The sequence below is a fragment of the Moritella sp. 36 genome (assembly GCF_018219415.1).
GTDB lineage: Bacteria > Pseudomonadota > Gammaproteobacteria > Enterobacterales > Moritellaceae > Moritella.
The window spans coordinates 2,768,228-3,690,973 of the sequence record NZ_CP056120.1 but is presented as its reverse complement, the minus strand read 5'-3'; the positions used below and the strand labels follow the sequence as shown (position 1 = coordinate 3,690,973).

795 protein-coding genes, 12 tRNA genes, 9 pseudogenes and 4 riboswitches (2 of these 820 only partly in view) are annotated in these 922,746 nt (G+C 39.5%); of the genes and pseudogenes, 491 read left to right on the top strand and 325 right to left on the bottom strand.

Going from position 1 to position 922,746, the window contains the following annotated elements:
* Nucleotides 1–466, top strand: the 3' portion of a protein-coding gene (locus HWV03_RS16265; protein WP_211676848.1) for a TetR family transcriptional regulator C-terminal domain-containing protein. It extends 155 nt beyond the left edge of the window; only the last 466 of its 621 coding nucleotides appear in the window; its start codon lies beyond the left edge, outside the window; it ends in the stop codon at nucleotides 464–466.
* A 37-nt stretch (nucleotides 467–503) separates the two neighbouring features.
* Here the strand turns inward: HWV03_RS16265 and HWV03_RS16260 are convergent, their stop codons facing one another.
* From HWV03_RS16260 to dapE, 3 genes are all read right to left on the bottom strand, one after another.
* The gene (locus HWV03_RS16260; protein WP_211676847.1) at nucleotides 504–1,355 is read right to left on the bottom strand and encodes a dimethylarginine dimethylaminohydrolase family protein; all 852 of its coding nucleotides are present in this window, start codon (nucleotides 1,353–1,355) and stop codon (nucleotides 504–506) included.
* Nucleotides 1,356–1,413: 58 nt separating this feature from the next.
* Complete coding sequence (gene ctlX / locus HWV03_RS16255) at nucleotides 1,414–2,358, bottom strand: citrulline utilization hydrolase CtlX (protein ID WP_211672552.1); 945 nt, start codon at nucleotides 2,356–2,358, stop codon at nucleotides 1,414–1,416.
* A 395-nt stretch (nucleotides 2,359–2,753) separates the two neighbouring features.
* Nucleotides 2,754–3,890 (bottom strand): succinyl-diaminopimelate desuccinylase, encoded by a 1,137-nt coding sequence (dapE, locus tag HWV03_RS16250; RefSeq protein ID WP_211676846.1) that lies wholly within the window; start codon nucleotides 3,888–3,890, stop codon nucleotides 2,754–2,756.
* A 347-nt stretch (nucleotides 3,891–4,237) separates the two neighbouring features.
* Between dapE and HWV03_RS16245 the strand changes: the two genes are divergently transcribed.
* Together HWV03_RS16245 and HWV03_RS16240 are read left to right on the top strand one after the other, a co-directional pair.
* Nucleotides 4,238–4,627, top strand: a complete 390-nt coding sequence (locus tag HWV03_RS16245; protein ID WP_211676845.1) for a diacylglycerol kinase — start codon at nucleotides 4,238–4,240, stop codon at nucleotides 4,625–4,627.
* Between the two features lie 156 nt (nucleotides 4,628–4,783).
* Complete coding sequence (locus HWV03_RS16240; RefSeq protein ID WP_211676844.1) at nucleotides 4,784–6,634, top strand: LTA synthase family protein; 1,851 nt, start codon at nucleotides 4,784–4,786, stop codon at nucleotides 6,632–6,634.
* 81 nt (nucleotides 6,635–6,715) lie between these two features.
* Here the strand turns inward: HWV03_RS16240 and HWV03_RS16235 are convergent, their stop codons facing one another.
* Nucleotides 6,716–7,072 carry an ArsC family reductase gene (locus HWV03_RS16235; protein WP_211676843.1) on the bottom strand — a complete coding sequence of 119 codons (357 nt, stop codon included), beginning with the start codon at nucleotides 7,070–7,072 and terminating at the stop codon, nucleotides 6,716–6,718.
* Nucleotides 7,073–7,327: 255 nt separating this feature from the next.
* Here HWV03_RS16235 and HWV03_RS16230 point away from each other — a divergent pair, with 255 nt between their 5' ends.
* The 5 genes from HWV03_RS16230 (at nucleotide 7,328) to HWV03_RS16210 (ending at nucleotide 14,700) form a co-directional block, all read left to right on the top strand.
* A complete protein-coding gene (locus HWV03_RS16230) occupies nucleotides 7,328–8,677 on the top strand; it encodes a sigma-54-dependent transcriptional regulator (protein ID WP_211676842.1) in 1,350 nt (449 codons plus the stop codon).
* 403 nt (nucleotides 8,678–9,080) lie between these two features.
* Nucleotides 9,081–10,103 carry a TAXI family TRAP transporter solute-binding subunit gene (locus HWV03_RS16225; protein WP_211676841.1) on the top strand — a complete coding sequence of 341 codons (1,023 nt, stop codon included), beginning with the start codon at nucleotides 9,081–9,083 and terminating at the stop codon, nucleotides 10,101–10,103.
* A gap of 64 nt (nucleotides 10,104–10,167) precedes the next feature.
* On the top strand, nucleotides 10,168–12,303 hold the full coding sequence (locus HWV03_RS16220) for a TRAP transporter permease (RefSeq protein WP_211676840.1): 2,136 nt from the start codon (nucleotides 10,168–10,170) through the stop codon (nucleotides 12,301–12,303).
* Nucleotides 12,304–12,341: 38 nt separating this feature from the next.
* Nucleotides 12,342–13,622 (top strand): L-2-hydroxyglutarate oxidase, encoded by a 1,281-nt coding sequence (gene lhgO / locus HWV03_RS16215; RefSeq protein WP_211676839.1) that lies wholly within the window; start codon nucleotides 12,342–12,344, stop codon nucleotides 13,620–13,622.
* A 40-nt stretch (nucleotides 13,623–13,662) separates the two neighbouring features.
* Complete coding sequence (locus tag HWV03_RS16210) at nucleotides 13,663–14,700, top strand: phospholipase A (protein ID WP_211676838.1); 1,038 nt, start codon at nucleotides 13,663–13,665, stop codon at nucleotides 14,698–14,700.
* A 35-nt stretch (nucleotides 14,701–14,735) separates the two neighbouring features.
* Here the strand turns inward: HWV03_RS16210 and HWV03_RS16205 are convergent, their stop codons facing one another.
* The 5 genes from HWV03_RS16205 to HWV03_RS16180 form a co-directional block, all read right to left on the bottom strand.
* Entirely contained in the window at nucleotides 14,736–16,769 is a 2,034-nt protein-coding gene (locus HWV03_RS16205; RefSeq protein WP_211676837.1) for a sensor histidine kinase, read from the bottom strand.
* A gap of 292 nt (nucleotides 16,770–17,061) precedes the next feature.
* Nucleotides 17,062–18,330 (bottom strand): lipase family protein, encoded by a 1,269-nt coding sequence (locus HWV03_RS16195; protein WP_211676836.1) that lies wholly within the window; start codon nucleotides 18,328–18,330, stop codon nucleotides 17,062–17,064.
* Between the two features lie 363 nt (nucleotides 18,331–18,693).
* Complete coding sequence (locus HWV03_RS16190) at nucleotides 18,694–21,111, bottom strand: bifunctional diguanylate cyclase/phosphodiesterase (protein ID WP_255546878.1); 2,418 nt, start codon at nucleotides 21,109–21,111, stop codon at nucleotides 18,694–18,696.
* 348 nt (nucleotides 21,112–21,459) lie between these two features.
* On the bottom strand, nucleotides 21,460–21,876 hold the full coding sequence (locus tag HWV03_RS16185) for a VOC family protein (RefSeq protein ID WP_211676834.1): 417 nt from the start codon (nucleotides 21,874–21,876) through the stop codon (nucleotides 21,460–21,462).
* A gap of 52 nt (nucleotides 21,877–21,928) precedes the next feature.
* Nucleotides 21,929–22,546, bottom strand: coding sequence for an NADPH-dependent FMN reductase (locus HWV03_RS16180; RefSeq protein WP_211676833.1), 618 nt, complete (start codon nucleotides 22,544–22,546; stop codon nucleotides 21,929–21,931).
* Between the two features lie 197 nt (nucleotides 22,547–22,743).
* Here HWV03_RS16180 and HWV03_RS16175 point away from each other — a divergent pair, with 197 nt between their 5' ends.
* Nucleotides 22,744–23,394 carry a helix-turn-helix transcriptional regulator gene (locus HWV03_RS16175; RefSeq protein WP_211676832.1) on the top strand — a complete coding sequence of 217 codons (651 nt, stop codon included), beginning with the start codon at nucleotides 22,744–22,746 and terminating at the stop codon, nucleotides 23,392–23,394.
* Between the two features lie 74 nt (nucleotides 23,395–23,468).
* Here the strand turns inward: HWV03_RS16175 and rsuA are convergent, their stop codons facing one another.
* Together rsuA and HWV03_RS16165 are read right to left on the bottom strand one after the other, a co-directional pair.
* On the bottom strand, nucleotides 23,469–24,158 hold the full coding sequence (rsuA, locus tag HWV03_RS16170) for a 16S rRNA pseudouridine(516) synthase RsuA (RefSeq protein WP_211672537.1): 690 nt from the start codon (nucleotides 24,156–24,158) through the stop codon (nucleotides 23,469–23,471).
* A 300-nt stretch (nucleotides 24,159–24,458) separates the two neighbouring features.
* Entirely contained in the window at nucleotides 24,459–25,058 is a 600-nt protein-coding gene (locus tag HWV03_RS16165; RefSeq protein WP_211676831.1) for an FMN-dependent NADH-azoreductase, read from the bottom strand.
* Nucleotides 25,059–25,193: 135 nt separating this feature from the next.
* Between HWV03_RS16165 and HWV03_RS16160 the strand changes: the two genes are divergently transcribed.
* Nucleotides 25,194–26,096 carry a LysR family transcriptional regulator gene (locus tag HWV03_RS16160; RefSeq protein WP_211676830.1) on the top strand — a complete coding sequence of 301 codons (903 nt, stop codon included), beginning with the start codon at nucleotides 25,194–25,196 and terminating at the stop codon, nucleotides 26,094–26,096.
* Between the two features lies 1 nt (nucleotide 26,097).
* On the opposite strand, the gene lysE is transcribed toward HWV03_RS16160, so the two are convergent.
* A complete protein-coding gene (gene lysE, locus HWV03_RS16155) occupies nucleotides 26,098–26,709 on the bottom strand; it encodes an L-lysine exporter (protein WP_211676829.1) in 612 nt (203 codons plus the stop codon).
* A gap of 164 nt (nucleotides 26,710–26,873) precedes the next feature.
* Between lysE and HWV03_RS16150 the strand changes: the two genes are divergently transcribed.
* On the top strand, nucleotides 26,874–27,758 hold the full coding sequence (locus tag HWV03_RS16150; protein WP_211676828.1) for a LysR family transcriptional regulator ArgP: 885 nt from the start codon (nucleotides 26,874–26,876) through the stop codon (nucleotides 27,756–27,758).
* Nucleotides 27,759–27,907: 149 nt separating this feature from the next.
* Entirely contained in the window at nucleotides 27,908–28,120 is a 213-nt protein-coding gene (locus tag HWV03_RS16145; protein WP_255546877.1) for a hypothetical protein, read from the top strand.
* Nucleotides 28,121–28,146: 26 nt separating this feature from the next.
* Here the strand turns inward: HWV03_RS16145 and HWV03_RS16140 are convergent, their stop codons facing one another.
* A complete protein-coding gene (locus tag HWV03_RS16140) occupies nucleotides 28,147–29,598 on the bottom strand; it encodes a dihydrolipoyl dehydrogenase (RefSeq protein WP_211676826.1) in 1,452 nt (483 codons plus the stop codon).
* Nucleotides 29,599–30,110: 512 nt separating this feature from the next.
* On the opposite strand from HWV03_RS16140, the gene HWV03_RS16135 reads away from it, so the two are divergent.
* Nucleotides 30,111–32,090, top strand: coding sequence for a methyl-accepting chemotaxis protein (locus HWV03_RS16135; RefSeq protein ID WP_211676825.1), 1,980 nt, complete (start codon nucleotides 30,111–30,113; stop codon nucleotides 32,088–32,090).
* On the top strand, nucleotides 32,068–32,373 hold the full coding sequence (locus tag HWV03_RS16130) for a hypothetical protein (RefSeq protein ID WP_211680391.1): 306 nt from the start codon (nucleotides 32,068–32,070) through the stop codon (nucleotides 32,371–32,373). The genes HWV03_RS16135 and HWV03_RS16130 overlap by 23 nt, the downstream gene beginning before the upstream one ends.
* Nucleotides 32,374–32,407: 34 nt before the next feature.
* Here the strand turns inward: HWV03_RS16130 and HWV03_RS16125 are convergent, their stop codons facing one another.
* The gene (locus HWV03_RS16125; protein WP_211676824.1) at nucleotides 32,408–33,142 is read right to left on the bottom strand and encodes a glutathione peroxidase; all 735 of its coding nucleotides are present in this window, start codon (nucleotides 33,140–33,142) and stop codon (nucleotides 32,408–32,410) included.
* A 372-nt stretch (nucleotides 33,143–33,514) separates the two neighbouring features.
* Here HWV03_RS16125 and HWV03_RS16120 point away from each other — a divergent pair, with 372 nt between their 5' ends.
* Nucleotides 33,515–34,687, top strand: coding sequence for a GGDEF domain-containing protein (locus HWV03_RS16120; protein ID WP_211676823.1), 1,173 nt, complete (start codon nucleotides 33,515–33,517; stop codon nucleotides 34,685–34,687).
* Between the two features lie 146 nt (nucleotides 34,688–34,833).
* Here the strand turns inward: HWV03_RS16120 and crr are convergent, their stop codons facing one another.
* The 4 genes from crr to cysK all read right to left on the bottom strand — a co-directional run bounded on the left by crr (nucleotide 34,834) and on the right by cysK (nucleotide 38,812).
* A complete protein-coding gene (crr, locus tag HWV03_RS16115) occupies nucleotides 34,834–35,346 on the bottom strand; it encodes a PTS glucose transporter subunit IIA (RefSeq protein ID WP_211672527.1) in 513 nt (170 codons plus the stop codon).
* 120 nt (nucleotides 35,347–35,466) lie between these two features.
* On the bottom strand, nucleotides 35,467–37,194 hold the full coding sequence (gene ptsI, locus HWV03_RS16110; protein WP_211676822.1) for a phosphoenolpyruvate-protein phosphotransferase PtsI: 1,728 nt from the start codon (nucleotides 37,192–37,194) through the stop codon (nucleotides 35,467–35,469).
* A gap of 48 nt (nucleotides 37,195–37,242) precedes the next feature.
* A complete protein-coding gene (locus tag HWV03_RS16105; RefSeq protein ID WP_211676821.1) occupies nucleotides 37,243–37,500 on the bottom strand; it encodes an HPr family phosphocarrier protein in 258 nt (85 codons plus the stop codon).
* A 343-nt stretch (nucleotides 37,501–37,843) separates the two neighbouring features.
* Nucleotides 37,844–38,812 carry a cysteine synthase A gene (gene cysK, locus HWV03_RS16100; RefSeq protein WP_211676820.1) on the bottom strand — a complete coding sequence of 323 codons (969 nt, stop codon included), beginning with the start codon at nucleotides 38,810–38,812 and terminating at the stop codon, nucleotides 37,844–37,846.
* A gap of 477 nt (nucleotides 38,813–39,289) precedes the next feature.
* Between cysK and HWV03_RS16095 the strand changes: the two genes are divergently transcribed.
* Nucleotides 39,290–40,411 (top strand): beta-ketoacyl-ACP synthase III, encoded by a 1,122-nt coding sequence (locus tag HWV03_RS16095; protein ID WP_211676819.1) that lies wholly within the window; start codon nucleotides 39,290–39,292, stop codon nucleotides 40,409–40,411.
* 128 nt (nucleotides 40,412–40,539) lie between these two features.
* On the opposite strand, the gene cysZ is transcribed toward HWV03_RS16095, so the two are convergent.
* Nucleotides 40,540–41,274: a sulfate transporter CysZ gene (cysZ, locus tag HWV03_RS16090; RefSeq protein WP_211676818.1), complete on the bottom strand. Its 735-nt coding sequence runs from the start codon at nucleotides 41,272–41,274 to the stop codon at nucleotides 40,540–40,542.
* Nucleotides 41,275–41,479: 205 nt separating this feature from the next.
* Between cysZ and smc the strand changes: the two genes are divergently transcribed.
* From smc to HWV03_RS16020, 14 genes are all read left to right on the top strand, one after another.
* On the top strand, nucleotides 41,480–44,962 hold the full coding sequence (smc, locus tag HWV03_RS16085; protein ID WP_211676817.1) for a chromosome segregation protein SMC: 3,483 nt from the start codon (nucleotides 41,480–41,482) through the stop codon (nucleotides 44,960–44,962).
* A 19-nt stretch (nucleotides 44,963–44,981) separates the two neighbouring features.
* Entirely contained in the window at nucleotides 44,982–45,986 is a 1,005-nt protein-coding gene (gene zipA / locus HWV03_RS16080) for a cell division protein ZipA (RefSeq protein ID WP_211676816.1), read from the top strand.
* Between the two features lie 78 nt (nucleotides 45,987–46,064).
* On the top strand, nucleotides 46,065–48,092 hold the full coding sequence (ligA, locus tag HWV03_RS16075; RefSeq protein ID WP_211676815.1) for an NAD-dependent DNA ligase LigA: 2,028 nt from the start codon (nucleotides 46,065–46,067) through the stop codon (nucleotides 48,090–48,092).
* A gap of 137 nt (nucleotides 48,093–48,229) precedes the next feature.
* Nucleotides 48,230–49,642, top strand: a complete 1,413-nt coding sequence (gltX, locus tag HWV03_RS16070; RefSeq protein ID WP_075473592.1) for a glutamate--tRNA ligase — start codon at nucleotides 48,230–48,232, stop codon at nucleotides 49,640–49,642.
* Between the two features lie 116 nt (nucleotides 49,643–49,758).
* Nucleotides 49,759–49,834: transfer RNA gene (locus tag HWV03_RS16065), tRNA-Ala, on the top strand.
* 273 nt (nucleotides 49,835–50,107) lie between these two features.
* Entirely contained in the window at nucleotides 50,108–51,148 is a 1,041-nt protein-coding gene (locus tag HWV03_RS16060; protein ID WP_211676814.1) for an AI-2E family transporter, read from the top strand.
* A gap of 116 nt (nucleotides 51,149–51,264) precedes the next feature.
* Nucleotides 51,265–52,203 (top strand): class I SAM-dependent methyltransferase, encoded by a 939-nt coding sequence (locus HWV03_RS16055; RefSeq protein ID WP_211672516.1) that lies wholly within the window; start codon nucleotides 51,265–51,267, stop codon nucleotides 52,201–52,203.
* A gap of 2,114 nt (nucleotides 52,204–54,317) precedes the next feature.
* The gene (locus tag HWV03_RS16050) at nucleotides 54,318–54,626 is read left to right on the top strand and encodes a hypothetical protein (protein WP_211676813.1); all 309 of its coding nucleotides are present in this window, start codon (nucleotides 54,318–54,320) and stop codon (nucleotides 54,624–54,626) included.
* Between the two features lie 416 nt (nucleotides 54,627–55,042).
* Complete coding sequence (locus tag HWV03_RS16045; protein ID WP_211676812.1) at nucleotides 55,043–55,225, top strand: hypothetical protein; 183 nt, start codon at nucleotides 55,043–55,045, stop codon at nucleotides 55,223–55,225.
* Nucleotides 55,226–56,115: 890 nt separating this feature from the next.
* Entirely contained in the window at nucleotides 56,116–56,637 is a 522-nt protein-coding gene (locus HWV03_RS16040; RefSeq protein WP_211676811.1) for a YfbU family protein, read from the top strand.
* Nucleotides 56,637–57,113, top strand: a complete 477-nt coding sequence (locus HWV03_RS16035; RefSeq protein WP_211676810.1) for a hypothetical protein — start codon at nucleotides 56,637–56,639, stop codon at nucleotides 57,111–57,113. The genes HWV03_RS16040 and HWV03_RS16035 overlap by 1 nt, the downstream gene beginning before the upstream one ends.
* A gap of 152 nt (nucleotides 57,114–57,265) precedes the next feature.
* Nucleotides 57,266–59,194: an ATP-dependent nuclease gene (locus tag HWV03_RS16030; protein WP_211676809.1), complete on the top strand. Its 1,929-nt coding sequence runs from the start codon at nucleotides 57,266–57,268 to the stop codon at nucleotides 59,192–59,194.
* Nucleotides 59,195–60,198: 1,004 nt separating this feature from the next.
* Nucleotides 60,199–61,647 carry an AAA family ATPase gene (locus tag HWV03_RS16025; protein WP_211676808.1) on the top strand — a complete coding sequence of 483 codons (1,449 nt, stop codon included), beginning with the start codon at nucleotides 60,199–60,201 and terminating at the stop codon, nucleotides 61,645–61,647.
* Entirely contained in the window at nucleotides 61,634–62,287 is a 654-nt protein-coding gene (locus tag HWV03_RS16020; protein ID WP_211676807.1) for an HNH endonuclease, read from the top strand. The genes HWV03_RS16025 and HWV03_RS16020 overlap by 14 nt, the downstream gene beginning before the upstream one ends.
* A gap of 116 nt (nucleotides 62,288–62,403) precedes the next feature.
* Here the strand turns inward: HWV03_RS16020 and HWV03_RS16015 are convergent, their stop codons facing one another.
* The 3 genes from HWV03_RS16015 to HWV03_RS16005 all read right to left on the bottom strand — a co-directional run bounded on the left by HWV03_RS16015 (nucleotide 62,404) and on the right by HWV03_RS16005 (nucleotide 66,116).
* A complete protein-coding gene (locus HWV03_RS16015; protein WP_255546876.1) occupies nucleotides 62,404–62,577 on the bottom strand; it encodes a S24 family peptidase in 174 nt (57 codons plus the stop codon).
* A 108-nt stretch (nucleotides 62,578–62,685) separates the two neighbouring features.
* Complete coding sequence (pta, locus tag HWV03_RS16010) at nucleotides 62,686–64,815, bottom strand: phosphate acetyltransferase (RefSeq protein ID WP_211680270.1); 2,130 nt, start codon at nucleotides 64,813–64,815, stop codon at nucleotides 62,686–62,688.
* Nucleotides 64,816–64,922: 107 nt separating this feature from the next.
* Nucleotides 64,923–66,116, bottom strand: coding sequence for an acetate kinase (locus HWV03_RS16005; RefSeq protein ID WP_211676806.1), 1,194 nt, complete (start codon nucleotides 66,114–66,116; stop codon nucleotides 64,923–64,925).
* A 411-nt stretch (nucleotides 66,117–66,527) separates the two neighbouring features.
* Between HWV03_RS16005 and yfbV the strand changes: the two genes are divergently transcribed.
* Nucleotides 66,528–66,965: a terminus macrodomain insulation protein YfbV gene (gene yfbV / locus HWV03_RS16000; RefSeq protein WP_211672466.1), complete on the top strand. Its 438-nt coding sequence runs from the start codon at nucleotides 66,528–66,530 to the stop codon at nucleotides 66,963–66,965.
* A gap of 96 nt (nucleotides 66,966–67,061) precedes the next feature.
* On the opposite strand, the gene rlmA is transcribed toward yfbV, so the two are convergent.
* From rlmA to focA, 4 genes are all read right to left on the bottom strand, one after another.
* A complete protein-coding gene (gene rlmA / locus HWV03_RS15995) occupies nucleotides 67,062–67,895 on the bottom strand; it encodes a 23S rRNA (guanine(745)-N(1))-methyltransferase (RefSeq protein ID WP_211676805.1) in 834 nt (277 codons plus the stop codon).
* A gap of 103 nt (nucleotides 67,896–67,998) precedes the next feature.
* Nucleotides 67,999–68,775 carry a pyruvate formate lyase 1-activating protein gene (gene pflA, locus HWV03_RS15990; protein WP_211676804.1) on the bottom strand — a complete coding sequence of 259 codons (777 nt, stop codon included), beginning with the start codon at nucleotides 68,773–68,775 and terminating at the stop codon, nucleotides 67,999–68,001.
* Nucleotides 68,776–68,902: 127 nt separating this feature from the next.
* Complete coding sequence (pflB, locus tag HWV03_RS15985; RefSeq protein WP_211676803.1) at nucleotides 68,903–71,182, bottom strand: formate C-acetyltransferase; 2,280 nt, start codon at nucleotides 71,180–71,182, stop codon at nucleotides 68,903–68,905.
* A 73-nt stretch (nucleotides 71,183–71,255) separates the two neighbouring features.
* Nucleotides 71,256–72,107, bottom strand: a complete 852-nt coding sequence (gene focA / locus HWV03_RS15980; protein WP_211676802.1) for a formate transporter FocA — start codon at nucleotides 72,105–72,107, stop codon at nucleotides 71,256–71,258.
* A 490-nt stretch (nucleotides 72,108–72,597) separates the two neighbouring features.
* On the opposite strand from focA, the gene HWV03_RS15975 reads away from it, so the two are divergent.
* The 4 genes from HWV03_RS15975 to HWV03_RS15960 all read left to right on the top strand — a co-directional run bounded on the left by HWV03_RS15975 (nucleotide 72,598) and on the right by HWV03_RS15960 (nucleotide 75,846).
* Nucleotides 72,598–73,368, top strand: a complete 771-nt coding sequence (locus HWV03_RS15975; protein WP_211676801.1) for an ABC transporter ATP-binding protein — start codon at nucleotides 72,598–72,600, stop codon at nucleotides 73,366–73,368.
* A gap of 133 nt (nucleotides 73,369–73,501) precedes the next feature.
* On the top strand, nucleotides 73,502–74,263 hold the full coding sequence (locus HWV03_RS15970; protein ID WP_211676800.1) for a transporter substrate-binding domain-containing protein: 762 nt from the start codon (nucleotides 73,502–73,504) through the stop codon (nucleotides 74,261–74,263).
* Nucleotides 74,264–74,369: 106 nt separating this feature from the next.
* Nucleotides 74,370–75,134: an ABC transporter permease gene (locus HWV03_RS15965; protein ID WP_211676799.1), complete on the top strand. Its 765-nt coding sequence runs from the start codon at nucleotides 74,370–74,372 to the stop codon at nucleotides 75,132–75,134.
* Between the two features lies 1 nt (nucleotide 75,135).
* Nucleotides 75,136–75,846, top strand: coding sequence for an ABC transporter permease (locus tag HWV03_RS15960; RefSeq protein ID WP_211676798.1), 711 nt, complete (start codon nucleotides 75,136–75,138; stop codon nucleotides 75,844–75,846).
* An 88-nt stretch (nucleotides 75,847–75,934) separates the two neighbouring features.
* Here HWV03_RS15960 and HWV03_RS15955 read toward each other — a convergent pair whose 3' ends face one another.
* From HWV03_RS15955 to HWV03_RS15940, 4 genes are all read right to left on the bottom strand, one after another.
* Entirely contained in the window at nucleotides 75,935–77,455 is a 1,521-nt protein-coding gene (locus tag HWV03_RS15955) for a transglycosylase SLT domain-containing protein (RefSeq protein ID WP_255546875.1), read from the bottom strand.
* A gap of 130 nt (nucleotides 77,456–77,585) precedes the next feature.
* Nucleotides 77,586–78,413, bottom strand: coding sequence for an exodeoxyribonuclease III (gene xthA / locus HWV03_RS15950; RefSeq protein ID WP_211676796.1), 828 nt, complete (start codon nucleotides 78,411–78,413; stop codon nucleotides 77,586–77,588).
* Between the two features lie 390 nt (nucleotides 78,414–78,803).
* Complete coding sequence (locus tag HWV03_RS15945; protein WP_211676795.1) at nucleotides 78,804–79,049, bottom strand: hypothetical protein; 246 nt, start codon at nucleotides 79,047–79,049, stop codon at nucleotides 78,804–78,806.
* Between the two features lie 808 nt (nucleotides 79,050–79,857).
* A complete protein-coding gene (locus tag HWV03_RS15940) occupies nucleotides 79,858–80,574 on the bottom strand; it encodes a sugar isomerase domain-containing protein (protein WP_211676794.1) in 717 nt (238 codons plus the stop codon).
* A gap of 165 nt (nucleotides 80,575–80,739) precedes the next feature.
* On the opposite strand from HWV03_RS15940, the gene HWV03_RS15935 reads away from it, so the two are divergent.
* The gene (locus HWV03_RS15935) at nucleotides 80,740–81,597 is read left to right on the top strand and encodes an AraC family transcriptional regulator (protein ID WP_211676793.1); all 858 of its coding nucleotides are present in this window, start codon (nucleotides 80,740–80,742) and stop codon (nucleotides 81,595–81,597) included.
* A 23-nt stretch (nucleotides 81,598–81,620) separates the two neighbouring features.
* Here HWV03_RS15935 and HWV03_RS15930 read toward each other — a convergent pair whose 3' ends face one another.
* The gene (locus tag HWV03_RS15930) at nucleotides 81,621–82,631 is read right to left on the bottom strand and encodes an SDR family oxidoreductase (RefSeq protein WP_211676792.1); all 1,011 of its coding nucleotides are present in this window, start codon (nucleotides 82,629–82,631) and stop codon (nucleotides 81,621–81,623) included.
* Between the two features lie 176 nt (nucleotides 82,632–82,807).
* Nucleotides 82,808–83,179, bottom strand: coding sequence for a hypothetical protein (locus tag HWV03_RS15925; protein ID WP_211676791.1), 372 nt, complete (start codon nucleotides 83,177–83,179; stop codon nucleotides 82,808–82,810).
* A gap of 339 nt (nucleotides 83,180–83,518) precedes the next feature.
* Between HWV03_RS15925 and HWV03_RS15920 the strand changes: the two genes are divergently transcribed.
* Entirely contained in the window at nucleotides 83,519–84,721 is a 1,203-nt protein-coding gene (locus HWV03_RS15920) for an EAL and HDOD domain-containing protein (RefSeq protein WP_211676790.1), read from the top strand.
* Nucleotides 84,722–85,349: 628 nt separating this feature from the next.
* On the top strand, nucleotides 85,350–86,966 hold the full coding sequence (locus tag HWV03_RS15915) for an ABC transporter transmembrane domain-containing protein (RefSeq protein ID WP_211676789.1): 1,617 nt from the start codon (nucleotides 85,350–85,352) through the stop codon (nucleotides 86,964–86,966).
* Nucleotides 86,967–87,078: 112 nt separating this feature from the next.
* Here the strand turns inward: HWV03_RS15915 and HWV03_RS15910 are convergent, their stop codons facing one another.
* Together HWV03_RS15910 and HWV03_RS15905 are read right to left on the bottom strand one after the other, a co-directional pair.
* Nucleotides 87,079–88,254, bottom strand: a complete 1,176-nt coding sequence (locus HWV03_RS15910; RefSeq protein ID WP_211676788.1) for an MFS transporter — start codon at nucleotides 88,252–88,254, stop codon at nucleotides 87,079–87,081.
* Between the two features lie 329 nt (nucleotides 88,255–88,583).
* The gene (locus HWV03_RS15905) at nucleotides 88,584–89,756 is read right to left on the bottom strand and encodes an MFS transporter (protein WP_211676787.1); all 1,173 of its coding nucleotides are present in this window, start codon (nucleotides 89,754–89,756) and stop codon (nucleotides 88,584–88,586) included.
* 174 nt (nucleotides 89,757–89,930) lie between these two features.
* Here HWV03_RS15905 and HWV03_RS15900 point away from each other — a divergent pair, with 174 nt between their 5' ends.
* On the top strand, nucleotides 89,931–90,713 hold the full coding sequence (locus HWV03_RS15900; RefSeq protein WP_211676786.1) for an AraC family transcriptional regulator: 783 nt from the start codon (nucleotides 89,931–89,933) through the stop codon (nucleotides 90,711–90,713).
* A gap of 56 nt (nucleotides 90,714–90,769) precedes the next feature.
* On the opposite strand, the gene HWV03_RS22630 is transcribed toward HWV03_RS15900, so the two are convergent.
* Nucleotides 90,770–91,033, bottom strand: a complete 264-nt coding sequence (locus HWV03_RS22630; protein WP_255546873.1) for a hypothetical protein — start codon at nucleotides 91,031–91,033, stop codon at nucleotides 90,770–90,772.
* Between the two features lie 103 nt (nucleotides 91,034–91,136).
* Between HWV03_RS22630 and HWV03_RS15895 the strand changes: the two genes are divergently transcribed.
* Entirely contained in the window at nucleotides 91,137–91,829 is a 693-nt protein-coding gene (locus tag HWV03_RS15895; RefSeq protein ID WP_255547184.1) for a helix-turn-helix domain-containing protein, read from the top strand.
* A gap of 81 nt (nucleotides 91,830–91,910) precedes the next feature.
* Here the strand turns inward: HWV03_RS15895 and HWV03_RS15890 are convergent, their stop codons facing one another.
* A complete protein-coding gene (locus HWV03_RS15890) occupies nucleotides 91,911–92,930 on the bottom strand; it encodes an alpha/beta hydrolase family protein (protein WP_211676784.1) in 1,020 nt (339 codons plus the stop codon).
* 164 nt (nucleotides 92,931–93,094) lie between these two features.
* On the opposite strand from HWV03_RS15890, the gene HWV03_RS15885 reads away from it, so the two are divergent.
* Entirely contained in the window at nucleotides 93,095–93,514 is a 420-nt protein-coding gene (locus HWV03_RS15885) for a hypothetical protein (RefSeq protein WP_211676783.1), read from the top strand.
* 85 nt (nucleotides 93,515–93,599) lie between these two features.
* Here the strand turns inward: HWV03_RS15885 and HWV03_RS15880 are convergent, their stop codons facing one another.
* From HWV03_RS15880 to HWV03_RS15845, 8 genes are all read right to left on the bottom strand, one after another.
* Nucleotides 93,600–94,841: an SGNH/GDSL hydrolase family protein gene (locus HWV03_RS15880; RefSeq protein ID WP_211676782.1), complete on the bottom strand. Its 1,242-nt coding sequence runs from the start codon at nucleotides 94,839–94,841 to the stop codon at nucleotides 93,600–93,602.
* Nucleotides 94,842–95,273: 432 nt separating this feature from the next.
* On the bottom strand, nucleotides 95,274–96,926 hold the full coding sequence (locus HWV03_RS15875) for a response regulator (RefSeq protein WP_211676781.1): 1,653 nt from the start codon (nucleotides 96,924–96,926) through the stop codon (nucleotides 95,274–95,276).
* Between the two features lie 298 nt (nucleotides 96,927–97,224).
* A tRNA-Tyr gene (locus HWV03_RS15870) sits at nucleotides 97,225–97,309 on the bottom strand.
* A 99-nt stretch (nucleotides 97,310–97,408) separates the two neighbouring features.
* Nucleotides 97,409–97,493 (bottom strand) — tRNA-Tyr (locus HWV03_RS15865).
* Nucleotides 97,494–97,640: 147 nt separating this feature from the next.
* Nucleotides 97,641–97,725 (bottom strand) — tRNA-Tyr (locus tag HWV03_RS15860).
* A gap of 148 nt (nucleotides 97,726–97,873) precedes the next feature.
* A tRNA-Tyr gene (locus tag HWV03_RS15855) sits at nucleotides 97,874–97,958 on the bottom strand.
* 148 nt (nucleotides 97,959–98,106) lie between these two features.
* Nucleotides 98,107–98,191: transfer RNA gene (locus HWV03_RS15850), tRNA-Tyr, on the bottom strand.
* Between the two features lie 103 nt (nucleotides 98,192–98,294).
* Nucleotides 98,295–98,379: transfer RNA gene (locus HWV03_RS15845), tRNA-Tyr, on the bottom strand.
* 159 nt (nucleotides 98,380–98,538) lie between these two features.
* Here HWV03_RS15845 and HWV03_RS15840 point away from each other — a divergent pair.
* The 8 genes from HWV03_RS15840 (at nucleotide 98,539) to guaD (ending at nucleotide 108,394) form a co-directional block, all read left to right on the top strand.
* Nucleotides 98,539–99,054 carry a VC2046/SO_2500 family protein gene (locus HWV03_RS15840; RefSeq protein WP_342357637.1) on the top strand — a complete coding sequence of 172 codons (516 nt, stop codon included), beginning with the start codon at nucleotides 98,539–98,541 and terminating at the stop codon, nucleotides 99,052–99,054.
* 56 nt (nucleotides 99,055–99,110) lie between these two features.
* Nucleotides 99,111–99,177, top strand: a riboswitch (Fluoride riboswitch).
* A 133-nt stretch (nucleotides 99,178–99,310) separates the two neighbouring features.
* Nucleotides 99,311–100,003, top strand: a complete 693-nt coding sequence (locus HWV03_RS15835) for an iron-sulfur cluster assembly scaffold protein (RefSeq protein WP_211676780.1) — start codon at nucleotides 99,311–99,313, stop codon at nucleotides 100,001–100,003.
* Between the two features lie 15 nt (nucleotides 100,004–100,018).
* Nucleotides 100,019–101,008, top strand: coding sequence for a GGGtGRT protein (locus HWV03_RS15830; RefSeq protein ID WP_211676779.1), 990 nt, complete (start codon nucleotides 100,019–100,021; stop codon nucleotides 101,006–101,008).
* A gap of 210 nt (nucleotides 101,009–101,218) precedes the next feature.
* A complete protein-coding gene (locus HWV03_RS15825; protein WP_211676778.1) occupies nucleotides 101,219–101,944 on the top strand; it encodes a GntR family transcriptional regulator in 726 nt (241 codons plus the stop codon).
* A gap of 302 nt (nucleotides 101,945–102,246) precedes the next feature.
* Nucleotides 102,247–103,692 carry a xanthine dehydrogenase small subunit gene (gene xdhA, locus HWV03_RS15820; protein WP_255546869.1) on the top strand — a complete coding sequence of 482 codons (1,446 nt, stop codon included), beginning with the start codon at nucleotides 102,247–102,249 and terminating at the stop codon, nucleotides 103,690–103,692.
* A complete protein-coding gene (xdhB, locus tag HWV03_RS15815) occupies nucleotides 103,685–106,099 on the top strand; it encodes a xanthine dehydrogenase molybdopterin binding subunit (RefSeq protein WP_211676777.1) in 2,415 nt (804 codons plus the stop codon). Before xdhA ends, xdhB begins: the two co-directional genes overlap by 8 nt.
* A gap of 58 nt (nucleotides 106,100–106,157) precedes the next feature.
* A complete protein-coding gene (gene xdhC / locus HWV03_RS15810) occupies nucleotides 106,158–106,994 on the top strand; it encodes a xanthine dehydrogenase accessory protein XdhC (protein WP_211676776.1) in 837 nt (278 codons plus the stop codon).
* A 92-nt stretch (nucleotides 106,995–107,086) separates the two neighbouring features.
* On the top strand, nucleotides 107,087–108,394 hold the full coding sequence (guaD, locus tag HWV03_RS15805) for a guanine deaminase (protein WP_211676775.1): 1,308 nt from the start codon (nucleotides 107,087–107,089) through the stop codon (nucleotides 108,392–108,394).
* Nucleotides 108,395–108,469: 75 nt separating this feature from the next.
* On the opposite strand, the gene HWV03_RS15800 is transcribed toward guaD, so the two are convergent.
* Entirely contained in the window at nucleotides 108,470–109,633 is a 1,164-nt protein-coding gene (locus HWV03_RS15800) for a glycosyltransferase (RefSeq protein ID WP_211676774.1), read from the bottom strand.
* A 210-nt stretch (nucleotides 109,634–109,843) separates the two neighbouring features.
* Between HWV03_RS15800 and HWV03_RS15795 the strand changes: the two genes are divergently transcribed.
* Entirely contained in the window at nucleotides 109,844–110,776 is a 933-nt protein-coding gene (locus HWV03_RS15795; RefSeq protein WP_211676773.1) for a glycosyltransferase family 2 protein, read from the top strand.
* A gap of 2 nt (nucleotides 110,777–110,778) precedes the next feature.
* Here the strand turns inward: HWV03_RS15795 and HWV03_RS15790 are convergent, their stop codons facing one another.
* On the bottom strand, nucleotides 110,779–111,414 hold the full coding sequence (locus HWV03_RS15790; protein WP_211676772.1) for a TetR/AcrR family transcriptional regulator: 636 nt from the start codon (nucleotides 111,412–111,414) through the stop codon (nucleotides 110,779–110,781).
* A gap of 311 nt (nucleotides 111,415–111,725) precedes the next feature.
* Complete coding sequence (locus HWV03_RS15785; protein ID WP_211676771.1) at nucleotides 111,726–112,628, bottom strand: LysR substrate-binding domain-containing protein; 903 nt, start codon at nucleotides 112,626–112,628, stop codon at nucleotides 111,726–111,728.
* Between the two features lie 97 nt (nucleotides 112,629–112,725).
* Between HWV03_RS15785 and HWV03_RS15780 the strand changes: the two genes are divergently transcribed.
* Together HWV03_RS15780 and HWV03_RS15775 are read left to right on the top strand one after the other, a co-directional pair.
* Nucleotides 112,726–113,721, top strand: a complete 996-nt coding sequence (locus HWV03_RS15780) for a TDT family transporter (protein WP_211676770.1) — start codon at nucleotides 112,726–112,728, stop codon at nucleotides 113,719–113,721.
* A gap of 89 nt (nucleotides 113,722–113,810) precedes the next feature.
* Nucleotides 113,811–114,989 carry an HD-GYP domain-containing protein gene (locus HWV03_RS15775; protein ID WP_211676769.1) on the top strand — a complete coding sequence of 393 codons (1,179 nt, stop codon included), beginning with the start codon at nucleotides 113,811–113,813 and terminating at the stop codon, nucleotides 114,987–114,989.
* 47 nt (nucleotides 114,990–115,036) lie between these two features.
* On the opposite strand, the gene HWV03_RS15770 is transcribed toward HWV03_RS15775, so the two are convergent.
* From HWV03_RS15770 to puuE, 6 genes are all read right to left on the bottom strand, one after another.
* Entirely contained in the window at nucleotides 115,037–115,609 is a 573-nt protein-coding gene (locus tag HWV03_RS15770; RefSeq protein WP_211676768.1) for an undecaprenyl-diphosphatase, read from the bottom strand.
* A gap of 142 nt (nucleotides 115,610–115,751) precedes the next feature.
* Complete coding sequence (locus tag HWV03_RS15765; RefSeq protein WP_211676767.1) at nucleotides 115,752–116,903, bottom strand: urate hydroxylase PuuD; 1,152 nt, start codon at nucleotides 116,901–116,903, stop codon at nucleotides 115,752–115,754.
* A 15-nt stretch (nucleotides 116,904–116,918) separates the two neighbouring features.
* Nucleotides 116,919–117,455 carry an ureidoglycolate lyase gene (locus HWV03_RS15760; protein ID WP_211676766.1) on the bottom strand — a complete coding sequence of 179 codons (537 nt, stop codon included), beginning with the start codon at nucleotides 117,453–117,455 and terminating at the stop codon, nucleotides 116,919–116,921.
* A 34-nt stretch (nucleotides 117,456–117,489) separates the two neighbouring features.
* Nucleotides 117,490–118,485 carry an allantoicase gene (gene alc, locus HWV03_RS15755; RefSeq protein ID WP_211676765.1) on the bottom strand — a complete coding sequence of 332 codons (996 nt, stop codon included), beginning with the start codon at nucleotides 118,483–118,485 and terminating at the stop codon, nucleotides 117,490–117,492.
* Between the two features lie 14 nt (nucleotides 118,486–118,499).
* Complete coding sequence (gene uraD / locus HWV03_RS15750; protein WP_211676764.1) at nucleotides 118,500–119,027, bottom strand: 2-oxo-4-hydroxy-4-carboxy-5-ureidoimidazoline decarboxylase; 528 nt, start codon at nucleotides 119,025–119,027, stop codon at nucleotides 118,500–118,502.
* Nucleotide 119,028: 1 nt separating this feature from the next.
* Nucleotides 119,029–119,943 carry an allantoinase PuuE gene (puuE, locus tag HWV03_RS15745; protein ID WP_211680264.1) on the bottom strand — a complete coding sequence of 305 codons (915 nt, stop codon included), beginning with the start codon at nucleotides 119,941–119,943 and terminating at the stop codon, nucleotides 119,029–119,031.
* 389 nt (nucleotides 119,944–120,332) lie between these two features.
* Between puuE and uraH the strand changes: the two genes are divergently transcribed.
* Both uraH and HWV03_RS15735 read left to right on the top strand, forming a co-directional pair.
* A complete protein-coding gene (uraH, locus tag HWV03_RS15740; protein WP_211676763.1) occupies nucleotides 120,333–120,686 on the top strand; it encodes a hydroxyisourate hydrolase in 354 nt (117 codons plus the stop codon).
* A gap of 64 nt (nucleotides 120,687–120,750) precedes the next feature.
* Nucleotides 120,751–122,115, top strand: a complete 1,365-nt coding sequence (locus HWV03_RS15735; RefSeq protein WP_211680262.1) for an NCS2 family permease — start codon at nucleotides 120,751–120,753, stop codon at nucleotides 122,113–122,115.
* Between the two features lie 116 nt (nucleotides 122,116–122,231).
* On the opposite strand, the gene HWV03_RS15730 is transcribed toward HWV03_RS15735, so the two are convergent.
* Together HWV03_RS15730 and HWV03_RS15725 are read right to left on the bottom strand one after the other, a co-directional pair.
* The gene (locus HWV03_RS15730) at nucleotides 122,232–123,491 is read right to left on the bottom strand and encodes a dicarboxylate/amino acid:cation symporter (protein ID WP_211676762.1); all 1,260 of its coding nucleotides are present in this window, start codon (nucleotides 123,489–123,491) and stop codon (nucleotides 122,232–122,234) included.
* Nucleotides 123,492–123,734: 243 nt separating this feature from the next.
* A complete protein-coding gene (locus HWV03_RS15725) occupies nucleotides 123,735–123,881 on the bottom strand; it encodes a hypothetical protein (RefSeq protein WP_211676761.1) in 147 nt (48 codons plus the stop codon).
* 104 nt (nucleotides 123,882–123,985) lie between these two features.
* Here HWV03_RS15725 and HWV03_RS15720 point away from each other — a divergent pair, with 104 nt between their 5' ends.
* Complete coding sequence (locus HWV03_RS15720) at nucleotides 123,986–126,205, top strand: transporter substrate-binding domain-containing protein (protein WP_211676760.1); 2,220 nt, start codon at nucleotides 123,986–123,988, stop codon at nucleotides 126,203–126,205.
* A 135-nt stretch (nucleotides 126,206–126,340) separates the two neighbouring features.
* The gene (menA, locus tag HWV03_RS15715; protein ID WP_211676759.1) at nucleotides 126,341–127,207 is read left to right on the top strand and encodes a 1,4-dihydroxy-2-naphthoate octaprenyltransferase; all 867 of its coding nucleotides are present in this window, start codon (nucleotides 126,341–126,343) and stop codon (nucleotides 127,205–127,207) included.
* A gap of 94 nt (nucleotides 127,208–127,301) precedes the next feature.
* Here the strand turns inward: menA and HWV03_RS15710 are convergent, their stop codons facing one another.
* Genes HWV03_RS15710 through HWV03_RS15700 form a run of 3 tightly spaced genes read right to left on the bottom strand, consistent with a single transcriptional unit; the run spans nucleotide 127,302 to nucleotide 128,757 of the window.
* Nucleotides 127,302–127,760 (bottom strand): LPP20 family lipoprotein, encoded by a 459-nt coding sequence (locus HWV03_RS15710; RefSeq protein ID WP_211676758.1) that lies wholly within the window; start codon nucleotides 127,758–127,760, stop codon nucleotides 127,302–127,304.
* Nucleotides 127,761–127,769: 9 nt separating this feature from the next.
* Nucleotides 127,770–128,456 (bottom strand): FlgO family outer membrane protein, encoded by a 687-nt coding sequence (locus HWV03_RS15705; RefSeq protein ID WP_211672415.1) that lies wholly within the window; start codon nucleotides 128,454–128,456, stop codon nucleotides 127,770–127,772.
* 40 nt (nucleotides 128,457–128,496) lie between these two features.
* The gene (locus HWV03_RS15700; protein WP_211676757.1) at nucleotides 128,497–128,757 is read right to left on the bottom strand and encodes a hypothetical protein; all 261 of its coding nucleotides are present in this window, start codon (nucleotides 128,755–128,757) and stop codon (nucleotides 128,497–128,499) included.
* A gap of 207 nt (nucleotides 128,758–128,964) precedes the next feature.
* Here HWV03_RS15700 and HWV03_RS15695 point away from each other — a divergent pair, with 207 nt between their 5' ends.
* From HWV03_RS15695 to HWV03_RS15635, 13 genes are all read left to right on the top strand, one after another.
* Complete coding sequence (locus tag HWV03_RS15695) at nucleotides 128,965–130,128, top strand: flagella assembly protein FlgT (RefSeq protein WP_211676756.1); 1,164 nt, start codon at nucleotides 128,965–128,967, stop codon at nucleotides 130,126–130,128.
* Between the two features lie 244 nt (nucleotides 130,129–130,372).
* Nucleotides 130,373–131,455, top strand: coding sequence for an alpha/beta hydrolase (locus HWV03_RS15690; RefSeq protein WP_211676755.1), 1,083 nt, complete (start codon nucleotides 130,373–130,375; stop codon nucleotides 131,453–131,455).
* 92 nt (nucleotides 131,456–131,547) lie between these two features.
* On the top strand, nucleotides 131,548–133,887 hold the full coding sequence (locus tag HWV03_RS15685; RefSeq protein WP_211676754.1) for an amidohydrolase family protein: 2,340 nt from the start codon (nucleotides 131,548–131,550) through the stop codon (nucleotides 133,885–133,887).
* 49 nt (nucleotides 133,888–133,936) lie between these two features.
* Complete coding sequence (locus HWV03_RS15680) at nucleotides 133,937–134,773, top strand: YbaY family lipoprotein (RefSeq protein ID WP_211676753.1); 837 nt, start codon at nucleotides 133,937–133,939, stop codon at nucleotides 134,771–134,773.
* A gap of 261 nt (nucleotides 134,774–135,034) precedes the next feature.
* Complete coding sequence (locus HWV03_RS15675) at nucleotides 135,035–135,454, top strand: organic hydroperoxide resistance protein (protein ID WP_211680260.1); 420 nt, start codon at nucleotides 135,035–135,037, stop codon at nucleotides 135,452–135,454.
* A gap of 1 nt (nucleotide 135,455) precedes the next feature.
* Nucleotides 135,456–135,860, top strand: a complete 405-nt coding sequence (locus HWV03_RS15670) for a DoxX family protein (protein ID WP_211676752.1) — start codon at nucleotides 135,456–135,458, stop codon at nucleotides 135,858–135,860.
* Between the two features lie 324 nt (nucleotides 135,861–136,184).
* Nucleotides 136,185–137,972 carry a fumarate reductase (quinol) flavoprotein subunit gene (gene frdA / locus HWV03_RS15665; RefSeq protein ID WP_211676751.1) on the top strand — a complete coding sequence of 596 codons (1,788 nt, stop codon included), beginning with the start codon at nucleotides 136,185–136,187 and terminating at the stop codon, nucleotides 137,970–137,972.
* Nucleotides 137,972–138,727: a succinate dehydrogenase/fumarate reductase iron-sulfur subunit gene (locus HWV03_RS15660; RefSeq protein WP_274609795.1), complete on the top strand. Its 756-nt coding sequence runs from the start codon at nucleotides 137,972–137,974 to the stop codon at nucleotides 138,725–138,727. Before frdA ends, HWV03_RS15660 begins: the two co-directional genes overlap by 1 nt.
* A 24-nt stretch (nucleotides 138,728–138,751) precedes the next feature.
* On the top strand, nucleotides 138,752–139,141 hold the full coding sequence (locus HWV03_RS15655; protein WP_211676750.1) for a fumarate reductase subunit C: 390 nt from the start codon (nucleotides 138,752–138,754) through the stop codon (nucleotides 139,139–139,141).
* 9 nt (nucleotides 139,142–139,150) lie between these two features.
* The gene (gene frdD, locus HWV03_RS15650) at nucleotides 139,151–139,528 is read left to right on the top strand and encodes a fumarate reductase subunit FrdD (protein ID WP_211676749.1); all 378 of its coding nucleotides are present in this window, start codon (nucleotides 139,151–139,153) and stop codon (nucleotides 139,526–139,528) included.
* Between the two features lie 207 nt (nucleotides 139,529–139,735).
* Nucleotides 139,736–139,826 (top strand) — tRNA-Ser (locus tag HWV03_RS15645).
* Between the two features lie 322 nt (nucleotides 139,827–140,148).
* The gene (locus tag HWV03_RS15640; protein WP_211676748.1) at nucleotides 140,149–141,999 is read left to right on the top strand and encodes a ricin-type beta-trefoil lectin domain protein; all 1,851 of its coding nucleotides are present in this window, start codon (nucleotides 140,149–140,151) and stop codon (nucleotides 141,997–141,999) included.
* Between the two features lie 126 nt (nucleotides 142,000–142,125).
* Nucleotides 142,126–142,216 (top strand) — tRNA-Ser (locus HWV03_RS15635).
* 94 nt (nucleotides 142,217–142,310) lie between these two features.
* On the opposite strand, the gene HWV03_RS15630 is transcribed toward HWV03_RS15635, so the two are convergent.
* On the bottom strand, nucleotides 142,311–143,198 hold the full coding sequence (locus tag HWV03_RS15630) for an AraC family transcriptional regulator (protein WP_211676747.1): 888 nt from the start codon (nucleotides 143,196–143,198) through the stop codon (nucleotides 142,311–142,313).
* Nucleotides 143,199–143,406: 208 nt separating this feature from the next.
* Here HWV03_RS15630 and HWV03_RS15625 point away from each other — a divergent pair, with 208 nt between their 5' ends.
* Complete coding sequence (locus HWV03_RS15625; protein WP_211676746.1) at nucleotides 143,407–144,558, top strand: aminotransferase-like domain-containing protein; 1,152 nt, start codon at nucleotides 143,407–143,409, stop codon at nucleotides 144,556–144,558.
* A gap of 88 nt (nucleotides 144,559–144,646) precedes the next feature.
* Here HWV03_RS15625 and yegD read toward each other — a convergent pair whose 3' ends face one another.
* On the bottom strand, nucleotides 144,647–145,999 hold the full coding sequence (yegD, locus tag HWV03_RS15620; RefSeq protein WP_211676745.1) for a molecular chaperone: 1,353 nt from the start codon (nucleotides 145,997–145,999) through the stop codon (nucleotides 144,647–144,649).
* A gap of 248 nt (nucleotides 146,000–146,247) precedes the next feature.
* Here yegD and HWV03_RS15615 point away from each other — a divergent pair, with 248 nt between their 5' ends.
* From HWV03_RS15615 to HWV03_RS15595, 5 genes are all read left to right on the top strand, one after another.
* Complete coding sequence (locus tag HWV03_RS15615) at nucleotides 146,248–147,099, top strand: alpha/beta hydrolase family protein (RefSeq protein WP_211676744.1); 852 nt, start codon at nucleotides 146,248–146,250, stop codon at nucleotides 147,097–147,099.
* A 63-nt stretch (nucleotides 147,100–147,162) separates the two neighbouring features.
* A complete protein-coding gene (locus tag HWV03_RS15610; protein ID WP_211676743.1) occupies nucleotides 147,163–148,059 on the top strand; it encodes a DMT family transporter in 897 nt (298 codons plus the stop codon).
* Between the two features lie 80 nt (nucleotides 148,060–148,139).
* Nucleotides 148,140–149,378 (top strand): PGAP1-like alpha/beta domain-containing protein, encoded by a 1,239-nt coding sequence (locus HWV03_RS15605; protein WP_211676742.1) that lies wholly within the window; start codon nucleotides 148,140–148,142, stop codon nucleotides 149,376–149,378.
* A gap of 176 nt (nucleotides 149,379–149,554) precedes the next feature.
* Nucleotides 149,555–150,022 carry a DUF1456 family protein gene (locus HWV03_RS15600; RefSeq protein WP_211672395.1) on the top strand — a complete coding sequence of 156 codons (468 nt, stop codon included), beginning with the start codon at nucleotides 149,555–149,557 and terminating at the stop codon, nucleotides 150,020–150,022.
* 12 nt (nucleotides 150,023–150,034) lie between these two features.
* Nucleotides 150,035–150,238 carry a DUF2986 domain-containing protein gene (locus HWV03_RS15595; protein ID WP_211676741.1) on the top strand — a complete coding sequence of 68 codons (204 nt, stop codon included), beginning with the start codon at nucleotides 150,035–150,037 and terminating at the stop codon, nucleotides 150,236–150,238.
* Nucleotides 150,239–150,312: 74 nt separating this feature from the next.
* On the opposite strand, the gene HWV03_RS15590 is transcribed toward HWV03_RS15595, so the two are convergent.
* From HWV03_RS15590 to HWV03_RS15550, 9 genes are all read right to left on the bottom strand, one after another.
* Nucleotides 150,313–151,269 (bottom strand): GGDEF domain-containing protein, encoded by a 957-nt coding sequence (locus HWV03_RS15590; protein ID WP_211676740.1) that lies wholly within the window; start codon nucleotides 151,267–151,269, stop codon nucleotides 150,313–150,315.
* Nucleotides 151,270–151,341: 72 nt separating this feature from the next.
* Complete coding sequence (locus tag HWV03_RS15585; RefSeq protein WP_211676739.1) at nucleotides 151,342–152,421, bottom strand: response regulator; 1,080 nt, start codon at nucleotides 152,419–152,421, stop codon at nucleotides 151,342–151,344.
* 165 nt (nucleotides 152,422–152,586) lie between these two features.
* Nucleotides 152,587–153,021 (bottom strand): universal stress protein, encoded by a 435-nt coding sequence (locus HWV03_RS15580; RefSeq protein ID WP_211676738.1) that lies wholly within the window; start codon nucleotides 153,019–153,021, stop codon nucleotides 152,587–152,589.
* An 83-nt stretch (nucleotides 153,022–153,104) separates the two neighbouring features.
* Nucleotides 153,105–155,687: a TRAP transporter permease gene (locus HWV03_RS15575; protein ID WP_211676737.1), complete on the bottom strand. Its 2,583-nt coding sequence runs from the start codon at nucleotides 155,685–155,687 to the stop codon at nucleotides 153,105–153,107.
* 253 nt (nucleotides 155,688–155,940) lie between these two features.
* A complete protein-coding gene (locus HWV03_RS15570; protein ID WP_211676736.1) occupies nucleotides 155,941–156,924 on the bottom strand; it encodes a TAXI family TRAP transporter solute-binding subunit in 984 nt (327 codons plus the stop codon).
* A gap of 452 nt (nucleotides 156,925–157,376) precedes the next feature.
* Nucleotides 157,377–158,312, bottom strand: a complete 936-nt coding sequence (locus HWV03_RS15565; protein WP_211676735.1) for a 5-oxoprolinase subunit C family protein — start codon at nucleotides 158,310–158,312, stop codon at nucleotides 157,377–157,379.
* Nucleotides 158,312–159,007 carry a 5-oxoprolinase subunit B family protein gene (locus HWV03_RS15560; protein WP_211676734.1) on the bottom strand — a complete coding sequence of 232 codons (696 nt, stop codon included), beginning with the start codon at nucleotides 159,005–159,007 and terminating at the stop codon, nucleotides 158,312–158,314. Before HWV03_RS15560 ends, HWV03_RS15565 begins: the two co-directional genes overlap by 1 nt.
* 3 nt (nucleotides 159,008–159,010) lie before the next feature.
* Nucleotides 159,011–159,751, bottom strand: a complete 741-nt coding sequence (locus tag HWV03_RS15555; protein WP_211676733.1) for a 5-oxoprolinase subunit PxpA — start codon at nucleotides 159,749–159,751, stop codon at nucleotides 159,011–159,013.
* A gap of 446 nt (nucleotides 159,752–160,197) precedes the next feature.
* Nucleotides 160,198–160,941 (bottom strand): YciK family oxidoreductase, encoded by a 744-nt coding sequence (locus HWV03_RS15550; RefSeq protein WP_211672385.1) that lies wholly within the window; start codon nucleotides 160,939–160,941, stop codon nucleotides 160,198–160,200.
* Between the two features lie 113 nt (nucleotides 160,942–161,054).
* Here HWV03_RS15550 and sohB point away from each other — a divergent pair, with 113 nt between their 5' ends.
* From sohB to HWV03_RS15505, 9 genes are all read left to right on the top strand, one after another.
* On the top strand, nucleotides 161,055–162,134 hold the full coding sequence (gene sohB / locus HWV03_RS15545; protein ID WP_211676732.1) for a protease SohB: 1,080 nt from the start codon (nucleotides 161,055–161,057) through the stop codon (nucleotides 162,132–162,134).
* 320 nt (nucleotides 162,135–162,454) lie between these two features.
* Nucleotides 162,455–165,139 carry a type I DNA topoisomerase gene (gene topA / locus HWV03_RS15540; RefSeq protein ID WP_211676731.1) on the top strand — a complete coding sequence of 895 codons (2,685 nt, stop codon included), beginning with the start codon at nucleotides 162,455–162,457 and terminating at the stop codon, nucleotides 165,137–165,139.
* Between the two features lie 645 nt (nucleotides 165,140–165,784).
* Entirely contained in the window at nucleotides 165,785–166,774 is a 990-nt protein-coding gene (locus HWV03_RS15535) for a porin (protein WP_211676730.1), read from the top strand.
* A 365-nt stretch (nucleotides 166,775–167,139) separates the two neighbouring features.
* On the top strand, nucleotides 167,140–169,434 hold the full coding sequence (locus tag HWV03_RS15530) for a mechanosensitive ion channel family protein (RefSeq protein WP_255546862.1): 2,295 nt from the start codon (nucleotides 167,140–167,142) through the stop codon (nucleotides 169,432–169,434).
* A gap of 117 nt (nucleotides 169,435–169,551) precedes the next feature.
* A complete protein-coding gene (locus HWV03_RS15525) occupies nucleotides 169,552–170,730 on the top strand; it encodes a glycosyltransferase family protein (protein WP_211676728.1) in 1,179 nt (392 codons plus the stop codon).
* A gap of 49 nt (nucleotides 170,731–170,779) precedes the next feature.
* Nucleotides 170,780–171,931, top strand: a complete 1,152-nt coding sequence (locus HWV03_RS15520) for a glycosyltransferase family protein (protein ID WP_211676727.1) — start codon at nucleotides 170,780–170,782, stop codon at nucleotides 171,929–171,931.
* A gap of 85 nt (nucleotides 171,932–172,016) precedes the next feature.
* Nucleotides 172,017–173,246, top strand: a complete 1,230-nt coding sequence (locus tag HWV03_RS15515; protein WP_211676726.1) for a glycosyltransferase family 4 protein — start codon at nucleotides 172,017–172,019, stop codon at nucleotides 173,244–173,246.
* A complete protein-coding gene (locus tag HWV03_RS15510; protein WP_211676725.1) occupies nucleotides 173,239–174,468 on the top strand; it encodes a glycosyltransferase family 4 protein in 1,230 nt (409 codons plus the stop codon). The genes HWV03_RS15515 and HWV03_RS15510 overlap by 8 nt, the downstream gene beginning before the upstream one ends.
* Complete coding sequence (locus HWV03_RS15505; protein ID WP_211676724.1) at nucleotides 174,465–175,046, top strand: histidine phosphatase family protein; 582 nt, start codon at nucleotides 174,465–174,467, stop codon at nucleotides 175,044–175,046. The genes HWV03_RS15510 and HWV03_RS15505 overlap by 4 nt, the downstream gene beginning before the upstream one ends.
* Before the next feature lie 40 nt (nucleotides 175,047–175,086).
* Here HWV03_RS15505 and HWV03_RS15500 read toward each other — a convergent pair whose 3' ends face one another.
* The 9 genes from HWV03_RS15500 to HWV03_RS15460 all read right to left on the bottom strand — a co-directional run bounded on the left by HWV03_RS15500 (nucleotide 175,087) and on the right by HWV03_RS15460 (nucleotide 186,774).
* Nucleotides 175,087–176,379 carry an OmpP1/FadL family transporter gene (locus tag HWV03_RS15500; RefSeq protein ID WP_211676723.1) on the bottom strand — a complete coding sequence of 431 codons (1,293 nt, stop codon included), beginning with the start codon at nucleotides 176,377–176,379 and terminating at the stop codon, nucleotides 175,087–175,089.
* Between the two features lie 114 nt (nucleotides 176,380–176,493).
* Nucleotides 176,494–177,732, bottom strand: a complete 1,239-nt coding sequence (locus tag HWV03_RS15495; RefSeq protein WP_211676722.1) for an outer membrane protein transport protein — start codon at nucleotides 177,730–177,732, stop codon at nucleotides 176,494–176,496.
* Nucleotides 177,733–178,302: 570 nt separating this feature from the next.
* Nucleotides 178,303–179,319: a class 1 fructose-bisphosphatase gene (gene fbp, locus HWV03_RS15490; RefSeq protein ID WP_211676721.1), complete on the bottom strand. Its 1,017-nt coding sequence runs from the start codon at nucleotides 179,317–179,319 to the stop codon at nucleotides 178,303–178,305.
* 331 nt (nucleotides 179,320–179,650) lie between these two features.
* Nucleotides 179,651–181,372 (bottom strand): BatD family protein, encoded by a 1,722-nt coding sequence (locus HWV03_RS15485; protein ID WP_211676720.1) that lies wholly within the window; start codon nucleotides 181,370–181,372, stop codon nucleotides 179,651–179,653.
* Entirely contained in the window at nucleotides 181,366–183,405 is a 2,040-nt protein-coding gene (locus HWV03_RS15480) for a vWA domain-containing protein (protein WP_211676719.1), read from the bottom strand. Before HWV03_RS15480 ends, HWV03_RS15485 begins: the two co-directional genes overlap by 7 nt.
* A complete protein-coding gene (locus HWV03_RS15475) occupies nucleotides 183,398–184,372 on the bottom strand; it encodes a vWA domain-containing protein (RefSeq protein ID WP_211676718.1) in 975 nt (324 codons plus the stop codon). The genes HWV03_RS15480 and HWV03_RS15475 overlap by 8 nt, the downstream gene beginning before the upstream one ends.
* Nucleotides 184,372–184,851, bottom strand: a complete 480-nt coding sequence (locus HWV03_RS15470; RefSeq protein WP_211676717.1) for a DUF4381 domain-containing protein — start codon at nucleotides 184,849–184,851, stop codon at nucleotides 184,372–184,374. Before HWV03_RS15470 ends, HWV03_RS15475 begins: the two co-directional genes overlap by 1 nt.
* Before the next feature lie 5 nt (nucleotides 184,852–184,856).
* Nucleotides 184,857–185,804, bottom strand: a complete 948-nt coding sequence (locus HWV03_RS15465; RefSeq protein WP_211676716.1) for a DUF58 domain-containing protein — start codon at nucleotides 185,802–185,804, stop codon at nucleotides 184,857–184,859.
* A 13-nt stretch (nucleotides 185,805–185,817) separates the two neighbouring features.
* On the bottom strand, nucleotides 185,818–186,774 hold the full coding sequence (locus tag HWV03_RS15460) for an AAA family ATPase (protein WP_211676715.1): 957 nt from the start codon (nucleotides 186,772–186,774) through the stop codon (nucleotides 185,818–185,820).
* Between the two features lie 354 nt (nucleotides 186,775–187,128).
* Here HWV03_RS15460 and fadI point away from each other — a divergent pair, with 354 nt between their 5' ends.
* Both fadI and fadJ read left to right on the top strand, forming a co-directional pair.
* Entirely contained in the window at nucleotides 187,129–188,439 is a 1,311-nt protein-coding gene (gene fadI / locus HWV03_RS15455; protein WP_211676714.1) for an acetyl-CoA C-acyltransferase FadI, read from the top strand.
* On the top strand, nucleotides 188,439–190,571 hold the full coding sequence (gene fadJ / locus HWV03_RS15450; RefSeq protein WP_211676713.1) for a fatty acid oxidation complex subunit alpha FadJ: 2,133 nt from the start codon (nucleotides 188,439–188,441) through the stop codon (nucleotides 190,569–190,571). The genes fadI and fadJ overlap by 1 nt, the downstream gene beginning before the upstream one ends.
* Nucleotides 190,572–190,665: 94 nt before the next feature.
* Here the strand turns inward: fadJ and HWV03_RS15445 are convergent, their stop codons facing one another.
* The 4 genes from HWV03_RS15445 to nrdD form a co-directional block, all read right to left on the bottom strand.
* A complete protein-coding gene (locus HWV03_RS15445) occupies nucleotides 190,666–191,112 on the bottom strand; it encodes a GspH/FimT family pseudopilin (protein WP_211676712.1) in 447 nt (148 codons plus the stop codon).
* Between the two features lie 126 nt (nucleotides 191,113–191,238).
* Entirely contained in the window at nucleotides 191,239–193,236 is a 1,998-nt protein-coding gene (locus HWV03_RS15440) for an SDR family oxidoreductase (protein ID WP_211676711.1), read from the bottom strand.
* Between the two features lie 832 nt (nucleotides 193,237–194,068).
* Complete coding sequence (gene nrdG / locus HWV03_RS15435) at nucleotides 194,069–194,584, bottom strand: anaerobic ribonucleoside-triphosphate reductase-activating protein (RefSeq protein WP_211676710.1); 516 nt, start codon at nucleotides 194,582–194,584, stop codon at nucleotides 194,069–194,071.
* Between the two features lie 95 nt (nucleotides 194,585–194,679).
* Nucleotides 194,680–196,815 carry an anaerobic ribonucleoside-triphosphate reductase gene (gene nrdD / locus HWV03_RS15430; RefSeq protein WP_211676709.1) on the bottom strand — a complete coding sequence of 712 codons (2,136 nt, stop codon included), beginning with the start codon at nucleotides 196,813–196,815 and terminating at the stop codon, nucleotides 194,680–194,682.
* A gap of 305 nt (nucleotides 196,816–197,120) precedes the next feature.
* Between nrdD and HWV03_RS15425 the strand changes: the two genes are divergently transcribed.
* From HWV03_RS15425 to HWV03_RS15405, 5 genes are all read left to right on the top strand, one after another.
* Nucleotides 197,121–197,211, top strand: a tRNA-Ser gene (locus tag HWV03_RS15425).
* A 148-nt stretch (nucleotides 197,212–197,359) separates the two neighbouring features.
* Nucleotides 197,360–197,896 carry a TlpA family protein disulfide reductase gene (locus tag HWV03_RS15420; protein WP_211676708.1) on the top strand — a complete coding sequence of 179 codons (537 nt, stop codon included), beginning with the start codon at nucleotides 197,360–197,362 and terminating at the stop codon, nucleotides 197,894–197,896.
* Nucleotides 197,897–197,937: 41 nt separating this feature from the next.
* Nucleotides 197,938–198,150: a DUF4266 domain-containing protein gene (locus HWV03_RS15415; protein ID WP_067044798.1), complete on the top strand. Its 213-nt coding sequence runs from the start codon at nucleotides 197,938–197,940 to the stop codon at nucleotides 198,148–198,150.
* Nucleotides 198,141–199,403: a DUF3570 domain-containing protein gene (locus HWV03_RS15410; RefSeq protein WP_211676707.1), complete on the top strand. Its 1,263-nt coding sequence runs from the start codon at nucleotides 198,141–198,143 to the stop codon at nucleotides 199,401–199,403. Before HWV03_RS15415 ends, HWV03_RS15410 begins: the two co-directional genes overlap by 10 nt.
* 36 nt (nucleotides 199,404–199,439) lie before the next feature.
* Nucleotides 199,440–200,384: an FAD:protein FMN transferase gene (locus HWV03_RS15405; protein WP_211676706.1), complete on the top strand. Its 945-nt coding sequence runs from the start codon at nucleotides 199,440–199,442 to the stop codon at nucleotides 200,382–200,384.
* Here HWV03_RS15405 and HWV03_RS15400 read toward each other — a convergent pair.
* A complete protein-coding gene (locus HWV03_RS15400) occupies nucleotides 200,381–201,337 on the bottom strand; it encodes a D-2-hydroxyacid dehydrogenase (RefSeq protein ID WP_211676705.1) in 957 nt (318 codons plus the stop codon). The two genes, HWV03_RS15405 and HWV03_RS15400, sit on opposite strands and share 4 nt — an antisense overlap.
* Nucleotides 201,338–201,628: 291 nt before the next feature.
* On the opposite strand from HWV03_RS15400, the gene trpS reads away from it, so the two are divergent.
* Genes trpS through HWV03_RS15380 form a run of 4 tightly spaced genes read left to right on the top strand, consistent with a single transcriptional unit; the run spans nucleotide 201,629 to nucleotide 204,128 of the window.
* Entirely contained in the window at nucleotides 201,629–202,687 is a 1,059-nt protein-coding gene (gene trpS, locus HWV03_RS15395) for a tryptophan--tRNA ligase (RefSeq protein ID WP_211676704.1), read from the top strand.
* A gap of 13 nt (nucleotides 202,688–202,700) precedes the next feature.
* The gene (locus tag HWV03_RS15390; RefSeq protein WP_211676703.1) at nucleotides 202,701–203,012 is read left to right on the top strand and encodes a cupin domain-containing protein; all 312 of its coding nucleotides are present in this window, start codon (nucleotides 202,701–202,703) and stop codon (nucleotides 203,010–203,012) included.
* A gap of 13 nt (nucleotides 203,013–203,025) precedes the next feature.
* Complete coding sequence (locus HWV03_RS15385; RefSeq protein ID WP_211676702.1) at nucleotides 203,026–203,610, top strand: dienelactone hydrolase family protein; 585 nt, start codon at nucleotides 203,026–203,028, stop codon at nucleotides 203,608–203,610.
* A gap of 59 nt (nucleotides 203,611–203,669) precedes the next feature.
* Nucleotides 203,670–204,128 carry a GNAT family N-acetyltransferase gene (locus HWV03_RS15380; protein WP_211676701.1) on the top strand — a complete coding sequence of 153 codons (459 nt, stop codon included), beginning with the start codon at nucleotides 203,670–203,672 and terminating at the stop codon, nucleotides 204,126–204,128.
* 64 nt (nucleotides 204,129–204,192) lie between these two features.
* On the opposite strand, the gene HWV03_RS15375 is transcribed toward HWV03_RS15380, so the two are convergent.
* Nucleotides 204,193–204,864 (bottom strand): LysE family translocator, encoded by a 672-nt coding sequence (locus HWV03_RS15375; protein WP_211676700.1) that lies wholly within the window; start codon nucleotides 204,862–204,864, stop codon nucleotides 204,193–204,195.
* Nucleotides 204,865–205,104: 240 nt separating this feature from the next.
* On the opposite strand from HWV03_RS15375, the gene HWV03_RS15370 reads away from it, so the two are divergent.
* A complete protein-coding gene (locus HWV03_RS15370; protein ID WP_211676699.1) occupies nucleotides 205,105–205,449 on the top strand; it encodes a hypothetical protein in 345 nt (114 codons plus the stop codon).
* Here HWV03_RS15370 and HWV03_RS15365 read toward each other — a convergent pair whose 3' ends face one another.
* Nucleotides 205,450–206,277, bottom strand: a complete 828-nt coding sequence (locus HWV03_RS15365) for an AraC family transcriptional regulator (protein ID WP_211676698.1) — start codon at nucleotides 206,275–206,277, stop codon at nucleotides 205,450–205,452. It lies immediately after the preceding gene.
* 255 nt (nucleotides 206,278–206,532) lie between these two features.
* Here HWV03_RS15365 and HWV03_RS15360 point away from each other — a divergent pair, with 255 nt between their 5' ends.
* Nucleotides 206,533–208,230, top strand: coding sequence for an acyl-CoA synthetase (locus tag HWV03_RS15360; RefSeq protein WP_255546860.1), 1,698 nt, complete (start codon nucleotides 206,533–206,535; stop codon nucleotides 208,228–208,230).
* A 298-nt stretch (nucleotides 208,231–208,528) separates the two neighbouring features.
* Entirely contained in the window at nucleotides 208,529–209,821 is a 1,293-nt protein-coding gene (locus tag HWV03_RS15355; protein ID WP_211676697.1) for an HAAAP family serine/threonine permease, read from the top strand.
* A gap of 110 nt (nucleotides 209,822–209,931) precedes the next feature.
* Here the strand turns inward: HWV03_RS15355 and queC are convergent, their stop codons facing one another.
* Entirely contained in the window at nucleotides 209,932–210,660 is a 729-nt protein-coding gene (gene queC / locus HWV03_RS15350; RefSeq protein WP_211676696.1) for a 7-cyano-7-deazaguanine synthase QueC, read from the bottom strand.
* Between the two features lie 259 nt (nucleotides 210,661–210,919).
* Between queC and HWV03_RS15345 the strand changes: the two genes are divergently transcribed.
* Nucleotides 210,920–211,537, top strand: coding sequence for a tetratricopeptide repeat protein (locus tag HWV03_RS15345; protein ID WP_211676695.1), 618 nt, complete (start codon nucleotides 210,920–210,922; stop codon nucleotides 211,535–211,537).
* Between the two features lie 76 nt (nucleotides 211,538–211,613).
* Here the strand turns inward: HWV03_RS15345 and HWV03_RS15340 are convergent, their stop codons facing one another.
* A complete protein-coding gene (locus HWV03_RS15340) occupies nucleotides 211,614–212,495 on the bottom strand; it encodes a LysR family transcriptional regulator (protein WP_211676694.1) in 882 nt (293 codons plus the stop codon).
* Nucleotides 212,496–212,605: 110 nt separating this feature from the next.
* Between HWV03_RS15340 and HWV03_RS15335 the strand changes: the two genes are divergently transcribed.
* The 4 genes from HWV03_RS15335 to HWV03_RS15320 all read left to right on the top strand — a co-directional run bounded on the left by HWV03_RS15335 (nucleotide 212,606) and on the right by HWV03_RS15320 (nucleotide 215,532).
* On the top strand, nucleotides 212,606–213,979 hold the full coding sequence (locus tag HWV03_RS15335; RefSeq protein ID WP_211676693.1) for an MFS transporter: 1,374 nt from the start codon (nucleotides 212,606–212,608) through the stop codon (nucleotides 213,977–213,979).
* 10 nt (nucleotides 213,980–213,989) lie between these two features.
* The gene (locus tag HWV03_RS15330; protein ID WP_211676692.1) at nucleotides 213,990–214,373 is read left to right on the top strand and encodes a hypothetical protein; all 384 of its coding nucleotides are present in this window, start codon (nucleotides 213,990–213,992) and stop codon (nucleotides 214,371–214,373) included.
* A gap of 84 nt (nucleotides 214,374–214,457) precedes the next feature.
* Nucleotides 214,458–214,652, top strand: a complete 195-nt coding sequence (locus tag HWV03_RS15325) for a DUF4250 domain-containing protein (RefSeq protein WP_211676691.1) — start codon at nucleotides 214,458–214,460, stop codon at nucleotides 214,650–214,652.
* Nucleotides 214,653–214,755: 103 nt separating this feature from the next.
* On the top strand, nucleotides 214,756–215,532 hold the full coding sequence (locus tag HWV03_RS15320; protein ID WP_211676690.1) for a M48 family metallopeptidase: 777 nt from the start codon (nucleotides 214,756–214,758) through the stop codon (nucleotides 215,530–215,532).
* Between the two features lie 35 nt (nucleotides 215,533–215,567).
* Here the strand turns inward: HWV03_RS15320 and HWV03_RS15315 are convergent, their stop codons facing one another.
* Nucleotides 215,568–216,323: an MBL fold metallo-hydrolase gene (locus HWV03_RS15315; protein ID WP_211676689.1), complete on the bottom strand. Its 756-nt coding sequence runs from the start codon at nucleotides 216,321–216,323 to the stop codon at nucleotides 215,568–215,570.
* Between the two features lie 168 nt (nucleotides 216,324–216,491).
* Here HWV03_RS15315 and sbcD point away from each other — a divergent pair, with 168 nt between their 5' ends.
* The 15 genes from sbcD to HWV03_RS15240 all read left to right on the top strand — a co-directional run bounded on the left by sbcD (nucleotide 216,492) and on the right by HWV03_RS15240 (nucleotide 229,610).
* Nucleotides 216,492–217,730 (top strand): exonuclease subunit SbcD, encoded by a 1,239-nt coding sequence (gene sbcD / locus HWV03_RS15310; protein WP_211676688.1) that lies wholly within the window; start codon nucleotides 216,492–216,494, stop codon nucleotides 217,728–217,730.
* Nucleotides 217,730–221,401, top strand: coding sequence for an AAA family ATPase (locus HWV03_RS15305; RefSeq protein ID WP_211676687.1), 3,672 nt, complete (start codon nucleotides 217,730–217,732; stop codon nucleotides 221,399–221,401). Before sbcD ends, HWV03_RS15305 begins: the two co-directional genes overlap by 1 nt.
* A 146-nt stretch (nucleotides 221,402–221,547) precedes the next feature.
* On the top strand, nucleotides 221,548–221,988 hold the full coding sequence (locus HWV03_RS15300; protein WP_067044734.1) for a YtoQ family protein: 441 nt from the start codon (nucleotides 221,548–221,550) through the stop codon (nucleotides 221,986–221,988).
* 102 nt (nucleotides 221,989–222,090) lie between these two features.
* Complete coding sequence (locus tag HWV03_RS15295; protein WP_045109745.1) at nucleotides 222,091–222,459, top strand: VOC family protein; 369 nt, start codon at nucleotides 222,091–222,093, stop codon at nucleotides 222,457–222,459.
* Between the two features lie 35 nt (nucleotides 222,460–222,494).
* The gene (locus HWV03_RS22625) at nucleotides 222,495–222,692 is read left to right on the top strand and encodes an NUDIX domain-containing protein (protein WP_255546858.1); all 198 of its coding nucleotides are present in this window, start codon (nucleotides 222,495–222,497) and stop codon (nucleotides 222,690–222,692) included.
* 187 nt (nucleotides 222,693–222,879) lie between these two features.
* On the top strand, nucleotides 222,880–223,473 hold the full coding sequence (locus HWV03_RS15285) for an HAD-IB family phosphatase (RefSeq protein WP_211672337.1): 594 nt from the start codon (nucleotides 222,880–222,882) through the stop codon (nucleotides 223,471–223,473).
* Between the two features lie 108 nt (nucleotides 223,474–223,581).
* A complete protein-coding gene (locus HWV03_RS15280; protein WP_211676686.1) occupies nucleotides 223,582–223,887 on the top strand; it encodes an NIPSNAP family protein in 306 nt (101 codons plus the stop codon).
* Between the two features lie 91 nt (nucleotides 223,888–223,978).
* Nucleotides 223,979–224,383 (top strand): bleomycin resistance protein, encoded by a 405-nt coding sequence (locus HWV03_RS15275; RefSeq protein ID WP_211676685.1) that lies wholly within the window; start codon nucleotides 223,979–223,981, stop codon nucleotides 224,381–224,383.
* Between the two features lie 28 nt (nucleotides 224,384–224,411).
* A complete protein-coding gene (locus HWV03_RS15270) occupies nucleotides 224,412–224,903 on the top strand; it encodes a GNAT family N-acetyltransferase (protein ID WP_211676684.1) in 492 nt (163 codons plus the stop codon).
* 104 nt (nucleotides 224,904–225,007) lie between these two features.
* Complete coding sequence (locus tag HWV03_RS15265; RefSeq protein WP_211676683.1) at nucleotides 225,008–225,601, top strand: DUF1287 domain-containing protein; 594 nt, start codon at nucleotides 225,008–225,010, stop codon at nucleotides 225,599–225,601.
* Between the two features lie 25 nt (nucleotides 225,602–225,626).
* Nucleotides 225,627–225,986 (top strand): hypothetical protein, encoded by a 360-nt coding sequence (locus HWV03_RS15260; protein ID WP_211676682.1) that lies wholly within the window; start codon nucleotides 225,627–225,629, stop codon nucleotides 225,984–225,986.
* Nucleotides 225,987–226,117: 131 nt separating this feature from the next.
* Nucleotides 226,118–227,467 carry an SPFH domain-containing protein gene (locus HWV03_RS15255; RefSeq protein ID WP_211676681.1) on the top strand — a complete coding sequence of 450 codons (1,350 nt, stop codon included), beginning with the start codon at nucleotides 226,118–226,120 and terminating at the stop codon, nucleotides 227,465–227,467.
* 92 nt (nucleotides 227,468–227,559) lie between these two features.
* On the top strand, nucleotides 227,560–227,838 hold the full coding sequence (locus HWV03_RS15250; RefSeq protein WP_211672334.1) for a peptidylprolyl isomerase: 279 nt from the start codon (nucleotides 227,560–227,562) through the stop codon (nucleotides 227,836–227,838).
* A 188-nt stretch (nucleotides 227,839–228,026) separates the two neighbouring features.
* Nucleotides 228,027–228,941: an aromatic amino acid DMT transporter YddG gene (gene yddG, locus HWV03_RS15245; protein WP_211676680.1), complete on the top strand. Its 915-nt coding sequence runs from the start codon at nucleotides 228,027–228,029 to the stop codon at nucleotides 228,939–228,941.
* Nucleotides 228,942–229,169: 228 nt separating this feature from the next.
* Nucleotides 229,170–229,610 carry a YccF domain-containing protein gene (locus tag HWV03_RS15240; RefSeq protein WP_211676679.1) on the top strand — a complete coding sequence of 147 codons (441 nt, stop codon included), beginning with the start codon at nucleotides 229,170–229,172 and terminating at the stop codon, nucleotides 229,608–229,610.
* Between the two features lie 78 nt (nucleotides 229,611–229,688).
* On the opposite strand, the gene HWV03_RS15235 is transcribed toward HWV03_RS15240, so the two are convergent.
* The 6 genes from HWV03_RS15235 to HWV03_RS15210 form a co-directional block, all read right to left on the bottom strand.
* Nucleotides 229,689–230,927 carry a leucine-rich repeat-containing protein kinase family protein gene (locus tag HWV03_RS15235; RefSeq protein ID WP_211676678.1) on the bottom strand — a complete coding sequence of 413 codons (1,239 nt, stop codon included), beginning with the start codon at nucleotides 230,925–230,927 and terminating at the stop codon, nucleotides 229,689–229,691.
* A gap of 109 nt (nucleotides 230,928–231,036) precedes the next feature.
* Complete coding sequence (locus tag HWV03_RS15230) at nucleotides 231,037–231,891, bottom strand: siderophore-interacting protein (RefSeq protein ID WP_211676677.1); 855 nt, start codon at nucleotides 231,889–231,891, stop codon at nucleotides 231,037–231,039.
* 22 nt (nucleotides 231,892–231,913) lie between these two features.
* Entirely contained in the window at nucleotides 231,914–232,675 is a 762-nt protein-coding gene (locus HWV03_RS15225; RefSeq protein WP_211676676.1) for an iron ABC transporter ATP-binding protein, read from the bottom strand.
* A 24-nt stretch (nucleotides 232,676–232,699) separates the two neighbouring features.
* Nucleotides 232,700–233,653: an iron chelate uptake ABC transporter family permease subunit gene (locus HWV03_RS15220; RefSeq protein WP_211676675.1), complete on the bottom strand. Its 954-nt coding sequence runs from the start codon at nucleotides 233,651–233,653 to the stop codon at nucleotides 232,700–232,702.
* Complete coding sequence (gene vctD / locus HWV03_RS15215) at nucleotides 233,646–234,581, bottom strand: ABC transporter permease (RefSeq protein ID WP_211676674.1); 936 nt, start codon at nucleotides 234,579–234,581, stop codon at nucleotides 233,646–233,648. The genes HWV03_RS15220 and vctD overlap by 8 nt, the downstream gene beginning before the upstream one ends.
* A gap of 12 nt (nucleotides 234,582–234,593) precedes the next feature.
* Entirely contained in the window at nucleotides 234,594–235,499 is a 906-nt protein-coding gene (locus HWV03_RS15210) for a siderophore ABC transporter substrate-binding protein (RefSeq protein WP_211676673.1), read from the bottom strand.
* 274 nt (nucleotides 235,500–235,773) lie between these two features.
* Between HWV03_RS15210 and HWV03_RS15205 the strand changes: the two genes are divergently transcribed.
* Nucleotides 235,774–236,112: a DOPA 4,5-dioxygenase family protein gene (locus tag HWV03_RS15205; RefSeq protein ID WP_211676672.1), complete on the top strand. Its 339-nt coding sequence runs from the start codon at nucleotides 235,774–235,776 to the stop codon at nucleotides 236,110–236,112.
* A gap of 132 nt (nucleotides 236,113–236,244) precedes the next feature.
* On the opposite strand, the gene HWV03_RS15200 is transcribed toward HWV03_RS15205, so the two are convergent.
* From HWV03_RS15200 to HWV03_RS15185, 4 genes are all read right to left on the bottom strand, one after another.
* Nucleotides 236,245–236,817 (bottom strand): hypothetical protein, encoded by a 573-nt coding sequence (locus tag HWV03_RS15200; protein ID WP_211676671.1) that lies wholly within the window; start codon nucleotides 236,815–236,817, stop codon nucleotides 236,245–236,247.
* 177 nt (nucleotides 236,818–236,994) lie between these two features.
* Entirely contained in the window at nucleotides 236,995–237,531 is a 537-nt protein-coding gene (locus tag HWV03_RS15195; RefSeq protein ID WP_067044657.1) for a hypothetical protein, read from the bottom strand.
* 218 nt (nucleotides 237,532–237,749) lie between these two features.
* On the bottom strand, nucleotides 237,750–238,355 hold the full coding sequence (locus HWV03_RS15190) for a LysE family translocator (protein WP_211676670.1): 606 nt from the start codon (nucleotides 238,353–238,355) through the stop codon (nucleotides 237,750–237,752).
* A 46-nt stretch (nucleotides 238,356–238,401) separates the two neighbouring features.
* Complete coding sequence (locus tag HWV03_RS15185; RefSeq protein ID WP_211676669.1) at nucleotides 238,402–239,253, bottom strand: AraC family transcriptional regulator; 852 nt, start codon at nucleotides 239,251–239,253, stop codon at nucleotides 238,402–238,404.
* 268 nt (nucleotides 239,254–239,521) lie between these two features.
* On the opposite strand from HWV03_RS15185, the gene HWV03_RS15180 reads away from it, so the two are divergent.
* Nucleotides 239,522–243,130 (top strand): hypothetical protein, encoded by a 3,609-nt coding sequence (locus HWV03_RS15180; RefSeq protein ID WP_211676668.1) that lies wholly within the window; start codon nucleotides 239,522–239,524, stop codon nucleotides 243,128–243,130.
* Nucleotides 243,131–243,309: 179 nt separating this feature from the next.
* Here HWV03_RS15180 and HWV03_RS15175 read toward each other — a convergent pair whose 3' ends face one another.
* Entirely contained in the window at nucleotides 243,310–244,479 is a 1,170-nt protein-coding gene (locus HWV03_RS15175) for an FAD-dependent monooxygenase (RefSeq protein WP_211676667.1), read from the bottom strand.
* A 178-nt stretch (nucleotides 244,480–244,657) separates the two neighbouring features.
* Between HWV03_RS15175 and HWV03_RS15170 the strand changes: the two genes are divergently transcribed.
* Nucleotides 244,658–245,608, top strand: a complete 951-nt coding sequence (locus tag HWV03_RS15170; RefSeq protein WP_211676666.1) for a LysR family transcriptional regulator — start codon at nucleotides 244,658–244,660, stop codon at nucleotides 245,606–245,608.
* A 57-nt stretch (nucleotides 245,609–245,665) separates the two neighbouring features.
* A complete protein-coding gene (locus tag HWV03_RS15165; protein WP_211676665.1) occupies nucleotides 245,666–246,670 on the top strand; it encodes an RNA-guided endonuclease TnpB family protein in 1,005 nt (334 codons plus the stop codon).
* Nucleotides 246,671–246,882: 212 nt separating this feature from the next.
* Here the strand turns inward: HWV03_RS15165 and HWV03_RS15160 are convergent, their stop codons facing one another.
* From HWV03_RS15160 to HWV03_RS15145, 4 genes are all read right to left on the bottom strand, one after another.
* Nucleotides 246,883–249,972 (bottom strand): Ig-like domain-containing protein, encoded by a 3,090-nt coding sequence (locus HWV03_RS15160; protein WP_211676664.1) that lies wholly within the window; start codon nucleotides 249,970–249,972, stop codon nucleotides 246,883–246,885.
* Between the two features lie 519 nt (nucleotides 249,973–250,491).
* Nucleotides 250,492–253,497 carry an Ig-like domain-containing protein gene (locus HWV03_RS15155; protein ID WP_211676663.1) on the bottom strand — a complete coding sequence of 1,002 codons (3,006 nt, stop codon included), beginning with the start codon at nucleotides 253,495–253,497 and terminating at the stop codon, nucleotides 250,492–250,494.
* 520 nt (nucleotides 253,498–254,017) lie between these two features.
* Nucleotides 254,018–256,525 carry an Ig-like domain-containing protein gene (locus tag HWV03_RS15150; protein WP_211676662.1) on the bottom strand — a complete coding sequence of 836 codons (2,508 nt, stop codon included), beginning with the start codon at nucleotides 256,523–256,525 and terminating at the stop codon, nucleotides 254,018–254,020.
* Nucleotides 256,526–257,115: 590 nt separating this feature from the next.
* The gene (locus HWV03_RS15145) at nucleotides 257,116–258,024 is read right to left on the bottom strand and encodes a LysR family transcriptional regulator (RefSeq protein ID WP_211676661.1); all 909 of its coding nucleotides are present in this window, start codon (nucleotides 258,022–258,024) and stop codon (nucleotides 257,116–257,118) included.
* A 309-nt stretch (nucleotides 258,025–258,333) separates the two neighbouring features.
* On the opposite strand from HWV03_RS15145, the gene HWV03_RS15140 reads away from it, so the two are divergent.
* The gene (locus HWV03_RS15140; protein ID WP_211676660.1) at nucleotides 258,334–259,536 is read left to right on the top strand and encodes an MFS transporter; all 1,203 of its coding nucleotides are present in this window, start codon (nucleotides 258,334–258,336) and stop codon (nucleotides 259,534–259,536) included.
* Nucleotides 259,533–260,003, top strand: a complete 471-nt coding sequence (locus HWV03_RS15135; RefSeq protein WP_211676659.1) for a chorismate--pyruvate lyase family protein — start codon at nucleotides 259,533–259,535, stop codon at nucleotides 260,001–260,003. Before HWV03_RS15140 ends, HWV03_RS15135 begins: the two co-directional genes overlap by 4 nt.
* Before the next feature lie 60 nt (nucleotides 260,004–260,063).
* On the opposite strand, the gene HWV03_RS15130 is transcribed toward HWV03_RS15135, so the two are convergent.
* Nucleotides 260,064–260,351 (bottom strand): DUF3622 domain-containing protein, encoded by a 288-nt coding sequence (locus tag HWV03_RS15130; protein ID WP_211672317.1) that lies wholly within the window; start codon nucleotides 260,349–260,351, stop codon nucleotides 260,064–260,066.
* Nucleotides 260,352–260,700: 349 nt separating this feature from the next.
* Between HWV03_RS15130 and HWV03_RS15125 the strand changes: the two genes are divergently transcribed.
* The 4 genes from HWV03_RS15125 (at nucleotide 260,701) to HWV03_RS15110 (ending at nucleotide 264,762) form a co-directional block, all read left to right on the top strand.
* Nucleotides 260,701–261,135, top strand: a complete 435-nt coding sequence (locus tag HWV03_RS15125) for a hypothetical protein (protein WP_211676658.1) — start codon at nucleotides 260,701–260,703, stop codon at nucleotides 261,133–261,135.
* A gap of 189 nt (nucleotides 261,136–261,324) precedes the next feature.
* The gene (locus HWV03_RS15120; RefSeq protein WP_211676657.1) at nucleotides 261,325–263,379 is read left to right on the top strand and encodes a protein-disulfide reductase DsbD family protein; all 2,055 of its coding nucleotides are present in this window, start codon (nucleotides 261,325–261,327) and stop codon (nucleotides 263,377–263,379) included.
* 86 nt (nucleotides 263,380–263,465) lie between these two features.
* Nucleotides 263,466–264,227: a DsbA family protein gene (locus HWV03_RS15115; RefSeq protein ID WP_211676656.1), complete on the top strand. Its 762-nt coding sequence runs from the start codon at nucleotides 263,466–263,468 to the stop codon at nucleotides 264,225–264,227.
* A 37-nt stretch (nucleotides 264,228–264,264) separates the two neighbouring features.
* Nucleotides 264,265–264,762: a protein disulfide oxidoreductase gene (locus tag HWV03_RS15110; RefSeq protein WP_211676655.1), complete on the top strand. Its 498-nt coding sequence runs from the start codon at nucleotides 264,265–264,267 to the stop codon at nucleotides 264,760–264,762.
* On the opposite strand, the gene HWV03_RS15105 is transcribed toward HWV03_RS15110, so the two are convergent.
* Together HWV03_RS15105 and HWV03_RS15100 are read right to left on the bottom strand one after the other, a co-directional pair.
* Nucleotides 264,759–267,599 carry a methyl-accepting chemotaxis protein gene (locus HWV03_RS15105; RefSeq protein WP_211676654.1) on the bottom strand — a complete coding sequence of 947 codons (2,841 nt, stop codon included), beginning with the start codon at nucleotides 267,597–267,599 and terminating at the stop codon, nucleotides 264,759–264,761. The genes HWV03_RS15110 and HWV03_RS15105 overlap by 4 nt on opposite strands.
* Nucleotides 267,600–267,764: 165 nt before the next feature.
* Entirely contained in the window at nucleotides 267,765–268,940 is a 1,176-nt protein-coding gene (locus tag HWV03_RS15100; protein WP_211676653.1) for a hypothetical protein, read from the bottom strand.
* A 17-nt stretch (nucleotides 268,941–268,957) separates the two neighbouring features.
* On the opposite strand from HWV03_RS15100, the gene HWV03_RS15095 reads away from it, so the two are divergent.
* From HWV03_RS15095 to HWV03_RS15080, 4 genes are all read left to right on the top strand, one after another.
* Nucleotides 268,958–270,382 carry a hypothetical protein gene (locus HWV03_RS15095; RefSeq protein ID WP_255546854.1) on the top strand — a complete coding sequence of 475 codons (1,425 nt, stop codon included), beginning with the start codon at nucleotides 268,958–268,960 and terminating at the stop codon, nucleotides 270,380–270,382.
* 63 nt (nucleotides 270,383–270,445) lie between these two features.
* Nucleotides 270,446–270,967 carry a hypothetical protein gene (locus HWV03_RS15090; RefSeq protein ID WP_211676652.1) on the top strand — a complete coding sequence of 174 codons (522 nt, stop codon included), beginning with the start codon at nucleotides 270,446–270,448 and terminating at the stop codon, nucleotides 270,965–270,967.
* A gap of 355 nt (nucleotides 270,968–271,322) precedes the next feature.
* Nucleotides 271,323–271,715, top strand: a complete 393-nt coding sequence (locus tag HWV03_RS15085; protein WP_211676651.1) for a diacylglycerol kinase — start codon at nucleotides 271,323–271,325, stop codon at nucleotides 271,713–271,715.
* A gap of 61 nt (nucleotides 271,716–271,776) precedes the next feature.
* The gene (locus HWV03_RS15080) at nucleotides 271,777–272,856 is read left to right on the top strand and encodes an acyltransferase family protein (protein ID WP_255546852.1); all 1,080 of its coding nucleotides are present in this window, start codon (nucleotides 271,777–271,779) and stop codon (nucleotides 272,854–272,856) included.
* A 79-nt stretch (nucleotides 272,857–272,935) separates the two neighbouring features.
* On the opposite strand, the gene HWV03_RS15075 is transcribed toward HWV03_RS15080, so the two are convergent.
* Complete coding sequence (locus HWV03_RS15075; protein WP_211676649.1) at nucleotides 272,936–274,558, bottom strand: phosphoethanolamine transferase; 1,623 nt, start codon at nucleotides 274,556–274,558, stop codon at nucleotides 272,936–272,938.
* 207 nt (nucleotides 274,559–274,765) lie between these two features.
* On the opposite strand from HWV03_RS15075, the gene HWV03_RS15070 reads away from it, so the two are divergent.
* Both HWV03_RS15070 and HWV03_RS15065 read left to right on the top strand, forming a co-directional pair.
* The gene (locus tag HWV03_RS15070) at nucleotides 274,766–276,157 is read left to right on the top strand and encodes an O-antigen ligase family protein (RefSeq protein ID WP_211676648.1); all 1,392 of its coding nucleotides are present in this window, start codon (nucleotides 274,766–274,768) and stop codon (nucleotides 276,155–276,157) included.
* Between the two features lie 50 nt (nucleotides 276,158–276,207).
* Nucleotides 276,208–278,379: a UvrD-helicase domain-containing protein gene (locus tag HWV03_RS15065; protein ID WP_211676647.1), complete on the top strand. Its 2,172-nt coding sequence runs from the start codon at nucleotides 276,208–276,210 to the stop codon at nucleotides 278,377–278,379.
* A 58-nt stretch (nucleotides 278,380–278,437) separates the two neighbouring features.
* On the opposite strand, the gene rsmS is transcribed toward HWV03_RS15065, so the two are convergent.
* From rsmS to dinG, 4 genes are all read right to left on the bottom strand, one after another.
* Nucleotides 278,438–278,602, bottom strand: a complete 165-nt coding sequence (gene rsmS, locus HWV03_RS15060) for a pleiotropic regulatory protein RsmS (protein WP_211672305.1) — start codon at nucleotides 278,600–278,602, stop codon at nucleotides 278,438–278,440.
* Between the two features lie 71 nt (nucleotides 278,603–278,673).
* A complete protein-coding gene (gene priC, locus HWV03_RS15055) occupies nucleotides 278,674–279,300 on the bottom strand; it encodes a primosomal replication protein PriC (RefSeq protein ID WP_211676646.1) in 627 nt (208 codons plus the stop codon).
* Nucleotides 279,288–280,067 (bottom strand): sulfite exporter TauE/SafE family protein, encoded by a 780-nt coding sequence (locus HWV03_RS15050; RefSeq protein WP_211676645.1) that lies wholly within the window; start codon nucleotides 280,065–280,067, stop codon nucleotides 279,288–279,290. Before HWV03_RS15050 ends, priC begins: the two co-directional genes overlap by 13 nt.
* The gene (gene dinG, locus HWV03_RS15045; protein ID WP_211676644.1) at nucleotides 280,067–282,130 is read right to left on the bottom strand and encodes an ATP-dependent DNA helicase DinG; all 2,064 of its coding nucleotides are present in this window, start codon (nucleotides 282,128–282,130) and stop codon (nucleotides 280,067–280,069) included. Before dinG ends, HWV03_RS15050 begins: the two co-directional genes overlap by 1 nt.
* A 458-nt stretch (nucleotides 282,131–282,588) precedes the next feature.
* Between dinG and HWV03_RS15040 the strand changes: the two genes are divergently transcribed.
* The 6 genes from HWV03_RS15040 to HWV03_RS15020 all read left to right on the top strand — a co-directional run bounded on the left by HWV03_RS15040 (nucleotide 282,589) and on the right by HWV03_RS15020 (nucleotide 289,038).
* Nucleotides 282,589–283,287 carry a response regulator transcription factor gene (locus tag HWV03_RS15040; protein WP_211676643.1) on the top strand — a complete coding sequence of 233 codons (699 nt, stop codon included), beginning with the start codon at nucleotides 282,589–282,591 and terminating at the stop codon, nucleotides 283,285–283,287.
* A complete protein-coding gene (locus tag HWV03_RS15035; RefSeq protein ID WP_211676642.1) occupies nucleotides 283,274–284,680 on the top strand; it encodes an ATP-binding protein in 1,407 nt (468 codons plus the stop codon). Before HWV03_RS15040 ends, HWV03_RS15035 begins: the two co-directional genes overlap by 14 nt.
* Nucleotides 284,681–284,750: 70 nt before the next feature.
* A complete protein-coding gene (locus HWV03_RS15030) occupies nucleotides 284,751–286,163 on the top strand; it encodes an ATP-binding protein (protein ID WP_255546850.1) in 1,413 nt (470 codons plus the stop codon).
* A 166-nt stretch (nucleotides 286,164–286,329) separates the two neighbouring features.
* Nucleotides 286,330–286,569, top strand: a complete 240-nt coding sequence (locus HWV03_RS22620; protein ID WP_255546848.1) for a hypothetical protein — start codon at nucleotides 286,330–286,332, stop codon at nucleotides 286,567–286,569.
* Nucleotides 286,559–287,683 (top strand): ATP-binding protein, encoded by a 1,125-nt coding sequence (locus HWV03_RS15025; RefSeq protein WP_255546847.1) that lies wholly within the window; start codon nucleotides 286,559–286,561, stop codon nucleotides 287,681–287,683. The genes HWV03_RS22620 and HWV03_RS15025 overlap by 11 nt, the downstream gene beginning before the upstream one ends.
* A 116-nt stretch (nucleotides 287,684–287,799) precedes the next feature.
* Nucleotides 287,800–289,038: an SDR family oxidoreductase gene (locus HWV03_RS15020; protein ID WP_211676641.1), complete on the top strand. Its 1,239-nt coding sequence runs from the start codon at nucleotides 287,800–287,802 to the stop codon at nucleotides 289,036–289,038.
* 94 nt (nucleotides 289,039–289,132) lie between these two features.
* Here HWV03_RS15020 and HWV03_RS15015 read toward each other — a convergent pair whose 3' ends face one another.
* The 3 genes from HWV03_RS15015 to HWV03_RS15005 form a co-directional block, all read right to left on the bottom strand.
* The gene (locus HWV03_RS15015) at nucleotides 289,133–290,731 is read right to left on the bottom strand and encodes an AMP-binding protein (protein ID WP_211676640.1); all 1,599 of its coding nucleotides are present in this window, start codon (nucleotides 290,729–290,731) and stop codon (nucleotides 289,133–289,135) included.
* A gap of 321 nt (nucleotides 290,732–291,052) precedes the next feature.
* Nucleotides 291,053–291,391: a universal stress protein UspB gene (locus tag HWV03_RS15010; protein ID WP_211676639.1), complete on the bottom strand. Its 339-nt coding sequence runs from the start codon at nucleotides 291,389–291,391 to the stop codon at nucleotides 291,053–291,055.
* A 115-nt stretch (nucleotides 291,392–291,506) separates the two neighbouring features.
* Nucleotides 291,507–293,600 (bottom strand): neutral/alkaline non-lysosomal ceramidase N-terminal domain-containing protein, encoded by a 2,094-nt coding sequence (locus tag HWV03_RS15005; RefSeq protein ID WP_211676638.1) that lies wholly within the window; start codon nucleotides 293,598–293,600, stop codon nucleotides 291,507–291,509.
* Between the two features lie 396 nt (nucleotides 293,601–293,996).
* Here HWV03_RS15005 and emrD point away from each other — a divergent pair, with 396 nt between their 5' ends.
* On the top strand, nucleotides 293,997–295,217 hold the full coding sequence (gene emrD, locus HWV03_RS15000; protein ID WP_211676637.1) for a multidrug efflux MFS transporter EmrD: 1,221 nt from the start codon (nucleotides 293,997–293,999) through the stop codon (nucleotides 295,215–295,217).
* Between the two features lie 36 nt (nucleotides 295,218–295,253).
* Here the strand turns inward: emrD and HWV03_RS14995 are convergent, their stop codons facing one another.
* The gene (locus HWV03_RS14995; protein ID WP_211676636.1) at nucleotides 295,254–295,469 is read right to left on the bottom strand and encodes an acetyltransferase; all 216 of its coding nucleotides are present in this window, start codon (nucleotides 295,467–295,469) and stop codon (nucleotides 295,254–295,256) included.
* Between the two features lie 113 nt (nucleotides 295,470–295,582).
* Here HWV03_RS14995 and HWV03_RS14990 point away from each other — a divergent pair, with 113 nt between their 5' ends.
* The 9 genes from HWV03_RS14990 to HWV03_RS14945 all read left to right on the top strand — a co-directional run bounded on the left by HWV03_RS14990 (nucleotide 295,583) and on the right by HWV03_RS14945 (nucleotide 302,024).
* Complete coding sequence (locus HWV03_RS14990; RefSeq protein ID WP_211676635.1) at nucleotides 295,583–296,173, top strand: DUF938 domain-containing protein; 591 nt, start codon at nucleotides 295,583–295,585, stop codon at nucleotides 296,171–296,173.
* Between the two features lie 130 nt (nucleotides 296,174–296,303).
* Nucleotides 296,304–296,909 (top strand): DedA family protein, encoded by a 606-nt coding sequence (locus HWV03_RS14985; protein WP_211676634.1) that lies wholly within the window; start codon nucleotides 296,304–296,306, stop codon nucleotides 296,907–296,909.
* 483 nt (nucleotides 296,910–297,392) lie between these two features.
* A complete protein-coding gene (locus HWV03_RS14975; RefSeq protein WP_211680389.1) occupies nucleotides 297,393–297,602 on the top strand; it encodes a hypothetical protein in 210 nt (69 codons plus the stop codon).
* A gap of 11 nt (nucleotides 297,603–297,613) precedes the next feature.
* Complete coding sequence (gene sodN / locus HWV03_RS14970; RefSeq protein WP_211676633.1) at nucleotides 297,614–298,117, top strand: superoxide dismutase, Ni; 504 nt, start codon at nucleotides 297,614–297,616, stop codon at nucleotides 298,115–298,117.
* Nucleotides 298,118–298,149: 32 nt separating this feature from the next.
* On the top strand, nucleotides 298,150–298,419 hold the full coding sequence (locus tag HWV03_RS14965; RefSeq protein ID WP_255546846.1) for a S24/S26 family peptidase: 270 nt from the start codon (nucleotides 298,150–298,152) through the stop codon (nucleotides 298,417–298,419).
* A gap of 83 nt (nucleotides 298,420–298,502) precedes the next feature.
* On the top strand, nucleotides 298,503–299,417 hold the full coding sequence (locus tag HWV03_RS14960) for a metal ABC transporter substrate-binding protein (protein ID WP_211676631.1): 915 nt from the start codon (nucleotides 298,503–298,505) through the stop codon (nucleotides 299,415–299,417).
* Nucleotides 299,417–300,271 (top strand): manganese/iron ABC transporter ATP-binding protein, encoded by an 855-nt coding sequence (locus HWV03_RS14955; protein WP_211676630.1) that lies wholly within the window; start codon nucleotides 299,417–299,419, stop codon nucleotides 300,269–300,271. Before HWV03_RS14960 ends, HWV03_RS14955 begins: the two co-directional genes overlap by 1 nt.
* Nucleotides 300,265–301,122, top strand: a complete 858-nt coding sequence (locus HWV03_RS14950; RefSeq protein WP_211676629.1) for a metal ABC transporter permease — start codon at nucleotides 300,265–300,267, stop codon at nucleotides 301,120–301,122. Before HWV03_RS14955 ends, HWV03_RS14950 begins: the two co-directional genes overlap by 7 nt.
* Nucleotides 301,119–302,024 (top strand): metal ABC transporter permease, encoded by a 906-nt coding sequence (locus tag HWV03_RS14945; RefSeq protein WP_211676628.1) that lies wholly within the window; start codon nucleotides 301,119–301,121, stop codon nucleotides 302,022–302,024. The genes HWV03_RS14950 and HWV03_RS14945 overlap by 4 nt, the downstream gene beginning before the upstream one ends.
* On the opposite strand, the gene HWV03_RS14940 is transcribed toward HWV03_RS14945, so the two are convergent.
* The gene (locus HWV03_RS14940; RefSeq protein WP_211676627.1) at nucleotides 302,010–302,813 is read right to left on the bottom strand and encodes a class I SAM-dependent methyltransferase; all 804 of its coding nucleotides are present in this window, start codon (nucleotides 302,811–302,813) and stop codon (nucleotides 302,010–302,012) included. The two genes, HWV03_RS14945 and HWV03_RS14940, sit on opposite strands and share 15 nt — an antisense overlap.
* 129 nt (nucleotides 302,814–302,942) lie before the next feature.
* On the opposite strand from HWV03_RS14940, the gene HWV03_RS14935 reads away from it, so the two are divergent.
* From HWV03_RS14935 to HWV03_RS14920, 4 genes are all read left to right on the top strand, one after another.
* Entirely contained in the window at nucleotides 302,943–304,106 is a 1,164-nt protein-coding gene (locus HWV03_RS14935; RefSeq protein WP_211676626.1) for a glycosyltransferase, read from the top strand.
* Nucleotides 304,103–305,485 (top strand): lipopolysaccharide biosynthesis protein, encoded by a 1,383-nt coding sequence (locus HWV03_RS14930; protein WP_211676625.1) that lies wholly within the window; start codon nucleotides 304,103–304,105, stop codon nucleotides 305,483–305,485. Before HWV03_RS14935 ends, HWV03_RS14930 begins: the two co-directional genes overlap by 4 nt.
* Before the next feature lie 90 nt (nucleotides 305,486–305,575).
* Entirely contained in the window at nucleotides 305,576–307,066 is a 1,491-nt protein-coding gene (locus HWV03_RS14925; protein ID WP_211676624.1) for a sigma-54-dependent transcriptional regulator, read from the top strand.
* 97 nt (nucleotides 307,067–307,163) lie between these two features.
* Nucleotides 307,164–307,592, top strand: a complete 429-nt coding sequence (locus HWV03_RS14920; RefSeq protein WP_211676623.1) for a tetratricopeptide repeat protein — start codon at nucleotides 307,164–307,166, stop codon at nucleotides 307,590–307,592.
* Nucleotides 307,593–307,802: 210 nt separating this feature from the next.
* Here HWV03_RS14920 and gltS read toward each other — a convergent pair whose 3' ends face one another.
* A complete protein-coding gene (gene gltS / locus HWV03_RS14915) occupies nucleotides 307,803–309,026 on the bottom strand; it encodes a sodium/glutamate symporter (RefSeq protein ID WP_211676622.1) in 1,224 nt (407 codons plus the stop codon).
* Between the two features lie 595 nt (nucleotides 309,027–309,621).
* Between gltS and HWV03_RS14910 the strand changes: the two genes are divergently transcribed.
* Nucleotides 309,622–311,787, top strand: coding sequence for a TonB-dependent hemoglobin/transferrin/lactoferrin family receptor (locus HWV03_RS14910; RefSeq protein WP_211676621.1), 2,166 nt, complete (start codon nucleotides 309,622–309,624; stop codon nucleotides 311,785–311,787).
* A gap of 69 nt (nucleotides 311,788–311,856) precedes the next feature.
* Here the strand turns inward: HWV03_RS14910 and HWV03_RS14905 are convergent, their stop codons facing one another.
* Complete coding sequence (locus HWV03_RS14905) at nucleotides 311,857–312,636, bottom strand: hypothetical protein (RefSeq protein ID WP_211676620.1); 780 nt, start codon at nucleotides 312,634–312,636, stop codon at nucleotides 311,857–311,859.
* Between the two features lie 353 nt (nucleotides 312,637–312,989).
* On the opposite strand from HWV03_RS14905, the gene HWV03_RS14900 reads away from it, so the two are divergent.
* The 23 genes from HWV03_RS14900 (at nucleotide 312,990) to HWV03_RS14795 (ending at nucleotide 331,272) form a co-directional block, all read left to right on the top strand.
* Nucleotides 312,990–313,065: transfer RNA gene (locus tag HWV03_RS14900), tRNA-His, on the top strand.
* Nucleotides 313,066–313,236: 171 nt separating this feature from the next.
* On the top strand, nucleotides 313,237–313,371 hold the full coding sequence (locus HWV03_RS22615; RefSeq protein WP_255547193.1) for a hypothetical protein: 135 nt from the start codon (nucleotides 313,237–313,239) through the stop codon (nucleotides 313,369–313,371).
* A gap of 189 nt (nucleotides 313,372–313,560) precedes the next feature.
* Nucleotides 313,561–314,346 carry a beta-ketoacyl synthase chain length factor gene (locus HWV03_RS14895; protein ID WP_211676619.1) on the top strand — a complete coding sequence of 262 codons (786 nt, stop codon included), beginning with the start codon at nucleotides 313,561–313,563 and terminating at the stop codon, nucleotides 314,344–314,346.
* The gene (locus HWV03_RS14890) at nucleotides 314,339–315,112 is read left to right on the top strand and encodes a lysophospholipid acyltransferase family protein (protein ID WP_255546845.1); all 774 of its coding nucleotides are present in this window, start codon (nucleotides 314,339–314,341) and stop codon (nucleotides 315,110–315,112) included. Before HWV03_RS14895 ends, HWV03_RS14890 begins: the two co-directional genes overlap by 8 nt.
* Complete coding sequence (locus HWV03_RS14885) at nucleotides 315,105–315,368, top strand: phosphopantetheine-binding protein (protein ID WP_211676618.1); 264 nt, start codon at nucleotides 315,105–315,107, stop codon at nucleotides 315,366–315,368. The genes HWV03_RS14890 and HWV03_RS14885 overlap by 8 nt, the downstream gene beginning before the upstream one ends.
* Before the next feature lie 13 nt (nucleotides 315,369–315,381).
* Entirely contained in the window at nucleotides 315,382–315,633 is a 252-nt protein-coding gene (locus tag HWV03_RS14880) for an acyl carrier protein (protein WP_211676617.1), read from the top strand.
* 110 nt (nucleotides 315,634–315,743) lie between these two features.
* A complete protein-coding gene (locus HWV03_RS14875) occupies nucleotides 315,744–316,283 on the top strand; it encodes a COG4648 family protein (protein ID WP_255546844.1) in 540 nt (179 codons plus the stop codon).
* A gap of 3 nt (nucleotides 316,284–316,286) precedes the next feature.
* Complete coding sequence (locus HWV03_RS14870) at nucleotides 316,287–317,705, top strand: AMP-binding protein (protein ID WP_211676615.1); 1,419 nt, start codon at nucleotides 316,287–316,289, stop codon at nucleotides 317,703–317,705.
* Nucleotides 317,698–318,141 (top strand): ApeI family dehydratase, encoded by a 444-nt coding sequence (locus HWV03_RS14865; RefSeq protein ID WP_211676614.1) that lies wholly within the window; start codon nucleotides 317,698–317,700, stop codon nucleotides 318,139–318,141. Before HWV03_RS14870 ends, HWV03_RS14865 begins: the two co-directional genes overlap by 8 nt.
* A complete protein-coding gene (locus HWV03_RS14860; RefSeq protein WP_211676613.1) occupies nucleotides 318,138–318,875 on the top strand; it encodes a glycosyltransferase family 2 protein in 738 nt (245 codons plus the stop codon). Before HWV03_RS14865 ends, HWV03_RS14860 begins: the two co-directional genes overlap by 4 nt.
* A 19-nt stretch (nucleotides 318,876–318,894) precedes the next feature.
* Nucleotides 318,895–319,839: an LpxL/LpxP family acyltransferase gene (locus tag HWV03_RS14855; RefSeq protein WP_211676612.1), complete on the top strand. Its 945-nt coding sequence runs from the start codon at nucleotides 318,895–318,897 to the stop codon at nucleotides 319,837–319,839.
* Nucleotides 319,840–319,852: 13 nt separating this feature from the next.
* Complete coding sequence (locus tag HWV03_RS14850) at nucleotides 319,853–321,400, top strand: HAL/PAL/TAL family ammonia-lyase (RefSeq protein WP_211676611.1); 1,548 nt, start codon at nucleotides 319,853–319,855, stop codon at nucleotides 321,398–321,400.
* A 48-nt stretch (nucleotides 321,401–321,448) separates the two neighbouring features.
* On the top strand, nucleotides 321,449–321,877 hold the full coding sequence (locus HWV03_RS14845; RefSeq protein WP_211676610.1) for an acyl-CoA thioesterase: 429 nt from the start codon (nucleotides 321,449–321,451) through the stop codon (nucleotides 321,875–321,877).
* Nucleotides 321,870–322,508, top strand: a complete 639-nt coding sequence (locus HWV03_RS14840) for an outer membrane lipoprotein carrier protein LolA (protein ID WP_211676609.1) — start codon at nucleotides 321,870–321,872, stop codon at nucleotides 322,506–322,508. Before HWV03_RS14845 ends, HWV03_RS14840 begins: the two co-directional genes overlap by 8 nt.
* Entirely contained in the window at nucleotides 322,495–324,936 is a 2,442-nt protein-coding gene (locus HWV03_RS14835) for an MMPL family transporter (protein ID WP_255546843.1), read from the top strand. Before HWV03_RS14840 ends, HWV03_RS14835 begins: the two co-directional genes overlap by 14 nt.
* A complete protein-coding gene (locus HWV03_RS14830) occupies nucleotides 324,933–325,541 on the top strand; it encodes a DUF3261 domain-containing protein (protein WP_211676607.1) in 609 nt (202 codons plus the stop codon). Before HWV03_RS14835 ends, HWV03_RS14830 begins: the two co-directional genes overlap by 4 nt.
* A complete protein-coding gene (locus tag HWV03_RS14825) occupies nucleotides 325,538–326,719 on the top strand; it encodes a beta-ketoacyl-ACP synthase (RefSeq protein ID WP_211676606.1) in 1,182 nt (393 codons plus the stop codon). Before HWV03_RS14830 ends, HWV03_RS14825 begins: the two co-directional genes overlap by 4 nt.
* 14 nt (nucleotides 326,720–326,733) lie before the next feature.
* Nucleotides 326,734–327,195, top strand: a complete 462-nt coding sequence (locus HWV03_RS14820; protein WP_211680247.1) for an ApeP family dehydratase — start codon at nucleotides 326,734–326,736, stop codon at nucleotides 327,193–327,195.
* Nucleotides 327,188–327,913: a 3-oxoacyl-ACP reductase FabG gene (gene fabG / locus HWV03_RS14815; protein ID WP_211672260.1), complete on the top strand. Its 726-nt coding sequence runs from the start codon at nucleotides 327,188–327,190 to the stop codon at nucleotides 327,911–327,913. The genes HWV03_RS14820 and fabG overlap by 8 nt, the downstream gene beginning before the upstream one ends.
* A complete protein-coding gene (locus HWV03_RS14810; RefSeq protein ID WP_211676605.1) occupies nucleotides 327,913–329,139 on the top strand; it encodes a beta-ketoacyl-ACP synthase in 1,227 nt (408 codons plus the stop codon). Before fabG ends, HWV03_RS14810 begins: the two co-directional genes overlap by 1 nt.
* A 126-nt stretch (nucleotides 329,140–329,265) precedes the next feature.
* Nucleotides 329,266–329,901, top strand: a complete 636-nt coding sequence (locus tag HWV03_RS14805) for an outer membrane beta-barrel protein (protein ID WP_211676604.1) — start codon at nucleotides 329,266–329,268, stop codon at nucleotides 329,899–329,901.
* A gap of 94 nt (nucleotides 329,902–329,995) precedes the next feature.
* Nucleotides 329,996–330,742, top strand: coding sequence for a DNA-3-methyladenine glycosylase I (locus HWV03_RS14800; RefSeq protein ID WP_211676603.1), 747 nt, complete (start codon nucleotides 329,996–329,998; stop codon nucleotides 330,740–330,742).
* An 11-nt stretch (nucleotides 330,743–330,753) separates the two neighbouring features.
* Nucleotides 330,754–331,272 carry a DUF1439 domain-containing protein gene (locus HWV03_RS14795; RefSeq protein WP_255546842.1) on the top strand — a complete coding sequence of 173 codons (519 nt, stop codon included), beginning with the start codon at nucleotides 330,754–330,756 and terminating at the stop codon, nucleotides 331,270–331,272.
* 65 nt (nucleotides 331,273–331,337) lie between these two features.
* On the opposite strand, the gene HWV03_RS14790 is transcribed toward HWV03_RS14795, so the two are convergent.
* Nucleotides 331,338–333,254 (bottom strand): methyl-accepting chemotaxis protein, encoded by a 1,917-nt coding sequence (locus HWV03_RS14790; protein ID WP_211676601.1) that lies wholly within the window; start codon nucleotides 333,252–333,254, stop codon nucleotides 331,338–331,340.
* Nucleotides 333,255–333,518: 264 nt separating this feature from the next.
* On the opposite strand from HWV03_RS14790, the gene HWV03_RS14785 reads away from it, so the two are divergent.
* Nucleotides 333,519–333,851: a PBPRA1643 family SWIM/SEC-C metal-binding motif protein gene (locus tag HWV03_RS14785; RefSeq protein WP_211676600.1), complete on the top strand. Its 333-nt coding sequence runs from the start codon at nucleotides 333,519–333,521 to the stop codon at nucleotides 333,849–333,851.
* Nucleotides 333,852–334,323: 472 nt separating this feature from the next.
* Here the strand turns inward: HWV03_RS14785 and btsR are convergent, their stop codons facing one another.
* The 3 genes from btsR to HWV03_RS14770 all read right to left on the bottom strand — a co-directional run bounded on the left by btsR (nucleotide 334,324) and on the right by HWV03_RS14770 (nucleotide 337,659).
* Nucleotides 334,324–335,037 carry a two-component system response regulator BtsR gene (gene btsR, locus HWV03_RS14780; RefSeq protein ID WP_211676599.1) on the bottom strand — a complete coding sequence of 238 codons (714 nt, stop codon included), beginning with the start codon at nucleotides 335,035–335,037 and terminating at the stop codon, nucleotides 334,324–334,326.
* A gap of 3 nt (nucleotides 335,038–335,040) precedes the next feature.
* Nucleotides 335,041–336,732 carry a sensor histidine kinase gene (locus HWV03_RS14775; protein ID WP_211676598.1) on the bottom strand — a complete coding sequence of 564 codons (1,692 nt, stop codon included), beginning with the start codon at nucleotides 336,730–336,732 and terminating at the stop codon, nucleotides 335,041–335,043.
* Nucleotides 336,733–337,203: 471 nt separating this feature from the next.
* Entirely contained in the window at nucleotides 337,204–337,659 is a 456-nt protein-coding gene (locus HWV03_RS14770; protein ID WP_211676597.1) for a GAF domain-containing protein, read from the bottom strand.
* A gap of 230 nt (nucleotides 337,660–337,889) precedes the next feature.
* Here HWV03_RS14770 and HWV03_RS14765 point away from each other — a divergent pair, with 230 nt between their 5' ends.
* From HWV03_RS14765 to HWV03_RS14735, 7 genes are all read left to right on the top strand, one after another.
* The gene (locus HWV03_RS14765) at nucleotides 337,890–339,284 is read left to right on the top strand and encodes a TolC family protein (protein ID WP_211676596.1); all 1,395 of its coding nucleotides are present in this window, start codon (nucleotides 337,890–337,892) and stop codon (nucleotides 339,282–339,284) included.
* A complete protein-coding gene (locus HWV03_RS14760) occupies nucleotides 339,281–340,513 on the top strand; it encodes an efflux RND transporter periplasmic adaptor subunit (RefSeq protein WP_211676595.1) in 1,233 nt (410 codons plus the stop codon). Before HWV03_RS14765 ends, HWV03_RS14760 begins: the two co-directional genes overlap by 4 nt.
* On the top strand, nucleotides 340,510–343,716 hold the full coding sequence (locus HWV03_RS14755) for an efflux RND transporter permease subunit (RefSeq protein WP_255546841.1): 3,207 nt from the start codon (nucleotides 340,510–340,512) through the stop codon (nucleotides 343,714–343,716). The genes HWV03_RS14760 and HWV03_RS14755 overlap by 4 nt, the downstream gene beginning before the upstream one ends.
* Nucleotides 343,717–343,846: 130 nt before the next feature.
* Entirely contained in the window at nucleotides 343,847–344,521 is a 675-nt protein-coding gene (locus tag HWV03_RS14750; protein ID WP_211672247.1) for a response regulator transcription factor, read from the top strand.
* A gap of 9 nt (nucleotides 344,522–344,530) precedes the next feature.
* Nucleotides 344,531–345,811, top strand: a complete 1,281-nt coding sequence (locus HWV03_RS14745; RefSeq protein ID WP_211676594.1) for a sensor histidine kinase — start codon at nucleotides 344,531–344,533, stop codon at nucleotides 345,809–345,811.
* A 36-nt stretch (nucleotides 345,812–345,847) separates the two neighbouring features.
* Nucleotides 345,848–346,228 carry a hypothetical protein gene (locus HWV03_RS14740; protein ID WP_211676593.1) on the top strand — a complete coding sequence of 127 codons (381 nt, stop codon included), beginning with the start codon at nucleotides 345,848–345,850 and terminating at the stop codon, nucleotides 346,226–346,228.
* The gene (locus HWV03_RS14735) at nucleotides 346,206–346,679 is read left to right on the top strand and encodes a hypothetical protein (RefSeq protein ID WP_211676592.1); all 474 of its coding nucleotides are present in this window, start codon (nucleotides 346,206–346,208) and stop codon (nucleotides 346,677–346,679) included. Before HWV03_RS14740 ends, HWV03_RS14735 begins: the two co-directional genes overlap by 23 nt.
* A gap of 59 nt (nucleotides 346,680–346,738) precedes the next feature.
* On the opposite strand, the gene HWV03_RS14730 is transcribed toward HWV03_RS14735, so the two are convergent.
* Nucleotides 346,739–347,791: an aldo/keto reductase gene (locus tag HWV03_RS14730; protein ID WP_211676591.1), complete on the bottom strand. Its 1,053-nt coding sequence runs from the start codon at nucleotides 347,789–347,791 to the stop codon at nucleotides 346,739–346,741.
* 418 nt (nucleotides 347,792–348,209) lie between these two features.
* On the opposite strand from HWV03_RS14730, the gene HWV03_RS14725 reads away from it, so the two are divergent.
* On the top strand, nucleotides 348,210–349,064 hold the full coding sequence (locus HWV03_RS14725) for a sigma-70 family RNA polymerase sigma factor (protein WP_211676590.1): 855 nt from the start codon (nucleotides 348,210–348,212) through the stop codon (nucleotides 349,062–349,064).
* A gap of 75 nt (nucleotides 349,065–349,139) precedes the next feature.
* On the opposite strand, the gene HWV03_RS14720 is transcribed toward HWV03_RS14725, so the two are convergent.
* A complete protein-coding gene (locus HWV03_RS14720; RefSeq protein WP_211676589.1) occupies nucleotides 349,140–349,634 on the bottom strand; it encodes a methylated-DNA--[protein]-cysteine S-methyltransferase in 495 nt (164 codons plus the stop codon).
* A 446-nt stretch (nucleotides 349,635–350,080) separates the two neighbouring features.
* On the opposite strand from HWV03_RS14720, the gene HWV03_RS14715 reads away from it, so the two are divergent.
* Nucleotides 350,081–351,964, top strand: a complete 1,884-nt coding sequence (locus HWV03_RS14715; RefSeq protein ID WP_211676588.1) for a methyl-accepting chemotaxis protein — start codon at nucleotides 350,081–350,083, stop codon at nucleotides 351,962–351,964.
* Here HWV03_RS14715 and HWV03_RS14710 read toward each other — a convergent pair.
* The 9 genes from HWV03_RS14710 to HWV03_RS14670 all read right to left on the bottom strand — a co-directional run bounded on the left by HWV03_RS14710 (nucleotide 351,961) and on the right by HWV03_RS14670 (nucleotide 362,067).
* A complete protein-coding gene (locus tag HWV03_RS14710) occupies nucleotides 351,961–353,472 on the bottom strand; it encodes a methyl-accepting chemotaxis protein (protein WP_211676587.1) in 1,512 nt (503 codons plus the stop codon). The two genes, HWV03_RS14715 and HWV03_RS14710, sit on opposite strands and share 4 nt — an antisense overlap.
* A gap of 182 nt (nucleotides 353,473–353,654) precedes the next feature.
* On the bottom strand, nucleotides 353,655–355,382 hold the full coding sequence (locus tag HWV03_RS14705) for an LruC domain-containing protein (protein WP_211676586.1): 1,728 nt from the start codon (nucleotides 355,380–355,382) through the stop codon (nucleotides 353,655–353,657).
* A 14-nt stretch (nucleotides 355,383–355,396) separates the two neighbouring features.
* Nucleotides 355,397–355,903, bottom strand: coding sequence for a hypothetical protein (locus tag HWV03_RS14700; RefSeq protein WP_211676585.1), 507 nt, complete (start codon nucleotides 355,901–355,903; stop codon nucleotides 355,397–355,399).
* 273 nt (nucleotides 355,904–356,176) lie between these two features.
* Nucleotides 356,177–357,898, bottom strand: a complete 1,722-nt coding sequence (locus HWV03_RS14695; protein ID WP_211676584.1) for an LruC domain-containing protein — start codon at nucleotides 357,896–357,898, stop codon at nucleotides 356,177–356,179.
* Between the two features lie 14 nt (nucleotides 357,899–357,912).
* Nucleotides 357,913–358,419, bottom strand: coding sequence for a hypothetical protein (locus tag HWV03_RS14690; RefSeq protein WP_211676583.1), 507 nt, complete (start codon nucleotides 358,417–358,419; stop codon nucleotides 357,913–357,915).
* A 282-nt stretch (nucleotides 358,420–358,701) separates the two neighbouring features.
* Nucleotides 358,702–360,423: an LruC domain-containing protein gene (locus HWV03_RS14685; protein ID WP_211676582.1), complete on the bottom strand. Its 1,722-nt coding sequence runs from the start codon at nucleotides 360,421–360,423 to the stop codon at nucleotides 358,702–358,704.
* A gap of 14 nt (nucleotides 360,424–360,437) precedes the next feature.
* Complete coding sequence (locus HWV03_RS14680; protein WP_211676581.1) at nucleotides 360,438–360,944, bottom strand: hypothetical protein; 507 nt, start codon at nucleotides 360,942–360,944, stop codon at nucleotides 360,438–360,440.
* Between the two features lie 336 nt (nucleotides 360,945–361,280).
* Entirely contained in the window at nucleotides 361,281–361,655 is a 375-nt protein-coding gene (locus tag HWV03_RS14675) for a hypothetical protein (RefSeq protein WP_211676580.1), read from the bottom strand.
* Between the two features lie 16 nt (nucleotides 361,656–361,671).
* Nucleotides 361,672–362,067, bottom strand: a complete 396-nt coding sequence (locus HWV03_RS14670; RefSeq protein WP_211676579.1) for a hypothetical protein — start codon at nucleotides 362,065–362,067, stop codon at nucleotides 361,672–361,674.
* 284 nt (nucleotides 362,068–362,351) lie between these two features.
* Here HWV03_RS14670 and HWV03_RS14665 point away from each other — a divergent pair, with 284 nt between their 5' ends.
* Entirely contained in the window at nucleotides 362,352–362,927 is a 576-nt protein-coding gene (locus HWV03_RS14665; protein ID WP_211676578.1) for a hypothetical protein, read from the top strand.
* Between the two features lie 55 nt (nucleotides 362,928–362,982).
* Here the strand turns inward: HWV03_RS14665 and dcm are convergent, their stop codons facing one another.
* A complete protein-coding gene (gene dcm, locus HWV03_RS14660) occupies nucleotides 362,983–364,383 on the bottom strand; it encodes a DNA (cytosine-5-)-methyltransferase (protein ID WP_274609793.1) in 1,401 nt (466 codons plus the stop codon).
* Nucleotides 364,384–364,518: 135 nt separating this feature from the next.
* Here dcm and HWV03_RS14655 point away from each other — a divergent pair, with 135 nt between their 5' ends.
* Entirely contained in the window at nucleotides 364,519–365,724 is a 1,206-nt protein-coding gene (locus HWV03_RS14655; RefSeq protein ID WP_211676577.1) for a type II restriction endonuclease, read from the top strand.
* Between the two features lie 31 nt (nucleotides 365,725–365,755).
* Here HWV03_RS14655 and HWV03_RS14650 read toward each other — a convergent pair whose 3' ends face one another.
* The 4 genes from HWV03_RS14650 to HWV03_RS14635 all read right to left on the bottom strand — a co-directional run bounded on the left by HWV03_RS14650 (nucleotide 365,756) and on the right by HWV03_RS14635 (nucleotide 369,821).
* Nucleotides 365,756–366,223 (bottom strand): very short patch repair endonuclease, encoded by a 468-nt coding sequence (locus tag HWV03_RS14650; protein ID WP_211676576.1) that lies wholly within the window; start codon nucleotides 366,221–366,223, stop codon nucleotides 365,756–365,758.
* Between the two features lie 37 nt (nucleotides 366,224–366,260).
* Nucleotides 366,261–366,815 (bottom strand): hypothetical protein, encoded by a 555-nt coding sequence (locus HWV03_RS14645; RefSeq protein ID WP_211676575.1) that lies wholly within the window; start codon nucleotides 366,813–366,815, stop codon nucleotides 366,261–366,263.
* Between the two features lie 58 nt (nucleotides 366,816–366,873).
* Nucleotides 366,874–368,169 carry a YHYH protein gene (locus HWV03_RS14640; protein ID WP_211676574.1) on the bottom strand — a complete coding sequence of 432 codons (1,296 nt, stop codon included), beginning with the start codon at nucleotides 368,167–368,169 and terminating at the stop codon, nucleotides 366,874–366,876.
* A gap of 146 nt (nucleotides 368,170–368,315) precedes the next feature.
* A complete protein-coding gene (locus HWV03_RS14635) occupies nucleotides 368,316–369,821 on the bottom strand; it encodes an Lcl domain-containing protein (RefSeq protein ID WP_211676573.1) in 1,506 nt (501 codons plus the stop codon).
* Between the two features lie 210 nt (nucleotides 369,822–370,031).
* Here HWV03_RS14635 and HWV03_RS14630 point away from each other — a divergent pair, with 210 nt between their 5' ends.
* The 3 genes from HWV03_RS14630 to HWV03_RS14620 all read left to right on the top strand — a co-directional run bounded on the left by HWV03_RS14630 (nucleotide 370,032) and on the right by HWV03_RS14620 (nucleotide 372,288).
* Nucleotides 370,032–370,709 (top strand): response regulator transcription factor, encoded by a 678-nt coding sequence (locus HWV03_RS14630; protein WP_211676572.1) that lies wholly within the window; start codon nucleotides 370,032–370,034, stop codon nucleotides 370,707–370,709.
* On the top strand, nucleotides 370,699–372,024 hold the full coding sequence (locus tag HWV03_RS14625) for a sensor histidine kinase (RefSeq protein WP_211676571.1): 1,326 nt from the start codon (nucleotides 370,699–370,701) through the stop codon (nucleotides 372,022–372,024). The genes HWV03_RS14630 and HWV03_RS14625 overlap by 11 nt, the downstream gene beginning before the upstream one ends.
* 69 nt (nucleotides 372,025–372,093) lie before the next feature.
* A complete protein-coding gene (locus HWV03_RS14620; RefSeq protein ID WP_006030573.1) occupies nucleotides 372,094–372,288 on the top strand; it encodes a YwbE family protein in 195 nt (64 codons plus the stop codon).
* A 256-nt stretch (nucleotides 372,289–372,544) separates the two neighbouring features.
* Here the strand turns inward: HWV03_RS14620 and HWV03_RS14615 are convergent, their stop codons facing one another.
* Nucleotides 372,545–372,871 carry a hypothetical protein gene (locus HWV03_RS14615; RefSeq protein ID WP_211676570.1) on the bottom strand — a complete coding sequence of 109 codons (327 nt, stop codon included), beginning with the start codon at nucleotides 372,869–372,871 and terminating at the stop codon, nucleotides 372,545–372,547.
* Nucleotides 372,868–373,377, bottom strand: coding sequence for a hypothetical protein (locus HWV03_RS14610; protein WP_211676569.1), 510 nt, complete (start codon nucleotides 373,375–373,377; stop codon nucleotides 372,868–372,870). The genes HWV03_RS14615 and HWV03_RS14610 overlap by 4 nt, the downstream gene beginning before the upstream one ends.
* 188 nt (nucleotides 373,378–373,565) lie before the next feature.
* Here HWV03_RS14610 and HWV03_RS22695 point away from each other — a divergent pair, with 188 nt between their 5' ends.
* The 6 genes from HWV03_RS22695 to HWV03_RS14580 all read left to right on the top strand — a co-directional run bounded on the left by HWV03_RS22695 (nucleotide 373,566) and on the right by HWV03_RS14580 (nucleotide 385,100).
* Entirely contained in the window at nucleotides 373,566–373,616 is a 51-nt protein-coding gene (locus HWV03_RS22695; RefSeq protein WP_342357636.1) for a hypothetical protein, read from the top strand.
* Between the two features lie 304 nt (nucleotides 373,617–373,920).
* Complete coding sequence (gene dptF, locus HWV03_RS14600) at nucleotides 373,921–375,570, top strand: DNA phosphorothioation-dependent restriction protein DptF (RefSeq protein ID WP_255546840.1); 1,650 nt, start codon at nucleotides 373,921–373,923, stop codon at nucleotides 375,568–375,570.
* Complete coding sequence (gene dptG, locus HWV03_RS14595; protein ID WP_211676568.1) at nucleotides 375,567–376,898, top strand: DNA phosphorothioation-dependent restriction protein DptG; 1,332 nt, start codon at nucleotides 375,567–375,569, stop codon at nucleotides 376,896–376,898. Before dptF ends, dptG begins: the two co-directional genes overlap by 4 nt.
* Complete coding sequence (gene dptH / locus HWV03_RS14590; RefSeq protein WP_255546839.1) at nucleotides 376,879–381,885, top strand: DNA phosphorothioation-dependent restriction protein DptH; 5,007 nt, start codon at nucleotides 376,879–376,881, stop codon at nucleotides 381,883–381,885. Before dptG ends, dptH begins: the two co-directional genes overlap by 20 nt.
* 177 nt (nucleotides 381,886–382,062) lie before the next feature.
* The gene (locus HWV03_RS14585; protein WP_211676566.1) at nucleotides 382,063–384,045 is read left to right on the top strand and encodes a DNA sulfur modification protein DndB; all 1,983 of its coding nucleotides are present in this window, start codon (nucleotides 382,063–382,065) and stop codon (nucleotides 384,043–384,045) included.
* Nucleotides 384,045–385,100: a hypothetical protein gene (locus tag HWV03_RS14580; RefSeq protein ID WP_211676565.1), complete on the top strand. Its 1,056-nt coding sequence runs from the start codon at nucleotides 384,045–384,047 to the stop codon at nucleotides 385,098–385,100. The genes HWV03_RS14585 and HWV03_RS14580 overlap by 1 nt, the downstream gene beginning before the upstream one ends.
* Here the strand turns inward: HWV03_RS14580 and dndE are convergent.
* The 4 genes from dndE to dndB are packed head-to-tail and all read right to left on the bottom strand — an operon-like array spanning nucleotide 385,081 to nucleotide 390,130.
* A complete protein-coding gene (gene dndE / locus HWV03_RS14575) occupies nucleotides 385,081–385,428 on the bottom strand; it encodes a DNA sulfur modification protein DndE (RefSeq protein WP_211676564.1) in 348 nt (115 codons plus the stop codon). The genes HWV03_RS14580 and dndE overlap by 20 nt on opposite strands.
* Nucleotides 385,428–387,389 (bottom strand): DNA sulfur modification protein DndD, encoded by a 1,962-nt coding sequence (gene dndD / locus HWV03_RS14570; protein WP_211676563.1) that lies wholly within the window; start codon nucleotides 387,387–387,389, stop codon nucleotides 385,428–385,430. The genes dndE and dndD overlap by 1 nt, the downstream gene beginning before the upstream one ends.
* On the bottom strand, nucleotides 387,379–389,046 hold the full coding sequence (gene dndC / locus HWV03_RS14565) for a DNA phosphorothioation system sulfurtransferase DndC (RefSeq protein ID WP_211676562.1): 1,668 nt from the start codon (nucleotides 389,044–389,046) through the stop codon (nucleotides 387,379–387,381). The genes dndD and dndC overlap by 11 nt, the downstream gene beginning before the upstream one ends.
* Nucleotides 389,036–390,130, bottom strand: a complete 1,095-nt coding sequence (gene dndB / locus HWV03_RS14560) for a DNA sulfur modification protein DndB (protein WP_211676561.1) — start codon at nucleotides 390,128–390,130, stop codon at nucleotides 389,036–389,038. Before dndB ends, dndC begins: the two co-directional genes overlap by 11 nt.
* A 138-nt stretch (nucleotides 390,131–390,268) precedes the next feature.
* Between dndB and dndA the strand changes: the two genes are divergently transcribed.
* Both dndA and HWV03_RS14550 read left to right on the top strand, forming a co-directional pair.
* On the top strand, nucleotides 390,269–391,393 hold the full coding sequence (gene dndA / locus HWV03_RS14555; protein ID WP_211676560.1) for a cysteine desulfurase DndA: 1,125 nt from the start codon (nucleotides 390,269–390,271) through the stop codon (nucleotides 391,391–391,393).
* Nucleotides 391,393–392,172 carry a restriction endonuclease gene (locus HWV03_RS14550; RefSeq protein WP_255546838.1) on the top strand — a complete coding sequence of 260 codons (780 nt, stop codon included), beginning with the start codon at nucleotides 391,393–391,395 and terminating at the stop codon, nucleotides 392,170–392,172. The genes dndA and HWV03_RS14550 overlap by 1 nt, the downstream gene beginning before the upstream one ends.
* Here HWV03_RS14550 and HWV03_RS14545 read toward each other — a convergent pair.
* Nucleotides 392,164–394,230, bottom strand: coding sequence for a DNA phosphorothioation-associated putative methyltransferase (locus HWV03_RS14545; RefSeq protein WP_255546837.1), 2,067 nt, complete (start codon nucleotides 394,228–394,230; stop codon nucleotides 392,164–392,166). The genes HWV03_RS14550 and HWV03_RS14545 overlap by 9 nt on opposite strands.
* Before the next feature lie 213 nt (nucleotides 394,231–394,443).
* On the opposite strand from HWV03_RS14545, the gene HWV03_RS14540 reads away from it, so the two are divergent.
* The 3 genes and pseudogenes from HWV03_RS14540 (at nucleotide 394,444) to HWV03_RS14530 (ending at nucleotide 396,636) form a co-directional block, all read left to right on the top strand.
* The gene (locus HWV03_RS14540; protein ID WP_211676558.1) at nucleotides 394,444–395,622 is read left to right on the top strand and encodes a PDDEXK-like family protein; all 1,179 of its coding nucleotides are present in this window, start codon (nucleotides 394,444–394,446) and stop codon (nucleotides 395,620–395,622) included.
* Nucleotides 395,623–395,684: 62 nt separating this feature from the next.
* Nucleotides 395,685–395,882, top strand: a pseudogene (locus tag HWV03_RS14535) (SAM-dependent methyltransferase); the annotation flags it as partial.
* 253 nt (nucleotides 395,883–396,135) lie between these two features.
* The gene (locus tag HWV03_RS14530) at nucleotides 396,136–396,636 is read left to right on the top strand and encodes a hypothetical protein (RefSeq protein ID WP_211676557.1); all 501 of its coding nucleotides are present in this window, start codon (nucleotides 396,136–396,138) and stop codon (nucleotides 396,634–396,636) included.
* Between the two features lie 205 nt (nucleotides 396,637–396,841).
* Here the strand turns inward: HWV03_RS14530 and HWV03_RS14525 are convergent, their stop codons facing one another.
* The 4 genes from HWV03_RS14525 to HWV03_RS14510 form a co-directional block, all read right to left on the bottom strand.
* On the bottom strand, nucleotides 396,842–397,222 hold the full coding sequence (locus HWV03_RS14525; protein ID WP_211676556.1) for a DUF2195 family protein: 381 nt from the start codon (nucleotides 397,220–397,222) through the stop codon (nucleotides 396,842–396,844).
* 364 nt (nucleotides 397,223–397,586) lie between these two features.
* A complete protein-coding gene (locus HWV03_RS14520; RefSeq protein WP_211676555.1) occupies nucleotides 397,587–397,943 on the bottom strand; it encodes a hypothetical protein in 357 nt (118 codons plus the stop codon).
* Nucleotides 397,944–397,955: 12 nt separating this feature from the next.
* Nucleotides 397,956–398,588 carry a hypothetical protein gene (locus HWV03_RS14515; RefSeq protein WP_211676554.1) on the bottom strand — a complete coding sequence of 211 codons (633 nt, stop codon included), beginning with the start codon at nucleotides 398,586–398,588 and terminating at the stop codon, nucleotides 397,956–397,958.
* Between the two features lie 138 nt (nucleotides 398,589–398,726).
* Nucleotides 398,727–398,990, bottom strand: coding sequence for a hypothetical protein (locus HWV03_RS14510; protein ID WP_211676553.1), 264 nt, complete (start codon nucleotides 398,988–398,990; stop codon nucleotides 398,727–398,729).
* Nucleotides 398,991–399,218: 228 nt separating this feature from the next.
* On the opposite strand from HWV03_RS14510, the gene HWV03_RS14505 reads away from it, so the two are divergent.
* A complete protein-coding gene (locus HWV03_RS14505) occupies nucleotides 399,219–400,139 on the top strand; it encodes a DUF726 domain-containing protein (RefSeq protein WP_211676552.1) in 921 nt (306 codons plus the stop codon).
* Between the two features lie 150 nt (nucleotides 400,140–400,289).
* On the opposite strand, the gene HWV03_RS14500 is transcribed toward HWV03_RS14505, so the two are convergent.
* From HWV03_RS14500 to HWV03_RS14480, 5 genes are all read right to left on the bottom strand, one after another.
* Nucleotides 400,290–401,108: an alpha/beta fold hydrolase gene (locus HWV03_RS14500; protein ID WP_211676551.1), complete on the bottom strand. Its 819-nt coding sequence runs from the start codon at nucleotides 401,106–401,108 to the stop codon at nucleotides 400,290–400,292.
* 115 nt (nucleotides 401,109–401,223) lie between these two features.
* Complete coding sequence (locus HWV03_RS14495; protein WP_211676550.1) at nucleotides 401,224–401,679, bottom strand: MarR family winged helix-turn-helix transcriptional regulator; 456 nt, start codon at nucleotides 401,677–401,679, stop codon at nucleotides 401,224–401,226.
* A complete protein-coding gene (locus HWV03_RS14490) occupies nucleotides 401,651–402,670 on the bottom strand; it encodes a DUF2955 domain-containing protein (RefSeq protein WP_211676549.1) in 1,020 nt (339 codons plus the stop codon). The genes HWV03_RS14495 and HWV03_RS14490 overlap by 29 nt, the downstream gene beginning before the upstream one ends.
* Nucleotides 402,670–403,719, bottom strand: coding sequence for an HlyD family secretion protein (locus tag HWV03_RS14485; protein WP_211676548.1), 1,050 nt, complete (start codon nucleotides 403,717–403,719; stop codon nucleotides 402,670–402,672). The genes HWV03_RS14490 and HWV03_RS14485 overlap by 1 nt, the downstream gene beginning before the upstream one ends.
* Nucleotides 403,720–403,908: 189 nt before the next feature.
* A complete protein-coding gene (locus HWV03_RS14480; protein WP_211676547.1) occupies nucleotides 403,909–404,514 on the bottom strand; it encodes a TetR/AcrR family transcriptional regulator in 606 nt (201 codons plus the stop codon).
* Nucleotides 404,515–404,790: 276 nt separating this feature from the next.
* On the opposite strand from HWV03_RS14480, the gene HWV03_RS14475 reads away from it, so the two are divergent.
* From HWV03_RS14475 to HWV03_RS14460, 4 genes are all read left to right on the top strand, one after another.
* Entirely contained in the window at nucleotides 404,791–406,020 is a 1,230-nt protein-coding gene (locus tag HWV03_RS14475; protein WP_211676546.1) for an efflux RND transporter periplasmic adaptor subunit, read from the top strand.
* 2 nt (nucleotides 406,021–406,022) lie between these two features.
* The gene (locus tag HWV03_RS14470; protein WP_211676545.1) at nucleotides 406,023–409,181 is read left to right on the top strand and encodes an efflux RND transporter permease subunit; all 3,159 of its coding nucleotides are present in this window, start codon (nucleotides 406,023–406,025) and stop codon (nucleotides 409,179–409,181) included.
* A 368-nt stretch (nucleotides 409,182–409,549) separates the two neighbouring features.
* Nucleotides 409,550–411,097 carry a hypothetical protein gene (locus tag HWV03_RS14465; RefSeq protein ID WP_211676544.1) on the top strand — a complete coding sequence of 516 codons (1,548 nt, stop codon included), beginning with the start codon at nucleotides 409,550–409,552 and terminating at the stop codon, nucleotides 411,095–411,097.
* Between the two features lie 56 nt (nucleotides 411,098–411,153).
* Nucleotides 411,154–411,528, top strand: a complete 375-nt coding sequence (locus HWV03_RS14460; RefSeq protein ID WP_211676543.1) for a hypothetical protein — start codon at nucleotides 411,154–411,156, stop codon at nucleotides 411,526–411,528.
* A 100-nt stretch (nucleotides 411,529–411,628) separates the two neighbouring features.
* On the opposite strand, the gene HWV03_RS14455 is transcribed toward HWV03_RS14460, so the two are convergent.
* Entirely contained in the window at nucleotides 411,629–412,891 is a 1,263-nt protein-coding gene (locus HWV03_RS14455; RefSeq protein ID WP_211676542.1) for an NRAMP family divalent metal transporter, read from the bottom strand.
* Nucleotides 412,892–413,568: 677 nt separating this feature from the next.
* On the opposite strand from HWV03_RS14455, the gene HWV03_RS14450 reads away from it, so the two are divergent.
* The gene (locus tag HWV03_RS14450) at nucleotides 413,569–415,023 is read left to right on the top strand and encodes a hypothetical protein (RefSeq protein ID WP_211676541.1); all 1,455 of its coding nucleotides are present in this window, start codon (nucleotides 413,569–413,571) and stop codon (nucleotides 415,021–415,023) included.
* A gap of 287 nt (nucleotides 415,024–415,310) precedes the next feature.
* On the top strand, nucleotides 415,311–415,958 hold the full coding sequence (locus tag HWV03_RS14445; RefSeq protein ID WP_211676540.1) for a hypothetical protein: 648 nt from the start codon (nucleotides 415,311–415,313) through the stop codon (nucleotides 415,956–415,958).
* 81 nt (nucleotides 415,959–416,039) lie between these two features.
* Here HWV03_RS14445 and HWV03_RS14440 read toward each other — a convergent pair whose 3' ends face one another.
* The 8 genes from HWV03_RS14440 to maoP form a co-directional block, all read right to left on the bottom strand.
* Nucleotides 416,040–418,763: a cytochrome c peroxidase gene (locus HWV03_RS14440; protein ID WP_255546836.1), complete on the bottom strand. Its 2,724-nt coding sequence runs from the start codon at nucleotides 418,761–418,763 to the stop codon at nucleotides 416,040–416,042.
* Nucleotides 418,763–420,514, bottom strand: a complete 1,752-nt coding sequence (locus HWV03_RS14435) for an Lcl domain-containing protein (protein ID WP_255546835.1) — start codon at nucleotides 420,512–420,514, stop codon at nucleotides 418,763–418,765. The genes HWV03_RS14440 and HWV03_RS14435 overlap by 1 nt, the downstream gene beginning before the upstream one ends.
* 127 nt (nucleotides 420,515–420,641) lie before the next feature.
* Nucleotides 420,642–421,496, bottom strand: a complete 855-nt coding sequence (locus tag HWV03_RS14430) for a PfkB family carbohydrate kinase (protein WP_211676539.1) — start codon at nucleotides 421,494–421,496, stop codon at nucleotides 420,642–420,644.
* Between the two features lie 143 nt (nucleotides 421,497–421,639).
* Nucleotides 421,640–422,461, bottom strand: coding sequence for an alpha/beta fold hydrolase (locus HWV03_RS14425; RefSeq protein WP_211676538.1), 822 nt, complete (start codon nucleotides 422,459–422,461; stop codon nucleotides 421,640–421,642).
* A gap of 158 nt (nucleotides 422,462–422,619) precedes the next feature.
* Nucleotides 422,620–424,587: a bifunctional 2',3'-cyclic-nucleotide 2'-phosphodiesterase/3'-nucleotidase gene (locus HWV03_RS14420; RefSeq protein WP_211676537.1), complete on the bottom strand. Its 1,968-nt coding sequence runs from the start codon at nucleotides 424,585–424,587 to the stop codon at nucleotides 422,620–422,622.
* Between the two features lie 176 nt (nucleotides 424,588–424,763).
* On the bottom strand, nucleotides 424,764–425,153 hold the full coding sequence (gene pspC, locus HWV03_RS14415) for an envelope stress response membrane protein PspC (RefSeq protein ID WP_211672190.1): 390 nt from the start codon (nucleotides 425,151–425,153) through the stop codon (nucleotides 424,764–424,766).
* Entirely contained in the window at nucleotides 425,150–425,371 is a 222-nt protein-coding gene (gene pspB, locus HWV03_RS14410; protein WP_211676536.1) for an envelope stress response membrane protein PspB, read from the bottom strand. Before pspB ends, pspC begins: the two co-directional genes overlap by 4 nt.
* Before the next feature lie 194 nt (nucleotides 425,372–425,565).
* Nucleotides 425,566–425,943: a DUF413 domain-containing protein gene (gene maoP / locus HWV03_RS14405; protein WP_211676535.1), complete on the bottom strand. Its 378-nt coding sequence runs from the start codon at nucleotides 425,941–425,943 to the stop codon at nucleotides 425,566–425,568.
* 245 nt (nucleotides 425,944–426,188) lie between these two features.
* Here maoP and HWV03_RS14400 point away from each other — a divergent pair, with 245 nt between their 5' ends.
* The 3 genes from HWV03_RS14400 to HWV03_RS14390 all read left to right on the top strand — a co-directional run bounded on the left by HWV03_RS14400 (nucleotide 426,189) and on the right by HWV03_RS14390 (nucleotide 427,745).
* Nucleotides 426,189–426,380, top strand: coding sequence for a hypothetical protein (locus tag HWV03_RS14400; RefSeq protein WP_211672188.1), 192 nt, complete (start codon nucleotides 426,189–426,191; stop codon nucleotides 426,378–426,380).
* Nucleotides 426,381–426,676: 296 nt separating this feature from the next.
* Complete coding sequence (locus tag HWV03_RS14395; protein WP_211672187.1) at nucleotides 426,677–427,129, top strand: Hsp20 family protein; 453 nt, start codon at nucleotides 426,677–426,679, stop codon at nucleotides 427,127–427,129.
* Nucleotides 427,130–427,298: 169 nt separating this feature from the next.
* Nucleotides 427,299–427,745 (top strand): Hsp20 family protein, encoded by a 447-nt coding sequence (locus tag HWV03_RS14390; RefSeq protein WP_211676534.1) that lies wholly within the window; start codon nucleotides 427,299–427,301, stop codon nucleotides 427,743–427,745.
* A gap of 100 nt (nucleotides 427,746–427,845) precedes the next feature.
* Here the strand turns inward: HWV03_RS14390 and HWV03_RS14385 are convergent, their stop codons facing one another.
* Nucleotides 427,846–428,691 carry an alpha/beta fold hydrolase gene (locus HWV03_RS14385; RefSeq protein ID WP_211676533.1) on the bottom strand — a complete coding sequence of 282 codons (846 nt, stop codon included), beginning with the start codon at nucleotides 428,689–428,691 and terminating at the stop codon, nucleotides 427,846–427,848.
* 391 nt (nucleotides 428,692–429,082) lie between these two features.
* Here HWV03_RS14385 and HWV03_RS14380 point away from each other — a divergent pair, with 391 nt between their 5' ends.
* From HWV03_RS14380 to HWV03_RS14370, 3 genes are all read left to right on the top strand, one after another.
* A complete protein-coding gene (locus HWV03_RS14380) occupies nucleotides 429,083–430,210 on the top strand; it encodes a M14 family metallopeptidase (protein WP_211676532.1) in 1,128 nt (375 codons plus the stop codon).
* A 211-nt stretch (nucleotides 430,211–430,421) separates the two neighbouring features.
* Entirely contained in the window at nucleotides 430,422–430,694 is a 273-nt protein-coding gene (locus tag HWV03_RS14375; protein ID WP_211672183.1) for an acylphosphatase, read from the top strand.
* Between the two features lie 175 nt (nucleotides 430,695–430,869).
* The gene (locus HWV03_RS14370; RefSeq protein WP_255546834.1) at nucleotides 430,870–432,600 is read left to right on the top strand and encodes a phosphoethanolamine transferase; all 1,731 of its coding nucleotides are present in this window, start codon (nucleotides 430,870–430,872) and stop codon (nucleotides 432,598–432,600) included.
* An 18-nt stretch (nucleotides 432,601–432,618) separates the two neighbouring features.
* Here the strand turns inward: HWV03_RS14370 and HWV03_RS14365 are convergent, their stop codons facing one another.
* Entirely contained in the window at nucleotides 432,619–432,918 is a 300-nt protein-coding gene (locus tag HWV03_RS14365) for an MGMT family protein (protein ID WP_211676531.1), read from the bottom strand.
* Nucleotides 432,919–432,923: 5 nt separating this feature from the next.
* A complete protein-coding gene (locus HWV03_RS14360) occupies nucleotides 432,924–433,595 on the bottom strand; it encodes a methyl-accepting chemotaxis protein (RefSeq protein WP_370629433.1) in 672 nt (223 codons plus the stop codon).
* Nucleotides 433,596–434,125: 530 nt separating this feature from the next.
* On the opposite strand from HWV03_RS14360, the gene HWV03_RS14355 reads away from it, so the two are divergent.
* Nucleotides 434,126–434,569 (top strand): MarR family winged helix-turn-helix transcriptional regulator, encoded by a 444-nt coding sequence (locus tag HWV03_RS14355; RefSeq protein WP_211676529.1) that lies wholly within the window; start codon nucleotides 434,126–434,128, stop codon nucleotides 434,567–434,569.
* On the opposite strand, the gene HWV03_RS14350 is transcribed toward HWV03_RS14355, so the two are convergent.
* On the bottom strand, nucleotides 434,566–435,666 hold the full coding sequence (locus tag HWV03_RS14350) for a transporter substrate-binding domain-containing protein (RefSeq protein ID WP_211676528.1): 1,101 nt from the start codon (nucleotides 435,664–435,666) through the stop codon (nucleotides 434,566–434,568). The genes HWV03_RS14355 and HWV03_RS14350 overlap by 4 nt on opposite strands.
* Before the next feature lie 87 nt (nucleotides 435,667–435,753).
* Between HWV03_RS14350 and HWV03_RS14345 the strand changes: the two genes are divergently transcribed.
* On the top strand, nucleotides 435,754–436,521 hold the full coding sequence (locus HWV03_RS14345) for a DUF4377 domain-containing protein (RefSeq protein WP_211676527.1): 768 nt from the start codon (nucleotides 435,754–435,756) through the stop codon (nucleotides 436,519–436,521).
* A 72-nt stretch (nucleotides 436,522–436,593) separates the two neighbouring features.
* Here HWV03_RS14345 and HWV03_RS14340 read toward each other — a convergent pair whose 3' ends face one another.
* On the bottom strand, nucleotides 436,594–436,938 hold the full coding sequence (locus HWV03_RS14340) for a PilZ domain-containing protein (protein WP_211676526.1): 345 nt from the start codon (nucleotides 436,936–436,938) through the stop codon (nucleotides 436,594–436,596).
* A 229-nt stretch (nucleotides 436,939–437,167) separates the two neighbouring features.
* On the opposite strand from HWV03_RS14340, the gene HWV03_RS14335 reads away from it, so the two are divergent.
* The 11 genes from HWV03_RS14335 to HWV03_RS14285 all read left to right on the top strand — a co-directional run bounded on the left by HWV03_RS14335 (nucleotide 437,168) and on the right by HWV03_RS14285 (nucleotide 448,838).
* Nucleotides 437,168–437,839 (top strand): response regulator transcription factor, encoded by a 672-nt coding sequence (locus tag HWV03_RS14335; RefSeq protein ID WP_211672176.1) that lies wholly within the window; start codon nucleotides 437,168–437,170, stop codon nucleotides 437,837–437,839.
* 56 nt (nucleotides 437,840–437,895) lie between these two features.
* On the top strand, nucleotides 437,896–439,233 hold the full coding sequence (locus HWV03_RS14330; RefSeq protein ID WP_255546833.1) for a HAMP domain-containing sensor histidine kinase: 1,338 nt from the start codon (nucleotides 437,896–437,898) through the stop codon (nucleotides 439,231–439,233).
* Nucleotides 439,234–439,485: 252 nt separating this feature from the next.
* A complete protein-coding gene (locus HWV03_RS14325; protein WP_211676524.1) occupies nucleotides 439,486–441,564 on the top strand; it encodes a TonB-dependent siderophore receptor in 2,079 nt (692 codons plus the stop codon).
* 114 nt (nucleotides 441,565–441,678) lie between these two features.
* Entirely contained in the window at nucleotides 441,679–442,485 is an 807-nt protein-coding gene (locus tag HWV03_RS14320) for a DUF3450 domain-containing protein (RefSeq protein WP_211676523.1), read from the top strand.
* A complete protein-coding gene (locus tag HWV03_RS14315) occupies nucleotides 442,482–443,951 on the top strand; it encodes a MotA/TolQ/ExbB proton channel family protein (protein WP_211676522.1) in 1,470 nt (489 codons plus the stop codon). The genes HWV03_RS14320 and HWV03_RS14315 overlap by 4 nt, the downstream gene beginning before the upstream one ends.
* Before the next feature lie 3 nt (nucleotides 443,952–443,954).
* Complete coding sequence (locus HWV03_RS14310; RefSeq protein WP_211676521.1) at nucleotides 443,955–444,497, top strand: MotA/TolQ/ExbB proton channel family protein; 543 nt, start codon at nucleotides 443,955–443,957, stop codon at nucleotides 444,495–444,497.
* Nucleotides 444,498–444,499: 2 nt separating this feature from the next.
* Nucleotides 444,500–444,904, top strand: coding sequence for an ExbD/TolR family protein (locus HWV03_RS14305; protein ID WP_211676520.1), 405 nt, complete (start codon nucleotides 444,500–444,502; stop codon nucleotides 444,902–444,904).
* On the top strand, nucleotides 444,904–445,518 hold the full coding sequence (locus HWV03_RS14300) for an energy transducer TonB (RefSeq protein WP_211676519.1): 615 nt from the start codon (nucleotides 444,904–444,906) through the stop codon (nucleotides 445,516–445,518). Before HWV03_RS14305 ends, HWV03_RS14300 begins: the two co-directional genes overlap by 1 nt.
* A gap of 44 nt (nucleotides 445,519–445,562) precedes the next feature.
* Complete coding sequence (locus HWV03_RS14295; RefSeq protein WP_255546832.1) at nucleotides 445,563–446,807, top strand: tetratricopeptide repeat protein; 1,245 nt, start codon at nucleotides 445,563–445,565, stop codon at nucleotides 446,805–446,807.
* Between the two features lie 373 nt (nucleotides 446,808–447,180).
* Nucleotides 447,181–447,480 (top strand): hypothetical protein, encoded by a 300-nt coding sequence (locus HWV03_RS14290; RefSeq protein WP_211676517.1) that lies wholly within the window; start codon nucleotides 447,181–447,183, stop codon nucleotides 447,478–447,480.
* Nucleotides 447,480–448,838 carry a PKD domain-containing protein gene (locus tag HWV03_RS14285; RefSeq protein ID WP_211676516.1) on the top strand — a complete coding sequence of 453 codons (1,359 nt, stop codon included), beginning with the start codon at nucleotides 447,480–447,482 and terminating at the stop codon, nucleotides 448,836–448,838. The genes HWV03_RS14290 and HWV03_RS14285 overlap by 1 nt, the downstream gene beginning before the upstream one ends.
* Nucleotides 448,839–448,897: 59 nt before the next feature.
* Here HWV03_RS14285 and HWV03_RS14280 read toward each other — a convergent pair whose 3' ends face one another.
* The 4 genes from HWV03_RS14280 to HWV03_RS14265 form a co-directional block, all read right to left on the bottom strand.
* Nucleotides 448,898–449,305, bottom strand: coding sequence for a hypothetical protein (locus HWV03_RS14280; protein WP_255546831.1), 408 nt, complete (start codon nucleotides 449,303–449,305; stop codon nucleotides 448,898–448,900).
* A 46-nt stretch (nucleotides 449,306–449,351) separates the two neighbouring features.
* The gene (locus tag HWV03_RS14275; protein WP_211676515.1) at nucleotides 449,352–450,167 is read right to left on the bottom strand and encodes a sterol desaturase family protein; all 816 of its coding nucleotides are present in this window, start codon (nucleotides 450,165–450,167) and stop codon (nucleotides 449,352–449,354) included.
* A 140-nt stretch (nucleotides 450,168–450,307) separates the two neighbouring features.
* Nucleotides 450,308–451,330, bottom strand: coding sequence for a calcium/sodium antiporter (locus HWV03_RS14270; protein WP_211676514.1), 1,023 nt, complete (start codon nucleotides 451,328–451,330; stop codon nucleotides 450,308–450,310).
* Nucleotides 451,331–451,343: 13 nt separating this feature from the next.
* Nucleotides 451,344–451,517, bottom strand: a riboswitch (yybP-ykoY riboswitch).
* 95 nt (nucleotides 451,518–451,612) lie between these two features.
* Entirely contained in the window at nucleotides 451,613–452,641 is a 1,029-nt protein-coding gene (locus HWV03_RS14265; RefSeq protein ID WP_211676513.1) for an endonuclease/exonuclease/phosphatase family protein, read from the bottom strand.
* A 297-nt stretch (nucleotides 452,642–452,938) separates the two neighbouring features.
* Here HWV03_RS14265 and udp point away from each other — a divergent pair, with 297 nt between their 5' ends.
* Nucleotides 452,939–453,709: a uridine phosphorylase gene (gene udp, locus HWV03_RS14260; RefSeq protein WP_211676512.1), complete on the top strand. Its 771-nt coding sequence runs from the start codon at nucleotides 452,939–452,941 to the stop codon at nucleotides 453,707–453,709.
* A 126-nt stretch (nucleotides 453,710–453,835) separates the two neighbouring features.
* Here the strand turns inward: udp and HWV03_RS14255 are convergent, their stop codons facing one another.
* Nucleotides 453,836–454,501 carry a glutathione S-transferase gene (locus HWV03_RS14255; RefSeq protein WP_211676511.1) on the bottom strand — a complete coding sequence of 222 codons (666 nt, stop codon included), beginning with the start codon at nucleotides 454,499–454,501 and terminating at the stop codon, nucleotides 453,836–453,838.
* Between the two features lie 188 nt (nucleotides 454,502–454,689).
* Between HWV03_RS14255 and HWV03_RS14250 the strand changes: the two genes are divergently transcribed.
* The 5 genes from HWV03_RS14250 to can all read left to right on the top strand — a co-directional run bounded on the left by HWV03_RS14250 (nucleotide 454,690) and on the right by can (nucleotide 460,308).
* Complete coding sequence (locus HWV03_RS14250; RefSeq protein WP_211676510.1) at nucleotides 454,690–455,196, top strand: type II secretion system protein; 507 nt, start codon at nucleotides 454,690–454,692, stop codon at nucleotides 455,194–455,196.
* Nucleotides 455,197–455,494: 298 nt separating this feature from the next.
* Nucleotides 455,495–456,976, top strand: a complete 1,482-nt coding sequence (gene zwf, locus HWV03_RS14245; protein ID WP_211676509.1) for a glucose-6-phosphate dehydrogenase — start codon at nucleotides 455,495–455,497, stop codon at nucleotides 456,974–456,976.
* A 22-nt stretch (nucleotides 456,977–456,998) separates the two neighbouring features.
* Nucleotides 456,999–457,718 carry a 6-phosphogluconolactonase gene (pgl, locus tag HWV03_RS14240; protein ID WP_255546830.1) on the top strand — a complete coding sequence of 240 codons (720 nt, stop codon included), beginning with the start codon at nucleotides 456,999–457,001 and terminating at the stop codon, nucleotides 457,716–457,718.
* Nucleotides 457,719–458,285: 567 nt separating this feature from the next.
* Complete coding sequence (nhaA, locus tag HWV03_RS14235; RefSeq protein WP_211676508.1) at nucleotides 458,286–459,479, top strand: Na+/H+ antiporter NhaA; 1,194 nt, start codon at nucleotides 458,286–458,288, stop codon at nucleotides 459,477–459,479.
* Between the two features lie 205 nt (nucleotides 459,480–459,684).
* Nucleotides 459,685–460,308 (top strand): carbonate dehydratase, encoded by a 624-nt coding sequence (can, locus tag HWV03_RS14230; RefSeq protein ID WP_211676507.1) that lies wholly within the window; start codon nucleotides 459,685–459,687, stop codon nucleotides 460,306–460,308.
* Between the two features lie 172 nt (nucleotides 460,309–460,480).
* Here can and HWV03_RS14225 read toward each other — a convergent pair whose 3' ends face one another.
* Both HWV03_RS14225 and HWV03_RS14220 read right to left on the bottom strand, forming a co-directional pair.
* On the bottom strand, nucleotides 460,481–460,693 hold the full coding sequence (locus tag HWV03_RS14225; RefSeq protein WP_211676506.1) for a cold-shock protein: 213 nt from the start codon (nucleotides 460,691–460,693) through the stop codon (nucleotides 460,481–460,483).
* Nucleotides 460,694–461,370: 677 nt separating this feature from the next.
* Complete coding sequence (locus tag HWV03_RS14220; protein WP_211676505.1) at nucleotides 461,371–461,637, bottom strand: acyl-CoA-binding protein; 267 nt, start codon at nucleotides 461,635–461,637, stop codon at nucleotides 461,371–461,373.
* A 454-nt stretch (nucleotides 461,638–462,091) separates the two neighbouring features.
* On the opposite strand from HWV03_RS14220, the gene HWV03_RS14215 reads away from it, so the two are divergent.
* Nucleotides 462,092–462,907: a hypothetical protein gene (locus HWV03_RS14215; RefSeq protein ID WP_211676504.1), complete on the top strand. Its 816-nt coding sequence runs from the start codon at nucleotides 462,092–462,094 to the stop codon at nucleotides 462,905–462,907.
* Between the two features lie 48 nt (nucleotides 462,908–462,955).
* Here HWV03_RS14215 and moeB read toward each other — a convergent pair whose 3' ends face one another.
* The gene (gene moeB / locus HWV03_RS14210; RefSeq protein ID WP_211676503.1) at nucleotides 462,956–463,753 is read right to left on the bottom strand and encodes a molybdopterin-synthase adenylyltransferase MoeB; all 798 of its coding nucleotides are present in this window, start codon (nucleotides 463,751–463,753) and stop codon (nucleotides 462,956–462,958) included.
* Nucleotides 463,753–464,985 carry a molybdopterin molybdotransferase MoeA gene (gene moeA, locus HWV03_RS14205; protein ID WP_211672152.1) on the bottom strand — a complete coding sequence of 411 codons (1,233 nt, stop codon included), beginning with the start codon at nucleotides 464,983–464,985 and terminating at the stop codon, nucleotides 463,753–463,755. Before moeA ends, moeB begins: the two co-directional genes overlap by 1 nt.
* Before the next feature lie 185 nt (nucleotides 464,986–465,170).
* On the opposite strand from moeA, the gene folE reads away from it, so the two are divergent.
* Both folE and HWV03_RS14195 read left to right on the top strand, forming a co-directional pair.
* Nucleotides 465,171–465,821 carry a GTP cyclohydrolase I FolE gene (gene folE, locus HWV03_RS14200; RefSeq protein WP_211672151.1) on the top strand — a complete coding sequence of 217 codons (651 nt, stop codon included), beginning with the start codon at nucleotides 465,171–465,173 and terminating at the stop codon, nucleotides 465,819–465,821.
* Nucleotides 465,822–466,037: 216 nt separating this feature from the next.
* Nucleotides 466,038–466,595 carry a GTP cyclohydrolase gene (locus HWV03_RS14195; protein WP_211676502.1) on the top strand — a complete coding sequence of 186 codons (558 nt, stop codon included), beginning with the start codon at nucleotides 466,038–466,040 and terminating at the stop codon, nucleotides 466,593–466,595.
* Nucleotides 466,596–466,692: 97 nt separating this feature from the next.
* Here the strand turns inward: HWV03_RS14195 and HWV03_RS14190 are convergent, their stop codons facing one another.
* Together HWV03_RS14190 and HWV03_RS14185 are read right to left on the bottom strand one after the other, a co-directional pair.
* Entirely contained in the window at nucleotides 466,693–468,636 is a 1,944-nt protein-coding gene (locus HWV03_RS14190) for an exoribonuclease II (protein ID WP_211676501.1), read from the bottom strand.
* Between the two features lie 181 nt (nucleotides 468,637–468,817).
* Nucleotides 468,818–469,297 (bottom strand): glutathione peroxidase, encoded by a 480-nt coding sequence (locus tag HWV03_RS14185; RefSeq protein ID WP_211676500.1) that lies wholly within the window; start codon nucleotides 469,295–469,297, stop codon nucleotides 468,818–468,820.
* Between the two features lie 274 nt (nucleotides 469,298–469,571).
* Here HWV03_RS14185 and htpG point away from each other — a divergent pair, with 274 nt between their 5' ends.
* The 5 genes from htpG to HWV03_RS14160 all read left to right on the top strand — a co-directional run bounded on the left by htpG (nucleotide 469,572) and on the right by HWV03_RS14160 (nucleotide 474,698).
* Nucleotides 469,572–471,482: a molecular chaperone HtpG gene (gene htpG, locus HWV03_RS14180; protein WP_211676499.1), complete on the top strand. Its 1,911-nt coding sequence runs from the start codon at nucleotides 469,572–469,574 to the stop codon at nucleotides 471,480–471,482.
* 167 nt (nucleotides 471,483–471,649) lie between these two features.
* Nucleotides 471,650–472,297: an adenylate kinase gene (gene adk, locus HWV03_RS14175; protein WP_211676498.1), complete on the top strand. Its 648-nt coding sequence runs from the start codon at nucleotides 471,650–471,652 to the stop codon at nucleotides 472,295–472,297.
* Between the two features lie 150 nt (nucleotides 472,298–472,447).
* Entirely contained in the window at nucleotides 472,448–473,428 is a 981-nt protein-coding gene (gene hemH, locus HWV03_RS14170; RefSeq protein WP_211676497.1) for a ferrochelatase, read from the top strand.
* A 439-nt stretch (nucleotides 473,429–473,867) separates the two neighbouring features.
* Nucleotides 473,868–474,344, top strand: a complete 477-nt coding sequence (locus HWV03_RS14165) for a type VI secretion system amidase effector protein Tae4 (protein WP_211676496.1) — start codon at nucleotides 473,868–473,870, stop codon at nucleotides 474,342–474,344.
* Nucleotides 474,345–474,356: 12 nt separating this feature from the next.
* Nucleotides 474,357–474,698 carry a hypothetical protein gene (locus tag HWV03_RS14160; RefSeq protein ID WP_211676495.1) on the top strand — a complete coding sequence of 114 codons (342 nt, stop codon included), beginning with the start codon at nucleotides 474,357–474,359 and terminating at the stop codon, nucleotides 474,696–474,698.
* Between the two features lie 82 nt (nucleotides 474,699–474,780).
* On the opposite strand, the gene argA is transcribed toward HWV03_RS14160, so the two are convergent.
* Together argA and HWV03_RS14150 are read right to left on the bottom strand one after the other, a co-directional pair.
* Nucleotides 474,781–476,109, bottom strand: coding sequence for an amino-acid N-acetyltransferase (argA, locus tag HWV03_RS14155; RefSeq protein WP_211676494.1), 1,329 nt, complete (start codon nucleotides 476,107–476,109; stop codon nucleotides 474,781–474,783).
* 76 nt (nucleotides 476,110–476,185) lie between these two features.
* Nucleotides 476,186–476,500 (bottom strand): HI1450 family dsDNA-mimic protein, encoded by a 315-nt coding sequence (locus tag HWV03_RS14150; RefSeq protein WP_211676493.1) that lies wholly within the window; start codon nucleotides 476,498–476,500, stop codon nucleotides 476,186–476,188.
* Between the two features lie 194 nt (nucleotides 476,501–476,694).
* Between HWV03_RS14150 and aroG the strand changes: the two genes are divergently transcribed.
* Both aroG and HWV03_RS14140 read left to right on the top strand, forming a co-directional pair.
* Complete coding sequence (gene aroG / locus HWV03_RS14145; RefSeq protein WP_211672142.1) at nucleotides 476,695–477,753, top strand: 3-deoxy-7-phosphoheptulonate synthase AroG; 1,059 nt, start codon at nucleotides 476,695–476,697, stop codon at nucleotides 477,751–477,753.
* Nucleotides 477,754–477,864: 111 nt separating this feature from the next.
* Nucleotides 477,865–478,359, top strand: coding sequence for a DUF3085 domain-containing protein (locus HWV03_RS14140; RefSeq protein WP_211676492.1), 495 nt, complete (start codon nucleotides 477,865–477,867; stop codon nucleotides 478,357–478,359).
* A gap of 130 nt (nucleotides 478,360–478,489) precedes the next feature.
* Here HWV03_RS14140 and ylqF read toward each other — a convergent pair whose 3' ends face one another.
* A complete protein-coding gene (ylqF, locus tag HWV03_RS14135; RefSeq protein ID WP_211676491.1) occupies nucleotides 478,490–479,416 on the bottom strand; it encodes a ribosome biogenesis GTPase YlqF in 927 nt (308 codons plus the stop codon).
* A 249-nt stretch (nucleotides 479,417–479,665) separates the two neighbouring features.
* Nucleotides 479,666–480,592: an LpxL/LpxP family Kdo(2)-lipid IV(A) lauroyl/palmitoleoyl acyltransferase gene (lpxL, locus tag HWV03_RS14130; protein WP_211676490.1), complete on the bottom strand. Its 927-nt coding sequence runs from the start codon at nucleotides 480,590–480,592 to the stop codon at nucleotides 479,666–479,668.
* A 332-nt stretch (nucleotides 480,593–480,924) separates the two neighbouring features.
* On the opposite strand from lpxL, the gene HWV03_RS14125 reads away from it, so the two are divergent.
* The 3 genes from HWV03_RS14125 (at nucleotide 480,925) to HWV03_RS14115 (ending at nucleotide 483,938) form a co-directional block, all read left to right on the top strand.
* Nucleotides 480,925–482,067, top strand: a complete 1,143-nt coding sequence (locus tag HWV03_RS14125; protein WP_211676489.1) for a fatty acid desaturase — start codon at nucleotides 480,925–480,927, stop codon at nucleotides 482,065–482,067.
* Between the two features lie 68 nt (nucleotides 482,068–482,135).
* Complete coding sequence (locus HWV03_RS14120) at nucleotides 482,136–482,492, top strand: hypothetical protein (RefSeq protein ID WP_255546829.1); 357 nt, start codon at nucleotides 482,136–482,138, stop codon at nucleotides 482,490–482,492.
* Nucleotides 482,493–482,636: 144 nt separating this feature from the next.
* The gene (locus HWV03_RS14115; RefSeq protein ID WP_211676488.1) at nucleotides 482,637–483,938 is read left to right on the top strand and encodes an inosine/guanosine kinase; all 1,302 of its coding nucleotides are present in this window, start codon (nucleotides 482,637–482,639) and stop codon (nucleotides 483,936–483,938) included.
* A 132-nt stretch (nucleotides 483,939–484,070) separates the two neighbouring features.
* Here the strand turns inward: HWV03_RS14115 and dacB are convergent, their stop codons facing one another.
* Nucleotides 484,071–485,525 carry a D-alanyl-D-alanine carboxypeptidase/D-alanyl-D-alanine endopeptidase gene (gene dacB / locus HWV03_RS14110; RefSeq protein WP_255546828.1) on the bottom strand — a complete coding sequence of 485 codons (1,455 nt, stop codon included), beginning with the start codon at nucleotides 485,523–485,525 and terminating at the stop codon, nucleotides 484,071–484,073.
* Between the two features lie 184 nt (nucleotides 485,526–485,709).
* Here dacB and HWV03_RS14105 point away from each other — a divergent pair, with 184 nt between their 5' ends.
* The gene (locus tag HWV03_RS14105) at nucleotides 485,710–485,982 is read left to right on the top strand and encodes a GIY-YIG nuclease family protein (RefSeq protein ID WP_211676487.1); all 273 of its coding nucleotides are present in this window, start codon (nucleotides 485,710–485,712) and stop codon (nucleotides 485,980–485,982) included.
* Here HWV03_RS14105 and HWV03_RS14100 read toward each other — a convergent pair.
* Nucleotides 485,979–487,766 carry a GMC oxidoreductase gene (locus HWV03_RS14100; RefSeq protein WP_211676486.1) on the bottom strand — a complete coding sequence of 596 codons (1,788 nt, stop codon included), beginning with the start codon at nucleotides 487,764–487,766 and terminating at the stop codon, nucleotides 485,979–485,981. The genes HWV03_RS14105 and HWV03_RS14100 overlap by 4 nt on opposite strands.
* A 359-nt stretch (nucleotides 487,767–488,125) precedes the next feature.
* On the opposite strand from HWV03_RS14100, the gene HWV03_RS14095 reads away from it, so the two are divergent.
* The gene (locus tag HWV03_RS14095) at nucleotides 488,126–488,803 is read left to right on the top strand and encodes a metallophosphoesterase (RefSeq protein WP_211676485.1); all 678 of its coding nucleotides are present in this window, start codon (nucleotides 488,126–488,128) and stop codon (nucleotides 488,801–488,803) included.
* 3 nt (nucleotides 488,804–488,806) lie between these two features.
* On the opposite strand, the gene HWV03_RS14090 is transcribed toward HWV03_RS14095, so the two are convergent.
* Both HWV03_RS14090 and HWV03_RS14085 read right to left on the bottom strand, forming a co-directional pair.
* On the bottom strand, nucleotides 488,807–490,693 hold the full coding sequence (locus tag HWV03_RS14090; RefSeq protein WP_211676484.1) for a DUF3413 domain-containing protein: 1,887 nt from the start codon (nucleotides 490,691–490,693) through the stop codon (nucleotides 488,807–488,809).
* Between the two features lie 83 nt (nucleotides 490,694–490,776).
* On the bottom strand, nucleotides 490,777–491,007 hold the full coding sequence (locus tag HWV03_RS14085; RefSeq protein WP_019442879.1) for a DUF1414 domain-containing protein: 231 nt from the start codon (nucleotides 491,005–491,007) through the stop codon (nucleotides 490,777–490,779).
* A gap of 80 nt (nucleotides 491,008–491,087) precedes the next feature.
* Between HWV03_RS14085 and yejK the strand changes: the two genes are divergently transcribed.
* Nucleotides 491,088–492,122: a nucleoid-associated protein YejK gene (gene yejK / locus HWV03_RS14080; RefSeq protein ID WP_211676483.1), complete on the top strand. Its 1,035-nt coding sequence runs from the start codon at nucleotides 491,088–491,090 to the stop codon at nucleotides 492,120–492,122.
* A 67-nt stretch (nucleotides 492,123–492,189) separates the two neighbouring features.
* On the opposite strand, the gene HWV03_RS14075 is transcribed toward yejK, so the two are convergent.
* From HWV03_RS14075 to HWV03_RS14065, 3 genes are all read right to left on the bottom strand, one after another.
* Nucleotides 492,190–492,687 (bottom strand): hypothetical protein, encoded by a 498-nt coding sequence (locus tag HWV03_RS14075; protein ID WP_067044041.1) that lies wholly within the window; start codon nucleotides 492,685–492,687, stop codon nucleotides 492,190–492,192.
* Nucleotides 492,688–492,977: 290 nt separating this feature from the next.
* The gene (locus HWV03_RS14070; RefSeq protein ID WP_211676482.1) at nucleotides 492,978–493,391 is read right to left on the bottom strand and encodes a hypothetical protein; all 414 of its coding nucleotides are present in this window, start codon (nucleotides 493,389–493,391) and stop codon (nucleotides 492,978–492,980) included.
* 209 nt (nucleotides 493,392–493,600) lie between these two features.
* Complete coding sequence (locus HWV03_RS14065; protein WP_211676481.1) at nucleotides 493,601–495,328, bottom strand: choice-of-anchor I family protein; 1,728 nt, start codon at nucleotides 495,326–495,328, stop codon at nucleotides 493,601–493,603.
* Between the two features lie 216 nt (nucleotides 495,329–495,544).
* Between HWV03_RS14065 and HWV03_RS14060 the strand changes: the two genes are divergently transcribed.
* A complete protein-coding gene (locus HWV03_RS14060; RefSeq protein ID WP_017219590.1) occupies nucleotides 495,545–495,844 on the top strand; it encodes a Dabb family protein in 300 nt (99 codons plus the stop codon).
* Nucleotides 495,845–495,918: 74 nt separating this feature from the next.
* Here HWV03_RS14060 and metE read toward each other — a convergent pair whose 3' ends face one another.
* Complete coding sequence (gene metE, locus HWV03_RS14055) at nucleotides 495,919–498,201, bottom strand: 5-methyltetrahydropteroyltriglutamate--homocysteine S-methyltransferase (protein ID WP_211676480.1); 2,283 nt, start codon at nucleotides 498,199–498,201, stop codon at nucleotides 495,919–495,921.
* 215 nt (nucleotides 498,202–498,416) lie between these two features.
* On the opposite strand from metE, the gene HWV03_RS14050 reads away from it, so the two are divergent.
* Nucleotides 498,417–499,337 carry a LysR family transcriptional regulator gene (locus HWV03_RS14050; protein ID WP_211676479.1) on the top strand — a complete coding sequence of 307 codons (921 nt, stop codon included), beginning with the start codon at nucleotides 498,417–498,419 and terminating at the stop codon, nucleotides 499,335–499,337.
* A 102-nt stretch (nucleotides 499,338–499,439) separates the two neighbouring features.
* On the opposite strand, the gene HWV03_RS14045 is transcribed toward HWV03_RS14050, so the two are convergent.
* The 7 genes and pseudogenes from HWV03_RS14045 to HWV03_RS14020 all read right to left on the bottom strand — a co-directional run bounded on the left by HWV03_RS14045 (nucleotide 499,440) and on the right by HWV03_RS14020 (nucleotide 507,819).
* Entirely contained in the window at nucleotides 499,440–500,237 is a 798-nt protein-coding gene (locus HWV03_RS14045; RefSeq protein WP_211676478.1) for a response regulator, read from the bottom strand.
* Between the two features lie 227 nt (nucleotides 500,238–500,464).
* A pseudogene (locus HWV03_RS22805) lies at nucleotides 500,465–500,548 on the bottom strand (tyrosine-type recombinase/integrase); the annotation flags it as partial.
* Between the two features lie 125 nt (nucleotides 500,549–500,673).
* Nucleotides 500,674–503,517 (bottom strand): TRAP transporter permease, encoded by a 2,844-nt coding sequence (locus HWV03_RS14040; RefSeq protein WP_211676477.1) that lies wholly within the window; start codon nucleotides 503,515–503,517, stop codon nucleotides 500,674–500,676.
* Nucleotides 503,518–503,707: 190 nt separating this feature from the next.
* Complete coding sequence (locus HWV03_RS14035; protein ID WP_211676476.1) at nucleotides 503,708–504,676, bottom strand: TAXI family TRAP transporter solute-binding subunit; 969 nt, start codon at nucleotides 504,674–504,676, stop codon at nucleotides 503,708–503,710.
* Between the two features lie 65 nt (nucleotides 504,677–504,741).
* Nucleotides 504,742–505,797 (bottom strand): N-acetyl-D-Glu racemase DgcA, encoded by a 1,056-nt coding sequence (gene dgcA / locus HWV03_RS14030; protein ID WP_211676475.1) that lies wholly within the window; start codon nucleotides 505,795–505,797, stop codon nucleotides 504,742–504,744.
* Between the two features lies 1 nt (nucleotide 505,798).
* Nucleotides 505,799–506,806, bottom strand: coding sequence for an N-acetyltransferase DgcN (gene dgcN, locus HWV03_RS14025; RefSeq protein ID WP_211676474.1), 1,008 nt, complete (start codon nucleotides 506,804–506,806; stop codon nucleotides 505,799–505,801).
* Nucleotides 506,807–506,904: 98 nt separating this feature from the next.
* Complete coding sequence (locus HWV03_RS14020; RefSeq protein ID WP_211676473.1) at nucleotides 506,905–507,819, bottom strand: LysR family transcriptional regulator; 915 nt, start codon at nucleotides 507,817–507,819, stop codon at nucleotides 506,905–506,907.
* Nucleotides 507,820–508,224: 405 nt separating this feature from the next.
* Between HWV03_RS14020 and HWV03_RS14015 the strand changes: the two genes are divergently transcribed.
* Nucleotides 508,225–508,473 carry a DUF3297 family protein gene (locus HWV03_RS14015; protein ID WP_211676472.1) on the top strand — a complete coding sequence of 83 codons (249 nt, stop codon included), beginning with the start codon at nucleotides 508,225–508,227 and terminating at the stop codon, nucleotides 508,471–508,473.
* Nucleotides 508,474–508,616: 143 nt separating this feature from the next.
* On the opposite strand, the gene HWV03_RS14010 is transcribed toward HWV03_RS14015, so the two are convergent.
* The 3 genes from HWV03_RS14010 to HWV03_RS14000 form a co-directional block, all read right to left on the bottom strand.
* The gene (locus tag HWV03_RS14010) at nucleotides 508,617–509,639 is read right to left on the bottom strand and encodes a hypothetical protein (protein WP_211676471.1); all 1,023 of its coding nucleotides are present in this window, start codon (nucleotides 509,637–509,639) and stop codon (nucleotides 508,617–508,619) included.
* Between the two features lie 237 nt (nucleotides 509,640–509,876).
* A complete protein-coding gene (locus HWV03_RS14005; protein WP_255546827.1) occupies nucleotides 509,877–511,343 on the bottom strand; it encodes a sensor histidine kinase in 1,467 nt (488 codons plus the stop codon).
* On the bottom strand, nucleotides 511,333–512,037 hold the full coding sequence (locus tag HWV03_RS14000) for a response regulator transcription factor (protein WP_211676470.1): 705 nt from the start codon (nucleotides 512,035–512,037) through the stop codon (nucleotides 511,333–511,335). Before HWV03_RS14000 ends, HWV03_RS14005 begins: the two co-directional genes overlap by 11 nt.
* Nucleotides 512,038–512,269: 232 nt before the next feature.
* On the opposite strand from HWV03_RS14000, the gene HWV03_RS13995 reads away from it, so the two are divergent.
* The 3 genes from HWV03_RS13995 to pntB all read left to right on the top strand — a co-directional run bounded on the left by HWV03_RS13995 (nucleotide 512,270) and on the right by pntB (nucleotide 516,433).
* Nucleotides 512,270–512,725: a hypothetical protein gene (locus HWV03_RS13995; protein WP_211676469.1), complete on the top strand. Its 456-nt coding sequence runs from the start codon at nucleotides 512,270–512,272 to the stop codon at nucleotides 512,723–512,725.
* A 628-nt stretch (nucleotides 512,726–513,353) separates the two neighbouring features.
* Nucleotides 513,354–514,895 (top strand): Re/Si-specific NAD(P)(+) transhydrogenase subunit alpha, encoded by a 1,542-nt coding sequence (locus HWV03_RS13990; protein ID WP_211676468.1) that lies wholly within the window; start codon nucleotides 513,354–513,356, stop codon nucleotides 514,893–514,895.
* 11 nt (nucleotides 514,896–514,906) lie between these two features.
* Nucleotides 514,907–516,433 carry a Re/Si-specific NAD(P)(+) transhydrogenase subunit beta gene (gene pntB / locus HWV03_RS13985; RefSeq protein WP_255546826.1) on the top strand — a complete coding sequence of 509 codons (1,527 nt, stop codon included), beginning with the start codon at nucleotides 514,907–514,909 and terminating at the stop codon, nucleotides 516,431–516,433.
* A gap of 128 nt (nucleotides 516,434–516,561) precedes the next feature.
* Here the strand turns inward: pntB and HWV03_RS13980 are convergent, their stop codons facing one another.
* Nucleotides 516,562–516,768: a hypothetical protein gene (locus HWV03_RS13980; RefSeq protein WP_211676467.1), complete on the bottom strand. Its 207-nt coding sequence runs from the start codon at nucleotides 516,766–516,768 to the stop codon at nucleotides 516,562–516,564.
* 438 nt (nucleotides 516,769–517,206) lie between these two features.
* On the opposite strand from HWV03_RS13980, the gene HWV03_RS13975 reads away from it, so the two are divergent.
* Complete coding sequence (locus HWV03_RS13975) at nucleotides 517,207–518,397, top strand: amino acid aminotransferase (RefSeq protein WP_211676466.1); 1,191 nt, start codon at nucleotides 517,207–517,209, stop codon at nucleotides 518,395–518,397.
* A 351-nt stretch (nucleotides 518,398–518,748) separates the two neighbouring features.
* Nucleotides 518,749–519,975, top strand: a complete 1,227-nt coding sequence (locus tag HWV03_RS13970) for an L-lactate MFS transporter (protein ID WP_211676465.1) — start codon at nucleotides 518,749–518,751, stop codon at nucleotides 519,973–519,975.
* A 61-nt stretch (nucleotides 519,976–520,036) separates the two neighbouring features.
* On the opposite strand, the gene HWV03_RS13965 is transcribed toward HWV03_RS13970, so the two are convergent.
* Nucleotides 520,037–520,525 carry a hypothetical protein gene (locus HWV03_RS13965; protein ID WP_211676464.1) on the bottom strand — a complete coding sequence of 163 codons (489 nt, stop codon included), beginning with the start codon at nucleotides 520,523–520,525 and terminating at the stop codon, nucleotides 520,037–520,039.
* 438 nt (nucleotides 520,526–520,963) lie between these two features.
* Here HWV03_RS13965 and mrcB point away from each other — a divergent pair, with 438 nt between their 5' ends.
* The 13 genes from mrcB (at nucleotide 520,964) to HWV03_RS13900 (ending at nucleotide 542,553) form a co-directional block, all read left to right on the top strand.
* The gene (gene mrcB, locus HWV03_RS13960; RefSeq protein WP_255546825.1) at nucleotides 520,964–523,225 is read left to right on the top strand and encodes a penicillin-binding protein 1B; all 2,262 of its coding nucleotides are present in this window, start codon (nucleotides 520,964–520,966) and stop codon (nucleotides 523,223–523,225) included.
* Nucleotides 523,226–523,261: 36 nt separating this feature from the next.
* The gene (locus HWV03_RS13955) at nucleotides 523,262–523,723 is read left to right on the top strand and encodes a tetratricopeptide repeat protein (RefSeq protein ID WP_211676462.1); all 462 of its coding nucleotides are present in this window, start codon (nucleotides 523,262–523,264) and stop codon (nucleotides 523,721–523,723) included.
* A gap of 19 nt (nucleotides 523,724–523,742) precedes the next feature.
* A complete protein-coding gene (locus HWV03_RS13950; RefSeq protein WP_211676461.1) occupies nucleotides 523,743–525,620 on the top strand; it encodes a DUF294 nucleotidyltransferase-like domain-containing protein in 1,878 nt (625 codons plus the stop codon).
* A gap of 9 nt (nucleotides 525,621–525,629) precedes the next feature.
* Nucleotides 525,630–526,346 (top strand): 3'-5' exonuclease, encoded by a 717-nt coding sequence (locus tag HWV03_RS13945; RefSeq protein WP_211676460.1) that lies wholly within the window; start codon nucleotides 525,630–525,632, stop codon nucleotides 526,344–526,346.
* Nucleotides 526,347–526,992: 646 nt separating this feature from the next.
* Nucleotides 526,993–527,793 carry an outer membrane lipoprotein-sorting protein gene (locus HWV03_RS13940; protein ID WP_255546824.1) on the top strand — a complete coding sequence of 267 codons (801 nt, stop codon included), beginning with the start codon at nucleotides 526,993–526,995 and terminating at the stop codon, nucleotides 527,791–527,793.
* A 30-nt stretch (nucleotides 527,794–527,823) separates the two neighbouring features.
* The gene (locus tag HWV03_RS13935; protein ID WP_211676459.1) at nucleotides 527,824–529,158 is read left to right on the top strand and encodes a hypothetical protein; all 1,335 of its coding nucleotides are present in this window, start codon (nucleotides 527,824–527,826) and stop codon (nucleotides 529,156–529,158) included.
* Between the two features lie 683 nt (nucleotides 529,159–529,841).
* Nucleotides 529,842–532,136: an efflux RND transporter permease subunit gene (locus HWV03_RS13930; RefSeq protein ID WP_211676458.1), complete on the top strand. Its 2,295-nt coding sequence runs from the start codon at nucleotides 529,842–529,844 to the stop codon at nucleotides 532,134–532,136.
* Nucleotides 532,137–532,193: 57 nt separating this feature from the next.
* A complete protein-coding gene (locus tag HWV03_RS13925) occupies nucleotides 532,194–533,126 on the top strand; it encodes a UbiA family prenyltransferase (RefSeq protein ID WP_211676457.1) in 933 nt (310 codons plus the stop codon).
* A 21-nt stretch (nucleotides 533,127–533,147) separates the two neighbouring features.
* Nucleotides 533,148–535,883, top strand: a complete 2,736-nt coding sequence (locus HWV03_RS13920) for a phosphotransferase (protein WP_211676456.1) — start codon at nucleotides 533,148–533,150, stop codon at nucleotides 535,881–535,883.
* A 1-nt stretch (nucleotide 535,884) separates the two neighbouring features.
* Nucleotides 535,885–538,611 carry a phosphoenolpyruvate synthase gene (locus HWV03_RS13915; protein WP_211676455.1) on the top strand — a complete coding sequence of 909 codons (2,727 nt, stop codon included), beginning with the start codon at nucleotides 535,885–535,887 and terminating at the stop codon, nucleotides 538,609–538,611.
* A complete protein-coding gene (locus tag HWV03_RS13910; RefSeq protein WP_211676454.1) occupies nucleotides 538,604–539,716 on the top strand; it encodes a hypothetical protein in 1,113 nt (370 codons plus the stop codon). Before HWV03_RS13915 ends, HWV03_RS13910 begins: the two co-directional genes overlap by 8 nt.
* Before the next feature lie 19 nt (nucleotides 539,717–539,735).
* Nucleotides 539,736–541,370, top strand: a complete 1,635-nt coding sequence (locus HWV03_RS13905; RefSeq protein WP_211676453.1) for an AMP-binding protein — start codon at nucleotides 539,736–539,738, stop codon at nucleotides 541,368–541,370.
* Between the two features lies 1 nt (nucleotide 541,371).
* Nucleotides 541,372–542,553 (top strand): CDP-archaeol synthase, encoded by a 1,182-nt coding sequence (locus HWV03_RS13900; RefSeq protein ID WP_211676452.1) that lies wholly within the window; start codon nucleotides 541,372–541,374, stop codon nucleotides 542,551–542,553.
* A 146-nt stretch (nucleotides 542,554–542,699) separates the two neighbouring features.
* Here HWV03_RS13900 and HWV03_RS13895 read toward each other — a convergent pair whose 3' ends face one another.
* Nucleotides 542,700–544,277, bottom strand: a complete 1,578-nt coding sequence (locus HWV03_RS13895; protein ID WP_211676451.1) for a BCCT family transporter — start codon at nucleotides 544,275–544,277, stop codon at nucleotides 542,700–542,702.
* Between the two features lie 410 nt (nucleotides 544,278–544,687).
* On the opposite strand from HWV03_RS13895, the gene HWV03_RS13890 reads away from it, so the two are divergent.
* The 7 genes from HWV03_RS13890 to HWV03_RS13860 all read left to right on the top strand — a co-directional run bounded on the left by HWV03_RS13890 (nucleotide 544,688) and on the right by HWV03_RS13860 (nucleotide 552,821).
* Nucleotides 544,688–545,143 (top strand): methyltransferase family protein, encoded by a 456-nt coding sequence (locus tag HWV03_RS13890; RefSeq protein ID WP_211680218.1) that lies wholly within the window; start codon nucleotides 544,688–544,690, stop codon nucleotides 545,141–545,143.
* Nucleotides 545,144–545,235: 92 nt separating this feature from the next.
* Nucleotides 545,236–545,961 (top strand): GntR family transcriptional regulator, encoded by a 726-nt coding sequence (locus tag HWV03_RS13885; RefSeq protein WP_211680216.1) that lies wholly within the window; start codon nucleotides 545,236–545,238, stop codon nucleotides 545,959–545,961.
* A 1-nt stretch (nucleotide 545,962) separates the two neighbouring features.
* Nucleotides 545,963–546,871, top strand: coding sequence for a methylisocitrate lyase (gene prpB / locus HWV03_RS13880; RefSeq protein ID WP_211676450.1), 909 nt, complete (start codon nucleotides 545,963–545,965; stop codon nucleotides 546,869–546,871).
* A 268-nt stretch (nucleotides 546,872–547,139) separates the two neighbouring features.
* Complete coding sequence (gene prpC, locus HWV03_RS13875; protein ID WP_211676449.1) at nucleotides 547,140–548,264, top strand: bifunctional 2-methylcitrate synthase/citrate synthase; 1,125 nt, start codon at nucleotides 547,140–547,142, stop codon at nucleotides 548,262–548,264.
* A 192-nt stretch (nucleotides 548,265–548,456) separates the two neighbouring features.
* Complete coding sequence (acnD, locus tag HWV03_RS13870) at nucleotides 548,457–551,060, top strand: Fe/S-dependent 2-methylisocitrate dehydratase AcnD (protein ID WP_211676448.1); 2,604 nt, start codon at nucleotides 548,457–548,459, stop codon at nucleotides 551,058–551,060.
* Nucleotides 551,061–551,066: 6 nt separating this feature from the next.
* Nucleotides 551,067–552,272 (top strand): 2-methylaconitate cis-trans isomerase PrpF, encoded by a 1,206-nt coding sequence (gene prpF, locus HWV03_RS13865; RefSeq protein WP_211676447.1) that lies wholly within the window; start codon nucleotides 551,067–551,069, stop codon nucleotides 552,270–552,272.
* Nucleotides 552,273–552,398: 126 nt separating this feature from the next.
* A complete protein-coding gene (locus tag HWV03_RS13860) occupies nucleotides 552,399–552,821 on the top strand; it encodes a lysozyme inhibitor LprI family protein (RefSeq protein WP_211672101.1) in 423 nt (140 codons plus the stop codon).
* On the opposite strand, the gene HWV03_RS13855 is transcribed toward HWV03_RS13860, so the two are convergent.
* Nucleotides 552,818–554,032: an NAD(P)/FAD-dependent oxidoreductase gene (locus tag HWV03_RS13855; protein WP_211676446.1), complete on the bottom strand. Its 1,215-nt coding sequence runs from the start codon at nucleotides 554,030–554,032 to the stop codon at nucleotides 552,818–552,820. The two genes, HWV03_RS13860 and HWV03_RS13855, sit on opposite strands and share 4 nt — an antisense overlap.
* A 251-nt stretch (nucleotides 554,033–554,283) precedes the next feature.
* Between HWV03_RS13855 and HWV03_RS13850 the strand changes: the two genes are divergently transcribed.
* From HWV03_RS13850 to HWV03_RS13780, 15 genes are all read left to right on the top strand, one after another.
* Nucleotides 554,284–554,826: a YqhA family protein gene (locus HWV03_RS13850; protein ID WP_211676445.1), complete on the top strand. Its 543-nt coding sequence runs from the start codon at nucleotides 554,284–554,286 to the stop codon at nucleotides 554,824–554,826.
* Between the two features lie 37 nt (nucleotides 554,827–554,863).
* Nucleotides 554,864–555,298, top strand: a complete 435-nt coding sequence (locus tag HWV03_RS13845; protein ID WP_255546823.1) for a GNAT family N-acetyltransferase — start codon at nucleotides 554,864–554,866, stop codon at nucleotides 555,296–555,298.
* 4 nt (nucleotides 555,299–555,302) lie between these two features.
* Complete coding sequence (locus HWV03_RS13840) at nucleotides 555,303–555,806, top strand: GNAT family N-acetyltransferase (RefSeq protein ID WP_211676443.1); 504 nt, start codon at nucleotides 555,303–555,305, stop codon at nucleotides 555,804–555,806.
* A 285-nt stretch (nucleotides 555,807–556,091) separates the two neighbouring features.
* Nucleotides 556,092–556,637: an undecaprenyl-diphosphatase gene (locus HWV03_RS13835; RefSeq protein WP_211676442.1), complete on the top strand. Its 546-nt coding sequence runs from the start codon at nucleotides 556,092–556,094 to the stop codon at nucleotides 556,635–556,637.
* Between the two features lie 52 nt (nucleotides 556,638–556,689).
* Nucleotides 556,690–557,490 (top strand): class I SAM-dependent methyltransferase, encoded by an 801-nt coding sequence (locus HWV03_RS13830; protein ID WP_211676441.1) that lies wholly within the window; start codon nucleotides 556,690–556,692, stop codon nucleotides 557,488–557,490.
* Nucleotides 557,483–557,887: a VOC family protein gene (locus tag HWV03_RS13825; protein ID WP_211676440.1), complete on the top strand. Its 405-nt coding sequence runs from the start codon at nucleotides 557,483–557,485 to the stop codon at nucleotides 557,885–557,887. Before HWV03_RS13830 ends, HWV03_RS13825 begins: the two co-directional genes overlap by 8 nt.
* 145 nt (nucleotides 557,888–558,032) lie before the next feature.
* A complete protein-coding gene (locus HWV03_RS13820; protein WP_211676439.1) occupies nucleotides 558,033–559,196 on the top strand; it encodes an ABC transporter substrate-binding protein in 1,164 nt (387 codons plus the stop codon).
* Between the two features lie 83 nt (nucleotides 559,197–559,279).
* Complete coding sequence (locus HWV03_RS13815; RefSeq protein ID WP_211676438.1) at nucleotides 559,280–560,206, top strand: branched-chain amino acid ABC transporter permease; 927 nt, start codon at nucleotides 559,280–559,282, stop codon at nucleotides 560,204–560,206.
* Nucleotides 560,206–561,198, top strand: a complete 993-nt coding sequence (locus tag HWV03_RS13810; RefSeq protein ID WP_211676437.1) for a branched-chain amino acid ABC transporter permease — start codon at nucleotides 560,206–560,208, stop codon at nucleotides 561,196–561,198. The genes HWV03_RS13815 and HWV03_RS13810 overlap by 1 nt, the downstream gene beginning before the upstream one ends.
* The gene (locus tag HWV03_RS13805) at nucleotides 561,188–561,958 is read left to right on the top strand and encodes an ABC transporter ATP-binding protein (RefSeq protein ID WP_211676436.1); all 771 of its coding nucleotides are present in this window, start codon (nucleotides 561,188–561,190) and stop codon (nucleotides 561,956–561,958) included. The genes HWV03_RS13810 and HWV03_RS13805 overlap by 11 nt, the downstream gene beginning before the upstream one ends.
* On the top strand, nucleotides 561,945–562,646 hold the full coding sequence (locus HWV03_RS13800) for an ABC transporter ATP-binding protein (protein ID WP_211676435.1): 702 nt from the start codon (nucleotides 561,945–561,947) through the stop codon (nucleotides 562,644–562,646). The genes HWV03_RS13805 and HWV03_RS13800 overlap by 14 nt, the downstream gene beginning before the upstream one ends.
* Nucleotides 562,647–562,764: 118 nt before the next feature.
* Nucleotides 562,765–563,151: a nuclear transport factor 2 family protein gene (locus HWV03_RS13795; RefSeq protein WP_211676434.1), complete on the top strand. Its 387-nt coding sequence runs from the start codon at nucleotides 562,765–562,767 to the stop codon at nucleotides 563,149–563,151.
* A gap of 264 nt (nucleotides 563,152–563,415) precedes the next feature.
* On the top strand, nucleotides 563,416–563,742 hold the full coding sequence (trxA, locus tag HWV03_RS13790; RefSeq protein ID WP_255546822.1) for a thioredoxin: 327 nt from the start codon (nucleotides 563,416–563,418) through the stop codon (nucleotides 563,740–563,742).
* Between the two features lie 114 nt (nucleotides 563,743–563,856).
* Nucleotides 563,857–564,225, top strand: coding sequence for a hypothetical protein (locus tag HWV03_RS13785; protein WP_211676432.1), 369 nt, complete (start codon nucleotides 563,857–563,859; stop codon nucleotides 564,223–564,225).
* A gap of 73 nt (nucleotides 564,226–564,298) precedes the next feature.
* Nucleotides 564,299–564,778, top strand: coding sequence for a GNAT family N-acetyltransferase (locus HWV03_RS13780; protein ID WP_211676431.1), 480 nt, complete (start codon nucleotides 564,299–564,301; stop codon nucleotides 564,776–564,778).
* 49 nt (nucleotides 564,779–564,827) lie between these two features.
* Here the strand turns inward: HWV03_RS13780 and HWV03_RS13775 are convergent, their stop codons facing one another.
* The 3 genes from HWV03_RS13775 to HWV03_RS13765 all read right to left on the bottom strand — a co-directional run bounded on the left by HWV03_RS13775 (nucleotide 564,828) and on the right by HWV03_RS13765 (nucleotide 567,824).
* On the bottom strand, nucleotides 564,828–565,919 hold the full coding sequence (locus tag HWV03_RS13775; protein WP_211676430.1) for a DSD1 family PLP-dependent enzyme: 1,092 nt from the start codon (nucleotides 565,917–565,919) through the stop codon (nucleotides 564,828–564,830).
* 190 nt (nucleotides 565,920–566,109) lie between these two features.
* Nucleotides 566,110–566,523 carry a DUF1805 domain-containing protein gene (locus HWV03_RS13770; protein ID WP_211676429.1) on the bottom strand — a complete coding sequence of 138 codons (414 nt, stop codon included), beginning with the start codon at nucleotides 566,521–566,523 and terminating at the stop codon, nucleotides 566,110–566,112.
* A gap of 728 nt (nucleotides 566,524–567,251) precedes the next feature.
* On the bottom strand, nucleotides 567,252–567,824 hold the full coding sequence (locus HWV03_RS13765; protein WP_211676428.1) for a TetR/AcrR family transcriptional regulator: 573 nt from the start codon (nucleotides 567,822–567,824) through the stop codon (nucleotides 567,252–567,254).
* Between the two features lie 93 nt (nucleotides 567,825–567,917).
* Here HWV03_RS13765 and HWV03_RS13760 point away from each other — a divergent pair, with 93 nt between their 5' ends.
* Together HWV03_RS13760 and HWV03_RS13755 are read left to right on the top strand one after the other, a co-directional pair.
* Nucleotides 567,918–568,376: an HPP family protein gene (locus HWV03_RS13760; protein ID WP_211676427.1), complete on the top strand. Its 459-nt coding sequence runs from the start codon at nucleotides 567,918–567,920 to the stop codon at nucleotides 568,374–568,376.
* Between the two features lie 9 nt (nucleotides 568,377–568,385).
* Complete coding sequence (locus HWV03_RS13755) at nucleotides 568,386–569,018, top strand: HAD-IA family hydrolase (protein ID WP_211676426.1); 633 nt, start codon at nucleotides 568,386–568,388, stop codon at nucleotides 569,016–569,018.
* Here the strand turns inward: HWV03_RS13755 and HWV03_RS13750 are convergent.
* Nucleotides 569,011–569,730: a sulfite exporter TauE/SafE family protein gene (locus HWV03_RS13750; protein WP_211676425.1), complete on the bottom strand. Its 720-nt coding sequence runs from the start codon at nucleotides 569,728–569,730 to the stop codon at nucleotides 569,011–569,013. The genes HWV03_RS13755 and HWV03_RS13750 overlap by 8 nt on opposite strands.
* Nucleotides 569,731–569,945: 215 nt before the next feature.
* On the opposite strand from HWV03_RS13750, the gene HWV03_RS13745 reads away from it, so the two are divergent.
* From HWV03_RS13745 to efpL, 3 genes are all read left to right on the top strand, one after another.
* Nucleotides 569,946–570,569, top strand: a complete 624-nt coding sequence (locus HWV03_RS13745; protein ID WP_211676424.1) for a glutathione S-transferase family protein — start codon at nucleotides 569,946–569,948, stop codon at nucleotides 570,567–570,569.
* Nucleotides 570,570–570,669: 100 nt separating this feature from the next.
* On the top strand, nucleotides 570,670–571,248 hold the full coding sequence (locus tag HWV03_RS13740; protein ID WP_211676423.1) for an HD domain-containing protein: 579 nt from the start codon (nucleotides 570,670–570,672) through the stop codon (nucleotides 571,246–571,248).
* Nucleotides 571,249–571,379: 131 nt separating this feature from the next.
* Nucleotides 571,380–571,952 carry an elongation factor P-like protein EfpL gene (efpL, locus tag HWV03_RS13735; protein ID WP_211672077.1) on the top strand — a complete coding sequence of 191 codons (573 nt, stop codon included), beginning with the start codon at nucleotides 571,380–571,382 and terminating at the stop codon, nucleotides 571,950–571,952.
* A gap of 189 nt (nucleotides 571,953–572,141) precedes the next feature.
* Here efpL and HWV03_RS13730 read toward each other — a convergent pair whose 3' ends face one another.
* Nucleotides 572,142–572,891: a hypothetical protein gene (locus tag HWV03_RS13730; RefSeq protein ID WP_211680214.1), complete on the bottom strand. Its 750-nt coding sequence runs from the start codon at nucleotides 572,889–572,891 to the stop codon at nucleotides 572,142–572,144.
* Nucleotides 572,892–573,367: 476 nt separating this feature from the next.
* On the opposite strand from HWV03_RS13730, the gene HWV03_RS13725 reads away from it, so the two are divergent.
* The 6 genes from HWV03_RS13725 to HWV03_RS13700 all read left to right on the top strand — a co-directional run bounded on the left by HWV03_RS13725 (nucleotide 573,368) and on the right by HWV03_RS13700 (nucleotide 582,747).
* Nucleotides 573,368–574,756, top strand: coding sequence for an SLC13 family permease (locus HWV03_RS13725; RefSeq protein ID WP_211676422.1), 1,389 nt, complete (start codon nucleotides 573,368–573,370; stop codon nucleotides 574,754–574,756).
* Between the two features lie 281 nt (nucleotides 574,757–575,037).
* Nucleotides 575,038–576,513: a sensor domain-containing diguanylate cyclase gene (locus HWV03_RS13720; RefSeq protein ID WP_211676421.1), complete on the top strand. Its 1,476-nt coding sequence runs from the start codon at nucleotides 575,038–575,040 to the stop codon at nucleotides 576,511–576,513.
* A gap of 513 nt (nucleotides 576,514–577,026) precedes the next feature.
* Nucleotides 577,027–577,884, top strand: coding sequence for an MIP/aquaporin family protein (locus tag HWV03_RS13715; protein ID WP_211676420.1), 858 nt, complete (start codon nucleotides 577,027–577,029; stop codon nucleotides 577,882–577,884).
* A gap of 123 nt (nucleotides 577,885–578,007) precedes the next feature.
* Nucleotides 578,008–579,540, top strand: coding sequence for a glycerol kinase GlpK (glpK, locus tag HWV03_RS13710; RefSeq protein WP_211676419.1), 1,533 nt, complete (start codon nucleotides 578,008–578,010; stop codon nucleotides 579,538–579,540).
* 326 nt (nucleotides 579,541–579,866) lie between these two features.
* Entirely contained in the window at nucleotides 579,867–581,414 is a 1,548-nt protein-coding gene (glpD, locus tag HWV03_RS13705) for a glycerol-3-phosphate dehydrogenase (protein WP_211676418.1), read from the top strand.
* A gap of 235 nt (nucleotides 581,415–581,649) precedes the next feature.
* Nucleotides 581,650–582,747 carry an RNA-guided endonuclease TnpB family protein gene (locus tag HWV03_RS13700; RefSeq protein ID WP_211676417.1) on the top strand — a complete coding sequence of 366 codons (1,098 nt, stop codon included), beginning with the start codon at nucleotides 581,650–581,652 and terminating at the stop codon, nucleotides 582,745–582,747.
* A 173-nt stretch (nucleotides 582,748–582,920) separates the two neighbouring features.
* Here HWV03_RS13700 and HWV03_RS13695 read toward each other — a convergent pair whose 3' ends face one another.
* Nucleotides 582,921–584,558 carry an electron transfer flavoprotein-ubiquinone oxidoreductase gene (locus tag HWV03_RS13695; RefSeq protein WP_211676416.1) on the bottom strand — a complete coding sequence of 546 codons (1,638 nt, stop codon included), beginning with the start codon at nucleotides 584,556–584,558 and terminating at the stop codon, nucleotides 582,921–582,923.
* A 205-nt stretch (nucleotides 584,559–584,763) separates the two neighbouring features.
* Here HWV03_RS13695 and HWV03_RS13690 point away from each other — a divergent pair, with 205 nt between their 5' ends.
* The gene (locus tag HWV03_RS13690; RefSeq protein WP_211676415.1) at nucleotides 584,764–585,762 is read left to right on the top strand and encodes an ABC transporter substrate-binding protein; all 999 of its coding nucleotides are present in this window, start codon (nucleotides 584,764–584,766) and stop codon (nucleotides 585,760–585,762) included.
* Nucleotides 585,763–585,962: 200 nt separating this feature from the next.
* Here HWV03_RS13690 and pulA read toward each other — a convergent pair whose 3' ends face one another.
* From pulA to HWV03_RS22800, 5 genes and pseudogenes are all read right to left on the bottom strand, one after another.
* Nucleotides 585,963–589,811, bottom strand: a complete 3,849-nt coding sequence (gene pulA, locus HWV03_RS13685) for a pullulanase-type alpha-1,6-glucosidase (RefSeq protein ID WP_211676414.1) — start codon at nucleotides 589,809–589,811, stop codon at nucleotides 585,963–585,965.
* A gap of 512 nt (nucleotides 589,812–590,323) precedes the next feature.
* The gene (gene ygjK, locus HWV03_RS13680) at nucleotides 590,324–592,705 is read right to left on the bottom strand and encodes an alpha-glucosidase (protein WP_211676413.1); all 2,382 of its coding nucleotides are present in this window, start codon (nucleotides 592,703–592,705) and stop codon (nucleotides 590,324–590,326) included.
* Nucleotides 592,706–593,416: 711 nt separating this feature from the next.
* On the bottom strand, nucleotides 593,417–594,148 hold the full coding sequence (locus HWV03_RS13675; protein ID WP_211676412.1) for a hypothetical protein: 732 nt from the start codon (nucleotides 594,146–594,148) through the stop codon (nucleotides 593,417–593,419).
* Between the two features lie 747 nt (nucleotides 594,149–594,895).
* Nucleotides 594,896–595,243: a hypothetical protein gene (locus HWV03_RS13670; protein ID WP_211676411.1), complete on the bottom strand. Its 348-nt coding sequence runs from the start codon at nucleotides 595,241–595,243 to the stop codon at nucleotides 594,896–594,898.
* Nucleotides 595,240–595,554 (bottom strand): annotated as a pseudogene (locus HWV03_RS22800) (DUF6973 domain-containing protein). The gene HWV03_RS13670 and the pseudogene HWV03_RS22800 overlap by 4 nt, the downstream one beginning before the upstream one ends.
* 218 nt (nucleotides 595,555–595,772) lie before the next feature.
* Here HWV03_RS22800 and HWV03_RS13660 point away from each other — a divergent pair.
* Nucleotides 595,773–596,927, top strand: a complete 1,155-nt coding sequence (locus HWV03_RS13660) for an IS110 family transposase (RefSeq protein WP_211675068.1) — start codon at nucleotides 595,773–595,775, stop codon at nucleotides 596,925–596,927.
* A gap of 393 nt (nucleotides 596,928–597,320) precedes the next feature.
* Here HWV03_RS13660 and HWV03_RS13655 read toward each other — a convergent pair whose 3' ends face one another.
* A complete protein-coding gene (locus HWV03_RS13655; RefSeq protein ID WP_045110772.1) occupies nucleotides 597,321–597,635 on the bottom strand; it encodes a DUF2834 domain-containing protein in 315 nt (104 codons plus the stop codon).
* 510 nt (nucleotides 597,636–598,145) lie between these two features.
* On the opposite strand from HWV03_RS13655, the gene HWV03_RS13650 reads away from it, so the two are divergent.
* A complete protein-coding gene (locus tag HWV03_RS13650; RefSeq protein WP_211676409.1) occupies nucleotides 598,146–598,598 on the top strand; it encodes a hypothetical protein in 453 nt (150 codons plus the stop codon).
* Nucleotides 598,599–598,919: 321 nt separating this feature from the next.
* On the opposite strand, the gene HWV03_RS13645 is transcribed toward HWV03_RS13650, so the two are convergent.
* Nucleotides 598,920–599,114, bottom strand: a complete 195-nt coding sequence (locus tag HWV03_RS13645) for a hypothetical protein (protein WP_211676408.1) — start codon at nucleotides 599,112–599,114, stop codon at nucleotides 598,920–598,922.
* A gap of 534 nt (nucleotides 599,115–599,648) precedes the next feature.
* Here HWV03_RS13645 and HWV03_RS13640 point away from each other — a divergent pair.
* The gene (locus HWV03_RS13640; RefSeq protein ID WP_211676407.1) at nucleotides 599,649–601,073 is read left to right on the top strand and encodes an alpha-amylase family protein; all 1,425 of its coding nucleotides are present in this window, start codon (nucleotides 599,649–599,651) and stop codon (nucleotides 601,071–601,073) included.
* A gap of 195 nt (nucleotides 601,074–601,268) precedes the next feature.
* On the opposite strand, the gene HWV03_RS13635 is transcribed toward HWV03_RS13640, so the two are convergent.
* Entirely contained in the window at nucleotides 601,269–601,637 is a 369-nt protein-coding gene (locus tag HWV03_RS13635; protein ID WP_211676406.1) for a hypothetical protein, read from the bottom strand.
* 746 nt (nucleotides 601,638–602,383) lie between these two features.
* Between HWV03_RS13635 and HWV03_RS13630 the strand changes: the two genes are divergently transcribed.
* From HWV03_RS13630 to HWV03_RS13605, 6 genes are all read left to right on the top strand, one after another.
* A complete protein-coding gene (locus HWV03_RS13630) occupies nucleotides 602,384–602,590 on the top strand; it encodes a cold-shock protein (RefSeq protein ID WP_045110007.1) in 207 nt (68 codons plus the stop codon).
* Nucleotides 602,591–602,935: 345 nt separating this feature from the next.
* The gene (locus HWV03_RS13625; RefSeq protein WP_255546816.1) at nucleotides 602,936–603,886 is read left to right on the top strand and encodes an RDD family protein; all 951 of its coding nucleotides are present in this window, start codon (nucleotides 602,936–602,938) and stop codon (nucleotides 603,884–603,886) included.
* Nucleotides 603,887–604,042: 156 nt separating this feature from the next.
* Nucleotides 604,043–605,413 (top strand): glutamine synthetase family protein, encoded by a 1,371-nt coding sequence (locus tag HWV03_RS13620; protein WP_211676405.1) that lies wholly within the window; start codon nucleotides 604,043–604,045, stop codon nucleotides 605,411–605,413.
* Nucleotides 605,414–605,427: 14 nt separating this feature from the next.
* Nucleotides 605,428–606,822 (top strand): aldehyde dehydrogenase family protein, encoded by a 1,395-nt coding sequence (locus HWV03_RS13615; RefSeq protein ID WP_211676404.1) that lies wholly within the window; start codon nucleotides 605,428–605,430, stop codon nucleotides 606,820–606,822.
* A gap of 15 nt (nucleotides 606,823–606,837) precedes the next feature.
* Nucleotides 606,838–608,013, top strand: coding sequence for an iron-containing alcohol dehydrogenase (locus HWV03_RS13610; protein ID WP_211676403.1), 1,176 nt, complete (start codon nucleotides 606,838–606,840; stop codon nucleotides 608,011–608,013).
* A 19-nt stretch (nucleotides 608,014–608,032) separates the two neighbouring features.
* The gene (locus HWV03_RS13605) at nucleotides 608,033–608,791 is read left to right on the top strand and encodes a glutamine amidotransferase-related protein (protein WP_211676402.1); all 759 of its coding nucleotides are present in this window, start codon (nucleotides 608,033–608,035) and stop codon (nucleotides 608,789–608,791) included.
* Here the strand turns inward: HWV03_RS13605 and HWV03_RS13600 are convergent.
* The 4 genes from HWV03_RS13600 to HWV03_RS13585 all read right to left on the bottom strand — a co-directional run bounded on the left by HWV03_RS13600 (nucleotide 608,738) and on the right by HWV03_RS13585 (nucleotide 610,692).
* Nucleotides 608,738–609,070 (bottom strand): YnfA family protein, encoded by a 333-nt coding sequence (locus HWV03_RS13600; protein WP_211672055.1) that lies wholly within the window; start codon nucleotides 609,068–609,070, stop codon nucleotides 608,738–608,740. The two genes, HWV03_RS13605 and HWV03_RS13600, sit on opposite strands and share 54 nt — an antisense overlap.
* Nucleotides 609,071–609,362: 292 nt before the next feature.
* Complete coding sequence (locus HWV03_RS13595; protein WP_211672054.1) at nucleotides 609,363–609,770, bottom strand: GFA family protein; 408 nt, start codon at nucleotides 609,768–609,770, stop codon at nucleotides 609,363–609,365.
* Nucleotides 609,771–609,797: 27 nt separating this feature from the next.
* Nucleotides 609,798–610,274, bottom strand: coding sequence for a GNAT family N-acetyltransferase (locus HWV03_RS13590; RefSeq protein ID WP_211676401.1), 477 nt, complete (start codon nucleotides 610,272–610,274; stop codon nucleotides 609,798–609,800).
* Nucleotides 610,275–610,398: 124 nt separating this feature from the next.
* Entirely contained in the window at nucleotides 610,399–610,692 is a 294-nt protein-coding gene (locus HWV03_RS13585; protein WP_211672052.1) for a YciI family protein, read from the bottom strand.
* 286 nt (nucleotides 610,693–610,978) lie between these two features.
* Between HWV03_RS13585 and HWV03_RS13580 the strand changes: the two genes are divergently transcribed.
* Nucleotides 610,979–611,584: a uracil-DNA glycosylase family protein gene (locus tag HWV03_RS13580; protein WP_211676400.1), complete on the top strand. Its 606-nt coding sequence runs from the start codon at nucleotides 610,979–610,981 to the stop codon at nucleotides 611,582–611,584.
* Between the two features lie 5 nt (nucleotides 611,585–611,589).
* On the opposite strand, the gene HWV03_RS13575 is transcribed toward HWV03_RS13580, so the two are convergent.
* Nucleotides 611,590–612,102 (bottom strand): methylated-DNA--[protein]-cysteine S-methyltransferase, encoded by a 513-nt coding sequence (locus HWV03_RS13575; RefSeq protein WP_211676399.1) that lies wholly within the window; start codon nucleotides 612,100–612,102, stop codon nucleotides 611,590–611,592.
* Nucleotides 612,103–612,349: 247 nt separating this feature from the next.
* Between HWV03_RS13575 and HWV03_RS13570 the strand changes: the two genes are divergently transcribed.
* The 4 genes from HWV03_RS13570 to HWV03_RS13555 all read left to right on the top strand — a co-directional run bounded on the left by HWV03_RS13570 (nucleotide 612,350) and on the right by HWV03_RS13555 (nucleotide 615,324).
* The gene (locus HWV03_RS13570; RefSeq protein WP_211676398.1) at nucleotides 612,350–612,790 is read left to right on the top strand and encodes a pseudoazurin; all 441 of its coding nucleotides are present in this window, start codon (nucleotides 612,350–612,352) and stop codon (nucleotides 612,788–612,790) included.
* A gap of 144 nt (nucleotides 612,791–612,934) precedes the next feature.
* Nucleotides 612,935–613,615 carry a DUF4336 domain-containing protein gene (locus HWV03_RS13565; RefSeq protein WP_211676397.1) on the top strand — a complete coding sequence of 227 codons (681 nt, stop codon included), beginning with the start codon at nucleotides 612,935–612,937 and terminating at the stop codon, nucleotides 613,613–613,615.
* A gap of 71 nt (nucleotides 613,616–613,686) precedes the next feature.
* Nucleotides 613,687–614,187 carry a DUF2867 domain-containing protein gene (locus HWV03_RS13560; protein WP_211676396.1) on the top strand — a complete coding sequence of 167 codons (501 nt, stop codon included), beginning with the start codon at nucleotides 613,687–613,689 and terminating at the stop codon, nucleotides 614,185–614,187.
* A gap of 108 nt (nucleotides 614,188–614,295) precedes the next feature.
* Nucleotides 614,296–615,324, top strand: coding sequence for a S66 family peptidase (locus tag HWV03_RS13555; protein ID WP_211676395.1), 1,029 nt, complete (start codon nucleotides 614,296–614,298; stop codon nucleotides 615,322–615,324).
* Nucleotides 615,325–615,592: 268 nt separating this feature from the next.
* Here HWV03_RS13555 and HWV03_RS13550 read toward each other — a convergent pair whose 3' ends face one another.
* On the bottom strand, nucleotides 615,593–615,841 hold the full coding sequence (locus HWV03_RS13550) for a hypothetical protein (protein ID WP_211672042.1): 249 nt from the start codon (nucleotides 615,839–615,841) through the stop codon (nucleotides 615,593–615,595).
* Nucleotides 615,842–616,081: 240 nt separating this feature from the next.
* On the opposite strand from HWV03_RS13550, the gene HWV03_RS13545 reads away from it, so the two are divergent.
* Both HWV03_RS13545 and HWV03_RS13540 read left to right on the top strand, forming a co-directional pair.
* Nucleotides 616,082–616,834, top strand: coding sequence for an electron transfer flavoprotein subunit beta/FixA family protein (locus tag HWV03_RS13545; protein ID WP_211676394.1), 753 nt, complete (start codon nucleotides 616,082–616,084; stop codon nucleotides 616,832–616,834).
* Nucleotides 616,835–617,854: an electron transfer flavoprotein subunit alpha/FixB family protein gene (locus tag HWV03_RS13540; protein WP_211676393.1), complete on the top strand. Its 1,020-nt coding sequence runs from the start codon at nucleotides 616,835–616,837 to the stop codon at nucleotides 617,852–617,854.
* A 20-nt stretch (nucleotides 617,855–617,874) separates the two neighbouring features.
* Here the strand turns inward: HWV03_RS13540 and HWV03_RS13535 are convergent, their stop codons facing one another.
* The 10 genes from HWV03_RS13535 to glgC form a co-directional block, all read right to left on the bottom strand.
* Nucleotides 617,875–618,738 (bottom strand): LysR family transcriptional regulator, encoded by an 864-nt coding sequence (locus HWV03_RS13535; protein WP_211676392.1) that lies wholly within the window; start codon nucleotides 618,736–618,738, stop codon nucleotides 617,875–617,877.
* Between the two features lie 117 nt (nucleotides 618,739–618,855).
* Nucleotides 618,856–618,981 carry a cytochrome bd-I oxidase subunit CydX gene (cydX, locus tag HWV03_RS13530; protein WP_211676391.1) on the bottom strand — a complete coding sequence of 42 codons (126 nt, stop codon included), beginning with the start codon at nucleotides 618,979–618,981 and terminating at the stop codon, nucleotides 618,856–618,858.
* Between the two features lie 157 nt (nucleotides 618,982–619,138).
* Nucleotides 619,139–620,278, bottom strand: a complete 1,140-nt coding sequence (gene cydB / locus HWV03_RS13525; protein WP_211676390.1) for a cytochrome d ubiquinol oxidase subunit II — start codon at nucleotides 620,276–620,278, stop codon at nucleotides 619,139–619,141.
* Between the two features lies 1 nt (nucleotide 620,279).
* Nucleotides 620,280–621,872, bottom strand: a complete 1,593-nt coding sequence (locus HWV03_RS13520) for a cytochrome ubiquinol oxidase subunit I (RefSeq protein ID WP_211676389.1) — start codon at nucleotides 621,870–621,872, stop codon at nucleotides 620,280–620,282.
* A gap of 20 nt (nucleotides 621,873–621,892) precedes the next feature.
* Nucleotides 621,893–622,492, bottom strand: coding sequence for an HvfX family Cu-binding RiPP maturation protein (locus tag HWV03_RS13515; protein ID WP_211676388.1), 600 nt, complete (start codon nucleotides 622,490–622,492; stop codon nucleotides 621,893–621,895).
* The gene (locus HWV03_RS13510; RefSeq protein ID WP_211676387.1) at nucleotides 622,485–623,222 is read right to left on the bottom strand and encodes an HvfC/BufC family peptide modification chaperone; all 738 of its coding nucleotides are present in this window, start codon (nucleotides 623,220–623,222) and stop codon (nucleotides 622,485–622,487) included. Before HWV03_RS13510 ends, HWV03_RS13515 begins: the two co-directional genes overlap by 8 nt.
* Nucleotides 623,215–624,066, bottom strand: a complete 852-nt coding sequence (locus tag HWV03_RS13505; RefSeq protein WP_211676386.1) for a DUF692 domain-containing protein — start codon at nucleotides 624,064–624,066, stop codon at nucleotides 623,215–623,217. The genes HWV03_RS13510 and HWV03_RS13505 overlap by 8 nt, the downstream gene beginning before the upstream one ends.
* Nucleotides 624,054–624,389: a hypothetical protein gene (locus tag HWV03_RS13500; protein ID WP_211676385.1), complete on the bottom strand. Its 336-nt coding sequence runs from the start codon at nucleotides 624,387–624,389 to the stop codon at nucleotides 624,054–624,056. The genes HWV03_RS13505 and HWV03_RS13500 overlap by 13 nt, the downstream gene beginning before the upstream one ends.
* Before the next feature lie 14 nt (nucleotides 624,390–624,403).
* The gene (locus HWV03_RS13495) at nucleotides 624,404–625,330 is read right to left on the bottom strand and encodes an MBL fold metallo-hydrolase (protein ID WP_211676384.1); all 927 of its coding nucleotides are present in this window, start codon (nucleotides 625,328–625,330) and stop codon (nucleotides 624,404–624,406) included.
* 513 nt (nucleotides 625,331–625,843) lie between these two features.
* A complete protein-coding gene (gene glgC, locus HWV03_RS13490) occupies nucleotides 625,844–627,061 on the bottom strand; it encodes a glucose-1-phosphate adenylyltransferase (RefSeq protein WP_211676383.1) in 1,218 nt (405 codons plus the stop codon).
* 289 nt (nucleotides 627,062–627,350) lie between these two features.
* Here glgC and HWV03_RS13485 point away from each other — a divergent pair, with 289 nt between their 5' ends.
* Together HWV03_RS13485 and HWV03_RS13480 are read left to right on the top strand one after the other, a co-directional pair.
* Nucleotides 627,351–627,797 carry a DUF6363 domain-containing protein gene (locus HWV03_RS13485; protein ID WP_255546813.1) on the top strand — a complete coding sequence of 149 codons (447 nt, stop codon included), beginning with the start codon at nucleotides 627,351–627,353 and terminating at the stop codon, nucleotides 627,795–627,797.
* 74 nt (nucleotides 627,798–627,871) lie between these two features.
* Nucleotides 627,872–629,323 (top strand): catalase, encoded by a 1,452-nt coding sequence (locus HWV03_RS13480; protein WP_211676382.1) that lies wholly within the window; start codon nucleotides 627,872–627,874, stop codon nucleotides 629,321–629,323.
* Nucleotides 629,324–629,427: 104 nt separating this feature from the next.
* Here HWV03_RS13480 and HWV03_RS13475 read toward each other — a convergent pair whose 3' ends face one another.
* The 8 genes from HWV03_RS13475 to HWV03_RS13440 form a co-directional block, all read right to left on the bottom strand.
* Nucleotides 629,428–630,303: an MBL fold metallo-hydrolase gene (locus tag HWV03_RS13475; RefSeq protein ID WP_211676381.1), complete on the bottom strand. Its 876-nt coding sequence runs from the start codon at nucleotides 630,301–630,303 to the stop codon at nucleotides 629,428–629,430.
* A 98-nt stretch (nucleotides 630,304–630,401) separates the two neighbouring features.
* Nucleotides 630,402–632,498: an acetoacetate--CoA ligase gene (locus HWV03_RS13470; protein WP_211676380.1), complete on the bottom strand. Its 2,097-nt coding sequence runs from the start codon at nucleotides 632,496–632,498 to the stop codon at nucleotides 630,402–630,404.
* 7 nt (nucleotides 632,499–632,505) lie between these two features.
* Nucleotides 632,506–633,474 (bottom strand): hydroxymethylglutaryl-CoA lyase, encoded by a 969-nt coding sequence (locus HWV03_RS13465; RefSeq protein WP_211676379.1) that lies wholly within the window; start codon nucleotides 633,472–633,474, stop codon nucleotides 632,506–632,508.
* A complete protein-coding gene (locus HWV03_RS13460; protein WP_211676378.1) occupies nucleotides 633,474–635,633 on the bottom strand; it encodes an acetyl/propionyl/methylcrotonyl-CoA carboxylase subunit alpha in 2,160 nt (719 codons plus the stop codon). The genes HWV03_RS13465 and HWV03_RS13460 overlap by 1 nt, the downstream gene beginning before the upstream one ends.
* Before the next feature lie 5 nt (nucleotides 635,634–635,638).
* On the bottom strand, nucleotides 635,639–636,454 hold the full coding sequence (locus tag HWV03_RS13455; protein ID WP_211676377.1) for an enoyl-CoA hydratase-related protein: 816 nt from the start codon (nucleotides 636,452–636,454) through the stop codon (nucleotides 635,639–635,641).
* 86 nt (nucleotides 636,455–636,540) lie between these two features.
* Nucleotides 636,541–638,148 (bottom strand): carboxyl transferase domain-containing protein, encoded by a 1,608-nt coding sequence (locus HWV03_RS13450; protein ID WP_211676376.1) that lies wholly within the window; start codon nucleotides 638,146–638,148, stop codon nucleotides 636,541–636,543.
* 5 nt (nucleotides 638,149–638,153) lie between these two features.
* On the bottom strand, nucleotides 638,154–639,326 hold the full coding sequence (locus HWV03_RS13445; RefSeq protein ID WP_211676375.1) for an isovaleryl-CoA dehydrogenase: 1,173 nt from the start codon (nucleotides 639,324–639,326) through the stop codon (nucleotides 638,154–638,156).
* Between the two features lie 257 nt (nucleotides 639,327–639,583).
* Nucleotides 639,584–640,996 (bottom strand): amidohydrolase, encoded by a 1,413-nt coding sequence (locus tag HWV03_RS13440; RefSeq protein ID WP_211672029.1) that lies wholly within the window; start codon nucleotides 640,994–640,996, stop codon nucleotides 639,584–639,586.
* A gap of 636 nt (nucleotides 640,997–641,632) precedes the next feature.
* Here HWV03_RS13440 and HWV03_RS13435 point away from each other — a divergent pair.
* Complete coding sequence (locus HWV03_RS13435; protein WP_211676374.1) at nucleotides 641,633–642,841, top strand: NupC/NupG family nucleoside CNT transporter; 1,209 nt, start codon at nucleotides 641,633–641,635, stop codon at nucleotides 642,839–642,841.
* A gap of 110 nt (nucleotides 642,842–642,951) precedes the next feature.
* Here HWV03_RS13435 and ugpC read toward each other — a convergent pair whose 3' ends face one another.
* The 4 genes from ugpC to HWV03_RS13415 all read right to left on the bottom strand — a co-directional run bounded on the left by ugpC (nucleotide 642,952) and on the right by HWV03_RS13415 (nucleotide 647,216).
* Nucleotides 642,952–644,043 (bottom strand): sn-glycerol-3-phosphate ABC transporter ATP-binding protein UgpC, encoded by a 1,092-nt coding sequence (gene ugpC / locus HWV03_RS13430; RefSeq protein ID WP_211676373.1) that lies wholly within the window; start codon nucleotides 644,041–644,043, stop codon nucleotides 642,952–642,954.
* Nucleotides 644,044–644,091: 48 nt separating this feature from the next.
* Nucleotides 644,092–644,934, bottom strand: coding sequence for a sn-glycerol-3-phosphate ABC transporter permease UgpE (gene ugpE, locus HWV03_RS13425; protein ID WP_249185308.1), 843 nt, complete (start codon nucleotides 644,932–644,934; stop codon nucleotides 644,092–644,094).
* A gap of 34 nt (nucleotides 644,935–644,968) precedes the next feature.
* A complete protein-coding gene (locus HWV03_RS13420) occupies nucleotides 644,969–645,850 on the bottom strand; it encodes an ABC transporter permease subunit (protein ID WP_211672026.1) in 882 nt (293 codons plus the stop codon).
* A gap of 73 nt (nucleotides 645,851–645,923) precedes the next feature.
* The gene (locus tag HWV03_RS13415; RefSeq protein ID WP_211672025.1) at nucleotides 645,924–647,216 is read right to left on the bottom strand and encodes an extracellular solute-binding protein; all 1,293 of its coding nucleotides are present in this window, start codon (nucleotides 647,214–647,216) and stop codon (nucleotides 645,924–645,926) included.
* Between the two features lie 434 nt (nucleotides 647,217–647,650).
* On the opposite strand from HWV03_RS13415, the gene HWV03_RS13410 reads away from it, so the two are divergent.
* The 5 genes from HWV03_RS13410 (at nucleotide 647,651) to HWV03_RS13390 (ending at nucleotide 652,703) form a co-directional block, all read left to right on the top strand.
* The gene (locus HWV03_RS13410) at nucleotides 647,651–648,583 is read left to right on the top strand and encodes a porin (protein ID WP_211676372.1); all 933 of its coding nucleotides are present in this window, start codon (nucleotides 647,651–647,653) and stop codon (nucleotides 648,581–648,583) included.
* Nucleotides 648,584–648,729: 146 nt separating this feature from the next.
* The gene (locus HWV03_RS13405; RefSeq protein ID WP_211676371.1) at nucleotides 648,730–649,134 is read left to right on the top strand and encodes a DUF3568 domain-containing protein; all 405 of its coding nucleotides are present in this window, start codon (nucleotides 648,730–648,732) and stop codon (nucleotides 649,132–649,134) included.
* 92 nt (nucleotides 649,135–649,226) lie between these two features.
* Nucleotides 649,227–649,883, top strand: a complete 657-nt coding sequence (locus tag HWV03_RS13400) for a LysE family translocator (RefSeq protein WP_211676370.1) — start codon at nucleotides 649,227–649,229, stop codon at nucleotides 649,881–649,883.
* 93 nt (nucleotides 649,884–649,976) lie between these two features.
* Nucleotides 649,977–650,960: an acyltransferase family protein gene (locus HWV03_RS13395; RefSeq protein ID WP_211676369.1), complete on the top strand. Its 984-nt coding sequence runs from the start codon at nucleotides 649,977–649,979 to the stop codon at nucleotides 650,958–650,960.
* A gap of 69 nt (nucleotides 650,961–651,029) precedes the next feature.
* On the top strand, nucleotides 651,030–652,703 hold the full coding sequence (locus tag HWV03_RS13390; protein ID WP_211676368.1) for an AMP-binding protein: 1,674 nt from the start codon (nucleotides 651,030–651,032) through the stop codon (nucleotides 652,701–652,703).
* A gap of 87 nt (nucleotides 652,704–652,790) precedes the next feature.
* Here the strand turns inward: HWV03_RS13390 and HWV03_RS13385 are convergent, their stop codons facing one another.
* The gene (locus tag HWV03_RS13385) at nucleotides 652,791–654,125 is read right to left on the bottom strand and encodes a sodium-dependent transporter (RefSeq protein ID WP_211676367.1); all 1,335 of its coding nucleotides are present in this window, start codon (nucleotides 654,123–654,125) and stop codon (nucleotides 652,791–652,793) included.
* Nucleotides 654,126–654,531: 406 nt separating this feature from the next.
* On the opposite strand from HWV03_RS13385, the gene rarD reads away from it, so the two are divergent.
* Nucleotides 654,532–655,383 carry an EamA family transporter RarD gene (rarD, locus tag HWV03_RS13380; RefSeq protein ID WP_255546811.1) on the top strand — a complete coding sequence of 284 codons (852 nt, stop codon included), beginning with the start codon at nucleotides 654,532–654,534 and terminating at the stop codon, nucleotides 655,381–655,383.
* A gap of 309 nt (nucleotides 655,384–655,692) precedes the next feature.
* Here the strand turns inward: rarD and HWV03_RS13375 are convergent, their stop codons facing one another.
* Nucleotides 655,693–656,058: a hypothetical protein gene (locus tag HWV03_RS13375; RefSeq protein WP_211676365.1), complete on the bottom strand. Its 366-nt coding sequence runs from the start codon at nucleotides 656,056–656,058 to the stop codon at nucleotides 655,693–655,695.
* 794 nt (nucleotides 656,059–656,852) lie between these two features.
* Between HWV03_RS13375 and HWV03_RS13370 the strand changes: the two genes are divergently transcribed.
* From HWV03_RS13370 to HWV03_RS13330, 9 genes are all read left to right on the top strand, one after another.
* Nucleotides 656,853–657,944: a Leu/Phe/Val dehydrogenase gene (locus HWV03_RS13370; RefSeq protein WP_211676364.1), complete on the top strand. Its 1,092-nt coding sequence runs from the start codon at nucleotides 656,853–656,855 to the stop codon at nucleotides 657,942–657,944.
* Nucleotides 657,937–659,043, top strand: a complete 1,107-nt coding sequence (gene pdhA, locus HWV03_RS13365; RefSeq protein ID WP_211676363.1) for a pyruvate dehydrogenase (acetyl-transferring) E1 component subunit alpha — start codon at nucleotides 657,937–657,939, stop codon at nucleotides 659,041–659,043. The genes HWV03_RS13370 and pdhA overlap by 8 nt, the downstream gene beginning before the upstream one ends.
* Nucleotides 659,040–660,017: an alpha-ketoacid dehydrogenase subunit beta gene (locus HWV03_RS13360; RefSeq protein WP_211676362.1), complete on the top strand. Its 978-nt coding sequence runs from the start codon at nucleotides 659,040–659,042 to the stop codon at nucleotides 660,015–660,017. Before pdhA ends, HWV03_RS13360 begins: the two co-directional genes overlap by 4 nt.
* Nucleotides 660,017–661,171, top strand: coding sequence for a dihydrolipoamide acetyltransferase family protein (locus tag HWV03_RS13355; RefSeq protein ID WP_211676361.1), 1,155 nt, complete (start codon nucleotides 660,017–660,019; stop codon nucleotides 661,169–661,171). Before HWV03_RS13360 ends, HWV03_RS13355 begins: the two co-directional genes overlap by 1 nt.
* Before the next feature lie 56 nt (nucleotides 661,172–661,227).
* Nucleotides 661,228–664,746, top strand: coding sequence for a methylmalonyl-CoA mutase family protein (locus HWV03_RS13350; protein ID WP_211676360.1), 3,519 nt, complete (start codon nucleotides 661,228–661,230; stop codon nucleotides 664,744–664,746).
* Between the two features lie 560 nt (nucleotides 664,747–665,306).
* Nucleotides 665,307–666,065, top strand: coding sequence for a phosphoribosylformimino-5-aminoimidazole carboxamide ribotide isomerase (hisA, locus tag HWV03_RS13345; protein ID WP_211676359.1), 759 nt, complete (start codon nucleotides 665,307–665,309; stop codon nucleotides 666,063–666,065).
* A 198-nt stretch (nucleotides 666,066–666,263) separates the two neighbouring features.
* On the top strand, nucleotides 666,264–667,538 hold the full coding sequence (locus HWV03_RS13340; protein ID WP_211676358.1) for an HD-GYP domain-containing protein: 1,275 nt from the start codon (nucleotides 666,264–666,266) through the stop codon (nucleotides 667,536–667,538).
* A gap of 68 nt (nucleotides 667,539–667,606) precedes the next feature.
* Complete coding sequence (locus HWV03_RS13335) at nucleotides 667,607–668,131, top strand: pilin (protein ID WP_211676357.1); 525 nt, start codon at nucleotides 667,607–667,609, stop codon at nucleotides 668,129–668,131.
* Nucleotides 668,132–668,618: 487 nt separating this feature from the next.
* The gene (locus HWV03_RS13330) at nucleotides 668,619–669,905 is read left to right on the top strand and encodes a hypothetical protein (protein ID WP_211676356.1); all 1,287 of its coding nucleotides are present in this window, start codon (nucleotides 668,619–668,621) and stop codon (nucleotides 669,903–669,905) included.
* 31 nt (nucleotides 669,906–669,936) lie between these two features.
* Here the strand turns inward: HWV03_RS13330 and HWV03_RS13325 are convergent, their stop codons facing one another.
* Entirely contained in the window at nucleotides 669,937–670,788 is an 852-nt protein-coding gene (locus HWV03_RS13325) for a DUF547 domain-containing protein (protein ID WP_255546808.1), read from the bottom strand.
* 163 nt (nucleotides 670,789–670,951) lie between these two features.
* On the opposite strand from HWV03_RS13325, the gene HWV03_RS13320 reads away from it, so the two are divergent.
* Nucleotides 670,952–672,193: a hypothetical protein gene (locus HWV03_RS13320; protein WP_211676355.1), complete on the top strand. Its 1,242-nt coding sequence runs from the start codon at nucleotides 670,952–670,954 to the stop codon at nucleotides 672,191–672,193.
* Between the two features lie 77 nt (nucleotides 672,194–672,270).
* On the opposite strand, the gene HWV03_RS13315 is transcribed toward HWV03_RS13320, so the two are convergent.
* Complete coding sequence (locus HWV03_RS13315; RefSeq protein ID WP_045110065.1) at nucleotides 672,271–672,615, bottom strand: YajD family HNH nuclease; 345 nt, start codon at nucleotides 672,613–672,615, stop codon at nucleotides 672,271–672,273.
* 147 nt (nucleotides 672,616–672,762) lie between these two features.
* On the opposite strand from HWV03_RS13315, the gene HWV03_RS13310 reads away from it, so the two are divergent.
* Nucleotides 672,763–673,287: a M48 metallopeptidase family protein gene (locus HWV03_RS13310; RefSeq protein WP_211680208.1), complete on the top strand. Its 525-nt coding sequence runs from the start codon at nucleotides 672,763–672,765 to the stop codon at nucleotides 673,285–673,287.
* A 58-nt stretch (nucleotides 673,288–673,345) separates the two neighbouring features.
* Here HWV03_RS13310 and HWV03_RS13305 read toward each other — a convergent pair whose 3' ends face one another.
* A complete protein-coding gene (locus HWV03_RS13305; RefSeq protein WP_211676354.1) occupies nucleotides 673,346–673,597 on the bottom strand; it encodes a hypothetical protein in 252 nt (83 codons plus the stop codon).
* Between the two features lie 301 nt (nucleotides 673,598–673,898).
* On the opposite strand from HWV03_RS13305, the gene HWV03_RS13300 reads away from it, so the two are divergent.
* From HWV03_RS13300 to HWV03_RS13285, 4 genes are all read left to right on the top strand, one after another.
* Complete coding sequence (locus tag HWV03_RS13300; RefSeq protein WP_255546807.1) at nucleotides 673,899–676,373, top strand: intermembrane phospholipid transport protein YdbH family protein; 2,475 nt, start codon at nucleotides 673,899–673,901, stop codon at nucleotides 676,371–676,373.
* Nucleotides 676,374–676,382: 9 nt separating this feature from the next.
* Nucleotides 676,383–676,565 (top strand): YnbE family lipoprotein, encoded by a 183-nt coding sequence (locus tag HWV03_RS13295; RefSeq protein ID WP_017219822.1) that lies wholly within the window; start codon nucleotides 676,383–676,385, stop codon nucleotides 676,563–676,565.
* Between the two features lie 16 nt (nucleotides 676,566–676,581).
* Nucleotides 676,582–676,902: a YdbL family protein gene (locus tag HWV03_RS13290; RefSeq protein ID WP_211676352.1), complete on the top strand. Its 321-nt coding sequence runs from the start codon at nucleotides 676,582–676,584 to the stop codon at nucleotides 676,900–676,902.
* A gap of 342 nt (nucleotides 676,903–677,244) precedes the next feature.
* Nucleotides 677,245–679,131, top strand: a complete 1,887-nt coding sequence (locus HWV03_RS13285; RefSeq protein ID WP_211676351.1) for a putative glycoside hydrolase — start codon at nucleotides 677,245–677,247, stop codon at nucleotides 679,129–679,131.
* A 154-nt stretch (nucleotides 679,132–679,285) separates the two neighbouring features.
* On the opposite strand, the gene HWV03_RS13280 is transcribed toward HWV03_RS13285, so the two are convergent.
* Together HWV03_RS13280 and HWV03_RS13275 are read right to left on the bottom strand one after the other, a co-directional pair.
* The gene (locus HWV03_RS13280) at nucleotides 679,286–681,061 is read right to left on the bottom strand and encodes a bifunctional metallophosphatase/5'-nucleotidase (protein ID WP_211676350.1); all 1,776 of its coding nucleotides are present in this window, start codon (nucleotides 681,059–681,061) and stop codon (nucleotides 679,286–679,288) included.
* A gap of 363 nt (nucleotides 681,062–681,424) precedes the next feature.
* Complete coding sequence (locus tag HWV03_RS13275) at nucleotides 681,425–682,669, bottom strand: aromatic amino acid transport family protein (protein WP_211680207.1); 1,245 nt, start codon at nucleotides 682,667–682,669, stop codon at nucleotides 681,425–681,427.
* 319 nt (nucleotides 682,670–682,988) lie between these two features.
* Between HWV03_RS13275 and HWV03_RS13270 the strand changes: the two genes are divergently transcribed.
* The 7 genes from HWV03_RS13270 (at nucleotide 682,989) to HWV03_RS13240 (ending at nucleotide 690,632) form a co-directional block, all read left to right on the top strand.
* A complete protein-coding gene (locus HWV03_RS13270; RefSeq protein WP_211676349.1) occupies nucleotides 682,989–684,821 on the top strand; it encodes an ABC transporter ATP-binding protein in 1,833 nt (610 codons plus the stop codon).
* A 242-nt stretch (nucleotides 684,822–685,063) separates the two neighbouring features.
* The gene (locus tag HWV03_RS13265; RefSeq protein ID WP_211671999.1) at nucleotides 685,064–685,291 is read left to right on the top strand and encodes a FeoA family protein; all 228 of its coding nucleotides are present in this window, start codon (nucleotides 685,064–685,066) and stop codon (nucleotides 685,289–685,291) included.
* Nucleotides 685,291–687,603, top strand: a complete 2,313-nt coding sequence (feoB, locus tag HWV03_RS13260) for a Fe(2+) transporter permease subunit FeoB (protein ID WP_211676348.1) — start codon at nucleotides 685,291–685,293, stop codon at nucleotides 687,601–687,603. The genes HWV03_RS13265 and feoB overlap by 1 nt, the downstream gene beginning before the upstream one ends.
* Complete coding sequence (locus tag HWV03_RS13255; RefSeq protein ID WP_211676347.1) at nucleotides 687,566–687,802, top strand: FeoC-like transcriptional regulator; 237 nt, start codon at nucleotides 687,566–687,568, stop codon at nucleotides 687,800–687,802. The genes feoB and HWV03_RS13255 overlap by 38 nt, the downstream gene beginning before the upstream one ends.
* A gap of 163 nt (nucleotides 687,803–687,965) precedes the next feature.
* Nucleotides 687,966–689,168: an NnrS family protein gene (locus HWV03_RS13250; RefSeq protein WP_211676346.1), complete on the top strand. Its 1,203-nt coding sequence runs from the start codon at nucleotides 687,966–687,968 to the stop codon at nucleotides 689,166–689,168.
* Between the two features lie 67 nt (nucleotides 689,169–689,235).
* The gene (locus tag HWV03_RS13245) at nucleotides 689,236–689,580 is read left to right on the top strand and encodes a metalloregulator ArsR/SmtB family transcription factor (RefSeq protein WP_211676345.1); all 345 of its coding nucleotides are present in this window, start codon (nucleotides 689,236–689,238) and stop codon (nucleotides 689,578–689,580) included.
* Nucleotides 689,581–689,750: 170 nt separating this feature from the next.
* Nucleotides 689,751–690,632, top strand: a complete 882-nt coding sequence (locus tag HWV03_RS13240) for a sigma-70 family RNA polymerase sigma factor (RefSeq protein ID WP_211676344.1) — start codon at nucleotides 689,751–689,753, stop codon at nucleotides 690,630–690,632.
* Between the two features lie 66 nt (nucleotides 690,633–690,698).
* Here HWV03_RS13240 and HWV03_RS13235 read toward each other — a convergent pair whose 3' ends face one another.
* The gene (locus tag HWV03_RS13235; protein WP_211676343.1) at nucleotides 690,699–691,598 is read right to left on the bottom strand and encodes a hypothetical protein; all 900 of its coding nucleotides are present in this window, start codon (nucleotides 691,596–691,598) and stop codon (nucleotides 690,699–690,701) included.
* 187 nt (nucleotides 691,599–691,785) lie between these two features.
* A complete protein-coding gene (locus HWV03_RS13230) occupies nucleotides 691,786–694,221 on the bottom strand; it encodes a VolA/Pla-1 family phospholipase (RefSeq protein ID WP_211676342.1) in 2,436 nt (811 codons plus the stop codon).
* A 625-nt stretch (nucleotides 694,222–694,846) separates the two neighbouring features.
* Between HWV03_RS13230 and HWV03_RS13225 the strand changes: the two genes are divergently transcribed.
* The 5 genes from HWV03_RS13225 (at nucleotide 694,847) to HWV03_RS13205 (ending at nucleotide 698,747) form a co-directional block, all read left to right on the top strand.
* Nucleotides 694,847–695,353 (top strand): AAA family ATPase, encoded by a 507-nt coding sequence (locus HWV03_RS13225; protein WP_255546805.1) that lies wholly within the window; start codon nucleotides 694,847–694,849, stop codon nucleotides 695,351–695,353.
* Between the two features lie 138 nt (nucleotides 695,354–695,491).
* Entirely contained in the window at nucleotides 695,492–696,643 is a 1,152-nt protein-coding gene (gene chrA, locus HWV03_RS13220; protein ID WP_211676341.1) for a chromate efflux transporter, read from the top strand.
* Between the two features lie 124 nt (nucleotides 696,644–696,767).
* Nucleotides 696,768–697,589, top strand: coding sequence for a cobalamin-binding protein (locus tag HWV03_RS13215; RefSeq protein ID WP_211676340.1), 822 nt, complete (start codon nucleotides 696,768–696,770; stop codon nucleotides 697,587–697,589).
* Nucleotides 697,590–697,605: 16 nt separating this feature from the next.
* Nucleotides 697,606–698,034: a DUF5522 domain-containing protein gene (locus HWV03_RS13210; RefSeq protein ID WP_255546804.1), complete on the top strand. Its 429-nt coding sequence runs from the start codon at nucleotides 697,606–697,608 to the stop codon at nucleotides 698,032–698,034.
* A gap of 44 nt (nucleotides 698,035–698,078) precedes the next feature.
* Nucleotides 698,079–698,747 (top strand): Dph6-related ATP pyrophosphatase, encoded by a 669-nt coding sequence (locus tag HWV03_RS13205; RefSeq protein ID WP_211676336.1) that lies wholly within the window; start codon nucleotides 698,079–698,081, stop codon nucleotides 698,745–698,747.
* Between the two features lie 69 nt (nucleotides 698,748–698,816).
* On the opposite strand, the gene HWV03_RS13200 is transcribed toward HWV03_RS13205, so the two are convergent.
* Nucleotides 698,817–699,668 (bottom strand): phage integrase, encoded by an 852-nt coding sequence (locus HWV03_RS13200; protein WP_211676335.1) that lies wholly within the window; start codon nucleotides 699,666–699,668, stop codon nucleotides 698,817–698,819.
* Between the two features lie 490 nt (nucleotides 699,669–700,158).
* Here HWV03_RS13200 and HWV03_RS13195 point away from each other — a divergent pair, with 490 nt between their 5' ends.
* The 5 genes from HWV03_RS13195 (at nucleotide 700,159) to HWV03_RS13170 (ending at nucleotide 706,951) form a co-directional block, all read left to right on the top strand.
* Entirely contained in the window at nucleotides 700,159–700,569 is a 411-nt protein-coding gene (locus HWV03_RS13195) for a hypothetical protein (RefSeq protein ID WP_211676333.1), read from the top strand.
* A gap of 5 nt (nucleotides 700,570–700,574) precedes the next feature.
* Nucleotides 700,575–701,177: a toll/interleukin-1 receptor domain-containing protein gene (locus HWV03_RS13190; protein WP_211676331.1), complete on the top strand. Its 603-nt coding sequence runs from the start codon at nucleotides 700,575–700,577 to the stop codon at nucleotides 701,175–701,177.
* A 312-nt stretch (nucleotides 701,178–701,489) separates the two neighbouring features.
* Entirely contained in the window at nucleotides 701,490–702,272 is a 783-nt protein-coding gene (locus tag HWV03_RS13185) for a hypothetical protein (RefSeq protein ID WP_211676330.1), read from the top strand.
* Between the two features lie 376 nt (nucleotides 702,273–702,648).
* Nucleotides 702,649–703,422 carry a Hachiman antiphage defense system protein HamA gene (locus HWV03_RS13175; RefSeq protein ID WP_211676328.1) on the top strand — a complete coding sequence of 258 codons (774 nt, stop codon included), beginning with the start codon at nucleotides 702,649–702,651 and terminating at the stop codon, nucleotides 703,420–703,422.
* Nucleotides 703,406–706,951: a DEAD/DEAH box helicase gene (locus HWV03_RS13170; RefSeq protein WP_211676326.1), complete on the top strand. Its 3,546-nt coding sequence runs from the start codon at nucleotides 703,406–703,408 to the stop codon at nucleotides 706,949–706,951. The genes HWV03_RS13175 and HWV03_RS13170 overlap by 17 nt, the downstream gene beginning before the upstream one ends.
* Before the next feature lie 217 nt (nucleotides 706,952–707,168).
* Here the strand turns inward: HWV03_RS13170 and HWV03_RS13165 are convergent, their stop codons facing one another.
* Complete coding sequence (locus HWV03_RS13165) at nucleotides 707,169–708,236, bottom strand: hypothetical protein (RefSeq protein WP_211676325.1); 1,068 nt, start codon at nucleotides 708,234–708,236, stop codon at nucleotides 707,169–707,171.
* Nucleotides 708,237–708,277: 41 nt separating this feature from the next.
* Entirely contained in the window at nucleotides 708,278–708,844 is a 567-nt protein-coding gene (locus tag HWV03_RS13160; RefSeq protein WP_211676323.1) for a helix-turn-helix domain-containing protein, read from the bottom strand.
* A gap of 141 nt (nucleotides 708,845–708,985) precedes the next feature.
* Between HWV03_RS13160 and HWV03_RS13155 the strand changes: the two genes are divergently transcribed.
* The 10 genes from HWV03_RS13155 to HWV03_RS13110 all read left to right on the top strand — a co-directional run bounded on the left by HWV03_RS13155 (nucleotide 708,986) and on the right by HWV03_RS13110 (nucleotide 714,748).
* The gene (locus HWV03_RS13155) at nucleotides 708,986–709,189 is read left to right on the top strand and encodes a Rha family transcriptional regulator (RefSeq protein ID WP_075473515.1); all 204 of its coding nucleotides are present in this window, start codon (nucleotides 708,986–708,988) and stop codon (nucleotides 709,187–709,189) included.
* 197 nt (nucleotides 709,190–709,386) lie between these two features.
* Nucleotides 709,387–709,905 (top strand): phage regulatory CII family protein, encoded by a 519-nt coding sequence (locus HWV03_RS13150; RefSeq protein WP_211676322.1) that lies wholly within the window; start codon nucleotides 709,387–709,389, stop codon nucleotides 709,903–709,905.
* Nucleotides 709,906–709,917: 12 nt separating this feature from the next.
* Nucleotides 709,918–710,208 (top strand): hypothetical protein, encoded by a 291-nt coding sequence (locus HWV03_RS13145; RefSeq protein ID WP_211676321.1) that lies wholly within the window; start codon nucleotides 709,918–709,920, stop codon nucleotides 710,206–710,208.
* Between the two features lie 9 nt (nucleotides 710,209–710,217).
* Nucleotides 710,218–710,508, top strand: a complete 291-nt coding sequence (locus HWV03_RS13140; RefSeq protein WP_211676319.1) for a hypothetical protein — start codon at nucleotides 710,218–710,220, stop codon at nucleotides 710,506–710,508.
* Nucleotides 710,505–710,891, top strand: coding sequence for a hypothetical protein (locus HWV03_RS13135; protein WP_211676318.1), 387 nt, complete (start codon nucleotides 710,505–710,507; stop codon nucleotides 710,889–710,891). Before HWV03_RS13140 ends, HWV03_RS13135 begins: the two co-directional genes overlap by 4 nt.
* Entirely contained in the window at nucleotides 710,888–711,115 is a 228-nt protein-coding gene (locus HWV03_RS13130) for a hypothetical protein (protein WP_075478402.1), read from the top strand. Before HWV03_RS13135 ends, HWV03_RS13130 begins: the two co-directional genes overlap by 4 nt.
* Nucleotides 711,116–711,132: 17 nt before the next feature.
* On the top strand, nucleotides 711,133–711,429 hold the full coding sequence (locus tag HWV03_RS13125; RefSeq protein ID WP_211676316.1) for a hypothetical protein: 297 nt from the start codon (nucleotides 711,133–711,135) through the stop codon (nucleotides 711,427–711,429).
* A gap of 55 nt (nucleotides 711,430–711,484) precedes the next feature.
* Complete coding sequence (locus tag HWV03_RS13120) at nucleotides 711,485–713,917, top strand: replication endonuclease (protein WP_211676315.1); 2,433 nt, start codon at nucleotides 711,485–711,487, stop codon at nucleotides 713,915–713,917.
* 124 nt (nucleotides 713,918–714,041) lie between these two features.
* Nucleotides 714,042–714,179, top strand: coding sequence for a hypothetical protein (locus HWV03_RS13115; protein WP_175545872.1), 138 nt, complete (start codon nucleotides 714,042–714,044; stop codon nucleotides 714,177–714,179).
* Nucleotides 714,180–714,415: 236 nt separating this feature from the next.
* Nucleotides 714,416–714,748 (top strand): hypothetical protein, encoded by a 333-nt coding sequence (locus HWV03_RS13110; RefSeq protein ID WP_211676314.1) that lies wholly within the window; start codon nucleotides 714,416–714,418, stop codon nucleotides 714,746–714,748.
* A 56-nt stretch (nucleotides 714,749–714,804) separates the two neighbouring features.
* Here the strand turns inward: HWV03_RS13110 and HWV03_RS13105 are convergent, their stop codons facing one another.
* The 4 genes from HWV03_RS13105 to HWV03_RS13090 all read right to left on the bottom strand — a co-directional run bounded on the left by HWV03_RS13105 (nucleotide 714,805) and on the right by HWV03_RS13090 (nucleotide 723,097).
* Nucleotides 714,805–715,056, bottom strand: coding sequence for an ogr/Delta-like zinc finger family protein (locus HWV03_RS13105; RefSeq protein WP_211671963.1), 252 nt, complete (start codon nucleotides 715,054–715,056; stop codon nucleotides 714,805–714,807).
* A gap of 360 nt (nucleotides 715,057–715,416) precedes the next feature.
* Nucleotides 715,417–716,685 carry an immunity 49 family protein gene (locus HWV03_RS13100; protein WP_211676312.1) on the bottom strand — a complete coding sequence of 423 codons (1,269 nt, stop codon included), beginning with the start codon at nucleotides 716,683–716,685 and terminating at the stop codon, nucleotides 715,417–715,419.
* A gap of 10 nt (nucleotides 716,686–716,695) precedes the next feature.
* On the bottom strand, nucleotides 716,696–720,685 hold the full coding sequence (locus HWV03_RS13095) for a DUF637 domain-containing protein (RefSeq protein ID WP_211676311.1): 3,990 nt from the start codon (nucleotides 720,683–720,685) through the stop codon (nucleotides 716,696–716,698).
* 66 nt (nucleotides 720,686–720,751) lie between these two features.
* On the bottom strand, nucleotides 720,752–723,097 hold the full coding sequence (locus HWV03_RS13090; protein WP_211676309.1) for a two-partner secretion domain-containing protein: 2,346 nt from the start codon (nucleotides 723,095–723,097) through the stop codon (nucleotides 720,752–720,754).
* Nucleotides 723,098–723,795: 698 nt separating this feature from the next.
* On the opposite strand from HWV03_RS13090, the gene HWV03_RS13085 reads away from it, so the two are divergent.
* Complete coding sequence (locus HWV03_RS13085) at nucleotides 723,796–724,128, top strand: hypothetical protein (RefSeq protein ID WP_211676308.1); 333 nt, start codon at nucleotides 723,796–723,798, stop codon at nucleotides 724,126–724,128.
* A gap of 179 nt (nucleotides 724,129–724,307) precedes the next feature.
* Nucleotides 724,308–724,550, top strand: coding sequence for a hypothetical protein (locus HWV03_RS13080; protein ID WP_211676307.1), 243 nt, complete (start codon nucleotides 724,308–724,310; stop codon nucleotides 724,548–724,550).
* A 256-nt stretch (nucleotides 724,551–724,806) separates the two neighbouring features.
* On the opposite strand, the pseudogene HWV03_RS13075 reads toward HWV03_RS13080, so the two are convergent.
* Nucleotides 724,807–725,295: pseudogene (locus tag HWV03_RS13075) on the bottom strand (transposase); the annotation flags it as partial.
* Between the two features lie 108 nt (nucleotides 725,296–725,403).
* Nucleotides 725,404–725,985: a type II secretion system protein gene (locus tag HWV03_RS13070; protein WP_211676305.1), complete on the bottom strand. Its 582-nt coding sequence runs from the start codon at nucleotides 725,983–725,985 to the stop codon at nucleotides 725,404–725,406.
* Nucleotides 725,986–726,445: 460 nt separating this feature from the next.
* Nucleotides 726,446–726,546, top strand: a riboswitch (TPP riboswitch).
* 74 nt (nucleotides 726,547–726,620) lie between these two features.
* Between HWV03_RS13070 and thiD the strand changes: the two genes are divergently transcribed.
* From thiD to thiE, 7 genes are read left to right on the top strand one after another with little or no spacing between them, the layout of a single operon-like run.
* A complete protein-coding gene (gene thiD, locus HWV03_RS13065; protein ID WP_211676302.1) occupies nucleotides 726,621–727,472 on the top strand; it encodes a bifunctional hydroxymethylpyrimidine kinase/phosphomethylpyrimidine kinase in 852 nt (283 codons plus the stop codon).
* Nucleotides 727,462–728,256 carry an ABC transporter ATP-binding protein gene (locus HWV03_RS13060; RefSeq protein WP_211676301.1) on the top strand — a complete coding sequence of 265 codons (795 nt, stop codon included), beginning with the start codon at nucleotides 727,462–727,464 and terminating at the stop codon, nucleotides 728,254–728,256. Before thiD ends, HWV03_RS13060 begins: the two co-directional genes overlap by 11 nt.
* Complete coding sequence (locus HWV03_RS13055) at nucleotides 728,249–729,076, top strand: ABC transporter permease (RefSeq protein ID WP_211676299.1); 828 nt, start codon at nucleotides 728,249–728,251, stop codon at nucleotides 729,074–729,076. The genes HWV03_RS13060 and HWV03_RS13055 overlap by 8 nt, the downstream gene beginning before the upstream one ends.
* A gap of 20 nt (nucleotides 729,077–729,096) precedes the next feature.
* Nucleotides 729,097–730,044, top strand: coding sequence for an ABC transporter substrate-binding protein (locus HWV03_RS13050; protein WP_211676298.1), 948 nt, complete (start codon nucleotides 729,097–729,099; stop codon nucleotides 730,042–730,044).
* Nucleotides 730,045–730,096: 52 nt separating this feature from the next.
* Nucleotides 730,097–730,774, top strand: a complete 678-nt coding sequence (gene tenA / locus HWV03_RS13045) for a thiaminase II (protein ID WP_211676297.1) — start codon at nucleotides 730,097–730,099, stop codon at nucleotides 730,772–730,774.
* Nucleotides 730,771–731,574: a hydroxyethylthiazole kinase gene (gene thiM, locus HWV03_RS13040; protein ID WP_211676295.1), complete on the top strand. Its 804-nt coding sequence runs from the start codon at nucleotides 730,771–730,773 to the stop codon at nucleotides 731,572–731,574. Before tenA ends, thiM begins: the two co-directional genes overlap by 4 nt.
* 6 nt (nucleotides 731,575–731,580) lie before the next feature.
* Nucleotides 731,581–732,204, top strand: a complete 624-nt coding sequence (thiE, locus tag HWV03_RS13035) for a thiamine phosphate synthase (protein WP_211676294.1) — start codon at nucleotides 731,581–731,583, stop codon at nucleotides 732,202–732,204.
* A 115-nt stretch (nucleotides 732,205–732,319) separates the two neighbouring features.
* Here the strand turns inward: thiE and HWV03_RS13030 are convergent, their stop codons facing one another.
* A complete protein-coding gene (locus tag HWV03_RS13030; RefSeq protein ID WP_211676293.1) occupies nucleotides 732,320–733,039 on the bottom strand; it encodes a hypothetical protein in 720 nt (239 codons plus the stop codon).
* A 629-nt stretch (nucleotides 733,040–733,668) separates the two neighbouring features.
* Here HWV03_RS13030 and HWV03_RS13025 point away from each other — a divergent pair.
* Genes HWV03_RS13025 through HWV03_RS13015 form a run of 3 tightly spaced genes read left to right on the top strand, consistent with a single transcriptional unit; the run spans nucleotide 733,669 to nucleotide 741,948 of the window.
* Nucleotides 733,669–734,037, top strand: coding sequence for a hypothetical protein (locus HWV03_RS13025; protein ID WP_211676291.1), 369 nt, complete (start codon nucleotides 733,669–733,671; stop codon nucleotides 734,035–734,037).
* A gap of 55 nt (nucleotides 734,038–734,092) precedes the next feature.
* On the top strand, nucleotides 734,093–741,595 hold the full coding sequence (locus HWV03_RS13020) for a polymorphic toxin-type HINT domain-containing protein (RefSeq protein WP_211676290.1): 7,503 nt from the start codon (nucleotides 734,093–734,095) through the stop codon (nucleotides 741,593–741,595).
* A gap of 14 nt (nucleotides 741,596–741,609) precedes the next feature.
* Nucleotides 741,610–741,948, top strand: coding sequence for a hypothetical protein (locus tag HWV03_RS13015; protein ID WP_211676289.1), 339 nt, complete (start codon nucleotides 741,610–741,612; stop codon nucleotides 741,946–741,948).
* A 203-nt stretch (nucleotides 741,949–742,151) separates the two neighbouring features.
* Here HWV03_RS13015 and HWV03_RS13010 read toward each other — a convergent pair whose 3' ends face one another.
* Nucleotides 742,152–742,334, bottom strand: coding sequence for a TOBE domain-containing protein (locus tag HWV03_RS13010; protein ID WP_255547181.1), 183 nt, complete (start codon nucleotides 742,332–742,334; stop codon nucleotides 742,152–742,154).
* Between the two features lie 258 nt (nucleotides 742,335–742,592).
* Here HWV03_RS13010 and HWV03_RS13005 point away from each other — a divergent pair, with 258 nt between their 5' ends.
* Nucleotides 742,593–742,865, top strand: coding sequence for a helix-turn-helix domain-containing protein (locus HWV03_RS13005; protein ID WP_211676288.1), 273 nt, complete (start codon nucleotides 742,593–742,595; stop codon nucleotides 742,863–742,865).
* A gap of 26 nt (nucleotides 742,866–742,891) precedes the next feature.
* A pseudogene (locus tag HWV03_RS22795) lies at nucleotides 742,892–742,984 on the top strand (HipA domain-containing protein); the annotation flags it as partial.
* Between the two features lie 10 nt (nucleotides 742,985–742,994).
* Here the strand turns inward: HWV03_RS22795 and HWV03_RS13000 are convergent.
* Nucleotides 742,995–743,282 (bottom strand): TOBE domain-containing protein, encoded by a 288-nt coding sequence (locus HWV03_RS13000; protein ID WP_255546802.1) that lies wholly within the window; start codon nucleotides 743,280–743,282, stop codon nucleotides 742,995–742,997.
* A gap of 696 nt (nucleotides 743,283–743,978) precedes the next feature.
* Between HWV03_RS13000 and HWV03_RS12995 the strand changes: the two genes are divergently transcribed.
* On the top strand, nucleotides 743,979–744,293 hold the full coding sequence (locus HWV03_RS12995) for a hypothetical protein (protein WP_211676287.1): 315 nt from the start codon (nucleotides 743,979–743,981) through the stop codon (nucleotides 744,291–744,293).
* Nucleotides 744,294–744,548: 255 nt separating this feature from the next.
* Here HWV03_RS12995 and HWV03_RS22790 read toward each other — a convergent pair.
* A pseudogene (locus HWV03_RS22790) lies at nucleotides 744,549–744,749 on the bottom strand (IS91 family transposase); the annotation flags it as partial.
* Nucleotides 744,750–745,008: 259 nt separating this feature from the next.
* On the opposite strand from HWV03_RS22790, the gene HWV03_RS12990 reads away from it, so the two are divergent.
* Nucleotides 745,009–746,151 (top strand): tetratricopeptide repeat protein, encoded by a 1,143-nt coding sequence (locus HWV03_RS12990; RefSeq protein WP_211676286.1) that lies wholly within the window; start codon nucleotides 745,009–745,011, stop codon nucleotides 746,149–746,151.
* 96 nt (nucleotides 746,152–746,247) lie between these two features.
* Here the strand turns inward: HWV03_RS12990 and HWV03_RS12985 are convergent, their stop codons facing one another.
* Nucleotides 746,248–749,343 (bottom strand): ABC transporter transmembrane domain-containing protein, encoded by a 3,096-nt coding sequence (locus HWV03_RS12985; RefSeq protein WP_211676285.1) that lies wholly within the window; start codon nucleotides 749,341–749,343, stop codon nucleotides 746,248–746,250.
* 399 nt (nucleotides 749,344–749,742) lie between these two features.
* Between HWV03_RS12985 and HWV03_RS12980 the strand changes: the two genes are divergently transcribed.
* The 4 genes from HWV03_RS12980 (at nucleotide 749,743) to yidA (ending at nucleotide 752,433) form a co-directional block, all read left to right on the top strand.
* Nucleotides 749,743–749,946 carry a cold-shock protein gene (locus HWV03_RS12980; RefSeq protein ID WP_006033612.1) on the top strand — a complete coding sequence of 68 codons (204 nt, stop codon included), beginning with the start codon at nucleotides 749,743–749,745 and terminating at the stop codon, nucleotides 749,944–749,946.
* A 238-nt stretch (nucleotides 749,947–750,184) separates the two neighbouring features.
* Nucleotides 750,185–750,688, top strand: coding sequence for a peptide deformylase (gene def / locus HWV03_RS12975; protein ID WP_211676284.1), 504 nt, complete (start codon nucleotides 750,185–750,187; stop codon nucleotides 750,686–750,688).
* Between the two features lie 35 nt (nucleotides 750,689–750,723).
* Nucleotides 750,724–751,386, top strand: coding sequence for a cold-shock protein (locus tag HWV03_RS12970; protein ID WP_211676283.1), 663 nt, complete (start codon nucleotides 750,724–750,726; stop codon nucleotides 751,384–751,386).
* Nucleotides 751,387–751,620: 234 nt separating this feature from the next.
* Nucleotides 751,621–752,433, top strand: a complete 813-nt coding sequence (gene yidA, locus HWV03_RS12965) for a sugar-phosphatase (RefSeq protein WP_211676282.1) — start codon at nucleotides 751,621–751,623, stop codon at nucleotides 752,431–752,433.
* 127 nt (nucleotides 752,434–752,560) lie between these two features.
* Here yidA and HWV03_RS12960 read toward each other — a convergent pair whose 3' ends face one another.
* Nucleotides 752,561–753,424: a bile acid:sodium symporter family protein gene (locus HWV03_RS12960; protein ID WP_211676281.1), complete on the bottom strand. Its 864-nt coding sequence runs from the start codon at nucleotides 753,422–753,424 to the stop codon at nucleotides 752,561–752,563.
* A 293-nt stretch (nucleotides 753,425–753,717) separates the two neighbouring features.
* Here HWV03_RS12960 and HWV03_RS12955 point away from each other — a divergent pair, with 293 nt between their 5' ends.
* Complete coding sequence (locus tag HWV03_RS12955) at nucleotides 753,718–754,416, top strand: metal-dependent hydrolase (RefSeq protein WP_211676280.1); 699 nt, start codon at nucleotides 753,718–753,720, stop codon at nucleotides 754,414–754,416.
* Between the two features lie 86 nt (nucleotides 754,417–754,502).
* Here the strand turns inward: HWV03_RS12955 and HWV03_RS12950 are convergent, their stop codons facing one another.
* Nucleotides 754,503–754,862 (bottom strand): DUF2750 domain-containing protein, encoded by a 360-nt coding sequence (locus HWV03_RS12950; protein WP_211676279.1) that lies wholly within the window; start codon nucleotides 754,860–754,862, stop codon nucleotides 754,503–754,505.
* 237 nt (nucleotides 754,863–755,099) lie between these two features.
* Here HWV03_RS12950 and HWV03_RS12945 point away from each other — a divergent pair.
* Nucleotides 755,100–755,190 (top strand) — tRNA-Ser (locus tag HWV03_RS12945).
* Between the two features lie 92 nt (nucleotides 755,191–755,282).
* On the opposite strand, the gene HWV03_RS12940 is transcribed toward HWV03_RS12945, so the two are convergent.
* The 4 genes from HWV03_RS12940 to HWV03_RS12925 all read right to left on the bottom strand — a co-directional run bounded on the left by HWV03_RS12940 (nucleotide 755,283) and on the right by HWV03_RS12925 (nucleotide 760,049).
* The gene (locus HWV03_RS12940; RefSeq protein WP_211676278.1) at nucleotides 755,283–755,669 is read right to left on the bottom strand and encodes a hypothetical protein; all 387 of its coding nucleotides are present in this window, start codon (nucleotides 755,667–755,669) and stop codon (nucleotides 755,283–755,285) included.
* Nucleotides 755,670–755,684: 15 nt separating this feature from the next.
* Nucleotides 755,685–755,996, bottom strand: a complete 312-nt coding sequence (locus HWV03_RS12935) for a hypothetical protein (protein WP_211676277.1) — start codon at nucleotides 755,994–755,996, stop codon at nucleotides 755,685–755,687.
* A gap of 337 nt (nucleotides 755,997–756,333) precedes the next feature.
* Nucleotides 756,334–758,703, bottom strand: a complete 2,370-nt coding sequence (locus HWV03_RS12930) for a hypothetical protein (protein WP_211676276.1) — start codon at nucleotides 758,701–758,703, stop codon at nucleotides 756,334–756,336.
* 125 nt (nucleotides 758,704–758,828) lie between these two features.
* Nucleotides 758,829–760,049 carry an alpha-xenorhabdolysin family binary toxin subunit A gene (locus tag HWV03_RS12925; RefSeq protein ID WP_211676275.1) on the bottom strand — a complete coding sequence of 407 codons (1,221 nt, stop codon included), beginning with the start codon at nucleotides 760,047–760,049 and terminating at the stop codon, nucleotides 758,829–758,831.
* 523 nt (nucleotides 760,050–760,572) lie between these two features.
* Here HWV03_RS12925 and HWV03_RS12920 point away from each other — a divergent pair.
* The 3 genes from HWV03_RS12920 to HWV03_RS12910 all read left to right on the top strand — a co-directional run bounded on the left by HWV03_RS12920 (nucleotide 760,573) and on the right by HWV03_RS12910 (nucleotide 764,755).
* On the top strand, nucleotides 760,573–761,781 hold the full coding sequence (locus HWV03_RS12920; protein WP_211676274.1) for a winged helix-turn-helix domain-containing protein: 1,209 nt from the start codon (nucleotides 760,573–760,575) through the stop codon (nucleotides 761,779–761,781).
* A gap of 82 nt (nucleotides 761,782–761,863) precedes the next feature.
* Nucleotides 761,864–763,348: an MATE family efflux transporter gene (locus HWV03_RS12915; protein ID WP_211676273.1), complete on the top strand. Its 1,485-nt coding sequence runs from the start codon at nucleotides 761,864–761,866 to the stop codon at nucleotides 763,346–763,348.
* Between the two features lie 213 nt (nucleotides 763,349–763,561).
* Nucleotides 763,562–764,755 carry an iron-containing alcohol dehydrogenase gene (locus tag HWV03_RS12910; protein ID WP_211676272.1) on the top strand — a complete coding sequence of 398 codons (1,194 nt, stop codon included), beginning with the start codon at nucleotides 763,562–763,564 and terminating at the stop codon, nucleotides 764,753–764,755.
* Nucleotides 764,756–764,881: 126 nt separating this feature from the next.
* Here the strand turns inward: HWV03_RS12910 and HWV03_RS12905 are convergent, their stop codons facing one another.
* Nucleotides 764,882–765,220, bottom strand: a complete 339-nt coding sequence (locus HWV03_RS12905) for an FKBP-type peptidyl-prolyl cis-trans isomerase (RefSeq protein ID WP_211675848.1) — start codon at nucleotides 765,218–765,220, stop codon at nucleotides 764,882–764,884.
* A gap of 200 nt (nucleotides 765,221–765,420) precedes the next feature.
* On the opposite strand from HWV03_RS12905, the gene thpR reads away from it, so the two are divergent.
* A complete protein-coding gene (thpR, locus tag HWV03_RS12900; RefSeq protein ID WP_211676271.1) occupies nucleotides 765,421–765,957 on the top strand; it encodes an RNA 2',3'-cyclic phosphodiesterase in 537 nt (178 codons plus the stop codon).
* Between the two features lie 13 nt (nucleotides 765,958–765,970).
* On the opposite strand, the gene murQ is transcribed toward thpR, so the two are convergent.
* On the bottom strand, nucleotides 765,971–766,864 hold the full coding sequence (murQ, locus tag HWV03_RS12895) for an N-acetylmuramic acid 6-phosphate etherase (RefSeq protein ID WP_211676270.1): 894 nt from the start codon (nucleotides 766,862–766,864) through the stop codon (nucleotides 765,971–765,973).
* 104 nt (nucleotides 766,865–766,968) lie between these two features.
* On the opposite strand from murQ, the gene HWV03_RS12890 reads away from it, so the two are divergent.
* Complete coding sequence (locus tag HWV03_RS12890) at nucleotides 766,969–768,936, top strand: ExeM/NucH family extracellular endonuclease (RefSeq protein WP_255546801.1); 1,968 nt, start codon at nucleotides 766,969–766,971, stop codon at nucleotides 768,934–768,936.
* Nucleotides 768,937–769,085: 149 nt separating this feature from the next.
* Nucleotides 769,086–770,126, top strand: coding sequence for a GGDEF domain-containing protein (locus tag HWV03_RS12885; protein ID WP_211676269.1), 1,041 nt, complete (start codon nucleotides 769,086–769,088; stop codon nucleotides 770,124–770,126).
* Between the two features lie 69 nt (nucleotides 770,127–770,195).
* Here HWV03_RS12885 and HWV03_RS12880 read toward each other — a convergent pair whose 3' ends face one another.
* The 3 genes from HWV03_RS12880 to HWV03_RS12870 all read right to left on the bottom strand — a co-directional run bounded on the left by HWV03_RS12880 (nucleotide 770,196) and on the right by HWV03_RS12870 (nucleotide 779,370).
* A complete protein-coding gene (locus HWV03_RS12880; protein ID WP_211676268.1) occupies nucleotides 770,196–771,827 on the bottom strand; it encodes an alkaline phosphatase in 1,632 nt (543 codons plus the stop codon).
* A gap of 232 nt (nucleotides 771,828–772,059) precedes the next feature.
* Nucleotides 772,060–773,730 (bottom strand): AMP-binding protein, encoded by a 1,671-nt coding sequence (locus tag HWV03_RS12875; RefSeq protein ID WP_211676267.1) that lies wholly within the window; start codon nucleotides 773,728–773,730, stop codon nucleotides 772,060–772,062.
* A 246-nt stretch (nucleotides 773,731–773,976) separates the two neighbouring features.
* Nucleotides 773,977–779,370 carry a M4 family metallopeptidase gene (locus HWV03_RS12870; RefSeq protein WP_211676266.1) on the bottom strand — a complete coding sequence of 1,798 codons (5,394 nt, stop codon included), beginning with the start codon at nucleotides 779,368–779,370 and terminating at the stop codon, nucleotides 773,977–773,979.
* Nucleotides 779,371–779,969: 599 nt separating this feature from the next.
* Between HWV03_RS12870 and HWV03_RS12865 the strand changes: the two genes are divergently transcribed.
* Together HWV03_RS12865 and HWV03_RS12860 are read left to right on the top strand one after the other, a co-directional pair.
* Entirely contained in the window at nucleotides 779,970–780,413 is a 444-nt protein-coding gene (locus HWV03_RS12865) for an HIT family protein (protein WP_211676265.1), read from the top strand.
* A 293-nt stretch (nucleotides 780,414–780,706) separates the two neighbouring features.
* Nucleotides 780,707–782,212, top strand: coding sequence for an FAD-dependent oxidoreductase (locus HWV03_RS12860; RefSeq protein ID WP_211676264.1), 1,506 nt, complete (start codon nucleotides 780,707–780,709; stop codon nucleotides 782,210–782,212).
* A gap of 78 nt (nucleotides 782,213–782,290) precedes the next feature.
* On the opposite strand, the gene HWV03_RS12855 is transcribed toward HWV03_RS12860, so the two are convergent.
* On the bottom strand, nucleotides 782,291–782,722 hold the full coding sequence (locus tag HWV03_RS12855; RefSeq protein ID WP_211676263.1) for a septal ring lytic transglycosylase RlpA family protein: 432 nt from the start codon (nucleotides 782,720–782,722) through the stop codon (nucleotides 782,291–782,293).
* Between the two features lie 155 nt (nucleotides 782,723–782,877).
* Between HWV03_RS12855 and HWV03_RS12850 the strand changes: the two are divergent.
* The 6 genes and pseudogenes from HWV03_RS12850 to HWV03_RS12825 all read left to right on the top strand — a co-directional run bounded on the left by HWV03_RS12850 (nucleotide 782,878) and on the right by HWV03_RS12825 (nucleotide 788,657).
* Nucleotides 782,878–783,196: pseudogene (locus HWV03_RS12850) on the top strand (heavy metal-binding domain-containing protein).
* A gap of 188 nt (nucleotides 783,197–783,384) precedes the next feature.
* Nucleotides 783,385–783,786, top strand: a complete 402-nt coding sequence (locus tag HWV03_RS12845) for a YkgJ family cysteine cluster protein (RefSeq protein ID WP_211676262.1) — start codon at nucleotides 783,385–783,387, stop codon at nucleotides 783,784–783,786.
* A 151-nt stretch (nucleotides 783,787–783,937) separates the two neighbouring features.
* Nucleotides 783,938–784,744, top strand: a complete 807-nt coding sequence (locus HWV03_RS12840) for a phytanoyl-CoA dioxygenase family protein (RefSeq protein WP_255546800.1) — start codon at nucleotides 783,938–783,940, stop codon at nucleotides 784,742–784,744.
* Between the two features lie 42 nt (nucleotides 784,745–784,786).
* Nucleotides 784,787–786,142 carry a hypothetical protein gene (locus tag HWV03_RS12835; RefSeq protein WP_211676261.1) on the top strand — a complete coding sequence of 452 codons (1,356 nt, stop codon included), beginning with the start codon at nucleotides 784,787–784,789 and terminating at the stop codon, nucleotides 786,140–786,142.
* A gap of 158 nt (nucleotides 786,143–786,300) precedes the next feature.
* Complete coding sequence (locus tag HWV03_RS12830) at nucleotides 786,301–787,239, top strand: LysR family transcriptional regulator (RefSeq protein WP_211676260.1); 939 nt, start codon at nucleotides 786,301–786,303, stop codon at nucleotides 787,237–787,239.
* 218 nt (nucleotides 787,240–787,457) lie between these two features.
* Nucleotides 787,458–788,657 (top strand): NupC/NupG family nucleoside CNT transporter, encoded by a 1,200-nt coding sequence (locus HWV03_RS12825; protein WP_211676259.1) that lies wholly within the window; start codon nucleotides 787,458–787,460, stop codon nucleotides 788,655–788,657.
* 92 nt (nucleotides 788,658–788,749) lie between these two features.
* Here HWV03_RS12825 and purT read toward each other — a convergent pair whose 3' ends face one another.
* Both purT and HWV03_RS12815 read right to left on the bottom strand, forming a co-directional pair.
* Nucleotides 788,750–789,931: a formate-dependent phosphoribosylglycinamide formyltransferase gene (gene purT / locus HWV03_RS12820; protein ID WP_211676258.1), complete on the bottom strand. Its 1,182-nt coding sequence runs from the start codon at nucleotides 789,929–789,931 to the stop codon at nucleotides 788,750–788,752.
* A 217-nt stretch (nucleotides 789,932–790,148) separates the two neighbouring features.
* Nucleotides 790,149–790,481: a hypothetical protein gene (locus HWV03_RS12815; protein WP_211676257.1), complete on the bottom strand. Its 333-nt coding sequence runs from the start codon at nucleotides 790,479–790,481 to the stop codon at nucleotides 790,149–790,151.
* 318 nt (nucleotides 790,482–790,799) lie between these two features.
* Between HWV03_RS12815 and HWV03_RS12810 the strand changes: the two genes are divergently transcribed.
* The gene (locus HWV03_RS12810; protein WP_211676256.1) at nucleotides 790,800–791,291 is read left to right on the top strand and encodes a group I truncated hemoglobin; all 492 of its coding nucleotides are present in this window, start codon (nucleotides 790,800–790,802) and stop codon (nucleotides 791,289–791,291) included.
* A gap of 72 nt (nucleotides 791,292–791,363) precedes the next feature.
* Here HWV03_RS12810 and HWV03_RS12805 read toward each other — a convergent pair whose 3' ends face one another.
* Nucleotides 791,364–794,459 (bottom strand): DUF748 domain-containing protein, encoded by a 3,096-nt coding sequence (locus HWV03_RS12805; protein ID WP_211676255.1) that lies wholly within the window; start codon nucleotides 794,457–794,459, stop codon nucleotides 791,364–791,366.
* A 72-nt stretch (nucleotides 794,460–794,531) separates the two neighbouring features.
* The gene (gene punR / locus HWV03_RS12800) at nucleotides 794,532–795,434 is read right to left on the bottom strand and encodes a DNA-binding transcriptional activator PunR (RefSeq protein WP_211676254.1); all 903 of its coding nucleotides are present in this window, start codon (nucleotides 795,432–795,434) and stop codon (nucleotides 794,532–794,534) included.
* Between the two features lie 104 nt (nucleotides 795,435–795,538).
* Between punR and punC the strand changes: the two genes are divergently transcribed.
* On the top strand, nucleotides 795,539–796,771 hold the full coding sequence (gene punC, locus HWV03_RS12795; protein WP_211676253.1) for a purine nucleoside transporter PunC: 1,233 nt from the start codon (nucleotides 795,539–795,541) through the stop codon (nucleotides 796,769–796,771).
* A 127-nt stretch (nucleotides 796,772–796,898) separates the two neighbouring features.
* Here the strand turns inward: punC and ansA are convergent, their stop codons facing one another.
* Together ansA and sppA are read right to left on the bottom strand one after the other, a co-directional pair.
* Nucleotides 796,899–797,909 carry an asparaginase gene (gene ansA, locus HWV03_RS12790; protein WP_211676252.1) on the bottom strand — a complete coding sequence of 337 codons (1,011 nt, stop codon included), beginning with the start codon at nucleotides 797,907–797,909 and terminating at the stop codon, nucleotides 796,899–796,901.
* A gap of 190 nt (nucleotides 797,910–798,099) precedes the next feature.
* Nucleotides 798,100–799,962, bottom strand: coding sequence for a signal peptide peptidase SppA (gene sppA, locus HWV03_RS12785; RefSeq protein WP_211676251.1), 1,863 nt, complete (start codon nucleotides 799,960–799,962; stop codon nucleotides 798,100–798,102).
* Between the two features lie 332 nt (nucleotides 799,963–800,294).
* On the opposite strand from sppA, the gene HWV03_RS12780 reads away from it, so the two are divergent.
* The 6 genes from HWV03_RS12780 (at nucleotide 800,295) to HWV03_RS12755 (ending at nucleotide 806,589) form a co-directional block, all read left to right on the top strand.
* On the top strand, nucleotides 800,295–802,325 hold the full coding sequence (locus HWV03_RS12780) for an NADPH-dependent 2,4-dienoyl-CoA reductase (RefSeq protein ID WP_211676250.1): 2,031 nt from the start codon (nucleotides 800,295–800,297) through the stop codon (nucleotides 802,323–802,325).
* A gap of 173 nt (nucleotides 802,326–802,498) precedes the next feature.
* Nucleotides 802,499–803,053 (top strand): NAD(P)H nitroreductase, encoded by a 555-nt coding sequence (locus HWV03_RS12775; protein WP_211676249.1) that lies wholly within the window; start codon nucleotides 802,499–802,501, stop codon nucleotides 803,051–803,053.
* 48 nt (nucleotides 803,054–803,101) lie between these two features.
* Nucleotides 803,102–803,635: a lecithin retinol acyltransferase family protein gene (locus HWV03_RS12770; RefSeq protein ID WP_211676248.1), complete on the top strand. Its 534-nt coding sequence runs from the start codon at nucleotides 803,102–803,104 to the stop codon at nucleotides 803,633–803,635.
* 137 nt (nucleotides 803,636–803,772) lie between these two features.
* The gene (locus HWV03_RS12765) at nucleotides 803,773–804,069 is read left to right on the top strand and encodes a polyhydroxyalkanoic acid system family protein (RefSeq protein WP_045110180.1); all 297 of its coding nucleotides are present in this window, start codon (nucleotides 803,773–803,775) and stop codon (nucleotides 804,067–804,069) included.
* Between the two features lie 22 nt (nucleotides 804,070–804,091).
* Nucleotides 804,092–805,486, top strand: coding sequence for a wax ester/triacylglycerol synthase family O-acyltransferase (locus HWV03_RS12760; protein WP_211676247.1), 1,395 nt, complete (start codon nucleotides 804,092–804,094; stop codon nucleotides 805,484–805,486).
* A 233-nt stretch (nucleotides 805,487–805,719) separates the two neighbouring features.
* Nucleotides 805,720–806,589 (top strand): alpha/beta hydrolase, encoded by an 870-nt coding sequence (locus HWV03_RS12755; RefSeq protein ID WP_255546799.1) that lies wholly within the window; start codon nucleotides 805,720–805,722, stop codon nucleotides 806,587–806,589.
* Between the two features lie 165 nt (nucleotides 806,590–806,754).
* On the opposite strand, the gene asnS is transcribed toward HWV03_RS12755, so the two are convergent.
* From asnS to bioA, 3 genes are all read right to left on the bottom strand, one after another.
* A complete protein-coding gene (gene asnS, locus HWV03_RS12750) occupies nucleotides 806,755–808,155 on the bottom strand; it encodes an asparagine--tRNA ligase (RefSeq protein ID WP_045112504.1) in 1,401 nt (466 codons plus the stop codon).
* A gap of 168 nt (nucleotides 808,156–808,323) precedes the next feature.
* Nucleotides 808,324–808,686, bottom strand: a complete 363-nt coding sequence (locus tag HWV03_RS12745) for a hypothetical protein (RefSeq protein ID WP_211676245.1) — start codon at nucleotides 808,684–808,686, stop codon at nucleotides 808,324–808,326.
* A 180-nt stretch (nucleotides 808,687–808,866) separates the two neighbouring features.
* Nucleotides 808,867–810,165, bottom strand: coding sequence for an adenosylmethionine--8-amino-7-oxononanoate transaminase (gene bioA, locus HWV03_RS12740; protein ID WP_211676244.1), 1,299 nt, complete (start codon nucleotides 810,163–810,165; stop codon nucleotides 808,867–808,869).
* Between the two features lie 91 nt (nucleotides 810,166–810,256).
* Between bioA and bioB the strand changes: the two genes are divergently transcribed.
* The 12 genes from bioB (at nucleotide 810,257) to kdsB (ending at nucleotide 824,316) form a co-directional block, all read left to right on the top strand.
* Nucleotides 810,257–811,339, top strand: a complete 1,083-nt coding sequence (bioB, locus tag HWV03_RS12735; RefSeq protein ID WP_211676243.1) for a biotin synthase BioB — start codon at nucleotides 810,257–810,259, stop codon at nucleotides 811,337–811,339.
* Nucleotides 811,339–812,484 carry an 8-amino-7-oxononanoate synthase gene (gene bioF, locus HWV03_RS12730; protein ID WP_211676242.1) on the top strand — a complete coding sequence of 382 codons (1,146 nt, stop codon included), beginning with the start codon at nucleotides 811,339–811,341 and terminating at the stop codon, nucleotides 812,482–812,484. Before bioB ends, bioF begins: the two co-directional genes overlap by 1 nt.
* On the top strand, nucleotides 812,481–813,269 hold the full coding sequence (gene bioC, locus HWV03_RS12725) for a malonyl-ACP O-methyltransferase BioC (protein ID WP_211676241.1): 789 nt from the start codon (nucleotides 812,481–812,483) through the stop codon (nucleotides 813,267–813,269). The genes bioF and bioC overlap by 4 nt, the downstream gene beginning before the upstream one ends.
* 62 nt (nucleotides 813,270–813,331) lie before the next feature.
* Nucleotides 813,332–814,030 carry a dethiobiotin synthase gene (gene bioD, locus HWV03_RS12720; protein ID WP_211676240.1) on the top strand — a complete coding sequence of 233 codons (699 nt, stop codon included), beginning with the start codon at nucleotides 813,332–813,334 and terminating at the stop codon, nucleotides 814,028–814,030.
* Between the two features lie 125 nt (nucleotides 814,031–814,155).
* Nucleotides 814,156–815,532: a hypothetical protein gene (locus tag HWV03_RS12715; protein WP_211676239.1), complete on the top strand. Its 1,377-nt coding sequence runs from the start codon at nucleotides 814,156–814,158 to the stop codon at nucleotides 815,530–815,532.
* A 242-nt stretch (nucleotides 815,533–815,774) separates the two neighbouring features.
* Nucleotides 815,775–816,794 (top strand): AraC family transcriptional regulator, encoded by a 1,020-nt coding sequence (locus HWV03_RS12710; protein WP_211676238.1) that lies wholly within the window; start codon nucleotides 815,775–815,777, stop codon nucleotides 816,792–816,794.
* A 124-nt stretch (nucleotides 816,795–816,918) separates the two neighbouring features.
* A complete protein-coding gene (locus tag HWV03_RS12705; protein ID WP_211676237.1) occupies nucleotides 816,919–818,094 on the top strand; it encodes a YCF48-related protein in 1,176 nt (391 codons plus the stop codon).
* Between the two features lies 1 nt (nucleotide 818,095).
* Complete coding sequence (locus tag HWV03_RS12700; RefSeq protein WP_211676236.1) at nucleotides 818,096–820,462, top strand: efflux RND transporter permease subunit; 2,367 nt, start codon at nucleotides 818,096–818,098, stop codon at nucleotides 820,460–820,462.
* A gap of 149 nt (nucleotides 820,463–820,611) precedes the next feature.
* Nucleotides 820,612–822,387: a lipid A export permease/ATP-binding protein MsbA gene (msbA, locus tag HWV03_RS12695; RefSeq protein WP_211676235.1), complete on the top strand. Its 1,776-nt coding sequence runs from the start codon at nucleotides 820,612–820,614 to the stop codon at nucleotides 822,385–822,387.
* A gap of 12 nt (nucleotides 822,388–822,399) precedes the next feature.
* The gene (gene lpxK, locus HWV03_RS12690) at nucleotides 822,400–823,392 is read left to right on the top strand and encodes a tetraacyldisaccharide 4'-kinase (protein ID WP_211676234.1); all 993 of its coding nucleotides are present in this window, start codon (nucleotides 822,400–822,402) and stop codon (nucleotides 823,390–823,392) included.
* Nucleotides 823,376–823,564, top strand: coding sequence for a Trm112 family protein (locus HWV03_RS12685; protein WP_083543910.1), 189 nt, complete (start codon nucleotides 823,376–823,378; stop codon nucleotides 823,562–823,564). Before lpxK ends, HWV03_RS12685 begins: the two co-directional genes overlap by 17 nt.
* A complete protein-coding gene (kdsB, locus tag HWV03_RS12680; RefSeq protein WP_211676233.1) occupies nucleotides 823,561–824,316 on the top strand; it encodes a 3-deoxy-manno-octulosonate cytidylyltransferase in 756 nt (251 codons plus the stop codon). Before HWV03_RS12685 ends, kdsB begins: the two co-directional genes overlap by 4 nt.
* Nucleotides 824,317–824,483: 167 nt before the next feature.
* On the opposite strand, the gene HWV03_RS12675 is transcribed toward kdsB, so the two are convergent.
* The 12 genes from HWV03_RS12675 to HWV03_RS12620 all read right to left on the bottom strand — a co-directional run bounded on the left by HWV03_RS12675 (nucleotide 824,484) and on the right by HWV03_RS12620 (nucleotide 840,500).
* A complete protein-coding gene (locus tag HWV03_RS12675; RefSeq protein ID WP_211676232.1) occupies nucleotides 824,484–825,533 on the bottom strand; it encodes a hypothetical protein in 1,050 nt (349 codons plus the stop codon).
* Between the two features lie 69 nt (nucleotides 825,534–825,602).
* Nucleotides 825,603–826,172, bottom strand: a complete 570-nt coding sequence (locus HWV03_RS12670; RefSeq protein WP_211676231.1) for a hypothetical protein — start codon at nucleotides 826,170–826,172, stop codon at nucleotides 825,603–825,605.
* Between the two features lie 130 nt (nucleotides 826,173–826,302).
* Complete coding sequence (locus tag HWV03_RS12665) at nucleotides 826,303–828,945, bottom strand: tetratricopeptide repeat protein (RefSeq protein WP_211676230.1); 2,643 nt, start codon at nucleotides 828,943–828,945, stop codon at nucleotides 826,303–826,305.
* A 60-nt stretch (nucleotides 828,946–829,005) separates the two neighbouring features.
* A complete protein-coding gene (gene prsR, locus HWV03_RS12660) occupies nucleotides 829,006–830,376 on the bottom strand; it encodes a PEP-CTERM-box response regulator transcription factor (protein ID WP_211671879.1) in 1,371 nt (456 codons plus the stop codon).
* A gap of 26 nt (nucleotides 830,377–830,402) precedes the next feature.
* Entirely contained in the window at nucleotides 830,403–831,689 is a 1,287-nt protein-coding gene (locus HWV03_RS12655) for a TonB-dependent receptor (protein WP_211676229.1), read from the bottom strand.
* A gap of 7 nt (nucleotides 831,690–831,696) precedes the next feature.
* On the bottom strand, nucleotides 831,697–832,458 hold the full coding sequence (locus HWV03_RS12650; RefSeq protein WP_211676228.1) for an AAA family ATPase: 762 nt from the start codon (nucleotides 832,456–832,458) through the stop codon (nucleotides 831,697–831,699).
* Nucleotides 832,455–834,020 carry an XrtA system polysaccharide chain length determinant gene (locus HWV03_RS12645; protein ID WP_211676227.1) on the bottom strand — a complete coding sequence of 522 codons (1,566 nt, stop codon included), beginning with the start codon at nucleotides 834,018–834,020 and terminating at the stop codon, nucleotides 832,455–832,457. The genes HWV03_RS12650 and HWV03_RS12645 overlap by 4 nt, the downstream gene beginning before the upstream one ends.
* A gap of 26 nt (nucleotides 834,021–834,046) precedes the next feature.
* The gene (locus HWV03_RS12640) at nucleotides 834,047–834,655 is read right to left on the bottom strand and encodes an XrtA/PEP-CTERM system exopolysaccharide export protein (RefSeq protein WP_211676226.1); all 609 of its coding nucleotides are present in this window, start codon (nucleotides 834,653–834,655) and stop codon (nucleotides 834,047–834,049) included.
* 66 nt (nucleotides 834,656–834,721) lie between these two features.
* Complete coding sequence (prsK, locus tag HWV03_RS12635; protein WP_211676225.1) at nucleotides 834,722–836,782, bottom strand: XrtA/PEP-CTERM system histidine kinase PrsK; 2,061 nt, start codon at nucleotides 836,780–836,782, stop codon at nucleotides 834,722–834,724.
* 62 nt (nucleotides 836,783–836,844) lie between these two features.
* Nucleotides 836,845–838,095: a UDP-N-acetyl-D-mannosamine dehydrogenase gene (gene wecC, locus HWV03_RS12630; protein WP_211676224.1), complete on the bottom strand. Its 1,251-nt coding sequence runs from the start codon at nucleotides 838,093–838,095 to the stop codon at nucleotides 836,845–836,847.
* Nucleotides 838,096–838,199: 104 nt separating this feature from the next.
* Complete coding sequence (wecB, locus tag HWV03_RS12625) at nucleotides 838,200–839,336, bottom strand: non-hydrolyzing UDP-N-acetylglucosamine 2-epimerase (protein WP_211676223.1); 1,137 nt, start codon at nucleotides 839,334–839,336, stop codon at nucleotides 838,200–838,202.
* Between the two features lie 513 nt (nucleotides 839,337–839,849).
* Entirely contained in the window at nucleotides 839,850–840,500 is a 651-nt protein-coding gene (locus tag HWV03_RS12620) for a fibronectin type III domain-containing protein (protein WP_211676222.1), read from the bottom strand.
* A gap of 269 nt (nucleotides 840,501–840,769) precedes the next feature.
* On the opposite strand from HWV03_RS12620, the gene HWV03_RS12615 reads away from it, so the two are divergent.
* On the top strand, nucleotides 840,770–841,894 hold the full coding sequence (locus HWV03_RS12615) for a GNAT family N-acetyltransferase (RefSeq protein WP_211676221.1): 1,125 nt from the start codon (nucleotides 840,770–840,772) through the stop codon (nucleotides 841,892–841,894).
* Nucleotides 841,895–841,901: 7 nt separating this feature from the next.
* On the opposite strand, the gene HWV03_RS12610 is transcribed toward HWV03_RS12615, so the two are convergent.
* Both HWV03_RS12610 and HWV03_RS12605 read right to left on the bottom strand, forming a co-directional pair.
* Complete coding sequence (locus tag HWV03_RS12610) at nucleotides 841,902–843,905, bottom strand: alginate lyase family protein (RefSeq protein WP_211676220.1); 2,004 nt, start codon at nucleotides 843,903–843,905, stop codon at nucleotides 841,902–841,904.
* Nucleotides 843,906–843,914: 9 nt separating this feature from the next.
* Nucleotides 843,915–845,402 carry an exosortase C-terminal domain/associated protein EpsI gene (locus HWV03_RS12605; protein ID WP_211676219.1) on the bottom strand — a complete coding sequence of 496 codons (1,488 nt, stop codon included), beginning with the start codon at nucleotides 845,400–845,402 and terminating at the stop codon, nucleotides 843,915–843,917.
* 438 nt (nucleotides 845,403–845,840) lie between these two features.
* Between HWV03_RS12605 and HWV03_RS12600 the strand changes: the two genes are divergently transcribed.
* The 10 genes from HWV03_RS12600 to HWV03_RS12555 are packed head-to-tail and all read left to right on the top strand — an operon-like array spanning nucleotide 845,841 to nucleotide 858,378.
* On the top strand, nucleotides 845,841–846,644 hold the full coding sequence (locus HWV03_RS12600) for a WecB/TagA/CpsF family glycosyltransferase (protein ID WP_211676218.1): 804 nt from the start codon (nucleotides 845,841–845,843) through the stop codon (nucleotides 846,642–846,644).
* A 38-nt stretch (nucleotides 846,645–846,682) separates the two neighbouring features.
* Nucleotides 846,683–847,666, top strand: coding sequence for a sulfotransferase (locus tag HWV03_RS12595; RefSeq protein ID WP_211676217.1), 984 nt, complete (start codon nucleotides 846,683–846,685; stop codon nucleotides 847,664–847,666).
* A gap of 3 nt (nucleotides 847,667–847,669) precedes the next feature.
* Nucleotides 847,670–849,220, top strand: a complete 1,551-nt coding sequence (locus tag HWV03_RS12590) for an MATE family efflux transporter (RefSeq protein WP_211676216.1) — start codon at nucleotides 847,670–847,672, stop codon at nucleotides 849,218–849,220.
* A gap of 37 nt (nucleotides 849,221–849,257) precedes the next feature.
* On the top strand, nucleotides 849,258–850,481 hold the full coding sequence (locus HWV03_RS12585; RefSeq protein ID WP_211676215.1) for a hypothetical protein: 1,224 nt from the start codon (nucleotides 849,258–849,260) through the stop codon (nucleotides 850,479–850,481).
* Nucleotides 850,478–851,746 carry a glycosyltransferase family 4 protein gene (locus HWV03_RS12580; RefSeq protein ID WP_211676214.1) on the top strand — a complete coding sequence of 423 codons (1,269 nt, stop codon included), beginning with the start codon at nucleotides 850,478–850,480 and terminating at the stop codon, nucleotides 851,744–851,746. The genes HWV03_RS12585 and HWV03_RS12580 overlap by 4 nt, the downstream gene beginning before the upstream one ends.
* On the top strand, nucleotides 851,743–853,182 hold the full coding sequence (locus HWV03_RS12575; protein ID WP_211676213.1) for an O-antigen ligase family protein: 1,440 nt from the start codon (nucleotides 851,743–851,745) through the stop codon (nucleotides 853,180–853,182). The genes HWV03_RS12580 and HWV03_RS12575 overlap by 4 nt, the downstream gene beginning before the upstream one ends.
* Complete coding sequence (locus HWV03_RS12570; protein WP_211676212.1) at nucleotides 853,163–853,867, top strand: SGNH/GDSL hydrolase family protein; 705 nt, start codon at nucleotides 853,163–853,165, stop codon at nucleotides 853,865–853,867. The genes HWV03_RS12575 and HWV03_RS12570 overlap by 20 nt, the downstream gene beginning before the upstream one ends.
* A 12-nt stretch (nucleotides 853,868–853,879) precedes the next feature.
* Nucleotides 853,880–855,496 carry an MBOAT family O-acyltransferase gene (locus tag HWV03_RS12565; protein WP_211676211.1) on the top strand — a complete coding sequence of 539 codons (1,617 nt, stop codon included), beginning with the start codon at nucleotides 853,880–853,882 and terminating at the stop codon, nucleotides 855,494–855,496.
* A 33-nt stretch (nucleotides 855,497–855,529) separates the two neighbouring features.
* Nucleotides 855,530–856,552, top strand: a complete 1,023-nt coding sequence (locus HWV03_RS12560) for an SGNH/GDSL hydrolase family protein (protein ID WP_211676210.1) — start codon at nucleotides 855,530–855,532, stop codon at nucleotides 856,550–856,552.
* Between the two features lie 32 nt (nucleotides 856,553–856,584).
* Nucleotides 856,585–858,378, top strand: coding sequence for a right-handed parallel beta-helix repeat-containing protein (locus tag HWV03_RS12555; protein WP_211676209.1), 1,794 nt, complete (start codon nucleotides 856,585–856,587; stop codon nucleotides 858,376–858,378).
* Between the two features lies 1 nt (nucleotide 858,379).
* Here HWV03_RS12555 and HWV03_RS12550 read toward each other — a convergent pair whose 3' ends face one another.
* The 5 genes from HWV03_RS12550 to HWV03_RS12530 all read right to left on the bottom strand — a co-directional run bounded on the left by HWV03_RS12550 (nucleotide 858,380) and on the right by HWV03_RS12530 (nucleotide 864,656).
* Nucleotides 858,380–859,510, bottom strand: a complete 1,131-nt coding sequence (locus HWV03_RS12550) for a glycosyltransferase (RefSeq protein WP_211676208.1) — start codon at nucleotides 859,508–859,510, stop codon at nucleotides 858,380–858,382.
* Nucleotides 859,507–861,411, bottom strand: a complete 1,905-nt coding sequence (locus HWV03_RS12545) for a methyltransferase domain-containing protein (RefSeq protein ID WP_211676207.1) — start codon at nucleotides 861,409–861,411, stop codon at nucleotides 859,507–859,509. The genes HWV03_RS12550 and HWV03_RS12545 overlap by 4 nt, the downstream gene beginning before the upstream one ends.
* 5 nt (nucleotides 861,412–861,416) lie before the next feature.
* The gene (locus tag HWV03_RS12540; protein ID WP_211676206.1) at nucleotides 861,417–862,472 is read right to left on the bottom strand and encodes a polysaccharide deacetylase family protein; all 1,056 of its coding nucleotides are present in this window, start codon (nucleotides 862,470–862,472) and stop codon (nucleotides 861,417–861,419) included.
* A 195-nt stretch (nucleotides 862,473–862,667) separates the two neighbouring features.
* A complete protein-coding gene (locus HWV03_RS12535; protein WP_211676205.1) occupies nucleotides 862,668–864,404 on the bottom strand; it encodes a sodium:solute symporter family protein in 1,737 nt (578 codons plus the stop codon).
* Nucleotides 864,405–864,656, bottom strand: coding sequence for a DUF4212 domain-containing protein (locus HWV03_RS12530; protein WP_045110219.1), 252 nt, complete (start codon nucleotides 864,654–864,656; stop codon nucleotides 864,405–864,407).
* Nucleotides 864,657–864,936: 280 nt separating this feature from the next.
* Between HWV03_RS12530 and HWV03_RS12525 the strand changes: the two genes are divergently transcribed.
* From HWV03_RS12525 to HWV03_RS12505, 5 genes are all read left to right on the top strand, one after another.
* The gene (locus HWV03_RS12525) at nucleotides 864,937–866,781 is read left to right on the top strand and encodes a DUF294 nucleotidyltransferase-like domain-containing protein (protein ID WP_211676204.1); all 1,845 of its coding nucleotides are present in this window, start codon (nucleotides 864,937–864,939) and stop codon (nucleotides 866,779–866,781) included.
* A 27-nt stretch (nucleotides 866,782–866,808) separates the two neighbouring features.
* Nucleotides 866,809–867,513 (top strand): exonuclease domain-containing protein, encoded by a 705-nt coding sequence (locus HWV03_RS12520; RefSeq protein WP_211676203.1) that lies wholly within the window; start codon nucleotides 866,809–866,811, stop codon nucleotides 867,511–867,513.
* Between the two features lie 107 nt (nucleotides 867,514–867,620).
* Nucleotides 867,621–868,283 carry a response regulator gene (locus HWV03_RS12515; RefSeq protein WP_211675843.1) on the top strand — a complete coding sequence of 221 codons (663 nt, stop codon included), beginning with the start codon at nucleotides 867,621–867,623 and terminating at the stop codon, nucleotides 868,281–868,283.
* A 4-nt stretch (nucleotides 868,284–868,287) separates the two neighbouring features.
* A complete protein-coding gene (locus HWV03_RS12510; RefSeq protein ID WP_211676202.1) occupies nucleotides 868,288–868,719 on the top strand; it encodes a hypothetical protein in 432 nt (143 codons plus the stop codon).
* A gap of 170 nt (nucleotides 868,720–868,889) precedes the next feature.
* Nucleotides 868,890–872,333, top strand: coding sequence for a hybrid sensor histidine kinase/response regulator (locus HWV03_RS12505; RefSeq protein ID WP_211676201.1), 3,444 nt, complete (start codon nucleotides 868,890–868,892; stop codon nucleotides 872,331–872,333).
* 118 nt (nucleotides 872,334–872,451) lie between these two features.
* Here the strand turns inward: HWV03_RS12505 and HWV03_RS12500 are convergent, their stop codons facing one another.
* Entirely contained in the window at nucleotides 872,452–873,741 is a 1,290-nt protein-coding gene (locus HWV03_RS12500) for a citrate synthase (RefSeq protein ID WP_211676200.1), read from the bottom strand.
* 386 nt (nucleotides 873,742–874,127) lie between these two features.
* Between HWV03_RS12500 and sdhC the strand changes: the two genes are divergently transcribed.
* The 8 genes from sdhC (at nucleotide 874,128) to sucD (ending at nucleotide 883,630) form a co-directional block, all read left to right on the top strand.
* Nucleotides 874,128–874,514 (top strand): succinate dehydrogenase cytochrome b556 subunit, encoded by a 387-nt coding sequence (gene sdhC, locus HWV03_RS12495; protein ID WP_211671850.1) that lies wholly within the window; start codon nucleotides 874,128–874,130, stop codon nucleotides 874,512–874,514.
* Nucleotides 874,508–874,852 (top strand): succinate dehydrogenase, hydrophobic membrane anchor protein, encoded by a 345-nt coding sequence (gene sdhD / locus HWV03_RS12490; RefSeq protein ID WP_211676199.1) that lies wholly within the window; start codon nucleotides 874,508–874,510, stop codon nucleotides 874,850–874,852. The genes sdhC and sdhD overlap by 7 nt, the downstream gene beginning before the upstream one ends.
* Nucleotides 874,853–876,634 (top strand): succinate dehydrogenase flavoprotein subunit, encoded by a 1,782-nt coding sequence (gene sdhA, locus HWV03_RS12485; protein WP_211676198.1) that lies wholly within the window; start codon nucleotides 874,853–874,855, stop codon nucleotides 876,632–876,634.
* A gap of 15 nt (nucleotides 876,635–876,649) precedes the next feature.
* Nucleotides 876,650–877,366 carry a succinate dehydrogenase iron-sulfur subunit gene (locus HWV03_RS12480; RefSeq protein WP_211676197.1) on the top strand — a complete coding sequence of 239 codons (717 nt, stop codon included), beginning with the start codon at nucleotides 876,650–876,652 and terminating at the stop codon, nucleotides 877,364–877,366.
* Between the two features lie 117 nt (nucleotides 877,367–877,483).
* Nucleotides 877,484–880,297, top strand: coding sequence for a 2-oxoglutarate dehydrogenase E1 component (sucA, locus tag HWV03_RS12475; protein WP_211676196.1), 2,814 nt, complete (start codon nucleotides 877,484–877,486; stop codon nucleotides 880,295–880,297).
* A gap of 21 nt (nucleotides 880,298–880,318) precedes the next feature.
* Complete coding sequence (gene odhB, locus HWV03_RS12470) at nucleotides 880,319–881,488, top strand: 2-oxoglutarate dehydrogenase complex dihydrolipoyllysine-residue succinyltransferase (protein WP_211676195.1); 1,170 nt, start codon at nucleotides 880,319–880,321, stop codon at nucleotides 881,486–881,488.
* A 105-nt stretch (nucleotides 881,489–881,593) separates the two neighbouring features.
* Complete coding sequence (gene sucC, locus HWV03_RS12465; RefSeq protein ID WP_211671844.1) at nucleotides 881,594–882,760, top strand: ADP-forming succinate--CoA ligase subunit beta; 1,167 nt, start codon at nucleotides 881,594–881,596, stop codon at nucleotides 882,758–882,760.
* Nucleotides 882,761–883,630, top strand: a complete 870-nt coding sequence (gene sucD, locus HWV03_RS12460; RefSeq protein WP_211671843.1) for a succinate--CoA ligase subunit alpha — start codon at nucleotides 882,761–882,763, stop codon at nucleotides 883,628–883,630.
* A gap of 134 nt (nucleotides 883,631–883,764) precedes the next feature.
* On the opposite strand, the gene HWV03_RS12455 is transcribed toward sucD, so the two are convergent.
* Both HWV03_RS12455 and HWV03_RS12450 read right to left on the bottom strand, forming a co-directional pair.
* Nucleotides 883,765–884,733 carry a phage integrase gene (locus tag HWV03_RS12455; protein WP_211676194.1) on the bottom strand — a complete coding sequence of 323 codons (969 nt, stop codon included), beginning with the start codon at nucleotides 884,731–884,733 and terminating at the stop codon, nucleotides 883,765–883,767.
* Nucleotides 884,734–884,804: 71 nt separating this feature from the next.
* Nucleotides 884,805–885,065 (bottom strand): hypothetical protein, encoded by a 261-nt coding sequence (locus HWV03_RS12450; RefSeq protein WP_211676193.1) that lies wholly within the window; start codon nucleotides 885,063–885,065, stop codon nucleotides 884,805–884,807.
* Between the two features lie 1,170 nt (nucleotides 885,066–886,235).
* Here HWV03_RS12450 and HWV03_RS12445 point away from each other — a divergent pair.
* Both HWV03_RS12445 and HWV03_RS12440 read left to right on the top strand, forming a co-directional pair.
* On the top strand, nucleotides 886,236–886,760 hold the full coding sequence (locus HWV03_RS12445) for a hypothetical protein (protein ID WP_211676192.1): 525 nt from the start codon (nucleotides 886,236–886,238) through the stop codon (nucleotides 886,758–886,760).
* 262 nt (nucleotides 886,761–887,022) lie between these two features.
* Nucleotides 887,023–888,222 (top strand): hypothetical protein, encoded by a 1,200-nt coding sequence (locus HWV03_RS12440; RefSeq protein WP_211676191.1) that lies wholly within the window; start codon nucleotides 887,023–887,025, stop codon nucleotides 888,220–888,222.
* A 426-nt stretch (nucleotides 888,223–888,648) separates the two neighbouring features.
* On the opposite strand, the pseudogene HWV03_RS12435 reads toward HWV03_RS12440, so the two are convergent.
* From HWV03_RS12435 to HWV03_RS12420, 4 genes and pseudogenes are all read right to left on the bottom strand, one after another.
* Nucleotides 888,649–889,244 (bottom strand): annotated as a pseudogene (locus HWV03_RS12435) (tyrosine-type recombinase/integrase).
* A 172-nt stretch (nucleotides 889,245–889,416) separates the two neighbouring features.
* Nucleotides 889,417–889,860: a hypothetical protein gene (locus HWV03_RS12430; RefSeq protein WP_211676190.1), complete on the bottom strand. Its 444-nt coding sequence runs from the start codon at nucleotides 889,858–889,860 to the stop codon at nucleotides 889,417–889,419.
* A gap of 521 nt (nucleotides 889,861–890,381) precedes the next feature.
* Complete coding sequence (locus HWV03_RS12425; RefSeq protein ID WP_211676189.1) at nucleotides 890,382–890,702, bottom strand: hypothetical protein; 321 nt, start codon at nucleotides 890,700–890,702, stop codon at nucleotides 890,382–890,384.
* The gene (locus HWV03_RS12420; protein WP_211676188.1) at nucleotides 890,680–890,970 is read right to left on the bottom strand and encodes a helix-turn-helix domain-containing protein; all 291 of its coding nucleotides are present in this window, start codon (nucleotides 890,968–890,970) and stop codon (nucleotides 890,680–890,682) included. The genes HWV03_RS12425 and HWV03_RS12420 overlap by 23 nt, the downstream gene beginning before the upstream one ends.
* Before the next feature lie 100 nt (nucleotides 890,971–891,070).
* On the opposite strand from HWV03_RS12420, the gene HWV03_RS12415 reads away from it, so the two are divergent.
* The 11 genes and pseudogenes from HWV03_RS12415 (at nucleotide 891,071) to HWV03_RS12365 (ending at nucleotide 897,377) form a co-directional block, all read left to right on the top strand.
* Complete coding sequence (locus HWV03_RS12415) at nucleotides 891,071–891,331, top strand: hypothetical protein (protein WP_075476776.1); 261 nt, start codon at nucleotides 891,071–891,073, stop codon at nucleotides 891,329–891,331.
* Between the two features lie 175 nt (nucleotides 891,332–891,506).
* Nucleotides 891,507–892,025 (top strand): phage regulatory CII family protein, encoded by a 519-nt coding sequence (locus HWV03_RS12410; protein ID WP_211676187.1) that lies wholly within the window; start codon nucleotides 891,507–891,509, stop codon nucleotides 892,023–892,025.
* Between the two features lie 14 nt (nucleotides 892,026–892,039).
* Nucleotides 892,040–892,315 carry a hypothetical protein gene (locus HWV03_RS12405; protein ID WP_211676186.1) on the top strand — a complete coding sequence of 92 codons (276 nt, stop codon included), beginning with the start codon at nucleotides 892,040–892,042 and terminating at the stop codon, nucleotides 892,313–892,315.
* A gap of 9 nt (nucleotides 892,316–892,324) precedes the next feature.
* On the top strand, nucleotides 892,325–892,615 hold the full coding sequence (locus tag HWV03_RS12400; protein WP_211676185.1) for a hypothetical protein: 291 nt from the start codon (nucleotides 892,325–892,327) through the stop codon (nucleotides 892,613–892,615).
* Complete coding sequence (locus HWV03_RS12395) at nucleotides 892,612–892,998, top strand: hypothetical protein (RefSeq protein ID WP_211676184.1); 387 nt, start codon at nucleotides 892,612–892,614, stop codon at nucleotides 892,996–892,998. The genes HWV03_RS12400 and HWV03_RS12395 overlap by 4 nt, the downstream gene beginning before the upstream one ends.
* On the top strand, nucleotides 892,995–893,222 hold the full coding sequence (locus HWV03_RS12390) for a hypothetical protein (RefSeq protein WP_211676183.1): 228 nt from the start codon (nucleotides 892,995–892,997) through the stop codon (nucleotides 893,220–893,222). Before HWV03_RS12395 ends, HWV03_RS12390 begins: the two co-directional genes overlap by 4 nt.
* Nucleotides 893,219–894,856, top strand: a pseudogene (locus tag HWV03_RS22610) (replication endonuclease). The gene HWV03_RS12390 and the pseudogene HWV03_RS22610 overlap by 4 nt, the downstream one beginning before the upstream one ends.
* A gap of 59 nt (nucleotides 894,857–894,915) precedes the next feature.
* The gene (locus tag HWV03_RS12375) at nucleotides 894,916–895,671 is read left to right on the top strand and encodes a hypothetical protein (RefSeq protein WP_211676180.1); all 756 of its coding nucleotides are present in this window, start codon (nucleotides 894,916–894,918) and stop codon (nucleotides 895,669–895,671) included.
* Between the two features lie 2 nt (nucleotides 895,672–895,673).
* Nucleotides 895,674–895,808, top strand: a complete 135-nt coding sequence (locus HWV03_RS22605) for a hypothetical protein (protein ID WP_255546798.1) — start codon at nucleotides 895,674–895,676, stop codon at nucleotides 895,806–895,808.
* A gap of 562 nt (nucleotides 895,809–896,370) precedes the next feature.
* Nucleotides 896,371–896,841 carry a hypothetical protein gene (locus HWV03_RS12370; RefSeq protein ID WP_211676179.1) on the top strand — a complete coding sequence of 157 codons (471 nt, stop codon included), beginning with the start codon at nucleotides 896,371–896,373 and terminating at the stop codon, nucleotides 896,839–896,841.
* 221 nt (nucleotides 896,842–897,062) lie between these two features.
* Entirely contained in the window at nucleotides 897,063–897,377 is a 315-nt protein-coding gene (locus HWV03_RS12365) for a hypothetical protein (RefSeq protein WP_211676178.1), read from the top strand.
* A 38-nt stretch (nucleotides 897,378–897,415) separates the two neighbouring features.
* On the opposite strand, the gene HWV03_RS12360 is transcribed toward HWV03_RS12365, so the two are convergent.
* Nucleotides 897,416–897,667, bottom strand: coding sequence for an ogr/Delta-like zinc finger family protein (locus HWV03_RS12360; protein WP_211676177.1), 252 nt, complete (start codon nucleotides 897,665–897,667; stop codon nucleotides 897,416–897,418).
* A 623-nt stretch (nucleotides 897,668–898,290) separates the two neighbouring features.
* Here HWV03_RS12360 and HWV03_RS12355 point away from each other — a divergent pair.
* From HWV03_RS12355 to HWV03_RS12340, 4 genes are all read left to right on the top strand, one after another.
* Entirely contained in the window at nucleotides 898,291–898,902 is a 612-nt protein-coding gene (locus tag HWV03_RS12355) for a hypothetical protein (protein ID WP_211676176.1), read from the top strand.
* Entirely contained in the window at nucleotides 898,892–899,704 is an 813-nt protein-coding gene (locus HWV03_RS12350) for a hypothetical protein (protein WP_211676175.1), read from the top strand. The genes HWV03_RS12355 and HWV03_RS12350 overlap by 11 nt, the downstream gene beginning before the upstream one ends.
* A 137-nt stretch (nucleotides 899,705–899,841) precedes the next feature.
* Nucleotides 899,842–900,279, top strand: coding sequence for a hypothetical protein (locus HWV03_RS12345; RefSeq protein WP_211676174.1), 438 nt, complete (start codon nucleotides 899,842–899,844; stop codon nucleotides 900,277–900,279).
* A 109-nt stretch (nucleotides 900,280–900,388) separates the two neighbouring features.
* Nucleotides 900,389–901,009, top strand: a complete 621-nt coding sequence (locus HWV03_RS12340) for a hypothetical protein (RefSeq protein WP_211676173.1) — start codon at nucleotides 900,389–900,391, stop codon at nucleotides 901,007–901,009.
* A 140-nt stretch (nucleotides 901,010–901,149) separates the two neighbouring features.
* Here HWV03_RS12340 and HWV03_RS12335 read toward each other — a convergent pair whose 3' ends face one another.
* Nucleotides 901,150–901,599 (bottom strand): hypothetical protein, encoded by a 450-nt coding sequence (locus HWV03_RS12335; protein ID WP_075532289.1) that lies wholly within the window; start codon nucleotides 901,597–901,599, stop codon nucleotides 901,150–901,152.
* Nucleotides 901,596–901,877, bottom strand: coding sequence for a hypothetical protein (locus tag HWV03_RS12330; RefSeq protein WP_255546797.1), 282 nt, complete (start codon nucleotides 901,875–901,877; stop codon nucleotides 901,596–901,598). The genes HWV03_RS12335 and HWV03_RS12330 overlap by 4 nt, the downstream gene beginning before the upstream one ends.
* 54 nt (nucleotides 901,878–901,931) lie before the next feature.
* Between HWV03_RS12330 and HWV03_RS12325 the strand changes: the two genes are divergently transcribed.
* From HWV03_RS12325 to HWV03_RS12290, 8 genes are all read left to right on the top strand, one after another.
* Nucleotides 901,932–902,114 carry a hypothetical protein gene (locus HWV03_RS12325; protein WP_211680387.1) on the top strand — a complete coding sequence of 61 codons (183 nt, stop codon included), beginning with the start codon at nucleotides 901,932–901,934 and terminating at the stop codon, nucleotides 902,112–902,114.
* The gene (locus tag HWV03_RS12320; RefSeq protein WP_255546796.1) at nucleotides 902,108–902,866 is read left to right on the top strand and encodes a hypothetical protein; all 759 of its coding nucleotides are present in this window, start codon (nucleotides 902,108–902,110) and stop codon (nucleotides 902,864–902,866) included. Before HWV03_RS12325 ends, HWV03_RS12320 begins: the two co-directional genes overlap by 7 nt.
* Nucleotides 902,867–903,288: 422 nt before the next feature.
* Nucleotides 903,289–903,624: an STAS domain-containing protein gene (locus tag HWV03_RS12315; protein ID WP_211676172.1), complete on the top strand. Its 336-nt coding sequence runs from the start codon at nucleotides 903,289–903,291 to the stop codon at nucleotides 903,622–903,624.
* A 22-nt stretch (nucleotides 903,625–903,646) separates the two neighbouring features.
* Nucleotides 903,647–904,780: a hypothetical protein gene (locus HWV03_RS12310; RefSeq protein ID WP_211676171.1), complete on the top strand. Its 1,134-nt coding sequence runs from the start codon at nucleotides 903,647–903,649 to the stop codon at nucleotides 904,778–904,780.
* The gene (locus HWV03_RS12305) at nucleotides 904,777–906,873 is read left to right on the top strand and encodes an SLBB domain-containing protein (protein WP_211676170.1); all 2,097 of its coding nucleotides are present in this window, start codon (nucleotides 904,777–904,779) and stop codon (nucleotides 906,871–906,873) included. Before HWV03_RS12310 ends, HWV03_RS12305 begins: the two co-directional genes overlap by 4 nt.
* Nucleotides 906,870–907,589 carry a tyrosine-protein kinase family protein gene (locus HWV03_RS12300; protein WP_211676169.1) on the top strand — a complete coding sequence of 240 codons (720 nt, stop codon included), beginning with the start codon at nucleotides 906,870–906,872 and terminating at the stop codon, nucleotides 907,587–907,589. The genes HWV03_RS12305 and HWV03_RS12300 overlap by 4 nt, the downstream gene beginning before the upstream one ends.
* Nucleotides 907,589–909,079 (top strand): SpoIIE family protein phosphatase, encoded by a 1,491-nt coding sequence (locus tag HWV03_RS12295; RefSeq protein ID WP_211676168.1) that lies wholly within the window; start codon nucleotides 907,589–907,591, stop codon nucleotides 909,077–909,079. The genes HWV03_RS12300 and HWV03_RS12295 overlap by 1 nt, the downstream gene beginning before the upstream one ends.
* A gap of 35 nt (nucleotides 909,080–909,114) precedes the next feature.
* Nucleotides 909,115–909,459 (top strand): Hpt domain-containing protein, encoded by a 345-nt coding sequence (locus tag HWV03_RS12290; RefSeq protein ID WP_211676167.1) that lies wholly within the window; start codon nucleotides 909,115–909,117, stop codon nucleotides 909,457–909,459.
* On the opposite strand, the gene HWV03_RS12285 is transcribed toward HWV03_RS12290, so the two are convergent.
* From HWV03_RS12285 to narQ, 4 genes are all read right to left on the bottom strand, one after another.
* A complete protein-coding gene (locus tag HWV03_RS12285; protein ID WP_211676166.1) occupies nucleotides 909,431–910,342 on the bottom strand; it encodes a gluconeogenesis factor YvcK family protein in 912 nt (303 codons plus the stop codon). The two genes, HWV03_RS12290 and HWV03_RS12285, sit on opposite strands and share 29 nt — an antisense overlap.
* A 157-nt stretch (nucleotides 910,343–910,499) precedes the next feature.
* On the bottom strand, nucleotides 910,500–911,075 hold the full coding sequence (locus HWV03_RS12280) for an LON peptidase substrate-binding domain-containing protein (RefSeq protein ID WP_211676165.1): 576 nt from the start codon (nucleotides 911,073–911,075) through the stop codon (nucleotides 910,500–910,502).
* A 124-nt stretch (nucleotides 911,076–911,199) separates the two neighbouring features.
* Nucleotides 911,200–911,847, bottom strand: coding sequence for a two-component system response regulator NarL (narL, locus tag HWV03_RS12275; RefSeq protein ID WP_045110267.1), 648 nt, complete (start codon nucleotides 911,845–911,847; stop codon nucleotides 911,200–911,202).
* Complete coding sequence (gene narQ, locus HWV03_RS12270; RefSeq protein WP_211676164.1) at nucleotides 911,840–913,558, bottom strand: nitrate/nitrite two-component system sensor histidine kinase NarQ; 1,719 nt, start codon at nucleotides 913,556–913,558, stop codon at nucleotides 911,840–911,842. The genes narL and narQ overlap by 8 nt, the downstream gene beginning before the upstream one ends.
* 156 nt (nucleotides 913,559–913,714) lie before the next feature.
* A riboswitch (molybdenum cofactor riboswitch) is annotated at nucleotides 913,715–913,861 on the top strand.
* Here narQ and moaA point away from each other — a divergent pair.
* The 12 genes from moaA to moaE all read left to right on the top strand — a co-directional run bounded on the left by moaA (nucleotide 913,849) and on the right by moaE (nucleotide 922,364).
* Nucleotides 913,849–914,826 carry a GTP 3',8-cyclase MoaA gene (gene moaA, locus HWV03_RS12265; protein WP_211676163.1) on the top strand — a complete coding sequence of 326 codons (978 nt, stop codon included), beginning with the start codon at nucleotides 913,849–913,851 and terminating at the stop codon, nucleotides 914,824–914,826. (Overlaps the previous riboswitch by 13 nt.)
* Nucleotides 914,827–915,175: 349 nt before the next feature.
* A complete protein-coding gene (gene napF / locus HWV03_RS12260) occupies nucleotides 915,176–915,658 on the top strand; it encodes a ferredoxin-type protein NapF (RefSeq protein WP_211676162.1) in 483 nt (160 codons plus the stop codon).
* Between the two features lie 46 nt (nucleotides 915,659–915,704).
* On the top strand, nucleotides 915,705–915,977 hold the full coding sequence (locus tag HWV03_RS12255) for a chaperone NapD (RefSeq protein WP_211676161.1): 273 nt from the start codon (nucleotides 915,705–915,707) through the stop codon (nucleotides 915,975–915,977).
* Entirely contained in the window at nucleotides 915,974–918,460 is a 2,487-nt protein-coding gene (gene napA / locus HWV03_RS12250; RefSeq protein ID WP_211676160.1) for a periplasmic nitrate reductase subunit alpha, read from the top strand. The genes HWV03_RS12255 and napA overlap by 4 nt, the downstream gene beginning before the upstream one ends.
* Nucleotides 918,461–918,549: 89 nt before the next feature.
* Nucleotides 918,550–919,017: a nitrate reductase cytochrome c-type subunit gene (locus HWV03_RS12245; protein WP_211676159.1), complete on the top strand. Its 468-nt coding sequence runs from the start codon at nucleotides 918,550–918,552 to the stop codon at nucleotides 919,015–919,017.
* 43 nt (nucleotides 919,018–919,060) lie between these two features.
* Entirely contained in the window at nucleotides 919,061–919,633 is a 573-nt protein-coding gene (locus HWV03_RS12240) for a NapC/NirT family cytochrome c (RefSeq protein ID WP_211671821.1), read from the top strand.
* Between the two features lie 22 nt (nucleotides 919,634–919,655).
* Nucleotides 919,656–919,790, top strand: a complete 135-nt coding sequence (locus HWV03_RS12235; protein ID WP_211676158.1) for a TIGR02808 family protein — start codon at nucleotides 919,656–919,658, stop codon at nucleotides 919,788–919,790.
* Nucleotides 919,791–919,939: 149 nt separating this feature from the next.
* Nucleotides 919,940–920,458, top strand: a complete 519-nt coding sequence (locus HWV03_RS12230; protein ID WP_211676157.1) for an RNA methyltransferase — start codon at nucleotides 919,940–919,942, stop codon at nucleotides 920,456–920,458.
* 159 nt (nucleotides 920,459–920,617) lie between these two features.
* Nucleotides 920,618–921,124: a molybdenum cofactor biosynthesis protein B gene (gene moaB, locus HWV03_RS12225; protein WP_211676156.1), complete on the top strand. Its 507-nt coding sequence runs from the start codon at nucleotides 920,618–920,620 to the stop codon at nucleotides 921,122–921,124.
* Nucleotides 921,125–921,168: 44 nt separating this feature from the next.
* The gene (gene moaC, locus HWV03_RS12220; RefSeq protein ID WP_211676155.1) at nucleotides 921,169–921,645 is read left to right on the top strand and encodes a cyclic pyranopterin monophosphate synthase MoaC; all 477 of its coding nucleotides are present in this window, start codon (nucleotides 921,169–921,171) and stop codon (nucleotides 921,643–921,645) included.
* A 17-nt stretch (nucleotides 921,646–921,662) separates the two neighbouring features.
* The gene (gene moaD / locus HWV03_RS12215) at nucleotides 921,663–921,908 is read left to right on the top strand and encodes a molybdopterin synthase sulfur carrier subunit (RefSeq protein ID WP_043994418.1); all 246 of its coding nucleotides are present in this window, start codon (nucleotides 921,663–921,665) and stop codon (nucleotides 921,906–921,908) included.
* A complete protein-coding gene (gene moaE / locus HWV03_RS12210) occupies nucleotides 921,909–922,364 on the top strand; it encodes a molybdopterin synthase catalytic subunit MoaE (protein ID WP_211671816.1) in 456 nt (151 codons plus the stop codon). It abuts the gene before it with no gap.
* Between the two features lie 109 nt (nucleotides 922,365–922,473).
* On the opposite strand, the gene HWV03_RS12205 is transcribed toward moaE, so the two are convergent.
* Nucleotides 922,474–922,746 carry the 3' portion of a DEAD/DEAH box helicase gene (locus HWV03_RS12205; protein ID WP_211671815.1) on the bottom strand. 1,068 nt of this gene lie beyond the right edge of the window, so 273 of the gene's 1,341 nt are visible here — the last part of the coding sequence; its start codon lies off the right edge, out of view — the gene reads right to left on this strand; it ends in the stop codon at nucleotides 922,474–922,476.

Below are 922,746 nucleotides of genomic sequence, written 5' to 3'. Positions count from 1 at the left end.
CGGTAAAGACGAACTGATCCGTGCGGCGTATTCGGCATTACTCGAGATTATGTACGTCAATGCTAGGTGCGACATTAACGACCAAGACGTTTGCGCCAAAACTCGATTACAGCATTTTATTCAAGCGACTCTATCAGAGCCTATCGTGTCACCACGTACCGTATTGTTATGGGCCAATTTCTTGCCGATGACGTACATCGACCCTGAAATGGCTGCCATTCGTACTAATGAATATGCTAAAACAACCAAAATTTTAGAACCGTTAATTCGTGCTGCATTAGCCACCGAAGACATTTCAGTTGATCATCATGAATGTGAAGTACTAGCCATAAAAATCAATGCATTAATTGATGGTTTATGGTTAGAAGGCAGCATGGCCTCGTACAAATTCAAAGATAATGAACTGGTCAATATCGGTATCGACAGTGCGTCTTCGATCTTGTCAATTTCGTTAGAAAAAATTTAACGCAGATCTTATAGAATACACACTGCCGTCTTAATTTTTAGTGACGTTCTAATGGGAACGTCATGCAGTGTGGACCACCGCCGGTTTTCAAAATCTCGGTAGAGTGCAGTTCAAATACAGTGAAACCACGTTCGCGTAATTGCGCGTTTACAGCTGTATTTGCACTTAACGAAATAATGCGCTTGTTACCCAATGCTTGTAGATTACAGAAGTGCTTAAACACCCCTTCTTCTTCAATTTTAATCAGGTCATAGCCCGTTTCATCAAGGTAGTTTTTGAATTCTTGTGGTAAACCGTCGTAATAAGTCACGGCAGTCTTTTCACCGACAATATTAAAGATCATGTCGAGATGTAGGTATTCTGGTTTCGAGTTAACCGAAATAATCGTATAACCTAATGGTTCAAGCTGTTCACGAATACTTTGGATGCCTTTTTCATCAGAACGCTGTAACGTACCAATGGCTAAGGTCTTTTCATCCAGCTGCCAGAAGTCACCGCCTTCTAATACACCTTCATGACAAGTGGCAATGATTGGTACACCAAGCTCGGCGAGTTTTTCTGCATACAGTAGGCTTTCTGCGTGGCGAATTTCTTCTTTAAAACGGCCTAGTACATAACCTTCTTTGATGTTGAAACCAAAGTCACGGGCAAATACTTGACTTGATAAATTTTCAGTCGGCGTAAGTACTTCGACATTAATGCCGTTTTTCTCGTAGATATCAATCAACTGTTGGTGTTCTCTTAGGCATTTTTGTTGATCAATCTGTTCGCCTTTCTCTAACCAATCTTCAGCAATTTTGTTGATTGGTGAGAGATTCAGGTAAGTAGGAGAGCAAAGTAATACTTGCTTCAATTCACCTGTCGCTGATTTTACATAACTGGTTTCCATAACCTTTTCCTTTTCCATAAGCCATATCTTCTATATTTTGTTACTGCTAAATGTGTTTTTACGTTCGTGGGCTTAAGTGGATCCCTGCGATCATGCAGCGGATCGAACCACCTGCTAACTCAATAGTTGGCACGCTAAAACTGAGTATCTTTGAATGTTGTTCGATGCGTGAAATTTGCTCGGTTGTTAAAGCATCTCTCGCTCGTTGTGACATAACCAAGTGGCTACTGCCATTGCCTGTGAGTTCGATAGCATTACCAGCAAAGTTATCAACTTGGTCAAAGCTCAGTTCAATTACTGCAATGCCTGATTCTTCTAAACGCTGTCTAACCGCTTCGCGACGTGCTTCATTTGGGATCATGTCCAAACAAATAAGGGCGTATTTAGAGCCAACACACATCATCACATTGGTATGATAAATCGCAGTGCCTGTAGCATCAGCCGTTTCAAACGCCATTGGCTCGTATTGGAACGTGGTACAGAAGCGTTCAAGGATCACTTCGTTAGAACGGTTTGATTTAGCTGTGTAGGCGATCCGATTAACGTTATCTAATACCATCGCGCCAGTGCCTTCAAGAAACAGGTTATCCCACTCTAAACCAGAGAAGTCGATAACATCTTGTACGCGGTAATTGGCTTTTAACATTTCAATAATGTCACTGCGACGTTCACGTCGGCGGTTTTGTGAAAACATTGGGTACAATGCAACATGACCACCACTGTGGGTCGAGAACCAGTTATTCGGGAATACTGAATCTGGGGTTTCTTTTTCCCCAAAGTCATCAAATACGTGGACGTTGATGCCATTTTCGTTTAATCCTGCTACGACGATATCAAATTCGTTTTTTGCTTGTAGTGATATGCCAGTGCGATCTAACTCAAGTGAGTCTTGCTCATCGAGTCCGGTTTTTTGAAATGCATTATCAACTGCGGTTTCTGGATTCGAGAAAAATTTCCACGGTCGAACCATTACAACTGAATTTGGCGCTTGGATTAAAGCCATACAACTTCCTTTTATTAAAACAATATCATTAACAAATTATTCATTCTGCAAAACTATGCAACTGCATAAACAATATGCCAGAGATTGATTAAAGTCAATTAACGGAGAGTATGAGAACACCATTTCACTGCACTGAAAAATGCCTCTATGAGTATATGAAATGTGTTAATGTATTGTAAATACTGAGTTTTACTGTTTGTTAATAAATTATAAAATTTGTTATGGAATGTGATGGGGTTATCGGTTTTTTATATGGTTACTAGCGGATGATATGAGGGTATTTAGGTGATAACTGGGTAGAATACAGGTTATTATTTCATAAAAAATTCATGTTGACGGAATAAATGATGGCTTATTAGGGTGATAACAAGCCATCATTTTGCTAGCGTTAATTGTTATTGTGCGAGTAGCTTAACCAGCGTTTGCTCGTATATTTCCGCTAATTGCTCAATATCTGTAATCTTCACACATTCATTCACTTTGTGAATGGTCGCGTTTACAGGGCCTAATTCGACAACTTGTGCACCCGTTGGTGCGATGAAGCGACCATCTGATGTACCACCTGATGTCGACAGCTCTGACGCATAGCCACATACATCCTGGATTGAATCAGTAATAGCATTTAGCAAGTTGCCTGGTTCTGTTAAGAAAGGCTGGCCACTGTGGATCCAGCTGATCTCGTAATTTAAACCGTGTTTTTCGAAAATGCCTTCAATGCGGTATTTGATTAGATCCGCAGTCAGCTCGGTAGAATAACGCAGGTTAAACTGACAAGTTGCTTCACCTGGTACGATATTACTTGCACCTGCACCACTACGGATGTCGGTGATTTGTAAGGTTGTAGCAGGGAAGTAGTCATTACCTTGATCCCAAACCACTTGGCTTAGTTCAGATAATGCAGGCGCGAGTTTATGAATTGGATTTTCGGCAAGGTGTGGGTAAGCCACGTGACCTTGAATACCTTTCACGACGATGTCGCCAGTTAAAGAACCGCGACGACCATTTTTAACAATGTCACCGACTTTGTTGGTGCTTGATGGTTCACCCACAATACACCAGTCAATTTTTTCGTTACGCGCTTCTAAAGTATCAATCACACGCGTTGTGCCATTGATGAACGGGCCTTCTTCATCACTGGTGATCAATAATGCAATTGAACCTTGGTGATCTGGGTGTTCGTTCACGAAGTCTTCGACAGCGACTAAGAATGATGCGATAGAACCTTTCATGTCTGCTGCGCCACGACCGTGTAAATAGCCATCAATAATAGTGGGTACGAACGGGTCGGTATCCCAATCTTCGATTTTACCTACTGGTACAACGTCGGTATGACCGGCGAAGCAAAATACCGGAGCTGTGGTACCGCGACGAGCCCAAAGGTTAGTCGTGTCTTCAAATACCATGGTTTCGATAGTGAATCCGAGGTTTTCAAGGCGTTCGATGATCATTTGCTGACAACCGGCATCTTCGGGTGTCACTGATTTACGACTAAGTAGATCTTTGGCAAGTTGTAATACTAAACTGTCTGACATGAGTAATTCCTTTTTACAGCATATTTTGAGCACAGGCTTACTGTTGAGGCCAGCGCTGGAAATTCTTTGATGTTTGCCCTTGGAGGTTGAAATCCTCTAGTATTGTGAACATAAATAGAGATCATAATTATTGACCAAGAGTTATTAGATTGAGTATTAGTTTACTTAATATTTAACCGAAAACAACCTAAAGATACACTTGAAATTACCAGTTAACCAATCAAAATTACACGCTATTTCAACGCTATATATCACAGCATCCTTACTGTAAATTCTTGCAATATATAATAGTATCGTAGTATTCTAATTTAGATTACTATTTCAAATAAATTAGGGTATGAGAATCAATGAATAAGACCGAAGTGGGTAAGAACGCAGGTAAACCTGGGTTTACAGGATTGACGCGTATTATTAAAGCAACCGGGTATTCATTTCAAGGATTACGAGATGCATTTAAATACGAATCGGCAATAAGACAAGAGTTACTATTACTGATTATTTTAACTCCCGTTGCCCTGTTATTAAATGTAAGTAATGTTGAAAAAATATTATTGATTGCCCCTTTAGTTTTAGTGTTTATTGTTGAATTATTAAATTCAGCTATTGAAGCCGTTGTTGATCGTATTGGCTCAGAACATCACATATTAAGCGGTCGTGCTAAAGATATTGGATCTGCAGCCGTATTTGTTAGCTTGTGCCTAACGGCATTTATTTGGTTTATGATTGTATTTCTATAATAATTAGCTGACGTTATAATTACCATTGATTGTCACATCTTTAATTTTAAATAGTGCAATTATCTATTATTTCATGATAATGTTCTGAAAATTAATTAAATATAAGTGTATATGTTCAAGGTAAAGAAGTCGATTTCAGTGGCGGTATTATTGTACGTGGGTCAATTACTGGCTTTAGTTATGGTCGCCTATAGCACATCCCGACTGTGTTTTTATTTGTATAATCAAAGTGGGTGGGATGGACAAAGTTCAGCCGATATATTTAAAGCTTTTATTCATGGTTTAAGATTTGATTTATCAGCTTTAATGGCGATCAACGCATTATTAATTATAGTTTTATTGTTGACATCTTTTTGGTTTGAATTTAAATCACGTCATATGAATATTATTCGTGGATTGTTTTGGATTTTCAATCTACCTATGTTGCTAATTAATTTTGCTGATATCATTTACTACCCTTTTAGCGGGCGGAGAAGTGGTGTAGAAGTTTTTGATTATATGAACGATTTTTCAGAACAGTCGGGGCAGATTATTCAGCAGTATAGCGGTATGGTAGCCGCTTTAATCATATCATGCGTTCTGGTTATACGATTTTTCAAACCTAAATATATACAAATATCGCTTACGCGTATCAAGTACCTCTTTGTTATTTTAGTTTCTTTTATCATTATCATCGTTAGTATTCGTGGTGGTTTGCAGCGTAAACCGTTGTCGCTATATCACTCGATGGGCTGGTCGTCATCAGAATTATCAGATCTTGTATTGAATACGCCTTTTACCTTGATAAGGAAAAAGCCCTCTAATATTCAGCGCAAAGACTGGTTTGTCAGCAAACAAGAAGCCTTTAATATTGCACAACCGGAATCATTTCAGCTGACTCAAGATTTACGCAGGCAGCAAAATGTTGTCGTGATTATTTTAGAAAGTTTTGGCTTGGAATATGTTAAAGATTTACCTGGAAGGAAAAGCTATACTCCTTTTTTAAGATCATTGGCTGAAAAGGGCTTATATTTTGAAAATGGTTTTGCTAACGGACGGATCTCTATTGACTCGATTCCTTCAATTCTAGCTGGTTTGCCTGCACTAATGGATCGAACTTTTGTTCGCTCACCATATAATTCAAATAAGTTATATCCATTACCAAAAATATTACATAATTATGGCTATACGAATATGTTTTTCCATGGTGGAAATAATGGATCTATGTATTTTGATGTCATGGCCAGTCAATTTGGTTTTGATGAATATTATGGTCGTAATGAATATAATGATGACAGTGACTTTGATGGCAAATGGGGTATTTTTGATGAACCATTTTTACAATTTACTGCACAGAAACTAAATCAAGCCGTTCAACCTTTCTTTTCTACCATTTTTACCATTAGTTCACATAATCCTTATACATTACCAAAAAAGTATGAAAGCATTATTCAACCGGGTCAAATACCGATGCACCGTGTTGTGCGATATAGTGATTTAGCGTTAGAGAAGTTTTTTTCACAAGCACAAAAAATGCCTTGGTTTGAAAATACTTTATTCGTGATAACAGCGGATCATACGTCAGATAATTATGAAAAGGCATTCTCGTCAAAAATAGGAAAACATCGTATTCCTATTATTTTGTATAGCCCATCAGGCTTGGTTCCGCAGAAAAAATCGAAAAAAATAGTTCAACAATTAGATATACCGGTAACGGTATTGGATTATTTAGGTATTGCAGCACAAGAGACTAATAAACTTTCACCTTTTGGGCGCAGTATGTTGAATGACGATGCGCCAGGTAAGGCTTTATTTTATGAAGATAGTTTATATTGGTTAATCAGCGGAAATTCTTATACGACGTTAGATCAACGAGGATTACATTCTGTGACAAAGGTTTTAGATGAGCCTTTCCTTAACGTGCCTGATAGTAACAATTCATCACAATCCGATTTACAACAGCTAAAAGCAAATTTACAGATGTATAATAATGGATTGATCGATGATAAGTTTTATCTAAATATGTAAGGTTGTACTCAGAGGATATCTTAACGGTATATAAAACACTGAACGTAAAAACGTTCAGTGTTTTCTTTTAATGGTTTCAGATTAAGTATTGATACCATAAATAGCAGCATACTCATCAGCTTTAAAACCCAGCGTTAATGCACCATCGACATCTAGGATTGGACGTTTGATCATGGCAGGTTGTTCAATTAACAGTTCGATAGCGGTGGCTTCTGTTAGATCTGCTTTTTGCTCATCGGTTAATTTACGGTAAGTTGTGCCACGTTTATTCAGTACTTGTTCCCAGCCAAGTGTTTCACACCAACTGATCAGTTGTGCTTTATCTAAGCCATTAACGCGGTGATCGTGAAATGTGAATTCCAGTTCGTTTGCTTCTAACCATTTTTTGGCTTTCTTAATGGTGTCGCAGTTTTTAATTCCGTACATCACAGTCGTCATTTCAATTCCTATTTTCGTGGTTTTTTTCTTTAAACATTATATCGCCAGTATATACCTAAGTTACTTCAAGATGCTATATCACAGATAAGCAGGAATATCAGAATAAGGCGCAATATGTAGATAATTGGTCGTATAAAACGAAATTAGGTCTGTGGATCCGCTATGTCTGGAATTTGCGAGCTAGCTCCTTTTCAATCGACACTGTTTTTCTTACCCTGTCTGCATTGTTTATTTATACAAGGACGTAGATTATTTATGTCACAACAATCAGTTATTCAAGTCGCTTTAATTGAAGATGATGAGATTGTTCGTTTGGCGATTAGTCAACGACTACAGCTAGCTGGCTATGATGTTATTGAATGTGCAGATGGCGAGTCGGCATTAAGCCTTATACCAACAGCCTTTCCAGGTATCGTGATTTCTGATGTGCGTTTACCTGATATTTCTGGCTTAGCGTTGTTACCGAAATTATTGGCTAACAACCCTGAAATGCCGATTATTTTGATGACGGGTCATGGCGATATCAATATGGCTGTGAATGCATTACGTGATGGTGCCTTTGATTTCTTGGAAAAGCCTTTCGATCCCGATAAATTAATTGAAACTGTCGGTTGTGCAATTGAAAAACGCCAGTTACAACTTGGTGCGAATAAGCGTGAGGAATACTTACAGCAGGCACAAGGTTTAGATCAGATCCTGATTGGATCTAGTCCGGCTATGGTGGAGTTACGCCAACAACTGGTTAAAATTGCCAAGATAGATACCAACGTCATTATCTATGGTGATACCGGTTGTGGTAAAGAACTGGTCGCCGATTGCTTACATAAAGTGAGTGCACGCTTGAAAGGAGACTTTGTTGCTTTAAATTGTGCCGCTATTCCTGAAGCATTATTTGAAAGTGAGCTATTCGGTCATGAAGCGGGTGCCTTTACTGGCGCAATAAAAAAGCGAGTGGGTAAGCTAGAATATGCTGATAAAGGTACACTATTCTTAGATGAAGTAGAAAGTATGCCTATTAACATGCAGATCAAGATGCTACGTATTTTACAAGAACAGGTTATAGAGCGTGTCGGTGGGAATAAATCGATTGCGATTGATATACGTGTGATTGCCGCAGCCAAAGAAAGCTTGAAAGACAATCAAGCATTTCGCCAAGATCTTTTCTATCGCTTGAACGTTGCCCAGTTATATTTACCCCCATTGCGTGAACGCGGTGAGGATATTTTGTTGTTATTTGAGCACTACATTAATCTAGCCTGCATTAATGCTAAACCGTTATCTGGTATGGATGAAAAAACCTTATTGGCGTATGGCTGGCCTGGTAATGTGCGTGAGTTGATTAATGTAGCGACCCGTTTCGCGTTAGATGAGTCGTTAACCGTAGCTGATATTTTAGTGACTAAACCGCTTTCAGTTATTGATACTAGCGCTAGCGAGTTGTCACTCGCAATGCAAACTCAAAACTTTGAGAGGAAGGTCATTGCTGAAGCGTTGAGGTTACATAAAGGCAGTATCATCGAGGTAATGGATATACTTGATTTACCACGCCGTACTTTAAATCAGAAAATGCAAAAGTATGACCTGCATCGAGCGGACTATATTTAATCAAAGTGGCAATATCTTGCTTATTGCCATTTATTTATCCTACCTATCTCATTTCACATAACTCATTACGGCTTTTCCATTACCTCTTTAGTATGTGTTTGTTGCCTGCTTATATTATATTTTAAACTCGTATTATAAATGGAACATGTTTTTATATTGTTAATGTGATGTTTATCTCCTTACTGTGGCTATGCGCTATTTCTTGCTTATCAAAAATCGCCATATAGGCATGATCTTGCTTATCTATCGTCATATTTAATATTTTAATTATAGTTAACAATAGCTTAACTTTGTGGCATTGTTGTTGCTACATGTCATTCATAAAGGAAGTGATGACATTGCCTTGTGCTGATAAACGATATGCAATGCAATTTTTATAACAATAAAACAACAAGGAAAGACCATGTTTAAAGGAATGTTAAAAAAATCATTATTAGTAAGTAGTGTACTGCTTAGTTTGGCAGCGACCTCTGCAATTGCAGAAGAGAAGCGCAGTTATATTTTAGCGACTGCATCGACGGGAGGCACTTATTATCCAGTGGGTGTCGCACTCGCGACGTTGAGCAAGATTAAACTTGAGCCTAAATACGGCTTCTCATTAGCAGCTATTAGCTCTGCGGGTTCGGGGGAAAATATAAAATTGCTGAGTGATGATGAAGCGCAATTTGCCATTCTACAAGGTTTGTATGGTGCATGGGCTTGGCAGGGGGAAGGGCAATTCAAACAAACTGGTCCACAAAAAGACTTACGCTCAGTCAGCATGCTATGGCAAAACGTGGAGCATTTTGTTGTGCGTAGCGCGTTAGTTGAAACGGGTACAATGAGTGATCTTCGCAATTTAAAAGGTAAAAAATTCTCAATTGGTAAGAAAAATTCGGGTACTGAGCACTCGGGCCGTCAGATCATGAATGGCGTTAAGGTAGATGTAAATAGCTTTAACCTTGCGTATTTAGGCTATAGCTCAAGCACCGATGCCATGCAAAATGGTGCGATTGATGGCATGAATATTCCAGCGGGTATGCCAGTAGGTGCGATTACGCGTGCATTTGCTGCGATGGGTGATGATATCTCATTATTGCAATTTACTGACGAACAAATTAAACAAGCAAACAGCGAGTATCCGCTGTGGACTAAATTTACGATCCCTGCAAATACTTACCCAAGTCAAAGCAAAGCCGTGACGACGATTGCTCAGCCTAATTTCTTAGCAGTACGTGATGATGTATCTGAAGAAGATGTGTATCTATTAACCAAAAATATCTATGAAAACCTACCTTTCTTAAACAGTATCCACAAAGCAACGAAAGCGATGGCTGTCGATAAAGCCATTAAAGGCTTGCCAGTACCATTACATCCTGGTGCTGTGCGTTATTACCAAGAAATCGGCTTAACAATTCCTGCAGAATTGCTACCAGCTGCACTGTAACAAACAACATTAAATATTGATAAGGACTGCTGTCGTGATGGCAGCAGTCAACAAGGAGTTTGTTATGGACAAGCAGGTCGAAGAAAAATTAGAACAATTTGAGTCAGTTACCCGCACTGATTTTCCCTGGGTAACCGCGTTTATATCAGGGTGTGGTGTCGTGTTGTCGATATTACACATCTGGTTTAATACGTTTGCAACGATCCCTGAATTATGGGCTTCAGCGACTCACTTTGCTGGGTTTTCCGTTATTTGTGCACTTTGGTATCCAGCACATAAAAATTTAAAAAGCAGTAAGTTGGCACTTGGTGTTGATATCATTATTGCGCTTGCGGCACTTGCTTGTTTAGCATATATCCCCTTTGCTGAGGATGCGTTGTATGCACGTGGCGTGCGCTTTGTTACCAGTGATTGGGTATTTTCAATCATGGCTATTATCATTGTATTGGAATTGATCCGCCGTACTATTGGTTGGTTTATTCCAATGCTAATTATGATTTCATTGACCTATGTGGTGTGGTGGGGTCAGTTAGTACCAGGTATGTTCCATTTTCCTGGTTTAAGTGTCGAAACATTATTGTATCGTAGCTTTTATAGCTCAGAGGGTATGTTTGGAGCAATCTCGCGTATCAGCTGGAGCTTTGTATTCATGTTCATTTTGTTTGGTGCTTTTTTAGTGCGTTCGGGTGTGGGTGATTATATTATTAACCTTTCTCGTGCGGCGGCAAACAAGGTGATTGGTGGACCTGGTTTTATTGCCGTATTGGCCTCTGGACTAATGGGATCTGTATCTGGATCAAGTGTGGCGAATACGGTCTCGACAGGTGTTATTACCATACCACTTATGCGTAAAGCTGGTTTCCCTGCTCGATTTGCTGCTGGTGTTGAAGCCGCTGCATCAACGGGTGGGCAAATCATGCCGCCAGTGATGGGGGCGGGTGCGTTTATTATGGCCTCTTATACGCAAGTTCCTTATGTAAATATTATCGCGGTATCGGTTGTACCTGCGCTAATATATTTTCTTTCTGTTGCATTTTTTGTTCGAATCGAAGCGAAGCGCAGCAACATCCAACAAGTCACCGCCTCTGACGATTCATTCTCAAAAGTGTTTTTAGCGGGTTGGTATAACTTAATTCCACTCGGTGTATTGGTTTTTTTATTAGTCTCTGGATTTACCCCAACTTATTCTGCGGGTTTATCCATTATTTCAGTGGTTGTTGCATCTTGGTTTTCACCCAACAAAATGGGGGTTAAAGCGGTATTCGAAGCCTTAGAACAAGGAGCTCGTAATATGGCGACGACAGCGGTATTACTGGTTGGTATCGGCCTTGTCGTTAATGTCATTAGTACGACAGGCGTTGGAAATACTTTTTCGTTAATGATCAACGAATGGGCGGGTGGTAGCTTGATGCTGATGCTAGCCTTGATTGCGTTGGCGTCATTAATCCTTGGCATGGGCTTACCTGTGACAGCGGCTTATATTGTGTTAGGGACACTATCGGCACCTGCACTCTATACGCTATTAGCAGAAAGCCAATTAATTCAAATGTTAATGGATGGGCAACTACCAGTACAGGCACAAGGCATATTCATGCTCGCTGCACCGGACCAAATGGCAGCATTAACGCAGCCTATGTCGCAGGTTCAAGCTGAAACCTTATTAAGCTTAGTACCAGTTGATTTTATGGGCACCTTGTTAGAGCAAGGGTTAGGGCTAGAACAAGTAGCGTTAGCCTTGTTATCTGCTCACTTAATTATCTTCTGGTTATCACAAGACAGTAACGTCACGCCGCCTGTTTGTTTAACTGCATTTGCCGCGGCGACAATTGCAGGTACACCGCCAATGCGTACAGGTTTAACAGCATGGAAGATCGCGAAGGGACTTTATCTAGTACCGATTTTGATGGCTTATACCTCACTCGTGAGCTGGGATGTGATGACGGTTATCACAGTAGGTTTTTTTGCCATCATAGGTACTTATGCCTTTATAGCTGGTATCGAAGGTTATTTAGAAAGTGAACTGAATATTTTCTTACGTGGTTTGTCCTTATTACTGGGCTTAGCAATGACATGGCCTGATTTACCGTTAGTAGTGAGAATTGTTGCAATACTGACTTTTGTTGGTTTATTTATTTACACTAATCGCCGTTATAAACCTGTTGTGACGACTCCTGCAGTCGCTGCTGTTGCTGTTTATTAAGGTAAAGATAGGGTAAAGATAAGGTAAGGACAATGAAAATGACTTTTACTACACGGGGTTCTGATAATAGCGTTTATGATTATATTATTATCGGTGGCGGTATTGTGGGTGTATCAACTGCGTGGCAATTACAGCAGCGAGAGCCTGAAAAACGGATATTATTAATCGAAAAGGAAGGCAAGTTATCACAACATCAAACGGGGCATAATAGCGGTGTGATCCATGCTGGGGTTTATTATGAGCCGGGGAGTATGAAAGCTAATTTTTGTAAGGAGGGCGTTGCTGCTACGAAAGCATTTTGTAATAAGCATGCTATTCCCGTTGAAAATTGCGGCAAACTTTTAGTCGCAACCAATGCATTGGAATCACTACGAATGGAAACGCTTTATAAACGCTGCCGTGATAATGGCATCGACGTTGAATTATTAGATGCAGCGGGACTCGCTGAAAAAGAGCCTAATATTACAGGGTTCGGCGCTATCTTTGTCCCTTCAACCAGTATCGTTAATTACCGCTTAGTGACGGAGAAAATGGCGGAAGAGTTCTGTGTGCTCGGTGGTGAGATAGTTATGGATACTGAGGTGACTCACTTAATCGAAAAAAGTGATCACATTGACGTACAGTGCCACCAACAAATTGCATTGGGGAGCTCACTCGAGAACCGTGATTATGTCGCCAAATTTTTAATTACCTGTTCTGGCTTAATGGCGGATAGGGTGACTAAGATGCTGAATATTGATACCGAATTTCAAATCATTCCATACCGGGGTGAATACTACCGTTTACAGTCTCAGCATAACAATATTGTGAATCATTTGATTTACCCCATTCCTGATCCTGAATTGCCATTTTTGGGGGTACATTTAACCCGCATGATTGATGGTTCGGTGACGGTAGGTCCGAATGCGGTACAAGGATGGAAGCGAGAAGGTTATGGTAAAGTAAATATAGATTTACGTGATATTTGTGACATGATTAGGTTTCCTGGATTTTGGCGAGTGAGTGCAAAAAATTTAAAAACAGGGTTAATTGAAACCAAAAATTCGTGGTGGAAGCCGGGTTACTTAAAACTCGTCAATAAGTACTGCCCGATATTGAAGGTGAAGGATTTGGAAGACTATCCTGCGGGTATTCGTGCACAAGCGGTATTGAAAGATGGCAGCCTAGTGCATGACTTCTTATTCGCAGAAAGTCCACGCAGTTTACACGTTTGTAATGCACCATCGCCTGCAGCAACGTCTGCGATCCCAATTGGTGATTATATTTGTAATAAAGTACGTGATAAGTCCCTAACGCTGGTATCAGATGCATATTATTAAGTATATTATATGTCTAACTGGATATTCGAACTAATCAAAAATGGAATCAATTTTGCAACGATTAAACTATAAAAACCTCTGTTTAATGTCTCTCATTCTTTCTTTTAGTTATCAAGCAGAAGCTGCAACAGAAAGTGAGTGTATTGAAAAGCAAGTCGCTAATAGTGCTGCAGAAGTTACATTAGGAGAGATAAGAACGATATGTAAAGCGCAACATAGCCTCGAAGAAGACGGTTCAGTCATTATCCGCGGTAAAAAAGTGAAAGCAGGGCTACTGACAAAGCGAAATATTGAAGAGCGTCAAAATGACACATCTGAATTTGTACTCACTCCACACAGAATGAACTATATTCTACCTGTTTATAGTACTAATCAAATGAACCCTGAAGCCTATCGTACTCTAAATTCCCTTGGCGACGGCTATAAAAAAGTCGAATCTAAATTTCAATTAAGTCTGAAACTGCCGTTAAGCTATAGTTCATTATTCGTTGAGGGTGATCGCATTTATGCTGGTTTTACCCTCGAGGCTTGGTGGCAAGTTTATGCGAAGGAAATTTCAAGTCCCTTTAGAGAAACGAATTATAGACCTGAAATATTTTATGTCGCGCCATTAGATTGGCACCCTAATGATGCTAATACGACAGTCACGGTTGGGTTTGAGCATCAATCCAATGGCCGTGCTGGATCATGGTCTCGTTCATGGAATCGTGTTTATACCGAGTTTATTTATGAGCAGGGTAACTTAGTGTGGGGTGTTAGGCCTTGGTATCGTTTACCTGAAGATGCTAAAACGGATCCGACTAGCCCTAATGGTGATGATAATCCGGATATTACAGACTATATGGGACATGTTGAGTACAGTATCGGTTATGCTTTTGGGAAATATGAATTGAGTGCCGAAATGCGCCAGAATTTTTCAACGAATAAAGGCTCTGTAAAGTTAAACTTAACAACGCCTTTATATGGCAAGCTGAAAGGCTATTTCACTATATTTAATGGGTATGGTGAAAGCTTGATTGATTATAATCACAGTCAAACTCGTTTCGGTATCGGGGTCGCGCTTAATAATTTGTTTTAAGGGGAGATCCCCCTAATCTCGGAAGTTGTTACCGATTAATAGCTACTACTGGCCTGAAGCGAGAGTGTAAAGGTCATTCCTGCTTGATGCAGGTTGTTATGAGTCGTGATTTCACCTTGCATATCGCGCATGATATTGGCGGTTATTGCGAGGCCGAGCCCAAGCCCTTCGCCGATTTTTTTGCTGGTATAAAAAGGTTCGAATAAATGTGCTAACGCGTCATCATCCACGCCTGAGCCATTATCAGTGACCTTGATGTAAATAATGCCTTTAATTAAACTTGCGTTAATGAATAATTGTGGCTGTGAAGTATGTTGCATCGCTGCGGCTGCATTACTGATTAAGTTTGCAAATACTTGATGTAATCGATGCGGCTCAGCTAAGACTTGTGGCAGAGAGTCAGGCACATCAACCTTAATATCAATACTGGCTAGTTTAGACTCTTGGAGCGTGAATACCTCTGTTAATATGTCGGTTATTGACGTTGCAATTAAGCGCTCAGGACGATTGAAGGCAAATACTTTAAGCTGTGCCGTCATCGATAACATACGTGTAACGAGCTTATCGATTAAAGCCATGTTGGAACGCAGTACCTTGGTATTCCCTTGCTCCAAAAATAACATATTACTTGATAGTAAGGTTCTGATGCCAGTGAGTGGTTGATTTAACTCGTGGTTGATTGCGCTGGACATACGACCGAGAGCAGCCATCTTACTGCTTAGCAATAATTCTTCTTGGGCAGTGTAAAGTTTTGCAGTTGTCTCTTGTACTCGCGTTTCCAGTTGTGCATTGGCTTGTGAAAGTGCGTGTTCTGCGCGTTTACGTTTGCTGATATCAACAAATGTCATTAGCGAACCACGCTGTTGTGACCAAGCTAGTGGGGTGATAGACAGTAACGCGGGAAAGCTATGTCCCTGATGATTATGCGCGAAAACTTCAATGCCGGTCAGGGTTGGAATCACTGATAGATCATTTAATTGTTCGATGATTTTTTTATTATCATGTTGTTGGCTGAGTAGCTGGCTCGCATATAAGCTTTTGTCATCATCATTGTTCAACCCAAAATAATGCATTGCGGTTGGATTAATATAACTGATACTGCGATCGTCATTCAGTAAGACTAACCCGACATTCGTCCCTGTAATCATCTGTTTTAATGCGGCTTTCGAATAGAGTTTTTGCCTACGTTCATGGCGGTATAGTAGAATTGACAGTAATAGTGACATTAAAATAGCGGTAATAAATCCGGCTATATCAACGGTTTTATATAGATTACTTAAGGGTGTTAGGTAATAAATATGCCACTTTAGATCGTCCAGTTGAACTTGCTGCACTTGATAATCGTTATTATTAATTTTCCAGTGAAAGATATTCGCGTCATTGCTGAGTTGGCGAGCTTTAATACCGTTCGTTCCTCGCTTATTCATTTCTGTCGCCGAAATCTGTGGATGACTAGACAAAAAGAACTGGTCTTTAGTATTACTAATGAGAATAAATTCATTGGCGGCAAGCCAAGGTTCACTTAATGCGGTTAAGTCGACTTCAATAACTGCAATTCCAATCAGTTTGCCGTTGTGGTTGATCGGTAAACTTAAATAATAATTAGCCGTGCCATTGGCAATATAGCTGGATGTTAATACGCCTTTGTCATTATCTAATTCACCGTTTTTATTACGTAGATTAGCGGTAATGTTTGCCGCTTTATGCGCATCCCAATTGGCATTATGGCGGCTCGATATTAATAGCGAACCATCCGGTTTAAGTAAATACCAGCCCTTGGTATTGGCCGCTTTATCAAACTGCGTTAATGTGCGTTTCAGCGGTGTCATTGACGCTTGGGCGTTAGTGAGCACTGCAGTGACACTTTCTTGTTCTGTTATAAGGTAGGGAAGGTATTTGTAGCTAGCGAGTACTCGTCGAATATCCACTACGTAGGTGAGTAATTGGTTTTCCGCTTGTTCACGAGCGGAGTCTAAAAGCCAATCTCGACATATTTCACGTACTGTGAATGTTGTTGCTATCACGCAGCCTAAAATGACACTGGCTATAATTTTAAACTTATTTGACACTCGACATTCACCACAACAGAAAACACAGTTAAGTTAACAATTTATCGTCCATAAAACTGGACCTGTAATCACATTTAACCTTATTAACACGCTCCTTCTCCATATTAATGTTCTTCAATTAAGTGGGGGTTTGTAGGTTTAAGTATAATAGTGGGGCTAATACAGCAGGCATATCTAGTCTTACCGCAAAAATGGCGACCAAAGACGATGTGATTACAGCGTCTGTGGTTGCTGATTTAAGCCGTGAGTTTGATGTTATGCCAAGCTATTATATTGATTGGTTTCAAGTCAATTAATTTGTATGATCCCAAATATTAACTGATTCTGTTAAGCCTGCGCCAAGTGTGGCGTCAGGAGTGATATAAACATGACTGTCCTTGTTGGCTGCGGTTACTTGACCGTTTGCCAGTGGCATTAAGATGTCGTTAATAAATGGCGTTAAGTAATGGCTGTCGGCTGGGTTTAAACCTGCGGCTTTCGGGAAATAAATCATGTTTTCGTTATGACGGCCCGACATAGTCGCGACTGGATCTTTTTCTCGTACCATATTAATCACGTTGTTGTAACGCATTTTATTGGCAAACGCATGAATGTATTTTTCAATGATACGCGTTGCTGGAGATGAGAACACCCGTGTTAAAACGCCAGTTCTCACGCCTGCATCAATCGCGGTATACGCACCAAGTGAGTGACCTGTGAGTACAATGTTATAGGTCTTTGCTGCTGACGATGCTTTATAACCACGGGTTAACGACGCTGTGTTAGCGGGGTATTGCGCTAGGATCTGTTGAGTAAACTGATATGCTTCAGCCTGCCAGTCTTCATCCGTTTCAGAGAGGTTAGCAAGCATGAGCTCGGCATCTTGCATCACATCATTACCACTGCTAGTACCTTTAAAGGAAATAATGATTTCTTCTTTTAGGTTTTTACTTGGCACTGCAGGTACTTTAATCGCCACACCGTGAACACCGCTATCACCCGCATAAGTTGCAATAATATTCAGCTCGGCGCTGTTGGAATCGACCATTAATTGCTGGAATGTTGCGTTGTCAGTAAATGAGAAAGGATCTGCCCCTTGCTCTGTGCTGTAGACATAACTTGATGCAAACGCATAACGCAGCATGTTGTTATACGCGACGGGTAATTCGGTATTGTTGATTGCTAGCGCATCAGCTTCGGTTATGACTGGGTATTCAAAACCGTAAGAATTGTTTGAAGCAAAATAAGTGATATTGCTAATAAATTCGTCGGAATACTTGTTGACTAGCGTATTACTACACATGCTGGTTAATACACTGTGTACTTGCTCAGAAGTGACTGGTACTGAATCAATGGCTTTCACGATAAAGTAGTTTTCGGTATCGGCATTATAACTATTGTCTTTCCAGTAACCGTCAAGTTTCAAGTATTGGTTGTTAGGGTTGACTGCCCATGATTTCTTAATTAAATCTGAGCGTGACGCGAAACTGTCTTTCACACCATAGCATTGTAAATAAGTGCTATCGAGGGCAAAACAGTTAAAACTAAGTGCAGATATTAGTAGTGTAAAAATAGTGCGCATTTGTAGCTCCAAGCATTATATATCGTAATCGAACAACTGTTATTGACGATTTCGAATGTTAATTAATTGTTATTGGATTTGAAGGCTATCGCATTTGTTTAATGTTTTTTTCAGCGTAGATCACGTTATCACTTAATATCACGTCATTTCGTGACACATGGTCCCATATGTGATCACTTTGTGATCTTGGTGTGTGGTTGAGCTTACAGGTGTGACTCATGCTGGTGTTGGTTTTATATGTCGTGAATAAGGTAATTCTGGTGAATTGCTCTATTGGTGTGTTTTGGATGAATAAGACTAATTACAAGGAGGTAACATAAAGGGGTTTTGTTGCTTATGGTGTTTTCTTTCTGTTAGTCACTGCTACGAATCGGTAGAAGTATTCTCTGTATCCCACTCAGCTAATGGTTTCGGGCGAGAATAATAAAAACCTTGTGCATAACGACAGCCCAGTTGTTTTAAATGTTGAGCTTGTTCGGCGGTTTCGACACCTTCGGCAACAATTTCAGCATTGAACTTACTTGTCATCGTTGTAATAGCGGCCACGATAGCCGCGTGGCTTTCACTATTTAGCATTTGGCTGACAAAGGAACGATCAATTTTTAATGCATCAAACTGCAATTGAGTGAGGTAGGCAAGGGAGGAATAACCCGTACCAAAATCATCAATCGCAATCTGTATGCCTAAACTGCGTAATTGGCCAAGCAGTTGATTGGTGAGTAATGGTTGACTGACTAACCGCGATTCGGTTATTTCGAGTGTTAAATTGGCGGCGGGCAGTTGAGTGTTCGCCAAGATCTTTTTTACTGTTGAGATATAATCAGGGTGCAGTAATTCACGTACAGACATATTCACGTGTAACGCAAAGTTTACTGGCCACTGACCACGCTCTATTTGTGATTTAGTATCTGAACATGCCTGTAATAAGATCTGTTTGCCTATGTCGACAATCATCCCCGTGTCTTCTGCTACTGGGATGAAATCTAGCGGTGATACGATGCCACGAATTGGACTGTGCCATCGAACCAAGGCTTCTGCACCTGCAATTGTGTTGTTTGTTAGATCAATCACTGGCTGGTAGTACACGGCAAATTCATTGTTGGTGATCGCACGTTGTAAATCTGTGGTTAATCGGGTTTGCTCTTGCGAGGCTGTTATCATGTATTCTTGATAGTGACAACGCTGTATTTGTTCTTGTTTTACCGCGTAGGTTAATGCGAGACTTGAGTTACGTAGCCATTCATCCATGTCTATGTCGTGGAACTTACCACTCATTATGCCTGCGTTAGCGCCCACTAATACTTCTGTATCATTAATCGTGAAGGGGCGATTAAAGTCGGTTAATAGGTTTTCGGCAAACGCATGGCTGTGCTCTAGATCTTGGAAGTTCGGGGTGAATACGGCAAAAGTATCTTTATCAATACGGCTAATGGTTACGTTGTCTGCCACGTTTTTTTGTAAACGTGAGGCTATAGTAATAAGTAACTGATCACTCTTGTTTTGACCTAAGCTGTTATTGGTGTGACGAAATGAACGTAGTCCTAGCAAGACAAGGATACCTTGTTGTTGCGAAATCGGATTATTCAACTTTTCAACAAAGCCATCACGACTTAATAAGCCAGTAAGACTGTCAAACAGTAGTTGTTTATGTAATGTAGTAAATGAGCTTTCTAAACGGGATGACATCGATTTGAAGGTAGAAATAAGTTGGGTCGTCTCATGGAGTTTGATGTCTTCTCTAATCGTTACATCCCAGTTATTATGATCAAGTTGCTGTGATATTGCGGCAATATCCATAATGGGTTGGGTAATAATACGCAGTAAATATAAACCCATTAATAGGCCAAAAAAGGCCAGTGTCAGTGCGGCTACTAAACCTAAGCGTTGTTGATTCGGTAGCCCATCGAGTAATACATTTTCTGGTAAAGTAACGATAATAAACCATTGTAAATTATTGTTGCTGTAAGCGGTAATACGGCTAAAGTAACGAATACCATTTTGGTCAAATTCAAACGTCGCTGGCGCATGTTTATTCTGCAATTGTCTATTGGCAATATATAGACCATTAGCAGCAATAACAGCATTGTGACTTTCTTTTGCTTGGATGCGGTTATTATCATTATCTGTTAACGATGCTTTGAGTGAGCTCGCAATGAGTTTATTTTGATTATCAGTGATGTAAGTAATGCCTTTGAAATGGTGGTTTTCAGGTTCTATAAAATGAGACAAATGGCGAAGATTGATGTCAGTAGCAACGATGCCAACTAATGTGTCGTCATTTATTACTGGTGAAATACTGGAAATGGTAAAGGTATTTTTTTCATCGGCATTACTGTATATCTTCGCCCATCCTGCGGCTTTTTCTTTTGCGAAGGGGGCGTACCATGGTCGAATTGTTGGGTCGTAATTACTGATACTATAATCGACAATATCATCACTGCTCTCCCCATGATAAAACTCTAGCTCATAGTTAGTACGCTTATCTTGTAAAATCAACGAAACATCTTGATCTTCGTTTTTACGAAACCCGACATAATCTTTATTTTCACTACCAAATGAGATGGTACTGATTTGTTTTTGTTGATAGTAGATATCGCTGATAGCAGAGTGTAGATAATCTTCTACTTTGGTTAGATCTGATGCCTGGTAGAGTTGATTACGTTGAATATTGTCTGCGATAGCGAGCGTTGTGTCGAAAGGCTGCTCTAAAAAATGATCGAGATTAGTTTTAATATTTTCTGAGTATGAAGTTAGCAATTTAGCGCTAATCTTTGACTGCATTCTTTCGTAACTGTTATTTTGAACTAGCGTTATGATGCCAACTGTAAGTAAAAGCAATAATGTGAACGGTAGCATGACCGCACTACGGAGAGTGTGAAGTTTTGGTTTCATCATGACTGTATTGTGAGATCATTATGCCGCTTAATATTAGGCTCATAGTTACTTATTTTTTGATGTTATGCAAAGTTTCAGATTTATATTTAGAGGCTCATCACAAAACTGATAGTTAACATCACGAAACTATAATGGGTTTAACTTACCGTTATTAAACCGATTTAATAATTATGTATGCTTTTGTTTTGACTTAAGTGCGCTTATTACGCGTTAAATGAGCGCACTTAGTAGAGGTTAATAGCGATTTCTTAAATTGGGTACATCAGTATTATATTGTACAAACTCAACTTCGTACCCATTGGGGTCTAGGAAGTAAATATTTTGGCGATATTCATCGTCCATTCCATCTTTTGCAATGCTAAAACCGGCATCGGCTAGACGTTTTATAACGCCTGTAATATCGTCGGTAACATAGGCGAAATGAGCAAGACCTACTTGGTGCCCAGCTAAGTCGCGATTTTCACCGACACCGTTATCACCAAAAGCTAAATATTGATAATCATCACCAAAATGGATCCAGTTTCTTGGTTTTCCTGACCATTCTCCTTTGTCACCCCCACGCACTGACCAATGCGGAAATGCGGCACGATAAAAAGTGAGTGTTTCTTCGATGTCGCGTACGATTAAATTCACATGCTCAAGATGTATCATAATAATATCCTTTTATTGTTGTTATAAATATTGTTGTTATAAATATTTGTGCTTACATTGCGTAACTGTATTTTTCTTGCTGGGAATAAGGTTGCTGTTGTTGTAACTGACGAACTTGTCCTAATGCATGGCCGTATTGATGTAATGTATGCAGGCTGTAACCAATACGATGTCTAATACTGTCGTCACGTTCGCTGATTGGCATATTATCCGTACCTGCATTTAATACATCGCCTACGTTACGAATGATTAAGTGATCTGGTATCGCCACTAACTTATTATTTTTACAGCCATTCATTCTTAATTCGGCGATGGGATTCGCACCATTAATGCCACTGACAACAGAAACAAGTAGTGCCGGTTTATGTGCTGTTTCTTTATGCTCACACATCATTAAAAAGTTCTTCAAAATGGGTGTTGCCATCCCATCCCACTCTGGAGTGATTAGCACCAATGCATCTGCTTGCATTATTGCTTCACTGATCAGTGGCCAATCACAGCCTGGCGCTGATTTACTTTCATTATCACCATCCCAAAAGGGTAGTTGGTATTTACACAGCTCGATATGTTGAACTGTTTTAAATTGGTTTGCTGCGCTGGCGATGTAAGCCGCTACTTTTGCACTTTCAGAATGATGTCGCTGACTACCACTAATAATAACTAATTCCATGTTAAGTAAACCTTTTTATTTATTAATTATTTAATAAAGTAAACCCTTTACTTAAGATTGTAAAGGTCAAAGCTAAAATAAAGTAAATAAAAAAGTTTACTTAATATTTGTATCGGTAATAATACTCAGTATGAAAGCATCTGAAAGCATCTGAAGGCACGTCGAATGTGCCTGTCGTCAGGTAACGCGGAGTCAAAATGAAAGAAAAAACCAGTGAGAAAATTCTTAGCCTGTTAAAAGTTGAGGGTGCGTTGACCGCTAAAGTACTTGCTAGTGAATTAGGTTTAACGACCATGGGAGTACGCCAACATTTGCAAGCGTTGGAAGATGGCGGTGACATCAGCTTTGAAGATAAAAAGGCCGTGCGAGGTCGTCCAACCAGATATTGGTCACTGACAACGCAGAGTAATAGTCACTTTTCAGACCGTCACGAGGAACTCTCGGTACAGCTGATCGATTCAGTCAAAGTAATTTTTGGTGATGAAGGGCTTGAGCAACTTATCGCGCATCGAGAACAAATGTCATTGGCGCTTTATAGCGACAGGCTGGCGAGTAAACCCGATTTATTGGGTAAACTTGAAGCGCTAGCTGAGTTGCGCAGTGAAGAGGGCTACATGGCGACAGTGGTTGTTGATAGCGACATCGATGATAAAAATACTGTGTATTGGTTAATGGAAAACCATTGCCCCATTTGTGCAGCTGCATCGAGATGTCTTAATTTTTGCCGTTCAGAATTGAATTTATTTCAAACCTTGTTGGTCGGCATTGCGACAGTTGAGCGAGAAGAGCATATTGTCGAAGGAGCAAGGCGTTGTGCGTATAAAGTGACGGCGCTAGATAGTGAATAGATAAGTGTTCACGTCAATAAGTAAGCCCACATTAAGATGATGAATGTGGGCTTTTTCATTGTGTAACTAAACGATTAGATGCTTGCAGCTTCTTCATCTGTTAAGAAACGCCATTCACCTAGCTCTAGTGCAGGGTCTAGTACAATCGCACCAATCTGTTCACGGTGTAAACCTACAACGCGATTACCTTGGCTAGCAAACATACGTTTAACTTGGTGGTATTTGCCTTCTTGGATGGTAAGCAGTACTTCTTTTTCGCTTAAGATCTCTAATTTAGCAGGTAGGCAAGGTTTGTCTTCGCTACGCAGCTGGATACCGGCTTCGAAATCAGCTACTGCTGTTGGTGCAATTGGATCGGCAAGTTGAACACGGTAGCGCTTGTTGCACTCACGCTTAGGTGATGTAACGCGGTGTGACCATTGGCCATCATCGGTGATCAATACTAAACCAGTGGTATCAACATCAAGGCGACCAGCGATATGCAATTCGTCACGCTTGTCTGCTTCGATCAGGCTGATCACTGATTGGTGTTCTTCATCTACGGTTGAGCAAATTACATCTAATGGTTTATGCATCATGATATAACGCGGTGGGCGTTGGCTTAATGATTTACCACCAAACCAAACATCCATGTCTGCTGTTACTTTATGGTCTGCTTTACGTACAACTTCGCCATCAATTTTCACGTTGCTGCGTGCAATCTCACGCTTGGCAAGGGTACGGGTCAGGTTAGTACTTTGGCAAATAAACTTATCTAAACGCATTTATGTTCAACTTTTGTCATGGTGTTATAGGAATATATCCAAACGAGTCGGTAACCCGTTTGGATAGGTGGGCTGATTATCTGCCTTTTTCGCTATAAGCGCAAAGTATAGTGAACAATTAATACCCAAGCTACTTCAAAATGCACAATCATAAAACAGAAAAGTTAGTATATTCAATGTATTAAGTCAAAGATTTAGTTGTTCTAAATCAAGGCTTAATAACGCCGAAGATACCTTCTTTCGGCTTGTCCTACAGGAGGCTCGCTGATATAGCATTTTGAAGTAGTTTGGGTATACCCGTTAAGCACTCAGTAATTCGCTAATTCGTGTATCTGCGTTGTTTAATACATCATCTGCCGAGTTCATCGCTAGGCCTTCTGCAAAGATAAACTCGACTTCTGGTATACCGATAAACTTAAGTACTTGTTCTAACCAAGGCGCTTGAGTATCTGCTGGTGTGTTGGCATACATACCACCGCGGGTTGCTATCACATAAGTTTTTGGCATTTTCAGTAATGGTTTTGGGCCTTCTGATGTGTAGGCAAATGTCTTACCTGCACGTGCGATGTGGTCAATCCAAGCTTTCAGGGTTGAGGGTACACCAAAGTTATACATAGGAACGGCGATAATTAAGATATCACTGTTACTTACTTCATCAATTAATTGGTCTGATATTGCAGCCGCTGCTTGTTGTTCTATTGTACGCTCTGCTTCGGGTGTGTGGAACGCACTAAAAATAGCGTCGGTTAAGTGTGGAACTTGCGATACATTGAGATCTCGATAGGTGATTTGTTGCTGTTGAGCATTGTTCACATCTAATTCGTCGATTAGTTTTTTTGCAATCTTTGATGATGTTGAATTGCTGCCTTGCAGGCTACTGTCTATGTGTAATATTTTCATTTTTCGATTCCTCGTTTATGTTGTAGAGTAAGCTTACGGGAATTTAAAAATTAATTAACCGGGTAAATAAAATCTATATCATCGAAATTTTAGATGAATTAAAACAGCTATTTTATATACGTGTTAAGGATCATGATGAAAGTGCCAACGGTGAGTTTAGAACAATGGTATATCTTTAAGGTCGTAGTCGATCAGGGCAGTTTTCAGGGGGCGGCTGATTACTTAATTAAAAGTCAAAGTTCGATTAGTTATGCTATCCAAAAGCTGCAAGAGAATCTGGGTGTGCGTTTATTTGAACAACAGGGTCGTCGCGCAGTCGTCACAGATATGGGTAAGAAGATGTTGATCCAAGCGGATGAGTTATTAATGCAAGCGGCAAGTATCGAGCAATTGGCGGGGGAGTATAGTGCAGGTTGGGAACCGTTGCTAAAAGTGATGACGACGCAACTTTTTCCACCGCAATTGTTAACTGAGGTTCTGGCCTTATTTGCTCAGCAATGCACGGTGACCAGCATTGATTTTCAGCAAGGTACGTTATCAGGGGTGACGGACGCTGCGACCTATGGCACGGCAGACCTGATTATTAGCAGTCGAATTCCCACTGGATTTACGGGAGAAAAATTGTGTCATGGGCAGTTATCACGTTTTGTACATCACCAGCATCCGTTAGCCTTGTTAAATCGACCATTAACGCTTGCAGAATTAAAACCCCATGCCCAAATTGTGATGAGTGATTCGAGTACGTATCGTAGTGTTGATGCAGGTTGGTTAGGCTCGCAGCAGCGTTGGACGGTGAATAATTTTCATGAATCACTTAGTTTGATTAAACTGGGGGTTGGACATGCGACTTTACCCATTAGCCGCATCCAAGATGAATTAGCGAATGGTGAGCTGGTGGAACTTATCATTGAAGATCATGTGCGCTTTGATTTGTCGTTATACTTGGTATACGCCAATAAAAAAACCTTAGGCCCTGCTGGCTTGCTGTTTTCAAAACTATTAAAACAACAAGCCAAACAATACGTAATCGATGCTTAGATCATGCGAGGTTGCGATACAGACTACTGGCGATTAACCACATAATACAGCCGACCGTGATGTCGATAACACGTTGTATTTTGGGGTGGTTGAGCCAGTTCGAAAACTTAGCTGCGCTAAAGGCTAGGCCATAAAACCACAAGATTGAGGCTAAAATCGTCCCCGCGGCAAAAGCTAATCGGTTATCGCCACTAAATTGATTACCGACACTCCCTAACACAACCACAGTATCTAAATACACATGCGGGTTAAGTAAGGTGACCGCTAGCGTTGCCATTACCACCATTTTACGGGATTTATGGATGCCATCTAACTCGGTTTTTCCGTATTGATATTGCCATGCACTGCGAAATGACATTGCGCCATAAGTCGATAAAAACGCTATGCCACCCCAAGTTATTATTTGTAGTAAATCGGGATTTAATGCCAACAAACTACCCGCACCAAACACACCAGCACTGATTAGTAAGGCATCACAAATAATGCAGATACTAGCGGTTAAAAAATGATGGTTACGTTTGATCCCCTGATTTAAAATATACGCATTTTGCGCGCCGATAGGGATGATCATACTACCGCCAAGCAGTAGCCCTTGAATTGTTGCTGTTAACATAATGAACCTCTAGAAAATAGGCTGTCGAGATTACAAAAAATTAAGTTATAAGTATAATTAATGTTTTTTATACTTGATTAGTTAAACTTATATGGCGTGTTGAGCGTTCAGAATTGTCATGATGAATGCTCAATATTGGAATCATAAAGAAGGGATAGTGCGCAGTGGATTATAAATTATTACATGCTTTGCAAGTGGTGATAGAGCAGCAAAGCTTTGAACGAGCAGCCAATGTTTTGTGTATTTCACAGCCAGCAGTATCACAGCGTATCAAGTCGTTAGAAGAATATGTGGCACAGCCAGTGTTGATCCGTAGCCAACCGATTGTGGCGACCGATATTGGCCAGCGCTTATTAAAACATTATAAACAAGTGCAGCACCTAGAAGCTGAATTATTACCGAGTATCAGTGCGGCATCGACTGATAAGGCTGTGGTGATGGCCATTGCAGTGAATGCTGATAGTTTAGCTACCTGGTTTATTCCTGCCTTGGCACCGTTGTTAAAGCAATATCCGATTGAACTGAATTTACAGATAATGGATGAGGCTAGAACGCTTGAAAAAGTGAAAGCTGGAGAGGCGTTTGGTGCGCTGAGTTTACAAAAGAAGCCATTGCCGGGTTGTGAATCAACGTTATTGGGTGAGCTGAACTATGCCTTAGTGGCAACGCCAGCGTTTGTGCGACAGTATTTACCTGAAGGTATAACTCAGAAAGCCCTGCGTAAAGCACCAGCGGTGTCATTTGATCATAAAGATGACATGCACATTAAGTTTATTCAACAACATTTTAGTTTGGCTGGTGGCAGTTACCCTTGTCATATTGTGCGCTCGTCAGAAGCTTTTGTCGCAATGGCTAATGCAGGTGTGGCATATTGTTTGATCCCAGAGTTACAAATCAAAGATGAACTCGCATCGGGTCAATTAGTTAAGTTGACTGATATACAACTCACCATTCCTTTGTATTGGCATCGTTGGATATTGCTAAAAGGTTTGTATAAGCAAGTATCAGAACAGGTTATTCTCGCTGGAAAGCGAGATATCCCTTGTTAATTGGATGGTGAGATATAAACATATTGATAAATTGTATTTAATATAATACTTTGCTATTAACCTTCGATTTTGAATGAGATAACTTAGATATTAAAGTTAGTGGTAACTGTTCAGGAATGGTTAAATTAACAAGGATGGAGACAGTAGCTATGGATAGTAAAGAAAGACAACACTTAGATGAGACGTGTTCGGAACAAGAAAAAACACAGTTGATCATTAGAGAGTTAAATGAACAAATTAAACGTATGACTGACTATGTTGAGCAACATAGTCAGTCATATACTACTGCGCTGTATAACACGCTAAAAGCGACTATACGTTATCGTGACAGTTTAGTTGCAAGCCTTGCACGCCAAACTTAGTATTTGCTTAAGCGCTTAAGTTTTAACTAGCAACCTGGACCACAATCCATACAATGCTTAATCATATCTGGGCCTAAATGCAGTTTTGCATTGAGGTCTCGTAGCGCTGTTCTTACACCTTCTTCAATAACGGGGTGATAAAATGGCATATCTAGCATTTCTGATACGGTCATTTTTTGTTGATGTGCCCATGCTAATAAGTGCGCTAGATGTTCGGCATCAGGACCAATCATTTCAGCCCCTAAGAAAAGACCTGTTCCGTGTTCTGCATATACATGTAACAAACCTTTATTACGTAGCATTACACGTGATCGGCCTTGGTTTTCGAATGATACAGTCCCCGTTTCAAAACAACCACAGTTACCTAGTCGTTCGATGATCTGTTTATATGTTTCACCTACCATAGCAATCTGCGGGTCTGTAAATACCGCTGATATAACGGAGCGACGTAATCCGGCTCTGATTTGTGGGAAACGTCCTGCGTTATCACCGGCAATACGGGCTTGGTCGGCTGCTTCGTGCAATAGCGGGATTTGATTACTTGCATCACCCGAAATAAAGATACTTTCTACGGATGTTTGCATGGTGTAATAATCTGCCGTTGGTACTCCGCGTTCATCCAGTTCAAGGGTGGTATTTTGTAGGCCAATTTTATCCACATTTGGACGACGTCCAGTGGCTGCTAGAACGTATTCAACATTAACCGTTTGTAGTGCTTGCTGATGATCTAAATACTTAATTTCAACATGGTCACCTTGACGTTTCATGCTTTCAACTTTTACATCGGCATCGAGGTAGAATTCCTCATTAAATGATTTATTCGCATATGCCATGACTGATGGGTCTGTTAATGGACCGACTTGGCCACCAAGACCAAACATGATCACTTCAACACCAAGGCGCTTTAATGACTGACCTAGTTCCAGGCCTATGACTCCAGGGCCAAACACCGCGATTGATTTTGGTAAATCATCCCATTCAAATACATCATCGTTGATAACAAGGCGGTCGCCTAATTCGTTCCATATAGCTGGATAAGCAGGACGTGAACCTGTTGCTATCACAATACGTTTAGCATTTATCTGTGTATGGTCATCAACAAGTAATGTCGTATTGTTTAAGAATTTTGCATAACCAGACACTTTGTCTTGAGCTGGAATTTCATCAACACCCTCGACGACAAAACCAACAAAACGGTCGCGCTCACTTTTAACTCGTGCCATTACTTCTACACCGTTAATGACGGTTTCGCCTTGTGGGTGAATCCCAAATCCTGGCGCCTTTTGAATGTGGTGTACACTTTCGGCTGCAGCAATCAGTAGTTTTGATGGCATGCAGCCAACACGCGCACAAGTTGTTCCATAAGGGCCACCTTCGATAATCACGACACTATCTGAATGAGCCTTTGCTGCACGGTATGCGCCTAGCCCTGCTGTACCACCGCCAATTACTGCTACATCTACATTTATCATATTCATAATTCAGCCTTAAAAAATGTTATGGCGAAAACGAAGTTTGTTTGTCGCACTTATTTTATATTCAAATTTGGGGGGACGAAGTGTCTGCCTCGTCTTGATGTAGCTATTATGCAAAACCCCAATGGATAGCGCTAATCGATTGATTGTTTTGATTTGATAGTTTTAACTTATCAATATTGATGTTGACACTGTATTTTTAATCCATAATGGGCGTTGTCTTTGCTGTGGTTAAGGTATGAAATAGAGCGCTATGACAGGGATGTCGTAATGGTTTTTCTATTAATAAAACAGTCAGTTACTTTTATATATAAAACTTGTATTTAAATAGCGTATTATTCAATCGTTCGCCCAAATTTCATTGCGCCAGAACAAGTAAAGGTGATCTTTATCACTGTGTTACGTAAACATTAATACAATGTATGATATATGTGGGTATTATTTGTTGGCATAGTTATAGTATTTACTCTAATTCTATATATTTTAGTACTTTATTTACGTATTCAGGGATGGTTATGAAATTTTCAGATGTATCGTTTAAGCATAAAATTCTTATGTTATTGGCTTTGCCTATGTTAGGTTTTTTATGGTTGAGTTTTTCTTCTATCTCCCAAAGCATTGAAACTCGTAAAGAGATGTCTACGTTAACAGAATTAACGCACCTATCTGTGCAGTACAGCGAATTAGTGCATGAATTACAAAAAGAACGGGGTATGACTGTAGGGTTTATTGGCTCTAACGGCAGCAAATTTAGCGCTAAATTACGTAAACAACGTGCAGATACGGACGCGAAGCAAGCTAAAATGATGCGTTTTTGGCAACAAAATGAATTTTCAGACAGTCATATACAGCAACTCTACGTAAGAATTAAACAAGATTTATCTATGCTTACGGGTATTCGTAACAAAGTGGATGCTCAAAATATTGAGTTAGCATCGGCGTTACGTTATTACACACAATTGAATGCCAAGTTGTTAAGTGTCTCTGGTTTAATCGTCGATATCAGTAGCGATGCTAGTATCACCGCAGAAACAATTGCATATTATAATTTTTTACAAGGTAAAGAGCGTGCTGGAATAGAGCGTGCAGTGCTAAGCAATGTGTTTTCTAAAGATCATTTTTCGACGGATAATTTTGTTAAATTTATTTCATTAGTGGTTGAGCAAGAAACCTATTTTTCAAATTTTAAGACATTTTCTACAAGCAGTAATAACAAATTTTTTGCTCAGCAGTTAAATACCCCTGCAGTGAAAGAAGTCATGAAGCTAAGACATATCGCCCAGACTAAATCGACAGGGCTTAATGTTGATGCCGAATATTGGTTTAGCCAAGCCAGTGCGCGTATTAGCCAACTGAAAAGCATTCAAGACGAACTTGAGCGCTCGTTATTAACTCTCGCTGATAGTCATCGTAATAGTGCTGTTACAATATTGATGATGAATATCGCGTTCAGTGTCCTGATTATTGTTATTGTTGCTGTGATTAGTTTTATTACTATTCGAGATTTAATGTCGAGAGTAAATGAGCTAATGGATGTGATGACCGAGGTGCGTGACAATAATGACTTAACAGTGCAAACAAAGCTTGCTGGTGAAAGTGAATTGGGACAAATAGCAACAGCTCTGAACCTTACGTTATCGCAATTTGCGGGGGCGATGGATAACATCTCAACATCAAGTATTACGCTTGCTTCTGCGGCAGAAGAAACGGCGCAAACTTGTGACTACAGCTCCAAATCATTGGCTGAACAGCAAAATGGTATTAGTTTGATTGCCACTGCAATTGAGGAATTGTCTGTAACGGTCAAAGAAGTGGCTGAGAATACGCAACTGACAGCGGATTCAGCAAAAGAAGTCGATCTACAAGCGGTGAGTGGTTTTGACATTGTACAGCAATCATCATTGTCTATTGAAGATTTAGCGAGTGAAATTGATGGATTAGCGCAGCGTATTAATAATCTACATACGAGTAGCAATAACATTACTAATATGGTCGATGTTATTAAATCTGTTGCGGACCAAACTAACTTATTAGCGTTGAATGCAGCGATTGAAGCGGCTCGAGCCGGGGAGCAAGGACGTGGTTTTGCTGTCGTAGCAGATGAAGTGAGAACATTAGCTAAGCGCACTCAAGAGTCAACAGCAGAAATAGAAAGCTTTATTAGTGCGCTACAAGCCGATGCAGATGCAGCGTTTAATGTGATTGAAGTTAGCCAGACAAAAGCATCTGAAGCAGTGAGTAATTCTCAAGCTGTAGCCAAAACATTGCAGGATATAACCGTTTCCATCAATCAAATATTCTCAATGACTGAACAAGTGGCAACCGCGATCGAAGAGCAATCTGTAGTGACACAAGATGTTGCTCAGAATGTTGTAACGATAAAACAAAAATCGTTGGAGTCAGCAACGGGGGCCACTCAAATAGCGATGACAGCAAAAGAGCAAGCTCAGTTAGCTACGTCGTTACAAGATATTGCTAAAGTATTTAAAATCTAAAAAGGGTAAACATGAAAATAATAAACAAAGTAAAAGTAATTGGATTTTAGCATTAATCGCTTTAGTTATTAGTGGTTGTACATCCGAAAAAACGGCGATAGAGAAAGGGGATGTCGTTCTTGGTATGAGTAAAGATGCCGTTATCACCAGTCGTGGTTTTCCGCCTGCACATAAAACCGCAAGTCTAAAATTAGATAGCTGGATATTTTGTTTAACAGAGCTTAAAACGAAAAAGGAAGCATCGCTGCTTCCTTTTTTATTGCCCACGAATAACGGCATGTGAGACACGCTATCCGGTAATATAATTGTAGCTGATATTAAGCGAAGTGTGCTTCTAACGCTTCACTTCCACCTATATGTTTACCACCAATATAGATTTGCGGCACTGTGCTGCTACCTGTTACTGCACGTAGGCTGACTGTTGTTGCGTCTTTACCTAATACCACTTCTTCGTAGTTTAGGCCTTGGTCGATCAAGGTTTGTTTTGCTTTTGTACAGAACGGGCAACCCGGTTTAGTAAATACGGTGATTGACTCTTGTACTTTGTACTCAGGGGCCACATAACCTAGCATAGTATCTGCATCAGAAACCTTGAACGGGTCGCCTGGTTCGTCAGCTTCGATAAACATTTTTTCTACCACGCCATTTTTAACCAGCATGCTGTAACGCCATGAACGTTTGCCAAAACCGATGTCAGATTTGTCGACCAACATGCCCATGCCTGCAGAGAACTCACCATTACCATCTGGAATGAAAGTGATGTTTTCTGCTTCTTGGTCATCTTTCCATGCGTTCATTACAAAGGTATCGTTTACTGATACACATAATATGTCATCAACGCCATGTGCTGAAAATACGCTAGCTAATTCGTTGTAACGTGGTAGATGGCTTGAAGAACACGTTGGTGTGAATGCGCCTGGCAGGCTGAATACAATCACAGTTTTGTTAGCAAAAAGTTCTTCTGTTGTACGGTTAACCCATGCGTCACCTTGACGGATTGGGAATGTAACTTGTGGAACCGCTTGGCCTTCTTTCGATACTAATGTTGTCATAATATATTCCTTAACGTCGCTATTAATTAAGCTAACTTATGTTTGTTATAAAGAGGTTTGATATAAATTGTTCTATAAAAATAAATAGGGTGAAGACGTTGTGTCTGTGTCGTCTTGATGTAGCTATTATGCAATAAACATGGTTGTAGGTATAATCGATTGAACTTTACATTTTGATAGGTTTTGATTATCGTAATTTCTGGTGTATGGATTTTGCGTATATGATTTCCGTAGGCTATTGAGCTGTAGTAAAGATAATAGTTCGGGTTGTCATTATTCAGTTAATCTACTTGATTAACATGCGGTTATACGGTAAATTCTCTGCGTTGAATCGTTAATGAAGTATCACTTTTTTAGAGTTTAATGAATCCCATGCCCTTATCCATACTAGACTTATTTTCCATCGCAATATTCACCGCTTTTGGATTATTATTTCTGGCGATTATTATGGTGTGTATTTGGATTGGTAATCGACGTTATGTGGGCGTAAGTAATTGGCTCGTCGCGACCTCCATTATATTAGTTTTTGCGTTTATTATCGCTGAAGAACTTTGGTACTTGAAACTGGATGGTTATAGCAATAATGCATGGTTAAATATCATGTTCCCCAATATTCTATTGTGTTTTGGTGTATGTCAAATTAGTCATGGTTTCCATCGCTTTCTTCAGATAAAACAATCTTTATTTTGGCTCTATGCTTGCCAGCTCCTGATTATTGGTCCCTTGTATGCGTATGGATTATCAGTCGAAGCACCGATTTTATTCAGTATTATAGTACTCACGTTATCAGTAACAATAAGCCTGTGTTTTAACTGTTATTATTTATTTAGCGATCAAGGTAAGCAGTATGGTCGCACAAGGTATATTTGTATTCTGGCGTGCGTATTGGCAATGTCTCTAAACGTGACACGTATACTGCTGTTATATCGTGAGCCTGATTTAATGTGCACTATTGAATTCTCTACTGCGCTAGCTTGTATCAATCTATTAATGAGTCAGTGTTTTCTTACATTTTGTTATTTAATGTTCTGTACTCAGCGTAATGCATTTTCATTACAACATATGTCTTTTATTGATCCGTTAGCGAATATTTATAATCGTCGTGGCTACCAGCATGCGATCGCAGCCTTGGCACCGCATAAAGAAGCAGCTGTTATGATCCTTGATATCGACAACTTTAAACGTGTGAATGATGAGTATGGTCATGCGACAGGCGATTTAGTCATTAAAAATATTGCGATGATTATTGCTAAAGAGTGTGGTAGTACCTGTATATATGCGCGTACAGGTGGCGAAGAGTTTAGTATCTATTCTCCATTAACTTCAGCCAAAGCAGCTGAAAGTATTGCTGAAAGCGTCCGTCTTAGAATCATGAAGCATGCTGTTAAAAAACAAAATTTATCCATTAATGTGACAGTCAGCATTGGCATCAGTATTGGTAAAAGCGTTAATATATTTGCGTTGGAAGAAGAGGCTGATAAAGCGCTTTATCAAGCAAAAAGAGATGGCCGAAATTGCACTGTGATGCAATTGTTTGTAGCCTAAAGTAGACAGCCTAAAGAATAGGAGCAGTGTGATTTGTGAATTCACGTTAGTCGTAAGAAAATACGGGCGAAAAAAAAGAGCTATCAATAGCTCTTTTTTGAATACTTAATGCGTAGTTAAAAACGAATCTCTAACTATTTTAAGTACTAGTCCTTAATAACTTTAAGAACAATAGTTTCACCTAGTGCAACTGAACCAGAGAATTTCTCCATGCTCTTAATTTCATCCATATTTGAGATGATGCAAGGTGTGATTACTGATTTCGCTTTTTCAGTTAGTAGTGCTAGATCGAATTCAATGATAGTTTCACCAGCATTGATATGTTGACCTTCTTCAGCAATACGTGTGAAGCCTTCACCGCGTAATTCAACTGTATCTAAACCGAAGTGAACTAGCACTTCTAGGCCTTCGTCTGAGCGAATTGCGAATGCGTGGTTAGTTTCGTAAATTTTTACGATCTCACCTGTTACTGGAGCAACTAGTTTGTTACCTGTTGGGTTGATAGCGATACCGTCACCAACAATTTTTTCAGCAAAGATAACATCTGGCACATCTTCGATAGCAACGATTTCACCGGCAAGTGGAGAAACAATGTGTAACGTATTGCTGTCTTTACTGTCGTCTGAAACCAGTTTTTTTAATTTATCGAATAATCCCATTTTTAACTCCTAGAATTTGGTAGACATAGTCATTGGTGATGAACAAGTGTATAACCAATGACTTTACATTGTTATCATAACATTATCTTACAAGATTAGATGCTATGACAACTGAATTAATTAGCAAGCAGCGCGCTGTTTAGTGAACTGAGCCACTAACTCCGCTATTTCGCCAGCTGTTGCACAGCTTAATGCTTGGTCTGCTAACTGTTTAACGTCAGTGAAATTAGCATTACGAATCGTTTTCTTCACTTTAGGAATTGAGATCCCGCTCATAGAGAACTCATCTAAACCCATGCCGAGTAGTAGCAGTGTTGCAGTTTCGTCACCCGCAAGTTCACCACACATACCTGTCCACTTGCCTGCAGCATGTGAAGCATCGATAACCTGCTTAATCAGCGTTAGTACCGCTGGCGTCATTGGGTTATACAGATCTGAAATCATTTCGTTACCACGGTCTACCGCAAGTGTGTACTGCGTTAAATCGTTAGTACCAATACTAAAGAAGTCTACTTCTTTAATAAGGTGATGTGCAATTGCAGCAGCTGCTGGTGTTTCAACCATGACACCTGTTTCAATTGCGTTATCAAAAGCGTGACCTTCAGAGGTTAATTCGGCTTTCAGAGTCTCAAGAATATCCTTAAGGCGACGTACTTCTTCTACAGAAATAATCATCGGGAACATAATGCGAACTTTACCAAATGCAGATGCACGTAAAATAGCGCGTAGCTGTGCGTTCATGATTTCTGGACGGTCGAAACAGATTCGGATCGCGCGCCAACCCAAGAATGGGTTCATTTCTTTTGGTAAGTTTAGGTATGGTAGATCTTTGTCGCCACCAATATCCATAGTACGAATGATCACACCTTGACCATTCATGCTTTCTGCAACCGCTTTGTATGCTTCGAACTGTTCATCTTCAGTTGGTAAGCTATCGCGATCCATAAATAGGAATTCGGTACGGTAAAGACCAACGCCTTCGCCGCCATTACGAATTACACCAGCACAATCTTTTACTGTACCAACATTACCACACACTTCTACGTGATGACCGTCAAGCGTGATTGCAGGTAAGTCTTTCATTTTAAGCAGCTCAGCTTTGTCAGCAAGATACTGTGCTTGAGTTACTTTGTATTCTTTGATTACGTCTTCTGATGGGTTAACAATAACGTTATTGTTAATGGCATCAAGAATAACGAAGTCACCTGATTTGATTATTTCAGTTACGTTGCCTGTACCAACAACCGCTGGTAGCTCTAATGAGCGCGCCATGATTGATGTATGTGCAGTACGGCCACCTAAGTCAGTCACGAAACCTAAGATTTTATCTAGGTTAATCTGTGCTGTTTCTGACGGTGTTAAATCGCTTGCGATTAGAATCACTTGCTCTTCGATTGCGCTTAATGACACGATTTCCATGCCTAGCGCATTTTTTACGATACGGTTACCGATATCACGGAAATCCGCAGCGCGTTCTCTTAAATAAGGGTCATCTAATGCAGCCATCATTTCAGCATTTTCTTCAATGATGCTGTGAATTGCAAAATCTGCCGATACTTTATTTTTTTTAATAAAGGTTACGATATCTTCTTCAAGCTCTTCGTCTTCAAGTAACATCATGTGTCCCTCGAAGATTTCAGCTTTCTCGTCGCCAAATGTTTGGCGTGCCATTTCCGTAATAGCTTCAAGCTGTATAGCAGACTTATCCCTAGCAGCTAAAAAGATAGCTATTTGTTCATCGATCTGTGCCGTTTCAATAGTTTGTTGGTTAAGAACAATTTCTTCGTTAATGAATAGTTGTGCTTTACCAAAAGCAATACCTGGTGAGGCGAGAATGCCTGATATCATAACCTTTCCTTACTTCAATACAAAAAATACATTAATAACGGATGGGATTTATTCTAAAACATCCATAAGCGCTACTAGCGCTTCAACAGCCGCTTGCTCGTCAGTACCTTCAGCAGAAATAGTCATTGTTACACCTTTAGAAAGGCCTAACGTTTGTAGTTTAAATAAGCTTGTAGCACTTGCAGATTTACCGCCAGCTTCAACAGAGATTTTTGATTCGAATTCTTTTGCTTTTTTTACGAAAAGAGCAGCAGGACGAGTGTGAAGACCGTTTGGTGCGATAATTACAACTGATTTTTGATACATAACTTTTCCTTAAAATAACGATTCTAAAAGAGTGTTTACTATAACCATAAGTGTAATTGTAATCTAATTTTACAGTGTAAAATAACTTTTTTTCATACAAAAAATGGGTATAGATCATGTTTTTGTAAGTTTTACGACAAAACAATGCGATGTCAGTATATTACCCCTAATTTAGCCCTGTGTTGTAGTTTAATTACAACAAAAGGAGCAAAGTGTGACCGCTATCAATAGGAATAAAAAAAGTGGCTTGTACAAAAAAAAGCCGCTAGTGCGGCTTTTGTTAATCTTGTTAATTTGATGTAACTACAAGATTACGGTTGTAACTATAACAACACGGTTGTAACTATTGTTGGAGTTCTTGCTCAGTAAATACACCATCAAATAATGCAGTACTTAAATAACGTTCGCCTGACGATGGCAGGATGACGACAATGTTCTTATCTGCAAATTCAGGTAACGCAGCTAAACGGGCTGCAACAACAACAGCTGCACCTGAAGAAATACCGGCTAAGATACCTTCTTCTTTCATTAGACGTTGTGCCATTTCGATAGATTCTTCATTAGACACGGCTTCTACACGGTCGACCATTTCTAGATCAAGGTTACCTGGGATGAAACCTGCGCCAATACCTTGAATTTTATGTGGACCTGGCGTTAATGCTTCACCGGCTTTCGCTTGACTGATAACAGGTGAATTAGTTGGTTCAACAGCAACAGATAAAAGTTCTTTACCTTTATTTAATTTAATATAGCGGCTTGTACCTGTAATCGTACCGCCCGTACCTACACCTGATACTAAAATATCGACTTTACCGTCGGTTGCTTCCCAGATTTCTGGACCCGTTGTTTGTTCATGGATTGCTGGGTTAGCTGGATTTTCAAATTGTTGTAATAAAATCGTAGTTTCAGGATTTGCGTCACGGATCTCAGTCGCTTTATCAATCGCGCCTTTCATACCCTTAGCACCATCCGTTAGAACGAGGTTTGCGCCCAATGCTTTAAGCAATTTGCGACGTTCAAGGCTCATTGTATTTGGCATTGTTAATGTGAGCTTATAACCACGAGCCGCAGCTACAAATGCTAATGCAATACCGGTATTACCACTTGTTGGCTCAACGATATCAATTCCTTCTTTTAAGAGACCGTCTTTTTCTGCTTGCCAGATCATGTTAGCACCGATACGGCACTTAACACTTGCACTTGGGTTGCGGCTTTCTATTTTTGCAAAGACGTTACCTGTTGTTACACGGTTTAAACGAACTAAAGGTGTGTCACCGATAGACAATGAATTGTCTTGTAAAATTTGGCTCATGAGATTTCCCTATATAAATGAATACTCGTAACTTATAACTAACTAATTTATAGCTTAAGCATACTGATTAGTTTGAAAATTGAAAATTCTGTTTTGTTATATCGTTAGGTTCTAAAATGATAAGCACTTATAACTATTGGTTATGCGTGATGCTTAACAACATAGTGTCTAAATTTGGTTTAATCAACAAATTAATTCTATTTAATAATTTATTAATTTTATTTAATGATTTATTAATTTATCGCGTTGAGTCCACTCTATATATAGACCAAATACGATAGGTTAGTTCCTTGTTACTTATGTAATTTAGTGTTTGCTTCGCAATTTTAACCCATGTTATTTGATAACAGGGTGTTATTTTTTCATTTTGTCGGATAGGTAACTAGATCTAGCTAACTGTTTGCTTTATTTTAGTGGTCACTGTATCCAACTTAGTTGATAGTAGCTAAAGCTAATTAGTCGATAAAGGACAATGTAATGAGTAATGTAGTAATTAGTGGTAGCGGTTTATTCACCCCTCCTGATGTAATTAGTAATGATGAATTAGTAACGAGCTTTAATTGCTACGTTGATAATTTTAATACAGACAATGCCGTTGCGATTGAAGCTGGCGAATTAACTGCCAAAGCGCATTCAAGCAGTGAGTTTATTGAGAAAGCATCAGGCATTAAAAGTCGTTTTGTGATGAGCAAAGCGGGTATTTTAGATCCAGCTATCATGCGTCCGGTATTTCAACCTATTGCTGACGATGAACCTAGTATTACGGTACAAATGGCGTTAGTTGCCGCCAAACAAGCATTAGCTGCAGCCAATAAAGAAGCACAAGATATCGATTTAATTATTTTTGCAGCGTCTGGTTTCCAACGCGCGTATCCGGCAATGGCTGTTGAGCTGCAACACTTCCTTGGCGCTAACGGTTTTGCTTATGATATGAGTGTGGCGTGTTCATCGGCTACATTTGCTATTGCTAGTGCCATGGACGCGGTTAAGTCAGGACGTAGTAAAGCAGCGTTAGTGGTTAACCCTGAAATTTGTTCTGCGCATTTAAACTTTAAAGATCGTGACAGCCACTTTATTTTTGGTGACGTGTGTACAGCTGTCGTGATTGAAGATAAAGCCACAGCAACGAGTGAACATTGCTACGAGATCATTGATAGTAAGTTGTTTACCCAGTACTCAAATAATATCCGTAATAACCTTGGGTATTTAAGCCGCAGTGAAGGCGTTGATATCAATGCTGACTCAAGTTTCTTTATGCAAAATGGGCGCAAGGTATTTAAAGAAGTATTACCTACTGTTTATAACTTGATCACAGAACAGTTAAACGGTTTAGAGTTGCAAGCAGGTGACTTTAAACGTTTATGGTTACATCAAGCGAATATCAACATGAATAATTATTTAGCAAAGAAGCTATTGGGTCGTGATCCATCGGCTGCAGAAGCGCCTATTATTCTAGATGAGTATGCGAATACTGCATCGGCCGGCTCAATTATTGCCTTCCATTTACATCAAGACGGTGTGGAAAGTGGAGATCTCGCGTTAATCTGTTCGTTTGGTGCTGGTTACTCTGTGGGTTCTTTAGTACTAAAGCGCTGTTAATTCGTTACGAGTGATCGAGTAAACGATATAGTTGTCGTTATTAAAGAATATATGAAACAAAAAGACCCCGTTAATGCGTTAACGGGGTCTTTTATTTTAACGAACATCATCTCTATGCGTTGCAGTGTCTACTTATCGCTGCTATCAACCCACATTGCTGTTGCGCCACATACGGCAACAGGCATAACGATGAAATTAACCACGGGAATAGACTGACACAGTGCCACCATAGAGCCAAAACTTAACGACTGCATACGGTTTGATGATAGTTCGCTGCGCATCTCGTCAAAGCCAACTTTATTGTTATCAAAGGTGTAATCGGCATATTGAATGGCCAACATCCACGCGGTAAAGATAAACCACAATACTGGCGCCACGGTCTGACCGACAACTGGAATGAAAAATAACAGCAGTAAACCAATGGCACGGGGAATGTAGTATTTTATCTTTTTAAGCTCGCGCGTCAGTACTCGGGGAATATCTAATATAATATCTTTAATGCTACTTTCTGGCATCGGCTTATTACTTAATAGCAGTTCGGTTTGTTCTGCTAATAGGCCATTAAACGGCGCGGCAATAATATTGGCAATAGCACCAAAAAAGAACCCGAATAATAGCAGTATAAGGATAAAGGCGAGGGGTTTGATGATATAAACTAACCAGCTTAACCAGTCTAGGCTTGCTTCGAGTTGCATTAGCCACACATCGATTTGTTGAAATAAGAAATAAAAGCTAACCGAAAACAACATGAGGTTAACTAATAGCGGGATCAATACAAAAGGTCTTAGCTTAGGTTGACGAATTAAGTCAAAACCTTGCAAGAAATATTGAAATCCCGATAACGATGGTTTTATTGAAAGCATATTCTATGGCGCCTTATGGGTGGTTTATGTAGCACAGCTTATCATGTGGTTACTGTGGTGCATCTATCATTGCACTAAAAGAGACCCCGATTGAGGTAAAAAGTGCAGTAAAAAGCAGCAGCTTTTCCATTCTGTTCAGACGAATCTTTAATATTGCAGATACATCTGCTAAAGTTTTCTGGTTATTCTATATGCGTTGTTTGATATGTACCTTAAAAAGATCAAAATATCTGGCTTTAAGTCATTTGTTGATACTACAGAATTGCTTTTTCCGCACGATATGACCGCTGTTGTAGGCCCTAATGGTTGTGGTAAATCAAATATTATTGATGCCGTACGCTGGGTGCTGGGCGAAAGCTCGGCGAAGCACTTGCGTGGTGATGCAATGTCTGACGTTATTTTTAACGGTTCAGTGGCGCGTTCTCCTGTCTCAAGAGCCAGTGTTGAACTGCTATTTGATAATGCTCAGCAACGTATTGATCATGCTTTATTACAATATAATGAAGTGTCTATTCGTCGTGAATTATACCGTGATGGTACTAATCAATATTACCTCAACGGTAAAAAGTGCCGTCGTAAAGATGTGACCGAACTGTTTTTAGGCACAGGCTTAGGCCCACGCAGTTATGCGATTATCGAACAAGGCATGATCTCACGTTTAATCGAGTCCAAACCTCATGAACTGCGCCACTTTATTGAAGAAGCCGCGGGCATTTCTAAATATAAAGAAAAACGTCGCGAAACTGAATTACGTATTAATCAAACGAAAGATAACCTAAATCGACTTACTGACATTCGTATTGAATTGGGTGCGCAAATCGATAAGTTGAAGGTGCAGTCGGTTGTCGCGCAACAATTTAGATCGTTAAAACAGCAGCAGCGAGAAGCGAAAAGCCGTCTTGGTTTAGTGCAAATATATGATGTAGAGCGCTCGATTAACCAACTGACTCAGCAAAAATTAGTGTTAATGAGTGAGCAGGAAAAATTTACAGCAACCGCCACTAAACTTCAGACTCAAATAACAGATTCTGATGTGCAGCTAAATGAATTAACGATACTTATTGAAAATCAGCAACAAGCGTTTTATTTACAAGGTACAGAGCTAACCAAGATAGAACAGAAAATACTGCATCACAAAGCGCGTAAGCAAGAGTCCGCAGGTAAGCAACAAGAATATCAGCAGCAAAGTGAAAAGTTACAAATCTTACTGAAAGAAGAGCAAACCCAATTACAAGTGCATCAGCAGCAGGCGTCATTGACTGAGACTGACTATAATCGCATGACGGCCGAATTATTAGTGATTGAACAATCATTAGCATCTGCCACCATCAGTAGTGACCAAGCTATGGCACAGCATGCGGTATACCTTGATAAGGTACAACGTTTTAGTAGTAAACTTGATGTATTGACCAATGCATTACAAAGTGCAGAATCAGTACTTAATAAAAGTAAGCTGCAACGCATTGATCTAAAAGAAGAACAGCAGCAGCTCGAGCTGCACAGCAAGCAAGCACTTATCACGGATAAAACTACAGAGCAGCAACAGTTACAGTCTCAAGAAACGCGCTTAGCCCACGAACTCGCTGGGTTGAATAATGGTTTTCAAGGGATCAACAAACAAGTTTCAGAACTTGAGATTTATATTCAGAAAAACGTGACTGAACAAACTGAAATAAAAGCATCATTGAGTGTTATCACGGAGTTATTACGTAAAGCGGAACATGCAGACCACGCGCATACTTGGTTAGAATGTAATTTCGAGTCAATACCGTTAAAATTATTACAACAGTTAGATGTAGAATCCGGTTGGGAAGCTGCAGTAGAGAAAGTGCTCGCAAATTGGCTTGATGCTTACTGCATTAGTGACGAGCAACTTGCACAATTTGATCTGGCTGAGTTACCTGCTTTGCAATGGTTCAAACCTAGCCATTGTGTTGCACGCGCTGGTTCGTTAGCAAGTAAGGTTAAAAATAACTTATTTAATCGACAGCTAAATCAAGTGACTTGTGTGGCAACGATTAATGATGCGCAAGTGGGTGCTAATAGCCATGGAGAGTACAGTTATATCACTGCCCATGGAGATTGGTTTACCGATGAAGGTGTATGGTTATCACAGCATGCGAAAGCCAATGTGTCTTCTGCGCAAGGCCGGATTGAAATGCAATTGCAAGCATCGCAGCAACAGGCGCGTTTACTTGTGATTGAAACAATGATTGCTACGCAGCATAATCAATTAACGGCGTTGTCGGTGACACAGGGTGATTACCAAGATCAAATCGATAAGGTTCAAGCTAATCTTACTTTAAAACAAAGTGAAGTATCACAATTAACGATAGAATTGGACTTATTACAGCAACAGCAAGCCCAATGGCAGCTTAATCACGACCAGTTAAATACACGTTTATCCACACTTGATAATTTATTGGCGATTGAAGCAGAAGAAGTACAGCGTTTTAATGAACAGATAATCTCGACTCAGGTGACGATTGGACAGCTTGCTAATGATGATGGTTTGATTCAAAAATCAGAAGCGGCAAAAGCAGATAAAGCGCGATTTTTACAAGAACAGAAAGTACTTGAAAAACAAGTACAGCAATTGCTTTTAGTTAAAACCAAGTTTGCGGTCGAAATTGAGAAACAGCAGCAATTAATTGCTAAAACAGATTCTCAATACCAAACTATTTTACAAGATATTGCTGCATTAGGTGACAACTCATTATATGCTGAAAACTTGCAACAGTTAGAAACGGCGCGTGCGATTGCTGCAGAAAAACAAATTGCGATTGAAAATGATAATAGCCAAAAGAAAACAACACGCGCTAAACTACTTAATGACAAGCGTGATGTTGAAGAAAAACGTGCTAGGATAATGGCAAGTTGCTTAAAAGTTAAAGACAAAATACAGCAGCTTGATTTAAAACAAGCGAACAATAAAGCAAAAGAACAACTATTATATCAACAGATTGCGGATGATAATGTGGATGTAGACACATTAAAACGTGAGTGTGTTAACATATTAACACTAAAAGAATATCAGCAGCAGCTAAAACAGTTTGAAGTACAGTTACAGAAGATTGGTGCTGTCAACCTTGCTGCAGTCGAAGAATATGAACAACAATCGCAGCGTAAGCAGTATTTAGACGAGCAAACCGATGACTTAGAAAAAGCCATTGCTACGTTAGAAGCCGCGATTGTTAAAATAGATAAGCAAACTCGGGCGCGTTTTGCGACTACGTTTGAAAAAATTAATGATGATTTTAAAATGTTATTTCCTAAAGTGTTTGGCGGTGGTGCAGCTTGGTTAGAGCTAACATCGAGCAACTTATTAGACACGGGAGTAACCATTATGGCGCGACCGCCAGGGAAAAAGAATGCACGAATTTCTTTACTTTCCGGTGGTGAAAAAGCATTAACGGCACTGTCGTTAGTCTTTGCTATATTTAGATTAAATCCAGCGCCATTTTGTATGCTAGATGAAGTTGATGCACCACTCGATGAATTAAATGTCGGGCGTTTTTGTAAACTGGTTCAGGAGATGTCAGAAACAGTACAATTTATTTATATTAGTCATAATAAGTTAGCCATGGAAATGGCTCAGCAATTAATAGGGGTGACCATGCATGAACCAGGGGTCTCTCGAATAGTCGCCGTAGATATTTCGACTGCGATTGAACTTACAGACAATTAACATTAAGAGATAGGCTGTTATGCAAGATTTGCGACTTGTTCTCATCATTTTAGGGTTTATTGCAATTGTTGCTTTAATTACCCATGGCCTTTGGTCAAATAAAAAGAACCAAGTAAAACCATTAAAAGACAAACCATTAAGTAAAGTTGACGCTAACGTTAAAGATAAGCAAGGGTTTGACCTTGATGGTATTGGCGAAAAACGTGTTGTTAGTCAGCCTGGAGAAGAGAACATCAGTGTGCCTAAAGCGCCAGTTGAACCAACGCCGATAACCGTTGAGAAAATTGAGCCTCAGTTTGGTGCATCGAAAGCAACGGAAGACACTACAGTGCTAAGCGGAACGTTTACTGCCATGGATGTAGACACTCCTTCATCAAGGGATGATACAGCGATGAATGATGTCAGTTATGATGTTGTTGATACGCTAGAAACGTCAGCGGCTGAAGTTAAATCAGAACCTGGGCGACAAGAGCAAGTGGTTGTTGAAAGTCAGACGCAAGACGAACAGAACAATCTTGATCATAGCGGTGACGATATCGCCGACAATACAAATGCTAGCGCAGCAAGGGTACAAGAAAAACCAATTGATGATACTGCGGATGAAGCGGTATTTGTGATTAATATTATGGCTCGTGAAGGCAAGCGTATTGCCGGTGCTGAATTGCTACAAGAATTATCAGCGCTTGGCTTTAAATTTGGCGCGATGAATATTTTTCACCGTCATGTTGATGCCGCAGGTAAAGGACCCGTTATCTTTAGTTTAGCTAACATGGTTAAACCGGGTGTTTTTGATATTGATATAATGGAGCAATTTGAATCACCAGGTGTATCATTATTCATGATGTTCCCGTGTGCAGGTCAAGCATCTCACAATTACAACCTAATGCTAAATGCTGCAGAGCGTATTGCTGAAGGTGTTGATGGTCTATTAATGGATGCATCACGTAACCCATTTACAGAAGAAGCCATTGAGCAAGAACAAGCGTTCATTCGCAAGTTAGAACATAAAGCATTAGCGAAATAAATAATGTTATCCAGATAAATGCCTCACTTCGGTGGGGCTTTTTTTGATCTTCGGAATTTTTTATCTTTGGAAGTAAAGATGACAGAACAAGTAAAACAAATTCAAACCTTAACACTGCAACTTGAAGAATATAATCACCAATATTACGTATTAGACAATCCCACCGTACCGGATGCGGAATATGACCGTTTATTACGTGAGCTAAAACAGCTCGAAATCGAGTTTCCTGAGCTTGCATTAGCCACATCTCCAACTCAAAAAGTGGGGGGGGAAGCTTTAACTGGCTTTAGCCAGATTCAGCATGAAATGCCAATGTTGTCATTGGATAATGTGTTTTCTGAAGAAGAGTTGTTAGCGTTCGAAAAGCGTTTACAAGATCGTTTATTAACGAAAGCAGAGATTAAGTTTAGCTGTGAACCAAAGCTCGATGGTCTTGCAGTGAGTATCCTGTATGAGAATGGTGACTTTGTTCGTGCTGCCACCCGTGGTGATGGTCAAATCGGTGAAGACATTTCTGAAAATGTAAAAACCATCAAATCAATCCCATTACGCTTACGTGGTGATGACTTTCCTGAACGTTTAGAAGTACGTGGTGAAGTCTTTATGCCAAAAGCGGGTTTTGAGCAATTGAATATCAATGCCAAAAAGAAAGGTGAAAAGACCTTTGTCAATCCGCGCAATGCCGCCGCTGGTAGCTTACGTCAGCTTGACCCTAAAATTGCCGCAAGTCGTCCGTTAGCCTTTAATGCCTATTCATTAGGTGTCGTGGAAGGTGAGGTTGAAGGTAAAGGCTTATCAAATTCGCATGCCGAAAATTTACAAAAATTGAAGCAATGGGGTTTACCTGTTTGTGCAGATGTAACGGTTGCTATGGGTTATCAAGGCTGCTTAGACTTCTATGAACAGATTGGTAAGCGCCGTGATTCACTGTCGTATGACATTGATGGTGTCGTGTATAAAGTCGATGATTTAGCCCTACAGAAAACATTGGGTTTTGTTGCGCGAGCACCACGTTGGGCCACGTCACATAAGTTTCCTGCGCAAGAAGAGATAACGACATTATTGGATGTTGAATTCCAAGTTGGCCGTACTGGCGCAATCACACCGGTCGCACGTCTAGAACCTGTGTTTGTTGGTGGTGTGACAGTAAGTAATGCCACACTACATAACTCTGATGAAATTGCCCGTTTAGGCATTAAAATTAAAGATCAGGTGATCATTCGCCGTGCGGGTGATGTTATTCCGCAGGTTGCGCGTGTGATGCTAGAGCGCCGCCCTGATGATGCCCAAGATATCGTATTCCCGGCAAAGTGCCCAGTGTGTGATTCAGAAGTAGAGCGTATCGAAGGTGAAGCAACAGTGCGTTGTACCGCTGGTCTGTATTGTGGTGCACAACGTAAAGAAGCGATTAAACATTTTGCATCGCGTAAAGCGCTAAACGTTGATGGTTTGGGTGACAAGCTTGTTGAGCAATTGGTTGATGCTGATTTAATTAAAACCCCAGCCGACCTATTTACCGTGACTTTTGGGAAGTTAACCCTGTTAGATCGCATGGGGCCAAAGAAAGCCACTAACTTATTAGAAGCATTAAAAGTAGCAAAACACACCACGTTAGCCAAGTTCTTATATTCACTGGGTATTCGTGAAGTAGGGGAAGCGACAGCGGCTAACTTAGCCAATGATTTGTTAACTTTAGACGCAATCAAAAAAGCCTCTGTAGAACGCTTAATTCTGATTTCGGATGTCGGTGATATTGTTGCTAAACACATTTACTACTTCTTCCGTGAAGCGCATAACCTTGAAGTGATTGACCAGCTAATTGAAGCGGGCATGAGCTGGGATGATGTTGCGGTTAAAGAAGAAAGTCAGCAACCCTTGTTAGGCACTATTTATGTGATCACCGGAACGTTAGTGAATATCTCTCGTGCCGAGGCTAAAACACGGTTACAAGATTTAGGCGCAAAAGTGGCTGGTAGTGTGTCGAAGAAAACGACGGCGTTAGTGGCAGGTCCTGCAGCAGGTTCTAAGCTCACTAAAGCGCAAGAGTTAGACATAGATATTCTGACTGAAGATGATTTACTGGCACTCTTAGCTACACATAGTTAATTAATAGTGGTACATCGTTCGTTAATGATAGTTCGCTGTTGTTAGTTTTATCTTTAGTGGTAAAATGCGCAGCATCATGTGCTTAACCTGCTAGTAGGTTAAGCGAATCAAATAATGTAAAAGGTATTGTGAGACTTATGACTGTTAAGACTCGTTTTGCACCTAGCCCAACTGGCTACTTGCACGTAGGCGGCGCACGTACAGCGCTTTATTCTTGGTTACATGCAAAAAGCCAAGGTGGTGAATTTGTATTACGTATCGAAGATACTGATATAGAGCGTTCTACTCAAGAAGCGGTTGACGCGATCTTAGAAGGCATGAAATGGGCTGGTCTGGATTGGGATGAAGGTCCTTATTTCCAAACGCAACGTTTCGATCGTTACAATGAGTTAGTTGATCAACTAGTTTCTGAAGACAAAGCATACAAATGTTATTGTTCACGTGAACGTCTTGATGAATTACGTGAAAAGCAAATGGCTGCCAAAGAAAACCCACGTTACGATGGTAAATGTAGCCATGGTGACATTGAAGACACCGGTGCTGATTACGTTGTACGTTTCCGCAATCCGAAAGAAGGTTCTGTTATCGTTGATGACAAGATCCGTGGCAAAGTTGAATTTGCTAACACTGAGCTAGATGATCTGATCATCCGCCGTACTGATGGTTCACCAACTTACAACTTCTGTGTTGTTGTTGATGACTGGGATATGGGCATTACTAATGTTGTTCGTGGTGAAGATCACCTAAACAATACGCCACGTCAAATTAACATCTTAAAAGCACTTGGCGCACCAGTACCTGAGTACGCACACGTTGCAATGATTTTAGGTGATGACGGCGCTAAACTGTCTAAGCGTCATGGCGCTGTTGGCGTTATGCAATATCGTGATGATGGTTACCTGCCTGAAGCACTACTAAACTACTTAGTTCGTCTGGGCTGGTCACATGGCGATCAAGAAATCTTCAGTACTGAAGAAATGATCAAATTGTTTAGCCTAGATGCAGTAAACAAAGCGCCATCAGCGTTTAATACTGAGAAGCTACAATGGGTAAATCAGCATTACATTAAGACACTAGCACCTGAATATGTTGCATCTCACCTTGAGTGGCACATGGCAGATCAAGGCATTGATACAACTAATGGCCCTGAGCTAGCTGAGATTGTTAAAGTACTTTCTGAACGTGCTAAAACGTTAAAAGAACTTGCTGCATCTAGCCGTTACTTCTTTGAAGACTATGCTGAATTTGATGCAACTGCGGCGAAGAAACATTTACGTCCAGTAGCGAAAGAAGCATTAGTTAAAGTGCAAGAGAAGTTAGCTGCGATTACAGATTGGAGCGATGCTGAAGTTCTACACGCTGCTATTAACGAAACAGCGACTGAACTTGAAGTTGGCATGGGTAAAGTAGGTATGCCACTACGTGTTGCTATCACTGGTGCCGGTCAATCTCCGTCATTAGATGTAACGCTAAAGCTTATCGGTAAAGAACGCAGCCTTGCTGGTATCGACAAAGCGTTAGCATTTATTGCTGCACGTGAAAACGCCTAAGGGTGTGTAAATAATATACTTTCTGTCGTTTGATGTTGATTTTTAAATTATAGATATTGACAGTTAAACGGCAGATGCATATTATTCTCTGCAGTAGCGAACGCTGCTGTAGAAATGGGGCCATAGCTCAGTTGGGAGAGCGCGACACTGGCAGTGTCGAGGTCATCGGTTCGATCCCGTTTGGCTCCACCATTTCTGCTTCAAACATTATTTTCAAAATAACATTTTCAAAATAACATCTTCAAAATAACATCTTCAAAATAACATCTTCAAAATAACATCTTCAAAATATCTTATTTCAAATCATAGTTATATTCACTGCATTTAATTCCTTGTTTAGCATGCGATTGCAAATATTCACAATCTAATATTATTAGTGTTTTAACCTTGTTAAGGTTATATTCATCAATCACGTCGTAGAATACTGGCGACTATTAGCGCCCAGTAGCACCTTAATGAGTAACTATGAAACTAATTTTAAACGAAAATAGCCAGATGCGTAATGTGGGGATGATAGCCGCTGTGATCATTATCCTCGGTGGTATCAAAATAGCCACGCCGATTATAATTCCATTTTTGCTTGCTGTGTTTATTGCTATTATTTGTAATCCGTTGGTCAATGTGATCACTCGTTGCCGTATCCCTCGTGCAATAGCCATTTTTATGGTGTTGATTGTAGCTATCTTGATTGGCTTGACGATCACCAGTGTCATTGGTTCGAGTGTACAACAACTAACGAGTAATATTGGTGATTATCAAAGCCAAATTAGAGGACATTATGGCGAGCTAGTCATATTCTTAAATAAATACAATATTCAAATATCATCAGACACTTTATTGGAATACTTCAATCCAGGCACCGCTGTTACTATGGTATCTAGCATGGTGAGTAGTTTGTCTGGGGTGATGGCCAATATCTTCCTGATCTTATTAACTGTCGTCTTTATGTTGTTTGAAGGTGATGTATTACCGAAGAAACTACATTTAATGTTTAAAGACCCTGACTTCAAATTAGCACAGCTAGACAAGTTCTTAGATTCAGTGAACAAGTACGTAGCGATCAAAACGCTAGTTAGCATGGCGACGGGTATATCTGTTGGTTTAATGTTGTTTATAATGGATGTGGATTTCTATCTTCTGTGGGGATTGATTGCATTCCTACTCAACTACGTACCTAATATCGGTTCTTTAATTGCCGCAGTACCGGCAGTGATTCTAACGACTTTACAGCTGGGTCTACCACAAGCTGGTGCAGTCGCTGCTGGCTATGTCACAATTAATTTGATCATGGGTAACGTTGTAGAGCCACGCTTCATGGGTAAAGGACTGGGATTATCAACTTTGATTGTATTCTTATCATTAATCTTCTGGGGTTGGTTACTTGGCCTTGTTGGTATGCTACTCGCTGTACCGCTAACCATGATTGTTAAAATTGGCTTAGAAACCATTAATGATCAGAACTGGATGTCGATACTGATCAGTAGTGATGTTGATGTGAAAAAATAACCGATCCGCTTGATCGCATTTTAGTGCTAATCAAGTATAATGCGGTGAATTGAATAAAGGGATGTACAGTGTGCATCCCTTTTTATTTTGTAAAATTAATTAAGGTGAACAAGATTGTGACTGTTGCTATGTCTGAGGCTGATGTGAAATTGCCGCTTGAATTTATTGATTTTTCTGCTGCAGCAGAAGATGCTTGTCGCTTGTTCCATGGTCGTGGCCATACGTATGCTGGTTTTGAACACATGAACATTGATTGGTTACCACCAGTTGCACTTATTACGCTATACAAAGAAGAAGAAAACGATTACTTATTATTGTTAGCTGAATCGCTTCAAGCACAACTTGGTGAGCAATGTAAAACTGTACTCGTGCAATTCCGCTGTCGTGAACGTGCGCCTACAGCATTGTTCCTTGGCGAAGAGTGTCACCGTACCGAAATCACTGAAAATGGTATGACTTTCAATTTAGAATTTGGTCGTGCGCAAAATACAGGGTTATTCCTAGATATGGCGAATGGCCGTCAGTGGGTGAAAGAGCATGCAGAAAATGCCAATGTATTAAATTTGTTCTCATATACATGTGCTTTCTCTGTTGCCGCTTTAGCGGGTGGTGCAGACAAGGTGATGAACGTTGATCTTAGCCGTACCTCATTAACCATGGGTCGTGATAATCACCGCAGTAATGGTCATGATCTTAAGCGGGTTAAATTTGAAGGCGTTGATATCTTTAAATCATATGGTCGCTTGCGTAAGCACGGTCCTTATGACCTGTTGATCTCGGATCCACCGTCATTCCAAAAAGGCAGTGTTGATATTAAACGTGACTACAGCAAGATCATTAAGCGTATCCCACAGTTGATGAAACCGGGTGGTAAAGTGATGTTATGTTTAAATGCTCCTGAGCTTGGTGAACAGTTCTTATTTGATAATGTAGCAGAGCATTGCCCTGATTGTGTGTTTCAAGAACAACTTGCGCCGCCAGCTGTATTTAAAGAAGCAGAAGTGGGTAAAGGTCTTAAAGTACTAATCTTTATTTACTCGCCTAAAGCAGAATAGTTGCAATGATGGAGTGATTGTTAAAGTCACTCCTATCACTGTATAAACAGAGTCTGTTACGTCATTTCCTAGCCAACTCCTTTTCTTGTCAATTCATTGATGTGCTGATATTAGCGTCAAAAACCTTCCATATTACTTTTTGATATAACTTATATTAAGTTGTTCTATTTTGTTTATTTTTGTTCAGTTTTAGTCACCTCCTTGTATTTGAGGTAATGGTTCCTTTGTTATTTCGTTAGTTTACTTTCATATGAAGAGCTGATAATCAAAATGTTGATAAATAATTACAAAATAGATTTATTGACCATGATCAAACTTTTCATCCAGATCAACAAATATTGCAGACTGAAAATGCTGTGTTACGATTAATACATGAGCTGAGCAAAGGGTTGTTCGGAGAAGTGTGATAAGCAGGTTATCGATTATCGACATATTTAACGATGTACTATTTGGTACAAGTAAGGTGGTTATGATGGACTATAATGAAAACGATTTATCGTATTATCAACTTCAAGACGAATTACAACAAGAATTAGAAGCGGAATTACGCAAACAACTTGAAGATGAGTCAGGCGTAAACTAATCAGCTCAGACTGAATAGTTAACGACATATACTGATGATAAAGAAGCCTCGATTGAGGCTTTTTTTATGCCTCACACGTTATACACAAATATATCCGCATTGTGTATATATCTCCTTAGCATTACTCCTGTTGTGCATAACTTTAAGCATAAAAACGCGGTTGTGGACTAAATTAGGCATATGATTGGATTATCCTACCAATAATAGGTATTTTAATCAGGTTATCCACAGATTCTGTGGATAACCATGTGTGTTAACTGGGGTTTACATTTTAAGTGGTTGTATTTAAAGAGTTTTGACTCTGATTTTTAATGTATATTCAAAAATCAAGGAAAAATTAGAAATTAAATACAACTAAGGACTGACGGTTTTAGTTGTTTTTGTTATATAAAATAACGTCCTCAGAAGCGCTGAGCACGTTATTTTTTATTTGAGACTAAGACGTTAATTACTTAATTTTAATCGCTGTAATCGCGATTTTGTAGATATGTCGATACACAAGCTTAAAAGAGGATTTTGATGAGCTAAAACCTCACTTTGCATAACCATAAGTTAACGATTGCTTAACTATTGTGTGATTGTTATTTACAATAGTTGTGCGAAGTTTATTGGATTTCGTATGCGGTATTGATGTTGACCACTTAATGGCAAAAGCGTATCTGCAGGCGTTAGAGAGGCACAGAATTTACCGTCAGCGTTAATTGATAAGTTGAAAAATCAGATCTAAGATAAGTGATGTAGCGGGAAGAGGTGTATAAATACCATTCTAGATATTAACCTTGCCAGTATAAATTTGGGAAATTGACCAGTATTGATATACCAAACACCAGTAAAGTGTAAATGATGAACCGAGCTTTAATTGCAAGGACTTGCTCGAGGGTGAGCGGTTTCCCTATTGTGATAGGGTGTTGCTGGTGTACACGATAAAATATACCGATATAGGTGACTAATAATAAGAGTAAATGGGTAACAATGCTCACTGATGACATAGGCGTTTCTTTTACTGTTAAATACGTATTAAAAATAGCAATAAAGTGAATTTAGGCATTTTTCTGAGAGGATGGGGCTGGAAACTGTGAGCGAGCTTGTTGTTATGGAGATTAAGGCGTGATGTATATATCATTTCGTCGCTATTATTTGATAACGATAGCGACGTTTATTTTTCTATCAGCTTCTTGCCTATATTTTAGAGTCGGCAGCTGACTCAGATGGAGTACAGGTGCCACCTGGAGAGATATAACATGTTTTGGTTGTTGTCGTGCAACCTTGGAGTGCAATACTTACTAATATCGTTATGATCAGTTTATTCATGTTTACCTCATATCTATATGCTATTAATATAAAACAAAAGTTAGGTTATCATGCTGCCATTTTTTTGTGTATGAAATTCAGTGTCATTACTTAATTAATCGTTTTAAACGTATTATCTACTTAAATATTGGTATATATTGCTATTTTTAATTGCATTCAGTCATTTAAATTTAGTTTACGGAATTCCGTAAATACACCGTTATAAGGAGTATTGCTTTAAATGGATTCACCAGAATTATCTATTCTATTATTAAACCTAATTATTATTTTAGTGGCGTACCTTTCTATCTATCCGAAGTTAGCTGGTGACAGCTTGAACAAAATTTCAGTTTATGACCTTTTTGTTTCAGCTTTTTCTTTGCTAGTCGTTGGCCTGCATTATTGGGGTAGTGGTCATGAATTCAATTTGTTCATTATGAATGTTAATTGGGTTTGGTTTACGCTCATTACTTATGGCTTAATCGAAATACCTATTTTAATTTGGTACATCAAAAAGCAGAAAGTTGAAGCTAATAAACAGGGCTCGTAACGCTAGCGATCATCACAATCGGCTTTTCCTCCTATAGTGACTTACATCACATATCTCAAAAGTATTAGACATAAGTATTTAAATTAGAATCTCGCGAAAGAGGGATGACTAAGACAGTGCAAGATTATCCATCTATAATTACTGAGTAAAATCGCTATAAAAGGCTAAAATGAGGTTTAGGGGGCATTTTGAGCTGAGTGGTATTACACATTGTCACCTTTGTGTTCAATCGGTCGTATATGGACGATTTAGTCGATAGATCAAAAAGTTCTTACTAAAAAATATTATCAACCGATAGACACCGAGCAACTAATTAGATGTTTTTCAAAACTTTAAATAGGTGTATTGTTAACTGCCCACACGTTAAAAATAAAGAATGTAACTGTATAAACAAAACTACAACTTAAGGATGTCTTATGAAAGTAATAGTAGAGTTTCTAGAAACAGGTCAATATAAAGATAGAGTATGGGAGCCTTCATTCCATGGAGAGAAAGGGAATGTTCGCGCGCTATCACCGTCTTATGCTGCACGGTTAATAAATGAATCTAAAGCAAAACTTTATATCAACGAAGAAGGTAAACCTGAAGTCGAGCAATAATCTAGACAATAACTCTAATAAGGTGTTGTCCAAAAATAAGATAGAACAGACTAACTTAAGCAGCCAAATTAGTCTGTTTCACATCTAGCTCAAATCCAAACGTCACATCTTCTGTCCAGTCCAAACCACACGCCCTATAAGCGTAAGTCAAACTCTTGTTCCTTCAGTACACTGTAAAATGTAACGTAAGACCCCTTGAATAGCCGACTACTTAGCCCTTTAAGTGGGGGCTGATTCTGAAATTCTTCAGCTTTAATCAAGGCGGTAAGCACACTGCTTAACCGCGTTTGGTTACGGTTGATTCTGAGTCGACAACAGCCCGCGTTCGTACTTCTGCGCTTCACCTTTGGTTGTAAACTTATTTCTGTAGCGCTTACCGTTTCGATCCTGTGGGCGACAATCGACGTCATAGCCGTGGGTAATAGATTAAATAGACATGAATTCGCCCCTAAGGTTACTGGTTTTTACACAGTGTAATTGCTAGATGATAGGGCTTAAATTAGATGTGTTCAATGTTTGTTTGTACTTGTTAGATACACTTTGTAAGACAATGTAAGTGATTGAATATATTGAAATAGATTCACTGTATTGAATTTATAGCCTATAAGTTGTTTGTTTTTCACTCCCGTCACAGTTTGTCATTAAATAGTCTTACTTTTCCTTGCTATAAAATTAAATGCCAATAAAATCAGCCGCATATTGGTCCTTGTTAATAGTTAACAGGACTTAAAAAATAAATAACAGGACTGCACGCTTTCTCAGAATCGGATTTAATGTCAGATTGCTATTTTATCTTATTTTTCATCTGATTAGTGACGATCTACTCGGGTGAATAGATTTGGGTAATCGAGAGTCCTGTTATACAAATGTTAAATTGCAAGGAGGCATTGGTGCCAAATTCAAATATCGAAATGACTGATATAGAACGATTGAGCTTGATAAATCAATTCTTAATTTTGGAGAAGTTATATCCAGAAGAAGCCGATTATTATGAAAAAAATAGGATAGCGTTAGAACAAGGGTATAAAGCACATTATAAAACTATTTTTGAACACCTTTGGGAAGAAATGTCTGAAGAAAGCACTAAAGAAGTCTTAGATATTCTAGAGATGCACAGAGCAATCACTTGGAGTGTTTCCGACTTAGACAAAACGAATAAGTTAAAATCAAAATACTTTTTTAGAGGCTTTGATGGTAATGAAGAATCAGAGCAATTATCTTACTGCCATTACTTTATTGTTAATTTAGAGCGATATCAGGAGTTAGTTCAAAACCAAGAGTACCCTGATTTCAATAGTCATTGTAATATGTTGCAGAAATATCGTCGAATGTTGTCAGTTTGGAAAGAAGAAAAAGAACAATATGAACTTAGGCTTACTTTAGATCAAATAAAAATGATTTGGAGTGCTTAATGGATACTTTATCTATTGTTGGCTCTTTAGCTTCTTTGTGGGGAGCTTGGTATGCATGGAATCAAGCAAAAAAATCAGAATTAGCAGCCAAGCTTGCTGAAAAAATTAAATCTCAGTTAATTCACCATAGAGATATTGAAAATCTTTCACAACTTGAACCCCTATCTAAAACATCAATTACTAAAATGCGTAAATACGCTGTTCAATCAATAAATGAACTTTCAGGATTAAGCCCTCAAGTCGACGCTGATTACGTCCAAGAATATATCAATGAGGTTTATGCCTTATCGGATTTTTTTCCTGATAACAAATCTGAAAAATTATATAAAAAGGTAAATTCTTTAATTCAGAACTTTGTTAATACCAACCAAGATCAGGAGCGTAAGAAGCTTGGTAATGAGATACATAATGAGTTAGTAGCATTTTCATTAGTATTCAATAAGATCAGAAAAACATATCAAAGCAAAACGGAGTAGTTGCAATTTAACAAGTTGCTTAAACGGACAAAAAAAGCTGGCTTTACTCGTTCCTCGCTAATTTTAGCCAGCTATTTTATTGCCGCTAGCAAAGCGTTATAAACTAGAGCAAATATCATGCTCTATACAATGAATAATCTTAGGGAATATATATGATCGCAGGAGTTTTTCTTCGCTATTACAAAACTTACCAAGGGATAAACTATGTCCCAATAACTGATGAAGATAAGTTCTGTGGGTTGGTTGGAGATAATGGAATAGGCAAAAGCTCGGTTCTAGAGTCTCTAGATACATTTTTTAATGGAAAACCGTGGAATTTCAACACCGCCACAAAAAAGAGCGGAAAAAAAAATACTAAGCCACAAATCGTACCTGTTTTTCTATTAAATAAATCTATGTTTACAGGTGATATTTTAGAAAAAGCAGAAATATTAAATTCATTAGCGTTAAACCTTCAAGATTCAGTAGTTTCATCAACTCTAAAAGCGCATGCAAGATCTTTTATTTCACATAGAGACCAATTAGCAGAAAGAGTTTGTTTAGATGAAATGCTGGTACTCCCCATTGGTTTTGATTATAGGGGGTGTGTTTCTATCTCACTCTTTAATAACCGAACAGCAGTGGAAGCATTACTAGGAGAGGAAGCTGACACAAGTAAGACTAATTTAGAAGATGATGAATTAGCTGTTTTCTTACCTTTGTTAGAAAAAATTCAAGAATTAATTGACTACATCTATATTCCAAGAGAAATAGAACCTGAATTATTTACTAAATTAGAGACAAGTGAAATCCAAGTATTGATGGGTGAAACATTAAACCAAATTCTTAGCCAACGGGTTCCACAAAGACAAATCAATGAGATCAATAGTAGCTTAAATGCCTTTATAGATACGTTAAGTGAAGAGTTAGAAATTTATTCATATAGAACTCCTACGGATAGACAACAGCACCTTAAAAAAAATGATGTGTACAATTTAATAATTCAGTCATTCTTCAGCACAAGGAAACTGCATAAAAAGCAAGGGAATAACTGGCTTGAAATCAGTTCACTAAGTTCTGGAGAAAAGCAAAAAGCTATAATTGATGTAGCTCATAGCCTATTAAATAAACATAGAGATAGTGGTTCTAACTTAATAATTGGAATTGATGAACCTGAATCATCTTTACATATGTCAGCATGTTTTGATCAATTTGATGCTCTTTATCAAATTAGTCGAGATGCCATGCAAGTTGTTTTCTCTTCTCATTGGTATGGATTTCTTCCTACTATTGAATCTGGAAGCGCTACAGTTATAACAAAACAAGATTCATCTCATGTTTTCGATATGATTAATTTAGCGAATTATAGGGAGCAAATTAAACAACTAAGATCTAGCTCTAGAGGACGATTACCGTTTGATATTCGTCTTAAAAGTGTTAATGATTTTGTTCAATCAGTAATAACAAGCACCATAGGTGATACTCCCTTTAATTGGATTATTTGTGAGGGGTCTTCTGAAAAAATATATTTGAGTGCTTACTTTAGAGACCTTATTGATACAAAACGTTTAAGGATCGTTCCTGTCGGTGGCGCAGGAGAAATCAAACGCTTATATAATCACCTATCAACATCTTACGAAGACTTTCAAGCAGAGATATCTGGAAAAATCATATTACTTTCAGATACCGACGCAGAATTAGTAAATTATGATGTAAAGGATTACCCTAATTTAATCTGTAAAAGGATGGTTAACTGCAATCGTTCAAGAACTACAAAATTAGTTAAAATTCAGTCAAATCCAGTATCCCCAGCGACTGAAATTGAAGATGCATTAAATGGACGGCTGTTTTATCAAACTCTGAGTACATTTTCTAGTGAATATCCAGAACAGCTAGGCTTCTTGTCTGAAATAATTGAAGAGGTTACTCAAGAGTCTTCTAAAATATCCTTGGATTTAAGGTCTAGCGAATGGGAATTAATAGATCAGTTCTTTAACCTTGATAATAATAAATTTAAGTTTTCTCAAAAGTACATTGAGAATATAGGTGAAGAATTCGAAGAACCGTCTTGGATACAAGAAATTAGAGGGTGGCTGAACTAGCTTATAACATATAAGAATAGGTGTCGCGCAGCCGACACCTTATTCGAGTATTGAGCAAGCCCAAGCCCTTCTTCATATAGTAAATAACGTGTTTGATCTTGGTGGATACCTTGTCTTTGGGTTAAATCTAAGACGAGCGAAATTGAGATAAATAACCAGTGTTCACCATAAATTGAATCTCTCCAAGTTCTAATGTTAACGGCATTATCCTTATTATGTTCGATTTCGGCTAGGTCGTTCATTAGTCTATTTTATACCTAAGCTAAACCCCAAAATAAACCTCTCTCAACAAAATAGGCATAGTGATAAGATAAAATATTCCTACTATCATCGAAGTAGAAAAAGCCCAGCGCATATAAAACAGTTTCAATCGAGTCTTATCAATTTTCATACTCAGTTCTATTCGTTCAAAGCCATAAGTAACAAAATAAATACCTACATGCGTAATAAATAATGTTGCCATAAGTCCGTTCATCATTAGTTCAGTCATACTTTCATTTTTAGTAGTGGGGGATGCTATAAAGTTAGCCTTAGAATTATACTTGGCAAAAATATGAAGTACTTTGCTTTTAAGTTGTGAGTTAGTTTACGGCCATTAACATTCGGGCGTGATGCTTGTCTTTATTCTGAAGGAAACACCTAAATAGGCGTTCTAGATACATTAGTGTGAATCTCGTATTTCCAATAATCCCAGCATTCACTTAAATGAATGCTTAATAACCTTTTATAGTATTGTCAATTAGTTGTTTTATATAATGAAAATTAGATTTAAGATATGCATAGCAATTACAATTTAGGAAAATACAATGTTGTTGAACAATGTTACGTTACTAGGTAAATCGATAGATCTCGCCGATGCTAGAACTCATGATGGGTCGAATGTTGTAACTATAGTAATGGGGAACAATGGTTCAGGGAAAAGTAGGCTTTTCCAGACCATATGCTCAGCGTTTATACAAGCTCCTAGACAGAACTCGATAGATCGCAACAGGATGTTGCGCGACGTGAAGGATATAGTTAATTTAGAACAGCTAGATAGCTTATCATATATTCAAGGTGGCAATTTCAATTCAATCTCTTGTTTTAAAAGACCGTTCGTTGGAAGACGTCCTGTAGGTAATGATGATGCATTTATAGACCTAATTTCCATTCATCCATATGAACAGGTTACTATAAATCATGTGCACGGTTTAGATGATGATAATTTAATTAATTCAGTAGCTCGTCACTTTCTTGAAATGGCAAAAGCTCATAGTGAAGGTCTCATATTTAAAAAAAATGGAATAAGCGATTCAGAATTAAATATACCGAACAAAGTTTTAGCGGTGACAGGTAGTCCATACGATAAGTTTCCATTTAGAGGTTCAATTTCAGCGCGGCTTTCTTTAGAACCTTATGTTTATTTGGGAACTAGAGAAAAAAGACTCGCTGGAGCTAGGTTTAATAGGGGTTATCTTAGCCATAAGTTTGACCAACTGGGTGCATCTTTTATCAAATTGCTTTTAAAGCCAAGGCAAGAGTATTTCGACTTTTCAAAGATGCTAGACTTTTTGAATATATCTCCTTCTTTTATACTTAAGCTCTCTCTTAGTGAGAGAATAAGGAAGGAGGAACTAAATCAAGAAAGTATTCTTAACCTAGTTAGTAGTGTTAGGTTTCATAAAGCCAAAGGTCATAAAGAGATAGATGAGGAAGGTGACCTATCAATACGGTTATTAGATGCACTGCATTATGTTGCTGGTGAAAGGTTAGATAAGGATGACCACTTCTTTGAACCACTTGAAATATTATGCGATATAGACTTATCTAAAGAACCTAAAGATAAAAAGTACTTAAGCTCATTAGAGCTTTTATCTGAGTATGATTTAATAGAGTTAGAAGATGTTATTTTCTCTAAATCTAAGCATGATTTTTTGCTTTCTCAAGCAAGTTCTGGAGAACTTAGCTTACTATTTACAATGTCTTCGATTGCTGGTGAGATTGAAAATGATTCACTGATATTGATTGATGAACCTGAGCTGAGTTTGCATCCAGAGTGGCAATTGAATTTCTTGTCTTTACTCACCGATATTTTTTCTAATTATAAAAACTGTCATTTCATAATAGCCACACACTCTCCAAATATAGTATCTTCCATCCCAGAAGATAACGCATATATTGTCAGTATCGATGCTGAAGGGGCAAACTTAATGCCTTCAAAAATGTACCACAATAGATCTGCTGACTTTCAATTAGCCAGAGTTTTTAATACTCCAGGAAATAGTAATGAATACCTCATTAAAACAGCTATAAATATTTTTTCTAAAGTGAAAAGAGATAAGGTTTTTGATGAAGATGATTTGGAAAACCTTAATTTTCTAAATAACATTAAGAACAGCATTCCTAAAGAAGATTCTGTCATTGAGTTAATTGAAATGCTTAACGAGGTTTACCAAAAATATGGCAGAAATTAACGCGGCAGTCTTATTCAGTACGGAGCAGGCAAAGCTTATTAATGATGTGATATCAGATCCTTTATTCAAACATTCTGATTGGAACAAAGAAGAGTTAACAAAAGAGTTACAGGATCTGCGTTCGTACATCAGAGGTCACTATAGAAAAGAACAAAAAGAAAAATGTGCTTATTGTCAAAAGGATTTAAGCACCGTTTCAGCCCTCAACTGCCATGTAGAGCATATTGTCCCTAAGTCACGATATGACAGTTTTATGTTTGAGACTAAGAACCTATGTGTTGCTTGCGCTGACTGCAATCAAATAAAAAATGAAAAAGATACTTTAACTCTTCTATCGGGTAATAAGGTTAGGAAAAAGTATCCAAGATCATCATCTGGTTTTAGCATAATCCATCCGCACTTTGATGATTACGAAGAGCATATAGAGATATACTATCGTAAATGGTACATCGACCTTACTCCTAAAGGACATTTCACGATAGGAGCCTGTAAGCTAAATCAAAGAGGTGGTAGGTATGGTATCGAGGAACCAGATGAAATGATTCAAATGGCGATTGAGTTGCAAGAAGCTAAGCAGTCTAAAAAGAATATCTTAGTAGAGTTGATAAAAAATCGGATACGCGACCTCTGTGATGAATAATGCTTTGAAACGTTGCATGCTTAATGTGAATTGGGTCATAAAGAAGCTTGTTCCTGTCCAAAAATAAGATAGAACAGACTAACTTAAGTATCAAGCTAGTCTGTTTTACCCACAAATCACATCTTCTTCCCAGTCCAAACAACACGCCCAATAAGCGCTAGTTCTTCACCGTCCAATTGCGACTTAGTGATCTCCCAAGGGTCATACATGGAATTATCAGACTTAACGCGAATAATGCCGCCTGGTAACATCTGTAATCGCTTCACCAACAAGTTATTGCCATAACGCATGACATAAATCCCATCAGTCGGACATACGCTAACTTCACTACGTAACCAATTAAGAGATCAAAAAAGGCTCCCGAGGGAGCCTTAATACACGTTTATCAGGTTTTCAGACTAAGACGTTAATTGCTTAGATTGAATCGCTGTAAGTGCGATTGTGTAAACGATATCGTCTACTAATGCGCCACGTGATAAATCATTTACTGGTTTACGCATGCCTTGCAGCATTGGACCAATAGAGATTAGGTTTGCAGAACGCTGTACCGCTTTGTAAGTTGTGTTACCAGTATTAAGATCTGGGAATACAAATACAGTCGCTTTACCAGCAACAGGGCTGTTTGGCGCTTTGCTTTTCGCAACATTTTCCATGATAGCAGCATCGTACTGTAATGGACCGTCGATGATTAGATCAGGACGACGTTCTTGTGCGATTTTAGTTGCTTCACGTACTTTCTCTACATCACTACCTTGGCCAGATGAACCAGTTGAGTAAGAGATCATAGCAACGCGAGGATCAATACCGAATGCTTTAGCAGAATCAGCAGATTGAATCGCGATGTCAGCCAGTTGAGAAGCATTTGGATCTGGGTTAATTGCACAATCACCGTACACTAACACTTGATCAGGTAGCAACATGAAGAAGATCGAAGACACTAGGTTTGAACCCGGTGCAGTTTTGATCAACTGTAGTGCTGGACGGATTGTGTTTGCTGTCGTATGAACGGCACCAGATACAAGACCATCAACTTCGTTTTGTTCTAGCATCATAGTTGCTAGTACAACGTTGTCTTGTAACTGTTCACGTGCAACTACTTCTGTAAGGCCTTTCGCTTTACGTAGTTCAACCATAGGAGCAACAAATTTTTCAACACATGTTACTGGATCTACGATTTCAACGCCGTCAGAAAGTACGATACCTTGGCTTTCAGCAACACGTTTAATTTCAGCTGGGTTACCAACAAGTACTGGAATCGCGATACCGCGTTCAGCACAGATGTTAGCTGCTTCAATTGTACGTGGCTCTTCACCTTCAGGTAGTACAACACGTTTCTTCGCTTGACGCGCTAATTCAGTTAACTGGTAACGGAATGCAGGCGGTGATAAACGACGAGTACGTTTAGTACCAAGTGTTAACGTTTCAATCCATTGCTTGTCGATGTGACTTGCGATGTAATCTTGAACTGCTTCGATGCGTTGTTTGTCATCTGCAGGGATATCAAGATTGAAGTTTTGAAGCGTTAATGCAGTCTGCCAAGTATTCGTTGTAGTCAACATGATCGGTAGACCAGTTGCCATCGCTTGTTGACAAAGTTTTAATACGCTTTCGTCTGGACGAGCATCACCAGTTAATAGTAATGCGCCAATTTTAACGCCGTTCATTGCAGCAAGACATGCAGCAACGATAACGTCTGCACGATCGCCAGAAGTAACTAATAAGCCACCTGGACGGAAGTGCTCAAGCATGTTTGGAATCGAGCGTGCACAGAAAGTGATACCTAGTAGACGACGTTCTTCTAGTTCGCCTTTATTTAAGATTTCAGCTTTTAAGTGGTTAGCAAGATCTTTTGCACGTGGTGCAATTAGCTCTGCGCTCCAAGGGATACAACCAAGGATTGGCATTGGGCTTTTGCCAAATACTTGTAGCACTTCTAGGTTATGGCTAGCATTACCTGAGTTTGCTTCAAACATTTCTGCAAGATCTGGACGGCTACGACCAGCTTCATCAAGTGGTGCGCCAACTTTGTTGATCACACAACCAATGATACGTTTGTTTTTGCTGCCACCGAAGTTCGAGCAAGCGATTTCTAAACGATCTTTAAGCTGTTCTGAAGAATCTGTGCCTGGGTTAGCCACAAATACCATTTCAGCATCAAGTGCTTTCGCGATGTTGTAGTTTACGCTGTTAGCAAATGGTTGTTTTGATGTTGGTACTAGACCTTCAACAACAACGATTTCAGCATCAACCATGTGTGATTCGAAACGCTCAACGATATCTTCAAGAAGTACGTCCGTTTTACCAGCACCGATTAATTTTTCAGCGTGTGATAAAGTGAACGGCGTTGCAGGTGATGCATTCGTTCCTTGACGGATAATTTCAGTTGATAACTCTGGACCTTTTTCGCCTTGGCGAGGTTGAGCTACAGGTTTGAAAAAGTTAACGTTTAGGCCGTTGCGTTCAAACGCACGAACCATACCTAGACTAACAGAAGTTACGCCTACGCCTACGCCAACTGGGATAAGCATTATAGTGCGAGCCACTAGCGTCCCCTTATATTGGGATTGAGAAGAAAGAAAGGTGCGGTTACACCTTTCTTATTTAAAAATGAAACTTATTTAGCGAACAGTCTTAATTAGATTAAGTTTACTGCATCTTGTGCAATAACAAGTTCTTCATTAGTCGAAATAACCATAGCTTTAATTTTACTATTTGCTGTAGTAATTGTACCTTCAGAACCAAAACGTGCTGCTGTATTCGCTGCATCGTCAACTTCGATACCGAAGATAGAAAGTTGGTTTAATACTAATGCACGGATAACGTCAGAGTTTTCACCGATACCACCAGTAAATACGATAGCGTCAATACGGCCTAAAGCAGCTGCGTATGAAGCGATGTATTTAGCTAGACGGTAGCAAGAAAGTTCCATTGCTCGAACTGCGCCAGCTTGTTTTTCTGCATAACCATCTTCGATAGCACGGCAATCGCTAGAAATTTCAGACACACCTAGTAAACCACTTTCGTTGTTTAGCATGCTGTTCACTTCTGCAAGTGTGTAGTTACACTGTGTAACAAGGTGGTTGATGATGCTTGGGTCAAGATCACCACTACGTGTACCCATTACTAGACCTTCAAGTGGAGTCATACCCATGCTTGTGTCTACTGATTTACCATCTTTAATTGCACAGATTGATGCGCCGTTACCTAGGTGACAGTTGATGATGTTAGTTTCTTCAACTTTTTGACCTAGAAGAGCAGCTGCTTCACGACCGATGAATAGGTGACTAGTACCGTGCATGCCGTAACGACGGATGCCATTTTCGCGGTATAGTTTGTACGGTAGTGCGTATAGGTATGCTTTTTCAGGCATAGTCTGGTGGAACGCAGTATCAAATACAGCAACTTGTGGAAGCGCTGGGAATGCAGCTTGTGCAGCACGGATACCGATTAGGTGAGCTGGGTTATGAAGCGGTGCTAATGTTGCACAGTCTTCGATACCTTGCATTACAGCGTCATCAATGATTACTGATGAAGTGAATTTTTCGCCGCCGTGTACAACACGATGACCGATCGCAACGATTGCGTCGCTCATTTCTTTTTGGTCTTTAAGAATGTTATTTACGATGTATGCTACAGCTTCTTTATGTGAAGCGCCTGCGCCTAGATCGGCTGTGCCTTTATTGCCGTCAAGTTTCCACTTGATGCGTGCGTTGTCTAAATTAAAGCATTCAGCAAGACCTGATAATTTTTCATCACCAGATACTGAATCAAGAACTGCAAATTTAAGAGAAGAGCTACCACAGTTCAGAACTAGAACGAGTTTATTCATGCGTAAAAACCTATTATGAAATAATCAATAAAATAACTGATAACAATCCTAGCGATATTGGCTTAGGTATCGTATCTTTATTAAAGCAAAGAAATATATCTGTGCTTACTAAATTGGCTGACACTGTCATTTTTACGTACGATGTCGTCGTTGATACGACTAATGTTCGTTACTAAATATCCATCTTAAAGAAATGACGACTTTTTAAAACTGTGAGTCATGTCACTCACATTTTCCCTTAAAGTGTTAACTGCCTCATAGTTTACTTGCAATGAGACGATATCTCAAAGTATATTTATAATAATGTTGATCTAGAGCATTAGCTTAACATCTATATAGTATTTTACCTGCACTATGACATGGTGTATGGTTGGGGATATAGAAAATTTCAATCTATTAGGGAGGATGCTGATGAGTGTATTTACAGATACGCTTTATAAAGGTCAACATTATATGCAGCGCTGGCCGATGAAAAAAGAACTGGCCGCACTTTTTCCTGAGAATAGAGTTATTGCCGCCACGAAACTTGGCTTTAAGACTATGCCGCCATTAGCGATTTTAACTGTGATGATGCAGTATCTCTATGGTGATATACAGCAGCTACCAGCGAGTATTGCGGTTGCATTATTACTTATTACGCTACCGATGCAAGGTGTGTTCTGGTTAGGTAAACGTTCGAGCGAGTTATTACCCGTGTCACTAGCAAATTGGTATCATGAACTTTATCAAGGGCTAGTTACGCAAGGTTGTGATCTTGAGCCCGCAGTGAAAAAGCCACATTACAGTGAATTGGCTGATATTTTAGAAAATGCATTTAAGCGAATGGATAAAGCATTTATGGTTAAGTAATACACGATCACACTTTATTCCGATAATCATTAATACCGATATTAAAGCTAATATCGGTATTTTTTTGTCTTTTAAACGGCGAGGGCGTTAGAAAAACTACGCAGTACGTTTATAAAGCGTGATATTAAAGTCGAGCGTTAGGGTTAAATCTGCCGCATATATCTCTGCTTTTTGTTCGTCGCTCATCTTCCACGCTAATGGTGTCATTTCTAATAAGTTCTTGCTGTCTTTAGCTTGCGTCAGGGTGATCTGGTCGGTTAAACGTTGCTGTTCAATCAGTTCAAACCCGGCAATATCTTCAATCTTCATGTCGTGTTTTTCAGGGGTTTGGTAAATCTTTTGCTTTAGCTCGAATAAATGCTCGGCAGCGGGAGTCACTGTGAGTAAGTAACCCTCGGTTTTGATTATACGGGCCAGTTCAGCATCTTGAGATGGTGCATAAATACGGGTCACCAAGTCTTGGCTCGCATCCGCGAATGGAGTGTTGTAAGCACTTGCCACACAAAAACTGATCGTTTTATAACGTTTTGCTGCATAACGGATCGCTGATTTAGAAATATCGAGTCCTGCGATTTGTGGCGTTGTATTAGCATCATTAAGAGCCGCCAAAGCCAGTGCTAAGCGGTGGGTGTAATACCCTTCGCCACAGCCTAAGTCGAGGATGTTTGGTGCGTTGACAGCCGTTAGCGCTTGCTGAGCAATGTTATTTACCGTGTCAGATAGTGATTGATAGAAGCCTTGGTCAAGAAACTCTCGACGGGCTTGCATCATTTCTTTGTTGTCGCCAGGATTTTTTGATTTTTTGTTTTGCACTGGGAGTAAGTTGACGTAACCCTCTTTTGCTAGATCAAATTGATGGCGTTGATCGCAAGTGAGGCTTTTGTCTTGTGCGGATAAAGGGCGTGCGCAGATAGGGCAAAGGTAGTTCATGTGATCTCGTTATTCTTATATGAAGGTTAGCAAAAGGCTAAAACAAAAAACCGATCATAGCATAGAGCTAGGATCGGTTTGCAATAGAATGCTGTTTGGGCGATTAATACATCACATTATCTTTATATTCTAATAAGATATTTTTAATGCGGTCCATGGTGTCTTTACTTGGTGGGGCAACACCATCAAGAGGGTAATCAAAGCCCATTGTTTTCCATTTATGCAAGCCTAATTCGTGATATGCCAGCAATTCTACTTTTTCAATATTATCCATATGTTGAATAAACTGACCAAGTTGATGCGCTGATGCATCATCATCGGTATAACCGGGTACCACAACATAACGTATCCATGTTTTTTGATTACGTTTTGCTAAATATTCGGCAAACTCGAGGGTACGTTTATTGCTAACACCAACTAACTTCTGATGGATCTTGTCGTTCATGTGCTTTAGATCTAGCATGACTAAATCAGAGACATCGAGTACTTCATCAATGACATCTGTGTATTTACGAATATAGCCATTGGTATCTAAGCAGGTGTTAACGTCTTGGGCTTGGGCCGCAGTGAAAAAATCACGCACAAATTCAGGTTGTAGCATCGCTTCGCCACCGGATGCAGTGACACCACCCCCCGTCGCTTGCATAAAGGCCTTGTATGAAACTAGCTCACGAATTAATTCATCAACGGTGGTTTCTGTACCAGCATGTAGGTCCCATGAATCACGGTTATGGCAATATTGGCAACGCATTAAACAGCCTTGCATGAAGACGATGAAACGGATGCCAGGGCCATCAACTGTGCCACAAGATTCGGTAGAATGAATGCGTCCTACTGTGCTACACAACTCGGTAGAATCAATAGGTTTAATAAGCGGCATAATATCTCCAAAAAATAGGGCTATACGATCATTATAAATACAAAAGCCTTACAGGCGTAAGGCTTTTGTGTCTTGCTACTATAAAAACAAACAATTGTTATATTTTATAGTGTAATTCTCGTCAGTCTTAGAATGACTGTTGGAATGTACGTGTGATTACATCTTGCTGCTGTTCAGGTGTTAGCGAGTTGAAACGTACCGCGTAACCAGACACACGAATGGTCAGTTGTGGGTATTTTTCAGGGTGCTTAACAGCGTCTAACAACATTGAACGGTCCATCACATTTACGTTTAAGTGCTGACCACCTTCAATTACACTGCTGTGCTTGAAGTAACCATCCATTAAACCAGCGAGGTTAGTACGACGAGTATCGTCTGTTTTACCCAGTGCGTTTGGTACGATAGAGAAGGTGTAAGAGATACCATCTTTTGCGTATTCAAACGGTAGTTTTGCAACTGAAGTCAGGGCTGCGATTGCGCCTTTCTCATCACGACCATGCATTGGGTTTGCACCTGGTGCGAATGGTGCGCCAGCAGGACGACCGTCTGGTGTAGTACCCGTTTTCTTACCGTATACAACGTTTGAAGTAATTGTTAGCACTGACTGTGTTGGTTTCGCATCACGGTACATTTTGTGACTAGACACTTTCTTCATGAAGGTTTCAACTAGGTCACAAGCGATTTCATCAACACGTGAATCGTTGTTACCAAATTTAGGGTAATCACCTTCGATTTCAAAGTCGATTGCAATACCATCTTCGTCACGAATTGGTTTCACTTTTGCAAATTTGATTGCAGAAAGTGAATCAGCAGTAACAGATAGACCCGCGATACCACATGCCATTGTACGTTCAACGTCGCGGTCATGCAGTGCCATTAGTGATGCTTCATACGAGTATTTGTCGTGTGAATAGTGAATTGAGTTAAGCGCAGTAACATAAGTTGTTGCTAACCAATCCATCATCTTATCTAAACGTGCTGCGATATCTTCGTAGTTAAGTACTTCATCAGTGATCTTGTCTGATTTAGGACCAACTTGGATTTTCAGTTTTTCATCTACGCCGCCATTGATTGTATATAACAATGCTTTAGCAAGGTTACTACGTGCGCCGAAGAACTGCATTTGTTTACCAACAATCATTGGTGATACACAACAAGCAATTGCATAGTCATCATTGTCGAAGTCGGTACGCATTAAATCATCATTTTCGTACTGGATTGATGAAGTATCAATTGATACTTTCGCACAGTAGCGTTTGAAGTTTAATGGTAGGTTTTCAGCCCACAATACAGTGATGTTTGGCTCTGGTGAAGGACCCATAGTGTATTGTGTATGTAGTACACGGAATGATGATTTAGTTACTAATGAACGACCGTCTGTACCCATACCTGCGATTGTTTCAGTTGCCCAGATTGGGTCACCAGAGAATAATTCATCGTATTCAGGTGTACGTAGGAAACGCACCATACGTAGTTTCATTACGAGGTGATCAATCATTTCTTGAGCGTCAGTCTCAGTAATGAGACCAGCTTGTAAATCACGTTCAATGTAGATATCTAGGAAGGTTGTTACACGACCAAAGCTCATTGCTGCGCCATTTTGTGATTTAACAGCAGCGAGGTAGCCGAAGTAAGTCCACTGGATCGCTTCTTTCGCGTTTGTTGCTGGGCCTGAAATATCGAAACCGTAAGTTGCCGCCATCGTTTTGATGTCGTTTAGTGCACGGTACTGTTCTGAAATTTCTTCACGTAAACGCATTGTTGCTTCTAGGTCTTCACCTGAGTAGAACTTCGCTTCCAATGATTGTTGTTGTGCAAGTTTATCTTTCATTAGGAAGTCGATGCCGTATACAGCAACACGACGGTAATCACCAATGATACGACCACGGCCATATGCATCTGGTAAACCTGTTAGGATACCTGACTTACGACATTTCATGATGTCACTTGTGTAAACGTCAAATACACCTTGGTTGTGTGTTTTACGGTATTCAGAGAAGATTTTGTTTGTTACTGGATCAAGCTCTTTACCATATGCTTTACAAGAACCTGCAACCATACGGATACCGCCATTAGCGATGATTGCACGTTTTAATGGTTTTTCAGTTTGTAGACCAACAATTGTTTCCAAACCTTGGTCAATGTAACCAGCGGCATGTGATGTAATTGTTGATGGCAAAGATGTATCAAAATCAAGCGGCGCGTGCGTGCTGTTTTCGATTTTAATGCCTTCCATCACATTGCTCCAAAGCGTATCTGTCGCTTCAGTTGCATCGGCTAGGAAAGACTCATCGCCTGTAAACTCCGTGTAGTTCTTCTGGATAAAATCACGTAGGTTAACGTCGTTAGTCCATTCGCCAGTTGTAAAACCTTGCCACGCTTGATCAAATATTGTTTGTTCAGTCATAAGTACACCTAATCTATTAATATTCTAAAAATGTAATTTCAAAGTTTGTTATCTGCTGTGTTTACAACAGATATTAAGATTCTTTTTTGCAGTAAATAATCCAGTACGTCATACCAACCAGTAATCCGCCACCAATTATATTGCCGATGGTGACAGGGATAAGATTGTTAAATACAAAATTAGTTAACGTTAAATCGGTAAAGTCAGCAGGGTTCGCACCGGTTGCTAGCCAAAATTCAGGGCCTGAAAAGTTCGCAATAACATACCCGAGTGGGATCATAAACATGTTAGCGATACTGTGCTCGTAACCTGATGCGACAAACATACTCACAGGTAATGCCACCGCAACAAATTTATCGGTAATAGAGCGCGCGGCAAAACTCATCCAGACACCAAGACAAACAAGTAGGTTGGCTAGGGTGCCAAGCGTGACCGCTTGAATAAAAGTATGATGCAGTTTGTGTTGGGCAATCTTCATGGCATTTAGACCCCAAGCGCCATCGGCGGCGAGGTGCTGCTTAGCTAATATCATTAACGCCACAAAGAAGAGACAGCCGATAAAGTTACCGACGTAGACCACTGCCCAGTTTTTAGCGAGTTGTGCGGTTGTTATCTTGTTATTTGCACGGGCAATAATGGTTAAGATTGAGCTAGTAAATAGCTCGCCGCCACAAACAACAACAAGTAGTAGGCCAAGACTAAACGCAAACCCCCCAATGAATTTTTTTAAACCATAAGCAACATCCGTTGTTCCTGTTGTTACCGTGGTATAGAAAGCAAATGCAATGGAGATGAATACACCTGCAGTAATCGCAAGCATGAACGCTTGTTTAGGGGCCTTAGTTGCTTTTGCGACACCGATAGATTCTGCTTTTTTTAGCAATTCTGGTGGTAGGATTGCATCAAATTGGTTTGCTGTTTTCATTACTTAGTCTCAATAAATCACTTATGCTTATTATTAACCCACTAGTGGTACTTGTAACGTGATCTAGATCAATTTCATGCTGCTTTTTGTTTTTTTATTACGAAATTTGATACTTTAAACTCGAATACCCCTAACTAGGTGTAACTAAATTACAGTAACCGCGTATTTACATGTACTTTATTTTAAATATAAAACAAAAGTTCAATTAACTATTTAAAGTAAAGTAAGCAATCATAAATACCAATATAGCGGTAGTGTCCTATACTGTCTTTTGAGATCTTTTGGCACTGCGATATTTGCTTTTGCAGTATATAAAACTGTCGTTTATTTATCTTGGAGTCTTTTAGTCTAAATATTGGTGGTTTTATGTTATCCGAATGACTAATTTGTTATGTTTAATGTTGTATTTATGTTGCAATATTTAGGGTTGATTTGAATTTAAATATTGCGCATGTCTTAATTGTTATAAATCGAATTTAGGATGAATAGAATGAGTAGCAGTCCCACATTAGACATCAAAAATTTGCATAAATCATTTGGTGACAATGAAGTCTTGAAAGGTATCGATCTGACTGCAAATAAAGGTGATGTAATCTCTATTATTGGTTCATCTGGATCTGGTAAAAGTACCTTTTTACGTTGTATTAATTTATTGGAAATGCCTACTTTAGGTGACATCTCCGTAAATGGCGAATTAATCGAAATGATTGATGGTCGCGACGGCAATAGACTAATCGCGAATAAAAAACAAGTTCAACGTATTCGTTCACGTCTCGCTATGGTGTTTCAAGGCTTTAATTTATGGTCGCATATGACGGTCATTGAAAATGTGATCGAAGCACCAATTCATGTTTTAGGACTCTCTCGTCGCGACGCGAGGGCGAGTGCAGAACAATATCTGAAAAAAGTCGGTTTATGGGAAAGAAAAGACTATTACCCAAGTCAGCTATCTGGTGGTCAAAAGCAGCGTGTGGCAATCGCCCGTGCATTAGCTGTAGAGCCGGAAGTATTACTATTTGATGAACCAACATCCGCATTGGACCCTGAATTGGTAGGTGAAGTTTTACGCGTAATGCAAAGCCTAGCGGAAGAGGGTCGAACCATGCTGGTTGTTACTCACGAAATGGCGTTTGCACGCGATGTATCGACCAAAGTTATATTCTTACACCAAGGTCAAATCGAAGAGCAGGGCGATCCGAAAGAATTATTTGATAACCCGAAATCAGAGCGTGTGCAGCAGTTTTTAGCACCAAAATATTAGCGTCTAGTAGATTCATTCGCGTAATGATAAAACCAGAATTATAAAAATATAACTATAACTATAACTATAAAAATAAAACGACTACAAACACAAGATCATTGATTGATCTCATTATAATAATAGGGAAATACTTATGAAAAAATTAGCCTGCGTAATTGCAACAAGCTTATTGCTTTCTTCAGCCGTAATAGCAAAAGAATGGACTGATGTTCGTTTAGGTGTTGATTCACCTTACAAGCCATTTGAATATAAAACCCCTGATGGCGAGCTAACAGGTTTTGAAATCGATTTAGGTAACGAAGTGTGTAAACGCGCTAATTGGAATTGTACTTGGGTTGTACAATCTTGGGACGGTATTATTCCTGGTTTATTATCACGTAAATACGATGCTATTTTCTCTTCAATGTCGATCACAGATGCGCGTAAGAAGAAGGTTCTTTTCTCTGAACCTTACTACAATACACCAAGCGCTTGGTTTGCAGCAGCAGACTTTAAACTTGATGTAGCAGATAAAACAGCATTCAAGAAATTACGTATCGGTGTACAGCGCGGTACAGTTCAAGATACACACGTCACCGATAATTATGCAAGCAAGAATACAATTAAGCGTTATAACACCAGTGGTGACTTATTGCTTGATCTTGAAGGCGGTCGTTTAGACATGGTATTACTGGATTTCCCTGTCGGTGATAGCACGTTACTTATCCCTGAGAAAAAAGGCGCTTATGCAGCTGTTGGCGATACATTCCAACTGGGTGAGGGCATGGGTGTTGCACTGCGTAAACGTGATAAATCACTTGCAGCAACGTTCAATAAAATATTGGCAGAAATTAAAGCGGATGGTACATACGAAATTATCCAAGCTAAATACTTTAGCTACAGTATTAAAATGTAGTCTCTTTATCTATGATAAAAATGGGCGCTTAGTTAAGGCTATTAGTTAGGACTATTAGTTAGGACTATTAGTTAGGGCTAGGTGCTCACTGCTTTCTGGGAATGTTATGTTAGATCTCCAAGGTTATGGGCCAGGTATCTTTAATGGCGCTATATTGACCGTTAAACTCGCCATTTTTTCATTAATCATCGCAGTGCTGCTCGGTCTGATTACCGCGGTTGCACGTTATTCCGGTGGTAAAGTTGCTTCTGTATTAGCTGTGTCTTATACCAGCTTAGTCCGTGGTGTGCCGGATTTGGTCTTAATGATGCTGATTTATTTTGGCTTACAAGTCGGATTCAATAATTTTTCGGAGTGGTTGTACGAATTACATGAAACCTATGCCATCAATGAATTTTATATCGAACAAGGATGGTTAACATTATCTGCGTTTTATGAAGATGGTATGTATTTCAATATCGATGAATTCGGTGCTGGTGTGGTGACGATTGGTTTCATTTTTGGCGCTTATATGGGCGAGACGTTCCGTGGTGCGTTATTGTCTGTGGATAAAGGCCAATTGGAAGCTGCAACCGCTTATGGCATGTCAGATTGGCAAGTATTCCACCGTGTCATGTTTCCACAGATGATGCGTTTTGCGCTACCGGGTATTGGTAACAACTGGTTAGTACTGGTGAAAACAACCGCGCTCGTGTCGATTATCGGCTTATCAGATATGGTTAAATTAGCGAAAGAAGCGGCAATGACAACATATGAACCGTTTCTGTTTTTCATTCCTGTTGCGTTTGTGTATTTGGCAATTACAACCGTGAGTGAAATTGCACTGAAATATTTAGAGCGTCATTTTAGCAAAGGTATAGAAGGTCATTAATATGTTAGATCAACTGATTGCTTTGCTTGAGCAAAATGAAATGTTTACTCCGAGTACCTTAAATGAGTATTGGGATGGTGCGGTATTGACGGTACAGCTGACGTTCTTGTCTGTTGTCATCGGTTTCTTTTTGGCCGTGCCGTTGGCGATCATGCGTACGAGTCAGTATGTATGGTTATCACGTGGTATTTGGGTATTTACTTATGTGTTTCGTGGTACACCGTTATTGATCCAGTTGTATCTGATTTATTATGGTGTGACCATGATTGATGGTATTCAAGACAGTTCAATATGGTTTTTACTCGAAGATGCATTTTACCCTTGCTTGTTAGCGTTTGTATTAAATACGGCAGCATACAGCACCGAGATTATTCGTGGTTCATTGGTGACAACCGATAAAGGTGAAATTGAAGCGGCACAAGCATATGGCATGAGCTATTGGCAGATTCTGCGTCGTATCATTTTACCGTCGGCGTTCCGTCGTGCGTTGCCAGCTTACAGTAATGAAGTTATTTTTATGCTGCATGCAACGTCAATCGCCAGTGTCGTGACCTTGGTTGATATCACAGGGGCTGGCTACAATGTGTATTCACGTTTCTATGCTCCCTTTGAAGCATTTATTTTTGCGGGTGCTATCTATCTGTGTTTATGCTTTACTATTTTCGCCGTATTCAAAAGGTTAGAAAAACGCGCATTTAGGCATCTTGCTTAACGATTTACATCGCTACAGTTAATAAATTAAATAGGAGGTCGCTTTGTATCAACATAGCGGCCTTTGATTAATGACTGCTTCTCTTTGCTTACTGAGTATTGCTAGCAATTTTCTGTTGCGCTATCTGTGTATCGTTGATTGTATAACGTGAGGCTAGCAAATAAGTGATGTAAAACTTATAAATGTTGTTTACGTAATTCACCGTTTCTTTACCTATGGTCTCTGCGGCTATTTTCTCGACATGATTAAACCAAATGTTGGGGTTTAATCCTTCTTTTAAAGCCCGTTTCCTTAATTGTATTAACTTCGCTGGTCCAGCGTTATAGGCGGCAGAACTCAATAATAGCGAGTCTAACTTGGCAATATCCTTATGGCTAAAGTAACGCTGTTTCATAAAATGTAAGTACTTAACTCCTGCATGGATATTACTGTCTACGTCGTTGATGTTTTTAATATTGACGTAAGGTTCATTCGCCGTCGATGGTAATATTTGCATCACGCCGACCGCACCTCGATGGCTAATGGCCTTTTGATTAAGCCGAGACTCCTGATAGGCTTGCGCAAGAATAAACTGCCAATCGAATTCATACTGTTCGGCGTATTTTTTAATGATTGTTTCAGTTTCTAAATAGCGTTTTTCAAACTGCTGATGGATGACTTTATTCAGCCAACGATGGCTAACTAAATAGCGACGGTGCAGAATGTTGCCTATTTTAGTGCCTTTTTTATGCTTATGGATAAACTGATTTAAACTGCGCGTTAATTGTGGCGTGTGATTACGTACCGCCCAGGTACTTGGAATATTATTACCGATGACTAATCGTGAGTGTAGTTTTATGTTTTTATATAATTTTTGCCATAATCGTAAACCATGGTTAGAGATCATCGTCATGAAAATTTGATTGTTGTCGACCATATCTAATAGTTCGTAATCTTCGAGTTCATCAGCCACGATATTGATGTAAATAGGTTGTTTATTGAGTCGGAATAATTGCTGGTTGATGATGTCTAATTGCTGATGATAAATACTATTACGACGTATCCAAATTTCCTTGCCTGATAACTGATTTATATTCTTATACTCATCCATAGAGTCATGGCTGACGAGCAATAATTGATTGTTGGTGTATATGGGCTCTGTATGGGTTACTTGGTTTTGTTGGCGTAAAGGCGTCATTAATGGGCCAATTGCAATATCACCATAACCCTGCGCGAGTAAGTTGATTATTTGGCTACTAGGCACCGGAATAAACAAAATATTGAGTTTCAACTTGGTGTTTTTGAAGTATTTACGGTTTAGGTGTTTTTCGTATTCACGCATCATGTCATAAGCAAAACCACGCGGACGACTTTGATAAATGAAATAATAAGCGGGGTGATTAACGACTAAGACTTTGATAGTACGTTTTTTTAATAGCAGGGGGAGGTCTTCAAAGCTGGGCTGGCTGTGAATATTCATTTGTTGTTGCGCGACAGAGTTTGAAAATGTTGAGCTTGCCAAATTAGAGTCAGTATTAGCGGAGTATTGAGCATTACTGGGTGATATGTTTACGACGATACTGAGAAGTAAGCTATTTGTTGCTGTTACGCATATCTTAGTCCACTGCATAGCCATCATCGCTTTTGGTATGTGAATGTCGAGGTAACACTAAGATTAGACACATATTTCTAAAATGCGGTTTTGAGACTTTAAATAGCTTAGGGATATGCTCCTAAGCTATTGTTATCGGGTAACAATTTTATTCGCTAAATGTTGTCCAGATTGGCGCGTGGTCTGATGGCTTTTCAATGCCACGCAGTTCGTAATCTACATCACTCTCAACTACTTTTGCGTTCAATGTTGCCGTCGCTAAGATCACGTCAATACGCAGTCCACGGTTGTCTGGGAAACCTTTTGAGCGGTAATCAAACCAGCTATAACGATCTGTTACTTCCGGCTTAATGGTGCGGAATGTATCGTGTAAGCCAAACCCTTGTAGTTTTGCTAACCATTCACGTTCTTCTGGCTGGAAGCTACATTTACCTGTTTTTAACCAACGTTTTGCATTTGGTTCACCGATGCCGATGTCTTTATCTGCTGGAGAAATGTTGATGTCGCCCATTACGATCACATCGTCTTCTGCCGTGTGGTTGTCGTTAAGGTATACGTTTAGGTCTTGATAGAATTTACGCTTGTTCGGGTATTTCGTCTCATGGCTAATGTTTTCGCCTTGTGGGAAGTAACCGTTTAACACAGTGATCGGTTTGCCTGATGTTTGGTCAAACGTCACCATTATCATACGTTTTTGCGCTTCTTCGTCATCGGTAGGGAAGCCATATTGCACTTTAATTGCTTCTACGTCTGCCACTGTGCTTTTCTTCACCATCATAGCAACACCGTAATGTGCTTTTTGACCGTGGAAAAATACGTGATAACCCATGTCTTCAACCGCTGCTACAGGGAACATTTCGTTGTGAACTTTAATTTCTTGTAGGCCAATTACGTCAGGCGAATGCTTGTCTATGATAGCTTGTAGCTGATGCAATCGAGCGCGAAGGCCGTTAATGTTAAATGAGATTATTTTCATTGGTTTTTTAACCCTTTGTTATTTGCAAACCTTTATACCTATAGCTTCTATTATTCGCGCGCCAGTTGCGAGGCAAATTTTAATAATTTGTGTCACTTGTGCAGAAATGGGGCTGTTTTGAACGAATGTTAATAGTTCTGCTACTTGGTCATGGCTATGGCATTGTGACAGAGTCAAATAGCGAGGCGGTGAGCTGGTATCGCAAGGCCGCTGAGGGCATAAAATACTTGGTTTTATGTATGATGAAGGAAATGAGTTGCTCTGGATAAGGGAGACGCATTGAATTGGTATCATGGTAGTACCAATATTGGACTCGATCAATCGTTAAAATACGTTTGTTTTTGACGTGAATGTAGATCAGCATGTAAATCGAATATTCTACATAGTCAGCTATAGTTTGTCATTTCCATGTCTAATATTTAGTGTACTTATAATGTGAGCTATTCGACGTTTATCTATATCATTTAATAATGAAAATTTTGTAATTATAGATTCTATATCTTCGTTTATGCTTTCGTTCATATTCTGAATATCGTATTCGATTACTTCTAGTTCATGATTCCGCTCCTCGCATGCATCTCCATATGCCTCATGTAATGCAATCATCTCTTCATCATTTATTATATTTTCTATCATGAAATCACCTCATAAATGGACAGCCTGAATTAATAGTACACCTTTGATTTTATTTAAGATATCGGACAAGATGGGTAAATAATACCTCAATCTTGATAGATGGTAGGTATTAAATAAACCCTTATGTCCTCGACTAAAAAGTAGCGCTAATTGACATTAGATTATTTCATTTAGTCTAAAAGTTAAAAGCGCCTTATTGGAGACTTTTGATGTGATTGAATGATTCTCGTATCTAATTGATGCTGGTTGTGCAGCACTACGATTATAGTAATCAAAGGAAAGGGCTTTGACTTTTTATATGCGCTAAATTAGCGATACGATTTAAAGTATTTATCACATTGACCTTGGGCTGGACTTTGTTGCTCACGGTTAGAATCAAGAACAGAAAGTATGGTGTTATCTCTGTTCTCAGGTCCACACCAATATTTAGCATGCTCATTAAAGTCAAACCTAAATAAATTCACAAATTACAGTGTTGCATTAATTTTACAGCTTCATTTAAAATTGTAAATAAAGTGAGTGTAAGTGAGTGTAAGTGAGTGTAAGTGTAAGTGTAAGTGAGTGTAAGTGTAAGAGAGTGTAAGAGAGTGTAAGAAAAGCTGGATACAAAGGTGTTACGGATCGAGCGTTCAGAGGAATTAGCAAAAACACCATAATGAAAATGACAAAGCCCAACGGTAATTACTCCGTCACACTCCCTCGTAATCACAGTAATAACGCTCGCCGAATTTGCCCCAAAGTGTATATGGAATCCACTTACCAATTACATTACAACTTTAGAGAGAAGGTATTGCTCGTAAATGGCTAACTACATTGATTTTAATCTTGAGCCAAAATGTTTGTAGACATGATCATTGTTGAAACCGTCAACATTTTGACTAGAGAAGACCAAGGGTGTGACACCTTGCTTTATAGCTTCTTTTTGAGCCTCGACGGTAAGAATATTCATAATTAACATACCAGCAATGCTAGAAAATGCGCCAGTAATATTCCCGTTGATATTACACAGACCATCTCCTGTAGGTACACAATTATCAATAACAATATCAGCAATATCCATTAGCTTCAAACCAGAACTATGACGACTCTCGTATTTTGATGATTGCTCTACTGACGTTATTGCTATTACAGAATGGCCTTTGCTTTTAGCTATTTTAGCAAATTCAATAGGAAGTGCATTTCGACCTGAATTTGAAATAATCATAATAACGTCCCCCGACGATATATTTTGGTCATTCCACACTACCTCAGCCAACCCTGATAATTTTTCCATTGCAGAGCCTCTTAAGGCACCATCATTGGTCAGTAATACTGAATCCAAAATAGCATTTATATTACCAAGCCCCCCGGCTCGAATAAATCCCTCTAGCCCAATCATATGAGAGTGCCCAGTTCCAAGAACTTGCACCATTTTGTCATCAACAATAGCTTTAGTGAAAAGCTCGGTCGCTTTAGATAAAGTATCTTTATTCGCTTCAACGAGTGAAGTAAGCCTTGGCTGTAAGTGATTAAAATATTCAAACATATACAATGCTCTCTGTATGTTATAGATATAACTATCTTACAGTTCCACGATTCAAGATATAATACTATTCCATTAACAAGTAATACTTATCTTGATATATTACTGCATGTACTAGGCTGTTCCCAATTTTCATATTTCTAACCCAAAGGTTGTAGACGAGTAATAATGAAAACCACAATACAAAAAGTACCCCAAAGACAAGGCTGGTCTTGGCGTTACAAAATGTTGGAAGAAATGTATAAATCCGAAAATTGGCATGCTCACAAAGAATTTGAGCTTGTTTTACATAGAAACTTTAAAGGAAAAGCAGTCATAGGTTCTTACGAAGGTCAGATAGAACATAATGACCTTATACTGATAGGACCAGATGTCGTCCATAGCTTTGAATCCATAGATACAAATGAAAATAATCTTTGTGAGACCCATATTATATGGTTTAGTGAAGAGTGGATAGCCAAAGCTATGTACAGTTGTGTTGAGTTGAGGCAGTTAGCACCTTTACTTCAACGCGCAAATAAAGGGCTTAGTTTTTCGCCTAAAACAGCAGAGATGGTTTATAAGCACCTAAACAGCTTTGAAAGCCTTTCTTCCATAGGACAACTTGCTGTATTGATTCAAGTACTGGCTGAATTATATGCAGACCAATCAAGTTTAACCTTACTTTCACGTCCAGCAGATGTAAAGAAAAACACAACACACCATAACAACAATAAAATTGACCGAGTTTGTCAGTACATTGATAACCATTTTGCATCGGATATAACATTAAAAAAGTTAGCAAATTATATGTATGTTAGTGAAAATACTATTCATCGTTGGTTTATACAGAATTTCAATGAAAGTTTTAGTCAGTACCTAAAGAAGCTTAGGCTGAATTATTCAGCTCAATTGCTGACGACAACGAATTTATCAATTAGCTTAATCGCAGAAAAAGCAGGCTATAGAAACCAAGCGAACTTTAATCGGTTGTTCAAAGAATATAAGCACCTAACCCCCTCTAAATACAGATTAAAATTTAAGTAGCTGATAAGTTACGTAATCATTAACTAATCAGACTTCATAACGCTGAAGGAGCTTTCATTTGGTTTGCCATGGATGTCATCATCCAAAAATAAATCTCGTTGTAACGGTTTCCCTGGATGGCAACTGTATGCATCGAAGTCTTTAACACCTTGTGCACGTAACACATCTTCATCAAGATAAAAGCCATTTTGATGCTCTGAAGGTAACTGGCTAATCAAAGCGAGACACGCATCCGCCATGATACTTGGTTTGCGGCAGCCCCCTTCAATCAATTTTCCCGCCATCATGTTTTCGACCGCGGATGTTGCGATCGCTGTTTTCGGCCACAAAGAACTCACGGCAATATCATCGGCTGCGAACTCTTCGGAAAATGACTGACTCAATAATGACATCGCATATTTCGATGTCGTGTATGTTCCGTATTGTTTAAACCATTTTGGGTCGAGATTGATCGGTGGAGACAAAGTCACTACGTGGGAATGTTGGCTACGGCGCAAGTGCGGTAAACAGGCCTGTGTCAGTAAAAATGTCCCTCTGACATTAATACAAAACATCAAATCAAACTTTTTCACGGGCGTATGTTCAATCTGATCCAGATGGATCGCACTGGCATTGTTGATTAAAATATCGATACCACCGAACTCAGCAACAGCTTCATCCACCGCGTGTTGCACCGCTATTTCATCACGTACATCAAGCTGAATAGCCATGGCTCGCCCAGTACAAGACTGATTAATCGCCTCCGCTGCGGTATAAATAGTGCCCGGTAATTTAGGGTGTGGGATCGTGGTTTTTGCAGCTATCACCACATTCGCGCCAGCCTTAGCACACGCGGTCGCAATGGCTAAACCAATTCCCCGCGACCCACCGCTGATCAACACCGTTTTTCCAACAAGCGTATCTACATCCGATAAAGGCGAGGGCGAGGGCGAATAACTCGCTTCCTCCCCGCGTACTTTACGTAGACTGAGGGTTTGACTCACAATTTCAAGTCGAGTGATCACTCGGCGAGCAACATCAAATAAAGAGGCCATTGTCTTCCTTATATCAGCATCTTACGGTTAAAAGTACTGTATTTAGTATAGGGAAAATAAAAGGCTTTGCGCTTAGATTCATGTTTTTCTCGACCAAGCTGCAGCTCCACGAGTCTTTTTCTTTCATCTCATCTAAATGTAGTGATACAGTCAATTTGTCTGCATGCTATATTCGATTATGACTGCGTATTAGTAAGCCAGTCCAATGCTAAACGACGGTCACTGAAGATTTTGATATTCCAGGGCATTGGCCTAGGAACGTCCACAAGACTTTCTGTACATTTTTTTGTGACTGAGCTATAAGCAACTACAGCCATTGAACCTATTTGAACTAGTGTGGCTAAATGTTGCTGAGCTTCAAAGGTATAGGTGTATTGATGGACTTTATTGATTAACAGATTAAAAGGGTGTTCAAGTTTGGAGAGTAAAAATTCATGGTATTCTCCAACCATTTCTAAATCCATTTCGATATTATTGTCGACTATCACTTCAGCTAAATTTGGCTTCAGTATAATTATTTCACCAAACGATAATTTATATTTAGACATTGGGATCCGTCCCTGTTAATTATTAACAAAAAAAACATACAATTGATTCTATTATCATTTTTGTTTACAGCAAGGAAAAGCAAGAATATTTTTTTACAAATTGTGACTCAACTGATAAATAAAAATAATACAGTATAAAATAATCGTTCTTGATTAAAACTGCGGCAGATATAGTCGCGTTGAAGTGCTCGAACAGGCCACATATTGACGGTTCCGCCAAGATACGTATACTGAAAATAGGTATTTTTATAGTTATATCAAGTAAGATTTAGCTTGTTTTTGATAACAACCCTACAATATTCATCATATTCTAGGGTTTTGTATAAAAGGTAATAACGCATGTATTCGTACGTAGCTAGACAACCGATCTTAGATACAGATAAAAATACAATTGGTTATGAATTGTTATTTCGGGATGGTCCAAAAAATTCATTTCCCGATATAGATGCAGAGCAAGCAACCAGTCGCCTGCTATCAGATCAGTTCATGAATTCATGTTGGAATACGACAGGGAATAAACTTGCTTTTATCAATTTTCCATACAGTAGCTTAATTAGGTTAATACCGACCTTACTCCCCAAAGATAAACTGATTATTGAGATTCTGGAAGATTGCGAGCCGACAGATGAACTATTACAAGCGGTCGTTATTTTTTATAAAAAAGGCTACAAGATGGCCCTTGATGATTTTATCCCAGATGCTCGCTGGGACAGATTCTTACCTTACATCGCCTTTATTAAGTTTGATATCCAACTTTACCCACTCTCTGAGGCAAAGTCTTTTATTCATAATAATCGCAATTATAAGATAAAATTCTTAGCGGAAAAAGTAGAAACCTACGAAGAGTTTCAGCAAGCAAAAAAAATTGGATTTAATTACTTCCAAGGCTATTTCTTTAGTAAACCAGAAATGGTGCAGCAACGGACTATTGAACCATCAGAACTGGTCACATTGCAATTGTGCACTGAAATTGCCACTCCAGAACTGGACTATGATGCGATAGGGAAGTTGATAGCCAGCGATGTTACCCTATCTTATAAACTCCTGAAATATGTAAATGCATCGTCTGCTATTAGCAAAACCATCACTTCATTTAAGCATGCTCTGATTTATCTAGGGCAGGACAAGCTGCGCCGATTTATTTCTTTAATGACAGCCGCTCATGCCAATCAGCATAAACCTCAGTCTCTCTATGTTCTGTCTATCCAACGGGCGCGAATTTGTGAACAGCTCGTTACTAAAGGGTCATTTAAAGTAGAGCCAAACCAAGCCTTTTTAATGGGGATGTTTTCTTTGCTGGATGCTTTATTGGATAAACCTCTGTCTCAGCTTTTAACTAATTTACCCCTCAGTGAGGAACTTAAATTGGCATTGAACGAAGGTAAAGGAGAGCTTGGGCACCTGCTTAATGCAGTAAAAGCCTATGAGAACGCTGATTGGGAACAAGTCAATAATCATTGTCACGTACTTGGTATTTCGGAAGAACTTTTTGCCAGTCAGTATGCTGATTCGATCAAATGGGGCGATGACTTCACTATCTAAGTTTTACCATCTAAATCTAATAAATAACAGTTTGATGTAGGTTCCGCTTCTTCTTGAACGGAACTAACTACCTAGTGTTGAGTAAATCACCAATGGTAGGTATCTAATTTGTATTAGTTTTTTTAAAAGTCATTTGTAAATCCATCCTATCTATATGATAAATAGAGTTAAGTTTACATACGTGTAGTAATTATTGTATGTCTGAAAAATATAAATTAATGAATACACCAAACAACCTAAAACTACTTAAGTCAGTCATAAAAGCCATTGATTATTCTAAAATATATAATTCAGATGGGGCGTTCACCATCATTCGATCGAAATTACATTTAAACATGCTATATCAACAGGTGATGCTCATCATGTAGCAATAGCCTATATTTGTGATAAGTGTGTAAAAAATAAGTTAATTATCAATATTTTGGTGCTCATAGTGATGGCTACACCACTGGGGACGATCTTGCAGCTTCTCATGTCGCACAATTTACAAATCAGTTAAAGCGGCGATTTCAAATGGACTAAAGTTAGAGTGTGCCTGATTCATAAATATTAATGCTATCTATTTAAAACATTAAATGGCCTGTAAATGTGTGGCATATCTACTAATCCTGCAAGAGGAGAGCGAAAAATGGAAAAGAGCATTTTTCAATTTATCTGGAAGTATTCAAAAAGAAATCAGCTGGCTCTAACAGCGACCACGCTCCTGACTTTTCCTATTTTGTACGCTTCACTGGAGTTACCTAAGCGCATTATTAACGATGCCATTGGTGGAACAGGGGAAGACGTTTTATTGCTGGGCATGAACCTAAGTCAGACCCAGTTTTTGATGCTTCTTTGTGTCGGTTTTCTATTATCTGTATTAGCCAACGGGTTATTGAAAATGCACTTAAACACCATGAAAGGTGTGTTGTCGGAACGTTTATTACGACGATTTCGCTTTAAACTTCTCACCCGGATGTTGAAGTTTCCACGTTCATATTTTCGCACCACAAGTCAAGGTGAGTTGGTCTCTATGGTGACATCTGAAGCGGAACCCATGGGGTCATTTATGGGAAATATGCTATCGCAACCTGTCTTTCAGGCTGGGCAGATGCTGACAATTCTTGTGTTTCTATTTGCCCAGAGTTTCTGGTTTGGGGTAGCGTCCATAGCGCTTATTCCATTGCAAGCATGGATTATTCCTAAATTACAGCGCCAGATTAATGTGTTGAATAAAGAGAGGATAAAAGAGGTTAGAAAATTTGCTGCTGATATTGGTGAAACTGCTGCAGGTGTGAGTGATATTCGTATGAACGGCAGGGCACGTCATAGATTGTCATTGTTTTCTAATCGTTTGGGGAACTTGTTCAGTCTTCGTTTTAAGATTTATCAAAAGAAGTTCTTTATGAAGTTTTTGAACAACTTTATCAATCAATTGACCCCCTTCTTTTTCTATTCTGTTGGTGGTTACTTAGCGATTAAAGGCGACGTAACAGTAGGTGCTTTGATTGCTGCGCTCGCAGCTTACAAAGATCTGTCGTCGCCTTGGAAAGAGCTGCTAGCTTATTACAACCAGACCCAAGATATGGCACTGCGTTGGGAGCTCGTAATCGAACGTTTCGCACCAAAAAATTTGGTGACAGAGACTTTGTTTGATGGCGAATCTACTACGTTGACTAGCCTTAGTAGAGGCATCGATCTTGTGAATGATAAAGATAGGCATTCGATATTGGAAGGTATTAGCTCGACCATGCCAAAAGGTGCGTTTTCTGATGTATTAACGCGTGAGGTTACGCCACAGAAGGGAACCGTGAAGATTGCTGGGCATGAGATGAATGATTTACATCAAACCCTTGTTTCTAATCGCATCGGCGATGCCAGTTCCAAGCCTTATGCAGTCGGTGAAAACCTATTCATGCCATTTAATGATGAGCCAGCCTTTGGTGAGGATATATCGGTTGATGTGGCTGACTGGGTTGCTCCTCAAATGGCGTGGGCTCAATCATGTGATGAGAGCCAGGGCTGGTTGCTCCCGTTGGATAAAGCAACGGGTACCGACAATACCATGGTGCGTAGAGGTCGACGGACACGTCTTGCTCCAGATACTCAGCAAGTGAATAACTTCGTTCAGATGTTGCAGGGCGAAGCGCTTTATCATCGGTTTAGAGTAATCGCGCCACTTCTGTATAATGTAGTGACGACTCAGGGAGGTGAACATCTTTTCGCTGTTTTCAGGGATCGCAGGTGCCCGTGCTTTAACTCGTGAATGAACTCGTAAATTGATGACTGATACCATCCTAGTTTTCATTGAAAACCTTGCTAGGATAAGTACCCTAACAAGGTTTAATCTAAACTGAACAGGGATTTTTGGTGTTGTGTTAAGAGCTTGAGCCTTGACCAAGGTCACTGTTTATTCCACTGCGTGTCAATTTTAGCCCTACAAGCATGCAGGCGACTAGCCCACATATAAGTAAAGTGATGGCGAGGCTACCAAAGTCACTGGCAGCATGTAAACCGAAACCAATGAGGAGATAGTAGAATAGGCCAAGTAGCGCCCCGGCACTGCCCAAGTGATCATGGTAATTCGTTAATGCACCACTTAGAAGGTTGGGTATTGCTAGCCCAAAAGATAAATAAACCATTACCATTGGAATGAAAAACCATACTGAATCCTGCAGAAGGTACACACATATAGCACTGAGTAAAAGTAAAGCGCTCGCAAGACTAATTATACGATCATGGCTTAAGTGGTTGCGGATTAATTTCATGTTGATAATTGACCCTACAATGGAACCTGCAGCAAGTAACAAACCAGTATAACCAAAATACTCAATACTGACTCCAAGCTTTTCAAACATAAATGGCGCAATACTGTAATATGAAAACAATGCAATATTAAAAACAGCGACCATAAGTGAGATATACCAAATATGGCCATCTTTTAACATTTTCAGAGCGACAGCTAATAAGCTATCGCGATGGTTGTTCGCTGGCTTAGTTTCAGGCAGTCGAATAAATGACCATATTAAGAGCGGTGCGACAAATACGACCATGGCAGCAAAAATCCAAGTATAACCACCATGTATTGTTAGCCAGCTGCCTGTTAACATGCCAATAACAGGACTCAAACCAACTGAAGTCCCAACGATAGAGAAAACATGTGAAAGCTCCATACCTTGGTAGCCATCACGAATAATGGTTTGGATACAAATTGAACATACCGCTGCTCCAAAAGCGCAACAAGCAAACCCCAGTAGTAGCATATTGAAGCTTGGCGATATCAAGGTAAACACGGCTGATACAATGAATACAATTAAGCCTGCTAATGTTGAGGTACGCCGGCCAATAACATCACACATACGACCCCAAAAAATAACCCCAGCAGCAAAAGCAATAAAAAAAATCGATAATGCTTGTGCGGCTGCGGCAGCTGATACACCAAAATGATTTTTAATGGATGTCAGTGCAGGACTGTACATGGTTTCTATAATTTGCGGCAACATCAGTAATATGACTGCTAAAGGAATTGAAATCTTTTTTACGTTTGTATTCATTATTACTCCTACTTTTTATGTGTCATAAAGCACATAGTTATGACAATGGAAGCATATAATATGTAGGCTACAGGTAATGTTAATATTGAGACAATAAACATCGATTTAAGGACAGGGTGAGAAAATGGCTTTTATTTTAAAGCCATACATTCTAGAAATAGCATCGCTCCGAGTACAAACAATAGGTCTGAGAATAAGAATAAGAATAAGAATAAGAATAAGAATAAGAATAAGAATAGGAATAAGGATGAATATACCTATTCAGCTGTTATGGTTAAGTTAAACGAAAAGTACCGTAATATTTGCGGCACTTTTCGTTTTATAGTGAGTTATAAATCGATATCCTTAAGGTCAATGTTTATTAAATTGCGTGCTAATTTTAACCCTACAAGTATACAGGCGAGTAGCCCACATATAAGTAAAGTGATGGCGAGGCTGCCAAAGTCACTGGCGGCATGTAAACCAAAGCCAATCATGAGGTAGTAGAACAGGCCAAGTAATGCACCTGCACTGCCTAAGTGATCACGGTAATCCGTTAATGCGCCACTTAGTAGGTTGGGTAACGCGAGTCCAAAAGACAAATAAACCAACATCATTGGGACAAAGAACCATACTGAGTCTTGTAGAAGATAGACACAGATACCACTGAGTAAAAGTAAGGCTGTCGCAAGACTAACTATACGATCATGGCTTAAGTGGCGGCGTATTAATCTCATGTTGATCATTGACCCCACAATAGAGCCTGCAGCAAGTAAAAAACCTGTATAACCAAAGTATTCAACACTGACACCAAGCTTTTCAAACATAAATGGCGCAATACTGTAGTATGAAAATAGCGAAATATTAAAAATCGCGACCATAAGCGAGATATACCAAATATGGCCATCTTTAAGCATTTTAAGACCAACAGCTAATAAGCTATCACGGTGGTTGTTCGCTGGTTTCGTTTCTGGCAGTTGAATAAACGACCATACTAAAAGCGCAGCGACAAATATTACCATAGCGGAAAAGACCCAAGTGTATCCACCGTGTGTGGTCAGCCAGCTACCTGTTAGCATACCTATTACAGGACTCAAGCCAATAGAAGTTCCCACGATTGAGAAAACGTGTGAAAGTTCCATACCATGGTAGCCATCACGAATAATGGTTTGGATACAAATTGAACCTACTGCTGCACCAAAAGCGCAACAAGCGAAACCTGTTAACATCATATCAAAAGTTGGCGCCATTAACGTAAAAATGGCCGCTACAATAAAAACCATTAAGCCTGCTAATGTTGAGGTACGTCGACCAATGACATCACACATACGACCCCAAACAACAACCCCGACAGCAAAAGCAATAAAGAAAATAGATAGTGCTTGTGCAGCAGCTGCAGCCGAAACACCAAAATGATTTTTAATGGATGTCAGTGCTGGACTGTACATGGTTTCGATAATTTGCGGAAACATCAGTAATATGACCGCTAAAGGAATTGAAATCTTTTTTACTTCGGTATTCATTATTTTTTCCTACTTTTTATTGCCTCTTTAGTGCTAGTGCAAACTAACGTTAGAGAATTTACTTTATGAGTCAGAAATCACATTCGTTATGATAATGAGAATTATATAGTACGTAGAATGGTATTAATGTTAATATTGGAACAATAAACATCGATTTAAGGACAAGGTGAGGAAATGGCTTTTATTTCGCAAACATCTGACTTCAATGTCGACGAACATTCAGGTTTAGTCGTTGGTGTTGCATCGGTCTTGGGTGATCATGACTCGGGGCGACATACACATACAAAAGATCAATTACTGTTCTCTCAGCACGGTTGCATGGTGATAACAATGGCTGGGATGAAGTGTGTTCTTCCTCCTATGCGTGCCGCTTGGATCCCTGCGGGTATTGAGCATAGTGCTCAAATGACGAACGTGAACCATTATCGATCACTGTTTTTTAATGAATCGTTACAACCTAAATTATCACGTGAAATGAGGATATTGGATGTTAACCCGTTATTTATCGCCTTAATTGAGAGAATGGCAATGTGGCCATTTGATAAGTCAGAAGATGAAATGATTAATTATCTGAACCTATTTATTGAAGAGCTGAACGCCGCTAAAGATACACATTTGAATTTACCCTTACCTCATGATTATCGATTAAAAGATTGGCTACTTAAGGTGAATAACGACGACTTTCTCGCCCCTACGTTGACACAGTTAAGCACAGAAGTAGGAGCCAGTGCTAAGACGATCACGCGTATTTTTACCAAAGAGACTGGGATGCCCTATCAAAGTTGGCGTCAACAATGGCGGTTACTAGGGGCAATAGAGTTATTATCAAAGCAGTTACGTGTTACTGATATTGCTTATCGTCTCGGTTTCTCGAGCGATAGTGCTTTTATTAGTTTTTTTCGTCAGAAAACAGGGTTTACGCCGCTTCATTTTATCGCGAAATCGACAAAAGATTAACGCTAGCATCAAACATCCCATTTTTACAATCGGTGACTTTGTTAACTTGCCTATCTTTAATATCTAAACGGAGTTTTAATGATTGCTATTCCACTGCCTTTTATCATGTCGCTGTTGCTGGTGATCATTGCAATTACTTTATTTGCTAAGAAACCAGTTGAGGGAAAAAGGGCTTCTTTATTTATCACTTTATGTGCGATAAGTACGGCTGTAGTTGGGCTTCGCTGGACTTTTGACATCGCCATTTTCAGGTGCTTACAGCCTATTTTTGCATCGTTTTTACCTGTGATGGCTTGGTGTTGTTTTTCTAAAACATACAATGCGGGACGCCTTTCATGGTTACATCTTTCTGGTCCCCTTGTGATTATTGTATGTTCGTGGTGGCCCGAATTATGGTTAAACGCGATAGATGTTATTTTGACTATGCTCTATCTTAGCTATGGCACTTTACTCATACGTTCATCATTCGTGATGCCGGAAGATGTTCGGCTTTCTCATGTTGAGCGGGTGCTCTTTGCCCAGCGTGTTGCAGGTATCACCTTACTTGTATCTGCCTGCATTGATGGCGTACTGTCTTTTGATTTTATGGTGTATGGTGGAGAGCATGCGCTATATATTTTATCGCTCAGCTATCTAATCCTTATTCCGAGCGTCGTTGTTGCTGTGATTATTGTTGGCTTTAGTACATTAAGTACGGAGTCAGAGGTATTGTCAGATGTAGAGGAAAAGTCGTTGCGAGAGGCTAGCATCGCCCCCCCTTCGAAAAGTGTTCGATTATCTGAACAGGATGCTAAGGACATAGTGAGTAAAATTGATACCTTGATGAAGGATAAAGAAGCGTTCCGCGATATGAATTTAACCTTGGGTCGTTTGTCGCGAAAAGTCGGCATTCCTACGCGGCAAGTTTCTATGGCTGTAAATCAGATATGCGGAATGAATATTTCGAAAGTACTGAATGAATACCGAATTATTTATGCGAAAAAGCGGCTTGTAGACAGTGAAGATAGTATCACTGATATCTATCTTAGCGCTGGCTTTCAGACCAAGTCTAACTTTAACCGTGAGTTTACGCGCATCACAGGTCAAACACCCAGCACATATAGAAATGACGCTTAGTACTTTGCGAAAAATAATAGTATAAGGTCAATGCAGGGCACTATCCGGTGAAGAGAGTGCCTTGTATATTAGATTATTTTACTATGCACGAGTGAGGAAGTTAAAAATATCCTTAAACATTTGCTGATGGAGCATGAGTCGACTTGTACCAGAAGCGTCCTTACATATAATACCATCCCCGGGTACTTCTTCCTCTAAAAGAGCGATAGCGCCTGGCTTACACACTTGTAAAAAACTGAAATGCATTGCTTGTTCATACACCTTATAATGACGATTAAATAATGGCAGATGTTCGGCCAGATAACCAGATTCCATTGCTTGAGGCAAGTCTCCAATATCGATCCCTGCACCTAATATCAGCACGGGTGTCTCCACTTTTTCCATACTTTTTAAAGAGAAGCTACGTGCACCACCGAGATCTAAAATCACCGCTTTTTTGATTCGTGGATCATAGAAATCAAAGGATTTTGGTTCTCCTGGTTGTGATGATGTGAGTCCCAGTTCGTCTGCTAGGCCACATGTTTTGGGATTGGGGTACAGTTGGCACTGCGTTTTAAATGCGTCGCGGTCAAGTTGCGCGCCGACTAATTGCATCACACTCCAGCCTCCTAAAGAGTGACCGATAGCAGATACGTTTTCTGCATCAATTGAGGTGCGCCAAATTTCATCTTTTAGTAGGTAATCTAATACGCGCACCAAATCGTGTGGGCGTTTCCACCACTGCGATGCCTGTAGTCTAGAATGATTAAATGTTGTGGTTCCAGGATGGTTGAGAGCTGCGACCACATAACCTTTTAGTGCCAACGAGTTTGCAAGCCAGCTTTGATTTTTCCAGTTTCCGCGATATCCATGTGAGAGTAATACAAGAGGGTGCTTTGTGGGGAAAACCGAAGCATCTTTTATCACCTCAGATCCAATAAACGCTATATTTTCGGCAACTGATTCTGAGGGTGTATTTTGAGAGGTGGGATACCAGAGGCTGACTTTTAATGGGCGGCTAGTATCACTAGCTAACTGAAACTGTTGAAATCCAACAGACTCTGCGAAGGCTAGCTTACTAATACATAGAAATAAAACACTAAGGACGATAGGTAACTTCATTTAACGATTCCTGATTTAGGCTAAAAGTGACGCTAGTATGTCAATAAGCATGGTTGTAGACGCCCTAGAATATGATTTAGGACGACCTAAAACAGGTTTTAGTACCTATTTTCTTGCGTTTAATGTACAGAACCATAGAATCAGTCTGATATTTAGGTTCGTTGATGAATGCAACAGACTTAAATCGTGTTTACTTTAATTTATGGTATATCAGAATGAAAAGTTTAGTTTTAGCAATGATGGTTTTATTGTCTTTCGGGAAGGTAAGTGCAAGCGAAGTTTCCGATGCTGCTGCATTTAAGGATCTAAAAAAAGAAGTGCGGATGCTTAGAAAAGACATTCGAAGATTAGAAACGTTAATTATAAGGTTATCAGATAAAATTGATGACGATGAAGATGACACTGTTCCTACTCCTACGAAGAAAGATGTATGGGGATGCTATATCAAGGATATTACTGCAGGAGCAGTATATGGTACAGGGCGTACAGAAGCAGAAGCTAAAGGTAAGGCATTGGAGAAATGTGAGTTAAAAGGTGGAGCGTGTTGGGAGAGCAATTTAAAATGCTCTTCTGATAACTCGTAAAATTGAGACAAGCGCTATATAACTATTTTGGCGCTTGTCTATTATTATTTTAATAAGTGCTGACGATCATGTTCACTGGCGCCTATTAGAACTTAAATTGTTTCAGTTTAGAGCCTGATATTTGTTCGGCAATTACCTTATGAGTTTTTGTTGTCGGGTGAGTCACCCCCCAGAAAACATAATTATCAGAGCCATCCGAATTGCACTCACTTGTTAATGCATGACTTGTAAAGTAATCGACAGTTGATGACCTGTTGATGTTTAAGCAGGCATCTTTAGCATTACTAAAGCCATATTTTTCAGGTGTATTAATTATGTTTTTAATTAATGTATTTGTATCAAATAGGACTATATTTACACCTTTATTTTGATATTCATTAATTAATTTTTTAATAAATAGGTTAAAACTTGTGATCTTTTGTTTTACTATTTTTGCATGTTCCTCAGTACTGTATTTAAATTGAGGAGATTTTGTCGCGTCAGGTAAGTTGAGAATAAGAATGTTCTGTGCACCATTATCCGTTAGTACCTTCAATGCGTAACTAAAGTCATTACTTACATCGATGACTGAACGGTCATAGTTTACAAAATCATTAAGCCCGAACTCGAGTGTAAATAGGCTATTTTCCGGCTGATAATTTTTTGCCATCGCTACATAGTTAAGATATGAGTCTATTTGGTCATGGATACCTGACAGTACTTTTTTTTGTGTATTTCCTGCAGCCCCACCAACAGCCCATGTGTATAGAGGTAGCGCCTTTTCTTTTGCAAGGTACTCTGTCCATACAAAACCGTTAGTGAAGTGACCTAAAAACCATGAATTTATATTTGGAGCTTGCCATTGTGCGCCATTAAAGAAATTCCCTGTATCTGAGATACTATCGCCAAAGCTCACAATTTTATTGATCGCATCTGGTTGTGCATTGCTGTCATTTACCCAAATTGAGTGATTATAAGAGTACTTATTATCAGCAGCGAAATACGTAATATCTGCGGTGTCGTGAGTAACATCTAAAGTTTCTGCGCATCTCTCCATAATTTGTTTTTGAGGTGATGTGGTATAGAACATATTCATAAATGAAGTTGACGAGTACCAGTAACCAGATATGGTGTAATAGCTGCCATTTTCATTTAATGCCCATTTCCAATCTGTTGCTGGATCGTCATGATTATAATGAGGACGATACCAGCACCTCACATAAGTATAAGACTCAGAGGATTGAACATATTTAATGTCTTCAGGGGTTATGCTTTTAATTAGTTCATCGCCAGATGCAAAAGCAGCAACGGGTAAAAGTAATAATGTGGCAAGTATTATTTTTTTCATATTGGTATTTCTCATATTATATTTGTGGTTAAGCATATACGGAAATCTAAAGATTTTTTGTAATGCTCAATTATTGGTAAATATGTTCGCTAAGAATAAAGTATCTTGTAAACATGCCTATGTTAATACAGTAATTAGCATGCCCATTAAAATCAAAGTTAATTAATGATTAAAAATCAAATAGTTAGGTGTTCTTAACAGAGTGGGAGGACGTGAGGTGATACGGGTCACGTAATGTAGTGTTTATAATTGATTAAGGATGTAATTGAATTCTATATCACTAGCTTAAAGGTTATATATAGTGGTAACGCGTGGCCTTCTAATTAAACATTAGATTATATGTATTTTGCCTCAGTGCGGGAGTGCCTATGGCAGGTGTTCCCGCCTGAAATAGACTGTAGTAGATGCATTGTGGTTAGATAAGTCTCAGGCTTAGATTTTGTTTGCTCTTTTCTTCTCTTGCATACGCTGGATGTTGAACTCTTTTCTCAATTCTGTTTTACGCTCTGCTTGTTGTTCAGATAGTGGGAAGTTTTCTAGCTCGGTAAAAGTATCGGCTATTTTTTTGGTTACTTCTGGCCATGGTCGCTCGACTTTGACGAGTAGCGCGATACACACTTGCACTTTATTCAGCGCTGCACCAGTATTGAGTGGCGCGATAGAAAGTGCGGTTTCAAAGTGTTGTAATGCAAGGTCAAGTTTACCTTCAGTAAATGCTTCAATACCCAGTTTGTTGTGGTGCTGAAATTGAACCTCTTTACTGTCTTCTTCACCACTGATACTAGCAAGTAACTTTTCGCTGTGTACGTTAGAGTGTTGAATATAAGGCTGCAGCTTTTCAGCAAATTCAAATTCTTCTAACTCGACAAGTAGATTAACCAGCTGTGGCCCTAACCATTCAGGTGTGCCTTCGGGTTCGGTTAAATACGCTTCATTACTTTTTAGCAGGGTGTGTTTCGCTTTAACTTGGTTGCCTTTCACATTATGAATAGACGCTAAACTGTAACCTTCCAATGCCAATAATTCATCTTCTTCTACATAGGGGTGTTGTTGCGAAGAACGGTGAAACAAACCGCTAATCTCTTGTAACAAGCGGCCTTGTTTAAATTTGTCTTCTTCATTTTTCGCGACAAGAATAATAGCTTGAACATAATTAATCAGATGTTGGGGAGCTTGATGTATGGTGTTTTTGGTCTGCATTAAAATAGCGAAAAAGGCTTCTTTGGCTATCGTATTCATATTTGTATCAAGTGCCAATTCTGCGAGTAGTCCTTGACGCTCTAATGACAAGTGGGAGTGTTTGATCGCGCGTTGCACAATTTGCAGTGCTTTTTCACTGTCGCCACCATCCCTAAAGCAATGCGCTAACCAATCATAACCATCTAGCAGCATCGGATTATATTTAATGATGTCTGATAGTAGTGGGATCGCTTGCTGGTAGTTTTTCTCTAGATAATATACTCGACCTAACAGCAATTGTGCTTGGGTATGCGGGTGGTCCTCTATAAACTCTTCTAAGATAGTACGCGCTTCAGCGTACTTTTCCTTTTCAATTAATAGCTCTGCTTTAAACAAACGACAGAAATTACGATAGCGTGCAGAGTAGATTATTGCGTTATCACATTCTTCCATTGCCTGAGCAAAATCGTCATCCTTAATTGCTTGGTAGATCGGCAGCAGAGCCTCTTTTTTATTGAATGCTTTTTGAATACGTAAATTAAGTTCGTTTTGTGAAAACGGCTTCATTAAATAATCATCGGGTGTCATTTGAATTGCGCTTAATACAATCGCTTTCGAATTATCACCTGTGACTAAGAAAAATACGGTATGGATAGGTAATAAGTTATCCATTTTTAATGTTTCAAATAGCTGACGTCCATTAAGGCCAGAGCCAAGATTGTAATCAACTAACAGTAAATCATAGGTATTGTGACGGCATAATTTTAATGCGTCTTCGGCACTTCCCACATGTGTGACATCTTTTGCCCCGAAGTTAAGCAACATGGTTTTGAGCATGATCTGAAAAGCACGTTGGTCATCAACAATGAGTACGTGTTTGTTTCGATAGTCAAAATTTTGATTCATGTTTATTTAAAACTCAAGGGTTATGGGTAAATTTAGACGTGAATGATTAGCATTCACCACAATAACAGGTATGCATAATACTGTCTTGAGAGGAGCGCTATTTTGTTAATCAGAACTGTCAACTGGGTGTTTTTTGTGCGAAGGAATTATCACAAAACCATATTGTTAATTGCCTTATTAAGCAAATAGTATTGAGAAAATCATTGTGTTATATAGTGGTTTTATTGATGTTTTAGAAGGTATATTACAAAGATAAGATGTGCTAATTAGCATTGGTGGGAATAAGTCGTATAGAGAGTGGTGGAGGGAGAAGGATTCGAACCTTCGAAGGCTGAGCCGTCAGATTTACAGTCTGATCCCTTTGGCCACTCGGGAACCCCTCCACATTATTCTCTATTTTTGTCATCTATTACTAGATGGATATTTTACGATGATGACTGCTTTTACATTGACCAGAATGTAAAATCATCAAAGTAGAATGATGGTGGAGGGAGAAGGATTCGAACCTTCGAAGGCTGAGCCGTCAGATTTACAGTCTGATCCCTTTGGCCACTCGGGAACCCCTCCACAAGTAATGCTTTTTCATCTACTCGCATTGGTAGATGTTGTATTCACTTTGTTGATAACTTTAAGACCTATTTTAAGGCATATTTAAGATATAGTACATTGGCCACAACGTACTTCTTATTTCAAGTTATCAGCAAAGCTAAATGATGGTGGAGGGAGAAGGATTCGAACCTTCGAAGGCTGAGCCGTCAGATTTACAGTCTGATCCCTTTGGCCACTCGGGAACCCCTCCACAAGTAATGCTTTTTTCATCTACTCGCATTGGTAGATGTTGTATTCACTTTGTCGATGACTTTAAGACCTATTTTAAGGCATATTTAAGATATAGTACATTGGCCACAACGTACTTCTTATTTCAAGTTATCAGCAAAGCTAAATGATGGTGGAGGGAGAAGGATTCGAACCTTCGAAGGCTGAGCCGTCAGATTTACAGTCTGATCCCTTTGGCCACTCGGGAACCCCTCCACAAGTAATGCTTTTTTCATCTACTCGCATTGGTAGATGTTGTATTCACTTTGTCGATGACTTTAAGACCTATTTTAAGGCATATTTAAGATATAGTACATTGGCCACAACGTACTTCTTATTTCAAGTCATCAGCAAAGCTAAATGATGGTGGAGGGAGAAGGATTCGAACCTTCGAAGGCTGAGCCGTCAGATTTACAGTCTGATCCCTTTGGCCACTCGGGAACCCCTCCACGAGTAATTCTTTTTTCATCTAAAGGTTAGATGTTATTATTATGTCGACTTTTATATCATTTTAAAAATGAGTTTTATGTAATCAGCATAACGTAAATATTGTGGTGGAGGGAGAAGGATTCGAACCTTCGAAGGCTGAGCCGTCAGATTTACAGTCTGATCCCTTTGGCCACTCGGGAACCCCTCCACAAGTACGAAACGGATAGTATCAGAAAATGTCTGTATGTGAATAAAAAAATCGAATAAATAGCTAAATATTTATAAAAACAGGTCGATAACTTACTAGTTGATTATTTCGTGGCAAAATTTGGTTGTTCTGCGCGCAATATTGTTCAAGAGGTAACTTATTTACGTTCAATCGATACGACAACATGCCTTAATTGATGAGCTGCAACTTGGCCAGCAGTTAAACAAATGTACTTTAAATGGTGATAGAGCGAAGTTTTCTCTGTTATTAAGTATGTTGTCATCTGATATTACAGATCAGAAACAAATCGAAGTTAAGCATACTGCCGTTGATACGTCAGCGTATGATGCTGCGCGAATCGCAAGGTTAAATGAATACGCTGCAAACAGTAATATGGCCGCATTGCGTTTAGAGATCTGCTTTTCACCTGAAGTCGGTGCAGGGGTGGGTGATGTTAAATATGTGGCAGAGTCTGTACTACAAAACAGTTCTCACTTATTACAGCAAAAATTAGCGCACGATTCGCTAATTAAACCAAAGGCGAACGAGCGGGCTCAAGCAGCGCAATCTACCACTTCCACTCAAGATCTTGTATTACCACTGGAGAACCAATCGAGTATGGCAAGCTTGTTAGATGTATTAAATAGTTATGATGCTTATATAAGAAAGGTTTAATATAAAAAACGAGTCTAAAGCAAGACTTGCTTAACATTATGATTAAGATTTATTATGGTCACCAAGGTGATGGGGTGCCACCTACTTAACCGCCAATTGTTGGCTGATGACTCCTATTAAATTTGAAAACAAGTGAATCTGTAAAATAGCATTAACTGAATAGTGACTACATTTATTTGTTGGTACTATTATTTGTTGGTACTGTTATTTACACCACGATGACACCTTGTTTTCCTAAATCTAATAGGAAAATTGTATGCACTACTCTTCTGACATTCAATCAATGTGCCCGATTCAACGCGGCGATCTCCATGCATCTGCTCCCATCCCAATTGAAGGCCGAATGGTCAATCCTAAAGAAGTTATTGCGATTTCAGGCTTAAGTCACGGTGTCGGAACTTGTGCGCCTCAGCAAGGTGCTGCCAAACTCACTCTCAATGTTAAAGAAGGCATTATTGAAGAAGCCTTAATTGAAACAATTGGTTGTTCTGGCATGACTCAATCAGCTGCGATGGCTGCGGAAATTATAACTGGCAAGACGATTCTTGAAGCAATGAATACTGATTTGGTGTGCGATGCTATCAATGTTGCAATGCGTGAGATCTTCCTCCAGTTTGCTTATGGTCGTAGTCAATCCGCGTTTTCTGAAGGTGGACTAGAAATCGGTGCGGCTTTAGAAGATCTGGGCCAAACTCAACGCAGTCAAGTTGGTACTAGTTATGCGACAAGCGCAAAAGGCGTTCGTTACATGGAAATTGCAGAAGGTTACGTTACTAAGTTAGGGTTGGATGAAAATAATGAAGTGATTGGTTATGAATATGTAAACCTTGGGAAAATGATGAAATCCGTCAACAAAGGTGTCCAAGCAGATGATGCCATGAAATCTGCTGCAGGTACATATGGTCGTTTTGACGACGCCGTTAAAACGATCAATCCACGTGAAGCTTAATCTAAGGATACTATTATGACTAATCGCACTATTACAAACCCAATTACAGCACTACTAAACGAAATGAACTTGTCTTCAATTGAAGATGCTTATCAATATTGCCTCGCTAAAGGAATTGACTCTAAAGTTTTAGTGATGGAAACGCAGCCTATCGCATTTGATAGTGCCGCTGATGCTTATACCGTTGGCACTGCATTGGCATTATATCGTCAAGCAAGTTCAGCTGAAGAGGCTGCCAATATTATTGGTGAAGGACTGCAATCATTCACAAAAGAGGGGAGTGTTGCTCGACAACGTCAAGTCGGTATTGGGCATGGTGCACTTGCTGCTCGATTATTGAATGAAGAAAGCCAATGTTTTGCATTTCTTGCTGGTCATGAGTCTTTCGCTGCAGCAGAGGGGGCGATCAAAATTGCGCTGAATGTGAATAAATCTCGTCAATCACCCCTTAAAGTTATTTTAAATGGTTTGGGTAAAGATGCCGCATATCTGATCTCTCGTATCAATGGTTTTACGTATGTCAGAACTCAATTTGATTATCAAACGGGTGAGTTAAAAGAAGTTCGCCGTCGTTCATTTTCAACTGGTCCTCGCGGTGACATTCTTTGTTATGGTGCTGATGATGTACGTGAAGGTGTTGCTATTATGCATGCCGCTGGTGTTGATGTGAGTATTACGGGTAACTCCACAAATCCCACTCGATTCCAACACCCTGTCGCGGGTATTTATAAATCAGAGTGTATCCGAGCGGGTCATCCTTACTTCTCGGTAGCCTCGGGTGGTGGCACGGGTCGTACTTTACATCCTGATAATGTTGCTGCAGGCCCTGCGTCATATGGTATGACTGATACAATGGGACGTATGCATGCTGATGCACAATTTGCTGGTAGTTCGTCGGTGCCATCTCATGTTGCTATGATGGGGTTTATTGGCATGGGTAACAACCCAATGGTTGGTGCAACGGTAGCATTAGGCGTTGAGGTTGATCAGTTACTAAACCGATAAAAATAGATAACGGTAAACGTAAATCGCTCTCTCCTCAAAAACGGAATTTCAGGTTAAAAATTGTTTTCAATTTTTTTAAGATAGTATACAAAATAAGGCTAGATTGTTACACAGCGTTAACATATTATGACTTTATATCAATAAATGTCAGGTTATAGCGGTACTTAGTTGTATTGAGATAACTAAATTGGATTAACAATGGTGAAAATAATGTCTGAGCTAAGTAGTTCTGTAGAAACAGAAGGCAAGTCAGGCTCAATGGCTCAAGATGATATCGTCTATGCACATATCTTTGATGCCATTCTTGAACGTCGTCTTCCGCCTGGAACAAAATTAAATGAAGAAGCATTGGGTGATATTTTTAGTGTAAGTCGCACTATTATACGTCGTGCATTATTACGCTTGTCACACGAACAAGTGGTGGTGATCCGTCCTAACCGCGGTGCTATTGTTGCATCGCCTTCTGTCGAAGAAGCAAAACAAGTCTTTATTGCTCGGCATACACTCGAAGATGCTATTACTAAGCTTGCTATTGAGAATGCATCAAATAAGCAGATCACGCATTTACGTCAATTAATAGTGGAAGAAAATGAAGCCACCAAACAAGGTGATTTAGGTAAAGCGATCCGTTTATCGGGTGAATTTCATCTAAAGCTGGCTGAAATGTCTGGTAATGTGCCTTTATTTAATTTCCAGCGTAGCTTGGTATCGTTAAGCTCGCTGATTATTGCGCAATACGAAGTCGCGACGAGTACGCATTGTGTATTGGATGAGCACAGTGAGTTACTCGATGCGATTGAAGAAAAAGATGCTGAAAAAGCCTGCTTATTAATGCGTGAACATTTAAAACATATCGAGTCTAAACTGAATTTAGATGGCGAGACCGTTTCCAGCGATCTACATGTTGTCTTTTCTAATGTGCTAAATAAAAAATAAAATAACGCTAATTTTTATAATATTGTATACAAACAATGCCAAGTTCGATGTAACTTGGCATTGTTATTTCTGCCTGCCATACCTATAGCCTTATCTAATCTTCACTATAATTGTATATATAACCCTTAAATTATTTTATTAAATTGTTTCTCAATTGTTATTTTTATGTGACAATAAGTTGACTTTAGAGTCAGGTTTCTAATTTAATAGGCTCAATTAGTCAGTCAAAACACAGCTAGAAATAAAAAATAATAGCAATTAATGTGAATGTCAATGTTACGGAATAACGCAGGAGGTACGATTTGATTAAGTTCCTACTTAACCAAAAGATGTGTCAGGTATCTGACCTTTCACCTAACACCACGGTACTCAACTTCTTACGTCAGGAAGAAGCGAAGAAAGGTACTAAAGAAGGTTGTGCATCAGGAGACTGCGGTGCATGTACCGTTGTACTTGGTGATGTTGTCGATGGGCGGATCCGCTATACATCAGTAAATGCGTGTATTACGTTTATATCCGCATTGCATGGTAAGCAATTGATCACGGTCGAAGATCTTAAATCAAAAGACGGTGCCTTACATCAGGTGCAACAAGCACTTGTTGATTTTAACGGTACCCAATGTGGTTATTGTACCCCTGGATTTGTAATGTCGATGTTTGCATTAAGCAAGAATACCCCGTCAGCCGACAAGCATGCTATTTTTGAAGCATTAGCAGGTAACCTATGTCGTTGTACTGGTTATCGTTCAATTATTGATTCGGCAATAGCGTTAGCAGAGCAAGAGCATATTGTTGATGCGTTTGAATGCCTAGAAAGTGAAACGGTTGCGAAACTTAGTACCATTGAGCGCAACGGGACACAAGAATTAACGGGTAACGGCCAATCATCTTACTCGCCTGATAATGTGGCTGAGTTGGCGGCGTTATTAGTGAAACACCCTGATGCTAGTATTGTTGCCGGCGGTACAGATTTAGCCTTGGAAGTGACCCAATTCCATCGTCCTATTAATACCTTGATTTCGGTTGGCAACGTGGCAGAGATGAAAGATATCAGTGTGACTGATACCCATATCGAAATTGGTGCTGCACGCAGCTTAACGGATAGTTACAGTACTTTGGCATTATACTTCCCAGATTTTGGTGAATTATTACATCGCTTTGCTTCGCTGCAAGTCCGTAACCAAGGAACGCTCGGTGGCAACATAGGTAACGCATCGCCAATTGGTGATACACCGCCAGCATTAATCGCGCTGAATGCACAAGTTGAATTACGTTGCGGTGATGATGTGCGCTTAATAGATTTAGAAGATTACTTCATTGGTTATAAGATAACAGCGCAAAAAGCAGCGGAATTTATTACCAAAATTGTCATTCCATTACCGACGTCAGAACAAGTATTCGGTATTTATAAACTATCAAAACGTATTGATGATGACATTTCAGCTGTGTTAGCTGCATTTAATATAACCTTGAAAAATAATGTTATTACGGATGTGCGCTTAGCATTTGGGGGGATGGCTGCGACGCCGATGCGTGCGCAACATGCTGAGAAGGTATTACTGGGTGCAGTGTGGGAATACGACAGTATTTATACGGCGATGCAAGCGTTAGATGAAGACTTTTCACCCTTATCTGATTTTCGTGCAAGTAAAGAATATCGTTCACTAGCAGCTAAGAATCTACTGAAGAAATTTTATTTAGAACAGCAAAGTACAACAATTGAAACGCGGGTAACGTCTTATGTCTAATCACAATAAAGTGCAACCATCACAGCAGCAATTGTTAGTGCAAGCGAATCGTTCAATCAAGACTGGTGTGGGTAAAAATGTAAAACATGAAAGTGCCGGTATTCAGGTGACGGGCGAAGCGGTTTATGTCGATGATCGTCTTGAATACCCTAATCAGTTACATGTGTATGTACGCATGAGTGATGTGGCACATGCCAATATTACGAAAATTGATTTAACACCGTGTTATGAATTTGACGGTGTGGAATTAGCGATTGAAGCCAAAGATGTTCCGGGCGAGCTCGATATCGGTGCTATTTTACCGGGCGATCCATTATTAGCCGACGGTAAAGTGGAGTACCTTGGTCAGGCTGTGATTGCTGTCGCGGCCAATTCGATGGAGATTGCCCGTCAAGCGGCACAAGCGGCAATTATTGAATACGAAGAGCTACCTGCGATTTTAGATGTGGAAGAAGCATTAGCCAAAAAGAGCTTTGTGACTGAATCGCATCAACAAAAACGCGGTGATTCGGCTGCGGCATTGTCAGCAGCTAAGCATATTTTAGAAGGTAGTATTCATATTGGTGGCCAAGAGCATTTCTATTTAGAAACGCAAGCTGCGTCAGTGATGCCAACAGAAGATGGTGGTATGATCGTTTATGCGTCTACGCAAAATCCAACTGAAGTACAAAAATTGGTTGCCGAAGTAATTGGTGTACCTATGCATAAAGTCGTGATTGATATGCGCCGTATGGGCGGTGGTTTTGGTGGTAAAGAGACCCAAGCAGCAGGTCCTGCGTGTTTATGTGCGGTGTTTGCTAAGTTAACGGGGCGGCCAACTAAGATCCGTTTACCGCGTGTTGAAGACATGATGATGACAGGTAAACGTCATCCTTTCTTTAATCAATACAAAGTTGGTTTTAATGATGATGGTCAAATAAATGGTATTGAAATCATCGTGGCGAGTAACTGTGGTTATTCACCGGATCTATCAAGTTCGATCACTGACCGTGCGATGTTCCACTCAGATAATGCCTACTATTTAGGTGACGCGACAATCACTGGTCACCGTTGCAAAACTAATACCGCATCAAATACTGCATTCCGTGGCTTTGGTGGCCCTCAAGGTATGATAACGATTGAACACATTATGGATGAAATTGCCGGTAAGTTAGGTAAAGATCCATTGGATGTACGTAAAGTGAATTTTTATGGCACCGAAGACAGAAACGTTACGCATTACTATCAAAAAGTAGAAGACAATTTTATTCATGATTTGGTTGCAGACCTTGAAGCAACAAGTGAGTATGCCGCGCGTCGTGAAGCGATTGACGAATACAATAAAAATAGCCCGATTTTGAAAAAAGGTATCTCGTTAACACCTGTTAAATTTGGTATTTCGTTTACTGCTACCTTCTTGAACCAAGCGGGCGCATTACTGCATGTTTATACTGACGGCAGTATGCAGTTAAGCCATGGTGGTACCGAAATGGGCCAAGGGCTTAATACTAAAGTGGCGCAAATTGTCGCGCAAGAATTCCAAGTAGATATTGAGCATATTCAAATTACCTCGGCGAATACCAGTAAAGTACCGAATACTTCACCGACAGCTGCATCGTCAGGTACGGATTTAAATGGTAAAGCGGCACAAAATGCGGCTCGTACTATTAAGCAACGTTTGATTGATTTTTGTGTAGCGCACTTTAGTGTGACAGACGAAGAGATTATCTTTAGTAATAATACGGTGACGATCCGTGAACAGGTCATGACATTTGCTGACTTAATCCAACTCGCTTATTTTAACCAGATTTCGCTATCGAGTACTGGCTTCTATAAAACGCCTAAAATCTATTATGATCACGGGACAGCGAAAGGGCGCCCATTTTATTACTTCGCCTATGGTGCATCGTGTTCAGAAGTGCTGGTGGATACCTTAACGGGTGAATATAAAACGCTGCGTGTAGATATTCTGCATGATGTTGGCGCGTCACTGAATCCAGACATTGATATAGGCCAAATTGAAGGTGGCTTTATTCAAGGCATGGGTTGGTTAACCACCGAAGAGTTGGTATGGAATGACAAAGGTAAGTTAGCGACCAATGGCCCTATGGGTTATAAGATCCCGGCGATTGCAGATACGCCAATTGATTTTAGAACACACTTGGTTGAAAACCGCAGCAATCCAGAACAGACAGTTTACAACTCAAAAGCAGTGGGTGAGCCGCCATTTATGCTAAGCATGTCAGTGTGGAGTGCATTGCGTGATGCGGTGGCGAGTGTGACTGACCATCAGTATGTACCGCACCTAGATACGCCAGCAACACCAGAGCGTGTGTTATGGGCCGTACAGGATGCAGAGCATTATAAGCTTGATGAGGCTAAGCGCACTCAGGTTGTTGAGTCCGAAGTAGTAGGTGTTATTGCGTAGCTTTTAATCGCGTAGCCTGTTAATCATGTAAGAGTACTGTTTAACAAGGAGATTGGTGATGTTTAAAGACAATTGGATTGATCCACTTGCAGAATTAAAGCAACGTGGTGAAGTGTGTATCATGATCACAGTACTTGAACATCACGGTTCAACCCCCCGTGATTCCGGTACGAAAATGCTGATCACGCCGGACCAACAGTATGCCACCATTGGCGGTGGTCATTTAGAGCATCTCGCGACTAAAATGGCGCGTGAGATGCTAGCTGAAGGCAAAGATGCACTGGCCGTGGAGCGTTTTGATTTAGGTGCACGCTTAGGACAATGCTGTGGTGGTAGTGCGACCTTGATGTTTGAACCGATTGGGCAGTCACTACATCATTTAGTGGTGTTTGGTGCAGGACATGTGGCTAAAGCCTTGCTGCATGTTGTCGCGACACTGCCATTTAGGGTCACTTGGATCGACCAACGCGAAGAACAATTTCCGGCGCAGTTACCTGATAATGTCACTAAGTTAGTCAGTGATGATCCTGCAGGCGATGTTCTCGATATGGCAAAAGACAGTTACTATCTAGTGATGACGCATAATCATCAACTTGATTTTGACTTAGCCAAGGCAATTTTGAAGCGTGGTGATGCGAAATATTTTGGCATGATTGGTTCGCAAACAAAGAAAAAACGTTTCCAATATCGACTACGGGCACGTGATTTTACTGATACCCAAATAAATCAAATGATCTGCCCGATTGGGATTAGTGCGGTGGTGGGTAAACATCCCGCTGAGATCGCGATTTCGGTTGCCGGTGAATTAATTGCAACCTATCAAGGCAGAGCGTTAGAAAACAAACAAAAACCTAATCTAGTGCAAATCAACAGTGAGATTGCTAAGTTAGCCTAAGTATATACAGTGTATTATTATAGACACGCTATCATCAGAGTATTAGGATAGCGTGAGATATAATGCAGAAGCATAATGAAGGAAATTTTTAAATGAGTACAATTCGAACAGCATACCGGTCAGCAATATTACATAGTATTGGCGATCCTGATAAAATCGGTATGGAAAATTCGTACGAATATTTTGCTGACGGTGCCATGATTATTGAAAATGGTGTCGTACAAGCAATCGGTAACGCAGATGAAATTCTAGCGAATGAAAACAGTGATATTGATGTTAAAGTGTATGAAAATAAGATCATCACATCGGGCTTCATCGATACCCATGTGCATTACCCACAAACGGGCATGATCGCGTCGTATGGTGAACAATTACTGGATTGGTTAAATAATTATACTTTTCCTGCTGAGGGGAAGTTTGATGATCCCGAGCATGCGACTAAAGTTGCTGAAATCTTCTTACAAGAGTTAATGAGTAACGGTACAACGACCGCGTTAGTATTCGGTACTGTACACAAACAATCGGTTGATAGCTTCTTCACCCAAGCACAGTTGCGTAATCTACGTATTATCTGCGGTAAGGTCATGATGGATCGTAATGCGCCTGATTTCTTAACTGATACCCTTGAAAGTTGCTATGAAGACAGTAAAGAGCTCATCGAGCGCTGGCATCAAAAAGGGCGTTTACACTATGCGGTTACGCCTCGGTTTGCACCGACAAGTACCCCTGAGCAGCTTGATGTAGCGGCGCGTTTGTTAAGTGAATATCCAGACCTGTATATGCACACGCACTTATCAGAAAACTTAAAAGAGATTGAGTGGGTTAAAGAGTTATTCCCTGAACGCGCTAATTATTTAGACGTTTACGACCATCATGGCCTGCTAAGTGAACGTTCGGTATTTGCCCACAGTATTCATTTGTGTGACAGCGAATGTCAGCGTTTAGCGGATACGGGATCTGCGGTTGCATTTTGTCCAACGTCAAACTTATTCTTGGGTTCAGGTTTATTAGATTTACCACGTCTAGAAGCGTTTGGTATTAATGTGGGCGTGGGTACGGATGTAGGCGCGGGTACGTGTTTCTCATTATTATCAACAATGAACGAAGCGTATAAAGTATTACAGCTGCAGGGCAAGGCGTTAAGTCCGTTTAAATCATTATATTTAGCGACATTAGGCGGTGCGAAGGCATTACGCTTAGAAGATAAAATTGGTAACTTGGCAGTCGGTAAAGAAGCTGATTTTGTGGTATTAGACTTGGCGGCTACGCCGTTACTTAAGTTCCGTATGGAAAACTCGACGTCATTAGAAGAAACCTTGTTTGCATTAATGCTAATGGGTGATGATCGTGTTGTGTGCGAAACTTATGTGTATGGTGAGAATCGTTATAGCAGCCTTTAGTCGCTAAGCATTCATATTTAAAAATGAAGGTACAAGCGTATACTGGAAGGTGTTCGCTTGTATCTTATCTTCAGGTTATCTTACACAGTTTTCAATCCAATGTGACAGGCTTTTTGCTTGATTCAATGCATCAAAATTATTTTCTATATTTAATCGTGCCAGGCGTCCCATATCTTGACGTTTTTCTGCTGGGTAGTTGATAAATTCGGTGATCGCTTTACTCAGCGCTTGGGGATTTTTTTGTTTTACGATTATCCCTGTACCTGGTGCGACAATTTCTTTGCAGCCCATTAGGTCTGTTGTTATTACTGGAATACCAACTGCCATCGCTTCTTTAAGCACGAGAGGTCCTGTATCGACACAACCAGATCGTGAAATACAAAATGGCGCAACTAAACAATCAAACCTAGAGAGATTATGACTAACCCAGCGCGGTGATTTAGAACCAAGGAAATGTACAAATTTTGATAAGCCTAAGTGTTCGACTTGTTGTTTTAAATTTGATAATTGATCCCCATCACCAATAATATCCAATGTGACTAAGTAATTATGATGTAATTCGTGCAGGCTTTGAATCAGGTAATTAATCCCTTTTTGCTCTACCAATCGGCCTAGAAAAACCAGTCGTAGTGGTACTGGTTTATGCTGTTTTTCTGGGGTTAATAAGGACGGTTTAAATTCATTTATTTTTACGCCGCAATGCAATAGCTTTATTTTATCGTGGTTGATTTTTTTTAGATCTTCTTCCATGTCTTTGCAAACGGCTACGACAAAGTTACTGTTATGTATTTTTAAATTTACATCATAAGGCGTTTCGTAAATATCGTGACCATGGGCAACAAAAGAGCAGGTGATATTCATCATTTTTGCTGCCACTATTGCGTGGGCGCAGGTGTGCTGAGCAAAGTGTGCATGAGCATGACTGACGCCTTCTTTACGCATTTGGAGCGCGAGTCTTAAGCTGTATCGAAATAAGGATAATTTGGGCATTGCACGTTGCTTTGCAATAAAGTGTAGGGCTCTCATTATACCGATTGGACTGAGTGTGGAGATTAATGAGAAATAAGCTTTTGCACCGATAACATGAATATCATATCCAAACTCGCCGCAGTCGTGGTATTTGGTAAATGTCATGACGCAAACTTCATGGCCATATGCACTTACCGAGTCAACTTCGGTACGAATAAATGTTTCTGTGAGCACTGGGTATGAAGGGGCTAAAAATGCCACTTTTTTCATTCTAATACCCCTACCTTTTGCATTTAAACGTCCTTACTTTTATTCCAATGAATGTAATACTGCTGTTTTGCATTCAAAAATAAATTTCTTAACTACTCTTAATTTGATCGTCAAAGTAAAGCCTATACCGAATGATAGTCTATATAAATGCGATTGTTTCTTTAGTGAACTGAAAATAGGGTGTTGGTAAATAGCATAAGGAGTGGTGTTATGGTTTATACAGTCTCTGTAATTATTCCTAGCTATAACTGTTTGGAATACTTGCCGAAAGCGATAAGTAGTATTTTTCAGCAAAATAGAACCGATATTGAAATTATCATTGTTAATGATAATAGTAGCGATGGTAGCGCAGAATATCTTGCTGCGTTAAGTCAGAAGGAGCCTTGCGTTAATGTTATTACGGCTCACGGTGTGGGTGCGGCTGGGGCGCGTAATCTTGCAATAGAAGAAGCGAGTGGTGAGTACATCGCTTTTTTAGATGCTGATGATTATTGGTACCCTAATAAGCTATTAGCCCAGCTGGCACTGCATGCGGAAAATCCGAACGTTGCGATGTCGTTTACTAACTATGATCATGTTAATGAGCAATATCAATATACTGTTGATTGTTTTGGTTATTGGAGTCAATTCACTAACATTAGCACGCCGACTCATCATATCAATCAACCGTTAGCGCAAGTATTAGGCCATAATGTCGTAGGTACATCGACTGTGATGGTTAAAGCTTCTGTATTTGAGACTGTTGGTTTGTTTGATACCAGCATGAGTTATTGTGAAGATTGGCAATTGTGGCTAAAAATATGTGAGAACTTTGAAGTCGCGGTATTAACGAAAAGCTACACTGGTTATCTTGTGCGTAGAAACTCTATTACTCAGACAGATAGTAAACGTTTACAGCACCTTGAATGTATTGAGCATATTATTACAGGCTATAAGCAACGTGATGTCGGGTTAAGTCGACATACATTTGCATTGGCCGATGCAAAATTAAAAGAAGGTTATGCCGACTATTATCGTACGCAAAATAAATTCATTAATGCGCTGTGTTATGAGGGTTATGCTTTTTTGCTTAACCCTCAAATTAGACGCTTTAAAAATGGTTTGGGAGACATTAAAAAACTAATTCTGAGCCCAATTACTTAGTGTTACTCAGTCTGTGCCGTTACTTCGTCACAAGACTTCACATTGCAGCCTTTTAGGACAAGTTGACTAATCAGCTGTGCAGCGTCGTCATAGTCACTTGCTGCCAGTGATGTTTTTCCCATTACAGCATTGATCTGCCAACTAAAGTCAGCATAAGTTTGGGTCGAAGACCAGATCATGAATAACAGATGATGCGGTGATACATTGTCCATTTGACCAGCTTCAATCCACTGCGTAAATTTATCAAGTAAAAACGTACTTTGATTCATTAAACGCTGCCTTATTTCAGGAGAAAGTAATGGCGAACCACGCATGATTTCATTCGCGAATACTTTGGAAGCATAAGGATAATCTCGAGAGATGATTAGCTTTGTTTTAATATATTCGGTTAATGCGACTGCGGGGTTATTGATGGTTTCGATAGGGTGGGTTGCACTGAGTAATGGTTCGATGATTGTTTCCAGCACTGCTGAGTATAAAGTCTCTTTATTCCCAAAATAATAATAGACGTTGGCCTTAGGCACACCGGCAAGTTTCGCGATATCAATGGTTTTTGTTGCTGCATAACCTTCACTGGCAAACACTTGACTGGCAGCCTTTAAAATCTTTCCTTCGTTTTTCTTCCGTATGGTAGACATTCTTATATTCATCCCTTCGCAGTTATTTTATAGAAAGTTATAAAAATTAACGTCACAAACAACTTGACCCTGGGGTCGCTTTTTGTTTAATAGTTTTGGCTCTAATACTCAAGCTTTACATGGGCTTTGAGTATTATATTTACTTATTTGGCAACGATATTTCATTCCTTTCTACCTATTGCCTAGCTATCGCTCTTTGAATTTTTTATCAAAGAAGTAAGTATACTTTATCCTGTAATTTCCAGCTAGCTTGGATATATAGCGGGCGTAATATTAGAGGGGTAAAGTATATCTATTGATTTTATCGTATTTTATTTACCGATTAATTGGCTACTATCCCACTGCTGGCTGAACTCGATAAACGCTGTAATTAATTCGCTTTTGAATTTTTGTTTATGCATAATGATTTTGTATTGGCGTTCTAGTTTCGTATCAAGTGGTAATATTTGCACCCGGTTGTTTGCTAAAGCGTGCGTCGCACTGAATTTAGATACACAGGCAAGCCCGAGTCCTGCTGCGACAAAGTTGAGTTGTGCTTCGATTGAATTTAACTGGTACGCGAGTTGCCACTGTTGAATCTCGGAGACGATATTATTATCGAAAAATGCACGACTGCCTGAGCCTGGTTCACGCAATACCCAAGTATTATCGGCTAAGTCTGTTAACTGTAATGCTGATTTTTTTAGTAGTGGATGATTAGCTGCCACAATTATACACATTTCGTCTTTTAACCAAGGGGTAGTTTCGATGTCATTATGCCTAACATCACCCTCGATAAGTCCTATATCTAATTGATAACTTAATATCATTTCCGCAATTTTTTCACTGTTACGGATATGTAACGTTTGCTGAGTGTGTTCTGTTTGTTGTCTAAATTGTGCGATCAACCAAGGACATATTTGGTTGCCAATCGTCTCGCTTGCACCAATGGCGAGATCGCCAATTAGCTGTCCTGATTGCTGAAACAAGGTATCAATACTGGCCGCGCGGTGCAGTAACTCATCGGCGATAGGTAATAAACGTTGACCATATGGATTGAGGTGTAAGCGGTTATTAGTACGATCAAATAACTGCTGATCTAATTGATTTTCAAGCTCGCTTAATGCCATGCTTACGGCGGCTTTGGTTAAGAATAAGCTTTTTGCAGCGTGGGTGATACTTTGCTGCTGGCTGACAGCAACAAATACACGTAATTGTTTTAATGATAAATTCATATGCGTTCAACTTTTATTAACTATAGGTTAAAAATATACAGGTTTAATTAACGAATGGCTATGTTTATAATGTCTGCATCAACGAGAGAGGTGCATTATGTTAAATCAAATTAGAATTAACTTTAAGTTATTACCAACGCCAGCAGCAGGTCTTGCCCTAGGAATATCATCATTGGGTGCATTGTGGGAGTCGGTTTATGATTTTAATGGTTATATTCAGACTGCTACGGCGGTGGTTGCAGCTGCGATCCTATTTTCCTTGTTGTTGCGTTTTATTATCTATCCAAAAACGTTGTTGAATGATCTTTCTCATCATGTTGTAGGGAGTGTTGTTCCAACATTTGCAATGGCGACTATGGTGGTATCAAATTCGTTAATTACCTCATCACCAGCGCTATCTACAACTATATGGCTGGCTGCTATCGTGGCACATTTGGTATTTTTAGTCGTGTTTCTTTATCATCGTGTTAAAGATATGCAATTACAACATATGGTTCCGAGTTGGTTTGTGCCACCAATTGGTTTGATTGTTGCTGTATTTACCTGTCCTCAACCAGAAAAATTTGAATCTCTTTGTTATGCAATTTTGGTTTTTGGTATAGTTAATTATGCACTGTTATTGCCAGTGATGCTTAATCGCCTTATTTTTGGTGAAAAAATTCAGGCTGGTGCAAAACCGTCAATTGCCATATTAGCGGCGCCAGCGAGTTTATGTCTAACTGGATATTTAGCCTTTGTTTCTGAGCCATCACCAATTATTGTTGCTGTTTTATTAGGTATAGCAGTGTTGATGACTATGGTTATCTATATGGCGCTTCTACATTTATCTCGCTTAACTTTTCACCCTGGTTTTGCAGCCTTTACATTTCCGTTAGTGATTAGTGCTAAGGCTTTATATAGCATTGGTGATTGGCTTGAAAAAGTCGGTATTTCTGAGCATTACATCTCTCAATTACATGTTGTTGCTTTATTTGAATTAGGGGGAGCAACCGTAGTCGTTGCTTGGGTTAGTGCATGCTACATAAAATGTTTAGTCGTTAAATTGCAAAATATGTATATCGCGCATAAAACGCAGATAGCAGTAACTGTATAAAGTCAGTGGTTTGTTATTTGGTATATTTACACGTTATATGGTGATAGAGTAGCTTTTGCTAAAACGTTCCCTTTCTTGAGTTACATATAATGCTTATAGAACAAGACATTACCTGTATTACTATTGGTGCTTACATCGAAAAAATAACCCTTCAAACAGGTAGTTTCAGACTTACTCAACCTGAATGGGTGAAAAACGAGGTAGTGCTTAATAAGCTTATTGAGCTGGGAATCAAGCGCGTATTAGTTAATACTGACAAATTTGATGCGAAAATGGCGGCTACAGCTGCCTCTGAGACGTCAATCACGACAAAGCGAAAGCAAGCGTTTAATGTAAAAATGATGCACGCTAAGGCGCTAGTTTTAACGTCTAAAGATATACAGAGAAAGATATTTCAGCATATTGAAGAGGGGTCTCAAATTGACCTTTGTTCAGTAAGAAACCTCACAACAGAACTAATCGACACCCTATTTACCAATTCTGATGCGCTAATGTGCGCGATAAACATTCGTAATAAAGATGAATATTTATTAGAACACTCCTTTGCTGTTTCTATGTTAATGGCGCTATTTTCTCGTTATCTTGGTATTGAAAAAACAGTGATCAGAGAGTTGGCTATCGGTGCTTTTTTACATGATATTGGTAAGATCCGAACGCCTGATTATATTCTTAATAAACCGGGTAAATTGACACCCGATGAGTTTGGAATTATGAAATTACATGTAAATCATTCCATCGATATTATTAAATCAATTCCTGGTATTTCTAAAATCAGCTTGGATGTTGCGGCCATACACCATGAAAAGTTAAATGGTGAAGGCTATCCATATGGTTTGATGGGACAACAAGTATCTCGATTTGGTCGTATGCTTTCTATCTGTGATATCTATGATGCACTAACTGCAAACCGCTGTTATAAAAAAGGTTTAACCCAGCTAAAATCATTCGGTATTCTGCGTAGTCTGGCTCAGGACGGGCAATTGGATTTGGACTTAGTTCATGCTTTTATTAAATGCATGGGAATCTATCCTGTTGGCTCACTGGTCAAGCTAAATTCTAATCGTTTAGCGATTGTCGAAGGTTATAACAAAGCAGATCCGATTAGACCTAAAGTAAATTCGTTTTATAGCTTAGATAAACGGGATTTTGAGCTAACGAATCAGATTGATTTGTCTATGGTTGATGATGAAATTTCAGCGTCGGTGAGAGCAGATGATTTTGATTTAGATATGGAAGAGATCATGCGATTTTTAGTCAGCGAAGCGTAATAACCAGCAACCGCAACGTGCTGCTGGTTTCATTATTCGCTTCTTATTTATAGAATTCGCCCTGCTAAACGATCACTAATGGAAATAATAACGTTATAACAGCTGGCTAATTTATGTCGAATAGAATGTACCATCATTGCTGAGAGTGCACCGATAATAGCTGCCCCAGCAATGTCGAAAGGGAAATGAACGCCAATATACACACGAGATAGCCCACCAACAACGGCCAGTGCTGTTAACCCGAATGCCAATTTTCTTGTTGCCCGATGAAACAATAAACTAAATGCAATGCAAAACATAAATGTGGTGTGATCAGAGGGAAACGACGAATTTGCAGCGTGTTCAACAAGTGTTGTCCCCAAATTATCCATAAAAGGGCGAGGGTGGAAATAAACCTGAGCAATAAGTGTATTAATCGTGATGCCAACAACAGAAGTCAGCGTCGCCCCAATAAGATAACGCTTCGATTGCTCTTTACTGCGAAACCATAAGATCACGACCAATGCGATAAAGACATAAGGCATTGCTTCTGCGAATAAAATGAAAAGGTAGTCCAAGAGTTGGTTTTGGCCTGCAAATTGATTAATTGCGGAAAAGAGTAAATTGTTTAATTGTTGCATGAAATGGTCTTACCTAAATGAATATCAACGATAAGACCATTATTCTGAAGTAATGTTCATTCTAAACATAAATATCTATATGAAAGGGAGTTCTCAGTTCATTCATCATCAACTGAGCACTCATCCTATTATTGGTTTGTGCTTATATTTTTGCGCCTTGGTTTATCCAGTTAATCACGACGGTACGTTCATCATCGGTCATTTTGGTTATATTACCTTGGGGCATAACGCGGTTACGCACTGCAGATAACACTCTGTCTGAATTAAGTTTTATGTTTTCAGCTGTATCAAGGTGTACGCCAGCCATAGGCGCAACACCTGCGGTCGCGTGACATACAGCGCAACGTTCTGCGACAATACTTTGCACTTCACTAAACGCGACTTGTGGTGCGCTGTTATCTACTGTTGGCTTAGTGATAAACGCTAAGGTGATCATCGCAAAAGCGGCAAACGGTAATGTCCATGCGTATTTCTGATGCTGGTGACGCGTATTGAAATAATGGCGCACTAACACACTGATAATTGACACTGCGGCTAATATTAACCAATTGTACTCACTCCCATAGGTACTTGGGAAGTGATTACTGATCATGATAAATAACACTGGTAATGTCAGGTAGTTATTATGCCGCGAGCGTAGTAGTGCTTTTGCAGGATCTTTCGGATCGGGTTGTTCACCTTTCGATACTGCCGCAACCATTTTTCGTTGACCCGGCATAATCACAAAAAACACGTTGCCAACCATGATCGAACCGATCATAGCGCCAACATGGATATAGGCTGCACGGCCTGTGAATACCAGTGATAGACCATATGCCACGGCAATGATCATGAGCATCAGTACTGCGCCCATTAATGCGGGTCTCTGCGCTAATGGTGACTCACATAATAAATGATAAACAATCCAACCAACCACAATTGTCGCGATTCCAATCGCAATACCTTGCCATTCAGTTAAGCCTGAACCGGGTGCGATAAGCATCGATTGCGCATTAAAGTAATATACGACGGTTAACAGTGAGATACCGCTAAGGAAAGTTGTGTACGCTTCCCATTTAAACCAATGTAGTGTTTCAGGCATTTTTTCTGGTGCAAGTTTGTACTTTTCTAAGTGATAAATACCACCGCCATGAATAGCCCAAAGGTCACCAGCTAAACCCGTTTTTGGGTTGGTGCGATTAAGATGGTTTTCTAGCCATACAAAATAGAATGAGGCACCGATCCAAGCGATACCAAAAATCATATGCATCCATCGAATCGCAAGATTCAGCCATTCCGTAATATGCGGATCCATAAATACTCCCTGTTATTATAGTTGCGTACTGAGTACGTCTTTATTAAATATACGTGTTTCAGCATCGGTAAAATGTACTTCTTCGCAGTTATTACCCGGTCCAGCGCGATCGACGATCAAAAACTTATCTTGGTTTGTTAACGCGAGGATAGGGTGGTGCCAAACACCTTTGTGATAATTAATACCCTGTGAACCATCGCTGATAAAGCCACGAATGGTTTGGCTATCTAACCGTTCTTGCTTTAAATCACCAGTTGGTGCGGCGACTAAAATTAAATACGCATTGCCAAATAAAGGAATAAACGCCTGTGAACCTAGCGGGTGACGCTCCATCATGCTTACCGATAATGGATAAGTTAATGGTGTTGCCTGAAAGATACTGATGATCGTACGGCCACCCTCCATTTCGGTGTCGACATCGGCAAGCTGATGGTAGCGACGCGTAGAACCATTGTTGATCATGAAATAATCACGATCCGTCGTTGCGATCACATCCCCGTAAGGCTTAAACGCTTCAGCAGTTAATGGTTCAAGTGTAATAATGTTAGTCATCAGCAAGTCCTTTATATTGATAATATAGTCGTGATTATTTAGATACACTACCGAACAGTCGTACCCGGCTAATACCACCGTCTGGATAAATATTTACACGAATGTGAGTAATATCACCAAGCGAGTTCACTTGTTTTTCAAAGTGATGAATATTATCTGCAGATAGTTTTTGTGCTGGTAACAGCTCGCGCCAGAATAAGCTTTGTGCTTGGATTTGTTCTTCGGTACCGCCTGTCACACAAGCTGCTTGAATGTTGACTGAATCTGGAAAATTACCTTTAAAGTGCGCAGTATCGATTTCGATACGATTAATAGTGCCTTTATTACCTAATGCGATAATTACCCAATCATTACCGGGTGTACGACGACGTGCAGTTTCCCAGCCATCACCCATGTTTACACCACGACCTGGATTCAATAAATTACCCATCACACCAAAGTGTTCATCGTTACAAGCAATCGCACGACCGCCGTTTACGGTTGCGGCTAAATCAATTTCTTGATCGGCGCTGATACTATCCCAGTTAATACTTGGCTTTCCGTAAACACGTAAACGTGCAACACCTCCGTCAGGATAAATGTTAAGACGTACGTGGGTATAAGCAGCATCGCTTGTTAGGCTAAAGAAATGCTCACTATCACCTTGTAATGATTCTGAACCGAGAATTTCTGTCCATACTGTTTCTGCTTGTGGATCTTGACCATCAGCGACAAAGCAGGCGTCAACAGAGGCTGAAGGTGCATAGTTACCAGTAAAGTTTGATGTATCAATGTTCAAACCTTCAATTGAACCGGGTAAACCCAAACGGACGATACAGTAATCATAACCTTCATGGCGCTTACGGCGAGACTCCCAACCGTCCATCCATTTACCATTTTCATCATATAAGTCGGGTATAAATACCGCGGCTTCTGTTTTTAGCATTCGTTGCTTATCAGCAAAAAAATCATCTGTCGCAAAAATAGCTTCTGCACCGAGCTTTTCATCTGCAAGGTTAATATGGCGGTCAAAGCTTAATTCAGTAGTCATTGTAGTCGTCCTTGTTATAAATCGTTTAAACGAAATGCGGCTATTTTGTTTATTTCTAATAATGCTTGTTTAAACTCGGTGTCGATATTATTTTGAATTCGACGTTTAAAGTCGGCTAGGATTAAAAAACGGTTAGCACCGCGCACAGCTTTGATGAAAGGGAAATTAAATTTCGCTTTATAGGCATCATTGAGTTGTGTGAAATGGGTAAACTCTTCGGCTGTACATTGATCTATTCCTGCACCAGCTTGTTCAGAGGTTGATGCGGAAGTAAGTTCCCCATTAACTGCTGCGCTGCCTGCTAAATCAGGGTGGGCATTGATTAATGCAAGTTGTTGATCAGGAGCCGCCGCAAGTAAAATGTCCGCCATGCATTGCTGTAATGTGGCAATGTTATTGATATCGCCATCAATACCTTGCTGTTGGTATTGTTGATAGGCTTCTTCTGCTACCCAAGGGCTGTGTTCATAGATATCAGCAAACACCGCCACAAAATCGGATTGCGATAGTTGACTTGGGATGCAGGTATTAAAACGTGTCATGTTACGCGTCCTCATATGGGTGATGTTTGATCCAGTGATTTGCTATTTGCTCTCGGGTACATAGCCATACATCATCATGCTGTTGTACGTAATCTAAGAAGCGCTTCAGTGATGCCACGCGACCTGGACGGCCGATTAAGCGGCAATGCAGTCCCACTGACATCATTTTTGGTGATGTTTCGCCTTCAGCATAGAGGGTATCGAAGCTGTCTTTTAAGTATTGAAAGAATTGCTCGCCACTATTAAAACCTTGCGGAGTTGCAAAGCGCATATCATTCACATCTAGGGTATAAGGGATCACTAAGTGCGGTTGATTACTGGCTTTAACCCAATACGGTAGATCATCATCATAGGCGTCCGAGTCATACAAAAAACCACCTTCTTCAGCGACTAAACGTCGGGTGTTAGGACCCAATCTGCCTGTATACCAACCCGTCGGACGTTTCCCTGTTAGCGTTTTGATAATGTCGATAGCTTTATGTAAGTGTTCGCGCTCTTCGGTTTCATCGGTATATTGATAATCAAGCCAGCGATAACCATGGCTGCAAATCTCGTGGTTCGCGGCAACAAATGCTTTGGCGACATCAGGGTGTCTTTCTAATGCCATTGCGACGGCAAATATAGTGAGCGGTATTTGGTAGTCTGAGAATAAGCTTAATAAGCGCCAAACACCCGCACGGCTGCCATACTCATAGCAAGACTCCATACTGAGATTACGCACACCTTGTAGGGGCACTGCGCCGGGCATTTCGGATAGAAAAGCTTCTGATTCACTATCGCCATGTAATACGCAACGCTCGCCACCCTCTTCATAGTTAAGCACAAATGAGATCGCTAAGCGTGCTTTGTTAGGCCAGTTGGCATTTGGCACATTTTGGCCATAACCAATAAGATCTCTGGGATAGGCAACAGTCATCATGACTCCTTATTATGCGTATATTTCGCTAATCACTCTTTAAATTATAGATAAGTAATCACGTTGTTATACAATTATTACAAGTATTGTATACAAGATCTACATAAATGTGTAACAAGTTTGTAAAGGTTGTTCTTGTACCTAAAACGGGGTGGGGTGTTAGTGTATTCTTGGTTTTTTCTATTTATTAATGATTGTTATGGGGTTAATTAGGTATTTTTTTTGTGTTTTTAAAACAAAAACCAGATTAATAATTTAACTTTCGAGTGTTTTTCTGTAATCATGTGAAACATAAATTTAACATATTGTATTAATCTATGTATTGAATTTGTAGTTTAGACGATATTTAAGCTGTGATAGTTAATGGCGACAGTAAGGTATTTTTGATTATGAGTGGACTCAGTACACATGTACTTGATACAGCCAATGGTGTTCCAGGTGTTGGTATCAGTATTAAATTATTTAAGGTAGAAGCAGATCAATTAGAGTTAGTCGCTTCAGCTGTTACTAACAGTGATGGGCGAACGGATTCTTTATTATTAACCTGTGATGAACTGCGTGTTGGTAAGTATCAACTACAATTTGATACGGCTGATTATTTCCGTGCTCGTGGAGCGATTGTACCAGAGACTGCTTTCTTAGATGACATTGTGATCCGCTTTGGTATTAGCGATACACAAGCGCATTACCATGTCCCCTTGTTGGTGTCCCCATTCAGCTATTCGACTTATCGTGGTAGCTAGCTGTTAAATCTAAATATTATAAAAACGTAAAATCGGTAAAACCGAATACAATAAGGGAAGTATGATGGATAAAACACAACAAGGATCTGAGTTGCAAGGATCACCTAAAGATGGCTTATTGGAGCGGTTATTTAAACTCTCTAAGCATGGCACTACGGTGAAAACTGAACTTATGGCAGGTTTAACAACCTTCGTTACTATGGCTTACATTATTTTTGTAAACCCAGACATTATGGCCAAGACCGGTATGGATAAGGATGCATTGGTTGTTGCTACCTGTATTGGTGCTGCAATTGGCTGTATGTTGATGGGTCTATATGCAAACTGGCCAGTGGGACTTGCGCCGGGTATGGGGCTTAATGCTTTCTTTACTTATACTGTCGTATTTGACATGGGTTACACTTGGCAGGTTGCGATGGCGGCTGTATTTGTTTCGGGTGTACTCTTTGCGTTAATGAGTTTTTACAAGATCCGAGAATGGATATTGGACAGCATACCGCAGAGTTTGCGCTATGCGATGACAGCTGGTGTAGGTCTCTTTTTAGGTATCATTGGTTTTAAAAATGCGGGAATCGTTGTTGCTTTTGAACCGACTCTGACTACATTAGGTAATTTTAAAGAGCCGAGTGTATTACTTGCCGCATTAACTTTCCTCATTATAGGTTCATTATTCCGTCGAAATCTATTTGGTGCGGTATTAATCGGTATGTTAGTGACAACGCTTGCAGGTATTCCTCTGGGGCTAGTTTCTGCTCCCGCGTCAATTATTTCTACACCACCAAGCATTGCGCCATTATTCATGGCAATGGATTTTGAACACTTGTTTTATAGTGCTGAAGGGCTGTTTAATGTTGGTATGGTAAGTGTCATTATTTCGTTTCTATTTGTGAATATGTTTGATACGGCTGGCACACTAATGGGGGTCGCGGATAAAGCGAATTTAGTTAATGAAAAAGGTGAAATTGAGAACCTGAAAAAATCACTGAAAGCGGATTCTGTATCAAGCGTATTGGGTGCATGTGTGGGTTGTCCGCCAGTAACGTCTTATGTTGAAAGTGCGTCTGGTGTTGCAGCTGGTGGTCGAACGGGTTTAACAGCTGTGACGGTCGGTGTGTTATTCTTAGCGGCGACCTTCTTTACTGATATTGCGTTAATTATTCCAAGTTATGCGACTGCGGGCGCTCTTATTTTCGTTTCTTTCTTGATGATGAGTGGTCTGAGTAAAGTGAATTGGGATGAGTTTACCGATTATGTACCAGCATGTATTACTGCAATTATGATGGCATTTACATTTTCTATTGCTAACGGTATTGCACTTGGTTTTATTGCTTATACTTTCTTGAAATTAGGATCGGGTAAAGCGAGCGAAATTTCAATTAGTATCTGGGTACTAACTGCAGTGTTTGTAGCTAAGTTAGCATTTATGTAAACACGGATTTAAACTAAATAAGAAAGCCACTGATGTTGTCCAATAAATAGGAAACTTATCAGTGGCTTCTTTGTTTGTACGGTTTAGGTATACCGTACAGCTATATCACGTTATCACTATTTTGCGTTGTAAATCGTGGTATCTAATTCTTTTTCTGATTTAGCAATGATCACCGAAGCTGCGATGTCACCAGAAATATTAACGGTAGTACGTGCCATATCCAGGATACGGTCGATACCGGCAATCAGTGCGACACCTTCAACAGGTAGACCAACAGTAGTAAGTACTAACGTTAGCATGATAAGACCCGCACCTGGTACACCGGCAGTACCAATCGATGCTAATGTCGCTGTTAAGATAATTGTGATGTATTCAGGCATGCCTAAATCAATACCAAATGCTTGTGCAACAAATAATGTAGTTACACCTTGATAAAGCGCCGTGCCATCCATGTTGATTGTGGTACCCAGTGGTAATACAAAGCTTGATACGCCTTTTGATACACCGAGCTTCTCACGTGCACACTTCATTGATACTGGTAATGTTCCTGCACTTGATGTCGTGGTGAAAGCAACAATTTGCGCATCAACAATACCGCGAAAATATTGTACTGGACTTAGTTTTGCAATGAATACAATCAGTGCGCTATAAACACCTAACACATGCAAGATGCTACCAAGGTAAACCGCGCCAATGACTTTCATTAGTGGTAATAGTAGCGCTAAACCAAATTTACCAGCCACCCATGCCATTAACGCAAATACACCGTACGGTGCGAGTTTCATCACGAGATCCGTTAGCTTGTACATTGCTTCTGCAAGGCTTTCGAAAACCGCGATCGCTGGTTTTCCTTTTTCACCAATCAGGGTCAGTGATATACCAAGTGCCACGGCAAACACGATGATTTGTAGGATATGACCTTGAGCTAGTGCACCTACTGGGTTAGTAGGTACTAGTGCGACCAGTGTATCAGCTAATGACGTTGTTTCTTTTACTGTTTCAACTTGTTGAGCGACTAAGCCTAGACCTGTGCCAGGTTGTAACACATTACCCAATAATAGGCCGATGGAGATCGCAACAGCAGTAGAAAGGAGATAGAACATCACAGCTTTAAAACCAATGCGTCCCATTTTACTGGTATCTTGCATTGAAGTTATACCAACAATGATCGAGCAGAAAACCAGTGGCACGATTAGCATCTTAATGGTGTTAACAAATAATGACCCGATTGGTTTTAGAATGACAGCATCTTCACCAAAGGTAATACCCACGGTAATACCGAGGATCATACCGATAACAATTTTCTGCCAAAGGGGTAAGTTAAACCATAATTTTTGGCTTAAAGTTGGGGTACCTACTGATTCAGTATTACTCAAAATTGACGTCCTCTACTTTTTCTATCGTAATGTGGAGCATAACCTGCTGTGAATTCATTCAGCACAGTTGAGAGCGGTCAGTTTATCGGTCATGTTGTAAATGTAAAGCCATTCATGCTTTCCCTTTGGTAATATTTAGTTATGTGTGCTGTATCATGCATTTTTATTGGTTTTCTTGTTGCTAAAGTGAACTTTACATAACCAAAATGAGTTACTGTTGACGATTCTATTGTTACTGTGTAATTATTTCATTATCTTTTTAACATCAGTAATCAGTGATTTATAACCATCGGTAATTAACATAACTATCGTATCTTTTGAGTTTGGCTTGAGTGCTTTTTGCTTAATGTAAACAACCAAGGTAACACCAATAAAGAAAGAAATAAGCATAATTAGAAAGCCCTATATAGAGTGTGAGTTAGGTTATTGATAATAACATAATCAGATAACCACGAAATACTCGAGTGGTACTATAAACATTATAAAGGAATGTAATGTATAAATTTTTAATAACTAAGACAGCCCAAAAGATTTACTTTGTGCTGGCTACCATGCTGATTATTGGTACGTTCATCGTATCTTTACAGCCAAATACAGTGGTAAGTTCAAATCCTACGATCAGTATCGAACCTGCTATTCAGTCTATTGTCACTAACAATTCTTCTATAGTGGCAACCAACGATGTGATTCCTGATGTCGATATTGTACCCATTCCACCAGTCGCTGTGTCAATTCAGAAGGTATTACGTGTGTTAACGTGGGCGGGCGGTGAAATTATTTTCCCTCGTCGCGGGCACCCACAAAATATTGAATTAGAGTATCTGCAACGATTTGCTGACGAAAACAATTTAAAGATTGAAAAAATTCGTGTTAAAAAGTTTGTTGATCTTATTCCTATGCTGCTAGGAGGCAAAGGCGATCTTATTGCTGCAAATCTAACGAAGACACGTGGTCGAGCTAAATTGGTTAATTTTACAGAACCTTATTTACTTACTAAAGAATATTTGGTGATGGGTAGCCAAAGTAAAAGTTTAAACTCAGCTAAAGACTTGAATGGTCGTGAAATCGTTATTCAAAAGGGGAAGAGTTACGAGTCGACAGCGTTAGGATTACAAAAAATATATCCTAAGCTTAAAGTTCGTTTAGTTGATAGCGCTATTAGCCACGAAGCCTTATACGATAAGCTAGCCAGTGGTGAGTACGATATTACCATCCAAGATAAAAACTTAATTAAGTCAGCAATTGCTTATCGTGATGACATTAAAATGAGCTTGCAGGCAAGTGTGACGCGTCAACTTGGTTGGGGCGTTGATCCAAATAACAAGACGTTGTTAAAACAACTAAATCAATTTTTAAAAGAACAAAATTTGATTGCTAACGTTAAGCGAAAATCAAAACATAGTAATAAAACCCAATGGCAAAAAATTCAAGAGTCTAGAACAGTCCGCTTTGTATTACGTAATAACCTTTCTTCTTATTATATTTGGCGTGGTGAGTTACTTGGTTTCCATTATGAATTAGCAAAACGCTTTGCTAAAGAGCATAAGCTGCGCTATGAAATTATTGTCGCACCGAACAATGTCGCTTTACTTGATTATTTGCTTGAGGATAAAGCAGATATCGCATTGGGATTTTTAACTCCGACGGTACAGCGACGAGATAAGGGGATCGCTTTCTCTCGCCCGTATCATTACGCTTCTGAGTTAGTAGTCGCCCATAAAGATCATCCTGAAATTAGTTCTACCGTCGAACTCGCTAATAGTAATATTTATATTAGACCATCGAGCTCGTATTGGGAGAGTGCTGTGGAATTGAAAAAAACGGTCAAAAATATTAATTTGATTGGCGTACCAGAAAGTCAGGAAACAGAATCAATCATTGAAAAAGTGGGGGATAAAGAATACGAGATGACGATCGCAGATAGTCATATTGTTGATATTGAAATGACATTTCGTGATGATATTCAGTCGTTAATGGCATTAGGTGCACCTAAATCCCAAAGCTGGGCGGTTACATCGGGAAATAATAAGCTATTAGAAAAATCGAATGCCTTTATTAAGAAGCATTACAAGGGGCTATTTTATAACGTTATTTACAATAAATACTTTAAGAATCAAAGACGTTTAGATACCCACTATAAAGATTACGTTCGTCAAAATAATTCCGGCGTATTATCACCTTATGATGACATTGTGAAAGAATACGCGAGCCAATATGATTTTGATTGGCGTTTGTTAGTATCACAAATGCATCAAGAAAGTCGTTTCAATCCTAACGCTAAATCAATGGCGGGCGCGAAAGGTTTGTTCCAATTAATGCCGCGTACAGCGAAAGAATTAGGGATCAGTAATGTGCATGTTCCTAAGCAGGGTATTAAAGCCGGTGTTTTGTATATGAATTGGGTGCGTGAACGTATGCGTAAAGATGAGGTTAAAGATAATCAGTTAATCTGGTTCACGTTAGCGTCATATAATGCCGGGGCTGGGCATGTTCGAGATGCAATGCGTTTAGCTAAACAAAAAGGATGGCGTGATGATGTCTGGTTTGGCCATGTAGAGAAAGCCATGTTATTGCTGTCTCAATCTAAATATGCAGCTAAAGCGCGTTATGGGTATGTGCGTGGACAAGAGCCTGTGCATTACATTCGTGAGATTAAGCGACGTTTTGAAACATATGATAATATTTTGAGAAAAGAGCGGTTTACGAGTAAATAATCGTTGGTTATTACACTAAATATTGCGTAAGGTCATTCTATTTGGGATGACCTTTTTTATCCCCTTAATAAAAGTGGACATCACTAAAGGGGTATTTTATGCTGGTTTCATTCTCTTTTTACGCCGTTAAATACTATGAATTCATTATCCTCTTGGTTTCTTGTTACACGTCCAAAAACGTTACTGGTCGCACTGGCGGTTATTTTACTTGGGCAAACGCTAGCTTGGGTCGACTCCCCACATAATTTCAGTTTTTATATCGCCATTCTTTGCATGATTTGCTGCATGACATTACAAATTGCGGTTAACCTTTCTAATGATTATTTCGATGGTAAAAATGGTGTCGACGGTGATGATAGACTCGGTCCTGCTCGTGCGTTGCAAAAAGGGCTCATATCGGCTGAAGATTTGCGCGCTGGTATCATTACCATGTGTATTCTGGCTATTGTCAGTGGTTGTTATCTTATCTATGTGGGTGGCTGGATTTATGTTTTGTTAGGGTTGCTATCACTAGTTGGTGTGTATATTTATAGCGGTGGCCCTCGACCACTGGCTTCACATGGACTTGGTGAGGTGGCTGTTTTTCTTTATTTTGGTTGGCTTGCCGTTGTCGGAAGTTACTATCTGCAGGTACAAGTGCTGACTATCGATGTCTTTATTCCGGCTAGTCAGGTAGGCTTTCTCGTTGTCGCAATTATGCTGGTGAATAACATTCGTGATATTACTTCCGATCGTCGCGCGAAAAAATTTACCTTAGCAACCCGCTTGGGCGTGAAAGCAAGTAAGCACCTTTATTGTATAACTATGCTATTACCTTCGTTATTAATGACTGTGGACAGTTACCCTGTACTCATTATGATTTTAGTATTGCCAGTGCAACTCGCATTGTGTATCGCTATTTATCAACGTAATGGCAAACAATTAAATTTGCAGTTAGCGCAAACCTCGATGACGGTATTATTGTGGGGGGTATTGTATTCGGCGGATTTAGTCATTGGTTAATGTAGAATAGATAGGTTATTAATGAGTGAAAAAATACCGAGTTGGGATGTAACTCGGTATTTCTATTTTAGGTTATCTTCAAATACGGATGTACTTAATAGCGTGTTTTTTGGACGCGAGTTGGCATTGACGATGTATTCTTATATAACTCAAAAACGCGTTTAAAATCGAGCTCTAGCTCTGTTGCGTATACATCTTCATTAATAGGGTAAGTTTGCACCACTCGTGCACCACGGATGATACCGGATACTGATGCCTCCATTTTCTCGCCTTGCAGCGTTCGCGATCTATAGTTGGTATCACTATAAATCTCTTGGCCACTGACTTGCTCTGCTAACTCTCGATAAGCATCTAATTTAGATGCACGCATTGCATTAAGCATGCGTTCACTTTCACTATTGCCTGGCTGAGAACTCAACGCAGCATAGCCAACTGCTTTGAGTACAGGGAAGGACTTTGGTTCTTTGATATCATAAACCGTATTTTTTTCTAATAGTGTACAACCTGTTAAACTAACCAGAGTTACAAGCATAAGCAAACGCAGATATTTCATTGATAAACCTTAATTAGTAATACGAACAGAAGGCGCTGAACCAGTACGATAAATATAACGACCACGGCCTTCGAGTGGCCCCATACTATTTGAACCACCAATCACCAAATGGTTAGGGATAATGCCTTGCGCTGTTGACTCAACAAAACCTGATTCCATATTAATGACCCGCATATTAACGATCACACCTTCACTGTTACGTGACATGGTGCCCGTTAGGATGCGTGATACAGGTAATTGACCGCGTAATTTTTTCCAATCACGGGTGAATACAAAATCACCCTGACCAGTCACACTGATAGTACCTGTGGTTTTATAGTCAATCACTGGAATACGGCGAATGGTTAATTCGTGAATAAAGGATTCCGATAGCGATTGGCCGAGCCAATTTGTTGTCGACAGATCGTCAAGGTTGACGAAAGAAGTGACGGCAATCGGTTCATTATTGGGAATAATAGACAAATCATTGACGATCAATTGATCCGCTAAACCACGGATGATAAAACTTAATTCTTGGGTGTAGTTTATCGGCTGGTTTGGTAATAAACTTCTTGGATATTTTGGCTCATAAGAATTACCACCCCAAGTTGAATGAGGCGGTGTTTCTTTATCCTCGTCAGGGGTACTAGGTGGCTGTTTTAATGCACAACCGTTGAGTAAGGTAATTAGGCTGATAGCTATGACTGCCTTTTTCATATTACTTCCTTAAGTGCTTTTAATTATTGTCGTTAAACCGTTATTTTCCGCTGGTTGAGGTGTCTCGGCGGTAAGGATAGGTATAAGGACTTCTGAATATATTATTGTATTGTTCTTTAGTAAGCACACTTTGTGCCATATTGGCATTTGGCTGGTAAACAGGTTGAACAATAATCTGTTTAATAACGACAGGCTGTACTTTGGTATTTGCGCCCGTTAATAAAACATGTCCAGGTTCTTCTATCACTGTGCATGCTGAAGTCAACACAACCGCTAATGACGGTAGTAAAAAACGCTTCATATTTGTTCCTAAAGTTGCGCGATACGTGATTATAGATAAATACAAGCAAATTACTTGCCAATAAGCTAGGTTCGGTATTATTTATTATTATAATAGCGTTTTATCTATATAACTTAACCTCGATACTGTTTTATTTTTATAAAAATTTGATCTGGTACAAATTTTGCTTTTAAAATAGACATATTCAGAATTCATATGCGATTAAAAATGAAAAACGTTCTCCTACTATTATTAGTTTGTTGTTCTTTCACTCTACATGCGGAATGGTATGAGGTTGAGGGTGAGGCTATTATTATTGATGGTGATGTTGATATTGCTCGCGAGTTAGCAGTACGTAATGCATTGAAACAAGCACTGTTATATGCTGGCGCGTCGGTTTCAAGCTTACAAAGCTTTAATGGTGGGAAAATATTATCTGATCGATTTCAGGTCCGTATGGATGGCGAAGTGAGAGATATTCGCTTAAAAAGTGAGTCGGTAAAGCTGGATAAAATCAGCGTTCAAATTGTCACTGATATTGTTGCAGACCGTAATAAATGCTTGAGTGCAGGGTATCAAAAATCTGTGTCTTTATTGCGTTTTGGTATTAGACATCGTGAACAAGCCAGTTATGGTGGTATCTATAACATAAACGAATCTTTCAGTCGTTTGTTGTACCAAAGTTTACGTAAAAATAGTCAAACATTTGATGCGCGTGAATTTATTAATCAAAACATTGGTTTTAGCGGCAGCTCTTTGCCGCTGCGAGGTAATTTAACAGCACAAGAAATTAAGCAAATTAGTAAGTCAGCAGATAGCCAATATATTATTTTGGGCTCGATTACCGACTTATCGACATTTAAACCAGTTGTGAATGGTATCGCGAAGATATTTGCCGGTGACTTACCAGATCGTAATTTCCGGCTGAATATACAAGTTTTTGATGGCTTTAATGGCAATTTATTGTTTGATCGTAACTACAGTAAAGTGGCAAAGTGGGAGTTTGCTAAGCACCGTATTGTGGATACGAATACGTTAAAATTTTGGCGCTCTGAGTTTGGTGCATCTTTACAACTAATTATTGACGATGTATTGTTTGATTTAGATGCAAGTTTGCAATGTAAATTGGTGGAAGCGCGTGTTATTGCTGTTGATGGTAATGAAGTGAACATTAATATCGGTCGTAATAATGGCTTAAAATTAGGCGATCAATTTATGATAAAACACACGGGTAGTTATGTTGATCAGTTTGGTATCAGCCGTAAAAAAGAAACCAATAGTAGTAGCCAGGTTGAAGTAACCAAACTGTATGATCAGCAAGCAAGTTTGATGACGGTTGATAGACAACCGACTGCCAATGTACAAATAGATGATTTGGTGATTTTAAACTAGTTAATTTAGTGGTTGTGACTGTTTATCTATAACCACTTTAGGTAAATACTATTGGCTTGCTTGACTGTAGCTGATCGTAGGGTTTGTGATATAGCGCTATATTAGCGTTAATATTTTTAGGCTAATCTTGTGTTATTGTTATATTTTTTACACGGCCTGATTACTTTTTTAAATAAAACTGCTATTGCTTTTATTCCAGTTTATTGCTTGATTAGTGGTTGTTCAAACACGGGATACTATCATTATGTGGTTTTTGATTATTGCTATTACTATTTTAGTTTTTTTTCTTTTTATTCGTAATTTGTATGGCGAAGATCTTCGTCAATACGATAGTGCGGATTTAAATGCGACGTTTTATCGTCCGACACCTTCGTATAAATACCCTCAAGCGCTAGAGTTGCTCGCAAGTATTCAAGAGCCAATCGATTTTATTAAACCGAGTAAATATCTTTATGCATTGCGAAAAAATATTGATCGTTTAGGTGATGTTGAATTGGATTGTCAGATTATCCCTGTATCGACCAGTTTTCAAGGCCATAACATTATGGGTGAGTGGATTATAAATAAAAAAAGTGATGTAAATAAGCGCTTACTTTATATTCATGGTGGTGGTTTTGCGGTGGGCAGTGCGAAGAGTCACCGGGTGGTTACAGAGCGTTTAGCACGTGAACTTGGTGTTGCAGTGTTTGCTGTGAATTATGCAATGATCCCTGATGGTAAGCGTGAGCAGGGGATCTATGATTGCCGTTATGCGTATCAATGGCTACTCGCCAATAACCTAAATAATGAACAGGCATGTCATCGTATCTATGCGGCTGGAGATTCTGCTGGGGGGAATTTAACATTATCCTTAATTGGCTGGCTAAAGCATCAAAAAATTCGTCAGGTTGATGCTGCCATTGCTATATGTCCTTGTATTGATAGTACCTTTAGTTATGACAGCTTGAGCTATAATGCTAAAACTGACTTTTTACTTAACCCATTCATGGGTAAGTTTCACCATTTTCCTCAATTTATATTACTTATCTGGGTAACCATTCTTTTCCGGATGAATCCTAGCGATCCGAGAGTATCGCCAATTTTTGGTGACTTATCTGGTTTACCGCCAATTTTGATTCATGCAAGTGATACCGAAATGATGGTGGATGACTCGCGACGTTATATGAATAAGGCGTGCTCGCAAGGTTCTGATGTGCGCTTGCAAACATGGTCTAATATGTTGCATGTGTGGCATTTATTTGATTTAGAAGAGGCCGATGAAGCGTACGCTGAAATCCGTCAATTTGTGCAACAATGTGATGATGGGTTGGAAATGATTGCAAGTTAGCTATCCGGTTAGCGCAACGTGATTTTATGGTTTTATAGCGCTTGTTATGCTATTTTATTTATAATTTCACTGACTTATAAAGGAGTGGCTGAATGTCAACTCAAGGCTTAGCTAGCCCTATCCAATTGTTTTCTGTTTCGGTGCAGTGGTTTATACAAATTATATTATTGTTCAGCCTATTGTTCTGTATGCACGTTAATGCCACAGTGGCGGTCGAGGGATCTGCGATCACTGTGTCGGATGAGTTGATAGCAACTCAATTAGCAGACAAACAATCACAGCCCGTAGGTATAGCAAATGCTACTGACAACGCCGCGTTGAAAGCACCTGTTTCTAGTGATTTATCAATACAGAATCCCACTACTTTACTTGTAAAGACATTACCTATCATTGCTGACTCCATTTATTTTGGTGGTGATATTTTGACGATGGAAGGGTTTGAGCCGACTTATACTGAATCAGTTGCAACGAAAGATAAAAAAATAATTTTTGTTGGTTCTAAAATAGAAGCAATGAAGTTCAGTGGGGATAATACCAAGCTAATTAATATTAGCGGGAAAACTATGTTACCCGGTTTTATCGAGCCGCACGTACACCCTTCAATCGCGGCTGTTATTTTGCCTAATGAGATTATTGCTCCTTATGATTGGGTGTTACCTAACGTAGTTAAGAAAGGGGTATCTGGTCATTTCGCTTATCTTGAGCGTTTAAAGCAATCAATTGATGATAATGCCGAAAAAGATAGCGTCTTTTTTGTGTGGGGTTATCATCAACACTGGCACGGTGAATTAACACGTGAAATATTAAATGAACTGTCGCCAGATAAACCTGTTGCTGTTATTCACCGTTCTTTTCACGAAATATTCTTGAACGATGCTGCGATTAACAAATTAGGTCTTAAGCAAGATGACTTTGCTAACAATCCGCAAGTTGATTGGGACAAAGGTCATTTTTATGAAGGTGGCTGGTTAGCATTATTACCTAAGATTACGGCTGATTTAATTAATCCTGAAAGTTATAAATTAGGGTTAAATATCATGTCTAAATTAGTGCTTAAAAATGGTATTACAACGATAGCCGAACCGGGATTTCCTAGCTCTAATTTTGATTTGGAATATCAATTATTAAAATCAGAAATGGATCAAAAACCACCTTATGATGTCTTTCTCATCCCGAGTGGTACGTATTTATATAATGCAAATGGGCAGAGTAATCAGAAAGCATTAGATTTCATCGAAACTTTAGAAGATGAATATAATACCGAGAATATTAAATTTTTACCTAAGCAAATTAAGCTGTTTGCGGATGGTGCTATTTACTCTCAGTTGATGCAAATGCAAGATGGTTATTTAGACGGTCATGAAGGTGAGTGGGTGACGCCATTGGATTTATTCCAGCAACAACTCAGTTTTTATTGGAAAAATGGTTATCAGATCCATGTGCATGCTAATGGTGATTTAGGTATTCAGAAAGTATTGGATTTTAATCAAGCTGATCAAGTTCAATTAGCGCGAAAGGACCATCGATTTACTTTGCACCATATGGGTTATTTCACCAAAAAACAAGTTAAACAGATGGCTGAATTAGACATCGAAGCATCTGTGAATCCGTATTATTTATGGGCCTTAGCGGATAAATATTCGGAAGTTGGGTTGGGCAGTGATCGTGCCGAAAACTTGGTGCGTGTTAATAGTTTGATGAAGAAAAATATTCCCGTTTCATTTCATTCTGATTTTGCTATGGCACCTATGGAACCGCTAACACTTGCTTGGACTGCGGTTAACCGAGAAACATCTGAGCTTAACAAAGTATCGCAAAAAGAACGTATTACTGCCTATCAGGCGATGCAGGCTATTACCATTAATGCAGCCCATACGTTAAGATTGGAAGATAAAATTGGTTCTATCGTTGTGGGTAAAGCAGCTAATTTCACCTTGCTTGAGCAAAACCCGTTAAAAGTAACGCCCATGCAGATTAAAGATATTCCAGTGTGGGGCGTCATTTTTGAAGATCAGGTAAATACAGTCGTGGTTGCGCCTAAAATGAAGCATTTAGAAACGCGTGTTATCTATTTAGAGCGTCAGAGCTTACCGCCGTCTTCAACCGTTACTATTACATTGGAAGATATCTCTAAAACCGATATAAGCAGTTCAATACTAGGCCAAAAAACGATCGAAGCCCATACATCACCCCCTTATAATATTTCGTTACAATACGATCCCGCATTATTTGATAACAATGGTCAGTATGTTGTTCGCGCGAGAATTGAACATGATGGTAAACCACTGTACTCAGCTACTCTAGATTTACCTGAGTTGAATAAGCTGTCAGGACAGTTATTTGAATTGGTGCTTAAGCCTATTTCTATTCCACAGCAACCTGACACCGTCAGTGACACTGTACAGACTCCTCAATCAACGCCTGCGCAGTAAGTTTGTAAGCTGTTGATTAGTCTTAAATTATATTAAGGTAGTTATTTGCATGAAAAAAAATAGACGTCTGCTAAATCGTAAAACGCTTTTAACGACTGCGGTTATTACTAGCTTGTTAATAGGCTTGAGTGGCTGTGCAACTACCGAGCAGGGAAGTGCTAGAGTTGGGGACGCGGCAACTACCCAGCAACACAGTATTACAGCGAATGTGTTTTACCTACAGCGTATTGCTTTACCACCGGGTGCACAAGTGAGCTTGGTATTGGAAGATATTTCGAAAATGGATGTGGCCGCAGAAATTATTGCTCAGCAAACGATCACTGCTGTCGGGTCTCCACCCTATAAAATGGATTTACGCTATAACGCTGCGAAAATAAAGCCGCAGCATCGTTATGCGTTACGGGCGCAGATTGAGCTTGATGGCCAGTTGCTATTTACTAATACTGAGCAAGTTGATGCGTTTACTAACCAGAGCGCGAAACCAACCGAAATTTTGGTTTCTCAAGTACGTCCTGGAATCAATGGTTATGGGCAAGTACGTTTAACGGGAACGCACTGGCAGTTATCTATGCTAGGTACAGAGGCAGTTACTGCAGGTGTGACTCTACACACACCCTATATTACATTCAGTCAAGATGATAATAAAGTGATGGGATTTGCGGGCTGCAACCGTTTTAGTGGTAATTATGACAGACAGGCGAATAACGTTAATCTGACGCAATTATTAACAACTAAAAAGCTATGTTTTCAACAAATGAATGTAGAAGCGCAATTTTTAACGGCTTTATCAGAAACTGATAATTATAACGTAATTGATAATACTTTAACGTTATACAGTAATAGCGGTCTTGCGTTAGGGAAATTTACAGCCCAAAAAAAGAAGTAGTAATGTAGCTCTCTATAACGAAGGTCGTTGAGTTGCTGTTGCCGATAACCAGCTGTTATTAGATCATCTAGCCTTTATTTTCTTTCTGATTATATAAGCACTGTCATGTTTTTCATGATGGTGCTTTTTTCTATTTATGACTCATTAAATATAAATTGCGCGCAATCTAGTTGTAATTTATCGTCTTCAGGAATATAGTAGATGCAATTGAGTTGTGCGCAATGTAATGTAATTTAATCTAATCTAATTAAGGAATTTATGATGACAACACTTTATACAACAACTGCAACAGCATCTGCGGGTCGTAACGGTCAAGTTGCGACTGATGATGGCATGTTATCGCTAGAACTAAGCTATCCAAAAGAAATGGGTGGCACTGGTGCTGCAACCAATCCGGAGCAGTTATTTGCTGCTGGTTATGCAGCTTGTTTTTCTAATGCCATCTTGCATGTTGCGCGCGAAATGAAAATTAAAATTACAGCTGCGCCTGTAGCTGCAGAGGTTGGTATTAGTCCTAACGCGACGGGTGGTTTTGCGTTAACAGTAAGCCTTGCTATTGAGTTAGCATTACTGCAAGCGGAAGCAGAGACGTTGGTGGCTACGGCACATCAGGTTTGCCCTTACTCAAACGCGATACGTGGTAATATAGATGTTCAACTTAGCGTAAAGGGTCAAGCATAAAATGAATACTGTATTACTTACCGTTGGCCGCATCATGTTGGCGCTGTACTTCTTAATTCCAGGCATCATGAAGTTTGTGTCTTGGGACATGCACATTGGTTTAATGGAAAAGCATAACATGCCATTTGTGCCTGTATTACTCGCTGCGGCAGGCATATTTCAGGTTGTTGCTGCGCTTTTACTGATTGCTAATCGTTATACCGCTATTGTTGCTTTACTGCTGGCAGGACTTGTGTTGGTTATTAATGTTAACTTGCATGATTTTTGGAACCTAACTGGTCTTGAAGGGGCGCATGAAATGCAAAACTTCATTAAAAACCTCGGTATTTTTGCTGGGTTATTGGTGTTATCAGGCCATTATTGGTCATCACTTAAAGTGGCTAACACCGATAGTATTGAAAAGTAACGTCGCTAATCTTTGATAAGTAATTTTGTTGAGAGATGACAGTCCCGTTATTTCTTATTTTGAAAGCACTAAAGCTGAAATCACAGCTTTAGTGCTTTCTGTTTTGTGGCTGCCGTACTATGGTTGCTTTGGTATATTTTATGCCTGCCATATGCGCGTTGTTAGTAGATGTGTATCCATAAAATAGACCTGTTTTTAATCAATCTATCCAGTTGAATATTTAGATATTGTTATTGATTCACATCAAGATCTACAGCTACAACCCATATTAAAATACCCCTTATTGGTTACTTGTTTTTAAGCTGACTTTTGATGTGGGTGAAAATGCATAAATTTAAAATAATTAAAACAGATGTCGCCATTATTGGTGCCGGGGGCTCGGGATTACGAGCTGCAATTGAAATCGCGGAAAATCATCCAGATCTTGATATTGCACTTATTTCCAAGGTCTATCCGATGCGCAGCCATACCGTCGCAGCAGAAGGCGGTGCCGCAGGTGTAGCACAAGATCATGATTCTTTAGAAAACCATTTTAACGATACGGTTTCCGGTGGTGATTGGTTATGTGAACAAGATGTGGTCGAGTACTTCGTCGAGAATGCTGCGAAACAACTCACGCAATTAGAGCATTGGGGCTGTCCGTGGAGTCGTAAACCAGACGGTTCAATTAATGTTCGAGCCTTTGGCGGCATGAAAATTGAACGCACTTGGTTTGCAGCCGATAAAAGTGGCTTTCATATTTTACATACGCTGTTTCAAACTTCGATACAGCACCCTAAGATCACTCGATTCGATGAGCATTTTTGTTTAGACCTAATTGTTGAAGATAACAAGATCCAAGGTGTTGTTATTCTTGATATCGCTGAAGGTGAAATCAAACTGATCCAAGCAAAATCGGTGATCATGGCTACAGGTGGTGCAGGGCGTGTGTACAGCTATAATACCAACGGTGGCATTGTTACTGGTGATGGTATGTCACTGGCTTATCGTCATGGTATTGCACTGCGCGATATGGAATTTGTACAGTATCACCCAACAGGCTTACCGGGCAGCGGCATTTTAATGACCGAAGGTTGCCGTGGTGAAGGTGGTATCTTAGTGAACAAAGATGGCTACCGATATTTGCAAGATTACGGTTTGGGACCTGAAGTACCTGTAGGGCAAACTAAGAATAAATACATGGAACTCGGCCCCCGTGACAAACTCAGTCAATGTTTCTGGCAAGAACAGCAAAAAGGCAGGGTAGTCGAAGGTGAACGTGGTGATTATATTTATTTAGACCTGCGTCATCTCGGCGAAGATAAAATTAATGAGCGCCTGCCATTTATCCGTGAACTCGCAAAAGCGTATGTCGGTGTTGACCCAGTATATGATCCAATTCCAGTGCGCCCAACAGTACATTATACGATGGGTGGTATTGCCACTGATGCTAAAACAGCAACCTCGCTTTCTGGTCTGTATGCTATTGGTGAGTGTGCATCTGTTGGTTTACATGGCGCTAACCGACTTGGTTCGAACTCGCTGACAGAACTTGCTGTATTTGGTCAACTTGCAGGTCAAGAAGCAGCTAATTATGCGAGTAATCATCAGCATAAAGATATTGCACCACTGAAAGCACAAGCTGAAGCGGTAATTAAACGCATGAATGACCTTCTGCACAGCGATGGTTCTGAAAAACCTGCTGATATTCGTCAAGAAATGGGCGACTGCATGGAAGAGGGCGTTGGTATCTACCGTACTCAAGCATCGATGCAAAAGACGATTGATAAATTAGCCGAGCTTAAGCAGCGTTATAAACATATTAAGGTCGAAGATAAATCGAGCGTCTTTAACACTGACTTCTTATACACAATTGAACTGGGCTATTTACTCGATACGGCAGAAGCAATGGCACACAGTGCGATTTTACGTGAAGAATCTCGAGGTTCTCATCAACGTATTGATGGCTTTGAAGCGCGTGATGATGTGAAATTCTTAAAACATTCACTTGCGTACTACCAAGCAGACAAAGCACCAAAAATTGATTATAGCGATGTAAAGATCACCAAGAGTCAGCCCGCAGTCCGTGCTTATGGTGCTGCTGGTGAAAAATTAGCGCAGGAGGCAAAATAATGACTCATCAAAGTATTAAAATCGATATTCTTCGTTACCGCCCCGAAATGGATGATAAGCCTTTTACCCAAACGTTTGAACTGCCCTACAAAGCCGATATGTCTATTTTAGAGGCTCTGCAATATATTAAAGACAATCTGGATAGTACTATTAGCTTCCGTTGGTCTTGTCGTATGGCGATCTGTGGCAGTTGTGGTTTGATGGTTGATGGTGTACCAAAGCTAGGTTGTAAAGCGTTCCTGCGTGATTACTACCCTAATAATGTCAAACTTGAACCATTGGCTAATTTCCCTATTGAGCGTGACTTAGTGGTGGTAATGGATGACTTTATTCAAAAATTAGAAGGCATAAAGCCTTATATCATTCCTGAAAAAACAGGTTCACAAGAGAAGAAATGTTTATCTGACGGCGCTTATAAGCAAACACCTGAACAAATGGATAAATACAAAAAATTCTCAATGTGCATTAACTGCGGCCTTTGTTATGCAGCCTGCCCACAATATGCGTTAGACACTAAATTTACCGGGCCTGCAGCTCTTGCATTACTCGCGCGTTATAACCGCGACAGTCGCGATGCTGGTACAGCTGAACGCATGAAAATAGTCAATCAAGAAGAGGGCGTTTGGGGTTGTACGTTTGTTGGTTATTGTTCCGTGGTTTGCCCAAAAGGGGTTGATCCAGCGGGGGCTATTCAATTGCTAAAAGTTGAAAGCAGTAAAGACTATTTAATAGGTATGTTTCAGCCTGATCAATAAACACTGAATAGTGAGGAATTAGCAATGAGTAAACGTAAACCTTATACAAGAGAATTACCCACTGATTGGTGGATGAAGCAACTTTTTTATACCAAATACATGATCCGAGAAGGCAGCAGTGTATTCATTACTATTTATAGTTTGATACTTGCTAGGGGTGTATTAAGACTTAGCCAGGGTGAAGTTGCATTTAATGCTTGGTTGGAATCACTACAAAATCCAGTGGCGATTATTTTTCATTTTATCGCATTGGCGTTTGCGCTGTACCACACTGTAACATGGTTTTCATTAGCGCCTAAAGCTGTTGATTTATGGATACAAGGCAAACGCCTTGATGACAAAGTAATTGTCTCTGGGCATTATGTTGCTTTTGCGGTTGCAACGGTTTTTTGTCTATTTGTTATTATGCTGTAAGGAGCCGTTATGTCTGAGATGAACAAGAAAACCTACATACGATCTCACGAACCTGTTTTTTGGGGATTATTCGGTGCTGGTGGAATGTTAACGGGTTTTTTGACTCCTGTGATGATTTTAATTACTGGGTTATTAATTCCGTTGGGGATTATAGAACAAGGCCGTTTTAACTATCAAACTTTGTATGGTTTTGCGACGACTTGGTATGGCGCGGCAATTATTCTCGTGTTAATTGCACTACCACTATGGCACACCTTACACCGCATCTTTCATGCATTACATGATTTAGGCATTAAACGTGGCCGAGATTGGCAGCAAGTACTAAGCTATGGCTTTGCCTTTGCGGTAAGTGTGTTTGTATTTACCTTGTTACTACAAATGGCTTAGTTAGATTTTAAGTCTAAGAATTAAAGGTGTTGCTTCTAGATTAAACATGAAGTGATGCCTTTGCTCTTTTACTTGTTGTTTTCGTTGAAGCGTTATATTTATATACAGAATGTTTGTTATTTAATACATTTTGAATGCTTGTTGGTTTATTTACAAAACAGCATTTACATCTTATCTAAGTTGTTCTAATATTCGCTCCATTGCTGCGGAGGGGTGGCAGAGTGGCCGAATGCACTGGTCTTGAAAACCAGCAGGGGTTAATAGCTCCTCGAGAGTTCAAATCTCTCCTCCTCCGCCATCTATTAGAGAAGCCGGAACTTATTCATTTAAGTTCCGGCTTTTTGCTTTCTGTATCATTTCTAATTTAAATTCACTTCTTTAAGTCGCTTTACATTTGGTTGAGTTCGCTCACATTATCTTTGCATTTCTTTACATTTTATTGCGTTCGTTCACATAAAATGGGGACCTACAATGAGTTACTCAATATACCCTGTTAAAATTTCATGATGATTAACCTTTGTGTAACAGGTAATTAGCGTGTTTCATTTGCTCACAAGCTCAGTAATGGTTAATCATTCCGAACCCCCAGTATTATCCAATATAATTGTATAGAGGTTATTGTGAAAAAAAACGTTATTTTATTATCATTACTTTCTAGTGCTTGCTTACCTGCTTTTGCTGCTGAAGATAAAGACACTATTCAGGCTGGATTGATGTCTAGCCAATTTTATAAAGAATCGTGTTACATAGAGCCTGATGATATTAACGCAGATCTTGATATTACAGCGTGTGAAAAGTACGTTTTTATCAATCTATCCAAAGCAAAGGAACAAATTCGAAGTATTGCTACAACTCAGCTATTGAATATTGGCGTGATGAGCCCATACGTTTTAGTGAGTAATCCTAATGTTGAATCTGAAAGAGTAATTACCACACTCGATACCTATGAAGAAGATGTAATTATCGATCTCATTAATAGTGTGGAATCAGACTGGGTGTCTAACCCTACGCAATTATCTATTGTTGACAGTTTCCCAAGGGCGGAAAGTTTGGTTAGTCACGCAGGGGAAACTTTTAGTGACTCAAGTAATGCATCATCAAATTATAGCTGGCGATTTAGACAGGTGGTTAAACTAAATCAAGGTTTTTATCCAACAAAGAATGATGTTGCCATCTTAAATTATGAAGTGGAAACAATCGCATCTAAGCCTACTTATTATCAAAATAGCGATAATGCGAAATATGTTCGCGTTACGCTGGTTGGCGGTAGTGGGATTAATTTTAATCCAACGGAGGGGAGGGGGAGAGATTACAAGACGATCCGAACAAACTCTGCACCTCATCAGTTACTCAAGTATTCCTATAGAGAATATTTAGATAAAGTAAAAATATCAACAAGTTGGAACGATGGTAAAGCTGAGTTATATGACTCATTTCCGCGTAACAATGATCAGGATAGATCAGGTTACACTTATAACTCCAACATCAGTTTTAGTTTAGGTGTTAGTATTCCGAAAGTACCGATTAATGAAATTGGTTTTGAATCATCAAAATCAATGACGTTTCAAAATGGTAATTATTTTGATTACTACGCCAATTCTGCACGAACCGCACACAGCGTAGAATATAAAAATAAAGAGTATGGTTCTGATAATCATAGATACTACGGTCTTGTGAATAATTCGCGGGACCGATGGGACTATTTAGATGGTATAGAGCCGCCTTTTAAAACATTCCACAACTTGAATTCAACGCCATATAGCAATGGTTTTTTACCAAAATATTCCGTTACTTACTCTGCTAATAACAGTGCAAGTGGCCAGTCAGTTTTGACTGTTCTGACGGATATACGTGGTATGTCATTACAAGGATTCGCAAAGTGGTGGATTGGCAATTTATATTGGGGTGGGGTGAATAGCCGCAAGGGTTATGGCAATGACTATATTCAGAAAGCTTATACATTATCGCTTAAGTTAAACGTTAACTGGGATAGTCCTATATTCGCAGGTACTGAGCCAAGTGTCATAACTTACCCATATTTATCTGTCAATACAGCGCATTGCTTTACCGTTAATGGTAGCCAGGATGTTACAGCAGAACCTTGTGACCCATCGAATACCAATCAGCTATTTGTTTATACACCGGAAAGGAAGTATGTGTATGTTAATAATAAAGCCCTGTGTTTAGACAGTTCAGAAGGACAATTGAAAGTCGCACAATGTAAAACGTACGGCAGTAACAATCAAACGTGGATGTGGTATACCGCACCATTGAGTAATAACATCTATGACAATACCTTGTTATATACAACGACGTCATCTGGTGACTTTAAAGTGGTTAAGGGCAGGGGGGTGAATGAAGCAATGTCTATTGAAAAGGCTGATGCATTAGATGCTGCCTTCCAAATGTGGCCTAAAGCAAAACTAAATTCGCAAAATGGTCGGTATAGATCCGCGGTCACAGTACAATAGTGTTATCCGGCAGTGTTGTTTTTATACAATTGGTTGTTTATTTAACTCGTTGAAATAAATTTATAATTTATTCTGTGATGTGTATTTACAAATAACGGCGTTTACCCTATTATTCGGACCTGCTGCGGAGGGGTGGCAGAGTGGCCGAATGCACTGGTCTTGAAAACCAGCAGGGGTTAATAGCTCCTCGAGAGTTCAAATCTCTCCTCCTCCGCCATCTATTAGAGAAGCCGGAACTTATTCATTTAAGTTCCGGTTTTTTGCTATCTGACCTAAATAACATCCACATCTAGCCCCCGAATGATAAAGCATTAAAAGAAGGTTGATACGGGTAAGCAAAACTGTAATTCAAACTGCTCATCATCGTCTAAAAAATGATTCTTTTGGTAATGCACGTAAGCTGGAGTCGATTGCATTTTAAATCCAGATGATGGTAGCCACTGTTCAATAATCTTACTTAAATACGGCAGTAATTCACCATACTTACCTGTTAATTTAAATACTGCGTGTAAACCACCAGGGATCACCATGCTGTTCACCATGCCACGGCGTAGCAAAGGTTTATCTATTGCTAGACATGCCACATAGCGGCATTGTTCTAAGCCGACAAAAGTAGGGTTAGAGTGGTGTAAGCCAAACTGTTGTTGATCACTTCTGCCTTCCACATTTGCCCACGCCACCAGAGTTTGCCAAGCGAGACGAATGGATCGACCATAACCTTGATGGCGGACATAAGCCACATGCCTTTCGGGTAATTCAATAATTTGGACTCGGGGCAATATGCGGTTTTGAATTCGAGCGTAAGCTGCTGCAATCTCTGGATCGCGCAAATAAGGCGGGGTGCTGGTGGCTAAGTCTTTACTGCGCCACTCTCCCGGTGACATGGCGAAGGTGGCTTTAAATGCACGGCTAAAAGAAGATACTGAGGCAAAACCTGACTTTGTCGCGACAGTGACGACTGAGCTGCTGATATCAAACATTAACTGGTTAGCTGCAAACTCTAAGCGGTTACGGCGAATGTATTGGTGGACGGATTCACCAACAACATTTTTGAATACGCGGTGAAAGTGTTGTTCAGAATAAGCGGCGATCTCAGCCAACTGTCTCGCTGGCAGTTCAGCACTAATATCACTATGGATAAAATAGAGTACATCGTTTATTCGTGATGTTTGATGATTTAAAGATGGACTTGTCGGCATTGAGATCTTATAAAAGCATAAATGGACATCTATAAGCGCATAAATGGACATGCCATGTCAAATTTATCTGCGTACTATAATGGATAGCTATTTCGTTATTAATCTCTTTTTTATCCGTTTTTAAAGTTAATTTAACTAAAAAACTATATAGCATGTGATTAGTTAGCGATTAAAACCAATAAAAACAAAATAACCAGAGAGATACATTATGCAGTTAGCGAAATCATTACAAGCCATTAAACCGTCTTACATAAGAGAAATTTTGAGTGTCGCTAACTCTGCTGAAGTTATCTCATTAGCGGGGGGACTACCTGATGGTGATCATTTTCCTTTGGCGCTAATGGAGAAGAGTATCCAACAATTGAGTACGCGTGCAGAATTATTCCAGTATGGCAGTACTGCAGGTTATGGGCCGTTATTAACTTATTTCCGAGAATGTTATCAATTATCTGATCAGCAAGATGCGTTGGTTTGTACGGGATCGCAGCAAGGACTTGATTTGATTGCGCGTGCATTTTTAGACGCTGGCGATAAAGTGGTCATGGAAGCGCCAAGCTACCTAGGCGCTCTGCAAGTATTTGGATTGGCGCAGGCAAGTATTGAGAGTATTCAGCAAGGTGCTGATGGCCCTGATTTACAAGAGTTAGAGCAATGCTTTGCGGATAAGGCAATCAAGATGTTTTATGCAGTACCTGATTTTCATAATCCAACGGGTGTATGTTGGTCACTTGAGGTGCGTAAAAAAGTCGCGCAACTGTGTCAGGAATATAATGTTGCACTGATTGAAGATGCCCCTTATCGTGAGTTACGTTTTGCAGGGACTGAATTACCTTTGGTATCAAGTTTTTGTCCTGAACAGGCAATCGTATTACGTTCATATTCTAAGATAGCAACGCCTGGCATTCGTTTAGGTTTAGTGAGTGGTCCTAAAGCGTGGATCTCGGCACTTGAACGTGTAAAACAAGGTGCAGATTTACATTCAAGCCAGCCAATGCAAGCGGTATTATTAGATCTGTTACAACATGAAGACTTTCCTAAGCATTTAGATGGGCTACGTCAGTTATACCGTCAACGTTATCAATACCTAGCGGATCTATTAACCGCGCAATTACCTGATGATTGTCAGTTTGAACAAGTTGAAGGTGGTATGTTTATTTGGTTACGTTTGCCTGAATGTAATGTTGATAAACTTGCCAAAGACATGCTCGATGTGGGGGTTGCTGTTGTACCTAGTTCTGTATTCTATCAATCAGAGGCAGGGAAGGCCGCTGCATTTAGATTAAACTTTACCAATGCTTGTCATTCAGATTTAGCATTGGCAGTTAATCGACTGGTACAAGTACTAGAAACAGTTGTGTAGTTTAGCGAGAATAAACGAAGGGCTGTATCACACAGCCCTTTTTGTGATTTAATCTATATCATTCCGAATTTGTAATTACCGTTATTCATTAAGCAAAAATCTTCTCGGCCCAACGAGTTAACCCTTTAGTTACACTACCGAAATGATCACCAATAATGATTTCACAGTTTGGATAGTGCTGTTGGATATATTGGAAGATGATCGGTGATTTGGCTGTACCACCCGTCACAAAGATAACATCCGGTATTGTTTGTGCTTGGGTAATCGTCTCATCCATTAATGCTTTTATTTTTGTTAACTGTGGCGCATTGGCGAGTTCCAGCGCTTGACGTTCTAGCGCTAAAGTTAATCCGTTTTCAACAAAGCCTAAATCTGCGATTGTGCTAGACGCTTCAGATAGTTGCTTTTTCATTTGTTCTGCAAGATTCACCACTTGATACGTCTGTTTTTGTTGTTGTACCTTGAGTAAACGGGTGATCAACTGTTTTTGTTCCGCATTTTTATACAGTTCTTTTAAGCCGATAAGGCTACGCTGACTATAAAAGTCGGTTTGACTGCCGATGTCATTAATCGCAACCGCATCCCAGAAAGGTTTAACAGGCATAGGCAGGCCACTTATTAGGTGCGAGCCTAGACCGAAAAGTGGCATTAATGATTTTTGTGCAAAATGAATATCAAAATCATTACCACCAATACGTTCACCTGAGTAACCTAAAACATGTTTAAAGCGATCACTCAGACCGCAATTATCGGGTCCCATTTTAAGTAATGAACAGTCAGTTGTACCACCACCGATATCGACTACAAGCACAGTTTTTTCTGTTGTTAGACTTTGTTCATAATCAAAACCTGCAGCAAGCGGCTCATACAGAAACTCAATATCTCGAAAGCCTGCACGTTGCGCTGCTGTTGTTAATAGCGATAACGCTTGTTGGTTACTCTCTTCGCCTCTAAGGCCTTGGAAGTTAACTGGCTTACCCATCACAACTTGGGTTATTTGCTTATCTAACTGTGTTTCAGCTTTATGCTTGATATTGCAAATCATCGCGGTGACAACATCTTCCATTAAAGCAAGTTGTAGCGGGCTTAAACTGGTCGCACCTAAGAATGATTTTGGCGATTTTATGTAATAACCTTCTTCGGGATCTTCTAGGTAGGTATCAAGCGCTTCTTGGCCAAAGAATAATTGGTCTTCATAGCCATCATTAATCAAGTTACGGCCAGCTTGGATAGGACCGCGGCGTAATTGCAGATAATTTGGTTTTGCTACTGAGTCAGGTAAGTGACGCGCGACCCAGTTAGGGATCATATTTCGATGCGAAGCATATAGCGTAGATGCTAGATAAGAACTGTTCTGGCCAAGAGAAACAAGTTCTGGGTTGGCATTATTAACATACCCAACAGCACAGTTAGAAGTACCGTAGTCAAAACCGACAAACATAAATCTTTCCAATTAAATCACTCAGCCGCGCATTGTACACTGCCGTGATAAGCGAAACCAGATTGAAATCGGATCTTACTTAATCGGAGGCAGATTAGCCATTTTGCATCAATATAAGGCAATGATGTTTAGACGTTACGTTGTTATTTAGACGTTATGTTGTCATTTAGGTGAATGTAAAAAGCGAGTAAATATGGTTGAATTAAAATCCGATTAGTTTATTTTTGTTTGTTTAATGGATTAAGATCATGATAAATACAGTTGAAATTAACACTGCTGATGGTTATCAGCTTGTTGCTAGCGAATACAAACCGAATAGCAATAATGGACGCGTTGTTATTATTAATGGTGCAACAGGGGTGCTACGTAAATATTACCAAGCATATGCAGAATTTTTATGTGCACGGGGTTTTACGGTTATTACTTACGATTACCGAGGTATTGGAGATAGTAAACAAGCGAGCGTAAATGCTAAGCCGGCAAGTATGATGCATTGGGGACAACTTGATATGGATGCAGTGTTAACTTGGACGCAAGCTTGCTATCCCGCAATGAAAATTTTAGGTGTTGGTCATTCTATCGGCGGACAACTACTTGGCATTACTCCCAATAATAATCGCTATGAATCTTTTTTAAATATTGCAGCACAACAAATCCACTGGAAAAACTGGAAACGTAAAGATCAACCACTATCTGTGTTGTTCTTTTATTGTGTTTTACCTTTGTTTTATAGTGCGAACAAAGGGTTACCAAAATGGGTGCTTGGCGCTGAATATCTACCGCAACAAGTTATTCGAGATTGGAGTCGTTTTGGGCGTAAACCATTTTATACTGATGAACAAGGTAACGAGTTGCATGATGGTTATCATCAGTATAAGGGTAAGATGCGATTCTATGCCATGGCAGATGACAATCGGTTTGCCCCTCCAAGCTGTGTTAAAGCGCTGCAACGTCATTTTAAAAATGCAGCATCGGATATGGTGGTTATTGACCCTAAACAGGTCGGCATGAAATCGATTGATCACTTTGGTTTTTTTAAACGTTCGATGAAAGAATCAGTATGGCAAGATACATCAGATTGGCTACTCATATCTTCATAGTATTGGAGTTAGTATTACTTGCGTGCTAACCTTGCCGAAAATACCATTCATTAAGGTTTAGGCTTGGCACAATCCAATATAAAATTTCACCTCCTTGTCATGCTTGCTACTACATTGGTAGCAGGATCATTTCTGGCATCGGCAAATCTTGCTGGTCTTGTAAATCCATTTTCTCTCACCTTATTACGATTTACTGGCGCGGTTAGCCTATTGTTACCATTTATTCTGGTGACTAAAAAATGGCGTAATAAGGTATTGCGGACTTTACCGCGATCGATGGTGATTAGTTTATTTTATTCCGTGTTCTTTATTTTCCAGTTTGAAGCATTAAAAATAACGACAGCGTTAAATACGGGGACTTTATATACTTTAGTGCCATTTATAACTGCGATGCTGTGTGTGCTGGTATTTAAAGATAAAATCAAAGTTAAGCAGTTGATGATTTATTTACTTGGCGCCTTGGGGACTTGCTGGGTTATTTTTGGCGGTGACTTGTCTCGATTGGTCGAGTTCTCTTTAAACAGTGGTGATCTGTTATTTATTGCGGGTTGTTTTTCCATGTGTTGTTACTCTATTTCGATGAAACGTCTTTATCGAGGTGATGAACTAATTGTTATGATATTCAGTACGTTACTTGGTGGTTGTATCTGGATGGGGCTGGCTCTGTGGTTATCTGGACTACCATTAGAATGGCATTTGATCCAAGGTGAATCTGTATTTTACATGGCATATTTGGTTGTGGGTGCCACACTCATGACAGTATACTTATATCAGAAAACAACGGTCGCATTGGGGCCTGCACGAGTAATGGCATACATCTATATGAACCCTGCCGTTGTTGCTTTGTTATCGCTATTGGTGAACGGACAAAGCATTAGTTTACAAGTTATTCCCGGCATTTTGTTGTCAGCCTCTGCGACCTTATTATTGCAACGTCAAGCGAGCGCCAGCAAAACCTAGATTGTGTATTCAAGTATTTAGCGTTAAAACAGAGTCAAGATCTTAATTCGTCCCTAACGAAAAATAGAAAAAGGTACTGTATGTTTAACACACGCATAAAAACAAAAAAGTTAGAAATCAAAGCGTCGCCCTCGGATCGCGCAAATGATATGCGCGGTATTAATCAGCTTGCGGTTGATGCAGTAACAGGTTTAACTGATATCGTGGAAGCGCTCCATTACACAATTTTAAGTTTGGGCCTTAATAAGCAAGATACACAGCCAAGAACGCGGGGGGTTACGGGATTTGTTTATCGTAACATTCGAACGGTAACCGCATTCGTCGGTGACAAAATAGATTTTTCTTTATCTCAATTAGGCTCGGCACTTGGACAGCATGAATCGTCGCTAAACCGTGAAGTTGCGATTTCTATGCTTAATGGTGTATTGGGGGATTATTTACTCGAACGTGAAAATCCTTTGGCTGTGATTATGCAATTTAGGCGTGACGGTAAACCATTATCTGATGTGGCTTTACGCAATTTGATTGAGAAATCTAACGGCAAGATATTGTTGATGGTACATGGGCTGTGTATGAACGATTTACAGTGGCAAGTTGATGAGCATGATCATGGTGTTGAATTAGCCCGAGATCTTGGTTACGAGCCTATTTATTTACATTATAATACAGGTCGACATATCTCGGAAAATGGTCGTGATTTATCCTCGCTGTTGGAATATTTAGTTGGTTTATCTCCACAACCTTTATCATTATCTATTCTTGCTCATAGTATGGGTGGCTTAGTGTCTCGCAGTGCTTTTTACTATGGCGAAAAAGCAAAACATACTTGGTTAGAACAAGTGAATAAAATGGTGTTTTTAGGTACACCGCATCATGGTGCTGCGCTTGAAAAGGGCGGTAATTTGATTGATGTATTACTTGGCTCAAATCCGTACAGCAAGCCATTTGCTAAGTTAGGGAAAATCCGTAGCGCAGGGATCACTGACTTACGTTATGGTTCGATTATTGATGAAGATTGGCAAGGTAAAGATCGCTTTAGCTATACAATGGATAATAGAGGCTCCTTAGCCCTACCTAATGGTGTGCATTGCTATACGCTTGCCGCTGTAAAAAGCAAAGAGTCAACTGTTGTTGGTGATGGTTTAATTGGTGATGGTTTAGTTAATGTTGATAGTGCGTTAGGTCGACATAATGATGATTTACTTCATCTTACGTTTCCTGAACACCATCAGTGGATTGGACGCGATATGAATCACATGGATTTGCTATATCATCCAGATGTTTATAGAAAAATTAGACAGTGGTTACTGGATCCTTAAAAAGGTTAGTTGTAACGCAGTTGGTATAGAATAATGTTATTGATGTCGAGATATAATGTTATTGGTCCCGAGGATAAACTTGCATGTTATCAATCCTCGGTTATCTGCTATACTGTGCGCCATAACTAAAATTGTGAGTCATAACGACATCACGCTAGCCTTATTAGGACTAATTAATGACCAATAACGATATTTTACGCCGTATTCGCTACACTTTTAATTTCAGTGACGACAAAATGATTGCTTTGTTTAAACAAGCTGAAGCTGATGTTACACGTGGTGAAATCAGTGATTGGTTAAAAAAAGATGACGATCCTGCATATGTGCGTTGTAATGACACACAGATGGCGACTTTTTTGAATGGTTTAATTAATGCTAAACGCGGTAAAAAAGACGGCCCACAACCTGAGCCTGAACACGCGATTAATAACAACATTATTTTACGTAAGTTAAAAATTGCTTTAGATCTTAAGAATGAAGATGTTCTTGAATTATTAGAACTTGCTGAATTCCGTTTAGGTAAACACGAACTAAGTGCATTTTTCCGTAAACCTGATCACAAACACTTCCGTGAATGTAAAGATCAAGTATTACGTAACTTCCTTGCAGGTATGCAAGTAAAATATCGAGCTGAAGACAAGTAATAAGATTAAATCATGAATAGAAAGAAAAAAGTTGTTTCGACATTAAAGAAAAAAGCTAAAAAAGCGAATGCTAAATTGGCTCCTCATTCTAATAAACCTCGTTATATTTCTAAAGCCGAACGTGAAAAAATGGCTTTAGAAGCAGAGGTTATTCAGAAGGAAGAGAGTAATCAGCAAGCAGGAAAGGCTCAGGAAGAGCAAGTTTCGGCAGAATAAATGGCCTTAGCTGAAATGTAAGAATGATAAATATAAAAGGTATAGCATTGCGCTGTACCTTTTTCGTTTTTAGCTTAAAGTTTAAATATAGAGTACTGGTTTCGTCCATTTTCTTTACTTTGATACAATGCGCTGTCGGCATTCTTCGTCCATGTATCAACAGCGTCTGTAGTAGCGGTAAATTCAGCCATACCAATCGAAATGGTTACTTTAATCGTGTTACCATCATCTATGATGGAAATTTCCTCAATCGCTTTACGAAGGCGATCTGCTAATATCACAGCATTTATTGCGGATGTGTTAGTCAAACAAATTGCAAATTCTTCACCGCCATATCGAGCAGCAAAATCAGTTTCTCTAACATTATCTCGCATCACTTTAGACACGGCTGCAATAACCTTATCACCAGCAACATGGCCATAGGTATCATTCACATTTTTAAAATGATCAATGTCTAACATCATTAATGTTGATACTTGTTCGTAGCGTTTAACACGCTTAAATTCGTGATCAATCAGGCTGTTCCAATGATGACGATTATTTAACAGGGTTAGGGCATCAGTTTGACTTAGGTGTGCCAGCTTTTCATTTGCTTTATCGAGTTGTAAACGGTTAATCGCAATATCGGTTACATCATAAATAATCAAGCTTACGTGTGTCACTTCACCTGTGAGGGATGCTAGCGGTATGATTGTCATATTCTGAAACATAAATTCAGAAATACCAGTCACTGGGCGATAGTTATTAAAACGGAAAATATAAGGGCGTTGTTCCCAACTGGTGAATGCGTTGTTTTTTAATAAAAATACGGATTCAATTTTACTCCGTAACCATGATTCAGGTAACTCGGGAAAATGCGAGAATAGGTTTGAGTCTTGTACAGTCCTTGAGCTTAACCCGCTGTGATTACTCATAAAGCCATTCCAAAGTTGAACTTTAAAGTCTTTATCTAGTACTACAAGACCAGCATCAATGGTTTGTACCATATCCATGATCCAATGAAACTCATGCAATGAATGTTGATTATCCATGTTAACAATTCCTTGTAACTGTCTTGTTATTTGATTGGTCTGTAGTTTGATAAATCATCAAAACACAATAAATTAATCGATGAGGTAAGAAAGACTATTAAGTAAACTTGGTAGTGACTTTTCAGTAAAGAGTAATAACAGATCACATTGCACATTATGGTGCTCAATTTGATAATTGATTTCAATAGCGACCGTCTTTTGTTTACGGAAGTTATTGGCGTTAATCATCTCTTGTACTGTGCTGTGCTGACCCAGAACAGAAGGGTGGCCCTGACTAAAGCTAACATTCAATTGTTGGCTAAACCCTTGCAAAAATGCACCGATAAGGATATTTGCTGTATCCATGAGAATTTCTTTCTCTTGGAAGTTTGAATTTTCGTGCTCAATACCCATTAATTTAGCCATGTCATCGAAGCTTGAATCATGGAATAGCAGTAGTGCTTCACCAGAAATACCTGAACAAATGAAGCCTTGGCACACTGTTGAAATAGATGCCTGTTCGGATGCGGCTGATAATGCCATGGTTAATTCACTGGCTTCAAAGACATTTACATTCGGCACGGGTAATAGCACAAATACATCAAGTAAACGCGCTAACAAATCGGCTGCTTGGCCCATTGCTACATTGGCGACTTCTTGCAGTGCATCACGGAATTCAGCGGGTAACTCTAGCTCATTACTTAATGTAGGTAAGGTGTCCGGAATTGATTGTATTAAATCTTGCTGTCTTTTTTCAGCTAATTGTTGGGCAATTAATCGTGCTTCAGTTTGAGATAATTCATCTTTTTCGACAATACCATAATTAATAAGGATTGTTTCTATTTGCTGACTTGTTACCGGTTTTTTGATAAAAGCAAGTGCACCTAATGCCATTACGCGTTGGTGTGCTTCAGCTTGAATATCACCCGATACTACAATCACAAGCGCATTAAGTTGCTCTTTTTGAATGGCTTCTAAAACTTGATAACCATCCATCACTGGCATATTAAGATCGAGAAATACGATGCTACCTTTACCAGCCTTGATTGCATCAATACCTTCGGCACCGTTAGATGAAAAACTCACATCCACATCCCAATAAGGAGGCAGTGTTCTGGCCATTTGTTTACGTGCTAGGTTTGAATCATCACAGATTAGTACGGAGACTGACATGAATATCCTTTTTCATCTTCAGTGAAATAGCAAAGATTTATTACGCAATAATAACGAAAAAAGAGGGGAAGTTAAAGAATTAGAAGGCATATTATCAAAAATAATGACAGATAAACATATCGATTTTTGATATTTGAACAGTGAATAACACTGTTCAAAAACATCTTATTGTGGTTTAACAACCATTACACTCATTGATGCTGAACTTACAACTCTTGCTGCTACTGAACCAATAACGGCAAGCTCTAATTTAGCGCGTTTGTGGCTTGGCATCACGATTAAATCAGCGTCGTATTTATTTGCTGCCTTGATAATCTCTTTGGAAGGTTTGCCTTCCATCATATGTATTTGTGTTGGAATACCACTATCAATATGCTTTTTTGCAAAATCTTGTAATGCAGAATGTGCAGATTTACGGATCTCTTGTAAAACCGACGCAGGGAAGTGCGCCGAGACCATAGGTAGTTGAGACGTTGGTAATACATTTAATAAATGGATTGTTGCGCCAGAAATTTTTGCAAGTGTGCAGGCGTGTTCAGCAGCAACGTGACTAAAACCTTCTTCGTTAAGGTCCACGGGTAGTAAGATTACTTTATACATAATAAATTACTTATTTAAAGTGATTTGGATATATGCAGTGTACTTAAGTACACTGCATATATATGTTTCGAGGCCGATAATGCTTATTTGCTGTTAGCAATACGGCGACGTTGACCAACAGCAATACCTGCAAGTAGCAGTAATGCTGGGATAAACAGGAACTCTTTTGCAGGGCGTTCTAACGGACGTTCCACTGCTAGGATATTCCAGTCAAAATCAATACCTGATTTTTCGGCTGGAGAACCAAAACCGACCATATCAACAATCGTTTTTTCGTCTTCAAAGCGTAATTCTAAACCTGTACTCAATAGGCGTTCAGCACCAGTGATAGCATCTTCAGCAAAAGGTAGCTGTACAATCTTAGTTTGGAATGCGCCGTCCAAGGTTTCACCTTCAACACGTAAGCGTATATCACCACCGTTTGGTAAATCAGCAAGCACTTGCTCAATGTGCTGTGGACTTACTTCTTCAATTGGTGGATATACCATATCCCACCAGAAGCCTGGGCGGAACAGTGTAAACGTGATTAATAATAACCCGATTGTTTCATACCATTTCGACTTTGTTAACCAGTAACCTTGGGTTGCCGCAGAGAATACCAACATTGCCGTCGTGGCCGAGAAAATTGTCAGTAGTAAGTGAGGCACAGAATCCACACCAATCAATAATAACTGGGTATTAAAGATAAACATAAAAGGTAAGATCGCGGTACGGATATCGTACATGAAACCTTGGATACCGGTTTTAATCGGATCTGCTTTTGCAATGGCTGCAGCTGCGAAAGCCGCGAGGCCTACTGGCGGAGTATCATCGGCCAGAATACCAAAGTAGAACACAAATAAATGCACTGCGATTAACGGTACGATCAAGCCATTTTGAGCACCTAGTTCAACAATAACAGGTGCCATCAATGTTGAAACAACGATGTAGTTTGCTGTTGTCGGTAAACCCATACCTAAGATTAAACTAATGAGTGCAGTAAAGCCCAGCATCAGCATGATGTTACCACCTGAGATGAACTCAACAAACTCAGTCATCACTAGACCAATACCGGTTAGCGTTACTGTCCCAACAACAATACCTGCTGCAGCTGTCGCTACACCGATACCGATCATGTTACGAGAACCTGTTACCATGCCATCAAACAGTTCAACAAAACCTGTTTTAACTGCATCTGATATTGGTTGGCTTTGTTTAAAGTAAGCCTGTAATGGGCGCTGTGTGATCACAATGAAGATCATAAATATCGTTGCCCAAAATGCCGATAGGCCTGGAGAGAAACGTTCAACGGTTAAACACCAAACTAATACAACAATTGGTAGTAGGAAGTATAAACCTGCTTTTGCTGTTGGTCCTGGTTCTGGTAACTCGAGTAGCTCACTGTCTGGATCATCAATGCTTAGCTCAGGGAATTTTGTTGAGTATTTAATTAACGCGACATAAATCGCAACAGTCGCGATACCTACAATCCAAGTTGCGCCTGCACCAAATACATCTTTAGTCCAACCTATACCATAATAAACAGCAAAGCTAAGGACTAGAATTAGCACCAAGACAGACATAAACGAGAATAAACTTTGTGCTAATGTCGGCTTGTGTCGACGTGGTAAACCTTCCATTCCCGCTTTACACGCTTCTAAATGCACGATGTAGATTAATGCAACGTAAGAAATAAGCGCGGGTAAAATAGCAGCCTTAATTACTTCAATATAAGGAATACCAACGTACTCAACCATCAAGAATGCAGCTGCACCCATAATCGGTGGTGTTAGCTGACCATTTGTTGATGCTGCTACTTCTACTGCACCAGCTTTGGTTGCAGGGAAGCCAACGCGTTTCATTAGCGGGATCGTGAATGTACCTGTTGTCACCACGTTCGCAATGGATGAACCAGACACTAAGCCACTTAAACCAGATGCAACCACGGCTGCTTTTGCTGGACCGCCACGCATATGACCAAGCAGCGAGAATGCAACTTTAATAAAATAGTTACCGGCACCCGCTTTATCTAATAGTGAACCGAATAGCACAAATAAGAATACAAATGATGTTGATACACCAACCGCAACACCAAATACACCTTCGGTTGTTAGCCACTGATGAGACATTGTTTTTGTTAAGCTCGCCCCTTTGTGGGCAATAATGTCTGGCATATAAGGACCGGCAAAGGTATAAGTCAAAAATACTATTGCCACGATCATCAGTGGTGGACCTAATGAACGACGTGTAGCTTCAAGCAGTAATAACATACCTGTTACTGCAACTGCAGTATCAAAGGTAGTGGGTGCACCAGCACGATCGGCTAATTCATTATAAAATAGGAATAAATAACCAGCACTGAAAGCGCCAGCGAATGCAAAAATCCAATCGGTCAACGGCACATGGTCACGCGGTGACGATTTCATTGCAGGGTAAGCAGTAAATGCTAGAAATATAGCAAAAGCTAAATGAATAGAACGAGCTTCAGTATCGTTAATAATACCAAAATTTAAAACGAACGGCAGAGGAGAGGCATACCATAATTGAAATAGCGCCCAAATAAATGGCACAATTAACAATATTTTTTTAGCAATACCTTTGGGATCGCGCGCACCAGTATCTGATTGTGCAAGCATTTCCTGCAGTTCAGCATCCATGCTAGTGGTTTGATTTTCTGTTTTAGACATTTGTCCTCCATCATTCTGCGATATTTTTATCACAAGAAGTGGCTCGGTTATTCGTTAGTAGAGTAATTAATAATTACTGAACTCTTAATTTCAGAAAGGTTGTACTGCTTATTGCTTCACTAATCCGTAGTGTAAGAATAGTCAGTAACTTGAGTAAGAGTAGTAAAAATTAAATAATGATATATAGGTAATGTAATTTTCTTGAAAAATTAAGGGGACAATGTCCCCTTAATTTTTATAATGAAAAGTCGACTTATTTTAGGCCAACTTCTTTGTAGTATTTTAATGCGCCAGGGTGAATCGGTGCACTAAGTGCTGCATTCGCCATATCTTCTTTTGTTAGCGATGCAAATGATGGGTGTAGACGCTTAAATGTATTGAAGTTTTCGAATACAGCTTTCGTTACTTCATATACGATCTTGTCAGACATTGATTTTGGGGTAACGATTGTTGCACGCGCACCAAATGTTACAGTGTCTTTTGGTGTACCAGTGTAAGTGCCACCAGGGATCACAACTTGGCTGTAGTAAGGGTTATCAGCAACGAGTTTTTCTACTGTTGCATCGTTAACCGTTACAATCACAGCGTCACACGTTGTTGTTGCTTCTTTAATTGAACCGTTAGGGAAACCTGCGAAGAATACAAAAGCGTCGATTTTGTTATCACAAAGTGCTTGAGATTGTTCGTTCGCTTTTAGTTCAGATGTTAGTGAGAACGCACTGTTATCCCAGTTGTAAGCTTTCATTACAACGTCCATTGTGCTGCGTTGACCTGAACCAGGGTTACCCACGTTTACACGCTTACCTTTAAGGTCTTTAAAGTTTTTAATGCCTGAATCTTTACGAGCTACAATTGTTAGTGCTTCAGCGTGTAGTGAGAATACTGAGCGTAGGTCAGTGTAAGCACCTTGATTTTTGTATTGGTTTAAGCCTTTGTAAGCATAATATTGTTGATCAGACTGTGCTACACCGAAATCAAGTTCACCTGCACGCATCGTGTTGATGTTATAAGCTGAACCACCAGTACTTTCTACTGAGCAACGAATGTTGTGCTCTTTACGGTTGCGGTTTACAAATTTACAAATTGCACCACCGGCAGGGTAGTAAACACCTGTAACACCACCAGTACCGATTGTAATAAAGTCACTTGTTTTCGCTGTTGCGATACTTGGCGCAGCAGCTGCCAGTGTTAAACTTGCTACAGCAAGTGATTTTGCAATTGTTTTTGTAATAGACATGTTGTGTTCCTTTTTATTAGTCATTAGTCGCTTGTTTACTTCAGGGCATTTCATAACCATGAAATTAAATCCGTAAATTCAAGTGGGTGTATTTAATCAGCAAAAATAAATAATGCAATACTTATGATACAGCAAAATAACCCATCATTATCTGTTTGAACCATACTTTGTGACACGGGGTTAACAAAAAGTAAACATCCACTTGTTTTGTGCGAATTTAAGCTAAATTCTAGTACACACTGGGCTTTAAGATGGGTTTATTTTTATAAAAATACGTATTTGTAAATTTGAAAAGTACATTTTTTGACTGATATTATATTTTGTTAAATCTTCATAACATAACGCAATTATTTTTACTTATGGTGAAATACGTGAAGTTCATCACTGAATAGATTGTCTGTTTTATGTTCACTTTATAGACTTTTTTATTATTAAAATGGTTTTATCCATAATTAAAAGTCGAAAAAATGTTTGAAAGCTTGCATTTTATAGCGTGAAATAAGAGGGTTTTCGAGTTTGAAAGATATTTCATCCCCCTGTTGGCGTTGCGATAACTGACTGCAATCTAAAGCCGAAATAATACCTGCTTTCGGGTATCCACCAATCGTTTGCCTGTCTTGAAGTAGAACAATTGGCTGTCCATCAGCAGGGAGTTGTACACTGCCTAATGCGATGCCTTCTGACGTCAATGTTGCTGGTAAATCGGCAATCATGTTACCTATTAGTTGATAGCCCATACGATTGGCTTGCGGACTTATTTGATATTTATTGGTGAGTAGTTGCTGTTGTTGTTTTGAAGTGAGTAGCGGCCATTGATAACAAGGTAATAACCCGAGGGTTAATGGCGCAGAGTAATTTGGAATATAATGTCGAGGAACCGCGCGTTGTTCTTGTGATTGTGCTGGGGTTTGGGCTGTTACAGGTAAGCGCTGTCCCTCATATAATGATGAACTCGTTATTTCACTTAGTTCATCACGTATGACGGTACTTCGACTATGGTGACTCATCTCTGTTTGCAGACCACCGACAATAGCCAGATAGCCACATTTCCCCGTTCTTGCTCCACCATACTGAATAATGTCACCTGTTTTAACGTTATGTGTTTGCCAATTAAAAGCGGGTTTATCATTAATATTCACCCCAAACTCGGCACCGCAAATCGCAATTTTTGTATCCGTTAATACACGTAATATCATTAATCCATAATGTATTTCAAGAATGGCCATATTACTATCATTGCCGAGTATCTTATTTGCCCATAGATAAGCATGAAGATCGGCTGGACCACCGGGCGTGATACCTAAATGTTGATATCCAAAACGCCCAAGATCTTGAATTAAAGTATGAACGCCTGGTTTGATAACGTCGAATGCAGGAGTAATATTCATTATGCGTCAGCCTTTTGGTCGTAACGATTAAATTCATCCAGTGAGATCGCACTAAACTTGACTTGGCAGCCAACAGATAATGTATTCACTGCTGCAGGGCTCTGACCTATAATTTGCCAACCACCAGGACTCGATTTAGGATAAATAGCAGTTTGGTTATCTGCAATACCTAGACTACCCGCAGCGACTTGGCCTTTTGGCTTGGCATGCCTTGGTATCTGTATTCGTTTATCAACATCACCCAAATAGGCAAAGTTAGGCATAAAACCAATTGCATAGCAGCTATATATAGTAGAAGAATGGATCTGAATAATGTCATTGATACTCAGTGCTGAGTATTGCGATAAGGATTCAAGATCTGGCGCAAGACTTTCGTGGTAACAAACAGGGATCGTGATTAAATTAACGGTACTGGGAGAGGCATGATTAGATTTTGGTGATGCTGTATTTAATAGTCGCTTAACATAAGCGTGAAGTTTATCTGCCAGCTGATGCTGTTCCATATTGAGTATATTAAAGCTGACAAGTAATGTTTGATATGAAGGGATAATATCAATAATCACTGTGCTTAAATCTGGGGCACTTTTTAGTTGTTGATTTAGAGTGTAGATCACAGGTAATAGTTGAGTATTATCTGCATCGGTAAAGTGAATAAGAATTGCATCATAACCGATCATATCGAGCTGATATTGCATACCTCACTCCTTGTTTTCTGTAAGTGCTAACTTTATTTGTGCGATGGCTTCGATGGATTGGGCGTTATCGCCATGTACACAAAGCGTATCAACTTTTAACTTAATTAGATTGCCGTTATTACTTGTCACATGACCGTGTTGCACGAGCTGTATTACTTGGTTAATAATTTGGCTGTGTTCGGTAAATACCGCCCCAGGTAGATTTCTCGGCTGTAATAATCCGTCATCGGTATAACAACGATCTGCAAATGCTTCAAACAGTAGTGGTACATTAAATTGTGCAGCAAGGGTTTCACTGCGACTGTTGTCTGCTTGTGCCATTAGCATCAGGGGTAAATCGGGACTAAAAGCAGCCACTCCTTTTAAAATAGCAATGAGAATGACTTCATCTTGCATCATGTCGTTATAGAGTGCACCGTGAGGTTTAACATAAGTTAAGGGGATATGTTGCTGATTGCAGAAAGCGGCGAGGGCACCAACTTGATACAATATAAAGGCTTGGATTTCATCAGAAGTACAGCGCATATGACGACGACCAAAACCAACCAGATCAGGATAACTAGGATGAGCGCCGACGGCTACATTATAGTGTTTAGCCAGTGCCACTGTTTGCTGCATGATGAGGGGATCGGAAGCATGGAAACCGCAAGCGATGTTAGCCATATCAATATGTGGCATCACCGCTTCATCCATACCTAGTTGCCAAAGGCCGAAACTTTCACCCATATCACAATTCAATTTCACTGGTTAATATCCTTATTAACAAAGTCTTTCAATTATATCGAGAAGTATATACCCAAGCTACTTCAAGATGCGCAATCAGCAAACCGAAAGGAGAGGATATTCAAGGCATGGAGTCGAGGATTTAGTTATTCTAAATCAAGACTTCATAACGCCGAAGATTCCTTCGTTCGGCTTGCCCTACGGGAGGCGAGCAGGAATAGCAGCACAGCGTTACAATATTTGAAAATGGAATAACCATTCTCTACATATTGCGCCTTGTTCTGTTATCCCTGCACGTCTCTGATATAGCATCTTGAAGTAACTTGGGTATAGGTATTAGTTATTGCAGTAATTATTTGCGATAGCAAGTTTTTTGTAGGATAGGACGCTAATCAAAGGTATAAATAGGATCACAATGCCCAAATAATGAAAAACAGCATTATTTGGGCATTTATGCAGCTAACCGATTATCTGTTTGGTTGTGCTTTAAAGGTCTGACCTGTTTCAGCGACGCTGTCATTACCCATCAAATAAAGGTAAAGCGGCATAATATCTTCTGCTGTAACAAGCGTATTTGAATTTTCACCTGGGAAGGCTTTTGCACGCATACCAGTACGTGTTGCACCCGGGTTAATGCAGTTAGCGCGGATGCTGGTATTTTCAAACTCGTCTGCAAGGGTTTGCATCATGCCTTCGGTCGCAAATTTTGAAATTGCATATTCAGCCCAGTAAGCACGCCCTTTGACTCCCACACTTGATGAGGTGAAAATAATAGATGCTTTGTCCGCTTTTTTCAGTACAGGTAATAACGCACTTGTCATGAACAATTGTGCTTTAACATTGACCTGCATGACTTCGTCATAGCTCTTTTCATCGATTTGATGAAATGGACCTAACACACCTAATTGACCCGCATTGTTCAATAAACCGTCTAGTTTACCGAATTGTGTATCTATGGTGTCTGCCATGTCTTTATAGTTTTCAACTGTAGCACCTTTCATATCAAGCGGAATAATCGCAGGCGTTGGTGCTCCAAGTGCTTCAATTTCGTCATAAACAGCTTCAAGTTTAGCGACTGTTTTACCAAGTAATATCACTGTCGCGCCATGTGCTGCATAGGTTAGAGCTGCTTGACGACCAATACCGTCACCGGCACCTGTTACTAAAATAGTTTTGTTTTCTAATAGGTTTTTTTCTGCTTGATAATCCATTTTCTGGTTCCATATCGATTTATCTGGCAATATTGTAACCTGCAAAGCTTGTAGATGCGATGTTGTAAATGATATAAAGAGCAAAATCGATATAACCGACCGAGGATTAGGATTTGGAATTTTTAAGTGAATACGGTATTTTTTTAGCAAAAACGGTAACATTCGTTTTAGCGTTATTATTTGTAGTGGTCAGTATAATCAATCTTACGTCTAAGCAAAAAAAGAGTAATGGACGTTTGGAGATCACCAATTTATCAGAGCAATTTAAAGACGTAGAAGATGAACTTCAGTTACATCTTGTGCCTGAAGATGAAGCTAAAATTTTAGAAAAAGAACAGCACAAAGCAGAAAAGAAAAAACACAAAGCAGAATTAAAAGCATTTAAAAAGGCCCATAAAAACAAAGCCAATGATAAAGATGCAGTTACAAAAGAAAACATTGAACCACGTCTTTTTGTACTTGATTTTACCGCCGGTATTGATGCTAAAGAAGTCGCATCATTACGTGAAGAAATTACTGCTATCTTGTTTGTTGCTAATGAGCATGACGAAGTCTTAGTGCGCTTAGAAAGTGGTGGTGGTGTTGTGCATGGTTATGGACTTGCAAGCTCACAGCTAGAACGTTTAAAACAAGCTAATATTAAGCTAACTATCGCGGTTGATAAAGTGGCGGCAAGTGGTGGTTATATGATGGCATGTATCGCTGATCATATTATTGCAGCACCATTTGCAATCGTTGGTTCTATTGGTGTCGTTGCACAAATACCGAACTTTAACCGTCTATTGAAAAAGAACAAAATTGATGTCGAACAACTGACAGCGGGTGAGTTCAAGCGTACATTAACGATGTTTGGCGAGAATGATGACGCTGGACGTGAAAAATTCCAACAAGAGCTTGAAGAAACGCATGTGTTATTTAAAGACTTTGTGAGCGCTCACCGACCGGACATGGATATTGAAAAAATAGCCACAGGTGAGCATTGGTTCGGTACACATGCACACGAACGTGGGTTAGTGGATACCTTACAAACCAGTGATGATTACTTATTAAAAGCGAATAAATCGAAAACAATTTACATCGTTAAATATGTCGTGCGTAAAAAACTGGCTGAAAAATTAGCCCAAGCGGCATCATTGGCTATTTCGACAAGCCTAAATAAATTTTTACAGCAAAGTAAGTACCCACAATTATAGAATTGTAGGTTCATAACTGTAAATGTGCATTGAAACATAAACCACATATTTCAAGTGTATGTGGTTTATTAGTTTGATTTTTATGTTTTTTGTGAATTATTACGTCAAGTAGTTATTGCTATGCTTATGTAATGTTTTAGTATGAAATATAGACATAAAAAAAATAATTAAAAAATTATTGACTACTATAAGTGTATTCAATGTATATATATAAATAGAGTACAAATATAAGATGATGCTTTTTGACTATCCTTAATCGATAAATTATCAATTGTATTCATCAATTTCATATTATTCATAAATTAAAAGAATCCGTCTGTATGGGAAGATCTCTGGTAATTGTGGAATCGCCAGCAAAAGCGAAGACCATTAATAAATATCTCGGTAAAGACTACATTGTTAAATCAAGTGTGGGACACGTACGTGATTTACCGACAAGTGGTGGAGCAGCCAAAAAACGAGCTGGTGCACCGACGCTTGCGCAACAAACTAAAGGCATGACGCCAGAAGCAAAAGCTGCATTTAAAGAAAAACGTGATAAAAAATCGTTATATTCGCGTATGGGAATAGACCCAGAAAATGACTGGGCAGCAACGTATCAGATTTTACCTGGTAAAGAAAAAGTCGTTGCTGAATTACAACAACTTGCTGAAAAAGCAGATATTGTCTATCTCGCAACCGATTTGGACCGCGAAGGGGAAGCTATTGCATGGCACCTGCGGGAAATTATTGGTGGTGATGATTCACGTTTCCAACGTGTAACGTTTAACGAAATTACGAAAACAGCGATCCAAGAAGCATTTGAACAACCGTCAGAATTGAACATTGATTGTGTGAATGCACAACAAGCGCGTCGTTTCTTAGATCGTGTTGTTGGCTATATGGTATCGCCGTTACTTTGGCAAAAAATAGCGCGTGGTTTATCTGCTGGACGTGTTCAGTCGGTAGCGGTACGTTTAATCGTAGACAAAGAGCGTGACATTAAAGCATTCATTCCAGAAGAATTTTGGGATGTCCATACAGATTTAGTGACGTCACTGGGTGAGCCATTACGTGTTGAAGCGGTTAAATATGCCGGTGAAGCGTTTAAACCTGTTAATGAAGCACAAGCGACCAAAGCGGTTACTGACTTACAAAACGCAAGTTACTCGTTATTAAAACGCGATGACAGAGCGACAAGCAGTAAGCCTAAAGCCCCTTTTATTACGTCAACACTACAGCAGGCGGCAAGTACGCGTCATAGCTATGGCGTTAAACGTACAATGGGTCTGGCACAGCGCTTATATGAAGGCGGTTACATTACTTATATGCGTACTGACTCAACAAATTTGAGTAAAGACGCTGTAGAAAGTGCTCGTGGTTTCATTGAAACAAAATACGGTAAAGATTACTTACCTGCAGAACCGAATCTATACGGCTCTAAAAAAGGCGCGCAAGAAGCCCATGAAGCGATCCGACCTTCTGATGTAAATGTTATGTCAGGCGATTTGAAAGGCATGGATGATGACGCGAAAAAATTATACGAACTAATTTGGCGTCAGTTTGTTGCTTGTCAGATGATGCCTGCACAATACGATTCAACAAAATTGACGATTGCTGCTGGCGAGTATCAGCTTACCGCGAAGGGACGTACTATGCGTTTCCCTGGTTGGACTAAAGCGTTACCACCAATGAGCAAGAAGTCTGAAGACGAAAGCAATTTACCTGTACTTGAAGTGGGTGAAGCGCTAGACCTGATTACTGTCGATCCTCTGCAACACTTCACTAAGCCACCTGCGCGTTTTAATGAAGCGTCATTGGTTAAAGAATTAGAGAAACGTGGTATTGGTCGTCCATCGACATATGCTTCGATTATCTCGACAATTCAAGATCGTGGTTATGTAAAAGTGGAAAACCGTCGTTTCTTCGCTGAAAAAATGGGTGAGATTGTTACTGAACGTCTGACTGAAAGTTTTGAAGAGTTAATGAACTTCGATTTCACAGCAAGCATGGAGTCTCAACTTGATGGTGTTGCTGAAGGCAAGCTGAATTGGATTGATGTACTTAATGAATTCTTTGGTGACTTTAAGAAACAGCTGCTCACAGCTGGTGCTGAAGTGGCTGAAGGCGGTATGCGCTCGAACGAAATGGTTATCACGGATATCGAATGTCCAACATGCCAACGTGAGATGGGTATCCGTACTGCCACGACAGGTGTATTTCTCGGTTGTGCGGGTTATAACTTGCCACCAAAAGAACGCTGTAAGAAAACCATTAACCTTGTATCAGGCGAAGAAGCGATTGATTTACTCAATGAAGACGCTGAAACTGAAGCATTAATGGCAAAACGTCGTTGTCCCAAATGCAGTACTGCAATGGATAGCTACCTGATCGACGAAACTCGTAAACTACACGTTTGTGGTAATAACCCAGAATGTACGGGCTACGAAGTCGAAAAAGGTGAATTCAAGCTAAAAGGCTATGATGGCCCAGTGGTTGAGTGTGACCGTTGTATGTCTGATATGCAGCTTAAAAATGGCCGTTTTGGCAAATACATGGGCTGTACTAACGAAGAATGCAAAAATACCCGTAAGATCCTGAAAAGTGGTGAAGTTGCGCCGCCAAAAGAAGATCCTGTTTTCCTTCCTGAATTGGAATGTGAAAAATCGGATGCTTACTTTGTGCTACGTGACGGTGCTGCGGGAATCTTCTTAGCGGCGAATACTTTCCCTAAATCTCGTGAGACACGTGCTCCGCTGATTGAAGAGTTAGTTCGCTTCAGAGACCGTATCTCATCGAAATTTTATTACTTAGCAGATGCGCCTGCACAAGACCCTGCAGGTAATAAAGCGATAGTACGCTTTAGCCGTAAGACCAAAGAACAATATGTAATGACCGAGGTAGAAAAGAAAGCTACTGGTTGGACTGCGCATTATATTGATGGTAAATGGGTTGAAGAAGAGAAGAAGAAAGCGGTGAAGAAGAAGCCTGCTGCAGAGAAGAAGAAGCCTACTGCTGAAAAGTAGTTAGCGGTTCTTTTTAGCGCTCAATCTATACCTTGCATAGGTCATTATGCGTTTATAAGATACCTCAGCATTGCTGGGGTATTTTTTTATGTACTTTTAGATTTCAATTTTTCTGCCTATATATAGATAAAAATAAATTAACCTTGCCGAAATTTTATTTTATCCTATTCTAGAAACTAACCCTAAATCATTATCTGCATATTAAGTTGAACTTTCGAGCGTTTTATCGTTCTGAATAGTTAGCAGATTGAATAGAATATAATAGTTAGAATAGTAAACTCAGCGATACGTATTCTTTTTAACCATTTAGCTTGAAAACGGCTCTCCTTTGAGGTGGCTGTAATTCCTGCTGTCAAGAAATTTCTAGAAGTCATACCTTTTTCTGTGTCCGTGATCTTGTTTTTGATCTCCGGTTGATTTTCCTTATAGTTTTCAAAAATATATTGTGAGTATAATCCATATCAAGTTTTAAGCGTAGTTGTTAAATCTTATTCAAATGGCTTAATCAGATGAATTGTTGGTTTAACTCGCTACTTGTTAGAGTATATTAACTCTTGGTTTAACCGATCATTACCAGATAAAATCATCTCAGAGAGAGATTTAAGTAATGAGTGAGTTAACTTATAAATCATAAAGGATTTCAAAATGAAAAAGACTATTCTTGCTACTGCAATTTTATTAGCTGGCGCTGCAAACGCTGCTGAAGTTTATAACAACGAAGGTACTTCAGTTTCTCTAGGCGGTTCTTTCCGTGGTAACACTGTAATTCAAGATTCTGACAACGTTAAATTTCAAGATGCTGGCTCACGTTTCGATATTAAAGCATCTAAAGACGTAGCCGAAGGTGTTAAAGCATTCGGTCAGATGGAAGTTAAATACAACGGTAAATCTGGTGATACACTATATATCAACAATGCTTTCGTTGGTCTATCGCATGATGTATACGGTACAGTTGCACTTGGTAAGCAAATGGGTCTGAATGATGATTTAGTTATGAACGATTTCTCTTATGAGAATGGTGTTTATAATGAAGACAATGCTCTTTTCGGTTCTGATTCAGAAGATCAGCTTAAATATACTAAAGCATTCGCTGGCGCTACAGTTGTTGTTTCATTAATGGACCAAGATACTTATGCTATCGGTGGTACATATGAAGTTGCTGGCTTAACGCTTGGTGCTTCTTACAATATCGCAAATGACCGTGTTGTTACTACAGAAAAAGAAGTATTAACAGTTGTAGGTACTAACGTTGTTAAAACTAAAGTTGGCACCTCAGTTAAAACTGATAACTCTACTTATATCGTAGGTGCTAAATATTCACTTGATGCATTAACGTTAGGTGTTCAATATCAAGCAAGCGAAGTTGGCAAAGAAGATTTCTCTGCATACGGTCTTGGTGCTCATTACCAATTAGGTCAAGCTGGCGTATACGCTATGTATGATGTGCTAGATGGTAAATATGATGACGCAGTAATTAAAGGTGATGGTTCTATCATCGTTGTTGGTGCTGATTATGAACTTGTTAAAGATGTTAAAGCATACATTGAATTCGATTCAAGTGACTTTGATGTAGATGGTAAAGCTTCATCTAAGTCTGACGAAAAAGTAACAATCGGTGGTCGTGTATACTTCTAATCAACCCTGTTGATTCGTTGCTATAAACAACACTGACTAATGAAACCGTTCACTGCTAAAGTGGACGGTTTTTTTATAAGTATTCGATTACTTAATGCTTAAAGTCCATCATTTCTCATGTTTAGTTCGCAACCCAGTTCACTTCCTTTTACTTTTATATTATCTCATTTTTATCTGTCTATTCACCCAAGTTGTATTTTAACTCATTAATAATATGTGCTATTTACCATATCATTCGTTTATAAAGTTTTGATACTATAGTTATTCTTATCAATCAATATTTGGTCATCACTATGCCTCTGCGTATTACCTTAAGCGTCTTTAATCGTACTATAGCTACTACAATTTTTATCTATATGTTTTTGATGCTGAGTAATACAAGCGTGGCTTATGCGCAGGGATCTGAGTTATCACTGACAAAAGAAACGGTTGATTTAGTAAAGACCAGCCCAGTAAGTAATGAGAGTGATAACCTGTCGGGTGACTACCAATCTGTAAATAATGACAATGACCCATTCGTTGCAGATAGAAAAAACGCGCGTAAGGCGAAAAACTGGCGTGCTACAGATGCGTCGGCACAACGTGGCAGTAATAAAGAATACGGTTATCGCAATGATGAGATGGCCCGTTTTATTTTTTTAATGGATGCCAGAGATCGTAAAGAAAAATTATTAGCCAGTTTAGCCTTGTGGCCTCAACACCAAGCGCAATTGATTAATAACCTGACGAATGAAGAAGGTGTAGGGCATTTCACCTCTTTGTTTACTATTTTTGTGTTGATGCTTGTTGCTGGTTTTATTGTAGAGCGTGTTGTTAGTCTGAAAATGGATTCTTTTTCTGAGAGTGTTGTGAAAGAAAAAGGTTCGAGTTTTAAAGATAATCTTGATTACATACTCATGCGTGGATTTTTTCAATATGTAGGCATTGCTATTTTCGCCTTAACTGCCGCGCTTATCGCTATTTATAATTATAGCGAAACCGACCCCTTTCGTGTATTAAGCCTGCATGGACTCGGCCTTGTCGTTAAAATACGTGCATTAGCGATTATATTACGACTTATCTTTGCTCCCTATGCTAAAGGTAATCGGCTGTTTAAAATTGATTGCTTATCGGCAACCCGACTATATTGGTCAATACTTATTTTTATGGCTATATACCTTACTATTACAACACTTTGGTATATCCTCATATTATTCTCGTTAGATAGAATTCTTTTCGCTCTGATTATTCCTTCGACCGGTATGATAATGAATATTTTATCGATTTATTTTATTTGGTTTAACCGTAAAACCATTGAAGCAATGTTTACGGATTCGAAAGAAGCGAGCTCGGCATTAACTCGATTTTTGCGTCAAACGTGGACTACAATCCTTACTATATGGTTATTTATTGCTTGGGTTTTCTGGGCTATGTATGAGTTTTTAGGCTATTACGAACAAGCTGATAACTTTACGCCAATCTGGTGGCTAACGTTTAGTTATCCTATATTGGATCGTCTGATTTTTGTCATAATGAGCCAACTAAAACGTATAACGTGGTTACAGAGCCATTCTTTTGAAATGCGTTGCGATAAATTTATTCGTAGGGTCATTATTGCACTTCGCATTATATTCGTCGCTGTTATCTTCTATCATATTGATGCTAGCTTTGATCATAATGCTTGGGAAAAATTAGCGAATAGCTTTGGCGGTTTTATCCAAATGTTTGTTGATATTATTATCGTTATTATTTTGGCTTATGCTATTTGGGAGGTTATTCAATCTGCTATCGAACGCCATTTACCTTATGAGATGATTTGCGAAGATAACAATGGTAGCTCCACATTAGAGGGGGAAGGTGGTGGTACGGGGGCTTCTCGTTCTGAAACCTTGTTGCCTTTAGTGCGTTCATTCTTATTAGTATTCTTATTTTCTTGTGTACTACTGATGATATTGAGTATCGTTGGTGTTGAAATTGCTCCTTTACTCGCTGGTGCGGGTATCGTCGGTATCGCCGTTGGTTTTGGTGCTCAGAAACTCGTACAGGATGTAATCTCTGGTATCTTCTTTTTGCTTGATGATGCATTTCGCCGTGGTGAATATATTGAGGCTGCTGGTTTACGTGGTACTGTTGAACGCATTTCTATTCGTTCAATTACATTACGTCATCACCTTGGCGCAATACAAACGATCCCTTTTAGCGAAATGGCAACCGTCAGTAACTTATCCCGTGATTGGATCACTAAGAAATTAGAGTTTCGATTAGATTACAGAACGGATGTTGAAAAGGTACGTAAGGTGATCAAAAAAGTGGGACAAAAAATGCTGTTACACCCTGAATATGGGCAACATTTTTTACTTCCATTGAAATCGCAAGGGGTGACGAGGGTTGAAGAGTCCGCGCTTATCTTCCGGATGAAGTTTACGTGTGTGCCTGGAGAGCAATGGGTCATTCGCCGTGAAGCATTTAGACTTGTACAAGAGTCATTAAAAGCCAATGGTATTGAGTTTGCTCATCGCTCTGTGCATGTGTTAACTCAGCATGCGGGTAAAGACAAAGAAGACCTGAAGGATATCATTGAAAAAAATGATGAACTTGCTGAAACTGTGGGTGCTGCCGCCGCATTAAGCGTCTCTACAGAGATAAAAAAGAACGACAAAATAGACTCTGATTATAATTAATCGAGTGTTTATTTTTAATAAAATGAATGGTTTATTAAGTGAGTAGTGCGCTATCTTAGGCAACTATTTTTTGATAACCTTATCCATCTTAATAATATTTAGTTAAAGAGAATTCAAGTGCGCAGTAAATTAAATAATAGCCGTTTGCTTATTTATAGTCATGACTCTTTTGGTCTTGGGCATTTGCGACGCTGTAGAACCATCGCGCATGAGCTTGTTGACCGATACAAGGGCTTATCTGTTTTAATTATTACTGGATCACCGATTATTGGTCGCTTTGATTTTAAAGCCCGTGTTGATTTTATTCGTATTCCAGGCGTTATTAAGCTTCACAATGGTGAATACACCTCACTTGGCTTACTTATCGATCTTGCTGATACTCTGGCATTACGTGAAGCCATCATTTTGAATACGTCTAAAGTCTTCAAACCGGATATTTTCCTTGTCGATAAAGAGCCGGGTGGATTGAAAGATGAAGTCGTCAGTACGCTCGCCTATTTTAAAGATACGAATACCAAATGTATTCTCGGTTTACGTGATGTGATGGACTCTCCCGAGCTTTTAAAAAAAGAATGGCAGAAGAAAAATGTGATGCCATTGCTTGAAAATCTTTATGATGAGCTTTGGGTTTATGGTCCCGCAGAGGTATCTAATCCATTAAAGGGGCTAGATATAAAGCAAATCGTCACAGATAAAACCTTATTTACAGGTTATTTGCCAAGGCAGCTACCACAAAAAGTCGATACCGATACCATTAATTTTCCTGAGCAGCCTTATATTTTGGTCACCCCAGGTGGTGGCGGTGATGGTGTTGAAATGGTTGACTGGGTATTACGTGCTTATGAGAGTTGCGCAACACTGATGCCTGCTTTGTTTGTCCTTGGCCCTTTTATGCCCGCTGCGGATCGTAATGCGTTTTTGCATCGTGCAGAGTTGTTACCGCATGTCGATGCGATCACATTCAGTAATCACCTCGAGCATTTGATGGTCGAAGCTGAGGCGGTTATTGCGATGGGGGGTTACAATACGTTTTGTGAAATACTGTCGTTTGATAAGCGTGCATTAATTTTACCTCGTAGCCACCCACGTAAAGAGCAGCTAATTCGAGCGAGTAATGCAGCAGGCGTTGGCCTGTTATCTATGCTTGATTTGGCGTCTGAGCGTTCAACTGAGCTGATGCACGACAGTATTATTAAATTATTGCAACAAGATAAACCGAGTACACATAAACTTGATAACTTGCTGAATGGTTTAGACTTTGTTGCCGATCGATTTGGTGAGTTAGTATCAGAATAATCTAATCTAGTTCTTCTTAAGTTATTTTTTTTAGTAAGGAATCAGGTATATGTCAGCGCCGCGTATTATGTATTATGTGCAATATTTATTAGGTATTGGCCACGTTCGTCGCTCTTCTCTTATTGTTCAAGCATTGTGTGAGCAAGGTGCACATGTAGATGTTATTTTTGGTGGCATGCCTGTTCCGAGTATGTCTTTTGGTGACGCGACGATGCACCAGTTAATGGCGGTTAAGAGTGCTGATTCAGGTTTTAGTGGTTTAGTTAAAGCAGATAGCACTCCTGTTAGTGATGATGATAAGAAAGAGCGTACACAGGCCCTATTAGCTCTTTGTGAGACCTTACAGCCTGATTTAATTGTGACTGAAACGTATCCTTTTGGCCGTAGACAGATGCGTTTTGAGTTGTTACCACTCCTTAATTGGGTTAAGTCACAAAGTAATCCCCCTGTACTTGTTTCTTCAATACGAGATATTTTACAGCGTCGTTCAGCAGTGAGGGAACAAGAGTACGTTAACCTTGTACAAACGTATTACCAGCATGTATTAGTGCATGGTGACAAAAATTTCTACCCACTAGAAAAAAGCTTTCCAGTTGCCGATATGATTGCCGATAAAATCAGTTATTCCGGATATGTTTGTCCGACCATGGAAAATGGTGGTTCGTCGCAGAAAACACGGGATACGATAGTTGTGTCTGTCGGAGGCGGCAGCATAGGTAAAGATATTTTGGTTGCAGTGATGGCGTTATTTAAGAGTGGGTTTGCCGCGGATAAAAAGTGGTTATTGATTACAGGTCCAAACATGGACAGTGCCGACAAAGCCTATTTTAAAACGCAGGAGCAGTCTAACTTACAAGTTGTAGATCTTGCGGATGATTTTCTAAAAGAATTAAACAATGCTTATGTGTCCATTTCAAGAGCAGGGTATAATACTGTGATGGATTTGTTATTGACTGGCGTACCTGCGGTGGTAATACCGTTTGAAGGGGAAGGCGAAACAGAGCAGTTAGCGCGAAGTGAAATATTGGTCGAAGGTCGAGTATTACAATCTGTAAAAAATGATGAGTTGAGTGTCGAGACATTAAAATCTGCGATTAATACTGCAGTTGGAAGTACCGCAAAGAAGGTTAACATCGACAATCAGGGCGCCCATAAAAGTGCGAAATTGCTTATTGAATGGGCTAGCTCAAGGTATTCGTAAGTTATTAAAGTAATGCTCAAGCTCGATATATGTTTTTATGACGTCTCATCACGTTTTAATTATCAAAGTTTAAGGTAAGTCAGTAGTGAAAAAAATTGCATTAGTACTTAAAGGTTATCCACGCCTCTCTGAAACATTTATCGCTCAAGAAATTCGCGCATTAGAGTTACGTGGGTTTGATATTACATTAGTTTCATTACGTCATCCGACAGATACCAGCACGCATCCTATTCACCAACAGATTGAAGCGGATGTATTATATTTACCTGAATACTTACATGTTGAACCATTACGGGTACTAAAAGCGTTTTTTCATGTCGTCAAACGCTATTCATTAACCAAAGTTGTTAAGCAGTTTATTCAAGATATTAAGCGTGATACTAGCCGTGGACGGGTTCGTCGCTTTGGTCAAGGCATCGTACTTGCAGCCGAAATGCCAGACGGTATCGAGCAAATGTATGCGCATTTTTTACATACGCCAGCATCGGTAACACGCTATGCCGCATTAATTAATGATCTGCCTTGGTCGTGCTCTGCACATGCCAAAGATATTTGGACATCAGAAGAGTGGGATCTTGCCGAAAAGCTGACAGAGTTACAATGGTTGTCTACGTGTACCGCCGCAAACCATCAGTACTTACAATCCCTTGCTCAAGATCCAAGTAAGGTTCATTTGGTTTATCACGGTTTAGACTTTACCCGTTTTCAACATGTAGAGCGTCTATCTCGCGCCAATGTTAACGGTAGTTCGGCTGACAACCCGGTTAAAATTATCAGTGTTGGTCGAGCGGTTCCGAAGAAGGGTTACGATGATTTACTTAATGCGTTAGCTAAGTTGCCAAAGGATTTACATTGGCAGTTAACGCATATTGGCGGAGGCGGTATTTTAAAGAGTCTGCGACAGCAGGCTAAAGCGTTAGGTATTGATAAACATATTGAGTGGCAAGGCGCACAGCCACAATTAACGGTACTTGAAGCTTACCGTAAAAGTGACTTATTTGTATTGGCGAGTAAGATTGTTGCCGATGGTGACAGAGATGGGATGCCGAATGTGTTGATGGAAGCACAAAGCCAGTCTGTATGTTGTCTGGCGACGGATATTTCAGGTATCCCTGAGCTGATTGATAGCGGTGAAAATGGCGTACTCGTTGAGTCGAATAATGTTGATCAGTTAGCATCTGCATTAGATGATTTATTACGAGATGGTGAAAAACGAGAACGTCTAGGGTTAGAGGGACAGAAGCAACTTCACCGACGCTTTGATGTTAAAATTGGTATTGACCAATTAGAAAAGCTTTTTGATAGCCGTGACTGATACAAGTGTAAAAACAGGCATCGCATTTTATGCGCCGCTTAAATCGCCTTTACATCCGATACCCTCGGGTGACCGCGAAATAGCGCGTTTATTTATACGTGCATTGGAGCAGGGCGGTTATCATGTTGAACTTGCGAGTCAGTTGCGTACCTTTGATAAGCGAGGTGACAGTTATCGTCAGCAACGCTTGATTATGATAGCTAAAAAAGAAGCGACTAGAATTATGCGGCGCTGGAACAAGCAAGGTTTTAGACCGCACGCTTGGTTTAGTTATCACCTCTATTACAAAGCACCAGACTTAATTGGCCCAATCATTTGTCAGGCGCTTGATATCCCTTATATTGTGGCTGAAGCTTCATGGGCAGAGAAACGTGCCAAAGGGGGCTGGGCTTTGTATCACCAGCAAGTGGCTACAGGATTAAAACTAGCGAGCAAAGTCATCTGTATTAACCCAAGAGATAAAATCGCACTTGTTGAATTTTATTCTCTGCGACAGAAAAAATGTCATTCTCCACTTGTGTCACTTAATGCTTTTATCGATGATTTTCCTGTTCATCATGACGGTTCTTATGTAAATAATGAGCATTCTCGGATAAATAAAGATAGCGGAAAATTAACTGCGACTTTAACGCGAGAAGGCATCGCTGTTAAATACGGTTTAGATAGTCACTTACCTTGGCTTATCACAATCGCGATGATGCGCAGTGGTGATAAGTACCATTCTTATCAGCAGTTAAGTTCAGTGGTCAATTTATTACAACAGCCTTACCAGTTATTGATTATTGGTGATGGAATGATGGAAGAAGAAATTCGAACTCTTTTTGTTCGGCACAGGCAAGTCAAGTTTTCAGGTGCACTTGAAAACAGCCAAATACGACAATTATTACCGCATTTCGAATTACTCGTTTGGCCTGCGATAAATGAAGCGCTTGGCATGATCTTCTTAGAAGCTCAGCAAGCGGGTGTTGCAGTTGTTGCAGGTGATCAGGGGGGCGTGAGCTCAATTGTGAATAATAAGGTCACAGGCATTTTGGTAGATGCGTATAATGCGCAAGAAATGTCAGTAACAATTGACTGTTTACTGAAAAATAATGAAAAATTGGAAACCATGAAACACGCGGCGAAGCAATACGTTACTCAGCATCATTCTATTGAGGCCAGTGCCCGGCAGCTTAATTGTGTTATCCAAGGTGCGATATCAAATCCGTTGGATAATATATGATCCACGTTTATTTTATCCGTCATGGGCAAACGCAATGGAACTGTGAACGGCGTTTACAGGGGCGTACAGATATTCCGTTGAATGAAGCGGGGAAGCAACAAATTAGCGCTTATCAGTTACCGTCAAATTTTTCATCGTTGCGGTGGTTTCATAGCCCGCTGTTAAGAGCCCAGCAAACGGCCGAATTGCTCTGCATTGAAGCACAGACGGAAATGGCTTTGATCGAAATGAGTTGGGGTGAGTGGGAAGGTAAAACCTTACAACAACTAAGATCCCAAGATCCAAGTTATTTTGCGAAACAAGAAGCGCTAGGGTTAGATCTACAGCCGCAGAATGCAGAGTCGCCAAGGTTGGTTGCTGCGCGAGTAAGTACTTGGGTTGAGTCACTGGCTATTGATAACGAAGAACACTATATAGGCTGCGTCAGTCATAAAGGTGTTATCCGTGCGATATATGCGCTCGCGACGAATTGGAACATGTTAGGAAAAGCACCGCATAAAATGGATTACCACTGCGCTCAACACTTTTGCTTTGATCGCGGGCGTTGGTCTATTGTTGAGCTTAATATTCCGTTATAACCTTCTTTACGTGGTGTGAAGTAGTAGGGAATTCATAGTATTAATCTATTAATTGGTAATTTAGTTGAAAGCCAAACATAGTACTATTGCCTTCTGTACTTACATCGAAGCTATCTTGGCCAACAGTATCTTTAATTCGCGTGGATTCATATTTTGCATACGTAAGGCCGATATCGAAACTTAACGAGCGACTTGCATAATAGGATAGCCCAAAGCTGAAGTTTGTTTTTTTATCAAAAGGTATCGAGAAGGTTGCGCTTTCTGTTGACTTTTCAGTTGACATCCCACTTCGTAACCAGACAACATCATTTAATTTATAGTTAATGGCGAATGCAACTTTCCAACCATCTTTTGCGTTAACAGACTCTATCAAGCATTGACCTTGTGGTCGATTAAACCCCGAGTTAGCAGGACAATTTGGATGTGATACTGAAATGGAATCTAGGCTTTCCCATCCATACCAAGCTAATGAATACTGTACTGACAGTCGCGGATCAAGTAGGTGAAATCCTGAAAATGTTAGCTCACTCGGAATTGCCATCGTTAGCGTTGTCGTATCTTGAAATACTAAATCATTATTACCCGCCAATGTGGTAAATGTACCTTCTGTTTCAATGTCACTTTCAGAGCGATAGGATAGTCCAAACTTGTGGTGTGTGTTTAGTTGATAAAGTATGCCGATATTAAACCTAAAACCGATACCCGTACCATTATAATCTTGATAAATCTGACTTGGATTATTGGTATTTTGTGAGCCATAGTTTGTTGTTAATTGATAGTTACCATAAATAGCGCTTACACCCGCACCTACATAAAAATAATCAGTTAATTTGAGGGCTATATTTGGGCTGATTTCATAGGTGAATAAAGAGCGCCGCCCAGCAAGAAGACCTACGGGATATTCAGTATCATAGTTGTTACGGACGTTATAATTAGAAAAAGTAGCAAACCCAAATGACCATTTATCATTAATGGGAAAGGCAAAGTAGCCAGAAGGGGCGATATAATTATCACTGATTCCAGCGTTATCCAATGCTTCAGGATCACCATTGGAATAGTATTCACCAGTAATGTCTTTTTTAGATTGAACTAAGATACCAGCGATAGCCATACTCGGAGATGAAAATGCAGCGATGATCGCGGGGTTAACGGCTATATTTGCTAGGTTAGTAGAGTCTGCTGCAGTGCCTGCGCCTGCATTGCTGAGTTCGATGGCTGAGGTTGTTGAAGATTGATATGATGCAGCATAAGTCGAAGGGCTGTAATAAGATATGAAGCTAAGGAGAGCACTTAGGTAGGCGATAGATGCATCACGGCTACAACGTTTTATCATATTTATACCCTTAAAATGATGTTTTATTTTAAGGTTAGTCGAAAATAAAAATAGCGCCATAAGACGCTATTTTTATTACTATATTTAAGTATTAAGTTACTTATCTAAATACGCTTAGAAACGGTAGTTTGCTTGTGCTGAAGCAATGATTGCATCACCTTGACCTTCGAAAGTATAACCGTATTCAGAGAATTCAATTTCTTTCGTATAGATATAAGCTAGTGCGAAGTCAAAACTTAAGTCTTGTTCTAGTTCGTAAGTTGCACCGATAGTGTACCAGTAACGATCTGTATCTGGGATACTCAGCGTCGTTTCACCCGCTTGCTCATCAAATGCGAAACCTGCACGTAACGTTGTGTTACCAACATAATATTCAGTACCGACAGCGTAACGCATGTTGTCATCGTAATGCTCTTCTTTTTTGAAACATTCACCAGCAACACATTGGTTACTTAATGCTTCAAGTTCAGTGAATTTGCTCCATTGCGTCCAAAGTGCGCTATAAGTGACGGCAATTTTTGGTGTTAGCTTGTGGTAACCAGATATTTCAGCTGTGGCAGGTAACGGGATTTCTAAAGTCGTTTGAATTTTTTTACCACCACTTGTTGCGCCTGTGAAGTCGCCTTCGAATTCAATATCAACTTGTGAGCGGTACGCTAAACCAATGCGATTATTTTCGTTAAGCTCATATAGTGCACCAGCGTTCCAGCCATAGCCCCATGCATCGCCTTCAAGCAGGAAAAGTTGTGAATTTGCTGAAGTATCAGAGCCATAACGTGGGTTATATTGAAGGTCACCGTAGTTACGTTCTAGAGTCGCTTTTGCATATACAGCGCTAACACCTAAACCTAAGCTTAATTCATCAGTGGCCTTAAAAGATACATTTGGGTTGATACTGAACGTAAGGAGATCCGTAGTACCAGCGCCAGCGCCTACCGCGTAGTCATCTTCATGCTCCGAGACCATGCCATAGCCAGAAAACATAGCTAGACCGACAGCCACTGTGTCATTGATTGGTTGAACGTAATACATTGCAGGAACAAAAGCATCATTAATGATGTCGTTTGAATCTAGGCGTGATGGATTGCTTGCAACAGGGTCATTAGTCCCAGTAATATCCGCGTTTGGCACGATGTAAGAACCAACAACTGAAATTTCAGCTTTATCGAAAAGTGACATTGCAGCGGGGTTACGTGCAATTACTGATGCGTTATCAGCAACGGCTGCTTCACCAGCAAAAGCTCGTCCAAGACCAGATGCTGAATGTTCGCTTACTTGGAAGCCTGCCGCAGAAGATTGTGCAGTGACAAGCAGTAGGGCTGTAGCAAGCGTTGTTTTTTTAAATTTAGACATAGTTAATTACTCATCTTTATAAGTTTTATTTTGTTTAACTCGTGACTGGTTTAGATCTTTGAATAGAAAAACAAAGTTCCTTTTGTTTATCCTTTAAGTATCAAGGTCCGACCAGCTGTCGATAGTATGAATAAATAGTAACTGCTTGTTCATGCTTTGTAATTAAGAATAATCACAGTGTGTAATGTTTGGTTATTAAGGCTTGACGTTTAATTGAAAAAATAGTGGTGGGTCGGCATTTGTTTAAGTTGTTGATAAATATGGACTTATTTTTACATGTGCATATTGTTATTAAATTGTTATCGCTACCAAATTATTTAGAGTAGTTGTTCTTATAGTGATCAAGTCAAAATGAATGTTTAAAACTGTGATCTACATCAAATAACGGTGTCAATCTTTTTTGAGACAATTCTTTTGTAAGTGTCACGTCTGTCACATTTTATTATGTTGTTGTTTATAATACAGCCAAGTTATTTGGGTATACATCAAAGCCTTATAACAAAAAAAAGCCACGTCACCTTCTCGAATAGAAGATAACGTGGCTTAAAGCAGTAGTTAAAGAGGCTTAAATTACGCTTCTTCTTTATGCTCTTGCATGAACTGGTGTGCTGTATCCATCATGTCCACAGAACCTGTAAAGAAAGGCACACGTTGGTGTAACTCTGTAGGCTTAAGATCTAGGATTGGTGTATAACCATCTGTCGCTAGTGCACCCGCTTGTTCAGCAAGAAAAGCCATTGGATTGCACTCGTATAATAAGCGTAGTTTACCTGTTGGTGCTTGTGCTGTTTGTGGGTAAATGTAGATACCACCCTTAAGCAGGTTACGGTGGAAATCAGATACGAGAGAACCAATGTAACGTGAAGTATAAGGACGGTTTGTTGCGTCGTCTTCTTCTTGGCAATATTTAATGTATTTCTTTACACCAAGTGGGAATTTGCTGTAGTTACCTTCATTGATCGAATAGATTTTACCAGATTTAGGGAAGGTTAATGATTCGTGAGATAAACAGAATACGCCAATTGATGGATCATAAGTGAAGCCATGAACACCGTTACCGGTTGTAAATACCAGCATAGTTGATGAACCATATACCACATAACCCGCTGCAACTTGTTTACGGCCAACTTGTAAGAAGTCATCCATTGAAACTGGACCACCAACAGGTGATACACGACGGTAAATAGAGAAAATAGTACCAACTGATACATTAACATCGATGTTTGATGAACCGTCTAGTGGGTCCATTAATACTACATAGTTAGCGTTACGGCTGTTTTGGTTGTCGAAAAATACATAATGATCTTCTTCTTCAGAAGCAATACCACAAACTTCACCACGTGCAATCAAAGCATTTTTAAATACTTCGTTCGCATACATGTCTAATTTTTGTTGCTCTTCGCCTTGGATATTTTCAATGCCACTTGCACCTGTTATGTCAACTAGGCCTGCTTTATTGATCTCGCGGTTTACAATTTTAGCAGCAAGTTTAATTGCACTTAATAATGCTGTTAATTCACCTTTTGCATGTGGAAAATCAGATTGATTTTCAATGATGAATTCACCAAGTGTTTTATGTATTGACATTCCAATTCCTTAATAAAGCAATAATTAAATCCGATAGCTACTGCTATTTTGCGCTTTTTTAAGGTGGAGATCTAGTGTGGACAGTAGATAAATGTATGTAATTTGTAAATTCACTTGTTAACTTTCAGTTAATACTGGCATGCTTTCATTTGAAAGGGCTAAATGCTCATATGAATCTTTAATTTTCATACTTGAGATATATTGCTTAATGTTCGAGCATTAGTTGGCGGGTTTTATATGTTCGAAAACGAACTTTATGGGCGTGTTGTTATTTTCTTAAACGAAGTTGGCGCTATGTTTAAGCGCCAAACTTGTCTTTTTTCAGTGAAACCTATGGATTAAGCTGGGTTTTTATCTCGGGTTGTTGTTTTTTTGTTATGGTGTTTTTCGAGCCTTTAAGTTTGGTTAATTGTGCTAATAATACTTGTCCATTCCAATTCGTTATTTCAGCGTTGTTACCGTAAGTAAACGTAAATAGATCTTGGCAAGCTTGCAGGCATTCTTTATTCATCGGCAGTGAGGTTAGCTGTGGGTCCTTGATTTCAGGCCAACGTTGTTTGAACCACTGATGCAATAAGTGACTACTTTGGTTAGCATCATTATTCTTTAGTGCGGTTTGTAATTGCGGCCAAATATTATCTGTTTTAGTTGCAATGGTTATTTCGGGGCTAGGCGCTTTTTGGTTGCGCTTACGTAAGAGTAACCAAGCGACACAGGTTAATATCCACAACCCTGCAAAAATAAAGGTTAACCAACGCCATACTGGTGATGTCGATAGGCTTTGTATATTTTCCTGATTATTACTGTTAGGTGCCACAAGTGGAGCTTGGTCGTTTTGATTCGCTACATTATTCTCACTCGGTAGTATGGTCACTGTTTTAGCGGGTAGCGTCGCCCATTCTTGTTGCTGTGTTTTACTATTAAACCAAGGCACTGATATTTCTGGTAATGTTAGTTCACCAAGTTGATTGGGAATAATGGCAAAACTTAATACCTGTTGCGCGAAGTAACTGTTTTGTTGTGCAAAGCTCGTCAACTGTGGTTTATCCGGGTAGACCTTGACGGTTTGTGGCCAATTAACTGTTAAGACGGGTAGCGCTGACTTATCTACATTCGCAACAGTTAGTGTGACCGTTCGGGTTATTGGTTCACCTTGTTGATAGTTCTCTTGCGATGGTTGTAGCTCTTCGTCGAGTTGAACAAAGTCACTGACTAGCCATTCGCCTTTATAGTCTTTTGGTTGTGCCTGTATATTTACATCTAGAGTGTCAGCCTGGATAATTACTGGCGTTACAGATCCAAACCGGTAGCCACGCTTTGAGGTACTCACTTGTCCTTCAAATCGAGCTGGAGTAATCGTGCTTGCTCCTGCTGTATTGATGGTAATGGCATATTGACGTGTAATTGTTTCAAAGCGTTTGCCATTAATTATTTGACTGGCATTTTCATCTTTACCTATTTGTTTTACTACGCCGTCTGCCACTGTTGGTTCGATGAGGTTGCCAGATTGCATCTTGGTATTTTGGGCAATATATAAGGTTGCGGTATAGATAAACTGCTGACTAACATAAATGTTTTTCTCCGAGATATTTACTTTTAATTCGATATTACGGTTATTGATACCACGGCTATTTGCAGTCGCCGATGAGATGACATTTACTTTAATTGGTTTTGTTGTAGCGCCATCAATCGTAAAGGCTGGAATGGTATAAGCACCAATATTTCGAGCCATTAATACGGTTGTCAGAGTTGTTACATGTGTTGTCTTGCCATTGAAATAACTGCTTTGACTATTGATCGATGTTCTACCCACGACAAAATTAGCCAATAATGCAGAATTATCCCAGTCACTGGCGCTAATACTTTCATTGGCACGGATTTCAAGGATAAAACTGCTCCCTTGTACAATTGGGTTCTGATTGACGGATGCTGTTATTTTTAGTGCTGCATTAGCCTGAAAGCTAAATGTAAATAACAAGCCTGCAAGAATGAGAAAATTTGCCATTAGTGAGAATGTTGAAAAACGGCGATGTGTCTGAATTGCCTTTACCATATTTGCTCCGAACTATTTTGCTGATTTGATTCAGCTTTACGTTGCTGACTTTCTATATACATTTTATTTCTTAATAACAAAGAAGGATCATCGGGAATATTCCGTAGCCATTTTTGTAGGCGCTTTTGTTGTTCTTTTTCTAATGGCGTCTGTTGTGCTGCCGACAGTCCTTGGGCATTACCTTCATCCGAATTCTCGTCGGTTTCATCTTGTCCAACTACACCCGCTTTATCTTGGCTGTCTTGCTGGCTTTGGCTGTCTTGCTGGCTTTGACTGTCTTGCTGGCTTTGACTGTCTTGCTGGCTTTGACTGTCTTGCTGGCTTTGACTGTCTTGCTGGCTTTGACTGTCTTGCTGGCTTTGACTGTCTTGCTGGCTTTGACTGTCTTGTTGGCTTTGACTGTCTTGTTGGCTTTGACTGTCTTGTTGGCTTTGACTGTCTTGCTGGCTTTGACTGTCTTGTTGGCTTTGACTGTCTTGTTGGCTTTGACTGTCTTGTTGGCTTTGACTGTCTTGTTGGCTTTGACTGTCTTGCTGTCTTTGACTGTCTTGCTGGCTTTGACTGTCTTGTTGGCTCTGACTGTCTTGCTGGCTCTGACTGTCTTGCTGGCTCTGACTGTCTTGCTGGCTCTGACTGTCTTGCTGGCTTTGACTGTCTTTGCCTTTATCACCTTGCTGTTGTTTCTGTTGTTGTTTTATTTGCTTAGCAAGTGCTAAGTTACTTTTTGCATCGTTATTTTCAGGATCCAATTTTAGCGCTTGTTCGTAGGCTTTAGTAGCGTCATCAATATTACCGAGCTTCATTAAGGCATTACCTTGATTATAATAGGAATCACTGCTTGGATTATTCGACCACAGATCGATAGCTTGTTGGTATTCTCCCGCTTCATATAATGCGCTGGCCTGCCATTTCTCGTCAGAGAAAGTATCTGCAGCTTGCTGGTATTGCTTATCTTGATACAGCAATGCACCATTTTCGTTGCTGTTGTTCCATATCGAGGTCTCGGCCGCGTAGCTCGATTCAGGCTGTAGCAAGAAAACCAAGAAGAAACTGAAAAATAACTGCTTACGAAAACTGAATGCCGCTAATAAGGCGATTAAAGGCAGTAGCCAAATACCATCATCATTACGCTGTTCTGTCGTTAACTCCGTCTTTTGGTTATTTTGAAAATTGAGCGGATGATTAAATAAGTCCGTTAGCTGTTGGCTTCCGTGGGTTATCACTTGCACTTGCCCTGAATTCGATTGTGCCGTGTCTTTCAATAAACGGGCATTCAGCTGAGGTACGACGATTGTGCCTTGGTTGTTTTTAAGTAACTGACCATTCAGCATTTTAATCGGAGCACCTTGAGCGGTACCGATACCAAGAATCGATAAACTGTAATCCGTGTTTGTTAATAATGCATTGATACTATCTGCTTGCGTTGGACTAATACCGTCGGTCACCAGTAATATTTGTCCTTGCTGATAACCTGCGTTGGTGAGTAACTCGATTGCCTGACGAATACCAGCTTCTGGCTTAGAGCCTTTTACAGGCATAATTTCAGGAGATAAATTTGGTAATAAGTTCAATAAGGTGCTTGTGTCCGTCGTTAATGGTGAGATAACAAATGCATCACCTGCATAAGCAACCAAACCTATTTCCCCTTCTTTAATGCTATTAATAATGTCTGTGCTTTTAAAGCGAAGTTGCGCTAGGCGATTTGGCTTAAGGTCTGTGGCACGCATTGATAGTGACATATCTAATATCATGACTTTGGCTTGAGAAATACTTGCCACAGGACGCTCTGTATAGCTAAAGCTTGGGCCTGATAATGCAATTGTGGCGAGTACCCAAATACTGGCTAATGGTATAAAGAAATGCTTGGATTTTGTTGTTGGTTGATGCTGCGCTAATAAGAACTGTGCGATCTCAGGTGAAAGCATTGTATGCCAGCCTTTAGTTTGGCTGTTTTTACGGAAGTACCAAGCAAGGACTATGAGCGGTAATAACGCCAGTAACCATAATGGGCGTAATAACATAAAATCAGTCATGACTAGCTCCTTGACGTAGATAGCAGGCGAAAATGGACAATAATAATGCGATTGCTAATGGCCAATGAAATAGATCTGTTTGCGGTCTAAATTGTTGTTGTGCTTGTTCTACCGGTTCAAGTTTATCAAGTTCGGCATAGATAGCGGTTAAGCTACTTGCATCGCGCGCTCGAAAGTATTGGCCACCAGTTTGTGCTGCAATTGTCTTTAAGGTGGCTTCATCGAGATCGTGTGAAGGATCTACTTTTCGATTACCGAATAAGGTGCGTTGATAATAGGCATCAGCGCCGACGCCAATCGTATAAATTTTAACACCTTGATCTTGCGCGAATTTAGCGGCTTCAAGGGGTTTTACTTCACCGGCGGTATTCTGACCATCGGTGAGTAATATCAATACTTTTTGGGGGTTATCAGCCGCATCAAAACGTTTTAGCGCTAAGCCAATCCCTTCACCAATCGCAGTTTGTTCACCAACAAGGCCGAGTACGGCTTGCTGCATATAGTCACTCACTGTTTTCAAATCGAAAGTGAGTGGCGCTTGTAAATAGGCATTATCGGCGAAGAAGATAAGACCGACGCGGTCGCCTTTACGTTGTTGAATAAAGTCAGCTACAACTGTTTTCACCAGCGATAAACGATCAACCATGCGGTTATTAATTTGCATATCTTCAATCTGCATAGAGCCTGATAGATCAACGGCAAGCATCATTTCACGACCTTGCTGTGGAATTGACTGTGGTTCACCAATCCACATCGGACGTGCAGAGGCGATCACTAAACATAGCCACATTAAGACTAATGGCCAGATTGCACGGGGATTTTTTGTTGCCGTGCCTGTTGCTGTTTCAATGTAAGGTAAATTAGGTAGCACTAATGGCGTTTGTGCTTGACCCGCGTGGCTAAAAAAGCGAATAAGCAGAGGTAGTGGCAATAATAATAAAAGCCATGGCCAATTAAATTCAAACATTACTGTTTCTCCACTGGCATAAGTGGGGTTCTCTTGATCCAGTCTTGGCAAGTTTTAAAGTGTAAGGATTCGGCGATTGCATTAGGTTTAGCGCTATATAAATCGAGTGTCCATGCGGTGCTATTATTTGAGAACGCAGTGAAGGGTCGCTTGTTTGAGCTCGCTTGTTGGTCGAGAAAACTTAACCATGCTTCACCGTGTAACGAGGCCGTTGTTTCACGTGGGAAACTGGCTAACACAATACGCTTAAGCAGGTGGTGTAAGTCGTTTACCTCACAGCCTTGCTGTTGTAATTTTGTTAGTTCAGCTAGGGCTAACCGGGTTAATTTGGTTTTTTCGATGTAGCGTAATACACCGTAAATAGCCAATCCAATGATCAACAATACAGCGATAATAGCTAGCCACCAATACAGTGACAGTGGCCACGTCGATACTGGCGCTGGTAAATGAATATCTTTTAATTGTGCTAACGGATCCATGCGCTTTATTTACCCTTACCTTTAATTTGACTCAATAATGACTCGCCACTGCTGATCCTATGGTGACGAATTCCGTATCGATTCATTATTTGTCTTAATGCTTGTTGTTTAATGTCTGCATGTTGTTGATATTTTTGACGACTCTTCGCGTTACTCGGGTTAACAAAACCATGTTGTTGGCCATTTGATACAGCGAGTCGGACATTACCTGAGATGCTAGGAAGAGCGAGTTCTAAAGGATCATAAATTTGCCAAGCTTCAACTTCATTATGGCGTTTTAATAATGCTAATTGCTTTTGTGCTTTGTCATCAAGATGAAGAAAATCGCTGATGACCATAATATGGCTACCAGTTTTACACAGTAAGCGTAAGCGAGTGAGAGCGCTGGCAAGAGACTCTTTCGGTTCGGTATTTGTATTATTGACATTAGCCGTAACAACACGCTCGGTTTGAGACATAGTCAGTTGTGAATTATGTAAGCTCACCGTTTCACTGAGTAATTGCATAATACCGCGTTGTTGACGCTGTGGTTTTAGTTCTTTATGACCAAATGCCCCAATAATAATACCGCCTACACGATCACTTTTATGCTTTGTTGCCCACGCCAATAATGCAGTCAGATGACAGGCCTGCACTGACTTTAGTCTATATTGACTGCCAAAATACATACTTGATGACAGGTCAAGTAAGACATAAACAGGTCGTTCTTTTTCTTCACTGAATAACTTGCTGTAGGTTTTACCTGTACGTGCGGTAATACGCCAATCAATACTACGAATATCATCACCGGGTTGGTATTGACGACATTCACTAAATTCCATACCGCGGCCTTTGATTGGCGAAAGGTGACCACCAGCAAGTTGTGCTTTGGCTAAAGTTTTGTTCGCTAACAGGCTATTGGTTTGGTAGCTGTATTGTTGCAGCTCTTTTATCGTAACGTCGATCGCTGACATAGACTAACTCTGTTTACGAAAATGCAATTAATGACAAGATACGGTCAATAACTTGGTTTGCAGTAATGCCGTCCGCTTCCGCTTCAAAGCTCAGTAGTAAGCGATGACGTAGGATAGGGTAGAGGCAGGTTTGGATATCTTCGGGTAATACATGATCACGGCCGTGTAACCAAGCGCGAGCACGTACACAACGGGCAAGAGAGATCGTCGCACGTGGACTTGCACCAAAGTTGATCCAACTGGCGAGTTGAGAATCTAAGGTATCAGGATTTCGTGTGGCCATAATCAAATCGACAAGGTAATGCTCGAGGGCTGGTGCAAGGTGAATATTAAGTACTTCTTCTCGCGCTTGCATGATCGCTTGTTGACTGATTTTTGTAATTGGTGTGGGCGCGTCTTGCTGTGCTTCTTGTGTGGTTAAACGCAAAATTTGTAATTCAGTGTCTTTATCTGGGTAGTCAATTTCTAGATGTAGCATGAAACGGTCGAGCTGTGCTTCGGGTAATGGGTACGTACCTTCTTGCTCAATTGGGTTCTGCGTTGCCATTACCATAAATAGCTTTGGTAATAACATGGTTTTGTTGCCAACTGTTATCTGCTGCTCGGCCATAGCTTCTAGCAGCGCAGACTGTACCTTAGCAGGTGCACGGTTAATCTCGTCCGCAAGCACAATATTGTGGAACAGAGGACCGGGTTGAAAATCAAAGGTGCCGGTTTCGGCGCGATAGATATCAGTCCCTGTTAAATCTGCAGGCAGTAAGTCGGGTGTAAACTGAATACGATGGAAGTTGGCTTCTAAACTATCGGCAAGTGCTTTAACTGCACGAGTCTTGGCCAATCCGGGTGGACCTTCTACTAAGATGTGACCATCTGCTAGAAGCGCGATTAATAAATTGTCGACAAGTTTTGCTTGCCCAAGAATTTGGCTGTTAAGATAGCCTCTTAATTGATTAAAGTTTGATTTTGGCATAATTATCTATCGTATAAAGTTAATATAAACACTACTTTACCGACAATACGTTGACTGTAAAAGTTCAAACTTATTTTATATAAAGATTTTATAAAATGTTTTTACAGAACTTTACTGGTAATGACTATTTTATAGTGCGGATGGTGAGTAATATATCTACAGATGTTTTGTCTTTAGGTTGATATGACTACTATTTAGCATTATTTTTTCACACGATATTTTCTTTTGGATCACATATCTAAGATGAAAGACTCAATTTTCAAACTAATGTTTGAATATTGTGACCAAAAGGTTAATATTGACTTAATTTTATGAGGTCTGACCTCTTTTTACTTAACGGAATGAGGATAAGTGATGGCTAAACCACAAAGCCTAACCACCCGCAACGGCGATCGTATCGCGGTGGTCACTGGATTACGTACCCCGTTTGCTAAACAAGCAACAGCGTTTCATGGGGTTCCAGCATTAGATTTAGGCAAAATGGTTGTTAATGAGATGCTTACTCGTAACGACATTGACCCTAAAATTATTCAGCAAGTTGTATTTGGACAAGTTGTTCAAATGCCTGAAGCGCCAAACATTGCGCGTGAAATCGTATTAGGCACTGGCATGGACATCGGCACCGATGCATACAGTGTATCACGTGCATGTGCGACAAGTTTCCAAGCTATTTCAAATGTTACCGAGTCTATCATGGCTGGTTCGATTGACTGTGGTGTTGCTGGTGGTGCAGATTCATCTTCAGTAGTGCCAATTGGCGTATCTAAAAAGCTTGCTCATCAGTTAATTAACTTAAGCAAAGCAAAAACGACTAGCGATAAATTAAAAATTGCGCGTCAACTAAGCTTGAAAGATTTACTGCCTGTTGCACCTGCGGTTGCTGAGTACAGTACGGGTTTGACTATGGGGCAGACAGCAGAACAAATGGCTAAGTCTTATAACATCTCGCGTCAAGCGCAGGATGAACTTGCTCATCGTTCTCACTCTCTCGCCGCTAAAGCTTGGGAAGAAGGTAAGTTAAAAGATGAAGTCATGACGGCTTATCCTGAGCCGATGAAGTCATTTATTTCTGAAGATAACAACATTCGTAAAAATTCAACAGTTGAAGGTTACGCGAAACTACGTCCTGCATTTGACCGTAAACACGGTACTGTAACTGCGGCAACAAGTACGCCACTAACAGATGGTGCTGCTGCGGTACTATTAATGAGTGAAAGCCGCGCGAAAGAACTTGGTCTAGAAGTACTCGGTTATATTCGCAGTTATGCTTATGCTGCAGTGCCTGCTGATGTTGATGGTCTAATTGGTCCATCATATGCGATACCTGAAGCGTTAGACCGTGCAGGTATTAAATTTGACGACTTAGCGCTATTTGATATGCATGAAGCATTTGCCGCACAGACATTAGCAAACCTAAAATGTTTAGAGTCAGATACGTTTGCACAGGAAAAATTAGGTCGTCCAGAGCGCGTTGCTAATATCGATGAGAGTAAGTTTAACGTACTGGGTGGTTCACTTGCATATGGTCACCCATTTGCAGCGACTGGCGCACGTATGATCACGCAAACATTGCATGAATTGAAACGTCGTGGTGGTGGTCTAGGGTTAACGGCGGCATGTGCTGCTGGTGGTCTAGGTGTAGCAATGATTGTGGAGAGTGCGTAATGAGTCAGCAAGATAAAACATTTTCACTTGAGATCCGTGAAGATAAGATTGGCGTTCTAACAATGGACGTACCCGGCGAAACGATGAACACTTTACGTGCAGAGTTCGCTGATGAAATTTCTGATTTGATGAAAGAGATTAAATCAAATTCAGATCTACAAGGTCTAGTACTGATCAGTGGCAAGAAAGACAGCTTTGTTGCTGGTGCTGACGTGACTATGATTGATGCGTGTGAAACGGCTGCAGATGCAGAGCTGTTATCACTTGAAGGCCACCGTGTTATGGGGGAACTGGAATCATTAAATATTCCTGTTGTTGCAGCTATTCACGGCCCTTGTTTGGGTGGTGGTTTAGAACTTGCTCTTGCTTGTCATATCCGTGTTTGTACAGAAAGTACAAAGACAGTATTAGGTGTACCTGAAGTGATGCTAGGTCTATTACCTGGTAGTGGTGGTACACAACGTCTACCACGTCTAATTGGTGTGGCTAAGTCTCTTGATTTGATGTTAACAGGTAAACAAGTACGTGGTAAACAAGCGCTTAAAATGGGTCTTGTTGACGATGTAGTGCCTGAAACAGTACTTCTTGAAGTGGCTGTTAAGCTAGCGAAAAAAGGTAAGATCCAGCGTAAACTAACACTAGATCTGACTGGTAAGCTATTAGAAACAAACAAAGTTGGTCGTAACATCATGTTCGATCAAGCTAAAAAACAAACGCTTTCTAAAACCCGTGGCAACTATCCTGCACCAGAAGCAATTCTAGAAGTGGTTAAAGTTGGTCAAGAAAAAGGTTTTGAAGCAGGTTTAAAACTTGAAGCAAAACGTTTTGCAGAGCTTGCAATGACATCTGAATCAGCATCACTGCGTGGCATTTTCTTTGCTACAACAGAGATGAAGAAAGAAGATGGTGTTGAAGGTGTTGCACCGAAGAAAGTGAAAAAAGCAATCGTACTTGGTGGCGGCTTAATGGGTGGCGGTATCGCTAACGTTACTGCAACAAAAGCGAAAGTACCTGTACGTATTAAAGATATCGCACCACAAGGTCTGCTTAACGCACAAAAATATACGTATGACATTCTAAACAAGAAAGTTAAACGTCGCTTTATGTCAAAAGCCGACATGCAAAGTCAACTGGCTATGATCACAGGTACAACTGAGTACACAGGTGTGAAGAGCGCTGATATTGTTGTTGAAGCTGTATTTGAAGATCTTAAATTGAAGCACCAAATGGTGGCAGATATTGAAGCTAATTGTAACGAAAATACTATTTTCGCATCAAACACGTCTTCTTTGCCTATTACTCAGATTGCTTCTGAAGCTAAGCGTCCTGAAAACGTAATTGGTCTGCATTACTTCAGCCCTGTGGACAAAATGCCACTTGCAGAGATCATTACGCATGAAGGTACGTCGGATCAAACTATTTCTACAACAGTTGAATTTGCCCGTAAACAAGGCAAAACACCTATCGTAGTTAAAGATGGAGCAGGTTTTTATGTAAACCGTATTCTTGCGCCTTACATGAATGAAGCTGCACGAATCATTTTAGAACAAGAACCTATTGAAGCCGTTGATAAAGCATTAGTTAACTTTGGTTTCCCAGTTGGTCCTGTAACACTTCTTGATGAAGTTGGTATCGATGTTGGTGCTAAGATCGGTCCAATCTTAACGAAAGAGCTAGGTAGCCGTTTTGAAGCGCCTGCTGCGTTCGATAAGCTATTGGCTGATGATCGTAAAGGTCGTAAGAACGAGAAAGGCTTCTATCTATACGGTAAAAAAGCGAAAAAAGGTAAGAAGCAAGTTGATGAATCAATCTACAAGCTATTCAACCTGAAACCTGAAGCTACAATGGATCCGAAAGCACTTGCTGAACGTGCTGTATTGTTAATGCTAAACGAAGCGGCACGTTGTCTTGATGAAGGTATCTTACGTAGTGCGCGTGATGGTGACATCGGTGCAATCTTCGGTATCGGCTTTCCTCCTTTCTTAGGCGGCCCATTCCATTATATGGATTCAATCGGTATTGCTGAACTTGTTGACAAGCTAGAGCGTCATCAAGATAAATACGGTGAGCGTTTTGCACCGTGTGAATCGCTTATAGCAATGGCAAAAGAAGATAAAAAATTCTATAACTAATTGCGTGATGCATTAGCTTATTAAATTTAAAAGCGGCGTTAGATGCAAATCTAACGCCGCTTTTTTGTTTTAAGTACACCCATTTAATACAAGATTAATGACTATCACCAGTTATTGGATTAACAGTCGTATCACCAGTAGCACTGACCGTAATATTAATACCTTTACCACCGGGATTGTAACGAATCGTATTATCTGCCGTGATAGTGCCGTTAGCGCGAAAGATAATGACAGAGGTGAGACCTGTAACTGATAAGTTTGAATCACTGCCAGTATCTATCGTTGTTCTATTAACGATTTCAGCTGTACTCGTTGCTAGGGTAAGAACATTATCTGCAGCTGTCATATACAGAGGACGGTTATGCGCAATTGCGGTGTTTTTAGCATAGCTAAGTGCGCTATTAATTAATGTGGTCGCGTCGTCTATACGGCTTTGTTGTATGGTGTTTTGGTAACTGGGAACGCCAATGCCAATGAGTATGGCAAAGATAGCGATTGTGATCATTAATTCGATGAGTGTGAAACCCAATGATTTTTTCATTCTTACACATCCTTGTTAAAGAAAACAATAGATTAACATGATAACAAGGATCAAAAAAGGGACCACTTTTAGTATATAGTGGTCCCTTTACATTATCTTATTAGAGTCTGTTTATGGCAGGTTAGATTACCAATGCACACCGCGCATGATAGCTGCAAATGCAACTTGCTCGGTACTTGCTTGTGTCGGTTTATCTTTGTCTTCTTCTTTGCCCTTCGCAGCAGCAGAATCATTAAACATACGGTAGCCGGTGTTCATGATGATCTCACTTACTTTAGGGAACAGTGAGTAAAGTACTTCAGACATAATACCGACTTTCGTTGCGATGCGTTTAGGCTTACGAATAATTGCTTGAGCAATTAAATCAGCCGCTTCTGACGGTGCAAGTGTAGGTACATTGTCATATACTTTTGTTGGACCAATCATAGGTGTACGCACTAACGGCATATTAATCGTCGTCATGTTTACGTTACGGTCAGAGAACTCTGATGCGGCACAGCGCGTAAAGGCATCAAGTGCTGCTTTTGATGCAACATAAGCAGAGAAACGCGGCGCATTTGTTAACACACCAATTGAAGATATGTTAATTACATGCCCTTGTTTACGTTCTAACATGCTAGGCGAGAAGCCCATGATTAAACGAATTGAGCCAAAGTAGTTTAACTGCATCGTTCTTTCGTAATCGTGGAAACGGTCAAATGATAAATCAATTGAACGACGGATTGAGCGACCTGCGTTATTGATTAATACATCAACACATTTATGTTCATCAAGCACTGACTTAACTAATTCATCACATGATTCCATGTTTGAAATATCACATGAATAGATGTGTGCTTCGCCACCAAGCTCTTGGATTTGCGCCTGTGTTGCTTCTAGTTTTGTGACATCACGTGCGACAAGGATTAATTTAGCGCCTGTTGGTGCGAGTTTTAATGCCGTTGCTTCACCAATACCAGAGCTTGCACCTGTGATGACAATTGTTTTACCACTCACATTACCTTTCAGGGTCATGTCATTGACTAGGTCATCATTTAGGTTACGCTCCCAATAATCCCATACCGCAGGTGCGTATGCGTCTAAGCGAGGCACTTTGATATTAGAACCTTCTAGAGCACGTGCTGTTTCACGGTCATCGAAGCTTGTTGGGTAGTTAAGGAAGTTCAATACGTCTTTTGGAATGCCAAGGTCATTTAATACCCCTTCAGTAAGCTGTTTTACTGCTGGTAAATGGGTGATTGCTTGACGAACTGAAGCCGGTAAGAAATTAGCGATTCTAGAATCAATTCGGAATGCCGTTTTTGGTGCGTTACCTGCTGTAGCGAAGATATTAAGTACTTCACCCACTTTAAATGGTTTTGGATCTACAAGGTGGAAGCAGTTACTGTGCACTTCTTCCTTGTGACTAATGTAGTCAATTGCATCTGCAACATAGTCGACAGGGACAATGTTCAGACGACGGCCTTCAACACCGATCATTGGCATCCATGTTGGAATTGTCTCACGGATCTTTTTCAATAGTTTGAAGAAATAGTATGGGCCATCTACTTTATCGATTTCACCTGTTTTAGAGTGACCAACAACCATTCCTGGACGATAAATACGGAAAGGAATTGAACATTCATCACGAACTACTTTTTCAGAAACATGTTTGGTGCGAAGATACGGATTCTCCATATTTTCAGCTTCTTCAAACATATCTTCGTAGAAAGTACCATTGAACAAGCCCGCTGCAGCAATAGAACTTACATGATGAAAGCTTTTTGCCTTCATATTTACAGATGCTTCAACAGCGTTGCGTGTACCTACAACATTCGCAGTTTCTTGTGATTCGGCATCGGCCTTCATGTCGTAGATTGCAGCAAGGTGGTAAACATTATCAATTTGGTCTGTGTGCTCTGCTAACCATTGCTCATCAATCCCTAAATTCGCTTTAGTGATATCACCAGTAACCATTTTGATACGACTTTTAACACTTTTATGCACTCGATCCTTTAATGCATTGAACTTGTGCTCTGAGCCTTGGCGAGTTAATACATAAACTAACGCATCTTCTCTTTCTACTAGACGTTCAATTAAGAATCGACCAATAAATCCTGTACCACCGGTAACTAAGTATTTCATTCCATTATCCTCAATTAAACTGTGTTTGCTTTTTGTTAAATAAAAACGACTTTTCGGTTTTATAGCAATGAGTGTGTATCACTTATGTAGTAGTAATATCATCGATTTGAAAATAAATGTCAATGATGTGCCCTTAACGTAACTGGATATTTAACTTTTCTAACAACAACTTGTCAGTATTTTATGACGCATTGTTAGGTTTTCGTGTTGGTAAGTTCTGTTAACTAAATATTAACGTTTAGTGTAAATGCTCTTTTTTTTCAATCGTAATTATGATTCGTTTTTACAACGTAAAAGTTTACTTTCTTAGATGTTATTGACAAGTATTGACGTGTAAAATTAAAAATGATGATTGTTTTGGATGGTATATTCTAAATATTATTGCTAGCTATTATTTGGTGGTGGAGTATTAGCGTAAATTTGAACGTGATTATTTAAAGTCGTTAACTATCAGTGTATTAGGTGGGAGGTGTTGTGGTGTGTTCATTTGTAGGTAGATTGGTTTACTTTGACACTAATACTTTTGTGCTAAATGTTATAAAAGTTAACTGTTTCCGACCTAATTATTAATGATTTTAATGTGACTTAAGTCAAATAAAAATAGTTTTAGGTGACTTGTTTTGGTGAGGGATTTTGACCTTTCAATAGATATTACTAATTAAGTAATATCGTATAGTATGACTTTAGTATTAGAATATTTATTCCATAGTCCATATCTATCTCAAAAGTATTAAATTCTGAATTTAACCTTTTTACAATTTATAATTTTAAAATAGCAACTTTGGTGTTGATAGCGGTATCATCTTGGCGTGATTGATTTAATCATAGTCAATTAATCTTGGGGTTCGGCGATAGAGTATTCAAACTCACCAATTTTCTCACTTTTACTGATCGCGATAATGCGTTGATTTCGGCTACCTCGAAACTTTAATGCCGGATCGATTTGTTGTTGTTCGAATTTACCATCGATAAGGTAATCAATATAATGAACGACGGCCTTTTGTTGTGCAGTTAATTGCTCGATCGTGTAACCAGTCCATAGCCATATATCTTTCCCAACACATTCTCTTTTAACCCTTTTTACAAGTTTCAATATAGTTTCTAAGTTTGCTGGATAGAGGGGATCACCACCGCTTAAGCTTAATCCTCGACGGCGTATTCGTGTATCATTCAAATCATTAATTATCTTGTCTTCTATCTCTTGGTCGAATGGGGAACCATTGCGTGGAGACCAGGTCGATTGGTTATAGCAGCCTTTGCATTGGTGTTCACAACCACTGACAAATAAGGAGACCCTTGTACCTGGGCCATTGATGACATCAAGGTCAAAATATTGAGAGTAGTGCATCTTTACTCCTTAAACGCTAGCCAATAAGCAATTGGCTAGCTAGTTAATTAATCTGAATATGGTTTTATATAAATGTGTTATAAAAATTGAATGATTTATAAATGTTTAACGCGGCGTTTTACTTCTTCCTGTTTACCTTCATTAAAAGGACGTGCATCTGGACTGCCTAAATAACCACATACGCGACGGGTAACAGATACCTTTGCAATATCGTTATTTCCGCATTTAGGGCAGGTGAACCCTCTACTGGTACATTCGAACTCACCGGTATAGTCACACTCGTAACATTCATCAATAGGTGTATTAGTACCGTAATAAGGAACGCGTGAATAGCTGTAATCCCAAACGTTTTCTAATGCCTCAATGTTGTGCTGCATATTTGGATATTCACCGTAGCAGATAAAACCACCGCTACTAATAGTAGGATAGGGCATCTCAAAATCAATTTTGTCATATGGATTCGCTTGCTTCTCAACATCTAGGTGGAAGCTGTTGGTGTAATACCCCTTATCTGTCACATCCGTGATATCACCAAAGGTGATTTTGTCTAATTTAGCAAAACGACTACACAGATTTTCACTCGGTGTTGCATATAAACTAAATGCGTAACCCGTTTCAGTAGTCCACAGCTCTGTAATAGATTTTATATGGGTAAGCATCGCAATGGCTTTTTGTTGCAATGTTTTACTATTAAAAGGGTGTGTTTTATTGCCAAATAGTGCATTGATTGCTTCGTGTAAACCTATGTAGCCTAGAGAAATAGATGCACGACCATGTTTGAAAATTTCTAATACGTCATCATCTTCTTGCAGACGAACACCGCAAGCACCTTCCATATACAAGATTGGCGCAACACGCGCTTTGACACCTTTAAGGCGAGAGATGCGAGTTTCCAGCGCGCGTTTACACAGGATTAAGCGTTCATCGAGTAATTGATAGAATCGCGATTCATCACCGTTTGCTTGAATAGCGATACGCGGTAAATTAAGGCTGACGACACCTAAGTTATTACGGCCTTCATGTACTAATTCACCTTGCTCTTCATAGTTTCCTAAGAAACTACGGCAACCCATGGGTGTTTTAAATGACCCCGTAACTTTTACTACTTGGTCGTAATTTAAAATATCTGGATACATACGTTTACTTGCACACTCAAGCGCAAGCTGCTTAATATCGTAGTTTGCATCGGCAGATTTATGGTTTAAACCATCTTTGATCGCAAAGACCAGTTTTGGAAAAACAGCGGTTTTATGATTCTTACCTAAACCCGCAATACGGTTTTTAAGGATTGACTGTTGGATCAAGCGAGCTTCCCAACTTGTACCTAAACCAAAACCAAAAGTCACAAAAGGTGTTTGCCCGTTAGCTGTATGTAAGGTATTTACTTCGTATTCTAACGACTGGAATGCATCGTAACATTCTTTTTCAGTGCGTGAACGAGCAAACTCTTCTTTATTAGGGATCGCCCACTCTTCAGCTAAAATTGTGTTTTTGTTAAAACTTGCGGTGACATATGGCGCTAAAATCTCATCAATACGGTTGATTGTGGTACCACCATAAATATGACTAGCCACTTGTGCAATAATCTGTGCGGTGACTGCCGTTGCCGTAGTAATGGATTTAGGTGTTTCAATCTCAGCGTTACCCATTTTAAAACCATGCGTTAACATGCCATCAAGGTCGATCAGCATACAGTTAAACATTGGGAAAAAAGGGGCGTAATCAAGATCATGATAATGAATATCGCCAGACTCATGCGCATGGACAATATCGCGTGGTAAGATATGCTGCTTGGCATAATGTTTCGCGACAATTCCCGCCAGTAAATCGCGCTGAGTAGGGATCACTTTGCTATCTTTATTGGCATTTTCATTAAGCAGTGATTCGTTACTTTGTTCAATAAGCCCTTTGATCTCATTGGTCAGAATGCTTTGCGTTTCACGGGCAATATCGCGCTGATGACGATACTCGATATAAGCGCGGGCAATGAGTTTGTTGCTTTCTTGCATCAACACATCTTCAACGGTGTTTTGAATCGTATGGATTTCGATTGCATGTTCACTGGATACATCTTGTTGGATCAGTATTTGATGAACCTTATTCGCCATTTCTGCCGCATAATGACGACTTTCTTGTTGCACTGATTTAGCCGCTGCGAAAATGGCGTTTTGTATGCATTGAATGTTAAACGGCACACGACAACCATCTCGTTTAATGACAAATAGATCCACAAAATACTCCTTAAATAAACAATGACATTATACACCCACACTATATGTGGGTTAATTTTAAACATTAGACACAATATGTAGTGCATTAGGCTTTAAGTTTACTTTTTTTGTATTGATTTAGATCAAAAATTATTAAGGCTTCACTTGGATTTATCAGGACTGTATTGTCGATCAATAAACAAACTGGTTTTACTTGTAAGTTGCTTTTTAAGCGATATTTAAACGTAAAGTGAGCAGTGATATAGTGACGAGATAAAAAGCTTTACAAGTCCGGGAGCTTATTCTAATATCTGCTCCATTGCTGCGGAGGGGTGGCAGAGTGGCCGAATGCACTGGTCTTGAAAACCAGCAGGGGTTAATAGCTCCTCGAGAGTTCAAATCTCTCCTCCTCCGCCATCCATTCAAGAGAACGCTAATCGATTACTCGTTAAAAGTAGTCGGTTAGCGTTTTTTTATATCCCATTTTCGACATTCTTTTCACTAATCCTCTGCAAACTTCATTACTATAGCCGCACACTTACTCATCTTTTTGGGATCTAAGCTTATGAATCCATGTATCTATAACCGAATTCGTTCTTTTTTTATTGCCGTCTCTGTTGTTACCAGTTTATTTTTTTCGACGACCATTTTTGCTGAAAATACCGCTAGTGTTACTGAAAGTAAAGAGACCCAAGCGCCGACATTTGTATTACCTGGTATCGATAATACCCAAGTGAACCTTGAAGACTACCGCGGAAAGGTAGTATTAGTTGATTTTTGGGCATCCTGGTGTACGCCCTGTATTCGTTCATTTCCGTGGATGGATGAAATGGTTGAAAAGTACGGTGAAAAAGGCTTTGTAGTGATTGCGATTAATATGGATCAAGAATCTATTTTAGCGACCAAATTTTTGCAACGTTATCCAAACAAATTAACTATCGCATTTGATCCGCAAGGTGTTGTCGCTGAACAGTATGAAATAATGGGATTGCCTAATTCGTTTATACTTAATAAGAAGGGCGAAATTGTGTATAAGCATATCGGCTTTAGATTGGCGGAGCTAGATAAATACGAAGCTGAGATCTTGTCGCTATTACCTTAGACCTAGCTGTTACTGGAGTTAATTAGTTGTGGAGATGCCTTATGAGACGGATTTTATTATTGGCTAGTGTATTGAGTTTAACTGCTTGCTCCTCACTCGGCGTTACACCTTGGGAACGAGACTTGTTAGCGAAACCAGAAATGCAGCTTGCAGATAACCCGATGGAAATAGGGTTTGACGACCACACTTATTTTAGTAAAGAAGGCTCTAGCGGTGGCGGTAATTTTGCTGGTGGGGGCTGTGGATGCAACTAAAAGGAAAAACCTTCACCAATATTTCGATAACGTTAGCAGCTGCCAGCTGTGCACTTGCTGCGCCTGTGACAGCTCAGCCGTCAGAATTAGGCAGTTGGGATGTTGATGCAGGTCTGTTGATTTATGCTGAGAGTGATCATCAAGTGCAAGCCTATGAGGGAGCACTTTCCCTCACTAAGCAAATTGATGACGAGCGCAGTATTAATCTTAAAGGCATTATTGATGTACTTACTGGTGCTTCACCTAATGGCGCGGTTGCACAAAATAAAGCGCAAACATTTACCCGTCCGTCAGGTAATGGCAGTTATATTACGGCTGCAAGTGATACTCCGCTGGATGATACTTTTCATGATACGCGGGTTGCACTGAGTACCCAATACCAACAACAGTTAAGTCGCCTTTGGTTGTATTCTGGCGGAGCATATCTGTCTAAAGAATATGATTACCTTGCCTTGTCGATCAATAGTGCGCTGGCGCGTGATTTTAATAAGCGTAATACCACTGCATCTCTCGGCTTTGCTTATGCCTACGATACTATTGACCCTGAAGGTAGCATCCCAAACCCTGGTGTTTCGGTTGATGATCCTAACAACCGTTTAACGGACTCTGATACCAAGCAAACCCTTGATTTGCTCTTTGGTTTAACGCAAGTGATTGACCGTCAAACATTGATGCAATTAAACTATTCGATTAGTGATGTGAATGGTTATCAAACTGACCCCTTTAAAATCTTGTCGGTGGTTGATAGTAATGGGTGGGCGAATAATTATGTTTATGAAAATCGCCCCGATCAGCGCACTAAGCAGAGTTTATTTTGGCGTACTAAATACAATATACAGCCATCTGGCCAAGTGCTTGATGTTAGTTATCGTTATTTTTGGGATGACTGGGGAATAGCCTCACATACGATTGACAGTAAATGGCGAGTTCAACTTTCAAACCAACATTTTATTGAACCGCATCTCCGTTATTATTGCCAGCAAGCAGCTAATTTTTATCGTGTCTATCTTGATAAAGGTCAGCCAATACCGGAATATATGACTGCCGATTATCGTTTGGGTGAGTTACAAACTTATACTATCGGGCTTAAATATGGTTTCCCGATCGCGGGTAATGAATTCAGTGTACGGCTTGAATACTACCTTACTCAGGTATCGGGTGATGATGGGTTAGCGAAAGGAGATGGTATGGCGGGATTAGATATTTATCCAGATAAAAGCGCCATCATGATACAGAGCTTCTATCGTTTTTAATACCGTTTTTAATGTTTATATGAGCAGGTATAAAGTTTGAAAAAAGACGATCTATTAAACAAAGACAACCTTTTACAGCAAGGCGATACTTCAAAAAAAGCCTTTACCTTAAAACGAAAATCAGGCTATTGGCTCGGTGAGTTTACCGTCATGGCCAGTCCTTGTCAGATCTTATTAGATAACCTAGATGAAGCTAAAGCGTATAGCCTTACTGCGCAAGCATATGCAGAAGCAAAACGCATTGAACTAAAATACAGTCGTTTTCGTGATGATAATATTATTGCCCGCCTTAATAGCTCTGCTGATGAAACCATCTCGGTAGATGAAGAAACGACACGGCTTATTAATTTAGCTGATTTATGTTTTCAACTCAGTGATGGTTTATTTGATATCAGCTCTGGTGTATTAGGTAAACTCTGGCATTTTAAGCAACAAACTCAACTTCCCAGTGACGCAGGTATTAAAGCGCTGTTACCGAATATTGGTTGGCAAAAAGCAAACTGGAATGAACCGTTATTACATTTACCCAAAGACATGAAAATTGACTTGGGTGGTATTGGTAAAGAATACGCGGTCGATAAAGTCGCTCGGCTATTGCAGCAACAAACCGATAACGCATTTTTGGTTAACTTTGGTGGTGATATTTATGTCAATAAATCACGCTGTAATGGTGACGCTTGGCAAGTCGCGATAGAAAATCCACAGCATCTTGGCGAAAGTAAGCTTATGGTTAGCTTAGTCCAAGGAGGCCTTGCAAGTAGTGGTAATAGTCAGCGCTATATTGAAGTCGATGGTCAACGTTATAGTCATATCCTGAACCCCAAGACTGGCTACCCTATTACTGGTGGTCCTGCTCAAGTGACTGTCTATGCCCAAAACTGTGTGCAAGCGGGGATGCTGGCAACCATTGCGTTATTACAAGGTGAGTTTGCTGAAGACTTCTTGAAAGCGCAAGATTGCCGATATTGGCTGTCTAACTAACGACACTGGTTTTGTGGTGTTCCTGCAATAAAGGCATTTATATTGGCAATAAGCTGGTTGGATAATGTCTGAATAGCAGAATCCGATCCCCAAGCGACATGCGGCGTTAATATAAGATTAGGCAGATGTGCATTAGCGATTAGGGGATTATTATCATCAGCAGGCTCTTGGGTAAATACATCAACACCTGCGCCAGCAATTTGTTGGCTATATAATGCCTCCACTAACGCCACCTCATCAACCAGACCACCACGTCCGGCGTTAATCAAAATGCTCGTACTCTTCATTAGCTTAAATTCGTCACTGCCGATGATATTGTGCGTTTGTTCTGCAAGTGGGCAATGCAGTGTCAGTACATCCGCTTGTTGTAAGACAAGTTCAAATGGGCTGTAGCCTTTACGACACTCATTCGCACCTTTACGCTCAGCAAAAAGTACCGTCATGCCGACTGCTTTGGCCAACGCTGCAACAGCATTACCGAGGCTGCCTTTACCAATAATACCAATCGTAGCGCCCGCAATATCAGAAATGGGGTGGCTAAAAAAGCAGAACTGCTTTTGCTGCTGCCAAACACCGGCTTGAATATCTTGATGGTAACCGACAAGATTTCGTTTTAGTGCAAACATCATGGCTAATACATGTTCAGGTACGGAGTTGGTGGCATAACCTTGGATGTTACTGACGGTGATGTTGTGCTGACGACAATAATCTAAGTCAATGTTGTTGGTGCCAGTCGCCGCTACGGCAATCATTTTTAATTGTGGGCACTGACTTAATACCTGCATATTTAAAATGACTTTATTAGTAATGACAATGCTTGCATTTTGCAGCCGTTCAATCACTTGCTCCGATGTTGTTGTCGCATACTCATGCCATTGGCAATCAACATCAGGTTTAGGGATCGTAATGTGTTCTGGGATCGTAGAGCGGTCGAGAAAGACAATAGTATCCATGTAAACAAGTCCAATTTGATAGTTAAGATTAATAGTTAAGATTAATGGTTAAGATTGATAGTTAAGGTTGAAAGTTAAGGTTGAAAGTAGATTGAAATATCGCTTGCGCTAATTTTCGCAGGCTGATACTTTTAATACATGAAATTAAAACCTATTTTTACACATATCACAACATCTTGGTGGCACTCTCTTTTATAAGAGCGGTGTTGAATACTTTTGTTCACAGATCGCCGGATGGCAACTGATGAATAAAGTATGTATGTCTCCGGTAATCTATTTTGGAGATATACAATGGAAAATAACCTATCACTAGACTTAGACCAAACACCTAATTCAAGTCAAAATAACGCGACTAGAGAAAAGATCCTCACGGGTGATCGTGCAACGGGTTCTTTGCATCTCGGGCACTTTGTCGGTTCATTGCAGCAGCGTGTAAAGTTACAGTATCAATATGAGCAAACTATTTTAGTTGCTGACATGCAGGGGCTCACTGATAATGGTCATAATCCACAAAAAGTCTCGTCGAATATTTTAAATGTTGTCGCGGACTATCTTGCTGTCGGTATCGATCCATTAACAACCACTATTTGTTTACAGTCCGCCATTCCAGCCTTGGCTGAACTCACAATGTATTACTCAAACTTAGTGTCTATTGCTCGTTTGGAGCGTAATCCGACGGTTAAAAATGAGATCAACAGTAAATCATTTGGCCGCTCTATTCCTGCTGGTTTCTTAACATACCCGATAAGTCAGGCCGCTGACATCACTGCATTTAAAGCCACATTAATACCAGTGGGGGAAGATCAATTACCAATGATCGAACAGACCAATGAAATCGTAAGAAAGCTAAATAACATTGCCCAACAAGAGATTTTGGTTGAGTGTAAGCCATTGTTAAGTAAAGTTTCACGTTTGCCTAGTGTCGATGGTAAAAGTAAAATGTCTAAATCCATGGGTAACACCATTATGCTAAGTTCGAGTGAAAAGGAGATCTCCAAAGCGGTTAAAGCCATGTATACCGATCCGAATCATTTACGCGTGATCGATCCGGGACAAGTTGAAGGGAATGTGGTATTTACTTATTTGGATGCATTCCATCAAGATCAGGTGTATGTTGCTAATTTAAAAGAACAATATATAGCTGGTGGATTAGGTGATGGCACCGTGAAGAAGATTCTGGAAGAATGCTTACAGGATTTATTAAAACCAATCCGACAGCGTAGAGCTGAGTTTGTCGCTGATCGTTCGCAGCTTATTTCTATTTTGAAAGCAGGAACAGAACGTTCTCAAGATGAATCTAATGATGTATTACAGCAGGTGAAAAGTGCATTTGGCTTAAACCTATTTTAAAAGGATTGTTAAAATGAATAATATTTTTGATTCGATACCCGCAGACCTCAGCAGTGAAGTATTTGAAGATTTGGTCACGAGTGACAAGGTTAAAATTGAGCGAATTATCTCAAAAGGGCACTCGTCACCTGATGTCGGTTGGTATGACCAAGAGCAGAGTGAATGGGTGATCGTTATTGTAGGTCGTGCCATTATCGGCTTTGATGACAAGCCCTCTGTTACGCTGAAGGCGGGTGATTATCTGAATATTCCAGCGCATCAAAAACATAAAGTTGCGTGGACGGACCCTGATGTGGAAACTGTTTGGTTGGCTGTATTTTATTGATGGACGATAGCGCATGCAAATAATTATAATGACAGATATTTTTGGCCTGACAACGGATATCGATTTACTTGCTGTGTCACTCTCAACCGAGTTGACAAGGGTAACGGTAATTGATCCTTACGATGGGCATAAGCAAACATTCATTAATGAGCAAGCAGCTTATGATGCATTCATGACTCTATGCGGTCATGAACAGTATATTTCAGCTGTAGCATCAGCGATTGCACTATCAGAAGATGAGGTGGTATTACTAGGTTTTAGTGCTGGCGCATCTGCCGCTTGGAAAGCCATCGACCGACACTCAAATCCATTAATCAAACATTGCATTGGTTTCTATCCGAGTCAGATCAGAAACCATCTGGATGTAATCCCTTGCTGCCCTGTGACATTAGTATTTCCTTGTGAAGAGAAGCACTTTGAGGTTGATAATATACTCTCAGCCCTAGCATCTCTAAAACAAGTCCACTGTATTAAAACCAGTTTTTATCATGGTTTTATGAATTCATTATCAGAGAATTATTCATTAAGCGCGGCTACATTTTTTACTGACAAAATACGTAATAAAATTAAATTGGATAACATAGGTATACTAAATTAAGTTGTTGATGTTAAGGTACTTATTACTTTGTTGTTAGTTAATTATAAAGGATAGTCGAAATGGAAATTCGTATAGATGATTTAAAAGGTAAAGAAGTAGCCCTTTTATTACAAGCGCATCATGAAGACATGCTGGAGCATACCCCTGCTGAAAGTGTACACGCGTTAGATTTAACTGGGTTAAAAGCGCCAGAAGTGACTTTTTGGAGTGCGTGGATTGATGGTGATCTTGCTGGCTGTGGTGCGATAAAAGTAATCGCAGCGGGTCATGCTGAGATCAAATCAATGCGTACAGATCGCTCTTATCTTCGACAAGGGGTTGCTCGGAAATTATTAACCCATATTTTGGCTACAGCAAAAAATCAAGGTATTACTACTGTTAGCTTAGAAACGGGTACACCTGATTCGTTTATACCTGCTCAAAAATTATATCGAGATTTTGGCTTTAATGAATGTGCCCCTTTTGCTGATTATCGTGAAGATCCGTACAGCTTATATATGACTAAAGAACTCGGTTGATGATTTAGCAGCCTTGAGCATATCCCGGTATGCCCAAGTTACGGTCAAGGCGCTAAGTTTCAATCTAAATAGCGCTTTCACTAAGTACCATAACGCCTTCAAGCAAGTTATACATAATTGCACTTGATACAGCCATAAACAGCAGCCCGGTAAACAAGTTGATTGCTGGCGCTGCCTTTTGTACACGTTGCTGGATCATCGGTTTTGATAAAATCAATGCGATAAGGATAAACCAAATCAAGGATAATCCTAACATGATGACTGTTGCTGATAGCTTAGTGAGAAAGCTAACATCAGGGGTGATCATGGCTGAGAATAAAATAATAAAAAACACCATCGCTTTGGGGTTTAACAGGTTAGTCCAAAGCCCTTGCATGAAGCCTTGTTTTGGCGTTAATTGATTTAATTTAAATGGGCTATTATCCACTGATACTTTTGCTTTCCAATGTTGCAGCGATCCTTTTACCGCACTAAATCCCATCCATGCTAAATAACCTGCGCCAACCATTTGCACAATGGTATACAGAGTTTGTGAGCTTTTAATAATCAGACTAACCCCAGTTAAACTTAAGATTGTATGAATTAAAATAGCCATTGAAATACCAACCGCAGAGGCAATGGCAGTACTTCTTGATTCTTGACTTGCAAGCCTGACAACTAAAGCAAAATCAGGACCTGGGCTAGCTAAGGCGACAGCGTGAATAATAGCGAGTGATAACAACAATTCGATGTTCATTGATAAATCCTTAAACGTAAATTATGTCGCTATTTTGCTAGTTGAAGAGCGAGGATTATAGGAAAAAATTGCAGAGCCGGTACCTGTCTTGCTTAATCAACATAATAATCGCTTGTTAATACATCTAAATTAGTTATGTCTATTTGTGATGATGATCAAGTTAATCAATCAATATTGTATTAAATGATAATGAATCTCATTATCATTGGTGTCTATTAGGGAAAATAATGGATATCAGTAATGACTAATACGACAAGATGTAAATTAGACAAAGAGGAATTGGAAACCAACACAAGTATTTGTGAGGGATGTAATAATGACAGTGCAAATGAACCCTCTCGTGAAGACCGTCGACAATTAATGCTTCAATATTCTTTTATTATTTTTGGCTTATTATCTATACCTCTCATGTTAATTAATGATTGGCTAGGCTGGATTGATATTAAGAGAGAATGGTCAACATACTTTTTTGGTTATATTGTGCTGTCTTCATCGGTCATATTTATCTCATTGATCACCTTCTTATGTTGGAATAAATTTGTGAACACTGAAAAATGTGAGGGCGGTACTCGTGCAGTCAAATAACTAAAGTACACGACGTTGAAAGTGGGATGGGGTAATAAGGTAAGCATTCTTGAACGCTTTATTAAAATGGCTTTGATCGAAAAAACCAACCTGATAAGCAACATCAGACAAGTTACCGCCTTTCATTAACGCCTTTTTCGCATACTCTAATCGTACTCTTTTTAAATATGCATGCGGTGTTATTCCCATCGACTGTTTAAACTGACGTAGAAATTGAAATTTACTTAAATCAAGTTGCTGTGCTAACTCATCTAACTGAAATGACTGTCCGGGTTCATCGTGGAATAGCGTTTTAATATAATCTAGCTGTTGCCTTGATAGCTGCTTGATTGATACGTGCTGCTGTGTCGGGATCCCACCATTGTGAATAAACAATTCTGTGATGAACGCCATCATAGTTGTTTCTATCTGTAGCTGAACAGAAGCATCTTGCTCTGTGGTTAAGAGCTTATGTAAGTGTAAGAAGGCATGCGATAGCGTCGGATTGTTGATCAGTGGTGCATTAAAAAAGGTTTCAGCCTGATTCATTTCTCGGCTAATTTCGTTAACATAATTAACTGGTAATGCCATGACATGTGATTGATAACCACCAAGCGTAATGTTCTCGCCATTGTGTGCTTCGTCTGGGTTTAGCGTAGATAGAAAACCAGGTGCAAGGTGATATTCTTTACCCTTATGCAGATATTGTTGGCAACCACTCGTTACGATACCAATGTGATAATCAAGATGAATGTGCGGTTCGAAAGAAAAGTTTTCAACATTCGCTGAGCTTAGTTCTATATTGGGTAATACAGGGTTATGCCAGTATTCAATTTTTTCTTGTCCCATCGTGTTTACCTATATTACCAAGCTACATCACCTTAATCTGCATATTAACAGTGCGGTGTTGGCGGTGATAGTAAATAATTGCATAAATATTATTTTTGTATAGACCAAGATTTATCTATGTTTAAACGTTGAATATCACAGATATAACCTTTGCTTTAAAATTGCAGTGTAACTGTCTTGTTTTGGTGTCATGGTCCTTATTAAGTAGCTGTAGGTATTACAGCCTCATCATAAATAATAGAAGGGACGCTATTTATGTCAACATCTGAAGTTACGCGTAATCAACTGCAACGGAATATGCAATCAAATAATATTTTCGAACAAAACCTACCTATTACCAATGCGAATTATGCAGCATTAACCCCCATTTCTTTTTTAGAACGTTCTGCATTTGTCTATCCCAACCATACTGCGACGGTGAATGGTGACATTCGTCATACTTGGTCAGATGTATACCAACGCTGCTGTCGTTTTGCCAGCGCGTTGAGCAAACGTGGGTTCGGTAAAGGGGATACAGTGTCGATCATCGCCCCAAACATTAATGAGCACTTTGAAGCGCATTTTTCTGTACCTATGTCAGGTGCGGTATTGAACTCGATTAACACCCGTTTAGACGCTGAATCGATAGCATTTATTCTTACACATGCGGAAACCAAGGTGTTGATCACTGACCGTGAGTTCAGCGCTGTTGTCCAGCAAGCAATAAATAAGTTGGTTAATAAACCCTTGGTGATTGATATTGATGATCCGGCATTTGATGGCGGTGAATTTATCGGTGACTTAACTTATGAGCAATTCTTAGCGGAAGGCAATGACGACTTTGCTTGGGTAAGACCTGATGATGAATGGGATGCTATTTCACTTAATTATACCTCGGGCACAACGGGTGACCCAAAAGGCGTTGTTTATCATTATCGCGGAGTATATTTAAATGCGGTCAGTAATATCTTATCGTGGGAAATGGGCGCACATCCTGTGTATTTATGGACGCTACCCATGTTTCATTGTAATGGTTGGTGTTTTCCATGGGCGATTGCTGCCACAGCTGGCGTAAGTGTCAGTGTCCGCCATGTTCGTGCAGATGCTATTTATGATTTAATTAGAACTGAAACAGTGACACATTTTTGTGGTGCTCCGATTGTATTAAATATGCTTAATGGCGCGGACGAATCACTTAAAATGGGTATTGAACACGAAGTAAAAGTGATGACCGCAGGGGCGCCACCACCTGCGTCTGTGATCGAGGGGATGGAAGCGTCAGGCTTTAAAGTGACCCATGTTTATGGACTAACAGAAACGTATGGTCCTTCTGTTGTTTGTGCATGGCACGATGAATGGAATGATAAAACCAGTGAACAACAAGCACGTTTAAAAGCGCGCCAAGGTGTTCGCTCACCTTTGCTTGATGAACTAATGGTCGCCGATCCCATTACGCTAGAGCCAGTAGCAAAAGATGGCAAAGCAATAGGCGAGATTTTTATGCGAGGTAATTTGGTAATGAAAGGTTACCTGAAAAACCCAGCGACAACACAAGCGGCTTTTGCTGGAGACTGGTTCCACTCGGGTGATTTAGCGGTATGGCACGAAGATGGTTATGTCGAGATTAAAGATCGATCCAAAGATGTAATTATTTCTGGCGGCGAAAACATTTCGAGTATTGAAGTTGAAGATATTCTTTATCGCCATCCCAAAATACAAGATGTCGCCGTTGTGGCAAAAAAAGATGAGAAGTGGGGGGAAACACCTTGTGCTTTTATTAGCCCAATGCCAGATGCTGATATCACATCGCAAGAAATTATCCTTTTTTGTCGTGATAATATGGCGCATTTTAAAACGCCAAAAACCATTGTATTTGGGGAGTTACCAAAAACATCGACAGGTAAGATCCAAAAATTCCTATTACGAGAACGAGCAAATAATTTGATTATGGAAAATGAGAATAGCCTAGCATAAAAGTCTATTGTGTCATCACCAGTCCCGCCATGATCGATATCGGAACCATTTTCCCCAAATGTTGCGCACGATAGAAAGTGGGACACTTGCTCATAGGATATCCCTATGTGTGTTTATACCCATAAATGTGTAAATTTGGTGTGACCTATGTTGTATTATGGTTAACAATACTTTACATCGTTATGAAGCCTATGTATTGTCCATAACACTGATTTTCAAGGTCTAAGCAGTTGAGTTACCTATGTTCTAGTTATAGCTTGGGTAAATTAACTGTTTTCGATATATCAAGGATTAATGCGTGTTAAATATTAAGAGTAGTCAATCTCAATCTCAATCTCATTCTCAATCTTATTCTCATTCTCAAGTTGATTCAGATACTGGCAGTTGGAGTGCCCATGATACCAAGTGGACAATTAGCTTATTTGGTACTGCTGTAGGGGCAGGCATATTGTTTTTACCTATCAATATAGGTGCTGGTGGATTCTGGCCGCTTATCATAATGGCACTGCTCGCGGGCCCGATGACTTTTTTAGCGCATAGGGGGTTATCTCGATTTGTTCTTTCATCGAAGAATCCCGAGGCTGATTTTACCGATGTTGTTGAAGAACATTTTGGTCACAATGCTGGTCGTATTATCTCTATTCTGTATTTCTTATCTATTTATCCTATCTTACTTATTTATGGTGTAGGGTTAACTAATACAGTCGATAGCTTTATCGTAAATCAGCTTGGTTTAGCATCTCCTTCACGTGTGTTGTTATCCGGTATATTGGTTGCTGGCATGGTGAGTGTGATGATGGGGGGAGAGAAGTTAGTACTCAAAGCGTTTGAGATCATCGTTTATCCATTGGTGCTTATTCTCGCTGGACTGTCAATTTACATGATCCAAGATTGGCAAGTGCCTGACATATCAATGGTGACGGCTATGGGTGAGTTCTCGCGTACATTGTGGTTAGCTGTGCCTGTTACTGTATTTGCGTTTAGTCATGCCGCAGCTATCTCTAGCTTTTCTACGGCACAAAAGCGCCATTATGGTAAACAAGCTGGGGAGAAATCAGAACAGATCCTTAAACGTACGTCAATCATGCTTATTTCGTTCGTCGTATTTTTTGTTTTCTCCTGTGTGTTCAGCCTTACACCGGCGCAGTTGTTGGAAGCTAAAGTACAAAACATATCTGTTTTATCGTATCTTGCAAATGTGAAAGACAATGCTTTAATTGCTTCTTTAGGTCCGTTAATTGCTTTCATTGCTATTACATCTTCATTTTTTGGGCATTTCTTAGGCGCTCGTGAAGGCTTAAATGGTTTGATACGTAAGCAAGTAGACATGACGCCTGCAGCGACTAACAAGCTGACTATTTTTATATTGTTTATTAGTATCTGGATTGTGTCAGTAATGAACCCAAGTATTTTAAATATGATGGAAATATTTTCGGGACCAGTTATTGCTATGATCTTGTTTGTGATGCCTATGTACGCGGTATCTAAAGTTGAAGCATTGGCGAAATACCGTGGTGCCTTAAGTAATATTTTCGTTACCATCATGGGATTGATTGCCATCTCAGCACTGATTTTTAACGTATTCTTATAAATACGGCGGAATAATAAAGGAAGGAACGTTCAGTTTATTGAAGAGGGGCTCAATTGTATGTGCTGAAATGGAACATACAATTGAGTTCTGGCTTACTTATTAAAGCGCTATTATGACTTGGTTTGAGTACCCGCTAAACGTGGTAACTTGCCTTTTAGCGCTGTAATGTGCACAGTTTTATTGGTGAGATAATCATTTAAACCATTATTACGTAATAGACAGGCTGGGCAGTCGCCACAACCTTTACCCACAACACCGTTATAACAAGTCAGTGATTGGTGAGTAACGAAATCAAGTTCATCATGCAAATCTGCAAGCGCCCATGTTTCCGCTTTGTTCAACCACATTAATGGCGTCTCAAATTTAAAATCTTTAGCCATACCTAGGTTACAAGCTTGATTAATTGACTTGATAAACTCGTCTCGGCAATCAGGGTAACCAGAAAAATCAGTTTCACATACACCGGTAATAACTGTGTTAGCACCGACTTGGTAAGCATAAATACTCGCCAGCGTCATGAATAAGATATTGCGACCTGGTACAAACGAATTTGGTAAACCGTTATCCATCAGTTCGTGAGATACCGCTATATCGTCACGAGTTAGTGAACTAATCGCCAGTTCACTAAGCAGATCAACATTGATGATTTTATGATTTTTCACACCGAAATAAGCCGCTGTTTTTTTCGCTACCTCGATCTCTTGGCTATGGCGTTGACCATAATCAAAGGTAATACAATCGACGCTATCATAACGTTGTAAGGCATCAACTAAACAGGTAGTACTATCCTGACCACCACTGAATACTAATACCGCTTTGTTTGCTGTCTGCTGTGACATTTTTTGTCCTTTATCTATTTTAATGAGGCGATAATAGCACAAGTATATTCAAACAAGGTTAAATCGGTTGTTAAAATCGCTTAAACAATTACCTGCCACTGGTTAAAAAACAACGGTGTAATAGCACCTATGCAGGAGGATGTTGTTTCGGTAGAATGTAATAACTGCTGTATAAAAATATAGTGATATTTATACAGCATTCAATTTTATGTATAAGTCGGTTGTTGCTGGCTTTTTGTTTTTATTGGTAAGTACAAGCATGTCAGACAATATTGAAAACGCGCGAGTAGAACCGCGAGATCCTCGTTTACAAATCGTTTCAGAAGCCGAACAAGGCAGCCCTTTCTCTCAGTTGGCTGCTGCGGATATGTTTTATGCGCGAGGTACTTATGAAGATGCTTTTTACTGGTACAGTATCGCAGTGCGGTCGTTTACCAGTAATCCAAATGCTTTTTCTGCCGAAGTGATTAAATACGAAGTGTCAGCAGCAGAGTATAATCTCGCTACTATGTTCTTTAATGGCTTAGGCACTGATTCAGATAAAAAACAAGCATTTAAATTATATGCAGAAGCGGGACGTAAGCGATATTTAGCTGCGCAAGTACAATTGGGTATGATGTATGTTTATGCCGAAGGTATTCAGCAACATTATGGTTTAGGTTATGCGTGGCTTTATGCTGCAGAATTAAATGGTGAAAACAGCAAAGACGTGAAAAAAGTGCTAAAAATGATCGAAGGTAAAATGGATCGTAAATCACTTGATAACGCACGTAAAATGTCGGAACAATGGGTCGATGAAGCTGTTTTAGAAAAATTAGCGCAACGTAAGAAAACCCGTTTTTCTTTTATTAGTAATTGGTTTAAGAAATCAGCCTAGCCTCTGCTTACGCCGACTAAAATGACTTGAGATTTTCTTAATTTCCCGTCCCATGGTCGATAGCATACTTTGGTACCTACCACTCTCGTAAAAAATCAATAAAAGCTCTCACTTTTTCAGGAACGTAACGAGTATTTGGATAGATTGCATAAATATTTTGTAATGGAAAAATATACTCAGGAAGTAAGTGAATGAGTTGGCCTTGCTCTAATGCTGGATGTACAAGCCATTCGGGTATTAGTGCGATGCCCGTCCCGTTTAATGTAAAGGCTAACAGTGCGCTAGCGCTATCAGCAGTGATGGTTGAAGGACTTTCGACATTGAGTAATACAGTTTCTTTTTGCGGTGTTATTACTTGCCAACTCAGTGGCGATTTTAAGCGACTGTTAGTGATCCAATTAGCTTGTGCTAAGTCAGATAACGTATTTATGTTATTCGTTGCTAGATAACTTGGAGAGCTGACAGGGAAAATAGCAAAATGATCAATATATGCTGCGTGATAATTTGAATCGGCCAATTCACCCAATCGAATAGCGATGTCAAAATATTCGGCAATTAAATCAGCATGCTTAGATGATGAAATGTAATTAATATGTAACTGAGGGTGTTTTTTTGCGAATGCTGCCAGCGCTGGTACAACTTTGTGTGCACCATACTCAGGAGTACTTGTAACACGTAGCACACCACTTAAACCATGATGATCGTGACGCACATCGTTCAACATGTGCTCAGCATCCGCTAATAAGCGTAGGCTATTTTGATAGAAATGTTTACCGGGTTCTGTGAGTGAAATTTTTCGCGTACTACGCCTTAATAAAGAAACCCCCAGTTCAGCTTCTAGTTGTTTGACATTGAAGCTAACGACAGCCTTGCTCTGATCCAACACCTCTGCCGCTGCAGTAAAACTTCCGGCTTCGACCACTGCAGTGAAGATCTTCATCCTTTGTAAATTAAGCATGTTCCTCTCGTTAACTGTCAAATTATTTTTGACAGTGTAAGTGACTATACCCTATTTATCCACTGTGATTTTAGATTTAGACTGCGTATCTTTCGTCTGTAGGAGGTTTTATGCAATATCGAACTAAAGTTGCAATTGTTTATTTACTGGGTTTTTTTATCGATCTCATTAATATGTTTATTACTAATGTAGCTTACCCCGCGATAGGCCTGGCACTGAATGCGAGCGTTGATCAATTGACTTGGGTAAGTACGAGTTACATTTTGGGATTGATATTAATTACACCAATTAGTGCTTGGTTAGCATTACGTATTGGTGGGCGTCGAGTATTTTTGTTATCGCTCACTTTATTTATTGTGACGACAGCACTGGCTGGTTTTGCTAACTCTATCGAACTGCTGATTGGATTACGTTTACTTCAAGGTTTAAGTGGTGGCTTGTTAATTCCGATAGGGCAGACTCTCACCTACCAACTATATGCGAGTCATGAACGCGCACGTCTTTCTTCTATTATTATGTTAGTTGGTTTATTAGCACCTGCACTTTCTCCGGCTCTCGGCGGCCTTATTGTTGATCAGCTAAATTGGCGATGGGTATTTTTTGTTAATTTACCGCTGACATTGATTGCTTTAGTGCTTGCTTTTGTGTGGCTGCGTAGCGATAAAGTGTCATTTCCGAAAGATAGTCACTTCCTAGATGTTCGGGGGCTCGCTATTGCAAGTGTGGGCTTAACGCTGTTACTACTCGGTTTAGACTGGTTAGCCGTCCCCAACAAACTATTCGGTGCTCTTATATTACTAATTACAGCGGTTGCGGTATTGGTTTATTACGTGCGTCATAGTTTCCGTCATCCTAAGCCATTACTTGATTTGGGCTTAATTCGTAATCCATTACTTCGTATTTCGATGATGGTTTATTTGTTTATTCCAGGTGTATTTATGGGCGTTAATTTAATCGCAATGATGTACCTTCAAATGCAGTTGGGTATGTCAGCATCATCGGTTGGTGTACTGATGATACCGTGGTCATTGTCAGCATTTTTAGCCATTATGCTTGTGGGCAAATTATTTAATTATTATGGTCCTAAGCCTTTATTTATGCTGGGGTGTTTGATCCAAGGTATTGGTATTTTATGCTTATCTCAAATAACTATGGTTGATCAACCGCTGCTATTGCTGATTTCTTTTTCATTAATGGGTTTTGGTGGTTCTTTATGTAGTAGTGCAGCCCAGAGTTCAGCTTTTTTAACCATTGATTGTGTATCGTTGGCTGATGCGAGTGCAATTTGGAATATCAATCGCCAGTTTAGTTTTTGTGTTGGTGTTGCTGTAATGAGTTTGATACTGCAGCTACTACAAATGACTGTTGATAGCTTGAGTGCTTATCAAATCAGTTTTTATCTCGCGGCGGCTGTGACTGCCGTGCCATTTTTGCTTTGTTTATATATTGATAACAAAGCTGTCTTGAAAAAAATAAACGCTTAAAGGAAATAGTATGAACCGTTTTTTTAATGAACTTGTCGATACACATGTAAAAATTGAGAATTGGCTTGGGCAAGGTAAAGGTGATCTTGAAGTGTTACTTTCACGTTTTGATAGGAACTTTTCGATGATAAGTATCAATGGTACTAAGTTAGATTTTCTTACTTTGGAAGCATTTTTCCAGAATAATTGCGGTACAAAGGATGGGCTTAAAATTATTATGGATAAAATGGAGATATTAGCTGAGTGGTCACAAGGGGCTTTGGTGAGTTATGTTGAACGTCAAGTTTTGCCTAACCACATAGAGTCATTGAGACATTCAACTGTTTTATTGACGCTTGAAGGAGATGAAGTGTTATGGCGTCACCTTCATGAGACACCTGCGTCTGAATCATAGTTACAGCGATTGAGGCCACGCCTGTTAAAATGACTTAAGTCTTCTAAACTTAACTTATCAGTACTTACATGACGGGTGATGAAGATGGACTTAAGTAATTTTGAACAAATGGATACTGCTATCTTACTCGGTATTGTTAATGAAAAACTACGATTAGAATGTACCGATCTACATGATCTTTCTGCATCTTATGAAATGCCTACCGAAGCGCTCGCCAATAAATTAGATACGCTTGGTTATCATTACGATACAAAAACCAATCAGTTTAAAAGTTTTTAGCCAAGAGACGATTGTTAGCATTTTACTATTTGTAAGCTGCTCCTTATACTGGTTTGATGATAACTAGTTTGTTATCAAATCAAAGAGCCAATTAGGAGGGCGCATGTTTAAACAAATCTTACCTTTAGTCGTACTATCATCTTTAGTTGTGGGCTGCACTGCATCGCCAACGGGTCGTAATCAGGTGCTATTGTATTCATCTGGTGATATGACGCAGCTTGGCGCACAATCATTCGATCAAATTAAACAGCAAGAAAAAATCAATACCGACCCTAAACTGAACAATTATGTACAATGTATTGCTGATACTTTGACGCATTATGTTGACCAGCCAACCAATTGGGATGTGGTTATTTTTGATAGCCCACAAGTGAATGCTTTTGCCTTACCGGGTGGTCATATTGGTGTGTATACCGGCTTATTAAAAGTAGCGAAAACACCGTCACAATTAGCGGCTGTAATGGGGCATGAAATTGTTCACGTAACAGCAAAGCACAGTAACGAACGTCTATCACAATCAAAGATCACCAACCTTGGCTTACAGGTCACGGATTATGCATTGCAAAATCAAGCGTATAAAGAGACTGCAATGCAAGCGTTAGGATTAGGTCTGCAATATGGCGTGGTGTTACCGTACGGACGAACCCAAGAATCGGAAGCCGATATTGTTGGGTTAGAATTAATGGCGAAAGCGGGATTTGATCCAGAAGAAAGCGTGGCATTGTGGCAAAATATGGCTGCTGCATCAAACGGTAAGCAACCGCCTGAGCTATTGTCAACGCATCCATCACACGATACGCGTATCAAAGATTTACGTAAAGCAATCGCAAAATTACCCGCTGAATACCGCCAGCATAAAGAATTGAGCTGTCAATATTGATAGGCAAATAAGTCACGCTTCTAATGCAATAATATTTACGTCTTTTTATTGAAAATGAAGCTTTTAAATTTGTGCTTAATTACTTTTTCTACAGTTAATGGTCGGTTGGTACTTTTTGTAATTAATTGCTGAATGTCTGTAGGCGTGATTTCAGAGAAACCATCATGTGCCATTAATATTTTACTGATGTTAAGTTGCAATAGTTTGTTGAGTGATTGCTTGTAAGCCTTAGGCTGATAGATAGGGAAGGGTGAGGTGAACTTGTTTTTGAGTTTTAAAATCATATCCCCCACATACATTTGTTGTGTTGGCTGATGTAAAAACGACAGATCCCGGTCGGTATGCCCAGGAGTAAAATGTACTATCCAGTCGTTAAAACCAGGCACACAGGTTTCGTGTTGTAAAATAATATCGGGCTTAAGGTCGGGGGGATAATAAATGTTACGGATATTTTTACCTTTACGATGTGCGACATATAAAGACAGAATGAGATCAATAGCATGCGCGACTCGACCATTAAACCCTTGATACCACTGACGTTCAAATCCAACTGACGCAATTTTACAACCAAATTTTTTACGTAATAAGTGTGCACCGCCAGCATGGTCGGGGTGCATATGTGATACCAACACTAATTTTAAGTCAGATATATCACGTTGCAATGTTTCGGTAATGAAGGTTTTGATAACGGGCACATCACATCGACAGCCGCCATCAAGTAATAATAACTTGTCTGGATACTCGACTAACAGAATAGTTTGAATATAACCTTCAATGTGATGTATTTGCATAAACAATACTTCTTTTTAAGTGTTTAGTTATTTGGCTATTCTCGCATAAATCCACTGTTATGTTAATTTTTGCAACTTAAGTGATTAGGGCTAAAACAACTGGAAGTAAAACCAGTATTTATCTACACTAGCGGTAGCTTACATTTACCGCTAGGAAACAAACGTTTCATGAAAATACTGCACACTTCAGATTGGCATCTTGGCCAGCATTTCATCACAAAAAGTCGCGCTAATGAACACAGCTGTTTTATGGCTTGGTTACTCGAACAGGTAGAGCAGCATCAAGTAGATGCCGTTATTGTCGCTGGTGATATTTTTGATACTGGCACTCCGCCAAGTTATGCGCGCGAACTTTACAATAGTTTTGTTGTTGCCATGAGTAAAATACAGTGTCAGTTAATTATTCTAGCGGGTAATCACGATTCTGTGGCGACATTAAATGAATCAAAGCAATTATTGTCGCAGCTTAATACCCGCGTTATCTCGAGTGTGTCACTGGATTTAGAGCAACAGGTGCTAGAGTTAAAGGATCGCCAAGGTGAAGTGGGGGCATTGCTTTGCGCAGTGCCGTTTATTCGCCCCCGTGACGTGATGCAAAGTGAAGCGTGGCAATCTGGTACTGAAAAACAGCAACGTTTAGGCTCGGCAATTACCGAGCATTACAGTAATCTGTATCAACTTGCTAAGCAAAAGCGTGAACAACTTGGGTTCGCAGTGCCGATTATTGCCACGGGTCATTTAACTGCGCTGGGTGTATCGGTCACAGAGTCGGTACGCGATATCTACATTGGCACGCTTGAAGCATTCCCTGCCAATCAATTTCCGGCTGCAGATTATATTGCCCTTGGTCATATTCATCGCGCGCAGAAGGTCGCAAAGTCAGAGCATATCCGTTATAGCGGTTCACCAATACCCCTTAGCTTTGATGAAGTAAAAAAACAGAAGAGCGTAAACTTAGTGAGTTTTGATAAAGGGGCGTTAGAGGATGTTACCGAACTGACCATCCCACAATTCCAACCAATGCAGGTACTGAAAGGTAACCTTGATAGTATCGAAGCGCAATTAGCCGAATTTAAAACACACGATGATGAGCTACCGGTATGGTTGAGCATTGAAGTGCAAGAGCAAGATTATTTAACCGATTTACAAACCCGCATTGAAATGATGACCACAGACTTGCCTGTTGAAGTCTTACAAGTGCGCCGAGCCCGTAAAGACAGAGAGCAGCATTTGCATAGCCAAGTTAAAGAAACCTTATCAGAATTGTCTGTGAATGATGTTTTCCAACGTTGTTTAGAAGGCGTTGAGTTTACGACTGATGTGGAAATTGCCCGTAAATCACGAATTGAACTTGCCTTTAGCCAAATCGTTGAGCAAGTAGAGCATGCGACACAGGAGGACAAATAATGAAGATCAAACGTCTTTCCTTTAAAAATATTAACTCGTTAAAAGGCGAGTGGCAGCTTAATTTTGACCAAGAACCGTTTTTAAGTAATGGTCTATTTGCTATCACTGGTCCTACAGGTGCTGGTAAAACCACCATCCTCGATGCGATCTGTTTGGCCTTGTATCACGAGACGCCACGCTTAGCGATATCGAAATCGCAAAATGAGGTGATGACGCGTAATACCGCAGAGTGTGCCGCAGAAGTTGAATTTGAAGTGCAAGGTAAAGGTTACCGCGCCAGCTGGAGTCAGCGCCGAGCTAAAAACAGTCCGCAGGGCAATTTACAAGAGATGAAGGTAGAGCTGGCTGAAGTTGTATCGGGTAATATTCTGGCAAGCCAAGTGAAATTGAAAAAGCAGTTGGTGGCTGATATTACTGGACTCGATTTTTCACGTTTCCGTAAATCTATGCTGTTGTCACAAGGTGAGTTTGCCGCGTTTTTGAATGCGCCCGCTAACGATCGTGCCGAGTTATTAGAAGAACTGACAGGTACAGAAATTTACGGTCAGATCTCACAAGCGGTATTTGAAAGCCATAACCTAGCCAAAGCGGAATTAGATAAACTCCGTGCTAAAGCAGACGGGGTTAACTTACTCAGTGACGAGCAACGTACTGAGATCGTCAGTGAGCAAACGACAGTAGGAAGTTTAGTTACTGACCTTAGCCAACAGCAAACCAGTTTACAGCAACAAAAACAGTGGCGAGAACAGCTTGAAAAAGCACAAGTCAGTGCTACAGAAGCACAAATCAGCTTAGCGAATGCAGAGCAAGAAACTGTAAGCCAACAGCCTGAATTAGAACAACTAGAAAAGGCGGAACCAGCGGAAGCGTTGCGTTTACCTTTCACGCATTTAAGCCAAGCTAATACTAAGCTCGCGGAATTAGAGAAAAAGCAACACGCATTGCAAGCGTCAGTGGTTTCTGCTCAAACAGCTGTCGCGGATAACCAGCTGAAACTGCAGTCTAGCCAAGCACAACTTGATGCCAGTAAACAGCAAAACCAAGCGCAAGAAACATTAATCAATGAGCAGATCATACCATTGGATAATGAGTGTGCGCAGTTGACCAAAGAACAACTGCAATTTAAGTCGCAACAGCAACAACAAAATAGCGAACAGCAGATCACGCAACAGAGTCTAGCCGGATTAACGCAAACAGCCGAAACCGCTAAAACGACAGTCAACGCATGCCAAGCGTATCAGCAACAACATGCACAAGATGCGCAGTTAAGTACCCGATTACCGTTATGGCAGAGCCAGATACAGCAATGTAATCAACAACAAGCTAATGTCGAGACACTGCAGCAGCAAGTGATTACTAACCAGCAGTCATTACAGCAAAGTTTAACAGCGCAACAGCAGCTAGCGAATAACGTGACGGCCAATATTGAACGTGAGCAGTCGGTGAAAGAGGCAGTTAATCAAGCGCTGCAGCAAGTCTCTAATTTACTCGCGGGTGATGATTTAGCTGATCTTGAACAGGCATTTAGTCAGCAATCACGCTTACAGGGTATTGTTGAGCAGCTACCCAGTTTACAACAGCGTTACCTGACTGAGTCGCAAGAATTTGAGACCAATCAAGCAAGTATGGCTGTATTAACGCAACAACTTGTCGATATTAATGTTGAGATAACAGCTAAGCGCGATCTGTTTAAAACCAAAAAGAATGAGTTAAACGATGTTCAGCGTTTATTAGAACAAGAACAGAAGATTGCGAGCCTAGAACAATTGCGTAGCCAGTTAGAACCGGGGCAAGCGTGTCAGTTATGTGGTTCGACAGCGCATCCACTAATAGAAGAATACCAACATATTGCCGACTCACTGACAGCGCAGCGTAAAGCACAATTAGAGCTGGATCTAAAACAGATTGAGACCGATGGCGGAGAGCTTAAAAACCGCTTGGTCGAAGCGAATACCAAGCTTGATAACTTTAATCGCCGTAATGCGACACTGCAGCCACAGTTAACGTCTTTAATAGAACAATGGCAGGATTATACCCAACAACTGAATGCTAACCTTATGATTGAGGATAGCGCCAATTCGCAAGCATTTATCCAGCAGCGAGGCCTGCAATTAACACAGTTGTCACAACGCATTCAAGCGTTGAAAACAGTGAACACGCAATTACAAAGTGCGCAGCAGGCATTGACTGAATTTGATAAAAACAGTGCACAGCTACAACATCAAATTGAATTGGTAAACCGTGATGTAAAAGCAACACAAGACGCTGAGCAGAAACTAACACAAGAAGTGCAGCAACAAGCGCAGGTATTAACCGAGTTACAACAATCGTTGACCAATAGCGTGACAGAGCTCGGACTTACATTACCGGAATGGAGCCAACTCGATCACTGGTTAGTTCAGTGTCAGCAAGCACTACAAACCTGGGAACAGCAAGCGCAGTTGTTACAGTCAGCTAATGAGCACTATGTCGCGGCAGAAAGTCAGTTAACGCCATTACGTGAACAGCTGGCGAAATTGGAATTAGCGATAACGCAGACCTTAGAAACCTTGTCTAGCTTGTCTGAGAACCTCATGGCGAAACAGCAGCAACGTCAGCAGTTATTTGGTCAGCGTAGCGTAGCAGATGCACGACAAACGATGCAGCAACAATTAACTGCCGTAGAACAAGCACATCATGCATGTTCAACGCAAGATCATGCGTTATCGAATCAGTTGCATGCACAGCAAGGTGAGTTAACTACATTGCAACAAGGTTTGACGCAGCAACAGCAAGAATCGAGTGATTGTTTAGCGACATGGCAGCAAGCGTTAGCGACGAGTCCTTTTGCCACTGAAGCTGAGTTTAATCAGGCGTTACTTCCTTCAGAAGAAAAGCAGCGTTTATTGGCGCTTAAATCACAACTGACTGCGAACTTAACACGCTGCCAGGCGTTGTTTGAGCAAGCCAGTGAGCGTTTGCTAACACTGCAACAGACACAATTAACTGAATTGGATATTGCCACTATTGTTACTCAGTTAGACGAGATCACGACACAGTTAAATCAAGGTTTACAGCGCCAAGGTGAGTTGAAGCAACGCCTTGCCGATGATGCCGCTCGTAGCGCAGATTTAGCTGACTTTTATCAGCAGATCAAAACCTGTGAAGCAGACTACGATGACAAGGCTTACTTACATAGCTTGATTGGCTCGAAAGATGGCAGTAAGTTCCGCCGCTTTGCGCAAGGGTTAACCTTGGATCATTTAGTGACTTTAGCCAACCAACAATTAAACCGTTTACACAGCCGTTACCAGTTGCAGCGTAAGCTCGCATCAGGCAGCGAAGCCTTGGCTTTACAGGTGGTGGATACTTGGTTAGCCGATGCGGTGCGTGATACCAAAACCTTATCCGGGGGGGAAAGCTTCTTAGTGAGTTTAGCATTAGCACTTGGTTTATCTGACTTGGTCAGCCACAAGACCAGTATTGATTCGCTATTCCTTGATGAAGGCTTTGGGACCTTGGATGCAGAGACTTTAGACATCGCCTTAGATGCGCTGGATAACTTGAATGCGTCAGGAAAAATGATTGGTGTTATTAGTCACGTTGAAGCTTTGAAAGAACGTATTCCAGTACAAGTTAAAGTGAACAAGGGCAGTGGCTTAGGATTGAGTTCGTTTACTGTGGTGAGCTAGTTTAAGTTGTTTGATAGATGAAAATGAATGGCGACGGGCTTTGTACTGTCGCTATAATCCCCTTCATTATCAATAGGGCCGTTTACCTTATTGTTTTAAATTGTTAGGGTATTGTTACGAGATTTTCAATGGAATAGGTAAAGTTAATGAAATACGTGGTTTATTTATCGGGTGAAATTCACAGTGATTGGCGCGAACAAATTATCAGTGGCTGCGAACAGAAAGGTCTCGATATTCAATTTACGTCAGCGATTACGAATCATGAAGCAAGTGATGCAGCTGGTGATTGTTTAGGTGAAGAAAGTACGTCATTTTGGCGAGATCATAAATCATCAAAAGTGAATGCTATCCGTATTCAAACAGCGATTAAAAATTGTGATCTTGCGGTCATACGTTTCGGTGAGAAATATAAGCAATGGAATGCTGCCTTCGATGCAGGCTACTGCGCTGCTTTAGGTAAACCTTATATTACCTTACATGACGAAAGCTTGATCCATGCTTTGAAAGAAGTTGATGGTTCCGCGCAATCTTGGGCAACGACACCAAATCAAATTGTGGAAATATTGACATACTTGGTCGCTAAGTAACAAGTTTAATAAGTATTAAATAGAATCGGTCACAACAGCGATTGCCTCCAACACTGTTTACTGCAAAATAAGGTTAATTTAATTCCGTATAGGAGAATATGAATGATTGGATATGTAATGTTAGGGTCACAAAATATCGACGTTTCGCGTTATTTTTACAGCGCTTTAATGGACATGATGGGCGCAAAAAAAGTAGCTGATTCAAAAAAATTCTTAGCGTGGAGTTTTGGTGAAGACAAACCTATGCTCGCAATCGGTAACCCCTTTGATGGTGAAGATGCGAGTTATGGCAATGGCACCATGGTTGCTTTAAGTGTTTCTTCGACAGAAGAGGTCGATAAGCTGCATAAAAAAGCATTAGCCTTAGGCGGGCAAAATGAAGGTGACCCTGGTGTGCGTTCTGGTGGCTTCTATTGCGCTTACTTTAGAGACCTGGATGGTAATAAACTTAACTTTCATTGCAAGCCGTAAGCTTTACACAAAAGCTCACGATTTAAGGATAAGTTATGTATCAGGATGTAGTCCAAATTGTTTTCATCAAAGGTTATCAAGTACTGCTTAGCTTTCGTCAAAACACTGAATTTCTTGATCAGCAGTGGAGTCTTCCTGGTGGTCGAATTGAACTTGGCGAAGCCCCGCAAGTAAGTGCCATTCGCGAATCATTAGAAGAAGTGGGGGTTGATCCTATCAATCTCACTTTTTAATTCAGTTATCTGATCCTAATGTCGATTGTCAGCATTACGTTTATGTGTGTGATGATTGGCAAGGTGAAATCATTAACGCCGAACCGCATTTATGCCGAGAAGTGACTTGGTTCGATATTGAAGCAATACCTCGTGTTTACGCACCGACAATACCGCCGATAATAGCTGCCTTAAAAAGGTATTTAGTATGAATATCGCTTTCTTTGATTTTGATGGCACCATCACCAATGAAGATGCATTTACCAAGTTCATCTTCTACGCGACCCCAAAGTATCGCTTAATTGCGGGTATGATACTGCTATCACCCGTTATTTTGTTACACAAAATAGGCTTGTTTCCTGCTGCTAAAATTAGACCAATCTTAGCTAAATTCGCATTTTGGAATCGCAGTGAAAAACGGGTATTCGAGCTGGGAGAAAAGTTTGCTTTGGAGTATTTGCCTTCGATATTAAGACAAACTGCAATGGAGCAGATTAACTGGCACAAAGCCCGAGGTGATAAAATTGTTGTTGTCTCTGCGTCGTTAAACCCATACCTTTATTTCTGGTGTCTACAACACAATATAGAATTGATATGTAGTGAATTGGAATCAAAAGGTGCAGTACTTACCGGTAATTACGTACACGGTGATTGTGGTGGTGATAACAAAGTTACTTTAATCAACCATCGTATTGATCTATTAAAGTTTGATTCAGTGTTTGCATATGGAGATACCAAAGAGGACTTACCTATGTTGGAATTAGCTCAAACAAAGTTTTATCAATGGCGTGAAGTTGCTTAGCTGTTTACTCATCGAGTGATCTTGAGCGTGTATGTTGAATCAATTTGATTTGGTATCCTAAAGATTAAACGGAAAACATAAACATTACTAAAAGGGAGTTTGATATAAATGGTTACTTGTTATGTGAGATATGTGATTAACGCTTCAAAGGTTAAAGAGTTCGAAACCTACGCTAAAATGTGGATCCCTCTGGTTGAGAAATTTGGTGGTCAGCACAATGGCTATTTTTTACCATCGGAAGGTGCGAGCAATATTGCATTAGCATTATTTACGTTCCCAAGTTTGGCTGCTTACGAGGAATATCGAATTAAATCGCTTGATGATCAAGAGTGCATAGAAGCTTTTAAGTTCGCAGAAGAGATAAATTGTATCGTAAGTTATGAACGTAGCTTTTTTAGGCCCGTATTTTCTTAGATAATTGTAGTGAGATCTCTTGGGGGCTGATTATTCAGCCCCCCATTTTTAAATTAGTGTCTTATTTGTATTTATAATCAGTGGCTTATTGATGAATTTAAGAGTTGTACCAGAGCTTTATTGTGTTGATATTGATGTAAGTAAACACTTTTATGTCGATATTCTTGGCTTCAGTATTAAGTATCAACGTCCAGAAGAACAGTTTCTATTTCTAACGTTAGGTGGCGTTGATTTGATGTTAGAAGGGTTAAATAGCGAAGGAAGAAAATGGCTAACGGGTGATATGAATGTACCATTTGGCCGTGGTGTTAATTTTCAGTGGGATACAAACGATATTGATAATATCTATGTTCGTATTCAGTCATTATCACCAAGCTCTATCTATATGGAACTGGAAACGAAAACCTACGGATGTAATGACCAGCTCGTCACTCAAAAACAATTCATTGTGCAAGACCCTAATGGATACCTGTTTCGGTTTTGTGAAGACAGTTAATTCGACGTCAAACACAGGGATGATATAGATGCTACTCACAGAACGACTCATATTACGAAAGTTTGTAGAAGGTGATAAAGAGACTGTTGTTACGCTATTAAAAAATGCTGATTTCATGGCGTACTCTCCGACAGGTACAATGAGTCAATCGCAAGCTGAATCCCGTTTTGAATTACTCTTAAACGCCTTTAAAACTCACGGCATTGGTAAGCTTGCGGTGATCGAACAATCTACCAATGATTTAATTGGATACTGCGGTATTGAGTCATTCGAATATCACAATAATGCAGCTGCCGAATTAGGTTATCGCTTAAAACTGTCTGCTAGAGGTAAAGGCTACGCGTTTGAAGCCAGTCAAGCAGTGCTAGAGTTCGCAAGGCAGCTTGGCTACCAGAGGATCTTAGCGTTAACGGAACCTGAGAATGCGGCATCTCAGCATATACTTTTCAAACTCGGCTTCGAATCTCGTGAACAAGGAGTGTATCAAGGAATGCTAATTCAGTATTTCGAGAAAGGTTGATGTATTAAAAAAGTATGGTTTTGTTCTTAAATTTTGTTATTGCGTATAAGTCTTGGTAAGTTGATAGTTATTATTTTAGCATTCCATTTTTTATAGGATAAGCTATGAAACGTTTCACTCTGCTTTTGGTTTTACTGTGTACTCCTGTTGCTTATGGAAGTACCTTCACATCAAATTTGGTTGCTGCGGCTTTAGAAAGGACTGAACATAGTGTTCGATATGATGGTTCTTATTATCGAATCGCTTATCCTAATGGTGACGTACCCTCTAATATCGGTGTTTGTACCGACGTGCTAATTCGTAGTTACCGTCAGTTGGGTGTTGATCTTCAGTCATTGGTGCATGAGGATATGCGAACTAATTTCTCAAAATACCCTTCAAAGAGAATATGGGGATTATCTCGCCCAGATAGCAACATCGATCATCGGCGAGTCCCTAATTTGCAAGTTTTCTTTACGCGTCATGGTGAAGTGCTACCAATTAAACAGGACGGGGAATTATATCAAGCTGGGGATATTGTCACTTGGATGCTACCTGGAAATTTTCCTCACATTGGCATAATTTTGAATCAATGGTCAGATGATTCTGCAAGACCATTAGTTGTTCATAATATTGGTGGTGGCCCAGTACTGGAAGACATGCTGTTTAATTATAAGATCACAGGCCATTATCGCTATGAGCCGAAAAGGATTATGTAGCCAAAAATATAAAAGGAAGGAACACGTGCCACCATGGTTTTGGATAATTGTAGTGATATCAACCTGCAGTTTGTTTTGCTGGTATATATCACCAGAACGACAAAATAAGCCCTCAAAAGTGCAAATTGTGATTGCTAAAACGTGGATTATACTTCGACGGTTGATTTGCTTTAGCGGGTCTGCGTTCGGTCTGTTTACCCTATATATTTTATGGGAAATGGCTGAATCAATAGAATATAAACTAACGGGCAGTATCATTATCATTTTCTTATCAATATTCTTTGCTTACGTTGGTATTGTTGGTCAAGGTTGGTATCAATACAGTATTAGTGACGATTTTAGATTATATAAGAAAATCAAAGACAAATATGGAATACGCTGGTAAATGGGGGGCGCGAAGAAGGGTGACAGCTCAAAAAAGTATGGTTTTATCGCTATTCAATTGTGATTTCTACGTTGTGCTGATAGTTTCGTTTAGAATTTTTACTCAAATAAACGGACAAAGGATACTTCGCAATGGATGCAGAAATAAGGTCAAAAATAGCTAAAGGTACACTGGGTGGGGTGATTTTATCAATCATGCTATATGTCGTTTCACAATCATTTTTTTATGCCGAACCGGGATACATCTATCATGTACGAACGGTAACGGGTAACGAAGCTGTAGTGACTGAAATTGGTTATAAATTTTATCCATTTGGCCGCTATAATGCTTGGAAACGTGCGATGACAGTTCAGGCGGCTTCGGGGGCAATTAAACATGCCATTACGGCTGAAAAAGACCAAGATTCAGCGTCTGCAAGTTTACCGCCAATGAGTATCATGTTTTTAGATCAAGTGGATGCCAAAGCGGAAGCCACTGTGCGATTTTCTATACCTTCTGATGAAGAAGGGTTCCTTAAGTTAGCCCATGAGTATCGTTCTCCTGAAAACTTACTACGAACTGCCTTACTGCCGGCTTTTAAGGAAACATTACAAGCTAATGCCTCATTAATGACTGCCGAAGAATACTATGCTGGTGGACGTACTGAGTTTAATTCTGAATTCGAACATCAAATGAATAATGGTATTTATTTAGTAAAACGTGAAGAAGTGGTTGTTAGATCGATGAAAACAGCGTCTGCGTCTGCGAACGCTGCATTAGGTAGTGAGCAGGAAGAGTATGGTGAAGATACAAAAACGATATTTGTGGTTCGTAAGGTACTTGATTCTGATGGCTTACCACAGCGTAAAACCCAACGATTTACCGATTTTGGTATCACGGTAGTATCCGCATTAATTACTGATATGAATCCAAACCAGAAATTTATCGAGCGAATGCAATTGAAACAAAAAGCATCGGCTGATAGAGCGATTGCACGCGAACAACGTGTGCAAGAAGAAGAGCAGCGCTTACTGGTTATCGCACGTGGTGAGCGTGAAGTAGCTGAAAGACAAGCGCAATCAAAAGTGGACCAAATCCAAAAAACCACAGAAGCTGAAACGGATAAACAACTGGCTATTACGAGTGCTGAGAAGTTAAAAGCAGAAGCGGAAATTCACCGTGAAACAGCACAAATTAATTTCGAAAAAGCTATTATCGAAGCTAAAACTCAGCGCACACTGGCTGACGCAGAGGCGTATCAAAAAGAAGTGATTTTACAGGCTGATAATGCGTTAGCGCAAAAGTTAGACGCAGAAATCAAAATCCAACAGTTATGGGCTCAGGCTTATGCTAAACGCCAAGTGCCGACGAATGTTTTTGGTAGCGGTGGTGGTGCAGGCGGTGCTCCCGTCGGTAACGATTATGAGACCAAAGCCTTCATGCAAATGCTTACTCTAGATGCAGCTAAAAGGTTAAGTTATGACCGTGATTTAGTTAAATAGTAGAGGATGCTATTAACCATTTCTCGCCTTTTTTATTTTTTTGTCTTACACTGATTTTAATTTATCCCCCTAGTAAAACAAAGGAAAAAAACATGGCTCTAGCAACTGCACGACACATTTTAGTAGACGACGAAGCAAAGTGTAATGAACTAAAGGCTCAAATTGAAGCTGGTGCTGATTTTGCTGATGTTGCAAAGCAAAATTCAAACTGTCCTTCAAGCGCTAACGGCGGTGATTTAGGTCAGTTTGGTCCTGGTATGATGGTTCCTGAGTTCGATAAAGTTGTATTTTCAGCGCCTGTAAATACAGTTCAAGGTCCAGTGAAAACACAATTCGGTTATCATTTATTAGAAGTTACTAGCCGTAGCTAATAATAAATTATGTTTCTCGCATCTTTCGTGATGCGAGGAATATCCCTGCTATTCAAGCCAAGCTTAAATTCCACCCGATATTTTATTACCCCTGTACCAAGACAAGTAGCTTAGATTCAAATAATAAGTGCATGCTCGTCATTGTTTGACTGTACTATCCACGACTGAAATATTTTAAAGGTATTCACTTGATTAATTCCCATAAGTTCACCCTTGCTGGTTGTCTCGCTATTTTACTTTGGAGCACTATTGTTGGGCTAATCCGTAATGTTGCCGAGCAGTTAGGGCCCATTGGCGGTGCTGCGATGATTTACACTGTCAGCTCTGTATTTTTGCTGATTGTTTTAGGCGCTCCTAAGCTTAAAAGCTTTCCTCCTCGCTATTTACTCATTGGCGGTGGACTGTTTGTTAGTTATGAAATTTGCTTATCTTTGGCATTAGGAATGGCAAATAACCGCACCCAAGCGGTAGAAATGGGCGTAATTAACTACTTGTGGCCCTCGTTAACGGTCTTGCTCGCGGTATTTATCAGCGATAAACCCGTTAACAAGCTACTTTACCCTGCTATTGCCCTGTCATTTTTCGGTGTAGCATGGACCGTGGGTGGTGATGATGGTATTTCGATTAGTCAATTAAGCAGTAATATAGCGACCAATCCCGCGAGTTATTCAATGGCGTTCTTTGGTGCGTTCATTTGGGCGTTGTATTGCAACATAACGAAGACGCTCGCCAATGGTATGAATGGTATTACTTGGTTCTTCATTGGTACTGCGATTGCACTTTGGATTAAATATTTGATAAGCAATGAACCTACCATGGTATTTACGACTGAAGCTACGTTTGACTTGTTACTTGCGGGTATCGTGATGGGCAGTGGTTATGCGCTGTGGAATATCGGTATTATCGGCGGCAACATGGTATTTTTAGCTACGCTCTCTTATTTCACGCCAATTTTATCGACCTTCTTTTCTGCAATGATATTAGATATAGAGTTGACGACTAAATTCTGGGAGGGGGTGGTAATGGTGACAATCGCCTCGTTAATTTGCTGGTGGTTGACGCGTGAAAAGCCTGTTATGAAGACGCAAATTGAATCTAATTAATCGTTATCTTAACTAAATATAAGAATTTAGGTGCGGTAAGTTGCTATCAAAAATCGGGTTTATAAGTTACTGGAGCCTTATACCTTGGTGGTATTTCAGGCCTTAATTATATAATGAAAGCTGAAATTATCTAGGTTAGGTCATAAATCTTGAATTTAAATGTTTTTTTGTAGTCCAATGCTTGATGTACTGTGATTAATTTAGATTAAGCGGATGTAGGGCGATAACATGAGAACAATTGGTAACATAATCTGGTTTCTGTTTGGTGGCGCTGTCATGGGACTTGCATGGGTTTTATTTGGTCTATTAGCGTTTATCAGTATTGTTGGCATCCCTTGGGGGCGCTCTTGCTTTGTTATCGCGGGTTTCTCATTTTTTCCATTTGGTAAAGAAGCCATATTCCGCGATGAATTAACGCGCGCTGAAGATATCGGTACCGGTAGATTTGGTTTTATCGGTAATGCGTTGTGGTTCATCTTTGCGGGTGTTTGGCTGGCAATCGGCCATGTAATGTCTGCGGCCGCATGCTTCGTTACTATTATTGGTATTCCATTTGCCCTACAGCATTTGAAATTAGCGGTTATCTCACTTGCACCAATAGGGCAAACAATTGTAGATAAAGACGTGGCGGCAATGGCGCGTTATAAGAACGCTAAGTTTAAGCTATAAATAATCGTTATTATCATGATAGCCCGTTTAACATCAGCCAATTTGTTATCTTGATACTGGAAACGGGCATAATAATCTTTAATTAGTGCGCTGCTTAAGGCGTTTAAACTCGTCACTTTCTTGGTCTTCTTGAATACAAACACTTAATAAATCATCAACAAAATGCAGTAGTGCACGGTGTTCAATTTGTTTCACTTGCGCTTGTTGTGTGTCTGTTAGCATGTGATACATAGTCGCGGCACCAAAATCACCAAAGATGATATTAGCATCCACATCAAACAGTGTATTGTGGGCGTACAGATCGCCGTGACAAACTTGGTTGTCGTGTAAATGGGTAAACACGTCTTCCATCTGTGCGACTATCTTGCTAATTTGCACAATAGACAAGCTAAAGTCTGTTGGGAAGGTATCACGTGTACAGCTGTTAAAGCATGGTGGTAGACCTAAGTTTGCATAGTGCGCAGGAATCAAGTTCATGATCAGGGCTAAGTAACCGTCTTCTTTTACCTGTGCAAGCGATTGCACTAGGCTAGGATGGTTACCTACTTTCAAACAAGCTTGTAACTCATCTTCAGGGTAACCGTCACTGGTGACTTCACCTTTGAACACTTTAACTGCAATTTCATCAGGGAATTGCGTTTGTTGTTCATTCCAAATGGCTTTTGAGATCACGCCAGATGCGCCTTGTCCCAGTACGTTTTGTAATGTGTAGCTTGATGATGCTAATTGCGGCACGTTATCAATCGATACATCAGACTGGCTAAACGGGTTGCCCGAGAACGCAAACCAAGCTAGCTTCGGCAGGCCAAACAACTGTTCGGGACATGCTGTTAGGCGGTTCGCTGAAATACGTACCAGTTCAAGGTTATGACACTGAGACATAGTCTGAGGTAATTCTGTCAAGCAGTTACCAGCAAGCGCTAACTTTTGTAAGCGTGGACGTTCGCCTAATGAATCTGGTAATACTTCAATTCGGTTATCCGTTAAGATCAACCAACGTAATTTTGTTGGTAGAGAGGCTTCTGGTACTTGGTTAATTTGGTTTGATTTAAAGCCGACCATTTCTAAGTTCGGGCATTGGCCAAGTACTTCAGGTAGCGTTACAAATTGATTGTTTGATGCAAACAAGATCTTCAACTTGGTTAATTGGATAATCTCTGCTGGTAAGCTCGTTAGCTGGTTATTTGATAAATCGAGAATCTCTAAGCTGTCAGCCAATGACAAGATCTCAAGTGGGAAAACAGTCAGGTTTTCTGATAATGATAAACGCTTAATACCTGTTAATTCACCAGATTTTAGCTGAGATAGAGTATGCAAAATAATTTAGCCCGTGTTAGAAATATACAAACCGGGCTAGTTTACTCGAAAATAACTGAAAGGGGAATTCTCAGCGATATTTAGGCAAAGATAGTATGGGGAAACCGGACTATGACTGTACACGTTCTTTAGCTAAAGAGTCTTCAGCCTCGTTGTCATCACGTTTGGCAATTTTATGGCCATCTTCAGTGCAACCTGTTTTCCAATAACTACTGATATAAATATTATCTTTATCGACGGATTTGTCATTTCTAAAGTACACACGTAGCGCACGCATATCTGAAAACTCACAAGCGCACCAAACCGACACCTCACCTTGCTGCCACGTTAACGCTTTCACTTGAGCCAGTAAGTTTGTCTTAGCTTTATTGGCGACAACCCAAATAACGTTGATACCCTCGGGTTTGACTAAGGTTTGCTTGTCATCTTGATGGTTAATTTCGATAACCGCATAACCACTGGCTGTTGTTGGTAGCTTAGTGAGTTGTGCAGACAAGGCTGGGAGACCTGTCATGTCTGCGACTAAGAAGTACCAATCTGTATCAACATTGACTGGTTTAATCATCCCTGGTCCAGCTATTGAGATCATATCACCGATATTCACAGACTGTGACCACGCTGCGGCAAAGCCACCAATGCTGCTGTTACAATCCTTGTTATTATTGGCACTGTTATTATCACTCATGTTTAAGTGTTCATGATGCACAAAATCAACATCTAATTGATTGAGGGCTTGACGTAAATGACGGATGGTATAAGTGCGCATTTTTGGACGTTCATCTGTCGCTAGTTGTGAAATGTCAGTGTTACCTTGCTCGGTAAAAAGTAGCTTAATGTAGCCACCTGCTGCATCAGAGGGGAAGTCAGACAGGTCGTCAGCCTGAAAGCTAATGCGCTGCATGTTAGATGTTAATTGCTGGCTGTCTATTACGGTTAATACTCTGGTGCTTGGTTTTTTACTCATTTTTATATCCTTAATAATTCGGTTATTGCCCGTAGTACATACAAATACGCTTACCGTTGATTTCGTGAATATCAAAATCAGTGTCGTAAATCGCTGACAATGTTTTTTGGTTAATGATCTCTGCGACTGACCCGTTCGCGACAACTTTGCCTTGCTTAAGTGCCACGATATTGTCTGAATAACAAGATGCGAAGTTGATATCATGGATCACAATAACAACTGCTTTACCTAATTTATGAGCCAAGGTTTTGATGTTTTTCATGATCTGTAATGAATGTTTGATGTCGAGATTGTTCAATGGTTCATCCAAAAATACATAATCGGTATCTTGAGCCACGACCATCGCGATAAAGGCGAGTTGACGTTGACCACCACTGAGCTGATCAAGGTACTTGTTTTCGATTAGTGTTAAATCTAAATAGCCAATCGCTTTATCAATCACGTCATTGTCGTTACTTGTTAGCTTGCCCTGACTATAAGGGTAGCGCCCAAAAGCCACTAGTTCTCGGACTGTAAAGCGCATATTGAGATTGTTAGACTGGCGTAATACTGCGAGCTTTTTCGCCAGTGCTTTAGTATCCCAATCTAATATGTCTTGATTGTCGATAATGACACTACCACTGTCTTTATTTAATAAGCGACTTGCCATCGACAATACGGTACTTTTCCCCGCGCCGTTCGGGCCAATGATTGCCGTGACTTCACCTTTAATGAAAGAGGCGGAAGCTTGATCGACAACTTTGTGTTGGCCAAAGGCTTTAGATAAATGAGTTAATGAAATCACGTTTTATGTGTCCTACTTACTTTATTAAATTTTTTGTCGAATAAGCAATGATAAAAAGTACACACCACCAACGAAATTGATCACCACACTGAGCGTGGTTGAAAAGCTAAAGACGTTTTCGACAATCCATTGTCCCGATAACAATATCGACATCGCCATTAAACTGCTGGCAATAAGCAGCGTATGATGGCGGTAGGTATGGAAGAATTCTTTAGTTAAATTTGCCACGAGCAAGCCAAAGAACATCACGGGACCGACTAAGGCGGTGGATAACGAGATCATGATTGCCACCAGTATTAACACTTGCTTGGTGACTCGACGAGTATCAACGCCTAAGCTAATTGCATTGTCATTGTCTAGCCAAAATACATCTAACACAGGGGCTAATTTGAATAGCAAAGCACTGACCGCAAACAATGGCACAACACATAAATAAACCAGTTCTTGGTTCACATTGTTAAAACTTGCAAACATGCTTGATTGAATCGTTAAGAAGTCATTGGGATCAACCAACATCATGAAAAATGATGAAACATTGCTAAACAGCTGGCCGAAGATAACCCCGAGCAGCAATAACGTGATGACGTTGCCCTCGCCATTATTGTTGCGAAAATAAAAGCCAAACAGTAATAACGAAAACCCCACCATGATTGCGACTGATAAGGCAAAGTTAACAAAGGGGTTTAATAGCAATACACTAAAACCACCAAAGATAACCACAACCAGAACTTGGGTGAGTAAATATAAGGCATCAAAACCCATAATACTTGGGGTCAAAATACGATTATGGGTAATGGTTTGAAACACCAGTGATGACTGAGCGATGGCAATACTGGCGATGATCATGGCGAATACTTTCGGCACGCGTCGTGATAAAAAGTATTCATAATTCGAGGCATCTAAACCAACACCGATGAATAAAAAGGTAAAGACAAGGGTGATAACAGCCAGTCCGGCTAGCTTCATTGAATCAGACATTTTGCTTCCCCTTTACAATAAAGAAGATAAATACTACGCCACCAAGCATGCTGATGATCATCGAAATTGGGATCTCGTAAGGGAAGATGATCACGCGACCTATCACATCACAAAGTAAAATTAAAATCGCGCCGATAATAGCCGTCAGTGGAATATTTTTACGTAAATTATCACCGTAGAATTGCGCCACTAAATTCGGGACGATCAGACCTAAGAAAGGCAGTTGACCGACAATCATGACCACCGAGGCTGACATCACAGACACAAGTAGAATACCGATGAAGAGTACGTGTTTGTAATTCAAACCAATATTGGTGGCGAAGTCTTTACCCATGCCAACCGCAGATAAACGGGTTGCATACCAATAGCTAATAATGGAGATAGGTAGGGCGATATAAAGCAGTTCATAATTACCCTGCAGGATGCTGGCAAAGTTAGCCACCGTCCAGGCTGACAGATTTTGCACTGCATCATATTTATAGGCGATAAAGGTAGCAGCAGAAGACACCACATTACCAAATATGATACCGATTAATGGCACATAGATGGCATTCTTAAATTGAATGCGATGGATAAACTGAATAAACAGCAATGTACCGGCGATCGCCATGCCAAAAATAAGCAGTAAGCTGTCACCATGGCCGAGAAAGACTAAACTTAATACATAGCCGAGCATGGCACATTCAATGGTGCCAGATGTCGATGGTGACGCAAATCGGTTCTGACTGATTTGCTGCATGATAAGCCCGGCAATACTCAGCCCTGCCCCCGAGAGTAAGATAGCGAGTAAGCGGGGGAGGCGACTGATTAACAATAATTCAATGGCATCAGTATCGCCTGCTAAAATGGCCGCTAACGATAAGTCTGCCACGCCAATAAATACCGATGCAATGCTGAGTAATACCAGCACAAAGAGTAACTTTTTCAAGGTAAACCTCAATTACAGTGCGCGTGATTTCTGCATATCTTGGATCATTTTATCGGTTGCAGTGACACCTGAAAGGGCTATGTACCAGGCGTTAATATCAAGGTAATTTAGGTTGTTATTTTTATAAGCCGTGGTTGATTTAACTAAGGGATTAGCAAATTCTTCACGGGTACGGCTTTTGTCTTTATTAATCAGTTTGTCTTTGTCGATAATGAACAGGTTAGCTGGATTGACGTTGCTGATGAACTCATACGAGATCAAATCGCCATGACGAGACTCTTTAATGTTCGGCACGGCTTCTTGGAAACCAAAATCACGGTAAATAGCAGAGAAACGAGACTGTGCACCAAACGTAGTGATATTACCGCCTGCACTCATTACCGTTAATGCTTTAACGTGGTTGGCTTTGTTGTAGTTGGCAATTTCGGAGATCTGAGAGTCAACACTGGCGATCTTTGCTTCTACTTTAGGTTGGATTTCAAAGATGTCTGCGAGCATACGCCATTGTTTCTGGGTGCTTTGCCAATAGCCGTTTGATTCAGGTGCAAACATCACTGTAGGGGCAATTTTGGATAGTTCTTTGTAAGATTCGGCAGCGCGAGAACCAATAATAATTACGTCTGGTTTTTGCATGTAGATAGTTTCAAAATCAGGTTCGTTTAAGCTACCTGACGACGCGAACTCTTTCGCTTTATATTTCAATAAATAATCTGGCATCGTTGTCGCTTTACTCAATGCAACCGGCTTAATACCAAAATAGTCTAGGGCGTCTAGTGTACCCGTGCCTATCACGACAACACGTTCAGGTTTAGTGTCTAATGTTGTTTTACCGAGTTGATGAGAGACTGTGATCGTTTCAGATAAAGCATTAGCAGAGAATAATAAACCAAATAAAGTAGCTACAACAGTTCGTTTCATATTAACGGAGATCCAAATGATAATTGTTCGTATTCGCCATCTTATACTAAGATAAACATCGATGACCAGTAAATTAAAGGTAAATAATGTAAAGCAGTGATAGAGTGTAAGGTACTGTAAATAAACGTTATTTGGTGAGTTGATGTGCTGTGTTTGTTGCGTTATTTATGTCGAATGTGAAGAAAGTAAAGGTCGTATTCTGCAATACAGTAATTGTGTTATGTTGAATCTTTTTTTATAAGCCAATGTTATAGCTCTATTTTATGAGGTGTTTATGGATATGCCCGTTAATGGTCATGACAATTATCATGCACATTTTTATTTTGATGAATCATCACGAGTACACGCACAAGCATTACGAACAAGCATCAATGAAGAATTGGGTTTATATGTCGGTAATTTCAATACCAAACCAGTAGGACCGCATCCACAGTGGAGTTTTCAAGCCTCTTTCACTGCAGACGATTTTGATGTATTTGTACCTTGGTGTATTGAACATAGGCAAGGGGTATCAGTATTGTTACATGCAGTAACAGGCGATGACTTGCTCGACCACACCGAATATGTGCAATGGTTAGGCGATCCTATTACACTCGATTTATCTCGTTTTTAAAAATTATTTAAGGTGTGAGGGTTACTTACCTAACGCATTAATGGAGATGACTGCGTTAGGTTCATATTTAGTCTAACCTTTCGGATAAATATCACTATCGTAAAAAACTGAAATATACGTGCATAATTGATATCACGTATAATCCGCTACAATCTCACAGGTTTTAATGAAATCAGTTAATCTTTCTTGAGCTACCTGTATAGAAGGTTCCACCATATCGGTAGTAATATGAAGGTCACCAAAAAATATTTTGTCGTCTTTTACGATCATCCAAAAAGCAAATGTTTCATTCACAGTCGAATCATCAAAAGTGGCATCTATTATATACCCACTACCAGAAAGTGTTGAAATAGATACTGGAAAAGACTCTCTAAGATGCGTAGTGTAAAACATTTTATCTTCAAGCCGATTTATATAATTACGGAGTGCTATTGTTATAATGGCTTTAGAGTCAGTTAAATTATTCATCCCCTTTAGGAGATACAAATTTTCTTTTTTGTGTAATTCATACGCAGCCAAATGCCAATAATTATTATCATCATCCATAAATGATGCGCTTGTTTTCTTGATATCCGGAGCATTAGCCACCGTAATTTCTACGTTCGGTACGTGGAATTGATCTACTTTACACTCTAATTTACTATTCGCGAGTGCGCTTTCACAAAAGATTAATAAGATCAGTGCAATATATTTAAGATTTTCCATCCAATTTATCCTGAAGTTTGATTATTTTAAAATTTAAATAAAAAGCTTGAACGTTAGCAAATATAAACACAGCATAGAAAAGATATATTTTGTGTTCTGGAGTAGCAGAATTAAATAGCCATATCCCACCAATTACATTTATTAGGTAAATTACGATTGCAAAGAGTCTATTCATGATTAATATAAAGAAGAGGTGTTCAATGTTGTTCGGTTTGTTAACTCAGTATTGACCTTACTAAGTTCAGAGCTATTAAATATCACTGCTCCCCAAATGATTAGAGTAACCCAACCTCCCTTGGATAATTTTTTATTTTTCCAAACTTCTTGTAGTACACTTTTAGTACCTGCTGCTGATGCTGTTACACCTAACCCACTTGCATATGTATTAATTATTTCGTGAATTTTTTTATCAGCTAATAATTCTTCATTCGTCATTGACCACATCCCCCATTGAGGGTTGGTTTTTGTATCTAAAACCTTATCAACAAGCTTTCCAGTTAGCGGGCGACTATCAAGGCCTCGTATTAATTTCCACGCTTCCATTTGCTGAATTCGGTTTAAATGTCGGTACATAATAGTTGCAGTCATAGCTTCAACTTCTTGCTGTCCACCACTGGCCACAAATGAGTAAGGGATATTAATTATTTTAGCTAAATACCTAAGTTGCTCTTTTGGGGACTTCGGCAGGTTGTAAGGAAGTACAGTATGTTCCATTTCTAAATGTCCTTTTTGTCGTTTGAAGATATACAGCTTGTAAGTGTCTTACAGTCTCCAATTATAACAACAACGCAACGGTGTTACGTACTATAAAAGTACTAAATACATGGTCGTAACAGTGGGTTAGTCCTGCTCTGGAAAGTGTATCTTTAAGCCATTTTGAATCGCGCTCCAGTTTACTCGACGCTTTCAAGCTTAAGCGCATAGGTTATTTATCACAGTGTAAACATAGCCGACAGCACTGATAGTAAAAGTAAGACCGCAAGTATTTTGTTGATGATATCGTTTTGCTTTGTGCTGCTTAATATTTTTCTTGTTAATTGTCCGAGTAATGTCCAGCAAACAAGCGTATTGCAAGCAACGAAGAAGAATATTATTGCTAAGGTTAGATTGTGGTTGAAGCTGTGAGAGTCAGTACTATTGAATAAGCTGCTGACGGTCATGGCCATAAACCATGTTTTAGGGTTAATGAATTGCAAGCCTGCACCTTGAATCCAACTCGGCCTCGTAAAGGCATCGCGTTCATCTGCTGTTGCTATAGCGGGTGTCCAATACAGTTTCCAAGATAACCAGATTAACCATATACAGCCTATCCATGCCATTATTTGTTGTAGTAGGGGGTAGGTAATAAGTATGTTGGCGATACCTTGCGCAGTAAATAAGAGAATTAACGACGCAGCACTTGCAGCACTAATGATAAAAGCGAAAGCAGAATTAATGCCGTATCGATGGCCAAGGGTTAACGCGATAAGGTTTGTTGGACCTGGAGTGATAGAGATAACAACAGCAAATAACAAAAAGTTTAAATATAAAGTAGTCATAACAAGATACCATTAAATTGACGATGTAATGAGTATCTCGGTATTGTCAGCGATAGTCTGGATGATTTGTGCAGAGCTGCTGATAATTTGCAGGTGTTAATTTATAGACTCGGCGAAACCAACGACCTAGATGGCTTTGATCGGCAAAGCATAGCTCGCTAGCAACATCGATAGGCTGATAGCCCTGAGAGAGTAATTGGCGCGCTTTTACCAAACGAAGCTGAATCAAATAAGCATGAGGGGAAAGGCCAAAGGCAGCTTTAAATGCTCGGTTTATTCTAAACCGATCTGCATCAACCGCACGAGACAAGGCATCTAAGCCTATATCGGTATAAATATTGGCATGTAAGAAATCTTGTGTTTTAAGCGCAATAACATCAACTTCAACAGATTTAGACTGTTTTTTTCTCCAGTCTAAATTGATGGTTAGCTTTTCTAACATCTGGTCTAAGCACGCATCTTTCACTATCTTCGGGTCTTGATGGTGTAACGATAAAAATGCAGATGAAATACTGGCTGACAGTGCTTTGTTATTCGATAGCGTGGTATCAAAGTTAAGCTCAAAACTACTTGGTATATTATCAAACAGGGTCAAAAACTTGTCCTTTATCCAATCTTGTGGGATGTAGAGCATTCGATAAGTAAAGCCACCATACTCAGGTGCTTTGCCATCGTGTATTTCCCCTGGTTCAAGCAGAAAGCTACCACCAGATAAAGATGTGTGGGTATTACGTCTGCAGTTAAACTGTTGAACTCCCTGTTCAGTGATACCGACTAAATAACTGTCATGCCAATGCGGATCATATGCATGACCGTTAAAATGCGCTCTGATTGTTTCAATCCCAGTCTCATCATCTTTACTCAATTCAAGCCAATCCTTAGATGCTAGCTCAGCCATTTAATACTTCCTTGTAAACACAAATACACACTTTACTTAGTTAAATATAATATGAGACTTTAATCTAGAATATTTGTGCGTTTTTAATAAGTTATTTATTGAAGGGTTATGTGGCTAACATATTACGAGAATCAATAAAAACAGTACGGTAAAGTAATGAAAAGGTTGTGTAAAGGTGTTTTTGTGTAGCACCCGTGTAACATTTAGGTTGTAGGTTTGTACCGTGTTCAATACGGAAGCTTATGATTTAACTTTACATGGAGTTATGATGAATTTAAAACATTTATTAGTATTACCTGCTGTTCTTTTTTGTTCGTATCCTGCCACATCGTCATCTTTTTCTACACCAGAAACAAATTTTGAATATCTAGATATAAAAAAAGCAACCTCGTATGTAACAGGTAAAAGCTTTCTTTATAGCGTCATGGAGGAGACTGGGGAGATCGGATTACTTACCTATGATGACCTTTTGACGATAGATGTATCGGTAAAAGATATTGATTACCAAGAACTCACTATCCTTGAATGCGGTTCAAGTAACAGTTTCACCCCTAGAGAGCGGGTTGTTAACTATGAAAATACCTTTGGTGTGACAGGTTATGATGTTCTCGACTCTCCTTGTAAAATTGCTATCAATAAGGAAACTAAATGGATAGATGCAACCAGTTTAGGTCAATCATTATGGTACTCAAAAAATATTAAGGGGGATTTACAATGTTATTCGATTGACGGTAAACAGTGTGTCAGCTTACCTGATTACTCAAAGTACAAAAAGATTGATGATAATGTAACGCTACGTAGTTTGGAAAATAATGCAGCTAAATTGGCTACCTATTTTGAAGATGTTGATGAAGTTACATTACATATGAGGGATGGAGCATGGACGGGAAATATCTCTTTGCCTAAGAGTTCCCAAGGGAAAAGTATCGTCATTGATGTTACATCGACATATTCAGTTAATGTACATATCCCCAACAGCCAGATGAAAACAATAAGGTCTAATGAGATACGAAGTTGGGTATACCTAGGTCAAACTTGGCTTGAAGAAGGAACTAACATTAATGATTACCCCGAAATTATACAAATAGCAAAGCCATTAATTTGCACGAGTCAAGATCAGATTAATTTTAATGATGGCACTGAAGGTAATTGGTGTAAAGAATTACTCAATACAGAACATGCAGAAACAAAGCGAACATTACAGTCCATGATTGATACCAAAGAAACACATATGGATCGCTTATTCAGTCAGATGTTGGACCATGACCTGTTAAAGGTAGATATAGATAATGATTACCCTAACCGCATATTAGCGCTAGAGAATAAAAAGAATGAATTAAAAAAAACACGGGATTTGGTATGTGCTACTGGATGGTGGAATATTCCAGCTTTAATAGCGTGTGGGGTACTTACTGGGCAATATAATGATGCATATAATGTATGGGAAAACCTTAAGAATGAGCGAGACGCTAAGCTTAATGAAGTGAGCGTACAAGTTGACATAGGCCGTGCTATGGATTATCACAAATTACATACGGATTGGGCGACTGCAGATGCAACCCATTTTTCAGCTTTATTAAAGGAAGAAAGTAGTGCATTAGCCGATCTAAAGTTGCTTAAAGAGGCATACCATCAGAAAGCAGAGGATGCACATAAGGCATACTTGGATGCTGTTGATAAATATATGGCTGATACTAAGCCTGGAAATATTCTTCTGAATTCACTGGAAGACATGCCTTTAGTTGGCCGAGAAGTACAGCATATTGTTGATTATGCAGATAATCCATCAGGTACTAATTTAAGGCGTATGCTATTAGGTTTGGCTGGACCAGTTGGTGAGGCTGTTGAAGGTGTTGTCGAGATAGAGACGGGAGACACTGAACTAAACCCTAGTGTGATGACGTTTTTAACTGATGTATTGTCCGATTTAAATGACGATCATAGTATTGGTGAAGCTTTGCAAGATATCGTTTCTGATGTGATTAATGATTTTGGTTCTGACGCGATTGAAGCCATTCGTCAGGCTGGAATGTGGCGAGATAATCCAGGGCAAGAAAATTTTATTAAAGTGGACTATGAAAACATTATCGATTTACGTTCACAGCTTGATCCAATTCATTATGATTTCTGGGAAGGATCAAGTGTTGAAGAAATTAATGTGCAGAATAATCTAACGCCTGAAAATGCTAACTTTAAACAATATATCTCAGATCCGCTTAGTTATAATCCGAGCTCTCTTATTGACATTGAATATGCGAGTGGTGGCAGTAAATTTGAAAATCGACTGTCATCTTTGTTCGCGCACTCTTTTGGTAAAAACTATACCGATGTTATTAAATTAAACGCCAAGTATGCAGACTGGACGTCAGCAAAGATTAATAATGAGTTGTATAAGTTTTTCTCGGACCCCGCTTATATTGAACAAAGAACACCTTATTGGGGAGATTCTCGCACAATGGGTCAACGTCCAGCAGGTACCATTTATAATAATGAGCATGCATTTATCGTACTTAATAGTGATTTTGTTACAAGGGGGAGTGCTGATTTCTATAAGTTTTATTTTGAAGAACTTGGTCATATGGGCAACTATTGGCGTTGTAAAATATTTGATATTGCAGTAAACAAATGTCAATCGACAGGTGATGTGGGGGCTCGCTTTAGAGATGCTGTCTTATTGGACGAGTCACTTCATACTGTTCCTTTCGCTAATTTGTTAAATGAATTACCTAAACATACAGACGTTGATATGGAAACATTACACTTTTCAGATGGTAGTGTCGCGACGCTGGAAGGGTGGCCAAGTTATTATACTATTAATGATCATATCGCAGGTTTCGGTAAATTTTCTTGGCTGATGCGATTAGGGCTTGACGTTGCTAGCGAAGACTTACCGGGGGTCAGTGATGAATTTGATATTGAGGTTGTCATCTCAGCTCCGAAAGGGGCAATGAAAGGTGACCCATGGAAAAAATCAGCGAATGGCTATTGTAAAACGGATGCAGAGACCGATTGTAATATGCCAACAATGTGGGTTTCGGTGGCATTTCGCGATGCGATTAAATACTCTATTGCTAAATTACCGAAAGTTAAAAATACCAAGTTAGCAAAAGCGGGGGCGGACCTTTCGCCACGCATGGTGCGTAAGCATAGTGGTAAACTTCCTTTTCAGTTAACTTCAGTGAAGGGGACGGATTGGAAGTATATGAACGATTATAATATTTATGCAAAAAAATTCACTGTCGCCGCTGAAGTTAAACTTGATTTTTTTAAGATGGGGACGGAAATTACTAAAGGAACACCAAGTAGGATTCATAAGCCTGAACTGTCATTAAAATCAACCCCGCTTTCTGGTAGTTATCTTGTTGAAATTGCAACTAAAGATAAAAAAGACTTTGCGGGGTGGCTATCTGCAGATATTGCATCCTCTGTCATTGGCTGTGCTGGGGGATTCATTGCTGGGGTTATATCAGATAGCGATCCCGTGGTTATGTGCCATGCTGCGTCTGATGTGCTTGAAGGTGTGGAAACTGCTTTTCAGGCTTTAGACCATAAGCCTACAATGATTGTGGAGGCTGATGGTAATATTACCTTACCAATATCATTGGAATACAAATATGCTAATACAGGAAGAGGACAGGTCCACGCTGATACAACAACTAATCCACATATTCCTGATGAGGGAATATCGGGTACAAGCATTGTTGAAAGTAATAAAATAACGAGTTTAAAAGAAAAAACTGGTAATGCGTTATCTAAACTATCTCGGGGTACAATCGCTGGGGTTGGTGTATTTAGATTCCGTATTGGGTTTGATTATGCGAAGGAAGTGGTCTCTAAAGGGGCATACGCTTTACCCGCGTCTATTGTTGGAGATTAATTAATATTGTTACGTAATTATCCCACCATACCAGCAAGTATAAACACTTTGGTTTGGTGGGAGATATGAAGGAGGGCGAAAGTAAGCAATGCCTTCTGATTCGGTAATGAAAGGTATGCGTTATAACGACTTCAAAATTAGCAAGCTGATACCGTTAAGCTCCTAAATTTACGACAGTGCTAGACGTTGATAGGTAAGCCGTTAGCCCAGAGTTTAGCTATCTCAATAACAGTGCTTTTATGATCCATATTTTTACTCGCTAAATTCCGCTGTTTACAAAACGCTTGGCCTTGGTTAAAAATAGATGAGGCAACTTGGCGACCACCCATTGTAATTTTTGACGTTTTAGCCGCTCTTAACTTGGTAAACTGCTTAAATACCTTAGGTATATCATTCACATTTTCTTTTAAACAATGAACAAAGTGCCATGCATCTTCCAGCGCCTGACAAGCTCCTTGACCAGAAGTAGGTAAGGCGGAGTGCGCTGCATCACCGAGTAATACCAGATTATTTTTATGCCAAATTTTTATTGGGTTATGATCATGAACATAAATTTTATTAATTCGGGATAAAGGTGTTTTATTGATGATCTTCATAATAGGATCAGGCCAATTAGCAAACAGTGAACAGAGTTCGGATTTATACAAGTCAGGGTTTACCTTGTCTATATTTTTAGATACGACACATCCAGCCCAATAAGCTTTTGTTTTTGATACAGGTACTATTCCGAAACGCTCTCCAACGCCCCAGTAATCTGAAACCGAAAGATCAGTGAAAACCTCACCTTTACACTCAAATACACCAATCCAATTAATAACACCCTGATAAACAGGAGCGTTATTACCATTTACATATTTTCTCGCAAATGAATTCATACGGCCATCAGCGCCAATAATGATATCTGGTTCGATATTTTTACCATTGGTAAATTGCACATAAACTTTGTTGTTATCGTTATTTGAAAGTGAAGTTACATCATGTCGGTAATGTATATTGATATCCAGTTCAAGAGCCCGTTGAGTCAATATAGCCATCAAATCTTTACGAAGAATAGAATAACTAGGATATGCCATTAATTGATTTAGTTGAGTGATGTCTAGTGAGCCTAACGGTTCGCCATGACTAGAAAAACGATGCATATAGTTGAGTGAACCTGCCACTTTAGCCACTTGGCTTAACACTCCAAGTTGGTCTAAAACAAATGAAGCATTCGGCCAGTATACAATACCGGCACCAATCTCGCTTGGTCGACTATGTCGTTCATAGACATCAACCTCAAAGCCTTCTAGTTTCAATGCAATGGCAGTACTTAATCCACCGATACCGCCGCCTAATATACCTATTTTCATAAATGAGTCCTTATTCCTAATAATGTAGGGAAAACGTGCATTCCAGCTAATGTTGAGTCTTGTCAGTTATCTCTTTTTTAGCTGAATAGTGATTAATGACAAACAATATAATTCATATCATTTATGATTATTAGCTGGTATAAGTTGGACTTATTGATATCAGTAATGGGATGGTGTAATGGGTAATATTGATTTTATTTCACTCCGAATATTTTCTTTGGTGGCTGAAAAAGGCAGTTTTATCGGCGCTGCAAAAGCATTACAAATGCCATCTTCAAACGTGAGTCGTACTATTTCACAATTAGAGGATAAGCTCCAAGTCCGCTTAATTGAACGCAGTACAAGACATATGAGGTTAACCGAGTCAGGTGCGCTACTTTATTCCCGGTCTGGTGCATTACTCGACGCCTTAGCGCAACTCGAATCTGACATCACATCCAATAAAACGCAACTTAAAGGCCCATTAAGGCTCTGTATTCCGAGTGAAATGGGTCCCAAATTATTGGGGGATTCTATTATTGATTTTTCATTAAAATATCCTGAAATCAGTATTAACTGTACGACGAACTTAGCCGGATTTGAGTCCTTAATTGAGGATATCGACATTGCAATTATTGTAACTAGGGGGGATCTACCAGACAGTGATTACATTGCACAAAAACTAGCTGAGTTTCCATGTTGCATTGTGGCTTCGCCCAAGGTTATTAAGCAATGGGGTAAACCAAGTAACATCAGTGATTTTAGTGCATTACCTTGCATAACAACAGCGACAGCACTGCAAGGAAAAGCGTGGCAATTTATTAAAGACAGTGGGGAGTTTCATCACATAAGCGTGTCTAGTAACTTTAAAGTGAACAGCGGAGAAATGGCTTTTAAGGCAGCCTTATCGGGGGTTGGCTTTGCTATCCTTTCTCGTCATGCTTGTGATGAGCATATAAAAGATGGCAGTCTCATTGAATTAAATTTTGCATCCAAGGCCGCACCGTTAAACCTATACGCAGTATACTCTCATCGAGTATTTCTTCCTGAAAAATTCCGGGTGTTTATTGAGTTCTTAAAAGCTGATTTAGCAGTTAACACCGTAAACCCTCGTCCGATCAGGGCGGGGATACAAGGCGAAAGTGCGTAGCGCTTTGATCTTTGTTATTTTGTGGTATGATACTGTACGAATGTACAGAGGTTTATTATGTTAAGAGCAACAAAAGTACGTATTTACCCTACAGCCGACCAAGCAGAGTTTTTAAATGCTCAGTTTGGTGCTGTTCGGTTTGCGTATAATAAAGCTCTGCACATTAAGAAACATTTTTATAGTGTAAAAGGTATATCACTTGCAGTACAAAAAGACTTAAAACCGTTACTCGCTAAAGGCAAGAAGTCCCGTAAGCATGGTAAACAATCCAGTTACCACTGCACGAGCGTAAAAGCCACTGATAACACGATTAAAATACCTAAATTATCCGCCATAAAAGCACGTATACACCGTGAGCTAGTCGGCACACTTAAAAGCATTACTATCTCAAAATCTGTAAGCGGAAAATACTTTGCATCGCTATTAGTTAAGTCAGATGAAGCAATCCCAGTTAAATCAAAGCACATTACAAGCGTGTCAGGTTATGACCTTGGATTGGCACATTACTTAATTGACGATCGAGGTAATAAGACCGCTAACCCTCGCTTTCTTGTGAATGCTTGTAGCAATTTAAGAAGAAAGCAAAAGGCATTAAGCAGAACTAAAAAAGGTTCTCGTAACCGCTCTAAAGCACGTTTAAAACTAGCGTTGGCACATGAACGTGTCAGCAATGCTAGAAATGACTTTCAGCATAAATTATCAAAACGAATTATTGACGATAACCAAGCGGTAATAGTTGAGACTCTGAAATCATCAAACATGCTAAAGAATAGAAAATTAAGCCGTCATATTTCGGATGCTTCATGGTCTGCCTTTGTTGATAAGGTATCTTATAAAGCTGAAATGTACGGAGTCCACCTTGTTAAGTGTAATCAGTGGTTCGCAAGTTCTAAAACTTGCTCATGCTGTGGTGATAAGGTAAAAGATATGCCGTTGAATATCCGTCATTGGTCTTGTCCATCATGTAACACTCAACATGATCGCGACATTAACGCATCAAAGAATATTCGTCATTACGGTATAATTAAATTAAAAGCGGATGGATTGACCGTTTCTGCATAGTGAAGCTGTGTTAGACCTGTAATATTTACAGGCTGTAGCTAACGACCTATGAAGCATCGCCATTTATGGCGGTGAGCAATCACGATTGTGTGTTTACAAAATTGATGATCTGATTAATTAAATTATAAGCATGAAAATAAAATGCCGCTCATGTTAATTGAGCGGCATTACATACATCAACTTTTATCTATGCTGATGTTAATGGCGATGATTTAGTCTATTGAGACGCAGCTGACATAGCCTAAGGTATCATTTGGGAGGTCTTTCTTGACAGAATCATCATTTTCTCTCAAATTAACCATGGTATTAGTATCAGTAGCGTTAGATAGATAATCTCTATCCGTTAGTTTGTCATCGAGTGAGAGCTTTTTCAATACTTGCAACTCATTAACCGATGCGAGTGTCCAATTATTGCGGTTTTTGTACCCTGCACTAGATAGATTTTTGCAATACTGCGCAGCAGAGTTATCTCTAGAGTTAACACCTTTAAATTGTGGGTAATTAGAATGACCTTTATTATAATTATAATTATAAATATGACCTAATCTTGAATCGCCATGCTTATCTTCTTTATTAGTAAACCCCATCATTCTTAATAGAGTTGTCGAAGGTGCTAAGCTATACAAAGTCTTGTCAACAGGTATGAGGACGGGGTTGCCTGTACCTTTAAGGCTATTGATATTGCGAGTATCGATAGTCTTGGTATCTTTAATATCACCTAATTGAGCTGAAACACAAGTCTCAAAAGTCTCGTATTTCATAGTCGCAAGAGCAATACCATCTTGGTCAATTTCTATTGCGTCAGAGTCACTGCTCCATTCCACCTCTTTAGTTATATCCTTGTTTGTGCCGTCAGAGTATAAACCCGTTGCAATCATTTTATGGTCAGTACCATTAATTAGAGTGAGTACATTTAATTTAATGTAGATCTTTTCTAACACTTTAGGGCCCACATTAATTCTCATCGAAAATTTTATTGATGGGTCAGTTTTATCACTTACTGTAACTTCGGTGCTGCCTTCTTTCATCGCTTTGATTTCACCAGCCGAAATGAAGTCCACAATTGAGTTATCAACAGTGTTCCAATTAAACTTGTTTACATCTAGAAAAATTTCTTTGTCTAAACTATCTATACCAATGCCCGATAATTTATATGTTTGACCGAGAGGAATATCGTCTTGCACCTGATTTAGTTTAATCTTTTCTAATTTGGCATTACTAATTGTAAGGTTAGTGCTCTCTGTTAACGTACCTAATGTTGCGCGAATGGTTACTTGACCAGCATGTTTGGTCTTTAGCGTATTACCTGTAAAAAATGCTTTGTTTAGATTTTCACTATGCCACTCAACTCGATCAGTGACCTTGTGGTCCGTGTTGTCAGTGTATGTCGCAAAAGCTTGATATTGAACGGAGTACCCTGCAATAGTAGTCTCTTCTTTCGGAGTAATAAGCAAAGACAGAGCTTCAGCATCCGTGACCTTAACATTAAAATGTTTACTCTCTAAACCACCTAAGCTACACCAAACTTGGGTGATACCTGGTGACTTACCGACTAAAGATTGCTTATCAACCACAATGATGGATGGGTCCTGGCTATGCCAAGTAACGTTCGGTGTAACCGTATGAACAATACTCTTACCAGCATCATCATTATCGTATTCATAAGTCCCGTGAACATCGAGTGTAAGGTTTAAGCCACTCGCTATAGATAATGTAGGTTCCTGAACAACCATTAATTTGGTTAGCTTAGCCTTTGTTACCGTGATGGAAATCGGGTTACTAGATACTTGATTTTCCCATGCGGTAATTGTCGCGGTACCGGGCTGTTTTCCGGTGATGATTGTGTCAGAGAGGTTCACTCTCACAGTGTCACTGTCTGATATAAGCTTCACACTTTTTGTGATATCGCGGTTGGTACCATTAGTATATTGGCCTAGGACTGTATACTTTATTACCTGTTTTGGGACTATGCTCGTTGTATCTACTTTTAGAGATAGTGTTTTTAATTTTGCTTCTTCTACCGTAATGCTGATCCATTCACTTTGCACGCTACCTACTTGTGCTCTGACACGTACGGTACCGGGTGCATGTGCAGTGGCCTTTCCTTGAACAATGGCTAAAATATCAGAACTTTCTGAGGTGTCTTTGTTTTCTACAAACCAGTCGACTTCGCCTGTGAAGGGACGTTGTGTGCCATCGGTAAATTCACCAGTGATATGAATCTGGGTATTTAGACCTTTAATGATGGTATCATCTGCACTGATCACTAATGTTGTTAATTTTTCTGCGGTAACGACCACTGGAATAGATGGTGATTGTATAGATAAGTATTCAGCATGCACACTGGTGTTACCTTCTTTGATAGCAACTAGCTCGCCCTGTTTATTGAGATGAGCGATGCTTTCATCATCAATAACCAATGTCGCAGCGTTGCTCAGGTCCTTAAATTCTTTGTTACTATAAAACCCTTTGACTGTAAGTGTTTTAGTTAAACCTTTCGGTAAGTTTATTTCATCAGATTTGACGTCGACTACAACTTCGAGCTCGCGTAGTTCTGCAGGTTTTACCACTAAGTCGATGCTTGAGTTTAAGCCACGATAAGATCCTGTTAGGGTTGCGCTACCTGCTTGCATTGCGACTACCTTACCTTCGCTAACTTCAATCCCAGCCGAAGTTATCCAAGTGACACCATCAGTGACTCTACTCACACTGTCATCGGATAATGTTGCGGTTAATGATATATCTTGTCTTTGACCTTGGAGCATCTCATGTTCTTTCAGGTCAATATTAATTGATAAAGGAACTGCATCTGTGATTTTTAGCCTTGTTTTTGGGCTGATCACATTGCCTTTTGAGGCTGTGATCATTACAACCCCGGGCTTAAGTCCTTCTACTTTACCACCCGTAATAACTGCCAGTGCTTCATTATCGACTTGCCAAGATACGTCATCAGTTATGACCTGTGTAGCCCCATCGCTATAATAACCAACGGCATCATATTTCTGGGTAAACCCTGCTGGGATCGTGGAGTCTGTACGGCCAAATGTCGTCGCTTGCTTGCGATGGATCTGAATTGATGTCAGTGTTTTTTTATCTGAAGGCTTTGGTGCTTCGCCAGTACTATCGCTACTGCTACTGCTACTGCTACTGCTACTGCTACTACTATCGCTACTGCTACTGCTACTGCTACTGCTACTACCGCTGCTGCTACCATCGCCGCCACCGCCACCGCCACCGCCACCACAAGCAGTTAATATACCTAATGTACAAAAGAGTAATAACCAAGACGTAAAACGTATCATTTTCTAACCTTTTTCGGAATAAAGTAATATATATAGAAATGTTAAATAACTGAGTCCGTCCTGGAAGTACTGCTTTTAGCAATCATTGTATGTAAGTTTTTAATCTATTTCTGTAAAGCAACATATTAAAAAATGTTTGGTATGTTGCGGTATGCCGACATTTTAATTTTTTGTTGGCACTAATTTGAGGGCGCATATTATCAATAAATGTTTATAATTCACGTTGATTTACGTATCTTTTCCTGTTGATTACATATCTTTTCTCGATGCTTACGTATCTTTTCACTTTCTATTTATGCGATAAATATCAATTGTTTAAATTCATCTTGGATGGAATGTTTTTTGAGGGGATAAGGAGACTATTAGATTTATCATTGATTGTCGCGGTACTGTTACTTGATTAATGGGATGATCCAATTGCTTGGAGTAGGGGTTACATGACGAGATTACAAAATAAAATGCCGCTCATTTTAATTGAGCGGCATTACATATATCAACTTTATCTATGCTGATGATGATTTAGTCTATTGAGACGCAGCTGACATACCCTTGGGTATCATATGGGAGATTCATCTTGACAGGATTATCATTTTTTCTATCTAAATCAACCATGGTATTAGTATCGGTAGCATTGGTGAAATAATCACTATCTATTAGTGTCTCATCGAATAATGACATCGTTCTTAACATTTTCAGTTCTTTAACCGACGCAAGTTTCCAATTATGGCGATCGTTGAACCTTGCATTCGATAGGCCTTCGCAAAACTGTGTAGCAGACCCATCGTTGGAGTTAAAGTGCTTAAATTGTGGATGCTGACCTTGCCCCTCATAAATGACATGATCGGGTCTTAGACGCACTCGATCCGCTTCGTTTAAGGTATTATAGTCCATCATACGCAATATTTCTTTTGAAGGTGTTAAGCTAAAGAGGACATTGCTACTATTTGTGATGAAACTTACGACATTTGGTTTTCTATAGATCACATTGATGTTGTTAACAGTGAATTTTTTAGTGGTGTCAATATCACCTAATTTAGCCGAAATATCCGTACTAGACGAGGCTGTATCGTCTTGCTGACGAGCAAGAGCAAGGCCATCTTGGTCAATTGTTATTACCTCAGAGCTACTGCTCCACTCTACTTTCTCACTAATGTCATTACTTGTGCCATCGGTGTATATACCTGTTGCACTAAGCTTCATATCAGTACCATAAATTAGTCCGAAGGAAGTTGCATCAATAAGAATCTCTCTTAACGCCTTAGGACCTACTTGAATCGTCATAGAGAATGTTATTGATGAGTCACTTTTATCGGTCACTGTAACTTCGGTACTGCCTTCTGATATCGCTTTGATTTCACCAGGTAAAGCAGTGAAAGTCACAATCGAATTATCAGCACTGTGCCAATTAAAATTCTTTGCATTTAAAGCAATCGCTTCCTCTAAACTATCAGTACCAATGACCGATAATTGATATTTTTGACCGAGAGCAAAACCGTCTTGCAATTCATCTAGTTTAATCGTTTTTAATTTGGCTTGACCAATCTTAAGGCTAGTGCTCTTTTTTAACTTACCGAATGTTGCGCTAATGATGACAAAACCAGAATCTTTGGCATGGAGCGTATTATCTATAAAAGATGCTCTTTCTATCTCTGAACTTGTCCATTCAACCTGGTTTGTCACATTTTTCTCTGAGTTGTCAGAGTATGTCGCAACAGCTTGGTATAGGACGGAATACCCTGCATTAGTAGTCGTGTTCTTCGGCGTTATATCCAAATCTGTTGGTATTGCAGCGGTAACCATCAGTTGGTGATGATCACTTTCTATACCATTTAAAGTACACCATATAGAGGTGATGCCTGGTGTCTTACCGACTAAAGATTGATTCTCAACCGAAATGATATTGTGATCCTGACTATGCCAGGTAACATTCTGTGTCACTTTATGATGATTTTCCGCACCAGTTATCTCATCATTATCCAATTCGTAAACCCCGTAAACCTCGGGTTTAAAGGTTTGGCCAGCAGGACCTTCGTTCAGATCTGTTAATAATAACTTTATTAGCTTAGCCTTTGTTACCGTTATGGTAATCGGTTCGCTTGATATGTCGCCTCTAGATGCGGTAATTGTTGTTGTGCCGGGGATTTTTCCGAGAATTGTTCCGTCAGTATGGTTAATCCTCACTGTGTGATTATCCCTCTCTGCAAGGACTAACGTATCATTTGTTAAATTTTTTCTGGTACCATTATCATATAGACCCATGACGGTATAACTTGTTGTCTGATTTGGGATAATATTAGGTGTCTCTACGGTTAGAAATAGTTTTTGTGCTTTTGCTTTTACTACAGAGATACGGACCGATTTACTTTGCACGTTACCTACTTTTGCTGAAACATATACGGTACCCGGTACAAGTGCAGAGGCCTTTCCTTGATCAAGGGCTAAAATATGAGATCCATCCAGTTGGTACATGTCTTTTACAAACCAGTCGACTTTGCCTGTGAAGGGGCGTTGTTCGCCATCGGTAAATTCACCAGTAATATGAAGCTGGGTATTTAGACCTTCAATAATCTTTGTTTCATCTGCAGTGATCACTAGTTTTGTTAATGTTTCCGCTGTAACGACAACAGGAATAGATGGTGATTGTATAGATAAGTATTCAGCATGAACACGGGTGTTACCTTCTTTGATAGCAACTAGCTCGCCCTGTTTATTGAGATGAGCGATGCTTTCATCATCAATAACTAATGTTACTTCGTCACTTAGATCCTTAGATTCGTCGTTGCTATAAATCCCTTTAACCGTAATTTTTTTCGTTAAGCCTTTCGGTAAATTTATTTCATTAGATTTGACTTCAATTTTGAGATTATCTAGTACCGCTGGTTTTACCACTAAGTCGATGCTTGAGCTTAAGCCACGATAAGATCCTGTTAGGGTTGCGCTACCTGCTTGCATTGCGACTACCTTACCTTCGCTAACTTCAATCCCAGCCGAAGTTATCCAAGTGACACCATCAGTGACTCTACTCACACTGTCATCGGATAATGTTGCGGTTAATGATATATCTTGTCTTTGACCTTGGAGCATCTCATGTTCTTTCAGGTCAATATTAATTGATAAAGGAACTGCATCTGTGATTTTTAGCCTTGTTTTTGGGCTGATCACATTGCCTTTTGAGGCTGTGATCATTACAAGCCCGGACTTAAGTCCTTCTACTTTGCCATTTGTAATTACTGCAAGTGCTTCATTATCGACTTGCCAAGTTACGTCATCAGTTATGACCTGTGTAGCACCATCGCTATAATAACCAACGGCATCATATGACTGGGTAAGCCCTGCTGCAATATCGTGTTTAATGTTACCAAATGTTGTTGCTTGCTTGATATTGATCTGGATTGATGTCAGTGTTTTTTTATCTGAAGGCTTTGGTGCTTCACTGCTACCAGCGCTACTACCGCCCCCACCACCACAAGCGGTTAATATACCTAATGTACAAAAGAGTAATAACCAAGACGTAAAACGTATCATTTTCTAACCTTTTTCGGAATAAAGTAATATATAGAAATATTAAATAACTTAGTCCGTCCTGGAAGTAACGCTTACTGCTTTCTAATTACATATAAGTTTTTTAATCTATTTCTGCAAAGCAACATATTAAAAAATGTTTAGTATATTGCGGCTGTGCCGACATTTTAATTTTTTGCTGGCACTAATTTGAGGCGGGATTTTATCAAAAAATGTTTATAACTCACGTTTATTTACGTATCTTTCCTGTTGCTTACATATCTTTTCCCGATGCTTACGTATCTTTTCATTTTCTATTTATACGATAAATATCAATTATTTAAATTCATCTTGGATGGAATGTTTTTTGAGGGGATAACGACACTATTAGATTTATCATTGATTGTCGCGGTACTGTTACTTGATGAATGGGATGATCCAATTGCTTGGAGTAGGGGCTACACTACGAGATTACAAAATAAAATGCCGCTCATTTTAATTGAGCGGCATTACATACATCAACTTTTACCTATGTTAATGACAATTACTTTTCTTCGGAGTTGCTGATATTGAAAGTAGCTGTATTATCAATATCACCTAATTTAGCAGAAATTTCCGTATTAGACGAGGTGCTATCGTCTTGCGCATGAGCAATACTATCCTTGTCAATCGTTATTGCTTCAGAGTTACTGCTCCACTCTACTTGACCACTTATGTCATCGTTTGTGCCGTCAGTGTATATACCTGTTGCACTAAGCTTCATACTAGTACCAGAAATCAGTTTGAAGGAAGTCGCATTAATAAGGATATCGTTTAACGCTTTATGACCTACAGTAAAGTGTCTCGAAGATTTTACTTTTGAGCCCGTTTTCTCGATTGCTGTAATTTTGGAGTAGCCTTCAGACATTGCTTTGAACTTACCTGGTGAAGTTAAAGCTAGCACTTTTTCATTAGCACTCTTCCAGTTGAATTTATTTACATCGATATCAAAATTTTGATATGAACTATTACTAGCAATCCCTGTTACTGTATATGTTTGGCCGACAGCAATACTACCTTCCTTTGGGTTTATAAACAGGGCCACTAATTTAGCGTCACTAATCGTAAGACTAGCGTTATCTGTTAATGTACCGAATGTTGCGTGAATGGTGACCCTTCCCGCATTTTGGGTATGGAGCGTATTACCTATAAAAGATGCTTTTTCAATATCTGAACTTTTCCATTCAACCTGGTTTGTCACATCTTTCGTTGAGTTGTCAGAGTATGTCGCAACAGCTTTGTATAGGACGGAGTACCCTGCTTTAGTTACCGTGTTCTTCGGCGTTATATCCAAATCTGTTGGTATTGCATCGGTGACCTCTAGCTCAACATGATCACTCTCTATACCATCTAAAGTACACCATACAGTGGTCCTACCTGGTGACTTCGCGACTAAATTATTATCATCAACTGTAATGATGGAGGCATTATCACTATACCAAGTAACCATCGTATTAACGTTACGAGGAGTATTTTCCCTATCGTAATAGGCGTAAACATTGGGGCTAAAGGTTTGCTTAGGATGGAGTCGAAAGTTATTTACATCGATTAATAAGTTAGTTAGCTTAGCCTTTGTTACCGTTATGGTAATCGGGTCACTGCTTATATCACCCATTGATGCGGTTACAGTCGCGTGGCCGGGGTGTTTTCCGACAATTTCTCCATGTATCAAGTCAACCTTCACATTTTCACTGTCTGAGATTATTAACCCATTTCTTGTTAAATTCACTTCGGTATTATCACTATATTGACCCATTACTTTATAATTTGTCGTCTGGTTTGGGATAATATTAGATGTATCTACTGTTAGAATGAGTTTTTGTAATTTTTCATCTTCTACATTAATCCAGATCGACTCACTTGTTACGTCATCTGCTTGTGCCCAAACCTCTACACTACCCTTTCCAATCGCAGTAGCCTGTCCTTGAACAACGGTTAAAATTTCAGAACCGTTCCCGAATATGCTTTTTACAAACCAGTTGACTTCGCCTGTGAAGGGGCCTTGTTTGCCATCGGTAAATTCACCAGTAATATGAATCTGGGTACTTAGGCCTTTATTGATGCTTTCATCTGCACTGATCACTAGTTTTTTTAATGTTTCAGCTGTAACGACAACAGGAATAGATGGTGATTGAATAGATAAGTATTCAGCATGCACACGGGTGTTACCTTCTTTGATAGCAACTAGCTCGCCCTGTTTATTGAGATGAGCGATGCTTTCATCATCAATAACTAATGTTACTTCGTCACTTAGATCCTTAGATTCGTCGTTGCTATAAATCCCTTTAACGGTAATTTTTTTCGTTAAGCCTTTCGGTAAATTAATTTCATTAGATTTGACTTCAATTTTGAGATTCTCTAGTACCGCTGGTTTTACCACTAAGTCGATGCTTGAGCTTAAGCCACGATAAGATCCTGTTAGGGTTGCGCTACCTGCTTGCATTGCGACTACCTTACCTCCGCTAACCTCAATTCCAGCCGAAGTTATCCAAGTGACACCATCAGTGACTCTACTTACACTGTCATCGGATAATGTTGCGGTTAATGATATATCTTGTTTTTGACCTTGGAGCATCTCATGTGCTTTCAGGTCAATACTAATTGATAAAGGAACTGCATCTGTGATTCTCAGCCTTGTTTTTGGGCTAATCACATTGCCTTTTGAGGCTGTTATCATTACAACCCCGGACTTAAGCCCTTCTACTTTACCATTTGTAATAACTGCCAGTGCTTCATTATCGACTTGCCAAGTTACGTCATCAGTTATGACCTGTGTAGCGCCATCGCTATAATAACCGACGGCATCATATGACTGGGTAAATCCTGCTGCAATATCATGTTTAATGTTACCAAATGTTGTTGCTTGCTTGATATTGATCTGGATTGATGTCAGTGTTTTTTTATCTGAAGGCTTTGGTGCTTCACTGCTACCAGCGCTACTACCGCCCCCACCACAAGCGGTTAATATACCTAATGTACAAAAGAGTAATAACCAAGACGTAAAACGTATCATTTTCTAACCTTTTTCGGAATAAAGTAATATATATATAGAAATGTTAAATAACTTAGTCCGTCCTGGAAGTAATGCTTACTGCTTTTTAGCTAATCATTGCATGTAAGTTTTTAATCTATTTCTGCAAAGCGACATACTAAAAAAATGTTTAGTATGTTGCGGTGTGCCGACATCTTAACTTTTTGTTGACACTAATTTGAGGGCGCATATTATCAATAAATGTTTATAATTCACGTTGATTTACGTATCTTTTCCTGTTGCTTACATATCTTTTCATTCCTTTATTTTCCTTATTTATCAATGCTCTGATATGAAGCGGGAAGGGCTGACTTATAGTCTTTGTGTGTGTGATGAACAATAAAGGCATGATTTAAATTAATATATCTGATTATTTACTTTATCTAATATGGCCTTTATTACGTCAAAAGAATAATACCAACAGGTGATTAATTATGGTGCGTTGGCATAAGACGGATTGCAGAGTTTGGGATTGATGGTGTATTACAAGCACTAGAAGACTTTATGTGAGCTTCCATCACTAATTAAGCATAATTAATGATTAGGTGTTTATTGAAGGTCTTCTGTTATGGTTAATCATCATTCAAGTAGTTTGTGGTTATTTCGTTCATAAAAGAAAGCATTGTTTTTAATCGTGGTGATGAACTTTTCTTACTGGCATAGACGGCATAAATCGTCACATTTGGGCTAACCTTTATTTCTGGTGCAATTCTGATAAGTTTCTTTTCTTTTACTAATTGCCGACAATAAATATCAGGTAATAGGGATATTCCTGCACCTGCCACGACCGAGTCGCGTACCATCAGTACATCTTCGAGTTGGTTTGCCATAGGGAAGGTAACAGGGTATTCATTTCCATCGGGTGCGAATAAACAAAAATTAGCAGGGTAATTTTCTTGGCTATGATAATAACGCACATGTTTTTGTATTTCTAACCAACTGGAGTTGACCAACTCTGGGTTAGCAGATAAATAGGCAGGGGAACTCATCCAGCAAAGCTCAATATCTGCGAGATGTTGGGCATAAAACCCTGAAGGAGCCAACGGACCAAGTTGGATCGCTAAGTCTAATTTGTCTTCGTACAAATTTAAGATTCGTGTTGTACTTTTCATGTTTAAGCGAATGTCTGGAAAACGCGTAACAAAGTCATTTAAATGTGGTGCCATGACTTCTCGTGAAAATGCCAAGGTGACAGCGATATTTAATTCCCCGGCAAGTCCTTTTTGGTAAAACTCATCACCAGCAAGGTTAACTTGTTCGAGTAATGGTTTTAGTTGCTGATACAGTTGCGCTCCATCAGAAGTAAGACGAAGATAACGATTGTTACGTTCTAGGAGTTTCACATTAAGCCGCTCTTCTAAGCGGGCTATAGCGCGACTAACACTTGATTTTTGTATGTTTAATCGTACAGCTGCTTTTGAAAAACTGCTGGTTTCAGCTACGGCAATAAATAAAGGTAAATCATTCAAATTCCAATTCATACTTATCCTAAACATAATGCGCAAATAATATGGGCATTACGCGGTGTAAAAGGTTTTATCTTCACTACAACTACTCATAGATATTGGCTGTTTAACGAACAGAGTCTGCTAACCCTGAGTTTATCTTAACTATTTAACGCTATTAAGCAAGGTTGAAAACGAGCAACGCTGTGTTGCTTTATTGAGACTATTGCCGTGACGACGAAATCAATATAGTGCATGGAAGAGAGATACCTACAAATATAAAATTAAACAATAATATTAAATTAATCTCTCTGATTATTCTGATTTCAACAAAAGAGAGAATCAATGCCTACGTATAAATCGAATACCTTAATGAAAATTTGTTTATTATTGGGGAGTAGCTTACTTATTATGGGGAACGCTGCTATAGGCCCTTCATTGACACAGATTAATCAGGTGTTTAATGACCCGTTCTGCGTGTCATTACTCATGACATTACCTGCGATAGGGGTGGTATTATCTGCGCCATTTGTTGACAAGCTAATGAGATTCACTGGAGAAAAAAACACACTACTTATTGGGTTGTTTATTTATGGTGCCGCAGGTAGCAGTGGTCTATGGCTTAACTCAATCTATGCGTTATTATGTTTTCGCTTGTTATTCGGCATTGGTATTGCGATATGTATGACTGTTATCAATCATATTATAGGAAGTGCATTTCAAGGTAAATCGCGTACAGATTTTATCTCTTTTCAATCAATCGCAGTTAATCTGGGGGGAATTGTGTTTGTGCTCTTAAGCGGTAGCTTAGCAGAATATAGTTGGCGTTTCCCGTTTGCCCTATATTTACTGTCTTTTGTTATTTTAATTATGTCAGCAAAGGCGATTACTATACCCATCCATAGGGATTATGAGATCACAAAACGTTTAACACTATCTGATATTAAAGGGGTCTTTCCTTCCTATGCAATGGGCTTAATTGGTATGCTTTTTTACTATATGATCCTTATTAATTTACCTTTTACACTGGCTTCATCTTTATCCTTAACGAGTAGTATGATCGGCATAGTTATGGCCGGTATGAGCGTGATTTCGGTGATTGTCGCTTATTTGTTTAGGCATATGTTGTCAACGTTGGGTGAGCGATGGTTATTGGTTATTTGCTTTACCTGTTACGCCATTGCATTAACTTTTCTTGCACTAACTCAATTTGAATGGCGGGCTTATGTCACGATTGTATTCTCAGGAATAGGTTTTGGATTATTACTACCAACGCTAAGCCATATGATAATGTCGTTAAGTACTGCGGTACTGCGTGCTCGTTTAATGAGTGGATTTGTAATGTCTTACTTTTTAGGGCAGGCGCTTAGTGCATTTGTTTTACAGTTAAATATGCTACTACCAGATGGGCTAGTTTTTCTTATCTTTGCCATGATCTCGACTATTGCTGCATGCTTGTGCGCACGTTTTCTCGATATAAAAGAGCCAAAGGAGGAGACGTTAAACGTAAAAGAGAATGAAGTCTGCTTTGAGAAGGACTTTTCATGAAATTAGTACCTGCTGTTAACTTAGTACCTCATTATATGAATGATCCCGGGTCTCTGACCAAGCGACTTAAAGCTAGATGTGACAATTTCCATATTATTGAGCAAGAAAAAGGTAAGTTGGATCCGAGTACGTTTTTTCGTCAAAGCATATTGATGAACAACCAGTCTAGTTTAATATTAGCGCGATCGTCTTTAATGTCAGAGGACGCTGTGATAGTGAATAAATTTTGTGAGCTTGGAGATAAATCTTTGGGTGAACAATTATTATTTGCAGAGCAGAATGTAAAGCGTAGTGAGTATACGTTTTTCCACGTTAGTCAGCTTGATTGTGGCATGATAAATCTAGATAGAACGGAAATAGTGTATGCAAGACGTTCTTATTTTAGATGGCAGAGCAACCAGTTATCATTACTTGAGATATTCTTACCTGATGCACATGATGTGTTAGAGGGCGCTTGTGTTGAGTAGCCATCGCTAATTAAGCGTAATTAGCGATGGCAGTAAGGCGTTGCTTATATCTGGGTGATATTAAGCGTCGTCTTCTTCTGATTCGTCAGACTCTTCAACGATTTCTTCTGCATTATCTTCAACGCTTTCTGAAACGAGGCGAATACGACGTGCGTTACGTTCGATTTGGTTTTGTAAAAAACCTTTTAATTCAGTTTCAGCCCAAACTTGTGCTTCTGCTTCTGAAGCAAAGCCAGCTTGGCTTTTTGATACAACTGTTTTTTTAGATGTGATTTTTCTCACGATTTCAGCAGTCCAAGAACCGTCTACTAGTACCAAATTAAAATCGTACTTTTTACCTTTTGCCATGTGTCTATTTCCTAGCGATTATTCAGTGTGGTGATATCCCCAAACTACTTTAGGATGCTTTATCTGAGACTAGCTTGGATATCTTATTTGTGCTTTTTCATTCTACTTAATCATCGCGATACGTTTTGTTATCAACACTGGATAAAGAGAAATGAATTAGAAGGCGGGATTCTAGGCTAAAATGACAAAAACACCAGCAGTTAATGAAATTCATCGCAACATTTTATTATATTACGCCGTTTATTGGCGGTATTTGCGTAAAGAAGGGTAATTTTAATTAGTCTTACTTGTTATATTTTATGATTGTCGGTAAAAATAAGCCCTATGATTAATGACAACGTAAGAATGTATGCGCATCACTAAACCAACAAACAACGCAAATATAAGCCTACTGTTAATAGTAGCGTTTTTGATTGTTTGTATGGTTAACAATGCTTATTCATTTAATCAACCTGTGTTAAGTAGTGCTCAATTAACCAGTGCTGAGTTAAATAGCCAGACTCGTGCTAATGAAAGTGTGAATTATAGTGCTGACTTTAGCGCAGTCGTAAACGCGGAACTTACAGGTGCCAGTTACCTTGATAACAGTGGCGGTGTCTGTAAACTGACTGAGCAATTATTACAAAAATCCAGTACGCATATGGACGAGCTAGTCATGGTCATTTTAATGATCATCCTATTCAGCCATTATTTTACGCGTCAGCCACTCAACTTTACTTATCTAGCAAGTACCTTTGTCCCTTCTCGACGTCGTCACCTTATTTTGTGTAAATTCGAAGAGTAATATTTCTTAATATACCTCTGCGATAGCTTAAAATTCAAAAATTAATCACTGTTTTATATTAAAGCGTATTTAATTGATGTTTATAGCTTGGGTATACTACAGAATAATTATTTTTATCGACGCCCCATTAAATACAATTGGTATTAAAGCATCAGCAAGATGACTTTAAGTACTTTTTGGAGACATGACTTGAAGACAATAAAAACCATATTTGTGACTTGCTTGCTATTTATATCCGCGAGTATTTCAGCGCAAACAACAGGCTGGTTACAAGCACCATCACACCCACCAATTAAGTTACGCTTTATGCTGACTGGAGAAGTGGATAAAATCAATAATACAGTGCCTGCTGTACTTGAAATAAAGCTTGCTGATGACTGGAAAACCTACTGGCGTTCACCCGGTGAAGGCGGTATCGCACCAAGTATTGATTGGCAAGATTCGACAAACCTTGTTGACAGTGACTGGCAGTGGCCAGTACCAAAACATTTTTCATTGCTTGGGTTAGAGACTTATGGGTATAGCGATGCGGTTAGCTTTCCAATCCAGTTACAGTTCGAAGACATGAATAAACCATTGGTATTGGCGGGTAAATTAACCTTATCTTCGTGTACTAATATTTGCGTATTAACTGATTATAACATTAACATGTCGGCTGATATTCAAAGTTTGAAAGCCGATGCTGAAGCGATGTTTTTATATAACAAAAGCATTACTCAAGTACCGATAAAAGTAGATGATAATAATGCTATTCAATTAGTATGGGATCACGCTAACAGTCAATTACAAGCGACAGTGTCTGGTTATACTTGGGGTGAAACACCGACATTATTGCTTGATGGAGACTTAGACACGGCCTTTAAACTAAAGAAGGTAGAAGAGTCCGGTGATCATTTAATTGCGGTATTCGACGCCAGTAATTGGCTGGGTGACGTTGAATTAATCGATAAAACGTTAAACTTAACCGTCATCACTTCAGCTCAAGCGTTAGAGTTTTCGACACCTGTTATTGCGGGACAAATCACTATCGCAGGTCAGTCTCTAATGGGAATAGTACTGTTTGCTTTATTAGGTGGCTTAATCCTCAATATAATGCCGTGTGTATTGCCGGTTCTGGGCATGAAATTGAGCACTATTATCGATGCGCCAAGTGTCGAGAAGGGTAAAATAAGGCAACAATTCCTTGCTTCTGCGGCCGGTATCATCGTGTCGTTCTGGTTACTTGCGGCCTTCATTTTTACATTAAAAGTATCGGGTCAGGCTATCGGCTGGGGGATTCAATTCCAAAGTCCCTGGTTTATTGCGGTTATGGTTATTATCACAGCTGTATTCTCATTAAACATGTTAGGGGCATTTGAGTTTAGTTTATCGTCAAACTTACAAACGAAATTAGCCACCGCGGGTGATGACAGTAATCGTGGGCATTTCTTGCAGGGCATGTTCGCTACGTTACTCGCAACGCCTTGTAGCGCACCATTTTTGGGTACCGCGGTTGCTTATGCGCTGGGTGCTGATACGTTAAGTTTATTTGTTATCTTTACTGCTTTAGCCATTGGCATGGCCCTGCCGTGGTTGTTAGTTGCAACTTTTCCAAGCCTTGTCAGTCTATTGCCTAGACCTGGTGGCTGGATGGGGTCGGTGAAAACTGTTTTTGCTGGTTTATTAATGCTGACTTGTTTATGGCTAGTGACTTTGCTGTCTAGTTTCTTACCTACACTTGCTATTTATGGCCTGTTTAGCCTTGTTAGCTTGGTATTTATTGGTTTTATGATAAAACTTAAAGGTAAACGCGCAGTACTTATCAGCGTTAGTGTTGGTTTGTTGCTTGGTAGCGGTGGTATGTTAGCTGCGTCGTTAACAACGAGCAAGTGGTCAAACGGTTTACCGGATGACTTAGTGTGGCAAAATCTTGATACTGTACGTATCGATGAGCAAGTCAAAGAAGGTAAAACGGTATTTGTGAATGTCACTGCGGATTGGTGTATTACGTGTAAGGCGAATAAGATAGGTGTCGTATTACAAGATCCAGTTTATAGCAAACTGCAAACAGACAATGTAGTAACGATGGAAGGTGATTGGACGGTAAGATCTGAAAACGTGACGGGTTACTTACAAAGTAACGGTCGTTTTGGTGTGCCATTCAATATTGTTTATGGTCCTAGGGCGCCAAACGGTATACCACTGCCGGTCATTTTAAGTGGCGATGCTGTGATGAATGCAATTAAGCAAGCGAGCGGCGAATAATAATTAATTTCTGCCCTGCGTATATGCGTGGGGTATGACGATTCGTAAAATAAATACAGAAACAAATTTAATAAATAGGAATAACAATGAAAACGAAATTATTAACACTTTCTACCACTATCTCAGCCGCTATTTTAGCGACGCAAATGGCGTGGGCAGCACCAGAACAAATAGATATGACGGCTGTACAACAAGATAAGTTTAACCAAATGGTAAAAGAAACCTTGGTAAATAATCCTGAAATCTTAAAAGAAGCAATTATTGCGCTACAGGCTCACGAACAGAAAAAAGTTAAAGCGCAACAAGATCAAAGCTTAGGTGATAATCATGCAGCCTTGTTTAATAATAAAATGGATCCGTGGATGGGCGCTGAAAATCCTAAGCTAACCATTGCTTACTTTACTGACTTCAACTGCTCTTATTGCAAAAAAATTGAGCCAATATTAGATCGATTAGTCGAAGAGTTTCCTGAAGTACGTGTTGTCTATAAATTTGTGCCAATCTTAGGTCCAAGCTCCAAAGAAGCAGCTGAGCTAGCATTAACTGTTTGGGAAAAAGAACCTGCAAAATTCGATGAGTTACACAAAAAATTAATGTCACGTCCGAGCCGTTTAGACAGTGATGCTATTGAGAAAGTAGGTAAACTAACGGGCACTGATGAATGGGTAGATAATACGGGTGCGAGTGTTGAAACTACAATTAATGGTAGTATGAACTTGATGCGTGAGTTTGGATTAACTGGAACACCGGGTCTTATCTTTGCTGATCAAATTGTCGGTGGCCTTGTGCCTTACGAGAAGCTTAAACAGCAAGTGAAACGTGCACTAGAAGCACAACGTAACAAGTAGTGTTGATATTAATTTCATCATCAAAGGAAGCAAATAAATGAAACAACGGCTACTTGGTTGGACTAAGCAATTAGTGATATTTCTATTGTTAGCCCTTGTTATTACTACGGCTGTGGATGTATGGCGTGGGAAAGAGTTTCCGAAACATAACATTCCAGCATTAGCTGGGATGACATTGGCCGGAGAACAGGTTGACCTTGCCGAGTTAAGTAAAGATCAAGCTGTGGTTGTTTATTTTTGGGCAACCTGGTGTCCTGTGTGTCGTTTTGTTAGCCCTGCGGTTGAGACATTATCGGAATTCTACCCGGTGGTGACTGTCGCCTTAAGTTCTGGTGAAGAGATAAGGGTGAAGAAATACTTACAGCATCATGAGTATGATTTTGATGTAGTGAATGATGAAAACTATGACTTGGGTCGTGACTGGAATGTGAAGGTCACCCCAACCATCTTAATTGTGAAAGATGGTGAGGTTAAATGGTTCACCACCGGATTCACCAGTTTGCCTGGGATCTGGTGGCGATTAATGTTGAGCTAAAATTCATCCCAACTTTCGTTATTTGATAATGCGGCTATCGCCTTGTCATTGGATTGCTTTTCCTGCGCCGTTATTGGCGGTGTAGTGGATTGTAGTCCATGGCGGTAGCTTGCATTATGACGACGTTGTCGCTGTTCTCGTGGTGCGTGTTGTCCGTTTTGAAGGATGGTTTCTTGTTGCTCTGTTTTTATCAATTTAAAGAATTGAATTAACTGGGTCATGTGATTAACTTGTTCTGACATGGCAGAGCTGGCAGCCGATGCTTGCTCTACCAGTGAGGCGTTCTGTTGGGTAACCTCGTCCATTTGATTTACAGCTTGATTCACCTGCTCAATACCGCAGGATTGTTCCGTTGCTGCGTTACTGACTTCTGCAATCATACTAGCAACATGTTCAACAGAATGAACGATTTCTTGTAAGGTCTCACCCGAGTCATTAACCAGTGATGACCCTCTTTTTACCTTTTCAACACTGTCACGGATCAGGTCTTTAATTTCTTTTGCTGCATCAGCCGAGCGTTGTGATAGATTTCTGACTTCAGCAGCTACGACAGCAAATCCACGTCCTTGTTCTCCGGCTCGCGCAGCTTCTACAGCGGCGTTTAGTGCGAGTAGATTCGTTTGAAATGCGATTTCATCGATGACGCTGATAATATCATTGATACGATTACTCGCGGTGAGAATATCTTTCATTGCTGAAACCGCATCTTGTACGGTTTTACCGCCGTTCTGTGCTTTGTTTTTAGCTTCTGTTGCAAGTTTATTTGCTTCATCGGTATTGGCTGCACTTTGTTTCACGGTAGCGGTGATTTCTTCCATACTCGATGCTGTTTGTTCAAGAGAGCAAGCTTGTTCTTCAGTGCGTTGACTGAGGTCGGTATTACCCAGTGCAATTTCGTGTGATGCTGTACTTACCGTCTCTGCAGAGGTTCGGATCTGGCTGATGATCGAAGTGAGTTTAGCGATAGTATTATTGGCATCATTTTTAATTTTTTGAAATTCACCATTATATTCTTGCTCGATTGACTGGGTTAAATCACCTTCGGACATAGAAGAGAATAAGCCCCCGACATCGCTGACAAACGACGATGAGCTTTCGAGTAACTCATTTAATCCTAAGCTTAACTTCGTGAAGAACTCATTTTTACCTTCAAGCGAAATACGTTTAGATAAATCACCATTTGCCGCCGCTGCAACAATCGTGTCGATCTCTTGTTCGATTGCTAGCTCTGCTGTTTTATCATTCCATTCCACGACGGTACCGAGACGTTCATTCGCTGTGTTTATCACTGGATTAAGTGTTAACTGCATGGTTCTACCGCCAATATTGATATTTGCCTCATGGGTAGATGACAATCCTTGTAGTATCTGCTGTTGATGTTGTGGGTCTTTATGAAATACATCGATACTTGAGCCGAGTAAATTGTCTACATTAAAGTCGGGTAACTCTTTTTTGAAATCTTTTTCAGCATTTTTAAGTAATTTATCAACCGACTCATTCATATAAATAATATTACGTTGACCATCTGCCACCATGACATTGGCTGTTACGTTGTCTAAGGCATTTTTGATACGTAATGCTTCTTCGGCGGTTAATCGTGACTCTTGAATATCGAAATTGAGTTTGGTCTGGGTGATGTAAATGGCTTGAAATAATCGACCAAACTCACTGTTATTACGAATTTCAAATTTGTTCTCGTATTTACCTTCATTAATTTGACTGAAAATACCAATTAACTGTTTGATTGGCTTCATGATAGCTCGGTGTAATACCATGATGGAAAGACAGGCTAGGATGAGGAATGTTGCCAGTCTTTCAATGGCAAGACTTACGAATGAATCCGTGATTTGTGTATGTAGCGTGCTGGCAGCTTGCAGCGTGAGTGATGTATAGTTTTTCTGCAATTGTGAAAGTGCATTAAGCGCAGGTTCATCATCAATGTTCACACTGGTATCAATTTGGCTTGTTCCAACACCGTTAGTGATAAGTGATTGAATACTGTCTAGATGCTGGCGATATTGCTCTGCGACAAGTGAGATATCTTTTAACGCGTGTTGCTCTTGTAAATTAATATCTGGTAGTGCTTGGTAGCGACTGAGCTGATTAAGTAATTTTGTATAACTTTGGATAAACTGCTGTCGGTAGTTATCATCCTGATGTAAAGCATAATTTTTAAAGTGCGGAATGATACCGCCGTAACCTAATGAGGATGTGATCTCGTTAATGAGCGCCCCACGTGCGGTGACATTGGTTTGGTAGTTATCCCAAGTGGCCTCTATTTTGTGCACGCTTGTGTATTGAATAAGCGCGCCTGCGACTAAGATAAAAGCGACAAATGTGGTCAATATTGATACTTTGGCTTTGAGTCTGGTGTTAACAAGCAGTTGTTTGAGTGTGTTCAATGGTTTTTTACGTGGTTGGTTATCGGTATTCATCGCCAGATAGGTGAGCTCTGCGTCTTTAACTTCTTGCTGTGTTGGTTTGGTTCTGACCGACATAAATTCGATGACTTGACCGTTTTTTTTGATGGGGATAACATTGGCGATCACCCAATAAAAATCACCATTTTTTACTCTATTCTTAATAATACCTGTCCACGGATTACCTTGCTGTATTGTTTCCCACAGGTCTTTAAACGCGGCTGCTGGCATATCGGGATGCCGAACGATACTGTGACTTTTACGTAATAACTCTGCTTCGGTAAATCCACTTAGCTCAATAAAAGCGCGATTTACGAAGGTAATACTGCCTTTTAAATCAGTTTTGGAGACAAGAATATCTCCGTCTTTCATAAACTGTTCTGTATCCGTAATTGGCATGTTGATTTTCATTGCCATTGCCTCCAATTGGGTAAGTTATGATAAACAACCCTAGCTATAAATTGGTAATATGAGAGGCATTAGTAATAGAAATCAAATTATTGCGAGCTAGATCTTATAAAATAGATGATCTCTATAGGATTATGCGCAGCGAGGCATTAGGTCGAGTTGCTTGTGATAACGTTAAGCAGATAACAGTTTAACCCCTTTCAATACCGAGATCGTATAGCCGTATTGATTTTGATAAAACTTAGAAATAAAGCCACTAATATAAATGTATGACTTTTCAGTAACAGCTTGGCTGTGATTGAACTGAACCACACGGCCGGTATCATCTTTACCGCGTATATCGTAGCGTTTGGTGACGATTTGGTATTTACAGCTATTTACCGTAATACGGCAACGTACATAATCACCTAGCTTGCCTTTTAAGCGTAATGCCTCACTAATATTGCTACCGTCATTATGTAATGCGAGTTTTTTGTCGGTTGCTAATGGTGATTGATGACTTAACAAACCTTGGTTATTCACGATATAGTTCGAAATAATTAAAGTGGCTGTTGCCAGTTCATTTTCTGCCAGTACACTTTGTTCACACAGTTGTTTTAATTTGTCGTTTAAGCTGGTGGATTTCATTTGTTTGGTGTACAAAATTGCTTTTTCAACAAACTCAAAACTGAGGTCTTTAGGATAAGTGGATTTTTGATAGCGTTGGGCTGCTTTTTTATAAGTTGCGTGATTAAAGTTGTGATGGAATTGGATTGCATCCTGTTTACTGACAAAGCCGTGTTGGCGTATTTCATCTTCAACAATCGCTAAATATAAGCGTAGTGGGGCACCGGATGAATAAACTTGGCTAAAGACACTGCTTTGCAGTTGATCGAGATGACTAATTAACGCGGGTAGTTTTTGTAAATAATTAACAAATGGCATTAGTTCGGGCAGGCGTTTTTTTACACAGCTTAGATGTGCACAAAAATCACCTTGCTGCGGATGACTAAAGATAAGACCCTGACTGCGATTAGTCGTGGTATTACAGATACTACAAATACGGGTAAACCCCGGATTTTTTAATAAGTTGATTGGTTGTGCGTATTCATTTATTGCATAGATATTTTTGTTATCAGTGATATCATAATACGCTTCGATAATATATCGCTCGTCACTTTGTTCCAAAAGATCTAATGTAATTTCATAACCTTGAGCAGTCACCAGTTGGTCTGCTTTTTTTACTGTCAGCGCTGGTACAGGGTTCACAGTAACAAAGTCTGAAAAAGCAAAGGAATCAAAAGGTGCAAGTAAGTCTTCTATGGTAGACTTTAGATTAGCGTATTGCTCAGTTGTAATTAAATATGGCATTGTGGTGTTAAACAGTTATGAATAGAAAAATGGAGAGCACATACTTTATCGTGCCCGATCATATCGCGCAATCATCATCACTTTCTGATGCTGCATTTCGCTTATTAGTATGGATGTTATGCAAAAAGAATAAAGATCGCATTGCGGATTTTTCGCGTTTCTCATTGCAATCAGATAAACAGCATAGCATTACTGAACTGATTAATAAAAACTATCTTCAGCAAGATGATACTGGTTTGTACATCAACAACGCCATTATGTATGAAGACTTTAAAGAACAAGTTGAAGTGCCTGTATCTGCGCCTGATCCAAGTCTACAATATTTCCAGCAAGTATTTGATTTGGTGGCAGAGTACTCTCAGAAACGCTTGAACTTTAATAACGGTAAATTCCGTGTGCGCTGTGATGAATTTATGCGTCAAGGTTTTACTATCGAGCATATCAAGGTGCTCTGTATTCAACTTAATAGCCGTAACTCTGCCTTTGATTGGTATGAGCTTGATAGCTCTGAATTACAACATATTAAAGATGTATCAGCAGTGAATCGAGTGAATGCACCATCCAGTATTCAGTCTGTGAGTAATCCGTCCTCTGAAGCGCGTCAGCCTTTTCAGCCAACGCTAAGCCGTCAAGGTGTTCGTCATATCCAGAATCAAAGTGGGTTTATGCCGAGCTATCATCAGATTAGGCAAGACCCACAAAAGATGGCGGACATTAAGCAAGTTTATGACTATTGGTTTAGTTCTAAACGCTTACAAATGTCGCAATATATTGCACCAAAACAAGCGCATTTTGAGAAACTACATAGTTTGCTAATGTTGCATTCTATTACCGAACTTAAGCGTGCTGTTGATGGTGTTGATCACCGCCGTGATTTGGTAAACAAAGGCCGTAATTTTAATGATATTTTTACTAACTCCGGTAACATTGAGAGCCTGATTAGTTTAGCGGATAGTATGGAAGTTAGCCAAGCTGATTCTCCCGCGTTACGGATCTTTAGTTATTGGCTTGAACGCACGCAAACGGCTGTCGGCATTAATTTACGCATGACCGCAGAGCAACGTGACAGACTCATATTACGTTTGGAAGTCTTTACCGAAGCCGACCTTAAATTAGCGATTGATGGTGCACAAATAGACCCTTATTATCAATCTGTTAACTTTGCGTTTGGGCTATTATTTAAAGATGATACTAGCGTGCATAGCTTGATATCATTAGCCCTGAATGGCAAACAAGATGTATCGAAAGCAAGTCGTAAAGACAGTAATTTAAACAAAGCCTTAGCTGATATGGGCATTAGTAAGTTGACGGTTGGCATGACCGCGCAAAACGGCGGACAATCACGACCACAGATGAATGAACGCACGGTAACGCCAGCGCCATTAAAAACATTGCCACCACAATTCATCGATCCGGGCATTACTGATAGTGACGATGATTAATGTATTAATATAGTGATAGTGCCTATATGGATCTTAAAACACTAAATTTTGATAGTAGGGTGTATGGAACAAACAATTAATTTATCTCAGCCACAAACCGAAGCGATTGCAACTATGTACACCATGCTTGCAAGTAGTTTTCCGTCATTTAATTATGATTACGATTCGGCACAATTTAATATCTGGAAGCTGACATTTTCTAAATATGCGCCTGAAGCGGTTATCAAGGTCGCAGAGCAGATCCCAACACTGCGCCGCAGCAATGGTTTACCTTATGACTTTCCGCCTAGTTTACCTGTGGTTGCGGATATGATCATGCGTGAGTCTATCGTATTAATGGGCCATTCCGATCACGATAAAGCCTATGAACGCTTATTTAAATTTAAACGTAAGAGCCCCGCGGAACGTGCCGCGACGGGTGATAACTTTGTCTATACCCTATACCGCCAATTAAACAATTATATGGCGATGGACGCCGATAAATTCCGCCCTATTTTTACCCGTGAATATTTAAAACTGGCAGATGGTGTCACGAAAGGCACCATGATGTTAGAAGAAATACCACTGGCGATTGAGAGTAAATAGGCATTACTGGCTAGTATATAAACTGGTATTTGATGCCGCTGATACAAATTAATTTAATATTAAGCCTGTCTAGAGCAGGCTCTCCCCCCCCAACTTAGCCCCTGTTTGTAACATCCTTTTAATTGATAGCCACCACGATATTTCTATTGGTAACAAGTATTACTAAGTTTCTATTTAGTTAAAAGTATATTTAATATGTTCTAACAACATAAATGATCTATCATTTTAATATAGTGCAATGATTAATCAGACTAAACGATATGGATAAATACCAGTGCGTCCTAAGCGAATGGCCAATTTTTTATAGCTGCTGTATCCCGTCCCAATTATTTAACTTATTTTATTCAGGATATTCATGAAGCAATCCCCCCCTATAAATAACCAAAGCGGAAAGCCTGGTTATACCGGTTTTAAGCGAATATTTAAAGCGACTGGTTATTCGATGAAGGGGCTCCGTGCAGCGATTAAATATGAGTCTGGGGTAAGGCAGGAATTACTATTATTACTGATATTTACGCCTGTCGCTTTTATGTTAGATGTGACTAATGTCGAAAAAATTTTATTGGTTGGAACCCTAGTATTAGTGTTGATTGTTGAGTTATTGAACTCTGCAGTTGAAAGCACTGTTGATCGCATTGGCTGCGAATACCACGAGTTAAGTGGTCGCGCTAAAGATATAGGCTCTGCAGCAGTATTTGTGAGCCTCTGCCTTGCTGCCTTTGTATGGTTTATGATTGTGGTTTTATAGTTAAAAATATAATTCGACTCGTTATAATTATAAAAGGAATAAATATATGATTTGGAATGGCATGACTAAGGTAGATTCGAATATCTTAAAAGGTTTGGGTATCTTAATGATTGCTATTCATAATTTCATGCATCGTTTTCCTACCCCTAGTGAAAATGAAATGGAATTTACCTCGGGAAAAGTGTTCAATTTATTTGATATTTTATTAACTGAGCCCGCTGGTATTATTCGTGCATTATTTAGTTACTTTGGCCACTTTGGAGTGCAGATATTTATCTTTTTAAGTGCTTATGGCTTAATGAAAAAGTACGCAAAAAATGAAAATAAGCTGTTATATATAAAATTTATTATTAGTCGCCTTGTGAAAATTTATCCGATGTTTTTACTCGCAATCGTTTCATATTTTATTTTTATGTTCACCTTTAATGTTGTTTATAAGGGTATGGGGTTTACCGAATGGTTAATCCCTCTTTCAAAACCTCTTATTTTTAAATTATCTCTGCTATATAACTTTTATCCATATCAAGGTTTATCGTTAGTTGGCCCTTGGTGGTTTTTATCGTTTATTTTTCAATTTTATTTAGTATTTCCATTTATATTGGCGATGTTCAAACGATTTGGAAACATATTTTTAATCGCTATAAGTTTAGTCTGTATCACTATTTCGTTGCTGACTAACGGTTATCTATATAGCAATGTCAGTGTTTTTATTACCGTTATTGGCCACATGCCAGTATTGTGTTTAGGGATTTATTTCGCGCAGGATAAACCAGTTAACTTACCAAATTGGTTGTTTGGCGTGTCAATTTTAGCATTCGCCGCTGGCAATTTTAATGAGTATGCCTTCTTAGTGAGTCATTTCTTTTTTTGTATTATCTTGCTCTTTATTTTTAGCTTCATATTGAAAAACATTAAAGAGGGCAGTTTAGTATTCAAAACATGCATGTTTTTTGGCACTATCTCGATGCCGCTATTTTTGGTTAATGGATTCTTAAGAACGCCCTGGGAAAGTATGGCTCGTGGGATAAACAGTGAATTAATAACCATAGTATTGTGTTTATTGTTTTTGACAATCGCGTCGCTTTATTCGGTTTTTTTGTTGAAGGTCAATAATAAATTACATCGTTTATTAAAACGATAAATCGACAACGATATGATGAGATGAGATGGCGTGCGAACGATATAATTTCGTTGCCTGAACACACTATGTTTAGGTATCTCTATTTGGTAAAGTATATTATTTCTGAAGAGTCATTCAACACATATTTTTCTTGCTTTATTTTTGGGTGGAAAACTGATTTAGTATAATCAATTTGTGTTGCTGTAACGCCTAACCATTCTGCGAAAGTGTGTGGGAAATCTCTCATGAAATATGTTGTATTTTGCATGTCACTGCTGGTCTTGCTACTTGAGATAAATATAAGTGGTACTTCAAGTGCTTTTCTTTGAAATAAACTCCCCACACCATGAGATTTATAGGGTTTTCTTTCTATATCCACGAGTCCGTGATCTGAAAAATAGATGATTTCATAATCTAAAGAGGTAGATTCGAGCAGAGAAACTACTTTATTTATAAAAATGCTGGTGTTTAGGATAGTATCATCATAACAGTTTTGCTCATCTTTCAATTGCTCTCTATAAGCATCTTCTAATTTTATTGCGTTTTTTGTTCTTTCACAAAAATCGAAATGAGAACCAATCATATGAAGAAAGTATACATTATTTGAATTATCATTTAAATGCGCTTCTAAATCTTCGATTAAAACGAAATCAGAATTTGCTTGTTCATAACTCTTATTATGAAATATGGTTAAACCTGTTCTTTTCGCAATATTAGTGATGGGGCTATCGTATATCCCAATCTGACCTTGATTAGAAAACCAGAATGTATTAAAACCAGAAAGATTTGCTAAGTCGATAATGTTCAAATTGTTATTAATATTTAGCTTATCATTGATGGCTAAAATTCTACTTAAGGCCATGCCGGTTTGGGGGGCTGGCGCAATTGGATCTGAAATTAACGTCATACCATTTGTTTCTTTTAGAGGTTTAGTCGTATTTCTATGGTATCCATATGAAAATAAAGATGATTTTTGCACTGACTCACCAATGATAACGACATAATTTTTCTTATTGGATGAATTTGAAACTATGATATTTTCCCATTCTGCTTTGATCGGAGTGTTTTCAATTTTTTTCAACTTTGAATAGGATTGTGATAGGGCAATTGGCTTTAATAAAGGCATATTAAATAAAATGTAATAAGCTCTACTCATAGGGACCAGTACAACCTCTCCCGTTAGAGACACTGAAAATATTGAATTATTCTTGGCTTGTGATGAGGATAAACCAATTAATAAAATTAGGGCCAGAATAAGAACTAAACTTACTTTAAAACCTCCTAGGTATTGATTTAGTCTAAATAAAATAAACGGAGTTATAATCAATTGAAAAAGCACAATAAATGGGATATCAATAGAATGAAATAGCTCTATAGTTTCTTTCGTATTTGTTTCCATGATACTGATATAACTACCAAGTTCAAAGCTACCATATTGAATTTTAACAAATAGAATAGCTGATGAAATGATACTAACAATGACAAATAAAAATAAGTTTAGGTATTTAAATTTGAAAATTGAAGATAAAATCAAAATGAAGAGAGTGCTAATGCTGGCTTTAAGTAGAACCCCAATTATATACTTTATATTAGAATAATTTAAAGTGTTACCTAAAGATGCTATATCTACAATGATGTAAATATAATATGTTAAAATTAAAAAAATAGAAGTAGTTAAGTATATTCGACTTTTAGATAAACCAAACGGTATTTTATTTGACATTAAATATATAACCAAGTTAACAATAACTATATCGAATATTAGACTATAACAGTTGAAGTGAAGCTCAGATTCAGTCTTATTCTCGTCTGTAAACCAATCGTTTGATCTAATCGGCTCCAAAAAAACCATATTTTTATATTTTGTTAACTTCACTTTTTTATATCCCTGCTTTACTTAGACAATGAGATCAATAAGCAGGGATGTTTAATGATAGATCTGCATACGGTTAATCCGCGTTTACAAATATTTTTAAGCTTCATGCTAACCCTTGTTACTGGCCTATTGTGGTATCAGACTAAAAACTGGTTAGTGCCTGTGGTATTTCTTGTTACGCCAATGTTTTTGATTAGCTTACTGAAGATCCCATTTTATATTGTAATTACCTTTGTTATTTTTTCTTATTTTCGTATACACGAAGCATTTCCAGTACTGATCCCGTTGCATATTCCGCTGGCGTTTTCTCTCATGTCATTTTTTGTTTTAGGTTGGCATATCTATTTGACTAATCGAATTAAGGTTTATTGGTCAACAGAGCTGACATTTGTATGCTTGTTTCTGGGGTGGGCTGCATTTGGTATCGCATTTGCGTATAACCGTCAGGCTGCATTTACGCTTTTTTCTGATGTAATCATTAAAGTTTGGGTAATGACAATTGCGATCTGCTGGTTGGTTCGTACTATTTACCATTTTCGTATTGCGACTTATTTATACGTGGGGGCAGGGGCTGTTGTAGGGCTAAAAGCGATTAATAATAAGCTACAAGGTATTGGTCTGGTTGAAGGTACACGAGTGACAATTTCACGGGAATTTGGCTCATTAATTGGTGATCCGAATGACTTAGCGTTAGTACTTCTGTTCCCCATGTCTTTTACTTTATCAAATCTGTTGCAATCTAATATTGGTAAATTGCATCGGGTATTACTAGCAATGGCTTACGTTATTTTATTTTGGGCGATTATTGCTACGCAAAGTCGTGGTGGGCTGATGGGGATCATGGCGGTGACTGGGTATTTCGCGGTTAAGCGAATTAAGAATAAGATATATGTATTAGCGGGTGGTGTACTATTACTACCCATCTTAGTGATGATGGCGGGTATTTCAGATCGTACGTCTGGAGGTTCGGTAGAAGAAGGCATTGGTGAATCAACCATGGGGCGGATTTATGCGTGGATCGCATCATGGGAGATGGCGCTAGAAAACCCACTGACAGGGGTTGGGGTAAATAATTTTTACCTTAATTATTACTTGTTTAGTCCTTTCTGGGATGGTAAAAACCACGCGGTACACAGTACGTGGTTTCAGGTTTTAGGTGAAACGGGATTTGTAGGTCTAGCGCTGTTCATTGCACTTATTGTTGTGATATTTAGACAATTATGGCGGACAGAAGTGAGTAGTCGTGTGTTACTTGTGGGGGAACGCAATATGATTGTAACCTGTAATGATGGTATTTTTGCTGGGTTAGTTGCGTTTTGTGTGGCGGGTACCTTTTTGACTCAGAGCTTTACTTGGCCTTTATATATTTTATTGTCGATGAACGTGGCGCTAGCTAAGATCCTATCTGAAAAATTGGCGGCGGCCGATCTCAGCAAGGCTGGTTAAGAGAGTTGAAAATTTCCGATAAAGTTAAGTCTACGTATTAAATAATACCAATGATTGTGCTATGTTTTCTCTATTATTTTTTATCGAGTTCATCTGCATTGCCTGATTATTCTTTTTCTACTTTTGCTCAGTTATTTGGTGCAAATTGCCGTACATTATCGTTTTGTCCAGAGGGTGCTGTGTTTACGACTAAACGGCAACAAACCTATCACTATCCTTGGACTACGTTTGAACCTAAACTAAAGCATTTCCGTGGTTCATTTTTTGATACCTTAGTACTTAATTGGGAAAGTCAGCGTGTTCGTTTAAATGGTATTGATAAGGCTGAGGTTACAGGGCTAATTGATGAGTTGTATTTTCGTGCATTAGAGGGGAAAGAAGCCGAGGTCCTCGAACTGTATCAACAGCTCACACAAGTGATTGAGCTGGGCTATATTTCCCATTCAAAATGGTTGGCTTTACAGACATGGTTATTACCTTGGGCTGATTGGTTTGAAATATTACCGCAAATTAATAAGATCCCAGCTGCTCTTAAATTACCCTTAGCACATTTACGATTTTGGCAGCAAAGTCAGGTCGAAAATTTAGATAAATATAATCAAGCTGTAATGAACAAGCAAAAACAAAACTATAAAACCCTATTTGATAGTCTTGAAACACACCCACTTACCGAGAAGCAACGCGATGCCTGTATTGTCGCTAATGATGCTAACTTGGTATTAGCGGGCGCTGGGTGTGGCAAAACAAGTGTCATGTTAGGGCGCTGTGCGTATTTATTAGAATCACAGCAAGCTACGGCTGATACTATCTTAATACTGGCGTTTGCAAAAGATGCAGCACAAGAAATGAAAACACGTTTGAAAGAGCGACTTCCAAGCGCGAGGATCACAGTAAAAACATTTCATGCCTTAGCGTTAGATATTATCAAGCAAGTTGAAACGAATAAGCCGAAAATCAGTAAGCTAGCGAGCAGTGATAATGCGAAACAACAATTTTTTAAGCAGACCATAGCGACGTTGCTGATGGATGCTGGCTTTAATGCATTGTTTAGTGAATATTGTTATGCCTATGTGGCTTGGTTAGGCAAGTTACCGAGTGAAAAACATGAGCAAGAAGTTACGCGATTATTAGCAGGCAAAGGTGGGTATAAAAAATTGCTAACCCAACTTGTCGAATTAACGATGCAGTATAAAAATACCCGCACAGTGCGCGCTGAAAAAAGGTTAAGTGCGTTACCTGATAGTGATTTTGCGGCATTAACACATGAAGTCGTCGTTATATTACTTGAACACTATCAGACGAATTTAGCGGAAAATAATGAGATTGATTTTGATGAGATGATCACCAAGGCAAGTGATTATGTGAGTCATGGGCAGTTTAGTTCACCTTGGCTGCATATTCTTGTCGATGAATTTCAAGATATATCTCAAGTACGAGCGAGCCTAGTCAGGCTGTTACAGACGCAACATGATGATAGTAAATTATTCTGTGTTGGTGATGATTGGCAGGCTATTTATCAATTTGCAGGCAGTGATATCGCGGTTACAACACGCTTCAGTGATTATTTTGGTATGACGAGTACATTACCACTCGATACTACGTTCCGCTTTAATGACCAGATTAGTGCTGTTGCGAGCGGCTTTGTGATGGTAAACACAGAGCAAATGAATAAGAAAATAACAACATATAGCAAAGCAAAAAAAGCCTGTATACAGGTTAATTACTATCAGGTTAGTGACAATAAGCACAGCGAAAATAAAAAAAATGATGATGCAGCAAGGTTACTGTTAGAAAAAAAATTAAAGCAAATAGCGGCGAGTGTTAAAGGCGAAGGCAAGCAAAAATCAGTGTTATTGCTCGCTCGATTTAATTTTCAATTACCGGATCATAAGACGCTGACAGTGTTATCCACGCAATACCCTCAGTTAGCCATCAAAGCCATGACGGTGCATAGTTCGAAAGGGCAAGAAGCCGATAATGTAGTTGTGTTAGCGATGGAAGCAGGCGAGCATGGCTTTCCTTGTCATAAATCCCGCCACCCCTTTGCGATGATATTACAGCCTGATGTGTCTGGTTTTCCTGATGCAGAAGAGCGCCGGTTATTTTATGTGGCATTAACACGGGCTCGTCAGCAGGTATATTTACTTTGTAATAAAAGTAATCCGTCGAGCTTTGTGGAAGAATTAGTAACAGGGGACTATGCCGTTACAATTGCAAAATAGATTGGAACTTTGTCTGATAACAATTACTGCTTATTGGTCTTACTCACTAATGAGTGAACTAACTAACGTTGTTCGTTGTTTCAGTTCCAAGTTTACGTTGAAAATCTTGTTGTACGATTGCCAATGCTTTGATCACTGTTTCTGTCGGTAGTTGGCTTTCTTCAAGTAGTTGGATGAGGTCAACGGCAAGTTTTATATGTTTTGGTGCGTTTTCTAGCGACATAATAAAGGATCCTTACTTATTTTAGTTATATATTGCATATTAAGGTTTTTAATTGGTAACGAAATGTTTTATTACACAAGATCTTTCTTTTGTTCATAGCGTTGTAACTGCTGGCGAACTTTTGCTGTTGCTGCCTGACAACGCTGTAATCTTTGCTTAGTTTGTTGTAATTGAAGAGGATCGGTTTGTTGATCTATCATTGCTTGCAAACGGCGTTCATACTCTATTTGCTGCGCTAATTTTTGATATAAATAGTGTGATTTCTGCAATAACTTCTTCGCAATAACAGCATAATTTTTTTGCACACCTTTGACTTCTCCACGCCTAAAATGACACTGTCGTAATACGCCATTAATAGCTCTAAATTGATGTGCTACTTTTTCTAATAACACGTTCTCTATAGATAATGTATTTTCTGGCGATGTGCTTGGCTGCTTTGTGTTGGTTGCCTGTTTATCAGCACTCTTATCAAAATAGTGTTGTAAACGCGTCATACTCTTTTCTAATTCAGCCATGTATTGCTGAATATCGTGGCTGTTACCGATAAATAAGCCAGGATAGAACAAGGCGCGATCGCGTAATTTATAATTGATGGTCGTTGTGTGACTCGAGTTGACTTGCTTACTCAACTCACTCAACTGTTTAATACGTTGGGTGAGTTGGTTGAGCTGTTGTTGCTGACGGGTTATTGTAGCCATGCTTGATAAGCCAGCTTAAAGGCAATAATAATAACGACAGTAATGAATAATGGGCGAATGAACTTAGCCCCAAAATGAATAGCTGTATGTGCTCCAATGATCGCACCAACCATAATTGATAACCCCATGCTTAAACCCAGATACCAATTGATGTGACCAAGGTAAATAAAGGTCAGTAGGGAGGTGAAGTTACTGGTAAAGTTCATTGCTTTAGCAACACCAGAGGCAAATAGGATATTAAGTTTATACAGTGCCATTGTTGAGACAGTCCAAAATGCACCGGTACCTGGGCCAGCGACACCATCATAAAAGCCGATAATACACCCTTGTAAGCCCTGCTTTTTATGTAGTGCAGGGTTATCATCAGGTAAGGTTTCACCTGTGTGTTCTTGGGTTTTGCTAAAGATAGAATAGATAGCAGTAAAGATAATAATGACGGGTAATAATTTCTCTAGCCAAGCGGTGCTGATGACGTTAACTACGAAGGTACCAGATATAGCTCCGGTGGCTGTAAACAGAAATGATCGCCACCAAAATTTGGGATTAAATAAACGCTTCTTATAGAAGGTTATTGCTGCAGCGCATGAACCAAAACTGGCAGCCAATTTATTGGTACCTAATGCAAGGTGTGGGGGTAGGCCAGCACTGAGTAATGCGGGGACTGTTAATAAACCACCACCGCCAGCAATAGCGTCAATGAAACCAGCAACCAGCGCAACGCTGCATAAAATTATAAAAACCGAAGGTTCTAAACCAAGTTCTAACATCAAAACTCTATATTTCTTTTATAAGGGGGAAGCGAATTAAGCAATGCTGGTCCATAGCGTTTACTAACAACTCGACGATCAAGTAACGTAATTCTACCAGAATCTTTCTCTTTTCTCAGTAATCTACCACAAGATTGGATCAATTTTTTACTGGCTTCGGGAACTGAGACCTGCATGAATGGATTTCCACCAGATTTAGTGATCCATTCTGATTGCGCTTCTTCAACAGGGGAGGTCGGCACTGAGAATGGGATTTTAGTGATAATTAGATTTGTAAGTAAATCCCCAGGTAGATCAAGACCCTCAGATAAGCTACTGGTTCCAAATAAGATGCTGGTTTTATTTGCTTTCACGTTTTCTGCATGTTTTTGTAATTGTTCGGCACGTGAACTTTCTTTTTGTACCAATAGTTCTAATTTTGTTGTACTACGAATAATTTCAGCGACTTGATTCATTTGTCGGTACGAACTAAACAACACCAAAGATGCTTTTTTGTCCGGCAGTAAACTTGGGAGTTTTTCTGCTAATAACTCAGTGAAACCCTGTTCATTTGGTGCTAGTGCTAAATTAGGTATATATAGCTCTGCTTGTTCAAACTCAAACGGTGAGTCGAGTTGCAGGTGCTGCGCTGATTCATCATTTAATAAGCCGACTTGGCGGCGGAAATAATTAAAGTTGCCGAGTGAGGTTAATGTTGCTGAGGTCAAGATCGCAGCGCCACATTGCGACCACAACATGTGTTCTAGTTTACTGTCAACATCAATCAAGCTAGCTGCAAAGATATGGTCGTCTTGGCGAGTGCCACTTTTCTCTACCCATTTTGCCAGTGGTGTGCCTTTTGTTTCTTTAATCAGCATGTTCCACACTTGATGTAGATTCTCGATGCGTTGCAGGTAAAAACCCACTTCGGTAATGAGTTTATTTGCTTTAACTTGTGGCAACTGATCTTGTTTTACTTGTTCGGCAAGAATATCAACAATCTTTGCTGTTTGGCTAACGCCACGTTTGGTTTCATGATTCATGTTTGCTGCCAGTTCTGCTAACGATTCTGGTAGTTCACCATCAGCAAAGCGCCAAGAATCATCACTAAATTGGCGATCGTTAGCGGACATTAAACTGTGGACCTTGGTGAGTTCTTTACTGATAGTATTGATTGAACTGAGCAGTTTTGTGACCGGATCGGATATCTCGCTTGACGCGATAGTTTGCGTGAGTTGGCGCATTGATACCGCCATGGTCTGTAACCAGGCTTTTGCGCCGAGTACCGAAGCATGCGCTGACGAGAAATCACGGGTAATGCGTGGTAAATGATGGGCTTCATCCAGTACGTAATAACAGTCTTCTGGTTTTGGTAGAATAATGCCGCCACCAAGCTCTAAATCAGCTAATAATAAGGCGTGATTTACAATGAGCACGTCACATTGGTCCAAGGCTTCACGTGCTTTATGAAAAGGGCAATTACGGTGTGCGCTAAATGATTTACTGCAACTGTGACGGTCTGAAACAATTAATTGCCAAATATCGCCGGGGATCTGGGTGGGCCAACTGTCGATATCGCCTTTCCATTTACCTGCTGCGTAGGCCGTAAACATGCGCTTGATAAGCTGTAAATCGCGTTTTTTAGGAACTGTGGCTAAGTCAGCAAGTAGTTCTATTTGGTCATCAGCTTGCGAAAGCATGGCAAGCTTTTGTTCACAGCAATAACGCTGACGACCTTTCACCAAGGCAAACTCAAATTTAAGCCCTGATTGACGGCGAAAGAAAGGCAGTTCTTTGTGCAAAAGCTGCTCTTGTAGTGCAATGGTGGCTGTTGAAATGACGAGGGTCTTTTTCGCTTCGGTGGCGAGTGGGATCCCTGCAATCAAATAAGCTAATGATTTACCTGTTCCTGTACCTGCTTCGGCTATAATTAAACGACGATTTTTATCAAAATTACCGGCGAGGGTTTTTGCCATTTCAGCCACAAGGATATTTTGTGATTTACGGACTGCAAAGTCAGGCAGTGAATCGCGGATGTTCTGATAAACATCACGAATAGCTTGTTTACTCTTATCTGAAAGCATGTTTACTCTTATCTGAAGCATGCTTGCTGTTTCTGCAAGCACGATTTAAAGCCAAGGTCATTAGGATTGTATTTTAGCGTAATTATACCGTCTGTATAGATATTAAGTAGGGGAACACTGATAAAATCACAGTAGTTTATAAAAATATTGACTGGCTGCTTGATTACTACTGACAAAGCTGACAAAGCTGACAAATTAGAGACTGAAAGCTTACGTTTTGTTTTATATGATTGCGTTGTTATTCATACGTCATAGTGTAAAGGCATTCATATAACTAAATTCGTTAGTATTACAGTATTGTTAGGGTTATTATTTGATCGCTATACTTGGGTTATACCGAAAAATTACAATATTCATACCATTAGACTAAATGATAGTGAACTAAACTTACCTAGCGCTTAAGTGTTTTCTTATCCCTGTATTTTACTTATTTATAATGACATAAGGTTTCTTTGAACATGTTAGAAAATGGCAAAAAACACATTTTAATTGTTGAAGATGATTTAGAGATTTGTCGTCTTCTCGACATGTTTTTACGCACTAAAGGATATAAAGTATCACTTAGCAATAATGGTACAGATGGACTCGCCGATATCATCAGATTACAACCTGATCTGGTGGTATTGGATATTATGATGCCGGGTATGAACGGTATTGAAGTGTGTAAGCAAAGTCGTGAAACTTATACTGGGCCTATTATTATGCTTACCGCTTGCAGTGAAGAAATATCTGAGATTGCAGCGTTGGATACGGGCGCTGATGGTTATCTGCATAAACCGTTACGACCGCATATTTTACTCTCTCATATTGAAGCATTGTTACGCCGCGAAAGCAGAAGTAAGAAAAATGATAATGCGTTAAGTCATACTGGTACGTTAACGATAGATACATTGAAGCGTTTGGTTACCCGTGATAATGAAGAGATTATCTTAACCGGTGCAGAATATGAAATGTTGGAATATTTAGCAAAACAAGCGGGAACAATTGTTAGCCGTGATGAGTGTTATCAAGCATTAAAAGGGGTTGAATTTGATGGCTTGGATAGAGCACTCGACATGCGCTTATCCAGTTTACGTAAAAAGATAAAAGATGATGTAGCACCGTATCAAATTATCAAAACAATTCGCTGTAAGGGCTACCTTTTTGTTAAACAATAATATATTGACTAATCTCAATCGAGTAATAAACCGTAATAAGGGTCATACACTTTTTTTTAAGCTGTATCTCAGTATTACGACCGTAATCATTGGTAGCATAGTATTATTTGTAATCATCATTTACAATTATTTTAACAATGCTGAATTTGTATACAATGCTAATTTTGTTGCACGTTTACTGGATAATTTTGAGGAAGGTAGTGAACGCTGGGATATGGAAGTGGATCTATTAAGCCAATTCACGGGTTTTTCAATTCAAACGTTATCCGCGAAAGAAGTATTAAAATATCACCAACGACATGAATTATTGGATGTTATTGATCAGGATAATGATACACCACCTTTACCTATTGGTATTGGTTGGGGCGGCGTGCATGTATATGATAACGCTAACGCTAATGATGAACGCCTGGCTGTAATCATCCCGTATTATGACAAGTCACTACTCATTATTGATACTATTTCTAGTATGGATGCACCCATGGAGGGGCCTGATGACGATAACGATGCTTTATTTTTATTATTGGGCTTTATCTTTTTGAGTATCGCATTAGTGCTGTATGTCGCTGTGAAAAATATATCCGATCATGTTTATAAATTGAGTTTGGCAAGTCAGGCATTAGCAAATGGCCAGCTCGATACAAGGGTTGTCGACAACATACCCGCCCCCTTAAATCAAATGGCGGTAAGTTTTAATGAGATGGCGATATCCTTGCAGTACTCACAGCATCAACAACAGGTTATGGCCAATGCAATTGCGCATGAGTTACGCACACCGTTAACGCGAATTCAATTAGTGATGGGATTATTAAGTGATGAAGAACATAGTACATATACGACTGAATTACATAATGATTTAAGCCGTTACACGGTTGAAATGGAAGCGTTGGCCAATGATATTTTGATGTTGCAAACGATCGAACATAAACCTTCATTGGTGCATCAAATCGTCGATTTAAGTGAGTTGATGCAATCACGTAAAATTGAATTTCAACGCCAATATCCTAGTGTCTCGCTTTCTTCAGATGTCGATACGGTTAGGGTTGATGCAAACCCTCGTTACCTGCAACTTATAGTTGATAATTTGGTGAAAAATGCGTGTTTATATGCGGATTCAACCGTCAAGCTTAGCCTAAAAAGTGATCTTGAGTATTTCAGTATTATTGTTGAAGATGATGGAGAAGGTATTTCGCCGTTACAACGTGAACAAGTATTGGATGCCTTTACACGTTTAGATAACAGCCGAAGCAGGCAAACGGGTGGTTTTGGTTTAGGTTTAGCTATTGTAAATACGATAGTTAAAACAATGAAAGCGGATATTAATATTGGCAGCAGTGAGTTGGGTGGCGCTATGTTTGTCGTTAGGTTTAAGCACGTTGTTAGTATCGCTTAGGGCTTTGTTCACTGGCTATAGCACTCCCCGAGCAAATAATTAAAACAATTCGTTGTGAGGGGCTACCTATTTGTTAAACAATAATATGTTTTCTAATCTTAAAAAATCTATCAATCGTAATATGGCTAATACGCTTTTCTTTAAGTTATATATCAGTATTAGCACTGTTATTATAGGTAGTATTGTCATTGTTTCGTTAGTTATGGATTACTACTATGATAATCTTAATAATGATGCATTTGTGCACGATGCTAGCTTTGCTGCCACACTACTTGATGACTTTACCGCAAGTACTGACGATTGGAATATGGAAGTAGACTTATTGAGTCGGTTCACAGGTTTTACTATTGAAACTATCTCGGTGAAAAACGCATTGGCATATCATCAAAAGCATGAATTGTTGGACGAAATTGATATAAAGCAAAATATAAACTACCCACCATTACCTGCAGGGATTGGTAAATGGGGGGTGTATGTATATCGACATGAAGAAGAAAGTGGACGTCTTGCTATTATCATTCCGCATCATGAAGGGCTATTGCTCATTATTGACCGTTTAGAAGAGGCGTACCCGATAGATGGGCCTGAAGATTTGGAAGATAATTATCCTGAGCTATTTTTATTAGGTTTTATCTTTTTGAGTATCGCTTTGGTGCTGTATGCCTCAGTAAAAAATATATCTGATCACGTTTATCGGTTGAGCACTGCAAGTTTAGCCTTAGCAAACGGGCAGTTAGATACTCGAGTTGACGATAAAATACCAGCCCCGTTAAACCAGATGGCGGCAAGTTTTAATGAGATGGCTATATCATTGCAGCACTCGCAGCATCAACAACAGGTTATGGCCAATGCAATTGCGCATGAGTTACGCACACCGTTAACGCGAATTCAATTAGTGATGGGATTATTAAGTGATGAGGAACATAGTACATATACGACTGAATTACATAATGATTTAAGCCGTTATACAGTTGAAATGGAAGCGTTGGCTAATGATATTTTGATGTTACAAACGATTGAACATAAACCTTCATCGGCGCATCAAATCGTCGATTTAAGTGAGTTAATGCAATCACGTGAACTTGAATTTCAACGCCAATATCCTAGTGTATTGCTTTCTTCAGATATCGATACGGTTAGAGTCGATGCAAACCCTCGTTACCTGCAACTTATCGTCGATAATTTGGTGAAAAATGCGTGTTTATATGCAGATTCAACCGTCAAGCTTAGCCTTAAAAATGATCCTGAGTATTTCAGTATTATTGTTGAAGATGATGGGGGAGGTATTTCGCCATTACAACGTGAACAAGTATTGGATGCCTTTACACGTTTAGATAACAGCCGAAGCCGGCAAACGGGTGGTTTTGGTTTAGGTTTAGCGATTGTAAATACGATAGTTAAAACAATGAAGGCGGAGATTAATATTGGCAGCAGTGAGTTGGGTGGCGCTATGTTTGTCGTTAGATTTAGACACGTTGTTTAATTTAGGTGTCGTGATTTAAATGCAAAGTTTTGTTAGTATCGCTTAGGGCTTTGCTCATTAGCTATATCACTTCTCTCGAAAATCATTAAAACAATCCGTTGTAAGGGCTACCTATTTGTTAACCAATAATATGTTTACTAATCTTAATCGAATAATAAACCGTAATATGGCACATACGCTTTTTTTTAAATTGTATATCAGTATTACCGCCGTTATTATTGGCAGTATTGTGTTTGTTACTATGTTGATTAATTATTATGACGATACTGATACTGGGTTTGTACATGACGTTAGCTTTACGGCTGTGTTACTCGATGATTTTGTCGAAGATACTGACCGTTGGAACATCTCGGTGGAATTACTGAATAAAGTCATCGGTTTTACTATTAAAAAAAATGACCGCTAAACAAGCATTTGATTATCAGCTGCAGCATGAATTATTATACGAAATCAATCTTAACGAGGAGAGCGATACTCCGCTTTTACCAGCAGGAATTGGTAAGGTAGGGGTATATTTACATACCGAAGAAGAGAATGATCTTCTTGCTGCGGTCCTCCCGCACAATGATGGTTTTTTACTCATCATTGACAATCCTGAAATGATTTATTCTAAGGGTTATTCAGAGGATTGGGAAGATAGTGGGCCAGAACTATTTCTATTGGGTTTTATCTTCTCGAGTATCGCATTAGTGTTGTATTCCTCAGTCAAAAATATATCTGATCATGTTTATCGCTTGAGCACCGCGAGTTTAGCCTTAGCAGATGGCCAGCTCGATACGCGAGTTGACGATAAAATACCCGCTCCCTTAAACCAAATGGCAGCAAGTTTTAATGAGATGGCGATATCCTTGCAGTACTCACAGCATCAACAACAGGTTATGGCCAATGCAATTGCGCATGAGCTACGCACACCGTTAACGCGAATTCAGTTAGTGATGGGATTATTAAGTAATGAAGAACATAGCTCGTACACAGCTGAATTACATAGTGATTTAAGTCGTTACTCGGTTGAGATGGAAGCGTTGGCCAATGATATTTTGATGTTACAAACAATTGAAAATAAACCTTCATCGGCACATCAAATCGTCGATTTAAGTGAGTTGATGCAATCACGTGAAATTGAATTCCAGCGCCAATACTCCCATGTATCTCTCTTTTCAGATATCGATACGGTTAGGGTTGATGCAAATCCTCGTTACCTGCAACTTATTGTTGATAACTTGGTAAAAAATGCGTGTTTATATGCGGATTCAACCGTCAAGCTTAGTCTTAAAAATGATCCTGAATATTTCAGTATTATTGTTGAAGATGATGGGGGAGGTATTTCGCCATTACAACGTGAACAAGTATTGGATGCCTTTACACGTTTAGATAACAGCCGAAGCCGGCAAACGGGTGGTTTTGGCTTAGGTTTAGCGATTGTAAATACGATAGTTAAAACGATGAAGGCGGAGATTAATATTGGCACCAGTGAGTTGGGTGGCGCTATGTTTGTCGTTAGATTTAGGCACGTCGTTTAATTTAGAAGTAGTGTTTTAAAGAGTCTTACACAAGCTTACAGAGGCTTAAAGTTTAGTAGCCCTTTGTTTTATATAATGATCTTATTATTTATACATTATGTAACGAAGAGGTTTAAATGAAAAAAATTGTTAGTATCGCTGTTTTGGTCGGGTTATTGCTCACCGGCTGTAATAGTTCGGATGAGAATGATTCAAGTAAATCAAGTAAATCAAGTAAATCAAGTAAATCAAGTAAATCAAGTAAATCAAGTGATTCATATGTCGTGCCGAGTAAGTTCGGTCCAACTGTAGTGGATTTATTTGATCGTTATACTTGGATTAAAGCCCCCAACGGTAAAGCGATTCATATTTTCTCACAGCCCAAGGTGTCTGTAGCGCAACTGCTTAAAGCACGAAATACACTTGAGTTTTTTTTAACTAACACGGTATCAACGAATAAAAAACTTATCGCCAATAGCATGGCAGATAGGGGGGCGACATTATTCATATTTGATGATGAAGAGGCAATGGAGATAGCTTTATCTAATGAAGAATTTGTTGAAGACGCAATTGCTAAAAACCCTCAGGCCCTTTATGCGACGGAAATATTTGTTGAGGGTGATAGTAACTATTTAGCAGACTCACCGGCTGGACGTGATGCAACCTTTGAAGAAGTATTACACTTCACTCAAGCGCAAGGTATTGCTCCTGTTATGAAAGATTTTCAAAAACGAATTGCAGAACAAGCTGACCGAGCGATAGAGGCCAATGTGTGGAATCCTACAGAGGTACAGCTCGAAGAGTGGAAGGAAGAAGGTGATGAGGTCACTGGCTATACCACCTCCCACGAATATTTTGCTGCAATCGTAGAAGCATATTATGGGATGTGGGAAAACGGGACAAAAGGTATGGATGGCTATATTGGTTACTCTCGTGTCTTACAAGCAGAACATGACAAAGAAGGACTGAAAATCGTTACATCATTCTTACCTAAATTTATTCCAACAACAATGGACATTGATCCTAGTTTTGCAGCTGATAGTACTTTCCATATGAGTTACGATGCAGACTTGGCTTACACCACAAAATCACAATACTTGATGTCAGTACGTTTGACGGGTACAAATAACAGCAATATCTCAGGTAATGCTCAAGATAATTTATTGATGGGTAATGAGGGTGATAACAAAATTGATGGTAAAGGTGGTATTAATACGTATAAAGTTAATGCTTTACGAGCTGAGTTTATAGTTACGCCTCATGGTGGTGCTTACTTAGTGCAGGATAAAGATAATGCTCGTAATGGTGCTGATACTTTGAATAATATTAAGTATATCGAGTTTAATGATGAGAAAATCGATCTTACTAAGTTATAAATATTTGGCCATTTCTGTACTTTAGCTTAAGTAGTTAAATAAAATGACGACAAATATAATTTGTCGTCATTTATCTAACTTATTACATCGTTATTTATACGGTACGTAATTCACGACGTAAAATCTTACCGACTGCTGTTTTTGGTAATTCATCTATAAATACGATCTGCTTAGGCACTTTGTAGCCGGTTAAGAAATCCTTACAGTGAGAAATAACATCTTCTTCTGCAAGATCTTGGCTTTGTTGTGATCTGACGATAAATGCCTTCACTGCTTCACCTGTCTTTTCTAGTGGTACGCCAATTACAGCCGCTTCTTGGATACCCGCGTGATTAGATAAAATCTCTTCGACTTCATTAGGGTATACATTAAAACCCGACACAATGATCATGTCTTTCTTACGGTCAACGATTTTGTAATACCCATTATCAAGTCGCTCTGCAATATCACCGGTTTTGAAGTAACCATCACTTGTTATTACTTCTGCGGTTGCCTCATCACTGCGCCAGTATCCTTGCATTACCTGTGGACCGCGAACGGCTAATTCACCAGCCTCTCCAGGCGCTACTTCTTTATCATTTTCATCAAGCAGTTTAATTTCAGTTCCTGGTACGGCAGATCCAATCGAACCAATCAAAGTTTGCCCTGGTAGGTTAAAAGTAACTACCGGTGCTGTTTCTGATAATCCATAGCCTTCACAGATATCGCATCCTGTTACTTCTTTCCATAGCTTAGCGGTTGAGCTTGTTAATGCTGTACCACCAGAAGTCGTAATTCTTAATTGACTGAAGTCGAGACCTCTAAATTCAGGAAGAGAACATAAGCCTACAAATAAAGTATTAAGACCAGAAATAGCAGTGAATTTGATGGTCTTAATTGAATTAATAAAACCAACCATGTCACGTGGATTTGGAATCAATACTGAGTGAGCGCCAGTGCTGAAGTACAGTAGTAGGGTGATATTAAATGCGTAAATATGATAAAGCGGGAGTGGTGATACAAGAATTTCTTCACCTTCGGTAATCAAGCAGGTTAAACGACCCTTCGTTTGAAATGTATTACTTAATACATTGCTGTGACTTAGCATTGCGCCTTTTGATAAACCAGTCGTGCCGCCTGTGTATTGTAAAACGGCTAAATCATCAAGATTACAAGTCACAGGTTGATAAGCGCAGTTTTCACCAAGAGCAATCGCGTCGAGTAATGAAATAGTATCTAGCTGCTCTGAGCCTTGTTCTTGTGGCGCAAGTAAATCGGCTGCATGCGTTGTGATCACTGTTCTGATGTTGGTATCAGGCAGGACTTTTTCTGCTACAGGGAGTAGATCTGATAGGATCACTAATGCAGAGGCTTCTGAGTTATTAAACTGGTGTAACATTTCTCTTGGTGTGTAAAGTGGGTTGGTATTGACTAATACTAATCCTGCACGTGTAGCACCATAGGCTGCAATTGGAAATTGAGTGATACTGGGTAGCTGAATTGCAATTTTATCACCGGGCTTTAGATCTGTATGATTTTGTAAATAAGATGCAAAAGCGGCAGAAAGTCGGTCAATTTCTTTAAAGGTAAGCGTTTTTCCTAAGCAAGTATACGCTGGTTTATCAGCAAACTTTTCACATGTTTGTTGTATCAAATCTGCAATACAATTGATTCCGTTCAATTCGATTTTTTCTACAGCGGCATTCGATAACATATAATTCTTCCTATCTATCAAGTTGTGTTGTGAATATAAGGTGGTACCTAGTTTTAAAGTTTGTTGCTAAATACCCGTTACAAACGGGTTATTCAACCTGAATTTATTTGAATAATAAATTTAAACAGTCGTATGATTTATTATATTACAGTTGAATTTGTGGATTGCCGCGATCAATACGACGTTTCTATAAATAGATTAGCTAATCGGTTTAGTTTATATGCGAAATGTTGTTCGAGGATACTTTACAGGGGAAGCTCGAATTAACTGCAATCATTAATGATATTGCAGTTAATTTGGATAATACTTTCACTTGGGTACTTATAAATCGAGGTACATTAACACTGGGATGAGAAGAATATTAAAAACGAGGAGGTAAGTTGCCAAAGTAAATATCTTCTTAACCTTATTACAACGATAGATAAAGTATTCATCAAAATGATGTAGATGTTCATCACGGCGAATATAATGGAACAGTTGCATCTGTTTGTTGTAATTACCTTCGGTACTGAAAAATACACGCCCATTAACACGTTGGTATAGCAGCGGATCAATATCTTTCATGCGATATAGCAAGCAACGTAATGATGACACTGCCCGTGCTACATTAATGAGAGTAATAATAGAGAAGGCGATAAAGATTAGATCACTATTATTCATACTATCTCCTCAGTGACGGCTTTCATTGTACCTAACTGATAATCTATCTTACCTTAATGAGTTTAATATAAATTTTGGTTTTCGGTAGGCATAATCCAGAAAAGCCGTGTTAATTTTACTTAATTGTATTGGTTACGCTGAATAATTTTGAATAGAGCTCTGGTTGTGATTGTCGCGCTGCAATTGTAAAACGGTAATTTCCTATTATCGGATTATACCAACGTGCTTGGTAGATCCCCATATTATGTCTGCTGCTTGCTAGATAGCGGACTTCAATATCATAGCCTTCATCAGAAATAGGCATGTGTCCTTTTTTGACATCCTCCCATTTACCCTGTTGGTTTTCTTCTATTTTAACGAGTGGGAGATGAAACGAAATTTCAGCAGGATTTACATCTACCCATTCAAATTTGATGTAGTTCTCTTGTTCGTTATCTGAGGGAGAAGGTCCATGATGAGGGCTTATCATTTTTAGAGTCGGCTGCGCGTGTACCGTCCGTTGTCCAGCGCTTTTTTCTTGAGCAGATAATTGGGGTTTAATGGCAACGTTATAACGCCATATCGGTAAGGTCTCATTGATGGTGTTGTTTTGCATATCCTGAGCAAGGACGCTTAATTGGGCGCTGAGATAAGCGGTTGTATATTTACCATATAACGTATGTCCGCCTTCATAGTATTGTTGAAAATACTCTTCCTGTGTTGTGCTATAACCAAAATAACCATTTGCATTGCTGGTTACCCAGATATGCTTAATGGGCTGCTCTTCACGGCTAAAAGCGTTTACCACATGGCGGGTTATTCGTCGTCCAGCTTCTGCGGTGACTTCAAATGGTAAGGGAATGATGGCCGCGTCGTTAATTCTGATTAGCTGGAATAAAACGGTATTCGGAAAACTCTTGATCGGCGCTAATAATTGTTGTGGGTATTTATAACCGAGATAGGCTTTATTACCTTGACAACCATCATTAAAAAACCAACTTCGAGTGACCGCGCTACCGCCGCGGAAGAATGGATTTAAGCCAAGGTAAGGAGTTCGACGTTCATAAGCCCCTCCGGCAACGGGCGCACCGACTGCAGGCGCTTTACAAAGTGTGATATCACCTATTCTGTTATTGTGTTGAATGTTGATTTCTCTTGCAGCAGTGGTGATATTTATGGTGCTAGTAAGTTGAGATGAAAGGGCGTTAAACAAACTAATCGACTCTTTACCAATACCTTTGCCTAAGCGCTTGGCGGCAGGCCAGTTGACATTAAAATGTGTAAATAAATTATCACCAAGATCGGGTAGTGCTGGGGCCATATCTCCTTGGGTACCAGTTGTTAAGGCATGTACTATAGGCCAAGGTGTGAGGTACTGTTCTTGAATATGCCATTGCAGGTCTTTTTGTGCATAAGCAAATAAATCTGCATTATAAACTTCTACCGCAGGGCTTAGTGCCGTTGCATGTACCGAAAAACTCGAAAATGCGGCAAGTGGTTTAAACTGGCCTAAATGATCTTTTACATCAATACGGATCATAGATAATGTTGGATTTACTGCATTAAATTTAGCGTCCGGATCCTTGGGGTCTATCCCACTTATATTGTTGTTATATAAATAAGCGCTTAATGAACGGTTACGATTATAGCCGTATATATCACGCTGACCCGTGGCTATTTTGGCTGTTTTTTGTTGCGAAATGGCTTGTTGAATACCTGTACTAATTTGTTGAGTTAAAAAGTTTAAATATTGCTCGTCTAAACCTGCCTGACTCGACATGTGTTTATTGTAAAAATCATTCTCAAAATGGTTTGCAGGTGCGGAATGTGTATGTGTGGCTGTTATTACAATATCACTTATCTTTAGTCCTAAATTGGCAACCTCTGATGCGACCTTGTGGTGCAGCAGTAATGACGCTGAGGTCAGGTCTGTTTGTACTAATGCTGTCGCATTGCCTTGCCCATCATTAATATAAATCACTCTGGCTTTTAGGCGAGTCCTGAAACCGACACCTTTATTTGCCATGACTGAATAGCCACCCATAGCCATGCCCGGAGGTGGCGTTATATCAACGGATATTGCGCCAGCAGTTGCGATATCTGTCGATACAATAGGGACGGGGTTTGGTGGTATTAAATTAAGTTGTTTTTTCATTGAGCACGCTGACAGATAAAGTGACGCAACCAAGCTAATTAGCGGTGTGATAAACCGTTTTAAAATGAAAATCATATGACTATCCTTAGTCTTGATTATGCAAATAGAGGCAGCCATGCCTTCACTATAGCTTCAAATTATAGAAGGACTTTACGTCACTTGCAATGCAGTAAAGGTGAGGTTGAAGTGATTAAAAAGCATTGAGATATACGAGGTCGATAGGTGTATGTTTATGCATTAGATAAACTAATGTTTTTGTGGGTGAAAAACTACGGTGTTAATACATCTTTTTTACTTGCTCTGTGATGCCTTCAAGATTATTATTCCGCCTGAAATGCAGAGTAAGATATTGTATATATGGATTTAGCCTGTCACCAATCTTTTCATTATCAATCAAGATAGAGTTTAACTCTATAATCTACGGTTTTTAGTTATAAATCCCGATTTTTATTCTTAACTTATTGTGAGGGTATGGTTGTGCGTCAACAATCGTCTTCTGCCAACATGGCAAAATTACTATTTCTAATTATTATTCTGACAGCTGTCGGGCAAATGACACAAACGATGTATGTGCCCTCTATCGCTGCAATGGCAAGCGATTTTGCTGTACAGCCCACGTATTTACAAGCTGTTATGGCAGCTTATTTGATCCCTTATGGGTTATCACAGTTTGTCTATGGGCCATTGTCGGATCGTATCGGTCGACGACCAGTGATTATAGTGGGGATGCTGATATTTTTATTGGGAACGTTAGGCGCGCTGCTCGTATCGTCTTTTGAACTGTTTCTATTGGCAAGCTTTATTCAAGGTGCTGGTACGGGCTGTGCGGGTGCTATGTCGCGGACGGTAACGCGTGATTGTTATGATGGGGCATCATTACACAAAGCAAATAGCTTAGTGAGTATGGGCGTGATTTTTTCACCTTTACTTGCACCTGTGGTTGGTGGTTATCTGTCAATGGCGTTTGATTGGCATGCCAGTTATGTGTTTTTACTGATTTTTGGTGCCTTGGTTACATTAGCTATGTTTGTGATGTTTGATGAAACATTGCCTAAAGAAAATCGTCGTAATGAACGCGTTTGGATAAGTTATAGTTATGTGCTGAGTAATCGCCAATTTCAAGGGTATGTATTTTGCTTGATCGCAACATTTGCGGGGATTGCCGTATTTGAAGCGGCTGCAGGGGTATTACTCGGCAGCGTGTTAAAACTCGATCCAACCACAGTAAGCTGGTTGTTTGTATTGCCACTGCCGGGATACTTATTAGGTGCGTGGTTATCAGCAGCATTAACAGCGCGTATCGGTCAACGCCATCTATTTAATATTGGCATGGCGACACTGATCATTGGGGCCTTGATTATCTTTATACCGGGAATGGCTGGACTTGTTACTGTGGTATCGCTGATCGGTGGTGGGTTTGTGTCGTTTATTGGTGCTGGCATTATATTCCCTGCAGCAACGACCGCGGCAATTCAACCTTTCCCACATCACGCAGGTACAGCGGGGGCTATTTTAGGTGGTATGCAAAATTTAGGCGCAGGTCTTGCGACTCTAGCTGCATCTTTAATGGGCGCAAAGGATCAATTTAACCTTGGTTCTGTGATGTTAGTGACTGCTGTTCTGGTTGTGTTAAGCCTGCTTTGGGTTCGTCGTCGTTTCGCGAATGACGCAGCAATGACACCGAGTTTATAAATGAATGACGTGGGAACAGGGATGTTCCCGTTTGAATTAATGCTCATGTTCTCGATAATGAGGATCGGTCCAGCAGCGTGGTAGTTCTTCGCCAGATAGAAAAATGAGATCTGATTTCTTAAATGATTCAGGGTCTTGTTGCTCTTCACCTACCTGATAACGACCTAATACACTATCGTGGTATAGATTAGTGAGATCATCTTGTCCTATTACTTCTATCATGTCGTTATTGCTTCTATGTTTAAAAAACATAATTGGCTCCACTCATTAGCTGTTTTCTACTAGTCAAGTATAGCTTGCGGTTACCTTTTATTTTTATTATCGTTAAACTGTTCATGGCAATGGACAACTGATGTAGGTGTAATATGACAAAACCTTTCTCACAATCGTGTGAAAATAATAAACAAGCTATTTTGAGTGTTCTCAATAGCGAGTTCATTCAACCCCAGAGGATATTGGAAATTGGTACGGGAAGTGCACAGCATGCCGTGTATTTTGCTGCGAAATTACCGCACCTTACTTGGCAAACAAGTGATCTAGCGTGTAATCATGCTGGGATTAATTGCTGGTTAGACAGCGTGTCGTTGACTAATTTACAACGGCCATTATTGTTAGATCTACACCAGCCTTGGCCGATTGAAAAAGTGGATGGTATTTTTACTGCGAACACTTTACATATTGTTAGCTGGCCTTTAGTTAAAAAATTCTTTCAAGGTGTTGGTGAGCATTTGTCATTAGGTGGCAAACTATGTATTTATGGCCCGTTTAATTACATGGGGAAATTTACCAGTCAAAGTAATGCTGATTTTGATGTGTGGTTAAAGGATCTTGATGCGGAGCGTGGTATTCGCAATATTGAAGCGATTAGCAAGCTTGCAATTGAACAGGGGCTTACATTAATACATGATCATACTATGCCAGCTAATAATCGTTTATTAGTGTTTGTGAGGTCTTAGTTTTTCGCTAACAGATAAACCTCTTTCACACGAGGTGCAGCCGCGACAAGCAGAGCGTGTTTTACTGCTTCGGTCTAGTCGACCACGCAGCACTTTACAATAGGCATTTTTTAACATAAAAGTGAATTATATGGAATACATTCAGCATATTATTAATGAGATGAGCCCACTCTTACAGGAATATGGTTATTTTATTCTAGCGCTGATGGTCGCAATTGAAGGTATGGGGATTCCTGCACCGGGACAATCGTTATTAATCGTTGCCAGCTTAGTAGCATCACAAGGACAAATGTCATTGCCGCTTGTATTGCTCACAGGGTGGGGAGCAAGTCTGTTTGGTAATACTTGCGGTTATATGATTGGTCACAAATTTAGTCACATTATCAGCAGTAAAAGTTGGATAAAGGAACAAAGGTTACAGAAAATTAATACCTTTATAGAAAAGTATGGTCTGCTTGGCTTGGTATTAAGTCGCTTTATTGAAGGTGTGAAGCAATTTATGTGTTTAGGTTGTGGGATTGCTAAAATGCCATTCAAATTTTTTATGTTAGGTAACGTTTTAGCGGTCAGTATCTGGATTGTCTGTTTTGGAGTATTACCCGCTTATTTTTATCACGATCTTGGTGCTATTATCCATTTTTATCACCTTCATCAGCAACAAAGCTGGGCAATAGTAGGTAGTATTTTATTATGCTTAGCACTATTCATTACGTGGAAAAATAGTACTAAGAAATAACACCTTAATTTGTTCAGTTACTCATCATCTTCGGTTAGCGTGGTGTGATTTATTAACGTCTTTCACAAGATGTGCAGCCGCGACAGGCTGAGCGTGTTTTACTGCTTCGGTCTAGTCGACCACGTTGCACTTTACAATAGGCATTTTTTAAGCAACGTCGATAATCAAACCAATATCAAAAAGGCGTAATAGCGCCGAGATACTTGTTAATTGTTTTAATGTGTCTTCAATGCTGGTGGCGGGTGCTGTTGGCATGGCTATATGTATCTTAACTGGTAGTGATGACGGTGGATTGTGATATTAGACATTTTCTCATCTTGCTTGGTGAGCGTAAATGTAAATCAGGGGTTTGATTGAAGTAGACCAAAATAAGCATTCTATCCGAGTATTAAGTATTATCTAAAAAGTGCTTTACTTAATAATGATTATCAAATATAAATAAGAACTATTATCATTTGTAAATCATAATTAAACAGGATGTTTATGACTCAATCTCTTACCCCCCAAAAAATACTGACCGCGTTAACCCTTACTTTAGCGAGCCCGATGGTTTTGGCACACGCAGGACATGATCACAGCGATCCACTGTCAGGGTTAATTCATTTACTTTGGATCGCGCCAGTTGTATTGGCTGCTGGATATGCAGTATTTGCTATTCGTCGTGCTAATCGCATTAAATCAACCGAAAAATAAGGGAAAACCGTATGTTATTTAAATTAGTATCGGCAATGGATAAGAAATTGTCATTTAGTCAGGTATCTGCGCATTGTGATATTCCATGCAAGATCTATGATCCTATCTCGGCGCAGTTAGCTGTACTCACAATGATACGTATGGTTGATTTATTGGATGAGTTTGGCTGTAAAGATTCTTTCAGCTTAAATGATCAAGCGCAATTTGGACGTTTAATTACCGAGAAAGAAGTGCATGGTTTAAAAGTGAAAGAAGAAATTCGAGTTATTTGGGGCGATTATATTAAACAGCCGCAATTAGAGCAGTACCCAGAACTACACGAGTTGACTCATAGTATTATGCTCGCAGCATCTAAAGCTAAGCAGAATATTGATAAAGACGCGACACTGGATTTATTAGCAAAAGTTAATCGATTTGCCGAAATATTTTGGGCTACAAAAGGTGTAGACACATTTACCGCCACATCACCGTACCCACCTGCGCAACAACTTGTTTATCCTAAACTCGATTGCTAGGTTTTCATATTAGCCGAGTTCGGGGGACGAGTATGTCACCTTGTATTCCCGAAGGAAGTTATGTCTTGGTTAACTGCTGGCATTCTCTGCTATCGGTAAAACCAGGACGAATTATTAAGGTTCGCCATACCCGTTATGGCGATATTATAAAAACCCTTGATCATATTGATGAACAAGGGTTTTTATGGTTACGTGGTGAGCATAAAAGCAGTATATCTACGTTTGAAATGGGACCGATAAACCAACATCAAGTGATTGGGGTTATTTGGTTTATCGCTAAATCCCCACCAATAAACATTTAAATGATAATAAGTCTCATTTGTATTGAGAAAGTGTTTATTCCTTGTTAGTATTATCGGTATTGGATTAATAACAAGGAATTAACATGCTTCGTCAGTTTGGTTTTACTACATCATCACTACTCTTCTTATCACTTTTTTTATCCATGTCAGTGTGGGCTAGTTCTTCTTCAAAAGAGGAACATAAATTTAAAGTTGTCACTACGTTCACTGTGATTGCCGATATGGCCAGAAATGTTGCTGGTGACGCTGCTATTGTCACATCCATCACCAAGCCGGATGCAGAGATCCATAATTACCAAACGACACCGGGTGATATTCGTCGTGCGCAAGGCGCTGATTTAATTATCTATAACGGCCTTAATCTAGAGCTATGGTTTGATAAGTTTTTCCATAATTTGCGTGATGTACCTAGCGTTGTGGTCACAAAGGGCATAGTACCGATGGGCATAGCGAAAGGACCTTATTCTGGAAAACCTAACCCTCACGCTTGGATGTCTGCGCCTAATGCATTGGTTTATGTTGAAAATATCCGTCAAGCACTGGTTAAATATGACAGTGTGAATGCTGCTATTTATAACCAAAATGCCAAGCGTTACAGCGCACAGATTCTCGATGCAGTTAAGCCATTTAAACAGAAAATTGCAGCAGTACCGAAAGACAAACGTTGGTTAGTTAGTAGCGAAGGGGCATTTAGCTATTTAACGCGTGATTATGATTTGAAAGAGCTTTATCTTTGGCCCATTAACGCCGATGCACAGGGCACTCCACAGCAAGTACGCAAAGTCATCGATGAGATCAAAGCCAACAATATTATCGCAATATTTAGTGAAAGTACGGTGTCGGCTCGGCCTGCACAGCAAGTCGCGCGTGAAACCGGCAGTCACTATGCTGGTGTGTTATATGTGGATTCATTAAGCGCGATTGATGGACCTGTACCAACCTATATTGACTTGCTTAAAGTCACGCTAAGTACAATAGCAGAAGGACTAAATCAATAATGATGGGATTAGAAGTTAATGATATCAGCGTGACTTATCGCAACGGTCATACCGCATTATTCAATGCCAGCTTTAGTTTACCTAAGGGTTCTATTACAGCGTTAGTAGGAATAAATGGCAGCGGTAAGTCTACCTTATTTAAGGCGATAATGGGGTTTGTTACTTTGGCTAAGGGCTCTGTAAATATTTTGGGCTTACCGGTTAAAAAGGCGTTAAAAAATAATTATGTTGCTTACGTACCACAGAGTGAGGAAATTGACTGGAACTTTCCTATTTTAGTCAAAGACGTCGTGATGATGGGTCGTTATGGACATATGAATATGCTGCGTATCGCGAAGCAAAATGATCACGATAAGGTTAATATGGCGCTTGATCGTGTCAACATGGGGGAATTTAAACACCGTCAAATTGGTGAGTTATCTGGTGGTCAAAAAAAACGGGTGTTTTTAGCACGTGCATTAGCCCAAGAAAGCCAAGTTATTTTACTTGATGAACCTTTTACGGGGGTTGATGTAAAAACGGAAGAACAAATTATGGCGTTATTACGTGAGTTACGTGAGGAAGGAAAAGTTATTTTAGTGTCCACACATAATCTTGGAACAGTGCCAGAATTTTGCGACAGAACCGTGCTCATTAATCGTACCATATTAGGTGCAGGTTTAACGCGTAACATATTTACCCAAGAGAACCTACAAAAAACGTTTGGTGGTGTATTACGTCATTTCATTCTAGCGAGTGATGAACTTCATGAGGATGATGATGCGAGGCAGGTGACGGTACTTTCTGACCATGAGCGTCCGGTTGTACTTTATGGCGAAGGTGAACAAACGTCTGTTGTGAGGGAGCGATGCTAGAGATATTGTATGTGCCATTTAGTTATGACTATATGGTCAATGCTATTTTTATTAGCTCGCTGGTGGGCGGCGTTTGTGCTTTTCTGTCTGCATATCTTATGTTGAAAGGCTGGTCATTAATTGGTGACGCGTTATCACATGCGATTGTTCCCGGTGTGGCAGCCGCATATATGCTGGGTTTACCGTTTGCTTTAGGGGCTTTTTTCTCGGGTGGTTTAGCGGCAACCACTATGTTGTTTTTAAACCAACGCACAAAGTTAAAAGAAGACGCAATCATAGGTTTAATTTTTACCTCATTTTTTGGCTTGGGTCTGTTTATGGTATCGCTGGCCCCGACATCGGTGAATATCCAAACAATAGTGTTGGGTAATATTCTGGCGATTACCCCCGCTGATACAGTGCAGTTACTCTTAATCGCGGGCATTTCACTGTTTGTATTAATATTAAAATGGAGAGATCTAATGGTGGTTTTCTTTGATGAAAACCATGCTCGTAGCATTGGTTTAAATCCAAATGCGTTAAAGATCCTCTTTTTTACCTTACTCAGTGCATGCACCGTAGCTGCACTGCAAACCGTTGGTGCATTTTTAGTTATTGCGATGGTAGTGACACCCGGTGCGACAGCTTATTTATTAAGTGACCGGTTTTCACGTGTGATTATATTAAGTGTTGTCATCGGATCCGTCAGTTCATTTGTTGGCGCTTACTTAAGTTATTTCATTGATGGTGCAACGGGGGGGATTATTGTGGTCCTTCAAGCGATAGTATTTATTCTGGCGTTTGTATTTGCTCCCAAGCATGGCTACCTAGCCGCTAGATATAAAGCCAGACAAACGATAAGGACGCTATGATGGTTACATTACTTGATACATTATCTGAGACAATATTAAACGCAGTATTAGAGCCTTTTTCATTTACTTTTATGCAGCAAGCATTCGTTATTGTGTTGTTAGTTGCGATTCCGACTGCTTTGTTGTCGTGCTTCTTAGTGCTAAAAGGTTGGTCCTTAATGGGCGATGCAATATCCCATTCGGTATTGCCAGGCGTGGTTGTCGCTTATGTGCTCGCTATTCCTTATATTGTTGGTGCGTTTGTTGCGGGAATGTTTTGCGCATTAGCGACCGGGTTTATTAAAGACAATAGTCGGTTGAAAGAAGATACCGTCATGGGCGTCGTGTTTTCGAGTATGTTTGGTCTGGGCTTGGTATTGATGACCAAAATAGAATCGGGTGTGCATTTAGATCATATTCTGTTTGGTGACGTCCTTGGGGTTACATGGCACGATATTTTAGAGGTGGGGGTTATTGCCTTTCTCGTTGTGGCGTTTATGTTGATTAAAGGTAAGGATCTATTAGTATTTGTATTTGATCATCAACATGCTAAAGCCATTGGTTTATCGACAACTGTATTACATTATGGTTTGTTATCGCTATTATCATTAACTATAGTTTGTGCGCTAAAAGCGGTGGGTATGATCTTGGTTATAGCAATGCTAATTGCCCCCGGTGCAATTGCATTTTTACTGACGAATAAATTTCAAAGTATGCTGTTTGTTGCCTTGCTGATTTCGTTACTGACGTCATTTTTAGGGGTGTATTTAAGCTTTTACCTCGACAGTGCACCTGCACCGACGATAATCATGCTATTGAGTATTACGTTTGTTTTGGTGTTTATTTATAGCAGCTACCAGGCGAAAGTAACTGCATCAAAATATTTACACAGTAATGTAGCGGGAGAGCTAAGCTGTTTGTAAGTCAGCAAGCCATTGCTGTTCAAAGTCTTTCATCCGTAAGTGCTTACGTGAGCTTTCATGGGCTTGTTTGTGCTGGTCTGATGTAAATGGACCTGCTTGACAGTAATGACAGCAATCGTCACCTAATATTGGCGGTTGCGTGAGTTGGGAACTGAGCGCTTGTGTAAGCTGGTTCCCTGCTCGTTGACTCCATACGTAAGTAATCCCTTTGGTATCTTTAACATGTTTATCACGATCGACATTACGTACACGGTATCCAGGGAAATTCACAATGTCGAAATTCATTTCACCCAAGTAATTAATATCGGTATTGAGTATCAGCGAGTGTTGAATATTCCATTCAGAATAGGGTTTTACGTCTTTACTGGTGATATAACACAACTGTGGGCCTGTGGGATCTAACAATTGTTCGCTTGCATTAATCAAAAACTGACGTAAAAGCCGACGATTAAGCGTATTGATCCCAATACCCGCGCATTTTTCATTGAATTCTGTTTTAGACGTGAACCCTGGTACTAATGGAAATTGAAAAATAACCAAGTCAAAGCTATGTTTAGCCACTGTAGACCAAGTCTCTGGGTTGGTTATATCGAACTCAGTTAAAACTTGGCAATGGCAGTTTAATAGTTGTTGATGAAAATCATCACCGTACTTAGATTGTAAGGTGTTGAGAGAATCATAAATCGTTGCTGTTAAGTGTTGCGGAGCATGGTGTCTAAATAAAGCATTGGAGAATGACAGATCACCATCACCAACTGTTAATATGCGCCATTGTGGATCAATATACATGGTCAGAAACACTCACTAATACTATAAAACAGAATATTATACGGTAGACCAGTCTAAAATTCACTTCCACAATGCCAATATCATTATTATTTCTATACTTAGGTTAACTTTTTTGCTTAAGGTATCGCAATGAAGCATATCGCGATTGTTGTTCCAGAATTTCCTATTGCCTCAGAAACGTTTGTTGTTACTGAGATACAGGCCTTAGCAAAGGCGGGGCACAGGGTCACGGTATTTTGTTTTATTAAGCGAGAGTTAGCCATTACATTACCTCAAAACGTCAGTGTGATTGATGTAAACAGTGCGTCAAATAGGGATGTCTCAAAATTTGTAGCCAAAAGGCCATTCGCAATGGTCAAGGCATTGATGTGTGCTCAAAATCAGCATGCAATTTCAACCAAGTCATTATTGCTGTATGGGGCAAAACTGGCTTATCTTGCCAGTAAGTCTTGCTGTGATCATTTTCATTGCCATTTTATGCATTGCAGTTTGGCTTATACCTTGGTTGCAGCCCGCTGGCTTGATATTGCTACGTCGAGTGTTGGTCATGGTCATGATGTATATGTGAATAATGATGATATTCAGTTCAAGTTATCTGCTTGTGATTTTAATATTGCGGTATGCCAAAGTATGGTTGATACATTTGAGAGGCTAGGGGCTAAGCATACCCATCTTTTGCACAGTGGAGTTGATCTCTCTCAATTTATTGCTCACCCTGCACCTGTCCATAAAAAACTCGAGCTCCTTTTTGTCGGTCGGTTAGTCGAAAAAAAAGGCGTTGTATACGCTCTACAGGCGCTTGCTTTAATTGCTGAAAACCAACGTCCTCATTTAGATATTGTAGGTCAAGGGCCATCACAAAAACAATTATATGACTTGGTTAAAAAACTAAAGTTGAAGGCATTTGTACGCTTACTTGGTTACCGTTCTCCACATTGGATAGGACGGGAAGGCGCTAATTATGATGGCTTTGTTGCGCCGTTTTGTACTTCGGAAGACGGGGACCGCAATACGGAACCTATGGTCTTAAAGGAGGCTATGGCGATGGGGTTACCTGTGATCACGAGCGATGTGATGGGCTGTAGTGAAATCGTGACCAAAGATACCGGTTATATTGTTGCGCCGAAGGACACTATCGCGCTAAAACTCGCGATTGAAAGCTTTATGCAATGCCAAAATAATGTCAGGGAACAGATGAGAGTATTAGCAAGGCAGCGCGTTGAACAATGCTTTAACGCGCAAGTACAAGCTCGTCGTTTATCTCATTTAATTGAAGGAACCAGAATTAAATGAATAGTCTGAGAGAGATGTTTATTTATGGTTTTGGTATCTTTCTACTTAAAGGGTTGGGTTTCATTATGATGCCCATTGTCACCCGGATATTAACGCAAGTTGAATACGGAGAGCTTAATTTTTTAGTCAGTATTGCGTCGATGATAAGTTTGTTCCTGACGCTAGGGCTTGGTGATGTATTATTTCGTTTTGCGAGTAGCCAAGTGCAAGAAGATAATGCGGCGGTAATGCGCCAATGCTTTCGATTATCACTCTTGTGTGCGGTTATATTTCTTGGTCTTGCTTTACCTTTAAGTGGTGTGATCATGACGTGGCTACCTGTTAGCTTACGTTTATTTGATCTGCAACTATTACTCATTAGCCTATCTTTATCTTCATTACTCACTGTGCCGTACTGCTATTTTAGAATGACACATCGCGCTCTGCCCTTTATGTTCTTTTCGATTGTGCAAGGCGGGCTACAAACCACGCTGTCGATAGTGTTACTTTTATCTGGTTATGGTGTCACGGGGATGATGTTATCGAGTGCGATTAGTAGTTCGGCAGTCGCAGTTGGGGTGTTGATCTATTTCCGTCGCCACTTACAAGGTCAGCGTGCTTCTTTTTCAATTCAGCATTATCGTTATATTGCATTTATTGTTTGCTCGGGTATTTTTGTGTACGGCCTTAATGGGGCTGAGAATTGGCTGGTGGTTATTCATCTAGGTAAGCAACAGTTAGCTATATTTTTCGCCGCAGGACAGTTTGGACTGATGATATCAGTCGCGTTTGAACCCTTTCGTATGTGGTGGTATGCGCGGCGTTTTCAGGTTCATGATATAGACCCAAAACAAGGCGCTAAATATGCAATGTTAGGTGTACAAATTGGCATGTTGTTAGCCGGAAGTATGTTATTCATGGCGCCGATTTTGATGGATGTAATGCTCCCAGACAGTTACCGAGATAGCGTTAGTTTGATCCCTTGGATGTGTTTGATTATGGCGTTACGTTTTCATTCTGAGTTGTTGAATATCGGCTGTTTTTTAAAGAGAAATGCGCAATGGACATCGATTATTGATGGCGTGTGTGCATTACATTTGGTGCTCATTGGTTACTGGACTATTGGTGAATTTGGGGTTACTGGTTTATTGCTGACAATGGTATTCACTGTATTCATTCGCGGTGTGCTGTTTTATGTGATAAGTCAGCGATTGGTTTACTTATCTTATTCTAAATCACACTTATTTATTTCGTGGCTAGTTTTTATTATTTTATTGCTTGTGCACATTAGCAAAGTTGATGGTTATCGTGTGATTGAATTTATTCTTCTCGCGATAAATACATTATTATTAGTATATTTTCATCGGGATTTATGGCGTGATTTAGAATTGACGGCATAGCGAAGATATATATCACTAATTTTGAATTCGTGACTAAAGTTAGAATATTAAGGTATGTGCCATAGCGTTGGCATGACAAGGAGTCCTTGTATGGAGTTTACTGCGTTATTAGTTGAAGACAGTGCTTCTGTAGGTGCTATTTACAGTACTTACTTGCGTACTGAAGGAGCCAAGGTTACTCATGTTCAATCAGGGCGAGATGCACTTGCCGAGCTTACTCGATGGCAACCTGATTTACTGATTTTAGATATCCAATTACCTGATATGTCAGGTATGGATATTTTGATAACTGTGCAGCAACGACACCCTGATATCAGCATTATTATGATTACGGCTTATGGCTCGATTGATATTGCGGTCGATGCAATGCGCGCTGGCGCATTTGATTTTTTGGTTAAACCTTTTGATGCGAAGCGTCTTTCAATTACAGTACGTAATGCGATTAAGCAGCGGAATTTAATTAATTTGGTTGCCAATTACGAAAGTAGTTTACCTAAAAATAATTTTCAAGGTTTCATTGGGGAATCACTCGCAATGCAGGCGGTATATAAAACGATTGATTGTGTCGCGAGCAGCAAAGCGTCTGTCTTTATCGTCGGCGAAAGTGGGACAGGTAAAGAAGTTTGTGCGCAAGCTGTTCATGATTGTGGTATACGAAAAACGAAACCTTTTGTTGCACTTAATTGTGCTGCGATACCTAAAGAATTGATTGAAAGCGAAATTTTTGGTCATATGAAAGGTGCGTTTACAGGTGCAACATCTAATCGTGATGGTGCAGCAACTCGCGCCCACGGTGGGACGCTTTTTCTTGATGAAATATGCGAAATGGACCTTGATTTACAGAGTAAGTTATTACGCTTTATTCAAACCGGCGTATTTCAACGTGTTGGTGGGTCACAAGAAGAGCATGTTGATGTGCGTTTTATTAGCGCAACCAATAGACAGCCTTGGAATGAGGTGTCGGCAGGTAGATTCCGTGAAGACCTTTTTTATCGTTTACATGTGATCCCCATTGAGTTACCCCCTTTACGTATGCGTAATAATGATTGTCTTATAATTGCTCAGCAATTACTGAATGACTACAGTATTGAAGAGGGCAAAAAATTTAAAGGTTTTGATAGTAAAGCAATCGAAATAATTACGAATTATTCTTGGCCGGGCAATGTGCGCATGTTGCAAAATGTGATTAGACAGATAGTTGTTTTAAATAATTCGGGTCTAGTAACAAGTGCAATGTTACCAATTGAAATGCTTCAAGAAAATATAGTAGATGAAGAGAAAAGAAATCCACATTTATTAGCGTTTGATGACTGTCTAAATTTATTACCTTCACGCAAGAATTTACCGACTCTGATTTCTCATGACAGTGATAATTTTAAGCCTGAGAATGTAAGACTGATTACAGAGGTAGAGGACGATATAATCCCATTGTGGCAAAGTGAAAAACAGATTATTGAAAATGCGATAGCACATTGTAATGGTAATGTGCCAAAAGCCGCAGCCTTGCTTGATATAAGTGCATCAACGATTTATCGGAAACGTCAGAGTTGGGCACAGTTATCATCAATTAATGCGAATTGATTAATGATCGAATTATATTTCGGTTTTGCACTAATTTAGCTTTACATGATAACGTTTATCAAATATAAATGATAATCATTATTATTAAGGTGGTGTTATGCAAACTTGGAAAGTGTTGATGGAAAATGGGGACAGTTGTTTTGATTCAAAATCTTGGCAAGATGCTGAGTTTTGTTACCAACATGCAGTCGAACAGATAAAGCAACAGTGGGAAAATGACCCTGAAAATGAAGAGCTGCTAATGGCTTGGATATCTGTTCAGCATAATTTAGCTGCAGTATATGAAGAACAAGGCCAACATTATACCGCACTACGCTATTTAGCCATGCCGCATCAGTGGATGATGTCATTATTACGTGGCGAGTTTGTATCAGACTCTTTTAAGGCATTAGCGAAACAAGGGGTCAAAGTTACTTTGATGCCGTTATTGGATTTTAGTCGTCGTCACCCTATCTGTGAATCTTGCTTTGATGCTTTACAAATATCACCCGAATGGCTTGCAGATCTTCACCCAACTATGCATTAGCCTTAATTACATTAAATAATCATTATCTGTTTATAGAATAGGGGGAGTGATGAGTTTATTATGGACTGTACCTGTGATTCTGACGGTACTTTATATTATGATATGTGTTCGGCGTGCGAATCGAGTTAAGCCAAAACTGAAGTAACTTGGCTATATGAATATTTTTAGGATTATCAGGCCTGAGATTCACAGACCTGATACATCGGAAGTTTATCCAATAAAGCTGATATAACCTTGTAGGATAATCAAGTTAACAATATCAATGAAGAATGCGCCAACAATAGGCACGACCATAAATGCTTGTGGCGAAGGGCCGTAGCGTGAAACGAGCGATCCCATGTTCATTACAGCTGTGGGGGTTGCGCCAAGACCAAAACCACAATGTCCGCCAGCAATAATCGCTGCATCGTAGTTTGAACCCATTATTTTAAAGGTGACAAAATACGAGAATATAGCCAGTACAACTGCTTGCACAGCTAAGATAATAAGCAGTGGTAATGCTAAATCAAAAATATTCCACAATTTAAGATTCATCAAAGCCATTGCTAAGAACAGCGATAGGGCAACGGTACCAAGGATATCAATGGCTTCACTGTTTACCTTATAAGTTTTGGTTACTTCTGTTGTGTTGGTGATTATCACGCCTAAAAATAATGCATAAACAAAGTCAGGAATTCTTAACCAAGAGATATTAAGCAGTGATACGGCTTGTTCGACATAGCCTGCACCAACAACACAAGTTAACAGAATAAATAGCGTTTCAATGACACTTTTACCTGTAATACGATCTTCTTCTAATTCATTGTAAGTGACGAGTTCAGGAAACTGTTCGTGGTGATTAGTACCTATACCATACTCGGACTCTAAATTATGTTTGGTTATGAGTCGCTGTGCAACAGGACCACCGATAATACCACCAATCACTAAACCAAAAGTCGCGGCTGCCATTGCTAATTCAAGGGTATTCATCCCGTACAAATCATAAAATGTTTGAGACCAAGCTGCCCCAGTGCCATGGCCACCTGACAAGGTGATTGAGCCCGCAATTAAACCTAGGATGGGATCAAGACCAAGCATCGTTGCTAAGCTCACACCAATACCATTTTGAATAATAATATAGAGTGATGCTACGGCTAAGAAAAGGAACACTTTCGATCCGCCTTTCAGTAGCTGAGTATAACTGGCGGCTAAACCGACAGTACTAAAGAACATGAGCATCAATGTACTTTGTAGCGGTAGTGAGAATTCAAGCGTGATATTTTGAAAATGTAAAATGGTAATGATTATTGCCACGAGCAATCCACCGACAATCGGTTCGGGGATATTGAAGCGTTGCAGTGCTGGGACTTTTTTATTAATGGTATGCCCTAAAAACAGCACTAAAAATGCAATTAAAAAAGATTCGAGTTCACCAATTGAATAAATAGTATTCATATTACCTCTTGGTTATTTATCAGTCTGATATGTTTTACTTAATTTGAAATGAATGTAAGTAAACAGATCATAGCGCTGATTTTATGATTGAAGTTGAAATTTAATACCGAGTAAATAGTGTGGTGGGATGAATCCTAACCATTGATATTCACAGCCTCATGATTGATGACCGGATTGTTTACTCTGAGCGTTAAACACTTATTAAATATATAAAAAAATATATTAAATACCTAGGTGCCATACCTAAGTACATAAACAAACTTTTACCGTTCTAAACGGCGAAATTTGTAGTGTAGCTATCTATTATGGATAGGTTAATTAAAAAATAGCGCCTGAATATAGCATATTTTCATTTTTATTCATTATTTATAGTTTAATGTTGATTCCTGAGCAACATAAATGACTAATAGTGCTTAAAAAACTGCACAAAACTTACGCGTAACATTAATTACAATAAAATACTTTATCCTAAACCCTAAATGTGGGATTAAGTAAGTAAATTAATGTAAGTGTTAATGTAAATGGTAGTAATTCTCATTCGCCTTTGGTATGTTGTTGCCACTCAAACATGAATGACAACCGTAGGAAATCCTAGATGTCTTGGAATAAGAAGTATTTAACCACGTCTATTTTATTAGCATTATCAATGCCAGCAGTGGCTGATATTAACAGCAAAGGTAATATGGTTGATGCAACAACAGTTGTATCTGCGACAAAAACGGAGCAATTACTAACTGATGTTGCTGCTTCGGTTAGTGTTATTTCTGCTGATGATATCGAAGAAAACCTAGTGAAAGATGTCGGTGAACTATTTGACTATACACCGGGGGTAACAGTAAAAAGTGACCCGCGTTATGGTATTCAAAGTGTGAATATTCGAGGCATGGAAGGTAACCGAGTTAAGATTGTTGTTGATGGTGTTTCACAGTCAAATCGTTTTGATTCTGGTCAGTCTTTTATTCAATCTGGCCGATTAGATATTGACCCTGACATGATTAAATCTGTAGAAGTGGTTAAAGGTGCAGCATCAAGCTTATACGGTAGTGATGCGATTGCAGGAATTGTGGCGTTTGAAACCAAAGATCCGAGTGATTTCCTTGACGCTGGTGATAATAGCGGCGGTCATGTTAAATTAGGTTACAGTTCTGTAAATAAGGGCTTCTACCAATCTGTTGCATTAGCTAACCGAACCGGTGAACTAGAATCGTTAGTGGCTTATACCCACAGAGCTGGTGAAGAAGAGAAAAACTTTGGTAAACCGGATCCGCAAGAAACAGATAACAATAACTTGTTAGTTAAACTGCAATATCAGTTAAACCAAAATCACCGCATCGAATTTACGGGTGAGCAAGTCGTTTCAGATACGGATACTGATTTAGCTTTAACGTCGTCATGGAACAAAAGTTATGATGCCGCAGACCAGAGTAAGCGACAACGCTTAGGTGCTAAATATATCTTCACTGCTAATAATTCGGTGTTTGATTCTATGGCATTACAGTTTGATTGGCAGAAAACTAAGCAAGTCTCAAAAACACGCCGTAGCACGACTAAAATAACTGGACGTCAGCCTGATATTAGTCAGTTAAAAGATTATTTTTATGCCGAGGATGGCTACGAATTAAGTGCTCAGTTTGATAAGTCTTTTGTACTTGCAGGAACTCAGCATGACTTAACTTATGGTTTGTCTTATGCAACCCGTGATATTGAAAATACGAATATTACGCATTCTGTAAAAGCAGATAATAGTACGGGTACGAAAGCTTATTATTATATGCCTAAGGCTGAAGATACTAAGTGGGGGGCATATTTACAAGATCAGATTGGATTATTTGATGGTGCATTAGTATTAACGCCAAGTGTACGTTTTGATAGTTTCAATACGAAGCCTGATAATACTGATCCAACTACCAAGTATAAAGATGTTGTGGGTTATGAACCTATTTCTTATAAAGATTATTCCGATTCTGCTGTAACCGGAAAACTTGGGGCATTATACAATCTAACAGATGATATGAAGATATTTTCACAGGTCAGCCAAGGTTTCAGAGCTCCGGATTTTCAAGAACTGTATTATTCATGGAGCAATACTGCTCATCGCTATAAAAGCAAACCAAATGAAAATCTAGAAGCTGAAACTAGTATTGCTTATGAAACGGGTCTGCGCGGGAACTTTAACGCAGGTAATTATGAATTTACCTTGTTCTATAGCGATTATAATAACTTTATTGATACGGTTGAATATACAGAGAATCAAATTCAAATCACTACTTATAAAAATCGAGATAAAGCTACAATTAAAGGCGCTGAACTTGTAACTAATCTATTGCTAGATAGCTTAGTTGGCGCATTTGATGGTACTACACTACGTCTAGCAGCTACTTATGCCAACGGTAAAGATCAAGACGGAAAAGCGTTAAATAGTGTCGCGCCTTGGAACATGGTCGTTGGCCTTAACTATGATAGCCCAAGCGAAAACTGGGGTACATCACTGAAAACTGTTTATACAGCAAAGAAAGGCGCTAGCGACATTAATTCAACTGATACTGGCAATCAAGATCAAATTGAAAATTCAAGTTCAACTGTGGTTGATTTAACTGCTTATTACAAGCCAATGGAAGATTTAACATTACGAGCTGGTGTTTATAACTTAACTGATGAACAGTACTGGTCATGGAATGATGTTCGTGGTTTAACAGCCCAAGATAACGACTTATCTCAAGCTGAACGTAATTACGGTGTGACTGTTAAGTATGAGTTCTAATTAATCTGGCTTAATTGGTTTTTTAATCCGCAGTTCTTTGTTGAACTGCGGATTTTCAGTTTCTGGAGGTCACCCGAATTTCTTCTTGTGCGCTTGTAATGTATTTTCTACCTTTTTTAACGCGGATGCTATTTTATCGGCGACAGAAGGCGATGAATGTTCATTTCCTAATAAAGAGGAAGAATGCGCAGCGCATAAGTTTTCAGCATCACCCCATTGCTTAATCAATAGCGTCCCCCAATTATGGAAGTCTGTTGCTGCACCAGCTCTTTTTTCGAGAGTCTGTGGTAATGTCATGTGAAATGAGACTTCTGGCTTTTTAAGCACACCAATGATACTCGGAAACTTTAAGTACATTAAAGTATCGTCCGCGTGAATGGTTTTAGACGCTTTGTGATACGCAAGTACAGATGAAAAGTGTAGGTTTTCATTACTTGAAATAAAATCTACGCCAGCCGGTACTGAAAACTCAAAGTCATCAGCAAACAAGGCTGCAAACTCGCTTGATTCTGTGAGTTGTGATTGCCAAGGTAGTTCGGACAATTTTTCATGATGGCGCTGTGTGCCATACAGCTTGGCATTAGGATAGAGTTCATGCACCTTTTTCACATGTATGGTGTGGAAAGGGTGTAAGTTAATGATGGCTTCTAGATCTGCCCCATTGTTTGTTAGCGCATCGACTTGATTCTTTAGCTTCCCGCGTAGCGTATAGGCATCTAATAGCACAAACTTCCCATTCGCACAGCGAACTATCGAGGCATGAGTGCCAATGTTTAGTATACCGCCAATTTTAAAGTCGCCTCGAATGTTCCAGAAGTTATTCGAAATATTTATAATGTGTTCACTCATGATCTTTGTTACCTCAATATCAGTTTCGCTTTCACGGTAAGGTCATTATTTATGATGTTCGTTATGCCACAGGAAATTAGACGTATATATCTAATTGAGCATATTTAAGTTAATTAGCTACAACAAGGCAAAAATAACTATTTTTAAGACAGCATGATGGCGTTGAACATTTGGTTGGTGTGCTTATTTACTACAAATTCCATTGGTTTGCTTAAATTTAAATCGAAGGGCGTGCAAAGTGTTCATGCGAAACAAGCAGGCTTGCATGTTTAATCTAACTACTGCATAATCTCTCCATCGAAACAACAGACGGTCTGGCTAATTATTTAGCGGGGTTAAGTCGAAAGTTAATGGCGGTTGTAGCTCAGTTGGTAGAGCCCCGGATTGTGATTCCGGTTGTCGAGGGTTCAAATCCCTTCAGTCGCCCCATATTAAAAAGCCTGCTTATATAAGCAGGCTTTTTTGGTTTTTAGCACTGTGAAATATCAATAACTCTCCTTCATTAATTCTTCTTCGGCCACCAAGTTCCAATCGTCATTTATCATTATTCGTCTCTTAATCAGAACATGGCATTCGCACCCGTTGCATTTCAGGTTGCGCTTGATCCAAGAGGCGGGTATGTATGTTGATCAGGATACCGATGATTTAGGCCTTGGGCATACACTGCTTGCTTGTAAGAAGAAATCATCGAATAAAACTAAAATCGACTTTGTCAGTGAACGTCAGCGAAAGTAAATAAAAGCCAGTGATGTAATTGTATATATTTCAACTTGATAGCGGTTATACCCTTACGGCGTAGAATGAATGCTCGATTATAACTTGTTGATATATAGTTATTCACATTTTTGGCTGTTGATTTATTATTGACGATTAATTACTATGGCGGCATAAATATTGTCGCTATTTTAGCTTTAGGAGAAACCATTGAAGTTATATATAGAAAGCATCAGTTCTTGGTCAGCTGCTGATGCTGGGAAAACGAAAAATATTGATGAAATAAATGAAAAGTCATTAGCTTGGCCAAAATTGGATTTTGTGCCAGCAATGCAGCGTCGTCGTTTAAGCCCTTTTGCTAAGATTGCACTCTATACTGCTGAAAATGCGCTATCAGAACAGTCTGTATCGTCAGAAGTCTCCAATCAAGTTGATATTGTATTTTCGAGCCGTCATGGTGATTTACATAAAACGGCTGAGTTACTGACTGAATTAACAGCAGACCAAGATATATCACCGACGGCATTTAGTACCTCTGTGCACAACGCTGTGCCGGGTTTATACAGTATTTTGAAACAAAATAAACAAGCGATTAATGCAATCTCTGCGGGTAAGGATAGTTTCTTTTATGCTTTTGTTGATGCTTACGCGCGACTAAAGTCCGGTCGTGCTAATAAGCTACTTATGGTGCATGTCGATCGTGAATTACCTGAGTTGTATTCACAATTTAAAGATGAGCTGCAAATAGCTCACGCGATATCTATGGTGATTACTTTAATCCCTACTGCAACCGCATTGGCCGCTATCGATGTCAGTTTTTCTGCACTCGCAACACCTGAGATTGGCAATGAGCAAGCGCCGCCAGAATTGAATTTACCTGCTGGCTTGTGTTTTATAGATTGGCTTAATCAAACAAGCATAGATTCTCCACTGAAATTTACATCAGAACGCCATATTTGGACTTGTGATTTAGTTTCTGGTTCGTCACGTGTATAAAAAGTTAAATTACCTTTGGCGCTTATTGGCCACTGCGATATGTTTTAGTTTATTTGGCGTTGGCGGCCTAATACTGACATTGTTCGTGTTCCCAGTTCAAAAACTGTGTATCACTGGTGAACAAGCACAAAAACGCACTGCACGTAAAACCGTACATTATAGCTTTCGCTTTTTTATTGCCACCATGGCGTTTACGCGAATCTTCGATTTTGATCTGCGTAATAGAGCTGAACTGGCTCAACTACAAGGGCAATTGATCCTTGCTAATCATCCGTCATTGATTGATGTGGTCGTGTTGCTTTCTATTATTCCCAATGCCGACTGTGTGGTTAAAGCACATTTATTTAGTAATCCCTTTATTCGCGGGGTGATAAAAAATGCAGGCTATATTAGTAATGCTGACCCTGAAGCCTTGCTGGATGCATGTAAATCATCATTAGAACAGGGTAACAACCTGATCATTTTTCCAGAAGGTACACGCACAGTACCGGGGAAAGAATTGGTGTTTCAACGTGGCGCAGCCAATATTGCTTTACGTTGTCAGGTGCCAATAACATCCGTATTAATTAATGTAACGCCAAGTACATTAACTAAAGCAGAATCTTGGTATCAAATTCCAAGCGAAAAAGCGAAATTTATGTTGCAGTTGACACGTGATGTACCAACGCTTTCAGTTGCAGCTGCTACACCAATGAGCAAGCAAGTTCGCCAGTATTGTCGTGAACTTGAATGTTATTTTAAACAGGAACTACGAAGCCATGATTGATTTAAAAACAGAGCTAAAGCAGCTTATTATTACTGAACTAGATTTAGAAGATATTGAAGTTGAAGACATTAATGATGCGGATGCATTGTTTGTTGAAGGCTTAGGGCTAGACAGTATTGATGCGCTTGAATTAGGCCTGATTCTAAAGAAACATTACGACATCAAAATCGATGCAAACTCGGAAGAGATTAAACACCATTTTTCATCTATTGATGCACTAAGTGCATTTATAACTCAGACTCGTGCCACGGCTTAATTAAGGATTTCCCATGCAATCTAGAGAACACATCTACCAAACATTAGCCGACATCTTAGTTGAAGAATTTGAAATCGATGCAGACGATATCAACCTCAGTGCCCATCTATATACTGACTTAGATTTAGACAGTATTGATGCCATTGACTTAGTGATTAAATTACGCGAGATTACTAACGAAAAAATTGAACCTGAAGTGTTCAAATTAGTACGTACAGTAGAAGATGTTGTAAACGAAATCGAAAAACTAACGTTGGCGAAATAATCGCAGTATATTAGTCCACAGTGAATTATATGTTGAAGAAACTACTTACAGTGATCTTGGGATTGTGCTTATTACTTTACCCCTTTGCAGTATATTTAGGGTTAAATTACGTGAGTCCTTTTTGGCTTGGGCTCGGTTTATTAGTGCTGTTATTGTCTCGTTTAATGATGCTACGTGGTGTTTTGAATAAAATGCCTTGGTTATTACCCGCAACCGCGCTAGGCGGTTTGGCGATAGTTACCTCGTTATTTACTGATTCAGATATTGGCTTTAAGCTATATCCGCTGATGGTTAACTTTGCCATGCTGGCGGTATTTGCGTATTCATATCTTAAACCGCCCACTGTCATTGAAACATTTGCGCGGTTACAAGATCCAGATTTACCTGAACATGCTGTAAATTACACACGTAAAGTCACTTTAGTTTGGTGTGGTTTTTTCATCATTAATGCCAGTATTTCATTGTATACGGCTTTATATAGCTCATTTAAAGTGTGGACTATTTACAACGGATTTATCGCGTATATTTTGATTGGTAGCTTGTGTGCGATTGAATTTGTTATACGCCTATTTGTGCAGCGAAAGTATGCGAATAATAGCGACGTAATCAGTGCTAATACAAGTATTGAAACGACGCAGAAGGAAGACTAAATAATGACAGAACTGTCGCAACGTCAGCGTGATATATGCTTTCATATAAACAAGCAAGCATATAGTTTTGAGCAGTTTAGTGCTGATATTCATGATACAAGACAAGTGGTTCGCCAAATGGATGCAGACAGTGTGTTACTGTTTCATCAATCGAGTTATCAGTTTAGCGTTGGCTTTTTCGCTCTGGCACTGGAAGGTCGTCACATTGTTATGCCACCGAATGCACAGTCTCAAACACTCATGCATATCGCGCCACAATGTCAGGCTACGCTCGGTGATATTAAAGTCGATGGACTAGATGCGATAAATGTAGCATTAATCGACGCGCCTTTGATTAACATGAACAGCATTGCTAAGCATGATATGATTGCTGTTCAAAGTCAGCCATTACAAGACAGATCTGCCCTGTTTACACCATTAGACTGTCAAATTACCTTCTTTACATCAGGTTCGACCGGGCAGCATAAACCGATTGTTAAACAGTTTAGTCAGCTTAACAGTGAAGTCGATGTACTAATCAATACCTTTGCTGTACGTCTAGATGCCTCACAGCTATTATTAAGCACAGTGTCCCATCAGCATATCTATGGGCTGTTATTTAAACTGTTGTTGCCGTTAAAGTCCGGCTTAGCAATTGTTAATGATACCTTTGAATACCCTGAACATATTAGTCAGCTTTTGGTCGAAGAGCTAGGTGATCATGGCCGCCCAACAGCATTATTGATCTCTAGCCCTGCGCATTTAAAACGGCTGAGCTTAGATAATGTCTTGATAGCAAATAAAGCGCAATTACAAGGTGTATTTAGTTCTGGTGGGCCATTACCTTTTACTGTCGCTCAAGAATTATTTACCCAACTATCGCAGGCGCCAATTGAAGTCTTTGGCAGCACTGAAACCGGTGGTATAGCGTGGCGACAGTGCCAAGACTCAACCCCAAGTGCGTGGCGGGTTTTCCCAGATATTAGCTATCGTATTATGCCTGAGACTGCGCAGTTGGTCTTAACATCACCTTATATTCATGATGCTAACTACGTCACCGAAGACCGGGTTCAGCGTATTGATGAACAACATTTTGAAATGTTAGGCCGTGCCGACCGCACTGTGAAGCATGAAGAGAAACGTATTAACCTCGACCATATGGAACGCTGTCTACAGCAACACGTGTTGGTTAACGAGGTTCGTGTTATCGTACTTGATGGCGCTAAAAAACAAGTGTTAGCAACAGTGATTGAATTGACCGAAGAAGGGCAAGCATTACTGAACGAACAAAGTAAGAAGTCACTGAATGATGGCTTTAAAAAGCACTTACTCGGTGAGTTTGAACGCATTTGTTTACCTAAAAAGTGGCGTTATCCAGCGCAAATGCCATTTAATTCTCAAGGTAAATTAGTGATTAAAGAATTGGAGAAATTGTTTGACTGAATTAGTGAAAGTGGATGCAACCATTCTGAGTACTGAATTTCTTAATACAAAGAACCCGGATGATAAGGTTGTATTAACCTTGCATATCCCAACAGACCTAGATTACTTTAAAGGCCATTTTGACCAAGCGCCAATCTTAGCGGGTGTTGTTCAACTGCACTGGGCGGTAGAGTATGCGAAGCAATATTTAAGCATGGGCACGGCTGATGTGATGAATATTCAAGTGTTGAAGTTTCAGGAAATGATCTTACCGGGTCAAGATGTGGTGCTGACGTTAACGAAAAAATCAGCCGAAAAAGTGCTGTTTAGTTATCAATCCACAACGTCAAACGGTGATATTAAATCTCATTCTTCTGGTCGACTTATTTTTGCTGAAACAGTTGCTGTATATAGCGCTGAACATAACGCTGAAAAGAATACGGTAGGTGGTCTGTGAGTTATTGTATTGTGATCCCTAATTACAATCACACGGTAGTGATTGATCAGTTGTTAGGGGCTTTGGCGGAATACAAGTTACCTGTGATCATGATTAATGATGGCAGCGATGCTGACAGTAGCGTATTTATGCTGACGTTAGCGGAAAAATACAGTTATGTCACTTTGATTAGCCATGAGCAGAATCAGGGGAAAGGTGCGGCAATACAAACAGGTTTAAAGTATGCAGATAGTATGGGCTTTACTCATGCTGTTCAAGTGGATGCCGATGGTCAGCATGATATTACTGATATCAATAAACTGGTTGAGTTATCACAGGCACAGCCAAGTCAGTTAATCAGTGGTCAACCTATTTATAATGAGTCTGTGCCTAAACACCGCTATTATGCGCGTTATTTAACCCATGTTTGGGTATGGATTGAAACGCTCTCATTTGATATTAAAGATACCATGTGTGGCTTTCGGGTATACCCATTGGCTGAGACGCTCGGCTTGTTAGCCAAAAATAACAATATTGGCGAATATATGGCGTTTGATACCGAAATTATGGTGCGCTTATATTGGGATGGTGTAAATACGTTCTTCTTACCAACCAAGGTTAATTACCCTGAACATGGCGTTTCACATTTCCGGTTATGGGAAGATAATGTGGCTATTTCATGGATGCACACGCGTTTGTTTTTTGGCATGTTAAAACGTTTTCCACAGCTACTATTGCGTAAGTTTAACACTTGATTAAGGGCAGAATAACGATATGACTACCACAGTTCACTGGTCAAAAATGCAAGAGCGCGGTACCTATATTGGAATGAAAACACTGCTGCTTTGCTACCGTATTCTAGGCCGTACTGGTTTGTCTATTATTCTTTACCCTGTCATTGTGTATTTGTATTTCACTGGTGGAGAAAGCAAAAAAGCATCGTTAAATTACCTTGGTAAAGTTGCAAAGCGTAAAGGCAGTTCGAAACAGCCGGGTCATCGAGAAGGTATCAAACATTTCTATATTTTTGCCCAAAGCGCATTTGATAAAATAGATGCTTGGACGGGTAAAATAACCATGGAACAAGTGGAGTGTGATTACACTGATAAATTTAGACACTTATTAGAAACGAGTCAAGGCGCGGTATTTATTGGCTCGCACTTGGGTAATTTGGAAGTATGTCGCACGCTCAGTGTCGGTAAGTATAAAACCCGTATTAATGTATTGGTATTTACTCATCACGCCGTTGAATTTAATAAAATAATGCAAAAGATTAACCCCAATGTGAATGTTAACTTCATTCAAGTGTCAGATGTGGGTGTTGATTTAGCCATTTTATTAAAACAACGTGTAGAAGCGGGTGAGAAGGTCGTTATTGTGGGAGACCGAACCAGTACTACGTCTCCTGGGCGAGTCGTTTATGCCGAATTTTTAGGCCAGAAAGCGCCGTTTTCACAAGGGCCATTTATTCTAGCTTCTTTGCTGGAGTGCCCTGTGTATTATCTATTTTGTTTGAAAGACGGTGACAAATATCGCCTTATCTTCGAACATGTATCTGATAAATTGAAGTTTGCACGTAAAACCAGACAAGCCGATATTGGCGAGCTGATTAATCAATACGCACAAAGGTTAGAACACTTTTGTTTGCAGTACCCGTATCAATGGTTTAACTTTTTTGATTTTTGGCAAGAAGACCATAAAGTAGAACGTAAGAAATAGTTTGGAGAAGTCAGTGGCTACCACTAAAGCAACAATTAAGTTTGGCGAATCACGTTTAACGATTGAAGATATCGTTGCAATTGCGAAACAAGAAAAGCATGTCAGTATCAGTGATGCACCAGAGTTAACGACTAAGATTGATTCAGCGCTCGCGTTCTTAGATAGCTTATTAAAAGAAGATGGTGTTATTTATGGTGTAACCACAGGTTATGGTGATTCTGTTACAGTAAAAGTACCGCTTCATCTAGTACATGAATTACCATTACACCTTACTCGTTTTCATGGTTGTGGTTTAGGGCAATTATTTAGCACTGTTGAAGGCCGTGCTATTTTGGCTACCCGACTTAATTCTTTAGCACAAGGCTATTCTGGCGTAAGCTGGGAAATGCTGCATTTATTGGCGGCCTATTTAGAACACGATATTATTCCGGCGATCCCACAAGAAGGGTCAGTGGGTGCAAGTGGTGATTTAACGCCATTATCTTATGTTGCTGGCGCATTAGTTGGCGAACGTGATGTGTATTATAAAGACCAGATCCGCAATAGTGGCGAAGTCATGGCAGAGTTAGGTCTAACGCCATTAGTGCTACGACCTAAAGAAGGGTTAGCGATCATGAATGGCACGGCAGTAATGACAGCCGTTGCTTGTTTAGCCTTTGATCGTGCTAACTACCTCACTAAATTAGCGGCGCGTATTACTGCCATGGCGAGCTTGTCTATTCAAGGTAATAGCCATCATTTCGATGAGATCTTATTCTCGGTAAAACCACACCCAGGTCAGCAACAAGTCGCTACCTGGATCCGTAATGATTTGAATCACGCAGAACACCCACGTAATGCTGACCGTTTACAAGATCGTTATTCGATTCGTTGTGCACCGCACGTTATCGGAGTATTGCAAGATTCACTGCCTTGGTTCCGCCAAATGATTGAGAACGAGCTGAACTCTGCAAACGATAACCCGATTATTGATGGCCAAGGTGAACACGTATTACACGGTGGTCATTTTTACGGTGGTCATATCGCGATGGCTATGGACAGTATGAAAACAGCGGTTGCTAACCTAGCTGATCTTGCTGACCGTCAGTTAGCGTCTTTGGTTGATAGCAAATACAATAACGGCTTGCCATCAAACTTATCGATGAGTGATGAATCGCGCCGTTATATTAACCATGGTTTCAAAGCCATGCAGATTGGTGCATCTGCGTACACAGCAGAAGCATTAAAACAAACCATGCCTGCCAGTGTTTTCTCACGCTCTACTGAATGTCATAACCAAGACAAAGTGAGTATGGGCACGATTGCCTCGCGTGATGCAATGCGTGTTTTACAGCTGACAGAGCAAGTATTAGCGACGACATTATTGGCGACAGTACAAGGCCTACGTATTCGTATTGAACGTAAAGAGTTAGATTTGGCAAGTTTACCTGTCGCTGTTCAAGCTATGTATAACGACATTTGCAGCTTCTTCGAACCATTAGTAGAAGACCGACCAATGGATAGTTTATTACGCTTTACAATTGATGCGATTCAAACGCAGCGTTGGGCGCTTTATCAATAATCTTTACACAAAAAACAAGATACAAGATACAAGCAAGGTAATACATAAATGAGCAAAAATAGTCTGTTATCAGAATCCGTTATTATTGACGTACCGTTTCATGATTGCGATCCGATGCAAATCGTGTGGCACGGTAATTATGCACGTTACTTTGAAGTCGCTCGCAGCGCGCTATTACGTAAAATGAATTTTGATTATGAAGATATGAGTAAATCAGGCTATATGTGGCCAATTGTTGATATGCGCGTGAAGTATATTGCTTCGGCGCGTTATGCTCAGAAGATAAAAGTGGATGCACATTTAGTTGAAGTGGAATCTCGCTTGAAAATGGAGTATGTAATCACCTGCTTAGATACAGGTAAGAAGTTAACTAAAGCATCGACTATTCAGTTAGCTGTTGATTTAGAAACGCAAGAATTGCAATTTGTGACACCACCTGTCTTTACTGATAAGTTAAAGGGTGAACTGAATGGGTAGTTGGCTACGACTGCTGATCTTACTGTCATTGACTGGCAATGTGTTTGCTGCCGATGATGCTAAAGATTTAAGCTCGGGTAAAATTAAAGGCTCAGCAGCACCACTGGCACTATTATCGCAGTTTAAACCGCTGGCGATAGCCAGTGGCACATTTGTGCAACACAAGTATTTCACGGTATTGAAGAATCCAGTGATCTCCAGTGGTGAACTGTTTTTAGATCAAGCTTTAGGCTTTGTCTGGCATACCAGTAAACCGATTGCCTCGACCATGATACTCAAGGAAGAAGGGCTATTTTCCATCGACCACCGTCAACAGCAAAAGCAGATCAATAATGCTACACCAATTGCAAGCGTGCTCATGAGCGCCTTGTCTGGTGATCTTGCTGCGCTCGAAACTCAATTTAGCTTAGCGACCACATCATTAACAAAAGCAGCATCTTCAAACCAAACTTGCATTGAATTAACGCCGAAAGATGCGGTGATAGCGAAAGTTATGAGGGTGATTGAGCTATGCGGGAAGGATACTGTCGATCATTTAGTATTATTTGAAACCTCTGGTAACCGTACCGAGATTGAACTTAGTTTGACTGCGGTTGATGAACTGCCAAAGGCTATTCGTGAGCAACTCTAACTTTAGTGGCTGCAATAATAAGTTTGGACTTAAATGTTACTTGTTCCAATTGGTTGTGGTATTGCTATTAGCGGGTTATCAACTTGGCTGGGGTCAATGGAAAATAGAGACGAATATACTGTCGTTATTACCGACCGACAGCCAAGCGCAAGCGAGTCAGCAGCAAGATATAAACCAAGCCAAGTCGGCCTTATTCCAACAAGCGAATCAACGGGTATTAGTGGCGATTTCAGGTGAACAAGCTATTCCTGCGTATCACCAATTAGCTAATACTATTACGTCGTTTACTGGCATTGAAAACGAATCAATGACAGTCCCTGATATCAGCGATGTGATTGCGTTTTATCAGCCTTATCGTGACAGTGTCATGACCGATGACTATCAAGCCTTGTTAACCGAACCACAAGCAATTAATAATTTTGTCTTAGGTAAACTGACGCAAGTAAGCGATCCGTTCGTTAGCGGTAGTTTAGCTATTTCCCCACGATTGAATTTGGCTGATTTTTTAGCGACAGGTTTAACCCAGTTACAATCGTTTGAAACTGAACAGGGCATTATTGTCGTTCATAAAGATGGGTTAAAACATTACATTATGCCTATTAAGGTTAATGTTGATGGTTTCTCTGTGAAGCAAACTCAAGTATTTTCGACGCAGTTACAGGCAGAGTTTCAAAGATTAGAAACCAAGTTCGATGTGGATGTGCTTTACAGTGGAGTATTATTCCATACTGCAGAATCGAGTCAGCAAGCTGAATATGAAATGTCGACCTTTGGCGTGATCTCATTATTAGCTGTGTTATTAATGATTTTAGCGGTATTTCGCAGTGCAAAGCCCGTTAATCTGTCTCTGCTGGTATTAGCCATCTCGATCATTTATGGATTAACGGCGGTCGTTACTTTATTCAATCAATTGCATTTACTCACTTTAGTCTTTGCTGTGACCTTAATTGGTATTGTTATTGATTATTGTTTTCATGCCTTTGTTAGTCTCAGTAATAGTAATAGTAATAGTAATAGTAATACTGGCGGCGGTATTAAATCGATTCGTACCGCCTTGTGTTTAGGGTTTATCACGACTGCATTAGGTTATGCAGCACTAATCATGTCGCCGTTATCCTTATTGAGTCAAGTTGCAGTATTCATGATCTTTGGCTTGTTTGGCGCACTGTTAACTGTGCTGCTATTACTGCCTTATTTAAATCTAAGTGGCAACATCAGCGTAACGCCAAGTGTTTGGACGTTAACAGATAAGCTAAATACCTGGTTAACAAGACTGCACCAGCAACGCCGACTCGTCTTTGCCTTACTGAGCTTAGGGTTAGTCAGTGTGATCGTCATCGATGACATTAATTTTAATGACGATATTCGGCTGCTTAATTCCAGTCCCGCATTTTTGATTGATAACGAAATCAAAATGGCGAAGCTAATGGGTTACCAACACAGTCAACGCATTGTGATTACCGCGGATGATAGCGAAACCTTATTGCAACGCCAAGAAGTCTTACTTGCACGATTGCAGCATTCACAACAGCAAGGTTTAACCGTGAAGAGTATTGCCAGCTTGTTGCCGTCCGTTGCGAAACAACAAGCAAGCAACGATCTGCTTAAAGACGCTGAGCAACAACAGATTTTCCAGCAGGGATTAGCGATCTTAGGGTTAACTGATACGGTAGATGGATTTAAGCCGTTAACGTTAGATGCGTTTAATTCTGGTCCATTACAGGCCCTATCTGCTGTGTACATTTTTCAATATAAGTATCAAAACCAAGATACCAAGAATATAGATGAGAGTGTAGATAAGAAAGCGACGATGAAGTACGCCTTGTGGGTTGAAACCTCAGGTGTGGCATTAAATACTGACTTACAGCAATGGATCGCAGATCAACCTGACATGAGTATTGATAATAAACCTGCGGAAGTGTCTGCGGCATTAAACCATTATCGACAAGCGTTATTATTACTGTTCGCGGGTGCGATATTAGTGGTGACGATTGTGCTGTGTTTACGTTTTGGCTTGATGCAAGGCTTGCTAGGGTTATTAAGTATTATGGTCAGTGCTGGCGGTGCCTTGTTATTAACGCAATTAAGCTTAGGCCATCTTAATATTTTCAATTTGTTAGCGGTATTACTTATTCTCGCTTTAGCAATTGATTATGTTATTTTTTATCAAGAACACGGATTGCAGCGTAATACCGTTTTAGCGATAACTTTATCGGCTATTTCATCTGCGCTGGTATTTGGTGTACTTGCCTTAAGTGTGACACCTGCGGTAGAAAGTTTCGGCTTAACTGTTATGTTTGGGATCTTGTTAGTATTTCTATTATCGCCATTAAGTGCAAAACAAGTCACGGTACTGAGTACCAAACCAGTTGAGACAGAAAGTCGGGGTGACGATGTGAGTCATAACAGTATTGAGGTAGTAAAATGAAGTGGACCTGTTTGCCGAGACTAAGCTTGCCGAGATTAACCGCTGTGTTATTAACGGCCTTATTATTAACTGGCTGTATTAGTATGCAACAAAGCCATTTAGTCGCGATGGCACCGGGTGTCACCTTACAACTTACTGCACCACCAGAAGCATTACAGATGCAGGCGAAAACGCAATTAATTGAAGCCGAGTTTAATGGTGAAACCCAAAGTTTATTAGCACAAGTCGAATTTACTGAAACGCAAATTAAATTGGTGGCGATGACACCCTCAGGTATTCCGTTGTTTGATGTATTCTGGAGCGTAAATGACGAGGCTGTGATTAACCAATATGTGCCTGTACCGGGATTAGATATCGGTTATGTGATCGCAGATCTGCAATGGGTTAACTGGCCGTTGGCGCAATTACAGTCAGCGACCAATGGTTCGTTTAGAGAAGAATTTAGCAATCATGAGGGGCAAACCTCAACAGATTGGACACGTACATTAACGCAAGATGGTCAGGTCATTTTGACGGTTGAAAAGTTCGATAATCGTTATATCCTTAAGCATTTACTGCGCGATTATCAAATAACAATAACAGAATTAAGTAAGGTGTCACTGTGAGTATCTGTCTAAAAGATTTTGGTGTGGTATGTGCTTTAGGTGATTCGAAAGCATCTGTCGCTGCTGCACTACTAAAAGGTTACCGAGGTGGATTGGTACTTGATAGCGAGTTGCCCATTGCAGAACCTCAGTATGTTGGTCGTGTCGCTGATGCAACTTTTGATAAAATACTCACCCGTAATGATAAGCTTAGTCAGTTGGCTTATTTACAAATTGCCGATACGCTTGCGCCTCTGATAACTGAGTTTGGGCAACAACGTATCGCAGTGGTGATTGGGACCAGTACTGCAGGCATTGAATACGGCGAACAAGCATTAAAGCAAAAAATGGCGACAGGCGAATACCCAGAAAACTATCATTATAAAGTGCAGGAAATGGGTACCACAGCGCAGTTTATAGCGGATTTATGTCAGGCTAAAGGACCGGTTTACAGTATTTCGACAGCCTGTTCATCTAGTGGTAAAGCGTTAGTCAGTGCACAGGCATTACTGGATGCTGACTTAGCTGATGTGGTTATTGCCGGTGGTGTTGATAGTTTAGCAAAGCTTACCGTCAATGGCTTTAAAGCATTGGCCTCAACAGCGACTGCAATGAATAACCCATTTGCGACAGACCGTGATGGTATTAATATCGGTGAAGCATCGGCGTTATTTGTCGTCACCAAAGAGCAAGGTGGCATTCAATTGTTAGGGGCGGCTGAAACCTCTGATGCCCACCATTTATCAGCGCCGCACCCAGAAGGAGAGGGCGCATTACGGGCGATGCAAGTAGCATTGGCCGAAGCGCAGTTACAAGGCTCACAAATAGATTATGTCAATCTACACGGTACTGGCACACCAAAGAATGATGACATGGAAGCTAAAGCCATGTCTAACGCTTGTGGAAGTGAAGTATTGTGTAGTTCAACAAAAGGCATGACAGGCCATACGCTAGGCGCAGCAGGTGCATTAGAGGCGGGTATTTGTTGGTTATTACTTCATGATGAATATAACCCAGAACATAAAGTGCCGGCCAATGTGAGCGATGGTGAGGTAGATAACAGCCTTGCTACGATAAACCTAGTGGATGCAAAGGCCAATGCCGATCGTACAGCTAAGAATAAGTTACAAACCTGCATGAGTAATTCGTTTGCTTTTGGCGGTAACAATATCAGTTTAGTGATAGGAAAACAGCAGTGAACCAATCTACAGTAGTGAGCAAATATCCAATTGCAGATGTCTTACCGCATAGCGCACCGATGATCTTAATTGATGAGTTGGTGAGTTATGACGACGAAAACGTCTGTTGCCGAGTGACTATTACGCCCACGATACCTTTCTATGATTGCGCTAAACAAGGCGTACCAAGTTATGTCGGCTGCGAATATATGGCGCAAACCATCGCGGCTTATGGTGGTGCGCATGCACTGGATGATGCTGGTGAGGTGAAAATTGGCTTTCTATTAGGTTCTCGTAAATATAACGCCGAAGTGGGTGTATTTAGAGTCGCGCAAACCTTGTTAATTGAAGCCAAAAAACTAATTCAAGACGAATCAGGACTGTGTGTTTTTGATTGCGTTATAAAAGATGAAGACGATGCGGTGCTAGCAAAAGCTAAAATCAATGTATTCCAACCGCAGGATCCCGCACAATTTTTAAAGGATAATCATGAGTAAACGTATTTTAGTAACAGGCTCAAGTCGTGGACTGGGTAAAGCGATCGCACTGCAATTAGCAAAAGACGGCTTTGATATTACGGTTCATTGCCGTTCTGGCGTTGAAGCGGCGCAGGATACTTGTGCTCAAATTGCTGAACTGGGTCAAAGCACGAGCTTATTACAATTTGATGTGTGCGATAGAGCCGCGGCAAAAGCAAGCATCGAAGCGGACATCGCTGAACATGGCGCGTATTATGGCGTGGTGTGTAATGCGGGTATTACGCGTGATATGGCATTCCCATCAATGGAAGGCGAAGACTGGGATGATGTGATCCGTACTGGCTTAGACGGCTTTTACAATGTGATTCATCCAACGGTAATGCCAATGGTACGCGCTAGAAAAGGCGGTCGTATCGTTACTATGGCCTCTGTTTCTGGCCTCATGGGTAACCGTGGTCAAGTGAATTACAGCGCAGCAAAAGGCGGTATTATTGCAGCATCAAAAGCGTTATCGCTTGAGCTAGCAAAACGTAAGATCACTGTAAACAGTGTAGCTCCAGGGTTAATCGAATCAGACATGACCAATGACTTACCGCTCGATGAAATCAAAAAAATGATCCCATTAAAACGTATGGGTAAACCGGAAGAAGTGGCAGGTACAGTGTCATTCTTAATGTCTGATTGTGCGGCTTATATCACTCGCCAAGTTATTTCTGTAAACGGTGGGCTAATCTAATGAGAAGAGTTGTTGTTACAGGTATGTCTGCGGTCACTGCACTTGGTGACGATTGGGCGACGTTTAAAGCTGGTCTAGAAAAAGGTGAAAATGCTGTTAAAGTGATGCCTGAATGGGATTATCTTGATGGGCTTAATACCCGCTTAGCAGCACCTGTCCTGCATTTTGAAAAACCAGCCCATTATAAGCGTAAACAAGTTCGCTCAATGGGGCGCGTATCATTAATGTCGACACGTGCAACAGAGTTGGCGTTAGATCAAGCGCAATTATTAGACCACCCAGCATTAACCGATGGTCGCACGGGTATTTCGTACGGTTCATCTGTGGGGTCGACTGAACCACTGGTTAATTTTAGCCGCATGATGGACACGGGTAACATGTCTGGCGTAACGGCGACCAGTTATATCCAAACTATGTCACACACCGCACCAGTAAACGTAGGCGTATTCTTCGGTTTGACGGGACGTGTTATTACCACAAGTTCGGCCTGTACGTCGGGTTCACAAGGCATTGGTTATGCGTATGAAGCGATTAAATTTGGTCGTCAAGATTTGATGGTTGCTGGTGGTGCTGAAGAGCTTTGTATTACCGAAGCGGCGGTATTTGATACCTTGTATGCAACAAGTGTTAAAAATGATACACCTGCGCTCACACCGCGACCATTTGATACTGATCGTGATGGCTTGGTGATTGGTGAAGGCGCATGTACGCTGATTCTAGAAGAGTTGGAACATGCCCTTGCGCGTGGCGCGACAGTTTACGCTGAGATCATTGGTTTTGGTTGTAACTCTGACGGTAAACACGTGACCCAACCAACCGCGGCAACTATGCAAGTAGCCATTGAACAAGCGGTGGAAGATGCCAAGATTGATATCGATGAAATTGGTTATGTGTGCGCCCATGGTACAGCAACGGACCGAGGCGACATTGCCGAAACCATCGCCACTGCCAATGCGTTAGGTAAAAAACCAATCAGCTCATTAAAGAGTTATTTAGGTCATACCCTTGGTGCTTGTGGCGCAATTGAAGCGTGGGCATCAATCAACATGATGCAAGACAACTGGTTCGCACCGACAATCAACTTAGATAATATCGCGCCTGAATGTGGCGATCTTGATTATATTCGCGGTGAAGGCCGTGAGATACACACTGATGTTGTGATGACTAATAACTTCGCCTTTGGTGGGATCAACACATCACTGATATTTAAACGCTGGCATAAATAGCATTTCGAGAATATAAACGCGCCTTACTTTTCATTAAGTTGCGCGTTTTTTGTAATTTTAACTGGAGTAATTGCTCTGCCTGTCGATAATAAGGTTATACCTTAACTAAGTGATGAGTAGACATTGATGTCGATTAAATCTGTTTTATCTGCGGTGAGCTTACTTGCTTTAAGCCCATTGGCTGCCGCGGAGTCTTTTTACCATAGTAATATTGAATTGAGCTATGCAGAAGACACATGGACGTTGAATACAGAAAATGAAATGTCGGAAGATGTACATTTCAAAACATTCATTGATAAAAAAAGTGACATATCAGAAGTCAGCGATGCATCGGCTAAATCAACGGATATTACGGTTGGTTTGTCAAAGACATTTAGGGTTCATGAATATGCGGAGATATATGGTTCGGTTAATCTTGGCGTTAGTGCTTTAGTCGCAAGAATTGAAGGACAAGAAAAAGATAAAACCGTTGCAATATTAACATCACCAGTATTGGGTGTTACGTATTCTACGTCACCTGAGTATGAAATAGATTTTAATGTATCATATGACCTGGTGAACCTCGATCATGAAGTGGATGCTATCCAATCTATTTATAACGCTACAAAATTTAAAGTGGGGGTTAAATACCATGTTAACTCGGCCGTCACAATCAGTGCGGGCTACCACTGGACGGTTACCGGGCAAGACAGGTTAAACCTGAACAATGTTGTATTATCATTCAGGCTTAACCTCGAGCCCGTTGTTATGTTTATGATGTAGCGTTTTTCCTTATCGTTATATTCCTGAACCTTGGTTTGTATTGCTAATTTACTGTACACTTATCCAATACATTTAAACGGTTTAGAGATACGTTATGGAATCATTCGACAAAATATACCACCGTGCCGCGGAACGTAAGGGCGGAGAACAGGCGTTAGCGTATTTATTATCGCAACCACTGACAAATGCCGAACTCGTTACTGTACAAAACAGCGATGTGTTGGCTGAGTTTACCCGTGCGATCTTTAAATCAGGGTTCGTATGGCGAATTATTGAAATTAAGTGGGCTGGATTTGAAGAGGTGTTCTGGGGCTTTGACATTGATAAGCTAATCTTAATGCCTGACGATATGTTAGAGCGTAAAGCGGCTGATGCTAAAATTATTCGTAACTATACCAAGGTAAAGACAGTACGTGATAACGCGCTGTGGCTCAAAGATATCTGTGACGAACATGGCTCTGTTGCTAAGTGGTTAGCACAATGGCCAGCCGATGATGTCGTGGGTTTATGGCAATATATGAAAAAACACGGCAGTCGTTTAGGTGGTAATACCGGCCCGTATGCATTGCGTCGATTAGGTAAAGATACGTTTATTTTGAGCAGTGATGTGGAAGCTTATTTTCGTGGGCATCAACTCATCGATGGTGGGCTCATGACCAAACGTAGTTTAACCACGATCCAAAACACCTTTAACCAATGGCGACTAGAATCGGGTTACAGTCTGCAAGAACTTAGCCAAATTGTCGCTTATTCTGTCGGTGATAATCGCGTTGGTTTTAGTGGCGAAGTGCAGAGTAATGCCGAAGTAGATAGTAATACCGAACTAGAGAGTGTTAAATAATGAAAACTGGTATGAATAAGTTAATCATCACCTTGTTATTAATGTGCACATTTGTATTACCCGCACAGGCGTTAACGGTTAAATTTAGCGAAGCAGAGTTGCAAGAGAAAGTCTTGAGTGTCATGCCGCTAGTGAGAAAAACTTCATTTTTGACGGTTGAACTGAGCAAACCTGTATTAGCACTAGCGAAAGATAAGAATGAAATTGAGCTGCAATTAAATGTTAAACTATTAATGGCAGGTTTAGAGTACAGTGGTCATACGCGACTAACGGGATCACTGAGTTATAATTCAGAAAAATCCGCGTTCTATGTAACAAATATGAAGGTGCATGAAGTTAAGGTTGAAGGCATGCCGGACTTGTTTACACCACAAGTGATCCAAATAGCAGAGCAAGTGGTAAATCCAGTACTTAACCAAATGCCAATATATAAACTTAAAGATGACTTAACCCAAACCATGATTAAAGCTGTTCTAGAGTCAATTGAAGTGCGTAACAAGGAATTAGTTGCGACACTCAAAGTCATTTAACAAAAAATACCGCGTAACGCTAATGTTAAGCGGTATTTTTAATATATTTAGATTCAGCTAGTCCGCTATAACTTAAATACGCCGACCATATCACCAAGACGCATCGAAAGATCGCGTAATGCATGACTTGACTTCGCTAAGCCTTCTGCAGTATCTGCTGTGCACTGGGTGATATCATTAATCTCAACGATGTTTTGATTGATTTCATTGACCACAGTTGATTGCTCTTCTGTTGCTGTCGCGACTTGTGTGTTCATGTCCGAAATATGGCCAATACGCTCACCAATAGATACTAGTGCTGTCGAGGTATCGGTTGTCGCGATTGTACCCTGTGTGGTTAACTCACGGCTTTTTAGCATAGCTGCTACTGCGCTGCTGGCCTCATTTTGTAAGTTATCAATCATTATTTGAATTTCGTTGGTAGATTGATCGGTACGGCTTGCTAAACTACGTACTTCATCTGCAACTACGGCAAAACCACGCCCTTGTTCACCCGCACGTGCCGCTTCGATCGCAGCGTTAAGCGCCAGTAGATTAGTCTGCGCTGAAATGCTGCTTATCACCTCTAAAATGCCACCAATCGCCTGGGTATTATTGGCTAATGAGTCGATAACTTGGCTGACTTCATCCACATCACCTGCAAGCTGGTTAATCACATCACTAGCTTGGGTTACAACGTGTTGACCACCTCGGGTTTCAGTTTCTGCATTTTGGGCTTCAACGGCTGCCGCTGATGCGTTATTAGCGATCTCGTTAACTGTCGCGCCCATTTCATTAATTGCAGTGACGACCAGAAAGGTGCGGTCTCGTTGTTCATGGCTATTATCTAAAGTGATCTGCGCTTGGCCTGCCACTTCTGCTGCTGCCTCCTGGAGCGCTTCACCAGTGCGTGATACTTCTTGCATTGAATCGTGGATTTTAGTGATAAAACTATTAAAGCCCAATGACAATTGCGCAATTTCATCGTGTCCTTGAATCTCAATACGTTGACGCAGATCGCCGTCACCATTACCAAGCTCAGAAAACACACCTGCGATACGTTGAATTGGACGCGTAATGTTGTTACCTAACCAGATGGCGATGAAAGTAAAAGCAAGGGCAATTACAAATGTCCATAACATGATCTTGTTATTGGCTTGCGCTAAGCTGGCAAATGCTTCCTCGGTCGGTAACTCGGCAATCACATACCAATCCATTGATGGGATATAACTACTGGCAATTAATGTATCATGATCCGACACGGTCGTTTCCGCTAGATTGAATGCAGTTTTTTTAAGTAGGGAAGTGGCTACTTGGCTATCATATTGTTGGATTAGGCTGGTCTTACCCATAAGCGCACTGTCATTATGTAGACGGATCATGCCTGCTGCATCCACCAGATAAACAAAACCACTTTGCTCTAGCTTAAATTGATTGATAAAATCGACCATTTCATCGAGGGATTTTGACAGGCCAGACATGCCTTGCCCATTACGTTGCTGGTAGTTAATAAAGAGTTTCATCTCGCCGTTACTTTCTTTAAATACACTCACAGACTGTTGCTGACTACTGTTGGTAAAGTCAAAAAACCAGTTATCTTGTTGACGATTCAGCTGACGTAAAAACCCGTTTTGATTCCAGTAGTCACCGGTTATACGGTTAGCAAAGGAAGCATCAATAAGCTGATATTGGCTTTTTACATCGTTAAGCACTTGCACAAGCTGTGCTTCTTGCGCAGGGGTTCGTTCCGTTTGCAATAACTCAAGCATAAATCGGTTGCTCGCCACTTGCTGGGCTGCCTGCTGTAAGCTTGATATCTCTTTATCAACCTGATTGCGGATCTGCATTAATTTAGCGGGCAGTTCAGAAGTGGTTAAGCGTGTTTCAATGACTTCTTTGGCTAGGTTTTGACTCACTAACCCGACGAGTAAGGTCGCGGTAATAACGGCACTAATCATAGTTATGATCAGTTTTTGCTTGATACTAAATTGACTTAAATTCATTAGGGTATTGTCCTGGCCTATCGATAAGGGAATTCAAATGTAAAATGTTGCTGGATTTCAGTAATAATCAGCACTTTAATTTGAATTATTATAATTACAGTTTAACATTATGCGTTAATTAACTTGGTTAACGGCATAAATAACGAAACCTTTAGCGATATAGGCGCGGTTTTAATTAATTAACTAGCCTAGTGTTTAAAAGATGGCAGTTTTATAGTATAAGAGCCCACTGAATTAAGAATATCTAAAAATTAGGAACTGCAGATGTCTAAAATGTTTTTCAAAGGTCGTATTGACGCGAGATTAAATCACGTTAAATCTGGCTATAACACTAAACGTGATATTAAGCTTGGGACTGACGAGTTACCTTTAAATTTGACCGTGCAAACACCAGAGCGTAAAACTGAAATTGAAGTAATTTTAGCTGACACCAAATTAGTCGCGAACATTGAAGTAAATGCAGACAAAGAAGAAAATACCCGTGATTTAGACGGTATGTTAAATAAGCCAAAAACAACTGTATTCGAAAAAACGCCTAACCGTAATGATCCTTGCTCATGTGGCAGTGGTAAAAAATACAAAAAATGTTGTGCTTAATTTATAGTGACCGTCACTTAATTAAATAACGTTTGCCTTAATTGTGCATTAAGCTCTTAGCCATATGGTTAAGGGCTTTTTTTATGTCTGCCGTTTAATGTTCAATGTAACGATTAGTTTCAATAATTGAACGATTTTACCGGTAACATCGACCACTTAAGTCGCCATACAACCACTGACATAATCAACACTATTAATATAGCGTTATCTTACTAAAATTACGCCCATATAAATAAGGAGATCTATATGAGTTTGTTGTATTTTTTTTGGTGGCTTGCGTCCATCAATTAAACTCGTACAGCACTGTTGCTGACAAGGATGCAAAGGAGATTGGATATAGATCAGCCTGGCAGGGGTGAAAGAAGTGCTTCTACACATTAAGTAATGTTTCTTTATATTCAGTCTTTAGCATAAAAATAGCCTTATTCACTTTCGTGGTAAGGCTATTTTTTTGTCGTTGAATTCCGAATGCTTATACAATACCAAAGCTTTGTTTTAATAGTTTTAGGTAACGGCGGCTTACGGGTAACGTTTTACCACTTGTCGTCACGATTTCAGCTAAACTATTATCCAATAGTTGTATCTCTTTAATTGCTTTTAGATTAACAAGGTACTGGCGATGACAACGAATTAAAGGGGTCTTTTCTTCTAGTACCTTCAATGTTAATTGGCTCGTTGTTTCTTGCTGGCCGGTATTAATGTACACACCAGATAATCCGCTGTATGCAAATTCAATATCTTCAGTGGCTATAATGAGAATACGGTTGTGACCAGTGCAAGGAACTTGCGCCAACTGTTTATGCTCTATCGCAGTGTAGTTTTGCGGTGTTGTTGACTTGACTAACCTGTCTACCGTTTTTTGTAATCGCGCGGGATCGATAGGCTTAAGCAGATAATCAAAAGCGTTCTCTTCAAAAGCCTGCAAAGCATATTGATCATATGCTGTTGAAAACACAACTTTAGGCATGTTGTCAGGGTTAAGCATCGAGAGCATCTTAATGCCCGTAATCTGTGGCATCTGAATATCTAAAAATATAATGTCGGGCTTTAACTTGTTAATGAGTTGCAAGCCTTCGATTGCATTTTCTGCTTGTTGAATTACTCGAATCTGTTTGGTTTCATGTAATAATTCGATTAACTCTTCACGAGCATACTGTTCGTCGTCAATGACGATAGCATTAAGCATGAGCTAGTGTTCCTTATTATTAATTGTTATCGTGCTTATCGGTAGTAAAAATGATATTTGAGTTAGCTTATTTGCTATGCTTGAAATCTGTAAACTTGAACTGCTATTAAAATGATTAATTAGTCTTTTATCTACTATTTTCAGTCCTAACCCTTTTGAATCTTCTTTTGTTGTGACATATGTACCCGCATTGTCGGTGACAAAAATAAGCGTTCCTTTCGCTGTTTTTTTACTGTATATCTCTAATTTACCGGCTCCTAGCATAGTTGAAATACCGTGCTTGATGGCATTTTCGATGAGGGGTTGTAGAGTAAAACTCGGTAGTCTTATATCCATCAAATCTGGGTCGATATCAATATTGACCGTTAATCTATCTGTTAATCGGGCTTGTTCAATGGTCAGATAAGCGTTTACGTGAGACAGCTCTTCACGCAGGGTTACCGACTCAATGTTCTGTTTAAGATTACTACGGAAAAATTGTGACAGGTGCTGGATCAAAGCTCTGGCTTTATCTGGTTCACGACGTGTCACAGCACTAATTGTTGTTAGCGCATTAAATAAGAAGTGTGGGTTAACTTGAGCATGTAATAATTTAAGCTCAGCTTGTGTTAATAGTGTTTGTTGCTGCTGGTAGTGACCAAGTAATATCTGGCTCGACAGTAATTGTGCGATCCCCTTTGCCATCGATATATTGATATTAGACAGTAGCTTTCGGTGTAGTTCGTACAATTTAATTGTGCCTACGACCTCATTGTTACCATTACGTAACGGTAAGATTAATGCTGAGCCTAATCGGCATTTTTCATCAATAGGGCATCGGTAGATAGTTGTGCTGTTTAGGTCTACGATGCGGTTTTCATTAATCGCTTGTTGAGTATAATTTGAAATGGGCACATTCGCTTTATGATGTCGTTCACCAATACCAACAAAGGCTAGAATGTTGTGCCTATCTGTAATAGCTATCGCACCGACATTCGTTTCTTCATAAAGAATGTTTGCTATGGTTTTCGCACTTTCAGTATCAAGACCTTGATTAAGAATGCCGACACTGCGATCTGCAATTCTTAATGCGCGTTGTGAAAATGCGGTTGAATACTTTTCAAAAATAGATTTTCTATCCTCGATAATACTCATAAATAAGACTGCACCAATCGTGTTTGCGGTGATCATAGGTAGCGCTATTTGACTGACTAATGCGAGTGATTGATCGTAAGGTTTGGCGACCGCAAGTAAGATTGCCATCTGTGTTAGTTCTGCAATCAAGGTAATTAAAAAAATAACGTGTGGTTTAAATAGGTCATTAATTTTATTTTTACGTAACAGATAGATGTGAAAAAAACCACCAATCAAGCCTTCTATGGATGTCGAAATAGCGCAAGCGAGATCAGTAAAGCCACCCATAAAATAACGATGTATACCGCCTGTCATGCCGACGGCTAATCCAACAATAGGGCCGCCAAATAACCCCCCCATTACAGCGCCGATTGCGCGGGTATTCGCTATTGCATCTTGGTATTGCAAACCAAAATAACTACCCATGATGCAAAATATCGAAAATAAAAGATAACAGCTAAGTTTATGCTCCCAGCGTGAGGATATATTTAATAGAGGCATGAAAATAGGTGTTTTGCTGAGTAGATAAGCGAACACGAGGTAAACACACATTTGTTGTAATAGAGAGGGGATCAAATCCATAATGTCATCTCAATTTTATTGATTAATAACAAACAGTAACGATAATTATTTTCATCTTGAGTATTGAATGCGCTGTTCATTTATGAATGAGGCAGCATACTACACACTTACTAAAAAAACCTATTGAATTTAATCATTTAGCTTGGTTTAAGTTGTTTTTTGACCGAAAAATAGCAGTTAGCTTAAATCAGGAACAGTTTGCTTATACCTTTTACATAATAAGGAGTATAAAGTTAGTTATATCAATAATATATCTATGGTCTTTAGCAGGGTTAACGTAACGCGATTTGAAGAACCATACTATCGCAGTGTATCTGGATTTAGATAATTCAAAAGGAATTAATGAAACGTTTGATCATTGAAAAGGTGACTAGATGCGGATTAACAGCTTTATAGCAGTAATAAAAAACGCAAAGTGAGCGTTAATAAGGACGTTAGCAACATAATATATGCTGCTAACGTTGAGCATCATTAGAATGCTAATTCGATATCAGCTTTCAATTGCACTAACTCACTGCATACCGATGGTGAACCTTCGTTAAAATCAAATGTTTTATCATTTAGGGCACAAATTGTCCCAACGACAACCCCTTTAGCCATCAATGGAAACCCAAGATAAACACCGAGATTAAATTTCACGTAATCTTCGTTGCCTTTCCATTCTTCATCAATACTTGCATCTGGGATAAATACCGGCTGCGCAGTATCGACAACACGTTCGCAATACAGTTCGTGGCAACCTGGCTGCCGACTTTTGGGGCCACAGTCTCCCACATTATAAATAGGTTGTTCATTGGCAACGACAACTTCCATTGTGTCGGGTTTTGACTCCATGATCAGGATTGAATGTAAGCCTGAATGATTGGCGAGCGTATTTAGACGATCTTGCCACTCAGAGAATGATTGTTTGATGTTAACAAATGGCATATTTAATTCCTTATATCCTTATTTGGAGTTAGTTTTAATTATACGTCTTAAGTGTGTTTTTTTAGTTGATTAGATCTCATTTTTACAATTTTAACAGTAAATTTTTGTCAGTTATATGATATGTGAATAAACATATATAACTGTGTTTATTGTGTTTTATTTACCCGTCTTAACCCTATCTTAACCTTCCATTTTTTATACTTGCCTTAGTAAAATTGAGGAGATAAACAATGGCTTATTCTAGTCCATCACGATATTCAGTGTTAGCACTACGTCATTCAATGTTAGCACTTACTGTTGCAGCGGTTGTTGGCTGCAGTAGCAGCACGGTTAATTATAAGCAAAGTGCTGATTCAGCGCTGACTGAAATAACACATTGGCAATATCAACAACAAGATGCCGTTGATATTACGCAATTAACTGAGCTGATCGCGATACCTGAACTGACTAGTTTAGTCGAACAAGCGATATTGCAAAACCCAAGTTTGCAACAAACTGCAATTTCTTTGCAAATTGCTTATGCACAGCAAGGTGTGGCGGAAAGTGAACGAATTCCGCAAGTGAGTGGCGGATTTAACGCTGAGAGGGCTGATGGGGATACAAGTTATAAAACTGACATTAGCGTGAGTTGGGAACTTGATATCTGGCAGACGCTCAGTGATGAAGTCGCTGCTGCAGACATGGATATTAAAAACTCAGAGGCGACTTATCAGGGCGCTCGAGATGCATTAGCGGCAAATATCATGCGCAGTTGGTTACAAATTAATTTACAGCAACAATTAATTACTATTGAAATTGCTCGTTTAGCAGTATTAGAGAACAATGAAAATTTTGTATTAAGCCGCTATCGGAGTGGTTTAGGGGCTCTTGAAGAGCTAGATAATGCACGTACAAGTAGCGCGCAGACCCGTGCAACGTTAGCAGAAAAGCAAGAAACCTTAGCGAAAAACCAACGTAACCTAGGATTGTTGTTAGGGCACTCCACTGGGATTGAAGTAGGGCGTGATTTCCCTAACGTATTGCAACCATTAGCGGGTTTACCGGAACAAAATTTAGGTCGCCGTCCCGATTTACAAGCTGCTTATGCAGAGATTAGTGCTGCACAATATCGAACGGATGTTGCTTATAAAGCCTTGTTACCGTCAATCAATTTATCCGCGTCGTTAACCGATATTGCCAATTCACCCAGTGAAGCGTTATTAACAAGTCCAGTATGGAGTTTATTAGGCCAACTTACAGCCCCTATATTCCAAGGAGGTAAGTTACGTAGCCAAATTGAAATAGCGGAATTGACGACCGAGCAAACATATTGGGCTTATCAAGAAACGCTCTTAACAGCGGTGAACGAGGTTGAAAATAGCCTGGGCCAAGAGCAGTCGTTAAAACGTCAGCAGCAACACCTTAATGACGCGTTGACGAGTGCGAAGCGTAGCGAGGCTAACTATCAAACTAAATACCGCCAAGGGCTGGTGGATATATTAGATCTGCTTACCGTACAGCAACAAACTTTTGATCTGCAATCGCAATTGACACAAGCCACCTATAACCGACTGGTTAATCGTATTGATTTAGGACTGGCCTTAGGGCTTGGTATCACAACAGACAATGCTGGAGAAGCATCATGAAAAAGAATGTTATTACTATCGCGATCACATTAGCGGCCGCAGCCAGTATTTTTGTCGTAATGAGTTACAACGGTGCCAAAATGGATGCTGCGAATAGTGCTGTGCATACGCCTGTTGTTAAAGCTGTTGTGCAATTACCCGAAGTCACGGTGATGGCCGTGACTAAAGGCAGTTACCAGGCTGAAGTGATTGGTTATGGTGAGGCAAAATCGCGTTATCAATTAACCCTCACCAGTGAAGTCAGTGGTCAGGTCGAATCCCTCGGACAGAATTTTGCGACAGGCAAGCAGTTCAAGCGAGGCGAAGCGGTTATTAAAATTAATGATATTGATTATCAGCAAGCCTTTAGCAGTGCGCAAGTGGCAGTCGCCGACGCTAAATTAGCCTTGTTAGAAGAGAAGCGTCAAGGCCAGCAAGCACGTCTGGAATGGCATAACTCCGGTATCAGTGGAGATCCTGATTCCCCGTTGGTATTACGTGAACCGCAGCTGATTGCCGCTCAAGCCACGTTTAAAAATGCCCAAATCCAGTTAACTAAAGCACAACGTGATTTAGATAAAACCGTCATTACAGCGCCATTTTCAGCGTTAGTGGTGAGTCGAGATGTGCAATTAGGCAGTTATCTGCAAGTGGGTAATAGTATTGCGACCTTATACAGCACAGATCGCATGGAGATTGAGATCCCATTATCGGCGCATCAATGGTCAAGTTTACCGAACATCAGTGGGGCAGTAGAGGGTCAATGGCCAGTTACCTTAACGAACACTACGGGTGATAGCCAGTGGCAAGGTTACGTTGAACGTGTCGAACAGCATCTTGATAATAACAGTCGTCAACGTGCCTTGGTCGTTGTCGTTGAACAGCCGTTAGCACAGCAAACACCACTATTTCCGGGTACGTTTGTGACGGCTACAGTACAGGGTAAAGCGCTGAATGATCTATGGCAATTACCTGCGTCGGCGATATCACAAAATGGCGAAGTTTGGTATATAGGAGCAGATGGTCACTTGGCTACTTTCACTGCCCAGCAGCAGTTTGCTCAAGGTGAATTAAGTTACATTAAGCCAATGGCGGGGATGGACAGTGCCAACATTATCATTCGTCCATTAAACAGCTATGTGCAAGGCATGCAGGTGATCGCGAAGTTAACCAATCAAAGTGATGTGCAACTTGCAGATGCCTCTGTCGTCTCTGATGTGACGATAAATAACGCGAGTGTGAAATTATGAGTGAACAACATCGTGATTTAACAACTCGCCCGTCACAACCTAGCGAATTATCTACTATTAATCCATTGCAGGGGGTCATTAACTGGTTTGCCACCAATTCCGTAGCGGCTAACTTACTACTCATTAGTATCATCCTCCTTGGGGTAATGGCATTAGGAAACTTACGCAAAGAAGCGTTTCCGAGTATTGAACCAGATACCATTCGTGTATCGGTTAACTACGACAGTGGTGACGCCAAACAAGCGGAGGAGGGCATCGCGATCAAGATTGAAGATGCGCTTGAAACCGTCGCTGGTATTAAGCGTATTACTTCGACATCTAACGCGAACGGTAGCTCGGTTAGTATTGAAAAAACCAGTGGTTATTCACTCGATACTTTACTGACTGATGTGAAAACCAATGTTGATGCGATCAATAATTTCCCTAGTGATGCTGAAAAACCTGTAATAGATAAAGCACGTCGTCAGGATCATGCTTTATGGGTGCAGCTATACGGTGATGCTGATCGCGCAACATTACAGGCTTTAGCGGAAAAATTAAAATCCAACCTGTTAGCAAAATCAGGTATTCGTGATCTAGAGATTAAAGCCAAAGTTGAGCCGATGATTTCTATCGAAGTCGATGAAGCCAAGTTGCAAGCCTATGGATTAACCATTGCCGATATTTCAGCGGTGATCAATGCCGAGTCAGCGACGCCATTAACGACCAGTTTACGTAACGGTGAAAAAGTGATGCGCTTAAAAGCATCATCGCAGGCGTATCAGCAAAGTGAGTTCGCGAGTATTCCGGTGATTACCAGTAGCAGTGGTGGTGTTATTACCTTAGCGGATATCGCGATAGTTACGGACTCGTTTGCCGATGATAGCTACATATTATCCCGTTATGATCAACAAAATGGCATGGCGATTGAGATTGTGATGGATGATAATGGTGACATTACCCAGATTGTGAAACAAGCGCAGGAAGTCGTTGATGAATGGCATGCGCGTGGGTTATTACCTGCCGATGTTGAGCTGGTGACTTGGTACGATCAAAGTAACACTATTACAGATCGCTTATCACTGTTAACCAAGAACGCGTTAACTGGTATTGCACTGGTGTTTATTGTGCTAGCGCTATTCTTGAATATCCGCGTTGCATTTTGGGTTGCTGCGGGTTTACCGTTTGTGTTATTCGGCACCCTGTTCTTTATGCAAGATGCTTTTGTTGGTTTGACGATTAACGAGATGACCACCTTTGGTTTTATCATGGCGCTCGGTATTGTGGTTGATGATGCAGTGGTGATCGGTGAAAGTATTTATACCACCCGTAAAGAAGAGGGCGATACTGTCGCCAATACGGTAAAAGGCACAATGAAAGTCGCTATCCCGACTTTGTTTGGTGTATTGACAACTGTGGCAGCGTTTGTTGCGATTGCCAATGTTGACGGTAATCTTGGTAAGATCTATGCGCAGTTTGCAGGTGTCGTGACGATCTGTTTATTGCTGTCGATGGTGGAATCTAAATTAATCCTACCGTCGCATTTAGCGCATTTAAACACCGCTCGTCAATCGACAAAGGGCATTAAAGGTGTGTGGGTACGTATTCAAAATACCGCTGATGCAGGGTTAAACTGGTTTAATGTACGTATTTACCGTAACGTGATTGAGTGGTCATTAAAATTACGTTATGCCGTTATCTTAGCCTTCATCGCATTGTTTATTCTGGTGGTTGGCTTGCCATTAACGGGCAGTGTACGCGTTACATTTTTCCCTGATATACCAGGTGAAGTAGTGAGCGCTGACATGGTGATGCAAAATGATGCCAGTTTTGGTCAAACCAACACGAATTTACTTTGGATAGAGCAAGCCGCATTACAGGCGGATAAGAATCTATTAGTTAAATACGATGTTGTGGCGACCAGCGAAAATAGCGAGATTATGAGTTTACAGGTCCTTGCTGAAGATGACAGATCGGGTACGTTGACGGTAGAACTGGATGCTGACTCTGTTTATCCGTCAACTGAATTTACTGCAGAGTGGCAGGCGTTAGTAGGTTCACCTGAAGGGATTAAGAAGCTTAAATTTCTTGCTAGTAAACACATGGTCGATAACTTTAAAGTCGAGTTAAAATCGTGGGACAATGCGACGGTGAAAGCCGCAGGCATACAGTTTAAAACTGCGTTAGAGTCGATATCAGGTGTGAGCGGTATTGATGATAATCTTAACCCTGGTCAGCCACAGCTACGGTTTGTATTAACAGAGCAAGGTCGTAGTTTAGGCATGGATACGGCGACGTTGTCGCAACAAGTATTGCAAGCATTTGGTGGTGATATTGTACAGCGTTTCCAGCGTGATAAAGATGAAGTGAAAGTGCGTGTTCGTTATCTTGAAGCGCAGCGTCAAACATTAGCGGATATTATGCAAGCGCGTGTGCGTACGCCAGACGGTACGGTTGTGCCTCTGAGTAGTGTGGCGAGTATTAGTAGTGAATATCAAGAAGATGAGATCACCCGGATTGATAGCTTACGTACTGTGTATCTCACTGCATCGGTGGACAAATCGATATTAGCATCGAATGAGTTGGTGGCGAATTTACAGCGTGATTTAGTGCCAGAGTTAACGCGTCAATTCCCTGAGCTAAATATACATTTTGCGGGTGAAGCAGAAGAGCAGGGGGAAACGACAAGTTCGATGATCTCGGTATTTGTTGGCGCGCTGTTGGCTATTTACGTATTACTGGCTATTCCATTAAAATCGTATGTGCAACCTGTGCTTATTATGTTTGCGATCCCGTTTGGTATTGTTGGGGCTATATTAGGACATTGGCTCAATGATCTGACCATTAGTATTTTATCGTTAAATGGTATTCTGGCGCTCAGTGGCGTGGTGGTGAATGACAGTTTGTTACTGGTCTCGCGTTTTAATGAGTTGATGAAAGAGGCTAAAATGTCACTACACGATGCTATTGTGACGGCTTGTAGTAGCCGTTTACGCGCGGTGTTATTGACCTCGGTGACTACGTTTGTTGGTCTTGCGCCATTACTCGGTGAAACATCGACACAATCACAGTTCTTGATCCCAGCTGCGGCATCATTAGGATATGGTATTTTGTTTGCTACCTTGATCACCTTGGTATTGATACCTGCGTTATTGTTCATTCAATATGAAATTAAACAGTTTTTCGCTAAAATGATGGGGAAAGGTGAAACGAGTCTAGGCTAGACGCAGACTCAATTGGTCGAGTCAGTCAACAACAGCTGTTTTATGTTGGCGGACTCCCCTGATACGGGCGCTGGATTTTGCATTAGACATAGTGTGCTAAATGGTAAAATTAATTTAAGGGTAAATCAAAATGTTAAACCTGTTGTTAGTGGAAGATGATTTAGATTTAGCGACTGCTGTGGTTGATTATTTAGAGCTGGAAGACATTCAGTGTGACCATGCGGCAAACGGACTAGCAGGTTTAAACATGATCACCAATAATGATTACCAAGCGATTATTCTGGATTTAAACCTGCCTAAAATGGACGGATTAACAGTTTGTAAGCATATGCGTGAGCAGGGCATTGATACCCCGGTGTTGATGCTGACAGCGCGCGATAGTTTGGATGATAAGCTAGAGGGCTTTGATTCTGGTGCCGATGATTATTTAGTGAAACCGTTTGCGATGGCGGAGCTGATAGTGCGTATGCAGGTTTTAGCCCGCCGTCGTAGTGGTCAGGTTAAACGCTTAAGCTTGGCTGATTTAGAGTTAGACCTACAACAAAAACAGGCATACCGTGCTCAGCAGTTGTTAAAGCTATCACCCATCGCGTGGAAAATACTCGAAGTATTAATGCGTGCAACACCTAATCCTGTCTCACGAGAAAAGTTGATGCAGGCTGTCTGGGGTGACGACCAACCCGATAGTAATAGTTTAAAGGTGCATATTTATAATTTACGTAAACAATTGGATGCGGGTGATGTGCCGCCATTATTGCATACCATATCAGGTGTCGGCTTTGCGCTACGAGTTTCCTCTAAATAGGTTTATGTTATGAAATTAAGACCCAGTTTACGATTATATTTTCTTGGCGCTATGTTGTTTCTTGGTGTCTGTATGGCCATTATGTTTTCTGCGCTCACGGTTAATTATTTTGTTGAAGGCATGGACTCGGTATTACGCGGTACTATGGTCGAAGTTGCTGATACAGAAGGGCTAGAAGTACAAGATGGCCAGCCTGAAATGTTGCTGGATTTCTATGTCTCAAGTCGCTGGCAAGATCTCCCCGCTGAGGCGAGAGACCATTTTGTAACACCACCGACGAATATGTTCGAATTAAACAAGTATATTATTAAAGATGAGTTATTTTCGCCGCCGAGTGCTGTGCACTTTTTGATGGTGATGGAAACGAAACAAGGGCAATTATTGTATATCTATAAGTCCTATTCGGGCGATTTACATGCTCGCTTGTCCGGTGGACCCGGTTCTCAGTTTTTCTGGATCCCAGTATTTGGTTTAGGTGGCATTGCGGTGTTTGCTTTGTTATTAATGATGGTGATGCGTCGTGTTGCCTCGCCTGTCGAAGCATTACGAGATTGGGCCAAGTCATTGAATACTGAAAGCTTGCAGCAACCGCCGCCAGAATTTAAATACAAAGAGCTGAACACTTTAGCGACAATTGTACATAGCAGCCTTAATTCGGTGCAAGAGAGCCTTGATCGCGAACATGAGTTTTTGCGTAATGCCAGCCATGAATTACGTACACCAATCGCGGTTATCCGTACTAATGTTGAACTGTTGAATAAAATCAACAGTAAATCACCTATGACAACCAAGCAACTGCAAGTTATTGAACGCATCGAACGCGCGGGCTTTACCATGAGTCATTTGACTGAAACCTTGCTGTGGTTGAGTCGAGATGAGTCATTATCATTAACGCCTGAACTTGTTAAATTAGACGAACAAATCATGCAAACAGTGGACGATTTAAGCTATTTATTACGCGGTAAATCAGTAACCGTTGAACTTGATACCAGTGAATGGCAAGTGGAATTACCAGCCACTGCCTGCCGAATTGTACTCGCTAATTTGATCCGTAATGCATTTCAGCACACCGATACGGGTGTTGTGACAATTCGCCAGCAGCAAGGGCTGGTTGTCATTCGTAATGTGAATGACGATGTTGATACTGCTATGGTGAATGACAGTAGCACAAATGATTTGGGGTTTGGCTTGGGGGTTAAATTAACCGACAAACTCACTGCACGTTTTAACTGGCAACATCAGCGTGAAATAGAATCTTCTGGGCATAAAGTGACTGTTAATTTTGATTAATTTAGTACTTTAATCAGCATTTTGTAAATTTCGGGAATGCTAGAATTTATTCTTTATCAATTTATAGAGATTAATATGGCATATTGCCCAAGCATTCATCATTTAGAGATGGATGAGGAGAGCTTATTAGCATTGACTGAAATTTTTGGTCATGATGATTTAAAGCTGAAATTACAGTTTGCTATAAGTGGTGGTCATTGGATTAATACGTTTTTGGGTAATGGCGCTGTTGAGACATTGTACAGTGTCCATAGCACGGATTTTGACATGATGACTAAAGCAATATCTGCTACAAATCGTATTACTCAGAGGATAGTTGAAGATATTATTACGACTCAAGCTATACGAAGTGATGTGAATACTAAACAGTTATTATTTTGGAGGGCTATGTATAATGGCTGCATTCTTAAAAAGTAAAAAAATATACCTGACGGCGCTATTGTTTATTTCTGCTAATGCGATTGCTACACCGGCTAAAGTCGCTGAAAATGATTATAGAATTGCCTACAAAGCATATGAAAGTAAAATAGATTTATGTGCGGGCTTAGAAGTAGAAAATAAGATTTCTGAAAAATTATTAAACCAATTAAAGAGTATTCCTAAGCAGCATCTCTCGAAATTATTACCCTATTATTCATTTACGGCGTTTCATCAATGTTTACAGCCTGAAGAGGGTGGATATTTGGTGACACGAGAAAGAGCTACTTTATTTAATATAGAGGTCGGTTCACAAGGTGCAGTATCAATTTCTAAATTATATGTAGAATTGAAAGATGAAGTTAATCAACTACCTCACTATGATGTATTTGAAAATCAATATTTTAAATCGCCTTATAAAGTTTCACAATTCTTTGGGTTAGTTGATTAATATTGAACGTCGACTTATTAGATTAAGGGCTATTTAGTTAACTAAATAGCCTTTTTTTATTAAAACGGTGCTGGATAACGTTTAAATACCGATTCAATATCCGCTAATGCTTGTGGTGTTAGCTGCGTTGAAAAGGCAGAAATGTTTTCTTTTAATTGCGGCAGTGTTGTCGCACCAATAATGGTCGATGTGACACCATCTACTTGATCGCACCAAGCTAAAGCCAACTGTGCTGGTGTAAGACCGTGCTGGTGGGCAATATCAACATATTCTGCAGTCGCAAGGTGGGCACTTTCAGTATTTCTATATAATTTATTGCGTTGCGAGAATGTCCAGCGACTGCCTTCTGGTCGCGCATTGTTTAAATACTTTCCTGATAACATGCCTGTCGCCAGCGGAGACCAAGGTAGATAGGCGATATTTTCATGCACACAGTTTTCGATTAAGTAGGGCCAGTCTTTCGCGTGCAATAAGCTGAATTCATTTTGAATTGACACCATGCGTGGCAGGTCATATTGCTCACTGAGCTTCAGGTAAGTATTAATTCCCCAGGTGGTATCATCAGACAAACCACAAAAGCGGATCTTGCCTGCATCAACACAACGTTTTAACCCTTGTAAAATATCAAGCATTTGTGCGGTATGGTCGGCCGCATTGATATCACTAAAGCGGATCTTATTGGGACTGTGCTGACTAAAGTGCGGATTAGGGCGGTTTGGCCAGTGTAGCTGGAATAAGTCGATATAACTGGTCTGTAGACGCTTTAATGAAGCGTCTACAGCTTGAACGATAGCATCACCAGTAATCGGTCCACCGTTACGTACCCAAGGTAATCCGGGGCCTGCAATCTTAGTGGCTAACACTATGTCTTTACGACGATGTGGGTTGGCCGCTAGCCAATTTCCAATAATAGTCTCTGTTTTACCATAGGTCTCTGCTGACGGCGGCACGGCATACATCTCAGCCGTATCTATAAAGTTCACGCCCTGTGATAACGCGTATTCGATTTGTTGATTGGCGTCTTGCTGGTTATTCTGAAAACCCCACGTCATACTGCCTAAACAGACTCGGGACACAGACAAACCGCTACTACCTAGTGTTGAAAATTGCATTATCATCCTTATGCTGCTTCTTTTTCATCATTATACGACTGCTAATATCATTAATCGACCCAACAGCGAAGAAATAGTGTCGACTACGGGCTGTTTTGTTGCGGTAACTGTATGAAATAGTTAATGATACCGCTTTGTCTTTTAGTATCAATGATTTACGTATTTACCATGATGTAATAAATAACCCGTTTGTCAATGCTAATTGATCTGACCAGATATTTTTGATCAGTATTATTTGAAGTACTACACATAAACGTGAAACCTTGTTACATTATTTTATTATTACATTATGAGTACCTAGTTATTGATACTTTTGAGTGTTCTAATGATTTTATAAGGTGATTGATGACAGTATTAGATCGGAATATTTATATAAGGTTTAAGCCGTTAAGCCGTTAAGACTTCATAGGACTGAAAAATGGAATTATCTCAGGAATCAAATGCATTAGATGCGTATATGCAACAAGTGAATAAAAAAAGTACGCTACTGACAAAAGAAGAAGAATATGAAGTTGCAGTCGCTGTTGGTAAGGGGGATCTACGCGCCAAAAACCGTATGATTGAAGCCAATCTACGTTTAGTGATTAGCGTTGCTAAACGTTACCAGTATAGCGCTATTCCTTTAGTCGATATAATCCAAGAAGGGAACACAGGATTAATCCGAGCGGTTGAAAAATTTGATGCGAATAAAGGCTATCGTTTTTCTACTTATGCTATTTGGTGGATAAAAAATAACATTGAGCGCTGTATCATGAATAGCGCTCGTACCATTCGTATCCCCATTCATGTCGGTAAAATGCACAAAAGTATTGCTAAGGTTGCCAGAGAGCTCGGATTAGATGTTGGCAGTGATAATGACTTGGTTGTGATTGCTAAGGTACTCGAAACCGATGTAGATGAAGTAATGGAAATAATGTCGTATTATTTTAATGAATTGAGTCTAGATAAAGGCATTATTACGGGAAATGATTCGGTCACCACCCTTGCTGATATCATTAAAGACGACTCGGTAAGTACACCGAGTGAAGAGATTGAAGGTGGCAGCACGCGCGATTATCTTTTAGCGTTATTAGAAAATTTACCTGAATGTGAACGTCGTGTCGTTGAATTGCGGTTTGGGTTAACAGGCGAGGAGCCGTTGAGCTTGTTAGGAATTGGTGAGCGCTTATCCATTTCTCGTGAAAAAGCGCGGACTATCATTCGCTCGAATCTGAGAAGACTAAAGCCTAGACTATTAATGAATAGTGTACAGCAACATGATTACATTTCTTAATATCAAATAACAGTAACACTGCGCTGTATCGCTTGCTGGTACACTATCCGTTGGTAACAGCAAGAAGTACTTTGATTATCTCTTTTTTTCGATAGAGAGTAGTTGCTGTTTTAATTCTAAGCCATAAGCATAGCCCACTAGTTTATTATTCGCGCCAATCACCCGGTGGCACGGAATAATAATCGGGATAGGGTTTTTGTTATTGGCCATACCTACCGCTCTTGATGCATTTGGATTACCCAGTCCCGCTGCAATGTCCTTATAACGGCGTGTTTCACCATACGGTATTTTAGTTAATTGCTGCCACGCATGACGTTGAAACACGGTACCCGCAGGGTTTAGTTCTAACTCAAAAACGTGGCGTTTATTATTGAAGTATTCACGTAGTTGTTGCTTCGCGTCATTAAAAAAAGTACTGGAGTGTTGCCAGTCGGCAGCAATGTTAATTTCTTTGGTATCATTATCAATCAATAGCTGGCTAATGCCTTTTTCATCTCCGACTAAGATGATGAGGTAATCTTGTTCATCTGAAGGGGTTGCTAGTTGGATGGTGAATTTATCGTAATACATAACGGCTTTACAACTTGAACTTAAAATTTTGAGGCCTAAAGCTTAGTTTAATTTTACAATATTTATTGTTATCTGGATCAGATAATTTGCACCGTAACCTATCCATCATAAAAATAACGTATGTGCATTTTTAATTATCAACCCTTAAGGGGTAAGTTACTATTCTCCTTTTGTTCTTTTTGTTCTTTTTGTTCCTTTTCTTCTTTAGCAAATATTTCTAATTTGTTTATACGACTAAAGTCGGTAATTTCTTTTCCTGTGCCTCAGCCATGAGTATTAATTGATTTATTGCGATCAGTTACTGAAAAAAGCAAACCACTAAGTATTATAAAGCCTATCTAATATACCTTTTAATAAGAGGGAGGAATACCCGTTTCATAGGGCGATCTGCTGTATTGGTATTAACCTTTAGACACCTTAATTTTATTATTTAAAAGGAGTTAAATATGAATAACCTGTCGATCAAGGTAAAGCTGTCAGGTTTAGCTGGGCTTGTTTCTTTATGTCTTGTTGTCTTATCTATGATTGCACTGAGTTCGTTTAACAACATCGCAATGTTGAATGAAACATTAGTATTAGTGAAAAATAGTGAAGTTGATATGTTGCAGTTACGTCGAAATGAGAAGGATTTTTTAACCCGACTAGATGTTAAGTATCAGACCAAATTTGAGCGTAATTATGAACAGTTAACGGCTCGAATTAATCAATTAAAGCAGAAAGTTGAAGGATTAGATTGGGAGAATGGGAAAGACGCTGAACTGGTCAATCTATTACAGTATCTTAAAGATTATCAATATTCATTTTATAATATAGTCGCTATTTATCAAAAGATTGGTTTCACTTATGACACTGGTTTACGTGGCAGCTTAAGGCGATCGGTACATGATGCTGAATCATTAGTGAGAAAATCAACCCAGTTGCAGTTAACCGCTGATATTCTTATGTTAAGACGTAATGAAAAAGACTTTATGTTACGAAAACAGCAAAAGTATAAACAAAAATTTGAGCGTAATTATTTACTTTTTAATCTACATTTGAAGGAATCAGCACTTGATGTCACAGTGAAGCGAGCAATTGAATTGAAAATGACGGATTACCGTCTTAAATTTATGCAACTTTTTGATGGGTATCAGCAGTTTGGCCTATCTCCAGATATGGGGTTTCAGGGGGGGATGCGTGATTCAATACATAAAACAGAGGCTATTTATCACCAATTGACTCATGAATTAGAAACGAACATTATTGCGCAAAATGACCGTATTTATAATCAATTATTATTAATAACAATATTGCTTATTATAATCATTGTTTCTGCAGTTCTATCCATCTCTTATTCTATCAATACACGTTTGGACTTGTTGAAGTCGCACCTTCGCGATGTAGCCATAAAGTCGGGCGATTTATCCGTGTCTTTAAAAATCAGTGGCAGGGATGAAATTACGTTGATTTGTAAATACTTTAATCAATTTGTGGATAATTTAAAAAACACATTTAATCAAATACCCATTTTTTCAGAACATTTAGAACAAGCGTCTAAAATCAATGCGACAGTATCATCTCAGGCACATCAATTAGCAGTGACGCAACAAGTGGAGTCTGATCAGTTAGCTGATGCGGTATCTAAGATGGTCTCGGCGACAGAACATATTACGCAAAATATACATGTTGCCGCCAATTCTGCCGAAGAAGCGAATAAATCAGTATTACAAGGTAAAGCGACCATTCATCATGTTAGCCATTCGATTAATACGCTTGCTGAACAATTACAGTCCTCGGTAGATGTCGCGAATAATCTCGCTGAAAATGGCAATAGCATTAGTATTGTGTTGGATGTTATTCGTGACATTGCCGCACAGACTAACTTACTTGCACTCAATGCTGCCATAGAAGCCGCTCGCGCTGGAGCTCACGGACGCGGATTTGCTGTTGTCGCGGATGAAGTGAGGACACTAGCACAACGGACAGCAGCATCGACAGTACAAATTCAAGCGCTCATTGAAAATCTACAGCAAAATGTGTTTAGTACGGTTGATGTCATGCAAAACGGATCTGCGGGTGCATTAAGCACCGCGCAAGATGCAGCTAATTTTATTGAAATACTCGATGATATTAGTGATAACGTACAACAGATATTTGAATTAAATACCAATATTGCACGAGCATCCAAAGAGCAGGGCGTGATGTCGACTAAGATAAATCAGAACATCATGAGCATTAATGCAACTGTGCGAGAAACCGCGAAGCAATCCAACGAAACGAGTCAATCAAGTTCAAGGATAAAGAATATTGCCGTTGAGCTGCAAACGTTAGTCGCGACATACCAGCTTTAGTTTGCTGGAATAAAGGTTTTCGCCAAATTACTAATCGTATCAATATCGCTTTTCAATTCATCCATTTGTGCCACCACGGTGTCGGTATGTTGCCAGTTCTGTTCTGAACCTTGCTTAATATCGATAACGTGGTTGTTGATCTCATTTGATACCATGCTTTGCTCTTCAGCTGCCGTAGCAATTTGCATCGATAGCTGTGACAGTTGCTGCATCTTCTCATGAATGATGGCAATGGCTTGATCTGACTGTTCAGCTTTATCGACACACTGATCGGCATTGTTTTTGTTTTTTTTCATCATAATGAGCCAGTCATTAATTGTTTCTAGCATGGTCGATAAGCTAGAATGAATGTGTTCAGCCGTATCTTGTGTGCGTGATGACAAGGTACGTACTTCATCTGCTACCACGGCAAAACCACGGCCTTGTTCGCCTGCTCGCGCCGCTTCAATAGCTGCGTTCAATGCCAATAGATTTGTTTGGTCGGCAATCGATTGAATGTCAGTCATCAAACTCCCCACATTTTGCGCTTCGGTATTGAGCTTGTCTGCGGCGGTAGATGCTTGTTCCACTTCATTGGCGAGTTGTTTAATTTCAATCGTGGTTGTGTTAATGCCGTCTTGGGCCATTTCACACAGTTTAAAGGTGGCGGTAATTTCATCTGATGTTTCGACACTATTACGTACAATTTCATCGGTAGAGGTGAGCATTTGCGACATAGCAGTGCTTACTTCGGTTAATTCTTGTTGTTGATTTACCAAGTTTGTTCTGATTTTTTCTGTCCCGAGTGAGACGGTTTTAATCACGTTTTGCACTGGTTTAGTTGAATCTAAAGTACGTTCTAAAATGGCTTTTATTTTCGTTTTTAAAAGTCCCATATTAAAATCAAAGACGCTGGCGGTCCCTTTACCAAAATAAACTTGGCGGCTGACACTATCAAACGTGGATTGCATATGTTGCGCTTTTTGTGCCATTGGGATGATGTCTTGCCAGAATACAAGCATTGGTGTTACTGCGGCAAAGAAGGCAATAACGGAGGCTGCGAAACCAAAATTATTGTAGATAAAGACTTGTGATACAAGGCTGATTAAGGTTAACAGGATAAAGCGTTGAGTACGTGTAAACTCAAACAGCAGTCCTTTACCTTGCAGGTTTTTGTAGACATTACTTGCTCGGCTTACCATTTGTGGTGTTGCAGGTGTACCGACTTCTTGATGACCAACTACTTTTCCGTTTTCAAATTGCGGGGTAATGAAGGTATCAAACCAAACATCATTGCCTTTGCTTGTTGTTTTACAAATAATTCCCTGCCAAGAGAAACCTTGCGCCAAGGTATTTCTTATTTCTTCTATCACGGATGGAGGCATGGTTGACGAGTTCAGCTCTCGGCTATTCTTTCCTAATAATACGTCTTGTGTATATCCTAATACGTCACAATAGTGATTGTTAACATACGTGTATTCACCTTTGTCGTTTACTAATGAAATTAATTGCGCAGCGCTATTAGCCATCAAATTACCTATTAATATATACCATGGGATAAAAACCCAAAATAACATTGAACTTACTTATAGTCATCTTATAGTTACTTTTTATGTGGTTATTGTCGACGATGGATGCATATTATGCAGGTATTCGTGATGTAAAACAAAAAACGAGGGGCTCACTTCGGTTTGATGGTATTAATGCATGATTAGCATTTCCAACATTTGCCATTATTAGGGTGGTTATACCAAGATGGAGTATTCACGCCACTGCTTTCTACCCAACCTCGAAACTGAGGATAAGCGGATAATATATCAATATATTCTAATGGATGACGCCATGATGTTGTGACGTTAAGTGCCCAAGGGTGACCAGCTGCCGTTCGGTAGTAAGTCTGCGTTCCTGCATTCGAATCATCATCTCCTGTACCAAGTAAAGTGAGGTCAGCTAAATCGGACGGTGCTTTATTCGCGAGGTGGATTTCTTTACCACGTTCGCTTACACGATAGATAAATGGATTGAACGGTGCACCGCCGAGTATCGTTGCATCAACAGGATCCGTAAACACCATCTTAAATACGAGTGGCACCTGTGGTCGGTCATCCCCATCTTGACTGTTGTAAAATTGATAATCGCCTGCGGGTAATACAGCAAAAATATTGTCGATGAGCACTATAACGACTTCTCCAGTATGGCCTGCTTCAGGTGTCAGCGTGCTGCTATTGCCATCGATTATCATCGTCGCGCTTTCTATATTAACGGAATCTGTCCCCGGGAAACTAATCGCGAATGCATTCGCATACATCGCACCACGCGCCACCGCGTTACCTATCATCAAGACCTCTTTTACTTCACCTGCAGCATTCGTAATTCTATTGAATGTGTGTAGAAGTACAAAGTCATTAAGATCGTAATCCCCTTTGTCTGGCCATAGGTCTTCAAACACCAATGTGGATTGTGCCGAGAAATTATTAAAGGCGCGTTCTGGATCGCTTGGGTAATCATCTGTTGTATCTGGTACCCCATCTTCATCACAGTCGATACCTATATCGACCCAAGTCACAATCGCTTGCTCACTCATTAAACCATTTGAGTCGGTAGCGGTGACTTGCACGCGCCATGTTTCACCTGCGGCGGTTTGACTGGTTAATACGGTATCACCTTGATGATCTGTTTTACCTGCCACGTCATCATCGACTACGTTACCTTGACCTACATCCACAAACCAACGGTATGAATAGGTTACGCTATCTCCGTCTGGATCGGACGGTGTCGGGCCTGTTACATTAACCACCAAATTATCTGTAGCTTGGGTACAAGTACTTGGTGTCATTGCTAGTGTTGGCTGTGATGGTGGGCTGTTGTTCGTTTCTATATAGGAGATCGTTAATAAACTGTAATCAAGAATGGTTACCCAGCCATAGTTATTCATATCAACATCGATGAAGGTATTGATTAAACCATCATCCGAGATAGAGGAGAGCGGAATATCAAACGTTGTCTCTGACCATGTGTTATTTGAACCTTGCAATAAACCTGGGTTCAAATCGATGCCATCAATACTGACGCCATCATACTCACCGGTTGCACCATGAAATACTTCTGAATCAATATCATAACTACGTATCCATAACGTCGCACTTTGGATCTGAACTAAGGGGTTAGTGATAATGAGGGCGAAACTGTGTTGCCAGCCAAAATCCTGTGATGCGTTCGTGTAATAATTGAAGCCCCCATTTTGTGAGCCAATACCCGACGGCGTATAATGTGGTGCTGTACTCGATACATCAATTTTTTGTGTGTAGGTGAATGAACCATCACCATGATCGACAGTACTTTCTGTTGTGGCTAAGGCCAACGCTGAATTTGTTACTACAGAACTGGATAGTGTAAGTAGCGCAAGGTAACAGAGTTTATTGAATTTAAATGAATGCATACCTCTACCTACTTTTATAATAAATCAGAATTAATAACCACATCACAACCCAGAACTTGTGTCGCTGTTATTTGTTCTTTGTATAGTGTATTGATACAAATTAAATCAAGTAATTGGCTTTTTACTGTGATGCCTTGCCATGAATTTACAAGTGTGAGTAACACTTCGACTTCACCTTTCTCTGTGGTCATTGCTTTTAAAAATGGCGTCGTATTTGTTTTGTTATTTTCATTCAGACTGTAGATTTCGATATAATATTTACCGGTAAGTGCAAGAGGAGCGCCGTTTAACTGGGTTATATTACTGACATGTTTAAAGGTAACGGTTTTTGTACTTTGCATCTCCCAGTTGAAGTCTGTTGGTACTATGGTGTCAGGAAACATGATTGGTGTAGATGCGGTGCTCGTATTGATCCCATTTTCTCCTGCATCATTTTTGTTGCCTGCTGGGCTAGAGTCTCCATTACCACAACCCGCGACTAATATAGATGTCATAAAAAACACAAAAGGAGTTACCTTCATAATGTACACCTTATTTCATGATTATCAGTTAAAGCAAAACTCAAGGCTTTATCAATAATAAATAAGGATTAGGTTAACCTTGAACTTTATAAGGATACTTGCAAGTGGGATACCACTTATTAACTTGTGTATAAACAATGGCGTGTGGTTTTATTAACACTTTTTGGCTTATTGCCTCGCATTTTGCAATGCAAATTAGGAGTGAAGATTGGGCTAATGCTAAAAAGCCTAGGGGTTAACCTAGGCTTGGCGTATGTTATCAATTATAAGTTATCAGCATTTCCAACAATACGTATTGTTAGGGACATTATACCAAGTTGGGTGCGTTACACCGCCACTTTCTGCCCATACTTGCATTTGTGGATAAGCAAGTAATACATCGATATATTCATATGGGTGACTCCATGCTGAAGGAACGAGAATTGCCCAAGGATGACCATCTGTTGTTTGATAGTAAGTAGCCGTACCAACATCTGAAACATCATCACCTGTACTCAGTAACGCGAGATTAGCTAAATCAGTTGGCGTTTTATCCATCAGATGAATTTCTTTACCTCGTTCACCCACACGATAGATGAATGCGTTGTATGGTGCGTCGCCAAGCGCCGCGACAGTAACTGGCGTCGTAAATACAGCATTGAACGCGACTGATATTAACGACCTATCATCACCATTTTGGGTGTTGTAGTAAAGAAACGGGCCAGCCGGTAATACATCGAACACATTGTCGATCAGTACCATCACCGCTTCACCAGTATGGCCAGCTTCAGGTGTTAGGGCGCTTGCGCTACCGTCAATGGTCACATTCGAGCTTTCAATATTAGCTCCTTCAGTGCCTGGTAAACTAATCGCAAATGCATTTGCATAACTCGCACCACGAGCAACTGCAGAGCCTACCATCTCAATTTCTTTTATATTCCCATCCGCATTTGTGATTTTATTGAATGTATGACGAAGTACAAAATCATTGAAGTCATAATCACCTTTATCAGGCCATAGATCCTCATACCCTAGCGTTCCTTCAGGGTAATAATTATTAAAGGCGCGTTCTGGATCGGTAGGGTAATCATCGACATTATCGTCTACACCATCACCGTCACAATCGGTACTAATCGAGATCCATGTCGAGAATTCAGGATCACTCACTAGGCCGTTTGAATCAACAGCTGTAACTTGCGCACGCCATGTTTCTCCGTCGACAGTCTGACTTGATAATACAGTATCACCTTGGTGATCTGTTTTACCTGCAACTTCATCGTCAACCACATTACCTTGACCGATATCCACATACCAACGATATAGGTAGCTTACGGTATCGCCATCAGGATCTGCGGGTGTTGGACCTGTTACAGAAACAACCAGATCACTTGCAGTTGTCGCGTCGCAACTCGATGGCGACATTGATAATTCTGGTTTGAATGGTGGACTATTGCTTGTCTCCATATAGGTAATCGTGAGTAAACTGTAATCCAGTTTTGTTACCCACGAACCCTCTGTGTTCATATCAATATCGATAAATGTATTGATTAATCCATCATCCGTAATATAGGAAATAGGCACATCAAATGGGGTTTCAGACCACGTCTCATCTGTACCTTGTAATATGCCTGGGTTTAAGTCGACCCCATCAACACTGATACCATCATATTCACCGGCAAGACCATGAAAGGCTTCTGAGTCAACATCATAGGCACGAATGAGTAATGTTGCAGTTTGAATTTGCACTAAGGGATTGCTTATTACGTCTGCAAAACTGTGTTGCCAACCGAAATCTTGGTTATGCCAAGAATAAATGTTAAAACCACCAGATGCTGGAGGGGTATAGTGGGGTGCTGTACTGGAGACATCAATTTTTTGTGTATAGGTGAACGTACCATCACCATTGTTGACTGTATCTTCTGTTGTGGCCGCTGCTAAGGCCGAATTTGTTAGTACTGAGCCTGATAATGCAAGTAGACCAAGACAACAGAGCTTATTTAATTTAAATTTACGCATACCGATATCTACCTTTATAATAAGTCAGAATCAAGAGCAACGTCACAACCAAGCACTTGTGTTGCTGTTATTTGTTCTTTGTCTAATGTATTGATGCAAACTGAATCGTCGAGTTGAGTCTTCACCGTGATGCCTTTCCATGAATTTAAAAGCGTTAGCAATAGTTTTGCCTCCCCTTGTTTGTTGGTCATGGCTTTTAAGAATGGTGTTGTACTGGTCGTGTTGTTTTCATCAATACTGTAGATTTCGATATAATGTTTTCCAGAAACGCTAAGTGGAACACCAGCAGGTTGGCTAATGTTACTGACATGCTTAAAGTTAACGAATTCCGAATTTCGCATCTCCCAGTTAAATCCAGCTGGTATAATTGTGTCTGAAAAAAGGGCTGGTGTAGAAGCGGCACTACTGGTACTCCCATTGGCTACCGAGTTACTTGCGTTACCTCCAGGGCTTGAGTCATCACCGCCACAACCGGCGAGTAATATAGATGTCATAAAAAATACAAGAGGAGTTTTCTTCATAGCTTACACCTTAATTTTATTAAGTTTCGTAAATTAAAATCCAAGAATTTTTTAGCAACAAACTAATATTACGGTTCCCTCGAATCTTGTAAGTGATATTGCAAATGAAGTGCCATCTTTATATGTGTTAATAAACAATGGGTTATGGTTTTGATAGGGAGGGGGACGTGATTAATTTGCATTTTGCAATGCAAATTAGGGGTAGGCACTAAGCGAGTAGTTAAAAAGCCTAGGGGTTAACCTAGGCTTGGCGTGTGTTGATCAATTATCAATTATAAGTTATCAGCATTTCCAACAATACGTATTGTTAGGGAAATTATACCAAGTTGGGTGCGTTACACCGCCACTTTCTGCCCATACTTGCATTTGTGGATAAGCAAGTAATACATCGATATATTCATATGGGTGACTCCATGCTGAAGGAACGAGAATTGCCCAAGGATGACCATCTGTTGTTTGATAGTAAGTAGCCGTACCAACATCTGAAACATCATCACCTGTACTCAGTAACGCGAGATTAGCTAAATCAGTTGGCGTTTTATCCATCAGATGAATTTCTTTACCTCGTTCACCCACACGATAGATGAATGCGTTGTATGGTGCGTCGCCAAGCGCCGCGACAGTAACTGGCGTCGTAAATACAGCATTGAACGCGACTGATATTAACGACCTATCATCACCATTTTGGGTGTTGTAGTAAAGAAACGGGCCAGCCGGTAATACATCGAACACATTGTCGATCAGTACCATCACCGCTTCACCAGTATGGCCAGCTTCAGGTGTTAGGGCGCTTGCGCTACCGTCAATGGTCACATTCGAGCTTTCAATATTAGCTCCTTCAGTGCCTGGTAAACTAATCGCAAATGCATTTGCATAACTCGCACCACGAGCAACTGCAGAGCCTACCATCTCAATTTCTTTTATATTCCCATCCGCATTTGTGATTTTATTGAATGTATGACGAAGTACAAAATCATTGAAGTCATAATCACCTTTATCAGGCCATAGATCCTCATACCCTAGCGTTCCTTCAGGGTAATAATTATTAAAGGCGCGTTCTGGATCGGTAGGGTAATCATCGACATTATCGTCTACACCATCACCGTCACAATCGGTACTAATCGAGATCCATGTCGAGAATTCAGGATCACTCACTAGGCCGTTTGAATCAACAGCTGTAACTTGCGCACGCCATGTTTCTCCGTCGACAGTCTGACTTGATAATACAGTATCACCTTGGTGATCTGTTTTACCTGCAACTTCATCGTCAACCACATTACCTTGACCGATATCCACATACCAACGATATAGGTAGCTTACGGTATCGCCATCAGGATCTGCGGGTGTTGGACCTGTTACAGAAACAACCAGATCACTTGCAGTTGTCGCGTCGCAACTCGATGGCGACATTGATAATTCTGGTTTGAATGGTGGACTATTGCTTGTCTCCATATAGGTAATCGTGAGTAAACTGTAATCCAGTTTTGTTACCCACGAACCCTCTGTGTTCATATCAATATCGATAAATGTATTGATTAATCCATCATCCGTAATATAGGAAATAGGCACATCAAATGGGGTTTCAGACCACGTATTATTTGTACCTTGTAATATACCAGGGTTTAAGTCAACGCCATCAACACTGATACCATCATATTCACCGTAAAGACCATGGCTGGCTTCTGAGTCAACATCATAGGCTCGAATGAGTAATGTCGCAGTTTGAATTTGCACTAAAGGGTTGCTTATCACGTCTGCAAAACTGTGTTGCCAACCGAAATCGTTGTTATAACCAGATGAAATATTAAAACCGCCTGATGCTGGGGGGGTATAATGCGGAGCGGTACTGGATACATCAATTTTTTGTGTATAGGTGAACGTACCATCACCATTGTTGACTGTACCTTCTGTTGTCGCGAGGGCGAGGGCTGAGTTTGTGAATACCGAACTTGATAATGCCATTAGACCAAGACAGCAGAGCTTATTTAATTTAAATTTATGCATACCGATATCTACCTTTATAATAAGTCAGAATCAAGAATAACGTCACAACCAAGCACTTGTGTTGCTGTTATTTGTTCTTTGTTTAGTGTATTAATGCAAACTGAATCGTCGAGTTGAGTCTTCACCGTGATGCCTTTCCATGAATTTAAAAGCGTTAGCAATAGTTTTGCCTCCCCTTGTTTGTTGGTCATGGCTTTTAAGAATGGCGTTGTACTGGTCGTGTTGTTTTCATCAATACTGTAGATTTCGATATAATGTTTTCCAGAAACGCTAAGTGGAACACCAGCAGGTTGGCTAATGTTACTGACATGCTTAAAGTTAACGAATTCCGAATTTCGCATCTCCCAGTTAAATCCAGCTGGTATAATTGTGTCTGAAAAAAGGGCTGGTGTAGAAGCGGCACTACTGGTGCTCCCATTGGCTACCGAGTTACTTGCGTTACCTCCAGGGCTTGAGTCATCACCGCCACAACCGGCGAGTAATATAGATGTCATAAAAAATACAAGAGGAGTTTTCTTCATAGCTTACACCTTAATTTTATTAAGTTTCGTAAATTAAAATCCAAGAATTTTTTAGCAACAAACTAATATTACGGTTCCCTCGAATCTTGTAAGTGATATTGCAAATGAAGTGCCATCTTTATATCTGTTAATAAACAATGGATTATGATTTTCACAGGATTGTTTTTGGGTGTATTCGCATTTTGCAATGCGATATGTGAGGCATAATATAGCGTGGTGGCCACTTGCCATAGTTGTTTCAACTATGTTAATTGTTTTTCACAGTTGACATGTTTGGAGGTGAAATCGAGGTAAATTATTATGTCATCGTACCTACCGTCGCAGTCCTTGCTGTGGCTAATCGAAAACGCCTAAAAAATTAAGTAATACTAATAAAGCACCTGTAAGTCCTGAAGTCATGAATAGCCAATAGAAGACGATCCCAAGAAATCGGTCAAATTTGTTGGTGTTTTCAAAAAGGATTTGAGAGTTTGCGTACATAGAGGATAGCGGGCTTTTTTCTAATTTTCGGCTCCACGAGCGTGGGAATGCCAGCGCTTGCGCTACATTAATAATGTCCCACCCACTGGCATATTCCAATCCAAGTTGATCTTTCGTTTTTGGGTTGTTTCTGAGTTTGCGTACTGTGATTTGACCAAAAGCGACATACAGTATCGCGCTAAAGATACACCCAGCCAGAACAAAGATAAAAAGAGTTTTTTCTATATCCATTAGAAATTAACTAACCTCATGATGTCATCATAAACCCTAAAGCTGCGCTGCCTGCATTAACTACAGCTGTACCAGTTAAAGCACTTAAAGCAAAACTGCTCGACTCAATAAACATCTCGCGTTCCCAGTTGCCGCCAGCTTTATAACTGTTGTGAATATTCCCAACGCGACCACCAAAGTCGATAACAGCAAGGCCATTGCCGAGGAATTTGGTATATTGGCTAAACTTAACTAAGTTACTGGTTTGAACTTGTGAAACGATGTTTAATTTTGCCACGTTACGGCTACTTCTGGCGATGTTTGTCGCGCGAGTGCCGCTGGTGAGCGGTGTGCCGCGTGCAGATTTATTCGCACCTGTTACCGCTTTTAATTCATGGTGAAAGCCTTGCTGCATCTTTTGGAAAGCGGCCATTGCTTTCTGCTTCGCTAAAACCGCCAACTCGATTACCGTAAAAACTGGTAGCAGCTCCCATCGAACCTACACACAATTCCTTTTGTTCTGTTAAATCAAGTCCTTTGATTAGCTGGGAATAGTTTAGCCTAGATGTGAGTTAACATGGAAGAGCAGGGCTGTAATCTAAGAAGAAAATCAGTCTTGGCTGTTCCCTGAGTTTTAGCTATTAGGCATGTTAGCATCGATACTAATGGTGTTTTATGTAAAAATAGCACCTCTATCACTATTAAGGTAATTTAAGTATGGAAGCGATAAAGTTACTAATGTTAGTTTTTGGAAGTGTTATTTCTATTGCATTTACACTTCACAAACTTAAGCTTGGCGGCTTTTCTTTTGAGGTAAAAAAATATGATCACTTTGAAAGACTACAAGTAATATGTGGGAGTAACGCATCAAATAATTTAGTTAATTTACGAGTTGCGTTTAGATGTATCACCACTAGAGAATTGACTCCAACAGAAATGGAATGGTTTTTATATACTCCCGGTGCATATAAGTTTCTTAGGCGCTATGGGAAAAGCCAAAGGTTTACTTCAATAGATATTGCGAATAATAGATTTATATGGAATAAAAAGCTCGAAACAAAGAAGCTAAGGTTGATTGAATTAACTCAAATTCTTGCTGTATATACAAGTACGGGTACATTGGGTTTACTTTGTATATCAAATGCTGACTCTATTTCATCTTTTTTAGAGCTAAAGTTACTTTATGGGACCTATGCCATGGGGATTTTATTATCTATAATTTCATTGTTCTTTTTATATTTATCCCTAGTTTATCAAGATTCAGGATATTTGATAAAAGATAAATTATCCTAATTTAAAATAAGATTCAGAGCTTAATAATTCTTCAGCAGCTCTGAATCTTTGGTGGTTACTTTTTACTGCTAGCTTTTTTTATTGCTTCAATAATTGATGGTTTCATTAAATTCGCAACAGCCTCAAATACTGGTGCTACAACAGAGTTGCCAAATTGGCGGTAAGCTTGAGTGTCTGACACTGGAATTTGGAACTTTGATTCATTTGGCTTATCAAATCCCATTAACCGAGAGCATTCTCTTGGTGTTAACCTTCTGGGTCTGTTAGCTTGATTACCTTCATTTTGAAAGTCAGTTTCAGCTAATCCCATATCCCAGCCATTATGGTCAATTAAGATTTCAGATCCATCTTTGTGGTAACGAGCTGAAAGAGTGCGCGCTACAGCTTTTTCATTTTTAGGGTCAACTAGACCGAAGCCAAAACCGTTACCCTTAGCTTTATGCTTTTTGGCATAATTATATAGGTACTCCCATAATTTGGGGGTAAGCGTATACTTGGCATCTACAGATTGATCAAGTATGTCATTAAAAGTCGGTTTGGTTTCTGGAAACTTCACGTCTTTTAAAGTAAATCCTTTTACTAAATCTAAATCTTTCCTAAAACCAACAAGTACAATTCGCTCTCTATGCTGAGGAGTAAAATGTTTACCATCAATAACTTTAGGATCTTTAGAACCATTTGCGTCAACATCGGCAACATCATAACCAAGTTCGTCTAGCGTCTCTTGGATGATCTTGAAGGTCTTACCTTTATCGTGGCTTTTTAGGTTTTTTACGTTTTCTAGTAAGAATGCTTTCGGACGTTTAGCTGCGATTATTCTGGCAACATCAAAGAATAAAGTACCCTGTGTTTCGCACTCAAATCCATGTGAACGACCGAGTGAGTTCTTCTTCGATACACCTGCAAGTGAAAATGGCTGGCATGGAAAACCCGCGAGTAAAACATCATGATCTGGAATTTCTTGATCGATATGATCATAGGCTTCAGATTCTGAAACACTGTTATCTTCCGATAGAGTTACTGAACGAATATCCTGATTGAATACATGCTTATTTGGTTCTGAATACCAGTTTGCTTTATAGGTCTTTACAGAGAATTTATTCCATTCACTTGTAAATACACAGCGTCCACCAACTGATTCAAAGGCATTTCTTATACCGCCAATACCAGCGAATAAATCGATAAAATCAAATTCAGGATTGTCATAATGAGTTGGGCGCGTTGGTAGCAAGGTATTTAAATGCTCAAATTCATCATGGGTAAGCTTTTCTTGAGCTTTACCATTTCTCCAACGATTAATTGCTTCTCTATTCCATTTATCTGGAGATATGATATTTAAATGCGCTGCAATTTGTTTTTGGTCGTATATTTCTAGAACTTTTTCTAGTAGTTGAAGACCTTGGCTATCTTGAAGTTCGTACATATTCAACTCTGGGTATATTGTGTGACGTTTCATCACTTAACTGACCCAGAGGATACCTGTATACTTAAACAGTATCAATAAATATCTTGTATCTTTGTAATATATATTTTGATTACCAATTTATTTTGATATAAATAACATATGGTTATATTAAATAATGATAAAGTTATGGATGAATTAGAAAAGTGGATTAGCTCTATCCTTAATAATGAATGGAATATTTATGTTAAAAGGTTATCGGCTAATGATACTGGACTTACTGGAGGGCACCAAGTCGGTGTATATTTTCCTAAACAGGTCTTAGCTACAGTATTTCCTTCAATAGATACTATATCTGAGCCTAACCCTGAGTATCAATTCTATGCGAAGGTTGTTTCTCACAATTTACCTGAACAAGAATTACGTGCAATTTACTATAACGGTAAGTTTCATGGTAAAACGAGGAATGAAAAACGTATAACTCGCTGGAATACAGGGGTAGCTCAGAGTCCTTTGCAGTATCATGAGAATACTGGTGCGCTTGTTATCTTTGCTTTTCATCAAGCTAGACATTTTGAAAACGCAGACGAATTACAAGTATGGGTCTGTGAAAATAAAATTGAAGAAGATTTTATTGAAAAAGAGATCGGTGAGATACTTCCTGGGCAGTCTCTCTTTGAAAGAAGTGATAGCTTGTTTGGTGGATTAGCTTTAAATCTCCGCTCTTTAAGTAGTTCTATTAAAATCCCTGAAAGCTGGAAAACAAATTTCCCTAAAGGTAGAGAATTAATTGATCATTTAGATGTTGGTGTTAAATTTAAGTCTAAAAATGCAGATAGTCTCTTATTAGAGCGCCGTGACGCAGAGTTTTCGCTTTTCAGACAAGTAGAAGAGTTACATGTGTTAGATCAAATTAAGCTTGGATTCCAGTCTGTTGATGATTTTATTCGAATGGCGAACTCTGTAGGTAACCGGAGAAAGTCTAGGTCTGGACGCTCACTGGAAATTCATTTAGAAAAGATATTTCATCATTTTGGCCTTACAGAATTTACGGCTCAATGTATTACTGAAGGTAATAAAAGGCCTGATTTTATTTTCCCTTCAGCCGAGGCATATCATGATCCTGATTTTGATGCTTTGAATTTAAAAATGCTCGCAGTTAAAACCACTTGTAAAGATCGTTGGCGGCAGATTTTGAATGAAGCCGATAGAGTGGGTAAGATGTATTTATTGACCTTACAAGAAGGTGTATCAATAAATCAATTTAATGAAATGTTGGCCGAAAGAGTTATTTTAGTTGTGCCGGAACCATTGCATAAAAAATATCCTAAAGAATTAAGACCTAAGCTAATGTCTGTTAGTCAGTTCATTGAAGAGTGTAAGTGTATACAGTAAGTGATTTTTATATACTGGAACGCTAACACTCTTAATTTAATGTTGTTACTCCAAGATAAGATATTTCAGCTGAGAACTCTTCTGTCATTAACCATTCTTCTATAGTGTCTGTAAGCCTTACTTGATTGAGCTTTTTACGCCCTTGTAAGGCACACTCCCAAATATAAAGTACCCGCCAGCCGTTCGAGATAAGCTGTTTATAGGCGAGTTTGTCTCGCCGTCGGTTGTCATTGATTTTCTTAGACCAAAATTCAGTTCTCGTTTTTGGCATAGAAAATAGGTGACAGTTGTGACCATGCCAGAAACAACCATGAACGAATATCACCGCGTTATATTTCTTTAATACAATATCGGGAGTACCGGGCAATTTTCTAGCGTGAAGCCTGAACCGGAAGCCCTGTGTGTGTAATAGCCAGCGAACTAACAGTTCTGGTTTGGTATTTTTACTTCTGATCGCCCGCATATTCTTACTGCGTACCGCTTTTGAATGTACATCCATAACAGATATCTCTTATCACATGCTAATTACTCACAAGTTAGCCCGTATTCTCCACGGGGAAGCTGTCAAACCTATGCTTTATCAGTTGAGGTAAAGTATCGTCGATATAAAGCGTAGAAACGACTTTTTTCTCATCGACTGTCCAGTACATATGACCATGATTATTCAAGGTGACCGAGACTGTATTCACACCTTGCTTAAAATGCGTTGCTGGCAAATGAACGTCTAGTCCATAAACACGCTGTATTTTAACCCCGTTAATATATAAATGAGCGTGGCCTTCGATAAAGCCTGTCTCTTGATCGCGTGTAGCCGACATTAATTCAGACATACTCACCACACCTTCTGGCGGTGGCATTAGCTGGTAGCGTGCGAGTTGCAAATGCAAGTTATACCCAGACATAGCGTCTTTGGTTAATGATAAACTCAGTGCGGGTTTAGGCGCATTACTCGGTGCCGCAATGGGTAAATGTGAATGGTCCATTGTCATCTTCATCATGCTACTTTGTTTATTGGGTTCGGTCTGAGCACTCACGTTATTCGTTATAACGGTTAGCGTCATCAGTGCCAAAATAAAATGTTTTTTCATCATATTCACCTTTTCTCTGTGGTGAAAGTGGTATTCAGACCCACTTCCACCGCTCATATTATTAACGTCTTGGAGGCGGAGACATACCACCCGAAGCGCTACACTGGCTTATTGAATTACTCGCGAGTTGGCCTTTAAAATTGGGGCCTATGGTATACGGGAATGCGGGTTCCAGCTTACCATTCTGCGCTTGTGTTAACGTGATATGGTAGTGATAGCCTTTACCATCATGCGTATCGTGGCCGTTGTTTTGGTCAAGCTGAGCCCCTTCAACAGTGACTCCCGCGTAGTAGTGATCTTCATAGAAGTAACCATCGGTTGCAGCGAGTGTGTTACCAGATAAAGTCGTTACGTTTTCGCCGATATCCGGGCCGTTCGACACAGTTTTTACGCCTTTGGATACATCATAAGGGTCTACTAATACACAGCTTCGTTGACCTTCGGTATCACAACCGCCTTGGCTGGCATCTGCACCATAATCACGTACTTTCCAACCACTCACTGCCAGTGTGTTCTCACTTTCATAGGGACCGTAAAGCGGATAACCATCAGCGGCAAACCCATAAATAGGAGAGTGATTACTGCCATCATCGCCCACTAAATTTGCTAAACAACTAGTATAGAAGTGATGATGATAATCACCCGCGGCAGCATGACCGCCACAAATATCTACGTCGTATTGTTCTGCTACAGGGGCTAAGGTATACCAAACGTTGTCACCTTCACTCATGCCATCACCCCAGTTGTAAATACTAGTGCCATTGACCATCAGGCCAATTTTACCCAGCCCTGTTTCGCAACTTTCTTCACCGTCTTCAATGTTAGATGGTTCCACCGGAAAGTAGGCTTGTTTATCTTGTTGGGTCGGACACCCTGGACCTGGCGGCCAATAACCTTCGCCACCTGTCGTCGAGCAGTTTTCTTGGCTGCTGTTATAGCCAATGTCTTCACCAAAGGTAACCACTTGTCCTTCAACCGCAAAGGTGCTGCCTGTTAGAAAGTCAGAGTCGGCTCTTGGTCGTTGATTCAGTTGTTCAACCATAACCTGAGTCATTGTTACGTCGTATTTAGGTATCCCGGTTGTTTCAACATAAACATAACCAACGTCTAAGTTGTTTTCATCTAGATTTACTATTTCAGCGACTTGTACGTTTTCGAGCGTGCTGCCTGTATCTGAATAAATATAATTGGATGTTGTTTCATTGTTCATTATCCAATTTTCAGTTTGGGCTGAGTCTGCGGGAACGCTGGTATCTGCAGCATCTGTAACCTCAACTGAGTCCCTCGTATCGCCTTCGCCACAAGCGGTCAGCCCTAAAATAGGGAACATAAATAAGGCTATCATCGATTTTTTCATGCGTTCTCCTGCTAACTGTATACTGTTGTTGATGTTTGATAGGTGACAGGTTAGCAAAGCGTAGGTGAATTTTAGGTGAACGCAGCCCTATGGAAGGGGATAATAAGGGCTGCGTAAAGAACTGATTCTAAAAATAAAACGTATGATTAATCACGTTTTTGTTTGCTTGGTATTTCGTCCTTAGTGAGAAAACCATCTTTGTTCTTATCTAATCGTTTAAAGTCTTCTTTTAATGGACCTCTTGCTTCGCTGAACGAGATTTTGCCATCGCCATTTGTGTCCATCATTGTGAGTGGTGACTTCTTCATCGGCATCTCAGATGTCGATTCAGTGCTCATGTTTTCTATTGTCATGGCTGCTCGTGCTTGATATTCAGGGGCCGCATTAAACGTCACGTCACCACCACTCACACAACGAACCATATTGTTTATACGGATAGAATCACCTTGAGGGCCATGACCTTGTGGATATTGGTTCGCATCGCCAACTTTAGGGTCGCTTCGTTGTGAACCCGCGCCATGCACGTCTAACCATTGGCCATTCATAAAGCCTGTTGCACGGCCAAATGAAACATACGTCGCGTTTTCGCCATCTTTCAGGTTAACGTGTGTTGTGCTACTCCAGTAGTTGGCATAATCTTTTTTGCCACCTTCATTGGTGATCGCTGTGCTATTAAATAATGGGTCTATCGCGGCAGACGAAGAGGTGTCTGGAGAGCGCGTGTAATCCACAATCGATTGCAGTTCTTTTACATTTGGTAAGCGCCAATTGTTATTACCTGATACCGATAAGCTTTCACAATAGCCAAGTGCATCGGTAAAGTTCATTGTCGTTGCGCTGTCATTTTGTTGCCATACTAGGCTTGTTGCTTGGTCAACAATAGTGCCGTTGTCAGCTTTGACAAAGTCATTCTTGCCGTAGTCTGGGTTGTCTCGTACAGCAAGTACATAGAAGGTTTTAACACTGCCGTCTGGCATGCTTGTTCCATAGCCTTTAATGCGTCCGTCAATAAAGTTAACACCAAAAACAGTGTCATCACCGTGCATGGTTGTTGACACATATTTCGTGCTGGTGACAAATTGGCTATCAATCAAGCGCTCACCAGATTTGGTATCACCGGTATTAACACCAAATATTTCGTGGTCAATAAAGGGAATAAGTTGAGATTTACCCGTGTTTAATTTCACACCACTCGGGTCTTGCCCATCAAACAAGGTCAGGGAATAAAGCTCTTTAATGGTTGGTAGTCGCCAATCGCTGTAGCCTGCTAACTTTAGGTTTTTAATATAGTTAACAGCTTCTTCGAAGGTGAGCTTATCTTGGGCATTGATTTTACCGTCACCGTTAATATCGGTTGTTTGTGACCACATAAGACCTGTCACCTGATCAGACACTGTACCATTGTCGTGTTTTATGTAGCTTGGCTGGTTGCCTTGGTATTGTGCATCCTGACCAAACATCGCTTCTGTTGCTGACGGACATTCCTCTTGATCTGTAGTACCGAAACACTGTGATTGATTGGTATCGACGATTGCATATGATGGGCTAACTTGCTTGCCATCGATACTCGCAACCGCTGTGTTTATATTGCATAAAGCGGTCACAACCGAAAGGGCGATGAGGGTGAGTTTAGATGCTTTTGACTTGATCATATCGTCTCCAAATATTACTTAACGTGCGTTGTTGCTGATGAGGCATCCTAACAATCGATAGGTGAAGTTTAGGTTAAGACCTCTAAGGTGGGTTATACAGTAATGATGAAGTTAACAAATTAAGGGTGAATTTTAAGTGAATGGGCGATTTTCGTGTAAGTTATACTAAACCTGAGAGGGCATTAGGATTTAAACAAAAGGGAGTGCTTAGTGGTTGTACTTGTGGTCGAAGATAATAGCGCGTTAGCTGCCAACATGATTGAGTTTTTAGAAGCGCATGGTTTTGAATGTGATTATGCAGGCAATGGTAATTTAGGCTTGAGCTTGGCAATGAGTCAGCCATTTAACGCCATCGTGCTCGATATTATGTTGCCAGGCAAAGATGGTATGAGTATCTGCACAGCGTTAAGAGAAGCGGGTATTAACACGCCGATCCTAATGCTGACTGCAAGAGATACCTTAGATGATAAATTACAAGGCTTTCAAGCTGGCACCGATGATTATTTAGTAAAGCCTTTTGACTTGCCCGAACTGGTTGCACGCCTGCAAGTACTGACTAAACGTATTAGTAAGCGCGATGTAAAATTGAGTGTGGGTGATTTGGTGATGGATGTTAATTTAAGAAAAGTCACCCGTGCAGGCCAGGTTATTGAGCTAAATAAAGCCTGTTGGCAAATATTAGAAGTGTTATTAAAAACCAGCCCCAAGGTTGTTACCCGCCAACAAATCGAACACATTATTTGGCCTGATCAATTGCCTGATTCTGATGTGCTTAAGTCGCATATATATAAATTACGACAGCTGGTGGATAAGCCATTCGATAAGCCGCTGATTCAAACGGTGAGGGGAGTTGGGCTAGTATTAAACGGTGAGCAAAATGAAGCATAGAAATAGCTTAAAATATCAGTTTAAGAAACAGTTAGCGATCAGCATAGGTTTGCTGGTTATTGTGTTTTCATTCTTACTGTATCAGCTTTTTTTTGTTGCGGTTGGTACCACTATGCACCGTACTATGATGCCGATGGCCAGCCATTATGCTAAGCAGGTTGAGCTAAACCAAAACGTGCCGTTACCTAGGGATGGTGCTTATTCTGTTTTTGTTGGTCGCGAGTCGATTCCCAGCGAGATAGCCAGTTTGTTTGATATTGATGGCATGAAGGACTTTGGTCTTTCAGTGAATGATGGTGATCAACTGGTCAAGCTTTCTCGTCCTGACGCTGTCTATTTTTTGCTTGTTCACCCGATAAAAAATACCACGGACAAACTTTATTTACTTTATAACGATACGCCTAAAAATGGCTTAACGGCCGCTTCAAAACGAGCACCGTTATTAAATGTGCCATTTTCCATTATCTTTATTACCTTGTTAGCTATATTTTTGGTGTATTGGGTAGCGCGGCGTTTAATCAGTAAGGTGTTAAACCCATTGCATGAGCTGTCTGTGATGGCAAAAAGCCTTGACGAGAGTAACCCGGAACTGTCGTTCGCTGTCATGAATGATAAGACTGAAATTGGTGAAGTGGCGAATACATTGCACCAGACAATGGGGCGTATCCATCAATACCATCAAAGGGAGAAGCAGTTTTTACAAAACGCCAGTCATGAGTTACGCACGCCCATTGCTGTGGTGTCTTCTGCCTTAGATATTATTGATTTAAGAACGGCCCAAGGTAAGACAAATGTTGCTGATCAATATATGCATATTCGACGCGCCAATAAAAATATGGCGGAGATGACCGAAGCGCTGTTATTACTAAGCCGGAAAAGTGGCACGTCAACGCAGCTAGAAACAGTAAACCTTGAGCAATTAGCCACAGTGATTATTGATGAACACAAGTATTTGTTGAAAGGAAAAGACGTTGACGTTGAGCTTGTCGTTGATGACAGCCCATCACGTGAATTACCTTTGTCACTGTGTCGAATTGTGTTGAGTAACCTGATACGTAATGCATTTGAGCATACTTTATCAGGTATAGTGCGGGTGCAGCTTTCGGGTCTTATTGTGTCAATTACGAATACGAGTGCTGGTTTAGCTGATTATGAGCAAAATGCTACTGAACGTGGTGTGTCTCAGGGGCAAGGGTTTGGCATTGGTTTAGATATAGTCCAAAAAATTGTAGCGCAGCAAGAATGGCAGCTTCACCTTTCGTCAGACAATAATGATGGTAGCCAAGTCGTTGTTTATTTCGAACCGCGTCATTGACCTAACACCCAGTCATAAGGCAAACTCACTGCCAATATCATCTAACACTGATTTTAATAGGAAAAAAACATGAGCGGAACGAACAGATCGGATATCAAAAAGGGTTTAGCGGTATCGATTGTACTGAAACAAGACCAACGCAGTGGTAACTTGACTGACGGGATCGTGAAAGACATTCTCACTAATTCACCAAACCACCCGCACGGTATTAAAGTGCGTTTAGAAAGTGGTGATGTTGGACGTGTTAAAGTGATTAACGACTAATCTAGTTTATCCGCTACTGTAAACTTTGTGAGATTAACTTGCCAGCTGTGTTGATACATATAATATCAGTTGCAGATACGGTAGCATCTTGTGCTTTTTCACCTGCGCAAGTTGTTACTGAAATGGGCTGTAGTTGTGGCAACTGATAGACATTGATAGTTTGACCTATGGTGATGTAGGCAATAATGGTAAGGCCACCAGGAACATTTTTTAATACAGCGCTGGTGGTTTTCGTAAATCAGTTATTTATAGGATCTTACAAACCATTTGCGGCCATAATAAACTGTGTCTTTCTTTTGAGCGCAGACGTTTTAACACAGATAGAATAATGTTCTTTCCTGTCTTTGAGCTTTCTAAGAATTATATTACGTATTTCTTTTGTTAACCATTTTGCTGGTTGCTGTCCTAAAGGAAGTGGGCGAGGTACTAAATCCATTAAATCGGAACATTGTCTAGAATCGTTGATTAATGCATAAGTTAGGTCAAACATTTTATCACCAATAGACCAAGCATTAACTTGTGGACCATAAACACTGATTAAAAATATTTTTAAGTTTTGTTTTTCGATAAGATCCAATTTCATTTGTTATTTCCCTTTATCATACTAAGCAGTTTACTGAAGTGTTTATCGGATCCCGAGTAGGAGATACTGTGAATCGTTACTGGCTCTAATATGTATACGATCCCTTTTTGATTGGCTGAGTCATAAGCACTGTAAATATCTAAGTCGCTACTGCGTTTAATTGTGCTGCTGGTATCTGTTATCGCATAGGATGCCGCTTGCTCCTTTGATAGCTCAGCTAACCATTTAGGAAGTTCTAGCCTCACTTTAGGTATGAACATTGATTTGATAAAACTGTGTTCTAATCCTGTTAGATCGATAGCCTGATAAATATTTTTTGGTTCGAGCTGTTCATGCGAGAAGTACCAATCTTGGTATTTTACAATTAATAAGTTATCTGCATGAGATACTATGGCTGGAGTAGGGTAATTAACAATAACATTCTTCGATAACCGCAATTCATTTGCGTTTACTATAGGATTTAATAAACCGATGAATATAGCGAGCAAAAATATGATATTTTTCATTTGTATTCCTTTTTACTTTGTTTAATCAAGTCCTTTGATTAGCAGGGATTAGTTTAGCTTATATAAGAGTTGATTAGGAAGAGTCGTGGGGGAATATCAGGGATAAATCAGTCTTTTTATCGTTACTATCAATTAAAAACACTAATACCAACTAGTTAAATTAATCGAATCATCCCCACGGTATTAAAGTGCGTTTAGAAAGTGGTGATGTTGGACGTGTTAAAGTGATTAACGACTAATAACGACTGTTTAAGCTATTAATCTAATCAGGGCTAGCTTGTTTTTAGCCCTAACAAACCTTCCTATTAAATAATTCAGTATTAATTTAATTTAATTTAATTTTATGTTTTGTTACTTCACCGAACAAAAGTCACACTGTTGTAATTAACATCACCATAACTGTATATAATATAAGTGTTTTTGTTGATTTCGCCATTCAAGTCTACTAGAGTTGCCCTCCTACATATATATTTATAATTACCTATGTTGAGAAGGTCATGTCCATTAGTTGAATGACCTCTGACTCTAGCAACCGGCGGGAACATGACCGAATCACTGAGCTTTAGACAAGCTCTCTCTGTACTATCCAAATCTTCACCTTATGCTGTTTCCACTGAGCGTGATTCAGGAATACATCCAGATTTAGATCTAGTGAAAAAATATCTGCTTGTCGGTACTGACATAAATGATCATTTTGATTCACTACTAACTAGCATATCGTCTGCAGATAAAAAATTGATATTTCTTTGCGGCAGTAGCGGTGATGGAAAGTCTGAGATACTTACTCAAGCTAAAAAAAAGCACAATTCCAAAGCAACATTTTATTTTGATGCCACACATAGCTTAAGACCCGATGCTACAGCTATCCAAACGCTCGATGAGTTATTCGAAACGTTTGTGCAGGGTAGTCAGTCGTTAGTCGTTGGTATTAATACGGGTATGTTAGGGAACTATGCTAACGAGGGTAAGGTTGATAGTATTAAAGCTTCAATCAATGGCTTTTTATCCGATAAAATTAGCACTGAAAATCATATTTTTGTTGATTTTGAACACTTTCCTAAATTCCAACTGAACACTGACGGCCACACATCAGACTTTGTTTTAAAAGTTTTTAAAAAAATAACAGCCTCAGAAGATAACTTAATTCGTCAGTATTACGACATTGAACGAGCATTAGACAATCCGAATAAACGTTTGTGTGCTAATTACCGTCTTTTAGCTATGCCATCTGTCCAGTTGATTATTGTTGATTTGTTATTTAAGGCTAGATTAGAAAGAGATCAATTTCTTACCGCTAGAGCCTTATTAGATTTCATTTATCATTTATTAGTTGGTGGCGAGTATCTTTTTGAGAATTTATTTTCTGGATCTGACTGTGATCTGATCAAGAAAATGGCTGATTTTGACCCAGTTAACATGAGAAATAAAGCAATTGACAATTTTGTCCTGACTCATAGATTTAAGGGTGAAAAATCAGAGTTCGATATATTCTCTAAAGAATTACGCGACTTTGGTATTAACGTAAAGAGTACAACGTCAGCTCAAACCTACATTCGAATTTTTTATCTGTTAAAAGATGAGCCATTTGGAAACAACTATCATAAACAATTTTCCCACGATTTTAATGATGACATACTCAATGAATACTCTAAATGTTGGCGGTTGCACTGGTCGTACAGTGAGTCACATAAGAAAGACATCAAGGAATTCTATAATCAGGTTCTATTAAAAGGGTTGTTAACTTACAACAATAGAAGTGCCGCTGGGCTAGGAAATAGGGAGTTCTTAGTTCGCCATTTGAATGGATATAATTTGGTGGCAGAACTTGATATTAAATACAATCCTGCAGCAATAAAACAACAGTCATGCATTCATGAAACGAATAATCACTTTGATGACGTAAGTCACTTTTATGCTCATATAAAAGTCAATGGGAAAGACGTGAATCCAATACGTATTAACATTAATCTTTTGTCATTATTAAACCGAATAGTTAAAGGCTACCGTCCTAATAAACATGATAAAAACACCATTTTATTGTTGGATGAAATAATTAATGAGTTACGTACTTTGGCCAACGCAGAAAATACGCTTTATATTCATCATATTGATAAAGAAGATAGAAAAGATAAAAAATACCGGGTTGAGGATGTCGATTGTGATGGTAGTGAACTTGAAGTGAGTGGTGGATGAGTATGTGTATAAATGTACCTAAAAAAGTAGCAAAAAATAGTTTGAAAACATACTCGCCTTTTCGTACAAAGGATGAGCGAAAAAAGGTTGATTGGAATATAGTACTTGGCCAAGTTGTCAGCCATGTTTATCGTAAAGAGTTGAATGTTGAAAGTTTTGAACAGTTCACTGAATTATGTCAACAACAATTTCAATCATCATTAGATAGTGAGCATCAAAATTTTTGGAATATAGTTAGAGAAATGTATTTTGATAAACAGGATGCTCTGAATATATCACCTGAATTTTTACTATTTAGTGCAGCAAAAGACTCTGATAGTACGATAAACAAAAGACTGGCTGAAATGTTTATCACCTTGTTAGGTGATACAGGGTTAATGAGAGCACCATCGAATCGTTTAAACTTCATTGAGAAATCAATTTTTGAATGTTTCAACCAACAGGCGGTTAAATCTGAGGACAAAAGGAAAAAACCGAAGCAGATAAAAGAATCTGCATATTTACCTTATCTATCAAAAAAACTGATTGCAGACCTACGATTTTTAAGTTCAAAGCCTGATTACCTGTTTTCTAATTTCAAAAGTTTCCTAAAGTTATATGCTTTTCTTTACACATCGCAGCTAGCGCATAACCTTTATCACTGGTCTGATGGTATGGCTAAAAGCAGGCCTAATTATTTTATTTTAGATAGTGAAAAAGCGTCTAAAGAACGACGCTTTGTTCGGGATTCGGGGTGTAAACAATTACTACGTAATATTGAATGTATATTCCCTTATTTGAATATGGCGCAATTTTTACAAAAATCAGATAAAGACACCATTATTCAGCCACTTTGGAAACTTGTTGAAACACTTCCTGAGAATGACGAGTTAACAAATGCCTTAAACGAATATGCTAATAGTTTTGCGGCCGATAGAAAGATTAAACAAGCTCCAGAAACTAAAGCTACAACCTTCGATGCGTTAAAACAATTATTACAACTGTCGAAAGCTCAATTTAAAACTGGAAACAAGGATAAAGATGATATTAACCTCAATTATATTAAAGCGGTCAAAATTCACTTTTGCGATGACTTTATAAAGCTGCGAGGTTCAGCTGGCGCTACGTTAGTGTTAAATCAAGATTATATGATTCTACTGACTAATATGGCGATTGGTGCTGATCGCGAAAAATTAAGGCTTCATGAGTTACTTGAAGAATTTGAGGCTCGAGGTGTTTATCTTGATAATCAAAGTCAGGAAGAATTAGTTAAATTTTATGAACGAATTGGCAATGTCGAAAGAATGAGTGATAGCGGAGATGCAGTTTATGTTACCAAAACAATTTAATGATTTTTTAGTTCAACAAGTTGCTACCGCTACCACACAAGGTATTGCTGTTGGTTTTCGTTATCAATTTAAGTCACCGGATATAGAGAATAGTACGGGGCTTTATCAAGTATTCATGGACCAGAGTAATGGTTGCATATTAGATGACAACGAAAACAAAACAGAAATACCATTTTTGTTCATTAACGAGATAAAGCTACTGGTCGTTCTGCATAATGATGAAACTGGCATTGGTTACACACAAAATTACATATCTAGACTTCGAGATCTCGTGTCAGGACAGCAAGGTGCATTTAAAAATACGGCATTATTAATCATTCATAACAGTATGTTAGACACGATTATCAATACATGTGAAAACTTAGCTCAGAAGGGCGCTGTTTGGCATCCGGTTGAAATTAAAGCTCGACTTAGCGAATATCTATCTGAGGATGATAATAAATTTCACATATTAACGTCGTTATTAAACAGTATTACTGAAGATCTAATTAAAGACACTGGTACTGTATTTGGTTTAAATGATCTTTACTTAGCTATTCTGGACAATGAAATTGACCTGCCAAAGCTCGGTTATTTATCTGATATAGAATTAATGGGTTGGCAAGATCAAGTACGTATAGAGTCGCGTTTATCTGAAAATAAAGACGTGTATGACGACCTTCAATATATAACAGAGCATCAAGCCTCGGAACTTGCAGAGAAACTGGGTGAATTAAATTTAGGTGAAAAATTTATAGCAGACCATTTTCAAGCGCAAAGTGATTTCAGTCAAACAATTGATTACGGTGCATTAAGGGCTGAGCAAGATAAAAATAAAGAATTAGCGCTAGCATATGAAGGGTACGATATACCGGTAGGTAATTTAGTTATACGTGAAAAGTCCCAAACTAAAGCGGGTAAGAAAGAAAAGCATTTAATTTTAGAATTACCGCCTACTCATAATCAATTCGAGATTGTACTTTCGTTTTCCGGCGATAAAGTATCCGACAAACTCACTAATATATCACCAAAGTCCGTCGACTCTGTTGTGATTGAGAAGGTAAATAATCTTGGTAAGACCAAGAAAGTAACGGTAACTGGTGTGATCAGTGAGCAGCCGTGTTATTTCTCTGTCGATGTTGTTGGAGAAAAAAGTAATGACAAGGTCAAATTTAAAATTTTGGTATTACCCGTTAATATCATCGATATTACAGAGATTAAAGCGAATTATTTAATCTACCCGAACAAACAATACATTTTGTTACAAACAGATGAAACCACATTAAAAATATCTCCACAAGATTCTGTCGCTACATTAGATAAAATAGGGCAAGGCTTTGATGCTAGTGAAATAGGAAATATAGACTTTTCAGGATTAATTAAAATTGAAACGGATATTAACTTTAGTGTCAAAAATGGTTTGTCAGATCTAAATATAAATATCGAAGGCTTGGTGTTAGCTGATAAAGTTGAATTACCATTACTGCTTAATACTGATAACTTTACGCAACTATTTAACGATGGTTATTACGCTGAATATAATAGAGATAAACAGACGGTATTGTTATTGTTACAAGAGTATGAGCTTAAAAACCAGCAGCTTATTCCATTGATGAGAGAAGCTTCTATTGTTGATCATAGCCTGTTGCATATAAGTGAGCACGAAAGTGAAAATATACACTTAGTCAATATCCAAGATAGCTATCCTGAACTATTTACCGCTTATCAGGCGCTTTATCATTATTATAGTGAGACTAATTCATTACCTAGTTTAGTGGGATGGGGGGATCAATACGTAGCGTTAGTAAACGATATTGTAAGCTTTTATAATGCTGCTTTGAATAGTATTAGCTATAGTGTCCCTTTAACTTTAGACCAGAAAAATTTGGTTAAAATTGGTTTGGCGACATTTAATGAAGAAGAGTTTATTACTCCATTTCACCCTTTGTCACTAGCCTATTATGCCAATTTAGTTGAAGAAATAAAAAAAGACAAGGCATATGAAAGTTACGCTACGTTACCGAAAGTAACGCTTGAGAGGCTTAATCCACAAGGTTTAATTCCATTTGTTTATCATCCAAAACATGAGTTCTCTTATGTTCAGATAGGGGAGGATAATTGTTCATGGCTCAAAATGGTACCAAAACAAAACTCTAACCATAGTTTTGTTAGACGACTCGTTAAAGATAAAGTGAAAGCATTTAAAACTATTTTCTCATCGTTGTTTAGCGTTGGTAATAAACCGACATTATTAATTAACTCTGTTGATAATAATGACAACCGCGAGATATTCATGGGGCTTATTGATTTATTTATTTTATATAAAGATAAATCACCCTATATCCATGTCAATTTATATGATGATGAACACCATATTAGTGAGTTCGATTTATTCTCTGAGTTATCAAGTCTTGAAGAACTAAAAGAGACATATGGTCTTAATAAAGGTAGTGTCAAAGATAACGCTGACTTGTTAGTTGATTTGCTACGAACTCGTCTTACTTACAGTAAATTTAAAAACAGTGAGATTAACGAACAAGTATATGCCCATATAACCTTCTTTAAAAATAAGCACGAAGTAAAACGAAGAGATGTAAATCCAGATTGTGAGTTAAGTGCTGTTAGTTGTGGTGGTTTAATCTCTGGTGAAGCGGTAGATAATAAAAATGGCACTTACTTTACAGGTTTTGGACTTCGAAATATCGATGTTAAAGGTAAAACCCATTTAGAAATAGCCCAAAAATATAACCGATTGTTAAAACCTGCATATGATGATGGCGAAAACTATGATGATAATAGATCTACTTCTATTATGGTTAGTAATAGTTTTCGAGAGCTATTAGAACGTTCTTATGAGAGCTCGATTTGGACTTGTGTCATTGACCCTAAGGTGACATTGAGTTTCTTCAAAAACACCAAAAACATGGTGTTAATCCATTACTCTGAAAACTACACCAATTCAAGTAATTATGATGCAATTACTGTAACCAAAGACACCGATATGTATCGTCGGGTTCTTGAGCAAGATAATGGGGGCAGTATCGAGGAGTTTAACGCTTTCAACGGTGAATGGTTACTCGAAATGGTGAACGATAATGCCAACGAGCGTAAAGCAAAACGTGGGATACTGGGCGCTTATAAATATGTAAATTGCTTGTTAATCAATTCAGATATTGTTTGGGTGCCATTATCTATTGCTGAAATATTGCGTGTTGCAGGTAACCTTGGCTTAAAAATGTCAAAATCTGACTTCTCACGACACTGCCAAGGTTATAAGAAAGGCAAAATATCAGACGATATACTGTTTGTCGGTTTTAAAGATGACCAATTGATCTTAATGCCAGTGGAAGTTAAAACTGGCAAACGTCAGACCCATAGTAAAGGCGTTGAACAAACCCAAGAGTTAAAACGCTACTTTGAAGAGTTATTAGGGCAGCCGTCTCTTGCTGGGGGGGTATATCGGGGCTTATTTATTCGTCAAATATTAATGCAAATAGATAAATATAAACTCTATGATTTATACAAAACTGACTACTTTAACGCTGTTCTTGAACGCCGTGAGTGGTGGTTAGCGGGGAGTTACCAATTAGCTCAATTAGTACAGTATCCACAAGGGTTACTGGTTGTTAATGTTGAAGATGAAAGCTTTAAGACCGCGAAGTTTACGCCGATCAATAATATCTTAAAAGTTGAAATTAGCAGTGAGAATTTACCCTACTTGATTACATCACCGTTGCAAGAGATGTTAGAAGGAGCAAGCAGTGAAACATTGTTCCATATTGATGCTTGCTATATTTTAAATGGTGAAGCATTAATAGAGCCTGTGGTGGGTAAAACTACTATTACGGAGATTGATGATACTATTTCAGCCAAAGTAGAGACAGAAAGTGTAGCTATCACTGATAAAGAGCCATCAGCTAATGATGACATAAGCTCAACAGCTATGCGTAACAACATGAGTAGTGCTGAGTTGAATTCAATTTATGACAAGGTTGTCTCATGTTTGGCTGAACATAATGTTTATGTTACTAAGCCGGCAGATCAAGAGGCTTTTGTCGAAGGACCTGCATCAATATTATTGCGTGTAAAACCAAACCCAGGTACAGATCCCAAACGACTGTCAGAAAAGTCACAAGCATTGAAGTTAGATTTATGCTTAGAACAAGAGCAAAATTTAGGTTTTGCGATTGATAAAGGCTGCGTCACCATCGATATACCTAAAAGCCAAGAACAACGTTATTTTGTTGACCAGCATGATATTTGGGATAACTGGGAACAACCTGATGACGCACTAGAAGTACCACTCGGTGAAGATCGTTTTGGTGAGGTTGTAAAAATCAATTTCTCATCATCGAACTGTCCACATTTACTAATTGGTGGAACGACGGGTAGTGGTAAATCTGAAGCGCTTAATACTATTTTGTATGGCATGGTTGAACACTATAGTGCTGACGAATTAAAACTAATGCTGGTGGACCCCAAAGGGACTGAGTTGAATGGTTTTGAACGTTATTCGCATTTACTCGGCAGTATTGGTTGGGATGATGCTGATGCATTGGAATTACTTAATACAGCCGTAGAAGAGATGCAGAATCGCTATGCTCAATTTAAAGCCGTTGGCGTTCGCTCATTACCTGACTATAACAAGCAAGCTGCTGATGGTGAGACGATACCTTGGTGGGTTATTGTATTAGATGAGTATGCTGATTTAACCTCTGATAAAGAGATGAAAAAGCAAATCGAAGCAGAGCTTAAGCGCCTAGCGCAAAAAGCGCGTGCTGCGGGTATTCACCTTATAATTGCTACGCAAAAGCCAAGTGCTGATGTGATCAGCACTAACTTACGTTCAAACTTACCTGCACAGCTTGCTTTACGGGTTAAAAATGGCACTGAAAGCCGTGTAATTCTAGATGAGCAAGGTGCTGAAGTATTGAATGGTAAAGGAGATGCTTATCTTAAATCAGAAGGTAAGTTGGTGAGGATCCAATGTGCTAGGGTCAGCATATAAACACTTTATTTAGAGTCGAAATTATGGATTTGAAGAATTGAATTTATAAATAATTTAAACACGTAAATTTTAGGTGAGGTATCAATGTAAGATATAGCACCTATTTTTAAACTAATAAAAATGACCGAATATAGATATTTTGATTGTAGTTTTTATATTTTCAAATAAGAGATACTTATGCCAGATGAAATAGAAATAGAAATAGAAATAGAAATAGAAGATCTTATCGAAGAAGAGAAGCCAAATTTTGGAGTTCCAATTATAGGTAACTTTGGCTCATTTCATACTAAGACTAGTTTTGAAGTAAACTATTTACTTACAAGTATGAATTTTAAGCAGTTAGATGATATTGAAGTGGCATCAGATGCTTTTACGTTCGAACAAGTAAACTTTGATGAAATGATTCAAAGAGAAGTTGATGAGTCCAGAGTCAATAATGAGATAGTTACAGACTATTTAGAAAGTCCATTAAAACAAGCTCTTTTCTTCCCTCCATTAATAGTGTCTATAGTTGCATTTGATGATAATGACGTTCCCCTACATAAATATGAAAACTCACTCGAAAAAATTAATCCTGATGGAAAAATTCCTATTTTCACTAAAAGGTGGGACAGGCACTTTGAAATTGAGTTTCCAATTGTAAAAAATGGTTTTGATTATTATAATTCTTCTGAAAATGGTGAGCTTAAAATATATCCACATGCTGCTAAGCTAAAGCTTGATAAATCTATTGTGAAGCTTGTTATAATTGATGGGCAACATAGGTATAAAGCTATTCAAGAATATTTGCGCAGGCACCCTGATGAAAACAAATTTTTGAATATACCAGTGTGTATATGCTTCTCCCCTCAAGCAATGGAAAAAAATGGACCTGAGGATATCTTGGATACGTTACGGAATATGTTTGTAACGATTAATAATACAGGGAAAAGAGTTAGTGGGCATTACTTAGATTTGTTGAATGATAATAGTCTAGCATCACAAACTGTGCGTTTATTGGCAAATAAATGGAAAAAAGAGAATGATGACCCACTGCAAAGTAAATTACAGTTTCTCGAATGGAATCAAAGAAGTGATTCGAAAGCGCGAAGAGTAAACCGCGCGCACTCGATTACTACAGTTTCGATGTTATGTGAATCCTTAAGAAAGTCTGTTTTCCTTGACAGCAAAGATGTAGACTTTACATATAATCTACTTGGCTTATCTGAATACAAAAATGAATTAAGTACTGACCAGTTATCTGTTTATGATATTTCAGAAAAAGTTTTTTCGCATCAACAAAAAACAATACTTTATGAAATTATTGAAAATAGACTGATTGAACCAATCGAAATATTATTAACATCACCTAGCGTTTATAAGTCCAAAATTGATAGCTATAAATTAGCCATAGATGAAACTAATCAGAAATCTTTAAAAGGCGATAGTGGATATCCGACATTCATTACACTGATGAAAAACTTTGGTGATATAGATGTGAAAAGGCATACTGAAAAAGCTAAGGATGCTAGCGATAAGTTTTATAACTTAATTAAAACAAATGAACATCAAGATAATTATACTCGCCTCGTATTTAATCAAGCTTATTTTCGTTCGTGGGCTTCTATAGCTAGCATTTCGCCATTTATTTGTGATGAACTTGCTAACTTCACTCATGTGTTTGTAAATGCTCTTGAAACTGTAGCATTTGACGAGAGAAGGAAAACATTCTCTAAATCAAGATCTTACAATCAAAATTTGTTGTATAAAGGTGGCAAGCCAAATGTTACTTTGTTTGGTAAAGACTGTTGGCTTGACTTAGTTATGATGAGCTTACTCGGTGAACAAGCCCAGCAAATTTTGAAAAGTTATTTTAATACATTAGCGAATTCAGGGATTATAATTGAAAAGTTCAATGCTGAACTATGTAAAGCAAACCATCGGTTTATGGAACGGTTGTTTGATGAAATACTAAAAGATAATCGGAAAAATTGGCATGTAAAAGAGTATCCATTATCGTTCCGTAATCAATTAAGTGCTTTGAAAGAAGCTGGGGATGAAGAAAGCATAAAAACGTTAGAAACATTACTTAAAGATAAAACATTTGAGATTTATAAAGAGCGTAAGGAATTGTTATCTAATGTTGTTGACGTTGATTATTCACAGTTAGGTTTATTCTAATGACCTTATGGAGTGATGATGACTATGAAAATTACAATTATATTTTAGTACCCCATCATTTAAAATCCGAATTTAGCGAGGCGGTAAAGTGTGGTATGTTCGAAAAACCTCTTAAGGAGGTTTGGTTACTTTCCTCTACAGCTGCAGAGCTTAATGATGTTGAGCTAATTTGCAGACTATTACGTAAAGTTTTTGGTTATTCGAGCGTGGATAACAAAATTGATTTTGTAGAAAAGATAAATACTTATGTTAAGGGAGGTCACTTTAACTTAATACCCGAGGCTCTGAAATCAATAAAAAAGAAGTCACGTATAGAAAGTAAAATACTGGACTCACTCTTCGAATTATTTTACGTAAATAACTTCATAAAAAATACGATTGTAGTTGGCGGGCCTATTGGTGCTACAAATAATTGGTTAGATGATGATTTATTATTTTCACAAACTATTGTGAAAGAAATAGATTTATCATCTTACCAGCACTGTCATATTACGTCTGAAATAATTAAAAATAGTAGAGAGTTAAAGAAATATATTGCAATTTATAAGGAGTTAAATCCTTATAAAAAATTAGCTTTTTTGGCTTCATATTTTTTATATTGTTGTATTTTTTATATGAATAAAAGTGATTATTCTCATGCAATAATATTGTTACATAGAGCTGTAGAAACTATTTTCATTTCTTGGCTGGTGCAGGACCAAGAGTTGCATTTGAGTGTTTTGACTGGCGGAAAATCGAAAGATAAATTTGTATACATATTGGGTTATATGGAACGAGTATTAAAAAATCGTTCTTTAACTGATGATGAACAAGAAGCTGTAAAGAACTTAAATATTTTACGCAATGAGTCAAAATTTGCGCATGGGTATAAAGTCATTTCGAAAGAGAGTTTTGATAGTATATTTTCAATATTAAAATCAGTGATTCTAAGCGATATTTTATGCCAAGAACATTTAGTAAAGTGGGACGCTATCACCCAAGCGCCCACTGATATTTATGACTTATTATATAATTATCTTACGAAAAACAATTATATTATAAAGTATGATTGTTGATGAAATAAGAAATACCTCGATTCAAATGTAACTTAAAGAAATCAGTGAAAGGCACACCGACTAGGTGTGCTTTTTGTTTTTGATAAGCTTCACGCAACAAAGCTAAATAAACTTCTGAATACTCACCAGCAAAGACCTTCCAGCTCATCTCAACATTACTGTTAGAAGGTATATCTTCAAAAGCAGGTACAGTTTCTTCTGCCAGTGACATGCATAATGCCCAACGGCATAATACGTTCCAGTTCTCTATACCTGTTTTTCGTTTTAAGGTACTCAGCTGTTGTTTTTGCTTTTCTGAAAGACGAATTGTTTCGATTGTAAATTCCATTAGAAGTACCCCTCAGTGAACGCTGAGCTCTGTTCTAGTTCGTTATATTGAATATGGTACTCACGGCAGATAGCAGGGTTTAATTGCTCGTAGTACTGTCCATTGATCTCTTCATCCGTTGATAACAAAATTACTTGTTGGCTAGCATTAGGGAAGTAGTTATTAATGAGTTTATTACGATGCTCACCATCTAATCGACCTAATGGTGTATCAATAACCGTTGGGATCTCTTTACCTGATGCTTCTGCTAACCCCCATAAAACAGCGATAGCTAACAATTGGCGTTCACCTGCAGATAAACGGCTTGGTGACATCGTTTGGTTGTTATTATCCTGTAACGTTAATTCAAAGCTAGTAGGGCAAATTAAGATGCCGTTAATTAGTTTTTCTTTACGTGATAGATCATGGAATTTCTTACTGATATGAGATTGTAGATAATCAACATTTTCAGCAACTAATTTTTCAGCAAAACTTTGCATTGTACTTTTAAGCTTACCAATATGCTCCGCGACTTGTCCCGCACGCTTTTGCTCAAAGGTGTCTTTACTTTGTTGTGTCAATAAGTTTGAATAGCGTTGGTTAAGCACATCTAGTCTGGCTGCTGCTTGTTCTAGTAAAACCAGCTTTTGTTTTTTAACTGTTTGCGTATTTTTGAACATTACCTCACATTCAGCAAGCTCATTTAATAAGTGCTGCACTGTTTCATAATCTGGCACGCTTTCCAGTTTCTTATCAAATAACGCTTGTGCTTCTAATAGCAGAGTTCGCTCTTCTGCAAACTGCTTACGCTCAATTGAATCAGTTGCTAACTTTTCATTTAGGCCATTAAATATCGCAACATTTGAATTAATGTAACACTCTGTACTAACGACTTTTTGGCGTTCGTTGGCAAGTTCTAGCATTGTTTCAGCTACTTTACTCAATGCCTGCTTATTAACACCTGCTTCAGTAAGTGATGCTTTTATGGTTTGTTCATACGCACAAATAGCACCCTCGATTACTTTTGCCTGTGTGGCTTGCTGTTCAAGGTTTATCTGTTGTTTAGTTTGGTTTATTAAATTTGAAACTAACGCTAATGGTCCGCAGCCTGCATCTAACTTAACGCGACCTTGTTGATTAGCTCTCAACTTTTGTTCGATAGCGCCAAGCTCAAACTTAATAGAATCACGTTCTTCAATTAAATGCGCACCTGCATTACGTACTTTTTGACGTGATTTATTAATGCTTAAGTTATATTCACTTGCCTGTTTATCAAGGTTTGCTAGATCGGTGCGTAGGTCATGCACAACGATATCTTGATCGCCAATATCTGCTTCACAGCTGATTACTTTTTGCATCACTGAGTCATCGAGATTTGCACTTTTGCGTTTACGCTCGACATTGCCTAAATCGATTTGCAATTGGCTAAGAAGGTCTAACCCTAGTAGGTTTTCTATGCCAGTGCGTATAAGCTCTGAGCTTCTATCTGGATGCGCTAAGTTCTCAATCTTTTCACCATCAAAGAAAAATAAATCTGATAACGAAAGAGGAATGAATTCATTAACGAATTCATCCCAATACTGGCTTAGGTGGCGATCTTCTTCACCGTCACAGAACACTTTAACTTTATCTCGAGTGTCTGATTTACCAGATACGTTCCAATTCCGAATAACTCTAAATTCTTTGGTATTGGTATCCGTTGAATGTCTAAAGGTGATAGATAGCTCAACATGTTCACTTTCTTCAGCATAACGGTTTTTGGTATTAGCTAAATAAGTGCTAAAGGCTTCAGTTCCACGGTTTGAGCATTTAGCATGTTTGCCATAAAGAACGAGCTGTAGCGCATCTAAGAATGTAGTTTTACCACCCCCGTTTAACCCGCCAAATAAAATGATTGGTTTGTCTTTAGTAACACTTAGATCTATTTCATGAAAACCTTTGTAGATACCAAAGTTTTCAATAGTGAGTTGTTTAATAATCATCACTTAACTCCTCTGCATCGATAAGCAATGAGCTATAACCTTCTTCTTTAATCGATTTTGTTACCATTCTAATTTTTTCTTCAATCGCCAGTTTCTCTTCTTCTTCGAGATTTGGGGAGTTAGTTAAATGTATTTGTAAGCGATGACGCTCGCGCTCTAACGCAAATTTCTTTGCTTCAAATAAAGAGTTAAATGCACCTTTATCCAAGCTTTTGTTTAATTCATCTGATAAATTTGCACGGCGTAGTTGATTGCGGTGCTTGTTTGCAATAGACATGACTGAACGCATCTGTTGATAGAGAAGCCCATCTTCATCACCTTGCTCTTTACAATGCTGCTTTAACTTATCAAGCACATCTAAGTTCAAAATAGGGTGGTGTGCACGCTGCTTGCCTGGGTATTCTTTTCTGAATACCTTTTTATAAATTTTAGGTACGCTGTCTTCTGCTTCATGCTTGTCTTCTAACCAAATTCGGCGTATCTCTTCTAAGTCTTCTAACGTTAAAAGCTCTAAGTCTTTGACTTCTTCTGGTCCTAATTCTTGTACCGCAATTTGAGCTTCTAACACTTTGGCTAACATATGCTCACGGAATGATTGGATGTAAGGTCCAGGAACAAGATCTGCGCCATGTTTAGAAATATGAACGGTTAAATTGCCTTTCATTCTTCTAAAATCACGATTACTTTTATCACGTGTTAATTTTTCAATCTTTTTGGTTTTATTTGAATCATTAACTTCAATTTCATTGCGTAATGCAACAAGCGGATACATCCAATCTTTTTCTTCATCATTGGCTATCATGGCATTCATTGATTTATCTTCAGATACCATAGTGCAAACGTAACAACCAAAACGACTATCACCACAACTTTGAGTGCTCTTGTCTACAACAAGGGGACATTCACCGCCTTCTGTAGCGCCTTGATACATGCCCATTAAATCATGATTTGGGAAACCCCAAGGATTTTGAACACTGTTTAGGTATACCCAAACATCGTCATTGCTCCAATTGGCGATTGGGGCGTATACCCAAACGCGTTCAAGTGAGTCATTTTCTGTTAACCCTTGCGCTTTACGCGTGTTTGTCTCCGATTGTTCAAAGCGTTCCATACTTGCTGCACGGGCAGTACTTTCTGCTTTACGTGTACCAAGTACTAGGATTGCTTCACCACTCTTATTAGCCATATTTTGGATAAAAGTATTCGAAGGCGATATTTTCAAACGATCGGTACACCAACGGAATTTGTAACGTGGTGCTGGATAACCTTTACCTATTAAGTTTACCCAAAATCGATCTTTCACTTCAGGGGTTAATCTGTGTGGAGTAATAGGCAAACCTTGGGCATCTGCTTGCTCTTTCATTTTACTCAGCGACTTGCCAACCCATATGGCTACAATTGGATTTTCAACTAAAGTATCAGTACTAATGACATGAACTTTCTTATCTGCTAAACCTTGCTCTTTAAGTTCTTGTAATGCGTACCAAATAATTTGTAAAATCGCAGTTGAATCTTTACCACCACTGTAGCCTATAACCCAAGGAATTTGGTCGCTTTTATAAAGCATTTTGACGTGCTCAATTGACTCTTTAATTGTTTCTTTTAAGCCAATCTTTGTGAAAGCAGAGCTGGTCTGTACAACTGGATCAGAATCCATTTTTTGCCTCTTTTAGTTTTTCTTCTTCTATCAACTCTTTCGTGCTAAGAGGGATATTAAGGTAATGTTTTATTCGAATAGCGGTCAATTTTGCTGCAACAGATGAATTTCTCATTGCACCATTGAAGACACATCGGCCTTCCCAGTCCTTTTTATTGGTGCGTTGCCAATCAATATCTTTTAGCTTTTTAAGTGTTTTTTTCCATGTTCTATCATTTTTCAATAACCAGTTACCAACTATCCCAATAGCTTGGAAAGTGACAGAATATGCGTTGATTGCCTCTTCACGAACTTCACCTGCAGAGACTTCATCTTTATAAACAAGCACCCATGTAGGCATATTGTTAACAACAGACTCCCAGAAATCAGTTGTTTTAGGTAATAGACTTTTATAGTTATTCTCATCTATACGATCAAAAAGCTCTTTTGTTGCTTTATTGAACGCGCTATGACTAATAAGTTTTTTAGAGCGAGCGCCTAAATTACTTTTCTCCATGTGAATAAGTTTGGAGAGTAGTGGACTTTGATAAATAGCTTTTTTTGATAATAAAGCATCCGGCTTATCATCGTAGGTAATACTGAGTGAACTATCTGTTTTTACAGGGTAAAGATTTAGATCTTTAAATATTTTTTGTCTATCAGATAGTGATTTACCTGCAAAAAATACAACGGAGATAGTTTCATTTGCGAGACTAGGGTCTTGTTTTAATGCTTCCGCGATAGCTGCGTTTCGATGTTGACCGTCTGTTATATACAGCTCTGCATCTTCATCTATCACTAAGGTGCCAATTTTTTGTTGATGTGTATCATCACCAATTGGAGTGAACTGGCTATCACCATCAATACAGGCTGTAATTGCTGAAAAAACATAATTATCTCGATTAGAGAGAATGTAGTTGGTGATTTCAGGAATTCTTTCTGTGTTTAAAGTTCGTTGTGCACGAGCTTCAACAGGTAAGGTTCCTTCATCAAAAGTGAATACTTTTCTCAATCTTTTTAGAGAACACATAACAATGTAATATTCATTATCGGCTTGTACGCCACGAATAGCAGGGAAGGAAGATCCCGAAATAATGGTATTCATAATATGATGTTAATCTCCTTTGATTAAACCAACTGTTCTTACGAAATATTTGTTTGTTCGTACGAACAAGTGCGGTAGGATACATAATTATAAGACTGATGTCTTGCTTCTTTTTATTTAAATTTTTAAGGTTATTTAATGACTGTATACCTCGACTGCAATGCTACTACACCGGTAATAAAGGACGTTGCGGACTTAGTCTATAAAATGATGGTAGATGAATATGGCAATGCTGGAAGTCGAACTCATAATTTTGGAGCTGATGCAAAAAAAGCGGTTGAAAAAGCGCGAGGTCAAGTTGCAAATGTCGTTGATGCGGATAAGACTGAAGTTATTTTTACAAGTGGTGCGACTGAAAGTAACAATATTGCGATTCTAGGTTTAGAGCCGTTTGGTCTTGAGCATAATAAGAAGCATATAATTACAACAAAAATTGAGCATAAAGCCGTACTCGAACCAATTCAACATTTAGAAGATAAAGGTTTTGATGTCACTTATTTGAATGTTGGTGAGAGTGGATGTATTGATATTGCAGAGTTAAAGTCCGCACTGCGTGATGAAACAATGCTTGTGTCCATTATGCATGTTAATAATGAAACTGGTTGTATACAGCCATTGGCTGATATCTGTGACGCTTTAAATTGTCACGATGCCTTTTTACATATTGATGCGGCTCAAAGCTTTGGTAAATTCAATGCTGAATTATGCAATCGGCGTATTGATTTTATTAGTGCTAGCGGTCATAAAATTCACGCACCAAAGGGTATTGGCGCTTTAGTTATGCGCAAGCGTGGTTTTTTAAAAGCGCCCTTAACACCAATTATGTTTGGTGGTGGGCAAGAAAGAAAGTTACGTCCAGGTACGCTAGCTGCGCCCTTAATAGCAGGCTTTGGCCTTGCATGTGAGATAGCCTGCAAGCATGCTGAACAATGGCAACAAAATGCCCTGAGCTTAAAAGCATCACTTGTTACAGAACTAGATAAATTGGGGGCGCAATATAATGGTGAAAATGTATCTCCGTTTGTACTTAACTTTTCAATTCCTGAAGTCAATTCTGAAGCCGCAATGGTCGTTTTAAAGGGGGTTGTTGCTGTTTCGAATGGCTCTGCATGTACGTCAAAAAGTTATACTCGTTCACATGTATTAATCGCAATGGGGTTAGATGATAAGCGTATTGATAGTGCCATAAGAATGTCTTGGTGCCACATGACCGATGAGTTACCATTAGTGCAATTAATTAATAAATTTAAGCAGTTAATGTAATGAAAAAACTCACTATTGTTGAAGCAGCATTGGAAGCACTACATTTACTTGGCAGAGCTTCGACTATCAAACAAATTTATGCAAAAATTATGGAACGTCAACTATATAAGTTTGGTGCAAAGGATCCTATTTCAGTGTTGCGAATTCAAGTTGAGCGTCATTGTGAGTCAACGGCTTGGAGCTCTGAAGCGAAAGTAAAATTGTTTTTGAAAAATGATAATAGTGAATTTAGCCCTTTAATATCTAGACAGTCTAAAGTGGAAGATAAAACGGATATCGTTGATAGTTTGTCACTAGTGAAAGAGCTCGCTAACAAGCTAAAAAAAGATACGATAGCTCGCATTGTTGATCATCTTTATGCATTAGATCCTGAAGACTTTGAATATTTCTGTCGCCGCTTTCTTGAACGTTATGGTTTTGAGGATATGCAGGTAACCAAAAAAGGTCGTGACGGTGGTATTGATGTTTTAGGCACATTAGAAGTCGGAATTTCAAAGCTACATGTAGCGGCTCAGTGCAAACGTTATAAGAAATCAAGCAAGATATCTAGACCCGATATATCTCAATTCCGTGGTGATATTACAGGTGAATATCAGCAAGGTATTTTTATAACAACGAGCTCTTTCACACAAGAAGCTCAAGATGTAGCATTTAAGAGAGGTTGCGTTCCTATTGTTTTAATTGACGGACAGACACTCGCTGAAATTATGATTGATAAAGGGATTGGAGTTACAACTAGCCATATCCCCATTTATGATTTCGAACTAGATCTAGTTTAGTTTATGGAATTTATTCCCTTTTAGCCTTACACCTCTATATTCAAATACTTTTTGTAGTAGCTCCCAGTCTGGAAATTCATTTTTAGGTATACCACCTAGCTGTTTCATTAATCGTTTCTCAAAGGCTAGTTGGGGTTTTAGTTGTTCTGAGTTTGGCTGTAGATAAACGGATTTATCATAAAGAGGTTGTAGGGGGAACTCGTCACCATAGGTAAAGAAGTCGATATCTAAATCCAATAAGCGGATCTTGGTGCGTTCGCAGAGTAGTGGCAGGGCTTTATCTGTAAAATCATCATAACGAAGTAGGGTGACTTTACCTGAACGAATATGGGCTTTGAGTAAATCAATATTATCGAGATCACCGTATAGCTGAACGGCGCAACCAATATAAACACGTAGTATCGGGGGCATACTATTCAGTAGCTGTTTATCAAAGATGTAAGAGTGACTTTGGGTTAACTGCCCACAACTGAATTGTGCATAGGCTTGGTCACAAGCAGCAGCAATATTACTGGGTTTACCGACTGAGAATAGTAGCTCTTTGGCTGTATCGACACAGTTGGCATATGAATCAAAAAGCACTTTAATATCACGTTGCAATCTTGCCGGTATATGCGCTTTGGCTTTACGTTTTTCAAATAGACTTAACGCAAAGTAAACTAATACGTCTTTACGCCTTTGTTGCTGGGCAAGCTCGAATTCGGTTTGTTCTACGCAGTCCTGTAGTAGTTCAAATGCCTTTCTATGACTGCCGATGATAGCTCTTATATTATCACTTAGCTCAAACTCATCATTGGCAGGAAGACGGCCTAGGAATAAACATTGCTGCCAAAAGTCATTGAATAGATCCATATGCTTTTCGTATAAGGATTTCTTAACAGCTTGGCTTTGTGGTTTAGCTATTGGTCGTGTGGTTTGTTGTTGCCATGTACGCTTCTGGTATTGTCGGTTGAGGTAAAACTCTTCTTCTAAGTCTTTATCTTTAAATACAGCAAATATGCCTTGTCCCATCGCTACTGCATTAGTCTTTAATACTTGTTCTATGTAAGAGCGTATCTCTGCTTGTGCATAGTATTTTTGGAAGGTATTACGTTGAGTTATCACCCCGTCTTTGTAACGTTTGAATTGGTTTATCCTGGCATCACCACAGATCATGACTGATACCATCAAGATACGGTCGGCATGTTGCCATGCTTTAACCAGAGTTTGCTGACGTTCACTTTGATCTTCAATGACGTTTAATACAAAACCAAGGTTAACGATGTCACTGGCTGTTAGTTTGCCTTCTGGCTTGTGTACTGGATCCCAGCTATTAATATCGAGCCCATGCGCTTCTAATTCACGAGCATCATCGCCCTTGCCGCAACCATAATCAAATACGCTGTAATTGCCATTTAAATAATCATGCTGCGCTAATTTCTGAAACGGAGCCGACAGCTTGTCTCTGTTAATTGCTGTTCGGTGGCGTTGAATGGTAATTCCTGTATCTGTTTCATTCGCTTTAGTGTGATTATCTATGCTCTCGATATCAGTTAACTGTACTAAAGGCTGTAGCCGTCCACTTTCATCGAGTTGATAACCTTTACGTTTAATTAATCGATGCCACTGTTGCTTAAAACCAATGGTTTTGGTGTTTTCATACAGTCCAATACTTTCACCTTCTGCCGTTACTGCTTGGTATATTTCTATATCGGGATGGTGTTCTAAAACAAAGGTTTCCTTGCGGTGCAGTATCGGTGGGTTTTCAGACTTGGTGTAGCTGGCCGTTCGATAAGTCAATTCTGTTAAGTCGATAGTCGTGCTCTGTACGAGTGCAGGATACGCATAATCATCAAAATCAGGATAGTGAAGCAGGGTAACTTTGAAATCACGCTTATAGAGCTTAAGTAGATTCCAATCGACCGTGAGCTTGAGCGTTGATATGACCTGACGAATAAACTGCAACAGTATATCGGGTAGCACTTCGTCTATTGCTGAGGCGTGTAGATAAATTGCAGTGGGTAGCTTTTTACCCTGTTTAACAGACTTTATTAGCTCTCGGTATTGGACAAAATCCATTTCAAAAATCCCCATAGTTAAAGCAAGTACATAACAGCTTAGTCGCAGTTAGTCTGGCATAGTTATTGTTTAATCAGAAGTGTGAATTCAATCATTGGTTTAGCCCTAATGCATTGATTTTATGTAGCTAAAAGGTGGTAAGCTACAGCGCATAGTTTTCATTTAAGTTATTACGTTCTTGGATAACCAGAATATAATTTATTAGGAGTTATATTGTATAACGAACAATTTTTTAAATATGTACAGCTGTTACATGATAAGCATGAACAAAAATCAGAGTTCAATTTGTTCTCAGTGCTGCGCTCTGACTCTGATGAAGTGCGACTGCACTCTCGTTTTCTTGGTGAAATACTAAACCCATTAGGATCTCATAATCATGGGGACAAGTTTTTACGTTTGTTTTTAAAGCAGCTTAAAATAGAAATGGGTGAACCAGCGCAAGCTAAGGTTAGGATTGAATATCGTAATATTGATATTTTAATCTGTTGTGGTAATCAAGCCATCATTATTGAGAATAAGATTTACGCTAGCGACCAAGATAAACAGCTAACTCGTTATTATGAAATAATGAAATCGGAAGGTTATGACAATATAGACCTTATTTACTTAACGCTTGATGGACGCTCGCCATCCGATCAAAGTATTGATGGAATTGAGACGGATTTTATAAGCTCTGATAAGTATCGCTGCTGTAGTTATAAAGACGATATACATGATTGGTTAACCAGCTGTCTAGCATTGGCAATAAGAGAACCTGCATTAAGAGAAAGCTTCCTCCAATATATTAACCTTATTGATAAATTAACAAATCGGATTCAAAGCGACGAGTATATGGACAACCTTAAGAATTTACTTAAATCAGATAACAATTTGGTTAATTTTCTCGATTTACAACAAGCTTTCGAAGAAACTAAAGCCGAAGCTCAGCTAGATATGTGGGATAAAATTAATGTAGCGCTAAGTCCTGTTCTAGGCGAGCCAAATGCAAATTCGATAACTAAGTGTGAAGATAAAGAAGCATTTATTCGTAGCTATATTCAAGGAAAAAAAGGGTATAAATATCACGGTTTATATTACCCAATCGATGGCCAGGATATTTTATTGTATGTTGAAATTGATCATCGGCTTTATTTTGGTATTCGTCGTAGTGAAGATGGAAATACACAAAGACATGAAACATACCGTGTAATATGTAGAAAGGTTGGAGATTATTTATTTGACGATGAGTTATGGTCCAGCTGGGAGTACGCTAAACCACAGCTTAATTTTAGAAACCCAACAAAGCAAACACTTGAGTATTTATCGTCTGAAACTAAGCGACAACAATTTGCAGACTCGATTGCAAAAGGTGTATTGGAATTGGCTGATGCGGTAAAGCATACGAATAAATAGCTACCACAATAGCTATTTTAGGACTGCGGTCCCCAAGTATTATGTCTGTATTCAGCGTCATTCAATCTGATAGTTTACCCACCGCTAGAAAACTCAAAGACGCTAAGCCACGTATTACAGACTGGTGGCAACAAGCTTGGACAAATGATAATACGCAGTCGACTCGCTTCTTTGCCGAAGCGAATATTGCTTTACCGGGATTAACGATGAACAACACGTCTACTGATGATCTTTTTGAAGCGCTGGAGATGGTTAGAGGATTCGGACTCGCTGTACCGCCTCGAAGTATCAATCCACCGTCATTAACAAGTAATCATATTGCTGGCAAAGCAATCGATATGACAATCACGTGGACGGGAACAATTAATGTCAAAAAGAAAGATGGTAATGAAGAAGCATTAACTTTTTCTACAAATGCGAATACCAATATTGCATTGCATAAAGTCGGTGAATCTTTTGGTGTCAAAAAATTAAAAACTGATGCACCTCACTGGTCTTTTAATGGAAGGTAACATGAGAAAACAGTCATATTACGCATTACTTGCTGGCACTATCATGTTAACCGCGTGTGCTGAACCAACTCACATTCAGCCTGCGCAAGTCGTTGCTGATTTTGAAAATAACGTTGGCTGGTTGCATGGCAGTTGTTTGGCGATTAAAAATGATTCTATTGTTAATAACACGAAGTTAACGTTGGTGCCGCTGGACAATTCAGAGAACGTGATTACCGCTCGTATCGCTAGACCAGCCGAAACGGGTAAGGATTGTTTAGCATTACTAGAGGATCGCGCATCTGTTAATTTAACTAACGGTTATTCATTTTATGCCATTAATACAGATACTGATATCGATCTTGCAATAGGCGTAATCGATATGGATGTAAAGCTGTATGGTTTTGATTATTGCAGTACAACAGAAGGCCTAGTTTTTAAGCTGACAAATGCAGGCCAATCACAAGCGTTATGGCGCGGATATTACTATCTTGGTTACGATACAGAAACTACGTGTGAATAGTCAGAGTCATTCAATGTTTTTCTGGTAGCGCTTATTAAGCGGGCAATGCTGACACTGAGGTACTTTAGTGCAGTAGCGTTTAGCGTGTTCAACCAGCAAAGCATGATATTGCTGATAGGTGTTGATGTTTTGTGGCCTTTTGGGCAGGTGTCCATAATGCTGTTGCAGTTGAGGGAGGGGTTAGTACTCCCTTTGAATTCACATGCTAGTTAGGTAATGCACACGCTAGTGTGATATTTAAATCGTAATCACCAACGATTTTTTGGCTACTTGCTATGGGAATATTGAAGCTATCTTCGGTATTAAGAATAAATTGCCCTGCGATGATTTGAGTTTCCAAATCATCTGTAACTATAGCCGTTGAATAAGATAAAATTTTAGAATTACAAGCACACTCCGAAATGTTCTTCTTTACCTGATACTTAGCTTCGAGTATTGGGACTTCATTTGTAATCGAAATGGTTTGCTGCTGCAGCTGAAAGCAACTACTCAGCTTGTTATTAATATCAATATTGAGCTGTGGGGAAGCTTGGGCGCAACCAGTGAGAATTAGGCTGATGTATAAACTACGTTTTAGTACCGCCATTTGTGGCTATTCCTTTGACATATTTAACTTTTAAAATAATCGTGTTTTTTCTAGTAGCAGTATGATGATTCCGTAATTGAAGAAAAATTTTCGTCTCAACTTCAATACAACCATGGCTGTAGCCCTTAGTCGAGTCATGTAAGTAAAAACCACCTCTCATGATAGGTTTGCATTTATTCTTTGTATCTAAGTCTGCAGGTTCCATCCTTGCTCTATTTTTCCCCCTGTTTGCCCAATATTGTTCATTTTGTTGTGAGGTGTTGTTTAAGCATAGGACTTTAAAGCAGTGTATTTTTTGACTGTTATCATAGAACAAGCAGATGAGGGAGTGGGGTTAGTACTCCCTTTTAATGGCTTGCAGAACTTACTCAACAATCTTAAGTGATTGATTGTTTATGATATAAAGCGTATCACCATCCCAGCCTTGATAGGATGATTGATTATTTATATCAAACCCATCATTTTCTTTAGGAAATAAGCTCATGCGTCCCTTGTAAGCTATATCTCCTGAAGCATAAAAAATTTCACCCCAATAAACGTCTTTATCTGTATCAGTTGGTTTGGTTATTGAGATAAAAACGCCGCCATCGTGACCGCCGACCCAAATTGCACTACTGGGGATCGTTGCAGCCCTATCAGGTTCTGAATTGTCGAGAACTTTGTCACCGCAACCAACTAAGGAAAGAAATAAAGCCATTAAAAAAACATTTAGTATCTTCATTTTTATCACCTTCTAATATTCGCCCATTGTTTCTATGATTAGTCGATCTTTTGTGTAGTCTAAATCAATAAAATCACCTCTAAATTCACCCATGTAAGAATTAGGTCGAGGATCTATCATCCATGGCGTATCTACACCTGCAATTTCAATAATTTTTTTAACAAAATGAATGCAACTATTGCTTGTTAAATCATAAGGTTTTCTATTTGGATTTGTATTTTGCGCCTTCCGTATTCGAGCATAATTTAAAATGTCTTCATATTTATCATCGACCTCAATATAAACACCTTCAATTCTACCGGACTGACCTGAGACTCTTGATATAAATGAAAATGGTTTTTTTAATGATGATACATCTAGTTTACCATTTATGATTTTTGCATCAGGCAGATTCTTAGCCTTTACAACGAGTCCTAAGTTATGTGGTGGATCATATCGACCATACTCAAAGTATTTTGTTGTACCATCTTTACCGCTAATGAACATAACGCCTGCATGACCAAGATTTGATATTTTGTCTTTAAACTTTGGAACTGTAAAGTTGTCGAAGCTAAACCAAGGTAATACATCGACCTCTGTGCTTTTAATTTCTACGGTTATTCTATAGTCAGGAAAAACGATAGGTATAATGATGTCTTTAGCCATAAGTAACTGTCCTTGTTTAGTATTATGCCTGTTCGGTAGAAGGTTATTGAGTTTACATCAGTATTAAGTGATATCACAGACAGGTAGATGGGATTAATGCTTAAATCATACTTTTAAAATACCGCTTATTTTATTGATTTATTTATATATTATTATAGCTATCATACGATCCTGAGGATTAGGCTTTACCACATAAGGCCGTTTTTTGATTAGTTTTCTGTAATTTTTTCTGGCAACACTCACTAAGCGGACAATGCTGACATTGAGGAATTTTGGTGCAGTAGCTTTTGGCGTGTTCACCAGCAAAGCATGGTATTGCTGATAGGTTGTGATGTTTGGTGGGATGTTATGCTCTAACATTAATCTGAGTTTTTCATAATCAGTAGGTAGCTCATTACGCAAGGTTGTCCCTTCGATGTAGCGAGCTTGTTGTTTTAATCATAGCGCTTTAGGCCGTTTTGTTGAAATCAGGAATGTCGCATATATCGAAGATATGTTAATAAAGATTTAAATTACGCCATAATATTGTTAATTTAGCGGCTGATATGGATATTGTCGTAGTACATGCAGACAAATCGATTAGTTTAACCATTCATTAATGCGTGTAAGATTCTTATTAGGGTATTTTTAGTGAAAAGTTTATTTGAAAGCAAACTTAATATAGCGAAAGACATCGAACCAAATGACGTATTAGTAAACCAAGTACTGGATCAGATAAAAGGACTCTTACCTTCACATAGTCATGACGAGTTTATCGTCAGAGAGTCATCTTCAATAACATTAGCAACAGTGCGAGAAGGCGAGTCCCCTTGTATTCTTGTTATTAATGGGTATCTCTCGAAAGAGGGTAGAGACATGTCAGACTGGCTAAGTGTTGTTGATGAACAGTATCCTAAAAACAAAATCATTCATGTGCGCTGGAACGCGGGTAATGTTACCGACATCGCGCGTGATGACAGTAAAATGACGGGTGATGTGAAAGATACAGATACAGATGCAGATAAATGGTTGGCGGCTGCAAGGCTAGCAAGAGATATGAATCCTGTCGATTTTGCCGCTCTGGTTGGTGAGATTGTCACGGATAAATTTGTCGGACACTGGAAAAAATCGTTTAACGAAACATTGCATGCAGGGCATGATTTAGCGAAAGCAATACAAGATGACGAGCAATTACAGGGCGCAATCTTAATGGGTTATTCATTAGGCGCGGTCGTTGCTTATCAGGCATTGAACAACCTTGATGCAAATAAAGTCACCGCTTGTTATCTTTTGGCGGGGGCTGTGTCTGCTGAAGCGGAGCAATGGACACCTATCTTAGAAAAACACACGGATCTGCGTCTGATCAACTGCTACAGCGATAATGATGATGTATTAAAGAGTGCATACGGTGCAGGGACGATACTTGATCATAAGCCTGCTGGGTTAACTGAAATAGAAAACAGTAATCTGGAGCAAGTCGTGAATTTAAATGTAACTGAATTTTCATCTGGGCATTTGAACATTAAAAATGGAACAGTCGGTAAAGCATTGGCAGGAACTCTTAAGCCTTAAACCCTAATATGTGAATGATTTTACGTTCTATAGCTTATTCGAGTGTGAGACGAAAAGAGGGAAGGAACTGCTCCAATGGATGCGGGCTGTTAGTGATGACAAGCACATGAAGCATGTGCTTGTTTCTTCATTATCACCGATTGGTTCAAATTATGCGGCGTGTACGCTTTCCATAAAGCTTAACAATTTTGCTGTAATGACAGCTGGTTGTTCAAGGTTCGAAATATGTCCAGCATCTTTAACCACAAGCAGCTCACTATCCGAGATCGCATCTTGCATTAGGTGCGACTCTAATGGCGGGCGAGCAACATCTTGCTCACCGACAATAATCAATGTTGGTAACGCGAATTTTTCGATATCTTCAAATGCATCACGACGTGTAATAAACATGCGACCCATTTTGGTGATTTGTGTAGCGCGCTCACCTTCCAAGCTAACAAGGTAGTTACGTAACCTTGCGACTAACTCTGGGTTTACTTCTGCTGCATTTTGCGCAAAGAACATTGGCGTAATGATATCGAGCAATGGTGCAGGAACCTGTTGTGCGTCATCAATTGCACTAAGCATGCCTAAGTATTTGGTACGCATAACTTCAGACTCAAGTCCTACGAAGCTATCCATTAATACTAATGATTTAACACGTTCTGGCGCAATAATAGTTAATTCAGCTCCCCACATACCGCCAATAGACAGACCAATAATCGAAAAATCATTAATAGCCAAGTGATCCATCAACGCCAATACATCGCGTGCGTAATCTTGCAGGCGGATTGTTTTTTCTGGCGCGTCGTCCGATTTACCATGAGCCCATAGGTCAGGAACAATGCAGCGATAATGTTGGCTTAGTGCATCAATCTGCGGCGCCCACATTTCACTATCCCACAAATAGCTGTGACCCAAAATAAGCACAGGGCCTTGACCCTTGTCGATATAGTGCATTGTTTTATTGTCAATCGTAAACGTATTCATTTTATCTCCTTTGACGAAAAATACTGTCTTTTAGGGCGGTGATGTAAGTCATCATTAAAGCGTAATCGTAGCAGTATAATGTATTGATACATATAAGATCAGTGTAAAGATTGAGTTACTCAATACACACACCTTCTTGTACCAGTTTTTTGCATATTGACAGCAACTGATCACATTCACTACTGCTTAGTGGTGAGTAGAATTCTGCAATTGACGCATGCAGCATAATATCTGCATTTGTTTTGGTAGTGAGGCCGTCGGCAGTAAGGGCGAGATAGCGGGCTTTTTTATTTTCATCACTTTTGTGTACTTCAATAAGCCCACGTTTAATGCAGTTATCAACTAAACGTTTGGTTACTGAACGTTCTCGGTGCAGTGCGGTTGATAGGGTTTGTTGCGGTACTTTACCCAGATAATCTAATACCCGTAATGCGCCTAACATCTCTAGTGTTATATCAAATTCGGTGGTGAGTTTTTGATTCGTAATTGTGCGGAACTGCTTATAAGCGAGTCCCATCATAAAGGCTACATTCTCATTTAATTCAGGGATTAGGGTGATTTGCTTGCTCATGTTTGTCTCGTGAAATGGTTAACCGATAACCAATAAATAAGATAGTCAACGTGATAAAGAGTTGCCACGCACGTAAAAACGTATTGTCTAAACCAAAGCTATTGTTGCCCATATAAAGTTGGATTGGCAGTATCGTCGCTAATAACGTATCGGCATGAACACCACTGGTAAACCCGGTTGTTGATAGCATACTGCTCGTCAGTATAAAGATAATGCTACCAAGTGATAATGCATAAAATCCGAGCGTACTTTGATGGCCAGCCATCAGAAAGATAAATATACCAGCAATAGCACAACCTGCAATTTGAGTGATAAAACGCTGCTCTACAAGCTCAATGAACGTGCCGCGATTAAACTGAATCGCTGCTGCAATCACAGGTACCATGCAAAACGTAGCGGGTAACATATCCACAATCAGCAACAAGCCTAAACCAGAACCGATTAAAGCTAAAGAGACCAATCGGTGGCCGTACGTTACTGGCTGGGGTTTAAACTGAGGTAGTTTACCCAATTTAGATACAGGAAACAAAGTAATCATCAACTTTGTCACTGCAGCCGAAATCGCCATTGCGGCAAAGCATTCACGGAGCATACCTGGCATATCAAAATGACCGCTTTGCGAAAATATCACCATCAATACCCAGTGAAAACAAGGTAGTATCATTTTAGCCAATTTAATCGGTGTATCAGCCCGACGTCGTAGCTGATCGAAAAAGAGTAAACTGATAGTCCAAACGATAAAGGGGTGGCCATAAAATAGCTCACTGACAAAGACGGCCAATACCGCAGATATAAGCGAGGGGGCGAGAGCCCGTGACATCGCCAGCCAGGAGAAGTCTCTCCCTTTAGTAATTAACATGGTTGGATATAAAGCCAGATAAACCGGGGTATTAAAGTTAAGTATTTTACCCAACACCATACACAAGGTAATTGTGAAGGTGATCCGCAGCGCCTCTTGCAGATTATTTTTCGGCTTGAGTGACCGAAACATTAATAAATATATCTAAAATAAGAAACAAAGGTGATCCAGCTGTAACCGATAGCGGACAGCAGGCTATTACTATTTTGTACGATAACACTGGCTTTTGCGCCTGACATTAATGCGGTATCAATCCCCTCAACTTGTATACGAGTGCGTATTTTTTGTTGTTCGCGGATCCAGCGATTATCATTCTTCACCGTTGATAGTTGATTTGTTAAATTAGAGGCATCATAAATGGCGCTATCTTGGTTTAACAATGTGCCATTAAATACCTGCCCCGGGATAGCATCAAATACGACCGCGACTTTAGTACCTGTGCCTAGCAAGCTCATTCCTTTCTCATTAAAATCAGCGCCAAGCCAACTACTGGACTCATTAACTAAAAATAACGCCACCGAGCCTTTTGCCACATAACTACCCACCTGCAATTGCAGATTACTTACTGTACCTTGGCTTTTGGCTTTCACGTCAGTATTAGCAAGCGCAAGTTTGGCTTGATCGAGTTTGGCAATGGCAAACTCAATTTCTGCAGTATCATTGTGATCTGAAAGCGTCGATTTAATACGTTGGATCTCTGCCTTTGCAATTGCCACTGCACTTTTAGACAGATTAAAACTGAGTTGTACATCTTCAACGTCTTGCTGAGTAATAAGGCCTTTATTAAACAGTGATTGATAACGTCGTAACTTGGTATGTGCATTGTTAGATTCGGCTTGACGTTGACCTAGGGTTTGCACTGCTGATGTCAGTGTTTGTAACTTCGACGAGTTGGCCTCTTGCGCCAAATGTAGTTCCGCTTCAGCTTGGCGCACTGCTAGCTTATACGCTGCCTTGTCTAAGGAAAATAAACGCTCGCCAGTATGCACGTGTTGGCCGTTCTCGACATAGACTTGAGTGATTACACCTGTTACTTCAGGCGCAATATTGGCCACATTTTTATGCAAACTCGCTTGAGTCGTAAAAGGAAGAGCATTGTCAGAAGTGACTAGAAATGCAGAAAAGCCAATGGTAACAGCCAAAACAGCATAGATAATAGATTTATAAACGATATGTTTCATTTTTGTTGCTCATACAACTAAATAGGTCGTTTGATTATACATCTTTTTGTTGCAGGAGCAACAAAAAGTAAAGCGGGTATAAAAAAAGAGTGAATGAGTGAAATAAGACATTAGGAGGGAGGCGTATCGCTGATCGCGCGATACGAAATCGTGATTAAGTATTATTGTCGTGACTGTCGTCGAATAAAATTACTCTAATCCGGGGAAGTGACTGAGGGCGAGATCGGCGATGTTCTGTAATTCCGCTGCACTGATGCAGTTCGTTGCCTGAATCGTCATACCCTGAATAATTGTCGCTAAGTATTGAGCAAGTGATTCGGCACTGTACGCCGTGGTCAAATCCCCTTGTTGTTGGGCAACTTCCAAGCGTATTTTCAGTTCGTGTTGATGATTCCGGCGGCGATCAATCAATGCCTGTCTTACTGATTTACAGGCATCACTCCCCGTTAACGCACTTTGAATAAGCATGCAGCCTTGTGGGTTAGTGTGATCAGCTAAACTTTGCGCCGCACCATTGAGCATGGCTGTAATAACCGCTTTGGCCGTCGCTTCTTCTAATGCGGGGCGGAAATAACTACAAGGTCTTTGTTCATATAAATCAACTGCTTTAAGGAACAATCCTTCTTTATTGCCAAATGTTGAATACAAGCTTGGCTTGTTGATCCCCATTGCTTGTGTGAGATCACTGAGTGACGCACCTTCATAACCTTTAGCCCAAAATACCGCTAATGCCTTCTCTAAGACGTCATTAACATCGAAGCCTTTAGGGCGACCAACGCAACTTGTTTTAGACATATTTTTTAGACCTTTTATTACCTTTATTTATGCGCATAGGATAGACAGAGTGTTGTCTTCTGTCCAGTGTCTTTACAGACGAAAACTATTGACTCTATTTGAAAAATATATAACATACCGATCGGTACATAACAATTTGTACTGGTCGGTACGTTATAATTCATACCAATTGGTATGTAATGATAGAGCAAAGCAGTGCAATAAGCGCGATATCGACTGACACTAATTATCTTGATTTGCTGATTGCAAAGCAGTGTAACGAAGGGACACCATCACATGAGAACAAGCAATATATTCCGCACATTCATGATCACCAGCTTAACAGCGCTGGTATTAACCGCATGTGGTAGTGAACAATCGCCACAATCCCAAGCCCAAAGTAGACCCGCACCCAAAGTGAGTGTTGCTAAGGTAATAAACGAGCCTGTCACGGAATGGGATGAATTTACTGGCCGCTTAGAAGCACCTGAACAGGTCACCTTGATCCCTCGGGTGTCTGGTTATATCAATTCAGTGAATTTTGATGAAGGGGCCTTAGTGAAAAAAGGCGCTATTTTATTTCAAATCGATCCCAGTGTTTTTGCGGCAGAAGTACAGCGCTTAAAAGCGAAATTAAGCAGTGCGACAGTAGCAGAGACCTTGGCGAGAAATGATTATCAACGCGCGTTTAAATTATATAAGAAAAATGCTGTTTCAGAAGAGTTAATCGATACTCGCCAAGCGAATATGCATCAAACCACGGCGGAAGTTGCCTCGGTTAAAGCCGCGCTAATGAGTGCCGAACTCGATCTTGCTTATACCCATGTTAAAGCGCCTATTTCGGGACGTGTATCTTATGCCAGTGTGACGACGGGCAACTATGTGACCGCGGGAAAAACACAGTTAACCAGTCTTGTATCAACCGCACATATGTATGCTTATTTTGATGTTGATGAACAGACTTACCTTAAATATGTGCAGCTAACGGCGCAGCATAAACGTAATGATCAACGTTCTGATGGTAACCCGGTATTTATGGGGCTGGCGAATGAAAGCGATTTTACCCATACCGGTGTGATTGATTTTGTTGATAATGCGGTTAACCGCAACACAGGTACGATCCGAGTCAGAGCGCGTTTTGCGAATCTCGACAATGATTTGTTACCGGGACTATTTACTCGATTACGTATTGCAGGCAGTGCAACTTACAGTGGTATTTTGATTGACGACAAAGCCATTGGTACTGACTTAAACAACAAATTTGTGTTAGTGGTCGGTGCTGACAATAAGCTGCAATACCGTGGTATTTCACTGGGTGAAAAAGTGCAAGGCCTGCGGATCGTGACACAAGGTTTATCTGCTGAAGACAAGATTGTGGTAAATGGACTGCAAAAAGTACGTCCAAATATGGTAATCGAACCGAATATGGTTGAGATGGCCACACCCGATAGTTTATCGGCATTACGCCATGATCAAGCAGTATTAGAGCAAGCGCGCGAATTAGTATTAACACGAGTAGCGAGATAAATATGTTTTCTCAATTTTTCATTAAAAGACCCATTTTTGCAGCGGTGATCTCATTGCTGTTTTTTATCTCGGGGGCGATATCCGTTGGTTTAATGCCGATCACTGAATATCCCGAGGTGGTACCACCAACCGTGGTTGTATCGGCAAGTTATCCGGGGGCGAATCCTAAAGTGATTGCCGAAACGGTCGCGTCAGCCTTAGAGCAAGCCATTAACGGGGTGGAAAACATGTTGTATATGTCTTCACAAGCCACCTCGGATGGTCTGTTAAAATTAACGGTTACGTTTGAGATCGGCACCGATGTTGATAAGGCGCAAAGCCAGGTTCAAAGTCGTGTTGACCGTGCGGCACCGAGATTACCTCAAGAGGTACAGCGTTTAGGGGTTGTCACAGAAAAGTCATCACCGGATTTAACCATGGTGGTGCATTTAACTGCGCCTGATAACCGTTATGACATGCTGTATTTATCTAACTATGCCGCATTAAATGTAAAAGATGAATTAGCGCGTATCGAAGGTGTCGGCGCGGTAAACTTGTTTGGAGCGAGCGAATACAGTTTACGTATTTGGTTAGATCCCAATAAAGTGGCGTCGTTGGGACTTGCCCCAGCAGATATTATAAAAGCGGTACGTGAACAGAATAAACAAGCGGCAGCCGGTAGTTTAGGTGCGCAGCCAAGTGGCGCAGATTTTCAGTTACTGATTAATGTGAAAGGGCGTTTATCGACGCAAGAAGAATTTGAAGACATTATCATTCGTGTTGGCGAGCAGGGCGAGATCATCCACTTAAAAGATGTCGCGCGTGTTGAGCTTGGTGCGCAAACGTATGCACTGCGTTCATTACTTGATAATAAAGAAGCAATTGCGATGGGGGTGTTCCAAGCATCTGGCTCTAATGCGATCCAGATATCGGATGATGTACGCGCTACCATGGCTCGTTTATCACAGAACTTTCCAGATGGTCTAGAATATTCAATTGTTTATGACCCAACGGTATTTGTACGTGGCTCGATTGAAGCGGTAGTGAAAACCTTGTTTGAAGCGGTATTACTTGTGGTGTTAGTGGTCGTGTTGTTTTTACAAACATGGCGTGCTTCTATCATTCCATTAGTTGCCGTGCCTGTGTCGTTAGTCGGTACGTTTGCATTCATGTATATCATGGGCTTTTCATTAAACGCGTTATCCTTATTTGGGTTGGTGTTAGCCATTGGTATCGTTGTGGATGACGCCATTGTGGTGGTTGAAAACGTCGAACGTAATATTGAAGAGGGCCTTGATCCTGTTGCGGCAACGCAAAAAGCCATGAAAGAAGTAACCGGACCGATTGTGGCAACGACGTTAGTACTCGCTGCGGTATTTATTCCGACTGCATTCATGAGTGGTTTAACAGGGCAATTCTATAAGCAATTTGCGTTAACGATCACTATCTCGACCTTTATTTCGGCCATTAATTCACTGACATTAAGCCCGGCATTGTCGGCGTTATTGCTAAAAGGCCGCGATGAGCCGAAAGACAGATTAACCCGTGCGATGGACAAGCTATTAGGCGGTTGGTTATTTACCCCCTTTAACCGTTTATTTAATCGAGCCTCGGAACGCTATACCTGGTTGGTACGTAAAGTCATTCGTTTTGGCGGCATTATCGGTATCTTGTATTTTGGTTTAGTGGCGTTAACGGGTGTGCAATTTTCGCAAACACCGACTGGCTACGTACCAGGACAAGACAAACAATACTTGGTGGCTTTTGCTCAATTACCTGACGCTGCATCGTTAGATCGTACCGATGCGGTGATCCGTAGAATGTCCGATATTGCCCTTGATCATCCAGGGGTATTACATTCGGTGGCATTTCCTGGATTAAGTATTAACGGTTTCACTAACAGCCCTAACTCAGGTATTGTTTTTGTTACCTTGGATAAGTTTGAAAATCGAACAACGGCTGATTTGAGTGCGAATGCCATTGCCCAACAACTGAACGCAAAATTTGCCGGTATTGAAGATGCTTTTATTGCCATCTTCCCCCCACCGCCAGTACAAGGGCTTGGGACGATTGGCGGTTTCCGATTACAAATTCAGGACAAAGCCAATTTAGGGTATGAAGCCTTGTATAAAGCAACGCAAGCAGTGCAATATAAGGCGTGGGCAACACCCGAACTGGCCGGGGTATTTTCAAGTTATCAAATCAATGTACCACAACTTGATTTAGATATTGACCGTACTAAAGCCAAGCAACAAGGGGTATCTTTGGATCAGGTATTCCAAACCTTGCAAACCTATATGGGCTCGAGTTACGTGAATGATTTTAACTTGTTTGGCCGAACCTACCAGGTGAAGATGCAAGCTGATGAATCCTTCCGACAAACACCGGAGCAAGTTAGTCAGCTTAAAGTACCTAATCAACAGGGTGATATGGTGCCATTGGGTTCATTTATTACCATTACGCAGTCATCAGGCCCCGATCGTGTGATGCGCTATAACGGTTATACTACCGCCGAAATTAATGGGGGACCAGCACCGGGTTTCAGCAGTGGTCAGGCGCAAGCGGCGATTGAAAAGATCCTCGATGAGACCTTACCGATTGGTATGAGCTATGAGTGGACTGAAATTACGTACCAGCAGATCATCGCAGGTGATACTGGCATGTTCGTGTTCCCATTGATTATCTTGTTAGTATTCTTGGTATTAGCAGCGCAATATGAAAGCTTGAGTTTACCATTGGCGATCATCTTGATTATCCCTATGACGATATTGTCTGCAATCAGTGGGGTACTTCTGTATGGCGGTGATAACAACATCTTCACTCAAATCGGCTTGATTGTATTAGTCGGACTGGCCACTAAAAATGCGATTTTGATTGTTGAGTTTGCCAAAGAAAAGCAGGATTCGGGTATGGATACGATGGATGCAATTTTAGAATCTGCAAGGTTACGTTTACGGCCTATCTTGATGACGTCGTTCGCTTTTATCATGGGTGTTGTGCCTATGGTATTGTCAACGGGTGCAGGCTCAGAAATGCGTCAGGCAATGGGCGTTGCTGTGTTCTCTGGTATGATAGGGGTGACCGTATTCGGTTTAATTCTGACTCCGTTATTCTATTACGCGTTAGCAAAACGCGGTAAGCGGAGTAGCATCGAAAATAATACAGCGTTAAGCTCGGATTAAGACTTAAACTGAGTAAAATAACAAGGCGATATGGTATTCATATCGCCTTTTTTGTACCTGCTATTGAGTCGCGCTACTTTCGGCATTTTAATACCTGCACCGTCATTATACTGTCATTTTAGCTGTCTACACTAGCGGTGGTCAATGTGACTGAGTAATCGTTCCCAGCTGGAATAATAAGCTGGCAGGATGAGGGTTTGACAGTAAAAACCCTTTGGATTCATACTATTGCCACTGTGGGTTGTATGTTTTAAAGTGTTGCGTGACACGTTGACATGTTAATTTGTGTGGATAGAATTTGACTCTAAAGTAATGCATCTAAAGTAATGCATCTAAAGTGGTGTGTATAAAGGGAATTAAAAATTAATATGAAAAAAATATCACATAAAGTTAGCTGTATTTTGACTTGTGTAATGGCTGGCGCTTTTACCTCGGGAGCACAAGCATTCAATTCAGAAGAGCATAAAAACATAGTCGATAATGCTATCGCGCAACTCAATATTCCAAAGACAATCAAATTACCGACAACAGTGTCGCTAAAGAGCAGAACTGATAGTTACACAAAAGAGCTCCGTGCAGCGAAACAACTGGCGGCAGGCTTTGATAGTAACGATGAAAATGACCATGATGCATATAAATATAATGTACAGGATAACTGTTATTATAGTGGCTTTGGTCAACATCATTATAATAAAGCAATCTATATTCCCAAAGACAGTCAACTGCCAACCAAACTGCTCACGCTGAGCACGAATATGGGTAGTCAGTCTGATGAGTTCACATTAGGGGAACTGGCGGCAATCTATGGTGATTACCGTCGAACGACTTCGTGTGATGCTGATGGCCAGTGTTTTTTAAGCAGTGACATTAAAGAGAATATTGTTTTCGAACACGGTTCACATCCGAGCTATTGCCCTCAGCCGGTAAAAAATACGACCTATCTGCATCATGTCGGTTCTGGTGTTGTGCCGCCATTTGGCGCACTCGGTAACCTGAATTCTAACACTGCTGGAGATGATGAGCTAGAAGAGGCCGGGTGGTGGGGAGATGAAATGATGCGGCTTGCCAACGTGAATGATTGGCATTTCTCTGACGCTGCTGTTGCTTGGTACATAGGCTTGCACCGCCAAGCGCTTTATTATGCGGACAAAGCCCGCACCGAGCCAAAATACTGGAACGTTGCCTTACATCATGAAGCCAACGCCTTGCACAGTCTAACTGATTTGTTTTCATTTGGGCATGTTGTGACGTCTCGTGAGCAATCATCATTTAACATGATAGAAAGTGCAGGTTTAAAAGAGAAAGGTACTTATCTGTGGATGGAAGCGATCATGAAACAAGCTGGTGCCACACGTGATAATGATGGCATTCTTTCGTTTGATCTCGCTGACTTACCTCCCATCACGCGAATCGCAACAGCGCCTCGAAATGACTTCATGCCTTCATACCGTGGTACCTGGATGCTGTGGGCAAAAGATGAACAAGACTTCCATAATGAGTTTAATGAGAGTGGTGCTCTTGTGCGTAACTTAAATGGTGATCGTTTTCAAATATACGGTGATAGCCACCTTAAAGAGTTGACTGACCAAAGCAAAGAAATCATCATTATGGCCACTAAAACGTCTATTCAATCTTTAATTGATGCTTACCAAGCGCTTGAAAGTGGCAGTAACATTACCGAAGTGGGTGCCGTTGGCAGTCAATTCTTTAATGCATTAAACTATTTACCTGCGTTTGTAGAAAAAGACGGTAATAATTACTTTGCTGGTACTTGGACCAGTTATGCAAATGTGATCAACACCATGACTGGTAGCGACAAGCTGTTGAATAACAAGGGTAATTGCACTATATCGACAGTGAGTGGTAAAACACGCGGCTGGCCGACAGTGCGTAGAGAAGCTTGTACGGTGTTTTAATTGATCGCGGTATTACGTAACATACACCGTTAATAATATAAGAAGAGTAAGTCGTTATGAGAAGGTATTTGTTGGTATTGGTGCTGACATTATTGAGTGGAAGTGTATTTGCTGGTACCAAGTATGCTGTTGAAGTAAAGATTGAGGATGGTGGAAAGCTCATGGTGTTTCCTCGATTTGAATTGTCAGAAGGTCAGTGGGCAGGCTCTAAAAATCAAAACTGTCGATATAAAGGTAAGTTAACCAAACACGTTGATGGTTTGCTTCTTAACGGTTCTCTGCAGTGCACATCTCCTGAAGGGGACTTTAGTTATACTACTCCCGATTTCGTGTTATTGCCGAAAGGTGGTAAGGCGAGTATAGAAATGGGTGATAATGAAGAAAACGTGTGGAAGTACTCTATTGATGTGACGGTACTAAACCAGACGTAATAGTACTATTTTACTTCTATATAATGACTACCTATGATTGATGTAAACATTATATCAATCATAGGTATAGAGCCTTTGGTTACCAACATTCGTTAGTTTTTTACATTATCCACTTCCACCAAATAAACACCACTAAGAAGCTGAACAGATAAATCAAACCCGCCCATGAAAGCAGTTTCATGCTAGTGGTGAGTTTTAACGCTTCTGGTAGCTCTGCTTGTGTCACTAAGCGATAGTTAATCAATGCAAATATCGGGGTAGTCATAAATGCTAACACCATCGCAAAGTTCAACATATCCATTAATGATGACGTAAAGAATAGTAAGATAGCCAATGCACAAGCACTGATTACAACCATCCACACTTGGTGATATTTACGTTGATCAAGTGGTTGTTTGGTGATTAATAAGTGCGACTCTGCTAATGCGCGCGCGTAGCCATCAATGACAGTGATTGTACTGCCAAATATACAAAAGAAGGCCACCAGTGCGATTAAGTTACCAGACCACTCACCAATCGTTTGTGCATACATGCTCACTAACTGATGTGAAAAACCAATACCTGAGCTTTTTAATTCAACCCCATTACCATGGAGTACCAGTGCGCCAAGCATCACAAAGGCCACAGCAAGTAATGCGGTACCTATATAGCCGATATTAAAATCAAACAGTGCTGAATCTGGCGTTACCTGTTGTTCTTTTTGCTGGTTCTTCAGCCACAGCGAGGTAATGCTTGAAATCTCAATCGGTGCCGGCATCCAACCCATCATTATCACAATAAAGCCAATTGCAGATACTTGCCAAGGAGAAGGGCTAACATAATCAGCAGGAGCAACCGCACCTTGATTCAGCGCTATTACCACAGCTGCCACGGTCGCAACAACCAGTACGGCCATTATCAGTTTAGAAAGCTTATCAAGTGCTTTAAAATGACCCGCAAGTAAGATGGCGAGGCATACCGCTAGCACAATTGCTGCAAGTGTGGTTAACGGCAGTGACCAGGGTAAAAAGTAACCCAGTAGGCTGGCACTAAAGAGTAACAGTGCCGCGGTATTCACAATCCCAGAAATGACATTGAGCCCAGTATAAAGCCATAAATAACCCTTACCTAATTCGCTATAGCCTTGAATCAAGCTTTTATTGGTCCCTAATGTGTATTGTATTCCTGCACGAAAAAAGGGATATTTGAATAAATTTACCAGTAAAATTAATCCGATTAGTTGCCAGCCATAGGTTGCGCCTGCCTTTGTTGATGCAACTAAGTGAGAGCCGCCGACGGCCGCGGTTGCCATCATAATTCCTGGACCTAAAGATTTGATTCTTTGTTGCCATACACTTGTTGTCGCTGGTAGCGTTGTTTGCATTATCACATCCTGTTGATTTTAATGTCATTGTTGTTAGTGTAACGGATTTAAAGCGTTATCGGTGTCATTATTATTGAAATAATAATACAGTTATCACTATTTCAAATTATTTAGTGGGTTGTGTAAATGTTCTGAAATAATATATTAGGGTATATTGCAAGAGGAACAGCTAAAAATCGTTACCTATATCATACATACTGTTGACTATGTGATTATTCCTGTCACTGTCGCTAATGTATAGGTTAAAATCAGCAGCATTATGCTAGTGGCAACGCCATTATCTTAAGTTGCTCAATGTCATAATAATACTGTAGGGTCGTGGATAAGTTTTGTGATGAGAATGAATTGTGGGTACCAGTTATTTGGATAGGTATATTTACCGAATAATTATATAAGCTGTTGCTGTTTTCATATTTTAAAGATGTTTATTAGTATATTGCATTTTAAACTGTTGTCATAAGCGGCATGTTGCGGTCGTTATTTGAGCATTGGTAAGCGAAAGTATGTGGGCGTAGAGTTATAGTTTTATACATGTTAATTTGTTTTAATAATAATTCTATAAACTGGCAATGTCTTTAATGAATGGAAATTGAGTGGTTATTCTTCTCACTGAAAAGTTACCTAGAAGTAGCTAAGTAGAAGTATTATTTTATTTATTATTGAGGTGTTTTAAACAAATGAGCGATATAATGGGAACTGGTCCGCATACCAGTAAAGTTAGGGATGAAGGCGAAGACTTGAGTAAACATAGTCGGTTTTTACGTAAAATCGCTTGGTTAGTCGAGATTATCGTTGTATTTATCGGTCTTTGTATTTCAATATCATTAATGTCAAGTGGTAATGATTTGTCCAGTACATTCACATTAGCGGCACCTTTTGTGATGATCTCGTTGGTGGAATTAACCAAGATCCCTTTTGTGATCGGACTTTGGCATTCACGTAAATCATTCCTTATGTACCTGTTGATCATTAGCTTCTTGTGTCTGATCACATTTGAAACCTTACTTAATGGTTTTGAACGCGCTTTTTCATCGATTAATAGCCAAATTAACCTCAGTGAAATTGAGATCAGTAAAATTGAAAACCAGATTAAAATTAATGAAGAAAATATTGAAATTGCATTGCAAGATTACAATATTAAAACCCAACAAATTGACGACGATACCACTACGGTCAATTCAAACTATAAATCGCAATACGCCAGTGAAGTAAGACGTAATAAGCGCTTATCAAAAAATATTCCACAGTTAAGTCGTGCTCTAGCAGCAAAAAAAGAGGAATTAATTCAGCTTAAAGTTGAAAAATCAGAGCTGCTACAAGAGCTATCACAGAAAAAAGAGCAGCGCTTTAAGTCATCGATGGAACGTACTCAAGGCAACGCTGATTTAGTACAATCCGAACGTAACCGTTTACTGGCTCAGCTTGATAAGCTGAATGCCGACAAGGTTGTTGCGTTAGATGATTCGAATTTCTTTACTTCAGCAGCAGTGAAAAAAGATTACGATGAAAAGATCCGCCGTGTTGAAACTCAGCTTAACAAAATTAATAACAACACTATTATTGTTAAAGACAACAGCCCTGATTTAGAGTCGGTTCAATTCCTTGACGATTATTATGCGGATTTACTTGGATTGAAAGATGATATGATCCAGCAGAAAAACGAAGAGGTGAAGCAACTTCGTCGTAGCTATAAAAATGCAGTGAGTGCGAGTAATAGTAATTTAGCGGTTAAGCAAAGAAAACTAGCTCAGGATAAAACTATAGCGTTACGTAATTTAGAGATTAAGCGTGATCAAGCAGATGTTCAGTTCTTAAATGAGAAAGACTACATCAAAGATATCAAGCAAATGAATATGAAGTTACGTTATGATATTCGCGTGATTGAAATAGAAGCGAACACACTGGCGTTATCTAACCAGGTTTATCGCATGGCTTCTTATGTTGATAATGTTGACCATTATAAAGAAGTGAAAACGGAAACCTTAACGCTTGTTGGTTTGGTTTGGTTTGGTTCGTTAGCCTTAATCGGTTCGATCACGGGTATTGCGTTGACTTTATCTGGATTACACCTGAGTAGCCTTGCAAGAAAGCGTGACAAAAAAACAAAGGTATATTTTGATAACGAAGCATAAGTAATACGACTAAACGTTATTGATATAAACGAAACCTGCACAATTAATATGAATTGTGCAGGTTTTTTTATTTTTAATGGGTTGGATTAATGGGGCATTACAGGGGGTCATATGAGCAGGTTATTTGTTGAACAATATTGTCAATTAAACATCACTTTTGTCTTGTCTATTATTAACATGATGCCTATAAAGAGATGATTATCTATTTTAAAGCGTAATGTTGAACAGGCCGTGCATTTTTATCCCATAATATTCTAATGAGTTGAGGGTATGAAAGGGGAATAATCATGATCCAACCGAAGCACGGCAATGATGACATTTCAAATATCACGGTGTTATCATTTATTGAACCACATCCATTATTCGTTGATATTGCGAATAATGACGATATCGATATGCAATTCATTACGGCGCAAGATGTAATCGCGCATGATGTCAATCTACTGCAATCAGATTTGATTGTTGCTATTTATCAGCAAAAAAATGTCAATCAACTTGGTTATCTTTCTCGACGTAAAATTATTGAGGATAATTTTATTGCGACTATTTGGTTGAATATCGATGAGCTTGATAAACGGGCTAGTTTAACCGCATTACGGTTTGTTAATCATATGGCGACAGTGCTGAATAAAAATCAGCTGCTTAAATTTAATATCAGTGATATTTCGTCATTGGTGTCACATTCTAAATCACTCCGTTTTTTTGAAACTTCTTGCGAAGAGAATCTATTGAATCTTGCTGCCAACGATACGATAGCGGATTCTGCCGCGATGATTATTGTAACGAAAGATCCCATTTCAATACGAAAAATAAATGCAGGTTTTGAGGTCATCAACGAGGTTTTTGAGCACGAGGTGCCTTGTTTTTACGGGGTGCATATGTCGCCTAAGTACAATGCTAAGCACACTTATCTGTATCTCGTTGGTGAGCGCTAACGTTATCGCTGTCAAGAGGCTAAATTAGTAGGTGTCTATAATAAACACCTACTAATAATTTAAGCCGATAATGTAGTTATGTTAATGGATTCCTAACTCAAATTTCGTCGCTGGCTTTTGAGGCGTCGGAGCTGTGATTGTGGTTAAAAAGGCTTGTAATGCTTCAGCTTCCGTAACCGTTAGATTTAATGGCCTAATTTTCTTTGATAATACCGGATAAGTGGGGTCATACTTATCCCAACCAAAGGGGGCATTATCTGCCATACCAGCTGAATACATTGAGATAACACCTTCCATCGTATCGAGTAAACCGTTGTGGAACCAGGGGTGATTGTTCATCACATCACGTAATGACGGTGTTTTAAATTTACCGACACTGCTTGGTTTACCATCAACATTATACAATCCCAGATCCTCATAAAAACCTTGATAATAAGTCAGTCCGACATTTTGCATTTTGTGATCCGTAAACTCAGCCCCCATGTGACAATTAACACAGCGGCCATTACGGCGGAAGATGTCTAACCCCCACAGTTCTTTATCAGAAAGTGCGCTAGTATTGCCTGCATTATCAGCCTGAACTACAAATGTATCAAAACGACTTTTGTTACTAATAATCGTTCGCTGGAATGTGGCGAGTGCCATTCCTAATTGTTGTTCGGTGATATCAGTACTCATCGCATCTTCTGGAAATGCTTGTTTAAACAAGGCTGGATATTGTGCATGTGTATTGAGTCGTGAAAGTAAACGCGGTAAAGTTTCAGCCATTTCCACTGGGTCTTGAATTGGCATTAATGCTTGTTGTTCTAATGTCGCAGCGCGACTATCCCAAAACAACAGAGGTAAGAATGCACTGTTTACAATTGTAGGGGCGTTGCGCTTGCCACGTTGACGGTCATGGCCAATGGAAACCTCTTGCCCGTCTCCCCAACCTAATTTAGGGTCATGACAACTAGAGCATGACACATCACCTGCTTGAGATAAGAAAGGGTCGAAGAAGAGTTTTTCTCCTAATGCGACTTTTAGCTCACTATAAGGGTTTTCGTTAGGGAAGCTTGGTTTAGGCATAGTGCCTAGTTCTTGATAACTCGACATATCATCGACAAATGGTGCTGGCCAACGATCACTATTACTGGCGTAGTCTTGTCGTAAGCGATTGAAGTTAGGTCTACCGTGATTATTAACTGAACGGGGATCTTCTGTCGCTCTGGTTTCAAACTCTGTTGCAATTAATAAAATACGACCAGTGTCTGTGCCAGTTGTAGACTTTGGTTGTAAACTCGCCGTTGTTGGTAAGCTGTACAGGCCATAGCTAGAGCCTGTTTTAACCCAGTAATCACCGGTTTCAGGTTTGTTGAGTGATGTTTCGTATAATAAGCTGTAATCACTGCCTTGTTCACCTTTATACAGTAGCATTGCCAACTCATCAGCCGTGGGTAGACGCCAGTCATTACGGCCACAAAATTGTGCTTGATTAATGTCTGAGACAGCCTTTGGTACACTTGCCTGTATTGATAATTGCTGGCTGGTGTTAGTGATATCTTGTGGATCTGGCGTTAACCAATATACATAAGAAAACTGTTTATCGCGTAAATAAAAGTTATCACGTACTAATCCGCGCGTATCATCTAAACAACGCCAAGGTGTATCAGTGTAGTCATCATCTTGCAGTGCTTTAGCTAATGGTTGACCGCTATTATCTAACCGTATAAAGCTGTCTTTTTCAGCTTTTGGCTTCTTTTGTTCTGATGGCAGTGTTGTATCACGTTTAACGCCACTGACAAGCATCACTGATTTAGGCTTACGCTTGTTTTGCATCACTGTGTTATGACGACCAGTCATAAAATCTAACGTAGGTGCAATATTGTCAGTATGTAATAGAGGATTATCATTCGCTAACCAGTAAGTCTCAAAACCTGTTGCAGCAAAAAAGTAAGGATCAATGGCGGCTTGATTATTATCTAATGCGTAATCTTGCTCACTGATTAATCCTTTCATTTCATAGTCTGACGGTAAGCGCCAATCATCGTGGCCACACCAGTTTTGTTGATTTGCGTATTCAATAAGCGTATCTGTTGTACATGCTTGACTCTTGCCATCAGCATCTGTGAATTGACACAGTGCTTGAAAGTCAGGCAAGGTCGGCTGCCAATCACCCCAAGCATAAATTTGTATTGAAGGTTGCAGTGGGGTTGCCCAAACGACACCTTGATGAATATTGTTATCTGCTACGCATTGCCAGTCTTTATTTTTACTGCTGTCTCCAAGCGTTAATGCTGTAAAGCGAGGCGTTGGCTTATTCACTCTAATCAGCCAATTGATGGTTTCAATTTTATCGTTGGATATTATGGCTAGTTTTACATAGTCAGAGCCTTGTGCGTCCGCATTTGCTTGATAGGTAAACGTATTGCCTTGAACACTGGCATTCCCATACAGGCCTGGTTGAATAAGTCGTAACTCTTGCGTTGGCGTTAAGGTGTACTGCTGAGTCGTCGTACGCCCTTGCGTTAGCTGTATACGCGGGTTCAGTACCAGCGGTTTAGCAGAACCAGTGCCAGAACTAGTGCCAGTCTCAGAACTAGTGCCAGTACCAGAACTAGTGCCAGTACCAGAGCTAGTGCCAGTACCAGAGCTAGTGCCAGTACCAGAGCTAGTGCCAGTACCAGAACTAGTGCCAGTACCAGTACTAGTGCCAGTACCAGAGCTAGTACCAGTGCCAGAATCTCCACCACATGCAGCCAATAACGCACAGCCAGTGATGATCACTGACAGGCGTTGTATACTTTTAAATGTATCTTTTATCATTATTTTTGCAATCTGGTTGTTGAGATTAGGCGTACACGATGCATTTCGGTATTTGCAATCCGACTACTAGCAGACCAGCTATCTTGGAATGCGAATGCAAAGTGTTTTGTCTTTGGATTGTATGAACTGATAGTCGAAGTCCAGTAATAACTGTCATAGCCTACGTTAGTGTCATCAAACACGCTTTTCACATAGCTTGCACGTAAACTCTCCATTCCATACATAGGTGTATTTACTAATAGGCTTTTTAATTCATTTTCTGTTGGTAAGCGCCAATTAGTTTGCCCGCACAATGCTGCTTTGTTGATTTCTTCGGCGTATTCCACGGCCTGAGCGTGGTTTTTCAGTGGTTCACTTTTACTGATGCGTTGCCATAGAATTTGTGTATTTGGTAACGCGCTTCTGTATTCAAGGTCAGATGTGCAAGCCCAATCTGTGCTGTCTTGCAATGTAAGGGCTTGCCCGTGCGAACCATGCTTAACAAAACGTGATTGCCAATTAAGATTTTCGTCAACGTCAACAGCCACATTTTGTGGTGGTAATACGGTCGATATTTCTGGTACTTCATTGTCTTTTTTATCAGGAATAACAGTACCGTTTACTAACATAGTAAAGTGAGGCTCGTTTGTTGAACGCGGCGGCATGTTGGCAAAATCAAAATCGTCGCCCATCCACATCACATGTGCATCACCAACAAGGGCATTTGAACCCTGCCAGTCATTAGCAGCGGGTTTGGTGTCATGACCATTTGGATAAATAGTAAATGAATTAGTCCAATAAGCTTCGTCATAATTAGAGTCGACATAAGGGAAATAGAAGTTGTTAATTGGAGACTGTTTTGAGTCTTCATCGAAAAGTTTCTTATCTAATAATGTTTGCCATTCAGTGCGAGTTGCTAAACGCCAGCCTGAACGACCACAAAGTTGTTGTTTGTTTGCTTCTGCAACCAAGTTATCAGTATTACAGCCACCAAGTGCACAGATTGCTTCGCTATAATCACGATTATTGATTGTTCGATCACCCCAGTAGTAGGTTGCATCAAACGCGTATGTACCACTTGCTTGAGGAACTTGCCACATCAGCTCATTTTTGTTATCTGTTATGCAACTCCAATCACTCACATTTGCTGGCCGTGCTTGGTCTTCTGGTGATAAAGGTGTGCCATCTTGACTCACTTTGCTAAAGCGTAGTGCTGGCTTATTCGCTTTATCGTTATATAGCGGTAAGACAGAACCATCAAGTTGATAAATTGTATCCTCAACTTGATAGCTAATAGCAAATTTATAATCGTTCTGGGCTGCAATAATTTCAGCACTTAAAGGATTACTCGTAGAAGTAGCATATGGTTGGAAAGTGATAGCACCTGTCGTTTGATCAACGTGAGCTTCACCAAAATTAGCCTTGATGTCTGTTATTTCACTGAGGTTGGTAATGGTAACACCTGGGGCGATAAAACTAACCATTGTTGGTGATACAAGTACTATATCACTGGTTTTAATATGTGCGGTGATCGTCGTCACGGGATCTGGAGTGACTGGGTCTGGAGTGACGGGATCTGGAGTTACTGGGTCTGGAGTGACTGGGTCTGGAGTGACAGGGTCTGGAGTGACTGGATCTGGAGTGACTGGAGCTGAAGTTACTGGTGGTGTAGTCACTGATGGTGTAGTTACTTGTGGTGCTGTTGAGTTAGAATCGTCACATGCACTGAGGAATAAGCTTGCAAAAGCGATAGATAATGCTGTTTTTTTCATTTTTTTTAGTTTTTTTGTGTTTAAAATTGGGAGTAGGATAATAAAGAATCATAAAAGAAGATGCAAGTGTAAATGGTAGTAATTATCATTTGCACTCGTGGTGTTGTATCTGATTCAGGTAAAAGGCTTATTTGTTTAAATGTTGTTGTAATTCAGTCCCTGGAATGGAACTTGCTGTCGCGACTGCAATTGCAGCCCATTCGGAGCCAGTTATCATAGCTTGTTTTATATCTTGGTTGGTGAGTAAGCTGTGGATTAACCCTGATGCAAATGCATCGCCAGCCCCGGTAGTATCAACGACGTTAGTTGGGATTGCTGCAATTGAAATATGCTGCTGGTGGTGATAAGCGACAGCGCCTTTTTCACCATCAGTTAGAATAAAATAACGTAAGGTTTGGCCTGCGATGGACTGACCATAGCACCATAACTCTTCGCTATTATTCACATCAATACCATGATTAAAGAGGTCTGAACGAGAGGAGATTAAGACGTGGCAAGGGCGTAAACGGTTGTCTTTCGCTAACTGAGCAATCACCAAGGTGTGTTCAAGTGCGGTTTGAGCCCAGAGTTCAGTGCCGACTGCCGATGAGTTAACGTATAGCGCTTGCCAATGTTTAAAATTGGGTGTTGGACCTAGCGTGAAAATGGGGCGTTGTGGACGAATAATAGTGCGTTCACCATCGGGTGTCATGACTAATAATAACTCGGGAGTCTCGAGTTCATTGCGTTGTAATAAGCTGCAATCTAATCCTTGGAGACTGGCTTCTGCTAATAGCCAGTCTGCGGTCTTATCATTGCCAACTTGACTGACTAGGGCGACTTTATGCCCCGCATAAACCAAGCCTAATCCAGTATTGGCACCACCTCCGCCTAATCGACGGCCATGATCAGCATAATAGTGGCGACCACCTGTCGTTAATTGCCTATCCAGTTGTAATACTCGATCACAGTTCAAATTGGCAAGTAATAGGACGTTTGACATAGGTAATAGCCTTGGATTATGTATTGAGGGTAATTGTCTCTTATTCCGCGAAGAAAGAAAATAAAAGATGGGTAGTTGTGATATTAAAATTAGCGATATTACACACAATAATAGATGGTTTTAATTAAAGCGAGGTGGGAGATTCAATCATCAAGGATAATTTGGAGGCATTCTGTGGCATGGCTTGTTACCAAGAAGTGGCTCGCGCCTTGTATTATGTATTTTTTGCTGTTTGCTAATTCACTACTCAGGTGGTTAACGATGGCTTGAGCAACCGGATTTGATGCCGAGCCACAGACTAACCTTGTTGGAATCGTTAATGCGTTTAGTGTTTTTCGATTCTGATGGATGTTCATACACAGTGTCCAGTGTCGGTTGTTATTCGCTGTTAAGGGGACCATGCCGTTTTTAATGAAGTCGGGTAGGGGGCTAAATGCACCTTCACCAGCCCAAAAGTCTATTACTTTTCCACATACATAAGGTTCATTGTTGCTAATGCCTTGACGATAGTCTTGAACAAACGCATCTACACGCGCCATCATTTCTTTATCCTCAACGGACTCGAGTACCCATGTCGATACTGGTTCAAATAGGGTTAACTCTTGTACTTCGACAGAACCTTTGAGTGCTAAGGCTAATGCAACGACACCACCAAAGGAGTGCCCAATAAGATGGATGGGCTGGTTCGTTAATTTTGCGACTACCGATTCAATAATATGAAGTTCTGTATTGATGTTTGGTGCTGAAAAATCATCGGGATCTGGCATTCCACAGTGACCTGGTAATTTAATAGAAATACAATGGTGTGTGCTTGCGAGTTGTTGGACTATTTTCTTCCACGTTGAGGTTGTTGCGTATGAGCCGTGAATAAACACAACTGGACTACCGCTACCTTGTTGCTCATAGTAACAAGGTACTGTAGTGGTGTTTTCGTTATTATTGTTCTTTATTTGATTATTACTCATCTGACGTCCTGTCTTGGTTAATACTGTTTAAGTGTAGCATGCCTATACAATGCGCTTAATAGTGTCACTTTACTGTGATTGTCACCAGTTATAAAAATACCGCAGGCTGGCTGCGGTATTTTTATATCAATGTGGTACCTCAAAACGTTAAGTAAAGATTACTTTTTGTTTTGTAGGTCTAAGCTGTAGATAGCAAAACCAAGTTTATCATCTTTAATATATTGCATTGGGTATTGGCCTTTGTCCTTGATGAACTGTGCAGCTTTGTCACCCGGCGCTGTTTCAAAGGTAATGGTTAGCTTTTTGTCGCTTTGTAATGGCGTGAAGTGCCAGTTGTTATCTGCACTTGGTGTTACTTGGCCTTTCTCTTTACTGACGCGGCTAATGTAATCGGCCAGAATAGTACGGTTTTCATCTGGTGATGCAAATGCAACAAACGCTTCGCCTGTGCCCGCAAATTTACCACTGTAAGCGCGGTAGTTATTAGTCGCTACGATGAAAGGTTGGGCTGGGTTAACGGGCTTTCCTTCGAACGTTAAGTCGGTAATACGATTTGAGCTTGGGTTGATCAGTTTACATTCACCGTCATAACGTGCTGGTTGTGATAAATCGATACCGTATTTCACACCGTCAATTACGTCGTAATTGTATGTGCGGAACTCATTCCAGTTAATTAAGCCTTGTGGCGCTGTGCTGTTTAGATCGATTTGATTGAATTGACCTGCAGCGCATTCTAACCATTCTTTCACTTCTTTACCTGTTACCTTCATAGCGACTAGCGTATTCGGGTAAAGGTAAAGGTCCGCTGCGTTACGGAATGTTAATTGACCAGATTCAACTTCAGTAAAGTTCGTTGGATCGTTACCACGGCCACCCGCTTTAAACGGTGCTGCGGCAGAAAGTACTGGGATGCCTTCTAAATCAGGGTCACCTTGGATAAAGCGTTCCACATAATCTTGCTGGGCAAGATTAACGATTTGGATTGTTGGGTCGTCTTGTACTAGCGCTAAGAAGCTGTACATGACGTCATTTGCTTTACCAATAGGCTGGTTAACAAAATTACGTGTTGCTTTGTGGTCAGCTTGTACTGCAGCAACCATTTTTTTGTCTGCGGCCACTAACGGCTTTTTGGTTAACTTGTCAAAAATAGGACGCGCTTCTGTTTGTGCGTCGGTTACTTTCCAAGAATCACCTTGTTTGTCTAACACCAAGTCCATGATACCGACGTGATCGCCCCAACGACCAGGCATTACAGCTGGGATACCGTTGATTGTGCCTTTTTCGATATCGGCACCTGGTATTTTAGCAAATGTTTTACTTGGGAATACAGCATGTGAATGACCAAATGCAATCGCATCAATACCCGGTACTTGTGTTAGATAGTACACTGAGTTTTCAGCCATTACTTTATACGGGTCAGCTGATACGCCTGAATGCGGGATCGCCAGAATAATATCTGCGCCTTCCGCTTTCATTTGTGGTACAAATCTTTCGGCGGTTTGTTTAATGTCTAACGCTTCAACTTTCCCTTCTAGGTTCTTCTTGTCCCAGATTAAGATTTGCGGTGGTACAAAACCGATATAACCAATCTTAACTTGGTGTTCTACGCCGTCTGTATCTTTAAACGTATTTGTTTTGATGATGTAAGGGGTGAACATGTTTTTACCGGTTTTTAGATCGATAACGTTCGCATTAATATAGGGGAAGTTCGCGTCATTTGTCGCTTCTTGTAAGAACTCTAATCCGTAGTTAAATTCGTGATTACCTAAATTACCGACTTCATAACCAAGCTGGTTCATTGCTTTATACACTGGGTGTACATCGCCAGGTTTAAGGCCTTTATCTGCCATGTAGTCGCCCATTGGACTACCCTGCAATAAATCACCATTATCAACCAGTACACTATTAGTTACTTCAGCGCGGGCTTCTCTTACTAATGTGGCTGTTCGCACAAGACCTATTTTCTCTGTAGGCTTGTTTTTGTAATAGTCATAGTCCATTACATTGGTGTGAATATCCGTCGTTTCTAGAATACGCAGTTTGATGGTTTCAGCATAAGCAGGACCGGCCATAGTAAGCAGGCCACCGAGTACCGCAATAGCCACAGGTTTGATAGATAACGACATGGTTTTCTCCAAATTAATAAAAGAGTAGGTAGAAATAGATACAGAAAGCGCCAAGGTAGCATAAATATACTGAGCTTGGCGCTTTAATGTCGGCAATAGCTTGTTTTATCCCTTTTTTTATTGATTACGTTTAATTTTTTATCAAAGAGTAGGGGATAAAACTGATTTGGTTGTTTTTATTTCTTCTTAAATTCCCGATCCATTTTGAATGAAAAAGAAATAACATAATTTTCCATTTTCTGCAGACCTTGATCAATATCATCGAGCTCTGCGGTAATATTATCCAGCAGTTTTTCTGCTGTATGACCTTGTTGCCATGGTTTCGTTTTCATTGAATGGTTGGCATAAATACTTCGTTGCTGCTGCTTTTCAATCGGCATTTTTTCAAGCAATAACCAGGCAATGATATAAATCAGAATGGCGAGAAAGAAACCTGTGAATAAAAACAAGGATACGAACAGTAATCGCACAAGCCAAACCTCAGCCCCGAAGGAGGCCGCTAAGCCCGCGCACACACCGCCGATCTTGCCATTTTCGGTGTCTCGATATAAGGATTTAGCGTTCATCGGTCTCTCCATTTCGGTGATTCTTCATCTAAAATTTGTTCTAACGAGATAACGCGATCTTGCAATTGCTCGGTACGGCTAATTAATGTCTGTAACTTGTCTTGGTCTTTCTTTGATAACCCTTGATTGCTTTGGCGTTTACTCCGATAGGCTAAAATTAACCACAGTGGTGCGACGAAAACTAAAAATACAGTGAGTGGTACTTGAATAAAATCCATGGAGATTCCTTATTGATGTTAGCGCACAACTAATGATGATTTATTACTGTATTTTATACATAAATAGCTTGTTTGTATTGCTTAAAACCGCAGAAATCACATTTTCTTATTCGACGGACTCTGTCTTCATTATGCTTAAAACTAAAACGCACCTTAATGAAGGTGCGTTTTTAAATATGCGATTTGAAGGTTGATTATGAATCCAGATCTAACTCGTCATAAGTGCTGTCAATTTCTTCTATTGTCGATAGTTCATCCACAAAATAATCCCGACTGGGTTGTTTTGCACTGCGTTTATGTGTCGTGTTACGTAATGAATGGGGATGAGTGATCTTATGGTTGTATTTACGCCAGCATCGCGCAAAATCAGAGGTTAATTCAAATTCACCATCAAGCTCTGCGAGAAAGAAATGTTCGTCAGCGGTGGCGGGTAACAGCTCGCCTTCTTGTAGTCGCTGCATTGTTAAACCGTAATGTTCTAATAATTTTGATTCATCTAAATTAAACGCATTTTGTTGTTGAAAACCAAGTGGAAAATGCACTTCATCTAAAAATATACCCATGCTTCTCATATCGATTACCTTTCGTTAAATTAACCGTGTAACAACAATCGTTAGCAGTATTTATGGCTGCATTGGAATCTTCATACTGTCACAGTTATGTCATATTCAATCTTTATAATTTTAATTACAGACTTTGTTGGTCTCTAAATTAACGGTGGATGTTGACAGTTTAATGACAATGGTAAATTTATTTGTAATCAAGCGTCACAATTTTATTTTTATATTATTAATGAAAGATATAAGCAGGAAATAATATGGCTAAATTAGATCAGAAGTTTAAAAAAAAATCAGCGCAACGTGTTGACGACGACGGCATTATGCCATCAGATCGTAAGGCTCATAAACGTGCTCGACGTGATAGTCGTCAAAAAGATGAGCTGTATGCGTTGATGGATAACGCTTCTGTGTATGAGAACGCATCACACGAAAATAGCATGCAATTTTAATGATAGTAATAATAGAGGTGAAAATATAAGTAATAAATTTAAGATGTTTATTGCTTGTATTTCATTGCCTTATGTTTTTGTTGGAATTAATTAAAGCTTTTTACTTGAAAACAAATCGTGTAATCCACATCTATTAATTAGGCGCTTACGAGGCCTAACGTAAAGTAAACAGCAACTGCCTAACGGAGTATGTTTTTACTTTTTACATATAAACCGGAATAAAAATACATCATGGCTAAGCGCAAAATAATTTGGCTTGGTGACTATGATAATATTGCTCAATGGAGAATATAATTATGCGTACTTTTGACTTCACTCCCCTATACCGTAGTGCAATTGGTTTTGAACGTTTAGCAGCACTTGCTGAAACGGCTGCATCAAACCGCCAATCTGGTAATAACTTTCCTCCGTATAACATCGAACAACTTGATGACAATAACTATCGCATTACGATGGCTGTCGCAGGTTTTGACGAAGCGGAAATCGATATTTCAACCCAAAATAATGAATTATTAGTAAAAGGCACGAAAGAGTCTGTGGCGAAAGAAGACGATCAACGTACTTTCTTACACCGCGGTATTGCTGAACGTAACTTTGAACGTAAATTCGAGCTTGCCGATCATGTTTTTGTCAACGGGGCAGACATGCGAAATGGCTTGTTATATATCGATTTAGAACGCCAGTTACCAGACGCAATGAAACCACGTAAAATAGCCATTAACGGCGCTAAAACCTTATCTGCAGAATAATACTGCACAAACACTGTTATAGATTGGCAGTGTCATTAACCTTATAAATTATATTCGGCTTAGTGGGAATTCTTTCATTAAGCCTGTTCCCCCCAAGTATCTGAAGGGCTTGGGTATATAAGTGCTGCTCAGCAGGCTTATAGCTATCTATTGTTTGAGGAAAATAGAGATGACTACAACGACTACATTTGATTTTGCACCCCTATATCGCCACGCGGTTGGTTTTGATCGCTTTGCTAACATGGCACAAAAATTAGTTGAACAGCAATTAGCATCACAGCGTATGTTAGATGCGAACTATCCACGTTATAACATAACTCACGCAGGTGAGTTAGATTATCAGATTACACTGGCGCTAGCTGGTTTCTCACTCGAAGAGATCGATATTACTGTGACGGCTGATGAGTTGGTTGTTACCGGTAAAAAGCAGCCAGTAGAAGTCACTTCAACATTGTTGCATCAAGGCATTAATCAAGCGGATTTTAGCCGTAAATTTGCACTCGCCGACCATGTACATGTATTGGGTGCTGAAATGGCTAAAGGATTACTGACGATTAATCTACAACGTCAGGTGCCCGAAGCATTGCAACCTCGTAAGGTGACTATTGGCGCTTAAATCTGGCCAGTAAAGTTTTGTTTTAAACACGTTAAGCGCATCAATAATGATGCGCTTTTTGTTTTTTAGGCTAAAGAGGATGGTAAGTTATAATTGAGGATTAAACTAAATTATCAAATGCAGTTAACGTTAAATCACAATTAAGTACTCGGCCATGTCCTTGTCCTTGTGTTGTGACTAAATCGATAGTATTTGCTTCTTTTGCGGCTAATTCTGAGGTGCTGAAATTGGCAAATTTATCATGCTCATCATGTACTATAATGGTTTTTTGCTGACGAGATATGAGTGTTTTATAGGGGTTGATCGTCTCTAGCCTATAGTCATATTGGTTTTCAATTTTTTTTATCATCTCACCAAATAATTTCATTGAATAGCCAGAACTACCAACAGTGTCATATAAGCTTTCAACATAGTTTAATACAGGTGCAATTAATAAGAAGGGTAAGGCTTGTACTTTAGGGTGACGACTCTCTAAGACGATTGTCGATCCAATGCTATGTGCAATGATACCTACAACGTCATCAATATTATCGACGATTTCATCGAATGCTTGTACAAATGCGGGCAGGTGAGCGTGACGCCCTTCACTTTGCCCGTGTGCAGGATGATCGTAGGCCAGCGCAGTAAAACCTTGTTTGGCAATATGCTCCATCAACGGAAAGAATTGACTGGCACTACCAGACCAACCGTGGCTTAAGACCCAAACGGGTCCGTTACCCATTTGATAGGTATTTAGTCGGCCTTCAGATGTCATATGTGTGGATTTTAATAATCCAACCGGATCTTCATTTTTGGATGTACTACGTACGGGGGTTAACAATAAGTTCTGCGCTGTTTTTAACGCATGAGCGGGTGCAATGCTGTGATGTAATCGAGTGCCGATATTGATCATGCTGCGGCGGATTGTGAATTTGTTTCGAGTATTAAAATAAATGCTACTGCTCATCGTAAATTCCTTAAATAACACCTTTAAGCGAACGGTCGTGCTATTTTTTATGTTTGAAACGCGTCAAAACGCGCTTAATATTTATTCTGTATGTATTTAGGATTTTCGCGTTTTTTAGCATGACCGTACTTTTAATGCTAGCGTTGAACTCACTAAGCATTTAATTTATAACTAAGTAGGTATTAAATGTGCAAGGGAGGTGCGATGTTAAATTATTTGGTATATCGGTTTATGACTTATAGATGCCCGTATCTAATTATTTATGCTGACTTCTGTTCTGTATTGGAAATTAAATAAGGTTTTTAGGGTCATTAGTAAACATCTTCTCTACCCAGTGACAGCGGGATCGTTTATGCTTAAGTTAATTTCAAAAATGAATTAAGGAAGTCGTATGCGGATCACCGCTAATTTTGATGCTGGTAATATTGAAGTCATTAATTTAGATGACAAAAATGATGTACAACTTGCAATTCGCCCTGATGTGGGTGAAGAATTTTTCCAATGGTTTAACTTTCGTATTGACGGTGTAGTCGGTGAGCAATACACACTTAATATCCTTAATGCAGGAGAAGCGGCTTACCTAGAAGGCTGGGAAAACTACCAAGCTGTTGCCTCATACGATCGTCAGCACTGGTTCCGTATTCCAACTTTTTATAAAAATGGTAAATTAACTATCATTGCTGAAATGGATTGTGAGTCAATGCAGATTGCTTACTTTGCACCGTACAGCTACGAACGTCATCTAGATCTACTTGCTGCAGTGCAAATGCACCCATTAGTAAGCTTAGAGCATCTTGGTGAAACGATTGATAAGCGTGATTTAACTTTAGTTAAGATTGGCGATGGCGCTGAAGGTAAGCGTAACATCTGGATCACTGCGCGTCAGCATCCAGGTGAAACGATGGCTGAATGGTTAGTTGATGGTTTAATGCATAGCTTACTTGATAGTGATAACCCAACGGGTAAAGCATTATTAGACAAAGCTAACTTCTACATCGTACCAAACATGAATCCAGACGGCAGCGCACGTGGTCATCTACGTACCAATGCATTAGGTGTAAACCTTAACCGTGAATGGTTAAACCCAAGCCTAGAAAAAAGCCCAGAAGTATTCCATACCATTAATAAGATGAAAGAAACTGGCGTTGATTTATTCTATGACGTACACGGTGATGAAGCTCTACCTTTTGTATTCCTTGCGGGTTCACAAGGTACGCCAAGTTATAACGACAGATTAGCGAAACTACGTGACCGTTTCTCTGACGTGTTCAAACTGGCAAGTGCAGATTTCCAATCTGAATTTGGTTATGACGTTGATGCACCAGGTACAGCCAACATGACAGTGGCAACTAACTGGGTAGCAGAAGAGTTTGATTGCCTTGCAAACACTATGGAAATGCCATTTAAAGACAATGATAACTTACCTGATCCTATGATGGGTTGGTCACCAGAGCGTTCTATTAAGCTTGGTGAAGCATCATTAGTGGCTATGCTCGCTGTGGTTGACGATTTACGTTAATCGGCTTTAGTTATTAAAGGCTAAGGCATAAAGCCCGTGCGTACTCGTTGTTTTATAAACAGTATTTACGGGCTTTTTTGTATCTAAAATTCGCGATAGTAAAGATTTTGTGAGGCATATCGGCTTGTTGAATTAATTAACGTGGTCTAAATAGCGAATTTAGACATATACTCCATAAATACTGACCAAATTTGGTAGGGGATATGGGGTTATGTCACAAGAAGGTAACCAGATCATAGTGCATGGTAGAGTACAAATGGTCGGCTTTCGTTATGCAACAGTGGAGCAGGCGCAGCAACTCGGTTTAACCGGGCACGCAATTAACCTGAAAAACGGAGATGTCGAAGTACAGGTCTTTGGCGATAAAACTGAGCGAGATAAGCTTATTTTATGGTTGCGAGAGGGACCGGATGCAGCACAGGTCGATGCATTAGAAATCACCGCTATTGATTATAAAAAATTGCCAAATTTTACTCAGGGCTAATTAATTACCTTCCTTTTGTATGAACTATAAAGCGATTCACCTGCCTGATATGCACATCTCGGTAAGATAAGCAGACTAAACCTGCAGCTTATCGACAAAAATGTACATAAATTATGTTTAAAATAGTTATGTATCAACTCTAATCTAAAATTCAAGGGTCGAAGGAAAGGACCGTGTGCGCTTACTTAACCGCATTTACTTGGTTTATGGTCATCACTGGATAACAATGAAAAATCTACTCACAACAAAGCTAAACGTTTCCTTAACGAATATAACTAGCTGCCTTACTCAATTATGCAAATTTCGTATTAATATCAGTATGACAACGTTTTTATTACTGTATTCTTTTTATTTTGGTTTCGTATTTAATATACCTATTAGCGCACGTTTAATTGATATCACGGAACACACGAACAGTTGGTTATTTGTATATACCGCACCGGTAGTATTAAGTTGCGCCTTTTTTATTATTTTTTCGTTATTTGCAATTCCTTACTTCGCGAAACCATTTTTTATTTTTGTACTTGTATCATCCGCAATTGCTTCTTATGCAACATTAAAATATGGGGTTTTATTTGACTATTCGATGGTTGAAAATGTTATTGAAACTAACACCAGTGAAATGTCTTCCTATATAAATTTATCGTCTATTAGTTACCTATTCTTTATAGGTGTTATTCCAGCCGTATTAATCGCCTTAATACGCTTTAATACCCAAGAAACCTTACTTAAGCGTATTTTAAAACGCTTAATGTTAATTATATCGGCTACTCTCATCATCCTGTTAATTCTCGGCTTTTTTTATAAAGATTATGCTTCGGTAGGTCGTAACAACGCTTACCTGAATAAAATGATTGTGCCTGCGCATATTTTTAATAGTGTTAAATATATAAAGAAAGAAGTGTTTACTGAAAAATTCACTTATAAAACCCAAGGGACAGACGCGACGCAATTACTCGCGAGCAATGGGAAACCAACCCTGATGGTATTAATTGTCGGTGAAACCGCTCGCTCTATGAATATTGGGTATAATGGCTATTCGCGTAATACAAATCCTTATACTGAAGATATGGGCATCATTTCTTTTAAAGATGTCTCATCTTGCGGCACTTCAACCGCACATTCACTACCGTGTATGTTCTCAAACCTAAATCGTAGTAATTATGATAAAAACCGCGCTAACAGCCAAGATGACGTGCTTGATGTATTAAAATATGCCGGTGTAAACGTATTATGGAAAGATAATGATGGTGGTGATAAAGGCGTCGCAAAAAGGCTAACCAAAATTAGCATTGATGCTTCACAGTATCGTGATGTATGTGACAATTCAGTTTGTTATGATGAAATAATGTTGAAATCATTTGATGATGAAGTCGAAGAACTAAAGGGAAACAAGTTAATCGCTATGCACATAATAGGTAGTCATGGGCCTACCTATTGGAAGCGTTATCCGCAACAAAAAGAATTATTTACTCCATCATGTAACCAAAGTGATATTGAAAATTGTTCTGACGACGAAATTGTCAATACTTATGACAACACGCTCGCTTATACTGATTATGTAATTGCCGAAACAATTAAAAAATTACAAAGTTATGCAAACGATTATAACGTTGCCTTGATGTATATGTCTGACCATGGTGAGTCACTGGGTGAGAACGGCTTATACTTGCATGGCACGCCTTATTCTTTCGCTCCTATAGAACAAACACAAGTGCCTTTATTTATGTGGATACCTCAGCAATATGCCGATGCCAAAGGTATTAATAAAAACTGCTTGATAGAAAAAGCACAAGCCGGGACTTTTTCTCACGATAACCTATTTCATACGCTACTCGGATTTTACGGTGTTGAAAGTAGTGTAATAAACCAAGATTTAGATATTACTGCGAGTTGTCGTTTGTAACTAGACCCCTACATTCCCCTACAAAACTCTGTATTTCTTTAGTGAAATAGTGCCGTGCGCAGAGAGGGGAATACCTTCAGCGGCAAGCTGTTGTCTTTGATAATCACCACGGCTACCTTGCAGTGATATTTTGCCTTGGCTATTTACAATACGATGCCAAGGCAGCTTGCTGTCGGTTGGTAAGCGACTAAGCACTTTACCAACCTGGCGTGCGTGACTTGGCATGCCCGCTAACTTAGCGATATCGCCATAGGTGGCAACCTTACCTGCAGGTACTTGATACACCAGAGCAAATACTTGCAAATCAAAATTATTCATATTAATTAAAAACGCAGTTTGGTCACCAGTTGCTCACCTAAATTAACATTACTTGATGAGCCGTTAAGGGCATCTTTAGTGTCACTAATTAATGCTTCCATACCGGTTGTAATACTGTGTGAATGACTTAACTGTTGCTGTACTTGACTAATGGTTTGTTCTACTAAGCTCGAACTTGAATGAGCTTGAGATACGAGCTCTTGCAAACTTTGCATTGTCACTGTCGCGATATCAACACTGTCATCAATAATATTTGTTACCTGTTTTTGTTTATCAATGATCGCCGCTGAAATATCCATGATTTTTTTCATTTCACCTTGGATCTGGTCTGCAGATTGGTTTGCTGTATTCGCAAGTGCGCGTACTTCATCGGCCACCACGGCAAATCCACGACCATGTTCACCTGCTCGTGCCGCTTCAATTGCCGCATTTAGCGCAAGTAGGTTGGTTTGGTCGGCAATGCCTTTAATAGAGTCAACTAATTGACCAATGTTTTTATTGTTCTCGTCTAGGTTAGCGAGCAGTACGGTAAACTCAGCAATGTATTGTGCAGAGTTTGTGATGTTACCTGTCAATTCTTCAAGCTGTTGAATACCAGTCTGAGAGATATTTGCGGTACTTTGTGCAGAATTGAACGAATCATTTGAAAGGTTTTCTATACCCTTCGACTGTTCCATAAACCCTTGAATTAAACCGAAGTTTTTCTCGACGTTGTTAAGTCTGTGTGCCGAGGATTGATTGACTTTGTGTGCATTTTGAGTGATTTCTTGGGCAATAGATAATAGGCCACTACTTTGTAGTTGGTCTAAAAGTTGTGCTTTACTTTGCAGTGCCGCTAAGTCTGTTTCTGAGATAAGAACTTGTCCAAGAGGGACTTTATTAGTGTTAAAAAAATTAAACATAGCTTAGATCTGCCTTTTTTAGTCGTTTATAATTTATAGCGGCAAAATAGATCCCGCTGAATATTATTAAGCAATAATTAGACCGTAAATTGTAATAAGAGATAATTTATTTTTCTTCTTATTCATTATATAGTTATTCTTTATCCTTGAGATGACTGTTTGACTATAGTTAAATAGTCGTCTTTTTGTATTATCGGCATCAGCTGCGATTTACTTAATCATTCTTGTTATATTTTTTAAAACGGGTCGACATTTATAAAAAGTTAAGTATATTGTGCGCAAGGCAGTTAAGAGAGGTTACCCTGATGTCAGAAACGAATGAAGAGACGATATTGCACTTAGATAATCAGGTTTGTTTTGCCTTATACAGTGCGACGAATGCGATGGTTCGTGCATATCGACCAATGTTAAAAACACTCGATCTTACTTACCCACAGTATTTAGCTATGTTGGTTTTTTGGCAGCAAGATAAAATTAGTGTGAAGGTATTAGGTGAACAGTTACACCTTGATTCCGGTACGTTAACACCCTTGTTAAAGCGCTTAGAGTTGAAAGGGCTTATTCGTCGAGAGCGAAGTAAAGAAGATGAGCGTGCTCGTATACTGTGTCTAACAGATGTTGGCTTAGCCTTAAAGGAACAAGCAAAAGATATTCCTATCAATATGTTTTGTCAGGCTGGCTTACCAAAAGAAGAGTTGCTGATGATGAAGGCGAGCTGCGAAGCATTGTTAGGTAATTTAACTGATTAATGTTCGGCGAAGTATTGATTAAGGGCTTGTTGCCATTCAGGGCTTTGACGAATATTGAGTAGTGCTCGGTTTAATTGCTCGGTGTAAGGGCTATTGTCTTTAATGGCCAAACCATAATTTTGTTTTTCGAATTGATAAGGCAATACTGATATTTGTTGATAACGTCCTTGTTGTTTTTCTTGTTTTAGCTTGTACTTTAAAACCGCATTATCATCAACGATAGCGTCAATTTTTCCGTCATTAAGTGCAATTAGCATATCATCAAGGTTCGTAAACGTTTGATGTATTATTCCTAAACTATCAAGATAAATAGAAGACGTGGTCGAGACTGTGGCCCCGACATTCAGCTTGATTAGATCATATGGACTTTTTATATCAGTATTGAGTAACCCCAAGGTGAAGGTACTGGCTAGCATAGCGGTAATGCTGGCAATAAATAAGGTGGATGCGATGGCTAAAAATACCGTCAATACTCGCCCACTCAAGGTTTTAAATTCAAAATAGTTGAAAGGACCTTTGGTGATGAATAGGAGGCCAAGAATAAAGGCTTCTAATAATTGTGCTCTTGCTGATGGCATTGAATACAATTTATGATTAACTTTATGTTCGAGTAGGTAAAATATCCAGCCGATAAGCCCTGCACATATGAGGATAATACCAATAGCAAATAATAATGTAGTATTGGTGATGATATCGACAAAAGAAGCGAGATAGCCTTTTTGTTTTACTGCAATGGCTAGGTGTGTCTCATAAAATGAGTGTGAAAAATCCATGAGTAGTTCACGCTCCGGCGTAATAGTAATACAGGATATTCCCACTTCTACATTGCCATTTTCAACGGCACTTAATAACCCTTTTAAAGTGTAATCTCGCATCTCATATTGTAGGTCGATACTATCGGCTACACGTTGCCACAATAAGATGCTCAGTCCTGTGCTGGTGGATTGTGGACTACCATTTGGATGTAAGCTCATGACAAAAGGCGGGCAGTGATAACTTCCAACGTTAATGACTGAACTACTATGGCTATACGATGCCATACTGTATAAATAGCAAAAAACGCACAGTTTTATGAGCGGGTGCGAGAATGGATGCATAACAATCCTCAGAGCTTGGTCAATGAGTTAAAGTCAGTTGTTATCTACCTATCAAGTCTAGTGGAAAACGGAAAAAGGTTAATTAATATGAAATTTAAATTGCCAGTATCGTTATTATTAACGGGAATATTAAGCGGTTCACTCATTGGGTGTTCGAGTTCAAGTGATAACGGTACGAACGGTGTTGCTGAAAATAGCGATGTAACGACGAATGAAATGTATTGGGTTGCCCCTGAACGCATCGCTTGTCAGGGTATTGTGCCTATGCAGTGCTTGGTGGTCAATCAAGTGATTGATGGCAAGGTCAGTGAGTGGCAGTTATTTTATAACGATATTGCTGGTTTTGAATTTGTACCTGGGTCTTTTTATCAGTTGTCTGTGGCTAAGTCAGAAGTGGCAAACCCGGCTGCTGACGCGTCAAGTTCATCGTATACATTGATATCCGAGGTAGATAAAACACCACGTCATTATGCACCCCATACAATGTTAACTGAAAATAGAAAGTGGAACCTTAAACAACTTGTTGGCTTAGGTAACGTAAATCCAGTAACGCTTGAGCAACCCGCTAATATTACTATTTCTGGTGATCGTTTGTCTGGCTTCTCAGGCTGTAATAATATGTTTGGTCAGGTACAGTATTTATTTGAAGATGAAAAATTGCAGAATACCTTATTAAAATTAGGGCCTGTCGGTTCAACGCTTATGGCTTGTGCAGATCCAAATGCGAATGCTGTAGAGCAGAAATTACAGCAAGCACTTGGTGTTGTGAACGCCATTCAAGTGCAATGGCCATTTTTAAATATGTATCAAAATGATGAATTGATGATCCAGTTTGTTGCCGAAGATTGGGATTAATCGAAACTAAAAACCTCACGTGTTTACGGTAAGAAGCACGTGAGGTTTATTATTGTCTTATATTGGCGAATATTAAGCCATATTAAGCGCGATGCGTTCTATTAATTTCATTTCTCTGCTGAATTTAATCGCAAGTAAATCTTGCTCTGGATCCCACCTCACTATTGTTGTTTTGATTACTTCCGTAAAATAGTTATCAAACTCCATGATTAAGTTTTCATCTACAGTAAATTTCCTTTTTGTTTTTACTTTTGCCAGTAATCCCGATTGCGATATGTTACGAACTTCAATGGGGATTTTAAAGAAATCAAATAGCCCTAGCTTACTCACATACAAGACTGGAAACTGTTCCCAATTGCTAAAGCGTGTGTGTCCACGGCTAATTTTTATCGATTGGTCTTTTTTTACACTAAGCATTGCATATCCATATTTTTATGTATATTTGCAAACTAGCAAACGTCTGTAGCTGCCCCCTTCAAATCTAGTTTAAAATTAATGAAATAGCCTGATAAATTATAGGAAAAAAGCAATAATATGTTTTTTATGCTGTTGATTTTCATCAAGCCTAGTTGAATGTGTGTTGTACTTCAGTCTTTTCTTCATTAAAATACTAATACGAATTGTTATTATTAAGGTGTTTTTAACTGTGTCGCAAATTCTCATCGTAGATGATGATATACAACTGTGTGAATTACTCACTGAAGTTTTAATGGAAGATGGTTATCAGGTGCACAGTGTGCATTGTGGTGAAACTGCACTAGATTACATACAGTCTCACCCTGTTGACCTCGTATTACTCGATGTCATGCTTCCCAATATTAATGGTTTGCAAGTGGCAAGACGTATCTGCCAGCGCTTTGCGACACCTATTCTAATGTTGACTGCATTGGCGGATGAAACGGCAATGCTTGATTGTTTACAAGCCGGTGCGGATCAATATATTGCGAAACCTTATCATGTACCTGAGTTATTAACGCGTATTCAAGTGATGTTACGTCGTGTTGGTTTAGAAAAGCAAAGGCAAAACCTAGGTGGTGAAAGTTCAATCCTCACACAGCTATCACGTCTATCACTGACTGGTACAGAAGCTGAATTACTTGAGTACCTGGTGTCACGTCATGAAATTGTGGTATCGAAAGGTGAATTGCAAAAACAAGTATTAAAGAAAGATTTATGCCCATTTGATCGTAATTTGGATATGCACATTAGTAATATTCGCCGCAAAATGGTGCAATCAGGTCTGTCTAAATTACATATTAAAACGGTACGCGGCAAAGGTTATAGTTTTTTTGAACACGTCGGCAGTATAGCGATATGAGTCTCGGGTGTGTTAAAACGGCAAGGCGATTGTTTTTTTTAGGTGATAGTCAAGGATTGGCATTTCGATTATTTAGCTATTTTGCGATTACCCTTGTCTTAATTCTTAGTCTACAGAGTATCGCTGAAATGGCTTTGGTGCGAGTGTTATTGCATCTGCCCGCTAATGTTAAAGTGGAGATGTTGGATCTTGCGCAGCAAGCTGATGCATTACTTGATAATAAAGACAGTGAAGGGAATGTCGATAGAGCTAAATTAGCGGAGTGGGAAGAAGCGCAATCAAGTTATTTATTTGTACTCGACGATAACCTTGAAGAAGTGAGTACGCGGGTCATGCACCCACACTTTAAGTTCAAATTACGTTACATTCGTCCGCTCGATACAATTTTAGAGAACAAAGTTAATAAGCCCGTTATTTCGTTACCCTTGCGGCCAGGCTATCAGTTAATCGTTCAGTTTTCCGATAAGCAACATCCGGCACATTACTTCCCTTATTATTTTGCGGCCATCCAATTTATCATTACTAGTATATTGCTGGTTATATTTTCATTATTACTCGCGCGGCATTTACAACAACCGTTACATCGTTTAAAAGCGGCGAGTCGCGGCCTTGCTGAAGGAGATTTTAGCATTCGGGCATCCCATAAAGTGGGCAATAGCGTGACCGAGTTTAATCAGCTTGCACAAGATCTGGATGATATGGCTGAGCATATTAATCATTTAATTGGTAAGCAGAAAAAGCTCATTACCGACGTCTCGCATGAATTAAGAACGCCACTTGCAAGGCATAGTTTGATCTTGCATTTATTACGGAAACGTTGTCCTGATGAGGTCGGTGATTTATTAGATAAACTGGATAATGAATCTGCTGAAATGAATAATCTTGTCAGTGAGATTCTGGAGTTTAGTCGCTTAGGGCATGAAAACGTATCGGTTAACTTGGTGCCAACACAGCTTGAATCCTTGTGTCAGATCCAGGTGATGCAGAATGAAATGGATTTAAAACCACAACAATCACTGCAAGTCGAGCTGGATAATACGACACCTATGGTTCTTGCTGATAGTCGTCTATGTTTAAGAGCGATAAAAAATGTGCTTGATAATGCGATTAAGTATGCGGGGGATAATGCTGCTATCGTATTAACGGTTAGCCAACAAGGTCAATATGTAGAGGTTGTTATCGCTGACGATGGCATAGGTATACCGGCACAGCAACTATGCCGTGTTTTTGATCCGTTTGTACGTATTGAACAAGCAAGAAATAAACAGTCTGGTGGTTACGGACTTGGACTTGCGATTGTAAAGGAAGCAATGCTTATCATGCGCGGTGAAGCCATTGCGGAACTAAATGTAAATAATGGCGTCACGGTGAAATTACGTTTCCCTATCCAATAATAGCTATTAATCACTCATATTTTATAAAAACGGCTTATTTCATATTGAAATAAGCCGTTTTTATGTGCGCCACTGGTTGATAAGTATCCTACTTATCTGCTTCATTAATGTTTACATTTACTACGAATGCAAAGAATGTAATTTTGATACAAATAGTAATGATTATTAATTAGACTCCTTTTCATTAAGTCGACCTACAGCAGTAGGCGTGAAATTTAAATTAATGAAAAAATGAATCGGAGATAACGGAATATGTTTTGTAAAACTCGATTAGCTGTCGTAATAGCGACAGTACTTGCAGCGCCAAGTGCTTACTCTACAGAAACGGTAGAAACAGATGAGCACATGGAAGTTGTAGGTCGTGATTATGGTTATAAAGTTGATACAAATAGTACTGCAATGCGTGTTGAAGCTACTCAGCTTGAAACTCCAGGGCAAGTAACGGTTATTGATGAGCAGCTAATTGATGAGCAAAGAGCAAGCACACTAGGTAACGTACTTAAAAATGATGCAAGTATTTCTGCTGGTGGTGTAAGCCGTAACCGTGAATCGTTCAAGCTACGTGGTTTTGATTTACAAAGTAGCAGTGGCTTCTTGCGTGATGGTAAGCAGCATTGGTCTCATTACCGTCAGCCAATTGAATTACTAGAACGTGTTGAAGTATTAAAAGGCCCAGCAGGTCTACTTTACGGTAAATCAGCACCTGGTGGTCTTGTGAACATGGTGGCTAAAAAGCCAACTTACGACACTCAAGTAAGTATTAGCCAAGATTTAGGTTCAAACAATGATTCTCGTACGACTGCGGATGTGAGTGGCTCATTAAATGATGCGCAAACATTACGTGCTCGTGCGGTTGTATCTAAGCAAAGTTACGATTCATGGCGTACATATGGCGATGGTAGCACACCATCGACAGAACGCTTTGTTGGTGGTTTGTTTGTTGATTACGACTTAAATGACAAAGTAACTTTATCTGTGCATTACGATCGAACTAACGATAACGGCAGTGTTGATTCGGGTGCTTATATTAAAGATGGTAAGCCTGTACTTGGTGAAGAGCACATCTGGGATGCACAGTGGTCAACCATTGAAAATGACGTTGAAAATGTTGGTTTTGATATTGCTGCACAGCTATCTGATAACTTGAACATGAAACTCGGTTATAACCACCAAGATTTCAGACGTCGTGATACTGAAAGTTTTACAGACCCAAAAAGTTATGACCCTAAAACTGGTGAAGTAACTTATCAAGTATACGACCGTCTTGATCATTGGGTATTTAATACTGCATTTATTGACTTTGTCGGTGAATTCGATGCATTTGGTATGCAACACCAAACATTAATTGGTGCAAACTGGTTAGGTTACTACTATTCAAAATTAAGTGAAAGTAGTGATGATTTGACTGGTGTTGTTGGTCAGCCATTTGATAAGCCAAGTGGTACAAATGCTGAAAATGATAAGACGAAATCAATAACTGAACGTGATTCATACGGTATTTATGTACAGGATATGGTAACGATTAACGATCAGTGGCAAGTACTTGCTGGTTTACGTTTTGATCGTGAAATCAATGAGAAACATACGTATAGCAACGTATTACCGAAATTAGGACTTATTTATCACCCGAAAGCGAATGGCTCTATCTACGCGACTTACTCAGAAAGCTTCGAACCAAAAGATCCTGTGAGCGGTTCGAAAGATATTAACAAAGGTACGGAACTTGATCCTGTAAAAGGTAAGTTATATGAGCTTGGTTCTAAATGGGAGTTGATGGATAACCAACTATTTGTATCCGGTGCAATTTTTGATATTACCCAAGAAAATATAGTTATTACTCAAGATATCAGTAATACGAATCAAACTGAAACGACGCAAGCAGGTAAACAAGTACACCGTGGTGCTGAATTCAGTACTACAGGTTATGTAACAGAAGCATTGTCACTAAGCGGTTCGATGACTTATTTAGATGCTAAAATTCATGATGAATTTGATCCTGAAATCAATGGTAACCGTCCAGCAGATGTACCTGAATTCTCTGCAAGTGTTTGGAGCCGTTACTCTTTTGCTAACAACACTGATGTAAATTTAGGTGCTATCTATGTTGGCGAACGTTTCGGTGACGAGAAAAACACGTACAAGAAAGATGCTTACACGCGTTTTGATACTGGTATCGCTCACACCATTAATTACGATAAAGACATGGACCTCGTATTACGTTTCAACATCGAAAACTTGTTTGATACGGATTATCTAGCGGGTGGTAGTCAAAAGAAAACTATCATTGGTGAAGGTCGTAACTACATGGCTTCAATCCAATTACGTTATTAATAACATAATCTAAGCCTTCATAAACAGCAATAATCGACTCTTGATTCCATAGATGTCGGTTATTGCTTTTTGTGGTTTATTCCTTTTAAATTTTAATTCGAATGTTGATTAATTATGCTTTTAAATAAATCTTACTCTCTCGTTCTCGTGGCTGCACTGAGCAGTGCTACGTTTAGTCCTTTCGTGTTTGCACAAGCTAATGATAGTGCGCAAGCGATTGATCATGCACAAGCTCTGACTCAAAAAATGAATAATACGGCGGCTAGTAGCCAGTATAAAATTGATAATAGCGCAGATCGTACTTTAAGCATGCAAGCAGAAATAGAGCGTCTGCAAGAAGAAGTCGACAACTTAGCTGTATATCGCGACCATCTTGCTAAATTAGTTAACAATCAAAACCAAGAATTAAATAGCTTAGATGAACAACTGCAAGGTATTAAAACTACTCGCCAAGGCATAGTACCTTTGATGTACAAAATGCTGACTGGTTTAGATGACATCATCAATACTGGCAAGCCAATTAAAAAAGAGCAACGCCTAGCGCGCTTAGCAAAATTAAATACCATGATGGCCCAGGCTGATGTGAGCGATGCAGAGAAATATCGTCGTATTTTAGAAGCGTACCAAATTGAAATCGACTATGGGACTAAGTTGGGTGTGTACCAAAGTAAAATTACACTTGCTTCATCAAATAAGACTATCACAGTTGATCTATTACACCTTGGGCGTATCGCATTTGTTGCGCGCAGTTTAGATAGCCAGAATTATTGGCAGTGGCATGACGAACGTAAGGTATGGGTAACGGTTTCTGAACAAACAAATGATATCGATAAAGCCTTCAAAATGGCGAATAAACAAATTGCACCCAGCTTAATTTCTCTTCCTGTGACCACTGCGCAACGTGTAGGTAATGCCCAATGAACTCTCGATTTTCAGTGAATAAAGCCAAACTATTTTTAACAAAGACATTGCTATTAAGCGCACTCACCGTTAGTGCATATCCTTTGACTGCTAATTCTGCAGAAGCTGCGGATACGCTGAAAAATGACGCGCAAGTCGTGAGTGAAAAATTACTCAAGGATACAAAACAAGATAATAAACAGCTTACAAAAGCGTTAACGCAACGAGAAGCTGGCTTTAAACTAACAGAACAAGAAATTAAACAGCAACGTCAGGCGTTATTAGCGCAACAACGTCAATTGCAAAATGAAACTGAAACGCTAAGCCAAGAGTTTACGCGTAACGAAGAAAAATTAGCGAAGCTAGAAACGGATTTACGGTTAGAAACCGGTAGTTTAGGTGAACTATTTGGTGTTGTACGTCAATCAGCAAAACAGTTAAATAGCGAAATTAGCACCGCAGTAACCGCGATTGATAGTGCAACGTTTGCGCCGATTGTAGTGGATGTGGTTGCAGCAAAAACCTTACCTTCAATGTTGCAGCTAACAGGACTGTGGTCAGCGTTATCAGAACAAATTAAAGCAAGTGGTGAAATCAAAACGGTGAATGTTGCTGAGATTGATGGCGCAGGGCAATTAGCAGATAAACAAGCTGTGCGTATCGGTAGTATTGGACTAGTGGGTGAGGAAGGTTATCTCACTTGGAATGGTGAAAAGCAAACCGCGACAGCTTACCTAAAGCAGCCAGAAAAAGGCCCTGTTGCGGCAGATCTTATCAATACTGGTGCAATTGGTAATATCCTTGTATTGGACCCATCGCGCGGTGTGATGCTAGCGCAATTAGAAAATACCCCAACCTTAAAAGATCGTTTAGAAAATGGCGGTACAGTGGGCTACGTGATCATTTCATTGTTGATGGTTGGTTTGTTGATTGCACTGGTACAGGGCGTGAAGCTAATGCTTGCTCGACGTAAGATCCGACAACAACTAGCGAACCCTAGTCTGATAGGTGACAACCCACTAGGTCGTATTCTACAAGTATACGTAGATAGCAATGTTAAATCGGCATTGCATAATAGCACTGAAGCGTTAGAGCTGCGCTTGATGGAAGTAGTGGTCGATGAGCAACAAGGGTTAGAGAAAGGCTTGTCGATGCTGAAATTGCTGGCTGCACTTGCACCTATGCTTGGCTTATTGGGGACAGTAACCGGCATGATTGAAACCTTCCAAGTGATCACACAGTTTGGTAATGGCGATCCAAAAGTAATGGCCGGTGGTATTTCAATGGCACTGATCACGACGGTATTAGGTTTAGTTGCAGCAATGCCGTTATTACTTGCGCATAACATACTGAGTACGCAAGCCGATAATATTCGCGATATCTTAGAAAAGCAGGGCATTAGCTTAGTTGCAGAAGAAGCTGAAAAACTCGCTGTTGCAGCCGTTAATGACACGAACGTGACTCCTTTTACACAGCAAGTGGGCTAAGTTATGCATTTTGATATGACGTCAGTTGATTGGCTTGAAAGCGTCAATCAATTTATGCAACAGGGGGGACCAATACTGTATTGGCTTGCCGCTATTGTTATGTTGTGTTGGTTTTGCGTGATGGAACGGTTGTTGTATTTGTATTGTTATTTCCCTGCGTTACAAAGTGACTTGTTAGCACGTTGGCAAGTACGTTCAGAGCAAGGCTCATGGCATGCTCAAGCCATTCGGGCTGGTTGGTTGTTACAGGCACAGCAAGCATTGCAGCAAAACCTCAGCTTTTTGAAAGTGCTGGTGGCTATTTGCCCTATGTTAGGGCTGTTAGGCACAGTGACGGGCATGATTAGTGTGTTTGATGTTATGGCGACATTAGGTAGCAGTGAACCTAAGTTAATGGCAGCAGGGATTTCGTTAGCGACCTTGCCAACAATGGCGGGCATGGTTGCAGCACTTGCAGGTATGTTTGCTCATGCACGATTAACCAAAGCTTGTGATACACGATATAGCAGATTAGAAAAATTGTTAAGACTATCTATTAAGGAATGAATATGAGATTTAATCGTCGTTCAGCCGCGCGTGAAGATGCACAAATTGATATGACCTCGATGTTAGATATCGTGTTTATCATGCTGATATTTTTTATCGTAACAAGTTCATTTGTTCGTGAATCAGGTGTGGAAGTTAACCGTCCTCAGGCAAGTAATGTGGTTAGCCAAGCGGGTGCAGGTATCTTTATTGCCATTACCGCGAACAATGACATCTATATTGATAAACGTATGGTGGATGTTGAGCGTGTACAGGCAACATTAGAGCACTTGTTACTGTCTCAACCTGATGCCTCTTTAGTTATCCAAGCCGATGAACATGCGTTCAATGGCACTGTTGTTAAAGTGATGGATGCGGCGAATGGTGCGGGTGTGAGCGGTATCGCATTGGCGGTGGAGAAGTCTTAATGTTACGTTTTTTACTGGCTGTACCGCTGGCTTTAGCGATGACATTAGTTTTGTTCACCGTAATGGCATGGATGGTGGATAACGGCCATTCTGGTAAACCTGAAGAATCGACTGCACAAGCGTTCGACATTGTTATGGTCGATCAAGAGCGTGATGTTAACCGTCGTCAACGTGCGTTGCCCGAACAACCAAAAAATGCACCGCCACCCACAGACAGCATATCCGTTGCGAATGCAGAGGTTAAAGCGCTCGCATTACCTGATATGCCTGTACTTGGTATTGATATGGCCAGTATTGGTGTCGAAGTTGGCTTGCCTGCAATTGGTGAGTTTAGTGCTAACCAGCAAGCAATGCCTTTGTATCGTGTTGAACCGCGTTACCCATCACGCGCCATGAAACAAGGCGCACAGGGCTGGGTTAAACTGTCATTTACCATTGATACTTTGGGCCGTCCTATTGATATCAAAGTAATGGATGCGAAACCAAGACGTTTATTTGAAAAGTCGGCAATGAAAGCATTACGAAAATGGAAGTACCAACCCAAGTTGGAAGAGGGGAAAGCTATCATGCAAGTTAATCAGACGGTCACCTTGGAGTTTAAATTAGAACGATGATTCATTATTTAAATAAGCTGAAAAGCAGTTGGTTGTTTGTCCTGATGTGTTTTTTTACCTCATCTGTCTATGCTAACCAGCCACAGTTAACACAATTTATTGCGGGTAAGATCCAGGCCGCGCAAGCATTACAGCAGCAAGAACGCTATACAGATGCAATTGAGTTGTTAACTGAACTTACCCCGAGGCAAGCGTACGACCAAGCTTTTGTACAGCGGGTATTGGGTATCTTTCATTGGCAGCAAGAAAACACCGACCAAGCGGTTAAGTACTTATCATTGGCCGTTGAAAGTAAGTTATTACCAACGGAGCAGGCTTGGATTACGCAGCGTATGGTGGCGGATATTTTACTTAGTCAGCAAAAATACCAACAAGCGTTGCCGCATTACTATGTTCTTGTTAATACGGCTGCAAGCAGTGACAAAGAGAGCCATAAAGCGGTAACGAAACGCAAGAAAAAAGCATCAAATATTAAGACCAAAGAATTCACGGAGTTGTGGCTACGTATTGCCCAAACCCATTATCAGTTACATGAATGGGAGAAGGTACTCAGTGCGGTAGGGTCATATGAAGATTTAAATACGCAAGGTGACCAAGTCCAGGCGCTGAATCTACAATTGACGGCGCAATCTCAATTGCAACGGTGGCCTGCTGCGATTGATACATTAGATCGTATTATTGCTGTTGAACCCGATAAGTTATTGTGGTGGCAACAGTTAGCAGGTTTGCAACTACGTACTTCACAGCCACAAGCGGCATTAACAACATTGATTTTAGCGCAGCGCCAAGGGTTCGCATTAAGTGTGCAAGAGCGCCGTACTCTGGCGCAACTATATGCACAGCAAGGTATTCCTGAACAGGCCGCACGTGAATTAAATTTGTTAGTAAAAGATATAACTGACAATGATAAACGACAAAAAATGTTAGTTGAGCAAGCGCAATATTGGCAGATGGCGAAAGAGTGGAACAAGGCCATTAGTACATGGCGTGATGTGGTTAACTTGTCTACAGATGATACTGCAGAATTTCGCTGGCCATTAGCGCAATTGTTACTACAGCAGGGGCGTTATAAGGCTGCATTGGCAGAGTTAAATCACCCTCAAATTAAGCTGGACCGAAGTAAAAAGAAGCAAGCGGAAATTGAACTCGCCAAAGTGAGAGCTTACTATAAACTTGCGCAATTTGATCGTGCGATTACCCATGCGAAGTTAGCCCAGCATATCGCCCCATCTGCAAGTGCGAAAGGCTGGATTAAATACTTACAACAAGTACGTCTGATAAATAGTTAGTGCCGACTGTCTCGACTTACACTTGCCTGTTGTGATAGAAATGATTATTTACGTAATCGTTCTATTTATTTGTTAATGTCGGTATTATCGCCGGCATTCTTATTTACATCGTATGCTGCCGGTCACATTTTTAACTTATTATTCACATTTACAGCATCCAGCCGTTAGTACTTAAGTTCATATGGGGTAGAAGCAAATACCGCACTGTACCTGGTTGTCTTACGACCCAAACCTCTTATCTCTCATACTTCTTGATTTATGGTTCTCATGCTGTCCATTTATTGTTAGCCCTTTTTTTTAAATCGCAAATGTTAACCTTTTCTGCGGATGAATAAGGATTATTCATCGTCAAAATTAAATAAGGATATTTACCATGTTGAAGAAGTTACTTCTTGTCGTGACATTGATGAGTGGCAGTGGTCTTACTGTCGCACAACTTCAAGTCACCTCTGCGAGTTATGATAAAAATGTATTGGCTGTGATTAATGCTACAGATGGCGCTGTTGAGATAACTGTAGATGGTGAGGTGGTTCAGCTCGTTGATAGCAATTACATTATGCCGTGCTCACCGGTTTTAGGTTTTCCTAAAAAGGTGCAAGTAGCTGTTACTACTGCAGCTTATGACGAAGAAGTTACTTGCCCCGTATTTGTAACTATTGGGGAGACTGAATAATGAAAAAACTATTACTCGTAATGACACTCGGTGCACTATCTGGTTGCTTTGGTGAGTCTGATGGCACTAAAGAGCAGAGCTCTACAGTAATCAATGCTGATTTTTCTGCGGTAAAAGACAATCTAAAGGTTACCTTTACTAATACATCGACCAGTGCTGACATCCCAATAGACAGTTATTTGTGGGATTTCGGTGATGATTCAGTCAATAGTTTTGATATCAATCCAGTTTATACCTATGCAACGGCAGACACTTATAGTGTGCTACTTACTATAACGACTGAAGACGGAGGCACTGCTAGTGTGACTCGAGATGTCACTGTGGCTAAAACCTCAGGAGATCCAATCGCTGATTTTACGTATAGCTCTGAAGGCTTAACGGTAACGTTTATTGATAACTCAGCGGTTACCAATGACTCGATTGACAGCTACAGTTGGAATTTTGGTGATGCTGCACCCAGCAATACATCGACATTACCTTCACCTATCCATACGTTCACGGCATCAGGCAGTTACGATGTGACATTAAATGTTACTTCTGAACTTGGCAATAAAACGAGTACAGCGACTTATACTGTAACAGTATCGGATAATGTAGTAGACCCTGTTAATCCAAAAGCTGGTTTCAGTGCTGCAGTGAATTACTTAGACGTCAGCTTTACAGATTTAACCAGTGTTGATAATGGCAGCATTGCTGATTATTTATGGGACTTTGGCGATAGCGCGTCATCAGCACTTGCTTCACCTACCCATCTTTATGCCGCGGGTGGTACTTATACGGTGAGACTCGATGTAACGGGGAGTGATGGTACAACGGCAAGTAATAGCAAAGAGGTTACCGCTTATGATCCTGCCGTTGAGCCTACCACACCTACGGTGAGCTTTACTTCTGATGCATTAGAGGCATCACCAAGTCTGACGGTTAATTTTTCGGCTGATGCAGCAAATGAAACAAGTCCCATTAGTAGTTATGTATGGGATTTCGATAGCTTAGGCGCATCGACTACAGCTAATCCGACGTTCACATTTAACGATGCGGGTATATATACAATCGGCTTAACAGTGATTTCAGAAGAAGGAATTGAGAATAGTATTATACAGAGTGTTGAAGTATTCGCCCCTGTGATAGAACAGCCTGAATATATTGCCTGTCAGGTGACTTCAACCAGCACATTCGTAATCACTTCCAACCGTGATGAAGAGTTAGCAAGTTGTTTCACTAGTGATACGGCAATCCTAGATAAAAAACAGGCGGGGACTTGGTGTGCAGAACAAGTCGCGACTTATGCTACAGATATGTCTTTTTTACGTATTCGTCCGACATTAACGGCGAATGTATTAGAAACAGCGTGTCCATAAGTTAACCGTTTGGCCCTGTATTATCGAAACGATGATGCAGGGCTTTTCGTTTTGCCTTTCTAACTTCTTAATAAAGCTAATAATGCTATTTCAATAAGTTGCGTATCATTGAGCTGCTTATATTTATCTTGTTGCTTCAATGTTTCAAGCATATTTTTGTGTGTTTTACTGAGCTTGAGATAGTGACTATTGGCATCTAAAGCGGCTAAATTTTGAGTTTGCAATGACTCGGTGATAATACGTAAATACGCAGGGCGTAGATGAGCGGCTAATATTTCCAAGTATTGTATAGGCGCTTTGCCTTGGTATTCTGTCACGGCTATTTGAATATCAATCGATACGTTATTATCGATAAAGATCTCATCGAGCTGTTTGGTTGCTATATCAGCAGTCACTTTACGACTGAGTTTACGTGCATCATCGTTAGAAATCGCTGGTGTTGTTGAGGTGTTTGTAGAATGAATCACGTAATTAGTACCTTTGAATGTTGTCATTACTATTATTTAATATCGTTTATTTGTTTCTGAAGGGCTGGGTTAGCATCCGCTGCACCTGACATTCCTTCGTGTCTCGAAAATAAGGTAAACCGATCTGCATTTGCTGATGGCCTAATTTGGGTTGTGCTTGATAACTGCCAAACAGATGATCCCACCACGGTAGACAAAAACCAAAATTATGATTGGTTTCGTGACCATTTACAGAATGATGAACACGGTGCATATCAGGCGTGACTAAAATGTAGCGTATATAGCGGTCAATCTTAGCTGGCAGCCTAATATTACTGTGATTAAACATGGCCGTCAGATTGAGCAACATTTCAAATAACACAACCGCTATTACGGGTACACCGAGTGCAATAATAACGGCAATCTTGATTAGCATAGATAAAACAATTTCTATGGGGTGAAAACGAATAGCTGTGGTGACATCAATATCAAGATCGCTATGGTGCATTCGGTGTAAACGCCATAGTACGGGGATATGATGGAATATCTTGTGTTGGAAATAAATGGCGGCATCAAGGAGCATGATCGAGACTATCATGATCAAAATTTGATTTGTCGAGCTTCCCAAACCGGCTAACGAAGACAGTCCCCATTGCTGTTGTTCGGCAAACATTGCGGCATCAATGGCGAGAAAAGGAACGAATAATTTAAGCACCAGGTTATTAACGAGTACCATCGCGAGGTTATTTCCCCAGCGTTGTGACTTAGGTACCGTCAAAGGGCGCTTTGGTCGATAGTGTTCACTAATTGCTAATAAGATAAGCAAGCCGATAAAAGCGCTGGCACGAAGTGTGTTACCGTTAACGATAAGCCATTCACTCATATAGCACTCCTTATTATAATAGTTAATCGCCTTATTTTGCGGGATAATTGCTTTGTTGCCAAGCTGTATCGATAGTGGGTATTCGTGCAATACATCAAGTCAGCACTTGATGTATTGCACCCGCTAAGCTGTAAATCGCCTTAAGCGCTAAAAAGTAACCAGCTATACCCAATAAACATAATTAACAACACGGCACCTGAAAGGCGACCAAAACGGTAGTTCAGTTTACTGTCTGCTGCGATAGCTTTATCGGATTGTTGTTCTGGTGTCAAAGCTGAGCGACGTTTAGTCACCGCTATATAAGTCATGGTGAATGAGATAACCATGAATGCTGTCATGATAGATAACATTGGTACATCACGCGTTAAGACTTCAACTGGCAGTTGCAATCCATCACCAATTAATCCTGGGAATGCTAATACACCTAATAGGTTAAAGGTGTTTGAACCAATGACAGTCGCGAATGCAATTTCAGGCATACCACGGCGAACACCAGCGATAGCAGCGGCTAGTTCTGGTAAGCTAGTACCAAATGCAACAATCGTTAGACCAATCAACAAGTCGCTAACACCCATCGCTTTCGCAAGTTGTACACTACCCCAAACCATGATTTGTGAGCTGATTAGAAGCATAACAAGCATTGCAACCGTTTCGATTAGCGCACGTCTTTGGCTTATATCCAAAAATTCTAATTCGTTTTTAACATCTTCGTCTGATGACGATTTAGCAAGGTATACGCAGTACAGTGCGAGTAATAGGATCAGTATAAGACTATCCCACATTGTAATAGAGCCATTGGACATTAACGCGATGACGGCGATAAGTGCGATAACTAGAATTGGTAATTCGCGTTTAATGAAGCGTACTTGAATAACAAGTGGCATAAACAGGGCACAAAGTGCCAGCACTAAACCACAGTTAATGATGTTGGAACCGATAGCATTACCGACAGCAAGACCTTCTGCACCATTAAATGACGCAATGGCGCTTACGACTAATTCTGGGAATGAAGTACCAAACGCAATGACGGTCATACCAATAAACATGACTGAAACACCAAACTGTTTGGCTAATGTTGATGATACTAAGATAAGACGGTCGGCACTTACGGTAAGTAAAATGAAGCCAACTAACACTGCGATGATGGGTAATAATAAAGACATAGGGTTCTCGTACGAGGGCATTTAGACATAAACAAGCGACACCCTGCCCTCGAAAGTAGGTGTTTACTTGTTCAAGTCTCATCAAACTTAGTTTCGGATTATTAATCTCGAACTAGATTGAATACACCATGACCTGTGGGTCAGTTATGTTGATGTACTCCCTCACTTGCGTGAAGCGACTACTCCCTCGAATAGATTAGCGCATTATAAGATAGAATTGGGCTAACGCAAGCATAATATGTAATTGAATTACAGAATGATTAAATAGCACTTATGTAAATGCTAATTTCTCAATTGCAAATTGATTTGAACAACGGCATGATCGGTACTTTCGCTATCACGTTCATAGATAGGGTTAATCAGGTGACGATCATACGTGTGGTAATCGCTGACTTCATAAAGGCTACGCTGATACTCTGCATTAAACTCACACGACAGTAAGATGTAATCTAATACCGAGCCTTTGTTGTAAAAGTAATGTGTCGCGGGACGGGGGAGTTGTGTACAACTGGGGACCGAGCCATTTGTTGCATGCTGATATAAATGCCAACTGTCTTGTAAGCTAAATAGCTTAACAATATTTTGTGCTTGTTGATCTGAATTGAAACGTAAGGTATTCATCGTTAGGTGCGATAATATCCCATCGCGGTCATTATCTAATACGTCGTTAAAGTCACCCATTAACATCATTGGATTGTTCGTCGCTAGTCGACGTTGGATCATTTGTTGAAATAGTAAAGCAGCTTCTGAACCGCGTTGCATTGATGAGCCCCAACTTCCGCACATCTGCTTGGTAAAAGCATCAAGCACAGCTTTGGTTGTCGCCAGTTCATTATCTTCACTTTCTAGCATTGGCCGTTTAGATTTAAAATGCACAACGTAGCAATCCGTTGTTCCAAGGTGTGGCAGTTCAATACTGGCGCGCAGTGGTTTACGGCTAAATTTATATTCTGATGATAATCCCATGCTAACGGCAAGATCACTCTCGGGCATAACTGCTGCGATATCTATTATCGGGTAGCGTGATGCGATAGCGACTACAGGGCTGCGGAAAATATAGTCTTCGATAATATCGGCGCTATCGACCACTTCAAAATACGGGTAATCACATTCAGCCACTAATGCTTTTAAAGAGTCAGGACTAAATACTTCTTGAAAGCCGATGATATCAGGCTGATGCACGGAAAGATAATCACGTATCCACGTCTGCTTTTTCTGCCATTGTTGCTCGTCATAGATTCGGTCAAAGTCATAACAAGCAAACGGAGGTTCAATGTAGTTGAAAAGATTAAAGGTGGCGATTTTTAGCATAGGTAAGGAATACCATGAAATAGAAAGTAACAACTATGTTATAACAAGCTTAGGAGCATGGGGCAAGTTTAGTCATCGTGATTCAGGATTTTGTTGCTTTCACTTGAAGCTAAACAGTGTGTTGTTTATAAATCGAGCACCTATTAAGCATAACGATTATATGTATCAAACATGTGACAATTATCACTTTATGGGGGCTCTCGCTGCATTATGATTACGTCTTAATTTTTACCGTTATTTTAATATCGTTATATCATTTTTATTATAATGGTTTTCTTCGGTTTTAAGGAATATGTTATGACTACTGCAAATGTTTTTCACCTTGGTATCAACAAATTAGATTTAAAAGGTGCTGAATTAGCAATCATTCCAGGTGATCCAGCTCGTGTCGAAAAGATCGCACAGCAAATGGAAAACCCACAGTTTTTAGCAAGTCATCGTGAATACACTGTTTATTTAGCAGAGCTAGAAGGTAAGAAAGTTGTCGTATGTTCGACTGGTATTGGTGGTCCTTCTACATCGATCGCTGTTGAAGAACTTGCTCAGCTAGGTGTGACTACATTCTTGCGAGTGGGTACTACTGGCGCAATTCAAGAACACATTAATGTTGGCGATATGATTGTGACGACTGCATCAGTACGTCTTGATGGTGCAAGTTCACACTTTGCGCCAATGGAATACCCTGCTGTTGCTGACTTTGCTGTTGCAACAGAAATGAAAGCTGCTGTTGATGCAGAAGGCATTAAAGTGCACATGGGCGTAACCGCATCAAGTGATACTTTCTACCCAGGTCAAGAACGCTATGACACATTCTCGGGTCGTGTTACTCGTCGTTTCCAAGGTTCAATGCAAGAGTGGCAAGAAATGGGTGTTCTGAACTTTGAAATGGAATCAGCAACTCTCTTTACTATGTGTGCAAGTCAAGGTTTAAGAGCAGGTTGTGTTGCTGGTGTTATCATCAACCGTACTCAAAAAGAGATCCCTGACGAAGCGGCGATGAAGCTCGTTGAAACAAGGTCTATTAAAGTCGTTGTCGACGCTGCACGTCGTATGTTAGTTGTATCATAGTCCATTGATTATAATTTTAGTCATTGATGTATAAACTATATTGTAAATAATTAGACTCAATATTTCGTTTGGGTTAATTAAATTTCAAAGCCAGACTACTTAGGTAGCTCTGGCTTTTTTGTATGTCTAACTTGCAGATGCAAAATAAACAGCTTTATCGCCAGCAGACCACTGTGGATATTTGTACATAATATCAGTAAACAGAGGTGAGCTTGTGTGTTGTGTTAGCCATGTGCGTAATTTTGGGAAGGGGGACTGTGAAAACCAATCTTTGTCCACACTTGCAAATTGGCGGATGAAAGGAAAAATGGCAATATCAGCCAAGCTAATTTCTTCGTCAATAAGGTTACTGTGTAATGCTAGTAGGAGCTCTAACTGATTCAGGAAATGGCAGCCTTGTTCGCGATACACTGCTTCAGTATATTCTGGATGGCGATCCGCGTATTTATATTTGTCTAAAATGGCTTTAAATTCGTTATCGTTTTCATCGATCAGTAAGGTGATCTGTTTTTGTAATTGGGGCTGATTCTTACGAAGCCAATTATTACTGTCGTTTTGTGATAGCGCCCACTGCATAATATCGCGACTTTCATCAATAATCTGTTTGTCGTTAGTGACAAGAACAGGCACTGTTCCTTTTGGAGAATAAGCTAACAAGCTTGTTGGTTTATCTTTTAAAACAACTTCTCTTAGCTCAACTTCAACTTGGCTATAACGAATAGCTAGTCGTGCTCTCATTGCATATGGGCAACGTCGGAATGAATAGAAAACAGCAGGGTGGTTAGCTCTCATAAATAGGTTCCAGCATCAAATGTTTAAGGTCAATAACGTAAGATATCTCGATTTAGTTACAGTATCAAATACTCACGTGAACATATATTAAAATGATGGATTAATTAGTTTGATATATCCGCCATTATCATTTTTATGTGTGTTAATATTGCCGTGTTAACTGATATTAATTAAGGTTTTACATTAAAATGAAAGATGAAATTGGCTTTTCATTGATTGAATTAACGTTTGTTATTGTAATTCTTTCTGTCCTCGCAATGTTCGCCATACCTGAATATACAAAGACACACCGAGAAGCTAAAATTGCAGTGCTTAATGATATGCGTGGCAAGTTGAATAATGCGGTCGATAATTTAAAGACAGCCTCAAATATCGATTCGCGAAAACAAACGCTTCCAAATGGACTAACCTTTATTCAATACGATACTCTTAAAAGCTACCGGGTGTCAGGTCAATTACTCTATCCAACAGAAATATGCCATATTTTAGGTTTAACGACACGCCCGCTTGTAGAAGGAGTTGAGGCGGACTCTATCGATGCCAGTTATACCTGCAAAAATGAAAATAAAAGTTATTCTTGGGTCAAGATGAATAAACTTGAATCGACAGAGTGCACGTTATCTTATAGGGCTAGATATAATGAAGACATTATCACATCTGTAGACATTAAACTTGTCGGAGAATGCCTAGAATAGTGAACCCTTGTTTGTAGCGTAGATAAACAGCACAATGTTTAGTATTTAACGCCGAGCCCTTACTTTCTAAACTTTCGTTTTTTTGTTTCATTCGAAAGCGGCTTGGGGTTTTATTCGAGATAGATTTTTACTTAAGCGCCTATTTTTAGGTATTTAAGTGATATATTGCTGAAACCATTTTAGTTTTCGATCATTTTGAGTGATAATGCCGCGCCTTAGTCTGTTATCTGTGCGTAGTACAAACGGACTAAAGCCATATATTCTAATCTTGTCGATAAAATCTTTAGGAAATAAAACCATGGTAAAACCTGAGAATAACAGTATTGTCATTTTTGGTGCTTCGGGTGATTTAACAAAACGAAAGCTACTTCCCGCGCTTTATCACCTTTATGTCAATGAACTGTTACCTGAAGATTTTTCTATTTTGGGTGCGAGTAAAACTGCATATACGGATGATTTATTCCGTGAAAAAGTAACTAATGATTTGATCAAAGGTGAAGGCGTTAATAAGCAACAAGCTGAAGATTTCTGTAAGCATTTATACTATATCTCGATGGATATGACCGATGCTGATAGTTATGGTGCTTTTAAAGCGCGCTTAGACACATTATCTGAGACGCATAATACGGTTGGTAATGCTATTTATTATATGGCCACACCTCCTAGTTTATACGCAGCAATCTCATCTAATTTAGCAAAATATAAATTGAATAAAGACCGTGATGGCTGGAAAAGATTAATCGTTGAAAAGCCATTTGGCTATGACCTTAAGTCGGCAAACGAGTTGGATTCGCATCTACATACTTGTTTCCGTGAACGTCAGGTTTACCGTATTGATCATTACCTAGGTAAAGAAACTGTTCAAAACTTATTGGTATACCGCTTCTCTAACGGCTTATTCGAACCGCTTTGGAACCGTAGCTTTATAGACTATGTTGAAATTACGGCCGCTGAAAGCTTAGGCGTAGAAGAGCGTGGTGGTTACTACGATCACTCTGGTGCAGTACGCGACATGCTGCAAAACCACTTGTTGCAAGTATTAGCACTTGTTGCGATGGAACCACCTGCGGTAATTAACGCGGATGCAATGCGTAACGAAGTTGTTAAAGTGATCCAAAGTTTACGCCCACTTGAAGAGCAAGACTTACGCGATAATCTTGTATTAGGCCAGTACACGAAGAATGTTGTGAATGGCGAAGAATTGCTTGGCTACCGTAGTGAAAATGACGTAGATGAAGATTCTCGTACACCTACGTATGTTGGCATGAAGATGATGATTGATAATTGGCGTTGGAACGGTGTGCCTTTCTATGTACGTACCGGTAAACGTATGCCAGAACGTTTAACCGAAATTGTTGTTCACTTTAAGAAAACACCACATCCAGTTTTTGGTCTGAATGCACCAGAGAATAAAATGATTTTACGCATTCAGCCAAACGAATCAATTCAGATGGACTTCGGTTTGAAAAAACCAGGTGCAGGCTTCACCGCTCAACAAGTATCAATGAGTTTTGATTATAATAGCTTGGAAGAGAATAACCTACTCACTGCTTACGAACGTTTACTGCTAGATTGTATGAAGGGCGATGCAACACTATTTGCTCGTTCTGATGCGGTTAAAGCATGTTGGGAATACGTACAACCAATTTTAGACTATAAAAAAGAAGCGAAATCTTTATTTGGTTATAAGTGTGGTACTTGGGGTCCGAACAAAGCCGATGAAATGTTAGAGAAAGATGGCCGTGAGTGGCGCTTTTCTAGCGAAGAAGTGATTAATTAATTTAAACTTTAGAAGTGGAACTATGATGGATTATCGTACTTTTGAAACACCTCAACAAGTTGTTGAGTCTTTAGCTAATTCGCTCGTTGAATACAGTAAACAAGATAAGCCTGTGCATATCTCGTTATCAGGTGGCAGTACACCAAAACTTTTATTCAAAGTATTAGCAAAGGCACCCTTTGCTACAAGTATTGAATGGGGAAACTTGCATTTCTGGTGGGGTGATGAACGTTGCGTAGCACCTGATAATGCTGAAAGTAACTTTGGTGAAGCTCAAACGTTATTATTTTCTCAAGTTGCATTACCTGCTGAGAATATTCACCGTATTTTAGGTGAAGATGCGCCAGAGCAAGAAGTTATTCGTTTTGCACAAGAAATGAAAGCATGTATTCCTGCTAAAAATGGACTGCCTTGTTTTGATTGGATCTTGCTTGGTATGGGGGGGGATGGACATACTGCATCATTATTCCCAGGCCAGACTGATTATAATGATCAACATATTGCAATTATTGCGCAGCACCCAGAATCAGGACAGTATCGTATTTCTAAAACTGCACGTCTATTAGCAAATGCAAAGCGTATTAGTTATTTAGTGATGGGTGAAGGTAAAGCACAAGTGATTAAGCAAATTCATGATAATGATGATGCCGCACTTGCATACCCAGCAGCACAAGTAAAAGCCAGTCTAGGTAAAACTGAGTGGTTTCTAGATGCGGATGCAGCTAGATTAATTAACGGTTAATCCTTATAAGTAATTTCGATAGCTCACTGAGCTTAGAGTAAAAGACCTGTTAGTTTATACTAACAGGTCTTTTTTTGTTCGTTTGTTTGTTTTTTATACTCACCTTAAATATTTAATTCCCCATTAAATTATCCTAAACGGCTTTTAAAAGATCATATAAAATTCAGCTGATATTAGTTTGAGTTGTACTTAGATCGTTTCTTAAAAAGCTATTTAAGTGGCTTGTGTGGCGGTTTTTGTTTCCATTCTGTGTTGTTTTATATTTTTGATAGGTTTTATCACTGTTTTAGCGCTGTTTGTTAGCCATTTATGGCTATTTTTTAGAACTGAGTTTGATATTTATATGTGTGATTTTTTATTATTATGTGTCATATTACTTGTCATAATATGTCGAGTTAGACGGAGGCGGTAGCAGTAGTAAAGCGTCTTAATAGCATAAAATGTAATTATGCTTTAATTTATATAAATTGATAATACTGAAATATCTTCATTCTATATTGGGTGTAATAAATATCATTGCATTGAGCTTACCCCTTATAAATGAAAATGTTGATATAAAGGAAAAATATGAACAACACACAAGAATCATTTTTATCTAGTTTCTTTAAACTAGAATCAGCGGGCGGCATTATCTTAATGTTCTCAGCTGTATTAGCTATGGTTTTAGCTAATAGCCCTGCACAAGATCTATATGCGTTATTTCTGGAAATTCCAGTAGAGATCAAGCTTGGCGGTTTAGAGATAGCGAAACCATTATTACTTTGGATTAATGATGGTTTAATGGCGGTGTTCTTCTTTTTAGTTGGACTTGAGCTAAAAAGAGAATTAGTCGAAGGGGAGTTATCTAATCCTCGAAATATTATCTTGCCCGGCGTAGGTGCTATCGGTGGTATGTTATTTCCAGCGCTTATCTATGTTTACTTTAATATGGATGATCCTGCAGCGTTAAGTGGTTGGGCTATCCCAGCGGCAACAGATATTGCATTTGCGTTAGGTATCTTGAGTCTATTAGGTTCTCGAGTGCCTGTCAGCTTGAAAATATTCTTAACATCGCTCGCTATTTTTGATGATATTGGTGCGATTTTAATTATTGCTTTCTTTTATACATCGAAGATTTCAATTTCGGCGCTTATTGTTACGGCATTATGTATTCCTGTGTTGGCCTATTTCAATAAACGTAATGTTGATTCAAAAGCATTGTATATCATCGTTGGTATAGTCATGTGGGTTGCTATGCTGAAATCTGGTGTTCATGCGACATTGGCTGGTGTTATTCTTGCGCTGTTTATTCCGATGCAGTCAAAAGATAAGTCACATTCACCACTGAAGTCGATGGAACATGGCCTACACTTTGTTGTTGCATTTGTTATTTTGCCTATATTTGCCTTTGCGAATGCTGGTATTAATTTATCAGGTATTGGTCTAGATCAAATTTTACACCCTGTACCTATGGGTATTGCGTTAGGTTTATTCTTTGGTAAACAGGTCGGTATCTTTGGTCTATGCTGGCTAGCAATTAAATGTAAAATTGCACAAATGCCAAAAGGTATGAACTGGTGTTCTTTATACAGTACAGCCATTCTATGTGGTGTTGGTTTTACTATGAGTTTGTTTATTGGTTCATTAGCCTTTGGAGATACAGGTACAAACCCATTATTTGATGAGCGCCTTGGTATTATCTTGGGTTCATTACTGTCTGGTATTGTTGGTTTCTTCCTGTTGAAATCATGCCTATCCAAGCAAGGGGAGGTCGCTAAATAACGTAGCGTTCACCTTGTAATTTAACAAAAAAGCATCCTTGATTGGGTGCTTTTTTATAGCTGGCTTGTACAGTGTTTTTTTTAATTTTTACACTCATAAGTCCAGTGGCTTATATTCGAAGATTACTTATTTATCAGTTGAATATATTGATTAAACAAGCTAATTTAAGGGTTCAAAATGTAGTTACTAATCAGAGAGCGTAGTCTTGAGTACAATTAAATCGATATTTGAACGTAATCGCGCATGGTCAGAACAGATTAATGAACAGTTCCCTGACTTTTTTGAAAAACTTTCTAAGCAACAATCACCTGACTATCTCTGGATCGGCTGCTCCGATAGTCGCGTACCAGCAAACCAGATCATGGCCCTGCCTCCGGGGGAGGTTTTCGTGCATCGTAATATTGCTAATGTTGTTGTGCATACAGACTTAAATTGTTTATCTGTGATCCAGTACGCGGTTGAGGTGCTTAAAGTTAAGCATATTATTGTGTGTGGACATTATGGTTGTGGTGGTGTTAAGGCCGCTATGGGCGATGAGCAGCATGGTTTAATTGATAATTGGTTACGTCATATTAAAGATGTCGAACGCTTCCACATGGACGACTTAAAGGATGTCAGTGAAGAAGATAAAATTGACCGTATGTGTGAATTAAACGTTGTAGAGCAGGTTAGGAATGTCTGTAATACCACGGTTGTGAAGCGAGCTTGGCGCAAGGGGGAAGAGTTAACGATTCATGGTTGGATTTTTAATATCAGTAATGGTGTATTGAAAAGCTTAACTGAGAGTATTAATTCGAGAGAGAAGCAATTGGAAGTTATTGTTAAATAGTTTCAGTATTTAAGCGTGTAGTTATAGAGATAAAAAAAGCCAATGAGATATCTCATTGGCTTTTTTAGTACCTAAGTATAAATCACATAAGGAGTCATAAATTTTAGGTAATAAAAAAGGTGAACTAAGTTCACCTTTTTTGATAACTGTTTAACCTCTTAATAGTAAACTATTAAGAAAGAGGTTTAACGTTCTCAGCTTGTGGACCTTTTTGGCCTTGACCTACTGTGAATTCAACTTTCTGACCGTCAGTAAGTACTTTAAAGCCATCAACTAAGATAGAGCTGAAATGTACGAATACATCTGGGCCATTTTCTTGCTCGATGAAACCGAAACCTTTAGCTTCGTTGAAGAATTTTACTTTACCGATTACTGTATTAGACATATTAAAAACCCTGTATATATATACGTTATTAAAAAAATTGTTAAAAAACCAGGGTGTAACTTATATAAACAATACAAAACACAATAATCAATACGAGTATTAACTAAAGCTTATTCTACCGATATAAACTAGCCTAATTTCTTAAGACGAATTATACATGGTTAAAGGCTCATAGCAATACACCCGCTCGTTATTTTTATGAAATTGTTGTTTTCATTAACAAAATCATTATTCCCAAGGCATACTTGATGTCTTTTTAGGCGTTGAAACACTGATTTCGTGCAATATACGGTCATATTACACCCAGTTTATATCTTGATCTAGTTTTGCAGTGGATTTAGAATTGTAGTTATTGATTATTGCTAATGTAGCTGTGTTTAAACTACATGATATAATTTATAAGCTTTTGATATAAAAGGTTTATATCTGGTCTGGTTATAGGTGATTTGGATTGCTTTTTGGCAGAGAATAGACATTTATTAAATGGATTTAAGGAGTGATTATGAGTAAGAGTGTGCGTAGACAGTGGTTTTTAGCCAAAAGAAAGTAGTACAACGCTTCATTAATAAATAATAGGCCAGAGATTTAAAGTCTATTTCTTAATGAGTAGATAACCTACTCTAAAAACTGTCAGTAAATAGGCTTATTTACTGACAATATGTTATTTTATTTATCAATTAAGCCGCGTATTCTTCTTCTACACGCGCAATGTATTTTTCCATCGCTTGCTCTGTCGTTAAACCGCGTAACTTATCCCATGCCGTCCACTTAGCGAAAGCAACCATATCAAAAATAGATGGTTTCTTTGTTGCGACATCACCTTCAGTTGCTTGCTTAAATAATGAGTAAAACTCTAATTTTAATTCTTGAGAAGGTTTTTTCTTTGCTGTGCCATTTTGAACTTGCTCTACTGTTGCTTCGAATTTAACGCGTAGGTCTGTCATTCTATATTCCTTTATCTAATTGTTGAATCAATAAGTACTTAAATATCATTACAACTAGCAACGCTGCAATGCACCTACTAATGAGTAGTTAAGTCACAATTCGAATATTACATTTATTTTTGTATTAATACACTCTTTAATTTCAATTTTAGGTATGAAATTAAATAATGAAAAATCCTTATGTTTCAAACTAGTAACTATTATATAAGTATGAAGCTTCTAAATTAGATGATCATTATACTGCAAAAATGATAACTCGAAGAATCTTCTAAATATTGATGTAGCGTATGAACGCTAGGGTTTTAGGTTAAAAACCAGTAATTAAGCTTGATATATATGGAATAATATATATCATTACCCATTTGTAGTTATGACCATTTGGGTGTTAGGGATATATTTATCTTTAAATACTAGAGATGGAGTGACGTTAAACTCATTTATTGTAAATTAAGATATGATCGGACAACAATCGAAGAGCCAGATAACATTATCAGAGGCAGTATTGCACAACCTAACAACCTTACAACGTTGCTCGATGTGCACTTTCGCGCTTTTAGTGATGAGTACCATTGTGTTTACCGAAAAAACGAACATAGCATCGTTTTTTTTCGCGAGCTTACCGATTGGACTTGGTTTAACAAGTAGCTTTATTACACCTTTAGTTACTTTAGGTTTATTGGCGCTATCCAGTGCGGCTTATTTTGGTATTGTTTACGCGACTAAGATGCCAACACCGCGGCGGCAAGATACGAATAGTTCAGGTTTTTTATCTGAAGTACGCGTTACCTTTGTATTTGGCGCTTGCTTTGGTTTATTAACCGCTATTTTATGTAGTTTGATCTTTGTGATTGCTGAGCCGCATTTACCGCAGGCATTCCTTAAATATCATCAAATATTTGGTTCGTTAGATATTGCTTTGATTTCACTTACAGGAGCAGTTCTAAATGCCTTATATTTAGGTTTATTTATGTTACCGCTATCTCTTTTTCTCTCTCGATTGTTTGAGCGAGTCGAGAGCGTGACGCCGATTAAATTAACGACTCGAATTATTCTTACGTCATCACTTATCGCCTCGCTATTTGTCGCATTTATAATTGTTGTCATCACATCCAGCCTCTCAATAAATCTCATCTTGTTTAGTGTCACAATAACTGTGATTACATCCACAGCTTTAGGTTTACTATATTGGTTTGTAGGGTTGGAGGCGAGCATCATTGGCAATATGGTATATTGCTTATTAGTGTCTTATCTGGCAAATTTATTCTTATAATCTAGCGCGATTAACAGTCGGTTGATAACTGCGCTAGGATTATAACGGTTATACAGTTCTTGAAGAGTGACAAACCGTACAGGTAGGCAGTTTTGGTAGTTTCATTTGTTGAAATGAAAGTGTGAGACCATCGACAATTAAGATTCTCCCGGTCATTGGCTGACCAAAATTAGCAATAACCTTAATTGCTTCCAGGGCCTGCATCGCACCAATAATACCCACCATCGGCGCCATAATACCGGATTCCACACAGCTTAATGTTCCGTTACCGAATAATTGGCTTAGGCATTGGTAGCAAGGCTCATCATCGGCATAAGTAAAGACACTGATTTGACCTTCCATACGGATCGCTGCACCTGATATTAATGGCGTGCGTAAAGCGAAACATGCACGGTTTATCTGCTCCCGTGTATCGACGTTATCAGTACAATCAAGCACGATATCATGTTGTTTGATTAAGTCTGTTAACTCATCTTCAGATAGTCTTTTAGTGATAGCCTGAACTTTACAGTGTGGATTTATTTGTTCAAGCTCATATTTAGCTGAAAGTGATTTAAATTCACCAATACGACTATCACGGTGTAGCAATTGGCGTTGTAAATTCGATAATTCAATATGGTCAAAATCGACTAATGTCATCTTACCCATACCAGCAGACGCTAAATATTGGCTACTCGCACAGCCAAGACCGCCAGCACCAATAATTAATACATTCGCTTGTTTTAAGGCTTCTTGACCGTCAAAGTCAAAGTGACGTAGGACAATTTGACGGTTATAGCGTAACTCTTCTTCCGAAGATAAGATATCTTTGGAAGGTAAGTCGCCATTCGTAGAGGGGGTTTTCATCAATTTAAGATCTCGTTAAATGGTTCGATCGTCACTGTTTCTCCGATTTCCACATTACCGCGGTCTTGCTCTAAGATAGCATAACAATTAGAGTGGCTCATGCTACTAAATACGCCTGAACCTTGACTCCCTGTTGATATAACTTCAAGTTGTCCGTCTGCATTAACACTATAAATGGCGCGTTGGAAGTCCATACGACCAGGTGCTTTTTTCAGTTTTGTTGCAGCAATGGCATTGAAACGTGGTGTTGGAGTGTAAACTTGGTTGGTCATTTTAGCTAATGCAGGTACAACAAGTTGATGAAAAGTTACTGTTGCTGATACTGGGTTACCTGGCAAACCAAAGAATTTACTGTTTGGTAGCGTACCGAACGCAAAAGGCTTTCCTGGTTTAATCGCTAATTTCCAAAAGCCAATCTCACCCAGTTCTTCAAGTAATATTTTTGTGTAGTCAGCTTCACCAACTGATACCCCTCCTGATGTGATCACGGCGTCTGCTGCCGCATCGGCTTTGATGAAAGTTTCACGAAGTAGGACTTCATCATCAGGGACAATACCAAAATCAATGATATCTAAATTTAAACGTGACAGCATTGCAGTGATGCTATACCTATTACTGTCGTAAATCTCACCGTTAGCTAAAGGTTGGCCCAAGCTTTTAAGTTCATCCCCTGTTGAGAAAATTGCAACTTTTAAACGACGATAAACTGTGACTGCATCAATGCCAATGCTTGCTAACATTGGAATGTCACGTGGCGTGAGACGGCGACCTGTGGTTAACACTGCTTGGCCGACTGCAATATCTTCTGCTGCATTACGAATATTGTCATGCATTGGCGGTAAAGCTTCAAAAGTCACCAAATCACCATCGACTTGTGTTCGTTCTTGCATGATGACGGCTTCACAACCTGCCGGCACTGGGGCTCCAGTCATGATGCGGATACAAGTACCAAGTGGCCATACATCATTGAATGGTTGACCTGCAAATGCTTTACCTGCAAGTGGCAGTGTCATTGACTGCGTTAGATCTGAGATTCGGATAGCATAACCATCCATTGCCGAATTATCAAAAGGTGGGACATTAATTGGAGAGACGATGTCTTCAGCGAGAATATAATCGAGCGCATCAGCTAAGTTTAATGTGAGTGTTTCTTTCACTACATCGATATCGGCTAACATCTCTTGCATCGCTAAATCTAGCGGCTTTAGCCCTTGTACATCACAACATCCCATTGCATACCCTTGTTGGTTATTTTTTAAATATATAGGTAATTATGACAAACTCAGCAGGTTGACGATAGGATCTATAACAATAAAAAGCTTAATTAACGTTAATTCAGTTAATTTGTTTATCTTCTTAATTGTTAGATGTTATTATGCGCCATTATTTTAAAGTCGATCCGTTTGTGGAGTAATTAATGACCTGCCTAAGTAAAGAAGCTTTATTAGTCCGTTCAGTCTTGGAAGAGCGAGGGTTAGAAACACCTATGATCGGAACTGGGCTAACGAGCGCAGAAAAGAAAGAACGCATTGAATCGCATTTTACCGAGATCCTAACATTATTAGAGCTGGATCTAAGTGATGATAGTTTGGCTGAAACGCCACATCGTATTGCAAAAATGTACGTAAATGAAATTTTCTCAGGCCTAGATTATGCGTCATTTCCTAAAATCACTTTAATTGATAATAAAATGCAAGTGGATGAAATGGTTAAGGTGAGTGATATTACATTAACGAGTACGTGTGAGCACCATTTTGTGACTATCGATGGTAAGGCGACGATTGCTTATATCCCTCGTAGTAAAGTGATCGGTTTATCAAAGATTAACCGTATTGTGCAGTTTTTCTCACGCCGTCCACAAGTGCAAGAGCGCTTAACTCAACAAATCTTAGTTGCGCTGCAAACCTTGCTTGATTCGCAAGATGTTGCTGTTAGCATTACTGCTACGCACTATTGTGTGAAGGCTCGCGGTGTGATGGATGCAACGAGTGAAACGACAACTACATCACTGGGTGGTATCTTTAAATCACGTCCAGCAACAAGAGCTGAGTTCTTGCACTGCCGATAGAAATTGATTATTAACAGTTTATTACGTTAACCCGAACTACAATTCTCGAGTGCTTCCACTCTGTGGTTTGGGTTTATTCATCATTTTTACCACATAATCTAACGACCATATTGCCACATTTCGTCATTATTCATCTTTTTTCATCACTTTAATGAAATTTAATCGCCACACTTACTTGGTTTAATAGCCTCATTGATGATTAATGAGTTACTTTAAATGACCCCGATATTAAAATTAAACGTACGATGGGAATTACACGACGCTCAGCAACAATTCGCGCCGTTGTTATTATTGTGCTGCTTTTTTGTTTGCTTAACGGCGACAATGAGTTTGATCATAAGTAATTCAAATAGCACTTATGCTAAGGATATGGCGTTATTGTCTATTTACGATGATAATTCGACATTGGGGATGGTGAATGTCGATGGTCTGTATGCCGACGTAATTAGCATGGACCGTCAAGCGACTGTCGATGTAGCGCTGGTGAAAGAGCAAATTAAATTTGAAGAAAAGTTAGCAGATTTAGAGTTTGTGTTACAGCAGTATCAAATGATGGAGTTACAAGCCTTTAAGTTTGTGATTGATATGCCGAAGCGTGAGCAAGTCACGACGGTTATGCTAACGCATTTAAAAAACATGCTGGCGAAGTTTACGGCGTTAAATCCGGATATTAGTGCGAATTGGCAGATAGATCCAAATGATGCGCTTAAATTAATTGTGCAATTGCACACAGAGCGACAGCGACATTGGGGTGGGGTAGGGTTTATTATTTAACGAGGGCAAGCGACCTTGCCCTCGTTAACTGTTTTGTATAAAAACAAGGCATAACAACGAATACGTTACAACTATTTGCGATTAATCGTTGTGGTGATTAACTCGCCACTTTTTCAACTGGTTTAGCAACAATGTTACGTTTTTCTTTGTTGATTTCAGCAATGTTAACGTAAATCACGTCACCTAGGCTGTATTCCACTTGATCTTTAATGCTGATTTGACCTGTTTCAACTAAGCATTTAACTTCTTTCTTATTATCATGTAATAAGCTAGCAGGGATAAATGCAACCGCACCATTTTCAAGCAAACGTACACGTAAACCACCACGGTTAACATCCATAATACTTGCTTCGAATGCTTGTTTGCTTTCTACTGCAGGCGTTAGGTAGTCAACGTATAACCACGAGGAGATATCACGTTCAGCCATTCTGTGTTGACGACGACGCTCTGACATTAAGATAACTTCATCTTCAGTCGCTGATGGCGCAGAACCATTGGTCAATGTTGCTTTGATTAGACGGTGGTTAATAATGTCACCATATTTACGAATAGGTGATGTCCACGTTGCATAACCGTCTAAGCCCATCGCGAAGTGGCGTTCTGCACTTGCACTAATTATGCTATAGCTTTGCATTCGACGTAAACGACTGTCTAAAGCTGGATTGGCTTTTTCAGCGAGTGTACGTTGTAATTCAACATAACCTGGTAGTGATTGGATGTGCTCTTTAGTACATTCAATACCATGCTCAGTTAATAACTCGACAACCAGATCAATTTTCTCTGGATCGAAGCCAGCGTGGGTATTAAATACACCAACATCACCATTTTGACGGAATAAACGTGCAGCTGTAATGTTCGCAGCAACCATTGTTTCTTCGATCATTTGATTGGCAATACGGCGATGCTCTACATGAATAGCCAGTACATTACCAGTTTCATCTAGCTCAAAGCTATAATCAGGTTGGTCTGGGAATACGATTGCATTCTTCTTGCGCCACTGCTGACGATGACGTGCAAAAGTAGCCAGTGATTGTAGCTGTTCTGCTAGTTGTGCTTCAGGCTGCCAATCAGTTGATACTTCTTCAATCCAATCTGATACTTGTGTGTAAGACAGTTTATGCTGTGATGTGATCCATGCTGTGAAGAATTCAAATTCTTCAGCTAATGCGCCGTCTTCTTGGATAGTATAAGTACAGCATAATGTCGGGCGTTTTTCGCCAGCAACGAGTGAACAAACACTATCACTGAGTTCACGTGGCATCATTGGGATATTACGGCCTGGTAAATACACAGTGAATGCGCGTTCTGCTGCGATTTTGTTTAATTCTGAATCGGCAGGGATATATGACGTTGGATCGGCGATCGCCACTGTTACTTTTAAATTACCTTCCGCTGTTTTTTCAACAAGCAGGGCATCATCCATATCTTGTGTTGATGCTGAATCGATAGTGAAAAAGGCTTTATCGGTTAGGTCTACACGTGTTGTGTCATCTTTGAATTCAACCGAATCAGGCATCACAGGTACATCTTTAGCTAAGTCTTGACGTGCTAATGTTACCCACCATGGTGCATTTGGATCGGTTGCAGTCGCGACGAAGCCTGTTACTTCTGCAGAAAAATTACCGTCTTTTAATGCATGAGATTTAAGTTGTGCAACAACCCAGTCACCTTCATTCACTTTCTGGCCACCCAAGCCGACTAATTTCGCTTTGATTGGCATGTTGATAACAGGACTATCTGCAAGAATGGTGAGTTTATTTTTAGTAATACTGATACGCGCAATAAAACGCGTTAGCTTAGCTTCAACTAAGGTATCTGGTTCTGCCGATGTTTTATCACCGTTAGTTTCGATATACGCTTTAATTCTATCGCCATGCATGATTTTTTTCATGTGAGGCGGGGCAATGAAATAGCTTTCGCCATCATCCGCTTCAAGGAAACCAAAACCACGTTCAGTGCCTTTAACTGTACCTTCTACACTCGGCGTGTTTTGGCGCATATTTTGTTTTAATTGAGATAGTAGTGGATTGTCGCGAAACATGTAAAGCCTTCCTATAATGAATTGCGCATACTATACGACAGAGAAAGGCGAAACTCCACCCCTTATGAGGGTTGTTTTTTGTAAAAACAAACGAGGTTAAATAGTTAGCTTTATCTAAAAAAACCGCCTGTCACTTTACTAAGTTATTGTAAATATTAAATACTTTATTTAAAAATAAAATCTACAGTAGTTTTTCAATGTCTTTAACCATGCCTTTTGGTGACAAGGTTGGTGGAAAGCGATCGACAACATCGCCTTCACGGTTTATTAAGAATTTAGTGAAATTCCATTTAATACCTTTACTGCCTAATATGCCCTTTGCTTCTGTTTTAAGCCAATTATAAAGCGGGTCTGCATTATCTCCGTTAACATCGATTTTACTGAACATATCGAACGTCACGCCAAAGTTCAGCTGGCAAAATGAGTTGATGTCCGCATCTGAACCTTGCTCTTGTTGTTTAAATTGGTTGCAAGGGAAGCCTAAAATAGCGAATCCTTTGCTGCCATATTTCTGGTGTAACTCTTCTAATTCGGCATATTGATTAGTAAATCCACATTTACTTGCTGTATTTACAATCAACACTGCTTGGCCTTTATAATCACTGAGTTTTTTTTGTTCACCTGTGATTGTAGTTACTTCGAAATCATAAAGCTTAGTCATTTTAAGTACCTTAATAATAGAATGAGCACGAGTGCTAATGTGTATCAATTAATTTAAGTTGCGCGCAATATATTGGTGGTTAGTGTACTAATGTGCAAGGACTTTCTTATATTTAATATTATTTTGTAGTGTATTTTATAGTTGTTGCGTTAGAGGTCACAGATAAAAATTATAAACTGCCCTTGAAAACACTGATAACAAACCCATCTATCTATTAACGAATAAATTCAGATAGTTTTAATCTGAATCACCCATTAGAACAAAGGAACAAGTAATGACTGATACAGTTAATACTGAGACTCACGGCTTTCAAGCTGAAGTTAAGCAGCTACTTAAATTAATGATCCATTCTTTATATTCAAATAAAGAAATATTTTTACGTGAACTCGTCTCTAATGCGGCAGATGCAGCCGATAAACTTCGTTTTAAAGCATTATCAGACAACAGTTTATATGAAAATGACGGTGAATTACGTGTGCGTGTATCGTTTGATAAAACAGCGCGTACAATAACGATTTCTGATAACGGTATCGGCATGTCACGTGAAGATGTTATCTCACACCTAGGCACGATAGCACGTTCTGGCACGTCAGAATTCTTTAACAACTTATCGGGTGATCAAGCGAAAGATTCGCAATTAATCGGTCAGTTTGGTGTTGGTTTCTATTCTGGTTTCATCGTAGCAGATATGATGACAGTAAATACACGTGCAGCGGGCGCAGCAGCGGACCAAGCGGTACAGTGGGAATCTGAAGGTGAAGGCGACTATCGTCTTGCTGAGATCACTAAAGAAAGCCGTGGTACTGAAATTATCTTGCACTTACGTGAAGGCGAAGATGATTTATTAGATGCATGGAAACTGCGTCAAATTGTAAACAAATACTCTGACCACATCAGCATCCCTGTTGAAATGTGGAAAGAAGAACAACCTGAATCAGAAGGTCCTGACGGTGAAAAAACACCTGCAGTACCTGGTGAATGGGAATCGGTAACACGTGCAAGCGCATTGTGGACATTATCGAAAAATGAACTGAAAGACGAAGAATATCAAGAGTTCTATAAGCACATCGCACACGATTTTGAAGATCCACTAACATGGAGCCATAACCGTGTAGAAGGTAAGCAAGAATACACCAGCCTACTTTACATTCCTGCGCGCGCACCGTTTGACATGTGGAACCGTGAAAAAGAACATGGTCTAAAACTGTATGTTCAACGTGTATTCATTATGGATGACGCAGAGCAGTTCATGCCAACTTACCTGCGTTTCGTGAAGGGTGTATTAGATTCGAATGATCTACCACTAAACGTATCTCGCGAAATCTTACAAGATAATAAAGTAACAACATCATTACGTACTGCTTGTACTAAGCGTGTACTTACGATGCTTGAGCGCATGGCTAAGAATGATGATGAGAAATACCTCAAATTCTGGAATGAATTCGGTCAAGCACTGAAAGAAGGTCCAGCTGAAGATATGGCGAATAAAGAAAAAATTGCTTCTTTATTACGTTTCTCTTCAACATCTGTTGGTGGTCCTGCACAAGAAGTTGGTTTCGGTAAATACATCGAAAACATGCCAGAAGACCAAGATAAGATTTATTACATCACAGCTGATAACTACACTACAGCTGTAAACAGTGCTTACCTTGAAATCTTCAAGAAGAAAGGCATTGAAGTATTACTATTAACAGACCGTATCGATGAGTGGTTGCTATCACACTTAACAGATTTCGACGGTAAGCAATTAGTATCAGTAACTAAGGGCGATCTTGACCTTGGTGCACTCGATGATGAAGACGCTAAAAAAGCGAAAGAAGAGGCAACTGAAGAGTTTGCAAGTTTCCTTGAGCGTGCTAAATCAACATTAGGTGAAAAAGTAGCCGACGTTCGTTTAACTCATCGTCTAACTGAAACACCGTCTTGCGTGGTAACAAACGAAGATGGTATGAGCAGCCAGATGATTAAGTTGATGGAATCTGCAGGTCAAGCTGTACCACCACAAAAGTACATTTTTGAGCTAAATCCTGAGCACGAAATGATTAAACGTGTTGCTGATGAAGCAGATGAAACCGTATTTGCTGACTGGGTTCAACTATTGTTAGAGCAAGCTCAGCTTACCGAACGTGGTAGTTTAGACGATCCTGCTGCATTTATTGCACGTATGAACCGTTTAATTGGTTAATTTCGGACTTAACTTTGTGGGTATTATTTTTATCGCATTACTCACAAAGTTGTATACAAAAAAGTAACAAAACCGAGCTGGACTTGAACACATCGGATTTCCCGTGTAGTCTAGCCGTTCTGAAATTTAAGCAATTTAAACAAGCTAAGTCAATTTAAGGGCAATTTATGCGTATTATTTTATTAGGTGCACCAGGTGCAGGTAAGGGAACTCAAGCACAGTTCATCATGGAAAATTATGGTGTTCCGCAAATCTCTACTGGTGATATGCTACGAGCTGCTATTAAAGAAGGTTCTGAGTTAGGTCAAAAAGTTAAAGCTGTTATGGATGGTGGCCAACTAGTATCTGACGAACTAATCATCGAATTAGTTAAAGAGCGCGTGAAGAAAGAAGATTGTGCAAAAGGTTTCCTACTAGACGGTTTCCCACGTACTATCCCACAAGCTGACGCTATGAAAGAAAACGGTATTGACGTTGATTTCGTACTTGAATTTGACGTGCCTGATGAAGAAATCGTTAAACGTATGAGTGGCCGTCGTGTTCACGCTCCTTCTGGTCGTGTTTACCATACAGTTTACAATCCGCCAAAAGTGGAAGGTAAAGATAACGAAACTGGTGAAGAATTAACAATCCGTGTGGATGATGTTGAAGAAACTGTTCGTAAACGTTTAGGTATCTACCACGATCAAACTGCACCACTTATTGCATACTATGGCAAAGAAGCGGAAGCTGGTAACAGCAAATACGTTACATTTGACGGCACACAAGCTGTTGAAGCTGTAAGCAAGCAATTAGCTGAATTACTTGGTCAATAGATAGGGCATAACCCCTTTCGATTAATCTGTATACGGTTACTAAACCCTGAGCATGCTCAGGGTTTTTTTATAGCTAAATCTCAGTGAGTTGTTGGATCCAATGCGTTTAATCACATAGAATAGCTTTATTCGTTAAACGACATAGTGATTATGGGTAATATGACTAAGCAAAGTGTGTTATTGGTTAACCTTGGTACGCCAGAATCGGCTACACCAGCGGGCGTTAAAGCATTTTTAAAACCATTTCTTTCTGATCCTCGTGTTGTTAGCATTCCGCGATTATTGTGGTTACCACTATTAAACGGTGTCATTTTACCTTTGCGCAGTAAACGTGTTGCTAAAGCCTACCAATCAATTTGGTTTGATGATGGTTCACCTTTATTACACTACAGTCTATTACAACAAAAAGCCTTGGCTGCCTTATTCGAAGACGCGGGTCAAAATGTCAATGTTGAACTGGCAATGACCTATGGTGAACGCAGCATTAAAAATGCCATTGCTAAGCTACAACAAATGGGGTCAGAGCATATTGTTGTGTTACCGTTATTCCCACAGTATTCCTCAACAACAACTGCGCCGGTATTTGACCAAGTGGCTCATTATCTGCAAACAAGTATCGATGTGCCAAGTGTAAGCTTAGTAAAGCATTACCATAATAACGCTGCCTTTATTGATGCACTCGCACTGAGTATTGAACGACATTGGGCAGAAAAGGGCAGAGCAGAGAAACTGTTATTGTCTTACCATGGTATCCCTAAGTTCCTTGTTGAAAAAGGCGATATTTATGCTGATCATTGTGTTGAAACGACCGCGTTGCTTTGTGCGCGCTTAGGGTTAGCTGAAGATGAGGTTGTGCATTGTTATCAATCTCGTTTTGGTAAAGCAGAATGGTTACAGCCGTATACCAATGAAACCTTAATTAAATTGGCTGAAAGTGGTACTAAGTCGTTAGATGTGATTGCGCCTGCGTTTGCTGTCGATTGTTTAGAAACGTTAGAAGAAATGGCGATAGAGAATAAAGAAGTGTTTGTGGGTGCCGGCGGTGAGGATTACCGTTTTATTGCGTGTTTAAACGACGACGAAGCGCATGTCCGTGCACTGCATGCCGTAGCGAGTGATTATTTACGTTAGTTTTATAACGTTACTTAGCTCGGACTAAGCCGTGTTTAGCATTCGCGTGTTGGACGCTAACCACTTCGGCACGTTGCATATTATCTACATTTTCTAAATTAGTGACAGAGTAATATCGATTCAGCATCCAATCAATTGGGTGCTGAAAGCTGTATTCGTCAACGATAAATGATTGGTTTTACCCTCCTTCATCCACTCTCACTATCCATAAGCGCTTTTTGCTGTCGAGTTGTGAAAGCAATCGCTGACTCTGCGAGCTAAATCCACGCTATGTCGTAGTCGTAAGCACTCTGAATGAGCAACACAAGTGCACCGAATTGTAATAGGGGTCCTAGCCTGAAGTACTTATTCTCATCCAAAAACCATGCTAATACCTGATGGTTAGTTTCATATTTCTAGCGTAATATTTTTGAATGCAATTCAAAAAAGGATATTACGAATGCCAACATTTAAAAAAATATGGGATAACCATCCTTCTGTTGAAAATTTTTTTGATGACTTTCCTTGTATTGATGGAAGTGGAAGTAAGGCTTTTGATAATCAATGCGCGATTAGAATAGGGGTCGCTTTAGATGCGACAGGCATCAGTACTGCGGGGTTTACAGGGGCTCGCTGCTGGCATGGACATAAACCAGGTCATATTTTAAGAGCTGAAGAATTAGCTAATTGGTTGAAGGGGGCTTCATCTCCTTTTAAAACGATGATAAAGTTTGAAGCTAAAGACGGTTTTTCAAAGATTAACGGTAAAAAAGGTATTATCTTTTTTAAAGATTATTATGGCGCTAACAATCAAGGCGATCATATCGACTTATGGAATGGAAGTAGACTCACTCGTTACAGCTCTTGGATAGAGTTTGCAGCTAGAGGGGGATCTCATTACTCAAAATCAACAGTGTGGTTCTGGCCTGTTGCATAAAGGAATTTTATTATGTTCAAATTAAGACTATTCTTTATAACCGCTGTGTTTTTAATTGGTTGTACACCTGAGCATCCATCACCTACATCCAATATTTTTGAAAATAATATTCCAAAAATGGGAGTTCTATTAGAAGTATCTGAGGATGGGCAACTGATTAATATTCCCCAAGTTGAATCGTCGTTAAACGATAATCAAAAGAAAATTTTTAATTTGTCAATGCAGTGGATTGCGACTGAATCGGAAATTAAATTTATTGAGCTTAAAGGCAAATCGGCATACTTAATAATTCAGATTGCAAATTGCCTCAAGATCAATGAGAACAAAGGCGTTGATTGCATAAAATCAACGTGAGTAATATAAAGTGAAGGTTCGTTAAGCACTAGGCTTATTTATTGCTCCAAAGTACACATAAAATATTACCGAACCACATCACTTATAAACGCTTCATCAATATTTTTGAACGACGTTGTAGATTATACAATTCTTGTTTTTCTAGTGGTAACTGGTCTAATTCAACAGGATCAAAACCACGCTCTCTAAACCAATGAATACTGTGTGTGGTGAGGACGAACAGATTATCCATTCCTTGCAGGTTCGCTTGTCTTTCGATTTCTTTGACTAATAAGTCACCGCGGCTTAAACGTCGATATTCTGGATGAGTAGCGACACTCGCCATTTCAGCAATATTACCAGAGAAGCAATACAGTGACGCACAGCCAATGATCGTGCCGTCGCGCTCAACCACAGTGAAGTGTTCGATATCCCTTAATAGCTGATCTCTTGTTCGCTGCACTAGCATGCCTTGATCAACTAACGGTTGTGTGAGCAACATGATACCCGCCACATCTTCAATTTTGGCTGGGCGAGTTTGCTCGGCACTTTGACGGACAATCTGAGTGCCGACACCATCACGTGAAAACAGCTCTTGCAATAGCGAACCATCGGTTTTGTAACTCACCAAATGACAACGAGGGACCCCTGCTAATGACGCATTGATTGCGGCACGTAAATAAGATGCGGTACCGCTATTAATGCCACCTTGAGCATCAATTTCGGCCAGACGTTCTTGGGCTTGCTCTGGGAACATTTCAGAAATGAGGTTACCGCTATAATCCAGCACACCTTGAGCAGAACAAAAACTGATCAGTTTGTGTGCATTTAGTTTAATAGCAATTTTGGTTGCAACTTCCTCGGCACTTAGATTGAAGCTTTCACCGGTAACGGAATAGCCGAGCGGGGGAATGACTGTGATGGCATTTTGTGCAAGTTGATATTCTAATGCATCGGTATCGACACGCCGAACACGGCCGGTATGACAAAAATCAATGCCTTCATCAACACCCATAGGTTGCGCAGTAATAAAATTACCACTGACAATATTAATTTTTACGCCATGCATCTGGGTGTTGACCAGTCCCATTGAGAATGCTGCGGTGATCTCATATTGGAGTTGGCCAATGACTTGCTTGATTAGCGGGAAAGCTTGTTCATCTGTGACTCGCTGTCGCTTGTGAAATACACTTTCACAATTGTGTTGCGCCAATATTGTGTTGATTTGTGGGCGAGCACCAAACACCAGAACGATACGAATGCCAAGAATATTTAATAAGGCGATATCATTGACGATATTAATAAAATTAGCGTGTGCAATCGCTTCACCGCCCAGTGTGAGTACGATGGTTTTATCACGATGGGCATTGACGTACGGGGCTGATTGGCGAAACCACCGTACTAACTGGTTATCTTGTTGACTCAATTCCATCTCCTTGGATTATAATGCTTATTCTAAACGTTAATATTCCTTAATTCGAAGATGAAAGCAAGTCACTAACGTTTGATTATTCAGTCTTCCAAAGAATATGGATAAAATTATCGTTAGTTTTTTTCTTAACGAGTACGCGTCCGAATACATCACTTAACAGGTCGTTGTCGTCAACAAGCCCAATATGTAATTCGCAGTACTCATTATCATTGATACCCATTGCTACGTTTACTGGCCAATCATCACCTAGGCTGACGATATCAACCGCACCTCGATCTTCGAATTGCATGGCAAATAAGATTTGATCAGCAGGGGATAACTCTGTTTGTGCACTGTCTAGGAATGTATCATAGGCAAAGTCAATTAATTCATCTTCAGTTTTTAATCGCATGGGGTTTCCAAATTTAACTTATTTGTGGTGGATTTTACCTTAATCTCGATAAGATAAGAATATTTCTTATAATAGCCACTGAATTTTTATGTGATTTGTAATTGCTTCCGAGTGAAATAGACGTTACATTGAATGTGGACAATATAACATTAGAGTATGAATGCCCACGGGCCGAATAAAGGAATATTAGTAGTATGCATTATCAAACAGACGACGTTAGAATCCGTGAAGTAAAAGAATTATTACCGCCAATTGCAGTGTTGGAAAAATACCCTGCTTCTGATGATGTGACTAAAACAGTATTTGAATCACGCAATAGCATTAGCCAAATTCTTAAGCAAGAAGATGATCGCCTTTTAGTGATCGTTGGTCCTTGTTCTATTCATGATACAGTGGCTGCATTAGAATATGCAGAGCGACTAGTAGCATTGCGTGAGAAGTATAAAGATACGCTTGAAATTGTGATGCGTGTTTATTTTGAAAAACCACGTACAACTGTTGGTTGGAAAGGCTTAATCAATGACCCGTATCTAGATGATAGCTTCCAATTAAATGATGGTGTACGTATCGCACGTAAACTATTGCTTGATGTGAATGCAATGGGTTTACCTACTGCGGGTGAATTCTTAGATATGATCACGCCGCAATATGTAGGTGATTTAATGAGTTGGGGCGCAATTGGTGCACGTACTACAGAGTCTCAAGTGCATCGTGAACTGGCTTCTGGTATGTCTTGCCCTGTTGGTTTTAAAAATGGCACCGACGGTACAATTAAAGTTGCTATCGATGCGATTGGTAGTGCAAACGCACCGCACCATTTTTTATCTGTCACTAAATTCGGTCACTCTGCGATTATCTCAACAGCAGGTAATCCTGATTGTCATCTTATCCTACGTGGAGGCAATAAATCGACAAACTATTCTGCTGACGATGTAGCCACAATTACAACTCAGTTAGAAGCGGCTAAGCAAGACGTTAATATCATGATTGATTTTAGCCATGCTAACAGTGAAAAGAAATTCCAAAAACAAATGGATGTTTCAACTGATGTTTCTGGTCAAATTAGTGCTGGTAACAAAGGTATCTTTGGTGTGATGGTTGAGAGTCATTTAGTTGAAGGTCGTCAAGATCTTGTTAACGGTAAAGTTGAAACTTACGGTCAAAGTATCACTGATGCTTGTATCGGTTGGGCTGACACTGAAACTATGATGGCACAGCTATCTGAAGCTGTTGCGACACGCCGTACAGTTTAATAAGCAAGCGGTTAGCTGACTTGCATTACAACGCTGTTTAGGTATATAGTCCTAGCATATTATAAAGCACAAACTTTGGTTTGTGCTTTTGTCATTAAAGAGCGGACCAAAATGAAACGAATTATATTTTCTCTTGATGAAGTTTTGCCTATTGAAGCTGAAGCGTTAGCAGCAAAGACTTTTACCCCTACTTATGATGATCTTTGGGACCCTACGAAATTTAAAGGCTCTAAAGTTGTTGATGAGCACGGTAACAATGAAGTTGAAGCATTAAGTAAAGGTCTTAACTTCTGGCCAGATGTTAATCAACTGAACCCTAAAAAACTAAAAGCACAATTAACCTTGATGGCTGAGCACGGCGTTTTCATTATGAACAATGTTTCAAGTGATATCTCGCCAATCGAGCGAGGTACATTAGCGTACGCACTAGGTTGTCACCCAGATAACGATGCTGATTTTCAATTCAATCAAGATGAAGTTTTTGATGGTGAAATGGGCTCAATCACAATTCCATTAGAATGGGTGAGTCGTTCTGTAAAAGCCGGTAAGGAACAGTTCATTATTGAACTTGGTGATGATGACGATGTGCGTTTAATCATCAAATAAAGCGTTAAGTAAGATGAATACTTAGCGTTAATCAATAATAAAAAGCGCCTCTCGTTACTGTAACTAGAGGCGCTTTTTTTTAAATTACTATTTAGCAAAAGCCATTATTAATAAACAGCTTAATTATAGATTAACGACGTTTTTTCTTTGGCTTACGTTTTTTAATCTTCACGCCTTCAAGGGCTAAACGTTCAATCACAGCCTGTTTTTCTGCTTCAGCCATTGCTGGCGTTTCTAAACTGATACGACAGATCTTGGCAGTACGTAACTCATTAATTAATATCGCTGCGGCTTTATTTAAATCAACAAAACCACCTGGACCTAAACAACCACGGCCACGACCAATGTCTTCTAACAATTCTATATCTGTTTTGTCTAGGTTATCGAGCTTGTAACGTGCACGCATTGCGTCTGGATAGGTTTGACATAAGTATTCTGCTGCATACATACCAATGTCATCATATTCAATCGCAGTATCTTTAATTGCGCCTGTTGATGCTAAACGGTAGCCAGAAAGTGGGTTTTGTACTTTCGGCCATAACATCCCTGGCGTATCAGACAGTACAATACCGTTGTCTAACTTGATACGCTGCTGCTGTTTCGTCACTGCTGGCTCATTACCCGTCTTAGCAATAATACGATTAGCGAGGATATTAATTGTTGTTGATTTACCCACGTTTGGAATGCCCATAATCATCGCTTTAATGACTTTATGCGCACCTTCTTTATTAGGCACTAGCGCGCGAGCGAGTTGTGGGATCTTTTTGATCTCAGCAGGCTCTTGTGTCGTAAAGGCATACGCTTTTACACCTTCTTCTAATTCTAGGTATTCTAACCATTGTGCAGTAACGATAGGATCTGCAAGGTCGCTTTTATTGAGAATCTTAATGCAAGGGGTATCACCACGTAACTCGGAGATCATTGGATTCTCGCTGCTATAAGGGATCCGTGCATCGAGTACTTCGATAATGAGGTCCATTTGCGGCATAACTTCCGCGATCTCTTTACGGGCTTTGTGCATATGCCCTGGGTACCACTGAATCGTTTGTTTACTCATTTGAAATATAAGCCTTTTATTTTATCTTTGTGTCAGATGGGTTCGTTGTGAGGTACCCCATCTTCTGTTCTGAAAGTTGGTTGCTAAAGCAGTAGGCGTACTCTTTCCTGCTATAGTCTGATAATTGGCGCTAGTTTAACGTAAATCGTGATTTCGGTCACTAATGGTTGGTGTATCTCTGCAAATTATATTGAGAACCTATAGCGTTGTTTTAAGCTCGTTATTCGAGTATATCAATACTGCATAACATTATTTATAGACGGAAGGGGAATCTTGATTTGGGCGAGTTTTAAATCGTCTGTGTAACCACATATATTGAGCCCTATCTTTATCAATGATTTGTTCGATAATGGTATTGCCTCGTTTTGCGTCTGCAGCGTGATCTTTGCTCGGGAAGTTATCGAGTGGTGGCATTATTTCTATGGTATAGCCTTTATCATCAGCATTACGTATTACGCTAAATGGCAACACTTTTGCTTTCCCAAGGTGAGCGAGTGTACTTGCACCTGTAATCGTTGCTGCATCGGGCATCGCATAAAAAGGAACAAATGTTGCGCTGGAACGCCCGAAGTCTTGATCCGCGGTATACCAGATCACATCAAGATTGCGAAGGCTCTTAACCATTTGACGAAGATTGCTTTTAGGCACAAGTGCTTTGTTAGATCTTAGACGTCCCTTTACTTGTAGGTACTCCATTACGGGATTTTTATGCGGGCGGTAAACACCGACTCCGGGGTGGAATTGACCAAATATTCTGGCCCCCATTTCAAGTGGTAGGCAATGTACAGCGAATAAGATGACGCCGTGACCATCTGCGATGGTTTGAGCTATATGCGCTTGGCCTTTAATCGTCATATGGCGTTGAACTTTCTCGTCTGACCACCACCAAGCATTAGTAATATCGAAAATAGCTTTACCGATCTCTTCAATATTACGTTCAAGCAGGCGTTCTCGTTCTGCCTCTGGCATATCAGGAAAACAGAGCTCTAGATTTCGTTTTGCTATACTCACACGACGGCTGATAAGTTTTTTTACCAAGCGGCCGATTGCGGCTCCTAATTTCATTTGCTTGTCCAAGGGAAGGAATTGGGTTAAACGTGCCAAGCTGGCAGCAAACCAAAGCGACCAGTATTTGGGATGAAATAACTTATTTGAAAATTGCGCTTTTTCTATCAAAATAACCTCGAAACGATAATGAGAATATAACTTAAATCACATTGTAAGTATTTTTATTGGAAGATGCTATGCGGAAAACTACTGATTTTTCTTGTTTAGGATCAAGTTTATAATAACTATTAATAGTTTAGTCGATGATGCGCTAGTGGTTGTTTTTAATTGGAGCTTAGATAAATTAAAACAAGACACGTATCACAATTTTAGTTATATAAAATAAAACAGCCGATTATCGAGCTATTTTGGTAACATTGGATTGCTTTAATCAATAACTGAGCTTACACTTGTGCGCTATTATAAATGAAACTACTTCATTAGGCTTTAGAGATAGTATTATGAAAAAACCACCGTTAATTTGGTTAAATGTATTCGTTTTTGCTTCAACCTTCCTCATTGCTATAACTGCAGTGCCTTGGTATGGCTATGTATATGGTTTTGAGACCTTCGAAGTTATTGCTATGATCATCGGCATTTTCGTGTGTGGCTTATCTATTACAGGTGGTTACCATAGACTCTGGTCTCACCGCACTTATAAAGCGCATTGGTCAGTACGATTGATTTTTGCACTCGGTGGTGCGTTCGCATTACAAAATAGTGCAATCCATTGGAGTTCAGATCACCGTCGTCACCATAAACATGTTGATCATGATGATAAAGACCCGTACTCAGCAAGTCATGGCTTTTGGTTTTCGCACATTGGTTGGATGTTACGTGAATATAATGCCATGCTTTATACCGATTATACGAATGTTCGTGACTTACAAAAAGATGGTATCGCAGTATGGCAGCATAAATACTATAACGTACTTGCGCTGGTGATGAACGTTGGCGTGCCTATCTTAGTGGGTCTTCTGTACGGAGACGTTTGGGCTAGTTTATTATTGTTAGGTGTTGCTCGTTTAGTATTAAGCCATCATTTTACATTCTTTATCAACTCATGGGCACACATGTGGGGCACACAGCCTTATACAGATCGTAACACGGCTCGTGATAATGCATTATTGGCTATCTTCACTCATGGTGAGGGTTATCATAATTACCACCATATCTTTGAAACTGATTACCGTAATGGGATTAAATGGTATCAATATGATCCGACTAAATGGTTAATTAATGTTTTAGCGTGGTGCAACTTAGCAAGCGACTTACGTATGGTACCTGAAGCACGTATCGAACAGGCTAAATTGAAGATGGAATTAAAACGTCGTCACGATAAAGTGCAGCATTTACCTAATGCTGAAGAAGTTATTTTACGTCTAAATCAAGAGTACGATGTGTTATGTGAGAAACTTAACGCTTTTTATAAAGCAAAAATCGTATTATTTGAATCGAAGAAAAAATCACTGAATGATAAATTTGACAAAATTCAATTTGAGCAACAAATTCGTGATACTAAATTGCAACTAAGCCAACTTAAAGACGCGTTCCATGCACAGCGTAAAGTCTGGAATAACATGCAGCTTAGTTTTTCTCATTAGATTATAGATGTATGTAATAACAGTTAGGCTGTAATCTTAATACACCCTAACTGATTGCCAAGGATGGCATGTTAATCACGGAGGATATTTTGATCAAGCATAAAGATATGCGTAAGTATTTACTTGCGCACGATTTACTAACCAATGATTTCGGCAACGCCTCATTTTTCGCCTTTGTTGAATATGTCAGCCCATTACGCAAGTGTAGAGTCGAGACGCTTGTCAGTTTTGTTCTTGCTGGCTATTGTGAAGGTACTATTCGTATCGATCCGAATGAAGCATTAACTCAAATGGATTATATGATGAATTTCACCTGCGCTTGGCATGAATGTGAATTTGACCTTGTGAGTAATAGCTTTGTTATTCGTGGCCGTGATGAAACAAAAATGGGTGGTGATTTTGTGGTAACTATTCGACAGAATTAGGCTTAAATTTTTGTTTTTTTCGATTAAATCTATGTGATCGACCAAAATATGGTTAATAATTGGATCATTAATTTGGTTTTACTGGTATTTCAGAATTAGGCTGGTAAAATCAGCCCCCTTTTATTCTCTCATGCTGGTTCAAATATGAAATTTCCCGGTCAACGCAAGTCTAAGCATTATTTCCCTGTAAATACAGGCAATCCATTTGTCAAACCAGCAAACATTGCAAATGTAGCTCAACCTGTATTATGTGGTATTGATCAGACACTCGTTGATATTGAAGCTCATGTCGAAGATTCGTTTTTAACCCGTTTTGGGTTAAGAAAAGGCGAGTCACTGATGATCAGTGATGAAATAGCTGAGCAAATTTATACTGAGTTAAAGCAAAATGATCTTATCGTAAGTGAATTTGCTGGCGGTACTGTTGCTAATACCCTACATAACTACGCAATCCTGTCTGAATCACAGTCACTACTATTTGGTACCATGTGTGACCAAATTAAAATTGGCAGTTATGCGTACCAATATTTATGTAATACCAGCAGTAAAGTAAACCTTAATTACCTGCAACCTGTAAATGGCCCCATTGGCCGTTGCTTTACCTTTATCTCTTCTGATGGTGATCGTAGTTTCGGTATTAATGCTGGTTTAATGAATAAATTAACTAAAGAGCATTTGCCCGTTGATCAGCTGCAGAAAAGCTCTGGTCTACTTATCTCCGCTTATTTATTACGTTGTGCAGATGATGATCCAATAAAAGAAGCTGCGATGCACATGGTTGAGCAAGCTAAATTCCTTAATATTCCTATTATTCTTACACTCGGTACACGTTTCATTATTGAAGGTAATGAGAAGTGGTGGCAGAATTTCATTAACGAATATGTCACTGTGATTGCAATGAATGAAGATGAAGGTGAAGCATTAACAGGCTTTACTGATCCATTACTTGCTGCGGATGCGGCACTAGAATGGTGTGATCTTGTTCTTTGTACTGCGGGGGCTGAAGGTCTTTATATGGCGGGTTACACGGATGAAAAATATAAACGTGAAACAAGTGGCCACTTATTACCTGGTGCGATAGCTGAATTTAACCGTTATGAATACAGTCGTCCAATGCGCTTGGCTGATACGAACGAACCATTAAAAATGTATTCACATATTGCACCGTACTTAGGCGGTCCTGTCGAAATTAAAAATACCAATGGTGCGGGCGATGGTGCATTATCTGCAATCTTACATGATATGTTAGCTAACTCTTATCATAGAGATATCGTGCCTAACTCTGATAAACATTCTGCGAACTGTTTGGCTTATTCATCGCTTTCACAGCTGTGCAAATACGCAAACCGTGTAAGTTATGAAGTCTTGGCGCAACACTCGCCGCGTTTATTAAAAGGCTTGCCTGAACGTGAAGATTCATTAGATGAAGGTTACTGGTCTAGTTAATATCTTTATTGCTGATACTCGCATTATCTAGCTTTAGTGCGGGTTGATAAATAATACAAAAAATGGCGAACAACGAAACTGATACTAAGTTGAGTTGCTCGCCATTTTTTATGAGCTATTTTGTTTAAGTCACTAATAAGTAGAGACTATGGTATTAAAGAATGCGGCCGAATATTGCGTCAGAGGTGATGCTTGTCTCGGTTTATTATGCTTATCTTGCTCAATAGTCTTAGGGTTGTAACCACTCACCATCAGTACAAAAGGAACCATGTGATTTTTTTCTGTTTTTACAAAACCAACTAAATTAGATAAACCTTTTAATGAACCCGTTTTCGCGACAATCTTACCTGTTAGTTTCTTTGTCAATAACCCGCGACGATATTGCAATGTACCATCTACACCTGATATTGGCATTGTGTCTAATAATTGTAGTTCATCATCATGGCGGATGACATACTCCAGTACTCTGAACATAGTTTGTGCAGACACTAAATTGTGACGTGATAGTCCAGAGCCATCGGCAATCACATTCGATGCTAATGAGATGTCTTTTTCGGCCAAGATTAAGCGCATGGCTTTAGCGCCATTTCGGTAATTACCTGCTTGTTGGAAGTATTCTGCACCGATGGTTTTAAATAATATGTCAGCAATTAAATTATCTGACTCTTTCATCATTCTAGCGATAATTTCTGCAAGCGGTGGTGACTGGTGATTGATCACTTCGGCTGTCTTTATCGTTTTATGGCTTTCAACAACCTGACCTGTAAATTTAATGCTCGCTTGTGCTAATTCTGCTTTAAGCAGTGCTGTAAAGTAAGTGGTCGGTTCTGAAATAGCAAATGACAAGGGAAGGTTACGTTTAGAGGGCGTAATACAGCCAAATAACGTGTAATTGTTGTCTGGATGGCGTGTGACCTCTAAATCACAAAACTGTGCCTTCTGCTGCTCTTTAGTGACGATATTAACTTGGCTCGTTAATACTATCGGTTCATAGCCCGGAATGTAAACAGTTGCTTTTTCAAGTTCGGCAGAGCGCTTTAAATTTCCTAATACACAATTACTGTTGATGACCAAGGCTGACGCTTGTGTGGCATAACAGACAGCTTGATCATTCCATACCTGACCATTGCCCCAATTATAACCGTTAAAACGGCTTTGATTAAGCGTGATATCACCGTTAATATGTGTGATCCCTTTGGCTTTTAATTGCTTAAGCATTTTACGTAAATCTTTTCTGGTGAAAGTTGGGTCACCCGTAAAATTAAACTCCATTTCGCTTAATGTCTGTTTATAAATATTGCCATGTAAGCTGGTCTTAAAGATATACTCGTCTGTAAGGTAAAGCTTGGCTGCTAATGCTGTTAGTAGCTTTTGTGTTGATGCTGGCGTTAATAAGAGGTCGGCATTATGTTGATTGATGGTGTTACTATTGATTTTTTCAGTTGCATTGAAAGGTTGACCAATAATATAGGCAACATTTGTACCTGGCGGGAGCAGTTTTTCTAAAGGCGCTATTTCATCGGTATTAGCGTTGGCATTCATGCTGATGAAGTAGAGAGTAGTACAATAAAGGAAAGTTCGTAACATATTATTTTTTAATATTGATTGCTGTATGGATGATTATTCTATCTGAGATTGTAAAGCAATAAAATGCGTATAATTAAATTACACAAAATATTCATACATGCGATATTACTACACGAGTGATATTTTAAATGAGAAAGCATAGTCATGTATTGATTGTGATGGCTATAAAAGTAAAGGCTAAGTCGTGATAAAAGCAGTAGAACGGTTATGGATTGTTTACCTTATTGAAACTGATGCGGGCCTGTATTGTGGTATAACTACCGATATGGAAAGACGTTATCAGCAGCATTGTAAAGGAACGGGTGCGAAATTTTTTCGTCGAGCGAAACCGATACGGATTGCATATACAGAAATCCAACCCGACCGAAGTCGGGCCAGTAAACGAGAGTACGCGATTAAACAGTTACCGCGGAAACAAAAACTCGCTTTAATCAAGTCTGCGAGTTTTTGCGATTAAATCGCTTTGGTTAGGATCTCAGGCATACCAGCTGCTTGGATTGCTGACGGATTACCGTCGAGGGCTGCTGAAAAATGAATCGGTTTAATCTTAGCCGCTCTTTCGGCATCGAATACTGGGATCTGCGCCATCGCATGTTCAGTTAGAGCCAAAATTGTAAGCGATGGATTTACGCCTAAGTTACCAGCAATAATTGAACCATCGAGAATACGCAGGTTCTTATAGCCATAAGCCTGGCCTGTACCATCAAGTACCGCTGTTTTTGGATCCTTGCCCATTATTGCTCCTCCCATCATGTGAGCTGTGATAGGGGTGCCCACAATGACTTCTAAGGCGAGATTACCGGCATCACCACCGGAACGCTTCACGTAATGTTCAGCTACTTTATGCGCAATAGGGAAGTAGTTTCTGAGTTTTTCGTCACCTTTGTGTTGCACAGGTATCCATGTTGGTTTGAACGGTGAGTACCAAGCACGTTTACTTTCTAGGTGAATGTGGTTTTGTGCTGTCTGCATCACTAATAAGATAATCGTGTCTTTCGCTTTACCAACTGGGTTTGCCATTTTAAGGGTTTTAATGGGTTGCTTAGCGATATTAATGAGCATGCTCACAGAGCGGGGAATTCCAGACTGTTTTGACGTTAGTGGTACTGACATGCCTCCTGTAAATGCAGCGTCACTGCCTTTTGCATAACGCACAATTTCAACCTTGGTTTCATCATCTGGAGAGAAGATCGAGGTAATAGCACTGCCATTCCAAACTTCTTCTTTTTGTTCTTGTTGGGTCAGGCGATTGTGTGAAACTGTTAATAATGTTTCTGAGTTTGTTAGTACGTTCTGACCAAGGTTTGGACTTAGATTTGGTAATGTCTTTTCGACATCCCGCATTCTGAGCAGCAATGGCATGGTGCCAAAGACACCACCTGAAACGATGACGCCACGTGTTGTTAAGGTGTATTTTTTCTTATTAAATAAACCTAAACCTTCGGTTACATGGATTGTGTAGCCCGCATTACCATCTTTTACGCCGTTTTCATCGGCAATCGGTTCAATCTTAGTGACATTTGATTCTGGACGGATTTCTGCGCCATTACGTTCAGCGAAGTAAAGGTAGTTTTTATCGAGACTATTTTTAGCATTGTGACGGCAACCAGACATACAGTTACCACAATAGGTGCAGCTATTTCGTTTTGGACCATCGCCATTAAAATAGGGGTCGCCACGATCTTCACCTAAACGTTCAACATCTATATTTTGTGAAACCTTATTTTCACCTTTTGGATAGAGCAGGCCGCTATATACAGTTTTAAAGGTATCTTCACGTCCCATATCCTTTGCAACGTCTTTTAAAATAAGGTCGGCAGGACCAAAGAATCGGTTTTGTTGTACGCCAATCATACGCTGTGCTAATGCATAATAAGGAGATAAACGTGTATGCCAGTCTTCATGCATACCTGTCCATGATGGATGAGTAAAGATCTCAGGACCCGGGATAAGGTGAGTGTTTCCGTAAACAAGTGAACCTCCCCCAACCGCGCTACCATGAACCAAGTTAATTTTACGTGTGATAGAGAGTGTAAATGGTCCTGTAAGGCCTAATTGAGGCAACCACATAAAACGCTTTAAATTCCAACTCGTTCGTGAGAACTCTTTCGTCCTAATGCGTTTACCACGCTCTAATACTAATACTCGAAATCCTTTTTCTGTTAAACGCAATGCGCTGGCGGCCCCACCAAAACCAGATCCAATGATTATCTGGTCAAAATCAAAGTTAGTATTTGACATATATTACCCCTACTGCTAATCCGTTAGTATCACACCAAGACTGTACTTTAAGCACTATATTTGTTTTAGAATATCTTGGGTGTGCTCATTAGGTTAATTAAGATTAATGACTGAATATGTTATCAAGATGTTGTTATCATTGTATGCACCATACTGTAGGTATGTCGCGGAACATTTTCTTTAATTAATTGTTAATGTTGTATTTAATCTATATTAAATAATACTAGTAAAATTATCAGGCTGTTATGTTTCGAGACGTTTTCATTGATTAAGCTGTTGTGGCGTTGACTTATGATAGCGCTAACGTGAACGCAATCGCAAAAATAAAATATTGTCATGTATACCTAATGAGGTAGGAAATGCGAATACATAAAAATATACCAATCAACCATAAAGGGCGGGACTTCTTTGTGGGAGACATTCACGGTGAATATAATTTGTTATTAGCGACATTAGCGCAGTGTCAGTTTGATTTTGAGTGTGACCGTTTGTTTTCTGTTGGGGATATTGTGGATCGTGGTCCTGACTCAATAGCATGCCTTGAATTGCTTAAAAAACCTTGGTTTTATGCCGTTAGGGGAAATCACGAAGAAATGTTATTCGCTGATAGTAATAGTGAGTTGGCTCGAATTCATCGTAATGTAGGTGGAGAGTGGTTCTTTCAGTGTTCAAGAGACGAGCAAGCTAGGTTAAAACTACTAATAGAACAGTATTGTCCAATCGCATTTACTATCGAGTCAGAATTTGGCAAGATTGGCGTCTGCCACGCAAATGCACCATTAAGTTGGTTATCGTTACAAAATGCAGGTATAGATGACATGGAATTATTAAAGGAATGCGTTTGGTCGACTAAACAATATAAGCAGGTGAAGCAGGGAGAAATATTTCATATTCAAGGGGTTAACTTGGCAATACATGGCCATGTAAATTGCACGCGAGTCACAACTAATTCGAATCAATTATGGATTGATACATTAATGCGGACAAGACGATTAACCATCTTATCCGCACAACAAGCATACATGGTGGTAGCTTAATTCTTAATCCTGTGTCTGCGCTGGCGCTGCTTTAAAAAAGTAATTTAATTCACTAAGTACCTGATTAAATGTAGCTTCATGCATCGTCGTTCGTGGAACAGACTTGTAAGAGTTACGATTACGTACATCATGGTTACCCTGGCGACTAAATATACCTTGATAAGAAAATAATGTGATCGTGTCTTCTTGAAGGATAACAAAGTTATTCTCATCGCCGAGTAACTGCCATGTTTTAAAGTTACCCGCAAATAAATCAATACCATTACTGTAATCTGAAATCGGGTTCTTTACAGCGGATAGGTTACTCAAAATAGTCGGAACCAAATCTGTGTGGTTTGTGTCTTGTTCTATGACACTTGGTTCCTTTCCTGGCCACACGATAAATAATGGTACTTGAGTTTGATAGATAGAATAAGAACTTCCATAACCCCATGAATGGTTTTCTGAGTCATTAAACTCAGTGCCATGGTTAGACGTAAATACGATAACCGTATTATCAAACTGGCCTGTCTGCTTTAGCTCATAGACTAATTTTGAAATGGCTTTATCGACATAACTAACACTGTTTCGATAGCTGTTAAATAATGCTAGTTGGCGATTACTGGCCTGGCTATTTAGATCTTGAATATTCGGGTAAAACATAGCTGGAAAACCATTCGGAGTTTTCATGTTTTGCACTGAGTTCAGACTGACATAGCTGAACCAAGGCTGTGTATCTTGTTGCTTACCTAACCACTTTATTGTTGCATCGATAGTTTCATTGTCACTATTTGATCCTTCAACAATGGTTGTCTGTGGTGATTCTAAATTAATAAACGCCGTTTGTTTTTGTCGATAAGACGCTAAATCATCAGTACTAAATATACCAAGGTTATAGTTTGCTTGAGTGAAATAGTCGAGCATAAACGGAGGTTTCGCTGAGGTTTGGATATCATCCCAGTATTGTGATGCAAGGCCATACATCATGCTGAAGTTACCCAAAATGTTATCATTGCTGGTACTAAAGTGATGGGTAAACAATTGAGCTTGTTGTGATAACTTTGTCATTTCAGGCATGACGCTACTATTAAGCATATCTGCTCGAAGCGTACTTATATTAACGAATAAAACGTTAAGTTTCTGACTCTCGTTATTAATTACCAACGGACTTTTAGGATAGTCGAGACGTGAATCTGATAGTTTATCTGTATCTGTCACACGCTTGTCAAATGCTTTTTTATCTAACCAGCCGTATTTAGCAAGGAAGGTTCTTGCTGTCATAGGGTAAGCCAGTGGGAAATTTGCTTTTTGTGCGGTAATAGGGCGGTACACTGCCGCATCAGCCCACATGTGTAGCAGGTGTCCCGTTAAGAAACAGCTGAAAAAGAAGATCGCAATAATAGGACCAAGTTTAAAACGGCTTAAACGTCTTAATCTGTGCCACAGAAAACTTGAGATAAGTAATTCAAATAAGAATAAGAAAGGTACGAAAACAAAGAACGATTGCCAATCGGAGTTAAGTGTTTGTTCGTTCTCTCCAAGTAATATCTCAAATATAATTGGATTTATATGTAAATTATAGAGCTTAAATATTTCTGTATCGATAATTAACAGCGATATTCCCAACGTGGAAAATAGGACTGTTAAAAAACGCAGTGTACGTGGAAACGGTATCAGAAAACTGACGGGGAAGATGACCACCAGATATAATATGAAAATGATAAAACTAAAATGACCCAGCAAGCTGATAAGGGAATAAACTTGACCTAGCATCGTTTCAGGCCATTCGGCGATGAAAAGGTAACGTGATGCAACAATGATTGCCAGTAAGATATTGGCTAAGCTAAACCAATGACCCCAACTGATAATTTTGGAGACCTGATCGCGATAATGATGTCCTGTTTCTAGCATAAGTTAAACTGCTGTCTCATATAGTATTTTTATAATGTAATGGCGAATAATAAATGACAAGGCATCCTTGCCTATCATTTTAATTAATGTGATGTATCTTTACTCTTTACTGATGCAACAAGTGCTTTAGCAAATTTTTCAGCAACCGCTTGGCGCTGTTTTGGTGATAAAGAAGCATTGATGATATTTGCAGCTGCATTACCAAGTACCATTAAACCAAGGTCTAGTGGCGCGTCGTGCTTTTCTAGTACATCAATAACTTCATCAATAACTTTTTCAACTTTATCACTTTTGTATTTAGAAACTATAGGCATAATTTAATCTTTTAATGTATGAATGGGCAAAGATGATTATAATACCTCACAGAATTCATTAACTCTAATACTTTAAATATATGCAGCTAAAATTAAATAACATTATTCTACATTCGTTAGCCTTTAATACAGAAGGTGAGCTGAAATGTTACCCTCGTAGTGAAGAATTGGTTAATTCACAGCCTGTTGAAGAGCTTGCGAGTGAATTACATCGAATCTACAATGCCAAACCAGCGAAAGGTTTTGGTTATTTTAAATGCGCAGAAGAGGACAATAGTCGTCTACCTTTTGAAATTGAACTTCGCAAATTTATGGATGAAGAAAGTAATTTTGTTGATTTTTCAAGCTCTGCTTCAAACTTGTTGGTGGGTGAACTACTCAAATATGATTTTGTGACACAAGGTATTCTGTCGTTTGTTCATTATAATTGGATGGCATCTGATTACCTTATCGTTGCGTTATTAGAAAATAAAGACAGTGTAATGGTTACTGAACAACTCGATCTCAGTAATACGCATTATCTTGAACTGTCTAAAGTACAGCTTGCAGCTAAAATTGATTTGACTGAGTGGCGACAAAATAGCGATTCGAAACGTTACTTATCATTTATTAAAGGCCGTGCTGGTCGTAAGGTATCAGATTTTTTCTTAGATTTTCTTGGCTGTACAGAAGGAATGGATGCAAAATTACAAAATGCAGGCTTAATGCGTGCTGTTGATGAGTTTTGTCATGTAGCAGAGCTAGATGCTGAAGAGTCGATACAAGCACGTGAGCAAGTCGCACAGTACTGTAATGAGCAAATCAAAGAAGGTAATGAGATTGAAGTTAAAGATCTATCCGATCATCTAGGTGATGTGACATCTCGTGACTTTTATCAGTACGCGTCAGAAGCCTATGAACTTGAAGATAGTTTTCCTGCAGATCGTGGGGCTGTACGTAAACTGACTAAATATGTCGGGCAAGGCGGTGGTCTTAGTGTTAGTTTTGATCAAAAATTGATGGGTGAACGCATTACTTATGATGCACAAACTGATACGTTAACAATTGTTGGTATTCCGCCTAATTTGCGTGAGCAGCTTATACGTCGTGGTAGCTCTGTTGATGATAACGAATAGTATTTAACTCGTTATTTGTTGTAAATGCAGATGATGGTAATGACGATTATCATCATTTGTTTAAGTCTCATTCAATCAATTTATTTTCTATAGATCTCGCTTGTTTTAATCCCCATTCTCCTTTGACCGCTACTTTTATCATCATATCTAAAAATATATGCAAGCCGTTATTATCGAGGTCAAGACAAATACCATGGCTTTCTCGAGAATAAATATATAAGGCGACAAGATTATCAGGTTTTTTATCAAGCGAGATTCGTGTCGTTAGCAGCGCATCGGGTTTTGCCGGTGTCGATTTTTTCTGTATTTCGGTTCGCCCTGCAGCATCATGTAATGCTTGCTGATGTTTATCTGCGAAAGACGCTTCTTGGATCGTTTTGTTTTCTTTGTATAAAGATTGAATTTTATCTAGCTCATATTGCAGTGTTAACTCAGCATTTAGCATTTCTAATAATTTCTTGCACATGTGACGAGTTAGCCACCACTGAGGATGATTTATATTATTAGAAACGATGAGTAACATGCGATCTTCAACTGGGTTATAAGTTAAGCTAACTTGGCTCATTCGTTATCCTTAGGGGATGATGTACATTGTATTGATATTACTTAATAGTAGTTTTTACGTCGTAAAGTGCAAATACAAATGGCAAACACTTTTAGGGTAATTTTAATGCAGATGTTGAGAGTGTGTACTAAACGGCATAGTGCAGAATTATGACTATATCTAAATGATAAGTATGATTAAATTAAATTAAATCAATAGATAAGATGAACATGAAGGGAGTTGGGATGGAAAATTAGAATAAAAAAGGGAGGAGAAGGCCTCCCCCTAACCATTAAGTTATCAAAGCTTAATTAAGCTTCAGCAGTTGCTTTTGAAGCTGCAGCTTTAACCACTTTTTGTACTTTTGCTGGTTCAGTTTTTAATTCGCTGATCATTTGAGCAAGTAGGTCGATTTTGCTTTCTACTTCATTCAGCTTTTGACCTTGAACACCAGTAAAGCGACCAGTAATGCTTTGTGCTTTAGTTTCAATTGATTCTAAAGAGATTTTTTTGCTAAAAATAGCAGACACTTGCTCTTTAATTTGTGGTTCAACTTGAGCGCCACGTTCAACTAAAGATTCAAATAGTTGAGTTGCTTTATCTGATGACTTTGCTGCTTCATCAATGATTGTTCCGTAAACACCAAAACCTGCAGTGATAGATGTTTTTGCTGTTTCTTTTGCGACATTGTAGATAGTTTCTACTTGGTTTAGTAAGTTAGCCATTGTAATCACTCCTAGTGAAAGTATTTTAGGTTAAGGTTTGTTTCCAACTGAGTTAATCATATTGGTTTTATTTAGAAATCACATTCCAGAGGGAAATAAAACATGGCTAACTTGTAAATAAAAATGCACCACCGTAAGTGATGCATTTCACTAACCTTATTTGCGGTTTATCACTTAGCTCGAAGAGCCTACAATATATACCAGAGGGATTATTTTTTCAGTTGATATACTACGGTTGTTCCGCTTACTTCATTTGCCACGAGTAATAGAGGTTTACCGTTTGGACTCTTGTTCTCTGGAATAAACTTCATACCTTCAGGACCGAGATCACCAATAGCATGAGGGTTGCCCTTTGTTATTACACCGTCTTCAACTTCAAATTTAGGTGTAAAATTACGGTTAATAATGTAATCGATGAAATAAGCCTGCTGTGGCACGGTAATATCATAAATCATAAAGCCAGATGTACGCTCTAAACCAATAAAGGCATATTGACGTCCATTAATTTCGCCAATCGCTAATGCTTCTGGCTCTGCGCCTTTATCATCACTGCGGCTATCTCCTTTGTTTTTACTGTTATGGTTATTGAAGTTGATACCTAAGCGGTCCGCAGTTATACGTTCAAAGTCATTACCACTGTCAAATACTTGTTTGCCTTGTGCATCCCAAATAGAGAAAGATCGTGAACCGTAGCTATAGATCTTATCTATGTCTCCGTCATTATCAGTATCACCAATACTGGTTGTTACTTTGAGTCGTCCTAGCTGTTTTTTATCTTGGATGGCATCAAATTGAGGGTGGTTTTTATCAAGTGTTAACTTACCTGCGCGGGTTTCTTCTGAGAACCCTGCGTAATCACGCGCATCACCTTCGTTGGCTGTGACGATGAAATCAGCGCCTTCAATGCTGTAGCTAGCGATTGTATCAGGCTGGTAAAGACCGTACACACCAGGGTAAGATTGGATATTTATTTCTCCATCCTTATCACTGGCATCGATAGCGTTTTTCGCTAGACCATAATCCTTGCAGCCTAAATCAATAATACGCTCAACGCGTTGTGACTTGAGGTCTATCACTGCAATTGCATTATTTTCTTGTAATGATACAAACGCTTGCGAGTTATCGTGAGATATGGCGATATATTCAGGTTCAAGGTCTTGGCTAACGGATGATTTTGGACCGTTTACCTTCACACCTTTTGGTAATTCATGATGACGTGCTGACTGTGTATCAAAGTCGTTAAAATTGATATTAATTGCTTGTTTTACTGGCACATTGTTATTGATGTTGATGATGGACATTGAGCCTTCAGGATCGACGGTATAATCATTACTCGGTTCACCTTCGTTGGCTACAATCACTTTATTGCCGTCATGGGTGAAAACAACATTATCGGGTAGGTAACCGACTTCGACAGCGCGTAAATAAGTCGCTTTTCCTGTGTTGTCTAGACTATAGAAACCAATGAATCCACGGTCTTGCACTGAATTTCCTTTGTCGTCACCACGTTCGATCGCAACAGCAAGTAAATTATCATAAATAGCAACGCTGTTCACAGAACCTAGGCGTGTTAGATTTAGATCTGAAGCGAGGTTTAACGTGGATTTTTTAGTTAAATTATTAAGTGTTAATGGGTCAACAGTGGTTTTTGTCGTGTTATTAGCGGTATTTTTTATGGTACTAATTATACTGGCATCGAGAATATCAACTTGACCACTTTTAGCGTTAACCACAAAAATAGATTTACTTTGTGCATGATAATCTAAGATCTCTGCTGCACTAACACCATATTGACCTGATTCATAACGTGCAAGCATTGTTACTGTAAGAGGTGGTTTTATGAGTTGTTGCGATGTGTCCCTTGGTTTTGCTATACAAGCTGTTATGGCTGTCGTTAGTGCAAGGGCGATGGTTGTGCTTATCAGAGTCTTTTTCATTTGATTCACTTATTTTATTGTTTTTATGAATACGGATGTGTGTATATTGATAAATATAGGGTAGTTGTAATGCACATTTGTGATACTCATATGACATCTTTGTGAAATATTGATATTCATCCACCTAAATATGACATTTAAAGTTATACTTTCACTTCTTCAAATCCCCAAGTTGGTTGGGTGAATTATTCGTTTGTTAAAAAGGATGGAACAATCATGGCGTTCAAACATATTGTGATGTGGACTTTACTCGACACTGCCAATGGTAATGATAAAAGCACAAATGCTAAATTAGCGAAAGAAGCTCTTGAAGCGCTTAATGGTCAGATTCCAGGGTTACAACGTTTGGAAGTTGGTATTGATTGTCTGCAAGGTGCAGGCTCTTACGATTTAGTATTAATTGCTGATCTCGATTCTCGTGAAACGTTAGATGTATATCAAGATCACCCAGCACATCAAGCTGTGTTACCTATGATGAAAAGCATCACTAGCCAGCGTGCAGCTGTAGATTATTAATACCTAATTTATACAAAATAGATGAAAAAAGGAGAGCGTTTGCTCTCCTTTTTAGTAAGAAAATAGATATTAGCTTAGTTAGAGAATGTATCGCGTAAGTTATGCGCTGCTGTCACCATGTTCTTCAATGCTGCTTCTGTTTCTTTCCAGCCACGTGTTTTAAGACCGCAATCAGGGTTAACCCATAAGCGTGCCACATCAATGTATTCACTGGCATTGGTGATTAACTGTGTCATCCATTCAACACTTGGTACGTTTGGAGAGTGAATATCATAAACCCCCGGACCAATATCATTTGGGTAACTAAAATCAGTAAAGGCAGATAACAGTTCCATGTTAGAGCGTGACGTCTCAATCGTGATAACATCCGCATCTAATGCGGCAATTGACGGCATAATGTCATTAAATTCACAGTAACACATGTGTGTATGGATCTGAGTATTGTCTCTTACACCTGATGCACTGATACGGAAAGCTTTAGTCGACCAATCTAAATATGCTTGTTGTTCACTGTGACGCAGTGGAAGTCCTTCACGCAGCGCAGGCTCATCAATTTGAATTACTTTAATACCAGCCTTTTCTAAATCAACCACTTCATCACGAATAGCCAGTGCGATTTGATTAGTTTGTTCTTCACGACTGATATCATCACGGGTAAATGACCAGCATAAAATCGTCACTGGGCCTGTCAGCATGCCTTTCATTAGCTTGTTGGTTTGCGCTTGTGCATATTGGCTCCAAGCTACTGTCATTGGGGCTGGGCGTGAGATGTCGCCAAAGATGATTGGTGGTTTAACGCAACGTGTACCATAACTTTGTACCCAACCATTTTTTGAGAATGCGAAACCATCGAGTAATTCACCAAAGTATTCAACCATGTCATTACGCTCTGGTTCACCGTGTACAAGTACATCTAGCCCGAGTGCTTCTTGGCGTTTTACGACATCTTTGATCTCTGCTTGCATCTTGGTGATGTATTGGTCTTGGCTGATCACATTTTGTTTAAATTGATTACGCGTCTGACGAATATCGCTGGTTTGTGGGAATGAACCAATCGTTGTCGTTGGAAATAATGGTAAATTCAATTCTTGCTGTTGGCTTACTATACGTTGCGTAAATTGACTATGACGTTGTGCATCCTGGTCGGTAATTGCTGCAACACGGGCTTTAACGGCGGCGTTATGAATGCGAGATGATGTAGCTCGAGATGATACTACCGCTGTTGATTCAGTGAGTTGTGCTATTAATTTATCAGAACTGTCACCGCTTAAAAGCGCATTGATAGTGCTAATTTCAGTCAATTTCTGGGTCGCATACGCTAGCCAAGATTTTAGCTCTGAATCGAGTTTAGTTTCATTATCTAGGTCAACGGGGCTATGTTGTAATGAGCATGAAGATGCAATCCATAAACGCTCACCTAACTGTGCTTTAGCTTGCTGTAATGCGCTGATTGATTGCGCAAGATCGTTACGCCAAATATTGCGGCCATTAACAATACCAGCAGATAAAATAGCGTTATCAGGGAGTAATGCTAATGCCGACTCTAATTGCTGTGGCGCACGAGATAAATCAATGTGGAAGCCATCAACAGGCAATGAGAATGCTAACTCAGCATTGTCACCTAGCGCACCAAAATAACTGGTGAGTAGTAGTTTGTTGCTACCTTTCGCTAATTTAGTATAACTGGTTGTCAATGCCTGTTGCCATTCGCTTGTTAGATCTTGAACGAGAATAGGTTCTTCAATTTGCAGCCATTCAACACCTTCAGTTGCGATGTTAGCAAGTAGTTGCTTATACGTTTCAGCAAGTTGAGGTAGTAATGTCAGTTTATCAAAATCACTGTTGGTTTTACTTAACCAGAGGTAGCTTACCGGACCTAGCAAATTGGCTTTAATTGGGAAACCAAGTGCTTTTGCTTCTTGGATCTCTTCAACAAGTTGGTTGTAGCTTAATGCGAAATTTTGGTCTTCGTTTAGTTCTGGAACAAGATAATGATAATTAGTATCAAACCATTTCGTCATTTCACATGCCGCAGCTTGTTGACCACAGCAAGGGCTAGAACCTCGCGCCATATTGAACAGTGTATCAAGGGTGATCGTTTCTTCTTGATGACGCTCTGGGATAACACCTAACGTCGCTGACAATGCCAATACTTGGTCGTACCAAGCAAAGTCACCCACAGTGATGAAGTCTAAACCCGCATCAATTTGCTGTTGCCAATGTTTAGCGCGGAGTTGTTTACCAACGGTTTCTAGCTCAACTTTGGTGATGTCATTTTTCCAATATGACTCAATTGCTTTTTTTAATTCGCGGTCTGCACCGATACGGGGGAAACCTAATATGTGTGATTTAGCCATCTTTAACTCCATTTTCTTAGATGTATTTTTTTGCTTGAGTCTTAAACTTTAAATTAAAACGGTAAACTTAATGTATAGACGCTTAGCTGTTTAGATGGCTAAAGTATTGAACATTATCTCACATGAATCAAATTCATATTTTTACTGATTAAGTTGAAATTAATTGATGTTGGCATTATGCTGAACTTAGCCATCCGTTTAAAAGGAAATTAACGATGCTCGAAGTTAAGCATTTGAAAACTATAATTGCATTAGAAAAGACAGGTTCATTAGTCGAAGCATCTGAAAGTCTCTATATGACGCAATCAGCGTTATCACATCAGATAAAAGATCTTGAAGACCGTTTAAATACGGCGTTATTTATTCGAAAAACAAGACCGCTACGCTTTACGGTAGCAGGGGAGAGGGTACTTAAACTTGCGAAATCAGTATTACCTATGTTTGCTAATACTGAACGTGATATTAGCCGTTTATTATCGGGTAATGCAGGGCGTTTACACATGGCAATCGAATGTCACAGTTGCTTTCAGTGGTTAATGCCGGCGATTGATGTGTTCCGTGACCAGTGGCCTGAAGTCGAGCTTGATTTAACCTCGGGCTTTAGTTTTGCGCCTTTACCAGCATTAAAGCGGGGAGACCTAGACTTAGTGGTGACCTCTGATCCACAAATATTATCAGGTATTCATTACGAACCGCTGTTTAGCTATCAGCCGATGCTTGCGGTCAGTCGCCATCATGCTTTAGCAGATAAAGCGTATATAGATCCAGAGGATTTGAGTGATGAAACGTTGATCACGTACCCTGTAGAGCAGGAACGATTAGATATTTTTAATTTATTTTTAGATCCTGCAGGTGTTTCCCCTCATGCCATTCGACATGCGGAATTAACCATCATGATGTTACAGCTGGTGGCGAGTGGGCGCGGTGTTGCGGCATTGCCAAATTGGGCGTTAACAGAGTACTTAGAAAAAGATTATATCCTAGCTAAACCACTCGGTGAGGAAAGCTGTTGGACAACCTTGTATGCGGCCATTCGTATTGAACAACTTGAAATGCCGTACATGGTTGAGTTTTTAAAAGATGCGAAAGAAAGTTCATTTCAGCAGCTGAAAGGGATAAAAGCAGTGAACGGATAGTCTTTTAATGGTTAAAAAGGGAATGAGCTTGGTGAGTTGTTCATCCCCTTGATGAATCTACTCTATGTTAAGAGTAGTCTTCAAACTACGAGTAGACCTGTACTATTGTTCATTCAATAACTGCTGCACAAGCATTCTGACCGTATCAATATCAAAAGGTTTATCACATAGTGCCGAGACACCAGCTTGTTTTACAGCGGTTAACTGGGCGCAGCCTTCTTCAGATGTCACCATCAAAATGGGTAAGTAAGATAATTCTGGGTTCATTCTGATCTTTTCAATTAACTCTTTGCCATCCATTTCCGGCATGTTGTAATCGGTAACGATCAAATCGAATGTATTTTGTGCTAGATATTCCAGTGCTTCGACACCATTTTCTGCTGTGGTGATATTCACAATACCCATGCTATTGAGTACGCGACAGATGTGTTTTCTCGCTGTCAGGCTGTCATCAACTACCAGTATTTTTAATGTGGTTACATCGTATAAATCCAGTTCCATTTCTTCTGGTTCAATGTAACTCAGTGTGGCATTGAGGGCGCGTTGCAAGTCGACAAACTTAAATGGCTTGGGCAAAATTGCGATAGCGCCAGCTTGTTTCACTTGATCTAAGACAGAAAATCGTTGCTCGCTAGAAATGAGCATAAAGGCAATATTTTCAGTCAGCACATTAGATTTAACGAACTCCGCCAATTCCGCGCCAGAGCCATCTTCAAAATACATCGCGCTGATAATCAAATCCGGAATAAATCCGGTTAAACTTTGCTTTGCCTGCTCGATTGAGACAAGGCATTCGATGTTATCAACACCAGCGTCTTGTAATTGTGTAGTAATGAATTTACGTTGTGTGCTAGAAGGCTCAATTAATAAAATTGACAGATCACGAACTTCAAGACTCATATTATTCCTTGTAACATATTATGTTGCTTTAATTTAAGTGTTTGATATTAGTGGTTTTAACTTATATCCGATATTTTATAATAGCCGTATTAAGCATATATTTGTATGATTTAGTCTATGTTTTTACTTGGTGCGCCACTTTTTTATCACCTTTGACGAAAAATACTGTCTTTTAGGGCGGTGATGTAAGTTATTGTTGCGTAGCAATAAGCACTCTGTTTTGTTATTAATACTAATATATTTCCGCAGTTCATCATAAAGTGAGCTGCAAATGTGTGACGTAGAACGTGTATTGTTTGCCCTTTACGCAGGCGCAATGGAAGCCGTTATTTATACCGTGGTAGGGATCGACAGATGAGCATATACCCAAATCAGGTGATAATACCGGTTTGTATATATGCTCATCTGGGTTAGCGCAAGACACATTATTTTAGGGTTACTTGTCCGTTATTGCATTAACATACGGCGTAGCTTGCGCCGATACTTTTAATCGACGACGCTGAGTAAAGCCAATTAAGCCCAACAATAGTAATGCCGGAATATAGAACCATTGACGAGCAGGCCGTTCAACCGGTACTCCAACGCTAGCGATCACCTGGTCAAAATCGAAGCCTACTTTTGATGCAGGGCTATCAAAGCTAACGTTATCGATCATGATGTCACCATTGTCTTGTACCAGTAATTCTAACCCATAAGCTTCGACGCGCTCTTGCCCTGTCGCTTCATCACCAACGGCGATTAGCATCGTGAGGGTGACAGGATCACCAACATCATTTTGGCCGTTTACTAGGATCCGTAGTTCCTGCCCCGGCTCGACATCAGCCATCGCCTGTGCCAAACCAGCACCACCGCGTTCATCATAAGGAGGCACCACATAATCCATCCAGAACCCAGGGCGGAATAAGGTGAAGGCGATTAACATTAATGCCATCGATTCCCACACTTTTGATTTAGCCAAGAAGTAACCCTGAGTACCCGCGGTAAAGATCAGCATTGCGGCTGTTGCGACAATGAAAATAAGTATGCCTTCGGTAAAGGTGATATCAATTAACAACAAATCCGTGTTGAAAATAAACAGGAATGGTAATAAGGCGGTTCGCAACGAATAGAAGAAGGCAATGAAGCCAGTGGTCATTGGCTTACCTCCAGAAATCGCCGCCGCCGCAAAGGAAGCGAGTCCCACTGGTGGAGTCACATCGGCCATTATACCAAAATAAAAGACGAACATGTGCACTGCAATTAACGGTACGATCAAGCCATTTTGCTGACCAAGACTTACAATAACTGGCGCTAATAACGAGGATACAACGATATAGTTAGCCGTCGTTGGCAGACCCATGCCTAAAATAATACTCAGGATTGCGGTCCATAATAAGATCAATATGATGTTACCCATCGACAAGAACTCAACCAATGCAGCCAGTTTTAGTCCAACTCCGGTTTGAGAAACTGCACCCACGATAATACCAGCCACCGCCGTGGCGATACCGATACCGATCATGTTTCTGGCACCAGCAATCATTCCGTCGATCAGTTCATCAAAGCCTAACTTAAAACGGCCTGACGTTGTTTGATCGCGGAAAAAAGCAAACACATAACGCTGGGTCAGCAAAATGAAAATCATCAATATGGTGGCATAGAAAGCCGAGAGGCCAGGAGATAACCGCTCAACCATCAGACACCAAATCAGTACAATTACCGGTAGTAAAAAATGCAGTCCAGCCATTACAGTTGGTTTTGTTTCAGGTAATTGAAGGACCGGAGAGTTCGGATCGTCAAGTACCAAATCAGGGTAAGCAGAGCTTAGTTTTGCCAAGAAGATATAGGCCACTACGGTGATTGCGCCCATAACCCAAGGCGTTAAGCTTTTACCAAAGGTATCCTGAATCATATCGACCAGGAAGAATAAACCAAAGGCGCCAACCACAATGTTGCACAATACCATAGCGCCTGTAGAGACGATTTTGGTATAGCTATTTTCTGCGGCGCGCGATTTTAGGCCTTTAAGTACCAGGAATTGAATGAGTAATACCGCAATAATCCCCGTCAGACGAGCCCCAGAGGATGCCATGACCTGATAAACTTCAGATAAGTAGTAGAGCCCACCACCCATCGCCAGAATAGCCGATACTGTCATCGCCCAAGACAGCATCATATATTTAGCAGGCTTGCTTTCACCTCGCTTAGTCAAGCCTTGCATATTAGATTTCATCGCCTCTAAATGGACTATGTATACTAGGGCAATATAAGAAATCATCGCGGGTAAGAACGCATGTTTAACCACTTCGAAATAAGAAATGTTAACGTATTCCACCATCAGAAAGGCCGCCGCTCCCATCACGGGAGGCATGATCTGACCGTTTACCGACGAGGCAACTTCAATCGCACCAGCTTTCTCAGCGCTAAAGCCAACTCGCTTCATCATTGGAATTGTAAAGGTACCCGTAGTGACCACGTTGGCAATTGAAGATCCCGAAATTAACCCGGTCATACCGGACGCAACTACCGCTGCTTTTGCAGGCCCACCCCGGAGGTGTCCCATCATTGAAAAGGCTATTTGAATAAAGTAATTACCCGCGCCAGCGCGATCTAATAAGGCCCCAAATAATACGAACAAGAACACTAATTCGGTCGAAACACCCAGTGCGATCCCGAAGACCCCTTCAGAGAATAACCATTGGTGATCCATAGTGCCACCAAAAGAAGAACCTTTCCAAGCGAGTAGTCCAGGGGCATAGGGCCCTAGAAAGGTATAAGCTAAGAATACAATGGCGACGACCATTAAGGGAGCACCTAAGGCGCGCCGCGTTGCTTCGAGCAACAGAATGATGCCAATAACCGAGAACACAATGTCTATGTTATTGGGGTTTGCGGGGCGGTCAGACAATCGACTACCGAACAGCGTCTCGATCAATGCCAAATCGGCGATAAACGGATAAAGTGCGCAAAAGGCACCGACTATCGCTAAGCTCCAATCGAACGGTGAAATATGCATCCGCGAAGAACTTTTCAGTGCCGGATAGACCATGAAAGTAAGAAAAATGGAGAATGCCAAGTGAATTTTACGAGCTTCATCTCCTGAGAATACGCCCCAGCCAATGGTAAATGGTACTGGTGACGCGATCCAGACTTGAAATATCGACCAGGCTAGTGCTGTCGCTGCAAGTAGTTTAACAATAACTTTATTGGACGGCGTTCGAGCGCCAGTGTCACTTGATGCAACCAGTTCCTGAATATCTCCATCACTCATTTTTGATGTGTTGGTATTATATGCACTCATCCCTTTCCCTCTCTGGCGAACTCCAACCCTAAAATGTTGATAACATATCGCATTATTAATGAAATTTTGGCTTAACTTTATTGTTTTTCACCACTGCGGATATTTCAGAAACGCAATCAGGCGAAAGTGCGCTAATACTTTCGCCTTAGTTGATTGCTGAATTAAAATTCAGCCGTAGTCGTTTGTTCGATTATATCCAACCACGTTCTTTGTAGTAACGGATCGCACCGTCGTGAAGTGGTGCTGATAGGTTATCAATGATCATGTTGCTTTCTTTCAGGTGAGCAAAAGCAGGGTGCATTTTCTTGAAACGTTTGAAATTTTCAAACACTGCTTTTACGATCTGGTAAATAGTTTCGTCGTCAGTCGCTGTTGAACTAACAAAGGTCGCGGCAACGCCAAAAGTGGCTGTATCGGTAGCTGAACCTTTATACATGCCCCCTGGAATTGTAACCATTGCATAATAATCATTGTCAGCAGCTAGCTTCTTAGCTTGTGCATTGTCTACCGGAACTAATATCGAGTCACAAGACGTGGTCGCTTCTTTGATTGAACCATTGGGGTGGCCAACAGCGTAAACGATGGCATCCACCTTCCCGTCACAAAGCGCTGCCGCTTGTTCTGATGACTTTAATTGTGATGCCACAGCGAAGTCATCCATGGTCCAACCCATTTTAGCCATGATAACTTCCATGGTGCCACGCGAGCCTGAACCTGGGTTACCAACATTGACTTTTTTACCTTTAAGATCGGCAAATGTCTTGATGCCTGAGTCGGCACGAGCAACAACGGTGAAAGGTTCTGGATGAACCGAGAATACCGCTCGTAATTCTTTGTATGCTCCGTTTTGGAACTGGTCTGGCGCGGTGCCGTTATACGCATGGAATTGCCAATCCGATTGGGCCGTCCCCATGTCAATATCTCCGGCACGAATACCGTTAAGGTTAGTTATTGAACTACCTGTTTTATGAGTACAGTTAATATCGTGATCGGCAGTGCCTTTGTTAACTAGGCGACAGATCGCACCACCAACTTGATAATAAACTCCCGTTTGACCGCCGGTACCAATTACCACATGTTTAGTTTCTGCAAACGCAGATGTTGTCATCATGGCCGCGACACCAACGATGGCAGTGAGGGCTAGCTTTTTGATTAACATTCTTATCTCCTTTGTTTTTATATTTATACAATTAGCAGGTAGCCAAAACGGGATAACGCCAGTTATTAAACCGGGATATTGTTATCCATAGCCATGGCTATTTTCTTTAATTCCTGGTTATTGCCATTGCTGGCTCCGCCCCATAGTTCACTCGACAATAATTGCATATCGCCCTGCTCAAAGTTGAAGGCATGGTCGCGATCTGTTGCTAACAACAGCGGCCCGTCAAGGTCAACAAAAGAAGCGCTTTGAGCGATTAAGAAAGCGGGAGCCATGGCTAATGAGGTACCAACCATGCAACCGGTCATCACGATAAAACCTTGTTGCTGCGCAGCGGTTAGTAACCGTAACGCTTCGGTTAAACCACCGGTTTTATCAAGCTTAATATTAATTGCCTGATAGAGCCCAGCCAAACGCGGTAAATCATCGCTGGTATGGCAAGATTCATCGGCGCAAAGCGGTATCTCAGACTTAAATCCTGCCAGCTGATGATCGTCTGCGCTGGGCAGCGGTTGTTCAATTAGGGCAACATTAAGTTGCTTTAATCGCGGGAGTAACTGCTTTAATAAGTCGATATCCCAGGCTTCGTTTGCGTCAATAATAAAACGAGAGTCCGGTGCAGCCAAAGCAATTGCACACATGCGCTCTAGTACCAGTTCGCGATCTAACTTTACTTTTATTAGTGGTCGTTCGCTAAGGCTTGCCGCCTCGCTGGCCATCTTGTCTACTGTATCTAAACTCAGAGTTTGCGCCGTGACCTGAGGTATTGGAGTCGTGATATTGACTAACTGCGCCACAGGTAGCTGGTGTTGTTTAGCAGTTAAGTCCCACAGGGCGCAGTCTAGGGCATTGCGGGCGGCGCCAGGCGGTAACAGTGCTAACAAGTCTTGGCCCGTGGTCGTGTGAGTTAGCTGTGGCATTATTTGCGATATTTGCGACATCACAGACTCGACTGTTTCGTCATAACGGGCATAAGGGACGGCTTCGGCCCAGCCTGTATGCTGGCCGTCGCTTAATGTAACCACGACCACATCTGCCTGATTTTTTACCCCGCGTGAAATCCTAAATTCTTTGGCTAACCGCCATTGCTGCTTGGTTATAGTGCAATTAAGTTGGCTCATCCTAGATCTCCGAACACAAGTTATCGATAATGGAGTCAACGCCATGACGCATAGGGTCTACACAAGGTAAGCCGAGTTCTAGCTCGATAGTGCGACAGATATCAAGCGCCTCGCCATCACTGACACTGGAAGTATTAAGGGTAATGCCAACCACCTGTGCTTGAGGGTTTGTGACTCGTGCTGAGGTAACATTTAGCGCGATGGTGTCAGCAATTGAAGGTAGTGCGCGATTTTTAATACCACGCATTGACTCTCGGTTAATGGCATGACAAACCACAATTGCATCAGCCTGAGCACCGTGCAGTAAACCAAGGCTAACCCCTGCAAATGCGGGGTGCGATAATGATCCCTGACCTTCAACGACATCCCAATGCTCTGGGTCATTGGCTGGTGATACGCTCTCACTAGCACCTGCAATGAAATCTGCTACGACGCAATCAATGGCAACGCCATTACCAGCAATCAAAATGCCACATTGGCCGGTGGCACGAAAGTCCACAGCTAAGCCACGCTGTTTCATTGCCTGTTCAAGGCTTAGTGAGGTATACATCTTACCAACCGAACAATCAGTACCTACGGTGATTAACCGTTTACCGCTGCGTTGCTTGCCAGTGCCAGTGTTAAATTTTTGCTGTGGATGTCGAATATCAATTAGTTGTAGATTTAGCTTTTCTGCGAGCTGTTTAATTTGTGGAATATCACTTAATTTATCATGTAAACCACTGACAATATCAAAACCGTTATTTAGCGCATCAACAATAAATGGTATCCACTTTTTATCGATAGTTCCGCCGCTGTTAGCAAAACCGAGCACAAACGTTTTTGCGCCAGCTTGTTTTGCTTCTGCGATAGTCATATCTGGTTGATTGGCTGTGACGCTACAGCCATCTAAGCGGAATTGACCTGTACAAAGCTCAGGGCGCCAATCGGCAACCCCTTTAGCCATTTTAATTGAAAGGTTATCGGTGGCATCACCTAAAAAAAGTAAGTATGGCGCTTGTATCTTCATGGGGCTATTTCCATCTTAGGGTTAGTGTTGTTTGGAGAACTAACCTTAAGCGAGCAAACAAAAAACTGGAAATAGTAAAAACTACCCAGCCTATAACCTTAGGTTATAGGCTGGGATTCTGACGTGTGGTGTTTAGCATTGGAAAACTCAATCACCAGTTCAAGAAAATCATTGGCTATCTGCGAAAGATTTTTATCTTCAAGTCGTAACACGGTTAAATTAAAATTAAGTGCTGGTTTAATGGCCGCTATAGCAACCTTATCGTTGAGATTACCCCGAGCGGTAAATTCATCAATAGCACACACACCGATATTTTGAGAAACCAAACGTGCGGCAATAAAATAGGTTTGAACCGTGATATTAGTATTAATGGCAATATCATCTTCAGTTAATCGATGCCAGAGTAAATCACCTAAGGGACCACTGTCGCCAATACCAATCACTTCCTGATGTTCAAATTGATCTAGGCTAACATGAGTCGGTATGTCGGGTAGTAAATCACGTGGGTACATCATGACCAACTGTGACAAACAAACGAGCTGCTGCTTAATCCCAGGCAGTGGCGGCGGTGAGAACATCAATGCAAAATCAATTTTGTGCTCAGTGAGGGCCTGACGAACCTCGTCATGGTGCATCGTTTGTAGGTGTATATGGACTTGCGGGTTAAGTTTATTATAACGTGCGACAGCCTGCGGAATAAGTTCGAATCCTAAAGCAGGTGCTAGACCAATGGTTATTTTACCACTGCTTTTATTTTTAAGATTAAGCGCACAATGACGAACCGAGCGGAGCTGTTGATACATTTTGTCTACCTCACCAAAAAGCAAGTTCGCCTCTTCGGTGGCAATCAACCGTCCTTTTATCCGCTCAAATAACGCAAAGCCTAGTTGCTGCTCGGCATGAGCTAACACTTTGCTGACCGATGGCTGCGACACATGCAAAAACTCAGCCGCATTAGTCACCGAACCAGTCATATAAATGGCATGAAATACTTCAATATGGCGTAAACGCATGGTAAATTCCGTTTAGTTAGTTCCGTGTGATTAGTCAATCTTTTGCGTGGGGCTCACTGCTTAGCATCACTAAGGCGTAGCTTAGCATTTACTAGACTGGTGGAATAGCGCCGTAGCCGATTGTTGCTCTCCCACATCACGTTAGCCGTGAAAAGGTTAAACGCATAGCGAAAACAATCGTGGTGAGCCACTTTAATTTTACTGACTATAATCTGTGCTGAATGAAAACGGTACAATAGATTAATTGATGCACTGTTATTGATACTTTGGTAAAGCTACCACGGTTTCTGTCACGAGTTATCCGTTACGATAGGTATTTTTAGAAACATTTATTACCGCAGCCCTTGAGCGTTAGGCCTATATTGTCTACAATAGCGCACTTTTTATTTACTACAGGTCACGAACATGAACGATATTAAATCGAAACCAGCTTTACCGGATCGCCTTTCGGGTAATCCCCGCAGCCCACATCATATAGAAGAAGTTTTCCAGCACGACATTGGTATTATACTTAATGGTAAAGAGCGTTTCGATGTTGAAGAATATTGTATCAGTGAAGGTTGGGTAAAAGTACCGTCACATAAAGCGTTGGACCGTCGCGGTCAACCGCTTTTGATGACGATAAAAGGAACTGTTGAATCGTTTTATCGTTAAGACGTGTCAATAACTTAGTTAAGGGTCATCCCTCCTATTGAGTTGGCGCAATTGTGACGTATTTTTGCAATGCCACTTATTATTGGAATCTAAGTCATCGCAAAAAGGGCCTAGAGAAATTTAGGCCCTTTTTGCTGTAAAAGCTAATTATCAAGGTCGCTTAACGTACGTTGCTTATAAGCCGTACCTGCATCTGTTGTTTCAAACTTTGCTAACTTAGCAGTAAGCGCGAGTTCAAACGTTTGCACTTGAGCCTTGTATGACAAGTTTGATAGGTCTTGACCGATAAACTTAGTACCTAATCCTTCTAGTGTGGCGCGGTAGTGTAAAACAACCTGTTCACGTTGTTTTATATCAAGTCCATTTATCCAGCTTACATCTGTCGTTATATGCTCCGCACGTTGAATCCCATTTTCGATTAAGTTCGCTGTTGTTGTCAGCAAATCTGTATCACGAGGGCTGGTAATGATAATGGTATTAAGCCGTTGTAAACCCTGCGATACGTTATTGTAGCTTAGCGGAATTAATTGCTGATTTAGCAGTTTGAATTGTTCTTCAAGTGGAGAGTAATAGTTTGCTGTAACTATATTTATTTCGAGAGCACTGATTTTTTTCTGTAACTTAGCACGCTCAAATTCTTGTCTTGAAACTAAATAATCATCCTCAATCATATTTATGATGTGGTTTAAATCTTGATTAATAATCGCGAAATCTCTTTGCCATACATTGTCTATTTTGGGGGTTAGATATTCAATATCAGCCAAGGGTTGAGATAAAAATGTAGTTACCTGAGTTTTTATTTTTTGCGCTTTAATTAATCCATCATTGACCTCTGAAATCCCTTCTAAAACAGTACTTTCTGATGGGCCACCAAAAAAACCTTGATCATTGGGATCGAATCTATTCACGAGTTTGCGCATACTGACTAAATCTTTTTGAACTGACTCCCAAGTACTTGGGGCATAGGTAGCAAAGTTTTCATCTTTCACCTTTAGGTAAGTTTGCTCAACGTTCGTCACGGCATCGTTTACGCGTTGATTGAGGCGTGTATTACTGACTTTAATTTGTTGGAGTTCTACTGTCGTCGATGACTTTTTTTCAAAGCTGGCACAACCTGTGATAAGGGTGATAAATACAAGGGTATAAGTGAGTTTAAATATGTGCATGTTCATCCATCCTAAAGGGTGTATTGAGGGGTGAATAACCGTAATTTAACGGTTTGTATAAGACTAGTGTGGGTTAATATATTTGTGGTGAAAATAATGATAAGTAGTGATAACTATTTGAAAAATTTGATCTAGAGTGAATAAAATCGGAAGGGGATGTGGAGAGGTTGTGTTATTCAAAAATAATTAAAGGTAAGATCTGCAGCTTAGTTGACTAGCACTTAGCTGCAAGTAAGTCTATATTCTCACATTGGTCGGTAAGCTAAAGCTGAACGTTGTACCTTGGCTTAACACGCTAGAAACCGAGATCTTGGCATGATGCAGTGAAAGTAGTTTGGCAACGATAGCAAGTCCTAACCCCGAGTTTCCTTGCTGACCATTGACGGTATTTTTAGCCCTAAAATGAGCGTCAAAAATCCGGTCAACATCTTCCTTCGGAATACCCACGCCAGAATCGGCAATACTAATGATTAGCTGGTTGTCTTTCGGTTGCAGATGGATCTTAATACTGTCACCGGATTGACAGTGTCTTAGGGCGTTATCAATAAGGTTGGTTAGTACTCGCTCCAATTTAGCAATATCGGCAATGGCTTGTAGACTTGGATCTTTAGGTTCAACTGACAGGGTAATATTTTTCTGTTGTGCTTGTAGCTGGAATTTACTTAATACATCTTGTGCCAGCTCGGCAACTGCGACAGGTTCTTGATATAGGCTTACCGTATTACTGTCGAGTTGAGCGAGCTCGATGATTTGTTCGACAAGGCGTTGTAATTGATTGGCGTTCTTTTGTGCCACTTGAATAAAGTCACTTCCGGCCGTTTCTGGATATTGTAACAACCAGGTTTCAAGATAACCTTTTAAGGAAACTAGCGGTGTTTTTAGATCATGGGAGATATGCGAAAGCATTTCTCGACGCAGTTGCTCCGTCGATTTAATCTGTGTAAGTTGCTTGTGTATCTTCTCTTCTAATGACGAAAAATTATTGTGTAGATTGATAATCTCATTCGCAGCATACTGATGCGGTGTTGATGTTGAGACCGTTGAGAAATCATTTTTAACAAAATTAGTCATGTCTTGATCAAGTTGTATTATCGGCCTCACGACTCGTGCAAAAATGAATACTAATAGTGCAAAAGCAAGTGCGAAGAATACAATAAGTGCCGCAAGGGTCTTATACATACCGCTATCGAACGATAAGTTTTTTACGATGCTATCGTATTTATCGCCACCGAGAATGACAAAGACATAGCCAATTTGTTGGTTATCTTTAAATATAGGGGCTGTTGAAAAGAGCTTTTGTTGATCTAGACTTCTAGGGTTATCGGCATAAATAGGGTAGGTAGCGCCTTTTATAAAATGGTCTAATGGTTTTGTATCAATCGATTCCCTTTTTATTTTATTCGGTTCTGCTGCATAGACGAGTAATTTACCTTGGTTATCTGTGATGTATATTTCATAGCTGGGGCCAAGCAACATTAAACTGTGGAAGGCGGGTTTTAGTGCTGTAAGACTAATCTCGCCTTGCTGTAAATCTTCAGAATAGTGGATGATTTGTTGCGCTAAATTTTTGTGTAGTGTTTGTTCTACGCGGGCTGAGTTTGTATCCGTAATGACACAATAAATAAAAAACAACCCGGCAGCCATAGTGGTAAACAAAATAATTAACGGGAATGTAATTTGTCCTAATAAAGATCTATGTGACATCGCTGACCTCCAGTTTGTAGCCAACGCCCCACACTGTTTTAATGTATGTAGGTTCTGCAGGGTTCGGCTCTATTTTGTTTCTTAATCTATTCATGTGTGAATTTACCGTATGTTCATAACAGTCGTTATGATAATCCCATACTTCAGCAAGCAATTGCTCTCTGCTATACACACGGCCAGGCGATTTGGCTAAAAATAATAGCAAAGAAAATTCAGTACTGGTTAAAGAGATGAGTTCCTTATTCCGATGAACACTATGCGTCGCTTGATCTATGACTAAGTCTGCAATCTTGATTTGTTCTGGTTCAAGGTTATTTGCAGCTTGTACATTACTGCGGCGAAGTAAGGCTTTTACACGGGCTTGTAATTCTAATACGCTAAATGGTTTGGCAAGGTAGTCATCTGCACCAGCTTCTAACCCTTGAACTCGATCTAATTCTTCTGTGCGAGCGGTTAACATCATAATAGGAACAATCGCATCATTGGTTCTTATTTTTTTGCATATATCTAACCCATCCATATCTGGTAGGTTTAGATCTAATAATATAAGCTGGAACACATTGCTACGTAGCTGTTCAAATGCATCTTTAGCGTTATGGCAACAAGTCACTTTTTTGCCGATCATCTCTAAATTGATTCGAATTAAATTTGCGATATCTTGTTGGTCTTCTACCACCAATACGTGTGTATCCATTGTGTCCTTACCTCTTATATCGTCTTAATAATATGCTTATTTAGGGCCTAACTGCGCGTAGATACTAATCGCAACAATAAAAGTAGGGCATATTAAATCTTAGTTAGTGCGATCTATGCTTGATTTTTTTGTAAGCGGCTGTATTGATATCATACATATGCACATTTATTTATGCATTTTTATTTATCTTGGCTACCGTTACATTATACCCCATGTTTAAGAGTCTAACAGTATGCTTGGCCAGATAACTGAAATCGATAAATTAATCTTGTTATACAAGTATGAAACTCAGGGGACGTTAGAGGCAGAATCGGTGCTTGATATATCTGACGAAGAAGCGCGTTTTATCCGTACTTCGGGTGAATATATCTTGTGGGAGGCGGGTAAGCGAGACTTTGATTATCCCGAAATGGCCAATTCACATTGGTTAGAAACCACCTATCGCGGTCAAGCGGCTAAGTTAGATTGTTTACGAACTCGTGATGCGGTCTTATGTCCATTGTTTTTGAGAGATCAATTTTATGGTGAATGGCACATACATAATGGCTTCTTACGAATGAGTATAGAATCAGCACATCATCATATTGAGTTATTCTCTGTGGCGAATTATGGCAGTAATATTCATCCAATATTGTTGTTTAAGGACAAGGAGCTAGTCGGTTCTGCAAATATAACGTTAATGGTGTAGAAATTGTGGGGATTACAGATAATATTTTCACTGTTTGATATGTAAAACCATTTAATTTGATAGTTATAGCTGATTAATCATTATCAAACGCACGTTTAAATTATGGATTCGTTAGTTTTAGGTTATTATATTTTAACCTTTAGTGCTGTAAAATTAGCCATGAATCACTCATGATAAGTATAAAACTACACTTTATAATAAAAAGTAACAACATATGTCTATTTGTTTCATCGTGTCATTTTTAGGCATTATACCATTTTAATATTCCACTTCATTTCAAACGAAACCCTTTCATGTTAGTCATGTAAGTCGTTGAAGATTAAACTAATTTAATCTTGTCAACTGAACTTCAAAGATGCTTTAATTCGATCTAAGAATTATTTACTTTACGTTTAATCTACATTTTAGATTCTAATTTCCATTTAAAATGGGGTAAGTTAATATAAATTGTTGTTGCGTTAAGTCACATTTTTGTGAACAATCGTTAGTGACAAATGACACTCTTCATTTTGAATATGAAGGGTTAAATCCGATATTTTGTACTGATGCTTCTCCGTACCTCATGCTATATGAGTACACATGGAACGTAGTATTTTATCTTTGATGTTGAAACAGACAGGAACAGATGATGCAAATAGGTATACCAAGAGAGAGTCTCAAAGGTGAAACTCGAGTTGCTGCAACACCAGCAACGGTTGAGCAGTTACAAAAATTAGGCTTTTCAGTATTGGTTGAAAGCAATGCTGGTAAATTAGCTAATTTTAGTGATGCTACTTTTGAGGCGGCTGGAGCAACGATATCGGAAGATACCAAACAAGTTTGGGCTTCTGACATTGTACTAAAAGTTAATGCGCCAGCGAACGACAAAGAAATTAAGCTATTACAAAAAGGCACTTCATTAATCAGCTTTATTTGGCCAGCCCAAAATGAAGCACTTTTAGAGAAACTTGCAAAACGTGAAATCAATGTTTTAGCAATGGATTCTGTGCCACGTATTTCACGTTCACAGTCACTTGATGCATTAAGCTCAATGGCTAATATCGCCGGTTACCGTGCAGTAATCGAATCAGCAAATGAATTTGGCCGTTTCTTTACCGGTCAAATTACCGCTGCTGGCAAAGTAGCACCTGCCAAAGTACTGATTATTGGTGCTGGTGTTGCTGGTCTTGCTGCTGTAGGTGCAGCAGGCAGTTTAGGTGCTATTGTTCGTGCGTACGATACGCGTCCTGAAGTTAAAGAACAAATCACCAGTTTGGGTGCTGAATTCTTAACGGTAGACTTTGACGAGTCTGCGGGATCTGGTGATGGTTACGCGAAAGTAATGAGTGACGACTATAAGGTTCAAGAGCAGAAAATGCTTGCTGAGCAAGTTGCTGATGCGGATATCATCATTACCACTGCATTAATTCCTGGTCGTCCAGCACCACGCCTAATTAGCCAAGAAATGGTTGATGCCATGAAAGCGGGTAGTGTGATTGTCGATTTAGCTGCAGTGAACGGTGGTAACGTTGAACCTAGTGTGGTTGATAAAGTTATTACGACTGACGGTGGTGTTAAAGTCATCGGTTATAACGAAATGGCTCGTCGTCTACCAGCACAAGCATCACAGCTTTACGGTACCAACTTAGTTAACTTACTTAAATTACTTACACCAGAAAAAGACGGCGAAATGACCATCAACTTTGATGATGTCGTTCAACGTGGTGTGACGGTAATTAAAGACGGTGAAATTACTTGGCCTGCGCCACCTATTCAAGTTTCAGCTGCTCCTCAAGCGGCGAAACAAGAAGAAGTGAAAGAAGCGCTAGTTAAACCTGAAAAGAAAAAAACAGGTATCTATAAGGCATTATTAGCCGGTGGCGGTATCTGGGCATATTCAGCGCTAGCAAATTATGTTCCTGCTGAATTTTTAAATCACTTAATGGTATTCGCACTGGCTTGTGTGATTGGTTATTACTTGATTTGGGATGTGGCAGCGTCATTACATACGCCGCTGATGAGTGTAACGAATGCGATTTCAGGTATTGTTATTCTTGGTGCTTTCTTCCAAATGGGCGCAGAGAGTGGTCTTGTAACCTTACTCGCATTCCTCGGCACATTTATTGCCACTGTCAACATCGCCGGTGGTTTTGCCGTTACTGAGCGTATGTTGAAAATGTTCCGTAAATAAGGATTTTTATAATGTCTCAAGAATCAATTGAAGCTGCACAACATGCTATCAATGCTGCGCAAGTAGCGGTAGATGCAGCAACACAAGCCGCGCAATTGGCACAGATTGCAGTTGCAGAACAAGCTCCTGTCGCTGTTGACGTGGTACAGGAAGTTGCAGGTGGTAAAAGTATTTTAGAAGCCGCATATATCGCGGCAGCGGTACTGTTTGTACTTGCTCTTGCTGCGTTATCAAAGCAAGAAACGGCACAGAAAGGCATTTATGTCGGTATTCTGGGTATGATTGTAGCGGTTGTTGCAACATTATTTAGTAGTGACGTAACAAATATCGGTTATATCATTGCTGCTATGCTTGCTGGTGGTGCATTTGGTGTGCGCTGGGCAAACAAAGTCGGAATGACTGAAATGCCAGAAATGGTTGCGATCCTAAACAGCTTCGGCGGTTTAGCGGCTGTATTTATCGGTTACAACAGTTATATTGAATACAATATTACAGATCCAGTTATGTTAAGTATTCACTTAACATTAATCTTCCTGGGTGTATTCATTGGTATCGTTACATTTGTTGGTTCATTAATTGCCTGGGGTAAATTAAACGGTCGTGTTAAATCGAGCGCGTTAATGCTACCACACCGCCATAAAATGAACTTAGTTGCATTACTTGCTACTATTTATCTAATGTTCTCGTTTGTTGGTGCTGGCTTTGAAGGTAACACAACAGCATTAGTATTAATGAGTCTTATCGCCATCGTATTTGGTGCGCATTTAGTGCTATCAATTGGTGGCGCAGATATGCCAGTTGTTGTATCTATGCTTAACTCTTATTCTGGTTGGGCTGGTGCAGCTACAGGTCTTATCTTAGGTAATGATCTGTTAATCGTAACAGGTGCGCTCGTTGGTTCTTCAGGTGCAATCTTAAGTTATGTAATGTGTAAAGCGATGAACCGTTCGTTTATCTCTGTTATTGCAGGTGGCTTCGGTAACGACGTTGTTGCGCCAACAGGAGATGAAGAGCAAGGTGTTCACGTTGAAACATCTGCAGCTGAAGTTGCTGAAATGCTAATGGGTTCTAAGCGTGTAATCATCACTCCGGGTTATGGTATGGCTGTAGCGCAAGCGCAGTATCCTGTATTTGCAATCACGAAGAAATTGCGTGACGCGGGTGTTGATGTACGCTTTGGTATTCACCCTGTAGCGGGTCGTTTACCTGGTCACATGAACGTATTACTTGCTGAAGCAAAAGTACCATACGATATCGTATTAGAGATGGATGAGATCAATGATGATTTCAACGACACTGATACTGTACTTGTAATTGGTGCGAATGATACGGTTAACCCAGCAGCGAAAGAAGAAAACTCGCCAATCTCAGGTATGCCTGTACTAGAAGTATGGAATGCAACGAACGTTGTTGTATTCAAACGTAGTATGGCAACTGGTTATGCTGGTGTTCAAAACCCATTATTCTTCAAAGAGAATACAACTATGCTGTTTGGCGATGCTAAAGAAAGCGTAGAAGAAATCTTCAAAGCAATGTAATTGCGATGTTAGTATCGGTTAAATGATACAAAATTTTTTGAAGATTGAAGGAGCCGAAAGGCTCCTTTTTTTGTTTTTAAATAAGCATCAGAGCCAAACTTTTTAGGCTCTAATTATTGGAGTATTAACTAACTCTGTATGAGCATAATCATCAAAGGGAGTGCCAAAATCCATGGTTGATGTTTTGTTAAATGTAAAGTCGGAAATAGAACAGAATAGGTGATTTTATTTATAGAAAACCAAGGCTCTTCATCAGTAACTATGGTCTTTTTTATCACTTTACCAAGAGTGAGTAATAAAAATATTGGGGCTAATAAAAATAATGCATTGGCCATAAAATAATACCTTCCATTATTGTTACAAGGCGTTATTTTTGATGACACTTAATAACATCTCAATTTTTGTTCATGATTCGTCAGTAAATCTGATGAATTGTGGGTTATTCTATATTTTCGGCATTGCTTTCTACTCACCACAGATAACGTTGAGTAAATCAATTGATTAATTATCTTATCTATATGATTTATTTGAAGTATTAACGCCTAAATGCTAAATGGTAATTGAAATGTGACCGCACAAGCTAAATTGGACAAGTCGTTTGTTTTATAGTGAAGTAATGGAACATCGATTTAATGCAATTCATCTCTGACATTATTTGTTATATCTCAGCCATTTTTTTGCCACATAGCTATGAATTTAGGGGTTGTGATGGTATAAATAAGTGAAATGTTAGGTTTAATACGTAGTTTAATTACAAGCAGATAGGGAATACCATGTTTGAGAAAATCGTTACAGCAGCAGCAGATCCAATTTTAGGTTTAACTGAAGCATTTGCTAAAGATCCACGCGCCGAAAAAATCAATTTAGGTGTGGGTATTTATAAAGATGAAACAGGTCAAACGCCTATCTTAAAATCAGTTAAATTAGCAGAGCAAAAGTTAATTAATGAAGAAAAAAGTAAAAGTTATTTAAGTATTGAAGGCCATAAAGCGTATGCGTCAGCAGTACAAAAACTATTATTTGGTGCTGATAGCGAGGTTGTAACAAAGCAACGCGCAATCACAGCACAAGCACCGGGTGGTACTGGTGCACTACGTACAGCTGCTGATTTTATCAAGAATCATTTAACAAGTGATCGTATTTGGGTAAGTAATCCAACATGGGCAAATCATGGTAATGTTTTTAATACTGCGGGTTTAGAAGTTAAGCAGTATGCTTATTATGACGCTGAAACACGTGGTTTAGATTTCAACGCAATGCTCGCATCTCTAGCTGAAGCAGAAGCGGGTGATGTCATACTTTTCCACGGTTGCTGCCATAACCCAACGGGTATTGATCCAACGCTTCAACAGTGGACTACACTTGCGCAATTATGTGCGAACAAAAAACTATTACCCTTGTTTGATTTTGCATACCAAGGTTTTGCAACAGGTGTAGAAGAAGATGCAGCAGGTCTACGTGTATTTACAGAGCATTGTGAAGAACTATTAGTTGCGAATTCTTTCTCTAAAAACTTTGGTTTGTACAACGAACGTGTTGGCGGTCTAACGCTAGTGGCCAAAGATCAAGATGTTGCGGCTGCAGCATTTAGTCAAATTAAATCTGGTATTCGTGCAAACTACTCAAACCCACCGGCACATGGTGCGGCGGTTGTTGCGATTATTCTTGATGATGAAATATTACGTAATCAATGGGTTGCAGAAGTCGCTGAAATGCGTGTTCGTATCCATGAAATGCGTGAGCTATTTGTAGCAACACTTGCAGAAATGGGTGTGACTGGTGACTATAGCTTTATTACTCGTCAGAACGGAATGTTCTCATTCTCAGGTCTTACTAAAGAACAGGTTGCTACATTGAAAGATGAGCACGCTGTTTACATTGTCGGTTCTGGCCGTATCAGTGTTGCTGGTATGACCAAAGACAATATGCAGCCTTTATGTAAAGCGATTGCTGCAGTACTTTAATCAGTAATAAATGATTAATGACTAAATGGGTGCTTCGGTGCCCATTTTTATACATTTTTAGTTTGTAATAATACAAGTTAGGTCTAGCGCTATGGCTCAAACAAAGACTCATATGCTACTTTTAATGATGGTGATAAGTTTATTTTTTGGTTTGTAGTGTTAAAAATATATCTGAAAGACTTATAATTGCAACGTTAACCTTTAATGTATTGTTATTTATATATATTTAAATTTCCCCTCTCTTTTCTAGTAATGCTTCATATCAACAAAAGTAATATATTTTGAATTAAAAGTTGTACCTAGATCACAAAACGTGTAGATTGCCGCAATCTTTGTAATTTTGAGGCAATAATGAGTAATAAACCACTGCAAATCCTATTAGCTGGCATCGGCATTAACCTAACTATCGGTATCCTATACGCATGGGGGGTCTTTACTGTACCTCTCGCTGAAGCGTTAAACGTTGATGCGTCAGATGTAAAAGCACCGTATAAAATTGCTGTGTTCACATTTGCTACTTGTTTACTTATTGCTGGTATTTTACAAGACAAGATTGGACCTCAAAAAGTGGCCATGCTTGGTGTGACTCTCGTTGGTCTTGGTCTCATTGCTTCAGGTTACACTACGACTTTGGTAGAACTTGAATTTACCTTTGGCGGTATTGTTGGTGCCGGTATCGGTTTCTCATATGCATGTATTAGCCCAAGTGCGATGAAATGGTGGCCCAAAGGTAAAAAAGGTTTAGTAAGTGGTTTAACTGCGGGTGGTTTCGGACTTGCGTCTGTATACCTAGCGCCATTATCTACAAGCCTTATCGAAAACTACGGTATCTACGACACATTCAAAATCTTAGGTGCAGGCCTATTAGTAATCGCTATTCCATTAGCGTCTCTGCTTGTTGCGCCTCCTGCAGGTTATGTTGCTGACCCATCTGAAGCGAAAGCGGTTGCATCAAGCGATGATATCAATCTTAGCTGGCAACAAATGCTGAAAACGCCTCAATTTTACCAGTTATGGGTAATGTTCATGGTTTCAGCTGCTGCAGGTATCATGCTTATTGGTAGTATTGGTAACATCAGTAAATCAATCGGCCTGACATCAGAGCAAATTGCATTCAGCGTTGTTTTACTTGCTATCTTTAATACAGGTGGCCGTGTCGTTGGTGGTTTAATTTCTGATAAGATTGGCCGTGTAAATACACTTGCTTTAGTATTTATGCTTCAAGCAGGTAACATGGCATTCTTCACTACTATTACAACGCAAATACCGCTGATGGTTGCGATTGCAATAGGCGCGATGTCATACGGTGCACTATTAAGTGTATTCCCTACAATTACTGCTGATAACTACGGTCTAAAAACTTACGGAACTAACTTCGGCATCCTTTATTCTTCATGGGGTGTATCTGGTTTCTTCGGTGGTTTCTTAGCAACTGTTGCCGGTTCAACTAATAATACTTATTTTGCTTTTGCAGCACTACTAGTGGCTGTTACTGTCATTGCTTTCTTTACTAAACCAGTAGATAAAGCGGCTGTATTAGCAAGAGAAGCAAATAAATTAAAAACTGCTAAAGCTTAATCGTTAGCATTTACTAATTTGTGGCAAAGGGATAGTTCAAGTCATTGACTATCCCTTGTGGTTAAAAATGAACATTACCGCCTAAACTAAAATATTTCAAATCTGCTTGAATGACGGTATAGCCCGCTTCTACCGTGAATGCATCACCAAGCTCAATGCCAAATATTATACCGCCAGAAAAACCATCTTCGTCCCATTTTTTTGTGTCTGACTTTAGTGTCCCTTCTAAATAACCAGCCCTTAATTTTGCATAGTATGTACCTGATGTACGATATGTCCCATAGATAGCGTATGACTCATATTCCAAATCAATACTGTTTTTATCCATATCGACAAAAGTACCTTCAAACTCTAAACCAAAACTACTTTTTTGAATTCCTACAAGAAAAGTAGCGGGTATTTTAGAATCTAGTTTGTCAAATGCAGTATATATATAACCTGTTTTAGCGCCGAGGTAAAAGTCGATATCGCCAGATGTTTTATCTTCTGCCGTGGCTGAGGTTGTTGCGATTGTTGCGAGTGATAAAATGAGAGGGGTTAATTTTTTCATCGTTTATCCTTGTTTTATGTGAACTATGCCGTGTTTTTTTAATCATAGTTACAAGAATCATTTTCGCTATAATATAAGTTGTATATCAGTCGATTATCTAATAAATCAAACGATGTTAGTGATATTGATCTACTGCTTTGGGTGTTATTAAAGTTGATTTAGTAAGGAAAAAATGTTGTTTTCCAATACAATCACTTGTGGTTTCACTTGAAGGTAGTGGGGGTGGGGTTAATCGTCGTATTATAACAAATTTTGTAGTAAAGGTTATGATTTTAATGCGCTTTTAAAATGCTCATTTAAGTCTAACTTACAATTTAAAGTAGCGATTATTACTTTAAATTCAATATCGATTAGAGTGTATTTACTATGTTATTATTCGAATATAGTAACGAATTTAATGAGCTGTCATTAACGGTGAAATGATAGCGAGAGGTGCTTGTGAGTAAGAATGTAAAAGGTCGTGGTTTATGGTGGAAGTTATTACTCATCCCAGTGTTTATCGGGTTAGCTGTAATGATTTATTTAGATATTATTATTCGTTCAACATTTGATGAAAATAAGTGGGCTGTACCATCGACGGTTTACGCACGTCCGCTCGAATTATACGAAGGCGCGGCTTTAACTGCAGCTGATTTAAAAACGGAACTCAGTTTATTAGGTTATAAATTTGTTGCTCGTCCGACTAAACCTGGACAAGCAAATATACGAGGTAATGAGGTTCGTATTTATACGCCCGGATTTCAATTTAGTGATGGATTAGAGCCCCCACGTAATATTTCGTTGATATTGAATGATGGCATGGTTGCTAAACTGGATACTGACGATGGTGTCGGCCTTTTACGATTAGAGCCTGTTGTTATTGGTGGTATTTATCCTGCACATAACGAAGATAGACTGCTAGTACAGTTATCCGAAGTACCTGCGTCGTTACAAGCAATGTTAGTGGCGGTTGAAGATGATAGCTTCTATGAACATTTTGGTATTTCTGTTCGTGGTATCGCCCGTGCATTAGTGGCGAATATTAAACAAGGTGGTATTTCCCAAGGCGCGTCAACACTGACTCAGCAACTGGTTAAAAATTATTACCTGAGTTCTGAACGTACTTTTAGCCGCAAAGCAAAAGAAGCATTGATGGCAATCTTACTTGAACTCCATTTTTCGAAGGAAAAGATTTTAGAAGGGTATATTAACGAAATTTATCTTGGTCAGGATGGCCCTCGTGCTATCCATGGCTTTGGCTTAGCGAGTCAGTATTACTTTAAAACCCCACTTGCAGATTTACCGATCGATAAGCAAGCCTTATTGGTCGCATTAGTGCGTGGTGCAAGTTACTACAATCCTTGGCGAAACCCTGAACGAGCACTTAAACGTCGTGATTTAGTGTTAGATATTGCGGTTCGAGAAGGTCGTTTAGACAGTGAGTTAGCGGCGGCTGCAAAAGCGCAACCGTTAGGAATGGGTGATCAAACAGCGAGTAGCACCAAGCGATTTCCTGCTTATCTTGATTTAGTTCGCCGCCAATTACAGCGCGACTATAAAGTTGAAGATTTAAGTGAGAATGGTTTGTCTATTTTTACGCATTTTGACCCACTTGTGCAAAGTAGCGCAGAATCAAGTCTCACGAAATCCATTGCACGACATAAACGTAATGGCTTGAGTGCTAAACTTGAAGGTGCCGTGGTGATAACTAGACCAAATACAGGCGCTGTTATTGCTATTGTTGGTGGCGCGAATGCGCGTTATGCTGGTTTTAATCGCGCCATCGATGCTAAGCGTCAAGTGGGCTCATTGATTAAACCAGCTGTGTACCTGACAGCACTAGAACAGCCAGAGAAGTATAATCTGTCCACCTTGATCAGTGATGATGAATATAACCTAAATCTACCCAATGGGGATATTTGGTCACCTAAAAACTACGATAAGAAAGATCATGGTGAGGTATTGTTATATAAAGCGCTTGCTAAGTCTTATAATCAAGCTACAGCACGCTTAGGCAATGAGATTGGGTTAGATAAGGTCATTAATACGATCCATGGTCTTGGTGTCGAACAACGTATAGCGGCTTTGCCATCGGTCACCTTAGGTGCGGTCGATATGACGCCATTAACCGTTGCTCAAATGTATCAAACATTATCTGCGGATGGTTTTTATACACCTTTATTAGCAATTAATGCAGTTGTCGATCCAAAGGGTAATGTGTTGAAGCGTTATCCGTTAGCCGTTGATAAGCGCTTTGATGCTGGTTCTGTGTACATGCTGCGTCATGCGATGCAAGCTGTTACGCATGAAGGCTCGGGGAGAGCCCTCGAATGGTTGCTACCAAACTTTGAAGTCGCAGGTAAAACGGGAACAACGAATGATCTAAGAGACAGTTGGTTCGCTGGATTCTCTGGTGACATGATGGCCGTTGTATGGATGGGACGTGATGATAATGTGACGACTGGTTTAACAGGTTCGAGTGGGGCTTTGCGTGTTTGGGCTGACATTTTACGCCAACGTTCAGCATTGCCGATTCAGAACTTGCCACCACAGAATATTACAGTCGGTTGGGTTGATAGTGATACTGGTCAAGGTAGCCAAGGTAGCTGTCTTAACTCGATCCCGCTGCCTTTTATGAGTGGTTATGAACCTGAAATTGAATTACGTTGTAATCAAGGGGTTAAGCGAGTGATTGAGTGGTTCCGTGATCTTGTCGAATAATGCGATTTGTCATTAAAAATTAACTTTGGAAGTAACATGAAAATAATAAAACGCGCGTGTCTGTTCGCATTGCCATTACTTTTAACAGCCTGTGGGACAATACCTACGTATAATTCCAATGGTACGCAAGTGCAAGAGACGAATAATACTGTCCCAGTGTCGGGTGAACAAAGTAAACCGGAACCAAAAGCTAAGCCAAAACCAGCACTGGTAGATGATACAGCTCAAGCACCAGCAGCGGTATTATCACTCATTAAACGAGCTGAAAAACAGGTAAATAGTGGTGATAATCGTGCTGCGATGGCATCATTAGAGCGTGCTATCCGAATCGCGCCACGTTATCCAGACACTTATTTCCGTTTAGGTGAGCGTTATTTCTATCAAGGTAATTATAAACAAGCCCGCTCACTGGCTGAAAAGTCGATAACATTGGGTGCAGACTGGCTGTTACGTCGACAAGCAGAATCTTTAATTGAACGTGCTGCGGCATATTTATAATTTATAAATAGAGTAAAGAATGGAAATCGAGCTACTAGAAATTAAAAACTTTATCAGCCAGTATCAACCTTTTGATCAACTTCCTGAAGAAGCGTTAGAGGAAGTGGTTAAAAGTATTGAGATCTCATACTTCCGTGCAGACTCGATGATTATTGAGTATGGCGACAAGATCCATGATCTGTATTTTATTCGCAGTGGCGTGGTGGAAATATACCGCCGCAAAGGTGAACTATATAACCGTCTTGATCAAGGCGAAATATTTGGCCAGATGGGTTTACTCGCCAATAATAAAGTTCGACTTCCAGCAAAAGCGGTTAAAGACACGCTTGTTTATTGTATTCCTGAAGCACTCTTCCATGATTTTTGTGAACGTTATGAAGCGTTTTCTGATTTCTCGGAAGTTGAAGGCACGATTCGATTAAAGCAAGCTGTTGAAGATAATAACGATGATGCGAACTCATTAACCACTTCAAAAGTTAAGACATTATTAAGTCGAGACTTAGTAATGTTAAAAAATACGACGTCAATTCAAGATGTTGCCAAGGTAATGGCAGAAGAGAGTGTGTCCGCGGTACTGATTAATGATCCGACCATTATCCATGAAGATGGCAGTAATTTTGTCGGTATTATTACTCAGCATGACTTATGTGCAAAAGTGATAGCGACGGGGATGAGTGTTGATAATCCTGTTTCTGATGTAATGTCGACAGAGCTTATGTCACTCGATCATAATGCCTATGTCTCAGAAGCGATGCTGATGATGTTACGATATAATGTCCATCATTTACCTATCTTAAAGAACAAGCAACCTATTGGCCTCATTGAAGTTGCTGATATTATTCGTTATGAATCTCAAAATAGCTTGTTGTTGTCGGGCAGTATCTTCCAGCAACAAAATATCGAAGATCTCGTTTTACTCTCTGAGCAGCTCAAAGATTGTTTTGTACGTATGGTCAATGAAGATGCTAATTCACATATGATTGGTAGTGCGATGTCCGAGATTGGTCGCAGTTTTAAACAGCGATTACTCGAACTTGCCGAAGAAGAATTAGGTCAGCCTCCAGTTCCTTATTGCTTCCTAGCTTTGGGCTCAATGGCACGTGATGAGCAATTGATTGTAACAGACCAAGACAACGGTATTATTTTAGATAATAGTTATGATAATGAGAAGCACTGCGCATATTTTGAAAAATTATCTAAGTTTGTATGTGATGGATTAGCCGCTTGCGGCTATACCTATTGTACAGGCGATATTATGGCAACTAATCCTGAGTATCGTAAAACCCAAGCTGAATGGGAAGATTGTTTTGCTGACTGGATTGATAACCCGAATCCACAAGCATTATTAAATTGTTCTATCTTCTTTGATTTAACTGGCGTGTATGGTCGGGTTAAATGGGCTGAGCAGCTAAATGCCTTTATTTTACGTCGCGCCAAGAAAAATAACCGATTCTTAGCTTGTTTAGCACGTAATGCATTAAACCGCACGCCGCCACTGGGTTTCTTCAAAAATTTTGTGATGGAGAAGGACGGTCGTCATAATAATTCAATTAACTTAAAACGTCGTGGTACAGCACCGCTGGCAGATTTAATCCGCGTACATGGACTGGCAATTGGCTCTCAATCGCAAAATTCATTTGAACGTTTGGAAGATATTATTGAAGCGGGTATCTTACCAGCATCAAAAGGACAGGACTTACAGCATGCGATGGAGTTTATTTCCTTAGTTCGTTTACGTCACCAAGCGTTAGATGTGGAGTCGGAAATTGAACCGGATAATAATATTGAACCAGAAAATATGTCGGAATTTGAGCGACGTAATCTTAAAGATGCTTTTTTGGTTTTAAGTAACGCACAGAACTTTTTAAAATATCGTTATACCGCCAATAAAATGTAGGGGTTATTAATGCATAATTTTATCAATAAAGAGATTTTAAACTGGGGTGCGTTTTATCAAGTTAAGGTAGCCCAAAGTAAGGATGAACGTTTAAAGTCTTTTTACCAGACTGGTATGTATCATGATGAAACGAAGTTAAGTGATATTGATTTTGTCGCGTTAGATTTTGAAACGACAGGGCTGGATTCACAACAAAATAGCATTATTAGCATTGGCTTGGTGCCGTTTAATTTAAAACGTATTTTTTGTCGGCAAGCACAGCATTGGTATATTGATCCAGAGGATAAGTTACAAGAAGATTCCATTATTATTCACGGTATTACCCATACCGATCTAAAAGGTGCACCCGATTTATTACGGATACTAGAGCCTGTATTAGAGGCATTAGCGGGAAAGGTTGTTGTGGTTCATTACCGCCGTATTGAACGTGATTTTTTTGATAGTAATTTACGTAGTTTAATTAATGAAGGTATTGTGTTCCCTGTTGTTGATACAATGCAGATAGAAGCAGATGTGCAAGATGCGCAAGCCAAGGGCTTTTTCAGTTTATTTAAACGTAAACGTCAGGATTCTATTCGTCTTGCAAATAGCCGTTCTCGTTATCATTTACCTGTGTATCCACCACATGATGCATTAACAGATGCAATTGCGACTGCTGAACTATTACAAGCCCAGATTCATTATCACTTTTCGCCAGATACACCGATTAAAAGGCTTTGGCTGTAGATAGTAGATAGTCGTTGTAATCAGTAAGCGTTTTAAAAAATAGCGCGTTAATATTATATTAACGCGCTATTTTTTTTATTAGACTCTGTTTTTATTTCTTATTTTAACTAGGATACATCAAGTCCTTGCTGCCAAAATGCAATTTCCATACGATTGGCGTTGATATGTTTGTTTTAACCTTTAGCATAAATATCCCTAGAGCTGGCGCACAGGAACTTTATCAAGCCAAAGATTGAGAGACGCGAAGGTCAAATCATGAGAAGCAAGATCGATAGTTCCCTACGTCAGTGTTAACTGAATCAGGTTCAACGGGTCTCGCAATCAAACAATTAAGCCATTGATATGATTGTTCGAATTTTAACGTCTTTGATAATGGATAATGTTGTTTCCAATCTCTCATGCCATTTCATCGTAAAGCTAATACTATTATCACGTTTCATTGCGCTCAATTTTGTTTTTGATAGCCCTTACAAAACAGATTGTTACGTTATATTTGTAAGGTTTGAGCTAGTCATGTGATAACCTAAAATTCGTAAGCTGTTGTTTGTGTTAATAAACAAGTTGATAACTTTGGACGTATCATTTTAGTTTGTCTTATCGACCAAAAGGGCTCAGATAAGTGTTGGGAAAAATAAAGGGAATTATTATGTTGGATAAAAAATATACCGCAGGTGTCTTAGCTATCTCTGTGTTTATGACAAGCGGTTTTATTACTGCTCAAGCTCAAACGTCAGAAGAAAAAGGTTTTGCTATAGCCAAAGAGCGTAAGGTAAGGGATTCTGGGTGGAATGATAGTATCCAACAAACCACTATGGCACTGCGTAATGCAAAAGGGAAAGAAAGTATTCGAGAAATACGGATAAAAAGTCTAGAAGTTATTGATGATGGTGATAAAGGTTTGACTATTTTTGATAAACCCGCAGACCTTAAAGGTACTGCTTTTCTTTCTTTTTCACATATCAATAAAGCGGATGATCAATGGCTTTATTTACCGTCATTAAAACGAGTTAAGCGTATTTCCTCTCGCAACAAAGCGGGTCCTTTTATGGGAAGTGAGTTTTCATATGAAGATCTATCCTCATTCGAGCTAGAAAAATTTAAATTTAATTATCTGAAAGATGACACGTTTAACGGTAATCAAATGTTTGTGATTGAAAGCTTTCCTACCGATAAATATTCTGGATATACCAAGTTGATTAGTTGGGTGGATCAAGACCAATATTTGGTACACAAAGTTGATTTTTATGATCGTAAATCGACAAAATTTAAGACGCTTACTGCAAATAACTACAAGCTATATCTTAATAAATTTTGGCGAGCTGAATCGATGACCATGATTAATCACCAAACTGGGAAAAGTACGACAATGACTTACCATGATGTGAAGTTTAATCAAGGGTTAACAGAACGCGATTTTAATAAAAACTCATTAAAGCGTGCGAGATAGTTTAATCGTATGAGATATTTAGAGACTCCGTTGAAATATAATAATAAGTCCTTAGTTGCTGTATTAAGTTTAATTATCTCCACTAGTTCATTTGCTGCGATAGACCTAAGTGGCTTGGTGGGCCTAGAAACTCGATATTTTATACAAACACCAGTTGACTCGGAACAGACTGATGAGCAGGTATCACTAAATTTTAGCCCAGAGCTTTATTGGGAAGGGGACGAGCAAAGCGTTCTCTTCAAACCTTATGTTCGTTTAGACAGTGTGGACCCTAACCGTTCACATTTTGATATTCGAGAAGCGATCTATTCTACATATCACGATACTTTTGAATTGAAAGTGGGTATCGGTAAGGTTTTTTGGGGGGTAACAGAAACGCTTAATTTAGTTGATGTAGTTAATCAAAATGATGCAATAGATCGATTTGATGAAAACGAAAAATTAGGTCAGCCTATGTTTCATTTTTCAACCTTTAGTGATTGGGGAAATGTAGAACTACTGATATTACCTTTTTTTCGACCTGTTATTTTTCCTGGTGATAAAACACGTTTTCGCCCAACCCCTATCGTATTAAGTGCACTTAATACGATAGGGCGCTCTAATGGTATAGGGCCTCCATATATAGATATAAGAATAGATAATAGTGATCCGACATATGAAGCGAAAAATGATGAATCACATATAGATCTAGCAAGCCGTTGGTCAAACAGTATCGAAAACTGGGATTTAGGGGTAAGTTGGTTTAACGGTACATCAAGAGACCCTAGTTTTAACGTATCGATTGATTCCGATGTATTATCGACTGGACAGGTAACATTGAAGCCATTTTATCCATTGATTAATCAGTTTGGCATTGATACTCAGTACATTTATGATGATTGGATACTTAAGTTAGAAAGTATTAATCGAAGTGGCGATAAAATCAAAAATTACACTGCATTTGTTACGGGGTTTGAATATAATTTTTATAGTATTCAAGACTCAATGGTCGATATAGGGATGATCGTTGAATATGCATGGGACTCACGTGACAAGATCAAAAATTTAAATGAAAATATGAGTAATCTAGAAGACATTAAACGTCAAATAGAGAGTAATAATCTCAGCATTAACCGCAATAACATATCTGTTGCATCAAGGTTTACATTTAATGATGCAGAGTCGAGTGAACTACTGATAGGAACAAACCAGAACCTTGATTATAAAGGTTCTCGAACAATATTTATTGATATAAGCACCCGAGTAGGTGAGTCCACTAAAATATCTGCAAACGCGACGTTTATTTGGAGTGACGATCCATTTGATCCTGGCTATATGTTCCGACAAGACGACTACATTCAAGTCACGGCCGAGTATTACTTTTAATAAAATGAGCCTTTCAAGGGCTCATTTTAGCTGTGTTAGTCACTTAATTTAATTCCACCATATTCATACAGTTAAGTCCCTCCTTCACTGTTTTTATTTGAACTCCTGTACTTTTTATCTATGTTTTCGTTATTGAACCTTTCAGGTTTTCCTGTTCGTTATCGACCGTTTATGGCAGTTAAAACGGACACTGAATTTTATAGATGTATTAATAAAAAAAGTATTTCAATACTACTATTTGAATATCACATTTATGGTAATTTTAATGACCTATGTTATCCAATGTCGGCTAATTCTTTTATTTACAATGATTTATGCTCGCGTCGTAGGCGGGTTATTTTATTTTCAATGATTTAATATACCCACTTTGACTAGTAGGTTTTAGTGCTTTTAACTAAAATTTAGTTCCCATAAGGAGTTGTTCAATGGTGTCTGAAGCTTAATCCGACTATATGCCTGCAAAACACCCTAATATGACACGCCGTCATTCATGTTGCTTCATTATATCTTGAAAATCAACGGCTTATACGTTGAGGTCAACCGTTCTAAATGTTATCTTTTTAAATGTTAACGAAAAGTAATGTATCAAACGTACCAGAAAGTAAATTTAAAAATTTACCCTGAAATGTTCGTTCGCTCATTATTGTGGTTCTTGTACTATATATTTAGGATGGATATTGTAAATGGAAGTCATAAAAACCTCTTTACTGATTAACTTTGTTATAAAAAGGCCAAAACTAACAATTTGTTTGTTCACATGTCTAATCTTTGTTTCAATTTTTGGTGCTGTAAACCTCAGTTTTACGTCTGATTTCAGATCTTATTTCAGTTCAGACAATCCTCAGTTAAAAACATTTGAACAACTTGAAACTGACTTTAATAAACAAGACACACTGACTTTTCTTGTTGAAAGTTCGAATAATAACCCCAGTATCTACCAGCCAGAAATTATTCATTATCTTGAATTATTAACCGATGAAGCATGGGCTATTCCTTATTCTCGGCGTGTTGATTCACTGATTAATTTTCAAAAGATGAGCGTAGATGAAAATGATTTACAAATAAATGATTTAGTACCCGGAAATAGTCATTTGACACCGTCTTTTTTACTCGAATTAAAACAGTATGCAGAAACTCAACCTAGACTACTTAACAATTTAGTCAGTGTGGATGGGACGCTTGCAATCGTTCAGGTTACCCTCACTTTACCTGAAAGTAATGAGTCCGCGACTCCAGAGCTAATCAGTTATGCCCGAAATAAGCTTGAAGAGATAAGTAATAATAATGTAAAAGTTCAACTCTTTGGTACTTCAGTTATTAATATTGCGTTAATGGAAGCGGTTGAGCGTGATATGGCGCTACTTATTCCGAGTAGTTATTTATTAATTTTCGCTGCGATATATTTCTTATCTCGCTCTATTTCTGGCGCTACTCTGTCTCTTGGTGTGACCCTAATGACAGTATTATCAGTATTTGGTATTTTTGGCTGGCAAGCGCATCAACTCACTCCAGTAGTTGGTGCTGTACCTTCAATGATTATGGTCATTGTCGTTGCTGATTGCATGCATTTACTTGTCTCTTATCAATATCATATACGCCAAGGCCTTAAGCAAGTTTCTGCAATTAGAGAGGCGCTAACAACCAATATTAAACCTATTGTTATTACTTCAGTCACAACAGCGATAGGGCTTCTTTGTTTAAACTTTAGTGAGTCACCACCTTATCGAGATCTTGGTAACCTCGTTGCTTTGGGTGCGATTATCGCCTGTTTTTTGAGTTTGACTTGGTTTCCGGCTGTTTTATTACTATTGCCCGAACCGAAGAAACTGCCGAATATTGATAACGGATGGTTATACTCCATTATTATGAAATTTAGTCAGTTGCTGACAACACATACAAAGTCATTGTGGTTATTCACTTTTGTGCTTCTTTTGGCTGGTGGTTTTGGCGCAACTAAATTAGAACTAAACGATCAATGGCATCAGTATTACGATGAAACCTTTGATGTTCGTCAAGCAATTGAAACTCAAAATGATAAATTAAATGGCGTTAATTTCATTCAATACTCTGTTGCGTCAGGTGGTGAGCAGGGCATATTAACGCCTGAATATCAAAAAGATTTAGATAAGTTAATTCAATGGGTTCGCACACAAAAGAATGTCGGATATGTTGATGGGTTTAGTCTACAAGTTAAGGAGTTAAGCCAAAAACTTAATCAAGATAATCCTGATTTTTATCAGGTACCAAACAGTAAAAACGCGATAGCTCAATCTGTGTTGCTTTATGAAATGTCACTCCCTTACGGTATGGGCGTTGACGAGCAGGTTAATTTTGATAAATCAGCGACACGATTAACAATCAATTTACATAAAATATCCTCTAAAGAATTATCAGCATTTGATCTGAAATTAATAACTTGGGCTGCAGAGAATACACCTGCGCTGTTGCTAACAGAGGGATCTGGCGTTGATATGATGTTTGCAAAAATTTCAGATCGTAATAGTGAGAGCTTGCTGAAAGGAACGGCGCTTGCGTTGATCTTAATTTCAGTATTACTGAGCTTCTTACTGCGCTCTTGGAAGCTAGGCCTTATTAGTATCATCCCTAATATTATTCCGATTATTATGGCTTATGGTATATGGGGGCTTATGGATGGCCACATTGACCTAGGGCTTAGTATCGTCGCAAGTATGGGGATAGGGCTTGTTGTTGACGATACGGTTCATTTTTTATTTAAATATCGTTACGCGAAACAAAATAATGCGACAACGCCAGAAGCGGTTGAATATGCATTTAATACCGTTGGTATAGCCATCATTATTACCTCGATTGTTCTCACTTTAGGTTTTGGCCTACTGACATTATCACACTTCTCACCGACCTACGGGATGGGAGCATTACTTGCCTTAACAGTGATGTTTGCTGCAATTATTGATTTCATTTTATTACCGCTACTTTTACTCAAGTTCGACAAATAACTCAATGGATGAGCCCATTAATAAATAGGCTCTAATAATATTAAAAGGACTTTAATCATGACACAAATGTTAACCCTTAACGACCCTATCCAAAAAAGAATACTTGGGTGGATTGATGAACGTTTTCCACTTCCTAATGCAGTATTATTTTTTATTTTGTATTTGCTTTCTGCCGTCGTTGCGAGAGCGACGCATAATGGTGAATCGAGTCTTGTTCTGTTTGATATTGTAAGCTGCTTAGTCACTTGGCTATTATTCTTACTTGTTCGTATTTTCGATGAGCATAAAGATTACGAGTTAGATGTACTTAATCATCCTAAACGCGTACTTCAAAGTGGGCTTATTACGCTAAATCACTTAAAAGTATTAGGCGTTATTTCTATCGTTGCTCAGATACTGCTTTCACTGTATCTAGATGCATTTAATTTTGGACCTATTACCCTCGCTTGGGCAATTATGTTTGTTTATTTATGCTTAATGGGCGTTGAGTTTTTTTGTGGTGAATGGTTAGAGAAACGTCTTACGCTTTACGCTTTTTCTCATATGTTACTTATGCCTATTACCGTTTATTGGTTGGCTAACTTAGCTGTACCTGGGATTGAACTAAATACGCCACTAATATTGACTATGCTGTTGTCATTTGTGAGTGGTTTTTGCTTTGAAATAACACGTAAAACCAGAGGACCTGAAGAAGAGAGGGAGACGGTCGATTCATACTCAAAAATATTTGGTACTAAAGGTTCGGCGTTTGTCATTATTTTACTGCTATCAGGCATGCTTTTATTACAAATATTATTACTACTTAGTTTAGACGTTTCAACTGTTTGGATTTATGTTATCGCGTCATCTGCAATGTTTGTTTATTCCTTGAAATTCATTTTAACTTTTATTCGTTATCCAACTTTAGCTGCTCGAGAAAAGAATGAAACTGCTATCGCTCTTAACCTGCTTGTTGGTTATCTTATCGTCATTATCGCAACGTTTATTTAAGCTCAAGGGGAGGATTATAGTATGAGAACCAGCAGTGAAAATATCGTTAGTTACAGCATGAATGATGTAGCCAATACAAAGAGTACTATGTGTGTCGACAAGAATGTCTGGGCTGTGACACTGCTTAATGTGTCTAAATGTCAGTTAACGCTTTCCTGTAAAGAGTATCAATTTAGTGGTGTTGGACAGCTTATTGATAGTATTCAAATATCTATTCTAGGTCATACCTTCCAGTTAAATAATTTATCTGTTTATCAGTTCGACCAAAATAATGGTGGTGTTGCACAAGTCGAATTACGAAATGAAGCTGATAGCGACACTAAAAAAGTGTTGTGGAAAATATGCGATATCTTGCACCTTATACAAGAGCAAGAAAGCAATGGAAGATTGTCTAAATTACCATTACCAAAAGTACCAGGGCGAGGTTTATACACGCAAGAAGCAAGATTAGACCGTCTCGAATATGTGCGTAGTCATACAGATGCAAAACTTGAAATGGTAGCTCAGACTACGCTTAACGAATCTTCGCTAAAGAGTAATATCGAAGCACTAATCGGTTCTGTCGAAATACCTTTAGGTGTTGCAGGTCCACTGCTAATTCGAGGTAAACATGCTCGTGGATTATTTAATGCGCCGATGGCAACCTCTGAAGGTGCATTGATTGCTTCAGCCACGCGAGGTGCTACGGCATTATCTCAAGCTGGCGGGGTGAGCGTTCGTGTATTAGGACAGCGCATGTATCGAGCACCCATTTTTGTGTTCAGTGATTTATCCTCCGCTTTATTCTTTACCGATTGGGTGAAAGATCATTATCAGGAGCTTGTTAAGCAAACGCGTCAATATTCAAATTATGCCGATCTTGTTGAAGTTTCGACTGAATTAATGGGTCGTGCTGTACATGTTCAATTTATTTATGAAACAGGTGATGCAGCCGGACAGAATATGACGACAACCTGTACTTGGCAGGCTTGTCAGTGGATTTTAGATCAGCTCAAAGAGTTTGAGAATTTAAAATTACAGAATTTCGTGATTGATGGAAATACTTCGAATGATAAAAAAGTCACTTATCATTCATTTTTGAAGGGACGAGGAATTAGAGTCGTCGCAGAGTGCGTATTAACTGAAGAAATATGTAAAAAAACATTAAAAGTAACGCCACTACAATTGATTACGGCTTATCACTATATCCTTAACGGTGCAATTGCATCGGGTACTATCGGTATTAATATTAATATTGCTAATGTGATTGCCGCGATGTTTGTCGCTACAGGTCAAGATATTGCGAGTGTTCACGAATCATCGATAGGTAATTTGCATTTAGAACTGAACGAAAATAATGACATTTACATTACGCTTCAATTACCTTCTCTAGTCGTTGGCACTGTGGGTGGTGGTACCAACCTGACGCAACAAAGAGAGTGTTTAGAAATACTCGGTTGTGCGGGAGCGAACAATTCACACAAGCTTGCAGAGATCATCACTTCATTCTGTTTGGCATTAGATCTATCCACTTTATCTGCGTTAGCCAGTGATCAATTTGCGAGAGCGCATGAGAAAATGGGGCGTAATAGGCCGATTGAATGGTTGATGTTGAAAGACCTAGACAAAGATTTCTTCACTAAAGGGATGCAAAGGTATACTCAAAACAACAGGGTTATTGTAGCGAAAGCGGAGCCCTTAGAAATAGAAAAAACGGGTTGCAGTATTATCTGTGATTTAACAGCGGAAAGAGTTAACAAGATTATTGGGCATCACCCTTATCAGTTAACCCTTGAAGGAGAAATAAAGCCTGTAAATGTAATGGTCAAAATAAAGCCATTAGATACCGAAGTTATTTTAATGGTGAATGGCATTATGTCTATGGGGCACCCTGGGTTGGCCACGTCATATAATAAGTTCAAAAAAAGTATGGGATTTAGAGGTTGCCATATAAGAGAATTGGCTATCATGTCACAAACAGATCCTCGGTTTGTTCGCAATGCGCCTAAAACATATATGACCGTTCAGGATGATACCCGAGAGTCTTATGTATTAGTTCAAGAACTTATGGAAAACATGGAACTAATGGATAGCGCCGACGATACTTCTGGCTGGACTCCTGAGCATATTAATACTGCAATTGAAGGTATCGCTGAAGTTCATGCAATTTGGTATGGCCGTGAAGATGAGCTAGCCAAAAAAGAGTGGATCATGGATGTGCCTAATAGCGAAAACATGCAGGAAAAGATTTACCTGTGGGAAATGCTAGGCACACATGCGACAGAAGATTTCCCCGAATGGTTCTGTGAAAAAGACATGGTTCGTTTTATCAATCGTGTTAATACATTAAAAGATTGGTATCGCGAGATAGATGCGATGCCAAAAACATTAATTCATAATGATTTTAATCCAAGAAATATCACTTTCCGCCGTGAATACGGTGAATTACGTCTTTGTGCCTATGACTGGGAACTGGCTACAATTCAAATACCTCAACATGATTTAGCTGAGTTATTAGCCTTTACCCTACAGCCTGACTTTGATCAAAATGATGTCGAACAATATATCGAAAATCATCGTCAAGCATTACAGCAAGAAACCAATTCAGAGATAGACCCAATCCAATGGCGTAGAGGGTTTACGTTGTCTTTATTTGATCTCGTGATTAACCGTATACCTATGTACATAGTGAGTCATAGCTTCCGTCACTATGAATTTATGGAGCGAGTACAAATGACATTACGTAAACTTTTAGATCATGAAGGAGCAGTAGAATAACATGACCACAAAATATATTTTAGATGCCGTAGAAGCGGCACAAGTGGATACCGATTTACTCGGTGGTAAAGCTGAAAATTTAGCATTGTTAACACGTAATGGATTCACTGTTCCTAAGTGGTGGGTACTCACAACTCAAGGTTTTTCAACACAACTTGAGCAGCTTGGTATTAAAGGTTGGGTTGAAGCTAAAGTTAAATTATTAGCGGGTGAAGAAAATAACAAGGTTATTGCAGGCATTGCGCAAGAGATTCAAGCAGAGATCGGCAAGCAGCAATTAAATGACGAAATAATACAGGGTATCCGTAGTTCAATCCCGGATGACGTATTAGCCAATACATCTTTTGCTGTACGCTCATCTGTTGTGGGTGAGGATGCTGAAGGTGCATCTTTCGCAGGACAGATGGATTCATACTTATATCAAAGTGGCGAAAATGCTATTTTCACCTCGATTATTAAAGTGATGCAAAGTGCATTTAATCATCGGGCATTAGCCTATAGGATCCAAAAAGGGCTCGATCTTAGCGATATTCGGGCAGCGGTGATTATTCAAGAAATGGTCGATGCTGACGTTGCAGGGGTTATGTTTACAGCTCAGCCTATTACAGGTAGTCGCCAGCACGCTTTAATTTCATCAACATGGGGTTGTGGCGAAGGGATTGTTTCTGGTATTTGTAATACAGATGAAACAACAGTTGCTCTGTATAACGATGATGTAGATACGATCATTAATGATAAAGACACAGCTTTAATATTTGATGCAGGCGGTACACACGGCACAACAGAAGTGCCTGTTGATGATGGGCGTCGGAACATCGCATGTTTGGAAAAACAACAGATATTAGTGTTACGTGATATTGGTTTGAAAATTGCTGAAAGTTACCAAATGCCTCAAGACATCGAGTGGTGTTTAAAAGATGGTCATTTTTATATTTTACAAACGCGTCCAATTACCTCTTTACCACCTATTAACGCTGCTACAGATGATGTACAAGTTTGGGATAATTCTAATATTCAAGAGTCTTATTGTGGCGTAACAACGCCATTAACCTTTAGTTTTGCCAATAGAGCTTACAAACATGTTTACGAGCAAACATTCAGGTTGCTTGGCATTAGTGAAAAAGTAGTGCAAGAAAATCAGGATATGCTAAATAACATGCTGGGTTTAATAAATGGCCGAGTCTATTACAACATCAATAATTGGTATTTAGGGTTACAGTTCCTTCCTTCATTTAAAACGAATAAGGCTGATATGGAACGTATGATGGGGTTAACTGATCCTGTTGATATGATCCAAGATAAACAGCTTTCTTTTAATGAGAAATTAAAAAAGGTACCACAAATATTTAAAGCATTATTTGCCTTGCTCGGTCGATACAGAAAGATGGATACACTAGTAGCAGAATTTAGAACGCGTTTTCAACAAGTCTATAGCGCAATCAATAGAGAGCAGTTACACACGTTGACGATTGGTCAACTTATTAATAAAAGCAAGCAGCTAGATGCAGATATATTTTTAAACTGGACGTCACCAATTGTTAATGACTTTTATGTAATGACGATGAACGGAAAGGTGCATCGTTGGTTAGAAAAGGTGAGTGTAGAATACCCAGATGTAGTGCAAAACAATTTACTCTCGGGTGAAGAGGGGATTGAAAGTACTGAACCAACGAAGTTCTTGCTACGTATGTGTGGCTATTTACGTCAACATGAAGAGATGAAAAATCTAGTCCTTGAGGGTGAAAACAGTAAATTACTTGGTTTAATACAGACTCGTGACCCTCAATTCTATTCACAGTGTATGGACTACATCGAGCGTTTTGGTGACCGAACTATAGGCGAGTTAAAACTTGAATCTATCACACTGCGTCAAGATTCCTCGTTCATGTTTGCTATATTGAAAAACTTCTTAGCAAACCCTGATTTAAGCCTTGAGTCTTTGGCCAAAAATGAGAGTAAATTTAGAAAAGAAGCGGAAGAATTAGTTTATCCATTAATTGAAAGTAAATTAGGACGTCGATCATTAAGGAAATTCAAAACAGACCTTGGAAAGCTGAGAGATGCTATTCGGAATAGAGAAAATATGCGTTTGGCACGTACACGAGCCTTTGGTTTATTTAGAAGTATTTACTTAGAAATTGGCGAACAGCTTGCGTTTTACGGCAAGATAGACGAACCAAGAGATATATTCTTTCTAAGTATCGAAGAAATTTATGCTTATAAAGAAGGTCGTTCCATACATACCAAACTCGATACTCTTATTGCCCCACGTAAGCAAGAGTTTGCATCGTACGAAGCTAGTGACTTACCACATCACTTTTGGACTAAAGGTGCGGTTTATTGCAATAACGTCTATGAGTATCCGCATCAAGATGAAGACCTTGATCTAAATTCTGAACATTTAAAGGGAACAGGCTGTTATCCTGGTGTTGTAGAGAAAAACATACGCTTGATTTTCTCTCCTGATGACGAGCTAAGTCTAGATGGTCAAATCCTCTGTACTGTAAGAACCGATCCCGGCTGGGCTCCATTATTTCCAACTGCTGGTGGTATTATCGTCGAGCGGGGTTCAACATTGTCGCATTCTGCTGTTGTCGCTCGCGAGCTTGGAATTCCGGCTATCGTTGGTGTGCCTAATTTAACTAAAATCCTAACCGATCATGAAAAGATCCGCATGGATGGTACGTCTGGAAAAATTGAGCGAATTGAGGTATCGGATAATGATTAATCATCAATCATGGATACCTGAAAATACATTGCCGAATTCATTTTTTGATGTTGCAGCCAAGATATATCAGGATAAAGCTTACTGGATTAAAGAAAGTGAAGCTCAAATTCGCCAGCAATTTAGTGCTGAAAACCCTTATTTTAAACACTGCGAAGCAAAGGTTATTGTCTATGAAGATGAAGCAAGAGTTGTTGCTTTCTTCAATCCGAATCAACAAATAGATGGGGAGACCGTCGCCTATTTTGGGTTCTGGGAAACGGTTAATAATGTTGAGTTAAATCGAGTTCTATTCTCTCAAGTAGAGACATGGGCAAAATCGAAAGGTGCAACTCGATTATATGGACCGATTGACTTCAGTACATATGGTGAAAATCGTATACGGATAAATAGTTTTACCAGTCCTGCATTTATTGGTGAACCCTTTAACCCTGATTATTACCCAGACCTATTATCACAATTAGGGTTCGGGATTAAATATAACTATGTTTCTCGTATACACGATAAATTATCAGAGTTTGCGTTACAGGTTCGCCCTTTTTATGACGGACTAATGACTAAAATTGGTCATGAATTTACTATTACGCAGTTAACACCTGAGATATGGCTGGATAAACTAGACCAGTTTTACCCCATGATTGACCAAAGTTTCAAAGATAATTTTGCTTATACGCCCGTAAGTTGGACTCACTTCAAACATCACTTTGGTGAGAAGTTCGCTGCCAAGTTATGTCCTAAAACATCAGTACTTGTACTCGATAAACAAGGGGGAATAGCCGTATTTTTACTCTGCTTTCCCGATTACGGTGAACTTGTGAATCAACAAGGTGAGCAACTGGATGTGGCTGAACTTAATTACAGCACACATTACGACGCTTTAAGTCGTCCAAGGCTTTTACTGATGAAAACCGGTGGTGCCGACCCTAAATATCGTTCTAAAGGTTTGTCGACACTTGTTGGGATGCAAACCTCGATTTGGGCTGATGAATATTACGAGCAGCTTTCAGGCGCGATGGTACGAGAAGACAACCGTAGCTTGGCTTTTCTCAAAGATTGGGAAATTGAAAGGAAATACGCTTTATTCAGTAAATCATTGGATAACTCTTAATAACAAAAAGGCGTTTAGGATGAATGAGACTTATCATAATGGAAATATGGCCGCCGATTTTATGTATCAAGCGAATCGATTTCCCAACAAATTAGCATTAAAAATTCCTGTGATGGATAAACAAGATTATTTGTCAGAAGAATCTTGTACGTATGCGGAATTATTGAATCTTGTTAACCGCTATCAACAGCTATGGCGAAGTAAGGGCTGGAAGGCTACTGATAGGGTGATTATTATTTTAAAACCCAGCCAGCATTTATATGCAATTGCGCTGTCTATGACAGCAATTGGAATCATACCTGTATTTATTGATACGGGGATGGGTAGAAAAAAAATACAAATGGCGATCCAAGATGCAAATGCAAAAGCCATTATTAGCTTTTCGGCCTTAATAAAATTGTTTTGGTTTATCCCCTCGCTATGGCGGCTTGAGCGTTTGGCTGTAGATAATCCGGGAATTGGCTATGGGTGTATTTTACAACAATTGGCGTTAAAAACGACAGCAGTGCCGATATGCATAGCACGGAATAATACTGACCATGGATTAATCACGTTTACTTCTGGTAGTACAGGTCGGCCGAAAGGGGCTGACCGTACACACAGCAGTTTAGTTAACCAGCATCGAGCCATCAGCCTGTTAGAAGGAGATGGTGAGAATGCTATTGATAGTCCTTGCTTCCCAATGATTGTCTTGCATAACTTAAGTTGTGGTATGAGCACAATTATTCCTAAGGTTGACTTTGCTGATCCTGCAGGCGTGAATGCTGGCATTGTGATTGAACAACTTAAGCAAGCTGACGTAACACAAATATCAGGCGCACCTGCTTATATTTCTAAATTGGTTGATTGGTTATTAAGTCATAATCAATCAATGACGGATATTGGGCAGGTCGTTGTCGGTGGTGCCACTGTGCCGGTTGAACTTGCTAAACGAATACTGCAGGCATTTCCAAATGCTCATGGCATCATCATTTATGGTTCGACAGAGGCTGAGCCAATTTCAACTATCGATATGAAAACGTATATCACAGACCATAATCATGCCGATGGTTACTTAGTGGGTATGCCACATGAATTTTGTGACGTCTTAATTGCTGATGTGAGTGATGATTGTTGCCATGAGTCATCTCTTGGTTTAGGCATCAAAAAGCAGGGTCAAGTAGGAGAGATACTCGTCAGTGGAGAGCATGTTCTTCAGCAATACCTTGATAATCCAAGCGCAAATAGGGAAAACAAAATCCCGCGTAATAATGGGTTGGTTTGGCATAGAACAGGCGATACAGGGCTATTAGATAGGCAAGGAAGACTTTGGCTAACTGGACGTGTAAAAGATATTATTTATGTAAATAATGAGTCTTTACAACCATATCCAATCGAGCGTGCACTTGATGCATTAAAAGACGTGACACGTGCAGCTTTAATTTCACATGAGAGTCGTGTTTATTTGTTCTTACAACTCAAGACTGAAATCAACATTGGTTTACAGGAGCAAATTCAGCAAATATTACGTCAGTCGGGTATTCAGCTAGTCCTGTCTTTAGTCCTGCCTAAAATCCCTGTTGATGGTCGGCATAATAGTAAAATTGATCGCCCAATGTTACGAGAGCACATTTTAAGTCGTAAGACGTCTAATGCAGAAACATGGAGTTGTTAATATGATTGAAAAAATAGAATCACCTTATATTATAAAGTTAAATCGCGTTGACTTATTAACGTTAACAAGCGTGTTTACCACTTTTACTGCATTGATTAGTGCGATTGATGGACGTCCATATTTTGCAATGGTACTGCTATTCATTGCGATGATAGCTGATGCATTAGACGGCATTCTTGCGAGAAAATGGGGACTCGAACGTGATTTTGGCCGTTATCTTGATGGTTTTATGGATATGCAAATATACTTAATTACACCTGGAGTCGTCATGTACCAATGGGGTTTTGATGGCTATTGGTCTCTTTTCATTATGGCGATGATAACCAGTGGGAGTGTCAGGCTTGCCGCGTTTAATCAAACTGGCAATATAAAAGAGGAGAATGGATTAAGTTATTTAGGGATGCCTGTCTTCTGGAGTATTTTTATTCTTTCTGCTGCTTTTGTTATTGAAAGGCTTCTTGGGTCATTTTCAGCATATATTTCACTTGCTGTGGGGTTATCTTTGTTTAGTTATTATATGGTCGTAAGAAAGCCCTTCTTTAAGTTTAAATCGATCAGCCAAATTGTAAAGATTACATTAACAGGTATATTATTTTTTACGATTTTGGAACTTTTAAATCATGATAAGGGTTCTCCTATAATGGATATATTACTCGCTTTATATCTTCTGATTCCTGCCGCTTTGGGAGGTGTATTACATATGATGTTTGTGAGTAAAAATAGACTGAGTTTTTTAGTTGTCCCTGTTAGCAAATCATTATTTGGTGCAAACAAAACATGGCGAGGGGTCATACTTGTACCTTTGTTAACCATGGTTAGTGCTCTGGTATTGATGCTCTTGGAGTTCGTATTAACAAACGTATATGGAGAAGGCCTATTACCCAATATCAACATTTTGTTTTTGGGCTTTATCACTGGTGTGGGGTATATATTGGGGGAGTTCCCAAATTCTTACTTTAAGCGTTATTTGGGTATCGGGCCTGGAGAATTACCTGAAAAGAACAAATATTTTTTTATGGCGATAGATCAGTTAGATTCAGCTATTGGTATCGCAATTATGTATAGTTTAGTATTTGGTTTCTCTTTTGAAATATTATGGGTGTACGTGCTTTGTTTCCCAATCACAGCACTTTTAGTAAAAAGATGGCTGTTCAATAACAAGTTGAAATCAAGTGCTGTGTAACTAAAATAATGATGGTACGCTTTCGTATCATCATTATTCGTAGTAACTTTTATGTAGCGAAAGTTAACAATTGAGTGGTGGGAATGTTTGAAAGCTGCCAATACGAAGGTACTGACAGCTTATATTGATTACGCTAGATATTAATCTTAGCGATTACGCTGTTCTGTTCTCAAACCCATAATCAAGCTCACACACATCACTAATAAGATAATAGTGAAGGGGAGGGCTGTTGAAATCGCACCAGCTTGTAGCGCTTCAATTGCTTGTGTACCACCAACCCAAAGGAGACCTGTAGCAATTGCACCTTCAATTAATGCCCAGAACACACGCTGTGGAATCGGAGCATCAACTTTACCGCCCGCAGTAATACTGTCGATAACCAAAGAGCCTGAATCAGAAGAAGTAATGAAGAAAACTAATACCAGTATGATCGCAAGTATTGATAAAAAATTACCTAAAGGTAAAGAATCAAACATTTGGAACATAGCTAAAGGTACTTCTGTTAACCCTTCACTACCTAAAGTACCAATATTATTCACAATTTGATCAATGGCTACGCCACCAAATACAGACATCCATAAGATAGTCACAGCGGTTGGAACAAGTAATACCGCAGTCAGGAATTCACGAATAGTACGGCCACGTGAAATACGCGCAATGAACATACCAACGAATGGTGACCATGAGATCCACCATGCCCAATAGAACACTGTCCAGCCGTGCATCCATGCTTCATCAGCTCGGTCCATAGGGTTGCTGAGTGGAATGATATTCTTAACATAGCCCATGATTGTCATTGGGATGGTGCCCATAGAAACAGCCAAGGTAACTAAAGCAACAAAAACAAGTAACACAATGGCAAGTAGCATATTGATATTACTAATTACTTTTACGCCGCCATCAATACCACGTACCACAGAGCCGACCGCAATCAGTGTGACAACAATGATAATGGTGATCTGTAAACCCAGGCTATCAGCAATACCGAACACGTGATGGAAACCACTCGCAGCTTGTTGTGCACCTAAACCAAGTGATGTAGCAAGACCAAACAAGGTCGCTATTACCGCAAGAATATCGACAATGTGACCAGCCCAGCCCCAAGTACGATCCCCTAGTATTGGATAAAACACAGAGCGCATTGAAAGTGGAAGGCCTTTATTATAAGCAAAGAAAGCCAGTGCTAATGCGACGACACCGTAGATTGCCCATGGGTGTAAGCCCCAGTGGAACATCGTTGCGCCTAATGCAAGCTGAGCTGCTTCAGGTGTGTTAGCTGCCACATTGAGAGGCGTGTGATACGAGCCTGTATAATAAGAAACGGGCTCAGCAACCCCCCAAAACATAAGACCGATACCCATGCCAGCAGCAAATAACATAGCTAACCATGACATGCGGCTATAATCAGTTTTAGCGTCATCACCACCTAAACGAATTTTACCGTATGGCGAGACAATTAGCGCTAGGCAGAAAATAACGAAGATATTTGCAGACCACATGAATAAGCCATCAAAACTGGCGATGATTTGCCATTTAATACCATCTAGGAATGATTTCGATGTTTCAGGTTCTACTAATAAAATAGCGACCAAGAATAGGCCAATTAACGATGCACTAATACCAAATACAGGGTTATGTACGTCAAACCCCCATTTTTGAACGTTATCTTGTCCAACAGTATAATCAGTATTATCAATACTGTATTTATCCCTATTAATACTCATTAGTCCTCAGTTAGAACAGTCCTGTTCTATATTGGTGTATTTATTTATTATGGGCTAGTTTAGCAAATTTAGAGTTAAATATCAGAAGAATAAAAGGTTATAAAGTATAAAACCGCCTAATAAGCGGTTTATCTGTGATGGAAAAGTGTGAAAAGCGCGTCGAGAATTAGCTAATACAGGGTTCTGCTTCTTTCTCGTTGACCACGCTTTAAGCCCAGAAACTGACGTGGTTGCTATATCTACCTCACCTCTAAGGTCTATTGGTAGAAAAAAACGCTCTTCATTGTTTAGTATAGATCAGCTTGAATAACTGTCCAGTTCACAAAATTATGATATTGAGTTATTTTCAAGAAGATTAAATAACGTATTCTATAACAATCATTTAAGTTATTTGGAGCGATACGATGTCGATACTTGAAAACAAAATTCCACCACCTGTTATTACTTTATTATTTGCCGTACTTATGTGGGGAGTATCACTTATTACTCCAAGTCTGACATTTAGTTCAACACTGCGGTTACCCTTATCCTTGCTAATCGTTGCCTTAGGTAGTTTCTTTTGTGTCGCAGGTGTGGTGTCTTTTAAAAAGGCGGCTACGACAGTTAATCCATTAAAGCCAGAGACTGCATCATCATTAGTGAATTCTGGTATTTACAGAATATCTCGAAATCCTATGTATGTTGGTTTTGCTTTGTTTTTACTTTCTTGGGGCGTTTACTTATCCTCTCCTTGGACTATTTTAGTCATAGTGGGCTTTGTTTTTTATATGAATAAGTACCAAATCATTCCAGAGGAGAGGGCGCTCACCACAATATTTGGCGCTGAATTTACTGCGTACCTATCACAGGTTCGTCGTTGGTTATAAATTTATTAAGCGACCATTTGGTTGCGCAAATGTTGACAAAATGTAAAAAACCAATAGTATTGAATGAAAATTCAAACATTGTCGACAATCTTATGCCTTTAGAAGATCCAACAAAAATAGTCGCTGTGACTACAGCCGATAAAGTTTTTGAGCTAATGCAGCGTGCCATTGTAGATGGTGAAATACTTGCTGGTAGTAAGATTAGTGAACCCGAGCTCGCAAAGCGCTACCAAGTTAGTCGTTCTACCCTTCGTGAAGCATTAAACCGATTAGAAAAATGCCATTTAATTGAGCGTAAAGCGAATGTCGGTTCACGCGTAGTACAGTGCACAACTCAAGGTCTACTCGATCTTTACTTTGTACGTGAAGCGTTAGAAGGCATGGCATGCAGACAAGCGGCTGAAAACATGACAGATAATGAAATTGTCGACATGAAAGCCATGCTTAATCAACATGCGTCAGTACAAGCATTGAAAGATGGTGTCGCTTATTATCAAGAAGAAGGTGATTTAGACTTTCATTATAAAGTGATTTTGGGTAGTCATAATGCTCAACTCATTCATTTGATATGTGGTCAGCTCTATCATTTAGTTCGCATGTACCGCTGCCAGTTTGGTATGCACAGTCCCAGAGCCAGCCGTGCTTTTTCAGAACACGCCCAAATCATCGAAGCCATCAGTGACCGAGATGGTGAATTAGCCGAAATGCTAATGCGCCGTCATATCGCAGCTTCACGTAAAAACATTGAAAGTAAAATTGCACGTCAACTAGCCGCAGAATTAAAGACAGACACTACACCAGTTCAAGGAGAGAAATAATATGTCTATAGAATCAGCTTCGCCTCAACGTTTATCCCCAGGCGCTAAGTTTCGTTTAGCACTGACCAATAATAAACCCCTGCAAGTCGTCGGTACTATTAATGCGTATTGCGCAATGATGGCAGAGCAGCTGGGTCATCAGGCTATCTATCTGTCAGGTGGCGGTGTTGCCAATGCGTCTTACGGTTTACCTGACTTAGGTATGACCTCATTGAATGATGTGATCGCCGATGTACAGCGTATTACTGCCGCATCGAGTTTACCTTTGTTGGTCGACATTGATACGGGCTGGGGCGGTGCATTTAACATTGCTAAAACCATTCGTGATATGGAAAAAGCGGGCGCGGCAGCTGTTCATATTGAAGATCAAGTAGCACAAAAACGTTGTGGTCATCGCCCGAATAAAGAAATTGTGTCGACAGAAGAGATGGTTGACCGTATTAAAGCAGCGGTTGATGCGCGTATTGATGCTGATTTTTTCATTATGGCGCGTACCGATTCATTCGCACAAGAGGGTTTAGAAGCCGCGATTGCCAGAGCACAAGCGTATGTTGAAGCGGGTGCTGACGGTATTTTTGCTGAAGCTGTGAAAACCGAAGCGCATTATCGTGCGTTCTCGGCGGCGTTAGATGTACCTATTTTGGCGAATATCACTGAGTTTGGGCAAACCGAATTATGGAATAAAGAGCAGCTTGGAGAGTGGGGTTGCGCCATGGTGCTTTATCCATTATCTGCATTTCGTGCGATGAATAAAGCGGCTGAACAGGTTTATAAAACCTTGCTAGCTGACGGAGACCAAAAAGCCGTAGTTGATAACATGCAAACGCGTATGGATTTATACGATTATCTCGGTTACCACGATTATGAGCAAAAACTTGATAGTCTATTTTCCGAAGGAAAAAATAAATAAAAAGTCGAAGGAAAAAATAAATAAAAAGCCGAAGGAAAAAATAGTCCGCGTAATCATCGACTAAAATTACTTACATTAGACATAAAACGATACACATAAAATATAGGCATTACAGATATAGAAATTAAATCATCAAGCGAATAGTAGTGAACAGGATGTTGCAATGTGAGCCAACTGTAGTCAAGGACAGTTGAGTATGTAGAGTTGCTATTAACCGTTTGAAATTAACTGTTTTACATTAATCAAAATAATAATTAAAGGAATAATTATGACAGATAAAAAATTATCAGGCGCTGGCTTACGTGGCCAAAGCGCAGGTGAAACAAAATTATGTACGGTTGGTAAATCAGGTAGTGGCTTAACGTATTGTGGTTATGACATAGCCGATCTAGCCGAGCACGCTACATTCGAAGAGGTTGCTTACTTATTGTTTAACGGTGAATTACCGACACTTGATCAGCTTGAAACATACAAAGCTGAATTGGACACCCTACGTGATTTACCTCAATCGTTAAAAGAAGTATTACAGCACATTCCTGCAGATGCGCATCCAATGGACGTCATGCGAACGGGTTGTTCATTCTTAGGTAACATTGAACCTGAGACTGACTTTTCCGCGCAAAACAAAGCCGCAAATCGTCTACTGGCTGCATTTCCTGCAATCATGTGTTATTGGTATCGTTATTCTCATGATGGTGTAGAAATTGACTGTACTACTGATGAAGAATCTCTGGCTGGTCATTTCCTTAAATTATTGCGCGGTGAAACACCGTCAGAACAGCATCGTCGAGTGATGGATGTATCGCTGATCCTCTATTCCGAACATGAATTTAATGCCTCAACCTTTACTGCACGCGTGTGTGCATCAACATTGTCGGATATGTTCTCGTGTGTAACGGGTGCTATTGGTACATTACGTGGGCCATTACACGGTGGTGCAAATGAAGCTGCAATGGACATGATTCAGGCGTTTACTTCACCTGCAGATGCGAAAACGCAGATGGCTGGCATGCTTGAACGTAAAGAAAAAATTATGGGCTTTGGTCATGCAATTTACCGCACTTCCGATCCGCGTAATGTGATCATCAAAAAATGGTCAGAAAAACTAGCTCACGAACACGGTGATACTTCGTTATACGATATTTCGGTGGCATGTGAAGAGTTCATGTGGGACAGCAAAAAATTATTCTGTAACGCCGATTTCTTCCATGCGTCGGCTTATCATTTCATGGGCATTCCGACTAAATTATTTACCCCAATCTTTGTCTGCTCGCGTCTAACTGGTTGGGCTGCGCACGTGATGGAACAGCGTAATAACAACCGTATTATTCGCCCAAGTGCAGATTATATTGGTGCAGAGCCTAGAGTGGTAACACCTATTGCAGACAGATAACTAAAGACAGAATAGTAACTGTTATTAAAGCATTCATACAGAATGAGTAAATAACATTGTATTGCGTGATCTACTTGTTTTCATTATTGATAAAATGAGCAGGTCACAATGTTAGTTTTGATTAAAAGAGGGAGGAGTAAAGCCGGTTTTTTGTGCTTTATCTCAAGCCCCATTTATTTAATGGATTAAGTTATGAACATTAACTATCGTAAACCGTTACCGGGCAGTGAGCTCGATTATTTTGATACCCGTTCTGCAGTTGATTCAATCCAACCCGGTGCGTATGCCACTTTGCCTTATACTTCACGCGTATTTGCAGAAAACTTAATACGTCGCTGTGATCCTGAGATATTAGAAGATTCGTTAAAGCAGTTAATTGAACGTAAACGCGATCTAGATTTTCCTTGGTTTCCTGCGCGTGTCGTTTGTCATGATATTTTAGGTCAAACCGCATTAGTTGATTTAGCGGGATTACGTGATGCGATTGCTGAAAAAGGTGGAGACCCATCTAAGGTTAATCCAGTCGTCCCAACACAATTGATTGTTGACCATTCATTAGCTGTTGAACATGCAGGTTTTGAAGCTGATGCATTTGAAAAAAACCGTGCAATTGAAGATCGCCGTAACGATGATCGTTTCCACTTTATTAACTGGACGAAAACAGCCTTTAAAAACATTGATGTTATTCCTCCAGGTAACGGTATCCTGCATCAGATTAACTTAGAGCGCATGTCACCTGTGATCCAATCACGCAATGGTGTGGCATTTCCAGATACCTTAGTGGGCACAGATAGTCATACGCCTATGGTTGATGCATTAGGTGTAATTGCAATTGGTGTGGGCGGGCTTGAGGCAGAAAGCGTGATGCTTGGTCGAGCGTCATATATGCGTTTACCCGATATCATTGGTGTTGAGCTGACTGGTAAACCACCTGCGGGCATGACGGCAACAGATACCGTTTTAGCATTGACCGAGTTCTTACGCGCACAGAAAGTAGTATCAAGTTATTTAGAGTTTTATGGTACGGGTGTTGCGCATCTGACCTTAGGCGATCGGGCCACCATTTCTAATATGACTCCTGAATATGGGGCGACTGCCGCATTGTTCTCAATCGACGAACAAACTATCGATTACCTTAAGTTAACTGGTCGTGAAGACGAACAAGTTAAGCTGGTGGAAACTTACGCCAAAGAAACGGGTCTATGGGCCGATGACTTAGCAAACGTTGAATATGAACGTGTACTTACATTCGATTTATCGACTGTGTGCCGTAACATTGCTGGACCATCTAATCCGCATAATCGTGTTCCTACCTCTGAATTAGCCAAGCGTGGTATCAGTGGCAAGGTCGAAAATATACCAGGTAAAATGCCAGATGGTTCAGTGATCATAGCCGCTATCACCAGCTGTACCAATACTAGTAATCCACGCAATATGATTGCGGCAGGTTTGATTGCGCGTAACGCCAATAAGCTTGGATTAACACGTAAACCTTGGGTTAAAACCTCATTGGCTCCAGGTTCAAAAGCGGTGGAACTCTACCTACAAGAAGCCGATTTATTGCCGGAACTAGAGCAACTTGGCTTTGGTATTGTGGCGTTTGCCTGTACGTCTTGTAATGGTATGAGTGGGGCACTTGATCCCGTTATTCAGCAAGAGATTTTAGATCGTGACCTGTATGCTACCGCTGTGTTATCAGGTAACAGGAACTTTGATGGTCGTATTCACCCACATGCCAATGAGGCCTTTATTGCGTCCCCACCTTTAGTGGTTGCTTATGCGATTGCTGGTACTATCCGTTTTGATATTGAACGTGACACTCTTGGTTTAGATCAAGCTGGTAACGCAATCACACTGAAAGACATTTGGCCGAGCGATGAAGAAATTGATGCTGTGCTTAAGGCAAGTGTGAAACCAGAACAATTTCGTCAAGTCTACAACCCGATGTTTAGTAGTGATATAGAGTGTAGTGTTGATTACGGTGAGAAAAATAACCCGCTGTATGACTGGCGTGAAATGAGTACCTACATTCGTCGTCCGCCTTATTGGGAAGGTGCATTAGCAGGTGAGCGTAGCCTTAAAGGTATGCGTCCTCTAGCGGTATTGGGCGATAATATTACTACCGACCATTTATCTCCTTCTAACGCCATCATGCTTGATAGTGCGGCAGGTGCGTATTTAGATAAAATGGGTTTGCCGGAAGTTGACTTTAACTCATACGCTACCCATCGAGGTGATCACCTTACGGCGCAACGAGCGACCTTTGCAAATCCTAAATTGAATAATGAAATGGTGCTAGAAAACGGCAAAGTTAAACAAGGTTCATTAGCACGAGTTGAGCCTGAAGGGAACGTAATGCGCATGTGGGAAGCGATTGAAACCTACATGGAGCGTAAGCAACCTCTGATTATCGTCGCAGGTGCCGATTATGGCCAAGGCTCTTCACGTGACTGGGCGGCGAAAGGCGTTCGTTTAGCGGGTGTAGAAGCGATTGTTGCAGAAGGGTTTGAACGTATTCACCGTACTAACTTGGTTGGTATGGGCGTACTACCACTTGAGTTTAAAGCGGGTGAAAGCCGTAAAACTTATGCAATTGATGGCAGTGAAACTTTTGACGTCATTGGTGAGCCAACCCCGCTTGCAGCCCTAACGCTAGTCATAACTCGTAAAAATGGTGAAGCCCTTGAAGTGCCTGTGACTTGTCGTTTAGATACGGCAGAAGAAGTATCTATCTATGCGGCAGGTGGTGTACTACAACGCTTTGCACAAGATTTCCTTGAATCGAATGAGGCCTAGCTATTTATGATGAAAAACAACATAGGGTATTTACCACAGCTTAGGATACCTGCCACTTATATGCGGGGCGGCACCAGTAAGGGGGTATTCTTTAATCTCCAAGACTTGCCTGTCTCCGCACAAACCGCGGGGGCTGCGCGTGATGCATTATTACTGCGTGTTATTGGTAGTCCCGATCCCTATGGTAAGCAAACAGATGGTATGGGCGGAGCAACATCGAGTACCAGTAAGACTGTGATCGTGTCTGCAACCGATAAACCCGATCACGATGTTGATTACCTGTTTGGGCAGGTATCGATTGATAAACCGTTTGTGGATTGGAGTGGTAACTGTGGCAATCTATCCGCCGCAGTGGGCTCTTTTGCCATTAACTGTGGATTGGTGGATGCCAGTCGTATTCCAGAAAATGGTGTCGCGGTTGTCCGTATTTGGCAGGTGAATATTGCTAAAACAATTATCGCCTATGTGCCAATTACTAATGGTTTAGTGCAAGAAACTGGTGATTTTGAGTTGGACGGCGTCACTTTTCCAGCAGCTGAAGTACCAGTGGAATTTATGGAACCAGCAGATGGCGAAGGATCTATGTTCCCCACAGGTAATCTGATTGATGACTTGATTGTACCGGAATCAGTTGTCCTTAGTGGGCAGTTAAAAGCGACAATGATTAATGCGGGTATCCCAACCATCTTTATTAATGCCGAAGATGTTGGTTATACAGGTACAGAACTGCAAGATGCCATTAATAATGATGCTGAAGCGTTAACTATGTTTGAAACTATTCGCGCTTACGGTGCGGTGCAGATGGGATTGATATCAAACATCGCAGAAGCCGTGCAGCGTCAGCATACCCCTAAGGTCGCGTTTGTCGCTAAGTCGGCAGACTATGTGTCTTCAAGTGATAAGCAAGTCGTCGCGAGTGATATTGATTTGTCGGTGCGCGCCTTGTCTATGGGCAAACTGCATCACGCGATGATGGGGACTGCGGCTGTTGCAATTGGTGCTGCAGCAGCAGTTCCGGGGACATTGGTTAATTTGGCTGCAGGTGGTGGTGCGCGTGACTCGGTGAATTTCGGCCATCCATCAGGAACATTACGCGTTGGTGCACAAGCAACCGAAATTAATGGTGAGTGGACGGTAACTAAAGCAAGTATGAGCCGCAGTGCTCGTATCTTAATGGAAGGTTGGGTGCGTATTCCTGCCGATAATGGTTAATCAGTATTCTTATGGATAACATTCAGTCTAGAATGCCAAACTAATCAAACCAGTTAATAGAATAATTGGATTAATTTTAATATACCGTTATATTGTCAGCCTATTTATTTCTAGGTTGGTTCTATAATGGTAAAGGTAATTACATTCTTACTGATAAGTGTTTGCAGTTTTGCAGCGATGGCGACGTCAGTGAACTGCGATAAAGCGTTTAATACGTTAGAAATTAATTACTGCGCTAAAGTAGAATTAGATAAAGCAGAAGCCGAAATGCAGCGATACCTCGATAAAAGTATTGCGCAATATACCGCTGACATTCATATTCTTGAGTCGATCAGCATCGCACAATCGGCGTGGCAGTCGTACAGTAAATCACAGTGTGATTCGGTATTTACTATGTACAGAGATGGGTCGATGCGCGTTGTGATGACATTAAGCTGTCGAACTAAACTTACTCAACAACGCACCCATGAACTTTGGTCACAGTACTTAACATATATGGACAGTTCAGAGCCGGTACTGCCAGAACCAGCTGCATCCGATTTAGGTTAAAAGCTTTTATAATAGGGATTTAGCATCGCTTTGATACGTTTTAGTACCACAAGTGCTGTTACGCGTCCCCAGCTAAATAGCACCCGTTGGTGTAAACGAAATATCGTATCGTATAAATGTCGGATTAAACGTCCTTTCAATACGATCCTATTATTCATTAAAGCACCAACGGCATTGCCGTTCCCGACAGCGACAACCATACCACCATCGTTATAGATAAACGGCTGTAGCGGTTTGTCTTTTAGCATTCGATTAAACTGTTTTGCTAAATGTGTCGCCGCTTGGTTAGCTGCTTGCGCACGCGGTGGCACAAAACTACCGTCAGGTTGCGTGCACTGCGCATTATCACCTATCACAAAAATACTGTCATCAAGGTTCGACTGTAGGGTTGGATTAACGATTAATTGGTTTAAACGGTTTGTTTCTAATCCGTCGAGCTTGGTTAACCATTCCGCACATTTAATACCTGCAGCCCATATCTGTAAATCCGCGGGAATAATCTCGTTTTCCGATGTGATTAATTTACCTGTTTCAGCACGTTGAACACGCGTTTCGGTGCGAATTGTGATGCCTTGTTTTTTAAGGGCTTCCTGCACCTTTTCTGACATGCATTCTGGACTACTGGGTAACACCCGGCCTGCCGCTTCGACTAAGGTAATTTTAAATTTTGATGCTTGTCTATAACGCTGTAATTTACTACTTACCTTCGCGAGTTCTGCGGCGAGTTCTACGCCTGTTGCGCCAGCACCAACAATAGATATACGACGTGTACCAGTGGCTTTTAGTTGTTGTTTGATTTGTTGCCAAGCCAGTTCAGCTTGCCCTGATGAATCTAAAAACAAACAATGTTCACTCACACCTGGGGTTTTAAAATCATTACTGATCGCACCAACAGCCATGACTAAGTAATCGTATTGCAGTTTCGTTGGAGCACTATTCATACCACGTAAATGGATGATTTTACTGTCGCGGTCTAATCCTGTCATCGCATCTTGAATGTGGGTATAGCCATTACATTCGGCATGTTGGAAATAACTCACTGCATCCAACTCGGTATCAAAGGTACCCGCCGCGATTTCATGTAGACGAGGTTTCCAGAAGTGATGTGAAGACGGTTCAACGAGTATGACTTCGTGGCGTTTATTACGGCCTAATCGAGTCACTAATTCAAGGCCAGCTGCGCCACCACCTACAACAACAATTCTTAACATAATACGTTCTACCATTCTGTGTAACTAAATCTGATGGCAGCATTATATCTACGTCTCAAATATTGATAATCCCTATAAATAGTAAATTACTATTACTCAGCTGTAATAGTCTTCGAGACTAATATCATCTATACTTCACTGGATTAATTAATCTTGTTCAAGAACGAAAAACGCTATATATTGCCCGCTATTAACGCGATAGTTCGCTGTTTAGACACATGAAATAGTAATAACTAATAATTGGAGTAAAAATGAAAAACCACAGTGTTAAAAGAATGAAGGATGTATTCTTTATCTTCAGATTTATAAGTTGGATAGCAATTATCTGTTCATTATTTGGTTCTTTACTACTGTTTGGTGTGGGAGCAATCAAAACGTATTATGCCTTTACTGCCGTTGCGTTTGGCTATATACCAAATGAAAGTTTGGCTCATCTTGATTCAGCGGATATTGCCACCGCCTACTTGATTAAAGGCTTAGATACTTTCTTGATTGCCTTGGTATTATTTATCTTTGCGCATGGTGTATTTACGTTATTTATCACGGATAAAAAACTAAACAATATTCCCACCGTATTAAGCTGGATAAAAACCCCTGATATTGGCCATTTAAAGAATATTTTAGGTGAAGTAATCGTTATTATTTTGTTTGTTAAGTTTTTAGAAATGATCTTAATTAACTTGAATGACTTAAGCTGGGAAATATTGATTTTACCTATTTCGATTTTACTCTTAGCGCTAGCATTAAAGTTCTTGGATTTGAATGACAAGAACAGTAGCCATAAAGACGAGTAGGGTGTAGTCGGTGGTAAAAATAAGACAAGTTTCTAGTGTGGATTGGGAGCATATCTACGAACTGATAGAAGCAAACATGTTCTCAATGCAACAAGAATTGGGACTCGATTGGAATAGAGAGTCGATCATTAAGCATTACATGTCTAAGACGGTATTAGTTGCTGAGTTTGGACGTCATGTTATAGGGTTTATTGCTTATGATGTGTCAACCAACAACCAAACTATTCACTCACTTCAAATATCTCGAGAATATCAAAATGGTTTGTGTGGATTTCGTTTGTTAAAAGCGGTACTTACAACAGAGCTGGATTATGTTGACCACGACTCTCAAGTGTCATGCTGTGTCTTCGAAAATAACGTGGCGAAAGATCAGTATTTTTCGCTGGGATTTAAGGAAGTAGACAGAAACAAAGGCGTACTAAGTTTAGAGATTAAGCGCCACCAGTTACTTGAACGTTTGAGGCTTGGATAGCAGTATGATTGAAACAGAACGGCTGATATTAAAACCCGTCACAATAGTAGATTTTGATATCTATAAAGACATAATGTCTTGTCCGATGATGAGCTTATATCTTCCAAAAGGTGAACCCTACGATGATGAAGAAATTCTCCAGCATGTGTCGAAAAGAGTCGAGCATTGGAAGCAAGGTTTTGGTTCATTTGTTGTATACCTAAAGCATCATCCAAACGTTAAGCTTGGTTATGCGGGAATAGAAGTTTCTCCTAATTTTGAATGCAGTGATATTCGATTTGGGTTTAAGCAAGACGCTCAAGGTAAAGGTTATGCGTATGAAGCTGCAAAATCTGTTTTAGAGCATACTTTTGCTTTAGGCCTGCATACGAAAATATATGGCGTGGCTGTAAAAGAAAATATCCCATCGATTAAAATTCTAGAAAAGCTAGATATGAATGCTGATTATTCAGTTGTGCTCTATGACGACGAAAGATTAGTGACTCTATCTGTGGGTAAATCGGCATAATAAACTAAGTTGTTAATAGAGCTGCTATCAGTGGTCGCTGACCGTTTACCTTGTTGAATTAAATTGGTAAGGTGTTGTTCATAAAGACAAGTAAATCACAGTCGCTGTGAACGATTCCTGTCGTATTGTTCAATAAGGATAAGTTGTGGAAAATTATTTAATGTATGTTGCCGTGGCAGCTCTTACACTTTAAAATCCCAAATCCATATTATTTTTCATGTCCTTATTTCCGCAATTTATTGACTCTCAAGGGCGTTAAACATTCATTAGAATCAAGGTCAATTGATGGAACAATTCAACGTATCAGCTTTTCTAGTTATTAACCAATATGCGGGTAAGAATAAAATGCTGGATAGTATTTTAATTACAGCTGTTGATGTAATGCCTTACCTTTTTGTCATGGCGTTAATATATTTATGGTTTAGTTCAAGCGTAGAAAGGAAACAAGTTAGTTTGAACGCTGTCGTGTCAGTTGTTCTGGGGATGTTAACGAGTAACATCATTTCTCGTTTTTATTATAACCCTCGTCCATTTGTAGATAACTTAGGTGTTCAACTAATAGAGCATGCGCCAGATTCTTCATTTCCCTCCGACCATGCAACGTTTACGTTCTCTATCGCTATCACGTTATTATTTAACAAAGCAACTCGGGTGCTAGGCATGGCTCTATTTGTGTTGAGTTTTATTAGTAGCATGTCTAGAGTGTATGGTGGCATTCATTATCCTCTTGATATATTAGGTGCTATTTGTGTGGCGATATTTGCATCGACACTTGTATCCATACTCAACAAGAAACTACATTTAGGTGTGTTATCGAAGAAGATAGCCTAACAGAGTTGTTAGTAATGGGGTTTTACCAAGGGATCTTGTAAAAGGAATTATCATGCAAGAATTAATAGAGCAATATACAGGTGCTAATGAAGATAGTCGTCTTACTCGGCAATTCATTACTCAAATGGAATTTGATACCACGATGGATACACTGAAAGCGTATCTTGTTCCAAACGTAAAAGTCATCGAATTAGGTGCTGCAACTGGCCGATATTCTCTCAACTTTTCGAAAATGGGTTGTAATACAACGGCTGTAGAACTGGTACCTGATCAAGTTAACATTTTGAAACGCAAAGCCAAAGAACAAGGTTTAACACTTTCAATTTATGAAGGGAATGCTTGTTCAGTTCCGTTTATTGAAAGCAATTCACATGACCTTTGCGTTATTCTTGGGCCTCTCTATCATCTACAAACTCAGGAACAGCGTGACCAAGCAATCTCAGAGGCTTATCGAATCCTAAAGCCTGGTGGTGTGTTAGCGATTGCTTACATTTCGCGTTATTTCGTTGCAGGTATGTTCGCTCAGCAATCTCCAGAGCTGGTTACACCAGAGATTCTATCCACGCTTTTTGAATCGGGTTTGGTTCCAAGTCAGCTTGCTGATAGTTTTTTTAATGTGGGTTACTTTGCGACTCCAGCTGAAGTGGAAGCGCTGGTAAGCACACATGGTTTTACTACATTACGTCATGTAGCGACAGACGGATTTGGGCGATATATCTCGTCAGGGGTTAATAACTTTACTCCTGCGCAATATCAAACATGGTTGAGCTATCATCTAAAAACGTGTGATGAACCGTCTCTGCTAGGGTCAAGTAACCATGGTTTAGTCATCGCTAGAAAAATAAGTGAGTAAGGTTATCGAACAAAGAATCGGAAATGTAGCGTTAGTTGTTGAAAACTATGATGACGCTATTGAATTTTATACTAATAAACTGCAATTCGAGCTTGTTGAAGACACTGATTTAGGTGGTGGGAAGCGTTGGGTTCAGATTTGTCCTCCTAACTCGACTGGAACCAATTTATTATTGGCTCAAGCGAGTAACGAAGAACAGCAACAATCTATTGGCAATCAAGCGGGTGGTCGTGTCTTCTTATTTCTACAAACTAATGATTTTTGGCGTGATTATGAATTCATGAAAAATCAGGGCGTTGAGTTTACTGAAGAACCCCGTAGCGAAGAATACGGCACTGTAGTGGTATTTAAAGACTTATACGGTACAAAATGGGATTTGTTGCAGCTAACCAAGTAACTAACTTGATCTGTGTAATCTTCGTATTTTAACCTTGTAATGTGCCTAAATTTAGGTATTGTTTGTCATCGATATTAAACGAGTTCAGTTATCAGCTAAGTTTATGTTTGAGCGTTATGCAAACATAATAAAAGGATTTATAGCCATGTTTAAAAAATTAGCACTTGCTTCTGTTATTGCATTAGCAACAAGCTCTGTGTTTGCTGGTGAGCCGATTAAGATCGGTTTTGTTACTACGTTGAGCACGGGGGCTGGCGTAATAGGGCAGGATATGCGTGACGGTGCTGAGTTAGCACTTGATCAATTGGATCGTAAAATGGGCGGTTCAGACGTAACAATTATCTACGAAGATGATGGTTTTAAGCCTGAAATTGGTAAACAGAAAACGGATAAGCTAGTAAAGAAAGACAAAGTTGATTTTGTTTCCGGTTATATCTGGAGCCATGTATTAATGGCGTCTTATAAGAAAGTGGTTGATAACGATGTATTTCTAATCGGTTCAAACGCGGGCCCAAGTACGATTGCTGGCAAGCGTTGTCACGAGAACTTCTTCTCTACGTCTTGGCAGAATGATCAAAATGCAATGGCAATGGGCGAAGTGCTTAACCAACGCGGCATTAAACGCCTTTATATTATGGCTCCTAACTATGCAGCGGGTAAGAACATGGTTGCCGGTGTGAAGCGTACGTTTAAAGGTGAGGTCGTTGGTCAAGACATGACTAAATTCCCTGCGCAATTAGATTTCTCTGCCGAACTAGCGAAAGTAAGAGCGGCTAAGCCAGACGCACTTTGGGTGTTTTACCCTGGTAAACACGGAGTGCAATTTCTTAAGCAGTATTCACAGTCGAAGTTAGCTAAAGACGTCCCTTTGTATAATATCTTCACTATCGATAATTTAAGTCTTCCTCGTGTGGGAGAGTGGGCTGAAGGTAGTTTGATGACCCAATTTTGGGCACCAAATCTTGATACGCCTGCGAATAAACGTTTCGTTGATGGCTTTAAGGAAAAATACGACCGCTACCCAAGTTTTTATGCAGCCCAATCGTATGATTCCATGATGCTAATTGATAGCGCGGTGCGTAAAGTTGATGGCGATATCTCTGATAAAGATGCTGTTCGTGCTGCTTTGACTGAGGCTGATTTTGAATCTGTCCGTGGAAAAATAAATTACGGTAATAATCATTTTCCTATTCAGGATTTCTATCTGACAAAAGTGATTAAAGATAGTGATGGTGTGTATACCACTGAAATCGTGAATAAAGTACTGTCAAATCATCAAGACCCTTACGCAAGTAAATGTAAAATTTAATAAGTCGTAAGTACTCAATAAATGAAAGCGCGTACTCACAGGTACGTGTTTTTTTTTATCCTTATTTTTAAATGGAATTTACCATGAACTGGTTGTTATTGTTGGAGCAAGTCTTAAATGGCTTCCAACTAGGAATGCTTCTCTTTCTTCTCGCCGCAGGTTTAACGCTTGTTTTCGGCATTATGGATTTTGTTAATCTCGCGCACGGCTCATTGTATATGATGGGGGCGTTCTTCTGTGCCACGTTCAGTGAATGGACGAATTCATTTTTGTTTGGTGCCTTACTTACCATTCCTGCTACATTTCTTCTGGGTGTTGTTGTCGAAATGGTTGCTTTAAGGCGACTGTATTCACGGAGTCACCTTGATCAAGTGCTTGCCACGTTTGGCCTGATTTTATTCTTTAATGAGTTAGTTCGACTTATTTGGGGACCTGTAGGCTTAGACATCGCGCTTCCTGATTTCTTAAATAGCAGTGTTGAAATTATTCCTGGAGTGCCTTATCCCACTTATCGTCTTGCTATTATTGTATTAGGACTCGCAGTGGCTTTGTTATTGTATTGGATTATCTCAAAAACACGTTTAGGCATGTTAATTCGAGCGGGCGCAAGTAACCGAGAAATGATGGGGGCGTTAGGCATTAATGTTCAACTGCTGTTTACGCTTGTTTTTGGTTTAGGTGCAACCCTGGCTGGTATCGCGGGATTGATGGCTGGTCCTATTTTATCTGTCGAAATTGGTATGGGTCGAAGTATTATCATTTTAACATTCGTGGTGATTGTTATTGGTGGTATCGGCTCGATTAAAGGCGCGTTTATTGCTGCTATTCTGGTCGGAATTATTGATACTGTTGGCCGTTCATTTCTTCCCGATATATTAAAATTGATGGTGTCGAGTGATGCGGCTTCCACGGCTGCACCTGCTATTTCGTCTATGTTGATTTATTTCATGATGGCGTTGGTTCTTGCGATACGACCACAAGGCTTGTTTCCACCTAAGGGGGTGGCTTAATGGCTTTATCTACACGGAGTAAAATTAATATTTGTTTATTAGTACTACTCGCATTAGTGCCGACAATAACCACGCTTGTTGATGATAGTTTTTATACTGGCGTATTTTCTCGGGTATTAATTTTAGCCATTGCTGCGATTAGCCTTAATTTATTAATTGGTTTTGGTGGGCTTGTTAGTTTTGGACAGGCTGCATTTATGGGCGTTGGTGCATACGTGGTCGGTATCGGTTCATTTCATATGCTGGAAGACGGCATTGATTGGATGGGCAATGGCTACATCCAGTTAGCAGGAAGCATGATTATTTCGGTCGTACTCTGCTTGATCATAGGTACTATTAGCCTACGTACACGTGGTATGTATTTCATTATGATCACCATTGCGTTTTCACAAATGCTCTATTTTACAGCCGTCGGTGTGGATATTTATGGTGGTGATGACGGCTTATCAATTTATGAACGCAGTGACATGTTGGGGTTAATTGATTTAAATGATGAAGACAGTTTTTATTACCTGTGTTTTATCTCCTTGTTATTTGTGCTCTGGTTTTTTCATAAAATTAATCATTCTCGTTTTGGTCAGGTGATCTCAGGCAGTAAATCTAACGAAGAACGCATGTTAGCGATAGGTTTTTCACCGTTTAAATACCGACTTGCTGCGTTTGTTATATCGGGCGTATTTGCAGGGTATTCAGGCTTTTTAATGGCAAATCTAAACGATTTTGTTAGTCCTGATATGATGCACTGGACGCGGTCGTGCGAACTGATTGTAATGATTGTACTGGGTGGTGTCGCAGGTTTGTTTGGTCCTTTATATGGAGCGCTAGCCTTCTTGTTATTAGAGGAGTTACTTTCTTCTATTCCACTTAATATTGCTGGACTAAGGGTTGGAGAATACTGGCAATTAATATTTGGACCGTTACTCATCGTGCTAGTGTTGTGTGCCCGTAATGGTATTGATGGATTGTTACCTGGAGCAAAGCATGACAAATGATCTACTAACCGTGACAGGCTTGAGAAAGAGCTTTGGTGGGGTTTTGGCAACTGACGAACTAAATTTGTGTGTTAGAAAAGGAGAGATCCACGCGATTATCGGCCCTAATGGCGCAGGTAAAACCACCTTGATCCGCCAGTTAACGGGTGAGATTAAGCAAGACCATGGTCATATTACATTTGCTGGTGGCAATATTGATAAATGTTCGATACCAGCGCGATGTCATAAAGGCTTAGCGCGTACATTTCAAATTACTTCGCTGTTTCAAGATTTTACTGTATTACAAAATGTGGTACTCGCGGTACAAGCACAGGCTGGTCATTCATTTCGCTTTTGGAAAAATGTGAATAATGATAAAAGCCTGACTGATCCTGCCAGGCAATATTTAACACGAGTTGGATTGGAGACAAAAGAACATGTGTTAGTCAGCGCGTTATCGCACGGCGAACAGCGACAGTTAGAAATAGCGGTGGCATTAGCGAGCAAACCGAAAATGCTGTTAATGGATGAGCCTATGGCAGGCATGTCGGTAGAAGACAGTTGGAAATTGGTGGATACCTTGAAGGTATTAAAAGACCAACAGAATACGATCTTGTTAATTGAGCATGATATGGACGTGGTGTTTGCATTAGCAGACCGAATATCGGTGTTAGTTTATGGGCGTATTATCGCAACGGGCACGGCTGCAGAGATTAAACATGACCCAGAGGTACGTATGGCTTATTTGGGTGATGAAGGAGGTTTAGATGCTTGTGGTTAACGATATTGAGACGCTCTATGGGCAAAGTCAGGTCTTGTTTGGTATTTCAATGACAGTCAGCGCTGGTGAAGTTGTGTCACTAATGGGGCGGAATGGAGCAGGTAAAACGACTACTGTGCGTTCTATTATGGGACTGACGCCTGTGAGCGCTGGATCTATTCATTTTAAGGAACAACGCAGCGAAACACTTCAACCTTATAAGATCGCGCGATTAGGGCTTGGTTTAGTGCCTGAAGGGCGAATGATCACGCCGAACTTGTCAGTGAAAGAAAACCTGATTGCGACTGCGTTTATTCCCAAAGGGCGAGAGAACCCATGGACGTTACCGCGGGTTTATTCACTTTTTCCTCGGCTTGAAGAGCGTGCGCGTAGTATGGGCAATCAATTATCTGGTGGCGAACAACAAATGTTAGCGATAGGACGTGCCTTGTTGACCAATCCAGATTTACTCATTCTAGATGAAGCAACAGAAGGACTTGCGCCACTTATTCGGCAGGAAATCATGGACTGTTTAGTGCTGCTGAAAACAGAAGGTCTTGCTATTTTGATTGTCGATAAACATCTTCACGCGCTTAACCAATTAGTCGATAGGCATTATATTATTGACAAAGGTAAGGTTGCTTGGAGCGGAACACCACAAGCTTTGATGCAAGCGCCTGATGTTCAGCATCGCCTTTTGGGTGTTTAATTGAGGTTTAATGTTGGTATCAGGGGATGAAATTGGCTTAAACAGCAGATACTTTAACCATTACTGCCGAAGAACACTACGTATCCGTAAAGTAAAATTATATTACAAGGAGAGAATAATGATTGATCAAGCATGGATAATTGAAATATTTTCGCATTTGGAAAACGGTAATCCTCAAGGCTTTTTTGAACATGTGAGTGATGATGTTGTTTGGGAAGTAACGGGTACTCATCCGCTTGCAGGTGTTTATACATCAAAACAAGACTTCATTACTGGCACCATCTCAAAATTAAATGAAGTATTAGAGTCACCTCTATCGTTAAAGTTACTTTCTTGTATAACCGATGGGCGTTCCGCATCCGTTGAATTGGTCGCAAATTCAATAACCAAAAAAGGCGCAGAGTTTCATAATCGCTATTGCTGGGTTTGTGAATTTGAGAGTGAGAAAATAGTACGGGTTCGAGCATATTTAGACTCAGCATTAGTCTCTAACACATTAGCTTGAATAGTTCGCTATGCTGGCACATATCGGCTACTGCTTTTGCCTTAATCTTGATTTATGTTGAGATTTTTTTAGTTTTTAGATTGCTGATTAAAGAGGAGTCGTGTGATGATGAAAAATGTTATTTTTCGAAGTTGAAGTATGTGAAACTAAAATGATATAACTTTTGTTATCATAAACTGAAGTTTTCCTTTTTAATTTATATTTATGGACAACAGCTTAGATTAATGCCCGTTGAATAAATTAAATATGAATTATGGAGAATTTATGATGAACAAAATAGTGGAATTGAGGGATGAGAACTTTGAAACTGAGTTAATGACTGGCAGCCAACCGGTATTAGTTGAATATTGGGCGTCTTGGTGCGCCCCTTGTTTAAGTGTAGGTCCAGTGTTGGAAGAAATCGCTTTTGCATATAGCGGTAAAGTGAAAATTGGAAAACTTAATATTGATACTAGTCCCCAAATCGCGGCCAAATATGGTATTCGCGCTCTTCCTGCAATGATGCTATTTAAAGATGGCGAAATTTTATCGTCAACAGTGGGTGTATTGAGTAAAACCCAACTAACGACACTGTTAAGTCAGCATATTTAAAGTTACTACAAATTACTCATCTTAATCGAGTCGCTCTTAAGCTGTACTATAAATAGAACAAGTCAGTTGGTGTTGTAGCATCACAGGCCGAACAAAATAAATCATGGATATTATATGTTAGTTACAGGAAGTTTTTTGGCAATATTTATCGGACTCGTGCATTCCTATCTAGGTGAGCGCTTTATTTTGACTCGGTTGTTTAAAAGAGAGCTTCCAACGCTTCTTGGTAGTGATTGGTTTACAAAACGGATTTTAAGATTTGCTTGGCATTTAACAACCGTGGCTTGGTGGGGATTTGCAGCGATTCTTTTCATCCTTTCAAGTCCCACTGCAGACATTCAAAAGCAAATTCTAACGGTGATCAGCGTTGTATTTTTAGTGAGTGGCTTGTTCTCTGCTGGGTTCACAAAAGGTAAGCACATCTCTTGGATATTCTTTTGGTCAATTGCTGGCCTGAGTTTTTATGTTGCGCTGAGCAGCTAATAATGTAATGTGTTTAATTACTTCTTTGGTATAGCGATTCAAGTATGAGTATATTCAAATATGGGCGTCATTTATGCAAATTATAAAAGTAGATAGCAGTAATAAGCATGTATACATGAATTTAGCACAAGCCTATGAGGCTGAATTTTCAAAGATCATGCAGAAGAAACCAGATGCAGATGGTTTGTTTCCATTAGATACAAAAATCGGTGGTCATGTGTCGGGTTATTTATTATATGTGGATGGCGTCCCTGCTGGACATACCGCGATTGCTAATGAGGCTCAGGGTTGTTATGAAGTCTGTGATTTTTATGTCGTGCCTTATTTCCGTAAAAACAAAGTCGGTAAACGTTTTATTTCTCAGGTTTTTAACAACCTAGGTGGCAGTTGGGAAATCAAGCAGGTTACAGGAGCTGAACATGCTGTCAAATTTTGGCGTGACGTACTTTCTGATTACACGTCGGATAATAACATTGCAGGTGGTTATGTCGAAGACAGCTACGACGATGAGCAATGGGGTGTAGTAACAAGACAGCGCTTCAGCCATGATTAGCGTATAAAAATAGGTGTCGTTTAACCGACACCTTATTAGGACAAAAATACTAAGCTAATTTACCACGTAACGCGATATCCCAGATGTCGACAACAATGTCATTCTCGACCACATAGAATTTGTCATGCAGGTTAATGGTTGGATCACAATGCGGTACGATCATTTCAATCATCTCACCAACATCTGGTAAATGTTCTCCAGATACTTTACCGTGCTCGTCACCAAAGTAATGCCATTCATATTTAAGGTCATCATGGCTAATGATTTGTGGGTGGGTCGCTTCTTTGTAAAGGGCCTTGGTGCCCGCATCAACGGTTACATGCGTTGTATGGTTGGCACTAATAACACTGGTTAGCAATGTCATTGCAGGTTGGAAATGACCTGAGCTATATTCAATATCGAAATATTCTTTATCCATCACAGTGTATGAACCCGGTTGTATTTCGGTGACAGACGCAATGTCACTGTCTATTTCATAAGTACCCGTGCCTGAGCCTGATTGGATCAGATTCACTAAGCCTGTCGCGCTTTCAATGTCTTGCTTTAGCTTACCCGCTTTATTTAATAATGCGGCAGACGCTTGTTTTCTTTCTTTGTTATCAAGAATATGTTGGAAATGCCCGGCATAACACTGAATACCTTTAAGAGTCGTATTGGCATGCGAGTGTACTGATAATGCTAAATCAAACGCAGTTTCAAATGATGCGCCAGTTCTACCTATTCCTGCATCAATATCAACAAGCAGGTTAATTTGTAGGTTAAGCTCGCTGCCTAATTTATTTAACTGAGCAAGGTTCGACTCAGAATCCACGACGATCATAGTCTCTGGTGCAAGTTTGATAATTTTAGCTAAAGTTGCCAGTTTATGCTTAGTGACAATTGGGGAGGTAATTAGCAGGTGACGAATATTGGCCTTGGCAAGTTCATACGCTTCCGATGGCTTAGTAATTGATATACCTATGCTACCTGCATCAAGTTGTAGCTGACAGATCTCGACGCATTTATGGGTTTTTGCATGAGGTCGAACATGTTTCGATTTTGCTGATGCGAATTTTTGCATCGTGTTGATGTTATCAATCAGTTTGTTCTTGTCGATAACCAAGCATGGCGTATCTAATTCTAATTTGTGTTTTCCAATCACTGTTTATCCCTTTAAGTCACTGTTTTAGCGTTGTAAACATTCTACTATGAAAGTGATTGAGATTAATCATTATTTCATCTTATTTTTCCCCAACTCATAATCATCTCAGACGTGATGATGTTGTGTTCAATGAGATATTACAGATAAATAAAATACAGATACAATAATTGTTATATTAATTAACTCATGGTTACTTAAATCGATTTATAGCGCTTATGCCTGTATCACCAACATTAACACCTAGATTTAATGCTTCATTTGATACCGCAATTATTTTTGCAGACATCATATCTTTATAGCTGCTAACACCAGATACAATGGCACATGCTTCATTAGTTTTGTTGCATGTCTCTACATTAATATAAGCACAGGCTAGCATACCTTTTTTTTCTTTGATAATTAAAAGAGGTTTGTCTAATTCATATCGTATCATTTTAGCTTCCATGTATTCATTTCCTTTTTTAGGGTTAAAATCTAATGACGCAAGTGGATCAACAATTAATTCAGTTTCTTGTTTATTATGATTTATTAATTTGTAGCTAACAAATGTAATAATTAGAATACTTAATATTGTATAGATAACTTTATATTGTATAGATTTCATAATTAGCTTCTTTTCTATGTCTCATTTATAATAATTTATGTTTATTCTTCTAACTTAGTTAAGGCTTTGTTTTAACATAGTTTGTTGGCTATATTTGTTAACAAAATGCTATCAGTTGGTTAGCTGTTAGTCAATATTAACCACAGGTCTATGGATTTTAGGAATAGAGTTGTGCGAATATTTAATGACTGGTTTAACATTGCTTTATATCGACACATTTTAATACTAAGATTTAATGCTGCTAGTAAGGATGATTTAACTTTGTTTATATTAATTGGCAGGTTTTAAAATTACATCTAAGTTCTTTTTAATAAATTTTTTAGAAAGTAAAATCTAAAAATGGCTAAAGTTAAACATTTAATATTTAATATTTATTTTAATAATAGAGATTATATTTTGATTATTGATGACTATTAACATCTAAAAATCACTATAAGAGCAGATTTAGTTACTCTCTTAATGCTAGATTTTTCTAGTGTTTTTTCAATTTAAGTCGTAAATTCAGAAGGAGTTATAGAGCTTATTCACTTTAATAGTAAATGATGAGCAGATATCAATAGCCTTTTAGGTCATTGATATTGAGAGAAGTAAAAATGATTGAGTTTTTGTTTGGTATAATTATCGGGATTGGTATCTGCATCGGTATTCTTTTTAGTTGGAGGGGGCTGAACGACTGTTAGTCAGAACATAATCTTTAGACTTGTAATAATGGCAATACAATCATTGTTCTATTTTAGATTCAGGAATCGAGTCACAGCGGGAATACATGCCTTTCCTGCATTTTTGTTTCCTTCGACTAAAGCTGAAACAATCGCTCCTTCTTTAAGCATAAAAACCATGTCAGTAAGTGTGTTAACCTCTTTGGGATCGTCTATAAATAAACTAATTTTGTTTTTTATTAATGCTCTGATTTCTTGTTTATGCGAACGACAGTACTGACGTATCGGTGAGTCGGTTACGCTGTATTCGGCTGCTGTATTGATAAAAAAACAACCTCTAAATGGGCTCAGTTCTGGCACCCTATTATTAAACCAATCATCTAAACCGTAAAACAGCGCCAGTATGGATTTTTCGCCTGATTTTTCACTTTCAAGCACTTCATTAAACCATTGATTAAAAATACCATCTCGATATTGAAGGGTCGCTAATACAAGATCATCCTTACCAGAAAAATGACTATATAGCGTTTTCTTCGCGATACCAGACTGCTTCAATACTTCATTAATACCAACAGAATTAACGCCTTTGCTATAAAAAAGTTGTAAGGCTGTTTGAATTAAGACTAATTTTTTTTCATTCATGAATAGCTCCTGTTATGAAATATGTTGACACATGTAGACCACTCTGTCTACTATTAGGGGTAGACAGAGTGGTCTACATTGAGTAGAGGTTATATGAAAAAATTTGTTTTTCCGATTATCGCGGGTACTTTTGCAACGCTAACTATCGGTGTTTTGGCTTACTTAGGCAGTATTATAAATCCTGAACTGTGGTTAATGGCCCCCTTTGGCGCTACTGTTGTGTTGGTATTTGGCGTACCTAAGAGTCCACTTGCTCAGCCTAAGAACGTTATTGTTGGGCACTTATTAACAGCGTTTATCGGTGTGTTATTTGTTGAATATGTTGGCGTCGCACCTTGGTCGTTGGCTATTGCAACGGGATTAGCTGTTACTATTATGCTACTGACAAATACAACGCACCCGCCAGCAGGGGCGAACCCAATGGTTATTATGCTATCAGGTCAAAGCTGGGCATTTTTATTTAATCCAGTGTTGATTGGAGCATGCGTGATTGTGGGTTTAGGGTTAGTATTAAATAAATTGAGAACATCGTATTTTGAGAGTATTGAATAAAGGAACATCATGAAAAAATGTCTACTCTTTGATTGTGACGGTACTTTGGTTGATAGTGAAAGACTATGCAATCAGGGCTTTGTGATTAAGTTTGCTGAGCTAGGTATAAAGCTTGATGTCGACCTGCTTATGCTCAATTATAGAGGTTGGGAATTAGATAAAATATTAGCCGATCTGTCTTGTGAGTTTGATGTGAGATTACCGAATGATTTTGCTGCGAAATATCGTGTTGTCGTTGCCGAATTATTTGAATCAGAGTTACGACCGATAGAAGGGATTAAAGCGGCATTAGACCTGCTTCCGTACCCCAAAGCTGTGGTGTCTAATGGCCCTATATTTAAAATAAAACAAGCGTTAGAACTGTGCGGTTTAAGTGACTATTTTGGTTCTCATATTTACAGCGCTTACGACATCGGTATTTGGAAACCAGACCCTCGTATTTACGAGTTTGCAGCAAAAGATATGGGCTTTGACAGTAAAGACTGTATCGTTATCGAGGATGGCCTTGTTGGTGTTGAAGCGGGCTACAAAGCAGGTATGCAGACATTATTTTATAATCGTTTTAACCAAACGTGCGTCTTCTCATCTGTGGTAAGTTTTAATGCGATGGTTGAGCTACCAGGGCTGATCAATGCTAGTTAGTGAGCACAGTTGCAATCATTTTTATTGCTAACAGGCTTAGTAATAATTTGATGGTAAACAGCAACCGATTATTGTCAGCGAGGCTACGTAATTTAGTGCCCACGAATGAACCTATGATTGAGCCCAATATCATATATATAAGCAAGCTAACGTGTTCAACAAATGCAAAACCAATGAAGCCAAAAACGAAAATTTTAGCCACATGACTGATGCTCATGAACATAGAGCTAGTGGCTATTATCTGATTTTTACAGGTTAACTCTTTGGTCAATACACTGATGGCAATTGGTCCTGTCGCACCAACAATAAGCCCTAAACCTGTCTGTAATAAGCCAATAATATAATAGTTTTCATATTTTTTGATGAAAACTGAAAATCGAGAACTCCACAAATTGAGCAGAATATAGGATCCGATGGCGATGGGGATATACGCACTTGAAATATTCGCTAGCAACACCCCAAACAAAACCATGCCGACCAATGATCCGATTAAGAATTTAGGCAGGAGTGACCATTGCACATCCTTAATGGAAAACAGCATGCGAGACGAGTTACTCGCTAACTGGGTTATGCCATGAATAGGAATGATAGTGCTGGGGTGCAAATATAAGGGCAGGAGGACAATGAGCAGCATTCCACCACCAAAGCCAAGTACACCTGCAACTACAGATGTAAGGAATGATGCTAATCCTAAAATATATTCAATGGGCATGTTCGCTGTCCTTAAACGTTACTGCTGTAAACGCGGCGATAGCACCTGTGGCAAGCATCCAATCCTTGGTGGGGCTAACAGTAAAAAGATTAACATCAAATTTGAAATACATGAAGGTGTAAAGGTAATAACTACAAATAAGTATGATCTAGCGAGGATGATTATCTCAGCAGCGGCTATTATTTATAGACATAAACAATAATTGGGGATATCTCATGTCAGCAATCAAACTATACCGTCATCCACTGTCTGCGCATGCCCACAGAGTGGAATTGCTGTTATCCTTACTTGGATTAGAAACGGAACTTATTGATGTCGACTTGTTGAAAGGTGAACATAAACAGCCTGAGTTTTTGAAAAAAAATAGCGCAGGGCAAGTGCCCGTTATTGAAGACGGTGATGTGACCTTGTCAGACTCGAATGCTATTTTGATTTACCTCGCCAGTAAATACGATAATGCGCATACTTGGTTGCCAATAGATCCTGTACTCGCAGCCCAAGTACAAGGTTTTCTGACCATTGCCGCGAGTAGCGTTGCTTATGGACCTGCAACTGCGCGTTTAATTAACATCTTTCACGCGAAACTTGATCATCAAAAAGCGCTAGACATAGCACATGCGATTTTAAAACAATTAGACCCGCATTTAGAACATAATCCTTGGTTAGTTGGACACAAACCTACTATTGCAGATATTGCGAACTATACCCATATCGCGCATGCGCCAGAAGGGGGCGTATCGTTACAAGGCTATCCACATGTTAGACGCTGGTTATCTCGTGTTGAGGAGCTTAGAGGCTTTGTTCCCATGCAAGCGACTGCGGTTGGACTCGCTGTCTAACGTAAAGTTAGTGGCAGTGTACTGGTGGGTAAGCTTCACTGATGTTAAATTATAAAGTGTACTCATTAATAGCTAAACGTATTATGACCAAGGAGTTGGTGTGGAAAACATTGAAAGGGTATTAAATTTCATAGTCGAAATTGAAAAACTGAAAGGTGTATTACGTAAGACAAAACCTGTCGGATTAGATCGTTATGAGAACTCCGCAGAACACAGTTGGCACGTGTGTATATCTGCATTGATGCTAAAAGACTATGCGGATGATGAGATTAATATTGACCGTGTAATTAAAATGCTGTTGCTGCATGATCTTGGTGAAATAGATGCAGGAGACACGATTGTTTATGCTGCTGAAACGGCGGAGAACAAGGCGAAGGAAGCATCGGGTATTAACCGACTATTGAATATATTACCGCCCGAACAAGCAAAAGAATATATCGAGCTTTGGCATGAATTTGAACTCGGGGTTACAGCAGATTCTGTTTACGCTAAAGCTATTGATCGTGTTCCTCCATTATTGCATAACATACATGGTGAAGGGCATAGTTGGAAAGCACATAATATCTCGAAAGAACAAGTGTTTTCGGTTAACAGTAGAATTGGCAAAGGTAGTAAACAGCTGTGGACGTCGTTAGAGCAGAAACTTGAAAAGGCGGTGAGCCAGGGCCTACTTAAATAGATATTTGTTTAGTAATACAATAAAGTCGTTAAAAATGGTGAATAAGTCGGCGCTTCCTTGTTGCAGTACTTGGTCTGTTTTAGCCTTTATGTTATTTTCTATTACACAATTTATTATTGGGAATACCTAAAATGCCAAAGGCAAGTGACGTTAAAAAGAATACCGCTGTTGAATATAATAATGGCGTATACATTATCCGTGATATCGAACGTTCAGTACCACAAGGCCGTGCTGGTGGTAGTATCTACCGTATGCGTATGTACGATGTAGTTACGGGTTCAAAAATTGACGAAGTATTCAAAGACAGCGACAATCTTAATCTTGCAGATCTTACACGTAACCAAGTTATGTTCTCATACTCTGATGGTGAAGAATATGTATTCATGGATACAGAAGACTACACACCTTACAGCCTAGATAAAGCAATAATTGCTGATGAGTTATTATTCATCACAGAAGACACACAAGGTCTTCAAGTTCTTATTGTTGATGGTAAGCCAGTATCTATTGAGCTACCTTCTGCTGTTGAAATGGTTATTGTAGAAACTGACCCATCAATTAAAGGTGCGTCGGCAAGTGCTCGTACTAAACCTGCTATCCTTTCTACTGGCCTTACGGTTCAAGTACCTGAATACATCGCAAGCGGCGAAAAAATCAAGATCAATACGACTGATCACAAGTTCATGAGTCGTGCAGATAAATAATAGCGTTGTCTATTAGATAAAGGCTCGTTATCTTAAGCAGATAACGAGCCTTTTTTGTTTTTAGCACTCTGGTATGATAATTGCCGAATTATCATTTGCTGCTACGCTCATAGGACTTAAGATAAACTTAAGCATCTCATGTAATCACGATTAGGAGTGAATGTTATGATGCGTAATCTTGCAATTATTTTATCGGGGCTGTTGTTGGTCAAATAAAATATCAAGTGCTGAAGTCTTTTCTGGTTGTTCATCTAATTTACTTTGAGCTTCGATTTCAGCTAATTGATCGGTCGATTTATTTAATAGTTTAATCATGTTGTCTCGTTTATCTATTAAAAAATCATCTTTGAGATCGACAGCTTCAATTAATGTAATATTTTCATTTAACATTTTTACCGCAGTGCTATATTTTTCATGATCAAAAAATGTAGTCGCTTTGATTAAGCAATTACTCAAACGCAGTTTTAAGCGAATCTTTTCCAACTTAGATTCTTCAGTGACACAATCTTCTAATGAGATGTTTCTCTTGTGTAGTTCGTGACGCAAAATTACTTTGATACGTGAAATGCTTCGTGCTAAGTCAATTGCGGTTCGCTCATCAACAGGTTCAATAAATAGACCTGATGGTGATGCTATTTTGGCTGTTGCAATATGCATTTTCTGTTGAGTTATATGGTGTTTGATTTTATCGCTCAGCGGTTCTACGGTTAAAATGTTTTTGAGCGCGGCGATAATACGTTGGTGTAATAAGATCGTAAGTTTTGTGCTAAATGCAAGTGACGTTGCGTACTTTAAAACAATTTCGGTTTCTTCAATGCTCCGACGTTGTGCCGCTAAAACTTGGCGCTTTTTGGTTAATATCATTTTTCTTACTTGTACAAAAATTGCAACGGCAATCATTGAAAATACAAAGAGTAGGATACCCATTTCCATGAACATTAGATTCAAACTTTCTATTCCTTATTAAATGCAGCGACTTGCCTATTACGTATGGCATTCCTATGATACCTAAGTGCTGCATAATACACGGGTTTATTCGTGTCTTCACTCTTATTTGACGTTTTCAATCAATGTTTTCACTCAACGTTTTAACGTGCATGAATGCAACACTGTTTTTAATATACTGGTTCACGATTAACCATAACGTATTACTCAGGGGGCGTACTATGTGCTTTCCCCAAGTGTTGACGAAATCAGACAAAAATAAATGTTAAACCCTTGTTTTATCACTGATGGTTTTTGGTTAAAAAATAGCAGAAACGATGTAAAACGTGAGTGAACTCGCTTTATTTCATATTACTTTGGTTTAATTCGCCATGATTATCTCTATATTGACGTGTCGATTTCTATTATATGTGAGAATAACCCTATTGGAGTATTTTAGAATATATATTCATTAGGAGAATTGAGCTCACATGAACAAAAATGAAAGCCTACCGCTGCCCACCAATACGATGGAGTGGCTAACCAATAAAAACAGCATTATTATTATTTTAGATGTTGTTTTATTTGCCTTATTATATAATTTTTTACCTTTTGAAAAAGATGTGGTATTGGGGCTTAGTATTCTTAGTTTTATTGCCATTTTATGGTTAACAGAAGCACTGCATGTAAGTATTACCGCTTTATTAGTGCCTATTCTTGCTGTGGTATTTGAAGTCTTTAATACTCAAACTGCGCTTAATAATTTTTCTAACCCTATTATCTTTTTGTTCCTTGGTGGTTTTGCACTTGCTGCCGCGCTACATCGACAAGAGCTCGATAAGGTAATTGCGGATAAGGTACTTTTGCTGGCAAAAGGCAGAATGAATGTTGCGGTGTTTATGCTGTTTGGTGTCACTGCGGGTTTATCTATGTGGATCAGTAACACCGCGACAACCGCGATGATGTTACCTTTGGTATTAGGTGTACTTAACAAAGTAAACACTAAAACAGGCCATAATACTTATGTCTTTGTATTGCTTGGTATTGCTTATTGCGCCAGTATTGGTGGAATTGCAACTATCGTTGGCAGCCCCCCTAATGCGATTGCAGCGGCGCAATTAAATTTGAGTTTTACGGAATGGATGTCATATGGTGTGCCAATTACCTTGATATTACTGCCTGTGACAGTCGGTGTGCTATATATACTGCTTAAACCAAATCTGAATGAAATCTTTGAGCTAGACCATCAACCTATTGAGTGGGATAAAGGTAAAATTGTTACACTTGCTATCTTCTCGTTAACGGTATTTTTATGGATATTTAGTAAACCGATTAATGCAATGCTTGGTGGTTTCTCTAAGTTTGATACATTAGTGGCCTTGATGGCGATTGTGCTTGTAGGTGTAGCTCGAGTCGTCAATTGGAAAGATATTGAGAAGACGACTGACTGGGGTGTACTCCTGTTATTTGGCGGTGGAATTTGTTTAAGTAATATATTAAAAGCAACTGGTACCAGTGTATTCTTGGCGGAAAGCTTAAGCGGGATTCTGGCCCAGGCAGGAATGGTTATTATCATTTTAACCATTGTTGCGTTTGTCGTTATGCTGACAGAGTTTGCCAGTAATACCGCCAGTGCTGCACTGTTAATCCCAGTTTTTGCAGGTGTAGCAGAAGCGCTTGGTATGTCACCTGTTATTCTATCTGCACTTATCGCAATTTCAGCATCGTGCGCATTTATGTTACCTGTCGCAACACCTCCTAATGCGATTGTATTTAGTACCGGGCACATTAAACAATCTGAAATGATGCGTGTTGGTATCTACCTGAACTTGATTTGTATCTTTATTTTATCGATCGTAGCGTGGCTATTCTGGTTATAACGATAGGGTATTAAATTTAATGACAGTACGGATGTAAGGCCTCTATTTATAGAGGCCTTACTATTTATAAGGTTTATTCCGCCAGTATATAAAGCGTTTTATCCCCAAATTATATATTTCACGCTTATTATTAATATATTACGCTTCCAATATGCATATTTCAGTAACATAATGTTTCTATTGCATGTCCTTACATTGTCAACCATAGTAATCAGTAATGATTCAGTATATTATTTCCAGCTAATTATCAGGCATAAAAAGATGCGATAAACAGGTGTATTGTGAAAGCTAGAATTGCTATTTATTTAGTTATTATTATTGGTACTATCATCACTTATCAGGTTAATCGTTCTGAGGTTAAACAGCTAGATAAATTCCAACATTCTTTTCAGGCCGTTGAAGGGCGCTTAGGTGAGCTATTTTATCAGTTGCAAGCAATTCAATATGGCATGTCGCAATTAAGCTCCTTAAATACCGCGTTAGTTGATGATAAAAAATTAAGTTTCACATTGAATGACGATGACACTTGTCTTGTATCTAAACTTCCAACCAGTGAGCATATGTATGAATTTGAGACAAACTTCTTAGTTGCCAGTGATAAAGCGGGCTGTGAGGACAACACGGTACTGCAAAATAAGATTAAAGAGACGATAAAAATAGCACCAATGATGACGTTTCTTGCGGGCCGTGCGGATGATGTGATTAGTTTGTATTTCATTTCGTTGGATAAATTTGTGATTACCTCGCCAAAATATAATGCATTGGTTCTGAAGCCTAGTGAATTTGAAACTAAGTTGTTTACTCGACCGTATATGCAGAAAACATTGAGTGTAGATGTTGAAGATCTTGGGAATCAGATCTTCATTACTGGCCCTTATGCAGATTTAAGCCTCAACAAAGATGTCATTACCTTTTCGATTGCAATTTTCATGGATAAGACATTTTATGGTGTGCTGAACATGGATATTTTGTGGAGTGATTTAGTCTCGGATATTGATTCAGATTTTTATATAAGCAATACAGCAGTACTTCCACCGTTAGGTAATTTATCCAGTAAAAATTTAAGTTTTGATGGTCAGACGACGGATTTGCGCTTAGTGATGCCCAACGCTATGGCTGACAAGTTAAAATATCTAATCAAAAATAGTTTTGTTGATATTACGTTTTATTTTGTCGCTATTGTCCTTGCTGGTTGGGTGTTGTATACGCTTAAATTACGTCTTGTATCGCAAACGCTAGCGAAAGAGTCTCATCATGATCCATTGACTGGTTTACTTAACCGCCGTGGTTTTATAGCTGAGTTAGAAGGTATTGGAAGGCATCAGTTTTATTCGTTTATGATCATAGATCTTGATAACTTCAAACACGTTAACGATACTTATGGTCACCCTGTCGGCGATGAAGTTCTTATTCGGGTTACCACTGCAATTCGGCATATGGTCCGTGAAAAAGATATTTTTTTCCGTCTCGGTGGTGAAGAGTTTGGTTTGTTGATTGCTTATAACAAAGGCAATAAACAAATTGATATTTTTGAACGCATCTGTGAAACTGTCGCTAACTTACCGCATTATAGCGGAGATATTACATTTCACGTCACCATGTCTGGTGGTGCAATCACTACTTCTTCGATTGATCAAATTAAATTAATCAAAAGCATTATAAAGCAGGCGGATGAACTCTTGTATACAGCTAAGGTTGCAGGTAAAAACCGTGTGTTATATGGTGATTTTAATAGCCGTAATCCAATTGAACGCTAGTTCAGTGCTATATACATGCTTATTAAAAGTGTGACATCAAAACCAAGCCGATCATTCTGCTATCTCGCAGTAGGGTCACACACGCCTAGTTAATACAGTGTTGATACGGTTAAGCCTGTTGATGGTTTAACCGTATTTTGTTCGTTTTAATCATATTGTCGTTACAGTGCTCGTTTAGTTACATCTTATCTTTTTTAGCCCTTTCTAATTAGACTATATGAAGTATTTATGCGATTTAAACACATTTAGTTACCAATAAAGTGTTAATTTTGTTGCGGGTATGCAATGTAATTCTATCCGTATATGATTTTATTCTGGTCAAACCAGCTCGATACTGCGTATTTTGTAAGTTAATATAACTCAATGTGTCTTATTTGAGCGTATTAATGTGTTCGAACGCTCACTTTTATTCTTTGTTTGTTTTAATTATGTATTAAAAGTGTAAATTTACTGGCACACGAAGATCGTGTATACCCTACATAAAAATATAAAAACATAACAAAGGAATGAATCATGGCTAACAATAAACAGCATACTCTGATGGGCGAATGCCTCGCTGAGTTTATTGGCACTGGACTGCTAATTTTTTTTGGTGTCGGCTGTGTAGCAGCATTGGTATTAACAGGCGCTAGTTTTGGTCAATGGGAAATCAGTATTATTTGGGGTATGGGGGTAGCGATTGCTATTTACTGTACAGCCGGTGTATCTGGTGCTCACATTAACCCTGCTGTGACGATTGCCTTAGCAGCTTTTCACGGATTTGATAAAAGCAAAGTATTACCTTATATTTTCGCACAGCTATCAGGAGCTTTCTGTTCAGCTGCTTTAGTATACGGCTTATATAGCAACTTATTTACTGACTACGAAATCGCGAACGGTTTCCTACGTAACAGTGAAGCGGCATTATCAACAGCGGGTATCTTCTCAACTTACCCACACCCATCATTAACGTTCATTGGCGCATTTGCGGTTGAGTTCGTAATCACTGCGGTACTAATGTTCGCTATCTTAGCGTTAGGTGATGAAAGCAACGGCGAACCACGCGGTGCAATGAATCCTGTGCTTATCGGTGTATTAATTGCGGTCATTGGTGGTTCTTTAGGTCCACTAACTGGTTTTGCAATGAACCCTGCACGTGACTTCGGTCCAAAACTATTCGCTTATTTCGCGGGTTGGGATTACGCACTAACAGGCGCTAAAGAGATTCCTTATTTTATCGTGCCAATTTTAGCGCCAATTGCTGGTGCATGTTTTGGTGGCTGGTTGTATCCAAAAGTGATTGGTCAATACCTACCATCAGCAGGCCACGGTTGTACTATCCCAAACCAGTGTGATGACGAATCAGTTGAAGGTGTAGCTGCTAAAGTATAAGTATGCATTTTGAATTACACCCAAGCGGTTTTGAATACGATATTATTTATAATAAATAAGACCTATTTACTTTAAACACTAAGTATAAAGTACTCTACCAAATGAAATATAAAGGACTTCATAATGACTGAGAAAAAATACATTATTGCTTTAGACCAAGGAACAACTAGTTCTCGTGCCGTTATTCTTGACCACGATGCAAATATTGTTAGCGTCTCTCAACGTGAATTTACTCAAATCTACCCGCAAGCTGGTTGGGTTGAGCATGATCCACTTGAAATTTATGCAACTCAGAGTTCAGTATTAGTTGAAACGTTAGCGAAAACAGGTATCACCAGTGATGAGATCGCGGGTATCGGCATTACGAACCAACGTGAAACGACTATTGTTTGGAATAAAGAAACAGGCAAGCCAGTTTATAACGCAATTGTATGGCAGTGTCGTCGTACTGCAGACATTTGTGACAAATTAAAAGCACAAAACGAAGGCTTTGAAGAGTACGTTCGTGAAAACACTGGTCTTGTTGTTGACCCGTACTTCTCAGGTACAAAAATTAAATGGATCCTTGATAATGTAGAGGGTGCGCGTGAAGACGCTGAAGCAGGTAAACTACTGTTCGGTACGGTTGATACTTGGTTAGTTTGGAAAATGTCACAAGGGCGCGTTCATGTAACAGACCACACGAATGCATCACGTACCATGCTATTTAACATCAATACATTACAGTGGGATGAGAAACTACTTAAGATTCTTGATATTCCACTATCAATGATGGCAGAAGTGAAATCTTCTTCAGAAGTGTATGGTCAAGTGAACATCGGTGGTAAGGGTGGTACGCGTATCCCTCTTGCTGGTATTGCGGGCGATCAGCAAGCTGCACTTTATGGTCAAATGTGTGTAGAGCAAGGTCAAGCGAAAAATACTTATGGTACTGGTTGTTTCTTATTAATGAACACTGGTAAAGAAAAAGTAACATCTAAGAATGGCCTATTAACTACGTTAGCATGTGGACCACGCGGTGAAGTTGCATACGCACTCGAAGGCGCAGTATTCATGGGTGGTGCATCTATCCAATGGTTACGTGACGAAATGAAGTTACTTTCAGATGCGAAAGATTCTGAATACTTTGCGACTAAAGTTGAGACTTCTAATGGTGTTTATGTTGTTCCTGCATTCACAGGTTTAGGCGCACCGTACTGGGATGCATATGCTCGTGGTACGATCGTTGGTCTAACACGTGGCGTGGGTGCAAACCACATTATCCGTGCAACACTAGAAAGTATCGCGTATCAAACACGCGACGTACTTGATGCAATGCAAGCGGATTCAGGCATTAAACTGACTGAACTACGTGTAGATGGTGGTGCAGTAGCAAATAACTTCCTAATGCAATTCCAAGCTGATGTTCTAGATACAACTGTATTACGTCCAGCGGTAACGGAAGTAACAGCATTAGGTGCTGCATACCTTGCAGGTCTTGCTGTTGGTTTCTGGGATAGTCTTGATGAGCTTTCAGACAAAGCTATTATCGAAAAATCATTTGAAGCACATGATGATGAAGTAAAACGTCAGCGTCGTTACCGCGGTTGGAAACGTGCTGTTAAAGCGGCACAATCATGGTCTGAAGGTCATGACGAAGAAGACGATTTACTGTAATCGTGTTTAAGTTTGATTGCCAATAGGTCGTCGTTTTAGCTTAAATTGAAAGAGTGCCATTAAGTTTTATACTGTGGCGCTCTTTTTTTATGTGTTTTATTGCTATTTGGTCTATTTTTGTCATCAAAGTGCCATGTCTTTAATGTTTAATAGCCATTCGAACATTCAATTGGGCATGAATTTAAACTCAAATGTTCGAAATGTAAAAATAAATGCGCGAATTCGAAAGTAAATGGTGATTTTAATATGAAAGTGTTCTATATTAACTGCAGATGTTCGATAGCGGTCGTTCGCTCAAACAAGAATGTATTTAAAGTGAGTTAAGTATGAATAATGGAAATCAGAAAGTAATGACCAATGAAGTATTAGATCTGATCGTTGTTGGCGGTGGCATTAATGGTGCCGGTATTGCTGCAGACGCTGCTGGCCGAGGCTTAACTGTTGGCTTATATGAAGCAGCTGATTTTGCTTCTGCAACATCATCAGCAAGCTCTAAATTAGTTCATGGCGGTTTGCGTTACCTTGAGCATTACGAATTCCGTTTAGTATCTGAAGCATTAGCAGAACGTGAAGTATTACTTAAAAAAGCGCCACACATTGTTAAACCAATGCGTTTCCGTTTACCACATCGTCCTTTCTTACGTCCTGCAATACTGATTCGTGCAGGCTTGTTCTTGTATGATAACTTGGGTAAACGTACAACGTTACCAGGCAGCAAACAAGTAAATTTAGCGAAATCAGGTTTGCTTAAAAAAGAAATTACTAAAGGTTTTGAATATTCAGATTGCTGGGTTGATGATGCGCGTTTAGTGATTCTAAACGCAATGGCAGCACAACGTAATGGCGCTGAAGTTGAAAACTATTGCCGTGTAGAAAAAGCCGTTCGTAAGGATGGTTTATGGCAAGTCACTATTCTAAACGAGCAAACAAATGTTCGTTTCGAGCGTACAGCGCGAGCATTAGTGAATGCAGCTGGCCCTTGGGTTAAGCAATTTTTCGATGACAGCATGGAAGAAAAATCGCCACGTAACATTCGTTTGGTGAAAGGTTCACACATTGTTGTTCCACGCATTCATGATGAAGAACAAGCTTACATTCTACAAAATAAAGATAACCGTATTGTATTTGTTATTCCTTATATGGAAGACTTCTCAATTATCGGTACGACAGACGTTGAATACGTTGGCGACCCACGTAAAGTAGCGATCTCTGATGAAGAAGTTGATTACCTGATTGATGTTGTAAACGAACATTTTGTTAAACAACTTGCACCGAGTGACGTTGTTTGGACTTACAGTGGTGTACGTCCACTCTGTGATGACGAATCGTCATCACCACAAGCAATTACACGTGATTACACACTGGAAATTGAGCAAGAAGGCACACAAGCGCCATTGCTATCTATCTTCGGTGGCAAGTTAACAACTTACCGTAAACTGGCTGAATCTGCGATGAATCTAATTTCACCGTACTTTGACAAGCTAGGTGATTCATGGACTGCTGATACAGCGCTACCAGGTGGTGATTTTAACTATCCTCGTACACAGCTAGTTGCCAATATCTGTTCACAGCATTTATGGCTAAACCCTGAAACCGCTAAGCGTTATGTTAATCAGTTTGGTACAGATTCTTGGAACTTATTTAAAGATTGTCAATCTGAAGCTGATTTTGGCATTCACTTTGGCCAAGGCGTTTATAGCCGCGAAATTGATTACTTGATTGAAACTGAATTTGCTAAGAAAGCGGAAGACGTATTATGGCGTCGTACTAAGCTTGGTTTGTACTTAAATAAAGCACAACAAGCTGCTGTTACTGACTACATTAATGCACAAGTAGTAAAGCTTAATCCGGTAAAGCTAGATAAAGTTGGTTAATTGCGTAACTCACTACGCTGATTGAACAACTTGTATTAAAGCGCTGCTAATCATTGATTAGCAGCGCTTTTTTATCACCTTTGACGAAAAACACTGTCCTTTAGGGCGGTGATGTAAGTCATTATTGCGTAGCAATAAGCACTTTTTTTGTTACTAATATTGACATATTTGCACATAGAGTCTAAGTTTAGAACTTAGTGCTGTGTATATATACAGTCATGTAAGGTGCTGAAAATTGAAACTTATTGCGTATAAATACAGGTTCTACCCAAACAATGAGCAGGTAACAATACTTGCTCATACATTTGGTTGTGTTCGTTTCGCTTACAATTCAGCGCTTGGCTTCTCTAAAGCGCAATACGAATTGGGTAATAAAACCAATTATAACGATTGGAGTAAAAACCTCACTCAGCTTAAAAAAAATCCCAACTTTTCATGGTTGAAAGCTGTTTCTAGCGTGCCATTGCAACAATCACTAAAGCATCTCGATAAAGGCTTTAAGTCATTTTTTAAATCAGGTTTTGGTTATCCTAAGTTTAAACATAAACACGGTAATCAATCTGCTAGCTATATGAGTAACGGCTTCAAATGGAGCGCGGACAAGCAATTACTAATACTCGCCAAAATGAAGCAAGCATTAAAGATTAAATGGTCACGGCCGTTTACTGGTACACCCAGCTCATTAACGGTATCAAAGACAACATCAGGTAAATATTTTGTATCAATGCTTGTAAAAGAAGATGTTAAGCAGCTACCAGTCGTGAATAAGACCGTCGGTGTTGATGTCGGTATTAAAGACTTAGCGATTTGTTCGGACGGAACAAAGTTCAATAATCCACGATTAACCAATAAATACGCGAAAAAACTCGCCAAGGCATCACGCAGATTAGCCAAAATGAAAAAAGGCTCTAACAACTTCAATAAACAAAAATTGACCCTTGCTAAGATTCACGAAAAGATAGCAAATTGCCGTAAAGACTTTACCCATAAAATGACGACGACACTTATAAACGAAAACCAAGTGATAGGGATCGAGTCATTGAAAGTCAAAAATATGGTTAAGAACCGTAAGCTATCTAAACATATCCACGATGCTAATTTCGGTGAAATAGTAAGGCAATTAGAATATAAAGCGGATTGGTACGGGCGTAAAGTATCAGCTATTAGCCAGTGGTTCCCATCGTCAAAGATGTGTAATGAATGTGGCTCGCTGTATTCAGGTGAGTGGTCATTAGCGATAAGAAACTGGTCTTGTTCGTGTGGTGCAACTCATGACAGAGATCATAACGCTGCTATCAATATTCACAATGAAGGGTTGAGGATAACAGCTTAAATAATTTGTGGCGGTAGGTAGTACCGACACATTAAATGCTTGTAAGAGGTTTTAGAAGTCTAAAGTGATTTAATATCACAATGCTTAAACCGTTGACGACAAGAATCACCTTGCTTTAGCTGGGTGAGCTTCAAACCTGTCATTTAAGATAATGATGATGGGTATTATTGGTATTACATACTGGCATAATTGGGTCCGCTACCGCCTTCCGGTGGTGTCCATACTATGTTTTGTGAGGGATCCTTAATATCACAAGCCTTACAGTGAATGCAATTTTCAGCATTAATCTGGAATTTAACTTCGTCGTTGATGGTTATTATTTCATAAACGGCCGCAGGGCAATACCGTTGTGCAGGTTCTGCAAAGCGGGGTAGGTTAGAGCACATCGGGATACTGGGGTCGGTGAGTTTAAGGTGGCAAGGTTGGTCTGCATCATGTTGTATATTGGCTAAAAATACCGAGCTTAACCGATCAAACGTTAATTCGTTGTCTGGTTTAGGATAAACGATTTCAGTGGCAGATTTTACTTTTTGTAATTGGCTGTGATCTGGTTTTGAATCGTGCAGTGTAAAAGGCAAGCTTTTATGCAGTATGTTCTGTTCAAACCAGGTGACACCTAGCATGGCATTACATCTGTGGGTGATAGGTGCAAAATTACGAGATTGATATAGCTCTTGGTATACCCAGGATGCTTCGTATAATAGGGTGAAATTATCAAGAGTCTCTTTATTTAATGCGATTGCTGAAAATACGGTTTCGGCACCAACCATCCCCGTTTTCATTGCGGTGTGCGTACCTTTCAATTTTGCCACATTCAGTGTACCTGCATCGCAACCAAGTAATAACCCGCCGGGAAACACCATTTTAGGTAGTGAGTTATACCCACCTTTAGTGATAGTTCTGGCTCCGTAAGCAAGGCGCTTTCCTCCTTTAAGGTAACGACAAAATGCGGGGTGTAATTTGAGTCGTTGAAATTCGTCGAAAGGACTGAGGTTAGGATTTTGGTAATTTAAGTCGGTGATCAAACCAACATAAGCCTGATCTTTACCTAGATGATATAAGAATGCCCCGCCAGTGGCGCCGTGCTCTGCTAATGGCCAGCCGATACTGTGCATCACGAAGCCCGGGTGATGAAGGGCTGGATCGATTTGCCACAGTTCTTTAATACCGAGTCCGTAATGTTGTGGGTCTACGTCTTTATCTAGCTTGTATTTTTCGATCAGTTGTTTACCTAGATGACCACGTGAACCTTCTGTGATTAAGGTGTATTTACTAATCAATTCCATACCGGGCATGAAGTTATCTTTTTCTTTTCCGTGTTTATTGCGACCCATATCACCAGTGATTACACCTTTGACACTGCCGTCCTGATTAAATGCTAAATCGTTGGCGGTAAAACCAGTGAAGATCTCAACACCGAGCTCTTGCGCTTGCTGTGCTAACCAAATACATAAATCGCCAAGGCTGATGATATAGTTATGTTTGTTGTCTAAGCTTGATGGGACTAACATACTGGGGACGCGACGGGCTGTGGTCGCATTTTTAAGTAGCCAAGTTTCATCTCGTTTTACGGCGTTGGTCACTGGGGTGTTTAAGTTTTGCCAGTCGGGAAACAGTTCGTCTAATGCGCGGGGTTCAAAGACTGTACCTGCAAGGGTATGTCCACCAATATCAGCGGCTTTTTCGAGGACACAAACGCTCAGTTCGGTGCCAGATTCTAGCGCTAGTTGACGCAAGCGACAGGCCGCAGATAATCCAGCTGGACCAGCCCCGACAATGATAACATCAAACTCCATTGATTCATGTTCCACGCTTGGCATCCTTATTCAATGACTTACATTAAGTATTGTGTATGTTTGAATAAGCGCCAATCATATTGTAATTAGCGACTAACTAGTTGAATTAGACTGGTTAGTTCAATTATTTTAGTGAAAATGAATGTGCAATTAAAAATATTGGTTACAATAACGTTAATGACTTTCAACCAATATACTCAGTTTAATTTGAGGTTTTATTATGTTAAAAAAATCCCCTTTAGCAATATTGCTAACGATGGCGTCTTTCAATACCTTTGCCGCTGAATGTGGCTCTGTGACAATCGCAGATATGAACTTAGGCAGCGCCACGTTGGTGGCTAATATTGATGCGTTCATTTTAACCAACGGCTATGGCTGCGATGTTGAAATTGTACCTGGTAACGCGACGATAACTGCGACATCGATGATTGAAAAAAACACCCCTGATATCGCGCCCGAATTTTGGACTAACCAGATAAGGACAACATTGGAAAAAGGCGGGGAGGAAGGTCGTATTGTTGTTGCGGGGGATTTACTTTCTGATGGTGCCGTTTCTGGTTTTTGGGTGCCTGCGTATATGGTAGAGAAAGATCCGTCTTTAGCTACGTTAGCTGGTATTAAGGCCAATGCTAAATTATTTAAACACCCAGAAGATCCAAGTCGCTCTGCTTTTATGGCGTGTCCTGCAGGCTGGACTTGCCAGATATCAACCACCAACTTATTCAACGCGATGGGCCTTTCTGACTACGGTTTTGACTTAGTGGATCCTGGTTCCGGTGCTGGATTAGCTGGTTCAATGGTAAAGGCGTACGAAAATAGAGAAGCATGGTTTGGCTATTATTGGTCGCCAACCGCGCTTATGGATAAATATGAGATGGTTCGTGTTGATTTTGGTACTGGTTTTAACCGTGATGAATTTGAAAACTGTACCATTATCGAAGACTGTGAAAACCCGAAAGTGACGGATTATCCTGCTGCACCTGTACAGAGCATTGTCACAACTAGTTTTTCTAAAAGAGAACCAGCGGTTATGCAGTATCTTTCCAAACGTACATTTACTAATAGCGAAATGAATCAACAGCTTGCTTGGGTAGAAGAAGAGCAAGCCGATGGTGATTATGCCGCAGAACACTTCTTATTGAATAATAAGGCAATGTGGAGTCAATGGGTAACAAGCGATGCAGTTAAAAAAATTAATGCAGCGTTAGCTGATTTATAGCCACTAAATAGCGTTTAGAACGTGTGATAGATACATAATTTAAGGAAGCTGAAATGCTTCCTTTTTAATATTTTCGATATTGAAATCAGTACCATATTCTAGTTGCTAACTATAGCTGAATAATTAGAGTTGGGTTAAAGTGAAGCAAAATCACGGACTAGTATTAACTCGCAATTTTGCTTGATTATCACAAATTAAACTTATTCGATCTCGGCCTTCAGTGTGACTGGAAGACCTACTCCGCGTTCACCATCACGAGCTTGGAGGAATACTGCACTAGACCATGGCGGCACTTCAAATTGACCATTAGTAAAGCTAGCGTTACTGGCAATAGAGTTAGTTTGGTTGTGCGTGGTACTCAGTTCAAATCCTATAAGGTCGATAGTGTTATTACTGTTATCAAGGAAATGACCAATTGCTTGTTTCTGAGGCGTCGCATTAATTATAATAACAATAGAATCAAGTTTACTGTCTAAATCCGCTGTTTGTGTTAAGCCATTATCGATGCTCATTACAATGATTCCCGGTGTTTGATCTTTTCCTACGTTACGGAAATCAACACGGCTAATAATTTCATCTGCATTTGGCAGAGCCATCAGTGGTGACGCTTTACGAAGTCGAAGCAGCTCTTTGTAGAACTCAAACATCTGGTCTAGGTTTGCGGCACTTGGTTGTGCGTTTACTGTTTGTATCTTTTCGATTAAGTCATAGTTGGCGGCGTCTTTATCTTTCGCTGGAAGACCTTTATTCCAGTTGTTGTCATTAAGGGTAAAATCAACACGATTATACCAGTCCCCATAATCGTAGGAATCACGTTGCATAGATTTAGAACGCAGCAGTTCACCACCCATATGGTTAAATGGCATAGCTTGACCAAGTAACACGGTAGAAATGCCAATCGCCTGCATGCGAACGCGATCGTCTAGTGAGACATCGTGTGATATTTTGTACATATTAATATCCCAAAGCGTCTGGTTATCATGCTTAGAGACATAGTTTTGAGTCTCCCAAGGTTGTTCTGCATAGCCAGCTGCCTGACCATTATAGTCTAACGTTGAACCTTTCTGAGTGTTGCCTTTATAGTCAACAAATTCGAAATTTTTGAGGTTACCGGCCATACCTAAACGAGTGAGATCTATTTGGTGCAGTGCACGTGCTAATTCATCTGATACTCCGTCATCATTAACATTGGCTGCAATGTTGACTCGCTCATTCGGCATCACATAGGCGCCTGTAGCAAAGCCTTGTGTTTTACGTATACTTTCTCCGGTATCAAAGGGACTTCCTCCACGTACGGCATCACGCAGTCGATCAGAGAAAGAACCAATACCCGTACCACCTAAGTGTTTTTGGGTTGCCTGAACAAAACGTTTGTCGTCTTGGACTTCACCAAAGTTCCAGCCTTCACCATAGAAGTATACGTCTGGATTAACTTGACGGGCAGCCTTAAGTGTTTCCTGCATTTGCGACAGTGGGTGATGGCCCATTAAATCCCAACGGAATGCATCAATCTTGTATGCTTTGACCCAGGTTTGAATTGAATCATCGATAAGTTTGGCAAACATTGCATTTTCTGGTGCAGTGTTATCGCAACATGTTGACGTTTCTATCGCGCCGGTATCAGGGACTAAGCGTTGGTAATAAATCGGAACAACTTTGTCTAGTACCGACTTGTCATCTAGGCCTGACGCATTAGTGTGGTTGTAAACAACATCCACAATCACATTCATACCTATATCTTCTTTGATTGACTTAACCATTTCGCGGAATTCTAGGATCCGCTTGGAACCCTCGGATTCTGTTGCATATGAACCTTCTGGTACTGTGTAGTGAAGCGGATCATAGCCCCAGTTGTAGCTATCGACGCTACGTACGTATTCATTGAGATCTTGAACTTTTGTATTGTCTTTGCTGTCGACTTCAGCAAGTTCTGTAAAGGCATCTGAAATTGAGCCTCCACTTGTGCAATAGTTTGAAAACTCAGACTGTTTTATCGTAGGGTTTAGCTCACAAAGTTTACTAAATGCTTGGTCGATATTTGCTACTTTTTCCGGGTCTTCGTTAATAGTCGCAATATCGAATACTGGCATTAAGTGTAAGTGGGTCATGCCTGCTTTACTTAGCTGTTTAAGGTGTTCGACTGGTACGGATTCTTGCTCGGTAAAGGCAAGGTACTTACCTTTATTCAGCGTACTTTCATCGCGCGCTGAGAAATCACGGACGTGTGATTCATAGATCACCATGTCAGAAAGATCGCTTTCTTTTTGAGAATGAGGCGCTTCTAAGTTATCCCAGCCGTTTGGTTTTAATTGGTCCGAATCTAAGTTAATTACCTGACTGTAGATGGAGTTAGTTGAAAGACTGACTGAATACGGGTCCGTGACTTCATAGCCGTAGCCTTTTTGTTTACGAGGTTGGAATATCTTCATAGCATAACGATAGAACTTCCCATCTACCGCATTACTTTCAAGATCGACGCTCCAGCTACCCGATGTTTTGTCTTCAACCATTGCAATACGTTGAGCTTCTGATTTATTACTATTGTAGATAACCAGCTCGATGCTGCTGGCAGTTGGGGCCCAAAGCCGGAAAGTTACGTCGTTATTATTATAGATTGGACCATATTGCAGTTCTGTGGCTTCTTGTGCAAATAATGCATCCAATGCGCCAGCGTACTGGATACCTGTGGTGGACCGAAATTTACCATTGTTGGTTGAAGCAATCGCGACCATACTGCCTTTCAGTAATGAAGAAAGTGCTATATCTGCTGGAAGAGTAGGTAAAGAAAATACAGGGTATTCAGCAAGATGAGGGTATTTCGTTTTCTGCTCCACTGTTAGCTCGGTAGAATTCAATATAATGGAAGCACCAGAAACGACCTTCTTAGATTTTCCATTTTCAATGATCTCTTTAACTTTATATTTACCATCATGGTTGAACATAATTTGGACCATGTCGGCATTCGCTCCACCTTTCCATACAAGAGTTTTGTCGTCTAGCATGATTGCGCCTAAGGTATCGATTGAGAATTCAGATGACGGCGCGGCTAACTCAAAAGCTTGTACGCGAGTATCGTATTGAACAGTACTACCTGGAATAAAAGTGACTGAACGATTATCTCCCATAGTTGCAATATTTATTTTAATATTTGAGTCAATAAGCTTATCTTTATTTCCATTACGGAAGATAACATTGAAGCAACCAGATTCCGTACTTGTGACAGGAAGATACCAGATAGGGCCAAATTCATCATTATCATCTGGAGTAACGGAGATATCATTCCAATCTGTATTTTTGGCTGAATCAGTTAACCCTTCACAACCCCCATCTGGAATTTTATCTGTTCCCCAGAGGTGAAGGTTCATGTTCTCGTAGGGTGTGTAATCACCCATAGCATCGTAAATCTGCAATGCCACCATGCCTTCTTGAGGAGCATTAAACGCCTTTGGCTTGATGGTCTCAGGCATGATGACATCTGTACCAGCCTGCGGAAGCCCCTTAGCCGTGAGTAGTCCATCTCGACGGGATCCTTCAACTTTTTTAGTGCTATTGTCTGCAACAAAAAATTCTTTTCCTAAATCAGCTTCACTAATAGCCACTGTAACTTGTGTTACTTGGTTTCCATCTTTGACAGCTAGCCTGCTACATGAATTGAGTACATTTTTATTAAGCAGCCAAACAGGGCCAAACTCATCAGCGCTAATTGTAGATACAGGGTTAATATTCTTGCAGTTTAGCGTCCAGTGAGTGTATTTAGGCGCATTTGACAGTAAGGATTCGACGGGATTAACGCTTATTATATAGCTGATAATAAATTGTTCTTTAGATGCTGAAGGTGCGTCATCCGGTAGGGCGATTGTCGGTTGAAGTTCAACTGGAACAGGTTGTGAAATACTCGGTTCTATTAATTCATCTGGGATAGTGGGAGTGACAGGTTTTGAAGGTGCAGATGAATTGTTATTACACCCTACGGTAATAGCTGCAGAGCATAGCGGTATAATTATTTTCGCAAGTGCTGAATATTTAAATTGTGTCGTATTATTTTTCACTGTCTCAATCCCTTGGTTATTTATAAATTTGGCTAAGAGTTCAGAAATAATTAATTGTTTCTGTGATGATAAATAAATGGGTGACAATAACATCAACCTTTTCAATAAGCTTTGGGGTGGAGGCAAAGGGGGGGAGATAATATTTAATTTGAAATAAATCACACTAATTAGGCTTAGTCTTGTGATTAAGGAACAAAAAGCATGTACGGAGGTTTAAGCAAGTCACTTTTTGTAGGCAAGTACGGTAAAAAATGTAATTCATTAATTATTAACTTTTTTGCTGGGAGCTAAGACAAAAGCTAAAATTTGAGATCGTCAGTCGGTTTCTCGTGATAAACCTTAAATTTCAATTCTTATCGTTTAGTTGTGGCCAAATTACGGGACTGATCATTTGAGGTGTGTTTATGTTGAATTTACGGAGAGGGCTAGTTGCATACTGGCTAAATAAAAAGGCCATCACTTTGTTGTAATGGCCTTTTTTAATGTTAGCAGTTATTACTTATACGCTTTAGTTATTTTTCTTCAGTAAAGAAATCGTTATATAGCATATATAGGTGGGCAGCACTCCAAGAGAAATTTGGCGCGCCTTGTTGTTCACCTGTTAGCGGGTTGTAGTTCTCACGAATTGGACCGTCTTGCACTAGGCCATCGGCGTTATCAAAGAAAGCCGTTGCCATTTTAACTGCATCTTCACGGTAACCATATTGTTCCATGCCTTTTAGGCCAAAGTAGAACTGGTCAACCCATACACGCCCACGCCAGTAAATATCAGGACCAAAAGCAGGACTTGAAATAGCAGCTGTTCCAAGTGGTACATAGGTATTGAATTCGCTCGTATCCTTCATTACTTTTACTACAGCGTCAGCGTTATCTTGTGTTGCTGCGCCATTAAATAGTGGTGACCAACCTTCAGGGCCTTTACCACGTTCAACAATAGGTTTACCCGCACAGCCATTGGCTAGTTCTTTATCTTCGATACGGATATCGTAGAAGAAGCCAGTACTTTCATCAAACATACACGTATTGATGTAAGTCGCTAGGTAATCCGCTTTATCACGGAATTCTTTCGCTTCATCATCTTTACCTAACATATCGGCCATTTGCGCTAAGTATTTATTATCGCTATACATGTAGCTGGCTTGATCAACTGACTCTTGTAGCAATGAGTAACCAAGTAGGGTGCCATCTTCAGCGCGGTTTTGGGCAAATGCCACATCCCAATCACTGCGTTTACCACCATTTGCAACGTAAGCATCTAGCTGTTCTTCACTGATAAAACCGAATACTGCGGCGTCATCACGACCTGACTCCCAAGATGCAGCTGTTTGTGCTGGTACTTCAATATGTTGAAAGTTACCTTCGGCAAGGATCCTGTTGTATTTTTCGATGCCTGCATACTTGTAATCTTTACCACCACGTTTAACCGTGAACAGCATATTTCCTTCTGTATCATTGTGAGCTTTATGGCGTGTTGCACCATATTCTGGTACACCATTACCATTGTTATCACGGTTACGTAACCACCAGTTATGATAAGCGACTAGCTGCGGATACATTTCTTCTATCCAAGCCTTATCACCAGTGGTGTTGTATACTTCCATTACAGCCCAAGCTGCTAAACTTGGTTTAGTATTACGTTCACTCCAGTTACTACCGTCACCGCCACGTTCAGGGCTGGTATTATAGGCCAGTAAGTCAGGTATATAGCCTTCATCCCATGGACGAACAGGATCGTTAGCTTGAATTTGGTAAGCGAACATCGCACGAATGTTATCTTTTGCTACGTCAGGATTGAAGTGTGCCATTGCAAATGCTTGTTTCCAAGTATCCCACGGCCAAGTTTGGTTACCTGAGAACCAACGCGCTGTTACTGAAGGTGTAACAGAATCAAACTTCATTGCACCAGCTACGCCACGCCAGTTACCATTTAATGTTTCTATCGCTTTTACGGCAACACGCTCTTGCTCTTGAGTCGCGTAAGTATTGGTTAAACCTTTGTCTAAATAACCTTCCCAGCGCTGTTCAGAAGCACTTAAATACGCAGTCGGGTTCGCGAGTATTGCTTTAATGTTTGCTTGTTCAGCCTGATTTTCTTCTGCTGTTAGTACGTGCGAATAAGTTGTATAAAAGGTTGTTGAACCTGCTATCGTCGCTTTTGAGGTGAACTTGTGCTCATCAATTTCGGTATTCATTGGAATTGATTTATGGATTTGGTATTCAGAATCACCTGAAGTTAGTAGTGACGAAGTTGCACGTACTTTACCGAAGGTGACCGTTAAGCCATCGTCTGTTGCCACAAGCATACGATCATAATTAGGGTAGGCTTGGTCGATGGTTTTATCTGATTGTGATTTACCTTCTTTTGCGTGGTTCTTCTCAAGTAACTCACCATCCCAAACTAATTCTACTGGTGAGTCTGACGTTACTTTGGTTTCAAGCAATGAAGTACGGTTTGATGCAAAGCGCAGTGTTAATTCAACCGTGACATCATCTGATGTTAACTTCTGAACTAATGCCCCTGGTAAGCTGTATGCGTCCATTGTAAAAGCAACTTTTTTACCGTTTTTGAGCACACTTAAGCGATCAAAATTGTTAGACATAAAATTAATGTATTCTTCAGTTAACAGTGCCGTACCAGGGAAACCGCCCATGCCTTCGTCATTGTCAGGTAGTAGATGACCGTGCCATGCGCCAAGGTCAAAAAATGGGTTAAAGCGCTGATGGTCATAAAAATCATAATCACGCATGTATTCAGGTGAGCCTGAGCGGTCAATAACATTCTTATATTCAGTTGTTTGTGATTCACTATTTGCTGAAAATGGTGAAAGGCTGCAACCTGTAATCAGCAGTGCTGTGCCAATCGATATCGTAATAAGTGACTTATTTAAGTTCATTATTCATATTCCTTGTTATCAGTAGAAGTGCTGCATCACAAACACTGTGTTATCAGAGTCAGATGTATCGTTACGTATTTAGTTTTCATCTGAATCGTTTCTGTTTGTGTGACAAAGGGATAATACGCAAGTTGATATACCTCTAAAGGCTAGCTACGCTGTGATTTCAAATGGAGTCTACAACCTATTTTGGTGTTTATTAACCAAACTTTTACTAAAGTGTGATCTATTTTAGTAAAGTTACACTAGGTTACACTTGGCTACAAAATCGCCTTGAAACGTAAATCACAAAATGTTGTTATTTTGTTGATTTGAGAGCTTGGATTTGAACTGTTTTCGACAGTGAATACAATGGATTTGATCTTTAAGGTGCTGATATTGTGTGGTATACGTCTTCCGTTACGGCCTTGTGGGTAGCACTCGCAAGTCTAAGGTTTTTTGTGGCCGTTTTTGAGGTTACGAACAGACATGATTATTTGCCATACATTTCATTATGCATAATGAAAACGGTTCGATAGAGTAGATTAATACAGTGTTATTCGTATTTAGCAGAAAACAGTCTTGAATTGTCAAAAGACAATCAGGTTATCCCAAAATCTAAAAAGCCTCCAATTAGGAGGCTAATTTAATAAACGACTACACCTTAATTGCTTTTAGTTGTATAGCAATAAGACAAGTAGTCACAGCTTGTAGCTAGTTACCGAATGACATTTATAAAGGTCGAAGTATAGTAAAGTTAATGTGTGTAGAATCAGCCTTTTCAACAATAAATTGCGCACCTTTATATGTATAAGTCCCACCAGGCTTATAATCAAGAATGACCTCTTGAGTAAAAGCAGGGGTCGCCATCCCTTTTTTAGAAAATTCTTTATAGGCGAAACGGATTTGATCTGCAGCGACTCCAACATACGTCAATGTCGCGCGCGGAGCAGAAACTTCTTGGCCATTTATTATCGGTGATGTCAATTTAGCCTGGTATACCTTACTTCTATTAGGAGTCCAATGCCAATAAAGCTCTGTGGCCTCTGAAGTTTCGTTTGGTACAAACAAGCCACCGTACCCTGCTGGAGTCCCCTCTAAGCCAGTGAAAGGCGCTGGTGCTGAATAATAACTGCCTTCAAGGGTTTTACTACGCAGAAGATAATCACCTGCTGGAATAGAGAATTTAAACGTACTCATTTTATGCTCTACGCTTGTTGTCGTACTTTTTTTAACACGGAACATTTCAAACTGGAGATCTGAAGCATCTTTTAAGTATTCTCCTTCAGTAAGTATTACATCACCAACATTAGCAGTAGATTGACTGATAAAGAAAAACTTTCCGGAAATTGCTTTAGGAGCTACTGGTTCACCCAATCGCACAGTACGTAGTTGTGTACTGCATGCGGAGAGTAACAGTGCCGAAGCTATTAAAGCAAGACGAGGAATAACAGTCTTAATCATTTTTTGTACCTACCTGTAAATTTTTTGAATATCTAAGTGAAAAAAAAACGGTAATATAGCACTTTCCTCATTAAAAAGTACACCATTTGATATCTTTGAAACTAATCATATCGAAATATAATCGAGAGCAACCTTACTGTCTTCATAATCGCCCAACAACTTAGCTTTTCCATACCTGAAGGTATTGGTAAATGAGATTAACGCCTTGTTAAATTCTGGACAACGCATAAAGCCCAGATTTTTCTATTATTTTAAGCAATGGTTCTATCTTATCTCTGGACTCAAAATACAATAAGTGCGTATTGTCATTATATTGTTCATAAGCAGCTCTCTGATCAGGTAAAGTGAGCCCCCTAGAGAACGATATTTCACTAAATAAGGTGATAAATTCGATGCTAGTAATTGATTAAACTTATTCCATTTACAGTCAAAGTGTTTTTGTTCATCTAAAACAGGAAACAGCCCACCAGTGGCCGGAGGTCAGATTGTAGGCGCTGGTTATGTTTTTTTAGATATTTCTAGCAACCATATAAACTTCATTAGCCGAAAATAGATTGCTTATTGTGGCCTCAACTTCTGCACCTAGAACTTTACGATAAAGCTTCTGTTCATCGTTATCTTCCCGCGTACTCACTAAAATATGCTTAAGCTTTGAACCTTGATTAGTAAGATGAGATTTAACTAGTTTTAGCGATCTCTTTATTAGATCTTGGCTAAATCCATTACTAGTCCGACTTTAAAACCTTGTTAATTGGCTTGATATGCACAGTTCTTAGGCTCTACGGACATATTAGTCACCTTGCCTGTCTCATGTTCTATAGTAAAAACGACTACACAATCTTTCGTCTCATTAAGGCGATATGCTGGAAACTCATCATATAAATAATAACCATCTGGCTCTCCCAATAAAGAAATGATTTCGATGCGTTTGAGGCCAACTACATTGTAATTAGATACACTTTGTAACATTTGATAGCGCTCACTGATGGAAGAATCCCAGATCGAACGCTCAAAAGTGGCATTTGAATTTTCAAACCTAAGTTCTTCGCTACACCCTAACAAAGTTAGTGCCGTTAATATTATGAAAAATCTCATTTATTTATCACCTTCAAGCGAGCAGCTAATAAAGCATCATTGCAATACTTAGAAAGTGTTGAGTTGTCAGCCATTGATAAACCAATCCTTAACCCCACTAGGTTGTTATGTAGATCCATTACTTTCTCAGATGGTACATTTTTCGGACTGCTTTCGTGTGCATTTGTAAATGCCAAGGCATTTTAATATCCAATATCCCGACTTAAAACTGCTGACCAGTAACAGTGACGAAAGGCATCACTTTTATCATTTCGGCTATTGAAACCAAATCTATTCTTTGTTTCCGAATAAGCTAATTCCCTAGACTTCATAATTGCAGGAAGGTGATGAGGGTTTGACTTTAAATATAACTTTTCATCTTCTGTAAGCCTTTCATATTGTTCTAACATGTATAATTCCTTTTATACCGATACGATTTTACCAATTAGACATAATGACTCCCACAAGGTGCTAGCCTCCAACTTCGTGGGTTAGTTTTAAAAACCAGAGCCATAATATATTTGTCAAAAATATAAAACTGGAGACTAGCATGAGTAAACATAACATAGTTTTTATTGGCATGGACACACACAAATCATTTATTGAGGTCGCTTATATTGAAGATGTGCGGGGCGTCAAACCTATTCACCTAGGTAAGAATCCATCAACTAAACAATCAGTTACAAAATTGGTGCGTCGGTTCGAATCAAAATACCCACATGCAACCCTACACTTCGTTTATGAAGCCGGTCCTTGTGGTTATTGGATCTACCGTTTGATCACATCACTCGGCCATTGTTGTTATGTCATCGCGCCTTCGCTTATCCCCAAGAAACCAGGCGATAAAATAAAAACCGACAAGCGTGATGCAATGAACCTCGCTAAATTGCTTAAATCAGAAGACTTAACCGCTATTTACGTACCCGAGCCTGAAGATGAAGCGGTACGAGATTTATCTCGTGCCAGAGAAACTGCAATGAAAGATCTTAAAGATGGTAAATATCAACTTAAAGCCTTGCTGCTGCGAAATAATGTTACAGCAAAAGTGAAAGACAATTGGTCAAAACAACATTTACGCTGGTTAACCGAATTGATCTTGCCGCACCCTGCTCAACAGATTGTTTTGCAGGAATACATACAAACAATAACTGAGCGTATGAATCGATTAAAACGGCTCGATAATGAACTTGAGCATCATGTGAAAAACTGGCGCTATTACCCCGTGGTAAAAGCGATCCAAGCGATGCGAGGTGTACGCTTACTTGTAGCAACTGGTGTTGTAGCAGAGCTCGGAGATCTAACCCGTTTCGACCATCCAAGAAAGCTCATGAGTTATCTTGGACTTGTCCCCAGTGAGCACAGCAGCGGTGGCAGCCGTAAGATTGGTTCTATTACCAAATGTGGTAATAGTCGAGCAAGACGCTTACTTGTTGAAGGAGCACACACCTATCGTTTTGCCGCAAACATCTCCACAGAACTGCAACTTCGACAGGAAGACCTAGGTAAAACCATTGTAGATATCGCATGGAAAGCACAGCTTAGGCTGTGCCGCAGATATCAAACCATGTTACGTCGAGGCAAACACTATAACGTGATTGTCACGGCAATAGCGCGAGAAATGATTGCCTATATCTGGGCGATATCGCGTGAAATAGTGCTGACACCCGTAGAGCCAAAATTACGGCTATCGAGAGTGCCTGCATGATAAAAGTTGTTGAGTTAGCGTATAGAATCAAGCATCGGGTGTGGCACAATCACCGACGGCGTTAGGATGGTAGCTAATGAAAGTTAGCTGATCCACGAACATAGACTGAAGACAGGTGTCACGACGAAATAAGTAAGGTAGGCGCTGCTTGCGAAAGCAAGTAATCCACGAATATCAGCATGATAACCGACGAATATACTTGCTTCATTCTTACGTTAACTCACTTTATTTAATGAAAGTGAATTTATGGCTATATTTTTTAGCAAGGATCTCTGCGTTTTACTTGACGTGGGGAGTCATACCAACGCCCCACTAAGAGGCAAATGATAGTTGGCTAAAATAGAGAGCGAAGCGAACAAAGCCAACTGTTATTTGTCCTGCTTGAGTGGCTTGTTATATTTTTGATGCCACTTTACTTGGCTTTAAACCTAAGTACAGTAACGGCCCAATTGATACAAACACCAAAGTTAGCAACGCAAACGGTAGAAAATACAAATTTGATTTACCTAACTTCTTACAATCATCGTACATCCAAACCATAGCTAAGAATGCCATAATATATAAATCAAAGAAAACCTGAGCTGTATCAGGACTGGAAATTAACTGGTAACCAAAACTTAACAATGACTGTTGAGCAATTGACATCGTAAATGCGGTATAACCAGTAAATAGGAGTAAAAGAATTATTGATGTAATTCGTAGCTTCAAACTAATTTCCTTATTGCTGACTGTGTGAAAATATAACAGTGTATTTTACGGAATTCCGTATAATACCTAGAAAATCACTAGTGTTAAAGGGTTGGGCATTAAATTATTGTTCAATAACAATAATTTACACCATATTTATCATCGCTTGGTATTATCTCTTATTTGGATATACAGAATGCTGTTATTTATACAGGCCCGTATAAATAATGGCAAAATAGATTAATGACTTATAATCAACAACTTAATGTTGAGGTCGATTGCAAATGAAGCCAATCTAGGTCTGTTGAAGTTACTAAACATTTATTTAATAGAACGCATAAGCAAATGTATGGAAAGTCGATATGAGTATATTGTGAGAGAGTTAAAGCTCTAACACATTTAGGGGCAAATTTGGCTTAGCGTTCACACGGCTTAGAGCGATCACCCTAAGCCATTGATGGTTTACTATTTGATAGTATAATTTGGTATATTTGTGGTTGTATCAATCTTTTAAACTTTTAGGAAAAAATAATGAATAAGTTGTTCGTATTATTACTACTATTGGCAGCAAATTTCGCCCACGCATTTAATATTGGAGACTCGATACCTCGTTTTGAAATTACCGATCAATTTGACCAAGTGCATACTATCAAAGCTGATACCAAAAATATCATTGTTGCAGGTGATAAAGATGCCAGCAGCATCATTCGTGATTTCTTATTAGCTCAGGACAAAGGTTTTTTAGCGGCTCACCAAGCTTATTATGTCGCTGACATATCAGGGATGCCAAGTTTAATTAGCAAATTCTTTGCTTTGCCTAAAATGAGAAAATATCCATTTTTAATTTTGTTATTAGATGATACTAACAAAGACAAGTTCTCAAAAAAGGAAGATCATATTACGGTTTATACGGTAAGTGAAGGCAAAATATCTGAGGTTAAATATATCAAGACAGCTACTGAGTTAGCCGCTGTCTTTGAATAAATCGTCATTTTACCCTTGTTTGGTCGCTGCTGTGATGCCACAGATATCAATCAACGAATTACTTCTGTCATGCGAGCTATACCATTTAAAGCTTCAACTCTAAGCCAATTCTGTCCAAGAATGAGTTAGCTAGCCTTGCTAACTCAAAAATTGTCCCAAAGTAGCTTAGAACATTTGCTCATACTCGATATCCACACATTAATTTGCCATATATTTTATCGATACGACAATAGGTAAAAATCTACTCTCTGTGGGTGAATATTTATTAATATTAGAAACAAAAACGCCAGCAAATACTGGCGTTTTAAAGATGAATGTCAATTATCGCATCATGCCGATATCACGTAGGATATGCGGTGACAACTCTCTTAATTGAATATCTGATGATATTTCTTTTTTATTACTAAATAAAATGTCTTTCGTGTGTCTAATCAGTCCTTTGATAGAAACAGCATAAGCTTTTTTATCTAAAGCCAAATCTTGTGGGATCATATTGAAGTGCGCTGCGTGTGCCATATTAGCCTCTACCTGAATTTAATAATTAATGTTTTAACTGGGTGATGTTTATATGCTTATCTAGTGGATATAGTAGCGCATGAAATAACTATGTAACAATGACAAAAAATACCATTAAGCATTAGTTTTACTAATGCATGCAACGCCGCCAGCAGCTTAATAAATAATCATTCACTTTAATTGCATTTAAATTGGGTTGTTGATTCTAAAGATAGTTAAAATAAGCACTTGTTACATATGTGTAACAATTAAAAGTTATTAAAATAAGCTTAATATAGCAATAACAAATAATGCTGAGTCTTTAATATTCAACATAGATGAATTTAATTTATTAGATCCTGTAATGCGAATCTAGCTTGTTGATTTTAATTTCTAACGCATGTTAAGAATAAAAGTTAAGCTTGGCTATTATTCAATAGATAATTAGACATATACAAAGTGAGGTAGAGATCTAATATGCAGAGAAAAAGATTTTTTTATAAAAAAGGTTAGATTTATAATTGTTTAAACCCATAACAACACTAGTAAATAATTATGAAACGAAACTTAAAGTTTTTATCAAACCCAATAATAAAAATTTTGTTAGGCGCTACTTTTCTACTTGGAACACAAGGCAATGTTTACGCCGACACCATTCTTCATGCTTTTAATTGGAAATATAGTGATATCACTAGTCAGGCCCAAAATATTGCAAAAGCAGGTTATAAGAAAGTTTTAGTATCTCCACCATTAAAATCTTCAGGGAAAGAGTGGTGGGCACGTTACCAGCCTCAAGATATTCGCTTAATTGACTCACCTTTAGGTAATAAAGAAGATTTACAGACGTTAATTTCAGCGCTTAAAAAGGAAGGTGTCGACGTATACGCAGATATAGTTTTAAATCATATGGCTAATGAGAGCTGGAAAAGAAGTGATCTAAACTATCCCGGTAGTGAGTTGTTAAATCAGTATAGTAAAAACAGTGAGTATATAAACAAGCAAAAGCTTTTTGGAGATCTAAGTAAGGGGCTATTTTCTAGTTTTGACTTTCATCCAGCAGGGTGTATATCTGATTATGGGGATCCTGGAAATGTACAATACTGGAGATTGTGTGGTAACGATAAAGATACAGGGCTCCCCGATCTAGATCCAAGTGATTATGTCATTAAGCAACAGCGTCAATATCTTCAATCTTTAAAAAGTATGGGAATAAAAGGCTTTAGGATTGATGCCGTTAAGCATATGAGTGATTATCAAGTTAACCAAATATTTACGTCTGATATAACGTCGGGTATGCATGTTTTTGGTGAAGTTATTACAACAGGTGGTAAGGGGGATTCTCAGTATCATACATTTCTTGAACCATATTTGAATAACACTAATCATGGTGCATATGACTTTCCTTTATTTGCTTCTATAAGGTCTGCATTCTCTTATGATGGAAGTATGTCTTTACTTCATGATCCACAAGAATATGGTCAAGCATTGCCTGGTGATAGGGCTATCACATTTACTATTACTCATGATATTCCGACGAATGATGGCTTTCGTTATCAAATAATGACTCCAATTAATGAAAAATTAGCTTATGCCTATATTTTAGGTAAGGATGGTGGATCTCCTTTAATTTATAGTGACGCTCTTTCTGATGATGAAGATAAAGATAATCGTCGATGGGAGGATGTTTGGAATCGTGACTATATGGTTAAAATGATTAGCTTTCATAATGATATGAAAGGAAAACAGATGGAAACTTTATATAGTGATAAGTGCATGCTCATTTTTAAGCGAGAGAAAAGTGGATTAGTCGCTATAAATAAATGTTCTGAAGAGCGTTCTTATACTATTGATACATATAAGACGGAGCTTAATTGGTATGTGCCATATAAGGATAGGCTAAGTAGTCATAGCGAAACGATTAAATCTCGTTATCATAAATTATCTGTGCCAGGCCAGACGGCTAGAATGCTTGCGCTTTAATTTGAGAATTTCAGTGTTTGTAAAAAGTCTCCAAAAGGGTGGCGTGAATTTTCCTGTGTGCTTTTTTGGAGAATCAAGGTTCAACACAGGACGTATTGGAATCGAATGTGCCTGTCGTTGTTGAGTTTACGGCTGAGGGGTTAGATTATACTAACCCCTCTTACTTATTTGAATTCAGTATATTGAGCTAACATCTTAACTGGTTGTGTTATCGGCGAGGCTTTGTAGCTTATCTCCCTCAACAAGATGCGTATTTGTTGTGTAGTAATCTAGGCTATATTCAATGTTTAATGAAAAATATAAACTTTGCTTAAGGTGAGCTTTTATTGCCTGTTCTATTTCGCCACTTAACTTTTCCGTAAACGCTTTATCTCGATGAGGTTTAGTTAATAACGATACAGTAACGAGTATATGAGAGTATTTATACTGGGAACAAGGATAAGCTCTTGATTTGCATACACCAGCACTCATGTCATTATCATTAATGATTTTTTCGACAGAATCAAAGATTTTATTCGTATCTATATCTAAATTATCAGAATATTTAATTTCTACGTGAGGCATATTAATATAATCCTTAATTGCATTACGCCCTAATAATGGGCAAAAAATTGTTGGCTAAAATGTGAAGAACGAAAGCTACCAGTCGTCCCGATGAACCTTTGCACATAGATGTTTATTATACGGCGTTTCGTATCAATCAAACCCCCATTTCAATACCATAAACAGTATCAAATTTATCATTAAATACAAACGAATAATAAAAATGCTTTCCTAAAGTCGGTAATCGTTCTAAAAAAGCTAAACCTTATTATATTTGTATATATACCCAAGCTACCTCGAGATGCACAATCAGCAAACCGAAAGGAGAGGATATTCAAGACTTCATAACGCCGAAGATTCCTTCATTCGGTTTGCCCTACGGGAGACGAGCAGGAATAACAGCACAGCGTTACAATAGTTGAAAATGGAATAACCATTACCTACATATTGTGCCTTGTTCTGATATAGCATCTTGAAGTAACTTGGGTATAAGGCTAGATTAGCGCTTTCGGCTAGCTGAAAATGTCGTAGAATATACAGAGATGCAAGTGAATTTTTACAGGTCGCGCATTATTTATTTTATAAATACCTTTGACTTTTTTTAAATATTCTATAAAGTGCTGTCTCAGCAAGAAAGCCTTTTGTTTACATTCTCCATTTCGTTGTTTTATTCATAATACCTCGCTCTGCAGTTTTTAAGTTCCAGATTTTTGTACGCTATTCAAGCCTATTAAGGCAATTCAACATTAAGATTACAGGATATTATTATGTCTAAAGTTCAAGGTACGGTTAAGTGGTTTAACGAAGCTAAAGGTTTTGGTTTCATCGAGCAAGAAAATGGCCCAGATTTATTCGCTCACTTTAGCGCTATCGCTAGCGAAGGTTTCAAAACTTTAGCTGAAGGCCAAAAAGTTGAATTCACTATCGGCGAAGGTCAAAAAGGCCCGAACGCTGAAAACATCGTAGCACTTTAATTTGCTATGTAGTCAGTTCTAATACTGAGCTGAACAAATATTAAAGAATGGCGAACCTTAATGGGTTCGCCATTTTTTTTGTCCTATCACATACCGTCGAGCCCTATGCTGATATCGTCAGCCTCGCCGTTCTAATTATACTTTGTGTTTTTACGCACGATCATCCTATTGTTTATCGTATTGGTCACAGTTTGTCTGTAAACAGTCTTCTTGTTATTTTCATTTAGTAAAAATACTAATAAAATCAAACCTATATTTAGCTTGTTAGTAAATGACAACAATGAACACTTTCTCACAGTCGTTGTAATATCAAATAGCGATAAATAGGTTAATAAGGATTAAATTTTGGACGAAGTACAAGACAAATGGATTTGCGGATTTTGGACTCGAATAGGAGCTTTGCTCGTCGATTCCCTCATACTAGGGAGTATTGGTGTTGCTTTAGGTTTCTTTTTCGAAAGCACTTTTGTTCAAATAGGAAGTTGGGGTAAATTAATCGGTTTTAGTATCGCCATGATTTATTTCGGAATGATGAATAGCGCCATGTTTAATGGGCAAACTTTTGGTAAGAAAGCATTTAAAATAAAAGTTGTTGATGCTTCTAATCAAGTCATTAGTGTGCCTAAATCAATGCTTAGATATAGCATTCTTGCAGTGCCATTCTTTGTAAATGGAGCACAAATTCATAACGATGATTTACTTACCTACTTAATATATCTTTTCTCCATTTTGTTATTTGGTGGTTTTTTCGCAATTATCTATCTTTATGTTTTTAACCGCGCAACTCGACAGTCTTTGCATGACTTAGTGGTTGGCACATATGTTGTTAACGCTTCTGCATCGCCAAAAGACACGGATAAGGTTTGGAAACTCCACTTAATACTTGTATCTGGCGTTTTCATTATGGCAGGACTTGCACCTGCATTTGTTTCTAACGTAGATCAATCAGAGCAATTTAAAAGCCTATTATCTACTCAAGAAGCACTAAACAGTATCCTACCGGTTAAATATGTCGGTATTACTGACAGTACGACAAAAACGATGTCTACGAATGCTAAAACGCGTATTACAACGTATGTAAAGGCCAGTGTTTACCTCAATGAAAATGTTGTCGATGACAGAGCATTTGCTGAAAAATTAGCGCAGATGATTGCTAACACTTACCCTGATTCGACGGATAGAAACTTAATTCAAGTGACGCTGATATATGGTTACGACATTGGTATTTGGTCTCTCTGGTATAGCCATGGCCATCTATTTAACCCGATAGAGGTTTTGTTTTTAGAGGACGACTAAGCGCTAAAACGGTTTTATAAATTGTTAAATAGCTAGTTTTTGTTAAATATGATGAGATCTATTCATCACAACCCACTTACACTTCCTATACTAAGAATAATGCAGTCACAGATTATTAAACATAGCCGGAACAGGCTTGTAATATAGGGATGTATTATGCTCAGTCCAAGAGAAGTAAAGACCGTTGCCGATGCAAAACATATTATTGATCAGCGAGGTCTAAGCCATGTGAAAGTGGGGCTGTTTGATGCAGACGGCGTCATGCGCGGTAAATATATGAGCAAAGAGAAATTCTTCTCGTCCCTCGATAATGGTTTTTCTTTTTGTGATGTGGTTTTAGGCTGGGATTCAAAAGATCAGCTTTACGATAATGTTGAATTTACGGGCTGGCATACTGGTTATCCTGATGCTCCTGTGCGTATTTTACCCGAGACTTGTCGTAACCTACCTGCCGAAGGCGATATGTTGCTATTCATTGCCGAGTTCAGCGAGCATGCCGAAGCGGTTTGTCCCCGAGGCACGCTACGTCGAGTATTAGATCGTGCCGACCGTATGGGCTTTGATGTCATTGCTGCATTCGAATATGAATTCTTCATGTTTAAAGAAACGCCTGAATCAGTGCGAGAGAAAGGCTATAAAAATCTAACGCCGCTTACCCCCGATTGCTTTGGCTATTCCATGATCCGTAATTCGGTACATGCCGATTTACATCATCAAATCATGGCGCTAGGTGAAGAGATGGATTTCCCATTAGAGAGTCTGCATACCGAAACAGGTCCGGGGGTATTAGAGGCGGCTATTGCTTATGATGGCGCGCAGGATGCTGCAGATAAAGCGGCCTTATTCAAAACCTTTATTAAAGTCTGGGCGCAGCGTAATAATCTGATGGCTACCTTCATGGCTAAATGGTCAAGCGATTGGCCGGGACAAAGTGGTCATATTCATATTTCATTAAAAGACAAAACTGGCAAGGCTGTATTCCACGCCCCCAATAATGCGTACAACATGAGTGATACTCAACGTCAGTTCTTGGCTGGGCAGCAAAAATACATGCCTGAGTTCTTATCGATGATCGCACCTACGGTTAACAGCTATAGCCGAATGGTCCCAGGGTTATGGGCACCGCTCGATGCCACTTGGGGCGTAGAAAATCGCACCACAGCACTGCGGGTTATTCCGGGATCGGCAAAATCTCAACGTATTGAGTATCGCCTAGGCTCTGCGGATGCGAATCCTTACCTTGCACTCGCTGCCGCATTAGCGTCTGGTCTCATGGGCATAGAGCAGAAACTAGAACCTCATGCACAAGTAAAAGGGAATGCGTACGAGCAAGACCATCCTGAAGCGCTATCGCTACCGCGAACACTGTTTGATGCTGCGCGTAAATTAAAACGTTCCGAAGCGGCCAAAGAACTATTTGGCCAAGCATTTGTACAGCATTATGCCGCTACCCGTGAATGGGAAGAACGTGAATTTAGAAAACAGGTGACTGATTGGGAACTCGAACGTTATTTTGAAATTATCTAGGGAGAACTCAGATAATGACGAGTAAAAGGCAACTACAGCAAACTTATTCACCCATCGATAACTCTGTTTACGTTGAGCGTGCTCTCGCCAGTAGCGAAGACGTTAATGACACTTTGCAAAAGGCGGTTGTGGCTCAAGCTAATTGGGACCATATTACCTTGCAAGAACGTGCTGCGATCTGCCATCAAATGGTCGATGCTTTCGTTGCCAATGAAGACGAGATTGCTAATGAACTATGCTGGATGATGGGACGTCCAATTCAATATGCACGGGGTGAAGTCGCGGGTTTAGCCGAGCGTGCTCGTTATATGATTGATGCCGCTGATGAAGCCTTAGCGACTATTCAGCTGCCAGAAAAAACAGGGCTCCGGCGTTATATCAAACGCGAAGCATTAGGGGCTGTCTTTGTTGTCGCACCGTGGAACTATCCTTATCTCACGTCGATTAATGCCATTATTCCAGCCATCATGGCGGGGAATAGTGTGGTATTAAAGCATTCCGCGCAGACGCCATTATGCGCAGAGCAATTATTCAATGCCTTTCAAAAAGCCGGTTTACCGGATGGCGTATTCCAATATTTACATCTTAGTCATGCAGATACCGAAGCGGTGATCAAGGATAGTCGAATTGATTATGTGGCTTTCACTGGCTCGGTAGCTGGTGGAACTATGGTTGAAAGCGCCAGTTGTGGGCGTTTTATTGGTGTTGGTTTAGAGCTCGGAGGGAAAGATCCGGCTTATGTCCGTGCAGATGCAGATATCGAACATGCGGTCGCAACTTGTATCGATGGTGCATTCTTCAATTCCGGACAGTCTTGCTGTGCTATCGAGCGTATCTACGTAGATAGCCGCGTGTTTGACGAATTTGTCCGCAAGTCTGTCGATCTAGTTAAAGGTTATCAGCTTGGACGACCTGATGATGCTAATACCACATTAGGGCCTGTAGTAAAAACGTCAGCGGCTGACTTTGTGCGTTCACAAGTACAAGATGCAATTTCTAAAGGGGCTATTGCACATATAAATACAGGAGACTTTCTGCTGGATGAAGTCGGTACACCTTATCTGGCTCCGCAACTATTAACCAATGTGAATCATCAAATGCGGGTCATGATCGAAGAAAGCTTTGGCCCTGTCGTTGGTATTATGAAGGTAGAAAGTGATGAAGAAGCGATATGGTTAATGAATGATTCTGAGTTCGGTCTTACTGCATCGGTATTTACTCAAGATATCGACGCCGCTATCGCGATTGGCGAGCAACTCGAAACGGGCACTTTCTTTGTTAATCGTTGTGACTACCTCGATCCTGCATTAGCGTGGACGGGGGTGAAGAATTCGGGACGAGGCTGTACGTTATCAACATTAGGTTATGAGGCGTTAACGCGCCCCAAATCATTCCATATTAAGCTTTAGCTGTAAGGAGAAGTGATGGAACTTAATCAGTTTACTGCTAATTGGCATTATCCCACTGCAATTCGTGTTGGTATTGGTCGCATTAAAGAACTTCCGGCCACTTGCCAAGAGTTGGGTATGGTATCGCCGTTATTAATTACCGATCCGGGTCTAGCTGACTTAGCTATAGTGCAAGCTGCGTTAGCTAATTGCCAGCAAGCAGGCTTAAGGTGTGGTATTTTTTCACAGATTAAGGGGAATCCAACAGGTGAAAACGTCACCGATGGGGTGAGTGCATACTGGCGTGGCGAGCATGATGGTGTCATCGCATTTGGTGGCGGTTCTGCACTTGATGCTGCTAAAGCTGTGGCCTTGATGGTAGGCCAAGATCGTCCGCTCTGGGACTTTGAAGATGTGGGTGATAACTGGTTAAATGTGCGTACTGAAGGGATGGCACCTGTTGTCGCAGTACCAACCACATCTGGCACAGGTTCGGAAGTAGGGCGCGCCTCGGTTATCACTGATAGTGAACATCATATTAAACGCATTATTTTTCATCCGAATATGTTACCTGTTATCGTGATTTTAGATCCTGAATTGAGCACTGGCTTACCTGCTAGGCTAACCGCAGCAACGGGTATGGACGCATTGTCCCATGCCTTAGAAGCGTATTGTGCTAATGGTTATCATCCGATGGCGGAAGGCATTGCGCTAGAGGCGATTCGTCTGATTAAAGACTATCTACCGCGCGCCGTAGAAAATGGCCAGGATCTGGAAGCAAGAATGCAAATGATGGCAGCCTCGACGATGGGATCAACGGCTTTTCAGCGAGGTCTTGGCGGCATGCATGCGCTCGCTCATCCTATCGGTGCGCTTTACGATAGTCATCATGGTTTATTGAACGCAATCTTAATGCCGTATGTATTAAAGGCCAATCGCAGTGTCATTGAGGCCAAGCTAACGCGTTTAAGCCGCTATTTAGAGTTAGAAGATACGGATTTTGATAGTTTTATAGACTGGGTATTAACGCTGCGTAAGCAACTTGATATTCCTCATTCTCTGGGGGAGATTGGTATTGATACTGAGCGTGTAACTGAAATCGGCATTATGGCTTCGAAAGACCCATCGGCAGGTAGCAATCCTATTAAACTTGATGCGCAGCAATACGCCGATATTTACTTGTCAGCGATACATGGCGACTTGTACGTGTGACCAGTATGGAGGTGAGGGAATGAAAGTCGGTATTCTTCAATGTGATGATGTACGGCAGAGCTTACAATCTGATTTCGGTGATTATGCCGCTATGTTTGAGGCGTTATTTCAGCAAGTCGATGAAGCATTAGAACTTCGTTTTTATCTGGTGATAGATGGCCAGCTTCCACAACATATTGATGAATGTGATGTGTATGTTTGTAGTGGTAGTAAATGGGGGGTTAATGATGACGACCTTTGGATCCGCCAACTGGAGGACTTTATTCGTTCGCTTTATGTCGCTCGTAAAGGCTTGGTCGGCATCTGTTTTGGTCATCAGCTCATGGCAAAAGCACTCGGCGGGGAAGTTGAAAAAAGCCCACTGGGTTGGGGAGTCGGGATTGCGCATGCTAAAGTGGTAGCTGGGCAAGGCTGGATGCAGCCGAAGCAAGATAATATCGCGCTCGTCGTTTGTCATCAAGACCAAGTCTGTAAGTTACCCCGTAATGCAACCGTATTGATGAGCAATGATTTTTGTCCGTATAGCATGTTCCAAGTGGACTCTCACTTTCTTGGTTTGCAAGGGCATCCAGAGTTTACTGCGCGATATTCTGCAGCGCTGATGGATCAGCGCCGTGATATTATCCCTGCCGATACTATCGAGTCAGCGATGGCATCACTCAGCTATCAAGCCGATGATAAGCTCATTACCAAGTGGATATTAGCATTTTTAAAGCAGACTAGGTTACGAGGCTCTAGGTGCGAACATAATAATAGCCATGCCAACAAGCGCGACTGAAGCGCCAATCATATCCCACATAGTTGGCTTAATACCATCAACTCCCCATAGCCATAGTATGGCGACGAAAATGTAGACACCACCATATGCGGCATAAACACGACCTGCCGCTTCAGGATGCAGAGATAGCAACCAAGCAAACAGTGCAAGACTTGCTGCAGCAGGAATTAGCAGTAATATACTCTTATCTTGTTTAAGCCAAAGATATGGTAAATAACAGCCAATGATTTCAGCAATAGCTGTAACGAAAAAAAGTGCGATTGTTTTTAATTCAAACATGATATCCGGTTATTTCTAATTAAAGCGAAATACCTCAGTTAGAGGCAATAATTGTGAGTTAACGCCTGCACAGCTGCCTTGTGAAACAGGCGCTTGTTTTGCGGGTTTTATGCAAAACGACAGGTTTATAAATCCGTTGCTGCTACTTGTTAGCTTTGCTCCATCGTTCTCCCTTTGGCATATACGCCTCATTAAGAGGCAAATAATTGTTGGCTAAATTAGCGACGTAGGAGCAAAAGCCTACTGTTATTTGTCCTGATTTAATGACTTGTTAGGCGAATTCTGACCGCGCCTACTTTCGACCTAGTTCGTGCTTCTCATTACGTGGAAGATCTGCATCCAAATTTTCCCAGTTTGCCTTTGAGGTGACGAAATTGTGAGAAATTGGACGTTCTAATATATCACTATCCAATGAGCCTAAACGAAGGCGATACCTTTTCGGAGATTGAGCATTTGAGCTATAAATCGGAGCTCCGCAGGTTTTGCAAAAGTACTTTCGTTTACCCTCGCTGCTCTCGTAAAAAGTAAGCGTGATACCTCTGTCAGTTAGCTTTAAATCTTTGGCATCAATGAAACCATTTGTAGCATATGCGCTACCGCTTGCCTTACGGCACAACGAACAGTGACAATGGATAATATCCGTTACACTACCGTCCAATGAGAACTGGATTGAGCCACATAAACAACTTCCTTTGTACATTAATTATCCTTAGCTAAATTTACACTATTATAAAGCAATTTCCATCTGAACCCATGGCCATTTTTCACCACCAAACTCTTTAAATTTTGGCTCTTTATCGATAGCTACGAACCCCAATGACTTGTAGCAGTTGTATGCCGAAACGTTTTCCGTAAACACTCCTAAAGTAACTGTTTTATATGTTCTTCTTTGTTGAATTTCATTCAGTGAAAGCTGAACTAGTTTTTTACCCAAACCTTTGCCGCGATGGTATGGGGAAACAACTATTCTGCACAAACGCATTTCGGTTTCACTGATTTTCTGCTGCTCAATAAAACCGAGAGCATCATTACCATCAGCTAGAGTATAAAACTCAAGATTAGAGTGTTCACTTCGTTCAATGATTTCGCTAGCCTCTATAGGCCAACCAAACACTCTACCACCCCATAAAAGTGACTGTTTTTGAGTAGGAAACCAAGTAATAATTTCACTCGCGACTTCCTTGCTAAATCTTTTTAGTTGCACTGAATTCCCTTTGCTTTATAACGCTTTTGTAACAGCCGAATTTTTGTGAAGCAGTTTGTGTGATACTGACGCGCAGCGGCAACACAAAATACATAGCTAAAATTTGTCCTCGTTGACAAACTTGTTATATGCAACCTTTGATGGCTTCAAACTCTGTGGCAGCCATCGTTGGAATAAATTCAGTCACTTCATAATCAGCAACGTTCGCAATATTAAATGGATCTTCTTTTAAAATTAAATCCAACTCATCTTTGTTTGCCGCATTAACTAAAATGATGCCACCTGTTCTGGGGACTTTACGACCTGAAGCAATAAATTTACCTAAGGCATAATGTTTTTCAAGATAGGTAATATGTTCGTCGATATATTTGTCGACTTCTGATAATTCCGTTTTGTATGTTAAGGATACGATAAACACTTAATTCTCCGTTGCATATAACAGCTTATTATACGGGATTCTGTATAACGTGAATTCATATTCAACTTAAATGATATCAAATTTATTATATTTAACAAATAGATAAGTGGTAATTACTGACTCTTAACCAAATAAACGAGAGACAAAAACAATAATTTTATTTATACGGCCCCATATAAGCAGACGAACAATCAATATACTCGTTATACTTCAGATGATTATAAATTTGATTACGGGAAAATAAAGCCTATTTTTCCGTATAAACAGACCCTTCTGGAATGACTGTATGAACAAACATGATCTCGATGTCATTGTTTCCGATGTTAAAAAATGTACCTTGTGCGAACCTGACCTTCCACTGGGAGCAAGACCTGTATTGCAAATCGATACTCAAGCCAAAATACTGATAGCAGGGCAGGCGCCAGGTATTCGCGTGCATGAATCGGGTATCCCATTTACAGATCCAAGTGGTGATCGTTTACGCCAATGGATGGGCATTGATAAAGACACATTTTATGATGCGGCTAAAATAGCTATTTTACCGATGGGCTTTTGTTATCCAGGAAAAGGGAAGTCAGGCGACCTGCCACCCAGACCCGAATGTGCTCGAACATGGAGAGCTGAAATATTAGCTGCAATGCCAAACATTGAGTTGATATTGGTTATTGGTATATATGCGCAAAAATGGCATATGGGTGACGTGAAGCAGAAAAACCTCACCGAAACAGTGAAAAACTGGCGAGACTATGGGCAAAAAAATTGGCCAGAACGATTACCGCTGCCGCATCCTAGTCCACGTAACAATATTTGGTTGAAGAAAAATCCTTGGTTCGAACTAGATGTACTCCCGCATCTACAAGCACGGGTGGCACAGTTGGTTAGCGAATCGTAAACGTATCAGATAAATAGGTTTTGCTCTAACTCTAAAAGGCGTTTCTTTAATGACAAGCCACCGCCGTAACCGACTAGCTCACCTTGGCTACCAATAATACGATGACAAGGAATGATAATCGCTAATCCATTCGCACCATTCGCATTGCCAACGGCTCTGACTGCTTTTTCATTGCTAATGGATAATGCCAAATCTAAATATGTCGCCGTTTCACCGTACTTTATACCTTCTAGTGCATGCCATATCGACTTCTGAAAATCTGTGCCGACCAATAACAGCGGAATATCAAACACACTGCGTTCACCAAGAAAATACTCTTCTAGTTGGGCTTTTGTTTGCTCTAAAACGTCGTTATTTTGTTCAACAAAGGTAGCATTAAGGCCTCGCTGAATACGGTTATCAACCGACTCTCTCATTTTCCGATAACGAAAATCACACAAACACAGTTTGCCTTCATACGAGCCAAGTACAAATTCGGCATAAGGGTGTTTAAAGTATTGAATGTTGATATTCGTCATCACATGTCCTTGTTTAGAGACGTTATAAAATAGTTCCGGAAGTCTAAATTTGCACACATATATTAGCATTCTTATGTCTAAATTATTAATGGATTAAGGTAAAAGTACAACGTTATTTTACTTCACTGTGGTTGATAATGATTATCATTCGTAATATATTGGTCGTATTCGAATTTACTATGTTTAAGCGTTTTTATATCTATATTTTCAATCTTTCATCACATTTAATTACTGGAGTTTCTTTAATATGATCAACCGAAAAATCCTTGCTGTCGTAGCACTAATGGTATGTAGTACCGCATTGCAAGCTGCTGAGCATACGGTGAAATTGCTAACGTCATCAGCTAATGGCATGATGGTCATGGAACCTGGCTATCTTAAAATAGCTTCAGGCGACAGCGTTAAATTTGTGCCTTCGGATGTGAGCCATAATGCGAGTTCTTATTCAATTCCAACTGGTGCTGCAAAATTTAATACGGCAATGGGTAAAACAGAAACCGTTAATTTTAAAAATGAAGGTGTCTATATTTACAATTGTACTCCTCATTTGGCTCTTGGAATGGTTGGGGTTATTCAGGTCGGTTCAGCTGTTAATATCGAACAAACTAATACTGCAGCAGCTCAGATATCGACAAAAATTATGATGAATAAAGAACGCTTAGCTGGCTATATTGCACAGATTAAATAACCAAGGTATTTAATGAGGCGCTAACGGGGGAGAGGTAAAGCTACTTCGACCTCGCTGAATCTAATCCGCAAGGAGGTAAGTTCCTGAAGGATGGATAAAGTTGAGACGTCTTACTATCAAAATGTGGGGTTAAAAGAGGGGCGTATGCAAAAAATAGCAGATAACATTTGGATTTTCGATGGCGAACCGGTTTCATTTTTAGCATGTCCGTTTACGACAAGAATGACCGTTGTCAGGCTATTTAGCGGTGACTTATGGATTCACAGCCCAATTAAATTAACAACCGAATTACAGCAAACAATTCAATCTATTGGTTCTGTTAAGTATATTGTTGCTCCAAATCATCTTCATCATTTGTTTATCGCTGACTGGCATAACGCATTTCCGAAGTCTAGCTTGTTTGGCACATCCGAAGTTATAAAAAAGCGACAAGATATTGCATTTCATTTTTCTTTAAATGATGAACATGATTGGCCTTGGAAACCAGAAATAACGCAAGAGTTGGTTTTAGGTTCAAAGCTAATGCAAGAAGCTGTTTTTTTTCATAAATCTTCAAAAGTGTTGATTCTAACTGACTTTATAGAGAACTTTCCAAAGTCGAATTTTAATTGGTGGCAGTGTATATTGGCTAGCATTGCAGGGATTATCGCTCCTAATGGGAAAACACCATTGGATTGGCGAATCAGTTTTAACAAAAGACGATTAAGGGAACATTTAATCAAAATTAAATCATGGAATCCAGAAATAATTGTAATGGCTCATGGTGATATTGTAGATGTTAATGGGGGGGATTTTTTAGAAAAATCATTTTCATGGCTGGATTAAAGTATATACAAAGTATTACGTCATAAACCTTACTGGTGAGTGTGGCATTATATCTCACAGAGGACATTAACATGAATGGAATCCCTACTAAATCAAGTATGTATCAGTATGTGCATGATGCTTCTTTTGCTGATGGATTTTCATCACTTACAAGTTATGAAAATCAGTCTGCACTAGATATGTATCTATCGCTTGTACAGGAAACACCTGTTTGGATTAATATGTTAATGTCACTGCGTAACAAGGTTGTATCTAAGTTTGGTCTCAAAGATCTAGGGCACTTAGCCGAAATTGAGCCAAGTAAATTAAGCTCAGATTATAAAATTGGTGATAGGGTCGGAATATTTATTCTATCTGCTAATGAGCATAACGAGATTATTCTCGAAGATAGTGATAAGCACCTAAATGTCAAAATATCGTTTTACATTGAGCCGAACGGTAAAACTGCAACTGTATATCTAAATACTGTGGTTCACGTGAAAAATACGTTGGGTAAGGTGTACATGTTCTTTGTAGGACCTGTGCACAAAGTTATTGTACCATCGATTCTAAAGAAACTACCACGACCATAACCATCAGTTCCATTCTTCGGATATTTTTGTGATAAGGCATTGTATTTTATTGTATTCTAGACTGTTAATGCTTATTGTTGTTACAGGCTAGATTTACGGAGAGTGCTAATGAAATATCCCAAACCACTGCAACAAGGTAGCACTATCGCTATTACTGCGTTTTCGTCAGGAATTGAAAAAAAACATGACGCTAGGTTTAGAGTCGTGCGAGATAACCTTGAATCTAGAGGCTTCAATGTCGTTGTTGGAAAGTGCCTATACGGGCAAAATAAACACGTAAGCGCACCAGCACAGAAACGTGCGGATGAGCTTATGTCATTTCTTATGGATGACGAGATTGACGCTATCTATCCTCCTTGGGGCGGACAGTTGGCGATTGAACTCCTGCCGCTTATAGATTTTTCCAAACTTCAAACCGTAAAGCCAAAGTGGATCTTAGGGTTTTCCGACGTGAGTACGGTAGCTGCCGTGTTCGCGAGTAAACTGGAGTGGGCAACTGCACACTGCTCAAATTTGATGGATTTATCCAGCGAAGCTGATGATCCATTAACAGCTAATACACTGACGCATTTAAGTACTTCTGTTGGAGGGTCTTTTTCGCAAACCGAATCGAAATTATATGCGAGTAGCTGGCCAGATATTGTCACTGAGCCAACCTCTGGAATAATGCCTGATACACCAACTAACTGGAAGTGGTTGGTAAAACCTGAATCTGGTTCATCAATAGAGGGAAGGTTAATAGGCGGGTGTTGGGATACGCTATCTCATCTATTTGAAACTGAGTATTTAGATCTAAAAGGACTATCTCAGCGTTACTCTGAGGGCGTCGTCTTATATCTAGAAAATGCTGAAATGCCACCTACTGAGCTAGCCAGAACCATTTTAAGCATGAAGTTCCGGGGCGTATTCTCATGTATCAGCGGGTTACTACTCGGTCGAAGTGCAGCTGCTGAACCAAAAAGTGATCAGAGCCTTAGCTATTATGAGGTCTTGGAAAAATACCTGATGGATATAGGGGTTCCAGTTATGATCGACCTGGATATCGGTCATGTTCCACCAAACTTAACGTTAATCAATGGCGCAAACGTAAAGGTTGAACTCAATGAGATTGGGATCTTGCATCAATACTTAAAGTAATACTTCCTTGTTACCCATCACATTCAAGTTCATAAATAGATTTCAACCATTTGATAAAAGCGACTAGTTTTGGGGTGGGGTTGTTTGCATGAACAACAAAATATGACCTGCCTGTGTTCAAGTACAGTTCGGGATAGAGATTAATTAACGTTCCAGCTGCAATCTAACAGTTGGCTTCGCTGTTTGATACATATATGAGAGGAAGAATAACGGGGTTTAAATTATCCGTTCAAACCCAGTTACGATCTATGCTATGAATGGCAAGATCTTAGTGTTTTGTTTGCACACCATTACGTACCATTTCTTTGCCGTTTTCATAAACGTCATCGGTCACATAGCGTGCTAAAAGTAGACTTTGGTTATCATCAAATACAGCGACAAAGTGACGACCGTCTTTGGTGTTTGTTGCCATGCCTATACCCGCAACGCCTTGTAGACCGAAACCACCGTTTTCAATGCTTAGTAGGAAGCTTTCAAGTTCTGCTAAATTGTCAATGACATCATGTTCGTTATTCATTCTAAATACTCTTATTTCTGCCGCTCACAGGGAGCTAAGTCACTCGTTATAATATGCTGCGTACTTTACAGATTATAAGCGATGATTTAAACCCTTGCTACGCTTTAAATCTTAAGTGTTTAATTATAATCACTCCTCATTTGCCATACCCCATAACACCACTATTCTTAATGCATAATTGTTTGATTTATTAAACACAAATAGGTGATTTAATAAACATAAGTACGTTGTGGGGAAGCTATGAAGATATTGGTCGCGGTGAAGCGGGTTGTCGATCATAAAGTCAACGTCAGGGTGAAAGCGGATGAAACGGGTATTGAAACCGCGAATGTAAAAATGGCGATAAATCCATTCTGTGAAATAGCTATTGAACAAGCTGTACGTTTTAAAGAGCAGGGCTCGGTTGACGAAGTTGTCTTGGTTTGTATTGGCCCCAAAGAGGCGGATGTACAGTTACGGGCTGGATTAGCCTTCGGTGCCGATCGCGCAATTCTGATTAGGACCGATGAAGAAGTACAATCCCTTGATGTGGCAAAAATACTACACAAAATTGTGCAAGAAGAACTGCCAGATGTAGTACTACTGGGTAAGCAAGCGATTGATACCGACAATAATCAAACAGGGCAAATGTTAGCTGCACTCACCAATATGCCACAAGGCACCTTTGCTTCTAATATCGTTTTTACCGTCCCGAATACCGTCAAAGTAACCCGCGAAGTTGATGGTGGTTTAGTCACATTAGCCTTGAGTTTACCTGCCGTAATTACTGTTGATTTACGTTTAAACATCCCCCGGTATGCCTCGTTACCGAATATCATGAAAGCGAAACGGAAAGTCATCACTATGACGTCCCCTGGCTCTTTGGGGGTTAGTTTATCCCCACGGTTAACCACGCTTAAAGTAGAATCGCCCCCAGTACGTCAAGCTGGGGTTAAAGTGGCTGATGTCGCTGAACTGGTGGATAAATTGCAACGGCAAGCAAAGGTGATTTAAATGGCAATATTGATAGTAGCAGATCATGACAACCATACACTGCAAGCCGCGACGTTCAGTGTGTTGACTGCTGCATCTGAGATAGCAAAGCATATCAGTGATACGGAATTGCACTTGCTTATTATCGGCAATGAATGTCAGTCTGTGATTGCTATGGCACAGGGGATAACAGGTTTGAGTAAAATATTGGTAGCCGATCATCAGATTCATCAATATCCCTTAGCTGAGAATATCGCACCGTTAATTTTTTCGTTAGTACAAGAGCAAGGTCACTGCAACGACGAAAACCGAGAGTTTGATAAGGTAGAATATAGTCACATCATTACGTCTGCCGGAACCACAGGTAAAGATTATCAGCCCAGAGTGGCTGCCTTGTTAGATGTTGCGCAGATCTCCGATATTATCAGTGTTGAATCAGCAGATACCTTTAAACGACCTATTTATGCGGGTAAAGCCATTGCGACGGTACAATCGAGCGATGCCATCAAGGTTTTAACTGTGCGTAGTAGTGCGTTTACAGCTGCGTCATTAACGACTGAGCTGTTAGCAATAGAGAGTCAAGTACCTGTTGCTGCATTAGCTGCGCAAGCGGATAGTGGAAAGTCAGCGTTTATTAAAGCGGAATTAACGCAATCATCCCGACCAGAATTAACCACGGCCAAGATTGTTATTTCGGGTGGGCGGGGGATGCAAAATACTGATAATTTTGAGCTGCTTTACACACTCGCAGATCAACTTCATGCGGCGGTAGGCGCTAGTCGCGCGGCGGTAGATGCCGGGTTTGTGGCGAATGATTTACAGATCGGGCAAACAGGTAAAATCGTTGCCCCCGATCTGTATATTGCCGTGGGTATATCTGGTGCGATCCAACATATAGCGGGTATCGCAGGTAGCAAGGTCATTGTCGCCATCAATAACGATCCAGACGCACCGATTTTTGATGTGGCAGACTATTGCTTAGTAGCCGATTTGTTCGAAGTATTGCCTGAGTTAACAGCGGTGTTGAAAGTGAAAGGTTAGCTATGATTAGGTGTGTTTCACTATGGTATTACCTCTATTTTCTGTTCTCCATATTGTTGGCAATACTTAAGAAAAGCCTCGAATACGGGGGTTTTATATTTGTGCTGCTGATAGGTAATAAAAAGCGGGTGTGTAATGACTACATCCAGTGGCAGTTCTTTAACTCTGTTGTCGTCTAATGCCCATTTAGCCGTTAACTCTGAAACACATGCCAAACCCAGACCAGTACTGACGGCATTAATAATGGCTTCGCTGTCATTGAGTTCTAGTGCCATGTTCCACTGGTTTAGATTGGGAGCTAGGCATTGGGTAAATATGTCCCGGCTTCCGGAACCTATCTCCCTTAATATCCAGTTCTGTCCACTCAGGTCTCCATAAGATAGGCGGGTTCGTTGGCATAAAGGATGGTCGGTGGCGGCAATAAGACACATACGATCTTGCCACCAGGGTAAATGCACCTGACCTTTTCGGGGAATATCGGCTTCGATCAAGCCGATATCTAACTCGAAGTTAGCTAATTTTCGGCAAACATCCTCACTATTGAGGATCTTGACCTGTTGCTCTTTATGGCCCGAGTGCTGACGAAAGCCAGCCAGTAACTCGGGTAGTACATGGTTACCTATGGACTTACTACAACCTATTTTGAGTTCTCCAGATAGCGCTTCACCATCAAATAAACTTTCTAGCAATTGTGCGCGCGCTAACAATTCATCTGCGAGGATAAGTAACTTTTCACCGTTGGTATTAAGCCTTAAGGAATTCGGCAATCTATCGAATAATGTTCTATTTAGCTGCTTTTCCAACTCTTTAAGGGATATGCTGACGGCGGGTTTTGACAGGAATAACTTTTCTGCAGCCAGTGTAAGATTCGTATTTCTGGCCACTGTTGCGAAAACGTTAAGTTGTTTAAAGGTAATATTAATCATTTACTCACCGAGAAATTTAGCCGAGATCAGTATAGAGGCTGCCATTCATCGCAGCTCTATACACTCATGTTGAGATTAAACTTGGTCTTGCTGATCTTTTGCAACGTTATCTTGATGTTGCTCCATTTCATACCAAATTACATTGACGATGCCGAAAGCACATGCCAATAAAACACCTAATATCCAGCTGAAGTACCACATATATCTCCTAATCAGGTATATCATATACCCTAGTTTGTGACTAATTATTTAAATATGATTTGAAATCAACAGCCTTAAACATAACCTTAAGCAGATGTAATCTATTGATATACACTGTTTAAGGTTATATAGCGACTGACACATATATCCAGATGTTCTAATATGCCGAGTGATTGTTTTGAATAATTTCCTCTACTGTCACAGTTCGCCACATCTGGTAATAACACCAAGTAGTGTAGAGCAGAATGACTGGGATCATGATAAGCGCAACGATTGATATCACGGATAAAGTGTATTGACTGGCAACGGTATCCCATAACGTTAAGCTGTGGTCTGGCACGCTACTCGATGGCATTACAAATGGGAACATTGCTGTACCAGCAGTGAGAATGACCCCTGTTACAGATAAACCACTGGCGATAAATGCCAATGCGCCTTTACCTGCGCGGGCCATCAAACCTGCGATAAGCGCCATGATGATACCAAGAGCCGGGAATGACCAAAGTAATGGTTGGAGCTTATAGTTATGCATCCAAGCACCTAATTCTGTAACGACGTGTTTGGTGGTCGGAATCGCTAACGCTGCAGTGTTTATCTCGCTGGTGATCACAAAGCCTTCAATTGTTCTGGCAACCATAGCGCCCGCTAAAGCAAAGCTGGCAACCAGAACTAAAGATGCGATTTGTGCAGCCTTCGCTGATCTTGCTGCCACTTGTTCATTGGTTCGCATCACTAACCAAGTACCGCCATGCATAATAATCATGGCAACACTGACCACTCCAGACAGCAGGGCAAATGGGTTAAATAAACCGAGGTAAGTGCCGGTATAAGTAACGCGCAAAAACTTATCGAAAGAAAAGGGGACACCTTCTAATAAGTTGCCAAAAGCGACACCAAATACCAGTGGAGCAACCATACTGCCGACGAATAAGGCCTTATCCCAGTTGTTGCGCCAGCGAGGAGAATTAATCTTATTACGATAATCAAACGCCAAAGGTCTTAGGAATAGCGAAAATAGGGTTAGCATCATCACAAAATAGAAACCACTAAATGCGGTGGCATACACCATCGGCCAAGCCGCGAACAAGCAACCGCCAAAGGCAATAAACCACACTTGGTTACCGTCCCAATGCGCCCCTACTGTATTAATCACAACGCGGCGTTCATTATCACTTTTACCAACGAAAAGTAATAAACCACCGACCCCCATATCCATACCAGCAGTGACGGCAAAACCTATCATCAGGATACCAATCAATGCCCACCAGAGTAATTTTAAGCTTTCATAGTCAAACATGTTAAGACTCCAGTGTTTGTTGACGCAACCCTGATGGTGCGTTAGCTGCTTGTTCGAAGTGATAACGGCCTGTATGTAATGAACTTGGACCTATTCGAGCAAATTTAATCATCAGGAACATTTCGATAATGAACATAATGGTATAGACAGAAATAAAGGCGATCATACTGGTTAGAACATCACTTACCGTTAAATTTGATACGGACAGGAACGTCGGAAAAACTTCACTGATTGACCAAGGTTGACGACCTAATTCAGCGACAAGCCAGCCTGTTTCTATCGCAACCCAAGGTAATGGAAGGGCAAATAAAATGGCTTTGAGTAACCATCGTTTTTGTTCAATAACCCGTTTTGCATTAAAGTAAAAAGCCAGCAAAAACAGGCATAGCATAGCCATACCACTGCCAACCATAATACGAAATGCAAAGAACAGAGGGGCAACTGGTGGGATTGAGTCATCCACTGCCTTGGTGATTTGTTCTTCACTTGCGTCTACCACATCTTCTGTATAGCGCTTAAGCAGCAGGCCATAACCGAGATCTTGTTTGGTCTCGTTGAAACCCGTTAAGTTCACCTGTGTTTTCTCGCCTGCTTGTAGTTTTAGTAGATAGCTATAGGCAATCATGCCATTGCGGATCCGTGCTTCGTTACCTTTTTTAAGGTCGTTTATCCCAGTGACTTGTTTATCTAATGAACGGGTAGCAATAATGCCCAGCGCATAAGGGATCTTGACTGAATAATCAGTGTGCATCTCCTTGTCGTTTGGTAACCCTATCAAGGTAAAGTCCGCGGGTGCTGGTTCGGTATGATATTCAGCTTCAATGGCAGCTAGTTTGGCCTTTTGCACCGCACCTGCTTCATAACCCGATTCATCGCCGAGTAATAAAACAGATAAGATCGCTGCGATACCAAATCCTGACGCAACTGAAAATGAACGCTTGGCAAAAGGTAAATCCCGACCCTTCAATATGTAATAACTGCTGATACTCATCACAAACATCGCGCCAGTCACATAGCCTGCTGCAGCCGTATGAATGAACTTCACTTGCGCGACTGGATTGAATAGCAATTCTGAGAAACTGATCATTTCCATGCGCATGGTTTCATAGTTGAATTCACTACCGACTGGGTTTTGCATCCAAGCATTACCAACTAAGATCCACAATGCAGACAAGTTCGTACCTAGCGCCATGACAAAGGTACCGGTTAAGTGTTGTCGTTTAGATAATCTGTCCCAACCGAGGAAAAACATACCCACGAACGTTGATTCAAGGAAAAAAGCCATCATACTTTCGATAGCCAAAGGGGCACCAAATACGTCACCCACATATTGCGAGAAGTAGGCCCAGTTGGTACCAAATTCAAATTCCATGGTTAGGCCAGTCGCGACACCGAGCGCAAAATTAATACCGAATAGCTTTCCCCAGAACTGGGTCATATCGCGATATATTTCACGTCCTGTTATGACATAAACAGATTCCATGATGACCAGTATCCAAGACATGCCTATGGTGAGAGGGACAAACAGGAAATGGAATAGCGCTGTGATGGCAAACTGCCAACGAGATAGCTCCACCAACGTGTCATTAATCATATAAAGATTTCCTAATAGATTTATTTATGCGTGTTGGTTAGATTTAAACGTTTTTTCAGCCAGTAGTCGGCACTGACATAACTGCCACCGCCGTAGAAGAATAGAACCATTAACATAACAAAATAGGTGATGCCGAATTCCATACCGTTATTGAGCATCACAGGATCGGCCAGCTCAGTAATGTAGTTATAACGACCAGGGAAGTTTTCAGCTAACCAAGTAATAAAATTACTCAACCGGATACTTGATTCAGCATGACCATCAGCGATTGCAAGCCAGCCATGGGACCAATGGACCATAGCGCTCGCAGCGCTCATCATAATGATCATTGGTATGGACATGAGTCGTGTGAATAAACCCAGTGCAATACAAATTAAACCAATAACTTCGGTAGCGGTTGCTATAAATGCCAATAATACTGGGAAAGGTAAGTTAAGACCGCCGTCTGCAGCAGATGCGCCAAACCAGGCCACAGTACCCTCAAAACCGACAACCTTAGAGTGGGCCCCAACATAGATGACTGGGATTAAATATAAGCGAATTGCAAGTAATGCTAGGAAATCGAATTTTTTACATTTATCGAGTAGTAAATAAATGCGAGATAATAATACTTTAATCATGACATTTCTCTTTGTGGGATATGTTAATTAAGTTTGAATTGTGGGAGTGCATCAACCAGGTATTTAAATCTAAGTTTTGCAGGTGTTTTTCTATCTGTTTTTTTAAGGTGGCGTAGCTAGTCGGTATGTCATGATCAAGATAGCCCATTAAAAATCGATCGATAAGCGTAAGTGCTTGCCATAAAACCTGATGTTTTTTATTTCTAAAAATCCCATAGGAAAATCGTCCTGGTATAAGAGGGCAAAAGCCCACAGTCATTTGATTGATTGAAAATGGAACATCAACACATTGCAGTGTTGGATTAAGAATGATGTCAACATCCCGATCTTTTAAATTGTCTAATTCAGGCATTGCGTCTGAATGATTGGCGATGAGAGGGGTTATTTCGGTACTGAATATAACCCACTCAAACTCCAGCAGAGACAATAATATATGGCTGGTCTCATTATGATTTTGCATGAAACGTACAAATTCGGTCGCGATGTTATGAAACTCAGGCTCCATTGATGGGTGACTATTTAAAAATGCTAGCACTAAACTTTCTTTGTTTTTATCGCCTAGCGAAAAGCTAAATAATGGAAACGTATGACTAATAACATTACTTATGTTGTCAATAATAAATCCCCGATAACGAGCAATATTTAGTTTGTTGGTTGCAGTCCCTTGGTGGCGAATAGCGTGAGTAAATTGCTGTATATCTTGACGTAGTCGATCTGGTGGATTATGCATATCTGGCCACCTCTATTTGCTTTTCTTTTGCTACAGACTGATGCACGTTGCTCAACTCATTGCAAAGTGTTGCTAGCGTAGGTACATGATGATCGCGTTCTAAAAGTAGCGGGCGTATACCATGATATTGAATGGCCTGTTGCGCTAATGCTGCCACTTCATGATTAACGTCCTTGCCGTGCGTATCGAGAAGAAAACCATCTTCTTGTTTTAGATGTCCGGCAATATGGTAATAACGAATCGATTTACTCGGCAATGACGTAATAAAGTTCATGGCGTTATAATTGTGGTTCTTGCTATTCACATAGACATTATTAATATCCAGTAGTAATTCGCAGCCGCTTTTATCAACGAGAGCTGATATAAACTCTGCCTCTGGCATTTCATCTGCATATTGATGATAGAAAGAGATGTTTTCCAATACTAATGGTCGTTTAATCATGTCTTGAACCTGCTTAATGCGATCTGCCAAATAGCCTATGTTGTCTTGATGGCGGGGAATGGGCAGTAGCTCATAGAGATAACCTGTTTTATCTCGAGAAAAGCTTAAGTGTTCACTGTAAATTTCAATATTGTAATAATCTAAGAAATCACCGACGTTTTTGATGAAATCAACATTCAGTGGCTGGATATCGCCAATAGATAAGCTAAGACCATGCGCAATAAGCGGGTAACGTTCAGCAATACAATCGAGACTTTCGCGTTTTACTCCGCCCATGTTCATCCAGTTTTCAGGTGCTAGCTCTAAGAAGTCTAGCTGTGGCACAATGGGCTGATGACATAATGCATGGATATGCTCGTTACGCAGGCCAATACCTTTACTTGTCGCCGCTATTGCCCGCATAAGCCGCCTGCGCATTTACCTGGTTGAGCATATTGAGTCGGTGTCTTATCGCTGGTAATACCTTGACCGGAAAGGCCACATTTACCATCCCGAGCACGAACTAATTGTCCTTGGGGATCATTGATTAATTCTTTTTTTTCAAAACGTTTTTCTGTTCCGCATTTACCACTGGCACATTTACCACCGTTGCCGCCATCCGCTTTCGCCGGAGCCGTCTGAGCCTGAGTTTGAGCTTGAGCTTGAGTTACTTCAGCTTGGACTTGGCCTATATTAAGACCAATTAAGGACGTCATGGCGATTGATAGCATTAATTTATTTTTCATTATCGAGTCCTTAATTAAAATTTAACGGGATAGCTAGCAAGGTCGCGACCCGCATAAACAGGCCCTTTATAGTATTTTTTGATTATTTCGATGGATTTATCTTTTTGGCGTAAGCTCTTACCCATAAAGTGATTAAGCACAAGTATTTTTGCATGGGTTTTAGCCGCGATTTTTCCAACCGTTGAGGGTTTTGAATGTAGATAAGCAGAGCTGCTGTCGGCATCTTCATCAATAGCCATCGGCATAACCAGAATATCGGCATCTTGAGCAAATTCGATAAATGATTCGTCACTGCCGTTCTGATCAGCTGAAATCACAATCGTCCCTTTAGCTGATTCAATTCGATAAGCTAAGCAAGGTACATCTCCGTGGGGGATATTCTTAGCGTAGATGGTTAAACCATCTGCGTCGTATACTTTAGTCGCTTGTTTTTTATGGATATCAACATCTTCAATAGAGACAGGGAATAGACCGTGACTACCATCATAAATCCCATTAAGGTATGCATATGCCCCTTCATCTGAATTAAATAGAGCATCCATATACTCAGTTAAACTAGGGAACTCTCCACCTCCTGTTGGTCCTGATATGGCTAAAGTACTCGTTCGGTTAAAAAAGTAACCGCCTTTTAGTAATGCGGGTAGGTCTGTAACATGATCGGTATGAAAGTGAGTAATACCGAGAAAATTAAGATCTTCCATTCTAGAACTAGACTGACCAAATCTTAGATATACACCGCCCCCCGCATCGATAAGGACGCGTGATTTTCCTTTCCACCAAATAACCTCACCGGAGGAGGCTCTGGCATCATCAGAAATCGGGCCACCAGAACCTAATAGCTGTAAGGTAAAATCTTTATCTAGGGGCTGGGTTGAGATTGCATGCGCTAATGAGCTGATGAGTAATAAGCTTGTCGCCAACATCGTTTTCTTTAACATCATTTTATGTGTCCAATATGTTGTTAGATATTAAAATCAATATTTGAATAAAGTGTTTGCCTTTATGTTCATATCAAGTTGTTTTGAAAGTACTTAATGTTCTGAGCGGGGCGATATTGACCTAAATCAATTAATAAAAATATTTAAATAGATTTAACAAGCGTTAGTTTTTATAAAACGCTTGTGGTAAAAACGGGTTGACGTGGCTGGTTGTAACATCGGATATGAAGGCGTTTACTTAATGGGGACTTTGTGACAATGGATTTTAAAATGGGGTGAACAGGTATGATTGTGACTGTTTATGGCGATCTAAATACGTCATTTTTGATGTGGCAGATTATTGCTTAGTTGCTGACTTGTTCGAGGTACTGCTTGAGTTAACAGCGGTGTTGAAAGCGAAGAATTAGCTATCATTTTTATAAACGATAGCTAAGATTTTGATGGACAATAATGGTGGTTAAATATGAACAAGTATTGTGGTCAATAGGAATAACACTTGTTACTTATGTAATACGATCACTCGAATTTATAAGATTCAGGTACGACAACAATACCGCGTTCTGAAATGGTGAATCGCGCGGCGTCTTCTGCTTTATTCACCCCTATTTTGGTTCTTGGTGGGATTTTTACATGTTTGTCGATAATGCAATTCTGCAGCTGGCTGTACTCACCGACTTCAACATCATCAAACAAGATACTTGCTGAAACAGTCGCCCCGTCGTTGATTTGTACATTTGATGATAAAACCGAATTTTGTACTGAACCACCAGTGATAAGCACACCGTTAGAAATAAGCGAATTGATAAATATCCCTTCATTGCCGGTTTCCGATGCCGTCGTTCTTGCTGGTGGTAATTGTGGTTCGTAGGTTCTAATACCCCAGTCGCGTTGGTACAAATTGATGGGTGAAACGGGTTGTAGCAAGTCCATATTGGCTTGATATAACGAATCGATGGTGCCCACATCACGCCAATAAGCATCCTCGCTCACACGTCCAGTCGAACCGCCAAATTGGTGTGCGTAGACTTTTTCGTTATCAATTAACCTTGGAATAATATCTTTACCAAAATCGTGGTTAGAATTGGGATTATCTGCGTCTTTTTCTAACGCATCAATTAACGCATCAGTGGTGAAAATATAGATGCCCATCGACGCTAAGCTCTTTTCAGGGTCATCAGGTCGTGACGCCGGATGTTCGGGTTTTTCTGAAAATTCGATGATTTTTCGGTTTTCGTCGATCGCCATTACACCAAAATTTGTCGCTTCAGCAACGGGTACTTCCATACAAGCGATGCTTAAGTCTGCGCCTATTTCCTGATGGCGTTGCAGCATGGGTGCATAATCCATTCTGTAGATATGATCACCAGAGAGAACCACAACATACTTAGCTTCGCTACGTGATAACAACCATAAGTTTTGATAAATGGCGTCGGCTGTGCCGCTATACCACTTGTCGCCTTTACGCATTTGCGGCGGGACGACGGTAATGTATTCACCTAACTCTGGGTTGAAGATAGACCAGCCATCACGTAAATGTTTCTGTAATGAATGGGACTTATATTGGGTCAATACCAGAATTCGTCTTAGACCAGAGTGAAGGCAATTGGTTAAGGTAAAGTCGATGATTCGATATTTACCACCGAAAGGCACTGCGGGTTTTGCTCTGTTATCGGAGAGCGGAGCAAGGCGTGCCCCCATTCCACCAGCGAGGACTACCGTTAATGTATCTTGCATTTAAATCATTCCCTAATTTTTTATTCAAGTAGTTACGGGTCTGTATGTCTTATTTATATCAAAAATCGAGCCAAAAGTTAAATATTTGATTTACAAAAGTATTTATAAATAGGTATATTTTGTTTCACCATCATACAGCAATGCTTCATATCTGCTGCACCAAATTAATGCGAATTTAATAAAATTATGGTTAATAGTTTAAATCTATCAAAATGTTAGATTTAATCGTTTTTTGTTTGTGTTCAAATAATTCTATTCTTAATGCATTGATTTAAGCGGGAGTGAACCAATGCAAAAAAGAGCATTAATTGTAGAAGGTGGCGGTATGCGCGGTATTTTTGCCAATGCTCCACAGCGTAGTTTCAATATCATCACCATTATCACAATGGCCACTGATAAGGTCTTTTTTAATCCTATTGCTTATCGTGAAACGCCTTGCTTTTCAGGCGGCTGCTATACTGATGGAGGCGTTGCCGATTCTATCCCTGTACGCAAAGCATATCGGTTGGGTGCGCGTGATATTACCGTGTTACTTTCACATCCGCTTAGTGATAAAAAACAAACAACTAAGTATCCATGGTTGGTTAAAACACTATTCTCTCAGCACCCTAATATCGCAAAATCAACGATGGTAAGAGCGAGCAATTATAACGAATCTCTCGAGTTTATAAAAAATCCACCGAGTGACTTGAACATTCGAGTCATTGCGCCACCTAGTTTGCCGTTAAACGGTTAACAATGAATAAAAACAATAAATAACTATATCAGTTCGTTTCTAAAATAATAAATAACATATAGAAGGAATTAGTGATGAGTAAGAAATTAACGACTGCAGCAGGTTGCCCTGTTGCGCATAATCAGAATGTCCAAACCGCGGGTAAAAGAGGCCCTCAACTGCTACAGGATGTGTGGTTTCTGGAAAAACTCGCACACTTTGATCGAGAGGTGATCCCTGAACGTCGTATGCATGCCAAAGGCTCTGGTGCTTATGGTACGTTTACCGTTACGCATGATATTACTCGATTTACCAAAGCGAAAATTTTCTCGGCAATTGGTAAAAAAACAGAGATGTTTACACGCTTTACAACGGTTGCAGGTGAGCGTGGAGCCGCCGATGCCGAGCGTGATATTCGTGGTTTTGCAATGAAGTTCTACACAGAAGAGGGCAACTGGGATCTCGTCGGTAACAATACGCCAGTGTTCTTTTTGCGTGATCCGCTTAAGTTTCCAGATCTGAATCATGCGGTCAAACGTGATCCTAGAACGAATATGCGCAGTGCAAAAAACAACTGGGATTTCTGGACATCATTACCTGAAGCGCTGCATCAAATCACAATAGTAATGAGTGATCGTGGTATTCCGGCAACGTATCGACATATGCACGGATTTGGTAGTCACACGTTTAGCTTTATCAATAGTGATAATGAACGCTTTTGGGTTAAATTCCATTTCAAATCACAGCAGGGTATTAAAAATTTATCGGATGCAGAATCAGAAGTATTGATCGGTAAAGACCGAGAAAGTCATCACCGAGATTTGTTAGAAAGCATTGATAATCGTGACTTCCCTAAGTGGACGCTGCAAGTGCAAATCATGCCAGAAGACGACGCATCTAAAGTGCCTTATAACCCGTTTGATCTTACTAAAATCTGGCCACATAGCGACTATCCACTAATTGACGTGGGTGAATTCGAGCTAAATCGTAATCCTGAAAACTTCTTTGCTGAAGTGGAGCAATCCGCTTTTAATCCAGCAAGTGTAGTTCCGGGTATCAGTTTTTCACCAGATAAAATGTTACAAGGTCGTCTGTTCTCGTATGGCGATGCACAACGTTACCGTTTAGGGGTTAATCACCACAGTATTCCGGTTAATGCGCCGCGCTGCCCTGTACACAGTTATCACCGAGATGGCGCTATGCGTGTAGATGGTAACTATGGCGGTACGCTGGGTTATGAGCCAAACGATCAAGGTGAATGGGCTGAACAACCTGACTTCTCTGAGCCTCCGTTAAGCTTAGATGGTGCGGCAGCGCACTGGGATCATCGCGAAGATGATGATTACTTTAGTCAACCTGGTGATTTGTTCCGACTTATGACGCCAGAGAAACAAGCGATTTTGTTTGATAATACAGCCCGTAACTTAGGTGGTGTACCAGAGGAGATTCAAATCAGACATTTAAGACATTGCTTTAAAGCCGATCCCGATTATGGTCACGGCATTGCCAAATTATTGGGCATTGATGTGAGTAAATATCAAAACTAGGATTTAGATTAGTAATAAGCGCATAGTTAGAAGTAATGATGAGAACTTATGCTTAGAAGTAGCAGGGTGCATAATTTGCACCCTGCTTATTTTTTCATTCATAGTTAATCAATTTTTAATGCGTGGGCAGGCTCTTTTAAAAGCACTTGGTTGCGATTATTTGTTTGCGGCAGTTCTCCTGCTTTAATATTGACTTGCAATGCAGAGTACAAGAGCCTTGGCACTGCTAAGGTTTTATCACGCGTTTGTCTTATTGCAACAAAGCTGTCATGGCTGACATCATTACGAATATGTATGTTCGACTTTTTGCTCTCTGCAACGGTCGTTTGGTATTGTAGTTTTCTACCATTTGGTTGGTAATCATGGCACATCCATAGCTTGGTATTGTCTGGGAGTGCGTAGAGTTGCATTATGCTCTGATATAATTCGGTCGCAGCACCACCTGGGAAATCACAACGTGCTGAACCGCTATCTGGCATGAATAACGTATCCCCAATAAATGCATTATCTTCGATGAGATAAGTAACGCTGTCTTTTGTGTGCCCTGGTGTTTCAATAACCTTGATAACAGTGTCACCAATATAAAGTTTGTCATTGTGGCTAAGCAGTAGATCAAACTCGGCACCCGATACAGATATTTCACTGTCACTCAAGGCAAAGATATCCTTAAAAATACGCTGTGCTTGCGTAATGTACTTACCAATAGCGATTTTACCACCAAGCTTAGATCTTAAATAATGTGCGGCTGATAAGTGATCTGCATGGGCGTGCGTTTCTAATATCCATTCAACTTCTAGTTTGTGGTGTTGTACAAACTCAATTTGAGCATCTGCAAAATAAAAAGCAACCTTGCCAGCGTTGTTTTCATAATCGATAGCACTATCAATGATTGCAGCTTTAGCGCTATTCAAATCATAAATAATGTAACTTATCGTACAAGTATCTTTATGGAAAAATGGTTTAATAATAATTGAAGACAACTTAGCTTCCTTAACGCTGTTCCTTATAATGAGTCACATCGTACATTGCTAATATACGATGCACAAGTTGTAGCATTAAAGGGTATACACAATGACCACTACTCACATTGTAGTTCAGGTAAATCAGCAAATAAGGCTAAGGCCTCAGGGTTAGCGAGGGCATCTTTATTCGTTACTGCAATACCGTGTATTACATTACGCACGGCCAGTTCGACAATCTTACCACTGATGGTTTTGGGTATATCAGCCACCGCGATGATTTTAGCCGGGACATGTCTTGGAGTGGTATTGGTTCGAATTATATTTTTGATTTGCATGGTTAATAGTGTATCTAATATGACATTTTTTGATAAACGTACAAACAAGATCACGCGTACGTCATCATGCCATTGCTGTGCAATTGCAATTGATTCTTGTATCGCTGCAAGCTTTTCTACCTGTCGGTATATTTCTGCGGTGCCAATACGTACCCCTCCGGGGTTTAATACCGCATCAGCTCTACCATGGATGATCACACCGACTTGGTTAATATGTATATCTTGCGGTATGTCATTTTCGATATTCCAAGCACCGATGTGATGTTTCACCAATTCGCCATAATCACCCTGTGCCCAGATGTTATCAAAGTGGGTAAAGTAAGCGTTATGGTATTTACGACCATAAGGGTCTTGCCAAAAACCTGTTGGCATCGAAGGGAAGGGCTGGCGACAAACCAGTTCCCCTTTGCCTTCAATACTGTGTTTTGACCCTTCATTATGCATAAAGGTCACGTCCATGCCTAACCCTAAGCACTGCAGTTCACCGCGATACACAGGCAAGGTTGGCATGCCCAGTGTGAAGCAAGAAATAATATCGGTGCCACCACTGATACTTGAAACACAAATATCCTGTTTAATATATTGATAAATATAATCAAAGCTTTCGTGTGACAAGGGGGATCCAGTTGATAGCAAGGTTTTTAAATGACTGAGGTTATAGTCTTGCGCTGGATGTAATAAGGCTTTATCGCAGGCTGAATAATACTTGGCGCTGGCACCAAAAATGGATACTTTTTCTGTATCAGCCAGTTCAAAAAGTACCTGCTGATGTGGATAAAATGGTGAGCCGTCAAATAACACCAAGGTTGCGCCCTGAGATAAACTGCTCACCAACCAATTCCACATCATCCAGCCACATGTTGTGTAATAAAAAATGCGGTCATCTACCTTAACATCGGTATGTAAGGCGAGTTCTTTTACATGCTGCAGCAATGTGCCGCCAACACTGTGTACAATACATTTTGGCATGCCTGTCGTGCCTGAAGAGTATAAAATATACAGCGGGTCTGAAAAATTAACCGACTCGAATGTTAAAGAGCGTGGAATTACGGCACTAAAATACCGCCAGTCACATTGTGAGGACTTATCACGGATAGGTGCATCAAGTTTTTTTGAATACGCGTTCTGTGTTGGTGTTGGTGTTGTTTTTAAATAAGATACAATGACGAGTTCATTTAATTCGGGTAAGGCGTTGGCAATGGCTGACACTTTATCCATGATATTAATTTGCTTTCCGGCATAACAATAGCCGTTACATGCGAATAATAATTTTGGCTGGATTTGATTAAATCGGTCCATTACGCCTTGGAAACCAAAATCAGGCGAGCAAGATGACCAGATTGCGCCAATACTGGTTGTGGCTAACATTGCAATAATCGCTTCGCTGCTGTTGGGTAATAAACCAGCAACACGATCGCCTTTTACAATCCCTAGCTCACGCATCGCGGCGGCAATACGAGTGACTTCATTTCGTAGCTGTTTATAGCTAAGTTGGGTGCGTCGACCATCTTCACCGTGGCTGATTATGGCTAACTTGTCTTCGTTATATTTCTCGTTTTTATAGGCTGAAATATTATTGGGGAATAGCAGGTTCTCTGCAAAGTTTAATGTTGAATCTGGAAACCATTGGCAGCGGTAAAAGCAGTCATCATAAACAAAGATACGATTAAGGTTAAAGTCACCTTTGAATTTAAAAAAAGTAACTAATGAGCGCCAAAATATAGCCGTATTATTAATGCTCCACTGATGTAATTGCTGATAGTGTGCAAAAGTAAGGCTGTATTCATCACGCAAAAATCGCAAATAATGGTTAATGTTACTACCATCAATGCGCGCTTGGCTCGGTGTCCAGATTGGTACTGCGGACTCTACTGTCATTACAACCTCATATTAATGATTGAAATCGCGCTTGAGCGGTGGGGTAGGCTAAGGCGACTTTAGAGCCATTGGGACGATTTAAACGTTGGCAAATAAAGTTACCTGCAGTAATTAATTCATTGAGATCTACACCAGATTCAATCCCTAAGCCATTGAGCATATAAACCACATCTTCGGTGGCGACATTACCTGACGCGCCACGGGCATAAGGACAACCACCTAAACCTGCTACAGCACTGTCGATAACACGAATACCTAATTGTAATGCGGCATAAATATTGGCTAACGCTTGGCCGTAAGTATCATGGAAATGTACAGCTAATTTAGTGATGGGAACGTGCTGAGCGACGGCGTTGATCATGGTTTTTACTGCTTCGGGTGTACCTACACCAACAGTATCTCCAAGGCTAATTTGATAACATCCCATGTCGTGTAACTGTTGAGCGACTTTTGCTACTTTGTTAACGCTGATGTAGCCTTCATAGGGGCAGCCAAGTGTGCAAGAGATGTAACCACGTACGGGTAATCCTGTCGCTAGTGCTTGTTTTACGACTGGCTCAAATTGACGCAGTGATTCGTTAATAGAGCAGTTAATATTTTTGCGGCTAAAGCTTTCAGACGCAGAACCAAATATTGCCACTTCATCGACATTTGCAGCGATAGCAGCATTTAAACCAATCAAATTGGGCGTTAACGCAGAATAAGTAACACCATTAGTGCGCTTTATACGTTTAAATAGATCGCCACTATTTGCCATCTGGGGCACCCATTTGGGTGAGACGAAGCTACCTGATTCGATCATGGTCAAACCGGTATGGCTAAGAATATTCACCAGCGAGATCTTATCATTTAGGCTTATTTCTATTTCATTTTGTAGCCCGTCCCGGGGGCCTACTTCGACAATTTTAACTGTTTCGGGCAGTTGATGCTCTTGGTTAGAGCGGTGGTTCTGGTTATCAGAGAGTCGCGACGTCATTACGCTTGTTCCTTGTTATCAAGTGTCAGGGATGGAGTTAATTGTATTAATTGAGCACCATCTTTGACCATGTCGCCATCTTGATAAAACACGGTTGTTACTGTGCCAGCTACGGGTGCATTGATATTGCACTCCATCTTCATCGCTTCCATCACGACTAAAGGTTCACCCGCCTCGACGATTTGGCCGGGTTGGCAAAGTACGCTGACAATAACGCCATTCATTGGTGCGGTTATCTTTGTTTCGAGTTCATCTTCAATACTAGATCGTAAGGCCTTGTTTTGCACTGTGGATTGCATTAGAGATTGGCGTAATAGCACGGTGCTACTACCCGCATAAAAAACAGTTATGTGTAATGGCGATATAACAATCGTTGCTTTAATTTGATGACCATCGATACACGCGGTGAGTTCATTGCGATTAAGTTGACCACTCACAAGGCTATCTGAACACACTTTATCTTTTTTCTGGCTTTTGTTTTGAGTGTGTTGTTCATAGCTATTAACTGTTACTTGAAAACCCTGCGCTAACTTTGTCAGTGTGAGTGTGTAATGATGGTTGTCGTTATTGGTCGTTGTCAGTGTAAATTTTTTGATTGCGGGTTGATTTAAACGCCAACTCGTTGTTTGAGACCAAGGGGAGTGTATATCATTGTTTATATGATGCATTACGGTATTACTGGTTATAGCATCAGTCGTAACGTACTGTGATTCTAGATTTAACTGTAATGCGAATCCCGCCAAGATTAAGACATAATTAAGACTTACTGCTTTAGGTTTTAAGGCCTCCGCATGGGTGATAATAAAGTCAGTATTGAGACTTGCTGCTTGCAGCGCAGGTATTTGTATTAACTGAGTTAAAAAACCGATGTTGGTTTTAATGCCGGCAATCTTATAATCAGCCAATGCGGCTTGTAATCGCAGCAGGGCAAGGTCTCGGTTATGATCCCAGACAATTAACTTGGCGATCATGGGGTCGTAATACGGACTGATTTCATCGCCTTGAACAACACCGGTATCAATACGCACGTGTTTGGATTCTACGGGTTGATTCAAAAATTCTATATTCCCACTGGCGGGCATAAAACCTTTATCAGGATCTTCAGCGTAAATCCGTACTTCAATCGCATGACCATTAATTTGTACTTGGTTTTGATTTAAGGGTAATGGTTCACCGTTGGCAATATGCAACTGCCATTCGACTAAATCAAGCCCTGTAATCATTTCGGTGATGGGATGTTCAACTTGCAAACGGGTATTCATCTCCATGAAATAGAACTGGCCTTGCTCATCATATAAGAACTCCACCGTGCCAGCCCCATGGTAATTAATGGCTTTTGCGGCGGCAACTGCGGCTTCCCCCATGGCTATTTGAGTTGCAAGTGGTAATGCGGGGGCGGGGGCTTCTTCTAATATTTTTTGATGACGGCGTTGAATGGAGCAATCACGTTGAGAGAGGTAAATGCAGTCACCATGATGGTCACTAAAAATCTGGATTTCGACGTGGCGAGTCTTAGTTAAATAGCGCTCTATTAGCATGTCGTCATTACCAAAACTAGCCATTGATTCTCGTTTCGTTGCGGCGAGAGCATAGGTAAACTCACTGGCGTGATTGATGATACGCATTCCTTTACCACCACCGCCATATACGGCTTTAAGTAACTGTGGATAGCCGATCTGTTGTGAGTTCTTTTTTAACGTTAGCTCGTCTTGGCAGTGACCATGGTAACCCGGGACCAGAGGAACATGCGCTGTTGCCATGATGGCCTTCGCAGCGCTTTTACTGCCCATTGCTGTTATCGCATCTACACTTGGCCCAATGAAGATTAAGCCTTGTAGCGTACATGCTTGGGCAAAGTCTGCGTTTTCGGATAAGAAACCATAACCAGGGTGAATAGCTTGAACATTGGACTCTGCTGCTATTTCTAAAATTCGCGCGCGATTAAGGTAAGACTCTGTTGCTGGTGCAGGCCCTAAATAAAATGCTTCATCAGCCATGCTAACGTGACGTGAATTTGTGTCAGCAGCGGAATAAATGGCGACACACTGAATACCAAGTCGCTGCGCTGTTTTTATGATTCGACAGGCTATTTCACCGCGATTAACGATGAGGACCTTGGTAAATGGCTTGGGCTTATTCGCGAACGAATGATGCGACATAGACGTTATTCCTTGCTCCAGTCGGGCTTACGCTTATTCAAAAATGCATCGAGTCCTTCCTGAGCTTCGTTTGATACCCGAATTGCGGCAATACGCTGGCTTGTGTCGGCAATTAATGTGTCATTGATAACATGGTTGGTAATGTCATTAATGAGTGCTTTAGCTGCTTGCATTGCTGCTGGACCATTATTGAGTAAAGCATTGATAAAGGGCGTGGACAGTGTGTCTAAATCATCATGTATTTGATGGATTAGACCATACTCTAGCCCTTGTTCTGCGCTAAACACTTCACCTGTTAAACAATATCGTCGTGCTTGCCGAGGCCCAATCGCGGCCACAACGTAAGGGCTGATTACCGCAGGGATAAGACCAATTTTGACTTCACTTAGGCAAAATTTGGCGGTGGTTGTCGCGAGGGCTATGTCACAACAGGCGACAAGTCCGATTGCGCCTCCAAAGCAAGCGCCTTGTACTAGCGCTATGGTTGGTTTAGGGAATTGATTCAGCTTATCCATTAACTTTGCTAATTGTACCGCATCGGATAGATTGTCTTGATAGCCGAGTTTGGCAATATCTTTCATCCACTTTATATCCGCCCCAGCAGAAAAGTGTTCACCTTGGGCGCGTAATATCAATATTTTCACAGCAGAATCATGTTTTAACACCGCTAAGGTGGTAAGCAGGTGATTGATTGTGTCGGCACTAAATGCGTTGCGTACCTTGGCACGAGTGAGGGTGATAGTTGCAACACCCTGATGATCAATCGCCGTATGTAAGTGCTCTGCATTGATGATATTGAGTTGGTCTGAATTCTTTGTCATTCAATGATCCTAGCTGTGATAATGATATTTGATTTGTGATTGTGCACCTTGAAGTAGTTTGGGCATATAAATTGAGATAGACAAAACTACATTCTAAAAATGCCAAACTGGGTATCTTTAATCGGTGCATTAAGTGCGGCTGATATCGCTAATCCGAGTACTTGCCTCGTTTGCAAAGGGTCGATAATACCGTCATCCCACAGTCGTGCGCTGGCATAATAAGGGTCTCCCTGGGTTTCATATTGTTCAATAATAGGGGCTTTAAATTTAGTTTCTTCGTCATCTGTCATGATTTTATTATTACGTGCGAACCCGTCTTTTTTGATTTGACTGAGTACGCTTGCAGCTTGCTCTCCACCCATCACTGAAATTCTGGCATTCGGCCATATCCATAACAAGGTGGGGTCGTAAGCACGGCCACACATACCATAATTACCAGCACCATAACTACCGCCAATAATGACGGTAAACTTAGGCACTTGTGCGCAAGCTACTGCGGCAACCATTTTTGCTCCGTGCTTTGCTATGCCTTCTGCTTCGTACTTTTTTCCGACCATAAACCCGGTGATATTTTGCAGGAACACTAATGGGACCTTGCGTTTGCAGCAAAGTTGAATAAAATGCGCGCCTTTTTGGGCAGATTCAGAAAATAAGATGCCGTTGTTGGCGATGATACCGACAGGGTAACCCTGAATACGGGAAAAGCCACACACCAGTGTTGTGCCGTAGCATGCTTTAAATTCATCGAGTTCGGAGTTATCAACAATACGGGCGATGACTTCTTTAACGTCGAATTGTTTTTTTAAATCGGTGCCAACAATACCGTACAGTTCGTGGCTATCGTATAGCGGTGGGGCACTGGGATAAATGGTTAAATCAGGGCGTTTTACATGATTGATATTGGCGATGGCTTGGCGTACCAGCTGTAATGCGTGGGCATCGTCTTGAGCATAATGGTCGGCAACCCCCGATGTTTTACAATGCACATCGGCACCACCTAATTCTTCAGCGGTGACTTCTTCGCCCGTTGCTGCTTTGACTAATGGAGGGCCTGCGAGGAAAATGGTACCTTGCTGTTTTACAATGATAGATTCATCTGCCATTGCGGGAACGTAAGCGCCACCTGCGGTACATAACCCCATGACAGAGGCGATTTGTGGAATGCCTTTGGCGGACATATTCGCTTGGTTAAAGAAGATACGGCCAAAGTGGTCGCGGTCGGGGAAAACTTCATCTTGCTGGGGTAAAAATGCACCACCAGAGTCGACTAAATAGATACAAGGTAGGCAGCAACGTTCAGCTATTTCTTGGGCGCGCAGGTGCTTTTTAACGGTTAATGGATAATAAGTGCCGCCTTTGACGGTGGCATCGTTGGCAATGATCATACATTCGATACCATTAACGCGCCCAATACCGGCCACCACACCCGCAGCTGGAACCGCTTCGTGATAATACTGCCAAGCGGCAAATTGACCTAGTTCTAATAAGGGAGAACCTGGATCTAATAAAGCATCAATACGCTCTCGGGCAAGCATTTTACCTCGGGCTAAATGACGCTGTTGTGCTATTTCACCACCGCCTTGTTTGATTTGTTCTAGGTTAATTTCTAGTTGTTTTACAAGATCTCGCATGGCTTGTTGTTTCGCGACAAAAATAGGGTGTTTGATATTGAGTGTTGTGCCTATTTTAGCCATGTTTTCTAGACTCCTGACTCATTAAACAGTTCCCGGCCAATCAATATACGACGCATTTCTGATGTACCGGCACCAATTTCATAGAGCTTAGCATCACGAAGTAAACGGCCTGCAGGGTATTCGTTGCTGTAACCATTTCCGCCTAACAATTGAATTGTATCGAGTGCCATTTTTGTGGCCAATTCGGCGCAATATAAGATCACACCTGCACAGTCTTTACGGCTGGCTTCGCCGTTGTCACAAGCGCGTGCAACTGTATAGGTATAGCATTTGGCTGCGTTCATTTGGCTATACATGTCAGCAATTTTGGCTTGCACAAGTTGGAATTCACCAATGGCTTTACCGAACTGTTTACGCTGGTGGATATAAGGGACGACGAGATCCATGCAAGCATCCATGATCCCGAGTGGTCCGCCAGTTAGCACAAGGCGTTCGTAATCAAGGCCACTCATTAATACGTGTACGCCTTGATTGAGTTCGCCCAGGATATTGTCTTTGGGTACACGGCAATGTTGAAACACAAGCTCACAGGTATTGGAACCACGCATGCCTAATTTGTCCAGCTTTTGCGCTTGGCTAAACCCATCAAAACTGCGTTCAACAATAAAAGCAGTAATACCATGGCTGTTTAATTCGGGTGCTGTTTTTGCGTAAACGATATAAGTACTGGCTTCGGGCCCGTTGGTGATCCACATTTTGTTGCCGTTTAGTATGTAGTTGTCACCTTCCAATACCGCACTTAATTTCATTGAAACCACATCAGAACCCGCATTGGGTTCGGTCATGGCTAATGCACCTACGTGTTCTCCGCTAATGAGTTTGGGCAGGTACTTCTGTTTTTGCTTGGCATTGCCATGCCGAAATATCTGATTAACACAAAGATTAGAATGTGCGCCATAGCTTAATCCTACCGATGCAGATGCGCGGCTTATTTCCTGCATCGCGATGACATGAGCAAGGTAGTTCATATCAACACCACCATATTCTTCACTGATGGTGATACCCAATAATCCCATGTCACCAAACTTTTGCCACATATCCGCTGGAAACAGATTATCTTGATCTATTTGTGCTGCGCGTGGGGCTATTTCGTCATTTGCGAACGCTGTCACGCTTTCACGCAGCAGTTCGATGGTTTCGCCAAGGGCAAAGTTGAGTGATGTGTAGGAATTGGCCATCTGTGTCCCTATTTCGATGGTTAAGTGAAGGATTATGTCCACTTACGGTCATTAAGGTTCTCGTAATTAATCTTGTCTTTCATTAATTTGAGTATGGTAGTTAACGAGTGGGGTTGCCAATTTGAATATCTTGATGTTTAGGCTTATGTAATAGAAATTAAGGTTTGATTTAATTATAAAACATAAAAGCCAAGATGTAATATTTTGGCTTTTATGTTTTAGGTGGAAACTATCTATGCTAAGTTAAAATAATCTGCTTATATCACTTTTTCACCGTTCTCTATTACTGTTTGACGTACTTTTTTAGTGAATTCTATTGCTTCAGTAACGATTTCTTTTTCGTTAACCGTTAGCATGTCACGATCTTGCATGATCACCTTACCTGCAATGATAGAGTGGCGTACATTCGCAGAGTTTGCTGAGTACACAAGTACAGAGTATGGATTGTACATAGGTACCATGTTCGGCGCTTTTGTATCAATTACGATAACATCTGCTAGTTTTCCAACCTCTAAAGAACCAATTTTATCTTCCATATGCAATGCTCTTGCTGCGCCCATCGTCGCCATGTCGATAACTTTAATCGGGGGCATTGCACCGCGATCGTGATTCACTAGTTTGTGAACTTTAGCCACTTGGTTAAATTCATCGATTGTACTTAATGTATTACCCGACATTGGACCATCAGTACCTAAGCCAATACGTACGTTTTCGTCATACATTTTAAGCGCGGGTGATACACCTTTCGCTGATTTGATGTTTGCACTCATGTTATGTGCAACACCCGTATCGGCTTTTTTCACTAGCTCGATATCAGATTCGCTTACATTGATCATGTGAGCAGCTACTAAACGTTCGTCTAATGAACCAATACTATCCATGTATTCAACAGGCGATTTACCGTCAGAACGTTTAGCAATACTTTCGTTTTCACGTTCTGATTCAGCTAAATGAATTAATACAGGTACGTTATGCTCTTTTGCTAACTGAGTGATTTGTTGCAAAACTTCTGTCGTATTTGTATAAGGTGCATGGGGGGCAAATGCAGGGGTAATACGTGGATGATCTTTATATTCTTCAATAAAGTTAAGTGCGTATTGAATGCCTTCTTGTGCATTTTGTGCATCGGCAACAGGGAATTTAATCACTGTTTCACCTAGGATTGCACGCATACCAATTTTATCAACAGTCTTTGCTACCTCGTCTTCAAAGTAATACATATCGCTATACGTTGTTACGCCACCTTTAACCATTTCTAGGTTACCAAGGTTAGCGCCAATACGCACCATGTCACGGCTTACTAGTTTCTTCTCTAGTGGGAAGATGTAGCGGTGTAATCGTCCTGGAACATCATCTGCTAATGAACGGAATACGGTCATTGATACGTGAGTATGAGTATTAATTAAACCCGGCATAACGATGTCGCCATCAACATTCATTACCTTGTTTGCTTTGTATTGTTGTGCAAGCTCCGCATTACCAACGGCAATAATTTTATTCCCTTTAATAACCACGGTTCCATTTTCATAAATGGTTTTATCACTGTTCATCGTTAATACTGTGGCGTCAGTGATCATGAGATCTACTTTTTCTGCAGCGGTCACTGACGTTGCAAAAATAATAGAAGCGGCTATTAATGTCTTGTTAAAAAAATTCTTACTAGCAAACATGTTTAAATCTCAATTTTATTGAATAGGACAGAAAACACTCTGGGAAGTCGAATGATACTATTTACCAGAGCTTTATAAGCTTATTGATTGCTAATGGCAAGTAAACATCTTTTACTATGTGATTCTTCAAGCGCTGATTGTTTTAGCTAGTATCTGTTTCATTGTTCGTTAATTACTATGCAAAGTTTAATATTTGCGTATTTAGTTCGAATTTTAAACATTAATTCATGTTTTGTAATTAATGTTAAATAAGGTTGTTAATGTGACTTAGATCTCTATATAATTCCGTTCCGGCCAGAACCATCGAGTTTAGCCACCTTAGTTACAAGCCGTCATCAAGGAAATATGAGCGACCCAAGGAATTTGGACCAGCGTGACTGTAGCTTGCGATCAAGGTGACTCGTATGTTGTTATTGGGCGGACTGACTAGATTCTTTTTTAGAAAATACTGTTTTTCCTCACCTCATATATCAATGCACGTAATACCCATTGCAATAAAATACTGATCATTAATCAGGTCTAAGTTAATCCCACTGGGTGTTAATTTTTCCTGCGTTTACTGCCATCTAAATTTTATTACAATCGGTATAACACCTTCATTTTTTATACATCTATTTTTATGAGCAGAATGAAATTATGCAGTTGTTAATTAGCTTAGTCGGTATCGTAGTACTTATTTTATGTGCTTGTGCACTTTCTGAAAATCGCAAAGCGATCAAATGGCGTACCGTTGGTGGAGCATTATTCCTACAAGCTGGTTTTGCTGCACTTGTACTTTACTCTTCTATTGGCCAGTCAATGCTTGGTGCAATGAGCAGTGGTGTGGCGAGTGTTCTTGGTTTTGCTGATGTCGGTATCCAATTCCTATTCGGTGATTTAGCGACGGAAGGTTTTATCTTTGCGATCCGCGTATTGCCTTTAGTTATTTTTATTAGTGCGCTTATTTCATTGCTTTATTACATTGGTGTAATGCAGTGGGTAATTAAAGTGATTGGCGGTGGTATCCAGAGGTTTCTTGGTACAAGTCGTGTTGAATCATTAGCTGCCACGGGTAACATTTTCCTTTCTCAAGGTGAGTCTCCATTACTGGTAAAACCGTTTTTACCAAAAATGACACGTTCAGAATTATTCGCTGTAATGACGGGTGGTATGGCATCGGTTGCGGGCAGTGTACTTGGTGGTTATGCAGGTTTAGGTGTTGAACTTAAATACCTGATCGCAGCAAGTTTCATGGCGGCACCGGGCAGTTTGTTGATGGCTAAGTTATTAGTACCAGAGCAAGAAACTGTAACGGAAGACGCTGATGTTGTAATGGCAAAAAGCGAACACAGTAATGCGATTGATGCATTAGCAGCGGGTGCGATGAATGGTATGAAGGTTGCTGTGGCAATCGGTACTATGTTAATTGCATTTGTGAGTGTGATTGCAATGGTCAATGCTGGTTTAGAAACGGTAGGTAACTGGGTCAATATTGAAAACCTAACGTTACAAAGTGTGCTGGGTTATATCTTCGCTCCACTCGCATTTATGATTGGTGTGCCTGAGCATGAAATGCTTGTAGCAGGTTCATTCATTGGTCAAAAAGTGATTCTAAATGAATTTGTTGCTTTCATGGACTTCGCTGCCGTTAAAGAGACCATTTCTGAGCACAGCCAAGTTATTATTACGTTTGCATTGTGTGGTTTTGCTAACATTGGTTCTATCGCAATTCAAATCGGTTCTATCGGTGTGATGGCGCCAGAGCGTCGTTCAGATGTTGCAAACTTAGGTTTTAAAGCGGTACTAGCAGCAACACTCGCTAACTTAATGAGTGCTGCATTAGCGGGCATCTTCATTAGCTTGTAAGATTGTATGACTGGATGCTGTAATCATTCAGTAAGTTAAATAGAAAGGCACACTTTAACGTTTGGTTGAAGTGTGCCTTTTTTGTTATTACGGGTTTAATTAACGAGCATTCAGCTTGCTTTAGCTAATGTGCCCGTATTTTCATTCGCCGATAATAATCGTTTCCCGTCTTTGCTAAAGAGGTGTAAGTGCTGTTTTGCAACATTCAGGGTTAATATTTCTTTGCTTGAGAAGTGTTGCTCGGGCGTTACAGCCGTAAATATTTTATCATTGACTAAACCATGCACGAGTTGATTCGGTCCTAATGGTTCAACAGCTTGCACGGTAAGTGAAAAATCTAATCCAGTATTCGAAGGCTCTAATAAAGCATGTTCAGGTCTAATGCCTAACTGGATTGTCTGCGCTGGTAAATGTGCGTATTCGGATAAAAATATGCTTTGGTCTTCAAATGTTACGACGCCATCGATAATTTCAGCTTGATGAAAGTTCATCGCGGGACTCCCAATAAAGCTGGCGACAAAGGTACTTGCTGGTTGGTGGTAAACTTCGGCGGGCGTACCAACTTGCTCTATTACACCTTGATTTAATACTATGATGCGGTCTGCTAGCGTCATTGCTTCAACCTGATCATGTGTGACATAAACACTGGTTACGGCTAATTCTCGTTGTAGCTTCTTAATTTCTAAACGCATGTGCGCACGTAATGATGCATCTAAGTTAGATAAAGGCTCATCAAATAAGAACAATTGGGGATCGCGTACAATTGCGCGACCCATAGCAACACGTTGGCGTTGACCACCTGATAACTTAGCTGGCTTACGATCTAGATAGTCCGCTATTTTTAATGTAGCAGCTACTTTCTCGATTTTTAATGCAATTGTTTTTTTATCTATACCTCTATTTTTTAATCCATAGGCTAAGTTTTCATATACTGTCATGTGTGGATACAAGGCATAATTTTGGAATACCATCGCAATATCGCGACTTGCTGGCTTCTCATTATCGATACGACGATTATTGAGGTGTATCTCACCACTGGTGATTGATTCTAAACCTGCAATAGATCGTAAAATTGATGATTTACCACAGCCAGACGGGCCCACTAATACAATGAATTCTCCTTGTTTAATATCAACAGAAACATTTTTTACTGCTTGGTGGCCGTTGTCATAAGTTTTAACTAAGTTTTTAAGTGCTAACATATTCTATCTCTTTAACAAATTAGGTGTTGGCGGTGATTAAAACCACGGCTATTTTTCAGTTTCAACTAGGCCTTTAACAAACCAGCGTTGAAAGATGATGACGACTAATATTGGTGGCAGCATGGCGAATATAACTAATGCAAATGCTTGGTCATAACGCGGTTGGCTACTTTGGCTAATGTCGCTCAGTAACTGCTTAATTCCCATGACGATGGTGTTGTAGCTTTCATCCGTTGTCATCATGATTGGCCATAAATATTGATTCCAACCGACGACAAACATAATGATAAAAATGGCGGCGATCATGGTTTTTGATAAGGGTAATAAAATATCGATAAAAAAGCGGACTGGTCCGGCATTATCGAGTTGCGCCGCTTCCAATAATTCATTCGGAATTGTGCGGAAAAACTGGCGGAAAAAAAACGTTGCAGTAGCCGATGCAATTAACGGCAGGATTAACCCCGAAAAACTGTTTAGCATACCCAAATTAGCAACGACTTCGTACGAGGGGATGATCCTTACTTCTAGAGGAAGCAGTAGGGTGACAAAAATAAGCCAAAACCAAAGCGATGCAAATGGCATACGGAAGTAAACTAGCGCATAAGCGGCCATCATAGAAATGATGATCTTGCCGATAGCAAAGCCAAGTCCCATGATCATTGAGTTAATTATCATGGATTTTGCGTTTACGCCACTGCTAAATCCGATACTTTTACTCCAAACTTCACTGTAAACTGCGCTGAAGTTACCGCCTGGTAACCACTGTAACCCATCACTGATAATGGTATTTGGGCTGTGTGTCGAACTGGCAAATATTAACCAAATAGGGATGATCATAAAGAGTGCACCGATAATCAGGATCACATGATCTAGCCATTGATTTTGTTTCATAATTAAATTCTCATTTTTGTTAATCAGTCTGCGATTAATAATGCACGCGTTTTTCGATAAACTTGAATTGAACCCAAGTTAATAGCAATACTAAAACCAGTAACACTACAGATTGTGCTGCGCTGCCACCGAGATCGGTACCAATAAAGCCATCGCGATAAATTTTATATACCAATGATGTTGTACCGCCGCCAGGTCCACCTGACGTCAAGGTATCAATAACCCCGAAGGTTTCAAAAAAGGCATAGGTTAAGTTGATGACAAGTAAAAAGAACCCCGTTGGTGCAAGTAGCGGGAAGGTGATGGTCCAGAATCGACGGCGATCACTTTCGCAATCCAGCATTGCAGCTTCATTTACCGCATATGAAATGGATTGTAGACCGGCCAAAAAGTAGATGAAATTGACGGATACTTGTTTCCACACCGAGACTAAGACCAAGACAAATGTCGCGTCAAAAGGGTTGGTATATAAGCTAAAGTCCCAACCTAGACTGGCAAAAATATCGGTGAATACACCAATGTGTGGATTAAAGATAAAGCCACCCATAATACCTGCCACAGCAGGCGCAACCGCGTACACCCAGGTCAACGTTATTTTATAAGCACTTTTACCATGTAGGATATTGTTGGCTTTAACCGCGAGCAGTAAGGCAATAGCCAAAGATAGAAAGGAGACTACTACGGCAAAGCCAAGGGTGAAAAAGACAGATTTTAAATATTCAGCTGAATTAAAAATAATGCTGTAGTTTTCTAATCCGACAAATGTAGATGATAGACCCCAAGGATCTTCTAACATAAATGATAGATAAACGGCTTCAGCGGCTGGATAGAAAAAAAACACAGCGATAATTGCAATTTGTGGTACTAAAAGAATATAAGGCAATGCCGAGTGGGTAAATTGTTGGCGTTGTTCCACAATAAAAACCTAATGAATTAAAAGGAATAGGTTAACTGTGGCACACACGGTGTGAACCACAGTCAGTAATAGGCTATCGCACAGTTCGAGCGAAACGATTTAGGATAACCTGGCTTTCTTTATCGATATTGTTAAGCGCTTTTTCTACCGAAGTTCGGTTAGCAAATACGTTATCAAACTCACGATGCATGACTTCTTGGATTTGTGAGTAGAAACCTAAACGGTACCCTCGTGTCCATTCACCACCGGCTAGGCTAAGTTGTTTAACGCCCACTTCTGCATCTGGTTGTTCTTGGTAGTAACCTGATTTTTTGGTTAGCGCATAAGCCGCTTTTGTTACGGTTACGTAACCCGTTGACTTATGCCAAAACATTTGTGTTTCAGGACTGGTTAAGAAGCTAAAGAATGCGGCTGCAGCTTGCTGTTCTTTCTTCGGTTTACCATCAATAGCGAATAAAGCCGCACCACCAATAAACGTACGACCCGCATCTTTATTAATTGATTTCCAATACGGTAGGTAGGTTGTGCCTAACTTAAAGTCAACCCGATTTCGTAAACCACCAAATGAGCCTGATGACCCCATCCACATGGCGACTTGCTGCTTTTCAAACGGTATTTGGTTTGCATCCCAATCTGAGCCGTAATATTTGTAATAGCCGTTGTCAGACCATTCTTTTAATTTGTTAAAGTGCATCTGCATATCAGGCGTATTGATCATCAGTTTGCTTGCAGGTGCATCAAAGCCATTATTTTTATTCGCGACGGGTAAGTTATGACGAGACTTGAAATTTTCGAACATGATCCAAGGTGTCAGCGATTGTGAAAACGTGGCGTAACCTTGTGCTTTTAGTTTCTCTGCGACTTGTTCCATTTCTTCATAGGTTTGAGGTGCGTTAACACCGACCTTATTTAGGATATCTTTATTGTAATAAAGTACAGGTGTCGAACTGTTGAAAGGCATGCCAATCATTTTACCGTTACTGTCAGCGTAAAAATTACGAACACCTGCAATATAGTCTTGATTGTTAAACGCATAACCAGACTCAACCAAAATATCTTCTACTGGTTTCGCTACACCTCGTGCATTAATGATCGTCGCGGCACCGACATCTGCAACTTGTAGTATGTTCGGCGCTTGACCTGCTCTGTAAGCTGCAATACCAGCGGTGAGCGTTTCAACATATGATCCTTTGTATACGGGCTTGATTTTGTATTCGTCCTGAGACGCGTTAAAGTCACGAGCAATTGTATTTACTGTTTCACCAAGTTGACCACTCATTGCATGCCACCAGGTAATGTTGGTCTCTGCCATGCTTGTGTTTGATAGTAATGAAGCCAAAATTCCGATTATCAATCGCTTTTTCATCTCAATCCTTAATGATTATCTAGTTAATACCTGTAAATGTGATGCCTATATTAGGGACAAATGATGACGGTTATGTTGCACTTTTGTTTCGGTAATGTGACGTCGGTAATTCGATGCTGATAAATGACGATGTGATGATATGTATTGAACTATTGTGTGCCACTGATTAAGTTGTATCCAATGGGTTAATGTATGAATAGTAAACAAGGTAAATTATGGTCATGAAGAGTAAGCAAGGTAAATTATGGTCATGAAGAGTAAATACTCTTGAGTCGATTTGTAATATTGACTATCTTCACGTTTTTCAAAGGCATACAGTGCTTTGTTGATGCGAATTCTTTAAGGGATTTAGCCGTCAGCTTCACTACCGTCTTAGCTATTTATCACTTTTACTATCAATTTAAGCATCGACTTAAGTAATAATAGGATTGTTCATGAACAACACAAATAAAGCACTATCTTTCACATTGGCAACACTTGTATCTACGTCAGCTCTTGCTGATACGATAGATACCGATGATTTTTCTTTTGGTGGGCGAGTTGAAGGATGGGGAGGGCTTGTTGATAGTTCTTATGAAGATAATTTACGTGTTCGTTTGAATGGTCAAGGTAAGCACCAAATTAATGGTTCTATCAAGGCGGTTGGTAAATTGGAATTTGAGGCTACAGGAACACAGTCTTCATCTGATCATATTAGCGATTATACACGTTATGCATATGTTGGTGCTGAAACTGCTTACGGAACGTTAACATATGGTACGCAAGATAATGCTGTTACATATCTAACTGATTTTACCGACATGGCTGAAATTTTTAGTGGTTATACAAACACTGGCATTGTAGCAAGTGACGATAGGGCTGAAGATACAGTTCTTTATAGCCTGACCAAAGGTGATTTTAAATTCAATGCATCAGCTAACCTAAGAGGAAATGTAAGTGGCGGCGGCGTGATGCTTGCTTATCAACTACGCGAAGATATTGAAGTTAGCGCTGGTTATGCGGGTACAGAATCAAATATGTATAACCCATCATCAGATGTATACATGCTTGGTGCTCGTTATACTAAAGATAGTTTTTTACTTTCAGGCTTAGTACAGCAAGGAACTATAAATGGTGCAGACTTCGATGCCGTTGATGCATTTGCATCTTATGACTTCGGTGAAAATAAGGTGAGTGTTTCGTATAATTATTTAAGTGCTGACAATGCGCCCAATCAATATATTAATTTCGTAGCATTTGAATATGGCCGTTATATTGGTGACTTAGCGCTATATACTGGCTACAAAGTCGCACTAAGCACGGATACTTCAGCGGGGGGTGGCAGCAATGCAGATGAATTCATGTTGGGTGCGCGTTATTCTTTCTAATGCAGACTTATTAATTCAAGTTTAAACTTAAGTAAAATGGCTCTGTTCCTCCAGATGATTGATGACACTTATTAAGTACAGTTGACATCTCGGGGAACAGAGCCTTTTATTTATAAATTAATACACTAAATCACAAGGCCTTTACCATGAAAAAAAGTCTCATCATTTTATTCTTTACGACATTAATTTCTGGTTGTGCAGGGCTGGGTGTCGCGACTGTTGGTGCCGTTATGTATTACAAGAGTCAAAACCATGAAGTCGCAACTGTCGACATTAAGGCATCTGCTAATAACGTTTATAATGCCGCTCTTAATATTTTGAATAGTAATCCTGACGTAGGGATTGAGAATCAGGACGATTCTGCAATGCTGTTAGATATTCGGCAGGCGGATACCGCAGTCACCCTTAAAGTCGCGAAAATTAATAGCAATATTTCTCAGCTGACAATCAGTGCTGATGCGAGCGTTAATAATGGCGTCAGTCGTGTTCTAGAGGGAGTATTTAGAATCTGTAAGGAACTTAATGTGGAATGCGAATTGAATAACCAGTAAACCTCGTCACATGCTACAATCGACACTGTCTTTTGTATTTACAGGTAAATACAAAACCAATTGATAGTCGATAACAAAGAGGGAGTTGTAGTATGTTCGGAGTAACAGAACTGTGGTTATTTGTGGTATCAGGCATCATGTTAAACTTGATCCCCGGTCCTGATTCTTTATATGTTATTGGTCGTAGCGCAGGCCAAGGTTTTCGTGCAGGTTCTGTCGGTGCGTTTGGTATTGGTGCTGGCACCTTGGTACATATTCTTGCAGCTGCGTTTGGCCTGTCGGCTATTTTAGCCACATCGGCGATGGCATTTACTGTTGTTAAAGTAATTGGCTGTATTTATTTGCTATATATTGGTTTCAGTATGCTGTTATCAAAGAATAAAGTCGCTAATGCTGATATTGAAGCTAGTGCCGAAAATAAAAATACACCGTTATCAAATATCTTCTTTCAAGGTTTTTTAACCAATGTGTTAAATCCCAAAGTAGCCTTGTTCTTTTTAGCTTTTGTCCCGCAATTTATTGCCATGGATTACCCAGATAAAGCGATGTCATTTATTTTTCTTGGGGTTATTTTTAATATTAACGCTATGATCTGGTGTCATATTTTAGCTTGGTCATCATCGTCGATTAGCGGTAAGGTTAAACATAATCAGCGATTAACGACTTATTTAACGACTTATTTAACGAAACTCACAGGTGGTTTGTTTCTGTTTTTCGGTGTTAAATTAGCGATGAGTAAACAAGGCTAATTTCGTACAATTTCCGATTTTGCTGTTTATACCATATTGGCTATAATTAAAAACCAGTAAGTTACTTACTTACTGGTGAGATAAGGGCCAATAATGCAATTTATCAATAACTACAGAGGGATTGCTATTCTACTCATTATGTTGATTCATGCCATTGGCACGATCGACAATGATGATTCTGTGATATTGTTCGGCATTGGTTTGTTACTCGAAAACTCGACAGTATTATTTGTCGTTGTTGCGGGCTATTTATTTTCGGCTTTATCAGCCAACTTTGATTACCTTGAATTTCTAAAACATAAATTTAAGGTGATCATTGTCCCTTACTTTTTCGTCTCACTTCCCGCTATCTTAATTTATATGACAGGCCTTAAAAGTACCCATTTTTGGATTGATATGGATTGGTTTCGTAGCTTAAATCTAGCCTACCAATATTTGTACTTAATGGCTTCGGGTTCGCACCTTGTCACGTTATGGTTTATTCCGATGATTATTCCATTTTATCTTCTGAGTCCGGTTATTATTTATATCAAAAATAAGTGTTTGTTAGAGGCGTTTTTTATCGTGTCATTAGTGCCTGCTTTATGGTTTGGTCGACCGTATTTTAGTGAGAATAATTTGATATGGAGCGTGTATTTTTTGCCTGCTTATTTACTGGGCATGGTACTTTGGCTGCGGCCACGTATTTATGAAGTGCTAGTAGAATATAGTAGTTATATTTTAGTTGGTTATATCGTTATTTATCTTTCTAGCTCTTGGTTTTCTGCGTTTAGTTCGTCGGTTGATTTACTGTGGAAAATGAGCTTGTCTGTGATTTTGATCGCCTGCTCTAAACGCCATCTATCGAAGAAGAATAGGTGGTTAAATATGTTTGCTCATTTGAGCTTTTATCTGTTTTTTGTGCATGGCTATTTTATTGGTGTGATTAGAATTTTGTATAAACACTTTAATACTGAAGTGAGCGGAATTATTGCGGCATCGGCCAGTTTCTCAATCACAATATTATTGTCGTTATTGTCTTTTGTTATCATTAAACTGATTTTAAAGGAAAAATCGAAAATGTTTGTTGGTTTATAGTCCTGTGGTTATGACTAATACGGATGGAGTCTATTAATTGTTATTTACGTCAATCGAAAGGGGGGCGCTATGTTTTTTAATGATTTACGACGATTCAAAAATAACATTGCGTTGATTGATGCTAAAAGTGGTGAACAAGTCACTTATTGTGAGCTTGATGATCAAGTTGATATTTTAGCGAAGAAACTTGGTTGCCATAAAGAATTAGTGTTTATAGAATCAAAAAATACGATTAAGTCGGTGATTTGTTATTTAGCATGTTTAAGGAGTAATAAAGTTATCTATCTCGCAGATGATTTTGAAAGTGAAAAGTCTGCGCAACTCATCAATTATTACCAACCGAACCTACTTATAGATGCGTCTGGGCATACTCACCATCATTCACACCTTGTTTATCTTTTACATACTGATTTAACCTTGTTGTTATCTACTTCGGGTACCACTGGTACGCCTAAGTTTGTTAAGTTAAGTTCGAAAAATTTGCAGTCAAATGCCGAATCTATTGTCGAATATCTTCATTTAAATGAAGAGGATATTGCGTTAGCGCACTTAAAGCTACATTACTCTTATGGTTTATCAATTCTACATACGCATCTACAAGTTGGCGCATGTACTGTGTTTAGTCAGCAAGGTGTATTGGATACGGAGTTTTGGGATGATTTAGTCACTTATTCTGCGACCAGTTTTGCGGGGGTGCCCTATACATTTGAAGTTTTATTAAAAACCAATTTTGATTTTAGTTGTTATCCAAGTTTACGTTATGTTACTCAGGCTGGAGGTAAGTTAGAGGATTTTTTAGTTAAGGAATATGCTTTGCAAGCGCAGGTAAATGGTATTGAATTTTTTGTCATGTATGGGCAAACAGAAGCATCACCAAGAATATCGTATCTTCCACCTGACTTAACGGTGGACTTCCCTGGTTCCATTGGCCGTTCTATTCCGCAGGGTGAATTATTTATTGTTGATGATGAGGGACAAAAGATCAATGCGCTAGATACACCAGGGGAGTTGGTTTATCGAGGTGAGAATGTGATGATGGGTTATGCTAGGTCGATTGATGATTTAGCTATCGATGCGACCCCCTCTATGTTGTTTACGGGAGATATTGCTTGCCGAACACAGCATAGTCTTTTTTATCTTATTGGTCGGACTAAGCGCTTTGTTAAGTTGTTTGGGCTACGAATTAATCTTGATGATGTCCAAAGCTTTGTCAAAAAGCTGTATCCGCACAGTGCGGTGACCGGGAATGATGAAACAATTATTATTGCGTTAGAAAACGCTCAAAGTGGGCAGGGTAAAGTGTTAAATACTGCTGAGAGTAAAGCACTGCTCACTCGCTTAAGTGACGCTTATGCGTTGCCACGTGATAAATTTATGATCTCTACGTTTCAATCGCTTCCACTACTCGAAAATGGTAAATATGATTTACGTACTATTGAGCAGCAAGTTTATAAGAAACACAGCATCGGTTTTTTACAACGCTTGCTTAATACCATCGTGACCATTCTAGAATTGGATACAAAAGAATGGGACAGTATCTCTTGTCTATTTATGGCGGCTTTAGGATTAAAAGAATTAGCGTTAAGTGATAGTTTTAATGATTTAAATGCAGACTCTCTGTCATTTGTTTATTTATCTGTAGAGCTAGAGCATTGTTTGGGTAACGAACTACCTGATAACTGGCAAACGTGTAGTATCGAAGAGCTTGAATTAATTTATACTGCGGTGCGGTTTGATTATTGAAAATGGCGGCCATGTCACTATTATTACATTAGGAAGTAGCCGCCTTTTTATCATCTTTTTACGTATTAAGTCAGAAGTTGATAATGATTAAGATGCTAGCACTAGAATGATGAGTACAGGGCAAACAATACGTACATACCAAGGCCATATTTTCCAAAATAAACTATCTTCGAGCTCTGTACTGCCTTGTTTAATTTCGGCAAGTAGTTGGTCACGACGCCATATCCAACCCACTAACAATGCGAAGATTAGCGAAAGAATTGGTTGTGCATAAACCGTTGTTGCTGTGATCACTAAGCCAAACAAATCACCAAAATTAAAGATAATCACTGTTGAAATCAACGTAATAATACCGCCGATCCACCAAACGACTGTAGAGCGGTCCTTTTTCAATTCTTCAGTTGCGCACGATACAGGTACTTCTAACATTGCGATTGATGACGTTAGGGCGGCAATAAGCATTAATACAAAGAACAAAATGCTGATAACAATGCCCATCGTACCCATGGTATCAAACATTGCAGGTAATACATTAAACACTAACGTATCAGAGCTAAGCAGGGCTCCGGCAGCATCATAAATTTCAACGCCATTTTTCTGTGCCACGAACATCGCAGGTAAAATCAGTAGGCCCGCACCAAATGCAACACCAGTATCGAGCAATGCGACTTGCACGGCTGTTTTTGGAATATTGGTATCTTTACTTAAATATGAACCATATACCATCATCGCACATACGCCCAATGATAATGAGAAGAAGGCTTGACCCATCGCACTGATCATTAAGTCTGAACTTAGGTGTGAGAAGTCGGGAATAAGATACATTTCAAGACCTTCACTCGCGCCATCGAGTGTTAAGATATAAGCTGTCAGCAAACCAAATAAGATGAACAGTAATGGCATTAAACGTGAAGACCAGCGTTCGATACCGTCGGTAACGCCGCTTTTAACAACGTTGATAGTCATTAACATGAAGATAACCATCATTACCAAGTTACGCGCTGTGCCAAACGAATCAACCCATTCAGCCGCAGTATCAAGACCGATAAGTGTAAACAGTGGAGAAAGTAATGAACCTAATAACCAGCCCGCAACAATTGCGTAAAAGCTTAAGATCATTGATACCGCAACCATACCTGCTATACCTAAACCTGCAGCCGCCATTTTTTGTTTTGGCCAAATAGATTGGAGTGATTTGATAGGGTTGGCTTGACCGTGACGACCGATGGTTAGCTCTGCCACGAGTAATGGGTAAGCTAGAATAAACACCATTAATAAGTAAACAAGTAAAAATACAGCCCCGCCGTTACTCGCTGCTTGTGTAGGGAAACCCCAAATATTACCGACACCGACAGCTGAACCTGCTGCTGCCATGATGAAGCCGAATCGAGACGAAAATTGTGCTCTTGAACCTGTTGCCATTTTTATTCCAACGTATTTCTTGCCGAGTAAGTGGTTAATTTTGAGAATTGTGTACATGGCCCATCGTGGTGTAAACCTTTGTGTACACATGGTCAAAATTAGATTTCAATTGTATTGGTGACAAGTAGAACAGTTTTATCGTATTATTAAAAGCCCGAAGGGCATATGTTTCATTTATTCGTGTGTCATCAGTTTATAATTTAATCAATTTATTAATATTAAGCTTATCTGACTCATCTGAATCTTTATATTCAATATATAAAACTTCAGTGGCCTGCCGTGGTGTTGTCTCGGCTCTTACTCTCATTCTCTAACCAGTTGAATTTGATAACCTATGATTTTCTCCAAACTTAATAGTAAAACATGCCATTTTTCCGCTCAAAAAAAAGGATTAATGGCTTCAATAATGGCTTCTTGTTTATTTGCATTGCTGCCCTTGTATGTACAGTTCCAACCAAACTGGCCAGAAACAGGTGTTGCCGGAGGCGCTGGTCATTGGCTAGCCGGGCAAAGAGTGTTGTGGAGTGCCGTCATTATGTTATTGGGTTTAATCGTAGTAGGGCGAATATCATTGTTGTGGGAACAATTAAAACAGTGGCGGTTATGGCCGCGATTTTTACTTTCCGCCTGTTTAATTGCGCCACAGTTTTGGATTTTTATCTGGGCGCCGCTACAGGGTGAAATACTGTCTGTGGCATTAGGCTATTTTGCGCTACCTCTGATCTTGGTTGCGGTTGGTTATTTTGTTTATGGTGAGCAATTAACCCGTGCACAGTTACTCGCATGCACGATTGCTGCTTGTGGTGTTGTTTATGCCTATGTCATTGCTGATGGCATCTCTTGGATTGTGTTTGTGATTGCTTTAGGTTATCCGCTGTACTTTATGAATCGCCGACGTTATCCAATGGCGAGCGATCTGGTATTCACCTTAGACAACATTTTTTTACTGCCAGTTGCACTGCTTGGTATGCTTTATTTACAACCTTTTAATGATTGGCTACAAATCGACGTCTGGTCTTGGGCTTATTATTTAGGACTCGCGATTACAGGTACACTACCGATGCTATTATTTTTATACGCCTCACAAATGCTCCCACTTAGCCTGTTTGGTTTATTGACTTATTTAGAGCCGACATTAGTTTTTTGTGTTGGCTTATTACTTGGTGAGCGCATTGAACTAATCCAATGGCCGATCTATGGGGCGATTATGCTTGCCTTGGTATTAATTGCTGTGGATAGTTATAAACGACGCGGTTAGTACGATATTGGAAATAATGAATGCGCAAATTAGGAATGGATTGATCTAAGCCATATTTGGACTGAAGCGTGCCAGACTTGCAACTCTATTTTTTGCATATAAAAGCCCAAGGGGAGTTGGCGCGTTAAAAACTAAGCTCAACAAATCGGAAAAGACCCAGCTGAAGTATGGCAAGCCTTTGATCATCAGTTGGAATTCAGCGTTTAAAACTGATTGCTGAAAAGTTACTTTTCCGTAATAAAATTGTCCTTAACCCTTGGACCAGAATGCTAAGAATAGATAAGCCAATATATTTTATTTAATCATAAATTAGTATTGAACACCACATTCTCTAACTGCCCAGTTAGCTATGATTTCAGCATTTATTGTGTTTAGCCCTGATTCTACTCCCCACATAAACACATATTCTGCATCGAAAATTTTGTGCACATTTTTAAAAATAAACAAATCATTGAAAAAGTTATTATGTAGAACTTCGCTTACATTTGTGAATGCTTTTTGCTCGTCTTCGGGGCAACCATCGCTGCATATTATATTTAGTTCACGATGATATTCTTCCAGCGATTGTTTAATGCAGCCTTGGAATTCTAGTTCACTATCAAATGCATTTGCAGAAAAAGGGGATAATAAAGCAGCACATACAGCCAATGTTTTTAATGTTTTTAAAGTTTTCATGTTCATCCTTGATAATTTTATTTTAAATGGAATAAGTTCCAGATTTCACTCGTTTTAAGCGGCTAGCTTTAGCCGATATTTGGGATTAAAATGCACTAGTTTGTGTGCACTACTGAGCTGACAGACCTGTATTTTCACTTCCTGTGGTAACACTCAGGCTAGGTAACCGATGATAATAATTAGGTTGTAATTTTAATTACATACTTCTCCTTTTTCTAAAGCTTGATTTACAATAAACTTAATCTAATCATGCGACTAAGTAGCTGTAAAGCTATGCTAAAAAGTAGCTATCAGAATGTGATGCCTGTTTAACTTAGAACTGGGTTAACACGATACATGTCACTCAACGAGTCCGCTTAGCAACGTCTGACATCAGCGCTTTATTGATATATCTTTTATCTGCATAAAGCTTTGCAATAATAGGAACATTATTCGTGCGCATGGTGAGTTAATTTACTGTTACCGGAGCAGATCCATAAATGCATTCGCTTCCGGAGTCTCGAAGGTGAGTCGCTTGGTGATCACAGCGGTTGAGCAATAGCACTAACGCATTTCGGGGCATAAGTGAGTTACAAAATAGATAAACCTTCCGCTGCTGCTTGAGATGTCCTTAGCTAATTTTTCAGACTCTCACCGCTGACGTGTTGTTAGTCACGATAACGGGTTTGCGAATGGGCAGTGTTGCGTATCGTGTCTATAGTTATCATAGAGTAACCTCCTGCATACCCAATGACTTAAATGTAAATAACTGTGCGTCTTCAGGGCATCTGTAACCCAAGGTTGGAGAACCGCTTATGGCAAGCTACATTGAATCGAGAGAGTCGGGAGCATCGACCGATCTATTTGACATGGCTGAACAATACCCATTCAGCGATGTGCACTTCTGGCGAGACCCAGAAACACAATTACAAGCAATCATCGCCATTCATAGTACTCAATTAGGCCCTGCTATTGGTGGCTGTCGAATGATTAATTACCCTTCAACGCAAGCTGCAGTTAAAGATGCATGCTGCTTAGCGGCTGGCATGAGCTATAAAACAGCAATCAATCGACTGCCTTTTGGTGGGGGGAAAGCGGTTATTTTAAAACCTGCACATTTAACGGATCGTAAGGCGTTATTTACGTCGTTTGGCCGCTTTGTCGAAAGTTTAAATGGTCGCTATATTACGGCAATGGACAGTGGTACGACGATTGATGATATGGATATTATCGCCAGCCAAACCAAGCATGTTATGTGTACCACAACCGCAGGATTAGCCTCGGGAGATCCATCACCCCATACGGCGAAAGGCGTTTATTACGGTATAAAAGCAGCAGTGAAGTTTAAGCTACAACAGGAGTCGCTTACGGGTCTTCATATTGCTATTCAAGGGGTAGGTAATGTGGGTTATGCATTAGCTAAGCTACTGCATAATGATGGCGCTAGGTTAACCGTCGCCGATCCAAATAAGCAGGCAACACAGCGACTTATTCATGAATTTGACGTTGATGTTGTGGCTGGTGACGCGCTCTATGCTGTTAATTGTGATGTCTTTTCACCGTGTGCATTAGGTCAAGTCATTAATACGAGTTCTATCGCCCGATTAAATACCTCTATCGTTGCAGGTTCTGCAAACAACCAATTACAAAGCCGCAGTATGATTGATGCGTTGGCAGCAAAGGGGATTTTATATGCGCCTGATTATGTCATTAATTCTGGTGGGGTATTGCAAATTACCTACTTAAATAAACCCGATGTGATGCAGCATAAAGTGGCTGCGTTGTATGACACATTACTGGATATATTTACCCAAGCAGAGCAACAAAATAGGTCGACGGTTGATGTTGCCAATGGTTTAGCTGAAAAGATACTAACGGGACCATTCGCAGGAGCTAATTATGAATAAAAATACGGTCAAGGCTGAAAATATATTCCGCGTCGGTTATACCCAATATCTGGATGAAACAGGCAGACTATCAGAATCGTTGCAACAGATTTCTATCGCGGGCGTGAGCAGTGAATTACTTGTTGAACTTTACCGTTGGATGTTATTTACCCGTACTTTTGATTGCAAAGCAATTGCGCTGCAACGTACTGGGCGTCTTGGTACTTATGCCTCATGCCTTGGTCAAGAAGCGGTCGGCGCCGCAATTGGTAAAGCGATGCGTAAAGAAGATGTGTTTATTCAAGCTTACCGCGAAACGGCCGCGGTTCTTATTCGAGGCGTAAAACCGGAAGAGATCTTGATGTATTGGGGTGGTGATGAACGCGGCATGGACTTTCAGGGGCCGCGAGAGGATATGCCTTGTACCATCCCAATTGCGAGCCAATGTTGTCATGCTATTGGTATCAGTTATGCGATGAAATTACGGAAAGAGCCACGTGTTGCTGTTGTTGTTTGTGGTGACGGGGCAACATCCAAAGGTGATTTTTATGAATCCATTAATGCTGCAGGCGTGTGGCAGCTCCCTGTCGTCTTTATTATCAACAATAATCAATGGGCTATTTCTCTGCCGCGGGATGACCAATCGAGTTGTGCAACGCTAGCGCAAAAAGCCATTGCAGGCGGTATCAGTTGCGAACAAGTTGATGGCAATGATGTTATTGCTTGTTATATCAAAATTAAGGACGCTATCGACAGAGCCAGAGAAGGCCAAGGCCCTCATCTGATTGAAACCATTTCTTATCGTTTATCCGACCATACTACCGCCGATGATGCGTCTCGATATCGTGATGAAGATAACGTCGGAGAGGCTTGGCAGAAAGAACCCATGACGCGATTACGAAGTCTACTCCTAGATGAATTGATTATTGATAACACAACCATCGAGCAGCTAGAAAAAGAGTGCAGTGACGAAATTGACGCTGCTGTGGCGCGTTATCTTGCTATTCTCCCCGCGTCGCCAACCGCGATGTTTGAATATTTGTATGAAACCTTGCCCGACTATTATTTAGATCAATTAGAACAAGTCAGAAACACAAGTTTGCAGGGAGGTGAAGAATGAAAGACATGACTCTCATTGATGCAGTCAATAACGCCTTGTTTGATGCAATGGCAGAAGATAAAAATGTCATCTTACTGGGTGAGGATATTGGTGCTAATGGTGGTGTGTTTCGCGCGACGGAAGGACTACAGTCTGAGTTTGGCCGTGAACGCGTCATTGATACCCCATTAGCGGAATCACTCATTAGCGGAATGGCGATCGGTTTAGCGGTACAAGGCATGAAACCCGTAATCGAAATCCAATTTATGGGCTTTATTTATGCCGCGTTTGATCAGTTTTTATGTCACGCAGGGAGAATGCGCAATCGTACGCGTGGCCGTTTAACTTGTCCCATGGTATTGCGTGCGCCTTATGGCGGTGGGATCCATGCGCCAGAGCATCACAGTGAAAGTACTGAAGCTATCTTTGCGCATCTTCCAGGTATTCGCGTGGTAATCCCATCTTCACCTGGACGTGCCTATGGTTTATTGCTATCTGCTATCCGAGATCCCGATCCTGTGGTGTTTTTAGAACCGAAACGTATTTATCGATTACAAACTGAATCTGTCGAAAACAACGGTAAAGCACTGCCGTTAGATGTGTGTTTTACCTTGCGTGAAGGTTCGGATGTGACCTTAATTAGTTGGGGGGCGATGTTATATGAAACGTTGCAGGCTGCGGATCAGCTAGCAGAACGCAATATATCTGCTGAAGTTATCGATCTTGCCACGATTAAACCGATTGATAAAACCACGATATTAAGCTCAATTGAAAAAACTGGCCGCTGTGTGATCGTATCAGAAGCAGCGCGCAGTGGTGGTGTTGCGTCAGAAATTGCAGCCATTATTGCGGAGGAAGGGCTGATGACGTTATTGGCACCCGTCATGAGAGTAAGTGGTTATGACACCATTATGCCACTGGCTAAAATGGAAAAATATTATATGCCAAGCGTTGAGAGAATTATTTCCACGGTAAATAACGTCATGGAGTTCTGATGCATATATTCAAATTACCTGATCTAGGGGAAGGACTGCCCGAAGCTGAAATTGTTGAATGGTTTATAAAACCTGGTGATGTGGTGACGGCAGACCAGTTAATGGTGTCGATGGAAACGGCAAAGGCAATTGTTGAGATCCCGTGTCCAGAGTCCGCTACCGTCGTGAAACTGTATGGGCAAAGCGGTGACATTATTCATACTGGTGATCCGCTTGTTGAGTTCTCAGAAGAGGGCGTGACATTATCGAGTAAAGCTGAGGAGGAAACTGAACAGCCTAAAGCGTCGACATCTGTGGTGGGTGAATTACATACATCCGACACTAAGTTAAAAGAGACCGCGCAATCGGTATCGGGGAACAGTATTGGAGTGAAAGCAACCCCTGCAGTACGGGCGTTAGCACATAGATATAATATTGATTTAGCAATTGTGACCCCGTCTGGTGCGCACGGTACTATTACAGCCGCAGATGTAGAGCGTGTAGTCAAAATATTTGCGGACGTAGGTGAGTTAGTGCCATTGAAAGGTGTGCGTCGCAGTATGGCGAAGGCGATGACGCAAGCACATGCTGAAGTGGTGCCAGTGACAATACATGATGATGCAAATATTACGACTTGGTTTACTCAAGGTGATATCACAGTCCGACTGATTCGTGCAATGGCGCTCGCCTGCGAAGCTGAACCAACATTGAATGCTTGGTATGACAGTCATTCGATTGGTCGTCGTATTATTAAATCGATGCACCTAGGTTTGGCTGTTGATACTCAAGATGGCTTATTTGTGCCAGTGATCAGAGATGCACAAAGCTATAGCGCTGAGGCGATGCGCGACAAAATTAATACCATCAAAGAATTGGTATCACAACGCAAAATAGCGGCGGATGATTTACGCGGTAATACCATCACCTTATCTAACTTTGGCAGTATGGTGGGTAAATATGCTAACCCGATTGTCATGCCTCCTACTGTGGCAATCTTAGGGACAGGGCGCTTATTTCAGCAGTTGGCTTACATGAAACCGGGTGATGGGAAGGGCGATATTGTTGAGCATACCTTATTACCCTTGTCTTTAACCTTTGACCATCGTTCTATTACAGGTGGTGAAGCAGCGCGTTTTTTAGCTGTGTTAATGGCCGATCTAGCGTTGGATAGTTAATACCAATAACCAAGTGATAGCCATCTTTATCACAGTACCGAATGGAGTGGAGAGTAATGAAAACGACTTCAACCAAATATCCCTTACGAATTTTAACTGCGACTTGTTTATTTGACGGCCACGATGCTTCGATTAATATTGTGCGGCGGTTACTGCAGGCTCGGGGAGTTGAAGTCATACATTTAGGTATTAACCGTTCGGTTCATGATGTTGTCACCGCAGCATTACAAGAAGATGTTGATGCAATTGCGATGAGCTCTTATCAGGGCGGGCATAATGCTTATTTTAATTACCTATTATCGAGTCTTGCTGACGCTGGAGCTAAGCCCGCTATATTTGTTGGTGGTGGTGCGACTATCACCGCTGATGAAGCAAGGGCATTAGAAGAACAAGGCGTTACGCGTGTTTATACCAGTGCGGATGTACTTTGTTTAGACGAGATGATCAGCGATTTATTACAACGCTTAGTCGCGGTTAAACCCAAAAAACAAGCAAAATTTAATGTAAAAAAATTAGATGCTGAACTTGCAACTGATATGTATTTGGGGCAATTAATCACGGCTATAGAGCAGGGCAAGATTAAAAGTCCAAGTCGCGTTGCAGCGGCTTCTGTCACGTCCGCTAAAAAATCGCTGGTGGTGGGGATCACAGGGACAGGCGGTGCGGGGAAAAGTACGTTTAGTGATGAATTATTACGTGCGTTATTGCAGCTCTATCCTGATATCAACATTGCGTATTTAGCCGTGGATCCCAGTGGGCAAAAAACCGGAGGTGCCTTGTTAGGCGATCGTATTCGCATTAATACCTTGCCACATGACCGTTTGTTCATGCGTTCTATTGCCACACGACAAGCGAATGTATCGGTGAGCCAGTCATTGCAAACTTGTGTGCCGATGTTAATCAATCAAGGTTTTGACCTCGTGTTAATTGAAACTGCGGGTATTGGTCAAAGTGACAGTGCGATTGTTAATATGGTGGATTTCAGTCTTTACTTAATGACCAAAGATTATGGTGCCAGCAGTCAATTAGAAAAAATTGAGATGTTACAATTTGCCGATGTTGTGGTGTTAAATAAAGCAGATCAGCAAGGGAGTGAAGATGCGTACAATGCTATTCAACAGCAATGGCGTTTTAACCAGCAGCAAGCGCAGGCTACAAATAGCGAATTACCTATTTTTCCTGTTGTTGCCAGCCATTATAACGATCATGGTTTCAGTCGCTTTATGGCATTTTTGATGACGAAGCTGCGTTTTACACCAGAGGCCGGTTTAAAGTCGTATTACCAACAAATACTGACAAAGTATCCTCGTTATGATTGGACGTTAACAGAAAGTCAATTACAGTTGCAAACCCCTGATTATCTCACCGCTATTTATAACCATTATGTACAAGTCACAGATCAAAATCAGCAGAAAATAGAACAAGTACGTCAACTGCATAGTTGCTATCAAATGTTGAGTGATCTGGGTGATCCTTGTTTACCACCTAAGTTAGGCCGTTATGCGCAAGCTGATTTAGAGAGTGACATCGATGCGGATAGTTTCTTGGTGACAGATGCATCTTTGAAGGTGTTATTACCACCGTTACGGTTACGTTATAACAAACTACTTGCGAAGATAACTGTGCCACTTAGGCATGCACTATTAGCTTGGTTTAGAGACGATGAAGAATTAGCGTTAAAACGTATCGAAGATGGGGTTGATACAATTGGTTCCCATCAAACCTTTGGTGAGCATAAAGACCATTTTGTTAGCTTAAGTGGTACCGTGATCCCACATGTAGCCAGACCAAACGAAAATCACTGGGATAACATTACGGCATTTCTGCTTAATGAGAATATCCCTGGTCACTTTCCTTATACCGCGGGTGTATTTCCAACACGACACAATGATGAAGACCCGACGCGGATGTTTGCGGGAGAAGGTTTACCCGAAGATACCAACAAACGTTTTCATTATTTAATTAAAGGCCAAAAGTCGATTCGGTTATCTACGGCATTTGATCCTAATACTTTGTATGGACATGATCCTGCAATAAGCCCAGATATATGCGCCTGTATTGGTATGTCAGGGGTGTCTATTGCAACGCTTGATGATATGAAAGTATTGTATTCAGGTATTGATTTATGCGATACCGCAACCTCGGTATCGATGACAATTAATGGCCCCGCGCCGATATTGATGGCTTGGTTTTTACATACCGCCATTGATCAGCAAGTCGAGTTGTATTTAACACAAGCGAACCTATGGTCAAAAGCCCATAAACAGATTAAAGCTTATTTTTCATCTTGCGGTATTACAGCTAAACAAAGACCTATTTACCGTGACGTATTACCTGAAGGTCATAATGGTTTAGGGCTCGCACTATTAGGTATTTCAGGGCAAGTATTGATGGTCGAATTACTTGGATTGGAGGATGAATACATAAGGCTTAAACAAGGCACTTACAATAAAGTCAGGGGGACATTACAAGCCGATATTTTAAAAGAAGAAATTGCTCAGAATGAATGTATTTTCTCATTGGATTTTGCGCTGCAATTAATGGCTGATATGCAGGGCTATTTTAGTGCGAATGCTATCGTTAAGTTTTATCCCGTCTCGGTTAGTGGTTACCATATTGGTGAAGCGGGAGCGAATCCGATAACCCAATTAGCCTTTACATTGGCCAATGGGTTTACTTTGCTCGAATATTATTTAGCGCAAGGATTGAAGATCAACGATGTGGCACCAAGGCTCAGCTTCTTCTTTAGTAATGGTATGGATCCTGAATATGCAGTGATAGGGCGGGTTGCTCGCCGGATATGGGCTCGCACATTAAAATCCGTTTATAATGGTAATGACCGCAGCCAGAAATTGAAATATCATATTCAAACATCGGGGCGCAGTTTACAATCGAAAGAGATCGATTTAAATGATATTCGCACCAGTTTACAAGCCATTTATGCACTTTGTGATAATTGTAATAGTTTACACACGAATGCTTATGACGAAACTATCACAACCCCGACTGAAAACTCTGTTTATCGTGCGTTATCGATTCAATCCATTATTAATCGTGAGTTTGGGTTAAATAAAAATCAAAACCCACTGCAAGGCAGCTATGTCATTGAGCTGTTAACCGATCTTGTCGAAGAAGCTGTATATTCTGAATTCAATCGCTTAGCACGACGAGGTGGTGTGTTGGGGGCTATCGAAACGGGCTATCAACGCGCTCAAATCCAACAGCAAAGTATGTATTATGAGACATTAAAAAGTACAGAAAAATTTGATATGGTTGGGGTTAATTGCATGTCTAGAAGCCATGGGCACAGTGATGGAACTGACACAGTGAAGATGAGTAAAAAACAGCTAGTGCGTTGCCCTGACGTAAAGAAAAAACAGCAAATTGAGGCTATATCACAATTTCATAAACAGCATAAAGAACGCAGTGAATGCGCACTGATGTCGATGAAAGTCGCGCTATTATCAAGAAGTAATAGCTTTGGAGCATTAATGGATGCAGCACCTACGGCTAGTTTGTCGCAACTGGCTGATATTCTATATTTAGTTGGTGGTAAATACCGTCGAAATATGTAGAGAATCGATAAAACTCACACATTAATCGCCATTATATAGGCTTAAATCATAATATGGAAAGCAATATTGTTTGTTTGATTATGTGACGAGTTTCAAATGAAAGCTTGCATTGCCGTTTTTTTATGTTACATTGGTCACATCTTCTCGAGAAGATATAAAAATGCTCAAAGGATGAGTCCGTTAAACCGCCTCCAAGGAACCGAGATCAACTGAACCATTTGGTTCGATTTTTGATTAATGATTTAGAAGGTGACACTTATGAAAAATTCAGTACCTACAACCCCTGTTTTTGGTGATTTATATAACTCAAAATTCACTTACCCAAGACACTTAGGTTACTAATTTCCTAGGAATTCAGAATTGAACGCCATCTATTTATAGATGGCGTTTTAGTTTCTGGCATCCGACGCCTACCCATTATATTCTTATCTCTTACCTGTTTTTTATTATCAATATTTTAAAACACCGCATTCTGCTGTAATTCTGGTTATACTGGTGAGCTAAAATGCGAGTTACGATCAGGAATTGATCGTTTAGTCTTTAAACAGAGGAGTGTTGTTTTGACTCAGTTTCGTCCTTGTATTGATTTACACCAAGGTAAAGTAAAACAAATTGTTGGTGGCAGCTTGAATGATCAAGGTGCTGCGACTAATTTTATCAGTCAATATGACGCGGCGTATTATGCCGATATTTATCGTCAACATGATTTACGCGGTGGCCATGTGATTGCATTAGGCCCAAATAATGAAATCGAAGTGCTAAAAGCATTAGAAGCATGGCCTCAAGGATTACAATTCGGTGGTGGTGTTAATTTATCTAATGCAGCTCAGTATATAGCGGTTGGTGCGTCTCATGTCATTGTCACATCATATCTGTTTGATGGTGATGAGTTTAGCTGGGAAAAGCTAGCGCAGTTAAAAGAGTTAATCGGAAAAGAGCATTTAATTTTAGATTTGAGTTGTAGAAAAACAGCTCAAGGTTGGAATATTGCAACGAACCGTTGGCAAACAATCACGAGCACAGTCATTAATGCAGACACATTAGCGCAACTTTCTGAGCATTGTGCCGAATTTCTGATTCATGCTGCTGATGTTGAAGGATTGCAGAATGGCATAGATCAAGAGCTTGTTACTTTACTCGGGCAGCATACAAGAATACCGGTGACTTATGCTGGTGGTGCTCGCAGTATTGATGATCTTGCTTTAGTCGAGCAATTATCAAAGGGTAAAGTTGATTTAACGATTGGCAGTGCGTTAGACATATTTGGTGGTTCTGGTATTACATTACAGCAGTGTATTGATTGGAATAAAAATCATTAATATTTATTAATATGGCAGGTTTTATGACGGTTTATGCCGATAAAATCTGCGATATAATGCTGTTTAATCCTTATCAAGAATTGATAGTGTGATGAAAATCAATGTTCAATATGATTTTCCATATGTATAGTATAAACACCTTTTAAATCCCTATTTATTCTACTAAACTGCCATTTCAGTTTTGTTTTGTGGTTTATTATGAGTGGTATTAAAGTTTCTGTAGATCGTATTCAAGTGGGTAATTACGTTAAGTTACCTTTAGGTTGGTGCGATCATCCCTTTATGTTCAATAATTTTAAAATCGATACTCAAGAAAAACTGCAGCTCATTCGTAAGCTTGGTATTGCGCACGTTACTGTTTATCCACAACGCAGCGATAATGGCTTATTGCCTCCACAAACTTCGAATGCTAAACAACAAGAATCTTCAGATGTGCTTGATGTAGATCTAGAACTGGCTAAACGTGAGTTGTGGGAACGCAAACAGAAAAAAATCGAAGAATTAAAAACTCATCGCCGCAAAATAACTAAAACAGAAAAAAACTTTCAATCAGCAATGATTCAAGTGCGTTCTGTTATGAGTAAACTATCGAGTCGCCCTCTTAATGCGATTGATGACGCAGAACAACTCATCGGAGATATGGTTGAGTCTCTGCTAAAAGAAGAACATATCGTTTTACATTTGATGAGTGAAACTAAAGAAAATGAAAATATTTATTACCATTCATTAAATGTATCAGTGCTCGCAATGCTTGTTGCTAAAATGAAAAAATTAGATGCTAATGCCATTAAAACTATCGGAATGGGCGCGCTTTTTCATGATATGGGTAAGTTGAAAATACCCCCGCAAATCCTGCGTAAAAAGACAGAACTCACCAACGCAGAGCAAAATTTTTTAAGGTTACATCCTAAATATGGGCTAGATCTTGTTAATTTAGTGGATACATTCCCTGAAGCCGCTAAGTCTATTATCGCACAGCATCATGAGCTATTAGATGGTAGCGGTTACCCTAAAGGGTTGAAAGGCTCTGATATAGACCCATTCACTCAGCTTGTTAGTGTTGTGAATAAATATGACACACTTTGTCATCCGAACGATATAACCAAAGCAAGAGTACCGTCGAATGCCTTATCTTGGCTGTATAAAAATAGCGCGAATAAGTATAATCAAAGTGATTTAAAACTGTTAGTGAAGGTGTTGGGAATTTACCCTCCGGGTAGTGTTGTACGATTATCAAATGATCAGATAGGACTGGTACTGTCAGTGAATTCAGATAGATTATTGTATCCTAACATCCTTATTTATGACGCTGAAGTACCTCGAGCTGAATCCCCGATCATTGATCTTGAAGAGCGTGAACTGTCAATTACAGGTGTCATTAAACCGGATAAATTGCCTGAACATATTTATGAATACTTAAACCCGAGAAGTCGCATTAATTATTATTTTGAAAGTGCGAAAAATAATAATTAATTAATAGGTTTATAATTAAAGCATTTACACTATAATTGTAGCCCGCTTAATCCAAAAGGTGTCCAGACTTGAATACGCAACAACGTGGTTTTACTCTTATCGAATTAGTCATTATTATTATGATTCTCGGGATATTATCTGCTACCGCTGTGCCCCGATTTTTGAACTTAGCTGATGATGCTGATATCGCCGTTGTTGAAGGAACAGGTGGCGCTTTAAAAAGTGCAGTAAACCTTGCGCACAGTAAGTGGCTAATTATAGGCTCTCCAGCTGATTTTGATGCTCGAAATGATTTACGATTGTATGGGGCGGGTTTGGATGGTCAAATTGATCTTAATACTGCTGGGTGGCCTGCGCAGAGCTTTTCTGGCTCAGATACAGTATTAAAGACTGGTAATGTAGCTGATTGTGTCTCTTTGTGGAATGCAATTTTAAATACTGGTAGTGATAGAATTGATGAGTTAGCAACGAGTGAACCATATGTTGTTGAATATCAACAGGACGGAATTTGCTTATATAAGTGGAGTAAAAATACTGAGCTATACATTCGTTATGATTCTAATACTGGCGATGTGAGTGTTAATGTACCGTAATATTACGGATACAGATGGTGACGGTGTTATTGACAGCCTTGATGTATTTTGACCGGACGAGATCTAGGGTAGAAAATGATGCACATTCATATAAACCGCTTATCTCTCTGTACATCTAAATTCGATACTCCCTGGATCTTGTTGAAATAATATCAACGCTTGTCTTAATTCAGGTTTAGCATATCGCTCTGATGTTCAATCAGAGCCTGCTGATTATCCCCGAAATCTTCTGAATACCATAACTGGTATAGTTTCCTGTATAATGAATTAGTGGATTTTACCAAGTGTGGCGTGATATATAGAATAAAACCACTTACTTTGAATGGGATGAAATGCATTATAAAACAATAACACTAAATGATATTGATCAATCGTGCTTGCAGTTATTTACAAACGCTTACATAACGCCCGGTAATTTCAATTACAATACCTCCCTTAAACGCTAATCAACATGTCTGGCGTATTTACAATTATAGAGAGGATGTCAATGACATTAGTACAATCGACAGCTATGGCTGTTTTATTATCTGTTTTCCTAACTGCTTGTGGTGGTGGCGGCGGTGGTTCTACGACTACGACGACTACTACTACAGGGAGTAATACGACGGATACAGATGGTGATGGTGTTATTGATAGCCTTGATGCATTTCCGAATAACAAAGATGAAACTAAAGACAGTGATGGTGATAGTGTAGGTGATAATGCAGATGCATTTCCCTATAACCCTAATAGATCATTCTTTCAGATAAGTGGGCGTATTACAGGAATGACAGGTCAACTTTCCATTTCTATAAATGGGAATACTAAATTATATGATAGTAATGATACGTTTGAGTTTAAACTGGGTAAAAATATAAACCTAGCAATGACGTTGAAGGCGGACCGTTTTGTTTGTTCTTCTAGCATTGTTAATCATGTTGTGCAATATGATATATCGGATATTAAAGTAACATGTTCACCTGATTCAGATGGTGATGGCACAATTGATAGTATTGACGCATATCCTAATGATCCAACGAGATTCAAAGTAGATAGTGACGCGCATTCATACAAACCTAAATTTGATGTTGGATTTAGCGGTATCGTTAATCTTAATGATACAGGTGAAGCAGAAACAGAAAATGTAGAGAATATCGCGAGATTGGTAAATGAAGTCTACGATAACACAGTGCTAAAGATAATTGCTGGTATTGCAAAAAATTCGTGGACTAAACCGAGTACGTTGGAAGGTGCTGTGGCAACTTGGAATTCTCAGTTGAATGAAAAGTTTGTTTATACTGATCCCACCGGTGTAAAATACGATTTTACTTTAGTCGAGTATAAGAGTGACTCTTCTTTTAAAGTTGACATTCGCAACAACAGGAAAGATAAAAGCTTCACTGTATCTGATTCTGAATTTTTTAAGAACAAAATTATAGAGTCCAATAGTAATGATGCGGCCGATCGTGAGTTGAAATTATTTTCTTATCATCCAGGTGAATTCTGGGAAGTAGATGTTAGAATTACTGTTAACAACGGGGTTGTATCGCTCTTTTGGCTGCTTGAACGTGCTGGTGGAGGGAAAGGTGGACAGATTCTTGCTCAAATGTATGCTTCAGCATCAACAGCCAACTATACTGTTACTAGCACGTATGGCAAGCCAAAAGGAGTTCCTATCGGGTATGTTGAATTTGATAAAAATACTGCGGAACTTGAATTTAGAAATAAGATATCGGATGTAAGAGTTAAAGCGCATTATAATCAAAATAAAGACATATTAGAGTGGATTAAATAAACAAAGTCTCTTTGTACGTCTAAATTAGTCATCATGGCTGATTTAGACGCCAATCATATTTAAAATTGATACTCCCTGGATCTTGTTGAAATAATATCAACGCTTGTTTTAATTCAGGTTTAGCATAGCGTTTAAAATGTTCAATCAGAGCCTGCTGATTATCCCCGAAATCTTTTGAATACCACTTGTAAATACTTGAAACCTCTAAATCGTTGCCTTGAATTGAAACACCTCTTGGATGATTGATATAGGCATAGGCACCTGCACTTAATAGTTGTTCGGTATTACTTGCCGTGAATGCAGTGGTAGATAAATTTGGGCAACCATAACTGGCACAGTTTACGGCATAATGGATACGTGGATCTTGCCAAATAGGGCGTAGTATTTCATGTTCTATATCATTTAAGCTGAGCGTTTGACCATTGACTGTCACCGCATCATCATCCCAAGGGCCGAATGAAAAGAAACGACCTCCTAATTTTGTAATGGATTTAACCGGATAATTCTCCAGAATCAGTTGTACTGTCTGTGCATTATATAAGTTTATCCAGTAGGCTTGTTGCTGTGCTTTAGTGTGTTGCAAGGGGTTGATATTTTGCAGTTGAACGAGATATTGGTTGAGAATTACTTTGTCTGCATTGGTCACGTTTTTGTAATTAAACAAGTTAATCGCATTCTTATCTTTATCCACGATTAAATAGCGATTTAAAATATATTGCCATTGACTGTGGTCGATATCCTGCGATGTGATTTCATTACTTTTATTCCAGTAGACCGTCGTTGTAGCCATAACATTAATAGAGTAGAAGCCACTAAATAGTATGATTAGTAGCCCAATAACTATACGTGTTTTTGGCATTAATAATGTTAAATTGTGGGTCATATTGATACCTGCCTTTGTATTTATATTTACTTTATTATTTAGTCATTTAATGACATTGTTTTACGTTTTTTTACTGTGTTCGCCGTATACACATGGGCGATTTTTGGCTATCTTCCGCACTTCACATTTTATTAATGCATATTTATTATTGTTTGGAGTGTTAGTGGTTTATAAGAGTATTTTTTCCTCGTTATTGTCTTCGGCATTACTCGTGACAAGCAAGGTGAGTGCAGAAGATGTTGTCGATATAATGACTGAAAATAATGGCATGGAAAGGCCTGCGTTTGATACTAAAGTCGCGGTAGTTCCTTTAATTATCTCAACTGAAAGATTGGGTACTGCGCTTGGTGTCTCTGGGGTAATCAAACATGCAGGGCAGCCACAAGCATCAATATTTGGTCTTGGTTTATACAGTGATAATAACAGTAATATCAGCTTTATCTCATTTAATAATTATACATTACCCAGTGTAAAACAATGGCTGTTTTCAACAGAATATTACCGTGGTGACTTTAAATCGGGGATATATTTTCTGCCTACGGCAAAGGCGCCTGAAGATACCTTGTTGACTGATGAAATAATCGCTGAAGGTGTCGAATCATCTCTCCGTGTGAATGCAAGATACGTATTACCATGGGGGAGAGGGGTTAACGGTGCCGCGCGTAGCCTTGTCCGACAACGTAGTGAAACAGGGGCTAACCCGCTGGAATTTGGTGTTACAAGCATTAATATAACGCCGTTTAAACAAACGCGAGATGTAGTAGGTTATGATTATTTGCCTGACATTTCACAAGGGTTAGAGTTACAATTTGATTGGGATAATCGCGATAGCATTGGTGATACGACGTCGGGTAGCCAAACTCGATTTACTGTACGACGTGACTTTGGTGATGATGACCGTGATAGTTGGACTACATGGCAATTAGATCAAAGCGCTTATGTCCCTTTTGATGGAAACACTTTGTTTAAAGAACAAGTATTGGCATTTAATTATTATCTTGCAGACACACCAACATGGAATAGTGGTTCGGAAGCGAATCAAAAACATCGTCCCCCCTCTTTTGCTGGTATCAAACTTGGTGGTTTTAACCGGCTACGTGGTTATTTACCTGGACAGTTTCATAGCCGTAGTGCCGTTATGTATAGTGCCGAATACCGAGTGAAGCCACATTGGCAACCGTTACATAATTTACCATTTTATAATTTTCCTTGGTGGCAATGGTCTGCATTCGTTGAAGCTGGCCAAGTTTCAGATACTTTTGATTTAGTGGAATTAAACAAAGACTTGAAATGGACTGCTGGTTTAGGATTACGATTTAACGCTGAAGGTGTGGTTGTACGTATTGATTACGCACAAAGTGAATCAGATAAACAATTATGGTTTATGGTTAACCAAGCATTCTAGCAGTAAAATAATAAAGCCGTAACAGTGTGCCATTTAATCGGATACTGTCACGGCTTTTTAGGTACCGCAATCAGATGTTATTTTTTAAACATTGATTTTAAATCAGCAAACGGATTATAAGTTGCTGATTCCTGATTATTATCACCCGCTTCAACTTCAGTCGCGTACTGATCATGTTCGGTATATTTAGAATGCTCATTGTCATGGCAATATAGGCAAAGCAATTCCCAGTTACTCCCGTCATTTGGGTTGTTACTGTGATCATGGTCCATGTGGTGAACAGTTAACTCTCTTAAGTTAGAATAAACAAATTCGCGGGTACAGCGGCCGCATATCCAAGGGAATAACTTAAGTGCTTTTTCGCGATAACCTTGTTCCATGCGCTTATACGTTACGCTGGTACCTAAAGTATCTGATGACATAGTTGTTCATCCATAATAATAAAAAGGTTATTGTAAAAGTATATCTAACACTGATCAATAGCTATTTTAGTCTGTTCTAGGCTACCAGATTAAAACTGGATCAGGTAAAATATGTGCAATTCAAATTACCAGTATTCAATCTTACTTATGTCAGTTTCAAAAATAGATCCAACGGCTCTTAAATATCTGTCAGCCTATTCAGACCAAGTTCAAAGCAAAGTAAAGCTGATGTTAGAAAAAGACACACTTGGTCAATTTTTATTAACGAAATATCCGAGTACACATTCAATTACCAGTGACAAAAAATTACGTGAATTTGTGATGGATCTTAAGAATAATTATTTAAAAAAATCATCGCCTATCAGTAAAATCATTTATGATCCTAAAATTCATGTGGTGAATAACGCGCTTGGTTTACATACTTTTGTATCGCGCGTGCAGGGCAATAAATTAAAGAGTAAGAATGAGATCCGTATTAGTGAAATGTTTAGACGCTGCCCAGAACCTTTCTTGCAGATGATAACGGTACACGAACTCGCGCACGTAAGAGAAAAGAATCACGACAAAGCCTTTTACAAGCTTTGTGAGCATATGTTACCTGATTATCATCAGTTCGAATTTGAAATGCGTTTGTATTTAACACAGGTTGAATTTAGAGGCGAGATCTACTAGTTAAGCGCAACTCACAGAGTAAGTGGCTCGATAGAGTCTGCGAAATATTGAGTGACAGTTATTTCATTGTCACTTTACCTCCCACCATTTTATAAGCGGGTGTGCCCCTAATTAATGCGTCTCTTGCAAAGACTTGTTTACACTTAGGACAAGTGCAAGGTGTTTCACAATAGTCAGTCACGATCCGCTCTTTAAAGCATTTAACGAGGCTGCCTTTACCGCCTTTACGGTATTTAAACAGTAGGGTTTTACACTTACTGCATGATATTTCAACTGTTTGAGTTGGGCCTTTCTTATTCGGTTTTGCCATGTAAATTTTTCGTATATGAAACTAGTATTAAAGTTACGACAGTTTACACGCTTCTGCTTCATCGACAAATCAATAAATATACATATGTATATTCTAAACATTGTACTTAATGTCTCACTTTTAGTGTTGTCAATGAGCGTGTAATACTTGATTTCGTTATGCTTGTCGTTCAGGATAAGTGATTAGATTAATAAAGGCTATTTCCTCAATGTCGGCGTCGCATAAAACAAAAGAAACCAAAAATCACGTCAAACTTTGGGTTATAAGTCTACTTATTCTCGTCCTATTAAGTGTCGCGCTCATGTTTACATACCGCGAACGCATTATCATGAAGGTTAGCAATCATTTCTCAATTCCCTACGGTATTAAAGTTGCACGGTTACATGGATTAGCGATTAAATTTGATATGCAACAGCCCTTTTTTATCGATAAAATTATGCTTGAGCAAGTTAAGCTAGATGTCGATTATTTGCAATTTGAGCAATCAATACAGGGTGGGAGTAGCGATGAAATTGAGAATCAAGTAGTGACTGTCGCCCCTATATTACCCGCGTTACCGGATTGGATACCCGATCTTCATATTAAAAATGTAACCGTGCAGGGCACTAATCTACCTCCTTTAACTGAAGTATCAAAAGCACAAAGTCTATCTTTATCGAATTTAAATTGGGAACAGCTTGATCTTAACGTGGTTGTTTTTAAAGAGGTGGGTTTCAGATATGCCGATAGTAATGCTGAATTTGGCTTTTCAGTGTGGCTGCAAGATCAGCGCTTATTACTCGCTAAGCTTAACTACGTATTACAAGATACCAAGAATACAGATAACCAGAACTTACTTAAAGTGCAACTGAGCACGGACTTAAGCAAACTTAGTGCAAGCGTTAACCCTATTTTACCAGCGTTTAATACCGAATTTGATGGTATTGCAACGCTTGATGTAAACGTCGACTTACAGCAGATGGAACGTATTTCCTTAAGGTTCTCATTGGTTGATGGTGCCGTGAGTGATGACAAGCAAAAGCTTATAGATAATGCTGACCTTGTTGTCGATACGGAGTTGGTACTGGATGATAAAGGGTGGTTGCCTGAACTCGTTAATTTGAACATCACTGACATTGCTCCTATCACGGTGACAGCAAAAACGTGCGCGTCGTTTACTGCATTATTGAGTGTGGAAAAAAGTGTTTGTCAGCCGTTTAGCAACAACGTATCACCAACACTCGTACCTATAGTGATCACGCCAGAATTACCCTTATCTTTACAGGTAGGGATACAAGAACGCGATATTACTCGTTGGAAAGTACAGGCTAAGCAAGCTGCGATGACAGTTATCATGTTTGATAGCATGTCTAACAATAGTTTGGCTGTAAAGATGGATGAGTTGATCTTAACGCCACAATTTTGGCAGAGCAATTGGTCGTTAGCCGTTATAACAAACAGCCGTTATTTCAGTGAGTTGAATGTACCCTTCCAAGTGACATCGAAAGGCCACGTCGAAGTTAAGCCCACGGATACATCGATAAGCACTAAGCTCATCGTTAATAGTGCAACATTAACCGCACATAAATTTAAATACTCAGATATATCGAGTGAGAATATTAAGGTTTCTTTACTTGACGCTATGACGGTGAATATTAGTAACAATAGCGTATTACCGTTCGATTTTGCTTTATCGACTGCATCATTCAATAACCAATATCAGAATGAATATAAGGTAGATAGATTTTCGGCGCAGCATCGAGGACGTTTTAGCACTAAAAGTGTGAGTGTGAACTCAGATTGGCAATTAGATGATGTGGTAATGAAAAGTACAAATACCGTTACGCTATTAAATTTAACGCCGTACAAAGTTGCAGGGCATTGGCAATACCCTCAGCAAGCAATCCCTTCTTTGCTGACTGATAAATATCCTTTACCCGTGGGGTTATATCTACCTGGGTTGGTGGAAAATAGGCTTGATTATCAGCTGATGTTAGAGGAACAACAGGGTTATTTGACAGCAGGAATATCGGGCGAAGTAACCGCCAATAGAAGTACTTATAATGACATAACGGCCACCGATATTAATGCGAATTGGCGTTGTAAAATTGAGGCGGACAAGCCTGATTTAGTGGCATCTTTAAATACCAATTGTCTTATTAACAGCAACATTTCATCTGTTGATATGGGGCCTGTCGTGACTAATGTTAATTTTACTGGCTTGGTGACATTTGCTAATGAACAGTTACAAGTGGCGATTGATAACGCCTCAGCAAATGCGTTTTCTGGTACAGTGTCATTGTCACCATTGTTAATTACCGATTTTGATCATATTGTAGGTCAAGTGCGTGTTCGCAATCTATCTTTACCTGAGGTACTTGAATTATATCAAGTTCCTGGTGTTAAAGTGACAGGGTTATTAAAAGCGGATTTGCCTTTTGTAGCAAAAGGTAGCGCAGTATCAATAATAGATGGCACGATAGAGCAGCAAGGTGCTGGTGGGGTGATCCAAATAAAGGATAACGCCACGATAGATCAGTTAAAGTTAACACAACCGCAGTTGCGTTATGCTTTAGAGCTGTTAGAAAATCTGCATTATGATAGTTTACACAGTGATGTGAATTTTAAGCCGAGCGGAGAGACTAAATTAACGATTAATATCAAAGGGCGGAACCCTAGCGTTGAACGCCCAATTGAATTTAATTATTCTCACGAAGAAAATATATTGCAGCTATTTCGTAGTTTAAGGATTAATGATGCGATGTATGATGCGCTTGATAAAATGAATAACCGATAAGGATATAATATGAAAGCACTGTTATTTAGTGCAAGTTTACTTGTACTTATTGCTGGTTGTACGCCAACAGTACAACTTGCCGTTCCCGATAAGCCAATTGTGATTAATTTAAATGTAAAAATTGATCACGAGATTAAAGTGAAAGTAGATAAAGAGCTAGATGATGTGTTTAGCGATGATGAGTTATTCTAGTCAAATGGAGATTACAATGAAAAGAATTTTTTCAACCTTGATTATTTTAGTCGTTATGTCATTTTCGGTACAGGCGATTGATTTACAAGACGCAAAGAAAGCAGGATTGGTTGGTGAGCAAACGAATGGTTACCTTGGCGCTGTGAAACCAAGCAGTGAAGTGAATGCATTAGTTAAAACGGTAAATGATAAGCGAAAAGCTAAATATCAAGAGTTAGCAACCAAGCATAATGTGTCGGTTCAGGCCATTTCTGTACGAGCAGCGAAAAAAGCGATGTCGTTGACAGAAAAAGGTCAGTTTATTGAATCTTCTCCAGGACAGTGGAAGAAGAAGTAATACACGTTTAAAATATACTAAGCCGGTATAAAATAATAAGCCTCATTGTGATGTTTTGATAACATGGCAGTGGGGCTTTTTGTTTATATTTCCTATCCTCAATCCTTTGCCATGCTCAGCCCCTCTTAACTTAATGTACTCAATTAGATGTAGCCATTTGAAAATAAATACTATTTTATTGGTGATTATAATTGTGCATATAGGATGCGTTTTATACGTATATGTGGAAAATCATATCTATTATGATGTTTGTATCACACTGGTACGATTAATTCGTATATAGGTCAGGATATATCTTTAATAATTAAAGCACTTTAAATGGTATTAAGTGAAATTGAATTTATGAGAAAAAAAATATATCTATTGTTAGTTTTTATTAGTTTTCCTAACATCGTATATTCGAGTACGGATATTTATTTTGAACGTTTCAAACCAAAAGCATGTACGCATGAACAAAAAAATGGTGATTTAGTATTTAACATAGATAACAATCGAATTGATCTTTCTGATACTGCGTTAACGTGCACGAAAGAAGTCGTAAATAATGAATGGTTTTACCATATTGAATATGATGGCTATGATTTTAATTATGATGATATCAATGACACCCTAGATCTTACGGTCAAAGTCCAAGCATTTATGGATTCCACAGTAGCTTACACTGAGACTGATCGTGATTCTTTTGTAGAACTAGGAGAACACTCAATAGTTAATGATATTAATAATAATTGGAGTGTGGGTAACCATGCTATTAAAAACCAAGAATCACTACAATTTTCTATTATAAACACTAAATTATCTTTAAATGATTATTATGTAAATGATAATAGATTCATAAAGGCTAAGTTGATTGAACCTGATGCAGGTTATGAACATAAATATATAATTGGAACAGGGAGTAATTTAGTCAGTGGTGAGTTTAGAAAACCACGAAAAACGATTAAACTTGATTCTAAATTAGCAACAATCACTGGCGCGGGAAGCTCATCAATTAAAAAAGATTTTTCAATTCATAATATAAATTTTAAATTAACAATTAGTGCTCGAAATGAAGATATGACCGACTCTAATTTATCTGATTATTCTTCATATCCATCTGGCTCTACATTCAGTAAAGCATATCCTGAGCAAGATCGTGAATCGACACATTATCCATCATTTTCTTGGGATCATATACCACGCTGGTTAGCAGTAAGAAAAGCAACGTCATTTACTAATGAAGAGATTTTGTCTATTAGTAATTACGACATTGTCATGCTTGAAAAAAGTAATAAGCAAGGATTAAAGACTGTTGATGCCGGCATATTAGATGCGGCGACGCGATTGAAGCAGATTAATCAAAATTTAACAACGCTATTTTATTTTAATGCGAGGGTTCATTATACCGGGTATAGTTTTGATCAGGTCTTCGAAGATAATAAATGGGATTGGAGTACAAAAGTAACTGATAATGATAACGTAGAATCAATTTTTATGTTTAAAGATCGTTACTATTGGCATGACTTTTCATCTCCAGAGATGAGAACATGGTGGGCACAAAGTGTATTAGATACTGTGAGTCAGCCTCAAATTGATGGCTTATTTATTGATGCAATAGCTAAAACACCAAAAGAAGATTTGAACAATCCTTTATTTATTGATGGCAAGCCTAATACTGATTTTGCATTACTGGTTGATGATGTTGCAAAAAACTTACCAGGTGATAAGTTATTTATTGGTAATACATTAAGAGCTGAAACGAACAATGGTAGCCGTAGCCACATGAAATACCAGGATGGTTCATACTTGGAAAGGTGGACGATACCAATGAAAGGTACATCACCAAAAATGAACAGGGCAGATGCCATCTCACTCAGTATCCAATTAATGAGAGAAGCATCATCAAAAGGAAAAGTTATTATGCTTCAGAGTTCGCCTGTTACAGACGAGCCTATCCCGAATAGTTTAGCAGATAAAAAAGCATACTTAGCAAAGCATGTAGATTTTCCACTAGCTGTATTTTTAATTGCTGCAGGTGAAAATTCATTCTTTAGTTATCAGCTAGGAGTGAGTGCGGATGTGAAAGTCCAAGCTATTTGGAATAGTGATTATATTCCACAACTTAATCGTCCTCTTGGTCAACCGTTAACAGGACCTAAGCAGACTGGTTTTGTTTATGAAAGGGAATTTGAGTTTGTTGATGTCTGGGTTGATGTTGAGAAAAAGATAGCGCGTTTAACTTGGAAGTAATAAGTTTTTACGGTTAATCATTATTTGAATTTAAGTTATAAAAAGCGCTACTGAATATAGCGCTTTTTATTTTTAACGATAAAGTGATTTAATATCACAATGCTAAACCGTTGACGACAAGAATCACCTTGCTTTAGCTGGGCTTCTTATATCGTTATTTTAAGTCATTTATTCTAAGTGATTTAACATTGGTATAGCGACCATCAGGTGTGGTTGGTAATGCTAGTTTACCTTCATTAACTTGCTTACGAGCAATTTCGCGCTCAGCACTATGGCCAGTAAGCCCAATCACAGACCAGTCATTTTCTGCTTTACCAATAATCTTGCCCTTTTTAACCTCAGAGATATAGCGGATAGTTAGGTTTCTAATTGTGCCAGCTTCTTCGCCATATTCTGCTTTAGAGTCAGATAAAATAGTAAATTTACGTCCTTCTAATGCACCTCCCTTTTTCGTTAAGTGGCCCATACGATAAGCGTTCATACCAATGTGGATGACAGTTTTATCTGTAACAGGTTTACCATTCATTGCTAATTCAACAATTCGCTTTCCTGCAGGCTGGCGAAGATCAATTTTATAAGTAACACCGCCAAACATATCATGCGTGCTGTATTTCGATGAACGACGTTTTTCATCAAAGCTGTAAGTTAAATCACCATCATGTGTCTGGTTAAAATATCCTGCAGACCATTCCATATATTTCTTAAGATCTTGGCCTGTCATTGCATAAACAGTATATTCACCGCCTGCATATTCATAGTTATAGGCAATATCTTTTGCTGTGATCGCACCGAGATCCATTTTAGGATTCATATTGTCTAGGTGAATAGCAATTACATTCGCTTGTGGTGCAAAATGAAAACCAACATCCTGAAATAAGCTGGTTAATCCGGTATCGTGTAATTGTGTTTCTGGTATACCGTTTATTCTATTTTTGGGTGTTAATGTTTCGCCACTTAATGTACCAATAACACGATTTGCATTCTCACGTAATTTCTGATGATAAGGACTGAAAATAGTTTCAAGTTGTTTATCTGATACTTGATTGTTCATATTATAAGTAAAACTATTCTTGTTAATTAGGCTAACTTTGCCATCATCTTGTCGCGTAAATGACAGATCAATACGTGATAAAGCTCGACCATATTTATAGGGTTCGGTAATGATAACGCCATTAATAACGACTTTATCTATTTTTACATGCATGTGACCAGCTACGATCGCGTCGAGTTCTGGATTCGCTCTCGCAATATCACCAACACTGGTATCTGCGATATTATTTTCGTTGTCTATACCCATATGCGCCACCAACACAAGGGCATCGACTTTGTCTTTAATTTTAGCAATCACTTTTTTGACTTCAAGACTTGGGTTGGTGAAATGAATCCCATTAATTCTATCGCTGCCTTTTGCAAAGTGTTCAACCATTGGCGTATCCATACCAATAATGCCGACTTTGATACCATCACGTTCTACTATTTTATAGGCAGGAAGAAAACGACGCTTATCATCATGAAAAATATTACCCGCAAGCGGTGTATCATTGAAAGTGTTAAATGCATTGTTAAGCGCATCTAAACCAAAATCAAATTCATGATTCCCTAATACCCAAGCATCATAACGCAATGCATTAAAGCCTAACATCATAGGATTAACTGGCTCATGCTTAAACGTTTCTATCCCGTTACCTTGGATCGCATCACCGGCATCGACTAAAATAACGTTTTTTTCGGTGTTGCGGATCTCTTTCACTTTGGACGCAATTTGACTAAGACTTCCTTTTGGATTCGGTTTATCTGTTGAGTAATCCCAAGGGATAAAGCGTCCATGCAGATCGGAAGTACCAAGAATAGTCACATTTACATTTTCAGATGCAAATGAAGGTGCGATGAACAAAGGTGCAAAGATTAATGCGGCCAGTTTTACTTTCATGGTATAGCGTCTCTAAAATAATTAAAATATCGTGAATCATACACAAGCAGTGTAAATACTCTAAATATAGTTAGTTAAATAGGGCGAACAGTTTATTCATCCTCAGTTTTAGTCTGAAAATCGAACTCCCAAGGGGATGATATACACAAAAAAGAGAAGCTCTTGTTGAGCCGCTATTCTAGATTCAACCTTAATGAGTTTGGATCTCGGCTTCCAAATATATCTGAATACTGTATTGGATTATTCGTAAAGCACAGGGATGTTGGTACGACGACATTATAAATTTTAATTACAAAACAGCCCAACAATGATGAACAAATTACATCTTTGCTGGGCTATTTAATATTACTTGCGTTAACAAAGTTAACCAACGGCTGGTATCATTTTAGCCATTTGTAAAAACTGCGATGCAATGATCAAACAGCCCATTAAGCTTGCAAGCGCGAGCGTTGCGTTGCCACCGATAACTCTATAGCCACTTGCATCTGCTTTACGTTGTTTAGAAACCATAGCGACCGGTAAGAAGATTGCAAGGATAACCAATGCAATAGCTGCGTAACCGAGTGCTGTAATGAAACCTTGTGGATAAAACAGTGCGAAAGCCAGTGGTGGAACAAATGTCACCAGTGCTGTTTTTACACGGTGTGATTTACCGTTTGCGTTAGTTGTATCGTCGCTGTTATTGCTATTAATACTCGTATTCGCGCGCTTCATCATACCTGATAACAAATCAAACAAACCTAAACTGACACCTAAGAATGAAGTTGCTAAAGCAAGATCTGCAAACACAGAGACAGACTGACTGACTTGCGGCTGTTGTAACACAGTGCTGAGTGATGCAATAAAGTTAGTTAGCGAGTTATTAGCCATTAGATCTGTTTGGCTTAACACACCCTGCGTTGCGACTTGCCATAGCAGGTAGATAACAAGTGGCGCAGATGCACCGCAGACCATCACTTTCTTCAGTGTTTTAATATCAATACCCACATAACGTACGATCGACGGAATACTGCCGTGGAAACCAAACGAAGTGAAAATCACGGGTAAAGCCGATAACAATAACCCTTGTTGCACAGGCATTTCTAATAGATTAATCGACTGCACGTGTGGGAATAACAGACTGAGCGTGAGTGCTAAGACGATAATTTTTACGCTAAACAATACACGATTCACGATATCAACCGAGTGCGTACCAATCGATACAACTGTCGCGACAATAATTGTTAGTAGCACTGCACCAAATTGTGGGGTTAACTCTAAACTCAATAAATCGTTTATTTTGTTGGTTAACTGCGAACCGCCACCGGCAATATACGCGGCACAAAGGGCATAGAATAAGAAGAAAGAAGCAAATGTTGCGAGATATTGACCGGGTTTACCCAGTAAATTCTTTGCAAGCGAGTTAAGTGTCGCATCTTGTTCGGCATGCTGATGTATTTCTAACATCAGCAAGGCTGTATACGTCATTAATGCCCAGTTGGCGATAATCAAAAAGGCTGCTGTATAGAAACCTAAACCAGCTGATGCAAGGGGTAAAGCTAACATACCGCCACCAAGCGCGGTGCCAGCAACAATAAGGGTACTTCCTACTATCTTACTCACAGTTATAAAACCTTATTAACAGTCATAAAACATTCCATTACGGATTGTAATTGAAGATTTGTAAACATTTGTTTACAATATATGCCTTAAATATCCATAAATCATTAAGGTGTAGCGAGTTTACTTATTTTGTATGGGCTAATGCAATAGAATTAGTGTAAAAGTTGTAAATAGTTCCGTAAAGTAATATTTACACTCTCGTATTCTGGTTTTAATAGTGCTAATTTCTGCTGTTAATTGGTTGATATCCTTGTGCGGACTACGAACTTTATCAATTACGTAGTACCATAGGTGAGTCTTTTATTTGCTCAGATAATGATCCTTTATGTTTAATTTTTTTGAAAAATGGTCCTCGGCTTTTCCCAAGCATCAACCAGAACAACCGCCGCAAGATATTGTGGCGTTTTGCCGTTATTATACCCGTGGTTTTGAATCACCTTTATTAGCGATGGCAGTATTAAGTGCGATGATTGCTATTTTAGAAGTGTCGTTATTTGGTTTTATGGGGCAACTGGTGGATTGGTTATCAAATCATGAGCCACAGAATTTCTTAACTGATGAAAGCACTAACCTCATTGGCCTAAGCGTATTGATATTGGTGGTGATGCCATTGTTGGTATTATTACATTCATTAATCATGCACCAGACATTACTGGGTAATTACCCTATGTCTATTCGTTGGTTAGCACACCGTTATTTACTACGTCAAAGTGTGTCTTTTTTCCAAAGTGATTTTGCCGGTCGTATTGCCACAAAAGTGATGCAAACAGCCTTGTCTGTACGTGAAACCGTGATGAAACTACTGGATGTATTGGTCTATATCTCGGTGTATTTCATTGCAATGCTCGTCATGATTGGCCAGGCTGACATACGACTTATGCTGCCTATGCTCGCGTGGTTTATTGGTTTTGTCGCTATTCAATTATATTTTGTGCCGAAGCTTAAACAGATCTCGACAGAGCAAGCTAATGCACGCTCAATGATGACTGGGCGATTAGTCGACAGTTATACTAATATCACCACGGTTAAATTGTTCTCACATAACTCTCGTGAGATGGTGTATGCGGAAGAAGGCATGGACGGATTTCTTGTGACGGTGCATAAACAGATGCGTTTGGTTACGGGGTTCACCTTTTGCGTCGAGTTATTAAATTATTTATTACTCTTTGGCGTTGCCGCTATTTCCATCATGCTGTGGTTAGACGCCAGTTTAAGTGTGGGTGTCATTGCTGTCGCAATCAGTTTAGCGTTACGCCTTAATAGTATGTCTAAATGGATCATGTGGGAAATTGGTGGTCTGTTTGAAAATATGGGCACGGTGATCGATGGCATGAATACCTTAGCCAAGCCGATCGATATTGAAGATAAACCAAATGCTCAACCGCTAACAGTTTCAGCGGGTGAAATCGAGTTTGATAACATTAGTTTCCATTACGGTGAGTCAGCTGGCGTGATTGATAACTTAAACCTCAAAATTAAGCCGGGTGAAAAGGTTGGTCTAGTAGGGCGTTCTGGTGCGGGTAAGTCGACCTTGGTTAACTTGTTAATGCGTTTTCATGATGTGGAATCGGGTGCGATTAAAATTGATGGGCAAAATATCAGTGATATCCAGCAAGACAGTTTGCGTGGCCAGATTGGTATGGTGACACAGGATACCTCGTTACTACATCGTACTATTCGCGATAACATTATGTATGGCGATCCGGATGCGAGTGAAGCGCAATTGCTCCAAGCAACAAAACAAGCATGTGCGCATGAATTTATTAGTACCTTGACGGATACATTTGGTAACCAAGGCTATGATGCACAAGTTGGCGAGCGTGGGGTCAAACTGTCGGGTGGTCAACGTCAGCGTATTGCTATTTCTCGTGTGTTATTAAAAGATGCGCCGATTTTAGTGTTAGACGAAGCAACGTCAGCGCTAGATTCTGAAGTTGAATCCGCAATTCAAGATAGCTTAAATGAACTGATGGATGGTAAAACTGTGATTGCAATTGCGCACCGTTTATCAACAATTGCAGCGATGGATCGCTTGATCATTTTAGATGAAGGCCGTGTTGTTGAGCAAGGCTCACACAAAGAGCTCTTAGCGAAACAAGGTATTTATGCACAGCTCTGGGCGCATCAAACTGGTGGCTTCATCGGTGAAAATGCTTAATCGTTCTTAATTACAGATTTGTGCAGCTCATATATTATTCAATATGTTGAGCTGCATATATTCATTTACTACATAAAAAACCTTCTATAAACCCTGTTGTTATATAGGAATACTACTTTAGTGTTATTTTATTTGCTGTTTTGGCCATTTCGTTTATAGCGTATTGATTCATATCAATAGTTATTTATACTGCAAGCGTAAAATATGAATAATAATAGTTATCATTAGAATTAGGTGAAAATATGAAGTTAGCGCTATTAAACGATGGTGTTGTCGCTAAAATTACCGATATGTCAGGCTTACCTGCTGACACGCGAAAGAAGTTAATGGTAATGGGTGTGCTACCTAATACCCAAGTGACATTAATTCGTCGTGCGCCAATGGGGGACCCGTTACAAATATCGGTGCGTGGAGTCTCGGTTGCGATCCGGAAAAAGTTAGCACAACAGATTGAAGTAGAGGTCGCTTAATGTTGTATCAAATCTTAACTATTGGTAATCCAAATAGCGGTAAAACAACGCTATTTAATGCGCTAACGGGTGCGAATCAACGTGTTGGTAACTGGGCTGGTGTGACTGTTGATAAGAAAACTGGACGCTATGGCCATGCGGGTGATGAGTTCTTATTAACCGATTTACCGGGTATTTATGCCTTGGATAGCAGTAATGAAGTGAATAGTGTCGATGAAATGATCGCGTCGAAAGCAGCGTTGGATCATGCGGCAGACCTCATTATTAATGTTGTCGATGCTTCGTGCTTAGAGCGCAGTTTATACATGACACTACAATTGCGCGAGTTAGGTCGTCCAATGGTCGTGGTATTAAACAAGATGGACGTATTAGCGCGTCAACGCCAAGTGTTAGACGTTAAAAAATTAGAAAAAGCCCTTGGTTGTCCAGTTCTCGCGCTCTCTGCAAATGCCAAAAATGAAGTGAGTAGTTTCAAACAAGACTTACATTCAATCGTACAAAAAGGTGTGGTCACAGTCCCGCTTGCGATGGATTACGGAACAGAAATAGAAGCGGCGATTAGTGAACTAGAGATTTATTTTTTCGAGCACGATGCCGCCCCACGTTCACTCGCTATTCGTGCGCTCGAAAATGATGCGTTAATTGTCGATCTTATTAGTCTTGATGCCTTGATGATGATTGCTGACGTTAAGAATAAAGTCGCAGAGTCAATTGAAACAGATTTCCATATTGCCAACGTTCGATATACGTTTTTACACCAACTTTGTAATAAGGTGCGTCGTCAGGAAGGTAAATTGAGCCGTTCATTCAGTGATAAAGTCGACCAAGTTGTGTTGAATAAATACATTGGTATTCCATTCTTTTTTGCTGTGATGTACTTAATGTTTATGTTCTCTATCAACATAGGTGGTGCATTCATTGATTTCTTTGACATTAGCTTTGGCAGCGTACTTGTTGATGGCGGACACTATTTATTAGATGGATTATTGCCTGTTTGGCTTGTTACTATTATCGCGAATGGAATTGGCGGTGGTATTCAAACAGTTGCCACTTTTATTCCCGTGATAGGTTGTTTGTATTTATTCTTATCGTTACTTGAAAGCTCGGGTTATATGGCGCGTGCTGCATTTGTACTTGATAAAGTAATGCAACGAATTGGCCTCCCTGGTAAAGCATTTGTTCCGTTAGTATTGGGTTTTGGCTGTAACGTACCTGCCATTATGGCAACACGTACACTCGAGCATGAACGTGAGCGTCGTTTAGCGGCGGCCATGGCACCGTTTATGTCATGTGGCGCACGATTACCTGTGTATGCATTATTCTCGGCAGCATTCTTCCCTGAGCATGGCCAAAATATTGTCTTTGCGTTATACATTATTGGCATTTTAGTTGCGGTATTTACTGGGCTCATATTACGCTGGAGTTTGTATCCTGGCCGCAGTGATAGCTTTATCATGGAAATGCCGGATTACGAATTACCGACAATGCAGAATATGCTTATCATCACTTGGCAAAAACTAAAACGTTTTGTGTTTGGTGCGGGTAAAACGATCGTGTTGGTTGTCGCATTTCTTAGTTTCTTTAATTCATTGGGTACAGATGGCAGCTTTGGTAATGAAGAAACTGAAAGTTCAGTATTATCGAAAGTTGCACAAGTCGCAACGCCGTTACTTGCACCTATTGGTATTAAAGCAGATAACTGGCAAGCAACCGTGGGTATTATTACGGGTATTTTTGCCAAAGAAGCGGTTATCGGCACGTTAAATAGCCTGTATTCAAGTGCAGAGAAAGATAATGCTGAGTTTGATTTAGTAGCCAGTTTACAAAAAGCGGTATTATCGATCCCTGCGAATTTGGCGGATTTAAGTTATTCAGATCCATTGGGTGTTGATGTGGGTGATTTAACGGATATGAATGCGGTTGCTGACGATCAAGAAGTGGATGTGACAATATTTGGTAACTTGAAAGAGAGCTTCAGTTCCGACGCTGCTGCTTTTGCATTCTTATTATTTATTCTTTTATACACACCTTGTGCTGCGGCAATGGGCGCTTATGTGCGCGAATTTGGGCGCCCATTTGCAGTATTCATTGCTGGCTGGACTATGTTCTTAGGTTATTTTGTTGCCACTATGTATTACCAAATTGTTGAATTCTCAGCACACCCTGCATCAAGTATGGGCTGGATAGGCTTCTTCAGTGTGTTGATGTGCCTTGTGATTGCACTACTGAAAAAGCAAGGTAATAAACTCCAACTACAAGAGGAGCAGGGCAAATATGATTTTAACACGTCTGAAAGATCATCTTGTTGTTAACGGTAAAACCAGCAGAACTGAGCTAGCCAAAACCTTTGGAATTAGTGAAGACGGTATCGATGCGATGCTGGCACTTTGGATAGCGAAAGGTAAGATATCGAAAACAATTAGTGAACGGCCTCGACTGGGACAATCAAACTGCGATGTTTACTATCGTTGGAATGACGAGTGCGAACTTGCGGTCACAGTTATTAACTAAGCAGTGTTGTTAACTAAAGCGGTGCTCAGCTAGACCAAATCAAAGATCATCAATAAAAAGGCAAATACTTGACTAAATAAGTTGGGTATTTGCCTTTTGTCAATTACAGACCTTTTATTACCACATATACTCAATCTAAATTACTATTTAAAAGGTTAAATCAATGCAAATTACAGACTTGGCGGCGGAACAGAAAATTCTCCCTGTGTTACGTCTTGGCTTTCGTCCTTTCTTCTTAGCAGGCGCTTTGTTTAGTATGGTTGCATTGCTGTTATGGGGCGCAATGTTATCTGGTTATATTACCTTTCAGCCTTACGGTGGCGGTTTGTGGTGGCATATACATGAAATGTTGTTCGGTTTTGGCTGTGCCATCGTTGCAGGTTTCTTGTTAACCGCGATCCAGAATTGGACTGGGGTTCGTGGTATTTCGGGGTTACCCTTACTTGGTCTATTTATGCTTTGGCTGGCAGGGCGAATTGCTTTGTTTTTACCCTCGCTATTAAATGATCACGTTATCATGTTGATTGATTTAAGTTTTCTACCCGTAGTTGCTTATGTTTTAGCCAAACCTTTGTTAAAAATAAAACAGTACCGAAATTTATTTTTTGTGCCTTTATTAGTTTTATTTACTGTGGCAAATATTGAAATGCATTTGGCTAAATTAGGTTTAGCGAACATGACAGTCAACCAAGCTGCTTATGCATCCGTCATGCTAATGGCATTTCTAATGTCGGTAATGGCAGGTCGTGTTGTACCGATGTTTACTGCCAACGGGACTAAAACAACAAAAGTATTACCACTTCCTTGGTTGGAAAAATTAGCAACAGGCAGTTTAGGTGTTATTACTTTACTGTTATTAATTCAGCCTTTATTTGCTGTTCCTAAGCCTGTATTTGGTATCTTATTTATTCTCGCGGCATGTTGCCAAGCCATTCGCTGGTGTCGTTGGAAGCCTTGGATTACCTTGGGTGTGCCGCTGCTGTGGTCTATCCACGGCTCGTTATTTTTTATCTGGGCGGGACTATTTACCGTCGGTATGAGTTACTTTATTAATGTACCGATTGTTAGTCATTTATGGCATTTCATTACAATTGGCGGTATGGGCGGACTAATTTTGGCGATGATATCTCGTGTTTCACTGGGTCATACAGGGCGTATGTTGCAACAGCCCAAAGCGATGTTCGTGGCATTTTTCAGTATTTTTATCGCGGTCATAATACGTGTAATAGGCCCTATTTTTTGGATGCAGTATTATATTATCTTTATCAATTTGAGCATTGTATTTTGGTTAATTGCATTTGGGTTGTTTGCTTATCATTACGCACCAATGTTGTTTAAAGCGCGACAGGATGGCCGCCCAGGTTAGAACCGTTTGACAGCTAAACAAGGTTTATATAGAGTGGCGGCATGAACCATCAAAAATGAATTTAATTATGGATTTACTCCAGTTTTACAAGTGCTTAGCAGATGATACTAGATTGAAAAGTCTATTGTTAATACTGAAAGAAAATGAATTATGCGTGTGTGAATTAACACATGCATTAGGGCAAAGCCAACCAAAGGTATCACGTCATTTAGCCCTGTTACGTCAGAAAAAACTGGTCATTGACAGACGACAGGGCCAATGGGTACATTATAAAATCAACCCCAATATACCTGACTGGGCACAAGACATATTGTCTCTCACGTTAGCGAATAACCCGAGTACTATTCAACAAGAAGTACAGCGTTTAGGTGAAATGACATACCGCCCTAATAGTGAAGTATTGTGTGATTAGCTCAAAATAAATGTTCAATATATTCGTTTAATATTATTTCTTTGAGTATGCCCCTGCCAGGATAACTTACTGTTTTAAATTTATATTTAGGGAGGTTAACCCCAATAAAACGAGACTATGTGTCACCTTGTTGTGTTATTATGGTAATGAACCATAAACAGGGATGATTAATGAATAACATGACTAGTCACGCACTTGATGCGTATTTTGATGAATTACAAAAATTGAGTCAGCTACTGTCTAAACAGGAAGAATACGACACAGCCGTTGCTGCAGCCCGCGGGGATAAATCCGCTCGGGATATGATGATCCAATCAAACTTGAGGTTGGTTCTTATGGTGGCTAAGAAATATAAAAGCTATTCACTTGATTGGGATGAGATAATTCAAGAGGGTAATACCGGCTTAATGCATGCGGTAGATAAGTTCGACCCAGAACGAGGTTGCCGGTTTTCAACTTATGCAGTGTGGTGGATAAGAAACAATATCGAACAGTATATTATGAACTATTCTCGAACCATTCGCATCCCCATTCATGTTACACGCGTTTATAAACAGATACTGAAAGCTTCATCTGAACTTGGCCTTGACCTTGATACCAACGAAGGTATTACTAAAATCTCCCAAGAACTCAAAATATCACCTCGTAAAGTACTGAAGGTATTAGGTCACTATTTTAATGAAGGATCTTTAGATAAAGAGATCCTCAGTGGTGATAATTTATTGGCTAGCCTAAAAGATTTGGTTGCTGCTGAAGTTAATTGTCAGCCTGATATTCGCTATGAAAAATGTGATTATTATGAATATATGGATGCATTATTAGAATACCTGCCGGTACGTAGTCAAAACATTATTCGTTTACGCTTTGGTTTTAAAGGGCAGGACTCAATGAGCTTAGAAGCTATTGCACAGCTAATGGATATTTCCCGTGAACGTGTACGACAAATTATTCGTAATGGCTTGAGTCAAGTTCGAGAGCAATTATGTGCGAATGACTTAGTAAAAGAAGATTTTGATTTTGAAGCAGATTCTATTTGTACGACAGGTATTTAATGGTAATAAAGTCAGCCATAACTAAAATAGCTGACCTTATTTGTTGTTCGTCGTTAATGGCGGTTACTATGCTTTGAATGCCATATTCAGTAATGAAATTAATTTAGCAGGATCATTTTTTGTCTGTGTTATCTCACCTAAAGTGACGGCTTGTTCTGGGTTCACCGAAATAGTGATACTTTTCGGGTCATTAATAAATTTAACAAACGTTGTAGCCGCATTTTTCGCAAGCTTTATCTCTGCATCGCTCAGCTCATTATTTTTGTTTTCAAGATCTGCCGCCAGCATGGTATTTATCTTGTCTGATACACGCTGTTTTAATTCTTCAACACTGATGTCTGACGTTTGGGCTTCTTGTTTAAGCAGGCGGTCAACAAATGACTGGTCTGTGTAAGTAAACTCGGCAGTATTTAGCTGATAGTTCGGGTACGAAAATAATAGGCTAATTGGCTGTTTAGGATCAAATTGGAAGTTAGCTAAGTTAAGCGAGTATTCCATTTTACCCATGTCTTGTGCACTTAGACCAAGCTCTAAATCAATTACGTCATTAACGTAAGTGTATTTAGTCGATAGGCTGATTAACATATCATCTGTATAACCAAGCTCTTTAAGCTGTTCTGCTGTTTGTGGTTCTATATCATCAATGCTAATTGAAATCCCGTCTAAGGCGATGTCTAACGCGGCAGGGAATTCTGATTCTACATCAAACTTATTAATGGTTATTTCATTAATAGTGACAGGGGTTGCGCTGCCATCAACAGGGCTTAGTACTACGTTATGTAATTGAATTTTCTGGGTGATAGGTTCAACACTTAGATCGCCATATTTAACATCAATCATAGGTTGCATTTCGATGATCTTCGCATCAAGTTTTTTTTCTACTTGGTTTGTCATATAAAACTTACTGCCAGCATAACTTGCCGCAAGTCCGGCGATAACTACGCCTGAAACTAATTTAATATTCATGATGTCACTTATTGGTTGGGTTGATTTTATTAGATGTAATTAAAAAATACATATTACTGAGTAGATTATGTATTGGTTACCAAATGATTGGAATAGTTCAGTGGAATTTAAATAAAAAAAACGAAGGTTTATCACTAAACCTTCTTTTGTTATGAGCAATTGCTCAGTCTATTGTTTGATTATTGGCTTAATTAATTAAGCTTTCGTCTTTAACGGTTGCTGTTTTACCATCATCACTTGCTAAGAAGCTTGTGATTTGGCTCTGTAGTTCGTCAGTAGCGTCTTTATCCGAGCCATCGCCGTAAACAGCAATGACAGAGCTATGGTTACCCTTATTAATTAGCGCCACCTTCTTACTTGTCTTATTATCCGTATAAATATTAACTAGACCAAGCTGGCTGATTAGTGGTGTTGTACCCGCAATTGGCGAGTAAGCAGCTGCGTAGCCAGCTTTCGGATCTAGGATGTTCGGAATTGTCGAGTCACCTTTTACTTGTGCTAAGTAAACCGGCGTGTCTTTAGAAACCTTACGAGCAAGTGCATACGGGTCGGCTGTTTCAAGCACCGTTTGAGCTGCAAACGCAAAGCCTTGGAATGTTGCGTCAATTGTTGCTTGAGCATTTGGTTTATCTTTTACGGCATCATAGAATGCGTTAAAGCATAAAGTCTTAGTTATTGACGCACACTTCGCACCCGAGAAGTTTCGGTAATCAGCGCTTACTGTCTTCATTAGCCCATCTTTAACTGTGCCACCGAAGGATACAGAGTTAAGTAATAGGTATGGGATGCCGCCACCTGGATTAGCAAATGCAGCCTTGTCTATTTTAAAGAACTGATCACCATCTCCATCCTTACCGTCACCATTCGAGTCTGGTAGAGGTCGGTCTATCGTCGCTTGCAAACTGATACCTGTCATTGCGCCGAGAGAGTGGCCAAAGAAACTTACTTTCTGCGTATCCAATAAATCGAATGTATTGCCAAGAATCTTACCTTCCTTTTGAGCTGCTTGTTGTGCGCCACCAACCATGGTGATACCTGCACGTAAACCAATAAGATCGGCAACGGATTGACGTAAGTTGTCACGAGCAACAGGTAGGTATTCAAAGTTCATGAAAACATCTGCAGTAGTCGGGGTTGTTACAGTACCATCTTCTAGTTTTCGATCACCATGTAGCGGTAAGTCGATTGCCAATATCGCATAACCTTTAGCTGCAAGCTTATCGCCGGATGCTAGGATGTTTTCTTTGAGAGATGTGATACCGTGTTGATAAATAACTACAGGTACTTTATTGAAAGCGGTAACTGGAACTCCATCTTTATCAGATTTTGGCGTAATTAATAAGAAGTTAACACCTTCAACAGATTTTACTTGTGGGAGAGGGCTGTACTTAGTAATGAGACGATCAGAATCAAGCGGCTTACCATTAAGTGTGAATGATTTACCAACAAGCTTCAGTTGCTCCGTAGGATCTGCAAGCTTGGCTGGATCAATTCCCGCCGCTCCTAACTGCTTGCCAAGATCTAATTTTTCTTTATCAGACCCTGAAGTTAATACACCATTGATAATCGCTAAGCTCGGCATTGCACTTTGCCACGGGGTTTTCTTCCATTTCTTATCTTTTATCTCACGTTCTAAGAACGAAGGTAATTTAATAACACCTGTGTGTGCTTCCATCAGCGTATCTAGGTAAGCTTCTACACCTGCTGAAATCACTTGATCTGTTGCTTTTTCAATTAATGATCCAAGCGTTACAGATGTTAGCCCTGATAACATCGGGTTATATAATTTGCTTAAGTCTGAGTTATTTGGATTTGCGCCATCTTTCCAGACATTTTTACCAGCAAGTGCTGATGCTGTCGCAACTTTGACTGCATATAGCGCTTCACCAGCCGATGACGTCGTAAACCAGCTTGAATAAATAATGTTTTCATAATCGGCGATGCCAGACTTATCCATTAAGCCTTCTACTTGTAAAACAATTTTCTGTGGTATTTCTAAGGCGCTGCCAGTTTGATCGATCTGTTTGTTTTTTAAAGCCGCGTAGTTATTCGATATACCCAGTTTTTGACCTGAACTATCAACTAAAGCATCGGTAATAGCATAGATATAGTCACTACCGTGTTCTAAGCTACCGTTTAGTGGTAATACCGTTAATGATTTACCATCTGAGATAACTGTATAATCTTTACCTGCAGTTAATTCTACAGGGTCAGACATTACTTTAGCTCTTGTTACTTCTACTTTTGCGATTTTCACTGCGGCGTGAAGTAGTTGTTTATTTGTTGTTAGCGTTACGCCTGTCGGTAAATCAAGCTCAATAACGAAAGGCTGAGTTGGACTCCAACCGTCAGTATCACCCATAGCAACTTTGGGATTATTACGGCCTGTCGGTTCACCTTTATCAAGTGGTATGTTTAATGTACCGTCTTTTGGATCCATCAATAGAAAAGAAGGTGTCGATACTTTTTTGTTTGAAGAGATTAAATCGAACGCGATACTTGATTGACGGTTAAGTGAATTTGTAATTGTGTCATCCATACGGAGGTCTGTTGAATCATCACCGCAGGCTGTTAATCCAAGTGTGCTTGCTATAGCAAGAGCAAGAATTTTCTTATTTTTCATTAATAACTCCGAATTTTAAATATAATGATGATGCACTTAGAGAGTGAGTTAAATGGGGATTTGTCTGCGGAACAAATTCTATTATAATATTAGATGTTTGCATTACTATCCTTGTAATCTACTGATTCCAATTAACTATTTTATACTTCTTAAATAAATGACTTAGTTTTAAGGTGGCCATTGTCATCCATTTATTATGAATATTAGGTCTGACCAGTATTATTAATTAGATGGTAGCTTAGTTCATTAATACTTAAGTGTTAACAGGTTGTCACGTATTATGTGAGCTGGCGCAATTTACAATCGTGATATTCGTTGGTTATAAATGGATTACATAAATTATTATCTTTATAATTTAATTTTCTTTATTTAATGAAATTAGCGGCTTACGTTATGGCTGTGTTATCTTGATAAATGTTAATGCTGATTTAAATTAATAGCTAATCAAGGTATGGGAATTAACATACTTGCAATATTAGTCACATTTTGTTGCTTTATTAATTGCTTTTTTATCGTCAGTGCAATTAATTTCCATTAATCTATTTGTTATGTCTATCACGTTTTATTGTATTGCTAGTTGTATTTTTTATAGTCTGGTTGACTAATTATTATTAGTTGATTTGTATTGACCAGATTATTTATACTCGCCATTCTATTCTCACTATCTATCATCTTGGGTGTTATGTCGTTGCTACTTGAATTATCCACACTGTCTAGTCCTTGCATGATTATTATTCGCGGTATTCCTGGTTCGGGTAAATCAACCCTAGCTCAGCGCTATCTTCAATTAATCCCTGATGCTGTTCACTGTGAAGCGGATCATTATTTTATCAATAGGCAAGGCGAATATTGTTACGACGGAAGTAAGATTAAGTTTGCTCATCAATATTGCCAGAAAAATATACGTAATGCTTTAAGCAAAGGTCAATCCGTTATTGTCAGTAACACTACGATTAAGCGTTGGGAGTTAACTGCGTTATTGGACATTGCTACCCGCTATAATATCGAACCACATATCATTCACTGTTGTGGCGCATTTACGAGCAACCATAATGTCCCTGCTGAAATCGTGGCAAACATGGCGTTAAACTATGAAGTTTATCCTGGTGAAAGCCGCTATATTCCAAGTTAAAATCGCTATCTCTGACAATTAAAGTAAGCTTTATATAACTTGCTGCAAACCTTCAATTTTGTCATATATCTGTAATAAAACTGAAATATAATAATGAGGCGAAATTGGTTTCGCATATCAGCTATAAAAGGCAAAGTAATGAAGCAAGTTTTGGAAGTATTTTGGCAGTTTTTTACATTGGGGTGGATCAGTTTTGGTGGCCCAGCTGCACATATCGGTTATTTCGAGAAAACATTCGTTCAAAAATTAAAATGGATAGATAGCGAGAGCTATGCAAGATTAATTTCATTAAGTCAGTTTTTACCTGGTCCAGGTTCAAGTCAGATAGGTTTTGCAATCGGTTTACGTCGTGCTGGTGTTATCGGTGGTTTTACCGCGTTCATAGCATTCACATTCCCTTCGGTTCTGTTGCTTTACATTCTAGCAACAACCAATGCGACACAAGATGCAGCATGGTTAGTGAGTATTACCCACGGACTGAAATTATTAGCGGTTGTCGTTGTTGCAGATGCGACGTTAAATATGTACAAAGGTTTCTGTAAAGAGCGCAGTACGGTCACAATCTGTGTGGCAACGGCAGCGGTATTACTGATGGTGCCGAGTCTATTAACGCAAATGCTGGTGCTTATCGCAGCTGCGGTGATTGGTATGCAGCTTAAAAAACCAAACGAAGCAACATCAGTGCCCGCCACTAAAGGTGGTGTTAATTACTTACCACTCGTGATCTTCGCTGTGTTGTTTGCGGGTTTACCGTTATTAACAAATTCACCTGCATGGTTAACTGTCTTTGCTGACTTTTACCAATCGGGTAGTTTAGTATTTGGTGGCGGTCATGTTGTATTACCTATGTTGCAACAAGCGTTAGGTGATGCGATTGATACAGATCGCTTCCTATTAGGTTATGCAGCTGCGCAAGCAGTACCGGGTCCTATGTTCTCGTTATCTGCATTCTTAGGCGCTGATTTGTTAGTTAACTCACCATTGATGGGCGCGTTAATTGCGACGGTTGCTATCTTCTTACCGGGTTTCTTGTTAGTACTGGGTTTCCATGGTGCATGGGAGTCGCTCGCGGCTAAACCTAAAGTAGCGGGTGCAGTATGGGGTATTAATGCGGCGGTCGTTGGCCTACTGATGTCAGCGTTATACCAGCCCGTATTTACCTCTGCGATTGTTGGTCCGGTTGACATGGCCGCGGTTATTGTTGGTTTCTTTGCGCTCCGCACATTGAAATTACCCATTATGGCTGTGGTTGCTAGCTTCATCGCATTTGGTTATGTAATGGGTCTATAGCCTTACTCTGCAATTAAAAATACCCAGTATTATAAGGTGGTATAACCTTATCATTGCTGGGTATTCAGTTTCCTATAAACAAGATATACTTTCGTAAATCGAATTAAATTGCGGATTAAATAAAATGAAGGATTACTATCCGAAACGGATTGTCTGTTTGACAGAAGAAACGACGGAAATGCTGTACATACTGGGCGAAGAAGCGCGTATCGCAGGTATTTCCGGTTTTACTGTTCGTCCGCCGCAAGCGCGACAAGCGCATCCGAAAGTATCTGCATTTACGTCTGCAAAGATAGATAAAATCCTCGACTTAAAACCTGACCTTGTTCTCGGATTTTCTGATATTCAAGCTGATATCGCCAGTGAATTAATCAAGCAGGGCATTGCTGTTCATATCTTTAATCAGCGTTCGGTTGAAGAAGTATTCAATATGATCATGATGTTAGCAAGCCTGGTTGGTGCGAGTGATAAGGCTGCGATTTGGTTACAAGAGATAGAAAGTAAGATTGAGCGTATTAAACTCAATGCGACTAAGTACTGCAAGCGTCCTAAAGTCTATTTTGAGTTGTGGAACGATCCATTAATGTCGGGTATCCAATGGGTTTCAGAACTGATTGAGATCGCAGGTGGTGACGAATGTTTTCCCGACCTTGCTAAAGAGTCATTAGCGAAGAACCGTATTATTGCTGATCCGACTATTGTGGTCGATGCGGATCCTGACATCATCATTGGTTCGTGGTGTGGCCGTAAATTTAAGCCTGAGCATGTTGCCGCCCGAGCAGGGTGGGACAAGATCAGTGCAGTTAAAAACATGCAATTATTTGAAGTTAAATCGGCAAATATATTACAACCTGGTCCAGCTGCCTTAACCGACGGTTTAGATCAACTTGTTGCGATTATCGAAGCATGGCAGCAAGAGTATGCAAATGAAAGTGAGAATGAATAACTTGGAAATTGAAAGTATGACGAAATCAGTCGTTGATGAAGCAGTTGTTAACATCGAAGAGAATGTAGACCCAATGCCCGTTCCTGTGGCTAAGCAATGTTCAGAATGCCAAGCGGAATTTGGTTGTGGCGTTGCCTCGGCCATTGAGCAGGGTGGTTGTTGGTGTCAAGATTTACCCGCTATAATGCCATTAGGTACCTTGAGTGATTGTTTGTGTAAAGCATGCTTAGCAAAGGCCATCGGCGTCGAGATCATTAAACAGCTTAATGCGGCAGGTTCACCAAAAGCGCGTCTTGCACTGGCTGAACCATATCGTCATCAAACAGAGTTAGTTGAGAACATCGATTTTACCATTGAAGATGGCCGTTATGTTTTTAGTGAGTGGTATCACTTAAAACGAGCTCGCTGTTGTGGTAATGGTTGTCGTCATTGCGCTTATAGATAAGCGTAGAGTACGATTATTTATTGGCTCTTGGATAGTTGAAGTATATGAAAAAACAAAAAACGTTAGTATCTTGGAGTACTGGCAAAGACGCAGCATGGACGTGTTTGCAATTGGCGAACGATCCATCTATTGAGATCGTAGGTATCTTTTGCTCAGTCAATGCGCAATATCAACGTACCGCGGTTCACTCTGTACGTATTGAGTTGTTACAGCGTCAGGCTGCGGCAATGAACTTACCTTTGGATATTATCGAAATTCCTTATCCGTGTAGCAATATTGAATACGAAGCGATAATGGATGCGTTTGTTGAAAGAGCCAAACAGCGTGACGTCGTTAACTTTGCTTATGGCGATCTGTTTTTAGCGGACATTAAAAACTATCGTGTTAATAATCTAGTCGGTACAGGTATTGAAGCGATTTTCCCGTTGTGGGATCTCGATACCCAACAACTTGCAAGCGATATGTTAGCGGGTGGACAGAAAGCGATTGTTACCTGTGTTGACCCTCGTCGTTTATCTGCCGACTATGTGGGTAAAGTCTTTGATGAAGCGTTTATCGCTAGCCTACCAGAAGGTATCGATCCTTGTGGTGAGAACGGTGAATTTCATACCTTCGTATTTGATAGTCCGTTATTTTCCAACGCCATTGATATTAAAACCGGTAATATAAACAGTGAAGGGCACTACACTTGGATAGACCTAGAGTTGGCTTGATTAATGGTATTTATGCCATTTAAATCAAAGCCTTACGCTTTGGTGGCGTGAGTGACCTCTAATGTATGTTTATATGGTGTATGATTGAATACCACTGTATACACATACATGTTTGCATTGTTCACCGCCATAGCCACACGTAAATAACCTGCCTGCTGTGTCCTGGTATATCTCATTATATAAATCCTCTGAAATAGGCACTGTCCTATTCCTTTTACCTTTGGTATTGATAAAGGTAATTTTGTGCTTTGTTACCTGAGCGCCTTTTAGGTCTATTGCTTCTGTTATTCGTGCGCCAGTTGCGAGGCAAATTTTAATGATTTGTGTCATTTGTATAGCAATGGGACTGCTTTGAACATCTGTTAATAGCTGTGTTATCTGTTCCTGAGTAAGGTAGCTTAGCTCGCGTTCTGCTGTTTTTAACATCTTCATGTCTGCAAGTGGGTTAGGTTGATTCCATTCATTTAATCGACCTAGTTCATTAAACAGTGCTTTCATCCACAACAAATCATAGTTATGTGAAGATATAGCCAGTTCAGCCCCAGTAAGGCCATTATGTACTCCCATTGTTACTCGGTTTGCTCGGTAATGTGCAAAGTCTCTGGCGGTTAATTTTGATGCGATGGGATCGTTTAATTGCTCACAAATGATTTGTAGTCGGCGAAATGCATTAGCACCGCTTTTTAAGTTTTTAGCGTGTAGTTTCCACCACAGATCAAGCAACACTGATAAACGTCTATTATCTTCTTTGCCGCCTAACCAGGGCTTATCGTCAATTTCGTTCATTGTATAGCGCTCGAACGCTGTTGCTTCGCCTTTGGTCGCAAAGCGTTTGCGAATACGCTTGCCTTTACTACCTTGCGGATAGCACTCACAAAGCCAAGGTTTCTTGTGGCCGTCTTTGAGGTTACGAATAGACATGGTGTATTTCCTTATAACGCGTAAATCAATGTATTTAATATTATAAAATAATAAGTACTGTTTTTATATACAGCTCTATGCATAGTAGGGCTTAAATTAGATATGTTCAATGTTTGTTTATAGTTGTTAGATACACAGTGTAAGGGAGTGTAAGCATTTGAATTATATTGAAGTAGGCTGAATAGGGGGGATTTATAGCCTATAAGTTGCTTGTTTTTCACTCCAGCTACAGTTTGACATTAAATAGTCTTGTTTTTCCTTGCAATAAAATTAAATTTTAATAAAATCAGCCACATACTGTCCTTGTTAATAATTAACAGGACAGCACGCTTTCTCTTAATCTATTTTAATGTCAGATTGCTATTTTATCTTATTTTTCATTTAATTAGTTGTTAGTGACTAGGGTGAACAGATTTGGGAATTCAAGGTGCCCTACAATACAAATGTTATGTTTTTATCAAGTGTTGGAATATAAATTAAGGATTTATATGTGAATTTATTAGGAACCCCATATTTTCTTCAGTTTGGAGTACCCCTCATTACTGTAGGGCTATCTATTTTTATTAAATATGTAACAAGGAATGATCGTCATCCCGGCTTTAAAAAAGAAGATACAGCTGTTGGCTTAGATTTAGCTGTTACAGCTTTACTTATATTTATCACTGGGAGTGCAAAGCTAGCCGGTGATTTACCTCCTGTTAACCCTCCAGCAGATATTGTTGAAAAACTTGCAGCAGTACCTTGGATACTAATGGCATTTATTCTTGGTATTTGGGGTGTGTCTACTTTAGTAAGAAAACTCGGTTGGGAAAGTGATGATAAGTTAAAAATATTTTGGGGAATAATCGTTCCTGATATATTCGGTTTATCTGTTCTTCTATTTGTTGTTAATTGGATATAATTGCCATGAAAAGACCTTTATTAAAAGAAATTTATAGGTTGTCTGGAGTGATAATCCCTCTTGCTGCAACATTATTATCAGTGTTCGTTTTATTGTCACAATTAGGGAATATCGAATACTTAAAATATGCAATCAGTATATCTGGAGCTTTCGTTGGTGCTCTGGCGGTCTATTTATATGCAGGAATAAGATCAGCATTCAATACACCTAAAGTTTATATATCGTATTCATTTCGAGACTCAGAATTAGTAGATTTAATATGTTCAGACTTAGAACGTATACAAGTTGAGGTTCTACTTGATAAACATGAACTTATCGTTGGTGATGATATAAACAAAAAGCTAAATTCACTTGTTGAAGCGAGTGATTATATTATATATATAAACTCGCACAACAGTTTAGGTTCTGATTGGGCAAAAAAAGAATTACAGAATGCATTGTCACTCGATAAAAAAATATTACCTGTTGTCCTTGATGACGAGCCATTACCCAACGAGATTAAGCATTTAATGTATGCTGATTTTAGAAATGACCCTAAAGAAGGTTTAAGAAGTTTAATTAAAGTTTTTTCGAATCTAAAACATAACAAGCCAATTAAGCAGGATTAAAAACAGTTTGCTCAATTTCGATTTATTATTTGATCAAGGTTTAATTACATTCTGTAATCAGGGAAATATCATTATTTCAAATAACCTTGATGAAAAGGCTTAAAGTATTTTAGGTGTAGATCGAGATATTTCTATAGATTTAGCGCTAGAACACCTTCCATTTATGGAATTTCATAGAGAAGAAGTGTTTCAAACAAAATCTAACAAGTTGCTTAGACGGACGCATAACAGCTGGCTGTGTTTGCTTCGCTCACTATTTTAGCTAGCTATTCTATGCCGCTTAGCAAGACGTTAGATTTACTGGAGAAAGATTTGGACGCAAGAACCACTTATAATCGGTTACCATACGGAAATGAAATTCCCGAGCAGGAGTTTCTAGAGCGTATATCAGCGCTGAAACAAGACTTGTCTAAGCTTCTTTCGATTGAGTTGCTTAAAGGTGGTAAGGTAAATTCTCAGAATCCAGTGGAGCTCAATTTCGCCAAGATTTTAGAATTTCACCGTAACCTAAATTACTATAATCGCGATTTTGAGTTAAAACGTTTGTTTACTCTTATGACTGAGTTAAAGTCGATACGTGCTGATTCTGACCAGAACTTTTCTCAATTCATGAAGCAATTGAGAAAATGCAATCGAGTCAGTCAGTATGTCGGTATACGATTTGAAATTTCTCTAGCTAGTTTTTTTATTAGAAAAGGCGTGTCGTACAAAAACCGAGAATCTCCAGATTTTGAGTTTAATTTTGATGAAGATCAGAAAGCATATATTGAGACGACAAGTTGTCACATTGTTCAAGAAAAATCACAGAATTTATATTTAAAAGTTAATAGTGCGATTCGCGCCAAGTCTGATAAGAAATATGCAAACGATTCTACAATTTTAGTTATAGATGTAACTAACCTAATCCATAATTCTTTAAGGTTTCACCCCAAATTTAAAATTGAAAATCTGATAGCAAATTGTCAATCAGAAATGGACAAATCACCGTATGGAGCATTTATTTTTCGCTGCACATACCCTAGTGAAAAAAGATGGTTTGATCTATTCAGGTGGAGATTCATATTGCAAAGGGACAGCTTCACCGAATTTACTTAAAGCTTGGAGTTTACTGGGTTTTGATGAAAGGGTTGTTCATGACGTAGAGCATGGTACATACTTTTGCTCGTAAACCTAAAACAAACTGTTTAAGAGTGATTCGTAACGCGTGGCATTTTACTATGCGTTGTGTTTGGTGTTTGGTGTTTGCGGCAGCTTCGGTATTGCATTGCTCACACCTTAACAGGGCGTTAATCTCAACTTCGTTTTACTTTTAGTAATGCGAAATGTTCTCTTTAAAGCATAAGCGCTAAGCCATTGCTGCCCAACTCTAGCTTAGTGTAATAACGCTAAGCTAGAGTTGGTAATTCCACCTAAAGCTGTTTTGAATGAAGCTTTCCTTAATAAAGAGTAAATAAGAATGGACTCCCACTAGATGCTAAATCAAGAGAATAAATCTGAAGTTACAGAACACCTTGTTAATAATAATAAATTTAAAGTGTTAACTTTAAAATCTGAAGAATTTCAAAGTCTTAAAAATGCTTTGATTGGTTTATTACCAGACACTTACGCAGATCCTCAATCGATTGCTGTAACTTTAGCACGTTTAGGGAGACCCGCAGCAGCACAAAAACTATTAACCAAAATCCCTGAAGTTAAAAACATAAGATCTGGTGATATAGGAGAGGTGTTAGCTACAGATTATATCGAGGAATATCTAGGATATCATGTGCCGATTCGAAAACTTCGTTGGCGTGACCATCGTAATATGGCTATGCGAGGTGACGATGTAATCGGTATTGTTGTGAACCAACAACAGCAAACTATAAAATTCCTCAAAGCAGAGGCTAAAGCGAATAAAAAACTTGGGCGTGGAATACTAAAGGATGCAAGAAAAGAGCTTGATTTAGACGATGGTCTTCCAGCTCCACATGCTTTGGAGTTTGTGGCTGAAAGGCTCAGAGAAAGTGGTAACCAAGCACTTTCAGATCTAATAGAAAAAGTACAATTGGTCGATGGGATCAGAGAAGATCAATTAGAACACCTTCTATTTACTTTTACGGCATCTAATCCTGCAAGCTTGCAGAAAGAAGCCTTTGATGCTTATTACGGTAATATAAAACAAACGTCTGTTGGTTTTAGGGTTACTGAACATCAAGAATTAATCGAAGGTGTATATCAGGGAGTCATTGATGTCCTCAACGATTGAAGAAATAGAACAAAGTATACATGAAGCCACTGCTCCAGGGTTTAGAGGCAGGCTACTTGAACGTGGTTTAGCGCGTTCAATGATTTGGGTCGATGGTGAACTGCCTGAGGGGGCACCAAGATTCGCTGAGAAACTTTCTTATGATCTTTTATCCTATGGCTACTCATTGTTATCACTTGCCATTCGCTTGCGGGATTTAGGCGGTAACGAAGACCTCTGTCGTGTGGCATTTGAAAAATCAGCTACAGCGATTACCGATGTTATTCATAATGGTAATCCTGAAGACCCTGAAAAAGGCTTTCACAAAGTATTAGCATCATCTGCTTTTCATCTAGGACGTTATTCCGCTAAAGCATTTTCTTTAATTCAAAGCAACTTGGAAAACCAAAACTTAAGTCAGATAGAAGAATTATTTTCTTTATTGATGTTGAGGCAATTTGATCAAATTGAAATAATGGTACTGCAATGGAAAGCGTCTGGAACAGGCTCTGATGAAACTCTTGCGGAACGACTAGAAACAGAAATCGATCAATTAAGTCAAGTTACAAATACTGATGACGAACCCGAAGAATATGGTATTTCTTCAGTTGAACTTCCAATAATCCAAGACGCTATTACAGATAATTACTTTTCGTCTATATTTGAGTTCTTATTTGCTTTAGAAACCGGTAGCGATAAACTTATTGAAAATGCTGTAAATAGAATTGATACCAGCCTAACAGTTTGCAGCGAGTTAAATTTATTACCTCAGTGGTGGGTTTTAAGAATCACAAAACATCTTCTAAAAGATCTCTGGGACTCAAGCTTTCACCAAATAATTCCAGGACCGCAAAATGATGGTCATGATACTGACTGGAATTTACTACGCTGGTTATTTATTACATCTCTTTACAAACGTAATAAAGCAGAAATTGATTTGTGGCCGTCACAATTAGAAGGGGCAACACGAGCAGTTAAAGATGATGATGACCTGGTTGTATCTTTACCAACAAGTGCAGGTAAGACAAGGATAGCTGAATTGTGCATTCTTAGGAGTTTAGCTATAGGTAAACGAGTTTTATTCATTACACCACTTCGAGCATTATCAGCCCAGACAGAATCTTCACTGAGAAAAACATTTTTACCTTTAGGTAAAACTATCTCATCTTTATATGGAAGTATGGGCACTAGTGACTTTGAGCAAGACGTTTTGAGAACTCAAGATATAGTAGTAGGTACACCAGAAAAACTTGATTTCGCGTTGAGAAATGACCCTACGTTAATCGATGATGTTGGCCTTGTGATTTTAGATGAAGGCCACATGATAGGCTTAAGTGAACGTGAAATAAATTATGAAGTTCAAATTCAACGCTTACTAAAACGTCAAGATGCTAATGAGCGTAGAATTGTTTGTCTTTCCGCTATTTTGCCAAGTGGCGATCAATTTGAAGATTTTGTTGGCTGGCTTAGGGAGGATAAAGAGGGGGATGCTATCCAATCAGGTTGGCGTCCCACAGATTTAAGGTTTGGTGAAATCGTTTGGCAAAGCCAAAGGCAAACTGCAAAGATTAATTTTACCATTGGTGAAGAACAAGCATTTATACCAGGGTTCATAAAATCATTTGTACCACCAATTGGAAGGAGAGTTCTCCCATTCCCTAAAAATGCAAAAGAATTAACATTGGCTTCAGCTTGGAAACTGGTAGAAGACAATCAAACTGTGTTAATTTACTGCCCTGAAAAAAGGTCTGTAAATAGTTTTGCAAAAGATATTGTGGATTTACACAAACGAGGTGCTTTAAAGTCAGTGTTATCGGTTATGCCTGAAAGGATAGAACTGGCAAAGGTGCTTGGTGCTGAATGGTTAGGAGAAGAACATCCCATTTTGCAATGCTTAAATATTGGAGTTGCTGTTCATCATGGTGGATTACCAACACCTTTTAGAAAGGAAATGGAAAAGCTTTTAAGGGAAGGTATATTAAAAATAACGATATCGTCTCCTACATTAGCGCAAGGTTTGAATTTAGCAGCAACGGCTTTAATTGTTTACTCTGTTCGTCGAAGTGGCGAGGTAATCGACATATCAGAATTCAAGAATGTTGTTGGACGAGCTGGACGAGCGTTTGTAGATACTCACGGCTTAGTGCTACATCCAATTTATGACCGTATAGCTTGGCGCAGAAATCAATGGAGATCATTGGTAAATAATACTAACGCTCGTAATATGGAAAGTGGATTATTTAGGCTAATAGCTTCGTTTATAGTTAGAATTGCTAATAGTTTACAAACTCAATCTATTGAGCAAGTGCATGAATATGTGATGAACAATACTGCTATTTGGACTTTCCCAGCTGTGCCTCATGAGCAGGAACAGCAGAATGAAGAAAGTAGGAATGCATGGGAACGTCATTTAGTAAGTTTAGATACTGCATTATTAAGTATGCTAGGCGAAGAAAACATCTCAATTGATGATATTCCAAATGCTCTTGATGAACTACTTCAGTCATCTTTACTTCAGCGTAGATTGAAGCGCCAAGAAGAAGAAATTAAAGTACTTTTTAATGGTCTTTTATCTCAGAGAGCTAGTCATATATGGCGTTTGACTACTACTGAACAAAGAAAAGGTTACTATCTTGCAGGCGTTGGTTTAGCTACGGGACAAAGGTTGGATGAAGTAGCCCCTGAAGGAAATGAGTTACTGATTGTTGCTAACGCTTATATCGATGGTGGTGAGGAACGGGAAGCTATAACAGCAATAATTAAACTAGCCGAACTTTTGTTCGCAATACCTCCTTTTACTCCAAATATTTTACCAGATGATTGGCGTGAAATTATCGCTGCTTGGTTAAAGGGGGAGGCACTTCGTGATCAAGGTTTTAATTCAATTGATGAAACATTACGATTTGTTGAAGATGGTCTAGTTTATCGTCTTCCATGGGGACTAGAAGCTCTTCGAGTTCGTGCTCAAGCTAATGGAGATATTATTTCTGGTGATTTTTCTGAACAGATGACCATTGATGATGTTGAAGTGGGCTTAATTGTCCCTGCAGTTGAAAATGGTAGCTTGAATAGAAGTGCTGCAATGTTAATGCAAGCAGGCTTTAACTCGCGTTTAGAAGCAATAAAAGCAGTTCGGACGACTGGTACTCATTTTTCAAGTAGTTATGAATTTAAAGAATGGTTATCTTCAGAAACATTAAAAAAATATATATCGCGGTTAAGCGTGCTTGGTGAAAACAAAGCAAAACTTTGGAAGTCTTTTATTAACGAATATAAACCAAATTCAGACACTGTTTGGAAAGGTACCTGTGTTAATCTTCCTGTTAATTGGGAGCCTGGTGTTAATGTACGGATAGGTCAACTTATTAAGCTGCGCAATGAAGGTACTGATATAACAAAGGTATTTAGTTCTGATGGTGAATTTATTGGTAAACTTCGATGGAGGTATAAGTTATTGAAAAATGGAGTTTATCGGTCGCAAGTTGAAGCAAATAACTTTTTGCAGATAACTTATTGGGGGGCAGGCAAAAATCCTTTTGAGGTTACTTAATCTGAAGGACCGTTGTCCGAGGCTTACTCGCTGGTTGATGTTAGTGGGGTGATGTACTAATCGGTAGCCAAAAATAAGATAACCCATGACCATAATGCCGTTCACTTAAGGTGAGCGGCATTTTTATTTCTGGCATATCGTTGAGGCCTTAGTTTCACCATTCGAGGCAATGTCACTCTCTTCTGGGGGGAATATTAAACTTTCTACCATGGCATTTTTATTTAGTACTGCTTTTAATTTTTAACAATATTTTTTTAGGATTAATTTTAATCGGCCCCCATTTCATCTCACCAATTTTTATAGCACCATCCAGTAATTCAATATCACTTTTCATACTATCTAAAAGTAGTTTTTGCTCTTTGTCTTTTAATTGTGTTTTTAAAGTATGAATTTTGGTGTCTTTTAACTCAATTATTGAATTTTTCATCTGTATTTGAGTCTTAAATATTTCGACTTGGCTACTTAAATGGTCTGTAAACATTCTTTCACTTATTGACAAGTCATGCTTATTTGCTGGGAGGTACTCAATGTATGGAAGTGATAAATATTGGTAGAACAGCTTCTCTATTTCTGACAATAGTGTTTCAGCATTATCTGGAGCCACAATAACAAGCGTCCCATTTGAGTCATTTTGTGTTGATATTTTAGCGTTAATACCTAAGTTTTCTAAAAACTCACCAAACCAAACAATATATTGAGTGCATATGACTTCATATTCTTTTGGAAAATTAAAGGCTTTAATAAATGTATTCTCATGAATTTTTAATGATAATTTTTGTATTATATTTTCATATACACATTTCGCATCAGCTGCTATTAAATCAAGCTCTTCACACAATATGCCACTTGTAATCTCTTTTTCTATTTTGATGTATATGTGACTGTCATCATAGTCACTAAGACTTCCGCTATCATTTTCAGAAAAATAACCAAGTGCAGATAGTTCTTTCATATATAGATCTGCAAATTCAATAATTGTGAACGGATGATTCCAGTGTATTAACCTGAATGAAATGGAATGAGATAAATTTGCCGAATCATTTTTTTTAGTTAATTCCATCCAGTTAGCTAGGTTAAAGCATTGGCTTTGGTATTCGGAATATATTTCTAAGCCTAGTGGGATATTCTTTACATCCAGATCACAAAGTAAGCTGATAAAATTTGAATGTGGCGCCTCAAGTAAATGAGGTAGAGTCTCGGATCCTGTCTCAAGTATATCAATTCTATCAATAACTTCATTTTCAATAGTTATGAGCAATTCATTATTTTTTATTATAGCTTTCATTAAATACCTTATGTAAGTTTTGGGCAACATATCCGAGCTAGTTACTCTTTTTCCATCGCCAGCACTACACGTCCCAACACAACAATATCCGCTTCTGCAACTTCAACTGATGTATTGCCATAACTCATGGCTAATTTTTTACCTGGTAAACGCTGTAAATGATTAATAGAAATTGAACCATCAATATCCAATAAATAACGCCCCGAATTAGCTTTGGTTTCTGCCGTATTAATAAAAAGCAGTGTTCCGTCCAGATTAATAATACGAGTGTTATCTACTGTTAAGCCATAATTCTTCATTGCAACGAAGTCTAAACCGATTTGGCTCGAATTACTTAGCTCTCCGTTAGATATTGTTTCAATAGAGACCGTTCTTTTTGAATCAGTAGCTACTGTATTAAATGTATCACCTTCACTGAATGCTTCACCCTCATCTAATAAAAGCCACTTTAGGGATACCCCTGTAATCAAATGAGTTCTAATTGCGATCTCATATGGAGTCATATCACGAGTATGCCAAGTGAAGATTGTTGACTTTGGTATGTCAAATGCGACCGCCATCTCGTCATATGTCTTACATTTAGTGACTACTTTTAGTTTCTCGGTCACACTTTTTCCACCTTTATAACTAAAAGGAGGTGAAAATATTTGATTGCTGCTCATTTTAATTGTACCACTCAATTGAGTCACTGCTCATATGCGTAGTTATGAGCTCTAATGCCATTAAATACAACCAACAAGGATACCATTATGTCGTCAATTACAATACATCTCGACGTGCCTTACTGCACAAAAAAGAAATATGCCGCCGCAACAGGGCAATCAATAAGCACTATTGATCATGCTGTTACGAGTGGAAAGCTACCTATCATGCCAAAAGAAAGCAGAAACGAGGCCGTACTAATCAACCTTGTTGCCTTGTTCAAAAAAGCCGATGCACAAAAATTTGCATAATCAAACCAATAGCCAATCTGAGATCACTATAAACGCCCATCAACAGGGGTTTATAGAGGTTTCGGCAGGTGTATTCATCGAACCAAGCGTGAATAAACGCAAGCATCGTTTCTCTTTAATCGTTAAAACAGAAGCGATCATATTCATTTGCGTACTTGGATTGTTACTTAATCATTGCATATAAGGAGATTTTCGCAATGTATGAGTCAAATGAGAGTAAACAGAGCCCAATAGAGTCTGCATGTATTAGGTTTGCAGACATAGAAAACTTAGAACAGATTGCCAACGAGTGCGGTATGCGTGGGCAAATACTACGCAACAAACTCAACCCCAATCAGCCACATCAATTAACCGTTAGCGAGTTAATTAAAATCACCACCGCAACCGACAATCACTACATTATCAACAGCGCAATACTCGAAGTCGGACTAACCGCCGTTCGTCTACCCAAGCAAGGCGAGTCAAAACCACTCACGCTCAGCGCCATGAGTGTGACCAGCCATGCCGGTGAAATAAACCGACACATCTTAGAAGCCGAATCAGATCGCCGGCTAACCCGATTCAAAAAAGACCAAATAATCAAAAAGGCACAAGACGCCGTACGTGAACTGGTCTTTCTTATGTCAGACGTTGAAAACCGCTGCGGTGGTGCAGGGCCGTTCGTGTCCATGTGTACAGATGCCGTCATCGGCGGATTGCCATTACCAGGTATGTAAGAGGGAATTGTTATGGGACAAGCACAACTCGTACAAACACAGCACCAAGACACGGCGGCTCAAGCCATCGCTCAAGTCCGTGACATGTTTAGCCATAATCGTGTCGCTGTTATCTACAACAAACAAGGTGACGAGATAAAGCGCGTTATCTGTTTCGCAGCAGGAATGGAAGAGCGTGACATGAAATTTACGTTTCAAAAATTTAATCAAATTCAAAGAGCCGCGATCCACTGCGTCATAAAACGTTTAGCACCGGTAATCAATGAAATGGCTGGTTACTCATTAACTGAATTTAACAAGTAAGGGAATACCATGATTAAAGCAAATCCAACAATGAACGATGTGATCAACGAACTCATGTTTATTGCCATCGCCAAACCTGAAAAATTGAGCGTATCTGTTCGCTATATTGGCCATGCCGACGCACTCGAAGTTATCGCAATTGATAAAACCTACTTTAGCGGTGCGCAAAACCCGAATACCTGGTCTGCCCACAAGCTAATGGATAAAACCATTTACCTCGATGGCTTAACTGCATTTAGACAAGTCACTTCTACGTATAACGAACTAAGCAACTTGATAAAAAATGAGGTAGCGGCATGAAACGTATTTTAGCCCCCGTCGAAAATGTGCGTTCGGCGCTGCACTCACTTGGTATCGATGAAGACAAAGCTGATTGGATTATCGATTTGTTTGAATGCGTTGATGCTGGTCGTAGCGATGCACTTGCAATGCCTTGTTTTCATTTCAACCTTTACGCAACGCTAAAGCAAGAAGAGGTATTGATTACTGTATTTGCCTTTTGGCAAAGCGTCGTAGCTTGTTCAGATTCTGGCTCTACCCAAGAGCAACTTGCCTTAGGCGCTATTCGTTCTGTGTACTTTATGGCGCAAGGCTTTGGCTTAACCAAATTAGTCGCCTGTATAGAGTTGTGGTGGGAAAAAACACTCGATATTCACAATACAACTATCTGGATGGTCGCATGATGTATCTAGCAATAGAGTTGTGTCCAAATGGCGGCATGCGCGAACACCCTAAAACCCACGAACTGCGCACTGTCGAAATAGGCGAATGCGAAACCAAACAAGATGCCATCGATAACGCTTGCCAGCAGTTAGATTGTCGCCAGTTGTTTCGTGGTGTCATTGGCCGACCAAAAGGCCAGGGCGGTTATGTCGTATTAAACGCGCAGGAATATGCAGAAGTATAAATAAAGGATATTTAACCATGATTATTAGACATGAAATTAACGAACAAGAAATGATTGATATGTTTGACCTATTCGCCGGTTCAATTATTGACGGTTACCCATGCGAAGAACTCACCAAGTATTTGCATGAAGCAGTACGAGAGTTAGCTGTTGATCAGACTGCAGCTATTTCGAAAGGTGATTTTACTTCTCTTTTAAAAGACTTTATTAGCTGTTTTAGTTTTGATGGCAAGAACGGCCGTTATCTTTTCAGGTTTGAAGATGTGGAGTTTTACGGTAATACCAAGGTTATAAAAACGGAGGCAGCGCTATGAGTCATTGTCGTAGTAAAGCTTATCGTATCTTTGTTGATGATGAGCTATCGCTTTAATGGTTGGTGTAAATCATGCCCAGTCATTACCTGGCCGTAGCACCATTATTGAAATGATTGAAAGCGCGGAGGACTGCAGCAGTAAGCCAGTCAGAATGCCCGCGCTAGGCAAAGAATTCCCACAACCTGAAATGTCGCTAATCGAAAATGCGATGTTCCAGGTTAACCCCGATCTCGAAGACCATCAATGGCGCAAACAGTTCTTTGGTGATATGCCGCATTACCTTAGTCGCTATTTTGCCGAGCGCTATATCAAAGCCTTTAAACGTAATGGCCGTCAATACGCCAACAAGTACTTAAGAAAAACCGTGGGCGCCAAGATTAACCCGCGTTTAAAAAAGGTATTAGCACAATATAACCAGCAAGCTAAATACCGTGATTCTTATATCCGCAGTGGCGACTTGTTCCGCGAAAAACTGCTCGCAGAAATGGATAAAAGCGAACTCAAAGTATTAGCCCAACAGTACGCTGATTTCTTTGCCGTACAACTCGATGACCAAGCTGCAGAGCAGGATGGATCCCAAGGCTACGAGCAGTCTATTATCCAGGTCTTTTGTGGTCTACGTGAAATTAGCCGTAAGTTTGGTTATACGCCACCGTATGATAAACCCGAATCTGAGTTAACAGCTGCAGAAGCAGAGTGTGGCATTTTACGCTTAACCTGCAATCGTGCCTGGGAAAGCAAACTAAAAGCCAAGCGTTCGATAATGCGCGAGCACCTAGCAATAGCTGTAGGCCAAGTACAAAAGTCAGCAAGCCCGTACTGTTCCCGTGACTGTCTGCACGAATGGAAGAACCAAAAACAACGTAACCGTGATTTCATCAAAGGCATGTCGGTCTTTGATGAAGACATGGACGAAGAGATAGCACTTTCTGAAATGTTCTATAAATCCACGGGTAACCCAGCCATTCGCCGTTGCGAGCTTATGGTTCGGATGCGTGGTTACGAGAATATTGCCCAAGCTATGGGTTGCGAAGGGCTGTTCCTTACCTTAACCGCACCATCCAAATATCACCACACCCGAAAAAAGGGCGGCTTTATCGATCACTGGATGGGTAACAGTCCCCGTGATGCACAGCGTTATTTATGTAGCGTTTGGGCTAAAATCCGCGCTCAATTCAAACGTGATGATATCTCAGTATTTGGTATCAGAGTTGTTGAACCACATCACGACGGTACACCACATTGGCATTTACTGTTATTCATGCAGCCCCATGATGTAAAACGGGCGAGTGAGGTATTCACGCATTACGCAGTACAAGAAGATTTTAAAGAATTATTCCCGACCATAAACAAGAAAGAAATAGCAGTAGGGCCACCGAACTTACGGACTCGATGCGAGATTGTTGCTATCGATTCTGAACTGGGTTCTGCAACCGGCTACATTGCTAAATACATCAGTAAGAACATTGATGGTTATGCCATGGATGATGAAAAAGACGACGAGACAGGGCGCGACCAAAAAGAAATGGCCGCGCACGTTACTGCCTGGGCAAGTCGTTGGCGTATTCGTCAGTTTCAAGCGATTGGTGGGGCACCGGTTACCACGTATCGAGAATTACGCCGTTATGCCAACAACGATGTAAACACATTCAAAAGCTACGTTGCCTTGCTCAATGCAAAGCAACAATACAACTTATTTATCGAGTTATTCCCAGATCAAAACCCTTACCTTATAGGCCCTAAATTAGACTTTCAGGGGCCACGTTTAAACTATGCCGCAATGAATTCGTTACAACGTTGGGATGTGCTTACCAGCAAATACAAAGCAGAATTAAAAACAGACATCGATAGCGCATCCACTGCAATGAAGTGTGCCGACAAAGGCGACTTTGCAGGGTATGTCATGGCGCAAGGTGGCCCATTCGTGAAGCGTAAAAATTTACTCATTCGTAATGATTACGACGGCACCGAGATGGGCAATGAATACGGAGAGTACGTAAGTAAGATCCAGGGCTTCAAAGTTACCGATGAAACACCGGTTAAGACTCGTATTCGCAACTGGGTGATCCAGCGCAAGTCTCAAGCATTGCTCGACAGTGAAGCGATCGCCAGTAGCACCGCAGGTGCTGAGGGTTTAATGAGTCCCGAAGGGGCTTCTCGGAGTTCTGTCACTAACTGTACGCCCTCTAAAAGCGACAGGTTAAATACTGGAATTAAAACCCTTTTGAAAAGTCGTGGTATCAATTTAGATGATCACCTGGTCAATTCGATGGAGCAAGGTGGCCAAATCCGGCTCGATAAAGACCAAATTATGAAGTTTAGGCGAGGGTATTACGTTGACAGCAAATATCATCCGCCAGAACTTGTCGAGATGAGGCCTAAAGAACGTAATATTTGGGAGGGTTGGAATACGCCAGCGCTCAAGGTGGATAATAATCAAGAATTTGTGCCTGGTTGGGAAGATTGGGAAAACTGGGATTGGGGTTAGTGCTGGTTAAAAGTGGTTACTGCTATCGTTATATAATCCATTTTTGGAATGTGCTTTTTTCACATATACAAGCAAATGAAACCACTGTAATCTTATCCAGTTGTTTTATTTTAAGGACTGGATTATGAAAGAGTTACAAATAGATGCTGAGAACTTTGTAATTGACGCATCAGCGCAAGATACGGTTAAAAATAACGAGGAAGTCGTCGTGTATTTATTGACATTGATACAGAACGACACGGGCGAAGAAGCGCCGAGTTAACGCGTTAGCATTAATGCTGTTGTACTTGAACATGGTAATTCAGCCCTATAAAACCGCAGCCCATATTATTGATTATAACGTTCACGTTAAAGCTGTATTCAGCAGAAAGACGATGACACGAGTAGCAAACATCAGATGACTGAATAGGCCATAAATAGGCTGTTTAGTTGTGTGGTAATTGAAGAATATTATTAATAAATTCCAACATAGAATGACAGTTATGGAGATGGGTAGATATGAGAAAAGTTAAGTTTAATTGGAGTCTGAGCAAGATATTCCAGCGCCGAATATTAGAAAATAAAGATGACCAGGTACTTGATACAAGTGGCATTGTGACAGAGTTAAATGATGACCCTCATATCACGCGATATCTCATTACTGTTGATAGTAATGGAACGACTCTGCAGACGATGAATGTAGAGGGTAAGTCGCTAATCGATTCTGAAGCGGCAAGAAACCTTGTGCGGGATATGAATCAAATGACAAGGCGCATGAATGAAATGGTTAGACGTATGGGTGTTTTGAAAGGTGCTTGTAATACCGAGCGTTTAGATAAGTCGATTGATTAGACCTGGTGAACAATCTTAGATGTGTAATAGCAAACCCTCATAACCCAGTTTTGCTATTACAACATTGAAAGCTTCTGCTTAAGTTCTTTCTGTAGACTGGGATCGAGTGATTTCAGCATTTCAAAGGCCAGCTTACCTGAGCTTTTTGCTGACGGGCTTAATGTGTGGCTAAAGCTTAGGTTCATTACAAATGAATGGCCGCATTCTGGATTAGTACAGCTGCAATATAAATCTGTGTATTCAATCGAAATTCTATTCGTTTTTTGTATGCGGCTTTTATCACCACACTCAGAACAAAGTACTCGCATAAAACATCCACTTAATTAACATACAGGTGTGTAGATTATACAGTATTGAACTGTGTTTTTATACAGTGCTGTGATGGTCGCTATAATACATTACGAAGGTCAAACCTAGACACTTTGACATGAGTTGAAAACCTTTCAGTTCTCTGGCCTGCAACTGATATATGCTTAGGAGCCATGCGTGCTAATTTTTCGGTTTTTATATGGTAGGGGTGTAGATAGTCTAAACCAGATTTGCCCCTTTCTGCGTTAGAGCTGTTGCTAAGTCGCTATATGGACATCGTTTTTTGCCATCGATTTTCTCATGTAAAACATCTCCACCTATGGAGGTGGAGATGTTTAAAAGAAGACTATCGGTAATAACTAATCACACTCAATAAACCTCACATTCGTGATAGCCTCTTGTGAATATTGTGCGATAAACGCCTGCCAGCGTGTTGTCATAGCTGCTAACCAAGCTTGCGGATCTTGTATTAAGCTTGGCTCCATAGAATAAAGCGTTAGAACCCAATCGTCTCCTAGTACATCGATAAAAATTTCACCAACAATATTTTTGTTGACCGGTTTAGAATCAATATCACGGCCAATAACATCGCAAAGAGGCGGTAATTCTCGTTCTTCTTTTGCCCACTTTAGCGCTGCTTCGTAAATACGCCTCGATTCAGGTTGAGTTCTGGGCAAATTCTCCGCGGTAAACTCAAAATCACTGCGTATTGGCTTAGGTAGTGCTTTTATTTCCGGAAAGGCCTCATCGTAAGTCGGAAATTCACCTTTTACTAGCCACTGCGGCATATAATCAGTTTCAATTTCTGGTACTAGGCCGAACCTATCATAGGCATAAGCTGCAATGCCTGTGATACAAAGCGCAATCATTGCCTCTGCAGCATGTGACCTATCTTCATTATCATAGTAGGCTTTATGTGCCTGCAGTGCGTGCAATAAGCTACTCTGATAATGTGATTCTCTCTCTGCGCTGTGAACAACGCAGAGCAATTCAACCAAGGGTAAATAGAGATGATTAACGTATTCTTTCTGCTCCTCCCACTCCACATAAAAATGAGCAGACGCTTCTACCACCTTGTCTCTTAGCTTACGCATGTCTGCGTAGGGGTTAAACATACCTTTGCATAGTTCGGCAAATGCAAGATTAAACCCATTAATCTCACCTGAACTATATGGCTTTGAAATGATATTATCAGGCAAACCAAGTAGTATCGGCAAGTGAGAAAAATGATCGCGTAATATCAAGGTAACGAAGAACATGTCAAGCCAACCCCTAAAGCTTAACTCCTTTTTACTATCGGCAATCACCTCACAACTATGCCCCTCTAACGTGAGTGTTATCTTTTTACCCTCATGTAACTGAGAAAAGACATCCAACATCCCTGACTCTGGGAATGTATACAGGTGACGCATAATTTGGGTTTTAGGTTTATTTAGTAAATAACTTTTCCCAATTAAAGCTTGTAATTTATTCAAACTTAATAAGTTTCGATAACGACTCGCATTAAAATTATTTACTTTTCGTCTTTCCCAATTTTTAATGTCGCTGATATAATCTAAGTTTATTCTTTCCTGTATGGAAGGACTAAGAGTGCCGAACTCATTAAATCTGTAATGTGTCAATGTCATGTTGGTTTTCCTAGTGTTCATAATCAATCACTTCAATATATTTTAATGCGCCATCGATAGAATCAAGTTTCTGCTTAACAACTTTATATTTAAAGTTCTCTTGGTAATCTTCTAGATAATCAAGCGTCTTTTTAAATTCGGCCATTTCCTCTGGGTTTTTAGCGCTCTTACTTGCCTTTTCGTACCATAAATTCATGTCCTTAATGATTGACTCAGTGTATTCTTTAGAGCCTTGTTGTACACGTTCACCTTCATACATTTTACTACCTAATTTGCTATTACCACCTTTAGCTTCTAAAAAGGTTATCGTGATATCGGGTTCAATACCAGATTTATAAATCTGATCGAACTGGTTGTTTGTTTTATTTAAACCAGGATACTTACTATACAATTTAGTTGCATCATCACCGACCAGTTTCCGGCTCATTCCCTCTGTCGACATTTCCCCTAAATCTGCCGAGTATTGTTTCTTTTTGTTATCATAAAACTTCATCAAATTGTAATCATTAATCTCTTTGGCTTTTTCATAGCCCTGATGTGCTTCAACACGCAATTCTGCCACATCTTGATAATTTAAATTTACTGGATGTCCGTCAAGATCTGAGGTCTTACGATTTAAATTCTCATATTCCTTAGGGTCTAGATTTTCAAATCTAACTGGAGTTTTCGGAGTGCCAACGATTGATGGTTTACCAGTTGTATCATTATTCCTCCAACGACCATCTTCACCAATGTTTTTGTTTTTAAGCTGTTCTGCATACTGTGACTCACTCAATGTTGACCCAGGGTAGCGAGCTCTATAAGCTGCATGACTTAATTCATCTCTAGTTGCAGGCGGCTTTGAAGATGTACTAATCTCACAATGAGAATTTCCCTTCATACAAGCACTTGCGTTACCTATATCCGCTGCAAGGTTATGCTGCCCTCTGCCGGTGAGCAACTTCTGTGTTGCCTCTACAAGTTCATCAGTGCTCAATCTATCCAAAATACTTTTGAGCTTTTCTCCTGCTTTAAGTGCTTTAGCAATCTGACCAAAGGCGACTTCAGCTCCAGCCTCTAGTAGCACGCCTTGTAATTCGTTTCTTATCTGGTCATCGGTTCCATTTTTTATAAGGTCAACAATCTTTTCAACTGCTTGCTTCACTTCATAAGCAGTGTATGCCATTAATGCGATTCTAACTGCCATAAACATTATTGGAATAAATAACGCATTATTCTCAGCCGCATTTCCGCCAGTTTGAATACCAACGTCAACATCCCCTTCCAGCACAAGGACTGAAATTCCTGCCGCCAGTTTAGATATATCAATGCCTTGTTGTCTTAATTCTAAGAACCGCTGATTTTGTTTTTTAGCGTATTCTTGAACACTTTCTCCTGTATCATTTACTAACTCTTCTTTCATGATGGCTTCGATTTTTTCAGCCGTCTCTGTCTCAATTTGATCTATGTCATCTCTGTAGGTGGAACCTATATATTCACCGACAACGCCCCCAGCGGCTCCAGACCAACACCCTTCACTCACACCTCTCGAATTGGTACCATTAACTGCAGTTGTCATCGAGCCAAGCGTGCAACCTAAAGCAGCATGCGCAATATATTTAGTTGCATCACCAATCTTATTGTCTTTAGCCGCCTCCCCGATTTTATTAGCAACCTTTTCACCCAATGTATTTACAGCTGACATTGCAACACTGTTGAGAAAGCTCTCACCAAAATCATCAAAGCTCTCACCATTAATTAATAATGGCACTGAAGTATTAATTGCTGCGTGTGTCACCGCTTGAGCACTTTGCGCCCAAATAGATGGTTCATCGATATTGATATAACCATCGAATAGCGCTGTATCAAGACCTGAAATAACACCTGCGGTAACCATTGACGTTGCAAGTTTTTTTACCGTATCACTAGACTCAAGCTCTTTTAACGTTGCGCTTAGATCAAAACCATTTCCGAGTAAAGAGGTCGTAACCTGATTTGTTAACCCCGTAACACCAGCTTGTACCGCAGCAACCATTGCACCATTGAGAGCACCTCCTGCAGTCCCAACAATCGCAGCTCCAGCACCATAAGTGACGATACTCACAACCACTGCAATAATAGCCATTGCAGCGGGAGACAGTCCACTATCATCATAATTCCACTCATTCATGATGAGCTCGACGTTTTCCCAAACAGCAGGGTCTATTTCCCCACTTTGGCTTCTGTCCCTTATGTCCTTCATCCAAGCTAGTTCTGGTGAATGAGCCAGTTCTTCAATCGTTTTATCTAAATCATCGGCATGGCCAGCATACTCAATACGGACGCCATTAAAAGCATCAAGCATTAAGCCGCCACCAGTTACAAATTCATTGTAGTAGGCTTTTTCTCGGTAATAACCATGACCTTGGTGACGATATGATAAAGACCCTTCATAGGATTCTTTATAATCTGCTGATTCTGCATGTCTTGATATTAGGAGTTGAATATCGCCATGTTCAGCTATTAATTTTGCTGCGCCTAGAGTATCAACTGCAACAGCTTTAAGAACAATATTTCCTTGCTCCGTTTTCAATACCATGCTGTTGCCAGCTTTTAGCAAAGAGCGTACGATTGTAGCTCGCTTAATATCGCTCGACTCACTCACATCGGTACCAAAAGTACCACTCGAAGATGCTTCGAATGAGCTGCTACTTGAAGTCACATTTTCTGCAGGAATAATTGTAATCCCCATTCCTGCAAGTAGTTCTAAAATACCCTCACTTTCGATAATGGCCGCTTGCGATATAATGTTACCGTTTGTCACAATGGAGAGTAAATCGACAGCAGAAAGGTGAGTTTGCAAATTAACGAGTGATGATTCATTATCAGTCCAGCCATTACCAGACTCATGACGTTCATTTTTAGCTTCCTGAGTCAGCAATAAAACATCACCGCCAGCTTGAATACGCATAGTACCTTGCGTATCAAATTGACCACCATGGCTTATTACGTCACCACTAGTTTGGATATTTAAATCACCTAAGCTACTTATCGTGCCTAATGTATCAAATGATTCTGAATATCCATGACCATAGTCAAACCGTGTTACTAAAGTATCGTTGGTTAATTTATTCGCGATAAGAGTAACGTTTTGACCACTAATTGAACCTGATAAATTATTTAAATTGCGACCAGCTGAAATAGTTAAATCACCGCCTGAACCTACACTACCACCCGAAATTGAATTGAAATCCTCAAGTGTTTTGATCAATAAATCTCGGCGAGCTTCAATACGAGCACCATTCACCGTAAAGCTCTTTGTATTTATTTCTGCAGTATCAAAGCTAAATGTAGAATTGGTTATTTTATTACTATTAATTGTTGCTTGTGTTAGATAAATAAAAGGAACATAAACTGATTTCCCTGTACTTAAAGTACGTTTTTCTGGCCAGATTATGTCTTTATTTATACTTTTTATTTGCTCAAGAGTAAGGTTTTGCCCAAATTTGAACTGCTTTTCATCAAGTACGTGAATAGCATTCTGATAAAGATCTTTTGTGAGTTCATTGAAATTGTTATAACCATTACCTGAAATCCAAGCTTTGTTTAATAGTTGAGATAATTGCTGTTTAATGAGTCCTCTTTCAACATAGGGCGTGCCAATATAAAGTGGTTTTTTTGGTGCCACTGGCACAAAGATCGTAATGTCACTAACATTAATAGGGACAAGTTTTACGTCTTCAAATGCATTGCTATTATGCGCCGAGACTTGATCATAAAAATAGCCAAACCCATCAAAAATAGAAGCTGCTTTTGATTCAAACGTTGCTTTATATAAATGCTCGCGCACATCTTGCATAAATTCATAACGTACCGAACTATAAAGATATTCTTCAACATCCTCTACCTGCTGTGCAATTTTTACTGCTGCATAAACAGGGGCTGTTATGTTGAGACATAATACTACTGTCAATATATGTGCAGTAATTCTATACCACATGCTATCTCGCAGGTGGGTGATTGGATTGCTTATCCGTTGCATTGTTCCACTCCAATTTCTGGTGATCATGTTCAATTTTTATTAAAAAGAGATAATTTAATTGCCAAGTTAGCTGTTGGGGCCAAAGGTTATGTCATCATAATTTTGACTTTGAGTCCCAAATCCGGCTTCAACTTTGCCATCTACAAAGAAAATAAAAGGGAATTTCAACATAGTTTCCTGTTTAACCAATTCAGTTGAAGATGTTGTCCAACGTCTTGTTTTTCGTTTCAAACAGACTATTGCACGACGAGAACAGTAACGTTTAGAGTGATGAGTTATCGTGGTAAGGGTTGCGAAACGGTCAAGTTTGTACCCGACCATATTAATGTGTCCTGATTTTCCCTGTACATTTCCAATTACTTCAATTGCACTGCTTTCATTTTCTAAGCGTTTAGCGTTTAACATTAGGTTACCATTTATGCGTGTTCGAGCGAGAGGGGATAATATTTGTACATATGGGGTTGTTACTTCCGCATTCACTCGTTCAAAACGAGTCTTGGATAACTTATCACCATCTGGTTTAAAGTAATTATAAATAGAGAAACCTGGGCACATTATAGGCAACATATTGCATGGACGATAATTATCCCAATAATTCTTACATTGTTGGGGACTCGTAGCTTTTCCCTCTGTTCGAGCATATTTATAGTGAGCACTTTTAGGATTATCACAATGATCTATTCTCACATTTTTCATTCCGGTGTGTGTACTCGTTCGAACATGATAACGCTCTTGCTTCATCAGCGGTGCATCAACAGTAAGCGAACCGGCTAATACTTCGATAATGCCCGAAGAGTTAAAAATTTCTTCTTTAGCCTTAATTGTCATTGACGTTTCAGCAGAAATAATGACTTGGTTATTCTTAACGGTATCCAACTCAGCAGGTTTATTCCCATAAGAGGCTCTCGTAACAACATAAGGATTAAGATTGCTGAATTTACTGGCTTGAATAACAATTTCGCTTCCCAAAATAGTGGCTGCGAGAGTATCAATGCGTTCTCGAACCATCCCATTTGGATCATCAGGTAGGTTGGGCGCGGTACCAATGATAAGATCGCCGAAAGTCTGACCGTTGCGATTACCTGGGATAAGGCGGTAAGGCTTAAGTGAACCATTATTAACTTTTCCTTTGGCATTTAGGGCAATTTTTTCGCCTATAATCATGCCACCAAACCTGTTATCAATATCAGTTTGTACAGCAAGGTAGACTTCATCAGTCCCCCATAACGCATTCTCATTATTAATACGACCTGCCGCTATATACAAATCTTTAGACTGGAGAACACCATAATTTGAAAATAAACCTACCGCTGCGATATTCAACGATCCAGTCTCAATACTCTTTTGGTTAAAACCTAGCGGTTGGATTATTGAAATAGTATTGGTACTTTCGAGGTTAACCTTGTTACCAGACTTTAATTGGTCAGTAATGATTATAGGGCCAAATGCCTTAAGTGTAATTGAATCTAAAGGTAATACAGTTGTTGTTTTATAGGTACTCGCTAGGGTTAAATCTGCGATTGTACTTAGTGGGGCATTGATAGTTAATTTTGCATGTAATGCTGTAGATTCTAAATTTAAATCACCAGCATAAATTGGGGCCGATACATTAATAGTGCTGTCAACATTGGATGTCGAGTCTGTTTGAACTGCTATCGCACCGGAAGACAAGTCAAAAATATTATGACCAGAAATTAGCTGTAACTCTCCTACAGCAACACTCAATGGTCCATTGTTATCAACTTTAATTTTACCTTGTGCTGTTTTCCGTCCAAATAGTTGGGTATTAATTTCCGCATTTACATTAATTTTATTGGCAATAAGATCAATTACACTAGCTCCATTTGTCATTAGGCCTGATACATCATTACCAGAATCAATATTAATGGTTCCTTGGGTTACATTGAATGAAGTTAATCGATCATTATTAAAAACAGGGGTCCCTGTCGTGAGTACTAGCCGAGAAATATTATTAAAATCACAAGATAAGCAGGTAATATCTGTATCACTAACAATAATGAGTTCAGCGCCTTTGCCAATAATGTTTAATTGACCTAATTCAATGCTAGTGTTTTTTACGTATAATACAATCACTGTAGGTGCTTGGATCGTGTTTTTAAGTAAAGGATTTAAAGCTGGATTATTAATTATATTAATAGGGTTGCCATCTTGCTTAAACTTTTTAAATACGTTGTATGAGATACCATTCTTATCTGCAGGAACAATGTCTAATGTATCAAAATCATTACCGGTTCTGAAAACTGGCGTTTTATTTGATTCAAACAATTCGACTTTATTAGCCCATGTAGGTGTAATGAATAAAAGAGAAATACAATACAATATTCCGTATATTATATTTGCTATAACTTTTTTTTGTACCGTACACTTATTTTCATAAACTATGCTTTTCATTTCATTTTATCTCTTTCTGCATTTAAATTGTAAATAAATCAGGCTCTGCTGTTGTCGGTGAATACCACAGGCAGACATTAATCCCAACCAGCAACAGGGTAAAACAGCTAATAAAAATGGATATGTTCGTTTTGATTAATACACGTTCTAGAACCGCCTAAGGGTAATGTTAGATTTCAACAAAGCGTAAGAATAAAGTGATTCAAGTTTATTATCTAGTTGTTTTAAAAGAGAAGTGGCCGAATCCACCGGCGGTGAGAAGTGTAAAGTATCGTAAAGAATAGCGGTTTCGTTGATTTATATGGGGTGATGATTGCTGCGTGGTTTAAGTTAAAATATATCGCCATGAATCCCTAAAGGGGTGGTTTAATATCGCGAATTAACTAAGCGCATAGACATAAGCCGCAGATATTATTATTGCCGCCAGTTAACATTGAAAATTTAGATTTTATCTTGTTTTCACAAAATGTTGATGATTTAAAGGTAATAAATTTCAATGTTCCTTAGCCTTCAAGAAAGGCTGATGTTTATTACTTATTCAAAACAAAAATGCAAAAAATCGCCAGTACGCGGCAGGTTAGTTAACACATTCAACGACCTAATATTTATCAAGGATATAACGCTAGTTATTTTCTAGGTATTATACGGAATCCCATAAAATAAACGTTAGCATTACAATATTTACTAAGGAGTTACATATGAAACAATTTATACTTTTAGGCGTTGCTTTAACTTTCTCTAATTTAACGTTTGCAGGTTACGATGCGAATTTTTCGGGCAAGATAACTAACGTTCTTACTTATACTGGTAGTACACAAATTTTAATTAGAGTTGAAGGTCAACCCACTTCTCACCCTACATGTTCAACTTTAGATTATTTGTCAATTGCGTCTGATATTTCCGCTGAATCAAGAAGCTTAGTTATGTCTAGGATTTTAACTGCGTATTCGACTGGTGAGAAAGTTAATATTGGTTATGATAAAACAAGTGGCTGTGTAGGTAGTCGTATACGGGTTCACCGTGTAGGATAATGCTAGCTAGGCAATAAAGTAAGCCTAAATACAGCGGGCTATTCGCTTCGCTCCATTTTAGCCCACTATTTTTAGCCTGTTATTTAGGCGTTATATTTTACGGAGTATATTTTATCAAAATTTACAAAACGTTATTATTCACCATTTTTTTTATTGTATCTACATTTGCATCAGCTGAGATGCTAGATAAGCATAATGCAAAAATTACGGTTGCTTATATAAATAGTGGTGGGCAATATTTAATTCAAGTTGAAGGGATATCAGGTTGGATTGCATTAGGGAAGGCTGGAGATCCTACTGCCGATGCGCTTTATTCTACAGCACTAACGGCCAAAGTTTCTAATCAATCAAATGTATGGATTCGTTATCGGACAAATGATAATGGTGGATACCCTCAAATTGGTATCATTTCGCTTCAGTAAAATAACATATAAGAATAGGTGTCGCGAAACCGACACCTTATTCGAGTGTTGAGAAAGTCCAAGTCCTTCTTTTATATATTAAATCACGTGTTTAATCTTAGTGGGTACTTCGTCTTTGGGGTAAATCCAAGACGAGCGAAATTGAGATAAATAATAGACCTGTTATTTATCAATTAACTAGCCAGTGTTCACCATAAATTTAATATCTCTAACCTGTGTTATTAATGCCATTATTCCTATTATGTTCACCTTTCGGCTAGGTCGTTCGTGTGATACCAACGCACTTCATTTCATGCTGGCAGCAAGGGCAAATTCTGATGGCTTTCGCAGTGAACGTTGCGACTAGTTTAGGCATACTCCAATTTAACTGATGCAGTAATATGACTTGAATACGCACGCGTAACCGCTTGGCGTTACCGTGCAAAAAACCATAATCCCGCACTCGCTGTAACCCTTTCGGCAACACATGCTGCAAGATAAGCCAGAGGAATTGCAATGTCGGTAAGGTTCTGGTTTTCATTGCTTGAGTTTGTCCGTCTTTATAGTTGAATGTCACCGTATTATGGCTCGTGTCGATGATGTCTTTATCAGGTAATACGCCCCGATATAAATAGCGTGGCAGATATTGTAAGGCGGGAAGACCGTAACCGACTTTTCGGCAGTCAACGACCCATTTAGTCGGTAATGTTTTAGTGTTTGGCAGTGATAAATCAGCGTGCTGATTGATTGCATCAATCATTCTAGCATCCGTGTCTAATAATGGTTCACTACGTGAAATCTAGCGAACCAACACCCAGCAAAAATAATTCTAGGTGCCTTCGTTGACCATCATCAAACATCCCAACAATTTATTCTATTCGCATGAGACAGTTCCAATCTTAAAGCTTCTATCTTCTCTTGCTCCTGAATACCAAATGAAACAACTTTCTGCTTTTAACGTGTTGAGCTCTGGATTTGTAGATATATTTACATTATCTCTAAAAGAAAACGTAGCTACAATATTAGTGCCAGATACACCCTCTGAAACCCAATCATTAGAATGATACCCAGAAAAGACGATATCCTGTCCTTGTCCAATTCTGTGCATAAGTGAGGATATTGTTGTTGACGAGGCGGAAGGTGTTCCATAAATAAAATAGCAATCATGACCGCAGATATTTTTAAATGGATTATCCGCAGGTTCATCTCCGTAATATCCGCCACCAGTGATAGGATCATTTCTATTCGGGTTTCTTTTCTCTAACCCTGCTAAAGCTAATTTTGCATAAACAACTGTTGCCTGAGATTCAATTTGAGCACGGACTTCGGCTAAAGAACCATTCCGTGCATCTGTACGAAAATCTAAGAATTTTGCGATTGCAACGGATGATAAAATAGCAAGTAATATGATACACATGACTAGCTCGATTAAAGTGAAACCACTTTGTTTTTTCATCTTTATAACTTAAACATTGATTTTAGACAGGTGTATGATATCAGTTTAAGCTATTTATCAAAATACCCTTACAACAGCAGTGTAGTGGTATAGCGAATTTAGCTACAAAATCTAATGTGTATTATCTCGGTTAGCACAATAACTCTAAGCCAGTTCTGTCCAACTATGGTTTAGATCAACAGCGTTAAGCCTGTGATCACCAAGGGACTTTGTCGTACCATAACTACCAAGCGACTCTGTCGTTTTTATAATTACCAAGGGAAATTGACGATTCAAATCATTATATCCTGCCAGTTGGTTGTATATTGTGGAGTGTCGGCAACGAGAACATTAAATCGCCTTGGTTGAGTACCTCACCAGAAAATAATGCAGTCATGCTCAATGACTAAGCAAACTAACTACATTAAAGGTAATTAGCATTGTTAAGTTGCTCTTTTAATAAAACTTGTTATTATGTGCGCATATATAGTCGGGGGGCCTTTTAGGCTGAGATTGCACTTTGCAAGACCCGTTGAACCTGATTCAGTTAATACTGGCGTAGGGAACTAGTAAGTCTTGCTTTGTATTATTTGATCCGTCACGTGTCATAAAATTTTAGCTCGATAAAGTTCCTATACGTTAGCCTTAGGAACTTTATGTCAAACATTACCGCAATAAATAAAAACCAAGTTGCATTTACACCTATCGTACTCACGATCGCGGGCTCCGATAGTGGTGGCGGCGCTGGTATTCAAGCCGACATTAAAGCGATGTCTGCAACGGGCAGTTATGCCTGCTCAGTGATCACCGCAATTACTGCTCAAAATACCCTCGGCGTGTCAGCCATTTTCCCAATACCCCTTGAACATGTCGAAAAACAACTTGATGCTGTTTTTACTGATCTGAATATCGTTGCAGTTAAAGTCGGTATGCTGGCCGATGATGACATCATCAAAATAGTCGCGGCCAAAATAAAACAGTATCAACCTGCATTTTTAGTTGTCGATCCCGTCATGGTCGCGACCAGTGGCGACTTATTGATACAAGAATCTGCGATCAGCACGCTCAAAGCGGAATTACTGCCGCTTGCCGATATCATTACGCCAAACTTACCTGAAGGTGCTGCGCTTATTGGTAGTGAAATACCGAGCAGCGAAGCAGACATGATCAACATGATCACTGGCCTTCGACAACTGGGTGCAAAAGCAGTACTACTCAAAGGTGGTCACTTAGAACAAGATGAAAACAGTAACGATCTGCTCATTTTCCCCGCAGGTGTCCACCACTTAACAGCAAAACGTATCAACACGCGTAATACTCATGGTACTGGTTGCACGTTATCTTCGGCTATCGCATCCTATCTGGCACAAGGTAATGATCTGTTGCGGGCTGTGCAACTGGGTAAACAGTATATCTCACAGGCCATTGCGCATGCCGATGAATTAGAGATAGGTAAAGGCCATGGACCGGTAAATCATTTCTTCAGTGGTCACGCTAATGTCTGCTAATACATTGGCGATATCTGCCAACAAAAATGCTGTCAGTATCGATATATCAGGTGGCTACCTGCGTTATCACGACAGTACTGAAGTGACTGTAGCTGGACTTGATATGCATATTCCCGCAGGGCAGTGGACATGTATTTTGGGGCGAAGTGGTTGTGGTAAAAGCTCTTTACTGCGCTACCTTGCTAACTTGCTTGACAATAAAGTGGATTGGGCCGGTGAACTCTCCACGCAACCTCAATGTGACATCAAGGATAATATTGCTTATATGGCGCAGCAAGATCTGTTGATGCCTTGGTTGTCGGTGTTAGATAACGTTATGTTAAGCACTCAATTTGGCGGTGCGGATTATCAAACAAAGAAAACACACATTCAGTTTGATAAAGCGCACTCGTTATTACAAAAAGTGGGGCTGGCGGATAAATCAAATTACTTGCCGCAGCAACTATCCGGAGGTATGCGTCAGCGCGTGGCGCTGGCGAGAACGCTCATGCAAGACAAACCCATCGTATTAATGGATGAACCATTCTCTGCGTTAGATGCAGTAACACGCTATCGCCTGCAAAACCTTGCTTACCAATTGCTGCAAGATAAAACGGTGGTATTTATCACCCACGATCCACAAGAAGCTATTCGCTTAGCAAACCGACTTTATATTATGCAAGGAAAGCCTGCTTATGCAGAATCGTTGCTCGTTCCCGCCTCTGTGACGCCTCGTGATTTTGATGCGGAGTGTGCTGAACTTCAGCGCACCATTATGGCTCGCTTGGATCAAGATTATGAGTGATTTAAATCAGGTAGACGCAATCCAAGTTAATACACTCCAAGCAGATATAATACCATGCAAGGTGAAAAGTAAACCACGTGTAGTTAACCCACTGGTTCGCATGGTGATTAGCGCTGCGGTGATTATTGGCTTGTGGCAAGCTGTCGTGATTATCTTTGAGATGCCCTCATTCATTTTACCCAGCCCTGTGGATGTATTCGAAAGATTGCTTCAAAGACACACTGTCTTACTTAAACACGGTTGGGTCACCGCGCAAGAGATCGTACTTGGCTTACTGTTCGGTTTAACTATGGGGTTGTTATTCGCACTACAAATGCTGCTGTTCAATCCAGTTAAACGTTGGTTATTGCCTATTTTGATTGCCAGCCAAGCCATTCCCGTGTTCGCTATCGCACCAATATTGATGTTGTGGTTAGGTTACGGTATCTCATCCAAAATCGTGATGGCGGCGTTGATCATCTTTTTTCCTGTTACCACCTGTTGTTACGACGGTTTACGAAATACTCCCGTTGGTTATCTTGATCTGGCAAAAACAATGGGCGCGACCAAGTGGCAAATGTTGCGTCATATTCAATTTCCAGCGGCTTTACCAACGCTTGCTTCGGGGATCCGTGTGGCGGTCGTTATTGCGCCAATTGGTGCAGTTGCCGGAGAGTGGGTCGGGTCAAGTGAAGGCTTGGGCTATCTTATGTTGCAGGCAAATGCACGCATGATGATAGATGAAATGTTTGCCGCGTTATTTATATTGTCAGCCTTGTCTATCACGCTTTATTTTGTGGCAGATAAATTGTTAAAAAAACTGATCCCTTGGGAAGTTTGATCGGAATTTAAGGACGTTTAATGAAAAAGAATATTATTTTTAGTGCTTTGGCACTTACTGCGACTCTGTTACCTGTCTTTGCTCATGCAGAAACGAAAAAATTGACCCTGATGCTGGATTGGTTCGTGAATCCGAACCATGGCCCTGTCGTTATTGCGAAAGAGCGTGGTTATTTTAAAGCTCAAGGTCTTAATGTTGACATTCAAGAGCCTGCTGATCCAAGTATGCCACCAAAACTGGTTGCAGCGAAGAAGGTCGATTTAGCGATCTCTTATCAGCCTAATTTGACGATTGATGTCGCTGCTGGTTTACCATTGATCCGTTCGGGAACCTTGATTGCGACACCTTTAAATACCTTGATGGTATTAGACAATAAAAAGATCAATGATTTGTCTGATTTTAAGGGTAAAACAATTGGTATAGCGTTTTCCGGTAATGAAGAAGCAACGATAGGGACTATGCTGAAAACAGGTGGCGTTAGCTATGACGATGTTAAAATTATTAATGTAGGGTGGGCGCTTTCTTCTTCACTGGCATCTGGTCGGGTCGATGCAATCTGGGGGGGATTTCGTAACTTTGAAGGGAATCAACTGGCCCTTGAAGGTTTTAAAGCAAAGGCATTTTTCCCTGAAGAACACGGTGTACCAGCCTATGACGAGCTGATCTTTGTTGCGAATGCAAATACCTATGACAAAGCAGCGATTACTGGATTTAATAAGGCCATAGAGCAAGCGACGACTTATATTGTTAATCATCCGCAGCAAGCGTGGAAAGAGTTTGCGGCGTACGCACCAGACACATTAAATAATGAGCTTAATAAACGCGCTTGGAACGATACTTTGACACGTTTTGCTATGCGTCCTTCAGCGATCGATCTGAAGCGTTATGATGATTATGCTCAATTCATGTATTCGCAAAATATCATCAAGTCTTTACCGAAAGCAAAAGATTATGTACCTGCGCTGTAATCGGTTGTAATTCTTTTTTTTAATCAATAAAAATAAATTAATGAGTTGTTATATGAATCATCAAGATTTAATCAATGCCTGTCGTCAAGATTGGGATGCATACACCAAACATACTTTTGTTCAACAATTGGCAAAAGGCACGTTAGCACAACCATGTTACTTGCATTACCTAAAGCAAGATTTTTTGTTTCTAAAACAGTATGCGCGCGCTTATGCGTTGGCTATTTACAAAGCGAACACGCTAGCTGATATGCGTCAAGCACTGCCTAGTGTGAATGGATTACTGAGTTCAGAGATTAGCCACCACGTGAGCTATTGTAGTAATTGGGGTATGACTGAGTCTGACTTGGAAGCGGAAGACGAAGATTTTGGTACTGTCGCCTATACACGCTATGTACTGGATGCCGGTATGAAAGGGGATATTGTTGATTTATACGTAGCGTTAGCGCCTTGTTCTTTTGGTTATGCAGAAATAGGGCGCAACCTTATTGCAGATGAAAATACCAAGCTGGAAGGCAATCAATTTAAAGACTGGATCACACTCTATAGTGGTGATGAATTTCAGCAAGGGGCCCTTCGAGGTATGGAACACATCGATGTGTTATTAGCTGAAATTGATTTGCACAGCCAGCGTGGGCGAGACTTGATCACAGTATTTAGAACCGCGACACGAATGGAAATTGCTTTTTGGCAGCAAGGATTAGACATCATCTCTGAGGGCAAAGCATGAATCAACCATTAGGTTTAAATATCAATACGATTGTGACCGCGTTAAATGCACTGCGTGAGCAAAAACCACTGGTGGTGAATGTTACTAACTATGTGGTGATGAATAATACCGCAAATGTATTGCTTGCGATTGGTGCGTCGCCAATCATGGCGCATTCCCGTGAAGAAATGGCTGAAATGATGTCTTTTGCTGGTGCGCTCGTTATCAATATTGGCACTTTAGATAGCCAGTGGACACCGCGTATGGTGTTTGCGGTTGAGCAGGCAAATATAAATAACAAGGTGGTGGTACTTGATCCTGTCGGATGCGGTGCTAGTGCATTGCGAACCGAAACATCACGTCAAATAGCGCAAGCCGCGAATAAGTTAATCATTCGTGGTAATGCGTCTGAAATCATCGCGCTGGCTGGCGAAAAAGGCCAGAACAAAGGCGTTGATGCGCTGGATAGCAGCGATACGGCGATTGGTGCTGCGCGTTATTTGGTTAACACTTATCAGTGCAGTGTTGTTATTTCTGGTGCGATTGATTTTGTGATCACACCAGAGGGGCAAGTTCAGTTGCAAAATGGCCATGCAATGATGCCGTATGTCACTGGTATGGGTTGTTCATTGAGCGCGCTTACCGGTGCCTTTGCCGCGGTAGGCGAAGAAACTGGATTAGCGGCTACCGCGATCTTCGGTGTGGTCGGTGAAATTGCCGCAGAACAATCAAAAGGTCCTGGCAGCTTACAACTTAATTTATTGGATGCCTTGTATCAATTGGATGAAGATACACTGATTCAACGCTTGAAATTATCGTGAGACAACATGAATCCATACCGTTTATATTTAGTTACTGATGATAAACAAGATCTTGCTACATTGACTTATGTGGTTAATGAAGCCGTTGCTGGTGGCGTTAGCATGGTACAAATACGAGAAAAGCAGGGGGATGTGCGCCGTTTTATCGAAAGAGCGCAGGCTGTGAAGGCTATCTTGCAAGGGACAGGCGTGCCATTGATCATTAACGATAGAGTCGATGTTGCGTTGGCTATTGATGCTGATGGCGTACACCTTGGCCAATCGGATATGCCAGCAGCAACAGCGCGTCGATTGATTGGTAAAACTAAATTACTTGGTCTGTCGATTGAAAATGAACAACAACTTATTGAAGCAGAGTCATTGCCTGTGGACTACTTAGGCTTGAGTGCAATTTTTGCTACGCCAACAAAAACCAATATTAAGAAAGAATGGGGCATTGAAGGACTGGCTAAGGCAGTTGCTCAAAGCTCTTTCCCTATTGTGGCGATAGGAGGTATTAATGCTGCCAATCTTGATGCTGTTATCGCCACAAATGTGGATGGTGTTGCGTTAGTATCTGCGATTTGTCATGCAACATCCCCCAAAAATGCCGCAAGAGATCTTTGCTCATTGATGACAAGGGATTCATAACGTAAGTTGTCTGTGCGGTTATAAGCGGTAGTCGCGCAACTGTTTCTTGCGACGACTATCATGCGAGTACCCGTTATCTAAGTTATTTACTTAAGTTAGCTATCGTTGCTATGTTCTATAGGCTAGATGTAATCACACTTTTAATTATATCTTTTAACTGATCATCTTGCGTCAATTCACCATGTGAAGGGATGAGTGTCGTGGGATTATCTTGCTCCAATTGATTTAAAGACCATGTTTTAAAAGCTTGCTTATTATTAATAATTAACCATTTAACAACCTGACTCATCTTCAACCCTGGTGCCGCGCCTAATATTTTTTGTAAAGTACGGGCAACAGGCTGATTAGAGAGTCGTTCATAATTTAAGAAGCTGTCACAAGTGATCCAAGTACTCGTATCATCTGAGGTTTGTTTTTTTAACCAAACATCACCAGCGCGGTGTCCAGGTGGAAATAAAAGTTGGTAACATTCTGGTAACGGTGGTTGTTTTTGTTGTAAAGCAACAATATCCTGATTTTCTGAGAATGCTTTTTTCGCAATGAGTTTAGCTTTCGCTAATTCACTGGCGTATAGCGTATGATTATGAAAGGCGGCTTGCCACGCAGATACGCCCATAAAATGCCAAGCATTAGGCATGATAATATGTATTTTTGTATCAGGTTTACGCCACTCTTCCGGCCAATTCTCTAGCAGAGATGCTCCTGGGCTGACTAGAATAAATTCATTATCATTAACTTGAATAGCCACAGAATTAGAAACAAAGTTAGGCACTATATATTGCCCAACTAAGAGTTCTGGGTGTGAAGCAACTGGCAACCAGGTGTTTTTTTTCATATCACAAGTATCAAATTAATTAAAGTTAGCTCTATTGTAGGCTGACTTTTATTTTGTAATCAACAACTAAAATTAAATAAGTTGTTACTGATACGTTTAAAAATACAACAATAATTGGTCATCAACTGAGGTGTATTAAAAGGGGGGGTGAAACGGATAACCCAGTTGAAGTTACTGTTGTAGTAGGGTGTGGTGGCTATATACGGTAGCGAAACATTCATTTTTACCACTCAACTTTAAATCGTTGGGTTATCAAATATACACCAATGCTTAGGGTGGAAACCCTGGGCTGGTGCAGAATCAACATTAGCAGGTGTTGAACTTCGTTCTATTATCCACAATCAAGGTGTCCAGATCGATTAGACCAGAATAAAGTTCATTTTATTTTAAATTAGATGTTTATTCTGATTGGTCTTACGTTGTTGGATTTAGCTTAGAGTCTTAATAGATTAAGTAGTTTTATCTTTTTTAAATTTATAATTTACAAAACTTTACACTGAAGCTGGTTTTTAAAAATCCTTATCTATTTGTTTTTCATTATAAAACAACTAGATATTGAACTCTATTCTGTTTATCCTTGGTATATATGAAAGCTGCAATTAATTTAAAAATCAATCTAGGTTAAATTAATGAAAACAAAAATACCTGTTTATATTATTTGTTTTTCTGCGGTCATTGCAGGAATAAATATTTGGTTATGGTCTGATTTTGAGAGTAGTGATTCTCCATTATTAGCAACTGAAGAACCTGTATTAGCAATTGAAAAGGCTAAATCAGACGTGGTCCTGAGTGATGACGCTGAATATCCAGCGCCTGTAAAACTGTTACAAAAAGCGGTAACGAAAGCACTACAGGATGATGGAGTACCTGATATTGATAATTGGAATAATACCGATGCTATCTCTTTGCAAGAAGATTCTGAAAGTGATGAATCGGATAAGTTGAATGAACTAAAAAGTCGATTAGCACGTTTAAAATCGATAACAGATAAAAGCTAAAACCTAGCAAAGCTAAACGAAACATCATTTTTACCTATAGTACACGGACGTTGTTATGAATCACAAACTACCTTTACTTGCCCCTCATTTACGCTTTTCAACAATTTGTTGTGCTTTAGTGTTTCTGGTTTTGTTCTCATCTTGTTTTTCCGCTAATGCCTTTACCGAACAAGGTAACGGCGGCGCTATGCTTAGTGGTGACTTCGATGTATCGGGTGGTCAGGCTACATACTCATTGCCAATTTCAGTACCAGTAGGTCGAGCGGGTTTACAACCATCCCTTAGCTTCAAATATCAAAGTGATTCGCCTAACGGTACTATGGGGATGGGCTGGAATGTAGCTGGATTATCTTCTGTTTATCGCTGCGGAAAAAACCTAGCAATTGATGGTGTTTGGGGTGGCGTCAGTTTTAATAGTGATGATAGATTTTGTTTAGATGGCGAACGTTTGATTACTGTATCAGGAAATCCCGGCGGCAATGGAACAGAGTACCGGTTAGAGAAAAATGGTTACAGTAAAATTATATCGTATGGTTCACAGGGTAGTGGTCCATCTTATTTTAAGGTATGGCAGAAAGACGGTAGCGTCTATGAGTACGGAAATACGGGCAATGCTAAGGTTGAATTGCCTGGGCAATCCCATGTCTATAAGTGGACGATAAATAAAATGACAGACATAACTAAACGCAATCATATTGTGTTTAATTATGTCGAAAATACTGATGGGCACTATATCAAGCGCATTAGCTATGTTGGTGGTGAAGTTGAATTTAACTATCAAGGCCGTGACGATAAAACTTCTCGTTATTTAGGTGGTAGCCTGCTAAAGCGTTCTTTACGTTTAAGTGAAGTCAGAATTAAAGATTCAACGGCGGCAGAGGTAGGGAAATATGCGCTGAATTATGGAAAATCTACTGGAACACAACGCAGCATATTGAATCAAATTCAGTATTGTTCAGCAGGGAAATGTTCCTCTCCAATTAGGTTCAACTGGCAGTCTAGGTCAAAAGTCATATTGAATTCACCTAAGAGTAATGCTTTTGCTGCATCACAATTTTTTGATGCTAATCGAGATGGTCAAAGCTCACCTTATCTAATGAGTTATAAAGGTAGAAGTCTTGCTCTTCAAGGATCAATTAATCAACCCTCACTTTATAGTTGCTACTCAGATCAGGGCCAAGCAAATAGCTATATGCCAAACGCTGATGGTATTTTGAAAGCCTATTGCAGTAAGACTGATTATGGTCAACATGATTATGCTGCTGATTATATAGGTAATAGCAAACCCTTGTTACAACGCGATGAGCTATTTGCGGCGGATATTAATGGTGATGGGAAAGATGATAAATATAGAATAGAATTTGGAGAACTTCATTATTTGATCTCGGGTAATGGCAACACTTTTGATAAGTTTAGCGGTGAAAAGTTTGGTGGATTTCAGAGTCATCGCTCTCGTTCTAGTCAGTTTAACCGCTTCGTTGATATAAATAACGACGGTTATTTAGATGCGGTATTTGATGTCATTCATAAAAAATGTAGAGGGTTTGGAGGGGATAAACAAGTATACTGCGACTCAGAGTATCAGTTTGAAATCTCATTATTTAATGGAATTAGTTTTACTCCAGCATATCCATTCCTTAATTTAATCGATGAAAGTTATCCAATTAATTTTGCTGATATAAATAATGATGGTTACCCAGAAGCTATTCGAGGTACGGCTGTATACAAAAATCAGTTTGGTAAATTGGAACCAATCCAAGTGATGAGTATTATTGAGTATGCATCGTTGTTATTTCAAGATGTAAATGGTGATGGCTGGTCTGATATACTTACTACTGATTATATACAAACATCACAAGCCTTTGCTCAAGATAAAATCTACAAAATTGAAGAATATGGTGTGGTTTATGATGTGGATTATAAGCCTGCTGTTGATACCAGTGTGCACAAACAAGTCCCTTATTATAAATACCCAATCGTTAACAGTACCCCTCGTAAATACCTTGTTGCAAACGTACACAAATCACCAAGAGGCTATAAGCGCACTCGTTATAATTATAAGTATGAAGGCGCTCGATCACATTTACGAGGTTATGGGTTCTTAGGCTTTTCTAGAATTACTGAAACTGAGAGTGCGGATGTCGTTACGGTCACCACTACCAATTTTTATTCAGTCGATTATCCATTTAGCCCTACCGCAGACCAACTTACTAAAGATCTTGACCCTAGATTTAGCAAAACAGGGATATGGGATCATCGGAAAGTAGGCAAACCAGTACTTAAAACAGTGTTCAGAAATGACAAAAAAATTAGTGAAACGAAATTTACGTATGCCACAAATGAGTGGCAAGGTGTTCAGGCTAAATACCATCAGGTTTATGCTAATAAAATTGAAAATACCCTCTACAGTTTAAGTCCAAACCCTAAAGTTGAAAAACAAGATGCAACAAGTATCACGCAAGATAGATTCGGTAACATCACCAATGAAGTGAAAATACTGTCTGTTGGAGGAGGCAAGGATACTGTTAAACAATTTAAATTAGAAAATAAAACACAATACTTATCGACTGATTTTAATTCTGGTTATACTCAGCATAACTATAATGTGGGTATACAAAAACAACAGCCCGATCTAAATAAATTGCTATCTAAATATACAGCCGGAATGAAACGCTATTGCTCAACATCTGGAGGTATTTATTTCAAGCCAAATGATGGGATAGTGTTGATTCATGGTGACATTATTACACCTATCGTATTACGCCATGATGATTATTATCGTTATGATGTAGCTAATGTGGGTACTGGAACCTTGGCCCACCAAAGACACTATAGTGGTAAACTCGTTGCTGTATCTGGTGCCGAGTTTAAACAACAAGCACTTAGTCTTTGCGGTAATTATCAGGTATCAGCAGGTGGTGGGTCTTCTTCTAATATTATTCAAACGGATGCTTCAACTCAATCAAATAGAGCTGCTACAGCCAAGCGCAATGACGAATTCTGGAGGCTGAGTGCCCCAATAAAAGTTGTGCAACGAACAACTGACTTGCAGCACAGTAATTTAACGCGTGAAGTGACAGATTCGTTTGGTTATTTCTCTAATGGCTTACTTGCACAGAATATTACGACAGGTAACGGATATGGGAAAATATGGAGTAATAAACATTTAAAATATGCATATAGATATGATGATTACGGCAATATTACCCACGAAACGGTCTCAGGCAGTGATTTATATGAAAGACAAAATATTACTAAGTATGATGGTCAAGGTTTATTCCCTGCTAAGTTACAGAATCATTATTCTTCGCATACGACAGGAGTTAGTTACGACACTAAAAGTGGCCTGCTAAGTAAGTCTGTTAGTCCTAATAAAGGGCGTACAACACGATGGACATATGATAATTTTCAACGAATTAAATCAGAAATACGTCCAGGTACAAATAATGTTACTACCTATGCTTATCAACTTAACAATTGTAAGTCTCCACACCCTCAGTTAAGTCGCTGTAGTATTACTAACGCGACAGAAGGTGGCTCGGTTATTACCCAGTACGATTATGCTGGTCGTGAAGTACGTGAATTACACCAAGACTTTAATGGTAAGTGGGTGTTTCGTGATACCCGCTGGGATCGAAATGGTCGTAAGTTATCTATTACGCGTCCAGCTTACATCTCTCAAATAGGTAAGCGTGTTGCGACTGTCTATTTTGTTTATGACGAACGTGATCGTGAAATAGAAAAACGTGAACCTGCTGCAAACGGTGGAACGGCAGTCTTTAGTACTGGTTATGATGGGTTAGTCACCACTATTACTGATGCCCGTGGTTTCAAAGACACGACTTTACAGAATGTGCTGGGTCATATTCTGGTCAAAACGGAAGCGTTGGGTGCTAGCCAAACTGCTAGTCAAACTTATACTTATTATCCAGATGGTAAATTAAAAACGACGACCGATGCGAAAGGTAATACCACGGTCATTGATTATGACAACCTTGGTTATCGTTCTCACCTTGACGATCCTGATATGGGTAAGTGGCGTTATAACTACAATGCGCTTGGTGAATTAATCTTTAAGGAAGATGCAAACAAAGTACAAACGAGCATTAAATATGATCGACTAGGGCGAAAAATCGCTCAAAATGATGGTGGTAGCCTGTCTGAGTGGAAGTATGACGCTGGAGCTGTCGGAACATTGTCTTCTCATCAGACTAAGGATAATAAAACCAGTTATTACTACAATGCTGCTGGCTTAGTTGAAAACATTACCATGAACGTCGCAGGTGAAAATTTCACTACGCGTTATTATTATGACCAGTTCGAGCGTGTTACACGTGAATTGCGTCCAAACGGGAAAACAGCGGCGAATAAAGCAGAGTTCTTTTCTTTAGAGTACGTTTATAATGAATTTGGCTATCAATCTGCGGTTCGTAGTCCGAAATCTTTTGCGGATGACGCATTTAAAAGTGCTGAATTTCGCTCAAAAATTAGTGGGTTAATTGATCAGGCCTTAGCACAAGCTGAGAAGTATCTTGAAAAAGCGACTTATTATAAAAACCAAAAAGAAAAAATCCTTGCTGATTATAAATCTGAAGCCAGAAATGTGCACTATTTCGATGCTGCTGCTCAAGCGTTATTAGCAGAGGGTAATATCTATCAGCAATGGTGTGCAGATAATAGCGTGTGCTACTTACGTCCTGCGGTTTGGGTATTAATTCATGGTGACGTGACTATACCTTTACTAGTGGGGAGCACTGACAGTGAACTGATCTATCGTATTAATAGTACGCTGGACAATAAACTTCCCGGTATTCGCGCATACAGGTCAAAGATTTATAAAGTCAGCGAAAGTGAATTTAATGCTCAGCCACTAAAAAAGAAGCTTGACTTGTATCTGACTGATACATTAAGCGGTGATAAAACCTTAGTTAGTGCTACTTATTATGGCGCTAACCCAAAATTAGATACTTCACCATTTAATATTAGTCGTTTCCCTAGGTATGTTAGGTCTGTTCTTGGTTATGAGTATTATGCCAAGCTAGCTGCGGAATTACTTACCTTAGTCGAGCAGGTTGTTGCACTAAGCGATCTTAACTGTGACAGCGCTAATCAACTTGCTGGTAATAATCTTGATGTTAGTAAGCGTAATGAATGTATTAATCACAATCAAACCAGTCAGGTTGATCATTTAAATACCCTTTTAAAGGGTTCTGAAGCGGCTAATTCATTAAAAGATGAAGATTATATTTATTATTGGCAACGCCGTGATACTGATGCATTTGGTCATACGTTATCAGAAACCTTAGGTAATGGTTTAGCTAATACGTATGTTCACAATGTAAATACAGGGCGTCTCGATACCATTGCAACTCATGTCGCAGGGGATATATTTAACGCGCGCCATAAAGGGCAAAGTGAAGTTGGCCGTAATCTACGCTTGCTTCATTACACTTATGACAATCATAACAATGTCATCATGCGTGAAGACCAAGAGCTCGGTATTACCGATATCTTTAGGTACGATGCATTAGACAGACTTGATGATAATCGGGTTATTTTAGATAGCCCTAATCGCCACGGTAAGAATAATGCCGATTTTAATACCGTGTTCGATTTTAATTATGACAAGTTAGGTAACATTGTTTATAAGACGGGTATTGGTGCTTATAAATACGAACAAGTGCGTAATGCTGGCCCGCATGCTGTTACGCAAGCGAATGGTTTGTATTATAGCTATGACAAGGTGGGTAATTTACTTCAGGCTCAAGCAGCTGGTGCGCCCGTCGAGCGTGAACTTGAGTGGACGGCATTTAACAAACCAAGCAAGATCACCCGCCGTGGTAAGAGTGTTGAGTTTTTCTATGATGCCAACCATCAGCGTTATAAGAAAATCAGCAGTGATGGCAGTGAAACGATTTACTTTGGTAAGCAGTACGAGCGGGTTACTGATAGTGAAACGGGTGATGTGCAACACAAGCAGTTTATTTATGCTGGCGGTAAGTTAATTGCGTTAAACACGCAAGCGAAGGACAGTGCTCATAAGCTGGCAAATAAGCAAGTTCGTTACTTGCATTACGATGCGCTGGATTCGGTGGATATGATCACCGATGGTTACGGTAATGTTGTCGAGCACCGCAGCTTTGATCCTTGGGGTAAGATGCGCAGTGTTATCTGGGAAGATGACAGCGTCACTAATATTGCACAGCAGTTAATTACCAACCGTGGTTTCACGGGTCACGAGCACATTGAAGAAGTAGGCTTGATCCACATGAATGGCCGAGTGTACGACCAAGAACTCGGGCGTTTTTTAAGTGCAGATCCCGTGATTCAAGCCCCGTTCGTGACAAACAGCTTTAACCGTTATTCCTATGTGATGAATAACCCGCTGAAGTATACAGATCCGACAGGGTTTAGTGGGTATGAAGGGGGAGCATGTACAGCTGATAATTCAGGTTCAAGTTCTAACCAATCGAGCAATAGTGGTTCTAATGGATGTGGTCCTGGTCGTCCTGGTGGTCATAGCGGAAAAGGTGATGGTTCTAAAACTACCTCTAGTGCTAACGGAGATGAGGCAGATTCTGAGAATAAAGATATTTCTGTGGACAAGAATATGGGGACTACGATCGTTCATGGGAACAATGTTGACTATTCTAATGATCCTGATAATCCTTATCATCATTACTCTGATTCATCAATAGATAATACCCAAGCAGTCCTTGATGTTGCAGGCCAGATCCCTGGTTTGGGTATATTTGCAGATTTAGTTAACGCTGCACTATATGCCTATCAAGGCGATATGGTGAATGCGTCGATTTCTCTTTTTTCCATGATCCCGATTGTTGGTAATGCAGCTAGCGCAGGGCGTATAGGGAGACGAACATATCATAAGTTGAAAAAGGCTGGTGTGATTTGTTCTTTTGTTGCTGGAACGATCGTAGCTACATCTGCTGGCGCTATTAGTATTAATGAATTAAAAGTTGGCGATACCGTTTTAGCGAGTAATGATAGTCAATTAGGGGCGATTGCTAGTCGCGCTGTTAAAGGTGTTTTTGTTGAGAACCATGATTTTGTGGTTAACCTTGATATTAAAGGTGTTAATGGCAGTGAAACTATTGTGTCAACATCTGAGCACCCTTTCTGGGTTAAGGGCAAGGGCTGGGTTCCTGTTGAATCACTGAGTACAGATGATGTTCTTTCTGATTTAGATGGTAATGATGTTGTATTAAATAACATAACGATAGTACCAGGCCCTCAAACTGCTTATAATTTAGAAGTTGATATCGCACATACTTATGCGGTCGGACAGAATCAGGTTTGGGTGCATAATACATGTAAACTCCGTAATAGTCCTGAGAAAGAAGCATTAGTAAAAATGGCCAAAGAGGATGCGAGAAAAGGTATAACAAAAGAGGATCTGAAAGCTTATAAAGAATTAAATAGCGAATTGCCAGATCCTTTTTCAAAAAATGAGGTCAGAGGTCCTGAAAGGCATCTTGATAGACCGAATAAAGAGTGGCATGCTCATGTGGGGCCTGTGAATCATATCCCGATTAAATAAATATTGGAATCATCATGTCTTATAGAAGATTAAAAGAATTTTGGCATTTAGCAAAAATAGATTTATGCCTTGAACTAGAATATGATTTTACACTTTATTTGGAATCTGGAGATGAAGTAAAACCATTATTTTTAGTAAAAAACTTTGGAGGGGAGAGAGGTATGTTGGTATTCACTGACTTTGATGAAATAGCCTCTTATGTTGATGAACTATGGAATAATGGCTATGGAATTACAGTACTAGAGGAGCCTTCTGTTGATGAGAGGTATGATAAGGTTTTATATATTGAAATGTTAAAAGATTGGAACTGGACTGGTAAAAAAGCAAAACCGGACTGGTATTATGCATCTTAAATAGAAAATAAAAATTATAGATTGACTAAATTGATGCATATATATATTTCCAGAACGTGGATGTCCCAAAAATGATTCGGTAGCTAATTTTACATGATTAATTTTGTTGTAGCGTGTAAATATAATAAGCTTGATATTAGACAAAATGCGGTTGCTAAGTTCCAGCCCACCATTTAATCGTGAAAGCAGGAGGTATTATACCTTTACCCAGTAAACGACTGCGTTAATTCACTCTCTGTCATGCTTACGCCTTTGATCTGAGCATATACACTTTGCCCAATGGTTAGCGCTAAATCATCACATGCCCACGGGGTGATGTTCGCCCATATGTGGTCATTACCAAACGCCAATTTAACCTGCACATTATCACTTGATTCTGAATGTATAATCTCGGTAATCGTCGTCGGTAGAATATTACGAATACTACTGTCTTGTGGACGTGTTTTATACAGAGATACATGATTAGCATGAATACGTACACGTGATTCTAACTATTTACGCTGAGTTAAGGCCAAGCTCTGGCTCCCTGTTGAATAGCGTTTATTCTTATTTTCACCCGCTGCAGCGTGTAAAACTTGCTTTACCTGTTATAGCGTGTATTCTTATATTTACCTGCTATAGCGTGTAAGTATAAGAAGGTTGAAATGAAGATAACGTCAGCGAAGCAATTAGCGAATGCACTGCAAGATACGCGGAAAACAAAAGCATTATCTCAGACAGATGTTGCCAAACAAGTTGGGATTCGACAAGATACGGTGTCTAAATTCGAACTAAACCCCGATAGCACCAAACTTGATACATTATTTAAAATGTTAGCGGCGCTAAACTTAGAGCTTCACGTGGCCCCGCGGGGTGAAGGGTTACCAGAAGACGTTGAAAATGTTCAAACTCCTGCGGGTTGGAAAGAGGAGTGGTAAATGGATAAGCTTAACGTTTCAATGAATGGCTATTGGCCGCTTCAGATGGACATGCAAAAAACTTCTCTGTGTTTATTAAAGCAGGCGGTGGTTACCAACTTACACCACTTTATTGTATACCTATAATCCTTAAAACGACTGCGCTAATTCACTCTCAGTCATGCTTACGCCTTTGATCTGAGCATATACACTTTGCCCTACTGTTAGTGCCAAATCATCACTGGCCCATGGGGTGATGTTTGCCCATATGTGGTCATCGCCAAACGCCAATTTAACCTGCACATTATCACTTGATTCTGAATGTATAATCTCGGTAATTGTCGTCGGTAGAATATTACGAATACTACTGTCTTGTGGACGTGTTTTACACAGAGATACATGGTTAGCATGAATACGTACACGCAGTTTACTGCCCACAGGTAAGTACCAGCATGCTATTAGCCAGCTGTAAGATCTCATCTAAGCTATGGCTTACATCACGAACTTGCTATACGGCGACTCTCACGTCTGAATTTGTGTTCTAATAATTGACTGAATTTGATAACCGTTCGGTTTAGAGTTGAGTGTTCAAATCAGTTAAGTGATGTTCATTTCATGAAATTTTTATCAAAAGGTTTAGAGCTAGAACAGCGAATCAATTTATTTTTACAGCTGACTAAAGTTGGCAGCGAGAACATTAAAATCGCCTTGGTTGAGTACCTACCCAAAGGCTCAATACAATGTATTCACATGTACCTAACATATTATCATGCAAAAATTACCAATTGAGTTGATTATATTTATGCACTAATAAAACGGTTAGACAGGGTGATTTATACAGTGTTATTGGCATGTTTGGTGAAAATAGTCTCGAATTGCCAAAAGATAGTCACATTCACCTTGTAAATGTAAATTAATGTCAATACAATCAGTTGTATAGCTGGTCTTGTTTATAACTTACAAGACTAAATAAATAATTTACAGGACGACTCGTTTTCCCATAAACATGTAATTAATAAATTTGAAGTTTAATCTTACTTTTCAATTAATTAATCTACTTTTATCGAGGTGGATGAACTTGGGGAATCTAGAGTCCTGTTATACAAATTTTATATTTACATCCATAGAGGTTACATGAATTACTTTAAATCTATATTTATTAGTTTGGCATTAATTAGCTCTAATAGTTTTGCTGCAACAGATTGCACTACAACTATTGATAGAATCTGGGCAGGTGATGAAGGATATATCTGGTTTCATCTTAATAATAATGGAAGCTTTAAAATGTCTTCTACTGATCTGGATCAGAAATCCATTCTCGCTATGGGAATGACTGCATTAACCACAGGAAATAGCATTGTGGTCCGTTATGATGAAGATAATGCTGATTGTACAAGTGGAAACAGAGACGATCTCCGAGGTATTTATTTGTATGGAAGGACATTATAAAGATAACATTTAAGAATAGATGTCGCGCAGCCGACACCTTATTCGAGTGTTGAGCAAGCCCAAGCCATTCTTTATATAGTAAATAACGTGTTTTATCTTGGGGAGGGTAGTTCATCTTGAGGTTAAGCCCAAGAGGAGCGAAATTGATAAATAACAGACCTGTTATTTATCAATTAACTAGCTAGTTGAACCATAAATTTAATATCTCCAACCTGTCATGTTAACGCCATTATTCCTATTATGTTCACCTTTCGGCTAGGTCGTTCGTGTGATTCCAACGCACTTCACTTCATGCTGGCAGCAAGGACAACTCTGATTGCTTTCGCAGTGAATGTTGCGACGAGTTCATGGATTTTCCAATTGAACAGATGCAGCAATATAGCTTGAATACGCACTCGCAGCCGTTTGGCATTACCGTGTAAAACCATAATCTCTCACTCGCTGTAATTCTTTGGGAGCAGCCCAAGCATCGGTATTAGCTCAAGCGATTGCTAATGCTCACGGCAAATGCAGACGTTGGCGTGAAAGGGGGATGGTTTGAACGTGATTATTGTTGGTAACCTAGGTTTTTATCAAGAAAAAAGCGATCATTAACACAGGTTTTACTAAATACATGTCGTTTTGAGGGATAAAAAGAGAAGATTAGCTATAAATATATTTATACTTTATGGTGATTTTTTCAATCAACCGCTTAATTTAATAATGGATAAATAACATGTTATTTAAAATTATCCCGTTTTTATTTTTAACGATACTCTCATTCTCCCTTGCCGCTAATCATGATTTATTCAATGGGATTCCCGCATACAATAAAGATAATGACATTAAAGAGACTTACATTGAAGCGATCCCTCTTTTAAAAAAAGCAGCAGAACAAGGAGATGTATATGCACAAGGTAATCTTGGGTTTATGTATGCCAATGGATTAGGTGTCGCTAGAGATGATAAGCAAGCTGCTATCTGGTATAGCAAAGCAGCGGAACAGGGCGATTCAAATGCACAATTTAATCTTGGATTTATGTATGACGAGGGGATAGGTGTAGCTAAAGATGATAAACAAGCTGTTATTTGGTATCTGAAAGCAGCAGAGCAAGGAAATATATATGCACAAGGTAATCTTGGGTTTATGTATGCGAATGGACGAGGTGTAGTTAAAGATGATAAGCAAGCTGTTTTCTGGTATCGAAAAGCAGCAGAACAGGGGAGTGCATATGCACAAGGTAATCTTGGGTTTATGTATGAGAATGGACGAGGTGTAAATAAAAATGAAAAACAGGCATTAACTTTGTATAAGAAATCAAATACAAGTTGGTCAAAGAAAAAATATCTGACATTAAAAAAGCAATTGGATTGCAAAGCAAATAACAAAACTAAGCTTTTTGGCGTATTCGTAAAATGTACTAACCGTGATACTTTAATGGCTGCAGTTAAACTGGCTGGAGCTAACGTTAAGAGCGAAGATAAACGTAAATGGGTTGATATCTACTACACCAAAAACTTGCTTAAGGGATCGAGTGAATTAAGAATAGACTACACGGTCGATGATTATTTTGCTAAAGCAGCATATACATTTCCAAGTAACATGGATTCAAAGCAAGTGACTCATATTCGTGACCTTGTTGTAAATAAATATGGTGAACCAGATTATTCAAATGGTCGTGCTGCGTTAGGTGATGTGACGTATAAGTGGAACTTAGAAGATGGTATTGAATTAAAAGTGGCACGAGGTTGGCCTAACACAACAACTTATCTTTCTTTTACTTATCCTAAAAATTACCAAGCGATGATGACTGAACAAGAAAAGCAAAAAAAAGCGCGTGAAACAAAACAGTATGAGGCACAAAAGAATGCTTTTTAGTTGACCCTTTAACTAAGGGCCTTAAATAGAATGATGAACGCAGTCACTATTTGTCAAAAGACAGTCAGGTTTATCTTGTCTCGCCTGTGTATATTTCTATTTCTTCATATCATCGAATTCAGTTAAATCGACACCACGTTCAGCAGCAAATGCTCGCATAGCCCGTAGTTTTGTCGCCGTTTCCGACAGGTGTCCGGCTACTGAGTGCAGCAAGCTTGTCGCGACCATCGCGTCATTTTCGATCACAGCCCGTAATTCGGCGGCACCAATTCGTAGAAATACACTGTCTTCTATTGCAATTAAGTCTAATAGACGTGGCTCGTTATTGATGAGCGCTAAATCTCCGATCAATCGCCCTGGTAAAATTTCTGATATCAAGTGTTTCTCGCCCTGACTTTCTGGCCAGTATAATCCAGATGAACCCTTAACACACAAATAGGAAGCATCCGCTTCTTGACCGGCTTTAAAAATCACGGTTCCTGCTTTTACTTTGTGCCATTGCGCACTAAATGCGAGTAGGCGTTGTTGTTTTCGATCAAGCCCTGTAAATAAGTCTGCCTGCGCGACCACACGTAATTTGCGGTTCAAATCCTGACGCGTATCTTCATCTTGAAGATCATCTTGACGCGCAATACCATCGATGCGTCCATCCACAATTTCGACGAACAAATCATAATTTTCTGGGCTATGGAACTTGCTTTCAATGAAAATTTGGGTGGTGCTAGGCATCAATTCATTAATACGTTCGCGTGTCAAAGCGCGGGCATCACCATCATGGCTAGCCAATGCATCTCGAAGGACCAGAATGTCAGGTTTCTTGATCCCTGCACGACTGAATGCCAGACGTTCCCTGAACACTGCTGGCAGGTTTTCCCCTCCCTGGGTCGTCGCGACATCATATAAGGATTGCGCGACCAACCGTCGTAGGCCATGTTCCTTTAGGACTTCAACAACAGTATCTTCAATCAACTTCTCACGGGCACCGGCCAGACTTGAAATACGTCCGAAAATCGCATTGCCAAGCACCGACATAACAGGAAAATATTCTTGTGGGTCAATCGGTTTAAATAAGCCATCTAATTTTGCTAACATATCCGCCGCGTTTTTCATCCGAATTTGCAAAATCCGCGCTTTGAACGAATCAGTGAAAGCGGGTCCTATCTGCTCGGAAGAGAACGCAAAGGGGACTGTCAGCATCAATGCAAAATCGTCGTGTGGCAACTCGCTTTGGCCTACTAAGCGTCTTTTTGCTACGATCACTCTAAGCTGGTGATAAAGCTCTTCATCCATATTCAAACGACGAAACAAGGGATGATCGGTACCATCTGTGCCAAATGTTTCAGTCAGTCCTTCGATTAGATTGGCAGACATTTGTGCAAGATCTTCTGCAATCCCTTCGTCCTGCAACATCTGTACGAAATTATCCTCTTGTGACAAGGTTACTTGTGTCAGCATTTTTGTAGGAACAGCATAAAGCAAGTTACTACCCAAGGGAGATACCGGATTGAATTTCTCTGGATGAAAGGCATGCACAATATCATCCACTCCCGCTTTTGCTAGCCGTTTCGCTATTTCGGGGCGTAACTGCACAATCGCTTCTATCAGTTCTTGTTGAGTGTCTGGATCAAGGCGTGAACGTAAACCCCTACGCACCATTATATCATCGGTACCCATTGCTTCAACTAACTGGAACCACCAGTCTTTGATCTCATCACATGATTGAAACCCTGCCATTTGGGGGGAAGTCCAGTTCGATTCAAATGGGTCTACACTGTTACCTGCGCGGGCAGACTCTTGTTGCCAGCTCGCCACATCAACCGAAATGTCTGCGTCAAGGACTGGCTCTAAATTAAATGGCATGAATAGGTTTTCACCGAGTGTCCCTTGAAAAATATAAGGTTTGGAACTGGCATATCCTATGCGATTAGCGACAACAGTTTGATGCAAATCATTCATCTCATGCCCGGCAATCTGCACAGAGCCTCTTTGTGGGATAACTTCGCGCGTTAATACATCTGCAAACGCGAGTGCCGAAGCTTCATTATTTGTATGAATTGCAACGCGTGCGCCTTGTGGAATGGTCAAGCTAATATCTTCCAGTATTGCATGCCCATCTTTATCGCGTACCGTCACATTCTTGAATTCGATGTTCCCCTTAAGGCTGGTAAGCGTATCAGGGTCGCCATCAAATAAAGCGTCTTTCACCAGTGTATTTGGCGCGAAGCGTTCGATTACTACTTCCCAACGCAGTGCCATATCTTGGGTTTGGTTGTAATAAGTCAGTAACTCTTTCCAAGGTGACGACAGATCTTTGTAGGCTGCGAGCGCTGCAACCAAGGCGCCGACAGTGATCTCTCCTTTGATCGCTAAATACCCACCAACAGAATAGAAAAAGAAGGGGGTTAATTGATTGATGAAGTTGTTCAGGAACTTCATGAAGAACTTCTTTTGGTAGATCTGGAAACGAATGCCGAACAGGTTTCCCAAACGATTAGAAAACAATGACAGTCTGTGACGCATCCCGCCATTCATACGAATATCACTGACTCCTGCCGCTGTTTCGCCAATATCAGCAGCCAGTTTGCGAATTTCTTGTATTCTCGCTTTATTCAGCAAATTAATCTGACGCTGTAATTTGGGGATAATCCATGCCTGCAACGGGATAAGTGAGATGGACGCGACCCCAAACCAGAAGCTCTGGGCAAATAGAAACGTCAAAATTGTTAACATCTGGCCAGCCTGAAACACCGGCTGTGACAGCATATCGCCCATAAATGAGCCCATAGGTTCTGCTTCAGATGTCACCATAGAAACCAACTCACCTTGGCTTGTGGTGCGGAAATACGAGCGCGGAAATTTCAACATACGGGTGACAAGTTGAAAGCGAAATCGACGTAGTAAACGTTCCGACAACACACCTTTCATGGTGTTTAGACGCATCTTCAATAAGCCATTAGTCAATACAGCTAATAGAAAACCAGCACAAAGCACCATCAAAAACTGGATCTGACTCAATGTAATACCGAGTAAAGAAACGTCTTCCCCTGTTCCCCCAATAGCATCGTTGATAATGCGTTTAGGTAACTCCAGCGAAATGTACAGAATGGGGAAGGTCAGAAGCGTAATAGCGGTTATTGCCAACTGATTTTTTTTTGAATATTTCCAGATAAACTGAAAAATGTTCTTTTCCATTTCGCGAGTTCCTTTTGCAGGCTAAGTGATAAAACGCCGTAATTTTAATGGTTCACGTATATCAACTCAATCAAAAACTTTTAAACTGTTCAATATCAACGCACACGGTTAATGGGGGTGAGTGATAGTGGATCGAATAATCAATGTTCGCTTAGCTTTTAGCAAGGAGGGTGGGTTAACCCAAAAGTCACCAGTCTTGTTGTTGCATCATAAGTTTAGCACGCAAACGAATCATTATCTTGATAACAAAATCTTCGATTCGATGTCTTGAATGTCCTTTCCTTTCGGTTTGTTGATTGTGCATCTTGAAGTCATTTGGGTATAACAACTAAACTGGACAAAAAATCCGCCTCAACTAAGCTTAATTCAGACATAAAGTCTGCTGAGGAAACATACGTTATGAGTCGAGGTACGGTTAAGTGGTTTAATGCTGACAAAGGGTTTGGATTTATCACCCCTGACGAAGGCGGTAATGACCTGTTTGTGCATCATTCCGAAATTCAAACATCTGGTTATGCCACATTAGAGGATGGCCAGAAAGTTGAATTTGAAGTGGGTAGCGGGCAAAAAGGGCCTTGTGCCACCAATGTAACAGCTATTTAATTTAATTATGCGCTAAAAGGATTAATCATCGAGATGATGATTAATCCTTTTTTACGACCAAAAAACCGCTTACAGGGCATTCATTTGCCTTCTTCAGGGAATAAATATACATAAGTTTCAAATATCTCTTGGTTATCGCAATTTATCAACTAGAAACCAAACCCTATTATGCGCTATAATGCGGCGCTTAAAATACGCACGTTTGTAATAAATTAACAAAACTGGGATTCAAAGGCATATGGCAGTATTAACTATTCTTACGGCACCAAACAAAAAATTAGAGATACCCGCTGAAAAAGTAACAGATGTAAGTACAGTTCAAACATTAATTGATGACATGCTTGATACTATGTATGAAACAGATGACGGTATTGGCCTTGCTTCAACGCAAGTTGGTCGTAAAGAAGCGGTTGTTGTTATTGATATTTCAGAGGGTCGTAATGAACCTATGGTGTTAATCAACCCAGTTGTTGTTGAAGGTGAAAGCATCGAATCAGGTCAAGAAGGGTGTTTATCTATCCCAGGCTACTACGCTGATGTTGATCGTTATACAAAAGTGAAAGTAACTGCCTTGGATCGTGACGGGAACGCCATTGAAATCAATGACGATGGCTTTTTAGCGATTGCAATGCAACACGAGATTGATCATCTTAAAGGTACACTTTTTATTGATTACCTATCGCCATTGAAAAAGAAAATGGCATTAAAGAAAGTTAAAAAAACAATTAAAGAAATGGCCTAATAGGGTCTAGAGCAATGCTGAAGGAGCTAAGTTAAGTGAAAGGAAAAATTATATCGTACATTTCTGCAAAGAAGTTTGGTTTTATTTGTGGCGATGATGGCGAGAGTTATTTCTTACATGTGTCGAGCTTGCTCGATAAAGCCAATGAATCTAAATTGGTGAAGGATGTTGTTGTTGAGTTTGAACCAACAGAAACACCGAAAGGCCTTGCCGCAAAACAAGTACACGTACCGGATGTTAACTTTAAAAAACAGTTAGTTGCTTTTTTCACTGCAAAAAGCAACCAACCAAGATACGGGCATGTTGTTGCAAGACATACACTGAGCACACGTTTTTTTAAAGATCAAAACGAAGGTCGTAGCCATATTAAACAGTTGGCGGCAGATATTGGTTGTAATGCTATTTTAAATACAAATGTGGAAAAGAAGACCTTCTCTGAAGGTGGTGAAGATTTCACTATGTATTCATTTAGCGGTGACTTTGCATTAGTTACAGAAGATGTTCCGTGTAATAACGACGCGCAATGTGATGAGTCTGTAGCAATCATTGATACTAATATTACAACTGTAGCAGGGCAGTTTCAGCGTGTAAATCGTAAAGAAATTAAAGCGAAAGCAAAACAATTACGCAAGTTTAACCCACTGCTATTACTGGGTGCGGTTGTTATTCTAGGTGTTGTTTTCGCAATTTCGATGTAGTTCGTTGATACAGCTTGATGAAATAGTTCGGTGTTATTGAGCTAATTCGGTTTTTTTGACATGATTTGAATATAAAGCGGTGGTATTGGGTTAACTCGATATCACCGCTTTTTTATGTGTGTTTATTACATAAAAGCGTGATGCGTCAGGGCTATTTGATCTTTCACCCTGAATTAACTACCACTTTGTTGTAATATAACCACAGTGTTGTTCGTTGTAATTTCTTGAGGTTGTATGTATAAATTAGTCGCGCTAGATATGGATGGTACTTTACTTAATTCTCAAGGTGCTATTTCACCGCGTAATAAGCAGGCGATCCTTGCTGCAATAGCGCAGGGTACACGTGTTGTTCTTGCTTCGGGTAGACCGTTAGAGGGGATGACTTGGGCGCTAGAAGAACTGGGTATGATAGGCAATGATGATTACGTTGCGTGCTATAATGGTACCTTGGTATATCAAGTGGCAGGTAAGAAACTGTTACGTAGTCAAACTGTGACTGGTGCCGACGCGAAAAGCCTCGCGAGTTTAGCGAATAAGTTGGGTGTTTATGTGCATGCATTCTCATTAAAGCATGGCCTGATTACGCCTAAGCACAATTACTATACAGACCATGAAGCTAAAATTAATGCCTTGACGATCACTGAAGTGGACTTTAGTACCTTGAGTGATGATGAAAAAATACTAAAAGTAATGATGATTGATGAGCCAGAGAAACTGTCTGCGGCTATCGCTCAGTTACCTGCAGAGATTTATCAGCAATATAATATCTTGCAAAGCGCTCCTTTCTTTTTAGAGTTTCTACATACGGACAGTCATAAAGGCATAGGTGTTAAAGCCATTGCTGACCAATTTGGTATTAATGCGGATGAAGTGATCTGTATGGGTGATGCAGGTAACGATAAACAAATGCTGGAATACGCTGGTTTAGGTGTGGCAATGGATAATGCGAGTGATGATATTAAAACTATCGCGAATCATATTACAGCGAGTAATGATAATGATGGCGTTGCTTTAGCAATTGAAAAGTTTGTTTTAAATAAAGCGTAGATTCTCCCAATGTCGTTTATCTTTAATGCTGGCGATATAATAATGTTGTAGTTTGGAAAACTAAAAGCCGTTAATCAAGCAACCGTTAACGGCTTTTGTTGTACAGATAAATAATTAATGAGTTAAGTCAGTTCGCTTGTCGCTGATTTACATGCGAATTTTTACTCATGAGGACTAGCAAGGCTGCAGGGATATTCATCAGTACGCCATACAATAACGGTGTTAACGCTAATTCAGGCTTTTGTAATAACACGACCGCTACAAAAATAGCTGTTCCCGCATTTTGTATACCAACTTCGATAGCAAATGTTTTACTTAGTTGTTTGTCACCATGAATAATTTTCGCGGTTAAAATACCGAGCAACATGGCTAATAAGCACAGTACCAGCACAGCCAATGCCGCTATACTAAATAATTCAGTCATCTTGTTACCGTTGGCGATAACTGTGATTGCAACCATCAAACATAACGCCCAAAGCGATGAACGCTCTGCGATAGCATAAAACCTCTGCATTATTTTCGAGCTAAAATAATGCCTTATCAGCATTGCCAGCACAACAGGCAGAATCGTTACGGCCATAAGTTGTAATACCGCAGTCTTAAGCGGCATATTCAACACAGTATCAGGCATGACGATAGGCAATAATACAGGAATACTGAAAGGCACGATCAAACTACTAAATGCTGTCATGCTAATTGACAACGCGCTGTCACCACGACAAAGGTGAGTGATAGCATTTGATGAAGCGCCACCAGGGGCTAGTGCTAATAACCATAAGCCTGCAGCAACAGGTTGTGGTAAGGAAAAACACTGTATTAACAAGAAAGCGATAATCGGCAGACCAACGAGTTGAGCAAGCAACCCTGCTATGATCTTGCCCGGGAAATTAATCGCGTGTTTAAAATCCGCTACCTGTAAAGAAAGACCGACACAAAACATCACCCAAGCAAGTATAATGGGAATACCAACAGTTAACATTATATTTTCCATGAGGTATTCCTAATTAAGCAAATAAAGCGCTTTCATACGCTCACAACAATCAAACACTTTCATCTTTTACTCGTCTAAGGTTGAATAATTAACGCTAATTCTACCCCTTAGGGTATAGTCGTGTCGAGTGCTATATCTAGCATAGCTAAACGGCTAATTTGGATAGAGGTTTTAGATTGAATTTCTGATCATAGGGCTTTTATGTGTCTTGAATAAATTTGTTCCAATATATGATTAATTTATTGTTATCTATCATATAATGGCAGCATTAAACTCTATTATGAAAGATGAAAATGGCAAATTTTAATACACACCTCAACGTTGCAGCCCTATTAACAGGTGTTTCTTCTGCAAGCTTGGTTGCGGCTGGCCACATAGAACTTAATACCGCGATTTGGCTTTGGTTCTTAGGGACGATTGGTGGATTGTTACCAGATATTGATTCGGATAATTCGACCTCTCTTGATACCATATTCAACATCTTTGCGTTTGCTGTTATTTTGATCATTATGCGTTACATGACGAGTGCGTATTTTGGTGAGTTGAGTTTCGTTGAAGTTATCGCGATACCTGTGGTGACTTATGGGGTCATGAAGTACGGGCTCAGGACGATTTTTGAACGCTTAACCGTGCATAGAGGAAGCTGTCACTCGTTATTGTTTTTAGTTTTATGTGGACTCATCACGACTCAGGTCATTGCGAATATCGATGGTATCGATTCTGATAAGGCGGATAGTCTTGCTTGGTTGTCTGGTGGCTTTGTATTTCTGGGTGGCTTTATACATTTAGTGTTAGATGAAATGTACAGTGTGGACTTACGGAATATTAAGATAAAGCGTTCATTTGGTACGGCGTTGAAGCTAGTATATTTGAACAGCAAGTTATTGGCGTTAGGCATGGTAATAGCGGTTGGCGTGCTTTGGAAGACGACACCCGAAATTGAGACAACACTCGATATGCTCTGTGATTGGTCGATGTTTTCGTTAGTTTAATACAGATAACGTGCGGGAGGTTAACGGAATAAGTGCTTAACTGGTATCAGATAAGCACTTTATGTAATACGTATAAATACGAAGAATTAAAGCGCTTCGATATCCACAACTAATTGTGTGAACTCTGCTAGTTCAAGTTCTGCACATTCGCCTTCTGATACCCAGTTAAGGCCAACAATTACGTTATCTTCGTTTAAATCTTCAATCCAAAATTCAAGTAGATCAGATACCGAGATAGCCGTTGGTTTAAACGCTTTCCATTCATCACAGCAATGCTCTTGCGCTAATGCTTGAGTAGACCAAAGCGGCATTGCATCTGTGTCTTCAAAGTTAATGGAATCACAAACAACCCAATCTTCACCTGACTTGTCTTGTAAACCCCAAACTTGTTGGCTAGGTTTTGCGTCAGCAAAGAATTTCGTCAATATTGGATTTGTTTCTTTCATGGGGTTCTCATTGTATTAGGAGTAATGTCGTCATTATACGGATAACATCATTAATAGACAGTAAATATACTGAGTCGCTGTTGTTTGAGGGTTTATATTACTGTAACTAGGTGAATGAAAACTATACATAAGCCTTATTTGTGAACATTTTGTTTCAAATGGCGACGGTCATTAGATCTGACGTTAGTTTTATATTTACAACTAAAGTCTACTTCTATACTATTCGTTCATTGCTGCGGAGGGGTGGCAGAGTGGCCGAATGCACTGGTCTTGAAAACCAGCAGGGGTTAATAGCTCCTCGAGAGTTCAAATCTCTCCTCCTCCGCCATCTATTAGAGAAGCCGGTACTTATTCATTTAAGTACCGGCTTTTTGCTTATCTACAGTGTTATTAATTTCTGGCTGTTTACTCGGGTTTAGTTTAGGGTATTTTTTTCACTAAATAATAGTACCTAACCAGTGGAGACATAAAGAAGGTTGCAACAAAGAGACCAATATTTCCGTATATCAGAAATTCATTAACAGTATACCCGCCTGTAGTAAATTCAAAATAAAATACGATTATAGTATTGGCCATTTGGACCAAAATTATACAAAACCAAAAAGACTGGTTTAAAATATACTTTTTTAAAATTAAACCTAAACAAACCATTACGGTAATTAAATCTAAGCTTAAAGAAAATATAGAAACAGTTAACGGATAAGCTGGTTGTAAAATTTCAGGTTCGGAAAAAGCTAAATATAAATCCCATGCACTAGAAGATACTAATAAAAGTAGCATTAATTTCCAAAAAATAGCCTCTTTCATATTGTTAACTCCATATTAATGCCAAAAACCATACGGAATATTGTCTGGGTTGTGAGGAAGCATTAACCAACCATCTAGAGGCGTTACATATCTTCGAATGAAGTTTCTTCTTTTTGCCCCTACAGGGGATAATTCCCCTAACATATCTAATAAGCCTTGAACTTCTTTGGAATCCCTTCCAAACTCTTTAACTGCTAGTCTGATTGTTGGATGCACTCTGAGATATGCTTCGTTTGCATCTTTTGGGTCACCAAAAAATGTCTTATATACAAAATTAGTCACCGTTGCGATTCGACCGACTATACCTGCCTTAGCTATCATATTCATTTTGTTTATAAATCCTTTTATTACAGTAGATCATGATTATTAAAATAGTTGGTATGAAAATTAGATGTTTCCACAATAACTTTACATATGATATATATTTTTAATTATTCATACAAATGCATAGATACTATACGTATTTGTATCATCAGCTATATGATCGATTTAACTTTGTGTATTGCGATACACACGGCACAATGTTACTAATAGTAACTATATCCTTCATTGATTATTCAAATCTCTCCTCCTCCGCCATCTATTAGAGAAGCCGGTACTTATTCATTTAAGTACCGGCTTTTTGCTTTCTGTATTTAGCTATGTAATACACAAAGTTGTTGACCTAGAAAGTTGGAATTCCATTTCCAGAAAAGCTAATTTTAATATTATTTATTGTACTCAGGTCGATATTTTCAACGTTATTTAATTTTATGGTCCAAGTTGTAAAAGGAGTTGGCATAAAATAGTTTAACGCATAATCAGATGCGATAGCGCCACTTGTCAGAACATTCACTTCTTGTGTTTGACTATTTACCAAATTGTAAATGATTCTTCTAAACAATGGGGTGGCTGTAAAAGTGTAATTATCTTGATGCCTTCTATCTTGATAAGTACCACTCGATAGCAGGTCAATATTATACAAACCTGTCGGTAATTCAGTTCCCTCTATCAATACACTGGCTTCATCTAGTCTTACTCTGTCGAAATCTGCAAATATGCTGCTATTTAAGGGTAAGGTGAAATGTAAAATACCGGTATTTTTAAATTCGGCTAACTTATCTATGTCACTAATGTTATGACTAATCGACGAGAAGTCTTGTGGACGAGGGTAAAATCGATCCAAACTTGCCGCTTCCTGCTCACGCATAAATGCAAGATCTCGCGTATAAGCAGCAAATGATTTGTTTAACGACGGCGTGACAACACTCTCTTCTAAAGACCAGTAAGCAAACGCAGACTGGTAATTGGCAAGGGCGATAAACATAGGGCGTTTAAGGTTACTCAAGGTTCTGAAAAATGCGTCTTCTAACGCGTTAACTGCACTGGCATCGTCATCAATTGATTGAATAAGCGCTGATACCCGGTTGATATTCGCCGCATTAACTTGGCTCGCAATTCTTAAATCAATCTGTCTTGATAACTCTTGAGCCAAATTAATCTCTGTTGCTGAAATCGCTTTTGCTTGCGCTGCAAGCCTTTCTAGCTCTGCAAGATATGGCGTAGCTCCTGGAACTCCCGCACTAATCACTGGCGCAAAGTTAGCACGAGCATCAATGAGGAATTCATCCCACACTAGATTCGATGCTTCCAGTGTTGGTACTGTATGCTGGATCGAATTATAGAATTTCGCGATATCATCGACCACAACTTGATATTTAACATCGTTAGAGAAAGAGTCGACAGCAGCTAGTGATTCTTGAATCTCACGCTGTTTTTTCGCAATATAATCTAATTGTTTCTTTAACAGGATTATTTTTGTGCCTAAGTCAGGTAGAGTCGCTATAAATTTAATTAAACCACTCGGATCACCGCCAGCAGAACCTGCAATCGCGGTACCGGCATTGGCAATTGCACTGACTACATCAAATACGGTTTGTATGGTTGCACGGTCTTCAAAAATCTCTAAACCTTGTCTAAACGCAATTTGAGCTTTAAGTATATTGGTATCTTGGCCTTGATAGTTAGTCGTTTGCTTAATAAGCGACTGTCTTAACTGATTGACTTGGTTAACGGACCTTTCAATAATCGCAAATTCAGCATTACTGACGCTTTGCAAATCTTCAAGCATGAGCTGGGCAAACTGCTTACGATCTGCAAGCACGATATTTCGATCAATATAGTTCTGATATTTGTCTTCATAAGCGCCCATTGCAGCTAAATAACTCGCATAGGTATATTCATACATATCATGGTTTAAGCTCGGCACATAATTAGGATTATTGTAAGAGAGTTGAATGAATTGCTTTAAGTTTGATACTTGTAAATAGAGTGACTTTAATTCTACGTCGTTAGCAATTGTAACCGGCGTGAACCTTAATACGCTTTCAACCCAGTCAAGCATTGCAACGCTAAGTTCTGGTGCGTTATCAAAAATAGATGCTGCCATATCAAAAGAATGATTAAAAACAGCTAAGTATGGGCTACTATCAATTGCGATCAAGCCGTCTATTTCATTCTTTATTACGGTCTTGTTATATCCCGTTTCTGAGATAGTATAAATTTCACCAAAACCATCCGTTACCGGCACGGCAATATCAAACTCATAACCAGACGAGAGTAGGGTTATCACGTTTATATTATCATTGATGTTTTTTGCAAATATTCCCAAGCTGACTGAGTTTGGCGTTCTTGCATCTATATTCAATGTGACGGTTTTATCACCGGTAATGTTTCTCGCAAATATAAATAAGCGCTGATTCGTTAAGTTTGTGATAACACTTTCAGTAACAACCAGTGTATCTGCAACAATTACGATCACATTGGGTTTATTGGCCCCGCTGGTTAATGAATAATCATTTAAAATGGTACTCAAATTTAACAACATTCCCGAAGCTAAATAAGTCTGTCCATCATTGCTAATTGTTTTTTTAGTGACGCTCTCCGGTAAATTTTTAGGTTGTGCAAGCTTATAATAATTAAGCCAGTCCGTGGCGCTGACGCTCACGCTAAATAACAAACTGAGAATAATTATAAAATGGTTTAAAATCTTCATCTTATGTCCTTATGATCATAGAAGTATGGATAATATTGATTGAGTCGATATAGGTCGTTACCGCTATTTATCTAACCCCGCATAGCGTTAGATAAATAGAGCCAGACAAATATTAATAAATACTTCTATTCCATGATCACATAAGCGTTCTGCGCAAATTGTTTTGCTTTATTGCTTATTTCGAGCCATTTAGGCCCTACGGTGCCAGCCAGTGGACTACTTACAATACCAGCGACCACTAAGTTAGCATTACGTAAGGCTTCTTCACTGTCTAATGAATTTAGTGATGTGGTGAGCGAGTCGAAATCACTTTCTAGACCTTGCCAATGCAGTTGCACTTTTTTAAGCTGAGGTAATGCATTTTCAATATGTGTCAGCATATCATCGATGTTTGAATGAGCGAGTTCGTAAGACGCGGCAAGGTTAACCGCATGTTCTAAACTTGCATTTGCCGCATTTATTTGATTGTTTACATCTTCAATCAAATTATCTAACCTGACTTTTCTAGCGCCTTCAATACTGCCACAAATAGTTAAAACAAGCGGACCTCCTATTGCGCAGAGGCCAATATTACGTTTCGCTTCACTTAGATCGCTCCTGTAACCTGCTATTTCATCGTTTAACAGACGGATGTTCTCTCTTAACGTACTAATAGTAGCGCTGCTTAATAATGTTGAAAAATCGCCTTCAATAACATCAAGTTGTGCTTTTTGTGCTTCAACATCGGCTGCAAACTGCTTTAAATTCTCAACGGCTTTCGTTGTTGCTTGCTGCTGTATATGGGTAAAGTTCTTTAATACATTTAAAAATGAAAGTGCTGCATCGCGATTTGTCGCTGCAGCGGGAAGGTTATACGCGAAGGCGTTTTGTTGTAGCTGGCTAAGTTGATCCATCAAGGGCTGGATAAGTTGTGGGTGTATATCGCCGTAGTTTGCAAGTTGTAACGCTAAATCAACAATACCTGGATAAATGGTTGAATTCCAATCATGACCTGACTGATTAATGTTGATAAATTCAGTTAATAAACTCTGATATTCATAGGTGAAGCTATCATTAGTAGGGAACTTTGTTAATGTGCGTAAAGACGCTTCTGTTTTTGGTAATGCGATGGCCGCCGTTGCATAGGCTTGAATTTGATACCACTCCGTAGTTGAAAGTAAGGATGTATCTGAGCCTGTATCAAGGAATAATGAGTCACCTTCAAAATCGCCTTGGATCGTATCATAATCAAGTGGAGGAATTTCAGTTACGGTTTGTGCGTGCAATAATGTTGAGCCTACGACAGATAAAGCAAGTAAGCTAATCTTGAAGCCACGTAGTCGTTTATTAGTTGTTTTCACTTTCATTTGTCTGTTTCCTCTAGATAAATATCATTTTTTTAATAGTTTTGGAAATACTATTCCGTTTTAGAGATTGGAATATGCCAGAGCGATATGATTATTTTTGGAACACAGATCGAAATTTTATATGTATCAAAATTTCCATTTATATTTATTGTTATTTATGAGTATAAAACCGCTGATTTATAAGGATTTTATTTTAATTTTAAATATGTATAAAACGCTATGTTATTACTAATTAACACAGTTAATCGCATTCTTAATATACAAGCAGGGGGAAGGAAATATAAAATTATCTTTGGCATTGTAGATCACAAAATATCTCCAATTGTAGACACTATTCAAATGTTGATTATTTACATTAGAACATTCACCCCTATTAAACATTCAATAAGAACATTCATCTTTATTAAGTACTCAATAAGAAATATATAGCAATATTTAGCTTTTCAGGTTATATATGCTAATTGGCATATAAGATGTTAATTATTATGATGTTAATTCATTATCCTGATAGAAGGTTCCTTTCATGACATACCAAATTTCAAACAATGTCATTTTTTGTAAAATAAAAGCGAAGCTTAAAAGTCCGGAAGGTATGCAGAAATTAAGTTCATCAGAAAAAGAAATTATTGATTTGTTATGTAGCAAAAATGGTGCAGTTGTTTCTAAAGAAGAGCTGAAGGTTATAGGTTGGCCAGGGTTGGAAGTAACCGATCAATCTTTAACACAAGCTATTTATTCGCTAAGGAAAAAATTAGCGTTATGTGGCGCTGATGATGTTATTGCGACTGTATTCAATCAGGGCTATACCGTTAAAAATGCGGAGCTATTATCGGAAAATGCGTTGTCTTTACAAGCGCACTCTATCTATAAGGTCAACGCTAAAAATATACTGTTATTTTTCATTTGTTTACTATTTTCCTACATACTTTATGATCAGTTTCTACACAGTGAAATTTATAATGAAGAATTGGGTTTCTTGTCTCCTAAAATAACATATATGCATAATGGCAACTACCTTACATTTATCTCAAATGAGAATATAGACAAAGATAGAAAAGCTATGATTGAAATGTTCTCTGATAAAATACCAACTATAAGTAAGGTATTTTCTTTTATAACCAATAATAAAACTTATATTCTAGCTTGCCCATTAAGTAATAATGCCATTATGTGTGACAGTACTATAAGCAAAGTATTAGAATTACAGGCCTATGAAGAGAATATTGCGGCTAATAAAGTGAAAGAGTGGTTCTCATCACAGCAAAAAATTAAAGGTGGGCTCCCGCTATTTACAGGGGTGATGATGAGCTCGACTAACTATATGTTTGTAGATGAACAACTCACGATAACGGATAAAGTGCGCTTTATTTTCGATTTTAACAATCAGGTCAAAAGCGGATTTAAAGAATTCAAGATTAAAGATAAAACATATGAAGGGGAGTATAAAGGCTCCATATTATATTCAAATAAATCAGATACAAAAAATAATTTTATTAGCCGTAGCGGTGATTTTACGCTTAGTTTTGATAACAACGTCGGTACCGCCGCGTTAATTATGCAAAATAGAACGATAGATAACATCCCTTTAAATCGTATTATGAAAGACAAATTTAGTAAAAAAATCACAGAAAAACGTGTCATTTGGAAAGTTGAAGAATGGGGGGATCAATCTCTATGGGTATCAACTTCTGCTAATAAGATGTGGTTGTTTGAAGAAACACCATTATATTAGCTTTTACTTTCTGTATTGCGATACACACGGCACAATGTTACTAATAGTAACTATATTCCCTCATTGATTATTCAGATATCTTATGACCACCGCTAAATTCACGCAAGGCTCTACGTTATCTCATATCATTTATATGAGCTCTACAGGTGCTATTGGCTTAACTTGTCTTTTCCTCGTCGATTTACTCGATCTTTTTTATCTCAGTTTACTTGGCGAACAACATTTAGCTGCGGCTGTTGGTTATGCGGGTACCGTGGCCTTTTTTACCACCTCAATTTCAATTGGTTTGTCTATTGCGATGGGGGCGTTGGTTTCTAAAGCGTTAGGGCAGGGGAAGCGTGAGAGTGCAGAGTCTTATGTGACGAATATCAGTGTCGTGACGATTTTTGTATCACTGATCATCATGTTATTGACTTGGTTTAATATTGAAACGCTGTTGAGCTTGTTGGGTGCAAAAGGCGAGACGTTACGTTTAGGTACCGTGTATTTACAAATTTTAGTCCCGTCGATGCCGTTAATGTCGATCGCTATGTCACTGGGTGCGAGTTTACGTGCAGTCGGTGATGGTAAATTATCTATGCTATCAACGATTGGCGGTGGTTTAGTGAATGCGATATTAGATCCTATTTTCATTTTTACGTTAGGCATGGGGATTGAAGGTGCGGCTATCGCGAGTGTGCTGTCCCGTTGCGCTGTATTCGCGCTGTCATTTTATGGGGTCTATTCAAAGCACAAGCTATTAGGTCGTTGGCATGTTATTAATTTTAAAGCGCAATTGCCATTTATTATGGCGATCGCGCTACCAGCAATGCTTACGAATATTGCAACGCCAATCGGTAATGCGTTTGTCACGCGTACTATTGCGGAATTTGGTGATAGCTTTATGGCCGGTTATGCCACCATTAACCGTATTCTACCGGTTGCATTTGGAATGATCTTCGCGTTATCTGGGGCGATTGGCCCTATTTTAGGACAAAACTATGGTGCTAAATTAATTCCACGCGTACGTAAAAGTCTAAAGGATGCGTTATGGTTTTGCGCCGGTTATGTGGTTGTTGTTTCTTTAATTCTGTATTTGCTCGAAGATTACTTGATCAGCGGGTTTAATCTGACCGGTGATGCGGTTGAAGTAGTTACTTTGTTTTGCCGTTTATTAGCGCTGACGTTTGTTTTTAATGGCATGATGTTTATTGCTAATGCAAGCTTTAATAACTTGGGTAAACCTAAATACTCGACTTGGTTTAATATGGGTAAAGCGACACTCGGCACGATCCCATTTGTCCTTGTTGGTGCCGAGATCGCGGGCGTTAAAGGCATATTAATTGGTCAGGCGCTAGGATCTGTTTTCTTTGGTATTGCTTCTATTATGCTGGCATTTAAGTTAATCAAGCAAAAAGAATGTAAGACGCATCGTGATAGTGAACTGGCAGACAAATTAGCAGAGGTCGCGACAATATCCACGGTCAATGCGTTGTCTTCTGAATGTTCGCAGTTTGGTATGTATAGCGAAGAATGTGATAGCAAAGGTTGTAACTTGCTGTTAGACGAAAATGAAAATAAATGTTAACTCTTAACTCTTAACCTGAAGTGAATAAAAACAACTAATAATAAAGTCAAAACTAAATTAGTACTTTAATTTTAACAAAGTGATGTAAACTCCATAATAATGCTTTCGAAAGCGAAACAAGTTCTTAATCGGGTTATTTGAGACTAACAGGGTTAGGCTCGGGTAATAAGTAATACTTGTTTATGTATGTAATAAAAATTTAAATGGAGACTTATGCTACATCAAACCATTATCGAAATACGCGGACAAGTTAATAAGTTAATACCAATCCCGCTACCTAAACTTATTGAAGGTGAAGGCGCTGTCGCACAAACCTCCGTAGCATTAAAAGAACTCGGCGGCGCTAAACCTATGATTGTCACCGATGCGATGCTTGTTAAACTTGGTATTGCAAAACAGTTAACGGATGCGCTAGATATTGCAAGTATTGACTACCTCCTGTTTGATGAAGTAACTCCTGATCCAACATTGCAATTAGTTGCTACTGGCTTGAAGCGTTATAAACAAAACGGCTGTGATAGCGTGATTGCATTAGGTGGTGGTTCTCCGATGGATTGTGCTAAAGGCATTGCTGCCGCGGCGGTTAAGAATGTCGATGCGAGAAAATTAGTTGGGTTGTTACGCGTACGTAAAGCTTTACCGCCATTTATAGCTATACCAACGACGGCGGGGACAGGATCTGAAGCGACGGTTGTTGCAGTGGTAACAGACCCGGATAAAAAACAAAAATTTACGATTGTTGACCCAAGCTTGGTGCCAGCTGTTGCCATACTCGATCCATTATTGATGCTGGGACTACCGCCTAAAATCACCGCTGAAACTGGTATTGATGCATTAACTCATGCGGTTGAATCTTATATTGGTTGTTACGCGACAGAGCAAACGAAAGCGTATGGTTATGATGCGGTAAAACGTATTTTCGCCAACCTACCAAAAGCATATGCAGATGGCAGCGATGTAGAAGCAAGACGCCAAATGTCTATTGCGAGCTTTAATGCCGGTGTTGCCTTTACCCGTGCATCGATTGGTTATGTGCATGCGATTGCGCATCAAATGGGGGGGTATTACCATATTCCTCATGGCCTTGCGAATGCTGTGATCTTAGCGCATGTACTTGAATTCTCATTTGAAAATGCATTGTGTCGTTATGCGGAATTGGCTATTGCCGCAGGACTTGCGACGAGCGATGATAGTCAAATTGAAGCGGCGCATAAATTTGTTGCCGGTGTGAAGGCATTGAATAAAACCTTGAATATTCAAGCTGACTTCCCAGAGCTTCAAGCTAATGACATCCCTGAACTGGCTAAACGTGCAGTGAAAGAAGCGTATTGTGAATACCCTGTACCGAAACTGATGAACAGAGCACAATGTGAGAGCTTGTTGAAGAAGTTATTGCCAGCGAGTTAACTACGCTGTTATTGGTGATGCTATTGATACGGTAGAGAGGTGTGGCGAGTAATAGCTGGGTGATAATTATATTAAGAAAAGACATTCATAACGATAGCTTTATCGATATGAATGTCTTTTTTTGTATTAGTCGTCGCGAGTTAGCACTTCTAACAATTCAATTTCAAAGCTTAGATCTGAATGCGCAGGGATCACTGAGCCCATTTGACGTTCGCCATAAGCCAGTGCCGATGGGACGAATAGTTTACGTTTACCGCCTACTTTCATACCTAGAATACCTTGATCCCAACCTTTAATAACACGGCCAGTACCAATGACACATTGAAACGGTTTACCTTTGTCGTAAGACGAATCAAATTGGGTTCCGTCATTTAAGAATCCACGGTATTGCGTCATGATTAAAGCGCCTTTCACGGCTTCTTTACCTTCACCAATCACGAGGTCTGTCACTTGTAATTCTGTCATATCATTAATCTCATTAAAATCCATCGAGAGGTCAATTTGGCCTCGTAATACGGGAGATATTATCATTAAATGCTCGCGAGTGTATGCAGGATTATGATCGGCACTATGAAAAACAGGCAGTCAGTTGAACTGATGTATATAATTAGTAAGTAAGGTAGTTGTTAGCCTTATGATAACCACGCGTGTTCCATGGGTGTTGTATGCCAAGATTATTTACTGCCATAGAAGTCCCGAATGATGTTGATCGTGAATTGAATATGCTTGTTCCGACGACAGGGCAGAGCGTCGCTCAGGATACGAAACATATAACGCTGCGATTTATCGGTAATGTCACTGAAGCAGAAGCGACTGCCATTGAACTCGAATTGATATCCGTCAATGTCGACCCCTTTGTGTTGGCGGTTTCTGGTTGTCAATGTTTCAAATCACATGGCGATAAAACAATTTTTGTCACTAATATTATGCCAAGTGCGGCGCTGACCGACCTTCATCAACTCATCACTGCGGTATTGCTGCATCGGGGAATAAGCGTCGAGGAGCGTAAATATCTACCGCATATTACGGTGGCTCGTATTCATAGACCCAGTGATATATTGATTGATTCACTATTAGAAAAAGGTAAACGTGTCTCAACAGCGTTATTAGTTACCGGATTTGTATTATATTGTGCTGAACATGATTCAACGCAAAAATATGTTAAGCGCAGGGAATATATATTCACTAAGCCTAACACCTGAACAGTAATTAAGACTAAGACGTTAAAGCCTGACGTAAAAAACCTTGATTGTCAGCTAACTGTTGAGTTGCGGTATCGTAATCAACGCCGTTTAATTCCATTAAAATAGCCGATTTTACATGCTGGTTGGCTTGAAGCAATAATGTTTGTGCTCGTTCACGCTCTACACCTGTTACATCCATAATGATGTTTTCGCTACGTGTAATTAGCTTCTTATTTGAGGTTTTAACGTCAACCATCAAGTTTTGATAAACTTTACCAGTTCTTACCATCGCGCCAGTACTTAGCATGTTGAGTACTAACTTTTGGGCTGTACCCGCTTTCATTCGGCTTGAACCTGTGAGTACTTCAGGACCCACAACTGGCGTAATCGCAATTTTAGCAATGGCCGCTATTGGCGAGTCATTATTACAACTTATTGCAATCGTGTCGCAGCCGAGTTTATTGGCAAAATTTAAACCGCCAATTACATAGGGGGTTCGACCTGATGCGGCGATGCCAACAACAATATCGTGTGGTGTTAATTGGATCTGGTTTAAATCAACTTGCGCGGCATGTAAATCATCTTCTGCCCCTTCTTGGGCTTTAAACATTGCCGCTTCGCCACCTGCGATAATACCTTGTACTTGCTGACTACCTACACCGAATGTTGGTGGGCATTCCGATGCATCTAATACCCCTAAACGGCCTGATGTACCGGCACCAATATAAATCAATCGCCCGTTTTTCTGAAATGCGTGCGCGATCATGTCAATTGAAGCTGCAATAAGGGGTAATTCAAGTTTGATAGCTTGAGTGACTTTTTCGTCTTCACTATTGAATAGCTTAACAAGTTCTAATGTTGAAAGTTGATCTAGGTTAGCACTTGCTAAATTTCTTTGTTCTGAAGTAAGCGATTTTATATCCATAATAACTACACTCATACAATACAGACGCGGGGTCTAGTGAAAGGATTGATAGGCATGAGTTTAAAGCAGAAATGTATAGAATGCTAGGGCGTTTATTTGCATACATGATCAGCATAATATTGTTGCTTAATGATGTGTATGCAAATGAATTATTGAATGAAAATAATATAAGTTGTATCGGTGAGAATTACTCGATTAGTCAATTACAAGGGGAGGGGCATCGCTCTCCTTATGTGATAAATAAGGGAAGTAAACGATATCATAGTGATTTATTCTTTACTGTTAGGGGGGTTGTTACCAAGTTGAAACTGGGTCGCAATGCGGGTTTTTTCATGCAGCAAATAGATAAATCAACGTTGAGCCTCGCGTCAAAAGGGATTTTTGTCAGAACGACAGACATGACGAATATTAAGCTTGATACAAGTGTATGCGTGACTGGTGTTGTTGAAGAATATTACGGAATGACGCAATTACATCCCACAGCAGAAGTAATCGTGCTTGGCGATGCTAAGGCTGTAGCGCCTACCAATATCGTTGTTGCAACAGTTGACGCTAACTTTAGTGAAACCCTTGAACGCTATGAGGGAATGCGTGTACGTTTGGTCAATATGACGGATATGCGCGTGACGAAGCCTTTATATTACGATCGACGTTGGCAGCGTTATAATATCATTCTTAGTCATCAACAGATAAATATTCATCCAAATACGGTTGCTTTTCCTAGCAGTATTTTCGCCGACCAACATGCCCTGAATAACAAACAGCGGCGCTTATATTTACAGCTAGCTGGTCGACCTACATTAATAACCAAATCTGATTATATACGTGTTAATGACAAGGTTGCTGGCGTTGTGGGTATTTTGCAATTTAGTTATGGCGAATTTAGGTTGGTCACGGATGATCCGGTTTCTAAAATACAGTTTACCCATTTTAGTGACCGCGAAACATTACCCCCGCGGACGACACATCATTTGCGTATTGCTAGCTTCAATTTACTTAATTATTTTAATACAGCCGCTGGTGGCTCCCATAATCCATTAAGGCAAAATAGGGGGGCGACAACACTCTTAGCGCTACACCGACAAGAAACGAAATTGGTTAAAACAATCGTCACACTTGATGCTGACTTTATTGGTCTGATGGAAATAGAAAACAATGGCTTTGGTAAAAACTCGGCGATTCAACGGTTATTAAGCTTAGTCAATCGCCAAATACAGGATCCAGATAAACAGTATGAAATGCTGCAACCTGAGCAGTCAGATTTATATCGAGGGCGTTATTTAGGCTCAGGAGCGATAACGGTTGCTGGCTTTTATCGACCATCTAAACTTCAGCATGTCAGTACTCGCGTCATTGATCTGCCTATACAGCGCAGTATTTTGGGTAATGCTTATCATCGACCTGCATTAACGCCCACCTTTATGAGAGACCGTGATCATCAAAAAGAAAGACTCACTATTAGTGTTAACCATTTTAAATCTAAAGGTTCTAAATGTGTTGCAGATAAGCAACGCTCAGCAATGCTTAAGCGGTTAAAAACCAATAGTAGTAAGAATAAAGCTTTACAGCAGAAGTGGAAAAGATCCAAATTAAAGCAAGATAGGCAGGGACATTGTGCAGGGTTTAGATCGTTAGCCGCGAGTGTATTGGCGCAGTCATTAGCGAAGCAAGGTGGGGATAAGATCATCCTGGGTGATTTGAACAGTTATCCCAAAGAAGACCCGCTGTTAGTGTTAACTGATTATGAACAAGCGAGCTATGCTTATTATAAGATAAAGGGCAGTACACACAGTTATCTTGGTCAGCATTTAATCGTCCTTAAATTGGATAATGGTTTTGGTTATCATGATCCATTTATAAGTGAAAATACCGATAGCTGGACTTACTCTTTTCAGGCATTGGGTCGTTTGGATTATATATTAGTTAATACTGACCTTTTATCGGATGTCGTGGTAAAAAAAGTATGGCATATTAATGCGGCTGAAAGCCGATTATTAAATAAGGACAACGATTTTTTAAATGATATAGCATTCTCATCAGATCATGACCCTTTGTTTATTGAGTTAAAATAATACAACTTAATTCAATATAGAAATACCCAATTAATAGAATATCACTGTATAATAAACTACCAATTTCGAGGTGTTCTTATACTGTAATTAGCGGCTGAAATTATTGGCGTATTGTTTCCGATTATTATTTACTTATTATTTGGTGTGCGATGAAAAAAAAATTAACTTACCAAGAATTAGAAGCACAAGTTGTCAAACTAGAAAGTAAATCTGAAAATTTACAGCGACAACTTGATCTCGCTAATCAAATAACAAGTGAATCTTTAAGGTCGAAGAGGTTATTACAGACTTTAGTCGATACTATTCCCAGCCCACTGTTTTATAAAAATACCGACGGCGTATATCAACAGTGTAATGATGCTTTTGCTCAGACTATTTTAGGTATTGATAAAGACAAAATTATAAACAGGTCATTATTTGATTTAAGCGAATATATTCCTCGTGAATTAGCTGAAATTTTTTACGCTAAAGATTTATTATTACTTAACAATCCGGGTCAGCAAGTTTATGATACCTCGGTGAAATGTGCCGATGGATCTATTCGTATATTCACTTTTTATAAAGCATCGGTACTTGATGAACAACAGATCCTAGGGGTTGTTGGCGTAATGCTTGATGTGACTGAACTGGAGAATAAAAAACGTGAGTTACTAGAAAATAACCGTCGTTTAGAAAGGTGTTCACTCACAGACCCATTGACTGGACTGTACAATCGTCGTAAGTTCAACGCTGTGTTTCCAGATAGTTTACGTGTGGCTAAACGCCACCATCGTTTATTAAACTTCGCTATTATTGATATAGATAACTTTAAAAAATTCAATGATAACTATGGGCATGTAGCCGGTGATAATGCTTTGGTTATTATTTCTAATTTGCTACAGAATAGGTTATTACGCGCTGATGATTATATATTCCGCTTAGGTGGTGAAGAATTTGCCTTGTTATTTTATGCCGATGATGAAATCGCCGCATCGCAATTTGTGAACGATATTCGTTTAGCTGTGCAGGGTTTAGGGATCCAGCATAAGGAGAATAATGGTTATTCATGTGTAACAATATCATTAGGTATGGTGACGGTTAAAGATACAGATAAAGATAAAGATATGTTAGCCTTGTATGAAATGGCAGATAAATTGTTGTACAAAGTGAAAAACTCAGGGAAAAACCAGATATTAGCCAAACTCGTTTAAGGCGTACCTTAAACGAGTTTGGTTCATAACCTTACTTACCTTGGTTCAGTATTACCGTGAGGTGTTGTCTTATAGCAATGCGTCAGCCATTTTTTGACTTAGTTCAACATGATGTTGCATGGTCGAAAACTGTTTGGTGATATTCTCAGGTCCAAATGCATAGACAGGTACTGGAGAGGCTGTATGTGTGCCTGTTCCCCACACCACATTTTGCGCAGCACCTAATACACGGCCAATTAAGTTTGCGTGAATCTCGTCGCCGTATACGTAAAACTCCTTAAAGTCATTCACTTTCGGGAACGCCTTCGCGCTTAAGTATTTATGACCATCGACATGATATTCATTTTCTTCGCGTAAACCAATTGGTGCAGCTTGTTCTGGTGTGACTTTAAACGCGCTGTAACTGTTTATCGCATCAGCCCATTGTTGTCCTGTGCTATCTTTGAAGTCCCAATCTGCACTGACTTTATCCATCATTGCATAGAAAGTACCGCTTTGCGCATACAGTTTATCAAGTTGTGAAAGTGCGCCAAAGTTGAAGTTAGGTTTGTATTCTTTACCTTGCATGCCATTACCAGTTAAATGCTGTGCTGCTGGTAAGTCATTACGAGAATAACTGAATCCGAAGCTACCTGTTTCATGATCGGCGGTGATAATGACAAGGGTATCGTTACGATCTTTTACCCAGTCATAAACCGCGGCGACTGCTTCATCAAATTTTACTAATTCATGTAGCATCCAGCCCGCATCATTAACATGACCAGCCCAGTCTATTTGCCCACCTTCAATCATAAGGAAGAAACCATCTTCATCTTTAGATAATATATCTAAGGCTTTAATGGTCATGTCACGTAATGATGGTTGTGTGCAGCTGCTGTCTTGTTTGCATGCGGTATAAGCAATGCCGTCTGCCATACCTGAGTTGGCAAATAATCCCAGTAGTTTAGAGCCTTCAGCTGCGGCGAGTTGGTCTTTATCGAACGCAAGGTTGTAGCCGTATTGTTCTTTGGCTTCTAATAATAAATTACGTTGGTCTTTACGTTTTGATTTTTTGTAAAGGCTGTTAGGCATACCTAAAGCGGCCATTTGATCACGGCTAGCTTGGTTGGTTTTAATGTCCGCGGGTAGGAATACCCGAGTTCCGCCTGATAGCATCACATCGACACTGCCTGATTCGATTAGCTGTTCTGCGATCTTAGCTTCATACGAACGGTGTGGTTGATGGGCTGCGAATGCGGCGGGTGTTGCATGGGTAATACGGGTGTCTGATACTAGACCTGTTGCTTTACCCTGTGCTTTAGCTTTTTCTAAGATTGTCTCGACCACATTCCCTTGGCTATCTAGACCAATCATTTCAGAGCCAGCTGCGACGCCTGTCGCGAGTTGAGTTGCCGAGCATGCTGAATCAACAACAAGGCTACCATTACTCCCATAAGGGGCGTTTAACGATAAGCCCATCTGACCCGCATCAGCGAATGTTGATAATGCGGTTTTATTGCCTTTATCGTTATAAATAGAAAGCGGGGCACGCTGTGCATACTCTTCTAACAGACCTACCTGTTGGGGCCCCATACCATCGCCAATCATCAAGATTACATTTTTAACTTTGGTTGTTTCTGGCGTAGTTACAGCTGAAGAGTTGTTACAAGCGCTAAGAAACACGCTCGAAATCGCAAGCATTAATACACTATTTTTAATCATCATAAATCCCTGTAAATGGTTAATCTAGTTGTTTTTATTGCAGCTAGAGTACAGGGGTTTTGTTACACCTATGTGAAAGTGTGTAATGATATGTAAAGTAACTTGATAAGTAGTTGGTTGAGTTTAGTCATTACGTTAGGCTTTTAGCTTGTCAGATCGGTTTGTCTGTGACAATATAAAATACAACAAGGTATATAAGCTTGAGGGTACCTTGTTGTATTTAAAGCATTAATTAATCTTTTAATACCGTGATAAGCTCGCGCTTAAGTATTTTACCTACGGCACTTTTTGGTAGTGTATCGCGAAACTCAATCTTACGTGGTATTTTATAAGCGGTTAAATAACGGCGGCAGAATGTTTGTATGTCTTTGCTCGTCAGTGTTTTATTGGTACTGCATATAAATACTTTAATCTGCTCGCCAGTGATTTGGTGAGGGATGCCAACCGCAGCCGCTTCTTCAATATCAGGATGTAATCGAAGTACTTCTTCAATTTCAGCAGGGTAAACATTGAAGCCAGAAACCAAAATCATGTCTTTTTTACGATCTACAATAAAAAAAGCCCCGTCTTTATCCATACGTGCTATATCGCCAGTCGAAAACCAACCGTCACTATCAATTGATTGAGATGTTGCTTCTTCCTGCTTCCAATATCCAGCCATAACTTGAGGCCCTCGAACTTGCAGTTCGCCAACTTCATCGACTCCCAGTGGCTGCTTATCATCATTCACGACACGCATTTCTGTTGATGGTAATGGGACGCCAATACCCGCGGTATATTCTTGCTGAGTGTGTATACCACTACAAACAACAGGTGAACATTCTGTTAGACCATAACCTTCGATGATTGGCATCCCTGTGACTTTTTGCCATTCTTTTGCAACATCTTCTTGGGTTGACATACCACCTGCGATGGTAAAGCGACAGCTGCTGAAATCTAATGCGCGGAATTTTTCATTCTTTAACATCGCGTTGAAAAGAGTATTCAAGCCGAAAAAGGTAGTAAAAGGATAGTTTTTTAGTTCTTTGATAAAACCGTCCATATCTCGAGGATTAGTAATTAATAAATTACGCCCCCCGATCATCATTATAAACATCAAGCTTACTGAGTTAGCAAAGATATGATAAAGCGGTAAGGGAGTAACTACGTGATCATTAGACAAAAGTGTACGCGGGGAGAATTGACCAAAAACTTGCAATACGTTAGCGACAATATTGCGATGGGTTAACATTGCACCTTTTGCTACGCCTGTTGTACCGCCCGTATATTGTAGATATGCAATATCTTCAGGTTTACATGCGGGGCGGTGATAAGAACGTTTACGTCCAGTGGCTATGACTCTACGCATTGAAATTGCATTGGAAATGTGAAAGTCGGGGATCATTTTTTTAACGTACTTAATCGCGAAGTTAACCAAGGTACGTTTCGGTTGTGGTAGTTGATCGCCTATACTGGTCATGATCACATGCTTGATACTCGTTTGCGGTAATACCTTTTCCAGATTAGCGCCAAAATTGGTAATAGCAACAATCATTTTTGTGCCTGAATCCGCCAATTGATGCTGTAATTCTCGTTGAGTATAAAGGGGGTTAACGTTAACCGCAATTAGTCCGGCTCGAAGAATACCAAAAAGTGCAATTGGGTACTGCAGTAGGTTTGGCATCATTATTGCGCATCGGTCACCAGGCTGCATCTTAAGATCATGTTGTAGGTAGGAAGCAAAAGCTCGACTTTGTTCTTCAAGTTGACGAAAAGTCAGTGTTGCACCCATGTTCAAAAAGGCGATTGAATCTGCATGTTTTTTACAGCTCTGCTCTACGATATCTAAAATACTGTCATATTGTGATGCATCGATGAATTCTGGTACATCGCTAGGGTAGCTGTTTAGCCAAGCTTTTTCCATATTGTCATTCTCTGTAGGTCGAGGTGCAGTAGAGTTACTGCTCTAAAATGATAGGTGTTGGCAGATCATAACTCTGTTAGATGGATATGCAAATTATTATCTATCAATTAAAGCATAAATTAGTGAAAAAAAGCGTTGAATTATTACTTTGCATACACAGTACTTTAGCAGGTAGGAAAGACACTCTCGGATGAAGGCCCTGTTGATGTTAATCAACAGGGCCTTATGGTTTATATAGCCGTTTCTTTATCGATTTTCATTTTGACGAAAGAATAACAATGAAGCTAGCGTTAAGAGGAACCATAACGACAATGCACCACCTGAAGATTCATCATCAAGAGTCAACGTTGTATTCGTGATCTTCAGATTAAGAGCTTGTCTTACAACTGTGTGACCGTCGCTGACTGCTAGTTCTATAACAGTATTGGTATCATGACTTACTTCGGGCAATGATAGCTTTATTTTACCTGCGGCTATGTTAGTTAACTGAATATCGATGCTGTCAGGTAAAATCCATTGGTAAATAAGTAAATCATTATCAATGTCACTACTACTTGATGCATCAATGATAATATTCGTTAGTTCTGATGCAGTACTCGGTGCTGATACAATCACGTTTGGTGCGTTATTTTCTATTTCAGGATAAACAGCAGCAGTGATAGATACGCTATTATTCGTGGCTTTATCTATATCATAATGACCACCGTCTTCGATCTGGATTAATATACATTCATCTCCTTGATTTAAGCCATATACATAGCTTTCATGCATTATCTCGGGGCAATTTCCGTTGAGGTTGAATGGCGCAGAAGATACATTGTCATGCGTGCCTGTGCTGAGTATTGACCAGCCAGATAATTTAGTATGTAAATACAAGAATGAATTTGCAGGTAATGGTTCTGTCGGGACCACAATAAACGTCGATTCACCACTCGGTTTTTTACTTATTCGCACATTGATTAACGCACTTGCTAATAGTTGCTCATCAACATGAATTGAATTGGTATTTACCGGAATATCCTTGAAATGAATATTTGCAAACTCAGCATCGGAACCTTTACTTTGTAAGTTAATATCGCCAAGTGATAATTTACTTGAAGTCTTAACAAATAAGGGCAGCTTATTGCTACTTAAGGGTAATTGAGTTGTGTTGTTATTATTATCGAGGTAGTCAACAATACCATCACCATCGGTGTCAGCATAACCTTCATCTTGATCGTTAATACCATCCTTGTCAGTGTCTTCTAGCCCTAACGCTGGTAGTGTATTTGTGACCAAAATTTGGACTGTTAACTGATTATATAACAGTGCCGCAGTATTCGTTTCTGACACGGTTATATCGATAGAATAAGTACCCGTTGGGATCGTCGCTGGGTTAAATTCGATACGGTTCCCATTCTGCTGTGTGAGTGCCGCTTCGAATTCACTCGGAAGGTCGAATGAAACTGTATGCTGGTCAGCTAAATTGATATCATTGACCGATACATCAAGATAAGCTAAACCAAGACTTTTTTGTACTAAAGTCACAGCCTGTTGCGATTGCTTAATATTAACACTCAGGTTTGGTGCTTGATTATCGCTAATTAGTGATATTTGACTGGTGCCACTGGCGATGTGTGCATTTACCGCACTGTCTAGACCGACAGTGATACTGTCACCGGAGTGGTTCGCTGGGATATTGAATATTAACTCACCAGACATACCATGGTTAATGCTTAACTGCGATTGTATCGGTGTTATTAATCCAGCTACTGTGTAATCAATTTGCACAGGATATTGCGCAGCCTCACCATTGAGGTAAACGGGCACGATGACTTGATTACCAATTGCAGTTTGGATTTGAGCCGGTATTTCAACCTGTGGATTGATGGCAACAGTAACTTGTGCCATCGTCGTATTATTTGACTGATCTACAGCCTGAACGTTAACAAGGTGTAATCCCGATTTTAATAGAGAAGGTGTTGTTATTTGTGCATTAATATCACCATCTACAAGATCACTTGCTTGTAGGTATAACAGTTGAGTTAGATCTGTAAATATACCCTGGCTAGAGACCTGATAGAGTGGAGTTGAATCAAATTCTGGTGCAGTAGTATCTCTAATTCGTAATATTTGTGTTGCTGTTGCAGTGTTGCCTGAGTGATCCGTTGCAGTCCAGATAATGTTATGATCACCAATCGCTAGGTTCGCCGTTATATTGTGGTTCACTTGAACAGGTAATCTGCCATTATCACTGACTGTGTTAGGCGGTAAGGTGAGGGAACTAACGTTCGTTAATATCGCTTCTGCTTCAATCTGAATATCAGCAATAGCGTTAAATGTTGGCGCTTGCATCTCACCTACGTTGCTATCGCGAGGTGCGCTATCTTCGCTGTCTGGCACTCCGTCAGCATCTGTATCACTATTGTTGATGTCAGAATCTATCTGGTATTCTACTAAATTGGTAAGACCATCCTGATCAGGGTCAAGTGACGCATCGGTTGGGTCGTTTGGATCCAGACTATTGTCTAATTCCCATTGGTCAGGCATACCATCATTGTCACTATCTTGAATAGTTGAATTAAAACTAACGTTGTCGATCCAAGCGCGGTCTTTACCGGTAGATACACTGCTATCTTTATGATAAACCCATTTAATGGTGTGATTGCCAGCTGAAATATTGACAGTGTGTGTTAACCAGTTTTGATCGCCTGAAATATTGGTCATAGCTTGGCCATCAAGATAAACGGTTAAAAAATCCCAGTTTAATTCTGATTCAACTTTATAATCATAGGATAAAACCCCTTCATTAAAATTCCCGAACCAGATGATAGTTGAATTCTGATGATGCTCTATATTTTGAGACATTAATGAATAGTTGCTATTTTTTGCTTCATCATGACTGACCTTCCAACTTGCGTTGGCATTGACATCACTAATCCAGCCTTGTGGTAATTGCAGGTCTTCGAAATCGAATAAAACATTTGTAATCGATGGCGGCTGCTGATTTGCATCACTTGGGTCCGTTCCTGCTTGAAATTCTGAAAGATTAGAAAAACCATCATGATCTAAGTCATCAAGTGCATCAAGATTGTTAAGTGGGTCTAAGCCATACGATATTTCCCATCCATCAGACATTTGATCACTATCACTATCTGCGTTGTTAGCTAAAGTCCCGAGTTGAAATTCGGTCAAATTATCTAAACCATCGCTGTCTAAATCAGTATTGGCATCGATTGGATCATTTGGATTAAGGCCATTACTGATTTCCCATGAATCTGTCATACCATCATCATCACTATCTCGACCCGTCGAGTAGAATGCGACATTATCTAGCCAAGCACGATCTGCGCCTTGTGAGACACTTCCGTCCTTACTATAACGGAAACTAAGCGTATGCAGACCAGAAGATAACGTGCGGTTGAAATTTTTCCACTCTTCGTCTCCAGATGCTTGGAGTACTTGTTGCTCATCGATATATAGTTCAAAGAAGTCATAGTCGAGTTCGCTATCTATTTTATAGTCAAACGACAATGTACCTTCACTAAATAAAGCACTCCAGAGCAGCTCTGCAGTTTGGGTATCAGCAATGGTTTTATTCGCGAGTGAATACGCGCCTGTTGACGGGACCTCGCTGACTAATCCCCAGTTGTTATCTACATTAATTAATTGACTTGGTATCGTTGCATCTTCAAAATCGAAGAGAGCGTTTGTGACAATTTCAGGCGTAGAGTTTGAATCGAAAGGGTCTGTACCTAATAAGTACTCGTCAATATTCGTTACGCCATCAGAATCTGAATCGAGTTGTGCATCGTTAGGATCTAATGGGTCGAGTCCAACGCTAATTTCCCATTGGTCGGGAAGTTCGTCATTGTCTGTATCTGTATTATTCGGATCTGTACCATAAATTGATATTTCTTCATAATCAGTTAAGCCATCGCCATCAGAGTCGGCTATGGTGGGATTAGTATCTGCAAGGTATTCATCTAAGTTTGATAAACCATCTTGGTCTAGATCCTGTGCTGCATCAGCTGGCGTCGTATAATCTAAACCATAGGATTGTTCCCAATAATCAGACATGCCATCATTATCTTCATCACGAAAAGGAAGATTGTCACATGTAACGCCAACCTGTGTAAAAGCATCGATAACGGCAAAAGTGTCATACCCATTATCAGCGCTGGCGTTGATTACGCCACATGCGCCATCGACAAAATCTGTTGATTGAGTCCAATAAAATCGGTTAGCATCAAGCATAATTGAGAATGCTTTTTTGATGTTCCATCCTGGTGTGTTTGAAAGAATATAAAAGGCACGATTAAATACGCCACTACTATGGTGTACATCGATACCGTTATAATAGTCATCTGCATGGCCAATTGATATACCATCAAGAGTTGGGTCTTCAAAAAAGCGGAACGCGCCCCCATCTTTGGTAATATCTGCACCCATTAACCAATCATTACTGCCACGTACAAATAACTCTGCAGTTTCACCTGCCATGTCAGAAAACGATTCGTTGATACCGCCAGACTGGCCATTATAAATTAAGTCTGAATTTTGGTCTGTGAAGCCATGGCTGACTTCATGTGCGACAATATCAAGAGAAACCAAAGGATAAATACTACTATCACCATCACCAAAGGTCATGCTCGAACCATCCCAAAAGGCATTAGCATAGTTATTATCGTAATGCACTTTCATGACTAATTGGAATGTTAAAGGTGCTAGGCCATACCAGTCTTTGTACATATCAAAGACTGCATTACCAAATCCGTGAGCATCGTTAAGCGGAGAGTATGCGCCATTTATTTCTTTATATTCATTACGTGAACAAGTAAAAGCAAAGGTGTCGTTGTTAGTTGAACCGTGTTGTAAATCAATGGTTCGGACGTTTTCATTTTCGAGTAAACAATTGGTACCATCTTGTGTGATATCTAGTGCTGTGTAATCAGTACCGTATTCATATCGACCCACTTTCGCGTTACCGCCTGGCCCCGTTGCAGCTGCGTGTTGTAGGTTATTCCATGAATCGATAATAAATTTGGTATCGGCATCCACTAATAAGATAGGTTGTGCGATGTTACCTTGGTCATCTTCAAGCTTAAATGAGACATACCAAACCAGTATTGCTGTGTTCTGTTCATTTAAGTGAATGTAATTTTTAATTTCAATGTTGGATACTTGGGTGTTTTCACTTAAACCAAATTTTGTTTTTGCTTTAACGATAAGCGTTGTTTGTAACTCTTCACTTGGTTTAGTGTTTGCTAATGCAGAGGCCGAAAGCTTAACATCTAATTCAATGTTCTTTAATTGTTTGCCATTTAAGGCATAAATTTGACTCTTAGCATCACGATGAACGGCTATTTGATGACCCCAAACAGGAATACCTAAGTAATTTTGTTGATACTTATTGTGAGTTCTCTCTGCATTTTTTGTTTTGCTTTGGCCTGTAAACGTTTGAGAGGAAATTTTTGGTAATAGCTGAAAGCTGTTGGGACTGCTTTGAGTGCCACTGAGCGAAAGTTGACTCGCTAAATTAAGGTGACTTTCGATACTTTCTGCATCTTTTAAATTGAGCCGATGTGACTCAGCTGCTTGGGCAATAAAGCTCGCTGATGACAAGCAAAGCAGTAAGTGTATTTTGGTGATATGCTGCATTTATTTAATATCCTTATTTATTCGGGACTCTGCCATGACATGTGCTCGAATATAATGCTGCGTACTTTAAACGTCCATATTACTTAAGGTACTGATTGAAATTGATAATTTAAGGGTGATGGCCCTGTTCAATCTTATATTTTGGATTGATTTTATTACTTAGTCCATACTCGTACTACTGAATCTCATTCGCGATAGTAGATTATATTGGTCACTTATTTTTCGTTGTGAACATTTAATAGTTGATATTATCGTTAATTAATATTTATTGATGTACTAAATCTTTTATTTGATGACAAAGTAGTATTTTTTAAAATTTAGATGTAAGGCACATATAAGAGATAAATGAGACATTAGTATGAGAATTAACTTAGATGACATCATTTATTAATAAGTAACAGGGCTTAATCAGCAATGGTCTGAGGATATAGAACACTTGATGAATATGAACCGAGCATGATGGTCGGTAGTTAAATCATAGGGCTATTTAATACGTCGAACTTTGTGATAACAGCCGTCAATGGTTGTAGACCGTTTACCTTGCCGTTTTAACTTGGTAAAGTTTTGTTTATTTGACTGTTTTCACCAAGGAGTAAGGTATGTTTACTGAGTACGACAATAATAATCTTTTCGCAAAGATTTTAAAGAACGAAATTCCCTGTATAAAGGTCTATGAAGACGAATATACGTTGGCTTTTCTGGATATTATGCCGCAAATGGAAGGGCATACCTTGGTTATACCGAAGGAGTCAGCTGTGACCATATATGACCTTACTGATGAAGCTGCTTTGGCATGCATGCGTACAGTTAAATTAATTGCTTCTGCTGTTGAAAAAGCAGTTGGATTCGCTGGCTCTACAGTATTTCAACATAATGGTGAAAAGGCTGGCCAAACTGTTCCTCACTTTCATTTTCATGTTTTGCCTGGTTCAATATTTGATGCAAGTGCTATAAAAGGGCATGCAGTTGAACTTGCAAGTCCTGATGATCTAAACGTTATGGCAGACAAAATAATTGCGTGCATTGAAGCTGCTCAATCCTAGCCTATAAGAATAGGTGTCGTTGCGTCGACACCTATTTGGTACGCGACAGTAAGCTTGTGCCGGTTACTCTTCGTTCTTGCCTTGCTAAAAATCGCCGCAAATACAGACTGCATCAAGAAAAAACCAAGTTTTCTCCAGTTAAACGGTTATAGACCGTAATGAGCGTTATAATCACACCTTAACTTTCAGTTTAAATATCAGTTTAATTTAGGCCACAACATGAGCTTAACAGCTGAGAGTTTCTTACTTTAAGAGTGATTAATCGCGGGTTAAATATAGGGCAGGTAGAAAAGTTGAAGATTGAAGAGAACTACTGGAATATTTGTACTGAATGTAAAGGCCGTGGGAAAGTAAGTAAGCGGCTCCGTAAGAAAGTAAGACTTCGCTACCAGCGAGAACTAGCGCTATTTGAAAAAAACAACTGCGAAGGGGCTGCTCCGCTTCGCCCTAAGCCTCATCTTGATGCCTGCTCGAATTGTAAAGGTTCAGGTCTGATTCGTTCCGCTATCCAAACCTTCGTTGATGGACCAGATACAGAAAACTACCCACACCTTGCGATTATTGGCGGGGGTATAGGTGGGGTGGCCCTTGCTGTAGCTTGCCTGCACCGTGGCATTCCTTTTACGCTTTATGAGCGCGATAGCGGCTTCGACGCACGGTCTCAAGGTTATGGGCTTACCCTGCAGCAAGCGAGTAGAGCGATCGAGGGGCTGGGCATTTTCTCGTTAGAGGAAGGCATAATTTCAACCCGACATGTGGTTCATACGACCGAAGGAAAAGTGCTGGGTGAATGGGGTATCCGCAAGTGGGTTCCGTCAGACGAGAGAAAACTACCCAAGCGTACCAATGTCCATATCGCGAGGCAGTCGTTACGCTTAGCCTTGCTTGAGCAGCTAGGTGGGCATGATGCAGTGCAGTGGGGACATCAGTTAGTTGATTTTAAACAATCTGACAGTGATGGTGTTGATTTAAGCTTTCAGGTTGATGGTGAGATAAAGCACGCCCATGCAGATCTTATCGTTGGTGCAGACGGTATTCGTAGTTCGGTTCGTAAATTGTTGATAGGTGATGACGCTTCGCCATTAAATTATTTAGGCTGTATCGCGATTTTGGGTATTTGTCCTCTGTCTGCTATCGGGAGTGCTATTGAAGGTAATAATGAAGGCGAAGATTTCGACCGTACTTTACTGGATTCGGCCACGGTATTCCAAACTGCGAATGGGCATGAGCGGATCTATATCATGCCTTATGACGCGGACTCGGTAATGTGGCAGCTTAGCTTTCCAATGTCTGAAGAAGCGGCCAAAATATTGAGTGCGCTAGGCCCTAAGGCATTGAAGGAAGACGCGATTCGTCGATGTCAGTGGCACGCGCCTATTCCGCAGATTTTAACGGCGACGCCGGAGGCGCTAGTTTCAGGTTACCCTGTGTATGACCGAACGCTACTCGAGTCTGAATTATTGGTAAAAGGGGCTAACGTGACGTTAATCGGCGATGCCGCTCATCCTATGAGTCCGTTCAAAGGACAAGGTGCGAATCAAGCGCTGCTGGATGCGTTGGCACTGGCTAGAGTCATTACAAAAGAATGTAGACCCTTGTCTAAATGGCGCGAAGCTGGTGTAAGGGAAAGTGTGCTAACTGAGTTTGAAGCCGAAATGTTGGAACGTAGTGCGAAGAAGGTGAAAGGTTCAGCAGAGGCTGCTGAGTTTCTGCATACCGATATCGTGCTGCATGAGGGCGATGAACCGAGAGGGCGTTGTCTAGACAGAAAAGCGGAAAATGAAGAGGAACACAAATAAGGTAACATAACATGACGCTTGTTGTGGCTTAATGATCTTGTATACTGAAGTAGGTGTCTTGTAATAGACACCTACCTTTTAGTGCTTGTATCTAAAGGTATGACTATCATCCAGAATTTCTATTCTGACAGGAACGACCCCTTGATTTGTACTGCCTATTTTTTCAAATGCTTTTTGAGAAAGGTCTATTACTCTGCCTCGAACAAACGGTCCTCTATCATTAATTTTGACATCGACAGATTTACTGTTAGCCGTATTAATAACCCTAACGACTGTACCAAAAGGTAGGGTTTTATGCGCGGCAGTATATGCTCTCATATTGTATTTTTCGCCACTGGCAGTCAGCTTGCCGTGGAATCTTTTACCATACCAAGACGCTTGACCGACAAGATCGTGAGATCGTGAGTAGGCTATTGTTTTAGGTGACGCGGATGTAGATGTAGAAGTAGATGTACAAGCTGTCAGTATGGAAAGGACTAGCATTGTAAATATAAAGCTTAACTTTTTCATGTTATTTTAATATCACTTTTTAAGTAATGTTTCATATTTTGCCCATATCTTAATAATTCATCGCGGTGTGAGACATCAACATTTTAGTTTTGTTCCAAAATCCCCGCCAGTTTGCTATGCAGTTGAGCTTGGCTTTATATTATTAAGGAAATGTTATGATCTATTCAACAACAGAGTCAATTCCAGGCCAGGAAATAGAAGAAATAGTAGGTGTAGTGACAGGTAACGTCGTTCAAGCAAAGCATATAGGACGTGACATCATGGCTAGTTTAAAAAGTATTGTCGGTGGTGAAATTCGAGGTTATACAGAAATGTTAACGGAGGCTAGGGATATAGCAGTTCAACGTCTCATTGCAAATGCGCATGAAAAAGGGGGCTGATGCTGTTGTAGGCATTCGTTTTACTACAAGCGCAATTATGGATGGCTCATCTGAAATTATGGTCTTTGGAACGGCTGTTAAATTAAAAAAATAATAAGTACTTAAAAATAAAAAACAGTTGCCTCTGTCCGTTAATTACAATTTTAGCCCACTTTATTTGATCGCTAGTGACCTAGGTGAAAAGACGGAGTAAATCAAGACGTCGTATGCTTACAAATGTTAACATACGCCGTAAATTTGCAGGCATTGTCATTTTCTAGTGACGTTAGGTAGAGAACTATAATGGTTTCGGAATACGAGAAAATAAAATTATTGTTAAAAAACAAGAGTAAGAACAATAATAAAGAGGACCTTGCACGCCTGCGCAAAGAGATCCCGACGTTTGAATGTACGCCGGGTTGCCACGATTGCTGCGGGCCGGTAACGACGTCTGCAGAAGAAATGTCGCGCCTGCCATATAAAACGGATGCCGAGCATGAAGCTGCATTAAATGAATATAACTGTGTACATTTAGGCCCTAAAGGTTGCACTGTCTACGAGGAGCGGCCGTTGATCTGCCGACTGTTTGGTACAACACCGAAAATGCCTTGTCCTAATGATCGCAGACCAGATGAAATGATTGACGTTAAAGTCGAGGGACAGATCCATCACTACATCAGAAATACACGACAAGTGTTGGTGTAACTAAAAAATTAATCAATTAAAGCGTAACGGAGATAAAATGGAATTTATTCTGAATAAGTAACAACATTAAACTCGGTTCAATCCTTAGAGCTTGTCTGGTATTAACCAAAGCATAGGCCGCCGAGTTGTGATAATAAAATAGAGGTAATGGGTGTTAAAGGTAACGGGTATTAAAGAGAGTAATAGAAGTCAATTGAATAGCGAATATGACGAGCAAGGTTACTTTGTAATAAGAAATTATTTTAGTGCGGCTGAGATTTCAGCATTGAGAGAGGTCGTATTGAAATTCCATGAATCGTGGAAAGAAGACAATATACAGTTTTATCGAGATGAAGCGTTCAATTCTTCTGTCATTACTGGTATTGACTACTTAGAATGCGACGACCGACTGAAGCTTTTCAATTTTATCAGTTCAAAAAAAATGATGGATGTTGTTGAATCGGTTATACCTGCGAATCCTGCGTTTATGAATACCCAATTATTTTTCAACCCAGTTAACCCTAAACAAAAAGACTTTTGGCATCGCGATTGTCAATACGATCACGAGGTCGAACAGCAAAAAATAGCCGTGCAAGAGACGCAAGTGGTACATCTTCGTGTGCCTTTGTTTGATGAGCTTGGCATGGAACTTATCCCGGGCACGCATAAGCGCTGGGATAATGAAGAAGAATTTAATGTGCGACAAGAAATAAAAGGCAAAGTGAGCAGTGATAGTATCTCTGGCGGAAAGGTTATTAACTTAGCTGCTGGCGACTTACTGGTGTTTTCAGCTGATATGATCCACCGCGGTCTATACGGCATGGACCGATTAGCGCTGGATATCTTAGTCTTCGATCCTGATGGGGACTTTGCCGACTATGTTGATGATGAATGTTTACCGAGTATTGAAATGTTGGATAAGATTGATGACCCGAGATTATTCATGAGTACGCTCGATTTAAAAGCACAGTGTGCTTAATACGCACTTAATATCAATAGACGATTATTTCAAAGGAATGTTATGTTTATCCCGACTTTGTTTAGAAGACAGATGAAAGTCACTTTAGGCGCACTCTTGTATAGCAGTATGATGGTGAGTAATGCCAATGCATGGTCTGAACACAGCCTTATTACTTATCCAATATTGAACACGATGCCAGAAGTTGCAGCGCAAGCGCCGATTAAGGTCGAAACCTTAGCAGAGTTTGTGACAGCAGAAGCGCAAGGGTTAGAAACGTTATTAGCAACCAATGAAGACTGGCTACGCCAAAACTTACCGTATTATAAACCGCGTCCAGATGCCTTAGCATTTGATGCCGCTGGCCAAGATTTACAAGCAAGTTTCATTCATGCTATACGTATCAACCCTAATGCACGTGTTAACCCGTATATTCAGTTATTACCAGGGCAGGATAAACAAGGCCGTCGTCGAATGGATTCGTCAGAGGTTAGCGTATTTAAAAGCCTAGACCATTACAACACCATGACCTTTGTTGAAGTGAAAAGTGGTGAAATGGTAACGCCAATCGAGGTGTTAGTATCGGCTAATGATGATCCTGATAATGGTTTAGATATTGGTTTGTTTGAAGACAGTAATACCGATGCGGGTAAACGGTATGGTTTTGGTAAACAAGCCTTTGGTAATCCAGCATTAGAATACAGCTCGCAAGCACCTTTCCATATGGGCTTCTATCATGAATCAAGTGTGCTCTTCACGCTCGCGCCTTTCTTACGTGATACTTTCCCTGACTATCGTGTGCATATGTACAAAGCGTTATCTGAATATGCCTTTCGTACTGGTCATGATTATTGGGGCTGGCGATTTATGGGGTGGGGCATGCATTACATTGGAGATATTGCGCAGTCATATCATTCAACTTTACAACCGGGTGTGAGTACGGCATCGAGTATCTGGACAAATGCCAAAGATATGATGGGCTTCCCACAAGCGAAAATAGATGCGATTCAACTGCTCTCTAATCGTCATTTGGTATTCGAAAAATTTCAAGAAATAATCACTAAGCAGGCTTATGAAAACAATGATTTTAGTAGTGTTTTATTTAAAGCTTTAGAACAAGATACACCTGTTATTGAATACACGAATACGACATTTGTAGAGGTATACGCTAAAAAATCATATGAAAAATCACCGAAATTGGCTGATTACCTTGAACGCTGGGTACCAGAACAGCTAGTAAGTGACCCAAGCTTCGAAGTCGATGGTAGTAAAGAAGTCGACATGATTGTTGATATGATCCGAGAGCAGCATGGCGAGGAGGGCATTGCTAAAATGACCAACTTACTTGCTGAGTTTATGTTAGATCATAATGCCAATACCCGCAGTTATGTACGTTCAATTTTACGTCATAAACCTTAATGTAATTGGGTAGTAAGTCATCATTTTAGCCTCGTAATGGCTTACTGCTTTATTGAATATTGATTTTTGTATACACTGCCTTAATTAAACATCAATGACGATGTTTATTCTTGTTATAACGTAGTCACACGGATCGGACATTACTAGGTAATTCTCAATTGCTCCAAGATCGCGCTAGCCAAATGGCACTCTTCCATACCCTGGTACAAACCGGTAGCTTTACTGCAGCAGCGCATACGTTAAGTGTGTCGGTATCTCATGTCAGTAAGCAGCTCAAGTGTTTAGAAGCTGATCTAAACGTCAAACTTGTTCAGCGTTCAACGCGCAGTTTCACTTTAACTGATGCGGGCCAACAGTTTGCCCGTTATTGTGCTGACGTGGTAAGCAGTGTACAAGACGCTGATATCATGATGGCTAATCTGCAAGATGAAGTGACGGGTATTCTGCGTTTAGGTGTTTCGCAGTCATTTGGTACAATTCATATTATCCCGGCAATTGAACAATTTCGTAAACTGCACCCCGACTTGCATGTTGAGGTGTGTCTGTTCGATTATAAAACCAATATGATTGATGACGGTTTAGATCTGTGGTTGACCAACATTGAAGATATACCCGAAGGTTATGTGGCTCAGCATTTGGCTGATACCCGCTTTGTGGTTGCTGCGTCCCCCGATTATTTGATGCATCACTCAGCGCCATTACATCCGCAAGACCTTGAGAGCCATAACTGCCTGATTTATCAAAGCCGTGAGCGTAGCTATGGCTTATGGTCATTTAAGCAAGGCGATGACACGTTATACATCAATGTTAATGGTGATTATCGTGTTGATTTAGCTGAGGCGATCCGCGATGCCGCGATATCAGGGTGGGGAATTGCCTATTTAGCAACGTATTTACTAACGGATGAGTTTAGAACCGGTAAGCTGATACAACTATTACCAGGGTGGCAGGCGAGTCAAAGCATGCAGTTCTATGCTGTATACCCAAGCCGTAAGCATTTACCGAAGAAAATTAGCGCGGCGATCACCTTTTTCAAAGAATATATTGGTCAGCCTTCATACTGGGATCGGCAATTAAAGTCACAGATTAAAATCTAACCTCCAAGAACTTATCTTCTCATGGATAAATATCTTTTCCATATGGAAATAATAACCCAAATATAATTATTGAATTGTTATAAAACAATAAGCTAGCTATCACAACAAGACGTTTGAATTTAATTGTAACAAGCAGGTAACTTACTGGGCTTGCTGTAAAAATGATGCGGACTACAATACGCATCTTTATAATTTTAATCATTAAACAGGTTTGTTCCATGATATCTATTTTAGGCATAATAGTGATTCTATTAACTGCGTTTCTTTTTTCAAAAGATCGTCGTAATATCCCACTCAGAACTGTCTCGCTAGCGTTTACATTACAGATCACGTTTGCTTTTATCGTATTATATTTTCCAGCAGGCAAAGATGCGTTAAATGGCTTTAGTATTGGCGTATCAAAAGTGATTAATTATGGCCAAGAAGGTATTAATTTTATATTTGGTGGACTGACATCTGGTGGTTTTGTATTTGCGATTAATGTATTAGGTATCGTTGTGTTCTTCTCTGCGTTAATTTCAGCGCTGTATCATATTGGTTTAATGCCGAAGGTGATTAATATTGTTGGTGGTGGCTTACAGAAATTGTTAGGCACTGGCCGCGCGGAATCGTTAGCGGCAACGGCAAACATTTTTGTTGGTATGGTTGAAGCGCCTTTAGTTGTTAAACCGTATTTAAAAGGCATGAGTGATTCACAGTTTTTTGCTGTGATGACCTGTGGTCTTGCGTCAGTTGCTGGTGGCACCTTAGTGGGTTATGCCATGATTGGTGTTGAAATCAAATTTTTAGTTGCTGCGTCATTCATGTCTGCGCCAGCTGGGTTATTAATGGCTAAATTATTGTTCCCACCATCAAAAGATGAACTGGGTGCAGATGAAATCACTAAAGTGGAATTACCTCGTGCGACAAACGTTGTTGAAGCGCTTGCTGACGGCGCTATGGCTGGTTTAAGTATTGCGACTGCGATTGGTGCGACGCTACTTGCATTTGTTGGTGTTATTGCATTACTTAATGGTATGCTGGCAGGGATAGGCAGTTGGTTTGATATGACTATAAGCTTTGAAATTATCTTAGGTTATTTATTTGCACCTGTTGCTTGGTTAATTGGTGTGCCATGGAATGAAGCGATTATTGCTGGTTCGTTAATTGGTAATAAGATCGTGGTTAATGAGTTTGTTGCTTTTATTCAGCTGATGGAAGTAAAAGATCAGTTAAGTGAACATTCACAAGCAATTATTACCTTTGCACTGTGTGGTTTCGCCAATATTGGCACTATGGCCGTTTTGATTGGTGGTTTAGGCAGTATGCTCCCTGAACGTCGTCAATTCATTGCCCGTTATGGTTTCCGCGCTATTTTCGCAGGTGTGCTGGCTAACTTGATGAGTGCCGCAATTGCTGGTGTGATGTTAAGTTTATAATTAACTTGAATTACAGATGTAAAAAAGGCTAACGAGTGATAACTTGTTAGCCTTTTTTGATCGTTAGACTTTATGCTCGTCAACGGAATATTTTAATTAAGAGTCACTTCAACTGTTTGTGCTACTTCTTTGGCTTTATCAATCGCATCGATGCTATTAATACCACGAGCCAGAGCCACGCCTAAGCGACGTTGGCCTGCGATCTCTGGTTTGCCGAAGAGACGGATTTGACTGCCTGGTACACAAGCCAGTGCCGGTGCTAATTGATGAAAACCAATATTAGTCGAATGACCTTCTGCTAGAATAACGGCAGAGGCTGATGGACCATACTGTTGGATTTGAGTGATCGGTAGCCCTAAAACAGCGCGTACATGCAAAGCAAATTCAGATAAGTCTTGTGAGATTAGTGTCACCATACCTGTGTCGTGCGGGCGCGGTGAAACTTCACTGAAAAATACGTCTTTACCTCGAATGAAGAGTTCGACACCAAATAGACCATAACCGCCTAATTCTTTAACTACCGCTGCAGATATTTCTTGTGCTTTGGCAAGCACATCATCACACATTATTTGTGGTTGCCATGATTCACGGTAATCCCCACCTTGCTGACGGTGGCCAATAGGATCGCAGAAATGGATACCATCTACAGCACTGATCGTAAGCATGGTGATCTCGAAGTCAAATTTAACAAAGCCTTCAATGATGATACGTCCAGCGCCTGCTCGGCCACCTTCTTGTGCATAATGCCAAGCTTGCTCGATGTCATCTTTATCACGAATAATGCTTTGACCTTTACCTGATGAACTCATGACTGGTTTTATCACACATGGAATGCCAATTTCTGCAACCGCGGCTTCATACTCTGTTTTATTATCAGTGAAGATGTAAGGTGAAGTAGGTAAATTGAGGGTTTCTGCGGCAAGAAGACGAATACCTTCACGATCCATTGTTAGCTTGGTTGCGCGAGCTGTCGGGATGATATTGACACCTTCTTGTTCTAATTCAAGCAGGGTATCTGTCGCGATAGCTTCTATTTCTGGAATAACATAATGCGGTTGTTCAAGTTCAATAACACGTCTTAGAGCATCACCATTAAGCATATCAATGGTGTGACTGCGATGAGCGACTTGCATTGCGGGCGCATTGTCATACCGATCAACGGCAATCACTTCTACCCCTAAACGCTGAAATTCAATAGTAACTTCTTTCCCCAGCTCTCCTGAGCCCAATAGTAATACACGTGTTGCACTTTTGCTGTTGGCGGTACCTAACATAACACTTCCCTATTAATTGATTATAAATTTGGTGGTCAAACAAATGATAATTCACTAACTTGTTGTATTTTAAGTACTATAGCTTATTTAGCTAAGTTATTAAGCTGCATGATATAGATATTTTGTTGGAAATGGAAGTTTTAAGTGATAAGTAGGTTATAACATCTAAAAGTCGATGTTTTATTTCTGAGTTGGAACGTGAACTTAAGATCGCTTGTTAAGCGTAATTAGGCCTTACACCAATGCAGCCTTTAGGCATCTCAAGCTCATCTTGTAAAAACAAGATGCAGTGATGTAATTTAAAATTAACGTCTTTATCGTGCAATAAAGACGTTTCATCTTGAAATTGTAGTTCAAATACTAAGTACCAAAAAACCATTTCTTTTTGACTTGATATTCTGTTGTCCACGATATTTAAACGTTGCCAGTCTTGTAATATTTCCCAAATATAATCACATAGAATGACGTAACTCAGTTTATTATTCATGAACTGCTGAGTATGCTGGATTAATAGTTCTGATTTTAATGCGACAAAGTTACCTTCAAGCATAAGTCGGTCTCCAATTGCAAATCACAGGAATATTAATCAGTAGATGCATACAGCCTCGTATCCTAATTAGCTCAAACTAATGTAAGCATAAGTGATGATCTTTGATTTGTATATTTATCATCTTTGACGAAAAACACTGTCCTTTAGGGCGGTGATGTAAGTCATTGTTGCGTAGCAATAAGCACTCTGTGCTGTTATTAATTGGATATTGATGCTTACGTAGCAGGTCTTTGGTCGGTTAATCGCTAATGGAAAATATTTAAAATTTAGCTAAACTTCCGCTATGGTGTTGTTAATTTACAGCAGTAGGGAATGGCTATGATGAGATATAATTCTTTATTAATTACTGCGTTATTTATCTGTTTATTTCTTTTTAGTACAGTTCTTAGTTTGGATGTTAAAGCTGCAAAAGATGTTGGGAGTGAACATTCAGATATTTCACTCTACGACCGCCTCGGTGGACTAATGCCGATGACAGTTGTCGTGAGTGATTTTGTAGATCAGGTTATAACCGACGACGAGTTAAATAAAAACTCAGCAATTAACGCTTCACGAACAAGGGTGCCTAAAGCTTATTTAAAGTTTCAAGTTACTACTATGATGTGCCAAGTAACAGAAGGCCCCTGTATTTATAAAGGACGGGAAATGAAAGAGGCGCATAAGGATTTGCATATAACGGAAAAAGAATGGTATCGGATGGTTGTTTTGTTTAAAGAGGTGTTGGCAAAGCACAAAGTACCTGCGATGGAAACTCATGACTTACTTGCTATTGTTGAATCTACGAAAGCCGATATTGTATCTGCAAAATAACATTAGGCTTCACCAGTTGTGATAACACAGCCAATGAAGCCTATTTTCATATAACGCTATTACGTAATAACGTTACTTAACGACAAGCGTCAATGTTGTTTGTGTACTTTCTGATGGGACATTGCTTTGATGGCTTAATAGAAAGACACGGCCAGCGTCAACTTTACTGACATCTAGTAAATGAGTTTTAATCGCTCTAGCTCGTGACTTAGCTAATTTTCTTAGTACTTTATCCGAGATAGCTTGTTGTTTACTTACTTCAGTATATAAACCACGAAGCCAAATTTGTTCTAACTCTGGTGTAGCTAATGCGGGTTGTTGCGCTGTAATTGCGTTGCGTAGCGCATCTGCTTTATCTTTGGTTTCTTGCTCATATAACGCGATAAGTGCATTTCTCATATCACCTGATGCTGGTATATTCGTTGCGTTAATCATTTCCGAAACATTGGTGTTTGTTAATTGACTTAGTTTCGCATTCACAGCTCGATTTTGAAGCGCTTGTTTGTCCATGTTTACATCATAACTGCCTTTTATGTTCAATTTGATCTCTGGACGTTGTGCTAATGCTTTCGCTAATGTATCTAGCTTAGTTTGCTCTGCTTTGGCAAGTATTGCTGAGCCATTAGCAAAACTTACTTTATCTAAATCGTCGGTTGTATCAACAAGACTTGCCAATAACGTAAATGGTGAGGTAACCGCTTTAAGAATGATGTTGCTTAATGATTTTAGTACAATTTCACCAACATTAAAACTTGGGTCGTTAATATCACCAGATACATTTACTCCTAAATCAATCGCACCATTACTGTCCTTTAGTAGAGGAATCGCTAAGGTGATCGGTAGTATTGTTCCTGCGTCACTGTCTTTGGTATCGTTCATATCCAGTTGGTCAATAAAGATATGGTTACTGCCCTCTAAATGATTCTTATCTAGTTTGTATTTTAGGGCTAGAGATAACTGACCTTCGTCAATATCTAAACCAGCATATGTACCCGAGTAGGGAGTCATTGAGGGCAACTCGAAGTTATCGAACACGAATTCCACATCAACGAAAGGTTCTGGAGTTAATGGGTTAATCACACCCCTTAAGGTCATAGGGGCGTATTTATTGACGATAGCGTTGATATCAATTTCTGCATTTTTGGTTGTTGTAGATGAGAGCTTGCCAACATGGCCTTCTATATTTTCGATGACAGCTTCAAAGCTAGGTTTAAGCACGTTATCGATATAGTCAACTTTACCTTGTGCGAGTGTGATCTTGTTAATTTCAATCAGCATTGCATCTTCTGCCGTTTGAGCTTTTTGAGTCTCTGAGTTGACTTGGGGCTTAACTTGTTCAACTGCCGCATCTTTTGTCTCGTCTTTGGTTTTGACAACAAGATCTGACACATTAGAGCTTTTATCTGCAGCGACAATCATCTGAGCATATGGTTGTACAAAAGAAACATGGTCGATAAGCAAACTGTTTGCTTCTTTATCAAATTTAAGACTGTTGATAGTGAAGTCTTGCCACTTGATGAGTGTTTTATTTAATTTATTGTCATTAATCGCTAGTGCTTCCAGTTTTATTGAACCATCAAATCGAGCTGCACCTTTTGCATTCGCATAAAGGTTACCTTGCGTTGTGAATTCACCACTTTGGATTGTGATGTTCACGTAAGGTTTAAGATAAGGTTGAAATTGTGCGAGGTTCAACTTATCTAAATTGATAGTCGCATCAAGCGATTGTTCTTTTACATCTGCGCTACCTTGAGAAGCGAAGGTGCCTTTATCATTAATCGTGAAGCCTAAGTCATATTCAATGGGAGTATCAAGACGGCTGGTCAATGATTTGGTACTGACGTTAATTGGGAATACACGCCATGCAGTTGCATTCGTCATCATAGATTCAATGACATTGATATCGTAGTTGGTTAAATTAAATTCGCCAAGGGTGAGGAGCCATTCTTGTGTTTCTGGATTTTCAGTTGCTTGAGTCTCATTGCTTTCAGGTTGCGTTGCCTGCGATTCCGATTTAGCTGTTATTTTGGTATCTGATGATGTGCTAGTTGCTTCTGTATGTTTTGGTGTAAAAGCGTTTGCTAGGTTAACAACACCGTCCTTGTTTACAACGGCATTAACTTTTAATCCATCGGTACTGATATTATCTAAACCAATTTGTTGTTGTAATAGGTTAACTTTGATACCCGCAACTGTTAGTAAGGGAAGGTTGACGAGTTCTTTTTCTGGGTCAGTGAATACCAGTGTACGTAATGAAAATTGACCGGCATTAGTGATCAACTGCGGAGGTTCATCACCACTAATGAATTGATAGTCAGTTGTAAAGTCGATAACGCCTGACGCTAGTTTAGCCGTTAATTGTTCTGCTATGAATGGCCAGAATGTCACTAATTTTATGTGCTTAAGGGCCAAGTTACCTTGCGCTTCCAATGGCGTTAACTGGAATCGACCTACCGTAGTCACTGCGCTATTGTCGGCGCCTTCAATGCTCAAATCATAACTGTTGTAAGTTGAGGATGGCGCGTTACTGCGTTTTTTACTATTTAACATTGCCAGGCTATTAAATTTGGTCAGTACAATATTGATTGCTGGGTAGTCGAGTTCAGCACCTGTGGGGAGGTCTTTAAAATTAAATGCGGTGTTGGTGATGCTGATATTAGCGATTTGAATATGTGGTAACTCACTGCTTTCACTTGTGTCTTCGCTAACGGGTGCTGGTGTTTCTGATTGTAACGATTGTGCTGAAATGTGCGCTGGAATATCAGAGAAGTTAAATTGACTCTCATCTAATTTTTCAATATTAGCAAAGGCTTGGTCAATTTCGATAGTCTCAATATTGATACTGCCATTGAATAAACTCTTCCATAAGTTAATTTGCAATGTGAGTCGACCAATGCCTGTAAAATCTTGCTGATCTTGGGTTTGAATTTCAAATCCTTTGATCTCAAATTTGAGGCTGAAAGGGTTAATACTGACATCTTGCAGTTGTACTGGGCGGCCAAGTAACGCACTGATTTTTTCTGGTGCGATATTTTTAGCGAGGTAGGGGGCGAGTAAGCCTAACAGCAAGGCATATATTAGGTAGATAACCAGCGCGTAACTTAATAAACGTTGATAACGTGGCGCACCTGAGAATCGTTGGCGAAAATTTGAAAATGTAGCTGCCATTGGTAATGTAAATCCTTTTAAATACAATCAATAGAACTAATTATAGAATATCAATGGCTACCATAACAGTTATTATTCTAACCATTGCTGATGTAGCTGCTCACTATCACCTAAATAATCCAGTAGCCATTGAACAGCGGGGCTCATTCGTTTGGTATTCCAAGCAAGGCAACAGTCACTGACTGGTAAACTTGTGATGAGTTCTTTCTCTATTAACTCTCCAGTCATTAACAGTTTATTTGCCATGTGCGCAGGCATGATCGCAATACCTAAGCCACCTTTGAGTAATTGGGTTGCACTGTGCCAGTTGGGCACGACAAGCCTACGTTGATTGTCCAGTAACCAAGTGGTGCGTTTCGGCAGTTTACGTGCTGTATCTTCTAAACAAATGACGGGGTATTTAGCGAGTTCTTCGTTACTTATTGCCTGCTCAGTATTGGCGAGAGGGTGGCTAGGACTAATGACAAATGTCCATTTTAGTTCCCCCATGTCGCGATAATCAAAGCCGCCACTTACCGGAATTGATGCAGTCGCACCAATAGCAATATCGGCGCGTGAATCAACTAAGGCATCCCAAACACCGTTATATACTTCCATTGTAAGTAATAGTTCTACATCCGGAAATGCGTTGTAGAAGTCTCCAACCATAGTGTTAATACGGCCTTCATGTACTACGTTGTCTAAAGCTAGGGACACACTTTGGTTCCAACCGTTAGCGACGCGCTGGGTTTGAAACTTCATGTGTGCCATTTGCTTGAGCAATTTGCGAGATTCAATCACAAAATATTCCCCCGCGGGTGTGAGTTGTACTTTACGGTGTAGGCGAATAAATAATTTGACCGTTAACCGTTCTTCAATATTACGTACCGTATAGCTAATCGCACTTGGTACTTTACATAATTCATCTGCTGCAGCGGTGAAACTTCCGCGTCTTGCAACTGCATCGATAACTTGTAGATCTTGTTGGGAAAACATACACATCAAATATTTTGAAAGCAATAGTGAAATATTAGCGTTTCTCAAACAGAATCGCCAGTATTAAACTAGTAACATTATCATTAGTCTATGTAGTTTAAGTAATGAACAATATTAAAAATAACACTAAAAATAAAGTCCCAATGAGCACGATGGTCTGGTTTTCTGGATTAAGTATGTTGGGTTTCCTCGCTACGGATATGTATTTACCGGCATTCGAAACTATTCGTCACGAATTTGGTACATCTCAGACATTAATTAGTTTGTCGCTCAGTATTTTTTTATTGGGTATGGCACTTGGTCAATTAGTTTATGGTCCACTGTCTGATCGTGTTGGCCGTAAAAAGATGTTGTTTGTTGGCATGGCTATCTTTGTTATATCAACTGCTGTTATCTCAGTATCTAACAGTATTGAGTTATTTCTTCTTGCACGTTTTGGTCAAGCATTAGGGGCATGTTGTGGCACTGTTATTTGGCAGGCTGTTGTTATTGATCGTTATCAAGGTAAAGCATCAGAACGTGTCTTTGCGACGATAATGCCATTGGTTGCGCTGTCTCCCGCGTTAGCACCTTTACTTGGCGCAGGTTTAGAAGAGTTCTTTGGCTGGCGTAGTATTTTTGTTGTGCTTGTGGTGATTGGTTTAGCGTTGGCATATGCAACAAGCCGTGAAAAAGAAAGTGCACCTTTAGATAAAAAACAAGAAAAACTGTCATCGCAATTGGCGCGTGATTATAAACAAATTGTAAAATCAAAAATATTCATGGGTAATATGTTGGTGTTTGCGGCGTGCTCCGCTGCATTCTTCGCGTATTTAACTGGTTCACCATTCATTATGACTGCTATGGGTTATTCAGGTTCGGATATTGGTCTAAGTTATCTACCTCAAACAGTTGCTTTTCTTGTTGGTGGCTATGGTTGTCGTAGCCTGTTAACACGCTTTAGTGCGAAACAATTATTGCCTTGGTTAATGACACTGTTTATAACAACGGTTGTAGCTATGTTTGTGATTGCGTTTGTAACATCACCAGCGACTATTTGGCCTATTTTGATCCCATTCTGTTTCTTGGCGGTTGCTAATGGTGCTATTTACCCATTGGTGATTAATGCTGCTCTCGCTGACTTTAAGAACTGTAGTGCAACTGCTGCGGGATTACTTAACTTTTTACAGACGATGTTTTGTTTCTTAGCGAGCAGTGTGGTATCAGCATTTTCTGAAAATGGTCTTTATACAGTGACAGCTGTGATGTTGTTCCAAGGTTTGCTGATTGTGGTTGGTTATGTATTAGCTAAGCATAAAACAACGAATATATCAGCAAGTGATGCTGTCGTGGTTTAATTTATTACAAGCTAAAATTTGAATAAAAAAACGGGAAAGACAGCAATTGTCTTTCCCGTTTTTTTATTGATAACATTTATTTAATCGTATGCTAGCGCAGTTTACTAGAGACTGTACTCGCGATAGTTTAGTGGGTTAACTCACCACGAATATTTTGTTGCATTAGTACTTTAATGTCTTCACTTGATAGCTTTTTACTGATGAGATAATGCAACTTAGTTAATGCAGCTTCGGTCGTCATATCATAACCCGAGATAACACCAACTTGCGCCAGAGCATCGCCTGTCGCATAACCGCCCATGTTAACTTTACCTTTAATGCATTGGGTAAGATTCACCACAACGATACCACGCTGGTTAGCGGCTTCAAGCGCATTCAATAGCGCTTCACTTTGCGGAGCATTACCTACGCCATAACTGAGCAAGATTAACGCTTTAACTGGTTGTAGCAGAATATTAAAGATAACTTCTGTTGAAATTCCAGGGTAAAGTGTCACGATCGCAATAGGCTGTGGTGTAATGTTACTAACGGTAAGTGTTTTTTCAGTAATAGGTTTTACATCACCGAGCATTATTTCAATGTTAATACCCACTTTTAATAGCGTTTCGCAGTTTGGTGTCGCAAACGCGCTAAAGCCGTCTGCATGCACTTTGGTGGTTCTGTTGCCACGTAATAATTGGTTATTAAAGAATAAACAGACTTCATGAACAGGGTAGTTCGCTGCTAGGTAAAGCGAGTTCAGTAAGTTGCTTTGACCATCTGAGCGGATCTCAGCCAGCGGGATCTGTGAACCCGTAACAATAACGGGTTTGCCAAGATCTTCTAACATAAACGATAATGCTGATGCTGTGTACGCCATGGTATCAGTACCATGTAAGATCACAAAGCCATCGTAATCGTCATAATTGCTTTGGATATCTTCTGCGATCTGCTGCCAATCAGAAGGTGACATGTTAGAGGAGTCGATTAACGGCGAATACTCGTGAAGGGTGAAATCAGGCATTTCTTCGCGGTGGAATTCAGGTAGACGTGCTAAGCAATCCGTCATGAATCCTTCCATCGGTACATAACCGTGTTCTGAATGTTGCATACCGATCGTGCCACCAGTATATGCGATGTAGATTGATTTCTTAGCCATTAATAAATTCCCTGTGCGTTTTTAAAGAGGATTATAGTGCTGAAATTAATTAATGGAATAGCTTGATACTAGATTGCTTAATAAAACTGCAATTTAATAGGGTAATTAAGATATAAATTTGAATTGAGCGGTAAATGGATTCGTTTACCGCTCAATTCAATGACTCACTGGGTTCAGTTAATCTAGAGGATTATTTAATTTCACACACTAAACATTCCACATATAGGCCTTGTGGATCTGAGTAGTTAGTGAGCTGTCCGGCTTGCTGGCTTATCGTTGCTAACCAAGTCGCGATACGACCATTAGGACTAATGTTGAGTTCTGTTAATACTTGCTTTGCAACAGATTGAGTGAACATAGACACTAATCTATCGCGCTCACTACGGGGTGTTTGAATTAAAATTAATGAATCACTCGATACACCCGCTTTTTCAGCGGCAGACGCAATTGCATCATCAAGGCTGCCAAGGTTATCAATAAGACCAAGATTAAGCGCATCGCTACCAGTCCAAACACGACCTTGAGCAACCTTATTAACTTCTTCTGGTGTCATATCTCGGCCTTCAGCAACGACAGTTAAGAAGTTGCTATAGCCATTTTCAACCGTCATTTGGATAATTTTAGCCATGTGCTCAGGCAGTTCTCGATTTACAGATAGTCCTGTGTAATCGGTTGTCCCGACACCATCACTGTAAATGCCCATTTTAGCGAGTAATTTTTCAGTTGTCGCAAATAGACCAAAGATACCAATTGAACCGGTGATAGTGGTTGGTTTCGCCCAAATTTCATCAGCTGCAGAGGCTATCCAATAACCACCGGATGCGGCGACGCTGCCCATAGAAACAATAACGGGTTTACCCGATTCTTTTACTTCTAATAATGCGGTTCGGATTTGTTCTGACGCAAATGCACTACCGCCTGGACTGTCGATTCGTAGGACTAAGGCTTTAATTTGTTCATCGTCTTTCGCTTGTAGTAACAGCTTAGTTAGCGATTTTCCGCCAATCGCACCAGAAGGTTGAGTACCATCTAAGATCTGGCCATTAGCAAAAATGATACCGATACCAGGTTTGTTAGCAAAACCTTGTTCTTCAAACTGTGTCGGCAGAAGGTTAAGGTAATCTAAAAACTCAACTTTTTCATATTTATCTGATTCACTGTTTAGCTTTTTAGCCAGATAACGAGAAATTTGTTCACGTGTTAATAGTTGGTCTACAAGTTTTTGTTTTAAAGCATATTGCGCAATGTTGCCATTGACTGATTGCAATTGTGCAATAAATATATCTGCTTTAGGCGCTACGTCGTCAGCGTTAATTAAGCGATTATTAGCAACGGTGCTGGTGTAGGTATCCCAAAGTTGATTTAACCAGTTTAATTTGGCTTCTTTACTTTCTGCTGACATGTCACTACGTGTAAAGGGTTCAACAAATGATTTATAAGTGCCTACACGGAACACATGTGATGATAGATTTAGCTTATCAATGGCATCTTTGAAATAAAGACTATAACTACCATAACCTTGTAGTAATACACCACCTGCAGGATTTAACAGAATTTCATCCGCAAATGAAGCAAGGAAGTATTGTTCTTGGCTAAAGTAATCACCGTAAGCGTAAATTGGCTTGTTACTTTTTTTGAATTCAACTAATGCATCCGAAATATCCGTTAATTTCGTTAAACTCGCTGGTTTTAGCTGTGCGAGATCTAAGATTAGTGCGCTAATGGCATTGTCTGTCTTCGCGCTGTTAATGACGCTAACAACGTCTGAAATAGCAATTTCATTAATGACATTTTGAGAATCAACAAGCTCACCAATAACTTGGTCGAATGGGTCAACTAATTTTGGTTGATCAACCAAGACTCCGTTTAAGTTGAGAACCAAAGCGGTATTATCTGCGAATGTGACCGGTGCTTCTTTTTGCTGCTGCAAAGCAAGAATAATAATTGCTATAAAAGAAATGAAAAACAGGTTCAAGATTAAATTACGCGTGAATGTAATCGAGCTACCTATTTTAGAAAGAATGAATCCGAGTAGTGAGAATAATTTTCTCATTATTATATTCCTAGTAAACCCAATGGGATAGACGTTATTTTGTATATTAAGCCATAAATCTAGTTTAGATTAAAGCACTTAGAATACGGAGGTGTGACAAAACGCAGCGGATCTAGTTCTCATTAATAATAAATAATGACAAATTAAGCTTAGTGTAAACACGACGAAATGTGTTGTTAAGTGTTGAAATTCAACGAAATCATTAATTTATGACTACACTTGTACGCTCTATTATCTAAAATAGCGTTTGAAATGAACGATTAAATTAATTACTCTAAAATTAAAATAGATAACAATTATATAGCAATTGTGTAACCACTGGGAGTGGAGTTATGTCTGCAAGCAATTATCCGAATATGTTGGCACCGTTAGATCTGGGCTTTACAACATTAAAAAACCGAGTCTTGATGGGCTCGATGCATACTGGCTTAGAAGAAGAAAAAAATGGATTTCAAAAACTGGCTGCTTTTTATGCGGAACGTGCCAAAGGTGGTGTTGGTTTAATTGTGACGGGCGGTATTTCACCAAACCTGCGTGGTCGCCTCATGCCACACGGCATGCAACTGTCTTATAAATGGCAAGCGAAGAAACACCAAGTCGTTACTCAAGCGGTTCATGATAATGGCAGTAAAATTGCGCTACAAATTCTGCATGCGGGTCGTTATGCTTATCATCCATTTAGTGTGAGCGCGAGTAAAAAGAAAGCACCGATTAACCCGTTTACACCAAGAGCGATGTCAAAACGTTCTATCCGTTGTACCATTTATGATTTTGCCAAAACCGCAGAACTGGCCAAGTTTGCCGGTTATGATGGTGTGGAAGTGATGGGTTCTGAGGGGTACCTTATCAATCAATTTATTTGTCGACGGAGTAATAAGCGTACTGATGAATGGGGTGGTAGTTATCAAAACCGTATGCGTTTTCCTATTGAAATTGTAAAAGCGATTCGTCAGCGTGTCGGTAATGACTTTATTATTATTTTCCGCCTTTCAATGCTTGATCTTGTTGAAGATGGTAGTACGTTTGAAGAAGCGGTTGAGCTTGCGAAAGAGCTTGAAAAAGCCGGTGTGACGATTATTAATACGGGTATTGGCTGGCATGAAGCGCGTGTACCAACCATTGTAACCAGTGTACCTCGTGCCGCATTTAGCTGGGTAACAGAGAAAATGAAGGAGCACGTCAATGTTCCTTTAGTGACAACTAACCGTATTAATACACCAGAGGTTGCAGAACAAATTTTAGCTTCTGGGCAAGCGGATATGGTGTCGATGGCGCGCCCAATGTTGGCAGATCCTAACTTTGTAGAGAAAGCCACAGCGGGTAAAGCAGATGAGATCAATACTTGTATCGCTTGTAACCAAGCATGTTTAGACCATGTATTTAAAGCGAAACGTGCATCTTGTTTGGTTAATCCACAAGCTTGTTTTGAAACTGAGCTAAAATTTGAAACTGCCTCAATATCAAAACGAATTGCGGTTGTTGGCGCGGGCCCGGCGGGTTTAGCATTTGCTTGTTATGCTGCTGAGCGTGGTCATAAAATTGATATTTTCGATAGCCGTTCAGAAATTGGTGGTCAGTTCAACTATGCGAAACAGATCCCGGGTAAAGAAGAGTTTTACGAAACACTGCGTTATTTTATGAAACAAATCGAAGTACTGGGTATTAACTTATATTTAAATGAGTTAGTGACGGTTAAGACGCTGCAAGGTAAAGGGTATGATGATGTAGTTGTGGCTACGGGCATCAAACCAAGAACACCAGGCATTCCTGGTATTAAACATGAAAAAGTATTAAGTTACATTGAAGTGTTACGTGATCATAAGCCGGTTGGTAAACGTGTTGCTGTTATTGGTGCTGGTGGTATTGGCTTTGATGTTTCAGAGTTCCTCGTTGAGGAAGAAGGCGCTTCACCATCGACTAATACTAAACAGTGGTTAAGCGAGTGGGGCGTAACAGAAGATAGCCAAACTGTCGGTGGTCTAACAGCAGCTAAAAATACTGCGCCAGCGCGTGAAGTATTCTTATTACAACGAAAAGATACTAAAGTTGGTGCTGGCCTAGGTAAAACGAGTGGCTGGGTACACAGAGCAACACTGCAGAAGAAAAATGTAGAAATGATCAAAGGCGCTTCTTATGACCTTATTGATGATCAAGGTTTACATATTACCGTTGACGGTGTGAAAAAAGTATTAGACGTTGATAATGTGATCTTATGCGCTGGACAAGAACCTTTTAGAGAATTGTTTGAGCAACTGCAATCTGAGAAAGTGAAAACACACCTTATTGGTGGCGCATTTGAAGCGGGTGAGCTTGATGCAAAACGTGCAATTCGTCAAGGCGCTGAACTTGCCGCGTCGATTTAACGTTAGTTTAATACCAATATAAGATAATCAAAGTTGCTATTGTAGCGACTGTTATTATTAAAAGAAGCCCATCTTATGCATGGGCTTTTTTGATCTTAATAAATTAATTACTTGATATTTTATTGACTACATTGAATACTTTAGCTATCACTCATTGTTCAAAGTAGTAAATAATGAACGCAATTGACCTATTAATAAATCGCCATTCTTGTAATCAGCTTTCTGTACCAGCACCGAGTGGTGAGACGTTAGATAATATTATTAATGCTGGGTTACGGGCGCCTGATCACGGTGGGTTAACCCCTTGGCGTTTTATTATCACTGAAGGTGAAGGTTTAAACACCTTGTCTCGCTATTTCAAAGATGCGGCATTTAATCTCGGGAAAGCAGAGAAAGATGTATTAAAGGCGGCAAATGCACCGTTTCGAGCCCCGCAAATTATTACTGTTATTGCTAAAATTGAAAATCATCCAAAGATCCCAGAGTCGGAGCAGTTAATGTCAGCTGGTTGTGTGGTCATGGCAATGCAAATGGCAGCGCAAGCACAAGGTTTTAATGGTATTTGGCGTACGGGTTGGTTTGCATATGATAGCCATATAAAACAAAAGCTTGAGCTAGAAGAAAAAGATGAAATTGTTGGTTTTTTATATTTAGGTACTCCCGACGTATCATGCAAAAAAATTCGTCATTTAAACACTGATAATTTTGTTACGCGAATGGATAATTAACGCTATTGAATTTGGAATTAGCACTTAAATAAAAACTGAGGAATTAAGATGACAACACACTATCCGAAAGGACATTTACTCAGTGTACAATTTCCACTTTACCATCACGTTGGTATCTCGGATGGTTGTGGTCATGTTTATGAAAATTCGCGTGCGCGATCTGGGCGAGGTTTGGTTAGCTTGCTTGATTTTTCTGATGATAAAGACGTTATCGACCATGGCTTTTTACCTGGGAGTTTACCTGCCAGTGAGATCATTAAAAATGCCAAGCAATTGATTGCAGATAAGAAGCGCTATCATCTGCTGAAAAACAATTGTGAACATTTCGTACATGAGGTTTGCGGTGTTAAAATCACTAGCCCGCAGTTACGTCGAGCCTTAATTTTAATTGCTACCTTGCTAGTTGATCGCTACTCAAGTGGTCGACTACGTTCTGCACTACTGTGGGGTATTGCCTCGCAATTATCGTATTTAAATGAGGCGTCACTGTCCTGGTGGAAGCATGCTATTTTTACGTCAACGGGATTTTGGTTAGTGTTATTAACGAATAGCAATCAAGATATTGAAGATAAAACCCCCTGATTAATACCTATTTATACCTAGTTTCTGTCCTTTAAGCGCTTACTTCTTTAGTAAGCGCTTTCTAGTTATTTTATCTATAATATCGGCCATTAGACTTAACACTCGTCAGGGTTCTAACTTAGCGAGTAAGGTGAATTGTGGGTAACATTGAAATCATTCGCGGTCATAGTTTGCCACATCAGCAAATTATCCGTATCGCAGACAAAGTTATGCTTGATATAGCAGAAGAGTATGACCTTAAACTTAAGTGGCAAGGTGATAAACTTCATATTAAGCATGCACATACCAGAGGGTATTTACATGCTGATTCCGAAAGTATCAAAATTAAATTAAAATTGGGAATACTGTTATTTCCTGTTAGCTTTGTTTTAAAACAAAGTATTGAAGAAACGCTTGATGAACTGCTGCCAAGTGCTGCGTGCTCACATAAATAAAGTATGATTAAGGCTTGATATTATGGAACAATTATCACTGGTTGAAACCTCATTTTTATTAAGTGAGAGTACAGCAAGTCCTAAGCATTTTTCAGGACTGCAAATATTTGAACCACCAAAGGACTATGAAGGTAATTTCGCGCGCGATCTTTTTCAAAAATTGATTATGGATCCGGCTGTTGCGACCCCGTTTAATTTTAAGCTTAAAAAAAGCATTGGTGGCTTGTATTATTGGGTTCATGATAGCCAATTTGATTTTAATTATCATATCCGCATGTCAATGTTACCGGGTGATGGTTCTGATGAACAATTACGCGATTTAGTTGAACGTTTACATTCACATCTAATCGATCGTTCGCGACCGTTATGGGAGGTTTATCTTATTGAAGGTCTGTCAGACGATCGCTTTGCTATCTTCACTAAAATCCATTATGCAATGGCTGATGGTAAAATGGCAAATAGTTGGCTGTCTGGGTATTTACAAAGTGATCAATCAGTAAATGACTACCGTCCATTTTGGCAGATCCCATCTTTCCGTCCTGGTTATAAAGAATCTGCGGGTGTGATTGAAAGTACGCTATCAGCTTATGTGAGCGGACTAAAGCAGCTGAAATCAATCCCAGGCCTTGTCAAACTCGGTGCTCGTATGGGACTAAAATTTCTACACTTACGTAACAAAGGACCAGCATTACCATTTTGTGCACCAAGGACACCATTTTCTGTCCCTGCGACGCGATCTCGTATTGTTTCTTTTGGTCGCTTACCTTTTGAAAAAATGCGTTCAATTAGTAAGATAACAGGGGTAACGTTGAATGACGTGATCTTATGTTGTGTTGATATCGGTCTTAACCGTTACTTAAAAGAAAAGGGTATCTTATTACGTAAGCCGTTAGTTGCTCAGGTTCCAGTTCGTATTGGTAATGGACGTAGAAATGCATTAACAGGTGTTGAATTGGGTAATATTGATGCTGATGCACTAGATCATTTAGAAACCATTTTTAAACGTACAAGCAGTGTGAAAGAAGATTTATTCAGTTTACCTGCTGAATCGGTAGTTAATTTCTCACTACTGATTCAAGCAACAGCGTCTATTTCTGAATGGTTGGGTATATCAAAGTTCTTACCTCCATTAGGTTCAGTACTTGTATCGAATGTGCGTGGTCAGCAAGAGTTTGCTTATCTAGCTGGCGCTAAATTAACAGAGGTGTACCCTGTGTCAGTACTCTCTGCTGGTACGGCATTAAACATTACGCTATATAGCTATCATGAAAAAGTTTTTTTTGGTCTAGTCGGTTGTAAGAATGAATTACCTGATTTAGATATGCTATCTCGTCATGTTGAAGCTGCCTGTGACACTCTATCCGATGAAATTCTCGACAATGCCAAGCAACACTCAGTGCTAATCTCTTCACGGTAAATATAAAGATGGTGACTAGGTTGCCATCTTTATCTATCCCTTCTGCTTATTTCATGCTACTTTTCATAAGTTACATATTTGTTACGTAAAGATGTAACTTATAAAATATAAATTCCATTGTTAGTTCTATATCTTAGGTAAAGTACCTAATTTGTATTGCTATATTTTTACACGTATATATTTTGTTCGAGGTTATTTTGATTAGTTGGCAAGCTAAGGCGCTGAATTTATTTTTGAAACAAACAGTGAAGCGTTCGATTGAAAATACCAAAGACGTGCATAAATTACGTTTTCAGATGCGAGCATTAGACAAATTTGTATTCGGAACTAGTTCTAAAATTGAACGTTCACAATCAATGCGTGCTGGCACTTTGTGTGATGAGATCAAGGTTAAGTTCTCTACGAGTAAGAAAAAACTATTATATGTACATGGTGGCGCTTTTGTATTTAAAACACCTGCATTACATAATAATTTTATCGCACGTTTAGCTGAGCCATTAGATTTACTTGCCGTTGTTCCAGATTACCCACTTGCCCCTGAATTTCCTTTTCCTGCTGGAGTAGACAGTTGTTATGCTGTTTACCAGTCATTATTAGATGAAGGTACCTTACCCGAAGACATCGTTGTCGCGGGCGATTCTGCGGGTGGTAATATTGCGCTGTCTTTATTGCTACGCGCTAAACGTAATGGTTTACCCATGCCAAGTTGCTGCGTTTTATTATCACCGGTGGCGGATATGACTCAAAGTGGTTTGTCTTCTGTAGAGAATCGCTATAGTGATGCGTTATTTAGTTTGGAAGTCATGTTACATTGTCGTAATTTATATTTAGAGGGGAATAGTACGGACCTGCATAATGATGAAATTTCCCCTCTATTTGGTGATTTCACTGGATTTCCTCCTTTTATGTTCCATGCTGGAAGTGCAGAGCTAATGCGCGATGATTCAACGCGACTTGCTGACTTTATGCAGGCTAAGGGCGTTGATGCTCATTTACAAATATGGCACCAAATGCCGCATGTCTTTCCATTATTTGAACAACTTCCTGAAAGTAAGGCGGCGCTGATTCAAATTGTGGACTTTATAAAGAAGCATGCTCTTTAGCGAATGTAACTAAGATTGCGAAAATTAATGTTATATACACAAGCATCTTGAAGTAACTTGGGTATAACAGTCAAAAAAAAGGCTGGTAAGATAAATCATTATCTCACCAGCCTTTTTGTTTTAAGCGGTTAGCTTTCTATTTTAAAAACTAACTGTACACTTAAATTAGAATTCAGCTGTACGTGGTGCACGCGGGAAAGGAATTACGTCACGGATATTTTGCATACCAGTTACATAAGACACTAAGCGTTCGAAACCTAGACCAAAGCCAGAGTGTGGCACAGTACCGAAACGACGTAGGTCGCGGTACCACCAGTAATCTTCTTTGTTTAAGCCCATTTCTTCCATACGCTTATCAAGCATATCTAAACGTTCTTCACGTTGGCTACCGCCGATGATTTCACCAATACCTGGTGCAAGTACGTCCATTGCCGCAACTGTTTTACCGTCTTCATTCATACGCATGTAGAATGATTTAATATCTTTCGGGTAGTTTTTAACAACAACAGGTGCTTTGAAGTGTTCTTCAGCAAGGTAACGTTCGTGCTCAGAAGACATATCGATACCCCAAGAAACTGGGAATTCGAATTCTTTACCACATTCTTCTAAGATCTTAATTGCGTCAGTGTAATCAATTTGTGCAAAGTCAGAATCTACAAAGCTTTCCAAACGAGTAATCGCTTCTTTGTTGATACGCTGTGCAAAGAACTGCATGTCATCCATACGCTCTTCTAGTACTGCTCTAAAGCAATACTTAAGCATATCTTCAGCTAGTTTTGCAGCATCGTCTAAATCAGCAAACGCAATCTCAGGTTCAACCATCCAGAATTCTGCAAGGTGACGTGTTGTGTTTGAGTTTTCTGCACGGAAAGTTGGACCGAAAGTATAAACTTTACCAATTGCACAAGCATACGTTTCAGCGTTAAGTTGACCAGATACCGTTAGGAAGGTTTCTTTACCAAAGAAGTCTTCTTTGTAATCAACGTCACCTTTATCAGTTAAAGGCAGGTTATTCATATCCAGTGTACTTACACGGAACATTTCACCAGCACCTTCACAATCACTACCAGTGATAAGTGGTGTGCTTAACCAGTTATAACCATTTTCATGGTAAAAGCGGTGAATAGCTTGTGATAAACAGTTACGAACACGCATAACCGCACCCATAACGTTAGTACGGCCACGTAGGTGTGCGTGTTCACGAAGGTATTCGATGCTGTGGCGTTTAGCTGACATAGGGTAAGTATCAGGGTCTTCAACTAAACCAAGTACAATAACTTCTGTTGCTTGGATTTCGAATGCTTGACCTTTACCAGGTGATTCAACCACCACACCCGTAACTTCAACTGAACAACTTGCAGTAAGGTTTAAAACGTCTGCTTCGTAGTTCGGTAAATCTTTACTTACAACTGCTTGGATCGGATCGAAGCACGAACCATCGTAAATAGCTAAGAAAGAAATACCAGCTTTAGAATCACGACGTGTGCGGATCCAGCCTTTCGTTGTAACTGTGCTGCCTACCGGGAATTTACCGGCAAAAATATCTTTAACTGACGTATGCGTCATAGGATTATTGCTCTCCAGCATAAAAGCTCTTGCTGAGCGAATGATGATTGTTTAAGTAAGGATATATTACCTTTGCAGTTGTAGGATACAAGTAAAAACAATGAAAAATCATTTTGTTTGCTTATTATTTAGTAAATTAACTCGGATAATCGCAAATGGTTGAGGATTCTAATGGTAATTAATTTGTTTTTTCTTTTGTTGCAGTAAACGGACTTGGTTTAAAATGCTACGATTCAATTTCATGGGGGGAGTGTCTGCAGGGCTGATTTCGCGTTGTTTTAACGTTTGTTGTAATTGATCAAAATAACTTGATTCACTAATATTAATATCGAGCATCAAGTTGTAGCGCTCTGACAACCCTTGTGTACCGGTTGCATGTTCAAGTTTATTGATGATGTAATGCTCAAATTGAGCTTCCTGGATATAACCTTTGATACTGCTAAGGGGCTCAATGATTTTAATATAAATAATATACGAGATAGTGCAAAAGCTAATTAGACTTAAACTGAATATCAATAAATTATTGAGCATAAATGACCCCACAAACTAAGATTAAATTAATGTAACAAACTTAATATTCCGTTTGTTACATTAACGAAAATAAAGTACGCAGGTCATAAAATAGACTTGGTACCCATAGTTTAGCAAAGACTATTTTTATTATATTGCAAGTGAAAACAAGAGAAAGCTAAATACATATTGGTTAATATGTTATTGAGCCCAAATGTCAGCATCAAGCACTTGTTTGATCACATGACATAATTTGGTGAGCTCTGAATCTGAAATGATGTAAGGGGGCATAATATACAAGAGTTTACCAAAAGGCCTGATCCATACACCTAGCTCAACAAATAATACTTGTGCTTTAGCCAGATCAATCGATTTTGTGGTCTCAATCACGCCAATACTGCCCAATACGCGTGCATCAGCAACATTTTTATGTGCGACGAGGGGGAGTAATGCTTGTTGTAACTGGTCTTCTATTCCTTTAACTTGTCGCTGCCAATTACTTGCCATTAATAAATCGATACTGGCATTTGCGACTGCACAGGCAAGTGGGTTCCCCATGAATGTTGGGCCGTGCATTAATACGCCGCTGGGTCCATTACTGATTGTTTCTGCAACATGGCGGGTGGTTAATGTTGCCGCTAGTGTCATGTAACCGCCTGTGATGCCTTTACCCAAACACATAATGTCAGGTGTGATGCCCGCATGTTCACAAGCAAATAACTTTCCTGTTCGGCCAAAACCTGTCGCAATTTCATCGGCAATCAATAACACTTCATAACGTTCGCAGAGTAATTTTGCTTGGCGTAAAAACTCGGGATGATAGAACTTCATACCGCCAGCGCCCTGCACGATAGGTTCTAAAATAAGCGCCGCTATGTGTTGATGGTTTTCTATTAACGCTTGCTCCAGATCTTGCATGGCACTCTGCTGCCATTGTTCGTTAAATTTGATGCTTGGTGCGTTAATAAAGTATTGCGGCGCCAAGAAACCTGTAAACAATTCGTGCATGCCATTATCTGGATCGCAAACTGACATCGCGCCAAATGTATCCCCGTGATAACCATTACGTATGGTGACAAACTTCTTCTTCGTCGGTTGTTGATGGTGCCAATATTGAATTGCCATTTTCATTGCGACTTCAACACTGACAGACCCTGAATCGGACAGGAACACACATTCGAGACCGTCGGGTGTAATATCGACTAATTTTTGGCATAAATTAATTGCTGGATCATGAGTGATGCCACCAAACATCACATGTGACATTTTACTTGCTTGTTTTTGCATTGCTTGATTTAGCGCTGGTACGTTATAGCCATGAATTGATGCCCACCAAGAAGACATGCCATCGATTAATCGTGTACCGTCATTTAACGTGAGATAAACCCCCTCAGCACTATCAACATGGTAACAAGGCAGGGGTTTTGTCATCGATGTGTAAGGGTGCCAGATGTGCTGCTGGTCGAACTTCATTAAATCACTGTTTGTTTTTTGAGTCATTGTAAACCTTAGTTTTAGCATTTGGTTGACCTTGCGGCTATGCTGGATAGACTAATCGAGTTTAAGAATAAATTCAAATAAAGGATTTTAGATGACTAATAGCGTTCGCCATGATTGGCAACTTGATGAGATTGAAGCACTATTTAACCAACCGTTTAACGATTTGATGTTTCAGGCTCAAACGGTTCATCGTCAGAATTTTGATCCAAACAGTGTACAAATCAGTACGCTGTTATCAATCAAGACCGGCGCTTGCCCTGAAGATTGTAAGTATTGCCCACAGAGTGCACGCTATACAACGGGTATTGAGAAAGAACGCTTGATGCAAGTAGAAACAGTACTTAAACGTGCAGCTGAAGCAAGAGATAATGGTGCAAGTCGTTTCTGTATGGGGGCGGCTTGGAAAAACCCTCACAAGCGCGATATGCCGTATTTAATTGATATGGTTAAAGGCGTTAAAGCAATGGGACTTGAAACTTGCATGACGTTAGGCATGTTAGCGCCGGAACAAGCGCAATCTCTTTCTGCCGCGGGTTTAGACTATTACAACCATAACTTGGATACGTCAGAAGAATACTACGAACAGATTATTACCACGCGTACCTACCAAGATCGCTTAAATACCTTAGATCATGTCCGTGAGGCTGGAATGAAAGTATGTTCTGGTGGGATTGTTGGTATGGGTGAGCAACAACTTGATCGGATTGGTTTACTTAGGTCACTTGCTAATTTACCACATCATCCAGAAAGTGTGCCAATTAACATGTTAGTTAAAGTGGCCGGAACACCGCTTGAAGATACGCCAGATTTAGACGAATTAGAGTTTGTACGTACCATTGCGACTGCACGTATCTTAATGCCTAAATCTTATGTTCGTTTATCGGCTGGTCGCGAAGCGATGAGTGAACAAACGCAAACGTTATGTTTCATGGCGGGTGCAAATTCTATTTTCTACGGTTGCAAGTTGTTAACAACGGATAATCCAGATGAAGACAGCGATAAGCGTCTGTTTAGAAAACTTGGTTTACAACCTGCGCGTATTCGCGAAGCAAGTGATGAAGCGCAATCTGCGCAGTTGTTGGATGAAATCGCAGAGCAGGCGTCACCGTCATTGTTTTATGATGCGACAGCTGTTGATACAAAAAATGTTGATGCGACGAGTGCTACACATTAATGGCTTTCGAATTCATTACACAAGTATTACACCAGCAGCAAGTTAATTCCTTGTTACGCACACGAGCGCTCAGTAATGGCGCTATTAATTTTTCTGCGAATGATTACTTGGGGTTATCGACACATCCGGAGCTAATTAGTGCTTGGCAGAGTGGGGCAAACGAATATGGTGTCGGTAGTGGTGGCTCTTTTTTGGTCACGGGTTATACCAATGCTCATGCCGCACTGGAAGACAAATTAGCTGAAATCACAGGCTATGAATCGAGTTTGCTATTTAATTCAGGTTACAGTGCCAACCAAGCATTAATTAAAGTCTTGTTAGATAAGCATGATTTATTGGTTCAAGATAAGCTTAATCATGCTTCGTTAATTGAAGCGGGTCTTTATTCACCTGCGATCATGAAACGTTTTAAACATAATGATAGTGAGCATCTTGCACAAATTCTGACTCAAAACCGCCATCGACATACGAATTCACTCGTGGTGACTGAAGGTGTGTTTAGCATGGATGGCGATACGGCTGACTTACAGGCGATTAGTCAGCAGTGTAAAGCGCATGACAGCTGGTTGTTGGTGGATGATGCTCATGGATTTGGTGTTCTTCCAAAGGGACGAAATAGCCTAAAGCAGCATAGTTTATTAGCCCGTGATGTTGATTTGTATATGGCGACGTTTGGAAAGGCTGTTGGTGTATCGGGTGCATTCGTTGCTGCTCCCAAAGACGTTATCGAATATCTGGTTAATTTTTCAAAGCCTTATATATACTCAACAGCGATGCCAGCTGCTATGGCGGTATGTATTGATAAAGCCTTGACGATTATGGCAACAGAAACATGGCGTGTCGCGCATTTAAGTCAACTTATTACTTATTTTAAGCAGCAATGTTCTTTACGTAATATCACTTTAATGCCGTCTGATACCGCCATTCAACCACTTATTATTGGTGATGCAAATAAGGCAATGAAGATCAGTCAATATCTAGCGAGTAAAGGTTTGTTAGTAAAAGCCATTCGTCCGCCGACGGTGCCACAAGGCTCATCACGTTTGCGTATTACTTTATCAGCCAGTCATAGTATTGAAGATATTGATTTATTATTGACCCGTCTAAAGGATGCGCTAGATGGTCGTACAGGAGGCACTGCATGATTGATAAAAATGCCGTTGCACGTTGTTTTGGTAAAGCGGCTGCGAGTTATGATCAACATGCACTCTTGCAGCGATTATCCAGCGATAAGTTATTGCAGTACTTACCTTCGGTGCCTGATATGATGACCCCCTTTGTAACGACTGTCGATCTTGGTTGTGGTAGCGGGGCATTACTACCAACATTAGCGGAGTGTAGTGAAAAGTTGATTGCGGTTGATTTATCTTTTGGCATGCTTTCTCACGCCCAAGAGCATCATCAATTAACCACACCTACTTATTGGCTTAATGGCGATGCGGAGTCGCTACCATTACAGTCTAATAGCATTGACTTGTGTGTCTCTAATTTAGCATTGCAGTGGTGTGATGATTTAGCTACGCCGTTACTTGAAACATCGCGTTGCTTAAAACGAGGTGGCTTGATGTTATTCAGTACCTTGGTTGCGGGTAGTCTTGATGAACTGGCGCAATCATGGGCAACTGTTAATGCGCATCGTCATGTAAATCGTTTTTTGTCTGAAGGTGAAATTAAAGCTGCGTTATTAAAATCGGGTTTGAGTGTAGAGTGTTTTCAAATTGAAATTCAAACGATGCATTACTCAAGTGTTAAAGACGTCATGTTAAGTCTAAAAGGCATTGGGGCCAATCATGTACATAACAAAGACGCGAAACCTACAACGCAGGCTGAACTGAGGGCATTCAAAGCCAATTATGAAAAGCGACGTGATAACCAAGGCTTGCTGCCACTTAGCTATAAACTGGCTTACTGCTTATTGCGTAAACGTTAATACACCTGAACGAAAGACATTTTAATTTAAGATACGCTAATTTAAAGCAGAGAAAGGCATCAATGATAAATCATAGGAAAAAAGTATTTATTACCGGTACTGACACAGACGTTGGTAAGACGGTGATTAGTTGTGCGATTCTTGAATACGCCAATAATTTAGGTTTTAAAACGGTAGGGTTAAAGCCTATTTCTGCTGGTTGTGAATTAACCCCTGCGGGTTTACGTAATGAAGATGCCTTGTTATTACAGCAACATGCATCGCACAATCTAGATTACGACATCATCAATCCCATTGCTTATCTGGAACCGATTGCACCACATATCGCAGCAAAGAAAAAAGGCGAATTTATTGATCTTACGTTAGTAGATACCGCTCTCACTAAGGTGCCAGATGATATCGACTTTACTGTTGTTGAAGGTGCTGGAGGCTGGCATCTTCCTATTGATAACAGTCACTATTTTTCATCTTGGGTAGCTGAAAATAAGTTAGATGTTATTCTTGTAGTAGGGGTTAAGTTAGGCTGTTTGAATCATGCGATACTATCAGCGCAAGCTATTCAACATTCAGGTGCTAATCTGATTGGTTGGGTTGCGAACAGTCTTGCGATCGATATTGCTAATTATGATGAAATGATAGAAACATTAACGGTGGCATTACCTGCTCCACTCATGGGAAAAATGCCTTATTTGTCATTAAGTGAGGATAAACAGGAAAAACCAGCTAACTATTTGGATTTAACTTCTTATTTAGCGTTGTAAAGGATAATATACTTAGCCATAAATACCCCATCAAATTTTAATGTAAACGTTATGTTTCACTGGGGAGACTTTGATCGTGCGTTCTATGTAAGGAGTACGTGTAATAACTAAAGGATGTACAACGAGTGGCTAAGATTGTTTTAAAGCAAGAAGATAAATTATCATTTAAATTGAATCACCTGATCCCGCAAGGTGGTTATCGTCGTGTTGATGTGTATTTTTTATTACCGAATGAAATGGGAATCAATCCGCAGACATTGACGGAAGAAGGTTACTTCTATCGTGGTATTCAAGGTAAGCGCGCGTATTATTCTGAAGGTTTACACCTCCCGTTAGTACAAAGCCGTTTTGCAAGTCGAATGAAACGTTCTCCAGACGAATACCGTGTTAACTTAAATCTGTTTGCTTATCAATTTGCTAAAGCCTTCGAAAAAGATATCAGCAATATTCAACAGCAAATCGAACCGCAATTATTCTATTCTGCGCTAATAGAGCTTAATGATGTCGCAAAATCGATTATAAAGAAGTTTCGTCGTAATGCCCCGGCAGATGAAAAATTAAAAGCTTATTTTAATAATGTGGATAATTATCTGTCATGGTTTAGTGAGCAATGCTGTTATAAAGCGTTATCAAAGCGGAAAAAAAGCAATGAATTTCTTGATGAACGGGCTGAAATTATAGGTTTTTGTCGTGGTGAAGCTAAGTATCGTTTAGAAAATGGATATAATTCGCCAAGAACCTTATTAGACCCTAATCGAATTGCGAATAAAATGCGTTTGTTGCGTCGTTTAATCGAGCATGGCGTGATCTTTAAAGAAGAAACTCAGCAATTAGGTAAACACCAGAAAAAAATCGTAAAAGGTACTGCAACGTCACTTGTGATGGTGATTGTATTAAGTATGATCTTTTTTGCTCAAGGTGAGTTAAAAGGTTTAACCTATGCTTTAATTGCTGTGTTATCGGTTATTTATGGCTTCAGGGAGATCTTTAAAGATGAATTTAATAACACTTTATGGCGTTGGATCCGTAAGGGACGCCCAAAATGGTCAAGAAACCTAATCGACACATCAAATAAACAAATTATTTCCAAGCAGCGTATATGGCTGGACTACATTAAACAGAGTAAATTACCAATCGTTGTACGTGACGTATTATATCGCCGTCGTCCGCAAAACAAGCAAGAATCAATTCTATTACACTATCGCCTTGATACTCGAGTGAGTAACAAAGGTTTCCAAGCGGGCTATGATCGTATGCAAGAGCAGATCTATTTTAGTGTGCGTCCATTTATTCGTTATTTGGAACGTGGCACCGGTGCTGTCTATGCAGAACATGATAGTAAAATAAGTAAAGAAGCGATTGAAAGACGTTACCAAGTTAACGTGGTAGTTGGATTAAAAGATGATAGTGCTAAAGTCGTTTACGAGCGCCATAAAATAACAGTTAATCGATCAGGTATTCTTGATATTGAAGCTGCTGATATATTTAGCGAGATTCTTTAACCGTGAAATTATATTTATCTAGGCATTAAATCTATCGATAATCTAATGCCTTTATGATCATTTAATCAAACGTTTGAATTATTATGATACTAAGCTCTTATTTTTGAATTAACCTTGTTGCGAATATGTTGCCTGTGTGGAATATTTGTTGTATGTATTCGTGCGTTTTTGATCGATAGTCTATCTGTAAACCATCTATTATTAATAAAGCGGCAATAAATATAAGCAAAGGAGTGCTAGCAATGGACGGACAAGGAGATGTTATTGGTGGTTGGCTTGTTGCGCTCTGTAAAGCCTTGCAATGGAAAGGTATTGAACCTCTTGAACTGCTGTCTAAATCAGACATTAACATGAATGACATTACACATGTAGGCAGCCGTGTGCCGATTAGTCTGTGTAATAAACTTTTCGAGCAATCAGTTGTGTTAACAGATGACCCACTCTTACCAATTAAAGTTAGCCAATGTATTGTTGCGACAACGTTTCACGCGCTTGGTTATGCATTACAAGCATCCTCGTCTTTACAAGATGCATTTACCCGTTTAGTTCATTATGATCGTGTTTTGAGTAGTACATGCCGCATTAATCTAAGCGAAGATGAAACGTATTGTTATCTCGCGTTAAATCTGAATGAGACCGAAAGCGATATTAATCGTATCGGTGCCCAACTTGAATTAACAATGCTGCTGTCCATCATCAAAATATGTCGTGATCTATCTAATCCTGGTTTTGCACCAATCAAGATATATACGACTGTCGACAGTCGTTGTCACGAGCAATTTGAAGCCCATACTGGATGCTCTATTGAATTTAGTTCAAGTAAATCTATGCTGGTAATGGATCGTGAATTGTTATCAAAACCCCTTCCTAATATTGCGCCTGATCTCACGTTATTAAGTGATCAGGCGGCAGATGATTATCTCGCAGGGCTGACGAGTAATAATGTTGTAAGTAAAGTACGTTCAGAAGTCGTTTCACGGATGGCGACAGGCATACCTAATATTGATCTGGTGGCTGAAAAATTAAATTTCAGTCAGCGTAGCTTACAGCGAAAATTAAATGATTCAGGGACGAGTTATAAAGATTTAGTTGAAAATATTCGTCAAACAATAGCCGAGCAACACCTCAATCAAAACCTTTTATCTTTGGGGGAAATAAGTTACTTATTGGGCTTTTCTAATGTTGCCAATTTTTCTCGTGCTTTTAAGCGCTGGAAAGGGGTCACACCAGGTGCATATCGAGGAGAACATTACCATTCGTAAATAGTTGTTGGTTGGTTCACAACTGTTGAATTGTTTGCATCAAATGACGGCTATATAACCATTTGATGAAAATTTGGGGTCTTAGTGAAAAGACGCCGTAAACTTAAGGGATTAGGGAGTACAAATGCCAAGTATGGACAAAAAATTGTTGGCGCTGTTATGTACATTAAGTTTACCTGTACACAGTGCAAGCGAGGAACAAGCGCTAAACACAGCAAACGGTTATGTAGAGAATAATGTTCTACTGGTCGCGGCTGAAATGAATAGCCTTGTAGAGAAAAGTGTTTTTTTAGAAATTGATAATTATGCTAAGCGACAAATATTGGTTGGTGAGTACGGCCGTATTTTGGTTCGAGAGGATAGTAACTCCGCTTGGCTTCAGGCTAACGTGCCAGTGCAAACAACGATAACCGCAGTTGATTTTATTGATGAGAAAGTGGCTTGGGCTGTGGGTCATCAAGGTGTCATATTAAAAACAACGGATGGTGGTCATAATTGGAATAAGGTTTTTGATGGTCTTCAATTAACAAACCTACTTAAATCAAGTTTAGAGACTCAAGTTGTATTGTTAACAGCTGCATTTGAACGGGCCGAAGTTGCGGGTATCGATGAAGATATGCTGGATGAAATTGAAATGCAACTTGATGATGCATCGTATAAATTAGAAGATTTAACGGCTAATTCTGGCATTGAAATTTCATTCTTTGATGTGCTATTTAGTTCAGCAGATTATGGCCTTGTTATTGGCGCTTATGGTGCAATGTTAGAGACTAAAGATGGTGGTAATAGCTGGGAATATATCGGTTTTAAAGTGCCGAATCCTGAAGGTTTCCATCTTAATGCATTAACAACAGATGCAGAAAAGAATATTTATGTTATTGGTGAGGCTGGTTTCGGTATTGCAACGTCAGACCAAGGTCAAACTTGGCGTTCGTTAGATATTGATTACTCGGGGTCATTATTTGGTATCGAAGTGCAAGGAAATACACTCTACAGCTATGGATTACGTGGCAACATGTTTACGTCGAAAAACCAAGGCGATACTTGGCAGCGCTTAGATACAGGCGTGACAAATCATATATTTTCTGCTGACTGGCTAAATAGCAAGGAGTTGTTATTAGTGGGGGCTGGTGGTCTAAAACTCGTTTATGATGGGCATGTCTTTAATGATATTTCAAAATCGAATCAACGTATTGATATCACATCAGTTAAAGTAATTGATGGTAATGTTGTTACAACGGGTCTCCGTGGTTGGCAAAGCAGTCTGAAAAATGAATTAGTACAGGGAGGTCTAAAATAACATGGAAAAACTAACTATTTGGATCGAAAAACAATTATTTGGTTTTAAATATGTGGTGTTTGCATTCATCGTATTGCTCACTGCTTTTTTAGCTTATAACGCAAGTTTAGTGAGGCCGAGCGCATCATTCGAAAAGATGATCCCAGTACAGCATGAATATATTCAAAACTACTTAAATTATAAACAAGAGTTGGCCAGCTTAGGTAATAGCGTCCGCGTTGTTATTGAAAATGAAAAAGGCGATATCTTTAATGCGGACTTTCAAGAACGGATGCGCGCATTGAATGATGAATTGTTTTTTATTTCGGGTGTTGATCGCTCTGGGATGAAATCAATTTGGACCTCAAATGTGACTTGGGCTGAGGTAACAGAAGACGGTTTTGTTGGTGGTACTGTTATACCAAGTGATTATGATGGTAGCCAGCGCACGCTAGACCGATTACGCCGTAATGTAATGCTATCTGGGCAAGTTGGTTATTTAGTCGGTGATGATTTTAAGTCAGCGGTATTCTTATTACCTTTAATGAGCATAAACCCGGATACAGGTAAACCTTTAGATTATAATCAATTATCGAATACGTTAGAAGACATACGCAGTAAATATGAAGTAGACGGCGTTAAAGTACATATTACAGGATTTGCCAAGGTTGTTGGTGATCTTATTGCTGGTGCTGCAGAAGTCGTTATCTTCTTTATCACCGCCATTATCATTACTTTCGCTTTACTATATCTTTATAGTCGTTGCTTAAGAAGCACGATAGTGACAGTTACTTGTGCACTGGTTGCGGTTATTTGGCAATTAGGATTACTTAACTTATTAGGGCAGGGCCTAGACCCTTACTCTATGTTAGTGCCATTTTTAGTATTTGCGATTGCGGTAAGTCATGGTGTTCAGTTAATTAGTTCAATCGGTCAACATATGGCTGCTGGCAATAAAGCAGAACAAGCTGCGCGTCTTGCGTTTAGATCTCTCGCAATTCCAGGTCTAATTGCATTGTTAAGTGATGGTCTTGGTTTTATTACCTTGAATGTGATTGAAATTCAGGTTATTCAAGATTTGGCCACTGCAGCGAGTGTGGGTGTTGCGGTTATTTTGTTAACTAACTTAGTGCTGTTACCCATTTTAATGTCTTGGACAGGAGTGTCTCCTGCGGGCATTAAATATTTGCTAGCTGAACAATCAAAGACGCCGCTAATTGTCACTGTGTTTAGCCGTTTTGCGGATGCAAAATGGGCTAAGTCTGCATTAATATTCGGTGTGGTTTGTCTTGCTGTTGGTTTGTATCAAGGACAAGCGTTAAAAATTGGTGATCTCGACGCGGGTGCGCCTGAATTACGCGCTGACAGTCGCTATAATTTAGATAATGCGTATGTTGCAAATAATTACCAAGCGAGCACTGACATCATGGTGTTAATGGTCGAGACCCCCGCAGAACAATGTAGTAGTTACCATACATTGAATGCAGTAAACCAATTACAAGCACATGTTGAAGGTATTCCAGGTGTGCAATCAACGCTTTCTGTAGCGACGATTGCTAAAAAAGCTATTGTGGGCATGAATGAAGGTAATCCAAAATGGCAAGGATTAAGTCCTAATCAATTAGTACTTAATGCTGCCGTAGGTCGCGCGCCTGCTGCGTTTATGAATAATACGTGTAGTATGTTACCGCTTATTATTTATCTTGATGATCATAAAGCGAATACACTCGAAACTGTGATTGCTGATATCACTGCTTACACAGCAGCGAATAAAACTGAAGGTGTTAATTTTGCGCTGGCGGCTGGTAATGCGGGTATTGAAGCGGCGACAAACAGCGTGATTGAGAAAGCACAATATCAAATGTTGATGTGGGTATATGGCGTGGTTGGGCTGCTTTGCTTCCTGACATTCCGTTCAGTCAAAACACTCATATGTATTATTTTGCCTTTAGCGCTGACCTCTATCTTAGGCCAAGCGCTAATGGCTACATTAGGTATTGGCGTTAAAGTGGCCACATTACCTGTCATTGCATTAGGTGTGGGCATTGGTGTGGATTATGGCATCTACATTTATAGTCAGTTATCAGCCCGTTTAAAAATGGGTGATAACTTACAAGATGCTTATAAGTACGCATTATCCAGCACCGGTAAAGCGGTTGCATTTACTGGTGTTACCTTGGCTATTGGTGTGTGCACTTGGGTATTGTCACCCATTAAATTTCAAGCTGACATGGGCTTAATGCTTACTTTCATGTTTATCTGGAATATGATTGGTGCTTTATGTTTCCTACCAGCGCTAGCATGGTTGTTAAATATTGGCGGTAATACTCAAGTCGTAACACCAAGTCAGCCTACTCAAATAGAGGTGGGTAAAAATAACGCGGTGTAAACTTATGTTTGTTATTTTAATTGACTTAATCATTATCATTTAAAAGGCTGCTCCATTTGGGGCAGCCTTTTTATTAATATGGTTAAAAAACAGTTATTATGAGGTTCTATGCATTGAAAGTTTGGTATTTTAGTTAACCTAGGTTTAAAATGATTGTCTATCTCAATAACAAGACAGTTTTCATGGATCAACAGCGTACAGCTTGGCAAACCGTCAAGCGATTTTCTATATATGTTCTCGACTTAAAAACCACCTTAGGTTTTGGTATCCTCGCTATGCTTGGTTACGGCATTGTCGATGCAACGTTACTTAATATTCTACAGCCGCTTGTCGATGATGGCTTTAACGCTGAAACGTCAGCATTCTTAAAGTGGATGCCACTCTTTGTTGTCGGTATGGTTTGTTTACGTGGCTTAGCTTCATTTGGTTCAAGTTATTGCATGGCGAAAGCGGGTAATACCGTAGTAATGCGTTTACAACGTCAGTTATTTGATCATTTAATGCATTTACCAGTGAGCTTCTTTGATAAAACCCCATCCGGTGAATTAGTATCAAAAATTATCTATGATTCCAGCCAAGTTTCAGGTGCAGCATCTAAAACAATCGTAAACGTGTTCCGTAGTGGTGCGTTTATTCTTGGTTTGCTTATTTGGATGTTCTACCAAAGCTGGCAGTTATCCCTCGTTTTATTATTTATTGCTCCACTGGTTGGTATCATTATTGGTACTGTGAGCCGTCGCTTTCGTGTGATCAGTCTACGTCTACAGCAAGCTATGGGTAATGTGTCATCAACAGCGCAGCAAATGTTACATGGTCATAAAGACGTATTAATGTCAGCTGGGCATGACACAGAACGTGAACGTTTTGGTATTGTGAGTAACCATATTCGCCAGCAACAAATGAAAATGGCGATAACCGGTGCAGCAAGTAATGCGCTAGTACAGATCGTGGCTTCATTTGCACTTGGTGTTGTTTTATACCTTGCGTCTTTTGAATCCATTCGTGCGGAACTTACGCCAGGTAAATTCGTGGCCATTGTCGGCTCTATGATGGCGTTATTACGTCCATTACGTGATATTACCAACGTCAACTCTGAAATCCAAAGAGCAATTTCGGCATGTAACAGCTTATTTGATATTCTTGATCTCGAAGCAGAGAAAAATACAGGTACCTATGTAGCGGAACGTGTTACAGGTAAAATTACCTTCTCAAATGTTGATTTTACTTATCCAACCGCGAGTTCGCGCTTGATTGAGAATATGAACTTTACCGCACAACCCGGTGAGATGATCGCTCTTGTTGGTCGCTCGGGTAGTGGTAAATCAACATTGGCCAGTTTGATTACGCGTTTTTATGAAATAGAAAAAGGTCAGATTAGTATTGATGATATGCCTCTTCATGACTATGAATTGAAATCTTTACGTAACCAGATTGCCTTAGTATCGCAAAATGTACATTTATTTAATGATTCGATCGCAGCTAATATTGCTTATGGCCGTATTAACGAAGTGACACGTGCAGAGATTATTGAAGCGGCGACTAAAGCCAACGCATTAGAATTTATTGAAGGTTTTGACAATGGCTTTGATACTATAGTTGGTGAAAACGGTGCAATGCTATCAGGTGGTCAACGCCAACGTCTGGCCATTGCACGAGCATTGTTACAAGATGCTCCCATCTTAATTCTCGATGAAGCAACGTCTGCATTGGACGCTGAATCAGAACGTAAAGTACAGCAAGCCCTTGAAGTATTACAAAAAGATAGAACGTCATTAGTGATTGCTCACCGTTTATCAACGATTGAAGCGGCAGACCGAATCTTAGTTATTGAATCCGGCTCTATTATTGAAACTGGGTCACATAGCGAGTTACTTGCTAAAGGTGAACATTATGCACAATTACACCGTTTACAACTTGGTGGCTAAACAGGACTCCGCGTGAAAATAGAAGAGGATATTTGGTACGGTAACCATTGGGCTAAATGGCTGCTTGCGCCGTTAAGTGTTACTTTTGCGGCAATTACATGCTGTCGTCGCGCGCTATTTAAATCCGGCATTAAGACCAGTATAAAGCCAAGTGTACCGACAATTGTGGTTGGTAATATCACGGTTGGTGGTACTGGTAAGACGCCGCTCGTTGTTTATTTGTGTGAGCAACTGACTAGCGCTGGATATAAGCCTGGTATTATTAGCCGAGGTTATGGTTCTAAAGCGCCGCAATATCCATATATTGTTAATTCGGACTCACCTGTTGAACAAAGTGGTGATGAACCATTCATGTTGCAACAACGTACTCGATGTCCATTGGTGATTAGTCCTGTTCGTTCCGATGCTGCTGCATATTTGTTAGCACATTTTGATGTAGACATTATTATCACTGATGACGGTTTACAACATTATGCTATGCAACGAGACATCGAATTAATTGTCATCGATGGAAAACGCCGTTTAGGTAATGGTCATTTGTTACCCATGGGGCCGTTACGCGAAGGTCCGTGGCGTCTAGATACGGCTGATTTTGTAATCTGTAATGGTGGTAATGGCTTCGCTGGGGAAGTAAACATGAACCTTGTCGCAACGCCATTACGTAGAGTAACAAATAATGAATTAGTGACATTGGATAAATCTAAATCTATGGTTGCAATTGCTGGTATTGGAAATCCTCAGCGTTTTTATACTACATTAGATAAACACGATTATGTGATTGAAGAATATCTTTCATTTCCTGACCATCACGCTTTTACAGCCGTTGAAATTGAACAATTTGCAGCAGGCAGAACCGTTATTATGACTGAGAAAGATGCTGTAAAGTGTCAATCTTTTGCTCAAGATAATTGGTATTATTTACCGGTAAACGCAAGTTTAGATAGCGATTTTTTACCGCAGTTATTATTAAAATTAAAGGAATTAACCCATGACTCTGGATCATAACTTACTTGAAATTATTGCTTGCCCTGTTTGTAAGGGAAAACTGCACTATGATAAAAGCAACAATGAACTTATTTGTAATGTAGATCGTCTTGCTTATCCAATTACGGAAGGTATTCCAGTACTACTTGAGGTTAAAGCACGTCAGTTAAGCAGTGAAGAGTTAGCTAAATGAGTTTTATTGTCATTATCCCATCACGCTATCAATCTAGCCGCTTGCCCGGTAAGCCGCTCGTTGATATTTGTGGTAAAACAATGATCCAACGTGTTGCCGAACAAGCTATGCAAAGTGGTGCTTCACGTGTCGTTGTTGCTACAGATGATATGCGTATTGAAAAGGCGGTTGCTGCTTTAGGTTACGAAGTTTGTATGACGTCACCTACGCATAACTCAGGTACAGAGCGTTTAGCTGAAGTATGTAGTAAATTAGGTTTTAATGATGATGACATTATTGTTAATGTTCAAGGTGACGAACCATTAATTCCACCGCGTATTATTGAGCAAGTCGCGACTAATCTTGGCAAACAAAACGAAGCGCGTATGGCGACGTTATCTGTTGCTATCACCGATGTGGAAGAAGTCTTTAACCCCAATGCGGTTAAAGTTGTCACGGACAAGCAAGGTTATGCTTTGTATTTTAGTCGTGCACCTATTCCGTATCATCGTGATAACTTTATGCATACGCCAGTGACAGACATTAAGCCTGTGTACCAACGCCATATAGGTATTTACGCATACCGTGCTGGTTTTATTCGTGATTACGTTCAGTGGGCGGAAACAGAATTAGAGCAGATTGAATCGTTAGAGCAATTACGTGTACTTTGGCATGGTGAAAAAATTCATGTTGAAGAAGCGCTTGAAGCACCCGCTGCAGGCGTTGATACACCAGAAGATCTAGTTATTGTACGTAACATTGTAAACGGCTGATGGTTTACGGATAATACAAACTTGTTTTAATTAGATTAAGTCATGTAAAACTTCTCTTTCAATAAGTATTTGTCAGTATATAAAGCACTAGCGTGGAAACGTTCGGTGCTTTTTTAGGACGTAAAATGATAACTTATACGTAAACATTAGGTATTTAAGCTGAGCCTTCATGAACACCTTTTATTGAGATCTGGTATAAATGTATTTTTAAGATGTTTAAGATCTTGATAGGTAATGGAATCTAGTTCGTGGTGTAGCTGTAAAAATTGCTCTAATTTTATTAAAGAGTAGGGGGATAAACTTTTTGGGTGCCCCATTATATTAAAAATACTATCTTGATTTGCTTGTTCTAGATGTTCTTGAAATGCCTTCTCTAGTTGTCCTGCTTTAGATCCATCAATCATGACTGGCCCGTAAGTTGTTTTCGTTAATCGCTCAATATAATAACTGCGACTTGCGATCATTGCTCGCCCATCGCCGAAGGAACTAAATAAATGGCTGGAGAATTTTTTACGAAGCGCGAGCTTCCAAAAAAATAGAGGTGATGTTTTAGTCGCACTGATGGGAAGTTCGGTAAAGTAACCGTCTTGTTGTTGTTTTAAAGGATCATTATCAAAATACCAATATGCTTGCTTAGGTGTGGTATTAAAATCAAACCTGCGAGTTGGATCATCTGAATGTCCTTGAGAAAACACGGTACTGTCTAACCAAATGCCACTCGCTTTTAACGCTAACTTGATTTGCTCAAAGGGTTGTAAACACCAACCGCCAGCTCGAAAAGCGAATACAGCTTGTTCACTGCATGCTTCAAGTTCTTGTTTATAGCTTTGTACTATGTCATAGATCTCTTCTGGGTTAAAATCATGCAAGCGATAGCGCTCAGTATTAATTACCCAAGTATTACCATTATAATAGCTATCCTGCCAATGAGGGTGAATATGGAGTTGTATATCATGACCTTGTGATGACAGTGATTTTAATTGTGTTTTAATCGTTTGATATTGTTTTTCTAAAACTGGAAAGTCAAAAGATTGCGCTTTTAGTTTAACTAGAAACCCTGCATCAACAAATAAGCTGACTTTACAATTATACTTATTCAATAATTGGAGTAACTGTTGTGTCGGATTAATCATACAGTTTTCAATACTGCCAGTACTATCACCAAAAAAAAGCTCATAATCTAAACTGAGTATTAATTTGACTTGATATTTTTCCATTAACTCATTCCCATTAAAACAAGTGACTTATTACCTATCAACGCTATACGGGCATAAATTGGTATAGGGTTAGTTGTGTTGCACCTGATTATTACGACGAGTGAATCCAAAGCCTAAAATAGCTAAACCTAAAAGCGCTGCACCAGCAGGCGCAGGAACCACTGTCGGTGGGAATGAACTCCTAGTTCGGATAATACTAGGGGGGGCAGGAGATACTGTTGCAGAGAAGGAGTTATTACCTCGTCTGCTACTGTAAGCCCAATTATAGGGCGTTGTTTCATAGCCAGCCTTTGAAAGAAAACCAGCCCCTTCAACGATAGCTACACTACCCACAATCGTATTTATAGTAATAGCAGCAAGGTCAAATTCAAATCCTCCTATATGCCATAAATCATTTGTTGGAACTATGGTGGCTAAATCCGAAAATATGACTGTATCACCTGGCGTCACAGCTGGAATAAAATCACCTGTTACCGCATCGATTTCAAACGTAGAGAACATTAATGACGTTACTGCTGAACCATTGTCGGTAGTCGTTGATAGACCAGTGAAGTCTATTTTACCTTCAAGTAACACTGCAGATGTTGTCGTGCTTACGAATAAAAATAACGCTGTTAGTAGAGATATAATCGTTCTCATGGTTATTTCCTTAAAAATATACCTATGCAATATTAAGCATTTTTCACACCAATTTTAATATTATTTAATTTTCAATGTGCTACATATTGACAGTTTGATTACTTGAAATTTGTGTAAATTATTTCGACAGTTACCCCTTACTTACCTCGTCTAAATGTTGTTGAATGTTTTTATCATTAGGCAATAGTTTACTGGCTTGTTGGATTAAAGCTTTTCCTCGGTTTTTATCGCCATGATGAAATAATATCCAACCATAAGTATCTAAAATGGCAGCATTATTGGGCTTTAATTTATAGGCTCGCTCAGCAAAAGAAAGAGCCTGTGGAATACCAGCTTCAAAAGAAAGCCAAGCGGTATTGTTTAAACTGATTATCTCATTTGGTGCTTTTTGTAATATGGCATTATAGATGGCAATCGCTTGCTTATTTTCACCTTGTTCCTGTAAGTAAATAGCCTTATAACGAGTCGGTATCAGGCTATCAGGAAACTCATTTTGCCATTCATCAAGAAACGTGAACGCTTTTTCTGAGTTATTAGTTTTTAATTGTAAATATAATTGCTCAGCGACGCTTCTATCTTTTACTTTATTCCAGTATGAATGTAATAGCTTAATTGCTTTATTTTTTTCTCCTTTGGCATTCAATATTTGTGAATTGAGTAGTGTCGCTAATGAATTATTGGGTAGTAATTGGTTTATTTGTTCAGCTAGGCTTTGGGCTTCGTTATATTGACCTGAAGCGATCTCTATGTGAGTTAATAAACTGAGGAGGCGGACATTATTTACATAATGTTTAGTTGTTGAGGTGACTATTTCTCTCGCTTTTAGGTAATCTTTTTCTATGAAAGCAGTACGTCCTTTCAATAGAGCAATTTGTACCGTTAATTCATCAAGGTTTACTTGGTATTTTTTAGGCAACTCATTGTTTGCTTCTTTTGCATAATTATCAGCTAAATCAAGCCTATTTTGTTGTAGGCTTAAATGGGCTAAGGTTAGTGCTAATACACTAGCGTTATAATTTTCGGGAAGGAAGTCAGCTGTCTTTAAGGGATCTTTTTTTAACTTCATTAAGCTCAGTATCGCTCCTTTATAGGCTGTGATTTCAGTAGGGTAAAACTTAATAATGTCGTTATAGTTATTTAAAGATAGCTGCCAGTTTTTATTTATATTATTGATTTTAGCCAAGGTATAAAGTGCTTGGATATTATCTTTCTCTGATACCAAAATATTTTCTATTATTGGTATTGCTTTATGTAATCGCTGTTGATACATGTAGTAACTCGCGATAATTAATTGTGTATTCGTATTTTTACTATATGTTTCCTCTAAACTTGTAACATAGTTATCTACTTCCGTTGTTTTATTAAGTGTAAGTAGTTGTCGAATGTACAATGTTTGTAATTTGGGGCTTTCTGGATTAAAAGTTAAACTTGAAGATAGGGTTTGTAATGCCATCTTTGGCTGTGGTTCTGGTAAGTTGCTGTAATAAAGGAATGCAAGTAATGCAACACGCTCAGACTTAGGGTTTAATGACATTGCTTTATCAAGACCTTCTTTGGCTTTGCTAAACTCTTTTTGCTGGATTGCAGCACTTATATAAAGAATCCATGTGTCAGTATCTCTACTTGTTTCGGGTATATATTTAAGTAGATCTAATACATTGTCATATTTATTTTGTTGTAATAGGGTTTTAACATAAAGTTCTGTGAGTTTTGTTGGAGACACTTCTGGATCAACAACATCTATGAGATACTTTTCGGCGTTTTCTGGATTACCTTCATTGTAAAGTATTAATCCCAATAAGGCGGCTGATTTTTTATGCCCTGGAGAACCATCTAAAATCTCCAATAATATTTCTTTAGCTGCTGAAAACTCTTCATTTTGAAATAAGTTAAGTGCCTGAGTATATTGTAGTGACAGTGACTCTGACATTGGGAATTCATCAGATAAAATACGCGTATATATTTTTGCTTCAGATAGTCGCCCTTGTTGTGTTAATACATGCGCTAAGCTCTGAAATATTTTAATTCGTTGTACCGTAAATATATCAGCATTTGGAAGGCTAGCCAGTGTTTGTGATAGTGCTTCTTCAGCATTAGTAAGCTCATCCATATTGATATAAATTAGACTTTTTAAAAAGAGAGCGTCTGTGTTTTTAGGGTCGATGTCGATGATACTATCAATTATATTGATTGCATTAATTTCGTTGTCTGAGACTACTTCAATTTTTGCTAAGCCAAGCATACCCTCAATTTTGTAATCCGGATCTTCTAATAATTGGCTAAACGTTGTTTTGGCTTGTTCTAACTCATCGGTATGCAGTAGTTGTTGTGCAACGGATAGCTGTAAACGCTGTGCTTGTGTTGATAGTAATTGTTGTTGTTGCTCAATAAGTTGTTGTGCTGAAATCAATTTGTTTGACATTTGGTAGGCATCCAGTAGTGCAAAATAGTACTCGGCATTTTTACTACCAGTAAAAGCTTCAAGCACTTTAATACTATCTTTGGGATGCCCTGATTGTAGGTGTATTGACGCTAAAATAAGATAACTATCAAGTCGTTTAGGATCGGCATTGATCCCTTCAGTTGCGGCATTAAAAGCGGATTTAAATTGATGCCCATCGAGGAATGCTTTACTCTGTTGAATGTATATATTTGGATCAGTGCTGCTCTGTAAATCAGCTGATTCATTGCAGCCTGCGACTAGAATTACACCTGATAGTAATATTGCTGTGAAGAGGTTTTTTATTTGAATATTAAGTTCAATTAATTTCATATGTGTCTTCCTAGTCTAACTTTTTAAGGTTTATGTGTTTGACTGATTTTTAGTTTGTGATTAAATTAAGTTTGTTTTTAAGCTTGCATCTAAATTATGTTTTTTCATTAAATCGTATAATGTAGGTCTAGTGACACCAAGCAGTTTTGCAGCTGCAGAGATATTATTCCCCGTTGCACTTAGTGTTGTTTTAAGCGCATCTTTTTCCGCACTTTCCCTAATAACTTTTAGATTTAGATGGATGTTTTCAGCTGACTTTAAACCAAGATCTTCAGCGCTAATGTATTTATCTTCACACATGATTGCGGCTCGAGTGACTTTATTGCTAAGCTCTCGAATATTGCCTGGCCATGAATATTCCTCGATAGCATTGATGGCGTCTTCACTAAGACCTACTATGTTTAAATGTTCTTTTTGAGCATATTTTTTTAACAAATAACGAGCGAGTAAGGTTTTGTCTGAGCTTCTATCTCTTAATGGCGGAATTTCTATCTGTATTTCTGCAATTCGATAATAGAGGTCTTCCCGGAATGCGGCGTTAGCCATCATATCTTCTAGATTTCTATTGGTTGCACAGACAATTCTGGTATCTAGGTGAATTAACTTCCGTCCTCCAATTCGTTCTATTACTTTCTCTTGCAGAAAGCGTAGTAGTTTAGCTTGTAATTGCAGGGGCATTTCCCCAATTTCATCAAGAAATACTGTTCCACCATTCGCAAGCTCAAACTTTCCGGGGGTACTTTTTACAGCGCCGGTAAACGCACCTTTCTCATAGCCGAATAATTCACTCTCAAACAAATTCTCGGGTAGGGCTGCACAATTTATTGCCACAAAAGGATACTCATTACGAGTGCTGAGAGTATGTAATGCTTTAGCTAATACTTCTTTACCTGTTCCACTTTCACCAAGGAGTAAGCAAGCCGCATTGGTCGGCGCTACTTTTTCGATTAATTTACAAAGTTTAAGCATTTTGTCATCGGTCGTGATTAATCCTTCCAGGTTGCTACTTTTAGATAAGTTAAAGGCTCTATTTTTACTTTCAAGTTGATGCATATGAAAGGCACGTTGCACGATAAGTTCCAGTGTTTCAGGGTTGGCTGGCTTACTATAGAAGTCATAAGCACCTAGGCTGACCGCTTTTAGCGCATGCTCATTACAATCATTACCTGTCATCACTATTAATTTCATGTGGGGATGTATACGCAGGGATTGTTGTAGTAATTCGAAACCCTGTATTACACCATCTGGTTCGGGTGGCAAGCCAAGGTCTTGCACCATAACTTGTGGCTCATGTAAACGTATAGCTGTAATAGCATCATTGACATTCGCAGCTACCACTACATTATAATTAGAAAAATGCCATTTAAGTTGAGTTTGAAGCCCGATGTCATCTTCAACAATGAGTAATGTTTGAGTGATGTTTTTTTGCAAAATATACTCCCTAATAATAAGAATATTTAGTATCTGAAAGCTATTCTCGTTGCATAGTTTTTTTCTTCATAACCCGCAGAGTTCTGCATGCTATGTTGTTTTTCAAAAGAAACTGTAAATTGGATATATAGTGAGGAATTTAAACTATAACGACTGCCAATTTTTGCTTCTGCGAATTTTTTTGTATCGCGAGTTGAAAGCTCTGCGCTATAATAGTTGAGGGATAAGTTAGCGCTTAATTTATTCGTAAATGACCACGTTAGCTCTCCGTAAGCGCCATATCTATCTTGATCTCTGATATCAGAGCCGTTCATGGATGCGATTGCATCATCATTATCATAATATAAGCGGATTGTGCTGAGTAACCGCTCATCTAAGGACGTGTACTGTTGTTGCAATGCAACATTAGTTCTATAAAATAATTGATTGTTTGAAAAGTCTAACTCATCATCTGTCCCAACTTGAGCTGAAGTATTGGTTAATACTTGAGATGCGTTAAAGACAAATAAATACCGGTGAAATTTTGCATCAATAGTGAACCCATAATGGTATCCATCATATTTTTCGCTTGAAGCATTAACCCAGTTTCCTCCTGCGTTAAAGGCGTAATTTCCCAGTAAGTATTGACGTGTAAAGCGAACATCTAAGCTGTGCTCATCGTAGGTGTAGTCAAAATCATCAAACTTATTTTGGCTACGAACATAACTGAGTCGAATTTGTGATATGTTATCGAATGCATATTGCAAACTGACTTGGCCTTCGTTCGTACTGTTATTATTGATCTTCTCTTCTTTAAACCAAGTTTGTGTATGCGTAGCGCCTAATATAAAGATGACTCGGGGTGAATAAGGAATTCGCCATTGTAAGCCCGCTGTCAGAAGGTCTCTTTCATCCTGATTGCTATCAAGTGCTGTTTTAGTTTGATCTATAAGGTAACGCTGTCGTGTATGCTCAAGATTAAACAGCAGATTTTTGCTGAAAACGTCTTGTGAAATTGCAGAGTGACCGACCCAATAACTATTACTTTGTAAGTCAGCTTCACTTGTCTCTGAGTGTTCAGCATAGTAGTTAAGACTAATACGGTTGTTGGCTTTATTTTGCTCATAGCCGAGTTCTATTCCAGCAGTCGTCGTTGTCCCATCCTTCTTACGATTAGGTGCTTTATAGATGTTGTCACTGTATTCATACTCGGCGCCGACCTCTATAAATCTGTTTCGGGCGTAGGCTTCAGATGCAAGAGCGCTACCCTCGTATAAGATGCTAAACGAGGATAGAGTTATATATATTCGAATAGTATTGTTACTCATATTCATAGATATATTACTCATTGTTAAGAATAACACCCGCTAATTTATCACTGTTAATCAGATCAATTCCGGTCTGCACTTCTGATGCTGTAGTATGACCGTAGCGAATGACTAAAATAGCTATATCGCAAATTGACGCTAAAATTTGGCTTTCTACATAAAGGCTAATAGGTGGAGTGTCTAATATAATAAAACGATCTGGATAACGTTTTTTTACTGTATCGATAAACGATTTCATTTTTTCAGATGAAAAATTTTCAGCTGCATATTCAGTTCGAATACCGCTAGGTATAATCCTGACTCGACGAATACCTGAAGGGTAGATAATATCTTCGATTTCTTGGGTGTTTTGCTCAAGGTAGTTAGATAATCCGAGTGGATCTTCATCCTTCAAATAGTTATGTAAATGAGGGTTGTAACTATTACAGTCTATTATCAGCGCTGTTTTACTGTGGTCCAGTGCAATACTTGCAGCCAAGTTAACTGCAACATGACTCGTTCCAGCCCCCTCTGCGACGCTAGAAACCATACAAACAAAATTTTTGTTATTGGCTGCTTTTAATAGTTTAGTGCGTAATTCGCGATAATAATTAAGAGATTTATCATTTTTACAGCCGGGATAAATTATTTTTAGCTCATCTAGTTCTTCTGCAGTGAATAGGCTAGCATCATTCATATTTTTAATTTTTTTACAGTTATCGCTATCCATACTATTAGCATTCAATTGGCCACTACTAATATTTTGTGCTTTTAAATTTAAAGGGTTCTGTGTCATTTTATTAATTCCATTAATTGAAAATACAATGGTGTAATTAATGTTGGTATAGATACGTCATATTTTTGCGTAAGTGCAGTTGCTATATAGATCGTTAATGCGCATAAGAAGTAAAACGTGCACAAAATATTGTTTATTTTTTGTTTTTTTCTTTCAGAGCGACTAAAAGTGTGATCAATACTGATTAGAAGTTGTGTATTAGTGAGTGATGACAGTTGAGATGCAAAGCGAATCTTATTATCGAGTACGACTTTTACTGCAAATAGACAGATGACCGATAATAATCCAAGGATGGGGCCTGCAATAACGAAGTGTATAAAGCGAAGTCCAGATGGGATCATGGGGTAAGTTGCTGGCTCTTGTATTTTGTAGTTAACCCCTTGTCCTTCAATATCTAGCACCATGGAAATGCGCGCTTTTTCTTTATTTGCAAGCATGTCTTCATACAGAATCCGAACTACATTGTAATCCCGAGTCAATTCAGACAACTCTGCTTGGTTATTGGCAATTCGCTTACGTCGTTCATAGGCATCTTCAATTAACTTATGAAAGGCTTTAAGTCTGTTTTCTATTGTGCTGTTTAAAATAGTGGCTTCTGCCAAACTTATTTTTAGTTCTTGATATAATGGGTTGAGAGTAGTTGATATATCACTTTTCTCTTTTTTTCCAGAGTTCAAATCTTGAATAACTTTATTTAGATTACTAATTTGGTATCTAACGTCAGATACTTCAGGGTAGTCGTCTTTATACTCGAGTAGTAGGTTTTCAAGGCGCAGTTGTAATGCCCTGAGTTGATTGTGGTAAAGGGATGCTTCATAATCATTCGATGAGAATTTTTTTTGTGAACTTAATTGTTTTTTAAGTAAATAAATACGATTTAAGTTTTCCAACTTTTCTATTTTCATATCTTCAATATCACTACGTAACACTGAAATTCTAGATTCGACGCCTGTTTCTGTGCCATCTAAATGTGATGATTTAAATGTCTTTAATTTATTCTCAGCTAACACTAATTGATTCTTATAACTCGCCACTTGTTGTTTGATAAAGTTATATGCGCTTCGACTTTCATCTCTTTTAGTATTCGCGCTATCTTCAATGAAGAGTCTAACTATTTCATTAAGTAATCTATAGGTTTTATCAGGGCTATCATCTTGATACACTATTTTAATGTAATTACCTGATAATCCTTTGACCTCTAGTTTTTCTCGTATACTGGCCAGTTCTTGCTCACGGTCTGCCGCTGTTGTGAAAGTATCTTTGCCATAAATATTATTAATAACTTTATTTAACTGTCTAGGGGAGTACATAACATCTCGAATTTGTGCTGTTCTACTTTGTTTTACATTTGTTACTGAAGTTTGCTTTCCTAGTAAGGGTTTGATGATATTTTGAGTATCAGCAAAAATAGTTACTTCACTATTAAATACAGAAGGTTTATAGATCCCTATACTTAAAATGGCAAAGCTGATTAACGTTATAAGCAGTATCGATTTTAATCTTTCTAAACAGATTCTCTGCCATATAATGGGTATATATTTTAATATTTCATTTTGTTCCATGTTTAAAATACCTCATTAAATTCACGTTAAAATAAACTTTCAGGGACAATCAGAATATCTGATGGACGTAATTCATAATTCGTAGATATATCCCCTTGCTTAATAATGTGATCAAGTTCTACAGAGTAACGTTTAACACCATCGTCTGTTTTTCGGTATAAAATAGCACCGTCACCGTCGGCAAAAGGGGTTAGACTTCCTGCTTGTAATAGTAAATCGAGTACGGTCATCCCTTGTCTGTGAGGCGTCGATTGAGGGGCGTTAACTGCGCCAGTGATACGAACTCGAGTTAAAAACTCGGCACTGACCGGCGATGTAACTATTACAGTCACCTCTGGGTCTCGAATAAACTTCTTTAAGCGTTCGTTGAGTTGCGCAGCTAATGTCTCTGCGGGAAGACCTACGGCGCTAATATCACCAACAAGTGGGACAGATATTTTGCCATCAGGACGAACGAGCATATTTAGAGATAAGTCCTGATTTTTCCAAACGTTAATATATAATTGATCCCCAGCACCTATTTTGTATTCAGGAATACTGACATTCTGTTCAGGTTCGCTCGTTTCGAGTGAACCTGATGTAGAGCAACTTGTTAATATAAAAATCATTAATATAATGGATAAAATGTTTGGCATATAGTCCTCTTTTAGTTGAGCTAAAGCGTGCCAGTTTTAATGTTATGATCATGAATGTTCACTATTTTATTTATTTCTATTGTTGTTCAAAGGTAAATAAATTAAGAATGTAGTGCCTTTTCCTATGATGCTATCAACAAAAATTTCTCCTTGTAACGAATGTATCAGCTCCCTTATTTGGTATGCACCAATACCCATTCCTTTATCTTGTTTCGTACTTGAAAAAGGTTTAAATAATTTTTCCTTAATAAATACTTTGTCCATACCACATCCGCTATCTTTTATTTCGAACCAAAGCTCTTCATTTTTCGTCGCTAGTTTTATTGCTATGGTTCCACTGTCTTTGGTTGCATCCTGCGCATTTCTAATTAAATGATAGAGCACCATTTGTAATTTATCTTTATCTGCCATTACAAATGCATCTTTACCTTGTATGGATACTGTTGGAGTCGGAAAGTTAGATATATTCATTTCTATCGCATTTTTAAGAAGTTTATTTATATTGACGGGCTTAATATCACCGTGTGGATTACCTTTTAGTTTGACTAATAATTGATCCATTTTCTCTACTGAGTTAGTAATCGTTAATATGACATCATGAATGAAATCAGGGTGGTGCATAAATTTCTCTGCGTTATTAACGATCAAACTTTGTTGTGAAATAAGATTTTTTATATCGTGAATAGCAAAGGCTGTTATTTTATTAAATAGATCAAACTGCTTATTTTGAATTAGCTTTTCAGAGGTTTGATGGCTAATAATATAACTGCCGATCTGGCGTCCCGTTAGTTTTAATATATCTAAATCTTCCCAAGTTAATGGTGCATTAATCGTGTTCTCACACAGTACGGTAAAGCCAATTAATTCTTGATTTGCATTTAATGGAACTATAACCCATGGGCCTTTAGCGTTGAGATACCACTGAGGTAAAAGTTTATTTTTTTCTTTATCATAAATATTGGTATTTCTATGCGCTTTAAATACCCACTCATTTTCATCCATTAATTGTATAAAGTGGCTGTTGTTTGCTTCAATTGCACCAGAGGAAGGTAATTCGAAATTTTTTAAGGCTACGGGTGAGTAAAATTGCTGGCCTTTTAACCAAATCCCTCCGCTGTTACATTTAAATAAAGTTGTCATGGCTGAAAGTGCTATTTCGTAACCGTTGTTATCTTCTCGTTTTTTTGACAGCAACGAATCTAACTCAATCCATTGTTTTTGATAGTCATATTTATTAACAAAGAAATGCTTACTAATCCACACAGTAATAAGTAGACGAAATTTTTCGACACACGATAAGGCAGCTATGGCAAATATTGACATTACATACAAAAGGATTTTAGAGACTTCAGCCCATTCAGCATTAAATATATTAACCACAAGCCCCAATGTCGCCATGCATATAAGGAATATTCCTCCCAATATGAAACTGGCATTAAACATGATGATCGAACGAGATAATTTAAATTTACTATCTTGTAACTGCTGAAATGGGTATATGATAATTGACAGTGCGAATATTAGAGATGTTGTTGTGCTAATCATGCCTCTTGTATACCAAAGGCTATAATTCTTGCTGGTAAATAATAACAAGTTAGAAAAAACGAGTATGTCATAAGAAAGTAGAGTAATCGCAACAAGTGCCACTAATTTACTCACTCTATTTGAATTCGTATGTCTGAGGATTTGTTCTGCGGTAACGACTGCCATCAAACACAATATTATTTTTATATATAGCCATGATTTTGGATGAAAAAATGGATTCAACGGTTTGTTTAAACCAAATAGATAAATGGCACTCGTGATAATAATGATGAGGTACATAAAGGTTGAGTAATGTGCTGGAAGCCGTGTCTTTTGTGAATACATTAATAGGTAAATAAGCACCAAGAATAAACCAATGTAACGCATTATTTCTAGCAGTTGAAATTGGTAACTAGAGGCTAGATTAGTGAATGGGGTTTGACTTAAAGTGATATGCCAAATAGCTGAAAAAAAAGAGAAAATACAAAAGCTAAGCTTTATTTTTACGTTTTTTATTTTAATCAGCGCAGTTAAAGCAAGTGCGAACTCAACGCAAGCTACTAGAAAATCAAATGTAGTTAATTGGGATAAATAACCCATCATGGATCTTTCGCAACCTTTTATCTGCTGTAATGCCTGAATATCGAAGTTGGATGGAGCTTAACTCATAGGATCCCACGAGTATCAATAACAATTTTTTTTGAAAACTGGGCTTTATCTGCCGCTTTAAATTCTTGATGGTCTACAAGTATAACGACTACATTAGCAACCGCTAAGGCGGTCTCTAAGCTTGTTAGCTCAATGTCTGAATTTGATAAATGAGGGGGTAATGACCTTATGTTTGGCTCGACAGTAAGTAATAAACCTACTCTTTTATTGGCAAGGAATTCGACTATCTGCAAGGCTGGACTACCTCGAAGATCATCAATGTCAGCTTTAAATGCAAGTCCTAAACAGGCAATTATAGGACGTTTAAATTCATCGGCAGCACGTATTATTTGATCAACCACATAATGGGGTTTGTGATCGTTGATCAAGCGTGCTTGTTTGATTAATTGTGCTTCTTTGGGGCAACTGTCGATAATAAACCAAGGGTCGACGGCAATGCAGTGTCCACCAACGCCAGGGCCTGGATTTAATATATTAACACGAGGGTGGCGGTTGGATAGTTTGATTAGCTCCCAGACATTTATTTTTAATTTGTCACAAATAATAGAGAGCTCATTAGCAAATGCAATATTCATATCACGAAATGAGTTTTCAGTTAACTTCGCCATCTCAGCTGTTCTAGAGTTTGTCACTATGCATTCACCGCGAACGAAAGTGCGGTAAAGTTCAACGGCTTTAGCGCTACAAACGTTGCTCATACCACCTATTACACGATCGTTGGAGATCAGTTCTTGCAAAACATGTCCTGGTAATACTCGTTCTGGGCAATATGCGATATTGATGTCTGCTGCATTACCTTTATCTTGAGGAAAAGAAAGATCGGGACGAGCTCTCGCTAACCAAGCCGCTAACTTTTCAATCGTTCCCACGGGAGATGTTGACTCTAGGATGACCAAGTTACCTTTTTCAAGAACGGGCGCGATTGTTTTAGTTGTTGATTCAATATAACTAATATCAGGTTGATGGCTATCATCATCACTATGGATAAAAGGAGTTGGTACGGCAACTATAAATACGTCTGCGGGTTCAGCTTTTGTCACTGCGCGTAAATTACCACTAGAAACTACACTGCGAACGAGAATGTCTAGGTTAGGTTCGACGATATGTATTTTTCCTGCGTTAATGGTTTCAACAGTATCTTGGTCAATTTCGACCCCAATCACAGTCAAACCACGAGAAGCTATAATTGCTGCAGTAGGAAGCCCTATGTAACCTAACCCAATTACTGATACTTTATCGAGCTCCATAATTTATTGCCTTTAAACTGTTATTGCAGATTATTAATGCATTGAGGTCGTTATAGTTATTCACCATTATTTCTTATACCTAAACAGAGCGAATAATGCGTGTATTAGGGGGTTTCGAAATAGTGTTTTATTTTAGCTATTATTTTCTGACACGCTTGCCCATCTCCATAGGGGTTATGTGAACGACTCATTTGGTTATAGTGACCCTCATCTTGTAGTAAGCGCTCTATTGCATTAACAATTTTGTTTTTATCAGTACCAACAAGTAAAACGGTTCCTTCACTGACTGCTTCAGGGCGTTCCGTCACATCACGCATGACCAAAACTGGTTTACCTAAGCTTGGGCCTTCTTCTTGGATACCGCCAGAATCAGTTAAAATTAAATATGCTTTATTCATTAAATATATGAAAGGAAGATAGTCTTGTGGCTCGATTAAAAAGATATTGTCGAGGCCTGATAATATTCGATTTACGGGTTCTAGGACGTTTGGATTTAGATGCACAGGATAAACGATTTGAATATCAGGGTGTTTACTTGCAATTTCAGATAACGCTTCGCAAATTCGTTCAAATCCACTGCCAAAGCTTTCTCTGCGATGCCCTGTCACTAAAATAAGTTTTTTATCGTTATTTAATTGTGAGAATCTGTCTGCTAGCGTGGTGGATAATTGATAGTCATTCTTGAGTTTATTCGTTATTTCTATCAATGCATCGATTACTGTGTTGCCGGTTACTTCAATGTCATTAGGATGTACACCCTCATTAAGTAAATTAATTTTTGAGCTTACAGTCGGTGGAAAATGAAGCTTTGTAATTGCGCCTGTTAGCTTTCTATTTCCTTCCTCTGGCCAAGGGGAACTTAGGTTTCGAGTACGTAAACCTGCTTCAACATGTCCAATTGGAATCTGTTGATAAAAGGCTGCTAAGCTTGCAGATACAGTGGTGGATGTATCCCCGTGAACTAAAACTAATTGGGGTTGAAACTCTTTAAGAATGGGCTCTAAACCTAATAGTATATTCGTCGTAACTTCGGACAATACTTGCCCTGGTTTCATTATATTTAGATCGTAGTCAGGTATAATAGAAAATAAATCAAGAACTTGATCTAGCATTTCTCTGTGTTGTGCTGTGACGCAGACTTTAGCATCAATATCTTGTTGATCATTCAGCGCATTAACAAGAGGGGCCATTTTAATTGCTTCTGGCCGAGTACCAAAGATGGTTAATATTTTTATAGGCATGATAATTTCAACATTCTGTATGAATTGTAATACCTAATACTAAAAGTATCAGGTCTGTTATCTTGTAGTACGTATATAAATTAACCTTACAAAGAATGAGTTTCATAAAATCGTTCAGCTACTTTCAAAACTCTTCACGTAAATGAGGCTGAGAGTTTGAGCTGTCCGATTGATAATTGCCGTTGGAAGTATTTGGTGCATATTGTCAGTGAGTATTTTCAATGAAGTATAGACAACGATTATCAGTTGTTTACAGAAAATGTGATTTTTTAAATTCGAAATAATTATTCTAGTTATATAATCAAAATTTTGAGCATTTATAGGAAATTATGCATATAGACTTATTTGAAGCGGAGTGAGAGGTATGAGCGCTTAATATCATGAAATAATAGAGACAAAAACCGTAAATAGTAAGCCTGAGCCTAGTCAGTAAACTAATGTTAGATAATCACTATTACATTAGTTTTACTGAGTTTGCATGAGGAATTACTAATATGAATATATTGATAACTTCTACAAAATATCCACAGTGTCGCTGCATTTACTTTCAGAACCCGCGGCACTATAAGCTGATATACAAAAAAAGTAACTGTTGTTTGAGTCTAGATTTTTGATGTCGTATGAGGTTTCTGAGGGGTTGTTGACTATTATCGATACGTCGAGGTTAGTTATAGATTGACCATAATATATTTTATACCCAGCCAAGTTCGTCAGTGCTGAGCCATTTTCGTTTTCAGTCGGAGCTGTCCAGTTGAGTTGGGCTGTATATTTCCCATTTTCTGGTAATACTGTTACAGACACTGCATCTTTATATTCCTGATCTTGATTGTCTGCGACTGTTACCTCGAATTCTAAAAAGTCATTTACAAGTGGCGTAAATGCGATATATGAACTTTTATTGTCTGGTAACGATATTGGATTTCCGGATGTTTGTATCCATAGGTAAGAGATCGTATTCGTGTCTAAATTTTTGATTGTAGGGCTGAGGTGAACGGATTCACCGATATCGACAGTTAAGTCAGGGCCTAAATCAATACTTGGACTCGCGTCATTGTTTGATGCTGAATCTTGATTACAAGCTGTTAAAAATGATAAACATAAGCAATAAAAGACGAGTAGACGAGGGTGTTTAATGGAAACTCTCCATTGTTTTGAATCATTCATTTCCAACTCCATATTTATTCGTAATTTTATATTAGGGTGTGCAGTTTAGTTCATAATCCCCAGAAGTCAAACGTGATAAACAAGGCGAATGATTTATTGTCCTCTTGTTTGTTTGGTTATGTAAGTGGTTGTATTGATTGATTTTAATTTTCATATTTAGCTCTCGATATGTTTTGTTTTATACCCGGTGTTTTCTATTAATTTGATTTTTAAGCTATTATTTTTTATAAAAGATTAAATAATTTATAGGGCATGATGAGGTGGTTTATATGGAGAACGGAGAAGATAAATCTATCGAAATTAGAGTAATAAAAGAGTGGAGTGAATTCGAGGCTTTGAAAGAGGATTGGCAAAACCTTCTCGAACAATCTGATGCGAATCATATTTTCCTGAATTGGGAGTGGATAGATTGTTGGCGGAAAAGTCAAAGTACGGCGATTAATCCACTTATCATCGTCATTAAAAATAGTCAACAGACCCTCGCCATTGCCCCTTTCTACATACAAGAATACCGATTAGCTAATTTATTAACTTATCAATCTTTACGCTTTGTTGGCGATCAGAACTCTGGCTCAGAATATTCAAATTTTATTGTTAAAGCAGAGAGGTGCCTCGATCTTAAAAGCATGCTTTGGGCGTATTTGCTTAGCCCTGATATTAAACTATATTGGGATTTCATTTGGTTTACTAATGTTGCATCTTGGACTGCTGGAGGTACAACATTATTAGAGTCATTAGAAGCTGTTAAACCCCTCCACTACCATTGCAGAACTGTCGAGTTTGCTCAGGTGGTGTTAGGAGGGCTAACAGCAGAAATACTGCCTAATCTATCTAAGAGCTTACGCACTAATATACGTCAAACTCGCTGTCGATTAGATAAGATTGGACCTTGGCAAGTTAAAGCTAGCCGCGAAGATGATGATATTGGGGAGCACCTTGAGAAACTATTTACGTTACACAATAAACACTGGCAGCACCTAGGTCGAGGCACTTTTCAGCGACGTCCAGAGCTCGTTAACTTTTACCGGAATTTTGTTCCTTTAGCATCACAAAAAGGTTGGTTAAGATTACTTCGACTTGAAAGTGGAGGTGAAGTGCAAGCAATGCAACTTGGTTATGTCTTTAATGACCAATTTTTGGCTATACAAGAAGGTTATAATCCTGATTACGTATCTGGAATTGGCCAGGTATTACGTTATTTTTCATATAAGAGTTGCAAACAGGAAGGTGTACATTGTTATGACTTTCTTGGTGTTTATACAGACCATAAAAGACGTTGGCTTGCAGAAAAAAAACACGGTAAAAACCTTTTTATTTGGCATAGAAAAATGAAGAACCTGCCTTTTGAAGCTAAACAGATTTGGCCAACAGGGCGCTATTTAAAGCCAACATAATATCTTATTAAATCCAAGTGATGACTGTGGTGAATAGTTTGTTTCCACTGGTATTGCCTTTTGAAATCAATGTGTTAATAGCTGTGCGCTGATGGTAGCTACGACTTATCCAGCCTAAAGATGTATGGTCGGTATCTTCATGCCATTTACCGCTAACTATTTCATGAGTTAAGTTTTTGGGCAGGCTGATACTTACTTTATTGCTGTTTAAGTAAAGGGTACAAATGTGACCTTCTATTTTAATATCACTGCAATCTTCTGATAGATGAAAATATAACGCAATAATATGATTGCCTTGAGACTGAATTTTATCCGTTATTACTAAACTATTTCTTTGAGTGTTCAAATCTAAGTGACGTTCATGAATAAGTGGCGATGAGAGTCGTTGGTAACCATTATGAAAACCAGCTACCTGTCCTCCTGATTTAGTGGGATTCCAGAGAGTGCACTGCGCTTGTGCATGTTGCTCCCACATAAATGGGCCTGTCATGACCGACTGATCTACGCCATCAACTTCGATCGTATTATGTGCTTGTGTTTTCCTAAACTGATTACGCCAACGTGGAAAACTATAATAATCGTATGTACCACTATCAATGAATAGATCGTTGCCGTTTAAACGTATCACGAAGCTTAATGCATCGGCATGACCATGAGCAGCGATAGATGTATAGCCTAGCTCTGCGCAATCAAATAAAATACTAACTTGATCATTATTAGTGAGACTACCTGCTTGTAATAAAAAGTAGCCTGACTCTTGAAATTGACGAGAAATTAAATGAGGAACCTCCTGTAAAACGTTGTGCTTACGCTCTATGCGTTGATTGAATAACCAAAATGCAGACTCACAGGGTTTTCGGTAATTGATATGAAATATTTGATTGTCATAAAGGTGGGCAGCCAAATCACAAAGTGCATTTACATCATGGACATGGTTTCCAAGATCAAGCGCATAACCATCGTCTTGATCACCTAGCATGGGATAGTCTTCACCCCCTTGTGCAATTAACGCAATAAATGCCGCCAATTTTTTTAACGTATCTTGGTAGGAGGCAGAAAAATCATCTTTTTGCCAACGTCCAACCTGTGCAGAGAACAAGTAGAGCTGAAATACAAAAAATTGATAGCTGAAGCCGTGCTCTTTTGAGCATCCATCAGCAAAGGTTTGCGCTTGTATTTCAGTTTCTAAAACATTTTTACTTTTATGACGCCAACGATTAGCATTTTTTAACATTGAAAAATAACTACTGGCTATATAGACACCTGCTGCTTCACCAACCAAATGGTTATTCGCAGAAGAGCCTTGTGAAAATTTATTACTTACATCACGGCAATGAAGATAGACACTATTTAATACACGTGCTTTAAAGTCACCAGCAAACAGTCCGGAATCGAGAATAAGATCAATTGCCCACACCCAATTAATCATTCTTATACCTAATTCAAGGGGGCTTTTCCAATTCATGCCGTAACCGTAAGGGTTAGCATCTAACCAGCTTGTTAGTTGAGTAACGACACTTTGTGCATATTTTATTTCACCCGTTATTTTATATGCGCGCGCTAATACTACAAATTGATGGTGTCGGTTAGGCTCCCAAACTAATTTGCAATCGCCATTTTTATTCATGTCACGATAGTTAACTGAGATGATAGCTGCACGACTTGTTTGTTGGCCTGTTGCATGATCTTTATGCCAGTTGATAGGGGTTTCTAGATGATGTTCTTGTAAATCAAAATAACTGAGCTTATGTTGTATGATTTTATCCGCTTTGGTAAGTAGCAATACCTGCCACTCAGGACTAAAGGCTGATATATCACCTATAAATACGTTAAATGGAGGTTGAAATGGTGCATTTTCTTGATAGTTGTCATGAAACTTCGCTTGCGATACGAGGTTCATACTTACTCGTAGATGTTCAAAAAGTGCTGAGGATAACGACGTTACGCGCCAAGTAATTTCCTTTATCGACATCGTTTTAATTCGTTTTATATACCAAGATAGTGCTTGCATAGATTATTCTTATATTGATTTGTTCATGTTGATAGCGTGCGAGCTAAAGAGTGTGACAAAATTAGTCATGGTTTTTAAGGCGCGCGTCTCATTTTCATTACTGTAATCAATTGCAATCGCAATGAGCGTCGCGCCAGGCTGGCCTTTAATCGCGGCTTGAACCTCATGCCACTTAGCTGTTTTTTTATCGGCTATAAAGTGGCTGTCGACTAAGTACCAATAGGCAATTAAACGAGAACGATGGCTGTCTTTTCTGAGCGTGATTAAATTAACCTGCTTAAGAAAGGGGGAGTTTAATAAGGTTGTTTGTTGTTTGACATTGAACCAACGATTTTCATCAAAGAGGGTATTTCCAACAAAAATAATTTCTTCGCCTTGTCTTTGTCGAGCATAATTTGCCAAGTAAACTTGTAGTAAATCCTTATCTTGTAAAAAATAATTAAACTCTTCGCTAGTCGCACCGTGTGAAACAGGGTACCAGTTTTGACTCGCTGCATTATTTAATGATAAGTGCGTATAAGATGGGATTATAGGCAGGGCAAATTTATAATTAGGATCAAAGCGAGAGGGAAGTATTATTGTCGCAGTCGCAAAAAATAGAGTGATGGTCGATACTACGAGTAGATACCATGCACTTATTTGTTGTGGTTGCTTTATTATCTCTTTCTGCTTACCATTTTCAGGAGATTGCTCACCAAAATAGGTGTTTCCTGCAATGATGACAGGTATGAAGCAAGCTGCAAAAACTAACCAGCCGAATGTTAAATGGTCTTGGACGATAAAATGCTGCATCGCGGTTTGGCTTCCAACGATAATGATAGCCGTAATACGGATCCAGTTACTTATGACTGCAACCATTACAGCGAATGTTAAATAAACGAGCGTTGCTGGTCGAGATAGATTATTAATCTGTGCGACAAAAACAGCGTATAAAGCTGATGCTAAAAAGAAACTGAGTCCAGAGCAAGCACCTTCAACCATAAAAATGCCACTCGGTGTTATTAGCTTGTATCCTTCTCTAATTATTTCAAATCCTAATAGATGAACACTATGAAAGCTTACCCAAGTAGATATATCTCTTAGCGGTAGTTGTAATACATTCCAAATAGGTAGTACCAATAAAATCATCAGTAAAGGCAGTAATAGCCTAGTGACAGATTGAAAACCAAAAAAAGAAAGCAATAGCGCTAATATCACAAGAAACAAGCTAAGCATTTGTAGTTGACCAATGCTGGCTAGATTAGCGATCAAGAGTAATAGGCTCGTCGCTATTAGTAGAACTAGACCGAATAGATTACTTTGCGGAGATGAAAAATCCTCTCTTTTTGTCCAAAAAACATATATTGCAAGTGCTAGCCCTAATAGGCCATGGTTATAAGCGCCGGTGCTCCACCACTCCTCAATGAGATTGACAACTACAACTGAATTAACCGCTAGCACAAATAAAAAATTAAACAGGAAAAATGAGATTAGTATTTTCCGACTATAGGCCCTCATAGAATGTCCCTAATATAATCATTTGACTAATACGGTTAGTTATTATTAATACTCTAATACTCAATATTGCCATGCTTGTACATGGCAGCCTCTAAGTTGTTGATAGTAAGCTGAAAACTGCAATTTCAATTTCTTTGTAAGACTTAAATAGTATTTGTAAGAGTAGCGCTGTTGAGTTTAGTTAAGGATATTATTATCCGCATCATTAAAGCATCTGTTTGAATAGTTTGACATCGTAAGAGACTGTTTTGTCAATAATTAATTGTATGAAAATAACTGCGATACGATCATCCAGTCTGATTACTAGCAATGCACAGGCATTGTGACAAAGCTTGCACTATGCTTGTGAGAATGTCATTACATGCAAAGCCTAGTTTCTCTGGAATTAAATAATTAACATCGTATTGAAGTTTCATTTGTGATTTAAGGTGGTTATTAATGTTGTCATTTCAGGACTTAGGGGATTATACCTCTCTTTCTAAATTTGAGGTTTCACAGGAATATGTCAATATATTTGGTATTAAAGTTCACGCCTTAACGTCTGTGCAGGCCTTAGATAATATTGACCGAGCTATCAAAAATAGACAATCACTACACATTGGCATGTTAAACGCGGCTAAGATTGTGAATATGAAACGCAACCCTGCGTTAGATAAGGACGTCCGCTCTTCGAATATGATCCTTGCTGATGGCTGCTCTGTCGTTAAAGCAAGTAAAATACTGAGAAAAACCTTACCTGAACGTGTTGCTGGTATTGACCTGATGCATGGTATTTTAGCGCGAGGTGATAAAGAAGGTTATCGGATATTCTGTTTAGGCGCAACGCCTGAAATTGTGACGAAAACGGTTACTGAAATCGAACGTCAGTACCCTGGGGTGATAATTGTAGGTTCTCAACATGGTTATTTTACTGATAGCGAAGAAGCAACCGTTGCACAGAAAATTGCAGATTCTAATGCGGATGTTTTATTTGTTGCTATCACATCACCGAAAAAAGAAAAGTTTATGGCGCGCTGGAATAAAACCATGTGCGTACCTGTTGTGCATGGTGTTGGCGGTTCGTTTGATGTGCTGGTCGGTAAAGTACAGCGAGCACCGCTTATTTGGCAAAGGTATGGCATGGAATGGCTATATAGAGTGAAGCAAGAACCAGCGCGCTTATGGAAGCGTTATTTGGTCACCAATACCTTGTTTCTCGCAATGTTAGCTAAAGAAATATTTTATCCAAGTAAACCTCTTTAGTCGCTTAAATTAGCTATCAATTCTGACTGATGAAAATTATGCAAAATAAAAAACAACAACTTATCTATTTAGCTGCGGCTAGTCATTCTGGTACGACTATGACGGCAATGTTATTAGGTGCCCATCCTGATTTATGCAGTGTTGGCGAATTAAAAGCAGTACATTTAGGTGATAAGGAAAGTTATTTATGTTCTTGCAAAACATTCGTTGACGAGTGTGATTTCTGGCAAGGTGTAAGTGAAAATATGGCGAACAGAGGGCAAGAGTTTTGCGTTTCTGATGCAGGAACGGATATCCGAACAGGAGCAACGCCATACATGCTCAGATTACTTAAGCCGTTAGTACGCTCTCCAGCTATGGAGAGAATAAGAGATGGTTTGCTACTACTGTCACCAATTTGGCGTCAACAGCTTCCAAAATTACAACAGCGTAACGCTGATTACATTAGCGCTATTGCAGAACAGGCTAGAGCACAAATAGTTGTTGACTCGTCAAAAATTGGTATTCGTCTTAAATACTTACTAAAAAATAAAGATCTTGATATTAAAGTGATTTGGATTGTTCGTGATGGACGCGGTGTCTCATTAGCGTATAAAAACCCTTCGAAATATGCGGATGCTAAAGATCCTCAATTTCGAGGAGGTGGTTCTGGTAAAACTCAAGAAAGCCGGCGAGGTGTTGACGTCGGCGCTCATGAGTGGGTTCGCTGTAACCAAGAAACTCAAGCTGTACTCGCGACTATGGATAAGCGTAAGTGGATTAAAGTACATTATGAAGATATTTGTAATAACACTGAAGAGACTCTTGATCAATTATTTGAATTTATCGGTGTTGAATCAAAGAAAAAACGGTTGGACTTTAAAACTGTAGAGCATCATGTGATCGGTAATGGTATGCGATTGGATGACAGTGAAGAGATCAAACTTGACGACCGTTGGAAAGGCCAACTTAGTGAAGGTGATCTTATCAAGTTTTATCAAGTGGCGGGTGAATATAATGACTCACTTGGTTACATGGAATAACAAATGAAGATCGTTACTGGTGAAGCTAAAAAAGAAGATTTAACCGGACAAGATCGTTTTACTTGGAACTTAATTGTGAGCTGGGCAAGCCAGATTGTACTTATTTTTGCTGGCTTTATTATGCCTCGTTTAGTTGACAATAAAGTTGGGCAAGATTTATTGGGCGTTTGGGACTTTGGTTGGTCGTTTGTTAGCTACTTAACCTTGGTTGGTTTTGGTATGGGGGCATGTTTTAATCGTTTCATTGCAAAGCATCGCTCTTCAGGTGATTTTGTTTCACTTAATAAAGTTGCAAATTCGGCTATTTTTGTGCAATCAGCTTTTTCTTTTGTAACCATGCTATTTACTTTTTTGTTTCATTTTTTATTGCCGATTTATTTCAGTGATGCACTAAAAGAAAATACAGTAATAGCGCAATGGGTTGTATTATTTTTAGGATTAAGTGTTGCGGTCAGGATGGTATCAGGCTCTGCAAGAGGTTTGTTAACTGGGTATCATCGCTGGGATATCCATAATGCTTTACATGCTGGTGAGAGTGTATTTTCGTTAATATTGATGCTTTACGCCTTATATTTTACAGAATTTAGTGTTGCAGGAATGGCTCTCTGTTATTTCATCTCAACAATTATTTTTGAAGCTCTGCGTTTTGTTTTTGTTAACAAAATATGCAAAGAATTTCATTTTAATTTACGAATGGTTAATTGGGCTACGTGTCTGGATATATTGGTATTTGGGGTGAAAAGCATGCTGTCAAACATACCCTCCATTATATTATTGCAAACTATTAGTATTATGTTAGTTAGTGCTATCGGACCCGCTGCACTAGCGGTTTTTGCAAGGCCGATGGCACTAACTAAGCAGATAAAAACATTTATGACAAAGTTTACTTTGATGTTAACTCCGACCACTGGCTCTCTGCAGGGAGCAGGTGACATTAAAGCAATTCAATCTCTTTATATTAATACTACAACACTCAGTTTTGCATTTACGTTACCGAGTTTGGGTTTTATATTTATTTATGGGGATGTTGTTTTACATTATTGGATGGGCAGTGAGTATGCGCTATCACCTCTGGTCATGATTTTAGCTGTAGGGCAATTATTACCTATTGGGCAAGATAGCTCAATTCGTATATTGATGGGGATGAATCAACATGGACGTATTTCTATTTTTGCGTTCATCGCTATATTTATTATTTTCGCGCTCGGGCTTCTTTTTTCAGGTGTTGATAATTGGGAATTGACAACAGCAGCCTTATTGTTCGTTGTACCAATGAATATTGTATATGGATTTATGGTACCAATTTATACATGCCAGCAATTAAAGTTATCTTGGTTAAGTTATATCCACAGGAGTTTTATCAAACCTGTAATATATATAGCGCCTTTTTTAGGATTGATTTTTTGGTCGCGCCAAGCTTTTGATGCTAGTGATAACAGTACTGCATTGGCGACGATTTTCTTTGCGGGAATCGTTACTTGTATCATCTATTTTGTTTATTTAGTTCCTAAAAAAATGCAACGTAAATTTCTCTGTTACTGTAAATTTCAATAATTTTTTTTAAACTATGTCATTAATAAGGCGGCTAAATATGGATGTTAGTTTACGAAAATACCCATATCCTTATAGTGCTATGCTAGCTATTTGTAGTGATTTAGATGAAACACCGAATAAAGAAATTTATTTTGAAACTGTACGATATTTAAATACCACCGAAGACACCTTACTTGGAAAGGGGGTTGGCTTAGAGGTGGGTAATACAATCTATTTTGATATGCCAGAGCATAATTTTTCTTATACGAATACAGATGATGATGGACGGAATAAGATACATAAGTTAATTGAATCTGGTCATATCGATTGTTTGCATTCATTTGGGGATTTTGTTAACTGCCGAAGACGTATTGAGCAATGCTGGTCGGAGATACAAAAAGGGAGTCGTAAAATTGATGTTTGGATCGACCATGCGCAAGCACCAACTAATTTAGATAACGATATTATGCAAGGTCGTGGGGCAATCAAAGGGGCTGAGGCATACCATACAGATCTTACTGTACAAACAGGCGCACTCCTCTTTATTTGGAAGGGGCGGGTGACTAGTATTGTCGCGCAAAATGCAAAACGATACTACGCAGGTCTTTTTAATAAGAACGAAATAATGCAATCGGGTAAAACCATCCTATTAGAATTTATCAAAGGTTGGTTAGCTCGTTTTGGTAGTAAAAAATATGCGATGCATAAAGATAATAAAGTATTACGAAGAACGCGGTTATTAGATGGAACTAACGTCATCGAGTTTATGCGTTGTAACCCTTCTTGGGCTGGTGTTTCTGTGTTTGATTCTGCACGAGGTATTGATCAAGTATTAACCAAAGGAGTGCTAGACACGTTAGTGAAAAATGAAGGCTGCAGTATATTTTATAGTCATCTTGGTAAAGTGTCTTCTGAGCAATATCCGTTTTCTAAAAAAACTAAACGAGCTTTTGAATTATTAGAAGATTATCAGAATAATAATAAAATATTGGTAACGACAACACGACGTTTATTAGGATACAGCCGCTCGATAGATGAATTAACATTTACGGTGAAATTAGATGGAGATGAAATTCATATTCTCCTTTCTACAGCATATTGTGGAGAAGATCTTAATGGTTTGACTTGGTATGTCGAGAACCCTCAACGAGTAAAACTATACATTAATGATAGCATTTTTGAGGGATTACAAATAAATCCGCCTGACGTTCGAAATCAGAAAAGTGTGTCTATACCTTGGACATCATTAACATTCCCTTTTATTAATGAATCATTATTATGAGCCAGAATTTAAGTTTATATATAGTTACTTTGTTGAAAATTTTTTACCGCTGGTTTTTAAGATTAGCTTTAGTTATTTATCGCTGCTTGATGCTATTGGCTAAAATATTACCTAATCGGAAATGCAGCCAAAAAAATGGATTAAACATTTTGGTAACAGGAACATTTTATTCAAATCATTGGCTAAGTACACATTTGAGACCAATGGCAAATGCTAAAAGTTGCCAACGTTTGGTTATGGTATCTGCGACAGCTGTACCTGAAATGAATAAAGTGTCAGGTGTGTACGCACCTAAATGGTTACAAAGAGTAGTAGGACAGGTTGGTGCTAGGTTACTGTATTTTTGTTGGTTAGCAATAGTGCAACGACCTGATGTGCTAGTCGGTTTTCATTTGTTATTGAATGGTCTATTTGTTGCTCTTTTAGCAAAACTGATAGGAGCTAAATCTGTCTATATCTGTGGCGGAGGCCCAAGGGAAGTTGTTGGTGGTGGTATTAGAACAGAAAATAGAATATTTAGTCGTCTAGATAAAGCTGATTATTTTATTGAAGCACAGCTACTAAAATCGGTTAATGAAATGGATTTAGTTGTATCTATGGGGACAAGTGCAATTGAGTATTTTAAGAGTCAAGGCGTTAATACTAAATTTGAAATTGTACCTGGTGGTTTTGATGAACAAATTTTCAGTCCAAAGGTGGAACAAGATAAAGAGTATGATCTTATTCTTATTGGTCGTCTTTCGGAAGTAAAACGTGTAGACCGATTTTTGCATGCGATACAACTAGCTAAAAAAACATTACCAAATTTAAATGCTGTTGTTGTGGGTGATGGGCCAGATAGGAAAAAATTAGAAGATCTCGCTATATACTTGGGTGTTGCTGATGATGTTAACTTTGTTGGCTGGCAGAATGATGTCCATTTCTGGTTACAAAAATCAAGATGTTTTGTATTAACCTCTGATTCAGAAGGACTTTCGCAAGCATTAATTCAAGCGATGATGACAGGAGTGCCAGCAATTACTTCTGATGTAGGTGATTTAGGGGATTTAGTTAAGGATGGGCAGAATGGATATTTAATTAAAAATTTATCTTCTACTTCCTTCGCTAGCGCATTTGTTTCAATATTGACATCAAAAAATAAACTAGTCGAATTCTCAATTAATGCACATAAAAACACAAATAAATTTTCGATTATATCTGTGGAACGTCAATGGAATAATATAAATATCTCATCTCTTATGACTAATAGAGCGGTTGCAAAATGATTCGAGTCACTCTTTTATCTTTACTTATTCTATTCTTATGTGTTTATTCATGGAAGGATTGGTTTAAAGGCACTTGTTGGTTAGTCTTATTTATAGCAATTATTCAACATCCAGATATGCCTAAAAGTATATTTGGTATTCCAGGGTTTAATTTGTGGAATTTACTTTTTATTAATGTGATGTTTTCGTGGTTATCAGATAGAAGAAAAAATAATTTAAATTGGGACATGCCTCTAAATCTAAATGTATTGTTTTTCATTTATATGATTGTAATATTAATATCTGTTTTAAGACTATTGTCAGATCAAAGTGGTTCAATAGCTTTAGGTGAATATTTACCTCAGTATGGAGAATTAACTTTTGTTGTTATTTTTAGCGAGTATATTATTAATTGTTTTAAATGGAGTCTATTAGTATTCATTATTTTTGATGGGGCAAGAACAGAATATAGAATAAAGCTACTCTTATGGGTGCTGGTCGCTGTATATATATTACTATCTTTACAAGTTATTAAGTCAATGGGTTTTGGAGCTCTTACGATCAGTGGAGATGAATTGCAGAGTAAAGCTTTTAAAGTATTATCATCAAATGTTGGTTTTCATCGAGTTAACTTATCGATGATTCTTAGTGGGGCATTTTGGCTTGTTTTTTGTATGAAAGAGTATGTGTCTATAAAGAAAGTGTATTTTATTATTCTACCTATATGCTCGTTAATTTTTGTTGCTCAAGCTTTAACTGGCGGACGAATGGGGTATGTAACATGGGCTATCTTAGGTATTTTACTTTGCTCTTTAAAGTGGAGGAAATATTTCCTATTAACTCCTTTTATTTTAATCGGTATAGGTGCTATAGCTCCTTCAGCTATAGAACGAGTAACTATGGGGTTTAATGATAAAAGTGAAACCATGGATGTTGGCCGTCCTGATTTTGGCAATAAAGAGTTAGATGTTCATGAAATGACTTCAGGTCGTATTTTAGCTTGGCCTATGGTTATCGATGCAATATATGAACGACCTTTAGTTGGTTATGGGCGACTTGCGATGATAAATCAGGCTGGTATATCATTGAAAATGATACCAATTTATGGCATAGGTGATACATTTCCGCATCCGCATAATGCTTATTTAGAACTGCTTTTAGAAACTGGGTTAATTGGTGCAATTCCAATATTTTATTTGTATTATCTATTTGTAAAATATTCACTCTCTCTATTTAAGGATAACAGAAAAAGTCTGTATGTCGTTGTCGGAGGAGCAAGCCTCTCTATTCTTTTATCCTTACTTGTTGCAGCTTTTGGAAGTCAATCTTTTTATCCAAGAGAAGGGTCTGTACTCATGTTGTCTATATTGGGGGTCATGTTAAGAGTTTATGTTGACCGAGATTATTCAGATAAAAGATCAATAAAAAAGGGCAAGAATGAAAATTATAAAAAATAACATTTTCTTAATTATCATTGTCATTTTGTTAACGTTGAACGTTGTTACGTTATATGGAAGCATAATTTTATATGAAAGATTAATGAAGGCTCAGTTAGATCCAACTGGGACTTGGTTTGATATATACAAAAAAAATGTTGGTTCACCAAATTGTTTATTTATTGGAGATTCTAGAGTCTCACAATGGAAAGTTCCCCCTTCATTCTGTAAATCGTTTATGTATGGATTTAGTGGTTTTACTTCAAGTCAAATATTTCTTGCTCTGCCAATGTTGGAAGTACCTGATTCTGTTGACACTGTTTTTTTACAACTCGGTATTAATGATTTGAAGACGATTGGTTTGTATGAAGACAAAGAATATGATATTCGTTCTAATTTAATGAAGAATTTAGATGGGATCGCACTTTTTTTTGTAAAGAAAAATATCAAAGTATATATTACAACCATAATACCCGCTGGGAAAATATCTTATCCAAGAAAATTAATTTGGACTACGTTAGTGGATGAATCTGTTGATGAAATAAATAGATACTTACTTAGATTGAATGTAAAAGGTATCGAGGTAATAGATGTGGCAATCGAATTTAATCAACAGTATGAATTGTATAAAGACGAGTTACATTTGAATAGTAAAGGTTATGAAAAATTAAATGAAGTTATTATTAAGTCATTTAATAATAAATAAAAGGAATTGAGGATGTTGTTCAACAGCTTTGAGTTTTTTTTGTTCTTACCCATTGTTTTAATGTTGTACTGGTCATTAAAAAGAGACTTTAAAAAACAAAATATAATCTTATTAGCAGCGAGTTATTTTTTTTATGGCTGGTGGGATATAAGGTTTCTTTTCTTGATCGCGACAACAACTGTTGTAGATTATAATGCGGCACTCATCATACAGTACGGTATGACAACATTTAAGCAACGTGTACTATCAATTATTTTTCTAGTTGTTAGTGCGATTCTTTTTGGTTTAATTAATTGGCAAAATGAGGTTTCTTGGGGTATTGTCCAGAATGGAATTTTGGTTTTTACCTTTTTACTATCTGTATTAATATACTTATTACCTTTAATCGTAGATTGGTTTAAAGTAATTTCAAGAGATAAAATAGCCCTTAGCTTAAGCATTATCTCAAACCTAACTATATTAGGATGTTTTAAATATTTCAATTTCTTTGTAGATTCTTTTTCTAATCTATCATTACTATTATTTGGTATCGAACCTTCTGTTATTACATTAACGATTATTTTACCTGTCGGGATCTCTTTTTATACTTTTCAAAGTATGAGCTATTCGATTGATGTTTATCGAGGACAGTTAAAGGCAAGTAAAAGTTTATTTGATTACGCTGCATATCTTTCTTTTTTTCCTCAACTTGTAGCTGGCCCAATCGAGCGAGGTAAAACGTTCCTTCCACAATTCCAAAGGATACGTAATATAGAAAATGGTGGTGTAAAACTGGGGCTTTGGTTAATTGCTTTTGGTTTATTTAAAAAAATAGTTATTGCTGATAATTTGTCTATCTTTGTTAATACCGTATTTTCCCCCTATGATAATGGAGAGTTAATAACAACACCTGAAAATGGTTTAATGGTGTTATTGGCTATTTATGCGTTTGCGTTTCAAATTTATGCCGATTTTTCTGGTTATGCAGATATCGCGCGAGGTACTGCTAAATTATTTGGTTTCCAATTAATGATTAATTTTCGTTTACCTTACATTGCAACTAACCCATCAGATTTTTGGCGTCGTTGGCATATAAGTTTGTCGTCATGGTTAAGGGATTATCTTTATATTCCGCTAGGAGGGAGTCGAGGAGGTACGTTTAAAACTTATCGCAACTTGTTTTTAACTATGCTACTAGGCGGTTTATGGCATGGTGCGAGTATTACTTTTGTTTTATGGGGCGCTTATCAGGGGACGATCTTGATTCTATATCGATTGTTCGGTGTCGAGAGTGCTGGTGAACAATCTAAACCAGTAATGAAAGTTCTTCATGTAATTTGGATGTTCCACCTTGTCTGTTTAGGTTGGTTAATCTTTCGCGCTCAAAATGTACAAACAATATACTTATTTTTAGAGGCTATTTTCACTAATTTGTTCATTGACCAAGCTGTCATTGATGGCGTTTCAATTTTAACTTTTTATTTAATACCGTTATTAGTTTATCAGATATTACAAATTAAGTATAAAACGCTTTACCCTCAGAAGGTAATGGCCGCTATTCCTAATTTTCATATTTGGTTCTTTACTATCATGTCGATTCTTGCTTTGAGTAGTAAGTTATCATCCGAATTCATCTACTTTGCGTTTTAAATTAATATGATTAAATTATTGAAGCTGACGTTATTGATTGCATATATTGCTGTATTAGCAGAAGTATTTATTCGCTTCTTAAATCCTGTACCTATTTTGCCTCGTTATGTATCTGCGACTGATTATGGTATTCGCGGTAATACACAAAATGCAGATTATCAACATGTAACTGAGGAGTATAAAATCAATGTTAAAATTAATAGTAAAGGGGTTCGTTCAGATAAGGATATTAGATATGAAAAATCAGAAGGGGTAATCCGAGTTGTTACTTTAGGTGACTCATTTATGCTTGGGTATGGAGCTCAACTTTCAGAAACCTTTCTCTCTCAGATGTCAAATTCAATTGTAGATAAGCATAATGTTGAGATTGTTAATTTGGGGGTGTCCGGGCATGGGACTGCTGAAGAGTTGATAGTGTTAAGGGAAGAGGGGAAGAAGTATGATCCTGATATCGTTTTGCTCAGTTGGCATGGAACGGATTATGCAGATAATATCAGGTCTGGCTTATTTAATATCATGAATGGAAGTTTAATCCAGGTGAATGATAGTTATTTACCCGCTGTTAAATTAAGGGAGTATCTTTTTAGTTTTAAAATATATGAGTTTATTGCAAGTAACTCTCAGTTATATAGTTGGCTAAGAGAGTTAGTATCTGAAATGGTAAAGAATTCTTATGAAGAAATCAGTTCCTATTTTGAATTTCAACCAAAAATTAGTGAAGAAGATAATAGAAATAACTTTTCAACAGAAGACAAAAAAAATGAACTCGCAATACATTTACTTTTAGAAATAAAAAAAGAAGTTGATGATATTGGTGCCAAATTTATTGTTTTAGATATACCCCGTTTTTCTTCGAAAACTCACTTTCGGTCAACATTTCCTGACGATGTCCGGTTGGTTGATATTTTGGTCTATAATCCAATAACAGACTTTAATCATTATAATGAAAATATTTTATATTGGGAGAAGTCCGACGGACATTTCACACCAATAGGTAATCAAATAGTAGGTAAAGCTTTAGCTGATATTTTGGAAAAAAATAAATATCTGGATTGATTTTAGTTAGATATTTTATTATGAGGCAATATATGTTTTTTAAAATTGTAAAAATAAATATATTTTTCACGCTCTTCTTTCCATTATTCTTAAATGCAGCTGAACCCTATAAACTAACCGAAGCTGTCCCCCCAATTTCTGACTTTTGGGGCGGAATCGATCCAATTAATATTAGTGCTCCAATTCCTCCTAGTCGCTGGGCTAAGAATGAAATAAAAAATTACTATTATATTGATAACTCAGATGTGAATGCTACTGATACAAATAATGAATTTGGTTATCCAGCTAAACCTCGTAAAACTATACCAGAGCGAACTTATGATGAAGGGGCGTATATTGAAATTCATGGTGGGCCTTATACTGGAGGTAAGCAAATAGTTTTTCAGGCAAATGGAACCGCTGATAACCCTGTTTGGTTTCGGGGGCCCTCAATTGATGAGCCTGCTCTTATTAGAGGGGAAACGATAGTAAAGGGTAGTTATGTTTTTTTAGAAAATCTAAAATATGATACTAATAAAAAAACAATTGGATTCAGAGTATATGGAGATAGTCATTTACATCATGCTGTGATTCGTAATTCTACTTTTGTCGGGGAAGGTGATGCTGTTGGAGCAACGTCTGTTATTTCTATTTATGGGTCAACAAATAATAGATTTCATGACTTTTTAGTCTATGGAAATACGATTTCAAACTTTGGCGATTCAGAAAAATATGGTGAAGATGATTATGTAGGTGTTATGCCTCGTATTAATGTTGATCGTGTATGGATCGTTAATAACCATATTTATGATGTTGGTGGAGATTCGGTATTAGTCGGTATAGCATCCACAAATGATGTGAATAGAGTGAGTGGTATATATATTGCAGATAATGAGCTACATGGGAATGGTGAAAATGCTATTGATGTTAAAGAATCTGATAATGTAATAATTGCAAATAACCTTCTATATGATGTGAAAAGATCTGGGAGTTCAGCTGGTGAAGTAGTAGTTGTTCATGATAATCCAACTTATGTGACGATTGTTAATAATAGAATTCATAGTGGTGAAAATGGTGTTGTAGTTACTTCTGGGGAAAATATTTGGTTGATTGGTAATGTAATCTATAATATTCATCATGGAAACAGTGAAACTTGGGAGCCTGCAAGTCTTTACTCCTCTGGAGCTGCAATACATTTCAGAGGTACTGGGCGAGCTGGCATATTGGATAATACAATTTTGGACTATGATATTGGGCTTCAGTTGGCGAGTGGTAGATCGGGATATGATGTGAAAAATAATGTATTTGCTTTTCGAGCGGCTTTAGGTGGCTACGAAATTAGTTCGGGTAGCAGTACAAATGATAATAAAAGTTTTCTTGCGGCTAATTTATTTTATACAAAAGGTGTAGATGCTGCCTTTTTATGGAAAGGGGGGGATATTGGAGGTGATAAATTTTCTGATTGTCTCCAGTGTGTTTATAATATTGATCCTAAGCAAAATCTAAAGATTTTGTCTGCAGAAGAACTAAACTTGGTAATTCTTTTTAGCGATGGAAAGCTCCCTTCTGAATCTTTTTCTTCTACTTATTCATTAATTTCGGTTCCTGATTATTCAGTTGTGGCAAATTCAGGATCTGATGTCAGCACTATAATGAATGAACTAGAAGCAAAGTATGGGATTAGTTTAGGCCTGGATTTATTTGGTAACACAAGGCCGTTTTTAAGCCCGAGCACAACAGTATATGACATTGGAGCATTTGAAACAAAGAGTGTTTCAGGTGAAAGTGTCAATACGCCTTCAAGTCCAACAATGGTTGAAGTCATTGTGTCAGGAGAAAGTAAATAGATTAAAGTACTTTATTACAATAAATTAGCTGCATATTTTCCGCTAACCTTTTAGAAGAGAAAAAATGCTCTATTTGAGCCCTAGACTTTATCGCCATTAGCTCAAGCTTTTCTTTATCCTCATATAAAGTGATAATTCTATTACTTAGTTGTTCGGTGTTATTAAGATCAATAATGTAACCATTCAGGGTATCCGTTATTATTTTTTTATTATCTGAAACATTAGTTGCGATAACAGGAATCCCGCAAGCCATTGATTCTAATACAACATTAGGTGTACCTTCAAATAATGAGGGCAAAACAGTGAAATCACAGGCGGGATAAATTTGCTCAATATCATCTCGGTTACCTAGGTAGATAGTATCTTCCGAAAACCCCGAATTTTTTATCTGTTGTTTAACTGCTGCTGTATAGTGGTCTGAACCATGCAATCCATCATATAAAGTATCGCCAACGAGTAACAATTTAAAGCTAATCCCCTGCGCTTTCACTTGCTCTAAGGCTTCAATCAAAAAAGGGTGGTTTTTTTGTTGCTTGAAGCTTGCAAACATACCTATAAGTTTACAATCGGGGTCTATTCCTAATACTCTTCTCATCTTTAATTTGTCTTGTGGTTTAAAACGCTTGGTATCTACACCGTTATAAACTACGTGATATTTATGTGAAGGCTGTCCAGTTTGTGATGCATTGAATTTAGCGCCACTTTGAGAGTTTGCAATGATATCAGATACCAGGTGTTTGGTTAGCTTATATGCTTTTTTTTGAATCGGTTTTAGAGTGTAATTTGTATTACGCTCTGAACCAATAATTTTTATGTCTGTACAGGACAGTTTACCTGCTAACCTAGCTGCAATTTCAGCGTCAAATAAGTAACTATGAATGACATTGAACTTATATTGTCGAACTAGCTTCGCTAACTTAAACACTACGGAAAAATCAAACTTGGCTTTTTTATGAATTATATGTAGAGGAGTATCCTTATTCATCTGGTCTGCAAGTGGGACATATTCAGAAAGTGAGCAAACGTGTATCTCAAACCGTGTTTGATCAATATTGTTGACGAGTTCAATAACTTGGCGTTGGGCGCCACCAAATTCCATATTGCTAATCACTATTAATACTTTAGTTTTCATGAATTAATAACCCTTGCATGAATGATAATAGTGTTGGCTAGGAATTTATTAAGCACTAATTTGTTCGATAATTTTTTGTTTAGCCATTGGCACATCTTGATATTGGCTGTGGCTTCTTCTAACTTAGGGCTGAGCAACGCGTATGTGCAGTACTCAATATTTTCAATATAAAATTGCTGTTGTTGTAGAACATCGATAAATGCTTTTTGATGCCATTGTCGGTGAAATATTTTTTCGTTTTTTTGTTTATTTTTTTTACGAGAAATTAAGTTTTTTAGCGGTATAGTTATCATACTTTCTAATCTACGCAACTGTCTAAATATTGATTGCTTATTGGGTATAGAGATAATCAGACTTCCTTGTGGTGATAATACTCTAGATGCCTCCCGAATAGCTTGCTTGTATTCTGGTATGTATTCTAATACACCTAAAGACACTACAACCTGAAAGGTCCTATCTGAAAAAGGTAAGGCTATCGCATTGGCAACCTGCGCGTTGATATCGGGATAGGCAAGGTTTGCCTCTTTGACCATTTTATTCGAGATATCAATACCTTCTATTTTCCAGTTGCCTGATGTTTTAATAGCTGAAAAACTATCGCCAGATCCGCAGCCAATGTCTAGTAATCGTGGCGTTACTTGTATAAGGCTAATTCTTGCTAGCATATTCTGGCAATGGATTAAGCGATGCTGTAAATCTAAGTGGGAAATAGTGACTGCGTGGTTTTTATAATAGTTGGACCAAATATCACTTTGTTGATTAAAGTGATTCTTAACTTTATATGATGAAATATTTTGAAATACATTCTCAAATTTTTTCATCACATGTTCTTGATCATGATTTTCTAAATAATACTTCTGGCTGTTAAATGATGCCAATTGCCACTTTTCTTTGTCCTGCATTATTTTTTTTATGTGTTCAGGGAAGTTATCTTTTTCTGTCACATGAAAACCTAATTGCTTATCTTTTATGATGTCATCTGGATCAATTGTTGTAATCACTGGGACGCCATAACTCCATGCTTCTAAATAAGTATTAGGAAACCCCTCATAAATAGATGTGCAGCACAATATTGTTGCATTTTGATATATATCTGGCATGTCGAGGCGACTTATTTTTCCCTTATAATTGATGTTGTTTGCTTTTGTTAATCGAGGTAAAATTTCATTAATATAATCAGATTTATCATCTATTGGTCCAATAACCTCAAATAGAATATCAGGCATTTTATTTGCAATATCAATTAACCATTCTATTCTTTTTACTTTGTGTAAACGACCAACCCAAATGACCTTTTTATTATTAAACAAGTTATTACGATTAAAAGAAGGCGTTTGACGAGGGGGGGTGCCTGGCATATTAATAACCTCAGCGCTAATGCCATAATTATTCTGAAGAAGAACCTGCTGAGCTTTAGTTTGTGTAATGACTAGGCTGGCATGTGTTAAGCCATATTTAAATAAATACTCTTCACGTTTAGATTTTAAATTTGGTAACTTAATATCGCAATCAGCGTCACTCGCGACCGTGTATATAAATGGTTTATTATTTTGCTTACACCAAAGCGCAACTTGCCCTGTAACATATTCGGCGCAGTTATGATAATAAACCTCTGCATCGGCTTTTTTTAATGCGGTAATAAGCGAGCTCCAGCGAGGAATAAAAAAACGTAATATAGGCAGTCCGTCACTGACTTTGCAAAGCTTAATTATCTTAATGTCATTGATATATTCGACCGGTTCTTCTCCGCCTTCATTCCATGTGATGATTGATACTTGATGTCCACGTGCCATTAACCATTCCGTTAATAAGGCTGTTTGACGTTCAACGCCACCGATGTGACCAGATTCCTCACCAGTTAATGCGCCATAAGCATTATTTGCTACTATGCATATTTTCATAAATGCTAATCATCCCCGCTGGTAATTTTGTAAAATTGGCGTAATGCAGAAACCTTAAATAAAATTTTGAGGGGGTTTTGGTCTGTTGGTAAATTAAAGCGTTTCAAGCGCATCATGTTACTTCCAACTTTATTTAGCTGTGTGTCGGTGGTTAAGGCACATTGGTAATACTCTTTGACCAACTTCTCGGTGGCTGATTTATAGCTATTATCTGGGTAACAAAAGGTGTCGCAAGCTACGTTGAGTTTATCCTCAATCCGATATTTTGATTCAAATAATTCGTTATCTAGCGTCTTTTTATCTACTAAGGCTAGTCGTGCATGGTTTACTGTGTGACTACCAATTTCAAAGTTTAATTGTTGCTGAGCATATTTAAGCTGTTGCCATGAGGCTAATTTTACGTAGTTGTCCTGTTCAATTATTTGGCTTAAGGCTTTGCCTGTGTGCAACTCTATCTCCGTTGATAGCTGTTTAAGGTAATTCCGCATTCTTTTATCGCAATCAAAATCAGACTTTATTTTATTCCGGAATAGCGCATAACTTTTTTTTAAGCTATCCCGTGATGAACAATCAAATATGAATTTTTCTTGTCGTAGTTCTGTTGTAAAGATATTCTCTTTAATTTGTTGCAATGCGTAATCAAGCCTGTCAAACCAAAATGGAACATTATTTTCTGTATGGTCCGTGGAAACAAATATAGTGGGGTGAATGTTAAAGCGAGAAAATATGACAGCAGCGGCTTCAATGTTATTTAAATAACCATCATCTAAGGTGATCACTAAGGCATTATCGATCGGTTTTATCTCTTTTTTCAATATTTTAATTGCTGTTGTTAGCGAGATGAACTGATATTGTTTGCTCAAGGTTTTAAGGGTGAAATAGAGTTCTTTAGTGTTATGTTGTGTGCGTAACGGTTGCCAACACGATGATTTAGTACGTTCAATATCAATAATACTATGAGCGTATAAAATCGTAATTTTATGCCTATTTATATAGTGAAAAATAGAATAAATACCAAGGTTAAAAGTAGCCTTTAAAAATAGCGTCTTTATTAGGTCCATTTATTAAATAAGCTCCATTGAATAGTGGCTTTTCCAAAAAAAGGCATCTCTGACAATGTATTATAGTGAGTATTAACTATAGTTCGTTTTGATTATTGTTGCTTTTAAAAGACCGATTATTGGACTAAAAAAGCACCGAACGTTTTACGCTCAGTGCTTTTTTATTTAACCTCACTGTGTTTTAGATGTCTGTGACTAATGCTCTGCTGCGGCTCCTGCACCTCGAGGGAAGCGTAGGTTATCAACCAGTTGTTGAATATGTAATGGTGCATCACCTGTTACTTTAGTCACAATGAAAGCAACTGAGAAGTTAACAATCGCACCGACCACACCAAATGCATTTGGTGAAATGCCCAGGAACCAATTTTCTTCCATACCACCGAGGAATGATGTGCCAGGGATAAACATAATGCCTTTATGTTGGAATACATACAGCATAGTGATACCTAAACCTGAACACATACCAGCGACCGCTGCATGACCATTAATTTTCTTCGAGAAGATACCCATCATTAACGCTGGGAATAATGACGAACCTGCTAAACCAAAGGCGAGGGCAACGGTTCCCGCGGCAAATCCAGGCGGGTTAAGCCCGAGGTAGCCAGCGACAATAACGGCAATTGTCATCACTATTCGACTTAGTTTAAGTTCCGATTTCTCTGACATATTTGGTGTTATTATGCCTTTCATTAAATCGTGTGATATGGCTGATGAAATAGCCAATAACAGACCCGCAGCTGTTGATAGTGCAGCCGCTAAGCCACCCGCAGCAACGAGTGCAATCACCCAGTTTGGTAAATTTGCAATGGCAGGATTCGCGAGTACCATAATGTCACGGTCAACTTTAACCATTTCATTTTTGACTGGGTCTGCAACATATTGGATTTTACCATCGCCATTTTTATCTTCAAATTTCAATAAACCGGTTTTTTCCCAATCTTTAAACCATTGTGGGCGTTTTTCATATTCAAGCGGTTGACCAGCAGTTGGCTCTATAGTGTTCATTAGATTGAAGCGTGCCATAGCACCTACTGCAGGCGCGACAGTATAAAGTAACGCGATGAATACGAGTGCATAACCTGCTGAAGCACGTGCATCTTTCACTGTTGGTACGGTAAAGAAGCGCATAATTACATGGGGTAAACCCGCTGTACCGATCATAAGTGACATGGTGTAAGCGAACATGTTTAATGTGCCACCCATGTTATCAGTAGTGTATTGCTTAAATCCAAGGTCGGTAACGACCATGTCGATTTTATCAAGTAGATACACGCCACTGCCGTCAGCAAGCGTACTGCCTAAACCGAGTTGAGGGATTGGATTACCAGTCAGTTGTAATGAAATAAATACTGCTGGAATGGTATAGGCAAAGATAAGTACACAATATTGTGCGATCTGGGTATAAGTGATCCCTTTCATACCACCAAGTACCGCATAAACCCATACTACAATCATCCCTATGCCTAAACCTAGGTCGTAATCAACTTCTAAGAAACGAGAAAAAGCAACACCAACCCCTTTCATTTGACCGATGATATAGGTTACTGACGCGACAATTAAGCAGACAATTGCAACGATACGTGCAGTCTTGGAATCATAACGGTCGGCAATGAACTCTGGCACAGTAAACTTACCATGTTTACGCATATAGGGAGCAAGTAAGGTTGCAAGCAGTACAAAACCACCAGTCCAACCCATTAAGAAGACAGAACCACCGTAACCGAGGAAGGCGATAAGACCTGCCATTGATAAGAATGACGCAGCACTCATCCAATCGGCGCCGATTGCCATACCATTTTGTAATGGTGTAATACCACCACCGGCAGCATAGAAATCACTGGTTGTTTTGGCGCGGGCAAACCAAGCAATGGCAAAATAAATGGCAAATGAACCAAATACGGCGATATAGGTATAGAGTTTTAATTCACTCATTTATTCTTCCTCAACGTTATGTTTTTTGTCCAGTTTATTCATCTGCACTGCATACCAAAATACCAAACCAACAAAGGTATAAATTGAACCTTGTTGCGCGAACCAGAAACCAAGTTTATATCCGCCAAGTCTGAACTCATTCAACTGTTCGACGAATAAAATACCGCAGCCAAATGACACGACAAACCATATAACTAAACACGTTAATATGAGTCGTATATTAGCTTGCCAATAGGCGTTTTCTTGTTCCATATCCTTTCTCCCAAAAAAAACGATTAAATCTTAGTAAGTAAAATTAGATAGTGGTTGATTACCGTAATAAGTTGTCCTTAACTTGAATGACAAATTTTTGGTGCTCGCAACTAGCATGTTGTAAATCTAGCAACCTTTAAAAATTAACCCTATACAACTTTCGTCTATATATTATTTATGGCGTTGACGATTTAGAGGTAGATAGGTTAAAACTAAACATACAAACCAAGTGGTGTAGATTTTAATTAGTGTTCTTTGATTAACGGGTAGGGATTGAGGTATGAATGCAGCATTAAACGACATTGTTGATTTTATTAAAACTATTCCTCCTTTTAATTTGTTAAGCGATCAGCATTGTCACCTCATTGCTAAACACGTCTCAATTGGTTATTACCGAAATCAATCAGCATTAGAAACAAAGCGTGACGATCAAGTCATACTTTATCTGGTTAAAAAGGGCGTTGTGGCTTATTACAACGAGATAAACGAACTTCAGGCTAAGTTTTCTGAGGGTGATTTGTGTAGCGTATTATGCCAAAAAAATATAGATGAATTACAGATAAGCTTACGGATTGAAGAAGACAGTTTGATCTACTCAATTGATTTTAAAGCATTGCAGGAATTACTGATTGATTATCCTAATGCGTTGCAATTTTTATTACAAACGGCTCCACAGCGCTTACAGGATAAAATGGGGTCGGTAAGTGAATCTGCATTGATAGCGTCTAGTCTGACCAATGCGCCAATTATGGATTATTACAATAGTCCTGCCATTACGATATCAAGCCAAGAAAGTATTCAAAATGCTGCCAAATACATGACGGAAAAAAATGTATCTTGTTTGGTTATCATGGCTAATGGCAGCCCTGCGGGGATAGTGACAGATAAAGATATACGACGACGTTGTGTTGCTAAAGGACTGAGTAGTCATGGTCCGGTGACAGACATCATGACTGATAAAATGGCGACAATTGATATCAACCTGTGTGGACATGACGCTTTAGCATTGATGATAAGCCAGCGAATTCATCATTTGCCAGTGACAAATCATGGGGTGTTAGTTGGAATGCTAACGGCCACGGATTTAATGAATCAAGAAGGCCATCATGCCGTAAATTTAAGTTCGGTGATCCATAAAGCCAGTTCTGTCGCGGCCTTGGTTGAACTTAGTTCGATGTTACCAAAACTGCAGGTAAGCATGGCTAAACTGGGGGCTAGCGCAGATTATTTAGGTAAAAATATCAGTGCGCTGACGATGGCTTTTACTATCCGTTTGATCGAATTAGCTGAACAAAAATTAGGAGTGGCACCGGTAAGTTATGCTTGGCTGTGTACGGGTTCACAAGCGCGGCAGGAACAACTTGTTTATTCCGATCAAGATAATGCGTTAATCATTGCTGATCATGCTACGCCTGAACAAGAAGGCTGGTTTGAAGCTTTCGCTCATTTTATTTGTGATGGCTTGGCGGCCTGCGGTTATATTTATTGCCCGGGTAATATTATGGCGACAAATCAGCTGTGGCGACAAAAAAAGCAAGTTTGGCAAGGGTACTTTACCGATTGGGTGACGCAACCTGAGCCTCAAGCATTGTTGAATAGCTGCGTGTTTTTTGATCTCGCCACTGTGCATGGTGATAGTTCATTATTGCAAGATGTTCGTCGTAATATGCTCATACAAACCCAAAAGAACACTTTATTTTTAGCGCATATATCGCGTAATGCATTATTACAAAAACCGCCATTAGGTTTCTTTCGTGATTTTGTACTTGTTCATGATGGCAATAACAAAAAAGGTCTCGACCTGAAACATAACGGTCTTGCTCCGATTATTAATCTGGCTCGTATTTATGCACTTGCGGAGGGCATTGAAGATGTAAATACGATTATGCGATTAAAATTGGCGGCGGGTACGCCATCATTAAGTCGAACAGAATCGGCTAACTTAATTGATGCGTTTGAATTGTTAGGTATGTTACGTGCAGAACATCAAGCCAAGCAGATCGAAAGAGGTGAAGAGGCTGATAGCTATTTGTTACCAAAAGAAATCTCTCGGTTAGAGCGTGAACATTTAAAAGATGCGTTTAAAGTTGTAAAAGCAATGCAAAATTATCGTCAAATGGTTTAGCCGTAGGTCAATCAATAAGGATGTGAGATGAATCTTATACAATCTTTCTTTAGTCTAGAAACACAGCGAAAGCGATTATTAACTAAAGCGCCAGAAGGGGCGCTGAAACAATATTTGAGTGTCCCAATTATCGATCTTGATAAGCCTATTATGCACAGTGATATTTTAGCTGTCGATTTTGAAACCACAGGGCTAAATGCAAAACACGATGATATTTTGAGTATTGGCTATGTTGAATTATCTGGAAACCAAATTAGGTTGGGTAGTTGTTACCATCAAATTGTTGCTGCGCATTGTGAACTCGAAGCGAAGAATGTCATGATTCATACCATTACAGACCAAGATAAAGCCAGCGGGCGGTCATTGGCAAGTGTAGTCGAAGACTTATTAACTGCATTGGCTGGAAAAACAATGTTGGTTCACTATGCACAAATTGAAAAAACATTTCTAGAACAAGCCTGTATAAAGCTTTATGGGATGGCTCCTGTTTTTCCGATAATCGACACGCTAGCATTAGCTAAAAAACGACATGATAGATGCAGTCAAGCTTATGCGCCATCTACACTGCATCTCAGTAATTTACGTGATGAGTATGGCCTACCACACTATCCTGCACACAATGCATTGAACGATGCGATTGCTACCGCAGAACTATTTATGGCAAAAATGCAATATTCAGAGCTCAAAGGAAATACTCAACTTAAATCTTTGATCTCAACTACTTTTAGTTAGTTACGTCGTCGTGTACCTCGAACTGAGCAAGTTAAGTTCGTCACAGTTTGTCTACAGGGTGTCATGTATAGTGGAGGTTAATTATTTGTAGCAACGCATGGATGAATATGCACGTAATGCCAGAAAAAATCATCATTGCTGACGATCACCCTCTATTTCGTCAAGCATTATTGATTGCATTAAAAGAGCAATTTAAAACGACACATTGGCTGGAAGCTGAAACCGTCGAAAGTATTAATGAGTGCCTTGTCGCTAACGTAGATGCTGATTTATTGTTGCTGGACCTAAACATACCTGGTGCACATGGATTCGATCATTTAATCCGAATCAGAAAACAATATCCGAATATCCCTGTGGTTGTTATTTCTGCTTACAGTGATGAAACTATTATAAGTAAAGCAATGCAGCATGGTGCGTCGGGTTTTGTGCCCAAGTCTGAGTCGGTACCAACAATAATTTCGGCTATTAGCAAGGTGTTAGCTGGTCAGTTATGGGTTCCTGGTTCATATGAAAAAATCAAAGAAGAAACGAATAGCACAACAGATGAAGCGATTGCGAGTTTAACCGTTCAAGAATATCGAATATTAATGATGTTTTCTGAGGGACTCCTTAATAAGCAAATCGGGGATAAGCTTTGTGTCGCTGAAGCCACGGTTAAAGCCCATGCGAGTGCGATTTTCCGTAAGTTAAATGTGCGGAACCGGACACAAGCTGCAATGATGTTGGGTCAGTTGGATGTCGTAGAGTATAGCAATAGCTTAAAGGAATAAGTGCATGAATAAACATACCAAAGTGGCAGTAATTGTCGCGCCACTATTAGCTGTATTGGGCTATATAGCTTCAGATTATTTAATTGAAAACGATGCGGATAAAACTAAGTTGATCACATTAATACCAGAAGCTTCTTGTGAAGTACTTGCTGGTGGGTGTGTGTTGATGAGTGGTGACTTTAAAATAAATGTGTTTGATAAAGCGGGTTCAACTGTCGTTAATTCTACTTTCCCTCTTGATGAAGCGGTGCTATTCCTAGTTGATGAAGATAATACAGCGACTGCATTTCCCCTATCTCAGGTACAAAGTAATTATTACTGGCAAGCACAAACACCACTGCGTGAATTAGCCCGTACCTCGACAAGTTATAAATTAAGGCTGATCGCTTCAATTAAAGGTGGCGATTACATTAGCGAATTTGAAACCTCGCTTTAGTCGTTTTGTATATACCTAAGCCGTGTCATGCTTTGAATATCTATTTTGAGTTTTTCTATTGGCCAACTTTGATTTGCTTGGGTATCGCGCTTTCTCTGTTCTTGAATAAGTTAATTCAGTCGTAGTTCGATAGGCACAGTTGAGTAGACTGTTGCTGGGTAGGTTATAGTATGTTTGCAAATTGGCAGTTGATGCTATTAAGTTTTTTTTATATCGCGTTATTATTTTTAATTGCATATTTAGGTGATAAATATCGTTATCTTATCGAAGGAAAACGGCAAGCGTTAATTTATGCTTTTGCTGTTTCTGTTTATTGTACTTCGTGGAGTTTTCTAGGCACGACAGGGCAGGCTGCAAGTAGTGTTTATTCGTACCTGCCTATTTATTTAGGCCCAATATTACTACTTGTTTTCGCTTGGCCTTTCTTGTTGCGGGTAATTAAAACAAGTATTGCCTTTAATTTAACCTCTATTGCCGACTTACTCGCCGCTCGTTTTGGGAAATCACATGCATTAGCAATTCTTGTCACACTCGTTTCTCTTTTTGGGACAATGCCCTATATTGCATTGCAAATTAAAGCCATTGTTTATTCATTCCAGCAATTACAAATTCAACAAGACTTTATGCCTTGGCAACTTGGTTTAGTGACGAGTTGTGTTCTGGCAGGTTTTAGCATGTTGTTTGGTATACGCAATATTGATGTGACAGAGCGTCATCCCGGCATCATGTTGGCAATTGCGTTTGAAGCACTGGTTAAAGTTGCAGCGTTTGCCAGTGTCGGTATTTTCATTTGCTATATAGTGTTTGATTCACCACAAGACATTTGGCAACAAGCGAGTGCTAATGCTGAATTAGCCAGTGCATTACAGTTTCCCGATCTAAGCGCGATGGGCGGTATGCTTGTCATAGTCATGGCTGCATTTTTCGTTTTACCACGACAGTTTCATGTCATGATTGTGGAATTACGCGATGAACAAGATGCATGGTTAAGTCGTCGTATCTTCCCATTGTATTTACTTGTATTTGCATTTTTCTCTGCACCGTTAGGCCTAGCGGGTTACTTACTACTGGGAAATAGTGTTCCTGTTGATATGTACGTGTTGGTCTTACCTTGGTATCAAGATCAGATATGGCTGACAGTATTTGCATTTTTGGGTGCTATTTCAGCGGCAAGTTCAATGGTGATTGTATCTACGATTGCTTTAAGTACTATGCTCAGTAACGAAATAATATTTCCTATTTTGTTTAAGAAAAATAAACATCCGACTCAATACAATGCGTTTAGATTAAAACTTCTTAACATCCGAAAGTTATTAGTCCTGTTTGTGATCCTGTTAAGTTATCTTGTATTTCTGTTCATACCACCAACTACGCTATCAAGCTTAGGTGTAACAGCGTTAGGTGCATTGGCACAGTTAACGCCAGGATTGTTGGCCGCTTTCTATTGGCGACGAGCGACATTAAAAGGTGTGTTTAGTGGTATCTGTATCGGTTTTTCATTATGGACGGTGGTTAATTTTTTGCCTCAACTGGGCTTTTATCCTGGGCCACTAGAAGGTACTATTTTTGCGAGTTCGACAGCTATTAACTTACTTTGCCTTGCGATTAATACCGTATCTATGATCGCTATTTCGCTGGTGACTAGGTCGAGTATTCAGGAGAGAATACAAGGCGCATTATTTTTAAAGCGACAATTACCGGCATCTCTTATCGAAAGTAAACGTAAAACTAAATCTAAACGACAAGCCATATCTGTCGATGAATTGCTATTGTTAACAGCTCAATTTGTTGGTGATGATAAAGCGTCTGCAAGTTTTAAAGCATTTGAACAGATGGCTATCACGTTAGGTCATACACCAAAGGAGACCGCAGAGCATGCACTTGAGCATACAGAGAAAGTATTGTCGAGTGTGATGGGTTCTTCGTCTGCGCGATTGGTACTTAATTCAGCTTTAGATGGGCATGATTTTGCGTTAGATGAACTTGCTACCTTAGTAGGGAATGCATCCAGCCATCGCCAAGAGTTTAGTCAAAACTTGCTGAAAAGTGCGATAGAAAATACCAGAGAGGGGATATCAATTATTAATGATGAACTCGAACTCGTTGCTTGGAATAAACAGTATACGATGTTGTTTAATTATCCTGATGATATCCTTTATGTTGGTTGTCCGGTCGAGTCATTAATACGCTTTAACGCTGAGCGTGGTCTGTGTGGTTCGGGTAATATAGAAGTGCATGTTCAGAAACGTCTCGATTTTTTGCGTTTAAGGCTATCCCATAGCTCTGAACGTTTACGTGAAGATGGCAAAGTGATCCGTATTGAAGGAAATCCATTACCGGACGGTGGTTTTTTAATGGTTTTTTCAGACATTACGGCATTTAGGCAAGCAGAACAGGTATTAAAAGAAGCTAATCAAGATCTAGAAACCCGAGTCGCAGAGCGAACTCAAAAACTTGAAAAGGCAAATAAAGAACTGGCTAAAGCGAGAGTGGTTGCTGACGAAGCGCTAAGTAAGAAAAGCTATTATTTACAAGTGTGTAGTCATGACTTGTTACAACCGCTTGAAGCGGCACGTTTGTTTACATCGGCTCTTGCTAGTCAGTCTACGCTAAATGAAAATCAACAGCGGCAAGTGAGTAGTATTGATTTGTCGTTAAAAGTGGCTAACGAAATGATTGTTAATTTAGCTGAAGTTGCACGAATAGAGAGTGGCAGTATTAAACCCCATATCGAAACATTTGCGTTAAATGATCTATTTAGTCAACTTGCGAGCGAATTTTCTGCTGCGGCTAAACAGCATGGTGTTAGTTTTACGATTATGCCAACCACACATTGGGTTAATACCGATAAACACCTGCTACGTCGCATTCTACAAAATTTAATTGGTAATGCATTTCGATATGCGAGTCCTGGACGAGTATTGCTCGGTTGTCGTCGGAAAAGCGGCCAGTTAAGTGTTCAGTTATTAGACAATGGGCCGGGAATTGCAGCGCAAGACCAAGTTAGAGTGTTCGAGCAATTTAGCCAATTAAAAGACAATAATGGTTCGAATGATGGGTTAGGACTCGGACTGAGTATTTGTACTAGTTTGTCAGCATTATTAGAGCATCAGTTGACGCTTGATTCAGTAGAAGGCAGGGGATGTCGGTTTAGCCTACAACTTTGTGAGGCAACAGCGTTACAACAAGACAACACAACGCCAGTTATTGTGCCAACGGACCTGACGGGAACCGCTGTGTTATGTATAGATAATAACCCTGCTATTTTAGAAGGTATGCTAGAGCTCATGAGTAGTTGGGATTGTGAAGTTTATGGCGCCAGTTCAATTGCGAGTGCGATGACGATATTTAAACAATGTGATTTTGATATTTTGTTGGTCGATTATCAATTAGATAATGATGAGGATGGACTAACATTAATCTCAGCGTTAAGAGAAATAAACCCTGCGATACCCGCTATTCTTATTACGGCGACAACAGAGATTGGGATTGCAGATAAAGCAGCGGCGGCTAAAGTTGGCTTATTGCGTAAGTTAGTTAAACCTGCATCGCTAAGAGCGATGATGAGCGCACAATTAACGGAAACATTGCAAACACAGTTTATTCGCGAGTAGTTATTCATCAACGGCTTATTTGTTTAATATATTACCTGTATTTCTGATAGATATTAAAAAGGCTTCTGACATAAATCAGAAGCCTTTTGTTTATTAAGATTAATAACTAACGTTTAGATTAATCTTTATCGTTAAATTTTTTAAATGGACGTTGTGCTTCACCAGTATATAACTGACGAGGACGACCAATTTTCTGTCCAGGTTGACTTAACATTTCGTTCCAGTGAGCAATCCAACCTACGGTACGGCCTAATGCAAAAATAACCGTAAACATAGAAACTGGGATGCCAATAGCACGTAATGTAATACCTGAATAGAAATCTACATTTGGATAGAGTTTCTTTTCAATGAAGTAAGGGTCTTCAAGCGCAATACGCTCAAGTTCCATCGCTACATCTAATAGAGGATCATTAATGTCTAGTTCTTTAAGTACTTCGTGACAGCTTTTACGCATTACCGTAGCACGAGGATCTTTATTTTTGTAAACACGATGACCAAAGCCCATTAGACGGAACGGGTCTTCTTTGTCTTTCGCACGAGCGATAAATTCAGGAATACGATCAACACTACCAATCTCTTCAAGCATTGTTAGACAAGCTTCATTAGCACCACCGTGAGCAGGGCCCCATAGTGACGCAATACCTGCTGCGATACATGCAAATGGGTTAGCACCTGACGAACCAGCAAGTCGAACCGTTGATGTAGAAGCATTTTGTTCGTGATCTGCATGCAGCGTAAAGATACGATCCATTGCAGTTTCTACAACAGGATTAACCTCATATGTTTCACACGGTACAGAGAACATCATTTTAAGGAAGTTACCTGCGTATGAAAGGCTGTTATCTGGATATACAAAAGGTTGACCAATTGAATATTTGTAACACATAGCAGCAATTGTCGGCATTTTAGATAATAAACGGAATGCTGAAATTTCTCGGTGACGTTGATTCGTCACATCTAGTGAATCATGATAAAAGGCTGCAAGTGCGCCTGAAACACCACAGAGGATCGCCATTGGATGAGAATCACGGCGGAAACCTTTGAAGAAAGATGCAAATTGTTCGTGCACCATAGTGTGTTTATGTACTGTCGCTTTGAATTGTTCATATTGTTCTTTTGTTGGTGCATCACCGTAAAGAATAATATAACAAACTTCTAAATAATCCGCATTAAATGCTAAATCATCAATAGCGTAACCGCGATGTAGTAGGATACCTTCTACACCATCAATATAAGTAATTTTTGACTCACATGATGACGTTGCCATAAAACCTGGATCATGGGTGAAATATCCTTTACTACCTAGGGTACGAATGTCGATAACATCGTGACCAGCTGTACCAGATAAAATTGGAAATTCAACTGGCTCTTGGCCGGGTAGGTTTAACGTGGCTTTTTGATTAGCCATAGCACGTCTCCTTTGCTTATTTATAATTAGATTTCTTCATGAAATTCGAAGCTAAAGCTACCTTTATTAATTACCAATGTCAATTTTGTTACAAAATAATCAAAGAAAAAACACTAAAAGGTTAACCTATGTTTCAATTTCAATGTAAATGTTGCTATAAGGTCTTTTATATTTGTAAATAAATTGTGATGTAGGTATACTTATTCACGGATCAAGAGTCCTTCTTTTAATTTTGTTCTAGATATGTAAGTGCTTATAATCATTATTTTATTTGTCTTTTGAACAAGAAATAAACAAGGGCTTTCATTTGAAAGAAATTTGTTATGGAAATAATACATTTCTGTGATCTATATCAATATAATAATAACTATGCTCAATGGAGCTGAGTGAGCGATATCGTGAAAAAGCAAAGACCTGTAAATCTAGATCTGCAGACTATTAGCATGCCAATCACAGCAATCGCATCTATCCTACACCGAATCTCTGGTGTAATAATGTTGTTTGCAGTGGGTATTCTTTTATGGTTACTGACAGAATCACTATCTTCTGAACAAGGTTTCCAGAATGCACAAGAAATTGTGTCTGGTTTCTTTGGTACATTCATTCTTTGGGGAATCCTAACCGCACTTGCATATCATATTGCTGGTGGTATCCGTCATTTATTGATGGACATGGGTTATTTTGAAGAGCTTGAATCGGGTGCATTAAGTGCGAAAGTATCTTTTGTTGCAACCGTTGTTTTATCAATCCTAGCGGGGATAATGGTATGGTAACTAACGCAGCAAGTTATGGCCGCAGTGGCACTCATGATTTTATCATGATCCGCGCAACCGCCATCATCATGGCACTATATACATTTTATTTTGTTGGTTTCGTTGCATTTAACGACCTTACTTTTCAAGTATGGTCTGAATTCTTTGCAAGTACTGGAAATAAAGTATTCACACTTCTTACCCTTATCGCTATCGTCATCCATGCATGGATTGGTGTATGGCAGGTATTAACTGACTATGTTAAATCAACCGGTTTACGTGGTGCATTACAGTTTGTTCTAACAACCACTGCATTTGTTTATGCGCTTGTTGGTTTTGTTGTTCTTTGGGGGTTATAAGTGAGTATTCCAGTTCGCGAATTTGACGCAGTAGTTATTGGTGCCGGTGGTGCTGGTATGCGTGCTGCGCTATCAATATCTAAATCAGGTAAAAGTTGTGCACTTTTATCTAAAGTTTTTCCAACTCGTTCACATACCGTATCTGCTCAAGGTGGTATTACCGTTGCTTTAGGTAATTCACACGAAGATGATTGGACATGGCACATGTACGATACTGTTAAAGGCTCTGATTATATCGGTGACCAAGACGCTATCGAATTTATGTGTAAAACGGGTCCAGAAGCTATTTTAGAACTTGAGCACATGGGTCTGCCATTCTCTCGTTTTGAAGATGGTACTATTTATCAACGTCCATTTGGTGGTCAGTCACTTGCATACGGTGGCGCACAAGCGGCTCGTACAGCAGCTGCAGCCGATCGTACAGGTCATGCATTACTTCACCTTCTTTACCAACAAAACGTAAAGAACGAAACGAAAGTATTTTCTGAATGGTATGCACTAGATCTCGTTAAAAATGACGATGGTATTATCACTGGTTGTACGGCGATTGATATTGAAACAGGTGAAATCTGTTACTTCAAATCAAAAGCAACCGTATTTGCTACAGGTGGTGCGGGTCGTATCTACTCTTCTACAACGAATGCACACATCAATACTGGCGACGGTGTTGGTATGGCAATTCGTGCTGGTGTTCCATTACAAGATATGGAAATGTGGCAGTTCCACCCGACAGGTATTGCTGGCGCAGGTGTGCTTGTAACAGAAGGTTGTCGTGGTGAAGGTGGTTACCTTCTAAACAAAGATGGTGAACGTTTCATGGAACGTTATGCACCTAACGCGAAAGATCTTGCGGGCCGTGACGTTGTAGCTCGTTCAATGATGACTGAAATCCGTGAAGGTCGTGCGTGTGATGGTCCTTGGGGTCCACACATTAAACTAAAACTCGATCATCTTGGTGAAGAAGTACTTGAGTCACGTCTACCTGGTATTTGTGAATTATCTCGTACATTTGCTCACGTTGATCCAGTGAAAGAACCAATTCCAGTAATTCCTACTTGTCACTATATGATGGGTGGTTTACCTGCAAATATTAACGGTGAAGTATTAACACGTAAAGAAGACGGTAGCATGGAAGTTGTTGCTGGTTTATTTGCTGTTGGTGAAATCGCTTGTGTATCTGTGCATGGTGCAAACCGTTTAGGTGGTAATTCACTGCTGGATCTTGTTGTATTTGGTCGTGCTGCTGGTAATTACCTAGGTACTGCGCTTGATACTATTCCTGAGCCAAAAGAAGCTACTGACGCAAATGTTGATACATCACTTGAACGTCTAAATCGTTGGGAAAATAACCAAGACGGTGAAGATCCTGTTCAGATTCGTAAAGATTTACAAGAATGTATGCAACTTAACTTCTCGGTATTCCGTGAAGGTGAATCAATGGCTGAAGGCCTTGAGCAGTTACGTACCATTCGTAAACGTTTACAAAATGCACGTTTAGATGACACATCAACAGAGTTTAATACTCAACGTATTGAATGTTTAGAGCTTGATAATCTGATGGAAACTGCATTTGCTACAGCACATGCTGCTAATTTCCGTACAGAAAGTCGTGGTGCACACAGCCGCTTTGATTATCCAGATCGTGATGATGCGAATTGGTTATGTCATTCACTGTACTTACCTACAAGTGAAGAAATGACAACTCGTGAAGTGAATTTATCACCAAACTTGTTAACCGAAGAGCAGCTGAAGCACTTTGTGCCTAAAGCTCGCGTTTACTAAACATAAGGGATCAAGATGCAAGTTAAATTTTCAATTTATCGCTATAACCCTGATGTTGATAGCAAACCTAAAATGCAAGAAATGAACCTTGAAGTACCTGAAGGTTCTGACATGATGGTTCTTGACGCTCTTATCTTGTTAAAAGAAACAGATGCGACATTAGCTTTCCGTCGTTCTTGCCGTGAAGGTGTATGTGGCTCTGATGGTATTAACATGAATGGCAAAAATGGCCTAGCATGTATCACACCATTGTCTGATTTAAATGTGAACAAAACGATTGTTATTCGACCGCTACCAGGTTTGCCAGTGGTCCGAGATCTCGTTATTGATATGTCACAATTTTATGATAATTATGCACGTATTAAACCGTTCTTAATTACAGACGACAGTGCTATCCCACCTGCTCGCGAAAACCTCCAGTCTCCTGAAGAACGTGAGAAGTTAGATGGTCTGTATGAGTGTATCTTGTGTGCATGTTGTTCAACTTCATGCCCATCATTCTGGTGGAACCCTGACAAGTTCGTTGGTCCTGCAGGCTTATTAGCGGCTTACCGCTTCTTAGTCGATAGTCGTGACTCAGCAACTGAAGAACGTTTATCAGAATTAGACGATGCGTTTAGTGTATTCCGTTGTCACGGTATTATGAACTGTGTAAACGTGTGTCCTAAAGGTCTAAATCCTACAAAAGCAATCGGTAATATTAAATCTATGTTACTACAACGTGCGGTGTAGCAATGTTTTTTGTTAGTTTTTAGTTACAATGGTCATTCCGTTGGGAATGGCCAAGTAATTTGAAATCTTTGCTACCATCTCTGGCGCGATGGACATTTAAAGTGAAAAGGGCAGAGAATGCAGAATAACGTCATGAAAGCCTGGTTAGAATCCTCTCATCTAGCCGGTGCGAACCAGACATATATTGAAGATCTATATGAGCAATTTTTGGCAGATCCAGATTCAGTTGGCGAAGAATGGCAAACTGTATTTTTAGGATTACCTAAAGTTGATAATACTAAAGAAGTTCCACATGGTCCTGTAAAGGATTATTTCATTCGCCTTGCGAAGGATACCTCTCGATACGCTGCTCAAGTAAGCGATCCACATAATGATGCAAAGCAGGTTAAAGTATTACAGTTAATCAATGCTTTCCGTTTTCGTGGTCATCAACACGCTAACTTAGATCCATTAGGTCTATGGACACGTGATCGTGTACAAGATCTAGATCCTGAATATCACAACCTTTCTGATGCTGATTTTGATGCTAACTTTAATGTTGGTTCATATGCAATTGGCCAAGAAAGTATGAAACTCAGTGAGCTTTATACTTCATTACAAAAAACATATTGTGGTTCAATTGCAGCCGAATATATGCACATTGTATCTACTGAAGAAAAACGTTGGATCCAAAGCCGTTTAGAATCAGTTGAAAGCACACCAGAGTTTGAAAAAGAAGATAAATTACGATTTTTAGATAATTTAACTGCTGCTGAAGGTCTGGAAAAATACCTTGGTGCTAAGTTCCCTGGTGCTAAACGTTTCTCGCTTGAGGGCGGTGATGCACTAATTCCAATGATGAAAGAGTTAATTCGTCGTAGTGGTGAACAAGGTATCAAAGAAGCTGTTATTGGTATGGCTCACCGCGGCAGACTGAATATGCTGGTGAATGTACTTGGTAAAAAACCAACAGACTTATTTGATGAGTTTGCTGGTAAACACAGTGACGCATGGGGTGCTGGTGATGTTAAATATCATCAGGGCTTTAGTTCTGATTTTAATACTCCAGGCGGAAATGTACATTTAGCACTTGCTTTTAATCCATCGCATTTAGAAATTGTTAACCCTGTAGTAATGGGCTCTGTTCGTGCTCGTCAAGAACGTCATGGTAGTACTAACGGTGATGAAGTACTGGCAATTACAATTCATGGTGATTCTGCAATCGCTGGTCAAGGTGTTGTTGCTGAGACATTTAATATGTCACAAACACGCGCTTATGGTATTGGCGGTACTATTCGAATTGTTGTCAATAACCAAGTCGGTTTCACGACATCAAATCCGAAAGATATGCGTTCGACAGAATACTGTACGGATATCGCAAAAATGGTTCAGGCACCTATCTTCCATGTAAATGCTGATGATCCTGAAGCTGTTGTATTGGTTACACAAATAGCGCTTGATTTCCGTAATACATTCAAGCGTGACGTTGTTATTGATTTAGTTTGTTATCGCCGCCATGGTCATAATGAAGCTGATGAGCCTAGTGCAACTCAACCATTAATGTACAAAAAAATTAAAAAACATCCAACGCCACGTAAAATCTATGCCGATCAACTTGTTAATGAAGCTGTAATTGATGCTGCCGAAGCAACCGGTTTTATTAATGAATATCGTGATTTACTTGATGGCGGTGAATGTGTTGTTAAAGAATGGCGCCCAATGCAACAGCACTCTGTTGATTGGAACCCGTACTTAAAACACGAATGGGATATGCCTTATCAATCTCAGGTTCCGCAAGAAACATTGTCAGACCTTGCGTTGAAAATGACGGTTGTACCTGAAGGACACAAGATCCAATCTCGTGTACAGAAGATTTATAACGATCGTGTTGCTATGGCAAACGGTGAAAAACCTTGTGATTGGGGTTTTGCTGAAACATTAGCATATGCAACGTTACTTGATGATAACTACAAAGTACGTATTACTGGACAAGATGTAGGCCGTGGTACTTTCTTCCATCGTCACGCAGTTGTTCACAATCAAGAAAATGCGAGCACTTATACACCATTAGCTAACTTAAAACCTGAACAAGGTGAGTTAACTATCCATGATTCAGTTTTGTCTGAAGAAGCGGTATTAGCATTTGAGTACGGTTATGCGACAACTGAACCAAGTGGTTTGACTATTTGGGAAGCACAATTTGGTGATTTTGCCAATGGTGCACAAGTTGTATTCGATCAATTCCTTTCTTCTGGTGAACAGAAATGGGGCCGTATGTGTGGTTTAACAGTGATGTTACCACATGGCTATGAAGGGCAAGGTCCTGAGCATTCATCTGCACGTCTAGAACGTTATATGCAAATGTGTGCTGAGCATAACTGGCAAGTGTGTGTACCAAGTACACCTGCGCAAGTTTATCATATGCTTCGTCGTCAGACTGTGCGTCCTATGCGTCGACCATTGATTGTCATGACACCAAAATCATTGTTACGTCATCCTTTGGCTATTTCTGAACTGTCTGAACTAGCAGAAGGCACGTTCCAAAATATCATTGGTGAAATTGATGAAGTTGACCCAACGCAAGTTAAACGCGTTGTGATGTGTAGCGGTAAAGTTTATTTCGATTTACTTGAAACGCGTCGTAAAACTGGTCAAACAGATGTTGCTATTGTGCGAATTGAACAGCTTTATCCTTTCCCACATGCGGAAATTGCAGCTGTATTTTCAGAGTACCAACACGTAGAACAGTTTGTTTGGTGTCAAGAAGAACCTCAGAATCAGGGCGCTTGGTATTCAAGTCAACACCACTTCTGGGAGTCTATCCCGCAAGGTGCGAAACTAAGTTACGCTGGACGTGCTGCATCAGCATCACCAGCTGTCGGGTATATGTCTGTACATACAAAACAGCAGTTAGCACTTATTGAAGATGCTTTAACTGTTGCGCAGAAATAGTTTATTAAAGGAATTATGAAAATGACAATTGAAATCTTGGTACCTGTACTACCTGAATCAGTAGCTGACGCAGCAGTAGCAACATGGCACAAACGCCCTGGTGATGCTGTTGAACGTGACGAAGTAATTGTAGAGATTGAGACAGACAAAGTTATTCTAGAAGTTCCAGCAGTTGAATCTGGTGTTCTTGCTGAAATTCTAGAAGAAGAAGGCGCAACGGTTCTTGGCCAGCAAGTTATTGGTCGTTTAAAAGCTGGCGCTGTCGCTGGTGAAGAAACAAAAGATAAACCTGCAGAAGCAAGCGAACAATCAGTTGACGCGAGCCCTGCTGTTCGCCGCCTTATTGCAGAAAAAGGCTTAGATGCTTCGAAGATCACTGGTACAGGAAAAAATGGTCTGATCACAAAAGAAGATGTTGAAAAAGTATTAGCACCTGTAGCACCAGTAGCAAAATCACCAGTAGCTGCTCCGGTTGTTGAACTTCAACCAGGCCGTAGCGAAAAACGTGTTGCTATGACGCGTCTTCGTAAGCGTATCGCAGAACGTCTTTTAGAAGCTAAAAACTCAACGGCAATGTTAACAACGTTTAACGAAATCAACATGAAACCTATCATGGATATTCGTAAACAATATAAAGATGTATTTGAAGAGCGTCATGGTATCCGCTTAGGTTTTATGTCTTTCTACGTGAAAGCGGTTGTTGAAGCATTAAAACGTTACCCTGAAGTTAACGCTTCAATCGATGGTACTGATATTGTTTATCACAACTACTTTGATGTAAGCATCGCGATTTCTACACCGCGTGGCCTAGTAACACCTGTATTACGCGATTGCGATACGATGAGCCTTGCAGATATCGAGAAGAATATTCGTGAACTAGCACTTAAGGGTCGTGACGGTAAACTGTCAATTGAAGATCTAACCGGTGGTAATTTCACGATTACAAACGGTGGTGTATTTGGTTCATTAATGTCAACGCCAATCATCAACCCACCACAGAGTGCAATCTTGGGTATGCATAAAATCCAAGATCGTCCAATGGCTGTTGATGGTAAAGTTGAAATTTTACCTATGATGTATCTAGCACTTTCTTACGATCACCGTTTGGTTGATGGTAAAGAATCTGTAGGCTTCTTAGTAACAGTAAAAGAATTATTAGAAGACCCAACTCGTCTTCTTTTAGATGTGTAATATTTAGTTTAATTATTTAATTTAATTATTTAGTTGCTTACGCCTTATCTTAAGGCGTAAGTTTTCGGGACAAGCCCTAGTGGCTAATAACATGGATATACGAGCATGAATCTGCATGAGTATCAGGCAAAACAACTTTTTGCTGAATATGGTTTGCCAGTTCCAGAAGGTTACGCAACAAACGTACCTCATGAAGCGGCAGCTTTCGCTGACAAAATTGGTGGCGATAAATGGGTTGTTAAATGTCAAGTTCACGCCGGTGGGCGTGGTAAAGCAGGTGGTGTTAAGCTTGTAACGTCTAAAGACGAAATTACTGCATTTGCTGAGCATTGGTTAGGTAAGAACTTAGTTACTTATCAGACTGATGAACACGGTCAGCCAGTTTCACAAATTTTAGTTGAAGCTGCAGGTGATATCGCTAATGAACTTTACCTTGGTGCGGTTATTGACCGTGGTTCGCGTAAAGTTGTATTTATGGCATCAACTGAAGGTGGTGTTGACATTGAGACTGTTGCTGAACAAACTCCAGAGTTAATTCACAAAGCAACGATTGATCCACTTGTAGGTGCACAACCTTACCAAGCACGTGAACTTGCGTTCAAACTTGGTTTACAAGGTGCTCAAATCAAGCAGTTTACACAGATCTTTATGGGTCTAGCTAAAATGTTCACTGATTCTGATATGGCATTACTTGAAATCAACCCGCTTATCATTACTGGCGCAGGTGACCTTGTTTGTTTAGATGGTAAAATTACTATCGATTCAAATGCACTTTATCGTCAACCTAAGCTACGTACAATGCAAGATATTACTCAAGAAGATGCACGTGAAGCTCACGCTGCTAAATTTGAGCTAAACTATGTTGCATTAGACGGTAGTATTGGTTGCATGGTAAACGGCGCGGGTCTAGCAATGGGCACTATGGATATTGTTAACATCCATGGCGGAAAACCAGCTAACTTCCTTGACGTAGGCGGCGGTGCAACAAAAGAACGTGTTGCTGAAGCATTCAAAATCATTCTTTCTGATGACAATGTTAAAGCCGTACTTGTTAATATTTTCGGTGGTATCGTTCGTTGCGATATGATCGCTGAAGGTATTATTGGCGCAGTACAAGAAGTTGGTGTACAAGTGCCAGTTGTTGTACGTCTTGAAGGTAACAATGCAGAATTAGGCCGTGCAGTTTTAGCTAAATCTGACTTAAATATTATTGCAGCATCTAGCCTAACGGATGCAGCGCAACAAGTTGTTGCAGCAGCGGAGGGCAAATAAATGAGCGTTTTAATTAATAAAGATACGAAAGTGATCTGCCAAGGTTTCACTGGTGGTCAAGGTACTTTCCATTCAGAGCAAGCTATTGATTACGGAACTCAAATGGTTGGTGGTGTTTCTCCTGGTAAAGGCGGCACTACACATTTAGGTTTACCTGTATTTAATACAGTACGTGATGCAGTAGAAACAACAGGCGCAACAGCTTCTGTTATTTATGTACCTGCTCCGTTCTGTAAAGATGCGATTCTTGAAGCAATTGATGCTGGTATCGAACTTATCGTTTGTATTACAGAAGGCATACCGACTGTTGATATGATCGAAGTTAAAGTTAAACTTGATCAAGAAAACGTTCGTATGATCGGTCCTAACTGTCCCGGTGTTATTACTCCTGGTGAATGTAAGATTGGTATTATGCCTGGTCACATTCACAAGCCGGGTAAAATTGGTATTGTTTCACGCTCTGGTACGCTTACGTACGAAGCAGTAAAACAAACAACTGATGAAGGTTACGGTCAATCAACATGTGTTGGTATCGGTGGTGATCCGATCCCAGGTACAAACTTTATTGACGTACTTGAATTATTCGAAAATGATCCACAAACTGAAGCAATCGTTATGATTGGTGAAATTGGTGGTACGGCAGAAGAAGAAGCAGCAGCTTATATTAAAGCGAATGTAACTAAACCTGTCGTTTCTTACATTGCTGGCGTTACAGCGCCAGCAGGTAAGCGTATGGGCCATGCTGGGGCAATTATTGCTGGCGGTAAAGGTACTGCAGACGAGAAATTTGCAGCACTGGAAGATGCTGGTGTAGCAACGGTACGTTCACTTGCTGATATTGGTTCTGCTTTACGTGCTAAATTAGGTTAATATCTGTTTTGTTTAAAATAAAGCCACCTTCGGGCGACTTACTATAAGTTGCTCTAAGGTGGTTTTTCTATTTAAAACATAGCTTTAACTGTTTGCATTGATACTGCGATATGTATCATATACTACGAGTTTGGTCACAATGTGGACATTGGATTTAGCGTCATCGCTTCATTCAAATAATCCGGAGCAAGGTGAGCATAAGTCATTGTTTGCATAATCGTTGAATGACCTAGGATTTTTTGCAACGTTAAAATATTGCCCCCGTTCATCATAAAATGACTCGCAAAAGTATGTCGTAAAACATGCGTTGCCTGACCTTTAGGTAAATCAAAGCACTGCGCCTTCAGCACATCATAAAACTCCATGTATGAACCATTAAACAACCGACCTGTTTTCCCATTGTAGATCTCATTCATTAATTCTGGCGTTATAGGTACAGTTCTGTTTTTACCATTTTTGGTATCATTGAATGTAACTCGCCCATGAATAATATCATTTCCCCGTAGTTCTGCTGCTTCACTCCAACGCGCACCTGTCGATAAACACAACTTAGCAATATTAAGTTCATCGCCATCAAGATTATCCAGCAACTGAATGATTTCTTTTTTATTCAAAAACCCCATTTCAGTTGCGCGTATCTTGAGTTTACCGATCCCTTTTAATGGGTGTTCGTTATGAAACTCACCAGCTTTTATCAATACAGTAAAAACACCACTTAGCCTGACTTGGCTCCTATTGATCGTTGTTGCTTTATTCCCGATAGCCATTTTGTCGGCTCGGAATTGCATAACGCGCTGTTTAGTTACCTGGTCTGCTCTTGGGTGCCCTAAGTCTTTATCAATAGATAACAGGTGTTTTAGTTCTTTTTCAGGGCGCTTTAACTGTTGTCCATGGTAGTGATACCAAAGATCAATTAAATCGCGTAACGGCCGCTTGTCTGCTGATTTTTCTACCCAGCCTTTTTGGTTCTGAGTTGATAATAACCAGCGTTCATACTGTTGCGCTTCGCCTTTCGTTTTAAACTTTTTTCTGTATCGTTTACCACTTCGTCCTTGCGGACGACAATCGACCTCATACCCGTTAGGAATAGATTTAATAGACATTTAACTGTCCTCCCTAGGGTAAAATTGTATTGCTAACGTTTTTATTGTAGTTGAGTCCACCTCCTTTTGATTTAAACGTATGGCCCTTGAGTTGAGAAAACCGGACAAACTTGACCTGAACGTGGCTCAACATTTCCGGTTAATAGCCATATCGTGTATTTTTTTAAACAGTCATGCTGGCTAAATTGCATTAAAAATTGGCAGCATGGTTCCTTATGTCCAGTAACATAGTTCGCTGTTGCGGATAGATTAAAACGTAACGCATTAGCGAGTTGTTGGTTACTGTATCGCTCTTCTTGAATAATAGCGCGTAATCTCGTATCAAAAGACATCCTGTCACCTTTAATTTGTAGTGAATGAAATTATTCACCCTAAAAGGGTATTATAATTATTTACAAATTAACGAGTCTGAAGTACCAACTTAGAAATAGTGCTTATACTCCATATAATGGTTTGGCTTTTAACTCACTTTAATATTATTGTCTAATCTACATTAGCTCTGGGACTGCAGATTAGACGACTTGACTAGATTAGTACAAATAGAGCACTGTAACTCACACTTGGACAGAACCTTGAATAAGGTGTCGGCTGCGCGACACCTATTCTTATATGTTAGGTTTACCTTCTAAGCCAAACAGAGCTTGGTAGAATATGATGAGCCATTACGTGATTACAATTTTCTTGGTTGTAATACCGTAGCCTTACTTTTTTATTACTCGCAAGTGCAGCCATTGATGTTGCATAACTTAATTTAGCAGATTTATTATTAGACTCACCCAAGTCATAGCACTCCCACTGTGATTGACAAACAAATAATTTTCTTTCGTGACCTCCGATTTCTCCTACTTTAGTTTCAGTTGGGATAAATTCACAGCAAATACAGCTGGTGATAATAATGAGAGGCAAAGCGATATCACTTTTTTATTGTAACTCCATAACGTTTGATTAGTAACCTAGCATTTGTATAACAAGACTTTCTCGAGAGACTAGATTTGAAATATGGCTGAAATTATAACGACATCTGTTTTTTTATGTCTACGCACATTGTTAATTCACGATATCCAACTACCCCTTTAGGGTTTCATGGCGATACCTTTCAACTGAAGCCACGCAAACAACTGTCGCCCTCTATAAATCAATAAACCACCATTCTTTACGATGCTTTACACTTATTGTTGGCGATGTATTTAGCTATTTCCCTTTTAAAACAACTTGATACTTAGCTTGAATCAATTTACCATTGCGCTTTTAGAAATCTAAAATTGCCCTTAGACGATTCGATAGCATTGTTGATGAAACGAAAGTATCCATTTTTATTAGCTGTTTTATCCTGTTGCTGGTTGGGATTAATGTCTGGCAGTGGTATTCACCGGCAACACAATCAACAGCAGAGCGAAGGGATGCACAGGCAGGAAGATACCTACTTATACCTATTATGAGTAGTTAAATTTACAGAATGTTAGTTTGAAGTGGCATAGTTAATTAAAGAGGCTCGTGAAGCAATGGATTTAATATTTACACCATCTACTTATGATGATTATACGTTTTATATAACTTTGTCGCTGACAATAATGTTATCTCTTTATGTTTACAAAAGAATGAAGAAAAAAAACGTTTCTGATAGCGCCGAAAGTGAAAGCAAGTATGACCTTTTTAAAAAGAGAACGGCAATTATAATCCTAATTCTTATCGTTTTTATTTTTCAAATAGATAGAAAAATTAAGGTGGATGATGTAGCTGAAGTTATTGAGTCAAACTGTTCAATTCGAGGTTGTATTGTAGTTACTGGAAATGTTGAGCGATTCAAAAGCTATAAAGATAAGAGAGTGAAGAATTTCCAGACAAACGAATTTCATTTGGGTAATCATCACTTTAAATTCATTGGGAGTGGGGATGGGAGTGACAGTAGGCGCGGTTTATCGTACAGCAGAATTGTAGAATTGGGCGGGGTGTTAACTCCTAACTCTGGCACTTATAAAGCATTTGTATATAAAGGGAAAATAATAAAACTATGGCGAAGCAGATAATGAACTATGTTTTTATCATCATCACAATGATAAGTTTTAATGCATTGGCATTTACAATAGATGGTAACAGCGGAGATTGGAATCGCCGCAACTCAATACTTATTAAATCTTATTTAGCAATGCCAAATCTAGATTACAGAGTAGCTCAGGATAAGGATAATATTTATATTCTAATAGAAAAACCGAAACCAAAACTAATCCCCATTATTAATGGCGACATCACTTTTTTTGTGCCCATTAATAATCAAGAGTATTACATTTTGTGTCAGCAAAGTCTACTGCTCCTGTCGCGCCTAAAATTGTATTAAGTCATGATACATCACTCCTGGAATTATCATCAAAAGATATTCGATCATATTCTTATAACTCTGGTCTTGTTACAAAACCAGGTACTGATGGTTTTTCTGTGGTACATGGCAATGACTACATCGAAATTAAATATCCGATAAGATTAATTCAAGCTCGGAATACCGATAGCGTGCAGGTCATTATCGGTAATGCAGATTTAGAAGTTAAACTTCCAAAATCGATAAAAAAGAAACAACCTTTCAATTCATCATTTATGAATAAACGTGTCAATACACCATTTATTCCACCTGGCTATGATGTTCGTGGTGCAGTCGCTCAAACAATCGTAGACCAAATGAATGCAAAGACAAAGGTTTATGTTACTGGTTTTGTGGCTCTTACGCTTGGAAAAGGACCTGTAAGCGGAACTGTAACGATATTTGGCGATTTTAAAGATGGGATTAGTATTAATGGAACATTAAATGCCGATAATGGTAGTGATTCAGCAAAGCCATCTGGGAAGTCTTTTGATGTAGCCCTTGGTTTAGCTTACCATTCAGGTAAACGAGATGTGTTCGAGAATCTAGGTCTTTCTTTTGAAGCTGCAAATATGGGGGTAGCATTTACTGTTGATTCGAAGACAGGGAATATTACTGCGGATGGCATGCAAATTTATGTGCATTCGGATAGCATGGCTTCAGTTTCAGCTTCTTACGAAAAAAATATCTATGACACCTTATTTGGCGAAGACAATATATGGTCAGAGATTCAGCTATTGCTTGATAATCGGATTACAGGTATGTCTGCTGATGAATTCATAATTGAAGATGGTATGGCGATACTTGAAAGCGTTGATGATATGGATAATGTAAAATCTTGTGACAGCGAATATTCAGCTGATGGCGGCTGGCAGGGGGCTCATCAAATTTTTCGGCTAGGGAAAAGTGGTAGAGTATATTGGTATGCAAATATGTATTACGTTCCAGACCATGTGGAGATGACGAGTGTGAAAACAGGTCGAGTAATAGTATACACAGGTTTTATGCGTGGGGAGCGGCGTGGCACTTTTCCATGGGACTATAAAAGAGATGGTGGAAATCTGTTAGTTAATGTTGTCGCGAATCCGACACACAATACAACTAAGTGGCATCTTTATATTGGATGCCCTCAATAAAATATTAAGATAGGACTCGATTCAAAGGTAATGAATTTAAATGTTCCTTAACCTTCAAAATAGGCTGGTTTATACAGTGTTATCAGCCTATCTAACCATTTTCTTTCTCCAAATATCAAGTTCATGTAAGCGGAGAAGAACTATTTAATGTATGGAATAACGATATGAATATATTTTGGGAAAGCTGTTGCTCTAAGCCAAAACGGGGAAAATTAGGGTTTAAAATTGCTGCAAGGCTATTGGTTCATCAACAAGGACGTATTAACTAACGACTAGATTAAGTCGAATTATTACGCAACTTAAGAATTCTTAAAGTGGCGAATAAAGGCTAAGAATTCTATATCTAAGATGAATACGAACACCTTAATATGATGACTCGGGGCATGTTTGGCCTTCAACTATAGTGGTTGAAGACCAGAACTAAATTTAACTATCCGTTTCCTCAGATAACTTCAGGGCATCTTCAATCTCAATGCCCAAGTATCGAACTGTGTTATCTACTTTTGTATGGCCTAAAAGTAGTTGCACTGCACGTATATTTTAGTACCGGCATATATCAACGTAGCTTTGGTTCGTCTCATCGAAAGCGTGCCATATAAGTTATCATCCAACCCTAAACTTAGCGACCACGACTTGATAATCTTTGAGTAGTAAGAATAACTAATCGGTTTGCCTATTCTACGAAGACTGGGAAATAGGTAGCTCTCAGTTCCAAGTCTTGCCGAAAAAATCCACCTACTGATGCTTTGTTGACTTCTAGGTGTTATTTAAAATTGAACGTCATTATCTGTTTTACTTTGATTAAGTTGTACTCGTGGGTGAACGATACCTTGGGAAGAAACATCTCCAACTTTCATTCTAAGTAAATCACAGGAACGTAGTTTGCTATCTATAGCCAAGTTTAAGAGAACTAGTTGCATTGGGTTATCATTAATTTGGAGTCTGGTTCGAATGCCCCAAATTTCTTCTAGCCTAAATGGCTTCTTAGCACCATGTACGTGATTTGAGTTCTTTACAATCATCATGACCTCCTATTGCAGATAATGGTCATGATGATTGTAGAATGGAGCAGGTACAGAGTTTGGAAATGGACATAACTGAAAGTATGGCTGACTTGAAATCAACATTGCAGTAACGGGCGCGCGTAGCGCGTCCAGCAAGCGTACTTTTTGCTGGCATTCGCTCACAGCCTTATTATGGAATTACCCTATATTCAGAAACTAATTTTATATATGCATCATTTATTTCTTCATAGCCAAGATTGAAGTTAGATTGCACCACCTTGCTGTACTCCATGCTTTTTTCAAGCATCCACTTACCTTTATCTGTTTGGTAGAAAACAAATAGCTCTTCAATTTCTTTATCTGTATATATGTTATACCCTCTGATATATGAATTTTTTAAAGATTCTCTTCCTACTGAAAATGCATCGAGAAGCACTGATTCTGGAATCCTTTCGTATATCTCTGGGTATTGCCTAAACAACTCTTGACGATACGCATTTATTGATTCGTCTATGACCTCAGGAGTTCCAGACTTGGTATACAGAAAGTCTATATTTTCGGCACGGGTACCTGAAAATGAAAACGAACTATATAAACTCAGAACTAAAGTTATTGCCAAAATTTTCATCATCAAATTTCTATATCTCCATAACGTTTTATAAACGGGGCGCGCGCTTACCTCATTAGACCTGCTCACTCTGTTATCAATAAGTCACGAATAGATATAATATATCTAAATTTCCAATAAACCGAGCCTGACAAAGCGTGCGCGCCTGTTACATCGAATCTGCGTTCTGGTTATTTCTGCGAAGAAACGCGTATCCAGCTGAGTTTAAAGGATAATAATATTTACCACAAGAGAAGCCGTGCAATGTATATTGGCAAAAAAGGCATGACTTTATTTTAAATTAAATAATTTTGTATAAAAACACAATAAATGGGTAATTGAACAATCGTAAATAATTCGGATGAATAATGCATGAAAAAATATATGGGAAATTGATATTCGCACATCATGAGTGAGTAAAAGCTCTAAGCCATTTTGGGGCATAAATGTGTTAGAAAATGGCAACTAAAGTGTAAGAGCAGGTCGGTTCGTACCTGCCATACTGTCAGTTCGAGTATGAACTAATACATCTAATCAGTAACGTTCACTTACTCTCGAATTTTTGCATAACTATTTGCGCCTTTTCCTTTACCTTTGAGTATCCATAGTACTTTGGCATAAGAAGTATTATCACAGGGGCATCGATGTCTTTCAGATGCTCTAGCCTCGAATTTGTTACCACAGTGTTCACAATGGAACAGAGCAGTGCAAAGAGGGTTATGCTGTAAGTACTGTTCGTCTTCTTTTGCTCTTTCTTCGATCATTTCTTCGAGTGATATTTCACCTTCATCGTTAAATCCATCTTGTCCGACCCAGTGACAATGATTTTCTTGCCAGTCTGACATATCAAGCTTTCTTCTCTGAATCATCAGATACTAAACCGCATTTTTCTTGAATCGAAGGTTTTGGACTAACTTGGTCTGAATCTTCTTCAGTGCCCCCTGTTAAAAGCCACATTGTGTATTTTATATATCTTTCGTGAGATACGATTTTCATTAATACATTGCCAGTAGGTACTCGCTCTCCTGATACGTATTTTTCAATTGCTCTAACACTTACGCCGACTTCTTCTGCAAAAATTTTTTGACTTACATTTTCCGATTTAATAATTGATCGCAGTCTTTTGTCAAAACTCATTGGCTATACCCCAGTTGCTCGGTTAGGATTACCCCAGTTGCTCGGTAATGCTGTGTTGCACCACAGCATTCATTAGTTAAACCTATAGAGGATACATCAAATGCCTAAGAAATCAGATACCCAAGAAAATTTAGTGATTAACATTCAGCCAGATATGTTGCCGATCACGTTAGAAGTCTACGCTCGCCGTACAGATCAATCACTTAGCGCTGTTCGCGCTCAAGCCAATCGCGGTGTCTTGCCTACCATGCAAGTGGGTAAAAGCAGCACCATCTATGTGAACCAAGCCCAAATGGTAATGAGTTCATTAGAAGCCGCTGGTTGGGATGTTCGCACTCCAAAAGACATCTACGCCTTGTAGATACAGACATCTCAAATTAGAGGTTTAAATATGTTGATCATCAACTTCATATCTAAGTACCGACAAGAATTGAGCTTAATAGCGCCTTCGGTCGTTCAACTGGTTCTTACTGGTTATCTTTTCTTTGCTGTCGCGACTGCGTAGTTTGATCATCGCAAATAAGGATATTTGTTCAATGTTTGAAATTAATGATAGTAAACAAAACGTAATTGACGCGGCTTGCATCCGTTTTACGGATATTGAAAACGTAGAGTCAATTGCAAGCGAATGTGGTATGCGCGGTCAGATACTTCGTAATAAATTGAATCCCAATCAGCCCCACCAACTAACAGTTACAGAGTTAATCAAAATCACTAAGGCCACTGATAATCACGACATTATCAACAGTGCAATTTTAGACATTGGATTAGTTGCTGTTCGCCTACCAAAGCAGGGCGAGTCAAAGCCGCTAACGCTAAGCGCAATGAGCGTTACAGCTGATCTAGGTGATATCAACCGTCACATCTTAGAAGCCGAATCAGACCGCCGCCTTACGCGCCATAAGAAAGACGCAATTGTTAGAAAGGCACAACAAGCTGTACGCGAATTGGTTTTTCTTATGTCAGATGTTGAAAACCGCTGTGGTGGTGCAGGGCCGTTCGTGTCCATGTGTGCAGATGCAGTAATGAATGGATTGCCAATACCAGGTATGTAATAGGAGGATTATGTATGGAACAAACACAACACAAAGTATCTGCGGTCGAAGCCATCGCTCAAGTCCGCGCCATGTTTAACCGTAATCGTGTCGCCGTTATTTATAACAAACAAGGTGATGAAACAAAGCGCGTTATCTGTTTTGCAGCCGGAATGGAAGAGCGGGACATGAAATTTAAGTTTGAAAGATTTAATCAAATTCAAAGAGCCGCAATCCACCGCGTAATAAAACGACTAGCACCAGCAATCAAGGAAATGGCTGGTTACTCATTAACTGAATTCAACAAGTAAGGGAATACCATGATTAAACCAAATCCAACAATAAACGATGTGATCAACGAGCTAATGTTTATTGCCATCGCTAAACCAGAAAAAGTGAGCGTATCTGTTCGCTATATTGGCCATGCCGATGCGCTCGAAGTTATCGTCATTGATAAAGCCTACTTTAACGGCATGAAAACCCCGAATACCTGGTCAGTGCACAAGCTCATTGATAAAACCATTTACCTCGATGGCTTAACTGCATTTAGACAAGTCACTTCTACGTATAACGAACTAAGCAACTTGATAAAGACTGAGGTGGCAGCATGAAACGTATTTTAGCCCCCGTCGAAAATGTGCGTTCGGCGCTGCACTCACTTGGTATCGATGCAGACAAAGCCGATTGGATCATCGATTTGTTTGAATGCGTTGATGCTGGCCGTAGCGACGCACTTGCAATGCCTTGTTTTCATTTCAACCTTTACGCAACGCTAAAGCAAGAAGAGGTATTGATTACTGTATTTGCCTTTTGGCAAAGCGTTGTGACTTGTTCTGATACTAATTCAAAGGAAGAGCAACTAGCCCTAGGCGCTATTCGTTCTGTGTACTTTATGGCGCAAGGCTTCGGCTTAACCAAGTTAGTAGCCTGCATAGAGTTGTGGTGGGAGAAGACACTCGATATTCACAATACAACTATCTGGATGGTCGCATGATGTATTTTGCAATAGCACTGTGTCCAAGTGGCAGCATGCGTGAGCATCCTAAAACGCACGAACTTCGCACTGTTGAAGTAGGTGAATGTGAAACCAAACAAGATGCCATCGATAACGCTTGTCTGCAGCTCAATTGTCGCCAGTTGTTCCGTGGTGTTATCGGTCGGCCAAAAGGCAATGGCGGTTATCTTGTATTAAATGCGCATGAGTATGCTGAAGTATGAATGCAAGAGATTATGCAGAAGGCCTTTCCGATGCTGTCCGCCGTCAATGGTCTTTTCAAGTAAAGAACTGGGGTAAACGTCATGTTTATCCTCAGCTACCTAACTATGTTCAAGTTACTCCTGCAGCAAGCAAAGAATTCCAACAACCTGAAATGTCGCTTATTGAAAACGCGATGTTTCAGTCTAACCCCGATCTTGATGATCATGAATGGCGCAAACAGTTCTTTGGTGACATGCCGCATTACCTTAGCCGCTACTTTGCCGAACGATATAATAAAATCTTTAAGCAAAAAGGCCGTTCTGCTGCCAACTTATACCTGCTAAAAACAGTCGGAAAAGATATAAATCCACGTCTACAAAAAGTACTCGATCAATACAGACGACAATTCAAATTTAGAAATGCATATGTTCGCAGTAATGACTTGTCACGCGAAAAGCTATTAGCCGAAATGGACAAAAGTGAAATAAAGAAACTAAGTCAGCAATTAGCTGATTTTTTTGCTGGCAAACTAGAACCCCTAATTGAAAGCGAAAAAGCCAACCATAAAGATTACGCCAACGTGATTGTTGCTGTATTTGAGAGTCTGCAAGACGAATGCAGATCATTTGGTTACACACCGCCGTACAACAAGAACGATGGTTTACATCAATCTGAAGCTGAATGTGGCATTTTACGTTTAGTTTGCCAACGAGCTTGGGAAAACAAGTTAAATACAAAGCGCATGACTATGCGAGAACACCTTGCGATTGCTGTAGGCCAAGTTCAGAAAGCGGCAAGCCCATATTGCTCACGCGACTGTATGCATGAGTGGAAGAACCAAAAGCAACGTAACAGAGATTTCATCAAAGGTATGTCTATCTTTGATGAAGATTCTGGTGAAGAAATTGCTCTATACGACATGTTCTACAAGTCGAGCGCGAACCCTGCGATCAGACGTTGTGAATTAATGGTGCGTATGGCTGGGTATCAAAGTATTGCAACCGCAATGGGTTGTGATGAATTATTTCTAACGCTGACTGCACCCTCTAAATATCATAACACCCGTAAGAAAGGTGGTTTTGTTGATCAATGGCTGGGGAGCAGCCCGAAGGACACGCAGCGTTATTTATGCAAAGTATGGGCAAGAATACGTGCGCAACTAAAACGTGAAGAGTTACCTGTTTTCGGTATGCGTGTTGTAGAACCGCATCATGACGGCACACCACATTGGCATTTACTCATGTTCATGCAACCTGAGCATGTTGATCGTATCCGCGAAATTTTCATTGGTTATCCTATTGATGAAGAAATAACAGAGCTGTGCCCAAAGGTTTACAGAAAACCAATTGTTGGCGCATTGGATTAACGCCCACGTTGTGATGTGAAAATGATGGACCCAAGCAAAGGTACTGCAACGGGTTACATCACTAAATACATCAGTAAGAATATTGATGGCTATGGCATGAAGGGCGAACTTGATGATGAAACAGGCCGTGACCAACGAGAAATGGCCGCGCATGTTACTGCTTGGGCAAGTCGTTGGCGTATCCGTCAGTTTCAGCCTATTGGTGGCGCACCAGTTACCACTTATCGTGAATTACGTCGTTATGCTAATAACGATAAAATGCATTCAAAAGCTTTGTTACTACGTTAAGTAGCAAACAACAGCACAATTTATTCAATGAACTATTCCCTGACCAAAATCCAGTATTTATGGGGCCTCAGTTAAATTTCCACGGTCCACGTTTAAATTATGAAGCAATGAATTCATTACAACGCTGGGAAGTGATCACTGATAAGTACAAGCCTGAATTAAAAACCAATGCAGCTGCCGCATCCGATGCAATGAAAGCAGCAGATAAAGGCGACTTTGCTGCATATGTAATGGCGCAGGGTGGGCCGTTTGTATCTCGTAAAGATTTACTCATTCGTAATGATTATGACACGGCAGAAATGGGCAATGAATATGGTGAGTTTGTTTCTAAGATCCAAGGATTTCATGTTGTCGGCGATGAAGCCGTTAATACGCGCATACGTAAGTGGACGATACAACCTAAGTCACAGGGGTTGCTAGATAGTGAAGCAAGCACCAGTAGCACCGAAGGTGCTGAGGTTTTGAACTGGCCCGAAGGGTCTTCTCGGAGTTCTGTCACTAACTGTACGCCCTCCAGACGCGACAGGTTAAATACTGGAATTAAAGCACTTTTGAAAAGACGCGGTATTCATTTAGATGATCACCTAGTCAATGTTATGGAGCAGGGTGCCCAGGTTCGAGTTGATAAGGACCATATTGTGAAATTGAGGCAGGGCTATTACGCCGAGAATCAATATTACCCGCCCGAAGTGATCGATGTTAAGCCAGAAGAACCTAATATTTGGGATGGTTGGAACAGTCCTGAAACTGAAATTAAGGATACATCCGATTACATACCTGGTTGGGAAGACTGGGAAAGCTGGGATTGGGGGTGATTATGAACGCATTACAGGAACGTGTTAAAGATTTTGTCGTTATCGCGGCTGCACAGGATACATTGAGTGATAATACTGATGTTGCGCTGTATTTATTGATGTTGATATCTGAAATACAAAACGAAGACGAAAGCTAGCGATACCAGGAACAACGACTATTGGGAATGTACTTTATGAACAGGCTGGATAAGACCATCAAATGATTGTTGGCGCAAGTCTAGATGATTAATTATTAATAAATCATTATAACGGTGACTAAAATATCAACTTTTCACTGTGTTTTTATCTTCTTTTAAGTCAGATTTTAATTTCCATTCAAACGTTATTATTGGACACTAATTTGATTCTGTTTCTCTTTTTATATGAAATCCAAGTATTTACAAAGCGACAAATCAATTTGCCGTACATTTGCTCATTAGTGTTATTAAATAAATATTTAGTAACTTTAACAGACCTAGATTGGCTTTCTTTGTAAATGTGAATTAATTTAAATTATTACTTATACGGACCGGTATAAATAATTGCATTCTGTATATCTAAATAAGAGGAATACCAACTCAATGCCAAATGTGATGTAAGTCATTGTTATTTAACAATAATTTAATAGTAATTTAATAATAATTTAACACTGGTAGTCTTTCAGGTATTATACGGAATTCCGTAAAATACACTGTTACATGTCTAGGAGTTTACCCAGCATTGCAAGATGATCAGTTTTACCCAGATTGGCTTTACAAGAAGCTTATAGAGGATGACTTACCTTGGGATCAAAAGTCATCGCATGATCTTGAAGAGTTCTTAAGTAAGTACACTCTCCATGATTCTTTCTGGGTCGGTGTATTTCATCACGTAGCATTTGATAGGTCAGTCACGTTGGCGTTTCAATGGGATTCAGTTTGGTTGCCAGACGAAGTAAAAGAAGGAACTTCACATGTTGATGATTGGCCATACTTGTTTGTGAAACTCGCAGAAGTGGAAGAAGTATCGAAAGCCAATTTCGTTGAGTTAGGTGGCATAAACCGTGCCATTGGCGGGGCAGAAATTATGAAATTGGAAGGTGCAAATCATTTAGCAATCGATGATGTTTATGGTGGTCAAGTAAACATCGTCTTCAAAGGTAAGCATTCTATCATCGCGCTCAACCCTGATAGCTCTGTGCTTAAAATATGAATGCATGTAACAAGCGCATGTTGTCGGACTGGTTTTCCGCTGCGCTACAAACCAGCCGCAAATGCGGGCGTTAATCCCAATCTAACCACCCTTTCTGTAATGCGAGCATGTTTCTTGAAGCTAAGGCTTAAAACTAACAGTGAAAGAGTAGTCTGTTTTGGTGGTAACTCTTTGTCCCCAGCCAGCAACATCATTTTAAATTAAAATAATAAGAGGCAATTATGAAAGACTCAGAAAAGGAATTATTATTATGCGTTGATGATCTAAGGATAGATCGAGGACAGCTCATAACAACTCTTCAGGCTATTATTGTAAACAATAAAAATAGAGACGTAGGTGATATTGACATTCAATTCTTTGGGAGTTGCTTTGCTAATAATGGAACGTATATCTGCGCAGATGGAGATAGCTTAAAAGGGTTTAATATTCAGTATTCTAAATTTCATCCAAACGATTCCGAATTCAATTATAATGAAGAAAATAGAAAATTAAACGTTATTAGTAATGATGTTAACTTTACACTGCAATTTAAATAAAAATATTAAAGGCCCTCTTAACGAGGGTTTTCTATTACTTACAACATTGAAAGCTGTTGTTTCAGTTCTTGCTGTTGGGTAGGGGCTAGGGTTTTCAATAACTCGAAGGCTAACTGACTTGAGCTTTTCGCCGAAGGGCTCAGCGTATGACTAAAACTAAGATTCATTACAAACGAATGACCACACTCCGCATTATTACAACTGCAATATAAATCTGTATAGCTATTCGAAATTCTATTCGTTTTCTGGATGCGGCTTTTATCACCGCACTCTGGGCAAATTACTCTCATAACATATCCACTCAATTCACATACTGACCTGTAAATTATACGATATTGAGCTGTTGTTTTATACAGTTGTATGACATGTTCCTCATAATACATTGACATCGCAGATGGCTGTGGAAAACATTTAATCATGCGTGTGAGTCCCCGATAAATTCACTCCTCTTCGCCTACCGCGTTTTCGCAATTTTTTTACGTTTTTGACACAACGATGGACACGTGGATATTGCCCAAGCCTTACCTAGAAAGGATCTCAACGATCATTTAAAGATCGCCAATGTCAAAGTTGTGACACCTTTTGACACGTAATGACAAACCATCTAGCGAAATGTTTAGTAGAAAGTGATCTGGTTTATATACAGGAATAATAGGGCTTGGCCTTTTTGCGAAATATAGGTGATTAATACTGCCTAATTGTCTTCATATGACGTGAGCGAAGAATACAGTTGATTGAAATATAATGATTTTTTATTATTTATATAGCTCAATATAAATACAATTCTTGTTTATTCCTCGTTTCATTTGATTCAGGACCGCTATTTACCACTACCTATTTGTAATTAAGAGTATATTTGATACTGTTTATAATCATGAAATTAAACTGGAATTCACGTTATACGGAATTCCGTATGATTAACTATTGGTTCAGGTTGTGGCTAAGCTCAAAAAGCGATTTATGTTTAAAAATAACACAAAGCATAAATACTAAGACGTTAGCTGTCAGCTATAAATTTTATTATTGGGAAATAGAAATGAGTGCAATGGATATTGAAGAGATATTTATAGTTGAAGACAGTGAAGTAAGTTTAAAGAAATTAATCAATGATGCTCCTGCTGAGCTTGCTGCTTTTTTGAAAGATAAAAGTGTTGTTATCTTACCTTCTCACGGGCACGACGATTTATATTATACAGGGACATTAGACACTTTAGATTTTTTAAATGAAAATGGAATAAACGCTGAAATTTATGCAACCGATGACGACTATAAAGAGCTAGAGTTGCGTGGAGCTGATATTTGGCTTGGTACATTTATAATTCAAATCATTGTTTTACCAATATTCGTTAACGTTGTTTCTTCATATATCTATGACAAAATAAAAGCCAAGTCAGATGACAATATCTCTTTAAAGTTGATGGTCGAAAATAAAGATGGAAAAACTTCTGCTGTGGAATTTAGAGGAAAAGTAGAGAATCTTGAGAAAGCTATAGATGCTGCAAAAGGGTTTTGTAATGAAGATTGAGCTTACGACATTAGAGGATGCTGAAAGTTTAAGTATTACTAGTATTATTGATGCGCTTAAGATCGAGAAACAAAAAGCCATTGAGTGTAATGATGAAGCTAAAGCGAATAATTGTTGGCGTGAACTAGAAAGTCTTGAGTTGAATTTACTCTACATCCGCGCATTTCATAACATAAAATCTCATGAATACAGGGCGGCATGGGAGCTGTTAGAGCAGTGTGAAATAAAGTATGAAGTTCTGATTCGTAATTCTTCTGAAGAGTATTTGAATAATACAAGACTAACATTTATAAAGAATAAAATTCCGAAATGGCAATCTCTTTATCCCTATTGCCTTTTTTGTAGCCCTGGATTTAAAGTTGGCTATTACTCTTGTAGTATATGTGACCACAAGGTTAGACCCAGATCTCGTTGTGAACATAAAAAAGGTAAGCTCTATAATGGTGAATTATGCTCTCATGTTGCACATGATTTAGAAATGTTTGAAATATCTATCGTTAGCAAGCCCGTTCAGAAATACTCTGTAATACATGATGATTCAACGTTAGATTTTACGCTTTTAGAACGTTTGTCTATCTATTTAGACAATGCTTTCGAAGAATGGGATTTGAACTGGACAACTATGAAATTTCCTGTCGAGCGATTTAAGAATATCAAAAAAGAGGACAAGTGTCCTTGTGAAAGTGGAAATGAATTTCAAGCTTGCTGCATAGGAAAAGAAGAAATTGAAATAGCACATCTAGACTTCATATTTTCAAAAGCACTTCCAAACGATGCTGAAGCTATTATGTTTCCATATTAATAATTCCAACAAGCCTGTTTAATTTGACGGCTTTCTTTGTCAAAACAACGCAAAAAAAGAGCTGTACGGTCATTGCCAAATTCGGCAATTAATACGGGCGTTACGCGTTTGTGCGTTCTTGATATTATGGAGTTTCAATGAAAAGTGAAATAGAAGATTTAGGAAGGCAACTTCGCTTAATATATGAGAAAGGGAGTAAGGAGTGTTTTCCATTATTTATGGGATCATTTCAGTTCCCCAAAGCCAGTTGTGAAGGTTCTTCCAGGATTTTTGCTCATATAGTAAATAAACGTTATCCAAAGTCTAAAGTTTATGTTGTTGAGGGTTACGATCGTCCGAACAATGACAGACATTATTGGGTACAAGTTGATAGGTTAGTTTATGATCTAACTTGTGACCAATTTGATGGGTTTTCAATTCCGATTTTAGGAGAGAACTGTGCTCCACTTATCAGTAAATTTAGTGATCTTGATATATTGGCTGATGATGAAATTTTTGAAAATTGGAACCCTGGAGGTCGCTATGATAAGGCTGCAACGTTGGAATATGTTGAGCACTATTTAGAACTCGCATAATAAGAACTTTAAGCGGAACTAAAACAGTTGGCTAGGTTTCGCTCTGCTACACGTTTTAGCCAACAATTTTAGTCCACTTAATGTGGGTGTTAGCAGTTACGGAGGTTAGGTGATATCAAATAAAACAATTTGGATGAGTTGTATCGGTTTGGCTGCAAGTGGTTTTATTGTTGGGGCTAATTGGTCCATTGAAACTGATGTTCTAAAAATTTTTAATTTAAGTTTTACAGCTATAGGTGCTTTAGCTACTTTAGGGTTACTGTATTTTGGTTCTAAAGCATTTTCAATGTGGAAATTACAGTTTGTATACGCCGAAAAATTTAAGGCGTTTGTAGAGCTTGAGAAGACTTTTTCGAGTGCTATCAATAGTTATAGCAAACTAGTGGCTAGTATGGTGAATAGGCATGACATTCGTCGAGGTATCTCGGTTGATGAATTACGATATATCGATATTGATTATGATGAAGCATATGATGCGTTTAAAAAGGCAAAGCGTGATTATTCAGTTAAAGTGGATTGGGCACTATCTTTTCTACCCGATGAACACAATTTTCAGTTGGACTATATAAAATTTGAAAGTGAGCTTCACACAGGACTTCGTTATTGGTATCAATCACATAGTGCCTTAGACAGTGAATGTGAACATAAAATGATGTGTAAGGCTGAGCAGTTTATAGTCGATTTTAACGTTAAGGGTAAAAAGTTGATTAGAGAGCAGCGAAATAAATAATTGCTTACAAGTTGCTTAATCGGACAAAAGGCACCTAGCTTTTGCTCGTTGCTCGTTGCTCGTTAATTTTAGCCGACGATTAAAAGCCGTTTACTGTGGCGTTAGTCGTTAAATCATCTTAAGCCTGTTTACTAAAGGGGCTAACCAGCCCCTTTAGTATTCTTACTTCCCCAGAACGCCCTAAATAACCGCATCAACCCCAGCGTTGAAACTGCTATACCCACAATCACAAATTCAAAATACCAGGGCGCGCCTTTATAACCCATAGCCTGCCAACCATTCGCCATATACGGCTGCAGTTGCGGCACAAAGTGCGCAATGAACAATCCCAAAAACACCGTAATAATAATTTCGTCCATTATCGATTCGCGCCGGTTCTTCAACACCTGCAGATCATAATCAGCATCGTTACCTTCCTGGTTCGCTAACCGTTTAGCTTCAGCATCCAGCTTAGCCAATTTAAGGTTACCTTCTGCAGTCGCAATCGATGCCGCCATTTCTGCCGCAATACGTTTACGCTCTCGATAGCTACCCGACAAATCCGCAATAGGTGCCGAAATAAAACTAAACAACGAAGTAAGCCAACTCATGATTTATTCCTCATAATAATATCCAAAAAGTGTTTAGGGTCTTTTGATACCGCTTTCGCTAGGGCATTAACCCCCGTTAAAAGATGCGGCGCTACATACGCGGCAATACCAATAATGCCAGTTTTCAACCCTTCATCTAAGCCAAGCCAACGACAAAAACTGTCCGCAATGTACGCGGACAAAATCGCATTAGCACCGACATGAAATAATGAAAAAAAGTAATCCGTGTACCAGACATATACATTTGCGTTGCCGCGACCAATAACGACAACAAACACAGTTGCCCCCATTGCTTTATAAAAACAATCAGATGGCAAGATTTACGTGGGAAGTTGGCATGTTCAGGTTGGGCAAAATCGCTCATCACTGATTTTTCAGAATATCCAATTAAAGCAATCAGCTCGAGTAAAGGTGAATTAATTGCGATCCCTAAGTTACGTCCAGGACTAAAACTTAATGGCCGTTACCTTACCGAAGTGACATTAACAGGAAATAAGCAGGTTATCAGATGGTAAAAAACGCTATACGCCGCTTAGTATTACGTTACTTTCCCGAATTAGGACAACGTAAACACTTACCACAATTGGCTCGGATAGAGAAAATTTATGATATGCCGGTTAATGGCGCCAGTGTCAGCAGTGCATTCCGCGCCTATAAAGCAGCGGATATTCAATTGTTAGATGCGGTAACAGGTAAGCCCTTAGCCGTTCCAGTCTTTGAACAAGTGAGTATTGCGTCAGGGCAGGGGCATGAACATGGTTTGTTCGTCGAACCAACACCTGGCATGCAGTGCTTAATTCAATACATTGATGGTTTGGATTCATTGCCGGTGATCACGTCACTTTTACCCTGGCATATTTTGGTACCCGATCATCGTTCAACCGATGTGAGTTTGCAGCAATCGCATCGCAGTAAACTAGTTGGTAGTAATGGCGACTGGCAGCTGCAGACAGATGGTGAAATAAAACAGGCCAGTCAGAAATCGATTGTTGAAGTCCAAACTAGCGAACAAAGTTACCACGAACGTAGCACAAAGGTCGCTACGCACGACATTAATAAAATAGACGGTAACCAGGTCAATGAAATTATGGGGGCGTTAAAAATACTCGTCGGTGAAAAGGCGATTATTACCTCGTTGGATAACCAGTTCGCTATGGCTGAAAAATTAGCAACGGCCATTGCAAATGCTACAGTAAGAGAGCGAGTGAAGAATGCGAGCGTAACAATCACGTCGGGAAGTTCTGCTGGTATTTATAAAGTGGATTAAATAAAATTGATATTAATAATGGTAGAGATTGAGTTTCCTTCTCGTAAATAAAGGCGATTAAATAGCGCCAACTGGTAATTATAACACAACATCATGGGGCTATATCCAAATAAGGAATAATTCAATAAATTATCCCAAATTAGCTACAAAATAGGTAAGTACTTGTAAATAAAAAGACCTCAATGAGGTCTTTTTATTAGCTTATTAACGTACATGTGGTCGACATGTGGTCACTTATAAATAATAAGTCATTATATTCAAGTACTTGAATGTAGTATAAAAACACCTTCGGGTGGTTTTTTTATTTGTGCATTTTCTACTTTCTGAGTCTATATTTTTAATATGAGGTAGAAAAATTAATGTTTTATTTACGTTAATATTATTCCTCAGGGTTAACTTTGTATTCTCTAGGAGTATTAATAATGGAAATGTCACGGCCTCATGATGGAATAATTGTTTTGCAGATAGTTCACGATCTCGACACCGAGCACGTTGTTAGTATTCAGCAGAAATTAGAAGCCTTAGTTGATGAATATACTGAAAATATTATTTTAGATTTTTCAAGTGTCCACTTTATCGATTCAACTGGCATAGGCGCAATTGTTTTTTTATTCAAAAGATTGACCTCACAACGACGAACTCTCTCTCTTCTTAAAGTTTCAGGCCAACCTTACAAGTTGATGACAATGTTACGTGTAGAAAATGCTATTCCCTTTATTGAAAATATAACTGAATGTGACGCAAGTCGCTCGGCATAAGTACAAGGCCGTAAGGTATTAAATGAATAAATTAATGCTATGGATATCTATATGCGTTTCTTTTTCTGCTTGTACAAATTGGCCACGAGAAGGCTATTTTGAAAATACCACTATACATACAGAGGAACGTGTCCAATTCAAAAAACATTATTCGTATTTAAATTTGCATTTTTCAGTAGCTAACCTACGGGGTGCCAAAAAGTGTACACCAGCCTATGTTAAATCGGTCGAAAATATTAACAGCCGTGTTGAAAAAGCAATTGCCGTGGAAGACCTGCAAGATATAAAAATTGAAATGGCTATCTTAGAGCGGCATATAACGGATTTAATTGTTAATCTTAATCGAGTTAGTGCTAATACTAATTGCGCACAACCGCCACGTTCATTGACTTCAAACTTTGTTCACCCTTTAACTTACCAACTTGATCTCTTATTGTATTGTGCCCCACAATTTGAAGTTGATAGCGCTGTTTTAACGGCGCTATATAAAGTGTGCCTTCGTCAGGTTAGCTTTTTACTGCTAGATAACCCCGATGTTGAGATTGAATATACTAAATACAAGTTGTTTGAAAGTAGGGGGAAGCCAATAGATGATGGTTCAAATGTCAATTACAATCAAGGCCTCGTTTTTCATGATGTTAGTACAATCGTCGATGTAAATAATGAGTTTAAAGACACGTCAAATGATCGTGATGATGAAGATTATAATGACTTAATGCGTAAATATTTAATCTTTGATCAAGTACCAAGTGTGAGTGTTCAACAATTATCTAAATTAGAATTCAACATAGATCAAGAACATAGTCCTGTACTTGTCCATGAAATTCAATCCTCCAATGATGTTAATCATGATTCAAAATCTAATCCTGAAGTTGAATATGCAACAAATTTAGATGATGTTGCATTATTTAATTTACGTACAGATACAATTCTAAGTTATGTCACAGGTCTTACAGCGAATGAACAAAAAAACAATGTCATTTATGAAGAGCTCAGGATAGGTGTAACACCACCAACAGCCCCTGTCATCACAACACTTATGTGGCTATCTGAGAGCAATAAAAAGGTTAACCATAAGGTAAAAGATTGGCGTTTCTTGCTGACAGAAGGTGAACTTTTTAGTGATGCGAAATTGCCGAAAGGACTCGCTTTATGAAAATGGTATTATTTTGTTTTGCTTTATTATTCACATCTCCTATCGCTTTAGGTGAAAATGAATTCATTGATTCGGGTGATCAATTGTTTATTTTTATGCCAGGTGAGAAGGACTTTGAAAAACCATTTCAAGTTGACGCAAGTGGTTTTATTCAATTGCCTGAAATTGGGAAGTTGCATGTAAAAGGCAAAACCTTGACTGCCGTGTTAGAAGAGATGAAGGTATTACTTAGTGTCGTATTTCGCGATATATCAAAGTTATATATTGAGTTTAGAGCACGAGAAAAACTAGTCACGGTGTTAGGTTATGTGAATGATCCTCGTGAAGTCGTATTACCAGAACTTGGTAATGTCCAGATGGCATTGAATAAAGCCGGGGGGATGCTGGCCGGCGCACAGCTCGATAATATGCAACTTCAACGAGGCGCTGAAGTTATCATATTTAACTTCAAGCGTTATTTAGAAACGGGTGATGAAAATGAACTTCCTGCATTGAAATCTGGCGATATTATATTTGTCCCATCATCACCATTGACCGGTAATGTGCAGATGACCTTTGATGCGAGGTCATTAAAACAAGGCGGAGACGCAAGCGACACTCAAAAAGCCGTGACGGTTTTCGGTGAGGTTAATGCGCCTGGTACATTTTCCTATGTACCGGGGATGACAATTATTGAAAGTTTAATGAAAGCGAATGGCGTTACGCGCTATGCCAATGTGGGTAAAATTAGAGTCATGGGGAGTAAGGCTCCACAAACGTTTGATTTAAAGTTATATCTTGATACAGGCGATATGGGTAAGTTACCTAAGATAAACCCCGGTACGACTATTTTTGTGCCTATTCAGGTTGAAGACATCAAAGTTGGCTTACAGGTCGTGTACGTGATGGGGCAAGTGAATAAACCGGGCGCTTTTGAAGGTCGTAAGGGGATAACCTTCATGGACATGTTAGCAAATGCTGGCGGGCCAAATAGATATGCTGATACTCAGCAAATTAGAGTACTTAAAGAAAATGGTGAAACATTCCGCTTTGATTTAAAAAAATATTCAGATGATCCTGAAAACAACCCATTTCCTGTTATTGAGGGGGGGGATGTGATTTTCTTACCTGAAAAAGCCGATATGGTTGAAAAATCATGGCTCGTTGAATCACACGATGAGGCAATAAAAATTATTGGCGCGGTCAAAAACCCAGGTCGTTATCAATGGGATGATGACATGACATTCCTTGATCTACTTGGCCATGCTGAGGGACCAACCGAGAAGGCTGATTTATCAAAAGTAATGATTGTTGGCAATGATGGTTTAGGCGAACGTCTGTTTTTCGATTTAGATAAATTTATGAAAGTTGGTGGTGATTATTTAATTCTACCGCAGTTATCTGCGGGTGATACAGTCATGTTTACGGAGCTACCGGATGATCCAACAGATAATAAATCAAAGTGGATAAAACAAGAATCTGAATCTTCTATATATATTCTTGGTGAAGTCGGTGCGCCAGGCCGGTATGCATTTAACAGTCAATTAGATTTCTTAGATTTATTATCTGCAGCTGATGGTCCGACTAATGATGCAGACATAAAGCACATTAAAGTAACACATCGTAATAAACGCTATGCAAAATCATCAACGCTGGATCTCGACATGTATTTTGAGACTGGAGACGAAAGTCTTTTACCACAAGTACTACCAGGAGATACGATTTATATTCCAGCTAAGAGTGAACAAGGGGAATTAAATAATACCGTTAATATTGTGCAGGTATTAGGTGCTGTGCATAACCCTGGCCGTTATAAATATGATTCTTCACTGGATGTTGTTGGTATCTTAACAATGGCTGGAGGACCTACCACAGAAGCTTATATTGATCGTATTATCATTTTGACTAAACGTGGAGAAATGAAGCATAGTGCACGTGTTTTTAATATGAAGCATTATCTTACTCAACCTGACTATAGAGATATCCCGATTATTCATGCTGGTGACACTATATATATCCCTAATGAAAAAGAGTCTAACTGGAGCCAATTATTGGATATATTAGGGAGTGCGTTAAGTGTCGTTACGCTCTTTATTGTTGGTTCTTCATTATGAATATCTTACCGGAAACGTTTGTCGAAATTGAGCAGATTTATCAGTTAATTGCGAACGAAAATATTAAGTCATTGGCAATAAATTGTTCTCAAGGAAAAGAAGGTGGAACTGAGTTAGTTCTAGCATTAGCTCGGCGTCATAAAGTGGCGGGGAGTAAGGTGCTGATTGTGGATCTTAATACATTTAAACCTGCAATTACCAATGAGTATATTAATGAAACAAAATCATGGTCTCTCGACGATATGGATTCACAAACGGCTTGTATAGCAAAGTTTACTGACATGATTGATATCTTACCTGCGCCAAAAAGTGAACAAGATCAAAATATTAGCTTTCGAGATGAAAAAAAGATAAAAAATTCTATCGAATATTGGTTGCAGCACTATAATTTTATTATATTTGATACATGTGCAATCACGCGAACTAATTTTTCCAATATACCAGGTGAAGTTATTGCTAGAGGATGTGATGCCAGTTTACTTGTTGTTGCTCCTGGTATCTCGCTTGAGAGTTCGGTTGTAAAAACAATAAAAATTTTTAAATATAATAATGTTAAATTGCTTGGCACTGTGATTAATGATGTCAAATGTCCACCATTGGATATGCAATTAAGAAATTCAGTGCGCAGACGATTACATGGTTTTCCGATATTCAAACAATGGTTACTCAATCGGATTTCAAACGTGGAATTATTAAAAGGTAAATTTGGCCGCTGATGAAAACACAACTGTTTGCAAAGCAATATCCATTAAAACTGGATTCAATTAGTGAGGTTCGGCGTCTCTTAACGACATTATGCCAACAGCTCGCTCTTGATCAAGCTGAAATTGACCGTGTAACGTTAGTGTTAGCAGAATACCTTTCTAATCTCTATTTTCATAACCAAGGTACAGTTAACTGGTTCTGTATTGAGCTCGCCGGAGTTAAAAATAATTGGTATTTTGAAATATCAGATAGTGGTGATAGCTTTGATCCCTACAAAGTTAATGTTCGCGATATTTTTAATGGTGAGCTATTAACGGGTGGTATGGGATTAGCTTTAATTCAGAAAAATAACCACAATGGTCATTACGAGAGTGAGAATGGAATTAATAAATTCACTTGCCCATTAAAGGAGCAGAAAAAAAAGCTAAGCGTCGTTATTGTTGATGATGATCAAACCCTATTGTGGGCATATAAAGGCTATTTGCAACATGATTTTGTCGTGCATATTTTTTCAGCCGCGGTATTAGCACTTAAATATATTCAGCATGAAGGCTGTGATCTTATTATCGCCGATATTCACATGCCGGAAATGTCAGGATTTGAGTTTAGGCTGAAAGTGGAGTCTTTTGAGAAGGGAGCGTTGACACCGTTTGTATTCTTAACTGGCGATGATAATCTATCAGTGCAAGAACAAGCCGCGGAAGTTTCTATTGATGATTATTTAATTAAGCCGATAACTAAAACACCGTTACTTGCAGTTTGTAACCGTGTTATACGTCGTACAAATCAACTGGCATTGCATTATCAGCAACGTATTTTGGAGTCACTCTGTCGACCATTTAAACCGTCACTGCCACCAAAGTCTGGTGACTGGAATTTCTCACTTGCTCATACGCCAGCAAGTGAAGGGGGCGGTGATTTTGTTTTTTTTCATGATTATGGTGAAAGTAAACTACTCATTTTAGGCGATATTATGGGGCATGGGCCTGTTGCTAAATTTCATAGCTTTGCGATAATGGGCTATTTAGAGGGGTTAATCACATCTATACCTACCTGTCCAGGTGTACTATTAGCTGGCTTGTCTAGCAGGTTATACTTAAATCAGTTACTAGAGTCCAGTATGTTAACGTGTATTGTTATAAAGTTGACAGGAAGCAAATGTGAAATAGCCACAGCGGGGCATCCACAGCCTTATCTATTGAATGACGTTGGGTACAAAGCAATTGATTGTAAAGGCACTGTATTGGGACTCTTACCCGATGAAGGCTATGCAGCCGTCACAGTAGAGCTAAAAGAAGGAGAAAAACTTTTTTTCTATTCAGATGGCATTTTTGAGAATATAGATAGGAATTGTGATTGTATTGACAATATACTAGATGGAATTAAAGGAACGACAGCTCAATATGTATTAGATCAACTATGGTTACGTTTTGAATCACTTTTACCTGGAAAGTTACAGGATGATGCCACTGCAATTATCATTGATCTAAACAATAAATGAGTAATAAGTTCAAATTGAAGATATGAGGTAATGAAATGGAAAACACAGTTATTAATGAAACGGTATTCTCTCAGTTGTTGGTTGATGTAGGCGAAGATATGTTACCTGCGTTGGTCGCTGTTTTTAATGAAGAAACTACGGAACGTATTAATGACTTACAAGCATTAATGCTGGATATTGATAATAATAAAGTGGCACAAAGTTGTCATAGTATAAAAAGTAGTGCTGGCACATATGGGGCGTTATTAGTGCAGCAGCATGCTGAAGAGTTAGAGATTATGGCAAAATCGAATCATACCGAAGAAGTACAAGCGAAATTACCTTTACTAATACATAGTCTCGAAGATGCAATCAATGCGTTGGCGTTAAGATGTGATTAACTACCGATTCAATTGCTTCTTTTAATTTAACACGATCATGATAGTGTTTATTAACGTCTTCACGTAAGTCATGGGTATAGGTAGGATAAGTCAGTTCTGACTGTTTATCTATATCCTGTATAACGGCACTAATGATTGGAAAACCAAGTTTTTTTTCACACCACTGTAAGCGTTCTTGCAGGGGGATTTTTGATGCCGGACCTATCTCTTGTTGTAAATTACCTAAGTAAATCACTTTTGCATTGCTTCTACGTAACGCTTTTTGTATATCTTTAAGCAACAGCGGAGGCATGATGCTGGTTAGAAACGACCCGGGGCCTAATAATATTAAATCAGCTTTCCCAATTGCCTGTACGGCTTCTAATGTTGCTGCAACATTTGGGTGTACAGTTAACTGATTTGGAAACTCATGCATTTTATCGACAGACACTTCACCATGTACATCGTTACCACAAGGTGTGACTGCGATTAAATCACTTGGTTGTTCTGACATTGGGATCAGTTGACATTCAATATGTAGCATATTACGAATAAGATTTACAGCGTCTAGTGGACGCACACAGAGGTTATCTAAAGCAACCAGCATTAGGTTGCCTAAGTTATGATTCTTTAGTTCACCTTCGTTCTTAAAGCGATATTCAAATAGCAAAGAACCTATATCAGGCTGGGTTACTAGCTGATTAATACAGTTACGAACATCTCCCCAAGCGATACAGTTTTCAGAACTTCTAAGTCGTCCTGTTGAGCCACCATTATCTGTTGTTGTTACTATGCCCGTTAATCTTGACCCTAAAAAAGAAAGGGAAGATAGCACCCGGCCTAGCCCATGACCGCCGCCGATTGCGACAACTTTATCGAGATCTGAAAGTGATTTTTGAAACATATTACAATACTAAACTAGAATGAATTACAGAATTTCATCATATCTTGAAATAAAATGTTTTAATAATTAACTTTACCCATTTGTTGCATTAATAAACAGTAATAAATAAGAATATAGTGATTTATAGATATGGCTCACAATAGGGTGTGAGCCATATCTATATTGGCATAAGTTCTTTTAAGACTTGTAATGTATGGGTGCAGTTAGCTTGTTGTAATAAAAATTGTTTTCGCTCAACTGGTATTGGTAATAGTTCTAACCAGCGTTGTGATATCCAACTTGCATTATCCATGTCTTTTGAGCAGTACAACTCATCCAGATCTGGATGTTGATTGAATATATCCGTTAGTTTGTCGGTTAAGTAGCGATCTTGTTCAGTGATGTTTTGATCTGGCCAATTAGATATGTAATGGATTTCGGCTATTTTTAATCCATCATCTTCGACGGCTATATCATCGATGATGAAACGATCGACACCTTCCACAATAATGGCAAGGTAACCATCATCGAGAGGGTAAAAATCAACAATTTTAACGTGTGTGCCGATAGGTGATATACGCCCAAATGGACCAGTCTGTTTAGAGTCAATCATAACGATACCAAACCCTATCATTGTCCTAGCGCTGTCTTTGAGCATGCGTATATAGCGTTCTTCAATGATACGTAAAGGAAGTCGACCATTAGGGAGTATATGAGAGGGTAACGGGAATAATGCGAGTTGAGTTGATTGCAAAAGTGGACTCATTAGTCAGTGGATATATAACTAATAATAGTGCTGATTAAAAAGTTTGCATTTTTGATTGAAAATATAGAAGTAAAAATATAATAAGGCTTATATCTTTACTTCTATTATTTGATTACGCGCTAGTTTTATTAAATTCAAGATACATAACAGCAGCTTCAACACGTGAACTTGCTTCTAGTTTCTTCAATAAACTTTTAACGTGAACTTTTACAGTCCCTTCTGAAATATGCAGGTTACTTGCAACATGTTTGTTGCTGTAGCCTTTTGAGATTTCAAGTAAGATTTGGTTTTCGCGTTTAGTTAGCTTAGCTAGCTTTTCTTCAAAGTTATTATCTTCATGTAGGCAGTCTAAGTAGCCTAGTAAGCTTTCAGAAAGAGCCTGTTGACCAGATAATACGTCTTGTAATTGCTCTAGTAACAGATCCGGTTCCGAATCTTTTAATAAGTAGCCATCTGCACCCGCATTGATTAGTTTAATCACGTCTTGTTTGTTATCAGAAACTGTTAAAATAACAACGCGAGAGCTCAACTCTTCAGAGCGAAGCGCTTTTAACGTATCTAAGCCTGACATGCCTTTCATGTTCAGATCAAGTAGAACAAGATCCGGTTCATGCTGTTTAGCAAGCGTGATTGCTTCCACACCATCACTGGCTTCACCAATAACATTAAACTTTTCTTCTAATGTAAGAAGTTGAACTATCCCTTTACGCATTAGTGGATGATCATCAACAACTAAAATTGTGTAACTATTGTCAAGCATGTTTGTTTTCCCTGTCGAAGGTAAGTAATACCAAGGTGCCTTTTGTTATATTATTTTTAATTTCTAGTTTAGCACCTAGTTTTGAAGCGCGTTCACCCATTATGTTTAGCCCATAATGGTTGGATTTCGTTGGGTTAGCTGTAATGCCATCACCATTATCCGAAATAGATACTTTAATAGTACCATTTTTATTCGTGCCACAGTCAATCATTATTTCGTTTGAGTTCGCATGTTTGATTGAATTTAATACAGCTTCTCTAATTATTTGTAATATATGTATGTGTTGGTTGGGTTTGAATAAATGTTCTTCTAATTCGTAGCTTAGATGAATTTTGGATTTTGTGCGTTGACGCAGTTGTGTGAGCATGATCGAAATGGCTACAGAAAGGTTCGCGTCATCAAGCGTCAAACGAAAAGTATTTAATAATTCTCTTAGCTGTGTATAAGATAATTTTAGGTTAGTGTCGATTTCATCCACAATATCGTTGGTAGCCGATGTGATTTCTTGATTTTTTAAATGGCGTTTCAATAACGCAACTTGTATTTTTAAATAAGAAAGCGCTTGTGCAAGTGAATCATGTAACTCACGCGCAATAACGGCGCGTTCTTCCATTAATAAGGAGCGTTGTGCTTCTAAGTTACTTTGAGAACGGTGCTGAGCACGAGAAATAATTCGACAGTAACTGCGTAAGTGCTCTTGATCATTTGCTTCACGTTTGAGAACAGTCAAGGTACCAAATGATTGCTCTTCGAGTTCTAATTTTAGGTCAATAGTTTGCTCGCCATTATCAAAGCCTGAATTAAGGTAAATAGTTTCAACTTCAGATCCCGTTAATACAAGTTTGTAGAAATTAAGGCCATTGAGTTCGGATACACTTTGTAGTGTTTGTTCAAGCATATCGGCGTTAAGGTGTGTGACGTGTAATTTTTGTGATGTGGTATAAAGAAAGTTAATTTTATCTTTTGCTTCCTTCAACTGCTTGGTTTTGGCATCTACCTGTTGTTCTAACGTACTGTATAGTTTATTTAAATCTTGCGCCATGTGTGAAATATTACTCGCTAACGAGCCAATTTCATTTTCATAGAAAAAATCAAAGGAGACATCGAATTCACCTTTTCTAATTTGATTTGATGCGGCGAATATTTGCTGCAGTGGTTTTAATACCTGTACTTGCATTAAACGGATAGTGATAATACATACCGCAAAAATGAGGCCGATCCCGAGTCCTTTGATTAGCGTGATAATTTTAACTTTGTACTCAGAATGATCTTGTAAATGTTGTACAAAACTATCAATCTTTAATACAAAGCTGTCCACATTATCTAAGAATTGTTTGGGGTTATTACTGTGTAATATATCTAATTGCGTTTGCCATCGATCATTAACATCCATAAATTCGGTTTTTAACTTTGATGTTATATCCCAGTTATCGACAATATTATTTTTAATGTGCGCAAGTGATTGATTGAAAGTATTAATATGCTGTTGACGTAATATTTCAGATTCGTCCCGGGATAAATTGTAAGCGATTTGGTAGCTTTGCATTCGCAATGCACCCGCTTTGTTAATCGATGATGCATCGGAAAGACTTAGCGATAATGCAACTAAGGAGATAAACGTTAGCATTGAGGCTAGTGCTAATATACTGAACATACCACGGCCGATTAAAATGATAATAGACTGGTGGGAGGGGATTATATTTTTTATCATGTTAACTTTACTGTTGATGAATTGAGCTGTTAATAGCCAATAATTTACATGGCAATTTAATTTCGATCAATGATTTATCATATTCCACTATAATAACGACTATATATCCTTTAAATTAATTTGAAAATCGTTTAAGTTTAAGAACTCTAAAATTTAATATAAATCAAACTCCGATCCTTAATGATCTAAATTTATCGTTATAAATATGATCTTAAGGACTCATAGCATTCATAATTGCTATAAGGGTTTAATCAGAAATGGTTAAGCCTCCCGTATTTGGAAAGGTGTTTATGCAACTTCAAGATCAATTTTCACGTAAATTTTATTATTTACGCTTATCAATTACAGATGTCTGTAATTTCAAATGTAACTATTGTCTACCAGATGGTTATAAAGCCGAAGGCAAGCCTGAGTTTTTAGCGCGAGATGAGCTAAGGCGCATAGTGACAGGTTTTGCTGAAATGGGCACTGAAAAAGTCCGTATCACAGGTGGTGAACCTTCATTAAGAAAAGATTTTACTGATATTATTTCAGATATATCGGCTATCCCCAAAATTAATAAAGTTGCGACGACAACAAATGGCTTCAACCTCGAAAAATATGCTCAAGAATGGCGTGATGCGGGGTTGGATGCATTAAATGTGAGTATTGATAGTTTAGATGCTCGCATGTTCCGTCAAATTACCGGTAAAAATATGCTCCATAAAGTAATGGGCGGACTTGATGCCGCTTTTACTGCTGGGTTTGAAACCGTAAAGGTGAATACGGTGTTAATGCGTAATTTAAATGATATTGAACTTGGTGATTTTTTAAATTGGATAAAAACTCGGCCTATTCAGTTACGGTTTATTGAATTAATGCAGACCGGGGATAATCAAGTATTGTTTGATAAACACCATGTTTCAGGTGTGAGTATTCGTGATAAATTAAAAATGCAAGGGTGGGTCAGTAAAGTGAGGGGCAAAGCTGACGGCCCTGCACAAGTTTTCGTGCACCCTGATTATGTCGGTGAAATTGGCTTGATTATGCCGTATGAAAAGAATTTTTGTTCAACGTGTAACCGTTTACGTGTTTCCACTAAAGGGCGTTTACATTTATGCTTGTTTGGTGAAGAAGGTGTTGAATTACGCGATTTACTACAAGAAGATAACCAACAATCGGAATTGATTGCGCGTGTTTTCGACCACATGTCTGATAAAAAATCGACTCATTTTCTTCAGCAAGGCATCACTGCAAATACACCCCACTTAGCTTCTATTGGCGGCTAATTCAGACTCATACAAGCTTAAATATTCAATCCCTTCTCTAAAAAATATAACGTAGTGAGTTGCTGCGTTATATTTAATCTCGCTTTAAATATGCGCATATTATTGCTGTTGTCTATAATATTAGAAATATTTGTCTATTGATTCAATAGGTAGGTTTAATCTAGTACAAACACAAAATGTGACATTCCTCACCTCTATTTATTGATCTAAAATAAGTTTTATCTACCTTACCCATTAGTGAGTATTTATAGCGGGTATTATATAGACCATTATAAATTAATGGTTTTTATAGAGTGATGTACACCTTAATTCTTTACATTAAAAATGTTACTTCAGTAAGGTAGTTTTGATGAGTATTAATCTAGGGCGACGTTCGTTATTTCGTCGTAAAGAACAAGACAACGTTGTACGTTTACCTTGGTTAAAAGCAGATTTAGAATTTACAGATAAATGCACACGATGTGGCGATTGCAGTGCCGCTTGCCCAGAGAAAATAATAATAGTCGGCGATGGTGGATTTCCTGAAATTGATTTTAGCGTATCAGAATGCAATTTTTGTAAAGAATGTGTAAATCACTGTAAAGAAGATTTATTCGATTTGAATCAAGCACAAGCATGGGCTAATAAAGCTGTTGTGTCAGATAGATGCTTGAATATTCAGTCTGTATATTGCCGAAGTTGTGCTGAATCGTGTGAGTCTGAAGCTTTAGTATTTAACTTTATTGATACAACGTTCGTGAGCCCGGATGTTGTATTTGATGATTGTAACGGCTGCGGTGCGTGTGTATCGATTTGCCCTGTAAGTGCTATCACGGTAAGCCCTGACTGTTAGGTTTAGCTATTAAGAATTCGTTTTATAATAATTATAAGGTCATAAAATGGCAGAACAAGAAGTTCATATATCGAGTCTAATTATTCACGTGAAACCAGAAGGTTTGGTAGACGTGAAGCATAAAATTTCAGCACTTCCTGATGCTGAAATTTACGGTGATAGTGAAGAGGGTAAAATTATCGTCGTATTAGAAACCAGTAATCAAAAATTTGTTACCGATATTATTGATAAAATTAATAATTTCGAACATGTCTTAAGTACTTCTCTTGTTTTTCACCAAATTGAAACTATCGATCCATCATGTGAGGATGATCTATGAAATTAACCAGACGTGCGTTTGTTAAAGCAAATGCTGCAGTCTCTGCAGCTGCAATTGCTGGCGTTACTCTTCCTGCGAGTGCAACAAACCTGATTGCAAGTCGTGATGAGACTAAAATTAAGTGGGATAAAGCCCCATGCCGATTCTGTGGTACAGGTTGCTCTGTATTAGTCGGTACACAGGGTGGCCGAGTTGTTGCTACTCAAGGCGATCCTGAAGCTCCTGTAAATAAAGGTCTTAACTGTGTTAAAGGCTATTTCTTATCTAAAATCATGTACGGGAAAGATCGTTTAACAACGCCTTTACTGCGTATGCGAGATGGTAAGTTTGCGAAAGACGGTGAATTTGCACCAATTTCATGGGATCAAGCGTTTGATATCATGGCTGAGAAATGGAAAGCATCACTAAAAGCAAACGGTCCAACATCAGTGGGTATGTTTGGTTCTGGTCAGTGGACCGTAATGGAAGGGTATGCAGCAGTTAAATTGATGAAAGCAGGCTTCCGTTCAAATAACATTGATCCGAATGCACGTCACTGTATGGCTTCTGCTGTTGGTGGTTTCATGCGTACCTTTGGTATTGATGAGCCAATGGGTTGTTATGATGATTTCGAAAATGCAGATTCGTTTGTACTTTGGGGTTCAAACATGGCGGAAATGCATCCTATTTTATGGACGCGTATTACTGATCACCGCTTAAGTAATCAGCATGTTAAAGTTAATGTATTATCCACTTATAAACATCGTTCTTTTGAATTAGCTGATATGGGGATTGTTTTCAACCCTCAATCCGATTTAGCAATGGCTAACTTTATTGCTAATTACATCATTCAAAACGATGCTGTAAACTGGGATTTCGTTAATAAGCATACACACTTTAAACGTACAGCAACGGATATCGGTTACGGCTTACGTGACGAACATCCAATGCAAGCTAAAGCCAAAAACCCTAACTCGGGCAAAATGACAGCAATGACATTTGAAGAGTATAAGGCGTCTGTTGCTGAGTATACGGTTGAGAAAGCATCTGAAATCTCAGGTGTATCAGAAGAAAAACTAATTACACTTGCTAAGCAATATGCAGATCCAAACATCAAAGTAATGTCGCTATGGACAATGGGTATGAATCAACATACTCGCGGTGTATGGATGAACAGCCTTGTTTACAACATCCATTTACTTGTTGGTAAAATATCACAACCGGGTAATGGTCCATTCTCGCTAACGGGCCAACCATCAGCATGTGGTACTGCACGTGAAGTGGGGGTATTCTCACACCGATTACCAGCAGATATGGTTGTTGCGAACCCGAAACATCGCGCAACTGCTGAAAAGATTTGGAAATTACCAGAAGGTACGATTCCACCGAAACCAGGTCTACATGCTGTTGCACAAAACCGTGCATTAAAAGACGGTACCTTAAATGCGTATTGGACTATGTGTAATAACAATATGCAAGCAGCACCAAACATGATGGAAGAGGGCTTACCAGGTTACCGCAACCCAGCTAACTTCATCGTTTGTTCTGACCCATACCCAACAGTAACGGCACAAGCATCTGATCTTATTTTACCAACTGCAATGTGGGTAGAGAAAGAGGGCGCATACGGTAACGCTGAGCGTCGTACACAAGCTTGGTATCAACAAGTTAAATCTGTTGAAGGTGCAAAATCAGATTTATGGCAGTTAATGGAATTCTCTAAGCGCTTTAAAATTGAAGAAGTGTGGGGCGAAGACCTGTTAGCTAAAATGCCAGAGCATCGTGGTAAGACGATGTACGATGTACTTTATCGTAACGGTCACGTTGATGCATTCCCATTAAGCGAAGCGCAAGAGCTAAATGATGATGCAAATGATCAAGGTTTCTATGTGCAAAAAGGTCTATTTGAAGAATATGCAAGTTTTGGTCGTGGTCATGGCCATGATCTAGCCCCTTATGATGTTTACCATACAGTGCGTGGTTTACGTTGGCCTGTTGTGAACGGTGTTGAAACAAAATGGCGTTTTGCAGAAGGCAGTGATCCATACGTAGGTAAAGGTAAAGGCTTTGAGTTCTATGGTAAGTCAGATGGTAAAGCAAACATTATCTTTGCACCGTACGAAGCGCCACCTGAAATGCCAAATGAAGAATATGATATGTGGTTATGTACTGGTCGTGTTCTTGAACATTGGCACTCAGGTACGATGACAGCACGTGTTCCTGAATTATATCGTGCAATGCCGGATGCACTCTGTTATATCCATCCCGATGATGCTAAAAAACGTAATGTACGTCGCGGTGATGAAGTTCTTATTGAATCTCTTCGTGGTGAAGTGCGCTGTCGTGTAGAAACACGTGGTCGTAACCGCCCTCCAGTAGGCTTAGTATTTGTACCTTGGTTTGATGCGCGAGTATTAATTAACAAAGTATGTCTAGATGCTACGGATCCGTTATCAAAACAAACGGATTATAAAAAATGTGCAATTAAAATTACTAAAGTGTAATTAAAAACTGCACATCTTACTGAACGAGTTTGCCAGTAAACGATACTGGTAAATAACGGATTTATTTGCCAATAGGCGGAGAACATTATATGAGAAAATTATTGGCTGTGCTGCTAGCTGCAGGGACGTTATTCTCTGTATCAGCACAAAGTACAGAAACTGCTGTAATTGAAAATGTAAATAACGGTGGTGTTGCATCATTACGTGGTATCACTGAGTTAGACACCACTCGTAAAGCGGATGAGTTGAAACGTGTGATAAAAGATCGTAGTCCAATTGATCGTGATTACGTATACCAACCACCACTGGTTCCGCATCAAACACGTCATTATGAAGTGTCTTTAAATGCGAACAAATGTCTGTCATGTCACAGCTGGAAATACGCAGGTGAAATGGGCGCGACTAAAATCAGTGTAACGCATTATCAATCACGTGAAGGCGAAGTATTATCTGATGTGTCGCCACGTCGTTACTTCTGCTTGCAGTGTCATGTTACACAAGCAGATGCATCACCGTTAATCGAAAATGATTTTAAACGTGTAGATTCATTACGTTGATTTATCTAAATGGAAGTAGCCTAAACGAAAAAGAGGCGATAAAATGAAACTAATTTTAAATTTTTGGCGTAAATTAACGACACCAAGTAAAGCGGCCGTTGGTACTGTCTTGGCAATGGGTTTTCTTGGCGGTATTATTTTTTGGGGTGCCTTTAACATGGGGATGGAAGCGACAAACACAGAAGAATTTTGTTCTGCTTGTCATGCGCCGATTCTTAAAGAACTAAAAGAAACAATTCACTACTCTAATCGTTCTGGTGTACGCGCTATCTGTTCTGATTGCCACGTACCGCATAAATGGACTGATAAAATTGTACGTAAAGTGCAAGCGAGTAATGAAATTGTTGCATTCTTGATGGGTAAAATCTCTACTCAAGAAAAGTTTGAAGCACGTCGTAAGCATTTAGCTGTACGCGAATGGCAACGTATGAAAGAAAATGATTCACAGGAATGCCGTAATTGTCATAACTTTGAATTCATGGACTTTTCAGAACAAGGCCCGCGTAGTAGAAAGCAGCATTCTACGGCATTAGCGAGTGGTGAAAAAACATGTGTTGATTGCCATAAGGGTATTGCCCATCAGCTACCAGATATGTCAGACGTACCTGGTTGGTAGATAGATAAAAGGAAACACTATTATGAGTACGTTAGAATACGTTATTTGGCATATCCTAGGTTACACTGCGATACCGTTTATTTTCCTCGTTGGTTTTATTGGCGTGGCAGGGGTTTCAGTATGGGCATTGTCTTTTACTTCAGACAAAAAGAAATAATTACAACGTAAACTAGATTAATAATGTTAAGGCCGCATTACTGTAATGCGGCCTTTTTTATTCTCTCACTTACTACCTTGAGGTGGCTTTAATATCCCTGTATTATACCGCCACAATATCCGTTTATTATTGATAAAATAAAGCACTGAATGAAAAACAAAAATGTATCTATTGGTTTAACCAATCCTAAAAGTCCGACTAATGTTGGTGCTGTAATGCGCGCTGCTGGTTGTTATCAAGCGGATGCGGTTTATTACACTGGTCTAAGATATGACCGGGCCTCAGCCTTTCAAACCGACACCCAGAATATCGCGGCTAAAACACCATTAACGGGTGTTGATAATTGGCTTGATAGTATTCCAGAATCAACCAATATAGTGTGTGTTGAATTAGCTGAAGGCGCAATCCCACTACCCGCGTTTGAGCATCCTGATAATGTTATTTATATCTTTGGACCTGAAGACGGGACCATAGATCAAAAAGTAATTGATCGGGCATCTGCGGTTGTTTATGTGCCTACCGTTGGTTGTATGAATCTTGCAGCTACGGTGAATGTCCTACTGTATGATCGTCTGGCAAAGTCAACCGAAACTATTGCTAATGATGCGTTGATTCGTGAAAGTCGTGATAATAACAACAAAGTAAAAGTGGCTGTAAGTAGTAAATAATAATTAATAACGACGTGTAAATATCTTCTTAGCGTTGAGCTTGTTTAATTATGGTGCAGCTAGCACTTACGTTATTTACTAGCTGATCAAGATCAACGAACGATGAGCTCAATGTCTTATAATTGCTTAATTAACATGACTGAATTGAAAGGAAAGATAATGAGCCATGCTGAATCAGGGTTTAAAGCCGCAAAACTTGCCGTATTAACCGTATCCGATACCCGTAATGAAGAAACAGATACTTCAGGGCGCTTTCTTGCAGAAGCTCTTGTTGCTGACGGTCATATTTTAATGGATAAAAAGATCGTCATTGATGATAAATACAAGATCCGAGCTATTGTATCTCAATGGATTGCTGATGAAGATATTCAAGGTGTGCTAATTACCGGTGGCACTGGTTTTACTGCTCGCGATACAACGCCTGAAGCGGTTCAACCATTATTTGATAAAGCGATCGAAGGCTTTGGTGAATTATTCCGTGCTGTTTCATACGATGAGATCGGAACATCGACAATTCAGAGCCGTGCAGTGGGTGGTTTTGCAAATAAAACCGTTATTTTCTGTATGCCAGGCTCGACAGGCGCATGTAAAACTGGTTGGAATAAGATTTTACGTGAGCAGTTAAATAGTTCACATCGTCCATGCAATTTTATGCCACATATTTAAGTAATAGTATTTAAGTAATAGTATTTAAGCTATAGGAATTATTAATGTCTCAACAATTTACTCATGTAAATGCTTCTGGTGAAGCAAATATGGTTGATGTTACAGAAAAAACAGTAACACAACGTGAAGCAAGAGCTGAAGCTATTGTACGTATGTCAGCAGACACGCTTGCGCTAATTATGTCGGGCGATCATCATAAAGGTGATGTATTTGCGACAGCGCGTATTGCGGGAATTCAAGCTGCAAAGAAAACATCCGATATCATTCCGCTTTGTCATCCACTAATGTTAACCAAAGTAACGGTTGAATTAACGCCTGAGCCAGAAAACAACCTTGTACGTATCGAAACGTGTTGTAAGCTTTCGGGTAAAACCGGCGTTGAAATGGAAGCGTTAACAGCCGCATCCGTTGCGGCATTAACGATTTATGACATGTGTAAAGCCGTTCAAAAAGACATTATCATTGATGGTGTTAAGCTACTTGAGAAAACAGGTGGCAAGTCAGGTCATTTTAAAGTTTAGATTGCGCAGGTATGATGATGATTAAAGTATTATTTTTTGCACAAATTAGAGAATTGGTTGAATGCGCTGAATTAGAAGTGACTGGTCAGTTCGAGTCTGTGAATGCATTACGTGCTGAATTAGCAGGTAAAGGCGGGAAGTGGGCACTGGCGCTTGATTCTGATAAATTGCTGGTGGCTATTGACCAAGAAATTTGTAGTTTGGACTCGCCACTGAACGACGGCGTTGAGGTTGCATTTTTCCCACCCGTTACTGGAGGCTAAATGAATACAGATATGATTCAGATCCAAACTGAAGATTTTGACCTAGCAGCAGAATATGCGGCATTAGGTAAAAGTCACAGTACTGGTGCTGTTGTTACTTTTATCGGGAAGGTACGCGATTTTAACCAAGGTGATAATGTATCGGGTTTAACACTTGAGCATTATCCTGGCATGACTGAAAAGTCACTGGCTAAGATATTGGTTGAAGCTGAAACTCGCTGGTCTATCCAAGGTGTTAAAGTGATTCACCGTGTTGGCGAATTAGCATTAGGTGATCAGATTGTTTTTGTTGGTGTGGCAAGTATGCACCGTGGTGATGCGTTTCAAGCATGTGAGTTCATTATGGACTATTTAAAAACCCAAGCGCCATTCTGGAAAAAAGAAGCAACGGAAGCGGGTTCTCATTGGGTAGATGCTAGGGAAACTGATACTACAGCAGCAGACCGTTGGAAGTGATTGCAGATCATCAACAATGATTCTGTAAATACAACAAAGGCCCTATTAAACAAACCAAGTTGGTTATTTAATAGGGCCTTACTATTTTAACGAATAGCTAAGCTAATTGTTATTTTTGTTTTGGCGCTGCTACATTACCTTTACGGTGTAACTTAGCACTTGTTTTACGGTGCTTACCTTTACTTGCTTTTTTCGATGGCGCAGTTGTTTTTGGTTTATGCTCAACTTTTTCTTCACCAACCGCTTTGTTACGACGAGGCTGACGACGCTCATGCGAAGCACGACCACTAATGTCTGCAATTAGACGATCGCGGTTACTTACTTCATAGCCTTTAACAACTTGGCGTTCAATCTTATACCCGATCATCGCTTCAATATCAGC

What these genes read in the sequence shown, in the direction of transcription:
- HWV03_RS13205 (WP_211676336.1), top strand. Translation starts at nt 698,079, where the DNA reads ATGAAAAAACAAAAAACGTTAGTATCTTGGAGTACTGGCAAAGACGCA.
- HWV03_RS14715 (WP_211676588.1), top strand. Translation starts at nt 350,081, where the DNA reads ATGAATAACCTGTCGATCAAGGTAAAGCTGTCAGGTTTAGCTGGGCTT.
- HWV03_RS14310 (WP_211676521.1), top strand. Translation starts at nt 443,955, where the DNA reads ATGCATTTTGATATGACGTCAGTTGATTGGCTTGAAAGCGTCAATCAA.
- HWV03_RS14705 (WP_211676586.1), bottom strand. Translation starts at nt 355,382, where the DNA reads ATGCATTCATTTAAATTCAATAAACTCTGTTACCTTGCGCTACTTACA.
- HWV03_RS15575 (WP_211676737.1), bottom strand. Translation starts at nt 155,687, where the DNA reads ATGTCTAAAACAGAAAATCAAACCACTAGCATGGATGCTGAACTGCAG.
- HWV03_RS15760 (WP_211676766.1), bottom strand. Translation starts at nt 117,455, where the DNA reads ATGACTAACATTATTACACTTGAACCATTAACTGCTGAAGCGTTTAAG.
- emrD (WP_211676637.1), top strand. Translation starts at nt 293,997, where the DNA reads ATGGTTGTGCGTCAACAATCGTCTTCTGCCAACATGGCAAAATTACTA.
- HWV03_RS15165 (WP_211676665.1), top strand. Translation starts at nt 245,666, where the DNA reads ATGTTAAGAGCAACAAAAGTACGTATTTACCCTACAGCCGACCAAGCA.
- HWV03_RS12375 (WP_211676180.1), top strand. Translation starts at nt 894,916, where the DNA reads ATGGGGCCTCAGTTAAATTTCCACGGTCCACGTTTAAATTATGAAGCA.
- HWV03_RS14610 (WP_211676569.1), bottom strand. Translation starts at nt 373,377, where the DNA reads ATGAAAAATATCATATTTTTGCTCGCTATATTCATCGGTTTATTAAAT.
- HWV03_RS13230 (WP_211676342.1), bottom strand. Translation starts at nt 694,221, where the DNA reads ATGAAAAATAAGAAAATTCTTGCTCTTGCTATAGCAAGCACACTTGGA.
- zipA (WP_211676816.1), top strand. Translation starts at nt 44,982, where the DNA reads ATGCAAGATTTGCGACTTGTTCTCATCATTTTAGGGTTTATTGCAATT.
- HWV03_RS12810 (WP_211676256.1), top strand. Translation starts at nt 790,800, where the DNA reads ATGATGAGATATAATTCTTTATTAATTACTGCGTTATTTATCTGTTTA.
- HWV03_RS15940 (WP_211676794.1), bottom strand. Translation starts at nt 80,574, where the DNA reads ATGTTTGAATATTTTAATCACTTACAGCCAAGGCTTACTTCACTCGTT.
- HWV03_RS15380 (WP_211676701.1), top strand. Translation starts at nt 203,670, where the DNA reads ATGGAAATTCGTATAGATGATTTAAAAGGTAAAGAAGTAGCCCTTTTA.
- HWV03_RS13255 (WP_211676347.1), top strand. Translation starts at nt 687,566, where the DNA reads ATGATTTTAACACGTCTGAAAGATCATCTTGTTGTTAACGGTAAAACC.
- HWV03_RS14500 (WP_211676551.1), bottom strand. Translation starts at nt 401,108, where the DNA reads ATGAATACGTTTACGATTGACAATAAAACAATGCACTATATCGACAAG.
- HWV03_RS12775 (WP_211676249.1), top strand. Translation starts at nt 802,499, where the DNA reads ATGAACGCAATTGACCTATTAATAAATCGCCATTCTTGTAATCAGCTT.
- HWV03_RS14070 (WP_211676482.1), bottom strand. Translation starts at nt 493,391, where the DNA reads ATGGCTAACTTACTAAACCAAGTAGAAACTATCTACAATGTCGCAAAA.
- HWV03_RS16015 (WP_255546876.1), bottom strand. Translation starts at nt 62,577, where the DNA reads ATGCGTTATGGCAATAACTTGTTGGTGAAGCGATTACAGATGTTACCA.
- cysZ (WP_211676818.1), bottom strand. Translation starts at nt 41,274, where the DNA reads ATGCTTTCAATAAAACCATCGTTATCGGGATTTCAATATTTCTTGCAA.
- HWV03_RS15145 (WP_211676661.1), bottom strand. Translation starts at nt 258,024, where the DNA reads ATGAATTGGAATTTGAATGATTTACCTTTATTTATTGCCGTAGCTGAA.
- HWV03_RS13435 (WP_211676374.1), top strand. Translation starts at nt 641,633, where the DNA reads ATGCAGTTGTTAATTAGCTTAGTCGGTATCGTAGTACTTATTTTATGT.
- HWV03_RS13125 (WP_211676316.1), top strand. Translation starts at nt 711,133, where the DNA reads ATGATTATTAGACATGAAATTAACGAACAAGAAATGATTGATATGTTT.
- HWV03_RS14050 (WP_211676479.1), top strand. Translation starts at nt 498,417, where the DNA reads ATGCTCGAAGTTAAGCATTTGAAAACTATAATTGCATTAGAAAAGACA.
- HWV03_RS15580 (WP_211676738.1), bottom strand. Translation starts at nt 153,021, where the DNA reads ATGTATAAAGTAATCTTACTACCCGTGGACCTTAACGAAGAAGGTTTT.
- HWV03_RS12600 (WP_211676218.1), top strand. Translation starts at nt 845,841, where the DNA reads ATGTTGTCATTTCAGGACTTAGGGGATTATACCTCTCTTTCTAAATTT.
- HWV03_RS15505 (WP_211676724.1), top strand. Translation starts at nt 174,465, where the DNA reads ATGATCCACGTTTATTTTATCCGTCATGGGCAAACGCAATGGAACTGT.
- HWV03_RS16185 (WP_211676834.1), bottom strand. Translation starts at nt 21,876, where the DNA reads ATGATACATCTTGAGCATGTGAATTTAATCGTACGCGACATCGAAGAA.
- HWV03_RS14495 (WP_211676550.1), bottom strand. Translation starts at nt 401,679, where the DNA reads ATGAGCAAGCAAATCACCCTAATCCCTGAATTAAATGAGAATGTAGCC.
- HWV03_RS14750 (WP_211672247.1), top strand. Translation starts at nt 343,847, where the DNA reads ATGTTAAACCTGTTGTTAGTGGAAGATGATTTAGATTTAGCGACTGCT.
- HWV03_RS13915 (WP_211676455.1), top strand. Translation starts at nt 535,885, where the DNA reads ATGACCACAAAATATATTTTAGATGCCGTAGAAGCGGCACAAGTGGAT.
- HWV03_RS13030 (WP_211676293.1), bottom strand. Translation starts at nt 733,039, where the DNA reads ATGAAAAAAAACACCTGGTTGCCAGTTGCTTCACACCCAGAACTCTTA.
- HWV03_RS13560 (WP_211676396.1), top strand. Translation starts at nt 613,687, where the DNA reads ATGAATGGAATCCCTACTAAATCAAGTATGTATCAGTATGTGCATGAT.
- HWV03_RS14615 (WP_211676570.1), bottom strand. Translation starts at nt 372,871, where the DNA reads ATGAAATTGGATCTTATCGAAAAACAAAACTTAAAAATATTTTTAATC.
- moaC (WP_211676155.1), top strand. Translation starts at nt 921,169, where the DNA reads ATGTCTCAACAATTTACTCATGTAAATGCTTCTGGTGAAGCAAATATG.
- HWV03_RS13805 (WP_211676436.1), top strand. Translation starts at nt 561,188, where the DNA reads ATGACAAATGATCTACTAACCGTGACAGGCTTGAGAAAGAGCTTTGGT.
- pspB (WP_211676536.1), bottom strand. Translation starts at nt 425,371, where the DNA reads ATGGATTTTATTCAAGTACCACTCACTGTATTTTTAGTTTTCGTCGCA.
- HWV03_RS13800 (WP_211676435.1), top strand. Translation starts at nt 561,945, where the DNA reads ATGCTTGTGGTTAACGATATTGAGACGCTCTATGGGCAAAGTCAGGTC.
- HWV03_RS12320 (WP_255546796.1), top strand. Translation starts at nt 902,108, where the DNA reads ATGGTAAAAAACGCTATACGCCGCTTAGTATTACGTTACTTTCCCGAA.
- HWV03_RS15335 (WP_211676693.1), top strand. Translation starts at nt 212,606, where the DNA reads ATGCAATATCGAACTAAAGTTGCAATTGTTTATTTACTGGGTTTTTTT.
- HWV03_RS14065 (WP_211676481.1), bottom strand. Translation starts at nt 495,328, where the DNA reads ATGAAAAAGACTCTGATAAGCACAACCATCGCCCTTGCACTAACGACA.
- HWV03_RS14725 (WP_211676590.1), top strand. Translation starts at nt 348,210, where the DNA reads ATGGAATTATCTCAGGAATCAAATGCATTAGATGCGTATATGCAACAA.
- murQ (WP_211676270.1), bottom strand. Translation starts at nt 766,864, where the DNA reads ATGGATATAAAATCGCTTACTTCAGAACAAAGAAATTTAGCAAGTGCT.
- HWV03_RS12595 (WP_211676217.1), top strand. Translation starts at nt 846,683, where the DNA reads ATGCAAAATAAAAAACAACAACTTATCTATTTAGCTGCGGCTAGTCAT.
- HWV03_RS14870 (WP_211676615.1), top strand. Translation starts at nt 316,287, where the DNA reads ATGACAGAACTGTCGCAACGTCAGCGTGATATATGCTTTCATATAAAC.
- HWV03_RS14225 (WP_211676506.1), bottom strand. Translation starts at nt 460,693, where the DNA reads ATGTCTAATACAGTAATCGGTAAAGTAAAATTCTTCAACGAAGCTAAA.
- HWV03_RS12930 (WP_211676276.1), bottom strand. Translation starts at nt 758,703, where the DNA reads ATGAAGATTTTAAACCATTTTATAATTATTCTCAGTTTGTTATTTAGC.
- HWV03_RS12505 (WP_211676201.1), top strand. Translation starts at nt 868,890, where the DNA reads ATGTTTGCAAATTGGCAGTTGATGCTATTAAGTTTTTTTTATATCGCG.
- zwf (WP_211676509.1), top strand. Translation starts at nt 455,495, where the DNA reads ATGGTAAAACCTGAGAATAACAGTATTGTCATTTTTGGTGCTTCGGGT.
- htpG (WP_211676499.1), top strand. Translation starts at nt 469,572, where the DNA reads ATGACTGATACAGTTAATACTGAGACTCACGGCTTTCAAGCTGAAGTT.
- HWV03_RS22620 (WP_255546848.1), top strand. Translation starts at nt 286,330, where the DNA reads ATGGCACATACGCTTTTTTTTAAATTGTATATCAGTATTACCGCCGTT.
- HWV03_RS15265 (WP_211676683.1), top strand. Translation starts at nt 225,008, where the DNA reads ATGAAACGTTTCACTCTGCTTTTGGTTTTACTGTGTACTCCTGTTGCT.
- HWV03_RS13300 (WP_255546807.1), top strand. Translation starts at nt 673,899, where the DNA reads ATGTTTACATACCGCGAACGCATTATCATGAAGGTTAGCAATCATTTC.
- ugpE (WP_249185308.1), bottom strand. Translation starts at nt 644,934, where the DNA reads ATGAAACAAAATCAATGGCTAGATCATGTGATCCTGATTATCGGTGCA.
- purT (WP_211676258.1), bottom strand. Translation starts at nt 789,931, where the DNA reads ATGTTAGGTACCGCCAACAGCAAAAGTGCAACACGTGTATTACTATTG.
- HWV03_RS14265 (WP_211676513.1), bottom strand. Translation starts at nt 452,641, where the DNA reads ATGCTAAAAATCGCCACCTTTAATCTTTTCAACTACATTGAACCTCCG.
- HWV03_RS14950 (WP_211676629.1), top strand. Translation starts at nt 300,265, where the DNA reads ATGCTAGAGATATTGTATGTGCCATTTAGTTATGACTATATGGTCAAT.
- cydB (WP_211676390.1), bottom strand. Translation starts at nt 620,278, where the DNA reads ATGTTTGACTATGAAAGCTTAAAATTACTCTGGTGGGCATTGATTGGT.
- HWV03_RS15020 (WP_211676641.1), top strand. Translation starts at nt 287,800, where the DNA reads ATGAAAAAAATTGTTAGTATCGCTGTTTTGGTCGGGTTATTGCTCACC.
- HWV03_RS14985 (WP_211676634.1), top strand. Translation starts at nt 296,304, where the DNA reads ATGGAATACATTCAGCATATTATTAATGAGATGAGCCCACTCTTACAG.
- dgcA (WP_211676475.1), bottom strand. Translation starts at nt 505,797, where the DNA reads ATGAGCCAACTTAATTGCACTATAACCAAGCAGCAATGGCGGTTAGCC.
- HWV03_RS12770 (WP_211676248.1), top strand. Translation starts at nt 803,102, where the DNA reads ATGACAACACACTATCCGAAAGGACATTTACTCAGTGTACAATTTCCA.
- HWV03_RS15140 (WP_211676660.1), top strand. Translation starts at nt 258,334, where the DNA reads ATGCCTACGTATAAATCGAATACCTTAATGAAAATTTGTTTATTATTG.
- HWV03_RS13235 (WP_211676343.1), bottom strand. Translation starts at nt 691,598, where the DNA reads ATGAATATTAAATTAGTTTCAGGCGTAGTTATCGCCGGACTTGCGGCA.
- HWV03_RS15470 (WP_211676717.1), bottom strand. Translation starts at nt 184,851, where the DNA reads ATGGATCCGTTAGCACAATTAAAAGATATTCATTTACCAGCGCCAGTA.
- HWV03_RS14640 (WP_211676574.1), bottom strand. Translation starts at nt 368,169, where the DNA reads ATGAAAAAATCGATGATAGCCTTATTTATGTTCCCTATTTTAGGGCTG.
- ctlX (WP_211672552.1), bottom strand. Translation starts at nt 2,358, where the DNA reads ATGGCTTTAATCCAAGCGCCAAATTCAGTTGTAATGGTTCGACCGTGG.
- HWV03_RS16260 (WP_211676847.1), bottom strand. Translation starts at nt 1,355, where the DNA reads ATGGAAACCAGTTATGTAAAATCAGCGACAGGTGAATTGAAGCAAGTA.
- HWV03_RS15135 (WP_211676659.1), top strand. Translation starts at nt 259,533, where the DNA reads ATGAAATTAGTACCTGCTGTTAACTTAGTACCTCATTATATGAATGAT.
- HWV03_RS15780 (WP_211676770.1), top strand. Translation starts at nt 112,726, where the DNA reads ATGTTAAATCAAATTAGAATTAACTTTAAGTTATTACCAACGCCAGCA.
- HWV03_RS16120 (WP_211676823.1), top strand. Translation starts at nt 33,515, where the DNA reads ATGCCCTTATCCATACTAGACTTATTTTCCATCGCAATATTCACCGCT.
- HWV03_RS15365 (WP_211676698.1), bottom strand. Translation starts at nt 206,277, where the DNA reads ATGGGACAAGAAAAAATTGAATACTGGCATAACCCTGTATTACCCAAT.
- HWV03_RS13460 (WP_211676378.1), bottom strand. Translation starts at nt 635,633, where the DNA reads ATGTCGCATCATTCGTTCGCGAATAAGCCCAAGCCATTTACCAAGGTC.
- HWV03_RS15485 (WP_211676720.1), bottom strand. Translation starts at nt 181,372, where the DNA reads ATGGTAAAGGCAATTCAGACACATCGCCGTTTTTCAACATTCTCACTA.
- HWV03_RS14385 (WP_211676533.1), bottom strand. Translation starts at nt 428,691, where the DNA reads ATGAGCAGTAGCATTTATTTTAATACTCGAAACAAATTCACAATCCGC.
- HWV03_RS14550 (WP_255546838.1), top strand. Translation starts at nt 391,393, where the DNA reads ATGAAAAAACTCACTATTGTTGAAGCAGCATTGGAAGCACTACATTTA.
- yejK (WP_211676483.1), top strand. Translation starts at nt 491,088, where the DNA reads ATGCAGCTAAAATTAAATAACATTATTCTACATTCGTTAGCCTTTAAT.
- HWV03_RS14300 (WP_211676519.1), top strand. Translation starts at nt 444,904, where the DNA reads ATGTTACGTTTTTTACTGGCTGTACCGCTGGCTTTAGCGATGACATTA.
- kdsB (WP_211676233.1), top strand. Translation starts at nt 823,561, where the DNA reads ATGAGTTTTATTGTCATTATCCCATCACGCTATCAATCTAGCCGCTTG.
- HWV03_RS16165 (WP_211676831.1), bottom strand. Translation starts at nt 25,058, where the DNA reads ATGAAAATATTACACATAGACAGTAGCCTGCAAGGCAGCAATTCAACA.
- HWV03_RS14935 (WP_211676626.1), top strand. Translation starts at nt 302,943, where the DNA reads ATGAAGCATATCGCGATTGTTGTTCCAGAATTTCCTATTGCCTCAGAA.
- HWV03_RS15920 (WP_211676790.1), top strand. Translation starts at nt 83,519, where the DNA reads ATGTATTCGTACGTAGCTAGACAACCGATCTTAGATACAGATAAAAAT.
- HWV03_RS14720 (WP_211676589.1), bottom strand. Translation starts at nt 349,634, where the DNA reads ATGTATTACGATAAATTCACCATCCAACTAGCAACCCCTTCAGATGAA.
- HWV03_RS12890 (WP_255546801.1), top strand. Translation starts at nt 766,969, where the DNA reads ATGATCAGCATAATATTGTTGCTTAATGATGTGTATGCAAATGAATTA.
- HWV03_RS14365 (WP_211676531.1), bottom strand. Translation starts at nt 432,918, where the DNA reads ATGAATAATTTTGATTTGCAAGTATTTGCTCTGGTGTATCAAGTACCT.
- HWV03_RS13485 (WP_255546813.1), top strand. Translation starts at nt 627,351, where the DNA reads ATGCAAAAAAGAGCATTAATTGTAGAAGGTGGCGGTATGCGCGGTATT.
- feoB (WP_211676348.1), top strand. Translation starts at nt 685,291, where the DNA reads ATGTTGTATCAAATCTTAACTATTGGTAATCCAAATAGCGGTAAAACA.
- HWV03_RS15770 (WP_211676768.1), bottom strand. Translation starts at nt 115,609, where the DNA reads ATGCAACAATTAAACAATTTACTCTTTTCCGCAATTAATCAATTTGCA.
- pntB (WP_255546826.1), top strand. Translation starts at nt 514,907, where the DNA reads ATGTCTCAAGAATCAATTGAAGCTGCACAACATGCTATCAATGCTGCG.
- HWV03_RS14460 (WP_211676543.1), top strand. Translation starts at nt 411,154, where the DNA reads ATGAGAAGGTATTTGTTGGTATTGGTGCTGACATTATTGAGTGGAAGT.
- HWV03_RS13930 (WP_211676458.1), top strand. Translation starts at nt 529,842, where the DNA reads ATGGAAGTCATAAAAACCTCTTTACTGATTAACTTTGTTATAAAAAGG.
- HWV03_RS13550 (WP_211672042.1), bottom strand. Translation starts at nt 615,841, where the DNA reads ATGAATAACGAACATGATGTCATTGACAATTTAGCAGAACTTGAAAGC.
- HWV03_RS13110 (WP_211676314.1), top strand. Translation starts at nt 714,416, where the DNA reads ATGAGAAAAGTTAAGTTTAATTGGAGTCTGAGCAAGATATTCCAGCGC.
- HWV03_RS15895 (WP_255547184.1), top strand. Translation starts at nt 91,137, where the DNA reads ATGCTCTATCTTAGCTATGGCACTTTACTCATACGTTCATCATTCGTG.
- HWV03_RS16160 (WP_211676830.1), top strand. Translation starts at nt 25,194, where the DNA reads ATGAAAGTGCCAACGGTGAGTTTAGAACAATGGTATATCTTTAAGGTC.
- HWV03_RS12365 (WP_211676178.1), top strand. Translation starts at nt 897,063, where the DNA reads ATGAAAGACTCAGAAAAGGAATTATTATTATGCGTTGATGATCTAAGG.
- HWV03_RS15095 (WP_255546854.1), top strand. Translation starts at nt 268,958, where the DNA reads ATGAATAGAAAAATGGAGAGCACATACTTTATCGTGCCCGATCATATC.
- HWV03_RS13455 (WP_211676377.1), bottom strand. Translation starts at nt 636,454, where the DNA reads ATGACAAAGAATTCAGACCAACTCAATATCATCAATGCAGAGCACTTA.
- HWV03_RS12425 (WP_211676189.1), bottom strand. Translation starts at nt 890,702, where the DNA reads ATGATTCAGAGAAGAAAGCTTGATATGTCAGACTGGCAAGAAAATCAT.
- topA (WP_211676731.1), top strand. Translation starts at nt 162,455, where the DNA reads ATGGGAAGATCTCTGGTAATTGTGGAATCGCCAGCAAAAGCGAAGACC.
- HWV03_RS15500 (WP_211676723.1), bottom strand. Translation starts at nt 176,379, where the DNA reads ATGATAAAACGTTGTAGCCGTGATGCATCTATCGCCTACCTAAGTGCT.
- HWV03_RS15255 (WP_211676681.1), top strand. Translation starts at nt 226,118, where the DNA reads ATGGATGCAGAAATAAGGTCAAAAATAGCTAAAGGTACACTGGGTGGG.
- HWV03_RS15695 (WP_211676756.1), top strand. Translation starts at nt 128,965, where the DNA reads ATGAAAAACGTTCTCCTACTATTATTAGTTTGTTGTTCTTTCACTCTA.
- prpF (WP_211676447.1), top strand. Translation starts at nt 551,067, where the DNA reads ATGATGAAAAACAACATAGGGTATTTACCACAGCTTAGGATACCTGCC.
- HWV03_RS12985 (WP_211676285.1), bottom strand. Translation starts at nt 749,343, where the DNA reads ATGGAAAAGAACATTTTTCAGTTTATCTGGAAATATTCAAAAAAAAAT.
- HWV03_RS13760 (WP_211676427.1), top strand. Translation starts at nt 567,918, where the DNA reads ATGAAAAAATTTGTTTTTCCGATTATCGCGGGTACTTTTGCAACGCTA.
- moaD (WP_043994418.1), top strand. Translation starts at nt 921,663, where the DNA reads ATGATTAAAGTATTATTTTTTGCACAAATTAGAGAATTGGTTGAATGC.
- HWV03_RS13250 (WP_211676346.1), top strand. Translation starts at nt 687,966, where the DNA reads ATGCAAATTACAGACTTGGCGGCGGAACAGAAAATTCTCCCTGTGTTA.
- moeB (WP_211676503.1), bottom strand. Translation starts at nt 463,753, where the DNA reads ATGAAAACCCCCTCTACGAATGGCGACTTACCTTCCAAAGATATCTTA.
- HWV03_RS13840 (WP_211676443.1), top strand. Translation starts at nt 555,303, where the DNA reads ATGATTGAAACAGAACGGCTGATATTAAAACCCGTCACAATAGTAGAT.
- HWV03_RS14730 (WP_211676591.1), bottom strand. Translation starts at nt 347,791, where the DNA reads ATGCAATTTTCAACACTAGGTAGTAGCGGTTTGTCTGTGTCCCGAGTC.
- HWV03_RS13415 (WP_211672025.1), bottom strand. Translation starts at nt 647,216, where the DNA reads ATGAAAAAGCGATTGATAATCGGAATTTTGGCTTCATTACTATCAAAC.
- HWV03_RS14665 (WP_211676578.1), top strand. Translation starts at nt 362,352, where the DNA reads ATGGAAGCGATAAAGTTACTAATGTTAGTTTTTGGAAGTGTTATTTCT.
- HWV03_RS16060 (WP_211676814.1), top strand. Translation starts at nt 50,108, where the DNA reads ATGAAACTAATTTTAAACGAAAATAGCCAGATGCGTAATGTGGGGATG.
- tenA (WP_211676297.1), top strand. Translation starts at nt 730,097, where the DNA reads ATGAATCATCAAGATTTAATCAATGCCTGTCGTCAAGATTGGGATGCA.
- dndC (WP_211676562.1), bottom strand. Translation starts at nt 389,046, where the DNA reads ATGGATTCTGATCCAGTTGTACAGACCAGCTCTGCTTTCACAAAGATT.
- adk (WP_211676498.1), top strand. Translation starts at nt 471,650, where the DNA reads ATGCGTATTATTTTATTAGGTGCACCAGGTGCAGGTAAGGGAACTCAA.
- cydX (WP_211676391.1), bottom strand. Translation starts at nt 618,981, where the DNA reads ATGTGGTACTTCAGCTGGATATTAGGTGTTTTATTGGCATGTGCTTTC.
- HWV03_RS13070 (WP_211676305.1), bottom strand. Translation starts at nt 725,985, where the DNA reads ATGAAAAAACAAAGTGGTTTCACTTTAATCGAGCTAGTCATGTGTATC.
- HWV03_RS12670 (WP_211676231.1), bottom strand. Translation starts at nt 826,172, where the DNA reads ATGAGAACGATTATATCTCTACTAACAGCGTTATTTTTATTCGTAAGC.
- HWV03_RS14000 (WP_211676470.1), bottom strand. Translation starts at nt 512,037, where the DNA reads ATGGATACACACGTATTGGTGGTAGAAGACCAACAAGATATCGCAAAT.
- HWV03_RS12575 (WP_211676213.1), top strand. Translation starts at nt 851,743, where the DNA reads ATGATTCGAGTCACTCTTTTATCTTTACTTATTCTATTCTTATGTGTT.
- HWV03_RS14965 (WP_255546846.1), top strand. Translation starts at nt 298,150, where the DNA reads ATGTCACCTTGTATTCCCGAAGGAAGTTATGTCTTGGTTAACTGCTGG.
- HWV03_RS12925 (WP_211676275.1), bottom strand. Translation starts at nt 760,049, where the DNA reads ATGAAAGTGAAAACAACTAATAAACGACTACGTGGCTTCAAGATTAGC.
- HWV03_RS13145 (WP_211676321.1), top strand. Translation starts at nt 709,918, where the DNA reads ATGGGACAAGCACAACTCGTACAAACACAGCACCAAGACACGGCGGCT.
- HWV03_RS14075 (WP_067044041.1), bottom strand. Translation starts at nt 492,687, where the DNA reads ATGAGCCAAGTTAGCTTAACTTATAACCCAGTTGAAGATCGCATGTTA.
- rsuA (WP_211672537.1), bottom strand. Translation starts at nt 24,158, where the DNA reads ATGCGTTTAGATAAGTTTATTTGCCAAAGTACTAACCTGACCCGTACC.
- HWV03_RS14150 (WP_211676493.1), bottom strand. Translation starts at nt 476,500, where the DNA reads ATGCGATTAAAAACTGAAGATGAATTAATTGACTTTGCCTATGATACA.
- HWV03_RS13130 (WP_075478402.1), top strand. Translation starts at nt 710,888, where the DNA reads ATGATGTATCTAGCAATAGAGTTGTGTCCAAATGGCGGCATGCGCGAA.
- def (WP_211676284.1), top strand. Translation starts at nt 750,185, where the DNA reads ATGGCAGTATTAACTATTCTTACGGCACCAAACAAAAAATTAGAGATA.
- HWV03_RS14790 (WP_211676601.1), bottom strand. Translation starts at nt 333,254, where the DNA reads ATGAATTTAAGTCAATTTAGTATCAAGCAAAAACTGATCATAACTATG.
- HWV03_RS13510 (WP_211676387.1), bottom strand. Translation starts at nt 623,222, where the DNA reads ATGCATAATCCACCAGATCGACTACGTCAAGATATACAGCAATTTACT.
- HWV03_RS14400 (WP_211672188.1), top strand. Translation starts at nt 426,189, where the DNA reads ATGGCTAAATTAGATCAGAAGTTTAAAAAAAAATCAGCGCAACGTGTT.
- HWV03_RS14305 (WP_211676520.1), top strand. Translation starts at nt 444,500, where the DNA reads ATGAGATTTAATCGTCGTTCAGCCGCGCGTGAAGATGCACAAATTGAT.
- HWV03_RS14635 (WP_211676573.1), bottom strand. Translation starts at nt 369,821, where the DNA reads ATGATCAAGTCAAAAGCATCTAAACTCACCCTCATCGCCCTTTCGGTT.
- HWV03_RS15835 (WP_211676780.1), top strand. Translation starts at nt 99,311, where the DNA reads ATGCACTACTCTTCTGACATTCAATCAATGTGCCCGATTCAACGCGGC.
- HWV03_RS15615 (WP_211676744.1), top strand. Translation starts at nt 146,248, where the DNA reads ATGATAAATACAGTTGAAATTAACACTGCTGATGGTTATCAGCTTGTT.
- HWV03_RS12570 (WP_211676212.1), top strand. Translation starts at nt 853,163, where the DNA reads ATGAAAATTATAAAAAATAACATTTTCTTAATTATCATTGTCATTTTG.
- HWV03_RS15090 (WP_211676652.1), top strand. Translation starts at nt 270,446, where the DNA reads ATGGAACAAACAATTAATTTATCTCAGCCACAAACCGAAGCGATTGCA.
- HWV03_RS13100 (WP_211676312.1), bottom strand. Translation starts at nt 716,685, where the DNA reads ATGACATTGACACATTACAGATTTAATGAGTTCGGCACTCTTAGTCCT.
- HWV03_RS13610 (WP_211676403.1), top strand. Translation starts at nt 606,838, where the DNA reads ATGGAACTTAATCAGTTTACTGCTAATTGGCATTATCCCACTGCAATT.
- HWV03_RS12665 (WP_211676230.1), bottom strand. Translation starts at nt 828,945, where the DNA reads ATGAAATTAATTGAACTTAATATTCAAATAAAAAACCTCTTCACAGCA.
- HWV03_RS14805 (WP_211676604.1), top strand. Translation starts at nt 329,266, where the DNA reads ATGTCGATTAAATCTGTTTTATCTGCGGTGAGCTTACTTGCTTTAAGC.
- HWV03_RS15040 (WP_211676643.1), top strand. Translation starts at nt 282,589, where the DNA reads ATGTTAGAAAATGGCAAAAAACACATTTTAATTGTTGAAGATGATTTA.
- HWV03_RS13690 (WP_211676415.1), top strand. Translation starts at nt 584,764, where the DNA reads ATGTTAAAAAAATCCCCTTTAGCAATATTGCTAACGATGGCGTCTTTC.
- HWV03_RS12395 (WP_211676184.1), top strand. Translation starts at nt 892,612, where the DNA reads ATGAAACGTATTTTAGCCCCCGTCGAAAATGTGCGTTCGGCGCTGCAC.
- HWV03_RS13660 (WP_211675068.1), top strand. Translation starts at nt 595,773, where the DNA reads ATGAGTAAACATAACATAGTTTTTATTGGCATGGACACACACAAATCA.
- HWV03_RS15680 (WP_211676753.1), top strand. Translation starts at nt 133,937, where the DNA reads ATGAAAAAAAATAGACGTCTGCTAAATCGTAAAACGCTTTTAACGACT.
- HWV03_RS14585 (WP_211676566.1), top strand. Translation starts at nt 382,063, where the DNA reads ATGCCAGATGAAATAGAAATAGAAATAGAAATAGAAATAGAAGATCTT.
- HWV03_RS15150 (WP_211676662.1), bottom strand. Translation starts at nt 256,525, where the DNA reads ATGATACGTTTTACGTCTTGGTTATTACTCTTTTGTACATTAGGTATA.
- HWV03_RS12520 (WP_211676203.1), top strand. Translation starts at nt 866,809, where the DNA reads ATGAATCTTATACAATCTTTCTTTAGTCTAGAAACACAGCGAAAGCGA.
- uraD (WP_211676764.1), bottom strand. Translation starts at nt 119,027, where the DNA reads ATGACACGTTTTAATACCTGCATCCCAAGTCAACTATCGCAATCCGAT.
- HWV03_RS12585 (WP_211676215.1), top strand. Translation starts at nt 849,258, where the DNA reads ATGGATGTTAGTTTACGAAAATACCCATATCCTTATAGTGCTATGCTA.
- trxA (WP_255546822.1), top strand. Translation starts at nt 563,416, where the DNA reads ATGATGAACAAAATAGTGGAATTGAGGGATGAGAACTTTGAAACTGAG.
- lhgO (WP_211676839.1), top strand. Translation starts at nt 12,342, where the DNA reads ATGACTTTTACTACACGGGGTTCTGATAATAGCGTTTATGATTATATT.
- HWV03_RS14125 (WP_211676489.1), top strand. Translation starts at nt 480,925, where the DNA reads ATGAAAAAACCACCGTTAATTTGGTTAAATGTATTCGTTTTTGCTTCA.
- punC (WP_211676253.1), top strand. Translation starts at nt 795,539, where the DNA reads ATGAACAATATTAAAAATAACACTAAAAATAAAGTCCCAATGAGCACG.
- HWV03_RS14655 (WP_211676577.1), top strand. Translation starts at nt 364,519, where the DNA reads ATGGATGAATTAGAAAAGTGGATTAGCTCTATCCTTAATAATGAATGG.
- xdhC (WP_211676776.1), top strand. Translation starts at nt 106,158, where the DNA reads ATGTTTAAAGACAATTGGATTGATCCACTTGCAGAATTAAAGCAACGT.
- HWV03_RS13965 (WP_211676464.1), bottom strand. Translation starts at nt 520,525, where the DNA reads ATGAAAAAATTAACCCCTCTCATTTTATCACTCGCAACAATCGCAACA.
- HWV03_RS13210 (WP_255546804.1), top strand. Translation starts at nt 697,606, where the DNA reads ATGACGAAATCAGTCGTTGATGAAGCAGTTGTTAACATCGAAGAGAAT.
- HWV03_RS13150 (WP_211676322.1), top strand. Translation starts at nt 709,387, where the DNA reads ATGTATGAGTCAAATGAGAGTAAACAGAGCCCAATAGAGTCTGCATGT.
- HWV03_RS12240 (WP_211671821.1), top strand. Translation starts at nt 919,061, where the DNA reads ATGAAACTAATTTTAAATTTTTGGCGTAAATTAACGACACCAAGTAAA.
- HWV03_RS14425 (WP_211676538.1), bottom strand. Translation starts at nt 422,461, where the DNA reads ATGAGTAATAATCAAATAAAGAACAATAATAACGAAAACACCACTACA.
- xdhB (WP_211676777.1), top strand. Translation starts at nt 103,685, where the DNA reads ATGTCTAATCACAATAAAGTGCAACCATCACAGCAGCAATTGTTAGTG.
- HWV03_RS12360 (WP_211676177.1), bottom strand. Translation starts at nt 897,667, where the DNA reads ATGAGAGTAATTTGCCCAGAGTGCGGTGATAAAAGCCGCATCCAGAAA.
- HWV03_RS16005 (WP_211676806.1), bottom strand. Translation starts at nt 66,116, where the DNA reads ATGAATAAACTCGTTCTAGTTCTGAACTGTGGTAGCTCTTCTCTTAAA.
- glpD (WP_211676418.1), top strand. Translation starts at nt 579,867, where the DNA reads ATGAATAATGGAAATCAGAAAGTAATGACCAATGAAGTATTAGATCTG.
- HWV03_RS15050 (WP_211676645.1), bottom strand. Translation starts at nt 280,067, where the DNA reads ATGTTAGAACTTGGTTTAGAACCTTCGGTTTTTATAATTTTATGCAGC.
- HWV03_RS12455 (WP_211676194.1), bottom strand. Translation starts at nt 884,733, where the DNA reads ATGTCTATTAAATCTATTCCTAACGGGTATGAGGTCGATTGTCGTCCG.
- HWV03_RS15220 (WP_211676675.1), bottom strand. Translation starts at nt 233,653, where the DNA reads ATGTCTGATTCAATGAAGCTAGCCGGACTGGCTGTTATCACCCTTGTC.
- sucA (WP_211676196.1), top strand. Translation starts at nt 877,484, where the DNA reads ATGCAGAATAACGTCATGAAAGCCTGGTTAGAATCCTCTCATCTAGCC.
- napF (WP_211676162.1), top strand. Translation starts at nt 915,176, where the DNA reads ATGAGTATTAATCTAGGGCGACGTTCGTTATTTCGTCGTAAAGAACAA.
- sppA (WP_211676251.1), bottom strand. Translation starts at nt 799,962, where the DNA reads ATGAGAAAATTATTCTCACTACTCGGATTCATTCTTTCTAAAATAGGT.
- ansA (WP_211676252.1), bottom strand. Translation starts at nt 797,909, where the DNA reads ATGGCTAAGAAATCAATCTACATCGCATATACTGGTGGCACGATCGGT.
- HWV03_RS15790 (WP_211676772.1), bottom strand. Translation starts at nt 111,414, where the DNA reads ATGTCTACCATACGGAAGAAAAACGAAGGAAAGATTTTAAAGGCTGCC.
- HWV03_RS15460 (WP_211676715.1), bottom strand. Translation starts at nt 186,774, where the DNA reads ATGCCAAAATCAAACTTTAATCAATTAAGAGGCTATCTTAACAGCCAA.
- HWV03_RS15565 (WP_211676735.1), bottom strand. Translation starts at nt 158,312, where the DNA reads ATGAATATTACTCCTGCATTCGACGTTATCAAACCAGGCGTTCATACT.
- HWV03_RS12545 (WP_211676207.1), bottom strand. Translation starts at nt 861,411, where the DNA reads ATGAAAATATGCATAGTAGCAAATAATGCTTATGGCGCATTAACTGGT.
- HWV03_RS13400 (WP_211676370.1), top strand. Translation starts at nt 649,227, where the DNA reads ATGTTCGGAGTAACAGAACTGTGGTTATTTGTGGTATCAGGCATCATG.
- HWV03_RS13755 (WP_211676426.1), top strand. Translation starts at nt 568,386, where the DNA reads ATGAAAAAATGTCTACTCTTTGATTGTGACGGTACTTTGGTTGATAGT.
- HWV03_RS13950 (WP_211676461.1), top strand. Translation starts at nt 523,743, where the DNA reads ATGGAAATCGAGCTACTAGAAATTAAAAACTTTATCAGCCAGTATCAA.
- HWV03_RS15345 (WP_211676695.1), top strand. Translation starts at nt 210,920, where the DNA reads ATGTCAGACAATATTGAAAACGCGCGAGTAGAACCGCGAGATCCTCGT.
- HWV03_RS14355 (WP_211676529.1), top strand. Translation starts at nt 434,126, where the DNA reads ATGTCAGAAACGAATGAAGAGACGATATTGCACTTAGATAATCAGGTT.
- HWV03_RS13555 (WP_211676395.1), top strand. Translation starts at nt 614,296, where the DNA reads ATGAAATATCCCAAACCACTGCAACAAGGTAGCACTATCGCTATTACT.
- HWV03_RS13630 (WP_045110007.1), top strand. Translation starts at nt 602,384, where the DNA reads ATGTCTAAAGTTCAAGGTACGGTTAAGTGGTTTAACGAAGCTAAAGGT.
- HWV03_RS13635 (WP_211676406.1), bottom strand. Translation starts at nt 601,637, where the DNA reads ATGCCTCACGTAGAAATTAAATATTCTGATAATTTAGATATAGATACG.
- HWV03_RS15075 (WP_211676649.1), bottom strand. Translation starts at nt 274,558, where the DNA reads ATGTCAAATAAAATACCGTTTGGTTTATCTAAAAGTCGAATATACTTA.
- HWV03_RS14445 (WP_211676540.1), top strand. Translation starts at nt 415,311, where the DNA reads ATGATCCAACCGAAGCACGGCAATGATGACATTTCAAATATCACGGTG.
- HWV03_RS12880 (WP_211676268.1), bottom strand. Translation starts at nt 771,827, where the DNA reads ATGATTAAAAATAGTGTATTAATGCTTGCGATTTCGAGCGTGTTTCTT.
- HWV03_RS14625 (WP_211676571.1), top strand. Translation starts at nt 370,699, where the DNA reads ATGAAGCATAGAAATAGCTTAAAATATCAGTTTAAGAAACAGTTAGCG.
- HWV03_RS13995 (WP_211676469.1), top strand. Translation starts at nt 512,270, where the DNA reads ATGCTTGGCCAGATAACTGAAATCGATAAATTAATCTTGTTATACAAG.
- HWV03_RS15625 (WP_211676746.1), top strand. Translation starts at nt 143,407, where the DNA reads ATGCAGTTAGCGAAATCATTACAAGCCATTAAACCGTCTTACATAAGA.
- HWV03_RS14470 (WP_211676545.1), top strand. Translation starts at nt 406,023, where the DNA reads ATGTTTTCTCAATTTTTCATTAAAAGACCCATTTTTGCAGCGGTGATC.
- HWV03_RS15005 (WP_211676638.1), bottom strand. Translation starts at nt 293,600, where the DNA reads ATGATTTTCATTTTAAAACGGTTTATCACACCGCTAATTAGCTTGGTT.
- HWV03_RS14140 (WP_211676492.1), top strand. Translation starts at nt 477,865, where the DNA reads ATGAAACGAATTATATTTTCTCTTGATGAAGTTTTGCCTATTGAAGCT.
- HWV03_RS12940 (WP_211676278.1), bottom strand. Translation starts at nt 755,669, where the DNA reads ATGAAAGAGGCTATTTTTTGGAAATTAATGCTACTTTTATTAGTATCT.
- frdD (WP_211676749.1), top strand. Translation starts at nt 139,151, where the DNA reads ATGTCTGAGATGAACAAGAAAACCTACATACGATCTCACGAACCTGTT.
- HWV03_RS13465 (WP_211676379.1), bottom strand. Translation starts at nt 633,474, where the DNA reads ATGACGTCGCGACTCTCTGATAACCAGAACCACCGCTCTAACCAAGAG.
- HWV03_RS13580 (WP_211676400.1), top strand. Translation starts at nt 610,979, where the DNA reads ATGAACAAACATGATCTCGATGTCATTGTTTCCGATGTTAAAAAATGT.
- HWV03_RS15160 (WP_211676664.1), bottom strand. Translation starts at nt 249,972, where the DNA reads ATGATACGTTTTACGTCTTGGTTATTACTCTTTTGTACATTAGGTATA.
- lysE (WP_211676829.1), bottom strand. Translation starts at nt 26,709, where the DNA reads ATGTTAACAGCAACAATTCAAGGGCTACTGCTTGGCGGTAGTATGATC.
- HWV03_RS12410 (WP_211676187.1), top strand. Translation starts at nt 891,507, where the DNA reads ATGTTTGAAATTAATGATAGTAAACAAAACGTAATTGACGCGGCTTGC.
- efpL (WP_211672077.1), top strand. Translation starts at nt 571,380, where the DNA reads ATGCCAAAGGCAAGTGACGTTAAAAAGAATACCGCTGTTGAATATAAT.
- HWV03_RS14975 (WP_211680389.1), top strand. Translation starts at nt 297,393, where the DNA reads ATGACTCAATCTCTTACCCCCCAAAAAATACTGACCGCGTTAACCCTT.
- HWV03_RS13640 (WP_211676407.1), top strand. Translation starts at nt 599,649, where the DNA reads ATGAAACGAAACTTAAAGTTTTTATCAAACCCAATAATAAAAATTTTG.
- HWV03_RS13445 (WP_211676375.1), bottom strand. Translation starts at nt 639,326, where the DNA reads ATGGCCAATTCCTACACATCACTCAACTTTGCCCTTGGCGAAACCATC.
- HWV03_RS15480 (WP_211676719.1), bottom strand. Translation starts at nt 183,405, where the DNA reads ATGACTGATTTTATGTTATTACGCCCATTATGGTTACTGGCGTTATTA.
- HWV03_RS15675 (WP_211680260.1), top strand. Translation starts at nt 135,035, where the DNA reads ATGACAACACTTTATACAACAACTGCAACAGCATCTGCGGGTCGTAAC.
- HWV03_RS13905 (WP_211676453.1), top strand. Translation starts at nt 539,736, where the DNA reads ATGAATGAGACTTATCATAATGGAAATATGGCCGCCGATTTTATGTAT.
- HWV03_RS12920 (WP_211676274.1), top strand. Translation starts at nt 760,573, where the DNA reads ATGACATACCAAATTTCAAACAATGTCATTTTTTGTAAAATAAAAGCG.
- HWV03_RS15315 (WP_211676689.1), bottom strand. Translation starts at nt 216,323, where the DNA reads ATGCAAATACATCACATTGAAGGTTATATTCAAACTATTCTGTTAGTC.
- dndB (WP_211676561.1), bottom strand. Translation starts at nt 390,130, where the DNA reads ATGAATACCATTATTTCGGGATCTTCCTTCCCTGCTATTCGTGGCGTA.
- HWV03_RS12335 (WP_075532289.1), bottom strand. Translation starts at nt 901,599, where the DNA reads ATGAGTTGGCTTACTTCGTTGTTTAGTTTTATTTCGGCACCTATTGCG.
- HWV03_RS13505 (WP_211676386.1), bottom strand. Translation starts at nt 624,066, where the DNA reads ATGCGGGCAATAGCGGCGACAAGTAAAGGTATTGGCCTGCGTAACGAG.
- HWV03_RS12605 (WP_211676219.1), bottom strand. Translation starts at nt 845,402, where the DNA reads ATGAGGGCCTATAGTCGGAAAATACTAATCTCATTTTTCCTGTTTAAT.
- HWV03_RS12835 (WP_211676261.1), top strand. Translation starts at nt 784,787, where the DNA reads ATGTTTATCCCGACTTTGTTTAGAAGACAGATGAAAGTCACTTTAGGC.
- HWV03_RS15180 (WP_211676668.1), top strand. Translation starts at nt 239,522, where the DNA reads ATGAATTTAAAACATTTATTAGTATTACCTGCTGTTCTTTTTTGTTCG.
- HWV03_RS15010 (WP_211676639.1), bottom strand. Translation starts at nt 291,391, where the DNA reads ATGAATAATAGTGATCTAATCTTTATCGCCTTCTCTATTATTACTCTC.
- HWV03_RS12555 (WP_211676209.1), top strand. Translation starts at nt 856,585, where the DNA reads ATGTTTTTTAAAATTGTAAAAATAAATATATTTTTCACGCTCTTCTTT.
- HWV03_RS15960 (WP_211676798.1), top strand. Translation starts at nt 75,136, where the DNA reads ATGTTAGATCAACTGATTGCTTTGCTTGAGCAAAATGAAATGTTTACT.
- HWV03_RS13785 (WP_211676432.1), top strand. Translation starts at nt 563,857, where the DNA reads ATGTTAGTTACAGGAAGTTTTTTGGCAATATTTATCGGACTCGTGCAT.
- folE (WP_211672151.1), top strand. Translation starts at nt 465,171, where the DNA reads ATGACCTGCCTAAGTAAAGAAGCTTTATTAGTCCGTTCAGTCTTGGAA.
- HWV03_RS13370 (WP_211676364.1), top strand. Translation starts at nt 656,853, where the DNA reads ATGGCAAGCTACATTGAATCGAGAGAGTCGGGAGCATCGACCGATCTA.
- HWV03_RS14295 (WP_255546832.1), top strand. Translation starts at nt 445,563, where the DNA reads ATGTGTTTTTTTACCTCATCTGTCTATGCTAACCAGCCACAGTTAACA.
- HWV03_RS15130 (WP_211672317.1), bottom strand. Translation starts at nt 260,351, where the DNA reads ATGGCAAAAGGTAAAAAGTACGATTTTAATTTGGTACTAGTAGACGGT.
- HWV03_RS12875 (WP_211676267.1), bottom strand. Translation starts at nt 773,730, where the DNA reads ATGGAAAAAGCTTGGCTAAACAGCTACCCTAGCGATGTACCAGAATTC.
- HWV03_RS13925 (WP_211676457.1), top strand. Translation starts at nt 532,194, where the DNA reads ATGACACAAATGTTAACCCTTAACGACCCTATCCAAAAAAGAATACTT.
- HWV03_RS12350 (WP_211676175.1), top strand. Translation starts at nt 898,892, where the DNA reads ATGAAGATTGAGCTTACGACATTAGAGGATGCTGAAAGTTTAAGTATT.
- HWV03_RS14770 (WP_211676597.1), bottom strand. Translation starts at nt 337,659, where the DNA reads ATGCCATTTGTTAACATCAAACAATCATTCTCTGAGTGGCAAGATCGT.
- HWV03_RS14545 (WP_255546837.1), bottom strand. Translation starts at nt 394,230, where the DNA reads ATGGATTTTGTCCAATACCGAGAGCTAATAAAGTCTGTTAAACAGGGT.
- HWV03_RS14520 (WP_211676555.1), bottom strand. Translation starts at nt 397,943, where the DNA reads ATGAAGATACTAAATGTTTTTTTAATGGCTTTATTTCTTTCCTTAGTT.
- thiD (WP_211676302.1), top strand. Translation starts at nt 726,621, where the DNA reads ATGTCAAACATTACCGCAATAAATAAAAACCAAGTTGCATTTACACCT.
- HWV03_RS14285 (WP_211676516.1), top strand. Translation starts at nt 447,480, where the DNA reads ATGAAAAAACTATTACTCGTAATGACACTCGGTGCACTATCTGGTTGC.
- HWV03_RS15975 (WP_211676801.1), top strand. Translation starts at nt 72,598, where the DNA reads ATGAGTAGCAGTCCCACATTAGACATCAAAAATTTGCATAAATCATTT.
- HWV03_RS14270 (WP_211676514.1), bottom strand. Translation starts at nt 451,330, where the DNA reads ATGTCTTTATTATTACCCATCATCGCAGTGTTAGTTGGCTTCATTTTA.
- HWV03_RS13385 (WP_211676367.1), bottom strand. Translation starts at nt 654,125, where the DNA reads ATGGCAACAGGTTCAAGAGCACAATTTTCGTCTCGATTCGGCTTCATC.
- HWV03_RS12450 (WP_211676193.1), bottom strand. Translation starts at nt 885,065, where the DNA reads ATGTCTTTTGATACGAGATTACGCGCTATTATTCAAGAAGAGCGATAC.
- moaE (WP_211671816.1), top strand. Translation starts at nt 921,909, where the DNA reads ATGAATACAGATATGATTCAGATCCAAACTGAAGATTTTGACCTAGCA.
- HWV03_RS13850 (WP_211676445.1), top strand. Translation starts at nt 554,284, where the DNA reads ATGAAAAACCACAGTGTTAAAAGAATGAAGGATGTATTCTTTATCTTC.
- HWV03_RS15340 (WP_211676694.1), bottom strand. Translation starts at nt 212,495, where the DNA reads ATGCTTAATTTACAAAGGATGAAGATCTTCACTGCAGTGGTCGAAGCC.
- HWV03_RS13650 (WP_211676409.1), top strand. Translation starts at nt 598,146, where the DNA reads ATGAATAAGTTGTTCGTATTATTACTACTATTGGCAGCAAATTTCGCC.
- HWV03_RS14755 (WP_255546841.1), top strand. Translation starts at nt 340,510, where the DNA reads ATGAGTGAACAACATCGTGATTTAACAACTCGCCCGTCACAACCTAGC.
- yegD (WP_211676745.1), bottom strand. Translation starts at nt 145,999, where the DNA reads ATGTTTGTCGGTTTTGACTACGGTACTTCTAACTGTGCTGTTGGGTAT.
- HWV03_RS14645 (WP_211676575.1), bottom strand. Translation starts at nt 366,815, where the DNA reads ATGATGAAAAAACATTTTATTTTGGCACTGATGACGCTAACCGTTATA.
- HWV03_RS14185 (WP_211676500.1), bottom strand. Translation starts at nt 469,297, where the DNA reads ATGACTAAGCTTTATGATTTCGAAGTAACTACAATCACAGGTGAACAA.
- HWV03_RS14215 (WP_211676504.1), top strand. Translation starts at nt 462,092, where the DNA reads ATGATCGGACAACAATCGAAGAGCCAGATAACATTATCAGAGGCAGTA.
- HWV03_RS13860 (WP_211672101.1), top strand. Translation starts at nt 552,399, where the DNA reads ATGGTAAAGGTAATTACATTCTTACTGATAAGTGTTTGCAGTTTTGCA.
- HWV03_RS14760 (WP_211676595.1), top strand. Translation starts at nt 339,281, where the DNA reads ATGAAAAAGAATGTTATTACTATCGCGATCACATTAGCGGCCGCAGCC.
- HWV03_RS12315 (WP_211676172.1), top strand. Translation starts at nt 903,289, where the DNA reads ATGGAAATGTCACGGCCTCATGATGGAATAATTGTTTTGCAGATAGTT.
- HWV03_RS12355 (WP_211676176.1), top strand. Translation starts at nt 898,291, where the DNA reads ATGATTAACTATTGGTTCAGGTTGTGGCTAAGCTCAAAAAGCGATTTA.
- HWV03_RS15690 (WP_211676755.1), top strand. Translation starts at nt 130,373, where the DNA reads ATGTGGTTTTTGATTATTGCTATTACTATTTTAGTTTTTTTTCTTTTT.
- HWV03_RS15800 (WP_211676774.1), bottom strand. Translation starts at nt 109,633, where the DNA reads ATGAAAAAAGTGGCATTTTTAGCCCCTTCATACCCAGTGCTCACAGAA.
- HWV03_RS12255 (WP_211676161.1), top strand. Translation starts at nt 915,705, where the DNA reads ATGGCAGAACAAGAAGTTCATATATCGAGTCTAATTATTCACGTGAAA.
- HWV03_RS13780 (WP_211676431.1), top strand. Translation starts at nt 564,299, where the DNA reads ATGCAAATTATAAAAGTAGATAGCAGTAATAAGCATGTATACATGAAT.
- ygjK (WP_211676413.1), bottom strand. Translation starts at nt 592,705, where the DNA reads ATGAACTTAAATAAGTCACTTATTACGATATCGATTGGCACAGCACTG.
- aroG (WP_211672142.1), top strand. Translation starts at nt 476,695, where the DNA reads ATGCATTATCAAACAGACGACGTTAGAATCCGTGAAGTAAAAGAATTA.
- HWV03_RS14450 (WP_211676541.1), top strand. Translation starts at nt 413,569, where the DNA reads ATGAGCGATATAATGGGAACTGGTCCGCATACCAGTAAAGTTAGGGAT.
- HWV03_RS12345 (WP_211676174.1), top strand. Translation starts at nt 899,842, where the DNA reads ATGAAAAGTGAAATAGAAGATTTAGGAAGGCAACTTCGCTTAATATAT.
- crr (WP_211672527.1), bottom strand. Translation starts at nt 35,346, where the DNA reads ATGGGATTATTCGATAAATTAAAAAAACTGGTTTCAGACGACAGTAAA.
- HWV03_RS15275 (WP_211676685.1), top strand. Translation starts at nt 223,979, where the DNA reads ATGAATTTAAGAGTTGTACCAGAGCTTTATTGTGTTGATATTGATGTA.
- HWV03_RS15080 (WP_255546852.1), top strand. Translation starts at nt 271,777, where the DNA reads ATGACTAAGGTAGATTCGAATATCTTAAAAGGTTTGGGTATCTTAATG.
- HWV03_RS15570 (WP_211676736.1), bottom strand. Translation starts at nt 156,924, where the DNA reads ATGTCTATTACAAAAACAATTGCAAAATCACTTGCTGTAGCAAGTTTA.
- HWV03_RS15935 (WP_211676793.1), top strand. Translation starts at nt 80,740, where the DNA reads ATGAAAACCACAATACAAAAAGTACCCCAAAGACAAGGCTGGTCTTGG.
- HWV03_RS14435 (WP_255546835.1), bottom strand. Translation starts at nt 420,514, where the DNA reads ATGAAAAAAACAGCATTATCTATCGCTTTTGCAAGCTTATTCCTCAGT.
- HWV03_RS13545 (WP_211676394.1), top strand. Translation starts at nt 616,082, where the DNA reads ATGAAGATATTGGTCGCGGTGAAGCGGGTTGTCGATCATAAAGTCAAC.
- HWV03_RS13120 (WP_211676315.1), top strand. Translation starts at nt 711,485, where the DNA reads ATGGTTGGTGTAAATCATGCCCAGTCATTACCTGGCCGTAGCACCATT.
- queC (WP_211676696.1), bottom strand. Translation starts at nt 210,660, where the DNA reads ATGTCACAGCAGACAGCAAACAAAGCGGTATTAGTATTCAGTGGTGGT.
- gltS (WP_211676622.1), bottom strand. Translation starts at nt 309,026, where the DNA reads ATGAATACTATTTATTCAATTGGTGAACTCGAATCTTTTTTAATTGCA.
- HWV03_RS12855 (WP_211676263.1), bottom strand. Translation starts at nt 782,722, where the DNA reads ATGAAAAAGTTAAGCTTTATATTTACAATGCTAGTCCTTTCCATACTG.
- HWV03_RS12390 (WP_211676183.1), top strand. Translation starts at nt 892,995, where the DNA reads ATGATGTATTTTGCAATAGCACTGTGTCCAAGTGGCAGCATGCGTGAG.
- HWV03_RS15305 (WP_211676687.1), top strand. Translation starts at nt 217,730, where the DNA reads ATGAAGATCAAACGTCTTTCCTTTAAAAATATTAACTCGTTAAAAGGC.
- HWV03_RS13900 (WP_211676452.1), top strand. Translation starts at nt 541,372, where the DNA reads ATGATTGAAAAAATAGAATCACCTTATATTATAAAGTTAAATCGCGTT.
- HWV03_RS15110 (WP_211676655.1), top strand. Translation starts at nt 264,265, where the DNA reads ATGAAACAACGGCTACTTGGTTGGACTAAGCAATTAGTGATATTTCTA.
- HWV03_RS12910 (WP_211676272.1), top strand. Translation starts at nt 763,562, where the DNA reads ATGCTACATCAAACCATTATCGAAATACGCGGACAAGTTAATAAGTTA.
- HWV03_RS16210 (WP_211676838.1), top strand. Translation starts at nt 13,663, where the DNA reads ATGGAATCAATTTTGCAACGATTAAACTATAAAAACCTCTGTTTAATG.
- sdhD (WP_211676199.1), top strand. Translation starts at nt 874,508, where the DNA reads ATGGTAACTAACGCAGCAAGTTATGGCCGCAGTGGCACTCATGATTTT.
- HWV03_RS13725 (WP_211676422.1), top strand. Translation starts at nt 573,368, where the DNA reads ATGAACAAAAATGAAAGCCTACCGCTGCCCACCAATACGATGGAGTGG.
- HWV03_RS14290 (WP_211676517.1), top strand. Translation starts at nt 447,181, where the DNA reads ATGTTGAAGAAGTTACTTCTTGTCGTGACATTGATGAGTGGCAGTGGT.
- HWV03_RS13200 (WP_211676335.1), bottom strand. Translation starts at nt 699,668, where the DNA reads ATGTCTATTCGTAACCTCAAAGACGGCCACAAGAAACCTTGGCTTTGT.
- HWV03_RS12980 (WP_006033612.1), top strand. Translation starts at nt 749,743, where the DNA reads ATGAGTCGAGGTACGGTTAAGTGGTTTAATGCTGACAAAGGGTTTGGA.
- HWV03_RS14745 (WP_211676594.1), top strand. Translation starts at nt 344,531, where the DNA reads ATGAAATTAAGACCCAGTTTACGATTATATTTTCTTGGCGCTATGTTG.
- HWV03_RS13810 (WP_211676437.1), top strand. Translation starts at nt 560,206, where the DNA reads ATGGCTTTATCTACACGGAGTAAAATTAATATTTGTTTATTAGTACTA.
- HWV03_RS15660 (WP_274609795.1), top strand. Translation starts at nt 137,972, where the DNA reads ATGACTCATCAAAGTATTAAAATCGATATTCTTCGTTACCGCCCCGAA.
- HWV03_RS13795 (WP_211676434.1), top strand. Translation starts at nt 562,765, where the DNA reads ATGATTGATCAAGCATGGATAATTGAAATATTTTCGCATTTGGAAAAC.
- HWV03_RS12915 (WP_211676273.1), top strand. Translation starts at nt 761,864, where the DNA reads ATGACCACCGCTAAATTCACGCAAGGCTCTACGTTATCTCATATCATT.
- HWV03_RS14010 (WP_211676471.1), bottom strand. Translation starts at nt 509,639, where the DNA reads ATGCACATATTTAAACTCACTTATACCCTTGTATTTATCACCCTTATC.
- HWV03_RS13990 (WP_211676468.1), top strand. Translation starts at nt 513,354, where the DNA reads ATGCAAATAGGTATACCAAGAGAGAGTCTCAAAGGTGAAACTCGAGTT.
- HWV03_RS12870 (WP_211676266.1), bottom strand. Translation starts at nt 779,370, where the DNA reads ATGCAGCATATCACCAAAATACACTTACTGCTTTGCTTGTCATCAGCG.
- HWV03_RS14910 (WP_211676621.1), top strand. Translation starts at nt 309,622, where the DNA reads ATGTCTTGGAATAAGAAGTATTTAACCACGTCTATTTTATTAGCATTA.
- HWV03_RS15725 (WP_211676761.1), bottom strand. Translation starts at nt 123,881, where the DNA reads ATGCTTATTTCTTTCTTTATTGGTGTTACCTTGGTTGTTTACATTAAG.
- asnS (WP_045112504.1), bottom strand. Translation starts at nt 808,155, where the DNA reads ATGACGCATACGTCAGTTAAAGATATTTTTGCCGGTAAATTCCCGGTA.
- HWV03_RS16190 (WP_255546878.1), bottom strand. Translation starts at nt 21,111, where the DNA reads ATGCAGTCAAAGATTAGCGCTAAATTGCTAACTTCATACTCAGAAAAT.
- HWV03_RS15210 (WP_211676673.1), bottom strand. Translation starts at nt 235,499, where the DNA reads ATGAAACGAACTGTTGTAGCTACTTTATTTGGTTTATTATTCTCTGCT.
- HWV03_RS12815 (WP_211676257.1), bottom strand. Translation starts at nt 790,481, where the DNA reads ATGCTTGAAGGTAACTTTGTCGCATTAAAATCAGAACTATTAATCCAG.
- HWV03_RS14120 (WP_255546829.1), top strand. Translation starts at nt 482,136, where the DNA reads ATGTTAATCACGGAGGATATTTTGATCAAGCATAAAGATATGCGTAAG.
- HWV03_RS14455 (WP_211676542.1), bottom strand. Translation starts at nt 412,891, where the DNA reads ATGCAAACAACGCTACCAGCGACAACAAGTGTATGGCAACAAAGAATC.
- HWV03_RS14905 (WP_211676620.1), bottom strand. Translation starts at nt 312,636, where the DNA reads ATGAGTGAACACATTATAAATATTTCGAATAACTTCTGGAACATTCGA.
- dptF (WP_255546840.1), top strand. Translation starts at nt 373,921, where the DNA reads ATGACCGAATCACTGAGCTTTAGACAAGCTCTCTCTGTACTATCCAAA.
- HWV03_RS14670 (WP_211676579.1), bottom strand. Translation starts at nt 362,067, where the DNA reads ATGGCCGCTTTCCAAAAGATGCAGCAAGGCTTTCACCATGAATTAAAA.
- HWV03_RS14095 (WP_211676485.1), top strand. Translation starts at nt 488,126, where the DNA reads ATGCGAATACATAAAAATATACCAATCAACCATAAAGGGCGGGACTTC.
- HWV03_RS14085 (WP_019442879.1), bottom strand. Translation starts at nt 491,007, where the DNA reads ATGCCTATAGTTTCTAAATACAAAAGTGATAAAGTTGAAAAAGTTATT.
- HWV03_RS15320 (WP_211676690.1), top strand. Translation starts at nt 214,756, where the DNA reads ATGTTTAAACAAATCTTACCTTTAGTCGTACTATCATCTTTAGTTGTG.
- HWV03_RS13410 (WP_211676372.1), top strand. Translation starts at nt 647,651, where the DNA reads ATGAACAACACAAATAAAGCACTATCTTTCACATTGGCAACACTTGTA.
- HWV03_RS16225 (WP_211676841.1), top strand. Translation starts at nt 9,081, where the DNA reads ATGTTTAAAGGAATGTTAAAAAAATCATTATTAGTAAGTAGTGTACTG.
- HWV03_RS12580 (WP_211676214.1), top strand. Translation starts at nt 850,478, where the DNA reads ATGAGCCAGAATTTAAGTTTATATATAGTTACTTTGTTGAAAATTTTT.
- HWV03_RS13565 (WP_211676397.1), top strand. Translation starts at nt 612,935, where the DNA reads ATGCAAAAAATAGCAGATAACATTTGGATTTTCGATGGCGAACCGGTT.
- HWV03_RS14680 (WP_211676581.1), bottom strand. Translation starts at nt 360,944, where the DNA reads ATGAAGAAAACTCCTCTTGTATTTTTTATGACATCTATATTACTCGCC.
- HWV03_RS12805 (WP_211676255.1), bottom strand. Translation starts at nt 794,459, where the DNA reads ATGGCAGCTACATTTTCAAATTTTCGCCAACGATTCTCAGGTGCGCCA.
- sucC (WP_211671844.1), top strand. Translation starts at nt 881,594, where the DNA reads ATGAATCTGCATGAGTATCAGGCAAAACAACTTTTTGCTGAATATGGT.
- dapE (WP_211676846.1), bottom strand. Translation starts at nt 3,890, where the DNA reads ATGTCAGACAGTTTAGTATTACAACTTGCCAAAGATCTACTTAGTCGT.
- HWV03_RS15495 (WP_211676722.1), bottom strand. Translation starts at nt 177,732, where the DNA reads ATGTCTAAATTTAAAAAAACAACGCTTGCTACAGCCCTACTGCTTGTC.
- HWV03_RS12640 (WP_211676226.1), bottom strand. Translation starts at nt 834,655, where the DNA reads ATGCCAAACATTTTATCCATTATATTAATGATTTTTATATTAACAAGT.
- HWV03_RS13955 (WP_211676462.1), top strand. Translation starts at nt 523,262, where the DNA reads ATGAAAATAATAAAACGCGCGTGTCTGTTCGCATTGCCATTACTTTTA.
- HWV03_RS13765 (WP_211676428.1), bottom strand. Translation starts at nt 567,824, where the DNA reads ATGAATGAAAAAAAATTAGTCTTAATTCAAACAGCCTTACAACTTTTT.
- HWV03_RS13270 (WP_211676349.1), top strand. Translation starts at nt 682,989, where the DNA reads ATGTTTAATTTTTTTGAAAAATGGTCCTCGGCTTTTCCCAAGCATCAA.
- HWV03_RS12885 (WP_211676269.1), top strand. Translation starts at nt 769,086, where the DNA reads ATGAAAAAAAAATTAACTTACCAAGAATTAGAAGCACAAGTTGTCAAA.
- HWV03_RS15885 (WP_211676783.1), top strand. Translation starts at nt 93,095, where the DNA reads ATGAATGCAACAGACTTAAATCGTGTTTACTTTAATTTATGGTATATC.
- HWV03_RS15560 (WP_211676734.1), bottom strand. Translation starts at nt 159,007, where the DNA reads ATGCAATATCAGCTCGATATGATCGGTTATGATGCAATTCTTATTCAC.
- HWV03_RS16095 (WP_211676819.1), top strand. Translation starts at nt 39,290, where the DNA reads ATGAGTAATGTAGTAATTAGTGGTAGCGGTTTATTCACCCCTCCTGAT.
- HWV03_RS15905 (WP_211676787.1), bottom strand. Translation starts at nt 89,756, where the DNA reads ATGAATACCGAAGTAAAAAAGATTTCAATTCCTTTAGCGGTCATATTA.
- HWV03_RS14855 (WP_211676612.1), top strand. Translation starts at nt 318,895, where the DNA reads ATGACTACCACAGTTCACTGGTCAAAAATGCAAGAGCGCGGTACCTAT.
- HWV03_RS16135 (WP_211676825.1), top strand. Translation starts at nt 30,111, where the DNA reads ATGAAATTTTCAGATGTATCGTTTAAGCATAAAATTCTTATGTTATTG.
- HWV03_RS13310 (WP_211680208.1), top strand. Translation starts at nt 672,763, where the DNA reads ATGTCAGTTTCAAAAATAGATCCAACGGCTCTTAAATATCTGTCAGCC.
- priC (WP_211676646.1), bottom strand. Translation starts at nt 279,300, where the DNA reads ATGGCTACAATAACCCGTCAGCAACAACAGCTCAACCAACTCACCCAA.
- HWV03_RS14195 (WP_211676502.1), top strand. Translation starts at nt 466,038, where the DNA reads ATGACCCCGATATTAAAATTAAACGTACGATGGGAATTACACGACGCT.
- HWV03_RS13330 (WP_211676356.1), top strand. Translation starts at nt 668,619, where the DNA reads ATGACATTAGTACAATCGACAGCTATGGCTGTTTTATTATCTGTTTTC.
- gltX (WP_075473592.1), top strand. Translation starts at nt 48,230, where the DNA reads ATGACTGTTAAGACTCGTTTTGCACCTAGCCCAACTGGCTACTTGCAC.
- rlmA (WP_211676805.1), bottom strand. Translation starts at nt 67,895, where the DNA reads ATGAACTACCTTTGCCCTATCTGCGCACGCCCTTTATCCGCACAAGAC.
- HWV03_RS13090 (WP_211676309.1), bottom strand. Translation starts at nt 723,097, where the DNA reads ATGAAAAGCATAGTTTATGAAAATAAGTGTACGGTACAAAAAAAAGTT.
- HWV03_RS15520 (WP_211676727.1), top strand. Translation starts at nt 170,780, where the DNA reads ATGTCAGCGCCGCGTATTATGTATTATGTGCAATATTTATTAGGTATT.
- pflB (WP_211676803.1), bottom strand. Translation starts at nt 71,182, where the DNA reads ATGACTGAACAAACAATATTTGATCAAGCGTGGCAAGGTTTTACAACT.
- odhB (WP_211676195.1), top strand. Translation starts at nt 880,319, where the DNA reads ATGACAATTGAAATCTTGGTACCTGTACTACCTGAATCAGTAGCTGAC.
- HWV03_RS15530 (WP_255546862.1), top strand. Translation starts at nt 167,140, where the DNA reads ATGCTGAGTAATACAAGCGTGGCTTATGCGCAGGGATCTGAGTTATCA.
- HWV03_RS15185 (WP_211676669.1), bottom strand. Translation starts at nt 239,253, where the DNA reads ATGGCTGAGCTAGCATCTAAGGATTGGCTTGAATTGAGTAAAGATGAT.
- HWV03_RS14485 (WP_211676548.1), bottom strand. Translation starts at nt 403,719, where the DNA reads ATGAAACATATCGTTTATAAATCTATTATCTATGCTGTTTTGGCTGTT.
- HWV03_RS15735 (WP_211680262.1), top strand. Translation starts at nt 120,751, where the DNA reads ATGGATAAAACACAACAAGGATCTGAGTTGCAAGGATCACCTAAAGAT.
- bioF (WP_211676242.1), top strand. Translation starts at nt 811,339, where the DNA reads ATGGCTTTCGAATTCATTACACAAGTATTACACCAGCAGCAAGTTAAT.
- wecB (WP_211676223.1), bottom strand. Translation starts at nt 839,336, where the DNA reads ATGCCTATAAAAATATTAACCATCTTTGGTACTCGGCCAGAAGCAATT.
- HWV03_RS12235 (WP_211676158.1), top strand. Translation starts at nt 919,656, where the DNA reads ATGAGTACGTTAGAATACGTTATTTGGCATATCCTAGGTTACACTGCG.
- ugpC (WP_211676373.1), bottom strand. Translation starts at nt 644,043, where the DNA reads ATGTTAGCACTTAAAAACTTAGTTAAAACTTATGACAACGGCCACCAA.
- HWV03_RS12565 (WP_211676211.1), top strand. Translation starts at nt 853,880, where the DNA reads ATGTTGTTCAACAGCTTTGAGTTTTTTTTGTTCTTACCCATTGTTTTA.
- HWV03_RS22625 (WP_255546858.1), top strand. Translation starts at nt 222,495, where the DNA reads ATGTATCAGGATGTAGTCCAAATTGTTTTCATCAAAGGTTATCAAGTA.
- HWV03_RS14995 (WP_211676636.1), bottom strand. Translation starts at nt 295,469, where the DNA reads ATGTTTTTTAAACATAGAAGCAATAACGACATGATAGAAGTAATAGGA.
- bioA (WP_211676244.1), bottom strand. Translation starts at nt 810,165, where the DNA reads ATGACTCAAAAAACAAACAGTGATTTAATGAAGTTCGACCAGCAGCAC.
- puuE (WP_211680264.1), bottom strand. Translation starts at nt 119,943, where the DNA reads ATGACTGTTGCCTATCCCAGAGATCTTATTGGTTATGGCCAAAATGTG.
- HWV03_RS13055 (WP_211676299.1), top strand. Translation starts at nt 728,249, where the DNA reads ATGAGTGATTTAAATCAGGTAGACGCAATCCAAGTTAATACACTCCAA.
- HWV03_RS14325 (WP_211676524.1), top strand. Translation starts at nt 439,486, where the DNA reads ATGTTTTGTAAAACTCGATTAGCTGTCGTAATAGCGACAGTACTTGCA.
- HWV03_RS12650 (WP_211676228.1), bottom strand. Translation starts at nt 832,458, where the DNA reads ATGACACAGAACCCTTTAAATTTAAAAGCACAAAATATTAGTAGTGGC.
- HWV03_RS13095 (WP_211676311.1), bottom strand. Translation starts at nt 720,685, where the DNA reads ATGCAACGGATAAGCAATCCAATCACCCACCTGCGAGATAGCATGTGG.
- HWV03_RS13355 (WP_211676361.1), top strand. Translation starts at nt 660,017, where the DNA reads ATGCATATATTCAAATTACCTGATCTAGGGGAAGGACTGCCCGAAGCT.
- HWV03_RS15230 (WP_211676677.1), bottom strand. Translation starts at nt 231,891, where the DNA reads ATGAGTAAAAAACCAAGCACCAGAGTATTAACCGTAATAGACAGCCAG.
- HWV03_RS15155 (WP_211676663.1), bottom strand. Translation starts at nt 253,497, where the DNA reads ATGATACGTTTTACGTCTTGGTTATTACTCTTTTGTACATTAGGTATA.
- chrA (WP_211676341.1), top strand. Translation starts at nt 695,492, where the DNA reads ATGAAGCAAGTTTTGGAAGTATTTTGGCAGTTTTTTACATTGGGGTGG.
- HWV03_RS16230 (WP_211676842.1), top strand. Translation starts at nt 7,328, where the DNA reads ATGTCACAACAATCAGTTATTCAAGTCGCTTTAATTGAAGATGATGAG.
- HWV03_RS16105 (WP_211676821.1), bottom strand. Translation starts at nt 37,500, where the DNA reads ATGTATCAAAAATCAGTTGTAATTATCGCACCAAACGGTCTTCACACT.
- pdhA (WP_211676363.1), top strand. Translation starts at nt 657,937, where the DNA reads ATGAATAAAAATACGGTCAAGGCTGAAAATATATTCCGCGTCGGTTAT.
- HWV03_RS12535 (WP_211676205.1), bottom strand. Translation starts at nt 864,404, where the DNA reads ATGAGTGAATTAAAACTCTATACCTATATCGCCGTATTTGGTTCATTT.
- hemH (WP_211676497.1), top strand. Translation starts at nt 472,448, where the DNA reads ATGGGTAATATGACTAAGCAAAGTGTGTTATTGGTTAACCTTGGTACG.
- HWV03_RS12525 (WP_211676204.1), top strand. Translation starts at nt 864,937, where the DNA reads ATGAATGCAGCATTAAACGACATTGTTGATTTTATTAAAACTATTCCT.
- HWV03_RS14250 (WP_211676510.1), top strand. Translation starts at nt 454,690, where the DNA reads ATGAAAGATGAAATTGGCTTTTCATTGATTGAATTAACGTTTGTTATT.
- HWV03_RS14490 (WP_211676549.1), bottom strand. Translation starts at nt 402,670, where the DNA reads ATGTTTCGGTCACTCAAGCCGAAAAATAATCTGCAAGAGGCGCTGCGG.
- HWV03_RS13050 (WP_211676298.1), top strand. Translation starts at nt 729,097, where the DNA reads ATGAAAAAGAATATTATTTTTAGTGCTTTGGCACTTACTGCGACTCTG.
- nrdG (WP_211676710.1), bottom strand. Translation starts at nt 194,584, where the DNA reads ATGCACTACTCTCAATATTTTGACCTTGATGTCATCAATGGCCCAGGT.
- HWV03_RS14800 (WP_211676603.1), top strand. Translation starts at nt 329,996, where the DNA reads ATGGAATCATTCGACAAAATATACCACCGTGCCGCGGAACGTAAGGGC.
- rarD (WP_255546811.1), top strand. Translation starts at nt 654,532, where the DNA reads ATGGCTTCTTGTTTATTTGCATTGCTGCCCTTGTATGTACAGTTCCAA.
- dndD (WP_211676563.1), bottom strand. Translation starts at nt 387,389, where the DNA reads ATGATTATTAAACAACTCACTATTGAAAACTTTGGTATCTACAAAGGT.
- HWV03_RS13450 (WP_211676376.1), bottom strand. Translation starts at nt 638,148, where the DNA reads ATGGCTAAAATAGGCACAACACTCAATATCAAACACCCTATTTTTGTC.
- HWV03_RS14465 (WP_211676544.1), top strand. Translation starts at nt 409,550, where the DNA reads ATGAAAAAAATATCACATAAAGTTAGCTGTATTTTGACTTGTGTAATG.
- HWV03_RS15240 (WP_211676679.1), top strand. Translation starts at nt 229,170, where the DNA reads ATGAGAACAATTGGTAACATAATCTGGTTTCTGTTTGGTGGCGCTGTC.
- argA (WP_211676494.1), bottom strand. Translation starts at nt 476,109, where the DNA reads ATGGAATTGAGTCAACAAGATAACCAGTTAGTACGGTGGTTTCGCCAA.
- punR (WP_211676254.1), bottom strand. Translation starts at nt 795,434, where the DNA reads ATGTTTTCCCAACAAGATCTACAAGTTATCGATGCAGTTGCAAGACGC.
- HWV03_RS14990 (WP_211676635.1), top strand. Translation starts at nt 295,583, where the DNA reads ATGACAAAACCTTTCTCACAATCGTGTGAAAATAATAAACAAGCTATT.
- HWV03_RS15925 (WP_211676791.1), bottom strand. Translation starts at nt 83,179, where the DNA reads ATGTCTAAATATAAATTATCGTTTGGTGAAATAATTATACTGAAGCCA.
- HWV03_RS13015 (WP_211676289.1), top strand. Translation starts at nt 741,610, where the DNA reads ATGTCTTATAGAAGATTAAAAGAATTTTGGCATTTAGCAAAAATAGAT.
- HWV03_RS13105 (WP_211671963.1), bottom strand. Translation starts at nt 715,056, where the DNA reads ATGCGAGTACTTTGTTCTGAGTGTGGTGATAAAAGCCGCATACAAAAA.
- HWV03_RS14035 (WP_211676476.1), bottom strand. Translation starts at nt 504,676, where the DNA reads ATGTTAATCAAAAAGCTAGCCCTCACTGCCATCGTTGGTGTCGCGGCC.
- HWV03_RS13820 (WP_211676439.1), top strand. Translation starts at nt 558,033, where the DNA reads ATGTTTAAAAAATTAGCACTTGCTTCTGTTATTGCATTAGCAACAAGC.
- moaB (WP_211676156.1), top strand. Translation starts at nt 920,618, where the DNA reads ATGAGCCATGCTGAATCAGGGTTTAAAGCCGCAAAACTTGCCGTATTA.
- HWV03_RS15965 (WP_211676799.1), top strand. Translation starts at nt 74,370, where the DNA reads ATGTTAGATCTCCAAGGTTATGGGCCAGGTATCTTTAATGGCGCTATA.
- HWV03_RS14005 (WP_255546827.1), bottom strand. Translation starts at nt 511,343, where the DNA reads ATGTCACATAGATCTTTATTAGGACAAATTACATTCCCGTTAATTATT.
- HWV03_RS13025 (WP_211676291.1), top strand. Translation starts at nt 733,669, where the DNA reads ATGAAAACAAAAATACCTGTTTATATTATTTGTTTTTCTGCGGTCATT.
- dcm (WP_274609793.1), bottom strand. Translation starts at nt 364,383, where the DNA reads ATGAAACGTCACACAATATACCCAGAGTTGAATATGTACGAACTTCAA.
- HWV03_RS14685 (WP_211676582.1), bottom strand. Translation starts at nt 360,423, where the DNA reads ATGCATAAATTTAAATTAAATAAGCTCTGCTGTCTTGGTCTAATGGCA.
- HWV03_RS15590 (WP_211676740.1), bottom strand. Translation starts at nt 151,269, where the DNA reads ATGGATAATCAACATTCATTGCATGAGTTTCATTGGATCATGGATATG.
- HWV03_RS14345 (WP_211676527.1), top strand. Translation starts at nt 435,754, where the DNA reads ATGAAATTTAAATTGCCAGTATCGTTATTATTAACGGGAATATTAAGC.
- HWV03_RS14360 (WP_370629433.1), bottom strand. Translation starts at nt 433,595, where the DNA reads ATGGAACAGTCGAAGGGTATAGAAAACCTTTCAAATGATTCGTTCAAT.
- HWV03_RS15385 (WP_211676702.1), top strand. Translation starts at nt 203,026, where the DNA reads ATGCAAATAATTATAATGACAGATATTTTTGGCCTGACAACGGATATC.
- dptG (WP_211676568.1), top strand. Translation starts at nt 375,567, where the DNA reads ATGAGTATGTGTATAAATGTACCTAAAAAAGTAGCAAAAAATAGTTTG.
- HWV03_RS12500 (WP_211676200.1), bottom strand. Translation starts at nt 873,741, where the DNA reads ATGGCTAATCAAAAAGCCACGTTAAACCTACCCGGCCAAGAGCCAGTT.
- HWV03_RS16045 (WP_211676812.1), top strand. Translation starts at nt 55,043, where the DNA reads ATGAAAGTAATAGTAGAGTTTCTAGAAACAGGTCAATATAAAGATAGA.
- HWV03_RS14045 (WP_211676478.1), bottom strand. Translation starts at nt 500,237, where the DNA reads ATGAGTCTTGAAGTTCGTGATCTGTCAATTTTATTAATTGAGCCTTCT.
- HWV03_RS14695 (WP_211676584.1), bottom strand. Translation starts at nt 357,898, where the DNA reads ATGCGTAAATTTAAATTAAATAAGCTCTGTTGTCTTGGTCTACTTGCA.
- HWV03_RS14060 (WP_017219590.1), top strand. Translation starts at nt 495,545, where the DNA reads ATGGCGTTCAAACATATTGTGATGTGGACTTTACTCGACACTGCCAAT.
- HWV03_RS15325 (WP_211676691.1), top strand. Translation starts at nt 214,458, where the DNA reads ATGGACTTAAGTAATTTTGAACAAATGGATACTGCTATCTTACTCGGT.
- HWV03_RS14940 (WP_211676627.1), bottom strand. Translation starts at nt 302,813, where the DNA reads ATGTATATTGATCCACAATGGCGCATATTAACAGTTGGTGATGGTGAT.
- HWV03_RS15765 (WP_211676767.1), bottom strand. Translation starts at nt 116,903, where the DNA reads ATGGATCCGCATATTACGGAATGGCTGAATCTTGCGATTCGATGGATG.
- guaD (WP_211676775.1), top strand. Translation starts at nt 107,087, where the DNA reads ATGAGTACAATTCGAACAGCATACCGGTCAGCAATATTACATAGTATT.
- HWV03_RS12510 (WP_211676202.1), top strand. Translation starts at nt 868,288, where the DNA reads ATGAATAAACATACCAAAGTGGCAGTAATTGTCGCGCCACTATTAGCT.
- HWV03_RS15955 (WP_255546875.1), bottom strand. Translation starts at nt 77,455, where the DNA reads ATGCAGTGGACTAAGATATGCGTAACAGCAACAAATAGCTTACTTCTC.
- dinG (WP_211676644.1), bottom strand. Translation starts at nt 282,130, where the DNA reads ATGCTTTCAGATAAGAGTAAACAAGCTATTCGTGATGTTTATCAGAAC.
- HWV03_RS13600 (WP_211672055.1), bottom strand. Translation starts at nt 609,070, where the DNA reads ATGTTTGAATTAAAAACAATCGCACTTTTTTTCGTTACAGCTATTGCT.
- fabG (WP_211672260.1), top strand. Translation starts at nt 327,188, where the DNA reads ATGAGTAAACGTATTTTAGTAACAGGCTCAAGTCGTGGACTGGGTAAA.
- dacB (WP_255546828.1), bottom strand. Translation starts at nt 485,525, where the DNA reads ATGTTACGAACTTTCCTTTATTGTACTACTCTCTACTTCATCAGCATG.
- HWV03_RS12960 (WP_211676281.1), bottom strand. Translation starts at nt 753,424, where the DNA reads ATGGAAAATATAATGTTAACTGTTGGTATTCCCATTATACTTGCTTGG.
- HWV03_RS14475 (WP_211676546.1), top strand. Translation starts at nt 404,791, where the DNA reads ATGAGAACAAGCAATATATTCCGCACATTCATGATCACCAGCTTAACA.
- wecC (WP_211676224.1), bottom strand. Translation starts at nt 838,095, where the DNA reads ATGGAGCTCGATAAAGTATCAGTAATTGGGTTAGGTTACATAGGGCTT.
- HWV03_RS13815 (WP_211676438.1), top strand. Translation starts at nt 559,280, where the DNA reads ATGAACTGGTTGTTATTGTTGGAGCAAGTCTTAAATGGCTTCCAACTA.
- HWV03_RS16035 (WP_211676810.1), top strand. Translation starts at nt 56,637, where the DNA reads ATGGATACTTTATCTATTGTTGGCTCTTTAGCTTCTTTGTGGGGAGCT.
- HWV03_RS13855 (WP_211676446.1), bottom strand. Translation starts at nt 554,032, where the DNA reads ATGTTAAGAATTGTTGTTGTAGGTGGTGGCGCAGCTGGCCTTGAATTA.
- HWV03_RS16030 (WP_211676809.1), top strand. Translation starts at nt 57,266, where the DNA reads ATGATCGCAGGAGTTTTTCTTCGCTATTACAAAACTTACCAAGGGATA.
- HWV03_RS12935 (WP_211676277.1), bottom strand. Translation starts at nt 755,996, where the DNA reads ATGAATATGATAGCTAAGGCAGGTATAGTCGGTCGAATCGCAACGGTG.
- HWV03_RS13285 (WP_211676351.1), top strand. Translation starts at nt 677,245, where the DNA reads ATGAGAAAAAAAATATATCTATTGTTAGTTTTTATTAGTTTTCCTAAC.
- sbcD (WP_211676688.1), top strand. Translation starts at nt 216,492, where the DNA reads ATGAAAATACTGCACACTTCAGATTGGCATCTTGGCCAGCATTTCATC.
- HWV03_RS15550 (WP_211672385.1), bottom strand. Translation starts at nt 160,941, where the DNA reads ATGGATTATCAAGCAGAAAAAAACCTATTAGAAAACAAAACTATTTTA.
- HWV03_RS12610 (WP_211676220.1), bottom strand. Translation starts at nt 843,905, where the DNA reads ATGCAAGCACTATCTTGGTATATAAAACGAATTAAAACGATGTCGATA.
- ligA (WP_211676815.1), top strand. Translation starts at nt 46,065, where the DNA reads ATGACAGAACAAGTAAAACAAATTCAAACCTTAACACTGCAACTTGAA.
- HWV03_RS15900 (WP_211676786.1), top strand. Translation starts at nt 89,931, where the DNA reads ATGGCTTTTATTTCGCAAACATCTGACTTCAATGTCGACGAACATTCA.
- HWV03_RS15105 (WP_211676654.1), bottom strand. Translation starts at nt 267,599, where the DNA reads ATGGCAATGAAAATCAACATGCCAATTACGGATACAGAACAGTTTATG.
- HWV03_RS12825 (WP_211676259.1), top strand. Translation starts at nt 787,458, where the DNA reads ATGATATCTATTTTAGGCATAATAGTGATTCTATTAACTGCGTTTCTT.
- HWV03_RS12590 (WP_211676216.1), top strand. Translation starts at nt 847,670, where the DNA reads ATGAAGATCGTTACTGGTGAAGCTAAAAAAGAAGATTTAACCGGACAA.
- HWV03_RS12295 (WP_211676168.1), top strand. Translation starts at nt 907,589, where the DNA reads ATGAAAACACAACTGTTTGCAAAGCAATATCCATTAAAACTGGATTCA.
- sucD (WP_211671843.1), top strand. Translation starts at nt 882,761, where the DNA reads ATGAGCGTTTTAATTAATAAAGATACGAAAGTGATCTGCCAAGGTTTC.
- HWV03_RS15375 (WP_211676700.1), bottom strand. Translation starts at nt 204,864, where the DNA reads ATGAACATCGAATTGTTGTTATCACTCGCTATTATTCACGCTGTCGCC.
- HWV03_RS13620 (WP_211676405.1), top strand. Translation starts at nt 604,043, where the DNA reads ATGCTCAGTCCAAGAGAAGTAAAGACCGTTGCCGATGCAAAACATATT.
- ptsI (WP_211676822.1), bottom strand. Translation starts at nt 37,194, where the DNA reads ATGATATCAGGCATTCTCGCCTCACCAGGTATTGCTTTTGGTAAAGCA.
- dndA (WP_211676560.1), top strand. Translation starts at nt 390,269, where the DNA reads ATGACTGTATACCTCGACTGCAATGCTACTACACCGGTAATAAAGGAC.
- HWV03_RS12745 (WP_211676245.1), bottom strand. Translation starts at nt 808,686, where the DNA reads ATGCTCAATAATTTATTGATATTCAGTTTAAGTCTAATTAGCTTTTGC.
- HWV03_RS15605 (WP_211676742.1), top strand. Translation starts at nt 148,140, where the DNA reads ATGTTTAACACACGCATAAAAACAAAAAAGTTAGAAATCAAAGCGTCG.
- HWV03_RS13970 (WP_211676465.1), top strand. Translation starts at nt 518,749, where the DNA reads ATGAGTAATAAACCACTGCAAATCCTATTAGCTGGCATCGGCATTAAC.
- HWV03_RS14580 (WP_211676565.1), top strand. Translation starts at nt 384,045, where the DNA reads ATGACCTTATGGAGTGATGATGACTATGAAAATTACAATTATATTTTA.
- HWV03_RS14430 (WP_211676539.1), bottom strand. Translation starts at nt 421,496, where the DNA reads ATGTCAAACGTCCTATTACTTGCCAATTTGAACTGTGATCGAGTATTA.
- HWV03_RS14090 (WP_211676484.1), bottom strand. Translation starts at nt 490,693, where the DNA reads ATGCTAGAAACAGGACATCATTATCGCGATCAGGTCTCCAAAATTATC.
- HWV03_RS14880 (WP_211676617.1), top strand. Translation starts at nt 315,382, where the DNA reads ATGCAATCTAGAGAACACATCTACCAAACATTAGCCGACATCTTAGTT.
- HWV03_RS16235 (WP_211676843.1), bottom strand. Translation starts at nt 7,072, where the DNA reads ATGACGACTGTGATGTACGGAATTAAAAACTGCGACACCATTAAGAAA.
- HWV03_RS12995 (WP_211676287.1), top strand. Translation starts at nt 743,979, where the DNA reads ATGAATTACTTTAAATCTATATTTATTAGTTTGGCATTAATTAGCTCT.
- menA (WP_211676759.1), top strand. Translation starts at nt 126,341, where the DNA reads ATGAATTCATTATCCTCTTGGTTTCTTGTTACACGTCCAAAAACGTTA.
- HWV03_RS15300 (WP_067044734.1), top strand. Translation starts at nt 221,548, where the DNA reads ATGAAATACGTGGTTTATTTATCGGGTGAAATTCACAGTGATTGGCGC.
- HWV03_RS15910 (WP_211676788.1), bottom strand. Translation starts at nt 88,254, where the DNA reads ATGAATACAAACGTAAAAAAGATTTCAATTCCTTTAGCAGTCATATTA.
- HWV03_RS14920 (WP_211676623.1), top strand. Translation starts at nt 307,164, where the DNA reads ATGCAAACTTGGAAAGTGTTGATGGAAAATGGGGACAGTTGTTTTGAT.
- pspC (WP_211672190.1), bottom strand. Translation starts at nt 425,153, where the DNA reads ATGAACGCTAAATCCTTATATCGAGACACCGAAAATGGCAAGATCGGC.
- HWV03_RS12305 (WP_211676170.1), top strand. Translation starts at nt 904,777, where the DNA reads ATGAAAATGGTATTATTTTGTTTTGCTTTATTATTCACATCTCCTATC.
- HWV03_RS15830 (WP_211676779.1), top strand. Translation starts at nt 100,019, where the DNA reads ATGACTAATCGCACTATTACAAACCCAATTACAGCACTACTAAACGAA.
- xthA (WP_211676796.1), bottom strand. Translation starts at nt 78,413, where the DNA reads ATGAAAATAATCTCATTTAACATTAACGGCCTTCGCGCTCGATTGCAT.
- HWV03_RS15410 (WP_211676707.1), top strand. Translation starts at nt 198,141, where the DNA reads ATGCAACTAAAAGGAAAAACCTTCACCAATATTTCGATAACGTTAGCA.
- HWV03_RS12515 (WP_211675843.1), top strand. Translation starts at nt 867,621, where the DNA reads ATGCACGTAATGCCAGAAAAAATCATCATTGCTGACGATCACCCTCTA.
- HWV03_RS13595 (WP_211672054.1), bottom strand. Translation starts at nt 609,770, where the DNA reads ATGTACAAAGGAAGTTGTTTATGTGGCTCAATCCAGTTCTCATTGGAC.
- HWV03_RS15250 (WP_211672334.1), top strand. Translation starts at nt 227,560, where the DNA reads ATGGCTCTAGCAACTGCACGACACATTTTAGTAGACGACGAAGCAAAG.
- HWV03_RS15670 (WP_211676752.1), top strand. Translation starts at nt 135,456, where the DNA reads ATGAATACTGTATTACTTACCGTTGGCCGCATCATGTTGGCGCTGTAC.
- HWV03_RS12550 (WP_211676208.1), bottom strand. Translation starts at nt 859,510, where the DNA reads ATGAAAACTAAAGTATTAATAGTGATTAGCAATATGGAATTTGGTGGC.
- bioC (WP_211676241.1), top strand. Translation starts at nt 812,481, where the DNA reads ATGATTGATAAAAATGCCGTTGCACGTTGTTTTGGTAAAGCGGCTGCG.
- HWV03_RS14620 (WP_006030573.1), top strand. Translation starts at nt 372,094, where the DNA reads ATGAGCGGAACGAACAGATCGGATATCAAAAAGGGTTTAGCGGTATCG.
- HWV03_RS12955 (WP_211676280.1), top strand. Translation starts at nt 753,718, where the DNA reads ATGGCAAATTTTAATACACACCTCAACGTTGCAGCCCTATTAACAGGT.
- thpR (WP_211676271.1), top strand. Translation starts at nt 765,421, where the DNA reads ATGCCAAGATTATTTACTGCCATAGAAGTCCCGAATGATGTTGATCGT.
- HWV03_RS13605 (WP_211676402.1), top strand. Translation starts at nt 608,033, where the DNA reads ATGAAAGTCGGTATTCTTCAATGTGATGATGTACGGCAGAGCTTACAA.
- HWV03_RS14395 (WP_211672187.1), top strand. Translation starts at nt 426,677, where the DNA reads ATGCGTACTTTTGACTTCACTCCCCTATACCGTAGTGCAATTGGTTTT.
- HWV03_RS14390 (WP_211676534.1), top strand. Translation starts at nt 427,299, where the DNA reads ATGACTACAACGACTACATTTGATTTTGCACCCCTATATCGCCACGCG.
- HWV03_RS14350 (WP_211676528.1), bottom strand. Translation starts at nt 435,666, where the DNA reads ATGCATCCATTCTCGCACCCGCTCATAAAACTGTGCGTTTTTTGCTAT.
- HWV03_RS13245 (WP_211676345.1), top strand. Translation starts at nt 689,236, where the DNA reads ATGGATTTACTCCAGTTTTACAAGTGCTTAGCAGATGATACTAGATTG.
- HWV03_RS15070 (WP_211676648.1), top strand. Translation starts at nt 274,766, where the DNA reads ATGATAGATCTGCATACGGTTAATCCGCGTTTACAAATATTTTTAAGC.
- bioD (WP_211676240.1), top strand. Translation starts at nt 813,332, where the DNA reads ATGATAAATCATAGGAAAAAAGTATTTATTACCGGTACTGACACAGAC.
- udp (WP_211676512.1), top strand. Translation starts at nt 452,939, where the DNA reads ATGACTACTGCAAATGTTTTTCACCTTGGTATCAACAAATTAGATTTA.
- HWV03_RS14795 (WP_255546842.1), top strand. Translation starts at nt 330,754, where the DNA reads ATGAATAAGTTAATCATCACCTTGTTATTAATGTGCACATTTGTATTA.
- HWV03_RS13495 (WP_211676384.1), bottom strand. Translation starts at nt 625,330, where the DNA reads ATGATGTTAAAGAAAACGATGTTGGCGACAAGCTTATTACTCATCAGC.
- HWV03_RS12950 (WP_211676279.1), bottom strand. Translation starts at nt 754,862, where the DNA reads ATGAAAGAAACAAATCCAATATTGACGAAATTCTTTGCTGACGCAAAA.
- HWV03_RS12245 (WP_211676159.1), top strand. Translation starts at nt 918,550, where the DNA reads ATGAGAAAATTATTGGCTGTGCTGCTAGCTGCAGGGACGTTATTCTCT.
- HWV03_RS15125 (WP_211676658.1), top strand. Translation starts at nt 260,701, where the DNA reads ATGCGCATCACTAAACCAACAAACAACGCAAATATAAGCCTACTGTTA.
- prsK (WP_211676225.1), bottom strand. Translation starts at nt 836,782, where the DNA reads ATGATGGGTTATTTATCCCAATTAACTACATTTGATTTTCTAGTAGCT.
- HWV03_RS16180 (WP_211676833.1), bottom strand. Translation starts at nt 22,546, where the DNA reads ATGGAATTAGTTATTATTAGTGGTAGTCAGCGACATCATTCTGAAAGT.
- HWV03_RS15190 (WP_211676670.1), bottom strand. Translation starts at nt 238,355, where the DNA reads ATGACTACTTTATATTTAAACTTTTTGTTATTTGCTGTTGTTATCTCT.
- HWV03_RS13390 (WP_211676368.1), top strand. Translation starts at nt 651,030, where the DNA reads ATGTTTTTTAATGATTTACGACGATTCAAAAATAACATTGCGTTGATT.
- HWV03_RS13005 (WP_211676288.1), top strand. Translation starts at nt 742,593, where the DNA reads ATGAAGATAACGTCAGCGAAGCAATTAGCGAATGCACTGCAAGATACG.
- fadJ (WP_211676713.1), top strand. Translation starts at nt 188,439, where the DNA reads ATGAGTCAGCAAGATAAAACATTTTCACTTGAGATCCGTGAAGATAAG.
- HWV03_RS15945 (WP_211676795.1), bottom strand. Translation starts at nt 79,049, where the DNA reads ATGATAGAAAATATAATAAATGATGAAGAGATGATTGCATTACATGAG.
- HWV03_RS13470 (WP_211676380.1), bottom strand. Translation starts at nt 632,498, where the DNA reads ATGACAGTAGAGTCCGCAGTACCAATCTGGACACCGAGCCAAGCGCGC.
- HWV03_RS14765 (WP_211676596.1), top strand. Translation starts at nt 337,890, where the DNA reads ATGGCTTATTCTAGTCCATCACGATATTCAGTGTTAGCACTACGTCAT.
- HWV03_RS13295 (WP_017219822.1), top strand. Translation starts at nt 676,383, where the DNA reads ATGAAAGCACTGTTATTTAGTGCAAGTTTACTTGTACTTATTGCTGGT.
- HWV03_RS13520 (WP_211676389.1), bottom strand. Translation starts at nt 621,872, where the DNA reads ATGATTAATGACACGTTGGTGGAGCTATCTCGTTGGCAGTTTGCCATC.
- HWV03_RS13885 (WP_211680216.1), top strand. Translation starts at nt 545,236, where the DNA reads ATGCCTTTAGAAGATCCAACAAAAATAGTCGCTGTGACTACAGCCGAT.
- HWV03_RS14220 (WP_211676505.1), bottom strand. Translation starts at nt 461,637, where the DNA reads ATGACAGACCTACGCGTTAAATTCGAAGCAACAGTAGAGCAAGTTCAA.
- pflA (WP_211676804.1), bottom strand. Translation starts at nt 68,775, where the DNA reads ATGCCGCTTATTAAACCTATTGATTCTACCGAGTTGTGTAGCACAGTA.
- HWV03_RS13730 (WP_211680214.1), bottom strand. Translation starts at nt 572,891, where the DNA reads ATGTTCATGGAAATGGGTATCCTACTCTTTGTATTTTCAATGATTGCC.
- msbA (WP_211676235.1), top strand. Translation starts at nt 820,612, where the DNA reads ATGATTGTCTATCTCAATAACAAGACAGTTTTCATGGATCAACAGCGT.
- HWV03_RS13830 (WP_211676441.1), top strand. Translation starts at nt 556,690, where the DNA reads ATGCAAGAATTAATAGAGCAATATACAGGTGCTAATGAAGATAGTCGT.
- HWV03_RS13395 (WP_211676369.1), top strand. Translation starts at nt 649,977, where the DNA reads ATGCAATTTATCAATAACTACAGAGGGATTGCTATTCTACTCATTATG.
- HWV03_RS13440 (WP_211672029.1), bottom strand. Translation starts at nt 640,996, where the DNA reads ATGTTTGCTAGTAAGAATTTTTTTAACAAGACATTAATAGCCGCTTCT.
- HWV03_RS14515 (WP_211676554.1), bottom strand. Translation starts at nt 398,588, where the DNA reads ATGGCTAAAGACATCATTATACCTATCGTTTTTCCTGACTATAGAATA.
- HWV03_RS14255 (WP_211676511.1), bottom strand. Translation starts at nt 454,501, where the DNA reads ATGAGAGCTAACCACCCTGCTGTTTTCTATTCATTCCGACGTTGCCCA.
- HWV03_RS15115 (WP_211676656.1), top strand. Translation starts at nt 263,466, where the DNA reads ATGAAAACGAAATTATTAACACTTTCTACCACTATCTCAGCCGCTATT.
- HWV03_RS15600 (WP_211672395.1), top strand. Translation starts at nt 149,555, where the DNA reads ATGACCAATAACGATATTTTACGCCGTATTCGCTACACTTTTAATTTC.
- HWV03_RS15270 (WP_211676684.1), top strand. Translation starts at nt 224,412, where the DNA reads ATGCTACTCACAGAACGACTCATATTACGAAAGTTTGTAGAAGGTGAT.
- HWV03_RS14785 (WP_211676600.1), top strand. Translation starts at nt 333,519, where the DNA reads ATGTCTAAAATGTTTTTCAAAGGTCGTATTGACGCGAGATTAAATCAC.
- HWV03_RS12445 (WP_211676192.1), top strand. Translation starts at nt 886,236, where the DNA reads ATGGATTTAATATTTACACCATCTACTTATGATGATTATACGTTTTAT.
- HWV03_RS14040 (WP_211676477.1), bottom strand. Translation starts at nt 503,517, where the DNA reads ATGAGTGCATATAATACCAACACATCAAAAATGAGTGATGGAGATATT.
- HWV03_RS13645 (WP_211676408.1), bottom strand. Translation starts at nt 599,114, where the DNA reads ATGGCACACGCAGCGCACTTCAATATGATCCCACAAGATTTGGCTTTA.
- HWV03_RS15170 (WP_211676666.1), top strand. Translation starts at nt 244,658, where the DNA reads ATGGGTAATATTGATTTTATTTCACTCCGAATATTTTCTTTGGTGGCT.
- dndE (WP_211676564.1), bottom strand. Translation starts at nt 385,428, where the DNA reads ATGGAATTTACAATCGAAACAATTCGTCTTTCAGAAAAGCAAAAACAA.
- HWV03_RS15875 (WP_211676781.1), bottom strand. Translation starts at nt 96,926, where the DNA reads ATGAATCAAAATTTTGACTATCGAAACAAACACGTACTCATTGTTGAT.
- HWV03_RS14710 (WP_211676587.1), bottom strand. Translation starts at nt 353,472, where the DNA reads ATGGCTAATAGCGCTGCGCAATTAATTTCATTAGTAAACGACAAAGGT.
- HWV03_RS15360 (WP_255546860.1), top strand. Translation starts at nt 206,533, where the DNA reads ATGTCAACATCTGAAGTTACGCGTAATCAACTGCAACGGAATATGCAA.
- sodN (WP_211676633.1), top strand. Translation starts at nt 297,614, where the DNA reads ATGTTATTTAAATTAGTATCGGCAATGGATAAGAAATTGTCATTTAGT.
- HWV03_RS14845 (WP_211676610.1), top strand. Translation starts at nt 321,449, where the DNA reads ATGAGCAAAAATAGTCTGTTATCAGAATCCGTTATTATTGACGTACCG.
- HWV03_RS12415 (WP_075476776.1), top strand. Translation starts at nt 891,071, where the DNA reads ATGCCTAAGAAATCAGATACCCAAGAAAATTTAGTGATTAACATTCAG.
- HWV03_RS15285 (WP_211672337.1), top strand. Translation starts at nt 222,880, where the DNA reads ATGAATATCGCTTTCTTTGATTTTGATGGCACCATCACCAATGAAGAT.
- HWV03_RS13670 (WP_211676411.1), bottom strand. Translation starts at nt 595,243, where the DNA reads ATGAGATTTTTCATAATATTAACGGCACTAACTTTGTTAGGGTGTAGC.
- prpC (WP_211676449.1), top strand. Translation starts at nt 547,140, where the DNA reads ATGACAGATAAAAAATTATCAGGCGCTGGCTTACGTGGCCAAAGCGCA.
- HWV03_RS13165 (WP_211676325.1), bottom strand. Translation starts at nt 708,236, where the DNA reads ATGAAAGCTATAATAAAAAATAATGAATTGCTCATAACTATTGAAAAT.
- HWV03_RS16245 (WP_211676845.1), top strand. Translation starts at nt 4,238, where the DNA reads ATGAATAAGACCGAAGTGGGTAAGAACGCAGGTAAACCTGGGTTTACA.
- HWV03_RS14740 (WP_211676593.1), top strand. Translation starts at nt 345,848, where the DNA reads ATGCTAGAATTTATTCTTTATCAATTTATAGAGATTAATATGGCATAT.
- nhaA (WP_211676508.1), top strand. Translation starts at nt 458,286, where the DNA reads ATGAACAACACACAAGAATCATTTTTATCTAGTTTCTTTAAACTAGAA.
- frdA (WP_211676751.1), top strand. Translation starts at nt 136,185, where the DNA reads ATGCATAAATTTAAAATAATTAAAACAGATGTCGCCATTATTGGTGCC.
- HWV03_RS12645 (WP_211676227.1), bottom strand. Translation starts at nt 834,020, where the DNA reads ATGGAACAAAATGAAATATTAAAATATATACCCATTATATGGCAGAGA.
- HWV03_RS22605 (WP_255546798.1), top strand. Translation starts at nt 895,674, where the DNA reads ATGAACGCATTACAGGAACGTGTTAAAGATTTTGTCGTTATCGCGGCT.
- HWV03_RS15785 (WP_211676771.1), bottom strand. Translation starts at nt 112,628, where the DNA reads ATGAATTTATCATTAAAACAATTACGTGTATTTGTTGCTGTCAGCCAG.
- HWV03_RS15585 (WP_211676739.1), bottom strand. Translation starts at nt 152,421, where the DNA reads ATGTCAGTCTCCGTACTAATCTGTGATGATTCAAACCTAGCACGTAAA.
- HWV03_RS15175 (WP_211676667.1), bottom strand. Translation starts at nt 244,479, where the DNA reads ATGAAAATAGGTATATTAGGCGGCGGTATCGGTGGATTAAGTACTGCC.
- HWV03_RS13940 (WP_255546824.1), top strand. Translation starts at nt 526,993, where the DNA reads ATGTTGGATAAAAAATATACCGCAGGTGTCTTAGCTATCTCTGTGTTT.
- HWV03_RS12675 (WP_211676232.1), bottom strand. Translation starts at nt 825,533, where the DNA reads ATGGAAAAATATCAAGTCAAATTAATACTCAGTTTAGATTATGAGCTT.
- HWV03_RS16140 (WP_211676826.1), bottom strand. Translation starts at nt 29,598, where the DNA reads ATGAATATGATAAATGTAGATGTAGCAGTAATTGGCGGTGGTACAGCA.
- HWV03_RS14925 (WP_211676624.1), top strand. Translation starts at nt 305,576, where the DNA reads ATGGAGTTTACTGCGTTATTAGTTGAAGACAGTGCTTCTGTAGGTGCT.
- HWV03_RS13020 (WP_211676290.1), top strand. Translation starts at nt 734,093, where the DNA reads ATGAATCACAAACTACCTTTACTTGCCCCTCATTTACGCTTTTCAACA.
- metE (WP_211676480.1), bottom strand. Translation starts at nt 498,201, where the DNA reads ATGGCTAAATCACACATATTAGGTTTCCCCCGTATCGGTGCAGACCGC.
- HWV03_RS15595 (WP_211676741.1), top strand. Translation starts at nt 150,035, where the DNA reads ATGAATAGAAAGAAAAAAGTTGTTTCGACATTAAAGAAAAAAGCTAAA.
- ylqF (WP_211676491.1), bottom strand. Translation starts at nt 479,416, where the DNA reads ATGAGTAAACAAACGATTCAGTGGTACCCAGGGCATATGCACAAAGCC.
- HWV03_RS14115 (WP_211676488.1), top strand. Translation starts at nt 482,637, where the DNA reads ATGAAATTTCCCGGTCAACGCAAGTCTAAGCATTATTTCCCTGTAAAT.
- HWV03_RS13980 (WP_211676467.1), bottom strand. Translation starts at nt 516,768, where the DNA reads ATGGCCAATGCATTATTTTTATTAGCCCCAATATTTTTATTACTCACT.
- HWV03_RS12285 (WP_211676166.1), bottom strand. Translation starts at nt 910,342, where the DNA reads ATGTTTCAAAAATCACTTTCAGATCTCGATAAAGTTGTCGCAATCGGC.
- HWV03_RS12780 (WP_211676250.1), top strand. Translation starts at nt 800,295, where the DNA reads ATGTCTGCAAGCAATTATCCGAATATGTTGGCACCGTTAGATCTGGGC.
- HWV03_RS15795 (WP_211676773.1), top strand. Translation starts at nt 109,844, where the DNA reads ATGGTTTATACAGTCTCTGTAATTATTCCTAGCTATAACTGTTTGGAA.
- HWV03_RS13340 (WP_211676358.1), top strand. Translation starts at nt 666,264, where the DNA reads ATGAGTGGTATTAAAGTTTCTGTAGATCGTATTCAAGTGGGTAATTAC.
- HWV03_RS14340 (WP_211676526.1), bottom strand. Translation starts at nt 436,938, where the DNA reads ATGCTTAGTGTAAAAAAAGACCAATCGATAAAAATTAGCCGTGGACAC.
- HWV03_RS15630 (WP_211676747.1), bottom strand. Translation starts at nt 143,198, where the DNA reads ATGCCGACAAGTCCATCTTTAAATCATCAAACATCACGAATAAACGAT.
- HWV03_RS13920 (WP_211676456.1), top strand. Translation starts at nt 533,148, where the DNA reads ATGAGAACCAGCAGTGAAAATATCGTTAGTTACAGCATGAATGATGTA.
- HWV03_RS12540 (WP_211676206.1), bottom strand. Translation starts at nt 862,472, where the DNA reads ATGGACCTAATAAAGACGCTATTTTTAAAGGCTACTTTTAACCTTGGT.
- pta (WP_211680270.1), bottom strand. Translation starts at nt 64,815, where the DNA reads ATGCTTATCCCAGTTGGCGTAGGCGTAGGCGTAACTTCTGTTAGTCTA.
- fbp (WP_211676721.1), bottom strand. Translation starts at nt 179,319, where the DNA reads ATGTCAATACATAAAACACTTGGTGAATTCATCATTGAAAATCAATCT.
- HWV03_RS15415 (WP_067044798.1), top strand. Translation starts at nt 197,938, where the DNA reads ATGAGACGGATTTTATTATTGGCTAGTGTATTGAGTTTAACTGCTTGC.
- dptH (WP_255546839.1), top strand. Translation starts at nt 376,879, where the DNA reads ATGTTACCAAAACAATTTAATGATTTTTTAGTTCAACAAGTTGCTACC.
- maoP (WP_211676535.1), bottom strand. Translation starts at nt 425,943, where the DNA reads ATGAGAAGCATGGGTATATTTTTAGATGAAGTGCATTTTCCACTTGGT.
- HWV03_RS13375 (WP_211676365.1), bottom strand. Translation starts at nt 656,058, where the DNA reads ATGAAAACTTTAAAAACATTAAAAACATTGGCTGTATGTGCTGCTTTA.
- HWV03_RS12300 (WP_211676169.1), top strand. Translation starts at nt 906,870, where the DNA reads ATGAATATCTTACCGGAAACGTTTGTCGAAATTGAGCAGATTTATCAG.
- HWV03_RS15200 (WP_211676671.1), bottom strand. Translation starts at nt 236,817, where the DNA reads ATGGAAAATCTTAAATATATTGCACTGATCTTATTAATCTTTTGTGAA.
- HWV03_RS14700 (WP_211676585.1), bottom strand. Translation starts at nt 355,903, where the DNA reads ATGAAGGTAACTCCTTTTGTGTTTTTTATGACATCTATATTAGTCGCG.
- glpK (WP_211676419.1), top strand. Translation starts at nt 578,008, where the DNA reads ATGACTGAGAAAAAATACATTATTGCTTTAGACCAAGGAACAACTAGT.
- narL (WP_045110267.1), bottom strand. Translation starts at nt 911,847, where the DNA reads ATGCTTGACAATAGTTACACAATTTTAGTTGTTGATGATCATCCACTA.
- HWV03_RS16175 (WP_211676832.1), top strand. Translation starts at nt 22,744, where the DNA reads ATGAAAGAAAAAACCAGTGAGAAAATTCTTAGCCTGTTAAAAGTTGAG.
- thiM (WP_211676295.1), top strand. Translation starts at nt 730,771, where the DNA reads ATGAATCAACCATTAGGTTTAAATATCAATACGATTGTGACCGCGTTA.
- HWV03_RS14480 (WP_211676547.1), bottom strand. Translation starts at nt 404,514, where the DNA reads ATGTCTAAAACAAGTTGCGTTGGTCGCCCTAAAGGCTTCGATGTTAAT.
- HWV03_RS12230 (WP_211676157.1), top strand. Translation starts at nt 919,940, where the DNA reads ATGAAAAACAAAAATGTATCTATTGGTTTAACCAATCCTAAAAGTCCG.
- HWV03_RS16220 (WP_211676840.1), top strand. Translation starts at nt 10,168, where the DNA reads ATGGACAAGCAGGTCGAAGAAAAATTAGAACAATTTGAGTCAGTTACC.
- HWV03_RS13170 (WP_211676326.1), top strand. Translation starts at nt 703,406, where the DNA reads ATGTCCTCAACGATTGAAGAAATAGAACAAAGTATACATGAAGCCACT.
- HWV03_RS16050 (WP_211676813.1), top strand. Translation starts at nt 54,318, where the DNA reads ATGGATTCACCAGAATTATCTATTCTATTATTAAACCTAATTATTATT.
- HWV03_RS14830 (WP_211676607.1), top strand. Translation starts at nt 324,933, where the DNA reads ATGAAGTGGACCTGTTTGCCGAGACTAAGCTTGCCGAGATTAACCGCT.
- HWV03_RS12705 (WP_211676237.1), top strand. Translation starts at nt 816,919, where the DNA reads ATGCCAAGTATGGACAAAAAATTGTTGGCGCTGTTATGTACATTAAGT.
- HWV03_RS12620 (WP_211676222.1), bottom strand. Translation starts at nt 840,500, where the DNA reads ATGAATGATTCAAAACAATGGAGAGTTTCCATTAAACACCCTCGTCTA.
- HWV03_RS12405 (WP_211676186.1), top strand. Translation starts at nt 892,040, where the DNA reads ATGGAACAAACACAACACAAAGTATCTGCGGTCGAAGCCATCGCTCAA.
- cysK (WP_211676820.1), bottom strand. Translation starts at nt 38,812, where the DNA reads ATGAGCCAAATTTTACAAGACAATTCATTGTCTATCGGTGACACACCT.
- HWV03_RS14020 (WP_211676473.1), bottom strand. Translation starts at nt 507,819, where the DNA reads ATGCGTTTACGCCATATTGAAGTATTTCATGCCATTTATATGACTGGT.
- HWV03_RS12990 (WP_211676286.1), top strand. Translation starts at nt 745,009, where the DNA reads ATGTTATTTAAAATTATCCCGTTTTTATTTTTAACGATACTCTCATTC.
- HWV03_RS15025 (WP_255546847.1), top strand. Translation starts at nt 286,559, where the DNA reads ATGACCGCTAAACAAGCATTTGATTATCAGCTGCAGCATGAATTATTA.
- HWV03_RS15440 (WP_211676711.1), bottom strand. Translation starts at nt 193,236, where the DNA reads ATGAAATACTTAGTTACCGGTGGTACAGGATTTATTGGTCGATTCTTA.
- HWV03_RS13215 (WP_211676340.1), top strand. Translation starts at nt 696,768, where the DNA reads ATGAAGGATTACTATCCGAAACGGATTGTCTGTTTGACAGAAGAAACG.
- HWV03_RS16195 (WP_211676836.1), bottom strand. Translation starts at nt 18,330, where the DNA reads ATGCGCACTATTTTTACACTACTAATATCTGCACTTAGTTTTAACTGT.
- HWV03_RS13675 (WP_211676412.1), bottom strand. Translation starts at nt 594,148, where the DNA reads ATGATTAAGACTGTTATTCCTCGTCTTGCTTTAATAGCTTCGGCACTG.
- HWV03_RS14945 (WP_211676628.1), top strand. Translation starts at nt 301,119, where the DNA reads ATGATGGTTACATTACTTGATACATTATCTGAGACAATATTAAACGCA.
- HWV03_RS13910 (WP_211676454.1), top strand. Translation starts at nt 538,604, where the DNA reads ATGATTAATCATCAATCATGGATACCTGAAAATACATTGCCGAATTCA.
- HWV03_RS13770 (WP_211676429.1), bottom strand. Translation starts at nt 566,523, where the DNA reads ATGAAATCTATACAATATAAAGTTATCTATACAATATTAAGTATTCTA.
- acnD (WP_211676448.1), top strand. Translation starts at nt 548,457, where the DNA reads ATGAACATTAACTATCGTAAACCGTTACCGGGCAGTGAGCTCGATTAT.
- HWV03_RS14100 (WP_211676486.1), bottom strand. Translation starts at nt 487,766, where the DNA reads ATGTCAAATACTAACTTTGATTTTGACCAGATAATCATTGGATCTGGT.
- HWV03_RS15720 (WP_211676760.1), top strand. Translation starts at nt 123,986, where the DNA reads ATGTATAAATTTTTAATAACTAAGACAGCCCAAAAGATTTACTTTGTG.
- fadI (WP_211676714.1), top strand. Translation starts at nt 187,129, where the DNA reads ATGGCTAAACCACAAAGCCTAACCACCCGCAACGGCGATCGTATCGCG.
- HWV03_RS13290 (WP_211676352.1), top strand. Translation starts at nt 676,582, where the DNA reads ATGAAAAGAATTTTTTCAACCTTGATTATTTTAGTCGTTATGTCATTT.
- HWV03_RS15475 (WP_211676718.1), bottom strand. Translation starts at nt 184,372, where the DNA reads ATGTTTGAATTTAATTGGCCATGGCTTTTATTATTATTGCCACTACCT.
- HWV03_RS13140 (WP_211676319.1), top strand. Translation starts at nt 710,218, where the DNA reads ATGATTAAAGCAAATCCAACAATGAACGATGTGATCAACGAACTCATG.
- napA (WP_211676160.1), top strand. Translation starts at nt 915,974, where the DNA reads ATGAAATTAACCAGACGTGCGTTTGTTAAAGCAAATGCTGCAGTCTCT.
- HWV03_RS12480 (WP_211676197.1), top strand. Translation starts at nt 876,650, where the DNA reads ATGCAAGTTAAATTTTCAATTTATCGCTATAACCCTGATGTTGATAGC.
- HWV03_RS15535 (WP_211676730.1), top strand. Translation starts at nt 165,785, where the DNA reads ATGAAAAAGACTATTCTTGCTACTGCAATTTTATTAGCTGGCGCTGCA.
- HWV03_RS15400 (WP_211676705.1), bottom strand. Translation starts at nt 201,337, where the DNA reads ATGGATACTATTGTCTTTCTCGACCGCTCTACGATCCCAGAACACATT.
- HWV03_RS15655 (WP_211676750.1), top strand. Translation starts at nt 138,752, where the DNA reads ATGAGTAAACGTAAACCTTATACAAGAGAATTACCCACTGATTGGTGG.
- narQ (WP_211676164.1), bottom strand. Translation starts at nt 913,558, where the DNA reads ATGATAAAAAATATAATCCCCTCCCACCAGTCTATTATCATTTTAATC.
- focA (WP_211676802.1), bottom strand. Translation starts at nt 72,107, where the DNA reads ATGAAAACAGCAAACCAATTTGATGCAATCCTACCACCAGAATTGCTA.
- HWV03_RS14930 (WP_211676625.1), top strand. Translation starts at nt 304,103, where the DNA reads ATGAATAGTCTGAGAGAGATGTTTATTTATGGTTTTGGTATCTTTCTA.
- HWV03_RS15880 (WP_211676782.1), bottom strand. Translation starts at nt 94,841, where the DNA reads ATGAAAAAAATAATACTTGCCACATTATTACTTTTACCCGTTGCTGCT.
- HWV03_RS15295 (WP_045109745.1), top strand. Translation starts at nt 222,091, where the DNA reads ATGATTGGATATGTAATGTTAGGGTCACAAAATATCGACGTTTCGCGT.
- HWV03_RS13080 (WP_211676307.1), top strand. Translation starts at nt 724,308, where the DNA reads ATGCTAGATAAGCATAATGCAAAAATTACGGTTGCTTATATAAATAGT.
- alc (WP_211676765.1), bottom strand. Translation starts at nt 118,485, where the DNA reads ATGACTACTGAATTAAGCTTTGACCGCCATATTAACCTTGCAGATGAA.
- HWV03_RS15710 (WP_211676758.1), bottom strand. Translation starts at nt 127,760, where the DNA reads ATGAAATATCTGCGTTTGCTTATGCTTGTAACTCTGGTTAGTTTAACA.
- HWV03_RS14530 (WP_211676557.1), top strand. Translation starts at nt 396,136, where the DNA reads ATGAGAAAACAGTCATATTACGCATTACTTGCTGGCACTATCATGTTA.
- HWV03_RS15705 (WP_211672415.1), bottom strand. Translation starts at nt 128,456, where the DNA reads ATGAAAAAGGCAGTCATAGCTATCAGCCTAATTACCTTACTCAACGGT.
- HWV03_RS13325 (WP_255546808.1), bottom strand. Translation starts at nt 670,788, where the DNA reads ATGACCCACAATTTAACATTATTAATGCCAAAAACACGTATAGTTATT.
- HWV03_RS13615 (WP_211676404.1), top strand. Translation starts at nt 605,428, where the DNA reads ATGACGAGTAAAAGGCAACTACAGCAAACTTATTCACCCATCGATAAC.
- HWV03_RS15465 (WP_211676716.1), bottom strand. Translation starts at nt 185,804, where the DNA reads ATGTCAGCGATCGACGTTACGATAAAAGAGCTGCAACAATACAGCTAC.
- HWV03_RS13575 (WP_211676399.1), bottom strand. Translation starts at nt 612,102, where the DNA reads ATGACGAATATCAACATTCAATACTTTAAACACCCTTATGCCGAATTT.
- HWV03_RS12530 (WP_045110219.1), bottom strand. Translation starts at nt 864,656, where the DNA reads ATGGAACAAGAAAACGCCTATTGGCAAGCTAATATACGACTCATATTA.
- HWV03_RS12615 (WP_211676221.1), top strand. Translation starts at nt 840,770, where the DNA reads ATGGAGAACGGAGAAGATAAATCTATCGAAATTAGAGTAATAAAAGAG.
- HWV03_RS12290 (WP_211676167.1), top strand. Translation starts at nt 909,115, where the DNA reads ATGGAAAACACAGTTATTAATGAAACGGTATTCTCTCAGTTGTTGGTT.
- HWV03_RS15195 (WP_067044657.1), bottom strand. Translation starts at nt 237,531, where the DNA reads ATGGAACATACTGTACTTCCTTACAACCTGCCGAAGTCCCCAAAAGAG.
- HWV03_RS14650 (WP_211676576.1), bottom strand. Translation starts at nt 366,223, where the DNA reads ATGGATGTACATTCAAAAGCGGTACGCAGTAAGAATATGCGGGCGATC.
- HWV03_RS15890 (WP_211676784.1), bottom strand. Translation starts at nt 92,930, where the DNA reads ATGAAGTTACCTATCGTCCTTAGTGTTTTATTTCTATGTATTAGTAAG.
- HWV03_RS15100 (WP_211676653.1), bottom strand. Translation starts at nt 268,940, where the DNA reads ATGCCATATTTAATTACAACTGAGCAATACGCTAATCTAAAGTCTACC.
- HWV03_RS13515 (WP_211676388.1), bottom strand. Translation starts at nt 622,492, where the DNA reads ATGATTAAAGTATTATTATCTCGCATTTATTTACTACTCGATAAATGT.
- HWV03_RS15085 (WP_211676651.1), top strand. Translation starts at nt 271,323, where the DNA reads ATGAAGCAATCCCCCCCTATAAATAACCAAAGCGGAAAGCCTGGTTAT.
- HWV03_RS13480 (WP_211676382.1), top strand. Translation starts at nt 627,872, where the DNA reads ATGAGTAAGAAATTAACGACTGCAGCAGGTTGCCCTGTTGCGCATAAT.
- HWV03_RS12310 (WP_211676171.1), top strand. Translation starts at nt 903,647, where the DNA reads ATGAATAAATTAATGCTATGGATATCTATATGCGTTTCTTTTTCTGCT.
- HWV03_RS12710 (WP_211676238.1), top strand. Translation starts at nt 815,775, where the DNA reads ATGGACGGACAAGGAGATGTTATTGGTGGTTGGCTTGTTGCGCTCTGT.
- HWV03_RS14275 (WP_211676515.1), bottom strand. Translation starts at nt 450,167, where the DNA reads ATGAGTGAATGGCTTATCGTTAACGGTAACACACTTCGTGCCAGCGCT.
- HWV03_RS15015 (WP_211676640.1), bottom strand. Translation starts at nt 290,731, where the DNA reads ATGTTATCGAATGCCGCTGTAGAAAAAATCGAATTGAACGGAATCAAT.
- HWV03_RS13155 (WP_075473515.1), top strand. Translation starts at nt 708,986, where the DNA reads ATGTCGTCAATTACAATACATCTCGACGTGCCTTACTGCACAAAAAAG.
- HWV03_RS14315 (WP_211676522.1), top strand. Translation starts at nt 442,482, where the DNA reads ATGAACTCTCGATTTTCAGTGAATAAAGCCAAACTATTTTTAACAAAG.
- thiE (WP_211676294.1), top strand. Translation starts at nt 731,581, where the DNA reads ATGAATCCATACCGTTTATATTTAGTTACTGATGATAAACAAGATCTT.
- HWV03_RS12400 (WP_211676185.1), top strand. Translation starts at nt 892,325, where the DNA reads ATGATTAAACCAAATCCAACAATAAACGATGTGATCAACGAGCTAATG.
- HWV03_RS12865 (WP_211676265.1), top strand. Translation starts at nt 779,970, where the DNA reads ATGTTTACTGAGTACGACAATAATAATCTTTTCGCAAAGATTTTAAAG.
- HWV03_RS13315 (WP_045110065.1), bottom strand. Translation starts at nt 672,615, where the DNA reads ATGTCATCAGATACTTTAGGTACCAGCGTAACGTATAAGCGCATGGAA.
- HWV03_RS15330 (WP_211676692.1), top strand. Translation starts at nt 213,990, where the DNA reads ATGAACCGTTTTTTTAATGAACTTGTCGATACACATGTAAAAATTGAG.
- HWV03_RS16125 (WP_211676824.1), bottom strand. Translation starts at nt 33,142, where the DNA reads ATGACAACATTAGTATCGAAAGAAGGCCAAGCGGTTCCACAAGTTACA.
- HWV03_RS13175 (WP_211676328.1), top strand. Translation starts at nt 702,649, where the DNA reads ATGCTAAATCAAGAGAATAAATCTGAAGTTACAGAACACCTTGTTAAT.
- HWV03_RS12905 (WP_211675848.1), bottom strand. Translation starts at nt 765,220, where the DNA reads ATGACAGAATTACAAGTGACAGACCTCGTGATTGGTGAAGGTAAAGAA.
- HWV03_RS13500 (WP_211676385.1), bottom strand. Translation starts at nt 624,389, where the DNA reads ATGAAAAATAAATTAATGCTATCAATCGCCATGACGTCCTTAATTGGT.
- HWV03_RS14840 (WP_211676609.1), top strand. Translation starts at nt 321,870, where the DNA reads ATGGGTAGTTGGCTACGACTGCTGATCTTACTGTCATTGACTGGCAAT.
- HWV03_RS14885 (WP_211676618.1), top strand. Translation starts at nt 315,105, where the DNA reads ATGATTGATTTAAAAACAGAGCTAAAGCAGCTTATTATTACTGAACTA.
- glgC (WP_211676383.1), bottom strand. Translation starts at nt 627,061, where the DNA reads ATGCAAGATACATTAACGGTAGTCCTCGCTGGTGGAATGGGGGCACGC.
- HWV03_RS12685 (WP_083543910.1), top strand. Translation starts at nt 823,376, where the DNA reads ATGACTCTGGATCATAACTTACTTGAAATTATTGCTTGCCCTGTTTGT.
- moeA (WP_211672152.1), bottom strand. Translation starts at nt 464,985, where the DNA reads ATGGGATGTTGTGATGTACAAGGGCTAAAGCCGCTAGATTTAGCGATG.
- pgl (WP_255546830.1), top strand. Translation starts at nt 456,999, where the DNA reads ATGATGGATTATCGTACTTTTGAAACACCTCAACAAGTTGTTGAGTCT.
- HWV03_RS12700 (WP_211676236.1), top strand. Translation starts at nt 818,096, where the DNA reads ATGGAAAAACTAACTATTTGGATCGAAAAACAATTATTTGGTTTTAAA.
- HWV03_RS13715 (WP_211676420.1), top strand. Translation starts at nt 577,027, where the DNA reads ATGGCTAACAATAAACAGCATACTCTGATGGGCGAATGCCTCGCTGAG.
- HWV03_RS14775 (WP_211676598.1), bottom strand. Translation starts at nt 336,732, where the DNA reads ATGGATTTGATCCCCTCTCTATTACAACAAATGTGTGTTTACCTCGTG.
- HWV03_RS14015 (WP_211676472.1), top strand. Translation starts at nt 508,225, where the DNA reads ATGAACGATATTAAATCGAAACCAGCTTTACCGGATCGCCTTTCGGGT.
- HWV03_RS12760 (WP_211676247.1), top strand. Translation starts at nt 804,092, where the DNA reads ATGGAACAATTATCACTGGTTGAAACCTCATTTTTATTAAGTGAGAGT.
- HWV03_RS15420 (WP_211676708.1), top strand. Translation starts at nt 197,360, where the DNA reads ATGAATCCATGTATCTATAACCGAATTCGTTCTTTTTTTATTGCCGTC.
- HWV03_RS14375 (WP_211672183.1), top strand. Translation starts at nt 430,422, where the DNA reads ATGTCACAAGAAGGTAACCAGATCATAGTGCATGGTAGAGTACAAATG.
- HWV03_RS15065 (WP_211676647.1), top strand. Translation starts at nt 276,208, where the DNA reads ATGATTGTGCTATGTTTTCTCTATTATTTTTTATCGAGTTCATCTGCA.
- HWV03_RS15205 (WP_211676672.1), top strand. Translation starts at nt 235,774, where the DNA reads ATGGATATGCCCGTTAATGGTCATGACAATTATCATGCACATTTTTAT.
- HWV03_RS13240 (WP_211676344.1), top strand. Translation starts at nt 689,751, where the DNA reads ATGAATAACATGACTAGTCACGCACTTGATGCGTATTTTGATGAATTA.
- HWV03_RS13060 (WP_211676301.1), top strand. Translation starts at nt 727,462, where the DNA reads ATGTCTGCTAATACATTGGCGATATCTGCCAACAAAAATGCTGTCAGT.
- prpB (WP_211676450.1), top strand. Translation starts at nt 545,963, where the DNA reads ATGTCTATAGAATCAGCTTCGCCTCAACGTTTATCCCCAGGCGCTAAG.
- HWV03_RS13945 (WP_211676460.1), top strand. Translation starts at nt 525,630, where the DNA reads ATGCATAATTTTATCAATAAAGAGATTTTAAACTGGGGTGCGTTTTAT.
- HWV03_RS15685 (WP_211676754.1), top strand. Translation starts at nt 131,548, where the DNA reads ATGTCAACTCAAGGCTTAGCTAGCCCTATCCAATTGTTTTCTGTTTCG.
- HWV03_RS16020 (WP_211676807.1), top strand. Translation starts at nt 61,634, where the DNA reads ATGGCAGAAATTAACGCGGCAGTCTTATTCAGTACGGAGCAGGCAAAG.
- HWV03_RS12420 (WP_211676188.1), bottom strand. Translation starts at nt 890,970, where the DNA reads ATGAGTTTTGACAAAAGACTGCGATCAATTATTAAATCGGAAAATGTA.
- HWV03_RS15445 (WP_211676712.1), bottom strand. Translation starts at nt 191,112, where the DNA reads ATGAAAAAATCATTGGGTTTCACACTCATCGAATTAATGATCACAATC.
- HWV03_RS13975 (WP_211676466.1), top strand. Translation starts at nt 517,207, where the DNA reads ATGTTTGAGAAAATCGTTACAGCAGCAGCAGATCCAATTTTAGGTTTA.
- HWV03_RS16145 (WP_255546877.1), top strand. Translation starts at nt 27,908, where the DNA reads ATGGATAGTAAAGAAAGACAACACTTAGATGAGACGTGTTCGGAACAA.
- HWV03_RS15930 (WP_211676792.1), bottom strand. Translation starts at nt 82,631, where the DNA reads ATGGCCTCTTTATTTGATGTTGCTCGCCGAGTGATCACTCGACTTGAA.
- HWV03_RS13280 (WP_211676350.1), bottom strand. Translation starts at nt 681,061, where the DNA reads ATGAAAGTAAAACTGGCCGCATTAATCTTTGCACCTTTGTTCATCGCA.
- HWV03_RS15390 (WP_211676703.1), top strand. Translation starts at nt 202,701, where the DNA reads ATGAATAATATTTTTGATTCGATACCCGCAGACCTCAGCAGTGAAGTA.
- HWV03_RS14960 (WP_211676631.1), top strand. Translation starts at nt 298,503, where the DNA reads ATGCTTCGTCAGTTTGGTTTTACTACATCATCACTACTCTTCTTATCA.
- yfbV (WP_211672466.1), top strand. Translation starts at nt 66,528, where the DNA reads ATGAGTGTATTTACAGATACGCTTTATAAAGGTCAACATTATATGCAG.
- HWV03_RS13570 (WP_211676398.1), top strand. Translation starts at nt 612,350, where the DNA reads ATGATCAACCGAAAAATCCTTGCTGTCGTAGCACTAATGGTATGTAGT.
- HWV03_RS14955 (WP_211676630.1), top strand. Translation starts at nt 299,417, where the DNA reads ATGATGGGATTAGAAGTTAATGATATCAGCGTGACTTATCGCAACGGT.
- HWV03_RS13305 (WP_211676354.1), bottom strand. Translation starts at nt 673,597, where the DNA reads ATGGCAAAACCGAATAAGAAAGGCCCAACTCAAACAGTTGAAATATCA.
- HWV03_RS14165 (WP_211676496.1), top strand. Translation starts at nt 473,868, where the DNA reads ATGCCAACATTTAAAAAAATATGGGATAACCATCCTTCTGTTGAAAAT.
- rsmS (WP_211672305.1), bottom strand. Translation starts at nt 278,602, where the DNA reads ATGTCGCTAGAAAACGCACCAAAACATATAAAACTTGCCGTTGACCTC.
- smc (WP_211676817.1), top strand. Translation starts at nt 41,480, where the DNA reads ATGTACCTTAAAAAGATCAAAATATCTGGCTTTAAGTCATTTGTTGAT.
- moaA (WP_211676163.1), top strand. Translation starts at nt 913,849, where the DNA reads ATGCAACTTCAAGATCAATTTTCACGTAAATTTTATTATTTACGCTTA.
- HWV03_RS13350 (WP_211676360.1), top strand. Translation starts at nt 661,228, where the DNA reads ATGAAAACGACTTCAACCAAATATCCCTTACGAATTTTAACTGCGACT.
- HWV03_RS15775 (WP_211676769.1), top strand. Translation starts at nt 113,811, where the DNA reads ATGCTTATAGAACAAGACATTACCTGTATTACTATTGGTGCTTACATC.
- trpS (WP_211676704.1), top strand. Translation starts at nt 201,629, where the DNA reads ATGGAAAATAACCTATCACTAGACTTAGACCAAACACCTAATTCAAGT.
- HWV03_RS14380 (WP_211676532.1), top strand. Translation starts at nt 429,083, where the DNA reads ATGCGGATCACCGCTAATTTTGATGCTGGTAATATTGAAGTCATTAAT.
- HWV03_RS14675 (WP_211676580.1), bottom strand. Translation starts at nt 361,655, where the DNA reads ATGGATATAGAAAAAACTCTTTTTATCTTTGTTCTGGCTGGGTGTATC.
- HWV03_RS13115 (WP_175545872.1), top strand. Translation starts at nt 714,042, where the DNA reads ATGAAAGAGTTACAAATAGATGCTGAGAACTTTGTAATTGACGCATCA.
- btsR (WP_211676599.1), bottom strand. Translation starts at nt 335,037, where the DNA reads ATGCTTAATGCTATCGTCATTGACGACGAACAGTATGCTCGTGAAGAG.
- HWV03_RS15700 (WP_211676757.1), bottom strand. Translation starts at nt 128,757, where the DNA reads ATGAAGCGTTTTTTACTACCGTCATTAGCGGTTGTGTTGACTTCAGCA.
- yidA (WP_211676282.1), top strand. Translation starts at nt 751,621, where the DNA reads ATGTATAAATTAGTCGCGCTAGATATGGATGGTACTTTACTTAATTCT.
- HWV03_RS13135 (WP_211676318.1), top strand. Translation starts at nt 710,505, where the DNA reads ATGAAACGTATTTTAGCCCCCGTCGAAAATGTGCGTTCGGCGCTGCAC.
- HWV03_RS14160 (WP_211676495.1), top strand. Translation starts at nt 474,357, where the DNA reads ATGTTCAAATTAAGACTATTCTTTATAACCGCTGTGTTTTTAATTGGT.
- HWV03_RS13745 (WP_211676424.1), top strand. Translation starts at nt 569,946, where the DNA reads ATGTCAGCAATCAAACTATACCGTCATCCACTGTCTGCGCATGCCCAC.
- HWV03_RS14420 (WP_211676537.1), bottom strand. Translation starts at nt 424,587, where the DNA reads ATGTCGTTATCTATCAAACCTGTGGCTATTGCGGTACTCGGTGGCCTG.
- HWV03_RS13835 (WP_211676442.1), top strand. Translation starts at nt 556,092, where the DNA reads ATGGAACAATTCAACGTATCAGCTTTTCTAGTTATTAACCAATATGCG.
- HWV03_RS13895 (WP_211676451.1), bottom strand. Translation starts at nt 544,277, where the DNA reads ATGAGTATTAATAGGGATAAATACAGTATTGATAATACTGATTATACT.
- HWV03_RS13540 (WP_211676393.1), top strand. Translation starts at nt 616,835, where the DNA reads ATGGCAATATTGATAGTAGCAGATCATGACAACCATACACTGCAAGCC.
- HWV03_RS13405 (WP_211676371.1), top strand. Translation starts at nt 648,730, where the DNA reads ATGAAAAAAAGTCTCATCATTTTATTCTTTACGACATTAATTTCTGGT.
- HWV03_RS13190 (WP_211676331.1), top strand. Translation starts at nt 700,575, where the DNA reads ATGAAAAGACCTTTATTAAAAGAAATTTATAGGTTGTCTGGAGTGATA.
- HWV03_RS14190 (WP_211676501.1), bottom strand. Translation starts at nt 468,636, where the DNA reads ATGTTTCGCGACAATCCACTACTATCTCAATTAAAACAAAATATGCGC.
- HWV03_RS14440 (WP_255546836.1), bottom strand. Translation starts at nt 418,763, where the DNA reads ATGATAAAAGATACATTTAAAAGTATACAACGCCTGTCAGTGATCATC.
- HWV03_RS15280 (WP_211676686.1), top strand. Translation starts at nt 223,582, where the DNA reads ATGGTTACTTGTTATGTGAGATATGTGATTAACGCTTCAAAGGTTAAA.
- HWV03_RS15370 (WP_211676699.1), top strand. Translation starts at nt 205,105, where the DNA reads ATGACTAATACGACAAGATGTAAATTAGACAAAGAGGAATTGGAAACC.
- HWV03_RS14320 (WP_211676523.1), top strand. Translation starts at nt 441,679, where the DNA reads ATGCTTTTAAATAAATCTTACTCTCTCGTTCTCGTGGCTGCACTGAGC.
- HWV03_RS14810 (WP_211676605.1), top strand. Translation starts at nt 327,913, where the DNA reads ATGAGAAGAGTTGTTGTTACAGGTATGTCTGCGGTCACTGCACTTGGT.
- HWV03_RS14525 (WP_211676556.1), bottom strand. Translation starts at nt 397,222, where the DNA reads ATGGCGGTACTAAAACGTAGTTTATACATCAGCCTAATTCTCACTGGT.
- HWV03_RS15915 (WP_211676789.1), top strand. Translation starts at nt 85,350, where the DNA reads ATGGAAAAGAGCATTTTTCAATTTATCTGGAAGTATTCAAAAAGAAAT.
- HWV03_RS15825 (WP_211676778.1), top strand. Translation starts at nt 101,219, where the DNA reads ATGTCTGAGCTAAGTAGTTCTGTAGAAACAGAAGGCAAGTCAGGCTCA.
- bioB (WP_211676243.1), top strand. Translation starts at nt 810,257, where the DNA reads ATGACTAATAGCGTTCGCCATGATTGGCAACTTGATGAGATTGAAGCA.
- HWV03_RS13085 (WP_211676308.1), top strand. Translation starts at nt 723,796, where the DNA reads ATGAAACAATTTATACTTTTAGGCGTTGCTTTAACTTTCTCTAATTTA.
- uraH (WP_211676763.1), top strand. Translation starts at nt 120,333, where the DNA reads ATGAGTGGACTCAGTACACATGTACTTGATACAGCCAATGGTGTTCCA.
- HWV03_RS13750 (WP_211676425.1), bottom strand. Translation starts at nt 569,730, where the DNA reads ATGCCCATTGAATATATTTTAGGATTAGCATCATTCCTTACATCTGTA.
- HWV03_RS14735 (WP_211676592.1), top strand. Translation starts at nt 346,206, where the DNA reads ATGGCTGCATTCTTAAAAAGTAAAAAAATATACCTGACGGCGCTATTG.
- HWV03_RS12845 (WP_211676262.1), top strand. Translation starts at nt 783,385, where the DNA reads ATGGTTTCGGAATACGAGAAAATAAAATTATTGTTAAAAAACAAGAGT.
- HWV03_RS14690 (WP_211676583.1), bottom strand. Translation starts at nt 358,419, where the DNA reads ATGAAGAAAACTCCTCTTGTATTTTTTATGACATCTATATTACTCGCC.
- HWV03_RS13265 (WP_211671999.1), top strand. Translation starts at nt 685,064, where the DNA reads ATGAAGTTAGCGCTATTAAACGATGGTGTTGTCGCTAAAATTACCGAT.
- HWV03_RS15970 (WP_211676800.1), top strand. Translation starts at nt 73,502, where the DNA reads ATGAAAAAATTAGCCTGCGTAATTGCAACAAGCTTATTGCTTTCTTCA.
- HWV03_RS13360 (WP_211676362.1), top strand. Translation starts at nt 659,040, where the DNA reads ATGAAAGACATGACTCTCATTGATGCAGTCAATAACGCCTTGTTTGAT.
- HWV03_RS12655 (WP_211676229.1), bottom strand. Translation starts at nt 831,689, where the DNA reads ATGAATATGAGTAACAATACTATTCGAATATATATAACTCTATCCTCG.
- dgcN (WP_211676474.1), bottom strand. Translation starts at nt 506,806, where the DNA reads ATGAAGATACAAGCGCCATACTTACTTTTTTTAGGTGATGCCACCGAT.